The sequence below is a fragment of the Comamonas piscis genome, from assembly GCF_014109725.1.
GTDB classification, from domain to species: domain Bacteria; phylum Pseudomonadota; class Gammaproteobacteria; order Burkholderiales; family Burkholderiaceae_C; genus Comamonas; species Comamonas piscis.
Genome location: NZ_CP058554.1, coordinates 4,206,334 through 5,125,367 on the forward strand (window position 1 = coordinate 4,206,334; position 919,034 = coordinate 5,125,367).

At 62.6% G+C, this 919,034-nt stretch carries 821 protein-coding genes, 15 tRNA genes, 6 rRNA genes, 1 other RNA gene and 1 pseudogene (1 of these 844 running past the window's edge); 302 read left to right on the plus strand and 542 right to left on the minus strand.

Annotated features, from left to right (window positions below; all coding sequences use genetic code 11):
* On the plus strand, positions 1-2,214 hold the 3' portion of the coding sequence (locus tag HS961_RS18955) for an NADP-dependent malic enzyme (RefSeq protein WP_182324660.1). 90 nt of this gene lie to the left of the window's left edge; the window shows 2,214 of its 2,304 coding nt (coding positions 91-2,304); its start codon lies off the left edge, out of view; its stop codon occupies positions 2,212-2,214.
* A 148-nt stretch (positions 2,215-2,362) separates the two neighbouring features.
* Here HS961_RS18955 and HS961_RS18960 read toward each other — a convergent pair whose 3' ends face one another.
* The 5 genes from HS961_RS18960 to HS961_RS18980 form a co-directional block, all read right to left on the minus strand.
* The gene (locus HS961_RS18960) at positions 2,363-3,718 is read right to left on the minus strand and encodes a four-carbon acid sugar kinase family protein (RefSeq protein ID WP_182324661.1); all 1,356 of its coding nucleotides are present in this window, start codon (positions 3,716-3,718) and stop codon (positions 2,363-2,365) included.
* Between the two features lie 5 nt (positions 3,719-3,723).
* The gene (locus HS961_RS18965) at positions 3,724-5,001 is read right to left on the minus strand and encodes a ribulose-bisphosphate carboxylase large subunit family protein (protein WP_182324663.1); all 1,278 of its coding nucleotides are present in this window, start codon (positions 4,999-5,001) and stop codon (positions 3,724-3,726) included.
* Positions 5,002-5,031: 30 nt separating this feature from the next.
* Positions 5,032-5,571 carry a VOC family protein gene (locus HS961_RS18970; RefSeq protein ID WP_182324665.1) on the minus strand — a complete coding sequence of 180 codons (540 nt, stop codon included), beginning with the start codon at positions 5,569-5,571 and terminating at the stop codon, positions 5,032-5,034.
* 130 nt (positions 5,572-5,701) lie between these two features.
* Positions 5,702-7,588, minus strand: a complete 1,887-nt coding sequence (locus HS961_RS18975) for a TRAP transporter large permease subunit (RefSeq protein ID WP_182324667.1) — start codon at positions 7,586-7,588, stop codon at positions 5,702-5,704.
* Between the two features lie 35 nt (positions 7,589-7,623).
* Complete coding sequence (locus tag HS961_RS18980) at positions 7,624-8,643, minus strand: TRAP transporter substrate-binding protein (RefSeq protein ID WP_182324669.1); 1,020 nt, start codon at positions 8,641-8,643, stop codon at positions 7,624-7,626.
* Between the two features lie 116 nt (positions 8,644-8,759).
* On the opposite strand from HS961_RS18980, the gene HS961_RS18985 reads away from it, so the two are divergent.
* Positions 8,760-9,815 carry a LacI family DNA-binding transcriptional regulator gene (locus HS961_RS18985; protein WP_182324671.1) on the plus strand — a complete coding sequence of 352 codons (1,056 nt, stop codon included), beginning with the start codon at positions 8,760-8,762 and terminating at the stop codon, positions 9,813-9,815.
* Between the two features lie 18 nt (positions 9,816-9,833).
* Here the strand turns inward: HS961_RS18985 and HS961_RS18990 are convergent, their stop codons facing one another.
* The 9 genes from HS961_RS18990 to HS961_RS19030 are packed head-to-tail and all read right to left on the minus strand — an operon-like array spanning position 9,834 to position 18,239.
* On the minus strand, positions 9,834-10,364 hold the full coding sequence (locus HS961_RS18990) for a MarR family winged helix-turn-helix transcriptional regulator (RefSeq protein ID WP_133854790.1): 531 nt from the start codon (positions 10,362-10,364) through the stop codon (positions 9,834-9,836).
* A 35-nt stretch (positions 10,365-10,399) separates the two neighbouring features.
* A complete protein-coding gene (locus tag HS961_RS18995; protein WP_182324673.1) occupies positions 10,400-10,828 on the minus strand; it encodes a PaaI family thioesterase in 429 nt (142 codons plus the stop codon).
* A 46-nt stretch (positions 10,829-10,874) separates the two neighbouring features.
* Positions 10,875-11,843, minus strand: coding sequence for a hydroxymethylglutaryl-CoA lyase (locus tag HS961_RS19000; protein WP_238347658.1), 969 nt, complete (start codon positions 11,841-11,843; stop codon positions 10,875-10,877).
* On the minus strand, positions 11,840-13,501 hold the full coding sequence (locus HS961_RS19005) for an AMP-binding protein (RefSeq protein WP_238347659.1): 1,662 nt from the start codon (positions 13,499-13,501) through the stop codon (positions 11,840-11,842). Before HS961_RS19005 ends, HS961_RS19000 begins: the two co-directional genes overlap by 4 nt.
* Positions 13,485-14,267, minus strand: a complete 783-nt coding sequence (locus HS961_RS19010; protein WP_182324675.1) for an enoyl-CoA hydratase/isomerase family protein — start codon at positions 14,265-14,267, stop codon at positions 13,485-13,487. The genes HS961_RS19005 and HS961_RS19010 overlap by 17 nt, the downstream gene beginning before the upstream one ends.
* Before the next feature lie 17 nt (positions 14,268-14,284).
* Complete coding sequence (locus HS961_RS19015; protein WP_182324677.1) at positions 14,285-15,268, minus strand: Bug family tripartite tricarboxylate transporter substrate binding protein; 984 nt, start codon at positions 15,266-15,268, stop codon at positions 14,285-14,287.
* Positions 15,269-15,315: 47 nt separating this feature from the next.
* Complete coding sequence (locus HS961_RS19020) at positions 15,316-16,512, minus strand: CaiB/BaiF CoA transferase family protein (RefSeq protein WP_182324679.1); 1,197 nt, start codon at positions 16,510-16,512, stop codon at positions 15,316-15,318.
* Between the two features lie 2 nt (positions 16,513-16,514).
* Complete coding sequence (locus HS961_RS19025; RefSeq protein WP_182324681.1) at positions 16,515-17,249, minus strand: enoyl-CoA hydratase/isomerase family protein; 735 nt, start codon at positions 17,247-17,249, stop codon at positions 16,515-16,517.
* Between the two features lie 6 nt (positions 17,250-17,255).
* Positions 17,256-18,239: an NAD(P)H-dependent flavin oxidoreductase gene (locus HS961_RS19030; RefSeq protein WP_182324683.1), complete on the minus strand. Its 984-nt coding sequence runs from the start codon at positions 18,237-18,239 to the stop codon at positions 17,256-17,258.
* Positions 18,240-18,750: 511 nt separating this feature from the next.
* Here HS961_RS19030 and HS961_RS19035 point away from each other — a divergent pair.
* Both HS961_RS19035 and HS961_RS19040 read left to right on the plus strand, forming a co-directional pair.
* A complete protein-coding gene (locus tag HS961_RS19035) occupies positions 18,751-19,827 on the plus strand; it encodes a GSU2403 family nucleotidyltransferase fold protein (protein WP_182324685.1) in 1,077 nt (358 codons plus the stop codon).
* A gap of 387 nt (positions 19,828-20,214) precedes the next feature.
* Complete coding sequence (locus HS961_RS19040) at positions 20,215-20,838, plus strand: GSU2403 family nucleotidyltransferase fold protein (RefSeq protein WP_412101609.1); 624 nt, start codon at positions 20,215-20,217, stop codon at positions 20,836-20,838.
* A gap of 73 nt (positions 20,839-20,911) precedes the next feature.
* Here the strand turns inward: HS961_RS19040 and HS961_RS19045 are convergent, their stop codons facing one another.
* Positions 20,912-21,565, minus strand: coding sequence for a flavin reductase family protein (locus HS961_RS19045; RefSeq protein WP_182324689.1), 654 nt, complete (start codon positions 21,563-21,565; stop codon positions 20,912-20,914).
* Between the two features lie 254 nt (positions 21,566-21,819).
* Between HS961_RS19045 and HS961_RS19050 the strand changes: the two genes are divergently transcribed.
* From HS961_RS19050 to HS961_RS19065, 4 genes are all read left to right on the plus strand, one after another.
* Positions 21,820-22,845, plus strand: a complete 1,026-nt coding sequence (locus HS961_RS19050; RefSeq protein ID WP_182324691.1) for an ABC transporter substrate-binding protein — start codon at positions 21,820-21,822, stop codon at positions 22,843-22,845.
* Positions 22,846-22,911: 66 nt separating this feature from the next.
* The gene (locus tag HS961_RS19055) at positions 22,912-23,940 is read left to right on the plus strand and encodes an ABC transporter substrate-binding protein (RefSeq protein WP_182324693.1); all 1,029 of its coding nucleotides are present in this window, start codon (positions 22,912-22,914) and stop codon (positions 23,938-23,940) included.
* 57 nt (positions 23,941-23,997) lie between these two features.
* Positions 23,998-24,828, plus strand: a complete 831-nt coding sequence (locus HS961_RS19060; RefSeq protein ID WP_182324695.1) for an ABC transporter ATP-binding protein — start codon at positions 23,998-24,000, stop codon at positions 24,826-24,828.
* A 20-nt stretch (positions 24,829-24,848) separates the two neighbouring features.
* Entirely contained in the window at positions 24,849-25,625 is a 777-nt protein-coding gene (locus HS961_RS19065) for an ABC transporter permease (protein ID WP_182324697.1), read from the plus strand.
* Positions 25,626-25,738: 113 nt separating this feature from the next.
* Here the strand turns inward: HS961_RS19065 and HS961_RS19070 are convergent, their stop codons facing one another.
* The 3 genes from HS961_RS19070 to HS961_RS19080 all read right to left on the minus strand — a co-directional run bounded on the left by HS961_RS19070 (position 25,739) and on the right by HS961_RS19080 (position 27,705).
* On the minus strand, positions 25,739-26,488 hold the full coding sequence (locus tag HS961_RS19070; protein ID WP_182324699.1) for an anti-sigma factor: 750 nt from the start codon (positions 26,486-26,488) through the stop codon (positions 25,739-25,741).
* Entirely contained in the window at positions 26,485-27,063 is a 579-nt protein-coding gene (locus tag HS961_RS19075; protein WP_182324701.1) for a sigma-70 family RNA polymerase sigma factor, read from the minus strand. Before HS961_RS19075 ends, HS961_RS19070 begins: the two co-directional genes overlap by 4 nt.
* A 69-nt stretch (positions 27,064-27,132) precedes the next feature.
* The gene (locus HS961_RS19080) at positions 27,133-27,705 is read right to left on the minus strand and encodes a DUF3455 domain-containing protein (RefSeq protein WP_182324702.1); all 573 of its coding nucleotides are present in this window, start codon (positions 27,703-27,705) and stop codon (positions 27,133-27,135) included.
* A 265-nt stretch (positions 27,706-27,970) separates the two neighbouring features.
* Between HS961_RS19080 and HS961_RS19085 the strand changes: the two genes are divergently transcribed.
* Both HS961_RS19085 and HS961_RS19090 read left to right on the plus strand, forming a co-directional pair.
* The gene (locus tag HS961_RS19085) at positions 27,971-28,537 is read left to right on the plus strand and encodes a fasciclin domain-containing protein (protein WP_182324703.1); all 567 of its coding nucleotides are present in this window, start codon (positions 27,971-27,973) and stop codon (positions 28,535-28,537) included.
* 329 nt (positions 28,538-28,866) lie between these two features.
* Positions 28,867-29,634: a FadR/GntR family transcriptional regulator gene (locus HS961_RS19090; RefSeq protein WP_182324704.1), complete on the plus strand. Its 768-nt coding sequence runs from the start codon at positions 28,867-28,869 to the stop codon at positions 29,632-29,634.
* Positions 29,635-29,889: 255 nt separating this feature from the next.
* Here the strand turns inward: HS961_RS19090 and HS961_RS19095 are convergent, their stop codons facing one another.
* From HS961_RS19095 to HS961_RS19110, 6 genes are all read right to left on the minus strand, one after another.
* Positions 29,890-30,504: a hypothetical protein gene (locus HS961_RS19095; RefSeq protein WP_182324705.1), complete on the minus strand. Its 615-nt coding sequence runs from the start codon at positions 30,502-30,504 to the stop codon at positions 29,890-29,892.
* Positions 30,505-30,563: 59 nt separating this feature from the next.
* Entirely contained in the window at positions 30,564-31,739 is a 1,176-nt protein-coding gene (locus tag HS961_RS19100) for a hypothetical protein (protein WP_182324706.1), read from the minus strand.
* Positions 31,732-32,730, minus strand: a complete 999-nt coding sequence (locus tag HS961_RS19105; protein WP_182324707.1) for a hypothetical protein — start codon at positions 32,728-32,730, stop codon at positions 31,732-31,734. The genes HS961_RS19100 and HS961_RS19105 overlap by 8 nt, the downstream gene beginning before the upstream one ends.
* Before the next feature lie 124 nt (positions 32,731-32,854).
* A complete protein-coding gene (locus tag HS961_RS23780; protein WP_420481818.1) occupies positions 32,855-33,079 on the minus strand; it encodes a RipA family octameric membrane protein in 225 nt (74 codons plus the stop codon).
* Complete coding sequence (locus HS961_RS23785; RefSeq protein ID WP_420481819.1) at positions 32,997-33,398, minus strand: RipA family octameric membrane protein; 402 nt, start codon at positions 33,396-33,398, stop codon at positions 32,997-32,999. The genes HS961_RS23780 and HS961_RS23785 overlap by 83 nt, the downstream gene beginning before the upstream one ends.
* Positions 33,398-33,787 (minus strand): TIR domain-containing protein, encoded by a 390-nt coding sequence (locus tag HS961_RS19110; protein ID WP_182324708.1) that lies wholly within the window; start codon positions 33,785-33,787, stop codon positions 33,398-33,400. Before HS961_RS19110 ends, HS961_RS23785 begins: the two co-directional genes overlap by 1 nt.
* A gap of 484 nt (positions 33,788-34,271) precedes the next feature.
* Here HS961_RS19110 and HS961_RS19115 point away from each other — a divergent pair, with 484 nt between their 5' ends.
* The 12 genes from HS961_RS19115 (at position 34,272) to HS961_RS19170 (ending at position 50,478) form a co-directional block, all read left to right on the plus strand.
* The gene (locus HS961_RS19115) at positions 34,272-35,306 is read left to right on the plus strand and encodes a ligase-associated DNA damage response exonuclease (RefSeq protein ID WP_182324709.1); all 1,035 of its coding nucleotides are present in this window, start codon (positions 34,272-34,274) and stop codon (positions 35,304-35,306) included.
* Positions 35,303-37,018, plus strand: a complete 1,716-nt coding sequence (locus HS961_RS19120) for an ATP-dependent DNA ligase (protein WP_182324711.1) — start codon at positions 35,303-35,305, stop codon at positions 37,016-37,018. The genes HS961_RS19115 and HS961_RS19120 overlap by 4 nt, the downstream gene beginning before the upstream one ends.
* Positions 37,011-39,635, plus strand: a complete 2,625-nt coding sequence (locus tag HS961_RS19125) for a ligase-associated DNA damage response DEXH box helicase (RefSeq protein ID WP_202883130.1) — start codon at positions 37,011-37,013, stop codon at positions 39,633-39,635. Before HS961_RS19120 ends, HS961_RS19125 begins: the two co-directional genes overlap by 8 nt.
* Positions 39,635-40,339, plus strand: a complete 705-nt coding sequence (gene pdeM / locus HS961_RS19130; protein WP_182324713.1) for a ligase-associated DNA damage response endonuclease PdeM — start codon at positions 39,635-39,637, stop codon at positions 40,337-40,339. The genes HS961_RS19125 and pdeM overlap by 1 nt, the downstream gene beginning before the upstream one ends.
* Before the next feature lie 202 nt (positions 40,340-40,541).
* Entirely contained in the window at positions 40,542-41,582 is a 1,041-nt protein-coding gene (locus HS961_RS19135) for a hypothetical protein (RefSeq protein WP_238347660.1), read from the plus strand.
* Positions 41,583-41,933: 351 nt separating this feature from the next.
* The gene (locus HS961_RS19140; protein WP_182324715.1) at positions 41,934-44,012 is read left to right on the plus strand and encodes a catalase; all 2,079 of its coding nucleotides are present in this window, start codon (positions 41,934-41,936) and stop codon (positions 44,010-44,012) included.
* A 290-nt stretch (positions 44,013-44,302) separates the two neighbouring features.
* A complete protein-coding gene (locus HS961_RS19145) occupies positions 44,303-45,667 on the plus strand; it encodes a GntP family transporter (RefSeq protein WP_182324716.1) in 1,365 nt (454 codons plus the stop codon).
* Between the two features lie 85 nt (positions 45,668-45,752).
* Entirely contained in the window at positions 45,753-46,676 is a 924-nt protein-coding gene (gene ltnD, locus HS961_RS19150; RefSeq protein ID WP_182324717.1) for an L-threonate dehydrogenase, read from the plus strand.
* A complete protein-coding gene (otnK, locus tag HS961_RS19155) occupies positions 46,673-47,950 on the plus strand; it encodes a 3-oxo-tetronate kinase (protein WP_182324718.1) in 1,278 nt (425 codons plus the stop codon). The genes ltnD and otnK overlap by 4 nt, the downstream gene beginning before the upstream one ends.
* Positions 47,951-47,964: 14 nt before the next feature.
* Positions 47,965-48,651 carry an aldolase gene (locus HS961_RS19160; RefSeq protein WP_182324719.1) on the plus strand — a complete coding sequence of 229 codons (687 nt, stop codon included), beginning with the start codon at positions 47,965-47,967 and terminating at the stop codon, positions 48,649-48,651.
* A gap of 66 nt (positions 48,652-48,717) precedes the next feature.
* Entirely contained in the window at positions 48,718-49,536 is an 819-nt protein-coding gene (gene otnI / locus HS961_RS19165) for a 2-oxo-tetronate isomerase (protein WP_182324720.1), read from the plus strand.
* A 96-nt stretch (positions 49,537-49,632) separates the two neighbouring features.
* Complete coding sequence (locus HS961_RS19170; RefSeq protein WP_182324721.1) at positions 49,633-50,478, plus strand: MurR/RpiR family transcriptional regulator; 846 nt, start codon at positions 49,633-49,635, stop codon at positions 50,476-50,478.
* A gap of 242 nt (positions 50,479-50,720) precedes the next feature.
* On the opposite strand, the gene HS961_RS19175 is transcribed toward HS961_RS19170, so the two are convergent.
* Both HS961_RS19175 and HS961_RS19180 read right to left on the minus strand, forming a co-directional pair.
* Positions 50,721-52,382: a hypothetical protein gene (locus HS961_RS19175; protein WP_182324723.1), complete on the minus strand. Its 1,662-nt coding sequence runs from the start codon at positions 52,380-52,382 to the stop codon at positions 50,721-50,723.
* A gap of 224 nt (positions 52,383-52,606) precedes the next feature.
* Positions 52,607-53,677 carry a tartrate dehydrogenase gene (locus tag HS961_RS19180; protein WP_182324725.1) on the minus strand — a complete coding sequence of 357 codons (1,071 nt, stop codon included), beginning with the start codon at positions 53,675-53,677 and terminating at the stop codon, positions 52,607-52,609.
* A 128-nt stretch (positions 53,678-53,805) separates the two neighbouring features.
* On the opposite strand from HS961_RS19180, the gene HS961_RS19185 reads away from it, so the two are divergent.
* From HS961_RS19185 to HS961_RS19205, 5 genes are all read left to right on the plus strand, one after another.
* Positions 53,806-54,714 (plus strand): LysR substrate-binding domain-containing protein, encoded by a 909-nt coding sequence (locus HS961_RS19185; protein WP_182328342.1) that lies wholly within the window; start codon positions 53,806-53,808, stop codon positions 54,712-54,714.
* 589 nt (positions 54,715-55,303) lie between these two features.
* A complete protein-coding gene (locus HS961_RS19190; RefSeq protein WP_182324727.1) occupies positions 55,304-55,615 on the plus strand; it encodes a hypothetical protein in 312 nt (103 codons plus the stop codon).
* A gap of 21 nt (positions 55,616-55,636) precedes the next feature.
* Positions 55,637-56,086: a hypothetical protein gene (locus HS961_RS19195; RefSeq protein ID WP_182324729.1), complete on the plus strand. Its 450-nt coding sequence runs from the start codon at positions 55,637-55,639 to the stop codon at positions 56,084-56,086.
* Between the two features lie 416 nt (positions 56,087-56,502).
* The gene (locus tag HS961_RS19200) at positions 56,503-57,930 is read left to right on the plus strand and encodes an MFS transporter (protein WP_182324731.1); all 1,428 of its coding nucleotides are present in this window, start codon (positions 56,503-56,505) and stop codon (positions 57,928-57,930) included.
* 9 nt (positions 57,931-57,939) lie between these two features.
* On the plus strand, positions 57,940-58,587 hold the full coding sequence (locus HS961_RS19205; RefSeq protein WP_182324733.1) for an aspartate/glutamate racemase family protein: 648 nt from the start codon (positions 57,940-57,942) through the stop codon (positions 58,585-58,587).
* A gap of 31 nt (positions 58,588-58,618) precedes the next feature.
* Here HS961_RS19205 and HS961_RS19210 read toward each other — a convergent pair whose 3' ends face one another.
* The 3 genes from HS961_RS19210 to HS961_RS19220 form a co-directional block, all read right to left on the minus strand.
* Positions 58,619-59,896, minus strand: coding sequence for an NAD(P)/FAD-dependent oxidoreductase (locus HS961_RS19210; protein WP_182324735.1), 1,278 nt, complete (start codon positions 59,894-59,896; stop codon positions 58,619-58,621).
* Entirely contained in the window at positions 59,893-60,744 is an 852-nt protein-coding gene (locus HS961_RS19215) for an NUDIX hydrolase (RefSeq protein ID WP_182324737.1), read from the minus strand. The genes HS961_RS19210 and HS961_RS19215 overlap by 4 nt, the downstream gene beginning before the upstream one ends.
* Positions 60,745-60,845: 101 nt before the next feature.
* Entirely contained in the window at positions 60,846-61,826 is a 981-nt protein-coding gene (locus tag HS961_RS19220; protein WP_182324739.1) for a quinone oxidoreductase family protein, read from the minus strand.
* Between the two features lie 90 nt (positions 61,827-61,916).
* On the opposite strand from HS961_RS19220, the gene HS961_RS19225 reads away from it, so the two are divergent.
* Positions 61,917-62,819 (plus strand): DMT family transporter, encoded by a 903-nt coding sequence (locus HS961_RS19225; RefSeq protein ID WP_182324741.1) that lies wholly within the window; start codon positions 61,917-61,919, stop codon positions 62,817-62,819.
* A gap of 122 nt (positions 62,820-62,941) precedes the next feature.
* On the plus strand, positions 62,942-63,805 hold the full coding sequence (locus HS961_RS19230) for a DUF2076 family protein (RefSeq protein WP_182324743.1): 864 nt from the start codon (positions 62,942-62,944) through the stop codon (positions 63,803-63,805).
* An 81-nt stretch (positions 63,806-63,886) separates the two neighbouring features.
* Here HS961_RS19230 and HS961_RS19235 read toward each other — a convergent pair whose 3' ends face one another.
* From HS961_RS19235 to HS961_RS19305, 15 genes are all read right to left on the minus strand, one after another.
* Positions 63,887-64,714, minus strand: a complete 828-nt coding sequence (locus tag HS961_RS19235) for an SDR family oxidoreductase (protein ID WP_182324745.1) — start codon at positions 64,712-64,714, stop codon at positions 63,887-63,889.
* Positions 64,715-64,786: 72 nt separating this feature from the next.
* Complete coding sequence (locus HS961_RS19240; protein WP_182328415.1) at positions 64,787-65,716, minus strand: DMT family transporter; 930 nt, start codon at positions 65,714-65,716, stop codon at positions 64,787-64,789.
* A 20-nt stretch (positions 65,717-65,736) separates the two neighbouring features.
* Positions 65,737-67,044 carry a DUF3422 family protein gene (locus tag HS961_RS19245; protein ID WP_182324747.1) on the minus strand — a complete coding sequence of 436 codons (1,308 nt, stop codon included), beginning with the start codon at positions 67,042-67,044 and terminating at the stop codon, positions 65,737-65,739.
* A 124-nt stretch (positions 67,045-67,168) separates the two neighbouring features.
* On the minus strand, positions 67,169-67,819 hold the full coding sequence (locus HS961_RS19250) for a hypothetical protein (protein ID WP_182324749.1): 651 nt from the start codon (positions 67,817-67,819) through the stop codon (positions 67,169-67,171).
* Positions 67,820-68,096: 277 nt separating this feature from the next.
* Positions 68,097-70,583, minus strand: coding sequence for a TonB-dependent siderophore receptor (locus tag HS961_RS19255; RefSeq protein ID WP_182324751.1), 2,487 nt, complete (start codon positions 70,581-70,583; stop codon positions 68,097-68,099).
* Between the two features lie 260 nt (positions 70,584-70,843).
* Positions 70,844-71,968, minus strand: coding sequence for a FecR family protein (locus tag HS961_RS19260; RefSeq protein WP_182324753.1), 1,125 nt, complete (start codon positions 71,966-71,968; stop codon positions 70,844-70,846).
* A gap of 60 nt (positions 71,969-72,028) precedes the next feature.
* Positions 72,029-72,544, minus strand: coding sequence for a sigma-70 family RNA polymerase sigma factor (locus HS961_RS19265; RefSeq protein ID WP_182324755.1), 516 nt, complete (start codon positions 72,542-72,544; stop codon positions 72,029-72,031).
* A 154-nt stretch (positions 72,545-72,698) separates the two neighbouring features.
* The gene (locus tag HS961_RS19270; protein WP_182324757.1) at positions 72,699-74,213 is read right to left on the minus strand and encodes a tripartite tricarboxylate transporter permease; all 1,515 of its coding nucleotides are present in this window, start codon (positions 74,211-74,213) and stop codon (positions 72,699-72,701) included.
* A 13-nt stretch (positions 74,214-74,226) separates the two neighbouring features.
* Positions 74,227-74,715 carry a tripartite tricarboxylate transporter TctB family protein gene (locus HS961_RS19275; protein ID WP_182324759.1) on the minus strand — a complete coding sequence of 163 codons (489 nt, stop codon included), beginning with the start codon at positions 74,713-74,715 and terminating at the stop codon, positions 74,227-74,229.
* A 263-nt stretch (positions 74,716-74,978) separates the two neighbouring features.
* A complete protein-coding gene (locus HS961_RS19280; protein ID WP_238347962.1) occupies positions 74,979-76,742 on the minus strand; it encodes a GspE/PulE family protein in 1,764 nt (587 codons plus the stop codon).
* A 344-nt stretch (positions 76,743-77,086) separates the two neighbouring features.
* Positions 77,087-77,869 carry a spermidine synthase gene (locus tag HS961_RS19285; protein WP_182324763.1) on the minus strand — a complete coding sequence of 261 codons (783 nt, stop codon included), beginning with the start codon at positions 77,867-77,869 and terminating at the stop codon, positions 77,087-77,089.
* An 84-nt stretch (positions 77,870-77,953) separates the two neighbouring features.
* Positions 77,954-78,460 (minus strand): DNA-deoxyinosine glycosylase, encoded by a 507-nt coding sequence (locus HS961_RS19290; protein WP_238347661.1) that lies wholly within the window; start codon positions 78,458-78,460, stop codon positions 77,954-77,956.
* Positions 78,453-79,325 (minus strand): TatD family hydrolase, encoded by an 873-nt coding sequence (locus HS961_RS19295; RefSeq protein ID WP_182324767.1) that lies wholly within the window; start codon positions 79,323-79,325, stop codon positions 78,453-78,455. The genes HS961_RS19290 and HS961_RS19295 overlap by 8 nt, the downstream gene beginning before the upstream one ends.
* Positions 79,326-79,342: 17 nt before the next feature.
* Positions 79,343-80,026, minus strand: coding sequence for a lipoprotein-releasing ABC transporter ATP-binding protein LolD (gene lolD / locus HS961_RS19300; protein WP_182324769.1), 684 nt, complete (start codon positions 80,024-80,026; stop codon positions 79,343-79,345).
* Positions 80,019-81,275 (minus strand): lipoprotein-releasing ABC transporter permease subunit, encoded by a 1,257-nt coding sequence (locus HS961_RS19305; protein ID WP_182324771.1) that lies wholly within the window; start codon positions 81,273-81,275, stop codon positions 80,019-80,021. Before HS961_RS19305 ends, lolD begins: the two co-directional genes overlap by 8 nt.
* A gap of 100 nt (positions 81,276-81,375) precedes the next feature.
* Here HS961_RS19305 and HS961_RS19310 point away from each other — a divergent pair, with 100 nt between their 5' ends.
* The 3 genes from HS961_RS19310 (at position 81,376) to HS961_RS19320 (ending at position 85,542) form a co-directional block, all read left to right on the plus strand.
* Positions 81,376-82,296, plus strand: a complete 921-nt coding sequence (locus tag HS961_RS19310; RefSeq protein ID WP_182324773.1) for a phosphoglycerate mutase — start codon at positions 81,376-81,378, stop codon at positions 82,294-82,296.
* Positions 82,293-84,008: a single-stranded-DNA-specific exonuclease RecJ gene (gene recJ / locus HS961_RS19315; RefSeq protein ID WP_182324776.1), complete on the plus strand. Its 1,716-nt coding sequence runs from the start codon at positions 82,293-82,295 to the stop codon at positions 84,006-84,008. The genes HS961_RS19310 and recJ overlap by 4 nt, the downstream gene beginning before the upstream one ends.
* Before the next feature lie 274 nt (positions 84,009-84,282).
* Complete coding sequence (locus HS961_RS19320) at positions 84,283-85,542, plus strand: NAD(P)/FAD-dependent oxidoreductase (protein WP_182324778.1); 1,260 nt, start codon at positions 84,283-84,285, stop codon at positions 85,540-85,542.
* A gap of 42 nt (positions 85,543-85,584) precedes the next feature.
* On the opposite strand, the gene HS961_RS19325 is transcribed toward HS961_RS19320, so the two are convergent.
* The 5 genes from HS961_RS19325 to HS961_RS19345 form a co-directional block, all read right to left on the minus strand.
* The gene (locus tag HS961_RS19325; protein WP_182324780.1) at positions 85,585-86,277 is read right to left on the minus strand and encodes an aspartate/glutamate racemase family protein; all 693 of its coding nucleotides are present in this window, start codon (positions 86,275-86,277) and stop codon (positions 85,585-85,587) included.
* Positions 86,278-86,285: 8 nt separating this feature from the next.
* Positions 86,286-86,756: an Lrp/AsnC family transcriptional regulator gene (locus HS961_RS19330; protein WP_182324782.1), complete on the minus strand. Its 471-nt coding sequence runs from the start codon at positions 86,754-86,756 to the stop codon at positions 86,286-86,288.
* A 15-nt stretch (positions 86,757-86,771) separates the two neighbouring features.
* Positions 86,772-87,545, minus strand: a complete 774-nt coding sequence (locus HS961_RS19335) for an amino acid ABC transporter ATP-binding protein (RefSeq protein WP_182324784.1) — start codon at positions 87,543-87,545, stop codon at positions 86,772-86,774.
* 1 nt (position 87,546) lies between these two features.
* Positions 87,547-88,212: an amino acid ABC transporter permease gene (locus HS961_RS19340; protein WP_182324786.1), complete on the minus strand. Its 666-nt coding sequence runs from the start codon at positions 88,210-88,212 to the stop codon at positions 87,547-87,549.
* Between the two features lie 94 nt (positions 88,213-88,306).
* Positions 88,307-89,146 (minus strand): transporter substrate-binding domain-containing protein, encoded by an 840-nt coding sequence (locus tag HS961_RS19345; protein WP_238347662.1) that lies wholly within the window; start codon positions 89,144-89,146, stop codon positions 88,307-88,309.
* 274 nt (positions 89,147-89,420) lie between these two features.
* Between HS961_RS19345 and HS961_RS19350 the strand changes: the two genes are divergently transcribed.
* The 7 genes from HS961_RS19350 to HS961_RS19380 all read left to right on the plus strand — a co-directional run bounded on the left by HS961_RS19350 (position 89,421) and on the right by HS961_RS19380 (position 98,293).
* Positions 89,421-90,308, plus strand: a complete 888-nt coding sequence (locus HS961_RS19350) for a 3',5'-nucleoside bisphosphate phosphatase (protein ID WP_182324788.1) — start codon at positions 89,421-89,423, stop codon at positions 90,306-90,308.
* Positions 90,309-90,358: 50 nt separating this feature from the next.
* A complete protein-coding gene (locus tag HS961_RS19355) occupies positions 90,359-90,994 on the plus strand; it encodes an L-threonylcarbamoyladenylate synthase (protein ID WP_182324790.1) in 636 nt (211 codons plus the stop codon).
* A 181-nt stretch (positions 90,995-91,175) separates the two neighbouring features.
* A complete protein-coding gene (locus HS961_RS19360) occupies positions 91,176-91,832 on the plus strand; it encodes a site-2 protease family protein (protein WP_182324792.1) in 657 nt (218 codons plus the stop codon).
* A gap of 45 nt (positions 91,833-91,877) precedes the next feature.
* Positions 91,878-93,170, plus strand: coding sequence for a tryptophan--tRNA ligase (locus tag HS961_RS19365; RefSeq protein ID WP_182324794.1), 1,293 nt, complete (start codon positions 91,878-91,880; stop codon positions 93,168-93,170).
* A 155-nt stretch (positions 93,171-93,325) separates the two neighbouring features.
* Positions 93,326-94,033 (plus strand): response regulator transcription factor, encoded by a 708-nt coding sequence (locus tag HS961_RS19370; protein WP_182324796.1) that lies wholly within the window; start codon positions 93,326-93,328, stop codon positions 94,031-94,033.
* 120 nt (positions 94,034-94,153) lie between these two features.
* On the plus strand, positions 94,154-95,881 hold the full coding sequence (locus tag HS961_RS19375; protein ID WP_182324798.1) for a FecR domain-containing protein: 1,728 nt from the start codon (positions 94,154-94,156) through the stop codon (positions 95,879-95,881).
* A gap of 60 nt (positions 95,882-95,941) precedes the next feature.
* The gene (locus HS961_RS19380; RefSeq protein WP_182324800.1) at positions 95,942-98,293 is read left to right on the plus strand and encodes a CHASE2 domain-containing protein; all 2,352 of its coding nucleotides are present in this window, start codon (positions 95,942-95,944) and stop codon (positions 98,291-98,293) included.
* A gap of 8 nt (positions 98,294-98,301) precedes the next feature.
* Here the strand turns inward: HS961_RS19380 and HS961_RS19385 are convergent, their stop codons facing one another.
* The 5 genes from HS961_RS19385 to HS961_RS19405 all read right to left on the minus strand — a co-directional run bounded on the left by HS961_RS19385 (position 98,302) and on the right by HS961_RS19405 (position 103,593).
* Positions 98,302-99,444, minus strand: a complete 1,143-nt coding sequence (locus tag HS961_RS19385) for an MFS transporter (protein ID WP_412101664.1) — start codon at positions 99,442-99,444, stop codon at positions 98,302-98,304.
* Positions 99,445-99,731: 287 nt separating this feature from the next.
* Entirely contained in the window at positions 99,732-100,973 is a 1,242-nt protein-coding gene (hemW, locus tag HS961_RS19390; protein ID WP_182324804.1) for a radical SAM family heme chaperone HemW, read from the minus strand.
* Position 100,974: 1 nt separating this feature from the next.
* A complete protein-coding gene (locus tag HS961_RS19395) occupies positions 100,975-101,610 on the minus strand; it encodes a non-canonical purine NTP pyrophosphatase (RefSeq protein ID WP_182324806.1) in 636 nt (211 codons plus the stop codon).
* Between the two features lie 148 nt (positions 101,611-101,758).
* Positions 101,759-102,604 (minus strand): PP2C family protein-serine/threonine phosphatase, encoded by an 846-nt coding sequence (locus HS961_RS19400; RefSeq protein WP_182324808.1) that lies wholly within the window; start codon positions 102,602-102,604, stop codon positions 101,759-101,761.
* Complete coding sequence (locus HS961_RS19405) at positions 102,601-103,593, minus strand: serine/threonine protein kinase (RefSeq protein WP_182324810.1); 993 nt, start codon at positions 103,591-103,593, stop codon at positions 102,601-102,603. Before HS961_RS19405 ends, HS961_RS19400 begins: the two co-directional genes overlap by 4 nt.
* Positions 103,594-103,665: 72 nt before the next feature.
* On the opposite strand from HS961_RS19405, the gene HS961_RS19410 reads away from it, so the two are divergent.
* From HS961_RS19410 to HS961_RS19425, 4 genes are all read left to right on the plus strand, one after another.
* Positions 103,666-104,577, plus strand: coding sequence for a YicC/YloC family endoribonuclease (locus HS961_RS19410; protein WP_182324812.1), 912 nt, complete (start codon positions 103,666-103,668; stop codon positions 104,575-104,577).
* Positions 104,578-104,590: 13 nt separating this feature from the next.
* A complete protein-coding gene (gmk, locus tag HS961_RS19415) occupies positions 104,591-105,229 on the plus strand; it encodes a guanylate kinase (RefSeq protein WP_182324814.1) in 639 nt (212 codons plus the stop codon).
* The gene (gene rpoZ / locus HS961_RS19420; RefSeq protein ID WP_182324816.1) at positions 105,229-105,432 is read left to right on the plus strand and encodes a DNA-directed RNA polymerase subunit omega; all 204 of its coding nucleotides are present in this window, start codon (positions 105,229-105,231) and stop codon (positions 105,430-105,432) included. The genes gmk and rpoZ overlap by 1 nt, the downstream gene beginning before the upstream one ends.
* 165 nt (positions 105,433-105,597) lie before the next feature.
* Complete coding sequence (locus HS961_RS19425; RefSeq protein ID WP_182328344.1) at positions 105,598-107,775, plus strand: RelA/SpoT family protein; 2,178 nt, start codon at positions 105,598-105,600, stop codon at positions 107,773-107,775.
* 81 nt (positions 107,776-107,856) lie between these two features.
* Here the strand turns inward: HS961_RS19425 and greB are convergent, their stop codons facing one another.
* From greB to HS961_RS19450, 5 genes are all read right to left on the minus strand, one after another.
* Complete coding sequence (gene greB / locus HS961_RS19430; RefSeq protein WP_182324818.1) at positions 107,857-108,417, minus strand: transcription elongation factor GreB; 561 nt, start codon at positions 108,415-108,417, stop codon at positions 107,857-107,859.
* A 95-nt stretch (positions 108,418-108,512) separates the two neighbouring features.
* Positions 108,513-110,024 (minus strand): amidase, encoded by a 1,512-nt coding sequence (locus tag HS961_RS19435; RefSeq protein WP_182324820.1) that lies wholly within the window; start codon positions 110,022-110,024, stop codon positions 108,513-108,515.
* Positions 110,021-110,974 (minus strand): Bug family tripartite tricarboxylate transporter substrate binding protein, encoded by a 954-nt coding sequence (locus tag HS961_RS19440; protein WP_238347663.1) that lies wholly within the window; start codon positions 110,972-110,974, stop codon positions 110,021-110,023. Before HS961_RS19440 ends, HS961_RS19435 begins: the two co-directional genes overlap by 4 nt.
* Positions 110,971-111,570 (minus strand): TetR/AcrR family transcriptional regulator, encoded by a 600-nt coding sequence (locus tag HS961_RS19445; RefSeq protein ID WP_182324822.1) that lies wholly within the window; start codon positions 111,568-111,570, stop codon positions 110,971-110,973. Before HS961_RS19445 ends, HS961_RS19440 begins: the two co-directional genes overlap by 4 nt.
* Positions 111,571-111,711: 141 nt before the next feature.
* Positions 111,712-111,909, minus strand: coding sequence for a hypothetical protein (locus HS961_RS19450; protein WP_182324824.1), 198 nt, complete (start codon positions 111,907-111,909; stop codon positions 111,712-111,714).
* A gap of 251 nt (positions 111,910-112,160) precedes the next feature.
* Here HS961_RS19450 and HS961_RS19455 point away from each other — a divergent pair, with 251 nt between their 5' ends.
* From HS961_RS19455 to HS961_RS19480, 6 genes are all read left to right on the plus strand, one after another.
* Positions 112,161-114,029, plus strand: coding sequence for a choice-of-anchor J domain-containing protein (locus HS961_RS19455; protein WP_182324826.1), 1,869 nt, complete (start codon positions 112,161-112,163; stop codon positions 114,027-114,029).
* A gap of 218 nt (positions 114,030-114,247) precedes the next feature.
* A complete protein-coding gene (locus tag HS961_RS19460) occupies positions 114,248-115,660 on the plus strand; it encodes a fibronectin type III domain-containing protein (RefSeq protein ID WP_182324828.1) in 1,413 nt (470 codons plus the stop codon).
* Positions 115,661-115,823: 163 nt separating this feature from the next.
* Positions 115,824-116,198, plus strand: coding sequence for a hypothetical protein (locus HS961_RS19465; RefSeq protein WP_182324830.1), 375 nt, complete (start codon positions 115,824-115,826; stop codon positions 116,196-116,198).
* A 51-nt stretch (positions 116,199-116,249) separates the two neighbouring features.
* Entirely contained in the window at positions 116,250-116,780 is a 531-nt protein-coding gene (locus HS961_RS19470; RefSeq protein WP_182324832.1) for an RNA polymerase sigma factor, read from the plus strand.
* A 2-nt stretch (positions 116,781-116,782) separates the two neighbouring features.
* The gene (locus HS961_RS19475; protein WP_182324834.1) at positions 116,783-117,652 is read left to right on the plus strand and encodes an anti-sigma factor family protein; all 870 of its coding nucleotides are present in this window, start codon (positions 116,783-116,785) and stop codon (positions 117,650-117,652) included.
* A 52-nt stretch (positions 117,653-117,704) separates the two neighbouring features.
* Positions 117,705-118,505: a substrate-binding domain-containing protein gene (locus HS961_RS19480; protein ID WP_182324836.1), complete on the plus strand. Its 801-nt coding sequence runs from the start codon at positions 117,705-117,707 to the stop codon at positions 118,503-118,505.
* 181 nt (positions 118,506-118,686) lie between these two features.
* On the opposite strand, the gene HS961_RS19485 is transcribed toward HS961_RS19480, so the two are convergent.
* Entirely contained in the window at positions 118,687-118,860 is a 174-nt protein-coding gene (locus HS961_RS19485; RefSeq protein ID WP_166656424.1) for a hypothetical protein, read from the minus strand.
* A gap of 431 nt (positions 118,861-119,291) precedes the next feature.
* Between HS961_RS19485 and HS961_RS19490 the strand changes: the two genes are divergently transcribed.
* Positions 119,292-119,642 (plus strand): FHA domain-containing protein, encoded by a 351-nt coding sequence (locus tag HS961_RS19490; RefSeq protein WP_182324838.1) that lies wholly within the window; start codon positions 119,292-119,294, stop codon positions 119,640-119,642.
* 337 nt (positions 119,643-119,979) lie between these two features.
* On the plus strand, positions 119,980-121,416 hold the full coding sequence (locus tag HS961_RS19495) for an IPTL-CTERM sorting domain-containing protein (RefSeq protein WP_182324840.1): 1,437 nt from the start codon (positions 119,980-119,982) through the stop codon (positions 121,414-121,416).
* 34 nt (positions 121,417-121,450) lie between these two features.
* Here the strand turns inward: HS961_RS19495 and HS961_RS19500 are convergent, their stop codons facing one another.
* Positions 121,451-122,053 (minus strand): LysE family translocator, encoded by a 603-nt coding sequence (locus HS961_RS19500; protein ID WP_182324842.1) that lies wholly within the window; start codon positions 122,051-122,053, stop codon positions 121,451-121,453.
* A 66-nt stretch (positions 122,054-122,119) separates the two neighbouring features.
* On the opposite strand from HS961_RS19500, the gene HS961_RS19505 reads away from it, so the two are divergent.
* The 4 genes from HS961_RS19505 (at position 122,120) to HS961_RS19520 (ending at position 125,577) form a co-directional block, all read left to right on the plus strand.
* Positions 122,120-123,055, plus strand: a complete 936-nt coding sequence (locus tag HS961_RS19505) for a LysR family transcriptional regulator (RefSeq protein WP_182324844.1) — start codon at positions 122,120-122,122, stop codon at positions 123,053-123,055.
* A 172-nt stretch (positions 123,056-123,227) separates the two neighbouring features.
* Positions 123,228-124,004: an SDR family oxidoreductase gene (locus tag HS961_RS19510; protein WP_182324846.1), complete on the plus strand. Its 777-nt coding sequence runs from the start codon at positions 123,228-123,230 to the stop codon at positions 124,002-124,004.
* Positions 124,005-124,077: 73 nt separating this feature from the next.
* A complete protein-coding gene (locus tag HS961_RS19515) occupies positions 124,078-124,347 on the plus strand; it encodes a hypothetical protein (protein WP_182324848.1) in 270 nt (89 codons plus the stop codon).
* Positions 124,348-124,374: 27 nt separating this feature from the next.
* Entirely contained in the window at positions 124,375-125,577 is a 1,203-nt protein-coding gene (locus HS961_RS19520; RefSeq protein WP_182324849.1) for a low temperature requirement protein A, read from the plus strand.
* Positions 125,578-125,609: 32 nt separating this feature from the next.
* On the opposite strand, the gene HS961_RS19525 is transcribed toward HS961_RS19520, so the two are convergent.
* The gene (locus HS961_RS19525; RefSeq protein ID WP_327012005.1) at positions 125,610-127,241 is read right to left on the minus strand and encodes a THxN family PEP-CTERM protein; all 1,632 of its coding nucleotides are present in this window, start codon (positions 127,239-127,241) and stop codon (positions 125,610-125,612) included.
* Positions 127,242-127,246: 5 nt separating this feature from the next.
* The gene (locus tag HS961_RS23740; RefSeq protein ID WP_272956277.1) at positions 127,247-127,378 is read right to left on the minus strand and encodes a hypothetical protein; all 132 of its coding nucleotides are present in this window, start codon (positions 127,376-127,378) and stop codon (positions 127,247-127,249) included.
* Between the two features lie 336 nt (positions 127,379-127,714).
* Here HS961_RS23740 and HS961_RS19530 point away from each other — a divergent pair, with 336 nt between their 5' ends.
* The gene (locus HS961_RS19530; protein ID WP_182324856.1) at positions 127,715-128,551 is read left to right on the plus strand and encodes a response regulator; all 837 of its coding nucleotides are present in this window, start codon (positions 127,715-127,717) and stop codon (positions 128,549-128,551) included.
* A 91-nt stretch (positions 128,552-128,642) separates the two neighbouring features.
* Positions 128,643-130,805, plus strand: coding sequence for a sensor histidine kinase (locus HS961_RS23745; protein WP_182324858.1), 2,163 nt, complete (start codon positions 128,643-128,645; stop codon positions 130,803-130,805).
* A gap of 8 nt (positions 130,806-130,813) precedes the next feature.
* Here HS961_RS23745 and HS961_RS19540 read toward each other — a convergent pair whose 3' ends face one another.
* From HS961_RS19540 to HS961_RS19590, 11 genes are all read right to left on the minus strand, one after another.
* A complete protein-coding gene (locus tag HS961_RS19540) occupies positions 130,814-131,623 on the minus strand; it encodes an ABC transporter permease (protein WP_238347664.1) in 810 nt (269 codons plus the stop codon).
* Complete coding sequence (locus tag HS961_RS19545; RefSeq protein ID WP_238347665.1) at positions 131,620-132,840, minus strand: ABC transporter substrate-binding protein; 1,221 nt, start codon at positions 132,838-132,840, stop codon at positions 131,620-131,622. Before HS961_RS19545 ends, HS961_RS19540 begins: the two co-directional genes overlap by 4 nt.
* A 42-nt stretch (positions 132,841-132,882) precedes the next feature.
* Positions 132,883-133,689, minus strand: a complete 807-nt coding sequence (locus HS961_RS19550) for an ABC transporter ATP-binding protein (RefSeq protein WP_182324862.1) — start codon at positions 133,687-133,689, stop codon at positions 132,883-132,885.
* On the minus strand, positions 133,686-134,774 hold the full coding sequence (locus HS961_RS19555) for an acyl-CoA dehydrogenase family protein (protein ID WP_238347666.1): 1,089 nt from the start codon (positions 134,772-134,774) through the stop codon (positions 133,686-133,688). Before HS961_RS19555 ends, HS961_RS19550 begins: the two co-directional genes overlap by 4 nt.
* Before the next feature lie 271 nt (positions 134,775-135,045).
* Positions 135,046-135,657 carry an alkylhydroperoxidase domain protein gene (locus tag HS961_RS19560; protein ID WP_182324864.1) on the minus strand — a complete coding sequence of 204 codons (612 nt, stop codon included), beginning with the start codon at positions 135,655-135,657 and terminating at the stop codon, positions 135,046-135,048.
* A complete protein-coding gene (locus tag HS961_RS19565) occupies positions 135,654-136,322 on the minus strand; it encodes a CMD domain protein (RefSeq protein WP_182324866.1) in 669 nt (222 codons plus the stop codon). The genes HS961_RS19560 and HS961_RS19565 overlap by 4 nt, the downstream gene beginning before the upstream one ends.
* A gap of 20 nt (positions 136,323-136,342) precedes the next feature.
* Positions 136,343-137,443 carry a putative FMN-dependent luciferase-like monooxygenase gene (locus tag HS961_RS19570; RefSeq protein ID WP_182324868.1) on the minus strand — a complete coding sequence of 367 codons (1,101 nt, stop codon included), beginning with the start codon at positions 137,441-137,443 and terminating at the stop codon, positions 136,343-136,345.
* Entirely contained in the window at positions 137,409-139,052 is a 1,644-nt protein-coding gene (locus tag HS961_RS19575) for a dipeptide ABC transporter ATP-binding protein (RefSeq protein WP_182324870.1), read from the minus strand. Before HS961_RS19575 ends, HS961_RS19570 begins: the two co-directional genes overlap by 35 nt.
* Positions 139,049-140,014 (minus strand): ABC transporter permease, encoded by a 966-nt coding sequence (locus HS961_RS19580; protein WP_238347667.1) that lies wholly within the window; start codon positions 140,012-140,014, stop codon positions 139,049-139,051. Before HS961_RS19580 ends, HS961_RS19575 begins: the two co-directional genes overlap by 4 nt.
* The gene (locus HS961_RS19585) at positions 140,011-140,955 is read right to left on the minus strand and encodes an ABC transporter permease (protein WP_182324874.1); all 945 of its coding nucleotides are present in this window, start codon (positions 140,953-140,955) and stop codon (positions 140,011-140,013) included. Before HS961_RS19585 ends, HS961_RS19580 begins: the two co-directional genes overlap by 4 nt.
* 34 nt (positions 140,956-140,989) lie before the next feature.
* A complete protein-coding gene (locus HS961_RS19590) occupies positions 140,990-142,630 on the minus strand; it encodes a TIGR04028 family ABC transporter substrate-binding protein (protein ID WP_412101665.1) in 1,641 nt (546 codons plus the stop codon).
* A gap of 390 nt (positions 142,631-143,020) precedes the next feature.
* On the opposite strand from HS961_RS19590, the gene HS961_RS19595 reads away from it, so the two are divergent.
* Positions 143,021-143,575, plus strand: coding sequence for an OsmC family protein (locus HS961_RS19595; RefSeq protein ID WP_182324878.1), 555 nt, complete (start codon positions 143,021-143,023; stop codon positions 143,573-143,575).
* A gap of 44 nt (positions 143,576-143,619) precedes the next feature.
* Positions 143,620-144,405 (plus strand): VOC family protein, encoded by a 786-nt coding sequence (locus HS961_RS19600; protein ID WP_182324880.1) that lies wholly within the window; start codon positions 143,620-143,622, stop codon positions 144,403-144,405.
* 21 nt (positions 144,406-144,426) lie between these two features.
* Here the strand turns inward: HS961_RS19600 and HS961_RS19605 are convergent, their stop codons facing one another.
* The 7 genes from HS961_RS19605 to HS961_RS19635 all read right to left on the minus strand — a co-directional run bounded on the left by HS961_RS19605 (position 144,427) and on the right by HS961_RS19635 (position 152,273).
* Positions 144,427-145,812, minus strand: coding sequence for a sulfite reductase subunit alpha (locus tag HS961_RS19605; RefSeq protein WP_182324882.1), 1,386 nt, complete (start codon positions 145,810-145,812; stop codon positions 144,427-144,429).
* Positions 145,809-146,798, minus strand: coding sequence for an FAD:protein FMN transferase (locus tag HS961_RS19610; protein ID WP_182328348.1), 990 nt, complete (start codon positions 146,796-146,798; stop codon positions 145,809-145,811). The genes HS961_RS19605 and HS961_RS19610 overlap by 4 nt, the downstream gene beginning before the upstream one ends.
* A gap of 186 nt (positions 146,799-146,984) precedes the next feature.
* Positions 146,985-147,785, minus strand: coding sequence for a DUF4198 domain-containing protein (locus HS961_RS19615; protein WP_182324884.1), 801 nt, complete (start codon positions 147,783-147,785; stop codon positions 146,985-146,987).
* 33 nt (positions 147,786-147,818) lie between these two features.
* Positions 147,819-148,340, minus strand: coding sequence for a DUF2271 domain-containing protein (locus HS961_RS19620; protein WP_182324886.1), 522 nt, complete (start codon positions 148,338-148,340; stop codon positions 147,819-147,821).
* Between the two features lie 37 nt (positions 148,341-148,377).
* Complete coding sequence (locus tag HS961_RS19625) at positions 148,378-149,025, minus strand: PepSY-associated TM helix domain-containing protein (protein ID WP_182324888.1); 648 nt, start codon at positions 149,023-149,025, stop codon at positions 148,378-148,380.
* A 145-nt stretch (positions 149,026-149,170) separates the two neighbouring features.
* On the minus strand, positions 149,171-149,851 hold the full coding sequence (locus HS961_RS19630) for a Fe2+-dependent dioxygenase (protein ID WP_182324890.1): 681 nt from the start codon (positions 149,849-149,851) through the stop codon (positions 149,171-149,173).
* A 61-nt stretch (positions 149,852-149,912) separates the two neighbouring features.
* Positions 149,913-152,273 (minus strand): catecholate siderophore receptor Fiu, encoded by a 2,361-nt coding sequence (locus tag HS961_RS19635; RefSeq protein ID WP_182324892.1) that lies wholly within the window; start codon positions 152,271-152,273, stop codon positions 149,913-149,915.
* A gap of 305 nt (positions 152,274-152,578) precedes the next feature.
* Here HS961_RS19635 and HS961_RS19640 point away from each other — a divergent pair, with 305 nt between their 5' ends.
* Both HS961_RS19640 and HS961_RS19645 read left to right on the plus strand, forming a co-directional pair.
* Positions 152,579-153,427: a helix-turn-helix transcriptional regulator gene (locus HS961_RS19640; protein WP_182324894.1), complete on the plus strand. Its 849-nt coding sequence runs from the start codon at positions 152,579-152,581 to the stop codon at positions 153,425-153,427.
* Positions 153,428-153,506: 79 nt separating this feature from the next.
* Positions 153,507-154,145: a LysE family translocator gene (locus tag HS961_RS19645; RefSeq protein ID WP_182324896.1), complete on the plus strand. Its 639-nt coding sequence runs from the start codon at positions 153,507-153,509 to the stop codon at positions 154,143-154,145.
* Between the two features lie 164 nt (positions 154,146-154,309).
* On the opposite strand, the gene HS961_RS19650 is transcribed toward HS961_RS19645, so the two are convergent.
* From HS961_RS19650 to HS961_RS19660, 3 genes are all read right to left on the minus strand, one after another.
* The gene (locus HS961_RS19650) at positions 154,310-155,002 is read right to left on the minus strand and encodes a phosphatase PAP2 family protein (RefSeq protein ID WP_182324898.1); all 693 of its coding nucleotides are present in this window, start codon (positions 155,000-155,002) and stop codon (positions 154,310-154,312) included.
* 329 nt (positions 155,003-155,331) lie between these two features.
* A tRNA-Arg gene (locus HS961_RS19655) sits at positions 155,332-155,408 on the minus strand.
* 15 nt (positions 155,409-155,423) lie between these two features.
* Positions 155,424-155,513 (minus strand) — tRNA-Ser (locus HS961_RS19660).
* A gap of 282 nt (positions 155,514-155,795) precedes the next feature.
* On the opposite strand from HS961_RS19660, the gene HS961_RS19665 reads away from it, so the two are divergent.
* From HS961_RS19665 to HS961_RS19675, 3 genes are all read left to right on the plus strand, one after another.
* Positions 155,796-157,799, plus strand: a complete 2,004-nt coding sequence (locus HS961_RS19665) for a DUF3300 domain-containing protein (RefSeq protein ID WP_182324900.1) — start codon at positions 155,796-155,798, stop codon at positions 157,797-157,799.
* Positions 157,800-158,180: 381 nt separating this feature from the next.
* A complete protein-coding gene (locus HS961_RS19670) occupies positions 158,181-159,449 on the plus strand; it encodes a glutamate carboxypeptidase (RefSeq protein WP_238347670.1) in 1,269 nt (422 codons plus the stop codon).
* Positions 159,450-159,701: 252 nt separating this feature from the next.
* The gene (locus tag HS961_RS19675; protein WP_182324902.1) at positions 159,702-160,199 is read left to right on the plus strand and encodes a DUF421 domain-containing protein; all 498 of its coding nucleotides are present in this window, start codon (positions 159,702-159,704) and stop codon (positions 160,197-160,199) included.
* Here HS961_RS19675 and aliA read toward each other — a convergent pair.
* The 4 genes from aliA to HS961_RS19695 all read right to left on the minus strand — a co-directional run bounded on the left by aliA (position 160,173) and on the right by HS961_RS19695 (position 164,659).
* Positions 160,173-161,843: a cyclohexanecarboxylate-CoA ligase gene (gene aliA / locus HS961_RS19680; RefSeq protein WP_182324904.1), complete on the minus strand. Its 1,671-nt coding sequence runs from the start codon at positions 161,841-161,843 to the stop codon at positions 160,173-160,175. The genes HS961_RS19675 and aliA overlap by 27 nt on opposite strands.
* A 63-nt stretch (positions 161,844-161,906) precedes the next feature.
* Positions 161,907-163,058 (minus strand): cyclohexanecarboxyl-CoA dehydrogenase, encoded by a 1,152-nt coding sequence (aliB, locus tag HS961_RS19685; protein ID WP_182324906.1) that lies wholly within the window; start codon positions 163,056-163,058, stop codon positions 161,907-161,909.
* A 24-nt stretch (positions 163,059-163,082) separates the two neighbouring features.
* Positions 163,083-163,865 (minus strand): 2-ketocyclohexanecarboxyl-CoA hydrolase, encoded by a 783-nt coding sequence (gene badI / locus HS961_RS19690; protein ID WP_182324908.1) that lies wholly within the window; start codon positions 163,863-163,865, stop codon positions 163,083-163,085.
* Positions 163,866-163,894: 29 nt separating this feature from the next.
* On the minus strand, positions 163,895-164,659 hold the full coding sequence (locus tag HS961_RS19695; RefSeq protein WP_182324910.1) for an SDR family oxidoreductase: 765 nt from the start codon (positions 164,657-164,659) through the stop codon (positions 163,895-163,897).
* 81 nt (positions 164,660-164,740) lie between these two features.
* Here HS961_RS19695 and HS961_RS19700 point away from each other — a divergent pair, with 81 nt between their 5' ends.
* On the plus strand, positions 164,741-165,259 hold the full coding sequence (locus HS961_RS19700) for a MarR family winged helix-turn-helix transcriptional regulator (protein WP_182324912.1): 519 nt from the start codon (positions 164,741-164,743) through the stop codon (positions 165,257-165,259).
* Positions 165,260-165,429: 170 nt separating this feature from the next.
* A complete protein-coding gene (locus HS961_RS19705; RefSeq protein WP_238347672.1) occupies positions 165,430-165,879 on the plus strand; it encodes a DUF2846 domain-containing protein in 450 nt (149 codons plus the stop codon).
* A gap of 345 nt (positions 165,880-166,224) precedes the next feature.
* Here the strand turns inward: HS961_RS19705 and HS961_RS19710 are convergent, their stop codons facing one another.
* Both HS961_RS19710 and HS961_RS19715 read right to left on the minus strand, forming a co-directional pair.
* Positions 166,225-167,403, minus strand: a complete 1,179-nt coding sequence (locus HS961_RS19710; protein ID WP_182324916.1) for a hypothetical protein — start codon at positions 167,401-167,403, stop codon at positions 166,225-166,227.
* Between the two features lie 130 nt (positions 167,404-167,533).
* Positions 167,534-167,965: a hypothetical protein gene (locus HS961_RS19715; RefSeq protein ID WP_182324918.1), complete on the minus strand. Its 432-nt coding sequence runs from the start codon at positions 167,963-167,965 to the stop codon at positions 167,534-167,536.
* Between the two features lie 237 nt (positions 167,966-168,202).
* Between HS961_RS19715 and HS961_RS19720 the strand changes: the two genes are divergently transcribed.
* Positions 168,203-168,279: transfer RNA gene (locus HS961_RS19720), tRNA-Arg, on the plus strand.
* 145 nt (positions 168,280-168,424) lie between these two features.
* Here the strand turns inward: HS961_RS19720 and HS961_RS19725 are convergent.
* The 12 genes from HS961_RS19725 to HS961_RS19780 all read right to left on the minus strand — a co-directional run bounded on the left by HS961_RS19725 (position 168,425) and on the right by HS961_RS19780 (position 178,772).
* Positions 168,425-169,828 (minus strand): DegQ family serine endoprotease, encoded by a 1,404-nt coding sequence (locus HS961_RS19725; protein WP_412101666.1) that lies wholly within the window; start codon positions 169,826-169,828, stop codon positions 168,425-168,427.
* A gap of 295 nt (positions 169,829-170,123) precedes the next feature.
* Positions 170,124-170,861, minus strand: coding sequence for a sigma-E factor negative regulatory protein (locus HS961_RS19730; RefSeq protein WP_182324922.1), 738 nt, complete (start codon positions 170,859-170,861; stop codon positions 170,124-170,126).
* Positions 170,862-170,942: 81 nt separating this feature from the next.
* Positions 170,943-171,578, minus strand: coding sequence for an RNA polymerase sigma factor RpoE (gene rpoE, locus HS961_RS19735; RefSeq protein ID WP_182324924.1), 636 nt, complete (start codon positions 171,576-171,578; stop codon positions 170,943-170,945).
* Positions 171,579-171,638: 60 nt separating this feature from the next.
* Positions 171,639-172,136, minus strand: a complete 498-nt coding sequence (locus HS961_RS19740; protein ID WP_182324926.1) for a hypothetical protein — start codon at positions 172,134-172,136, stop codon at positions 171,639-171,641.
* A gap of 149 nt (positions 172,137-172,285) precedes the next feature.
* On the minus strand, positions 172,286-173,530 hold the full coding sequence (gene fabF / locus HS961_RS19745; RefSeq protein WP_182324928.1) for a beta-ketoacyl-ACP synthase II: 1,245 nt from the start codon (positions 173,528-173,530) through the stop codon (positions 172,286-172,288).
* A gap of 83 nt (positions 173,531-173,613) precedes the next feature.
* Positions 173,614-173,853 (minus strand): acyl carrier protein, encoded by a 240-nt coding sequence (acpP, locus tag HS961_RS19750; protein ID WP_021027954.1) that lies wholly within the window; start codon positions 173,851-173,853, stop codon positions 173,614-173,616.
* 105 nt (positions 173,854-173,958) lie between these two features.
* On the minus strand, positions 173,959-174,705 hold the full coding sequence (gene fabG / locus HS961_RS19755) for a 3-oxoacyl-ACP reductase FabG (RefSeq protein ID WP_182324930.1): 747 nt from the start codon (positions 174,703-174,705) through the stop codon (positions 173,959-173,961).
* Positions 174,702-175,646 carry an ACP S-malonyltransferase gene (gene fabD / locus HS961_RS19760; RefSeq protein ID WP_182324932.1) on the minus strand — a complete coding sequence of 315 codons (945 nt, stop codon included), beginning with the start codon at positions 175,644-175,646 and terminating at the stop codon, positions 174,702-174,704. The genes fabG and fabD overlap by 4 nt, the downstream gene beginning before the upstream one ends.
* Positions 175,647-175,706: 60 nt before the next feature.
* Entirely contained in the window at positions 175,707-176,687 is a 981-nt protein-coding gene (locus HS961_RS19765; protein ID WP_182324934.1) for a beta-ketoacyl-ACP synthase III, read from the minus strand.
* Between the two features lie 5 nt (positions 176,688-176,692).
* A complete protein-coding gene (plsX, locus tag HS961_RS19770) occupies positions 176,693-177,745 on the minus strand; it encodes a phosphate acyltransferase PlsX (protein WP_182324936.1) in 1,053 nt (350 codons plus the stop codon).
* Between the two features lie 130 nt (positions 177,746-177,875).
* Entirely contained in the window at positions 177,876-178,058 is a 183-nt protein-coding gene (rpmF, locus tag HS961_RS19775; RefSeq protein ID WP_021027949.1) for a 50S ribosomal protein L32, read from the minus strand.
* Positions 178,059-178,214: 156 nt separating this feature from the next.
* Complete coding sequence (locus tag HS961_RS19780; protein ID WP_182324938.1) at positions 178,215-178,772, minus strand: YceD family protein; 558 nt, start codon at positions 178,770-178,772, stop codon at positions 178,215-178,217.
* 26 nt (positions 178,773-178,798) lie between these two features.
* Here HS961_RS19780 and HS961_RS19785 point away from each other — a divergent pair, with 26 nt between their 5' ends.
* Together HS961_RS19785 and HS961_RS19790 are read left to right on the plus strand one after the other, a co-directional pair.
* Positions 178,799-179,395: a Maf family nucleotide pyrophosphatase gene (locus tag HS961_RS19785; RefSeq protein WP_182324940.1), complete on the plus strand. Its 597-nt coding sequence runs from the start codon at positions 178,799-178,801 to the stop codon at positions 179,393-179,395.
* Positions 179,392-180,174 carry an SAM-dependent methyltransferase gene (locus HS961_RS19790; RefSeq protein WP_182324942.1) on the plus strand — a complete coding sequence of 261 codons (783 nt, stop codon included), beginning with the start codon at positions 179,392-179,394 and terminating at the stop codon, positions 180,172-180,174. Before HS961_RS19785 ends, HS961_RS19790 begins: the two co-directional genes overlap by 4 nt.
* Positions 180,175-180,279: 105 nt before the next feature.
* Here the strand turns inward: HS961_RS19790 and HS961_RS19795 are convergent, their stop codons facing one another.
* From HS961_RS19795 to HS961_RS19805, 3 genes are read right to left on the minus strand one after another with little or no spacing between them, the layout of a single operon-like run.
* Positions 180,280-181,311 (minus strand): S49 family peptidase, encoded by a 1,032-nt coding sequence (locus HS961_RS19795; protein ID WP_182324944.1) that lies wholly within the window; start codon positions 181,309-181,311, stop codon positions 180,280-180,282.
* Position 181,312: 1 nt separating this feature from the next.
* Positions 181,313-181,690 (minus strand): Rieske (2Fe-2S) protein, encoded by a 378-nt coding sequence (locus HS961_RS19800; protein WP_182324946.1) that lies wholly within the window; start codon positions 181,688-181,690, stop codon positions 181,313-181,315.
* Between the two features lie 60 nt (positions 181,691-181,750).
* Positions 181,751-182,407, minus strand: coding sequence for an HAD-IA family hydrolase (locus HS961_RS19805; RefSeq protein WP_182324948.1), 657 nt, complete (start codon positions 182,405-182,407; stop codon positions 181,751-181,753).
* Between the two features lie 428 nt (positions 182,408-182,835).
* On the opposite strand from HS961_RS19805, the pseudogene HS961_RS19810 reads away from it, so the two are divergent.
* Positions 182,836-183,672 (plus strand): annotated as a pseudogene (locus tag HS961_RS19810) (ribonuclease E/G); the annotation flags it as partial.
* A gap of 89 nt (positions 183,673-183,761) precedes the next feature.
* Here HS961_RS19810 and HS961_RS19815 read toward each other — a convergent pair.
* Positions 183,762-184,781, minus strand: coding sequence for an RluA family pseudouridine synthase (locus tag HS961_RS19815; RefSeq protein WP_182324952.1), 1,020 nt, complete (start codon positions 184,779-184,781; stop codon positions 183,762-183,764).
* Positions 184,782-185,368: 587 nt separating this feature from the next.
* Here HS961_RS19815 and HS961_RS19820 point away from each other — a divergent pair.
* The 4 genes from HS961_RS19820 (at position 185,369) to queF (ending at position 191,138) form a co-directional block, all read left to right on the plus strand.
* On the plus strand, positions 185,369-188,464 hold the full coding sequence (locus tag HS961_RS19820; protein ID WP_182324954.1) for an Rne/Rng family ribonuclease: 3,096 nt from the start codon (positions 185,369-185,371) through the stop codon (positions 188,462-188,464).
* Between the two features lie 66 nt (positions 188,465-188,530).
* Entirely contained in the window at positions 188,531-189,307 is a 777-nt protein-coding gene (gene yaaA / locus HS961_RS19825; protein WP_182324956.1) for a peroxide stress protein YaaA, read from the plus strand.
* 38 nt (positions 189,308-189,345) lie between these two features.
* Positions 189,346-190,224 (plus strand): 2OG-Fe(II) oxygenase, encoded by an 879-nt coding sequence (locus HS961_RS19830; protein ID WP_238347674.1) that lies wholly within the window; start codon positions 189,346-189,348, stop codon positions 190,222-190,224.
* A 56-nt stretch (positions 190,225-190,280) separates the two neighbouring features.
* Positions 190,281-191,138, plus strand: coding sequence for an NADPH-dependent 7-cyano-7-deazaguanine reductase QueF (queF, locus tag HS961_RS19835; RefSeq protein WP_182324960.1), 858 nt, complete (start codon positions 190,281-190,283; stop codon positions 191,136-191,138).
* Here the strand turns inward: queF and HS961_RS19840 are convergent, their stop codons facing one another.
* From HS961_RS19840 to HS961_RS19855, 4 genes are all read right to left on the minus strand, one after another.
* A complete protein-coding gene (locus HS961_RS19840) occupies positions 191,139-192,368 on the minus strand; it encodes a Y-family DNA polymerase (RefSeq protein ID WP_182328350.1) in 1,230 nt (409 codons plus the stop codon).
* 146 nt (positions 192,369-192,514) lie between these two features.
* Positions 192,515-193,858 (minus strand): MFS family transporter, encoded by a 1,344-nt coding sequence (locus tag HS961_RS19845; protein ID WP_182324962.1) that lies wholly within the window; start codon positions 193,856-193,858, stop codon positions 192,515-192,517.
* 105 nt (positions 193,859-193,963) lie between these two features.
* Positions 193,964-194,875: a DMT family transporter gene (locus HS961_RS19850; protein ID WP_182324964.1), complete on the minus strand. Its 912-nt coding sequence runs from the start codon at positions 194,873-194,875 to the stop codon at positions 193,964-193,966.
* Between the two features lie 142 nt (positions 194,876-195,017).
* Entirely contained in the window at positions 195,018-196,187 is a 1,170-nt protein-coding gene (locus HS961_RS19855; RefSeq protein ID WP_182324966.1) for an alpha-hydroxy acid oxidase, read from the minus strand.
* 276 nt (positions 196,188-196,463) lie between these two features.
* Here HS961_RS19855 and HS961_RS19860 point away from each other — a divergent pair, with 276 nt between their 5' ends.
* Entirely contained in the window at positions 196,464-198,125 is a 1,662-nt protein-coding gene (locus HS961_RS19860; protein WP_182324968.1) for an L-lactate permease, read from the plus strand.
* Between the two features lie 51 nt (positions 198,126-198,176).
* Here HS961_RS19860 and HS961_RS19865 read toward each other — a convergent pair whose 3' ends face one another.
* The 4 genes from HS961_RS19865 to xdhA all read right to left on the minus strand — a co-directional run bounded on the left by HS961_RS19865 (position 198,177) and on the right by xdhA (position 204,359).
* Positions 198,177-198,812: a YbhB/YbcL family Raf kinase inhibitor-like protein gene (locus tag HS961_RS19865; RefSeq protein ID WP_182324970.1), complete on the minus strand. Its 636-nt coding sequence runs from the start codon at positions 198,810-198,812 to the stop codon at positions 198,177-198,179.
* A gap of 121 nt (positions 198,813-198,933) precedes the next feature.
* A complete protein-coding gene (locus tag HS961_RS19870) occupies positions 198,934-200,235 on the minus strand; it encodes an NCS2 family permease (RefSeq protein WP_182324972.1) in 1,302 nt (433 codons plus the stop codon).
* Between the two features lie 97 nt (positions 200,236-200,332).
* Positions 200,333-202,756: a xanthine dehydrogenase molybdopterin binding subunit gene (xdhB, locus tag HS961_RS19875; RefSeq protein ID WP_182324974.1), complete on the minus strand. Its 2,424-nt coding sequence runs from the start codon at positions 202,754-202,756 to the stop codon at positions 200,333-200,335.
* A gap of 1 nt (position 202,757) precedes the next feature.
* The gene (gene xdhA / locus HS961_RS19880; protein WP_182324976.1) at positions 202,758-204,359 is read right to left on the minus strand and encodes a xanthine dehydrogenase small subunit; all 1,602 of its coding nucleotides are present in this window, start codon (positions 204,357-204,359) and stop codon (positions 202,758-202,760) included.
* A gap of 248 nt (positions 204,360-204,607) precedes the next feature.
* Between xdhA and HS961_RS19885 the strand changes: the two genes are divergently transcribed.
* Positions 204,608-205,831, plus strand: coding sequence for a lytic murein transglycosylase (locus HS961_RS19885; RefSeq protein WP_182324978.1), 1,224 nt, complete (start codon positions 204,608-204,610; stop codon positions 205,829-205,831).
* 18 nt (positions 205,832-205,849) lie between these two features.
* A complete protein-coding gene (locus tag HS961_RS19890) occupies positions 205,850-206,170 on the plus strand; it encodes a heavy metal-binding domain-containing protein (protein WP_182324980.1) in 321 nt (106 codons plus the stop codon).
* 51 nt (positions 206,171-206,221) lie between these two features.
* On the opposite strand, the gene pbpC is transcribed toward HS961_RS19890, so the two are convergent.
* The 4 genes from pbpC to argH all read right to left on the minus strand — a co-directional run bounded on the left by pbpC (position 206,222) and on the right by argH (position 217,124).
* Entirely contained in the window at positions 206,222-208,492 is a 2,271-nt protein-coding gene (gene pbpC, locus HS961_RS19895) for a penicillin-binding protein 1C (RefSeq protein WP_182324982.1), read from the minus strand.
* Positions 208,489-214,458 (minus strand): Ig-like domain-containing alpha-2-macroglobulin family protein, encoded by a 5,970-nt coding sequence (locus tag HS961_RS19900; protein ID WP_238347675.1) that lies wholly within the window; start codon positions 214,456-214,458, stop codon positions 208,489-208,491. The genes pbpC and HS961_RS19900 overlap by 4 nt, the downstream gene beginning before the upstream one ends.
* A gap of 177 nt (positions 214,459-214,635) precedes the next feature.
* Complete coding sequence (locus HS961_RS19905) at positions 214,636-215,622, minus strand: Bug family tripartite tricarboxylate transporter substrate binding protein (protein WP_182324983.1); 987 nt, start codon at positions 215,620-215,622, stop codon at positions 214,636-214,638.
* 44 nt (positions 215,623-215,666) lie between these two features.
* Complete coding sequence (argH, locus tag HS961_RS19910) at positions 215,667-217,124, minus strand: argininosuccinate lyase (RefSeq protein ID WP_182324985.1); 1,458 nt, start codon at positions 217,122-217,124, stop codon at positions 215,667-215,669.
* Positions 217,125-217,246: 122 nt separating this feature from the next.
* Here argH and HS961_RS19915 point away from each other — a divergent pair, with 122 nt between their 5' ends.
* Positions 217,247-218,281 (plus strand): sensor histidine kinase, encoded by a 1,035-nt coding sequence (locus tag HS961_RS19915; protein WP_182324987.1) that lies wholly within the window; start codon positions 217,247-217,249, stop codon positions 218,279-218,281.
* A gap of 65 nt (positions 218,282-218,346) precedes the next feature.
* On the plus strand, positions 218,347-219,135 hold the full coding sequence (locus HS961_RS19920) for a LytR/AlgR family response regulator transcription factor (RefSeq protein WP_182324989.1): 789 nt from the start codon (positions 218,347-218,349) through the stop codon (positions 219,133-219,135).
* Between the two features lie 56 nt (positions 219,136-219,191).
* Here HS961_RS19920 and HS961_RS19925 read toward each other — a convergent pair whose 3' ends face one another.
* Together HS961_RS19925 and polA are read right to left on the minus strand one after the other, a co-directional pair.
* Positions 219,192-220,127 carry a ZIP family metal transporter gene (locus tag HS961_RS19925; RefSeq protein ID WP_182324991.1) on the minus strand — a complete coding sequence of 312 codons (936 nt, stop codon included), beginning with the start codon at positions 220,125-220,127 and terminating at the stop codon, positions 219,192-219,194.
* Positions 220,128-220,326: 199 nt separating this feature from the next.
* Positions 220,327-223,134 carry a DNA polymerase I gene (gene polA, locus HS961_RS19930; protein WP_182324993.1) on the minus strand — a complete coding sequence of 936 codons (2,808 nt, stop codon included), beginning with the start codon at positions 223,132-223,134 and terminating at the stop codon, positions 220,327-220,329.
* Positions 223,135-223,186: 52 nt separating this feature from the next.
* On the opposite strand from polA, the gene HS961_RS19935 reads away from it, so the two are divergent.
* From HS961_RS19935 to HS961_RS19945, 3 genes are all read left to right on the plus strand, one after another.
* On the plus strand, positions 223,187-223,549 hold the full coding sequence (locus HS961_RS19935) for a hypothetical protein (protein WP_182324995.1): 363 nt from the start codon (positions 223,187-223,189) through the stop codon (positions 223,547-223,549).
* Positions 223,550-223,676: 127 nt separating this feature from the next.
* Positions 223,677-224,633 (plus strand): homoserine kinase, encoded by a 957-nt coding sequence (locus tag HS961_RS19940; RefSeq protein ID WP_182324997.1) that lies wholly within the window; start codon positions 223,677-223,679, stop codon positions 224,631-224,633.
* 123 nt (positions 224,634-224,756) lie between these two features.
* A complete protein-coding gene (locus tag HS961_RS19945; RefSeq protein WP_182324999.1) occupies positions 224,757-225,554 on the plus strand; it encodes a BPSS1780 family membrane protein in 798 nt (265 codons plus the stop codon).
* Between the two features lie 87 nt (positions 225,555-225,641).
* Here the strand turns inward: HS961_RS19945 and HS961_RS19950 are convergent, their stop codons facing one another.
* The gene (locus HS961_RS19950) at positions 225,642-228,089 is read right to left on the minus strand and encodes a UvrD-helicase domain-containing protein (protein ID WP_182325001.1); all 2,448 of its coding nucleotides are present in this window, start codon (positions 228,087-228,089) and stop codon (positions 225,642-225,644) included.
* Positions 228,090-228,384: 295 nt separating this feature from the next.
* On the opposite strand from HS961_RS19950, the gene HS961_RS19955 reads away from it, so the two are divergent.
* The 7 genes from HS961_RS19955 to HS961_RS19985 all read left to right on the plus strand — a co-directional run bounded on the left by HS961_RS19955 (position 228,385) and on the right by HS961_RS19985 (position 233,593).
* Positions 228,385-229,362, plus strand: coding sequence for a GMP reductase (locus HS961_RS19955; RefSeq protein WP_182325003.1), 978 nt, complete (start codon positions 228,385-228,387; stop codon positions 229,360-229,362).
* Between the two features lie 173 nt (positions 229,363-229,535).
* A tRNA-Lys gene (locus HS961_RS19960) sits at positions 229,536-229,611 on the plus strand.
* 66 nt (positions 229,612-229,677) lie between these two features.
* Positions 229,678-229,753 (plus strand) — tRNA-Lys (locus tag HS961_RS19965).
* Between the two features lie 161 nt (positions 229,754-229,914).
* Positions 229,915-230,397 carry a copper chaperone PCu(A)C gene (locus tag HS961_RS19970; protein ID WP_182325005.1) on the plus strand — a complete coding sequence of 161 codons (483 nt, stop codon included), beginning with the start codon at positions 229,915-229,917 and terminating at the stop codon, positions 230,395-230,397.
* Between the two features lie 321 nt (positions 230,398-230,718).
* Complete coding sequence (locus HS961_RS19975; RefSeq protein ID WP_182325007.1) at positions 230,719-231,618, plus strand: hypothetical protein; 900 nt, start codon at positions 230,719-230,721, stop codon at positions 231,616-231,618.
* An 18-nt stretch (positions 231,619-231,636) separates the two neighbouring features.
* A complete protein-coding gene (locus tag HS961_RS19980; RefSeq protein ID WP_238347676.1) occupies positions 231,637-232,179 on the plus strand; it encodes a GTP-binding protein in 543 nt (180 codons plus the stop codon).
* A 172-nt stretch (positions 232,180-232,351) separates the two neighbouring features.
* A complete protein-coding gene (locus HS961_RS19985; protein WP_182325009.1) occupies positions 232,352-233,593 on the plus strand; it encodes a multidrug effflux MFS transporter in 1,242 nt (413 codons plus the stop codon).
* A 151-nt stretch (positions 233,594-233,744) separates the two neighbouring features.
* Here HS961_RS19985 and HS961_RS19990 read toward each other — a convergent pair whose 3' ends face one another.
* The gene (locus HS961_RS19990) at positions 233,745-235,835 is read right to left on the minus strand and encodes a DEAD/DEAH box helicase (RefSeq protein ID WP_182325011.1); all 2,091 of its coding nucleotides are present in this window, start codon (positions 235,833-235,835) and stop codon (positions 233,745-233,747) included.
* Positions 235,836-236,224: 389 nt separating this feature from the next.
* Between HS961_RS19990 and HS961_RS19995 the strand changes: the two genes are divergently transcribed.
* Entirely contained in the window at positions 236,225-236,980 is a 756-nt protein-coding gene (locus tag HS961_RS19995) for a hypothetical protein (protein WP_182325013.1), read from the plus strand.
* Here the strand turns inward: HS961_RS19995 and orn are convergent.
* Entirely contained in the window at positions 236,973-237,587 is a 615-nt protein-coding gene (gene orn / locus HS961_RS20000; protein WP_182325015.1) for an oligoribonuclease, read from the minus strand. The genes HS961_RS19995 and orn overlap by 8 nt on opposite strands.
* Before the next feature lie 60 nt (positions 237,588-237,647).
* Between orn and HS961_RS20005 the strand changes: the two genes are divergently transcribed.
* Genes HS961_RS20005 through rsgA form a run of 3 tightly spaced genes read left to right on the plus strand, consistent with a single transcriptional unit; the run spans position 237,648 to position 240,263 of the window.
* The gene (locus HS961_RS20005) at positions 237,648-238,937 is read left to right on the plus strand and encodes a M48 family metallopeptidase (protein ID WP_412101610.1); all 1,290 of its coding nucleotides are present in this window, start codon (positions 237,648-237,650) and stop codon (positions 238,935-238,937) included.
* Positions 238,930-239,274 (plus strand): 4a-hydroxytetrahydrobiopterin dehydratase, encoded by a 345-nt coding sequence (locus HS961_RS20010; RefSeq protein WP_182325017.1) that lies wholly within the window; start codon positions 238,930-238,932, stop codon positions 239,272-239,274. Before HS961_RS20005 ends, HS961_RS20010 begins: the two co-directional genes overlap by 8 nt.
* Before the next feature lie 5 nt (positions 239,275-239,279).
* Complete coding sequence (gene rsgA, locus HS961_RS20015) at positions 239,280-240,263, plus strand: ribosome small subunit-dependent GTPase A (protein WP_182325019.1); 984 nt, start codon at positions 239,280-239,282, stop codon at positions 240,261-240,263.
* Positions 240,264-240,284: 21 nt separating this feature from the next.
* On the opposite strand, the gene HS961_RS20020 is transcribed toward rsgA, so the two are convergent.
* Positions 240,285-241,265 carry a LysR family transcriptional regulator gene (locus HS961_RS20020; protein ID WP_238347677.1) on the minus strand — a complete coding sequence of 327 codons (981 nt, stop codon included), beginning with the start codon at positions 241,263-241,265 and terminating at the stop codon, positions 240,285-240,287.
* 154 nt (positions 241,266-241,419) lie between these two features.
* On the opposite strand from HS961_RS20020, the gene HS961_RS20025 reads away from it, so the two are divergent.
* Entirely contained in the window at positions 241,420-242,586 is a 1,167-nt protein-coding gene (locus tag HS961_RS20025; protein WP_182325021.1) for an MFS transporter, read from the plus strand.
* A 119-nt stretch (positions 242,587-242,705) separates the two neighbouring features.
* On the opposite strand, the gene HS961_RS20030 is transcribed toward HS961_RS20025, so the two are convergent.
* The 6 genes from HS961_RS20030 to rpsP form a co-directional block, all read right to left on the minus strand.
* Complete coding sequence (locus HS961_RS20030; protein WP_182325023.1) at positions 242,706-243,683, minus strand: CobD/CbiB family protein; 978 nt, start codon at positions 243,681-243,683, stop codon at positions 242,706-242,708.
* Between the two features lie 47 nt (positions 243,684-243,730).
* Positions 243,731-244,474 carry a CoA pyrophosphatase gene (locus tag HS961_RS20035; RefSeq protein WP_182325024.1) on the minus strand — a complete coding sequence of 248 codons (744 nt, stop codon included), beginning with the start codon at positions 244,472-244,474 and terminating at the stop codon, positions 243,731-243,733.
* An 88-nt stretch (positions 244,475-244,562) separates the two neighbouring features.
* The gene (rplS, locus tag HS961_RS20040) at positions 244,563-244,946 is read right to left on the minus strand and encodes a 50S ribosomal protein L19 (protein ID WP_027011119.1); all 384 of its coding nucleotides are present in this window, start codon (positions 244,944-244,946) and stop codon (positions 244,563-244,565) included.
* Positions 244,947-245,079: 133 nt separating this feature from the next.
* Positions 245,080-245,856 carry a tRNA (guanosine(37)-N1)-methyltransferase TrmD gene (gene trmD, locus HS961_RS20045; RefSeq protein WP_182325026.1) on the minus strand — a complete coding sequence of 259 codons (777 nt, stop codon included), beginning with the start codon at positions 245,854-245,856 and terminating at the stop codon, positions 245,080-245,082.
* Positions 245,857-245,910: 54 nt separating this feature from the next.
* Positions 245,911-246,483 carry a ribosome maturation factor RimM gene (gene rimM / locus HS961_RS20050; protein WP_182325028.1) on the minus strand — a complete coding sequence of 191 codons (573 nt, stop codon included), beginning with the start codon at positions 246,481-246,483 and terminating at the stop codon, positions 245,911-245,913.
* A gap of 103 nt (positions 246,484-246,586) precedes the next feature.
* Entirely contained in the window at positions 246,587-246,838 is a 252-nt protein-coding gene (rpsP, locus tag HS961_RS20055; protein WP_182325030.1) for a 30S ribosomal protein S16, read from the minus strand.
* 107 nt (positions 246,839-246,945) lie between these two features.
* Between rpsP and HS961_RS20060 the strand changes: the two genes are divergently transcribed.
* Positions 246,946-247,500, plus strand: coding sequence for a GNAT family N-acetyltransferase (locus HS961_RS20060; protein WP_182325032.1), 555 nt, complete (start codon positions 246,946-246,948; stop codon positions 247,498-247,500).
* Positions 247,497-247,952, plus strand: a complete 456-nt coding sequence (locus HS961_RS20065; protein WP_182325034.1) for a hypothetical protein — start codon at positions 247,497-247,499, stop codon at positions 247,950-247,952. Before HS961_RS20060 ends, HS961_RS20065 begins: the two co-directional genes overlap by 4 nt.
* 27 nt (positions 247,953-247,979) lie before the next feature.
* Here HS961_RS20065 and HS961_RS20070 read toward each other — a convergent pair whose 3' ends face one another.
* The 15 genes from HS961_RS20070 to HS961_RS20140 all read right to left on the minus strand — a co-directional run bounded on the left by HS961_RS20070 (position 247,980) and on the right by HS961_RS20140 (position 264,827).
* Positions 247,980-248,894 carry an alpha/beta hydrolase gene (locus tag HS961_RS20070; protein WP_182325036.1) on the minus strand — a complete coding sequence of 305 codons (915 nt, stop codon included), beginning with the start codon at positions 248,892-248,894 and terminating at the stop codon, positions 247,980-247,982.
* Between the two features lie 81 nt (positions 248,895-248,975).
* Positions 248,976-249,986 carry an inorganic phosphate transporter gene (locus HS961_RS20075; RefSeq protein WP_182325038.1) on the minus strand — a complete coding sequence of 337 codons (1,011 nt, stop codon included), beginning with the start codon at positions 249,984-249,986 and terminating at the stop codon, positions 248,976-248,978.
* Between the two features lie 31 nt (positions 249,987-250,017).
* Positions 250,018-250,665 (minus strand): DUF47 domain-containing protein, encoded by a 648-nt coding sequence (locus tag HS961_RS20080; protein ID WP_133854979.1) that lies wholly within the window; start codon positions 250,663-250,665, stop codon positions 250,018-250,020.
* Positions 250,666-251,117: 452 nt separating this feature from the next.
* On the minus strand, positions 251,118-251,849 hold the full coding sequence (locus HS961_RS20085) for an ABC transporter ATP-binding protein (protein WP_182325040.1): 732 nt from the start codon (positions 251,847-251,849) through the stop codon (positions 251,118-251,120).
* Positions 251,850-251,851: 2 nt separating this feature from the next.
* On the minus strand, positions 251,852-252,631 hold the full coding sequence (locus tag HS961_RS20090) for an ABC transporter ATP-binding protein (RefSeq protein WP_182325042.1): 780 nt from the start codon (positions 252,629-252,631) through the stop codon (positions 251,852-251,854).
* A 15-nt stretch (positions 252,632-252,646) separates the two neighbouring features.
* Positions 252,647-253,723, minus strand: coding sequence for a branched-chain amino acid ABC transporter permease (locus HS961_RS20095; protein WP_182325044.1), 1,077 nt, complete (start codon positions 253,721-253,723; stop codon positions 252,647-252,649).
* A 10-nt stretch (positions 253,724-253,733) separates the two neighbouring features.
* Entirely contained in the window at positions 253,734-254,663 is a 930-nt protein-coding gene (locus HS961_RS20100) for a branched-chain amino acid ABC transporter permease (protein ID WP_182325046.1), read from the minus strand.
* Positions 254,664-255,099: 436 nt separating this feature from the next.
* Entirely contained in the window at positions 255,100-256,032 is a 933-nt protein-coding gene (locus HS961_RS20105) for an electron transfer flavoprotein subunit alpha/FixB family protein (protein WP_182325048.1), read from the minus strand.
* A 28-nt stretch (positions 256,033-256,060) separates the two neighbouring features.
* Positions 256,061-256,810, minus strand: coding sequence for an electron transfer flavoprotein subunit beta/FixA family protein (locus tag HS961_RS20110; protein ID WP_182325050.1), 750 nt, complete (start codon positions 256,808-256,810; stop codon positions 256,061-256,063).
* Between the two features lie 68 nt (positions 256,811-256,878).
* On the minus strand, positions 256,879-258,105 hold the full coding sequence (locus HS961_RS20115; RefSeq protein WP_182325052.1) for a CaiB/BaiF CoA transferase family protein: 1,227 nt from the start codon (positions 258,103-258,105) through the stop codon (positions 256,879-256,881).
* A gap of 70 nt (positions 258,106-258,175) precedes the next feature.
* The gene (locus tag HS961_RS20120) at positions 258,176-258,985 is read right to left on the minus strand and encodes an oxepin-CoA hydrolase, alternative type (RefSeq protein WP_182325054.1); all 810 of its coding nucleotides are present in this window, start codon (positions 258,983-258,985) and stop codon (positions 258,176-258,178) included.
* Positions 258,985-260,142: an acyl-CoA dehydrogenase family protein gene (locus tag HS961_RS20125; RefSeq protein ID WP_182325056.1), complete on the minus strand. Its 1,158-nt coding sequence runs from the start codon at positions 260,140-260,142 to the stop codon at positions 258,985-258,987. The genes HS961_RS20120 and HS961_RS20125 overlap by 1 nt, the downstream gene beginning before the upstream one ends.
* Before the next feature lie 10 nt (positions 260,143-260,152).
* A complete protein-coding gene (locus HS961_RS20130; protein ID WP_182325058.1) occupies positions 260,153-261,349 on the minus strand; it encodes an acyl-CoA dehydrogenase family protein in 1,197 nt (398 codons plus the stop codon).
* A 9-nt stretch (positions 261,350-261,358) separates the two neighbouring features.
* On the minus strand, positions 261,359-262,555 hold the full coding sequence (locus HS961_RS20135; RefSeq protein ID WP_182325060.1) for an acetyl-CoA C-acyltransferase: 1,197 nt from the start codon (positions 262,553-262,555) through the stop codon (positions 261,359-261,361).
* 151 nt (positions 262,556-262,706) lie between these two features.
* Entirely contained in the window at positions 262,707-264,827 is a 2,121-nt protein-coding gene (locus tag HS961_RS20140; protein WP_182325062.1) for a 3-hydroxyacyl-CoA dehydrogenase NAD-binding domain-containing protein, read from the minus strand.
* A 121-nt stretch (positions 264,828-264,948) separates the two neighbouring features.
* Here HS961_RS20140 and HS961_RS20145 point away from each other — a divergent pair, with 121 nt between their 5' ends.
* From HS961_RS20145 to HS961_RS20165, 5 genes are all read left to right on the plus strand, one after another.
* Positions 264,949-265,860: a LysR family transcriptional regulator gene (locus tag HS961_RS20145; protein WP_182325064.1), complete on the plus strand. Its 912-nt coding sequence runs from the start codon at positions 264,949-264,951 to the stop codon at positions 265,858-265,860.
* Positions 265,861-266,048: 188 nt separating this feature from the next.
* Complete coding sequence (locus tag HS961_RS20150; protein WP_182325066.1) at positions 266,049-266,486, plus strand: tripartite tricarboxylate transporter TctB family protein; 438 nt, start codon at positions 266,049-266,051, stop codon at positions 266,484-266,486.
* A 24-nt stretch (positions 266,487-266,510) separates the two neighbouring features.
* Positions 266,511-268,055, plus strand: a complete 1,545-nt coding sequence (locus HS961_RS20155) for a tripartite tricarboxylate transporter permease (protein ID WP_182325068.1) — start codon at positions 266,511-266,513, stop codon at positions 268,053-268,055.
* 91 nt (positions 268,056-268,146) lie between these two features.
* The gene (locus HS961_RS20160) at positions 268,147-268,848 is read left to right on the plus strand and encodes a response regulator transcription factor (RefSeq protein ID WP_182325070.1); all 702 of its coding nucleotides are present in this window, start codon (positions 268,147-268,149) and stop codon (positions 268,846-268,848) included.
* Positions 268,845-270,275: a sensor histidine kinase gene (locus HS961_RS20165; RefSeq protein WP_182325072.1), complete on the plus strand. Its 1,431-nt coding sequence runs from the start codon at positions 268,845-268,847 to the stop codon at positions 270,273-270,275. Before HS961_RS20160 ends, HS961_RS20165 begins: the two co-directional genes overlap by 4 nt.
* On the opposite strand, the gene HS961_RS20170 is transcribed toward HS961_RS20165, so the two are convergent.
* The 5 genes from HS961_RS20170 to HS961_RS20190 form a co-directional block, all read right to left on the minus strand.
* Positions 270,238-271,149, minus strand: a complete 912-nt coding sequence (locus HS961_RS20170) for a bestrophin family protein (RefSeq protein WP_182325074.1) — start codon at positions 271,147-271,149, stop codon at positions 270,238-270,240. The two genes, HS961_RS20165 and HS961_RS20170, sit on opposite strands and share 38 nt — an antisense overlap.
* Positions 271,150-271,181: 32 nt before the next feature.
* Entirely contained in the window at positions 271,182-272,822 is a 1,641-nt protein-coding gene (locus HS961_RS20175; protein WP_182325076.1) for a GMC family oxidoreductase, read from the minus strand.
* Complete coding sequence (locus HS961_RS20180; RefSeq protein ID WP_182325078.1) at positions 272,819-273,403, minus strand: sugar dehydrogenase complex small subunit; 585 nt, start codon at positions 273,401-273,403, stop codon at positions 272,819-272,821. Before HS961_RS20180 ends, HS961_RS20175 begins: the two co-directional genes overlap by 4 nt.
* A 5-nt stretch (positions 273,404-273,408) precedes the next feature.
* Positions 273,409-274,818: a cytochrome c gene (locus tag HS961_RS20185; protein WP_238347678.1), complete on the minus strand. Its 1,410-nt coding sequence runs from the start codon at positions 274,816-274,818 to the stop codon at positions 273,409-273,411.
* 380 nt (positions 274,819-275,198) lie between these two features.
* The gene (locus HS961_RS20190) at positions 275,199-276,503 is read right to left on the minus strand and encodes a replication-associated recombination protein A (protein ID WP_182325081.1); all 1,305 of its coding nucleotides are present in this window, start codon (positions 276,501-276,503) and stop codon (positions 275,199-275,201) included.
* Between the two features lie 400 nt (positions 276,504-276,903).
* On the opposite strand from HS961_RS20190, the gene brnQ reads away from it, so the two are divergent.
* Both brnQ and mqo read left to right on the plus strand, forming a co-directional pair.
* Entirely contained in the window at positions 276,904-278,223 is a 1,320-nt protein-coding gene (brnQ, locus tag HS961_RS20195; RefSeq protein WP_182325083.1) for a branched-chain amino acid transport system II carrier protein, read from the plus strand.
* A 226-nt stretch (positions 278,224-278,449) separates the two neighbouring features.
* Entirely contained in the window at positions 278,450-280,177 is a 1,728-nt protein-coding gene (gene mqo / locus HS961_RS20200) for a malate dehydrogenase (quinone) (RefSeq protein ID WP_182325085.1), read from the plus strand.
* A 113-nt stretch (positions 280,178-280,290) separates the two neighbouring features.
* Here mqo and lolA read toward each other — a convergent pair whose 3' ends face one another.
* Complete coding sequence (lolA, locus tag HS961_RS20205; RefSeq protein WP_182325087.1) at positions 280,291-280,923, minus strand: outer membrane lipoprotein chaperone LolA; 633 nt, start codon at positions 280,921-280,923, stop codon at positions 280,291-280,293.
* A 145-nt stretch (positions 280,924-281,068) separates the two neighbouring features.
* A complete protein-coding gene (locus HS961_RS20210; protein WP_182325089.1) occupies positions 281,069-283,477 on the minus strand; it encodes a DNA translocase FtsK in 2,409 nt (802 codons plus the stop codon).
* Between the two features lie 515 nt (positions 283,478-283,992).
* Between HS961_RS20210 and trxB the strand changes: the two genes are divergently transcribed.
* The 3 genes from trxB (at position 283,993) to rpmG (ending at position 285,626) form a co-directional block, all read left to right on the plus strand.
* Positions 283,993-284,946: a thioredoxin-disulfide reductase gene (trxB, locus tag HS961_RS20215; protein ID WP_182325091.1), complete on the plus strand. Its 954-nt coding sequence runs from the start codon at positions 283,993-283,995 to the stop codon at positions 284,944-284,946.
* Between the two features lie 264 nt (positions 284,947-285,210).
* Complete coding sequence (gene rpmB / locus HS961_RS20220) at positions 285,211-285,444, plus strand: 50S ribosomal protein L28 (protein ID WP_182325093.1); 234 nt, start codon at positions 285,211-285,213, stop codon at positions 285,442-285,444.
* Between the two features lie 11 nt (positions 285,445-285,455).
* Entirely contained in the window at positions 285,456-285,626 is a 171-nt protein-coding gene (gene rpmG / locus HS961_RS20225) for a 50S ribosomal protein L33 (RefSeq protein WP_133858674.1), read from the plus strand.
* 109 nt (positions 285,627-285,735) lie between these two features.
* Here the strand turns inward: rpmG and HS961_RS20230 are convergent, their stop codons facing one another.
* A complete protein-coding gene (locus tag HS961_RS20230) occupies positions 285,736-287,217 on the minus strand; it encodes a PLP-dependent aminotransferase family protein (RefSeq protein ID WP_238347966.1) in 1,482 nt (493 codons plus the stop codon).
* A 259-nt stretch (positions 287,218-287,476) separates the two neighbouring features.
* Between HS961_RS20230 and HS961_RS20235 the strand changes: the two genes are divergently transcribed.
* Positions 287,477-287,872 (plus strand): hypothetical protein, encoded by a 396-nt coding sequence (locus tag HS961_RS20235; protein ID WP_182325095.1) that lies wholly within the window; start codon positions 287,477-287,479, stop codon positions 287,870-287,872.
* Position 287,873: 1 nt separating this feature from the next.
* Here the strand turns inward: HS961_RS20235 and HS961_RS20240 are convergent, their stop codons facing one another.
* The gene (locus tag HS961_RS20240) at positions 287,874-289,145 is read right to left on the minus strand and encodes an RsmB/NOP family class I SAM-dependent RNA methyltransferase (protein ID WP_182325097.1); all 1,272 of its coding nucleotides are present in this window, start codon (positions 289,143-289,145) and stop codon (positions 287,874-287,876) included.
* A 46-nt stretch (positions 289,146-289,191) separates the two neighbouring features.
* On the minus strand, positions 289,192-291,153 hold the full coding sequence (locus tag HS961_RS20245; RefSeq protein WP_182325099.1) for a hypothetical protein: 1,962 nt from the start codon (positions 291,151-291,153) through the stop codon (positions 289,192-289,194).
* 164 nt (positions 291,154-291,317) lie between these two features.
* On the opposite strand from HS961_RS20245, the gene HS961_RS20250 reads away from it, so the two are divergent.
* Positions 291,318-291,578 (plus strand): DUF1653 domain-containing protein, encoded by a 261-nt coding sequence (locus HS961_RS20250; RefSeq protein WP_238347680.1) that lies wholly within the window; start codon positions 291,318-291,320, stop codon positions 291,576-291,578.
* Between the two features lie 16 nt (positions 291,579-291,594).
* On the opposite strand, the gene purN is transcribed toward HS961_RS20250, so the two are convergent.
* Positions 291,595-292,176, minus strand: a complete 582-nt coding sequence (gene purN, locus HS961_RS20255) for a phosphoribosylglycinamide formyltransferase (protein ID WP_182325101.1) — start codon at positions 292,174-292,176, stop codon at positions 291,595-291,597.
* Positions 292,177-292,296: 120 nt separating this feature from the next.
* Here purN and HS961_RS20260 point away from each other — a divergent pair, with 120 nt between their 5' ends.
* Positions 292,297-293,616, plus strand: coding sequence for a methyltransferase domain-containing protein (locus HS961_RS20260; protein ID WP_182325103.1), 1,320 nt, complete (start codon positions 292,297-292,299; stop codon positions 293,614-293,616).
* A gap of 86 nt (positions 293,617-293,702) precedes the next feature.
* Here HS961_RS20260 and HS961_RS20265 read toward each other — a convergent pair whose 3' ends face one another.
* Complete coding sequence (locus HS961_RS20265) at positions 293,703-294,260, minus strand: HNH endonuclease (RefSeq protein WP_182325105.1); 558 nt, start codon at positions 294,258-294,260, stop codon at positions 293,703-293,705.
* A gap of 202 nt (positions 294,261-294,462) precedes the next feature.
* Here HS961_RS20265 and HS961_RS20270 point away from each other — a divergent pair, with 202 nt between their 5' ends.
* The 6 genes from HS961_RS20270 (at position 294,463) to HS961_RS20295 (ending at position 302,427) form a co-directional block, all read left to right on the plus strand.
* Positions 294,463-295,503, plus strand: coding sequence for a bifunctional riboflavin kinase/FAD synthetase (locus HS961_RS20270; RefSeq protein WP_182325107.1), 1,041 nt, complete (start codon positions 294,463-294,465; stop codon positions 295,501-295,503).
* A gap of 150 nt (positions 295,504-295,653) precedes the next feature.
* Positions 295,654-298,509 carry an isoleucine--tRNA ligase gene (gene ileS / locus HS961_RS20275; protein WP_182325109.1) on the plus strand — a complete coding sequence of 952 codons (2,856 nt, stop codon included), beginning with the start codon at positions 295,654-295,656 and terminating at the stop codon, positions 298,507-298,509.
* Positions 298,509-299,027, plus strand: coding sequence for a signal peptidase II (gene lspA / locus HS961_RS20280; RefSeq protein ID WP_182325112.1), 519 nt, complete (start codon positions 298,509-298,511; stop codon positions 299,025-299,027). Before ileS ends, lspA begins: the two co-directional genes overlap by 1 nt.
* Positions 299,028-299,231: 204 nt before the next feature.
* Positions 299,232-300,890, plus strand: a complete 1,659-nt coding sequence (locus HS961_RS20285; RefSeq protein WP_182325114.1) for a Na/Pi cotransporter family protein — start codon at positions 299,232-299,234, stop codon at positions 300,888-300,890.
* Positions 300,891-300,958: 68 nt separating this feature from the next.
* Positions 300,959-301,046, plus strand: a tRNA-Ser gene (locus HS961_RS20290).
* Between the two features lie 178 nt (positions 301,047-301,224).
* Positions 301,225-302,427 carry a tyrosine-type recombinase/integrase gene (locus HS961_RS20295; protein WP_182325116.1) on the plus strand — a complete coding sequence of 401 codons (1,203 nt, stop codon included), beginning with the start codon at positions 301,225-301,227 and terminating at the stop codon, positions 302,425-302,427.
* Here the strand turns inward: HS961_RS20295 and HS961_RS20300 are convergent.
* The 17 genes from HS961_RS20300 to HS961_RS20380 all read right to left on the minus strand — a co-directional run bounded on the left by HS961_RS20300 (position 302,417) and on the right by HS961_RS20380 (position 310,928).
* On the minus strand, positions 302,417-302,635 hold the full coding sequence (locus tag HS961_RS20300; protein ID WP_182325118.1) for a helix-turn-helix transcriptional regulator: 219 nt from the start codon (positions 302,633-302,635) through the stop codon (positions 302,417-302,419). The genes HS961_RS20295 and HS961_RS20300 overlap by 11 nt on opposite strands.
* Positions 302,636-302,637: 2 nt before the next feature.
* Entirely contained in the window at positions 302,638-303,123 is a 486-nt protein-coding gene (locus HS961_RS20305; RefSeq protein ID WP_182325120.1) for a hypothetical protein, read from the minus strand.
* 16 nt (positions 303,124-303,139) lie between these two features.
* Positions 303,140-303,520 carry a hypothetical protein gene (locus tag HS961_RS20310; protein WP_182325122.1) on the minus strand — a complete coding sequence of 127 codons (381 nt, stop codon included), beginning with the start codon at positions 303,518-303,520 and terminating at the stop codon, positions 303,140-303,142.
* Positions 303,517-303,795 carry an ASCH domain-containing protein gene (locus HS961_RS20315; protein ID WP_182325124.1) on the minus strand — a complete coding sequence of 93 codons (279 nt, stop codon included), beginning with the start codon at positions 303,793-303,795 and terminating at the stop codon, positions 303,517-303,519. The genes HS961_RS20310 and HS961_RS20315 overlap by 4 nt, the downstream gene beginning before the upstream one ends.
* A gap of 243 nt (positions 303,796-304,038) precedes the next feature.
* Entirely contained in the window at positions 304,039-304,278 is a 240-nt protein-coding gene (locus HS961_RS20320; protein WP_182325126.1) for a DUF7446 family protein, read from the minus strand.
* A gap of 149 nt (positions 304,279-304,427) precedes the next feature.
* The gene (locus tag HS961_RS20325) at positions 304,428-304,640 is read right to left on the minus strand and encodes a hypothetical protein (RefSeq protein WP_182325128.1); all 213 of its coding nucleotides are present in this window, start codon (positions 304,638-304,640) and stop codon (positions 304,428-304,430) included.
* 22 nt (positions 304,641-304,662) lie between these two features.
* Positions 304,663-305,898 carry a DNA cytosine methyltransferase gene (locus tag HS961_RS20330; RefSeq protein WP_327012006.1) on the minus strand — a complete coding sequence of 412 codons (1,236 nt, stop codon included), beginning with the start codon at positions 305,896-305,898 and terminating at the stop codon, positions 304,663-304,665.
* A complete protein-coding gene (locus HS961_RS20335) occupies positions 305,813-306,028 on the minus strand; it encodes a hypothetical protein (RefSeq protein WP_182325132.1) in 216 nt (71 codons plus the stop codon). The genes HS961_RS20330 and HS961_RS20335 overlap by 86 nt, the downstream gene beginning before the upstream one ends.
* A gap of 5 nt (positions 306,029-306,033) precedes the next feature.
* Positions 306,034-306,309 carry a hypothetical protein gene (locus tag HS961_RS20340; protein ID WP_182325134.1) on the minus strand — a complete coding sequence of 92 codons (276 nt, stop codon included), beginning with the start codon at positions 306,307-306,309 and terminating at the stop codon, positions 306,034-306,036.
* Positions 306,306-308,366, minus strand: coding sequence for a replication endonuclease (locus HS961_RS20345; RefSeq protein ID WP_182325136.1), 2,061 nt, complete (start codon positions 308,364-308,366; stop codon positions 306,306-306,308). The genes HS961_RS20340 and HS961_RS20345 overlap by 4 nt, the downstream gene beginning before the upstream one ends.
* Before the next feature lie 3 nt (positions 308,367-308,369).
* On the minus strand, positions 308,370-308,843 hold the full coding sequence (locus tag HS961_RS20350; RefSeq protein WP_182322474.1) for a hypothetical protein: 474 nt from the start codon (positions 308,841-308,843) through the stop codon (positions 308,370-308,372).
* Entirely contained in the window at positions 308,840-309,004 is a 165-nt protein-coding gene (locus HS961_RS20355; RefSeq protein ID WP_182325138.1) for a hypothetical protein, read from the minus strand. The genes HS961_RS20350 and HS961_RS20355 overlap by 4 nt, the downstream gene beginning before the upstream one ends.
* On the minus strand, positions 309,001-309,396 hold the full coding sequence (locus HS961_RS20360; RefSeq protein WP_182325140.1) for a DUF7673 family protein: 396 nt from the start codon (positions 309,394-309,396) through the stop codon (positions 309,001-309,003). The genes HS961_RS20355 and HS961_RS20360 overlap by 4 nt, the downstream gene beginning before the upstream one ends.
* Before the next feature lie 108 nt (positions 309,397-309,504).
* The gene (locus HS961_RS20365) at positions 309,505-309,942 is read right to left on the minus strand and encodes an ogr/Delta-like zinc finger family protein (protein ID WP_182325142.1); all 438 of its coding nucleotides are present in this window, start codon (positions 309,940-309,942) and stop codon (positions 309,505-309,507) included.
* Between the two features lie 52 nt (positions 309,943-309,994).
* Entirely contained in the window at positions 309,995-310,465 is a 471-nt protein-coding gene (locus HS961_RS20370; protein WP_182325144.1) for a hypothetical protein, read from the minus strand.
* Complete coding sequence (locus HS961_RS20375) at positions 310,440-310,676, minus strand: hypothetical protein (protein WP_182325146.1); 237 nt, start codon at positions 310,674-310,676, stop codon at positions 310,440-310,442. Before HS961_RS20375 ends, HS961_RS20370 begins: the two co-directional genes overlap by 26 nt.
* A gap of 36 nt (positions 310,677-310,712) precedes the next feature.
* Complete coding sequence (locus HS961_RS20380; RefSeq protein ID WP_182325148.1) at positions 310,713-310,928, minus strand: hypothetical protein; 216 nt, start codon at positions 310,926-310,928, stop codon at positions 310,713-310,715.
* A gap of 105 nt (positions 310,929-311,033) precedes the next feature.
* Here HS961_RS20380 and HS961_RS20385 point away from each other — a divergent pair, with 105 nt between their 5' ends.
* A complete protein-coding gene (locus HS961_RS20385; protein ID WP_182325150.1) occupies positions 311,034-311,792 on the plus strand; it encodes a LexA family transcriptional regulator in 759 nt (252 codons plus the stop codon).
* A 26-nt stretch (positions 311,793-311,818) separates the two neighbouring features.
* Complete coding sequence (locus HS961_RS20390) at positions 311,819-312,358, plus strand: zinc ribbon domain-containing protein (protein ID WP_182325152.1); 540 nt, start codon at positions 311,819-311,821, stop codon at positions 312,356-312,358.
* Between the two features lie 72 nt (positions 312,359-312,430).
* On the opposite strand, the gene HS961_RS20395 is transcribed toward HS961_RS20390, so the two are convergent.
* From HS961_RS20395 to HS961_RS20535, 29 genes are all read right to left on the minus strand, one after another.
* Entirely contained in the window at positions 312,431-313,510 is a 1,080-nt protein-coding gene (locus HS961_RS20395) for a contractile injection system protein, VgrG/Pvc8 family (protein ID WP_182325154.1), read from the minus strand.
* Between the two features lie 6 nt (positions 313,511-313,516).
* Positions 313,517-314,017, minus strand: a complete 501-nt coding sequence (locus tag HS961_RS20400; protein ID WP_182325155.1) for a phage tail protein — start codon at positions 314,015-314,017, stop codon at positions 313,517-313,519.
* Between the two features lie 12 nt (positions 314,018-314,029).
* Positions 314,030-316,561 carry a phage tail tape measure protein gene (locus tag HS961_RS20405; RefSeq protein WP_182325157.1) on the minus strand — a complete coding sequence of 844 codons (2,532 nt, stop codon included), beginning with the start codon at positions 316,559-316,561 and terminating at the stop codon, positions 314,030-314,032.
* Between the two features lie 24 nt (positions 316,562-316,585).
* On the minus strand, positions 316,586-316,828 hold the full coding sequence (locus tag HS961_RS20410; protein WP_182325159.1) for a hypothetical protein: 243 nt from the start codon (positions 316,826-316,828) through the stop codon (positions 316,586-316,588).
* Positions 316,829-316,845: 17 nt separating this feature from the next.
* Entirely contained in the window at positions 316,846-316,977 is a 132-nt protein-coding gene (locus tag HS961_RS20415; RefSeq protein WP_182325161.1) for a GpE family phage tail protein, read from the minus strand.
* Between the two features lie 8 nt (positions 316,978-316,985).
* Positions 316,986-317,333, minus strand: a complete 348-nt coding sequence (locus HS961_RS20420; protein WP_182325163.1) for a phage tail assembly protein — start codon at positions 317,331-317,333, stop codon at positions 316,986-316,988.
* A gap of 125 nt (positions 317,334-317,458) precedes the next feature.
* Complete coding sequence (locus HS961_RS20425) at positions 317,459-317,968, minus strand: phage major tail tube protein (RefSeq protein ID WP_182325165.1); 510 nt, start codon at positions 317,966-317,968, stop codon at positions 317,459-317,461.
* A 39-nt stretch (positions 317,969-318,007) separates the two neighbouring features.
* Complete coding sequence (locus HS961_RS20430) at positions 318,008-319,198, minus strand: phage tail sheath protein (protein ID WP_412101667.1); 1,191 nt, start codon at positions 319,196-319,198, stop codon at positions 318,008-318,010.
* Positions 319,199-319,388: 190 nt separating this feature from the next.
* Positions 319,389-319,805: a hypothetical protein gene (locus HS961_RS20435; RefSeq protein ID WP_182325169.1), complete on the minus strand. Its 417-nt coding sequence runs from the start codon at positions 319,803-319,805 to the stop codon at positions 319,389-319,391.
* A 118-nt stretch (positions 319,806-319,923) separates the two neighbouring features.
* Positions 319,924-320,397 carry a hypothetical protein gene (locus tag HS961_RS20440; protein WP_182325171.1) on the minus strand — a complete coding sequence of 158 codons (474 nt, stop codon included), beginning with the start codon at positions 320,395-320,397 and terminating at the stop codon, positions 319,924-319,926.
* A complete protein-coding gene (locus HS961_RS20445; RefSeq protein ID WP_182325172.1) occupies positions 320,394-320,909 on the minus strand; it encodes a hypothetical protein in 516 nt (171 codons plus the stop codon). The genes HS961_RS20440 and HS961_RS20445 overlap by 4 nt, the downstream gene beginning before the upstream one ends.
* Before the next feature lie 9 nt (positions 320,910-320,918).
* Positions 320,919-321,947, minus strand: coding sequence for a virulence-associated protein (locus tag HS961_RS20450; RefSeq protein ID WP_182325174.1), 1,029 nt, complete (start codon positions 321,945-321,947; stop codon positions 320,919-320,921).
* Entirely contained in the window at positions 321,937-324,114 is a 2,178-nt protein-coding gene (locus HS961_RS20455; protein ID WP_182325176.1) for a DUF4815 domain-containing protein, read from the minus strand. The genes HS961_RS20450 and HS961_RS20455 overlap by 11 nt, the downstream gene beginning before the upstream one ends.
* A 14-nt stretch (positions 324,115-324,128) precedes the next feature.
* Positions 324,129-324,620 (minus strand): hypothetical protein, encoded by a 492-nt coding sequence (locus HS961_RS20460; RefSeq protein WP_182325178.1) that lies wholly within the window; start codon positions 324,618-324,620, stop codon positions 324,129-324,131.
* Positions 324,617-325,570 (minus strand): phage tail protein, encoded by a 954-nt coding sequence (locus HS961_RS20465; RefSeq protein ID WP_182325180.1) that lies wholly within the window; start codon positions 325,568-325,570, stop codon positions 324,617-324,619. The genes HS961_RS20460 and HS961_RS20465 overlap by 4 nt, the downstream gene beginning before the upstream one ends.
* Positions 325,571-325,572: 2 nt before the next feature.
* Positions 325,573-326,424 carry a baseplate J/gp47 family protein gene (locus HS961_RS20470; protein WP_182325181.1) on the minus strand — a complete coding sequence of 284 codons (852 nt, stop codon included), beginning with the start codon at positions 326,422-326,424 and terminating at the stop codon, positions 325,573-325,575.
* A complete protein-coding gene (locus HS961_RS20475) occupies positions 326,421-326,780 on the minus strand; it encodes a GPW/gp25 family protein (protein WP_238347681.1) in 360 nt (119 codons plus the stop codon). The genes HS961_RS20470 and HS961_RS20475 overlap by 4 nt, the downstream gene beginning before the upstream one ends.
* Positions 326,777-327,391 carry a phage baseplate assembly protein V gene (locus tag HS961_RS20480; RefSeq protein ID WP_182322430.1) on the minus strand — a complete coding sequence of 205 codons (615 nt, stop codon included), beginning with the start codon at positions 327,389-327,391 and terminating at the stop codon, positions 326,777-326,779. The genes HS961_RS20475 and HS961_RS20480 overlap by 4 nt, the downstream gene beginning before the upstream one ends.
* 85 nt (positions 327,392-327,476) lie before the next feature.
* On the minus strand, positions 327,477-327,953 hold the full coding sequence (locus tag HS961_RS20485) for a phage virion morphogenesis protein (RefSeq protein WP_182325183.1): 477 nt from the start codon (positions 327,951-327,953) through the stop codon (positions 327,477-327,479).
* A 3-nt stretch (positions 327,954-327,956) separates the two neighbouring features.
* The gene (locus HS961_RS20490) at positions 327,957-328,472 is read right to left on the minus strand and encodes a phage tail protein (RefSeq protein WP_182325186.1); all 516 of its coding nucleotides are present in this window, start codon (positions 328,470-328,472) and stop codon (positions 327,957-327,959) included.
* On the minus strand, positions 328,438-329,034 hold the full coding sequence (locus HS961_RS20495) for a lysis system i-spanin subunit Rz (RefSeq protein WP_182325187.1): 597 nt from the start codon (positions 329,032-329,034) through the stop codon (positions 328,438-328,440). The genes HS961_RS20490 and HS961_RS20495 overlap by 35 nt, the downstream gene beginning before the upstream one ends.
* A complete protein-coding gene (locus HS961_RS20500) occupies positions 329,031-329,582 on the minus strand; it encodes a lysozyme (RefSeq protein WP_238347682.1) in 552 nt (183 codons plus the stop codon). The genes HS961_RS20495 and HS961_RS20500 overlap by 4 nt, the downstream gene beginning before the upstream one ends.
* Positions 329,575-329,952, minus strand: a complete 378-nt coding sequence (locus HS961_RS20505) for a holin (RefSeq protein WP_182325189.1) — start codon at positions 329,950-329,952, stop codon at positions 329,575-329,577. The genes HS961_RS20500 and HS961_RS20505 overlap by 8 nt, the downstream gene beginning before the upstream one ends.
* Positions 329,949-330,617 (minus strand): hypothetical protein, encoded by a 669-nt coding sequence (locus tag HS961_RS20510; RefSeq protein WP_182325191.1) that lies wholly within the window; start codon positions 330,615-330,617, stop codon positions 329,949-329,951. The genes HS961_RS20505 and HS961_RS20510 overlap by 4 nt, the downstream gene beginning before the upstream one ends.
* A gap of 7 nt (positions 330,618-330,624) precedes the next feature.
* Positions 330,625-330,846, minus strand: coding sequence for a tail protein X (locus HS961_RS20515; protein WP_182325193.1), 222 nt, complete (start codon positions 330,844-330,846; stop codon positions 330,625-330,627).
* Positions 330,843-331,331, minus strand: a complete 489-nt coding sequence (locus tag HS961_RS20520) for a head completion/stabilization protein (RefSeq protein WP_182325195.1) — start codon at positions 331,329-331,331, stop codon at positions 330,843-330,845. Before HS961_RS20520 ends, HS961_RS20515 begins: the two co-directional genes overlap by 4 nt.
* 118 nt (positions 331,332-331,449) lie before the next feature.
* Positions 331,450-332,166 carry a phage terminase small subunit gene (gpM, locus tag HS961_RS20525; protein WP_182325197.1) on the minus strand — a complete coding sequence of 239 codons (717 nt, stop codon included), beginning with the start codon at positions 332,164-332,166 and terminating at the stop codon, positions 331,450-331,452.
* Between the two features lie 92 nt (positions 332,167-332,258).
* The gene (locus tag HS961_RS20530) at positions 332,259-333,290 is read right to left on the minus strand and encodes a phage major capsid protein, P2 family (RefSeq protein ID WP_182325199.1); all 1,032 of its coding nucleotides are present in this window, start codon (positions 333,288-333,290) and stop codon (positions 332,259-332,261) included.
* A 67-nt stretch (positions 333,291-333,357) separates the two neighbouring features.
* Positions 333,358-334,182: a GPO family capsid scaffolding protein gene (locus HS961_RS20535; RefSeq protein ID WP_182325201.1), complete on the minus strand. Its 825-nt coding sequence runs from the start codon at positions 334,180-334,182 to the stop codon at positions 333,358-333,360.
* Between the two features lie 141 nt (positions 334,183-334,323).
* Here HS961_RS20535 and HS961_RS20540 point away from each other — a divergent pair, with 141 nt between their 5' ends.
* Positions 334,324-336,315, plus strand: a complete 1,992-nt coding sequence (locus HS961_RS20540; RefSeq protein ID WP_182325203.1) for a terminase large subunit domain-containing protein — start codon at positions 334,324-334,326, stop codon at positions 336,313-336,315.
* On the plus strand, positions 336,315-337,361 hold the full coding sequence (locus tag HS961_RS20545; RefSeq protein WP_182325205.1) for a phage portal protein: 1,047 nt from the start codon (positions 336,315-336,317) through the stop codon (positions 337,359-337,361). Before HS961_RS20540 ends, HS961_RS20545 begins: the two co-directional genes overlap by 1 nt.
* Here HS961_RS20545 and HS961_RS20550 read toward each other — a convergent pair.
* Positions 337,328-337,510, minus strand: coding sequence for a hypothetical protein (locus tag HS961_RS20550; RefSeq protein ID WP_182325207.1), 183 nt, complete (start codon positions 337,508-337,510; stop codon positions 337,328-337,330). The two genes, HS961_RS20545 and HS961_RS20550, sit on opposite strands and share 34 nt — an antisense overlap.
* Before the next feature lie 899 nt (positions 337,511-338,409).
* On the opposite strand from HS961_RS20550, the gene HS961_RS20555 reads away from it, so the two are divergent.
* The 3 genes from HS961_RS20555 to HS961_RS20565 are packed head-to-tail and all read left to right on the plus strand — an operon-like array spanning position 338,410 to position 345,510.
* On the plus strand, positions 338,410-339,516 hold the full coding sequence (locus tag HS961_RS20555) for a hypothetical protein (protein WP_182325209.1): 1,107 nt from the start codon (positions 338,410-338,412) through the stop codon (positions 339,514-339,516).
* Positions 339,513-341,498, plus strand: coding sequence for a hypothetical protein (locus HS961_RS20560; RefSeq protein WP_182325211.1), 1,986 nt, complete (start codon positions 339,513-339,515; stop codon positions 341,496-341,498). The genes HS961_RS20555 and HS961_RS20560 overlap by 4 nt, the downstream gene beginning before the upstream one ends.
* Positions 341,491-345,510, plus strand: a complete 4,020-nt coding sequence (locus tag HS961_RS20565) for a DEAD/DEAH box helicase (RefSeq protein WP_182325213.1) — start codon at positions 341,491-341,493, stop codon at positions 345,508-345,510. Before HS961_RS20560 ends, HS961_RS20565 begins: the two co-directional genes overlap by 8 nt.
* A 428-nt stretch (positions 345,511-345,938) precedes the next feature.
* Here HS961_RS20565 and HS961_RS20570 read toward each other — a convergent pair whose 3' ends face one another.
* Positions 345,939-346,355 (minus strand): hypothetical protein, encoded by a 417-nt coding sequence (locus tag HS961_RS20570; RefSeq protein ID WP_182325215.1) that lies wholly within the window; start codon positions 346,353-346,355, stop codon positions 345,939-345,941.
* A gap of 190 nt (positions 346,356-346,545) precedes the next feature.
* Between HS961_RS20570 and HS961_RS20575 the strand changes: the two genes are divergently transcribed.
* The 8 genes from HS961_RS20575 (at position 346,546) to HS961_RS20610 (ending at position 356,487) form a co-directional block, all read left to right on the plus strand.
* Positions 346,546-348,636: an IPTL-CTERM sorting domain-containing protein gene (locus HS961_RS20575; protein WP_182325217.1), complete on the plus strand. Its 2,091-nt coding sequence runs from the start codon at positions 346,546-346,548 to the stop codon at positions 348,634-348,636.
* Between the two features lie 330 nt (positions 348,637-348,966).
* Positions 348,967-349,272, plus strand: coding sequence for a transcriptional repressor (locus HS961_RS20580; RefSeq protein WP_182325219.1), 306 nt, complete (start codon positions 348,967-348,969; stop codon positions 349,270-349,272).
* 151 nt (positions 349,273-349,423) lie between these two features.
* Complete coding sequence (locus HS961_RS20585) at positions 349,424-349,930, plus strand: sigma-70 family RNA polymerase sigma factor (RefSeq protein WP_238347683.1); 507 nt, start codon at positions 349,424-349,426, stop codon at positions 349,928-349,930.
* Complete coding sequence (locus HS961_RS20590) at positions 349,930-350,895, plus strand: FecR family protein (protein ID WP_182325221.1); 966 nt, start codon at positions 349,930-349,932, stop codon at positions 350,893-350,895. The genes HS961_RS20585 and HS961_RS20590 overlap by 1 nt, the downstream gene beginning before the upstream one ends.
* 87 nt (positions 350,896-350,982) lie before the next feature.
* On the plus strand, positions 350,983-353,418 hold the full coding sequence (locus HS961_RS20595) for a TonB-dependent siderophore receptor (RefSeq protein ID WP_182325223.1): 2,436 nt from the start codon (positions 350,983-350,985) through the stop codon (positions 353,416-353,418).
* The gene (locus HS961_RS20600) at positions 353,418-354,539 is read left to right on the plus strand and encodes a FecCD family ABC transporter permease (protein WP_238347684.1); all 1,122 of its coding nucleotides are present in this window, start codon (positions 353,418-353,420) and stop codon (positions 354,537-354,539) included. Before HS961_RS20595 ends, HS961_RS20600 begins: the two co-directional genes overlap by 1 nt.
* Entirely contained in the window at positions 354,536-355,348 is an 813-nt protein-coding gene (locus HS961_RS20605) for an ABC transporter ATP-binding protein (RefSeq protein WP_182325225.1), read from the plus strand. Before HS961_RS20600 ends, HS961_RS20605 begins: the two co-directional genes overlap by 4 nt.
* Positions 355,345-356,487, plus strand: a complete 1,143-nt coding sequence (locus HS961_RS20610) for an ABC transporter substrate-binding protein (RefSeq protein WP_182325227.1) — start codon at positions 355,345-355,347, stop codon at positions 356,485-356,487. Before HS961_RS20605 ends, HS961_RS20610 begins: the two co-directional genes overlap by 4 nt.
* Position 356,488: 1 nt before the next feature.
* On the opposite strand, the gene HS961_RS20615 is transcribed toward HS961_RS20610, so the two are convergent.
* On the minus strand, positions 356,489-357,412 hold the full coding sequence (locus HS961_RS20615; RefSeq protein WP_182325229.1) for a LysR family transcriptional regulator: 924 nt from the start codon (positions 357,410-357,412) through the stop codon (positions 356,489-356,491).
* 151 nt (positions 357,413-357,563) lie between these two features.
* Here HS961_RS20615 and HS961_RS20620 point away from each other — a divergent pair, with 151 nt between their 5' ends.
* Genes HS961_RS20620 through HS961_RS20630 form a run of 3 tightly spaced genes read left to right on the plus strand, consistent with a single transcriptional unit; the run spans position 357,564 to position 360,789 of the window.
* Complete coding sequence (locus tag HS961_RS20620; protein ID WP_182325231.1) at positions 357,564-358,748, plus strand: CaiB/BaiF CoA transferase family protein; 1,185 nt, start codon at positions 357,564-357,566, stop codon at positions 358,746-358,748.
* Positions 358,749-358,762: 14 nt separating this feature from the next.
* Entirely contained in the window at positions 358,763-359,779 is a 1,017-nt protein-coding gene (locus HS961_RS20625; RefSeq protein WP_182325233.1) for an NADPH:quinone oxidoreductase family protein, read from the plus strand.
* Positions 359,776-360,789 carry a Bug family tripartite tricarboxylate transporter substrate binding protein gene (locus HS961_RS20630; RefSeq protein ID WP_182325235.1) on the plus strand — a complete coding sequence of 338 codons (1,014 nt, stop codon included), beginning with the start codon at positions 359,776-359,778 and terminating at the stop codon, positions 360,787-360,789. The genes HS961_RS20625 and HS961_RS20630 overlap by 4 nt, the downstream gene beginning before the upstream one ends.
* Here HS961_RS20630 and HS961_RS20635 read toward each other — a convergent pair.
* A complete protein-coding gene (locus HS961_RS20635) occupies positions 360,786-362,069 on the minus strand; it encodes an MFS transporter (RefSeq protein WP_182325237.1) in 1,284 nt (427 codons plus the stop codon). The two genes, HS961_RS20630 and HS961_RS20635, sit on opposite strands and share 4 nt — an antisense overlap.
* 88 nt (positions 362,070-362,157) lie before the next feature.
* Between HS961_RS20635 and HS961_RS20640 the strand changes: the two genes are divergently transcribed.
* On the plus strand, positions 362,158-362,745 hold the full coding sequence (locus HS961_RS20640; protein WP_182325239.1) for a TetR/AcrR family transcriptional regulator: 588 nt from the start codon (positions 362,158-362,160) through the stop codon (positions 362,743-362,745).
* A gap of 103 nt (positions 362,746-362,848) precedes the next feature.
* Here HS961_RS20640 and aldA read toward each other — a convergent pair whose 3' ends face one another.
* From aldA to HS961_RS20660, 4 genes are read right to left on the minus strand one after another with little or no spacing between them, the layout of a single operon-like run.
* Positions 362,849-364,282 (minus strand): aldehyde dehydrogenase, encoded by a 1,434-nt coding sequence (gene aldA, locus HS961_RS20645; RefSeq protein WP_182325241.1) that lies wholly within the window; start codon positions 364,280-364,282, stop codon positions 362,849-362,851.
* Between the two features lie 10 nt (positions 364,283-364,292).
* Positions 364,293-365,093, minus strand: a complete 801-nt coding sequence (locus HS961_RS20650; RefSeq protein WP_182325243.1) for an HpcH/HpaI aldolase family protein — start codon at positions 365,091-365,093, stop codon at positions 364,293-364,295.
* Positions 365,094-365,152: 59 nt separating this feature from the next.
* A complete protein-coding gene (gene rhmD / locus HS961_RS20655; RefSeq protein ID WP_182325244.1) occupies positions 365,153-366,340 on the minus strand; it encodes an L-rhamnonate dehydratase in 1,188 nt (395 codons plus the stop codon).
* A gap of 29 nt (positions 366,341-366,369) precedes the next feature.
* A complete protein-coding gene (locus HS961_RS20660; protein ID WP_182325246.1) occupies positions 366,370-367,665 on the minus strand; it encodes an MFS transporter in 1,296 nt (431 codons plus the stop codon).
* A gap of 272 nt (positions 367,666-367,937) precedes the next feature.
* Between HS961_RS20660 and HS961_RS20665 the strand changes: the two genes are divergently transcribed.
* Positions 367,938-368,906, plus strand: coding sequence for a LysR family transcriptional regulator (locus tag HS961_RS20665; RefSeq protein ID WP_238347685.1), 969 nt, complete (start codon positions 367,938-367,940; stop codon positions 368,904-368,906).
* Positions 368,907-368,919: 13 nt separating this feature from the next.
* Here the strand turns inward: HS961_RS20665 and HS961_RS20670 are convergent, their stop codons facing one another.
* On the minus strand, positions 368,920-369,813 hold the full coding sequence (locus tag HS961_RS20670; RefSeq protein ID WP_182325250.1) for a dihydrodipicolinate synthase family protein: 894 nt from the start codon (positions 369,811-369,813) through the stop codon (positions 368,920-368,922).
* Between the two features lie 125 nt (positions 369,814-369,938).
* Between HS961_RS20670 and HS961_RS20675 the strand changes: the two genes are divergently transcribed.
* Positions 369,939-371,429 (plus strand): PLP-dependent aminotransferase family protein, encoded by a 1,491-nt coding sequence (locus HS961_RS20675; protein WP_182325252.1) that lies wholly within the window; start codon positions 369,939-369,941, stop codon positions 371,427-371,429.
* A 10-nt stretch (positions 371,430-371,439) separates the two neighbouring features.
* Here HS961_RS20675 and ygiD read toward each other — a convergent pair whose 3' ends face one another.
* From ygiD to HS961_RS20690, 3 genes are all read right to left on the minus strand, one after another.
* Positions 371,440-372,303 carry a 4,5-DOPA dioxygenase extradiol gene (ygiD, locus tag HS961_RS20680; protein ID WP_238347686.1) on the minus strand — a complete coding sequence of 288 codons (864 nt, stop codon included), beginning with the start codon at positions 372,301-372,303 and terminating at the stop codon, positions 371,440-371,442.
* A 164-nt stretch (positions 372,304-372,467) separates the two neighbouring features.
* On the minus strand, positions 372,468-373,511 hold the full coding sequence (locus HS961_RS20685; RefSeq protein WP_182325256.1) for an NAD(P)-dependent alcohol dehydrogenase: 1,044 nt from the start codon (positions 373,509-373,511) through the stop codon (positions 372,468-372,470).
* A 570-nt stretch (positions 373,512-374,081) separates the two neighbouring features.
* The gene (locus HS961_RS20690; protein WP_182325258.1) at positions 374,082-374,567 is read right to left on the minus strand and encodes a GreA/GreB family elongation factor; all 486 of its coding nucleotides are present in this window, start codon (positions 374,565-374,567) and stop codon (positions 374,082-374,084) included.
* A gap of 563 nt (positions 374,568-375,130) precedes the next feature.
* Between HS961_RS20690 and HS961_RS20695 the strand changes: the two genes are divergently transcribed.
* Positions 375,131-376,528 carry a tyrosine-type recombinase/integrase gene (locus HS961_RS20695; RefSeq protein ID WP_238347687.1) on the plus strand — a complete coding sequence of 466 codons (1,398 nt, stop codon included), beginning with the start codon at positions 375,131-375,133 and terminating at the stop codon, positions 376,526-376,528.
* Between the two features lie 37 nt (positions 376,529-376,565).
* On the opposite strand, the gene HS961_RS20700 is transcribed toward HS961_RS20695, so the two are convergent.
* The gene (locus HS961_RS20700; RefSeq protein WP_182325260.1) at positions 376,566-376,766 is read right to left on the minus strand and encodes a hypothetical protein; all 201 of its coding nucleotides are present in this window, start codon (positions 376,764-376,766) and stop codon (positions 376,566-376,568) included.
* Between HS961_RS20700 and HS961_RS20705 the strand changes: the two genes are divergently transcribed.
* The 5 genes from HS961_RS20705 to HS961_RS20725 all read left to right on the plus strand — a co-directional run bounded on the left by HS961_RS20705 (position 376,765) and on the right by HS961_RS20725 (position 379,790).
* Positions 376,765-377,052, plus strand: coding sequence for a hypothetical protein (locus HS961_RS20705; RefSeq protein WP_182325261.1), 288 nt, complete (start codon positions 376,765-376,767; stop codon positions 377,050-377,052). The two genes, HS961_RS20700 and HS961_RS20705, sit on opposite strands and share 2 nt — an antisense overlap.
* Positions 377,053-377,055: 3 nt before the next feature.
* Positions 377,056-377,298 carry a hypothetical protein gene (locus tag HS961_RS20710; protein WP_182325263.1) on the plus strand — a complete coding sequence of 81 codons (243 nt, stop codon included), beginning with the start codon at positions 377,056-377,058 and terminating at the stop codon, positions 377,296-377,298.
* A gap of 254 nt (positions 377,299-377,552) precedes the next feature.
* The gene (locus HS961_RS20715; RefSeq protein WP_182325265.1) at positions 377,553-378,413 is read left to right on the plus strand and encodes a hypothetical protein; all 861 of its coding nucleotides are present in this window, start codon (positions 377,553-377,555) and stop codon (positions 378,411-378,413) included.
* Positions 378,414-378,515: 102 nt separating this feature from the next.
* Entirely contained in the window at positions 378,516-379,247 is a 732-nt protein-coding gene (locus tag HS961_RS20720) for a hypothetical protein (protein WP_182325266.1), read from the plus strand.
* A 138-nt stretch (positions 379,248-379,385) separates the two neighbouring features.
* Positions 379,386-379,790 carry a helix-turn-helix domain-containing protein gene (locus tag HS961_RS20725; RefSeq protein ID WP_182325268.1) on the plus strand — a complete coding sequence of 135 codons (405 nt, stop codon included), beginning with the start codon at positions 379,386-379,388 and terminating at the stop codon, positions 379,788-379,790.
* Between the two features lie 306 nt (positions 379,791-380,096).
* Here the strand turns inward: HS961_RS20725 and HS961_RS20730 are convergent, their stop codons facing one another.
* The 3 genes from HS961_RS20730 to HS961_RS20740 form a co-directional block, all read right to left on the minus strand.
* Entirely contained in the window at positions 380,097-380,579 is a 483-nt protein-coding gene (locus HS961_RS20730; protein ID WP_182325270.1) for a hypothetical protein, read from the minus strand.
* On the minus strand, positions 380,576-381,511 hold the full coding sequence (locus HS961_RS20735) for a hypothetical protein (protein WP_182325271.1): 936 nt from the start codon (positions 381,509-381,511) through the stop codon (positions 380,576-380,578). Before HS961_RS20735 ends, HS961_RS20730 begins: the two co-directional genes overlap by 4 nt.
* Before the next feature lie 263 nt (positions 381,512-381,774).
* The gene (locus HS961_RS20740; protein WP_182325273.1) at positions 381,775-382,239 is read right to left on the minus strand and encodes a hypothetical protein; all 465 of its coding nucleotides are present in this window, start codon (positions 382,237-382,239) and stop codon (positions 381,775-381,777) included.
* A gap of 88 nt (positions 382,240-382,327) precedes the next feature.
* Between HS961_RS20740 and HS961_RS20745 the strand changes: the two genes are divergently transcribed.
* Both HS961_RS20745 and HS961_RS20750 read left to right on the plus strand, forming a co-directional pair.
* Positions 382,328-382,585 (plus strand): helix-turn-helix domain-containing protein, encoded by a 258-nt coding sequence (locus tag HS961_RS20745; RefSeq protein WP_182325275.1) that lies wholly within the window; start codon positions 382,328-382,330, stop codon positions 382,583-382,585.
* A 132-nt stretch (positions 382,586-382,717) separates the two neighbouring features.
* A complete protein-coding gene (locus tag HS961_RS20750; RefSeq protein ID WP_182325277.1) occupies positions 382,718-383,599 on the plus strand; it encodes a hypothetical protein in 882 nt (293 codons plus the stop codon).
* A gap of 130 nt (positions 383,600-383,729) precedes the next feature.
* Here HS961_RS20750 and HS961_RS20755 read toward each other — a convergent pair whose 3' ends face one another.
* The 3 genes from HS961_RS20755 to hrcA form a co-directional block, all read right to left on the minus strand.
* Positions 383,730-384,353, minus strand: coding sequence for a DUF2026 family protein (locus HS961_RS20755; protein WP_182325279.1), 624 nt, complete (start codon positions 384,351-384,353; stop codon positions 383,730-383,732).
* Positions 384,354-384,468: 115 nt separating this feature from the next.
* A tRNA-Ile gene (locus HS961_RS20760) sits at positions 384,469-384,545 on the minus strand.
* A gap of 52 nt (positions 384,546-384,597) precedes the next feature.
* Complete coding sequence (gene hrcA / locus HS961_RS20765) at positions 384,598-385,599, minus strand: heat-inducible transcriptional repressor HrcA (RefSeq protein ID WP_182325281.1); 1,002 nt, start codon at positions 385,597-385,599, stop codon at positions 384,598-384,600.
* A gap of 237 nt (positions 385,600-385,836) precedes the next feature.
* On the opposite strand from hrcA, the gene HS961_RS20770 reads away from it, so the two are divergent.
* The 8 genes from HS961_RS20770 (at position 385,837) to rapZ (ending at position 395,743) form a co-directional block, all read left to right on the plus strand.
* Positions 385,837-386,373 (plus strand): sigma-70 family RNA polymerase sigma factor, encoded by a 537-nt coding sequence (locus HS961_RS20770; RefSeq protein ID WP_182325283.1) that lies wholly within the window; start codon positions 385,837-385,839, stop codon positions 386,371-386,373.
* A gap of 69 nt (positions 386,374-386,442) precedes the next feature.
* Positions 386,443-387,492 (plus strand): FecR family protein, encoded by a 1,050-nt coding sequence (locus HS961_RS20775; RefSeq protein ID WP_182325285.1) that lies wholly within the window; start codon positions 386,443-386,445, stop codon positions 387,490-387,492.
* A gap of 153 nt (positions 387,493-387,645) precedes the next feature.
* Positions 387,646-390,075, plus strand: a complete 2,430-nt coding sequence (locus tag HS961_RS20780) for a TonB-dependent siderophore receptor (protein ID WP_182325287.1) — start codon at positions 387,646-387,648, stop codon at positions 390,073-390,075.
* Between the two features lie 22 nt (positions 390,076-390,097).
* Complete coding sequence (locus HS961_RS20785) at positions 390,098-391,738, plus strand: PepSY-associated TM helix domain-containing protein (RefSeq protein ID WP_182325289.1); 1,641 nt, start codon at positions 390,098-390,100, stop codon at positions 391,736-391,738.
* Entirely contained in the window at positions 391,735-392,052 is a 318-nt protein-coding gene (locus HS961_RS23670; RefSeq protein WP_182325291.1) for an iron transporter, read from the plus strand. The genes HS961_RS20785 and HS961_RS23670 overlap by 4 nt, the downstream gene beginning before the upstream one ends.
* Before the next feature lie 250 nt (positions 392,053-392,302).
* Positions 392,303-393,205, plus strand: coding sequence for an NAD kinase (locus tag HS961_RS20795; protein ID WP_182325292.1), 903 nt, complete (start codon positions 392,303-392,305; stop codon positions 393,203-393,205).
* On the plus strand, positions 393,202-394,860 hold the full coding sequence (recN, locus tag HS961_RS20800) for a DNA repair protein RecN (RefSeq protein ID WP_182325294.1): 1,659 nt from the start codon (positions 393,202-393,204) through the stop codon (positions 394,858-394,860). Before HS961_RS20795 ends, recN begins: the two co-directional genes overlap by 4 nt.
* Complete coding sequence (gene rapZ / locus HS961_RS20805; protein ID WP_182325296.1) at positions 394,850-395,743, plus strand: RNase adapter RapZ; 894 nt, start codon at positions 394,850-394,852, stop codon at positions 395,741-395,743. Before recN ends, rapZ begins: the two co-directional genes overlap by 11 nt.
* Here rapZ and HS961_RS20810 read toward each other — a convergent pair whose 3' ends face one another.
* The 8 genes from HS961_RS20810 to HS961_RS20845 form a co-directional block, all read right to left on the minus strand.
* Positions 395,744-395,980: a DUF2789 domain-containing protein gene (locus HS961_RS20810; RefSeq protein WP_182325298.1), complete on the minus strand. Its 237-nt coding sequence runs from the start codon at positions 395,978-395,980 to the stop codon at positions 395,744-395,746.
* 35 nt (positions 395,981-396,015) lie between these two features.
* Positions 396,016-396,390: a DUF1622 domain-containing protein gene (locus HS961_RS20815; RefSeq protein ID WP_182325300.1), complete on the minus strand. Its 375-nt coding sequence runs from the start codon at positions 396,388-396,390 to the stop codon at positions 396,016-396,018.
* A gap of 161 nt (positions 396,391-396,551) precedes the next feature.
* Entirely contained in the window at positions 396,552-397,253 is a 702-nt protein-coding gene (locus HS961_RS20820; protein WP_182325302.1) for a hydrolase, read from the minus strand.
* 254 nt (positions 397,254-397,507) lie between these two features.
* Positions 397,508-398,500, minus strand: a complete 993-nt coding sequence (locus tag HS961_RS20825) for an SLAC1 anion channel family protein (protein ID WP_182325305.1) — start codon at positions 398,498-398,500, stop codon at positions 397,508-397,510.
* On the minus strand, positions 398,493-400,115 hold the full coding sequence (locus HS961_RS20830; protein ID WP_182325307.1) for an MFS transporter: 1,623 nt from the start codon (positions 400,113-400,115) through the stop codon (positions 398,493-398,495). Before HS961_RS20830 ends, HS961_RS20825 begins: the two co-directional genes overlap by 8 nt.
* Positions 400,105-400,521, minus strand: coding sequence for a DoxX family protein (locus HS961_RS20835; RefSeq protein WP_182325309.1), 417 nt, complete (start codon positions 400,519-400,521; stop codon positions 400,105-400,107). Before HS961_RS20835 ends, HS961_RS20830 begins: the two co-directional genes overlap by 11 nt.
* Positions 400,521-402,407 (minus strand): amidohydrolase, encoded by a 1,887-nt coding sequence (locus HS961_RS20840; RefSeq protein WP_182325311.1) that lies wholly within the window; start codon positions 402,405-402,407, stop codon positions 400,521-400,523. Before HS961_RS20840 ends, HS961_RS20835 begins: the two co-directional genes overlap by 1 nt.
* Entirely contained in the window at positions 402,400-402,687 is a 288-nt protein-coding gene (locus HS961_RS20845) for a DUF1427 family protein (protein WP_182325313.1), read from the minus strand. The genes HS961_RS20840 and HS961_RS20845 overlap by 8 nt, the downstream gene beginning before the upstream one ends.
* A gap of 357 nt (positions 402,688-403,044) precedes the next feature.
* Between HS961_RS20845 and HS961_RS20850 the strand changes: the two genes are divergently transcribed.
* The 5 genes from HS961_RS20850 (at position 403,045) to HS961_RS20870 (ending at position 412,140) form a co-directional block, all read left to right on the plus strand.
* The gene (locus HS961_RS20850) at positions 403,045-403,752 is read left to right on the plus strand and encodes a response regulator transcription factor (RefSeq protein ID WP_182325315.1); all 708 of its coding nucleotides are present in this window, start codon (positions 403,045-403,047) and stop codon (positions 403,750-403,752) included.
* Between the two features lie 302 nt (positions 403,753-404,054).
* Positions 404,055-404,483, plus strand: a complete 429-nt coding sequence (locus HS961_RS20855) for a response regulator transcription factor (protein ID WP_182325317.1) — start codon at positions 404,055-404,057, stop codon at positions 404,481-404,483.
* Positions 404,480-409,570 carry an AAA family ATPase gene (locus HS961_RS20860; RefSeq protein WP_182325319.1) on the plus strand — a complete coding sequence of 1,697 codons (5,091 nt, stop codon included), beginning with the start codon at positions 404,480-404,482 and terminating at the stop codon, positions 409,568-409,570. Before HS961_RS20855 ends, HS961_RS20860 begins: the two co-directional genes overlap by 4 nt.
* Positions 409,567-411,024, plus strand: coding sequence for an ATP-binding protein (locus tag HS961_RS20865; protein ID WP_182325321.1), 1,458 nt, complete (start codon positions 409,567-409,569; stop codon positions 411,022-411,024). Before HS961_RS20860 ends, HS961_RS20865 begins: the two co-directional genes overlap by 4 nt.
* 120 nt (positions 411,025-411,144) lie before the next feature.
* The gene (locus HS961_RS20870; RefSeq protein ID WP_202883131.1) at positions 411,145-412,140 is read left to right on the plus strand and encodes an alpha/beta fold hydrolase; all 996 of its coding nucleotides are present in this window, start codon (positions 411,145-411,147) and stop codon (positions 412,138-412,140) included.
* Positions 412,141-412,211: 71 nt separating this feature from the next.
* On the opposite strand, the gene HS961_RS20875 is transcribed toward HS961_RS20870, so the two are convergent.
* Complete coding sequence (locus HS961_RS20875) at positions 412,212-412,859, minus strand: response regulator transcription factor (RefSeq protein ID WP_182325325.1); 648 nt, start codon at positions 412,857-412,859, stop codon at positions 412,212-412,214.
* A gap of 3 nt (positions 412,860-412,862) precedes the next feature.
* Entirely contained in the window at positions 412,863-413,054 is a 192-nt protein-coding gene (locus tag HS961_RS20880) for a hypothetical protein (protein WP_182325327.1), read from the minus strand.
* 22 nt (positions 413,055-413,076) lie between these two features.
* Between HS961_RS20880 and HS961_RS20885 the strand changes: the two genes are divergently transcribed.
* Together HS961_RS20885 and HS961_RS20890 are read left to right on the plus strand one after the other, a co-directional pair.
* A complete protein-coding gene (locus tag HS961_RS20885) occupies positions 413,077-414,186 on the plus strand; it encodes a porin (protein ID WP_238347688.1) in 1,110 nt (369 codons plus the stop codon).
* 29 nt (positions 414,187-414,215) lie between these two features.
* Positions 414,216-414,836 carry an isochorismatase family protein gene (locus HS961_RS20890; protein WP_182325329.1) on the plus strand — a complete coding sequence of 207 codons (621 nt, stop codon included), beginning with the start codon at positions 414,216-414,218 and terminating at the stop codon, positions 414,834-414,836.
* A gap of 1 nt (position 414,837) precedes the next feature.
* Here the strand turns inward: HS961_RS20890 and mutY are convergent, their stop codons facing one another.
* Positions 414,838-415,875, minus strand: a complete 1,038-nt coding sequence (mutY, locus tag HS961_RS20895) for an A/G-specific adenine glycosylase (protein WP_238347689.1) — start codon at positions 415,873-415,875, stop codon at positions 414,838-414,840.
* 68 nt (positions 415,876-415,943) lie between these two features.
* The gene (gene mutM, locus HS961_RS20900) at positions 415,944-416,756 is read right to left on the minus strand and encodes a bifunctional DNA-formamidopyrimidine glycosylase/DNA-(apurinic or apyrimidinic site) lyase (RefSeq protein ID WP_182325333.1); all 813 of its coding nucleotides are present in this window, start codon (positions 416,754-416,756) and stop codon (positions 415,944-415,946) included.
* Positions 416,757-416,801: 45 nt separating this feature from the next.
* Between mutM and HS961_RS20905 the strand changes: the two genes are divergently transcribed.
* From HS961_RS20905 to pth, 7 genes are all read left to right on the plus strand, one after another.
* On the plus strand, positions 416,802-418,577 hold the full coding sequence (locus HS961_RS20905; protein ID WP_182325335.1) for a tetratricopeptide repeat protein: 1,776 nt from the start codon (positions 416,802-416,804) through the stop codon (positions 418,575-418,577).
* Positions 418,574-419,077: a lipoprotein insertase outer membrane protein LolB gene (locus HS961_RS20910; RefSeq protein ID WP_182325337.1), complete on the plus strand. Its 504-nt coding sequence runs from the start codon at positions 418,574-418,576 to the stop codon at positions 419,075-419,077. Before HS961_RS20905 ends, HS961_RS20910 begins: the two co-directional genes overlap by 4 nt.
* A 23-nt stretch (positions 419,078-419,100) precedes the next feature.
* Complete coding sequence (ispE, locus tag HS961_RS20915; RefSeq protein WP_182325339.1) at positions 419,101-419,958, plus strand: 4-(cytidine 5'-diphospho)-2-C-methyl-D-erythritol kinase; 858 nt, start codon at positions 419,101-419,103, stop codon at positions 419,956-419,958.
* 40 nt (positions 419,959-419,998) lie between these two features.
* Positions 419,999-420,075: transfer RNA gene (locus HS961_RS20920), tRNA-Gln, on the plus strand.
* Between the two features lie 56 nt (positions 420,076-420,131).
* Positions 420,132-421,097 carry a ribose-phosphate pyrophosphokinase gene (locus HS961_RS20925; protein WP_182325341.1) on the plus strand — a complete coding sequence of 322 codons (966 nt, stop codon included), beginning with the start codon at positions 420,132-420,134 and terminating at the stop codon, positions 421,095-421,097.
* 130 nt (positions 421,098-421,227) lie between these two features.
* Positions 421,228-421,824: a 50S ribosomal protein L25/general stress protein Ctc gene (locus HS961_RS20930; protein WP_182325343.1), complete on the plus strand. Its 597-nt coding sequence runs from the start codon at positions 421,228-421,230 to the stop codon at positions 421,822-421,824.
* Between the two features lie 102 nt (positions 421,825-421,926).
* Complete coding sequence (gene pth / locus HS961_RS20935) at positions 421,927-422,535, plus strand: aminoacyl-tRNA hydrolase (RefSeq protein ID WP_182325345.1); 609 nt, start codon at positions 421,927-421,929, stop codon at positions 422,533-422,535.
* Between the two features lie 64 nt (positions 422,536-422,599).
* Here pth and HS961_RS20940 read toward each other — a convergent pair whose 3' ends face one another.
* Entirely contained in the window at positions 422,600-422,857 is a 258-nt protein-coding gene (locus HS961_RS20940) for a YfhL family 4Fe-4S dicluster ferredoxin (protein ID WP_182325347.1), read from the minus strand.
* Positions 422,858-423,058: 201 nt separating this feature from the next.
* On the opposite strand from HS961_RS20940, the gene HS961_RS20945 reads away from it, so the two are divergent.
* From HS961_RS20945 to HS961_RS20970, 6 genes are all read left to right on the plus strand, one after another.
* A complete protein-coding gene (locus HS961_RS20945) occupies positions 423,059-424,021 on the plus strand; it encodes an ABC transporter permease (RefSeq protein ID WP_182325349.1) in 963 nt (320 codons plus the stop codon).
* A gap of 7 nt (positions 424,022-424,028) precedes the next feature.
* On the plus strand, positions 424,029-424,940 hold the full coding sequence (locus HS961_RS20950) for an ABC transporter permease (RefSeq protein ID WP_182325351.1): 912 nt from the start codon (positions 424,029-424,031) through the stop codon (positions 424,938-424,940).
* 9 nt (positions 424,941-424,949) lie between these two features.
* The gene (locus tag HS961_RS20955; RefSeq protein ID WP_182325353.1) at positions 424,950-425,975 is read left to right on the plus strand and encodes an ABC transporter ATP-binding protein; all 1,026 of its coding nucleotides are present in this window, start codon (positions 424,950-424,952) and stop codon (positions 425,973-425,975) included.
* Complete coding sequence (locus HS961_RS20960) at positions 425,972-426,823, plus strand: ATP-binding cassette domain-containing protein (protein WP_182325355.1); 852 nt, start codon at positions 425,972-425,974, stop codon at positions 426,821-426,823. The genes HS961_RS20955 and HS961_RS20960 overlap by 4 nt, the downstream gene beginning before the upstream one ends.
* A gap of 91 nt (positions 426,824-426,914) precedes the next feature.
* Complete coding sequence (locus tag HS961_RS20965) at positions 426,915-428,405, plus strand: ABC transporter substrate-binding protein (protein ID WP_182325357.1); 1,491 nt, start codon at positions 426,915-426,917, stop codon at positions 428,403-428,405.
* A gap of 106 nt (positions 428,406-428,511) precedes the next feature.
* On the plus strand, positions 428,512-429,915 hold the full coding sequence (locus HS961_RS20970; RefSeq protein WP_182325359.1) for an amidase: 1,404 nt from the start codon (positions 428,512-428,514) through the stop codon (positions 429,913-429,915).
* Between the two features lie 264 nt (positions 429,916-430,179).
* On the opposite strand, the gene HS961_RS20975 is transcribed toward HS961_RS20970, so the two are convergent.
* Positions 430,180-431,037, minus strand: a complete 858-nt coding sequence (locus tag HS961_RS20975; RefSeq protein WP_182325361.1) for a LysR family transcriptional regulator — start codon at positions 431,035-431,037, stop codon at positions 430,180-430,182.
* 104 nt (positions 431,038-431,141) lie between these two features.
* Here HS961_RS20975 and HS961_RS20980 point away from each other — a divergent pair, with 104 nt between their 5' ends.
* A complete protein-coding gene (locus HS961_RS20980) occupies positions 431,142-431,534 on the plus strand; it encodes a tautomerase family protein (protein ID WP_182325363.1) in 393 nt (130 codons plus the stop codon).
* Positions 431,535-431,574: 40 nt separating this feature from the next.
* Here the strand turns inward: HS961_RS20980 and HS961_RS20985 are convergent, their stop codons facing one another.
* The 18 genes from HS961_RS20985 to HS961_RS21070 all read right to left on the minus strand — a co-directional run bounded on the left by HS961_RS20985 (position 431,575) and on the right by HS961_RS21070 (position 450,897).
* Positions 431,575-432,234 (minus strand): LysE family translocator, encoded by a 660-nt coding sequence (locus tag HS961_RS20985; protein ID WP_182325365.1) that lies wholly within the window; start codon positions 432,232-432,234, stop codon positions 431,575-431,577.
* Positions 432,235-432,322: 88 nt separating this feature from the next.
* Positions 432,323-433,189: a DUF429 domain-containing protein gene (locus HS961_RS20990; RefSeq protein WP_182325367.1), complete on the minus strand. Its 867-nt coding sequence runs from the start codon at positions 433,187-433,189 to the stop codon at positions 432,323-432,325.
* Positions 433,190-433,192: 3 nt separating this feature from the next.
* Positions 433,193-434,083, minus strand: a complete 891-nt coding sequence (locus HS961_RS20995) for an EamA family transporter (RefSeq protein ID WP_182325369.1) — start codon at positions 434,081-434,083, stop codon at positions 433,193-433,195.
* A gap of 64 nt (positions 434,084-434,147) precedes the next feature.
* The gene (folE, locus tag HS961_RS21000) at positions 434,148-434,879 is read right to left on the minus strand and encodes a GTP cyclohydrolase I (protein ID WP_182325371.1); all 732 of its coding nucleotides are present in this window, start codon (positions 434,877-434,879) and stop codon (positions 434,148-434,150) included.
* Positions 434,880-435,011: 132 nt separating this feature from the next.
* Positions 435,012-435,767 (minus strand): endonuclease/exonuclease/phosphatase family protein, encoded by a 756-nt coding sequence (locus tag HS961_RS21005; RefSeq protein WP_182325373.1) that lies wholly within the window; start codon positions 435,765-435,767, stop codon positions 435,012-435,014.
* The gene (gene nudB / locus HS961_RS21010; protein WP_182325375.1) at positions 435,764-436,252 is read right to left on the minus strand and encodes a dihydroneopterin triphosphate diphosphatase; all 489 of its coding nucleotides are present in this window, start codon (positions 436,250-436,252) and stop codon (positions 435,764-435,766) included. Before nudB ends, HS961_RS21005 begins: the two co-directional genes overlap by 4 nt.
* The gene (locus tag HS961_RS21015) at positions 436,252-437,085 is read right to left on the minus strand and encodes a CsgG/HfaB family protein (protein ID WP_238347690.1); all 834 of its coding nucleotides are present in this window, start codon (positions 437,083-437,085) and stop codon (positions 436,252-436,254) included. Before HS961_RS21015 ends, nudB begins: the two co-directional genes overlap by 1 nt.
* A gap of 141 nt (positions 437,086-437,226) precedes the next feature.
* The gene (aspS, locus tag HS961_RS21020; RefSeq protein WP_182325377.1) at positions 437,227-439,035 is read right to left on the minus strand and encodes an aspartate--tRNA ligase; all 1,809 of its coding nucleotides are present in this window, start codon (positions 439,033-439,035) and stop codon (positions 437,227-437,229) included.
* Between the two features lie 41 nt (positions 439,036-439,076).
* Entirely contained in the window at positions 439,077-439,715 is a 639-nt protein-coding gene (locus HS961_RS21025; RefSeq protein ID WP_182325379.1) for a DUF502 domain-containing protein, read from the minus strand.
* A 22-nt stretch (positions 439,716-439,737) separates the two neighbouring features.
* A complete protein-coding gene (locus HS961_RS21030) occupies positions 439,738-440,052 on the minus strand; it encodes an FmdB family zinc ribbon protein (protein ID WP_182325381.1) in 315 nt (104 codons plus the stop codon).
* Between the two features lie 104 nt (positions 440,053-440,156).
* Positions 440,157-441,638: a sodium:solute symporter family protein gene (locus tag HS961_RS21035; RefSeq protein ID WP_182325383.1), complete on the minus strand. Its 1,482-nt coding sequence runs from the start codon at positions 441,636-441,638 to the stop codon at positions 440,157-440,159.
* Positions 441,639-441,678: 40 nt separating this feature from the next.
* A complete protein-coding gene (ubiB, locus tag HS961_RS21040; protein WP_182325385.1) occupies positions 441,679-443,250 on the minus strand; it encodes a ubiquinone biosynthesis regulatory protein kinase UbiB in 1,572 nt (523 codons plus the stop codon).
* Positions 443,247-443,885 (minus strand): hypothetical protein, encoded by a 639-nt coding sequence (locus tag HS961_RS21045; RefSeq protein ID WP_238347691.1) that lies wholly within the window; start codon positions 443,883-443,885, stop codon positions 443,247-443,249. The genes ubiB and HS961_RS21045 overlap by 4 nt, the downstream gene beginning before the upstream one ends.
* A 91-nt stretch (positions 443,886-443,976) precedes the next feature.
* On the minus strand, positions 443,977-444,969 hold the full coding sequence (locus HS961_RS21050) for a Tim44 domain-containing protein (RefSeq protein ID WP_182325387.1): 993 nt from the start codon (positions 444,967-444,969) through the stop codon (positions 443,977-443,979).
* A 147-nt stretch (positions 444,970-445,116) separates the two neighbouring features.
* Positions 445,117-445,848 (minus strand): bifunctional demethylmenaquinone methyltransferase/2-methoxy-6-polyprenyl-1,4-benzoquinol methylase UbiE, encoded by a 732-nt coding sequence (gene ubiE / locus HS961_RS21055; RefSeq protein WP_182325389.1) that lies wholly within the window; start codon positions 445,846-445,848, stop codon positions 445,117-445,119.
* 189 nt (positions 445,849-446,037) lie between these two features.
* Positions 446,038-446,454: a gamma-butyrobetaine hydroxylase-like domain-containing protein gene (locus tag HS961_RS21060; RefSeq protein WP_182325391.1), complete on the minus strand. Its 417-nt coding sequence runs from the start codon at positions 446,452-446,454 to the stop codon at positions 446,038-446,040.
* A gap of 73 nt (positions 446,455-446,527) precedes the next feature.
* Entirely contained in the window at positions 446,528-446,989 is a 462-nt protein-coding gene (locus HS961_RS21065; RefSeq protein ID WP_182325393.1) for an HIT family protein, read from the minus strand.
* On the minus strand, positions 446,986-450,897 hold the full coding sequence (locus HS961_RS21070) for a DUF3683 domain-containing protein (protein WP_182325394.1): 3,912 nt from the start codon (positions 450,895-450,897) through the stop codon (positions 446,986-446,988). The genes HS961_RS21065 and HS961_RS21070 overlap by 4 nt, the downstream gene beginning before the upstream one ends.
* 602 nt (positions 450,898-451,499) lie before the next feature.
* Between HS961_RS21070 and ugpB the strand changes: the two genes are divergently transcribed.
* The 5 genes from ugpB to ugpQ all read left to right on the plus strand — a co-directional run bounded on the left by ugpB (position 451,500) and on the right by ugpQ (position 456,612).
* Positions 451,500-452,816 carry a sn-glycerol-3-phosphate ABC transporter substrate-binding protein UgpB gene (gene ugpB / locus HS961_RS21075; RefSeq protein WP_182325395.1) on the plus strand — a complete coding sequence of 439 codons (1,317 nt, stop codon included), beginning with the start codon at positions 451,500-451,502 and terminating at the stop codon, positions 452,814-452,816.
* Positions 452,817-452,924: 108 nt separating this feature from the next.
* On the plus strand, positions 452,925-453,806 hold the full coding sequence (gene ugpA / locus HS961_RS21080) for a sn-glycerol-3-phosphate ABC transporter permease UgpA (protein WP_182325396.1): 882 nt from the start codon (positions 452,925-452,927) through the stop codon (positions 453,804-453,806).
* 2 nt (positions 453,807-453,808) lie between these two features.
* A complete protein-coding gene (gene ugpE, locus HS961_RS21085; RefSeq protein ID WP_182325397.1) occupies positions 453,809-454,657 on the plus strand; it encodes a sn-glycerol-3-phosphate ABC transporter permease UgpE in 849 nt (282 codons plus the stop codon).
* A gap of 54 nt (positions 454,658-454,711) precedes the next feature.
* A complete protein-coding gene (gene ugpC / locus HS961_RS21090) occupies positions 454,712-455,719 on the plus strand; it encodes a sn-glycerol-3-phosphate ABC transporter ATP-binding protein UgpC (RefSeq protein WP_182325398.1) in 1,008 nt (335 codons plus the stop codon).
* A gap of 119 nt (positions 455,720-455,838) precedes the next feature.
* Positions 455,839-456,612, plus strand: a complete 774-nt coding sequence (gene ugpQ, locus HS961_RS21095; RefSeq protein ID WP_182325399.1) for a glycerophosphodiester phosphodiesterase — start codon at positions 455,839-455,841, stop codon at positions 456,610-456,612.
* 75 nt (positions 456,613-456,687) lie between these two features.
* Here the strand turns inward: ugpQ and HS961_RS21100 are convergent, their stop codons facing one another.
* The 3 genes from HS961_RS21100 to HS961_RS21110 form a co-directional block, all read right to left on the minus strand.
* The gene (locus HS961_RS21100) at positions 456,688-457,662 is read right to left on the minus strand and encodes a Bug family tripartite tricarboxylate transporter substrate binding protein (RefSeq protein ID WP_182325400.1); all 975 of its coding nucleotides are present in this window, start codon (positions 457,660-457,662) and stop codon (positions 456,688-456,690) included.
* A gap of 137 nt (positions 457,663-457,799) precedes the next feature.
* A complete protein-coding gene (locus HS961_RS21105) occupies positions 457,800-459,176 on the minus strand; it encodes a hypothetical protein (protein WP_182325401.1) in 1,377 nt (458 codons plus the stop codon).
* A 127-nt stretch (positions 459,177-459,303) separates the two neighbouring features.
* Positions 459,304-459,582: a hypothetical protein gene (locus tag HS961_RS21110; protein ID WP_182325402.1), complete on the minus strand. Its 279-nt coding sequence runs from the start codon at positions 459,580-459,582 to the stop codon at positions 459,304-459,306.
* A gap of 90 nt (positions 459,583-459,672) precedes the next feature.
* Here HS961_RS21110 and hemA point away from each other — a divergent pair, with 90 nt between their 5' ends.
* From hemA to HS961_RS21140, 6 genes are all read left to right on the plus strand, one after another.
* Positions 459,673-460,989 (plus strand): glutamyl-tRNA reductase, encoded by a 1,317-nt coding sequence (gene hemA / locus HS961_RS21115; protein WP_182325403.1) that lies wholly within the window; start codon positions 459,673-459,675, stop codon positions 460,987-460,989.
* Positions 460,990-461,115: 126 nt separating this feature from the next.
* A complete protein-coding gene (gene prfA, locus HS961_RS21120; protein WP_182325404.1) occupies positions 461,116-462,201 on the plus strand; it encodes a peptide chain release factor 1 in 1,086 nt (361 codons plus the stop codon).
* Positions 462,202-462,211: 10 nt separating this feature from the next.
* Complete coding sequence (locus tag HS961_RS21125) at positions 462,212-464,236, plus strand: PEP/pyruvate-binding domain-containing protein (RefSeq protein WP_238347692.1); 2,025 nt, start codon at positions 462,212-462,214, stop codon at positions 464,234-464,236.
* A gap of 29 nt (positions 464,237-464,265) precedes the next feature.
* Positions 464,266-465,141: a peptide chain release factor N(5)-glutamine methyltransferase gene (gene prmC / locus HS961_RS21130; RefSeq protein ID WP_182325405.1), complete on the plus strand. Its 876-nt coding sequence runs from the start codon at positions 464,266-464,268 to the stop codon at positions 465,139-465,141.
* A gap of 109 nt (positions 465,142-465,250) precedes the next feature.
* Positions 465,251-465,571: a Grx4 family monothiol glutaredoxin gene (grxD, locus tag HS961_RS21135; protein WP_182325406.1), complete on the plus strand. Its 321-nt coding sequence runs from the start codon at positions 465,251-465,253 to the stop codon at positions 465,569-465,571.
* Positions 465,572-465,919: 348 nt separating this feature from the next.
* A complete protein-coding gene (locus tag HS961_RS21140; RefSeq protein ID WP_182325407.1) occupies positions 465,920-467,260 on the plus strand; it encodes a hemolysin family protein in 1,341 nt (446 codons plus the stop codon).
* A gap of 107 nt (positions 467,261-467,367) precedes the next feature.
* Here the strand turns inward: HS961_RS21140 and HS961_RS21145 are convergent, their stop codons facing one another.
* The gene (locus tag HS961_RS21145) at positions 467,368-467,979 is read right to left on the minus strand and encodes a lytic transglycosylase domain-containing protein (RefSeq protein ID WP_238347693.1); all 612 of its coding nucleotides are present in this window, start codon (positions 467,977-467,979) and stop codon (positions 467,368-467,370) included.
* Between the two features lie 127 nt (positions 467,980-468,106).
* Positions 468,107-469,846, minus strand: coding sequence for a proline--tRNA ligase (locus HS961_RS21150; RefSeq protein ID WP_182325409.1), 1,740 nt, complete (start codon positions 469,844-469,846; stop codon positions 468,107-468,109).
* A 92-nt stretch (positions 469,847-469,938) separates the two neighbouring features.
* Between HS961_RS21150 and HS961_RS21155 the strand changes: the two genes are divergently transcribed.
* On the plus strand, positions 469,939-470,634 hold the full coding sequence (locus HS961_RS21155) for an RNA pyrophosphohydrolase (RefSeq protein ID WP_182325410.1): 696 nt from the start codon (positions 469,939-469,941) through the stop codon (positions 470,632-470,634).
* A gap of 80 nt (positions 470,635-470,714) precedes the next feature.
* Here HS961_RS21155 and proB read toward each other — a convergent pair whose 3' ends face one another.
* From proB to rplU, 4 genes are all read right to left on the minus strand, one after another.
* Positions 470,715-471,854: a glutamate 5-kinase gene (gene proB / locus HS961_RS21160; RefSeq protein ID WP_182325411.1), complete on the minus strand. Its 1,140-nt coding sequence runs from the start codon at positions 471,852-471,854 to the stop codon at positions 470,715-470,717.
* 87 nt (positions 471,855-471,941) lie between these two features.
* Positions 471,942-473,057, minus strand: coding sequence for an Obg family GTPase CgtA (gene cgtA, locus HS961_RS21165; protein WP_182325412.1), 1,116 nt, complete (start codon positions 473,055-473,057; stop codon positions 471,942-471,944).
* A gap of 188 nt (positions 473,058-473,245) precedes the next feature.
* Positions 473,246-473,506, minus strand: coding sequence for a 50S ribosomal protein L27 (gene rpmA, locus HS961_RS21170; RefSeq protein WP_182325413.1), 261 nt, complete (start codon positions 473,504-473,506; stop codon positions 473,246-473,248).
* Positions 473,507-473,521: 15 nt separating this feature from the next.
* Positions 473,522-473,833, minus strand: coding sequence for a 50S ribosomal protein L21 (gene rplU, locus HS961_RS21175; RefSeq protein ID WP_027011098.1), 312 nt, complete (start codon positions 473,831-473,833; stop codon positions 473,522-473,524).
* A gap of 179 nt (positions 473,834-474,012) precedes the next feature.
* Between rplU and HS961_RS21180 the strand changes: the two genes are divergently transcribed.
* The 7 genes from HS961_RS21180 (at position 474,013) to HS961_RS21210 (ending at position 480,703) form a co-directional block, all read left to right on the plus strand.
* A complete protein-coding gene (locus tag HS961_RS21180) occupies positions 474,013-475,032 on the plus strand; it encodes a polyprenyl synthetase family protein (RefSeq protein WP_182325414.1) in 1,020 nt (339 codons plus the stop codon).
* A 161-nt stretch (positions 475,033-475,193) separates the two neighbouring features.
* Entirely contained in the window at positions 475,194-476,927 is a 1,734-nt protein-coding gene (pilB, locus tag HS961_RS21185) for a type IV-A pilus assembly ATPase PilB (protein WP_182325415.1), read from the plus strand.
* A 20-nt stretch (positions 476,928-476,947) separates the two neighbouring features.
* Positions 476,948-478,168, plus strand: coding sequence for a type II secretion system F family protein (locus HS961_RS21190; protein ID WP_182325416.1), 1,221 nt, complete (start codon positions 476,948-476,950; stop codon positions 478,166-478,168).
* Between the two features lie 2 nt (positions 478,169-478,170).
* Positions 478,171-479,046 carry a prepilin peptidase gene (locus HS961_RS21195; protein ID WP_238347694.1) on the plus strand — a complete coding sequence of 292 codons (876 nt, stop codon included), beginning with the start codon at positions 478,171-478,173 and terminating at the stop codon, positions 479,044-479,046.
* 1 nt (position 479,047) lies between these two features.
* Entirely contained in the window at positions 479,048-479,677 is a 630-nt protein-coding gene (gene coaE, locus HS961_RS21200; RefSeq protein ID WP_182325417.1) for a dephospho-CoA kinase, read from the plus strand.
* Positions 479,678-479,680: 3 nt separating this feature from the next.
* Positions 479,681-480,436, plus strand: a complete 756-nt coding sequence (gene zapD, locus HS961_RS21205; protein WP_182325418.1) for a cell division protein ZapD — start codon at positions 479,681-479,683, stop codon at positions 480,434-480,436.
* Between the two features lie 54 nt (positions 480,437-480,490).
* The gene (locus HS961_RS21210) at positions 480,491-480,703 is read left to right on the plus strand and encodes a DNA gyrase inhibitor YacG (protein WP_182325419.1); all 213 of its coding nucleotides are present in this window, start codon (positions 480,491-480,493) and stop codon (positions 480,701-480,703) included.
* A gap of 53 nt (positions 480,704-480,756) precedes the next feature.
* On the opposite strand, the gene HS961_RS21215 is transcribed toward HS961_RS21210, so the two are convergent.
* The 4 genes from HS961_RS21215 to secA form a co-directional block, all read right to left on the minus strand.
* Positions 480,757-481,230, minus strand: coding sequence for an NUDIX domain-containing protein (locus HS961_RS21215; protein ID WP_182325420.1), 474 nt, complete (start codon positions 481,228-481,230; stop codon positions 480,757-480,759).
* Between the two features lie 37 nt (positions 481,231-481,267).
* Positions 481,268-482,224, minus strand: a complete 957-nt coding sequence (locus tag HS961_RS21220) for an ATP-binding protein (RefSeq protein WP_182325421.1) — start codon at positions 482,222-482,224, stop codon at positions 481,268-481,270.
* A gap of 84 nt (positions 482,225-482,308) precedes the next feature.
* On the minus strand, positions 482,309-483,541 hold the full coding sequence (gene argJ / locus HS961_RS21225; RefSeq protein WP_182325422.1) for a bifunctional glutamate N-acetyltransferase/amino-acid acetyltransferase ArgJ: 1,233 nt from the start codon (positions 483,539-483,541) through the stop codon (positions 482,309-482,311).
* A 77-nt stretch (positions 483,542-483,618) separates the two neighbouring features.
* A complete protein-coding gene (secA, locus tag HS961_RS21230; RefSeq protein ID WP_182325423.1) occupies positions 483,619-486,357 on the minus strand; it encodes a preprotein translocase subunit SecA in 2,739 nt (912 codons plus the stop codon).
* Between the two features lie 227 nt (positions 486,358-486,584).
* On the opposite strand from secA, the gene HS961_RS21235 reads away from it, so the two are divergent.
* Positions 486,585-486,893 (plus strand): hypothetical protein, encoded by a 309-nt coding sequence (locus tag HS961_RS21235; protein ID WP_182325424.1) that lies wholly within the window; start codon positions 486,585-486,587, stop codon positions 486,891-486,893.
* Positions 486,894-486,976: 83 nt separating this feature from the next.
* Here HS961_RS21235 and HS961_RS21240 read toward each other — a convergent pair.
* From HS961_RS21240 to petA, 6 genes are all read right to left on the minus strand, one after another.
* A tRNA-Thr gene (locus HS961_RS21240) sits at positions 486,977-487,052 on the minus strand.
* Between the two features lie 48 nt (positions 487,053-487,100).
* Complete coding sequence (locus HS961_RS21245; protein ID WP_182325425.1) at positions 487,101-487,625, minus strand: ClpXP protease specificity-enhancing factor; 525 nt, start codon at positions 487,623-487,625, stop codon at positions 487,101-487,103.
* 88 nt (positions 487,626-487,713) lie between these two features.
* Positions 487,714-488,325, minus strand: a complete 612-nt coding sequence (locus tag HS961_RS21250; RefSeq protein ID WP_182325426.1) for a glutathione S-transferase N-terminal domain-containing protein — start codon at positions 488,323-488,325, stop codon at positions 487,714-487,716.
* Between the two features lie 123 nt (positions 488,326-488,448).
* Positions 488,449-489,213, minus strand: coding sequence for a cytochrome c1 (locus tag HS961_RS21255; RefSeq protein ID WP_182325427.1), 765 nt, complete (start codon positions 489,211-489,213; stop codon positions 488,449-488,451).
* 18 nt (positions 489,214-489,231) lie between these two features.
* Positions 489,232-490,680: a cytochrome b gene (locus HS961_RS21260; protein WP_182325428.1), complete on the minus strand. Its 1,449-nt coding sequence runs from the start codon at positions 490,678-490,680 to the stop codon at positions 489,232-489,234.
* Positions 490,681-490,689: 9 nt separating this feature from the next.
* Positions 490,690-491,286: a ubiquinol-cytochrome c reductase iron-sulfur subunit gene (gene petA / locus HS961_RS21265; RefSeq protein WP_182325429.1), complete on the minus strand. Its 597-nt coding sequence runs from the start codon at positions 491,284-491,286 to the stop codon at positions 490,690-490,692.
* Between the two features lie 132 nt (positions 491,287-491,418).
* Here petA and mscL point away from each other — a divergent pair, with 132 nt between their 5' ends.
* Entirely contained in the window at positions 491,419-491,844 is a 426-nt protein-coding gene (gene mscL, locus HS961_RS21270; protein WP_182325430.1) for a large conductance mechanosensitive channel protein MscL, read from the plus strand.
* 73 nt (positions 491,845-491,917) lie between these two features.
* Here the strand turns inward: mscL and pdxA are convergent, their stop codons facing one another.
* The 3 genes from pdxA to HS961_RS21285 all read right to left on the minus strand — a co-directional run bounded on the left by pdxA (position 491,918) and on the right by HS961_RS21285 (position 495,169).
* On the minus strand, positions 491,918-492,976 hold the full coding sequence (gene pdxA / locus HS961_RS21275) for a 4-hydroxythreonine-4-phosphate dehydrogenase PdxA (RefSeq protein WP_182325431.1): 1,059 nt from the start codon (positions 492,974-492,976) through the stop codon (positions 491,918-491,920).
* Between the two features lie 18 nt (positions 492,977-492,994).
* Complete coding sequence (locus HS961_RS21280; RefSeq protein ID WP_182325432.1) at positions 492,995-493,747, minus strand: Nif3-like dinuclear metal center hexameric protein; 753 nt, start codon at positions 493,745-493,747, stop codon at positions 492,995-492,997.
* A 105-nt stretch (positions 493,748-493,852) separates the two neighbouring features.
* Positions 493,853-495,169 (minus strand): MFS transporter, encoded by a 1,317-nt coding sequence (locus tag HS961_RS21285; protein ID WP_182325433.1) that lies wholly within the window; start codon positions 495,167-495,169, stop codon positions 493,853-493,855.
* Between the two features lie 577 nt (positions 495,170-495,746).
* Between HS961_RS21285 and HS961_RS21290 the strand changes: the two genes are divergently transcribed.
* The gene (locus HS961_RS21290; protein ID WP_182325434.1) at positions 495,747-496,910 is read left to right on the plus strand and encodes a trypsin-like peptidase domain-containing protein; all 1,164 of its coding nucleotides are present in this window, start codon (positions 495,747-495,749) and stop codon (positions 496,908-496,910) included.
* Between the two features lie 190 nt (positions 496,911-497,100).
* Here the strand turns inward: HS961_RS21290 and tatC are convergent, their stop codons facing one another.
* The 17 genes from tatC to HS961_RS21375 form a co-directional block, all read right to left on the minus strand.
* Entirely contained in the window at positions 497,101-497,898 is a 798-nt protein-coding gene (gene tatC, locus HS961_RS21295) for a twin-arginine translocase subunit TatC (protein WP_182325435.1), read from the minus strand.
* Between the two features lie 137 nt (positions 497,899-498,035).
* The gene (gene tatB / locus HS961_RS21300; protein WP_182325436.1) at positions 498,036-498,560 is read right to left on the minus strand and encodes a Sec-independent protein translocase protein TatB; all 525 of its coding nucleotides are present in this window, start codon (positions 498,558-498,560) and stop codon (positions 498,036-498,038) included.
* Between the two features lie 65 nt (positions 498,561-498,625).
* Complete coding sequence (gene tatA / locus HS961_RS21305) at positions 498,626-498,877, minus strand: Sec-independent protein translocase subunit TatA (RefSeq protein ID WP_182325437.1); 252 nt, start codon at positions 498,875-498,877, stop codon at positions 498,626-498,628.
* Between the two features lie 103 nt (positions 498,878-498,980).
* Complete coding sequence (locus HS961_RS21310; RefSeq protein ID WP_182325438.1) at positions 498,981-499,337, minus strand: histidine triad nucleotide-binding protein; 357 nt, start codon at positions 499,335-499,337, stop codon at positions 498,981-498,983.
* 95 nt (positions 499,338-499,432) lie between these two features.
* Positions 499,433-500,542 carry a patatin-like phospholipase family protein gene (locus tag HS961_RS21315; RefSeq protein WP_182325439.1) on the minus strand — a complete coding sequence of 370 codons (1,110 nt, stop codon included), beginning with the start codon at positions 500,540-500,542 and terminating at the stop codon, positions 499,433-499,435.
* On the minus strand, positions 500,535-500,924 hold the full coding sequence (locus HS961_RS21320; RefSeq protein ID WP_182325440.1) for a DUF4870 family protein: 390 nt from the start codon (positions 500,922-500,924) through the stop codon (positions 500,535-500,537). Before HS961_RS21320 ends, HS961_RS21315 begins: the two co-directional genes overlap by 8 nt.
* Positions 500,921-501,298, minus strand: coding sequence for a phosphoribosyl-ATP diphosphatase (locus tag HS961_RS21325; protein WP_182328366.1), 378 nt, complete (start codon positions 501,296-501,298; stop codon positions 500,921-500,923). The genes HS961_RS21320 and HS961_RS21325 overlap by 4 nt, the downstream gene beginning before the upstream one ends.
* Before the next feature lie 88 nt (positions 501,299-501,386).
* Positions 501,387-501,785: a phosphoribosyl-AMP cyclohydrolase gene (gene hisI, locus HS961_RS21330; protein WP_182328367.1), complete on the minus strand. Its 399-nt coding sequence runs from the start codon at positions 501,783-501,785 to the stop codon at positions 501,387-501,389.
* A gap of 110 nt (positions 501,786-501,895) precedes the next feature.
* A complete protein-coding gene (locus HS961_RS21335; protein ID WP_182325441.1) occupies positions 501,896-519,928 on the minus strand; it encodes a DUF11 domain-containing protein in 18,033 nt (6,010 codons plus the stop codon).
* A 1,012-nt stretch (positions 519,929-520,940) separates the two neighbouring features.
* Complete coding sequence (gene hisF, locus HS961_RS21340) at positions 520,941-521,720, minus strand: imidazole glycerol phosphate synthase subunit HisF (protein WP_182325442.1); 780 nt, start codon at positions 521,718-521,720, stop codon at positions 520,941-520,943.
* Between the two features lie 151 nt (positions 521,721-521,871).
* A complete protein-coding gene (gene galE, locus HS961_RS21345) occupies positions 521,872-522,882 on the minus strand; it encodes a UDP-glucose 4-epimerase GalE (RefSeq protein WP_182325443.1) in 1,011 nt (336 codons plus the stop codon).
* Between the two features lie 337 nt (positions 522,883-523,219).
* Entirely contained in the window at positions 523,220-523,966 is a 747-nt protein-coding gene (hisA, locus tag HS961_RS21350; RefSeq protein ID WP_182325444.1) for a 1-(5-phosphoribosyl)-5-[(5-phosphoribosylamino)methylideneamino]imidazole-4-carboxamide isomerase, read from the minus strand.
* Between the two features lie 32 nt (positions 523,967-523,998).
* The gene (gene hisH, locus HS961_RS21355) at positions 523,999-524,667 is read right to left on the minus strand and encodes an imidazole glycerol phosphate synthase subunit HisH (RefSeq protein ID WP_182325445.1); all 669 of its coding nucleotides are present in this window, start codon (positions 524,665-524,667) and stop codon (positions 523,999-524,001) included.
* Positions 524,668-524,705: 38 nt separating this feature from the next.
* Entirely contained in the window at positions 524,706-525,335 is a 630-nt protein-coding gene (gene hisB, locus HS961_RS21360; protein ID WP_182325446.1) for an imidazoleglycerol-phosphate dehydratase HisB, read from the minus strand.
* Positions 525,332-526,450 carry a histidinol-phosphate transaminase gene (gene hisC / locus HS961_RS21365; RefSeq protein WP_182325447.1) on the minus strand — a complete coding sequence of 373 codons (1,119 nt, stop codon included), beginning with the start codon at positions 526,448-526,450 and terminating at the stop codon, positions 525,332-525,334. The genes hisB and hisC overlap by 4 nt, the downstream gene beginning before the upstream one ends.
* A gap of 27 nt (positions 526,451-526,477) precedes the next feature.
* The gene (locus tag HS961_RS21370) at positions 526,478-526,918 is read right to left on the minus strand and encodes a PIN domain-containing protein (protein ID WP_182325448.1); all 441 of its coding nucleotides are present in this window, start codon (positions 526,916-526,918) and stop codon (positions 526,478-526,480) included.
* On the minus strand, positions 526,915-527,181 hold the full coding sequence (locus HS961_RS21375) for a DUF6364 family protein (protein ID WP_182328416.1): 267 nt from the start codon (positions 527,179-527,181) through the stop codon (positions 526,915-526,917). The genes HS961_RS21370 and HS961_RS21375 overlap by 4 nt, the downstream gene beginning before the upstream one ends.
* Before the next feature lie 112 nt (positions 527,182-527,293).
* Here HS961_RS21375 and HS961_RS21380 point away from each other — a divergent pair, with 112 nt between their 5' ends.
* Both HS961_RS21380 and HS961_RS21385 read left to right on the plus strand, forming a co-directional pair.
* Entirely contained in the window at positions 527,294-528,178 is an 885-nt protein-coding gene (locus HS961_RS21380; RefSeq protein WP_182325449.1) for an NAD-dependent protein deacetylase, read from the plus strand.
* A 136-nt stretch (positions 528,179-528,314) separates the two neighbouring features.
* Positions 528,315-529,853 (plus strand): glycosyltransferase family 39 protein, encoded by a 1,539-nt coding sequence (locus tag HS961_RS21385; protein WP_182325450.1) that lies wholly within the window; start codon positions 528,315-528,317, stop codon positions 529,851-529,853.
* A 49-nt stretch (positions 529,854-529,902) separates the two neighbouring features.
* Here HS961_RS21385 and hisD read toward each other — a convergent pair whose 3' ends face one another.
* The 14 genes from hisD to HS961_RS21455 all read right to left on the minus strand — a co-directional run bounded on the left by hisD (position 529,903) and on the right by HS961_RS21455 (position 540,909).
* On the minus strand, positions 529,903-531,222 hold the full coding sequence (gene hisD, locus HS961_RS21390) for a histidinol dehydrogenase (RefSeq protein ID WP_182325451.1): 1,320 nt from the start codon (positions 531,220-531,222) through the stop codon (positions 529,903-529,905).
* Positions 531,223-531,291: 69 nt separating this feature from the next.
* Positions 531,292-531,936 (minus strand): ATP phosphoribosyltransferase, encoded by a 645-nt coding sequence (hisG, locus tag HS961_RS21395; protein ID WP_182328368.1) that lies wholly within the window; start codon positions 531,934-531,936, stop codon positions 531,292-531,294.
* A 91-nt stretch (positions 531,937-532,027) separates the two neighbouring features.
* Positions 532,028-532,270: a BolA family protein gene (locus HS961_RS21400; protein ID WP_182325452.1), complete on the minus strand. Its 243-nt coding sequence runs from the start codon at positions 532,268-532,270 to the stop codon at positions 532,028-532,030.
* Positions 532,271-532,369: 99 nt separating this feature from the next.
* Positions 532,370-533,125, minus strand: a complete 756-nt coding sequence (locus HS961_RS21405; RefSeq protein WP_182325453.1) for an ABC transporter permease — start codon at positions 533,123-533,125, stop codon at positions 532,370-532,372.
* Positions 533,122-534,072 (minus strand): ABC transporter ATP-binding protein, encoded by a 951-nt coding sequence (locus HS961_RS21410; protein WP_182325454.1) that lies wholly within the window; start codon positions 534,070-534,072, stop codon positions 533,122-533,124. The genes HS961_RS21405 and HS961_RS21410 overlap by 4 nt, the downstream gene beginning before the upstream one ends.
* Before the next feature lie 55 nt (positions 534,073-534,127).
* Positions 534,128-534,409: a lipid asymmetry maintenance protein MlaB gene (locus HS961_RS21415; RefSeq protein WP_412101611.1), complete on the minus strand. Its 282-nt coding sequence runs from the start codon at positions 534,407-534,409 to the stop codon at positions 534,128-534,130.
* A 3-nt stretch (positions 534,410-534,412) separates the two neighbouring features.
* Entirely contained in the window at positions 534,413-535,060 is a 648-nt protein-coding gene (locus HS961_RS21420; protein ID WP_182325455.1) for an MlaC/ttg2D family ABC transporter substrate-binding protein, read from the minus strand.
* Positions 535,061-535,175: 115 nt separating this feature from the next.
* Positions 535,176-535,949, minus strand: coding sequence for a VacJ family lipoprotein (locus HS961_RS21425; RefSeq protein WP_412101668.1), 774 nt, complete (start codon positions 535,947-535,949; stop codon positions 535,176-535,178).
* A gap of 24 nt (positions 535,950-535,973) precedes the next feature.
* Positions 535,974-536,453: an outer membrane lipid asymmetry maintenance protein MlaD gene (mlaD, locus tag HS961_RS21430; protein WP_182325457.1), complete on the minus strand. Its 480-nt coding sequence runs from the start codon at positions 536,451-536,453 to the stop codon at positions 535,974-535,976.
* Between the two features lie 41 nt (positions 536,454-536,494).
* Complete coding sequence (gene mlaE, locus HS961_RS21435) at positions 536,495-537,277, minus strand: lipid asymmetry maintenance ABC transporter permease subunit MlaE (RefSeq protein ID WP_182325458.1); 783 nt, start codon at positions 537,275-537,277, stop codon at positions 536,495-536,497.
* Complete coding sequence (locus tag HS961_RS21440) at positions 537,277-538,119, minus strand: ABC transporter ATP-binding protein (RefSeq protein ID WP_182325459.1); 843 nt, start codon at positions 538,117-538,119, stop codon at positions 537,277-537,279. The genes mlaE and HS961_RS21440 overlap by 1 nt, the downstream gene beginning before the upstream one ends.
* Before the next feature lie 271 nt (positions 538,120-538,390).
* Entirely contained in the window at positions 538,391-539,179 is a 789-nt protein-coding gene (locus HS961_RS21445; protein ID WP_412101612.1) for an amino acid ABC transporter ATP-binding protein, read from the minus strand.
* Between the two features lie 54 nt (positions 539,180-539,233).
* The gene (locus HS961_RS21450; protein WP_182325460.1) at positions 539,234-539,887 is read right to left on the minus strand and encodes an amino acid ABC transporter permease; all 654 of its coding nucleotides are present in this window, start codon (positions 539,885-539,887) and stop codon (positions 539,234-539,236) included.
* Between the two features lie 209 nt (positions 539,888-540,096).
* Positions 540,097-540,909, minus strand: coding sequence for an amino acid ABC transporter substrate-binding protein (locus HS961_RS21455; RefSeq protein ID WP_182325461.1), 813 nt, complete (start codon positions 540,907-540,909; stop codon positions 540,097-540,099).
* A 257-nt stretch (positions 540,910-541,166) separates the two neighbouring features.
* Between HS961_RS21455 and HS961_RS21460 the strand changes: the two genes are divergently transcribed.
* On the plus strand, positions 541,167-541,604 hold the full coding sequence (locus HS961_RS21460) for a DUF3293 domain-containing protein (protein ID WP_182325462.1): 438 nt from the start codon (positions 541,167-541,169) through the stop codon (positions 541,602-541,604).
* Positions 541,605-541,633: 29 nt separating this feature from the next.
* Positions 541,634-541,933: a putative quinol monooxygenase gene (locus HS961_RS21465; protein WP_182325463.1), complete on the plus strand. Its 300-nt coding sequence runs from the start codon at positions 541,634-541,636 to the stop codon at positions 541,931-541,933.
* Between the two features lie 46 nt (positions 541,934-541,979).
* On the opposite strand, the gene fghA is transcribed toward HS961_RS21465, so the two are convergent.
* The 7 genes from fghA to HS961_RS21500 form a co-directional block, all read right to left on the minus strand.
* Positions 541,980-542,846, minus strand: a complete 867-nt coding sequence (gene fghA, locus HS961_RS21470) for an S-formylglutathione hydrolase (protein WP_182325464.1) — start codon at positions 542,844-542,846, stop codon at positions 541,980-541,982.
* Positions 542,839-544,140, minus strand: a complete 1,302-nt coding sequence (locus HS961_RS21475; RefSeq protein ID WP_182325465.1) for a DEAD/DEAH box helicase — start codon at positions 544,138-544,140, stop codon at positions 542,839-542,841. Before HS961_RS21475 ends, fghA begins: the two co-directional genes overlap by 8 nt.
* Before the next feature lie 145 nt (positions 544,141-544,285).
* On the minus strand, positions 544,286-545,401 hold the full coding sequence (locus HS961_RS21480; protein ID WP_182325466.1) for an S-(hydroxymethyl)glutathione dehydrogenase/class III alcohol dehydrogenase: 1,116 nt from the start codon (positions 545,399-545,401) through the stop codon (positions 544,286-544,288).
* 58 nt (positions 545,402-545,459) lie between these two features.
* Positions 545,460-545,726 carry a metal/formaldehyde-sensitive transcriptional repressor gene (locus HS961_RS21485; protein ID WP_021026096.1) on the minus strand — a complete coding sequence of 89 codons (267 nt, stop codon included), beginning with the start codon at positions 545,724-545,726 and terminating at the stop codon, positions 545,460-545,462.
* A 215-nt stretch (positions 545,727-545,941) separates the two neighbouring features.
* Positions 545,942-547,417 carry a glutamate synthase subunit beta gene (locus tag HS961_RS21490; RefSeq protein ID WP_182325467.1) on the minus strand — a complete coding sequence of 492 codons (1,476 nt, stop codon included), beginning with the start codon at positions 547,415-547,417 and terminating at the stop codon, positions 545,942-545,944.
* Positions 547,418-547,521: 104 nt separating this feature from the next.
* A complete protein-coding gene (locus tag HS961_RS21495; RefSeq protein WP_182325468.1) occupies positions 547,522-552,303 on the minus strand; it encodes a glutamate synthase-related protein in 4,782 nt (1,593 codons plus the stop codon).
* A 178-nt stretch (positions 552,304-552,481) separates the two neighbouring features.
* On the minus strand, positions 552,482-553,183 hold the full coding sequence (locus HS961_RS21500; protein WP_182325469.1) for a transposase: 702 nt from the start codon (positions 553,181-553,183) through the stop codon (positions 552,482-552,484).
* A gap of 131 nt (positions 553,184-553,314) precedes the next feature.
* Between HS961_RS21500 and HS961_RS21505 the strand changes: the two genes are divergently transcribed.
* Entirely contained in the window at positions 553,315-554,871 is a 1,557-nt protein-coding gene (locus tag HS961_RS21505) for a hypothetical protein (RefSeq protein ID WP_182325470.1), read from the plus strand.
* 80 nt (positions 554,872-554,951) lie between these two features.
* Here HS961_RS21505 and HS961_RS21510 read toward each other — a convergent pair whose 3' ends face one another.
* Positions 554,952-557,054 carry a TonB-dependent receptor gene (locus HS961_RS21510; protein ID WP_182325471.1) on the minus strand — a complete coding sequence of 701 codons (2,103 nt, stop codon included), beginning with the start codon at positions 557,052-557,054 and terminating at the stop codon, positions 554,952-554,954.
* A 409-nt stretch (positions 557,055-557,463) separates the two neighbouring features.
* Positions 557,464-558,285, minus strand: coding sequence for an IclR family transcriptional regulator domain-containing protein (locus HS961_RS21515; RefSeq protein WP_182325472.1), 822 nt, complete (start codon positions 558,283-558,285; stop codon positions 557,464-557,466).
* Between the two features lie 300 nt (positions 558,286-558,585).
* Between HS961_RS21515 and HS961_RS21520 the strand changes: the two genes are divergently transcribed.
* From HS961_RS21520 to HS961_RS21560, 9 genes are all read left to right on the plus strand, one after another.
* On the plus strand, positions 558,586-559,287 hold the full coding sequence (locus HS961_RS21520; protein WP_182325473.1) for a 3-oxoacid CoA-transferase subunit A: 702 nt from the start codon (positions 558,586-558,588) through the stop codon (positions 559,285-559,287).
* A gap of 16 nt (positions 559,288-559,303) precedes the next feature.
* Entirely contained in the window at positions 559,304-559,942 is a 639-nt protein-coding gene (locus tag HS961_RS21525; RefSeq protein WP_182325474.1) for a 3-oxoacid CoA-transferase subunit B, read from the plus strand.
* Between the two features lie 37 nt (positions 559,943-559,979).
* Positions 559,980-561,182, plus strand: coding sequence for a 3-oxoadipyl-CoA thiolase (gene pcaF / locus HS961_RS21530; protein ID WP_182325475.1), 1,203 nt, complete (start codon positions 559,980-559,982; stop codon positions 561,180-561,182).
* A gap of 159 nt (positions 561,183-561,341) precedes the next feature.
* The gene (gene pcaD / locus HS961_RS21535) at positions 561,342-562,139 is read left to right on the plus strand and encodes a 3-oxoadipate enol-lactonase (protein WP_182325476.1); all 798 of its coding nucleotides are present in this window, start codon (positions 561,342-561,344) and stop codon (positions 562,137-562,139) included.
* 81 nt (positions 562,140-562,220) lie between these two features.
* Positions 562,221-563,279, plus strand: a complete 1,059-nt coding sequence (locus HS961_RS21540) for a cyclase family protein (protein WP_182325477.1) — start codon at positions 562,221-562,223, stop codon at positions 563,277-563,279.
* A gap of 75 nt (positions 563,280-563,354) precedes the next feature.
* Positions 563,355-563,651 (plus strand): YciI family protein, encoded by a 297-nt coding sequence (locus HS961_RS21545; protein ID WP_182325478.1) that lies wholly within the window; start codon positions 563,355-563,357, stop codon positions 563,649-563,651.
* Between the two features lie 20 nt (positions 563,652-563,671).
* Positions 563,672-564,427 (plus strand): SDR family NAD(P)-dependent oxidoreductase, encoded by a 756-nt coding sequence (locus HS961_RS21550; protein WP_182325479.1) that lies wholly within the window; start codon positions 563,672-563,674, stop codon positions 564,425-564,427.
* Positions 564,428-564,504: 77 nt separating this feature from the next.
* Positions 564,505-565,839: a short-chain fatty acid transporter gene (locus tag HS961_RS21555; protein ID WP_182325480.1), complete on the plus strand. Its 1,335-nt coding sequence runs from the start codon at positions 564,505-564,507 to the stop codon at positions 565,837-565,839.
* Between the two features lie 228 nt (positions 565,840-566,067).
* Positions 566,068-567,066 (plus strand): Bug family tripartite tricarboxylate transporter substrate binding protein, encoded by a 999-nt coding sequence (locus tag HS961_RS21560; protein ID WP_182325481.1) that lies wholly within the window; start codon positions 566,068-566,070, stop codon positions 567,064-567,066.
* 82 nt (positions 567,067-567,148) lie between these two features.
* Here the strand turns inward: HS961_RS21560 and HS961_RS21565 are convergent, their stop codons facing one another.
* The 12 genes from HS961_RS21565 to HS961_RS21620 form a co-directional block, all read right to left on the minus strand.
* Positions 567,149-569,182, minus strand: coding sequence for a PhoX family protein (locus HS961_RS21565; protein WP_182325482.1), 2,034 nt, complete (start codon positions 569,180-569,182; stop codon positions 567,149-567,151).
* Positions 569,183-569,338: 156 nt separating this feature from the next.
* On the minus strand, positions 569,339-570,220 hold the full coding sequence (locus tag HS961_RS21570) for a class I SAM-dependent methyltransferase (protein ID WP_182325483.1): 882 nt from the start codon (positions 570,218-570,220) through the stop codon (positions 569,339-569,341).
* A gap of 5 nt (positions 570,221-570,225) precedes the next feature.
* Positions 570,226-570,855 carry a DUF1415 domain-containing protein gene (locus HS961_RS21575; RefSeq protein ID WP_182325484.1) on the minus strand — a complete coding sequence of 210 codons (630 nt, stop codon included), beginning with the start codon at positions 570,853-570,855 and terminating at the stop codon, positions 570,226-570,228.
* A 199-nt stretch (positions 570,856-571,054) separates the two neighbouring features.
* On the minus strand, positions 571,055-572,269 hold the full coding sequence (locus HS961_RS21580) for a deoxyguanosinetriphosphate triphosphohydrolase (protein ID WP_182325485.1): 1,215 nt from the start codon (positions 572,267-572,269) through the stop codon (positions 571,055-571,057).
* A gap of 10 nt (positions 572,270-572,279) precedes the next feature.
* Positions 572,280-573,389 carry a 3-dehydroquinate synthase gene (gene aroB / locus HS961_RS21585; RefSeq protein ID WP_182325486.1) on the minus strand — a complete coding sequence of 370 codons (1,110 nt, stop codon included), beginning with the start codon at positions 573,387-573,389 and terminating at the stop codon, positions 572,280-572,282.
* A 40-nt stretch (positions 573,390-573,429) separates the two neighbouring features.
* Complete coding sequence (locus HS961_RS21590; protein WP_182325487.1) at positions 573,430-573,999, minus strand: shikimate kinase; 570 nt, start codon at positions 573,997-573,999, stop codon at positions 573,430-573,432.
* Between the two features lie 115 nt (positions 574,000-574,114).
* Complete coding sequence (locus tag HS961_RS21595; RefSeq protein ID WP_182325488.1) at positions 574,115-575,677, minus strand: Ig domain-containing protein; 1,563 nt, start codon at positions 575,675-575,677, stop codon at positions 574,115-574,117.
* A 21-nt stretch (positions 575,678-575,698) separates the two neighbouring features.
* Positions 575,699-577,816 carry a type IV pilus secretin PilQ gene (pilQ, locus tag HS961_RS21600; RefSeq protein ID WP_182325489.1) on the minus strand — a complete coding sequence of 706 codons (2,118 nt, stop codon included), beginning with the start codon at positions 577,814-577,816 and terminating at the stop codon, positions 575,699-575,701.
* Positions 577,813-578,358: a pilus assembly protein PilP gene (locus HS961_RS21605; protein ID WP_182325490.1), complete on the minus strand. Its 546-nt coding sequence runs from the start codon at positions 578,356-578,358 to the stop codon at positions 577,813-577,815. Before HS961_RS21605 ends, pilQ begins: the two co-directional genes overlap by 4 nt.
* A gap of 8 nt (positions 578,359-578,366) precedes the next feature.
* Positions 578,367-579,041, minus strand: coding sequence for a type 4a pilus biogenesis protein PilO (locus tag HS961_RS21610; RefSeq protein ID WP_182325491.1), 675 nt, complete (start codon positions 579,039-579,041; stop codon positions 578,367-578,369).
* 8 nt (positions 579,042-579,049) lie between these two features.
* Positions 579,050-579,655 carry a PilN domain-containing protein gene (locus tag HS961_RS21615; RefSeq protein ID WP_182325492.1) on the minus strand — a complete coding sequence of 202 codons (606 nt, stop codon included), beginning with the start codon at positions 579,653-579,655 and terminating at the stop codon, positions 579,050-579,052.
* Entirely contained in the window at positions 579,652-580,731 is a 1,080-nt protein-coding gene (locus HS961_RS21620) for a pilus assembly protein PilM (RefSeq protein WP_238347696.1), read from the minus strand. The genes HS961_RS21615 and HS961_RS21620 overlap by 4 nt, the downstream gene beginning before the upstream one ends.
* A gap of 354 nt (positions 580,732-581,085) precedes the next feature.
* Between HS961_RS21620 and HS961_RS21625 the strand changes: the two genes are divergently transcribed.
* On the plus strand, positions 581,086-583,389 hold the full coding sequence (locus tag HS961_RS21625) for a penicillin-binding protein 1A (RefSeq protein ID WP_182328371.1): 2,304 nt from the start codon (positions 581,086-581,088) through the stop codon (positions 583,387-583,389).
* A 241-nt stretch (positions 583,390-583,630) separates the two neighbouring features.
* Here HS961_RS21625 and cyaY read toward each other — a convergent pair whose 3' ends face one another.
* A complete protein-coding gene (gene cyaY, locus HS961_RS21630) occupies positions 583,631-583,960 on the minus strand; it encodes an iron donor protein CyaY (RefSeq protein ID WP_182325494.1) in 330 nt (109 codons plus the stop codon).
* A gap of 12 nt (positions 583,961-583,972) precedes the next feature.
* Here cyaY and lptM point away from each other — a divergent pair, with 12 nt between their 5' ends.
* Positions 583,973-584,188: an LPS translocon maturation chaperone LptM gene (gene lptM / locus HS961_RS21635; protein ID WP_182325495.1), complete on the plus strand. Its 216-nt coding sequence runs from the start codon at positions 583,973-583,975 to the stop codon at positions 584,186-584,188.
* 115 nt (positions 584,189-584,303) lie between these two features.
* Positions 584,304-585,113 (plus strand): MBL fold metallo-hydrolase, encoded by an 810-nt coding sequence (locus HS961_RS21640; RefSeq protein WP_182325496.1) that lies wholly within the window; start codon positions 584,304-584,306, stop codon positions 585,111-585,113.
* 17 nt (positions 585,114-585,130) lie between these two features.
* On the opposite strand, the gene ccsB is transcribed toward HS961_RS21640, so the two are convergent.
* The 3 genes from ccsB to HS961_RS21655 all read right to left on the minus strand — a co-directional run bounded on the left by ccsB (position 585,131) and on the right by HS961_RS21655 (position 589,467).
* Positions 585,131-586,504: a c-type cytochrome biogenesis protein CcsB gene (gene ccsB, locus HS961_RS21645; RefSeq protein WP_182325497.1), complete on the minus strand. Its 1,374-nt coding sequence runs from the start codon at positions 586,502-586,504 to the stop codon at positions 585,131-585,133.
* Entirely contained in the window at positions 586,501-588,636 is a 2,136-nt protein-coding gene (locus tag HS961_RS21650) for a cytochrome c biogenesis protein ResB (RefSeq protein WP_182325498.1), read from the minus strand. Before HS961_RS21650 ends, ccsB begins: the two co-directional genes overlap by 4 nt.
* Before the next feature lie 198 nt (positions 588,637-588,834).
* Positions 588,835-589,467, minus strand: coding sequence for a c-type cytochrome (locus HS961_RS21655; RefSeq protein WP_182325499.1), 633 nt, complete (start codon positions 589,465-589,467; stop codon positions 588,835-588,837).
* A gap of 83 nt (positions 589,468-589,550) precedes the next feature.
* Here HS961_RS21655 and yihA point away from each other — a divergent pair, with 83 nt between their 5' ends.
* Positions 589,551-590,294 (plus strand): ribosome biogenesis GTP-binding protein YihA/YsxC, encoded by a 744-nt coding sequence (yihA, locus tag HS961_RS21660; RefSeq protein ID WP_182325500.1) that lies wholly within the window; start codon positions 589,551-589,553, stop codon positions 590,292-590,294.
* A 58-nt stretch (positions 590,295-590,352) separates the two neighbouring features.
* Here the strand turns inward: yihA and HS961_RS21665 are convergent, their stop codons facing one another.
* Entirely contained in the window at positions 590,353-591,222 is an 870-nt protein-coding gene (locus HS961_RS21665; RefSeq protein WP_182325501.1) for a lysophospholipid acyltransferase family protein, read from the minus strand.
* Positions 591,215-592,075: a lysophospholipid acyltransferase family protein gene (locus HS961_RS21670; protein WP_182325502.1), complete on the minus strand. Its 861-nt coding sequence runs from the start codon at positions 592,073-592,075 to the stop codon at positions 591,215-591,217. The genes HS961_RS21665 and HS961_RS21670 overlap by 8 nt, the downstream gene beginning before the upstream one ends.
* A 133-nt stretch (positions 592,076-592,208) precedes the next feature.
* Here HS961_RS21670 and metK point away from each other — a divergent pair, with 133 nt between their 5' ends.
* The gene (gene metK, locus HS961_RS21675) at positions 592,209-593,396 is read left to right on the plus strand and encodes a methionine adenosyltransferase (RefSeq protein WP_182325503.1); all 1,188 of its coding nucleotides are present in this window, start codon (positions 592,209-592,211) and stop codon (positions 593,394-593,396) included.
* A 68-nt stretch (positions 593,397-593,464) separates the two neighbouring features.
* Here the strand turns inward: metK and HS961_RS21680 are convergent, their stop codons facing one another.
* Entirely contained in the window at positions 593,465-594,145 is a 681-nt protein-coding gene (locus tag HS961_RS21680; protein WP_182325504.1) for an NUDIX hydrolase, read from the minus strand.
* 160 nt (positions 594,146-594,305) lie between these two features.
* Here HS961_RS21680 and HS961_RS21685 point away from each other — a divergent pair, with 160 nt between their 5' ends.
* The 8 genes from HS961_RS21685 (at position 594,306) to HS961_RS21720 (ending at position 602,515) form a co-directional block, all read left to right on the plus strand.
* Positions 594,306-595,163 (plus strand): cysteine hydrolase, encoded by an 858-nt coding sequence (locus HS961_RS21685; protein ID WP_182325505.1) that lies wholly within the window; start codon positions 594,306-594,308, stop codon positions 595,161-595,163.
* 69 nt (positions 595,164-595,232) lie between these two features.
* A complete protein-coding gene (pncB, locus tag HS961_RS21690; protein ID WP_182325506.1) occupies positions 595,233-596,420 on the plus strand; it encodes a nicotinate phosphoribosyltransferase in 1,188 nt (395 codons plus the stop codon).
* Between the two features lie 9 nt (positions 596,421-596,429).
* Complete coding sequence (locus tag HS961_RS21695) at positions 596,430-598,130, plus strand: NAD+ synthase (protein ID WP_182325507.1); 1,701 nt, start codon at positions 596,430-596,432, stop codon at positions 598,128-598,130.
* A 61-nt stretch (positions 598,131-598,191) separates the two neighbouring features.
* On the plus strand, positions 598,192-599,244 hold the full coding sequence (locus HS961_RS21700) for a bifunctional nicotinamide-nucleotide adenylyltransferase/Nudix hydroxylase (protein WP_182325508.1): 1,053 nt from the start codon (positions 598,192-598,194) through the stop codon (positions 599,242-599,244).
* Positions 599,245-599,249: 5 nt separating this feature from the next.
* The gene (locus tag HS961_RS21705; RefSeq protein WP_182325509.1) at positions 599,250-600,677 is read left to right on the plus strand and encodes a hypothetical protein; all 1,428 of its coding nucleotides are present in this window, start codon (positions 599,250-599,252) and stop codon (positions 600,675-600,677) included.
* Positions 600,678-600,681: 4 nt separating this feature from the next.
* On the plus strand, positions 600,682-601,560 hold the full coding sequence (locus HS961_RS21710; protein ID WP_182325510.1) for a decaprenyl-phosphate phosphoribosyltransferase: 879 nt from the start codon (positions 600,682-600,684) through the stop codon (positions 601,558-601,560).
* A 2-nt stretch (positions 601,561-601,562) separates the two neighbouring features.
* Positions 601,563-602,000 carry a divergent PAP2 family protein gene (locus tag HS961_RS21715; RefSeq protein WP_182325511.1) on the plus strand — a complete coding sequence of 146 codons (438 nt, stop codon included), beginning with the start codon at positions 601,563-601,565 and terminating at the stop codon, positions 601,998-602,000.
* Between the two features lie 35 nt (positions 602,001-602,035).
* Positions 602,036-602,515, plus strand: a complete 480-nt coding sequence (locus HS961_RS21720; RefSeq protein ID WP_182325512.1) for a GNAT family N-acetyltransferase — start codon at positions 602,036-602,038, stop codon at positions 602,513-602,515.
* 347 nt (positions 602,516-602,862) lie between these two features.
* Here HS961_RS21720 and HS961_RS21725 read toward each other — a convergent pair whose 3' ends face one another.
* The 7 genes from HS961_RS21725 to HS961_RS21755 form a co-directional block, all read right to left on the minus strand.
* Complete coding sequence (locus HS961_RS21725; protein WP_182325513.1) at positions 602,863-603,765, minus strand: carbohydrate kinase family protein; 903 nt, start codon at positions 603,763-603,765, stop codon at positions 602,863-602,865.
* A gap of 26 nt (positions 603,766-603,791) precedes the next feature.
* Positions 603,792-605,294 (minus strand): zinc-ribbon and DUF3426 domain-containing protein, encoded by a 1,503-nt coding sequence (locus tag HS961_RS21730; protein WP_182328372.1) that lies wholly within the window; start codon positions 605,292-605,294, stop codon positions 603,792-603,794.
* Positions 605,295-605,319: 25 nt separating this feature from the next.
* A complete protein-coding gene (gene prmA / locus HS961_RS21735) occupies positions 605,320-606,240 on the minus strand; it encodes a 50S ribosomal protein L11 methyltransferase (RefSeq protein WP_182325514.1) in 921 nt (306 codons plus the stop codon).
* A gap of 75 nt (positions 606,241-606,315) precedes the next feature.
* A complete protein-coding gene (gene accC / locus HS961_RS21740; RefSeq protein WP_182325515.1) occupies positions 606,316-607,671 on the minus strand; it encodes an acetyl-CoA carboxylase biotin carboxylase subunit in 1,356 nt (451 codons plus the stop codon).
* A 10-nt stretch (positions 607,672-607,681) separates the two neighbouring features.
* On the minus strand, positions 607,682-608,128 hold the full coding sequence (gene accB / locus HS961_RS21745; RefSeq protein WP_182325516.1) for an acetyl-CoA carboxylase biotin carboxyl carrier protein: 447 nt from the start codon (positions 608,126-608,128) through the stop codon (positions 607,682-607,684).
* Positions 608,129-608,246: 118 nt separating this feature from the next.
* Positions 608,247-608,660 carry a TlpA disulfide reductase family protein gene (locus HS961_RS21750; RefSeq protein WP_327012007.1) on the minus strand — a complete coding sequence of 138 codons (414 nt, stop codon included), beginning with the start codon at positions 608,658-608,660 and terminating at the stop codon, positions 608,247-608,249.
* A gap of 177 nt (positions 608,661-608,837) precedes the next feature.
* A complete protein-coding gene (locus tag HS961_RS21755; protein WP_412101613.1) occupies positions 608,838-609,434 on the minus strand; it encodes a hypothetical protein in 597 nt (198 codons plus the stop codon).
* 103 nt (positions 609,435-609,537) lie between these two features.
* Between HS961_RS21755 and mpl the strand changes: the two genes are divergently transcribed.
* The gene (gene mpl / locus HS961_RS21760; protein WP_182325519.1) at positions 609,538-610,941 is read left to right on the plus strand and encodes a UDP-N-acetylmuramate:L-alanyl-gamma-D-glutamyl-meso-diaminopimelate ligase; all 1,404 of its coding nucleotides are present in this window, start codon (positions 609,538-609,540) and stop codon (positions 610,939-610,941) included.
* Positions 610,942-611,035: 94 nt separating this feature from the next.
* Here the strand turns inward: mpl and HS961_RS21765 are convergent, their stop codons facing one another.
* From HS961_RS21765 to rodA, 4 genes are all read right to left on the minus strand, one after another.
* Complete coding sequence (locus HS961_RS21765) at positions 611,036-611,347, minus strand: hypothetical protein (RefSeq protein ID WP_182325520.1); 312 nt, start codon at positions 611,345-611,347, stop codon at positions 611,036-611,038.
* Between the two features lie 58 nt (positions 611,348-611,405).
* The gene (locus HS961_RS21770) at positions 611,406-612,560 is read right to left on the minus strand and encodes a 3-deoxy-7-phosphoheptulonate synthase (protein WP_182325521.1); all 1,155 of its coding nucleotides are present in this window, start codon (positions 612,558-612,560) and stop codon (positions 611,406-611,408) included.
* Between the two features lie 413 nt (positions 612,561-612,973).
* On the minus strand, positions 612,974-614,464 hold the full coding sequence (tldD, locus tag HS961_RS21775) for a metalloprotease TldD (RefSeq protein WP_182325522.1): 1,491 nt from the start codon (positions 614,462-614,464) through the stop codon (positions 612,974-612,976).
* Positions 614,465-614,600: 136 nt separating this feature from the next.
* A complete protein-coding gene (gene rodA, locus HS961_RS21780) occupies positions 614,601-615,773 on the minus strand; it encodes a rod shape-determining protein RodA (RefSeq protein ID WP_182325523.1) in 1,173 nt (390 codons plus the stop codon).
* 151 nt (positions 615,774-615,924) lie between these two features.
* Here rodA and HS961_RS21785 point away from each other — a divergent pair, with 151 nt between their 5' ends.
* The 6 genes from HS961_RS21785 to ruvC all read left to right on the plus strand — a co-directional run bounded on the left by HS961_RS21785 (position 615,925) and on the right by ruvC (position 621,951).
* On the plus strand, positions 615,925-616,515 hold the full coding sequence (locus tag HS961_RS21785; RefSeq protein WP_182325524.1) for a YqiA/YcfP family alpha/beta fold hydrolase: 591 nt from the start codon (positions 615,925-615,927) through the stop codon (positions 616,513-616,515).
* 105 nt (positions 616,516-616,620) lie between these two features.
* Positions 616,621-618,687, plus strand: coding sequence for a ribonuclease catalytic domain-containing protein (locus tag HS961_RS21790; RefSeq protein ID WP_182325525.1), 2,067 nt, complete (start codon positions 616,621-616,623; stop codon positions 618,685-618,687).
* A 9-nt stretch (positions 618,688-618,696) separates the two neighbouring features.
* On the plus strand, positions 618,697-619,569 hold the full coding sequence (locus HS961_RS21795; RefSeq protein ID WP_182325526.1) for an energy transducer TonB: 873 nt from the start codon (positions 618,697-618,699) through the stop codon (positions 619,567-619,569).
* 120 nt (positions 619,570-619,689) lie between these two features.
* Positions 619,690-620,535: a shikimate dehydrogenase gene (gene aroE, locus HS961_RS21800; protein ID WP_182325527.1), complete on the plus strand. Its 846-nt coding sequence runs from the start codon at positions 619,690-619,692 to the stop codon at positions 620,533-620,535.
* A gap of 45 nt (positions 620,536-620,580) precedes the next feature.
* Positions 620,581-621,369: a transglycosylase domain-containing protein gene (locus HS961_RS21805; protein WP_182325528.1), complete on the plus strand. Its 789-nt coding sequence runs from the start codon at positions 620,581-620,583 to the stop codon at positions 621,367-621,369.
* A 33-nt stretch (positions 621,370-621,402) separates the two neighbouring features.
* Positions 621,403-621,951: a crossover junction endodeoxyribonuclease RuvC gene (gene ruvC / locus HS961_RS21810; protein ID WP_182325529.1), complete on the plus strand. Its 549-nt coding sequence runs from the start codon at positions 621,403-621,405 to the stop codon at positions 621,949-621,951.
* 236 nt (positions 621,952-622,187) lie between these two features.
* On the opposite strand, the gene HS961_RS21815 is transcribed toward ruvC, so the two are convergent.
* The 26 genes from HS961_RS21815 to HS961_RS21940 form a co-directional block, all read right to left on the minus strand.
* On the minus strand, positions 622,188-622,670 hold the full coding sequence (locus tag HS961_RS21815) for an RcnB family protein (RefSeq protein ID WP_182325530.1): 483 nt from the start codon (positions 622,668-622,670) through the stop codon (positions 622,188-622,190).
* A 255-nt stretch (positions 622,671-622,925) separates the two neighbouring features.
* On the minus strand, positions 622,926-623,102 hold the full coding sequence (locus HS961_RS21820) for a hypothetical protein (RefSeq protein WP_021026173.1): 177 nt from the start codon (positions 623,100-623,102) through the stop codon (positions 622,926-622,928).
* Between the two features lie 15 nt (positions 623,103-623,117).
* Positions 623,118-624,041: a UDP-3-O-acyl-N-acetylglucosamine deacetylase gene (gene lpxC / locus HS961_RS21825; RefSeq protein WP_182325531.1), complete on the minus strand. Its 924-nt coding sequence runs from the start codon at positions 624,039-624,041 to the stop codon at positions 623,118-623,120.
* Positions 624,042-624,317: 276 nt separating this feature from the next.
* Positions 624,318-625,565, minus strand: coding sequence for a cell division protein FtsZ (ftsZ, locus tag HS961_RS21830; protein WP_182325532.1), 1,248 nt, complete (start codon positions 625,563-625,565; stop codon positions 624,318-624,320).
* Between the two features lie 165 nt (positions 625,566-625,730).
* Positions 625,731-626,960 (minus strand): cell division protein FtsA, encoded by a 1,230-nt coding sequence (gene ftsA, locus HS961_RS21835; RefSeq protein WP_182325533.1) that lies wholly within the window; start codon positions 626,958-626,960, stop codon positions 625,731-625,733.
* Positions 626,961-627,019: 59 nt separating this feature from the next.
* A complete protein-coding gene (locus tag HS961_RS21840) occupies positions 627,020-627,805 on the minus strand; it encodes a cell division protein FtsQ/DivIB (protein WP_182325534.1) in 786 nt (261 codons plus the stop codon).
* 30 nt (positions 627,806-627,835) lie between these two features.
* Positions 627,836-628,810, minus strand: a complete 975-nt coding sequence (locus HS961_RS21845; protein WP_412101614.1) for a D-alanine--D-alanine ligase — start codon at positions 628,808-628,810, stop codon at positions 627,836-627,838.
* Positions 628,807-630,243 carry a UDP-N-acetylmuramate--L-alanine ligase gene (gene murC, locus HS961_RS21850; protein ID WP_182325536.1) on the minus strand — a complete coding sequence of 479 codons (1,437 nt, stop codon included), beginning with the start codon at positions 630,241-630,243 and terminating at the stop codon, positions 628,807-628,809. Before murC ends, HS961_RS21845 begins: the two co-directional genes overlap by 4 nt.
* Complete coding sequence (murG, locus tag HS961_RS21855; protein ID WP_182325537.1) at positions 630,240-631,304, minus strand: undecaprenyldiphospho-muramoylpentapeptide beta-N-acetylglucosaminyltransferase; 1,065 nt, start codon at positions 631,302-631,304, stop codon at positions 630,240-630,242. Before murG ends, murC begins: the two co-directional genes overlap by 4 nt.
* Positions 631,301-632,569, minus strand: a complete 1,269-nt coding sequence (gene ftsW / locus HS961_RS21860) for a putative lipid II flippase FtsW (protein WP_182325538.1) — start codon at positions 632,567-632,569, stop codon at positions 631,301-631,303. The genes murG and ftsW overlap by 4 nt, the downstream gene beginning before the upstream one ends.
* Entirely contained in the window at positions 632,566-634,506 is a 1,941-nt protein-coding gene (gene murD, locus HS961_RS21865; RefSeq protein WP_182325539.1) for a UDP-N-acetylmuramoyl-L-alanine--D-glutamate ligase, read from the minus strand. The genes ftsW and murD overlap by 4 nt, the downstream gene beginning before the upstream one ends.
* A 5-nt stretch (positions 634,507-634,511) precedes the next feature.
* Positions 634,512-635,690 (minus strand): phospho-N-acetylmuramoyl-pentapeptide-transferase, encoded by a 1,179-nt coding sequence (gene mraY, locus HS961_RS21870; protein ID WP_182325540.1) that lies wholly within the window; start codon positions 635,688-635,690, stop codon positions 634,512-634,514.
* Positions 635,684-637,099, minus strand: coding sequence for a UDP-N-acetylmuramoyl-tripeptide--D-alanyl-D-alanine ligase (locus HS961_RS21875; RefSeq protein WP_182328373.1), 1,416 nt, complete (start codon positions 637,097-637,099; stop codon positions 635,684-635,686). Before HS961_RS21875 ends, mraY begins: the two co-directional genes overlap by 7 nt.
* A 2-nt stretch (positions 637,100-637,101) precedes the next feature.
* Positions 637,102-638,634 carry a UDP-N-acetylmuramoyl-L-alanyl-D-glutamate--2,6-diaminopimelate ligase gene (locus HS961_RS21880; protein WP_182325541.1) on the minus strand — a complete coding sequence of 511 codons (1,533 nt, stop codon included), beginning with the start codon at positions 638,632-638,634 and terminating at the stop codon, positions 637,102-637,104.
* Positions 638,631-640,376 carry a peptidoglycan D,D-transpeptidase FtsI family protein gene (locus tag HS961_RS21885; protein WP_182325542.1) on the minus strand — a complete coding sequence of 582 codons (1,746 nt, stop codon included), beginning with the start codon at positions 640,374-640,376 and terminating at the stop codon, positions 638,631-638,633. The genes HS961_RS21880 and HS961_RS21885 overlap by 4 nt, the downstream gene beginning before the upstream one ends.
* Entirely contained in the window at positions 640,373-640,657 is a 285-nt protein-coding gene (gene ftsL, locus HS961_RS21890) for a cell division protein FtsL (protein WP_182328374.1), read from the minus strand. The genes HS961_RS21885 and ftsL overlap by 4 nt, the downstream gene beginning before the upstream one ends.
* A gap of 43 nt (positions 640,658-640,700) precedes the next feature.
* Positions 640,701-641,630, minus strand: coding sequence for a 16S rRNA (cytosine(1402)-N(4))-methyltransferase RsmH (rsmH, locus tag HS961_RS21895; RefSeq protein WP_238347697.1), 930 nt, complete (start codon positions 641,628-641,630; stop codon positions 640,701-640,703).
* Between the two features lie 7 nt (positions 641,631-641,637).
* Complete coding sequence (gene mraZ / locus HS961_RS21900) at positions 641,638-642,063, minus strand: division/cell wall cluster transcriptional repressor MraZ (protein WP_182325543.1); 426 nt, start codon at positions 642,061-642,063, stop codon at positions 641,638-641,640.
* A 387-nt stretch (positions 642,064-642,450) separates the two neighbouring features.
* Positions 642,451-643,767, minus strand: a complete 1,317-nt coding sequence (hslU, locus tag HS961_RS21905; RefSeq protein ID WP_182325544.1) for an ATP-dependent protease ATPase subunit HslU — start codon at positions 643,765-643,767, stop codon at positions 642,451-642,453.
* A 61-nt stretch (positions 643,768-643,828) separates the two neighbouring features.
* Complete coding sequence (gene hslV / locus HS961_RS21910) at positions 643,829-644,374, minus strand: ATP-dependent protease subunit HslV (RefSeq protein ID WP_182325545.1); 546 nt, start codon at positions 644,372-644,374, stop codon at positions 643,829-643,831.
* A 108-nt stretch (positions 644,375-644,482) separates the two neighbouring features.
* On the minus strand, positions 644,483-646,168 hold the full coding sequence (locus HS961_RS21915; RefSeq protein ID WP_182325546.1) for a hypothetical protein: 1,686 nt from the start codon (positions 646,166-646,168) through the stop codon (positions 644,483-644,485).
* A 42-nt stretch (positions 646,169-646,210) separates the two neighbouring features.
* Positions 646,211-646,693, minus strand: a complete 483-nt coding sequence (gene dksA / locus HS961_RS21920; protein ID WP_182325547.1) for an RNA polymerase-binding protein DksA — start codon at positions 646,691-646,693, stop codon at positions 646,211-646,213.
* 273 nt (positions 646,694-646,966) lie between these two features.
* Positions 646,967-648,076, minus strand: coding sequence for a CobW family GTP-binding protein (locus HS961_RS21925; protein WP_182325548.1), 1,110 nt, complete (start codon positions 648,074-648,076; stop codon positions 646,967-646,969).
* A gap of 321 nt (positions 648,077-648,397) precedes the next feature.
* On the minus strand, positions 648,398-649,153 hold the full coding sequence (locus HS961_RS21930) for an RNA pseudouridine synthase (RefSeq protein ID WP_182325549.1): 756 nt from the start codon (positions 649,151-649,153) through the stop codon (positions 648,398-648,400).
* Between the two features lie 139 nt (positions 649,154-649,292).
* Positions 649,293-650,462 (minus strand): sensor histidine kinase, encoded by a 1,170-nt coding sequence (locus HS961_RS21935; RefSeq protein ID WP_182325550.1) that lies wholly within the window; start codon positions 650,460-650,462, stop codon positions 649,293-649,295.
* Positions 650,447-651,169, minus strand: a complete 723-nt coding sequence (locus HS961_RS21940; protein ID WP_412101615.1) for a response regulator — start codon at positions 651,167-651,169, stop codon at positions 650,447-650,449. The genes HS961_RS21935 and HS961_RS21940 overlap by 16 nt, the downstream gene beginning before the upstream one ends.
* Before the next feature lie 239 nt (positions 651,170-651,408).
* Here HS961_RS21940 and HS961_RS21945 point away from each other — a divergent pair, with 239 nt between their 5' ends.
* The 9 genes from HS961_RS21945 to HS961_RS21985 are packed head-to-tail and all read left to right on the plus strand — an operon-like array spanning position 651,409 to position 659,355.
* Positions 651,409-652,833, plus strand: a complete 1,425-nt coding sequence (locus HS961_RS21945; protein WP_238347970.1) for a TolC family protein — start codon at positions 651,409-651,411, stop codon at positions 652,831-652,833.
* Complete coding sequence (locus tag HS961_RS21950; protein WP_182325552.1) at positions 652,830-653,975, plus strand: ABC transporter permease; 1,146 nt, start codon at positions 652,830-652,832, stop codon at positions 653,973-653,975. Before HS961_RS21945 ends, HS961_RS21950 begins: the two co-directional genes overlap by 4 nt.
* An 11-nt stretch (positions 653,976-653,986) precedes the next feature.
* Positions 653,987-654,715 (plus strand): ABC transporter ATP-binding protein, encoded by a 729-nt coding sequence (locus tag HS961_RS21955; protein WP_182325553.1) that lies wholly within the window; start codon positions 653,987-653,989, stop codon positions 654,713-654,715.
* On the plus strand, positions 654,712-655,641 hold the full coding sequence (locus tag HS961_RS21960) for an HlyD family efflux transporter periplasmic adaptor subunit (protein ID WP_238347698.1): 930 nt from the start codon (positions 654,712-654,714) through the stop codon (positions 655,639-655,641). The genes HS961_RS21955 and HS961_RS21960 overlap by 4 nt, the downstream gene beginning before the upstream one ends.
* Entirely contained in the window at positions 655,634-656,347 is a 714-nt protein-coding gene (locus HS961_RS21965) for an MtnX-like HAD-IB family phosphatase (protein ID WP_182325554.1), read from the plus strand. Before HS961_RS21960 ends, HS961_RS21965 begins: the two co-directional genes overlap by 8 nt.
* Positions 656,344-657,279, plus strand: coding sequence for an alpha/beta hydrolase (locus HS961_RS21970; protein ID WP_182325555.1), 936 nt, complete (start codon positions 656,344-656,346; stop codon positions 657,277-657,279). The genes HS961_RS21965 and HS961_RS21970 overlap by 4 nt, the downstream gene beginning before the upstream one ends.
* Positions 657,269-657,643, plus strand: a complete 375-nt coding sequence (locus HS961_RS21975) for an EamA family transporter (protein WP_182325556.1) — start codon at positions 657,269-657,271, stop codon at positions 657,641-657,643. Before HS961_RS21970 ends, HS961_RS21975 begins: the two co-directional genes overlap by 11 nt.
* Positions 657,644-657,647: 4 nt before the next feature.
* A complete protein-coding gene (locus HS961_RS21980) occupies positions 657,648-658,085 on the plus strand; it encodes an EamA family transporter (RefSeq protein WP_182325557.1) in 438 nt (145 codons plus the stop codon).
* A gap of 28 nt (positions 658,086-658,113) precedes the next feature.
* Positions 658,114-659,355, plus strand: a complete 1,242-nt coding sequence (locus tag HS961_RS21985) for a DegT/DnrJ/EryC1/StrS family aminotransferase (protein WP_238347699.1) — start codon at positions 658,114-658,116, stop codon at positions 659,353-659,355.
* On the opposite strand, the gene HS961_RS21990 is transcribed toward HS961_RS21985, so the two are convergent.
* The 3 genes from HS961_RS21990 to HS961_RS22000 are packed head-to-tail and all read right to left on the minus strand — an operon-like array spanning position 659,285 to position 662,642.
* Positions 659,285-660,199, minus strand: a complete 915-nt coding sequence (locus HS961_RS21990) for a hypothetical protein (RefSeq protein WP_238347700.1) — start codon at positions 660,197-660,199, stop codon at positions 659,285-659,287. The two genes, HS961_RS21985 and HS961_RS21990, sit on opposite strands and share 71 nt — an antisense overlap.
* Positions 660,196-661,263: a GNAT family N-acetyltransferase gene (locus tag HS961_RS21995; protein ID WP_238347701.1), complete on the minus strand. Its 1,068-nt coding sequence runs from the start codon at positions 661,261-661,263 to the stop codon at positions 660,196-660,198. The genes HS961_RS21990 and HS961_RS21995 overlap by 4 nt, the downstream gene beginning before the upstream one ends.
* Before the next feature lie 2 nt (positions 661,264-661,265).
* Positions 661,266-662,642: an aspartate aminotransferase family protein gene (locus HS961_RS22000; protein ID WP_182325559.1), complete on the minus strand. Its 1,377-nt coding sequence runs from the start codon at positions 662,640-662,642 to the stop codon at positions 661,266-661,268.
* A 210-nt stretch (positions 662,643-662,852) separates the two neighbouring features.
* Here HS961_RS22000 and pssA point away from each other — a divergent pair, with 210 nt between their 5' ends.
* Positions 662,853-663,476 carry a CDP-diacylglycerol--serine O-phosphatidyltransferase gene (gene pssA / locus HS961_RS22005; RefSeq protein ID WP_182325560.1) on the plus strand — a complete coding sequence of 208 codons (624 nt, stop codon included), beginning with the start codon at positions 662,853-662,855 and terminating at the stop codon, positions 663,474-663,476.
* A gap of 30 nt (positions 663,477-663,506) precedes the next feature.
* Here the strand turns inward: pssA and HS961_RS22010 are convergent, their stop codons facing one another.
* Entirely contained in the window at positions 663,507-665,204 is a 1,698-nt protein-coding gene (locus tag HS961_RS22010; RefSeq protein WP_182325561.1) for an MBL fold metallo-hydrolase, read from the minus strand.
* Between the two features lie 174 nt (positions 665,205-665,378).
* Between HS961_RS22010 and dapF the strand changes: the two genes are divergently transcribed.
* The 3 genes from dapF to HS961_RS22025 all read left to right on the plus strand — a co-directional run bounded on the left by dapF (position 665,379) and on the right by HS961_RS22025 (position 667,944).
* On the plus strand, positions 665,379-666,251 hold the full coding sequence (gene dapF / locus HS961_RS22015; protein ID WP_182325562.1) for a diaminopimelate epimerase: 873 nt from the start codon (positions 665,379-665,381) through the stop codon (positions 666,249-666,251).
* 69 nt (positions 666,252-666,320) lie between these two features.
* Positions 666,321-667,010: a DUF484 family protein gene (locus HS961_RS22020; RefSeq protein WP_182325563.1), complete on the plus strand. Its 690-nt coding sequence runs from the start codon at positions 666,321-666,323 to the stop codon at positions 667,008-667,010.
* Between the two features lie 4 nt (positions 667,011-667,014).
* A complete protein-coding gene (locus HS961_RS22025; RefSeq protein WP_182325564.1) occupies positions 667,015-667,944 on the plus strand; it encodes a tyrosine recombinase XerC in 930 nt (309 codons plus the stop codon).
* A gap of 68 nt (positions 667,945-668,012) precedes the next feature.
* On the opposite strand, the gene rnpB is transcribed toward HS961_RS22025, so the two are convergent.
* Positions 668,013-668,352, minus strand: an RNA gene (rnpB, locus tag HS961_RS22030) — RNase P RNA component class A.
* A gap of 92 nt (positions 668,353-668,444) precedes the next feature.
* Complete coding sequence (locus HS961_RS22035) at positions 668,445-669,242, minus strand: AraC family transcriptional regulator (RefSeq protein WP_182325565.1); 798 nt, start codon at positions 669,240-669,242, stop codon at positions 668,445-668,447.
* Between the two features lie 128 nt (positions 669,243-669,370).
* Between HS961_RS22035 and HS961_RS22040 the strand changes: the two genes are divergently transcribed.
* Positions 669,371-670,273, plus strand: a complete 903-nt coding sequence (locus HS961_RS22040) for a DMT family transporter (protein ID WP_182325566.1) — start codon at positions 669,371-669,373, stop codon at positions 670,271-670,273.
* On the opposite strand, the gene HS961_RS22045 is transcribed toward HS961_RS22040, so the two are convergent.
* Positions 670,274-670,444: a hypothetical protein gene (locus tag HS961_RS22045; protein WP_238347702.1), complete on the minus strand. Its 171-nt coding sequence runs from the start codon at positions 670,442-670,444 to the stop codon at positions 670,274-670,276.
* A 216-nt stretch (positions 670,445-670,660) separates the two neighbouring features.
* Between HS961_RS22045 and cysK the strand changes: the two genes are divergently transcribed.
* Positions 670,661-671,578, plus strand: a complete 918-nt coding sequence (gene cysK, locus HS961_RS22050) for a cysteine synthase A (protein ID WP_182325567.1) — start codon at positions 670,661-670,663, stop codon at positions 671,576-671,578.
* 107 nt (positions 671,579-671,685) lie between these two features.
* Here the strand turns inward: cysK and HS961_RS22055 are convergent, their stop codons facing one another.
* The 16 genes from HS961_RS22055 to HS961_RS22130 all read right to left on the minus strand — a co-directional run bounded on the left by HS961_RS22055 (position 671,686) and on the right by HS961_RS22130 (position 694,770).
* Positions 671,686-673,239 carry a tripartite tricarboxylate transporter permease gene (locus tag HS961_RS22055; RefSeq protein ID WP_412101616.1) on the minus strand — a complete coding sequence of 518 codons (1,554 nt, stop codon included), beginning with the start codon at positions 673,237-673,239 and terminating at the stop codon, positions 671,686-671,688.
* A gap of 2 nt (positions 673,240-673,241) precedes the next feature.
* Entirely contained in the window at positions 673,242-673,724 is a 483-nt protein-coding gene (locus HS961_RS22060) for a tripartite tricarboxylate transporter TctB family protein (protein ID WP_238347704.1), read from the minus strand.
* 199 nt (positions 673,725-673,923) lie between these two features.
* Entirely contained in the window at positions 673,924-675,462 is a 1,539-nt protein-coding gene (locus HS961_RS22065) for a sensor histidine kinase (protein WP_182325568.1), read from the minus strand.
* Positions 675,463-675,467: 5 nt separating this feature from the next.
* Positions 675,468-676,166 (minus strand): response regulator, encoded by a 699-nt coding sequence (locus HS961_RS22070; RefSeq protein WP_182325569.1) that lies wholly within the window; start codon positions 676,164-676,166, stop codon positions 675,468-675,470.
* Positions 676,167-676,430: 264 nt separating this feature from the next.
* Complete coding sequence (gene uvrA / locus HS961_RS22075) at positions 676,431-682,394, minus strand: excinuclease ABC subunit UvrA (RefSeq protein ID WP_182325570.1); 5,964 nt, start codon at positions 682,392-682,394, stop codon at positions 676,431-676,433.
* Between the two features lie 318 nt (positions 682,395-682,712).
* The gene (locus HS961_RS22080; RefSeq protein ID WP_182325571.1) at positions 682,713-683,690 is read right to left on the minus strand and encodes a porin; all 978 of its coding nucleotides are present in this window, start codon (positions 683,688-683,690) and stop codon (positions 682,713-682,715) included.
* A gap of 295 nt (positions 683,691-683,985) precedes the next feature.
* Positions 683,986-685,644, minus strand: a complete 1,659-nt coding sequence (locus HS961_RS22085) for an MFS transporter (protein WP_182325572.1) — start codon at positions 685,642-685,644, stop codon at positions 683,986-683,988.
* Between the two features lie 264 nt (positions 685,645-685,908).
* Positions 685,909-686,556: a 2-hydroxychromene-2-carboxylate isomerase gene (locus HS961_RS22090; RefSeq protein WP_182325573.1), complete on the minus strand. Its 648-nt coding sequence runs from the start codon at positions 686,554-686,556 to the stop codon at positions 685,909-685,911.
* A gap of 12 nt (positions 686,557-686,568) precedes the next feature.
* Positions 686,569-686,877 carry a DUF1289 domain-containing protein gene (locus HS961_RS22095; RefSeq protein ID WP_182325574.1) on the minus strand — a complete coding sequence of 103 codons (309 nt, stop codon included), beginning with the start codon at positions 686,875-686,877 and terminating at the stop codon, positions 686,569-686,571.
* Positions 686,874-687,374: a YbaK/EbsC family protein gene (locus HS961_RS22100; RefSeq protein WP_182325575.1), complete on the minus strand. Its 501-nt coding sequence runs from the start codon at positions 687,372-687,374 to the stop codon at positions 686,874-686,876. Before HS961_RS22100 ends, HS961_RS22095 begins: the two co-directional genes overlap by 4 nt.
* Before the next feature lie 86 nt (positions 687,375-687,460).
* Complete coding sequence (locus tag HS961_RS22105) at positions 687,461-688,372, minus strand: hydroxymethylglutaryl-CoA lyase (protein WP_182325576.1); 912 nt, start codon at positions 688,370-688,372, stop codon at positions 687,461-687,463.
* 56 nt (positions 688,373-688,428) lie between these two features.
* The gene (locus HS961_RS22110) at positions 688,429-689,352 is read right to left on the minus strand and encodes a 2-hydroxyacid dehydrogenase (RefSeq protein ID WP_182325577.1); all 924 of its coding nucleotides are present in this window, start codon (positions 689,350-689,352) and stop codon (positions 688,429-688,431) included.
* A gap of 60 nt (positions 689,353-689,412) precedes the next feature.
* Positions 689,413-691,422, minus strand: a complete 2,010-nt coding sequence (locus HS961_RS22115; protein WP_182325578.1) for an acetyl-CoA carboxylase biotin carboxylase subunit — start codon at positions 691,420-691,422, stop codon at positions 689,413-689,415.
* Between the two features lie 56 nt (positions 691,423-691,478).
* A complete protein-coding gene (locus tag HS961_RS22120; protein ID WP_182325579.1) occupies positions 691,479-692,258 on the minus strand; it encodes a DUF4126 domain-containing protein in 780 nt (259 codons plus the stop codon).
* A gap of 92 nt (positions 692,259-692,350) precedes the next feature.
* Positions 692,351-693,139 carry an enoyl-CoA hydratase/isomerase family protein gene (locus HS961_RS22125; protein ID WP_182325580.1) on the minus strand — a complete coding sequence of 263 codons (789 nt, stop codon included), beginning with the start codon at positions 693,137-693,139 and terminating at the stop codon, positions 692,351-692,353.
* A gap of 23 nt (positions 693,140-693,162) precedes the next feature.
* Complete coding sequence (locus HS961_RS22130) at positions 693,163-694,770, minus strand: carboxyl transferase domain-containing protein (protein ID WP_182325581.1); 1,608 nt, start codon at positions 694,768-694,770, stop codon at positions 693,163-693,165.
* An 82-nt stretch (positions 694,771-694,852) separates the two neighbouring features.
* Between HS961_RS22130 and HS961_RS22135 the strand changes: the two genes are divergently transcribed.
* On the plus strand, positions 694,853-696,580 hold the full coding sequence (locus HS961_RS22135; RefSeq protein WP_182325582.1) for a Na+/H+ antiporter: 1,728 nt from the start codon (positions 694,853-694,855) through the stop codon (positions 696,578-696,580).
* 39 nt (positions 696,581-696,619) lie between these two features.
* On the opposite strand, the gene HS961_RS22140 is transcribed toward HS961_RS22135, so the two are convergent.
* A complete protein-coding gene (locus tag HS961_RS22140; RefSeq protein ID WP_182325583.1) occupies positions 696,620-698,332 on the minus strand; it encodes an AMP-binding protein in 1,713 nt (570 codons plus the stop codon).
* A gap of 151 nt (positions 698,333-698,483) precedes the next feature.
* On the opposite strand from HS961_RS22140, the gene HS961_RS22145 reads away from it, so the two are divergent.
* The 3 genes from HS961_RS22145 to HS961_RS22155 all read left to right on the plus strand — a co-directional run bounded on the left by HS961_RS22145 (position 698,484) and on the right by HS961_RS22155 (position 701,976).
* Positions 698,484-699,527: an AraC family transcriptional regulator gene (locus HS961_RS22145; RefSeq protein ID WP_238347705.1), complete on the plus strand. Its 1,044-nt coding sequence runs from the start codon at positions 698,484-698,486 to the stop codon at positions 699,525-699,527.
* Between the two features lie 118 nt (positions 699,528-699,645).
* On the plus strand, positions 699,646-700,326 hold the full coding sequence (locus tag HS961_RS22150; protein ID WP_182325584.1) for a glutathione S-transferase family protein: 681 nt from the start codon (positions 699,646-699,648) through the stop codon (positions 700,324-700,326).
* A 21-nt stretch (positions 700,327-700,347) separates the two neighbouring features.
* Positions 700,348-701,976 carry an AMP-binding protein gene (locus tag HS961_RS22155; RefSeq protein ID WP_182325585.1) on the plus strand — a complete coding sequence of 543 codons (1,629 nt, stop codon included), beginning with the start codon at positions 700,348-700,350 and terminating at the stop codon, positions 701,974-701,976.
* Positions 701,977-702,018: 42 nt separating this feature from the next.
* Here the strand turns inward: HS961_RS22155 and HS961_RS22160 are convergent, their stop codons facing one another.
* From HS961_RS22160 to HS961_RS22250, 19 genes are all read right to left on the minus strand, one after another.
* On the minus strand, positions 702,019-703,635 hold the full coding sequence (locus tag HS961_RS22160; RefSeq protein ID WP_182325586.1) for a GMC family oxidoreductase: 1,617 nt from the start codon (positions 703,633-703,635) through the stop codon (positions 702,019-702,021).
* Entirely contained in the window at positions 703,632-704,363 is a 732-nt protein-coding gene (locus HS961_RS22165) for an ABC transporter ATP-binding protein (protein ID WP_182325587.1), read from the minus strand. Before HS961_RS22165 ends, HS961_RS22160 begins: the two co-directional genes overlap by 4 nt.
* Positions 704,356-706,176 carry an ABC transporter permease subunit gene (locus HS961_RS22170; protein WP_182325588.1) on the minus strand — a complete coding sequence of 607 codons (1,821 nt, stop codon included), beginning with the start codon at positions 706,174-706,176 and terminating at the stop codon, positions 704,356-704,358. Before HS961_RS22170 ends, HS961_RS22165 begins: the two co-directional genes overlap by 8 nt.
* Positions 706,176-707,096 carry a branched-chain amino acid ABC transporter permease gene (locus tag HS961_RS22175; RefSeq protein ID WP_182325589.1) on the minus strand — a complete coding sequence of 307 codons (921 nt, stop codon included), beginning with the start codon at positions 707,094-707,096 and terminating at the stop codon, positions 706,176-706,178. Before HS961_RS22175 ends, HS961_RS22170 begins: the two co-directional genes overlap by 1 nt.
* 80 nt (positions 707,097-707,176) lie before the next feature.
* Positions 707,177-708,370: an ABC transporter substrate-binding protein gene (locus HS961_RS22180; RefSeq protein WP_182325590.1), complete on the minus strand. Its 1,194-nt coding sequence runs from the start codon at positions 708,368-708,370 to the stop codon at positions 707,177-707,179.
* 143 nt (positions 708,371-708,513) lie between these two features.
* The gene (locus tag HS961_RS22185) at positions 708,514-710,148 is read right to left on the minus strand and encodes a GMC family oxidoreductase (protein WP_182325591.1); all 1,635 of its coding nucleotides are present in this window, start codon (positions 710,146-710,148) and stop codon (positions 708,514-708,516) included.
* Positions 710,149-710,519: 371 nt separating this feature from the next.
* Entirely contained in the window at positions 710,520-711,215 is a 696-nt protein-coding gene (locus HS961_RS22190) for an HAD family hydrolase (protein WP_182325592.1), read from the minus strand.
* A 30-nt stretch (positions 711,216-711,245) separates the two neighbouring features.
* Positions 711,246-711,653: a YchJ family protein gene (locus HS961_RS22195; RefSeq protein WP_182325593.1), complete on the minus strand. Its 408-nt coding sequence runs from the start codon at positions 711,651-711,653 to the stop codon at positions 711,246-711,248.
* A gap of 3 nt (positions 711,654-711,656) precedes the next feature.
* Positions 711,657-712,373, minus strand: coding sequence for a DUF4197 domain-containing protein (locus tag HS961_RS22200; RefSeq protein WP_182325594.1), 717 nt, complete (start codon positions 712,371-712,373; stop codon positions 711,657-711,659).
* Positions 712,374-712,545: 172 nt separating this feature from the next.
* Positions 712,546-712,658: ribosomal RNA gene (gene rrf / locus HS961_RS22205) — 5S ribosomal RNA — on the minus strand.
* Positions 712,659-712,831: 173 nt separating this feature from the next.
* Positions 712,832-715,709 (minus strand): 23S ribosomal RNA (locus tag HS961_RS22210).
* A 385-nt stretch (positions 715,710-716,094) separates the two neighbouring features.
* Positions 716,095-716,170 (minus strand) — tRNA-Ala (locus HS961_RS22215).
* A gap of 66 nt (positions 716,171-716,236) precedes the next feature.
* Positions 716,237-716,313 (minus strand) — tRNA-Ile (locus HS961_RS22220).
* A gap of 114 nt (positions 716,314-716,427) precedes the next feature.
* Positions 716,428-717,960, minus strand: a 16S ribosomal RNA gene (locus HS961_RS22225).
* 400 nt (positions 717,961-718,360) lie between these two features.
* Positions 718,361-718,473: ribosomal RNA gene (gene rrf / locus HS961_RS22230) — 5S ribosomal RNA — on the minus strand.
* 173 nt (positions 718,474-718,646) lie between these two features.
* Positions 718,647-721,524: ribosomal RNA gene (locus HS961_RS22235) — 23S ribosomal RNA — on the minus strand.
* A 385-nt stretch (positions 721,525-721,909) separates the two neighbouring features.
* Positions 721,910-721,985 (minus strand) — tRNA-Ala (locus tag HS961_RS22240).
* Positions 721,986-722,051: 66 nt separating this feature from the next.
* Positions 722,052-722,128 (minus strand) — tRNA-Ile (locus HS961_RS22245).
* A gap of 114 nt (positions 722,129-722,242) precedes the next feature.
* Positions 722,243-723,775 (minus strand): 16S ribosomal RNA (locus tag HS961_RS22250).
* The 16S, 23S and 5S rRNA genes sit together here with 4 tRNA genes alongside, the layout of an rRNA operon.
* A gap of 532 nt (positions 723,776-724,307) precedes the next feature.
* Between HS961_RS22250 and HS961_RS22255 the strand changes: the two genes are divergently transcribed.
* Positions 724,308-726,224, plus strand: coding sequence for an ATP-binding cassette domain-containing protein (locus tag HS961_RS22255; RefSeq protein ID WP_182325595.1), 1,917 nt, complete (start codon positions 724,308-724,310; stop codon positions 726,222-726,224).
* Positions 726,225-726,255: 31 nt separating this feature from the next.
* On the opposite strand, the gene HS961_RS22260 is transcribed toward HS961_RS22255, so the two are convergent.
* Positions 726,256-727,722, minus strand: a complete 1,467-nt coding sequence (locus HS961_RS22260) for a PLP-dependent aminotransferase family protein (RefSeq protein ID WP_182325596.1) — start codon at positions 727,720-727,722, stop codon at positions 726,256-726,258.
* A 238-nt stretch (positions 727,723-727,960) separates the two neighbouring features.
* Here HS961_RS22260 and HS961_RS22265 point away from each other — a divergent pair, with 238 nt between their 5' ends.
* From HS961_RS22265 to HS961_RS22290, 6 genes are all read left to right on the plus strand, one after another.
* A complete protein-coding gene (locus tag HS961_RS22265) occupies positions 727,961-728,557 on the plus strand; it encodes a LysE family translocator (RefSeq protein ID WP_182328384.1) in 597 nt (198 codons plus the stop codon).
* A gap of 260 nt (positions 728,558-728,817) precedes the next feature.
* The gene (locus HS961_RS22270; RefSeq protein ID WP_182328385.1) at positions 728,818-730,005 is read left to right on the plus strand and encodes a PLP-dependent aminotransferase family protein; all 1,188 of its coding nucleotides are present in this window, start codon (positions 728,818-728,820) and stop codon (positions 730,003-730,005) included.
* A 102-nt stretch (positions 730,006-730,107) separates the two neighbouring features.
* The gene (locus tag HS961_RS22275) at positions 730,108-730,749 is read left to right on the plus strand and encodes a glutathione S-transferase family protein (RefSeq protein ID WP_182325597.1); all 642 of its coding nucleotides are present in this window, start codon (positions 730,108-730,110) and stop codon (positions 730,747-730,749) included.
* A 37-nt stretch (positions 730,750-730,786) separates the two neighbouring features.
* Complete coding sequence (locus tag HS961_RS22280; RefSeq protein ID WP_182325598.1) at positions 730,787-731,725, plus strand: PhzF family phenazine biosynthesis protein; 939 nt, start codon at positions 730,787-730,789, stop codon at positions 731,723-731,725.
* Positions 731,722-732,414 carry a VOC family protein gene (locus tag HS961_RS22285; RefSeq protein ID WP_238347707.1) on the plus strand — a complete coding sequence of 231 codons (693 nt, stop codon included), beginning with the start codon at positions 731,722-731,724 and terminating at the stop codon, positions 732,412-732,414. The genes HS961_RS22280 and HS961_RS22285 overlap by 4 nt, the downstream gene beginning before the upstream one ends.
* A 33-nt stretch (positions 732,415-732,447) precedes the next feature.
* Positions 732,448-733,416 carry a threonine dehydratase gene (locus tag HS961_RS22290; protein WP_182325599.1) on the plus strand — a complete coding sequence of 323 codons (969 nt, stop codon included), beginning with the start codon at positions 732,448-732,450 and terminating at the stop codon, positions 733,414-733,416.
* 18 nt (positions 733,417-733,434) lie between these two features.
* Here the strand turns inward: HS961_RS22290 and HS961_RS22295 are convergent, their stop codons facing one another.
* Positions 733,435-734,280, minus strand: a complete 846-nt coding sequence (locus HS961_RS22295) for a creatininase family protein (protein WP_182325600.1) — start codon at positions 734,278-734,280, stop codon at positions 733,435-733,437.
* Positions 734,281-734,349: 69 nt separating this feature from the next.
* Positions 734,350-736,338 (minus strand): sigma-54-dependent Fis family transcriptional regulator, encoded by a 1,989-nt coding sequence (locus tag HS961_RS22300; RefSeq protein WP_182325601.1) that lies wholly within the window; start codon positions 736,336-736,338, stop codon positions 734,350-734,352.
* Between the two features lie 294 nt (positions 736,339-736,632).
* Between HS961_RS22300 and HS961_RS22305 the strand changes: the two genes are divergently transcribed.
* The 3 genes from HS961_RS22305 to HS961_RS22315 all read left to right on the plus strand — a co-directional run bounded on the left by HS961_RS22305 (position 736,633) and on the right by HS961_RS22315 (position 739,307).
* Positions 736,633-738,153, plus strand: coding sequence for an aldehyde dehydrogenase family protein (locus HS961_RS22305; protein WP_182325602.1), 1,521 nt, complete (start codon positions 736,633-736,635; stop codon positions 738,151-738,153).
* A gap of 136 nt (positions 738,154-738,289) precedes the next feature.
* Positions 738,290-738,691, plus strand: a complete 402-nt coding sequence (locus HS961_RS22310; protein ID WP_182325603.1) for a DUF779 domain-containing protein — start codon at positions 738,290-738,292, stop codon at positions 738,689-738,691.
* A gap of 172 nt (positions 738,692-738,863) precedes the next feature.
* On the plus strand, positions 738,864-739,307 hold the full coding sequence (locus HS961_RS22315; RefSeq protein ID WP_182325604.1) for a polyhydroxyalkanoate granule-associated phasin: 444 nt from the start codon (positions 738,864-738,866) through the stop codon (positions 739,305-739,307).
* 13 nt (positions 739,308-739,320) lie between these two features.
* Here HS961_RS22315 and HS961_RS22320 read toward each other — a convergent pair whose 3' ends face one another.
* Complete coding sequence (locus HS961_RS22320; RefSeq protein ID WP_182325605.1) at positions 739,321-741,147, minus strand: ABCB family ABC transporter ATP-binding protein/permease; 1,827 nt, start codon at positions 741,145-741,147, stop codon at positions 739,321-739,323.
* A gap of 41 nt (positions 741,148-741,188) precedes the next feature.
* Here HS961_RS22320 and HS961_RS22325 point away from each other — a divergent pair, with 41 nt between their 5' ends.
* Positions 741,189-741,602 (plus strand): acyl-CoA thioesterase, encoded by a 414-nt coding sequence (locus HS961_RS22325; protein ID WP_182325606.1) that lies wholly within the window; start codon positions 741,189-741,191, stop codon positions 741,600-741,602.
* Between the two features lie 105 nt (positions 741,603-741,707).
* Here HS961_RS22325 and HS961_RS22330 read toward each other — a convergent pair whose 3' ends face one another.
* Complete coding sequence (locus tag HS961_RS22330; RefSeq protein WP_182325607.1) at positions 741,708-742,337, minus strand: bactofilin family protein; 630 nt, start codon at positions 742,335-742,337, stop codon at positions 741,708-741,710.
* A 171-nt stretch (positions 742,338-742,508) separates the two neighbouring features.
* Positions 742,509-743,024, minus strand: a complete 516-nt coding sequence (locus tag HS961_RS22335) for a thioesterase family protein (RefSeq protein ID WP_182325608.1) — start codon at positions 743,022-743,024, stop codon at positions 742,509-742,511.
* 99 nt (positions 743,025-743,123) lie between these two features.
* Here HS961_RS22335 and HS961_RS22340 point away from each other — a divergent pair, with 99 nt between their 5' ends.
* The 3 genes from HS961_RS22340 to HS961_RS22350 are packed head-to-tail and all read left to right on the plus strand — an operon-like array spanning position 743,124 to position 745,431.
* Positions 743,124-744,191, plus strand: coding sequence for a glycosyltransferase family 2 protein (locus tag HS961_RS22340; protein ID WP_182325609.1), 1,068 nt, complete (start codon positions 743,124-743,126; stop codon positions 744,189-744,191).
* Positions 744,192-744,196: 5 nt separating this feature from the next.
* A complete protein-coding gene (locus HS961_RS22345; protein ID WP_412101669.1) occupies positions 744,197-744,613 on the plus strand; it encodes a GtrA family protein in 417 nt (138 codons plus the stop codon).
* Between the two features lie 5 nt (positions 744,614-744,618).
* Positions 744,619-745,431, plus strand: a complete 813-nt coding sequence (locus HS961_RS22350) for a ChbG/HpnK family deacetylase (RefSeq protein WP_182325610.1) — start codon at positions 744,619-744,621, stop codon at positions 745,429-745,431.
* Between the two features lie 7 nt (positions 745,432-745,438).
* Here the strand turns inward: HS961_RS22350 and HS961_RS22355 are convergent, their stop codons facing one another.
* The 13 genes from HS961_RS22355 to HS961_RS22415 form a co-directional block, all read right to left on the minus strand.
* The gene (locus HS961_RS22355; RefSeq protein ID WP_182325611.1) at positions 745,439-746,221 is read right to left on the minus strand and encodes an enoyl-CoA hydratase; all 783 of its coding nucleotides are present in this window, start codon (positions 746,219-746,221) and stop codon (positions 745,439-745,441) included.
* A 92-nt stretch (positions 746,222-746,313) separates the two neighbouring features.
* The gene (locus HS961_RS22360; protein ID WP_182325612.1) at positions 746,314-747,156 is read right to left on the minus strand and encodes a thioesterase family protein; all 843 of its coding nucleotides are present in this window, start codon (positions 747,154-747,156) and stop codon (positions 746,314-746,316) included.
* Positions 747,157-747,320: 164 nt separating this feature from the next.
* A complete protein-coding gene (locus HS961_RS22365; RefSeq protein ID WP_182325613.1) occupies positions 747,321-748,520 on the minus strand; it encodes an acetyl-CoA C-acyltransferase in 1,200 nt (399 codons plus the stop codon).
* Positions 748,521-748,525: 5 nt separating this feature from the next.
* Positions 748,526-748,978 (minus strand): endonuclease domain-containing protein, encoded by a 453-nt coding sequence (locus HS961_RS22370; RefSeq protein ID WP_182325614.1) that lies wholly within the window; start codon positions 748,976-748,978, stop codon positions 748,526-748,528.
* A gap of 8 nt (positions 748,979-748,986) precedes the next feature.
* Positions 748,987-751,395 carry a 3-hydroxyacyl-CoA dehydrogenase/enoyl-CoA hydratase family protein gene (locus HS961_RS22375; RefSeq protein WP_182325615.1) on the minus strand — a complete coding sequence of 803 codons (2,409 nt, stop codon included), beginning with the start codon at positions 751,393-751,395 and terminating at the stop codon, positions 748,987-748,989.
* A gap of 68 nt (positions 751,396-751,463) precedes the next feature.
* Entirely contained in the window at positions 751,464-751,886 is a 423-nt protein-coding gene (locus tag HS961_RS22380; RefSeq protein WP_182328388.1) for a DUF2147 domain-containing protein, read from the minus strand.
* A 66-nt stretch (positions 751,887-751,952) separates the two neighbouring features.
* On the minus strand, positions 751,953-753,755 hold the full coding sequence (locus HS961_RS22385) for an acyl-CoA dehydrogenase C-terminal domain-containing protein (protein ID WP_182325616.1): 1,803 nt from the start codon (positions 753,753-753,755) through the stop codon (positions 751,953-751,955).
* A gap of 20 nt (positions 753,756-753,775) precedes the next feature.
* Positions 753,776-754,531 carry a TetR/AcrR family transcriptional regulator gene (locus HS961_RS22390; protein ID WP_182325617.1) on the minus strand — a complete coding sequence of 252 codons (756 nt, stop codon included), beginning with the start codon at positions 754,529-754,531 and terminating at the stop codon, positions 753,776-753,778.
* Positions 754,532-754,705: 174 nt separating this feature from the next.
* Complete coding sequence (slmA, locus tag HS961_RS22395) at positions 754,706-755,386, minus strand: nucleoid occlusion factor SlmA (protein WP_182325618.1); 681 nt, start codon at positions 755,384-755,386, stop codon at positions 754,706-754,708.
* Between the two features lie 200 nt (positions 755,387-755,586).
* Entirely contained in the window at positions 755,587-756,480 is an 894-nt protein-coding gene (gene argB / locus HS961_RS22400; RefSeq protein WP_133855766.1) for an acetylglutamate kinase, read from the minus strand.
* A gap of 73 nt (positions 756,481-756,553) precedes the next feature.
* Positions 756,554-757,654: a glycosyltransferase family 4 protein gene (locus tag HS961_RS22405; protein ID WP_182325619.1), complete on the minus strand. Its 1,101-nt coding sequence runs from the start codon at positions 757,652-757,654 to the stop codon at positions 756,554-756,556.
* A complete protein-coding gene (locus tag HS961_RS22410; protein WP_238347709.1) occupies positions 757,654-758,445 on the minus strand; it encodes a glycosyl transferase in 792 nt (263 codons plus the stop codon). The genes HS961_RS22405 and HS961_RS22410 overlap by 1 nt, the downstream gene beginning before the upstream one ends.
* Before the next feature lie 65 nt (positions 758,446-758,510).
* Positions 758,511-759,416: a glycosyltransferase family 2 protein gene (locus tag HS961_RS22415; RefSeq protein WP_182325620.1), complete on the minus strand. Its 906-nt coding sequence runs from the start codon at positions 759,414-759,416 to the stop codon at positions 758,511-758,513.
* Positions 759,417-759,497: 81 nt separating this feature from the next.
* Between HS961_RS22415 and HS961_RS22420 the strand changes: the two genes are divergently transcribed.
* Together HS961_RS22420 and HS961_RS22425 are read left to right on the plus strand one after the other, a co-directional pair.
* Positions 759,498-763,220 (plus strand): methyltransferase domain-containing protein, encoded by a 3,723-nt coding sequence (locus HS961_RS22420; RefSeq protein WP_182325621.1) that lies wholly within the window; start codon positions 759,498-759,500, stop codon positions 763,218-763,220.
* A 63-nt stretch (positions 763,221-763,283) separates the two neighbouring features.
* Positions 763,284-765,314, plus strand: coding sequence for a glycosyltransferase family 2 protein (locus tag HS961_RS22425; RefSeq protein ID WP_182325622.1), 2,031 nt, complete (start codon positions 763,284-763,286; stop codon positions 765,312-765,314).
* Between the two features lie 43 nt (positions 765,315-765,357).
* On the opposite strand, the gene HS961_RS22430 is transcribed toward HS961_RS22425, so the two are convergent.
* The 23 genes from HS961_RS22430 to HS961_RS22540 form a co-directional block, all read right to left on the minus strand.
* Positions 765,358-766,224: a class I SAM-dependent methyltransferase gene (locus HS961_RS22430; RefSeq protein ID WP_182328390.1), complete on the minus strand. Its 867-nt coding sequence runs from the start codon at positions 766,222-766,224 to the stop codon at positions 765,358-765,360.
* 14 nt (positions 766,225-766,238) lie between these two features.
* The gene (locus tag HS961_RS22435) at positions 766,239-767,135 is read right to left on the minus strand and encodes a class I SAM-dependent methyltransferase (RefSeq protein WP_182325623.1); all 897 of its coding nucleotides are present in this window, start codon (positions 767,133-767,135) and stop codon (positions 766,239-766,241) included.
* Positions 767,136-767,221: 86 nt separating this feature from the next.
* Positions 767,222-768,529 (minus strand): ABC transporter ATP-binding protein, encoded by a 1,308-nt coding sequence (locus tag HS961_RS22440; RefSeq protein ID WP_182325624.1) that lies wholly within the window; start codon positions 768,527-768,529, stop codon positions 767,222-767,224.
* A gap of 11 nt (positions 768,530-768,540) precedes the next feature.
* Entirely contained in the window at positions 768,541-769,344 is an 804-nt protein-coding gene (locus HS961_RS22445; RefSeq protein ID WP_182325625.1) for an ABC transporter permease, read from the minus strand.
* Between the two features lie 100 nt (positions 769,345-769,444).
* Positions 769,445-770,338 (minus strand): peptidylprolyl isomerase, encoded by an 894-nt coding sequence (locus tag HS961_RS22450; protein WP_182325626.1) that lies wholly within the window; start codon positions 770,336-770,338, stop codon positions 769,445-769,447.
* Positions 770,339-770,513: 175 nt separating this feature from the next.
* Positions 770,514-772,016 (minus strand): cell surface protein, encoded by a 1,503-nt coding sequence (locus HS961_RS22455; RefSeq protein WP_182325627.1) that lies wholly within the window; start codon positions 772,014-772,016, stop codon positions 770,514-770,516.
* A gap of 178 nt (positions 772,017-772,194) precedes the next feature.
* On the minus strand, positions 772,195-772,611 hold the full coding sequence (locus HS961_RS22460; RefSeq protein WP_182325628.1) for a hypothetical protein: 417 nt from the start codon (positions 772,609-772,611) through the stop codon (positions 772,195-772,197).
* A 27-nt stretch (positions 772,612-772,638) separates the two neighbouring features.
* The gene (gene gspD / locus HS961_RS22465; RefSeq protein WP_182325629.1) at positions 772,639-775,086 is read right to left on the minus strand and encodes a type II secretion system secretin GspD; all 2,448 of its coding nucleotides are present in this window, start codon (positions 775,084-775,086) and stop codon (positions 772,639-772,641) included.
* A gap of 43 nt (positions 775,087-775,129) precedes the next feature.
* Positions 775,130-775,771 carry a hypothetical protein gene (locus HS961_RS22470; protein ID WP_182325630.1) on the minus strand — a complete coding sequence of 214 codons (642 nt, stop codon included), beginning with the start codon at positions 775,769-775,771 and terminating at the stop codon, positions 775,130-775,132.
* Entirely contained in the window at positions 775,768-776,334 is a 567-nt protein-coding gene (gene gspM / locus HS961_RS22475; RefSeq protein ID WP_182325631.1) for a type II secretion system protein GspM, read from the minus strand. Before gspM ends, HS961_RS22470 begins: the two co-directional genes overlap by 4 nt.
* The gene (locus tag HS961_RS22480) at positions 776,331-777,719 is read right to left on the minus strand and encodes a PilN domain-containing protein (protein WP_182325632.1); all 1,389 of its coding nucleotides are present in this window, start codon (positions 777,717-777,719) and stop codon (positions 776,331-776,333) included. Before HS961_RS22480 ends, gspM begins: the two co-directional genes overlap by 4 nt.
* 18 nt (positions 777,720-777,737) lie before the next feature.
* Positions 777,738-778,604: a general secretion pathway protein GspK gene (locus HS961_RS22485; RefSeq protein ID WP_238347710.1), complete on the minus strand. Its 867-nt coding sequence runs from the start codon at positions 778,602-778,604 to the stop codon at positions 777,738-777,740.
* Positions 778,601-779,323 carry a prepilin-type N-terminal cleavage/methylation domain-containing protein gene (locus tag HS961_RS22490; protein WP_182325633.1) on the minus strand — a complete coding sequence of 241 codons (723 nt, stop codon included), beginning with the start codon at positions 779,321-779,323 and terminating at the stop codon, positions 778,601-778,603. Before HS961_RS22490 ends, HS961_RS22485 begins: the two co-directional genes overlap by 4 nt.
* Complete coding sequence (locus HS961_RS22495) at positions 779,320-779,760, minus strand: type IV pilus modification PilV family protein (protein WP_272956279.1); 441 nt, start codon at positions 779,758-779,760, stop codon at positions 779,320-779,322. The genes HS961_RS22490 and HS961_RS22495 overlap by 4 nt, the downstream gene beginning before the upstream one ends.
* Entirely contained in the window at positions 779,757-780,254 is a 498-nt protein-coding gene (locus HS961_RS22500) for a GspH/FimT family pseudopilin (RefSeq protein WP_238347711.1), read from the minus strand. Before HS961_RS22500 ends, HS961_RS22495 begins: the two co-directional genes overlap by 4 nt.
* Before the next feature lie 40 nt (positions 780,255-780,294).
* Complete coding sequence (gspG, locus tag HS961_RS22505; protein ID WP_182325635.1) at positions 780,295-780,726, minus strand: type II secretion system major pseudopilin GspG; 432 nt, start codon at positions 780,724-780,726, stop codon at positions 780,295-780,297.
* 27 nt (positions 780,727-780,753) lie between these two features.
* On the minus strand, positions 780,754-782,025 hold the full coding sequence (locus HS961_RS22510; RefSeq protein ID WP_182325636.1) for a type II secretion system F family protein: 1,272 nt from the start codon (positions 782,023-782,025) through the stop codon (positions 780,754-780,756).
* On the minus strand, positions 782,018-783,754 hold the full coding sequence (gene gspE / locus HS961_RS22515) for a type II secretion system ATPase GspE (protein WP_182325637.1): 1,737 nt from the start codon (positions 783,752-783,754) through the stop codon (positions 782,018-782,020). The genes HS961_RS22510 and gspE overlap by 8 nt, the downstream gene beginning before the upstream one ends.
* Positions 783,755-783,863: 109 nt before the next feature.
* A complete protein-coding gene (gene rfbC, locus HS961_RS22520; protein ID WP_182325638.1) occupies positions 783,864-784,412 on the minus strand; it encodes a dTDP-4-dehydrorhamnose 3,5-epimerase in 549 nt (182 codons plus the stop codon).
* Positions 784,413-784,416: 4 nt separating this feature from the next.
* Positions 784,417-785,307 carry a glucose-1-phosphate thymidylyltransferase RfbA gene (gene rfbA, locus HS961_RS22525; RefSeq protein WP_182325639.1) on the minus strand — a complete coding sequence of 297 codons (891 nt, stop codon included), beginning with the start codon at positions 785,305-785,307 and terminating at the stop codon, positions 784,417-784,419.
* 3 nt (positions 785,308-785,310) lie between these two features.
* A complete protein-coding gene (gene rfbD, locus HS961_RS22530; RefSeq protein ID WP_182325640.1) occupies positions 785,311-786,204 on the minus strand; it encodes a dTDP-4-dehydrorhamnose reductase in 894 nt (297 codons plus the stop codon).
* Between the two features lie 60 nt (positions 786,205-786,264).
* Positions 786,265-787,320 (minus strand): dTDP-glucose 4,6-dehydratase, encoded by a 1,056-nt coding sequence (gene rfbB, locus HS961_RS22535; RefSeq protein WP_182325641.1) that lies wholly within the window; start codon positions 787,318-787,320, stop codon positions 786,265-786,267.
* Between the two features lie 117 nt (positions 787,321-787,437).
* Entirely contained in the window at positions 787,438-788,211 is a 774-nt protein-coding gene (locus HS961_RS22540) for a type III pantothenate kinase (protein ID WP_182325642.1), read from the minus strand.
* Positions 788,212-788,387: 176 nt separating this feature from the next.
* On the opposite strand from HS961_RS22540, the gene lysM reads away from it, so the two are divergent.
* The gene (lysM, locus tag HS961_RS22545) at positions 788,388-788,852 is read left to right on the plus strand and encodes a peptidoglycan-binding protein LysM (protein WP_182325643.1); all 465 of its coding nucleotides are present in this window, start codon (positions 788,388-788,390) and stop codon (positions 788,850-788,852) included.
* A gap of 76 nt (positions 788,853-788,928) precedes the next feature.
* Here the strand turns inward: lysM and HS961_RS22550 are convergent, their stop codons facing one another.
* The 6 genes from HS961_RS22550 to HS961_RS22575 all read right to left on the minus strand — a co-directional run bounded on the left by HS961_RS22550 (position 788,929) and on the right by HS961_RS22575 (position 796,560).
* The gene (locus tag HS961_RS22550; protein WP_182325644.1) at positions 788,929-791,799 is read right to left on the minus strand and encodes a class I SAM-dependent methyltransferase; all 2,871 of its coding nucleotides are present in this window, start codon (positions 791,797-791,799) and stop codon (positions 788,929-788,931) included.
* A gap of 5 nt (positions 791,800-791,804) precedes the next feature.
* Positions 791,805-793,190: an ABC transporter ATP-binding protein gene (locus HS961_RS22555; RefSeq protein ID WP_182325645.1), complete on the minus strand. Its 1,386-nt coding sequence runs from the start codon at positions 793,188-793,190 to the stop codon at positions 791,805-791,807.
* A complete protein-coding gene (locus HS961_RS22560; RefSeq protein ID WP_182325646.1) occupies positions 793,180-793,926 on the minus strand; it encodes an ABC transporter permease in 747 nt (248 codons plus the stop codon). Before HS961_RS22560 ends, HS961_RS22555 begins: the two co-directional genes overlap by 11 nt.
* A 182-nt stretch (positions 793,927-794,108) precedes the next feature.
* Positions 794,109-794,540, minus strand: a complete 432-nt coding sequence (locus tag HS961_RS22565; protein WP_182325647.1) for a rhodanese-like domain-containing protein — start codon at positions 794,538-794,540, stop codon at positions 794,109-794,111.
* A gap of 81 nt (positions 794,541-794,621) precedes the next feature.
* Positions 794,622-795,428: a SprT family zinc-dependent metalloprotease gene (locus tag HS961_RS22570; protein ID WP_327012008.1), complete on the minus strand. Its 807-nt coding sequence runs from the start codon at positions 795,426-795,428 to the stop codon at positions 794,622-794,624.
* Between the two features lie 319 nt (positions 795,429-795,747).
* Positions 795,748-796,560: a lysophospholipid acyltransferase family protein gene (locus tag HS961_RS22575; RefSeq protein WP_182325648.1), complete on the minus strand. Its 813-nt coding sequence runs from the start codon at positions 796,558-796,560 to the stop codon at positions 795,748-795,750.
* A gap of 763 nt (positions 796,561-797,323) precedes the next feature.
* On the opposite strand from HS961_RS22575, the gene priA reads away from it, so the two are divergent.
* Positions 797,324-799,432: a replication restart helicase PriA gene (gene priA / locus HS961_RS22580; RefSeq protein ID WP_182328394.1), complete on the plus strand. Its 2,109-nt coding sequence runs from the start codon at positions 797,324-797,326 to the stop codon at positions 799,430-799,432.
* Between the two features lie 11 nt (positions 799,433-799,443).
* Here priA and HS961_RS22585 read toward each other — a convergent pair whose 3' ends face one another.
* From HS961_RS22585 to HS961_RS22605, 5 genes are all read right to left on the minus strand, one after another.
* On the minus strand, positions 799,444-800,394 hold the full coding sequence (locus HS961_RS22585) for an AEC family transporter (RefSeq protein ID WP_182325649.1): 951 nt from the start codon (positions 800,392-800,394) through the stop codon (positions 799,444-799,446).
* 162 nt (positions 800,395-800,556) lie between these two features.
* Positions 800,557-800,916, minus strand: coding sequence for a hypothetical protein (locus HS961_RS22590; protein ID WP_182325650.1), 360 nt, complete (start codon positions 800,914-800,916; stop codon positions 800,557-800,559).
* 109 nt (positions 800,917-801,025) lie between these two features.
* On the minus strand, positions 801,026-801,424 hold the full coding sequence (locus HS961_RS22595; RefSeq protein WP_021028992.1) for a roadblock/LC7 domain-containing protein: 399 nt from the start codon (positions 801,422-801,424) through the stop codon (positions 801,026-801,028).
* The gene (locus tag HS961_RS22600) at positions 801,421-801,987 is read right to left on the minus strand and encodes a GTP-binding protein (protein WP_182325651.1); all 567 of its coding nucleotides are present in this window, start codon (positions 801,985-801,987) and stop codon (positions 801,421-801,423) included. The genes HS961_RS22595 and HS961_RS22600 overlap by 4 nt, the downstream gene beginning before the upstream one ends.
* Positions 801,984-802,688 (minus strand): hypothetical protein, encoded by a 705-nt coding sequence (locus HS961_RS22605; RefSeq protein ID WP_182325652.1) that lies wholly within the window; start codon positions 802,686-802,688, stop codon positions 801,984-801,986. Before HS961_RS22605 ends, HS961_RS22600 begins: the two co-directional genes overlap by 4 nt.
* Positions 802,689-802,960: 272 nt before the next feature.
* Here HS961_RS22605 and HS961_RS22610 point away from each other — a divergent pair, with 272 nt between their 5' ends.
* From HS961_RS22610 to HS961_RS22620, 3 genes are read left to right on the plus strand one after another with little or no spacing between them, the layout of a single operon-like run.
* Positions 802,961-805,039 (plus strand): ATP-dependent helicase, encoded by a 2,079-nt coding sequence (locus HS961_RS22610; protein ID WP_182325653.1) that lies wholly within the window; start codon positions 802,961-802,963, stop codon positions 805,037-805,039.
* 6 nt (positions 805,040-805,045) lie between these two features.
* Entirely contained in the window at positions 805,046-805,474 is a 429-nt protein-coding gene (locus tag HS961_RS22615; RefSeq protein WP_182325654.1) for a hypothetical protein, read from the plus strand.
* Positions 805,475-805,534: 60 nt separating this feature from the next.
* Positions 805,535-806,728, plus strand: a complete 1,194-nt coding sequence (locus HS961_RS22620; protein WP_182325655.1) for a phospholipase A — start codon at positions 805,535-805,537, stop codon at positions 806,726-806,728.
* A gap of 53 nt (positions 806,729-806,781) precedes the next feature.
* Here the strand turns inward: HS961_RS22620 and HS961_RS22625 are convergent, their stop codons facing one another.
* Genes HS961_RS22625 through HS961_RS22685 form a run of 13 tightly spaced genes read right to left on the minus strand, consistent with a single transcriptional unit; the run spans position 806,782 to position 820,047 of the window.
* Positions 806,782-807,678 carry an alpha/beta hydrolase gene (locus tag HS961_RS22625; protein WP_238347712.1) on the minus strand — a complete coding sequence of 299 codons (897 nt, stop codon included), beginning with the start codon at positions 807,676-807,678 and terminating at the stop codon, positions 806,782-806,784.
* A complete protein-coding gene (locus HS961_RS22630) occupies positions 807,668-808,066 on the minus strand; it encodes a RidA family protein (protein ID WP_182325656.1) in 399 nt (132 codons plus the stop codon). Before HS961_RS22630 ends, HS961_RS22625 begins: the two co-directional genes overlap by 11 nt.
* Positions 808,067-808,090: 24 nt before the next feature.
* Positions 808,091-808,546 (minus strand): acyl-CoA thioesterase, encoded by a 456-nt coding sequence (locus HS961_RS22635; protein WP_182325657.1) that lies wholly within the window; start codon positions 808,544-808,546, stop codon positions 808,091-808,093.
* A 1-nt stretch (position 808,547) separates the two neighbouring features.
* Positions 808,548-809,258, minus strand: a complete 711-nt coding sequence (locus HS961_RS22640) for an ABC transporter ATP-binding protein (RefSeq protein WP_182325658.1) — start codon at positions 809,256-809,258, stop codon at positions 808,548-808,550.
* Positions 809,258-810,034, minus strand: coding sequence for an ABC transporter ATP-binding protein (locus tag HS961_RS22645; RefSeq protein ID WP_238347713.1), 777 nt, complete (start codon positions 810,032-810,034; stop codon positions 809,258-809,260). The genes HS961_RS22640 and HS961_RS22645 overlap by 1 nt, the downstream gene beginning before the upstream one ends.
* Positions 810,031-811,041, minus strand: a complete 1,011-nt coding sequence (locus HS961_RS22650; protein ID WP_202883132.1) for a branched-chain amino acid ABC transporter permease — start codon at positions 811,039-811,041, stop codon at positions 810,031-810,033. The genes HS961_RS22645 and HS961_RS22650 overlap by 4 nt, the downstream gene beginning before the upstream one ends.
* Complete coding sequence (locus HS961_RS22655; RefSeq protein ID WP_182325659.1) at positions 811,034-811,954, minus strand: branched-chain amino acid ABC transporter permease; 921 nt, start codon at positions 811,952-811,954, stop codon at positions 811,034-811,036. Before HS961_RS22655 ends, HS961_RS22650 begins: the two co-directional genes overlap by 8 nt.
* A gap of 3 nt (positions 811,955-811,957) precedes the next feature.
* Entirely contained in the window at positions 811,958-813,142 is a 1,185-nt protein-coding gene (locus tag HS961_RS22660) for an ABC transporter substrate-binding protein (protein ID WP_182325660.1), read from the minus strand.
* Between the two features lie 45 nt (positions 813,143-813,187).
* A complete protein-coding gene (locus tag HS961_RS22665; RefSeq protein WP_182325661.1) occupies positions 813,188-814,819 on the minus strand; it encodes a benzoate-CoA ligase family protein in 1,632 nt (543 codons plus the stop codon).
* Between the two features lie 59 nt (positions 814,820-814,878).
* The gene (locus HS961_RS22670) at positions 814,879-816,054 is read right to left on the minus strand and encodes an acyl-CoA dehydrogenase family protein (protein ID WP_182325662.1); all 1,176 of its coding nucleotides are present in this window, start codon (positions 816,052-816,054) and stop codon (positions 814,879-814,881) included.
* 1 nt (position 816,055) lies between these two features.
* Entirely contained in the window at positions 816,056-816,910 is an 855-nt protein-coding gene (locus HS961_RS22675; RefSeq protein ID WP_182325663.1) for an enoyl-CoA hydratase family protein, read from the minus strand.
* 23 nt (positions 816,911-816,933) lie between these two features.
* Positions 816,934-817,707, minus strand: coding sequence for an SDR family NAD(P)-dependent oxidoreductase (locus HS961_RS22680; RefSeq protein WP_182325664.1), 774 nt, complete (start codon positions 817,705-817,707; stop codon positions 816,934-816,936).
* A 12-nt stretch (positions 817,708-817,719) separates the two neighbouring features.
* A complete protein-coding gene (locus HS961_RS22685) occupies positions 817,720-820,047 on the minus strand; it encodes a bifunctional salicylyl-CoA 5-hydroxylase/oxidoreductase (protein WP_182325665.1) in 2,328 nt (775 codons plus the stop codon).
* A 116-nt stretch (positions 820,048-820,163) separates the two neighbouring features.
* Here HS961_RS22685 and HS961_RS22690 point away from each other — a divergent pair, with 116 nt between their 5' ends.
* Positions 820,164-820,697 carry a MarR family winged helix-turn-helix transcriptional regulator gene (locus tag HS961_RS22690; RefSeq protein ID WP_238347714.1) on the plus strand — a complete coding sequence of 178 codons (534 nt, stop codon included), beginning with the start codon at positions 820,164-820,166 and terminating at the stop codon, positions 820,695-820,697.
* 87 nt (positions 820,698-820,784) lie between these two features.
* On the opposite strand, the gene HS961_RS22695 is transcribed toward HS961_RS22690, so the two are convergent.
* Positions 820,785-821,270 carry a universal stress protein gene (locus HS961_RS22695; RefSeq protein ID WP_182325666.1) on the minus strand — a complete coding sequence of 162 codons (486 nt, stop codon included), beginning with the start codon at positions 821,268-821,270 and terminating at the stop codon, positions 820,785-820,787.
* Between the two features lie 125 nt (positions 821,271-821,395).
* On the opposite strand from HS961_RS22695, the gene tgt reads away from it, so the two are divergent.
* Both tgt and HS961_RS22705 read left to right on the plus strand, forming a co-directional pair.
* Positions 821,396-822,568 (plus strand): tRNA guanosine(34) transglycosylase Tgt, encoded by a 1,173-nt coding sequence (gene tgt, locus HS961_RS22700; protein WP_182325667.1) that lies wholly within the window; start codon positions 821,396-821,398, stop codon positions 822,566-822,568.
* Positions 822,569-822,924: 356 nt separating this feature from the next.
* A complete protein-coding gene (locus HS961_RS22705; protein ID WP_182325668.1) occupies positions 822,925-824,337 on the plus strand; it encodes a GGDEF domain-containing protein in 1,413 nt (470 codons plus the stop codon).
* 4 nt (positions 824,338-824,341) lie between these two features.
* On the opposite strand, the gene HS961_RS22710 is transcribed toward HS961_RS22705, so the two are convergent.
* From HS961_RS22710 to HS961_RS22720, 3 genes are read right to left on the minus strand one after another with little or no spacing between them, the layout of a single operon-like run.
* A complete protein-coding gene (locus HS961_RS22710) occupies positions 824,342-825,127 on the minus strand; it encodes a DUF2145 domain-containing protein (protein WP_182325669.1) in 786 nt (261 codons plus the stop codon).
* Positions 825,128-825,142: 15 nt separating this feature from the next.
* Positions 825,143-825,619, minus strand: a complete 477-nt coding sequence (locus HS961_RS22715) for a hypothetical protein (RefSeq protein ID WP_182325670.1) — start codon at positions 825,617-825,619, stop codon at positions 825,143-825,145.
* Positions 825,620-825,660: 41 nt separating this feature from the next.
* Positions 825,661-826,161 carry a YiaA/YiaB family inner membrane protein gene (locus HS961_RS22720; protein WP_182325671.1) on the minus strand — a complete coding sequence of 167 codons (501 nt, stop codon included), beginning with the start codon at positions 826,159-826,161 and terminating at the stop codon, positions 825,661-825,663.
* Positions 826,162-826,385: 224 nt separating this feature from the next.
* Here HS961_RS22720 and mdeB point away from each other — a divergent pair, with 224 nt between their 5' ends.
* The 3 genes from mdeB to HS961_RS22735 all read left to right on the plus strand — a co-directional run bounded on the left by mdeB (position 826,386) and on the right by HS961_RS22735 (position 831,546).
* On the plus strand, positions 826,386-829,025 hold the full coding sequence (gene mdeB / locus HS961_RS22725) for an alpha-ketoglutarate dehydrogenase (protein ID WP_238347715.1): 2,640 nt from the start codon (positions 826,386-826,388) through the stop codon (positions 829,023-829,025).
* Positions 829,026-829,280: 255 nt separating this feature from the next.
* On the plus strand, positions 829,281-830,486 hold the full coding sequence (locus HS961_RS22730) for an ABC transporter substrate-binding protein (RefSeq protein WP_182325673.1): 1,206 nt from the start codon (positions 829,281-829,283) through the stop codon (positions 830,484-830,486).
* A 151-nt stretch (positions 830,487-830,637) separates the two neighbouring features.
* The gene (locus tag HS961_RS22735; RefSeq protein WP_182325674.1) at positions 830,638-831,546 is read left to right on the plus strand and encodes a dienelactone hydrolase family protein; all 909 of its coding nucleotides are present in this window, start codon (positions 830,638-830,640) and stop codon (positions 831,544-831,546) included.
* A gap of 94 nt (positions 831,547-831,640) precedes the next feature.
* Here the strand turns inward: HS961_RS22735 and HS961_RS22740 are convergent, their stop codons facing one another.
* Positions 831,641-831,934, minus strand: coding sequence for a DUF333 domain-containing protein (locus HS961_RS22740; protein WP_182325675.1), 294 nt, complete (start codon positions 831,932-831,934; stop codon positions 831,641-831,643).
* 28 nt (positions 831,935-831,962) lie between these two features.
* Complete coding sequence (locus HS961_RS22745) at positions 831,963-833,939, minus strand: MFS transporter (RefSeq protein ID WP_182328399.1); 1,977 nt, start codon at positions 833,937-833,939, stop codon at positions 831,963-831,965.
* A gap of 1,000 nt (positions 833,940-834,939) precedes the next feature.
* Here HS961_RS22745 and HS961_RS22750 point away from each other — a divergent pair.
* Positions 834,940-835,692: a helix-turn-helix domain-containing protein gene (locus tag HS961_RS22750; protein WP_182325676.1), complete on the plus strand. Its 753-nt coding sequence runs from the start codon at positions 834,940-834,942 to the stop codon at positions 835,690-835,692.
* Between the two features lie 21 nt (positions 835,693-835,713).
* Here HS961_RS22750 and HS961_RS22755 read toward each other — a convergent pair whose 3' ends face one another.
* Together HS961_RS22755 and HS961_RS22760 are read right to left on the minus strand one after the other, a co-directional pair.
* On the minus strand, positions 835,714-836,961 hold the full coding sequence (locus tag HS961_RS22755) for an FIST signal transduction protein (RefSeq protein WP_182325677.1): 1,248 nt from the start codon (positions 836,959-836,961) through the stop codon (positions 835,714-835,716).
* 78 nt (positions 836,962-837,039) lie between these two features.
* Positions 837,040-837,984 (minus strand): PhaM family polyhydroxyalkanoate granule multifunctional regulatory protein, encoded by a 945-nt coding sequence (locus HS961_RS22760; RefSeq protein WP_182325678.1) that lies wholly within the window; start codon positions 837,982-837,984, stop codon positions 837,040-837,042.
* Between the two features lie 151 nt (positions 837,985-838,135).
* Here HS961_RS22760 and HS961_RS22765 point away from each other — a divergent pair, with 151 nt between their 5' ends.
* A complete protein-coding gene (locus tag HS961_RS22765) occupies positions 838,136-838,549 on the plus strand; it encodes a VOC family protein (protein ID WP_182325679.1) in 414 nt (137 codons plus the stop codon).
* 151 nt (positions 838,550-838,700) lie between these two features.
* On the opposite strand, the gene HS961_RS22770 is transcribed toward HS961_RS22765, so the two are convergent.
* The 20 genes from HS961_RS22770 to HS961_RS22865 all read right to left on the minus strand — a co-directional run bounded on the left by HS961_RS22770 (position 838,701) and on the right by HS961_RS22865 (position 849,838).
* Positions 838,701-838,777 (minus strand) — tRNA-Met (locus HS961_RS22770).
* Between the two features lie 212 nt (positions 838,778-838,989).
* Positions 838,990-839,066, minus strand: a tRNA-Met gene (locus tag HS961_RS22775).
* 178 nt (positions 839,067-839,244) lie between these two features.
* Complete coding sequence (gene rplQ / locus HS961_RS22780) at positions 839,245-839,631, minus strand: 50S ribosomal protein L17 (RefSeq protein WP_182325680.1); 387 nt, start codon at positions 839,629-839,631, stop codon at positions 839,245-839,247.
* A 104-nt stretch (positions 839,632-839,735) separates the two neighbouring features.
* Positions 839,736-840,731, minus strand: coding sequence for a DNA-directed RNA polymerase subunit alpha (locus HS961_RS22785; RefSeq protein ID WP_182325681.1), 996 nt, complete (start codon positions 840,729-840,731; stop codon positions 839,736-839,738).
* Between the two features lie 121 nt (positions 840,732-840,852).
* Positions 840,853-841,476 carry a 30S ribosomal protein S4 gene (rpsD, locus tag HS961_RS22790; protein WP_182325682.1) on the minus strand — a complete coding sequence of 208 codons (624 nt, stop codon included), beginning with the start codon at positions 841,474-841,476 and terminating at the stop codon, positions 840,853-840,855.
* 81 nt (positions 841,477-841,557) lie between these two features.
* Positions 841,558-841,962: a 30S ribosomal protein S11 gene (rpsK, locus tag HS961_RS22795; protein WP_182325683.1), complete on the minus strand. Its 405-nt coding sequence runs from the start codon at positions 841,960-841,962 to the stop codon at positions 841,558-841,560.
* An 18-nt stretch (positions 841,963-841,980) separates the two neighbouring features.
* Positions 841,981-842,346 (minus strand): 30S ribosomal protein S13, encoded by a 366-nt coding sequence (rpsM, locus tag HS961_RS22800; RefSeq protein ID WP_182325684.1) that lies wholly within the window; start codon positions 842,344-842,346, stop codon positions 841,981-841,983.
* A 22-nt stretch (positions 842,347-842,368) separates the two neighbouring features.
* Positions 842,369-842,482, minus strand: a complete 114-nt coding sequence (gene rpmJ / locus HS961_RS22805; protein ID WP_003050535.1) for a 50S ribosomal protein L36 — start codon at positions 842,480-842,482, stop codon at positions 842,369-842,371.
* 93 nt (positions 842,483-842,575) lie between these two features.
* On the minus strand, positions 842,576-843,895 hold the full coding sequence (gene secY / locus HS961_RS22810) for a preprotein translocase subunit SecY (RefSeq protein WP_182325685.1): 1,320 nt from the start codon (positions 843,893-843,895) through the stop codon (positions 842,576-842,578).
* A gap of 21 nt (positions 843,896-843,916) precedes the next feature.
* On the minus strand, positions 843,917-844,348 hold the full coding sequence (rplO, locus tag HS961_RS22815; RefSeq protein WP_182325686.1) for a 50S ribosomal protein L15: 432 nt from the start codon (positions 844,346-844,348) through the stop codon (positions 843,917-843,919).
* A gap of 11 nt (positions 844,349-844,359) precedes the next feature.
* Positions 844,360-844,542, minus strand: a complete 183-nt coding sequence (gene rpmD / locus HS961_RS22820; protein ID WP_182325687.1) for a 50S ribosomal protein L30 — start codon at positions 844,540-844,542, stop codon at positions 844,360-844,362.
* An 11-nt stretch (positions 844,543-844,553) separates the two neighbouring features.
* Entirely contained in the window at positions 844,554-845,072 is a 519-nt protein-coding gene (gene rpsE / locus HS961_RS22825; RefSeq protein WP_182325688.1) for a 30S ribosomal protein S5, read from the minus strand.
* Between the two features lie 15 nt (positions 845,073-845,087).
* A complete protein-coding gene (rplR, locus tag HS961_RS22830) occupies positions 845,088-845,453 on the minus strand; it encodes a 50S ribosomal protein L18 (protein ID WP_182325689.1) in 366 nt (121 codons plus the stop codon).
* An 11-nt stretch (positions 845,454-845,464) separates the two neighbouring features.
* A complete protein-coding gene (rplF, locus tag HS961_RS22835) occupies positions 845,465-845,998 on the minus strand; it encodes a 50S ribosomal protein L6 (protein ID WP_182325690.1) in 534 nt (177 codons plus the stop codon).
* A 26-nt stretch (positions 845,999-846,024) separates the two neighbouring features.
* The gene (rpsH, locus tag HS961_RS22840; protein WP_182325691.1) at positions 846,025-846,420 is read right to left on the minus strand and encodes a 30S ribosomal protein S8; all 396 of its coding nucleotides are present in this window, start codon (positions 846,418-846,420) and stop codon (positions 846,025-846,027) included.
* Positions 846,421-846,438: 18 nt separating this feature from the next.
* Positions 846,439-846,744 carry a 30S ribosomal protein S14 gene (gene rpsN, locus HS961_RS22845; RefSeq protein WP_182325692.1) on the minus strand — a complete coding sequence of 102 codons (306 nt, stop codon included), beginning with the start codon at positions 846,742-846,744 and terminating at the stop codon, positions 846,439-846,441.
* An 8-nt stretch (positions 846,745-846,752) separates the two neighbouring features.
* Complete coding sequence (gene rplE / locus HS961_RS22850) at positions 846,753-847,301, minus strand: 50S ribosomal protein L5 (protein WP_182325693.1); 549 nt, start codon at positions 847,299-847,301, stop codon at positions 846,753-846,755.
* Between the two features lie 10 nt (positions 847,302-847,311).
* A complete protein-coding gene (gene rplX / locus HS961_RS22855) occupies positions 847,312-847,629 on the minus strand; it encodes a 50S ribosomal protein L24 (RefSeq protein WP_182325694.1) in 318 nt (105 codons plus the stop codon).
* Positions 847,630-847,641: 12 nt separating this feature from the next.
* A complete protein-coding gene (rplN, locus tag HS961_RS22860) occupies positions 847,642-848,010 on the minus strand; it encodes a 50S ribosomal protein L14 (RefSeq protein WP_182325695.1) in 369 nt (122 codons plus the stop codon).
* Positions 848,011-848,236: 226 nt separating this feature from the next.
* Positions 848,237-849,838, minus strand: a complete 1,602-nt coding sequence (locus tag HS961_RS22865) for a glycerol-3-phosphate dehydrogenase/oxidase (protein ID WP_182325696.1) — start codon at positions 849,836-849,838, stop codon at positions 848,237-848,239.
* Between the two features lie 358 nt (positions 849,839-850,196).
* Between HS961_RS22865 and HS961_RS22870 the strand changes: the two genes are divergently transcribed.
* Positions 850,197-850,970 carry a DeoR/GlpR family DNA-binding transcription regulator gene (locus HS961_RS22870; protein ID WP_182325697.1) on the plus strand — a complete coding sequence of 258 codons (774 nt, stop codon included), beginning with the start codon at positions 850,197-850,199 and terminating at the stop codon, positions 850,968-850,970.
* A 68-nt stretch (positions 850,971-851,038) separates the two neighbouring features.
* Complete coding sequence (gene glpK, locus HS961_RS22875; protein ID WP_182325698.1) at positions 851,039-852,532, plus strand: glycerol kinase GlpK; 1,494 nt, start codon at positions 851,039-851,041, stop codon at positions 852,530-852,532.
* 69 nt (positions 852,533-852,601) lie between these two features.
* On the opposite strand, the gene aqpZ is transcribed toward glpK, so the two are convergent.
* Positions 852,602-853,303 (minus strand): aquaporin Z, encoded by a 702-nt coding sequence (gene aqpZ / locus HS961_RS22880; protein WP_182325699.1) that lies wholly within the window; start codon positions 853,301-853,303, stop codon positions 852,602-852,604.
* Here aqpZ and HS961_RS22885 point away from each other — a divergent pair.
* From HS961_RS22885 to HS961_RS22900, 4 genes are all read left to right on the plus strand, one after another.
* Positions 853,290-853,556: a hypothetical protein gene (locus HS961_RS22885; RefSeq protein WP_182325700.1), complete on the plus strand. Its 267-nt coding sequence runs from the start codon at positions 853,290-853,292 to the stop codon at positions 853,554-853,556. The two genes, aqpZ and HS961_RS22885, sit on opposite strands and share 14 nt — an antisense overlap.
* Positions 853,516-854,706 (plus strand): esterase-like activity of phytase family protein, encoded by a 1,191-nt coding sequence (locus HS961_RS22890; RefSeq protein ID WP_182325701.1) that lies wholly within the window; start codon positions 853,516-853,518, stop codon positions 854,704-854,706. Before HS961_RS22885 ends, HS961_RS22890 begins: the two co-directional genes overlap by 41 nt.
* Before the next feature lie 138 nt (positions 854,707-854,844).
* The gene (gene proC / locus HS961_RS22895; protein ID WP_182325702.1) at positions 854,845-855,678 is read left to right on the plus strand and encodes a pyrroline-5-carboxylate reductase; all 834 of its coding nucleotides are present in this window, start codon (positions 854,845-854,847) and stop codon (positions 855,676-855,678) included.
* 157 nt (positions 855,679-855,835) lie between these two features.
* Positions 855,836-857,116, plus strand: coding sequence for an aspartate carbamoyltransferase (locus tag HS961_RS22900; protein WP_182325703.1), 1,281 nt, complete (start codon positions 855,836-855,838; stop codon positions 857,114-857,116).
* A gap of 251 nt (positions 857,117-857,367) precedes the next feature.
* On the opposite strand, the gene HS961_RS22905 is transcribed toward HS961_RS22900, so the two are convergent.
* From HS961_RS22905 to HS961_RS22930, 6 genes are all read right to left on the minus strand, one after another.
* Positions 857,368-862,440 carry an ExeM/NucH family extracellular endonuclease gene (locus HS961_RS22905; RefSeq protein WP_182325704.1) on the minus strand — a complete coding sequence of 1,691 codons (5,073 nt, stop codon included), beginning with the start codon at positions 862,438-862,440 and terminating at the stop codon, positions 857,368-857,370.
* 118 nt (positions 862,441-862,558) lie between these two features.
* The gene (gene ubiA, locus HS961_RS22910; RefSeq protein ID WP_182325705.1) at positions 862,559-863,443 is read right to left on the minus strand and encodes a 4-hydroxybenzoate octaprenyltransferase; all 885 of its coding nucleotides are present in this window, start codon (positions 863,441-863,443) and stop codon (positions 862,559-862,561) included.
* Positions 863,444-863,489: 46 nt separating this feature from the next.
* Positions 863,490-864,326, minus strand: coding sequence for a phosphatase PAP2 family protein (locus HS961_RS22915; protein ID WP_182325706.1), 837 nt, complete (start codon positions 864,324-864,326; stop codon positions 863,490-863,492).
* 159 nt (positions 864,327-864,485) lie between these two features.
* Positions 864,486-865,454, minus strand: a complete 969-nt coding sequence (locus HS961_RS22920) for a LysR substrate-binding domain-containing protein (RefSeq protein ID WP_182325707.1) — start codon at positions 865,452-865,454, stop codon at positions 864,486-864,488.
* A gap of 501 nt (positions 865,455-865,955) precedes the next feature.
* Entirely contained in the window at positions 865,956-868,178 is a 2,223-nt protein-coding gene (recG, locus tag HS961_RS22925; RefSeq protein ID WP_182325708.1) for an ATP-dependent DNA helicase RecG, read from the minus strand.
* A gap of 86 nt (positions 868,179-868,264) precedes the next feature.
* Positions 868,265-869,821: a glycine betaine ABC transporter substrate-binding protein gene (locus HS961_RS22930; RefSeq protein ID WP_238347716.1), complete on the minus strand. Its 1,557-nt coding sequence runs from the start codon at positions 869,819-869,821 to the stop codon at positions 868,265-868,267.
* Positions 869,822-869,979: 158 nt separating this feature from the next.
* On the opposite strand from HS961_RS22930, the gene queA reads away from it, so the two are divergent.
* The gene (gene queA / locus HS961_RS22935) at positions 869,980-871,125 is read left to right on the plus strand and encodes a tRNA preQ1(34) S-adenosylmethionine ribosyltransferase-isomerase QueA (RefSeq protein ID WP_182325709.1); all 1,146 of its coding nucleotides are present in this window, start codon (positions 869,980-869,982) and stop codon (positions 871,123-871,125) included.
* Between the two features lie 15 nt (positions 871,126-871,140).
* On the opposite strand, the gene HS961_RS22940 is transcribed toward queA, so the two are convergent.
* The 5 genes from HS961_RS22940 to HS961_RS22960 form a co-directional block, all read right to left on the minus strand.
* Entirely contained in the window at positions 871,141-871,488 is a 348-nt protein-coding gene (locus HS961_RS22940) for an FHA domain-containing protein (protein ID WP_182325710.1), read from the minus strand.
* Between the two features lie 70 nt (positions 871,489-871,558).
* On the minus strand, positions 871,559-872,314 hold the full coding sequence (locus HS961_RS22945; RefSeq protein ID WP_182325711.1) for an ABC transporter ATP-binding protein: 756 nt from the start codon (positions 872,312-872,314) through the stop codon (positions 871,559-871,561).
* A gap of 15 nt (positions 872,315-872,329) precedes the next feature.
* Positions 872,330-873,331: an iron chelate uptake ABC transporter family permease subunit gene (locus tag HS961_RS22950; protein WP_182325712.1), complete on the minus strand. Its 1,002-nt coding sequence runs from the start codon at positions 873,329-873,331 to the stop codon at positions 872,330-872,332.
* 1 nt (position 873,332) lies between these two features.
* Positions 873,333-874,364 carry an ABC transporter permease gene (locus HS961_RS22955; protein ID WP_182325713.1) on the minus strand — a complete coding sequence of 344 codons (1,032 nt, stop codon included), beginning with the start codon at positions 874,362-874,364 and terminating at the stop codon, positions 873,333-873,335.
* 36 nt (positions 874,365-874,400) lie between these two features.
* A complete protein-coding gene (locus HS961_RS22960) occupies positions 874,401-875,351 on the minus strand; it encodes a siderophore ABC transporter substrate-binding protein (protein WP_238347717.1) in 951 nt (316 codons plus the stop codon).
* A gap of 464 nt (positions 875,352-875,815) precedes the next feature.
* Here HS961_RS22960 and HS961_RS22965 point away from each other — a divergent pair, with 464 nt between their 5' ends.
* Positions 875,816-876,763 (plus strand): DMT family transporter, encoded by a 948-nt coding sequence (locus HS961_RS22965; protein ID WP_182325714.1) that lies wholly within the window; start codon positions 875,816-875,818, stop codon positions 876,761-876,763.
* Positions 876,764-876,846: 83 nt separating this feature from the next.
* Here the strand turns inward: HS961_RS22965 and HS961_RS22970 are convergent, their stop codons facing one another.
* Positions 876,847-878,448 (minus strand): gamma-glutamyltransferase family protein, encoded by a 1,602-nt coding sequence (locus HS961_RS22970; protein WP_182325715.1) that lies wholly within the window; start codon positions 878,446-878,448, stop codon positions 876,847-876,849.
* Positions 878,449-878,522: 74 nt separating this feature from the next.
* Complete coding sequence (locus HS961_RS22975; RefSeq protein WP_412101617.1) at positions 878,523-879,542, minus strand: Bug family tripartite tricarboxylate transporter substrate binding protein; 1,020 nt, start codon at positions 879,540-879,542, stop codon at positions 878,523-878,525.
* A 237-nt stretch (positions 879,543-879,779) separates the two neighbouring features.
* Between HS961_RS22975 and HS961_RS22980 the strand changes: the two genes are divergently transcribed.
* Positions 879,780-880,709, plus strand: coding sequence for a LysR family transcriptional regulator (locus tag HS961_RS22980; RefSeq protein ID WP_182325716.1), 930 nt, complete (start codon positions 879,780-879,782; stop codon positions 880,707-880,709).
* 9 nt (positions 880,710-880,718) lie between these two features.
* On the opposite strand, the gene HS961_RS22985 is transcribed toward HS961_RS22980, so the two are convergent.
* On the minus strand, positions 880,719-881,411 hold the full coding sequence (locus tag HS961_RS22985; RefSeq protein ID WP_182325717.1) for a uracil-DNA glycosylase: 693 nt from the start codon (positions 881,409-881,411) through the stop codon (positions 880,719-880,721).
* Between the two features lie 34 nt (positions 881,412-881,445).
* Positions 881,446-883,152 (minus strand): enterochelin esterase domain-containing protein, encoded by a 1,707-nt coding sequence (locus tag HS961_RS22990; RefSeq protein ID WP_238347718.1) that lies wholly within the window; start codon positions 883,150-883,152, stop codon positions 881,446-881,448.
* 257 nt (positions 883,153-883,409) lie between these two features.
* On the opposite strand from HS961_RS22990, the gene HS961_RS22995 reads away from it, so the two are divergent.
* The gene (locus tag HS961_RS22995) at positions 883,410-883,805 is read left to right on the plus strand and encodes a DUF5329 domain-containing protein (protein ID WP_182325718.1); all 396 of its coding nucleotides are present in this window, start codon (positions 883,410-883,412) and stop codon (positions 883,803-883,805) included.
* 40 nt (positions 883,806-883,845) lie between these two features.
* Here the strand turns inward: HS961_RS22995 and trpC are convergent, their stop codons facing one another.
* The 8 genes from trpC to gph form a co-directional block, all read right to left on the minus strand.
* Entirely contained in the window at positions 883,846-884,646 is an 801-nt protein-coding gene (gene trpC / locus HS961_RS23000) for an indole-3-glycerol phosphate synthase TrpC (RefSeq protein WP_182325719.1), read from the minus strand.
* Positions 884,647-884,675: 29 nt separating this feature from the next.
* Positions 884,676-885,707, minus strand: a complete 1,032-nt coding sequence (trpD, locus tag HS961_RS23005; protein ID WP_182325720.1) for an anthranilate phosphoribosyltransferase — start codon at positions 885,705-885,707, stop codon at positions 884,676-884,678.
* 29 nt (positions 885,708-885,736) lie between these two features.
* Entirely contained in the window at positions 885,737-886,396 is a 660-nt protein-coding gene (locus tag HS961_RS23010; protein WP_182325721.1) for a LysE family translocator, read from the minus strand.
* Entirely contained in the window at positions 886,396-886,968 is a 573-nt protein-coding gene (locus HS961_RS23015; protein ID WP_182325722.1) for an anthranilate synthase component II, read from the minus strand. Before HS961_RS23015 ends, HS961_RS23010 begins: the two co-directional genes overlap by 1 nt.
* Before the next feature lie 2 nt (positions 886,969-886,970).
* The gene (locus HS961_RS23020; RefSeq protein ID WP_182325723.1) at positions 886,971-887,300 is read right to left on the minus strand and encodes a chorismate mutase; all 330 of its coding nucleotides are present in this window, start codon (positions 887,298-887,300) and stop codon (positions 886,971-886,973) included.
* A complete protein-coding gene (gene trpE, locus HS961_RS23025) occupies positions 887,297-888,796 on the minus strand; it encodes an anthranilate synthase component I (protein ID WP_182325724.1) in 1,500 nt (499 codons plus the stop codon). The genes HS961_RS23020 and trpE overlap by 4 nt, the downstream gene beginning before the upstream one ends.
* A 273-nt stretch (positions 888,797-889,069) precedes the next feature.
* Complete coding sequence (speD, locus tag HS961_RS23030; protein ID WP_182325725.1) at positions 889,070-889,480, minus strand: adenosylmethionine decarboxylase; 411 nt, start codon at positions 889,478-889,480, stop codon at positions 889,070-889,072.
* Positions 889,481-889,517: 37 nt separating this feature from the next.
* Positions 889,518-890,216: a phosphoglycolate phosphatase gene (gene gph / locus HS961_RS23035; RefSeq protein WP_182328404.1), complete on the minus strand. Its 699-nt coding sequence runs from the start codon at positions 890,214-890,216 to the stop codon at positions 889,518-889,520.
* A gap of 227 nt (positions 890,217-890,443) precedes the next feature.
* Here gph and HS961_RS23040 point away from each other — a divergent pair, with 227 nt between their 5' ends.
* From HS961_RS23040 to HS961_RS23065, 6 genes are read left to right on the plus strand one after another with little or no spacing between them, the layout of a single operon-like run.
* Positions 890,444-890,896, plus strand: coding sequence for a type IV pilin protein (locus HS961_RS23040; protein ID WP_182325726.1), 453 nt, complete (start codon positions 890,444-890,446; stop codon positions 890,894-890,896).
* 29 nt (positions 890,897-890,925) lie between these two features.
* Entirely contained in the window at positions 890,926-891,522 is a 597-nt protein-coding gene (locus HS961_RS23045) for a pilus assembly FimT family protein (protein WP_182328405.1), read from the plus strand.
* 11 nt (positions 891,523-891,533) lie between these two features.
* Positions 891,534-892,013 carry a type IV pilus modification protein PilV gene (pilV, locus tag HS961_RS23050; protein ID WP_182325727.1) on the plus strand — a complete coding sequence of 160 codons (480 nt, stop codon included), beginning with the start codon at positions 891,534-891,536 and terminating at the stop codon, positions 892,011-892,013.
* Positions 892,010-893,122, plus strand: coding sequence for a PilW family protein (locus tag HS961_RS23055; protein ID WP_182325728.1), 1,113 nt, complete (start codon positions 892,010-892,012; stop codon positions 893,120-893,122). The genes pilV and HS961_RS23055 overlap by 4 nt, the downstream gene beginning before the upstream one ends.
* A complete protein-coding gene (locus HS961_RS23060) occupies positions 893,116-893,748 on the plus strand; it encodes a pilus assembly PilX family protein (protein WP_182325729.1) in 633 nt (210 codons plus the stop codon). Before HS961_RS23055 ends, HS961_RS23060 begins: the two co-directional genes overlap by 7 nt.
* 37 nt (positions 893,749-893,785) lie before the next feature.
* Positions 893,786-897,946, plus strand: coding sequence for a pilus assembly protein (locus HS961_RS23065; protein ID WP_182325730.1), 4,161 nt, complete (start codon positions 893,786-893,788; stop codon positions 897,944-897,946).
* 93 nt (positions 897,947-898,039) lie between these two features.
* Here the strand turns inward: HS961_RS23065 and rpe are convergent, their stop codons facing one another.
* Positions 898,040-898,720, minus strand: coding sequence for a ribulose-phosphate 3-epimerase (gene rpe, locus HS961_RS23070; RefSeq protein ID WP_182325731.1), 681 nt, complete (start codon positions 898,718-898,720; stop codon positions 898,040-898,042).
* 50 nt (positions 898,721-898,770) lie between these two features.
* Here rpe and apaG point away from each other — a divergent pair, with 50 nt between their 5' ends.
* The 6 genes from apaG (at position 898,771) to HS961_RS23100 (ending at position 903,754) form a co-directional block, all read left to right on the plus strand.
* A complete protein-coding gene (gene apaG / locus HS961_RS23075) occupies positions 898,771-899,181 on the plus strand; it encodes a Co2+/Mg2+ efflux protein ApaG (protein ID WP_182325732.1) in 411 nt (136 codons plus the stop codon).
* Positions 899,181-901,274, plus strand: a complete 2,094-nt coding sequence (locus HS961_RS23080) for a site-specific recombinase (RefSeq protein ID WP_182325733.1) — start codon at positions 899,181-899,183, stop codon at positions 901,272-901,274. The genes apaG and HS961_RS23080 overlap by 1 nt, the downstream gene beginning before the upstream one ends.
* Positions 901,275-901,281: 7 nt before the next feature.
* Positions 901,282-902,259, plus strand: a complete 978-nt coding sequence (gene thiL / locus HS961_RS23085; RefSeq protein ID WP_182328406.1) for a thiamine-phosphate kinase — start codon at positions 901,282-901,284, stop codon at positions 902,257-902,259.
* 129 nt (positions 902,260-902,388) lie between these two features.
* Positions 902,389-902,862, plus strand: coding sequence for a phosphatidylglycerophosphatase A (locus tag HS961_RS23090; protein WP_238347974.1), 474 nt, complete (start codon positions 902,389-902,391; stop codon positions 902,860-902,862).
* Complete coding sequence (locus HS961_RS23095) at positions 902,859-903,383, plus strand: CinA family protein (RefSeq protein WP_182325735.1); 525 nt, start codon at positions 902,859-902,861, stop codon at positions 903,381-903,383. The genes HS961_RS23090 and HS961_RS23095 overlap by 4 nt, the downstream gene beginning before the upstream one ends.
* Before the next feature lie 134 nt (positions 903,384-903,517).
* The gene (locus HS961_RS23100) at positions 903,518-903,754 is read left to right on the plus strand and encodes a glycine zipper domain-containing protein (protein ID WP_182325736.1); all 237 of its coding nucleotides are present in this window, start codon (positions 903,518-903,520) and stop codon (positions 903,752-903,754) included.
* 44 nt (positions 903,755-903,798) lie between these two features.
* Here HS961_RS23100 and HS961_RS23105 read toward each other — a convergent pair whose 3' ends face one another.
* The 3 genes from HS961_RS23105 to HS961_RS23115 form a co-directional block, all read right to left on the minus strand.
* Entirely contained in the window at positions 903,799-904,884 is a 1,086-nt protein-coding gene (locus HS961_RS23105) for a zinc ribbon domain-containing protein (RefSeq protein ID WP_182328407.1), read from the minus strand.
* A gap of 162 nt (positions 904,885-905,046) precedes the next feature.
* Positions 905,047-906,144 carry an SPFH and helix-turn-helix domain-containing protein gene (locus HS961_RS23110; protein ID WP_182325737.1) on the minus strand — a complete coding sequence of 366 codons (1,098 nt, stop codon included), beginning with the start codon at positions 906,142-906,144 and terminating at the stop codon, positions 905,047-905,049.
* Between the two features lie 139 nt (positions 906,145-906,283).
* Positions 906,284-907,093, minus strand: coding sequence for a UPF0149 family protein (locus HS961_RS23115; protein WP_182325738.1), 810 nt, complete (start codon positions 907,091-907,093; stop codon positions 906,284-906,286).
* Positions 907,094-907,310: 217 nt separating this feature from the next.
* Between HS961_RS23115 and HS961_RS23120 the strand changes: the two genes are divergently transcribed.
* Positions 907,311-909,032 (plus strand): FMN-binding glutamate synthase family protein, encoded by a 1,722-nt coding sequence (locus HS961_RS23120; RefSeq protein ID WP_182325739.1) that lies wholly within the window; start codon positions 907,311-907,313, stop codon positions 909,030-909,032.
* Between the two features lie 70 nt (positions 909,033-909,102).
* Positions 909,103-909,969: a hypothetical protein gene (locus HS961_RS23125; protein ID WP_238347720.1), complete on the plus strand. Its 867-nt coding sequence runs from the start codon at positions 909,103-909,105 to the stop codon at positions 909,967-909,969.
* Positions 909,970-910,034: 65 nt separating this feature from the next.
* On the opposite strand, the gene HS961_RS23130 is transcribed toward HS961_RS23125, so the two are convergent.
* Entirely contained in the window at positions 910,035-911,378 is a 1,344-nt protein-coding gene (locus HS961_RS23130) for a dicarboxylate/amino acid:cation symporter (RefSeq protein ID WP_182325740.1), read from the minus strand.
* Between the two features lie 154 nt (positions 911,379-911,532).
* Between HS961_RS23130 and HS961_RS23135 the strand changes: the two genes are divergently transcribed.
* Positions 911,533-914,256, plus strand: a complete 2,724-nt coding sequence (locus HS961_RS23135; protein ID WP_182325741.1) for a PAS-domain containing protein — start codon at positions 911,533-911,535, stop codon at positions 914,254-914,256.
* A gap of 46 nt (positions 914,257-914,302) precedes the next feature.
* Here HS961_RS23135 and HS961_RS23140 read toward each other — a convergent pair whose 3' ends face one another.
* The 4 genes from HS961_RS23140 to HS961_RS23155 form a co-directional block, all read right to left on the minus strand.
* Complete coding sequence (locus tag HS961_RS23140; protein WP_133855887.1) at positions 914,303-914,965, minus strand: response regulator; 663 nt, start codon at positions 914,963-914,965, stop codon at positions 914,303-914,305.
* Positions 914,966-915,045: 80 nt separating this feature from the next.
* Positions 915,046-916,032 carry a Bug family tripartite tricarboxylate transporter substrate binding protein gene (locus HS961_RS23145; protein ID WP_182325742.1) on the minus strand — a complete coding sequence of 329 codons (987 nt, stop codon included), beginning with the start codon at positions 916,030-916,032 and terminating at the stop codon, positions 915,046-915,048.
* A gap of 67 nt (positions 916,033-916,099) precedes the next feature.
* Positions 916,100-917,242, minus strand: coding sequence for an acyl-CoA dehydrogenase family protein (locus HS961_RS23150; protein WP_182325743.1), 1,143 nt, complete (start codon positions 917,240-917,242; stop codon positions 916,100-916,102).
* A 40-nt stretch (positions 917,243-917,282) separates the two neighbouring features.
* A complete protein-coding gene (locus HS961_RS23155) occupies positions 917,283-918,860 on the minus strand; it encodes an AMP-binding protein (protein ID WP_182325744.1) in 1,578 nt (525 codons plus the stop codon).
* Between the last annotated feature and the right edge of the window lie 174 nt (positions 918,861-919,034).

The following is a 919,034-nucleotide window of genomic DNA, read 5'->3' on the forward strand; positions in this document are numbered from 1 at the left end:
ACTCCCACCAAGCCGCTGTCCAACCAGCGTGACCTGTCGCTGGCCTATTCGCCAGGCGTGGCCTACCCCTGCCTGGACATCGAAGCCGATCCCAGCCTGGCAGCCGACTACACCTCGCGCGGCAACCTGGTCGGCGTGATCACCAACGGCACCGCCGTGCTGGGCCTGGGCGATATCGGCCCGCTGGCCAGCAAGCCGGTGATGGAAGGCAAGGGCTGTTTGTTCAAGAAGTTCGCCGGCGTCGATGTGTTCGACATCGAACTGGCCGAGCGCGATCCGGACAAGCTGATCGACATCATCGCCAGCCTCGAACCCACCCTGGGCGGCATCAACCTTGAAGACATCAAGGCACCCGAGTGCTTCTACATCGAGCAAGAGCTGTCCAAGCGCATGAACATTCCGGTGTTTCATGACGACCAGCACGGCACGGCCATCATCTCCAGCGCTGCGCTGCTCAACGGCCTGGAGCTGGTCGACAAGCAAATCGGCGACGTCAAGATCGCCGTCTCCGGCGCTGGCGCTGCCGCCATTGCCTGTGTCGACGTGATGGTGGGCCTGGGCGTCAAGCGCGAGAACATCTTCATGGTGGACTCCAAGGGCGTGATCTACGAAGGCCGCCCCGGCAACCTGGACGCATCCAAGGCCCGCTACGCGCAAAAGACCGAAGCCCGCACCCTCGGCGATGTGGTCAACGGCGCTGACGTGTTCCTGGGCTGCTCCGCCCCTGGCGTGCTGACCGCCGACATGGTCAAGACCATGGCCGACAAGCCGATCATTCTGGCGCTGGCCAACCCCGAGCCAGAAATCCGCCCCGAACTGGCCAAGGCCGTTCGTCCGGATTGCATCATCGCCACCGGCCGTTCGGACTACCCGAACCAGGTCAACAACGTGCTGTGCTTCCCCTACATCTTCCGTGGCGCGCTCGATTGCGGCGCCAGCAAGATCACCGAAGCCATGAAGCTGGCCTGCGTGCGCGAAATCGCCGCACTCGCCAAGCAAGACGTGAGCGACGAAGTGGCAGCCGCTTACCAGGGCAAGGAGCTGAAGTTCGGCCCCGACTACCTGATCCCCACCCCGTTCGACACCCGCCTGATCCTGCGCATTGCACCCGCCGTGGCCAAGGCCGCGCAAGAGTCCGGCGTGGCAGCACGCCCGATCGAAGACATCGAAGCCTACCGTGAGAACCTCAGCCGCTTCGTCTACCAAACCAGCATGTTCATGCGCCCGGTGTTTGCCGCGGCCAAGGCCAATGTGCAACGTGTGGCCTACGCGGAAGGTGAAGACGACCGCGTGCTGCGCGCCGTGCAAGTCGCCGTGGACGACGGTCTGGCCAAGCCGATCCTGATCGGCCGCCCTGCTGTTATCGAAGCCCGCATTGCCAAGGCCGGCCTGCGCCTGCAACTGGGCAAGGATGTGGACATCGTCAACCCTGAGGATGACCCACGCTTCCGCCAGTACTGGGAGGCTTACCACGCACTGATGGGCCGCAATGGCGTGACCCCTGAGGTGGCGAAGTCTGCCGTGCGCCGCTCCAACACCGTGATCGCCGCACTGATGGTGCACCTGGGCGATGCCGATGCGATGCTGTGTGGCGTGATGGGCCGCTTTGACAAGCACCTGGGCCATATCGAAGACGTGCTGGGCCACAAGACCGATGCCAACCGCCTGGCCACCGTGAACGCGCTGATGCTGGAAGGCCGCACCTTGTTCATCGCCGACACCTACATCAACGAAGACCCGACCGCCGAAGAGCTGGCCCAAATTGCCAAGCTCGCCGCGCAAGAGGTGCAGCGCTTTGGCCTGCCCCCCAAGGTGGCCTTCCTGTCGCACAGCAACTACGGCTCTTCTACCCGCAAGTCGGCGCTCAAGATGCGCGCTGCCCGCGACCTGTTTGCCGCTGCCAACCCCGACATCGAATGCGATGGCGAAATGCATGGCGACACCGCGCTGGACGAGAGCGTGCGCGAGCGCACCCTCATCGAGTCGAGCCTGACCGGTGAAGCCAATGTGCTGATCTGCCCCAACCTGGACGCAGCGAACATTCTGTTCAATGTGCTCAAGACCACCGCATCGCACGGCACCACCATCGGCCCGATCCTGCTGGGCAGCGAGGCACCAGCCCATGTGCTGACCCCCTCGTCCACCGTGCGCCGCGTGGTCAACATGACGGCCCTGGTCGCCGCCCAAGCCCAGGCCCGCAAGGAAGGCAAGTAAGCGCTGGCGCGGCGCCTGCCGCGCCTTTGCTGGCACTGCACAACTGCTGCACAGCCCATAAAGAGATAGCCCCAGGCACAGCGCCTGGGGCTTTTTTACGTCTGTGATCTGGGCCGCATGCGGGCCGTCAACCAGCCCGCTGTGCCTCTCAAGCCGCCCCCGTCACCAACCGGTCAAACAACTGCGCATCGCCCATCTGTCCGCCTTTGAGCATCAGCTCCAGCCCATCGATGCGCGCATCATCGCTGCGCGCCACGCTCAAGGTCACTCCGGGCGCCAAGGTGCTGTGGAAGGCGAGCCCCCACAGCCCCAGCGCCTGCGTCGCCAGGCTGGAGGTATCGCCGCCCGCAATGCCCAGGCGCCGCAAGGGCTGGCCCTGTGCTGCCACCAGGCGCAAGGTTTCTGCCACCAGCTGCGCACTGCGCTGTGCCACCGCTGCGGTCGTGGCCGCATCCACGGTTTGATCGGGCCGGCTGGTGTGCGCCAGCATATGGCGCCCCTCGTGCAGCCCCTGGGCCAGCTGGGCCGCACAGGTGGGCAGGTAGCCCTCCTCAGCCAACAGCCGGCCCACCTCCACCTCCCGCTTGTCAAACTGCTGGCTGGCCGCGATCTGCTGGCTGGAGACCGGCGACAGGCTGCCCACCAACACCAGCACCGGGCCCTGCGCTGGTGCCAGCGCTTCAGCCACTGGCGCATCGCCCAACAAGCCCAGTTGGCGCCAGCCAGCTATCAGGCACTGCTCCACACTGCTGGGCCCTACGGTCAGCAACGGCGACTGCTGCGCGCGTGCCCACAGCAAGGCGCCAATCTGCGTCAGCTGGGCTTCATGCACCAGGTCGATCAACAAGGCATCCGGCACAGGGCCTGCTCCTTCTTGCGCCTGCATCCAGCGCAGCAGTACCTCGGTATCGACCCCCGCCAGCTCCAGCTGCCGCGTGCTCAGCAGCCGAATATCGGCCAGCCCCTGCTTGGCCAGGTGCAGACGCAGATCGGCCTCGTCCATGGGGGTGACGGGGTGCTGCCGCATGGTGGGATGGCGGTCAATACGGTGAACCGCGCCACCCGGCCCCGCCTGCGCAAACAAATTGCCAAAGGCGCAAAAGCGCCCAATGTTGGGCTGGCCGCCCACGATCACCGCTGGCGATTCGGGTGCCACCTGGCGCAAGGCCGCCACGGCTGCACCAATGCTGCCCACATGCGGGGCGCTGTCAAAGGTGGAGCAGCATTTGTAGTGCAGCACGGCCGCGCCGCTGTGCGCCATAAACTGCGCCACCGGCGCCAGCACCTCGGCCATCGCAGCGGGGGCCAGGCTGCGGGCCGCACCGGCAATGCCAATGGCCTGCAAAGGCCCGGCCTTGGCCCGTTGCGCCTCGGTCGGCACATCCAGAAAAAGCAGAGATCGCAGGCCCGCCTGCGCCACCGTGGCCAGGGTATCGGTCGCACCGGTAAAGTCATCGCCATACCAGACGACGGCGGGCTGGCCGCGCAGCAAGGTGTCCAGCATGTCGCCTATCCGCGCTTGCCAAAAAACTGCAGTGCGCGTGCCAGCTCCGGCGCATGCCAAGCATAGTCGTCCAGGCTGCTGCCTTCTCTCACGGCAGCCCAGGCTTGGCGAATGCTCACCACGCCAGCCGCAGGCCCATCCGGGTGCGCCAAAATGCCGCCGCCGGACATGAACAGCAGGTCATCGCTCTGCAGCGCTGCCCAGGTGGCGGGCACCGTACCCGCCCACTGGCCCGATGAGAAAGCAGGCAGCACGCGGTCATCCTGCACGGCCGACAAACGCCGCTGGCAGTCCTGCGCGGATTCCACCACCTCGGCATCGGGCTGGGCAAACTTGCCCTGCAAGCCATGCACATGCACATGGTCCACCCCGGCCAGGCGCCACAAGGTCTGGTAGGCCTGGTAGCCCATGCCCAGCATCGGGTCGCGCGACAGCGCGCCATAGCCATTGCGGTGCGCATGCAGCGCCAAGGGCGTGTGGCGCCGCAAGCTTTGAATGCCCGACAGACCACACCAATTGATGCTGGCCATCACACAGCTGCCGCCCTCCTTTTGCACCAGGTCGGCATGGCGCAGCATGGCGCTGGTCTCATCCGTGATGTTGAAGGCCACCATCACCCATTTGCCGGTGCGCTCCCGGTGCTCGCGGATCACACGCATCACCGCTGGAATACGCTCCTGCAGCGGCGCATGCGCCGGGTTGGCAGATACCTCGTCGTCCTTGATAAAGTCCACGCCCGCGTCGCACAACTGCCGCACCAGGTCGGCCGTCTGCTGGGCAGACAGACCCACATTGGGCTTGACGATGGTGCCCACCATGGCACCATGGGCCGAGCCAATGCTGCGCCGGGTGCCCGCTACGCCCATGGTGGGCAGATCGAACTGGTCGCGGTAGTCTGGCGGCAGGTCCATGCTCTCCAGCCGCAGGCCCGATACCTCTCCCAGGTCATACAGATTTCCGCTGACGGTGGCCGCCAAGGTGGGCAGGTTGGCACCCACATTGGCAATGGGGAAGGCGATGCGCACGCGGGCACGCTGCCAGTTCGCGCCCGCGCCATAGCCTTGGCGCTCCAGCCAGGCATTGGGCAGGCTGGGCCGCTCCACCGTGCCCAGCGCTTGTACCGACAGCACCTGGGCGCGGGCACGGGCCCGCAGGTCATCGGTCTCGCCCGCCACGCGGGTAAAGGTGCCGCAAGATTGCTCACCGGCCATTACCTCGGCAACGGCCTCGGGCGCCAGCGGCGTCTCGATCAGGTAGCTGGCTTCAAAATGGGTAGATGTCATCGCATGTCCAGGCCCGGGCCGGGCCGGCCTTCACAGGGTGTTGAGGTCAGGGAAAGGGCGCACGGGGTTCTGGCCATTCCAGTTCTGGGAGGCCGCGCGAATCAGATCAAACATCTTTCCCTTGGGGCCCATCACCTCGGACAGTTCGATCACCGTGCCCGGGTGGTACTCGGTGTCAAAGTAGATAAAGCGGCCGTTCTTGCCCACCTCGCCACTCATTTGCGGCTTGAAGCCCTGCGCCAGCAAGCGCTGCAGATCGGCGTCGTAGTCGGTGGTCCAGTACGCCACATGCTGCAGGCCCGTGCGGCCAGCGCGCAGAAAGTCGCGGTACATCGACGGCACATCGTTGCGCACCTGAATCAGCTCCACCTGCACAAAGCCCGAGTTGGCCAGCGCCACCGAGTTGTGCGGCTGGTAGCTCTCGCCCGCGTACTGGTAGTTCTCGATCGGCACCTTCGGGTTGTAGAACCAAGGGCCCACGCCCAAGGTCTCGCTCCAGTACTTCATCGCGGCCTCGATATCGTTGACCACATAGCCCAGCTGGCGGATCTCTCCCAAAAAGCGACTCATAGCTTGTCTTTCGTTTGTTGTAGGGTTGGTTGTTTTGTTGATGGCATAGGCGCTGCCTCACGTGAGGTACACGCGATGCAGACCTAAACCTAATAGCGGGCCACAGACAGCAGCACGCTAGAACAGGTTCCTAAAGAAATCCGGTAGAAATCCAGGGGATGGCCGCCACAAACAGCAGCCCGATGAACAGCGCCAGCATGTAGCCGCCGATGGGCCGTATGCCCTCGTTCGGGTTGACCTTGCTGATGGCACAGGCGCCGTAGTAGCCCACGCCAAAGGGCGGCGCAAACAGGCCGATGCCCATCGCAAAGATCACGACCATCGCGTAATGCACTTCATGCACCCCTACCTCTTTGGCGATGGGGAACAGCAGCGGGCCAAACAGCACGATGGCGGGAATGCCTTCGAGCACACTGCCCAGCACGATGAAGCAGACGATGGAGATCGCCAGAAAGCCCCAGCTGCCGCCAGGTATGGTCGTCATCGCCTTGGCCAGATCGGACGAGAAGCCCGACTGCGTCAGCCCCCATGCCATGCCGGTGGCGCAGCCCACAATCAGCATGATCGCGCCCGACAGCGAAGCGGTTTCCACCAGCATCGGCTTCAACCGCCGCCAGTCAAAACAGCGGTAGATGAACAGGCCCACCACCACCGAATAGACCACGCCGATGGTGGACACCTCGGTTGCCGTCGCAATCCCCTCCACCACGGCAGCGCGGATCACAAACGGCAAGGCCAGCGCCGGCAAGGCAATCACCAGCAAACGGCCAATCTGCTTGCCGCTAAAGCGCTCCACGCCGCTCAAATCCTCTTTGCGGTAACGCCACCACACGACGCAGCACAAGGCCGCGCCCAACACCACAGCAGGCAGCATGCCGCCAGTAAACAGCGCGGCAATCGATATGCCGGTGACCGAGCCAATGGTGATCAGCACAATGGATGGCGGAATGGTCTCCGTCTGCGCGCCGGTAGCAGACAGCAGCGCTACCAGATCGCCCTCCTTGGCGCCGCGCTTTTTCATCTCGGGGAAGAGCACTGGCGCAATCGCGGCCATATCCGCCACCTTCGAGCCGGAGATGCCCGATACCAGGTACATCGCGCCAATCAGCACATAAGACAGCCCCCCGCGCACGCGCCCCAGCAGGCTCGCCAGAAACTGGATCATCGCCTTGGCCATGCCCGTCATCTCGATCAGCGAGCCCAGAAAAATAAACATCGGCACCGCCAGCATGATCAGGTGCGACATGCCCTCGTCCAGCCGCCCGACCATCACCACCAGCGGCGTGCGCGTGGTCAAGGCCAGGTAGCCAAAGGTGGCCAGCGCAAACGAGAACGCAATCGGCACGCCCGCAAACACCGTGCCCGCCACCACCAGCACAAAGAAGATCACCAGATTGAACTTGCCCAGGCTCTTGAACAGCGGCTGGCACAGCCAGAACAACAGCACCAGCCCAGCCACCATGGCCACCGCCGCCAGCGCCTTTTGCCAGCTGGTCTGTGTCAGCAAACGCAGCAAGGCCACCACGGCCATCAGGCCCATGCCCACCGGCAGCGCGGCGGCCCGCCAGGCATTGCTCAGCTCCATCGCCGGCGTGGTGATAAAGGCTTCTTCCTCCGCGTACTCATACGCAGGGCCCAGCACCATCAGCAAAAAGGCCAGCGATGCGGCCAGTGCAAAGGCCTCCAGCGCTACGCGCAGGCCTGGCCGCACATTGTTGATAAAGGCCGTCATGCGCATGTGCTCGCCCCGGCGCAGTGCCACCACGGCGCCCAGCATGGACAGCCACAGAAACATCAGCGAGGCCAGCTCATCGGACCAGACCAGCGGCTGGTGGAACACATAGCGCGCAACGACGCCGGCAAACAGCACAACGATTTCGGCCAGCACCAAAGCGGCGGCCGCCGTCTCGACGATGGCGCCCAGGCCTCGGTCAACGCCACGGGCCAGCAAGGCCAAGGCGTTGTCGGGCGGCGCAGGAGAGAGCCCCGCCAGCGCGGGGGTTGCAGGGTGGGACATGGCAATGCTCTTTCAGGGCGTGATTCAAGCAGCGCTTATGCGAGCTTGCCGACGGCGCCTTCGAGCAGGCTCCACACGTCCTTGCCAAAGCGGCCTTGCCAGTCCTTGTAAAAGCCCGAGCTGCGCAGCGCCGCGCGAAAGCTCTCGGCATCCGGCTGGTTGAACTGCAGGCCCTTGCTGGCCAGGTCAGCCTGCACGGAGGCATTGAGCTGGCTGATATCACCCCGCTGCGCCATGCCGGCATCGTTGATGGCGGTGGCGACGATCTTCTTCACATCGGCCGGCAGGCTCTCCCACATGCGGCCGTTGGCGATGAACCAGTAACCATCCCAGATATGGTTGGTCAGCGAGCAGAACTTCTGCACCTCGTACAGCTTGGCCACCTGGATGATGGGCAGCGGGTTCTCTTGCGCATCCACAATGCGCGTCTGCAGCGACGAATACACCTCGGAGAACTGCAGGCTGGCCGGCGCCGCGCCCAGGCCCTTGAACATCGCAATTGGCATGGGGCTCACCGGCACGCGGATCTTGAGGCCATCCATGTCCTTGGCGCTCTGCACCGCGCCCTTGCTGCTGGTGGTCTGGCGGAAACCGTTGTCCCACATCTTCTCGAACGCATAGAGCTTGCGCTTGGCGATCTCGGCCCGCACCATCGCGCCGACCTGGCCGTCCATCGCCTTCCAGACCTGGTCGTAGTTGTTGAACGCAAAGCCCACCGCATTGATGGCCGCTGCTGGCACCAAGGTGGCAATCACCAGCGCCGAAGGGGTGAAGAAATCAATCCCGCCCGAGCGCACCTGCGACAGCATGTCGGTGTCACCGCCCAGCTGGTTGTTGGGGTAGATGGCCAGCTCCACCCGGCCATTGCTTTCCTTGCGGATGCGGTCGGCTGCCTCTTGGGCGCGGATATTGAGCGGGTGGCTGAGCGGCAGGTTGTTGCCGTACTTCAGCGAGAACTCGGCCGCCCGCGCGATCCGGGGAAAGCCCGACACCATGCCTGCGGCAGGCAAGGCGGTCAGTCCCTTGATGAGGGAACGGCGGCTGAGTTCGGTCATGTTTGTCTCCTAATATTTGATTTGAATTGATGTAATGGCACAGATCTCACATTGGAAGATATGCAAACGACTTGCTATAGTCAAACCCACAAAATGATTGAATCTGATGCTTTCTGATGCCTAACCACCCTGCCATGCACCCGGAGCGTCTCACGCTCAAAACCGTGGCCGCCCTGGCGGGCGTCTCCACCGCGACCGCCGACCGGGTGCTGAACCAGCGCCCCGGCGTGCGCCCCATCACCGTGCAGAAAGTGCGCCAAGCCGCGCAAGCGCTGGGATACCTGCCCGATGCGCTAGCCAATGCTGCGCCCCAATCCGCGCCGTGGAAGCTGGCCTTTGTGCTGCCCCAAGGGCAGAACCCCTACCTGCGCATGCTCGGCGACACCATTGGTTTTTCAGAAAGCCACCAGGCGCCCTTCAACGTCAAATGCCAGGTGGAATATGTCGAAAGCTTCAACCCCGAAGCGCTGGCCGCCACCTTGCTGCGCCTGGGCAAACGGGTACAGGGCATCGCCTTTATGGCGATCGAGCACCCGGCGGTGCGCGAAGCGGTGCAACAGCTCGCCGACCGGGGCGTGCCTACGTTGACTGTGATCTCCGACCTGGACAACAGCGCCCGCATTGCCTATGTGGGGCTGGACAACCGCGCCGCCGGCCGCACCGCCGCCTACCTGCTGGCCCGCTTTATCGGCAGCCAGCGCCGCGATGCGCAAATCGCGCTGATAGCAGGATCGCGCAGCTACCTGGCACATGAGGAGCGCGAGGGCGGCTTTCTGCAACTGCATGCCGAGCAGTTCCCCGACATGCAGATCCTGGGCCTGCGCGAGAGCTATGACGATGCATCCCGCAACTACCAGCAGACCAAAGAATTGCTGCAGCGCCACCCGCATATCGCCGGCATCTACAACATCGGTGGTTCATCGGATGGGGTTGGGCGGGCATTGCAGGAAGCCGGCCGCGAGCACCAGGTCGCCCTCATTGGCCACGGCCTCACCCCCGACACCCGCGCCCTGCTGATCAACGGCACCATGGACGCCGTCATCACCCAAAGCCACCTGGGCATCATCATGAGCTGCATCCGCATGTTCAGCAATCTGCGGGATCAGCTCGACACAATGACGGCGGTGGACATCGTGCGGAGTCAGATTATTTTTCGGGAGAATTTGCCTTGAAGGGCCTGGCCAAACCCGTCAATCGGCGGCGATGACCGCGCCCGGTTTGCGTTTGGGCTTGGCCGCCTTTGCGCGCTCGCGGGCCAAGGTCTCATGCGCATGCGCCGTCAGCAGGTCCAGCGCCCGGTCGAAAACCTCGCGCTCCTGGCTGCTGAGCACCGACAGCAGCTCCTCATTGCGCTTGACGGCCTTGGGGAACACCTTGCGGTAGAGCTGCTTGCCCTTGGCCGTGAGGCTCAATTGCACGCCCCGGCCATCGGACTGGTCCGCGCCGCGCTGCAGAAGGCCTCGGTCAATCATCAGCGACACCGCACGGCTGGCCAGACTCTTGTCGATATTCACCTCACGTGCCAGGCCTTGCAGGGACATGGGCGCATTCGCACCCAACATTCCCAGGATCCGCCATTCCCGGGGGTCCAGCTCGAAATCACGTTGGTTCGACTCTGCAGCCAGGCGGCTCCAATGGCTTGCAAGCATGTTCAGGCGAAACGACACCAGCTCCTTGAAATGGCTGGCGGTCTTGGGCTCCTGAGCATCTGCGGAAGGCATGAGGTCTGTTTTAGGCATTCATGAAGTATAGAAAATCACGGAGACCGTTGGCTCCGTTTTCGGCGAATTCTCAACGAGGCGGTGCCTGAAGCCACCAGGCGGTCTGCTGCATCGCGGATTTCCGCCCGGCAAAACACCAAGGTTTGGGCCGCATGCTCCACCCAGGCCTTGACCTGCAAGTCGCCCTCCGCCGGCTGCATGTACTGCACATGCAGGTCGGTGGTGCCACCCAGCTCCTCCACCCCTTCCAAGGTCCGGCTGGCACGGGCCATGGCGCTGTCGAGCATGCTGGCAAGCACGCCGCCATGGATGGCGCCCCGGCGGTTCAGAAGCTCTTTGCGCAGCGCAAGCCGGAGCACGGCACGGCCGCCAGCGGCCGTCTCGGTCACCAGGCCCAGCCATTCGGCAAAAGGGGCCACCTCCGGGTAGGCGGATAGCGCTGGCTCAGGGTCGGCAGCGGTCATATCAGTGGCCGGTGGCGGCATAGCTTCTCCGTAGCGCTTGCAACACTCATCGCGCTGCTCCGCGCAAGGGGTTCAAGCCGCTGCGCACCACGCGGGCATGTAGCTCTCGTCCCAGTACCGCTTCGCACAGCTCTGCGGTCTCCAGCAAGGCCTGCATGTCGATACCGGTCTTGACACCCATGTTCTCGAACAGGTCGATCAGGTCCTCGCTGCTGACATTGCCCGTGTGGCCGCCGCCGTATTTCACCTTGGCGGGATGGCCACCCACGCCGCCCATCGCGCAGTCAAAGTGCCGCACACCGGCATCCAGCGCAGCCACATAGTTCACCAAGCCGGTGCCGCGCGTGTCATGAAAGTGCGCAATCGGCGTCACATCGGGGTAGGCCGATCGCATGCGCCTGAACATCTCTGCCGTCACACGCGGCGTTGCGGTGCCCGTCGTGTCGCCCAGGGTCACATAGCGCACCCCGGCATCCCGAAAGCGTCCCACATCGGCCAGCACGCTCTCGGGGTCGACCCACCCTTCGAAAGGGCAACCAAAGGCCATCGAGATCGTTCCGATCAGCCGGAACTGCTCAGCAGCGGCTGCGGCCATCTGCGCAATGTTCTGCCATTGGTCCGCCCGGCTGCGGGCCAGGTTCTTCAAGGAATGGGTGTCGGTTGCCGACACCAGCAGACTGATCTCGTTGGCGCCATAGCCGGCCTCGCGGTCGGCCAGTGCCCGCTCCACCGCGCGGAGATTGGCACAGGTCGCCTTGTAAAACGCACCCGCTGCACGCGGCAGCGCCTGCAGCAGCTCGCTGGCATCGGCAAACTGGGGAATCACCTTGGGGTTGGAATACGAGGTCGCCTCGATGCGCGCAAACCCTATGTCGGCAAAACGCCGGATCAGGTCCACCTTGGTGGCGGTGGGCAGCATCACCGACTCATGCTGCAGGCCATCGCGTGCAAAGCACTCGCACAGGACCACATCGCGCCCATCGTCTTCGCGGGAGAGAGACGTATTCAGCATCATGCGGCCACCGTATCGGCTTGGATCTTCCACAGCAGAATCGCGTGCGCGCGGAGCTTGTTCTTCTGCACCTTGCTGCTGCCTGTCATGTCGATGTTCTCAAAGCTGTCCACCAGCTCCAGGTAACGAGGCACCTTGAAATTCGCGCAGCGCGCTTTGCACCAGGCGATGAGTTCATGGCGACTCACCTGCTGGCCGGGTTTGAGCAGCACAAAAGCACCGGTCACCTCGCCCAGGCGGGCATCGGGCACACCAATGACCTGCGCTTGCTGCACTGCCGGGTGGGCATGCAGCACCTCTTCCACCTCGGCAGGTGCCACGTTCTCTCCGCCCACGCGGTACATGTCCTTGAGCCGCCCGACCATGCGAAAGCGGCCATCGGCACTCTGCTCCCCTATGTCGCCGGTGCGCAGCCAGCCATCCTCGGTCATGGCCTTGGCGGTGGCCTCGGGCATGTTGTAGTAGCCACGCATCACGTTCCAGCCGCGCACCTGGATCTCACCCTGCCCCTGGCCAGGGGCAACCAGCGCCCCCGTTTGCGCATCGGCAATCCGAACCTCCACCCCCGGGTGGGGCCGCATGAAGCCATCCCGACGCAGCTCAAACGCATCATCGTGGTCACTCAGCAGCACATTGGGCGAAGCCTCCGACTGGCCGTAGGCATTGCAGACATGCGGCACCCCCATCACATCGCGGATCTTCTGCATCACCTCCGGCCCGGCGGCCGCCCAGCCACCTTTCAAATGCAGGCGTGAGGCATCGAAGCTCTCATGGCCCATCAGCATCAGAAAGATCGTGTCGTTGCCTGAAGTCAACGTGCAACGCTCGCGCTCCAGCACCTCCAGTGCCTGCGCCACATCAAACTTGGGCAAGCTGAGCAGGCAGCAACCCGACACCAGCGACACCAGCACCGACAAGGTACTGCCCGCCACATGGAAAAACGGTCGAATGCTGAAGTAGCGGTCATCGGCTGTCACGCCCATGCGCCTGGCCACGCAGGCCGCGTCGCCCAGCATGTTGGCATGGGTCAGCATCACTCCCTTGGGGAACGAGGTGGTTCCCGAGGTGTACTGGATCAACAGAATGTCGTCCGGGCGCACCTGCGCTGCCAGCGCGTCGAGCGCCGCATCGCCCACCCGAGCGCCGTCCGCCAGAAATGCCTCATACGAGGTCACAGCCACAGCAAGGCCCTGGCCACCGATGCATACCACTTGGCGCAGCTGGGGCAGCGCCGCACCGGGCAACTGCGTATCGATGGCGGGCTCCAACTGGCGCAGCATGCCTGTGAAGTCAATGCCCAGAAAACTGTCGGCATGGATCAACAGCCGTACATCGGCCTGCTTCAGGCAGAACAGCAGCTCATCTGCCTTGAAGCGGGTATTGACCGGCACCGTCACCGCTCCCACCGTGGCACAGGCAAAAAAGGCGGCAATCCATTCGCCGGAGTTTCCCAGCATCAGGCCCACATGGTCGCCTTTGACTATGCCGGCAGCATGCAGGCCTGCCGCAATGCGCCGACTCTGTGCGGTGATCTGCGCCCAGCTCCAGCATTCGCCTGGCCCCACATAGGCCTGTGCCTCGCCCCGATCCTGGCACACCGCATTCAACACCTGTGCCAAGGTGACAGGCACGGGCACCAGCGCATCATTGAGCAGCTGCATCGCCATCTCCCTTCTTGCCAAAGCCTGCGATGGCCTTCTTCCAGTCGCTGCGGCGCAGATTCTCCTGGATGGCGAGCAGCTCAACCGCCATAGCCCCTTCCCGGGTGGTGTCCAGGCCGGCATCAATGCTGTGCTTGGTCAGCGCCACCGTGAGTGGATTGGCGGCCGCGATCTGCAGCGCCATCGCCTTGACCTGTTCCTCAAACGCATCGCTGCTGAACACATGGTTCACCATGCCCAACTGCAAGGCCTCCTGGGCATCGACGACGCGGCCGGTGAACAGCAACTCCTTGGCCATGCGCCGCCCCACCATGCGCGGCAGGCGCTGGGTTGCGCCCACCGTGCCCCAGCCCACTTCGGGGTACTTGAAGGCGGCAGAAGTATCCGCCAGCACAAAGTCGCAGGCTGCCGCAATCTCGCAGCCCGAGCCATAGGCTGGGCCCCGGATCGCAGCAATCACGGGTTTGGACAGCGCTTCGATCGCCGCATAGGCGGTGAAGCCATTGACCCGGCGCGCGATGATCTCTGCGGGGCTCATACCCTGCCGTTCTTTGAGGTCCGCCCCGGCGCAGAAGGCGACCCCTTCGCCGCGCACCACGATGACGCGCACCGTATCGGCCTGCTCCAATGCATCGCAGGCCTCGACCAGCTCTTGGCACATCGCCACATTCAAGGCATTGCGGCTTTCAGGCCTGGCCAACCAAAGGGTGGCGACCGCAGCATCCACGTCAATGCGCAGGGTGCTGAACTCAGGAAATGTCTGCATACTCAAAAACCTCTGTCTCAGTTTTGCAATTTCATGCCCGTGGCCTGCACCAGCTCGGCAAGCCGCTTTCCATCCACCTTGATGAACTCGGTCGCCTGCGCTTTCATTTGCGGCATGGGCTCCGCGTTCTGGGCCAGCAGCAGCTTCTTGAACTCTGGTTTGGACTGCACGGTCTGCAAAGCGGCCGCCAGCTTGTCCACCACGGCCGCTGGCGTCTTGGCCGGCGCGGCGAGCGAATACCAGCTGCCCATTTCGCTGTTGGCAACACCCGCCTCTGCAAAGGTGGGCACATCGGGCATGTCCGGAGACCGCTTGCTGCCGCCATAGGCCAAAGCCCGCAAGCGGTTGGATTTGATGAAGGGCAGCACCGCCGAGATATTCAAAAATCCGACCTGAGCCACACCCGCCACCATGTCGTTCACCGCCGGTGCTGCGCCTTTGTAGGGCACATGCAGCAGGTCCACCCCGGCTGCATGTTTGAAGGTCTCCGCACCGATGTGCGGCGATGAGCCCATACCCGCCGAGGCATAGCTCAGCTTGCCCGGCTCAGACTTGGCCAGCGCGATGAACTCTTTGAGCGTCTTGGCTGGCACCGAAGGGTGCACCGTCAGCACATTGGGCACATTGGCCACCATGCCGATGAACTCAAAATCGTCCACGCCGTGATAGGCCACCTTGGTGGCGAGCGGGGTAACCGTATGCGCTGCCGCCGTGCCCAACAGCAAGGTGTAGCCATCCGGCGCCGCCTTGGCTACAAAGGCCGCACCAATCGAAGCGCCTCCTCCCGCCTTGTTCTCCACAATCACCGGCTGGCCCAGCAGATCACCCAGTTCCTTGGCCAAGGCCCGCCCCAGCAAGTCAGCAGAGCCACCTACTGCATAGGGGTTGACCAGGACGATGGCGCGCGACGGGTAGTCGCCCTGAGCCATGGCCCCCGGTGCAGCCAGGCTGGCAGCGGCAAGTACCGCAACACCGATCAGCGCACGACGAAATTTCAACATGCTTGTCTCCTTGATTTTTTGATGTCACATAGTTACCAGGCTGAGACTCAGATCGCGCCGTCTGCACGCAATCGCTGAATCTCGTCCACACTCATCGCCAAGCGCTCGCGCAGCACCTCATCGGTGTGCTCACCAAGCAGCGGAGGGCGCTGAACCTCGGGGTCGTCAAACCCGTCAAAACGGAAGGGAATGCGCAGGCCACGGAAGCTGCCAATCTGCGGATGCGGGTACTCCACGACCATGCCGCGCGCGGCGACATGCGCATTGCTCAGCACCTCATCGACTTGCAAGATGGGGCCGGCGGGCACGCCCACCGCATCGCAGCGGCGGCACAGCTCATCGCGGTCCAGCCGCGCAATGGCGGCCTGCAGGCCCGCCATCACCTCTTCGCGGCGCGCCAGGCGCTCCGCATTCTTGGCAAGTGCAGCATCTGCCGCCCAGGCTTCCAGGCCCAGCAGGTTGCACAGCGGCGCCCAGTGCTGGTCGCTGCCGGTGATCTGTACCCACTTGCCATCGCCGCAGACAAAGGCCGCCGAAGGGATACGCCCGGGGTGCTCCGTGCCCAGCCGCTCGGGCACCTCGCCCAGCGCAAACCAGCGTGCAGCGGCCAGCGACAGCAAGCCCACCTGGCCGTCAAACATCGAAAAATCCACATGGCTGCCCTTGCCAGACTTGGCGCGACCCGTCAGCGCCGTCAGCACCGCAATCGCCACCCACAGCCCAGAGCTCAGGTCGGCCACCGGCAAGCCGGGCTTGACCGGACCGCCACCGCGCTCCCCGGTCAGGCTCATGATGCCGGCCATGGCCTGGAACACCGTGTCATAGCCTTTTCGCTGGGCGTAGGGCCCGGTCATGCCAAAGCCGGTGCAGCTCACGTACACCAACTGGTCGTTGATGGCACTCAGCGAGGGGTAGTCCAGGCCATATTTGCGCAAGTTGCCGACCGGAAAGTTCTCCAGCACCACATCGGCCTGCGCAGCCAGTTGGCGCACCACCGCCTGCCCTTGCTCAGAGCGCAGGTTCACCGTCACCGACCGCTTGCTGCGGTTGAATGCCAGGTAGTAGGCTGAGACATCGCCGCCCTCGCCTTGCATCTTGGGCTCGAACGAGCGCGTCTCGTCTCCGGTGCCAGGCTGCTCGACCTTGATGACCTCCGCCCCCAGCTCCGCAAGAATCATCGACGCGAAGGGACAGGCGAGGACCCGCGACAGATCCAGAATGGTGATGCCTTCAAGTGGACGCATGCTCAGGCCTCCTTCGCTTTGCGAAAACCGCGCATCATCACATTGGCGTCACGCCCCACTTCCAATGCGGGTCCCAAGGCCAGATCGGCAACCCGGTGAAAGCTGCGCTTGGTGGTGGCCATGGCCACCGGGCTCCAGCCTGCAATGGTTTGAGCCATTTGCAAAGCCGTCTCCAGCACCTGCGCATCAGGCACCACGCGGTTGCACAAGCCCATGGCCTTGGCCCCCGGGCCATCCAGCGGCTCGGCCAGCGCCACCAGCTCAAAAGCCTGCTTGCGCCCCACCTGGCGCACCAGGTTGGCCATCACCACCGCAGCAACGATGCCGTGCTTGAGCTCCGGATACCCAAAGCGCACCGTCTCCGACATCACCGCCAGATCGCAGGCAATCGCCAGGCCAGCCCCGCCGCCCAACGCGTTGCCTCGTACGGCCGAGATCACCGGCTTGTTCATCTGCGAGAAAACCAGATGCAAGGCCGTCGTCAGATCAGCCCGGGCGGTCACCGCCTGCGGTTCTTCGGGGGTGAGTGCAGAAAACTCGGTGGTGTCGGCACCGGCGCAAAACGACTTGCCCGCCCCCGTCAGCACCACGGCATGGATAGCAGGATCACGGTCGGCCGCGCGCAGGCTGTCGAGCAATTCTTGGGTCAGCACGGTGTTGAGCGCATTGTGCTTTGCGGGGCGATTCAACGTGAGGATGCGGACGGCACCACGGTCTTCAATCAATAGATGTTGCATAGCGAATCAGAGCGGTTGGTTGTCAAAGTGGTTGTGGGTAGCCAGCTCCATGGCCGCCAGGCGGGCGCTGGCCTGCGCCAATTCCTGCACCAGTTGCGCCATCACTTGCGCTGCGGGTTGGATCTGCGAGACCAAGCCGGCCGACTGCCCCAGCTCGACCTTGCCCCATTCAATATCCCCGTCCAGCGCCGCTTGCTTGAGCGAGCTCTTTTTGAACAAGGCGTCGTAGTCGTCCTGCGCCAGCTGGTCACGTTCGGCATCAAAAATGGCCTGGGCAAAGGCATTGCGCAAGCCCCGTACCGGAAGACTTCTGCGCCCGATCAAGGCCGTGTCGTGCACATCGGCCGCCAGCACCGCAGCCTTGTAGTTGTCATGCACGGCCGCTTCATCCGTCAGCAAGAAGCGTGTACCCAACTGCACGGCATCGGCACCCAGCGCCAGCAAGGCCGCAATGCCCCAGCCATCGGCCACACCGCCACCGGCAATCACCGGAATCGACACCTCTTGCAGCACACGGCGTACCGTCACCAGCGTGCTCACCTCATTGGCAGGCGGGTGGCCGCCGGCTTCACCGCCCACCACCACCAGCGCATCCACACCTGCCGCCTCGGCCTTCTTGGCATGCTCCAAGGTCGATACCACCTGTATCCACACAGCGCCATAGTCCCGGAAACGCGGCAGGTGCGCCTTGGGGCCCCCTTGCGAGGCAATCACCACCGGCACCTTGCGCGCCACCATCGCGTCCAGAATCTCCGCCACCTGGGGTCGGTACAAGGGGATGTTCACGGCATAGGGCTTGTCAGTCGCACCAGCCAGTGCATCGAGGGTGCGGATGAAGTCCTCCAGGCGCAGCGGGCCTGCCGCCAGCACCCCCAGCCCCCCCGCATTGGAGACCGCCGCAGGCAGTGCCGCATTCGATGAAGCCCAGCTCATACCCGCCTGCACGATGGGGTGCCGTATACCCAGCAAGCGGGTGATCCGATTCGCCATGAGAACTCCCTGAAATCCAAAAGTAGTTGAAACTTTAAACTACTTTTATGCCAACGGCAAGACTCCAGACATAAATCATCTTGAAAAAATTACTTCTAATTCTCCAATGAAAACATACAAACAAGTTGACAAATGAAACCAGATGATTGACATCTTCAACTTTTCCTGCACACACAAAAAGGGTGAGTTGGTCTTTGATTGGAGCCAGGAAGGTTCTGCACGTTCGACGCGTAAAGCGATGAGCGCGCGGCCATGACGAGGGAGCCATTAGAGGCACGAGAAATGCGTTCTTTGCAGCCCTAGCAGGGACAACACTCACGTCAAAAGTGGATAGGTCGGAGCAAACAACCTCTATGCCGCTTACTCCAATTTTTCTAAAATTTATAAAACTGGAGTAAATTGGCACACAGCAACGCAGATGACTTCGCCAGAAATCCATTTATTATCTTCATAGGTAATTGATTTATCTATATTTACCCCCATTTTTTAAAATATTAAGGAGCAGGAGCAATTGGAGCTACCCCGAATCACCGACCTGGCCGCCAAGCAAGCCATTGACGCGATACGCCTGTTTCGGGAATTCGTGCGGGTGCAGCGCGAGCTGCAGGCCTATGAAGGCAGCCTGTTCTTCAAGAAAGTGGGGGGCTACGAGTACCTGCTGCACAAGCTGCACGGCAGGGTTCACTACAGGGGGACGAGGTCGGCGGCCACCGAGGCGGAATATGCAGCGTTCAATGAACAGAAGCTACGCCTCAAGACCCGCTTTGATCTGTTGAAACCCAGTGTGGAGACACATCAGCGCATGAACAAGGCCGTCCATGCCGGATCGGTTCCCACAGACATCATCGAGGTACTGACGCAGCTGGAGCGCCATGGCCTCAACGACAACTGCCTTGTCTTGGGCGGTGCTGCCCTCTACGCCTATTGCCAGTCGGCTGGCATCCAGATCGAGGACCTGACGATGCCGGGGCAAAGCGAAGCACTGCTGCCGCGCCAGCCGGGCACTTTGTGTGTTCTTGTGCAAACACCTCAGCCTGGCGCTGCAGATCTGCTTAGGCAGCTGCAGCATTCCCTCCGGACTGTCGCGCAACTGGAGGTAAGCGAGGCACTGCCGTCATCTTGCTGGGTTTGGAGCTTCCGCTTCGATGTTGCGGCGTCCACCGCATCCAGCAAAAAACCAGCCCATGCTGCGACACGAAAACTCACAGCGGATGCGCTGAACGGAGCGAAGATGCGCAATGCCATGCACCGCCAAAGCGGCGGTGCCGTATCGCAGTCCATCGAAACAGAAGCATGGCTGGCGTTGCTGCAACAGGCCCCGGTCTATGAGCAAGTGGTGATTGGCAGAACCGGAAAAATGGCCGTTATGCGAACCCTTGATCCACAGCTGTTTGTGCGCCTGGCGCATGCGCGCCAACTACACGCTGATGTGGATCGTGAGCAATCCGCGCAGCACAGTCAGCTGGTGGAGCGATTGCTTGAATCGTCCATGGTCATCAGCAAGATTGATGGCGTTGCGCAAGCAGCACTGGACCACCAACTCTTAGCGATGGCTGCAGATATGGAAGTAAGCAGAGATCCGATCTAGCGCAGGGCAAGCCAGTGCGCAGGAGCGATCCGCTTATTGGCTGTTGAAACCCCACGGAGGCTCCTTTTGACATTCGCACTGCTTGAAGACGACGCCATCGCGCAACAGACCAGATCAGCCGCCGCCTTTGAGCGCCATGCCACCGCCCAGCTGCAACACACCCGCTTCTCCGCACAGATGCATTGGCTAGAACGTGATGGCATTGTGCAGCTGGTCAAAACCTATGCGGATGGCAAAGAACACACCCTGGGTCCACGAACCGATGAGCGGTTGGCGCTGCACCGCAAACACCTTGCCGACCAGCTTGCTGCCCAGCAGGCTCTGGATGTGGCCCGGCAAGACTTACGAGCATCACAAGGCCGCAACCTGGCCTTCGGTATTGCCCGGGTGCCCACCATCGTCATCCGGATTCTCAACGCGCTGGAGAGCAAAGGGCTGGGTGCCTACTACCGTGTGATCGGCACGCACGCACTCTATGCCTATGAGGTGGCAGCAGGCGTGGTGTTTGATGCGCAGAGCACTGCGACCCGGGATGTGGATCTGCTCTGGGATGTGCAGCAGCGCATCAAGCTGGTCGCCAACCTGGATGCCGCAGGGCTGACGATGCTGGAACTGCTGCAGCGCGTTGACCAGACCTTCGAGCGGATGGAAGAGCAGAAGGAATCCGCAATGAACGCCGAGGGCTTTGCCGTCGACTTTTTGCGGCGCAGGGGGGCGGACGATGAAGGGGCCGATTCACTGTCTGGCAAGGACGGCGATGTACTGCCGGTTCCCGCAGAAAACTCACAGGCATTCTTGAACTCTGCCCCCTATGAGCAAGTCGTTGTGGGCTTGGACGGATCCATGGCACGGATGCGTACGGTGGATCCAGGCATTTTCATGAACTTCAAGCGATGGCTGGCCCAGCTGGATACGCGCGAGCCGCTCAAACGCCACCGAGACCAACGCCAGGCGGATGCCGTAGAACAGCTGCTCCAGAGGGGGCTACTGACGTCCAGCGTCACCTGGTGATCCCAAGAGCCTTCCTTAAACGCCTCGCGTTAGCTTGAATGCGCCATCGGGCAATGGCTGCCCAAGGCAGCCCTCACATCTCATCAATCGCCGTACTACCCACCCCACTCTGCGCCGCTGCCAAGCCTTCCCCCGCCTCGATCGCAAAGCGCTCCCGGCAGTTGATATAGAAGCTCGCGCCAAAGCGCCCGACGGGGAAGAACTCCTGCAGGCGCACCCGCCATTTTTCGGTATCGACCAGGCCGTCGCGGACGGCCAGCCATTGCACCCGGCCGATAAAGACGTAGCGGCTGGCGGTTTCCAGGGTTTCGTGCAGCACGCATTCGAAGGCGACGGGGGCTTGGACGATGCGTGGGGGGCGCACGCTTTGGGAGGGCGTTGCGGTCAAGCCCGTGTGGTCCAGCTCGCTCTCGTGCGGGGCCAGGCGGTCGCCGCAGCGGTGCATGGCAGCGGCCATGGCTTCGTCGGCGATGTGCACCACAAACTCCTTGTCGCGCAGGATGTTGGTGACTGTGTCTTTCTGCGCCGCATCTTGCAGCTTGTTCACGCTCAGCATCACCACGGGTGGGTCCTCGCCCATCATGTTGAACATGCTGAAAGGCGCGGCATTGATGGTGCCGTCTGCGCCCAGGGTCGTCACCAAGGCGATGGGGCGCGGCACGATCAGGCTGGCCATCAGCTTGTAGCGTTCATAGGTGCCCAGCTGGGCAAAGTCGATCTCGGTCATGGGCGCTCTCTTCGGGTCGGAATGCTGCATTCTGCTTGCAATTGCCATGCCGGGCCGTGGCCACCGTAGTAGCCGACCAGCCATGTATACAAGCTGCACCAAGCGGATGCGCTGCCATGCATGCGGGCGTGCACGCCCCAGATTCAGCCCCTTGCATTTGCACCAAGCTGGTGCGATCGCGCCTGCCAATACAGGGGCTTACAAACTGGCACCGATCTTGCAAACGACCTTGTATGCAACATCGGAGGCTCCCCATGCACAAGCGCAGTTTTCTGAAGACCACCGTCGCCGCTCTGGCACTTGCTTGGGGTGCGGCCCATGCGGCAGATACGCCCATCAAGTTCCAGCTCGACTGGCGCTTTGAAGGGCCAGCGGCCTTCTTTCTGCAGCCGGTCGCGCAAGGGCTGTTCAAGGCACAGGGGCTGGATGTGACGGTGGATTCGGGCAATGGCTCCGGGGGCGCCGTGCAGCGCGTGGCATCGGGTGCTTACGACATGGGCTTTGCCGACCTGGCATCCGTCATGGAGTTCCATGCCAACAACCCAGATGCGCCCAACAAGCCGGTCGCGGTCATGGTGGTCTACAACAACACGCCGGCGTCAGTGATGGCGCTCAAAAAGTCGGGCATCAAAACCCCCACGGATCTGAAAGGCAAAAAGCTGGGCGCCCCGGTGTTTGATGCCGGTCGCAAGGCCTTCCCTATTTTTGAAAAGGCCAATGGCGTCAGCAACGTGACCTGGACCGCCATGGACCCTCCCCTGCGCGAAACCATGCTGGTGCGCGGTGATGTCGATGCCATCACCGGCTTTACCTTTACCAGCCTGCTGAACCTGGAGGCGCGCGGCGCCAAAGCCAGCGATGTGGTAGTCATGCAGTACGCCGACTTTGGCGTCAAGCTCTACGGCAATGTGATCATCGCCAGCCCCAAGGTGATCCAGGAGCGGCCCGAGGCGATCAAGAAGTTTCTGACCGCTTTTGCGCAAGGCGCCAAGGGCGTGATGGCCAACCCGGCCCAGGCGATCCAGTCCGTCAAGGCGCGTGACGGCATCGTCAATGTGGCGCTGGAGACGCGCCGCCTGCAGCTCGCCATCGACACCGTCATCAACAGCGCCGATGCCCGCAAGGAAGGCTTTGGCCAGCTCGACAGCAGCCGCCTGAGCCTGATGGCCGCGCAAGTCTCCGACGCCTATGGCACCAAAACCCGCGTCAAGGCCGAAGACGTCTGGAACGGCAGTTTTCTGCCGCCCGCCGCTGTGCTGGATGTGCTCCCCAAAAAGTAAGCCGTCACCAGCCTTCTCCACCGCATCACCCCCTATCACCGCCCCACCACCTGACGAGACCATCCCGTGAAAAAACGCAGCTTCCTCCACGCATCCCTGGCCCTGCTGGCCGCCGCCAGCACCTGCAACGCCCTGGCCCAGCCGCTGACGCCGCTCAAGTTCCAGCTCGACTGGCGCTTTGAAGGCCCGGCCGCGCTGTTTGTACACCCCGAGCAAAAAGGCTACTTCAAGCAAGCCGGCCTGGATGTGACGGTGGAAGCAGCCAGCGGCGCCGGCGCCATCCAGCGCGTGGCCTCGGGCACGCATGACCTGGGCTTTGCCGACCTGGCTGCGCTGATGGAGTTCCATGCCAACAACCCCGATGCGCCGATCAAGCCGGTGGCCATCATGGTGATCTACAACACCACGCCGGCATCGGTGATGGCGCTGAAGAAATCGGGCATCACCAAGGCCAGCGACCTGACTGGCAAAAAGATGGGCGCGCCGATTTTTGACGCGGGCCGCCGCACCTTCCCAATCTTCGCGCAGGCCAATGGCGTAGGCGCCGTGCAGTGGAGCACGATGGACCCACCACTGCGCGAAACCATGCTGGTGCGCGGCGATCTGGATGCCGTCACCGGCTACACCTTCACCAGCCTGCTCAACCTGGAGGCGCGTGGCGTCAAGGCCGAGGACGTGGTGGTGCTGCCCTACGCCACCCATGGCGTGCAGCTCTACGGCAACGTCATCATCGCCAGCCCCAAGCTGATTGCAGAAAAGCCCGAAGCGGTGCGCGCCTTCCTCAAGGCGTTTGCCAAGGGCGCCAAGGAGGCGATTGCCGATCCGCAGGCCGCCATTGCCTCGCTCAAGGCCAAGGATGGTCTGGTCAATGTGCCGCTGGAGGTAAAGCGCCTCAAGCTCACCATCGACACCGCCATCGACGGCAAGGGCGCGCGTGAAGAAGGCTTTGGCCAGCTGCGCACCGAGCGCCTGGGCCAGATGGCCGAGCAGGTCGCCAAGGCCTATGAAACCAAGAACCCCGTGCCCGCCCAAGCAGTCTGGAACGGCAGCTTTCTGCCCAGCGCTGCCGAGCTGGACATCCTCCCCAAGCGCTGATCTTGCCGCCTGCAGGGCGCTGCCTGCGCCCTGCCCTTTTGAAGACGATTGCACCCTATGACGGCCTCCCTCCAAGACCCTGCCTTTGTTGAGTTTCGTGATGTCTGGCTAGCTTACAACGATGAGTTGCAGGCCAAGAACCAGTTCGCTGTCGAAGCCATTGACCTGCAAGTGCGCCGTGGCGAGTTCATCGCCATCGTCGGCCCCTCGGGCTGCGGCAAATCCACCTTCATGAAGCTGGCCACCGGCCTGCGCATGCCCAGCATTGGCAAGATCCGCATCGATGGCCAGCCCGTCACCGGCCCGCTCAAGATATCGGGCATGGCCTTCCAATCGCCATCGCTCTTGCCCTGGCGCACCACGGTCGACAATGTGCTGCTGCCGCTGGAGATTGTGGAGCCGCACCGCAGCCAGTTCAAGGCCCGGCGCAAAGAATACGAAGACCGCGCCCGCCGCCTGCTGCAAAAGGTGGGCCTGGGCGGGTATGAAGATAAATTCCCCTGGGAGCTGTCCGGCGGTATGCAGCAGCGCGCCAGCATCTGCCGCGCTCTGATCCATGAGCCCAAGATGCTGCTGCTCGACGAGCCCTTTGGCGCCCTCGATGCCTTCACCCGCGAGGAGCTGTGGTGCATCCTGCGCGATCTGCATGCCGAGCAGCAGTTCAACGTCATCCTCGTCACGCATGACCTGCGCGAATCCGTCTTCCTGGCCGACTCCATCTATGTGATGAGCAAGAGCCCCGGCCGCTTTGTGGTGCGCCGCGATATCGACATTCCCCGCCCGCGCGATCTGGAGCTGACCTACACCAAGGAGTTCAGCGACATCGTGCATGAGCTGCGCGGCCACATCGGTGCCATGCGCAAGACCGGCACCGTGATCAACCAGTAAGCGCCCAGGCCCAACCATCTATGTACAAGCTCAACAACCCCAAGCTCGAACGCTGGTCGCCCTGGCTGCTGCTGGCCGCCGTGGTCATCCTCTGGCAAATCATCTGCTCGGCCTTCCAGGTGTCGGAATTTATCTTCCCAAGCCCCTTGCTGATCTGGCAGCAGTTTCTGGAGTTCCACACCACCATCGCCGCCCATGCCTGGCGCACCTTCTGGGTCACCATGGTGGGCTTTGGCATTGCCATCGTCGTTGGCGTGCTGCTGGGCTTTGTCATCGGCAGCTCGCGCCTGGCCTATGCCGCCGTCTACCCGCTGATGACCGCCTTCAACGCGCTGCCCAAGGCCGCGTTTGTGCCCATCCTCGTGGTCTGGTTTGGCATCGGCATTGGCCCGGCCATCCTTACCGCGTTCCTGATCAGCTTCTTCCCCATCATGGTCAACATCGCCACCGGCTTGGCCACCTTGGAGCCGGAGCTGGAAGATGTCTTGCGCGTGCTCGGCGCCAAACGCTGGGATGTATTGATGAAGGTCGGCCTGCCCCGCTCGCTGCCCTACTTCTACGCCTCGCTCAAAGTAGCCATTACCTTGGCCTTTGTCGGCACCACCGTGTCCGAGATGACCGCCGCCAACGAAGGCATTGGCTACCTGCTGATCTCCGCCGGCTCCTCTATGCAAATGGGCCTGGCCTTTGCGGGCCTGCTGGTGGTGGGCGCGATGGCGATGGTGATGTACGAGCTGTTCAGCTTGGTAGAAAAGCGGACAACCGCCTGGGCGCACCGAGGTGGCGACAACCGCTGATGCGGTATTGCTGATCTGCCGATTCCAGTCGATATCTGCCAATACCTGGCAGACCAAAGCGAAGGGGCCAAGTGAATGAACTGGCCCCTTTGTGTTTTGGAGGAAGACTCGCGCTAGATTTGCACCGCGCGGCCGATGAACTGGATCGGCCCCGTCGGCTTGCCAATCGGCGATCCGCCCGCTGGCTCCAAGGTCAGCTCAAACAGCTGGTTGGGCTGCAGCGGTGGCAGCTTGTCAACGGGCACCTCAATCGCTTCACCTGGTTTGACAAGGCCCAGCGATACCGGGGCGCTCCAGCTGTCGGCCTTGGTCCAGAACTGCAGGGATTTCTCAGCCGGCACGGCATCCGTGCCCAGGGGCACCAAGCGCAAACGGTCTGCAGCCTGCGCCTGCACCAGCCAGCCCGGGGCCTGGCTTTGCGGCGCGGCCAGCACGACAAAGTAGCGTGCGGGCGCGGGCGCTGCGGCATCGCCCAGCACCAGCACACCGGCCAGCACGGCGGCGGCTGCAAAACCGCTGCCCGCCAGGCCGCGCCATAGCGCCAGGCTGTCCCAATCCCACCAGCGGCGCTGCGCTACGGCGGCGGCGCGCTGCGGTTCGGCTGCCGGCCACAGGCTGGCAGTAATGCGCGGCCACAGGCCCATGCTGGGCTCTTGCGGCGGCGCCAACCGGGTTAAGGGCTGCAGGCGCTGCTCCCAGGCATCCACGGCAACGCGCAATTCTGGGTCGTGCGCCAGGCGGTCTTCGATCGCGCGGCGCTGTGCGGCGTCCTGCGTACCCAGCACGTACTGGCCAGCAAGGGTCTGCAGGTCGTCAGGGGTGTCGCCATCAGGCGGCAAAGTGTTTGGGGTATCGGCGCTCATTGCATGCATTCCCGCAGGGCGCGTAGGCCCCGCTGTATCCAGGCTTTGACGGTTCCCAGCGGGGCCTGCACCCGCGCTGCAATCTCACTGTGGCTGCAACCATCTACATAGGCATGCAGCAGGCATTCGCGGCGCTGTGGCTCCAGGCCATCCAGGCACTGGCCCAGGCGGCCCAGCTGGGCCTGGCGGGTCAAGGCGTCGCCTTCTTCCTGCCAGGCGGCCATCGCGGCACTGGCTTCATGCGCTGCGGCCGTGGGCTCATCCAGCGCGCTTTCGCGGGCGCTGCTGCGCACCCGGTTCAATGCTGCGTGCCTAACAATGCTATAGATCCAGCCTCTAGCCGCACCACGTGCGGCATCAAAACTGTGCGCCTTGCTCCAGATCGACACAAAGGCATCGTGCAGCACATCCTCTGCGGCAGCGCGGCTGCGCACAATGCGCATCGCCACCCCCAGCAGATAACGCGACTCTTGCTCATAGATACGCTGCAGCGCATGTCGGTCGCCACGCGCGCAAGCTTCTAGCGCCAAAGCATGGTCAAAATTGTCGTCGGTCACAGAAGCGGCAGGCGGCATGAAGGCAATCCACGAAGAAGGAAAGGGGAGGAAATCCTTCTTCGAGTGTAGCCGCTATAAAACAGAAACTTACATTGGCTTCCAGAAGATGTAGTCAGCTTGGTACTGCACCACCGTCTTTTGGCCCTTTTGTGCAGGCGTGCAAGGCTTGTCCGCCGGTGCCACACCGCCCTTCAATGCCACGCGCTGGATGTGGCTCACACCCACCAAGGCACCGCTGCCCATTGCTGGGTTAGCCTTCACCAATTGGTACGGCAGGTTGCCGGCACCTGCTGGCGCCACGGCCAGCTGCGTTGCCGTCAGCTTGGAACCGTCATTTGCTTCCCAGGTAGCTGGTGGGCCGTAGTAGCGGCCAACCGACTTGCCTGCGCGATCCTTCAGCACCGCGTCCGGGCCCACAAACACCCATTCGGTCTGGCCGGCTGCATTGGCCTTGTCGCGGCATTCGTAGGTGATGTCACCGCTACCTACCGTCTCCCAAGCCACCTTGTGGCCGGCTGGCACCTGGATGGTTGCTGGCAGCGAAGCCTGCGAGAAAGCCATTTCCTTTTTCTGCATCGAGCCGCAAGCGGTGAGCAGGCCGATAGAGGCAACTGCGGTGGCGATGGCGGCGATACGGGGTGCTGTGCGAGAGGTCAACATACGAGTTCTCCTAAGTTAGGGGGACAGGACGAGAGTGAAAACAGCGCTAAATAATGTGCTGTTAGTGGTACTAGTCGCCAGATGCGCGTATGGATGCAGTGGGTGCAAAAATTTTTTTGCGCTGTCTGCATCGCTACCCTGCTCTCCCTCTTTGCCACCTCTTTACAAGCGTTTCCATCTTTGTTGAATCCATTGCGCTGCCCGCTGCGTATTCCAAACAGCCGCAACGTTTTCCGGCTGAACATCCACACGCAAGGAGCAACTCATGGCCTCGATTCAAAGTACCCGCAAACTGGTCTCTTATGGCATGGCATTCATGGTGGCAAGCACATCCATGGCAGCGATCGCCAAAGACGTGATGGTGGGCGGCGCGCCCATGCTGCCCACCAAGGACATCATCGACAACGCCGTCAACTCCAAGGACCACACCACCTTGGTAGCAGCAGTCAAGGCAGCTGGCCTGGTAGAGACCCTGAAGGGCCCAGGCCCCTTCACCGTGTTTGCCCCCACCAACGAGGCATTTGCGGCCCTGCCCGCCGGCACCGTAGACAGCCTGCTCAAGCCCGAGAACAAGGCCATGCTGACCACCGTGCTGACCTACCACGTCGTCCCCGGCAAGTGGGATGCAGCAGCCATCAGCAAGATGATCAAAGACGGCAAGGGCATGGCCAGCATCAAGACCGTCAGCGGCGGCACCTTGGTGGCCAAGAGCCAGGGCTCCAAGATCATGCTGACGGACGAAAAAGGTGGCATGGCCACCGTCACCATCCCTGATGTCTACCAATCGAATGGCGTGATCCACGTGATCGACAAGGTGCTGCTGCCTAAATAAGGGCGGAGTGGATGCAGCCGCTGCGATGCATGCAGGGCTGCTGACACTGGGCATTTACTAAGAATGGAGCTGCAGGCTGCCGCATGGCGGCTGCAGCTTTTTGCATTGCGGGCCTTGCACCGCGCTGGCCTGCCCGGCCCCGGCTGCAATGCGCCATACGTTTAAAGACTGCCTCCGCAACCAACCAAGCCTCGGTGTAAACACCAAACAGCGCTAAACCATCCACCACCGGTACAGCCAGCACCCCAAGCCTGGAGTACAGTGGGCGCCATCCTGCGGCGCTGGCAACCCTGGCGCCCGCGTCACATAACTTGCCCCGCCCCCCTTGCATGCCGATCTCCTTCACGCCCATTAAGGCCGCCAACTCCCTAGCAGACCAAGTGGCCCAGGCGCTGGAGGCCAGCATTCGGCAAGGGCAAATGCAACCAGGCGACCGCTTGCCGACAGAGCTGCTGCTGGTGGCACAGTTTGGGGTGAGCCGCACAGTAGTGCGAGAGGCCCTATCCCGCCTCAAATCCAGCGGCCTGGTCGCCTCCCGCCAAGGCAGCGGCGTCTTTGTACAAGCTCCCCGGGCCGAACCGCTGGACCTGGAAAAAGGCCATGCTGCCTCGCAAGAGGCCGTCATCCAAATCGTAGAAGTGCGCCGCGCGCTAGAAGCCGAAGTGGCAGAACTAGCGGCCGCCCGCCGCAGCACCGCCGATCTGCGCCGCATCCGCGCGGGCGTCAAGGCATTGGCCAAAGCCGTGGCCGACGGTAAAGACGGCGTAGCCGAAGACGTCGCCCTGCACCGCGTCATCGCCCAGGCCTCCGGCAACCCCTTTCTGCTGAGTACCTTGGATTACCTGTCGCAGGTGCTGGCGGGTGCGACGCGCATCACCCGCGCCAATGAGGCGCGGCGGCAGGACTTTGCTACTGCGGTGACGCAAGAGCATGCGCGGATTGTGGAGGCGATTGAGGCTGGGGACCCGGCGGCTGCGCGTGCGGCAGCTACAGCGCATATGAATAACGCGATTGACCGGATCCGGCAGGCGGATCCGGCGTTTTGGCGGCAGGATGGGGAGCGGTTGGCGAAGGTGTTGTTGGGGGGGAGCCGGTGAGGATTTCTAGCGCTGGACTCAAACCTACTTAGGAAACCTATTTTCAGCGGTCGCCGACAGTGTGACCGACCAAGCGTGCTCAAGCTGAGGTCCAAAATCGACCATTTAGTTCACCGGCCCACTCTAGGTGATAACGGCAATTTTCTGATTTACATCCGTGCGAGGTCCGCGATTTTACATGTTTGTTTTCCAACGTAGATATCCAGACGTTCTGCGATGAAACAAATAATTCATTGATAGTGATAGTAAGCCGTGTCAGATTCCAATCATGGCCTTTCGGATAGCCGGTAGTAATTCTTCCTCGACCTCGCCGCCTTCGATTTTAGCGGTTGCGTTGTTAGCAAGAAGTACCGTTGCAGATGCCGACCCGATAGCGATGCGAAACTGCAGCTTCTCTAATATGTGTGGTCTATTTCCTGTTATTTTCTGACAAGCCTCACGTACATCTTTATCGCCCTTAATTACTACCTTTGCGGTAGCGCTGTCTTCCAACTTCAGGCCACCAACTTGGATAGAAGAAATTGTCAACATGCCCCCAAATGTCTGTTGAATTCCCTCAGCCCATTTCAGAACATCAACACTCAAAGGCGCAAGACTCACTGAAAAGTCGCTCGCCTCTATCAACTCGCTTAGAAGTTGCTGCACCGACCTCGACGGATCAATCAATTCGAGACCAGGCCATGTCGCGGTGGCTCTAAAGGCTGTTTGACGATACTCCAACCGTTCAAACGTGACTTCCTTACCAAATGGGTCTGAGACCGTTTCTTGAAATTCAAAACGTTCAATGTATCGTGCCTCGAGGAAGTCATCTCGTATTCGATCAAGCAGAAATCCACTACGGTTTTCCAACTTAAAGCTGTTTTGACGCATACTCTTCGACAAACTTCTAATAGCGACTGGCCAATCCGCTTCTAGCCACCTATAGCGCGTCATGATGCTGCCGCCATTTTTGTGGGCGACCCGTCCACAGACTCGTCTTGATTATCCGCCTGAATTTTCGCTTCTAATGCTGCACGATTAGAACGCATATCAGATAAAACGTCTTGGGCAGTCTTTTCAATAAGTTTCGTTAGAAGCTCTCGCTCTAAATCTGTAACGGGCCTTGAGGACTTAGTGTGACCACCCTCTTGAAAACGATACACTCCCTTGATAGCCAATCTGAAATCTTTACCATTTTCTCCATCTTGAAACTCTGCATGAAGATGATTTTTGTCGTATGGCGGTGAAATTTGCAGCCCCTTCCAGGTCACCGATGTGATGAAGAAACCACGCTTCTTGAGCGCTTGGTACTCAGGTGCTGCAATAAGATTTTCCCCACTCATACCCATACTACGGACCACGACAAGCATAGTGCGTTCCACTTCAGCACGCTCGTCTTCGTCGAGTTCGGCCGGTTCATCTGTATCACTCTGTGGTTTGCTCGGAGCAATCTTTAGATTGGTCACTCCATTTAGCTTATGCCCGGCCATCTCTGACATAATGCGTGTAAAAAACGTATTACGCTCATCGGCGGTGAATTCGGGATCTAGCGCGATAGCGTTACGTATCAAGGGAGCACGGCGATTACATTCTATTCGTCCAGTTAAATTTTCTACGACTCGCTTTGCCTTATCGCTAGCCGGAAAGCGGATAATTGTTTGACCTGCCTCATGAGCAAAGGAAAAAGTCGCATCTTGACGGGTACGCTGAATCAATCGAGTACGAGAGTAGTCAATTTCGTCATATTCAAGATTCATCACTACTGCACTAGCACCTTTGTTATGAGAGTCGACCTTTTCGGATTTGCCCACTTCAATTTGGTACTCAGATACAACAGCACGTATGTCATTAAGTGGAACCTCTCCCTCGAGCACAATGAACGTTGTCTTCTCATTTCTCCGCGAGGTCTCTCTACGACTAATGAGATCAGTAACCTCGTAGTAAGTATGCGGAAGTGTTGAAATTGACTCAACCAAATCGTCTCGAGTGTCATGTAATGAGTAGAAGACTCCTCTCTCGCTGGCAAGCTCACGAAGTACGGTTTCCGTCAGACGTTGCTTTGCAGAAGCCAGCAAGTCATGGATATCCTTGTCTGTCGCATATAACTGCGCAAGCTGTTCACTCATAGTCCATTCCTATTTCAATCTGAGAAAATCGCGTGCGTACCTGCGCAATACTGGAGAACTGAATCTCTGAAACTCTTTGCGCCAAACTTGTGTCTTCTGCGCCCGCGGCAAGTCCTTCAATGTATGTCTGAACAGTTTTTCGAAACTTCGGCATCGCATAAGCGGAAGCATCAAGCATCTTGATCTCTACGCTCACATCCTTCTCAAACACCTGATAATGTCGAAGGTAGTCAAATAGGTAAGTAAACTCATCACTTGACTCCCCTTTCCCCCGGTAAAAAAGCACCAATCCTCGCTTACCAGGCGACTCAGGATGCACGAATTCCAAAACAATCAGTTTAGACGTAAGCATCTCTAAAGTTGCAGATTTTGCTTTGTCCATCTGCAAGTTTTTTTTGCGCGCGAGCTGAGGATAGTAATATTTACAATGCTGCGGGGCTGGAAGCTTACTTCCACTGCGACGACCCCGCATCTGCACAATTTCGTACCGCACATTGTCCAACCAGTAGATGTCTTCGGGACCAAGAACTACTATCTTCGAGCCACGGGGAATGTCCAACTTAACGGATTGAAGCGCCCTTAAGTTTTCGTTGAAGTCCTTGTCATACTCACCATCATGGTTGTAGATAAAAAGAAGACCTGCAATAGCAGGGGTCTGGCCTTTGTGGACATAAAGGTCTTGCCACTCCTCACTAACCTCTGCACAAGCAACTTGCTTGGCCAAGCTTTCAAGTGCCCCCTTCAGCTTAGGTAGAACGATAGAGCTTCGTGCATAGCTTTTAAGATCACACTGCAAGAATGTACGCTGTTGAGTATATGGTTCGTCATAGTAAAAGACGACGTCTGAAGGATGGGTTTTCACCTCATGTACATCTGGGTTTACGCATGCCCAGTTGTGATTCATTGGGCCAGTGCGCTCCCAAAAAAATTCAGAGAACAACTCAGATGAAAGCATCTCCGCCATTGTGGCGATATTTCCAGTTTCAGCCATCTAAAAGGCCTTTCCTCAAGAGTTTATATTTATATCGTACCGGAGGCAGATGACGGCTACCTGCCTTATAAAATTTAAACGATATTTATCAGAAAATACAAAATGGCAAGACCGAAGCAATAAATCACTTTATTACACAGGTAGCGACAGAGGTAAACCACTCAGCAAAACTACTCCAAGGAAAAGTTCTTACTAATACGATTAGGTGCAATAAGCAAAAAACTCCCGGCACCCAGCTTTCGATATGAGAAATAGGCCGATACAGCCTAGGGTTTTTCCCGCGCTGTAGAGCATCCCATTCCGCATCGTAAGGACTTATAGGCAAGCGCTTTTCGATGTCTTGCACCACTTGCCGCAGTGTTCAGATTTTTGTATGAGTTGATTATGTTGTACCAGAAGAGAGTCAACATACATCCTGCCAAAGCCAATAACCACATATAGTCGACTGGCTCCGTCTTAGAGGTCAGATAACCGACGAATGCGAGAATTGCAGAGTTCACGCTTAAGAAGTATGTATTCGCGGCAGTACGACGCTGACTAATACGATCAGCCATCTCAACATACAATTTGTACTGATCTAATAGGTGACTATGCCACTTGTCATTGACCGGATATATCTGGCCTTCCGATAGCTCATTCCAGAGCTTCGCCTGTGGGACATCAGGCATTAACGACCACCATGAATGAGAGCCTTCAAGTTCTCCCACGTCCAGTCGTACATTTTGTCGCTCGCTGATGCCGTCGTTGGCTTAGTACAAGCCTTGTCTTTATAGCCCTTAAGCAAGAAATACGGCTTCTTCAATTCCTTTGCAATTTTCAACTCTTCAGCCACCCCAGCAGCAGCGTGAGTACTTTGACCGCACAGTATGCATACCACATCCACATTGCTGATCTTCCGGCGGACCTTAGTGATCCAGTCACCATCCATATGCTCCTTAACCGACGAGTCCCAAATATCGAATGGCGTATCTGAATGTTTCGACTGCCCTACCAAGAGCATCTTGAGGTCAGCATCGTTATCGAAGTCAAAGCTCACGAACAGCTTTTTGCGTGCCATGTCAGTTGTCTCATAAGTAGTGAAGTACAGAAGGATACATGATGTTGCTAAATGCATCTTTAAAAACATCTTGAGCGCTCCATCTCACTCCAGCATTGCAAGCTTTGCCTTCTCTGCAAGAGTTCGCCTATCTAGGACTCATGACCCTCGATCTCCGGACAGCCAGCCATGGCATTGCATTGCATTCCGCTGTGGACGAGATCATTTGTTTAAGCAAAAGCTAACGCTACTAATGAGGGCAACGCAGTGAATTTATCGCGGTTGTCTGCAGCAAATGGAAATACATCCAGCATATTTTTCCCTTTAGCAGCTGATGACCTCAGAGACTTCATCAATAAAGCTAGCCATCTAGCAACTCGGGCGCTTATTCAGCGATCACCTCAGCCCAAGAACTTGCACGAATCCCTCGCCTCCCCCCACTCCCGCACCCCAACAAGGCAAACTCTGACGCCCACCCCCTTCCCCGCAGCCGCAGAATTTGCCCATGCTCGCTGCTTCTGCATCTGCCAACGCCCCACCCGCTGACGTCATCACGCTGACCGACAAAGGTCTGTACTGCGCGGCTGGGGATTTTTTTATTGATGCCTGGAAGCCGGTACACCGCACCTTTGTCACCCACGGCCACTCGGACCATGCCCATGTGGGGATGGGCGAGTACTACTGCAGCACAACCAGCGAACCAATTTTGCGATGGCGGCTGGGGGAGCAGAACATCCATGCGCTGCCGTTTGGGCAGTCGATCACGATGGGGGAGGTGCAGGTATCGCTGCACCCGGCGGGGCACATTCTTGGTTCCGCCCAGGTGCGGGTTCAGCACGGGGATGCGGTGTGGGTGTTCACGGGCGACTTCAAGCGCGAGCCGGATCCGACCTGCGAGGCGTTTGAGCTGCTGCGCTGCGACACACTGATTTGCGAGGCGACCTTTGCCTACCCGGTGTACGCCTGGCCCACGATAGCCCATGAGGTCGAACGCATTGAGCGCTGGGTGGCGCATTGCAAGGAGCAGGGCAAGGCGGCAGTGCTGTACGCCTACAGCTTGGGCAAGGCCCAGCGGGTGCTGGCAGGCTTGACTGGCAAGCTGGATGCGCCCGTGTTGCTGCATGGCGCGATGGCGCGTGGCACCGATATTTACCGGCAGGCGGGCATTGCGCTGGCCGCTACCGAGATGGTGGCCGATGTGCCCGTCGATACAGACTTTGCTGGCCGCATGGTGCTGGCACCGCCCTCTGCGCAAGACTCTGCCTGGCTCAAGCGCTTTAAACAGGTGGAGCAAGGCTTTGCCTCGGGCTGGATGCTGCTGAGGGGCAACCGGCGGCGGCGCAATATGCAGCGCGGCTTTGTCATATCGGACCATGCCGATTGGCAGGAACTCGTCGACACGATTACCGAGTGCGGCGCCCAGCGGGTGCTGGCCACCCATGGCAATACCGATGCGCTGATCCCCTACCTGCAGAGCCTGGGCATACAGGCGGAGCGCCTGCGTACCGCCTATGGCGATGAAGAGGAGGCGGCGGAATGAACCGCTTTGTGGCGCTGTACCAGCTGCTGGACGAGGCATCCGGGACCCGCGACCGCGAGCTGGCGCTGCAGCAGTACTTTGCCGGCGCCACTGCCGCCGAGGCGACCTGGGCGGTGTATGTGCTGAGCGGCGGCAAGGTGAACACCGGCAAGAACCGGCTGGCCACCACCACCGAGCTGCGTACCTGGGTGAGCGAGCTGACTGCCCTACCGTTGTGGCTGGTGGAAGAGAGCTACCGCCAGGTGGGCGATTTGGCGGAGACCTTGTCGCTCTTGGTGGCGGCTTGGCAAAAGCAGGGTATTAACCATCCTGAGCTTGCTGGTTCGGCTGGCACAGCCGTTGCCCCCGATGCCGATGCGCCCTGGCATGCATCCCTGCTAGGCGCCACTTTTAAAACCCCCGACAACGACAGCCGCTTGGACGAATGGACCGAACAGTTTTTGCTGCCGCTGGTGGCCGCTGATGCCGAGCAGCGCAAGCGTGCGATCCAACAAGCCTGGCAGCAGCTGGATACCCCTTCGCGCCTAGTCTTTAACAAGCTGCTGACCGGATCGCTGCGCGCTGGCGTTAACAAGCGCAGCCTGCAAAACAGCCTGGCGCCCTTGGTGGGGATATCTGCCGCCGATATGGCGCACCGCATGGTCGGCGAATGGCTGCCCAGCGCCCAAGCCTATGAGACCTTGATGGACCCGGAAACCAGCGCGCAGCTGCTCGATAAGCCCTACCCCTTCTACCTCGCCTCCCCCTTGCCGCAAGAGCCAGAAGCCTTGGGCGACCCCAAGGACTGGCTGGCCGAATGGAAGTGGGATGGCATCCGCGTGCAGCTAGTGCGCCGCCAGGGCCATGCGCCCTATTTGTGGTCGCGTGGTGAGGAAAGGCTGGACGGCCGCTTTCCGGAGCTGGAGGCCGCCGCTGCACTGCTGCCGCGCGACATGGTGCTGGATGGCGAGCTGCTCGCCTGGGATTACGAGCAGAACAAGCCGCTGTGCTTTGTGGCGCTGCAAAGCCGCATTCAAAAACGCAAGCCTTCTGCCAAGCTGATGCAGACCGTGCCGGCGCGTATTTTGTTTTATGACCTGCTGGAGTGTGATGGCGAAGACCTGCGCGCCCAGCCGCTGGAGCAGCGCCGCGTCAAGCTGGAGCGGATCATCCACCACGCTGCACTGCCGGCGCTGGGCATATCGCCCCAACTGCCGTTTGACAGCTGGGATGCCCTGCCTCCGTTGCGCAATTCCGCCGCCGAGCGCAATGCCGAGGGGCTGATGCTCAAGGCGCTGGCCTCCCCCTACAAGGAAGGCCGGCGCCGGGGCGATTGGTGGAAGTGGAAGGTGGACCCGTTCAGCATTGACGCGGTACTTATTTATGCCCAAAGCGGCAGCGGCCGCCGCAGCACCTTGCACACCGACTACACCTTTGCGGTGTGGAGCGGCGATGCGCTGGTGCCCGTCGCCAAGGCCTACTCGGGCCTGACCGATGTGGAGATTTTGCGGCTGGACAAATGGATCCGCAGCCACACGGTGGAGCGCTTTGGGCCGGTGCGCTCTGTCACGCCCAGCCTCGTGTTTGAGATTGCGTTTGAAGGCGTGAACCGCTCCACCCGCCACAAGTCTGGCGTGGCGGTGCGGTTTCCGCGCATCTTGCGCTGGCGCGAGGACAAGACCGCGCAAGACGCCGACCAGCTGAGCGCCTTGCTGGAGTTGGCCGATGGCTGAGTTGAATGACACCACGGCCCCCAGCGACCGCGCAATGCAGCGTGCGGCCAAGCGCTGGCGTGACTGGTTGAAGGAGCAGGACATTGGCGCGGCTGTCTTCCAGCAGCAGGCCTGGCGAGCCTATGCGGATGGGCACAGCGGATTGATATCGGCGCCCACGGGGCGGGGCAAGACTTTGGCGGCGCTAGGGGGCCCGTTGATGCAGGCGATGGCCGAGGCTGAGACGCCTGAAGGCCGTGCAGCACATGGGCCGCGCATGCTCTGGGTAACGCCCCTGCGCGCCCTGGCCAGCGACACCCGCGAGCGCATTACCGGCCCCGTAGCAGCCGTGCTGCCCCACTGGCAAGTGGCGATGCGCACAGGCGATGCCACATCGCGTGACAAGCGCCTGACCGACAACGGCAAGGCGCAGCTGGTGGTGATTACGCCCGAATCCCTGGCGCTGCTGCTGAGCCATGAGCGCAGCCGCGAGCAGTTCAGCCAGCTGCGCTGCATTGTGGTGGATGAGTGGCATGAGCTATTGCCCAGCAAGCGCGGGGTGCTGCTGCAGTTGAACCTGGCTCGCATCCAGGCGCTGGCACCTGGCGCGCAGGTCTGGGGCCTGTCGGCGACGATTGGCAATCTGCAAGAGGCCAGCGATGTGCTGCTGAGCGCCTGGCAGGTGAAGGAGCCGGCACTGGTTCAGGATATGCGGCCCAAGCCCTTCCACCTGCACAGCATTACGCCGCCCCTGGGCACGCGCATGCCCTGGGCGGGGCACTTGGGCCTGGCCAATTTGGGTGAGGTGGCCAAGCTGGTGTTTAGCGCCCCCAGCACCATTGTGTTTACCAATACCCGCGCGCAGGCCGAGCTGTGGCACACGGCGCTGGCGAGCATCTGGCCAGAAGATGCCGACACTTTGGCGATCCACCATGGCTCGCTGGACCAGGGCGTGCGGCAGTCGGTAGAGCAGCGCCTGCGCGCAGGCACTTTGCGCTGCGTGGTGGCGACCAGCAGCCTGGATTTGGGCGTGGACTTCCCGGCAGTAGAACGGGTGATCCAGATTGGTGGCGCACGATCCGTCGCCCGCATGGTGCAGCGCGCCGGCCGCGCCAAGCACCGGCCTGGTGCTGCCGTGCATGTGGAGGCCGTTGCCACCCAGGCGATGGACCTGGCCGAGTTTGCTGCCGTGCGCGAGCTGGCCGAGGCGCAGGTGTATGAGCGGCGCGATCCGCTGCGCCTGTGCTTTGATGTGCTGAGCCAGCACGCGATGAGCGCGGCGCTGGCGGGTGGGTTCCGCCCGCCGGAGTTGCTGGCGGAGGTAAGGCGCACAGCGGCATTTCGTGATTTGAGCGATGCCCAGTGGCAATCGGTGCTGGCGTTCTTGCAGCATGGCAGCGATTCGCTGGTGCAATATCCGCAGTACGAACGCCTGCACTGCGAGGATGGGCTGTGCCAGCCGGCCAATACGGGGGTGGTGCGCATGCACCGCATGTCGATTGGCACCATCACCGCCCACGGGGCCGTCAATGTGCAGTACCTGCGCGGCGCGCGGTTGGGTTCGGTCGAAGAGGCGTTTATCGCCCGTTTGAGCGCTGGCGATGTGTTTAACTTTGCCGGCCGCAGCCTGGTGCTGGTGCGGTTGGAGAACCAAACCGCCTGGGTGCGCCGCAGTGCCGAGGTGGGCCTACTGACCCCTGCATGGGCCGGATCGTTGATGCCCATGTCCTCATCCCTGGGCGAGCGCATGCAACAGCTGCTAAGCACCGCCGCTGCCAGCCCAGCCGCCGATGACGCTCCCCATGCCCGCGAGCTGCAATGGCTGCAGCCGCTGCTGCAGCTGCAAAGCCAGCGCTCGCTGGTGCCAGGTGCGGACCAGCTGCTGATTGAGCAAGTAGGCAACAACCAAGCCGCCAAGGCCGCGCCGCTGTTTGTCTACCCCTTTGCCGGCCGGGTGGCGCATGAGGGGCTGGCGGTGCTGATTGCCACGCGCTTGGCCCACATCCAGCCCAACACCTTTGCCTGGGCCTGCAACGAGATCGGGCTGATGATCCAGCCCACCTTGCCCATCGACGCGAATGCGGTGGACTGGACAGAGATTTTTAAGCTCGATGGTTTGGATACCGACCTGCGCTCGGCCGTGAACTTTAGCGAGCTGGCACGCAAGCGCTTTAAAGAGATTGCGCAGATTGCCGGCCTGGTGCAATCCAAGGTGCCGGGCAAAAAGAGCCGGGCAAGTGATAGGCAATTGCAGGTATCGGCCAGCCTGCTGTTTGATGTGCTGAGCAAGTACGACCCCGAGCATTTGCTGCTGCGCCAGGCCCGGCAAGAGGCGCTGGACCAGGAGCTGCACCTGCCGACCATGCAAAGGCTGCTGGGCAGTATGGCGGTGCGGCAGATTGCATTGCGCTTTCCGGCCAAACACACGCCCTTCTCGTTCGGGCTGTGGGCGGAGAGCTTTCGCGGCCAGCTCAGCAATGAGACCTGGCAAGACAAGGTGCGCCGCATGGCCACCCAGCAAGAGCGCCAGATCCCTGGCGAAACCACCCACCGAAAAGCGGCGCCACACCCGGGCGGACGCAAACCGGGAGCGGCCAGCCGTGCGCGCCGCCCCCGACAACCAGAGGATTCTTCTTGATGGCAGGCACGCACTCCGCTCAGCTCTTCTCTCCGATTCAAGTTTCCCCGTCGCCGCAAGACCATGTCGCCGCCAGCATTGCCGGCATGGAGTTTTTGGTACTGGCCGAGCGGGCGCTGTTCTGGCCCCAGGAGAGCATGCTGATCATTGCGGATTTGCACCTGGGCAAGAGCGATATCTTTAGGCGCCGGGGGGTGGCAGTGCCGCTGGAGGTGCAACGCCAAGACCTGTTGCGCCTGCACCAGATTCTGCAAAAGTGGCAGCCGCAAGAGCTGGTGATTCTGGGCGATTTTGTGCATGGCCGCTTTATTGGCGAAGACACTTTTCAGCTGTGGCAAAACCTGCGCCGCGCCAACCTCAAGACCCGCTTTCTACTGACCCGTGGCAACCATGACCGCTATCTGCAGACGGAGGCCTTGCTGCTGGATGATGTGCAGACCCATCTGCCCCGCCACCAAGTGCTGATGAGCCATGAGCCGATGGGCCCGGGCGTCCACCACTTTGCGCTCAATATCCACGGCCATGTCCACCCGGCCATGCGGGTGCCGCAGCTGCGCAAACGCCTGCCTTGCCTGGCCTACTCGGCCCCTTATCTGAACCTGCCGGCGTTCTCGGAGTTCACCGGATCTGGGCCGATGGCCGTACAGCCGCTGCATGCCTGGCTGTTTGCCGATGAAAGCCAGGCGCCGGTGGCGGTGTACTGAGGCCGCTCTGCCGCGCCCCGTTCCCACACCGGGCGGCTAAATCCTGTCGGCCCCAACCCCTCGCCAACCAAGTCTGGCGCGTGTTTGCGCAGATCCGCCGATGCTGCTACCAGCGAAGCGCGCACGGTCTGCTTCGCGTTTGGACTACAAACTTTTCCTGGGCAAAAAGCAGAATGAAAGCCTTATCTAACAAGGAATAGCAATGGTTACCACCACATACGTAGAGGACGACAGAATCGTCGCTGGCGCCGTACCACGCGCTATCGCAGGCAACAGTGAAAGTGCGGTCTCCTGGGCCGCCATTTTTGCGGGCGCCTTGGCAGCTGCGGTGTTGTCGCTGCTGCTGTTTATGCTCGGCATTGGCCTGGGTCTGTCATCGGTGTCGGTCTGGTCCGGCCGAGGGGCAGATGGCGAAGCGATTGGTTGGGGCGCAGTGGCCTGGCTGGTGTTTACGCAGCTGGCATCTGCGGGTGTCGGTGGCTATATTGCGGGCCGCCTGCGCACCAAGTGGCAAGGCGTACACACCGATGAGGTGTACTTCCGCGACACGGCACACGGCTTTCTGTCCTGGGCACTGGCAACCATGCTGATGGTGGCGGTGGCCGGTTCGCTGGCAGGCGCTGCGATCACCGGCACGGCCAAGGCAGCGGGTGCCGTGGTGAGCGGTGCAGCCCAAGTGGTGGGCGGTGCTGCCAGTGGTGCAACGGGCGTGATTGGTGGTGCAGCTTCCGCCGCGCTGACCGGTGCTGCCGGCGTGACTGCGGGCAAGGCGAATGAATCGGGCTCGGACCTGAACTACTGGATCAACAGCCTGCTGCGCCAAGGTGGCCCTACCGAGCAGCAAAAGCAGGACATGAAGGACGGCGCGCAAAACGTCGCTCAAAAGGCCCGCTCTGCTGCCGATGACGCCAGCGAGATGAGCACCGTATTTGTGCATTCGCTGCAAGCCGGTTCGCTGTCGAACGACGACCGCCAGTACCTGGGCCGTTTGGTGGCACAGCGCACCGACATGAGCCAGGAAGAGTCGGAGAAGAAGGTGCAAGCCACCTACGACCAGGTCAAGCAACAGATCGACAAGGCCAAGCAAACTGCCCAAGAGGCCGAAGTGAAGGCCAAGGAAGCTGCTGAGCAAGCCCGCAAGGCCACTGCCTACTCGCTGATGTGGATGTTTGTGGTGCTGCTGATTGGTGCCTTTGTGGGCAGCCTGTCTGCCACCTTTGGCGGCCGCCAGCGCGACGCTTAAACCCCGCCTCTTACCCACCGATTTAACCCATTTGCCTGCGGGCAAACCTAGAAAGGAAACACCATGCGTTCCATCCTGCTTTGGCTGATTGGCGTGCCGATCCCGATCATCATTTTGATTGCGCTGTTCTTCCATTAAGAAGCACAGACAGGCGCATCACGCCAACCCCTCCCAGGCCGCTCACTGAGCGGCCTTTTTAACGTCTGCCAGCCAGTCGCTGCAGCCGAGCACCTCAGAGTGCGCATACAGCCAAGTCCTCCAAACGCCTACAAGCGCGACGTGGTGCAACTGTCATCCTTAGAGGTTGAAGCCCACCGGCTTACTACAACGCCAACCCCACGGAGATCCACGATGACCACTCGCAAATCGACCTCGTCCACCGCACAAACCCAAGGCGCGGGGGGCGAGCTCCACGAGCAGGCCGGTGACGGCCATCCGGTAATGACCACGCAGCAAGGCATTCCGGTATCGGACAATCAGAACTCGCTGCGGGCCTTTAACCGAGGCCCCACTCTGCTTGAAGACTTTGTGCTGCGCGAGAAGATCACCCACTTTGACCATGAGCGCATTCCAGAGCGCATCGTGCATGCACGCGGCACGGCGGCGCATGGCTACTTTGAGCTGAGCCAGTCGCTGAAGAAATACACAACGGCCAAGGTGCTGACCGAGGTCGGCAAAAAGGTGCCGATTTTTGCGCGTATCTCTACCGTGGCCGGTGGCGCAGGCTCGGTCGATACACCGCGCGATGTGCGCGGCTTTGCGATCAAGCTCTACACCGAAGAAGGCAACTGGGACCTGGTGGGCAACAATATCCCGGTGTTCTTTATCCAGGATGCGATGAAGTTCCCCGACCTGGTGCATGCGGTGAAGATGGAGCCGGACCGGGGCTTTCCGCAAGCGGCCTCGGCGCATGACACGTTTTGGGATTTCATCTCGCTGATGCCCGAGTCGATGCACATGATCATGTGGGCGATGAGCGACCGCGCCATCCCGCGCAGCCTGCGCACCATCGAAGGCTTTGGTGTACACAGCTTCCGCCTCGTCAATGACAAGGGCGAGAGCACCTTTGTGAAGTTCCACTGGCGCCCTCAGCTGGGCATCCAGTCCACCGTCTGGGACGAGGCAGCCAAGCTGCAGGCGGCTGACAACGACTTTCACCGCCGTGACCTCTTCGAGGCGATTGAAGCCGGCCATGCGCCCGCCTGGGACCTGTTTGTGCAGCTGTTCACCCAGGAAGAGGCCGATGCCCTGCCCTATGACCACCTGGACCCCACCAAGATCATTCCCGAAGAAGTGGTGCCACTGACCAAGATTGGCAGCTTTACCCTGGACCGCTGGCCAGACAACTTTTTTGCCGAGACCGAGCAGGTGGCGTTCTGCCCGGCCAATGTGCCGCCCGGCATTGATTTCTCGAACGATCCGCTGCTGCAAGGCCGCTTGTTCTCCTACCTGGACACGCAGCTGTCGCGCCTGGGCGGGCCGAACTTTACGCAGATCCCCGTAAATGCGCCCAAGTGCCCGTTTGCGCATACCCAGCGCGATGGCCATATGCAGACCCAGGTGCCCAAGGGCCGGGTGGCCTATGAGCCATCGAGCCTAGACCCGAACTCGCCCCGCGAATCGCAGGCCCAGGGCTTCCGCTCGTTTGCGCAACCGTCCGAGGCCCATGCCAAGAGCCGCATCCGCCCCGAGAGCTTTGCCGACCACTACAGCCAGGCCCGCCTGTTCTACACCAGCCAAAGCGAGCTGGAGCAGGCGCATATGGCCAGCGCCCTGGTGTTTGAGCTGTCCAAGGTGCAAACGCCGCATGTGCGCGAAGCCATGGTCGCCCACTTGCTGGTGATTGACAGCGACCTGGGCAAGCGCGTGGCCAAGGGCCTGGGACTGGCAGCCCTGCCCAAGCCCGCCAAGCCAGCGGTGCCCGTGCAAGACCTGCCGCCCAGCCCCGCGCTGCGCATCATTGACCGCATGAAGCCCACCTTGGAAGGCCGCTGCGTCGCGATCCTGGTGGACGATGGCTCCAACGCCGAGAATGTCGCCGCGCTGCAAAAGGCCATCCTGGCTGAAAAAGCCATGGTCAAGATCATCGCGCCCAAGATTGGTGGCGCCACCTTGAGCGACGGCAAGCATATCGCCGCCGATGCCCAGCTGGCCGGCGCGCCATCGGCGCAGTTTGATGCCGTGGCTTCTGTCATCCCCATGGCATCGGGCGAGATGCTGAGCAAGGACAGCGCTGCGCAAGACTGGTTCCGCGATGCCTTTGGGCACCTGAAGGCGATTGCCGCTTGCAAGGCCACGCATTTGATCCTGGATGCCGCCGGTGTGAAGCCGGATGAAGGCGTGTTCGACCCCAAGGATGTGCCCGGCTTTATCAAGGGTGCGAAGAGCCGCTTCTGGGAACGGGAGCCGAAGTTGCGTACCTTGGCTTGATGGCTTAATGGTTAGGCAGATCGCCGAGGCTAGGGCCTAACTTCCGCGATCGGCACCCCACACAAGGCGCTGCAGTGCAAACTGCGGCGCCTTTTTTACGCGTATAGCCGACGCGCATCCGCTTGGCAATCGCTCGTATAAAACCCTGCGCCATCGCGGGAAAGTACCGTGCAAACCCGTTTCAGCCCAATGCTATGATCCGGCAAAATTTGTATGATAACCATACCAGTCCCCTCGGGTGCAATGCCCGGGAGGTTCCTCTAATAAGTCAACGAGACAAGTCCTGACACATGACGACCTTTGCCCTTTTGAGCATTGCCGGCGCCAGCATTGCTGCACTGTTGCTGCTGATCATCCGATTTGAAATCCATGCCTTTGTGGCGCTGATGCTGGTAAGCCTGTTGGTGGCACTGGCAACGGGCATTCCGCTCGCAGAGATCATCCCCACCTTGATATCCGGCATGGGTGGCACCTTGGGATCGGTGGCGATCCTGGTGGCGCTCGGGGCGATGCTGGGCCGCATGATTGAGGTATCGGGCGGCGCCAATACCCTGGCGCAGCGATTTAGCCAGCTGCTGGGCCCCAAGCGGGTGCCGGCGGCGCTGACGGCGGCGGCGCTGGTGCTGTCGATCCCCGTGTTCTTTGATGTGGGCTTCATCATCCTGATCCCCATCATTTATGGCTTTTGCAAAGCCGCTGGCGTCAGCCCCATCAAATACGGGCTGCCGGTGGCCGGCATCATGCTGGCCACCCATGTGGTCGTTCCACCGCACCCGGGCATTGTGGGTGGCGCAGCGGTGCTGTCGGCCGATGTGGGCTGGATCACGCTGATTGGGCTGGGCATCTGCATTCCGCTGGCCTTTGTGGCGCAGTGGGTGGGCGGGTACTTGAACCGCCGCCACTATGCGATGCAGCCGGAGGCCGAAGCGCAGTTCCGCAACTTTGGCAGTGGCGATGCCGCCGATGCGCCTGCCGCCAAGCTGCCGGGCGTGGGTGCCGTGCTGACCCTGATCCTGGCCCCGCTCGCCCTCATCATGCTGGGCACGACGGCGGCGACCATGCTGCCCAAGGGCGATGCGCTGCGTGATTTTCTGGCGTTTACCGGCGCACCGGTGTTTGCGCTGATGGTGGCGATTGGCCTGGCCTTTGTGCTGCTGGTCCGCCCCTTGGGTTGGACGCGAAAGCGCACCAATGAGGTGATGGAATCGGCCTTGCCTGCAGCGGCCACAGTGATTTTGGTGACGGGCGCCGGCGGCGTGTTTGCCAAGGTGCTGACCGTCAGCGGCATTGGCACCGCGCTGTCGCAAGCGCTGTCGGGCACGGGCCTGCCTTTGATCTTGCTGGGCTTTGTTATCTCTTTGGCCTTGCGCGCGGCGCAGGGCTCGGCGACGGTGGCCATTCTCACCACCTGCGGCCTGCTGGCTGAAAGCATCCAGAGCGGTGGCTACAGCGCGGTGCAGGTCGCCGTGCTGACGGTGGCCATCGGCTTTGGCGGCCTGGGGCTGTCGCATGTCAATGATTCGGGCTTTTGGATTGTGACCCGCTACCTGGGCCTGAGCGTGGCCGATGGCCTGCGCAGCTGGACGGTGCTGACCACCGTGCTGGGCGTCGTCGGCTTTGCGCTGACCTGCCTGGTCTGGGCGCTGGTGGCCTGATCCGCAGTTTGATTTGTCGCCTGCATTCTTGTGCCCCGGCCCCGCGCCGGGCATTCTCTATCTCTGATTCACGGGAGCATCTCCAATGACTACACAAGCACAGCACGCCAAGGTGGGCGTCATCGGCCTGGGCGCCATGGGCCTGGGCATTGCCCAAACCTTGCGCAACCGGGGCTACCAGGTCCATGTCTGCGATGTGCGCCCCGGCGCAGCGGCAGACTTTGCCAGCGCCGGTGGTGTGGCCTGCGCCAACCCGGCGGAGCTGGCAGCCCAGGTGGATGTGGTGGTGTCCGTCGTGGTTAACGCCGCGCAGACCGAGGCGGTGCTGTTTGGCGAGCACGGCGCCGCTGCAGCTATGCGCGCTGGCAGCACCTTTGTGATGTGCTCCACGGTGGACCCGAACTGGTCCATCGCGCTGGAGGCACGCCTGGCCCAGAGCGGTGTGCTGTATGTCGATGGCCCCATCTCGGGCGGCGCAGCCAAGGCGGCGGCCGGCCAGATGACGATGATGTCTTCGGCCACCCCGGCAGCGTATGCGGCAGCGGGCGATGTGCTCGATGCAATGGCCGGCAAGGTCTACCGCCTGGGCGACAAGGCCGGCGCGGGCAGCAAGGTCAAGATCATCAACCAGCTGCTGGCGGGTGTACACATTGCCGCAGCAGCCGAGGCCATGGCCTTGGGCCTGCGCGAAGGGGTGGATGCCGCTGCCATCTACGAGGTCATCACCCACAGCGCCGGCAACAGCTGGATGTTTGAAAACCGCATGGCCCATGTGCTGGCGGGCGATTACACGCCGCTGTCGGCCGTCGATATTTTTGTAAAGGACCTGGGCCTGGTGCTGGATACGGCACGCGCCAGCAAGTTTCCGCTGCCGCTGGCTGCTACCGCGCACCAGATGTTTATGCAGGCCTCCACCGCAGGCTACGCCAAGGAAGACGACAGCGCGGTGATCAAGATCTTCCCCGGCATCACCCTGCCCCAAGCTGCCAATGACGGAGGCCAGCGATGAGCGGCGCCACCTTGAAGCTGGGCTGCATTGCCGACGACTTTACCGGCGCCACCGACCTGGCCAACAACCTGGTGCGCGCCGGCATGCGCGTGGTGCAGACCATTGGCGTGCCCAGCGGCCCGTTGGGTACCGAGGTGGATGCGGTGGTGGTAGCGCTCAAGTCGCGCACCATCCCCGCTGACCAGGCCGTCGCCCAGTCGCTGGAGGCCCTGCGCTGGCTGCAAAGCCAGGGCGCGCAGCAAATCTATTTCAAATACTGCTCCACCTTTGACAGCACACCCGCCGGCAATATCGGCCCGGTGACGGACGCCTTGATGGATGCGCTGGGCAGCGACTTCAGCATCGCCACCCCCGCCTTTCCGGACAACAAGCGCACCGTCTTCAAAGGCTATCTGTTTGCCGGCGATGTGCTGCTGAACGAGAGCGGCATGCAGAACCACCCGCTCACCCCCATGACCGACCCCAATCTGGTGCGCGTGCTGCAATCGCAAACCCGGCGCAAGGTGGGCTTGATTGACCACAGCGTGGTTGCCCAGGGCGCAGACGCCATCCGCAACCGCATTGCGGCGCTGAAGGCCGATGGCGTCGGCATTGCGATTGTCGATGCGGTATCGAACGACGACCTGCTGCGCATGGGCCCGGCTTTGGCTGACTTGCCGTTGGTGACGGCCGGCTCCGGCGTCGCCATTGCGCTGCCCGCCAACTTTGGCCTGCAGCCCGGCAACCAGGCTGCCGCCTTGCCAGCAGCCAGTGGCCTGCAAGCGGTGGTGTCGGGCAGTTGCTCGGTGGCGACCAATGCCCAGGTGGCACATTTCATCGCCAGCGGCCACCCGGCCTTGGCGCTGCAGCCACTGCGCATGGCCGCTGGTGACGATGTCGTGCGCGAGGCGCTGGACTGGGCCCGGCCGTATCTGGCCAGCAGGCCGGTGCTCGTCTACTCCACCGCCGAGCCGGACGATGTGCGCAGCATCCAGGCCCAGCTGGGCGTGGAGCAGGCCGGTGCGCTGGTCGAGCAAACCCTGGCCGCCATTGCGCGTGGCTTGGTAGATCTGGGCGTGCGGCAGCTGCTGGTGGCCGGTGGCGAAACCTCGGGCGCCTGCGTGCAGGCCCTGGGCATTGCGCAGATGCGCATTGGCGGCCAGATTGATCCAGGGGTGCCTTGGTGCCATGCGGCCAGCCCGGCGGCACCCGAGGGCTTGCACATCGCGCTCAAATCGGGCAACTTTGGCAGCACCGACTTTTTCAGCAAAGCTTTCACCTCCTTGCAAGGCTGAACACCATGGTCTTTATGGACGAAACCAGCGCCCGCGCCGAGATCTGCCGGGTAGGCGCATCGCTGTTCCAGCGCGGCTATGTGCATGCCAGCGCCGGCAATATCAGCGTGCGCCTGGCGGATGGATTTTTGATCACCCCGACCGATGCCAGCCTGGGCCAATTGCAGCCCGATCGCCTGGCCAAGCTCGATCTGCAAGGCCAACAGCTGAGTGGTGACCGCGCCAGCAAGACCATCGTGCTGCACCAGCGCATTTACAAGGCCAGCGCCAACACGCCAACGCCCGCTGGCTGCGTGATCCACACCCACAGCCGCCAGCTGGTGGCCTGCTCGCTGCAAGCCACTGCCGTGCCGGGTGTGGCGCCTGCTGCCGAGCTGCTGCCCGCGCTGACGCCTTACTTTGTGATGAAGGTGGGCCATGTGCCGCATATCCCCTACCACCGCCCCGGCTCGCCCGATGCGGCGCAGGCCGTGGCCGAGGCGATTGCGCAGTACGCAGCCGCCGGCAAGCCGATCCGCGCTGTGATGCTGGCACGCCTGGGCCCCAATGTCTGGCACGAGAGCCCGGCTGCCGCGATGGCCGCGCTGGAAGAGCTGGAAGAAACCGCCCTGCTCTGGAACCAGTGCCGCCAGCAGCCACCCGCGCCGCTGAGCGACGCCCAGATTGACGAGCTACGCCAGAGCTTTGGCGCCCACTGGTAAAACCTCATCTTGCCTGGCACGCACAGACCCTCTGCCTGCCGGCCGCCCCTTTTTGGAATACACCCCATGCCCCGTTTTGCTGCCAACCTGTCCATGCTCTACAACGACCTGGACTTTCTGGACCGCTTTGCCGCCGCTGCGCGCGATGGTTTCACTGCCGTAGAGTACCTCTTCCCCTACGCCTATGCGCCCGAGCAACTGGCCGCCTTGCTACAGCAGCAGGGCTTGCAGCAGGTGCTGTTCAATGCGCCGCCGGGCGATTGGGACCGGGGCGAGCGCGGCATGGCCTGCATCCCTGGGCGCGAGGCTGAGTTCCGCGACGGCATTGCGCAGGCGCTGCGCTACGCCCAGGCGCTGCAGTGCCCGCGTCTGCATGTGATGGCGGGGATGGTGCCTGCGGGCGTGGATGGCGCTGATGCCGCGATCTTGCGCTCCACCTACATCGCCAATATCCGCCATGCGGCCGAGCAAGCGGCGGCGCAGGGTGTGCGCATTCTGCTGGAGCCCATCAATGGCCGCGATATGCCCGGCTTCTTCCTGAGCCGCCAGGACCAGGCCCATGCCTTGGTCGCAGAGATTGGCGCGGCCAATGTGCAGGTGCAGATGGACCTGTACCACTGCCAGATCGTCGAGGGCGACCTGGCGATGAAGATCCGCCAATACCTGCCCACTGGCCAGGTTGGTCATATCCAGATTGCCGGCGTGCCTGAGCGCCATGAGCCCGATGTGGGCGAGGTGAACTATTCCTATCTGTTTGCGCTGCTCGACAGCCTGGGCTATGACGGCTGGATTGGCTGCGAGTACAAGCCCGCACGCGGCGCAGCGCCCCATGCCACCAGCGATGGCCTGGGCTGGCTCAAGCCTTATCTGACCAACGCTCAGTAAGCGGTTCCACGCATAGCTGCGGTGGATGGGTGGATAGGCTGCCCTAGAATCCCCTCATCCCCCTTTAGCCGCAGGCCTCGTGCCCGCCGCCATGCGATGCGACCACAAGCGACCGAATCCTTTTTGCAGCGGGTGCGCCAGCACCTGCAGGCACTGCCGGCCACCGAGCGGCAATTGGCCGACTTTGTGCTGGAGTTCCCCGGCGAGCTGGCCAGCTACGCTGGCAATGAGCTGGCCCAGCTGGCAAAGGTGTCGCCCTCGACGGTGAGCCGCTTTATCCGCCGCCTGGGCTACGAGAACTACGAAGAAGCGCGCCGCCAGGTGCGCGAGGACAAGCAAAGCGGCTCGCCGCTGTTCCAGTCGGCGGCCGAGGCTTTTCAGCGCGGTCAGATGCTGGCAACCCACCGCGAGCGTTCCATTGCCAATCTAACGAACACCCTGGACCAGCTGAGCGAGCCGCAGCTCAGCGAGATCGTGCAGGCCATCATCGCCGCCCGCCAGGTGCTGATCTTTGGCAGCCGCAGCAGCCATGCCTTTGCGCAGTACCTGCGCTGGCAGATCATCCAGGTGGTGCCCCAGGTGATCAGCCTCCCCGGCCCGGGCGAGACCCTGGCCGAATACACCGCCCAGCTCGGCAAAAACGACTGCATCATCCTCTTTGGCATGCGCCGCCAAACCCGCCAGATGGCCGCACTGCTGGCCAGCGCCAGCCAGGCCGGCGCCTCGATACTGCTTATCAGCGACCAGGCCTCTCCCCACTATGCCGCCGCCACCTGGTCCATCCAGTGCGACTGCCATGGGCCAGGCCTGTTGGACAACCATGTGGCCGTGATGGCGGTCTGCGACCTGCTGGCTACGATGGTGCTGGAGGCAGCTGGTGCGCCGGGCCGCAAGCGCCTGGCGGCGATTGAGCAGCAGCATGAGCAGCACCAGGAGTTTTGATGTTGGCTGGGCTGCAGCGGCCGCTGGCCGGCGTGGATGTAGAGACCCTCTGAAAAAATCGTTCCCGTGGTCTGAACGCGGTCTCGGGCGATCCGCGTCCATCCCGCTTGGCGAGGGTTTTGCAGAGCATCCCTAGCAGTGCCCGATCTGCATTCGACATTGAGATGACGGCATTCGGCCACGAGCTGAATTTTCAGCAACGACCATTTAGCTTGTGACCCATCGAGACCAAGAGTGGCAAATTAATCGAGTGACCCAAGCCCCACGGAGTTGCCAAAACGATCACGCACGCGCAGGAATGGCTGGCCACGCCCCATGTCCGGCATGTACATGAACTGGTGCCAGTTCCACATGACGCCATTGGGTTCGCCGCAGCTCATGTTCGGATATTCGGATTGCCTGTTAGGCACGCAGTAGATTTTTCCATCGGCAGTGGCAATGCCGTCTCCTTGGACGTTGTCAAAGCGCGCGATGCTATGGGTGCGGGCAACATACCAATCGCCCCGCATGCGCTCCGCAAAATTTTCAGGCGCATCAATTTGCAAGCGGCGGATCTTGACAGGGGCCTCGCCAGGCAGCTGCAACTGACCTTGCGTCCACCAGAGATGGAGGTTCGTTTCTCTATTTGTGTGTGGAGCGCTGAATTCCAAAACCGCGACTCCCGCATCTCCCTCCAACTGGGCAGACTGTGCAGCGCCACCCAGGCTGCGGCCTCCACGATACTGGCGCAGAGGAATGGTCGCCACGGTCGAGCGGCTGCCCATGCCTTTACTCTGGTAGCTAGCACTCCCCATATGGAAAGTGGGTTGGCCATCCGCTCGGTAGTTGAACAGTTGCAGGATGACGGTATTTCCCTGAATATCAAGCGCAATGCCACGACCAGGTTTACCGGTAAGCTCGTCTTCCACAATCCAGGTGCCATTCATCGGCATCAATGTGTTGGATGTGACTGATGCACTGCATGCGCCAGTAATGCATGCGCCGCCCGAGCCAAAAGATACGGTCGAGTAGTTTTGCTGTTGCTGCGGGTGAAAGGTGGTAATTCCTTCCCGATAAGTGGGTTCAACCAAGATGGCTCCCTCATCAAAACCCATCACGGTCACTGCTTGTGGATTTTCCCCAGTAGTGCGCAGCACTCCATGAATATCGGAGCCCGCAAATTGCAACTCCAGACTCTCCACTGAAGGAGCTTCGGATTGAAGTTTATCCTGAGCGTCACCCGTGTTCGGTGTGCAATGAAGGCGAACCTTGCCAGCAACAACATTGCATAGAAATTGGCGAATGGGGAGGAGCATGCCAGTGGTCGGCATGGGAACATACCAATCGAGATAGGTGGTACCAAGCTCACTTCGCCACAGCTTCGCAGGAGCGGTCCAGCTTGGATCACCTTGTGAATCCAAGGTAAACAAGCGCAATGTGCGGGTACCCACCTGCACGCGCGGATTGGTCACGCTGGGCTCGTTGTCTGCTACCAGAAAGCGTTCTATTGCTAACGCCTGCTCGCCCGGAAACTGGATCGTTCCTGCCACGCCGTTGCTGAACTGCACTGCTACCTGGCCTACGGATTTGTCCTCCACCGCATCTTGCATGGCACCACCGAGGCTGCGACCATTTTTATAGCGCATCAATGGTGCCGTCACACGGTTGCCATCCATCTGGCCCGTGGCGGTATAAAAGGTCGCATCACCATTTTTTTCATAGCCAAACACCTGCATAAAGAAAGTGTTGGCCTGTATATCAATCGCCAAACCCCGGCCCGGTTTGCCATCCAATTCGCTACTGACCACCCAAGTTCCGGCTTGCGGTGTGAAATCGCGTGCAGCCCAACCCACCGTACAGGAAAGAGCCATTACCGAAGCTGTAATGGCCGAGCGCAGAATTTGAATGCAAAGGGTGTTTTTCACTTGATCTCCATATATTTGGGATCAGTATAGAAGATTGCATTCATTAGATGGATATTCGCCCCGGGGTCAACAGCGATGGTCCGTTAACAGCGATTGAAGAACTGCTGCAGTCCCCAGCCTGACTGATAACGACCATCGGTTCTTCGCCTTAAACCTGTTACTGGCTAGACGCTTTCGCCCATTTGCAGATGACCGACATAGGGCGATGGACGATGGTCAGTGGATCAGGCAGATGAGAGCGCTTCGCATACAGCCTCGGTCACTTGTACCGTGGTGGCCGTCCCTCCCAAATCACCGGTCTGCAACAAGGGATCTGCGGTGATTTTTTCCAGCGCGTTCATCACGCGTGTCGTCGCTTCAATCTCGCCCAGATGCTCCAGGAGCATAACCACGGACCAGAAGGTGCCGACCGGATTGGCGAGGCCCTTGCCCATGATGTCGAATGCCGAGCCGTGAATCGGCTCGAACATGCTGGGATAGCGCCGCTCCGGGTCGATATTGCCGGTAGGCGCAATACCCAAACTGCCAGCCAATGCGGCGGCCAGGTCACTCAGAATATCGGCATGCAGGTTGGTCGCGACGATGGTGTCCAAGCTGGCGGGCTCGTTCACCATGCGCGCCGTGGCGGCATCCACCAGTTCCTTGTCCCAGTGGACGTCAGGAAACTCCTTGGAGACTTCCAGCGCAATCTGGTCCCACATCACCATGGCATGGCGTTGTGCATTGCTCTTGGTAACCACGGTCAGCAGTTTGCGAGGGCGGGACTGTGCCAGCTGGAAGGCGAACCGCATGATGCGCTCGACCCCCATACGCGTCATCATGGACACATCGGTTGCCGCTTCGAGCGGGTGACCTTGGTGCACGCGGCCACCCACGCCAGCGTATTCGCCTTCGGAGTTCTCGCGCACGATGACCCAATTCAGATCCTCGGGTTTGCAGCGTTTGAGCGGCGCATCAATGCCAGGCAGGATGCGCGTAGGACGCACGTTGGCGTACTGGTCAAAGCCTTGGCAGATTTTGAGCCGTAGCCCCCACAGCGTGATGTGGTCAGGAATGTCTGGGTCGCCTGCGGATCCGAACAGAATGGCGTCCTTGTCGCGCAACGCGTCCAGACCGTCCTCCGGCATCATCAGGCCATGCTTGCGGTAATAGTCTCCGCCCCACGCGAAATCTTCAAATTCAAAATCGAAGGTCTTGCTTTGCGCTGCAAGCGCTTGCAAGACTTGCTGGCCTGCGGGCACCACTTCCTTGCCAATGCCGTCACCAGGAATAGTCGCGATTTTGTAGGTCTTCATAGGGGTCTCCGATAGATTGCCGATGAGCCACTGTATGCACTTCAACCGCTAAAATTCGGCCTTCAAGTGAATGCATTGTTTACTTGAAGCTAACTATCTTCCATCCTCGATCCTTCATCCTGGAACCTATGACAGCATCGATTCAGCCGGCGGACCTTGGTTTTTTCTCCGTGCTCGCGGGTGCCGGGAGCTTGAGCGCAGCGGCCAGAGAGCTGGGCATTACCACGCCCGCCGTGAGCAAGCATCTGGCGCTGATGGAAAGCCGGCTGAACACGGCACTTGTCATCCGCACCACCAGGCGCATGAGCCTGACCCCCGAAGGCGAGGTCTACCTTGCGCATGCGCGTCGCATCCTGGGCGAGATCGACAACATGGAGCACCTGCTGAGCCACGAAAAGGCGTCGCCTAAAGGGCTTCTGCGGGTCAGCGCGACACTGGGCTTTGGCCGAACGCATATATCGCCACTGATATCCAAGTTTGTTTGCCAACATCCCCAGGTCGACGTGCAGCTACAGCTATCGGTGAACCCGCCTGCGCTGACAGACGACAGTTTTGATGTCTGCTTTCGATTCGGCCCGCCGCCAGACGCAAGAGTGATTGCCAAACGCTTGGCAGCCAATCGCCGCCTGCTGAGTGCATCCCCGGCCTATCTAGCGGCACACGGCACCCCCAAAGTACCCCAGGACCTGAAAGAGCACAGCTGTATTGGCATCCGCCAAGGCGAAGAGGCCTATGGTGTGTGGAAGCTCACCCGGGGGCGCGGCAGCAGTGCAACCCTGAACACCATCAAGACCCAAGGAAACCTCAGCACCAACGACGGAGATACCGCTGTGGCCTGGGCCCTGGACGGTCACGGCATCCTCATGCGTGCGGAATGGGATATTGAGCGCTACCTGCGCAGTGGACGTCTGGTACAGGTACTGCCGCAATGGCACACGCCCGATGCCGATATCTATGTGGTCTATCCCCAGCGCCATCAAATGGCCATGCGCGTTCGGGCGTTCGTGGATTATGTGACTGAGGCATTTCAGCGCTAGCTGGAGTAATGCGCTCTCCGGCCATGGGAATCCATCTCATGCTTTGGCCTGAAGCGTCGGCTTGGACGTCGAGTGCCGGCTGAGAAGTGACAGCTGGCGGATGGGCTGGTAACGGCCATTGGTTGAGGTGGGTCTGACAGCGTCCGATGTGCATTCGACTTTGGAACTACGGCAGCGGGCCAGAAGCTGAAGGTCATCGCGGTTCGGTGTAGATTGGTTGCAGCGATTGATAAGGAACATTTCCCGTGCACATCCGAATTAGGCGTGCAATGGTCAGTGACGCGACCGACGCAACGATGGGGGTGATGCGAAATATGTGACGGCATCCGTGGAGCCCAGTGGGATCGTTTTTGAGGGAAAAATGGAGAGCCGCGAATGGGAGCAAAGGGTCGCGGTGCTGAGCGCTCAACTCTCAACTGCCCAGGGTCGCCCCGTTCGAGACGCAGAGGACTAACCAAGGGTCTTGATTCAAGCTGGGCAACGCCTGCAATGGTCGGTCGGCGACCGTGATGGATTGGCCAGGAATCGCTAACCGGTTTTGTATCACAATCTGATTCAAATCGGACTGCCACTTCAAACCTGAATATCCATGCCCGAGTTCTTGCTCTGCCGTGTCGAAGATACGTTTCTTGTGTCTGGGCGCGGCCTCATCGTTGCCCCCGGCTTTCCCGCCTCCGCCTATCGATTCGATGCCAACCAGCAGGTTCGCGTGGTCCGACCGGACGGCGAGAATCTTGAATGCAGCGCTGTCTTCCAAATTCCATTCCAGGCGCCACCAGCGAAAGTGCTCAGTTTCTTTTGCACGCTACCTGCAGCCACCAAGCAGAGTGTCCCGATTGGCAGTGAAATTTGGCTGTTGGGGAGGAACGAGAGCGATGTGAAACTGGCCGCAGATGCCTGACGGCTGTGGATTCAACTGGTCATGATAGACAACAACAAACAAACTTTCGATGATGCCAAGATCGCCCGCCTCTGCCTCGCTTATATCGAGCGAACCTCCATGAAGCAGGATATTTGGGCCCACACAATACTATCCAGAGTTGACCCTCGTATTCCCCACCAATATCAACTCGAACTCGGCGAGTTGCCGATCGTGTCGTCCTATCTTTCGTTAACGAGCTGGTCCATTTTGACGTCACGCATGGTGGTCGGAAAGTACTTAACGCAGACAATCAAGGTTGCAACAAGGGATATACAGTCTGTCGATTTCGGCCTCTTTAAGGAAGATTCGGTTGGAGTAATGACCCTGAGCACGGTTGACTCAGAGCGGATGAGGCTGGAGTACGAAGCCGGCGCCGCTTCGATGGCGGCCATCCACTATTTTCAATTTTGGCAGCGCAAGGTGCCATACCTACACCTCCTTAAAGGGTAGGAGTGGTTGTGGCGATTTCGCCTTCGACTGTGGAGCGTTTAGAGCCAGCCACAATTGAAATCGCCCCAGCCGCATCAACACGGCCACTTTGTAGATCGACCGCTGCAACACTAGCGGTTGGACCATGTGTGTGTTAGCGCCCTCAGCCCTCGCCTATTGACCTCAGCCTCTCTCGCGACAGCTAGCCAAGCTGCCGCTCCATGCGCTGGTCTTGCTTTCAGAAATCGCCCACCACCACCCTGACCCCCAATGCCACCCTGAATGGCACGCTGCTTGCTTAAGCTTGTCTAGTGCATGAAATTTCAATTTCACATGCACCATATTAGTGAAATACCTATACCAAAAGTCGATGAACTGCCCAACACTTGCGCAGCGATCCGATTCGAGCAAGTACGACTCTTCTCAAGGAGCTTTCAATGGCTGGTGGACCTGCACTTTCCTCTGCACCCGACTCTCCCAAGGTGGCCGAACTCGACCAGGCCCTGGACAAGATTGGGGTGACCCGCTCGCACCACACGATCATCTTTTTGATCCTGATTGGCTGCCTGTTTGACAGCTTTGAGCAGAACGCAGTCGGCATCATCGGGCCGATGCTCAAGGAGCAGTGGGGGCTGTCGGCGTCGGACATCGGCATGCTCAACACGGTGACCTTTGCCTGCGCGGCGATTGGCCGCATCGTCTCGGGCTATATCGCAGACCGCTATGGCCGCCGCGTGATGCTGTCGGTGGATTTGCTGCTGTTCACTATTGGTGCGGGCATCTGCGCGATGGCGCCCAACCTGGCAGTGATGGCGCTCGGACGCGCGGTGGTGGGCTTTGGCTTGGGGGGCGAGATTGCGATTGCAGTCACCATGCTGTCGGAGTTCTGCTCGTCCAAGTTCCGGGGCACGGCGGTCGGCTTGGTGAATGTGGGCGCGGGTGGCCTGGGCAATTTTCTGGCACCGGCCTTTGGTTTGCTGGTGTTCTGGATCTTCCCCGGCGACAACGGCTGGCGCTGGTTGTTTGTCTGCCTGATGGTGCCGGCGCTGCTGGCCGCGTTCTACCGCCGCTATATCCCCGAGACGCCCCGTTTTCTGCTGTCGCAAGGCCGCATTGCCGAGACCAATGCGGTGCTGACGCGCCTGGCATCGGGTAAGCTGGCGGGCGCTACGCAAGCCACCCATCCCTATATCAGCGATGACGGCAGCAGCACCACGGCGACAAAGATCAAGGTGCGGGTGACGGAGATCTTCCGCGGCGCGCTGGGCCGCCGCACCGTGCCGCTGTGCATCACTATCTGGATGACCTATGGCGCGCAGATTTCGGTGCTGACCTTGATGCCGACGATTCTGGTGGGCCTGGGCTACAGCATGTCCAAGAGCCTGCTGTTCACGATGGTGATGCAAAGCGGCAGCCTGCTGGGCGCGATTGCAGCTTCGGCGCTGGGCTTTCACTTTCCGCGCAAACGGGTGCTGACCGCCGGTGCCATCTGCGCCTGCCTGGCGGCGCTGACGATTGGCTTTGCGGCCAAGAGCATTGTGGTGCTGCTGATTGCCGGGGCCACCTTCCAGTTCTTTGTGCTGCTGCTCAACACCACCATCTGGATCTACGCACCCGAGCTGTACCCCACCCGAGTGCGCGCCTTTGGCACCGCCTTCATCCTGGCTACCGGCACGGCTGCCGGCGCGCTGATGCCGCTGATCGCCGGCCGTCTGTTTGATGGCTTTGGCCTGGGCGGCGTGTTTGGTTTGGCCGCTGCGATGTACCTGATCTTCATCATCAGCGTGCAATGCGTGCCCGAGACCTATGGCCAGTCCCCCGATGCCGAGCCGCTGGCTGGCACCCCTGCCACGGCCCAATCCTAGTTTTGCTGCATGCCCAATATCCTGCTGATCAACCCCAATGCCTCCGAGGCCACCACCGCGATGATGGCCGACATTGCCCAGCGCGCTGCACCCGCGCAGTGGCAGATTCTGCCCCGCACCGCCGGCAAGGGGCCCTCGATGATCGTCAATGCGACCGAGCTGGCGCAAGCCGCTCTGGAGGTGGAAGACTGCTGGCGCGCGGCGCCCAGCGATTGTGCCGGCACCATCATCAGCGCCTTTGGCGACCCGGGGCTGGAGCGGCTGCGGGCCCTGAGCCGTGTGCCGGTCGTCGGCATTGCCGAGGCCTCCATGCTGGAAGCGGCCAGCGGCGGGCGGCGCTTTGGCATTGCTACCGTGACGCCGGATTTGGTAGCGCCGATTGCCGGGCGGGTGGCTGCGGTGGGTTTGACGGGCCTCTACACCGGCATTCGCCTGACCGAGGGCGACCCGCGTGCCTTGGCCGGTGATGCGCAGGCCTTGGAAGAAGCACTGGCGCTAGCGGTGCAGCGCTGTGTGGATGAAGATGGTGCGCAGGCCGTGATCATTGGCGGGGGGCCGCTGGGCCAGGCGGCGATTGCGCTGGCCGAGCGCCTGCATATGCCGGTGATTGCGCCGATACCGGCGGCGGTGCGCAGGCTGGCGCAGCTGATGGGCTGAGCGTACAAACGATCAGCCCCACCGCTGCGGTTTAGCCAGCGGTGCGCAACTGCCAGAACGGCAGCGGCTGCGGCCCGCACATCCCGTTCGCGATGCGCTGTGCCGTAGGCAGCGAGCCAGTCAGGCCCAGGTGGCCATGGCCCACGGCCAACCATAGGCCCTGGATCGCATCGATATGGCCCACGATGGGCACGGAGCCCGGCAGGCAGGGGCGGTGGCCCATCCAGTGCTGGGCCTCCAGGCCGGCCAGGGCAGGGAAGGCCTCGCGCGCAATGCGCTCAATGCCAGCGGCGCGGCGCGGGTTGGGGGGCGCCTTCAGGCCGGCGATCTCCACCGTGCCGCCCACACGCAGCCCGCCTTCCATCGGCGCGATAAACACCTTCTTGTCGGCCAGCACCACGGTGCGCTCCACCAGGTGCTGGGCGCCGGCAAACTGCGCGTGGTAGCCGCGCTGCGTCTCGATCGGCAGCAGCATGCCCAGCGGCTTGAGCAGCGAAGACGCCCAGGCGCCAGCGGCCACCACGACATGCGGCCAGCGCTGCGCATCCAGCGTGGCGTCGCCGGTGCGCACAGCCCAGCCCTTGTCATCGGGGCGGATGGCCTTGACCTCCGCCCGCACCAGCTTGCCGCCGCGCTGTACAAAGGCATGCAGCATGCTCTGCACATAGCGCAGCGGGTTCAGGATGGTGCCGTGGTCGGCCAGGTAGCGGCCATGGGCATAGCCTTGGGGCGCATGGGGCTCCAGCGCCTCGATGCCGGCGCGGTCCAGCTCCTCGACCTGGTAGCCGTACTTGGCGCGCAGCTGCCAGCCGGTGGCATCCTGTTGCGCATAGTCGGCATCGGGGTAGAGGTGCAGATGGCCGCGCCGCATAAACAGGTCGGACACACCCAGGCTCTGCGCCAGCGCCGCATGGGCATCGACGGCGCCCTGGTACAAATCATTGAGGCGCTCGGCTGCAGCGGCCACGCGCTTGGGATCGGCCGACTGCGCAAAGGCCACCAGCCAGGATGCTGCCTTGGGCAGGTGCTTCCAGCCAATCGACAGCGGGCCGTCCTGGTCCATCAACATGCCGGGAACCGTCTTCAACACCCCCGGCAAGGCCAGTGGCGCCACCGAGCCGGGGCTGATCGCGCCGGAGTTGCCGTAGCTGCATTCCATGCCAGGCTCGCCCCGGTCAATCAGGGTAACGGACACCCCATAGCTTTGCAGGGCCAAGGCCGTGGCCACACCCACCACACCGGCCCCCACTACCACCACCTGCTTGGGCGCTTGGACCTGCGGGCCCCGCTTGTTCGCTGTCTCTGTCATGTCATCCAATCTGCAAAACCGGCCCAGACCAAGGCGGCCTCGGGCGTGAATCGTGCCTGCGCCAGCTGCTGCTGGACCTCGCCGGCCTGCCACAGCGCAAACTGCGCCACTTCGCCATCTTGGTTGCGCGGCTCGGTGCCTTCGGGCACGGTCGCGGCATACCAGTGGATGTCTTCATACATATAGCCCAGGTCGTCGCCGCCATCGCTGTCAGGCTGGCGAAAGCGCAGCACGCCGCCATGGCGCAGGCCTTGCAGGTCGGCGATCTGCAGACCGGCCTCTTCCCAAGTTTCGCGGGCCAGTGCTTGCTCCAGGCTGTCCTGGGCCGAGACCATGCCGCCCATCAAGGTATCCCAGTGCAGGGGGTAGTTGGCCTTGTTGGCCGCGCGCTGCTGCACCCACAGGCGCCCATCGGGGGCAACGCCCACCAAGTGGACGGCCAAGGTCGCGATGCCCAGCACCCGCACCGCCCCGCGCTCCACCGTGCCGATGCGGCTGCCATCCACCGCCTGCACGGCCAGCTGCTCATTGCGCCAGGGGCCGCTGCGGCCAGCATCGCGCAGCGCATCGGCCAGGCGCCCCATCAGCGCAGTCGCATTTTGTGTGGGCGATTCGAGCAGCCACACCGCTGTGCCCGAGCGCTCGCGCTTGGACAGCAGCGCATCTCCGCCCAGACGCCCTGCGATGCCGGTCTCGATCAAGAAATGCTCCACCAACGAGCCAACCGCTTGGCCATTGACCCAAAGCGGCAGACGCGGCTTGCGCGGCGGCGACTGCATGGCCGTGCGCGCAGCGGCCAGCCAGGAAGGCGGCTGGGGCGCAAACTGCGGGGGAGAAACAGAGGACATGGGGCACTATCAAAATAAAAGCAGATGGATGTTAGTCCATCTGCGCCTGGGGGCAGGCCGCGCCCACCCAAAACCCGATGCCCGCATCGGCTACGCGAATGTCATGGCAGCAGGATGCTGCTGCCCGTGGTCTTGCGGGCCTCCAACGCGCGGTGCGCGGCCTGCACCTCGGACAGCGCAAAGCGCTGCGCGATGTGGACCTTGACCTGGCCCGTGCCGACGACGGCGAACAGGTCGTTGGCCATGGATTGGCAGGCCTCGCGCGAGCGCAGATGGGTGAACAGGCCCTGGCGGGTGACATAGAGGCTCTTGGCCGCCAGGATGGCCGGCGCAAAAGGTGGCACCGGGCCGGAGGCATTGCCAAACGAGACCATCAGGCCAAAGGCGCGCAGGCACTGCAGCGAGCCCTCCCAGGTGTCCTTGCCGACGGAGTCATAGACGACTTTGACGCCCTTGCCGGCGGTGATGTCCTTGACCCGCTCGGCAAAGTTTTCGGTACGGTAGTTGATGGCTACCTCGGCGCCATTGGCGAGGGCCAGCTGGCATTTTTCGTCCGATCCTGCGGTGGCGATCAGGCGCAGGCCCAGGGCCTTGGCCCATTGGCAGGCGATCAAGCCGACGCCGCCAGCAGCGGCATGGAACAGCACAAAGTCGCCTGAATGCAGGCCTTCGACCGGCTTGGCCTGGCGCAGCAGGTACTGGGCGGTCAGGCCCTTGAGCATCATCGCGGCGCCAGTTTCAAAATCAATGCTGTCGGGCAGTTGGCAGACATAGGCGGCGGGCATCACCCGCACTTCGCTGTAGCTGCCGGGCGGGTTGCTGGCATAGGCCACGCGGTCGCCCGCCTTCAGGTGCTGCACGCCGTCGCCCACGGCCTCGACCACGCCTGCAGCCTCCATGCCCAGGTTCAGCGGCATCGGCAGGGTGTAGAGGCCCGTGCGCTGGTAGACATCGATAAAGTTGAGCCCAATCGCATGGTGGCGAATACGCACCTCGCCGGGGCCGGGCGCGCCGACGTCCACGTCGACCAGCTTCATCTCCTCGGGTCCGCCGTTGCGCGCAATCTGTACTGCCAATGACATGGAATTCTCCTGTGGTGATCTGGGTGCTGCCAGTCGCCATGCTGCCACGCTTTCACACAGGCAGCTGTCACGGGGATGTACAGTCGCGCCATGCAACAAAAACTGACACCGTCGACCATGGCGCTGCTGACCGCCGCCCCGCTGATGTGGGCGGGCAATGCCGTCATGGGCCGGCTGGTGCATGAGCTGGTCTCGCCAATGCTGCTGAACTTTGTGCGCTGGCTGCTGGCCTTTGCCATCTTGCTGCCGCTGGCGTACCCCTTGCTGCGCCGAGCCAGCCCGCTGTGGCCGCACTGGAAGCGCTGGGCCGTCATCGGCCTGCTGGGCATTGGCTGCTACAACGCCTTCCAGTACCTGGCACTCAAAACCTCGGGGCCCATCAATGTGACCTTGGTGGCATCCAGCATGCCGCTGTGGATGATGGCCTTTGGCATGCTGTTTTTCCAGACCCGCATCACCCGGCCACAAATGCTGGGCGCGCTGTTCTCGATCAGCGGCGTGCTGGTGGTGCTGAGCCATGGGGATTGGCAGCAGCTGAGCCAGCTGCGCCTGGTGACCGGAGATTTGTTCATGCTGCTGTCCACCGCCTGCTGGTCTCTCTACACCTGGCTGCTGGTGCGCACCACCGAGCCCGCGGGCATCAAAAGCCAGTGGGCGCTGCTGCTGATGGCCCAGCTGGCCTTTGGCCTGCTGTGGTCGGGCCTGTTTGCGGGCGCCGAATGGGCGCTGGGCGCCAGCCAGCTGCAGATGAGCAGCACCCTGCTCTGGGCCATTGCCTATATCGTCATCGGCCCGGCCATCTTGGCCTACCGCTGCTGGGGGCTGGGTGTGCAGCGGGTGGGGCCTACCGTGGCGGGGTTCTTCAGCAACTTGACGCCGCTGTTTGCTGCGGTGCTGTCTGCGGCGTTTTTGGGCGAGCCGCCCCAGCTCTACCATGGCGCGGCCTTTGTGCTGGTGATCGCCGGGATTGTGATCTCGTCGCGCCGGGCTTGATGCGGGCTGGCCGAGCCACTTACAACCTGCTACCGATAGAACGCCAGCTTCACACTGCCGCCCTTGCGCAAGCGCACAGTGCCACCCATATGCCGTGACACCACCACCGCGAGGACGCCGAGATGAATGCGCAAGAACAAGCCCTGATTGAGAACCTCTTCCAGCAACTGCGCCAGCTCGATGGCCAGCCCAAGGAAGGCCAGGCGGAAGCCTGCATCCGCCAGCTGGCGCAGCAAACCCCCGATGCGCTGTACTGGCTGACCCAGCGCAGCCTGCTGCTGGAGCAGGCGCTGCAACAGGCCCAGCAGCAGCAGGCGCAGTTGCAAACGCAATTGGCCGAGGCCCAGGCAGCTGCCGCCAAACCCACCAGCGGCAGCGGTACCAGCTTTTTAGGTGCCGGGCTGGACACGCATTTTGGCCGTACCCCGGATTCCAACCTGGCCAGCCGCAGCCCCGCTGGCTATGCCTCCGGCTATCCGCAGAACAATGCTGCCCCCGCAGGCTATGGCGATACGCCAGCCCCTGCCAGCAGCGGGCGCTGGTTTGGCGCGGCCCCCGCTGCACCGGCAACACAACCCGTGCCTGCACAGCCCACAGCCGGCTCGGCAGCGGGCGGCTTTTTGGGCCAGGCCGCTGCCTCCGTCGCCGGCGTGGCGGGCGGAATGCTGCTGTTCAATGGGCTGAGCCACCTTTGGAACAACCCGGCCCAGGCAGCGGCCAACCCCGCCCATGCAGCCACCCCTGCCGCCGACACCAGCAGCGCCGCCAGCAGCAGCGACAGCGCTACTGCCAGCACCGACAACAGCGGCCTGGACCAGCTCGCCCAGCAGGCCGGCCGCGACCATGTGGATGCGTCTGCCAACCGCTTTCTGCCGGATTCGGACAACAGCAGCAATAACAGCAGTAGCAGCAGCAGCAGCCAGGACGTTGCGGACTATGACAGCGGCGACGATGGTTTTGACTTTTTTGGCGACGACCAGGCCTGATCGCCGCCGCTAAACATCAGACGTAAAAAAGCCGCCCGGGCAATTCCGTTGCTCGGGCGGCTTTGTTTTGGGTGCCGACGTTTAGTAGGTACCGGCGTAGGAGCCGCCGTCCGGCAGGATGTTCTGGCCGGTCATATAGGCCGCCTGCTGGCTGCACAGAAACGCACAGATGGCGCCAAACTCATCGGCGGTGCCATAGCGGCCGGCAGGAATCTGCTTTTGCTGCGATTCGCGGATATCGGCTTCGCTCTTGCCCGTCTTGCTGGCGGTGGCAGAGATGGTGGCGGCAATGCGGTCGGTGTCGAACTTGCCCGGCAGGATGTTGTTGATGGTCACGCCTTTGCCAGCGATGGGGCTGCGTGCGACGCCAGCCACAAAGCCAGTCAGGCCACTGCGTGCGCCGTTGGACAGGCCGAGGATATCGATGGGCGCCTTCACGGAGCTGGAGGTGATATTGACGATGCGGCCAAAACCGCGCTCGGCCATGCCGTCGATCAGGGTCTGGATAAGCGCAATGGGGGTGAGCATGTTGGCGTCGAGCGCCTTGATCCAGGCTTCGCGGTCCCAGTCGCGGAAATCACCGGGTGGCGGGCCACCGGCATTGTTCACCAGAATGTCAAAGCGCAGGCCAGGGCCGCCTTCGGCATTCAGCACGGCAGCACGGCCGGCTTCGGTGGTGATGTCAGCCGCGACAGCGATGACCTGGGGGGCGACGCGGCCGGGGGCTGCAGCGGCCCACATGGCGGCCATCACCTTGAGCTGGCGGGCAGTGTCCTTCAAGGCTTCTTCGCCACGGGCGTTGATGACGACATTAACGCCCTCATTGACCAGCGCTTGCGCGCAACCACGGCCCAGGCCCTTGCTGGCCGCGCAGACCAGTGCCCATTTGTTGGCAATTCCAAAATCCATAATCAAATCTCCTTGTGGGTATCGATGCTAAGTCACAAATGGCCCCGAGGTTGGCGCGCATGCGCATGCCCTTTATGGCCTTTTGACTTGGTGGGTGAATACGTAGATGCCCGTCAGCACCAGCGCGGTGCCGGCGACCATCACCGGGGTCAGCGGCTCGCCCAGCAGCCACACACCCATCAGGATGGTGGACAGCGGGCCGATCATGCCGGTCTGCGCCACGGTCGCAGCGCCCAGGCGCTCAACCGCCAGCATCACCAGCAAGACGGGGACGGCGGTACACAGCGTGGCGTTGAGGACGGACAGCCAGATAACGGCCGAATCCACCTGCGCGGCCTGCAGTGGCCGGGTCAGCAAAAACTGCGCAATGCAGAACAGGCAGGCAAAGCTGGTGGCCAGCCCTACCAGGCGCAAAGCACCCAGGCGCTTCACATACTGGGCGCTGTAGACCAGGTAGATGGCATAGCTCACGGCGCTTAAAAACACCAGGGTGGCGCCCCAGCCCACCTGCTGGCCGGCGCCGTGGGTGTACAGCTCCATGCCAAACACCAGCATCACGCCGGCATAGCTGATGGCCAGGCCCAGCAGCTGGCGGGCGCTGGCCACCTTGCGGTACAGCAGCCAGCCCAGCGCCAGCACCAAGGTGGGGTTGAGGTAGAGAATCAGCCGCTCCAGCCCCGCGCTGATATAGCTCAGCCCGGCAAAGTCGAGGTAGCTGGAGAGGTAGTAGCCGCAAAAGCCCAGGGCCACCACGGCCAGCCAGTCGCGCAGCGTGAGCGCCGGTTTGCCCCGCCCAGCCCACCAGGCCATGATGACAAACAGCGGCAGCGCAAACAGCATGCGGTACATGATCAGGGTGATCGCATCGACGCCATGGCGGTAGGCCAGCTTGACGATGATGGCCTTGCCGCTGAAGGCGATGGCCCCGATCACGGCGCAAATCAGGCCGGTGCGGCGCACGCCGGGCGGCAGCACCGCAACGGGTGCAACAGAAACAGACAAGATAACTCTCCAAGAACCAGTCAGTGCTGGTCCGCCGACCCATGGAACAAACGGTGGTGCATGCGGCGAATCGACCACCAAACGCCCAAGCCTATCACCGGGATGGCCAGCGCCGCCGTCGTTTCTGGCGACAGTGGCCACCCCCATTTCTGCAGGCCCTTGGCCAGGTAACTGATGAGGCCGGTGATGTAGTAGGTGATGGCCGCGACCGACAGGCCCTCGACCGTGGACTGCATCTTGAGCTGCAGGCCCTGGCGCTCGTTCATCGCTTTCAGCACCTCTTGCCGGCCCTGTTTCTGGCTGATGTCGACGCGCGTCTGCAGCAGGTTGCTGAGGCGCGATACACGCTGGGACAGCGCTTCGAGCCGCTGGTGGGCCGACACACAGGTGTTGCGCGCGGGGGTGAGGCGCCGATCCATGAAATCGCCAATGGTCTGGTAGCTGCCCAGCCGCGTTTCCTGGATATCGCCCACCCGCTGCTGCACCAGCGCAAAGTAGGCGGTGCTGGCGGAGAAGCGCGAGTGGTGGGCGGCGTACTGGCTCTCCACCTGCGCGGCCAGGCGGGTGAGTTGGTCGAGCAGTTGCGGCTCGCTGGCGGCACCGGCGCTGCGGATGGCCGATGACAGATCGGCCAGTTCGGACTCGGTGCTGGCGAGCTTTTCCATGGTTTCGCGCGCGGCAGGCAGGCCCAGCAAGGCGGCCATGCGGTAGGTCTCGATCTCCAGCAGGCGCTGCACCAAACGGCCACTGCGCGCGGCCGACAGGCCCTGGTTCAGCACAAACAGGCGCGATGCGCCATCTGAGTGGATGGAGAAATCGGTGTAGATATGCGCCTTCTGGTCGGAGGCCTGGGAGGCCACGAGCTTGTCCTCGTACAGCCAGCGCTGCTCGACCTTTTTCTCCAGCGCGGGCGATGCGGGCAGCACCCAGGCGTTCATTGCCAGCAGGCAGCGGCCGGGCAAACCGGCCAGCCATTGGGCGGGCACCAGGTCGCTGGCGGACGGCAGCTCGGCCTCGTCCAGCGCCTCGGGGCGGATGGGCACCATCCAGGTCCAAGAGACAAACTCGGTGTGCAGCTCCCAGCGCAGGCGGCCATTGCCCAGGTCCAGGCGCAGGTGGTTGGCCTCGGCATCGGGCACGGGCAGCTGCAGATCGCGCAGCAACTGGTGCAGCCACTGGCGGCTGGCCGCGCGCTCGGCGGCATCGGCCCACATTACCGTGCAGAACACGGCGGTGTTGTCGGGCAGGGCTTCAGGGGGGCGGGAATGGACTTCGTTGTGCAGCGCACGGCGCAGATCGTGCTGTTGCAACAGGGGCAGGTTTTTCATGAAAGACAAAAAGCGGCAATAACCAGACGGCAAGCCGTCGAACTGCTGCAATTGTCGTGCCAAGCCAATAGTTGTGCAGGCGCCCGATCAAAGCGGCGCGCCTGCCCTGCGCGCAATGGCCGTTTTACTGCGGCACCTCAAAGCTCAAGGTGGCCGTGTGGCGCACCTCGTCGTACTGCTTGCCATCGATCTTGACGCTGCCGTTGTTGACCCGGGCCGTCACCTCCAGCACATAGAGGCCGGGGAACGACGGCGTAAAGCTCACCGTGCCATTCTTGGCGGGGGCCAGCACACGGCGCCAGCCTTCGCTGGTGTCCACATTCACCTGGCTGGCTGCCACCGGCCGGCCCTTGAACATCAGCTGGTAGGTGTTGCCCTGGGGCGTTGTCGGCACCAGCTCCAGGTCATTGACGGCCTTGGTCTCCTGGCGGCCAAAGCGGGCCTGGTAGTAGGTCAGCACGCCATCGCTGCCAGCACGGGTGGCCGAAAAGCGCTGGTCCGCTGCAGCGCCCTCCTCCTTGCCCAGCACATAGGCATCAGCCGATGCCGGCACGGTCTTGCCCTCGGCCACTACCTGGCGCGGCTCGCTCAGTTCGCTCAGTTGGCCGGGCGCCTTGTGCAGCTCGCCCACTTGGGCGCGGGTCTGGCCGTTCTCGGTCTGCAGCCACAGGTAATCGGCATGGGCGGGCAACGCGGCGCCGATGCTGGCAGACACGGCAAAAGCCGCCGCCAACAGTGGGCGAAACAGGTTGGATGGTTGGGTGTTATTGGACATAAGCTCCTCCTCTTGGGCTGGATGGGGGTGGCTGGCGGGATCCCGGCGGCATGCGCAGCAGCAGGGGCAGCGGCATGGACAGGGAATAGCTGGCTCAGGGGTGGCTATCGCGCAGCGCCGGCCGCAAGCTCTGGGGCCTGCGGGGCCCACCCGGGGCGGGTGGCTTGCGGATCGCAACGCGCAGCCTAACGCAGTTTGAGCAGCGCAAAACCCGGACCCTGCCGTTTTTTGGCAAGGCCGGGTTCTGCAGATGCGGGCTTGGCGGCCCTGATGCCGATTACAGCTTGGGCGTGTACTTCAGGGTCAGCATGGCATTGCGCGGATCGCCATAGATGCCGCCGGTGTAGCCCACATAGCCGGGCTGCAGGTAGTGCTTGTCAAACAGGTTATTGACGTTAAGGGCCACGCTGACTTCGGGCGTGGCCTGGTAGGCCAGGCGCAGGCTGGTGATGGTGCTGCCCGCCACCTTGAAAGAGCGGTCATAGCTCAAGGTATGGCTTTGCGCGACGACGCCAGCACCCACACTCAGGCGGTTCCAATCGCCGGGCAGCTGGTAGGACAGCCAGGCGCGCAGCATGTGCTTGGGTGTCCAGGTGCTGAAGACCTGGCCCTGGTTGGTGGGGTCGTTCAGGAACTTGCTGGTGTTGAAGGTGTAGCCGACCATGGCTTGCAGGTCGCGTGCCACTTCGCCACTCACCTCCGCCTCCACACCCTGGCTGCGCACCTTGCCGGACGAGGTGGAGCAGTACCAGCCATCGCAGGCATAGCCGGAGGCCAGGTCGTTGACGGCGCGGTTCTTGTGGTTGTATCGGAACAGCGCCAGCGAGGTGTTGAGCTTGCCGTTCATCAACTCACCCTTGATGCCCAGCTCGTAGTTGGTGCCGGTGATGGGGTCGAGCACCTTGCCGTCGACCGTGCGCTCGGACTGCGGCTCGAACACGCTGGTGTAGCTGCCGTACAGCGACCACTCGGGGGTAAGTGCATACACCAGACCGGCATAGGGTGTGATCTCGCCGGAGGTGCTGGTGACCTGGCGCTCATCGGTAACGGCATTGGTGTAGAGCGAGTCATACCAGCTGGTGCGAGCGCCCACAATCGCGGTGAGCGGCTCGGTCAACCGGGTGCGCAGGCTGCCGTAGATGCCCTTTTGCCGCACATCGTAGGCGGACTTCCACTGCCGGCCACCGGCGGCCAGCAGGCTGTCCAAGGTCGGCTCGGGCCGGTGGTGGTCGATATTGAAAATATCGGCCCCCGAGGTAAAGGTGCGGGCATAGACATCGTTGGAGCGGTACTTGGAATAGTTGGCGCCCACGGTCACATCGTTGCGGAAGCCCGCCAGGTCAAAGCGGCCGTTGACGAAGGCATCGAACGCGACTTTTTTTAGGTCGAAATCGGTGTACCAGTCGTCATAGGTCACATCGCCACCACCGGCCGCCACCGTGCCGGTCATGCGCTGGTGCAGCGAGGCATTTTGCTCGCTCACATGCAGCGCCGAGACCTTGAACTTCCAGTCGTTGTTGATGCGGTGGTTCAGGTCGGCATAGACCGTCGTTTGCTTGACGTTGGAGCGGTTCCAGTCGGAGCCGGTGTAGGTGGAGCGCGGCAGGTCGGTCATGCTGCCGTCTGCGTACAGCGGCAGGCCCATGATGAAGGGACGGCCCTTACTGTCAAGCTGGCTCACGCCAAAGCCGACCGTGGTGTCGGGGCTGATGTCATAGTCCAGCGCGGCATACAGCGAGCGTGTGCGCTCATTCACATAATCGACAAAGGAGTGGCCGCGTGCCTCGTCCACCACCAGGCGGCCGCGCAGGCTGCCGTCTTCGTTCAGCGGTCCACCCGCATCAAGCTGCAGGCCATAGCGGTCCCAAGAGCCGGCGCGGGCGGTGACGGTCACCGTCTTCTCGCGCTGGCCGCGTTTGCGCACCAGGTTGACGGCGCCACCCGGGCTGCCCGTGCCCTGCAACAGGCCCGAGGCACCACGCAGCACCTCGATCCGGTCATAGAACGCCATGCCCTCGGCGCTCCAGTTGCCCAGCGAGTAGTGGTTGCGCGGAATCGCTACGCCGTCGTACTGCCAAGCATCGATCTGGAAGCCGCGCGAGGACAGCACCATGCCCTGGCCCACGCCCTTAACCCCCATCGTGCCGGTAGCCGCGTTCATGGCATCGCGCAAATCGCTGATGCCCTGCTCATCGAGCTGCTTGCGCGTGATCACGCTGATGGACTGCGGAATGTCCTTGAGCGCCTGGTCGCCCTTGTTGATGCTGACCGCTGATGCCGCCAGCGAGCCCGAGCCTTCGCTGGTGGCATTGCGCTCGCCTTGTGCGGTGACCGTCACGGTAGGCAAGGTGCTGGTGTCGGAGGCTGATGGCGTCGCCTTGATGACCATGGCCTCGCCCTGGCGCACTGCCATCAGGCCGCTGCCGGCCAGCAGACGATCCGCTGCTTGCTGCGGGGTCAGCATGCCGGAGACCGCGGGCGCCGTCTTGCCCTCGACCAGCGCCGGCGCAAAGCCTATCGACACGCCCGTGGCGGCCGACAGCGCCTGCAGTGCCGATCCCAGCGGCTGGGCCGCAATCGACAGGCTGCTGGCCTGGCCGGCCGGTGTGGCTGAAGGAGCGGCCTGCGCATGCACTGCCAGCGGCATGGCCAGCGCCAGTGCAGCGGCCAGGGCCAAAGGTGCAGGGTGGAAACGGGCGATTTTGGCAGCCGATGCGGCAGAGGCGTGGGACGGAGAACGGAAGCGCAGAGTGGTTTTGGACATGGTCAGACAACGAAGTAAATGAATCTCATTACCTTCTATGACGCACCGCAGGCGCAGAACTGCACCCCGCCCGCGCTATTTATTTGAATTATTTTTTCCAGGTAGGCTTTGCAACACCCTCGCCCCATGGGATGAGCGCGGATCGGGATGAGACGCAAGGCGTCTTTTGCAGTCAATAGCCAGCTATTGACAAGAAAGACAACACAGCGGATCGCCCGAGCCCGCGTTCAGACCACGGCAGGGAGTGGTGTAGAGGCTGCCTAATGTTTAGCCACGATCTCAGCCTGGCCGCCGGCGCCTGGCACCAGACGCACCGGCAGCACCAGGGTCAGCATGTTGGCAAACTCTGCCGGCTTGGCCGTCGCGTAGCTGCCGCCAATAAGCAATGCGGCAACAGCTGGGTCATGCACCACCAGGCCGGTGGGGCCATAGCGCTCCATCTCCTGCAAGGCCTGGGCCAGGGGCGTGTTGTCAAAGCGCAGCAAACCTTTGCGCCACAGGCCCACGCTGTCGGGCGCCACGGTGCCCACGGCGGCCAGTTGGCCATCGGCTGCCACCTGGGTGGTTTGGCCAGCCGTCAGCAGCATCGCAGTGGCGGAGCTCTGCGCTGCTGAGACGCGCACCCGTCCCTCTTGCACGTCTACCCGCACCTGGCCGGCATCGATGCCATCCTGGCGGTAGCGCACCGAAAAGCGCGTGCCCACTACGGTGACGCGGGCTGGGCCGGCCTGCACCTCAAAAGGTTTGCTGGAATCCGGGGCAACACTGAACATGGCCTGGCCATGCGCCAGCTGCACCTCGCGCCGATGGCGGTACAGGCGCACCTGCGCATCGGTGTCGGCATCCAGCTCCAGGGTGGAGCCATCGGGCAACTGCAGGCTTTGGCGCTGGCCGCGCTCAACAACATAGTGCGCGCTGTAGACCGGCTGCATCCACTGGTGCCAGCCCAGGCCCAGCCCCATCAGCAGGACGGCGCACAAGGCCAGGCCACGTGGGCCGGGCAGCAGGGCTTGGAGCCAGGGCCGAGGGCGAGTTGGCGTGGGTTGGGCCAATGGTTTATGGGATGTGGCGGCAGCGCTGGGCTGGGCTGCTGCTTGGCGCGCCCGCCACTGCGCCACCTCGTCTGCAGGCAGCCCGCGCAGGCGGGCAACCCCGGTATCGATCCCGGCAAAGGCCTCGGCATGGTCGGCGCTGGCCTGCAGCCACTGCGCCAGTTCCGCCTGCTCGTCTGCGTTCAAGCCCTGCTCCTGCCGGGTATGCCACTGCGCGGCCTGCAACTCCACAGCATCTTGATCCCCCAAGAAGGCCTGCAGCGCGCGCGCCTCCACCGCCTCGTCAAAAGGCGGGGCGGATGGGTGGAAGGGCGAGGTGGAAAAGCGGCTCATCTCAAAGCTATAGACGCATGGGCGCGGAAAAACTGCATGTCTGCCCGGCGCCCAGTAGGATCATTCACCATGGTCCAGCTCCTGTTTGCGGGCAGCGCAGGCGATCTTGCCACGGCTGATGTACTGGTTGACCATGCTGACCGAGACACCCATGCGCTCGGCGATCTGCGGGTTGGACAGCTCGTCGAACAGGTACATGCAAAAGGCCTCGCGGCAGCGGGGCGGCAAGGCCTCGATGGTGGCCAGATAGGCCTGCACGGTTTGCGACGAGGCATAGGCCGCCTCGGGCTGCAGGCGCTGGGGGCTGGCGGGCTGTTGGGCTTCGTCCAGTGCGTCGATGTCTTCGTGCTGACGCAACTGGGCGCGCCGGTCCAGGTCGATCTTGGCGTTCAATGCCACCTGTTTGAGCAAGGCCGCCGGCTGCTCAATCACCTTGCCAGCACGCTGCATGCCGAGCACGCGCGCATAGCTCTCCTGCGCCAGGTCGGCCGCGGTGTCGCGGTCTCTGACCTTGCGCAGGCAGAAGTTCAGCAGTTCTCGGTAGTAGTGCTCCAGCACGAACGGGCAACGCCCCATGGAAAGCCAAGGTCTCCATCGGTGGTCCAGCTTTCGCGCCTCAGATGGGAATAACTCTCATTATCACCGATGGACGGCCGCTTTCTTGGGGTGCAGAAATAGAAAAAGGCATCCGAAGATGCCTTTGTCCATGTTGCAGCTTGGCTGCGGGCGATCAGTCTTCTTCGACGAAGGCTTCTTCGCGCTTCTTGCTCACCGCTGGCAAGCAGACCACCACCAGCAGGATCGCAGCTGCGATCAGCAGACCGGCAGAGATGGGACGGGTAACAAACACCGACCAGTCACCACGCGAGAGCAGCAGCGCACGGCGCAGATTTTCTTCCATCATCGGGCCCAGGATAAAGCCCAGCAGCAAGGGAGCAGGTTCCGTACCCAGCTTGTGGAATACATAGCCCACGAAACCGAAGATACCCACCATCCACACGTCCCAGCTGTTGTTGTTGGTACCGTACACACCGACTGCGCAGAACAGCACGATGGAGGGGAACAACCAGCGGTAAGGCACCGTCAGCAGCTTGATCCAGACGCCGATCAGCGGCAGGTTCAACACGATCAGCATCAGGTTACCGATCCACATCGAGGCGATCAGACCCCAGAACAGTTCTGGGTTGCTGGTCATCACCTGGGGACCAGGCTGGATGTTGTGGATGGTCATTGCACCCACCATCAGTGCCATCACGGCGTTTGGTGGAATACCCAGGGTCAGCAGCGGAATGAACGAGGTCTGCGAGCCGGCGTTGTTGGCCGATTCAGGCGAGCACACGCCACGGATATTGCCTTGGCCGAAAGGAACTTCACCGGGCTTGAGTTTGGTCTTCTTCTCGATCGTGTAGGCAGCAAAAGCCGACAGCATCGCACCGCCACCAGGCAGGATACCCAGGGCCGAACCCAGCGCCGTACCACGCAGCATGGCGGGGAACATCAGCTTGAAGTCTTCCTTGGTGGGCATCAGGCCGGTCACCTTGGCAGCAAACACTTCGCGCTCATCGTCAGGCTTGGACAGGTTGGCAATGATTTCGCCGTAGCCGAACACACCCATGGCGATCACGACAAAGTCGATACCGTCGGTCAGCTCAGGAATGTCGAAGGAGTAGCGGGCTACGCCGGAGTTCACGTCGGTACCCACCAGGCCCAGCAGCAGACCCAGCACAATCATGCCGACTGCCTTGAGCAGCGAGCCCGAAGCCAGCACCACGGCGCCAATCAGGCCCAGGGTCATCAGCGAGAAGTACTCGGCAGGGCCGAACATGAAGGCCACTTCGGTCAGCGGAGGTGCGAAGGCAGCCAAGATGATGGTGCCCACGCAGCCAGCGAAGAACGAGCCAATGCCTGCAGCCGCCAGTGCCGGCCCAGCGCGCCCTTTTCGGGCCATCTGGTAGCCGTCAATCACGGTCACCACCGAGGAGGACTCTCCCGGCAAGTTCACCAAGATCGCGGTGGTGGAGCCGCCGTACTGGGCGCCGTAGTAAATACCGGCCAGCATGATCAGCGCTGCCACGGGTGGCAGTGCGTAGGTGGCAGGCAGCAACATCGCGATGGTGGCCACGGGGCCAATGCCCGGCAACACGCCAATCAGCGTACCCAACAGACAGCCGACAAAGCAGTAAATCAGGTTTTGAAAGGTAAAGGCAACACCGAAACCGATGGCCAGGTTGTCAAATAATTCCATGGTCCTGGCCCTCTTAACCGGTAATAAAGCTAGGCCACACGGGGAACTGAAGGTTCAGTGCCCACACGAATGCGACGTAACTGCCAATGGCCAGGATGGTGGCCAGAATGAAGACCGACTTGGCGCGGAACTCTGAACCTGCCAGGCTGCCGATAAAGACCAGTGCGTAGATCGCGACGATCAGGCCCATGGCGGGAATGCCGATGCTGGGCACGCCGACGAGCAAGATGCCGAAGGCAAAGTTGGCCAGCAAGATGAAGAACACCTGCTTCCATGCCCACTTGCCGATGGGGTCCCCATCCGCAGGGCCCGCGGTGACGCCCTTGAAGGCCACCGCAGCACCGATCAGCGTCAACAGGACGCCGAGAATCAACGGGAAATACCCCGGACCCATGCGAGCACCAGTACCGATCGAGTAGTTCTGGGCGCCAACGGCGAACCCAATACCCACTGCCATGTACATCATGCCCGCCCAAAAGTCTTTCTGGCTTTTGAGCTTCATTACCTTTGTCTCCAAACAATTTTAGGGATGCAGCGCATTGTCAACGCTGACGGGCAGCTGACGCATGTGGATTCCACTTACGATTCCACACAGGAAAACCCCTAGGATCAAACCAAGCTCAGAAGCCCTGAAACCCAAGCTGGGCGCGGCCTGCAGCCAGATGGCAGCCCTTTGTTTGGAGAAGACCGGACAGGGTGATCCCCTAGTCTGGAGGAGCCTCGCCCGCGCCCTGGCGTTGGGGCAGCGGGCTGTTCAGAAGCGTTCTAACGGTCACCCATTTCGATCGGCGGCGTGTTGGCCATCACCTCTTCGATGGTGGTGAGGCCTTCCGACACACGCAGCGCACCGGCCAGGCGCAAGGGGTGCATGCCATCCTTCACCGCTTGGCGGCGCAGCACCGACATCGACGGCGAAGCATGGACCTGGTCCTTGAGCGCTTCGGACACGGTGAGCAGCTCGTAGAGGCCCATGCGCCCGCGAAAGCCGGTGTCGCGGCATTCCTCACAGCCCACGGGCTTGTAGGGCCGGTAGTCACGCTTGATCTTCCAGGGCTGGATGGCGCTGGCCAGCGCCTCGGTCGATGCCTCCTCATCGGGCTGCTTGCACTGCGGGCACAAGGTACGCACCAGGCGCTGGGCCAGCACGCCCAGCAAGGTGGCATTGATCAGGTACGGCGGCACGCCCAGCTCCATCAAGCGGCTGATGGCGCTGGGGGCATCGTTGGTGTGCAGGGTGGAGAACACCAAGTGGCCGGTCAGCGCAGACTGCACCGCCATTTCAGCGGTTTCCAGATCGCGTATTTCGCCGACCATGATGATGTCCGGGTCCTGCCGCATCAGCGCGCGCAAGCCTTCGACAAAGCTGAAATCGAGCGCCGGCTGTACCTGGGTCTGGTTAAAGGCGGGCTCGATCATTTCAATCGGGTCCTCCACGGTCGACACATTCACCTCTTCGGTGGCCAGGCGCTTCAAGGTCGAGTACAAGGTGGTGGTCTTGCCCGAGCCCGTGGGGCCGGTGACCAGGATGATGCCGTGCGGGCGCTCGACCAGCTTCTCCCAGCGTTGCGCGTCATGCGGGGTAAAGCCCAGCGCCGACAGATCCTTGACGGTGTTTTCCGGGTCAAAAATACGCATCACCATCTTCTCGCCAAAGGCGGTGGGCAAGGTGGACAAGCGCATTTCCACTTCGTCACCCAAGGTGTTACGGGTCTTGATGCGGCCATCCTGCGGGCGGCGCTTTTCGACCACGTCGATGCGGCCGAGCAGCTTGACGCGCGAGACGATGGCGTTGTGCACTCCCAGCGGCATCTGGTAGACCTTGTGCAGCACGCCATCAATGCGGAAGCGGATCACCGACTGGTCGCGGCGCGGCTCCAGGTGGATATCGCTGGCGCGCTGCGCAAACGCAAACTGCCACAGCCAGTCCACCAGGCGGATGATGCCCTGGTCATTGGCGTCGAACTGCTGGTTGGTGTTGCTCAGGTCGACCAGCTGCTCGAAGTTGCCCAGCGAGCTGAGCGAGCCGCCGAGCTTGCTGGCCGCCTTGACCGACCGGGCCAGCGCAAAGAACTCGCTGCGGTAGCGGTCGATGTCCTTGGGGTTGGCCAGCACCCGGCGCACCTTGCGCCGCGCCTGGCGCTCGACCTCCGTCACCCACTCATCAATCCAGGGTTCCTTGACCGCAATCACCACTTCCTGGGCCGTGACCTGCACCGGCAGAATGCCGTGGCGCTGCGCATAGGGCGCGCCCATGGTTTCGGCCACCTTGGCGGCATCCACCTTGAGCGGGTCGATCTTGTAATAAGGCAGCCCGCAGTGCTTGGCGACAAACTCCGTGAGCATCTCCACATCGAGCGCCTTGCCGTCTTGCTGGCGCGGCACCACCACGCTGGCCAAGCGCACGATCGGGTGCTGGCTGCTGACCGCATGGCTGCAGCGGCTGATGGTCGCCTGGGCCAGCTCGGGGCTGATCCAGCCATCGGTCTGCAGCCAGTTGATGACCTGGGTCAGTTCCAGCGGGCGTTGCATCAGTGCGGGCAGGCCGCTGCGCGCTGGCGGCACGGTGGTGGGGCCTGATCCGCTGGGCGTTGATGGGACCGAGGCAGGGCCGCTGGGCTTGGACGGCGCAGGACCGTCTTCAACGTTGCCAGGCACAAAGATCGCCGAGCGCCGGATCGGTGCCGAAGCGCCAGACGGAGCCCCGCCACCTGAACTGCTGGAGTGGCGGCTCTGGGTGGCCGTATCGCCGGGCAAGGCATCGCCCCGGCTCTTGTGCTGCTTGCTTGGCTGATCAGGCGCTGCCATGGTGATTCCCTCGGTATTTTTTTAGCTTCTGGCTTTATACCTGAATGACCGCGCCGCGCTGCGTAAAGTCAGTCCAGCAGCGGCTGCACAGGTTTAAAAACCTTTAACCACTTGAGCGCCGGCAAGCCGGTCTGCTGTTGCACCAGGTCCGCCCGCTGGCTGAGCAGCTCGCGGCTGGGGCGGCTGGCAGTGCGCTGGGCCAGCACGACGGTATTGCCTTCTTTGGTCGCCGCAAAGCGCCAGACGGCCTCCGGGCCAAAGGCCTCCTGGATATGGGCGAGGCTGCGGGCATAGCTGTTGGTGCGGCCAAACAGGTTGACGGTCATGCAGCCGTCCTCGGTCAGCAGGTTGCGGCAATGCTGGTAAAAATCAGGGCTGTCGAGCACCGGGGCCGCCGCTTCATGGTCATACAGGTCCACCTGCAGCGCATCTACTGTCTGCAGGTACAGGGGCTTCTGGATCTCCAGCCCCGCATCGCCCAGCACCACCTGGAGCTTGTCGCTGTCGGGGGGCAGCTTGAACCACTGGCGGCAGACCGTTATCACCTGCGGGTTCAGCTCCACCGCCGTGCTGGCCATGCCGAGCTTTTGCGTGCAGAACTTGGTAGCGGCCGCCGAGCCCAGGCCCAGCTGCATGGCCCGGCGCTCGGGCACCGTCGGCCAGTCCACCAGCAGCAGCCAGGCCATCATGCGCTGCACATATTCCAAGTCGATATCGAAAGGCTTCTTGATGCGCATCGAGCCTTGCACCCAGGGCGTTCCCAGGTGCAGGTAGCGGGTGCCGTCGTAGTCGGAGATGGTGACCTCGGGCAGCGGCTCGGCGGCCTGCGGGGATTTTCTTTTCGTCGTCATGGGGTGGGATTATCGGCCGTTGTCAGTGGCGCTGCCGTGCTTGCGCCCGCAAGGCCCGCAGTGGGCAGCTTGCTATCGACGCAATCAGCGCAGCAGGCCCGCCTGCTGCATCACCTCGCGCCAGCCAGCCAGCTTGCGCTCAAAGCTCCAGGAGGCATTGGCCGGGCTGCTCGATGGCAGCCGGTAGCTGGGCAGGCCCAAAACGGCCTGCACCTTGGCGGCATGGCGAAAGCTCTCGCCGCCATTGTGCGCAGCGGCCACCAACTGCGGGCACTGCTGCTGGAGCGCCACAAAATCATTGAGCTGGGCATTGCGGATGCTGGTGTCCAGGCTGCCTTCGCGCTCGCAGGCGGCATAGACATCCCACAGGCCCAGGCCGCGCTCCAGCAGCCAGGCGCAGCGATCGGCATAACCGCTGGGTTGCGGGTGCTCATGCCACAACGCCGCCAGCAGCGGCCACATATGGTTGCGCGGATGGGCGTAGTACTGCTGCAGCTGCAAAGACTGCACACCAGGGAAGCTGCCCAGAATCAAGACCTGGGTGCCGGGCCCCACGACCGGGGCCAGCCCGCAGAGCAGTGCATCAGCCATGGTTCGATCCCCCATCGCTGCCGGGCAGCAGAGGCTGCAGCCGGGGCAGCACCCTGGCGGCATTGGCGCTGGTGGCCCACTGCCAGTCGGCGGTGGTCAAAGCCTCATCGGCATGGGCCTCGGCCCGCAACTCCAGCATCACCTGCGCGATGCGCGGAATCTCGGCCGGCTGGTTGCGGCCCTGGGCCTCGCCAGCGGCGCGCTGCTCGGCGGTGGTGTAGAGCCAGTGCGGAGGAATATCGGGCGCATCGGTTTCAACGACGATGGCCTGCATCGGCAGCTCTTGCACCAGACGGCGCAGATGCAGCGCACGCTCATAGGTCAGCGCGCCACCAAAGCCCAACGCAAAGCCGCGCTCGATAAACTGCTGCGCCTGCTGCAGGCTGCCGTTAAAGGCATGCGCAATGCCGCCTTGCACCGGCCAGCGGCGCAGCGCGCGCAGCAGCTGGTCCGACGAGCGGCGCACATGCAGGATGACGGGCAGATCAAAACGGCGCGCCAGCTGCAACTGCTGCTCGTAAAACCAGGTCTGGCGTTCGGCATCCAGCCCGGGCACAAAAAAATCCAGGCCGATCTCGCCAATCGCCACCAGCCTTGGGTCATCGCGGCAGTCTTCAAGCATGGCGGCCAGGGCCTCGATGTCGGCTTCTACCGCGCGTCCGGTGTACAGCGGGTGGATGCCCAGCGCATAGCTATCGCCCCAGCGATGCGCCAACTCGCGCACGGTGGCCCAGTTGCTGCGCTCGACTGCCGGAATCACGCAGTGGGCGACCCCCGCCGCCTGCGCAGCCGCGCGCAAGGCATCGCGGTCGGCATCGAACTCGGGGGCATCCCAGTGGCAGTGGGTATCAATCCAGAAGGGCATGCGGATCAGAGGTGTTGTCAGGCCTCGAACTGCCCGTTCACCATGCGCACGGCACGGTCGCAGCGCTGGGCCAGCTCGCCATCATGGGTGACCATGACAAAGGCAGTGCCGCGATCGCGCGCCAGCTGCAGCATCAGCGCAAACACGGTGTCTGCGGTGGCGCGGTCCAGGTTGCCGGTGGGCTCATCGGCCAGCACGCAGGCCGGCTGGGTCACCAGCGCACGCGCAATGGCCACGCGCTGGCGCTCGCCGCCAGACAGCTCGGCCGGCCGGTGCAGCACACGGTCCTTCAGCCCTACCGAGGCCAGCACCTCGCGCGCACGCTCAGTGCATTCGGCATACGGCATACGGCGGATGCGCAGCGGCATCGCCACGTTGTCCAGCGCGCTGAACTCGGGCAGCAGGTGGTGGAATTGGTAAATAAAGCCCAGGTGCTGGTTGCGCAGCTCGCCCTGGCGGGTGGCGCTCAAGGTGTCCAGCCGCTGGCCATGCAGGCTGACGGTGCCGCTGCTGGGGGCATCGAGCCCGCCCAGCAAATGCAGCAAGGTGGATTTGCCGGAGCCCGAGGCGCCAACGATGGCCAGGGTTTCGCCTGCGCGCACTTGCAGGTCGATGCCATGCAGCACCTCGACATCGAGCAGGCCTTCGGTAAAGCGCTTGGTCAGGCCCGAGGCTTCCAACACGATCGACGAATCATTCATAGCGCAGTGCCTCCGCCGGGTTCACGCGGCTGGCACGCCAGCTGGGGTACAGGGTGGCCACAAAGGCCAGGATCAGGGAAATGACGGTGATCGGCACGATGTCGCTGCGCTGGGGCTCACTCGGCATCTGGCTGATCAAATAGATGTCCTTGGGCAGGAAGCTGGTGTGCAGTGCGCGCTCGATGGCCGGCACGATCACATCGATATTGCAGGCAATGAGCAGGCCCAGGCCCAAACCGGCCAGGGTGCCGATCACACCCACCAGCGCGCCCTGCACCACAAACACGCCCATGATGCTGCGCGGGCTGGCGCCCAAGGTGCGCAGAATGGCGATATCGGCGCGCTTGTCGGTGACGGTCATCACCAGGGTGGTCACCAGGTTGAAGGCGGCCACGGCGACGATCAGGGTCAGGATGATGAACATCATGCGTTTCTCCACCTGGACGGCGGCAAACCAGGTCTTGTTCTGCTGCGTCCAGTCGCGGATCAGCAAATGGCCGCTCAGGCTGTGGGCCAACTGCTGGGTCACCTCGGGGGCCTGGTGCAGGTCCTTGAGCTTAAGGCGCACGCCCGTCGGGCCTTCCAGGCGGAATAAGCGCTCGGCATCCTCATGGTGCATCAGCACCAGGCTGGAGTCGTACTCGTAGTGGCCGGAGTTGAAGGTGCCCACCACCTGCATCTGCTTGAGGCGGGGCACGGTGCCAGCCGGCGTGACTTGGCCGCTGGGCACGATCAGGGTGACCTGGTCGCCCTGGCCCACGCCCAGAATGCGCGCCAGCTCCGAGCCCAGCACGACATTGAAGCTGCCCGGTGTGAGCGCCTGCAAACTGCTTTGGTCGATGCCGGTGGTCATGTCGGTGACCTCGGGCTCCAGCGCCGGGTCAATGCCGCGCAGCAAGGCGCCGCGCATGTCTTCACCCCGGGCGACCAGCGCCTGGGCCGAAACAAAGGGCGCCGCGCCAATCACATTCGGGTTGGCCTTGGCCTCGGCAATGGTGCGGGCCGGGTCGGGCAAGGCATCGCCGCCGGGCGTGAAGATCTCGATGTGTGAGACCACGCTGAGCATGCGGTCGCGCACCTCTTTTTGAAAACCATTCATCACCGACAGCACGATGATCAAGGCCGCCACCCCCAAGGCAATGCCCAGCATGGACACGCCCGAGATGAACGAAATAAACCCGTTGCGCCGGGTCGCCCGGCCTGCCCGGGTGTAGCGCCAGCCCAGCGCCAATTCATAGGGAATTTGCATAAATCGTTCTAAAAATATATTTGGTGCTTGCTCACCGCCCATACAGCGCTATAAACCACTGCACCGCAAACCGCATTGTGGCATCGCCGACAATAGACCCATGTCGGAAAACCAGCATTTGATCATCTCTTACGCAGCCACGGACGAGCCAGGCTGCCAGCAGGCCTTGCAGACCCTGGCGCTGCCCAACCTGCAACGCCTGCTCAAGCAATGGTCCGTCAGCACCACCGACAACGGCGCGCTGGAAGATTTTGCCCCCCCGCATGAACGGGCCATGGCCCAGGCGCTGGGCCTGCCGCGCCAGGCCACGCCCTGGGCAGCACTGCAGCAGCTGCAAAACGGCCAGGCCCCAGGCGATGCCGGCTGGGCCTTTCTCACGCCCTGCCACTGGCAGATCTCGCCCGACCAAGTGCGCATGAGCGCGCTGGCGGCCGCGCAGATGAGCAACGAGGAATCGCGCAGCCTGCTGGCCATCATGGCGCCCTGGTTCAGCGAAGACGGCATTGAACTCGTCTACGACCGCCCCGACCGCTGGCTGGCGCGTGGCGATGTCTTCGCCCAGCTCGACACCGCTGCGCTCGACCGCATTGCGCTGCGTGATGTGCGGCCCTGGCTGCCCCACAAGGCCCAAGCCGCCGTGCTGCAGCGCCTGCAGACCGAGATGCAGATGCTGCTTTACACCCATGCCTTTAGCGATGCGCGCGAGGCCAGTGGCCGCGCACCGATCAATTCCTTCTGGATACACGGCGCAGGCGCCCTGCCCGCCGCCTACCAGCCCCCAGCCCAGCGCCCGGTGCTGAACACCGCGCTGCGCGACAGCGCCATGGACGCCAACTGGCCCGCCTGGCAGCAGCAGTGGCAGCAGCTGGACCAGACACTCGCCACAACTGGCCTGGCCCAGCTGACCCTGTGCGGCGAAAAAAATGCCATTACCCTGGAGCCGCTGGCTCAGGGCTGGTTACCCAAAATCAAGAAATGGCTGGGCAATCCCCAGCCGGCTGCGCTTCTGAGCTCCCTATGAAAATTCTGGCTAGAGATATTCCCCCGCGCACCGTCTGGGCGCTGGAGCAGGCAGGTGTGCACCCGCTGCTCGCCCGCCTGTTTGCCGCACGCGGCGTACAAGCTGTGGCCGAACTGGATGACGGCTTGTCCCAGCTGCTGCCGCCCACCGGCCTGCTGGGCACGCGTGAAGCGGCCCTGTTGCTGGCCGATGCGATTGGCCGCCAACAGCGCATCTGCGTGGTGGCCGATTACGACTGCGACGGCGCCACCGCCTGCGCGGTCGCCTTGCGCGGGCTGCGCATGCTGGGCGCCCAGCAAGTCAGCTACCTGGTGCCCGACCGCGTGGTCGATGGCTATGGGCTGACCGCAGCCATTGCCGAGCGCGTGCACCAGCAAGGCGCGCAAGTGCTGGTGACCGTGGACAACGGCATCGCCAGCGTGGACGGTGTGGCCCGCGCCAAGGCGCTGGGCATGACGGTGATCGTCACCGACCACCACCTGCCAGCAGCCACCTTGCCGGCGGCCGATGCCATCGTCAACCCCAACCAGCCCGGCTGCGGCTTTGCCAGCAAGGCCATGGCGGGGGTGGGCGTGATGTTTTACGTGCTGATGGCCTTGCGTGCCGAGCTGCGCGACCGGGGCGCCTTTGCCGACATGGCCCAGCCCCGGCTGGACAGCCTGCTGCCGCTGGTGGCGCTGGGCACCGTGGCCGATGTGGTCAAGCTCGATGCCAACAACCGCCGGCTTGTGGCCCAGGGCCTGCGCCGCATCCGCGCCGGCCATATGCCGCCTGGCCTGGGCGCGCTGTTCTCTGCCGCCAGCCGGCGTGCGGCGACAGCCAGCACCTTTGACTTTGGCTTTGCACTGGGCCCGCGCATCAACGCCGCCGGGCGCCTGGCCGATATGACCATCGGCATTGAATGCCTGCTGACCGACGACACCTTGCTGGCCGACACCCTGGCGCGCCAGCTGGACGCCATCAACCGCGAGCGCCGCGATATCGAAACAGGTATGCGCGAACACGCGATGCTGCTGGCCGAGGCCCTGTTTGAAGAGGGCACCGAGCCGCCACCGGCCGTCAGCGTGTTTGACCCGGACTTCCACGAAGGCGTGGTCGGCATCGTCGCCTCGCGCATCAAGGACAAGCTGCACCGCCCCAGCTTTGTGTTTGCCGCCAGCAGCGCGCCCGGCCATGAGCATGAGCTCAAGGGCTCGGGCCGTTCGATCCCTGGCTTCCATCTGCGCGATGCGCTGGACCTGGTGGCCAAGCGCCACCCCGGCGTGCTGATCAAATTTGGCGGCCATGCGATGGCGGCGGGCTGCACGATTGCGCTGGACGATTTCGAGGTGTTTGAGCAGGCGCTTGCCCAGGTCGCGCAGGAATGGCTGGACGAGCGCACCCTCACCCGCCAGTTGGAGACCGATGGCCCACTGCCGGTGCAGTTCCGCCATGCCGAGACGGTGGACACGATCAACAGCCAGGTCTGGGGCCAGGGCTTTGCACCGCCCACGTTCAGCGAGGAGCTGGAGGTCATCAGCCAGCGCCTGGTCGGTGAAAAGCACCTGTCGCTCAAGCTGCGCCACCAGGGCGAGATGGTCGATGGCATCTGGTTTGGCCATACCGAGCCCCTGCCGGCCAAGGTGTTGCTGGCCTTCCGGCTCGACATCAATGAGTGGCAGGGCCAGCGCAAGCTGCAGTTTCTGGTCGAAGGCGCACAGCTGCCGGGTTGATGGCGCTTTTGAGCTGCGCACAGACATTTACCAAATGTTAGGGGAATAGCGGCCAAACTGCGGCCGCTTGTCACCGCAGTTTTCTAAAATATGCGCTGGGTTATTCTCTGCGGCGCACAAGGCTGCAGCGATGCAACCGCCGTGGATGGCCAAGCGGCATGGCAGGCTTCGCAGCCCCGGATGGGCGCAGAGGCCATCGCTTGGTTATTCAGAATTTGAATATTAACTTTCCGGCCATCTGCTTCAAGTTGGCTGCTAGACAAGCTGAGACTCCATGAGCAATATTTCCGTGGCCGTGCTGGGCGCCGGCATGGTGGGCGTTGCCAGCGCATTGGCGCTGCAGAAAAAGGGCTTCCGCGTGACCTTGCTCGACCGGCTCGCCCCTGGCGAAGAGACCTCTTACGGCAACGCGGGGGTGATCGCACGCAGCTCGCTGATGCCCTTCAACAATCCCAGCCTCTGGGGTAACCTGCCGGTGCTGCTGAAGAACCAGAGCGCGGGCTTTCGCTACCAGGCGCAGTTTTTGCTGCAAAACCTGGGCTGGGCGGCGCGCTTTGTGGCCCAGGCGCGCAGAACGGCGTTTGAGGAAACGACCACGGCGCTGGACAGCCTCATCCGCCTGTCGATGACCGAGCATGCCCAGCTGCTGCGCGCCAGTGGCGCCGCGCACCGCATGCGCGACAACGGCTGGATGTTCCTCTACCGCCAATCCGCCGCCTTTGCCGGTGGCGCGCTGGCACGCGAGCGCATGGCGCACTTTGGCGTGGCCACTGAGGTGCTGGAGCGCGACCATATCCGCCAGCTGGAACCGGCGCTGAACCCCATATTTGAGCGCGCGCTCTGGGTCAAGGACACCTGGTCGGTGGACAGCCCCGGCGATGTCGTCAAGGCCTATGCCGAGCTGTTCCGCAAGCAAGGCGGGCAGTATGCGCAGGCCCGCATCAAGACCGTGGAGCCGCTGGCCGGCAGCCGCTGGCGCATCCGCGCCGATGGTGCGCAAGATGGCCTGGAGGCCGACCGGGTGGTGGTCGCGCTGGGGCCCTGGAGCCGCCAGTTCATGGCGACCCTGGGCGTGAAGGTGCCGATGGCTTATGAGCGCGGCTACCACATGCACTTTGCGCCACCCGCATCCTGCAATATCTCGCGCCCGGTGTACGACACCGCCGGCGCCTATGTGCTGAGCCCCATGGAGCAAGGCCTGCGCTTGACCAGTGGTGTGGAACTGACCGATATTGACGCCCCCACCAATCCGGTGCAGCTGGGCCTGGCCGAGGCCGCCGCACGTGAGGCGATTGACATGGGCCAGGCACTAGAGCCTGCACCCTGGATGGGCAGCCGCCCCACCTTGCCCGACAGCCGCCCCATCATTGGCGCGATGCCGGGCCAGCGCAATCTTTGGCTGGCCTTTGGCCACCAGCACATTGGCTTTAGCACCGGGCCGGGGACGGGCGCCATTTTGGCGGCGTTGATGCGCGGGGATGATGCGCCGGTCGATGTGCGGCCATTCCGCGCCGAGCGTTTCCTCAAAGGCTAGTCGTGCCAGCGCCCTGGCCGCAAGGCCGGGCGCGTTAGGGCATCAGGCTGGCAATGCAGCCCAGCGCTGCGCCAGCAGGCTCACCACATCGTGTACCGGCAAGCCCGTAGCGCTTGCTACCGCATCGCGGTAGACCGGCATATTGGTGCACTCCAGCACAATCGTTTGCACCTGCGGATGGGCCTGGCACAGGGCGACTGCGGCAGCGACCACCTCTCGCTCAGCCTGGGTGATGTCCATGTGGAGTGCATTGCCGAGGATGCGCGTGGCAAATTCGCCGTCCGGCGTCACACCTTGAACCGGTGTGCCAACGGGTACGCCAGCGGCGGCCAGAATGCGTGGCGTCAGGCTGGCTGCTGCGATGGTGACCACGCCGGGTTGCGGTAAGTGCGCGCACTGCAGCAGGCTAGAGCTGACGACGGGCACATCCACACTCCCGGCCAGCAGATCCTGGTAGGCAGCCAAAAAGCCGCAGCTGGTGGTGATCATTGCCGCGCCCTGCGCTTGCATCGTGCGGGCGGCATCGACAAAGGGCTGCACAAAGCGGGGATCGGCTTCGCGCACAATCTTGGCGGGCGAGGCGCCTTGCACCTTGTGCATCTGCACGGGGATGCCCAGCGCTGCCCAGGTCTGCAGGTTGCCGATGTCGCCGGGCGGGCGCGGAAACAGCGTGTCCAGCATCAGAATGCCGAGAAACGGCGCCGTGGGCGCGGGTGCGGCGGACAGGGGCAGCATGGCAGGTGTCAGTCGAGCAAGGGCATGGCGGGCAGCGCGCCACGGCGGTCGATCTTGCGGCTCAGCACCACCGAGGTGTAGGTCTGGCGAATGCCCTCGATCAGGCCGATGCGGTCCAGCAGCGCATCGAGCTTTTCGTTGGAATCGCAGCGCAGAAAGATCATGTAGTCATGCTGGCCGGACACGGCCGAGACCTCTTCCACCTCGGGAATGCTCTCCAACACCTGCATGACGGCCTGGGCAGTCTTGGGCATCACGCTGATGCCGCAGTAGGCACGCACGGCCGACTGCTCCAGCTTGGAGCCCAGGCGCACGCCGTAACCGGCGATGACGCCCTCTTTCTCCAGCCGCGCAATGCGGGCCACCACGGTAGTACGTGCCAGGTTCAGCTTGCGCGCCAGCTTGGCGGTGGATTCACGCGCATCGGCCTGCAACAGCGCCAGCAACTTGCGGTCAATATCGTCGAGTCGAAAATCCATAGGTTCCCCTGCTTGTTATACGGCGTGGCCGATGATACGGCCCAAAAAGCTGCGCGTGGCTTCGTGTTGCGGGTTGTCGATCACCTGCGAAGGGGGACCCTCCTCGACCACCACGCCATCGCGCATGAAGACCACCTTGTCGGCCACCTCGCGCGCAAAGGCGATCTCATGGGTCACGAGGATCATGGTCATGCCGTCCTTGGCCAGCGACTGGATCACCTGCAGCACCTCGCCGACCAGCTCGGGGTCTAGCGCAGAAGTGGCTTCGTCAAACAGCATCACGCTGGGCTGCATGGCCAGCGCGCGGGCAATGGCCACGCGTTGCTTCTGGCCGCCGGAGAGCTGGTCGGGCATCATCTGCGCGCGCTCAGCCAGGCCTACCTTTTGCAGCAGCGCCGTGGCACGGGCCTCGGCTTCCGCCTTGCTGATGCGCAAGACCGTAAGCGGGCCTTCCATCACGTTTTGCAGCACCGTCATGTGCGGGAACAGGTTGAAGTGCTGGAACACCATGCCGGTGCGGGCGCGGAAGCCTGCGAGCACCTTGTCCTTGGGCAGCTGGGTTTGCTTGCCGCTGAAAGCCAGCGACTGCGCATCGACCCGCACATCGCCGCCATCGGGGACGGTCAGCAGGTTGATGCAGCGCAGCAGGGTGGATTTGCCCGAGCCCGAGGGCCCGATCAGGGCCACCACCTGGCCCCGGTTGACATCCAGGCAGATGTCCTTGAGCACTTCAAGCTGGCCGAAGGACTTTTTCAGGCCACGAATACAGATGAGCGGTTGGTCTTGCATCTCAGGCCTCCTTGGCAGCGCTGCCGTGCTCCAGGCGCTTGGCCCACAAAGTCACCGGGAAAAGAATCAGGAAATAGGTGATGGCGATGAAGGTGTAGACCTCCAGCGGGCGGTAGGTGTCATGCGCAATCACCTGGCCTTGGTAGAGCAGATCAGGCACGGCCAGCACCATCAGCAAGGAGGTGTTCTTGAGCTGCAGGATCGACTGGTTGACCAGTGGCGGAATCATCTTGCGGAAAGCCTGGGGCAGGATGATGCGGTGCATCACCTGGAAGCGCGTCATGCCAATCGCCTGGCCGGCTTCGGTCTGGCCGATGTCAGTGCTGATGATGCCGCCCCGGATGATTTCGGAATAGAACGCACCGCCGTATAGCGACAGACACAGCGCAGCGGCCACGGGCGCGCTCATCTCGATACCGGTGAGCACCGGCAGCGCGTAGTAGAACCACATCAACTGCACGAGCACTGGCGTACAGCGAAACACCTCGACAAAGGCGCGCAGCGGCGCGGTGATGATCTTGTTGCTGGACAAACGGCCCAGCCCCGCCACCAGGCCAACGGCCAGGCCGCCGAGCACGCAAATCACCGTAAACAGCAAGGTGTAGCCCACACCGCCGACCAGCAGCATGCGGTACTTCCACAGGAAAGCAAAGTCCCACTCGTACATAAATCAACCTACCTTTAACGCATACACCCCGGAGGCAGCATGCGGCTGCAACCGGGGTGTTTCACATGGGCAGAACGCCCATGTGGACCAACCATTAGAACTTGACTTCCTTGGGGAAGGACTCGGCCTTCACGCCAGCGAGCTTTTCCATGTTTTTCAGCACCACGGCCTGGATCTCGCCCTTGGCACGGGATTCATCCAGCCAGGCATTGACGGCGTTTTCAAAGTCCTTGTTCGACTCCTTGCGCAGGCCGACATTGGTGTTGGCCGTCTCGACCGGGGTCGGCACATACACGGCACCCACGTCAGGGCGCTTGGCGATCAGTGGCTGCGACAGCAGGACCACCAGCACCTGGCAATCGGAGCGGCCGGTTTGCACCGACATGGTGGCGGCGCCCGAGCTTTCCAGGCGCGAGATGCTGGCCTTGGGCAGCGCGCGGGTGGCGAACTGGTCCTGGTTGGAGCCGATATCGACCACCACCTTGGCATCCGGCGTGTTCAGCTGTTCCCAGGTCTGCACGGGGGCATGGCCCTTTTTGCAGACGGCCGTGAAGGTGTTGTTCAGCAGCGGCTTGGAGAAGTTGACCACTTCCATGCGCTGGGGCGTGGGCGCCATCGCAAACATCAGGTCAATCTTGTTGGCCTGCAAGTCCAGCACGGCATTGCCCCAGGTGGTCTCGACAAACTTCACGTTCACGCCGAGCTTCTTGGCCAGGCTCTCGCCAAAGTCGGGGCCAAAGCCTTCCCATTTCTGCGACACCAGGTCTTTGTTGAAGTAGGGAATGGCGCCGGCCACCGCACCTACACGCAACTCCTTGGTGCGCTTGACGCGGTCCATCGTCGATTCACCGCTTTGCGCCAGCGCCGCACCGGTCACCGATACACCTGCGACCACCAAGGCGGCCGCACCCATCAACTTTTTGACAGAAAACATCTACGTATCCTCTAGACGCAGCGAAAACGGGCTGCGCGACCGTGAAAAACCGACAGTGTATTCCTGATAAAAACCCTAGTGAAAAACACAAAACGTCGAGATGCATTGTTAATTTCGTCAAATCGGCGAAACAACGACAATTTAAGGGTTAATACTGACATTTCAGAGACAGCTTAGGCGGAAATACCCCGCTGCGCTGCCGATTGCTGGTCCGGGTCTGACATACCTGCTACAGCACGCGGCCTACAATGCTTCGATATCCCTAGCTAATTCCATGCCAGACATGCTCAACGCCGATCTGCACTGCCACTCCACGTTCTCCGACGGCACCCTGAGCCCGGAAGCGCTGGCGCAGCGTGCGCGCGAGCGGGGTGTGCAGCTCTGGGCCTTGACCGACCATGACGAGGTCAGCGGCCTGGACCGCGCCAGCGCGGCCGCTGCGCAGCAGCAGATGGCGTTCTTGAGCGGTGTCGAGGTGTCGGTCAGCTTTGGCGAGACCACCGTGCACATCGTGGGCCTGGGCTTTGACTGGCAGCATGCCGGCCTGCGCGAGGGCCTGGCCCGCACACGCGGTGGCCGCGAGCAGCGGGCCCGGGACATGGCCGCCGGGCTGGAGAAGGTGGGCATCAGCGGTGCCTACGAAGGCGCGCTGCGCTATGTGGGCAACCCCGATCTGATATCACGTACCCACTTTGCGCGCTTTTTGGTAGAGACGCGGGTTTGCCGCGATCCGGCCGAGGTCTTTCGCCATTACCTGGTGGAAGGCAAGCCCGGCTTTGTGCCCCACCGCTGGGCGCGGCTGCAGGATGCGGTGGAATGGATTGTGGCTGCGGGCGGCATGGCGGTCATCGCCCACCCTGCCCGTTACCACCTGAACGGCGGCGAAGAGCATGCGCTGTTCACCTCCTTCAAAGACTACGGTGGCCAAGGTGTGGAAGTGGTCACTGGCAGCCACTTTCCGCACGAATACGCCACCTATGCCGACCTGGCCAAAAGCTTTGGCCTCTACGCCTCGCGCGGCTGCGATTTTCACAGCCCCGGAGAATCCGGTACCGATTTTGGTGCACTGCCTCCGCTGCCCAATGGGGTGCAACCCGTTTGGCAGGCATTGGAAGGCCGCATCCTCCACCCCAGCCAACCGCCGCAGCCCGCCGCCCATTGAGGTAGGCGCGCTGCAGCAGCCCCCACGATAACAAGAGCAAAAGAAATACCATGGCCCAATATTTCGAGGTTCACCCCGACAACCCCCAGCCCCGTCTGCTCAAGCAGGCAGCCGCCATGCTCAAGGATGGCGGGATCCTGGCTGTCCCCACCGATTCGAGCTACGCCTTTGTCTGCGCACTGGACAACAAGCAGGTGGTGGACCGCCTGCGCCGCATCCGCCAGATTGACGACAAGCGCATGCTGACCTTGCTGTGTTGCGACCTCTCCCAGCTGGCCAGCTACGCGAGGGTGGACAACCACCAGTTCCGTATCCTCAAACTGGGCACGCCGGGACCTTTCACATTCATTCTGGACGCCACCAAGGAAGTGCCGCGCCGCATCAGCCACCCCTCACGCAAGACCATCGGTCTGCGCGTGCCTGACAACAAGGGCCTGCTGATGCTGCTGGAGCTGCATGGCGAGCCGCTGCTGTCAACCACCTTGATTCCGCCCGGCGAGACCGAGCCGCTGAACGACCCCGAAGAAATCCGCGATCGCTTTGAATCGCAGATCGAGCTGGTCGTCAATGCGGGCCCCTGCCCGCTGGAGCCCACGACGATTGTGGACCTGACCCCCATGGGCAGCGGTGGCGCACCGGTGGTGGTGCGCGAGGGCCGGGGGCCGCTGGCGCAGCTGGGCTTGTAGCCGACCGGCAGCGCCACAACAGGCAAAGCTAAAGAGGAATGGGGCGCGCTGTCGCAGCCCCTTTGCCCGCCTGCGCGGAGATCGCGAGCGGGTTCATAGGCCCATGGTGAATCTGTTAGGCTTGGCGGCTCGCGTGCGCGCTGTGCGGCCGCGTTTTTAACAGCTTTGCGACCACCGATCCGTGAACCCTGACCTGATCCAAAACATCCTGATTTTTGCGCTGCCCGTGCTGTTTGCCATCACGGTGCATGAGGCTGCCCACGGCTATGTGGCGCGCCACTTCGGCGACAACACCGCCTTCATGCTCGGGCGCATCACGCTCAACCCCTTCAAGCACATCGATCCCATCGGCACCATCGTCATGCCCTTGGTGCTGTACTTTGCCACCAGCGGCGCCTTTGTGTTTGGCTATGCCAAGCCGGTGCCGGTGAACTTTGGCAACCTGCGCAACCCCAAGCGCGACATGATCTGGGTGGCACTGGCCGGCCCGCTGACCAATTTTGCGCAGGCCATCCTCTGGGCGCTGCTGTTGGGCGTCCTGGCCATCTCCGGCATCAACGAGCCGTTCTTCATCAAGATGTGCTACGCCGGCATCTCCGTCAACCTGGTGATGTGGGCGCTTAACCTGTTCCCGCTGCCACCACTCGATGGCGGCCGGGTGCTGGTGGGCCTGCTGCCCTACAAGCCGGCGGTGGCAGTGTCCAAGATGGAGCCCTACGGCTTCTTCATTGTCATGGGCCTGATCATCAGCGGTGTGCTCAGCACCATCTGGATGACCCCCTTGATCAGCGTTGGCCGCAGCCTGATCAACCTGATTCTGCTGCCGTTCTCGGGCTAAGGGCCCGCCAACGTTGGCCACTGTCTTTATTGCGATTTCCCTGTTATGACCAAAACCCGTTTCCTCACCGGCATCACCCCATCCGGCACGCCCCACCTGGGCAACTATGCCGGCATGATGCGCCCAGCCATCGCTGCCAGCCGCACCGGCGATGTGGAAAACTTCTACTTCCTCGCCGACTACCACGCGCTGATCAAGTGCCAGGATCCCGAGCGCGTCAACCGCTCGACGCTGGAGATTGCGGCCAGCTGGTTGGCCGCTGGTTTGAACCCGGAGCACGTCACCTTCTACCGCCAGTCGGACATCCCCGAGATTCCCGAGCTGACCTGGTTTCTGACCTGCGTGACCGGCAAGGGCGTGCTCAACCGCGCCCATGCCTACAAAGCCGCGCAGGACAAGAATGCGGAAGCTGGCAAAGAGGGCGACGATGGCGTAACCGCCGGCCTCTTTATGTACCCGGTGCTGATGGGCGCCGACATCCTGGCCTTCAACGCCAACAAGGTGCCGGTGGGCCGCGACCAGATCCAGCACATCGAGATGGCGCGCGATATGGCGGCAAGCTTCAACCACCTGTATGGCGAGCACTTTGTGCTGCCAGAAGCTGCGGTGGACGACAACGTCGCCACCTTGGCCGGCCTCGATGGCCGCAAGATGAGCAAGAGCTACGACAACACGATCCCGCTGTTCTCGACCCCGGCCCAGCTCAAGAAGCTGATCGGCAGCATCGTGACGGACTCGCGCGCACCGGGCGAGCCCAAGGACGTAGAAGGCTCGGCGCTGTTCCAGATCTACCAGGCCTTTGCCACTGCAGAGGAAACTGCCGCCCTGCGCCAGGCCTATGCCGATGGCATTGGCTGGGGCGATGCGAAGACCCTGTTGTTCGAATGCATTGACCGGGAGCTGGCTCCGTTGCGTGAACGCTACAACTACCTGATGGCACACCCGCAGGAAGTAGAGGCCATTTTGCTGAAAGGCGCTGAAAAAGCGCGTACATATTCAGGCCCTTTACTACACAAGTTACGCGGCGCTGTTGGCCTGCGACCACTGACCCCGGCCAGCACGGCCGTGACCCCAAAGGCCGCTGCCAAACAGGCGGCTGCCGCTTTCAAGCAGTACCGGGAGAAGGACGGCAAGTTCTACTTCAAGCTGGTGCGTGCCGACGGCGCCCTGCTGCTGCAGAGCCAAGGCTTTGATGCACCGAGGGATGCAGGCGCGATGATTGCCCATCTGCAAGCTGCACCGCAGCACCTGCAAGAGGCGATGGACAACCTGCAACTGGGGGACAGCTTTTCGCTGTCTGATGTGCAGTTGGCGCTCAAAGAGATAGCCGAGACTTAAGAGACTGCCTATACTGCATTTGCAACCAATTGTTGAAGCTGTCACTGTAGTGGCAACTTACCCGTTTAACGCAGTGTGGAGCCGGTGATTCAATTTGCTTTTATTATTGAGCTATTAAATAAAAGCAAGCTATTGAGCTTTGGGAGTGAGCCGTTATGAGAATTGTGGCACTGGATGATGATCTGGTGGTCCTGGATATGCTCTCCAAAACCATGGAGGCGGAGGGCCACGCCTGTACAACCCATTCCTCTGGCGCTTCTCTGATAAAGGACATGCGCCGGGAAACCTACGACCTGCTGATTCTGGACTGGCAACTGCCAGACACCACGGGCCCGCAAGTGGTGCGCTGGATACGAGAGAACGTCAACCAGGAGTTGCCGGTGCTCTTCATCACCAGCCGCCATGGTGAGGCCGACATTGTCGAGGGACTGGAGTCGGGTGCGGATGATTTCATGATCAAACCGCTGCGGGTGGCCGAGCTGGTGGCGCGCGTGCGTGCCCTGCTGCGCCGCGCCTACCCAGCCGCCACCAAGGGCACCTTGGAATTTGGTCGCTACAAGTTCCTGTCCGATTCACGGGCGCTGGAGGTGGACGGCAAGCTGGTGGAACTGAAGAACCGCGAGTACGACTTGGCGCTCTTCCTGTTCCAGAACATGGGCCGCCTGCTGTCGCGGGACCATCTGCGCGAAATCATCTGGGGCCAGAACTCCGATGTGATCTCGCGTTCGCTGGACACCCATGTTTCGCGTCTGCGTACCTTGCTGGATCTGCGGCCGGAGAACGGTTTCATCATCACGGCGGTGTACGGCGTAGGCTACCGGTTTGAGGCCGTCAAACCGCTGTCCGAGACGCAGCCTGAATAAATTTCTGCCGTTGAATGCAGCGCGGTTTACGGCCAACACGCAACACGTGTTGGCCGTATTTACTCCGCCGCAGCCAACGGCCCTGCCAGGCAGCATCGCCTGGTTGTAAGGAGAGCCATTTTGTTTTTTTCTCGTCTGCCGTTTTCTGCTGCCGTTTTGCTGGCCATTGGCGTGGCCGCCCCTGGTCTTGCGCTGGCGGCTTCGGCAGACCAGTTGCCTGATATCCGCCACACCGTCCAAAGCGGTGACACGCTCGAAGCCGTGGCCAAGCGCTACCTGAAGGACCCGCAGCAGTGGCGCGCCGTCGGTACGCTCAATGGCGTCAAGGATCCCTTGCGCCTGCCCATTGGCTCGGTCATCGTCATCCCCGCCAACATGGTGGGCTACGAGGAAGTAACGATCAGCCATGTGAAGGGTGTTGCACGGGTGCGCTCGCCGCAGACCGGTGGCGATTGGCAAAGCGCGGCATCGGGCACGGTCTTGACCGAGGGCGATGAACTGCAGGTGCCTGCCGGCAGCTTTGTGACCTTGCGTTTTTCCGATGGCAGCTCGGTGCGCATCAACGAAAACTCCGAACTCAAGCTCAGCGAGCTGCGCAAGAACAAACGCACCGACGAGCAGCAATCGGTGCTGGACTTGAGCCGGGGCGGGCTGGAATCGCATGTCACGCCAGTGATGGACCAGCGCCGCAAGCGCAAGTTCGAGATCAAGACACCGATGGCCACCACCAGCGTGCGCGGTACCGTGTTCTCCGTCAGCGTGACGGACTCAGGCAGGGCGATCACCGCCGTGGACCAGGGCGTTGTGCAAGTGCAAGGCCATGTAGCCACGCAGACGGCACGCGCCGCTGCGCAGCAGGCACTGGTGTCCGCAGGCTCCGGCGTTGCCGTGCAGGCCAGCGGCCAGTTGGGTGCAACCGTTGCGCTGCTGGAGGCGCCCAGCCTGCAAGGCAACCCTGCCGTCTTTGAAGACGCCAACTTTCTGAGCCTGCAGGTCGGTGAGGTGCCCCACGCCCAGCAGTATGCGGTGCTGCTGGCGCTGGATCCCGAACTGTCCCGCGTGATCCTGCGCCAAAGCCATGCCAGCCCGAGCTTCAAGTTCGAGGCCGTGCCTGATGGCAACTACTACCTGAGCGCGCGCGCCATCGATGCGCAGGAAATTCCGGGCAAGCCGGCGGTGCAGGCGATCAAGGTCAAGGCCACCCCAATTCCACCGCTCTATTCCAGCCCTGCGCCAGACGGCCTGATCGGCCTGTCCGATGGCGAGCTGCTCTGCACCGAAGGCGGCTCGGGCATTGCGGGCTACCGCATCCAGGTCTCTGCCAGCCGGGACTTCTCCACACCTTTGCAAGACAGCGGCGTGGTCGGCAACTGCCAGGCCGCCGTCGCCAGCCTGGGCGTGGGCAGCTATTTCTGGCGCGCCGCCAGCGTGCGCAAGCTGCCCGATGGCAGCTTGGACCAGGGTCCGTTTGCACAGCCCCAGGCTTTCAAGACCGGCAGCAACCCCAGCAGCCTGGGTGCCGATGCACTGAGCGCCGGCGAAGCCAGCGCACCCAATCTGCTGCAGCTGTCCTGGCCGGCCGAGCCCGGCCAGCGCTTCAACCTGCAGCTGGCCCGAGACGAATCCTTTGCAGCCCCGCTGGCCACCGCCCAGCTGGAGCAGCCGCAATGGACCTCCGACGCGCTGGTCTCCGGCGACTACTACGTGCGCATCCAGGTGCTGGATCCGTCCGGCCTCAAGAGCCGCTACTCCGATCCGCGCAAGCTGACCGTAGAGCCATCGGTTATCACCGGCGCAGGCAGCGTCCTCAAGACCGGTGAAGGCAAGGCCGTTCTCAGCCCGCGCTAAGGGCATGGCGATGCGAGCCGCGCCTCTGCCGGCGCGCTGCCCCAGCCACTGAATTCGCCCATGGCCGCGCCCTCCTTCTCGCTCAGCCGCACCCAACTGCGTTGGTTGGAGTGGCTGCTGCTGTCCGCGCTGCTGCTGGGCCTAGTGGCCTGGGCCAGCCTGCGTGAGCAGCCCCGCATCATCAACACCTTTGTGCAGGACGTCACCGGCTGGCTCAGCGCACCCGAGCCCAGGGATGACATCGCCATCGTGGCCATTGACGATGCCAGCCTGCAGAGCGTCGGACGCTGGCCCTGGCGCCGCGCCGTCCATGCGCAGCTGATCGATCGCATTGCGGCCCAGCGCCCCAAGGCCTTGGGGGTGGACGTGCTGTTCAGCGAACCTGACCGGCAACACCCCGAGGACGATGCACAACTGGCCCAGGCCATTGCCCAGGCCGGCAACGTGGTGCTGCCGGTGGACTGGCGCATGGCCAGTGTGGACATCGGCGCCGAACTGCCGCTGGCCAGCTTGCGCAATGCCGCGCGCCAGCTGGGCCATGTCAATGTCACGGTCGATGACGACGGCGTGATACGCCGCTACTTTGGCGCCCAAGGGGAGAACACCGGCCCCTGGCCCCACTTCAGCATTGCCATGCTCTGCGCCAGCGGCCAGAGCCACCGCCTCTGCCAGGGCACCCGCCCGCCGGAGCCCGGTGAGCAGTGGGAGCAGCGCTCGCCCGAGATCTTCAACTTTGCGAAGGGCGACCGGCCCTATGCGATGTACTCGGCCGAAGATGTGCTGACGGGGCGCATCCCGGAGGACGCCTTTCGCGGCAAGTACGTTCTGCTGGGCGCCACCGCCTCAGGGCTCGGCGATTATTTTGCCAGCCCGGCCCGGCCCTCCTCCCGCCATATCGCGGGCGTGGAGCTGATTGCCCATGCACTGGATTCGCAGCTGTCGGGCCAGCATGTGCATGCGGCATCGCTGCGGGGCAATATGGCAATCAACCTGGTTGCCATCGTGCTGGCCTTGATGGCGATTGCGATGCTGGGCCCCATGGCGGGGCTGCTGGCCCAGATCATGGTCGCTGTCGGCTTGCTGGCGCTGTGCCTGGCGCTGCGCAGCTGGGTCGGTTTGCAGCTGGCGCCCGGGGCGGCGCTGGTGGGCCTCTTGGTGATCTACCCGATCTGGAGCTGGCGGCGACTGAGCGCGGCCGCGCAGTTTTTGCAGCAGGAGATGCATAACCTGCGCGCTGCGCTGGACACCACCAGCGCCCCGCAGCGCAATGGCATGCTGATGGACGATTTTCTGGAGCGCCGCATCAAGGCCGTGGAGACCGCCACCGACACCCTGCGCCAGATGCACGGCTTTGTGCGCGACACCTTGCGCCAGATCCCCTCGCCGACCTTTGTGGTGGACCCGCTGGGCATGGTCAGCCTGCACAACGCCGCTGCCGACAGCTACCTGCACAACCTGGGCATGCCTAGCCAGGGCTTGATCGCCATCCAGTCGGCGCTGAATGGTATGCGCCTCAAGGCTTCAGGCCAGGTGCTGTCCTTTGCCAGCGCCGAACAATTACGCACCCTCCCCGCTGAATGCGAAGTGCTTGATCGCGAGGACCACGCCTGGCTGCTGCTGGCCGAAGCCTTCCGCGCGCCGGCACCGGCTGGCTGGTTGCTGATGCTGGTGGACCTGACGGAGCTGCACAAGGCCCAGCAGCAGCGCGACCAGGCGCTGCGCTTTATCTCGCACGATTTTCGCTCGCCCCAGGCCTCCATCATTACCTTGCTGGAGATGTACAAGGAGTTCCCTGGCCAGATGAGCGAGGCCGAACTGCACCAGAAAATCAACCGCCTGGCCCAGCAATCGCTGGAGATGGCCGAGAGCTTTGTGCAGTTGGCATCGGCGCAGTCACAGGCCATGCAGCGGCAGCTGCTCAACCTGGATGTGCTGCTGCAGGAGGCGGTGGACGACTGCTGGGCCAAGGCCTCGGAGAAAAAGATCCAGGTGCGCTACCTGCCCGGGGCGCTAGAGGCCGCCGAGACCGATATTGCCTGCGTGGGCGACCGCTCCTTGCTGCAGCGCTGCTTTGTCAACCTGCTCAGCAATGCCATCAAATACAGCCCCAGCGGCACGGTGGTGGAGGCAGGCATTGCCGATGATGGCGACTACTGGCTGGTGGAAGTGCGCGACCAGGGCTTTGGCATGACGCAGGAGCAACTGGACAAACTCTTCCAGCCCTTCCACCGCTTTCACCAAAACAGCCAGCCACAGATCGCCGGCATCGGCCTGGGCCTGAGTTTTGTGCAAACCGTGGTGCTGCGCCACCAGGGCTTTGTCCGCGTGACCAGCGAAGTCAACGAAGGCTCTTGCTTCAGTCTGCATTTGCCCAAGGCGCCAGGCACGCAGCCTGAATTGACACAGCCATAGAACGGCGCTCAGTGCAGTTCTTTGCCCTTGAGTTCAGGAATCAACCACACCGTCGCCAGCGCATCCAGCACATAGATGGCCGCCAACAGGCCAATCGCCATCTGGAACGAGTACTGCGCGGCAATCGCACCAATCACCACCGGGCCGGCACCGCCCACCGCACGGCCAATGTTGAACAGCACGTTCTGCGCCGTGGCGCGGGCTTCGGTCGGATAGGCTTCGCTCATCAACGCGCCAAAGCCGCCCATCATGCCGTTGACGAACATGCCCATCAGCGCACCAGCCCAGAGCATGGTGATCGGGTCGTTGAGCTGGGAATAGAACAGCACCATGATGGCGGCACCCGCCTGGAACAGCAGAAAACTCGGCTTTCGGCCAATGCGGTCGGCCAGCTGGCCAAAGATCCAGATGCCGGCCATCATGCCCAGGATGGTAACGGCGGTCCATAGCGCGGACTTGGTCAGGTTGAAGCCCAGTTTGTTGGCCAAAAATGCCGGCATCCAGATCATGATGCCGTAGTAGCCAAAGTTCTGGACCGAGGTCAGCACCGCAATACCGACGCTGATGCGGGTGGTGGCACGGTCCTTGACCAGCAGCTTGAAGCACTGCAGCACCGACTGCTTTTTCTCCTGGCTGCGCACAAACACCTCGGGCTCATGCAGGCGGTTGCGGATGAACCAGGCCACAAAAGCGGGGATCACGCCCACCAGGAACATGCCGCGCCAGCCGATATAGGGCAGCAACAAGGGCGTGAGCAAGGCTGCGCCCAGCACCCCGACCTGCCAGCCCAGCGCCACATAGGACGAGACACGGGCGCGGTAGCGCGCAGGCCAGGCCTCGGCCGCCAGCGCCATGCCAATACCGAACTCGCCACCCAGGCCAATGCCGGCAATGGTGCGGTAGATCAGCAGATCCCAATAGCCTTGCGCAAACGCACACAGGCCCGTGAACACCGCAAACAGCACAATGGTCCAGGTCAGCACGCGGATGCGGCCATAGCGGTCGCTGAGCATGCCGAACACAATCCCGCCGAAGACAGCGCCGATCAAGGTCCAGGTGACCAGGGAGCCGGCCTGGGCCGCCGTCAGCCCCAGGTCTTCGCGGATGGCGCTGAGCATGAAGCCCAGGATCAACAGGTCAAAGCCATCCATGGCATAGCCGACGGCCGAGCCAGCCAGGGCCTTCCAGCCATAGCGATTGACGACATCGGAAGAGGTGGACGCGGTGCCTGAGGCGGCAGACGCAGCAGCGGGAGAAGACATGGAAAGCGCTTTGTAGTAGGTTTTATGACAGCTGCGCCCACAAAAATGCCGCACAGACGGCGGCATGGTTTGATTGGCAGCGGGCGCTATTGTGCGCGATATCTATACGCTCTGCGTAGAAGCTGCGCAGTCCACCTATTGACCAGTCGGTAAAACTCTGCGCTTTCGCGCTCTGCTCAGGCCAGAAACAGCTCCTGCAGGTCATTCAGAAAATCAAAACCACGCTCTGTGGGGGTCACTTTCTGAAAATCGAGTGTGATCAGGCCCTTGGCTTCGGCCGCATGCAAGGCCTTGGCGATGGAGCTGAGCGGCAGGCCGGTGCGGTCCAGGTAGTCTTGCAGCGCAAAGCCATCACGCAAACGCAGGGCGTTGAGCATGAACTCGAAGGGCAGATCGGCACGCTTGACCTCGTCATCCTGCGCCAGCGCATGGCCCTGCAGCGCCTGGGTCATGTAGCGGGCCGGGTCGCGCAAGCGCACTTGGCGCACCACGCGGTGGGCAAAGCTCAGCTTGCTATGGGCGCCAGCCCCAATGCCCAGGTAGTCACCAAACAGCCAATAGTTGCTGTTGTGCACGCTGGCATGGCCGGGTTTGGCATAGGCCGATACCTCATAGCGCCCCATGCCGGCCTGGGCGGTGCGCGCGGTGATCTGGTCGAGCATCGCATAGGCCACATCGTCCTCGGGCACCGCAGGCGGGTACTTGGCGAAGAAGGTGTTGGGCTCGATGGTCAGGTGGTAGATGGAGATATGCGGCGGCGCAAAGCTCAGCGCTATATCCAGATCCCGCTCCAGGTCCTGAGGCGTCTGGCCCGGCAGGGCATACATCAGGTCAAGGTTGAAGGTCTCGAAGCTGGCAGCCGCTTCTTCAACCGCCGCCATCGCCTGCGCACCGTTGTGCACGCGGCCGATGGCCTCCAGAAAGCGGTCATCAAAACTCTGCACCCCAATCGACAAGCGGGTAATGCCCGCGCCCCGGAAGGCCCGAAACCGGTCTTTCTCAAAGGTGCCGGGGTTCGCCTCCATGGTGATCTCGCAACCGGCTTCCACCCGCAGGCGGGCGCGGATGGCCGAGATCAGCCGGTCAATCGACTCGGGCGCAAACAGGCTGGGCGTGCCGCCGCCCAGAAAAATACTGTGGATGCTGCGGCCCCAGATCAGCGGTAGCGCCTGCTCCAGGTCGGCGATCAGCGCATCGATGTAGCGCTCCTCGGGCACGGCATGGCGGCCATCCCGGGCTTCATGCGAATTGAAATCGCAGTAGGGGCACTTTTTGATGCACCAGGGCAGATGCACATAGAGCGACAAAGGCGGCAGGCTGGGCAGCTGCAAGGTGCCCGGGCGCATGTAGTGCTGGATATCGCGTTGCACCACCGGCTCGGCGCTGGGCGCAGACTGCAGCGGAATATGCACCGCCATCTCAGTCCTTCGGCGCAGCAGCCACCAGCGGCGTACCGGCCAGCCAGCTTTCTTGCAGCAAGGCCATCATCAGCCGCGACGAGCGGCCCCGGTGACTGTGCGCATGCTTGACCTCGGTGGCCATCTGCGCAAAAGTCATGCCCAGCGCGGGAATCAGCAGCACCGGATCAAAGCCAAAGCCGCCATCGCCCAGCGGCTCGGTCGTGATCTCCGCAGCCACGCGGCCAACGGCGACCAGCGGTTCCGGGTCCTTGGGATGGCGCACCGCTACCAGGGTGCTGACCATCGCGGCGCGGCGGTCGCTCAGGCCGGCCATTTGCTCCAGCAAGGCGCGCACATTGTTGTCGTCGCTTTTCTCATAGCCAAACTGCGTGCAGTAGTAGGCGGTATCAACGCCGGGCAGGCCGCCAAACGCCGCCACACACAGACCGGCATCGTCGGCAATGGCTGGCAGCCCGGTGCGCTCCGACGCAAACCGGGCCTTGCTCAGCGCGTTCTCCAAAAAGGTGCCATAGGGCTCGGGCGCCTCGCCCTCCATCAACGTACCCTGGGGCAGCAACTGCACGCCCAGGGGCGCAAACATGGCCTGCAGCTCGGCAAGTTTGCCTTGGTTGTTGGAAGCAAGAACGATTTTCATGGAACGGCACCAGCAGCTGCGCCCGCCATAGCGCGTGCGGCCCGCTGCTTTTTCAAGAAGCTAAAAACAGGCATGGCGGCCTTACAGCCGCCATGCCGAGAACAGCGCCAATTATCGGCTGCTCTGCAAAGCGCAGTGCGCGCCGGGCTTATGCCGCTGGCGTATCAGGCTTGGGCTCGGCACGTAGCTTGCCCTCGGCATCCAGGTCATGCGCCGGCGGCAAGGTGTCGCTCACAGGCTCCTCCGATTCAAAGCGCTCGGCACCGGGCATCTCCCATTCCATCGCCACGGCGGTGACGTTGTCGCTGGTGGCACCGGCCTTGCGCAGTGCGGCATCGATCAGATCGGGGATGGCACGCGAGACCGACTTGTTGGCCAGCTCGCGGGCAATCACGGTCTCGGAGACACTGCTCCACAGGCCATCGGAGCAAAGCATGATGCGGTCGCTGCGGTGCATCTCGGTGGGGCCGGCCACATCAAAGAAGGGGCGCGAGGGGCTGCCCAGGCAAGTGAACAACACATTGCGGTTGAAGCGCTCAGGACTGATGCTGGTGACGCCAGAGCCGCGCAGCTCCATGTACGAGTGGTCCCGCGTGCGGGCCATCACCTTGCCATTGCGCACCAGATACAGGCGCGAGTCGCCGCAATGCACCCACCAGATATTGCCATCCTGCACCACCGAGGCCACCAAGGTCGTGCGGGGCGGGTCATCCATGCTGTTGGCAATGGCGTACTTCAGGATATTGTGGTGCGCCGAGAGCAGCGCGTTCTCGAGGAACTCGGCCGGATCCTCCAGCTTGGGGCGCGCCAGGCGCTGAAAATCCAGCGACACGGTCTGCAGGGCCAGTTGGGCGGCCACCTCTCCCTCGGGGTGCCCTCCCATGCCATCGGCCACGACAAACAGACAGGCTTCCTTGGTATAGCTATACCCCATCCTGTCTTCGTTTTTTTCCCGCCCTCCCTTGCGGCTGAGCTGGAAGACCGAGAACTTCATTTGGTTTGGCCTCCGCCCACGCGCTTTTTGGTATCGCTGACCAGCGAATCTATCGACATACGAACCTTCTCGGAGACTGTCAGTTTGGTATAGCGGCGCTCATCCTCACGCGCCAGTTCTTTTTGCAACAGGAACACCGACTGCGGCCGGGCTTGCGGGTCGAGGGCCATGCACCACTCCACCAGCTCAATCAGATTGTCCGAATAAACGCCGCGCACCTTGGACATCGCCAAGCCGAGACGGTCTTTCTCCTGGCGCTTGGGTGCATCATTGGGCGGAATGCCCTGCATGCAGGCATAGATGCAGGCGCCAATCGCGTAGATATCGGTCCAGGGGCCCAAGGACATGTCACGGCGGTACATCTCGGGGGCGGCAAAGCCGGGCGTGTACATGGGGCGGACAAAGTTGCCCTCCTTGCTCAGTACTTCGCGGGCGGCGCCAAAATCGATCATCACCGCCTTGTTGTCGTCGGTGATGAAGATGTTGGCCGGCTTGATATCGAGGTGCAGCATCTTGTGCTGGTGCACGATGCGCAGACCGCGCAGCACCTCGTCAAACAAGGAGCGGATGGTGGACTCGCGGAAGACCTTGGCCTCCTTCAGATCGCGCGCCGTGACGACAAAATCCTGCAAGGTGGCCCCTTGCAGATAGTTCATCACCATGTAGACGGTGTCGTTTTCTCGAAAGAAGTTGTAAACACTGACAACGGAGGAATGCGAGATCTGGGCCAGCGCGCGGCCTTCTTCGAAGAAGCTCTTTAGACCCAAACGGTACAGCGACAGCTTGTCGGGCTCGATGCTGGGCGACAGCGAACCGGGCGCCCGCGTGGCCAGGCTGGACGGCAGATACTCCTTGATCGCCACTTGCTGGCCATCAGGCGAAAACGCCAGATAGACCACCCCGAACCCCCCCGCCGATATGCGCCGCACGATCCGGTAGCCACCGATGACGGTATTGGCTGGTAGCGGCGCTGGCTTTACTTTTGACATAGTTTGATGAACAACGCAGGTATATGAGAAGCCTGATAATGAGCGCGATTGCAAGCAACCTCATACAGTCCTATGCCAGTTTACAGCATGACAGGCTATGCCTCTGTCCAGCAAAGCATCCCACCTGACGGTGACAACCATGCTCCCTCCCTCTGGCGCGTCGGACTGGAAATTCGCTCGGTTAACAGCCGATTTCTCGATTTATCTTTTAAGCTTCCGGAAGACCTCAGAAGCTGCGAACCACAGTTACGCTCTCTTGTAGATAATAGTCTGAAGCGCGGCAAGGTGGAAGTACGGCTGTTGGTCAACAGCGAACAAGCGTCCAGCGTGCCCGTCGCATCGCCCCGTCTGCTGCAGCAGCTGGGCAGCTTCCAGGACACCGTCAAGGCTTGGTTGCCCGCGGCGCAAGCCTTCTCTGTGGCAGAAGTACTACGCCTGAGCGGCAGTGGCAGCATCGAGCTGCCCGACAACTGGGCCGAGCGCGTGTCTGCCTTGTGCCAAGAAGCCCTCAAGACCCTGCTCGACGCCCGCCAACGCGAAGGCAAGCGCTTGGCCGACATGCTGCAAGACCGCGTCAAGCAGTTGCGCCAACTGGCCGACCAGGCCGAGCCGCTGATCCCCGAACTCGTCAAACAGCAAAAGCAGCGCTTTTTGGAACGCTGGCAGGAAGCGATGGCGCTGAGCGCCGGCAGCGTCTCGCCCGAGGCCGCCCAAGACCGCGCACTGACCGAAGCGACCTCGTTTGCGATCCGCATCGATGTAGCCGAAGAAGTCACCCGCCTGCGTTCGCACCTGGAAGAAATCAGCCGCCTGCTCAGCAAGGGCGGCGACATCGGCAAGCGCCTGGATTTCCTGATCCAGGAGCTGCACCGCGAGGCCAACACCCTGGGCTCCAAATCTGCTGCGCTCGACCTGACCCGCATCAGCGTGGACATGAAGGTCCTGATCGAGCAGATGCGCGAGCAAGTGCAAAACATCGAATAAGAAGAAGACCCCCATGGAATACCCCGGAAATCTCTTCGTCGTCTCGGCCCCCAGTGGCGCGGGCAAGTCCTCCCTCGTCAAGGCACTGCTGGAGCTCGATTCACAGGTCTTTCGCTCCATCTCCCACACCACCCGCTCCCCGCGTGGCCAGGAAAAGCATGGCCGCGAATACTACTTCGCCTCGCGCGACGACTTCGAGCGCATGATTGGCTCCCATTCGTTTGTCGAATGGGCCAATGTGCATGGCAACCTCTACGGCACGTCGAAGAAAGCGATTGAAGAGCGCCTGGCCAAGGGCACCGATATCGTGCTGGAGATCGACTACCAGGGCGCTTTGCAGATCAAGCAAAGTTTTCCCCATGCCGTGCTGATCTTCATCCTGCCGCCCAGCTGGGAAGAGCTGCGCTCGCGCCTGGAAAACCGTGGCGAGGATGCCTCGGACGTCATCGAAAAGCGCCTGAAAAACGCGCGCGACGAGATGGCGCAGGTCCACAAATTCGACTTCGTTATAATTAACGAATTGTTCGAACGCGCTTTGTTCGATTTGAAGGCCGTTGTACATTCACAACGTTTGCGCTATTCGGCCCAAAAACGCGTTCGCAGCGAAATATTTTCGTCACTCGACATCCCCGTCACCCTGGAGAACTCCTAATGGCCCGCATCACCGTTGAAGACTGCCTCGACAAAATCCCTAACCGCTTCCAACTGGTTCTGGCCGCTACCTACCGCGCCCGTATGCTGAGCCAAGGCCACACCCCAAAAATCGACAGCCGCAACAAGCCTGCTGTCACCGCGCTGCGCGAAATCGCTGCCGGCAAGGTGGGTCTGGAAATGCTGAAAAAAGTGCCAGGCTAATTCCCTGTCCGCGCTCCGAATGGCACCGAATATCGGTGCCATTTTTCTTGGTATTCACACAAATTTGTCATCGCAGGCTACAGTTAAGGCGTGAAGTCCGTGTCCATCCCCTCCGCTCCTGCCCAAGTCTCTGGCGTCATCGCTACCGCCGCAGCCAAGCCTGCTATGTCTTATCCGGTGGTGGTGAGTGCCTACGCCGAATTTCTGGAAAAGCTCGACTACCTCGGTGAGGCCGATCTGGCCCTGGTGGAAGAGGCCTTCGATTTCGCTGCCAAGGCCCACACCGGTCAGTTCCGCAGCAGTGGCGACCCCTATATCACCCACCCGATTGCAGTCGCAGAGATCTGCGCCAGCTGGAAGCTCGACGCCCAGGCGTTGATGGCCGCGCTGATGCATGACGCGATGGAAGACTGCGGCGTCACCCGCGATGACATTGCGCTCCAGTTTGGCGATACGGTGGCCGAGCTGGTTGATGGCCTGACCAAGCTGGACAAGCTGCACTTCAACTCACGTGAAGAGAACCAGGCCGAGTCCTTCCGCAAGATGCTGCTGGCCATGGCCCGCGATGTGCGCGTGATCCTTGTCAAGCTGGCCGACCGCACCCACAACATGCGCACCATGTCCGACATGCCGCGCAGCAAGTGGGGCCGCATCTCGACCGAGACCATGGACATCCATGTGCCCATTGCCAACCGCCTGGGCATCAACCGCGTCTACCGCGAGCTGCAGGATCTGGCTTTCAAGCACCTCTATCCCTGGCGCCATGACACGCTCGTCAAGGCGCTGAGCCGTTCGCGCAATCGCCGCAAGGATGTCGTCCAGAAGATCCATGCCGAGGTGGACTCGGCCTTTGCCAAGTCCGGCATCAAGATCCGCCTGGGCAACCAGGAAAAAACGCTCTACGCGCTCTACAAGAAGATGGATGGCAAGCGCCTGTCGTTTGCCCAGGTGACCGACTCCTACGCAGTGCGCGTGATCGTGCCCAACCTGATTGACTGCTATACCGCGCTGGGTGTGCTGCACCAGGTGTTCCGCCCGGTGCCCTCCAAATTCCGCGACTACATCGCCAACCCCAAGTCGAACGGCTACCAGTCGCTGCACACCACCTTGGTCGGCCCTTCGGGTGTGAGCATGGATTTCCAGATCCGCACCGAGGACATGAACCTGGTCGATGAGTACGGCGTGCTCACGCACTGGATGATCCAGGCGCGCTCCATCCCGGGTGGCGAGCAGTTGGGCAACAAATGGGTGCAGTCGCTGCTCGATATCCAGGACGAGACCCATGATGCGCATGAGTTCTGGGACAACGTGCGGGTGGACCTGTTCCCCGACTCGGTCTATGTGTTCACACCCAAGAACCAGATGCTCACCCTGCCCCGTGGCGCCACGGTGCTGGACTTTGCCTACGCGATCCACAGCAATGTGGGCGAGCGCACGCAAGGCGCACGCATCAACAACGAGCAGGTGCCGCTGAGCACGGTGCTCAAAAGCGGCGATGTGGTCGAGATCTCCACCTCGCCCGATGCCGCGCCCCATCCGTCCTGGCTCACGATTGTGCGTACGGGCCGGGCCAAATCCAAGATCCGCTACTACCTCAAGACCCAGGGCCAGAACGAAACCGCCGCATTGGGCGAGCGCCTGCTGCTGCAGGCCATGCGGGCCGAAGGCATCTCGCAGCTGCCCGAGGACAAGACCGTCTGGGAGAGCCTGCTGACCCGCTTGGACGCGCGCAACAAGGTCGAGCTGTTCAACGACATTGGCCAGGGCAAACGCATTGCGGTGTTTGCCGCCAAGCAAGTGGTCGATCTGCTGGCCGAACAAGGCCAACGCCCCGACGCGGTGCTGCTGAGCCAGGAACGCTTCAAGACTGGCAGCAGCACCGCCACCGCTGCGCTGCTGCTCGATGGCTCACCCAACGCCGCCGTCAAATACGCCAAGTGCTGCCGCCCGGTACCTGGCGACCCGATTGCCGCCCACCTCGACCGCAATGCCGGCCTGGTGGTGCACAACGCGCAGTGCGCCGTCTGCAAGCGCCTGCTGGCCAAGGATGCCGAGCATTTTGTCGATGTGGAATGGGCCGATGAACCGGCCAGCGATTTCGATACCGGCGTGGTCGTCACCATCAACAACGGCAAGGGCGTGCTGGGCAAGATTGCTGCAGAGATCGCCGCGATGGGCTCGGACATCACCCACATCACGATGGACGACGAAGTGGCCATGGACACGATGGCGCTGCGCTTTGTGCTGACGGTCAAAGACCGTGCGCAGGTGGATCTGCTGCTGCGCCAGCTGGTCAAGCTGCCCTATGTGCTGCGTGCGCACCGGGTGCTGCCGGTCGCTTGATGTCCGTCCACTAACCAGCGGGACACCGCCCAAACCACAGCGCGCCTCCATGGCGCGCTTTTGTTTTGAGAACGGGCTAGGTCAGGATGTCCCCAACTCCGGGTATTGCACATCCAGCACCTCCAGCACCCGCACCCCGCCCGGCGTCGGCAGCTGCACCTCATCACCAATGCGGGCCTTCAGCAGCGCCCGCGCAATGGGGGCCACCCAGCTCACCTGGCCGCGGCTGGCATCGGCCTCGTCAATGCCCATGATGGTGATCGACTCCTCGCTGCCATGCTGGTCGCAGTACTGCACCGTGGCGCCAAAGTACACCTGGTCGCTGCCATGGTGGACGCCCGGGTCCACCACCTCGGCCGCTTCCATGCGCTTGGTCAGAAAGCGGATGCGCCGGTCAATCTCGCGCAGGCGCTTCTTGCCATACAGGTAGTCGCCGTTTTCCGAGCGGTCGCCATTGCTCGCAGCCCAGTGCACTACCTCCACCACCTTGGGCCGCTCGTCGTCGATCAGCTGCAGCAGTTCCTGCTCCAGCGCGCGGTAGCCACTGGGCGTGATGTAGTTCTTGCCGCCGGCAATCTTGGGCAGTTGCGGCAGATCGTCATCGTCGTCGTTGTCTGTCTCTTTGGTAAAGGCCTTGTTCATCCTGCTATTTAAACAAAGATTGGGAATGCATCCCGCCAGAACGGAAAAGCCTGCCATCGCTGATAGCAGGCTGGGTGCATGGGGCAGAACAAGACTTAGACCGCCTGGCCCACATGGGCCTGCGCGGCGCCACCCAGCTCCGGCGGGTGGGTGACGATGCTGCGCAGTTCGGGCCGGGGCTGGGCCAAGGCTGCCAGATCGGGGCGGGGGCGGGCAAAGTCAGCGTTGTGCAGGCCCAGCTTTTCGACCGCTGCCGCCATCGCCAGCAGGCGGCCGTCCTGGTGCAGCGGGCCAATCATCTGCAGGCCAAAAGGCATGCCTGCCTCATCACGGCCGCAGGGCAGCGACAGCGCAGGGTTGGTCGCCAGGGTCACCACATAGGTCAGGCTCAGCCATTCGTAGTAGTTGCGCTGGGCCTTGCCATCCACCTCTTGCGCATAAAGCTGCGTCCAGGGGAAGGGCGACAGCGGCGTCACCGGCGCCAGCACCAGGTCGTATTGTTCAAAGCTGCGCTGGAACATGCGCTGGATACGGGTCTGCGCCAGGTGCGCCCAGGCCCGGTCGCCCAGGCTGATGCTGGCTGCCATCTCCACATTGGCCAGCACATTGGGGCCCAGGGTCTCGGGGGCCGTGCGGTAGATATCGGCAAAGGCCGCAACAAAGCTTTCGGCGCGGATGATGTCAAAGCAGCGGTGCGCCTCTTCCAGGTTCCAGGGCAAGGCCTCCATACAGGCCACCTCACCGGCCAGCGCCTGCACCCGTTGGCGGAAGGCACGGCGCACTACCGGGTCGACTGCGCAGGTGCCAAAGTCTTCGGTGTAGGCCACGCGCAGGCCGCGCAGGTCCATCTCCGGCACGGGCCAGACGGGGGCATGGCTCACACCCATGCTCAGCGGGTCCATCGGGTGCGGGCCCATGCTCGCCTGCATCATCAGCGCGGTATCGGCCACATCACGGCCCATGGGGCCCAGCACCGAGATGGCCGACCAGCCCAGCGGCCGGTCATCATTGGCAATCAAGCCCGGCGAGGGGCGCAGGCCGACCACGCCGCAGAGCGCCGCCGGAATGCGCAGCGAGCCGCCGGTGTCCGAGCCGGTGCAAAGCGGAAACATATCGGTCGCCAGCGCCGCCGCCGAGCCGCCCGAGGAGCCCCCTGCATTCAGATCCGGATTGAAAGGGTTGCCCGTGGCGCCCCAGACCGGGTTGCGGCTGTTGGCCCCCGCACCCATGTCAGGCGTATTGGTCTTGGCCGTGACGATTGCGCCTTGGCCGCGCAGCCGGGCCACGAAGGCATTGTCTTTGACGGGCACATGGGCGCGCAGCCGCACATTGCCGCTGGTGGTCAGCAGGCCTTCGGTGGCCTGCAGGTCCTTCACACCCAAGGGCAGGCCATGCAGCAGCGGCAGCTGGCTGCGCCGACCCACCTGCGCTTCTGCCAGTTGGGCAGCGCTGCGGGCGCGCTCAAAATCGGTGGCGCAGAGCGCATTCACCGCCGGGTTGATGGCCTGCATGCGGGCAATGCAATCATCCAGCAGTTCGACCGGCGAGATCTGCCGGCTCTGGATCAGGCTGCGCAGCTCGACTGCGCTGTGTTCTACCAAACTCATTGCGTGGCCAATCCCAGTTTGTCGATCAAAGGCTTCCAGACGGCGATGTCGCGCTCGGCAAAACCCAGCACATCGGCAGGCTGGCTGCGCATCAGGGTCACGCCCATCTTGTCCATGCTGTTGGCATAGACCGGGTCGCTGTAGCACTGGTTGGTGGCATCGTTCAACGCCTTGATCACCTCAGGCGGCGTGCCTTTCTTGGCCACCACGGCAATCCAGGAAGGACGCGCCAGCACCGCCGGCCCACCGGCCTCGGCAATGGTCGGCACATCGGGCAGCACCGGCGAGCGCTGGCCGGCAAAAATTGCCAGCGGCACCAGCTTGCCCGCCTTGACCTGGGGCGCTGCGGTGTTCAGCACCAGGGTCATCGCCTGGATCTGCTGGCCCATCAGGGCCGTCAGGCCCGCGCTCTCGCCCACAAAGGGCACATGGGTAGCGGGCCAGTGCATCGCATCGGTCAGCGCCGTGGTCAGCAAATGCGCGGGGCTGCCCTTGCCGGGTGAGCCAAAGTTCAGCCCGCCCGCCTGGGACTTGGCCACTTTCTCCAGATCCGCCAGCTTGTTCACGCCCACGCCCGCCGGCACCACCAGCACCAGCGGGGACGAGCCAATCATCGCCACACCAGCAAAGTCCTTCAGCGGGTCATAGGGCATCTGCGAGTGAACATAGGGCGTGATCGTCATCTGCGACATGCCGATCGTCATCGCAAACGAGCCATCCGCTGGCTGGCCCTTGAGGTAGTTGATGGCCAGGATGCCATTGGCCCCCGCCTTGTTCTGCACCACCACCGGTCGCCCCATCAGCCGCCCGGTACATTCGCCCCAGGCGCGCGTCATCGCATCCGAGCCGCTGCCCGGCGGCTGCTGCGCGATCACTTGCAAGGGGTTCTGGGCGGCGGCGCCGAGTGCCCAGGCCGAAAGGCCGCAGGCAAGGATAGATGCTCTGATCAAGGGGTCACCTCGGGACTAAAGGATTGAAGAAGCAGGGACAGCTGCTGCAGTTGCAGCTCCATCGCAGCAGGGCTGGAAAAAGGCGCCAGCACGCCCATGCCGCGCAGGCAGGACAGCACCAGCTGAAAGCGCGCCACCGCATCGGGCGCATCGGCCCACTCGGGAAAACTGCGGACCATGCGCAGCTGCAATTTGTCGTTGATGAGCGCGCGCTCGGCCTGGATATGCGCCACCATGGCCGCGTCGGCGCGTACCGCCAGGTAGGCCTCCCAGGCCACCGCAAAGCGCGGCTGGCCATAAAGCCGTTGCCAGGCCTCGTGTACAAAGTGGTCGGCGCGCCGCTGCAAGGGCCAGCGCGGTGATGGCCAGAAGCTGTCGTCGGTATCGATCTTCTGCACCAGCCGCTGAATGATCTGCAGCATCAGTGCGGCCTTGGATGGGAAGTGGTGCTGCACCGCACCGGTCGTCATGCCTGCGCTACGCGCCACCTCGTGCATGGACAGGCCTGCGAGCCCCTTGGCTTCCATCAATGCCAGCGCAGCATCCATCAGCCGCTCGCGCGTCTGTTCGCTTTTTATTTGGTGCAGATTGGGCACAACGGGTCTCCTGAAATACATTATGCGTGTAATGCAATTTGCGAGAAATCCGGGTTTGGCCTAGGGCGGCGTTGCCCAACACGCAGCGCGCTTTGCACTGAGAAAGCACTTGGGCGCGCATGCCGGGCCCAGCGCCCTGTTTCAGAAAAGCGCCGTCAGCACCGCCAGCTCTGCCAGAAACGCCTGCATCTGCGGGCTGGCCTCTTCGCCCGGCCCCAGCAAGCCATGCTTGTGCGCCAGCTGCCGAAACACCGACGCCGCCGCCAACTGCGGCAGCGCGGCAGCACCCTCTCCCCCTTCCCCGACATCGCTCAGGTTGTCATGGGCCACTTCAATCATGCGAACTCCTCTCTTCTTGTGGGCAGTCAACGCAGCGCGCCGTGGGCAGCTGCTGGATGAAGACATCCGCTATTTCTTCCGCAAGCCTTAGCCCGTTTATGGACGAAACTGTATAAATATACAGTATTTTCTATGTCGCCATCGGAGGCACTAGGGTGAGCACTATCACCACTTTCAGGGATTGACACCGGCCTGCTCACGCAGCACATTTAAATGTCAACATATGTAAAAAGCTTGTGAAGGTGTACAGCATGGCCATGAACCATTTTTTATGTGCGGGAGCGTTTGCAGCATTGGCCTCTGTAGGAGTGCACCACAGCGCACATGCACAGGCATTTACAGAAGCTTTTAACGACATCAGTACCCTGGCCGGTAGCGGATGGGTAACGAGCAATGCCAGCCAGGGGGTCGGGTCCACCGGCTGGTTTCAAGGCAATCCCGTCTCTGCAAGTGGTCCATTTGACGCACAAAGCGGTGCTACCAATGCGTATATCGCAGCCAACTTCAACAACACTGGCAATGTCGGCACGATCAGCAACTGGCTGATTACACCCAATCGAACTGTGCGCAATGGCGATGTGCTGACCTTTTACACAAGAAAGGCATCACCGGACAATTATGCCGATCGCCTCGAAGTGCGCCTCAGCACGAATGGGGCCAGCACAAATGTCGGCAGTGGCAGTACCGTGGGTGATTTCACGACGCTACTGACCAGCATCAACCCGACCCTGGTCTTGGGTGTATATCCCACCACCTGGACGCAGTACACCGTCACTGTTTCAGGGCTGCCAGCCCCTACCTCCTCGCGCATGGCCTTCCGTTACTTCGTCACCAATGGCGGCTTGTCCGGAACGAACTCAGATTACATCGGCATCGACACTGTGAGCTATACGCCCTATGCCTGCCCTCCTGTCATGCCTACGCCTGCGGGCGCCCTTGCTGGAGGCAGCGTGGGTCAAAGCTACAGCACCACACTCAGCCAGAGTGGCGCGCTGGGCGCGCCAAACTTTGCCGTGACCTCGGGGGCACTGCCACCAGGTTTGACACTGTCGAGCAGCGGCACCATTTCCGGCACCCCGACATCCGTGGCAGCTGCCAATTTCACGGTCACAGTGAACGATGCGAGCGGCTGTTCGGGCTCCCAGCCCTATTCCATCACTGTGGAACAGGGATCGCAATCCATCAGCTTCCCATCGCAAAGCCCTGCCAGCCAGCCGTTCGTACCTGGTGCCTCCTTCGCGATCAACCCGCTGGCCTCGGCTAGCTCGGGTTTGGCCGTGAGCTATGGCAGCAGCACCCCAGCGGTGTGCACAGTGGTGGGCAGCGATGTTTCCATCAACGGTGGCGGAATCTGCTCACTCGTCGCACAGCAAGCCGGCGATGTGAACTACACAGCTGCGCCGTCCCAATCGCAGAGCGTCACGATTGGCAAGGCAGCGCAGACCATCGCCTTCAGCTCCTTCATCCCCGCCAATGCCAAGGTAGGCGGCAGCTATACCGTTTCCGCCGATGGTGGAGCCTCCGGCAATCCGGTTAGCTTCTCAGTCGACAGCGGTAGCCTCTCGGTCTGCAGCATCAGCGGCACTTTGGTCTCCTTCAATGCCGCCGGCAACTGCAGCATCAACGCGAACCAGCTGGGCAATGCCAACTACAGCGATGCCACCCAGGTGCAACAGATGGTCTCCATCGGCCAAGGCGGATCGGGCATCAGCATCAGCTCCAGCCAGAACCCCTCGCAGCCCGGTCAGGCCGTGACATTCACGGTGTCGGTGGCCTTCGATCCCAACAAGAGTGCTGCGCTGCAAGCAAAGGCTGCACCGGTGCCCACGGGAACGGTCGAGATCCTGGACGGCGCCACATCGCTGGGGAGCGCGGCACTCGTGAATGGCGTAGCCACCATCACGGCCACACCGCCTGCCACGGCGGGGACACATAGCCTCGTTGCCAGCTACAGCGGCGATGCCAACTACCCAGCCGCCCAGAGCGAAGCCTTTATCCAATCCGTCGCGGCAGCGGTACCAACGGCGGTGCCTACGCTGTCTGCATGGGCGGCACTCAGCTTGTCCGCCGTGCTGGCACTTGTCGGACTCACTGTAGTCCGCAGACGCCCTGGTGCATAAGCGCAGCAAGCCACCCCAACAGGGTGGCTTTTTTTGGCAGCCATCGCTTTACCACTTCGACCCCCTCTGACCATTTTTATCCGGAACCTCCCATGCACACATCACTTCACATGTTGCGGCGCGCATCGCTTTTGGTCATCGCGCTTTTGTGTACTGCCTTTGCCCATGCAGCCACACTGACGACCACGTATAGCGCGGGCAATAACCATCGAGGCAACATGTTCGATGTCATGGCCAACCAGGCCATCGCCATTACGCAGTTCGATATGTCGCCGATGGGCAATACGAACTATGAAATCTACTACCGCGTCGGCACCTGGGTAGGCCATGCCAATTCGCCTGGTGACTGGACCTTGCTGCAAACAGGACCGGTATCGGCAAATGTGTCAGGTACAGGGGTACCGGTAGCCCTGGACACCCCCTTGAGCCTGCTTGCCAATGAGACATATGCGTTCTACATCACGTCCACATTAACCAATGTCAGCTTGAACTACAGCAATGGCAGCAACGTGGGAGCGCTTTTTGCGTCAGACAGCGTGCTGTCGTTCTTTGAGGGAGGTGGCATGGAATACCCCTTCACAGCCGGCACCGGAGCGGTGTACCAACCTCGGGTCTGGAACGGTGCCATTCACTACCAAATCGTGGGTGCCGCCAGCCGCCTGGCCGTCAAAACACCTGCCACCGCCACCCAAGGCACGGCGCTCGACTTCAGCGTGACCGCCGTCGATGCCCAGGGCTACCATGTACCGAGCTACACGGGTACAGTGCAATTTTCCAGCTCAGATGCGGCTGCAGCGCTGCCCGCCAGTGCGGCATTGTTGAACGGCCAAGGCACCTTCTCGGCAACCTTCTTGGCAACCGGTACACAAACTATCGTGGCTACGGATACCGCCACACCCAGCATCGTCGGCACGTCAAACAATACGCTGGTTGCAGCAGCGCCAGTTCCTGATGCACCATCCATCACCTCGGCCGTTGCAGGCAATGCAGAGGTAGAGCTGAGCTGGTCCGTACCTGCGGACAATGGTTCGGCCATCACGGAATATGTCGTGACGGGTCTGCCTCAGGGAAGCTGCACATCCGTGTCGACGAGCTGCCTGATCACCGGTCTGACCAACGGCACCCCCTACACCTTCACGGTGGTGGCCAAGAATCTGGGCGGCGGCAGCGCCCCATCGGCTGCCAGCATTGCCGTCACCCCCAGCGCTGATTTGCTCTTTGCGGGCGCAGGCCCCACCATTGTTCTGGCCCAGGGTGCTATCGGCCAGAACTACAACACGCCGATCCTGGTGAGTGGCGGCCTGCCACCTTACAGCTTCGCGCTGAGCGGTAACCTGCCGGCAGGCCTCAGCCTCAACGCCAACACCGGCGTGATCAGCGGAACGCCTACAACGGCGCAGACGGAAGCGTTCAGCATCACCGTCATGGACAGCGTAGAGGTGCAGCAGTCCTTTAATAAGGCCGCGGCTGTCCATACCGCAACGCAGAGCTTCAGCATCACCATCACGGCAGCCCCCGTGGCAGCAACGCCAACGCCGGTTCCTAGCTTGGGCACCTGGGGCCTGCTGGCGCTGTCGGCCTTGCTGGCACTGCTGGGCATGACGCGGGGCCGTGGCCGGTTCAAGGCCTAGTCTCGCTGAGCGCTCCCTCCGGTCTGGAGACTGGGCATCGCCCCAGCGCTCCAGGCCAGCGCAACCCGCGCACCCTCAAAATTTTTCAGCATGCTGGGAATAATCCCGGCATGCCATCCGTCTACAGAGGTGTTCCTCCACCCAACTCTGAAAGATGGTCGCCATGAAAAAACCTTACGCCTCCCTCGTCGCCCTGTCCTTGGCCGCCCTGCTGGCCCCATTGGCCCAGGCCGAACCTGCGGCCAAAATGGCCAATGGCATGCTGGTGAATGCCAGCGGCATGACGCTCTACACCTTTGACAAGGATGTGGCCGGCAGCAACAAGAGCATGTGCAATGGCCCCTGCATCGCGCTGTGGCCAGCCGTCGTGGCACCTGCCGATGCCAAGCCCGAAGGCGACTACTCGGTCGTCACCCGTGACGACGGCAGCAAGCAATGGGCCTACAAGGGCAAGCCGCTCTATACCTATACTGCGGACAAGAAGGCCGGCGACGCCATGGGCGACAACTTCAAGGACGTCTGGCACGTCATCAAGTAAGCGCCGGCCTGCTGACACCACCCCCACCCACTGACCCAGGCTGCAGCCCCTATGCGCGCACAGGACGAAGCGGAGATTGTGGCCTGCATCCCCAGCCTGCGGCGCTATGCGCGTGGGCTGGTCTCCGACCCCGACCGGGCCGATGACCTGGTGCAGGACACCCTGGAGCGCGCCTGGTCGCGCTTTTCCCTGTGGCAAAAGCGCAATGAGCTGCGGGCCTGGATGTTCGGCATCATGCACAACCATTTCATCGACCGCATCCGCGCCCAGCGCAGCCGGCCAGAGGACAGCGCGGGCGATGACCTGCCCGAGCTGCCCCAGCGCGCCCAGCAGACCGATGCGCTGGAAGTGCGTGACCTCGACCGCCTGCTGCAGCGTCTGCCGCCCGAGCAGCGCGAGGTGCTGCTGTTGGTCAGCGTCGAAGAGCTGAGCTACCAGGAAGTGGCACAGATCACCGGCGTGCCGCTGGGCACCGTGATGTCGCGGCTCTCGCGGGCACGCGCCCGGCTGCGCGATGAAATGGCTGGCCAGACGCAGGACAAAGTCAGCAGCGCAGCGCAAAGAATCCAACGGGTGAAGTGACCATGGACCAGCCCCCTCTCAAAACCTTGGACGCCAGTCCGACACCGCCGGTGACCGAAGCTGATCTGCATGCCTATGTGGACCGGCAATTGCCTAGCGCACGCCACCTCCAGGTGGAGCAATACCTGCAAGACCACCCGGAAGAGCGCGCCCGTGTGCAGGATTGGCAGCAGCAAAATGCGCGCCTGCGCGAGATGCTGGCACCGGTGATGGATGAGCCCTTGCCAATGGGCCTGCCCCTGCGCCCCACGCACAGCAGCCTGCCCTGGCGCAGCCTGGCTGCCGGCTTGCTGGTTGCCGTGGTCAGCGCGGGTGCCGCCTGGTCGATCCGTGGCGCGGTCGATGCCAAGGCCATCCAGCTCGCGATGGCCGGCCAGCCCGCAGCCCACACCCCTCTATCCGCCCATCCCCAGCTGCTGCCCGCCAGCGGCAGCGCCCTGAGCGGCTTTGCCCAGCGCGCCGCCATTGCCCATGTGGTCTACAGCCCCGATGTGCGGCGCCCGGTCGAAATTGGCGCCGAGCAAGAGCAGGCCCTGGTCACCTGGCTGACCAAGCGCATGGGCACCCCTGTGCGCCCTCCTCCTCTCAATGCCCTCGGCTACCGGCTGATTGGCGGCCGCCTGCTGCCCGGTGACAGCGGGCCGGTGGCGCAGTTCATGTACGAGACCGAAGCTGGTCTGCGCCTGACCTTGTATGTCACCCGCGAGGTGAACACCCAGAACGATGTGCAGTTCAAGTTCGGCCAGGACGGGCCCGTCAACGTGTTTTATTGGGTCGAGAACCATCTGGGTTATGCCATCTCGGCAGGTGCGGACCGGGCGGAGCTGATGCGCGTCTCGCAGGCCGTCTACCAGCATCTGCAGCAAGACTGAATCTGCCGCCGCATCGCGGCCCCCTTGTCATCTATTGGAAGCCCTACACACCATGCCAAAGCCCCAGCCACTCCGCCTCCACCTCGCCTCTCTGCTGACCTGCCTCTGTGTTGCGGCACTGGGCAGCGCCCATGCGGCCGATACCATCAACGTCTACGGCCCGGGCGGCCCGGCACCGGCGATGAAGGAGGCCGCCAAAGCCTTTGGCGAGGCCCAGCATGTCAGCGTCAACGTCACGGCCGGGCCCACCGGCCAGTGGCTGGACAAGGCCAAGGCCGATGCACATGTGGTATTCAGCGGCGCCGAGAACATGATGAGCGACTTTGCCAAGGCCATGCCCGGCGTCTTCGATCTTCAGAAGGCCGAGCCCATGTACCTGCGCCCCGTAGCCATCCTGGTGCGGCCGGGCAACCCCAAAAACATCCAAGGCTTTCGCGATGTACTCGCACCTGGCATCAAGGTGCTGGCGGTAGCCGGTGCGGGCCAGAATGGTTTGTGGGAGGACGTGGCCGGGCGCACCGGCGACATCCAGGTGCTGCGCGCCTTTCGCCGCAACCTCCTGCTGCCCGAAGCCGGCAACAGCGCAGAAGCGCGCCAGCGCTGGATCGCCCAGCCCGATATCGATGTCTGGCTGATCTGGAATATCTGGCAGGTCGCCAACCCCAATCTGGCGCAGTTGGTCGAGATGGATGAGCCCTTCCGCATCTACCGCGACACCGGCATTGTGCTCAGCCACCAGGGTGAGAAAAATGCGCAGGCCCAGGCCTTTGTGCAGTACCTGCAGTCGCCCGCCGGCCAGGCCATCTTTGCCAAATGGGGCTGGCAGACACCGGCTGCTGGCACTGCCAAATAAGGCCTGCTGACTGGGCCGCCTAAGCCCTCTCTACAACGCCTGGCATGATCGCCAGCGAGACTAGCGGCTGGCGATCACACCTGGGCGCTCAGCTGTAATAAAGCCGCTTCCCTTGCGGGCAGCGCATGCAAGAGGTCTGTGGGACTGGGAGTGAGCCGCATGCGCGCGGCATGAAACCGAATCAATCGCCCAGCGGCTTGGCATGCTGCATAGCAGCCAGCCGGCGGTACTTCTCAAAAGTCTTGCTGATATCGGTGGAGACCGAAGGCACATAGCGCTTCGCTTTCTCGCCGCGATGGGCCACCAGCGGACGAGTCGGCATGGTCAGCATCGGAAATGATGGCTGGTTTTGCATACGCAACTCCTTTCACATAAGACTTGTTAATCGATTCAGTCAATGATTTAAGAATGTAAGCCTTGCTTGCGCAAAGTCAAGAAGGGGATACAGCCATGCCTTGTCATGCTTGTAATTAATTGCAAACTGGACCACAGCTCCGCACCGCCGCTGGGACAAGAATTTGCAGCGGCCTCCATCGGCCTTCAGACAGCCACCGTCTGGAAACGCCTGTCAACACGTGTCCAAAACGCCTTCTTTCAGCGCGCGGCATCGCCAAACCACGGGGACATCCAAGCATTGGTTGGCGATCCCTCAGGCGCCGCCTTGAGACCATCCCAGGTTAGGAATTGCTGACAATCAATTTCAATAATTTCATACAGAATCCATCTTTTCAAGAACGAAGCCGGGCTTTTTCCCTGCGGTTTTCCTTGCGTGATTGGAGGTTCTGCATGCCAGCGCTTATTCAGATTCGGTCGCCCCATTCCCCGTCTCCCAGACCGCTGAAACTGGGCAAAGGCCAGACCTTGTTTGGCCGTGGGCTGGGCTGCAGCTTGTGCCTGGATAGCCAAGGGGTCAGCAGAGACCATGGCGCCTTCAGCTACTACATAGGGGTATTGGTGGTCGAGGACCACGACAGCACCAATGGCATCTTTGTCAACGGTACCAAGGTCAAGCGCCAGGTGCTGTACACGGGGGACAGGGTCAAGGTCGGGCCGGTCGAGATCTACATCCAAAAGGGCTCAGCAGCCTCCGGGGCAGACTTCAGGTCAGCTACATCGGCGCCTCAAACGCCAAAGTAAATCAGCAGGTGGCAGTCGTTTTATTTCTGCGACTGCTCGCAAAGAAGCGCCGTTGAAGTTGCTCCGTTTTCTAAATCCTGATAATAATAATTACGATTAGCCACATTTGTGGTTTTTATTAACGATTAGCCACAGCAAGCTGTGCGCAGCTTCAAGGCACGCATCTGCGGCACGAATGGGTTTATCCATGAAGTCGATTTTGGAACAGGCACGGGGTCACTATCGGAAGGGCATCAGCGCCTTGTTATTGGCAAGTGCAGCAGGTCCCAGTCTTGCGCAGCAGTATGTGTTTGCCCCGAGTTCCTCAGAGGGCATCAACGGCTGGGTGGCAGGCTGGATGAGCAATCGCCCGCCGGGCACGCTTACCCAGGATTGGTATCCAGGATCGTCTGAAGGCAGTGTCGGAGCCACTCCCGTTTCTGGCCCCACCCATGACAGCACGTTCCTGTCCAATACTGGTGCACAGCGCTTTGGCACGGATTTAAGCGCCAACCCTGACCCCACCTATCCAGACTTTCAAGTCATATCCGGACTGACAGCGAGCAGCGCCTCTGCGGCCATGATCGCCCAGCAGTACATCGAGTTCCCTTTCAGCACCGGAACCATGCAGTATGCGGATGCAACTGCATCGGCTGCGCTGTTCTATGTCAACGGCATATTTACGGCAAAACGCTGGAACCTGAACGCCAACGCGCACCCCCGAGCCTTTGGCTATGCCGCCTACGTCGTGGATGCTGGCGGCAATCCCGTCGGTGGGCTGCTGCAGCAAATTGACGATGTCAGCACAGTGGCCGGCACAGATTTTCAAATGGTCCGCGCGCCCGACGGCCCAGGCCCTGGTGTCGCCCTGCAACCCGGCACCCCTTACGCCCTGCGCTTCTACCTGTACCGCACGCCGGCCAACTCCGATGGGCGCGCATCCTGGGATGACACCTTGTTCACGATGAGCCGCCAAACCTTGGCGGAAATCATCGTGAGCGCCAGCACCGTGTCTGCCACGCCCAATGGTGCCCAGAACGACTACAGCTACAGCTACAGCTTCAACGTCTACAACAACGGGCCCGATGCCACCCGAGCCGTCGTATCCGATCCCTTGCCCACGGTAGCCAACGGCGCCACCGCCAACTGGTCCTGTACCTTGCAGCCGTCCGGCACACCCTGCACCACAGCCACAGGCAGCGGTCCCATCAGCGCGGTGGTCCAAGCTTTGAATTCTGGCGACACCGCCGTCTACACCGTGCGCTGGACCGGCCCTGGCGTCACGGCTGCCAGCACGCACACGGTCTCCGCATTGCCTGAAGCAGGCAGCCCCCCGGACCCCATCAGCACCAACAACGCTGCGGATCTCTCGCTCGCGCCTGCGACGATCACGGCGGTGGACGATGTGGTGAGCTTGACCACCAATACCTCCAGCGCTGCGACGCCCGTCAGCAGCAATGACAGCAGCAGCGGTGGCGTGGTGGACCCGGACACGGTCACCCTCGTCACGCCACCCGCTGCTGGCAGCGTCAGCTGCGATGCGGGCGTTTGCACCTATGTGCCGCCTGCCGCTGGGCTGACCACGCCGGTGAGCTACCAGTACAACATCTGCCTGGCAGCGCCTAACCAGGCGGTATGCGCGACGGCCACCGTGCGCATATCAGCACCACAGCCCAATGCCGTGGCGACAACGCCCACACCGGTACCGACACTGGGGGCATACAGTCTCTCGTTGCTGGCACTGCTGCTGGGCGGGTTGGGACTGCGCCAGCGCCGCCAGCTCCAAGCACGTTGATGGCAGGGACGCGGGGCGCTCAACGCGAGCCACGCTACAGCGCCAGCAGCACGCCAAAGCCCAGCAGCAAACCGCCAAAGGCGCGGTCAATCCAGTGCCGTGCCGCCAGCAGCCGGCCGCGCACCGCGCCGGCTGAAAAGCACAAGGCCACCAGGCTGAACCAGGCGATATGCGCCAGCGAGATAAAGGCGCCATAGCCGAGCTGCACGGCCAATGGCGTCTGTGGCTGCACCACCTGCAAGAACAGGCTGACCATAAAGACGGTGGTCTTGGGGTTCAGCGCATTGGTCAAAAAACCGGTGCGCAGCGCCGCCCCATCGGACAAGGGCGCTGCTGCAGCCTCGGGCGCATCGCCTGCTGGCTGGGCGCGCAGCATCTTCAGGCCGAGGTAGACCAGGTATGCGGCACCGGCGAGCTTGATCGCATTGAAGAGCCACAGCGACTGCTGGATCAGCAGCCCCAGCCCCAGCAAGGTGTAGGCCACATGCACCAGCACTCCGAGGCCAATGCCCAAGGCGGTCAGCACGCCAGCGCGGCGCGACAGCAGCAGGCTGTTGCGCGTCACCATCGCAAAATCAGGGCCGGGGCTGATGACCGCAAGCAGGGTGATGGTGATAACAGCTAACAATTCGGTCATGGCGTATCCTGTGCAACATCCAAAAACAGCCTACATGGTGCCTGCTATGGAGCGCCTTGAAAAACGATGATTTCTGACAACCATGGTGAGTATGGCTCACCATCTACCGACAACCGCCTGCCTTCGCTGCTGGCACTGCGCTGCTTTGAGGCGGCCGCCCGGCTGGAGAACTTCAGCCGCGCCGCCGATGAGTTGCACCTGACTCATGGGGCCGTCAGCCGCGCGGTGCGCCTGCTGGAAGACGACCTGGGCCTGGCGCTGTTCGAGCGGCGCAGCCGGCGGGTGTTTCTGACCCCCGAGGGCCGCAGCCTGGCGCAGGCCGTCAGGCAAGGCTTGGATCTCATGCGCCAGGGCGTTGCCGATCTGCGCGCCCGCGCGCGCCAGCAGCGGCGCTGGGTGCTGTCCTGCGAGCCCACCTTGCTGATGCGCTGGCTGATCCCGCGCTGGCCGGGCTTCCAAGCCCGCCATCCAGGGCTGGAACTGCACCTGGTCGCCGGCGGCGGGCCCTTCTCCTTTGCCAGCGGCATTGATCTGGCCATTCGGCGCGACGACTTTGCCTGGCCCGCAGGCAGCCATGTGGAGCCGCTGTTCGCAGAACGCATCGGCCCGGTCTGCCGCCCGGACCAACAATCCGCCTGGTTCCGGCACAGCAAGCGCGGCGCGGCACTCCATGCCAAGGCACCAGCACTGCACACCCGCACGAGGCCCGGCGCATGGCAGGACTGGGCCGAGGCCAGCGGCCAACCCTTGCCGCCCGCCAGCGGGCAAAGCTTTGAGCATTTCTACTTCAGCCTGCAAGCCGCTGTTGCCGGCCTGGGCGTCGCCATCGGCCCCTGGCATCTGGTGCAGGACGACATCGCCAACGGCCTGCTGGTGGCACCGCTGGGCTTTGTGGATGATGGCTCGCAATACTGCCTGCTGTCGCCCGGACCGCTGCAAGCGGGCAGCGTGCAGGCTGATCTGCTGGCCTGGCTGCGGGCCATGGCCCTCACTAGCCCATAAACGCCGCCCCTTGCTGTGGCTCTGTCAACGATTCATTCCCATTCAAAAAAACAAGGGCCGCCAGACCCCTTAGCAAAAGCTTTGTCGTTTTTGCAAATTCGCTTGATTGAATAAGGCAATAAAAATCTCCAGGGTGATACCCACCTATCCACATCACTTCTGGAGATAAAGCATGCGCAAAGCACACACCGTCAAAGACAAGGTTGTCCTGATTGCAGGCGGAGGAAAAAACCTCGGCGGCCTGATCGCCCGTGACCTGGCAAGCCATGGCGCCAAAGCCGTCGCCATCCACTACAACAGCGCCGCCAGCCGTGATGAAGCCCTGGCCACGGTGGCCGCGGTAGAGCAGCTGGGCGCCAAGGCCATCGCCTTGCAAGGCAACCTGAGCAGCGCAGGCGCGGTGCAAAAATTGTTTGCCGACACCGTGGCAGCGTTGGGCCGCCCCGACATCGCCATCAACACCGTCGGCAAGGTGCTCAAAAAGCCGATGGCCGATATCTCCGAAGCAGAGTTTGACGAGATGTCCAATGCCAACAGCAAGGCGGCCTTCTTCTTTTTGAAGGAAGCGGGCCTGCAGCTCAACGACAACGGCAAGGTCGTCACCCTGGTCACCTCGCTGCTGGGCGCATTCACCCCGTTCTACTCGTCCTACGCCGGCACCAAGGCCCCGGTGGAGCACTACACGCGCGCAGCAGCCAAGGAGTTCGGCGCACGCGGCATCTCCGTCACCGCCGTGGGCCCCGGCCCGATGGACACCAACTTCTTCTACCCCGCAGAAGGCGCCGATGCCGTGGCCTACCACAAGACCGCCGCCGCGCTGTCCGGCTTCAGCAAGACCGGTTTGACCGATATTGAGGACGTCGTTCCCTTTATCCGCCACCTGGTCACCGATGGCTGGTGGATCACCGGCCAGACGATCCTGATCAACGGCGGCTACACCACCAAGTAAGGCCCTCCATGGGCCAGCTCCTGCAGCATGGCGCTGCGGGAGCGACGTTCTCCCAACACTTGAAAGTTTTGATATGCATGTATTGCTGGTGACCGCTGGCGGCCTGGTGCTGCTCGGGGTGTTTGTGCTGTTTGGCTGGCTGTGGGCGGCCAGCGCTACCGGCATGGTGGTAGCGGCCAAGCTGTTCATGCCGGTATGGCTGCTGATCGCCTGCACCAATATGTGGGTGGGCGTCACCCATGCCGGCTACAGCGTGCGCGATGAAGCACTGATCCTGCTCATCGTGCTGATGGTGCCGGTACTGCTGGCCACCTTCCTCACCCGCATCCTCTCGCAGGCCTGAACTTCTGCCGCCAACCCGAGGACTGCCATGCCTATCATCCCCGCCTTCTCCCACCCCTTGCTGCGCCAGCGCGACGGTCACCACGCCCGTGTGACCTATGAAGAGCTGTTCTTTGACCTGGTCTATGTGTTCGCCGTCACCCAGCTGAGCCATGAGCTGCTGCACCACTTGTCGTTCGGCGGCGTGGCACAGACCTTGGTGCTCTGGTTTGCCGTCTGGCTGGGCTGGCAGTACACCTGCTGGGTCACCAACTGGTTCGACCCCGAAACCACGCGCATCCGAAGCATGCTGTTTTGCAGCATGCTGCTGGCCTTGCTGATGGCCTCCAGCATTCCCGAGGCCTTTGGCGAGCGCGGGCTCGTCTTTGCACTGGCCTATGTCGCCATGCAGGTGGGGCGCACGGCCTTTGTCTGGTGCCAGCTGCCGGCCGGCCATGCGCTGGGCCAGAACTACCTGCGCATGCTCGGCTGGGTCTGCATCTCTGCGGTCTTCTGGATCGCGGGGGCACTGGCCGCGCCAGAGCTGCGCCTGCTGCTGTGGCTGCTGGCAGTGCTCTGCGAGTATGTGGCGCCGATGTTCGGCTTTGCGCTACCCGGCTTGGGCAGCAGCAAGACGCAGGACTGGACCATCGAGGGCGGCCATATGGCCGAGCGCTGTCAGCTGTTTGTCATCGTGGCGCTGGGCGAGACCTTGCTGGCCAGCGGCGCCAGCTTGGCCGACACGCCCGTCTGGGCCTGGGATGTGCTACTGGCCTTGGCTGCCACCTTTATCGGCACCTTGGCCATGTGGTGGCTGTACTTTGGCACCTCCAGCAAGGATGCAACCGCCGCCATCAGCCACGCCGAGGACCCAGGCAAGATCGCCGCCTATTTTCACTATGTGCATGCGATCCTGATCGCCGGCGTCATCGCCTCTGCCGTGGGCAACGACCTGGTTCTCGCCCATCCGCATTCACTGGCCACAGCGCCGCAGATCGCGATTCTGCTGGCCGGCCCTGCCATCTACCTGCTGGGCAGCGCCATCTACAAAAAGGTGGTGTATGGCGCGCTGCCCGCCTCACACTGGATTGGTGCCTTGCTGCTGCTGGCCCTGGTTCCCCTCAGCAGCTTGTGCAGCCTGCTGGTGCTGGGTTGGCTGACGACGGCGCTCATCCTGGGCGTAGCGTTTTGGGATACCTATGCGCCCAAGTCGTCCCGGCTGCCACCTCCGCCGTACCCCATGCAGCACTGACCTGCCCAGGGCGGCATCGCCTACAGGCCTGTTCACACCCGGCGGCGCTCATCCCAAGCCAGCCCACCCAGCAGCGCAGCCAGCAGCAACAAGGCTCCGATACCCAGCGTGGGCACAGGCGCAGGGGCCGTTGCCTGCGTGGTCACCTCCGCGCTCGATGGGTTGTTGCCCAAGGCCCCATCGCTGCCGCCATTGCTGTCGTTGTCCGCCCCCGTGGCGCCCAGCACCGTGACGCTGCCACTGGCCGGCAGGTTGAAGCTGACCGTGCAGCTGAGAACGCCCTGGCTTGGCACAGCGGCCGGGCCCGTGCAAACCGGGCTGGGGCTGCCCGGCAGGCTGACCGCATTGCTGATGCTGCAGAACGCATTCAGCGCGCTACTGCTGCCAACATTGGTACAGGTGGTCGTGCATGCCACCAGGGCTCCCGCCGCTGCGGTGCCTGGCGTGCATACGGTGCTGCTCTGCATGTCGCTAACGGCACGCCAGGCAAAGAGATTGCCGCTGGATCCGCCCGAAGGCACATCGATCGCAATCGCCTGCGCGGCAGTGCTGCCCGCTACGCTGGTGTCCAGACTGCCAGGGTCGGCGGCGCTGCCGGTCAGGCCTTGCTGGGTATAAGCCGCCTGCAATCCTGCTGGGGGCGTTGCGCTGATCGTGCAGCTGGCGCCCACGGGAACCCCCTCAAAACTAAAGCTGCCATCTGCCGCCGTTGCCACCGGGCCGGCGCTGTAGCTGGGCTCGGTGCAGGTCAGGGCGACATCAAGCGCCGAGCCGACATCCACCGCTTGTCCATCATCCTGGGTATTTGCGGGAGCGCTACCCTCTACATAGGCGCGGCCCGCAACCGTCGCCGTCTGCGTCAGGTTCAGCAGGAAGGGAATCGCGTTGGCCTCGCCCTCCACCGTCGTAAAGCCAATGCAGCCGCTTTCTGCATTGGCGGCCGCGCAGTAGGCATCCGGCAAGGGATTGGCAGCCGGTGCCGGGAAGAAACTGAATACAAATTCGTCGCCACCAAAGACGATCGTGCGGTTGACGGACCCGTCCAACACCCAGATATCGCTACAAGGCGTCTCGCTCGGAACCACGCAGGGCGTGGTGTCCACGGTGTTCGGTGTTTCGGAAAAGCGGATGGTGTAGGTAAAGGTTTCGTAGCTATAGGGATCGCCACTGTCCTTGCGCCGGATCCCCAAGGTTGTGGCAATCGTGGCACTCGCCAGCGTGGCATAGGACGAAGCCACCACATTGTTGGCATGCGTGTAGGTATTAGCGGGCTGCGCCGCGCCGTTGGTCACCAAGGTGCCCGTTTTGGGGCTGTCGGAGATACCGATGCCGCTGCGCCCCACCCCCGCAGGCCCACTCGGACAGGCACCCCAGGTGATATCGGTCACGCTGACCAGTTCGCATCCGTTCGAAGTACCAGGACCGGCGCCATTGAAGGTGGTGTTACCAGAGGCAGTGACAAATTGCGCACTGACTACATAGTCCCATTCCACCGGCGCTGCCGCTACGGTCCCAGCCGCCATGGCCCCCAACAATCCGAGGGCAGCGAGACATTGGCGAAAGCTCTGCATAGGTTTCTTCCGGGTGGGCACGCGCTGCATGCCAGGTATGTACGGATGCGCAGGCAGCAGCCTGTCTTGCACCGAAGACGGTGGGTTGTGCATCAGGCTCAGGCGCGGCGGCGCAAACCCAAAAAGGCCAGCAGCCCGGCCGGCAGCAGATTCAGGATTCCGGACGCCTTGCGACCTTGCTGTGCCTTGCGGCCGCTGCCTGCTCCATTCACTACAGAAACATGTGCCATAGGTCAAAACCTCCAGTTGCGATGCATCGACTCGCCACAAGCCCCGGCCCGCAGCGCAGAAATCTCATGGAGGATTTGTACACACGTAACAAAATTTGTTATTTGGTTTTTTAATAAATCTTTTGAAATTCAAGCAGTACCAAAGACATTTTTAAAAAAGCTGATATTCGCTTCCAAAAGCACGCCTTATCGGCCCACAAGGCGCTTGAGGGCTCGGTAAAGTTGGAAGCAAAGTGCCTCCCAGTTAACATTGGTTTAAAACAAACGAACCGCCTGATTGTTCCTACGTGTGACAATTCACAACCGTTAAAGGTGTATCAAGGTCCTGCAAAAACTATGAGCAATGCCGACATTCCATCGCCCCATGTATTGATCGTGGACGATGATCCCGACCAGCTTCGTCTGCTGGTCGCTGCATTGCGCAATACCTCATACCGGGTCAGCGTGGCCCTCAATGGCGACCAGGGCTATGCCAGGGCGGCGGTGCTGCTGCCCGATCTGATCCTGCTGGATATGCGCATGCCCGGGCGCAACGGCATCACGATTGCGCGCCTGCTCAAGACCAATCCCGCCACCCAGCACATCCCGATCATTTTTCTCTCCGCCATGGTCGAGCAGGACGACCGGCTCTCCGGCCTGCGCGCGGGCGGTGTGGACTACATCACCAAGCCCTTTTTTGTCGAAGAGATCCAGGAGCGGGTGCGCATCCACCTGATACTGGCCCAGCAGAACCTGCGGCCAACCCAGGATGGGCCACTGGCACAGCCCGACCGAGCCGTCGCGCCACCGAGCCAGTCACCCGCCAACCTCACGCTCAAGCAGGTGGCCACCGAATACATCCTGGGCCATATCCAGGACCCCGAGCTGAAAAGCTCGGACGTCGCCGCCAGCCTGGGCCTGTCCATGCGGCGCCTGAACATGGTGTTCGAGACCAGCGATGGCTTGTCGGCCTTTGAGTTCATCCGCCAGGAGCGCATGCGCCGCGCGGCATTGATGCTGGCCCAAAGTACCTTGAGCATTGCCGATGTGGCCCTGGAAGTGGGCTACCTGAACTCGGCCAACTTCTCCACCGAGTTCAAGAAGTTCTGGCAAAAATCGCCCACCCAGCTGCGCAGCGAATGCCAGGCGGATCCCGAGGTGCTGCAAAACCTGGTCGCCTCCAAGTTCCGTTGATTGATGACCCTACTCACATCTGCACCCATGCGCCGCATGTGACCTGCCAGAGACCTGCACCAGCCAACCGACTCCGCTCTGCTTCTAGACCATGGACCTACCTGCCCCGTCTTCACCGTTCGCTGATGCGGACCATGGCGCCACCGGCAAGCCCGCCGCCGCGATGAAACGCGGCCGGGAGATGTTGCCCCTGGTGCGCCGAGCCACCTTGGTGCTCGTGCTCTTCTGGCTCTGTTTGGTGGCCGGCCTGGGCTGGTGGCTGTCGCAACGCATCGCCAGCCAGTGGACCCAGAGCCAGGCCTCCAGCGCCGCCTACGAGGCTGAGACCACCGCACGCGTGGTGGACCGGCTGTTCACCCAGATGGTCAGCGTCGCCAATATGGTGGCCAGCCAGAGCCAGGTGATCGAGCTCGCCAAACGTTACCGCGAGGACCCGCCCGGTCTGGACGCGCTGACCCGCCAGCAGCGCGCAGCCCAGTTCACTGCTGATCCGCTGGTGCGCAAGGTGGGTGATTTCATGGACGCGCTGGGTGCCGATCTGCGCTATGCCCGCATCTACCAGAACAACCTGTCGGACGACACCATCACGGCCAGCAACTGGGCCGCACCCGACAGCATCGTCGGCATGATCTACTCAGGCCGCATCTACCTGAACCATGCCTTGCGCGACGGCAGCGGCCATTCCTTCGGCATTGCGCGTATCAACAAGACGCCGTCCTACTTTGTGGCCAGCCGCATCGACGATGCCCAGGATGTCGTGCAGGGCTCCGTCACCGTCAAGTTCGATGCGCCCGATATGGCGCACTACCTGACCGGCCGGCATACAGCGCTGATCGTCAACCAGCAAGGCCGCGTGACGACCAGCTCGTCCGAACCCTTCATGCTGCGCAATGTGGCCGGCATGCTGCCCGCCGGCGTGCTGCACCCTTCGGATGATGAGGATGGTGAGGCGCTGGGCGATGCGATGGACATCCAGCCGCTGGCCGCCTATGGCATTGATGGCCAATGGCTGATCGATGGCAAGCCCTATGTGATGAAGCGCCAGCCGCTGAACAACCGGCAGTACCAGCTGCTGACCCTGGCCTCGCTGGAGCCCCTGGCCGCCATCCGTGAGCAGCACCTGTGGACAGCAATCCTGGTGGCCTCCGTCGGCACCGTGCTGATCCTGCTGTCCTGCCATATCCTGGGCCAGATGGTGGTGCGCCGCCAGGACGAGAAATACGCCGCCATGGTCACCTCGGCACTCAATGCCGACCTGAGCACAGCGCTGAGCGATGCCCAGACCAAGGAACGCCAGAAGGTGGAAGTGCTGGGCTACATCGGCCATGACCTGCGCGCGCCACTGGCCACCATCAAGGGCTATTCCGAGCTGCTGCTGACAGAGGCCCCGGAGAAACAACAGGGCCTGGTCAAGACCATCCAGCGCAGCGTCAAATACCAGCTCGACCTGATCGACGAGCTGCTGGAGTACGCCAAGTCCGAGCTGCAACCGCTGGCCGTGCGCCCCGCCCCCATCGATCTGCAGGCGCTGCTGGCTGACATCTCGGACTACGCCGTCTCGCTGTGCTCGCAGCAAAACAACCATTTCCACTGCCATGTCAGCGGCGCCCTGCCCCGGCGCATCGCCATGGATGGCAAGCGCCTGCAGCAGGTGCTGCTGAACCTGATCTCCAATGCCGCCAAGTTCACCCGCGATGGTGTCGTGACCCTGTCGGTCAATGCCCGCGAGGATGGCGAATTTTGTGTGCTCCATATTGCCGTCAGCGACACCGGCATTGGCATCGACCTGGCCCAGAAGCCCGATATCTTTGATGCCTTCCAGCAAATTCAGACCGAGGGCGGCAGCACCGGCCTGGGCCTGTTCATCTCGCAGCGCATTCTGATGGCGATGGGCGGGAGCCTGGAAGTGAGCAGCGCCGCCGGCCAGGGCACGACCTTCTCGTTTGAACTGTCGGTGCCGATCATCGAACGCAGTGGCGCAGGCAGCCCAGAGGCCAATACATTGCCAGGGCCGCCAAGCCGCATAGCTGCAGCACCGGTGGTTGCCATGGCCACCCCTGGCGATGCGGCACTCGACGAGCTCGCCGAGCTGGCCTTGCAGGGCCGCCTGACCGATATCGAAGGCTGGATCAACCGCCACACCGATCACACGGTCCATGCGCTCTTTACCGCCGAGCTGCTGGACCGGCTGGAGCAGTTTGACTTTGCCGGCATTCACCAGCTGGCACTGCGCAACAAGCGCGGCGCCGGCTAAGCAGACGCTCAGCCCTGCTTGCCGCGCTGTGTCCAGCGGCTGCTGATGGTGCGGGCCAGCCAGTCAAGCGCAAAGCCCAGGCCGCCGATCACCACGATGCCGGCCATCAGCTCGTCGTAGGCCAGGCGGTCGCGCGTGTCCAGCACAAAGTAACCCATGCCGCTGGAGACGCCCAGCATCTCGGCGGGCACCAGCACGATCCAGCCAATGCCCACCGCCAGCCGAAAGCCGGTGAGGATATGGCTGATGCAGCCAGGTAGGACCACACGGGCAATGGTCTCCCAACGCGTGGCCGAGAGGCTCTGCGCCAGCCGCATCCAGGCCGGGTCCAGCGCGGCCACGCCAGCGGCGGTGTTCAGCATGATGGGCCAGACGGTGGCAAAGCTCAGCAGAAAGACCACCGGCGCCTCACCCACGCCCAGCGCCATCACCGCCAACGGCATCCAGGACAGCGGCGAGACCATGCGCAAGAACTGAAACGTCGGCCCGCTGATGCGCGCAAACAGCGGCGACAGGCCCAGGCACAGCCCCAGCGGCACACCGATGGCCATCGCCAGCAGCAGCGCAATCGCAATGCGCTGCAGGCTGGTGCTGATGTGCGGCCACAGCTCGCCACTGCCCAGCAAATGCACGAGGGCCTTCAAGCCCGCCTGCGGCGCAAAGGCCGCGCGGATCACCTCTACATCGGAGATATACCGGGCAGCAAGTGCCCACAGCCCCAGGCTGATCACGATGCCCAGCAGCGGCCAGGCCAGGCGCGCGGCCCAGCGCTGTGCCCTGCCGGCATCCCGGGTGCTGTCATGCGCCCCCAGCATCATGCGGCGATCACTTCCTTGCGGCTGAAGTCATCCGCATGGCCAAAGGCCTTGAGGCCGCCCACTTGGCTCAGCGCCTGTTTCACAAAGCGGTCATCCACCAAATCCTTGGCGGCAAAGGCCGGGTCCAGCTCGCGGATAAAGTCCACATTGCCTTCCATCATCGTGCCCTGCATGGCCTTGACCAGCTCCTGCGTGTAGCTGGGGAAGGGATAGGGCTGGAAGTCGATGCGGCGCTGGTTCCACTCGGGGTGCTGCAGCACGCCCTTGGCGCGGTACTGCTCAAAATCCTTCAGGTCAAACACCTTCTGCAATACCGGCAGCGGGTGCGGCGTGTACTTGTTGGCGCCGTCCTTGGACATCAACTCGGCCGTCTCGCCCATGTGGTCGCGCGTCCACAGCTGCGCCTTGACGAGGGCCGTGGTCACGCGCTGGGCCCACTCAGGGCGCTCAGCAATGTCGCGCTCGGACAGGGTCACCAGGCAGCAGGCATGGTCCTTCCAGATATCGCCCAGGAAGCGCGCCACCTTGCCCACGCCCAGGGTCTCGGCCATCGCATTGAACGGGTCGGCCACGATAAAGCCTGACACCGATTTGGAAGCCAGCGCAGCCACCATCTCGGCCGGCGGCACGATCACCAGGTTCACCTCCTTGGCGCCCAGCGCCGTGCCCTTGGGCTTACTGACCGGCGTGAGCCCGTTCTTGCGCAGCACCTGCTGGATGAGGATGTTGTGGATCGAATACCAGAACGGAATCGCGAACGTGGTACCAGCCAGATCGGCCACGCTGTTGATGTTGGGGGCCACGGTGATGGCCGAGCCGCTCATATGGTTCCAGGCCACGACCTTGGCACCAAACTTGGAGCCATAGCGCACCGACAAGGTCGTCGGCGACAGCAGATGCACCACATTCACCTGGCCGGCAATAAAGGCCTCGATGAGCTGCGCCCAGCTGCGGAACAGGCGTGGCTTCTCGGCCTGCAGGCCTTCAGCCTCAAACAGCTTGCGGCTGTGCGCCACAAAGAAGGGGGTCGCATCGGTGATCGCCAGGTAGCCAATGCGCACGGGCACATCGTCGCCCTTGAACTTTTGCGCCAGCGCGTCGCCCGCGCGCAGCAAGGGCGTGGCCGCCACACCGCTGATGGCGGCAATGCGCAGCCAATCACGGCGGCTGATGCCGCAGTCGCAGTGGCTGGAGGTGCAGATATGTTGGTAAGTCATGGGTTCTCTCTCCTGGTCTGTCATCGTTGGCTGGGGGTGGTGTCAAACGGCTCGGGCGGGGCTGCGCAAGGCCTGGAGCGCATGCAAAATCTCCAGCCGCATCGCGGCAATGCGCTCATCGTCGATGCGCCGGGGGTGGGGAATGTCGATGTGCCAGCTCTGCACAATGCGGCCCGCACCGGCCTGCACATCGGGCGTGCTGCCCATCAGCAGCACCCGGTCCGCCACCAGCAGGGCCTCGTCAATATCGTGGGTAACCAGCAGCGCGGCCGTGTGCCAGCGGTGCACCACCTCGACCAGCAGCGCCTGCATATCGCTGCGGGTCAGCACATCCAACGCCGAGAAAGGCTCATCGGCCAGCAGCAGGCGCGGCTCACGCGCCAGCGCCCGGGCCAGCGCCGCACGCTGCGCCATGCCGCCCGAGAGCTGCGCCGGAAACAGCCGCTCCTTGCCCTTCAAACCCACCGCATCCATGCTGGCCTGCACGCGCTGCGCAATCGCCTGCTGCGTGGCCTGGGGCTGGTGCTTGAAGTCCAGGCCAAAGGCCACGTTGTCCTGCACATTCAACCAGGGCAGCAGGCTGGCCTGCTGGAACACCACGGCCGCACGCGGGTGCGGCGCGCGCAGGGGTGCATCCAGAAACTGCACTGAGCCCGCATCGGGTGGCTGCAAGCCTGCCAGGGTGCGCAGCAAGGTCGATTTGCCACAGCCGCTACCGCCCAACAGCGCCACAATCTCCTGGCTGTCGATATCTATATCGATGCCGGCAAACACCGGCTGCCCAGCGCGGTAGCCATAGCGCAGGCCCCGTCCCTGCAAGGCTTGGCGGGGTGCAAGGCTTGCCGTCATGCCACCACCTGCGGCGCATGCTGGGCCAGCTCGCCTTCAAGCTGGGTCAGGCTGGGGGTGACGATGGGGATAAAGGCCGACTCGCGCCAGCGGCGGCCAAAATCGGGCTGCTGGTCTTGCAGGTAGGCGCGGCCTCCCGTCGCCTGCAGCTCCAGCTGCAAGGCCTCTTGCACAAGGCCTGCCAGGCGCATGCGCAATGCAAACAAGGGGCTGACATCGGCGACCCAGCGGTCACCCAGCACGCCCTCCAACAGCTCGGCCTCCACTTGGCCCAGCGTCTTCTGTGCCTCGGTCACGCGGGTGTGCAAAGGGCCACGTGCGCCGCCATCCTGGGCAGCAGCCTGCAACGCGGCACGGGCCAGGCCGATGGACAACGCACACTGCATGCCCAAAAACCCTGGGCGCGCCGCCTTCAAATACGGTGGCCCGGCCTGTGCCAGCAGCGCCTGGGCGGGCACCGCCACCTGGTTCAGCTGCAGCGCAGCGGTATTGCTGGCACGCATGCCCAGCAGGTCCAGATCGGGCGAGCGCACCAGGCCCGGCAACCCACTCTCCAGCGCCATCACCATCGGCAGGCCGCCGCCTTCGGGCTGCACCGCAGCGGCCACGACAAAACCCTGGCTTCGCACGTTCGACACCCAAGGCAACACGCCATCCAGGCACCAGCCCTGCGCCGCCGGCTTGGCCTGCACCTGCAAAGCCTCGATGCGCGACAGAAACTTGATCACATTGGAGAGGCCCACCGCGCCTGCGATATCGCCGCGCAGCAAGGCATCCCACCAACGCTCACGGGCGGCATCATTGCCGCTGGCCTGCAGGTAGTGGATAAAGGCGCGCTGACTCCAAAAGACAAATGCCGTCGTCAGCGACAGGCCGGCCACCTCGGTGATCGCAGCAATCGCATCGCGCACATCACCGCCATGGCCGCCTTGCGCGACCGGCAGGCCCGTGCGCAGCAGGTCATGGTGGGCCAGCATCGGCAGCACGGTGCTGGCCAGCTCGGCCTGGGTATCGAGCACAAAGGCGCGCTGCGCGATATCGCTGCGGGCGCTCTCGGTCAGCATGGGGGACGGGGTGGTGCGCATGGTGCAAGGCCGGCGGCCCCTTTGACATGAACGCCTTGGCTGCCGCTGCCTGGCCACCGGGGCGCAGGTGTGGAGAGCATCAGTCGCATGGTCAGTTGCCGGACCGGCAAAAAGTCATGGTGGGAGCGCGGGCAGGCCCCGCGCGAGGATGCTGCAGTCTAACGCAACTGCCTTATAGGCTTATTTGACCGAGCGCATGCAGTCTCGCTGCAGCAGGCGCCAGGGCCACGGCGCGATTCTTGCCACCCCCACCATCCCCTCGCACCCTGGCTTAGGCTTGCGCAGCCTCCACCGCAGGCTCACCCAGGCTCAGCATCAGGCGGTTGGCCCAGTTGAAGAAGGCCGCGCCTTGCAGTGCATCGGCAATCGCATAGTCATCCAGCCCGGCCTGGCGCAGGCCGTCGATATGGCTGGCATCCAGCGCCAGAGGGGTCTCGGTCAACGCGACCGAGGCGGCAACAATGGCATTCCAGCGCTGCCCCAAATCAGCCTGCACGCCGTCATCGAGCAGCTTTTGCACATCCTCTTCGCGGCGCGAGAAATGCGAGGCAAAGCGTGCGTGCACCGAGGCGCAGTAAATGCAGCCGTTGAGCCGGGAGGTGGCCGCAGCGGCCAGCTCGCGCTCGGCGCGGGGCAGGCCACCATCGGGGTTGTAGAAGATGTCCTTGTCGGTGCGGGTGCGCGCGCCCAGGGTGTCGGGGTCGCGGGCCAGCAGCCGAAAGTACGGTGACTTGGCACGCGAGGCATCGACCAGGCCTTCAAAGTGCCTCGGAGTCAGCTCCGCCTCCGGCAAGGGGTCAATCCAGGGCAGCCAATCCAGCTGGGCTTGGGTAAAGACCGAGGGTGCCGTGCTGGCTGGGTAGTTCAGGGTGTGGTTGCTCATGCAGCGCTCTCTTCAGCGGTGGGTTGTTGGGCAGCGGTGGATGGAGCGGGATGGGCTTGCAACAAGCGCAGGCCTGCCACCACGCGGATCTGAAAGGCCAGAAAGGACACCAGCTGCGACAGCACCACAATGTCTGTCTCGCTCCAGCCGGCATCCAGCAAGCCTTGTAGATGCGTGGCCTGGGCATCGCGGGGGTGGAAGGCCAGCAGATGCGCATGCGCCAGGCCGGCGGACAGGCGCTCACCCAGCACGGCGCGGCTCTGCGCGCCAACGGCGTAGACGGGGCCGGCCTGGTTTTCGGCGCTCAAAAGGCCTCGCGGGTACTGGCCATACGGCCCGCTGGCCAGGCCTTGCGCCACTTCGGCATCAATCGCTTTGCCCAGCGCCAGGCTGGCCTGGGTGGCCAGTGCATCGCGGTAAAAGCGCTGCACCTGCGGCTGCTGGTGCAGGCCGGCCACAAAGGCGGCAACGGCTAGGCGCTCGTTCAGCGGCCAATGGCTGCTGAGCGGCGCGCGGGGCGCCAACAGCGCCAGAAAGCTTTGCTGGGCCTGCGCGCGTGCCTGCAGGCGGTGGCGGCGCACGGCGTCCAAATGGCTGCCCGGCGCTATGCCGGCGAGCTGGTCAATCACGTCATCGCCAGGCGATGGGTTCCATGCAGAAGTCATAGCGGTATCACTCCAAAAAATCAGGCCAGTGCCGGTACCGGCACGGGGAAAGAGGCGGTTGCGGGTGGCGCCAGCGCGTCCTCGCGGCGCCAGCCCAGCGCTGGCGCCACGTACTGCGCCGTCAGCGCGATCGAGCGCAGGATGTCGGCATGTGGCGGGTCGATCGAATGCACCTGGAAGGAGATATCGGTTGCCCGCGCCAAGGCGGTGTCGGCGCGCAAGGACGCAATCACGTCATCGGGCGTGCCCACATGCACGTCGTAGGCGGCCAGCAGCTGGGCCAGCGGTGCATCTGGACCCCATTGGCTGGCAGGGCCGCTAGGGTTGGCAGCGGCGGCACGCGCCAGGCTGCGGCGCAAGCCGACCTCGGCTAGCTGCAAGGCACGCTGGCGGTCTTCGGCCACAAACAAGGTGCGCGATCCCAGGATGCGCCGCGCGGCCCCAGCCGGCAATGCCGCCAGGTAGGTGTCGATCAAGGGGTTCTGGATATCGGCCAGGCTGGCTGCGGGCGCCTCGGCGCTGCGGGGCTGGGTGCGCGACAGCATCAGCCCATCGCCAGCCAGACCAGCGCGCTCGGCGCCAGCGGCCGAGAACGTGGCCTGCCAGATGCGCGCCAGCAACTGCGGCGCGGCGGGGTAAAGGCGATCGCCCCCTGGCAGCGGCAAACCTGCCCAGGCATTTCGCAGCACGGCCAGGTGCTGTGCATAGATGCGGGCGCGGTCATCGCTGCGCAGGCCAAAGGCGGTAAAGGATTCGGGCGTGCCACCAGTGCCCAGCCCCAACTCCAGGCGGCCACCCGACAGCAGATCCAGCACCGCCGCATCTTCGGCGACACGGATGGGGTTCTCCATCGGCAAGGTGATGATGCCGGTGCCCAGGCGGATGCGCTGGGTGCGCGCCGCCACCTGGCTCAGAAACACCAGCGGTGCGGGCAGTCCTCCTTCGGCTTCATGAAAGTGGTGCTGCGCCACCCAGGCCGTGTCAAAGCCATGGGCCTCGGCATGCTGGATCTGCGCGGTCACCAGTCGGTAGCGCTCCGCCGCGCTGGCCTGGTCGAGCAGGCGGCTAAAAAAGCCCAGGCGTTTTCTAGGCGGCGAGTTGGGTGATGGGCTCGGGTTCATGGTGAAGTCTTTTTCCGGGAATGGCAGCGATCAGCTCGCGCGTATAGGCACTGGTGGGGCGCGAGAAGACCTCGTCCACCGGCCCGGCATCGACCTGGCGGCCGCCTTGCAACACCGAGACGGTGTCGGCAATCTGGCGCACCACGGCCAGGTCGTGCGAGATAAAGAGATAGGTCAGTTGCAGCTCGCGCTGCAGCTGGTCCAGCAGCGCCAGAATCTGCGCTTGCACGGTCACATCGAGGGCGGACACGGCCTCGTCTAGCACCAGCACGCGGGGCTGCAGAATCAGCGCCCGGGCAATGGCCACGCGCTGGCGCTGGCCGCCCGAGAGCGCACGCGGCCGCCGCGCCAGCACTGCGGGCGGCAGGCCTACGCGGGCCAGCATGTCGTGTACGCGGCGCTCGCGCTCGGCAGGCGCCAAGCGCTCAAAATTCAACAAGGGTTCTTCGATGATCGCGTAGATGCTCTGGCGCGGATCGAGCGAGCTGAACGGGTTCTGGTAGACCAACTGCACGGTTTTGCGGAACTGGCGCAAGGCCTCGCCGCGCAAGGCGGTCACATCGATGCCTTCCACCGTGATGCGGCCCGAGGTTGGCTTGCCAAAGCCCACCACATCGCGGATGGTCGTGGTCTTGCCCGAGCCGGACTCACCCACAATCGCATGCGTGCTGCCCCGTGGCACCTCGAACGAGATGCCTGCGACGGCACGGAAGGGCTGCGGGCTGCCGGCCACCGCAAAGTCATGCACCAGGTCGCGCACCACAATCGCTGGCTCTACCGCCAGCGCCCGTGGCGCTCGCGCCGGCGCCGTGCCCAGTGATGGCGCATCGGCCAGCAATTGGCGCGTATAGCGGCTTTGCGGGTTGCGCAGCACATCGGCCGTGGGCCCTTGCTCCTGGATGCGGCCGGCCTGCAGAACGACGAGGCGGTTGGCGCGGTCGGCGGCCACGCCCAGGTCATGCGTTACCAGCAGCACGGCGGTGCCAAACTCGCGGCGCAGGTCGTCGATCAGATCGAGGATGCGGCGCTGCACCGTCACATCGAGCGCGCTGGTGGGCTCATCGGCAATGATCAGCGCAGGCTGCAGCGCAATCGCGATGGCGATCAGCACGCGCTGCTTCATGCCGCCAGATAGCTCATGCGGATACTGGCGCGCCCGCAGCTCGGGCTGCGACAGCCCCACTTTGTGCAGCAGCTCCAGCACGCGCTGGGCAATCGCCTTTTTGTCGCGCCAGCCATGCAGGCGCAGCATCTCACCGACCTGGTCGCCAACGGTGCGTACCGGGTTCAGCGAGGTTGTAGGATCCTGCGGAATCAGGCTGACGACCTTGCCCCGCAGCGCCTGCAATTGGCGCTGCGACCAGCCGGCCACGTCGGTGCCATTGATGCGGATGCTGCCGGCCTGCACCCGGCCGTTGTCGGCCAGCAGGCCGATGATGGACTGGGCGGTGGTCGTCTTGCCCGAGCCGGATTCGCCGACCAGGGCCAGCACCTCACCGGCGGCGATGGAGAACGAGACCTCATGCACGGTGCGCTGCTCGGCCTGGCCATCGTGGTAGGCGATCGACAGGTTCTCGACCTGCAGTACGGGAATGGCAGCTTCGGTCATGCGCGCCTCCGGGTCAGATCGGCGCTGATATGGTTGGCCGCCAGCACCACCGCTGCCACCAGCAGGCCAGGCGCAGCGGTCAGCCACCAGGCGGTGGCCATGTAGTTGCGGCCTTCGGCAATCAGCAGACCCCATTCCGGCGTGGGCGGCGGCGCGCCATAGCCCAGAAAGCCCAGGGTGGAGATCGCCAGAATGGCCGAGCCAAACTGCAGCGCCGCCAGCGCGATCACCGAGGTCAGCGAGTTGGGCAGCACATGGCGCCAGAGCACGGCCGCAAAGCGCCCGCCACTGCCGAATGCCGCCTCCACATAGTCAGAGCGGCGCACCCGCACCACTTCCGAGCGCAGCAGGCGCGCAAAGCTCGCAACCGACACGATGCCGACGGCCAGCGCCGCGTTCACCGTGCCAAAGCCCAGGATGATGATCACCGACAGCGACAGCAGCAGCGAGGGCACGGACAGCAGCACATCGACGATGCGCATCACCGCGTCCTCCACCCAGCCGCCAGAAGCGCCTGCGACCAGGCCCAAAAAGCTGCCGAGCAGCAAGCCGACGCTCACCGCTACAAAGGCGCCGCTGAGCGAATGCACGGCGCCATAGACCAGGCGCGCATAGCTGTCGCGGCCCAGCGCGTCCGTCCCCAGCCAATGCGCGGCGCTAGGCGGCTGCAGCTGCTGGCCGGCCGTGCCCAGCACCGGGTTGTAGCTGCTGAACCAGCCCGGCGCGATGGCCCACAGCGCTACCAGCGCCAGTACGCCCCAGGCCAGCAACAGGCCCAGCGGCGCGGCACGCAGGCGCCGCAAGGCGGCAGAGAAGATGGCAGGCAGGCCTGGCGCGGCAAACCGCTGCGGCGCAGCCTGCACTGCAACGCTGGCCGTGCCACGCGCTGCGCCCAGCAGGGCCGGCTCGGCGGCCAGGGCCCCAAGGCCGACGGTAGATGATGTGCTTGCAGACATGGTCAAACTCCCAAACGGTTGCGCAAACGCGGGTCGAACAGCGGGTAGAGCAGGTCCACCGCAAGATTGATCAGCACAAAGGCGGTGGCCGAGATGACCACGACGGCCTGCAGCACGGCGCTGTCCTGGTTGCCGACGGCCTGCTGGGTCAGGCTGCCCAGGCCATTGAGGCCAAAGACGGCCTCGGTCACCACGGCGCCGCCCAGCAGCTCGCCAAACAGCACGCCGGCCATCGTCAGCATCGGCAGCGCGGCATTGCCGGCCACATGGCGCAGCAGCAGCCAGAGGCGCGGAGCGCCCTTGGCGCGTGCCACGGCCACAAAGGGCTGGGTCAGCACCTCGTCCACATTGCGCAGCAGGATCTGCGCCAGCGGCGCGGCAATCGGTATCGCCAAGGTCAGGGTCGGCAGCACCAGGCCCTGCCATTTGCCGGGGTTGATCACGGGGATCCAGCCCAGGCGGAACGACACCAGCTGGATCAGCACAATGCCCAGCCAGAACACGGGCACCGAGACAAACACGGAGGGCAGCGCATACAGCGCGCCACGCAGCCAGCGCCAGGGCGCCAGCTGGGCCAGCAGTGCCAGCGCGATGGCCAACACCAGCGCCAGCGCAAAGCCCAGGCTGGCCAGGCGCAAGGTAGGCGGCAGGCTGGTGGCCAGCCCCTGGCTGACCGGCACGCCGGCCTGCAGCGAGTAGCCAAAGTTGCCGCTGGCAAAGCCCGTCAGGCTGTGCCAGTACTGCTGCCACACGGGCTGGTCGGCGCCATAGGCGGCGCGGATGTCGGCCACCTCCTGCGGGCCCAGGCCCAACTCGGGGCTCAGGAACTTGATCAGCAGCGCATCGCCGGGTAACAGCTGCAGCAGCAGGAAGGACGCGGTGAACGCCGCCCAAAGCACCAGCAGCGCCTGGGCACTGCGCCGGGCCAGATAGGGATAGAAGGACATCGAATTGCTCCTTGCCGCTCAGCGGGACTGCGCCTTAGCGCTTGGCCAGCCAGGTGCTGTAAAAGCTCGGGCGCCCCACCGCCTCAAAGCCCACATCGCGCACCCAGGGGGCAGCGGCAAAGGCCTGCGGCTCTTCAAAAACGGGGATCACATAGGCCTGGTCGATGAGGTAGTTCTGTACCTCGGCCGTCAGCGCCAGGCGCTTCTGCGCATCGGTCTGCGCGGCAATCGCCTCCAGCAGGCCATTGAGCTGCGGATCGACAAAGCCCTTGACCTTCTGGCTCACACCGCCCTGCTGCAGCAGCACGTTGCGGTTGGTCGGGTAGTAGTTGCTCTTGATCACATCGGGATCGGCGCGGCCCACCATGCCAGGGGCCACCGGGGTCTTTTCCGGATCGAGGTTATCGACGATGCGCACGCCGGCATCGCCGCTGAGCACCTGCAGCTTGACCCCCACCTTGCCCCACTGCTGGGCCACCAGCTGCAAGGTCTCCTTGTTCTGCGGCTGGGGCAGCGAGTCATAGGCGGCCAGCACCAGGGCGCGGCCATCCTTTTGGCGGATGCCATCCGGCCCCGGTGTCCAGCCTGCGCTGTCCAGCAACTGCTGGGCCTTTTGCGGGTCGTAGGCGAGCTTGCTGGCCAGGTTGACATAGCCCTGCGCGCTGGCCGCGATCACCGAGGTGGCCTGCGGGTAGTTGTGCGAGAACAGGGTCTGCACGACCTCCTGGGTATTGGTGGCATGCAGCAACGCCTGGCGCACCTTCAGATCGGCGACCAGCGCGTTGTCGGGGCGGAAAACAATGCTGTTGTTCACGCCCCGCGTGGAGGGCGCGTAGATGACAAACTTCTGCTCTTCCACCCGCTTTTCGTCATAGGCCTGCACCTGGCGGATCACACCGGCCTGGCCCGACAACAGCGCGCCAATGCGCACGCTGTCCTCCGGGGTGACGATAAAGCGCACCTCATCCAGGCGCGCGCGGCCCTGGTGCGCCAGCTGCGCAGGGCCCCAGCTGTAGTCCTTGCGGGCCGACAGCAGCAGCTCCTTGCCCAGGGTCTCGCTGGTCACCACAAAGGGGCCCGAGCCAATGATCTTGGTGGCATCGCCCAGCTCGTCAAACGGGCGCTCCAGGGTCTGCAAGGCCACCAGGCCCGAGCCGATCACCGAGGTGCCTTGCAGGAAGCCCGGCGAGGGCTTGCTGAAGTAGAACTTCACCGTCAGCGGGCCCAGCACTTCGCTGCGCTCGTAGTTGTTGATGACCTCGGACACCGGCAGCTTGAGCGCCTTGTTGCCGCGCCCATAGGTGTCAAAGTTCTTGGCCACCGCTGCCGCATCCAGCGGCGTGCCGTCGGAGAAAGTCACGCCTGGGCGCAGCTCGAAGCTAAACTCGGTCGCGCTGTCGTTGATGGTCCAGCTTTTGGCGATCCAGGGCTGGATCTCCAGCGTCTTGGGGTCCTGATAGGTGAGCTTGTCTGTAATCTGGTTGAGCACGCCGCCGTTCGGGTAGAAGCCACCCGCTGGCGGATAGAGGTTGGTATGCGCCTGCTGCTCCAGGTACACCAGCGCGCCGCCGCTGGCGGGGCCGTTATCGGCCTTGGCCTCGGCCACGCTCTCGGTCTTGGAGCAGGCCGACAGCACCCCACCCAGCACCAGCAATGCCGCACTCCATACCGCCAATTTCTTGAATTTATTCGCTTTCAACACCACGCACCACCCTCGCTCGCCCATGGGCACATTTGCCTGCACCGGCACGCCAACCTCGGCCGCCGGGCAGCGGCACCCTTGCAGAAAGTGCCGCCATCTGGGTTAGTCATGCTAGGCATTTGCCGCGCGCTGAGAAGGTATTTTTCGGAGCATCGATATGCGCAAACCAAGGAAGCAAGCGGCTGCCGAGCCTGCTGCCGCATAGAGGGTTTGCGCATAAGCACATGCGCGGCAGCCGCATATGCACATGCGAACTGCGCAGTTCACGGATGGGCATGCCGCACCAACAATGGGCTGAGAACGTGTTGACGTTCGTAGGCACGCATCACCTCCCGCCGATGCAGCACATTTCCAAGAGACTCCATGAGTGCAAGCCCTGCTACCTTGAATGACTACCTGGCTGAAAAGCGCGGCGCCGTGTTGGCCCGCGATGCCCACATCGATGCCGGCACGGCCCAGGCCACGGACCTGCGCGCCAGCGTGAGCGCCGAAGGGCGCAGCGGCGTGCGCCGCATCCGCATCCGCGAGCACCAGGTCATCAGCGACAGCCCGCCCAGCTTTGCCGGCTACAACCTGGGCCCCAGCTCGCCCGAGCTGCAGCTGGGCGTGCTGGGCAGCTGCGTCACCCATATCTTTCTGATCCAGGCATCGGCGCAGCAAGTGCCATTGACCAGCCTGGAGGTGGAGGTGAGCGGCGTGATCGACCCACGCGCCGGCAAGCCCGGCCACGAGGCCACACCCATTTGGCCCCATGACATTGCCTACACCGTGCATATCGATTCGCCCGCGCCGCGCGCCGACATCGATGCGCTGTTTGCCGCTGTTGAGCGGACCTGCCCGATCCTGAACTTGCTGCGCCAGTCGCAGACCATCCGCGCAAGCGTTGAGCACCGCGATTCTTTGAAGCAAGCGGCCTGATTCGGCCCGCTCTGCTTTTTTTATCCATTGACAGGAAGACACCCATGGCACTGACACTTGACCACATCGTGATCGCCGTCCACGACCTTGACAAAACCATTGACGACTACGCCGCACTCGGCTTTACCGTTGTGCGCGGCGGTGAGCACCCCGGCCGCCCCACCCACAATGCGTTGGTGGTGTTTGAGGATGGCGCCTACTTTGAGTTGATCGCCTGGCGCAGCCCGGCACCGCAAGACCGCTGGTGGCAGCTGCTGGACCAGCATGGCGAGGGCATCATCGACTTTGCGCTGCTGCCGCCCAGCACCGCCGAGGTGATCGCTGCCGCCAAGTCGCGCGGCCTGGACCTGCAAGGCCCGCTCGATGGCGGCCGCCTGCGCCCCGACGGCGAGCAGCTGCAATGGCAAACCGGCCGCCCTACGACCTATGACCTGCCCTTCCTCTGCGGCGACATCACCCCCCGCAAGCTACGTGTCCCCGAGGGCGAAGTGCGCCAGCATGCCAACGGCGCCACTGGTGTGGCACGCCTGACGGTCGCCGTCAGCGACCTGCTGCAAAGCCTGGAGCGCTACCGCGCGCTGCTGGGCGACAAGGCCCATATCCACGCAGCCGATGGCGGCAACAGCGCCACGATTGCATTGGGCAACAGCGTGTTGGAGCTGACGCAAACGGCGCCGCAACTGCAGAGCAAGGGCGAAGGGCCTTTGGCGATTGTGCTCAAGGGTGCTGGCACCTGGGAGCAGGCCTCTGCCAACCTGACGCATGGTGCAGACATTGCGTTTGCGAAGGCGGAGCTGGAGAAGGCCGATAGCAGCCTGGCTACCGCCTAAGCTTTCTGGGCAGGCCGGGCCTTAATACACATCACGTCGGTAGCGCCCGGCCAGCGCCAACGCATCCACCTCGGCGGCCCCCAGCACCTGGCGCAGCACGGTATCCACGCCCTGCGCCATGCCCTGCTGGCTGCCGCAGACATAGATCGCAGCGCCGCGCGCGACCCAGTCGCGCAGCCGCTGCGATTGGCGCTCCAGCAACTGCTGCACATAGCAGGGGTCGGTGGCATCGCGGGACCAAGCGCGGTCCAGGCGCTCCAGCTGGCCAGCGGCCAGCCACTGCTGCAGTTGCGCGTCCAGCAGTGCATCCTCGTGGGGCTTACGCTCACCAAATACCAGCCACTGGTCAGAGCGCCCCCTCGTAATGCGTGCGCGGATATGGCTGCACAGGCCCGCCAAGCCGGTGCCATTGCCGATCAGCAGCAAGGGGCGCTCGGCGTTGTCTCCCAATCTAAAACCGCTGTGCGCACGCAGCCGCATCGGCAGCACATCGCCCACGGCCATGCCTTCGCACAGCCAGCCCGATGCCAGCCCCGGTGTGCCATCGGCGCGCGTGCTTTGGCGCACCAGCAGTTGCAGCTGGCCATCCTCAGGCACCGAGGCGATCGAATAATCTCGGCTGCGCAGCGGATCGGCCGGCACCGCCAGCGATACCAGGTCGCCGGATTCCCAGCGCGGCAAGGCGCCGGACTGCGGCTGCCAGTCGAGCAGGTACACCGGGCCGCCCTGGCTGCTGGGGTTGAGCAACTGGCGGCGGTGCAGCACCCAGGGCTGGGCGGCTTGCGGCTGGCGCCAGCCCTCGCCGGCCTGGCCGGTCAGCGTCTGCAGCAGCTCGGCCGTCTGGCCCTGCCAGGCGACCAGGCTGGCCTCATCGCCGTTGTCCATGCACAGCACATCGGCCTTGGCGCCCTGCTGCTGCAGCCACTGCTGCACGCGCAGGCCAAAGGCGCAGAAGGCCGCGTATTCGCTGTCGCCCAGCGCCAGCACCTGGGCACTGTGCCCGGGCAGCAGTTGCGCCTGCTCCAGCACCTGGCGCACAAAAGGCAGGGCATCGTCGGGCGCATCGCCCTCGCCGGTGGTGGACAGCAGCCAGAGGCTTTGCGGGCAGGCCTGCAAGTCGGCCAGGCGCAGCGCCTGCACCGGCCGCAGTTGGACCGCGCAGCCGCCGGCATGCAGCACACGCGCGGTCTCATGGGCCAGGGCCTCGGCCCGGCCGGTCTGGCTGGCATAGGCCACCAGCACCGGCGCGCCCTGCTGGCTGCCCGCTTGCAGCGCGAGCTGCTCCTGGCGCTCAGCCCGGCGCTGGCGCCACAGCCGCCCTGCAATGCCGGCACACAGCAGTGCATACCCGGCCACCAAGCCTGCTGCGCCTGCCAACCGCGCAGGGCTTGCTATCCAATCGATCATCGCTTCATGCTGCCTGCAAAACGCTGTTCCCAAGCCGGCGTCATACGGCGCTGGCCTTGCGGCTGCCCGGCATCGGGATGGGTGTGGAACACCGCCGCCAGCTGCTGATGCAGCGCAAACTGCCAGCCGTCCTCGGGCCCCAGCACCGTCAGCACAGTGGCCAGCGCATCGGCATGCATGCAGTCGCGGTGGTAGACCGTGACGCTGGTCAGCGCATGGGCCACGGGCCGGCAAGTGCGCGGGTCCAGGCTGTGTGAAAAACGCTGGCCACCCTGCATGAACACATGCCAGTGGTCGCCCGAGCTGGCCAGCGCGCCATCGCCCAGCGGCACCACCAGCGGTTCAGCGCCGGCAACGCCTGCCACGGCCACCCGCCAAGGCTGGCCACCGGGTTTCTGGCCCCAGGCCCGGATCTCTCCGCCAATTTCCAGCAGCGCATGCTGCCAGCCGGCCGCGCGCAAGCGCTCTGCGACCCAGTCCACCGCATAGCCCTTGGCGATGCCGCTCAGATCCAGCTGCAGGCCACCGGGTTGCAGCAGGCGCCGCTGCTGCGGCTGCCACTGCAGGCGCTGGTGGCCGCAGACCTGCGGCGCACGGTCGATATCGGCCTGCGCTGGTGCTTGACCACTGTGCGGCGCTTGCGGGTGCGCACGCGGTCCAAAGCCCCAGAGTGACACCAGCGCGCCCACCGTCGGGTCATAGGCGCCATCGCAGGCGCGGGCCCAGTGCAGGGCCGCATCCAGCACCTGCGCCAGCTCGGGTGGCAGCGTGTGCCAGCTATCCGCATCAGCGGCATTGAAGCGCGAGAGGCAGGAGTCTGCGTCCCAGTTGCTCATCTGCGCGATGACGGCATCGAGCGTTTGCTGCACCAGCGCCTGTACCGGCGCCAGCGGGGCGTAGTCGGGGTTGGCCAGGCGCAGCGACCAGGTGGTGCCCATCGTCGCGCCCTGCAGGCTGTGCAGGCTGCCATCTTGCGCATGCTGCATCGCAGGCGCGCTCCAGGCGGAGGATGCAAAGGAGCGACCGGCCAACGCAGGCAGGCCTTCTCCCCGGGCCTGGGCCTTAGGGATCTGCCAGATGCCGGCGCCATAGTGGATGCGCGGCGCCGTGCTCACAGCGGCTCCGCGATCAGGCCGGCGCTTGTCCGTTTGGCGGTCACAGCCAACGGTGCATCAAGGCAGCACTTCCAGGGTGGCGACATAGGCCAGGCGGCGTTCCTTGGCGATGGGGTTCGAGGTCTTGTCGTCGTTCACGTCCGCATCCAGCCAGTACATGCCAGCGGTGGGGAACTTGACCTTGATGTGGCCCTGGGCATCGGTCTTGAGCTTGATCTCGTTGACGGCATCGCGGTAGCGCTTGCCATCGGGCACGAGCACCACTTCGACATCGGCGGCAGGCTTGCCATCGACATGGAAGGCGAAGGTGGCCTCTTCACCGACAACCAGGTCATTGGGGTGGGTAACAGGCACCAGCTCCAGGCCCTTGCCACTCAAACGCAGCGGGCTGGGCTTGCCCATGGTCACAAAGGTCTCGATACGGCTGATGCTTTCTGCCACGCGCACGTCCTTGGCATCGGCGGGGATCTGCTTGGCGATCTCTTCGGCGCTGCCACGCAGGCGCTTCATCTGGCCGGCTGCATCCTTGTAGGAGCCCATGACGCCGCTGTTGACGATGGCCAGCTGGTAGGTGCCGGCTTGCTCGGGCTTGAGGTCAAAGACGCTGCGCAGCTCACCCTTGTGGGCATTTTTGGGCTCCACCGTGCTGCCATCGGGGGCGGTGATCACCAGCTTGTCCAGGCCCAGCGGGCGGTGGTTGAAGAAGAACATGTCATTGGACACGGCAGCATCGACCGTGACCCAGTCCGCCTTGGACAGCACGGTGCTGGAGGGCTTCATCCAGACGCTATGGGCCTGGGCGCCAATGGCGGCACAGCTCAGCGCCAGTGCGGCGGCAATACGGGTGGCAGAAAACATGGGGACGCTCCTCAAAAATAGGGGTGGATTGGATCAGGGCTTGAGTTCGAGCTTGATCTCGCCCAGCTCCGTCTTGCCTTGGGCAGTCAGGCTGGTGGCCTGCTTGGCGGGCCAGTCAAAAGGAATGCTCACCAGCTCGCGGCCACCGACTTCGCGTGCGGCCTCGATCTGCAGCTTGTACTGGCCGGGCTCCAGCTTGGGCAGCGGGTTGCTGCCTTCGGAGAAGGACAGCGCATGCTTGCCTGCCGGCTTGGTGGGCTGGGTCACGCCATCAATGGGCACGCTCAACTCACGGCCGCTGCGGCGCCACCACTGGCGCATGTCCTTGAGCCATTTCGCGCCTTCGGCATCGCGCTTTTTCACCTCGTACCAAACCGACAGATTGGCGGCCACGCTGCCGTCTGCGCGCTCCAGCCAGACGGCGACATAGGGACGGTGGTATTCGGCCACCTCCAGGCGTGGCAGCTCAACGCCGACATTCAGCCCACCGGCTACGGCCGGCAGACCAGCCACCGCCGTCAAGGCCACGGTGAAACGCGAAACAGTGCTTGTCATGTGCTCTCCTCGGAATAAAAAGATGGTGGCTGCGCGCTCAGTGCACCAGCAGCAGCGCGAGCAGCGCAGGGACCAGCAGGCCCAGGCCCACCATGGGCCAGGTCATCGGGCGGCGGCCGGCATGCATCTGCAGAATGAACAAACCGGTGATGCAGAACACCAGGCAGGCGCCCGCAAAGATGTCGATGAACCAGGTCCAGGCCACCCCCGCATGGCGGCCCTTGTGCAAATCGTTGAAGTAGGAGATCCAGCCCCGGTCGGTGGATTCATGCTCGGCCTGCCCGTCGCTCAGCGCAACGCGCACCCAGGCATCGCCACCTGGCCGTGGCAGGGCCACATAGACCTCGTCGTCATTCCACTCCACCCCACGCTGGCGGGTGTCGGCACCCAGCTCTGTGCGCAGCCAGCCTTGCACATCGGCAGGCAGCGGCTGGGCCGTATCTGCGCCCTCTTTATGGCTTACGGCCGCCTTTTGCAGGCTCTGCAGCAGTGGCGTGGGCAAGGTCCCTTCGCGCAACACCACTGCCGGCTTGGCCTCTATCTGGCCGGCATGGTTGAGCGTGAAGCCCGTCACCGCAAACAGCAGCATGCCCACCAGGCAGATGGCGGAGCTGACCCAGTGCCATTCATGCAAGGTCTTGAGCCAGTAGGCCCGCTGCGAGGAGGAAGACGCGTTGGCTTTCATGCGGAGAGAGGCAGGTTTCAGACTCTGGAACGGGGCAGAACCCCACAGGGCAAAAGCAGGGATTTTAAGGACATTAAATGCTAATGAATCTCATTTTCAAATAATTTACCCAGCGGAGACATGGGCAGGGCTTGGATCTCAGGCCTCAGGTCTCCGCCCACATGCGCAGCAGGTTGTGGTAGTGGCCCGTGAGGGCGACGGTGTCTTCCGTCTCGCCCAGCTGCGTGCGCAGCCGCTGGATGCTCTGGTCCAGCTCAAACAGCATCGCGCGACGGGCATCGTCTCGCACGAGGCTCTGGGTCCAGAAGAAAGAGCTGACCCGCTCGCCCCGGGTCACCGGCTCGACCCGGTGCAGGCTGGACGAGGGGTAGAGGATCAGGTCGCCCGCAGGCAGCTTCACCTCATGCATGCCATAGGTATCGACGACGACCAGCTCGCCGCCGTCATAGTCCTCGGGGTCGGACAGGAACAAGGTGGACGACACATCGGTTCGCAGCCACTGGGCCACGCCGGCCTCGCGCCGCGCAGCACCATCGACATGCAGGCCATAGGTTTCTGATTCGGCATAGCGGTTGAACAGCGGCGCCATCGTGCGGGCAGGCAGGGCCGCCTGAAAGAACAGCGTCTTGGCCGCCAGCGCGCGCTGGATGATGCGGCCCTGCTCCAGCGCCACGGGTGACGTCTCGGGCAGTTGCCGGTTGCGCTTGACCTGCGCGCCCTGGCTGCCGACCGTGGCACGGCCGTCTATCCAGTCGGCCGTGTCGATGGCCGCGCGCATGGCGGCCACCTCGTCGCGCGTCAGTACATTGGGAATGTGCAGCATCATGGCTTGATCTCCTCCATGAAAAAAAGCCCCGGCAGACGCGGGGCTGGCTTCAAACAAGTGATTAGAAGCTAAAGTTCGCCGTTACGCGCGCCGAGCGTGGAATGCCGGGGAAGTAGCGGTAGCCGCTCTTGTTGATGGCCGCCACATAGCGCTTGTTGAACAGGTTGTAGACATTCAGCTGGATATCCACGTTCTTGTTGATGCGGTAGCTGGCCAGTGCATCAAATACCCAGTACGACTCGGTGAAGTTGGGTGTACCCACGGCGCCATCGGTGCCGCGCTTGAGGCCGCTGGCGTAGCGTGCGCCGCCGCCCACCGTCAGGCCCGAAGAGAACTGGTAGCTGCTCCACAGCGACAGCGCATTCTTGGGCGTGTAGGCCAGGCCGCTGGATCCGTCTTGCGCCACATTGGCGCCCGTGTCCACCTTGGTGTTCTGGATGGTGTAGCCCGCAGTCATACCCCAGGCGGGGGTGATCTGGCCGGTGGCACCTAGCTCCAGGCCTTGCACTGTCTTCTTGCCGGTCTGGTTCACGCTGCCGTCCGAGTCGGTCACGATTTCGTTGGTGATCTCGGTACGGAACAGCGCACCGGTCAGCAGCAAGCGCTTGTCCATCAGCTCCCACTTGGTGCCCACTTCGGCCGTCTTGGCCTTTTGCGGTGCCAAATTAGGATTGCCGGCATTGTTGCCCACCGCAGACAGCGCAAAGTTGCTGCCGCCCGGAGGTTGCTGCGACAGCGCGTAGTTCACATACACGCTGCCGTTGGGTGCCGGCTTGTACAGCAGGCCGGCCTTCCAGCTCACCAGGTTGCCCGAGGCCTGCAGGCCATCCGAGGTGGTGGGCACCACCGTGCCGGCCGGGTTGGTGCCGCAAGGCTGGGTGGTAGAGGTCGCCGTGCAGACGGCCATCGCGTTGTACTTGGTCTTGTAGTGGTCCCAACGCAAGCCCATATTGGCCTGCCATTGGTCATTGAACTGCAGGGTGTCAAAGGCATACAGCGCGACGGTGTCGGTGGTGCCCTTGCTGTCCGCACCATTGCGCGAATAAGAGGGCAGCGACACGCTGGAGTCCGGGTTGTAGATGCTGACAACCGGCACCACGCCCGTCGTCGCCAGGCCGTAGTTGGTCTGCTCTTCGCGCGTCAGCTCCAGGCCGGTGCTCAGGCTGTGCTTGACCGAGCCGGTCTCAAAGGCGGTGGTCAGATTGGTCTGGTTGGTCAGGATGCGGTTGACCTGGTCCTTGGTATTGATGTTGCGCGACATCGTCCAGGTGGAGGGGTCGGCAGGATTGGGTGTCAGCAAGGAGCCTGGCGTCCAGGCGCCGGTGGTGGCGTTCTGCGAATAGCCGGTGGCCATGAAGGCCGACAGCAGGTAATCCTGCTTGGTCTGGCCCCACCGCGTGGTGTTGCGCAAGGTGCTGCCGGGCGCAATGTCATGCTCCAGCCGCAAGGTGACCATGTCCGCGGTCACGTCGTCGTGGTCCGAGGCCGTGCCGTAGAAATTGCTCGAATCCACGCGCGATGCGCTGTTCAGGAAGCTGCGGTAGCCGGGGTAGTTGCTGCGGTCGGGCGCACTGTAGCCGGGCAGGCCCATGGTCAGCACACCGCCATCGGGCACATTGCTTTGCTTCACGTGCAGCAGGTTCAGGAACACGCGGGTGTCGGTGTTCAGGCCAAAGGCAAACGATGGCGCCAGGCCCCAGCGGTCGTTCTTGACCTGGTCGCGGCCGGCCACACCGGCATCCTGCACCATGGCATTGAGGCGGAATGCCGTGCCGTTCTCATGGCTCAGGCTGCGGTTCAGATCGATGGTCGTGCGCTTGTAGCTGCCACTGCCAAAGCCGAGCGAGCCGCCAAAGCTGTCGGTCATGTTGGGCTGCTTGGTGACCATATTGATCGCGCCAGTGGGCGCGCTGCGGCCGTAATCGGTGCCGGCGGGGCCCTTGGTCACTTCCACCTGGTCGGTGTTGAACACGTCGCGCGACAACGCGCCCACATCGCGCACACCGTCCACATAGATGCTGCTCGACGTATCAAAGCCGCGCATGTAGATGGCATCGCCCGTGCTGGTGTTGCCGTTCTCGCCCGCGTAGAAAGTGCCCACACCGGGCACATTGCGCAGTGCTTCGGTCAAGGTGGTGGCGCCCTGCTCCTTCATCACCTGCTCCTTGACCACGGAGATCGTCTGCGTGGTGTTGACCAGCGGCTGGGTGAACTTGGGCGAGGACAGCTGGCTGGGCTCATAGCCGGTTTCGCGCGCTGCCTCCACCGTCACTTCTTTCAGCGTGACCGTCGGTGCGGGCGCGTTCTGCGCCAAAGCCGGCATGCCCAGTACCGCGATGGCAGTCGCTGCCACCAGACCGGCCTTGGGGGCAGGAGCGGCAGCACCATGTTTGCGACTTTTGATATAGGTTTGTTGTGTCATAAACGAGGAAAGCAGAGTAAAGAAAACGCTTGCAGATTCATCGACTTGGAGGCCAAAAGCCGTCCAGACCGCAGAACATGAGCAAGCGCTAACTCGCAATGATAACGATTCTCGTTATTAATTTCACTTAGCTTTCACCAAACCCCGTCTTCTGTCGCGAAGTGGCAACAGGCGGCTGACCCGGCATCGCTGCTGACGACGCCAGCCGTTCCATCGCACGGGGTCGGGCGGGTGGGTGATGGGCGGGTCGCTGCCATGCGAGAATCGCCGGCGGGCTCAGCCCCAAGCCCTGTCAAAGCCATCGCATGCCTGCCCCAACGCCCACGACCACGCCCACCAGCCAGCCGGCCCAGGCGTTCTGGTGCGACCCGGCCCTGCCCTTTGTGGAAAGCCGCCGCGCCAGCCAGAGCCGGGCTTGCTACAAGCCGCACCACCACCCGAGCTTTTCCATCGGCGCGGTCGATGGCGGCCACAGCGTCTTCACCAGTGGGGAGGCCGGCCCGGTCCGGCTGTCGCCCGGCGCCCTGGTCTTTGTGCCGGCCGAGCGCGTGCATGCCTGCAACCCGGCACCCGATAGCGCCTGGAGCTACCAGATGCTGCACCTGGATGCCGGCTGGCTGCAGGCGCTGCGTGCGGAATATGCGGACCCGGCTGCGATGGCCAACGAGCCGGTGCGCATCGTCGAGGACCCCGCCCGCTACCAGCGCTTTTGCCAGCTCAATGCCCTGCTGTTCTCCCAAGCCGACGCGGCCGACAAGGAAGCCAGCCTGGTCGAGTTCATCGGCGACCTCGACATCCAGCAAGGCCTGCACATCCAGGCCCCCGAGCTGCCATCGCGGTTGGCGCAGCGCATCCGCCCGGCGCTGGAATGCCTGCGCGCCAACCCCTGCGCCAGCGTGCCCCTGAACCAACTCGCCGACTTGGCGGGCATGAGCCGCTACCAGACCATCCGCGCCTTTCGCAAGCTAACGGGCCTGGCGCCCCATGCCTGGCAGCTGAACCAGCGCATCAACCTGGCCAAACAGCAGCTGCGCGGGCCGGATGGCATAGCCGCAGTGGCGCAGCAGCTGGGCTTTGCCGACCAGGCGCATTTTCAGCGGGTGTTCAAGGCGCATACCGGCGTCACGCCAGGTTGCTTTCGCACGAAGTATTAATTACTGGCTGCAATTTCGTTCAATACAAAGCAAGCGGCAGCCGCCACCATGCAAGGCCATCACCCTCTGGTCTCTTTGCATGCAACCGTTTTTGCTGATCGCCGCCGCCCATTTTCTGGCGCTGCTCTCCCCCGGTCCTGATTTCTTTCTGATCGCCCGCACCTCGCTGGCCAGCGGCTGGCGCGCAGCCAGCGCCGCCTGCCTCGGTATCGCGCTGGCCAATGGCGTGTTTATCGTCACGGCCTTTGCCGGGGTCGCCGTGCTGCAGCCGGGCAGCCAGCTGTTCATCGCGCTGCAGCTGGCCGGCTGCGGCTATCTGCTCTACCTGGGTGTGCTGTTTATTCGCCATGCCGGCAAGAGCGCGCTGACAGTCTCGGCCAGCAATCGCACATCGGAACCTGGCCTTCCCATCACCACCTGGCGCCGCGCTGCGTGCATGGGTTTTCTCTCGGGCATCCTCAACCCGAAGAACGCGCTGTTCTATGCCAGCCTGGCGGCCATGCTGACGGGCCCGCATGCCAGCGTGGGCTGGAAGCTGGTGTACGGCAGCTGGATGTTCAGCATCGTGCTGCTCTGGGACCTGCTGATTGCCGCGCTGATCGGCAACCCGGCGGTGCTGCGGCGCTTTGCGCGGGCACTGCCCTGGCTGGAGCGCATCTCGGGGGCGGTGCTGATCGCGCTGGCCCTGGGGGTGATTGCGGCGCTGTGGCTGCGTTGAGGGCCGCACAGCCATTCCAGCTCCCACATTGTTCCGGCCACCGAACAATGAATTCGCCCCCGCCGCGTTGATCGCGCCGAGCGGCATTTCTAGAATTTCTCCATCGACGGACATCGTTGCCGCAGCGAATCTGCCTTGCTAAGCAAGCCCGCCATGTCGAGGCATCAGGCAGAGGAAGACCGCGACCGCAGCGTATCGCAATAAGCCAGGCATAGAGAGATCCAGCAAGCCGACACGATGCAGGATGCAACGATGTCCGAGAAATAGTGCGCGCCCAGGTACATGCGACTGAGGCCCACCAGTGCCACGATGCCCATCAGTGCAAAGCCCAGGCATAGACGCAAACTCCAAGCTAAAGAGCTCCTCAGGGTCATGCATAGCGCCCATCCCACCACAATCGCTGCAGACAGCGTATGGCCGCTCGGGAAACCGAAGCCGTGGGCTGAAACCAGGGGCTCCAGAGCCGGACGCGTGCGGTGAAAAGCCGTTTTCAGGGTGAAATTCAGCGGCGCAGCGCCAATCAAGAGTGCAGCCGATTCGCCCACCAATCGCCACTGGCGACGGACGACAGGGAAAGCAAGAGCCACCAGCGCCACCAGGACCAGGAGTGGCGTCTGGATCCAGTGCATGGCCAGCATGAGCCCTTGCAGCTGCGCGCTGTCGATGCTTCTCAGCCTCTTGATCAAGACCAGCTCTTGCGCCTCCACACTCGGATTGATAACGAATGCGGCCAGGATCAACAGGCTGGTCGCCAAGATCCAGGACAGGATCAAGAAACGCTTGGATGTGGATAAAGCCCAAGTCCACGGAGTCGTGGGGTGGAGGCTTCTATCGGCAGCAGGAAAGTCGAGCTGCATGGAGGGTCCTTTCAGGCCGGAATGCGCAAGGAGCCGGTTCATGTCGGCTGAATGCCTTGCGCGGCTCGCCCGCTATTCTCTAGACCATCCGAGACGGCCTGATGACTGCCTCGGTCATCTTCGTTGCCAACGACAGCGACAGCTGATCGGCGGTGCCTGATGTGCCTGATGTGCTTGAACTGGGTCGCTGAATGGACCTTAGGGACGACAGTGAAGGCGGCGTGGTGACGCGACGTCGCTCCTGGCTTCGCGTGGCGACATCGATGGAAGCGGGAAAAGCTCGAAAAACGAAAAAGCCTCAGAGCATTTCTACTCTGAGGCTTGACGTTTGGTGCGGCTGGCAGGAATTGAACCCACGACCCCTTGGTTCGTAGCCAAGTACTCTATCCAACTGAGCTACAGCCGCTAATTTTCGATGCTTTGGCGGAGAGGGAGGGATTCGAACCCTCGGTACGTTTGCACGTACGCCTGATTTCGAGTCAGGTACATTCGACCACTCTGCCACCTCTCCGCAGCGCCGAAGCTGCAATTGTAGCAGGCAATTTGATGGTCTCGGGAAGAAACACAGATTTCTTGGAAATTGATGGGCGGCAAGGTGGTCAACACGGGCTGGAGGGGTCAGCCCCTCACCCAAACTGAGGCCAAACTTAAGGCCAGGCTGAAAGCGCGTCTGGCTGACGCCGCGCCGTCAACGGCAGCCGCACCATGGCGTTGTGCAGGTATGCGGTGGGTTTTGGGGCAAGCGATAGGCCCTAGGCAACTACCAACCACCGCCGGCTTTCAGGAGAGCACCATGTCCCCAGCAGTTGACCGCCTTGTACCTATTTCTACCCGCGCATTACCACCGCCTATACTCGCAGGCGGCCTCCGGATCGGGCTGGTTGCACTGGCTGCAGCACTGACCCTGGCCGGGTGCAATGACGATGGCAGTGCCAACAAGGCCGCCAGCGCCCCTGCCGAGAATGCCGCTGTCAACCCAGCGCCTGCCGCGGAGCCCGCCGTCGTGCAGGCCGCCTACACGCCGCCATCTGCCGACATCCTCTACCAGATGGTGGCGCCCATCGCGCTGTATCCGGACAAGCTGGTCGCGCAAATCCTGGCGGGTTCCACCTATCCCGACCAGGTCAGTGCTGCCGAAACCTGGCTTGCGCAGAATCCAGGCCTCAAGGCCAGCGCGCTCAGCAGCGCAGCCAATGCCCAGCCCTGGGATCCCTCCATCAAATCGCTCACGCTGTTTCCCAACGTACTGCGGCAAATGGCATCCAACCTGCCGTGGACGACGGCGCTCGGCAAGGCCTATTACAACGATCCGGCCGACGTGATGAATGCCATCCAGGTGATGCGTGGCCGCGCCTACAAGGCAGGCTCGCTCAAGGACTCCAGCCACCTGAAGGTCAAGCTGGTGACCGACGCCGCGCCCCCCCAAAGCTATGCCCCCAGCGATGCAGCACCTGAAGTGCTGGTGACTGCGCCGGTCGTCGAGCCGCCACAGCAATTCATCGAAATCGCCCCTACTGAGCCCTCCACGGTCTACGTCCCGCAGTACAACCCCAGCGTGGTCTATGGCGCATCGCTTCCTGTCTACAGTGGCTACAGCTATGTCGTCCCTCCGCCACCCCCAGCTCCCGTCGTGGTAGGAGGCTTCGTTGCGCCAGCAGTCAGCGGACTGATTGGCTTTGGCGTCGGCGTTGCAGTGACCGAGGTCATCAGCCACCCCTGGGGCTGGAATGCATGGCACGTCCATTGGGGCGAGCCTGGCCAGCCTGGCAACTGGGTCCGGGGTAACCGCCCACCTCCACCGTTGGCGCGTCCCGCCGTTGTCTACAACAACCAAACTTACATATCCAACTCACACACGGTCGTGGAAAACATCCACAACACCACCAACGTGCATGTGGTCAACAATGCGCCAGTGGCCGAGCCCGCCCGACCTGCGATGACCACCGGCGTGCTCCCTGGCGGCCACGGGGCTGCCGTGGCTGCGGGCGCAGCCACGGCGGCGGCTGCAGCGGGCGCCTATGCATTCAGCCAGCGCCAGGCGGGTGACCCGCCCAAGGTGCCGACCAGCCCGGGCATGCAGCCCCTGGTGCGTCCCGGCGCCGTGGCAGCCATGCAGCAGCCTGCAGACCCCCATGCCCAACCCGCTCAAGCGCCAGCCCATCAACGGCCCGGCGAGTTGACCATGGCACAACCGATGGCCCAGCCACCAGCACACGGCCAACCGAGGGAAGCACAGCAGGCACAGCAAGCGCAAGCGCGCCAACAGCAAATGGCACAGCAGCGCGCACAGCAAGACCAGATGCACCAACAGCAAATGGCGCAGCAACATGTCCAGCAGGAGCAAACACGCCAACAGCAAATGGCCCAGCAGCACGCGCAGCAAGACCAGGCGCACCAACAACAGATGGCGCAGCAGCGTGCCCAACAAGAGCAAACACGCCAGCAGCAGATGGCCCAGCAGCGAACGCAGCAAGACCAGATGCACCAGCAGCAGATGGCGCAGCAACGCTCCGAACAAGAGCAAGCACGCCAGCAGCAGATGGCCCAGCAGCGCGCACAGCAAGACCAGATGCACCAACAGCAGATGGCGCAGCAGCGGACCCAACAGGAGCAAGCGCGACAGCAGCAGATGGCACAGCAACGGGCCCAGCAAGAACAGATGCAGCAACAAATGCGGGCACAACAGCATGCGCATGCAGAGCAAATGCGCCAGCAGCAGATGCACCAGCAGGCGCAGTCAGGCGCCCACCCGCAAGCGAGTGAAGGCCAACGCGGCGAACGCCGCGACCGTGAGTAAGTCCGCTTGACTTTGTCTGGCACGCCAGTGATGCGGGCACTGCGCGGGATGGCAAGGAACGCGCTTCTTGCCTCGACATGGGCATGCTGATTCCGCCCCAGGGGCAGATAGCTGTCCGCAGCCTCAGACGGCTAAGCGATCAAAGTTGGGACCATTGGACCCTCTTGTCTGCCGGTGGCCACATGGAAGCTTAAGCGTGGCCATCGCTGCAGCAGCGTGGGGATAGAGCTACTTCAGCGCGGGGATGGGCTGACGCGATGACAGCGCGGGCAGTGACCACAACACTTGTCCCAGCCGTGACCGCCTCAGCGGGGCTCCGTTCTTATGCTTGCAACCGTCACATGACAATCCTGTGACGCTTTCAAGAGACTCCCCCACCCAATGACTACTATGAAAAAAACCTTGTTGGCCATTGCCGCTGCTGCGGCTCTTTCCTTGACCGTCTCAGGCTGCTCCGACAGCAGCGCATCTTCCCTCCGCTACAACGCCACGCTCGACCAGGCTTCGCAGGCTGAGAAAGCGGCAGTGCTGCAGACGCTGCAGGAACTGGTCAACATCGAAACCGGTACCAATGACGCCATCGGCATTCCACAGATGGGCAATTACCTGGAAGCGCGCCTGCAGGCGCTGGGGGCCAATGTGGTGCGCCACAAAGCAGAGGCGGGTGTCGTGGGCGACAACATTGTCGGTACCTTCCAAGGTAGCGGCACCAAGAGCCTGCTGCTGATGGCGCACATGGACACCGTCTACTCCCGGGGCATTCTGGCGACGGCGCCCTTCAAGGTGGAGGGCGACAAGGCCTATGGCGCGGGCATTGCCGATGCCAAGGGTGGCATCGCCGTGATTCTGCACAGCCTGGGCTTGCTCAAGGCGCAGAACTTCAGCAAGTTCAAGACCATCACGGTGATGTTCAACACCGATGAGGAAAAAGGCTCCTTCGGCTCGCGCGATCTGATCCAGCAGCTGGCTGCGTCACATGACTATGTGCTGTCGTATGAACCTTCCGGCCTGGAAGAAGGCTTTGGCACTGCCACATCGGGCATTGCCTATGTGCAGGCGGTGGTGCATGGCAAGGCATCGCATGCAGGCGTGGCACCCGAAGCAGGCATCAATGCGCTGACCGAGGCATCCGCCCTGGTGCTGCGCACGCAGGATGTGCAGGACAAGTCCAAGGAACGCGGCTTTAACTGGACCACGATGACCGCTGGCGGCAGCGCCACCAACATCATCCCGGACAAGGCCGTGGTCAATGCCGACGTGCGCTATGGTAAGAATGAAGACCTGGAGCTGATGAAGGGCATGCTGGACAAGGCCGCCGCTACACCCCACGTGCACGGCGCCACCATCGACATCAACCTGACCCGGGGCCGCCCCGCCTTCAACGCCACCGACGATGGCGTCAAGCTGATCCAGAAGGCCATCACCATCTATGCCGATGTGGGCGGTAAATCAGAGATGTACACCACGCGCGGTGGCGGTGGATCGGATGCCGCCTATGCCGCGCTGTCGGGCAAGCCGGTCATTGAAGGCCTGGGCTTGCCAGGCGCCAACTACCACTCCAACTTGGCCGAGTATGTGATGACCGAGCCGATCGCAAGACGCCTCTACCTGTCGGCGCAGCTGATTTCCGATCTGGGCCAAGGCATGTAAGCGTTTCACTCCACCTCCCCTCTCCGGGCGCCAGCAAACACTGGCGCCTTTTCGATGGTGGGGATCCATCGCGAGCATCCTCCTTCGGTTGTAGCGCCGGAACTGTAGAAGAAAGACGACGATGCCGGGGCCTGCCAGCGTACGCAGCAACACCGCGCCAGGCAGCCGCTGCGGACTATCATTGCCAAGTCAGTGGGCGGCCTCGGACAGCATGCAGGCGCTGCCCGCCCCCAGCTTCTGAGGAGTCATGCCATGTTCTCGATGAGTGTTCCCTGGTGGGAGTTTGTGGTTCGCGGATTTGTCGTTTACGCGTTCTTGCTGGTGTTTTTGCGGCTGACGGGCCGGCGCCAGATTGGCCAATACGATCCCTTCGATCTGATCTTGCTGCTGATCCTGTCGAATGCCGTGCAGAACTCGATGAACGCGGGCGACAACTCGTTGATCGGTGGCCTGATATCAGCCACGACCTTGATTGCCTGCCACTCCATCGTCGCGCAGCTGAGCTACCGCAGCAGGCGGGTGTCGCGCTGGGTCGATGGCATTCCCAAGCGGTTGATCTCCAACGGCGAGGTCAACCAGAAAGTGATGGATGCCGAGCTCATCACGGGAGACGACCTCAAGGCTGCTCTGCGCGGCGCCGGTTGCCTGCACACCTATGAGGTGGAGCAGGCCACGATAGAGACCAATGGGCAGATAACGATTGTGCTGCGCAACCGCGACAGCTCACCGGGCGCGTCCGACGCGGTCTAGCTTCGGCAAGGCAGACTTCATCTGCTCGCGCAGTTTGAACTTCTGGATCTTGCCCGAGGGCGTGGCCGGCATTTCTGGCAATACCACCAAGCGCTCAGGCAGGTAGTGCGGCGCCAGCTTCTGCACCCGCAAAAAATCGGTCACATCCGCCAGCGCCGGCTCCGCCGCGCCAGGCTTGAGCACGATCACCGCGCAGGCTCGCTCGCCCAGGCGCTCGTCTGCATAGGCCACCACCGCTGCCTGCGCCACGGCCGGGTGCTTGTAGAGCAGGGCCTCCACCTCCACCACCGGAATGTTCTCGCCACCCCGGATGATCACATCCTTGCTGCGGCCGGTGATGCGGATATAACCTTGCGCATCGATGCGCGCCTGGTCGCCGGTGTCGAACCAGCCGTCATCGGTGGTGGCATTGAGCTGCGGGCGCTTTAAATAACCGCCAAAGTTGGAATTGGCACGCACCCACAACTGGCCAATCTCACCGCGTGGGCGCTCCTGGCCCAGGTCGTCCAGCACCTTGACCTCGGCGCCCGGCAAGGGCAAGCCATCGGTCTCTACCGCGCGCTGGGCGTCATCGCCGGGCAAGGTGGTGGTGACGGCGCCGTTTTCCGACATGCCCCATGCCGAGATAATCTGCGCCCCCAAAGCCGCTTGCGCTTGCTCCACCAAGGGCCCGGGGATGGGCGCGCCTGCGCACAGGAACGTACGCAGGCTGGGCACCGCGCCGCTGGTCGCCACTTCGCGCGACAGATCGGACAGAAATGGCGTCGATGCCATCGTGAAGCTACAGCGCCATCGCCGGATCAGCTGCGCGGCTGTGGCGGCGTTCCATACGTCCAGCAGCACCGCCGTGGCACCCAGCATCACCGGCATCATCAGTCCGTACATGAAGCCGGTCTGGTGCGCCATGGGTGAGGCCATCAGCACCACATCGTCGCCACCCAGGGCCAGACGCTCGGCATAGGCATGGATGTTGGCCATCAAGGTATTGGAGGAGTGCATCACGCCCTTGGGCTCACCCGTGGTGCCGCTGGTGTAGATGAGCTGGGTGATGGCATCGGGCAGGATCCGGTGGCGCCCCAGGATCTGCGCGGCATCGGCATCGCGCTCCCAGGCGGGCTGGGTCAGCAACGCCTCAAAGCTGTCTGCGCCGGCAGCACCGATGGCGACCACGTGCTGAAGCTGGGGCAACTGCGGCTGAATGCCTTTGAGCATCGCTTCGTAGTCCAGGTTGCGAAAGTCCTTGAGCACCACGATCAGCTTGGCCTCCCCATGGCCCAGCATGAAGAGCAGCTCGCGCTCCCGAAAAATGGGCATCAAGGGGTTGAACACCGCGCCGATGCGTGCGCATGCCAGGTACAGCACCGTGAACTGCCAGACATTGGGCAACTGGCAGGCCACCACATCGGCAGGCCGCACACCCAGCCGCCACAAACCGATGGCCACGCGGTCGGCCATGCGCGCCAGCTGCGCGTAGTTGAAGGACTGCGCAGCGCCCTCGCCCGTGCGCTGCCCCACCAGCGCGAGCCGGTCGGGCCACTGCTGCGCGGCCTGGTCCAGCGCATCGTTGATGGTGGTGTCACGCCACCAGCCCTGGCTGCGCATCTGCGCACGGCGCGGCGCCAGCAATACGGCATCAAATTGCATGCTTGTCTCCTGTGGTATGAGGGCTCCGCGCTTGTTCGCTGCGCTTTGGAGCGGATGCCAGAACTACGCCGGCACGGCCTGCCTGCCGGCCCGGTCGCGGGCAATGATGGTTTTCATGATCTGGGCCGTGCCATCGCCAATCTGAAAGCCCAGCACATCGCGCAGGCGCTGCTCCATCACGCCCCGGTCGTAGCCGCCATGGCCAAACATCAAGAGGCACTGGTGGATGCAGTCATAGGCCAGCTTGGGGGCCCACCATTTGCACATGGCCGCTTCGGCGCTGTGGGGCAGGCCCTGGTCCTTGAGCCACAGCGCCTGCAGGCACAAAAGGCGCGCCGCGCTGACCTGCGTATCAAAATCTGCCAGCGGGTGCGACACCCCCTGGAAGGCCGACAAGGGCTTGCCAAAGGCCTGGCGCTGGGTGACGTACTGCCAGGCATCGTCGAGCGCCGCACGCGCCACGGCCAGCACCTGCAGGCCGATCAGCGCGCGCGAATAGTCAAAGCCCTGCATCACCTGCACAAAGCCCTGGTTCTCATCGCCCAGGCGGTGCGAGAGCGGCACACGCACGTTGTCAAAGAACAGCGAGCCCCGGCCGATGGCGCGCTGGCCATGGCAGTCAAAGCGGCTACGGGTGATGCCGGGCAAGTCCATCGGTACCAGCACCGCCGTCACGCCATGCGCGCCTGACTCCACCGTGCCGGTGCGGCCAAACACCACGGCGATATCGCACTGGTCTGCGGCGGAGATAGAGGTTTTCTCGCCGTTGAGCACATAGCCTTCCGCATCGCGCTCAATGCGCAGTCGCAGGCTGGCGGCGTCAGAGCCGCCCCGGGGCTCGGTCAGCGCAATGGCGCACAGCGCCTCGCCCGCCACCATTTTCTGCAACCAGGGCCCTGCCACATCCGGCTGGCCATGGGCCGCCAGGATCTGCGCATTGAGCGATGCCAGCAGTGGCACATAGGACATGCTCAGGTCGGCGCGCGCCAGCTCCTCATGCACGACACCAGCGGCCAGGCAACCCAGGCCCTGCCCGCCCAGGTGCTCAGGCAGCTCGGGGGCAATCAGGCCCATCGCGCCCATCTCGCGCATCAGGCTGCGGTCCAGCATCCGGGTCCGGTCGCGCTCCAGAAAGCCCGGCGCCAGGCGCGCCTCAGCAAACCGGCGCACCGATGCGGCCAGGCTCATCAAGTCATCGTTCAGGTATGGATTCATGGGCACCTCTTGCTGCAAATCGCATTACTTGGCGTGTTTGCGGAAATCGGGCTTGCGCTTTTCCTTGAGCGCAGCCACGCCTTCGCGCGACTCGTCGGTGTCGTAATACAGCTTGAGCGCATACATGCCCATGCCGGCAATGCCCGCCTGGTGCGCGGTGTCCATGTTGAAGCTGCGCTTGGCAATCGCAATCGCGGTGGGGCTGCGCTCGCAGATGGTCTCGGCCCATTCCTGCACGGTGGCATTGAGCTGCTCCGGCGCCACGCAGATATTGGCCAGGCCCATGGCGACAGCCTCTTCGCCGGAGTAGCGCTTGTTCAGGTACCAGATCTCGCGCGCCTTTTTCTCACCCACCACGCGCGCCAAGAAAGCCGTGCCATAGCCCGGGTCCACCGAGCCCATCTTTGGGCCCACCTGGCCAAAGATGGCCTTGTCGGAGCAGATCGTCAGATCGCAGATGGTGCACAGCACATTGCCGCCGCCAATCGCATAGCCCTGCACGCGGGCAATCACCGGCTTGGGCACATTGCGGATGGCATCGTGCAGCTCTTCCATCGGCAGGCCGATGGTGCCTCGGCCATCGTAGTTGCCGTCGTGCGCCGACTGGTCACCGCCGGTGCAAAAGGCCTTGTCGCCTGCGCCGGCCAGCACGATGCAGCCCACGCTCCGGTCGTAGCCCGCCTTGTTCAGCGCGCGGATCAGCTCGTCGCAGGTGGTGCCGCGAAAGGCGTTCATCTTCTCGGGCCGGTTGATGGTGATCCAGGCCACGTGGTTGCGCACTTCGTAGAGGATGTCTTCGTATTCCATGTCAGTCTCCTTGTGATTGTTGGGGGTCTTCAGCCTGCCATCGTGAGGCCGCCCGACACGCTGATGACCTGGCCGGTCACGTAGGCGGCATCGGCGGAGGCAAAGAACAAAATGGCGCCCGGCAAGTCCTCGGGCTGACCGATGCGGCCCAGCGGAATCGCGCGGGTGAAGGCGTCGATCAGCTTGTCGGGGTTGGCAGCGCCCTCCTTGTAGCTGGCGAACAAGGCGGTGTCCGTGGGGCCGGGGCAGACCACATTCACGGTGATGTTGTGGCGCGCATGCTCACGCGCCAGGGTTTTGGACAGCGCCACGAGACCACCCTTGCAGGCGGCATACACCGCCTCGCCCGATGAACCTACGCGGGCCGCATCAGAGGCGATGTTGACAATGCGCCCCGCCTTGCGCTCTGCCATGCGCGGCAGTACCGCATGGTGCATGTGCAGGGCACCCACCAGATTGATGGCGATGAGCTGTTGCCATTCGCCCTCGTTGGTTCTGGTGAAGGGCTTGAACACATCCCAGCCGGCGTTGTTGACCAGTACATCGATGGCGCCCCACTGCTCAGCTCGCTGCACGGCGGCATCCACACTGGCTCGATCGGTGATGTCACAGGCCAGCGCCTGTGCCGTGCCACCCGCCGCCACAATGGCATCCACCACCGCCTGCGCTGCGCCCAGTTGCTTGTCGAGCACAGTCACCCGGGCAGCTTCGCCCGCAAAGCGCTTGCAGGTGGCGCCGCCAATGCCACCGCCCCCACCTGTTACTACAACATGTTGTCCATCAAAACGTGCCATGATTCCACCTTTCTTGCGAGATGCATCGCCAAATTAGACAATATATTTACATAAATAGATTGACATGACAATATAGAAATCATGAGCAAAAACAGCAAATCACCTAGAGAAAACCCGAACCCACTGCGTACCGATCTGGCCAACCGCCTGTACTTCAAGCTCTACCAATGCGCCAACATGTTGCATAAAACTGGCACCAAGGCGGTCGAAGCCCAGGGCCTGACCACCCAGCAATGGGCGGTAATGGGTGCGCTGTCGCGGGATGAATCGGCGCAGGGCATGGGCATGGGCGACTTGGCGCGTTACCTGCTGGTGAGCCGCCAGAACCTGACCGGCCTGCTGTCACGCATGGAGGCCGCAGGCTATGTGCACAGCGTGCCCGATCCAGTGGACAAACGCTCCCGCCTGGTGCAGCTCACCCCTGCTGGGCAACAGGTGTGGCAGCATGATGCGGCCGAGTCGATTGGCCGCTATTACGAGCAGGCGCTGGAGGGCTTCTCCAGCAATGACATGGTGCACACCCTGCACTATTTGCTGAAGCTGCTGGACAACATGAAGGCGATTGATGTGCAGCAGAATGCGGGGAAGGAGGAGGGCTAAGAAGTTAGCCTTCCAGGCGCGCATTGGTATGCGTGCTCACTCCCATAAAAAATATGGTGGACGCGTTCTGCAGCCTTTACACCCCGGAAACATGCAGTGACACGATCAAAGTCTGCATATAATTTAATTTTTACAATTAATACATAAAAATGCAGAAGACAGCATCAGCCATGTGCCTGCTCGCAGTTGTTTTGACGGGCTGCGCCTCCGTCAATATGGCCAGCAAAGAAGAATCGGCCAAGGCCAAGTCTTTCCAACCACCCACTACAGGCAATGCCGGCCTCTACGTCTACCGGAACAGTGCGTTTGGCGCGGCGCTCAAGAAGGACATCACGATCGACGGCAAGTGCCTCGGCGAGAGCGCATCCAAGGTCTTCTTCTATACCGAAGTGGAAGGCGGCAAGACCCACAGAATCGAAACCGAATCGGAGTTTTCACCGAATGGTATTGATTTGACGACCGAGCCGGACAAGACCTATTTCGTCCGCCAGTACATCAAGATGGGAGCCTTTGTGGGCGGCGCCAATTTGGAAGTAGTGCCTGCCGAACAAGGCAAGACGGACTTGGCTGAGTTGGAAATGGCGGTCCCGGGCAAATGCGGCGAAAGACGCGCTCAATAGTATCTGGCTAGCGCCATAAATGGTGGAGGCGATAGAGGTCAGACGCATCAATGTCAGACCTTGAAAAAAGCCCTTGCTGCTTATCAGCGCAAGGGCCTTTTGATTGGGCTCGCCTTCAACAGCTCTGCTGGCATTCAGTGACCAGGACGAAGTCCTCGCCGCAACTCAGCGCTAAACAGCAAGATGGGGGCGCAGAGAAGCCATCATTCCGCGCTACCTGATGCCCCCGAATCAGCACCAAGATCCGTTGCACTTGCCCAAAAGTTGCAGTGGAAATGGCGACGCCCTACAGCAAAAAGCGCAGTCGCCAGCGAGCGCAAAACACACTGGCCCGTTTACCCTTCGTCAAGCCCCGCGAATGCGGCGGGTTACAAAGGCAGCCCATGCCAACAGCCCCAGCGACAGCAGTGCCAACATCCCACCCGAAAGCACAGGCACGGCAACGGCTGGCGGCAGAACCGCAGGGGCCGCCAACGCTCCATCATCATTGGTAACCTCAATGGCTGCCACCGATGCACCCGCCTGCAGGCTGTAGTCGTCTGCGTTGGCCGCTGGCGCAATGGCTACCGAGACGCTGACCTGGCCATCGCCTTTAACGGTATTGGGCGTGGCCGTGATCGTGCAACTCGCCGTGCTGGCGCCCACTGCAATCTCCAGCGGACCCGCGCAACCGCTGTAGCGCCCGGCGTCGCCAGTGGTGGTCAATAGGATGCTGAGCGCCACTTCAGCCGGCCGACTCAAGGAAACAGTGCAGAGGGAGACCTGCCCTTCCGAGTCCAGCAGCTGTGCCTGGTCGCACTGGATGGAAGCCATCGGTGGAACCACCTCGAAGTTGGCCGAGACCGAGGCCAGCGGTCCGACGACTTCGATATTGTCGATAGCACCCACAAAACCGCTGGAGCCATTGCCGGCGCCACCTTCCACCGCAAACACCACCAAATCGGCAAAGCGAGGGTCTTCCCGGAACTCTGCAAATGGGCGCCGTTGGTTAGGGTCCAAGCCCCCTTGCGCGGCGCTGCGCCCTTGCCAGACGATGCCATTGCGCATATCGGCTGTGGTCCACTGGTTCAGCCCCACTCCGTGTACCCCGGCAATATCGGGCGTGTACACCAAGGTCTGCGTATGCTGCCCCGCCGCATTGCGCAGGTACAACCGCAGAACAGGCGCCTGGTCCACCACATCGGTGGTGTGCACCAACCATTGGTAGCTGATTTGGGTGAGCTCCGACAGCTTGCCGAAAGTAGCAGTCGGGTAGTAAGCCAACCCCGCCTTGGCCGAGGTTCCTGGCAAATCCAGCCGCATTGAGCCATTGCCGCTGTTGGCGAAATCGGTGGTGACCTGGACCCCTCCTCCTGCGGTCAGCCCGACCTGGCCCCAGCGGTCAGGGCCGCTGCTGCCCCATTGGAATGTTGCCTCCGGCACCACATCTGCGGCAGCTACCACGCCAGCACCGGCAGCTTGCGCCCCTAGCAAGGCGGAAATCAGGACAGAACCGACGGTAAGGGTGCGAAACAAAAATTTCATGGCTCACTCCAAGTTGCCATGGATTATTGTGTCTAAATGTAAACAAGTCCAGCGTTTTATGATCAATGGCTATCAGAACGCTGTTTTTTGGAGAGGCCGTTGATGACAAGTACAGTGCCAACGGCTTAGGTCATTCCGCCGTTTCCCGGTGCCAGCGCAGGCTCAAGACACCCAACACCAATGCAAACACTGTCAGCAGCACCAGCATCAGTCCGCCTAGCTTAGGTGCCGGCCGGGTCAGCGCGCCAGCCGCTTGTTCGGCCACGGCATCCACGCCTTGCCTCAGGCGGTGAAAAACCGTTTCATCGTCTTGGTGAAGACTGGCACCTGCCACATGCTGGTCGTGGTTGGGCAAGGCCACGCCTTGCGCCCATGCACTGGTCAGCCGGCCTGCATAGGCCATCTGGCTATCGGGCAGCGTACGCTGGGACCCAGCCAGGTGGTAGGCCGCTGGCATCTCCATGCCTGATGCCGCAGCGGGCACGGCATGCGTCAGCATGCAGCCCGTTGCCACCAGCCATCCCACCATCAAACGCCGAAAACAGCCCATTGCCACAGCCATATACAGAAATTAACAATGGATCTAACTATCAGACTCCGCCTACAAACGGTCAATCCCCAGAATTAGTGAATATGCACTACTGCGCTAAAGGCCATCCTCGCCTGCAGGCAAGATGCCCGACCCGGATCGGATCGCCACAGCAGCCCTGCGAGTAGCCCGTCAACGCAAGGTACCAAGAGATGCGCGTTTAAAATGATCCGCACAAAAGAAAAATATCGTGCTATAATTGACGGCTTAGCGGCTGTAGCTCAGTTGGATAGAGTACTTGGCTACGAACCAAGGGGTCGTGGGTTCAATTCCTGCCAGCCGCACCAAAACGTCAAGCCTCAGAGTAGCGATACTCTGAGGCTTTTTCGTTGCTGGGTGCAGCGCCTGTTCAGGCCCACATATGCCTATGAAAAAAGCCGGCCCTATCGAGGAACCGGCTTGTGGTCAGCACAGCGGCTAGGCGCTGGTCACTTATTTGCTGGGACGAATCAGCACATACTGCGTCCACTCACCCCGACGGAACAGCACATTGACAGGCTTGGCCTTGTCGGCCTTGGCCACGGCAGCGTCAAACTGCTTCAGGTCATTGATCTCGGTATTGGCAATACCCAGGATCACATCGCCTTGCTTGAGGCCGGCACGCGCGGCAGCTTCATCAGCCGACACAATCTGCACACCACCCTTCAGATGCATGGACTTGCGCTGCGCATCGGTCAGATCCGTCACAACCAGACCCAGCTGCTGAGCAGCAGTCGATGGCTTGGACTTCTCAGGCTCTTTGCTGGCAGCTGCTGCATCGGCCGTGGCGTCCGATGGGATCTCGATGATGGTGATCGGCAGATCCAGGGTCTTGCCTCGGCGGAACACAGACACCGTGCTCTTGGAGCCAGGTTTGGTGTTGCCGACCCAACGCGGCAAGTCAGCCAGCTTCTCCAGCGGTTTGCCATCGAATTTGGTGATGATGTCGCCCGCTTCCACGCCGGCCTTCTCTGCTGGCGAGCCGCTTTCCACACCGGTCACCATCGCGCCCTGGGCCTTGCCCAGGCCAATCGATTCGGCCACATCCTTGCTCACGGTGGAGATTTGCACACCGATCTTGCCGCGCACCACGCGGCCCGTGGCACGCAGCTGGTCGCTCACCCGCACCGCTTCATCGATCGGGATAGAGAAGGAGATACCCATGAAACCACCCGAGCGCGAGTAGATCTGGCTGTTGATACCCACCACCTCGCCACGCATGTTCAGCAGCGGGCCACCCGAGTTGCCGGGATTGATGGCCACATCGGTCTGGATAAAGGGCAGGTAATCACCTGTGTCACGCTGCTTGGCCGAGACAATGCCGGCGGTCACCGAGTTCTCCAGGCCGAAAGGCGAGCCAATCGCCATGACCCACTCACCCACGCGCAGACGGTTCACATCGCCAATCTTTACGGCGGGCAGGCCGGTCGCATCAATCTTGACCACCGCCACATCGGTGCGCTTGTCTGCGCCCACGATCTTGGCCTTGAACTCGCGCTTGTCGGTCAAGGTGACGATGACTTCGTCAGCACCATCGACTACGTGCGCATTGGTCATCACATAGCCGTCAGCCGTCAAGATAAAGCCTGACCCCAGACCGCTGGGCACTTCATCCCCTTCAGCGCCGGGGCGCTGGGGACGCTGCTGCTTGGGAACGCTGGGCACCGGCAGGCCAAAGCGCTTGAAGAACTCGAGCATCTCGGGGTCCAGGCCGCTCTGGCTTTGGCGGCTGGAGACCTTTTCCATTGTGCGGATGTTGACCACCGATGGCCCGACCTGGTCGACCAGATCGGTGAAATCAGGCAGGCCCCGCACCGCCGCTGGCGCGGGCGTCTGCTGGGCTGCGGCCGGCAGCATCACCGCGCTGCTGACGGACAAAATCGCCGCCAGTGCACTGATCTGGAAAGGCTTCCAACGCTTTAGAGACATATCACTCCTCAATTTGACAATGTGGCGGCTCCGCTTTGGCGCAGGATTCAAACCGTATGCGGCGGGGCCGTGCCGCAATTGGAGGGGCAATATGCCTCAAGGTTCCAAGCGTGCATTCCCCTCAGATAGGCAGCAAAACACAGGTTTCAAGCCTCTGCCGAAGAAAGGCATAAAAAAACACCTGCAAGCAGGTGTTTTTGGCAGGTTCAGGCAGCGTCCAGCTTCAGCACAGCCGCGAAGCCTTGTCGGCGCAACCACCAGTCCGCTTCTCGGCATTGAAGGTGGCATTGCGCAAGAAACCGGCAGGCATCTGCAGGTTGGCCGTCACGCCAATCTGACCGCGGGCAGCGAGCACCTCATCCAGGCGCGGATCGCGCAGCATGATGGTGGAGTTCTGTCCCACCGTCACTGGCTGCTCGATCAAACCCTGCGCATTGGCAGCTACCGGCCGGATAGGCGCAGCGGACGCCACCACTTGCGATGATGCGGCGCTTGCCAACTGCTGCTGCGCGCTGCCGGCTGCACCACCCGAGAGCAAGCCCATGCTGTTCCAGCCCACCATGGCCACAGCGGCCACCGTGGCAAAACCAGCCAACATCTTCCAGCGGAAGACGGAGTGGTTGGCGGCCTCTGCACTACCTACTACGGGGGCTGCGGTTGCTGCAGTGGATACCGCAGGCACAGCGACCAAGCCGGGCGCCGGCTGGCCCTGGGCCACCAACGGCGGCTCCAGTGCAATCTTGGCATTCAGCGCATCCAGAAAGGCCAGGCTATCGGAACAAGGGCCGTGCGCTGAGCGCATCGCGTCGCCTATTACCTGGTAAGACTGCAACGAGGCGTAGCATGTCTGGTCTTCCGCCAACGCTGGCAGATCAGCCAGCATGTGGCGGAGCGTCTCCGCATCCAACTCACCATCGAGCCAGGCGGACATTTGCTCGTCGGCCACGACGGTACTTTTCATTGATGCTTGGGTTTCGAGATTCATAGCCATATTCCTAGCGGGCCCCAGGCCCTTGCAGCCAGTCATCACACTCATAAACAGCTACCAACGCTTGCCGGACTGGCGCTCAAGCATGGGCTTTACCTTGGCGGAAATCGCCTCGCGGGCACGAAAAATACGCGACCGCACGGTACCGATGGGGCAATCCATCGCAGCGGCAATGTCTTCATAAGACATGCCTTCAATCTCGCGCAGCACGATAGCCTGGCGCAGGTCTTCGGGCAACGCATCCATCGCGGTGTTCACAGCTTGGGCAATTTCCTTGGCTGCGATGACCGTTTCCGGCGTTTCATCGGTCGTTAGTTCTCGCCCGGGCGCATAAGTTTCATCATCATCGTCTTTTGCGCGCAAAGCGCTTTCCGTCATCACCGGGTTGCGCATCAGCTCCACCATCGCCTTCTTGGCGGTGTTGACAGCGATGCGGTACAGCCAGGTGTAGAACTGGGCATCGCCCCGAAACTGCGGCAGCGCCCGGTAGGCGCGCAGAAATGTCTCTTGCGCCAGATCCGGCACCAAATCCACGTCGCGCACCATGCGCCCAATCAAGCGCTCAATGCGGCGCTGGTACTTCAGCACCAGCAGGCCATAGGCCTTTTGATCTCCTGCCACCGTGCGCTGCACCAGCTGCAGATCGCTGTCATTCGCATTCGGGGTACTGGCCGTTGGCGTTCCCGTCATAAAACATGCCCTCTTGGCGCTACAAGCTTGCAGCTATTGTTGTGGTTGTTCAGCTGTAGGCTACACCGGATGGATGTCTTGCGGTTCAGCGGCAAGCGATGAGTATAAAACCCGACGAATATCCGGCCAGCGCTCTGGATTAGAAGCCCGGGCCACCAGCAACCACTGACTGCGGCCCGCAGATGGCGGCATCCGTGCTTCCAACAATAGCCAGGATTGCCCATCCATCAGCACCGCCAGCTGCGCCAGCTCCCTGCGTTGTTCGATCGCCAATGGGCCTTGCCCAAGGCACCACTGAGAGCCCGTCCAGCACAAAGAAGTTCCGGGCGGCCACAGCGGAATGCACCAAACGATGCCGGTGACCAGCGCCAACAAGCCCACGGCGATGGCGCGTAGCATCGCCGAAGGTGCAGAGGCATGCATCCAGATGAGCAACAGCACCACCACGACGCTGGCCCAGGCAGCCAGCAGCAGGCGAATGCGCGCTGGCGGGGGCAGCGCATAAGACTGCAAGGCCAACAGCGGACGGCGGCGCAGTGCGGAAGACGTGGTCGGCATCCCGCCATTGTTCGCATACGCTGCGCAGACTGGCAGCGGGGCAAACCCCTTGCTGCATTTGCAGCATTCGCCCGCTGAAAAGACAAAGGCCTCTACAAGAGAGGCCTTATCACAGGGACTAAACGGTGGCGTTGATCTAACGCCCGCGCTTACACCCGCTTGAACACCAGGGTGCCGTTGGTGCCGCCAAAACCGAAGTTGTTCTTGACGGCGATTTCCAGCTTGGCATCGCGTGCAGTGTTGGCGCAGTAGTCCAGATCGCATTCCGGATCCTGGTCCACCAAGTTGATGGTCGGCGGAATCTTCTGGTCCTTCAAGGCCATCACGGTAAATACGCTCTCCAGGCCGCCAGCGCCGCCCAGCAAGTGGCCGGTCATCGACTTGGTCGAGCTGATGACCATCTTCTTGGCATGGTCGCCCATGGCCGCCTTGATGGCATTGGTCTCGTTCAAGTCACCCAGCGGCGTGGAGGTGCCGTGGGCATTGAGGTAGTCCACCTGGTCGGCGTTGACACCGGCATTGCGCATCGCAGCCAGCATGGCGCGGCGTGGGCCGTCCATATTGGGGGCCGTCATGTGGCCGGCGTCGGCGCTCATGCCATAACCCAGCAACTCGGCATAGATCTTGGCACCACGGGCCTTGGCGTGTTCGTACTCTTCGAGCACGACAATGCCGGCGCCCTCACCCAGTACAAAACCGTCACGGCCCTTGTCCCAGGGGCGCGATGCGGCCTTGGGATCGTCGTTGCGTGTGGACAATGCGCGCATGGCTGCAAACCCGCCCACACCCAACGGAGAAACAGTAGCTTCGGTACCACCTGCAATCATGACGTCGGCATCGCCGTACTCGATCATGCGACCGGCTTCACCAATGCAGTGCAAGCCCGTTGTGCAAGCAGTCACCACCGACAGGTTCGGGCCCTTGAAGCCAAAACGCATCGATACATGACCTGCGACCATATTGATAATGGACGCTGGAACAAAGAAAGGCGTGATGCGGCGCGCACCACGGCGCTCATATTCACCGTGCGTGTTCTCAATCAGTGGCAAGCCACCGATACCCGAACCGATCACACAGCCAATGCGAGTTGCGAGCTCATCATCCAATGCCTCGCCCGAAGGCAGGCCGGCGTCTTTCACTGCCTCTTGGGCAGCGGCAATGCCGTAATGAATGAAGGAGTCCATCGTGCGTGCTTCCTTGGCACTCATATAGGACTCAAGATCGAAGCCTTTGACCTCACCTGCAATCTTGCAGCTGAAATCGGTGGTATCGAACTTGGTAATGAGGTCAATGCCGGATTGACCGGCCAAAATGTTGGACCAGGCTTCAGCAACCGTGTTACCCACGGGGCTGATGCAACCCAGACCAGTCACGACGACGCGACGGCGACTCATGCGTTACAACTTTCTTGTTGATCTCTCGGAAGATAGCGGCAAGACACTTGCGCCACAAGGGCGCCAAGTGCATGCGCAATCAATTAAGCCTTTTGGTGGCTGTTGGCGTAGTCGATGGCGTTCTGCACCGTCGTGATCTTCTCTGCGTCTTCGTCAGGGATCTCGATTTCGAACTCATCTTCCAAAGCCATCACCAGTTCCACGGTGTCCAGCGAGTCAGCGCCCAGGTCGGCTACAAAAGCCTTTTCGTTCGTTACTTGAGACTCTTCCACGCCGAGTTGTTCGGCGATGATTTTCTTGACACGTGCTTCGATATCGCTCATGGTTTCCCTCTGGGGGTTGTGAATGAACCCGCGATTCTAGCTGCTTCAGCAATACCTGAGTGCAACTTGCCGTCGCGAGGAAACGGCATTCAACTTTCGTCAAATCTACATATACATGCCGCCATTGACATGCAACTCTTGTCCGGTCACATATCCGGCGCCATCTGAGGCCAAATAGACCACAGCGTTGGCAATGTCTTGCGGCTGTCCCAGCTTGCCCAAGGCAATCTGCGACTGCAGGGCTTTCTTCTGTTCTTCGGGCAACTGGGCCGTCATATCGGTCTCGATAAAACCAGGCGCCACGCAGTTTACCGTGATACCACGGCTGCCCAGCTCCTTGGCGAGCGAGCGCGTCATACCAGCCACACCGGCCTTGGCGGCCGCGTAGTTGGCTTGGCCAGCATTGCCGGATGCGCCCACCACGCTGGTGATACTGATGATACGGCCAAAACGCTGCTTCATCATCGGGCGGATGGCAGCGCGGCTGGCGCCGAACACGGCCTTCAGATTGGTGCCCAGCACGGCATCCCAGTCCTCGTCCTTCATGCGCATGGCCAGGGTGTCGCGGGTGATACCGGCGTTGTTAACCAGCACATGCAGGCCGCCCTGGGTCTTGACCAGAGAATCAATCAGTGCATCGACGGCTGCGCCGTTGTTCACATCCAGCGCCACGCCACGCGAGCCGGCAAAGGCCGACAGCGCTTGCGAGATCTTGGCAGCGCCGTCTTCAGTGGTTGCCGTGCCGATCACCTGGTAACCGGCTGCGCCCAGTGCCTGGGCAATGGCTGCGCCAATACCGCGCGATGCGCCGGTAACCAGGGCGACTTTGGCTGTTGAGGTGGTGTCAGTCATGCGAGGGCTTCTTTGGTTTCTTGCAAAGTGGCGGGGTCGTACAGAGCCACACCCACGAGTTCAGGGTCGATGCGCTTGGTCATACCGGTCAGCACCTTGCCGGGGCCGCATTCGACCAAGTGGGTGGCGCCCAGTACACGCAGGCGCTGCACGCACTCAACCCAGCGCACAGGGCCAAAGGCCTGGCGATACAGCGCATCGCGGATGGCATCTGCATCGCTGGGCATCGCCACATCGATATTGTTGAGCACATGAATCTGGGGCGCAGCCAGTTGCAGGCCAGCCAAGGCCAGCTTGAGCTTTTCCGCGGCGGGCTTCATCAGGCTGGAATGGAAAGGCGCCGACACCGGCAGCGGCAAAGCGCGCTTGGCGCCCGCCTCTTTCACGGCCAGGCTGGCGGCGTCGACCGCAGCTTTGGAGCCAGCGATCACGGTCTGGCCAGGGTCGTTGAAGTTCACCGCCTCCACCACCTCAGCGCCGCCCAGCTGGGCAGTCACCTGGGCGCAGACGGCCTTGACCGATGCGGCATCGAGGCCCAGTACCGCTGCCATCGCGCCGGCACCCACGGGCACCGCCTCTTGCATCGCAGCGCCACGCAGGCGCACCAGCGGTGCGGCCTGGCTCAAGGTCAGCACACCGGCTGCGACCAGCGCGGAATACTCGCCCAGCGAATGGCCTGCCACAGCGATGGGCATGGCACCGCCTTCAGCTTGCCAGACGCGCCAGGCAGCCACACCGGCCACCAGCATCACCGGCTGGGTATTGGCGGTCAGGGCCAGCGTCTCTTTCGGGCCGTTGTGGATCAGCGCACCCAGGTCTTCGCCCAGCGCATCCGATGCCTCTTGCAGCGCCTGCACGACAGCGGGGTGCGTACCCCAGGCATCCAACATGCCCACGGCCTGCGAGCCTTGGCCCGGAAAAACAAATGCAAAAGCGCTCATGTCTCGGTCTAAATCAGTATTTTTATCAAACAGGTTCGGGGCAGTCAGCGATGCAGCATGCTACATCGTCAGCAGCACGGCACCCCAGGTAAAGCCACCGCCCACGCCTTCGAGCATCACATTCTGGCCGGGCTTGACCTGGCCGCTGCGCACGGCATGGTCCAGTGCCAGCGGGATCGAGGCTGCTGAAGTATTGCCATGCTGGTCAACCGTGACGACCACCTTCTCGGGCGCGAGCTTGAGCTTGCGCGCCGTGCTCATCATGATGCGCAAGTTGGCCTGGTGCGGGATCAGCCAGTCAATATCGGACTCTTGCATGTTGGCCTTTTCCAGCGCAGCGCGCGCGGCCTTATCCAACACACCAACCGCCAGCTTGAAGACGGCCTGGCCATCCATGCGCAGCAGCGGCGAGCCAATCACCTGGCCGCCCGAGACATTGCCCGGCACGCAGAGGATATCGACATGGCTGCCATCGGCGTGCAGATCGGTGGCCAAGATGCCCGGGCGGTCCGAGGCCTCCAGCACCACAGCGCCAGCGCCATCGCCAAACAGCACGCAGGTGGTGCGGTCGTTGAAATCCAGAATGCGGCTGAACACTTCCGCACCTACCACCAGCACACGCTTGGCCGTGCCGGACTTGATCATTGAATCCGCGACCGTCAGCGCATAGACAAAACCGCTGCACACCGCCTGCATGTCAAATACCGGGCAGCCATTGGCAATGCCCAGCTTGTTTTGCAAGATGGCGGCGGTCGAGGGGAACACCATGTCCGGCGTGGAGGTGGCGACGATGATCAGATCCAGGTCGGAGGCCTGCAGATTGGCGGCCTGGAGTGCATTCTTCGATGCCTCCAGCGCCAGATCGCTGGCGGCCACATGGGCCTCTGCAAAATGGCGCGCCTTGATGCCAGTGCGCTCGACAATCCACTCGTCGGAGGTTTCCAGACCACGCGTGGCCAGCTCGGCAGCCAACTCGTCATTGGTGACACGGCGTGGCGGCAGGTAGCTGCCTGTGCCGGTAATGCGGGAATAAATACTCATCGAATTCAGGTAGGAGACGTCACGGTTTTGGCAGCAGCAGCGCTGTCTGCCGACATCAGCAGGGGCGCAGCCGTCTGAATCTTGGTCTGCACACGCCCCAGCAAATCATTGCGGGCAGCGTCATAGGCGCGCCGCAGGGCATGCTCATACGCCACCGCATCGGCTGAGCCATGGCTTTTAAACACCAGGCCACGCAAACCGAGCAATGCTGCCCCATTGTAGCGGCGGTGGTCCACCCGCTTCATCAAGCGCGCCAGCACCGGGTAAGCGATCACTGCCGCCATTTTGGTGAGCAGGTTGCGCTTGAACTCTTGCTTGAGGCCGTTGCTGATCATGCTGGCCACGCCTTCGCTCGCCTTGAGCGCGACATTGCCGACAAAACCATCACAAGTGACGATATCTACCGTTCCTTTGAAGATATCGTTGCCTTCCACGTTGCCGTAGAAATTGAGGTAACCCGATTGGCCTGCGGCGCGCAGCAGCTCGCCAGCACGCTTAATGACCTCACTGCCCTTGATGGCTTCTTCACCAATATTGAGCAGGCCAACGGTGGGATTTTCCTTGTCGTCCAGCGCGCTGACCAAGGCTGAGCCCATCACCGCGAACTGCAGCAAATGCTCTGCACTGCAGTCCACATTGGCGCCCAGGTCCAGCACCGTGGTGGCGCCGCCTTTGGCGTGGGGAAGTTGGGAGGCGATCGCTGGGCGATCAATGCCGTCCAGCGTCTTGAGCACATAGCGGGCAATGGCCATCAGCGCGCCGGTATTGCCGGCGGACACCGCCGCCAGTGCAGCGCCCGACTTCACCTGGGCAATGGCCACCCGCATCGAAGAGTCTTTCTTCCTGCGCAGGGCCACCTCAACCGGGTCATCCATGGTGACCACTTCACTGGCGTGCACGATGGTCGCGCGCGCGTGCTGAAACGACTGCAACGCCTCGGCCTGCCCGACCATCAACAGATGGGCATCAGGGTGGCTATCCAAAAACTTCTTACATGCAGGCAGCGTGACACGGATACCCGCATCACCGCCCATGCAATCCACGGCCAGTGTGATCATTCGTTCGGTAATTATTTGACGTTGTTCGCACCGAGTCACAGGCAGATGCGCCTTGCACGGCCACCTAACACCACAATAAAAAAGGCCCGCGCTACAACGTAGCTGCGGGCCTTTTTTATACAGCTATGGCTTAGGCTTCCGACTTGTTCTTCAGCACTTGGCGGCCACGGTAGAAACCGTTAGGGCTGATGTGGTGGCGCATGTGGGTTTCACCGGTGGTGGGTTCCACAGCGATTCCAGGCACATTCAGTGCGTTGTGCGAACGGTGCATACCGCGCTTGGAAGGGGATTTCTTGTTTTGTTGAACAGCCATGGTGGCTCCTGAGTCTTGAAAGGGTTGGTGACATGGCCTGCGTAAACACAAACGCATGCCCTAATTTTACGCGACTGGCCCATTAAAGACACGAGGGGATTCGCGCGAAGCCTCAAATTATAGCAAAGATCGCGGGGTGGCTTCAAGCCACCCACATCAGGATTGGTTTTTATCGATGCGCAGTGACGCCAAAGCCGCAAAAGGGTTGGTTTTTTCCACCGGGCTGTCGTCAAAATCCTGGGTGGCGGACTCCAGCTTTACATCCACCGGACACACCTCGTGCATCGGCACCATGGGCAAGGCCATCAGCAGCTCGTCTTCAATCAACTCCAGCGCATCGGTCAAGGGTTCAAGCACCAGCAGGTCTTCGTCGCTCTCGTCATCCATAGCGGCAGCCGTGGCTTCGTCTTTCACAAAGCGGAAGGAGCGGCTGCTCTCGACAGCCACATCTACCGGGCGCATGCAGCGCTGGCACTGCATTTGCATCTGGGTTTCGGCATGCAGATGCAGCCAGGCCTGGCCCGCGCCGCCGGAGGACCCGACCCACTCGCCATCCAAGACCCAGCGCACGGGTTCGGCGGCTGCGGCTTCTCCGCGCAGATCATCGGCCAGCAAACGGGGCAGCTGCCCCAGGGGCAATTCGCCCTCCAGAGCCGCTTCTTGTTGGGCAAACGCCTTGATGTCCAGGCGATTGACTGAAAATTCCTTTGTCATGCGCGTCAGTGTAAGAGAATCTGGGCATGTCTGAATCCCTGATGCCACGCGCCCTTGTACTGGGCTCCACCTCCCGCTACCGGCGAGAGCTTCTGTCGCGCTTTCGCCTGCCCTTCGAAACCGCCTCGCCCGATGTGGACGAAACCCCGCAGCCCGGCGAAAGCCCCGCCGCCCTGGCGCTGCGCCTGGCCTTGGCCAAGGCCCATGCCGTGGCCGCCCTGTTTCCCGAAGCCATCGTCATCGGCTCCGACCAGGTGGCCGACCTGCATGGCCAGCCGTTGGGCAAGCCCATGGTGCACGACAAGGCCGTTGCCCAGCTGCGCGCAATGAGCGGCCAGAGCATGCAGTTCCACACCGCCGTGGCCGTGGTTTGCAAGGCCAGCGGCTTTGCGCAGGCCGATACCGCCGTGGTGCGCACCGTGTTCCGCCCGCTCGATGATGCCGAGATTGAGCGCTACCTGCTGGCCGAGACACCCTACGACTGCGCCGGCAGCGCCAAGAGCGAAGGCCTGGGCATCACCCTGCTCGATGCCATTGAAAGCGATGACCCCACCGCCTTGATCGGCCTGCCCTTGATTCGCACCGCCCGCCTACTGCGCGCTGCCGGGTTGGTGTTGCCATGAACCAACAAGTCAAAAAAGGACGTTTGTTCCTGATCCCCACCCCGCTCGACTTTGGCTGCGCCACTGAGGCGCCGCTGGCCGATGTGCTGCCCTTGCACACGGTGCAGACGGCGTCTCAGATCACCCACTGGATCTGCGAGAACGCTAAAAGCTGCCGCGCCTTTCTCAAACGGGTGGACGCGGTCGCGCCCCTGGCCCTGCCACTGCAACAGCAAAATATTGCCGAGCTGCCGCGCGAAGCCCATAAAAAAGGCGACCACAACCCGCAGACCACCAGCAACAGCGACAGCAGCGCCCTGCTGGCCGCCGCACTGCAAGGCCATGATGTGGGCCTGGTCAGCGAAGCGGGCATGCCCGCGATTGCCGACCCGGGCAGCTCCGTGGTGCGCGCCGCCCATGATGCCGGCATTGACGTGGTTCCACTGGTAGGCCCCACCTCGCTGCTGCTGGCTCTGGCTGCCAGCGGCCTCAATGGCCAGAACTTTGCGTTTGTGGGCTATGTGCCGAGCGACGCCACCGAGCGCAGCGCCCGCCTGCGCGAGCTGGAGCAGCTGGCGCTGCGTCAGGGGCAAACGCAGATCTTCATCGAGACGCCCTACCGCAACCAGGCGCTGCTCGGCGCGCTGTTGCAAACTCTGCAAGCCAATACCCGTTTGTCCATCTCCAGTGGTCTGACCTTGGAGAGCGCCAGCACGCAAAGCCGCCTGGTCAAGCAGTGGAAGCCGCTGAACACCAGCCTGGACAACCGCACGCCGATGGTGTTTGCCATTGGCCGCTGACTGCCGTTAATGGCTGCAGCCCCTGAGGCTGCCTCATGAAAAAAGCGGTGCCGAGGCACCGCTTTGTCATTCAAGCCTTGAACGCCGTTAGCGCTGCCAGTGCGGTCAGCGCACGCTGGGCAACAGCGACATCGAGCGCAAGGTACCCACGGCACCCGCACCGACCGATGCTCCAAAGCGCTTGGCAAAGCGCTCGGCCACATTCTCGCGGCGGGTGTAGTCCACGACTTCCTCGGCACCCACCACATCGCGGGCCACCTGGTCGAGGCTGCCCAGGCCGTCGGCCAAACCGAGCTTCACGGCTTCCTGGCCGGTCCAGAACAGGCCGCTGAAAGTGTCCTCGGTCTCTTTCAGGCGGTCACCCCGGCCCTGGCGCACCACCTGGATGAACTGCTGGTGGATCTGGCCCAGCATCTGCTGTGCAAATGCCTTTTGCTTCTCATTCATGGGGCTGAAGGGATCGAGCATGCCCTTGTTGGCACCGGCGGTCAGCAGGCGGCGCTCCACCCCCAGCTTGTCCATCGTGCCGGTAAAGCCAAAACCATCCATCAGCACGCCAATGCTGCCGACAATGCTGGCCTTGTCGACATAAATACTGTCAGCGGCAGAGGCAATATAGTAGGCCGCAGAGGCGCAGGATTCCTCGACCACCGCGTACATCGGCTTCTTGTACTGGGCCTTGAGGCGCACGATCTCGTCATTGATCATGCCCGCCTGCACGGGGCTGCCGCCGGGCGAGTTGATCAGCAGCACCACGGCCTTGGCGCCATCGTCTTCAAAGGCGGTGCGCAGTGCGGCAATCACATACTCGGCACTGGCGTCTGCGCCCGAGGCGATCTCGCCCTTGAGCTCCACCACGGCGGTGTGCTCAGTCGAGCTCTTGGTGGCAGTGCCGTCCGAGCCAAACAAGTAGCTGCCAAAGGCAATCACCAGGCCCAGCCAGACCAGGCGGAAGAAAATCTTCCAGCGGCGCGCGGAGCGCTGCTCCTTGAGCGTGTCAAAAGCCAGGCGCTCCAGCACCGAGCGCTCCCAGCCAGGCGACTGTGCCGCCACACCAGCAGCGGCAGGTGCCGCCGAGCCCCATAAATCGGGCGCCGGCGACGGGTTTTGCTGTGGGTTGTTGTCCATGGGGTTCATTTTAAAAATCAAGAGGTTGGAGGCGGCTATCCGGGTGCCAGTACACCACACCATCACATTCACTCAGCACAAGCTTGACCAAGCCGCCGCGACAAGGCCCACCTGCACAAGCACCGGTCTCGGGTGCATAGGCTGCACCATGCGTCGCACAGAGCAGCCAACTGCCGGTATCGTCAAAAAAACGCCCCGGCTGGTAATTCATCTCCATCGCTACATGGGTGCAGCGGTTCAGATAGGCATGCACCCCGTCTTGGTAGCGGATGGCAAAGGCCTGGCAGGTCTGGCCGGCATACCGCACATCAAAGGCTACCGCCCGCCCGCCATGGTGCAGCGCATCACTCTGGCAGACGGCAATCGTCGGGGTCACACTATCGGTCATGTGCGCACCGGTTGACCAAGGTTCATCTGACTGTACATACAGACAGTAATTGCACCATAGCTAGGAATGATCCGCCATCCACCGTTGCAATTCAGCAACAGAGTGCGCCACGTACAGCGGCTTGAAAGGCCCAAACCCATCGAAGTGGTGGGCCCCATAGCTCACCCCCACGCTGGCACAGCCTGCATTCATGGCCATTTGCAGGTCATGGGTCGTGTCGCCCACCATCAGCAGGCGCTCGGGCGCCACATCCAGCTCGGCCATCAGCTCTTGCAGCATCAGCGGATGGGGCTTGCCCGCCGTCTCATCGGAGGTGCGCGTGGCATGGAAGCGCCCCTTGAGCAGGGTTGTATCCAGCACCCGGTCCAGCCCATTGCGGTTCTTGCCCGTTGCCACCGCCAACAAATGGCCACTGGCCGTCAGCTGGTCCAGCAGCTCCAGTACGCCGTCAAACAGGTTCACCTGCTCCTGGCGTTTGAGGAAATGCAGCCGGTAGCGGTTGGTCAATGCCACCATCTGGTCCTCAGGCACGTCGGGCGCGGCATGCCGCAGCGCGCTTTGCAGGCTCATGCCGATCACATACTTGGCTTCTACCAGGCTGGGCACCGTGCCGCCCACATCCCGCACCGCATCCTGGATCGACAGCGCAATCGCCGCCGTCGAATCAAACAAGGTGCCATCCCAGTCAAAGGCAATCAAATCAAATTGGCGGGCCATGTGGGGGCGCTTTCTGTAGGCATAACAAAATCAGGTCGCTGGCCAGCGCATTGCGGAGACGGGCCAGGTGCATGCGAGTCTGGTGGGTGCGCCAGCGCTTGCTGGACACCCCAACAGACGCGGCAGGGCTGCGGGCTAACCGCAGGCATTTTAATTCAGCCCCCAGTAACCGCGCTGGCTGCGGTTGATGCCAGCGCCTCGGCCCCACGGCCCCCGGCAGCCCGGCCTGCGGCGCTCTGTTGTATCGACGCAAGCCTGGGCCCAATTTGAAAAGAAGCGTTACGGCCGCTTTCCGTGCGCCACCCCGAGGACGGGCACGGCGTGCCGTTCAGCGCACCAAGACTGCATAAACGCCTGATTATTATGGAAACCAGAGATAGCGGCATGGCAGATTTCGGCTGCCATCACTCCCTACGAAAGGCAGGCACATGAAACGCATTCTGATCAACGCCACGCAGACAGATGAAAGACACCTCGCCCTAGTGGAGGGCCAAACGCTGCTGGATTACGAAATTGAAATCGAAGGCGAGGAACAGCGCAAAGGCAATATTTACAACGCGGTGGTCACCCGTATAGAACCTTCGCAGCAAGCCTGCTTTGTCGACTATGGCGAAGACCGCGAAGGCTTGCTGCCCTTCCCACATATCGCCGCGCGCCATCTAACCCAAGGTCCATCTCCCTCCCAAGCCCCCATTGAGACACTGATCCGCGAAGGCCAGGAGCTGTTGGTTCAGCTGGTCGAGGACGCGCATGACAGCCAGGAAGCCGTGCTGACCACCCACCTGTCGCTGGCCGGTCGCTATTGGGTGTTGAAACCTCATGCTCCGGGTGGTGACGGCGAAGCGCGCCGCTCCAACAGCGATAGCACGGCTGCGATCAAGCAGGTGATGGACCAGCTGAACGACTCCAAAGGCATGGCAATCACTGCGCGCAGCGCGGCCATAGGCCGCAGCGCAGCTGAGCTGCAAAGCGATCTCAACTACTTGCGCAAGCTCTGGGATGCCATCGAGGGTGCCACGGTATACAACCGAGGCGCTTATCTGATCTACCAAGACTCCAGCCTGGTGATCAGAACCATCCGCGACTATTTTCAAGAGGACATCGCCGAGATCCTGATCGACAGCGAGGACATTTATGAGCAAGCCCTGCAGTTCATGAACCACGTGGTGCCCGCGCACGCGGCCAAGGTCAAGTACTACGACAGTGATATACCGCTGTTCGAGCATTTTCAGATCGTGCAGCTGATGGCATCAGCCTATCCGCGCGATGGCAGACCTGCATGATCCCAACCAGACTGAACCGATCCCCAAGCGCCACCATGGACGCCGGGGCCGGAACCTGGCCAAGAAGGGGCTCAGGCGGCAGCCGGCGCCGCCGCCACAAAGTCGGCCAGCTCCGGCGGCAACTCGGCACCCAGCTCCACCCGCTCTGCCGTTTGCGGGTGGTTGAACTGCAGGCGCCAGGCATGCAGAAACATCCGCTTGAGGCCATGCTTGGCCAGGCGCTTGTTCAAATCAAAGTCGCCGTACTTTTCATCGCCGGCAATCGCATGGCCGCTGCTGGCCAGGTGGACGCGGATCTGGTGGGTGCGACCGGTTTTTATCGTCACCTCCAGCAGGCTCATCGCAGGCAGGCCCAGCAGATGCCGCGCGGGGAACACCCGCTGCACCTTGACCAGCGACACCGAGCGCATACCCTCGGGATCGTCAGCCGTGGTGGCGCGTACCCGGCGCTCGCCGTCGGGCAGCAGGTATTTGCGTAAAGGCGTGTCGATCACCTTCTTGTTGGCCGGCCATTCGCCCAGCACCAAGGCCAGGTAGGTCTTGCCGGTCTCCCGCTCGCGGAACTGGTCTTGCAGATGGGTCAGCGCAGAGCGCTTCTTGGCGACCAACAAAATGCCGGATGTCTCGCGGTCCAGGCGGTGTACCAGCTCCAGAAAGCGCGCATCGGGGTGGGCGCGGCGCAATTGCTCGATGACGCCAAAGCTGACACCCGAGCCGCCGTGTACGGCCACGCCAGCGGGCTTGTTGATCGCCAACATGACATCGTCATCCAACAACAAGGGAAACTCCCTAGCTGGCACTGCACGCTCGTCTTCGTCGGGCTTGGAAGACACGCGCACCGGCGGAATTCGGACCACATCGCCGGGCTGAACGCGAGTGTCCGCTGACGTGCGACCCTTGTTGATACGGACCTCCCCCTGCCGAATGATGCGGTAGACGTGGGTCTTGGGTACGCCCTTTAAGTGGCGCATCAGAAAATTGTCCAGACGCTGTCCAGCGTCATCCGGATGGACCTCCACCAGCCTTACAGCGACTGGGGCTGCTTGTGGACTGCGGGGCTCGTCCGGTTTGCCCCCTATAATATGTTTCACCTGCGCGATAGAGTTATTGGTTAACCGGTGAACATTTTAATTCACCCACCAGTACCCGCACAGGCCGGTCGATGTCTGGCTGATCGCCTTGCCGCTCCACCTGCAGTCCAAGAGATTGCGCAGGAGACGCCAAGTGAATCAGGCGGGCAGACACATTGAAACAACGAAAAAACAGATTTTTGGCGGCAGCTGTCGCAAAGGCCTGACACCAGGCCCGCCCAGCTGACCGTCTTCACACCAAACATGTTGATTTTGTGGGCTTGGATGGCAACTCTCTGGCACAGCAGCAGCTGTGCAGCAGAGCGTTTTGCCGTGCCCACCGTGCGCATGTCCTCAGGGCAAATTTCTCAGCCGGAGGCAGCCCAGCGCTGGCTGGCTGGTTATTTACATGCCCTCTCCCGCGTGCCTAGGTCCTTTGTGCTGACATAAGTATTACCAGCAAACATGACACGCTCTGTGAATTCTTTCGTTTCTCTGCGTCTGTCCCGGCATCTGTGGCTCCAGTAAGAGCCTGTTTATTGTTGGGATTGGAGACAGGTGCCTGATTGACAAAGGCAGCCTGTCCCGCATTACGAAGGACGCGCATCATGAAACGGATGCTGATCAACGCCACGCAAGCTGAAGAGCGCCGCCTCGCCATTGTTGATGGCCAAAAGCTGCTGGATTACGAGATTGAAATCGAAGGCCGCGAACAACGCAAAGGCAATATCTACAAAGCCGTTGTTACCCGGGTCGAACCCTCTCTGGAAGCCTGCTTTGTCGACTACGGCGAAGACCGCCACGGCTTCCTGCCGTTCAAGGAAATCTCCAAACAATATTTCGCCGAAGGCGTCTCCCCCAGCCAGGCCCGCATCAACGATGTGATCCGCGAAGGCCAGGAGCTGATTGTCCAGGTCGAAAAAGAAGAACGTGGCAACAAGGGCGCAGCGCTCACCACCTTCATCTCGCTGGCTGGCCGCTATGTCGTGCTGATGCCCAACAACCCCCGTGGTGGTGGTGTCTCGCGCCGTATTGAAGGCGACGAGCGCGCCGAGCTCAAAGAAGCCATGGACCAGCTGGACTACCCCAAGGGCATGTCCATCATTGCGCGCACCGCCGGCATTGGCCGCACCGCACCTGAGCTGCAATGGGATCTGAACTACCTGCTCAAGCTCTGGGGTGCCATCGATGGCGCTGCCAAGTCTGCCAAGGGCGCCTTCCTGATCTACCAGGAATCGAGCCTGGTGATCCGCGCGATCCGCGACTATTTCCACAATGACATCGGCGACATCCTGATCGACACCGATGACATCTATGAACAAGCCCAGCAGTTCATGGCCCATGTGATGCCTGAGCATGCTGCCCGCGTCAAGCGCTACCGCGATGACGCGCCGCTTTTCAGCCGCTTCCAGATCGAGCACCAGATTGAGTCGGCCTACTCGCGCACCGTGACCCTGCCCTCCGGCGGCGCCATCGTGATCGACCACACCGAAGCGCTGGTCTCCATCGACGTGAACTCGGCCCGCGCCATCAAGGGCGGTGATATCGAAGAAACCGCCACCCGCACCAACCTGGAAGCCGCCGACGAAGTAGCCCGCCAGATGCGCCTGCGCGACCTGGGCGGTCTGATCGTCATCGACTTCATCGACATGGAAGAGTCGAAGAACCGCCGCGATGTGGAAAGCCGCCTGCGCGACGCGCTGCGCCAAGACCGCGCCCGTGTGCAGTTCGGCACCATCAGCAAGTTTGGCCTGATGGAAATGAGCCGCCAGCGCCTCAAGCCGGCGCTGAGCGAAGGTGCCCACATCAACTGCCCACGCTGCGGCGGTTCGGGCCACATCCGCGATGCCGAAAGCTCGGCACTGCAGATCCTGCGCATCATCCAGGAAGAGTCGATGAAGGACAACACGGCAGCCGTCAACTGCCAGGTGCCTGTCGAAGTCGCTTCTTTCCTGCTGAACGAAAAGCGTACCGAAATCCAGAAGATCGAGCTCAAGCAGCGCGTGTCCGTCACCATGGTGCCCAACAAGGCGCTGGAGACCCCGCACTACAAGCTCGAGCGCATGAAGCACGACGACCCGCGCCTCGACTCGATGGAAGCGAGCTACAAGCTGGCCGACCCGGAAGAAGAGAGCCTGGGCTTTACCCGCCGCTCGCAAGAGCCGACCAACAAGCAAACCCCGGTCATCAAGGGTGTTCTGCCTGATGCACCGGCCCCCATTGCCGAACCACGCCCGGCACCCGCTGCGCGCGCCGCCAACGGCCAGCCTGCGCCAAACGGCAAGCCGGCAGCTACGCCAGCCGCAGCACCTGCTGCAGCGCCCGTAGCCGCACCGCAAAAGGGCTTCCTGGCCTGGCTCAAGCGCTTCTTCGGCATGGCCCCTGAGCCAGCACCCGCGCCCGTACCAGCAGCGCCTGCAGCCCCCGCCGGCGAAGCCCGCCGCGAAAACCGTGACAGCCGCAATGGCGGCCGTGGTGGCCGTGGTGGTGAGCGCGGCGACCGTGGTGACCGCAAGGATGGCAACCGCCCTGCCCGTGGCGAACGCGCCGAAGGCGAACGCGGTGACCGCAATGGCCGTGGCAACAATGCTGCCGCCGACGGCAGCCGCAGCCCCCGTGGTGGCGACCAGGAAGGCCGCAACCGCCGTGGAGAGCGCGGTGACCGTGGCGACCGCCAGGACCGCAGCCGCCGCGACGAAGCCTCGCTGAACCCGCAAGCCGGTGACAACGCCGCCGCCACTGGCGAGCGCCAAGACCGCGCACCCCGCCCCGAGCGTGCGCCCCGCGAGCCGCGTGAAGGCCGCCGCGACCGTGGTGGTGAACGTGGTGAGCGCCAAGAGCGCCGCAACCCCGCCGATGACAGCGCCCAGCCGCTGAACGCCGTGGCTGCTGCGCCGATCAATGCCGATGCAGTGATCGCCTCGCTTCCTTCGCTGGACCTGGATACCGGCAACCAGCCAGAAGCCGGCATCGATGCGGACAACGCGACGCCAGAGCGCCGCGAACGCCGCTCGCGTGACCGCTATGGCCGCGACCGCCGCAACCGTGGTGACCGCGAACGCACGGGCCGTGACGAGCAGGCAGAAGGCGACACCGCTGCCGCTGATTCGGGCTTTGCGCCGGATGCTGCGCCTGCCGTGCAGCAAGATGCTGATGACGCACCGCGCCGCAGCTACTTCAATGCCGCATCTGCATCTGCGCCAGCGCCTGTCGCCGCACCTGCAGTGGCAGCCGCAGCCGACGTTGCAGCACCTGCGTTTGCAGTTCCGGTCCAGGCCCCTGTCGCGTCTAGCGCCCCGGTCAGCGTTGCCGAGCAGGCACCCCTGGCCGCAGCGGTGGCTGCACCAGTGCCAGCGCCCGTTGCCGCACCTGCCCCCGCCGTTGCCCCTGTGGCCGCACCGGTACCTGCCGCTGCGCCAGTAGTAGCAGCGCCCGAGCCAGCAGGCCTGCCGGCCATCGCCAGCTACGCGCTGCCCATGGACGCCTTGCACCAGATCGCCAGCACGGCGGGTCTGCAATGGGTCAACTCCGATGCCGACAAGATCGCTGCCGTGCAAGCCGCGATTGCCGCTGAACCCGCACCCGTGCATGTGCCGCGTGAGCGCCAGCCGGTCGTGCAGATCGACGAAGGCCCGCTGGTCCTCGTCGAGACCCGCAAGGATCTGAGTGATTTGGTCCTGCCCTTTGAGCGCGAAACCGCTTAAACGCGGCTGACCCACGCAACCCTCAGGCCGGAGCAATCCGGCCTGTTTCATTGATGGAGCCCTCTGATGCTGTTTCTGCTCTCGCCCGCCAAATCGCTGGATTACGAAACCCCGCTGCCCGCTGGTCTGACCAGCACGCAGCCCCAGTTCATCCCCCAGTCCAAGGCCTTGATCGCGGTACTGCGCAGCCAGTCGCCGCAGCAGATCGCCAGCCTGATGCACCTCAGCGACAAACTGGCCGCGCTGAATGTGGCGCGCTATGAGGCCTGGTCGCCCAAGTTCAGCAGCAAGAATGCGCGCCAGGCCATCATGGCCTTCAATGGCGATGTGTATGACGGCCTGCAGGCCCCCACCTTGAGCACCAAGCAGCTGGATTGGGCGCAGGCCCATCTGTGCATGCTCAGCGGCCTCTACGGCGTGCTGCGCCCGCTTGATCTGATGCAGCCCTACCGGCTGGAGATGGGCACGCGCCTGGCCACCGAGCAGGGCAGCAACCTCTACCACTTCTGGGGCAGCCAGATTGCCGACTACCTCAATGCGCAGCAGGCCAGCGAAGACAAGCCGGTCGTCGTCAACCTGGCATCGCAGGAGTATTTCAAATCGGTCGATCGCAAGGTGCTGCGCGCCCGGGTCATCGACTGCAGCTTTGAAGACTACAAAAACGGCCAGTACAAGATCATCAGCTTCTTCGCCAAGAAGGCGCGGGGCATGATGGCGCGCTACGCCATCGAGCACCAAACCAAGACGCCGGCGGCCTTGAAGAAGTTCAGCACGGCCGGCTATGCCTTTACAGCCGAGGCATCGAGCGAAGACCATTTCGTGTTCAGGCGCAAAGTCGATTGATGCGACTTTGATGCACAATGGGCCGCGAAAGGATACCGATGACCGCCACGCAACCTCTCACCCCGGCACTGCGCGCCTGGATCATTGCTCAGGCCAGCGCAGGCATCAGCGCCGACCAGGTTTTCAAAGCCATGTGCGATGCCGGCTGGAACGCCGATGTCGCCGAATCCGCGATGGAATCGGTACTGACCGAACACCTCGCCCAGCTGCAGGCCAGCAAGGATGCCACCGCAACGCCCAGCCAGCCCGCTGCCAGCGCTCGCCCCCTGCCCGAGCCCCAGCTGGGCCAATCGCCCTCCACCATCGATGTGGGTGACCGCGAGGTCAGCGTGCTGCTGGCCATGCAGCACCCGCGCGTCGTCGTGTTCGGCAACCTGCTGTCGGATGAAGAGTGTGACGCCATCATTGCTGCGGCCGAGCCGCGCATGCAGCGCTCGCTGACCGTCGAGACCAAGACTGGCGGCGAAGAAGTCAATGCCGACCGCACCAGCGATGGCATGTTTTTCAAGCGCGAAGAAACCCCCGTGGTCGCAGCGCTGGAGCGCCGCATCGCCAAGCTGGTGAACTGGCCGGAAAACCATGGCGAAGGCCTGCAGGTGCTGCACTACCAGCCCGGTGCCGAGTACAAGCCGCATTACGACTATTTCGACCCAACCCAGCCCGGCACGCCGACGATTTTGAAACGCGGCGGCCAGCGCCTGGCCACCTTGGTGATCTACCTGAACAACCCGCAGGCCGGCGGCGGCACCAGCTTCCCCGATGTGGGGCTGGAAGTGGCTCCCCGCCGAGGCAATGCCGTGTTCTTCAGCTACGCCGCCCCCGACCCCGCAACCAAAAGCCTGCACGGCGGATCGCCTGTGATCGCCGGCGAAAAATGGATCGCCACCAAGTGGTTGCGCGAGGGCGAATTCAAATAAACCGCAGCCGCCGCCTGGCCCCCCGCGCAGGCAGCGGCCGCTTTTAGTTCCAAAGCATGACCGTCTCCCCTTCGCCTGAGCATTCGCCGCTGGGCCAGCGCTCCGCGTACATCGACCAGTACGACCCCACCCTGCTCTTCCCGCTGCCACGCCAGGCCAAGCGCGACGAGCTGGGCCTACAGCCCGACAAGCTGCCCTTTTTTGGCGCCGACCTGTGGACGGCCTATGAAGTCTCATGGCTCAACCTGCGCGGCAAGCCCCAGGTCGCGCTGGTGAGCTTCACCATCCCCTGCGAAACACCGAATATCGTCGAGAGCAAGTCCTTCAAGCTCTACCTAAACAGCTTCAACAACAGCCGCTTTGGCTCGGTCGATGAAGTGCGCGCCAAGCTGCTGGCCGATATCAGCGAAGCGGTGTGGCGCGGCGCGCCCTACCAGGCCTCGGTGGGCGTGCAGATGATCGACCCCGAAGTGTTCGACACCCTGCCACTGCAAGAGCTCGACGGCCTGAACCTGGACCGGCTGGACATCGACTGCGAGCACTACCAGCCCCAACCGCAGCTGCTGCGCGCCGCCTTTGATGAGGCGCCCATCACCGAAACCCTCAGCAGCCGCCTGCTCAAGAGCAACTGCCTGGTCACCGGCCAGCCCGACTGGGGCAGCGTGCGCATCAGCTACACCGGCCCAGCGATCGACCAGGAACGCCTGCTGCAGTACATCGTGAGCTTTCGCAACCACAACGAATTCCACGAGCAGTGCGTCGAGCGCATGTTTGTCGATATCTGGAAGCACTGCAAGCCGATCCGCCTGACGGTCTATGCCCGCTACACACGCCGGGGTGGGCTGGACATCAACCCGCTGCGCACCAGCCAGCCGATGGCCCTGCCGGCCAATATCCGCACCGCACGCCAGTAATCAGTCCAGGTCGTCAAACAGCGGCAAGGTGTAGGGGTCGGCCTTTGGCTCCGCAACGCCCAGGCGGCTTTGGGCCTGGCGCATCGCCTGCCAGTCGCCCACCAGGCCCTGGGCCAAGGCCTGCTCCAAGGGCAGCAGGCCACCCACCCTCACCCCCAAGAGCCGCAGGCGCTGGTCCAACGGCGCGCGCTTGAGGCATTGGCCCGCTGCATGGCGGATGGCAGCGGCATCCTGGGTGTAGAGCGGCAGGCTGTGGTCGCGCGTGGCGATGCGAAAGTCCGGGTAGCGCAGCTTGATGCCAATCGTGCGCCCCACATAGCCCTTGCGCTGCAAGTCAGCGGCCACCATCTGGCACAGCTCGGTAAAGATGGCCCCCAGCTCAGCCTTGTCGCGCACGGCATGCAGGTCGCGGTCAAAGGTGGTCTCTCGGCTCATCGATACCGGCTCGCTCTCGGTCACCACAGGCCGGCTGTCCCGCCCCCAGCTCGATGCATGCAGCCAGGCGCCGTAGCTGCGGCCAAAGTTCTCCACCAACCAAGGCAGCTCCTTGGCAGCCAAATCACCCAGGGTCTGGATGCCCAGCGCCTGCAGCTTGGCATCGGCCTTGGGGCCCACGCCGTTGATCTTGCGGCAGGCCAGCGGCCAGATCATTGTTTGCAGATCGCTCTCCAGCACGATGGACACGCCATTGGGCTTGTTGAACTCGCTGGCCATCTTGGCCAGCTGTTTGTTCGGCGCCACCCCCACCGAGCAGGTCAGGCCCGTCGCCGCATGAATCGCTGCCTGCATCTGCAGCGCCAGGCTGCGGCCATGGTCGTCCTGGCCACCTTCGACATGGGTGAAGTCGATGTAGACCTCGTCCACGCCCCGGTCCTCCATCTGCGGCGCCATCGCGGTGACGATGGCCTTGAACTGGCGTGAAAAATGCCGGTAGCGCGCAAAATCCACCGGCAGCAAGATGGCCTGCGGACAGAGCTTGGCGGCCTTCATCATGCCCATGGCCGAGCCCACGCCAAAGGCCCGCGCCGGGTAGGTGGCCGTGGTGATCACGCCCCGGCCGACATAGTCTTTGAGTTGGGGGAAGGCCTCGGTCGGAATCTCGTGCAGGCGGTCGCCGTAGCGGGCTTTCAGCGCTTCATCCTCTGCCCGGCGGCCGCCGCCAATGATGACCGGCAGGCCCTTGAGCTGCGGGTAGCGCAACAGCTCGGCCGAGGCATAGAAGGCATCCATGTCCAGATGCGCAATGCGGCGGCGCGGGGGCAGAACAGCAGGCGATGGCGAGGGGGTGGGGCACACAAGGCTATTGTCCCCCAGCGCGGCAAGGCCTGCAGCCGGCTGCAGCGCAAAACCGGCTGCAGCGCACGCTATCGCAGGGCTCAGTGGTCGTGGTGCAGGTAGGCCGCCTGCTTGGGCAAGCGCAGGCTGAACAGAAAGGCAATCACCATCATGGCCGACACATACCAGAAGAAGGCGTTTTCATGGCCGGCGTTCTTCAGCGCCAGCGCCACAAACTCGGCCGAGCCACCAAAAATCGCATTGGCCACCGCATAGGCCAGGCCCACGCCCAGCGCACGCACCTCGGGCGGGAACATCTCCGCTTTGACAATGCCCGAGATCGAGGTGTAGAAGCTCACAATCGCCAGCGCCACCAGAATCAGCAGCCCAGCCGTGACCGGCGATGAGGCCTGATGCATGGTCGTCAAAATTGGCACCGTGCCCAGGGCGCCCAGCGCGCCAAACAGCATCATGCTGGTGCGCCGGCCAATGCGGTCGGACAGTGCGCCAAACAGCGGCTGCATGCACATGTACAAAAACAGGCAGACGGTCATCACATAGCTGGCGGTCTTGATCGGCAGCCCCACGCTGTTGACCAGGTACTTCTGCATGTAGGTGGTGAAGGTGTAGAAGATCAGCGAGCCACCTGCGGTGTAGCCCAGCACGGTGACAAAGGCGCGCCAGTGGTGCTTGAACAGATTGCTCAAGGTGCCGGTTTCCTTGTTCTGCATGGCCTCGGTGGACTGGGTCTCATGCAAGGTCCGGCGCAGCAGCATGGCCACGACAGCCGCCGCAGCGCCCACCACAAAGGGAATGCGCCAGCCCCAGGCGCGCAGCTCGGCATCGGTCAGCACGGCCTCCAGGATCACGATCAACAGCACCGCCAGCAGCTGGCCGCCAATCAGGGTCACATACTGGAAGGACGAGTAAAAGCCGCGCTGGCCTTTGAGCGCCACTTCGCTCATATAGGTGGCCGTGGTGCCATATTCACCGCCTACCGACAGGCCCTGGAACAAGCGGCACAGCAGCAGCAAGAACGGTGCCCAGGCACCCACCTGCGCATAGGTAGGCAGGCAGGCGATCACCAAGGAGCCGGCGCACATCATGGTCACCGATATCAGCATGGATTTCTTGCGGCCGTACTTGTCGGCAATGCGGCCAAACAGCCAGCCACCGATGGGGCGCATCAAAAAGCCGGCGGCAAACACGCCGGCAGTGTTCAGCAGCTGTACGGTGGGATCACCCTTGGGGAAGAAGGCAGCGGCAAAGTAAATGGCCGAGAAGGCATAGACATAGAAGTCAAACCATTCGACCAGGTTGCCTGACGAGGCCGCCATGATGGAGAAAATGCGGTGGCGCTTTTCTTCAGGGCTGTAATGGGGAGGAGTGTTGGCCGAAGTCTGGGCGGCAGAGGGCCCAGGTCCTGGCACGGAGGGTGTTGTCATTGGAGTAGTCCCGTGTAGCAATGCAGACCATGATGCGCCGCCCGCGAGACCCGCTGATGTCAGACGGGCGCTGAATTTCCAGCGCGCAGCCCGTTCAGGATGGCCTTAAAGCTGGGTGCAGATCACCACAATGCCGACCAGCATCAGCGCAATGCCCCATTTCTCATTGCGGCGCAGTTGCTCCTTCATCAGCCGGCGCGATACGAGGTAGCTGAACACCACCTCAACCATGCCCAAGGTACGCACCGATGCCGCGCTTTGCAGCGCATAGGCACTGAACCAGGCAAGGGACGCCGCGCTGCCCATGCAGCCCGCGATCAGCGACACCCGCCAGGCCTTGGCAATGCGCAGCAGCACGCTGCGGTCGCGCCACAAAAACCAGGCGCCCATGGCCAGGGTCTGCATGCACTGCGCAATGAACACGCCCCAGGCCCCGGACAGCAGCGCGCTGGGTGCATCAAGCGCCAGCGCCGCACCGCGAAAGCCCACCGTCGCAATCGCAAAGCAGGCTCCGCAGATCAGGCCATACATCGCGGCCTTGCTGCGCCAGTCGAGCTTGGCACCGATCTGGCGCGGTGGCAGGGACAGCAGCGCCACGCCGATGGTGGCGATCGCCATCGCAGCCAGCGCCCAGTGGGTGGGCAGCTCGCCCAAAAAGACCGCGCCAAACAGCGCGACCTGCAGCACTTCGGTTTTGGACAGGGTCACGGCGACCGCAAAATTGCGCTGTTGCATCGCCAGCAGCAAGGCGCCAGTGGCAGCAATCTGGAAGAACGCGCCCATGGCCAGCCAGCCAAAATAGGCGCCGGTCCACTGCGCAATCTCCGGCGCCTGGGCGGGCAGGGTATAGAGCAGCACCAGCACCAGGCCCGCCAGCGGCAGGCCATAGAGAAAGCGCACCAAGGTGGCGGGCCAGGTACCCAGGTCACGGGTCAGCGAGCGCTGCGCCGCATTGCGCGCCGTCTGCGCGATGGCGGCAAACACCACCAGCCCCATCCACCAACCACCCCATTGCATTCCCGCTCCGTCAACCATTACCGCATCCACTTCATCACTAGGGCCCCGATGGTAGGCGATCACTGCCCCTTGTGCGCCTGCATTTGGCGATGCGAGCCTGCGGCATCAAGAGGGGCAGCACGCCACCTGCCCCCTGCCCCACTCAATAAGGCTGGGGATAGGTGCCGGGCACCAGGATCCGCTGGTCCACGTTGTTGATGTTGGTGTGGCCGCAGAAAGCCATCGACACATCCAGCTCCTTGTGGATGATCTGCAGCGCGCGCGTCACGCCCTCCTGGCCATAGGCACCCAGGCCGTAGAGAAAGCTGCGGCCGATCAAGGTGCCCTGGGCGCCCAGCGCGCGGGCTTTGAGGACATCCTGGCCACTGCGGATGCCGCTGTCCAGCCAGACCTCGATGTCCTTGCCAGCGGCCTGCACGATGGAGGGCAGCGCATCGATGGTCGCCGGTGCGCCATCGAGCTGGCGGCCGCCGTGGTTGCTGACAATCAGCGCATCCGCGCCGGTCTCCGCCGCCAGCCGCGCATCGTCGGCCTCCATCACGCCTTTGAGGATCAGCTTGCCGCCCCAGCGCTTCTTGATCCATTCCACATCGCCCCAGTTCAGGCAGGGGTCGAACTGGTCGGCCGTCCAGGACGACAGCGAGCTGACATCGCCCACGCCATCGACATGGCCGACGATATTGCCAAAGCTGCGGCGCTTGGTGCCCAGCATGCCCATGCACCAGCGCGGTTTGGTCGCCAGGTTGATAAGGTTCTTGATCGTCGGCTTGGGCGGTGTGGACAGGCCATTTTTGATGTCCTTGTGGCGCTGGCCCAAAATCTGCAGATCCAGGGTGAGCTGCAAGGCCGAGCAGTTGGCCGCCTTGGCGCGGTCAATCAGGCGCTCCATAAAGCCCCGGTCGCGCATCACATAGAGCTGGAACCAGAACGGGTGGCGGCCGGTGTGCTCGGCCACATCTTCGAGCGAGCAGATGCTCATCGTCGACAAGGTGAACGGAATGCCAAAGGCCTTGGCCGCCCGGGCCGCCAGGATTTCGCCATCGGCATGCTGCATACCCGTGAGGCCCGTGGGCGCAATGGCGACGGGCATGCTCACCTCCTGGCCCACCATCGTGCTGCGCGTGCTGCGGCCTTCCATATTCACCGCCACGCGCTGGCGCAGCTTGATCTTCTGGAACGCCGCCTCGTTGTCCCGGTAGGTGCCCTGGGTGTAGGAGCCGGAGTCCGCATAGTCGTAAAACATGCGCGGCACGCGCTTCTCGGCCACGACGCGCAAATCTTCAATACATGTGATCTTGGATAAATCAGCCACAAATCTTCCTTGTTATCAAGCCACTGCAGCGGCGCTGGCGGCTAGGCCCTCTGTGTAACTCGCTGTGCTCGGCGCCCTTGTCACGCAGGCGGCAAACCCAGCACCATCGTTACAAGGTCTAGGGTTTTACAGGACTGCGGCCGGTCAGTTAGGCCGACATTATGTCGATGTTCTATCCATCCAGGTGTTTTTGTCATAACAGCAGTGCATAACCACCCTGGGCGTGAACGGCCTCCCGGCCGCGCGCTTGCGCTGCACTACAACGAGGAGTCAGGCATGGTTTGGCAACAGATCTACAACCCGGTAGGCAATATGGTGCTCTCCACCTTGCTGGCGGCGCTGCCAGTGGTAGTGATGCTGGTGGGGCTAGGGTTTCTCCACCTCAAGGCGCATATTGCGGCAGGGGCAGGCCTGGTCTGCGCACTGCTCATTGCGATTCTGGTCTATGGCATGCCGGCGGATATGGCAGGCCGTGCGGCGGTCTATGGCGGGCTCACAGGGCTGCTGCCGATTGGCTGGATCGTGCTCAACATCATCTTCTTGCACCAGCTGACGGAGCAGAACGGCAGCTTCAAGATCCTGCAGGACTCGATTGCCGGCATCACCGAGGACCGGCGCATCCAGCTGTTGCTGATCGCCTTTGCCTTTGGCGCCTTTTTTGAAGGTGCAGCAGGCTTTGGCACGCCGGTGGCGGTCACGGCGGCGATTCTGATCGGCCTGGGTTTTTCACCGCTGGCGGCCTCGGGCCTGTCGCTGATTGCCAATACCGCGCCGGTCGCCTTCGGCGCGCTGGGCACACCGGTGATCACCCTGGCCAAGGTCCATGGCTATGACCTGATGGAGGTGACCGCGATGGTGGGCCGCCAGCTGCCCTTTTTCTCGGTGCTGGTGCCCTTCTGGCTGATCTGGGCCTTTGCCGGCCGCAAGGCGATGGTGGAAATCTGGCCTGCCATCCTGGTCACCGGCCTGTCGTTCGCGATCCCGCAGTACCTGGTGTCCAACTTCATTGGTCCGGAGCTGGTGGACATCATTGCCGCCATCGTATCGATGGCCTGCCTGATCGGCTTCCTGCGCGTATGGCAGCCCAAGAACATCTGGCGCAGCACCTCGCTCAAGAGCCGCGATACCAGCGAGGACACGACTGCTAAACCACGCGCCGTGGTGGCGCATGCCCGCGCCGATGTGATCCGAGCCTGGACGCCCTGGGCCATCCTGACCGTGTTTGTGTTCATCTGGGGCCTGCCTCCGGTCAAGGCCGCGCTCAACGGCCTGTTTGCACCGTCCTTCCCGATGACCGGCCTGCACAATATGATCGAGAAGGTGCCGCCCGTCGTGCCCCAGCCCACCAAGGAAGGTGCGGTCTATGTGCTCAACCTGCTATCGGCCACAGGTACCGGCATTCTGCTGTCGGCCATCGTCGGCGGCCTGGTGATGAAGTACAGCCCGCTGGGCCTCATCAAGCAGTTCTTCAAGACGATCTGGCTGGTGCGCTTTTCGCTGTTGACGATTGTGCTGATGCTGGCCCTGGGCACCCTCACCCGCTACTCCGGCACCGACACCACCCTGGGCCTGGCCTTTGCCAACACCGGCGTGTTCTACCCCTTCTTTGGCACGATGATGGGCTGGCTGGGCGTGGCGCTGACGGGTTCGGACACAGCATCAAACGTGCTGTTTGGCGGCATGCAGAAGGTCGCTGCCGAGCAGCTGGGCCTGTCGCCCAACCTGATGGGCGCGGCCAACAGCTCGGGCGGCGTGATGGGCAAGATGATCGATGCCCAGTCCATCGTCGTGGCCTCCACCGCCACCCGCTGGTTCAACCATGAGGGCGACATCCTGCGCTATGTGTTCTTCCATTCGGTCGCGCTGGCCACCTTGGTGGGCATCTTTGTCACCTTGCAGGCCTATGTCTACCCCTTCACCTTGATGGTGGTGAAGTAAGAAAAGCAAAACGGGGCTCCCTGAGGAGCCCCGTTCACCGGATGCCGTCTGTTAAACGGCAGGGACCGCAGGGTTCAGGCTGTACAAGCCGGTGATGCTGGCCTGGCCCAGCACGGAGGCCTGGGCCAAGGCCGCGCGCACCCGGGCGCCGGTCAGTTCGCCCTCGATGGCCAGGGTCGGCGTGGCCAGCGCATACACCGTGAACACATAGTGGTGTACCAGGCTGTCGTTCCACGGTGGGCAAGGGCCGTCATAGCCGTAGTACTGGCCTTGCATTTGCGCATCACCGGCAAACCAGCCGGTGTAGTCGTTGATGCCATGGCGCAGGCCCTGGGGCGCCTCCGGGCCGGGCTTGCCATGGGCGGTGATGCCATCCGAATGCGCGCCGGCGGCGATCTCGGTGGTGGTGGCCGGAATATCCAGCAGCAGCCAGTGGTAGAAATCCACCCGGGGCAGGTCGGCTGGCACCGTGCGGCCTTCCTGGTTCACATCGTCGCCCCGGCTGGGCACATCCGGGTCATGGCAGACGATGACAAAGGACTGCGTGCCGGCCGGCACATCGCGCCAGGCCAGTTGCGGATTGCGGTTGGTCGACAGCAAGACATGGGCTGTCGCATCGGGCACGGCAAAAGCGAACTCGCCAGGAATCGCCTGGCCGTCTTGGAAGCTGTGGCTGCTGAGCTGCATCTGATAAATCCTTTGCGGGTATAAAAAAAGCCAAAGGGCCTCGACCGGAGTCGGCGCACTTTGGCAAATTCTAGATTGCTGCCGCGCAGCTGTCAGTCAGCCAGCATCTGACACGCGAAGCTCAATGTCCGCCGATATAAGCAAACTTGAATACGAACAGCGCTGCAATGATCCAGACCATCCAGTGCACCTCGCGGGCGCGGCCGGTGAACAGCTTGATGGCCGCGTAGGAGATAAAACCAAAGGCCAGGCCGTTGGCGATGGAGTAGGTAAAGGGCATCATCACGGCGGTGATCGCGGCGGGAATCGCCTCGGTGGTATCGGCCCAGTCCACCTCGGTCAGCTCCTTGAGCATCAGGCAGGCCACAAACAGCAGCGCGGGTGCGGTGGCGTAAGCGGGCACCGAGCCGGCCAGCGGCGCGATAAACAAGCAGGCCAGGAACAGCACGGCAACTGTCACGGCGGTCAGGCCCGTGCGGCCACCGGCTTGCACACCCGAGGCGCTCTCGACATAGGCGGTTGCGCTGGACGTACCCAGCAGCGAGCCGGCAAAGATCGCGCCACTGTCGGCCAGCAGCGAACGGTGAAAGCGCTCCATCTTGCCGGGCACCAAGAGGCCGGCGCGCTTGGCCACGCCCATCAAGGTGCCGGTGGCGTCAAACAGCTCCACCAGAAAGAACACCAGCACCACGTTCAGAAAACCGGTGGACAGCGCGGTCTTGATATCGAGCTGCAGGAAGGTCGGCGCAATCGACGGTGGCGCCGAGAACACGCCCTGGAACTGGTTGCCGCCAAAGATGAACGAGGCGACAGTGACGGCCAGAATGCCGATCAAGATAGCGCCAGGTACCCGCAGCCGGTCCAGCACCACGATCAGGAAAAAGCCCAGCGTGAACAGAATCACCGACGGCGAATGCAGATCCCCCAAGGTCACCAAAGTAGCCTTGGATTCCACCACCACACCGGCGCTCTTGAGCGCAATCAGCGCCAGAAAGAGACCGATACCGACGGTGATGGCCACGCGGATGGAAGGCGGTATGCCGTTGATGATCTGGTCGCGGATGCGAAAAATGGTGACCAGCAAAAACAGGCAGCCCGAGACAAACACGGCTCCCAGCGCCGCCTGCCAGGTGTAGCCCATGCCCAGCACCACCACATACGCAAAATAGGCGTTCAGCCCCATGCCGGGCGCCACCGCAATCGGGTAGTTGGCATACAAGCCCATCAGCACCGAGCCCAGCGCCGCTATCAGGCAGGTGGCCACAAACACCGAGCCCTTGGGCATGCCCGCATCCCCCAGGATGGAGGGATTGACGAACATGATGTAGGCCATCGTCAAAAAGGTGGTGATCCCCGCCAGCACCTCGGTCCGCACCGTCGTGCCGTGCTCTCCGAGCTTGAAGTATCTGTCCAGCGCGCTCATGGCTGCTCCTCGTGGTTATGCATCGTTAATGGGAAGCTGATTTCTATCGAAGGCGGCGAGTATCGCAGTTGCGGGCGCAACATGCCCGGCACCACCGTCAAAGTCTTGTCTGCACGGCCGCGATGGCGTCCAGCACCGCCTCGGCCGTAGCGGGTGCCCGCAACGGCGGGCAGCAGCCGGTCGCGCCGGTAGCAGCCACCGCATCGCGGATCGCAAAGAACACCGAGAACGGCAGCAGCAGCGGCGGCTCACCCACCGCCTTGCTGCGGTGGATGCTGTCATGCGGGTTGGCGCCGTCAAACAGCTGCACATTCAGCACCGGCGGGCAGTCGTTGGCGGTCGGGATCTTGTAGGTGCTGGGGGCATGGGTCATCAAGGCCCCCGTCTTGGGGTGCCAGACCAGCTGCTCCATCGTGAGCCAGCCCATGCCCTGGATAAAGGCGCCCTCCACCTGGCCAATGTCCACGGCCGGGTTCAGCGACTGGCCCACATCATGGATCACATCGGCGCGGAGCAGCTTGCTCTCGCCCGTCAAGCTGTCCACCACCACCTCGCTGACGGCCGCGCCGTAGGCAAAGTAAAAGAAGGGCCGACCGCGCATCGCTGCCCCGTCCCAAGACAGGCCAGGCGTCGCATAAAAGCCGTCGGACCAGAGCTGCACCCGCTCCAGATAGGCCTGCTTGACCAGCGCGGCAAAGCCCAAGGTCTGGCCGGCACAGTGCACCTCGTCGTTCACAAAGCGCACCGATGCCGGGTCCGCCCCATGCTGGGCCGCCAGGCAGGCGGCCAGGCGCTCGCGGATCTGGCGCGCTGCATCTTGCGCGGCCTTGCCGTTCAGGTCGGTACCGGTCGATGCGGCGGTGGCGGAGGTGTTGGCCACCTTGGTCGTGTCGGTGGCGGTCACCCGCACCCGCTCAAAGGCCACGCCCAGCTCATGCGCCACCACCTGGGCCACCTTGGTGTTCAGGCCCTGGCCCATCTCCGTGCCGCCGTGGTTGACCAGGATGGAGCCATCGTTGTAGACATGGACCAGCGCGCCGGCCTGGTTGAAATGCTTGACGTTGAAGGAGATGCCGAACTTGACGGGGGTCAGCGCCAGGCCGCGCTTGAGCACCGGGCTGCTCGCATTGAAGGCCTCCACCTGCGCGCGACGGGCGCGGTAGTCGCTGCGCGCCTCCAGCTGCTCCACCAGTTCATGGATGATGTTGTCGTCGACCTCTTGGCCGTAGGGCGTGCACTGCCCGCTGTCCTTGGCATAGAAGTTGGCGCGGCGCACATCGAGCGCATCCTTGCCCAGCTGCCGCGCGATGCCGTCCAGGATGTTCTCCATCACGATCGCGCCCTGCGGCCCGCCAAAGCCGCGAAAGGCGGTATTGCTCTGGGTATTGGTCTTGCCCATAAAGCCGCGCATGCGCACATTGGGCAGCCAGTAGGCATTGTCGAAGTGGCAGAGCGCACGGGTCATCACCGGCGCCGACAGATCGGCCGAATGCCCGGCCCGCGACACCATGGTCACCTCGGCGCCCAGAATGCGGCCGGCCTCGTCATAGCCAATGTCGTACTCGTACCAAAAGCAATGGCGCCGGCCGGTGACCATAAAGTCATCGTCGCGGTCCAGCCGCAGCTTGACGGGCCGGCCCAGCTTGCGCGCCGCCACCGCTGCCACGCAGGCAAACAGCGCTGATTGGGATTCCTTGCCGCCAAAGCCTCCGCCCATGCGCCGGCATTCCACATGCACTGCATGGGCCTGCACCCCCAGCGCATGCGCCACCAAGTGCTGCATCTCGCTGGGGTGCTGGGTGGAGCACAGCACATGCATGGCGCCGCCCTCCTTGGGGATCGCATAGCTGATCTGGCCTTCCAAGTAGAACTGCTCCTGGCCGCCCACCTCCCAGGTCCCCTGCAAGCGGTGCGGGGCCTGGGCAATGGCTTGGGGGGCGCCGCCGGTATCGGTCTCGCGCAGCAGCTGCATCGGCGGCACCACATACTGGCCCAGCGCATGGGCCTGCTGCGGCGTCAGCACCGGCTCGGCCTCTTCCACCTTGGCCAGCTTGCGGGCCAGTGCGGCCACGCGCCGTGCGGTTTGCCGGTCGCGGGCCAGCACTGCAAACATCGGCTGGCCCAGGTAGCGGATCTCGCCATCGCAGAGGATGGGGTCGTCATGGATGATGGAGCCGCAGTCATTGACGCCGGGAATATCGGCCGCCGTCAGCACCGCCACCACACCGGGCTGGGCGCGCAGCGCGTCCAGATCCAGCGACAGCAAACGGCCATGGGCCACGGGCGACAGGCCCAGTGCGCAGTGCAGGCTGCCGGCCAGCTCGGGCATGTCATCGATGTAGGCGGCCTCACCGGCCACATGCCAGGCGGCAGACTCATGGCTGCGGCTGATGCCGACCTGGTGGCCCTGCTGGCGGGCCTTGGCTTCCTGCGCCACATCGATGCGCGCCTTCTGGTTGTCGCGGTAATCGGCAAAGGCTTCGGCGCCAGCCAGTACATGCTTGGGGATGGAGGTGTTCATATCAGGCTCCTGTGGCTGCGGCCTCTGGGGCCTGGGCGCTGCTGACCAGGTGCGGCATGGCGGCCCAGACACTGGTGGCATCGGCAGCCAACGGAGCATCGGCCCGGGTCTCCAGCCACAGGCGCTGCAGCAGGTTCTGCGCCACCTTGAGGCGGTAGGCCGCGCTCGCCCGCATATCGCTCATCGGTTGAAAGTCTTCCGCCAGCGCTGCCTGGGCGCGCTGCACGGCCTGCGCCGTCCAGGCCTGGCCCAGCAGCGCAGCTTCGGCCTTGGCGGCGCGGCGCACCGTGGCCGCCATGCCGCCAAAGGCCAGGCGCACGGTCTCCACCTGGCCCCGGGCATCCAGCTGCAGCGAGAAGCCCGCGCACAGCGCCGAGATGTCGCAGTCAAAGCGCTTGCTGATCTTGTAGGCCCGCACCTGGCGTGCCTGCACCGCCAGCGGCACCCGCAGGCCCTGCACCCACTCGCCGGGCTCCAGCTGGTTCTTCATGTAGTCCACATAAAAATCGGTCAGCGGCATGCGCCGCAGGCGCTCGCCCAGGCGCAGCTCGATCTCGGCATCCAGCGCCATCAGCACCGGCGGGGCATCGCCAATCGGCGAGCCATTGGCCACATTGCCGCCCATGGTGCCGGCATGGCGCACGGGGGGCGATGCAAAGCGCAGCCAGACCTCCGTCAGCGCCGGAAAGCGCTGGGCCAGCGCGGCCCAGGCGGCCTCCAGCGAGGCGCCCGCGCCAATGCAGAGCATGCCATCGCGCTCTTGGATGCGGCGCAGCTCCGCCACCCGGCCAACCGCAATCAAATCGCCCAGCGGCCGGAACTGCTTGTTGATCCACAAGGCCACATCGGTGGTGCCGCCGATCAGGCGGGCATCAGGCAGCGCGGCGCGCAGCTGGGCCAGGCTGTCGATGCTGGCCGGCGCATGGAAGTGCTGGGGCTGGCCGCTGATGGGGCGGTAGGCATAGCTCCAGTCGGCATCGCTGCGCAGCGACTGCAAGGCAGTCACCACCGGCGCTGCATCCAGCTGGCGGGCGGGCAAGTCCAGCATCTGCTGGCCGGCGTCCAGAATGGGCCGGTAGCCGGTGCAGCGGCAGAGGTTGCCGCTCAGTGCATCGGCCAGCTGCTGGCGCGTGGGCGCGGCACCCTGCTGTGCCTGCTGCCGCTCATACACAGACCACAGCGACACCACAAAACCAGGGGTGCAAAAGCCGCATTGCGAGCCATGGCAGTCCACCATGGCCTGCTGCACCGGGTGCAGCGCGCTGCAGGGCTGGCCGGCATCCTTGGGCCGGCAGCTGGTCTTCATGTCCTCGACGGTGAACAGCGCCTTGCCATGCAGGCTGGGCAGCAGCTGGATGCAGGCATTGACGGTCTGCAGCTTGAGGCCTTGCACGGCCTGCGGATCGCCCGGCTCCGCCAGCTCGGCCAGCATCACCGTGCAGGCGCCGCAATCGCCTTCGTTGCAGCCTTCCTTGGTGCCCGTGCAGCGCGCGTCCTCGCGCAGCCAGTCCAGCACACTGCGTGTGGGGGCCAGGCCTTCAACTTCGGTGATACGGCCTTGGTGGTAGAAACGGATGGCTTGTGGGGCGGTCATGGGGCTCATGGTGGGGCTCGGTCGCGCATTGCCGCGCCGGTCTGCAAAACTGTGTACAAGCGTAGTGTGCCGCGCAGCGCCAGCCATAACAAGCCAGCGATAGGCGCTATGGTGCAGCGCATATATTTTTGGGTTTACCCGCATATCCCGGCGCTGCAAAAGCGTAAGCAATGGTCGCGACTTGCGGGTTTACCAGCGCTGTGGCCGGGGCAAGCAGGTATATTGCCTGGATGATGTTCCGCCGCCCCCTCCCCGCGATGCGCCAGCTCGCCACCGCCGCCAGCCTGGGCCTTGCCGCCTTCGCCGTTTTTGCCCAAACCAGCGCACCGCAAGAGCCGCCGAATCTGAGCGAGGCCGAGTTCCAGTCCTGCCTGAGCGAGCTGCGCAGCAGCAAGGCCTTTGCCGCCATCACCCCCGCCACCTTCAGCCAGTACACCGGGCAGCTCCAGCCCGATGCGACCGTGCTGCCCCTGCTCAACCGCCAGCCGGAGTTCACGATGCCCGTCTGGGATTACATCGCCGTGCTGGTCGATGAGCAGCGCGTGGCCGAAGGCCGCGCCGCCTATGCCAAGTGGAAGGACACCCTGGACAAGATCGAACAGAGCACGGGCGTATCCCCGCAGATCGTCATCGGCGTCTGGGGCGTGGAGAGCAACTTCGGCCAGAACCTGGGCGGCCGCTCCCTGGTGCAGTCGCTCGGCACCTTGTCCTGCTTTGGCCGCCGCCAGGCTTACTTCCGGGGTGAGTTCGCCAGCGCGCTGCGTATTCTGCAAGAAGGCCATATTGCCGAATCCAAGCTGGTGGGCTCCTGGGCCGGTGCCTTTGGCCAGACCCAGTTTATGCCCTCCACCTTCTTCCGCAGCGCTGTGGACTTTGACGGCGATGGGCGCCGCGACATCGTCGACAGCGTGCCCGATGCGCTGGCCTCGACCGCCACCTTTTTGAAGAACGCCGGCTACCGCCCGGGCCAGCCCTGGGGCTTTGAGGTGAAGCTGCCCGGCGGGTTCAGCACGGCAGATGCCGGCCGCAAGAACAAAAAGCCGCTCGCCTTCTGGCGCTCGGCCGGTGTCACCCTGGTCAATGGCGATCCGCTGCCGGATTCGCTGCCATCGGCTGGCCTGATGATTCCCGCCGCCGGTGGCCCGGCCTTCCTGGTGGGGCGCAATTTTGATGCGCTCTACAGCTACAACGCCTCGGAAAACTATGGCCTGGCCATTGCCCAGCTGTCCAATCTGGTGGCCGACACCCAGCAAAGCCAGATCAGCTTTGTCACCCCTTGGCCGACCGATGACCTGGGCCTGTCGCGCGCCCAGAACAAGGAGCTGCAGCAGGCGCTGCTGACCCGGGGTTATGCGATTGGCGAGCCCGATGGAATGATCGGGGCCAAGACGCGTGAGGCCATCAAGGCCGAGCAAAACCGCCTGGGCATGAAGGCCGATGGCCGCGCCGGCCAAAAGCTGCTGCGCGCGCTCGCCAACTGATCACGCTGGAGTTACCCCATGATCGTCACGACCACACCCAGCATTGAAGGCAAGCGCATCAGCCGCTACTGCGGCATCGTCAATGGCGAGGCTATCTTGGGCGCCAACTTTTTCAAGGACTGGTTTGCCGGCATCCGCGACATCGTCGGCGGCCGCTCGGGCACCTACGAGAAAGAGCTGCAAAAGGCCAGAGACATTGCACTGACCGAGCTGCAGGAGCGCGCCAAGGCGCTGGGCGCCAATGCCGTCGTCGGCATCGACCTGGACTATGAAGTGCTGGGCAAGGACAACGGCATGCTGATGGTCTCCGCCAGCGGCACCGCCGTCGTGGTTGATTAAGAAGCCGCTGTCAGCGCAGCAGCTGCCTCATTGCAGGCAGCTGCTGCATCCTTAACGCTTGGAGTGCTTCACGCCAGCGCCGCGCACTTCCAGGCGGATGCTGTCCAACACCTCGCCTTGCGCATTGACCAGCTCCACCTGGTGGCGGCCCGGCCAGGGCAGCCAGGCCCAGCGGGCGCCCCTTGCTACATCCTTGCCATCGATGCGCCAGCGCGCAGCGGCTGAATCAGCGACTAACTGCAGGCGCTGGCGGTCGGGTGGAATGTCCGGGTCTACCGCGACAATCGTGCCGTTAGCAGGGGCCAAGATGCGCACAGCGGGCGGTGCGGCAGAGCCATTGGCATCAGCAGATCGCCCAGCCAGGCTGCGGCCGCCCACCATTTCATCGACCCCGGTCGCCTGGCCATCGAGCGCAAAGCGTGGCTGCGCGGTGCCGGCCAAAAACCATTCTTCACGCCGCGCTTCCAGCGGAAAACCGGCCCCGGATTGGCCAGCAGGCGCCGCTCCAAAATCCACCCACTGCGCGCGCAAATCTGCCGGCGGCTTGGGCGCGCGGCTGGGCTGGCCCTGGTGCAAAAAGGCCATGATGCTGGCCCACACGGGCGCTGCACCGCTGGTGCCGCTGACCGAATGCATGGCCTCGCCGCTGGCATTGCCAATCCAGACGCCGACCGTGAAGCGGTCTGACCAGCCAACGGCCCAGTTGTCCCGCATGTCCTTGCTGGTGCCGGTTTTGACGGCTGCCCAGCTGCGTGTGCCCAGCACGCTGTCCATCCCAAAAGTGCGCACGCGGGCATTGCCATCGGCCAGCATATCGCCCACCACATAAGCCGCACCCGCATCCATGGCCTGGCGGAACTGCGGCTTGCCGCCACGCGCATAGGCCACCGGGCTGTAGCGCCCGCCATTGGCCAGCGCGCGGTAGGCATTGGTCAGCTGTACCAGCGGAATATCGGGGCTACCCAGCGCCAGGCTGTAGCCAAAATAGCTACCGCTCTCGCGCATCGGCATGCCCAGGCGCACCAGCTGGTCAAAGAAATCATCCACCCCGACCATCACCAGGGTGCGCACCGCCGGCACATTCAGCGACGCGCCGAGCGCCGTGCGCACCGACACCCAGCCCTTGAAGCTGCGGTCGTAGTTCTGCGGAATATAGAGGCCGCTGGCCGTCGGGATACGCGCTGGCGAATCCTCGATCAGCGACGCCGCCGTCAGCTTGTGCTCGGCAATCGCCTGGCCATAGAGAAAGGGCTTGAGGGTAGAGCCCGGCTGGCGTGGCGCCAGCACCGCATCCACCGCCTGCGCCTGGCTCAGTGCGCCCGATGAGCCCACCCAGGCGAGCACTTCACCGCTAGCGTTGTCCAGCACCAGCACGGCGCCGTCTTGTACATTGCTGCCCTGCAAGGCCTGCAGGTGCTGGCCCAGGCTGTCTACCGCAAAGCGCTGCAAAGGTGCGCTCAAGGTGGTGCGCAGGCTGGCGGCTGCCGTCTGCTTGCTGGCAGCGCCGGAGGTAGCTTGCCGCGCCTCACGCAGCGCAATGCGGCTGAAGTGCGGCGCAATGCCTTCGCTGGCATCAAAGGCGCGTTTTTTCAGTGCAATCTCGGTGAAAAACACCACTGCTTCGCAGTCCACTTTCGGGTCGCGCCGCATCTCCTTGAGCACGCCGCAGGCGCGCTGGCCCACTTGGGCGGGCCGCGCATTGGGCGCACGCACCAGTGCGGCGGCCACCGCTGCCTCGCGGTCATCCAGGCCATGCGGGGCCTTGTCAAACAGGGTGCGCGACAGCGCATCAATGCCCACCAGCTCGCCCCGGAAAGGCACCAGGTTCAGGTAGGCCTCCAGGATCTGGGTTTTCTGCCAGCGTCTATCCAGCACCTGGGCAGCCACTGTCTGGCCCACCTTTTGCACCACCGAGCGGCCGCCATTGCTGCGGCGCCAGTCGCCATCGAGCAGGCCCGCCAGCTGCATGCTGATGGTGCTGGCCCCGCGCGTGCGCTGGTTCCAGAGGTTGCCCCAGGCAGCGGAGGTCACGGCGGCCCAGTCCACCCCGGCGTGCTCATAAAAGCGCTTGTCCTCGCTCAGCAGCATGGCGGTGCGCAGCGCGGCCGATACATCGCCCAAGGCCACCCAGTCGCCCCGGCGCACGGTGCTGTCGGTGCGCACCCGCTGCAGCAGCTCGCCTTCGCGCGACAGCACGCGCGTCTCCGACGAGCTGAAATCCTGCCGCACCTCGCCATAGCTGGGCACAGCCTGGGCCAGTGGTGCATGCACCAGGCAGGCCAGGGCCAGCAGCCGCCAGCGGGCTATAGCGCGTAGCCTCATGGTGCGACGGGCACAACCGTCACCTTGGGATTCGGTGCCATGCCAAACATCTCGGGCGCATACAGCGCCTCGACGCGGGTCGATGGCAGCGCAAACTCTCCCGTGTTGTTGACCCGGTAGCTGTACTGCAGGCTGAGCTTGCCCTGCGGCAGGTAGCCGTAGTAGGCGCGGTAGCTCTCGAACGACCGCTCCTCAAACGCCTTCCAGCCCCAGCCGGTCGATTTCTCGCCCGCGGTGGACAGTGCCGAATCCCGGCCCAGGCCGCTGCCCAGGATGGTGGCGCCACCCGGGATCGGATCGGTGATCGCCACCCAGGTCATATTGGCGCTGGCGTTCACCTCCAGGGTCACGCGTAGCACATCGCCCCGGGTGTACTGGCCAGCGGGCAGGTTCTTGTTGGCCTGCTCCACCGCCACCACCGTTTTGCTGATGGTGTAGCCCGCCGACAGCGGCTGCTTGAGCGGCACCGCAGCCTGCGACTGCACCGTCAACCAAGGCTTGCCGGTGCCCTTTTGCTGCACCTTCAGGCTCTGGTTGCCACTGGCCCAGGGCAGGTCGATGGTGTTGTTCAGCCACTGCGCCACCTGCTCGGTCGGGCCGGGCATGCGCTTGCCGCCTTGGGCCAGCAACTTGATGGCGTCTTGCGCCTTGGTCACGCGGCTCCAGTCCACCGTGCCAGACTTGCCGGCCATGCTGGCCTCGGTCGTGCCGGTCACCGGGATCGACTCATAGGTGCGCGAGAAGCGCTCCAGCGCCAGCGCGCCCCAGAGGTTGGCCGTGGTCGTCGTCCAGGCACCACTCTTTTGGCGGCTGATAAAGCTGCTGGCCAAGCGCGGCATGTCGTCCTTCCAGGCTGGGTCGTCCATCACCACCAGCAGGAAACGCGCCAGGGTGGTATCGCCGTTTTGCATCAGCCACCACCAGTAGTCGTTGTTCTCGTTGGCGAACAGCACCTTGGTGCCCTGGTAGCTCAGGCGCGCGCGCAGGATCTGGTTGGCCTCTTCCATCAGCTTGCTGCGGTTGGGCGCATCCTTCATATGGCCCAGGATCGACAGCCAGTCCACCACGCTCTGGGTAGGCCAGTCGTTGGGCGCAATCTGGATGCTGGTCAGCATGCGCGGCTGGGCCTTGCCATAGAGCGCCAAGGCGTTGATGGCAGCGAGCTTGCGCACTTCCAGATCGGAGCGAGGGCTCCAGAACTTGCGCTCGATGCGGCCATCGATGAAGCGGGCCAGCGCGTCTTGCATGCGGCCCAGCGGCGCTGCGGGGATCGCAAAGGCCGGGTCAATCCGCTTCATCTCGAAAGCGGCCTGCAGCAAATGGGCGGTCAGCGCATCGCTGCCGGTGTTGCTGCTGCCCGCTTGCGGCGGGAAGTAGTTGGCCAGGCCATCGCCATCCAGGTAGGTGGGCAGGCGCTCCATCGTGCTCTTCCACAGCGCTGCATCCTGCATGCCGATGGATTTGCTCGTGGTCTGCTCCAGGCAGGCGTAGGGGTAGGCACGCCACCAGTCACGCACACCCGGCAGGCCTTCGGCCAGGCGCGGCACCAGCGACAGCTTGAGGCCACCCCGGCCGGGCAAGGCATCGGCCGGTGCGCTGACGGGCATATCGAGGCTGCCGTCCAGTTGCACCAGGGTCGCTTGCAGGGTCTCCACCGCCACAGCGGGCACCACGCGCTGGCTCACCTTGAGCGCATCGGCGGCATCACTTTGCTTGTCCTTGGCGCTGATCTCCCACAGCAGCTCGCCCTGGCGGCTTTGCGACATCTCGGCCGGTGCCGTCACGCTCCAGCTCACGGTGCGGGCCTCGTTGGCGGCGATCTCCACCGTCTGCGGCTCCAGCTGCAGCAAGGTCGCCTTGGGGGTGACCAGCACCTGCATGGGCTTGTTGGTGGTGTTGCGCAGGGTGACCTGGGCGTCATAGCGGTCACTATCGCGCACCAGCGGCGGCAGGCCGCTGATGATCTGCAGCTCCTGCGAGGTGCGGATCTGCGTGCTGCCAGTGCCAAACAGCTCCAGCCCGCTCTCGGCCACGGCTACGATCTTGAAGCTGGTGAGCGCGTCGTTGAGCGGCACATCCACCTCGGCGCGGCCGTTCGCATCCAGCACCACATTGGGCTGCCACAGCAGCAGGGTGTCGAGCAGCTCACGGGTCTGGCCATTGCCACCGCCGCCGCCCGCCGCCACCGCCTTGCGGCCATAGTGGCGCCGGCCAATGATCTCCATCTGGGCGGTGGAGGTCTCCACGCCCCAGGACCGCTTTTGGTACATGGCTTCGAGCAGCGCCCAGGTGTCATTGCTCTTGAGCTCCAGCAGCGCCTGGTCCACCGCGGCCACCGACACGGCAGCACCTGCAGCTGGCTTGCCATTAGGCAGCTTGGCTTCGATGGTCACCTTGGCAGTGTTGCGAATGCGGTAGTTTTCCTTGTCGCTCTTGACGGTCACGGCCAGTTGGCGGTCGGCAATGCCGACACGGATCTCGGCCGCACCCAGGCGGTAGGCAGGCTTGGACAGGTCCACCAGGGCCGTCGGGGCCACATATTCCTTGCCCTCGTACCAGAACGAGGTCCACCATTCACGCGGCGATTTGAAGCCCCAGGTGAAGAAGCTGTACCAAGGCACTTCGCGCAGGCGGCCACGCAGGGCCATCACGCTGACATAGACATTCGGGCCCCAGCCCTCTTGCACCTTCAGGCTGACCGTGGGGTCGTCGCCGCGCAGGGTGATGACCTGGCTGGACAGCACGCCTTCACGCTCCACCGTCACCAGCGCCGTCGCTTCGCGGAAGGGCATGCGCACCTGGAAGCGTGCGGTGTCGCCCACCTTGTAGGATTTCTTTTCCGGCAGCAGGTCCATGCGGTCGGTGTCTTCACCGCCAAACCACAGCTCGCCCTGCTTGGTCACCCAGACCGAGGTCGCAGCCTTGGAGCTGCGGTTCTTGTCATCGGTCGCCTCGGCGATCAGCTCGGTCTCGCCGCCTTCGTTCAGCTGGGTGTCGCAGGCCAGCAGGCCCTTGGCATCGCTCTTGCCACTGCAGACAATGCCCAGGTCCTTGTAGCTCTCATGGTTCTCGTAGCTGTAGAAGCCGCCGACCATGCGCTTGCGGGTGGAGGTGACCACACGCGCCACCGCGCGCACCTGCAGCTTGACGCCAGAGACGGGCTTGCCCGAGGGTGTCAGCGACAGTGCCTGGAAGCTCAGCTTTTTATCGGTAGAAGCCCAGTTCTCGGCCTTGATGCCGGCGACCACCGAGGCAGGCCAGATCACGCTGTGGTTGCTGATGGTCTGCACCTCACCATTGGGGTCGGAGAAGCTGGCCTCCAGCAGCAGATCCTGCGGCGCCACGGACGTAGGCACCTCCTCGATCACGGCCTTGCCCACGCCATTGGCGTCCAGGGTCAGCGCCAGCTTGTCGGCAATCACGCGGCGGTCATTGCTGTAGTCCTCGCCGTCGTTGCCCGCACCGGGCAGTTTGCGGCTCAGGTAAGGCCGGCCGAACGAGAACGTGTCGTAGTCCTCAAAGCTCACCGCATGCGACTGGATCGCGGCCGAGACCTTGACGGCCTCCTTGGCCGCTGCGCCACCCGACAGATAAGACAGCTGCACCTGCGCGCCCAGCTTGCCGGGTTGCACAATCGGTGCTGGCACATCGGGTGTCACACTGCCTTTGAACACCGGCAGCCGGTACTCTTCCACCCGGAACGAGGTGGTCTGCATCTCCATCGAGCCCCATTTGCCCTTGCCGCCCTTGAGGCTGATGCTGTAGCTGCCCAGCTTGGCCGATTTGGGAATCTTGAACTCCGACACCGCCGACAGGCCCTGGCCTGGGCGGTCCCAGCTGATGGGCAGCACAAACTCATCGTTGCTGCCCTGGTGGGTAATGACCACCTGGTTGGGCAACTGCTCCTTGCCGGGCAGGCCCAGGCCGCCCATGGTCTGGCTGCGGATCAGGTGCTTCATCGACACCGTCTCGCCAGCGCGCAGCAGGCTGCGGTCCAGCACCGTGTGGGCGATGACATCCTGCACGGGGCTGCTGTCGGTTTCCAGGTTGAAGCGCCAGCTCTCGATACCGCGTTGCCAATCGCTCCAGACAAAGGCCATGTCCTGCTTGCCGTCAACCGTGGCGCGGGCGCTCACAAAATAGGCCGAGTTGGTGTCGCTGTTGGCGCCAGCCTCGCAGCGCACCTGCGCCTGGGTGTCGAGCTTGTCAAAACGGGCCACGCCGTCCTTGTCCGTCGTGCCTTGTACCAAGGTCTTGCCATCGCAGGTGGAGATGCGCACCTGGGCATTGGCCACCGGCTTGCCCTTGTCCAGGCTGGTCACCCAGGCCATGGCGTTTTCGCGGCCGAGCTTGAAATGCACGCCCAAATTCGTCACCAACGCAGAGCTGCGCACATACATCACGCGGCGGGCGCTGTCGTAGTCCGTGTTCAGCAGCGCATCGCCCAGCATCGGCGAGGCGATTTCGACCACATGGAAACCGGTCTCCAGCGGAATGCCCACCACCTCGAAGGGGCGCGGGTCCTTGCTGTCGGTCTTGGGCAGGGCCAGCTTCTTGCCGCTGGCCTGGCCGTCGAGCAGCGAGAGCATGCGCGTCTCGACATTCTGTTTGTCACCATCGGGCAGCACATTGGGCAGCAGGCTCTTGCTATCCAGTGCGGCCTGTTTACGGCTGACCTGCCAGTTGTCCCAGCGCTGCAGCTTGCGGTACCAGCGGATGATGTCGGCATCGCTTTGCAGCTGCAGGGTCGAGACGGTGCCCTTGTCCTCAATCGACAGGCCCTGGATCTGCAGGTCTTGCTCCACATTGCGCAAGGTCACCGGGAACATGGCCGGGCCCTTGTCACCTTCGGCAAAGCGCTCGACCACGCCAAAGGGCGAGGCGGCAAATTTGGCCAGGGGCGGCATCAGGCCGCTTTGTACCTGCAGCGGGAACAGGTTGGCATTCGCCAGCGGCCGGTCGGATTCGTCCTTGAAGCCCTGGGGCAGGACGATGCGCATCGTCTCCTTCTCGCCAAACGGCGGCGCAAACTGCAGGCGGCTGACTTCGCTGTCATCGCCATCATCGGCAAAGCTGGCCTTGACCCGGCCCTTGGAAGTCTCCAGATAGATGCCTTCAGCCAGCTTGCGGTCCACCGAGGCGCTGAAGAACACATTGAGCGGGCGGATCGGTAGGCAGCCGGCTTGCGCATTGGCACGCTCGCAGCTGAACTCGGCCGTGAAGGGCGGGCGCACCTGGTAGTCAAAACGGCGTTCGCGGGTCTGTTTGACGCCGTTGTCCGTGCTCACCCCTGCACCCACCACCAGGCTCATCTGCGCGCCCTCAGGCAGCGCGCGCTGGCATTGCAAGGCCACATAGCGGCGCGGCTTTTGCTGCAGTGCATCGCGGCCAAACTGGCTTTGCATGAAATGGTCGGACTCCGAGGCATGCAAGAGCCGCACCGGAATGCGCTCGCCAATGCCCTTGACCGCGCACCAGCTGCTTTCTTCAACGCTGGAGGTCACCACATCGGCATTGAACTGCAGGCCAAAGAACTGGCGGCTGTCGAGCGCCTGGTAGCTGCCGGGCACAATGCGCGTCACCGATGGGCCACCGGTCGCAAAGCTGTATTTGGCAGCGCCCTTGACCGGCTCGCCAGCGGCATCCTTGAGGTTGGCGACCTTCTCGACCGTGCAGCGCACCCCTGGAGGTAGGTCATCGGCCAGGTCAAACACCCATTCACGGGGGCCCGTCCAGCGTCCTGTTCCCTGGCTCTGGGCCTGTTTGTTGTCGCAGTCCAGCTTGACCGGCGCGGCCGCGCGCAGATCACCCATCGGCACCACGGCCGCATCGAACTTGACGACTATTTGCCGGACCCGGGCTACCTCACCCTGCGGTGACACCGATGTGATAGTTGTGGCATGGGCCGACAGGCCCAGCGCTGCCCAGCCTGCGCCCGCCAGCCAGCGTTGTAATGTTGTATTCACGGAGCTCTCCCCTAGGATGGTGAGAGCGTACCAAAATTAGCCTGCCGGAGTGTGGGCTAGCCGCCCGGCGCTGGCCGGTGTTTCATTTGGCAACAAGATGAACCTATTGATGCGGCTTGCCGCTTGCCAAGGCGCTGCGCCTGGAGGCGCTGGTTCCCCCCTGCGCAGCGTTCAATGTCACTGCGGCTGAAAGCCGCTGTCGCGAATGATACGGGTCCACACCGCCGAATAGGCCCGCTCGCGCGCCAGCAGTTGCTCGGGCGTTATATAGCCCACGCTCAAGCCCATGCCCACCAGCTGCTGCTGCACATCGGGGGCGGCCACGGCCTTGGCAACCGCCTCCGATACCGCCTGCACCATGTCGGGCGGGGTGCCAGCTGCCGCATAGACACCGTAGTACGGCATATCTTCCAAACCTGGCAGACCGAGTTCGCTGAAGGTCGGCACATCGGGCAGGGCCTGCTGGCGCTTGCCGCCCAGCACCGCCAGCACCCGCACCTTGCCGGCCTTGTGGCTTTCGATAAAGTCCTGCACCGAGCCAATGCCGGCAGGGATCTGGTTGCCCATCATGTCGGCCAGCATCGGCGCGCTGCCCCGGTACGGCACAGAGACCAGATCGGTCTTGAAGCGCTGGTTGAGCACGCGCACCAGAAACTCCGGCGTTGATGCGGGCGCAGGGATGCCCACCGCGCTTTTGCCGCCCTGCTTTTTGAGCCACTGCAGATAGGCCTCGAACGTACGCACGCCCAGGCCTTCGGAGACGGCCAGCGCATTGACAAAGCTGGCAAACCCCGCCACTGGCACAAAGTCCGCATGCGGATCAAACCCCGGGCTCTTGACGACCTGGGGCAGGATGGAGATGGTGTGGTCGTGGGTGACAAAGAAGGTCGCCCCATCGGCCGGCGAAGCCTTGAGGATCTGCGCCGCAATCTGGCCGCCCGCGCCAGGTTTGTTCTCCACCACGACCGAGGTGCCCAGGCTGTCCTTCATCTTCTCGGCCAGCAGCCGCGCGATCACGTCGGTGCCGCCGCCGGGCGGGAAACCCACCAGCAGCCGCACTGGCTTGCCCTTGTTATAGCCCGCCGCCCAGCTGGGCACGGCCAGCCCCCCGGCCGCAGCGGCAGCCAGCAGTTGTTGGGAGAAATGGCGGCGGCTCAAGGACATGCTTAGCTTTCAGGTAGAAGGACGACAGGCCATTCAAGCAAGGCTTATGCCAGACGCACGCGGTGCTTGGCCAGCTGGGCACGCACCTGGACAGGCGCCGTGCCGCCCAGGGTATTGCGCGCATTCAGCGAGCCTTCCAGGCTCAGCGCCTCGAACACATCGGCGTCGATATTGGGGTTGAAGGCCTGCAGCTCGGCCAGTGGCAGCTCGGTCAGGTCCACGCCCTTTTGCGTGGCCAGCTTGACGGCATGCGCCACGGTCTCGTGCGCATCGCGGAAAGGCAGGCCCTTCTTGACCAGATAGTCGGCCAGATCGGTAGCGGTGGCATAGCCCTTCAGCGCAGCGGCACGCATATTGTCGGCATTGACGGTGATGCCGCCTTCCTTGGCGCCGGTCGCAGGGTTGACCTGGCCGCCGATCATCTCGGCGAAGATGCGCAAGGTGTCTTTCAAGGTATCCACGGTGTCGAACAGCGGCTCCTTGTCTTCCTGGTTGTCCTTGTTGTAGGCCAGCGGCTGGCCCTTCATCAAGGTGATCAGGCCCATTAGGTGGCCGACCACACGGCCAGTCTTGCCGCGGGCCAGCTCGGGCACATCGGGATTCTTCTTCTGCGGCATGATCGACGAGCCGGTGGTGAAGCGGTCGGCAATGCGCACAAAGCCAAAGTTCTGGCTCATCCAGATGATCAGCTCTTCAGACAGGCGGCTGATGTGGACCATGCACAGCGACGCCGCTGCGGTGAATTCAATGGCAAAGTCGCGGTCGCTGACGCCGTCCAGCGAGTTCTGCGACACGCCTTCCATCCCCAGGGTCTGGGCCACACGCTCGCGGTCCAGCGGGTAGGTGGTGCCAGCCAGCGCGGCAGAGCCCAGCGGCAGCACATTGACACGCTTGCGCACATCGAGCATGCGCTCGGCATCGCGCTTGAACATTTCCACATAGGCCAGCAGGTGGTGGGCAAAGCTCACGGGCTGGGCCACTTGCAGGTGGGTAAAGCCCGGGAGGATCACTTCGACGTTCTTCTCGGCCACTTCGACCAGCGACAGCTGCAGCTCACCCAGCAGGCCTTCGATCAGGTCGATCTCGCCGCGCAGCCACAGGCGCACATCGGTGGCGACCTGGTCGTTGCGGCTGCGGCCGGTGTGCAGGCGCTTGCCGGCATCGCCCACCAGCTGGGTCAGGCGCGCCTCGATGTTCAGGTGCACGTCTTCCAGGTCCAGCTTCCACTCAAAGCTGCCCGCCTCGATCTCCGAGGTGATCTGCGCCATGCCCTGCTCGATGGAGGCCAGGTCTTGCGCGCCGATGATGTTCTGGGCGCTCAGCATCTGCGCATGGGCCAGGCTGCCTTGGATGTCGGCCTGCCACAGGCGCTTGTCAAAAAACACGCTGGAGGTATAGCGCTTGACCAGATCGCTCATGGGTTCGGAGAACAGCGCCGACCAGGCTTCGGACTTGGAATCGAGCTGGTTGTGCGAAGGAGACGAAGCTTGTGGTGTAGACATGAAGGTCGCAATATTCGGGTTAAGCTGCCAGTTGCGCTGCGGAAACACAGCCCCCGGTGCTGTGCCTGTGGCCCGCCGAAGCCCTGGGCGAAAAACCCCGATTTTATCGACCCTGCACGACCATGCCAGCAACATCAACTAATCCTGCCCCGCGCGAAGCCATCGTCGGCACGGCCTATGTGTTTGATGCCTGCACTGCCAGCGTGATCGGCCGCACCGTGGCCCTGGTCGAGACCGTGGTGGCGATTGCCGCCGCCTTTGGCGCCAACGGCTTGGCCGATTGGTTCTTTCAGCTGGCCCTGCTCACCGCCGTGGTGCTGCCCGCCAGCCTGCTGTGGCTGGTGCTGGCCTGCCAGCAAAAAAAGCAGCTGCAGCGCTGCAGCACGCAGTTGCAGTACCTGGCCGGGGCCGCGCTGGGCGTGGCCTGCGGGCTGCTGGCGGCCATGCTGTACCAGTGGGCCACCTTGTCCGCACAAACCGCCTGGCTGGCCAGCGCCACGGCCGGCGGCTTTTTGGCGGCCATGGTGGTGGTGGGCCTGCAGTGGCGTGCCCAGGCCCGCACACCGGCAGCCACCACTGCCCGCCTGGCCGAGCTGCAGGCGCGCATCCGGCCGCATTTTCTCTTCAATGCGCTCAACAGCGCCATCGCATTGGTGCAGGACCATCCGCATAAAGCCGAGGCCATGCTGGAGGACCTGAGCGACCTCTTCCGCCATGCGCTGACCGAAAAGCGCGAGGCGTCGACCTTGGCCGAAGAGGTGATGCTGGCGCGGCGCTACCTGTCGATTGAGCAAATCCGCTTTGACGACCGCATGGCGGTGCGCTGGAACCTGGACTCGCGCGCCGACACCGCCACCGTGCCACCGCTGTTTCTGCAGCCGCTGGTGGAAAACGCCGTCAAGCATGGTATCGAGCCCAGCCACGGCCATGGCCGCATCAGCATTGCCACGCGCCGCCGGGGCAATATGGTGCAGATCCAGATCATCAACACCACACCGCGCCCCTTCAGCAGCCCGCAGCCCGAGCGCCGCGCCGGCACCGGCACGGCCGTGCTGAATGTGAAAAAGCGCCTGCGTCTGCTCTACGACCTGGAGTACGACTTCAAGGCCAGCAGCAAGGATGGCATCTACATGGTGCGCATCAGCATTCCGGCTTGAGCGGGTGCAAATACATGACGGCCGGTGTTGGCAGCCTGGCCCCGCCTCCGCTAGCATAGGCGCCCATGCGAGTATTGATTGTGGATGATGAAACCCTGGCCCGAAGCCGGCTGCGGCGCTTGCTGGTCGAGATGACCCCGGCACCCAGCGCCGTGCATGAGGCCGCCAATGTGCCCGAGGCACTGCGTGCCCTGGCCAGCGCGGCGGAGCTGGGCCAGGCCTTTGATGTGCTGCTGCTCGACATCCACATGCCCGGCCCCAGCGGCATGGACATGGCGCGCCAGTTGCAGGCCTTGCAGCCCGGCCCGGCCGTGGTGTTTGTCACCGCCCACCCCGAGCATGCGCTGAACGCCTTTGAAGTGAATGCCGCGGACTACCTGACCAAGCCGGTACGGCGCGAGCGCCTGGCTGCCGCGCTGCACAAAGTGGCCCTGGTCGCCCAGGCCCAGGCCTTGCGCCAGACACCCGCCCAGCCCGATCCCGAGCCGGATGCCGACAGCTTGCTGATCACCGACCGGGGCCGAAGCGAGCGGGTGCGCCTGGCCGACGTGCTGTACTTCAAATCCGAGTTGAAATATGTGACGGTGCGCACCGCCAGCCATGAATACCTGTGGTCCGGCAGCCTCAATGACCTGGAAACGCGTTTTGCCAAGCGCTACTTGCGCGTGCACCGCAATGCGCTGGTGGCGCCGGGGGCGATACGCTGCCTGGAAAAGGCCTACGAGGTTGACGATAGCGATGGCTGGCAGCTGCGCTTGTTCGGCATTGCCGATGTGCTGCTCGTATCGCGCCGCCAGTTACCGGTGGTGCGGGCCTTGCTGGCCAACAAGAGCCACCTGCGCGCCAGCGATTGACGAGGCCCGGCCCCTGGCCTGGCCTGACCTGGCCGGGCCGGGCGCCTTAGACTCGCTCAGTGCTTGTGGCCGTCGTGGTCACTATGGCCTTCATGCTGCTCTGTGCTTTCATGCGCATGGCCATGCTCATGGTCGCCATGCGCCCAGGTGCTGACCGCGCTGACGACAATCATGCCCACTGCCAGCCAGACCACCTGCTGCACCGTCTGCTTGGCCGACAGCTGGCGCTGCAGCTGAGGAATCAGATCGGCCAGTGCCACATAGATAAAGCTGCTTGACGCAACGGCCAGAAAGTACGGCAGAAATGCAGACAAGGAGCTGACCAGAAAATAGCCCACGATGCCGCCCAGGGCGGTGACTGCGCCGGCCAGCGACAGCTTGAGCAGCGCAATCTTGCTTTGGCTGCGGCCGCCATTGCCCGACAGCACCACCAGGTCACCCATGTGGTGCGGCACCTCATGGGCCAGCACCGAGATGGCCGCCACAATGCCCAGCCACATATCGGCCATGAAGGCCGAAGCAATCAAGATGCCGTCGCCAAAGCAATGCACGCTGTCGCCGGTCAGCAGTGACCAGCGGCCTGCGTTGTTGCTGTGCGTGTGACCGTGGTGGTGGTGGGCATGGCCATGTTGGCCATCGGCATGCGTAGCATCCGCAGGGTCGCCATGGGCATGGCCACGCTCTTCGGGCGGCGCATGGCGGTGCTCATGGCCGTGGTGCCAGAGCTCGGCCTTGTCCAGCAAAAAGAAAAATACAAGCCCCAGCAACAGCACCACAAACAGTGCCTTGGGGTTGATCTGGCTCTCAAAAGCCTCGGGCAGCAAATGCACAAAGGCAGTGGCAAGCAAGGCGCCAGCGGCCAGGCTCAGCAGGTGCTGGGCACCAAAACGGCTGCCCTGGCTGCCAATGCCGGTGCGCATCAGCGCAGCGGCCACCCAGACGCTGCCCAAACCAGCGGCCAAGGTCGCCAGCACAATCGCTATCAAAGTCATGAAACCATCCTTCAGCAGGGGCCGGGCTTAACCGATACGCCTTCTCCACGGGCCTGCAGGCTGCCCATGCAGGCAGCCGCCGGGCACCGCTGCCCCCTCAAACATGCCGCGCATGGTAGCACTTTGTTGCAACGCAGTTGCATTAACTGCCCCAAACCCTGTGCAGCTGACAGGGCTTGGGTCGGCGCTTGACGGCGCTTTAGTGCGCCTTTTCCCAGTTGGGGCCAAAGCCGATTTCGGCCAGCAAGGGCACGGCCAGATCTGCCACGCCGGCCATGATCGCCGGGATCTCGCTGCGCACCCAGTCTTGCTCGGTAGCAGGTAGCTCGAACACCAGTTCGTCATGCACCTGCATGATGACCAGCACATCCGGCTTTTCCGCATCGAGCTTGGCCTGCACGGCGACCATGGCCTTCTTGATCAGATCGGCCGCAGTGCCCTGCATGGGGGCATTGATGGCGGCCCGCTCGGCCGCTTTCTTGCGCGGGCCGTTGCCGCCATTGATCTCGGGCAGCACCAGGCGGCGACCAAACACCGTCTCGACATAGCCTTGCGTGTGGGCCAGCTCCACGGTCTGGTCCATATAGCGCTTGACGCCGGGGTAGCGCTGGAAGTACTTGTCGATATAGGCGGCAGCGGCCTTGGTCTCGATGCCCAAGTTCTTGGCCAGGCCAAAGCTGCTCATGCCGTAGATCAAACCGAAGTTGATGACCTTGGCATAGCGGCGCTGCTCGCTGCTGACCTGGTCCACCGCCACGCCAAACACCTCGGCGGCGGTGGCACGGTGAACATCCAGCCCGTCACGGAAGGCGTTCAGCAGTGCCTCGTCGCCCGAGAGGTGGGCCATGATGCGCAGCTCGATCTGCGAGTAATCGGCACTGGCAATCAGCTTGCCCTCGGGCGCGACAAAGGCCTCGCGGATGCGGCGGCCTTCGGCGGTGCGCACGGGGATGTTCTGCAGGTTGGGGTCGTTGCTGGACAAGCGGCCGGTGACGGCCACCGCCTGCGCATAGTGGGTATGCACGCGCCCATCGCTGGGCAAGGCCATCTGCGCGAGCTTGTCGGTATAGGTGCCTTTGAGCTTGGACAGCGAGCGGTGCTCCAGGATCTTGGCCGGCAGCGGGTAGTCCTCGGCCAGCTTTTCCAGCACTTCTTCGTCGGTGCTGCGCGCGCCAGTGGCAGTTTTCTTCACCACCGGCAGGCCCAGCTTGTCAAAAAAGATCTCGCCGAGCTGCTTGGGGCTGCTCAGGTTGAACTGCTGGCCGGCGATCTCATAGGCCTCTGCCTCCAGCGCCAGAATGCGCCGTCCCAGGTCGTTGCTCTGTCGCGCCAGCTCAGGCGCATCAATGCGCACGCCATTGCGCTCAATGCGGAACAGCGCCTCGCTGGTCTGCATCTCCAACGCATAGATATGCGCCAGGCCGGCGTTGGCCTCGATGCGCGGCCACAGCACGCGGTGCACATCCAGGGTCTGGTCCGAGTCTTCGCAGCTGTAGGCGGCGGCTTTGTCTACCGGCACCTGGGCAAACGGGATCTGGCCCTTGCCCTTGCCGCAGAGGTCTTCGTAGCTGATGCCCTTGCGGCCGGTGTGGCGCAGCGCCAGGCTGCCCAGGTTGTGGGGGCGGTCGGCCTCCAGCACATAGGACTGCAGCATGGTGTCATGCGCATAGCCTTGCACGCGGATGCCGTGGTTGGCCAGCACATGCTGGTCGTATTTGACGTGTTGGCCGAGCTTCTTTTTGCTGGCGTCTTCCAGCCAGGGCTTGAGCTTGGCCAGCACCAGGTCCAAAGGCAGTTGCTCGGGCACATCCAGGCCTTCATGGCGCAGTGGCACATAGGCCGCCTCGCCCACTTGCACGCTGAAGGAGATGCCGACAATGCGGGCCAGCATCTCGTCGAGCGAATCGGTTTCGGTGTCCAGCGCGGTCAGCTCTGCCATTTGCAGCTTGGTCAGCCAGGCATCTAGATCAGCCTCGGTCAAGATCGTGTGGTAGACCACATCGCGCTGCTGGGCCTCGATGGCGACCTCGGTCGCAGCAGCATCATCGCTGTCAAACAGCCCCGCCTGGCCGGCTGGGCTGTCGCCTGCCGCCTTTTTGGCTGCAGGTGCAGCAGCGGCCGAACCCAGCGACCGCGCCAAGCCCTTGAAGCCATATTGCTCATAGAACGGGGCCAGGCCAGTGGCATCGGGCTCGCCCAGGGTGATGCCATCGAAGGCGGGCAGGCCCTGGATGTAGTCGCCCAGCGCGCAGTCGGTCTTCATCGTCACCAACTGGCGGCTCAGCGCCAGCTGGCCGCTGGCGATCGCATCACGCAGGTTCTGACCGGCAACGCCCTTGATCGTGTCGGCTTTGGCAATCAACTGGTCCAGCGAGCCATGCTCCTCCAGCCACTTGGCAGCGGTCTTGGGGCCCACCTTGCTGACGCCGGGCACGTTGTCCACGGTATCGCCCACGAGGGCCTGGTACTCGACCATCTGCGTCGGAGGCACGCCAAACTCGGCGGTGACCCCGGCAACATCGCGGCGCTTGCCATTCATCGTGTCGATGATGGTCACATGCTCGTTGACCAGCTGGCTCAAATCCTTGTCGCCGCTGGAGACGATGACCTGGATACCCTGCTGCGAAGCCATTTGCGCCAGGGTGGCGATGACGTCGTCAGCCTCGACGCCGGGCACGGCCAGGATCTTCCAGCCCAGCAGCTGCACCACCTCGTGGATGGGGGCGATCTGCGAGCGCAGGTCGTCGGGCATCGGCGAGCGGGTGGCCTTGTATTCGGTATAGAGTTCGTCGCGGAAGGTCGGGCCGCTGGCGTCGAAAACACAGACCGCGTACTCAGCCTGTATGTCTTTGCGCAACGCCTGCATCATATTGATCATGCCCCGGATGGCTCCGGTAGCCGGACTGGCAGAGTCGCCGGGAACCGCACGGAGGTCGGGCATGGCATGGTAGGCACGGTACAGATAGCTGGAACCGTCCACCAGCACTAAAGTAGGAGGATTACGCATATTGACATTGTGCCCGGTACGCAAACACCGGGCGACAACTTACAATCGATCCATGCGCGCAATTACCACTTCTTTTATCGCCCAGGCCCTGGCACTGGTGCTGGCAGCCCCTGCGCTGGCCCAGCAAACCGCAGCCCCGGCTGAGCAGCCCGCCGCACAGCCGGCGGCCCCTGCCGACGCGGCGCCCGCCAACGACAAGTACAACCAGAAGGCCGAGTACATTCGCGTGGAAGACGCTGGCAGCCGCATTGACGAGGTGCGTATTGGTGGCCAGACCCAGAGCATCCATGTGCAACCCAAGGTGGGCAATATGCCGGCCTATGAGGTCAAGCCCACCGACGGCGCACGCAGCCGCCCTGATGGTTTTGGCGAGACCCAGAACAAGAAGCGCGTCTGGAACATCGGCAATTTCTGATCCAGATACCACAGCAATTAGCCTGTACTCACGCAGGCTTGCGATAATCGCGTCTTTGCTCCCGCCAGCATGCGGGCCAGGCCAGCCACTGAGGCTGGCCTTGTTTTTGTAGTGACGATATACATCCATGGCTGTTTTCACCGAAGTTTCCGACAAGGCTGCGAAAGCCTTGCTCAAACGCGTCCCGCTGGGCGATTTCGTCTCCTTGCGCGGTATTGAAGGCGGTATTGAAAACACCAACTACTTTCTGACCACCAGCCAGGGCGAGTATGTATTGACCCTGTTCGAGCGCCTGCGCGCCGACCAGCTGCCTTTCTACCTCTACCTGATGAAGCACCTGGCCAAGGCTGGCGTGCCCGTGCCCGAGCCCCAGGCCGATGGCAGGACCGGCGATATCCTGCTGCAGGTCGAAGGCAAGCCCGCCGCCATCGTCGGCAAGCTGCCCGGCAAGAGCCAGCTGGCGCCCCAGGCAGCGCATTGCCAATCGCTGGGCGAGGTGCTCGCCAAGATGCACCAGGCAGGTGTCGACTACCCGCGCCAGCAGCCCAATTTGCGTGGCCTGCCCTGGTGGAACGAGACGGTGCCGGTGGTGCTGCCCTACCTGGATACCGCCACTGCCGAGCTGCTGCGCAGCGAGCTGGCCTACCAAAACCATGTGGCGCAAAGTTCGGCCTATACCGCACTGCCGCGCGGCCCGGTGCATGCCGACCTGTTCCGAGACAACGCCATGTTCGAAGGCGAAACGCTGACGGGCATCTTTGACTTCTACTTTGCCGGTGTCGATACCTGGCTGTTCGATATTGCCGTGGTCATCAATGACTGGTGCATCGACCTGGCCACCGGCGCCATCGACAAGCCCCGCGCCGATGCGCTGCTGGCCGCCTACCAGGCTGTGCGCCCGCTGCAGGCCTGCGAGCGCGAACTGCTCAACGCCATGCTGCGCGCCGGCGCACTGCGCTTCTGGATCTCGCGGCTCTGGGATTTTTACCTGCCGCGCGAGGCCTCGCTGCTCAAGCCCCACGACCCGACCCACTTCGAGCGGGTGCTGCGCGAACGCCTGGCCACGCCTTACCAACTGGTTTGATCCAACCAGCGCGCGCGCGCGCGCAGCAAGCCCACATAGGCGCCTGCCCCTTGGGCGCATGGGTTACAGTGCGCCATCCCCTTTGATTATTTATCGCTGCAGCCCGCGCTGCAGCGCTGGTGCATGAAACTTCGTATCGCCACTGCCCGCCAGGGTGTGACCTGGGTGCAAGACGGCTTCAAAACCTTCAAGACACAGGCCCTGGCCCTGACCTCGCTGTTCTTTCTATCGATGATGGTGATGTCCCTGATCGGGGCCATCCCGATTGCCGGCACCTTTATCGCACTGGCCTTGTTGCCGGTATCCACCTTGTGCATGATGATTGGCGCCGCCTTGGCCGCGCAGGGCACGCGCCCCACTCTGCCAGTGGTGCTGGCCGCGCTGCGGGTAGACAAGGAACGCCGCAATTCCTTCGTCGTGCTGGGCGTCTTCTATGCACTGTCGTTCTTGCTGGTGCTGGGCTTTTCCGCGCTGTTTGACGGCGGCCAGTTCGCCCGCCTCAACCTGATGGGCGGCGAGATCACCCGCGAGATCGTCGAGCAGCCCGCCTTCCAGCAGGCCATGTTCGCGACCATGCTGCTCTACATTCCGCTGTCCTTGCTGTTCTGGCATGCGCCTGGCCTCATCTACTGGCACAAGGTGCCCGCCATCAAGGCAGTGTTCTTCAGCCTGATTGCCTGCAGCCGCAATATCGGCGCCTTCACGATGTTTGGCCTCGCCTGGATGGCCGTCGGCATCGGCTTTGGCATTGCGATGGCGCTGCTGTCTGCCTTGCTGGGCACCCTGCTGGGCGCCTGGGCGGCGGCAGCGATTGCCATTGCCGGCTCGGTGATGCTGGCCGCGATGTTCCTCAGCTCGGTGGTGTTCAGCTTTCGCGATTGCTTTGAGGCACCGGAACAGAGCGACAGCGTCGCGCTCTGAGCCTCTGCACATCTAACAAGCCCGGCCTGTGCCACACAGCCCGGGCTTTTTTATGGCTGCCGCTTTGCGCGTTGCGGGATCAGGCGCTCACACCACCGTCAGCTTGGCCACCGACAGCGCCAGCCACTTGGTGCCATGGCGCGGAAAGTTCACCTGCGCGCGGGCATCGTCGCCCGTGCCTTCCACCGCCAGCACCTTGCCTTCGCCAAACTTGTTGTGGAAGACATTGGCACCCTTTTTGATGCCATGCGCAGGCTCGGCCTTCTGTGCCGGCACGGGGGTTTTGCCCCACATATTGGGGGCTGCATCGCCATAGCCGCCGCCGCTGGATGCGCGGCCAGCACCGCCGCCATAGGCCAAGCTGCCCATGCCGCTGCCAAAGCCCGAATGCTTGGGCGACAGCCATTTGAGCGCCTCTTCGGGCAGCTCATCCAGGAAGCGGCTGCGCACGTTGTAGCGCGTGGTGCCGTGGAGCATGCGGGTCTGCGAGGTGCTCAGGTACAGGCGCTTGCGCGCCCGGGTGATGGCCACATACATCAGGCGGCGCTCTTCCTCCAGCCCGCCGGTGTCGGTCATCGCGTTCTCGTGGGGGAAAAGGCCCTCTTCCAGCCCGCCGATAAACACCGCATCAAATTCCAGGCCCTTGCTGGCATGCACCGTCATCAGCTGCACGGCATCCTGGCCCGCTTGCGCCTGGTTGTCCCCCGCCTCCAGCGCCGCATGGGTCAAAAAGGCGACCAGCGGTGACAAGGTCTCGCCGGTGTCGGGGTTGACCATGGCGGGGTTGGCGGCATCAGGCAGTTGGATATCAAGCGCTGGTGCATCCGGGTCCAGCCCCTGGCTGACGGGGCTTTGCCCGCTGCCGGGCACACCCATGGCCTGTTGCTCATCGAGCGGAATGGCCACCGCATCCTTGCCAAAGCCCTCCTGGGTGACAAAGCTCTCGGCGGCGGTCACCAGTTCGCCCAGGTTGTCGATGCGGTCCGCGCCTTCTTTTTCGCTCTGGTAGTGCTCGATCAGGCCGCTGACCACCAGCATGCGCTCGATGGTCTCGCGCAGGGTCTTGCCCTGGGTTTCCTCGCGCAGCACATCGACCATGGCCACAAAAGCCTGCAGCTTGGTGCCCGCCTTGCCGGCCACTGCAGTGACCGCGTCGTACAGCGAGCAGCCGGCGGCCTGCGCGCCTTCCTGCAACTGCTCGGTGGTGCGGGCGCCAATGCCGCGCGGCGGAAAGTTGACCACCCGCATAAAGCTGGTGTCGTCATGCGGGTTCTCGAGCAGGCGAAGATAGGCCAGCGCATGCTTGATTTCCGCCCGTTCAAAAAAGCGCAAGCCGCCATACACGCGGTAGGCCACGCCGGCATTGAACAGGCTGGTTTCCAGAATCCGGCTCTGCGCATTGCTGCGGTAGAGCACGGCGATTTCGCTGCGCGCAAAGCCATCGCTTTTGACCAGGGACTTGATCTCTTCGACCATCCACTGCGCCTCGGCCATGTCGGTCGCGCTTTCGGACACGCGCACCGGCTCGCCCGGGCCCTGGTCGGTGCGCAGGTTCTTGCCCAGGCGGTTGCTGTTGTGGCTGATCAGCGCATTGGCGCTGTCGAGAATATTGCTGTAGCTGCGGTAGTTCTGCTCCAGCTTGATCTGCTGGCGCACATCGAACTCCCGCACAAAATCCTGCATATTGCCCACGCGCGCACCGCGGAAGGCGTAGATGCTCTGGTCGTCATCGCCCACCGCAATCACGCTGCTGTGCGACTGGAACTGGCCAGCCACCATATCGCCCGCCAGCTGTTTGAGCCAGAGGTACTGCAAGCGGTTGGTGTCCTGGAACTCATCAACCATCATGTGGCGAAAGCGGTGCTGGTAGTGCTGGCGGATCGGCAGGTTGTCGCGCAGCAGCTCGTAGGAGCGCAGCATCAGCTCGCCAAAATCGACCACGCCTTCGCGCAGGCATTGCTCTTCGTAAAGCTGGTAGAGCTCGACCTTCTTGCGCTCGGCCGTGTCGCGCGCCTGCACGTCCGACGGGCGCAGCCCCTCTTCCTTGCAACCGCTGATGAAGTACTGCAGCTGCTTGGGCGGCAACGCTTCCTCATCCACCTGGAACTGCTTGCACAGCCGCTTGACGGCCGAGAGCTGGTCTTGGGTGTCGAGAATCTGGAACGCCTGGGGCAGGTTGGCCGACTTGTAATGCGCGCGCAGCATGCGGTTGCACAGCCCGTGGAAAGTGCCAATCCACATGCCGCGCACATTGATGGGCAGCATGGTGGACAGGCGGCTCAGCATCTCCTTGGCGGCCTTGTTGGTGAAGGTCACCGCCAAAATGCCGCCAGGCGTGGCCCGGCCGGTTTGCAGCAGCCAGGCGATGCGCGTGGTCAGCACCCGCGTCTTGCCCGAGCCGGCACCGGCCAGAATCAGCGCATGGCCGCCCTCCAGGGTGGCAGCGGCCAGCTGCTCGTCGTTGAGGCCATTGAGAAGCGGCAAATGCCCATCGCCAGCGGCATCTGGCGGCGCAAACAAATCATTCGAATCCATCCCCCCATTGTAGGGAGATCGGCAAGCCAGCGAGGCGCTAGCCGGGCGAGCGCCCCCGCCTGCGGCAGGCCGCCATCGCATACTGCAGCGGCTGGCAAGGCTTTTGCAAAGCCGGTGCATGCTGCTAGAATCAGTCACCGGGCCCAAGTTTCTTGTGACCCGGTTTTTTTGTGCCTGCAACAGCACAATTCAGGGCCTTCCGATGCGAAGAACGCTCTGACAAGCCGGTCTCCAAGCCAAGCGCCCCATCGCAGCGAAATAGTTCGCAGCGACCTTTTATGGAGCTTGGAATCAAATGGAAATCTTCGACTACGACAACATTCTTTTGCTGCCCCGCAAGTGCCGCGTGGAAAGCCGCTCTGAATGTGACGCCAGCGTCGTGCTCGGCAACCGCACTTTCCGCCTGCCGGTGGTGCCTGCCAACATGAAGACCGTGCTGGACGAGAAGATCTGCAAGTTTTTGGCGCAACACGGCTACTTCTATGTGATGCACCGCTTTGACATCGACAACCTGGCCTTCACCAAGGCCATGCAGTCGCAAGGCCTGTTCGCATCGATCTCGCTGGGTGTCAAGCAGGCCGACTACGAAGTGGTGGACCGCTTTGTGGCCGACGACATCTGCCCCGAATACATCACCATCGACATCGCCCATGGCCATGCCGACAGCGTGAAGAACATGATCGGCTACCTCAAGGAAAAGCTGCCAGAAGCCTTTGTGATCGCTGGCAATGTGGCCACCCCCGAGGCGGTGATTGACCTGGAAAACTGGGGCGCCGATGCCACCAAGGTGGGCGTGGGCCCGGGCAAGGTCTGCATCACCAAGCTCAAGACCGGCTTTGGCACCGGCGGCTGGCAGCTGTCGGCGCTCAAGTGGTGCGCACGCGTCGCTACCAAGCCCATCATTGCCGACGGCGGCATCCGCAGCCATGGCGACATTGCCAAGAGCATCCGCTTTGGCGCCACGATGGTGATGATCGGCTCGCTGTTTGCAGGCCATGAAGAGTCGCCCGGCAAGACCGTCGAGCTCGACGGCGAGCTGTTCAAGGAATACTACGGCTCGGCCAGCGACTTCAACAAGGGCGAGTACAAGCACGTCGAGGGCAAGCGCATCCTTGAACCCATCAAGGGCAAGCTGCAGGATACGCTGACCGAGATGGAGCAGGATGTGCAATCCTCCATCAGCTACGCAGGCGGCAAGCACCTGATGGATATCCGCAAGGTGAACTATGTGATCCTGGGCGGTGACAACGCCGGCGAACACCTGTTGATGTAAGCCGTTGCTTGCGCAAGACGGAGACGGCCTGGCGATGTCCGGGCCGTTTTTGCCTTCGTTGCGACGGGCTTGCCCGAAAAAACCGCGACGGATATCGGTATTTCTCCGGGCAGGTGTAAAAATAGTGCATAATACAAGGCTTGCTGCAGCGCACTGCTGACAGCAAGAAATGTGGGCTCTTAGCTCAGTTGGTAGAGCAGCGGACTCTTAATCCGTTGGTCGAGTGTTCGAATCACTCAGGGCCCACCACATTTTTCTGGCTTGCGATTTCGCGCAGGCCACCGAAACAAAGCATTCCCAAGGTGCAACAGTTTCGGGCTCTTAGCTCAGTTGGTAGAGCAGCGGACTCTTAATCCGTTGGTCGAGTGTTCGAATCACTCAGGGCCCACCACTCTTAACGGCCTAGGCTTATCGCCTAGGCCGTTTTTTATTGCCTCCCCGCGTATTTTCTGACCCAGCGCGCCGCGCCCACGCAGGAAAGCAGCCATCACGCCGCGCTTGTAGAATGCAGGCATTCGCTTTTTCTCCAGTCCATTCTCTTCCATCCCTACCATGCGCGCCCTGCTCCCCTCTTTGTTCGCCGCCTTCGCGTTTGCAACAGCCTCCAGCGCCTTTGCCCATGTCACGGTCAGCAACCCCTGGGCTCGCGCCACGGTCGCACAACAACAGGCGTCGGGTGTATTTATGGAATTGCGTTCAGCGCATGACAAGGCCCAGTTGGTGGGCGTGAAAACGGATGCCGCCACCACGGCCGAAGTGCATGAGATGCGCATGGAAGAAAACGTCATGAAGATGCGCGCCGTCCCCAGCGTGGATCTCCCCAGCGGACAAACCGTCAGCCTGAAGCCGGGCGGCTATCACATCATGCTGATGGGCCTGAAAAAACCGCTGGTCGCTGGCCAGAACGTCGACCTGGTTCTGGAGGTGGTACACGCCGATGGCGCCAAGGAAAGCATTGCCGTCAGCGCCCCTGTGCGCGCACTGGCTCCGGCCGCAGGCCAACCCGCTTCCGGCGCCCACCAGCACCAGCACTGAGCAACACCAGACAACAGGCCTGCGCAGGCCTGTTGTTTATTTGATTACTATATAAGCCTTGGTATATATCTCTGCGGTTTACCAGCGGCTTCGCCATATAGCTGCCAAGAAAGGCAGTTACACTTTTCAGGCACCCCGTCTAGTCTGGGACAGAGATCAACCCATAGTTGCGTTCCATCAATTGCGGATTATTAATATATCTGAAATATTGACATATTATTACAAGCTTTGAAAATGGAACAACGTCCTTGCCAAGCAACTGCTTTGCAAGAACTGACGCTTCCGCAACGCTTGAAGGTGAATGTGCCAGGGAGAGTTGTTATGTCCGAGTTGATCCTGCATGCCGCCCATTTGAGTGAAGCCCATCAACTGCGCTTTAGCTATTTGTTTGAAGTCGCAGCCAAGCACTGGCGCGACAAACAGCCTTCTCAGACTGCCAAGGCCGCCACTGAGTTGTGGGTGATCGACGCCCACAGCGCGCCCGATGCCATTCAGAACCGATCCAACAGCTCCTTCGTGCTGCTGATTGCCACGGATGACCAGACCCAGGCCGCGCGTGCCCAGTGGCCTGACCAAATCGATGCCCAGCTGCCACCTGACTACAGCGTCGGGCGCCTGACCCAGATGCTGGAGCACATCAGCGTGCAAGCGCATGGCAAGCGCCTGCGCGAAACCCTCAAGACACGCCGCCAGCACAGCATGACGCTGGGGCATGATGTGCAGATCAAGACTGCCGATGCGGCCTTCCTCAGAGCGACTGACCTGAACCTGCCCACCGTGGTGGTGGCCGAGCCCCTGGCTGAGCCGGTGGTCGAAGCCGCGACGGCCACCGCCACGGCGACACCTGCGGCGCTGGGCAACCTGCCGGCAGCCGGCACCCGTTTTCGCATCAAGCGCTGGACCCAGCTGACCGGCAGCATGGCCGGCCAGGCACACCGGCAACTGCTGGCGGCCATGATCTCGGGCGACCGCAGCATCGACGAGCTGAGCGAACGCGCCCAGCTGGAACCCAGCGAGATTCTGCGTGTGCTGCAGGTCCTGCGCGCCAAGGGCGTGCTGGTCGAGACCGCAGCGCCCGCAGCCCCTGAATCGACCACCTTGCTCACCCCTGCGTCCCCCGCTTCCGCTGCTGCCGAGCCGGGCCCGGCAGCGGCCAAGCTGGGCCTTTTCCGACAACTGAGCCGCTGGATCAACCAGAACCGGGCCAGCGACCCGCACTGAATCTGACGGGAGGACCGCATGCACCACCCCATCAAGCGCATTGTGCTGCTAGGCCCCATGGGCATCGGCAAGACAACCGCGATCCGCAGCCTGTGTGGCAGCCTGGCCATCGAGTGCGATGTCCCCAACCTGGACAAGCAAGCCCATGCGAAGGAAACCACGACGGTGGGCCTCGACTTTGGCGAAATCAAGCTGGACGATGAGGACACGCTTCAGGTGTATGGCTGCCCGGGACAGGAGCGCTATGACTTTGTGCGCGAATGGGCCCTGTCGCTGGCCTTTGGCGCCATCGTCATGGTCGATATCCATGACCCGCATTCGATGGAGCAGACCATCGATCTGATACAGCAGTGCCATGCCGCACCCAACATCCAGGCCATCGTCGTGCTGATTTCACGACCTGCATCGGCTGCGCAGCAGGAGATGTTCACGGTCCGCCTCTCGGCCCATGCCGAATGCGCCGTGCCGGTGCTCAGTGCCGATCCGCGTAACCCTTCGCAAATGCTCGATACGCTGGACATCATCGCCGCCATGCTGCCCGATGAAGTGCAGCCGCGCTGAGCGGTTACCGCTGCAGCACACCCATACCGCAGCGACTGCATCTCTGCAGCGCTTGAGGTAAGCTCGGCGCCTGCTGCTTGCACACCGGGCAAGGCCCAGGCTGCAACCGCCGCCCCCTCTCTTCACCCCCTATTGACGACGCCCCTTGCCAACGGCCAGTGGCGCGCTGGCCATGAACCCACCACGCCCTGCTGACCCCGCATCCACCCAGCCCACACCCCAATGGATTCTGGCGGTCATGCTGGCCTTGCTGGGCATGCTCGGGCCTTTCTCGATCGACACCTACCTGCCGGCCTTTGACGGCATTGCAGCATCGCTCAATGCCTCGCCGCTGCAGATGCAGCAGACGCTGTCGGCCTATCTGTTTGGTTTCGCATTCATGAACCTGTTCCATGGCGCACTGTCGGACAGCTTTGGCCGCCGCCCGGTGGTGCTGTGGGGGCTCGCCACCTTTGCGCTCACCTCGGCCGGCTGCGCGCTGGCCCAGACGCCTGAGCAACTGATTCTGTTCCGCGCGCTGCAAGGCTGCACCACGGGCGCCGGCATTGTGGTGTCGCGTGCGGTGGTGCGCGACCTGTTCCCTCCCGCCCAGGCGCAGCGGGTGATGAGCCAGATCACCATCTACTTTGGCATTGCACCGGCGGTGGCACCGATGATTGGCGGCATCTTTATTGCCTACGCCAGCTGGCAATCTATCTTCTGGCTGCTCACCGTGATCGGCGCTCTGCTCTGGGCCTACAACTGGCGCCTGCTGCCAGAGAGCCTACCCCCAGAGAAGCGCCAGGCTTTTGATGTGCGCAACCTCATGCGTGGTTACTGGCAGCTGTGCAGCAGCCCGCGCTTTTTGCTGCTGGCCGCTGCAAGCGGCGTGCCTTTCAACGGCATGTTCATCTACATCTTGTCGGCCCCCACTTTTCTGGGCACGCACATGCACATGCAGCCGACCCAGTTCTTCTGGTTCTTTATCTGCACCATCGGCGGCATCATGCTGGGCGCCTGGGTCAGCGGCAGGCTGGCGGGCAAAATTCCGCCCAAGCGCCAAGTGCGCCATGGGTTCTTGATCATGTTTTTGACCTCCTGCATCTACCTGGTGATGAACCTGGTGCTGCCGCCGCACCCGGCCTGGGCCTTGCTGCCCATGGGCATCTACTCCTTTGGCTGGGCCCTGATGACGCCGGTCGTCACCTTGCTGGTGCTGGATCTGCACCCCGAACGCCGTGGCCTGGCTTCTTCGCTGCAGGCTGTTGTCACCTCGGTCGCCAATGGCCTGGTGGCCGGCGTTCTCGCGCCCTTGGTGATGCACTCCACCGTGGCACTGGCCATCGCATCGATGGGCCTGATGATGACGGGCCTGCTCAGCTGGATCTATTTCCACCACCGCTGGCCAGACATCGGCCGTAACAACGCGGTCTGAAACCAGCCCCCCGCACCACACACCAACGCAACGCAACGCAACGCACCCGTCCTCTCAGCGTTCGGGCACAAAAAAAGAGCTTCCCGTGGGAAGCTCTTTTGCATTGACTGGGTCAGCGGCACATCATATGCCACTGCTTATCCTGCCTGGATTAACGGCTGCGCTCAGTGCGCTTGCCGCCGGCTGGCGCGTAAGGACGGCCACCGCGCTCGCCACCAAAGCGGTTTTCACCGCCAGGACGGCGCTGGGCGAAATCGCCACCACCGCCGGCATGGCGAGGGGCTGCGCCACGTGGGGCGCGGCTGTCAGCACCGCGGTTGTCTGCGGCAAAACGGTCAGGACGGTCACCACGGCGCTCGGGAGCACGGTCAAAGCTGCGCTCAGGGGCACGGTCAAAGCTACGGCCTTCAGGACGTGGAGCACGGTCCTGGAAACGGTCACCGCCACGGTCCGCACCGCGGTCCTGGAAGCGATCGCCACCACGGTCAGCACGTTGTTCAAAGCGTGGAGCGCGGTCATCGCGCTGCTCAAAACGAGGACGGCTGTCGCCACCGCGTGGAGCACCACCAAAACCAGCGTTCTCGCCAAAGCCAGGCTTGCGGCCATAGCCTTCGCCATCACGGCGGGCACCAAAGCCACCACGGTCGGCACCGAAGCCACCACCGCCACGGCGATCACCGCCACGTCCAGCGCCAGCACCTGGGCGACCACGGTCACCACCACGGCCAGCACCAGCGCCACGCGAGCCTTCGCTGCGGGCAGGGAAGCGTTGTTGTGGCTCCAGACCTGGAATCACTTCAGGCTTGAACTGCTGCTTGGTGTAAGCCTCGATATCGAAGACACGGCGGCGGTCGCGGAACTCGGCGAAGGTGATCGCCAGACCCGAGCGGCCAGCACGGCCGGTACGGCCAATGCGGTGGGTGTAGTCTTCGGCCTTCATCGGCAGGCCGTAGTTGAACACGTGGGTGATGGTGGGCACGTCGATACCACGCGCGGCCACATCGGTTGCCACGAGGATCTGCACTTGGCCACTGCGCAGCGCCATCAGACGGCGGTTACGCAGACCTTGGCTCAGCGCGCCGTGCAGTGCAACGGCGGAGAAGCCTTCTTGCTGCAGGTCGTTGGCCAGGCCGTCACATTCCACCTGAGTGGATGCAAACACAATAGCTTGGTTGATCGACGCGTCACGCAGCCAGTGGTCCAGCAGCTTGCGCTTGTGTTGGGAGTTGTCGGCCCAGAACAGCACCTGCTTGATGTTGGCATGCTTTTCTTGCGGCGAATCGATGGTGATCTTCTGCACGCCCGAGCCGTTGTCATGCATCACGCGCATGGCCAGCTGCTGGATGCGCGGCGCGAAGGTCGCGCTGAACATCATCGTTTGCTTGCGCTGTGCGGTCAGCTGGTTCACTTCGGCCAGATCGTCCGAGAAGCCCAGGTCCAGCATGCGGTCGGCTTCATCCACCACCAGGAACTGCACCTTGTCGAGCTTGATCTGCATCGAGCGCTGCAGGTCCAGCAGACGGCCGGGGGTTGCCACCACCAGGTCGGCATTTTGCAGCTTGGCGATTTGCAGCTGGTAAGGCATGCCGCCCACGATGTTGGCCACACGCAGGCCCTTGCAATGGCGCACCAGTTCGATGGCGTCATGCGCCACCTGCTGGGCCAGTTCACGGGTCGGGCACAGAATCAGCGCGCCGGGTTGGGCGGCCTTGAAGTTGCGGGGGCTCAGCGGGTTCTTGCGCTTGGCGCGCTTGGGCGCTTGCTCGCCACGGGCCACGGCTTCAGCAGCCAGGCGCTCGTACTCGGCGCGCTCTTCGGCTTCTGCCTGGCCTTGTTGCTGGATCAGGGTGTGCAGCACGGGCAGCAGGAACGCTGCGGTCTTGCCCGAACCGGTCTGACTCGACACCATCAGGTCGGTGAAGTGCTGGTTGTCGCTGTTTTCGTCGATCATCGCCAAAGGAATGGCGCGCAGCTGCACAGCGGTAGGCTGGGTGTAACCCAGGTCCTTGACGGCTTGCACCAGCTCAGGCGCCAGGCCCAGCTCGACAAAGCCGTTCGGGCCTTCAGGCACGACTTCGGCTTCGGCTTCCACTTCGGCATCAGCCACCAGCGCGGTGCTGTCTTCTTGCGAAGCGTCTACGGCTTCAGCGGACAGGGTGGGGGTATTGACGATCTCTTGGGTAGCGTCAACAGTGTTTTGCGCAGGCGCGGCTTCGCCCTGCAGATGGAGGTCTTGCGTCATTTTTTGAACAATAGCAATAGGCCGGCGACTGCGCGTTTCGCGACGCAGTTCCGTACCGTTCATGGTTTAAAAACATCAACCATCAAACGGTAACGGCCATACAGATTGCCGCGGGCTTGTTCAAATCGGTCGTGCTGCGAATCGCATGACCTGGACGCCCAGAGAATGAAGGGAGATGTACGTATCAACCGCCTGTTTTGGCGGGGAAGCGCGAATTATCGCACGTTTCGGGTTTTCCCGCATCAAGCGAAGGACATCTGTGCCACAACAGCGCTGCTGAACACCAAAGATCAGCTGTATGGAGAAAAGCAACAAACCACGTCATGCAGGTTGACTACCAGAATGCGCTCCCTAGGATGTCCTCAGACCAATCACAACAAGGAGATCGCATGACCGGCTATTCACGGACTTTCATCACGACGACGGGTCTGCTAAGCGCAGTCCTGCTGGCAGCTTGCGGAGGAGGAGGTGACAGCGACAGTTCAGAAGCAGCCAAGAATTCCAGCGACTGTTTCAACGCAGGCTTCTACCGGCAAGACACGCAAATCTACACCAGCAATAACATCCGCTTGAATGACACCCCGGCAATGACCTCTCCCTCACAGCACTGGGTCACCAGCCAGAAGGAGGAGAACGGAGTCAGTCACATCTATGTTTCGCCCGACAGCGGACGAGCACAACTGCACTTCAGCATTGAAGGGGGAGCGCTGCTGTATCACGGCTACAACGCATACACCATCGGCTCGAACAGCCGCCAAAACTTGACGCCGCCCCGCCAGTCTGTGATTGCGATGGAGCTGGGCCAGACCACATCTCAGACCATCGTACAAACGGATATCTACTCGACCTTTGACCAGGAGACAACGACCGTGACCACCCTGGCCTATGCAAGAACCTACGAAGGCAGAGAAACCATCACCACGGCCCTCGGCACGGTGGAGGCATGCCGCTTTGTCAGCAGCGTTGCGGCAAGCCAGGAAGGCAAGCCCGACGAGAACCGTGAGACACAGACAACGACCTGGGTGGCAGCGGCGGGCCCCTATCGCGGGCTCACGCTCAAAGAAAGCGCCACCACCCGCCAGGCCGGAAAAACCGATACCTTGGTGACCGAAACCAGCCAGGTCAGCCGTTTCGACATCAAGTAGCCGCTACAGCGGGCGCCAGCTGCAGAAAATGCTCGCGGTAGTAGCGCATCTCCTCGATCGACTCATGCACATCGGCCAACGCGGTGTGCATTTGCGCCTTTTTGAACCCGGCGATCAGCTCGGGCCGCCAGCGCCGCGCCAGCTCCTTGAGGGTGCTGACATCCACATTGCGGTAGTGGAAATAGGCCTCCAGATCGGGCATGTAGCGCGCCAGAAAACGGCGGTCCTGGCCAATGCTGTTGCCGCACATGGGCACCTTGGCCTTGGGCACATAGCGCTTTAGAAAAGCCAGCACCTCGGCCTGCGCAGCGGCCTCATCGGTGGTCGAGGCCTTGACCCGCTCGGTCAGGCCGCTGCGGCCGTGGGTGCCCCGGTTCCAGGCATCCATCTTGGCCAGCTCTTCATCGCTTTGGTGTACCGCAATCACGGGGCCTTCAACGCGTACGCTCAAATCGGCATTGGTCACCACCAGTGCGATCTCGATCACGCGGTGTTCTTCGGGGTTCAAACCGGTCATCTCGCAGTCCAGCCAGACCAGGTTCAGGTCCGACTTGGCCATTGCCGTTGCAGGCGTCAACGCACTGTCCAGGGTGTTCTTGTTTTGCATGGGGGCGATTGTCGCCCATGCCCTACACTGTCCGGTATTCGCCAACCAACATCCCCACTCGTGACTCTATCGCTGCTGTTCACCCTGATTTTTGCCGTCGCGCTGGCTGCCAGCGTTTTGACCAAACTCTGGCTGGCCAGCCGTCAGATGCGCCATGTGGCGGCGCACCGCGATACGGTGCCTGCACTGTTTGCCGATCGCATCAGCCTGGCCGCCCACCACAAGGCGGCCGACTACACGATTGCCAAGACCCGCTTTGGCCTGCTGGGCCTGGCGATGGGCACCGTCACGCTGCTGGGCTGGACCTTGCTGGGTGGGCTGGACCTGCTCAACGCTAGCTTGCTGGATGCGCTGGGCGGCGGCATGTGGCAGCAGTTGGCGCTGGTAGCCTGCTTTGCACTGATCAGCGGCCTCATCGATCTGCCGGCCAGCTACTACCAAACCTTTGTGCTGGAGCAGCGCTTTGGCTTCAACAAGATGACCCTGGGCCTGTGGCTGGGCGATTTGCTCAAGGGAACGGTCATGGGCGCGCTCGTCGGCCTGCCGATTCTGGCGGTCATTCTGTGGCTGATGGGCTCGGCCGGCCAGTGGTGGTGGCTCTGGGCCTGGGCGTTCTGGGTGGGCTTCAACCTGCTGCTGATGGTCATCTACCCTGCCTTCATCGCACCACTATTCAACAAGTTCCAGCCACTGGACGACGAGACACTCAAAGCCCGTGTGCAGGCGCTGATGCAGCGCTGCGGCTTTGCCGCCAAGGGCTTGTTTGTGATGGATGGCAGCCGCCGCAGCGCGCATGCCAATGCCTATTTCACCGGCTTTGGCGCCAGCAAGCGTGTGGTGTTCTTCGACACCTTGCTGCAAAAGCTGAGCGGCGACGAGGTCGAAGCCGTGCTGGCCCATGAGCTGGGCCATTTCAAGCACAAGCACATCCTCAAGCGGATGCTGGGCCTGTTTGGTCTGACCCTGCTGGGCTTTGCACTGCTGGGCTGGCTGTCGCAGCAGGGCTGGTTCTATACCGGCCTGGGCGTTACGCCCAACCTGAACATCCCCGGCGTGCCCGGCTCCAGCCCCAACGATGCGCTGGCGCTGCTGCTGTTCATGCTGGCCGTGCCGGTGTTCAGCAGCTTTGTCTCGCCGCTGATGGCGCATTCCTCGCGCAAGCATGAGTTCGAGGCCGATGCCTATGCCGTCCAGCAAACGCGCGCGGCCGATCTGCAATCGGCCCTGCTCAAGCTCTATGAGGACAATGCCTCGACCCTGACCCCCGACCCGGTCTATGTGCGCTACTACTATTCGCACCCGCCGGCCGTCGAGCGTATTCGCCACATGCAACAATTGGCCCATGACTGATACCCACCTGCCCAAACAAGACTGGTCCACCCAGAGCCGCCGCGCGCTGTCCGCCTCCGAAGTGGTGACACAGCTGAGCCAACTGACCGGTTGGGTGCTGAGCGGTGATGGCGCCGATGTGGCCATCGAGAAGACCTTCCGCTTTGCCAATTACTACGAGACCATGGCCTTTGTGAACGGCGTGGCCTTGGTGGCCCACACCCAGGACCACCACCCGGACCTCTCGGTGCACTACAACCGCTGCGTGGTGCGCTTCAACACCCATGATGTGCATGGGCTGTCGGTCACCGATTTTGAATGCGCGCGCCGCATCGAAGCCATGCTGCAGCTCGCCTGAACGCCATGGCAAAACCCGCAAGACGCCCTGGCAACAACAACCTCAGCGAGACACAAACCGGCCTGGTTGTCGCCAGCTATGGCCGCCACTGTGTGGTGGAGACACCAGACGGCGTGCGCCGCATCTGCCACCCCCGGGGCAAGAAGAGCCAGGCCGTCGTCGGCGACCATGTGCGCTGGCTGGCCCCGCCACCCGGCCAGGGCGACGAGGGCACGATCGAGAAGGTGCTGGAGCGCCGCAATGTGTTCTACCGCCAGGACGACATCCGCACCAAGACCTTTGCCGCCAACCTGGACCAGCTGCTGATCCTGATCGCCGCCGAGCCAGTTTTCAGCGAGGTGCAGCTGGCACGTGCGCTGATTGCGGCCGAGGCGGCGCACATCACCCCTATCATTGCGCTCAACAAGATGGACCTGGGCGAGCCCTTTTTGCGCGCCTGGGAACGGCTGGAGCCTTACCGCAATATGCGCGACCAGGTGGAAGACCCGCCGCACTACACGGTGCTGCCCTTCACGCTTGCCGATGCGGACGACGAAGACCGCGATGCCATCTTTGGCCTGCTTGAAGGCAAGACCACCTTGGTGCTCGGCCCCTCGGGCGTGGGCAAAAGTACCTTGATCAACCTGCTGATCCCGGGTGCCAATGTGGCTACCAACGAGATCTCGCAGGCGCTGAACACCGGCAAGCACACCACGACCAGCACCACCCTGTACTGGATCGACGAGGCCCGCAAGACGGCGCTGATCGACTCGCCCGGTTTTCAGGAATTCGGCCTCTACCATATCGCCCCGACGCAGTTGGCCGCCTGCATGCCCGACATTGGCGCCCATGCCAAGGAATGCAAGTTCTACAACTGCACGCATTTGCATGAGCCTGGCTGCGGCGTGATCGACGCCGTCAAAAACGGCCATGCGGGGCTGCCCATCAGCGAGAACCGCTACCGCATCTACGGCGAGCTGTTCGACGAGCTGAACCTGAGCGCCTACTGAGCCATCACGTTAGCCCAAGCGTCAGCCCCGGCACCATGCCTTGGGCAGGGTTTCGGCATGCTGCAGCTCGACATGGTCTTTCAGAAAATCCAGCACCGCCCGCGTGCGGGATGGCAGACGCTCGGGCTTGCCCAGGTAGACCGCATGGATGGGCTCCAGCACCCCCGTGTTGAAGGCCTCCAGCACCACCTGCAGGCGGCCGGCAGCAATGTCGTGCCAGGCATGGAACAGTGACAGCCGCGCCAGCCCTACACCAGCCACCGCCAGGTTGCGCATCACATCGCCATCATTGACGCGCAGCAGCTCGCCAATGGCCACATCCACCTCTTGCCCGTCAACGCGAAAAGGCCAGTGCGGTACGGTGCGCTGGTAGTTCCAGCCAATGCGCACATGACCGCCCAGCGCATCGGGGTGCGTCGGCACGCCATGCGCATCCAGGTAAGCGGGAGCGGCCACGATGATCTGGCGGGTATGGCCCAGAAGCCGGGCCACCATGTCCGAGGCGGGCAGCTTGCCCCAGCGGATCGCAATATCCGCCTGCGCCTCCATCAGGTCCACCACCTCGTCGGTAAAACTCAGGTCCAGCACCAGGCCCGGGTACTGCTGCATCAGCTGGGCCATCAGCGGCACCAGGATGGCCTGCCCCGTCGATGAACTGGAGTTGATGCGCACAACGCCCTTGGGCGCGCTGCGCAGCGATGCAGCCGCTTCGGCTTCCTGCAGATCGGCGAGCACCCGCTGGCCGCGCTCATAGAGCTGGCGGCCCTCTGGCGTCAGCTGCACCTTGCGGGTGCTGCGCAGCAAGAGCTGCGCGCCAAGCCGCGCCTCCATGCGCGCCACGATCTTGCTGGTGGCCGATGGCGACACGCCCAGATGGCGGGCCGCAGCCGAGAAGCTGCCATGTTCTGCGACTTGCACAAACACCTCCAGCTCGCCGGAGCGGTTGGTCTCAAAGGTGGTACTGGGGGCAAAGGCAGGGTTGCGCATGGTCAAGGGGTTCATAGCGACAGATGGTGGAGGCAAATTCTGCACCTATTTATTCCATTTGGGAACAAATACCTTTCCACTGTTCCGGCTACACAAGAATCAAGCGGCGCGCCACAATCCATCTCCTCTACGAGGCCACCGGCCATCGCATCACACAAGGAAAACTCTCATGCCTGTCTCATTGCTGGCGCTCGCCGCCGGTGCCTTTGGCATCGGCACCACCGAATTCATCATCATGGGCCTGCTCACCCAGGTCAGCCAGGACCTGGGTATCAGCATCCCCATGGCGGGCACCTTGATATCCGGCTATGCCTTTGGCGTGGCAATTGGCGCGCCTGTGCTCACCCTGGCCACCCGCCACTGGCCGCGCAAATGGCTGCTGCTGGGCCTGATGCTGATCTTTATCGCCGGCAATATCGCGGCCGCGCTGGCCCCCACCTATGGGTGGCTGATGCTGGCGCGCATGCTCACCTCGCTCACCCACGGCACCTTCTTTGGCGTGGGCGCCGTGGTGGCGACCGGCCTGGTGGCCAAGGACAAGCAGGCCTCGGCCATTGCGCTGATGTTCTCGGGCCTCACCCTCGCAACCTTGCTGGGCGTGCCGGCCGGCACCTGGATCGGCCAGCATTTTGGCTGGCGCATGGCCTTTGCCGCCGTGGCCGTGATCGGCGTGGTCGCGCTGGGCATTCTGGCTGCCTTTGTGCCCCGCAAGCTGGAGCAGGCCGCACCTGCAGCGCTGCGTGATGAGCTGTCCATCCTGTCGAGCATGCCCTTGTGGCTGGGCCTGGGCATGACGGTGTTTGGCTTTGGCGGCGTGTTTGCGCTCTATACCTATGTGGAGCCGCTGCTGTCGCAGATCACCCAGATGGGCAACACCGGTGTGGCCGTGAGCCTGCTGCTGTTTGGCGCCGGCTCGGCCGTGGGCAATATTGCGGGTGGCAAGCTGGCCGACCGGGGTGTGGTGCGCGCACTGTGGATCACCTTGGGCGCCTTGGTCGTCGTGCTGCTGGCAGGCCGCTGGGCCTTTGGCATCTCGGGCGCTGTCGCGATGGCCTATGTCACCGTGCTAGGCGTCGTCGCCTTCGCTACCGTGGCCCCCATGCAGATGCGGGTGATGCAAGGGGTGGGCAGCCAGGGTGCCACCTTGGCCTCCAGCCTGAATATTGCCGCTTTTAACTTGGGCAATGCGCTGGGCGCCTGGGTGGGCGGCAGCTTGATTGCTGGCGCTGGCCTGCTGTCGATCATCTGGGGCGCTGCTGCGCTGTCGGCCATCGGCCTGGTGCTGGTGGCGATGGGGCAGCGACGCAGCCCTGCTGCTGCACTGCAGACTGCCTAGTAGCCGTTAACACAGCCCAGCAAACCGCAGGTTTGCGGTTGAGACTAGACGCCAAGCCGCAGGCAGTACAGTAGTACGACAAGGCTTGGCAACGACGTATCAAGGGTTGTGTTAGCGGCTCAGCCCAACAGGCGCGCCAAGGTGAGCAGCGCAAGCAGTAACATCCAGACCACGACGGAGCGCCATACCAGGCCCACCACGCTGCGCAGGTGGGCCACTTCCGGGTCACGGCCCGGGGTGGTGGCGCCATCGCCCTGGATCTGCAGAGGGGCTGCTGCATCGATATCGACACTGCGGGCGCGCAAGGCCACACCGCCCAGGCGCACATCGATAGCACCCGCAGTAGCAGCCAAAATCACGCCATCGTTGTCATTGGGGAAATGCTGGGTCTGAAAGCGCCAGCCATCAATCGCTTCTTCAAAGTTGCCCACCACGGCAAAACTCAGCGCCGTCAGCCGAGACGGCAGCCAATCCACCACCATCCAGGCCTTGGCGGCCACCGTCTCGAAAGCGCCCTGCACCATCGGTGCGGGTGGCCCGGACTGGCGTGCAAAGCGCGAGGCATATTCGGCCATGCGGAAGAACACCGCGCCGGCGGGCCCCAGGCCCAGCGCCGAGCCGATGGAGTAGCAGGCCAGCACGCCAAACACATGGCGGTGCGCGGCCAGTACCGAATACTCGATCACATGGCGCACGATCTCGCGGCGCGGCAAATCATCGGCATCCACCTGCTGCCAATCGGCCAGGTACTGGCGGGCCTGGTCCTCATCACCGGATTCCAGCGCATGGCGAATCCGCGTGAAATGGTGGCTGAACTGGCGAAAACCCAGGGTGACATACAGCACCAGCACATGCCAGGCCATGGCCAAGGGCCAACCCACCAGGGAGACCAGCAGCCAATGCATGCCCATGGCCAAGGCCGTGGGCAGCAGCACGGCCACCGTCCAGGCCAGCCAGCCATGGCGCTGTTCTCCAGCATCCAGGTTGCGGCTGAGCCATTGCACCCAGGCACGCACACCCGCATAAACCGGGTTGTCACGAGACAGGGATTTGGCCTGCTCCAACAGCAAGGCCATCAGCGTGGCGAAAAAACTCATGGACAGTGATCATACCGGCTGTGATGCATCACACAAGCCGTTACAAACTACGATGCGGGTGGAAAGGCCAAAAAACGGTAGAGATTGCGCAACATGCTGGCCGTAGCCCCCCAGATAAAGCGCTGGTGGCCGGATTCCGGGTCGTCATAGGGCATGGACAGCCAGCGCCGGCTGATCTCCGGCGTGTCCAGCTGTTGCCAGCGGTGGTGCGCCGGGTTCATCAAGAAGGACAGCGGCACCTCGAAAACCTCGTCCACCTCGCCCGGGTTGGCCTGCAGGTCGAAGGGCGGCTGCACCAGCCCGACGATGGGCGTCACCTCAAAGCCCGAGCCGGTCGCGTATTCGGGCAGGCGGCCAATGATTTCGACCCGCTCGCGGGCCAGCCCTACCTCTTCCCAGGCTTCGCGCAAGGCAGTGTCGTTGACGTCGCGGTCTTCCGGGTCCTGGCGGCCACCGGGGAAGGCAATCTGCCCCGAATGGTTGGACAGGCCGGCACTGCGCTGGGTCAGCAGCACATGCATCTCCTGGCGCTGCACCAGCGCCACCAGCACGGCCGCCTTGGCGGGCGGACGGTCCGTCCAGCTGCGCTCGCGGAAGATTTCCGGCTCACCGCCATAGGGGTGGGCCACAAAGGCCTGGCGCAGGCCTTCTGCACGCAGCAAGCGGGGTGCGACCGCAGGCAGCGCAGCGTCAATCTGCACCACCGGCGCGCGGCGCGGATCCATGATGGACGAGACCCGAGCGGCTACGGCGGTGGGTGATGGATGCGGGGGAGTGGAGGCGTTAGACATAGACAGCAGCAGGCGGTGACCCATGTAAAAAAAGCCGCCACAGCTTGCACTGTAGCGGCTTTCAGCACTGGGCTCTGTCGCAGCGTTATTACGCAGCTGCCACAGGTGCTGCCTTGCGTGCTGGCAGCTTTTCCTTGATACGAGCCGACTTGCCGCTGCGTTCACGCAGGTAGTACAGCTTGGCACGGCGCACATCGCCGCGGCGCTTGACTTCGATACCGGCGATCATAGGGCTGTAGGTTTGGAACGTACGTTCCACGCCTTCGCCGCTGGAGATCTTGCGCACGGTGAAGCCGCTGTTCAGACCGCGATTGCGCTTGGCAATCACCACGCCTTCGTAGGCCTGCACGCGCTTGCGCGTACCTTCAACAACGTTCACGCTAACGATCACGGTGTCGCCAGGGGCAAATTCAGGAATGGTCTTGTTCAGGCGAGCAATTTCTTCTTGCTCGAGAATCTGGATCAGGTTCATGGTTTCATCCAACGATCGTACGCGCGCCATGAATTTGGCAGCCGCGCCCAGCACGGTGTACGGGGCATGTGCGGCATATTGCTTCTCTCACCATTGAAAAAAGCGGCCGTGTAGAGGATCGTAAAACCGGCAATTATAGCGGTTTTGCCAAATTTACCAAATCGGCACTGGCAAGCACCTGCTCATCCTTGCGGCTGAGCTGCTGGCGGCTGCGGGCCTGGTCCAGCAATTCGGGGCGATGGAGGGCCGTGTTGCGCAGGCTTTGCTCACGGCGCCAGCGTTCGATATTCGCATGGTGGCCGGACAGCAGCGCGGCGGGCACCGGCTCACCCTCCCAGACCTCGGGCCGGGTGTAGTGGGGGCAATCCAACAGACCATCCAGCGCGGGGTTGAAGCTGTCGAACTGGTGGCTGCCCTCATCGTTCAGCACGCCGGGCTGCAATCGGGCCACGGCATCGAGCAGCGCCATTGCGGCAATCTCACCGCCCGAGAGCACAAAGTCGCCCAGGCTCAGTTGCACATCGACATGGCGGTCAATAAAGCGTTGGTCCACGCCTTCATAGCGGCCGCACAGCAGAATAGCGCCCTGCGAATCGGACCAGCCCTGCACCTGGGCATGGTCGATGCGCTCGCCAATCGGCGAGAACAGCACCAGCGGCGCGGGCTCGGCCTCGGCGCGCTGCGCACGGATGGCAGCCAGGCAATCCGCCAGCGGCTGGGCCATCATCACCATGCCGGGGCCGCCGCCAAAGGGGCGGTCATCGACGCGCCGGTAGTTGCCGGGGGCGTAATCGCGGGGGTTCCAGCATTGCACGGCCACCTGGCCGCTGCTATAGGCGCGGCGGGTGACACCCACCTCCACAAAAGGCGTGAACAGCTCGGGGAACAAAGTGATGATGTCAAAACGCATAGAAACCTTTCCCCCAAACAAGCCGCCTACCCCCTCGCCCTCTGCACCATCCGATCAATAGTCCGGCTGCCAGTCCACGGTGATGCGCTTGTTGGGCAACGAGACCTCATCGACAAAGGCGTCGACAAACGGAATCAGCCGCTCCTGCGTCTTGCCGTCTTCTTCGTAGCTCAGCACCAGCACCGTCTGCGGGCCGGAGGCCATCAGGTCATGCACGGTGCCCAGCGCCACGCCTTCGCGGTTGACCACGGCCAGACCCAGCAGGTCCACCCAGTAGTATTCGCCGTCTTCGGTCTTGGGGAAATCAGCGCGCGAGATGAACACCCGGGCGCCTCGGAGTTTTTCGGCTTGGTCGCGGTCATCCACGCCCTGCGCCCAGCCGACGATGCCATCGCCATGGAAGCGCGACTGGCGCATCTCCAATTGGGCAACGCCCTGGAAATGGCGGCCACCTTTTTCAGGCGGCTGGATAAACCAGATTTTGGACTTCAGCAGTGCCTGTGGATCAGGGCTCAGTGCCACCACCTTGAACCAGCCCTTGACGCCCCAGGCATCGGCAATGCGCGCCACTTCAATGGCGTCATCGGGCAAGGTGGCGGGGCTTAACAACAACTCGGTAGCGGGCATGGCAGTTCAACAGGGCAATGAAAAACGGGCCGCAGTGCTTATCGCAACAGCGGCCCGCATGCACCAATGGTACCTAAGCACCATCAGCGATGATAGAGGCAAATTAAGCAGCAGCCTTGGCAGCTTGCTTAGCCAGACGATCCACGGTGGTGGAAGCCTGAGCGCCGACGCTCTTCCAGTAAGCCACGCGGTCCAGTGCAATGCGCAGACCTTCAACACCGTCTTTAGCCAACGGGTTGTAGAAGCCCAGACGCTCGATGAACGAGCCATCGCGGCGCACGCGCTTGTCAGCAACGACGATGTTGTAGAACGGGCGGGCCTTGGAGCCGCCGCGGGACAGGCGAATTACGACCATAATATTCCTTCGGGTGGTTAGTATTCTCACCGCGTTTGAGACACGCAACTAGCCACCCGGCCAGCGACACGCAGTAAAGCCAACCATTATACAAACTTCTTCCACCCATGCCAAGCGTTCGTAATAGCACCCCTGATGACATCCCCGCGCTGACCCGCATTTATGCCCACCATGTGCTGCATGGCACCGGCAGTTTCGAGACCGAAGCCCCCAGCGAAGACGAGATGGCGCGCCGCCGCGAAGAGGTGCTGAGCCGCCAGTTGCCCTATCTGGTGGCAGAGGACGCGGACGGCCAGGTGATCGGCTTTGCCTATGCCAACTGGTTCAAGGCCCGCCCCGCCTACCGCTTTTCGGCAGAAGACTCGATCTATGTTGCAGATGGACAACATGGCCGGGGCCTGGGGCGCTTGCTGATGAACGCGCTGATCAAGCACTGCGAGGCAGCGGGCGTGCGCAAGCTGATTGCCGTCATCGGGGATTCCCGCAATGCCGGCTCGGTGGGCGTACACACTGCGGCAGGCTTCAGCCATATCGGCACGATGCAGTCGGTGGGCTGGAAATTTGGCCGCTGGCTAGACATTGTGATGATGGAAAAAACCCTGGGCGCTGGCAATACGACGGAGCCCATCGCACCGTTCGCGCCCTACGCCCCCGCGCCATGAGCCGCAGCAAAAGCAAGACCCTCGCCACCTGGCTGGCCTTTTTAGGCGGGCCGCTGGGCCTGCACCGCTTCTACTTGTATGGGCTGGGCGACATGCTGGGCTGGATGCTGCCGATTCCCACGGCGCTGGGGCTCTACGGTATTGAGCGCATCGCCAGCTACGGCATTGATGACCAGATCAGCTGGCTGCTGGTGCCGCTGCTGGGCTTCACCATTGCCGCCTGCGCGCTCACGGCCATCATCTACGGCCTGATGGCGCCGGAGAAATGGAATGCCCGCCACAACCCACAGCTGGCACCGGACGCCCTGCCCGGCTGCACCCGCTGGCTGACGATCTTCGGCATTGTGGCCTCCTTGCTGATTGGCACCACCATCCTGATGGCCAGCCTGGCCTACAGCTTTGAGCACTATTTCCAGTACCAGATCGAGGAAGCGCGCAAGATTTCGCAGTAACAATCAGGGTCTGACAGTGGCAGACGCTTAATTCGCTTGCAGCTGCTCGCGTAAAAACGCCAACACCTGGGCCTCATACGCCTGCGGCGCAATCTGGTACAGGTCCTCATGGGCGGCACCGGGCACCAGCCAGAGCTGGTGGGGGGCATCCGTCGCGGCCTCAGCCATTTGCCGGGTTTCGGCCTCGGTGGTGTAGCGGTCTTCCATACCGCCAGCTACCAACACGGGCATCCGCAGGCTGCTCAGGCGGTCGATAGGGCGCAAACGCTGGGGATCAACGCCCAGCCGCAGCGGCATTTGCCACAGCAGCAGCGGTGTAGCAATGCGGGCCAAGGGTGCCAGCGGGCCCAGTGCCGCACGCACCCGGTTGTCCACCGCGGCCCGCATTGTGGGGAACACGCCCTCCAGCACCACGGCATCGGGGGCCTGCTGCAGCTCAGCTATCAGTAGGCTGGCACCGCCCAGCGATACACCCACCACGCCCACCTTCTCCGTGGGCTGCTGCGCTTGCAGCCAAGCCAGCGCCTGGGCGATGCCCAGCCCCTCGCGGGGGCCAAAGGACAGCATGTCACCGTCGCTCTCGCCATGGGCTGGCAAATCAATCAGCAGCACCGCCTGGCCACGCGCCTGCAGCGCCGGCGCCCGGGGCAGCATCGCGCGCCGGTCCGCGCGCACCCCGTGCAGCAACAGAACCGCACCCTCACCCGGCTTACCGGGGGCATACCAGCCGCGCACCACGCCGGGGGCAGATGCGATTTCCACGTCTACCGCGCCCAGCGCCGCCGGTGCCGCACCGATCTGCTGGCGGTAGGGCTTTGCCAGCCAACCTGCCAGCATCCAGGCCAAGGCCAACACCACCAGCAACAGAACCGCCAAGGAGGCCAGCACCCAGCCGAGGGGATGCAGCGGGAAAAAGGAGGGAGTCAACGGGGTATCACGCATGGCGGCTATGTCGGTGTTCCAAAAAAAAGCGGCTGGCAGATCATATCCGCCAGCCGCCTTTTGGCTATCGACTTTCAACCATCAATAGAGCTGCAGACTCACCCAATACGCAAAAGCTGCCACAAAGGCGCTGGCCGGAATGGTCAGCACCCAGGCCCAGACGATATTGCCGGCGACGCCCCAACGCACCGCGCTCATGCGCTGGGTGGAGCCCACACCGACAATCGCGCCGGTGATGGTGTGCGTGGTGGAGACCGGCACGCCCAGCGCAGTGGCGATGAACAAGGTCATCGCGCCACCGGTTTCCGCGCAGAAGCCGCCCACGGGTTTGAGCTTGGTGATCTTCTGGCCCATGGTCTTGACGATGCGCCAGCCACCAAACATGGTACCCAGGCCAATCGCCGCGTAGCACGAGACGATGACCCAGGTGGGTGGGCTGGCATCGGCTGCCGAGACATAGCCGGTGGACAGCAGCAGCAGCCAGATGATGCCGATGGTCTTTTGCGCATCGTTGCCGCCGTGGCCCAGGCTGTAGGCACCGGCAGACACCAGCTGCAAGCGGCGGAACCATTTGTCCACCCGCCCCGGCGTGGTGCGGCGGAACAGCCAGGCCACGATCACCATCATGATTGAGCCCAGCAAGAAGCCGAGCACGGGGGAGACGAAGATAAAGGCCACGGTCTTCCAGATGCCGCTGGCAATCAGCGAGCTCGCACCCGCCTTGGAGATGACAGCGCCCACAATGCCGCCAATCAGCGCATGCGAGGAGCTGGACGGAATGCCGTAGTACCAGGTGATCAGGTTCCAGACGATGGCGCCCACCAGCGCGCCAAAGATCACATGGGTATCGACAATGCCCGGTTGGACAATGCCTTTGCCAATCGTCGCCGCCACGCTCAGGTGGAAGACAAAGATCGCCACAAAGTTGAAAAATGCCGCAAACACCACCGCTTGGGTGGGCTTGAGCACGCCGGTCGAGACAACGGTCGCAATCGAGTTGGCCGCGTCATGAAACCCGTTCATGAAGTCGAACAAGATGGCCAGCGCCACCAGCACGACAATCACCCACAGGGCTGTTTGCATCGGTTCCATGGAAGTTCAGTCTCCTGCTTGCTGAAACGGATCAGGAGTTTTCCAGGATGATGCCTTCGATGTGGTTGGCCACATCTTCGCACTTGTCGGTGATGGTTTCGAGCAGCTCGTAGATGGCCTTGAGCTTGATCACCTCGCGCACATCGGGTTCTTCGCGGAACAGCTTGCTCATCGCCGAGCGCATTACGCGGTCGGCATCGCTCTCCAAGCGGTCGATCTCTTCGCAGGTCTTGATCGCCGCCTCGGTCGTGGCAGGATCGGCAATGCGGTCGAGCATCTTGACGGCATCGCGCACGCGCTCGCAGCACTTGACGCTCAGGTCCGTCAGGCGGGTGATCTCTTCGGTCATGTGGCGCACGTCGTAGAGCGCCATGGTCTCGGCCGAGTCCTGGATCAGGTCGGCCACGTCGTCCATAGTGTTGATCAGCGAGTGGATCTGTTCCCGGTCGATGGGGGTGATGAAGGTCTTGTGCAGGGTGCGGTTGACCTCATGGGTCACGCGGTCGGCAGCGCGCTCGGCATTGTCCACATCCTGGTTGTACTTCTCACGCAGATGGGGATCGTTGTAATTGGCCACCAGCTGGGAGAACGCATGGGCCGCTTCCACGATGCGGTCGGCGTGCTGGTTGAACAGTTCGAAGAAATTGCCTTCGCGCGGCAAGAGTTTGCCAAAGAGCATGGGTGTACCTATTCGGTTGCAATGCAAAAAAAGGGGAAAACCTGCGCACACCCGGCCGGATACGGTCGTATCCCTGCCGGGCCAACAGGCCCCGTCGCCACCCCGCAAGTCCTTGAATTGCCAGCGGTGTCAGCGGTTTGCCGTGCGCAAAATCTGTCATTCACGGCGCATTGCTGCACTGCAAAATTCACCAATTTTAAATGCAATTGTCATTTCTTTGTCGTATTTGAAGTCACCCCGCCTAAAACACCATGTCCGCCGCGGCGCCCACAGCGCTCCGTCCAGAGGCGGCCAGAGCTCACCGTCCACCCTGACAACCGCAGCCTTCATACCCCTTCCGCCATCAACGTGATGGCTGCCAAGCACGATGCAACGGGTGCCCATGTGGCATGCATAAAAAAAAGCACTGACCAGCAGTACTGGGCAGTGCTTGGGGGAAGCGGTGGCCTCGGCTATTCGCCCAGATAGGCGGCGCGCACCTTGGGGTCGGCCAGCAGCTCCTGGCCCGGGCCGGTCATCGTGATGATGCCGGACTCCATCACATAACCGCGGTCGGCAATCGCCAGCGCGCGGCTGGCATTCTGCTCGACCAGCACAATCGTCACACCCATCGCATAGACATCGCGCACCACCTCGAAGATCTTGTCCACCATGATGGGCGACAGGCCCATCGACGGTTCATCGAGCAACAGCACCTTGGGCTGGGCCATCAGCGCGCGCGCCATCGCCAGCATCTGCTGCTCGCCACCGGACATGGTGCCGGCCAGCTGGTCCTTACGCTCACGCAGGCGCGGAAAGATGCTGAACATCTTCTCGATGTCGGCGAGGATGCCCGCCTTGTCCTTGCGCAGGTAGGCGCCCAGCATCAGGTTGTCGGTGATGGTCTGGCGCGTGAACACGCCCCGCCCCTCGGGCACCATCACCAGGCCCTTGGCCACCAGGTCCCAGGCGCCCCGGCCCTTGAGGTTCTCGCCCAAAAACTCGATGTGCCCGTCGTTGATGGGCTGGGTGGCGGTCACCGCCTTCATCGTCGTGGTCTTGCCCGCGCCGTTGGAGCCGATCAAGGACACCAGCTCGCCCTCATGCACCTCAAAATCCACGCCCTTGACCGCTTGGATGCCCCCATAGGCCACTTTCAGCCCGCGTACCTTCAGCAGTACCGGGTTGGATGTCTTGTCAACCATGCTCAGTGTCCTCCGGTGCCCAGATAGGCCTCAATCACTTTTTCGTCTTTCTGCACCTCGGCGGGCGAGCCCTCGGCCAGCCGCTTGCCATAGTCCAGCACCGTCACCCGGTCGCACAGGCCCATCACCAGCTTCACATCGTGTTCGATCAGCAAGATGGTGCGGTTGTCCTTGCGGATGCGGTCGATCAGCTCGCGCAGCTGCACCTTCTCGGTGGCATTCATGCCCGCGGCGGGTTCATCGAGCGCAATCAGCTGCGGGTCGGTGGCCAGCGCGCGGGCAATTTCCAGGCGGCGCTGGTCGCCATAGGACAGGGTGCGTGCCTTGTAATCGGCATAGCGCTCAATGCCCACATACACCAGCAGCTCACGGGCGCGCTCGGTAATGGCACGCTCCTCGGCCTTGAAGCCCGGTGTGCGGAAGATGGCGCCCAGCAGGCCCGAATGGCTGCGCACATGGCGGCCCACCATCACGTTCTCCAGCGCCGTCATGTCAGAGAACAGACGGATGTTCTGGAAGGTACGGGCAATGCCCGCCTTGGCCACCAGATGTACGGCCTTGGGTTCGTAGGGCTTGCCAGCCAGCTCAAAGCTGCCGCTGTCGGGCGTGTACAGCCCGGTGATCACATTGAAGAACGTGGTCTTGCCAGCGCCATTGGGGCCAATCAGGCCATAGACCTGGCCGCGCTCAATCGTCAGTCCCACATCCGAGAGGGCTTGCAAACCGCCAAAGCGTTTGGATATTCCTGCGACTTTCAGTGCAGGAGCTTGTGTGTTCGTCATGCGCGTCTCTCCTGCTCAGTCTTTCTGGATGGCGCTCTTGCCATGCTCGGGTGCCGGCCACAGGCCGCGTGGGCGCAGCAGCATCACCACAATCATCGCCACCGCAATCAGCAGCTGGCGCAGGATGGAGGCATCCAGGCGGCCGTCGGTCAGCTCCTGCAGCGGGCCGGCCACATAGCGCAGCACCTCGGGCAGGGCCGACAGCAATACGGCGCCCAGAATCACACCGGGGATATGGCCCAGGCCGCCCAGCACCACCATGGCGACGATCATGATCGACTCCATCAGGCTGAAGGACTCGGGCGAGACAAAGCCCTGGAAGCCGGCAAACATCGCGCCGGACACACCACCAAACGTGGCGCCCATGCCAAAGGCCATCAGCTTGAGGTTGCGGGTGTTGATGCCCATGGCCTTGGCGGCAATTTCATCTTCGCGGATGGCCATCCAGGCGCGGCCAATGCGCGAATCCTGCAAGCGGTAGCAGATCACCACACTGGCCACCACCAGCACCAGGAACAGGTAGTAGTACAAGGTCACCGACGAGATGGTGTGGCCGGCAATCTCCAGCGGCTTGCCAAAGTCAAAACCAAAGATCTTGATCGAATCGATCTGGCCCAGACCCTTGGGCCCGTTGGTGATGTTGACCGGCTGGTCCAGGTTCAGCATGAAGATGCGGATGATCTCGCCAAAACCCAGGGTCACGATGGCCAGGTAGTCCCCGCGCAATTTGAGCACCGGGAAGCCTAATATCATCCCCGCGACGGCCGCCAGCAAGGCAGCGAGCGGTATCACCAGCCAGATGGAGGTGTGCAGGCCATTGGGGAACATGGCCTTGAAGCCTTCGAAGGTCTCGGCCAGGTGGGGCGAGGCCATCAGGCCCAGCATATAGGCGCCCACAGCATAGAAGGCCACATAGCCTAGGTCGAGCAGGCCGGCAAAGCCCACGACGATGTTCAGACCCAGGGCCAGCAATACATAGAGCAAGGCCAGATCGGCAATCCGCACCCAGGCGTTGCCGAAGGACTGCAGGATCAGCGGCAAGACCAGCAGCGCAATGGCGCCCAGGATGAACTGTATTTTGTTGTTCTTCATGCGGTTCCCCTTAAGCTCTATCGGCCACCCGCTCGCCCAGCAAGCCCGAGGGGCGCAGGGTCAGCACGATGATCAGCACGATGAACGAGAAGATGTCGACGTACTGGCTGCCCAGCACGCCCCCGGTGAGCTGGCCGATGTAGCCCGCGCCAATGGCTTCCACCAGGCCCAGAATCATCGCGCCCACCACCGCACCGGCCAGGTTGCCGATACCGCCAAACACCGCCGCAATAAAGGCCTTGAGGCCGGGCAGGAAGCCCATCGTGTGCTGCGCCGTGCCGTAGTTCGAGGCCCAGAGCACGCCGGCAATCGCCGCCAGCACCGCACCAATCACAAAGGTGGCTGAGATCACCATATCCGGCTTGATGCCCATCAGTGCCGCCACGCGGGGGTTCTCTGCCGTGGCCCGCATCGCGCGGCCCAGGCGGGTGTAGTTCACCAGGTACATCAACACCGCCAGCACCACCGCCGTCACACCCAGCACCAGGATCTGGGTCGGCGTGATCACCGCGCCCGCCACATCAAAGGGCTCCATCGGCAGCAGGGTCGGATAGGGTTTGTAGTTGGGCTTCCAGATGATCATCGCCAAGGTCTGGAGCAAGATCGACATGCCAATCGCAGTGATCAGCGGCGCCAGGCGCGGGCTGTTGCGCAGCGGCCGGTAAGCCAGCTTTTCAATCGTGAAATTGAGTACCGCCGCCACCACGCAGGCAATGAGGGTCGCGATCAGCAGGATGATCCAGCCCGGCGTATTGGGCATCGCCTCCTGCATCGCGCCGATGATGCTCCAACTCGTCAGCACCCCGATCATCAGCACTTCGCCATGCGCGAAGTTAATCAATTGAATAATGCCGTACACCATGGTGTAGCCCAAGGCTATCAAAGCGTACATGCTGCCCAATACCAGACCATTGATGATCTGCTGCAGCAAAATATCCATACAACCAACCCTTCAGCTTGGAACCACAACGGCTGAAACTGCATGAGCCCGGGGGTCTCCCGCCATGCAGCCGCCTCTAACCGCGATAACAGTTTTATGCGGATCGAAGCGATTCTATAGACGCCATCTGGGTTTGATGGCGACTATGCCGCTAGCGCTTTCCCTAGGGGCTCATACGCGAACCGCATCAATTCAGAAGGGCTCACACCCGCCACCTAGGGAATTTACTAGGTATAGATTCGATGGATTGTTTTGTTTTTTTAATGATTAATGCGACAAACACAATAATCACATCGATCCGGACGTCGCCGCTGTCAAACACTGGTGCAAATACCTATATCCGTTTGAAGTTGCGATAACAACCAAAAATCCAGATATCGCGCCAGGCATAAAAAAAACGCGGCCAAGGCCGCGTTTTGGAGAGGGTGCTGGTGGTTTACAGCTTGCTGGCCATCTCAGGCACGGCGTCAAACAGATCCGCCACCAGGCCGTAGTCGGCCACGCTGAAGATGGGGGCTTCTTCGTCCTTGTTGATCGCCACGATCACCTTGGAGTCCTTCATGCCCGCCAAATGCTGGATGGCGCCTGAGATGCCCGCTGCCACATACAGCTGGGGCGCGACGATCTTGCCGGTCTGGCCCACTTGCAGGTCGTTGGGCGCGTAGCCCGCGTCCACCGCTGCGCGGCTGGCGCCAATGGCGGCGCCCAGCTTGTCTGCCAGCGGGGTCATGACTTCGTTGAACTTCTCGGCGCTGCCCAGTGCCCGGCCACCGGAGACGATGATCTTGGCTGCGGTGAGTTCTGGCCGGTCGTTCTTGGTCACTTCGCGGCCCACAAAGCTGCTCTTGCCGCTGTCGGCTACGGCTGCTGCGTTCTCGACGGCGGCTGAGCCACCCGTCGTGGCTGCTGCGTCAAAGCCGGTGCCGCGCACGGTGATGACCTTGGTGGCATCGATCGATTGCACGGTGGCAATGGCGTTGCCCGCGTAGATGGGGCGCTCGAAGGTGTCGGCGCTCACCACCTTGGTGATGTCGCTGATTTGGGCGACGTCGAGCTTGGCTGCGACGCGCGGGGCGACGTTCTTGCCCGATGCCGTTGCGGGCGCCAGGATGTGGCTGTAGTTGCCGGCAATGGCCAGCACTTGCGCGGCCAGGTTCTCGGCCAGGCCATCTTTGAGCGAGGGGCCTTCAGCCAGGATGACTTTGGCAACGCCAGCGATCTGTGCTGCGGCCTGGGCCGCTGCTGCTGCGCCAACGCCGGCTACCAGCACATGCACATCATCGTCGCAAGCCAGGGCGGCGGTGACGGTGTTGAGGGTGGCGGTCTTGATGGTTTGGTTGTCGTGTTCTGCAATAACGAGAGCGGTCATTTTTTAGGTTTCCTTTTGAGCAGCAGCGTTAGATGACTTTGGCTTCGTTCTTGAGCTTGTCGATCAAGGTGGCTACATCGGGCACCTTGACGCCTGCGCCGCGCTTGGCGGGTTCCTGCACCTTCAAGGTCTTCAGGCGCGGGCTCACGTCCACACCCAGGTCTTCTGGCTTCAAGGTATCGAGCTGCTTTTTCTTGGCCTTCATGATGTTGGGCAAGGTGACGTAGCGGGGCTCGTTGAGGCGCAGGTCGGTGGTGATGACGGCGGGCATGGACAGAGACAGGGTCTCCAGGCCGCCGTCCACTTCGCGCGTGACATTGACCTTGTCGCCAGCGACTTCGACCTTGGAGGCGAAGGTGGCTTGGGGCAGGTCGGCGAGCGCGGCCAGCATCTGGCCGGTCTGGTTGGCGTCGTCGTCAATGGCTTGCTTGCCGCAGATCACGAGGCCCGGCTGCTCTTTGTCAACCAGGGCCTTCAGGAGCTTGGCGACGGCCAGGGGCTGCAGCTCTTCAGCGGTTTCGACCAGGATGGCGCGGTCCGCACCAATGGCCATCGCGGTGCGCAGGGTTTCCTGGCACTGGGTCACACCGCAGCTCACGGCGATGATCTCGGTCACAACGCCCTTTTCCTTCAATCGCACGGCCTCTTCCACCGCGATTTCATCAAAGGGGTTCATCGACATCTTCACGTTCGCAATGTCCACACCCGAGCCATCGCTCTTGACGCGCACCTTGACGTTGTAGTCCACCACGCGTTTGACGGGTACCAGTACTTTCATAGTCTCAGCTTTCTAACAATAAACTCTGGGCCCGCTGCGGCCTCGTCTGCCAGCGGCGAGCATCGGTATCAATCGGGCAAGGTCAGCACGCCTTGCGCCTGGAGCGACTGCAATTGCGAATCACTCAAACGCAGCAGATTTTGCAGCACTTCGCGTGTACCTTCACCGAGTGTGGGTGGCGGGCGGCGAATCGGCAGGCGTTCGCCATCCATGCGGATGGGCGGCGCCAGCACGGCGGTGTGGCCTGCGACCGGGTGGGGCATGTTCTGCACCAGGCCGGCTTGCTGCACGCGCTCGGAGGTCAGCGCCTCATGCAGGCCCAGCACCTCACCACAGGGCACGCCGCAGGCGGTCAGGCGCTCGATCAGCAGCGCGCGCGGAAAGCTGCGGATCGTCTCGATCATCAGCGGCAGCAGCAGCTTGCGGTCCTTGGCGCGCTCCACATTGGTGGCGTACTTGGGGTTGTCGGCCAGGTCGGGGCGCTCGATAACATCGCGGCAAAAGCGCTCGAACTGCGAGTTGTTGCCCACCGCAATGATCAGCGGGCCATCGGCCGCCTCGAACATGCCATAGGGCACGATCGACGGGTGGGCATTGCCAAAGCGCTCCGGGTCCTTGCCCATGAACAGCGCGTCCAAGCCGTAGTAGCCGGTGATGCTGACACCGTTGTCGAACAGCGCCATGTCGATCTTGCGGCCCTGGCCCGTGCGCTCGCGGGCAAACAGCGCGGCCAGCACGGCCTGGGCGGCGCTCATGCCGGTCATCAGGTCTACCACCGCCACGCCAAACTTCAGCGGCGGCTGCGAGGCCTCGCCATTCATCGCCATCAAGCCGGCCTCGCCCTGCACCAGGATGTCGTAGCCCGGGCGGGCCGCCTCATCGGTGTCGGTGGCATAGCCCGTCACGCTGCAGTAGATGATGTCCTGCTTCAAGGCCTTCAGCGCCTCGTAGCCCAGGCCCAGCTTGTCGGCGCCGCCATGCTTGAAGTTGTGGATCACCACATCGAACTGCGGCAGCAGCTCCAAGATCAGCGCCAGCCCTTCGGGCTTTTGCAGATCGACGGTGATGGACCGCTTGTTGCGGTTCATGCTGTTGTAGTAGGTGGTCTCGGTCTTGCCAATGCGCAGGCCCCAGTCGCGTGTGTCATCACCGCGCTTGGGGTGCTCCACCTTGATCACCTCGGCCCCCAGATCGCCCAGCACCTGGCCGCACAGCGGGCCAGCGAACACGCGGGACAGATCCAGAACCTTGACACCGGCCAGTGGCAAGGCCCCGGCTTTCTCTTCCTGATGCATATTTGTCTCCTCGGATCACCGGGCCATCCACCCCCACGGGCGGGCCCGGCGTCCCTTGTCTCAAACCCTGTCAGCTGCGCAGCTGCAGGTAGTTGGCCGGGCGCTTCTCCAAAAACGCCGCAATGCCCTCGGCCGATTCTGGCGTGGCCTGGGCCTGCACCATCAGCTCCGCTTCCAGGTCCAGCTGCTGCTCCAGGCTGTTGTCATACGCGGCGCGGCACAGCGACTTGATGCTGGCCATCGCCTGCAACGGCCCATCGGCCAGCTGCGCCGCCAGCGCGATGGCCTGGGCCAGCGCATCGCCCGGCTCGGCCAGGCGGTTGACCAGACCGAGTTGCTGCATGCGCTCGCCATTCACCCGGTCGCCGGTCAGGCACAGCTCGGTCAGCAGCTGGCGCGACAGGTGCTCTGCCAGAAAGGCCGTGGCGCCGCCGTCGGGCGACAGCCCCACCTTCACATAGGCCACCGAAAACGCGGCATTGCGCGCTGCCACCAACATATCGCAGGCCAGCGCCAGCGACAGGCCGGCACCGGCCGCTGCGCCCTCCACCGCCGCCACGACGGGCTTGGGGCAGTCACGCAGCGCACGCACCAGGTCATGCAGGCCTTCGAGCAGTTCGCGGCGCTTTTCCAGCGGTTGGTCGCGGCGCGTCGCAATGCGGCGCAGATCGCCGCCGGAGCAGAAATGCCCGCCGGCACCGGTGAGCACAATCGCGCCCACCGCCGGGTCGGTTGCCGCATCTTTGAGCGCAGCGGTCAGGCCCAGGTAGAACTCGGGCGACAGCGCATTGCGCGCCGCCTCATTGTTGTTGGTGAGCACCAGCACGCCGCCTTCGCGGCGCGCCAGCAGCGCGGGGTTTGCGTTGCTGGCGTTCTCCATCAGGCGGCCTTGGCTGCGGCGCGTTCCTGCGCCTGCAGCGCAATGTAGCGCGCCAGGTGGTGGTCCATGTCGCCCAACTGGTGGTCGATCATGATGATGCGCTTGGCGTAGTGCGCCAGCGGCAGCTCCCAGGTCACGCCAATGCCGCCATGCATCTGGATCGCCTCTTCAGCCATCAGGGTGCCAATCTGGCCCACGCTGTACTTGGCCGCCGACAGCGCTTTTTCGCGCTCCAGGTAGTCGGGGTTGTCGATGGCCGCTGCCGCGTTGATGACGGCCGAGCGCGCCTGCTCGGCTTCGAGCAGCAGATCGGCCATGCGGTGCTGCAGCGCCTGAAAGCTGCCGATCGGCACGCCAAACTGCTTGCGGGTGCGCAGGTACTCCAGGGTGTGGTTCTTGGCCACATCCATCGCGCCCAGCGATTCGGCCGCCAAGGCCAGCAGGCCAAAGCCGCAGATGCGTTCCAGCAGCGCATGGCCTTCGCCCAGCTTGCCCAGCAAGGCATCCGCACCGACCTTGACGTTGGCCAGCACCAGCTCGGCGGCATGGCCACCATCGATGCGGCCATAGCCCCGGCTGCTGATGCCTGCAGCATCGCCCGGCACCAGGAACAGCGAGATACCCGCCTCATCGCCCACCGCGCCTGCCGTGCGGGCGGAGACCAGCAGCAGCTGCGCCTGGTCGCCAAATAGCACGACGGCCTTGCTGCCGTTCAGCACCCAGCCATCGCCTTCGGTCTGGGCGCTGGTGGCCACGCGGTTCAGCTCGTAGTGGTTGGCAGGCTCGTCATGCGCCAGCGCGGCAATCGTCTCGCCGCCGATGATGCCTTCGAGCTGCGCCTTTTGCACATCGCTGCCGGCCTCCGTCAGCGCGCGGCCGACCAGCAATGCGCCCAGCAGTGGCTCTGCGACCAGGTGCGTGCCCAGTGCCTCGAACACCACGCTGATATCGACGCCATCGCCACCAAAGCCGCCATCGGCCTCTTTGAACAGCGCGCCAATCGCACCCAGTTCCGCCAGCTTGGCGTAGGTGTCAGCGCTAAAACCTTGGGCGCCGTAGGCAGCCTTGTTGCGGTAGTCGGTGCTGTACTGCTCGCTCAGGTAGCGGCCCAGCGCATCGGCCAGCATGCGGCGGTCTTCATCCAGTTGAAAGTTCATCGATATCTCCTTACAGGCCGAGGATCATCTTGGAGATGATGTTGCGCTGGATTTCGTTCGAGCCGCCGAAGATCGACAGCTTGCGGTAGTTGAAATAGGCTGCAGCAGCCGTGGCCGCCTCCTTGGGCCCCACGGGCGCGTCGGCGTATTCGGCAAACTGCGCCTCTTCGATAAAGGGCAGCGCATAGGGGCCCATCGCGCGGCGGACCAGCGACAGCAGCTCCTGGCGGATGACAGTGCCCTTGATCTTGAGCATCGAGCTTTCGGCACCGGGCACACCGCCGTCCGCCACCGAGGCGATCACGCGCAGGTTGGTGGTGGCCATGTTCAGCAGCTCGATCTCGACCTTGGCCATGCGGGTGGCGAACTGCGGGTCTTCGATCAGCGGCTTGCCATTGCGCTGCACGCGCTGGGCAATCACCTTGAGCTTTTCCAGCCCGGCCATCGAGAAGCCCACACCAGCAATGCCGGTGCGCTCATAGGTCAGCAGGTACTTGGCATAGGTCCAGCCCTTGTTCTCCTCGCCGACCAGGTTTTCCAGCGGCACCTTCACATCGGTCAGAAAGACTTCGTTGACTTCCTTGTCGCCGTCCAGGGTGCGGATGGGGCGCACTTCGACGCCGGGCTGGTTCATGTCGATCAGCACAAAGCTGATGCCTTGCTGCGACTTCACCTCTTTGTTGGTGCGCACCAGGCAGAACATCATGTTGGCGTGCTGGCCCTGGGTGGTCCAGGTCTTCTGGCCGTTGACGATGTAGTGGTCGCCATGGCGCACGGCCGTGGTCTTGAGCGAGGCCAGGTCGGAGCCGGCGCCCGGCTCGGAATAGCCCTGGCACCACCAGTCATCGCCATTGAGAATGCGGGGCAACCAGTGGCTTTTCTGCGCCTCGTTGCCGTACTTGATCAACACCGGGCCGAGCATCGACAAACCAAACGGCACCAGGCGCGGGCCACCGGCCAGTGCGCATTCGTCGTCAAAAATAAACTTCTGCACCGGCGACCAGCCCGTGCCACCAAACTCCTGCGGCCAGTGGTAGGCCAGCCAGCCCTTTTTGTTCAGAATGGCATGCCAGTTTTCCTGGTCAAAACGCGTCAGGCGCTGGCCAGCCTTGACCTTGGCGGCCAGCTCCGGGGGCAAGTGGTCTTTCAGAAACGCACGTACTTCGGCGCGGAAGGCCTCTTCTTCGGGGCTGAATTGCAAATCCATCGCAGTTCCTTAAAAAATCTCAAAGAGGCCAGCGGCACCCATGCCGCCGCCCACACACATGGTCACCACGCCCCACTTCACTTTCTCGCCCCGGGCCTTGCGACGCTGGCCTTCGAGCAGAATGTGGCCGGTCAAACGCGCGCCGGTCATGCCAAAAGGGTGGCCGATGGAGATGGCGCCGCCGTTGACGTTCAAGCGGTCCAGCGGAATGCCCAGCGTGCGCTGGCAGTACAGGGCCTGCGAGGCAAAGGCCTCGTTCAGCTCCCAGAGGTCAATGTCCTGCACCGTCAGGCCGTGGCGCGCCAGCAGCTTGGGGACGGCAAACACCGGGCCAATGCCCATCTCATCGGGCTCACAACCGGCAATGGCCAGGCCGCGGAAGGCGCCCAGCGGCGTCAGGCCCAGCTTGGCGGCTTCCTTGGCTTCCATCAGCACGCAGGCGGCCGAGCCATCGGAGAGCTGCGAGGCATTGCCTGCGGTGACAAAGTTGCCTGCGCCCTTGACCGGTTCCAGCTTGGCCAGGCCTTCTAGGGTGGTCGAGGGGCGGTTGCAGTTGTCCATGGTCGCGGTGACGTCCTTGTAGCTGACTTCACCGGTTTCCTTGTTCTTCTCGGCCATGCGCGTGGCGCAGGGCACGATCTCGTTGTCAAACGTGCCGTTGGCCTGGGCCGCTGCGGTGCGCTGCTGGCTTTGCAGCGAGAAGGCATCCTGGTCTTCGCGGCTGATGCCGTAGCGCTTGGCCACCACATCGGCCGTGTCGATCATCGCCATGAACAGGTCGGGCTTGTGCTCCAGCAGCCAGGGATCGGCATCCGAGGGGTTGGTGTTGCTGGAGCGGATCAGCGAGATGCTCTCAACACCGCCGGCCACCATCGCCGGGGCGCCGTCCACAATGATGCGACCGGCCGCAAAGGCAATCGCCTGCAGGCCCGAGGCGCAGAAGCGGTTGACCACGGTGCCGCCCACGCTGACGGGCAGGCCGGCACGCACGGCCGCCTGGCGCCCGATATTGCGGCCGGTCGTCCCTTCTGGGTAGCCGCAGCCCAGCACCACGTCTTCAATCAAGGCCGGGTCAATACCGGCGCGCTGCACCGCCGCGCTGATGGAAAAGGCTGCCAGCTGCGCACCGGGCGTGACATTGAATTCCCCACGGTGGGATTTGGCCAGCGGCGTACGCGCTGTCGAAACGATGACGGCTTCACGCATGCATGTCTCCTAGGGTCTGAGCGACCATTGATTGTGATTTTTGGGGGCGGCAGCGCTTGTCACCCAAGCGCTAACCGCCATTTTTGATAGCGCAACCCGGGCTTCGCCTGCATGGAAGCCTGGGGTTGCCTCAAGCCTGGACGGCTTTGCGTCAGGCGGCCTTATTCAGGCTCTCAAAGTTCTCGCCCTTGTCCACCAGCTCTACCAAGAGCGGCGATGGCGTCCAGAACAGCGCGTCTTCCTTGGCGAACTCGCGGATGTCGGCCAGGATCTTGTCCAGGCCCACCATGTCGGCCCACTTCATCGGGCCGCCCCGGAAGCGTGGGAAGCCGTAGCCGTAGAGGAAGGTGACATCCACATCCAGCGGACGCAGCGCAATGCCTTCGCGCACCACATTGGCGCCTTCGTTGACCATGGCGGCCATGTAGCGGCGCATGATCTCGGCATTGCTGAAGCTGCGCGGCGTCACGCCAACGCGCTGGCGCTCGGCATCCACAATCGCCAGCACTTCGGGGTCTTGCTCGCCCACCCGCGCACCTTGCGGGTACAGGTAGTAGCCGCGCTGGGTCTTCTGGCCAAACCAGCCTTTTTCGGCAATGCGGTCGGCAATCTGCACATAACGCGCATTGGGGTTGCGCGTGGCGGCCTTGCGCTTGCGCGTGGCCCAGCCAATGTCGCCACCGGCCAGATCGGCGACCTGGAAGGGGCCCATCGGGTAGCCAAACTCGCGCACCGCCTCATCGATCTGGTAGGGCGAGGCACCGTCTTCCAGCAGGTAATTGGCGGCCTCGCGGTACACGGCCAGAATGCGGTTGCCGATAAAGCCATCGCAGACACCGGCGCGCACGGGCACCTTCTTCATGCGGCGGGCCAGCTCGAAAGCGGTGGCCACCACATCGGCGCTCACCTTGGCGGGCACCACGATCTCCAGCAGCTTCATGATGTTGGCGGGGCTGAAGAAGTGCAGACCAATGACATCCTGCGGGCGCGAGATGCTCGCGGCAATCGCATCGATATCCAGGTAGGAGGTGTTGGTGGCAATCACGGCACCGGGCTTGCAGACCTTGTCCAGCTCGGCAAACACGGCCTTCTTGACGCCCATCTCTTCAAACACCGCCTCGATCACTAGGTCCACGTCGGTGAGTGCGGCGTAGTCGGTGCTGCCGCTGTAGCGCGCCATGATGGCGGCCTTTTTCTCTGCCGTCAGGCGGCCCTTGGCGATCAGGCCATCGTAGACCTTTTCGACATTGGCGCGACCCCGGGCGATGGATTCGTCATCGCGCTCGACCATCACTACCGGCAGGCCGGCATCCAGCGCCGCCACGGTGATGCCGGCGCCCATGGTGCCACCGCCCACCACGCCGATGCGGTTCAGGGCGCGCGGTGCAGCGGCCTTGGCTTCGGGGATCTTGGCGGTTTCACGCTCGGCAAAGAAGGCGTGGATCAGGCCGGCGCGCTGCGGGCTCTCCAGGCACTGCACAAACAGCTTGCGCTCGTTTTGCATGCCTTGCTCAAACGGCAGGTCCAGCGCGCCTTGCACGCATTCGATGATCTTGCCAGGCGAGAACAGGCCCCGGCTTTTCTTGGCCGACTCGGCCTTGGCGGTATCGAGTTCGGCCTGCGACGCAGCCTTGTCGGCCAGGGCCGTGGCTTCGCGGGTGCGGCGCACCGGGGCGTTCTGCGCCAGCAGTGCGTTGGCATAGGCCAGGCCAGCGGTGCGGGCATCGCTGCCTGCGGGCTCGACCTGGTCGACCAGGCCCATGGCCAGCGCTTCTTCGGCACTGGCGTGGCGGCCGGAAAGCATCAGGTCCAGCGCGGCCTTGACGCCAATCAGGCGGGGGGTGCGCTGCGTGCCACCGGCGCCGGGCAGCAGGCCCAGTTGCACTTCGGGCAGGCCCAGCTTGGCGCCCGATACCGCCAGGCGGTAGTGGCAGGACAGCGCCACTTCCAGCCCACCGCCAAGGGCCGGGCCATGGATGGCGGCCACGACGAGCTTGTCGCTGTTCTCCAGCTGCACCAGCACATCGGGCAGGCTGGGCGGCATCGCGGGTTTACCAAATTCACGGATATCGGCACCGGCAATAAAGGCCTTGCCACTGCCCACCAGCAAGATGGCCTGGACCTGCGCATCGCTGCGCGCCTGGGCCACGGCATCGGCCAGGCCTTGGCGCACGGCCTGGCTCAAGGCGTTGACGGGGGGGTTCTGGATCGTGACGACCAATACATGCCCTTCGCGGGCCATGGTCACCACTGCAGCGTTCTCTGCGCTCATGCATGTCTCCTGGTAGATCAACCGACATCGGCTTGCGAACTATTGTCAGTGCAACTAGGCTTATTTGACAATCACATAGAGGATTGACAGACTGTCAAAAGAATTTGGACAATCACCGCTTATGGACCACAACGCCCTCACCATGCTGGTCGAGATCATCGACTCCGGCAACCTCAGCCGCGCCGCCGCCAAGCTCAAGATGAGCCGGGCCAATGTCAGCTACCACCTGGGCCAGCTGGAGAAATCGGTAGGTGTGCAGCTGGTGCGCCGCACCACCCGCCGGGTGGAACCCACCGAGGTGGGCATGCGCCTGTATGAGCATGGCCGCAGCATCCGCAACGAGCTGGCCGCCGCCAGCGAAACCATCCGCAGCCTGGGCAAGGGCCTGCAAGGTCGGGTGGGCCTGGCGGTGCCCAGCGGCTATGGCCAGCTGGTGATGAGCGACTGGCTGATCGCCTTCAAGCGCCTCTACCCCGATATCGTGCTGGATGTAATCTTTGAAAACCGGGTGGATAACCTGGTGCGCGACGAGGTAGACATTGCAGTGCGCGTGCTGCCCACGCCGCCCGACAACCTGGTCGCCCGCCATATGGGCGAGATGAACTATGTCGCCTGCGCCAGCATCGACTACGCCGGCCAGAACATGCTGCCCCAGCAGCCCGAGGACCTGCGCCATGTGCCGCTGATCACCAGCGGCGTGGTCGGCAAGCAGCTGCTGGTGCGCGCCTACCAGGGCGATGTGCGCAAGGAGATCCGGCTGGAGCCCAGCCTGATCTCCGAGCATTTTCCGTTTCTGCGCCAGGGCATCATGGCCGGCCTGGGCGTGGGCATCGTGCCGGACTATGTGATCCGCGCCGAAGTCGAGCGCGGCGAGGTCGTCACCACCTTGCGCGACTGGCGGCTAAGCATTTTCGGCAACCACATGTACCTGCTGTGGATGCCCAACCGCCACCAGACCAAGGCGGTGCGCACGATGATCAGCTTCTTGCTGGAGCAGTCGCAGCTAGCTGGCAGCCTGGCGACGCTGGACTGATCGGTCTCTTCCCTTTTTATCCCCGCGCTCAGCGCCATCGCCAAGTCGCCCGCAGCACGCCTGCGCGCGCGACCGCCGTCGTCACTCAGGTTCCCGTCAGGTAAGTGCCTTTAAGGTGGCGGCGCCTGCGTGCGTGCCCATCCTGGCCCCAATGCGCGCTGGCATGGAACCACACAGGACTGAACCGAATGAAAATGACAAGAGACATCCATGACATCGTCGGCGGCCTGCTGATGTCAGCAGCAGGCCTTTTCTTTGCGCTCTACGGGCGCGAATACAACTTTGGCAGTGCAGACCGCATGGGGCCGGGCTACTTCCCCGTCGTGCTGGGTTGGCTGCTGTTTGGCCTGGGCCTGCTGCTGGCGATACCCGCCTGGTGGCGCCAGGGCAGCCCCATCGTGCTGCAGTGGGGCAACCTGTTCTGGTCCGTGGCCAGCCTGCTCGCCTTTGCGCTGCTGCTCTACCCGCTGGGCGTGGCACTGGCCGCGCTGGCCGCCAGCCTGGTCGCGCTGATCGCCACCAAGATGGCGCTGCGCACGCGCATTCTGGTCAGCTTGGCAGTGGCCGCGCTCACCACCGTCATCTTTCCCATTGGTCTGCGCATGACCTTGCCCATCTGGCCCTGAGCCCGGCACTGACAAAGGATCTCTATGGATTTGCTTGGAAACCTCTGGATGGGCCTCAATGTGGTGGCCGATCCCTCAACGCTCTGGTACTGCTTCCTGGGCGTATTTTTGGGCACCGTCGTCGGCGTGCTGCCAGGCATTGGTGCGCTGGCCGCCATCTCGCTGCTGCTGCCTTTTACCTACCATATGTCGCCAACGGCGGCCATCATCATGCTGGCCGGCGTCTACTACGGCGCGCAGTACGGCGGCTCCACCGCGTCTATCTTGCTGAACCTGCCCGGCTCACCGTCGTCTGCGGTGACCTGTCTGGACGGCTACCCGATGGCGCGCAAAGGCAAGGCCGGGGTGGCGCTGTTCGTCACCACGATTGCCTCGCTGGTCGGCGCCATGTCGGGCCTGATCCTGCTGGTGCTGTTCTCGCCGGCGATCTCCAAGGTCGGTCTGCAGTTTGGCCCCACCGAGTTTTTCTCGATGATGCTGCTGGGTCTCGTCGCCGCCTCGTCGATGAGCGCCGGCTCGGCCACCAAGGGCCTGTGCATGGTGGTGTTCGGCCTGCTGCTGGGCATGATCGGTACCGATGTGAACTCAGGCGTCGCACGCTACTCCTTTGACATCCCCGAGCTGATGGACGGCATCAACCTGGTGGCGTTGGCCATGGGCCTGTTTGGCGTGGCCGAGGTGATGCGCTGCATCAACCTGGCCGATGCCAACCAAAAGCCCGATAAGGTCACCCTGCGCTCGATGGTGCCGGAGCGCGAAGAGTTCCGCGCCACCATCAAGCCGATGCTGCGTGGCTCGGCGCTGGGTTCTTTCCTCGGCGCGCTGCCGGGTGTGGGCCCGTCGATTGCGTCCTTCATGTCGTATGCGATTGAAAAGCGTGTGGCCAAGGACCCGAGCCGCTTTGGCCATGGCGCCATCGAAGGCATCACCGCGCCCGAATCGGCCAACAATGCGGCTGCGCAAACCGCCTTTGTGCCTTCGCTGTCCATCGGCATCCCCGGCGACGCGGTGATGGCCGTGATGCTGGGCGCGCTGATCATCCACGGTATCCAGCCCGGCCCGATGTTGATGACCGAGCAGCCCGAGCTGTTCTGGGGGCTGATCGTCAGCTTTGCGATTGGCAATATCTTTCTGGTGATCCTGAACCTGCCCACCATCGGGCTGTGGGTCGCACTGCTGCGCATTCCGTTCGCCTGGATGTACCCGGCGATCCTGGTGTTTGTCGCGCTTGGCGTCTACAGCGTCAACAACAACCTGTTCGACATTTACATGGTCGCTGTGCTGGGCATCATCGGCTATGTGCTGATGGTCCTGCGCTTTGAGGCGGCACCGCTGCTGCTGGGCTATATCCTCGGGCCAATGCTGGAGGAAAACCTGCGCCGCGCCATGCTGCTGTCGCGGGGCGATGCCTCGGTGTTCTTCAACCGCCCGATCAGCGCCTCCCTGCTGGCACTGACCGGCGCGATCTTGCTCTGGGCCATCTGGTCGGGCGTGCGCAAATCGCGCAAGGAAGCCCGGGCTTTTGCCGTAGCGCAAGAGAACGCGGCACCCGCTACCGCAGCGTCTTAACCCTGTTGCACTCCAGTGCGCCTGTTCTCGCCACCCGGCCTGAACAGGCTTTTTTCTGGCTGCGCCACTTTGCTTTTGCTAGTCTTGGGCCATGCGAATTCTTGTGATTGAAGACGATGCCGTGCTGCGCGATGTGGTGGTCAGCAGCCTGCGCGATGCGGGCCACCATGTGGACCAGGCGGCCGACCTGGGTGCGGCGGAGCACTGGTGGCGGGTACAGCGCTTTGATGCCATCTTGCTCGACCTGAACCTGCCAAGCAGCGCCATACGGGGCAGTGCGATGGGCAGCGGCCTGGCGCTGCTGCAGCAGGCCCGGCGCCGGGGCGACAACACGCCCGTGCTGGTGCTGACCGCCCGCAACCAGACGCCGGACCGCATTGCGGGCCTCGATAGCGGCGCCGACGACTACCTGGGCAAGCCCTTTGAGCTGGCCGAGGTCGAAGCCCGGCTGCGCGCGCTGGTGCGCCGTGCGATTGGCACGCAGGACATATCGACCGTGGGCCAGCTCAGCCTGGAGCGCAACAACCGGCGCTTTCGCGTCGGCGCGCAGCCGCTAGACCTGCCCGCGCGCGAGTTTGAAGTGCTCTGGGAGCTGATGAGCCCGCCCGGCCGCGCAGTGAGCAAGCGCAGCCTGTCGGACAAGCTCTCGGACTTTGACGAAGCGCTGGGCGACAACGCGCTCGAAGCCTTTATCTCGCGGCTGCGCAAAAAGCTGCAGCACAGCGGCGCGGCCATCCGCACCCTGCGCGGCATTGGCTACCTGATCGAGGCCGACAGCGGCGATGCCGCATGACGGCATCCGCACCCGCAACCGGCGCCCTGCCCTCGTTGCGCCAACGTGTGCTGCGCCATGTGCGCGGGCCGCTGGTGTGGACCTGGCTGCTGGGCACCGTGTTCATGATGGGCCTGGCCAACCACTTCACCCAAAGTGCCTTTGACCGCGCGCTGCTCGACGATGCCTACGCGATTGCCTCGCACCTGCGTGCCGATGACGAGGGCCAGGTGGCCTTGCAGCTGACCGACAGCGAGCTCAAGGCGGCCCTGTTTGATCAGGCCGAGTATGTGTACTACGCCGTGTACCGCGCCGATGGCAGCCAGCTGGCCGGCGAGCCGCTGCCGCTGCTGCCCTGGGACGAGAGCGAGCCGGTGAGCTACCGCGAAACCCTGTACAACGGCCAGCTGGTGCGGGCCGTGGCGCTGCGCAGCGCGGTGGGCGAGCAGCAGTTCAGTGTGGTGATGATGCACACCACGCGGGTGCGCGACAGCCTGTTCCAGCACCTGTTTTTGTATGCCGCGATCCCGCAGCTGACTCTGCTGGCCTTGCTACTGTGGTGGCTGCGCCACCGCATTGGCCAGGACATGGCGCCGCTGGCAGCACTGCAGACCTCGCTGTCGCAGCGCGATGCCCAGGACCTGGCGCCCATTCCCCCCAGCGCGCCGGCCACCACACGCGAGATCGAGCAACTGCGCCACACCACCAATGCGCTGCTGGCCCGCATTTCCGACAACGTCGAGGCCCAGCGCGAGTTTGCCGGCAATGTGGCCCATGAGGTGCGCACGCCGCTGGCCGGCATCAAGGCGCTGGCCGACTATGGCCTGGGCCATGCCGACCCTGCCGTGCAGCAGCAGCAACTGCAGCGCATCTCCGACAGCGTGGCGCGCGCCAGCCACCTGGTCGATCAGCTATTGCTGCTGGCGCTGAGCGACGAGGCCAGCGCCGTGCAGCTGCTGCCCGTGGCCCCCGCCGACCTGGTGCAGCAGGCCGTGCTGCGCCACTGGGATGCCGCCAGCCGCGCCAAGATCGACCTGGGTGCCGAGGGCCTGGATACCGCCGAGGCCGAGCAGCTGCGCATTGCGGCCGATGCCAACCTGCTCGCGGCCATGCTCGACAACCTGGTGCTGAATGCGCTGCGCTATGGCGGCCAATCGGTCACCGTGGCCTTGCAGTCCGCAGCAGACGGCAGCCGCATTGAGCTGGCCGTTATCGACGACGGCCCGGGCATGAGCGAGGAGCAATGCCAGGCGGCCATGCTGCGCTGGCAGCAAGGGGCCAGCGGCCAGTCGCTGGGCCAGGGCGCGGGGCTGGGCCTGGCGATTGTCGGCAAGCTGGCGCATCTGCAGCAGGCGGGCTTTTACCTGGCTCCCCGGGCGGGCGGCTCAGGGCTGCGCGCCAGCCTGGTGTTCAACGCAGTACATAATCCCGCACCTCGGGCGCCTTAGCGCGCGGCGCCTCACCCAGCATCTCCAGCACCGAGGCCTCGATGCCATAGACCATCGCGTCGAGCGCCAGGTCATTGGCCTCAATGCCAAAGGGGTGCTCCAGCTCGGCGCCCAACGCCTCCAGCGCGAAGAAGGTGTAGGCGACAAAGCAGACGATCACCGGCGTCATCGTGCCGATGGAATCGAGCAGGCCAAAGGGCAGCAGAAAGCAGTAAATGTAGATGCTGCGGTGCAGGATCACCGAATAGGTGAACGGAATGGGCGTGCTGGCAATGCGCTCGCAGCCGCCCAGCGCACTGCCCAGCCGCGCCAGCGCTTGTTCAAACACGGGCACCACCGCTGGTGCAATCGCGCCTTGCTGGCTCTGCACGCCCAGCCAGCGCTGCAGCTGCAGCAGCGCCATGGCGGCGGGAAAGCGCGCCTCGCTGATTTGCTGCACCTCATCAGCCGGCAGAAACAGCGCCAGATCGGCGCGCATATCGCTGCAGCGCAGCTGGTGCTTGAGCGCATAGGCAAAAGCGCAGAGGCGCAGGCCCAGCGCCTGCGCTGGCAGCGGGTGTTGGCTCAGGGTCAGGGCCTGCCCGGTCAGTTGCCTGCTCTCCACCAGCAACACGCCCCAGAGCGTGCGCGCCTCCCAAAAGCGCGCATACGAGGTGCTGTTTCTAAAGCCCAAGAAAATTGCCAGGGTCAGGCCGATCAGAGAGAACGGCACAAAGTTCAGCGGCACCTTCCAGCTCAGGATGGAGCCATGCAACAGCGTGGCCACCACCGCCAGGATGGTGATGATGACCAGCTGCGGCGTGATCGCCGGCAGGATGGAGCCGCGCCACACAAACAGCATGCGCAGCCAATGCAACGGAGGGCGGACGATCATGGTGCTTGCGCTTTTGCGGCCGGTTGCTGCGCTTAAATTTCCTTGATCAGCTGGTGCGCAATGCGCACGCTCAAAGCCGCACCGGTCAAGGTCGGATTCATGCACGATGCCGATGGCATCACACTGGTACCGGCGATGAACAGGTTCGGGTGGTCATGGGTGCGGCAGTCACGGTCCACCACCGAGTTCTTGGGGTCGTCGCCCATGATGGTGGTGCCCATGATGTGCTGGCGGTCCTGGTGGTTGGTGTCCATTTTCAGGATGTCGGCATTGAGCAGGCCCGCCATGCGCTTGAGATCAGGCACGGCAAAGTCGCGGCCGGCGTTCCAGTAGTCATTGACGCTGTAGTAGATCTCAGGCACAGGGATGCCGATCGCATCCGTCTTGGTCTTGCTGGGGACCACGCGGTTTTGCGGCAGCGCTTCGGTCTCGAAGTCCACCGCCACATTCAGCGAGCGGGCCGACTGGCGGCGGATCTCTTCGTCCAGTTTGCTGCCCAGCACGCCCTTGGCGATCAGGCTGGAGGCAATCTGCGAGGTGGTCACCGTGTTGCGGAACTTGGTCTTGTAGCTCGGGATGTCCTTGCGGAAGGCGCCATCGCGGTAGTTCAGGTAGACCAGCAGCTCGGTGGGGCCCTGGCCCGGCCACACATCCTCGTTCATCATGATGTTCATGCTGATGCCGGTGTGGCCCATCAGGTTGCGGCCCACCTGGTCGGAGGAGTTGGCAATGCCGTTCGGGTATTTTTCCGAGGTCGACATCAAGAGCAGCTTGGGGCTTTCAATGCCATAGGCGGCCAGCACAAAGTGGCGCGCGGTCAGGCGGTGTGATGTGCCATCGGGCTTTTTGTAGTGCACGGCGGTGATCTTGCCGTCGTCACCTGCCTCGATCTTGTAGACCACGGCGTTGTCGAGCAGCTTGGCGCCCGCGCGCTCGGCCTCGTCGATGTGCATGGAGCCATCGTACTTGGCGCCAATCGGGCAGACCGGGTTGCAGTTGTTGTTGCCGGCGCAGACCGGGCGGTTGCCATAGGGGCGGCTCGCGCGGCCATGGGGCTCCAGCACCGGGTTGTAGCCACCGGGCTTGAGCAGCTCATCCATGCGCTGCATGAAGTAAGGCACATTGAAGCCCTTCATCGGGAAAGGCTTGGAGCGCGGCGGATGCGCCTCGCCGCCATGGCCGCTCTCGTCCTGGCCGTCGTAGCCAGTCACGCCCAGCTCGGCCTCGGCCTCGCAGTAGTAGGGTTCGAGCTCGTCATAGCCAATCGGCCAGTCGCGGCCCCGGCCGTAGAGCGACTGCAGCTTGAAGTCATTGGGGATCATGCGCCACAGCGCCGAGCCAAAGTGCCAGGTGGTGCCACCCACCACACGCAGGTACTTGGTGGGGTATTTCACCGGGCCGGTCTGCTGCAGGTAGTCGCCATAGGTCGACGGGATGTGCGGCGGGTTGGGGAACGGCGATCCCGCGCCCTGCAGCTTCATATTGGCCAGCGAGAGCTTGATGGGCGCATTGCGGAAGTTCTCCACAATGTCGGCGCGGCGCACGCGCGGGCCGGCTTCCAGAATGATGACGGACTTGCCGGCCTGGGCCAGCTTGGCACCGATGATGCCGCCCATGACACCCGAGCCGATCACAATCAGGTCGGCGTCGTATTGCGTTTGCTTGCTGCTCATGCTTGTGGGCTCTTCTTGTTGGGGCTGGCAGGTACGGCGGGCTTGGTGCCCCAGGAATCAGGGCCGCTGCCGTAGGTGGGAATATCGAGGATGCCGGCCGTGGGGCGGTACATCAGCGCGTTGGCGTAGCTGATCAGCACGGCATCGGCGTCTTCACCGACGACGCCCAGGTACCAGGCCGAGACGATCTGCGCTGCCGTGGCGCGCAGCGCCGGGTCCAGATCGGGCACAGCCAGCAGGTCATCGACATGGCTGAACTTTTGGCTGGCCACATGCTGGTGCAGTGCCTGCGCGGCGGCGGCAAACGCGGTGTCGCTCTTGGTCAGTGCCGCTAGGTAGCGCGTGGCCAGCCCTTGCGACAGCGGGCTGCCGCCAGTGACAAACTCTGACAGGCGCAGAAAATCATCGGCCGCGACGCTGGCGGCAAAGGCATTGCTGGTGCCCAGCACGGCAAAGCCGCTGGCGGCCAGCGCCACGCCGGTGGCAGCGGCACCAGCCAGGAGGCTGCGGCGGGAGATCAGCGCGGGCGCCAGGGGCTTGGCGCAGAGCACCGCAGACTTGGGGAAGGAAGACGAGTTCATGCGGATCAGACTCCAGACGAGCCAGCGGCCTTGCGGCGCTGACGGATCACGATGAAGGCAATCACCAACACCAGCAGCACCACGGCAGCCGGCAGGATGAGGCGGGGCAACTGGGCGATCAGTGGCGGCTTGCCACCGGCGCGCAGCGCAGCCACATCAGCGACCTGCACCTTGACGGCCGGGTTGCCGTACTGCGTGAGCACATAGTTGCTGACATCGGCGATCTCCTGATCGCTGAGCCGGTCGGTGAAGGACGCGGCATCGCCAAACGCCGGCATGAAATGGGCGCGCCCCTGCACGGTGCGGTCCACGCCGTGCAGGATGGTGGCGACCAGGTTGTCCGCACGGTCGGCACCGGTCACGCTGTTGTGGAACAGCGAGGGGTATTCGCCATTGGCCGTACCGGTGGCATTGGCCTGGTGGCAATGGGCGCAGCTGCCGCTGAACACCTTCCAGCCGGCATCGGCGCCGTCGATCAGGCCGCGCTGCGTGTCTTCCGACTGCAGGCTGGCCTTGCCATAGCTGTAGCGCGGCTGGGTCTCGCCGCCCGCCACCGCCTTGGTTTGCTTGAGGTAGGAGGCAATGGCCTGGATATCGCTGTCGGGCAGATGCTGCAGGCTGTGCTCAATGGCTTCGGCCATCGGGCCGGCGGCCTGGGCCTTGCCGGGCACGCGGCCGGTCTTGAGGTACTGCACCAGCTCGGCCTCCGTCCAGCCGCCGATGCCGTTGATGGCATCCGAGGTGATGTTGGGGGCATACCAGGCGCCGAGCGAGCCACCACCCAGGTAGCGGCTGCTGTCCTCGGCCATCAAGGTATTGCGCGGTGTATGGCAGGTGCTGCAGTGGGCCAGCGCATCGACCAGGTAGGCGCCGTGGTTCCACTCCGGCGGCTTGCTGGCATCGGGCTTGAAGCGCTGGTCCTTCAGGTAGAGCGCATTCCACACCGCCATCGACAGGCGGATGTTGAACGGGAAAGGCAGGGCCGTTTGCGGCGCGGCCTGGTCCACCGGTTTGACTCCATGCATGAAGTAGGCGTAGAGCGCCTCGGTGTCTTCATCGGTAATCTGGGCATAGGCCGTGTAGGGCATGGCCGGGTACAAATGGGCCCCGTCCTTGCGCACGCCCTGGCGCAGCGCGCGGCTGAAATCTTCCAGGCTGTAGCTGCCAATGCCCGCCGAGCTGGACGGGGTGATATTGGTGGCATAAATGCTGCCCAGCGGTGAGGCAATTGGGTAGCCTCCCGCAAAGCTGGCCCCGCCCTTGGGCGCCGTGTGGCAGGCTGCGCAGTCGGCGGCTACCGCCAGCTTGCGGCCTTTTTCCACCAGCAGCGCATCGCTAGATGCGGTGGCCGCTGCAGGGGCCGACGCCGCTGCGGGCTGCACGGGCGCTGCCGTCTGGGCCTGAACGGCGTGCATTCCCGCCCACATAGAAAACACCAAGCCGAAGGCACTCCTGGACCAGGAGACGCCCGACTTTGACTTGCAAAATCGCATCGTGAGAGACCTTTGTTGTCGTATGACTCCCGCGCATGCCTGCCATGCACACCAGAGTCTTTTATCGCATCTGAGACAAATTTTCAACAACTTGTACGACCTCTGCCGACGCCCCCGGGTGTACCCCGGTGTTTTACTCACACTTCATCCAGCGCAATATGCGCTTCGCCAAGATGTGGTACCGGTTTCATGCGCAACTAATAAAACGCATGACGGGCGGGCGCAATGGCTTGGTAGCGGCGCCCTCTTCCGCCGCTACGCCCACTAACAAAGCCTTTGAATCCGCAGCAAAAACTGGGCCTTCAGTCCTGTCCGGCCTCGTCATCCCAGCGCTTGAGCTGCGCCAGCTTCTCGCCAATCTTGACCTCCAGCCCACGGGGCACCGGCTGGTACCAGCCGGGCGCATCTATCCCTTCTGGGAGATAGGTTTCCCCCGCCGCGTAGGCATTGGGTTCGTCATGCGCGTAGCGGTACTCATGCCCATAGCCCAGCTCCTTCATCAGCTTGGTGGGGGCATTGCGCAAATGCACAGGCACTTCGCGGCTCTTGTCCTGCTTCACAAAGGCCTTGGCCTGGTTGTAGGCGTTGTAGCCGGCATTGCTCTTGGCAGCGATGGCCAGGTAAATGACGGCCTGGCCCAGAGCCAACTCGCCCTCGGGGCTGCCCAGGCGCTCATAGGTCAAGGCGGCATCGTTGGCGATCTGCATCGCGCGCGGGTCGGCCAGGCCAATGTCTTCCCAGGCCATGCGCACAATGCGCCGGGACAGGTAGCGCGCATCGGCGCCGCCATCGAGCATGCGGGTGAGCCAGTAGAGCGCGGCATCCGGGTGCGAGCCGCGCACCGACTTGTGCAAGGCGGAAATCTGGTCGTAGAAGTTGTCGCCACCCTTGTCAAAACGGCGGCTGTTCAAGGTCAGCGCGTTTTGCAAAAAGTCTGCCGTGATCGTCGTCAGGCCTGAGGCCTGGGCCGCCGTGCTGGTCTGCTCCAGGAGGTTCAAAAACCGCCGGGCATCACCATCGGCATAGCCAATGATGGTATCGGTGGCCAGGTCGTCAAACTCCAAATGGCCCAGGGCGATGTCCTGGGCGCGCTTCAGGAGCAGCCGCAGTTCCTCATCCGTCAGCGACTTGAGCACATAGACCTGGGCGCGCGACAGCAAGGCCGAATTCACCTCGAACGAGGGGTTCTCCGTCGTTGCGCCAATGAAGGTGACCAGGCCGCTTTCGGCATAGGGCAGCAAGGCATCTTGCTGGGATTTGTTGAAGCGATGGATTTCATCAACAAACAGGATCGTGTGCTTGCCCCTGGCCAGGTTCTGCTGGGCCTGCTCCATCGCGGCGCGGATGTCCTTGACGCCGGAGAACACAGCGGACAGCGCAATGAACTCGCACTTGAAAGCCGTGGCGGTCAGCCGTGCCAAGGTCGTCTTGCCGACACCGGGCGGGCCCCAGAAGATCATCGAATGCGGTTTGCCGGACTGGAAAGCCAGGCGCAAGGGCTTGCCTTCTCCCAGCAGATGGGACTGGCCGACCACCTCGTCCAGCGTCTTGGGGCGCAGGGCCTCGGCCAGCGGCGCGGCGGGCTCCTGGCTGAATAAATCAGCCATGCAGGGCTCCTGCCAGGCGGCGCACGGGAGAGGCAGCGCCAACGGGCCGCGCCTCTGGGCGGGGCAGGTGCTTACTACTTTTATGCAACACACCGCCCGTGATTCCGGGGGTGAATATGCCTTTGATGATCTGGGTCACGATTTTTCGCAGAAAATAAGGGTTTATACGGATTCAACTCGTATCAGATGCCAGCGGCCCTTTTTGCCCAGGGCCAGCCCGCTTGACATGCCCCTGGCATGGCCGCCGTGCATGCAGCGCTTTGCGCCATGCTGGCAGGCTCAGCGCCTGGTAGCAGCGCCCCTTTGTGGGGCCATCCTTGTCTGATGCCGTCTCCGCGACTCCATTCGCTGGCTGCAGCCTCCTTAAGTGGGCGCTAACCAGCAAGAACCAAGAGCCATTATGAAATCACTGAAAACCAGGGACATTATCGCCCTCGGCTTCATGACCTTTGCCCTGTTCCTGGGGGCCGGAAACATCATTTTCCCGCCGCTGGTCGGCCTGTCTGCGGGTGAGAACCTGCTGGGCGCCACGACCGGATTTTTGCTGACGGGTGTAGGCCTGCCGCTGCTGGGCGTGGTCGCGCTGGCCCGCGTGGGCGGTGGTCTGGACCAGTTGACCCACCCGATTGGCCGCATTGCCGGCCTGGTGCTGGCCACCACGATCTATTTGACGATCGGCCCCTTCTTTGCCACGCCTCGCACCGCCACCGTCTCGTTCGAGATGGGCATTGCGCCTTTTGTCGGCAATACCTCGTTTGCGCTGCTGGTGTTCAGCATTGTCTATTTCTCGCTGGTGCTGCTGCTGTCGCTGTTCCCCGGCAAGCTGATGGACCTGCTGGGCAAGATCATCACCCCTTTGCTGATTGCCGCGTTGCTGGCGCTGGGCGGCATGGCTGTATTGGCCCCCGTGGGTGGCTACAGCGCAGCCAGCCCTGACTACAGCACCCAGGTCGCCGCTTTTGCCCAAGGTTTTGTGCAGGGCTACCAGACGATGGACGCCCTCGCCTCGCTGGTGTTTGGCATTGTCATCGTCAATGCGATCAAGGATGCGGGCATCAGCGATGCGCGCCTGCAGACCCGCTATGCCATCTATGCCGGGCTGATTGCCGCCCTGTGCCTGAGCCTGGTCTACATCTCGCTGTGCTACCTGGGCGCCACCAGTGGCGAGCTGGCGCAGAACACCGTCACCGGCGTGCAGATCCTCACCGCCTTTGTACAGCACCGCTTTGGCAGCGCTGGCATCTGGCTGATTGCCGCGGTGATTCTGCTGGCCTGCCTGACCACCGGCGTCGGCCTGGTCAGCGCCTGCAGCAGCTTCTTCAGCCAGCTGACCGGTTTCTCGTACCGCAGCGTGGCGCTGTCGCTCTGCATCTTCAGCGCGGCCGTGGCCAACCAGGGCCTGGCGCAGCTGATCGAGATTGCCGGCCCTGTGCTCGTCGCCCTCTACCCGCCTGCCATTGCGCTGGTCGCCCTCAGCCTGCTGCAGCGCTGGCAGCAACCGCCACGGGTCTACATCCCCGTGATGCTGGTGGCGCTGGTGTTTGGCCTGGTCGATGGCGCCAAGGCGCTGCAATGGACCAGCGCGCTGCCTGGCTGGCTGGACCACCTGCCCGGCGCCACGCTGGGCCTGGGCTGGGTGACCCCGGTGGCCGCCGTGGTGGTATGCGCCGGTATAGCCGATTGGTTGCTGGCCCGCCGCCAGATACCGGTGCGCTCCTGATCAGCGATTAACCACTTCCTGCTTAATGGATATTGAAAGCCACCGTTAATATTGGCCTCGGATATTCATTGGCACCCTTATTTAGAACCGCCTAAGCCAAGCAGCTCAATACCGTCAGAACAGGCAACCCAAGAATCGGAGAGACATTGAGCCTGCTTAAACCATGGTTATTCATGGTCTTTTACGACAACACTGTCAAAATCCAAAAATTTGTGGAGTTTCAGCAATGACGAATCCAACAGAAAATCCCCAAGCGGCTACCGCTGCCAAAGCACCTAAAAAGGGCTTTACCCGCCGCAAGTTCGTGGCATCCGCAGCTGCGGTCGGCGCGGGCGTGGTCGGGTACCAGTATTTCTTCGGCAGCCAGTACCGCGCTGAAAAAGCGGACCGCAATGTCGATGTGCTGCTGATTGGCGGCGGCATCATGAGTGCTACGCTGGGTGTTTATCTGCAAGAGCTGGAACCCGGTTGGACCTATGAATTATTCGAGCGCCTCGACCAGGTCGCCGAAGAAAGCTCCAACGGCTGGAATAATGCTGGCACCGGCCACTCGGCCCTGTGCGAGCTGAATTACACGCCGATGGATAAAAATGGCAATGTGCAGATTTCCTCTGCCATTAACATTAATGAAAACTTCCAGGTGTCGCGCCAATTCTGGTCGCACCAGGTGCGCACGGGCGTATTGGGCAATCCCCGCGAGTTCATCAACTCCACGCCGCACATGAACCTGGTGTTTGGCGAAGAAAACCGCTCCTTCATCCAAAAGCGCCTGAAGGCGCTGGAAGCCTCGCCGCTGTTCACCGGCATGGAGTCGTCGATTGATCCGGCCCAGATCAAGGAATGGATCCCGCTGATGATGGAAGGCCGCGACCCGGCCGAAGTGGTGACCGCAACCCGCTCGCCGTTGGGCACTGACGTGAACCTGGGCGAGATCACCCGCCAGTTCTACAAGAACCTGTCGTCCAAATCGAACTTCAAGCTGGGCACCGGCCAGGAAGTGCGTTCCATCACGCGCAATAGCGATGGATCCTGGCGCGTGTCGGCCTTCGACATGAAGGACAGCAGCAAGATCCAGACGGTGGATGCGCGCTTTATCTTCATCGGCGCCGGCGGTGCGGCCCTGCCGCTGCTGCAGTTGTCGGGCATTCCTGAGTCCAAGGTCTATGGCGGCTTCCCCGTCGGCGGCGAGTTCCTGGTCACCGAGGACCCCAAGATCGCTGAACGCCATCTGGCCAAGGTCTACGGCCTGGCCGATACCGGCTCGCCTCCGATGTCCGTGCCCCACCTGGACACCCGCGTGCTGGACGGCAAGCGCGTGCTGCTGTTCGGACCGTTCGCCACCTGGTCGAGCAAGTTCCTGAAGAACGGCTCCTACTTTGACCTGGCCAAGGCCACCAGCTTTGCGAATGTGATTCCACAGCTGCAAGTGGGCGTCAATGAGTTCTCGCTGGTCAAGTACCTGGCCCAGCAGCTGAGCCTGAGCAAGGAGCAGAAGATGGATGCGTTGCGCCATTACATGCCCGAGGCCAAGGATGCCGACTGGCGCCTGTGGGAAGCGGGCCAGCGCGTGCAGATCATCAAGAACGACCCGGAAAAGGGCGGCATCCTCAAACTCGGCACCGAAGTGGTCGTTGCCCAGGACCGTTCGCTGACCGCGCTGTTGGGTGCATCGCCAGGCGGCTCGACCTCGCCAGCCATCATGCTGACCTTGCTGGAAAAAGCCTTCCCCGAGAAGGTGAAGAGCGCCGAATGGCAAGCCAAGATCCGCAAGATCGTGCCGAGCTACGGCGTCAAGCTCAACGAGAACCCTGCGCTGCTGCAGCAAGAGTGGCAGGCCACAGAGCAAGCGCTGAACCTGGCCATTGCCTCGCCCAGCCTGCAAGGCGTGGAAGCGGGCGTGCAGCCCAATGAAAATATGAAGGACCTGAAGAAGGTGCCGGACATGGCGCTGTAATCAACAGCAGCGGCCGCATCAACAGCGGCCGCAAAGCAAAAAAGGTGTTCACCGCGATGGTGAGCACCTTTTTTTCTGCCCGAGTGGCTTGTGCAGCCGCTGCCAAAGGCCGCTTACTGGCGAATCACTTCCGCGCCCGAGGGAATCGCAAACTCAAAGGCCGAGCCCGGCAGCGACGGCAGGGGTTTGAAGCCGACAAAGCTGAGCACCGAGCGCTGGCCAAAGCCGTCTTCGATCTCCAGGGTCTGCAGTTCATCGGCCTTGAAGCCGACCTTGACCTGCTTGATCTGGCCATCCTTGTTCTTGGGCGTGGCCTGCAGCCATTGCTGGCCGTCGGCGTCTGGCAGGTTGCTCAGGTCAAACTCGGCCTTCAAGGCCTGCAGGCTCGAAGCGGATGCCAGCAAGGCCGCAGGGGTCTGGCCCAGGGCCTTGCTTTGTTGGCGCTGGGTGACCTGGTTCAGGTCGGCGTCATAGACGGTGAGGACCGAGCCATCGGCGACGATGGTCTGGTCAAACGGCTTTTGGTAGATGAACTTGAACTTGCCCGGCCGCTGGAACGCAAAGCTGCCGCTGGAGGTTTTGACCCGCGCGGACTGGCCCTGTTTGGGCGGCGATGTCACCGTCTGCGTGAACTGCGCTTCGCCCGCCTGCGAGTTGGTCATGAACTTTTCGAGGCTTTGCAGGCCATCGGCCTGTGTCCAACCGGCCAGGCTGACCAGTGCGGCTGCAGCAATCCATTGTTTCATCGTGAATCCTTTCGTGCTTTGCGAACAAAGCCAATGCATCGGCCCATGTCAGGGCCACAAGGGGTTTGGAGTGCAGCAGCGGGCCACAAGTGCCCGCCAGGTGCCGCCAGGGCGCTGGCTTTGCGAATGTTTACCGGCAATGGCGCTATTCTTCACCGCCAGGGCGGTGGGCCACCAGCACTTCGCGCTGGCCGCTGCCGGTCAAGGCGCTCACCAGGCCGGCGCGCTCCATCTCTTCGAGCAGGTTGGCCGAGCGGTTGTAGCCGATGCGCAGCTTGCGCTGCACGTAAGAGATGCTGGCCTTGCGGTCCTTGAGGACGATCTCGACCGCCTGGTCGTACATCGGATCTTTCTCGCCGCTGCCGCCACCCTCTTCATCGCCAAAGCCGGAATCGCCCTCGCCCGTGCCACCTTCGAGTATGCCGTCGATGTAGTCGGGCTCGCCCTGCTCCTTGAGGTAGCTGACCACGCGGTGCACTTCCTCGTCGGACACAAAGGCGCCATGCACCCGCACCGGGAAACCGGTGCCGCTGGCCATGTAGAGCATGTCGCCCATGCCCAGCAGCGCCTCGGCTCCCATCTGGTCCAGAATGGTGCGGCTGTCGATCTTGGAACCTACCGAGAACGCGATACGCGACGGAATATTGGCCTTGATCAGGCCGGTGATCACATCGACGCTGGGGCGCTGGGTGGCCAGGATCAGGTGGATGCCGGCGGCACGCGCCTTTTGCGCCAGGCGCGCAATCAGCTCTTCAATCTTTTTGCCGACGACCATCATCAAATCGGCCAGCTCATCGATCACCACCACGATATGCGGCAGGCGCTGCAAGGGCTCGGGGGTCTCGGGGGTCAGGCTGAAGGGGTTGCCAATGCTTTCCTCGCGCGCGTTGGCATCGTCGATCTTGGTGTTGTAGCCCGCCAGGTTGCGCACACCCAGCTTGCTCATCAGCTTGTAGCGGCGCTCCATCTCGGCCACGCACCAGTTCAGCCCATTGGCGGCCTGCTTCATGTCCGTCACCACGGGGCACAGCAGGTGCGGAATGCCTTCGTAGACCGACATTTCCAGCATCTTGGGGTCGATCATCATCAGCCGCACATCCTTGGCCTCTGCCTTGTAGAGCACGGACAGGATCATCGCGTTGATACCCACGGACTTACCGGAGCCGGTGGTACCGGCGACCAGCACATGCGGCATCTTGGCCAGGTCGGCCACCACCGGCTTGCCGATGATGTCCTTGCCCAGGCCCATGGTCAGCAGGCTCTTGGCGTCATGGTACTCATGCGAGCCCAGGATTTCGGTCAGGCGGATGGTCTGGCGCTTGGCATTGGGCAGCTCCAACGCCATGAAGGTCTTGCCGGGAATGGTTTCCACCACGCGGATGGACACCAGCGACAGCGAACGTGCCAGGTCCTTGGCCAGGTTGACGATCTGCGAGCCCTTGACGCCGGTGGCCGGCTCGATTTCGTAGCGGGTGATCACCGGGCCGGGCGCGGCCTCGACCACGCGGACTTCGACGCCAAAGTCCTTGAGCTTTTTCTCGATCAGGCGGCTGGTCATCTCCAGGGTTTCGTAGGAGACGCTCTCCTGCGACTTGGGAGCTGCATCGAGCAAATCGACCTGGGGCAAACGGGTATCGCGCAGCTCGTTGAACAGCGGCTTCTGGCGCTCCTTGACCACGCGGGCGCTGGGTTGCACCTGGGGCTTGAGCGGTTGGGCAATATGCAGGCCGGAATCCACCGGGGCACCGCGCGCTGCGGCTGGCAGCATGCTGTCCATGCCATCGCCGGTGGGATCCATGCGCGACGCCATCGGCGCTGGCGCCGCACTGCTCACTTCGGCCTCACGCGCCTGCGCCGCCTTTTTGCCCACGGCCTTGTCGGCGGCGGCTTCGCGGCGCAGCATCAGCTTTTGCAGAAAACGCTCGATGCCGGAGCCGAGCTTTTCGGCAATCTGGCCCCAGGAGAAACCCAGAATCCAGGACAGGCCCAGCAGCAGCAGCATGACGCCGACAATGCCGGAACCGGTAAAGCCCATCCAGCGCTCAGCCAACGGGCCCAGCAAAAAGCCCAGTACGCCACCAGCAGCGCCGGGCAGGATGGGTTCAAAACGGTAGAGGCGCGACCACTCCAGCGCCGCACTGGCCAGCAGCAACACCACCAGGCCGCCCCAAAACACCATGCGGCGCAGCCACAGCGGGCGCGGATCGTTGGGCGGCGCTTCGCCCGCGCGCAACCAGCGCGCCAGCGACGAGAACCAGGCCAGCACGGCCGCAACCACCAGCCACCAGACGGAAAAGCCGACCATGAAATAGCCGCCGTCCGAGACCATGGCCCCCAGGCGCCCCATCCAATTGCTGACATGGCCGGCGATCTGCGAGCCCGAGGTGGACCAGGCGGGGTCCTTGGGCGAATAGCTCAGCATGGCGGCGACGCAAAACGCCATCAGCACAAAACTGACGATGAGCACCAGCTCGTGCCCAAAACGGCGAACCCCCATGACCAGCGAGGTGCCAGCATGGGGCGGAGCCTTTGATTTCTTTGATGAGTAAGCCATAACCTAGGAGCCAGAGCTTACCCTAAGCGGATTGCAAATTCGATAGCAGACCAGCAGCGCGGGACTGGCTAATGCAGCCCAGCCACCAGGGCGCCGAGGCGAAGTGCAGTCACTCCGCTGGTAGGCAGCTAACAGCCCGCCCACCAGCCGCCCCCTGCATGGCACATGAATATTCAATAAAAACATAGGTCTTATGCCTGAAAATCGTCCGCTATCCCACACTATCCAGCCCTGCAGCACGTCAATACGCAACATTTTGTAATCAACCTATCATCCTACAAGCCGCCCCCTTGCGCGCCAGCGCTGCAACGATTGTTGTCATTGGCGGCTCCGCGTGGCGATGGGGTCCTGCTCGGCCGGCGATGGCTTGTGACAATCAAGGATATTGGCACAAGTCATCCCCAACGGGGCCGGAGTGTTTGATACTCTTTGATGTTTTGCCGAGCGCTGTGCGCCGGCCGCCTTACTGATTTGCGGGTGCCCGGCACCCGCCCCCTGAATGCGATAGGAGTTCTATGTCTGCCGTCAACCAACATGCCAAAGTACTGATTTTGGGCTCAGGCCCTGCGGGCTACACGGCCGCCATCTATGCGGCGCGCGCCAACCTCGATCCCGTGCTGATCACCGGCATGGCCCAGGGCGGCCAACTGACGACCACCACCGAAGTGGACAACTGGCCCGCTGATGTGATGGGCGTGCAAGGCCCGGCGTTGATGCAGCGCTTTTTGGAGCATGCCGAACGCTTCAAGACCCAGATCATCTTTGACCACATCGACAAGGTCGATTTCAGCAAGCGCCCCTTCACCCTGAGCGGCGGCAGCGGCACCTACACCTGCGACAGCCTGATCATCGCCACCGGCGCATCGGCCAAGTACCTGGGTCTGCCCACTGAAGAAGCCTTTATGGGCCGAGGCGTGTCGGCCTGCGCCACCTGTGACGGCTTTTTCTACCGCGAGCAGCCCGTCTGCGTGATCGGCGGCGGCAATACTGCCGTCGAAGAGGCGCTCTACCTGTCCAATATCGCCAGCAAGGTGACCCTGGTGCACCGCCGCGACAAGTTCAAGGCCGAGCCCATCCTGGTGGACAAGCTGATGGAGAAGGTCAAGGAAGGCAAGATCGAGCTCAAGACCCACTTCACCCTCGATGAAGTGCTGGGCGACCAGTCGGGCGTCAACGGCATCCGCATCAAGAGCACGCAAGACGGCCACACCGAAGACATCGCGCTGCAAGGCTGCTTTATCGCCATTGGCCACCACCCCAATACCGACATCTTCCAAGGCCAGCTGGAGATGGAAAACGGCTACCTGGTGACCCAGATGGGCCGTGGCGGCTTTGCCACACAAACCAGCGTTTCTGGCATCTTTGCCGCGGGCGATGTGCAAGACCATGTCTACCGCCAAGCCATTACCAGCGCGGGCACGGGCTGCATGGCCGCGCTGGATGCCCAGCGTTTCCTCGAACAGGAATAAGCCGACAAGCGATGGGGATAGCCCGAATTTTGCTTTCGGGCTATAATCCTTGGCTTTGCTGCTTGCCGCCTTTTGCTATTTCGCAATCCCCGGCGCGTGAACAGGAAACTACGGCAGGTTGGCCAGCGGTCTTGCACCACTGAACAGGTCCTGCTGTGAACATGGGCTACCGCCACCCTTTGATTGGCGAGGTGAGGCTGCAAGCCGCGCTGCTTTTTACGAAGCAGACAGGGCAAGCAGCTGTAAAACTTTCGGAGTGTCCTGATGGCACGCGTTTGCGAAGTAACGGGCAAGAAGCCCATGTCGGGAAACAATGTTTCCCACGCCAACAACAAAACCAAGCGCCGGTTCCTGCCGAACCTGCAATACCGCCGTTTCTGGGTGGAGACTGAAAACCGCTGGGTTCGCCTGCGTGTTTCCAGCGCCGCTCTGCGTCTGATCGACAAGAACGGTATTGATTCTGTGCTCGCAGACCTGCGCGCACGTGGCCAAGCTTAAGGAGTATCACCATGGCATCCAAAGGCGGACGCGAAAAAATCAAGCTGGAATCGACAGCCGGCACCGGTCACTTCTACACGACCACCAAGAACAAAAAGACAATGCCTGAAAAGATGTTGATCTCCAAGTTCGATCCCAAGGCTCGCAAGCATGTGGATTACAAGGAAGTGAAGCTGAAGTAATCAGCCTGTAGCAGCCCTGCAAAGGTCTGCTACACACGCCCACCACAAAGGACACCTCGGTGTCCTTTGTGTTTTTCTGCGTCTGGTTTTTTGCAATGCGCTCCGCGCATCAAGCCCGGGGTGGCAGACCGAGTTGCGCATGCATCATGCGCCCCAGGCTGCGGTAGGCATCGTCCACTGCATCGGTAAACGGCATGCCGCAACTCAGCCGCAAAAAGTGGTCGTAATGGCCGGTGTTGCTGAACATATCGCCGGGCGCCACACGGATGCCCACGGCCAGTGCCTCGTCATAGAGGCGGCTTGACGAAATCTGCTCGGGCAGCTCCAGCCAGATGCTGAGGCCCCCGGCCGGCAAACTCAGCCGCGTGCCGATGGGGAAATACCGCGCCACCGCCTGCGCAGCGGCCTGGCGCTGCACCCGCAGCTGCTGGCGCAGGCGCACCAGATGCCGCATGTACGAAGGCGATCCCACCGTGCGCGCGCCCAGCAACTGCGGCCAGACTGGTAAGTTGCGCGAGCGCGCAAACTTGATCATCTGCACCCGCTCCTGCCAGCGCCCGGCATTCATCCAACCCAGGCGCAGGCCCGGCGCATAGCTTTTGGACAGCGAAGAGCAGTAGATCACCGAGCCATCGGTGTCCCAGGCCTTGCAGGGCTTCAGCACCTCGTCGGATTCGACAAATTCGCGGTAGATATCGTCCTCGATCAAGGCCACCCGGTACTCGCGGCACAAGGCCACCAGGCGCTTCTTGTGGCTGTCGGGCATGGTGGCGCCCTGGGGCATCTGTAAATGGGGCACCACCACCACGGCCTTGAGGTTGGGATGGGTGCGCAAGGCCAGCTCCAGCGCCTCGATCGACATGCCCGTGTGCGGGCTCGATGGAATCTCCAGCGCCTGCAGCTTCTTGGCTTCGATCGCTTGCAGGATGCCGTAAAAGGTCGGCGATTCAATCGCCACCATGTCGCCCGGCTGGGTCAGCGCATCCAATGCCAGGTTGACCGCCTCGGAGTTGCCAAAGGTGGCACCAATGTCCATGGGCGCCAGGCGCACCCCAAAGCCCAGCGCATAGCGCGCCATCGAGGCCTGAAAATCCGGATGCGTGAACGGCGCCGAAGGGCCATGCACCAAAATCTGCGGCTGCTCGCGCAGCAAGGCGACGGCCAACTGGTTCAGCAGCTTGGCATCAAACAGCTCGGGCGCCGGCATCGCACTGCCCAGATCGACTTTCAACGGCCCCTTGAGGCGCGCCTTGTTCAGGTACTCGGCCGCACGCTCGCCAATGCCTTCAAAGCGGTGGTCCTGCATGGGAAATGGCGCCAGCTGCAAGGGCTCGCGCGCGGCGGGCATTTGCAAAGCGGTGTCGCTGACGAAATAGCCCACGCGGGGCCGCGCCTCGATCAAGCCACGCGACTCAAGCACGCGCAGCACCTGCAGCGCCGTGCTGTGGCTGACATGGTGCAGACGCCGGATATCGCGCACCGAGGGCATGCGCGCGCCCACACCCAGGCTCTGCTGGGCAATCGCTTGCTCAAAATGCGCCGCGATGCGCTCGTACAGAAACGCGTCATCGGCAGCGGGGCTGTCCGCCACCTCCGCAACAGTATCTACCGAGGTATCGCACAGACTTTCTTCTAACAGCGGCACAGCAGGCCTCCTGGGTCCAACAATCAGGGCTATGGTCTCAGGTTCAACCCTGACAGAACAGATACAGAAACCGCCATTTTGAACCAGAACAGCTGCTTTGTGCTTGCGCTGTTCTGCCCGCCAACGCCAGCAGCTGTGCCTGTTGCGATACCCGGGCTTTTTTTACGCTAGAGCCCTGTTCTGAAACGCTCAGGAAAGCGCAAAAATGACCTCCAGCACCGCCACCACCGCCCGCTTCGCCCCGACCCTGCCCAGCACTGCAGCGGCAACGGCCCAGGCCAGCGCCGCAACGCCGCCAAACCTCCAAAGAAGCAGCCTGGCCTTTCGCGCAGGCCAGGGCCAATGGTTGTATCTGGAAGCGGGCAGCAGCCTGTACTGCAATGCCGGGCAGCTGCAAATCAGCTCCCCCTGGCACAGTGGGCTGCGCCTAGTGGCCGAGGATGCGCCGCATTGCAATGGCGCGCATGCTGGCTGGTACTGGCTGCAAGCAGAAGGCCTGCAGCCCGCCCAGTTGCTGGTGCAGGTGCAGGCCTATGCGGGCTGGGGTGCCGGTTGGCGCAGTGTGGCCAACTGGCTGGGTCTGCTAGGCTGGAAAGACTGACTTACTTGCGTTGCCAGACGGCGGCAAAGAAACCGTCGGTCTGGTGCAGGTGCGGCCACAGGCGCAGGTACAGGCTGCCGCTTTCGCCGCCGCTGCACAGGCTGGCGGCTTGCTCCACCTTCAGGCCCTCCAGCAGCGCGCCGGCATCCAGCGGTTCAAAGTCCGGGTGGGCGGCGGCAAAGGCCTCGGCAATCGCCTCGTTCTCAGCTGGCAAGATGCTGCAGGTGGCATAGACCAGCCGGCCGCCAGACTTCACCATCCGGGCGCTGCTGGCCAGAATGGCGGCCTGCTTGGCGCTCATCTCTTCAATCCCCTGGGGGTTCTGGCGCCACTTCAAATCAGGATTGCGGCGCAAGGTGCCCAGGCCCGAGCAAGGCGCATCGACCAGCACCCGGTCCATCTTGCCGACCAGGCGCTTGACGCGCTCGTCGCGCTCATGGGCAATCGCGGCGGGGTGCACGTTCGACAGGCCCGAGCGGGCCAGGCGTGGCTTGAGCGCTTCGAGGCGGTGGGCCGACACATCAAAGGCGTACAGACGCCCGGTACTGCGCATGGTCGCGCCAATGGCCAGGGTCTTGCCGCCAGCACCGGCGCAAAAGTCGGTCACCATCTCGCCACGCTTGGCATCCAGCAGCAGGGCCAGCAGCTGCGAGCCCTCGTCCTGCACCTCGACACGGCCTTTGACAAAGGCATCGAGGCGCGACAGCACAGGCTTGTCTGCCACGCGCAGGCCCCAAGGCGAGTACGGGGTGATTTCGGCCTTGATGCCGGCAACCTTCAGCTCTTTTTGCAGCTCGGCACGCTTGGTCAGCAAGGCATTGGCGCGCAGATCCAGCGGCGCCATCTCCAGCATGCTGGCAGCCAGCTGCTCGAACTGGTCGCCAACCTGGGCCTGCAGCGGCTCGACCAGCCAGTCCGGCAGGTTGTGGCGGTGCTGGGGCATGAGGCTGTCGGGCGGAATGGCGTCGCAGTCGTCGAGCCATTTGACTTCCTGGTCCGTCAGCGCGCTTTTGACAAAGCTGCGCGGGCCGGCAAAGCCCAGAATGGCCAGGCGGCGCTCGCGCGCGCCGCTGCCCGAGCGAGCCAGCGATTCAAACAGGGTTTTCTTGCGCAGCACGGTGTAGACCGTCTCAGCCAGGGTGCCCCGCTCGCGCGGGCCCAGGTTGCGGTGGTCACGGAAATAACGCGACACCACGGCATCGGCCGGGTGTTCAAAGGTGAGGGCCTGCGCAACCAACTCGGCGCAGGCATCTAATAGGGCTTTGGGATGCATAGGGCGCTATTGTCCCATTGCGCCAGTATCCGGGCGCCAGGCCCGGCTACCCGCGCAGGGGCGCGGCCGCACTGCGGGCAGCGGCAGGCTGGACGCTGCGGTCGTACAACAGCGCCCAGGGCATGGCCGCCAATTGCCTCAGCGCCGTGGGGCCCAGCTCGTCCACATGGGTCAGCCATAGCGGCATCAGCTTGCACAGCAGCAGCTCGCGCTCCAGATAACCGCGCCATTGCTGCTCCAGCCGCTTGTTCTCCTGGTAGTGCAAGCCTGGCCGGTCCAGCACCAGCACCAAGGCATAGGCGCCGGGCAGTGCTCGCAGCGGCCGCGCCATCAGCCAGGCGCGGCGCAAGCGGGGGCAGTGCTGCAAGTGGATCTGGAGCACGGCCAGCTCCGATGCCCAGAGCGGATGCGGCAGCGCCGTGCAGGCGCGTGCGCCCAGCAGGCTGCCCTGCTCCATCTGTTCCTGGCGCAGCGCCTGCAGCTGCGCCCGGGCCTGCAGCTCGCGCGCATGCCAGTCGTCGCGCAGTTGCCGCACCGATGCCTCCTGCACATCCTCGTCCTCCAGCACATCGAGCACGCCAGAAGCCAGCCGGCACCAGGCAGCGCCCATGGCGGGCAGGCATGCATAGGCCTGCGCCAGGTACGCGAGCTGTGCCTCGCCGTCCATGCCCATGTGCAGGCTGGCGCAGGCCGCCAGCGCGCGGGCGTTGTCAGGCTCCAGCTGCAGCGCGCGTTGGTAAATCGGCAAGGGGGCATCCTGGTGCTGCAAGGCACTGCATTGCAGCTGCCAGCCCAGCTCCACCAGCTGGTCGGCATCCAGATAGGGCTCGCGCGGCATCAGCACCTCCACGCGCCCGGCTGCAGTACTCAAAATCTGGCGGTAGGCCACCCAGTCATGGCCGTGGCGCACACACCAGCGCTGGTCCAGCAGTTCAATCCAGCGCTCCGAGCGCTTGCCCAGCCAGGCCAGGCAATTGCTGCTGGACATGGGGGTGAGGCCCGGGGGAACATCCAACCCACGCAGGCGCTCGCGCAGGCTGGGGGGCGTGTGCTGGTAGCCGGCTGGCGCGTAGTACTCCTGCTTCCAGCCCTGGTAGACCCAGTTGACATCCATGCTGTGGTTCATCACCCCGGCCATCAGGCTGAAGGGCCCCATCGGCGATGCCAGCTCGCGGGCGCGCAGCCAGTGCATGGTCCAGAACTGCTCGCGGAACCAGCGCCCGCGCACGGCCACTTCGGACAGCGCCTCACCCATCAGCGGCTTGCTCACCCAGCGCGCCGCCATGCGGTCAGCCACCACCTCGTCCTGGCGTGCCACCACAAAGCTCGCGGCCCACCAGCGTGGCAGGTACCAGCGCATAAAACGTTCGTTGGCCCAGCCCAGATGCGTCATCTGGCGGGCATCGGCCAGCCGCTCATGCAGGCCCTGCAGGCGGCGGCGGGCGCGGTAGACCGCCGCCTGCAACCAGCCCTGGCGGCGGCGCAGATGGCTGTATTCCTGGGCAATCATCGCGACCAGGCGCGACCGGTCAATCGCCATGGCCAGCGGCAGGCCCAGCAGCAGGTGGTGGCGCGCGGGCAGCAGCCCGCCCAGCCGCATCTGCTGGGCAATGCGCAGACCATAGTCTTCGGTGATCACCAGATGGGTGATGCGGGGCCCGCCCACCTTCTGGCGCACCCGATCCAGCGCTTCGAACAGGCGTGGGCATTCGGCTGCCGGCACCGCAATGCCGTCTGGCACCTGCCAATCAGACCGGGTCAGCCGCAGCACACTGATCAGCAACGCCAGGCCGGCAAAAAAGCCAAAGATCTGCAGCCCGTAAAAGCCCTGGTAGACATAGGACAGCACGGCCCAGGCGAGCAGCCCAATCCCAAGCAGCAGCCCGCCCCAAATCCACAGCCCTGCCAGCAAGGCCATACCAAAAACCCGGCGTTGAAACCTGGCCGGGTCGCTCACAGCGGCCAGCGCATAGGCATCGACCCGCTGCACAAAATCGATCTGTTCCACCCCACCCCCGAAAAAAATTCTTGTCCAGCAGCCCAAGGGACCCTCTGCAAAACTCCCTGCCGTGGTCTGAACGCGGGCTCGGGCGATCCGCGTCCATCCCCATTGGGCGACGGTTTTGCAGACGGTCCCAGGATCATCTGCTAGTCTTATTTATTTTTCAGATTATGGAACAGCACACCATGCCAGCACCAGCTATTTCGCCCGGGCTCTACCGCCACTACAAGGGCCAGCTCTACCAAGTTTGGCAGCTGGCGCAGCACAGCGAAACGCGAGAATGGCTGGTGGTTTACCAAGCGCTGTATGGCGACTTCGGATGGTGGGTGCGGCCAGCGGCCATGTTCAGCGAGGACGTGGAAGTGAACGGCCAGCGCCAGCCCCGGTTTGCGGCTTATAAGCCACAGACCGAAACACCTGACCAGGTTTGACAGCGTTGGCCAGCGCTCAGCGTGCCTGCAGCAGCGCGCGCACGGCCTTGGGGTAGATCTGGTGCTCCTGCACCAGCACGCGCGCGGCCAGCAGCTCGGCCGTATCGCCCGGCAGCACAGGCACCAGGCCCTGCTCCAAGATGGGCCCTGCATCCAGATCGGCAATGACCTGATGCACCGAGCAGCCGGCGAACTTGCAACCGGCATCAATCGCCCTTTGGTGGGTATGCAGGCCCGCAAAGGCAGGCAACAGCGAGGGATGGATATTGATCAGCCGGCCGCTGTAGTGCGTGACAAAGCCTGGCGTGAGAATGCGCATAAAACCGGCCAGCACCACCAAGTCGGGCGCATGGGCGTCAATGCATGCCATCAGCGCGGCATCAAAGCTCTCGCGGCTGTCATAGGCCTTGTGGTCCACTACCGCCGTCGCAATGCCCTGCTGCTGGGCAAACGGCAGGCCGCCCGCGTTGGCCTTGTTGCTGATGACGGCCGCCACCCTCGCTCCCAAGCTCTCCTGCCAGCGCTCTTGCTGCGCGGTACGTACGATGGCCGCCATGTTGGAGCCGCTGCCGGAGATCAGGATGACGATGTTTTTCATGGAGGCGGCATTATCGCAGGGTGCCGAACGTCCCGAAACACGCTGCACCCTCAAATGGCGGATAATCAAAGGCTTTACTGAATTCACAGCCACGTTTACGGGCTCGCCCGCAGTTACTCCATGAGCGCAAAAGCACCTGTCGATCCGATTCGCAAATTCCTCGAAACCGCCCGCCACCAGATTTCCGTGGGCAACCTCACGGGTGCCGCCCAAACCCTGAACGACGCACGGCATCGCGCGCCCCGTGATCCGCGCCTGTTCATGCTTGCAGGGCTGATGGCCGAGAAATCCGGCAACCTCCAAGGCGCATTCGATGCTATGCGGCGCAGCGAGACCCTGGCGCCGGATTGGGCACCAGGCCTGTTGGAGCAAGCACTGCTGTTCGCACGCCACAACCGCGAGCACGAAGCCATGTCTGCCGCAGAGAAAGTGATTGCGCTGGAGCCCAACAACGCCCGCGTGATTGCTGGCGTGATCGACATCGCTCACCGCGTTGGCAATACCGACATGGCCATCCGCCATCTGCGCCGCGTGCTGGAGCTGACCCCGGAAGACCGCGTTCTGCGCCGCTACCTGGCCGTGGATTTGGGCGCCGTGCGCCAGTACGACGAGGCACTGGCCGTATTCGGCCCACTGATCGATGAGCAGCCCGATGACCACCTGGCACGCATCGGTCGGGTGCAGATGCTGCAAGCGCGCGGCACCATGCAAGAAGCCCTTCCCGATACCACGGCCCTGCTGGCCCTGCAGCCTGAAGACAAGATCTACCAGTATTACCACCAGCTGGCCCAAGGCGAGGTGCCCGCGCATGTGCCGGTCGAGTTGACCACCCACATGTTCGATGACATGGCATCGGTCTATGACATGCACATGGTGCGCCACCTGGCCTACCAACTGCCCAAGCAGGTCGCCGACCAGCTGCTGCAGATCTACCCGAACCGCAGCTTCAATCTGCTGGATCTGGGCTGCGGAACCGGTCTGCTGGGTGCGTCGTTGGGTGCCATCGATGGCTACATCATGGGTGTGGACATGTCGAGCAAGATGCTTGAGCAAGCCGCCAAGCACAAGGTCTACTACAAGTTCCACCAGGTCAACCTGCTTGAAGCACTGGCTGCCACCCCCGCTAACACCTTCGAGGCAATCACTGCACTGGATGTGCTGATCTACGTCGGCGACCTACAGCAAACCCTCGCCGATGCCTACCGCGTGCTGGCTCCCGGCGGCGTGCTGATCTTCTCTTGCGAGCATGGTGATGTCACCGGCCCGGACACCCAGCTCCACGCCTTTGGCCGCTATACCCACACCTTGAGCAGCACCGTGCGCCTGGCCAAGGCGGCTGGCTTTGACCGTGTTGACACCCGTGATGTGGAGCTGCGCATGGAAGCCGGACAAGCCGTCGACGGCTTTGTAGTTACCGCCTACAAGCCCCAAGAAGCTTGATAGCACGGGGCTGAAAGTACAGCATTGAAACGAAAAGGCCTTGTCGCATGACAAGGCCTTTTTGCTGAACGCAGCAAAGACAGCGCTCAAGCCGTCAAACGCGAGCTTTTGGGCACATGGGCCATCAAAAACTCCATCTGGTCGGTCAGGATGCGGCGGTTGCGCAGGATAAAGTCTTCCCACAGGCTGGGGTTGTAAGGGGCGTAGAGCAGCGGCATATGCGCCTGCTCAGGCGTGCGACCTGCCTTGTGGTGGTTGCAGGATGCACAGGCCGTCACCACATTCATCCAGGTGTCCGGGCCTTTTTGGGATACGGGAATGACGTGCTCGCGGGTCAGGTGCTCTTCGTCGAAATGCTCGCCGCAGTAGGCGCAGATATGGCGGTCACGGCCAAACAGCTTGCTGTTGGTGAGCGTCATGCGCATCGCAAAGGGATCGATACCAGGCTTGCCGCGCGTGCCGATGATGCTGGCCACATCAATGCGCGACTGCAGGCCGGTGATGGCATTGTGGCCACCCCGGAAACAGGCCACGCTGGTGCCCGCCTCCCAGCGCACATCGCCTGCTGCGTAGTGCGTCACCGCCTCCTGCAAACTGATCCAGGATTGGGGAACGCCGCTTGCCGATAACTTCAACACCTTCACAATGGGCCTCCTGCGCATTGGGAATTGAACCGAAATACCGTCGGCCAGGACGCCCCTGGCCCTGAAAAAGCACCACAGTGGCCGCGTGCGCCGCACGCATGGCTGGGTGCCAAGTCATAATGGCCAATATACACTTTTATTGTGAAATTGCACACCGGCGCTCGGACAGAAAGCGCATGCCGCTACAGAAATCAAAGCAACAATGAAGATCTTCAGAGGACTTGACCACCCCGAGGTCACCCGGCACTGCGCGCTCACCATCGGCAATTTTGATGGCGTGCACCGGGGCCACCAGGCCATGCTGGCCTTGCTGCGCAGCGAGGCGCAACGCCGGGGCCTGGCCAGTTGCGCGCTCACCTTCGAGCCCCATCCACGCGACTATTTCGCCCAGGTCTTGAACAAGCCGGACCTGGCGCCCGCCCGCATCTCCACCCTGCGGGACAAGCTCGACCAGCTGGCCCAGTGCGGCATTGACCAGACGATTGTGCTGCCCTTCAACGCACGCCTGGCGGCGCAAGCCCCGCAGGCGTTTATCGACGATGTGCTGCTCAAAGGCCTGGGCACCGGCTACCTGCTGGTGGGAGATGACTTCCGCTTTGGCCACCAGCGGGCTGGCGACTACGCGATGCTGGTCGAGGCCGGCCGCCAGCTGGGTTTTGATGTGGCGCGGATGAACAGCTACGAATCCGATGGCCTGCGCGTCTCCAGCACCGCAGTGCGCCAGGCGCTGAGCCAGGGCGATATGCCGGCGGCTGCCAAGCTGCTGGGCTACCCCTATGCGATATCCGGCCATGTGGTGCACGGCCGCAAGCTGGGCCGCCAGCTGGCTGAAAGCCGCGCGGGCGCGGGTGATGGCTTTCGTACCCTGAACCTGCGCTTTGACCATTGGAAACCGGCTGCCAGCGGCATCTTTGTGGTGCAGGTGCATGGTCTGTCCGAGCAGCCCCTGCCGGGCGTCGCCAACCTGGGCGTGCGGCCCTCGCTGGACCCGAATGATGTCAACGGCGGCCGCGTGCTGCTGGAAACCCACTGCCTGCAATGGCCCGCTGAACTGGGTGGTGACGGGGCATACGGTAAACTCATCCGGGTGGAACTTCTACACAAACTGCACGACGAGCTCAAATACGACAGTCTGGATGCCCTGACCACAGGGATTGCCAAGGACTGCGCGGATGCCCGTGCCTTCTTCCATACGGCCAGCCACGCCGAAACCCGTCGCCAAACCACGCGCGACCGAATTTGACGCTGACCTGACTGCGCCCTGCTGCGCAGAAGTCAGCGCTCACCTGCACCAGCTTGCACGTCAGACAACGCTTCTGCGCAAACCATTTCTCCACTGACCGGCATGATCACCCCGCCCGGATCAGGACCATGTTTTGCTTTGAAGGTATTTATGTCCGACAAATCGTCCCCCGCAGAAAAGGCCTCTGCGTACCGCGCCACCTTGAACATGCCCGACACCCCGTTTCCGATGCGGGGCGATCTGCCCAAGCGCGAACCGGCCTGGGTGCAGGAGTGGGAAGACAAGGGCATCTACAAGCGTTTGCGTGATGCCCGCAGCGGCGCGCCCAAGTTCATCCTGCATGACGGCCCGCCCTATGCCAACGGCAAGATCCACATCGGCCACGCTGTCAACAAGATCCTGAAGGACATGATCGTCAAGAGCCGCCAACTGGAAGGCTATGACGCGCTGTACGCGCCGGGCTGGGACTGCCACGGCCTGCCGATCGAGAACGCCATCGAAAAACTGCATGGCCGCAACCTGCCCCGCGACGAGATGCAGGCCAAGAGCCGCGCCTTCGCCACCGAGCAGATCGGCCAGCAGATGGCGGACTTCAAGCGCCTGGGCGTGCTGGGCGACTGGGACCACCCCTACAAGACCATGAACTATGCCAATGAGGCGGGCGAGCTGCGCGCACTCAAGAAGGTCATGGAGCGTGGCTTTGTCTACCGGGGTCTCAAGCCCGTCTACTGGTGCTTTGACTGTGCCTCGTCGCTGGCCGAGTTTGAGATCGAATACGCCGACAAGCAAAGCCAGACCCTGGATGTGATGTTCCCGGCCGCCGACCCGGCCAAGTTGGCAGCCGCCTTCGGCCTGGCCAAGCTGGACCAGGAAGCCTTCATCGTCATCTGGACGACCACCGCCTGGACCATCCCCGCCAACCAGGCGCTCAACGTCAACCCCGAGCTGGAATACAGCTTGGTGCAGACCGAGCGCGGCCTGCTGATCCTCGCCAGCGCACTGGTGGACAAGTGCCTGGAGCGCTGGAGCATCGAAGGCCAGGTCATCGCCTCGGCCCCCGGCAAGGTGCTGGACCACATGCCCTTCAAGCACCCGCTGGCCCATGTGGACAAGGGATACGACCGCATCTCGCCCGTCTACCTGGCCGACTACGCCACGGCCGACGACGGTACCGGTATCGTGCACTCGGCGCCTGCTTACGGCCTGGATGACTTCAACTCCTGCGTGAACAACGGCATGGACTACAAGGACATCCTCAACCCGGTGCAGGGCAACGGCGTCTACGACCCAGAGCTGCCGCTGTTTGGCGGCCAGCACATCTGGAAGGCCGTGCCCGTGATCCTGGACGCGTTGAAGGTGGCCGGCCGCCTGATGGACACCAAGACCATCACCCACAGCTACCCGCATTGCTGGCGCCACAAGACGCCGGTGATCTACCGCGCCGCTGCCCAGTGGTTCATCCGCATGGATGAAGGCGAAGGCGTGTTCACCGACCCGGCCCAAAAGCCCGCGCAGACCCTGCGCCAGATCGCGCTGGACGCCATCGAGCACACCAGCTTTTACCCGGAAAACGGCCAGGACCGCCTGCGTGCGATGATCGCCGGCCGCCCGGACTGGTGCATCTCGCGCCAGCGCAGCTGGGGCGTGCCTATCCCCTTCTTCCTGCATGTGGACACGGGCGCGCTGCACCCGCGCACGATGGAGATCCTCGACCAGGCGGTCGGCATCGTCGCCGAGGGCGGCATCGAGGCCTGGAGCCGCGTGACCGGTGAAGAGATCCTGGGCGCTGACGAGGCCAAGCTCTACACCAAGAGCACCGACATCCTGGAAGTTTGGTTCGATTCGGGCTCGACCTTCTGGCATGTGCTGCGCGGCACCCACCCCGAGCACCACCACGACAGCGGGCCCGAGGCCGACCTGTACCTGGAAGGCCATGACCAGCACCGCGGCTGGTTCCACAGCTCCTTGCTGCTGGCCTCGGCCATCTTTGGCCGCGCGCCCTACAAGGGCCTTCTGACCCACGGCTTCACCGTGGACGGCCAGGGCAAGAAGATGTCCAAGTCGGTGGGCAACACCGTCGCGCCGCAGGATGTGAGCAACAAGATGGGCGCCGAGATCATCCGCCTGTGGGTGGCCTCGACCGACTACTCGGGCGACCTGGGCATCGACGACAAGATCCTCGCCCGCGTGGTGGATGCCTACCGCCGCATCCGCAACACCTTGCGCTTCCTGATGGCCAACATCAGCGACTTCGACGCCGCCAAGGATGCGGTGGCCTACGGCGACATGCTGGAGATCGACCGCTGGGCGCTGGCCCGCTCAGCACAGTTCCAGGCCGAACTGCTGGCGCACTACAAGGTGTATGAGTTCCACCCCGTGGTGGCCAAGCTGCAGCTGTTCTGCTCCGAGGACCTGGGCGGCTTCTACCTGGACGTTCTCAAGGACCGTCTTTACACCAGCGCCGAAGGCAGCTTGGCACGCCGCTCAGCCCAGACCGCGCTGCACCAGATCACCCAGGCGATGCTGCGCTGGATGGCACCTTTCCTGTCCTTCACCGCCGAAGAGGCCTGGAAGATCGTCGGCAACAGCGAGACCATCTTCCTGGAGAAGTTCTGCGACCTGCCCGCTGGCGACGAGGCCCTGCTGTCCAAGTGGGCCCGCATCCGCGAGATCCGCGATGTGGTCAACAAGGACATCGAAACCCTGCGTGCCGATGGCAAGGTGGGTGCATCGCTGCAGGCCGAAGTGGCCATCAGCGCCCAGCCCGAAGACCTGGCCTTGCTGCAGACTCTGGCCGACGACCTCAAGTTTGTGCTGATCACCTCGGCCGCCACGGTGGCTGCCGGTGATGCACTGAGCGTGGCCGTCAACCCATCGGACAAGGCCAAGTGCGAGCGCTGCTGGCACTACCGCGACGATGTGGGCCAGAACCCTGCGCACCCAACGTTGTGCGGCCGCTGCGACAGCAACCTGAATGGCGCGGGTGAAACCCGCCAGATGGCCTGATGAACGCCGCCGCCACCCCTTCGCTGGGCAGCGCCGGCAAGCGCCGGTTTGTGCTCTGGATGGTGCTCGCCGCTGTGATTTTCTGGCTGGACCAGTGGAGCAAGGAATGGATCCTGGCCCACTACCAGCTGGGCGAGTACACCACCATCACCGGCTTTTTCAACATCGTCCGGGCGCACAACCCCGGCGCGGCCTTCTCGTTTCTGGCCAGCGCCGGCGGCTGGCAGCGCTGGTTGTTCACCGGCATTGGCGTGGTGGTCACCTGCGTCATCACCTGGCAGCTCTACCGCCACAGCCACAAAACCCTGTTCTGCCTGGCGCTCAGCTGCATCATGGGCGGCGCCATCGGCAATGTGATTGATCGCATGCGCCACGGCTATGTTGTGGACATGCTCGACTTCCACTGGATGGGCAGCCATTTCCCGGCCTTCAACCTGGCCGATTCGGCCATCTGCCTGGGCGCCTTCCTGCTGATCCTTGATGAGCTGCTGCGCATGCGCCGGGGCGACAAAAGCTGATCAGGCTGTTCCGCGCCTCTATAGCCAACAGCTAGACACCGCCCTCGCACTGCGACGGCGGTGTTTTTTTATTGATTGTTCGCGCTCACCCCACACTATCGCTCCCAGAGGCAAACTACGACCTGGCCCGCACAAAATGTGACAGTATGGCTGCCGCCCTACAGCGCGGCCTGCGGTTCAGGGGTATAGTGTCCGGTTCGCCTTATGAAACACTTGCTCAATCTTCTTGCCGCCATTGCGCTGCTGGTTTGGGGCTCTCATATGGTGCGCACAGGGGTGCTACGCGTCTTTGGCGCCAACCTTCGCAACCTGCTGGCGCGCAGTATGAGCAACCGTTTTACCGCGATGCTGTCCGGCATCGGGGTGACGGCCCTCGTCCAGTCCAGCAGTGCCACCTCCCTGATGACCGCGTCCTTCGTCGGTCAGGGCCTGATACCGCTCACGGCCGCCTTGTCGGTCATGCGCGGGGCCGACGTGGGCACCGCGTTGATGGCGGTGCTGTTCTCCACGGACCTGTCCTGGCTGTCACCGCTGCTCATTTTCTCGGGCGTGGTGCTGTTCATCTCTAAGCAGGATTCCACCCCTGGCCGCGTGGGCCGCGTCTTTATCGGCCTGGGGCTGATGCTGCTGGCCTTGCGCCTGATTGTCGAGGCCACCGAGCCGCTGCTGGCATCCGAGGCGATCCGCGCGCTGCTGGTCAGCGTCAAGAGCGACTTCTTCATGGAGCTGCTGCTGGGCGCCATCCTGGCCGTCATTGCCTATTCCAGCCTGGCCATCGTGCTGCTGATTGCTGCCATGGCGGCGTCAGGAGCCATCACCGGCGACATGGCCCTGGGCCTGGTGCTGGGCGCCAACCTGGGCAGCGGCGTGCTGGCCGTGCTGCAAACTGCCAAATCCAGCATTGAGGTGCGCCAGGTGACCATCGGCAACCTGGTCTTCAAGATCATGGGCGTCGCCATCGTCGCACCCTTCATCGGTCTGTGGTCCACCTATGCGATGCCCTACATCAATGATGCAGGCCACTCGGCGGTGTTGTTCCACCTGGCTTTCAACATCCTCAACACCCTGGGCTTTATCTGGTTCACCGGCGTGATCGGCGACTGGATGCGCAAGCTGTTGCCCAAAGAGGAAGCCAACAAGGGCCCCCAGCGTCCGCGCCACTTGGATGCCTCGGCCCTGTCTACCCCCTCGCTGGCCATCTCCTGCGCTGCGCGTGAGGCGCTGCACCAGGCCGATGTGGTCGAATCCATGCTGATCGGCCTGCACAACGTCGTGCAGACCGACAACCTGCAACTGTCGCAAGACCTGCGCAAGCTCGATGACACCGTCGATGAGCTGTACTCCGCAATCAAGTACTACATGACCAAGATCTCGCGCGCCGAACTCGACGAACGCGAGAGCCAGCGCTGGACTGAAGTGATCAACTTCACCATCAACATGGAGCAGATCGGCGACATCATCGAGCGCGTGCTGATGGATGTGGAAAGCAAGAAAATCAAGAAGCGCCGCCAGTTCAGCAAGCAGGGCATGGAAGAAATCAATGAGCTGCATGCCCACCTGCTGGACAACCTGCGTCTGGCGATGAGCGTGTTCCTCTCGGGCAATGTGCGCGATGCACAAAAACTGCTCGAAGAAAAAGCCCGCTTCCGCGACCTGGAGCTGGCCTATTCCGCCTCGCACCTGGAGCGCCTGTCGCACAACACCGTCCCCAGCATAGAGACCAGCTCGCTGCACATCGACCTGATCAGCGACTTGAAGCGCATCAACTCGCTGCTGTGCTCGGTCGCCTACCCCATCCTGGAAGCTGCTGGCGCCCTGGCCCACAGCCGCCTCAAAGACGATCCCGAACCTGCCCGCCACTGAGGCAGCGGGCCGGAATTCGCATACAATCCCTGCTGCTGCGAGGCGACCACTCCGCCCAGCAGCCTCCAGGAAGTTTGGCAGAGTGGTCGATTGCACCGGTCTTGAAAACCGGCAACCCGAAAGGGTTCCAGGGTTCGAATCCCTGAGCTTCCGCCAGAACAACAAAAGCACCCCACCGAGGGTGCTTTTTTGTTGCCTATTCCTGGCCGCTTGATCTATATTTGGCGCCGTGTTACGCTGTGTTTACTGTTGTTATATACAGCATTTGTACAAAGCCACTAAACACCCCAATCTAAAAATTTTCGGCCCATTTGTTGGCCCATAGATCTGCGCCATGCCCAAACGTATCCTTGAAAAAACCGCCCTGGAAGTCTCACGCCTGCGCGAAGAAGGCGCCTATGCCGTGGGTGGGGTGTCCGGCCTGTACCTGCAGATTGTTGCTGGTTCGCGGGTTTGGGTTTATCGGTATATGCACCACGGCATGCGCCGGCGCATGGGCCTGGGCAGCTACCCCGCTGTCACCCTGGCCGCTGCTCGGGAGTCAGCACGCGCCGCAATGGGCTTGCGTGATAGCGGCACCGATCCTTTGCACGCCCGTGCGGCAGAGCGCGAAGCAGCACGCCTTGCTGCTGCCCAGAAAATGCCATTCGCGCAGGCGGCAGAGCTTTTTATCCGAGAGCATGAGAGTACTTGGCGCAATCTTAAGCATGCCCAGCAGTGGCGCAACACGCTGGACACCTATGCCTTCCCCGTGCTTGGCCAAGTGAATGTTGGGGATGTGGAACAGCAGCACGTTTTACGCGCACTGGCCCCAATATGGAAAACCAAAACGGAAACCGCCACCCGCTTGCGTGGCCGTATCGAGCAGATATTGGATTGGTCAACCGCTCACGGCCATCGCACCGGGCCAAACCCAGCGCGCTGGCGTGGTCAGCTCCAGCACATCCTTGCCGATCCCAACAAGGTGGCACCGGTACAGCACCACCCTGCAGTAGCGTATGCCGATTTACCCGGGTTCTACCAGCGGCTATGCAGCATCAAGGGCGAAAGCGCCCGAGCACTACAACTGCTGATATTGACTGCCGCCCGGTCGGGCGAAGTTCGCGGCATGCGCTGGGGGGAATTTGACAAAGCCACCGGTATTTGGCTGGTGCCTGCGGATCGGATGAAAAGTAAGCGACCTCACCGGGTGCCACTTCCGGCGCAAGCTTTAGCACTGCTGGAGCAGCAAGAGGCTGGCGACTCTGACGACTACGTTTTTAAATCAAACCGCGCCGGCATGCTCTCAGATATGGCGCTCACTGCGCTAATGCGGCGCCACTACCCCAGCGCCGTGCCGCATGGATTTAGATCCACCTTCCGCGATTGGGCCGGCGAATGCACGCACCACCCGCGTGATGCCATCGAGCTGTGCCTAGCCCATTCCATCGACACAAAAACAGAAGCCGCGTATAGACGCGGCGATATGCTGGAAAAGCGAACAGTGATTATGCAAGAGTGGGCCGACTATGCGGCTCCGGCGCAGCTCAGCCTGTAGTGGCGCCGGCGTCTGCTGCATCGCCGCCCCAGGCTTTGGGACAGCTTTCCAGCCAAGTCACAATTTCGCTGACAAGCCAGAACAGCTTTTGCGGCCCTGCCTTGCGTGGGTGCGGGAAGCCGTGATTCTCGATCAGGTTGCGCAGCGTCATTTCGGCAACGTCCATTTCGGCCAGCACTTCTTCTTTGTTCAAGCGGTACATCCCCATGGTCAAGCCTCCATGCTTTCAGCTGAAAATTCCAGCGGTTTAATCACATCGGCCCGCACCGTCCCCGCCATCACATCGTGCGACAGCAGCCGCGCGCCAGGCTCAAACCTGCGCGCCAAGTTGGAGTAGCTGCAAAACAGGTCGATGCTGATATCGGCGGCCAGCGACAGCTGGGCGCCCCAGCTGGCATCCCAGCGGTGCCCGTCCACCGCCATGCCCACCACGGTGGCTAGCGCCTGGTGCAGGCCGGGCCGGTTGTTACCGGCCACCGGGATGGCTCGCGCAATCTCTGCGCCCATTCCAAGCAGGTACGCGAGGCGGGCCAGCAGCTCAGGCTGTGCCGTCTGGTGGTCGGTCATCATGCAGTGCAGGCCCAGGTTGACCACATCGGCCTGCATGCTCTGGCGCACCATCAAGGCCTCGATGGGCGATGCCTTGCGGTAGATGCCGTTTTTCGTGGACCGGCTGTGGGTCGGCAGTCGTTGCATGTGCCTGGTTGAAGATTTAGCCATTGGTGGCTCCTTTGTCTGGGCATGGAACTACTGACAGCATGGCGTCCAGCATCCGCTGCGGTAGGCCGTCAACACCGTTGGCTCGGTGCAGCACCTTAACGGCGGCTTCGTGCATTGCTTCTGTCACAACCACCACTGGCGCAGCCTGCCGCGCTGATAGCTGGGCCTCTCTCTGCCGAAGCTCCTCCTCTTTTTGATCAAAGTGCTGCACGTATTCAGAGAGTTTGCCGTGGTACTCCTTGGCTAGGCCATCGATGTACACGAGCTCTTGAATGACTGCTCTCACGGAATCAGCTGCTTTGGGGTTGCCTTCGCGCTCAAGTAGAGCAACAACCTCCCGAGCACTGCGAATTGCTTCTTTCTTGTCGATCATGTTGCCCTCACATCGATGGCGTAAACCTGCACTGGCTCGGTGCCAAAGTGCGGGTGGGTGATGGTTTTGATGGTGTATCCACGCCATGGGCGCACCAGGCGCCGGGCGTGATCGTCGCGGGCGGGGTAGCCCAGCGTCAGGATGATCTGGGCATAGTCGCGGCCCTCCAGGCGCTTGGCCCAGTGGGTTGTGCACAGCCGGAACTCCTCGGGCTTGGTGCCGTCGCGTATGGCCTCGAAGTATTCGCGCTTGAGCGGCAGGTGCAGGGTGGTCATGGTGCTCCTATCGTTGCCGTCCACGGCGCTGTTGTTCATCCTTCCACTGCGCGCGCCGGCGTTCGCTAGACCAAGCGTTCTGCGGTCGGTTCAAATCATGGCCACGGATGTCTCTGTCCTTTATGGATGGCAGTTGCTGTTTGGGCTCGGCTTCGCCTCGTTCCACATGCATGCCCGCTTGGGATAGGGCCAGCACTGCAAGGGCCGAAATGCGGCCGCTTCCGATAATTGCTATTCGTCTGGTCATGGTGCTTCCTTGGGGGCGGGCTCGGCCTGGGCTGCCTCTTGAACAGTGACGATCCAGCGTTTGCCGCCGCCCTCAATGTCGAAAGTTCCGCCATGGAATTCGGCTTTCCCGATCACTGCGCCAAGCACATCGCTGGTTACATCGCGCTTTTCACCGGTAAATGCAACGCCTGCTTTGTCGATCCGGCCTAGGAAAATTCGGCCCGTAAGTGGGCTGCATGCGATTCGTTGGGTCATTTGCTGTCCTTCTGTGGTTGGGCCTGGGCGGGCTGGACCTCCCTCTGCTGGGCGCGCTGGGCAAGGTGGGTCAGCTGCCAGGGCGCGGGAAGGATGGGATCTGGTTTCATGTTTTTCTCAAAAAATTTGAAGGAGGCGATCAGCTTTGGTCAGTCTTTGCGCTCTACGGACAGAACCGCTTTGCCGGTCAGCCATCGAGCCTTTTCTGCGGCGTCATCGCTGCTTGCCGCTTTCAGGTGGATAGGCTCAACCAGCTTTCTGCCTTCTTCGCCCTCCAAGTCCCAGGTGCTGGCCGTGACTGGATAGACAAATGCGCGATAGCTGCGCATGGCCTGGATGTTGGTTGCTTGGGTAATGGTCATAGTTGTGGTCTTTCGGTGGTGGTCAGATCAGGTCTTGCGTGGCTTCGATGAAGGTTTGCGCGGCTTGCGCGTTGATGGCATTTCCGTAGGCGCGCAGGCGTCCCACTCGGGCGGCAGCCCCATGAGCCAGCGGGAATGTGCCGGGTTCAACTGGCCGCCACTTTCCATCCCGGCACAGGAGCCAATCAGCAGCTCGCCAGAGGCCGTTAACCGGGCCGGGCCCTGCGCTTCCTTGCATTGCTGGGCCAGGGAGCTGCCCGTCATTCCCTCGGTGATCCCCGTTCCCGATCTGGTCGAGTCCGAGGCGCTCGGGGTTGTCCACCCCGCCAGCATTGCGAAGTCGTTCAGATTCGAGCCGTGGCGCGTCTCGCCCATCGCTCGCTTGGCTTGGCCGCCCCCCGTGCTGTCGCTGGTCTGCGGTGTCGGCCAGCCCGCCAGATTGGCCGCATGGTTCAACGTGATGTTTTTGGTCGTTGCCTCGATCGAGGGACAACGCAGCCCGTCCGTGCTTGTGGCTGTTGGCCAACCGGACAGCAGCACCTGATGACAAAGCTGCACCTGCCCCGGTCCCAGGCGGTTGCCCAATTTCGAGTCCACGGTGTTGGGGGTACGCCAGCCCGCCAGCAGCACCACCGGCACCCAGACGCCGCCCAGCTCCACGCACTGCAAGCCAGTAGGTTCGGTCGCGGATGTGCGGGGCACCGACGCCCGCAGACGGGAACGCAACCGCCCCGAAGGCATACGCCAGGGCTTCCATGTCAGTGTGTACAAGGTCGAGCCAAGGGTCTGCGTCCTTGCTTGCAACCTGCTCTCCAAGGATTGCTGCAGGGCGGCGCTCGCTGATGAGGTGGTGGAAGGCTGGCCACAAGTGCCGCTCGTCATCAAACGCAGAGCCTTGGCCTGCCTGGCTGAAAGGTTGGCACGGACAGGAACCAGTCCAAACAGATCGGTCATCTGGCCAGCCTGCGGCGCGCAAGGCATAGGACCAAACACCAACGCCTGCGAAGAAGTGGCATTGGGTGTAAGGCCTGAGGTCATCGGGGTGAACATCTTCAATACTCCTTTCGTCTACATCACCTGGGGCGATGTGGCCCGCAGCAATGAGGTTGCGCAGCGTCTGCGCGGCAAACTTGTCGATTTCGTTGTAGTAGGCGGGCTTGATCGGCATGGACTCAGCCCACCAGCCGCAGTTGGTTCGGGTTCTCATCTGGAATTGGCTCCGCTTTGGGCTTGCGGCGGCGCTTGGCCTTGGCGGCATCGGCGGCCAGGCGCTCGCGCTCGGCGGCAAAGACTGCGGCCAGGTGGCTGGCGTCGTGGCCGGTGCCCACATAGGCGCCAGGCTTGCGCTGGTAGGTGTGGGTGCGGGGCTCGGTGCGTTTTGCGTTCATGGCACTTACTCCTTTGGTTGCTGGGTGGTGGTGGAAAAATCGGCGCGCATTAAGCGCGGGTGGGTCAGGCCAGCGATCAGCCCAAGAAGGAAGCGATCGCCCATATCTGCAAATTCCAGGATCTCGCGCTTCATTGCCTGGCGGGCCTCGGGGCCGTCCTGCATGTCGTCGCACACGCGGCGGCCTGCATCCAGTGCCTGCTGCAGCAGCGGGCTGATTTCGCGTACGCGGCGGCCCGGCTGGGGGGCGGTGGCGTTGATCTGGGCGGGGGTTTTGGTCATAGCCATGCGCCTTCCTCAAACTCGACGGCCTCGATTGCGGCCTGTAAGCTGCCCAACTCCTGCAATCTGGTGGTCAGCAACTCGGTGTTTTGGGTCGCATCTAGGCGGGCCGTACAGTTATTGAAACGAGTCCAAGCGGCAGGCAGAGCCTGCCGGGACGCGGTTGCACCTACGCCCTGCGCTTGGCCTTCTTCATGCTCAAAATTCGGGCCGTCCACTGCAGCACCTGCAGCAGATTCGGCGGTTTGAATAAAGGGCTTCCATGCAATGCGGCGGCTCACTAGGTAGCGCCCGCACATGCGCCCGCGCTGTGGCGTCAAGCCAATCAGTCGCCCGCATTTCAGTTCTTCCCCGTATTTGTTGGCGGCGCCCTCTTCCACATGGCGGCGAACGGGGGCCAGGTGCCAGTCGGTGCGCTTGCGTGCATGGCCGCCCATGGCCTCCATAAACTCGCACCAGTTGGCCTTGATCTCGCCATTGCGATGGCAGGCGCGAAACGCCTGCACGGTTTGGCTGTCGCCCTCACGGTCAAACAGCTCCAGCTGGTCATGCGTCACCCGGCGCAGCTCACGCCACACCGTCACCGATGGCATGCCGATGGTTTGGAATTGGCGAATGCCCCAAGTAGCGGCCCAGGCATCCACACGCAAATGGCCGTTGACGATTTCCGGCTTGGCCTTCTTTGCTGGTGTGGCGCCGTCGATAGCCGTGGCTTGCCCTGCCTCGCCCTCAAGCGCGGGGGCCGTCATCCGCATTTCGATCAGCTCACCGTCCACCAAGTCGTAATGCTCAGCCAGGGCATGGTGGCCCACGGACTTGGATATGTACTTGGCCACGTAACCAGCAGCACCACCCGACACCATCCGTTTGATGTTGACGCGGTTCTGCTTGGCGCCGGGTTCATCGCCGCCATCACTGAGCCAGTAGTGCCGAATGGTTTCTTCCAGCTGCTCGGCTTGGGCTTCCGTCTCCACCCAAAACAAGGCGTGCCAGTGTGGGGTGCCGTCGTGGTGGGGTTCGGCCACGCGTAGGCCGTAGGGGCGCACATTCTGGCGGTTCAGGCTGGCCCGGGTTTTGGTCCATTTGTCACGCAACCACAGCTGCGCATCGCGCGGTGTCGCGCCCCTGTAGTTCTTATTGCGCACCGGCTTGCCCCCGCCCACCGTGATGGGATGAAAGCGGCTTGGCGCTGTCAGGGTGACAAACAAGCCCACATGCGCCCGTTGATCTGCATATTCTTCGGCGCCCCGGATACGGGTCATCAGCTCGCCACCACGCACCAGCGGATTGCTGGTGCCCAGGGCTGCCAGTTCGCCCAGGTTGTAGACCTGGCCCGCTTCGTTAGTGAACAAGGTTTGCTGCAGGGTGGCGGCGTTGCGTGCCACCTGCTGGCGGCGGCGTGTCATGCCTGCATTGCTGACGTATTTGCCTTCCCGCAAATGCACCTGGCCCATGCTGATAAAGCCAGCCTCCACCACGCGGGCAACGTGACTGCGCAGGCGGCGGCGCCACCACTTGGGGTCTTTGGCCCGCTTAATGGCTGGCTCACCTTTGATGGGCTGTTCTTCGGTGATACCGATCACGCGCGCGATCTTGCGCACCATGTCCACGCGGGCATGCAGCGGCACACCGGCTACAGCGGCCCAGGCGTCCAGCTCTTCCACATCAAAAACCAGCTTATTGGCCCAGTCGCGGATCTCTTCGTCGCTCAGGTTGAACCGCAGCGCGGCGCCAAACTTGTCTTCGAAGTCGGCCATGGCTTGCATGCGATCCCAGGCGCGGAAGCTCTCGGGTGCTTGCTCCAGTTCCCACTTGTCATAAGCCACCGTGCCGCGCTTGATGTAGCGCGCCGATTTATCGCCCTGGCGCTTGGGGTCGTTCTGCGGGGTCAGCTCCACATAGGCATAGCGCGTGCGCAAGGCCTCCTGCCACTCCACGGGCGCAGATTCCACGATCCGTTCCAAATGGGCGTCAGCCAGTGCGTGGGTTGGGCGGTTTTGCAACCACTCATGCACGCTATTGCGCTTGGGCTCTTGGCGGGGGATGGGGCTGACCATGGTTTAGACCTTGGCGGCCAGGGCCGACAGCGGCAGCACATAGCGTTTGAACAAGCGCACCACACGTTTGATGGCTTCGCGCTCGGTATCCGGCATTTCTTGCCAGGCGCGGCTGGCCAGGCTGTGCAGCTCGGGCTTGCTCTTGGCCCGCACACCAGCTACGCGCAGCAGGCATTCGCGCATTTCAATGGGCAGACTGCGCCATTCGGCATCGGCTGCATCGCGGTACAGCCCGCCGCTGGCCTTTTTTGCAAACTCATCGCGCAGGCCATCGAGCATGGCCTTGGCTTCCTCGACAGTGACCCCTTGATTCTTGAGCGGTGGCACTATGGGTGCAGGGCGCGAAGGCTTTCGCGTAGCAATCTCAAAGTCAGGCGCCAGGCATTGCAGCTGCGGCACATCGCGCACAGGCAGCTTGCGCAGGCCATAGGGCAATGCGGCTGCCACTGCGTTGGCTTCAGCCTTGTCTTGCTTCATGCTCGGGCCAGCCCTTTAACTGCAAAGCCGCCTACCTGCACGCCAACTTGCTCGGCGATATCGCAGGCCGCATCCCAAGCCGATTGCATGCAGCTGGCCAGAATGTGGTGGGTGTGCCCCGTGCCGCTGGCAGCGCGGTAGTGCATCGCGTACATGCTCATGCTGCACCGCCCATCTGCAGCTCCCCGATGCGCTCCACTGGCTGCAGCCACTCCTTTTTGCAGCGGCCCTTCATCTTCCACAGGTGTGCCAGGTGCTCAAATCGGGCACCGAAGTCGTTGCGGCCATACAGCAGATCAAGCAACGCATGCACTTCCATTACCGGGCGGCGATCCATATCCAGCAGCGCCATAGCCATACCGAAGTGACGCTGATCAAGCAGGCGCAGATCGGTCAGGTCAAATGGGAAGCGGGGGCCGTTGTACAGGCCCAGCAAAATGCCTGCAGCCACGCGCGCACCGCTGTGGCAATGGCCGCTGGCCAGGTTGAAGAAATGCACCAATGCGGCATGCTGTTCCTCTTGCGTGTATTCGATTTGCGTTACTTCGGTCATCGTCTTACCTCCGGTTTTTGGGCAAAAAAATCCCCTGCCAGGCCCGCAGGCCTTGCAAAAATTGACTGGTTTGGGTGTTGGGGTGGCCGCTATTGAGCGGCTCGGGCGCTAGCTGCTAGCGCCTGCCGGCTTGTCGCCTGCAAACAGGTCGCCCGTGATGGGCTGAGTGAACTGGGCGGCGTGGGCCGCCTCACCCGCATGGTCGAGTACCACGCGCATCAGGTCGCGGCGCACATGGGTGGACAGCGGCAGATTGACGGTGGGGTCAGGCGTGGCGCTGGGGCTCAGCGTGCGCACAATCTCGGTGGTGGCCACAAAGGTGTGGCCGCATTCCACGTTGGTGCATTGATAGATGGTTTCGCGCATCGTGGCGCTGACCGGCTTGCTGGTGCGAATCTCGCAGGTTGCCTTGCAGTGGGGGCACTCCATGCGGGTGCCTTCCATGCGCAGGCGTCGGCCCGTGTGGTTGCCGCGCGGCTTACGCAACTCGGCCTGTTTCAACACCGCCTTGTGCAGCGCCTTTTGTTTTGCTGTGATGTGCATCATGGTGTGCCTCTGTGCCGTCGATATAGCCACTTTTGAGCCGCTCAAGAGCCGCTCACTGCTTGGCAAAGAACTGCACCTGGCCACGCTGCTGCTTGTACAGCTGCAGGCCCAGCAGGTAGACAAAGCGCAGGAACGGCGCTGCATGCTCCAGGCCCAGGCTGTTGGCCATATCCATGGCCTTCTGCTGCTCGGATGGGAACAGACGCAGGCCCGCCAGCACGTTGGGGTACTTGGCCCCCTCGCCCTCCGGCTTGGCATCCACGCCACTGCCGAAGTAATACTGCAACTGATCCTGTTGGTCTTGCAGCTGCTGCCAGCCCATCAAAAACACGGTGCGCAGGAAGAATCCGCGCCTCCAGCATTTGGCACCAGCCAGGGCGTCGGCCTCCTGCATTTCTTTGTCGAACAGCCGCATGCTGGCCATCTTTTTGTCTGGCTGCTCTGCCTTGGCCACCAGGGCGCCCGGATTGCTGCCGCGCGCCAATTTGGTCAGGCGCTCACGTTGGTTTATTGCTGTTGTCATCTGCGCTCCCGGCTAGTGCCGTTGTGTTGTTGGTTGCCAGCTGCGGCCCGGGCCGCTTGCCTGTCATGGCTGCCACCATGCTGTCTAACTGCCTGCGGTTGAGCTGCTCTATAGCCGCTTCAATGCTTGGCAGCTGCATCGCCTGGCGGTACAGCTCCAGCTTTGCCAGCTGGTCTTTGCTGTAGCCGATCTGCTCGATGGAAAGCTGCATGGGTCATTGCCGCTTGTGTTGTGCGGGTGCCGCCAATTAGCAGGCGGCGCCGGCGCTGTGTTGGTGCGGAACGTCGCCCAGGCCCAATGCCTTCAGCTCGTTATCCACCCGGCGCATCGTCATGTCGTAGACCAGCGTTGCCGGTTCGGTTTTGAGGCGCGAGGCCATCACCTCCAACATGGCCCAGTCCTCTGGGCGGAATCGCACGGTCTTCTTGGCCGTGCGTGCGTGATCCGGGTTCTTGTATGCCATTTGCCAAGCCTCCCCGCCTACGGCGGTGTCGTGTACCATCCCCAGAAGGGACGTAATTTGGTGTTACGGCTGGATATTACTACGGTTTTTCAGAGAAGCCAATAGATGACTACGAAAAGAGATAGTAAAAGTCTCGATTTAGATAGCTTAACTCTCGAAACGGGGAGGCGCCTCAAAGAGGAAAGGCTACGCCTTGGCTTGAAAGCAACGGATTTCGAGAATCATGGGGGCTGGCCCGCAAGCACTGTCTACGGCTGGGAGTCGGGCAAGTCCTCTCCAAAATCAGAGTTCTATGCGACCACTGCCTCGCTCGGCTTCGATATTCCGTACATCATCACCGGTAAGAGGTCGCAAAACCTCTCCGCACCGGTGATGGATGTGCTTGCACCGCGCCGCGCAGGGCTCACAGGGCCTGCCCCGAAGCCAGCCCATTCCGAGGACACGCTCTATATCCCACTGCTTAGTGCAACCGGCAGCATGGGGCCAGGCACCGAAGCACTGGCCGCCGATGTCGTCATGGGTGATGTCCCTATTTCCCTTATCTGGGTGCAGATGAACCTGCCGCGCAGCCGGCCCGAGGCGTTGCGCCTGGTGCATGCGTATGGCGACAGCATGCGCGGCACTCTGGAAAGCGGTGACTTTGCCCTAGTGGATACTGATATTCACTCGGTCGATATTGATGGGGTGTATGTGCTGGAAGCGCACCAGCGCCTGTTCATCAAACGCGTGCGGCAGCGCATGGATGGAAGATATGAGATCAGCAGCGACAACCCAGCAATCAAGCAGACCGACATTCTGAACGGCGGTCACGAGGTGCGGATCTGCGGCATGGTTGTGTACGGGTGGAACGGTCGCCGTTTTTAAAATCAGAAAAGCTTAAAGGGGAATCCATGGCAATCGTCTTTTGCAGGGAGTGCAAAAAGGAAGTATCAGACGCAGCAGCAACTTGCCCACACTGCGGCATCGCTGAACCAGGCAAAGGCGCAAAGCCTAAGCCTACCGCTAAAGACACCATCGTTGGTTTAGTGGTGGTGTGCGCGGTGGTCGGCGGCCTTGTGTTCGCATGCACCGATAGCAAAGAAGAAAAGGCTGCGGCTGCAGCAAAGGTTGAAGCTGATGCGGCTGCGTGCAAGAAGGATTTACAGTGCATCGGAGACAAAGCCAGCATGGTGGCCGCGCGCCCGTGCGCAGCTGCGATTGAGCGCTTGGCCAGAGGTGAGGTTACCTGGACTGATGGGACGCTAGGCACCAAGTTTCCTAACTTCCGGTGGCTGAATGACAGTAAAGCACAGGTCACCCTCATGGGCGACAAGGTGCAATTTGTGAATGGCTTTGGAGCCAAGATCAACATGAAATACTTTTGCCAAGTCGATATGTCTGGCAGCACCCCTATCGTGCTGAATGTGAACGCAGCAGAAGGTCGGTGGTAAAGAGCCGCAAAAACCAAAGCCACTCAAGAGTGGCTTTTTTTGTGTCCTGCAACCTTTGAGGCGCTTCAACCCTCATTCATCATCGTCGTCATCCGCGTCGTCTGTTTTCGTCGGCGCGTCATCCTCCCCGTTCCGCTCCATCTCCAGCTTCGTCGTAAATCCCCCGTCCCCGGTCAGCTCGCTGGTCACCGTTTTGATAAGCCAATCCTGGCCGTCAATCTCAGGTTTGAAGCCGCTGACCTTGACCGGCGTTTGCACTGCCAGCGCCGGCTGGCCGATGGCCAGGCTGATCTGCAGGGTGGCCTTGCCGCGCACAATGCGGCCCATCTCGGCCTGCGCGGCCGCCAGCGCGTCGCCCTCTGTGGCGTATGTGTCCTTGAGCGTTTTCAGATTGGTTTCAGTGCCCGCGACTGAGGCCCGGCGCTGACTCTTGTTGGTGTCACCCCAGTACGCCCGCACGCCGCTGTAACTGTCGCGCTCCGAGCTGTTGTAGCTGTGCTGGTCACCAGCGCGGCGCGTCAGCACGACGGCCGGCATAGCCTTGCCGCTGGCGGTGGCTGCGCCGTTGATTGGCAGGAACAGAAGAACGCCTTTTTTGACCGTAGCCACAGCGTCATGCTGCCGGCCAATGCGGGTCAGAAAATGCACCGGGCTTTCGTTGGTCTGGTCAATGTGCTGCACGCGCTTGCTGGCCAGGCTTGCCCCCACCTTGGCTTCCAGGCCGTTGGCGTTGGCTACGTCTTTCACGATCTGGCCCAGGGTGGTGTCGTGCCAGCTGCTGCTGGTGCGGCTGCGCAGTCCCTTGCCAAGATTGGCACTGCGCGCGCGAATGTTCAACACATCAGGGGTGCCGTTGTGGCTGATTTCGTCAACGGTAAATTCGCCCTTGTCCACTAGGCCGTGACCCACCCAGCCCCAGCGCAAGGCAACGGTGGCGCCCTTTGGTGGGATGGCCAGCTTTCCGTCATGGTCGCTCAGCTCCACATCGAGCTGGTCAGCTTCTTCGCCGCGGCTCTCCGTCAACGCAATACGGATCAAGCGCCCGTTGATTTTCGGCCCTATATCTTTGCCGTTGATGGTCAGCAAGTAGGTGGGCTGGCGATATTCGCTGCCGGCGTCGAGCGCCTCAGGTTGTTGAGTTGTCTCAGCCATTGCCTATCACCATTTATCGTCATCATCATCAGCGCCCAGCCACCAGTCCCAGGGGTCGCCGCCATACCAATCGTCATCCCCTGCGCCGCTGTCTGGCCCTGTGTCCAAGCCGCCAGACGGGTCAACCTGCTGCGCATCCACGCGGGCCAGGGACAGCGTGAACTCGACCTTACGCGCCGCACCTTCGCGGATGAAAACGCTGCGCGTCGTGTTCAGGCTTTCAATCACCCAGGCGCCCAGCGCCTCACCGGTTCCGGTGCAGAGGTTGTAGGCCTTGCCTGCATCTGCCATTTCGGCCAGACGATCAAGGGCCTTGCGGTCGCCCATGAACTCGGGCACCTGCAGGCCGGTCAATGTGATCTTGTCATCCCCTGGCCCCACATACTGGCGCGCTGGCCGGTCGCCCACCCGGCTGCTGCTGGGGTGGCGCCATTCCTGGCTGCGCTGCAGATCGTTGTAGGCCAGGGTCGAGAGGCCAAATACAAATTGGCCCAGGGCTGCCATCATGCTGCGCTACTCCTAGTCAATGTCCGTCAGGCTGCTGCCACGGCGGGCGGCCTTTTGCCGCTCAATGCGTTCAATCTCGGCTCGCACAGCGGCGCCGATCTCGTCGCCCTTGGCGTTGCCTTGCACGGTGATGCTGATGGTGTAGTAGCTGGCACCGCCGCCAGCAGCTGCGCCACCGGCCGGGGCCGATGCCGCCATGCTGGCCATATCTGGCATCGGCAGCATGCCGCCCATCGGCAGCGCCATGGCACCCATTGGCACCAGGGTGGCCGCCGCCATTCCCAGCGCCGCATTGCGCACCAGGCCTGAGCTGCCGGTAATGCCCTGCGCGGCCCCTTCGCCCACGTAGCCGCCCAGCTCAGCAAACACGCGGCTCGGGCTGTGGATGCCCAGCTTTTCTTTGAACCAGCCAATGCTGCTGCTGGCCACTTCGCCCACGGCATCGCGCACGGCCGCAATGCGGCTGGTGATACCACTGACCAAGCCCTGAATAATGTTGGCGCCGGCATTGAAAAACTGGCTGGTCAGGCCCATGACAGCCTGCAGGCCGCTGCCAATGGCAGAGGTCAGGTCTTCCCAAAGCATCTTTGCACCGCCCACCACATCATCCCACCGCTGATAGAGCAAGGTGGCAGCAGTAATCACAAGCCCTATCGGGCCAAGAAGTCTTAAGAATGTGAGGCCAAATCTCAGCACCGTAGGAATATAGGCACTTAAGCTTCCTACCCACTGCCCCAGGCGGGTGAACCATCCCAGCGCTCCGCCGACTGCATTACCTGCTCCAGCCCATAGCCGCCCCAATAGCCCCACAGCGGGCGCTGCCCCCGCCGCTGCCACCCTGGTGGCGACCAGGTTCAGCAAAAAGCGCGACAGCAAGAATCGTGCAATGGTCATGGGCCCAAGTAGCGCAAGGATGCCGATGCCAAGGGCCCCGCCAACGGTCAGCAACGCCGCAGCGCCGCCGACCACCATCATGATTCCTTTTGCCAGTCCAGGGTTTGCGCGCGCCCAGGCACCGATGCCGTTTGCCACATCTCCTAGCCATCCGAGAATGGCTTTAAGTTCAGGGGCTATCGCTTGGCCGAACTCGGCGAGCATATTTGTGAAACTACCCTGCGCGGCCTCAGCAGCATTCGTCAGCGTTTTGAGCTGCTCATTCACACGCATCTGCAGGCTGGCCTGGTCTGCCAACTTCTTGGCCGCCTCTTGGTATCCATCGGCACCCTTGGTGATCAAAGTGTTGACCACCTGCAGAGTTTCAGCATCGTCTCCGAACAGCTCATTGATCACCAAGCCGCGCTGCATGGTGTTGAGCTTGTCCAGCTTCTTGAGCTGCTTAAACATCTTGTCGATGCCGCCAAACTCTCCTTTGCCGTTGCTGAAATCCAGTGAGAAACCCGCCTTTGCACCACTGAGCGCTTTGTTAGCCTTTACCAGCTTCTTCTGGCTCATGCTGGCTTGGAAAACCTTGCGGATGGCGTTACCCGCGCTTCCTCCATCGGTCATACCTGCCTGATTCAGCATCACCATCATGGGGCTGAGCGCGTTCATCACCTCAAGGCCCTTCTTCTTGGTGATGTCCAGAACCGGCGCCATCTTGGTGAAGCCCGCCAGCATAAAGTCGGCATCTGCCCCGGCGTAGTGGCTGCGCTGCACCATGTCCAGAATGCCCATCATTTCGGCCTCTGTGGCACGGGTTGCATCCTGCATCTTTGCAGCCATAGTAGCCGCTTCTTTGGGCACCTTCTTCAGCTGAACCGCAAGGTAGGAAGCTGCCTCAGCTGTCCCCCCCAAAATGGTTTTATCGCTCAATCCCTCTTGGCTGAGCGCCTGCATCAGCTCGATGAAGTCCTTAGTGGTTCCTGGCAGCTTGTCGCCCAGCTTGGTGGCCAGGTCAACCATCTCCTTAAACGACTTCGGCACCTGGCCATCGGCGCGCATAAGTGAGGCGCTCAACTGCGTGCTGGCATCCTCGGCGGGCATGAACGCATCGACGGCGGCCTGGAAAGGTACGCGGGCCTTCTGCCCAGCCATTTGCGCACCAGCTGCAGCACCACCATACATGGCCATTTTCATCATGGCTTTGCTGTGGTTCTCGCGCAGGACATGCAAACGCTGCTCCACCTGCCGCTGCTGCTCCATCTTGTGGCGCTGTTGATCGAGCTTGGCATTCGTGGCCTGAATGCTGGTGGCCAAGCTGCGCTGGTCAACAGTTGCATTCGCCCAGCCGCTGGCGGCCATCTTTGATTGCAGGCCCTTGACAACGGTTAGTTGCTTTTCATAGTCAGCCGTCAGCTGCTTGAGAACCGTCCGTTTGACGCCGATGGCGCGGGCTTGCTCCAGCGCGCCACGCGCTTCGTCTAGGCGGTCGCGCTCTTTTTCAAACTTGGTTAACGCGCGCTGCTGAGCCATCAGCTGTTTAAGGGCCAGCTCGGTTTCGCCGAGCGCCCCGGCTGTCGCCTTGCTGCCCGTTGCCATGGCCTTGAGTGGGCCGGTGACCTTTTCAACAGCGGCGAAAAGAACCTCTAGCCGCAGCTTATCCATGGCACACCTCCGGTGCCACGATTACTACAGCTTGGCGCGCGCCTCGGATTCGCTCAGCATGCGCTGAGATTCGGCCACCAAAGCCGCGCCCTCTGCCGCCGAAATGTGCACGGGTTGCGAGCGGCCGTTGGCGGTGGGCGCACCGGCCATGCGCTGCACGGCTGATACGGCTTGTCCAGCCCAGTACCCAGCCAACAAGGGGAAACCCAGCAACGCGATTACCAGCGCCGCAATGGCCAGTAGCAGGAAGAGGGTTGTGGTGGTCATAGGTACGCATATTAATGCTATTTGTCAGGCTTTTTGTGCATCAGGTTGTAGCGGTCTACCGCCATTGCGCGCCACTGCATTAACTCGCCCAATTCCATATCGCACATGGACTGCAGCGGCCAATGCCAAATGGTGGCAATGTCGGCCATGGCATCCTCTACTGTTGGAGTGACTCCATGACTGAGTCCGGCACTAAAAAACGGGTGATCATTGCGCCGCAAGCCACCAAGTCCGCTGGATGCATGTTTTCCACCTCCTGTTTGACCAGTGTTGGCGTGGTAATGCGCGGAAGCACGAGCATGATTGCATCGGCTTGCATATGCATCAGCTCGGGAAGAACGATGCCCCGCAGTGCGCCGCCGAGAGGCACGCGCAATTGCACCTTTGTGATGGTGGTATCACCGCGCTTGATGGGCTGCTGCAGAGTGACGGTGTTGAGCTCAACGGGATTGACCTGACTTGGATCAGGGGCGGCCCCTGCGGTGATTTGCTCAGCTGTTTGCATGTTCTTCTCCGGGTTATCAAAAAGACAGCGGGCGCACGGTTTGATGCGCGGCCCGCTGTTGAAACTGGGCGGCCCCGTAACGAGACACGCCCAGCAGCTTGGCAAAGCTGCGTAGGGTTGCGGGCTTACGCGGTCAGAGCCGCGCGCACGGCGGCCATGTTGTCCACGCCGTCAATGTTTTCGATCATGTTGACAAAGTCGATTTCGACGAGGGTCTGGCCGTTGAGCACTTCCTTGTAGTAGCTCAGTTCCATCTTGTAGGTGTGCTCGGTTGCCTCGCCCACCTTGGCCTCTCCTTTGTCAATCTCGCTGATGCGGCCGCGCGCCACCACTTCGACAACATCCACCTGGCCAGTGCCCTCACTGTCGAGTGCACCAGCGAAGCGCAGCATGGTGCCGTCATGGATGCCCGAGCCAAAGCCACTGTGGCTGCCATCGGCCCAGCCGCCCATCTTGTACTCCATCGACAGGGCTTCCATGCCGAAGTCCTGCTTGACCGGGCCGCCCATTCCCCCGGCTTGGTAGTCATCCATCTTGCGGGTGAGTACCGGCAGAGTGACTGCGGGCACTTCGCCCAGGTAGCTGACACCGTCTTTGAAAACGGCAAAGTTCTTGAGTTTGCGGGGCAGTCCCATGGTGTTTCGTCCTTATGCGTGGTGGCGTTGTGGATGCGCTTACAGGCCCGTGGCCACGCGCTGGGCAAAGTCGCCCCAGTACTTGTCGCTGATGCGCTGGATAAATCCCAGATCCTCCAGCGGCGGGATAGGCGTGTAGTCGTAGTCGATGGTGAGCTTGCCCACCTTCAAGGTCTCGGTGGTGTTCACCTCGGTATCGAGCCACGCGGAGCCGCCCAGGATGTAGCCGCCATTCTTGAGGCTGCGCAGGCGGCTGCTGATGCCTTCGATGATGTCTTTGGCCAGGCTCGGGTGCATGGGCTTGTCCACCGCCCAGAAATGGCCTTCCGCCATGGTGTCGGCCAGCACATGCGCGGTGCGCACAGCGCTTTCAAAAGTGAACTCGGTTTCGATCGCGCAGGTGCGGCTACCCCACAGGCGGTAGCCATCCTGCGCGATCCAGGTGGTCACCTTGCCTTCGTTGAGCAGATCGGTATCGGTGGCCGTGCTTTGCAGGTCAAAGAAGACGGAATGCTCCAGGCCGGTGATGCCGTTCAGCGGCACATTGGAGATGGTCTTGTGCCAGCCTTGCTCGGTGTCGATCTTGGCGCGGGCACCCATGGCGAACGCCACAGCGGGCACCACCACGTTGGCCTTGGCAGTCGAGTCCCAGCGCATCACGTTGGGCCAGATGGCCATGGTTTCGCGCTTGCCGAAGCCCTCCGCGTAGGCAATGGCCTCGCTCACATCCTCGCAGCCATCGCAATATACATAGGCCATGGCGCGCAGCTTTTCAGCTGCTGCGGTCAGCGCTTCGGCAACGGGTTTAGCGTCCAGGCCAGGGGCGCCCAGGATGCGCGGTTTGACCTTGAGCTGGGATTGGGCATCAAGCAGCGCCTGAATGCCGGTGCGTTTGCCGCCGATGTAGTCGCCCACCACCTTGCTGATCTGGTCGGCCATTTTCTCTTCGTCGGTTTCGCCCACGCCTTCGGCCACGCGCACCACGATGATGATGGGCCGCACTTGGTCGGCGATGATGGCCAGCGCCTGAGGCAGCGTGCCTTCGCTGCCGGCTGCTGCCTGGGCTTTGCTGATGCTGCTGAACAGCACGGGCTTATCCAGGGGGAAAGCTGCCGCGTCTGCATCGGGGCCGGTGGCCACCAGGCCAATGACCGCGGTCGATGGAATGCGCAGCTCAGCGGTGCCGCCCGAGACTTCTACAACGCGCACGCCGTGGTGGTAATTGGCCAGGTTTCCTGTCGCCATATTCGGATACTCCAAAGGGTGAATGGGTGCGCAAGCCGGTGCATGGGCGCGCTTGATTTCTCTGTAGCCGTCAGTGTCTGCCGCGCGCGCGTGAAACTCCAGCAGCGGGCGCTGTGGCTGCGCCAGGCACAAAAATACCCGCCTGGGCGGGTTTGGGGTGAGGCTGGGAGCGGGGCTAGATCTCGGCAGCCACCACGCGCAGGCCGGCAAAGCGCATGTGCTTTTCAGGGGGCAGGCTGCTGTTGATCATTTCCGCAGTGACGTTCCAGATCCGGGGCTCGGTCATGGTGATGGTGAACGTGGCGCGGCCCGCTTCAAATAGCACCCGCTTAGGGTAGACGCGGCCATCCACGCTGGTGATGGGCATATCAAATGCCTCGTTTACCGGGTAGAGCTGGCCTCCCACCTCCATGCGCACCGATATGGTCAGCACGGTGCCCACCACAGTGCGCACCTCGGCGAAGGTGTCAGCGATGACAGTCTGGGCGTTGCTAGCGGCATCGGCGGTAATGTTCTCCACCACGATGCCCGGGCTTTGGTCGGCCTGCATGGCCACCGCAACCCATTTGCTGCCCGTCCATTTTTTTCCCATGGGCGCATCGCCCGAACTGATGGCAATCAGGTTCGGAGAAATAACCTCGCCGGCCAAGTTAGAGATAGCGAAGCAAACCCCGCTCGCGTCGATTTCTGCGTAAGTGTTTTGCATATTCTCAGGGGTTTAATTCTGTAATCTTCCAGCCAAAAAAACGGGTGCCCGAGGAGTTCTGCGCTCGGGTGATCGTCAACGAATTGGCGGTCAGGGTGTGGCCAGATAAGGTGCTGTCAACTACGCCACTACTTAGCACCCCGAACATGCTCACCTCGACCAGGCAGTTTGCGGGAACAACGGTTGAGATCGTCGCAGTACCTGTCAGCCCAACACCCGTGATCGAGATGGTGCCACTCTGAATGCTCTTGACCGGCGCCTTTCCCGATAGGCCATTTACCGCCGTCGTGACATGCGTTTTGACGTTATCGCGCGCCGCGTTGGTCGCCGTGTTGATGTTGTCCCGCGCGCTGGTGATGTCACCCCGGATGGCATTGGCCGTGGTTTGCACCGCCGCAAGATTGGTCAGCACCGTGCCCAAGTTGGTGGCCACCTCGCCCAGCTTTGCCAGTGTTTGAGCCAGTAAAGGAATGCTCATGCTGCCCCCTCGGTTGCGGCGGCGCTCTCCAGCCGCCCGTTGTTATAGGTCAGGGTTTCGGTGCGCTTTCGCCCGTCGTAGGTGGTCACCACGGTTTTGACGTTGCCGCCTTCGTCGTAGCTGATGGTGGTGACTGCTGGCTTGGCATCCAGCGTCTCGGTCACCACTGACACGCGTCCGTTGGGGTCATAGGCGATGCTGGTCGCGCTGGGGCCATTGGCCGGCCCCAGCCTCAAGTCAGCGCGCACCAGGGTGATTTCTTGCCCGGCTTTTCCGTTGACCGTTCGCACCCGCGCAGCGCCCAGGTTGTTGATGGCCTCCTGCAGCGCATCGAGCGCACCGTCTACCGCCTGGGCATCGGCCCGAGAGTCCACCAGCTCGCTCAGCTCGTGCAGCGCAGCGTCTACCGCACGGCCCAATGCGCGCAGTCGCTCCACATCCTCCGACAGCTTGTTTCCTGCATAGGGCAGCGGCAGGTCGTAAAACTCTGTGTTGTCTTCTTGGGTCGCCATGTCCACCCCTTACAGAATCACGGCGCGCAGGTTGCGCACCTTGGGTCGTGCGTTGGTGTTCCCCAACAGCCGCAGCCGCAAGCGCAGCGCCGCACCGGCCAGCCCCGCCCGCTTGTGGGTCAGCTCCACATCGCCAGCCGTCTGCGCGCTGCTGCTGTCAAAGGGCACATCAAGCCAGGTAGCGCCGTCGTCAGTGCTGCAGGAAACCTGCACAGAGGAACCGGCTGGCAAGCTGGCCTCGAAGATCACCGTGATGGCATTCCCACCGGCCAGCTGAACAGCCGGCGTGATGTAACTGCCATCAGCCAGCAAGCTGCCCACCACCAGCACAGTGCCCTGCTCAAGCACGGGAGCCAGGCCGTTGGCTGCACGCCGCAAGGTGGCTTCCACTTGCACGCCACCAGTGTGGGGCGCCGCCAGCTGAATGGGCTGCGCCACATCCACATCGTGGGTGGCCTTGAGCGCGCCCTGATCGTCCAGCAGCTTGAGCTGGTAAGTCACCCGGGCATCTGGAGCGGGTTGGATGGCGCCGGCATTCACCGTCAGGTTTGTGGCGTTGACCACCGCCTGCTGGCCCACCACAAAGGTCTGCGCTGTCTGCTGGTACTGCACGGCCAGCAGCTCAAAGCGCAAGAAGCGGTTGAGATACTTGGTCACCACCCCCGATTCGTTGGTGTGACTGAGCGCGCCAATTTCTGCCGGTGGCTGCGTGACATAGCCGCCCGCCTGGTTGACTTCGCCCACCTGCGCCACATAGGGCGCGGTGTCGGTATCGGCCGCGCTGATGCTGAGTGCATAGGGCAAGCCAGCCTGCAGCAGCACGGGCGTGGGCCAGATGACATTCGTGGCGCCCGCAGTGTTGATCTGCGCCGGCTCCAGCCGCACAGTGGCCATCTCGTTCTTTGGCAAGCCCTTTTCGTCGGCCTGGCCGATGCTGATCAGCACGGCCTCGCCCTTCTTCGCAAAGAACAGGTTTGCGCCCGCATATTGGCCGGTGGCTGGCGGGTTGATTGCTTGAGTCAGGACGTTATACGACATAGTTCACCGTTTGGTTGCCCACGCCGGCCACGATAAAGTCGCCGCGATAGAGGAAAGAGACAGACAGCTTCAAGGTGGCCGATCCGGTGTAGCTGGCTTCTCCATAGCTCCCGTTATCGCCCTCGATCCGCAGGCGCTTGGTGCCGACAGTGATGCCCTTGGGCACCTTGAAACTGCCTTGCACCACGCCCTGCGCATTCGCCGTTGGCGTTTGTCCCTGGGCATCTTTTAGCGCAATGTCCTGGCCGTCAAAGGTGGCAGCCTTCACAGGCTCCAGCGGATCAAACCCGGCAATCGTCACGCCCACATCGATCTCGCGCAGATAGATGTCGCTGGTATCGATCAGGGATTTGTCGAAGTTCTTGTCGAACTCCGCTTGCACGCTGCCGGCAACGGTTTGCCCCGGGAAGTAAATAGGGGCGTAGAGGAACTGCACCCTTTTGGGATACTTGCGCACCCCTGGCACTTCCCATCTGTCGATGGGCGGTGCCAGCGTGATGGATGCAGGCAGCTGGCCCACGGCCACGCTGGGGTTGATGGCCATGCTCCGGCTGTAGGCTGATTGGCGCAGGCCCACCGCAAGGTCGTACCCCATGGCATAGGCGGTTTTGCCATCGTCAAGCAGGTGCGCTCCGAAGTCCTCATAGAGCTGCAGCGCCCCATCGGCGATCTGCGCTGTCTGTTCCATCCCCTGGTCGCGCATGCTGTCGTCGCGCATGGGATCAGCAAAATAGCCCTTCTTCAAACCGCTGTAGCGCCCGTTCACATCGGTGGCCAAACGCAGCTCGGCCAAATCCAACTCGATATCGTCCATGCGGTTGGAATAGTTGGCAATGGTCTGCATGGGCACCATTCGCCAGCTGTCCAGCAGCAGTTGGCGCGTGTCCTGCATCCAGCTTTGATAGATGGTGGCCAGCAGCAGCTGGCCAGCAGGCACATCGGGCTTCACGGGCAGCCAGGTGGCCGGCACGCCCTTGATGACGCTGAACACCCCCTGGTCATCCATCACCAGGCGGTCAAAGCGGCGCATGGCAAATTCGTAGTCCACGTAATGCACGGTGCCGTTGACCGGGTTGGCAATCTGGAAGGTGGTCGGGGTTTGGTTCAGCACCGGCTCGATACTGATGTACTCAAAATCGACGGTGTACTGGTTGCCGGTCGCTGGCTCGGCACCGCCCGGGCTCCAGTCCACTTGCCCTGCAGTCAGCTTGTAATCGGTGTTGGGCACATAGGTGACCCCACCCAGCTTGACGCTGTTGATCTTTACTACGCTGTTCTCGTTCAGTGGGTCAGCTCCGCCCGCCACCGGGCCGCGCGTCACCAGCTGGGTTTTCTTGCGCTGCACCCGGACGGTGGCAGGCTTCAACACCGGGAAGCGATCAAATGCGATGGTCTGCAGCTCCTCACCGCTGGCGGCATGGGGCTCGCTCTGAATCAGCATGGTGTTGGCCACAGCCGGGTAAATCACGGTTCGGTCGATGGGCCGGAACACAGCAATGCCACCCACCCGCGCTTCTCCGGCTTGGACGGTGTAGACCTGGTTGCCCTCTGGATCATCCTCTTTCATGAGAACCGCCAGGCCGTCTACCACGTAGTTGCCGCCGCCAGTGCTGGCAATGTCGTAATCCTTAATGGCCCCGATGATTGGGCTATTGGTGCCCAGCGCCTCGCGCGGCTTGACCACGCCATATTCAATCGTCCACACCGGGAAGAAGTCCCCGGGCACTGTCAGGCTGCCGGCCAGCCCCCAGCGCGCCACCATGCGGGTGCGGTCGGCGCCTGGCTCGTTTTGTCCCTCGCCCTCCACAGCTGGGTTGTACAGGCGCGGATCATCCACTGCGGTCACCTTCGTGGTGTCCAGGTAGATGCCCACATACTGGGTGCCGATAACCGGCACTGCCACCAGGGCAGCGGCAACGTCGTGGATGCGGCCGGCAATGTAGATGCTGCCGGCGTCCATGGTGGCGATGCCCGTGGCTGCACTCATGGCGCAGCGGGCGCCCTCGCGAATGTCGCCATCGCTGAAGATTCCGTCAGCGATCCGGCGCAGCGCATCTTGCTGCATGGCCTGGCTGTCGTTCAACTCCCGCGACTGCAGGATGCGGTCTGCATGGTGATCCACGCTGACAAAGCCATCAGCTCGGTCAAAGGTTTTGTAGATGGTCATTGTTTGGCCTTGAATTACAGAGGCAGCACCGCTTCTTCATAGGCCTTTTGGCCTTCGCGCGTCGATTTGCTGCGGTAGGTCAGGTGGTACATAAAGCCCGCGTCCTGCACCTGCTCGGGTTTCAGGTAGCGCTGGCCCGCTGGCACGCCTGCCTTGGCGACCGTGCCGAAGAACAGGCCGCATTCGCGGATCTCCTCGTTCAGGGCGTCATCGGTGGAAAACTCGGCGCGCAGGTACAGGTAGGGGGTGGGGTCGGCGCTGAACTTGTAGAACTGCTTGCCGTCCATCTCCACATCAAAATCAGCCTCGACAGCGGGCACCACATAGCGCACGGTGGTGGCCAGGCGCCGGCCCACCTCGGCCAGCAGGTTGGTGCGGTTGCTGGGCACGGCGGGCGGGGCTCCCCAAGCGCCATCGCCCCGGCCCCACGCAAAGTGGGCGGTCATGGCGGCCAGGGCCTTGGCCAGTGCGATGCGGCCAGCGTCTTGCAAGACAGCAACTGTCATGGTGTGTTTTCCTCGGTGAATTTGGTTGCGATTTCAGACTCTTGCCAGGCGTGCCCGTCCCAGTACCCCGTCCAAGTGCGGGCGCTGACGGTGCGCGGCACGACGGCGCAATAGGTTTCGGCCCGCGTCTGCTGGGGTTGCGCATTGCGGGCTGCGGCGGTGATGGCATAGGCCGGGCCAAAGCCTGTTTTTGGCAGCAGCCGGACATAGGCCGGCGTGTTTGGGGCTTCCACTTGGGTGGGTATCAGGCGCGGCGCCTTGCGCAAGCGGCTGTCGAGCCGCCAAGAGTCCAGGCGCAGCACGTCCCTGCGGCGGGTTCGCATGCTCCAGCCAATGGTGCACAGCGCGCGCACCTGGCCGTTCTTGGGGCGCTGGGCCACGGCGTTGAAGTACTGACCCTGGCTGCCCAGGACAATTTCGCCGCCCAGGTCAATGGGCACGCCGCTGTCGCTGTCGAGCATGCCGCTGTCCAGCCGTGGGCGGTTGTCCAGCCGGATGCGGCGCAGGTCATAGCGGTGGAACAGGCGGTAAAACTTCACATGCAGCGGGATGCTGGCCCGCACCATGTAGGCGATGTGCTGCATGTCGGCAATGGAGACTTCCCGGCCCGGGCTGATGTGCAGGCGCGCTCCGTCTTCCTCGATCCGCACACCGGTGTAGCCCAGCCAGCCCATGGCCCGCTTGACTGCCGCCGCGCTGCCGCGCTCACGCAGCCAGGGCAGGCCCTTGGCCAGCAGCTCGCGCGGGTCGGAAAAGTAGCGGTCGAACTGGGTGAGCTGCCATTGAGCCGCTACCCAGGGCAGCAGCACATCAGGATCTGCGGCAGGCTCGGCCTGGTCGGCCAGGCTGTCCCAGTCGGCTGGAAAGTTGCCATCAATGGCACGCTCCAGCAGGCTGGCATTGGGCGGCAGCACACTGCGGTGGCGCTGGGAAACTTTGGGGCCGGCCATGGCTATGCCACCCCCATGTCCACCAGCAGCACCTGGCCCAAGGTTGGGAAGTAGCCCACCGGGATGGAAGTCACTTCCGCAGGTGCCGTGCTGTCTGGGTATTGCACCCGGGCCACGCCTTCAACATGCAGCAGCGTGGTGATGTAGCTGCGCGCCACGGTCGCGCGCAGGTCGCCCATGCTGGCAAAGGCATCCTGCAGCCGGGTCTGCAGCAGCTGCTGCAGGTTGGCCGGCGCGTTGCGGGTGCGGTAGATGTTGGCGGTGATGTTGACGGCCTTTGGCTGGGACACGACCACCGTGATGGGCACGCCCAGCATGCGCCCGGCATCGCTGTTCAGCACGGCAGAGACTGCCGCCAGCGTGGCGGCGGCCTGCGCTTGGTCTTGGCACCACAGCTGCAGCAGCACCTTGCCAGCCAGCGGGCTGGTCGCCATGGCCGCGCGCACGTTGAGGCTGGCGGTCATCGCCTGATATTCGTAGTACTCCCGCGTGCCCTGGCTTGCCAGCGCCGCAATGCGCAGCTGCACACGGGTGCGCAGCCGATTGTCTGCCTCGCCGTCCATGCGGGTGACGCCCACCAGGGCCGCGATATGGTCAAGGTCGGCGCCCTTGGCAAATGCCAGCAGGTGGGCACGGGCGGCATCGTTGACGCGCGCACGGTATGCCATTTCGCGCATGGCAAAGGATTCCAGCAGCTTGGTGACCGGTTCGCTCTCCAGGGCCAGCACATCGTCTACGGCTGGTAGGTACGGGCGCAGCAGGTCGGCCAGGTCGGCTTTGCTGGTGGCCAGAATCGTTTCGTAGTTGAGCGCTTCGACTACATCAGGCGCGGGCAGTGTGGCCAGCTCGATCATGCGGATGCCCCCCACGCAATGGGCACCGACAGGCGCAGCGGCTGGCTTGCGCCAAAGTCGCTGTTGTAGGTGCCCAAAATTTGATACTTGGCATAGCCGGGGCGGCTTGGGTCGCGCAGGCTTTTGATCTGCTTGACTTCAATGCGCGGCTCCCAGCGCATCAGCGCCGATTGGATAGCCGAAAAAACGCGGGTTTGCGCAAGCAGGTTGTCGGGCTGATCGACCAGCGCCTGCAGCAGGCTGCCGTAGTCGCGGCGCATCACGCGGCTGCCGATGGGCGTGGTCAGGATGTCCATCACCGATTGGCGCAAGTGGCTGATGGCATCCATGCGGGTGCCGGTCTGGGCGTTCATCATGCTGGCACCGGCCCTTGGGTCAATGCAGGGCCAGGAATGACGCCCTTGTGCAGGTGGCTCACCAGGCTGATGCCCGAGGCGATCACATCGGCTTCGCCCACCACATTGACGTTGGCCGCGATCTGGCCCGAGCCAATGGTGAGCGTGGCGCCACCGGCCTGCAACGTGATGCTGTCTTGCTCCATGGTGATGCTGCAGCCCTCTGCCACTTCAAAGCGCACGCGCTTTTCAAGGTGCAGCAGGTGTTCGCCCTTGGCGGTTTCGCTGTAGTCCTGTTTGCTGAACTGGGTGCGGCAGGTGTCTGCCTGGTTGCTGGGGGCGGTCATGCGGTCGCTGTAAACGCCCAGCAGCACGCAGCCCTGGCCCATGTCGCCGCCCGTGGCCAGCACCATGCATTGCTCACCCTTGACAGGTGGCCACCACTGGCTGCCCTTGTCGCCTGCGGCTCGGCTCGTGAACCATGGCAGCCAATCGGTTTCGTTGTCGCCTGTCTTGACGCGGCAGCGCGCGGCGCCCAAGTCAACAGCCGCAATCGTGCCCATGCGGGCCACGTTGGCCAGTTGGCGCGATAGCTCTAGCGGGTTGGTTTCTGGGCTGGTGTTTGGGGGCATGCGGCCAGTGTCGGCCGCGCGCGCGCGGAAGGCCAGCAGCGGGCGCTGTGGCTGCGCCTTGCACAATTTTTGCAGCGGTTGGCTGCTACCTGCTCAGGTAGTCCAGCAGGTATTCGCGCAGCCAATCGGTGTCGTCTTTGCTGATGCCGATCAGCTCACGCGCTGGGTAGTCGTAGCTCGGGCCGCCTGGGTTCACCAGGTCGGTTTCGCCGTTGTGATGCACGCGGGCGATGCGCTGGGCGCGGCCGACAAACTCCACCACCGCAGCGTTGCCGCCCTCGCTGCGCGCCCTGATGTTGCGCTGCATGCGCAGCTTGGCAAACATGGGCTTGCGCTGCTGAGCCTGTTGGCGCACCTGGGCGCGCTTGTTGCGCAGTGCCCCGCTAGGTGCCTTGCGGGGCTGCCAGGCGTTGCCGTCCGGGTCAGTCTGGGCGCGCATGCGCTGGGTGTTGGCGGTGCGCAGCTTGCGGGCAATATCTACCGCCAGGCGCCGGCGTGCGGTGCCGTCCAGCTTGGCCAGCAAGTGGCCGGCCCAGTCTTCAATGGCGCGAAAGTCTGCCATGGGCTACAGCACAAACCGCGCTTCTTCGGGCGGGGTGGGTATGTCCCATTCGGCCAGCAGCTGGTCTTTGAGCCACAGTTGCCAATGCTCGGGCAACCGGTTGGTGCCCACCACCTGGGGCTCTGCGGGGTGGTCGCAGATCAGGCGCGTGGGGTGGCCAGGGTCAGGCGTGACAATCACCCGCTCGGTGACGGGCACCCGGATACCGATATCGGCGCCGGCGGTGTTGAGCAGCTCCACTTGGAACTGGAGGCCCGTGGCCTGCGTGGTGGGATTCAGCAGCAGCTCGGGCTGGTGGACGCGCAGCCAGGCGATCAGCGGCACAAACAGGGCATCGGTGTGGCCCGTGAAGTCCAGCACCGTGACGTCGATGGTGTAGGCGTACTCAAAGGACAGGCTTTTACCCATCGCCGAGACGGCCCGGCCACCGCTGGCCAGGACTACGAGGTTTTCGGGGTTGGCCTTGAGGTCGGGTACTGCGGCCTCAATGAGGGTTCGCAGACTTTGCAGCTTCCACATGCTGGGCGCCTTTCCATACGGTGGTTTTCCAAGTGTCCAGCGCCTGCTTGGCTGCGTTGTACTGGTCTATGCAGCTGTTCAGTTCGCGGGTGGCGTCTTCGGCGTCGGCGGTGATGGCTGCAAGATTGGCTGCATCCTCTGCCAGTAGTTCGGCTCGCGCTTCTTGAGGCCCAGGGCCGGCATGCTGGGCGGCTCGCTCAGCAGGTATTGCGGGGGCCGCGCAGCTGGTGGCGCGGATTGACAGCCGCTGACGGCCATCACGCAAAGCGCGATCGCGCTCAGCTTCAATAGTTTTTGCATGGTCTTTGCTCTCCTGTAGTTCACGGGCAAGGGTTGCGGCCTGGTCACGCAGCTGGTTGTCAGCGGTGCGGCTGGCCTCGCCCTGCCGGGTGGCCTCGGTGCGCTCGGCTGCTTGGCGCTTGGCATCGTCCTGCTGGGCGATCAGGTCGCGGGCTGTAAAGCCCTTGCGATATGACCAGCCGTGGCTTATGCATAGCGCCGTCATCAGAGCGCTGAAGACTATGACGGTCTGCCAGTCGATTACGCCGGTTTGCTTTTTCATGGCTTGAGGTCTTTCAGGCACATGGTCATTTCTCGATCACGGCGCAGCGCCAGGCCGCGCAGCTTGACACCCTTGGCCGATGCCCAGGCCGGCAGCTGGCGGCAGGCTGCAGCCACATCTCCAGCGCGCAGCAGGCGCAGCATGGTGCTGTGGTTGCCGCTTTTCAGATAGACAAAGCCATCCTTTACGCCCGGCGCGCCTGGGCCGGCGTTGTAGATGAACGAGAGGAACGCGGCCACGCTGGTGGCCGGCATGCTGTCGCGCACCTCAGCGGGCACCCAGCGCTCAAAAATCTGCCAGGCTTCCTGTATCCCCTGCATGGTGAGTGCGTCGCATTCGGTATTAGTGGCCACATCGCCCAGCTTTACGCCGCGCGTCCATCCCTCGCAGATGGTTGGAATGGCCACCGGGTCAAGGTAGGCCGGCAGCACCCGGCCTTCGTCCACCGGCAAGGTGTTCAGCAGGATCGCGGCAACTGCAGCACCCACGGCGGTGGCGCCCCCGGCAATGATGGTGCCCTTGGGCACGTATGGCAGCGGTCTAGTCATCGGGCAGCCCTCCAAAGTCGGTCACGAATTCGCTTTGCTTGCTGCGCGTGGGCGGCGGGCTGACGATCACCGATGCCTCAGGGCTCGGCACGCCGTTCAGCTGCTTGTTGTAGAGCTGAATTTTCAGCTTGTGGAGTTCTTCGGCGCGTCGGTTCGCTTCGGCGGCTTGCTTGCGGTCATCCTCGCGCCGGCGCTTGAGAAAGTAGTACTGCACGGCCAGTCCGCCAATGCCGATTAAGGCGCCGATGATCCCAAATACCCATTCGCTGTTTAGAAAGCCCCATCCCACCAGTGCGCCGCCGCTGGTCAGTGCGGTTTTGCCACCAGCCGATGCCATGGCCGCATCGCGTGCAGCTTCTTCGATATTCATTTTTTGGGCCCCTTCCAGCTCCATGCCGTCCATGTGCAGGTGGCAAAACGGTCGATGGTGTTGGCGTTCAAAACTTCAAACCCGTAGTTCTCGGTCTTAGTGCCGCCCCACAGCCTGCTGGTGCGCACCAGCTGCCAGACGCCACCAGCGCAAGCCACGCGGATGCCCATCACCTGGCGGCCGATATCGGGGTTGCCCCATTCGCCATCCAGCACCGGCAAGCCGGCGCGGTAGGCGATGCTCTCCAGGGGCTGGGCCCACTTCTTGGCCAGCCATCCGCAGCGGTTGCGAATGCCGTTGAAGTTCCAGCGCGGCAGAAAGCTGCGGGGGCTGTACGGCGGCCAGTAGCTCACATGCTGGCCATCGTCGTGCACCACATCTTCGTCGGGCGCCGGCATGCGCACATGCTGCCCATCAATCAGCGCCCAGTCAGAGCGGTCGCCGTTGATGCTGATGTTGTTGTCGTACCAGCGCAGCCAGCGCGGCAGCTGTTCAGCCTTTCGGGGCAGCAGCGCCGCAATGAACAGCCAGACGATGGGGGCCGTCAGTCCCAGCCAAAAGCGGATCAATGCGGGCTTGCGCGCGCTCTGCAGGCTGGCCAGCGCATGCGCGTGCAGCTCTGCGGGCACACCAGCCTCGGTCAAATAGGTTTGCAGCTTGTTCATCGTGTTGTCAGTCCCAAAGGTTGATCCGGTCTTGCACGGGCTGCGCGGCCTTGACCAGGCGCACGGGCATGCCCATGGGAATATCCATGGCCACCTTGGCCAGGCCAGGGTTGGCGGCAAGCGTGGCCTCTACGTGGCCCGCTGTGCTGCCCAGGTGACGATTCACCAGCGCATCAAGTACATCGTTTTGCAGCGCCCGCACGGTGATGGTGTTTTGCGTACCGGTCATAGCAGCTCGGCAATCACGCGGGGCAGGCCCTGCAGGTCGGCGATGGCGTGGCGCGTGCGGGTGTCGAGGCTGTCTTGCCGGATCTCCAGCGCGCTGCGCACCCGGCTTTCCTTGCCAGCGCCATCTGGCAGGGTGTCAATGTCGCGGTATGCGCTGGCAAGTTGGGACTGCACATGTGATTGGATGGCCCGCAGATAGTGCTTGAGCTTCACACTCTGGCCGCCCAGCTGGGTGGCTGGAACATCGGCCAGGCTGGCATAGCCCAGCGCCACCTGCGCGGCCTGCCAGTCGACCAGCTCTCTGTTGACACTGAGCATGGCCTCTTCCACGGCCAGCAGCAGGCGGGGCGGCGTCACGGTGCCATCGAGCCGGGCGTCTTCGCGTAGCTTCTCGCAGTTCACATCGGGCCACCAGCCATCGTTAGCCACCGATGCTTCGGCGCCCTTGATAGGTGGGTTGGCGACTGCGACAAAGGGCGAGCTCACGGTGTCAGGCTTTCAGGGTTATGAGGTGTGGCGGTGGCCCAGGGCGTCAGGCGGTGGCAAATCAATGCTGCCTTTGCCCTGGGGCCGCCACGGTCGCGGGGTGCGAACGGTATGGCGGTTAGGGCGCTACTTTTTTGAGGCGCGCTTCCAATCGCTCAATGTCTTTTTTGACGCCTGCGCGCAATGGATCAAGCTCCATGGCGCGTTGCAGGTACGGGAGGGCCGCGCCGCACACCTGCAGCGTGCGGCCCTTGGCATCCATGGCAATGTCCTGGCTGTTGGTCTTGCCCAGCAGCGCCCAGCCTGCGGCCTTGTTCAGCTTGGCCTTGATCTGGTCGTGCATGTCGGTCTCGGCGGTCAGCTCCAGCACGCGCTGGGTGACTGCGATGGCGTCTTGATCCTTCAAGCGGCCAGCCAGCACGGCTTCGGCGATTTCCTCGGCCACCACGCTGGCCATGTCGCGGTTGTAGTTGTCGGGCGGGTTGATGCCGCTGGCCAGGGCGTATTCGGCTAGAGGCATGGCACGCGCATAGTCGCCCGCGTCAATGGCCCAAATCAGGATGGTGGCCACCACTTCGTCTTGCGTACCGGGCTTGGTGTCAAACACCCCGGACAGGTAGGCGTCGTATTCGGGCAGCATGGCGCGCTTGGCCTCGGCCTTGCGTTCATTGGCCTTGATATCTTTCAACGCAATGCGGTGCTGGTGCAGCTGTACAAGCTGCAGCTCGTAGGCGGTGCCGATGGTCTGGCCGTAGGCGTCGGCGGCACTGCCAGCGCTGGCCGCCAGGGCAGCCATGGCGCGCATGTAGTGCGCTTGGGCTGGTGTTTGTCGCATGTGGATGTTCCCCGCTTGGTGTTGGTTGGCACCGGCCCGCTAAAGAGCGGCCTATTTTTTTAGCCGCCGATGGCTGGCAGGTGCGCTTTGGCTTAGGCCAGTTCGATGTTTTCGACCAGGCAGGCCTTTTCCAAGTTCTCGATCACGAATGCGTCGTTGGACGATTCAAACGTGGCGATGCGGTCTTTTTCCGGCTGGTCTTTGACCATGCGCCGGCGTGCGCTGGCCTGGTAGTAGATGGACAGGTTGTCCAGGCTGGTAATCAGCACGGCCTTGGGCGGGAAATAAGGCACGGTGACAGCCTGTAGGCCGCCCAGGCGCTTTTGGCTCACCACCAGGCTGCCGGCCAGCATCTCGGTGGGGGCGTTCTGGCCGTCCACGATGGGAAACAGCTTGTCGTGCATCAGGTCACGGCCCACGATGGCCACCAGGTCGGCGTTCTCCGAGAACATGGCAGCAATCAGCGCATGGCGGGCGTCATACACCAGGCCGTCCAGGCTTGCATAGTCGGCGTCGGCCAGCTTCTTGCCAGCTGCATCGACTCCCACCTTGACGGTGCCCGCAACCTGGCCGCCAGTCATCACACCAGCAGGGCGGTTCTCGCGCAGGTCTTGCAGCCAGCCCTTGTTAACGTCCTGCAGCAGCGGGTTGGTTGCACGGTTGGTGTTCGCCGCTGCGCTGGTGCCATTGAAGCCGATCATGATGCGATCAAGCGCGCATTGCTGGATGATTGCGCCCGACAGCAGCTTTTGGAAATTCGGGAACCTGGCCCACATGTCCAGCTTGGCGTAGCGGATGGCGGTGTCATAGTTTGTCTGGACAGCCAGATATTTGTGGCTGTTCATGTCCGACACATCGGTGGGCTTGCGCTCGTTGTCGCCGCTGGTGTCGGTACGGCTGGCAATGGGGCCGTTCACACCCAGGCCCAGGCGCTCGCCCATCATTTCATCCACGGGGGCGATGTTGATCTTGCCCAGGAACGAACTGGACTCTTGAATGCGCTGCTCCAAGGTTTGCTGCACGCTGGGCGCGATGGCGAACTTGACGGCGGCGTCTGCCACGCTGGACAGCGCGGCTTGCTGTGCCACGTAGGCGGTAAATTTCAGGCGGGTATCGTTGCGCATGGTTGCGTCCCTATAAAAACTGGTGTCGGTTGTTGGTGAGAGCGGCTATTGAGCGGCTGTATCTTGCTTAGCAGTCCGCCAGCTCCGAGGCGTCCTTGCCCGTCGCAGCTGGGCGCTTGTCGCTGTGGTTCTCTGTGCCTTCGAGCTTGGTTTTCAGCGTGGCGAAGTCCTGCTGCAGAGTGGCAAACGCAGCGCCCTGCTTGGTGAACTTATCCAGCAGGTCAGCGTTTTCCTTGGCTTGCTTCTGCATGGCGTCTTGAGCCACGCCGAGTGCCTCCACGGTCTGGGCGGCAAAGGTGTTGTCACCTGCCGCAGGCTTGGCGGCGACCATGCCCTTGAAACCATCGATCAGGTCGCTGAACTTTTTCAGCACACCGCTGGCAATGCTTTCTTCGTCGGCCTGCAATCCCAGATCGGTCTCGATGGCCTCGCTGTACAGCGTTGCCTTGTCGGTCTTGCGTCCAGCAAATGGGTTGACAGCGGCGCCTTGCGAAAACTTCAGCACCTCGGTGCCCAGGCTGGCAGGGCTGTCCGTAACGCCCAGGCCAAAGAGGTAAGGGCCGCCAGTGCCCGGCAGATTAGGATGAATTTCGATGGAGCTATAGAGCTTCTGACCCTTCTTGTTCATCTCGATCAGTGTCGGCAGGGGCTCGATCTGCGCGAACAGCGCTTTCTTCCCGTCCTCGACATCACGAACTTCCGTTGCCAACACATCGCCCAGGGCGTCGAAGGGGCCGCCAGGAACGGTGCCCCGGTGATGCTCCAGCCAGATACGTGCGCCGTATTTCTGGCGGTTGTAGCTTTTGCCCATTTGCTCGATTTCGGCACGCGTAATTTCGCGGCCATCGGTGGTTTGGCCTTCGGTGGCAACTCGAAAGAATTTGCTTGGCATGGTGCGGCTCGGTTAAGCGGTTGTTGATCTATCGCTATGTTCCGCGCACCCTGTTTTTGTAGCAATGACCACGCGCTGTGGCTGCGTTTCGGACAATTTGTACTTGTCGATTTCCGCGCGCGCGCGGCAGACACTGGCTGAATGAAAGTAGCACCGCAAAAGCCAGAAGCTAGCCCAGCCCCTGCCGACACCGCCAGCAGCGGCGCGCCTGCGCGTGCCGTCAAGCGCCTGGCCAAGTCCAAGACGCGCGGCAAATGCTGGCCGCACATCACCACGGTGACGCCCGAGCAGGCGTTTACCGCTGCTGTCCTCAAAGAGATTTCACCCGAGGGCAAGGGCCTGCCGTTTGAACTTGACGCCCTGCCCGCTGGCAAGTGCAGCGCCATCACCGATGGCGGCGCCGGCCAGCGCCGCCACGCCCGTGACCTGTATTGGCAGGGCTGGAAGCTGACCCACATCGCGGAAAAGCTGGGCGTGCCCCGCGCCACACTCCACGGCTGGCATAAGGCCGAGCGCTGGGCCGATGCCAGCCCCACCCAGCGCGCCGAGGGCGTAACGGAGACGCGCTACGCCCAGCTGGTGGCCAAAGAGGAAAAGACCGGCAGCGATTACAAGGAAATTGATCTACTCGGGCGGCAAATGGAGCGCTTCGCGCGCATCAGCAACTACCGCCAGTCTGGCCGCGAGCGCGATCTGAATCCCAATATCGATGCGCGCAATGCAGCTCCAAAAGCGCAGCCCACCAAAAACTTCCTGTCGCAAGAACAGATCGAGAAGCTACGCGATGCCTTCATTGAATCGTGCTTCAAGTACCAGCTCACCTGGTGGCAAAACATCCACCATCGCACACGCCAGATTCTCAAAAGTCGCCAGATCGGTGCCACTTGGTACTTTGCCCGCGAAGCGCTGATTGATGCGCTGGAGACGGGCCGCAATCAGATTTTCTTGTCTGCCAGCAAGGCCCAGGCGTACATCTTCAAAGGGTACATCCAGTCGTTTGTCTTCGAGGTCTGCCAGGTGGAGCTAAAAGGCGAACCGATCGTTCTGGCGAACGGCGCCCAGCTGCACTTCCTGGGCAGCAATGCGCGCACCGCGCAGGGCTACCACGGCAATTTCTACTTCGATGAGTATTTTTGGACTACCGACTTTGAGCGGCTGAACAAGGTGGCCAGCGGCATGGCCATTCACAAGCATTGGCGCAAAACCTATTTCAGCACCCCATCGAGCATCCAGCACGCAGCCTATGACCTGTGGAGCGCCAAGAAGTTTGCGCGCAAGTTCAAGACCGATATCGACATCACCCACGGCAAGCTGGCGGGCGGCTTCACAGGCGAAGACAAAGTTTGGCGCCAGATCGTCAACATCTTGGACGCCGAAGCCGGAGGCTGCGATAAGTTCGACATTGACGAGCTGCGGCTGGAATACTCCGACCCCGAGTTTGAAAACCTGCTGATGTGCGGCTTTGTGGATGACTCGTTTAGCGTCTTCCCACTGACCAACCTGCAGCCCTGCCTGGTGGACAGCTGGGAGGTGTGGAAGGACTTCAAGGCATTCGCCCAGCGGCCCTTTGGCTGGCAGCCGGTGTGGGTGGGCTATGACCCCAGCCTGAATGGCGACAGCGCGGGCCTAGTGGTGCTGGCACCGCCCGAGACACCGGGCGGGCCACTGCGCGTTCTGCACACCAGGCAGCTGCGTGGACTTGACTTTGAAGCGCAGGCGGCCGAGATCAAGAAGATTTGCGACACCTACAACGTGCAGCAGCTCACCATCGACCAAACCAGCATTGGCAATGCCGTCTACCAGCTGGTGGTCAAGTTCTTCCCGGCTGCCCGGGGCATCAACTACAGCGTGGAAAGCAAGACCATGCTGGTGATGAAAGCCCTGCAGGTCATCAAATCCAAGCGCCTGCAGTGGGACGCCGGTAACAAAGAGCTGGCCGCCTCATTCATGGCCATCAAACGCGAGATGACCGCCAGCGGTCGCAGTGTGACTTACGCAGCGGGCCGCAGCAAAGACACCGGCCACTCTGATTTGGCTTGGGCCTGCATGAATGCGCTCAGCAATGAAGCGCTGGAAGTGGGCACGGGCCTGGCCACACCGCAAACGAAATCCTTTATCGAGGTCTATTCCTAATGAGAAAACGCAAACCCGCGCAGCCCCAGCGCACGCCTGTCACCCAGACGGGCCAGCAGTCTAACGTGCAGGCGTTCAGCTTTGGCGAGCCCGAGCCCGTGATAGGTGGCCGCAGCGCGCTGATGGAGTATGCCGAGTGTGTGCAGAGCGGCGAATGGTACGAGCCACCCGTGAGCCTGGCCGCCCTGGCGCGCCTACTGCGCGTGGGCGCGCACCATGAATCTGCCCTGCGCTGCAAGGTCAACATCTTGGCCAGCACGTTCATCCCCACCCCGTGGCTCAGCGCCGCAGACTTCAAGGCCATGGCCTTTAACTTTTGCGTACTGGGCAACGGCTATCTGGAGTGGCGTGAAAACCAGCTGGGGGACAAGCTGGTACTGCGCCACGCCCTGGCCAAATACATGCGGGTGGGCATCGATCCGGGGCGGTTTTTCTTCGTCACGGATCTGCAATCGCCGCACGAATTCAAAGCCGGGTCTATCCTGCACCTGCGCGAGCCCGATCTGCATCAAGAAATTTATGGTGTCCCCGGCTACCTGGGCGCCATGCAGTCGGCCCAGCTAAACGAAAGCGCAACGCTGTTCCGCCGCCGCTACTACAACAACGGCTCGCACGCCGGCTTCATCCTGTACGCGACTGACCCGGCCCAAAGCCAAGGTGACATTGACGCCCTGCGCAAGCAGCTGACCCAGACGAAGAACGGCGGCAACTTCCGCAACGTGTTCTTCTACGCGCCAGGCGGCAAGAAAGACGGACTGCAGCTGATCCCCATCAGTGAGGTGGCCGCCAAAGATGACTTCTTGAACATCAAGAACAGCAGCCGCGACGATGTGCTGGCCGCGCACCGGGTGCCGCCGCAGCTGATCGGCATGCTGCCAAACAATACGGGCGGCTTCGGCGATGTGGAAAAAGCTGCGATGGTTTTTGCACGCAATGAGATCACCACGCTGCAGAGCGACATCGCCGGGTCGATCAACGCTCAGGCAGGCCGGGAGGTGGTGCGCTTCAAGCCCTACCAGTTGAACGAGAGCCCAGCCGCCGAGTAGCCACCACCCAGCCGCAGCACCTGGGCACCGGCCACACCCCGGCCCGGGGCCTGCGCCCAGCCCACGCGCAGTAGCCCGGCCCGCGCCGCACGCGCTGCCCGCCCCCGCACCCAGCCCCACAGGCCCGCCACAGCGCGGGCCTTTTGCATGGCAACCCCACCCCCTGCCCAGCAGCCCCGCCACGGCCCGCAGGCACAGCCCCAGGCCCACGCACGCACGCCGGGGCCACCCCGCCCCCTGCCCCACGCACGCCCCACCCCCTGCATACCCCCGCTGCGCGCGGTCGAGACCCCGCCGCGCCCGCTCTCTTAATAGGTCGCAATTGTCGGCACTGTCGGCGGTGCCGGTATCCAGCACTGGCGTGGCCTGGCGCGGCAGTTTTACCCCCTGTTTAACTGTCGGGAAACGTCGGCTTCTGTTGCGCACTGCAATGCATAGAATCCGCTTGGCCAAACAGGCCGCCACAGGGCACCAGCACCGCCCCAGGGCGTCTTTTTTTGGTTGGCCTATACCATGGCCTATAGACACCGCTTAAACGCCTTATAGCGCCTAAAAATAAGGCTTCTTTACTCCCTGAGCTTCCGCCAGAACAGTAAAAGCACCCCACCGAGGGTGCTTTTTTATGTCTGGAAGTATTGCGTTAGCGAGAGGAAGGGGCACTTACGCCAGATTGGCAGCGGGTATCGCCGTCGGCATCATGACGCGGTACGAGCGCCCATAGACCATAGTCGCCGTAGCCTCTCCGGGCAATATGCGCTCAGCAATGACTTCTGTAGATGACGAAGAGGCCGTCTAGATAGCCGAACCGCCGCAAACTCAGCCAGCCATTCCTTTCACCAATCAGTCAGCAGACAACGCGCTGCAGGGCGCTCCAGTGATGCAGAATGCACTGATGAGATCTTCCAATGCAGGCAGTGTCATTGAGTTCCCCTTCTTCACAGCTCCTGATCCAGCACTTGTCCGAGCCACGTCGGTCCGTGATCCCCTCGGCATTCTCCCTGTATGGAGTGGCATTGGTCGGGAACTCGTCCCCAACCTCGCATCAAGCGTGAACAATCTGGATGGAATCAAAGCAGTTCTTTTGATCCATTGGCTCATGCAAGAGCCGCTTAAGGATTTAGTCACCAATCGCAACTTCCGCAGTTGCTTCCGATTGCTAGAAGGACTGCTGGAGTATTGGCTGTGGGCTGAACCTGGCAAGCAGCATTGCTACGGCAACCGGGCACTTAACAGTCCAGGGGACTTTCAAGTTGGTTCAGGCGATACTGGAACAGCGGTCAACGGCTTGTACCAGTACTACAGAGGTAGCTGCAGCCGGGCTGGACTGCTGGATGCGCAGTGGACCCTGGAGCCGCAAGTGGCTTCAGCTATGACCCGGGCCTGGTCCTACGACGCTACTCATGTATTGCTTCCTGAGCTCAAGCGCGTCCTGGAAGGCAAGAGCCGGCCGTACCAGCCCAAGCAGCTGCTCAATGGGGCAGTGCCATTGGATGCTGTGTTGCGAAAAGTATTCTCCTCGACAGCGCTGACGTCATTGCTGCAGGCACAGTTGCTGGGCAGCTCGGCACAGGTGGCATTGGCGAAGCATTGCGCCGAGATCGCCCGGCAAAAGGTGAACGGCACCGCGCACACAGTCGCGGAGCTGTTGCGGCGGCTGCGCTCCTCCTCCAATGCTGCGAGCGTTCTGCTCCCTTCGCTCATCCGCATCGAACACTGCGAACAATTCCTCGTCGTCCTGCAGAACAGCTTTGACTTGCTGCGAGCGCTCGACCGTCATACGGTGGTTGACGCCGCCAACCGCCTTGAGCCACATAGGACAGCTCACAAGGCAAAGGCGGAGCGCTTCATTGCGTTGTTCAGCGCCCACTGCAACGAACGAGACGGGCAGCTTGCGAAGCTCGCTGAACACCTATCCCAGGGCAAGCCACAGGCCTTCCTGGAAGAAATGGTGCGACATCACCAACGGCTGGTGAAAGAGCGCGGTGCTGAGCCACTGCTCACCATCGATGAGGGGAAGACTGTTTCCCCGCTTGGAGAAGATCGCCCGCTCTCCGAAGTGCAATTGCGGCTGGAGAGCAACACGCACTGGAACAACGGCTACTACCTCTCCGCCGTTGCCGCCATCCACCATCAACTGTTTGGGGAGGCTGCATGAAGCCGCCAATGGAACATCCCGGACTGATGCGCAATGCACTCGAACGCATGTTGGCTCAGTTTGAAGGCGGCAAGCCCGCGTGGGCGCTATTCACGACCTTCACCTTCTCCTCATCCTTTTTCGAAGGCAATGTGCTTCCCTTGCTCGCCGGCATGCCCCTAGATGACCTCAAGGGTAGTAAGGTGGTACGCGCGGAACTGAACGATGCGCTGCAGTCGGTGCGCGCACTGGTGGTATGTGATCGCTCCTCAAATCCACAGGCCAAAGGCGACATGCGCTATGGACTACTGCCGGTGGGATTGGAAGCCGGACGCTTCCATCCCAAGATCATGCTGCTCGGTGGAACGTCGGCAGATGCACCAAACCGACAGGCGCTGTGGCTCAGTGTGAGTAGCGGCAACCTGTCGCTGTCCGGATGGGCCGTTCAGCGCGAAGTGGTCGGAATTACCGGAGTTACGCGCCAGCACAGCGACACGCTCCAGATCCTGGTGCGCTGGCTGCAACAGCAGGCTCGTGAGCGCATTGCGCTTTCTGGGAATGCTAATGCTGACGCTGAAGGTGGCATCACTCTGCTGCTCGAAGACATACTGGAGGCACTAGCCCAACCAGAAAGCTTAGCACCCGAACGGGTAGGTACGCCTACGTTGCATCTTGCGTGGCCGCCTGTACTTGCCGGCGAAACGACCGACCTCCTCCCAGCTCTAACCCGAGGTGAGAGCTGGGAGCGTGCGGTGGTGGTCTCACCTTATTGGGCAGGGGTCGATATGCTCGTGGACAAGCTGGGAGTGAAGAGCTGCATGCTGATACCAGCGCCTACGCCTGAAGGCGTGCTGCAGCGGCCCACTAGCTGCAAGCCAGATCGGTACGATTACGGTCACTTCCGTGATGACGCGGCCCGCGCCTCGCACGCGAAGGCCATCCTCCTCAGCCGCCCAGGGGCACATGCTCTTTGCGTGGGTTCGGCCAACTTCACCACTGCCGCGTGGTCTCACGGCGATGGAATGCTCTCCAACGTCGAGGCTATGCTTCGCTATCGCATCCAGGGCGAGTCGCCGTGGAAAGAGGCCTTCACCACGGTAGACATGCCCCCAGCAGCACAGCAGGCCAACGACCCGGACGCCGAAGGTGCTCCGCCGCTGCCGCCCTTCGATGCCGAAGCTGTGTGCGACTGGAGGGCGCGCAGGCTAGTCGTCAGAGTCCGCTTGCACGACGGCGTAGCGCTTCAGACCTCTACCGTCTCAATCGGTGCGTCAGAGGCTTTAATCGACGTCAAAAAATCATCGCCGCAGGACTTCAGCTTTCCGATGACGTTACTACGCACCATCAAGTCGTTCAAGCTAAGGTACACCCTCGCGAGTGGCGTGGAGGAATATTTCACTGGACTGGTGCTGCAGCTCAATGCGTCGGAGGACTTATTGGGCTACAAACCACGGCCGCGGCTTTCATCAGTGCTCAAGCTTCTGTGCAGCCTGCAACCGCAACAGAAGCCTGAAGCCGTGCGAAAGCGAGTGCGTGGTGAGGGCGATTCCGATGAGGAAGATGGCATCGAGGATGAATCGACGGCACTTTCGCTGGACCTATTTTCCTTTTTTCAGGCCACTTTCCATATGCGTCGATATTTCGAGAGCCACCGCGAGCTAAATCCTTATGACGCCAGTTCACCGTTCGGTCCAGTGGTTCTCTGTCGCGCGATCGCTTTGCAACAGGCCGATAGCGACGAGGCATTGATCATGCGCTATGTGCAATTTTCAGAGCTCCTGGCGACCATCGAGGCGTTGCCAGCATCAAACGCCGCGATGGCCTGCAAAGCTGAACTAAGCGCCACAGTACGGGAAGAGCTGAAGGATCCGGAAAAGCGCGTGCGGACCCTGCTCGGCGAATCAGAAGCCTTCAAGCGCATGTTCCCTAACAGCCGGGCTAGTCAGCGCAGCGAGATGATGATCTCCTGGTTCCGCGAACAGGTGAGCGTTGCTCATGGGTGAGAACCTCTTGCAGGGCCCGCTGACCGCTGGCCAGATCCGCACATTCATTGATTTCGACGGCGGGAGCGCCACCGGCAGCGCGCAGTCGCGCACGCAAAGCGATGGCGTAGCGGCGCTATGGCATCTGCTGCAAACCAAGAATTTCGCCTATCTCGCAGATGAGGTAGGTATGGGCAAAACACGGCAAGCGATGGCGGTGATAGCCCTGCAGTTGCTAGAGAAGCCAGAGGCGCAAATCGTCATCGTTTGCCCGGGCAAGCCACTGCAGGAACAGTGGAAACGAGAGTGGGATGCTTTCACACGCACCTGCTGGCTAGCCCGTGACGATCGCTTGCGCAGCAAGCGCACTGGCAGGTCTGTAAGCCCAATCGTGCTACACGATCGCCTCTCCGATTTTGCGCTAGCGCTGCAGCGTGGCCACGGGCGCATTCACCTTCTGCGCTATTCCTCATTCAGCCGTCCTTTGTGGTTCGGTCGACCGATACAGGACGGGTACTCATTGGAAACGATGTACGCCGCGTATGCACAGGAACTGGCGCCTTTGGGAGCTGTGCCATCGCCGGAAGATCAGGAGGCGCTCGAGAAGGCCCATGCCTGCGCGGAGGCGACCGCGACTGAGCGCTTTGGCACCTTCCTGCAAGGACGCTATGCGGCACGCATCGGCCAACTCCTGTGCGCTCGTGGCATAGGGTTAGCCGTGTTCGATGAAGCCCAGTACCTGCGCCACGTCGGCAACCAGCAGAACCGACACATCCTAGGGGTCTTTCATCCGCACGCGCAACGCTGGCTATTCCTGAGCGCAACGCCATTGCACAGCGGCCCGCAAAGCTTGGCTTGCCTCGACACCTACCTCGCACCAGCACCGAACTGTGCCTGCACCTGCACCCCAGGCTACAGTTCGCCCCGTATCGCGCAACGGCTACGGCCAGGCACCCCGGAGACGCAGGATGTGGTCGCGATCATGCAAGAGTTCATGGTCCGACGCATCCGTACCTACGAGGATGCAGAGGGCAAGGCCTACCCGAAAACAGAATATCGGCGCTACGAGCGCGTTCGCACCTCCTCTGCGGCGGACCCGTTCATGACATTGACGATGGCGTTGGTGCAGAAGCGCCTTGTGATGGCACTCGACGGCAAGCAGAACCGGTTCCGACAAGGCGAATGCTCGTCGTTCGAATCGCTGGCCACCTCCATGCGGGCGCATTGGCGCCGTAACGCGGAGAATTCACCGGAGTTTGAGCACCGCGATGACGGTGGTCCTGCCCAGTCTGATGAGTCGATGGACCGCGCCAGCATCGACGCGCTCACCGTCAGCTTCCATGCAGCAGCTTCGCATCTCGACCCGCAGCCCTCTGATGGCGCTCCCTCGCCCCGTTCACTGCCACATGCCAAGTTGAGCGAGGTAGTACGCCAGGTGGCAGAGCGCAGTTTGAAGGACGGCAGCACGCACAAGTCTCTGGTATTCGTCCGCCGCCTGGACACGGTGGAGGAGCTCCGCGACGCACTGTTGCATGAGTTCCAGAAGGAAGTGGACGGCCGCCTAACTGAGTGGCGCAAATGGCTGCTCAAGCCGCCCGAAGGAGTCACTCTGCGCGAGCAGCCGTGGCTCGATGGACAGTTCTGGAGCACCCCGCCACACAAGGAAGACGACAACCCGGTTGAGCCCGACGAACGTGACTACCCTGACGAGGAGGATGGCCACGTCGCGGTGCCACCGCTCTCGCTAGACTACTTCAAGGCAATCCAAGAAAAAGGCAAACTGAGCTCCTTCCAGGCGCGGCTACGCAATAAATCCTTTGACCGCAACCCTCTCCGTGGCTTCCTCCAAACACGGCTATCGGAGGCACTGCCGAGCGACGAAGGTGCGTGGGCGACCGCGAACGACTGGTGGGCCCGTTTCCTCAGGCTGTGTATAGGTAAGGAAGAGAGAGGGCCCGAAGGTGCCGATCCCTGGAGGACGGCTACGCTGAAGCGTTGCCTGCTGCAGTCGATGCGCCAAACCGATCTGCTAGTCGACCTTTACGTGCTGAACCGTTACGTCAACCGAATCGACCACCAGCCTCAGGCCTTGCCCGATCTACTTCTGCGTTTTCTCGCTGGCGACGCTGTCTTCCCCCTGGCGCTCACCACCTATGCCGCGAACTGGCGCGAACGCTTTCGGCGATGGATCGTCGAATTCGACACTATCATCGACAAGTGCCTGCGCGGAGACAACGCAACCGAGTGGCACCAACTGCACGAGAAAGCGAATTCTGCCTTCGACCGGATGCAGCCCGTGTTCGGCCGCTCCGGCCGCCTGAAGGACAAGAACGCGGTCACTCAGTTCAAGTTCCCGTCCCATCCCAACGTGCTGGTCTGCACCGACGTGTTGAAGGAAGGCGTTGACCTACACCTCTTCTGTGACGAAGTCGTTCACTACGGCGTGGCTTGGACCTCAGGCGACCTGGAGCAGCGCATCGGCCGGGTGGATCGATTCGGCAGCAAGATCAGCAGGCAAATCGCCGCCTTCCGCCCATCCAGCGATTCGGAGGTGGCCCCGCGCTTGCAGGTGAAATTTCCTTACCTAGATGGAACGCTGGATGCACCGCAGGTAGCACGCGTTATTCTGGCCAAAGTCCGCAGCGACCTGCGCATGGATATGAAGCGCCACCATGACGATATGGGAAAAATCTCACTGGAAGACCTGCTGGACCCCGACCGTAATGCGGAGCCCGAAAACACCATACCGATGCGCGCGGTGTTCTTCCCCGATGATCGCCTGCCGCGCGACGCCGACGACGTGGAACCGCAGCCTCCGGAGAGAATCGCGTCGCTGCTCGGAAATGCGCTGAATGCCGACGGTGTTCACTTTCCCCATCTCGGGGCCCTTCGCCGACGCTGTGAATCGCCCGAGGATCCGCTGTCCGCGCATTCGTTGCTGCGAGCCGTGGCTGCGCCAAATAACCGCAACCGATTCAACTTTCAGGCAGAGTGGCTGGAGGCTGAAGAAGCTGGCGCACCAACGAGCAACCTCGCCGCCCAGCTTCGCAAAGCAGATCCCCTGAGCGTCCAAGCGCTGGAGGGCAATCACGGCTTCTCGTTTGATGCGGAGTGGAATACGCTGGCGTACGTCGCCTCGGTAGACCACCCGCTCGCGGTCACGCGCGCCAGCATGCAGACAGTGCTGCTGGAGCAGTTGACTGGTTTCTGGCTTCTGAGGGTACCCCTATTCGCTGCCGACACAGCGCACGACACCGCCTGGCTGGCCCGGCATAACCTAAAGTTGGAATGGTGCTATCTAGCTTGCGAGCATGGCGTCGTCTGGCTGCTGCAGTTTATTGCACAGGTAGCTGTGGATGGCACATTCCTTAAACAAGTGGCAGGCCGACTGGGTGCGCTCGGCGGCTGCCTGCGCACCTCTTTTGGTATGCATTCTGTGGGTAGCTATCGCAGCCGAACATCGCTGCCATCAATGGCTGGACTGAACTATTTTTCTTTGAACGAACGAAAGGTCGCAATGGCCAATGATCAATGGGAAGAGGCAGGTCAGTTTCTCGAGCACCTGCAATTATGGTTTCGAAATGCTTTCGAAGCGGTGCTGAAGTCGCTAGAGCAGGAAGCCTCGCAGTCCGTTATGCAATTGCGGTCGGACGGCGTGCTCCACCTCGTGACAGAAGGACCAGGGCGCGTGCGTCTGCAGGTCTTCCTGAGCAGTCAATGGGTCGTGTGGGAGCTCATCTCAACCACGGCTATCCTGGGCCGACCGCCTACCTTGAAGGCATCGCTCTGGGAAGAGATGCCTCATATCAGCATGGAGGGTTGGGAAGGCGAGAAGAGCGAAGACTGCATGGCTTATGTCGGCGCTAGCGACCAGTATCGCTATGCTGCGGTCTATCACCGGCCTCATGCCTGGGACCGCCATAACATCACGCTGCTCGCAGCATGGCAGAAAGCGCTGCAGCGCATGCAGAGCAACAACTTTCAGCGGCGGGCGCTAGTGCAGTCTTTTCTCGAAGCGGTACACAGCCGTTGAGCAGGACTCAGCCGTTTGCTACATATAGCTGTCCAACTATCGTTGTGATGTTGGGCGGTACTTGACCAGGGACAATCCAGGGTGATGCACATGCTGTGCAAAAACCCACCCAAGCAGTGAGCAGCTCCAAGTTTTGCACAGCACTTTTTGGCGCCAGCGACATAGACTGGGCTTTGCAGCAGCCTGCCTGTGGTGGGGCCAGTGTGCTGAATGTTGCACGATATATGAAGGACGCCCGCAGCCGGCAGTAGCCCTGGGTGAGGGAGGCAAGCATGGCTGGACAAAAATCTTCAGCCGCTAGAACCCGCTTGCCAGGGATACCGCATCGCTGGTTTATCGAGACTCGTGGGCGCCAGCATCGACGTACTGGCGGTGATCAGAGGTCCCCGCAAAGGCTGATGCCACAGCGCCATTGATCCGCCCCCAGATCACCCGTTGCGTATATAGCTCGCCGTCAAGGTCACACCCGCGGCCGGCAGGCGGCTGTCGTTCTTGCCGCTGCGCATCAGCTGGCTGTAGAGCGGCAGCTGGTAGCAGTTGAACAGCTTCTGCATGCCAATGCTGACCGGTTTCTTGTTGTCGAACTGGTAGCGGCCCAGCACATCGACCTTGTAGTAGCTTTTCACATCGGCACGCGCGAACTGGGTCTCGCCATCGGCCAGGAGGTAGTCGCGTGCGCCAAACCAGTTGAACGAGGTACGAAGGCTCCAGCGGCTGCTGGGCTTGTGCAGATAGCCGCTGATCTTGCGCGGCGGGATGCGGTAGCCCCTCTGATGGTTCTTCTTTGACCAAGACTGAACGCGCTCCCGCGACGACCATACAGCCCTCGGTCTGCCCCTCGCCATGGCCCATCCGGCACCGCCTGGCTTGACGACTGTCAAGCATTACAGAGTATCAACCACATTTCTCGGATTCATAAAAATTGTCAAACATCTCGCAGCATAAAGATGGTTGACATTGCCCTGTTTCCGCCGTCTGCACATCCTACTACCATGCATATCCATATTGAATAAAATTATTTCAAATAGGAATGCAATGAACGGCTTCAGAATATCGATGGCCCATTATCTGGGCCTGGGATGTGCAGTGGCAGCACTTCTCCAACCCCTGGCGGTCCAGGCCCAAACTGCACCTGTTATCTCCTGCAGCACCGACCCGGCCATATTCAACACCGGTATTGACGGCAGCAATGGCTACAGCATCAATAGCCCGAAGCTGGCTTTGGGCAGCAAGGATGCGCATTGGTCGATTGCGTCAGCCTTGGGCGATATCACCACCCCTGCTGCTGCTGCAGCGCTCACCTACGCCCAAGGCCCGGTGGACCGTCCGGGCGCCGGCAATGGTGCCTGGGTGCAATCGCCCTTTGGCAATGCCCAATGGATTGGCGTGCAATATGGCAGAGACTATTACGTCTACCAATACCATTTCACGCTCGACCCGGCGGTGGATCCCGACAGTTTCAACCTGAGTTTGAACCTGTATGTGGATAACCAGGTCAGGCGTATCTTGGTGAATGATGCTGTATTTGATTACACCAACAATGGCGCCAGTTTGGGCGTCGGCGGTTTTGGCAGCGGCGGTAATGTCCCCGTGGTACTCAATAATGGTTTTAGAACCGGCACCAACACGATCTATGTCGTCGTCGGCAACCAGGGCGACCCCTCGGGCCTGCTGGTGCAATCCAGCGGCACGGCATCGTGCTCGCCGCCGCTGTCGGTGGCCAAGCAGGCGGTCAACAACGATGGCAGCGCCTACACCGGCCTGGCCAGCGCTAATGCCGCAGTGCTCTACGACATCACCGTCACCAATGCCAGCACGCGCGACGCCAGCGGCGCCCGCCTGCGCGATACCCTGCCCGATGGCCTGCAGACAGCCGTCAGCAGCTGGAGCTGCAGCCGCCCGGCCGGCAGCGCAGCCGTCTGCCCCGTGCCTGCCACCGGCAGCTTCCCACTCGATACCGTGTTGCCGACCCTGCCAGCCGGCAGTGCGCTGGTGTTCCGCGTCAATTCGCGCTTCAGCAGCCCGCTGCCCGCAGGTGCCACGGTCATCACTAACATCGCCACCATTGAGCCGCCCGCTACCAGCACGCTAAGCTGCGATGCGCGCGATGGCTTTCCCACGCCCTGCAGCGCCTCGGCATCGGTGGCCACCAGCCCCCTGCTCAGCGTGACCAAGACTGTGGACGCGACCGGGCCGCTCTACGCCGGGCAAAACGCTACCTACACCGTCACCGTCAAGAACGAAGGCGCGGCCGAGCTGACCGGCGTTGCGCTGTCTGACACCTTGCCCGCCGGCTTTGCCTCGGCCACCTGGAGCTGCCAGTCGCCCGTCGGCAGCCTCGCAGTCTGCCCCCAAGCCAGCGGCAGCCTGTCCGCAGGCGGCACGCTGAGCCAGACCATCGCCAGCATGCGCGCCAAGGCCAGCCTGGTCTACACCGTGGTCGCCACGGTGGACAACATCACCACTCGCATGGACCAGGTCAGCAACACCGCCAGCGTGACCGCCAGCAATGCCGAATGGCTGTGCTACAACCCAGCCAGCGCGCAGGTCCAGGACAAGCCCTGCAGCGCAGCGGCAGCGGTGGATCTGTGGCCCAACCCCTTGCTGCAACTAAGCAAGACGGCGCAAACGACCAGCGCGGTCTACGCCGGCCAAGCGATGAACTACAGCATCACCGCCCTCAACGCTGGTCAAGTGCCCGTCACCCATGCCCACATCAGCGACCCCCTGCCTGCCGGCCTGGAAAACGCCAGCTGGTCCTGCAGCAATAGCGGCGCTGCGCCCTGCGTGCCCGCCAGCGGCACGGGCGCGGTGGATGTGACCGTTGCCTCGCTGGCCGCCGGAGACAGCGTGACGATCCAGTTGGCCACCACCATCAGCGCGCAGCCCCCAGCCAGCCTGGTCAACACCGCATCGCTGGTCGTGAGTGAGTCCAACGCCCAATGCACCGGCAGCACCGCACACCCCTGCATCGCCACGGCGACTGTTGTCACCACTACCCCACCTGTGCCCAGCAAGGCGACGGCGGTGCCCAGCCTGCAGCAATGGAGCCTGGCACTGCTGACGATACTGACCGCAGGCATCGGAGCATGGCGCATGCGGAAGCGCGTTCAACGCATCCGCTAAGGATGCTCTGCAAAACCCTCGCCAAACGGGATGGACGCGGATCGGGATGAGACGCAAGGCGTCTTTTGCAGTCAATAGCAGTAGCTATTGACAAGGAAGACAACGCAGCGGATCGCCCGAGACCGCGTTCAGACCACGGCAGGGAGTTTTGCAGAGGATCCCTAAGCATCTCGATCAATGCCCAGGGTGCGCAGGCGCAGTGCCCCTGGGTCATCCACCCATCCCGCTGACGGACTGGCGTACAGGGCGGCCCGTCCCCCTTCAGGCACATTGACACAAATTGCCACAAATCGACAAACCGGCTCCAAACTCGGGTGTCAGCATGTGCGGATGAATGATGACCGAGCCCCCAACATGGCAGCGTCGGCCTTCCCCGCCGCCCCCTGGTTCAAACGCAGCCGCCATGTGCGCATACGGCCCACGCCAGCGCGGCTGCGGGTGCTGGAGGCCATCGTCCAGTTGGGCCGCTCCAGGGTCAAATGTGCCGATATCACCTTGCACCTGGCCCAAAGCGGCGCCCCACTGCCAGCGGCCACCATCTACTGCGTGGCCAAGGAAATGGCCCAGGCCGGCCTGCTGATGCGCGACCGCGAAGATGGCGGTTTGACGGTCTACAGCCTGGCGGCTGGCGTCTAAAGCAACGCTGCGGCCGCTACCTGGCTCGCGGGCACAGCGGCCCTTATCGCCACCGCTCAACGGCTTCCAAACCAAGGCGAATGCTGCCCTGCAGCAAGGGCTAATCGCGCCGAGGCTAGAATGATAATAACTATCATTCACATTTCTTTCCGTGGTGGACCCCTCTCGCGACCAAGCCCTGCACACGCTCTACACCTCGCACCATTCCTGGCTGCTGGGCATGCTGCACCGCCGTATCCGCAACCGCAGTGATGCGCAGGACCTCACCTCAGAGACGTTTCTACAGGTGGTGGATTCGAGCCTGGACCCGCGCAGCTTCCAGGAACCACGCGCCTTTCTGACGACGGTTGCCAAGCGCATCCTCTTCCATTTCCAGCGCCGCCAGGCGCTGGAGCGCCAGTACCTGGAGAGCATGGCCGCGCTGCCCATGCCTTGCGTGCCGTCGGTCGAAGACCAGGCGCTGGTGATCGAGGCCATTGCCGAGATCGACCGCATTCTGCATGGCCTGCCGCTGCCCGTACGCACCGCCTTTGTCTACAGCCAGCTCGATGACATGCCGCATGAAGAGATCGCCGCGCGGCTGCAGGTGTCGGTGCGCACCGTCTCGCGCTACCTGACCCAGGCCTTGCAGCACTGCATGCAGGCCCAGCTGCGCTGATGGCCTCGCCACCCCCGTTGGATGCGGCCACCCAGCAGGCGATTGACTGGATGGTCTGCCTCAGCTCCGGCCGCGTGCAGCCCGCGGAGCGCCAGGCCTTTGAACGCTGGCAGGCCGCAGACCCCGCCCATGCCCAGGCCTGGGAACGCCTGCAAGACACCGTGGGCCGGCCCGTGGGCGCACTGCGCGCCATCGATGGCCGCCAACCTGGCCAGGCCCAGCAGGCGCGCCAGCTCTTGCTGCAACCCCGGCGCCGCACCGCCCTCAAAGGCCTGGCCGTGGTGGCCAGCGCCGGCGTGGGCCTGCTGCTGCTGGACCGCTGGCAACCGCTGGGCGCCGTGCTGGCCGATTACAGCACCGGCACCGGCCAGCGCGCCCGCTTTGCGCTGCCCGATGGCAGCACCCTGGTCCTCAATGCGCGCAGCCGCGTCAACCTGGCGTTTGACGAAGGCCTGCGGCGCCTGCGCCTGCTCGAAGGCGATATCGTCGTGCAGGTCGCAGCCGATGCGCAGCGCCCCCTGGTGGTCTCCACCGCGCAGGCCGATATCCGCGCGCTGGGCACGCAGTTCGCCGTTGAGCAATTCGCTGAGCGCACCCAGGTGCGCGTGCTGGAAAGCCGGGTCGAGCTGCGCAGCACGAGCGGCGAAAGCGCGGTGCTGCGCAGTGGCGAGGCGGCCCAGGTCGATGCCGCAGGGCTGCAGCGCCTGGCCGCCGACCAGATGCCCAGCACCGAATGGCAGCGCGGCTGGCTGGTGGTGCAGCAGCGCCCCTTGCACGAGGTCATTGCCCAGCTGCAGCGCTACCGCCATGGCCTGCTGCGCGTCTCACCCGAGGCAGCGCAGATCCAGGTGCAGGGTGTCTTCCCCCTAGACGACATTGAGCGCGCGCTGACCGGTCTGGCCGAGACCTTGCCGATCCGCGTACAGCGTTTTGGCGGCTGGCTCACCCGCATTGATGTGCGCTAAAAAATATTTTTCAAAAACACTGTCCGGTTTCGCGTGCTCGATACACAAGCCTTCCAGATGCACCACAAAAGCACAGGGAAGTTCCATATGTTTCGCAGCACACCTTTCTTTCGCCGCTCGGTTCTAGCCGCCTCGCTGGCGCTGGCCGGCGCCTCGGCCAGCCAGGCACAAACATCGCCCTCCGCCGCCGCGCGCAGCACACCCGCCGCCATGCAGTCGGCACTGGGGATCGACATCGCCAGCGGCCCGCTGGCCCAGACCTTGAACGCCATCGCCACCCAGGCGGGCCTGGTCGCGTCGATGGACCCGGCCCTGCTTGCAGGCCGCCAGGCCCCGGCCATCAGCGCCCGACTGACGGTGGAACAGGCCTTGCAGCAAGCGCTGCGCGGCAGCGGCCTGGCACTGGCCATCACCGCCAGCGGCGCGATCAGCGTGCAGCCGGCCGCCGCATCCTCAGCCACCCCGGCCGATGCCGCAGCCGAGGCAGCCGCTGCCATCTCGCTGCCCACCACGGTGGTGCGCGACAGCTATGCAGGCGCCACCACCGAGCACAGCCAGTCCTACACCACGCGGGCGGTGAGTATTGGCAAGACTGAGCAAGCGCTGCGCGAGATTCCGCAGTCCATCTCGGTGCTGACGCGCCAGCAGATCGAAGACCAGAACGCCACCACCTTGGCCGACTCCATGCGCTATGTCACCGGCATGCGCACCAAGCCCACCGGCACCGGCATCGTCAACATCGAGGCCCGGGGCTTTCTGATGGGCAACTACCTGATCGATGGCTTGCCTGCGAAAGGCGGCCAGGGCATCTGGGGCAACACCTTGATGGATGTGGGCCTGTACGACCGGGTGGAGATATGGCGCGGCCCCACCGGCCTGCTCGAAGGCGCGGGCGAGCCCTCGGGCACCATCAACCTGGTGCGCAAGCGCGCGCATGCGGATTTTCTGGTGCAATCGGCCACCGTGCTGGGCTCCTGGGGCCAGCGCCGCCAAGAGCTGGATGTGACCGGCGCGCTCAATGCCTCGGGCACCTTGCGTGGGCGCCTGGTAGGCATCTATGACGACCGCGACAGCTTTGTCGACGAGGTCTACCTGCGCCGCAACACGGTCTATGGCACCTTGGAGTACGACTTCAGCCCCAGCACCACCTTGTCCATCGGCGCGACCGAGCAGCGCGGCAGCTCGCTGTCCTTTGCCGGCCTGCCGCTGCTGGCCGATGGCCGCAACCCGGACCTGGACCGCTCGACCTTTCTGGGCTCCATCCATGGCAAGAAAGAAGACTATGCGCAACGCTACTTTGCCGAGCTGGAGCACCAGCTGGATGGTGGCGGCAAGTTCAAGCTGAGCGCCAACCAGTTTCTGCGCGGCACCGAGTTTGACCGCTACTGGTCCAACAGCTACCTGAACCCGGTCAGCCGCGAGGTGACCATCCTCGGCACCCACCAAAAATCGCGCGAGCGCGACCGGGGCGTGGATGCCTACCTGTCGCTGCCGATGGATTGGAACGGGCTGGAGCAGACCCTGATCGTCGGCGCCAACTACCAGACCTACCAGGGCGGCCAGGTGCAAGGCAGCCCCACCAGCTTTCAGCAGAATGCCGACCAGCCCGACCATGTCCTGCTGATGCCGCCGCAGCGCATTGGCACCCTGCCCAAGACCCGGGTCACCAACCACGGCGTCTATGCCCATGCCCGCATCAAGCCCGTGCAGCCCCTCACCGTGCTGGTGGGCGGCCGCCTGGCCTGGTGGGAGACGCAAGACCCCGAGCAACCGGCCAATGACCAATCGATCCGTGCCAAGTTCGTGCCCAGCCTGGGCTTGGTTTATGACCTGAACACGCAGCTGTCCGTCTATGCCAGCGCCAACAAGGTGTTTGCGCCGCAGACCGATACGGTGGTGAGCGGCGCCTTTCTGCCGGCCCGAACCGGCAACCAGCTGGAGATGGGCATCAAGGGCGAGTTCATGGACAAGCGCCTCAACGCGCACCTGGCGGTGTTCCGCATCCAGGATGAAAACCGCGCGGTGACCGACCCGCTCAACGAAGGCTTTTCGCTGCCCTCCGGTGTGGTGTGCAGCCAGGGCTTTGAGGCCGAGGTATCGGGCAAGCTGACCCCGCAGTGGGACATGACTGCCGGCTATGCCTACACCGATACGCGCCACGTCAGCGGCAGCGTGGATACCGAGGGCCAGCCGTTCAACAGCTCCTTCCCACGCCATAACTTCTCGCTGTGGACCAAGTACCGCTTTGCGGCCGAGCCACTGCGCCGGCTGTGGATTGGCGGCGGCATGCAGGCTTACAGCAGCAATGCCACGACCTATGGCAATACCACCTGGCGCCAGGGTGGCTATGCCGTCTATGCGCTGCAGGCGGGCTATGAGATCAACCGCCACCTGCAAGCCACGGTGACGGTGAACAACCTGTTTGACCGGACTTATTTCGACCGCCTTGCCGGCGGCCGCTACCGCCAGACCTACTACGGCGATCCACGCAATATCACCGTCGCGCTGCGCGCCGCGTTCTGATGGCGCGCCCCTCCACCCCGGCGCTGCCTGCAGCGCCGCTGGGCGGCGCGTCTGCCGCCATGCCTGCCGAATTCGCTGCCTCTGCGCAGGCCCTGGCGCAAGGCTATGCCCAGCTCATGCGCAAGCGCCTTTGCCTGCTGCTGGCGATGGCCATCGGCCTGCTGCTCAGTGTGGCGGCCGATCTGTCGGTGGGCTCCACCGATCTGGGCTGGGCGACACTGGCCACCGCGGTGTTTCTGCCCAGCCAGGTGCCGCTAGAGACCGCGCTGATCGTGCAGGACCTGCGCCTGCCCTATGCCCTGATGGCGGTGCTGGTTGGGGTGGCGCTGTCGCTGGCCGGCGCCGAGATGCAGACCATCCTGAACAACCCGCTGGCCAGCCCCTTTACCTTGGGGGTCTCGTCTGCCGCTGCGCTGGGCGCCGCGCTGGCCTTGGTGCTGGGCCTGGGCATTCCGGGCCTGCCAGAAGAGGCCATGGTGCCCGTCAACACTTTTGTGTTTGCCTTTGCCTCGGTGCTGCTGCTGCAGGCCACCGCCCGGGCCCGGCCCGGCTCGCGCCAGATTCTGGTGCTGTTCGGCATTGCGCTGGTGTTCAGCTGCAATGCGCTGGTGGCGCTGCTGCAGTATGTGGCCTCGCCCGATGCGCTGCAGCAGCTGGTGTTCTGGAGCATGGGCAGCCTGGCACGCGCCAACTGGACCAAGCTGCAGCTGCTGGCCCTGGTCATTGCCTGCGTGCTGCCTTTTTCGCTGCGCGCAGCCTGGCAGCTCAATGTGCTGCGCCTGGGCGAAGAGCGCACCTTGAGCTTTGGCATCGATCTGAACCGCCTGCGCCTGGCATCGCTGCTGCGCGTGAGCCTGCTGGCCGCCACCGCCGTGGCCTTTACCGGCACCATCGGCTTTGTGGGCTTGGTGGGGCCGCACATCGCGCGCATGTTGGTCGGTGAGGACCACCGCATTTTTCTGCCCGCCAGTGCGCTGATGGGTGGGCTCATCATGTCGCTGGCCTCCATCGCCAGCAAGACCCTGGTGCCCGGCACCTTGCTGCCGGTGGGCATCGTCACCGCGCTGGTCGGGGTGCCGCTGTTTGTGTGGCTGATCTTCCGCAGCGGAGCACGCGCATGAACCCGCCCTCCCCCTTGCTGGTGACGGGCCTGAGCGTGGGCTACCGCCAGCGCCAGGTCATCGACCAATTGCAACTGCCGCTGCTGCAGCCCGGCCAGGTGACCGCCTTGGTGGGCCCCAATGGCGCGGGCAAGACCAGCCTGCTCAAGGCGCTGGCGGGCCTGGTGCCCGCCCGTGGCTGCCTGCAGCTGGGCAGCACCGCCTTGCATGCGCTACGGCCCGCGCAGCGCGCCCAGTATGTTGGCTATATGCCGCAGTTCGCCGCCGAAGGCGTGGCGCTGACCGTGCTGGAGAGCCTGCTGGCCGCCTTGCGTAGCCAAAGCAGCCAGCGCAACCCCAGCGATGCACCGGCCAGCGCCACACCCATCGAACGGGTGCATGCCTTGCTGCAGCAGCTGGGCATTGCCCACCTGGCGCTGCTGCCGCTCGACAGCCTCTCGGGCGGCCAGCGCCAGCTGGTGAGCCTGGCGCAATCGGTGATCCGCGAGCCGGCCATCCTGCTGCTGGACGAGCCCACCAGCGCGCTCGATCTGCGCCACCAGGCGCTCGTGATGGGCACGGCACGCATGCTCGCCCAGCAAGGCCGCATCGTCATCGCCGTGCTGCATGATCTGAACCTGGCCGCGCGCTGGGCCGATGCACTCATCGTGCTGCGACGCGGCAGCCTCTACACCAGCGGCAGCCCGGTGCAGACCTTGACACCGGCGATGCTCGCCGAGGTCTATGGCGTGCAGGCCCGGGTGCAAAGCTGCACACAAGGCTGGCTGCAGATCGTGGTGGATGGCACCACCGCAGGAGACCCGCCATGAAGGGCCTGCAGCGGCTACTGGCCGTCCTGGCGCTTTTGTTGACCACCAGCACGGTCGCGCTGGCAGCCTACCCGCTGCAGGTGAGCGATGTTGCCGGCCGCCTGGTCCGCATCGCCGCGCCGCCCCAGCGCATCTATGTGCAAAACGGCAATACGATGACGGCGCTGGCGCTGCTGGAGCGCGAGGACCCGTTTGCCCGCCTTGCCGGCTGGAACAACTCGCTGGGCGACTCCGACCCCAGCCTGTGGCGGCTGATGCAGCAGCGCTGGCCCCATGCCACGCAGCTGCCGCTGCTGCCATTTGACAGCGCAGGCCATGTCGATCTGGAAGCGCTGCTGCGCCTGCGCCCCGACCTGGTGCTGCTGAGCCTGGAGAGCCGCCCAGCGGTAGAGGGCGGCCGCATTGCCGCGCTGCTGGCGGCACTGAACATTCCGATCCTCTATGTGGACAGCTCGCGCAACCCGGTGGCGCACCTGCCCGCCATGCTGCAGATGCTGGGCCAGGTGCTGGGCCGCGAGGCCGAAGCCCAGGCCTATCTGGACTTCTACCAGGCGCGCCTGAACGCAATCCAGCAGGTGGCAGCCACCGCGCCGCGCCCGCCGCGTGTGTTTGTCGAAATACGGGCCGGGCGCCTGGGGCTGGCGCAGTGCTGCTTCTCGCAGGGCAACACCGCCTGGGGTTACCTGATCGAGGCGGTGGGCGGGCGCAATATCGCCAAGCAGCTGCTGCCCGGCATGACCGGCGATATCGCGCTGGAGACCTTGATTGGCCTGCAGCCCGATCTCTACCTGATGACCGGCACGCAGCGCCAGCGCAAAGGTGCGCGCACCATCCCCTTTGGCTACGACATCTCCGTCAGCGAGGCCGAGCAGGCCATGACCCGGCTGATGCAGCGCAAGGGCCTGGCGCTAGCCACCCAAGGCGCCGGCGGCTGTGTGCAGGCGCTCTACCACCAGTTCTACGACAGCGCCTTCCATATCGCCGCGCTGGAGCACCTGGCCAAGATGCTCTACCCCGATCGTTTGGCAGCGCTGGACCCGGACCAGACCTACCGAGAGGTACTGAAGCGCTTCACCACCCTGCCCGATGCGGACTTTGTATTCCACATCAGCCGCAACCATGCAGGGGAGCCTTGCTAGCTCAAAGCGCCGTGCCCAAACGCCAGCCCGGCGCCATCTTCTGGATCGATGAGACCAGCAACTCGATCAGCGCCAGGGTCGCCGCCGAGGGCTGGCGGTTCGGCGCGCGCACGATGTACAGCGCATCGCCCACGCCTTTGACGCCAAAGCCGCCCAGCACCTGTACCAGGCTGCGCTGGGCGATGGCATCCCGCACGGCATAGTAGGGCAGCAGCACCACGCCCAGGTCGGCCATCGCGGCATTGAACAGAAACTGGTAGTCGCCCGACTGGATCGACGGTGTGCTCTGCACCTGTTCATGCAGGCCATCGCTGTGCCGCCAAAACTCCAGCCGGTGGTGGATGTTGAGGGGGGCCAGCAGCCGGGCGTGCTTGATGTCCTGCGGGGTTTGCAGCGCCAGGCCCAGGGACTGCAGATAGGCCGGGGTGGCAAACAGCCCCCATTCGATGCCGCAGACGCGGGTGGCCACATGGTCTTCCAGCGGTGCCGAGGTGATGTGGATCGCCAGGTCCACCTTGGAGGCCACCAGGTCATGGATCTGGTCGTTGATCACGAGGCGCAGCAGCAGATCAGGGTGCGCCTGGCAAAAGTCCAGGATCAGCGGCTTGAGGTGGAAATGCCCCAGGCCGGTGGGGATGCGCACGCGGATCTCGCCACTGATGGTCTGGTGGATCTGGTCGATCTGCAGCTGGGCGCTTTGCAGCGCATTGAGGGCCTGCAGGCATTGGCCATGCAGGATGCGGCCGGCCTGGGTCAGCTCCATATGCCGGGTGGTACGGCGCAGCAGCTGCGCGCCAAACTGCTTCTCCAGCAGCGCCAGCCGGCGCGACACATTTGAGCGGGTCACGCCCGAGCGCTGGGCCGCATCGCTCAGGTTGCGCGACTCGGCAATCGCCACAAACAAACGCACCAGGTTCAGGTCCATGGCCGGCATCCCCTTTTGATTGTTGATTCTGAATCACCACTGATGGCTGTGCTTTGGTGGTTCCCAAAGCGACCTCCTGTTTCTACCATGGGTGTCACAACAAACGCCCGGCATCCTGTCGCATTGCCCGGGCCATGCAAGGAGACAATACGTGACGCCAGAGTCAACACTGGGGTTTACCCCGCTCGCTGGTTTCAAGGTCCTGGATTTGAGCCAGGGCGTGGCCGGCCCTTACTGCGCCCAGCTGCTCGCCCACCAGGGGGCGGAGGTCATCAAGGTCGAGCCCGCACAGGGCGACTGGGGCCGCCATGTGGGAGTCGCCCGCAATGGCCACAGCACCTTGTCCAGCACCTACAACGCCGGCAAGCAAAGCCTGGCGGTGGATGCCAAGCATCCCGACGGCAAGGCGCTGATTCTGCAGCTGGCGCGCGATGCCGATGTGGTGGTGCAGAACTTTCGCCCGCAGGTGGTGGAACGCCTGGGCCTCGACTTTGCCGCCCTCCAGGCGCTGGGGCTGGAACCCGTTTATGTATCGATCAGCGGCTATGGCCCGGATGGCCCCTTTGCCGACAACCCCGCCACCGACTCGGTGATGCAGGCCGACACCGGCCTGATGAACAGCAACCGCGATGCGCAGGGCGCGCCGCAGCGCATCGGCTTCTTGCTGGCCGACATTGCCACCGGGGTTTATGCCGCGCAGGCCTGCACCGCCGCGCTACTGCAGCGCATGAAGACCGGCAAGGGCCAGCATGTGGAGCTGAGCCTGTTCAATGTCTGCTGCGCGCTGCAATCGACCGCGCTGTCGGAAGAGGTACTGGGCGGGCAGACCGTCAAGGCGGCGGTCAGCGCGCCCAATGGCATTTTTGATGCGGCCGATGGGCGTTTGACGATTCTGGCGCTGAACAACGAGCAGTTTCTGCGCATTGGCAAGGCCCTGGACCTGGCCGGCTGGGACAGCGACCCACGCTTTGCCAGCAATGCGCTGCGGCTGCAGCACAAGACGGTACTGCATGCCGACCTGGCCCGCGCCGTGGCAGATCGATCGCTGGCCGAGCTGCGCGCACTGTTCAACCAGCACAGCGTGCTGCATGCGGTGGTGCATAACGCGGCCGATGTGGTGCAGCACCCGCAGGCCCGGCACCTGGCCACCTTCAAGACCGTGCAGCAGCCCGATTTTGGCGAGGTGCTGATGGCGGCCACCCCCTGGCCGGCCAAGCCCGATGGGCCGCTGCCCGCACCGCGCATTGGTGCCGACAGCCTACAGATTTTGCGCACCCTGGGCCTGCAGCCTGATGAGATCGACGGACTGGCGGCCCGCCAGGTCGTAGGCCTGTGAACGGAGCCACGCCCATGAAAGCCATTGTTTGCCGCAGCTTCGGCCAGCCCCACGATGTGATCGCCGTCCAAACCACCGAGCCCCCCACCACCCTGGCCCCCGACGAGGTGCTGATCGACGTGTCCCATGCCACCGTCAGCCACGCCACCGGCCTGCTGATCGAGGGCAAGTACCAAAAGACCCCGCCCCTGCCTTTTGTGCCCGGCACCGAAGGCGTGGGGCGGGTGCTGCAATGCGGCAGCGCCGTGGACCATCTGCAGGTGGGCGACCAGGTGGTGTTTATCTGTGACTGGGGCGCCTATGCGCAGCAGGCCAAGGTGCATGCCAGCACGGTGTATGCCGTGCCCGCGGGGCTGGACCCGCTGCGGGCGCTGGCGCTGCCCATCTCCTACGGCACGGCCTACACGGCCCTGCACTGGCGCACGGCACTGCAGGCGGGCGACAGCCTGCTGGTGCTGGGTGCCGGCTCGGGCGTGGGTGCAGCTGCTGTGGAGCTGGCGGCCCAGGTGCCCGGCGTGCAGGTGATTGCCTGCGCCAGCAGCGAAGACAAGCGCCAGGCGGCCCTGCGCCGTGGCGCGCAGCATGCGGTCGACCCGCAGCACCTGATTGAGCAGGTCAAGGCGGTGACGGGGGGCAAAGGCGCCAGCCTGGTGTTTGACCCGGTGGGCGGCGACCTGCTGCTGCAGGCGCTGCGCTGCACCGCGCAGAACGGGCGCATCGTCATCATCGGTTTTGCCAGCGGCACGATCCCCAAGGTGCCGATGAATATTGCGCTGGTCAAGAACCTGACGATCCACGGCTTCTTCTATGGCCAGTACATCGGCTGGACGCCCGCCAACGAGCGCCAGCGCCATGCCGCCGCCATGCAGGCCATGATGGCCGCGCTGTTTGAGATGGCCCACCGCGACGCCATCCATCCCGACATCTCGCGGGTGTACGCCATGGATCAGCTCTGCGATGCGCTGGACGCGCTGCACAGCCGCGAGGTGCTGGGCAAGGTCGCCCTACAAATACAAGGAGACAAGACATGACACAAGGCCATTCACCGCAGCGCCGCCAGGCCCTGCAATCGCTGCTGCAGACCGGTTTGGGCCTGGCCCTGCTGGGCGGCGGCCTGCCCGCCGTACATGCGGCATCAACGGCCGATTACCCGGCCTCCACCATCAAGCTGGTGATCCCCTACCCGCCCGGCGGCCCCACCGACTTGGTCGGGCGCCTGGTCGCCATCTCGATGAGCGAGAGCCTGAAGCAGACCATCTTCATCGACAACAAGCCCGGCGCCAGCGGCATGGTGGGCGCGGCCCAGGTCGCCAAGGCCCAGCCCGACGGCTACACCTTGCTGGCCAATGCCTCGCTGCAGGTGATCAACCCCTCGGTCTACGACAAGGTGCCGTATGACTCCTTCAACGACTTTGCGCCAATCACGCAGATTGTCGATGTGCCGTTGGTGCTGGTGGTCAACAGCGAGCTGCCGGTGTCGAACGTGCAAGAGCTGGTGGCCTATCTGAAAGCGAGCAAGAACAGCATCAACTTTGGCTCGGCCGGCAATGCCTCGTCGCAGCACCTGTCGGGCGAGCTGTTCAAGCTCAAGACCGGCATTGCGATGCAGCATGTGCCCTACAAGGGCAGCTCGCCGGCGCTCACCGATCTGATGGGTGGCCAGCTCCAGCTGATGTTTGATTCGATGCCCTCGGCCATGCCCTTTATCACTTCGGGCAAGCTCAAGGCGCTGGCTGTGACCACCGCCAAGCGCTCCAGCTCGCTACCGCAGATTCCGACCATGCAGGAATCGGGCATTGCCGACTACGCCACCAGCACCTGGTATGGCCTCTGGGCCCCCAAGAACACGCCGCCCGAGATCGTCCATAAACTGGCCCAGGCTGCGCAGCAGGCCCTGCGCAAGCCCGAGGTGGCCGCGCAGTACCAGCGCATGGGCGCCGAGCCAGTCGGATCGAGCCCGCAGGAGTTTCTGGCCTATATGCGCAGCGAAGAAAAGAAATGGGCCGAGATCGTAAAACGCTCAGGCGCTCGGGCGGATTAACCCACGGCGCGCATAGCCACGGCTGGCTTGCGCACCCACAAAACCGCCGCTGCCGCCACCAGGCAAGCGGCGCCTGCGACAAACAATGCGGGTGAGTAGGACGACAGCACCGAGCGCGCCAGGCCAGCGCCATAGGCGGCCACTGCGGCACCCAACTGGTGGGCGGCAAACACCCAGCCAAACACCAGGGCTGCGCGCTCGGGCCCAAACTCGCTGGCCACCAGCTTGACGGTGGGCGGCACGGTGGCAATCCAGTCCAGGCCATAGAACACGGCAAACAGCGACAGGCCGGCCACGGTGAACTCGGAGTAAGGCAGCCAGAACAGCGACAGCCCGCGCAGGCCGTAGTACCAGAACAGCAGCTTGCGGCTGTCATAGCGGTCTGACAGATAGCCCGACAAGGTGGTGCCCACCAGGTCAAAAATCCCCATCATCGCCAGCACAGAAGCGGCCGGCACGGGGCCCAGGCCATAGTCGCCGCAGAGCGATATGAAATGGGTCTGGATCAGCCCATTGGTGCTGAGCCCGCAGATAAAGAAGGTGCCCGCCAGGATCCAGAACGCCGGCACGCGCGAGGCAGCGGCCAAGGTGCTAAAGGGCAGGCTCCAGCTGGCGCGGGGCGCAGGCGCGGCAGGCGCTGCAGCAGGGTCAGCGCCATAAGGGGCCAGCTGCATCTGGGCCGGGCTGTCACGCATGAACAGCAGCACCAGCACGAGCACGATGACCGATGCCACCACCACCGGCAGCAAGGCCCAGCGCCAGCCGTACTGCGCAATCAGCCAGGCAGCGACCGGCAAAAACAGCAGCTGGCCGGTGGCACTGCTGCCCGCCAGCAATCCCATTACCAGGCCTTTGTGCTGCACAAACCAGCGGTTGGCCACGGTAGCGCCCAGCACCATGGCAGTCAGCCCCGTGCCCATGCCCAGCACAATGCCCCAGAGCACAAAGGCCTGGCCCAGGTTGCGCATGACCAGCCCCGCCAGCAAGGCGCTGGCAATCACCGCGGCGGCCAAGGCCACCACACGCGACACGCCATAGCGCAGCAAAATGACGGCAGCGAATGGACCGAGCAAACCGTACAGTGCAAAGCGGGTCGCAAACACCGACGACAGATCGCGCACACTCCAGCCAAACTCCACCGCCAGCGGCTGCATCAGCACCCCCGGCAGGCCCAGCGCCGCCGAGGTGACCAGCATGGCCAAAAAGGTGATGGCGGCAATCACCCAGGCGTAATGGATGCCATGGCGCTGGAGCACCACGGCGAGTCGGGAAGCGAGCATATTATTTGGACGTTATCGGACGAAGAGTTACAATGATAGCGATCACAATCAAAAACTGTCAAGCACAGGTTCAAGCAGGGTATTTGCGATGAAAGTCACCAAGGAACAAGCGCAACACAACCGCCAGGCACTGCTGGATGCCGCCGCTGCGCTGTTCAAGGAACGCGGCATTGATGGCACGGGCGTGGCCGATATCTGCCAGCAGGCGGGCCTGACGCAGGGCGCGCTCTACAAGCATTTCAGCGACAAGCAAGACTTGGCAGCCCAAGCGCTGGCGCATGGCTTTGGGCAAGGCTTTGGCAAGGTCAAGCAGGCCAGTGAAAAGAGCGACCACCCGATCGCCACTTATCTGGACACCTACCTGAACCCTCAAGTGCGGGATGACATGACCCGGGGCTGCCCCCTCGTCTCCACCGCCTGCGATGCCGGCCGCCAGAGCGAGGCGGTGAGCCGCACTTTTAGCGATGGCTTTGCCGAGCTGCGCGCCGGCATCGAGGCCGCCTTGCCGCCCAGCGCCGACCCGCAGCAGCGCCAGGCACTGGCCAGCACCTTAGTGGCTGCACTGGTCGGCGCGATGGCCATCTCGCGCGGCGTCGTCAAGTCCGATCCAGCGCTGGCCGACGAGGTGCTGCAGCAGGTACGCACGGTGGTGGAAGGCTTGAGCTCCAAGCCCTGATCGGCGTCAATAACGCTCCCATGCAAAAGGCCGCCAACCTGGGTTAGCGGCCTTTCTTGCGTTGGGGTGGAAGAGGTTCTACAACCTCCGTGCAAGCACCCGATCAGGACTGCAGGTACACCACATGGCTATGGGTGTACTCATACAGCCCATGCTTGCCATCGGCACCACCCACGCCCGACTTGCGCACGCCGGCATGGAAGCCCTGCATCGCCTCGAAGTTCTCGCGGTTGATGTAGGTCTCGCCAAAGTCGATCTCGCGCATGGCCTGCATGGCCTTGGACAGGTCGCGGGTGTAGAGCGAGGACGTGAGGCCGTATTCGCAGTCATTAGCCAGCGCAATCGCCTCGTCCAGGTCCTCCACCACCTGGATCGGCAGAACAGGGCCAAAGATTTCCTTGCGCATGATCTCCATGTCGGCACGGCAGCCGGCCAGCACCGTGGGCTGGTAGTGGAAGCCGGCACCCAGATCGGCGACCTTGCCACCGGTCACCAGCTGCGCCCCATCGGCCAGCGCACGGCGCACCTTGGCATCCACACTGTCCAGGCCCTTTTGGTTGATGAGCGGGCCCATCTCCACATCGGTCTGCGCAATCGGGTCGCCATAGCGGGTGGCGGCCATCGCTTTGGCAATGCGTGCGGTGAATTCATCGGCCACCTGACGCTGCACATACACGCGCTCAGCACAGTTGCAGACCTGGCCGGTGTTGATGATGCGCGAATCGCGGATGGCCTTGACGGCCAGGTCCAGGTCGGCATCGGCCAGCACAATGGCGGGGGCCTTGCCGCCCAGCTCCAGGTTGAGCTTGGTGATGTGCGGCGCAGCGGCTGCGGCAATGCGCTCGCCGGTGCCCACGCTGCCGGTAAAGCTGATCATGTCCACCCCGGCATGGGCCGACAGCGCGCCGCCGGTGCCGCCCTGGCCATAGACCACGTTGAACACGCCAGCGGGCAGCTCGCACTGGGCCAGCAGCTCGGTGAAGGCATGGCAGTTGATGGGGGTCTCTTCGCTGGGCTTGATGACGATGGTGTTGCCGGTGAGCAAGGCCGGCGCCATCTTGCGGGCGATCAGAAAGAAGGGGAAGTTCCAGGGCAGGATGCCGGCCACCACACCCATGGGCTTGCGCAGCAGAAAGATCTGCTCATTGGCCCGGTCGCTGCTGATGACCTCGCCCTCAATGCGGCGCGCCCATTCGGCCATGTAATCCAGGTAGTCGGCCGTGAAGTTCACCTCCACCTCGGCGAGGCCCAGCACCTTGCCCTGCTCCTCGGTGATGGTGCGCGCAATGCGGGCGACGTTCTCGCGCAGGCGGGCGGCAATGCGGCGCAGGTACTGCGCACGCTCAATGGCGGGGCGGCGGCCCCAGGCTTTCTGGGCGCCGCGTGCAGCCGCAATCGCGCGGTCTACATCGGCTTGGGTGGAAAGCGGCGACTGCGCCAGCACTGCGCCGGTGGCAGGGTTGCGGACCTCATGCAGCTCGGCGCTGTCGCTAAAGGCACCGGCAATGTAGTTGCGCAAAACAGGGGTAGATGGCATGGAGTCGTCCTCAGTAGGTGGTAGAGACAATGGCCGGCTGGCTGGGCGCCCGGTAGCGCGCCAGATTGGCCACGGCGGCCTGGCGCATCAGGCTGATATCGATGGCGACTGCGACAAAGCGGCAGCCCCAGTCGGTGTAGCGGCGGGCATCTTCCTCGCGTGGCGCCAGAATGCCGCAGGCCTTGCCATGGGCCAGGGTGGTCTCGATGGTGCGGCGTATGCAGTCCTGCACCTCGGGCTGGCTGGCATCACCCGCATGGCCCATGCCGGTGGACAGGTCTGCCGGGCCGATAAAGACGGCATCAACACCCTCGACGGCGGCAATCTCGGCGGCGTTCTCCACGCCCAGGCGCGACTCGATCTGCACAATCAGGCAGAGCTGCTCATGCGCAGTGCGGATGTAGTCGGGCACCGCATCCCAGCGCGTGGCGCGGGTCAGGCCACCGCCCACACCCCGGATGCCGTATGGCGGGTAGCGCATCGCCTGCACCAGCGCGCGGGCCTGCTCGGCCGTCTCCACCATCGGCACCATCAAGGTCTGCACGCCGGCATCCAGCAGCTGCTTGATCAGCACCGCATCGCCATGCACCGCGCGCACCACCGGGTGCGTGGCATAGGGGGCCACCGCCTGCAGCTGGCCCAGCAAAGTAGGCACCGTATTGGGCGCATGTTCGCCATCCACCAGCATCCAGTCGTAGCCGGTGGTGGCGATGATCTCGGCCGCATAAGGCGTGGCAAAGCCGGCCCAGATACCGTAGAGCGGCTCGCTGCGGCGCAGCGCGGCCTTGAAAGGGTTGATTGGCAAATCCATGGGTGTGTCTCCTGGGTGGGCCTTCAGCGCTGGCCCACCAATGGCTGATCAATGGTTGATCAATGGGTATAGGGGCGGTGCAGTTCGCAAGCGGGGTTCAGCTCCACGCCAAAGCCGGGCTTGTCCAGCGCCGACAGGCGCATGCGGCCTTGCACCGGCACCGGCTCGCCCAGCAGCTGCGGGTGGAACATCGGCACGACTTCGTCGGCCTTGGGCGCCATCATCAAAAACTCCGCAAAGGGGCTGTTGTGGCGTGTGGCCACAAAGTGGTAGCTGTAGACGCTGGAGCCATGCGGAATCACCAGCGCCTGGTGCGCATCGGCCAAGGCCGAGATCTTCAGCAGCTCGGTGATGCCACCGCACCAGCCGACATCGGGCTGGATGATGTCGCAGCAACCCATCTCCAGCAGTTGGCGAAAGCCCCAGCGCGTGGCCTCATGCTCGCCGGTGGTCACCAGCATGCCGGTGGGCACGTTCTTCTTGAGGGCCGCATAGCCCCAGTAGTCATCGGGCGGCAGTGCCTCTTCGATCCACTTCAGCCCATGCGCCTGGGCGCCTTGGGCCAGGCGCGTGGCGTAGTTCAGGTCCAGGCTCATCCAGCAGTCCAGCATCAACCAGAAGTCCGGGCCCACGCGTTCGCGCATGGTGGCCAGCTCCTCCAGGTTGCGGCGCAGGCCTTCTTCGCCTTCGGCCGGGCCATGGTGCAGGGGCATCTTGCCGCCGATAAAGCCCATCTTCTGCGCCAAATCAGGGCGCGCGCCAGTGGCGTAGAACTGCAGCTCATCGCGCACCGCACCGCCCAGCAGCTGGTGCACGGGCTCGCCGCGCACCTTGCCCAGCAAGTCCCAGAGCGCCAGATCCACCCCGGAGATGGTGTTGATCACAATGCCCTTGCGGCCGTAGTACAGCGTGGACAAATACATCTGGTCCCAGATGCGCTCAATATCGGTGACCTTGGCGCCTTCGAGAAAACGCGCCAGGTGCTTTTCGACGATATAGGCGGCCGGCTCGCCGCCGGTGGTAACCGCAAAGCCGACGTTGCCTGCGCTGTCTTCAATCTCCACCACCAAGGTGCCCAGCACATTGATGCCAAAGCTGCGGCGGCTCTGGCGGTACTCGGGGTACTTGGACATCGGCGTCGCGATGTGGTCGTCAATCCAATGGCCATCGGCCTGGTCGTGGTAGTCGGCACCGCCTCCTTTGAGGGTATAGGCGCGCACTTGCTTGATGGTGGGGATCTGGCTCATGGTGGTGTTAGCTCCTTATGCAATGGTCTTCAGACGGCCTGGGGCTGCAGCGCGGTGGGCGCCATGCGGGCACGGATGCCCAGCACCAGCACCGCCGCCAGCACCGTCGTGCCGGCCAGCAGGTACAGGCCTGCGGCGGGTGAGTGGAAATGGCCCTCAGCCCAGTTCTTGACGATGGGGGCGATAAAGCCGCCCACAGCGCCCAGCGAATTGATCATGGCGATGCCGCCTGCCGCTGCAGCGCCGGCCAGGGCGTTGACGGGGAAGGTCCAGAACACCGGCTGCACGGCGATAAAGCCGGCCGCTGCAAAACACAGTGCCGCCACACCCAGCAGCGGGCTGGAAAAGCTCACCGAGGCGGCCATGCCGATGGCGGCGACGAGCAAGGTCACGCTGGCTACCGTGCGGGGCTTTTGGCTGCGTTGGGCAAAGCCGGGCACCCACCAGGCCGCCAGCAGCGCGCAGACCCAGGGGATGGCCGAGACCAGGCCCACTTTCAGGCCCACCTTGGTGCCCAACAGGCCCGCCACCTGGCTGGGCAGGTAGAACACCACGCCGTAGACGCTGGCCTGGATCAGCAGGTACACCAGTGCCAGGTACAGCACGCGCGGCTGGCACAAGGCCGCCAGCAGGCTGTGTTGGTGGCCGCCCTTGGCGCGCTCTTCGTTGTCGATGATGTCCTGCACCTGGCGGCGCTCATCAGCGGTCAGCCACTGCGCATCGGCGGGGCGGTTGGTCAGGTAGAAATAGGCCCAGATACCGACGGCCACGGCCATCAGGCCTTCGACTGCAAACAGCCACTGCCAGCCGTGCCAGCCACCCATGCCATCGAGCTCCAGCAGCAGGCCCGACAAGGGGCTGCCAAAGATAAAGGCCAGCGGCGCGCCGAAGTAGAAAAAGCCCATGGCTTGCGCGCGGTGCGCAGCGGGGAACCAGTAGGTGAGGTACAGGATGACGCCGGGGAAGAAACCCGCCTCGGCCACGCCCAGCAGGAAGCGCAGCACATAGAAGGTGGTCTCGTTATGGGCAAACATCATCGCAGCCGACACGAGGCCCCAGGTGACCATGATGCGGCACATCCAGATGCGCGCGCCGATGCGGTGCATGATCAGATTGCTCGGCACTTCCAGCAGCGCATAACCCACAAAGAACACACCAGCGCCAAACGCAAAGGCGGCATCGCTGATGCCGGTATCGGCCTGGAAGGCCACCTTGGCGAAGCCCACGTTGGCCCGGTCCAGGAAGGCCATGATGTACATCAGCAGCAAGAAGGGCAGCAGGCGCCAGGAGATCTTGGCGAGCAAGGGAGCGGGGAGTTTATTCACGACAAATCCTTAAAGACAATGCGCGGCCAGCACGCCTGCCAGGGGCGGGCGCAGCGGGAGCGAAAAAAGGAGAAGGCGGCGCTGGCAAGCCAGCACCAGTGGGGCGCGGCTTGCGTTAGCGCCGTCGTGAGGGAGGAGGTCTGAAAAAAGTGTGCGCGAAGGCGTTCATGTTTGTCTCCTGAAAGGTCATTCGTTCTTGTATGGATCTGAATGTACGCGCATGATTGATGCCTAACAAATCAAATTTCAGTCATATCCGATACCTTTTATTTATGTCTAAGAAACCCGCTCTATCGGCCGCGCCACCGCTGCAGCGCAGCCTGCTCAACCGCTTGCGCTACAAGCATCTGCACATGCTGGTGGCACTGGGTTCGAGCCTGAATCTGCACCGTGCATCGATCAGCCTGTCGATGTCGCAACCCGCTGCCACGCGCATGCTGCGCGAGATCGAAGACATGTTTGGTTGCCAGCTGTTTGAGCGCCTGCCGCGCGGCATGCGCCCTACCGCGCTGGGCCTTCAGCTGGTGCGTTTTGCCGAGGCCTCGCTCAACAGCCTGGACCGCTGCGCCGAAGACCTGGCCGTGCGCCGCCAGGGCGGCTATGGCTACCTGGCCATTGGCACCATCATGGGTGCGGCGCCCGACCTGGTGATGACGGCCGTGGCGGAGATGAAAGCGCAGAACCCGCAGCTGCGCCTGCGCATCATGGGCGACACCAGCGACCAGGTGCTGCGCCTGCTGGACCAGCGCCGCATTGACCTGGCCATTGCCCGCCGCCGCATTGCCGGCGACAGCGAGGCCTATGACTTTGAAGCGCTGGGCAATGAGCGCCTGCTGGTGGTGGTGCGCAGCGGCCATGTGCTGGCGCGGCGCCGCAAGCTGAGCTGGGAGGAATTGGTGCGCGACTGGCCCTGGATCTTGCAGCCCGCCAGCACGCCCGCGCGCATCGCGCTGGACCAGCTGCTGCAGAGCCTGGAGCTGCCCGTGCCGGCCGACATCACCGAGTGCAGCTCCGTCTACTCGATGCAGCAACTGGTGCAGCTTACCGATGCCGTCATGCTGCTGTCCGACTCGGCCTTGAAGGACTATTTGCGCATGGGTCTGGTGAAGACCTTGCCGGTGCAGATCGATGTGCCGATGGCCCCGTTTGGCATGCTGACGCGCAAGGACCAGGAGGCCTCGCAAGAGCAGCAGAACTTTATGGATCTGCTGCGCGAGCAAGCCAGCCGCATGGCGGCTTGATCCCTTGCAGAGCTCAGGCCAGATCCAGCGTTTTCAGCAGGGCTGCTAGCGCCTCGCGATCTGCCCCCTGCAAGCTTTGCAGCGGCAGCGGCAGGCAGGGCGAGCGGGCCAGGCTCATCAGCTCGGCAGCGGTGGCAACAGAGCGCAGGCTGCCGCCCTTTTGCTGGAACCAGGACCACAGCGGCGCGAGGCGCTCGGACAGTTCCAGCGCCTGCTCTGCATGGCCCGCCAGCGCAGCGCGGGTGATGGCCAAGGTGGTCTGGGGCCAGAGGCCGCCGATGACCGAGTACCAAACATTACAACCCGCCACCAGGCCCTTGGCGCCCAAAGCATCGCCACTGACGCCAATGCTGACATGCGCGGGCACCACAGCGCGCAGGCGCCGCACACGCGCTTGGGCTTCGGCCGCATCGGCTGGCACGCCGGGTATCTTGATCGAGGCGACATGGGGCAGCTGCGCAATGCGGCCATGCAGCGCATCGCTGAACTCAAAGCGGGTGGTGCCGGGGTTGTCGTACACAACAATGGGCACCGACACCGCACGCGACACCGCCTGGTAGAGGCCATAGACCTCGTCGTCGGACAGCTTTTGGTATGAGACCGGAGCCAGCAGCAGGCCGCTGGCACCGGCCTTTTGTGCGTCCTCTGCCAATGCCAGCACATCACGCGTGCGCAGCGAGCCAATACCCACCACCACCGGCACCCCTTGCGCCTGCTCCACCGCCAAGGCCGCCACCTGGGCCCGCTCGGCGCGCGACAGGTACGCATAGCTGCCGGTGGAGCCCAGCGCGCCGATCGAATCAACACCAGCCGCTACCAGGCGCTGCACCAGCTGCGCAAATGCCGGCATATCGATGCCGTGCTCATCCATGGGGGTCAGCGGAAACGCACTCAAACCTTTGAACATCATCATCCCTGTCAAAAACATCGGCCGCCCCCAAACGCGGGCGCGACCAGAGCCGGATTGTGCGGCCAGCACTTCTGGTTAAAAATAGCCAGTTTTCTACAAAATCACTGGTCCAGTTGCCCACCATGCCCGCACCTAGTTCACCCCGCCCCGGCAGCCGCAGCCTGTACCAGGAGCTCCGCGCGCGCATTGCGGATGGCAGTTATGCTGCGGGCGCAGCCCTGCCCTCCACCCGCGCGCTGGCGGCAGAGCGGGGGCTTTCGCGCGGCACCGTCAGCCTGGTGTATGAGCAACTGGCTGCCGATGGGTTTGTCGATACACGTGCTGGTGCCGCCACCCGCGTGGCCGCCGGTGCGGCCAACCGCATCGCCGCCCCCGGCAGCAGTCACGCTGCCGCCCACGCACCCGGCGATGCGCCAGACAACCGCCGCCTGTCGGCCTTTGCGCAGCGGCTGCAGGCCATGCCGGCCCGCATGCCGGCGCCCGATACGGCGGGGGTGATCGACTTTGTTTACGGGCCGTTGGCCGGCAGCGATTTCCCGACCCTGCACTGGACCAAGGCGCTGCGCCGGGCAGAAGGTCAGCGCGGCCAGCGGCTGGAGTACGAAGCGCCCCAGGGCAACCCCGCTTTGCGCCAGGCGCTGCAAAAGCATTTGCACCAAACCCGGGGCATACGCTGCAGTACCGCGCAGATCCTGGTCGTCAACGGCTCGCAGCATGCGCTGGATCTGTGTGCCCGGCTGCTGTTGAACCCGGGCGACTCGGTCGTCGTGGAGAACCCTGGCTACCGCATGGCGCAGCAGGTGTTTGAGGCCTATGGCGCGCAACTGCTCTGCGCCGATGTGGATGACGATGGGCTGCAGACTGCGCAGCTGCCGGCCCTCAGCGCCGAGGCCCGGCCCAAGCTGCTGTATGTGACGCCCAGCCACCAGTTTCCGCTGGGCGGTTACCTGCCGATGGCCCGCCGCCACGCCTTGCTGGACTGGGCGGGCACGCAGGGCTGCTGGGTGATCGAGGACGACTACGACAGCGATTACCGCTACACGGTGCGGCCTGAGCCCAGCCTACAGTCGTTGGACCATGCGGACTGCGTGATCCATGTAGGCACCTTCTCCAAGACTTTGTCGCCCCAGCTGCGCCTGGGCTACATGGTGCTGCCCCCGGCGCTGGCCGGCCTGTTTGCGCAGGCCAAGCAACTGGGCGACCGCCACAGCGCCAGCGGCCCCCAGCGCGCACTGGCCCAGCTGATGGAGGACGGCAGCTATGCCCGCCATGTGCGGCGCATGCGCCGCAAGCAGCATGCGCGCCAGCAGGCCTTGCTGCAGGCCTTGGACAAGCACTTGGGCACCCAGGTGCGCATCCAGGGCGCTGCCAGCGGTCTGCATCTGTCGGTGTGGTTTCCGTCCTTGCCCGCCAGCCAAGAGGCGCAGTTGGTACAGGCGGCGGCGCAGCGCGGCGTGCGTGTCTACCCCATCCGCCCGCTGTACCTGGATGGCGGCCGCACACAGACGCAACCTGCTGTGGCGGGCTTGGTGATGGGCTATGCGCTGCTGGAGCAGCCAGAGATTGAGCGGGGTGTGCAGCGCCTGGCCGAGGCGCTGAAAAGCCTGGCCTAGTTAGAAAGGGTCAAGCATCCCATTGCAGGCAGCGCATGCTGATGGTGCCGGACTGAAAGCCCTCGAACACCTGGCGCGCCGGGCCGCTGCCATGGGCGGCGCCCAGCGCATACAGCAAGGGCCAGTAGTGGTCGGGCGTGGGCACGGCCATCTTGACGGAGGCATGCAGCTGCTGGTACTGCAGCAAGGCGGCATCGTTGCCGGCCAGTAGCGCCTGCTTGGCGACCTCGTCAAACTGCTGCGCCCAATCACGGGCGGCCATCAGCCCATCGGGTGCGCCGCGCACCGTCGCGCGCAGGTTGTGCACGATATTGCCACTGCCGATGATCAGCACGCCTTGCTCGCGCAAGGCGGCCAGTTCCTTACCCACCGCATAGTGGTAGGGCGCGGGCTGGTTGTAGTCGATGGAGACCTGGAACACGGGCACATCGGCCTTGGGGTAGAGGTGGTGCAGAACCGTCCAGGTGCCGTGGTCCAGCCCCCATTGGTCCGTCAGCTGCGCCTGGCCGCTGCGCACCAGCGCAGCCGCCTTGGCCGCGAGCACGGGGTGGCCCGCGGCGGGGTACTGCATCGCATGCAGATCGGCCGGAAAGCCGGAGAAATCATGGATGGTGGCGGGCTTGTCGTTCAGCGTCACCCCCGTGCTGCCCCGTGTGAGCCAATGGGCCGACACCACCAAGATGGCGGTGGGCTTGGGCAAGCTGCTACCCCAGCGTTGCAGATGCTCGGTAAAGGGATTGGCGCTGATGGCATTCATGGGGCTGCCATGGCCGATAAACAGCACCGGCATTTTTTTTGGCTGCTGTTGGCTGCGGGCCAGCGCCTCGCCCATTGGCAGCAGCGCAGCCATCACGGCAGACAGGCTGCCGGACATAACCAGGGAACGACGTGACAACATAGGGGTGAACACCAAAAACAACGGGGCCGCTGTCAGAGGCGGCCCCGGGGCACAAGTTCCGTCGCAGCCACCAAGAAAAATGCAGCGCTTGCCGATCGGCATGCGCTGCATGGGCTTGGGAAGCTCAGGCGGTCAACGCATCAGATGCTGGCGTTGTCGATCACAAAGCGGTAGGCCACATCGCCGCGCAGCATGCGCTCATAGGCCTCGTTGATCCCGTCCGCCTGGATCAGTTCGATGTCCGCCACAATGCCGTGCTCGGCGCAGAAGTCCAGCATCTCCTGCGTCTCAGGGATACCGCCAATCAGCGAACCGGCCAGGCTGCGGCGCTTCATGATCAAACCAAACACGCCGGGGGACGGATGCGGGGTCGAAGGCGCGCCGACCAGGGTCATCGTGCCATCGCGCTTGAGCAGGTTGAAAAACGGGTCCAGGTCATGCGGGGCAGCGACCGTGTTCAGGATGAAGTCCAGGCTCTGCGCATGGGCAGCCATCTCATCGGCATTGCGCGAAACCACCACCTCGGCAGCACCCAGCGCCTTGGCTGCGTCGCGCTTGGATTCGGAGGTGGTGAAGGCCACCACATGGGCGCCCATCGCATGCGCCAGCTTGATGCCCATGTGGCCCAGGCCACCAATACCCACCACACCGACCTTGTGGCCCGGCCCCACACGCCAGTGGCGCAGTGGCGAATACGTGGTGATGCCCGCGCACAGCAGCGGTGCGACAGCAGCCAGTTGCGCCGCGGGGTGGCTGACCCTCAGCACATAGCGCTGGTGCACCACAATGCTTTGCGCATAGCCGCCCAGGGTGTGGCCCGGCGCATCGGCGGTGGGGCCGTTGTAGGTGCCCACCATGTGGTTGCAGTAGTTTTCCAGTCCCATACCGCAGTCCGCACAGTGCTGGCAGCTGTCCACAATGCAACCGACGCCAACCAAGTCACCCGGTTTGAAATCAGTCACCTCGGAGCCTACTGCTGCCACCTCGCCGACAATCTCATGCCCCGGCACACAGGGGTAGAGCGTGCCCGCCCATTCGGAGCGCACCTGGTGGATATCCGAGTGGCAGACGCCGCAATAGGCAATGCGAATCTGCACATCCTTGGCGCCCGGCGTGCGGCGCTCGATGTCAATGGCTTCAAGAGGTTGGTCACCCGCGTGGGCGCCATAGGCTTTGACGGTCATGATGAAGGTCCTATTCCGTTCGTGGAGGTCACCGCATGGCACAGGCTGGGCGGTGCGAGCTGGCAGATGCATGGGGTGTTGCCGACATGCAGAGGCATCGGCAGCGACGCGGGCATGAAGGCGCGTTCATCTTACGCCGCTTGTATGGCAAATTGGCTCAGGGGCGGGCAGCAATCGCAGGAAGGTTTGCGCTGCCCCAAAATACGCCGATTGCCCTTTGACGCTTATGGTTATTTGCGAATAGTTCTCATTTGCGAATATCATAGCCCCCAAGGACCAGCGATTGCCGCCGTTCCTTGTTTCATCGTGGGGCGACCTACTGGGTCTTTACTCCAGTGGTCGTTTTTGCTAGCCAGCGGTTCTCCATGTAGCCAGGCATTTTTTTCACGTTGAAGCTTTACGGCCTCTTGGCGTTCTCAGCCAAAGCCCGTCTGATACGACCTGCACGGTCAAATGCTTGGATATAGGAATGCGCGTCTCTGCGCCCCAAGCGCTCCGCTCTTCGACTTCTCCATCACGCAGCAGATGCCCGCTCACGCATCTCAGAAAATTCCCCTACCGCAGTTCGCCTTAGCTCACCCACAGCACTTCCAACTGCTGCCTGGCCTGCGCCACTTCCAGCATCACCTCATCCCCCTCCGCCTTGCCCAGCAAGGCCTTGCCCAAGGGCGCTTGGCTGCTGATGACCTGTATGGACTCAGCACCGATGACCAGCTTCATATTGCCCCCTTCAGGGCCGAGAAAGATCAGTTGCTGTTTCTCGTCCGCACCCAGCAAGCAGACCAGCGCGCCCAGCTGTATGCCTTTGCTGGCGCTATAGGGCTGTGGGCAGAAAAGCCGCCAATGGACCATCGCCTGGCGAATGGCCTCTGCGCGACGCGCCTGGCCCGTCGCCAGGTAGGCAGCTTCCAGGCCCAAGGTGTCGTACTTGTTTTCAGCAATATTCTCTTCATGCGTCGCGGCCTCATGCGCAGCGCTCAAGGCCTGCTCGACCTGCAACAGGTCCGCCGCAAGCTGTTCCCGCACCTGCCGCTGCAACAAGGATTTATCTACCATGAAAAATTGGCCTCTTGAACAAGTTGGGGGGACTGATTATGAATGGTCCCTGCCAGCTTGCGTTTCAGCGACATGCCGAGCACCAGAGCCTGAGACTGACAATTGATCGGCCACGCACGCATTGATAAACGATACGACCTGAAAGCCCAGGTAACGCTAACCTGTCTCCAGGTGCTGCAAGAGATGCCTCCTGACGCCCCCGCAATGCGAGAGGTCCAGGGCTGAATCTGGGTTCAACTAGGCAATCCGCGCCTGCTTTGCTAGCAAGACGGCGCACAGCAACGCCCAATAGCGCCAATAAAAAAGCCACACAGCATCAAAAATGATAGCTGTGCAGCCAATGAATCTGGTAGGGCGTGAGGGACTTGAACCCGCGACCAAAGGATTATGAGTCCTACCAACATGGCTAAATTCTGGCAAATATAGGATACGTCTGCAATCAAGTGCAAGCCATAACTTATTGCTAAACAATAAAAAACTATCCTAAGCTAATCCTTTGGTCAATTACCCTCATCCGCTTAAATTCTGGCAAAATTCTGGCAAATTCCTAAAGAGACCAGACCATGCCCACCGTTGCCAAGCCCGCTTCCAGCCCGTCAGCAGCCCTCAAAGCGATGACCGAAGGGGAGACCATCACTCTGACCAAGATCGAACCAGCGGGTGCACTACAGGCCCGCAACGGTAAGAAGGGCATCATCTTTTTCTGGCGCTACAGCCAAGGCACCACAAGCCAGCGTCTGCCCATCGGCCCTTATGACCCAACACCAGGGCACGTCAACAAGCACACCCCGACCGCTGCGGGCTACTCGATAGCAGCAGCCATCAAAGCCGCCGAAGCAATGGCAGTTCAACACGTCACAGCCAAGGCCGAAGGCAGTGGCATGGGTGAAATCTTGCAGCAGCAAAAGCAAGCAAAGGCTGAAGCCAAAGCCAAGCAAGAGGCAGCAGCCGCAGCAACAAAGGCCGCTGAAGTCACCTGTGGGGAAGCATGGACCGAATACCTGAAGGAGCGGGAACCTCACTGGGGCAAGCACCACCTAGCCGACCACATCCGCATGGCGAAGGCAGGGGGCGAAACCGCCAAGCGCGGAACCCGTGGCCGTGGCGTAACCATTGCTGGCCCACTGCATGAATTCCTGCCCATGCGACTACGCGACATTACCCCCCAGCGCATAGAGCAATGGGCGAAGAAACACGCGGGAGAGCGCCCCACCATGGCACGCCTAAGCCTGCGCATCGTGCGAGCATTCCTCAACTGGTGCAGCGAACACACAGGCTACGCCCAGGCAGTCACAGGCAATGCAGCGAAAAGCAAGAAAGCACGCGAAGCACTAGGCCCCGCAGGCGTGAAAACCGATGCTCTATTGCGGGAGCAACTGCCCGCATGGTTCGCTGCTGTGCGTGGCCTCAAGAACCAAACCCGAGCCGCATATCTGCAAACCATGCTGCTAACTGGCGCACGCCCCGGTGAAGTGCTGGAAATCAAATGGGACGACATCAACACCCAATGGCGGGGCCTGACCCTGCGCGACAAGGACGAATCGAAGGGTGGCATTGATGGCGTCCGAACAATTCCGCTTACGCCCTACGTTCATCACATCCTCAACAGACTACCCCGGCGCGGCCCCTTTGTCTTCGCAGGCAAAGACCCAGAGAACTACATGAGCGAAGCACACAAAGCTCTAGCAAGTGCTTGTAGCGCGGCGGGGGTGCACGTCACCATTCACGGATTGCGCCGCAGCTTCACCAGCCTGACCGAATGGCTAGAAGTCCCCGTAGGCGTGGTGGCGCAGATTCAAGGCCACAAGCCAAGTGCCACAGCAGAGAAACACTACACCGTGAGACCTCTTGACTTGCTGCGTCTGCATCATGAGCGCATAGAAAAATGGATTCTTGAGCAAGCTGGCGTGCCCCTCCCGCAAGAGTCCGGGCAAGCAATCCAACTAGTGAAAAAGGCATAGTCTCAAGACCCACATTTGACAAACCCGTCAAATTAGTTTATGCGACCTTATTGACATCAGCCAAAGTACCCGCCAGAATCATCCCATTCACCCTGTCCCATTGGGCGAGCAGCAACAGACCCATAGTGCATTGGGCATCCGGCAAGCCGTGATGTGTTGCGTCAAATCTAGCCGTGCTGGCTTTTTGGCGCACCACACCACGGCTTTTTATTTGTCGCGCCGGAAAGTTGCCAATCATGGCTATCGTTATCGTGAAAAAAACCGCAGCACCCACGCAAGCGGTTACGCCATCCCAATCTAAGCGCACAACAGGGCACGCCAAGCCCCTTCCCATTGATACATCGGCTTTGCTGAAGCCAGGTCGCTTGAAACCTGGTCACCTCATGACCCTATTTGGTATCAGCCACAGCACGCTATACGCACGCCGTGCCACTGGATTGATTCCACCGCCTGACCTTAAAGAATATGGGCGTCCCCTATGGTTCACCAGCACCATTGCCCCCTTCTTTGGCGTGAAGGAGTAACCGATGGAACCAATACCTCAAAAACCTCCCCGCCGCTTGCAAGTCAAGATCGCGGCACGTTTATGCAACACCTTACTTGAAGGCTCCGGCCTGTGCGTGAGGGACTGGCAGTTACCCGGAACAAACCCATTGCCAAAGCACAAGAGATTCACTCTCGAAACCACAGATGGCGACGATTGGGAAGCTATATCCGACATTTACGCCCTGCATGCGCAGCTATTGGCAGATGAAGAGAAGAAGGCATAGACAGCTTAGGGATGAAAAAATCCCCCGGCATCACTGCCGAGGGAAACCGTTCCAACAATCGAAGGACAAGCCGCAGAAAGCGAACTACGGCGATCGAATTGTGAATGCTGGCACGCCTCCGAACAATAGCACCGCCTCTCGTTCTCAAAACGGATTCTCCTAAGTACATAAGAGTGATAACCGTGAGAACGGGCATAAAAACAACGCCTTGGATTTAGTCCAAAAAGCACCGTTTCCATACTAAAGAAGCCGCTATGCCTCAACTTCAGTCAGCAGGACTACAGGAACTCTTGAGAACCGACCCTGAGAACGGGGGCACCTATCGGGCACGCTATAACAGTGCTCTTACCCTTGTTGAAACACGCTCTATCACTGAGCTACGGGAGTCAAGCAATCTACTCAAGAGGGAGTATTCATCTTGGAAAAATGCCAAGCACCGAGCGAAAGGACTTCACCCAGCCATATCCGACTTCAAGGAGTTCATTCGAGTGCATGGCCCAATGCCAGATGATGGGGAATGGTCCCTCGACAGAATTAACCCTTTAGGGCCATATTCACCGCCTAATATCCGATGGCTTGACCCTCTTGGACAAACACGGAATCGCACCAACACACTTATTCTGAATTTTTATGACAAACAGATATACCTGAAGGATGCAGCATTAGTGCTCAATATGTCATATGGCTCGGTGTACAAGATGTTTAGCCGCAACCCTAAAGAGCTTTTTTCTTTGCTAGAAAAAGAGTCTTATGCAATGCAATATGACTTCCCTGATGAATTCAAAGAAGAGCTAGAAGCCTCGTATGCAAATAACGTCCACAACCTGATGCGCCTCGATTGGATTCTTGAGTATGCATATATAGAAATGATGCGATTTGCGGGTGAAATTGAAGATACACCCCATGATTACCTTCTAAAGGAGCAGCACCGCAATGCAGTTAGCGTTTATCGGCACGCCTATGCATTCAAGCAATGGGCACATGAGCAACGAAGAAAGAAAATTTCTCACGCGCTAGACGTAAGAACCGCAGGCCCTTTGCCAGACTGGGAGTTAGAAACACTTCAATTTACCCCAACACCACCACCAGAATATTCCTACCCTATCGGAAATTGATTGCAGACTTATCCTACGCTGCATCTACCGTTGAATATGCTTCTTTATTTAACCGACTTCAAATAAAATACATTACTTCAACACCTTGAAGGATGGTCATTTATGAAAATAAAAACTTCGATGCGCCGCCTGGAAAACGCACAAGTTAACTTCATTTCGTTAGTTTCTCGCGGGGCAAACCGAATTCCATTCCGCATTCTCAAATCAGAAGGAGAAAATAAAATGCTCGACCTGACCCAACTGCGCCACGCATTCAAGAGCGAAGCCGCACCGCCCAAGCCCACAGGCAAGGGCTACGCCCATATCCTGAAGGCCAATCCATTCCGCGCCAGCAAGGCCCCTGAGACTGTGGCGAAGGCAGCGACAGCACCGCAGGCAGTGAAGGCGGCATCAGCACCAAGCCAGCCAGCGCAGCAAGCCCAGCAGCGCCAGACTGAGCGGGAACCAATCCAAGAGGAACAGCCGCGCCAGCAGCTCGCACCGCATCAACCCCTACACGCCACACCAGCGCCGCGCCGCGCTGGCAACGTGCCGAAGCAGCCCGCACCCGCACGCGATACGGTCACCCTCAAGGAACTGCGGGGCGCGATCGACAACGCCCTGGCCTTCAGCAAGAAGCAAGTCGCACAGGAACAATTCAACTCACAGCGTAGTGCCTTTAGCCAGATCGCACCGACACAGCCACACCACGTTGGGCGCGGTGGCGCTGGAGATGCGTGGGCGCTTCGCAATCATGGTGCTCAACTGGCCGTGCAGCTTCTGGGAGGCACAGACAAACCCTTGCCAGCTAACACCGCTTTACGACCCTATAGCGCTGCGGGCAGCAAGGCATAACAAGGATGCTCAGGGGTAGGCAGCATCACACCATACGCGCCTATCCCTGCCCCTCTCCAGCCTGACAAACAGCCGCGCTAATCCAAAACAGGGGAACGCTAATCCACAGGTTGAAGTATCCAGAACAAAAGTGTAGCTATGACCGTCGCCTATTCCAATCCCAGCCCGCAAAAACTCTTGTCAAATCGCCAGATAAAAGCCGTGATAGCACTGGCAGAAGGCATGACTCAGGCAGATGCAGCCAAGTTTGCGGGCACCAGTCCCCAGACAGTCACAGCATGGATGCAAGACCCCGCTTTCCATGCCCGCCTGGAGAACGAGATTTACTCTCGTAGCCTGGATGACGCAGCTTTCCACAAGCACCTACGTCGCAAGGCAATGCGAGTGTTCACGGATAGCCTCAACTCTCCGAACCAATCACAACGCCTGCGGGCAGCAAAGGAAGTTCTGGCTCGCATCCCTCCAAATCCCGAGGAGGAAGAAGCCGCCCTGAACAGATATATCATTGAATCCGTAATGGCAACCGAGCACCACGGCTTCTAAATTTCATCTCGCACTTGCAATCAATTGCATGGGGGAGTCAGTAGTCATGATGCGAGGCTTCGCAGCCAGACCCCAAACCTACACGAGAGGTTAGACCGCTAATCAATCGTCAATAGCTCTGGCTCCGGCACTGAGATAAGGGGCCTTGTTTACGAGGTGGAGTTATCCCCGCTGGATGACCTGCGATAGAAGCAGCTTTCCAGCACCGAAGCCCCTTACAAGCCGAGCTTCAAGAACTGGCTATGTCTGCCTTGGCTATCGGATCAATTTTCCGCACTGCCACATTAGGCGTACATGCCTCTATGGCTAGACTTCCATGTGATCAAGCCAATCTTTGAGAATTGTTCTGATCAAAAGTAGCACCAGAAGAAGCATTACACCTGCAAAAGCAGCTAGTCCTACGCATATTAGCAATGCCCACCACTCGGGAATAAGACCTATCGTGACTTGGCTTGCAGAAGCACATAGGCTTGAGGTGATTGCAATAAATAAAACTTTACTAAGATTGCGAACAGGGCCATAGTGCGATAAATTTGGGTTGATTTTTCGCCTTTCGGCCAGCTTGCTTTTGTAAGATTCGCTGTCAAAGACATTCTCCTTGAATTTAACAACAATGAATACCTTTAAGGATAGCAAAAAACTGCCAACCGTCAGCAAACCGGAGAAAAGAATAGAACGAATTTTTTCGTCATAAAAATGAATTGCCTTTACTGAATCGGGAGTAAAAAAAATGACCGCACCCAAAATCGCCAATGCGGCAAAAATGGATGCAAGAATCATTTTATTCATGGCCGAATCGGCACTTCAATAATGTGCTTATTGGTATCGCAAGCTTTTAACAGCTCTTGAGCAACCCAAGAGTCGTGAAAAGATGATAAGTTCAAATCATTTAATTGAGCAGCAACTTCATCAAATTCATATTCACCAAAATTGTCTGGATTGTCGAGAATTGAGAGGTACTGTGGATTTCCGTCTGCGTCAACACCCTCAACCTTGCCCCGTTTAGCCTCGCCCGTTCTTACAAAATTCGCAATGGCGCCTGCAGCAAGCTGTGTGGGCGTACCCGCTAGAAAACCAATCCGAGTTGATCTAGCGCGAATGTAATTTTCTAAAGGTCGGAACTCATTCTCTGTCACATAGGGCGTGGAAAGAAGATATTCAAATGCCTTTACTTTTTCAAACTCTGCAATTAGGGCTTCGAGCGCTTCTTGGCGAACAAGTTGAGTCCACTTGAATCGTCCAGAGTTTTTTCTTTCGATTTTTGCTCTGTTTGCTGCTATTTGCTCTGCTTTGGGGAGTGCGGCAAACGCATCATCTATCTTTTGATCTTTGAATAGGCTGAAGCTTTTTCGAGCCAGTTCACAAAAACTGGGGACACTGCAGGATTGGTGATAATGTTGATAAAGGCCTGCGCCAGTTTTTTTATTAATAACAAAGAAGTTGAAGTCCATGAGGCCAGAGTCTTGACCTAGATCATTCACTCGAACTACAACCCCAGCTCCGTCATTGATCAGTTGGCAAAATCTACGCTGATCTTTTACGGTTACAACCAAGCCAATTCGGTAATTTGCATTAATTGCATCGTTGATTAGAAGGAGTCTTTGTCCCTGAATCACTGCACCAATGTTTGGCGGGTTATTATGAAGGTGAGAAGCCCATTGATCGAGGGTTAGGTTTTTGCTGACCGCCTCGAAGGTAAATCCAAAGAACCGAACTTTCATCCCACTCCTCTTGGTAACTAATATTTGGATGCAGTGTACCGCCAGGGGCGAACTATGGCTAGACATCGTGTTGCCCTAACCAGCGGGCATGGAAGTTCACTAGGGCCGCTCGGGCCTACGAGTGACAGTCACCCCGCCTCCGAAAAAGGGCAAGGCGATTCGGTCTAACTTCGCTTTTTCACGCGATCCCGGCAAAGGGTTCGTGCCGCGCGGCGCTTGGCTGCAGCCATATTCTGCAATCAATTGCACACTACCTTGACACACTACTTGAAGGCTGTCCGAGCCTCTTGCTTGAAACCAATCTCGCAAGATCGAACGCAAGCATTGCCCGTCTTTCGCTCCTCCGCAACCTTGTCGCAGCCCTCCCGCATGACATCAGAGGCCATCACGTCTGAATTTGCCATCTTAGAGAAGTTCGCAACATACACACCTGCTAAAGCCTTGCCTCGATAGAAGCATTGATCCGGAGCGGATGCTTCGGCTTTTGCCTCTGCCTTCTTTCCATTGGACTGTACCGTCACAGCTTTTCGCGCTGCACTCGATGCGGCATCCTTGTCTTTTTTCGGCAAGACGGCGGCCACAACACCGATGGCGAACACGATCAGCAGCCACTTGCCGACGCCGCCCTTGGGCTTTTTCTTCGCGGGTGCCGCTGCCCCACAGTGTGGACAAGTTCTCGCCTCTGTGCTGACCTGGTTAGAGCATTCTTTGCACGTTGTCATTGCCATATTTTTGTTCCTTCCCATTTTGCAGTATATATACGGAATTCTGTAGCGTATCACGGTTGATCCTTGCTTAATATTTTGAGCAAGCAACTTGGAACCAGATCAGGCATTCGGGCAGGCGCTGCGCAGCCTGCGAACAAAGCGGAAGTGGACGCAGACCGACTTGGCGCTGCGGGCTGACGTTGACCGCAACTATGTGTCCTTGATCGAGCTTGGCCGCAACAGTCCGAGCGTGCGCCTAATGTTCCGACTGTGTGACGCCCTCGACATTACCCCCTCTGACATGCTTAAAGATGTAGAACGCCGCATCAGCGTGCTGGCGAAAGCTCGTCAAGCTTTTGAAGATTGACCTCTACTTCGATCAGATTAGTCGTCCTGCAATTGATTGCACAGGATAATTGAGTACCTGCAACGGGTACCACAAAGGACAACATAAGCGCTTCGATTGATCCGCCTATGCAGGCCACGCTAACGAGGGAAGATGCCTGCACTTGTTCCTGAGCTTGTCAACATGGCAAGCGACCCAAACGTATCCACTACTGACTTGCTACGCCGCTCACTCGTTGTCGCTCATCGCCTCGCAGTGCCTGAGCTTGTGGACTGGATAACTTTTGAACTTGATGGATTCAGGGGAAACCCAATCCCCCCGTATCGGGAGATTATCGGGAGACCTCAAGTGCTAAACCCGCTTCAGGGATATCAGCCGTTAATGTTTCCGGATGTGAAGTGGACAACCTTATTTTCGAAAATCAAAATTAAGCAATCGCTTCCCGAGTTGGAACAATTGGCCAAGAGTGAGACCGGTGTCAGAGTGAATTATTCCGCAGAACTCGAACATAAGTTACGAGAGAGCTTAGCCATCCCTCTGACGCCATCCGTGGCCATATCCACGGTACAAATTTACGGGATAGTGGAGCAAGTACGAAGCCGAATCCTGAAGTGGGCGTTAGACCTCGAAGTGCGCGGCATTATCGGTGAAGGCATGTCCTTCACGCCACAGGAGAAACAAGCAGTGCAACAGCAACACTACCACTTTGGCGACGTATCAGGATCACAAATTCAGATCAGTTCCAGCGGGTCAACCCAGACCCAAGCAAACACTCAGTGCACCGACATTGATGCCTTGAAGGGCTTGATGCAGGCTTTGGGGGCAGTACTTGTGAATGCCAAGGGCGATACAGCCGATGAACTGCGGGCGGAACTTGCAACCCTAAAGGCGCAGGCTGAGTCCCCCAAACCTAAGTGGGAAATCATCAAAGCCACGGCACGAAGCATCAAAACCGTTGCTGAGGGGGCAGGAGGCAGCATCCTTGCCGGGCTGGCGCAGCCACACATGGCAAATTTGCTTGCTCTTGCCGGGTAGCGACGGCTCTGTCAGACACCCTTGCAATCAATTGCAAGAACGACCTGGCCTAAAGGGCCAAGCAGGCTGCTATCCAAGAGGATGCGAAACTATTCCGCAGCTTGGGCCTGTAGACCGTCGCGCATAGAGTTCACCATACGCCGGTTATTGAAGGGGCACGCAGAATAAGCGGCTTTGGCTGCCCGTGACTATCACCCATCATCATGTCCTTGAGACGCTTAGGCGGGCGGCGATGCCATGCCTTACATAACTCGATCAAATCAAAGGTGCCAGCCGGTTGAAAGTCTAGGAGTGTTTCCGTCAACACCCGATCATGCTGAAGGTAGAACTCCCCTGCATGCTGAATTTCTCCAATGCTTTCCTTGGCATTTTCCAGGCGCTTTTGCAGCATCTGCCGGGGCACTGCCCGCGTGTAGCCATCCTCACGCATCGCAACACCCATGATCGGAGCCATGAAGTCGATGAGCCAGCCGTCACATTCCACCCACGCATGGAATGCGTCACTGTCACTCTGACCAACGTCATTCAGATTGCCATACACAGCAACATCAGCTGATGCCTCATTGATCATCATTGCAAAACATCCAGCACTGAGGGTGGCGGGCAAATGATAAGTGTCCCGAAGGATCAAAGTCCCCACCGTAGCAAAGAGCAGGCACGCACGATGCGTTACCGCGACCTCGGTTGCATGAAGCACGCTATAGACAACTTCGTAGATACGCTGGTAGTCGGGCAATGGCAGCAATGGACGCATGGTAGGGGTTCCGCTAAAAATCTGGCAAATTTCTGGCAAAAAAATCCATCAACGACAAATAAGAAAAAGCACCTATCGCGTACCCGCAATAAGTGCTTGATTCATTTCTGTATTTTGGTAGGGCGTGAGGGACTTGAACCCGCGACCAAAGGATTATGAGTCCTCTGCTCTAACCAACTGAGCTAACGCCCCGGCACCACCACTTGCCAGGATCTCCGGCGAGTGAAGCTTTGCATTCTAGCGTTTATTTGGGATGGCTCAGCGCGTTGGAGACGAGCTTTGAGGTGATTCCAACGATCTGGATCATCTTCTCGTAGGGCATGCGTTTGGGTCCGATGACGCCCAAGGTGCCGACCACTTTGCCGTTGACCTGGTAGGGGGTGCTGACGACGGACAGCTCCTCGACAGACAGCAGTTGGCTCTCGCCACCGATGTAGATCTGCACGCCTTCGGCGCGGTTGGAATTTTCCAACAGGTGCAGGATCTGCGTCTTTTGCTCAAACAGGTCAAATGCCCGGCGCAGGTTGGTCATGTCGTTGCTGAAATCGCTGACGGCCAGCAGGTTGCGCTCGCCGGCAATCACCAGCTCATGCGGGGCTGCTTCGCCGTCCTCCTCGACATTCACGGCCGCCAGCATCAGCGCGGCAATCTCGTCGCGCAGGCTGTCGACTTCCTTGCGCAGCAGCTGGCGTACCTGCTCCATCGCTAGGCCAGCGTAGTGGGCGTTGAGGTAGTTGGCCGTCTCGATCAGCTGGCTTTGGGAATAGTCGGACTCGGTGAAGATCACCCGGTTTTGCACATCGCCCTCGGGGGAGACCAGGATCAGCAGGATGCGCTTTTCGGACAGCCTCAGAAACTCGATATGGCGGAAGGCCGAGCTTTTGCGCGGCGCCTGCACAACGCCAACAAACTGCGACAGCTCGGACAGCACGCCAGCCGCACTCGTAATCACCTTTTGTGGCTGCTCCGGCGCAATCTCCGCCGACACCACCTGGTCCGGATCAACCGTCAGCATGGTGTCGACAAACAGGCGGTAGCCCTTGGCGGTGGGGATGCGGCCGGCAGAGGTGTAGGGGCTGGCTATCAGACCCAGGCCCTCCAGGTCGGCCATCACATTGCGGATGGTGGCTGGGGAAAAATCGAGCCCCGGCGCCTGCGTGAGCGCACGGGAGCCCACCGGGTGGCCATCCGCTATATAGCGTTCCACCAAGGTTTTGAGCAGCAGCCGGGCACGGTCATCGAGCATTGGCGCATTTTATCCGCGTCCCGCCCGCCGATAGCCGCGCAGGGCAGAGATAGCGGGTAAATGCGAGGCCAAAGCACCCGCTCGCAGTGCCCACCCGCGACAACTTCTTGCAGCGCATCGTCACAAGATCCTACAAATCGTATTGAAAATCATTCCAATCTATACTCGCGCCTTTTCTGGCGGTGCTGCGGCTCGCAAACTGCGCTGCATGGCGCGCGTCGAATCTGTTGATCCCCTGTGGTTGCACACTATTACCGAGAGTTGCTGAGGTTCCTGCAAAGGGCCGTCAAGGATCGCGACATGGCGGCCGACCTGGCCCAGGAGAGCTATGCCCGGGTGCTGGCGGTGCAGCAATCGGGCGAGACCATTGCCGAGCCCCGGGCGTTGCTCTACCGCACGGCCCGCAACCTGGTGATTGACCAGCACCGGCGCGATGAAGTGCGTGGGCCCCATGCCTCGCTCGATGATGATGGCGATGAGGCGCTGGCCGACCAGATGGCCGGCCCTCAGGCCTGCGAGCCGGAAGCGGCCGCCATGTCGTCGCAATCGGTGGCAGCGATGCTGGACACCATTGCTGCGCTACCCTTGCGCTGCCGCGAGGCCTTTATGCTGCATAAATTCGATGGGCTGTCCCAGGCCGAGGTAGCCCAGCAGATGGGCATTTCGCTGACCATGGTGGAGCGGCACATCAAACTGGCGCTGCAAGCCTGCCGGGCCTGCCAAAACCAGCAGCAAACGGGCCAGCCCCGCCGCAAAGCAGAGGATGGCCGATGAACGCTGCCCCGCTGCTCCGCCCCATGACTCATCAACGGGCTCCGCTTTCAGGTAGGCTCTCGCACTGCCATGACTGACCACACCCTCGCCCCACCCCACAGCGACCTGGATGACCAGGCGCTGGACTGGTTTGTGCGCTTCAGCGCTGCGCCGGAGCAGCTGCGCGCGGATGCGGGCTTTCAGGCCTGGTTGGCCGCCCACTCGGACAACAGCGCAGCCTTTGCGCGCTGGCAGGCAGACTGGCGCCAGCTTGATGCCCTGCCCGCTGACGGCATCGCGCAGCTGCGCCAGCAACTGGCCCGCGACAAGGCAGCGGCCAGCCCGCCAGCCACTGCCGCCCCGGCCCGCCGCTGGTGGCAAGGCGGGGCTGCAGCCTGGCCGCAGACCGCGCTGGCCGCCGTTTTGGTCTGCGCCACCGGCGGCGGTGGCTACCTGGCTTGGGATTACTGGCAGCAGCAGCCGGTGTTTGCGCAAAGCTTTACCACCCAGCGCGGCCAGCTGCTGAATGTGCAGCTGCCCGATGGCAGCGAGATGCGGCTGGACACCGCCACCCAGGTGCAGGTCACGCTGTACCGCCAGCGCCGTGAAGTGCGGCTGCCCGAAGGCCAGGCCGTGTTCCATGTGCAAGCCGACAGCGCCCGGCCCTTTGCGGTGCTGGCGGGCAACACCCAGGTCACCGTGGTGGGCACCCGCTTCTCGGTCCGCAACACCCTGGGCCAGCCGGTACAGGTGGCTGTGGAAGAAGGCCGGGTGCAGGTCGCCCCTGCTGCCACCGCGCCCCACCCAGGGCCCACCGTGCTGCTGGCTGCCGGCGAGCAGACCAGCGCCGATGCCGATGGCCAGATCCAGCCCGCCGCGCCGCTGGCCGCCAGCGGCATGGCCCCCTGGCAAGAGGGCCGCGTCAGCTTTGACAACCTGCCGCTGGGCCAGGCGCTGGCCGAGCTGGAGCGCTATGGCCCCACGGGCCTGGTGCTGCGCGATCCGGCTGTGGCCGCCTTGCGTTTGACGGGCAGCTTTATGCCCAACAACTCCGCCTACTTCCGCAAAGCCCTGCCCAAGGTACTGCCTGTGCAGCTGCAAAGCCATGGCGAGCAGACAGAAATAGTGGCCAAGCCCTGAGCGCCGGCCGCCCAGCGCGCGGGGTCCGCATCTAGGTCATCGCCCGAGCGAAGCATTTATTAAAAATATTTTTCTGAGCCAGGTTGGGGTTTTGGCGGGCGAGCCGTCTACCTGAGAAGGATTCTTATTCATTCGTCTCTGGAGATCGCCTGCATGTCCCGCCTTCCCTTCCACCCCTTGCCGCTGGTTGTTTCCTTGATGCTGGCTGGGGCCACCGCCCAGGCCCAAACTCCCGCAGCCGCTGCACCGGCAGTGGTTGATATCCGCATTGCCGCACAGCCGCTGTCGCAGGCGCTGGACACCCTGGCCCGCCAGGCCAAGCTGGAGCTGATGGTGCAGCCGGCGCTGGTGCAGGGCAAATCCGCACCCGCTGTGCAAGGCCGGCTCAGCGCACGCCAGGCGCTCGACCAGTTGCTGGCCGGCAGCGGCCTCTATGCCGAGCTGGAAGGCAATGCCGTCATCGTGCGCCGCCTGGATGCCGGCGCCCAGAACCTGACCTTGGCGCCCGTGGTGGTGACTGCAACGGCCGAGCAAAGCGCCAGCACTGAACAGACGGGCGCCTACACCAGCCGCGCCGTGACGGTGGGCAAGGGCACGCAGTCGCTCAAGGACATTCCACAGTCCATCAGCGTGGTTACCCGCCAGCTGATGGATGACCAGAACATCACCTCGGTGTATGACGCGCTGGCCAGCACCACCGGCATCACCTTGGCGCAAAGCCCGCAAGGCGGCAAGTACATCTACTCGCGCGGCTTTGACTTGACGACCGTGCAGTACGACGGCGTGCCGCTCAACCGCGGCATCTACGGCCGCGCCAGCAACTACTCGGCGAGCATGGTGATGATCGACCGCGCCGAGGTGCTGCGCGGCGCCGCCGGCCTGCTGCAGGGCGAAGGCAGCCCGGGCGGCGCCGTCAACCTGGTACGCAAGCGCCCGCTGGACAGCGACAGCACCTCGGTCGAAGCGCGTGCGGGTTCCTGGGACCGCTATGGCGTTCAGTTCGATGCCAACCGGTTGCTGAATGCCGATGGCTCGCTGCGTGGCCGGCTGGTGGTGGACCATGAGGACCAGCATTCCTTCATCGACTATGTGAACCGCCGCAACACCTCGCTCTACGGCACGCTGGAGTACGACCTCTCGCCCGACACGCAGATCAATATCGGCGCCAGCTCCGAAGAGGTACAAGGCCGCCCGTCGATGAACGGGCTGCCGCGCTACACCACGGGCGCCGATGCGCAGCTGCCCCGCTCCACCTTTCTGGGTGCCACTTGGAACCGCCAGAAATCCACCAACCGCGGCGTGTTCTTTGATGTGGCCCACCAGCTCAATGAGGACTGGAAACTCAAGGTCGCCGGGCTCTACATGAAGGAAGAGCACGACATGAAGTACGCCGGCGTCAACCGCGCCATCAACCCGGCATTAATGCAGAGCGCCAACATCGTCGCGCACTCCACCGCCGAGCTGGAAACCAGCGGGCTCGATGCGCATATCACCGGCGGCTTCTCGGCGCTGGGCCGGCGCCATGAGCTGATCAGCGGGCTGAACTACACCCGCACCACCAACGACACGGTCTACGGTTTCAAAACCAACTACAACATCTTCAACCTCGGCAGCTATGACCCGGACATGCGCGAGCCCGATGATGCCGAGATCTACTCCGGCACCCGCGAGGCGCGCCAAGGCCTGGCCCGCCAGGTCGGCATCTACAACGCGGTGCGGCTGCAGCTGGCCGATCCGCTCAAGCTGGTGCTGGGCGCCCGTGTGAGCTGGTTCCACACCGACTGGGACACGGTGACCACGGGCGCCAGCCCCTCCACCTCCACCACCCAAAGCCGCGAGAACGCCAAGTTCAACCCCTATGCCGGGCTGATCTATGCGATCAATCCGCAGTGGTCGGCCTATGTGAGCTATGCCGACATCTTCAAACCGCAGACCGAGCAAAACGCCGCCGGCGCCCTGCTCAAGCCCATGGTCGGCAGCAATTACGAAGCGGGCCTCAAAGGCGAGCTGATGGACGGCAAGCTCAACACCGCATTTGCCGTGTTCCGCATCGACCAGAAAAACCGCGCCCAGGAGGACTACAGCACCAGCCCGACCTGCCGCAATGACTACTACTGCTACACCGACACCGGCGAGGTGCGCAGCCAGGGTTTTGATGCCGAAGTGAGCGGCGAGCTGCAGCGCGGCTGGAACCTGTTTGCCGGCTACACCTACAACCACACCAAGTACCTGAAGGACGTGAGCAGCGAGGGCCAGGTCTTTAGCAGCTACACGCCCAAGCACCTGCTGCGGGTCTGGAGCAGCTACCAGCTGAGCGGTGCGCTGCAGGGCTTCACGGTGGGTGGCGGCGTCAATGCCCAAAGCGCCAGCTTCCGCCAGATCGGCAGCGTGCGCGCGGTCAACAGCGGCCGTGCCGTCTGGAGCGCCATGCTCAAGTACCAGATCAACCGCCAGTGGCAGGCCACGCTGAACCTGAACAATGTGTTTGACAAGCGCTACTACAGCTCGGTCACGGCCCTCGTCAACGGCAACTACTATGGCGACCCACGCAATGCCATGCTGAGCCTGCGCGGCACCTTCTGACCTGGCTGCCGCCCCCGCGTTTATGAAAAACGGCTTTCGCCAGTCCATGGCCTGGCTGCACACCTGGTGCGGCCTGCTGTGTGGCTGGCTGCTCTGCGCCATCATGCTGACGGGCACGCTCAGCGTGTTCCGCGAGCCCATCACCCGCTGGATGCAGGACCGCCCCAGCGTTGAGGCGGCGCAGGCACCCGCCCAAGATGGGCTGCATGCGTTGGACCACGCGCTGGGCCAGGCCATGCGCCACCTGGCTGAGCAGGCGCCGCAGGCGCGGTTTTGGCGTATCGAGCTGCCAGCCCAGCCCGGCGATGCGATGCGGCTGGTCTGGCGCAGCGGCAGCAGCAACCACCTGGCCTCGCTGCACCCGGCCACCGGCGCACTGCTGCCTGGCGACCAGGGCCGCACCACCGAAGGCGGCCGCCATTTCATGACCTTCCACTACCTGCTGCATGCAGGCATGCCCGGCTATTGGCTGGTGGGCTGGGTGTCGATGTGCATGCTCATCGGTCTGGTCTCGGGCGTGGTGGTGCACCGGCGCATTTTTCAGGATTTCTTCACGTTCAGGCCGGGCAAGGGCCAGCGCTCCTGGCTGGATGCGCACAATGCCACCGCCGTCTACACCCTGCCCTTTTTGCTGATGATCGTCTACACCGGGCTGTTCATCTTCTACACCTCCTACATGCCCTGGCCCATGCGGGCGGCCTATGGCACGCAGGCCTCGGCCTACCAGCGCTTTCAGGCCGAGCTGCTGCACCAGGCCGCCGAGCCGGCCGACCGGCCCCGCACCGGCATAGCCGCCAACCTGGTGCCGCTCGGCCCTTTGCTACAGCAGGCGCAAACCCTGCTCGGCCAACCCGCCCGCATCATGGTGGTGGAGCAGCCTGGCGACCTGCACATGACGGTGCGGGTCATTGGCCGCGTCGATGAGGACAGCCAGGCGGCGCAGGGCATCCACCACCCAGCAGGCAGCGTTGCCTTTGACGGCGTGACGGGCGCGGTGCTGCAAATCCAGCACCCCAGCCAGCATGCGCGGAGCGCCACCGAGCAGGTACATGGCGTGATGGAGTCTTTGCACTACGCCCGCTTTGGGGGCTGGCCGATGCGCTGGCTGTATTTCTTCAGCGGCCTGCTGGGCACCTTGATGGTCGCGACCGGCACCGTGCTGTTCAGCGTCAAGCGGCTCCAGAAAAGCGCGCAAGAGTTTGGCCAGGCGACCCCCGCTGTCTACCGCGCCATCGAGGCCATGAATGTTGCCTCGGTGGCCGGCATTGCCGTCGCCTGCATCGCCTTCTTCTATGCCAACCGCCTGCTACCGGTGGAGCTGCCGGGCCGCGCGCAGTGGGAAATCCGCTGCTTTCTCTGGCTATGGCTGGCCAGCCTGGTCCATGCAGCGCTGCGCCCGCCGCGCCTTGCCTGGGTGGAACAACTGGCCACCGCAGCCGCCCTGTGCCTGCTGCTGCCCCTGCTCAATTTGCTCACTACGGGCCAGTTTGGGCTGCACTATGCGTTGCAAGGCGATGGGCAGCGCAGCAGCGTTGAAGCCGTGGCCATCGGCCTGGGCCTGCTGCTGGCTGCAGCCGCATGGCGCACCCAGCGCAGCAGCCGCGCCAGCGGCTCACCGCTGCGCCCTCGGCCAGCCACTCGCACTGCGAGCCCCGCACCATGAAGCACAAACCCCATCCCGTCACAGGTTGGCGCTACCGCCTGGCCGTGGCCAGCCGCGTGCTCGCAGCACTGCTGGGCGGCTATGCAGTGGCCGCGCTCATCAGCGCTGCGCTGACAGTGTTGTTGCTGCAGACCGGCATGGCGACCCGCCCCCAGGCGGTAGTCTGGACCAGCCTGCTGAGCTTTGCGTTGTATGCCGCCGCAGCCATCTGGGTGTTTGCCACGCGTTCGGCCACACGCGCCTGGACGGTGCTGTGCGCCGTGGCCGCGCCTTGCGCACTGCTGCTGTGGCGGTGGCCGCTGGGTGCTGCGTAGGCCCGCACGGGGCCAACACAGCAGCACTCTGGCCGCAGGGGCGGATGGGCAGCCGGCGCTCTGGATTTTTGCGCGCATGCAACAATCACAGGGTGGCTGCCAGGAGCGTCTGCATGCAGGCGCCAGGGCAGTTGCAGGCCTGGTCCTAGCCAGCGGCGCGGCATGCCTTTGTTAGGCAAGCGGCGACTGCCACCTGGGGCTGCTCAAGATATTCAAAAAGATTGCACCACTTTGATGATGTAATTTGCGTATGCAGTCTCGCTTTCAACACATTGCCCTGATCGGCAAACACCATGCGCCCCCCACTGCCGAGGTGCGCCAGCAATCGTATGCGGCCTTCAGCCAGATTGCCTGCTATATCGAGGCCCAGGGCGGCACGGCTTTCCTGGAAAAAGAGACAGCGGCCTTCACCGGCATGGAGCACTACCCCACGCTCAGCATGCAGGAGATCGGTGAGCGCTGTGACCTGGTGATTGTCTTGGGTGGCGACGGCACCATGCTGGGCGTGGGCCGCGAGCTGGCCCGCTACAACACGCCGCTGGTCGGTATCAACCAGGGGCGCCTGGGGTTTGTGACCGATGTGCCGCTGCAGACCTTCATGGGCCCGCTGTCGGCCATTCTGGCGGGTGAGTACGAGGAAGAAGTGCGCTCGATGATCCATGCCCGCGTGATGCGCGCGGGCGTATGCGTGTTTGAGGCCCTGGCCTTCAACGATGTGGTGGTGAACCGGGGCGGTACCTCGGGCATGGTCGAGCTGCGGGTCGAGGTGGATGGTCAGCTGGTCGCCAACCAGCGCGCGGACGGTTTGATCATTGCGACGCCGACGGGGTCGACCGCGTATGCGCTGTCGGTAGGCGGGCCCATCGTGCACCCCACGGTGCCCTGCTGGGTGATGGCGCCGATTGCGCCGCACATGCTGTCCAACCGGCCAAGCGTGATTCCGGACACGCAAGAGATTTCGATCGAGGTGGTAGGCGGGCGCGATGTGGCCGCCAATTTCGACATGCAATCGCTCGCCTCCATCCAGCGCGGCGACAAGATTTTGGTGCGCAGCGCCCCCGATAAAGCCCGCTTTCTGCACCCCCGGGGCTGGAACTACTACGCCACCCTGCGCAAAAAGCTGGGCTGGAACGAAGGGGGCATCACCCCATGAGCCTCAAACGCATTGGGCTGCGCGATTTTGTGATCGTCGAGCAGCTGGAGGTGGATTTTCAGGCCGGCTTTACCGCGCTGACCGGCGAGACCGGCGCTGGCAAATCGATCCTGATTGATGCCTTGCAGCTGGTGCTGGGCCACCGGGCCGACACTGGCTTTGTGCGCCAGGGCGCCAGCCGCGCCGAGCTGATGGCCGAGTTTGACACCCCGCCCGCGCTGGAAGGCTTTCTGGCCGACAACGACATGCCCGGCGAAGAATCGCTGCTGCTGCGCCGTGTGATCGATGCACAGGGCAAGAGCAAGTTCTGGATCAATGGCGTGCCCGCCACCGCCACCCAGCTGCGCAGCATTGCCGGGGCGCTGGTCGATATCCACGGCCAGCATGCCTGGCAGGGGCTGACCCAGCCCGAATCGGTGCGCCAGCTGCTCGATGCCTATGCCGGCGCCGACAGCACCGCCACCCAGCGCGCCTATGCGCTGTGGCGCAGCGCTGACAAGGCCTTGCAACAGGCCCGCAGCATGGAAGAAACCCACCAGCGCGAGCGTGAACGCCTGCTCTGGCAGATCTCCGAAATCGACAAACTCGCCCCCGGCCCGCAGGAATGGGAAGAGCTGAACACCCAGCATGGCCGCCTGTCCAACGCCCAGGCCTTGATGGACGCCGCCAATGGCGCCATCGCCAGCCTGGAAGGCGAAGACGGTGGCGCGCTGACCCAGGTGAACCGCAGCCTGCATGTGCTGCAGGACCAGGCCCATGTGGAGCCCGGTTTCTCGGCGATGGCCGAGTCGCTGGAATCCTGCCTCGCCCAACTCGACGATGTGCTGCGCTCGCTCAACGGCTACCTGCGCCATGCCGAGCTGGATCCGGAAAAACTGGAGCAACTCGACCAGCGGCTGGGCAGCTGGATATCGCTGGCGCGGCGCTACAAGCGCGCGCCCGAAGACCTGCCTGCGCTGCTGCAAGGCTGGCATGACGAGCTGCAGGCACTCGAAGCCTCGTCCGACATGGTGCAGCTGGCCGAGAATGCCCAGCAAGCGCAGCAGGCCTACCAAAAAGTGGCCAGTGTGCTCAGCAAGGCGCGCCAGCAAGCGGCCAAGCGCCTGTCGACCACCATCACCACGGCGATGCAGGACCTGGGCATGGCCGGCGGCCGCTTTGTGGCCCAGGTCAGCCCCGCGCGCGAGCCGCGCAGCGATGGCATTGACGATGTGGAACTGCTGGTGGCAGGCCACCCAGGCACCGACCCCAAGCCGATTGCCAAGGTGGCCTCGGGCGGCGAGCTGTCGCGCATCTCGCTGGCCATTGCGATATCGACCAGCCAGCTCGGCCATGCGCCGACCTTGATTTTTGACGAGATTGATTCAGGCATTGGCGGCGCCGTGGCCGATGCCGTGGGCCGGGTGATGCGCAGCCTGGGCCGCGACCGCCAGGTGCTGGCTGTGACCCACCTGGCCCAGGTAGCAGCGCGCGGCGACCACCATTTGCTGGTCGCCAAACAGCGCAGCAAAACAGGCACCACCAGCCATATCAGCACGGTGGCCGATGGCACACGCGTCGATGAAATTGCCCGCATGCTCGGCGGCGAGAACCTGTCTGCCACCAGCCGCGCCCACGCCCAAGAGATGATCGCCGGAGGAATGAATGACCGATAAGACTTCTGCCTCACCACCGCTGGAAGTGGTGGTCATCACCGGCATGGCCGGCTCGGGCAAGTCCGTGGCGCTGCATGCGCTGGAAGACGTGGGCTACTACTGTGTGGACAACTTTCCGCCCGAGCTGCTGCAGGCGCTGGTGGCGCTGGAGCATTGGCAGCATGGCAACCGCGTGGCCATTGCGATGGATGCGCGCAGCGCCAAGGGTCTGTACCTGGTGCCCGAGCAGCTCGACCGGCTGCGTGCCGCCGGCGCCCAGGTAAGGCTGATCTACATGGACGCGCAGCGCGATACGCTGATGCGCCGCTTCTCCGAAACCCGCAGGCGCCATCCGCTGACCAACGAAAAGCTGCAGGAAGGCCCACGTGCGCTGGTGCAGATGATCGAGGAAGAGCGTGCGCTGCTGGCCGACCTGCGCGAGCAGGCCCATGTCATCGACACCAGCAATATGCGCGGCTCACAATTGCAGGCCCACATCAAGGACTGGATCCAGGCGCCGCAATCGAGCCTGACCCTGCTGTTCCAGTCCTTTGGCTTCAAGCACGGCATCCCCATCGACAGCGACTACATGTTCGATGTGCGCATGCTGCCCAATCCCTATTACGAGCCCGAGCTGCGGCCCCACACGGGGCTGGAGGCACCGGTTGCCAACTTTCTGGCGCAGCAGCCCAAGGTGCTGCAGATGCAAAACGACATCATCCAGTTTCTGGACCACTGGTTGCCCGAACTGGTCAAGAACCACCGCAGCTATGCCACCGTGTCGGTGGGCTGCACCGGCGGCCAGCACCGCTCGGTCTACCTGGTCAATGCGCTGGCCCAGCACTTTCAAGGCCGCTGGACCACCTTGCAGCGCCACCGCGAGCTGAGCGCCAAAAAGGGCTGATCAGGCGTCGCGCAAAGCCACGCTCAGCTGGTCCACCACCGTGGCCCAGTCGGCATCGGCTGCAATGCTCTCCCGCAAAAAGCGCGCCTGCGCTGGCGACCAAAACGCAGCATCCGCCATCAGCACGGTATCGGGCAGCGGTCGGTGTGATTCGATGAACGCGCGGATCGACGCATCGTCATCGGGCAGGCCCAGTTGTTGGAACAGCGAGGAGAAGGGGTGGACAGTGGGTTCCATGGTTTTCCAAGTGAAGCAATAGAGGACGATTCAGTTTACCCCGCAGTTTTCGCGCTCGGGCTCTGCGGCTTGTCAGTCTCTGCCTCTTTCATCTCCAGGCGCAAAAAGTAATTCAGCGCCGTGCGGATCACCGCAATCGCTGCCAGCTTGCCAATCTGGTCCCAGCTGGGAGACACCGAGGTCGACAACACATCGGCTGCCAGCTGCAGCTCCAGCGCAAAGGTCAGGTAGCGGGCAAAGGTGACACGCGCTTCGCTGTAGCGCTTGTCACTGCCGGGCGAGAGTTTTTGCAGCAGCACGCGCAAGGTGGCAAACAGGCCCAGCAGGATGGCAATGGCACCCAGGCCTTCGACCAGCAGGCGCAGCCATTCCACGCCGATGCGCAGCAAATGTTCCGAATGTTCGAACATGGATCAGGGGGTGCCCGCAGGCACGGAAAAGTCGATGCACCCTAGCGGCCCATCCGATAGCGCGACATCTTTCAGACCATAAAAAAGGCAGGGCTGTGTATTGCACAGCCTGCCCTGCTTGGTGGCCGCGCCAGCATCTACTGGCGCAAAAGCCAATGCGTTTAGCGCTCGATCACCGGTGCATGCACGGGGGCCAGCACTTCGTGGCTGCCGTTGGTGCGCTGGGGGGTCTTGTGCACCATCGTGTAGGCATAGTCCACGCCCATGCCGTAGGCACCCGAGTGCTCCTTGGCAATGGCCATCACCGCGTCATAGGTCTCGCGGTTCTTCCAGTCGCGCTGCCACTCCAGCAGCACCTGCTGCCAGGTCACAGGCACCACACCGGCCTGCACCATGCGCTGCATCGCGTAGTCATGTGCTTCCTTGGTGGTGCCGCCGGATGCATCGGCCACCATATAGATCTCGTAGTCGCCTTCAAGCATGGCGCAGAGTGCAAACGTGGTGTTGCAGACCTCCGTCCAGAGACCGGCTACCACCACCTTCTTGCGCTGGTTGGCGGCCAAGCTGTCGCGCACCTTCTGGTCATCCCAGGAGTTCATCGACGAGCGCTCCAGGATCTTGTGCTCGGGGAACACATCCAGCAGCTCCGGGTACGTGTAACCGGAGAACGAGGCACTTTCGACCGTGGTGATCGTCGTGGGCACCTGGAACACGCGGGCGGCCTTGGCCAGGCCCAGCACATTGTTCTTCATGGTCTGGCGATCCATGGATTGCACACCAAATGCCATCTGTGGCTGGTGATCAATAATGATCAGCTGGCTGTTATGGGGCGTCAGTACTTCCAGTTTGGAGGTGGTGGACATAGTATTCAATCATCAAGTTAAAAATGCGCCAAAGTATTACTCTGGCAAAGCCCGGATTGCGTCAACCCGGATATCCGGTGCGGATGCCGCTAGATTAAATGAGCCATTGTCGGTGCGCCATACCTCTTAGGTGGGAGAGACTTATCCCTCCCCAAAGCAGTTCGCTGATATTCAGCGCAACTGTGCTGCCAATGCCGCGCAAATATTCACAGAAAAAAATATCACAACGGACGATCGAAATAATCCGCAAATAATCAATCCTCGCGGAATGCATCGCCGCTGTAGATATGGCAAGCGGTGCGCACGCCAATACCCAGAACAATGAGGCTGGCAATGCCCAGCGCAACGGCGGCTACCACGGCCGTCGCAGTGCTGGGCCGGGCGCTGTAGTAGGCGAGCGAGGCACCAGCCCAGCCGCAGACCGGGAAGGTCATTGCCCACCAGCTCATGAAAAAGCTGCCATGTGCGGCATGGCGCCACAGGCTGGCCAGCAGAAAGGCGATGAACAGCGCCAGGCAGTAGAAGATGTCGCCCATCGCGCCAGCCTGGCCGCCAGTGAAAGCCATATAGGCCGACAGCCCGATGGAAGGCGGTGCCAGCAGGATGAACAAGGTGGGCATGCTGCGCTGGCCCATGGCCGGCACAAACAGCACGCGGTGCAGCACGATCGTGAAGAACGACAGCCACAGCATCAGCCCCACCGAGAAGAAAAACCAGCTGACCTCGATATAGCCCAGCGGCACGCCACCGACCGGCACCAGAATGTTGCCGACCACCGGAATGAACCAGGCGGGGGTCAGCACGTTCTCATCCTGCGGGTGCGTGATCCAGCGGCGGATCAAGGTCATCGCAAACACAAAATGCATCGCGGCGCCCGCACACCACATCACATGCGCTGCCGGCAGGGAGTAGTGGCGCAGCCCAATGGACAGCACAATGGCCGCCACCGAAATAGCCGGGAAGAAGCTGGAGCGCACCGGGTGCGCAAATTCTTCCTTCACATCCTCAAAGCACAGCAGCAGCTTGGCCAGATGGGCTACAGCCAGCACCACAAACAGCAGCACCGCCAGCACCAGCAAGCCCTGGCTGACGACCAGCGGCAAGCCAAATACCTCATGGGCCTTGGCCCAGGCATTGGCGAGGCCACCGACGCCCATCACCATGCCGAACATCGCGACCGACATATGGGCCAGCTTGGGCTTCTCTGCGGCAGGGACTGCAGCGCCAGACAGCGTGGTATCAGCCATGGGCTTGTGCCTTGCGGGCGACCGGGCCATGGAGGGCCAGGAAATGGTGCACGACGGGAGGCTCAGCGCCTTCATGGAAGGCCAGCGCTTCATCCTGCATATCGGCATCGGCTTTGGACACGCGCTGGTGCTGGCGCAAATGCTCGGCCCAGGACTCGACCATGAACCATTCGATCACGCGCTCGGTCTCGCCGGTATGCTCCGCAACGCCCCAGGCATAGGCGCCATCGCGCCGGCGCTCTCGCTCCACCCGCTGCATCGCCTGCATGAAGGCTGCCAGGTTCTTGCGCGCAATGCGGTATTCGATCTGGATCAGCACGGGGCCCCGGTCATGGGCCACCGGCTCAGCCAACATCGGCTCGGGCCAGTGGTTGGAGGCCTGCAGATCGGCCTCTCCGGTAGGCAGCTTCACCCGGTTGAACAACAGCGAAGCAATCACCAGGCCCACACCGCCCACCAGCAAGGCGGTCGGAATGCCCACCTCTTGCGCGAACAGCCCCCAGCCCAGGCTGCCGCCGGCCATCGCGCCGTTGAAGACCATCAGGTAAATGGCCAGACCTCGGCCGCGCACCCAGTTGGGCAGTACCGCCTGCGCAACCCCATTGAAGGTGGTCAACGCAATGATCCAGCCCGCTCCGAGGAACAGCATCAGCACCACCGCCACCCATTGCGCCGGCGCCAAGGACAATGCGGCCATCACGCCAGCGCTGAGCACCGACGACAGCAGCACCAGTCCATCGGCACTCAGCCGCTGGCGCAGTTTCGGCAGCAGCAACGCGCCAACAATGGCTCCCGCGCCCACGGCACCCAGCATGACACCGTAAAAGCCTGCCGTGCCTCCCAGCATGCGGCGCGTCAGCAGCGGCAGCAAGGCCCAGACCGAGCTGGCAAACAAAAAGAACACCGCTGCGCGCAGCAACACCACATGCAGCTCGGTGCTGGACCGCGCATAGCGCAGGCCCGCGCGGAAAGCGCCCAAAAACTGCTCGGACAAGCCCGAGTCGGTGGCGGGCGGCCGCTTCCAGAACAGCAGCGCCACAATCACGATCAGATAGCTGCTGACGTCAGCGCCATAGGCCATCGCAGCGCCAAAGCTGGCCACCAGCAAACCGCCGGCAGCTGGGCCGATGGCGCGCGAGATATTGATGCCCAGCGAGTTCAGCGCCACGGCATTCTTCAGGTCTTCCCGGGGCACCAGCTCCGGAACGATGGCCTGCCAGGTCGGGCCCATCAGCGCCGCGCCAATGCCGCCGACAAAGGTCAGCGCCACCAGGTACTCCACCGTCAAGGCATTGGTCTTGGACAGGATCAGCAAGGTGCCGCTGACGCAGGCCAGCAGCACCTGCACGGCAATCAGAAAGCGCCGACGGTCCAGAATATCCGACAGCACGCCAGCAGGAATGGCCAGCAGAAACACCGGCAGGCTGGCTGCGGTCTGGATCAGCGCCACTGCCGTGGGGCTGGCCGATAGCTCGGTCACCATCCAGGAGCTGGCCACGTCGCGCATGAAGCTGCCGACGTTGCCCAGGATGGCGGCCACCCAGAGCAGCGCGAACATGGAATGCTTCAGCGGCGCAAAGCTCCCAGCAGAGGAATTGTTTTTCTCAGAGGTCATAGTGTTTTCTTAGATCGACCCAGGCCACGAGCACAAAGGCCCCCACCAGGCCAAGATGCTCGAAAAAGGCGTTTTCCACCGCAAAGCGCTCGGCAGCGCCCACGGTCCAGAACGCATTGGCCAAAAAACTGGCGCACAAGGTAAAGCCCGCCAGGCCCAGCGCTGCCAGCCAGCGCCAGACCCCGCTGATCACCATCAGCGAAGCGACGATCTCCAGCGCGATGGTGGCCAGGGCCAGTGGCGCAGCCGGCGCCAGGCCAAAGTGCTGCATCTCGGCCACGGCAGCGTTGAAATCCAGCGCCTTGTTGATGCCGCCTTGCAGGTAGGCAGAGCACAGCAGCAGCAGGCCCAGGCGGTAGATCCAGGCGAACCAGACCGGCTCGCTGCGGGGCTCGGTCGCGTACATCAGATGGCCCAGCAGGCGCAGCCCAGCGCGCCCCAGAAGCTCTTGAGGTCGGCAATCGGCAGCTTGCTGCTCCAGGCCGTGGCGTGCTGGTGGCCGTGCACATTGCAGTCATTGGCACAGGCACATGCGGCGGCTATGCGCGCGGCATTGTTCAACGGCGCTCCTTCTTGGTTGCCCCAGGCACCGTAGCCACCAAAACGGCGTACTGGCGACCAGTCCGGCATGGCCAGCGGAATGGGCCGGTCGTCAAAGCGGGCAAAGTCGCCCGCGCCCCAGACCACCTTGCCACCCACCACGGTCAACAGCGCGCTGGTGTCGGCAATATCAGACTCGGCACAGGCGAAGAAGTCGCGGTCCGGCACCACCAGGTCGGCCAGCTGGCCTTCAACGATCTGGCCCTTCTTGCCCACTTCGTTGGAGAACCAGGTCACCTTCTCGGTGTACATGCGCAAGGCGGTTTCGCGGTCCAGGCAATTGCGCTGCGGGGTCAGCTGCATGCCGCCCACCGTCTTGCCCGTGACGAGCCAGGACAGGCCCACCCAGGGGTTGTAGGAGGCCACGCGGGTGGCATCGGTGCCGGCGGACACATTGACGCCCATCTCCAGCATCTTGGCCACCGGCGGCGTGGCGGCTGCGGCGCCATGGCCGTAGCGCTCGACAAAGTACTCGCCCTGGTAGGCCATGCGGTGCTGCACCGCAATGCCACCACCCAGTGCGGCAATGCGCTCGATGGAGTTCTCGGAGATGGTTTCGCAATGGTCAAAGAACCAGTTCAGGCCTTCGAGCGGAACGTCCTGGTTCACCTTCTCGAACACATCCAGCGAGCGGCTGATGGTCTCGTCGTAGGTGGCATGCATGCGCCAGGGCCAGCGGTTCTGGGCCAGCAGGCGCACCACCTCTTCCAGCTCCCCTTCCATTTCCGGCGCCATATCGGGACGCGGTTCGCGGAAGTCTTCAAAGTCGGCTGCCGAGAACACCAGCATCTCGCCCGCACCGTTGTGGCGGAAGTAGTCATCGCCCTGCTTGTATTTGACCGACTGCGTCCAACGCAGAAAGTCCTGCTTTTCTTCCTTGGGCTTTTGCGTGAACAGGTTGTAGGCCAGGCGGATCGTCAGCTGGTCCTTATCCGCCAACTCCTGGATGATCTGGTAGTCCTCGGGGTAGTTCTGAAAGCCGCCGCCCGCGTCAATGGCGCCGGTCACGCCCAGGCGGTTGAGCTCGCGCATGAAGTGGCGCGTGGAGTTGAGCTGGTACTCATAGGGCAGCTTGGGCCCTTTGGCCAAGGTCGAATAGAGAATGCCGGCATTGGGCTTTGCCAGCAGCAGCCCGGTGGGGTTGCCAGCGGCATCGCGCAGCATCTGGCCGCCAGCGGGCTCGGGCGTGTCCTTGGTGTAACCCACGGCGCGCAGTGCCGCACCATTGAGCAGGGCCCGGTCGTAGAGGTGCAGCAGGAACACCGGCGTATCGGGCGCCACCGCATTGAGCTCCTCGATGGTCGGCAGGCGCTTTTCGATGAACTGGTGCTCGGTGAAGCCACCCACCACCCGCACCCATTGCGGCGCCGGCGTGATGGCGACCTGGGCCTTGAGCATTTCCATCGCATCGGCCAGCGAGCGCACGCCATCCCAGCGCAGCTCCATGTTGTAGTTCAGGCCACCCCGGATGATGTGCAGGTGGTTGTCGATCAGGCCGGGCAATACGCGCTTGCCACGCAGGTCGATGATCTTGGTGTCGGCGCCAGCGAGCGCCATAACCTCATGGTCCAGCCCCACCTTGAGGAAGCGGCCATTCTGAATCGCCACCGCGCTCGCCGTCGGCTTGCTCTTGTCCAGGGTGGTAAAAAGCCCGCGGTGCAGGATCAATTCGGGGGTGCTGCGTTCAGACATTTTTTTCGGTTTCCTGTTGAGTAGGGGTGGACTTGGCTTGCTCGCACTGCGGCAGTTGGCCAAACATATGGGGCTTGACCTGTTGCTGCACCCAAGACACACGCTGCTCTGCCGGAGCGGCCCAGAGATGGCGCACCAGGGGCGGCAGTTGCTCGCCCAGCAGGATGCCCAGCAGTCCGACCAAGGCAATCACAGGCGGCGCAGGTGAACGCACGTTGATGAGGGCATAGATAATGCCAATGAGCAATCCGGCAGCGGCCGACAACAGATAGGGTTTCATGACCGAGAGGGTGCAGTGGTGTACAGCCTCCAATTTAGGATTTCAAACCGCTTTCTGCGACTCCCGGTTAGGCAGCGCAGCCACCCCTCTAAATGGGTAGAAGGCATGCAAAAACGCGATATGAGCCATCGACATCCAGTAAGTGAGCGGCCAATTGCATACACAAAAACACAAAAACGCTTACTTTTTGCGACCACTCCGCCTGGGCTTGGCGAAAATGGAGCCTGCCCAGCCTGATAGCCGACCCATGCGCCTCTACCCACCCCCCTGCCCCTCGCCCCATGCGCCGATCTGCATGCGCCCACTTGCGGGCCAGGTGGGGCCATGCATGGCGCAGGTTGCACGAAAGGAGCGCCGATGGGATCGCTAGCCTCCGGTCCAGGGCCCTTTTCCCTCACACAGCAACCGCAAGGCCGCCCTGACTGGCAGTTTTTGGCGGGGGCCAAGGTCTTCGTCGTGGATGACGACAAGGCGGTCTGCGGCTCGCTGTCAAGCCTGCTGCGCTCGGTGGCGCTGGACTGCGAAACCTTTGCCAGCGCGAATGAATTTTTGCAGTCGCCTGAACCTGCAAGCCCCGCCTGCCTGGTGCTGGATATGCAGTTGCTAGGCGCTACCGGTTTTGATGTGCAACAGGCCATCGGGCAGCGACGACGCTGCTTGCCCATCATCTTTCTCACCGGCTACGGCACCATTCCCATGACCGTGCGCGCCATGAAAGCCGGCGCCACGGCGTTTCTGACCAAACCCTTTGGCGACCAGGAACTGCTGGAAGCCATTGACAACGCCCTGCACGCCGATGCCGCAGCACTGGCCTGCCTGCAGGGACAAGACGCACTGATCACGCTCTACCATAGCCTGACACCCCGCGAGCGCCAGGTGATGGGCCTGGTCGTTCAGGGTTTGCTCAACAAGCAAGTGGCTGCCGGTATCGGCACCAGCGAAATCACCGTCAAGGTCCACCGGCGCCAGGTCATGTCCAAGATGCGGGCCGCCTCGCTGCCTGACCTGGTGCGCATGTCCGAGCGCCTTGCAACGATCTTGCCTGGCGCGGATTCGCCTCGCTGACGGCCCTGCGCAGAACCCTCTCTCGGTGAGAGACGCGCGGACGCAGAGGGGGACGCTGGCGTTTTTTACAAAGAGCTAAGGATCCTCTGCAAAACCCTCGCCTAGCGGGATGGACGCGGATCGGGATGAGCCGCAAGGCGTCTTTTGCAGTCAATAGCGCGCTATTGACAAGAAAGACAACACAGCGGATCGCCCGAGCCCGCGTTCAGACCCCGGCAGGGAGTTTTGCCGAGGGTCCTTTAGTTCCCCAACCTATACCAAAGTGCAATCTCCGCAGCAGGTGCTTCTTGTATGCTCTATTGATGACAGAAGAATTGGGGACGACAGGCCCAGCCGGCCTGCACCAGCCATTGATCGGTATCGTGGATGACGATGCATCCGTTCGTATGGCGCTGGCCAACTGGCTGCGCTCCATCGGTATCTCCAGCCATACCTTCGCTTCGGGTGAGGAATTGCTGCGCAGCCCAGTGCTGGCGCAGTTGTGCTGTTTGATCCTGGACCAGCGCATGCCGGGCATGACAGGCCTGGAGGTGATGCGTGCGCTTGAGTTGGCAGGCCAGCGCATTCCCACCATCATGGTCTCCGCCCACGACGACCAGGAAACCCAGTTGCGAGCCGACACTGCCGGAGCCTTTGCTTTCGTTCCCAAGCCTTTTGCAGACTTCACCCTGATGGAACGGGTACACGATGCCCTGGATCGCTGTCAGGAACACCATCGCCGCACACCATGATCCGCAGGGCTCTGCCAGCAGCGCAGCAGGATGACGGGGAAGCGCTGCGCGCTGACCAGCTGGATATTCGGCCTGGGGAGCAGCTCGAGCGCCTGAGCCTCAGCGGTGACGGACAACTCTACCGGCTTCATCGCGCGAGCGGCAACCTGCTGCTGACTGTCTCGGATCCCGGCAGTCCGCTGCTGGAAGCCACCCAGCGCCGAGACCATGCCTACGCGATGCGCGCTGCTGTGCCTCAGGCCTGTTGCGCGGTACCGCTGCACCCTCTGCTGCTGCAAGGCCGCCCTGCTCTGCTGCACACCGATCCGGGCGGCCGCCCCCTGCAGTTGACCTCGGGCCTGCCGGTGCCCCTGCGGCAATGCCTGGTGCTCGCCACGGCCATTGCGCAGGCACTGGCGCAGTTGCACGCCTGCCGCGTGGTCCACCAGGATCTGCGCCCCCAGCATCTGTTGGTCGGCGACGGCGGCTCGGTGTTTCTGATCGGATTCATGCGGGCCAGCAAGGAAGCACGCCATGCGGTCGCCGCCACCGAACCCGCCGCCCCTGCAGAGGCATGGCCCTATCTGTCCCCAGAACAAACGGGGCGCATACAACGCAGCATGGATGCGCGCAGTGACCTCTATGCGTTGGGCGTCATCCTCTACCAGATGGCCTGCGGCCATTTGCCTTTTGAGGCCCAGGACGCCAGCGAATGGGCCCATTGCCATCTGGCGCGCAGCCCCGTGCCGCCTTCCATTCGCCACCCCGGCGTGCCCGCCCTGCTGTCCGAACTTATTCTCAAGCTGCTGGCCAAAGCTGCTGAAGACCGCTACCAGACAGCAACCGGCCTTGTGTACGATCTGCAGCGCATGGCATGGGGCTTGGAGCACAGCGGGCAAATGCCTGCGATGGCCTTGGGCACACAGGATCTCTCTGACCGCCTCGTCCTGCCAGAGCAGCTCTTCGGCCGCACAGCAACGCTGAACCTGCTGCGGCAACAGGTCCAGAGCGTCGGCACCCATGGTCGCAGCGCTTGTGTCCTCTTGTCAGGCTATGCAGGGGTTGGCAAGACGGCCTTGGTCGCGGAGCTGCGTGCCAGCCTGCCCCAGCCACTCATGTTTGCCAGTGGCAAGTTCGAGGTGCGCAAAGACGACATCCCCTACGCCACAGTAGCTCAGGCGCTGCGACAACTCGTGACGCAGTTGCTGAGCCTGGATCCCAAGGCGCTGGCCACCTGGCGGCAACGCCTTGCACAGGCACTGGGTGCGCATGGGCAGGTGGTCGTCAACCTGGTGCCCGCGCTGGCGCATATCATCGGACCGCAACCTGCCCTCAAAGAGGTGGCTGCCACCGAAAACGCCTTGCGCTTTCAGATGGCCGTGCAGCAGTTTTTGTCGGTGTTCTGCAGCGAGGGGCACCCGCTGGTGTTTTTCCTAGACGATATCCATTGGATCGATCCTGCCTCTCTCGACCTTTTCTCATCGTTGCTGAACGCCCCGGGGCTGCGCCATGTGCTGTTTGTCGGCGCCTACCGCTCCAACGAAGTGGCAGACAATCCCGCGCTTGTCGCCCAGCTCGCGCAGTGGCGCGATGCCAATGCAGCGATGACCGTTATCGAGCTGCAACCTCTTTCGTTGCAAGATCTGGAAAATCTGCTCAACAGCAGCCTGGCAGGGCGCAACAGCCCCAGCAACCCCTTGACCGAGCTGGCCCAACTGCTATGGGCCAAGACCCAGGGCAACCCCCTGTTCTGCAAGCAACTGCTGACCGAGATGGCCGACCAGCGCCTGCTGGCTTTTGACCACGACCAGCAGCTATGGCGATGGGACCATGCGGCCATCGATGCGCTGGACTACAGCCTCAATGTGGCCGAGCTGGTCGCCCACAAGATGGCTCGCCTGGAGGCCGGCAGTGTCCGGCTTCTCACGGTGCTCGCCAGCCTTGGCGCGCGCGCCACCGTAGCCACCCTGACCGCCGTTGCCGAGATGTCGCCAGCGCAGATCCAGCAAGCCCTCGTCTCTGCACAGGAGATGGGGCTGGTTGCCGCCGATGGGCAGGGCTATCGCTTCATGCATGACAAGATTCAGGAGGCGGCCTATGCCATGCTGCCTGAATCCGAGCGCGCCAGCATGCACCTGGGCATCGCCCGCAGGCTGCTGGCCGGCCATGCGCCGGCGCACAACAGCTGGGAATCCCAGCACTTTGATACCGTCAACCAGTTCCTGCGCGGCGACATGCTGGTGACCGAGGATGCCGAGCGCATGCAGGTGGCCAGCCTCTACCTGCAAGCTGCCCGCAGTGCCATGGCCGACAACGCCTACCTGGCGGCCTTGCAGTACCTGGCGCGTGCGCAGTCACTGCTGCCCGCCAATGCATGGCAGGTTGACGCGCAACTGTGCTTTGAGCTCGCCCGCACGCATGCGGAGTGCGAGTTCTATGCGGGCGATCCCGAGGCTGCCGATCGCAGATTGCGCCACCTGTCCCCCAAGATCACGCACACCTTGGAGCGGGCAAGCCTGGCATCCTTGCAAATCACGGTCTGCCTGGCACTCGACGACAGTGCCAGAGCAATCAGCACCTGCCTGGCCTTCTTGTCTTTGTGTGGCATGTCCTGGCCTGCACATCCCAGCCGCCAAGAAGTGCTGCGGGAATACCAAGCGCTGCGTGCAGCGCTGGACCAGCGAACCGTGGCCTCCCTGGCGGAACTGCCCGCCATGGCCCACCCCCTGCACCGCGCCACCATGGATGTGCTGGCGGCGGTGCTGCCTCCGGCCTTTTTCAGTGATGAGAACCTGGTCTGCCTAGTGCTGTGCCGCATGGCCAATCTCAGCATCGAATCGGGCAATACCAATGCCTCCCCGCTGGCTTACGCCTACCTGGGCATGGTGCTGGGCCCCTGCTTTGACGACTACCCCACGGCCTTGGCGTTTGGTCGACTGGGCTACGCGGTGATAGAGCGCGGCGAACACACGCGCTACCGCGCCAGGGTGTACATGTGCTTCGCCTACCACGTGCTGCCCTGGACGCGCGACATGCAGGAAACCCCTCCTCTGCTGCGCAAGGCCTTTGCCATCACCCGCGAGACCGGCGACATCACCTACTCGGGCTTCAGCTCTTGCACGCTGGTCACCAGCATGCTGTTCTCCGGAGATGCCCTGGACCTGATCGATGCCGAGGGCGGGCAACGCCTGCAGCTGATGGAGACGGCGCGCTTTGGCTTGATTGTGGATATCATGACGGCGCAGCTGCGCCTCGTAGCCATGTTGCAAGGTCGCAGCCACCGGTTTGGTTCCTTGGATGACAGCGGTTTTGACGAAGCCGCGTTCGAGCTACACCTCAGTACCAACCGCAGCCTCGACATCGCTGCCTGCTGGTACTGGATTCGCAAAGGCCAGGCGCGTTTTCTGGCCGGACGCGTGGCCGAAGCGCTGCAGGCCATGGACCATGCCGAGCCACTGCTGTGGACCTCCAAAGGGCACCTCGAGTTTGCCGAGTACCACCTGTGGAGCGGTCTCATCCATGCCGCGGCTTGCCAAGGTGTATCTGGTGCCGCACGCGCGCCCCATCGCAGCAAGCTGGAGCAGCACCGGGCCCAACATGCCATCTGGGCCCAAAGCAGCCCGGCCAATTTTGCCTGCCGGCTGGCCCTGCTGGAGGCAGAAGCAGCCCGACTGGATGGCGACGAGCACAGTGCCATGCAGCACTATGACGACAGTGCCACCTGGGCACGCCAGGCCAGCATGGCCCACATCGAGGCATTGGCGCTGGGTCTGTCAGCACAATTTCATGCGCAACAAGGCCGCCAGACCATGGCCCTGGCACTGCGCGCATCGGCACGTGAGCGTTGGCTGAGCCTGGGTGCGCACGGCATGGCACTGCATCTGCAAAATCAGCATGCCGGGCTGTTGCCAAGCGCGGAGCAGGCCCGCACCGCAGTGTCTGAACGGCCGCTGCGCTCGATGGATGTGGAGACGCTGGTACGCATCTCGCAGGCACTGGCCGCAGAGAAAGGCCTGAGCCAGCTGGTGCAGACGCTGATGACCATGACGCTGGAATACGCCGCTGCAGACCGCGCTGTGTTGGTGCTACCCCATGGCGACCAACTGCGCATACAGGCCCAAGCCAAAGCCGAGCACGGCACGGTCGGATTCAACCAGCAGCAGGTCCCCGCCAGTGGCGAGCTGCTGCCGCTGTCCGTGCTGCATTACTGCTTGCGCACCCACAGCCATGTCCTGATCGAGGACGCGCGGGACCCCGGGCCTTTTGCCTCCGACCTTTATCTTGCCCAGGCGCGCGCACGCTCAGTGCTATGCCTGCCGCTGATGCGACGCGCTGAACCGCTGGGGATTCTGTACCTGGAGAACTCGCTCACCGGCCATGTGTTCAATGCAGACCGCGTGGCCTTGCTCACCTTGATTGCCTCGATGGCCGCCACCAGCATGGAGAATGCCTCACTGGGTGAGAAAGAGTCCTTGCTGCAGGAGGTCCACCACCGCGTCAAGAACAACCTGCAGCTCATCAGCAGCTTGCTCAGCTTGCAGGCACACCGTATACCGGAACCCGCAGTGGCCGAGCTTTTTGCGGAGAGCCGCAACCGGGTGCGCTCCATGGCCTTGGTACACGAGAACCTGTACCGTGCGGGCAACTTCGCCAGAGTACCCATGGACCAGCACCTGGAAAAACTCTGCGCCCAGTTGGGCCATGTCTACGCGCTCGACGCAAGCCGGGTGCGCCTGCATGTACAGGTGGACGACATTGAGCTCAGCCTCAGCCAGGCTGTTTCCTGCGGCCTGATTGTCAATGAGCTGGTTTCCAATGCGCTCAAGCACGCTTTCCCAGACGGCAGCAGCGGAACCATCCACGTGCGCATGCAGCCCCTGCCCAACCAGCATTACCGCCTGACTGTGGCCGACAGCGGCATCGGGCTGCCCAGCAACATCGGGCCCGAGAGTGCGGAGACCTTGGGGCTGCAGTTGGTTGCCGACCTCAGCCACCAGCTGCGAGGCCGCCTGCGGGTGGTACGTGAGGCCGGCACCTTGTTTTGCATTGAATTCCGCATGGATGCAGGGCTTCCCAGCCCGGCACCAGCCACCGAAAGTTGGACATGACTCCCGCGCGCATCCTGATTGTGGAAGACGATTTTGTCGTGGCCAGAGACTTGCGCAACCAACTCTCGCGCCTGGGCTACCAGATAGCAGGCAGCACCGCGCTGGGGGAAGAAGCCGCGGAGCTGGCTCGCAACAACCGCGCCGATCTGGTACTGGCAGACATCCGATTGGAGGGAAAGATGGATGGCACCACGGCGGCCAGAGAAGTTCGCCAGCTGTGCGACATCCCCGTCGTCTTTCTGACCGCCTATGCCGACGATGACACCTTGCAGCGCGCCAGCATGGCGGACCCGCAAGGCTATGTGCTCAAGCCCTTTGACGAATCCCAGCTCCGCACCGCCATCGAGATTGCCTTGTACAAGCACGCTTTTGATCGCCAACTGCGGGCCAGCGAAAACCGCTATGCGGCGACCTTGGCCAGCATCGGGGATGCTGTCATCTCGATTGGCAGTGATGGGCGCATCAGCTATATGAACCCCAAGGCCGAGCAGTTGACAGGCATAAGCGCCGAGCAGGCTATGGGCCAAACGCTGGCCCAGGTGTACCACGTCAGCGAGGATGAAACCGGCTGGTCTCTGGGCACCAACGCCAACCTGGTTTTGACCGATGCCCATGGCAAGGAGACCCCCATCGAGCAATCGGCATCGCCGATCATCGATGCCCGAGGCCAACTCTCCGGCACGGTGCTGGTATTCCGCGACCTGTCGCTGCGCCTGGCCATGGAAAACGCGCTCCGCGAGGCCCATGCCGAGTTGGCGCGCTCCGCAGGCATGCTGACCATGGCCGAATTTGCCGCCTGTGTGGCGCATGAGATCAGCCAGCCGCTGGCTGCGATCGTCACCAATGCCAGCGCGGGGCTGAACTGGATACGCAGACCGCAGCCCGAGCTGCAGGAGGTCGAGCAGGTGCTGGGCAGCATCCATAACGAGGGCACGCGTGCGGCCAGCGTGGTGCGGGGCCTGCATGCCATCGCCCGCAAGTCAGGCCCGGAGTTGGCCCCGATCGAACTGCTGGGCGCCGTCAAGGAAGTCGCCATCTTGATCCAGGAGGAACTCAAGCGCCATCAGGTGCGCATACAGCTGGGGCCTTTTGCGCAGAATGCCCCCGTGATGGCAGACCGCATCCAGCTCAATCAAGTGCTGATGAATCTGCTGCGCAATGGCATGGAAGCCATCGCCGAGTCTGCGCAAACCCAGCGCCTTCTCTCGGTCACCAGCGCTGTGGAGCCATCGGGCATGCTCTGCATCAGCGTCGCCGATTCAGGCCCCGGCGTGGAGCAAGACCATGCCGAGCGTTTATTTGAAGCCTTCTTCACGACCAAGAAAAAGGGCATGGGCATGGGGCTGGCCATCTGCAAATCGATTGTCGAAGCCCACCATGGGCGTATTTGGGCGCATCCCAACCTACCGCAAGGCACGGTGATTTCCTTCACGCTGCCAATGGCCCAGACCTGACCCTTAAGAGGTAGCTGCGCCGCGCCTCTGCGGGGGAGGTGCAGTGCGGAGCGAATCATTAGCATGGACCATGCGTTGGCCTGAACGCCTCAGTTCGGGACAGCGCATTGAAAGTCTTTCATGCAAAACGATACCACTCCAATCCCAGCGCCTGAGGACGCGACACGCCGACGACTGATCGTCACCGGTCTGGGCTTGGCCGCTGCCACGGGCTTCCCGCTCGCGGCATGGGCCACGCCCTCCCGGCACAGCGCTGCCACGCCCAGTACCCCTCTCAACCCGAAAGCTGACACCATGAACTACCTCACCACCCAAGACGGCACCCAGATTTTCTTCAAGGACTGGGGCACCGGTCAGCCGCTCGTGTTCTCGCACGGCTGGCCCCTGAGCTCCGATGACTGGGAAGGCCAGATGCTGTACTTCGTGCAGCGCGGCTTCCGCGTCATCGCGCATGACCGCCGTGGCCATGGCCGCTCCAGCCAGACGTCGGTAGGCCATGACATGGACCACTACGCCGACGACTTGGCCGCCCTCACCGCCCATTTGAACCTGAAGGACGCGATCCATATCGGCCACTCAACCGGCGGTGGTGAAGTGGTGCGCTACATTGCCCGCCATGGCAGCTCGCGCGTGGCCAAGGCCGTGCTGATCGGTGCCGTGCCTCCGATGATGCTCAAGGGTTCCGTGAACCCGCAAGGCGTGCCGCTGGAAGTGCTCGATGGCATCCGCTCGTCAGTGGCCAGCAACCGCGCCCAGTTCTTCAAAGAGTTCTCGATGCCGTTCTATGGCTACAACCGCCCCGGCGCCAAGATCTCCGAAGGCATCCGCGAACACTGGTGGATGCAGGGCATGATGGGCTCTATCCAAGCCCATTACGAAGGCATCAAGGCCTTCTCGGAAACCAACTTTACGGACGACCTGAAGAAGGTCACGGTGCCCACCTTGGTGCTGCACGGTGATGACGACCAGATCGTGCCGCTGGCCGGCTCCAGCGAGCAGACCGCCAAGCTGTTGCCCAACGCCAAACTGAAGGTCTACCCCGGCCTGTCGCACGGCATGTGCGTGACCAATGCGGATGTCATCAATCCGGATCTGCTGGCTTTCTTCAAGAGCTGATGACTTGGCCCGCTACGGCGGGCCTTGTGACGCCTCAGGTTCCATGCGCCACCGGTCTTAGTTCTTCGTTCTTAGTTGGGCAGATCGGTGAGCCCGCGGCGGCGCGCAATGGCTGCCGCCTCGGTGCGGGTGCGGGCGCCGAGCTTGGCCAGAATGGCCTTGACATGGGCCTTGACCGTACCAACCGTGATGCCCAATTCATTGCCAATGGTTTTGTTGACCTTGCCTTCAACAATGCCCTCCAACACATCGTTTTCGCGCGTGGTCAGCACCTGGCGGCCCAGGCTTTCGGCCACCCGCAGTGCAGCCGAGCGGTCCAGATGCAGTTGCCCTCGGGACAAGGCGCGCACGCCCATCACCATCTCTTCGACAGCGCATCCGAGCAGCAGGTAGCCGCGCACCCCCAGATCGAGCGCGGTGCGGATCTCGGTCTCGCGGTCCCGGTGGCTGACCACCATCACCTTGGCTACTCGCGCGCTGGACCCATACGGCGCAGAGGACACAGATGCTGAAGAAAACCATTCCAGCGCCGTGTCGTAGTCCGCCACCACCACATCAGCCTGGACGCGCAGCGCGGGGTCATCGGTCGGCAGAATGCTGACCGCAAAGTCGTTCTCGGACATCAGCGTGGCGCGCAGCCCGGCTTGCACCAAAGGGTCTCTGTGGGCAACCGCCACGGCAATAGGCGTCGTGGCCACCGCTGAATTCCAAGCGCTCATGGCTTACTCCTCATTGAAAGTCGCAAGCGTAACAACAAGAGCTGCGAATGAATATTGTTCCTTGGTATAGCTATGGCCAGGGCCAAACCGATGAAAACCCCAGCCGCTGCTGCGCTGCTGGCTCCCTCCAAAGAGGGACTGGCCCTTGGTCTTTGGCAGGATGCGCTGCAGCGCCAGCCTCTCTACAGTCAGCATTCATCCTGCACCACAACGACCCATGCGCTTTTCTCCTCATGCCGGCAGCACCCGCAGCCGCCTGCCACTGGCCCCGCCGATGGCACTGCTCAGCCTCTGCCTGCCCTTGCTGGCCAGCGCCCAATCCAGCTCCAACATCAGCATCTACGGCATTGCCGACCTGGGTGTGCGCTACAGCACGGGCCTCAGTGCATCACAGGCACCCAGCCATGGACGTATGACCAGCCTGGTCTCAGGCGCCAACAGCACCAGCCGCTTTGGCCTGCGCGGCAGCGAGGACCTGGGCGGCGGCATGCAGGCGATCTTTAATATGGAAGGTGGACGTGCGCTGGACACCGGCTCGCAAATCAGCGCTACCCAGGTTTTCGACCGCGCCTCCTACGTCGGCATCAGCGGCCCACTGGGCAGCCTGACCCTGGGCCGCCAGGTCAACACCGTGGCCGAGGCGATTGCACCGGTCGAGCCGATGGGCATGCGCATGGCCTCGCTCAACCCCAATATTGCCAATACCGCCCTGGGGGCGCACGGCCTGGGCGCAGAGTACGGCGCCTCGGGCTCCACCAATGCCGCCTTCCGGGTGGACAATGCGCTCAAATACAGCATCAGCCGCCAGGGTCTGACCTTGCGCGCGATGTACAGCTTCAGCGAATCGGCCAACGAGGCCAAGCACATGGGCTCGGCCGGTGCCGGGCTGGCTTACTCAGCCAAGGGCTTGGAGCTGAGCGCCGCGTTCCACCAACTGCGCACGGCAGACAACCGCAAGCTCAATGCGGCCACGGTGGGCGCCGCCTACCGATGGAGCGCCTGGCGCATCGCCGGCAACCTGGGCCGCACCGAAGCGGCTCAGGCGGACGCGGCCAAGACCGTCAATTCGATCCAGGGCCTGGGCGCCAGCTGGAACCTCAACCCCTCGGTCAGCCTGACCGCCGCGCTCTACCACCTGCAGCGCAAACGCAGCGGTCTGCAAGACGATGGCTTTGCACGCGCCGTGTTCTTTGCCGAGTACCTGCTGTCCAAACGCAGCCAGCTCTATGCCGAGTTCGACCACACCCGCTGGCGCCACGGCTACCAGGGCGCCGGCAATGACAGCGTGGGCCGGGGCTTCACGCTCGGCCTCAAGCACAGTTTCTGATTTTCCCGACCTCCCAAGAAAGCCCGACCATGACCGCCTCCAAAGCACTGCTGACGCCGGACAACTGCGCACTGGTTCTCATCGACCAACAAGCCGGCCTGGCCTTCGGCGTCCAGTCCATCAGCCAACAAACGATGCTGAACAATGCGGTGGCGCTGGCACGCACTGCCGTCGCCTTCGACCTGCCGGTGGTCATCAGCACCTCGGCCACCAAGGTCTACAGCGGCCCGCTGATGCCTGCGCTGCGCAATGTGCTGCCCCAGCACGAGATCCTGGACCGCCGCAACATGAATGTGTTCGAGGATGCCGCCGTGGACGCCGCCATCCTGGCCACGGGGCGCAAGAAGCTGCTGTTCTCGGGCATGTTCACCGAGGCATGCATCAGCTTTGCCGCACTCAGCGCACAAGAATCGGGCTATGAAAGCCTGGTGGTCACCGATGCCTGCGGTGGCCTGAGCGAGAACGGCCACGAGATGGCGCTGCGCCGCATGCAAGGCCATGGCGTGCAGATGACCAGCTGGCTGCAGGTCTTGCTGGAGCTGCAGCGCGACTGGACCCGCAAGAGCACCTACGATGCCGCCCGCGCCATTGTGGAAAGCAATGGCGACGGTTATGGCATCGGCTTGAACTACGCGCGCGACATGCTGTAACTCAAAACCCGCGCTGCAGCAGGCTGCGAACCGGTGCGGGCAGGCCCACATCGGGCCACTGCGCAGGCAGCACCCACTGTCCCGCTTGCGCCGGTACAAAATCGGCAGGCACCGGCACCCGCACCGGGTGCAGATGCAAATCCTTGTGGGTGAGCACATGCAAAAAGGCGGTGCCATGCTCGGGCGCCGAGGTGGTGCCGTACTGGGCGGACTGCGCCAGCAGCGCATCCTCGCTGTCCAGCACCGGCATGCAGAATAAGCCCGCCCAGATGCCGGGCGCCGGTCGCTTTTCCAGCCAGATGGCGCCATCGGGACGTTGCCAGCACAGCAGCCACCAGCTGGCTGCGCTGCGTTTGAGCTTTTTGGTTTTGACGGGATAGCGCTCGGGCTGGCCCTGGCGGTGGGCGACGCAATCGCTGTGTACCGGGCAGAGCAGGCAGCTGGGCTTTTTGGCGGTGCAGATGGTGGCGCCCATGTCCATCATGCCCTGGGTGTAGCGCGGCATATTGCGCGCCAGGTCGGTGGTAGGCAGCAGGTTCTCTGCCAACAGCCACAGCTTTTTCTCAGCGGCGCTGCTGGCCAGGTCATCGCCAAAGCCCAGCACGCGGGTGAGCACCCGCTTGACATTCGCATCCAGAATGGCAGCGCGCTGCGCAAAGCAGAACGAGGCAATCGCGCCTGCGGTGGAGCGGCCAATGCCGGGCAAGGACGAGAGCTCTTCGACCGTGTGCGGGAACGCACCGCCAAAGCGCTCCATCACTTCCTTGGCGCAGCGGTGCAGGTTGCGGGCGCGGCTGTAGTAGCCCAGGCCGCTCCACAGGGCCATGACGTCCTCATCGCTGGCCGCCGCCAGGTCGGCCACCGTGGGGCAGCGCTGCAAAAACCGCTCGTAGTAGCCCAGCACGGTGCTGACCTGGGTTTGCTGCAGCATGATCTCGGAGAGCCAGACGCGGTAGGCATCCTGGGTGTTCTGCCAGGGCAGATGGTGTCGTCCGTGGACTGTCTGCCAGGCGACGATATGTTCGGAAAATCGGCTCACTGTCGCTGTTCTCGGGGGGGTAGTTATGGGTTGGCTGGGCGGCGCTTGGGCTGCCCGCTTGCCTGCTTTTATTTTTGGCAGCGCTTGCAGTAATAAGTACTGCGCTGGCCTTGCTTCATCACCTGCACCGGCTGGCCGCATTGCTGACAGGGCTCTCCGGCCCGGCCGTAGACGCTGGCCTGCGCCTGGAAAGCACCGGCATAGCCATCGACCTGCACAAAATCACGCAAGGTGCTGCCACCCAGCGCAATGGAGCGGGTCAGCACTTCGACAATCGCCGCATGCAGGCGGCGGGCCTGGGGCCGCGTGGTCTGGTTGGCGGGTTTGGTCGGTGCGATACCGGCCAAAAAAAGCACCTCGCTGGCGTAGATATTGCCCACGCCCACGACCACCTGGCCTCCCAGCAGCAACTGCTTGATGGGCGTGCGCGTTTTTTGCAAGCCGGCCCAGAGGTGCTCAAAACTGAAGCCGCTCTCCAGTGGCTCCACGCCCAGGTTGGCAAACAGCTTGGCCGCCATGCCGGAGTAGGCATCGGGCGACCAGACCACCGCGCCGAAGCGGCGCGGGTCATGCAGGCGCAGCAGATGCTGGTCGGTGAACAGGTCGAAATGGTCATGCGGGCCGGCCGGCGCATCCAGCTGGCTGACCTGCAGACTGCCCGACATGCCCAGGTGGATCAGCACCACACCCTGGTCCAGCACCAGCACAATGTATTTGCCCCGGCGCTGCACCTCGGTGATGCTGCGGCCCGCCAAGGCGGCGGCTTCGATGCCCAGCGGCCAGCGCAAAGGCTTTCCCATGCGTACCGACGCGATGCGCGCGCCTTGCAGCGGCGCAATCAATCCTCGCCGCGTGACTTCCACTTCTGGTAACTCTGGCACTTTCTTCCTTCTGCAAGGCCCTTGGGCATCGTTTATTATGGGCCGATGACGCAAAAACTTCGTTTACTGGCTTATTTTCTGGCCTCCGGCCTGATGGCGCCTGCCTTTGCGGCGCCTGCCCAAGCACCGCAGCAGGGCACTGCCCAGCGGCAGCTGGCATTGGCGGTGGCCGAGCGGGCCGATGATGCCAGGGTCGAGCTGGATGCGGAGCTTTTTTACGAGCTGCTGTTGGGCGAGATGTATGCCTACCGCGGTGATGCGGCGACCAGTGTGGAACTGCTGCTCGATGCCGCCCGCCGATCTGGCGATGAGAAGGTCTACCAGCGCACGGCGCAGCTCGCGCTGCTCTCGCGCTCGGGCACACGCGCCACCCAGGTGGCCGAGGCCTGGAAAAGCGCTTTCCCCCAATCACGCGCAGCCAGCCGCTATTTGCTGCAGGTGATGCTGTCCACCAACCAGGGCGAGGAAACCGGTCCGCTGCTCAAGCAGGAAATCGCGCTGGCCAAGCCCGATGAAAAGCTGGAATGGATTCGCGCTATCCCCAGCATTTACCGCCGGCTCAGCGACCAGGCGCTGGCCGCCCGCATCGTGCGCGAGGCGCTGACCCCCGAGTTGGAAAACCCCGCCACCGGCCCCGACGCCTGGGCGGCCATTGGCCGCATGGAACTGTCGGCAGGCCAACAGGCAGCCGCGCTGGAGGCCGCGCGCAAATCGCTGCACCTCAACGCCGACAATGAAAGCGCTGCCCGTCTGGCCGCCGATCTGGTCAGTGCCGGCGTGCCCGGTGCTGAGTCGCTGGTGGTGGATTTTCTGGACAAATCGAAAAGCGGCGAAGCCCACTTGGCTTATGCCCGCAGCCTGATGAATGCCGAGCGCTTTGCCGAGGCCAAAACCCAGCTGGAGAATGCCACCCGCCTGAGCCCGGATTCTGCCGATGCCTGGATGTTGAAGGCAGCGCTGGAAGCGCAGCTCAAGCAGTACACCGAGGCCGATGTCTCCCTGCTCAAGCTCGACACCTTGATCGACAAATTCCCCTCGGCCGTTCTGCAGCGCGAAGTGCGCATCCAAAGCCTGATGCTGCGCGAGCAAATGGCTGAAGCCCAGCAAAAATGGGCCGAGGCCGACCGCTGGGCCGATGAAATCGCCAAGGCCGGCAACCCCGCGCTGGCGACCCTGCGCAAAGCCTCCGTCCAGATGCAGCAAGGCAACTACGACGCCTCTGCCGCCTTGCTGGAACAGTTGCCCGAAGGCAATGCCGGCGAAGCGCGCGCCAAGCTGGCCGCCCAGGTGCAGTTGCAAAAAACCGCCAAGAACTATGCCAAGGCTCTGGAGCTGCAAACCCGCATGGTCGAGCTGCTGCCCCAGGACCCCGATGCGTTGTATGAGCAAGCCATGCTGGCCGAGCGCCTGAACAACATGGACCTGGCTGAGACACAGCTGCGCAAGCTGATCGCGCTGCAGCCCGATTTCCACCATGCGTACAACGCGCTGGGCTATTCGCTGGCCGATCGTGGCCTCAAGCTTGACGAGGCCAAGACCTTGATCGAGAAAGCGCTCAGCATGGCGCCGGGCGACCCCTTCATCACCGACAGCCTGGGCTGGGTGGAGTTCAAGCTCGGCAACCTGGACCGCGCCGCGCAACTGCTGGAGCAGGCCTACACCAAACAACCGGATGCCGAGATCGGCGCCCACCTGGCCGAGGTTTGGTTGAAGCAGGGCAAGAGCCAGCCCGCCCAAGACTTGCTACGCACCGTGCACAAGGAAGCGCCCAACAACGACATGGTCAACAAGACCATGGAACGCCTGGGAATCAAGCCATGAGTCTGCAGCGCAGGCAGATCTGCCTGGCCATTGCCGGCGCCGGGCTGCTGGTGCTGGCGGGCTGCAGCACGGCGGCACGCCAGCTGGAGGCAGCGCCGGGCCAGTCGTACTGGTCGGGTCGCATGTCGGTGCAGGTGCAGCACAGCACGCCGCAAAACACCAGTGGCAGTTTTGAGCTGTCGGGCAACCGCGATGCCGGTGAACTGGTGTTGCTCAACCCCTTGGGCAATATCGTCGCGCGGGTGCAGTGGTCGCCTGGCCAGGCCAGCGCGCAGCAAGGCACGCAAACCCGCCAAGCCAGCTCCCTCGACGAACTGACCCAAGACCTGCTGGGCACCAGCCTGCCGATTGCCGCGCTGTTTGATTGGTTGCAGGGCAAGCCCACAGTCGCCGCTGGCTGGCAGGCCGATCTGGACGGCCGCAGCGAAGGCCGAATCCTGGCGCGCCGCACTGATCCGCTGCCCGAGGCGAGCCTGCGCATCGTTCTTGATGCGACATGATTTTTTTGTGAGACCCATGACCCATGCGTACGCTGTACGACGTTCCCGCGCCTGCCAAGCTCAACCTGTTTTTGCATATCACCGGCCAGCGCGCCGATGGTTATCACCTGCTGCAGTCGGTGTTCATGCTGATCGACTGGGCCGATACCCTGCACTTTGAGCTGCGCAGCGGCGGCCAGATCAGCCGCGAAGACCTGAGCACCCCGCTGCCCGCAGATGACCTGATCACCCGCGCCGCCAGGGCCTTGCAACAAGCCACTGGTTGCACACAAGGTGTGCATATTGGCGTGCAAAAAAACCTGCCCGCACAAGCAGGCATGGGCGGCGGCTCATCGGATGCGGCCAGTACCTTGTTGGCCCTGAACCAGCTCTGGAACCTGCGTTTGACACGCAGCGAACTGCAGCGCATTGGCCTGGGTTTGGGGGCCGATGTACCGTTTTTTATTTTCGGAAAGTCGGCTTGGGTCGAAGGAATCGGTGACATAATACGCTCACTCGAAAACGAGCAGCAACTAGCAGACACCGCGCTGGTAGTTGTGAAGCCGCAAGAGGGTCTGGATACGAAACTTATTTTTTCAAGTCCGAACCTAAAACGCGATTCAGAAGCTGCTACAATGACGAGCTTCGCTGCAGAGACATTTGACTTCGGTCGAAACGACTTGCAGCCGGTCGCAGAAAGCCTGTGTCCTTCGATAAAAAAAGTTTCTGACTTTTTGAAATTGCAAGGATTACATGCTAGAATGACAGGCTCAGGTAGCGCAGTCTTCGCAGTGAAAAAAACGCAAGCTAGTAGCTGCCACAGCAGTTTTTCACAAGACTGGACAGTGAGAGATTGCACAAGTCTGATGGAACATCCTCTAAGAGGTTGGGCCCAAGACTGAGAGTTTTAAAGGATTGGTGATGCTTAGCACCAGTTCTTGTAGGGGAGTCGCCAAGCTGGTTAAGGCACCGGATTTTGATTCCGGCATGCGAAGGTTCGAATCCTTCTTCCCCTGCCATATTTCTTACCGCGTACAAGCAACGCACACAGCTAACCCATACCCACTGGGACGCTATGCAAGACCATCATCCAGACTTCATGGTTTTCACCGGCAACGCCAACCGCGAACTTGCCTCTGAAATTGCACAAAACCTCCACACCCGCTTGGGCGACGCAGACGTAGGCCGTTTTTCTGACGGCGAAGTCACGGTCGAGATCAAGCAGAACGTTCGCACACGCGACGTGTTTGTGGTTCAGCCGACTTGCGCACCCACCAATGACCATTTGATGGAATTGCTGGTGATGGTCGATGCCCTGAAGCGTGCATCGGCTGAGCATATCTGTGCTGTCATCCCCTACTTCGGCTATGCCCGCCAGGACCGCCGTGTTCGCTCGACCCGCGTGCCTATCACGGCCAAGGTCGTTGCCAACATGCTGCAAGCCGCTGGCGTGAGCCGCGTGCTGACCATGGATCTGCATGCAGACCAGATCCAGGGTTTCTTCGATATTCCGGTCGACAACATCTATGCATCGCCTGTGCTGCTGGGTGACCTGCGCCAGAAGAACTACGAAGACCTGATCGTCGTGTCTCCCGACGTCGGCGGTGTGGTGCGTGCCCGTGCGCTGGCCAAGCAACTCCATTGCGATCTGGCCATCATCGACAAGCGCCGCCCCAAGGCCAATGTCTCCGAAGTCATGCATGTGATCGGTGACATCGAAGGCCGCAACTGCGTGATCATGGACGACATGATCGACACCGCAGGCACCCTGGTCAAGGCCGCTGAAGTGCTGAAGGAACGTGGCGCCAAGAAGGTCTACGCTTACTGCACCCACCCCATTTTCTCCGGCCCGGCGATCGACCGCATCAGCAATGGCGCAGCACTCGACGGCGTCGTGGTGACCGACACCATTCCTCTGTCGGCCAATGCCCGCAACTGCAGCAAGATCCGCCAGTTGTCCGTGGCACCGCTGATTGCAGAGACGATCCACCGCATCGCTACCGGCGAATCGGTGATGAGCCTGTTCCAGGAAGCCGAATGACAAAAGGGCCCGCAAGGCTCTTTTTCAGCTTTCTGCTAAAATAGATAGTTTTCGCTGGCCGCTGCATTTTGTAGCGGCCTTTTTAACCGGATGAACTGGTCGCGGTTTCATCCCACATTGGAGTAATGATATGAACGTTGTCGCTTTTGCGCGCGCTAAGCAAGGTACGGGTGCGAGCCGCCGCCTGCGTAATTCTGGCCGTACGCCTGGCATCATCTATGGTGCGGCTGCTGAGCCTCAGTTGATCGAAGTGGACCACAACACCCTGTGGTACGCACTGAAGAAGGAAGCTTTCCACGCATCCGTGCTGGAACTGGACCTGGACGGCGCCAAGAGCCAAGTGCTGCTGCGCGACGTGCAATACCACCCTTACAAGCAACTGGTCCTGCACATCGACTTCCAACGCGTTGATGCGAACACCGCACTGACCATGAAGGTGCCAGTGCACTTCAGCGGTGCTGAAGAGTCGCCTGCCGTCAAGCTGGAAAAGCTGCTGGTGACCCCAGTGGTGACCGAAATCGAAGTGCGTTGCATGCCCAAGGACCTGCCCGAGTTCATCTCGGTGGACCTGAGCAAGCTGGAAAAGGGCGCTACGATCCGTCTGAAGGACATCGCTCTGCCTAAGGGCGTGAAGCTGGCATCGCAACAAACCAACCCAGCACTGGTGTCGGTGGTTGCTCCTGCTGCTGAAGAGCCTGCTGAAGGTGAAGCGCCTGCTGCTGCTTAATCGCAGAGCAAGCAGCTGACGCCTCCGGCGTTGGCATGCCAAAGGCTGTATTGCTGGTCAATGCAGCCTTTTTTCATTCTCCCCACCCACTGCACCCCACCCATGATCAAGCTGTTTGTTGGCCTCGGCAACCCCGGCCCTGAATACGAAGGCACGCGCCACAACGCCGGTTTTTGGTGGATCGATGCACTGGCCCGGGACTTGCGCCTGCAGCTGGTGCCTGACCGCAATTACTACGGCCTGGTGGCGCGCACGTCCGTCCAGGGTGAATCGGTCTGGCTGCTGGAGCCGCAGACCTTCATGAACCTGTCGGGCAAGTCCGTCGGTGCCTTGGTGCGCTTTTTCAAAATCAAGCCCGAAGAGGTGCTGGTGGTACACGACGAACTCGATCTGCCGCCCGGCCAGGTCAAGCTCAAACGCGGCGGTGGCCATGGCGGCCACAACGGCCTGCGCGATATCCATGCCCAGCTCGGCTCGGCCGACTATTGGCGCCTGCGCATCGGCATCGGCCATCCGGGCGACAAGCAAGAGGTGCCCAACTGGGTGTTGCGCAAACCCGCGCCTGACCAGCGCGCCTTGATCGAAGACAGCATCATCCATGCGTTGCAGGCTTCGCCCGAGCTGCTGGCCGGCGATATGGAAAAAGCCACCTTGAAGATCCACACCACCAAACCCCAGCGGCCCAAGCCGCCACGCCCTCCGGCAGCCTGACTGCCTTAAGGCTGCGCGCCCCTCTCGCGCAAAAGGGTCGCCTGGCTTCAGCCGCGCTGCGGTCTCACAGCCCCTTGTCGGCTTGCAGGCGCACATAGCGCTGCATCAAGGTAGGCTTGTCTTCCTGAAAATCCGGGTGCACCGGAATGCAGGCCACCGGGCATATCTGCACGCACTGGGGCTCGTCGAAATGGCCCACGCATTCGGTGCAGCGCTGCGGATCAATCTCGTAGTAGTCCTCCCCCATCGAGATGGCATCGTTGGGGCACTCGGGCTCGCAGACATCGCAGTTGATGCACTCATCGGTAATCATCAAGGCCATGGATGCGTCTCCAAGATTCCAGCGCGGGGGAAGAAGTGTGACATGAGCGACATTATCCCGCCTGCGCCTTGGCCATACTGCTTGCATTGCGAGTAAGCATGTATGGTGTGTCGGAATTGTTCGCGCTAAGCTTGCTGCTCTCAAAAAATAAAAACCAACTTCGGCAGGTCTGCGCGCCTCTCCTCACCACGACGGCTATCCATGGGCTTATTCATTCTCAAGCGCACACTCACTTTGCTGCTCACCTTGCTGGGCACCTCGATTGTTGTCTTCCTCGTGCTGGAGATCCTGCCGGGCAATGCCGCCCAGATGCTGATGGGCCCCGATGCGGCGCCCGAAGCGGTGGCCGAGCTGGCCCAGCAGCTGGGGCTGAACCAGCCCGCTTGGGAGCGCTATGTTCATTGGATAACAGGCCTCGTGCAACTCGACCTGGGCAACAGCTACAGCTACGGCACACCGGTGATCGAGCTGATCAGCGAGCGCATGGCCCTCACCCTGCCGCTGGCCTTGATGGCCATGGCCATCACCACCGTGGTGGCGTTGGCGGCCGGCATCTATGCCGCCAGCCGCCACAACAAGATCGGCGATGTCGGGGTCATGGGCCTGGCGCAGCTAGGCATTGCGATTCCCAATTTCTGGTTCGCCATTTTGCTGATCCTGCTGTTTTCGGTGCACCTCAAATGGTTCTCTGCAGGCGGTTTTCCGGGTTGGACCGAGGCCTCCGGCGGCTCGCCCGGGGCAGCGCTCCAATCGCTGATGCTTCCAGCGCTGTCGTTGGCGGTGGTGCAGGCGGCCATCCTGGCACGCATCACCCGCTCATCGGTGCTGGAGGTGCTGCGTGAGGATTTTGTGCGCACCGCACGTGCCAAGGGCCTGTCGCAACGCGCCGCGCTGTACGGCCATGTGCTGCGCAATGCCATGGTGCCCGTGGTCACCGTGATGGGCCTGCAGTTTGCCGAGTTGATGGCCGGCACGATTGTGGTCGAGAACGTGTTCTACCTGCCCGGCATGGGCCGCCTGATTTTTCAGGCCATTGCTAACCGGGACCTGATGGTGGTGCGCAACTGCGTGATGCTGTTGGCCGCCATGGTGGTGATCGTCAATTTCGTGGTGGACCTGCTCTATGCCTGGATCGACCCCCGCACCAAAGCCAGCGATATCTGAGCCCGCCATGCAACCGCCTACCTCCGTCGCCCCGACCCTACCCACGCCCACTGCCAGCCCCGCGCCTGGCCACACGGCCCCCCGCAACGCGCTGTGGCGCCGCGCGCTGCGCAACCCGAGCTTCATGATCGGCCTGGTGCTCACGGCGCTGCTGCTGCTCGCGGCTGGCCTGTCCTATGTCTGGACGCCCCACTCGGCTTTCGAGATGAACATGGAGGCCAAGCTGCAAGGCCCATCGCTTTCGCACTGGCTGGGCACCGATGCCTATGGCCGCGATGTCGCCTCGCAGCTGCTGCTGGGCGCACGCGCCTCGATCCTGGTCGGCGTCATTGCCGTGGGCATTGGCGTGGTCGTCGGCACCGCGCTGGGTCTGCTGGCCGCTGCCCGGCGGGGTTGGATCGAAGAGATCATCATGCGCCTGGCCGATTTCTCGCTGGCCTTCCCCGCCATCCTGTCGGCCATCATGCTGACGGCTGTTTTCGGCCCCGGCATCACCAATGCCATCGTGGCCATCGGCATCTACAACATCCCTATGTTCGCCCGCATTGCGCGCGGCTCGGCCAACACCATCTGGGCGCGTGAGTACATCACCGCCGCCCGCGCCTGCGGCAAAGGTGCCTGGGCCATTACCTGGCAGCATGTGCTGCCCAATATCTCTGCCACCTTGATCGTGCAGATCACCATCCGCTTTGCGATTGCGATCCTGGCCGAGGCCGCACTGTCTTACCTGGGCCTGGGCACGCAGCCACCGCAGCCCTCGTGGGGCCGCATGCTGAGCGAGGCGCAGACCTTGATGTTCCAGGCGCCACTCTTGGCCGTCTTCCCGGGCGTGGCGATTGCGCTGTCGGTGCTGGGCCTCAACCTGCTGGGCGATGGTCTGCGTGATTTGCTCGACCCACGCCTCGCCCGAAAGCGCTAAGGAATCGCCATGGCATTGATCGATGTACAGCACCTGGGCATTGCGCTGCAAACCCACCGGGGCCCTGCGCGCGCCGTGCGCGATATCAGTTTTCAGATCGAGCGCGGCCAGGCCCTGGGCCTGATTGGCGAATCGGGCTGCGGCAAGTCCATCACCGCGATGGCCTTGATGGGCCTGCTACCGGAGAGTGCCCAGGTCAGCGGCAGCGCCACCCTGGACGGCCAAAGCCTGGTGCAGCAGCCCGACAGTTGGTGGCGGGGCGTGCGCGGCAACCGCATTGCCATGATCTTCCAGGAGCCGATGACGGCGCTGAACCCGGTACACACCATCGGCCGCCAGATCAGCGAACCGCTGCGCCTGCACAAGGGCTGGAGCGCGCGCCAGGCCCGCGAAGAAGCCATTGCACTGCTCGACCGCGTGGGCATTGCGCAGCCGGCGCAGCGCTTTGATGCCTACCCGCACCAGTTCTCGGGCGGGCAGCGCCAGCGCATCACCATCGCGATGGCACTGGCATGCGGCCCGGATCTGTTGATTGCCGACGAGCCCACCACGGCGCTGGATGTGACCATCCAGCAGCAGATCCTGGACCTCATCAATGGCCTGGTCGAAGAGCGCCAGATGGCCTTGCTGCTGATCTCGCACGACCTGGGCGTGATCTCGCAGAACGTCGACAAGATGGTCGTGATGTACGGCGGCACCGTTGTCGAATCGGGCAGCACCGAGGCCGTGTTTGAGCACATGGCCCACCCCTACACCCGGGGCCTGCTGGCCGCCCGCCCCAGCATGCAGCCGCGCATTCAGGGCCAGCCCCAGCGCCTGCACACCATTGCCGGCTCCGTGCCCGAGCTGGCCGATCTGCCCGCCGGCTGCACCTTTGCCGGCCGCTGCAGCTTTACCCAGCCGCCCTGCTTTGTGCAAAAACCGCCCCAGGTGGCGCTGCCATCGACCCACCCACAGGAGGCGCACCAGGTGCATTGCCTGCGGCCCGAGGCCTATGCCATCGCCACCCCGACCCCTGACGAGACCCCCGCATGACGGCAGCCGCCCCAGACACCCCCTTGCTGCAAGTGCGCGACCTGGTGCGCACCTACACCCTGCCCCGCGAAAAACTCTTCTCCGCGCCGCCCACCGTGCAGGCACTTCGGGGTGTGAGCTTTGAGCTGCATGCCGGCCAGAGCCTGGGCATCGTCGGCGAGTCGGGCTCGGGCAAATCCACCTTGGCGCGCCTGGTGATGGCGCTGGACCAGCCCACCGCCGGCCAGGTGCTGCTGGATGGCCAGGACCTGCACCGCATGCAGGCTGCCGCGCTGCGCCGGGCGCGCAAGGATTTCCAGATGGTCTTCCAGGACCCCTATGGCTCGCTGGACCCGCGCCAGACGGTGGAGCGCATCGTCAGCGAACCGCTGCAGGCACAAAACACCAGCTCGCGGGCCGAACAGCGCGAACGCGCCAGCCAGGTGCTGCAGCAAGTGGGCTTGCGCGCGCAGGATGTGGACAAGTACCCGCATGAGTTCTCCGGCGGCCAGCGCCAGCGCATAGCGATTGCCCGCGCGCTGATCACCAAGCCCCGGCTGATCATTGCCGACGAGCCGGTCAGTGCGCTCGATGTCTCGGTGCAGGCCCAGGTGCTCAACCTGATGCAGGACCTGCAGCAGCAGCATGGCATCACCTACTTGCTGATCAGCCATGACCTGGCCGTCATCAACCACCTCTGCGATGCGGTGGTGGTGCTCTACCAGGGCGAGATCGTCGAGCGCGGTGCGCCAGCGCAGCTGTTCCAGCATGCGCAGCATCCCTATACGCAAAAACTGGTGCAGGCCGTGCCCCAGGTGCGGCCACGCCGACACCGCATGCCAGCAGGGATTGGGACAAGTCCTGTATAAACAGTGCTGAGCTCCTCGGCGGCCTTCCAACGGCCGCCGCCTCACTGCTTTCCCCCATAAATTGAATAAAACCCGATCCAAGGAGTACCGGATGCTGAACCGTAGACACCTGCTTGCTGCAGGCACCCTGGCACCGCTGCCGATGTGGCTGCCTGGCATGGCCCAGGCGCAGACCAAGAAAGACACTGTGGTGCTGGGCATGACCCTGGAGCCGCCAGGACTGGACCCGACCGCCGGTGCGGCCTCGTCGATTGCCGAGATCACCCACTACAACCTGTACGAGACGCTGACCAAGATCAATGCCGACGGCAGCGTCTCGCCGTTGCTGGCCGAGAGCTGGGAGGTCTCGCCCGATCTGAAGACCTACACCTTCAAGCTGCGCAAGGGCGTGAGCTTCCACAATGGCGAGCCCTTCAATGCCCAGAGCGTGAAGTTCTCCCTGGACCGTGCCTCCGGCGAGAAAAGCACCAACAAGGACAAGCGCACCTTTGCCAACCTGACGGCCCAGGTGGTGGACGAGCACACGGTGGTGATCCTGAACAAGGAAATCGACCCGGACCTGCTGTTTGTGCTGGGCCAGGCCACCTCGGTCATCGTCGAGCCCAAGAGCGCCGACACCAATGCCACCAAGCCCATCGGCACCGGTCCCTACAAGCTGGGCAACTGGAGCAAGGGCGCGTCCATCACCCTGGATGCCTGGCCGCAGTACCGCAACCCCGGCAGCATCCGCATCCGCCGCGCCACCTTCCGCTTTATCTCGGATGCCGCCGCCCAGGTCGCTGCCTTGCTTGCCGGTGATGTGGATGTCTTCCCCCGCGTCTCGGCGCGGGGCATTGACCAGTTCAAGACCAACCCGCGCTACCAGGTCGTCATCTCTGGCTCACGCGCCAAGACCATCGTCGCCATCAACGAGCGCCGCAAGCCGCTCGACGATGTGCGGGTGCGCCGCGCGCTGTCTGCCGCCATTGACCGCAAGGCCGTCATTGCCGGCGCGGCTGAAGGCCTGGGCGTGCCCATCGGCAGCCACTATGTGCCCGGCGCCTTCGGCTATGTGGACACCACCGGCATCAATCCCTATGACGTGGAAAAGGCCAAGAAGCTGCTGGCAGAAGCAGGTGTCAAAACCCCGCTGAGCCTGAGCATGACCCTGCCGCCTACGCCGTATGCGCGCCAGGGCGGCGAGATCATTGCCGCGCAGCTGGCCAAGATCGGCGTCGAGGTCAAGCTGCAGAACGTGGAATGGGCGCAGTGGCTCTCGGGCACCTACACCAACAAGAACTACGACCTGTCGATCATCTCGCACGTCGAGCCTTTCGATCTGGAGAACTACAGCCGCCCCGATTACTACTGGGGCTACAAGTCCGAGAAGTTCAACAAGCTGTTCGAACAGATCAAGCTCGAAGCCCGCCCGGCCGACCGCTCACGCTTGCTGGGCGAGGCTCAGCGCCTGCTGGCCGAAGATGCCGCCAACGTCTACCTGTACCAGCCGCAGTGGGTCACCATCGCCGCCAAGAACGTGCGTGGGCTGTGGAAGGACATGCCGATCTTCATCAACGACCTGTCATCCATGTACTGGTCATAGGCCCCTGCTTGCGCTAGGCTTGAAACCTGCACAACGCCCATCTACGGCCTGCCGAGATGGGCGTTTTTCATGGTGCTTCTTAAACTTTTCACGAGCTCTGCCCAATATGACCGCGTTGCACGATTGGCCTGCCACCGCCTTGCTGGCCGCCTACCAAAAGCAAGAACTCTCCCCCGTCGATGTCATGCAATCCGTCATCGCCCATGTCGAGCGCTGGGAGCCCCAGCTCTGCGCCACCTACCTGTACCGGCCTGAAGCGGCGCTGGCGCAGGCACGGGCCAGCGAGGCGCGCTGGCACCAGGGGGCACCCGCCGGCCTGCTCGATGGCCTGCCGGTGACGATCAAGGAAAACATTGCCACGCGGGGCGACCCACTGCCCGCTGGCACAGCGGCCGTCACCCTGGTGCCCGCCGCAGCCGATGCACCACCCGCAGCCCGCCTGCGCGAGGCCCATGCCATCTGCTTCAGCAAAACCACGATGCCCGACTACGGTATGCTGTCCTCGGGCCTGTCGAGCTTTCACCCGCTGGCGCGCAACCCCTGGGACCTGAGCAAGGGCCCGGGCGGCTCCAGCGCCGGTGGCGGCGCGGCGGCAGCCGCCGGCTACGGCCCTCTGCATATCGGCACCGACATCGGCGGCTCCTTGCGCCTGCCGGCCAGCTGGTGCGGCATCTACAGCCTCAAACCCAGCCTGGGCCGCATCCCCATCGACCCGCCTTACCAAGGCCGCGCCGCCGGCCCGATGACCCGCACGGTCGACGACTCGGCGCTGATGATGCAGGTGCTGTCAGCCCCCGATGTGCGCGACAGCATGAGCCTGCCGCCGCAAGATATTGCCTGGCGCACGGTGGCCACCACCGGCGCGGACTTTATCAAGGGCAAGCGCATTGGCCTGCTGCTGGATGCCGGCTGCGGCCTGCCGCTGCAGCCCGAGGTGCGGGCCGCCATAGAGCAAGCGGCCGCGCTGCTGGAATCCGCTGGCGCGCAGATCACGCCGATGCAGCCCTTTATGACCCCCGCGATGCTGGACGGCATGGACCGCTTCTGGCGCATGCGTTCTTTGACGGATCTGCAGGCGCTCAGCAGCGCGCAGCGCGACAAGGTGCTGCCCTACATCCGCACCTGGGCCGAGAGCGCCGAGGGCATGAGCGGCAACGCGGTGTTCCAGGCCAGCCAGCAGTTCCACCAGGTGCGCCTGGCCACCGTCAAAGCCTGCAGCGCTTTTGATTTTGTGATCTCCCCCGTCGCGCCGCACGTCGCCTTTGCGGCCGAATGGCCATCGCCCACCAACGACCCCTTGCGCCCGCTGGAGCACATTGGCTTTACCGTCCCCTTCAACATGTCGGAGCAGCCGGCTGCCTCCATTAACTGCGGCTACACCGCCGCCGGCCTGCCCATTGGCCTGCAAATTGCCGGTGCGCGTTTTGACGACCTGGGCGTGCTGCAGCTGTCACGCGCCTTTGAACAGATCCGAGGCCCGCAAAAGCCCTGGCCGCTGCCGCCGGGCTAAGAACCTGTTCAAAGTCTCCTCGCGCCGCGACAGTGTCTTTGCGGGATGGGATGCAAGGCGCAGTGCGCAGCCAATAGCCAGCTATTGGCAAGCGCTGCAACGACGCAGACCACCCGCAAAGACACTGTCCCGCAGGGTTGGAGTGAAATCGGGCGATTTCTGCGCGCTGGCCCTTGCTTGCACCCCGGTGCAAGCTGTGGACCATCCCTTCGAACTCATCCCGATTGCACTCCAACGCGGCTGCGTAGAGACTTTGAACAGGTTCTAAGACAGCCAATCCGATGGCAGCAATGCCCGCACCTGCTGCACCAGGGCGGACTCAGGCCCCCGGGCTGGCAGCAGGCCAAACTGCACCCGGGTGAGACGCGGCAAGCCCGCTTCTGGCAGGACCGGCTGCATCGTGTCGGTCAACGCGGTGGCATTGATGCATGCCACACCCAGGCCTGCAGCGATCGCCGATTGCAGGCCCGCAACCCCGGAGGCTTGGTGCGCCACGACATAGTCCAGGCCCTGCTGGCGCAAACGGCTTTCAGCGTATTGGCGCAGGGCACAGGTCTCCGGCAAAGCCAGCAGCGGTAAGGGCTGCCCAGGTTCTGGCGTCCACTGCCGCGCACGCGCCCAGACCAAAGGCTCCTCAGGGCCCAGGGTCTGCAGGCGCTGCTTGAAGGGCGGCAGCGCCATCACCACGCCCAGGTCGCACTGCCCTTGGGCATAGGCCGCCTCCACCTCGGCACTGCGCAGCACGCTCACCTCCAGCCGCACGGCAGGATGCCGCGCTGCCAAGGCCTTGAGCATGCGCGCCAGCGCATCGGGTTTGAAGTAGTCGGTGATGGCCAGCTTAAGGGCCCCTTGCAGCGCCAAGCCACGCAGGTCACGCAAGGCATGGTCGGCCAGGCCCACCAGCGCGCGCGCATGGCCCAGCAGTTGGCTGCCAGCCTCCGTCGGCAGCACGCCGGTCTTGCTGCGCAACAGCAGCGGCTGGCCAACGCAGTCCTCCAGCTTTTTGATTTGCTCACTCACCGCCGATTGCGACAGAAACAACTGCGGCGCCGCCGCTGTCAGACTGCCTGCTTCGACAACGGTGATCAGCGTTCTCAGCTGCGCCAGCTCCAGGTGGGCCATGGGTTATCCAACGGTTTAACAGATGGCAATTATCACATCTTCCCGTTTTTCAAATGCATAGAGGACTCGCACAATCGACCCATCGTTCAACGCAGGAGCCCCTTATGCCCCACATCGCCATCCAGCTCTCTGGTCCACGCAACACCGAGCGCCAGCAGAAAATCAGCCAAGCCATTGCCCAGCTCACCCAAGATATTCTGGGCAAGCGCCCCGAGGTGATCGCCATCACCTTCAGCCAGGTCGCTGCGCAGGACTGGTGGATTGCAGGCCAGACACTGGAGGAGCTGGGACAATCGGCCTTTCAGCTGGACATCAGCATCACCGACGAGACCAATACCAAGGCTGAAAAGGCGCGCTACCTGCAAGCGGTCTACGACACGATAGCCGGCCTGATGCCGCATCTGCATCCGGTGTCCTATGTGCATGTGATCGATGCCCGCGCCGCCGCCTATGGCTATGGCGGCAAGACGCAGGAATACCGCTACCACCACAGCTAAAGCGCTCCGCCAGCGCAGCAGCTGGGGACCGTACAGCGCTTCAGCGCTGCGCGGTGGCCAGCTTCACTGCCAGCCCCACAAACACCACGGCGGTGATCTTGTTCAGCCAGAACTGCGCCCGAGGCGAGCGCAGCAGCAGATTGCCAAAAGCGCCCGAGAACAGCGCAATGGCGCCAAACACCAGAAAGGCCGCCAGGATGAACACAGCGCCAAAGACAAAGATCTGCGGGCCAACCGGGCCAATGTTGGGATCGGCAAACTGCGGCAAAAAGGCCAGAAAAAAGATCAGTACCTTGGGGTTGGTGAGGTTCATCACCACGCCCCGGCGCACCATCACCAGCAGGTCCTTGCCGGCGATGTCCGCTCGACCGCTTCCGCCGGCAGCCGCTCCGCCAGCGGAGGCATCTGCAGCCACCGGTGCCCGCCATGCCCCCCAGGCCAGGTAGGCCAAGTAGGCGGCGCCACACCACTTGAGCACCGTGAACGCAATGCTGGACGCGGCAAACACCGCCGCCAGCCCCAGTGCCACCGCCGTGGTGTGTACCACCACACCCAGGCACAGGCCAACCACCACAGCTATGCCCACCCGCCAGCCGCGCTGGATGGATTGCATCAGCACAAACAGGTTGTCTGGCCCGGGCGACAGCGCCAGCAGCACGGCAACACCAAAAAAGGCCAGCAGGGATTGAAAAGTGGGCATAGGAATGTCTCGGGGGAAGAGCCGCAGACCAGCGGCGAAGGACCGGCACATTATGGCCTGCGGCCCAACCGACCCGGTCTGCCAGCGCTTACGGGCGTGACAGCGGCGCAGTGACGATCCAGCCTTCCAGCGGGTCAATGCCGGGCGGCAAGCCATACAGCGCATCGCCCGCCGCATGCTGGGCCAGCGCCCAACCGGCCTGCAGCATGCAGATGGCGGCATCGAGGTGGTCGCCACTGGCATCCGCCGCCATGGTCTGCAGCTGCGGAGCCTCGGCCAGCAAGCGCAGCCCCAACCGGTGCCGGCCTTGTTGCAAGGCTTCCAGCAGCGCTGCCCTGGCCTGGGCACGCTCGGGCGTCTGGCGCTGGCGGTCATCGCTTTTGTAGCTGCGCCGGCCGATCAGCTCGCGCGCCAGCATGCCGGGGTAGGCCTCCAGCGCGACGCGCGTGCTGTCCCTGCGCAGCAGGCCGGGGAAATCGGCACCTAGCGCCAACAACCGGGGCAAACCGGCATGCAGCATCCAGGCCACCGGCGGGTTCACCCATTTCATTGAGGGACTGGCGCCTGCGGGCCCATCGGTGGCGCGGTGGGCAAATTTGCCACCAACCGGCCGGGCATCGCAAAAGGCCTTGAACAGATCGCGGATCTCGCTGCGCTCCAGGCGGGCGTAGTGCTGCATGCAGGCCTGCCAGTCGCTGGGCCAGCCCAGGCTGTTGACCAGCTCGCGTGGCAACGCAAACGGCAGGTCAAAGCCGCCCACCCAGGCCGGTTGCTGCAGCAAAAAGGCCTGCCACTGCACCAAGGTAGAAAAGCGGTGGAAGCCCTCCAAGGTGACGGTCTGGGCATCCGCATCCAGCCGGCCCCAGGCCAGCACTATCGGCTTGCGCGGGCTGGGGCTGCTGCTGAAATCGCAGCCCAGCAGCGGTGGCAGTGGTGGCAGTGCGGCCTTTGGCATTGCTTAGCCCAGTCCCAGCGCGACCACGCCCACGCCAATCAGCAAGGCGCCGGCAATGCGCAGCAGGCGGTCGCCCTCACCCAGCAACTTGCCGCCAATCAGTGCGGCAAACAGCATCGATACCTCCCGCGCCGGCGCCACATGCGAGATGGGCGCCGTTTGCACCGCATACAGCACCAGCACATAGGCCATGGGGCTGAAGATGGCCACGACCAGTGCAAAGCGCCATTGCAGGCGCCACAGGCGCTGGGTTTCGGGCCAGTTCATGACGCCCAGGGGTGCCAGCATCACGACCCGCACCAGGTTGCCCATGTAGTCCAGCAGGATCGGCGACAGCAGCACCACCTTGACGGCATAGCTGTCCACGACGGTATAGGCCGCAATAAAGAGGCCCGTCAGCAAGCCGTAGTACAGGCCCTTGAGCGTGCGCTCCCGCGCCTCTCCAGCGCCGGGCTGGGTGGCAGTGCGCAGCATGGCCGGGCCACCCGCAATCAAGAACACGCCCACCACCACGGCGGCGATGCCGACGGCACCCAGGCTGGACAGCTGCTCACCCAAGAACAGCACCGCCACCATCGACGAGATCAGCGGGCCGCTGCCGCGCGCCAGTGGGTAAACAACGGTCAGATCAGCCACCCGGTAGCCGCGCAGCAAGGTGACAAAGTAAAAGATATGCAGCAGCGCGCTGGCCGAGACAAAAGCCCATTCGGTCGTGCCCCACAGCGGCACCACATCTTTGCCCACCCACCAGCCCACCGGCAGCCAGACGACCGCATTGAGCACCGAGGTGAACAGCGAGAAGCGGGCATCGCCCCCTGCCTTCTTGGCCACAATGTTCCAGAAGGCATGGATGATGCCAGCCACAATGATGAGCGTGAAAGCGTGGATCGTCATGGCAAGCGAAATGGCAAAAAAATAACCCGGGGCGGGCCCGGGCGTTGTGTGCTCAGCGTGGCAATCAATTGCCAGCGCGCTGCGGAATCAGCGACAGAAACTCGCGCCGCAGATTGGGGTCGGTCAGAAACTCGCCGCGCATCACGGAGTTGAGCATCTTGGAATCCATCTCGCGCACGCCCCGCCAGGACATGCAGAAGTGCGAGGCTTCCAGCACCACGGCCAGGCCATCGGGCTGGGTCTTTTTCATGATCAGATCGGCCAGCTGCACGATGGCTTCTTCCTGGATCTGGGGACGGCCCAGCACCCAGTCCACCAGGCGTGCGTATTTGGACAGACCGATCACATTCGTGTTCTTGTTGGGCAGCACGCCAATCCAGACCTTGCCAATCACCGGGCAGAGGTGGTGGCTGCAGGCGCTGCGCACGGTGATCGGGCCGACGATCATCAACTCGTTCAGGTGCTCGGCATTGGGGAAAGCGGTGACCTCAGGCTGGGGCACATAGCGGCCCTTGAACACCTCGGTCAGGTACATCTTGGCCACCCGGCGCGCGGTGTTGCGGGTGTTGTGGTCGTCCGTGGTGTTGATCACCATGCTGTCGAGCACGCCCTGCATCTTGCCCTCGACCTCGTCGAGCAATCGCTCCAACTCGCCCGGCTCGATGAAGTCGGCGATGTTGTCGTTCGCATGGAAGCGCTTCTGGGCTGCCACTATCCGCTCACGGATCTTGACGGACACCGGCGTGCCTTCGTCGCTGGCGGGTGCTTTATTCGGATCGGATAGTTCTGTAAACATAGCGGGGATGGTAGCAGCGATTGCAGACCTGCAAGCATAAGGTGTTTCTCGCCCTACAGGCAGCGCAAGAAAAGGCTAAAAGCTATTGATTCGATAGCATCTTGCCGCAAAACTCCCGGCGCGGGCCGGGCCTCAGTCGCGCAGGCGAAACTCGGCGATCAGCGGCAGGTGGTCAGACATGCGCCACCAGATGCGCCCCCGTGGCACAAACAGGCCGCAAGGCGTCAAACCCCGGGCATAGACATGGTCCAGCTGCACCACCGGCAGGCGCGAGGGATAGGTCATCAACGGCTTCTCGTCATACTCGAACAAGCCAAAACCCGCCAGCATGCGCTTGACCTGGAAGCCCCAGTCGTTGAAGTCCCCGGCAACGATCACCGGCTCATCATCGGGCACATGGGCCTTGATGAACTCATGGATCAGCGCCGTTTGGCGCAAGCGGCTGCCTTGTACCAGCCCCAGATGCACGACGATGGTGTGGATGCGCTGGCCAGCAATCTCCATTGCCACATGCAGCAGGCCGCGCTGCTCAAAGCGGTGGTCAGAGATGTCACGGTGGTTGGATTCCAGAATGGGCCAGCGGGTCAACAGCGCATTGCCATGCTCACCCCAGCGGGTGGTGGCATTGGTGCGGTAGGCGGCGGTGTAGCCCAAAGGCGTCAAGAAATCGGCCTGGTTCTGCTCGGGCCAATTGTTGAAAAAACTCATCTCCTTGCGGTTGTCCTTGCGCACTTCCTGCAGGCAGATGATGTCTGCATCCATTTGCTCGACCGCCAAGCCCAGGTTGTGGATCTCCAACCGGCGCACGGGGCCCAGGCCCTGCACTCCCTTGTGGATGTTGTAAGTGGCAACCCGCAAAATGGGCAAATCGTCGTGGGTATCGGTCATGAAGCTATGAACCTCGGCAGCCAGAGAATGGCTTCGCTGTTCGAGATGGAATAGCAGCGTTCTGCTGCCTCACGCCAATCATGCCACGCATGGGCGGTGTGCTCTCTGGGGCTCAGAACGATCTTGGTGTAGGACGGCACCTGCAGGCTCAGCACATGCTCGGTGTTCATGCACACATCGGAAGCATAGCGGTGGCGCCACTGCGGGTAGATGGGGTAGATGTTCTCCAGCTCCCAATCCCGCAGCAAGCAACCGGGCTGCTTGGCATCGATGCCGGTTTCTTCCCAGACCTCGCGGATCGCTGTTTCTTGCCAGGTTTCCGTGTCGCTGTCCTGGCTGCCGGTCACCGGTTGCCAGTAATCCTGGCCCTCCATCTGGTTGACGCGGCGCAGCAGCAGCACCTGCAGATCAGCGGTATGGATGATCACCAGCACCGAGCGGGGCAGTTTGTAGGGCAGGCTGGCGCCTGTGGTCGCTTGCTTCATCAACGCTTGGCCTCGGGCTTGCGGGTGGCCACGGCCGGTGGCAAGGCCTTGGCCTGCAACAGCCGCACCTGCTGCACCATCAGGTTGTGGGCGTTCAAAAAGGCGGCAGCAATCACCTTGCCCTCATTGGTATTGCTCCAGCCCATGCCAGCGCCGCCACCCAAACGGCCCAGCAGCACGCCACCCACGCCCAGGTCAGTGGCACGGGCCGAGCCGGTGGCAGCGGCCACTTGCTCGGTGGTCTCGTTATCGGTCAAAAACAAGGCGGTCTGCGCCTCCTTGAACTTGACCTGCTCGGCCACGCCCGCGAGGCCAGCAATATCGCGCAGCACCGGCACCATCGCGATGATGCCCGCCAGGCCCCGGCCCGCATCCTGCTCGCTGAAGGTCAGGTTGGGCACCATCGTGTACTGGGCCTCATAGCCCTTGCGCTTTTGCACCGTGCCATTGGGGCGCAGCACGCCGGCATCCTGCAGCTCCCCTTCGCGGATGGTGCCCTGCAGGCCTCCTGCCCGGTCCACCACGCGAAAGCAGCCGCTTTGCTGCATCAGCAAGCGCACCAACGGCACGGGGGTGGGCGGCAGGTTCACGCTGCTGGGCATCACATAGCCGCGCGGGTTCTCCAGCAAGGCCACCGTCGCAATCGGCTCGTCGCAGCGCTCCAGGCTGGCATGCGCGCCCTGCCCGCCCGCCGGGCCGGCCGAGCCCGAGACTTCGGAGCCGCCTTGGCCCAGCTCGGTCTTCTTTTCACCGCAGCCGGCCAAGGCCAGCGCGATGGCAGCCAGGGCCATGCCGTATACCCAGCGCTTGGATCGGTTGGAAGTCGCAGTCATCCCATGCATGGGCACCCTTTGCAATCTGTCAGTCACGCCGAAGCATAGCGCCCCAAAATGACAAAAAAGGCCAAAACCCGGAGGGCTTTGGCCTTGTGGCGGCGCCGTGCATCAGGCATGCCCATGCACCGCGCGGTCTGCTTACTGCGCTGCTGCGGTGTTGCGCAGCTTGATGTGCAGTTCGCGCAGCTGCTTTTCGTCCACCGGCGATGGAGCCTGGGTCAGCAAGTCCTGTGCGCGCTGGGTCTTGGGGAAGGCGATCACGTCGCGGATCGACTCGGAGCCGGTCATCAAGGTGATCAAGCGGTCCAAACCGAAGGCCAGGCCACCGTGGGGAGGCGCGCCGTACTGCAGCGCGTCCAGCAGGTAGCCGAACTTGGCACGGGCATCTTCAGCGCTGATCTTCAGCGCAGTGAACACCTTGGACTGCACATCGGCGCGGTGGATACGCACCGAGCCGCCACCCAGCTCCCAGCCGTTCAGCACCATGTCGTAGGCCTTGGCAATGCACTTGCCGGGGTCCGTGTCCATCAGGTCCTCATGGCCATCCTTGGGCGACGTGAAGGGATGGTGCACAGCGGCCCAGCGGTCGTTTTCTTCGTCGTGTTCGAACATCGGGAAGTCCACCACCCACAGCGGAGCCCAGCGGTCTTCAAACAGACCGGTGCTCTTACCAAAGGCGCTGTGGCCAATCTTGATGCGCAAGGCGCCGATGGCGTCGTTGACGATCTTGTCCTTGTCGGCGCCAAAGAAGATCAAGTCGCCGTCTTGCGCTTCGGTGCGCTTGAGGATCTCGGCAATCGCAGCGTCATGGATGTTCTTGACGATGGGCGACTGCAGGCCGTCACGGCCCTTGGCCAGCTCATTGACCTTGATGTAGGCCAGGCCCTTGGCGCCATAGATCTTGACGAAGTCGGTGTAGGCATCGATGTCGCCGCGCGACAGTCCGCCCTGCTCGCGTGCACCGCCAGGTACGCGCAGGCCCACGACGCGGCCGCCCTTCATGTTGGCAGCGCCCGAGAAGACCTTGAAGTCCACATCCTTCATCACTTCGGTCAGCTCGGTGAACTCCAGCTTCACGCGCAGGTCCGGCTTGTCCGAACCAAAGCGGAAGGCCGCATCCTGGTAGGTCATGATCGGGAACTCGCCCAGGTCCACGTTCAGCTGGGTCTGGAACACTTCCTTGATCATGCGCTGGAAGATGGCACGGATCTCTTCCTCGTTCAGGAACGAGGTTTCGCAGTCGATCTGCGTGAATTCGGGCTGGCGGTCAGCGCGCAGGTCTTCGTCGCGGAAGCACTTGGTGATCTGGTAGTAGCGGTCATAGCCGGCCACCATCAGCATCTGCTTGTACAGCTGGGGCGACTGGGGCAGCGCGAAGAATTCGCCATCATGCACGCGGCTGGGCACCAGGTAATCACGTGCGCCTTCAGGCGTGCTCTTGCCCAACATCGGCGTTTCGATATCGACAAAACCTTCCTTGTCGAGGAAGTTGCGCACCTGGATGGCCGTCTTGTAGCGCAGCATCATGTTGCGCTGCATGACCGGGCGGCGCAGGTCCAGCACGCGGTTGGTCAGGCGCACGGTCTCCGACAGGTTCTCGTCGTCGATCTGGAAAGGAGGCGTCACCGAGGCGTTCAGCACGATCAGCTCATGGCACAGCACTTCGATCTTGCCGCTCTTGATCGATTCGTTGGTGGTGCCATCAGGACGGGCACGCACCAAACCCTTGACCTGCACGCAGAACTCATTGCGCACGCCTTCGGCCACCTTGAACATCTCGGCGCGGTCCGGATCGCAGACCACTTGCACATAGCCTTCGCGGTCGCGCAGGTCGATGAAAATCACACCACCGTGGTCACGGCGGCGATTGACCCAGCCGCACAGGCTCACGGTTTCGCCCATCTGGGCTTCGGTCACTTGACCGCAGTATTGGGAACGCATTGCCATAGCCAATCTTCCTGCACCCGCAAAGGTGCCTTAGTTCTCAGTTATTTAGACCCCGTGGGAGCATCGGGCGCAGCCACGACCCCCATCGAGACGATGTATTTAAGCGCAGCATCCACGCTCATGTTCAATTCAACGCAATCGCTTTTGCGCACCATCACCAGGTAGCCGCCCGTTGGGTTGGGTGTGGTGGGCACATAGACGCTGACAAAAGCGCCCTCGGCGCTGTCCAGACCGCCGTGCAGGTGCTGGGCCAACTCACCGCTGGGCGCGCCGGTCACAAAGCCGATGGTCCACATGCCCGGCTGGGGCCACTGCACCATCACCGCCGTGCGAAACGCATTGCCGCTCTCGGAAAACAAGGTGTCGGAGACCTGCTTGACGCTCGAATAGATCGAGCGCACCACCGGGATGCGGCTGACCAGCGCGTCGCCCCAGGAGACGAGCTTGCGGCCGACAAAATTGCTGGCGATGCCGCCGACGATCAGCAGGATCGCCAAGGTCAGCACCACGCCAAAACCGGGAATATGGTAGCCCAGGACCTCGTCAGGCTGCCAGTGTTGCGGCAGGATCAGCAAGGTCTGGTCGAGCGTGCCGATGATCCAGTTGAGCACCCAGACCGTGATGACCCCCGGCACAATGACCAGCAGCCCGGTCAACAACCATTTGCGCAAGGAAGCCATCACCGCTCTCAGCCCTCAGCTTTTAGGCCGCCGTGCCGCCGCTGGCAGCGGGTGCCGGTGCGGGCGTGGCTGCGGGCGTGGCTGCGGGCGCTGCCGCATCAGCAGCAGGCGCGGCTGCCGGTGCGCCGGCAGCGGTGGTTGCAGCAGGGGCAGATTTACCGCTGAAATCGGTGGCGTACCAGCCGGTGCCCTTGAGCTGGAACCCGGGGGCCGTCAATTGCTTGGAGAAGCTGGCTTGCTTGCACTCGGGGCAGTCCGTCAACGGAGCGTCCGACATTTTCTGCAAAACATCTTTGGCATAGCCGCAGGCACTGCACTTGTAGGCGTAAATAGGCATCGCGCGTGTAAGAAAACGGAGGGAAACTCTTGATTATAGGCGGGTTGCAAAACCGATCCGGGTCACAGGCTAAGCGCCTCGGGCCCTTGCTGGTGTGCTGCGGCTCAGCGGCCGGCTACGGTCGTACCCGTCGCCACAGGCGAGGCATCGGGCACAAAGGCCTGGACATCCGTCTTCTGGTTGCGAATGCGCTGTGGCGCCAGGGAGCCGACCGCCATGCCGCTGAAAGCAGCCAGCACACCGGCCAGCTGCGCCGGGAAGGCTGCACCCCAGGCCATGTTCAGGCCCGCCAGCCACACGCCGATGCCCAGGAACACCGCGAGCAGCGCCCCCTGGGTGGTGGCGCGCTTCCAGTACAGACCCATCACCAGCGGCACAAAGGCGCCCACCAGCGGCACCTGATAGGCGCCGGAGACCAGTTCATAAATGGGGGTGCCCTGCATGCGGATCGAATAGGCCAGCACGCAGGCGCTGAACACCAGCACGCTGATGCGCATGGTCTTGAGGTTTTCGCGGTCACTCACCTTGGGGCGGAACTGGCGCCAGATATTCTCGGTAAAGGTCACGCTAGGCGCCAGCAAGGTGGCCGATGCGCAGGACTTGATGGCAGACAGCAGCGCGCCAAAGAACAGCACCTGCATCACAAACGGCATCTTCTCCATCACCAGGGTGGGCAGCACCTTCTGAGGATCGTCCTTGAGCAGGTTGGCCGTTGCCTCGGGCATGATGATCAGCGCGCTGGCCACCAGGAACATCGGCACAAAGGCAAACAGAATATAGGCCGAGCCACCGATGATGGTGCCACGCACCGCTGATTTTTCGGTGTTGGCCGACATCACGCGCTGGAACACATCCTGCTGCGGGATCGAGCCCAGCATCATCGTGATGGCAGCGGCAAAGAAGAAGACCATGTCATGCCAGCTGGGCTCAGGCCAAAACTGGAACAGGTCGCGGCTGGTGGCCAGGTCGATGACCTTGCCGGCACCGCCGGCCATGTCGGACGCGAAGAAGGCCAGCACCAGGAGGCCCACCACCAGGATGATCATCTGCACAAAATCGGTGACCGCCACCGACCACATGCCGCCAAACAAGGTATAGGCCAGGATGGACACCACGCCGATCACCATGCCCATCGCAATGCTGATCGCACCGCCCGACAGCAGGTTGAACACCAGGCCCAAGGCCGTGACCTGGGCCGACACCCAGCCCAGGTAGCTGAGCATGATGATCAGTGAACAAATGATCTCGACCGCGCTGCCATAGCGCTTGCGGTAGTAGTCGCTGATGGTCAGCAGGTTCATGCGGTAGAGCTTGGCCGCGAAGAACATGCCCACCAGAATCAGACACATACCGGCGCCAAACGGGTCTTCAACCACATTGCGCAAGCCCCCTTCGATGAACTTGGCAGGCACGCCCAGCACGATCTCGGAGCCAAACCAGGTCGCAAACGTGGTGGTGATGATCATGAACAGCGGCAGATTTCGGCCGGCAATGGCGAAATCCGCGGTGTTCTTCACCCGTCGGGCGGCCCAAAGACCCACGCCAATGGTCACGAATAGGTAGGCGATCACCAGGGAGAGCAGCACGTTGTCACTCCTGCAAAGCGTAGGGCTTAGGGGTTAAAGATTAGAAAATGCGGACGCGAATGAAGAGCTGCAGTACCACCAGCCCCAACACAAAACCTATGCCACCGCAAATGATGATCTGCAGCAGCTTGTTGGTCAACTTTTGCTGCACTAGCAGCTCTTTGAGCATCTGGTCGTTGTCAGCACCGTTGCCATTACGCGCCAGGTACTGGTGCACCAGGCGCGGCATGTCGGGCAGCAGCTTGGCATAACGCGGCGCCTGGGATTTGAGCTCGCGCCACAGGCGCTGGGGCCCCATCTGGTCGAGCATCCACTTTTCCAGGAATGGCTTGGCGGTGCTCCACAGGTCCAGGTCCGGGTCCAGCTGGCGGCCCAGGCCTTCGATATTGAGCAAGGTCTTTTGCAGCAGCACCAGCTGGGGCTGGATCTCGACCTGGAAGCGCCGCGAGGTCTGGAACAGGCGCATCAGCACCATGCCCAGCGAAATCTCTTTCAGCGGCCGGTCAAAGTACGGCTCGCAGACGGCACGGATGGCGGCTTCGAGCTCATCGACCCGGGTATCGGGCGGCACCCAGCCGCTTTCAATGTGCAGCTCAGCCACGCGCTTGTAGTCGCGGCGAAAGAACGCGGTGAAGTTCTGCGCCAGGTACTCTTTGTCGAACTCCGTCAGGGTGCCAACAATGCCGAAATCCAGCGAGATATAGCGCCCAAAGCTCTCAGGCTCCAGGCTGACCTGGATGTTGCCCGGGTGCATGTCCGCATGGAAAAAACCATCGCGAAACACCTGGGTGAAGAAAATGGTCACGCCATCGCGGGCCAGCTTGGGGATATCCACACCAGCAGCGCGCAGGGTATCGACCTGGTTGATGGGCACGCCATTCATGCGCTCCATCACCATCACCTCCTGGTGGCAAAAATCCCAGAACACTTCCGGGATCAGTACCAGGTCCAGCCCTTCCATGTTGCGGCGCAGCTGGGCGGCGTTGGATGCCTCGCGCATCAGGTCCAGCTCGTCGTGCAAGTAGGTGTCGAACTCCGCTACCACCTGGCGCGGCTTGAGGCGCTTGCCATCGGCGGAGAACTTCTCGACCAGCTCGGCCATGGTACGCATCAGCGCCAGGTCGCTGTCGATCACCGGCAGCATGCCCGGGCGCAGCACCTTGACGGCGACATCGCGCAGCGTGCCTTCGCGCGTGCGGATGGTGGCAAAGTGGACCTGGGCTATCGAGGCACTGGCGATCGGCTTTTCGTCAAAGCTGACGAAGACCTCGGCAAGGGGCTTGCGGAACGCCCGCTCGATGGTCTGCACCGCGATGCGTGAATCGAATGATGGAACGCGGTCCTGCAGCAGCGACAGTTCTTCGGCAATATCGGGCGGCAGCAAATCGCGCCGGGTGGACAAAACCTGGCCAAATTTGACAAAGATGGGGCCTAGTTGTTCCAACGCCTCGCGCAGGCGCTGGCCGCGTGGCTCCGTCCAATTGCGCCCCAGGCGCAGTACCCGTGTGATGCCTTTGAGCCAGGGGTGGTTGAAGCTCGACAGCACCATGTCGTGCAAACCATAGCGCCAGACCACCCACAAGATGGTGAAGCCCCGAAAAAAGCGCTTCATGTTGCTTTGCGCTCGTTGGCGGTGTCACCGTCTGCGCCATAGCCGGGTGGCGTGGGCGGTGCCGGCGGCTGGGCCTGCTGGCCAAAGCCACTGGCGCCAAAGCGGTCAGCGGTGCGCACGCCCATGCTGACAAACTGGCGCAGCGCAGCCGCTACACGCTGGCCCATTTGCGCCAGCCAATGCGCGGGGGTATCGCCCACCACCCGGGCCAGGTCTTCTTCAACATCCCAGCGCACATGGTCGACCAGCCACTGGATCTCGGCGGCAAACTGCACATCGCCATCGATGCGGATGGCGGGCTTCTCGCCCTGGATGACGCCACGGGCCAGCGCCAGCGGGGAGTCATCGACCACCTGCACGCGCAGATCGGGGGTTTCTTGCATGCCAGCCAGGTCCAACAGACCGGCGGGCGTGATCTTGAGCGCCAGCACGATGCTGCGCCACTGCACCTGCACCACGCGCCCGCTTTGGCGCACCAGGCGCTCCATCGCGACTTCTTCCTGCATCAGCACATGGTTCAAGAACAGCACCACGCGGTGCTGCACCTCAGACACCAGCCATTGCGGTGGTTGGGCCGACTCCAGAATGCGTGCAAAAATGCCGCCCGGAAAAGAAAAAGGGGACTGTGTTGCCATAGTCCCCAATTATTCCCCAAGTCCGCCGCCTGTCGTCAGCATTAACAGGCAAAGCGGTGGAGTTTTACGGTTTGCTTACTGCAAAGCTTGATTACTGCAAAGCTTGCAGGCCTGATACCAACCAGCCGCTGGTGCCGTCCTTGGGCTTGGACATGTTCCAGACCTCGCGGAAGGGGCTTGGGCCAGCATGGGCTTCTTCGCGGATCATGCCGGAGAACTCGACGCTGGCCATGTAGGCATGGCCCAGATCCTCGATACCCAGCAGCTGCGCTTCAAGCATGACCACATCGGTCTGGTTGGGCTGCACGCCTTCGCGGTGCTGCTCACGGTCCTGCAGTTGGCCCTTGACTTCGTTGAGCATGTCGTCGGTCATCATCGAGCGCAGGGTGTTGATATCCGAGCGGTCCCAGGCGGACTGCAGGGTCACAAAGTTGCGCTTGGCCGCTTCCAGGAAACCATTCGCATCAAAGCCTTCTGGCACACCCCAGTTTTGCGCGCCAGCCAGACCAGCACCAATCATGCTGCCACCCGCAGCGGCGGCCACCGGTGCTGCGCCTTGCTCCCAGGGACGGGCCGAGGCGTCGTTGCCGACCTTCTCAGGGTTGTACTGGGGCGCAACAGGGGCCGATACCGGCGCTTGCGGCGCGGCATTGCCTGCACCCTGGAAGGCGAAAGGCGACTGCGCGGGTTGTTGCGCTGCAGCGCTCTTGCGGCGCATCACAAAGCCCACGATAGCCAGCACGGCCATGATGGCCAGGCCAATCAACAGCATGTTGGCAAAGGCCTCACCCAAGCCCAGCGAATGGGCCAGCCAGGCGAGGCCCAGACCGGCAGCCAGGCCGCCCAGCATCGCGCCCCAAGGTTTCTTGGGGGCGGCAGCCGCAGCCGCAGGCGTCGCAGGGCGCTGGGCTTGCGCAGGCGCCGTGGCATTATTGCCCGGTGCTTGCGCAGGCGTTGCCTGGCGTTGGGTCACATTACCGGACTGCTGGCCCATGGACTTGCCACCACCCATGCGCTTTGCATCGGCATCGACATGCGCAAATGCCAGCATTGCCACCAAGACCACTGACCACAGTTTTGTCATATTTGCTCCGTTTTGTTTGGGCCGGTACGCCTTTGCGCCGGCTATTACGTTCACGCCCACTTCTCAGCAATCTCGGTCCGTTGTGTTGTATTGCGCTGGGCGCTGGGCAGGCGCCTGGCTTTGCAACCGGTATTGCATCTCACTTTTTCAACATTTGATCCCGACATGCAAGGCGGTAATCCCTGCCGTCATGTTGTGGTAGTCCACATGGCCAAAGCCTGCTTTTTGCATCATGGCCTTGAGTTCGGCCTGGCCGGGATGCATGCGAATCGATTCGGCCAGGTAGCGGTAGCTGTCGGCATCACCCGCCACCATTTGCCCTATACGTGGGAGCACTTGGAAGGAATACAAGTCGTAGGCCTTCTCCAGCGGCTTGGCCACCTTGGAAAACTCCAGCACCAGCAGCTTGCCGCGCGGCTTGAGCACGCGGCACATTTCCTTGAGCGCCTGGTCTTTATTGGTCATGTTGCGCAGGCCAAAGGCCACGCTCACCAGGTCGAAATGCTGGTCGGGAAAAGGCAGGGCCTCGGCATCGCAAACCGTAGTGGGCAGATTCAGACCCTTGTCGATCAGGCGGTCGCGGCCCACGCGCAGCATGGCCTCGTTGATATCGGTGTGCACCACCTGGCCGCTGGGGCCGACCTTTTTCGCAAAGGCCAGCGACAGATCACCAGTACCACCGGCGATATCCAGCACCCGTTGGCCTTCCTTGAGGTTGGCGACCATGACGGTGTAGTGCTTCCAGACCCGGTGCAGACCACCAGACATCAGGTCGTTCATCACGTCATATTTGCTCGCGACCGAGTCGAACACCCCGCGCACCTTGCGCGCCTTGTCCTGCTCGTCAACTGTCTCAAATCCAAAGTGGGTGGTGCTCATAGTGTGAATGCTAGCAAGCTCTGCAGCGTCCTACCCCCATACCCCGGATTATGCGGGGGTATGTGGTTTAAGTGCTTGGATGCGCAAAGCCCGATTTTACGGTGATATAAAGCTACAAAATTGATAGCTTTAAATACAAACTATTTCCTGCCTCAGGGCGCCCGCAATGGCGGCCAAGGGCGCGACAGCTCAGTGCTGGTGGCCGCAGGCGCTGCCGCCCTTGGGCGCAATCGGCTGGTCGCGGTCCGCGCCAGCGGCCTGCAGGCGGTCCAGGTAATCCTGCCACAGCTCCTTCTGGCGACTGCCCAGCTCGTACAGGTACTGCCAGCTGAACAGGCCGCTCTCATGGCCATCCGAGAAGATGGGTTTGATGGCGTAGTTGCCTACCGGCTCCACTGCCACGATCTCCACCTCGCGCTTGCCGGTCTGCAGCACTTCCTGTCCCGGGCCGTGGCCTTGCACCTCGGCCGAAGGCGAATACACGCGCAGCAACTCGAATGGCAGGCGGAAAGCCGCGCCATCGGCGTATTGCACTTCCAGCACACGGCTTGCGCTGTGCACGGTCAGCGCCGTGGGGGTGGGGGTCTCGCGGGTCAATCCAGCCATGTCAATCCTTTGCAAGCCGGCTTGGCGCTGCAGGCACTGCGCGCCGCCGGTGTGCTATCAAAAACAATAGCAATTATGCCGCAAGCAGGCGTTCCAGCGCTGCCTGCATGCGGGCCTCGGCCGCGGGCAGTTGTGCGTTCAGCAGGGCTTCATGCTGCGCATCGCGTGGCCGCTGGGCAGCGGCCCAGACGGGTGCGGGGAAATGGCTGTCCTCGGCATAGCGGGCAATTACATGCCAGTGCAGATGGGGCACCATATTGCCCAGGGTGGCCAGGTTGATCTTGCCGGGCACGGGCTGCATGCCGCGCAATGCCAGTTCAACGGCCATCACCGCATCCATGCACCACTGGCGCTCAGCCTCCGACAAATCCGACAGCTCGGCCACATGGGCGCCCCAGACCACGCGGTAGAAGGCCGGGAAACCGGCCTCTTCCGCATGGATAACGCGCAGCAGCGCGCCGCCCCGGGCGCCCTGCCAAACCAGGCGTCCGCCCTCTGCTTGGCACAGCGGGCAATCGCTGCGGGCTGCCGTCATACCAGCACCCGCTCGATGCCGCCGTGGTTGGCGCGCTCCACATACTCGGGCATCCAGTTCTCACCCAGGATCTCGCGCGCCATCTCGACGACGATGTAGTCGGCTTCAAGCAGACCGTTTTGCAGGTCATCCTGGTAGCGGTTGAGGCCTTGCAGGCAGCTGGGGCAGCTGGTGAGGATCTTGACGTTCTCCTTGGCATCCACCTGGCCAGCATCGCGCAGCTGGGCTTCACCCTTGCGGATTTCCTCGGTCTTGCGGAAGCGGATCTGCGTCGAGATATCGGGACGGGTGACACCCAAGGTGCCCGATTCGCCGCAGCAGCGCTCGCTCTTCAACACGTTGTCGCCCACCAGGGCCTTCACGGTCTTCATTGCGTCCTGCTGCTTCATCGGCGTGTGGCAGGGGTCGTGGTAGAGGTAGGCGCCCTTGCCTTGCAGGGTGATGCCCTTCTCCAGCAGGTACTCATGGATGTCGATGATGCGGCAGCCGGGGAAGATCTTGTCGAACTGGTAGCCCTGCAGCTGGTCGTAGCAGGTACCGCAGCTCACCACCACGGTCTTGATGTCCAGGTAGTTCAAGGTGGTGGCCACACGGTGGAACAGCACCCGGTTGTCGGTGATCATCTTCTCGGCCTTGTCGAACTGGCCCGAGCCGCGCTGGGGATAGCCGCAGCACAGGTAGCCCGGCGGCAGCACGGTCTGCACACCCGCATGCCAGAGCATGGCTTGCGTGGCCAGGCCCACCTGGCTGAACAGGCGCTCCGAGCCGCAGCCGGGGAAGTAAAACACCGCCTCGGTCTCAGAAGTCGTGGTCTTCGGGTCCCGGATGATGGGCACGTAGTCCTTGTTCTCGATATCGAGCAGCGCGCGCGCCGTCTGCTTGGGCAGGCCACCGGGCAACTTCTTGTTGACGAAGTGGATCACCTGCTCCTTGAGCGGTGCGGTGCCCACGCTGGCCGGCGGGTGCGCGGTCTGGCGCTTGCCAAAGCCCTTGAGCACATCCACAGCCAGGCGCTGGGCCTTGAAGCCCACGCCGACCATGGTCTTGCGCAGCAGCTTGATGGTGTCGGGGTTGGTGGCGTTCAGCATGGCCATGGCCACCTTGTTGCCCGGACGGAAGCTCTTCTTGCCCATCTGGCGCAGCAGGTTGCGCATGTGCATCGTCACATCGCCAAAGTCGATCTTGACCGGGCAAGGCGTGGCGCATTTGTGACAGACCGTGCAGTGGTCGGCCACATCTTCAAACTCCTGCCAGTGGCGGATGGACACGCCCCGGCGGGTTTGCTCTTCGTAGAGGAAGGCCTCGACCAGCAGCGAGGTCGCCAGGATCTTGTTGCGTGGGCTGTAGAGCAGGTTGGCGCGCGGCACATGAGTGGCGCAGACCGGCTTGCACTTGCCGCAACGCAGGCAGTCCTTGACCGAGTCGGCAATCGCGCCGATATGGCTTTGCTGCATGATCAGCGACTCATGCCCCATCAGGCCGAACGAGGGCGTATAGGCATTCGTCAAGTCGGCATACATCAGCGACTTGCGCGATTTGTCGCCCTCGTAGGTTTGCTCCAGCAGCAGGCGGCGCTCTTCGGGGCGCAGCAGCTTGCCCTTGTTGAAGTGGCCATGCGGATCAATACGCGCCTTGTACTCGGCAAAGGGGCGCAGTTCGTCGTCGCTCAGAAACTCCAGCTTGGTGATACCAATGCCGTGCTCGCCCGAGATCACGCCATCGAGGCTGCGCGCCAGCGCCATGATGCGGGCCACGGCCGCATGCGCGGTGGTCAGCATTTCATAGTCATCGCTGTTGACCGGCAGGTTGGTGTGTACATTGCCGTCGCCCGCATGCATGTGCAGCGCTACAAACACGCGGCCCTTGAGCACGCGCTGGTGGATGGCCACCACCTCGTCCATGATCGGCTGGTAGGCGGAGCCGGCAAAGATCGTGGCCAGCGGTGCGCGCAGATCGCTCTTCCAGCTGGCGCGCAGGCTGTGGTCTTGCAGGTCACGGAACTGCGCGTCCACGCCGTCGAGCCAGCCTTGCCAGCGCTTGCGCACGTCAGTCAGCAGCACCAGCGCTTGCGCGACGCGGTCTTCCAGCAACTCGGCCGAGGGGATGTCGTTGGCGTCGTCCTGCTTGCCCAGCGGCAGCTGGCCCTTGGCAAAGAAGGCGTGCAGCGCATCGCAGAGCTTGATCTTGTTGTTCAGCGACAGCTCGATATTGATGCGCTCGATGCCATCGGTGTACTCGGCCATGCGCGGCAGCGGGATGACCACGTCTTCATTGATCTTGAAGGCATTGGTGTGGCGGCTGATGGCCGCCGTGCGCTTGCGGTCAAGCCAGAATTTCTTGCGCGCCTCAGGGCTGATGGCGATAAAGCCTTCGCCGCTGCGCGAGTTGGCGATGCGCACCACTTCGCTGGTCACGCGCGCCACTTCATCGGGGTTGTCGCCAACAATATCGCCAAACAGCACCATCTTGGGCAGGCCGCCATGCTTTTTGCTCTTGGTGGCATAGCCCACCGCCTTCAGGTAGCGGTCATCCAGGTGCTCCAGCCCTGCCAGCAGCACGCCGCAGCGTTTTTGCTCGGCAAACATATAGTCCTTGATCTCGACGATCGAGGGCACCGCATCCTTGGCATTGCCAAAAAACTCCAGGCAGACGGTACGCACATGCGAGGGCATGCGGTGCACGATCCAGCGGGCGCTGGTGATCAGGCCATCACAGCCCTCTTTCTGGATGCCCGGCAGGCCCGAGAGGAATTTGTCGGTCACGTCCTTGCCCAGGCCTTCCTTGCGGAACTTGTAGCCCGGGATATCCAGGCGCTCGGTGCGCACCAGGGTCTTGCCATCGGCCTGCAGGTACTTCAGCTCAAAGCTGGCCATCTCGGCGTCGTGGATCTTGCCCAGGTTGTGGTCCAGGCGGGTGACTTCCAGCCACTGCGCATCGGGCGTGACCATGCGCCAGCTGGCCAGGTTGTCCAGCGCCGTGCCCCAGAGCACTGCCTTTTTGCCACCGGCGTTCATGGCGATATTGCCGCCAATGCAGGAGGCCTCAATCGAGGTGGGGTCCACCGCAAACACAAAGCCGCCGCGCTCGGCCGCATCAGCCACCCTCTGGGTCACCACCCCCGCCTGCGACCAGACGGTGGGCACCGGGTGGTCGATACCGGGCAGAGAGACCATCTCCACCTCGGACATCTTCTCCAGCTTTTCGGTATTGATCACGGCACTGCGCCAGCTCAGCGGAATCGCACCACCGGTGTAGCCGGTGCCGCCGCCACGCGGCACGATGGTCAGGCCCAGGCCGATACAGGCTTTGACCAGCACGGCCATTTCCTCTTCGGTGTCGGGCGTCAGCACCACAAATGGGTACTCCACACGCCAGTCGGTCGCATCCGTCACATGGCTCACGCGCGAGAGGCCGTCGAACTTGACATTGTCCTTGGCGGTCAGCGGCTTGAAGGTGCGCAGCACCTTGCGGCGCAGCTCGGTCGCCTCTTGCAAGGTGGTGTCGAACTCAGACACCGCCACCTGCGCGGCCGCAATCAGCTGGCCCACCAGCGCATCACGCGCCGGGTCTTCAGCCGGTGCGCGGCGCTTTTGCACTTCGCCCAGGCGGTGCTGCAATGCTTCCACCAGCTGCTTGCGCCGGCCGGGGTTGTGCAAGAGGTCGTCTTGCAGGTAGGGATTGCGCTGCACCACCCAGATATCGCCCATCACCTCGTACAGCATGCGTGCCGAGCGGCCCGTCTTGCGCTCCTGGCGCAATTGGTCCAGCAGATCCCAGGCTTGCACACCCAGCAAACGGATGACGATTTCGCGGTCGGAGAACGAGGTGTAGTTGTAGGGGATCTCGCGGAGACGGGCGGGCCCGTCAACCCGTGCTTGCAAGCTGGTCAGCGCAATCGGTGCGTTCATGTGTGGGACCTGTGTGGGAGCGGGCGCTCCCTTTTATGGATCAGGGACCCTCTGCAAAACACTCGGCGCTGGTCTGAACGCGGTCTCGGGCGATCCGCGCGTCCATCCCAGGGGGCGAGGGTTCTCCAGAAGATCCTTGGCTGTGGGGCCACCGATTTTATGACACCGGGCTTGCACGCATGGTTGCGCGTTTTAAAACATGGTACGCCGCAGTCTGGCATTGTCACCACAGCGCCGCGCTGCAGCCATCACAGCAGCAAACGCGGCGCCCCAACATAGCCAAACCTTTTCCAATTTTTTCTTATTTGATCGAATTTGAGCATTTCAAGCCCGCCAGCCACCTTTACCACAACTGTTTGACAGTCTCATGTGACAACCCCAGGAACTCTGCAGCACTAAGCCCCTAAGGTTACATTTTTCTCTCGATTGGGATGGAAGGCTGCACTACAATCGTAACGCCTTGTATTTGTTGATGCGGTGCAGGCAGCCACTGGCAATCCCCAGTTGCTTAAAGCCCGCGGATATGCCACAACGTCACAGAACATTCACAAACGCCACATACGATTCGTTTTTGAGCGTTTTATAAACCCCTAGGAGCATTCATGCACTTCAAGCGTTTGGTCATCGCTGCCGGTATCGCAGCCACTACCAGCCTGTCCGCCCATGCCGTCACCGAGATCCAATGGTGGCACTCCATGACCGCCGTGAACAACGAATGGGTCAATGACCTGGCCAAGGAGTTCAACGACAGCCAGAAGGAATACAAGGTTGTGCCCACCTTCAAGGGTGTGTACGACGAATCGATGACGGCAGCGATTGCAGCCTTCCGCTCGGGCAATGCACCGCACATTCTGCAAGTGTTTGAAGTGGGCACCGCCACGATGATGGCCTCCAAGGGCGCAACCGTGCCGGTCGGCAAGGTAATGTCGGATGCCGGCGTGTCCTTCGACCCCAAGGCCTACATCCCTGCAGTGGCGGGCTACTACACGGCACCTAACGGCCAGATGCTGAGCTTCCCGTTCAACAGCTCGACCACCATCTTCTATTACAACAAGGACGCCTTCAAAAAGGCTGGTCTGGACGCTGAAAAGGCGCCTACCACCTGGCCTGAAGTGTTCGCTGCTGCCAAGAAGCTCAAGGAAAGCGGCCACAGCTGCCCGATGACCCTGGCATGGCAAGGCTGGACCCAGCTGGAGTCCTTCTCCACCTGGCACAACGTTGAGTTCGCGAGCGAGCAAAACGGCCTGTCCGCAAACGGCTACAAGGCCCGCCTGAAGCTCAATTCGCCGCTGCACGTCAAGCACATCGACAACCTGGCCGCTGCGGCCAAGGCTGGTGAGTTTGTCTACAAGGGCCGTGCTTCCACCGCCCAGGCTTCGTTCACCGCCGGTGAATGCGCGATGATCCAGACCTCGTCCGGTTTCTACGGCGATGTGGCCAAGAACGCCAAGTTCGCCTACGGCCTGGCACCTCTGCCTTACTACCCTGATGTGAAGGGCGCACCGCAGAACACCGTGATCGGTGGCGCATCGCTGTGGGTGATGTCGGGCAAGAAGGCCGAAGAATACAAGGGCGTGGCCAAGTTCTTCGAATTCCTGTCGCAAACCAAGGTGCAGGCCGCTTCGCACCAGCGCACCGGCTACCTGCCTGTGACGATGGCTGCTTATGACCTGACCGAGAAGTCCGGCTTCTACCAAAAGAACCCTGGCACCGACACCGCCGTGACGCAGATGATCCGCAAGGTCACCGACAACTCGCGTGGTATCCGCCTGGGCAACTACGTACAGATCCGCACCATCGAGGACGAAGAACTCGAACAGGTCTGGGCTGGCAAGAAGACTGGCAAGGAAGCCCTGGACTCCATCGTGAGCCGCGGCAACGAACTGCTGGCCCGCTTCGAGAAGTCGTACAAGCCTTAATCCCCTCATCACTTGCGCCGCCCTGCACGCGTGGGGTGGCGCGGTTGATGAACCATCGCCCGGTGGCTGCCTGCAGCCCCGGCGGTTTTTTTGTTTTTGAGCCCCATCATGGAAAAACGCGTACTTTTCCGCTCTAAATGGCTGCCCTGGGTGTTGATTGCACCTCAGTTACTGGTCATTGGCATTTTCTTTTTCTGGCCTGCTGGCCAGGCTGTGCTGCAGTCTTTCCAGATGGAAGACGCTTTCGGCATGAGCACCGAATGGGTGGGGCTGGATAACTTCCGCAACCTGTTCGCCGATCCCACTTACCTGAATTCTTTCAAGCGCACCGCCATGTTCTCGGTGCTGGTTGCCGGCGCTGGCATTGCCATCTCGCTGGTGCTGGCCATTTTTGCCGACCGCATCGTGCGCTTTGCGATGGTCTACAAGACCTTGCTGATCGTCCCCTACGCTGTGGCGCCTGTTATTGCCGGCGTGCTGTGGGTGTTCCTGTTCTCGCCGTCCATCGGCGTGGTCACCTACTACCTGGGCAAGCTGGGCTACAACTGGAACCACATGATGAATGACAACCAGGCGATGGCGCTGATTGTCATGGCCTCGGTGTGGAAGCAGATCTCCTATAACTTCCTGTTCTTCCTGGCGGGCCTGCAGTCCATCCCCAAGGCACTGATCGAGGCGGCGTCCATCGATGGTGCCAGCCCATGGCGCCGGTTCTGGAACATCCAGCTGCCGCTGCTGTCGCCCACCACCTTCTTCCTGCTGGTGATCAACATCGTGTACGCGTTTTTCGACACCTTCGGCATCATCGATGCAGCAACGCAAGGCGGCCCTGGCCAATCGACCTCGATCCTCGTCTACAAGGTGTACCAAGACGGCTTCAAGGCGCTGGATCTGGGCGGCTCCGCAGCACAGTCGGTGATTCTGATGCTGATCGTCATTGTGCTGACCGTGGTTCAGTTCCGCTATGTTGAAAAGAAAGTGCAGTACTGATCATGGTTGACCGCAATCCCTGGCTCAATTTCTTCTCGCACGCCGTGCTGGTGCTCGGCGTGGCGATTGTGGCCTTCCCGCTGTACCTGGCCTTTATCGCATCGACCCACACGGCGGACGCCATCGTGCAATCGCCCATGCCTCTGCTGCCGGGCGCCCACCTCTGGGAAAACTACCAGGCCGCGCTGTTTGGCTCCGGCAAGCTGGGCTCCAACACCAACGTCATGCACATGATGTGGGTCAGCTTCTGGGTGGCGATGATCATCACCGTCGGCAAGATCGCGATCTCGCTGCTGTCTGCTTTTGCCATCGTCTACTTCCGCTTTCCCTTCAAGATGTTCTGCTTCTGGGCGATTTTCCTCACCCTGATGCTGCCCGTTGAAGTGCGGATTCTGCCCACCTACAAAGTAGTGGCCGAGTTGGGCCTGCTCAACAGCTACGCTGGTTTGACCTTGCCGCTGATCGCGTCGGCCACCGCCACCTTCCTGTTCCGCCAGTTCTTTCTGACGGTGCCCGATGAGCTGGTGGAAGCGGCACGTATCGACGGTGCCGGTGCGATGCGCTTTTTCAAGGACATCCTCGTGCCGCTGTCGCGCACCTCGATCGCAGCGCTGTTTGTGATCCAGTTCATCTACGGCTGGAACCAGTACCTCTGGCCGCTGCTGATGACCACCTCGGAAGACATGTACCCGGTGGTGATTGGTATCAAGCGCATGCTGGCGGGCGGCGAAGCCGCTGTGGACTGGAATATCGTGATGGCGACCGCCATCCTGGCGATGCTGCCACCCACCCTGGTGGTGATGCTGATGCAAAAGTGGTTTGTCAAAGGTCTGGTGGATACCGAAAAGTAATCCCACACCACCTTGTCCCTCCACCATCTTTGACCGATACAACGAAACCTTCTTATGGCTTCCATCTCTCTCAAGAACATTGTCAAACGCTACGGTACCGGCAAGTCGGCCGTGCCCGTCATCCATGGCGTGAACGCCGAAATCAAGGACGGCGAATTCGTCGTGCTGGTCGGCCCCTCGGGCTGCGGCAAATCCACCCTGCTGCGCATGATTGCCGGTCTGGAAGAAATCACCGGCGGCGACCTGATGATTGGCGACAAGATCGTCAACAACCTAGAGCCCGCCAAGCGCAACATCGCCATGGTGTTCCAGAACTACGCGCTCTACCCGCACATGAGCAACTACGAGAACATGGCCTATGGCCTGAAGCTCGCCAAGGTGCCACCGGACGAGATCAAGCGCCGGGTGGACAAGGCTGCCAAGATTCTGGAACTGTCGCACCTGCTGGACCGCAAGCCGCGCCAGTTGTCCGGCGGCCAGCGCCAGCGCGTGGCCATGGGCCGCGCCATCGTGCGCCAGCCCCAGGTCTTCCTGTTTGACGAGCCGTTGTCCAACCTGGACGCCAAGCTGCGCGGCCAGACCCGTATCGAAATCCAGAAGCTGCACGCCGAGCTGGGCATCACCAGCCTGTTCGTAACCCATGACCAGGTCGAGGCCATGACCCTGGCCCAGCGCATGATCGTGATGAACGGCGGCAATGTCGAGCAGTTCGGCACGCCCGAAGAGGTCTACCACACGCCCGCGTCGACCTTTGTGGCCGGCTTTATCGGCTCTCCGCCGATGAACCTGCTGAAGAACGCTGCGAATGGCAAGGCCGGTCAGATTCTGGGCATCCGCCCCGAGCACATCGACCTGGTGGCCTCGGGCGGCTGGGAGTTCCAGGTGGAAACGGTGGAACTACTGGGTGCCGAGCGCCTGCTGTACGGCAAAGTCGGTGGCGAGCAAGTCACAGTGCGCGTGGAAGAAGGCGCAGCCTTCCCCAAGCCCGGTGAAGTGGCCCGCATCAGCGCCCGCGAAGACCGCCTGCACTGGTTCGATGCGGAAACCGGCAAGCGCCTCTAAGCTGCAGCCAGGCGATGCGCACACCTGCCGCGCCTTGGCTCCTTCTGCCCTGAGCTTTTGATTACCAGCGCCCAAGTGCTCCACTTGCGGCGCTTTTCTTTTTTCGCACCGAGATAGATATGACGCTTTCCACCAACTGGCCCTATCCCCGCTGGGTGGCCCACCGTGGCGCTGGCAAACTGGCGCCCGAGAACACCATGAGCGCCTTCCGCCTGGGCGCTGCACACGGCTACCGCATGTTTGAGTGCGATGCCAAGCTCAGCCGCGATGGCGTGCTGTTTTTGATGCACGATGCGGACCTCAAGCGCACCACCAATGCCGAAGGCACCGGCAGCGATCTGAGCATGGGCGAGCTAGCCCAGCTCGACGCCGGCAGCTGGCATTCCCGCGCCCATGCGGGCGAGAACCTGCCCACCCTGGAAGCCCTGGCCCGCTGGTGCCTGGCCAACCACCTTTTCCTTAATGTCGAGATCAAGCCCACGCCCGGCCAGGAGCTGGAGACCGGCCGTGCCAGCGGCGCGCTAATGAACCGCATCTGGCCGCAAACCGTCGTGCCGCCGCTCTTTACCTCGTTCAAGGCCGATTCACTGCGCGGCGCACGCGAAGTGGCGCCGCATATCCCACGCGGCCTGCTGGTGGACAAGCTGGCCGATGGCAGCGGCGAGGCCGAGCTGCAGCTGGCCTTGGAGCTGGACTGCCAGGCGCTGGTGCTGAACCATGCACTCTGGGATGCCGCCTTGGTGGCCAAGGTCCATGCCGCAGGCCTGCGCTGCAGCAGCTATACGGTCAACGACGAATGGGCCGCCCAGCGCCTGATCGACCTGGGCACCGACGGCATCATCACCGACCGGGTGGACCTGTTCAGCCCGGCCCAGGATGGCCCGCTGCTGTAAAGCCATCGCAGCCATCACTGGCTGACCGCCAGACAAAAGCCCGGCCATGCCGGGCTTTTTTGCGCGCGATGCGCCTCAGTCCATCTTGGTGCCCGAGGCCTTCACCGCCTCGGCCCAGCGCGGCATTTCGCCGGTCAGGAACTGTTGGAAGGCCTCTGCACCAAGGAAGGCCGGGTCGGCGCCCTGCTCCACCATGCGCCCGCGCACATCGGGCATCTGCATCACCTGGCCAAAGGCGGCGCTGAGCTTGTCCACCACCGCTTTGGGCGTACCAGCGGGCGCAAGAAAGCCATAGAAACCCACCACCTCAAAGCCCTGCAGCCCGCTTTCAATGGCCGTGGGCACCTCGGGCAGTGCCGGGTTGCGCTCCTTGCTGGTGACGGCCAGCGCACGCACCTTGCCCTGCTTGTGGTAAGCGGCGGCCTGCGGAATGCTCTCGGCCATGAACTGCACCTGGCCACCCACCAGATCGGTAAAGGCGGGGGCACTTCCCTTGTAAGGGATGTGCACCAGATCCAGACCGGTGGCGCTCTTGAACATCTCGGGCACCAGATGGCTGATGCCGCCATTGCCCGCCGAGCCAAAGTTGACCTTGCCCGGGTTGGCCTTGGCGTAGGAAATGAACTCCTGCAGATTCTTGGCTGGCACCTTGTTGTTGACCAGCAAGGCCAATGGCTGCATGGCCGTGCGCGCCACAGGGGTAAAATCCTTCAGCGTGCTGTAGGGCAGCTTGGGGTAGAGCGCAGGGTTGATCACCATCACACCGGTGTTGGCCAGCATCAGGGTGTAGCCATCGGCCGGCGCCTTCATGACATCTTGCGCGCCCACCGCGCCACCAGCACCGGGCTTGTAGTCAACGATAATGGGCTGGCCGAGCACGCCCTGGAGTTTGTCGGTGAGCAGGCGGGCATGCTGGTCCAGCGGGCCGCCTGCGGGAAAGCCGATCACCACCCGCACCGGCTTGGTAGGAAAAGGCTGCTGTGCCTGGGTGGCGGCGCTGAACGCCAACCCGGCGATGGCTGCCAGGCAGGCGTGTGCGATGTGCTTCATGTTGTGTCTCCTTGGGTTTGTTATCGGTAGAGAGGCAGGCAGTGCAAACGCCGCCTGCAAAACCCATCATGACCGGCACACCGCGCTTCTACAACCAGCGCCTGTCTCGCATTTTTTCCGAATTGACGTCGCTGTCTTCAGGCGGTAGCTGCCGCCTGGGCAGCGGGCGCGGCCTTGCGCCGCCACAACAGCCACAGCCAGCCCAGGCCTTGGACGGCCACCAGCAGCACCAGCATGTCCAGCGCCAGCTGCGCCGCCCACAGGTGCTTGCTCATGTCGCGCACCCCCTCGCCCAGCAGCACAATGATGACCTGCGACACCACCAGCAGCCCCAGCAGCAGGCCGCCGACGGCCAGCGGGCGCAAGCGGCCAGCATGCGGGCTGCGGCTGGCCGCAAACAGCGCCAGCGCAGCCAGCAAAAACAGCGGCGCCAGCGGCGTCACGATGCGGTCGCGCCACTCGCTCATGCGCAAGAGCAGCGCCGTCACCGGCTGGACACCGCCCGCATGGCGCTGCAGATAGTAGTTACCGGGAAAGACATGGAAATACTGCACGGTGAAATGGCTGGGCAGTGCGAAGCGGGCCAGGCGCCACAGCGCTAGCGGGTAGTGCAGATAGGGCCGCAGCACATCGCCCTTGCCGAGTTTGGGTGTGACAGGGTAGCAGTCGCGCTTTGTGTGCTGCACCTGGGTGCCGCCGGGGCCGGAGAGCGCATTGCCCCAGGCATCCACCCCAATGCATTCACGCCGCTCGGCCGGCACCTGCAAGCCATCCATCTGCGCCGGGGTCAGCACCATGTACGAGCCCAGATAGACGCCGTGGTAGGCATTCAGCCCCGCGTTCTTGCCGATCAGCAAAGGCACGAGGCAAAGTATTTGCACGGCCAACAGCAGCTTGAGCAAGCCCTTGTCCGGCAGCACCCGCTGCCAACGGCTGCCCACCCACAGGCAGAGCAAAACCAGCAGCGGCCAATAAAAATACTGCACCTTGGCCAGGCCACACACCACTGCCCCCAGGCCCAGGCACAACATGCGCAGCGCCCCGCGGGTGGTCAGCATGCCCAGCAGCAACAGGGGCAAGGCGATCAAACAGGCATATTCGGCATAAAAGGACTGGGCCATGCCAATGTTGTGTGCCATAAAGAAGGTCACGAGCCAGGCCAGCGTGAACACCGCCCATCCCACTGCGCCGCGCTGCAAGGCTTGGGCGCATAGCCAGCCCAGCACCCCGGCATAGCCCAGCAGCAGCACTTTCGCGGCCAGGGCGGTACGCGACAAATCAAACACATGGCCGGGCAGAAAACGCTGCACCCAGCCGGCGAAGGTGAAGATATGCGAGGCCAGCTCCGGGTTGCCCGGCATGCGAAAGGCCCGCTCAGGCAGCGCCCAGTGCACACCGTCGCCCAAAGGCGTCAGGTAGAGATGGCCAACGACCCGCTGAAAATCATTGGTGTCGGCAAACAGCAAGGCCTGCGAGCCCCAGACCAGCGCCACCCCGACAACGGCCACGACCAAAAGGCAGATACAGAAAAGCCACCGGGAACGGTGGCCAGACAAAGTCAGTGTGGTGGTCATCCCACATTATGAATTAATTGTAAAGAAACGTATAGCAACTGACCCAGAAATAAAGCCAGCCATCGCATCAACGCCGCCAGCCCCCCAGCACCGCCCATTGGCTGCTGGCCAGCGCCAGCACCAAGAGCGCATAGCCCAAGAGGCTGCCGTCGCGGCCCTGCCACAGCATCGCCACAAAAAGTGCGGCGCTGCCTACCAGAAAATGCAGCGCCAGCTGGCCATACCAGGGCAAAAGCGGCGCCGCCTTGCGCGCAAACAACCAGCGCGCCAACACCAGCAGCAACGCCAAAAAGGCGGCCGGGGCGCAGAAGTTCAGCAAATGCCAGAGGCTGGTGCTAGCGGTCATGGGGCGGTCATAGGACGGACAGGTTGATATAAGTCAAGCTGGTACTGATACGACAAGCAATGGATTTACAGAGATTTTATAATCGCCGGCATGGCAGTTTGGGCCCTGGGCATCAACCACACAACGGCACCGGTCGACATTCGCGGCCGGTTTGCATTTGCACTCGACAAGATTGCGCCAACTTTGCATAGTTTGCGCAGCACGATCTCGGGTGTGCATAGCCACGCCGGTGTGGAAACTGCGATCCTGTCCACCTGCAACCGCACGGAGATCTACTGCGCCGCCCAAGAGCCGGCGCTTGACCACACCCTGCGCTGGCTGGCCCAAAGCGGCGACCTGCCCGCCGAAGCCTTAAAGAACTACACCTACACCCTGCAAAACGACTTGGCCGCCCGCCACGCCTTCCGCGTGGCCAGCGGTCTGGATTCCATGGTGCTGGGTGAGGCGCAGATCCTGGGCCAGATGAAAAACGCGGTGCGCGCCGCTGAAGAAGCCGGCTCGCTGGGCACCACGCTCAACCAGCTGTTCCAGCGCAGCTTTGCCGTCGCCAAGGAAGTGCGCAGCGCCACCGAGATTGGCGCGCACAGCATCAGCATGGCTGCGGCCGCCGTGCGCCTGGCCGGGCAGTTGTTTGAAGACCTCAGCGAAATCCGCGTGCTGTTTGTCGGCGCTGGCGAGATGATCGAGCTCTGCGCCACCCATTTCGCGGCCAAGCAGCCTGCCCATATCACCGTCGCCAACCGCACCTTGGAGCGGGGCGAAAAGCTGGCCGCCCACTTTGGCGCCAGCACCATGCGCCTGGCCGACCTGCCTGACCACCTGCATGAGTACGACGCCATCATCAGCTGCACGGCATCGAGCCTGCCGATCATTGGCCTGGGTGCTGTCGAGAGCGCATTAAAGAAACGCAAACGCCGGCCCTTCTTCATGGTGGATCTGGCCGTGCCCCGCGATATCGAGGCCGAGGTCAAGAACCTGGGTGATGTCTACCTCTACACCGTGGACGACCTGGCCCATGTGGTCAAGGCCGGCCAGGAGCAGCGCCAGGCTGCCGTTGTGCAGGCTGAAACCATCATCGATGCCGGCGTGCAGCGCTTTATGCACTGGATGGACCAGCGCGCCCCCGAAGGTGGCTCCGTGCCGCTGATCCAGCAGATCAACGCCCAGGCCGATGTCTGGCGTGCGCTGGAGATCGAGCGCGCCAAAAAGCGCCTGGCCAAGGGCGAAGACATGGACGCGGTGCTCGATGCCCTCACCCGCGGCCTGTCGCAAAAGATTCTGCACGGCACCATGGCCGAGCTGCATGCGGGCGACGCCCAAGCGCGTGCCCAAACGGCGGACATGGTGTCCCGCCTTTTCCTGCGCAACCAGCGCGGCGGTGGCAGCGGCCACCAATCGGGCTTGTAGCGACGCTGCGCGGCGCCGCCGCCCCTAGCTCGCTGTTGTTCCCTACCCTCCTCTCTCTCTCTCGGCACCCGTTGAAGCTCCTGCGCCTGTGGCAGAGCCTGCGGCTGCCTTGCACACCAGATCGCCATGAAAGACTTTCTCCGCCAACAGCTGGAACGCTATGCCGAGCGCCTCAATGAGCTGAATTTTCTGCTCTCGCGCGAGGACATCATGGCCAACATGCCGCAGTTTCTGAAGCTCTCACGCGAACACACCGATGTGGCCGCCATTGCCGAGCGCTATGCGCGCTACCAGCAGATTGAGTCCGATATCGAAGGCGCCAAGGAGATGCTGTCCGACCCGGACATGGGCGACATGGCCAGGGAAGAGATCAGCAGTGGCGAGGCCGAGCTGCAGCAACTCGCCGCCCAGCTGCAGCGCATGCTGCTGCCCAAGGACCCGGACGATGCCCGCCCTGCCTTTGTCGAAGTGCGGGCCGGCACCGGCGGTGACGAATCGGCGCTGTTTGCCGGTGACATCACCCGTATGTACACGCGTTACGCCGAGCGCATGGGCTGGCGGGTCGAAATCATGAGCGCCAATGACGCCGAGCTGGGGGGCTACAAGGAAGTGGTGCTGCGCATTGACGGTGGCGACAACGTTTATGGCACCCTGCGCTTTGAATCGGGCGGCCACCGCGTGCAGCGTGTGCCTGCCACGGAGACGCAGGGCCGCATCCACACCAGTGCCTGCACCGTCGCGGTGATGCCCGAGCCCGATGAGCAGCAGGCCATCACCCTGAACCCGGCTGACCTGCGCATCGACACCTTCCGCGCCAGCGGCGCCGGCGGCCAGCACATCAACAAGACCGATTCTGCGGTGCGCATTGTCCATTTGCCCACCGGTATCGTCGCCGAATGCCAGGACGGCCGCAGCCAGCACAGCAACAAGGCCAAGGCCTTGCAGGTGCTGCAGGCCCGCATCCAGGAAAAGGAGCGCAGCGAGCGCGCCGCCAAGGAAGCCGCCATGCGCAAGGGCCTCATCGGCTCGGGCGACCGCAGCGACCGCATCCGTACCTACAACTTCCCGCAGGGCCGGGTGACCGACCACCGCATCAACCTGACCTTGTACAAGCTCAGCTTCATCATGGACGGCGACCTGAGCGAGTTGATGGAAGCGCTGCAGTCTGAGCGCGAGGCCGAGCTGCTGGCCGAGCTGGAAGTCAACCAGTAAAAGGCAAGCCATGGCCACCAGCTGCCCGAATTTTGCATGGAACGCGGTTTGGCGCAGCGCGGGCTACATGGTACTGGTGCTGGCTACCAGCAGCGCCTCGGCTCAACTGGCGCGCAAGCCCTCGATGTATGAGGATGGCCGCACGCCGCAGGAGCTGATCGCCAGGCCAAGCACCAGCACACCCGCCCAAGCCATGGGCGACCATAGCAGCCAACCCTTTGCGGCTGACCTGCCTAGCCAGGCCGCCTTTGAGCAGCTGGCACGCATCTACAACGCCGGCACGCCCCTCGCCCAGCCCCATGTGATCTTTGTGATCGACCGCCAGGCCCAGCCTGCCGCCCGGCTGTACTTCATCAACACGCCGCGTTTCCAGCTGCATGATCGCTTTCTGCGCGAGCAAGGCTTGTTGCGCGGCGGCAAGGACGCGCTGAACCGCAACTACCGCGATGCAGGGCGCCGTTTTATCCTCGGCACCCTGAGCTGGCAGCCGCAGATCGATGGCTTTGTCTATGAATTTTGGGAAGGCGACCAGCTGACAGCGCCCTTGCTGCGCGAAACCGAAGCCCAGCTGCGCAGCCACTTTTTTGCGCCGGTGCAGTTCAAGGCGAATGCCAGCGCGCACGAGCAGGTGGCCGCTGCGGCAGGCATCACGCCAGTCACGCAAAGCGCATTGATCGGCCAGCAGCACTTTTTGCCGCTGAACCCCGGCCAGGCGGTGGGCCGCTTGCGGCTGGTCGACGATATCGACCAAGTACATGATCTACAGCCCAGCGATATCGTGGTGCTGCGCGAGGTGCCCATCACCCTACCTCCCGTGGCAGGGGTACTGACCGAGCAGCCGTCGACCATGGTGTCGCATGTCAACCTGCTGGCGAAGGGCTGGGGAGTGCCCAATGCCTACCTGCGCGATGCCAGCCAGCAGCTGGCAGCACACAACGGCCAATGGATGCAGCTGGCGGTGAGCGCCAAGGACTACCAGTTGCGTGCGGCCACCGATGCCGAACGCGACCAAGCCCTGGCGCGATCCAACATCAAGCGCAGCATCACCGGCGCCAGCATCCAAAAGGACACCCGCAGCAGCACCCTACAGCCACTGGCCGCACTGCGCGCTGCCCACCGCCGCCAATGCGGCGCCAAGGCCGCCAACCTTGGCGAAGTGCGCAATGCGGGCATTGCCGGGGTCCAGGTGCCCGATGGCTTTTGCCTGCCTTTTGGCGCTTACGCCAGCGCAATGCAGCGTTTTGGACTGGCGGAAAAAATGGCACGCATGCAGCAGCAACCCGGCTTTGACAGCGATGCGGCCGTTCGCCGCCGTGCCTTGGCTGCGCTGCGCGCAGAGATCGAGCAGATGCCGATGAATGCCGCATTTGCCAACAGTTTGCAGACGCGCTGGTCCAACCAGTTGCAGCAGGCAGGGGTGTTTGTGCGCAGCTCCTCCAGCTCCGAGGATTTGCCCGGCTTTAGCGGTGCCGGCCTCTACACCACCGTTCCCAATGTGAAGGGTGAGGCAGCCTTGCAGGATGCCGTGCGCAAGGTCTGGGCCTCCGTCTTCAACTTTGAAGCCTGGGAGGCGCGCCGCGCTGCCGGCATTGCACAGGACGAGGTGGCCATGGCCGTGCTGGTGCAAAAGGCGGTGGACTCTGACGCCTCGGGCGTGATGGTCACGCGCGACCCGCTGGGCCACACCCCGCACAGCGTCTTTATCGCCGCCAAGCGCGGCATCGGCATCCGCGTGGTGGAAGGCCGGCGTGTGGCTGAGCAGGTGCTGTACTCGCGCCGCAGCCAGGCGGTGCAGGTGCTCAGCCGCTCTGCCGAAGACACCGAGCTGCGCCTGGCGCCCGGCGGCGGCGTTCAAGAGGTAGCAGTGGCACAGCGCCAGGTGCTGAGTGATGCGCTGGTCAAACGCCTGGCCGCCACAGGCCCTGCCATCGAAAAGCAGTTTGGTGGCCGTACCCAAGATATTGAATGGGCCGCGATAGGTGACCAGATCCTGATCCTGCAATCGCGGCCCTTTGTGCAGGCCGGCCAACAATAGCCCGCACTTACAGCGAACCGCGCATCGACATGATTGCTCCCACCCCCGACACACCCAATATCTCCATCACAGTCACCCAGGCACTGGCGCAAGCCGCTGCACTGGGCATTGCCCGCATTGATGCGCAGATGCTGCTGCTGCATCTTTTCGGCCAGCCCACCCATGCGCGCGCCTGGCTCATCACCCATGACGGCGACTGCCTGAGCAGCGCGCAAAGCAGCCAGTGGCAGCAATGGCTGCAACGCCGCGCCGATGGTGAGCCGGTGGCTTATCTGACGGGCCACAAAGGCTTTTATGGGCTGGATCTGGCCGTGGATGCCCGCGTGCTGGACCCGCGCCCGGACACCGAAACCCTGGTGGACTGGGCGCTGGAGCTGTTGCTCGATGTAGCCCCGGGCCAGCCGCCCTTGCGCCTGGCCGACCTGGGCACCGGCAGCGGCGCTATAGCGCTGGCCTTGCAGCAAGCGCGCCCCAAGGCCGAAGTGTGGGCCGTGGATACCAGCACCGATGCACTGGCTGTTGCCCAGGCCAATGCAGCGCGGCTGCAGCTGCCGGTACGATTTGCCCACAGCCACTGGTTGTCTGCCCTGCAAGGCCCGTTTGATGCCATCGTCAGCAACCCACCCTACATCCGCGACGATGACCCGCATATGCCCGCGCTGCGCCATGAGCCGCGCCAGGCGCTGACCAGTGGTGCGGATGGCCTGGACGATATCCGCCATATCATCGGCACGGCACCCGCTTACCTGCGCGAAGGCGCTTGGTTGCTGATAGAGCATGGCTGGGACCAGGCCGAAGACCTGCGCGCGCTACTGGCCCAGCGCGGTTTTACCCAGGTCCAAAGCCGCAAGGACCTGGCTGGCATCGACCGCGCCAGCGGCGGGCAATGGGCTTCCGTGAAATAATAGTGAACATGTCTGCGCTTGATATGCGGCTCAATGCCCGCATCTTGGAAGCTGAGCCAAGTGCTGACCCGATTACATTGCAACCCACACGCCCCGACGGAGCCCATCCATGAGCGATACCCAACAACGCATCGACCAGCTGGTCAAAGGCCATGACATTGTGCTGTTCATGAAGGGAACGGCCAGCTTTCCGCAATGCGGATTCTCCGGCCGCGCCATTCAAATTCTCAAAGCCAGTGGCGTCGAGACCCGTGGCCTGACCACCGTCAACGTGCTGGAAGACCCCGAGATCCGCCAAGGCATCAAAGATTACAGCCACTGGCCGACCATTCCTCAGCTGTACGTCAAAGGCGAATTTGTTGGCGGCTCGGACATCATGATGGAAATGTATGAGTCCGGTGAGCTGCAGCAACTGGTGGGCACGCTCTGATGGCCTAGCGCCAAGCCCTGCTTGTCGCTGAACAAGCCGCCTTTTCAGGCGGCTTTTTTGCGCCCGGCGGCCGCTCCAGACTGTTTGCAGAGCTGCGCGATGGCGACATGCAATGGCCTTGCCAGCGGCCATAGCCAAGCGGCTCAGGTAAGCTCAGCACAGCAGCTCAGACCCCGCATCGCCCGCCCGCTGTGGGCTTCCAGCGTCTGCTGCCAAAAGCACTTGCCAGTCTCCAGACGGGCATGCGACCATTGAATACCCATTCATACCGCTGGTGACATGTGCACCAGCAGCGCTTTTGCCGAAAAATGTGAGCAGCCGGTCTGCACTGCTCCCGCACGGATTTCTATGAATCTTACGCAGAGTCTCTTTGTCATTGCCTTGCTGATCAGCTTCAGCGCCTTTTTCTCCATGGCGGAGATATCGCTGGCCGCCTCGCGCCGCCTGCGCTTGCGGCAAATGGTGGATGACGGGGACCCGCGTGCAGAACGGGTGATGAAGATCCAGGAGCAGCCCGGCGAGTATTTCACCGTGGTGCAAGTCGGCCAGAATGCCGTGGCCATCCTCGGCGGTATCGTGGGCGAAGGGGCGCTCAGCCCCGTGGTCGCGGGTCTGGCCAGCCATTGGTGGGAGCCCGCAACCGCGCAGACCATCGGCTTTCTGTTCTCGTTCACGGTAGTCACTTCGCTGTTCATCCTGCTGGCCGATCTGCTGCCCAAGCGCCTGTCGATGGCCGAGCCCGAGGCGCTGGCGTTGCGCGTGTCGCGGCCCATGCAGTGGTGCATGACGATCTTCAAACCGGTGGTCTGGTTCTACAGCAAGGCAGCAGATGCGCTGTTTCGGGTGCTGGGCCTGTCCACCATCCGCGATGAAAAGATCACCTACGAAGACATTTTGGCAATGACCGAGGCCGGCGCAAAAGCTGGCGTGCTGGCCGCGCAGGAGCAGCAGGTGATTGCCAACCTGTTTGAACTCGATACCCGCACGGTTGGCTCGGCAATGACCCAGCGCGACCGCATCGCCTTTTTCTACCAGGACGACAGCGACGACATCATCCGCGCCCGCATTGCCGAAGAGCCCTTTTCGACCTACCCGGTCTGCGCCGGCGATATCGACCATGTAGTCGGCTATGTGGATGCCAAGGATTTGTTCCAGCGCGCGCTGAACAACCTGCCGATGAAGCTGCGCGACGAGGGCCTGGTCAAAAAAGCGCTGGTCGTCCCCGACCGGCTGACCCTGGCCGAGGTGCTGCAGCAGTTCCGCCAGGCGCATGAGGACTTTGCCATCATCGTCAATGAATACAGCCTGGTGGTTGGCGTGGTAACGCTCAACGATGTGATGAGCACCGTCATGGGCGACCTGATGGGCCCCGTGGATGAGGAGCTGATCGTGCGCCGCGACGAGACTTCCTGGCTGATTGACGGCATCACCCCCATCGAGGATGTGGAACGGGCCTTGCTGCTGGACGACCTGCCCCATGCCGACGAGTATGAGACCCTGGGTGGCTTCTTGATGGTGATGCTGCGCCGCATCCCGCGCCGCACCGACAAGGTGGTCTGGGGCAAGTACCAGTTCGAGGTGATGGATGTGGACAGCTACCGCATCGACCAGGTGCTGGTCACCGTGGTCGACCCGAACAAGGTGGCGGATTCACCGCTGCCGCCCGCCACCACCAAGCTGCCGGCCTGAGCGCCACCGGCTAGCGCAAAGCAAAAACAAAAGCAAAAGCCACCGCATGCGGTGGCTATTGGGGAAGGCTGCAATGGTGGCCTTGGCAGGCAGCGAGGCCGGTGTCCTTAGGCTTCGATCTTGTTCTCAAACAGCCATTGGCGCTGGGCGCCATAGACCAGGTTCGGGTAGGTGTCCTTGCCCCGGCTGCCGTTGTAACGGCCCAAGGCCATGAACAAATCGCCTTTTTCGCGGTCCATGTAGTGGCGCAGAATCACGCAGCCAAAGCGCAGATTGGTCTGCATATGGAACAGCTTTGCAGCATCGCCATCGCCAATCACGCGGGTCCAAAACGGCATCACCTGCATGTAGCCGCGCGCGCCCACATTGGACATCGCGAACTTGCGGAAACCGCTTTCGACTTGGATGAGGCCGAGTACCAACGATTCATCGAGGCGTGCACGCCGGGCTTCGTACCAGACGGTTTGCAGAAAATCCCGGCGCACTTCCCAATCGGGCTTGCGCCGGCGTAGGCGGTCGCTCATCGCGCCCAGCCAACGCAGATAGACGATCTTTGCCTCGGTCGATACAAACACCGGCTCGGGCGGCGCGGCGCTGCCAATGGCGGCGGTCAGCGCCGAGCGGATCGAGTCAATCAGGGGCTCTTCGAGCTGACCACCCGCATGCGCGGCCTGCGGCGCAGCCAGCCAGGCGCCTGGCCCAGCCAGCACCGATGCCATGGCCGCGCGGCGTGATACGCCCGCAGGTAAAGCTATGCGTGAGCCTGACATCCTGAATCGATCCCTCTGTGACTATATGTGTGCGGCGCCTGGCGGCATGGGCTGCGTTGGCAGCCCATGGCCCGCATCAGGCCAAACGGCTGGTGATAAAGCTGAACACCTCGGCCACCGCGACCTTGGTGGCAGCAGTGTCGCGGCGCTGCTGGTACTCGACCATGCCTTCTTGCAGGCCCCGGTCGCCCAACACCACGCGGTGTGGCACACCAATCAGCTCCCAATCGGCCAACATGGCACCGGGGCGCTCGCCGCGGTCGTCCAGTATCACATCGACACCGGCAGCCAACAAGTCTGCGTGTAGCTTTTCAGCCGCAGTCTTGACGGCCTCGCTGCGGTCCATGCCGATGGGGCAGATCACCACCGTGAAAGGCGCAATCGCGTCCGGCCAGATGATGCCGCGCTCGTCATGGTTCTGCTCCACCGCTGCAGCAGGCAGGCGGGTGATACCAATGCCGTAGCAGCCCATCTCGAACTCGCTGGGCTTGCCGTTGTCCGCCAGGAAAGTGGCCTTCATCGCCTTGGAGTACTTGGTGCCCAGGTAGAACACATGGCCAATCTCGATGCCGCGCTCGATGGCCAGCTCGCCTTTGCCGTCTGGCGACAGATCGCCGACCACCACATTGCGCAGGTCCGCGACCAAGCTGGGCTCGGGCAGATCACGGCCCCAGTTCACACCGGTCAAGTGGTAGTCGGCCTCATTGGCGCCGCAGACCCAGTCGGCCATCACGGCCACATCGCGGTCCACCACCAGCTTGACGGGCTTTTTCAGGCCGATCGGGCCCAGGTAGCCGGGCTGGCAGCCAAAGTGTTCTTCGATCTCGCTCACCGTCGCAAAACGGAAGTCCGCCAGGCCTTCGACCTTGCCCACCTTGATCTCGTTCATGTCGTGGTCACCGCGCAGCAGCAGCAGCCAGACCTGGGAACCCAGAATATCGCCCTTATCATTGGTCTCATCGGTGGCCAGCACCAAGGATTTGACCGTGTTGGCCAAAGGCAGGTTCAGCAACTCAGCCACATCGGCACAGGTGCTTTTGCCCGGCGTGGCGGTCTTGGCCATGGCCTGCGCTGCAGCCGCGCGCGCTTGCGTAGGCGCCAGGCTTTCTGCCTTTTCGATATTGGCGGCGTAATCGCTGTTGGGGCAGTAGACGATCGCGTCTTCGCCGGTCGCAGCAATCACCTGGAACTCTTCGCTCAGGTCGCCACCAATGGCGCCACTGTCTGCGCGCACAGCGCGGTACTGCAGACCAAAGCGGTCAAAAATGCGCTTGTAGGCGGCGCGCATGGTCTGGTAGCTGATTTGGGCAGCATCGCGGTCCTTGTCGAAGGAATAGGCATCCTTCATGATGAACTCGCGGCCGCGCATCAGGCCAAAGCGGGGACGGCGCTCGTCGCGGAACTTGGTCTGGATCTGGTAGAGGTTCTTGGGCAGCTGCTTGTAGCTCTTGAACTCCTGGCGGGCGATGTCGGTCACCACTTCTTCGCTGGTTGGCTGGATGACAAAATCACGCGCGTGGCGGTCCTGGATGCGCAGAAGCTCGGCACCCATCTTGTCAAAACGGCCGGTCTCTTGCCACAGCTCGGCGGGTTGCACCACCGGCATGGTCACCTCGATGCCGCCAGCGCGGTTCATCTCTTCGCGCACGATGGCCTCGACCTTGCGAATCACGCGCAGTCCCATCGGCATGTAGTTGTAGATGCCAGCGCCGAGCTTCTTGATCATGCCGGCACGGGTCATCAGCTGGTGGCTAGCGATCTCAGCGTCCGCAGGCGCTTCCTTCAGGGTCGAAATGAGAAATTGCGAAGCTTTCATAGTCTATGGCAATGGACCTAGTAGTTGCCCCCTTGAAGATGGCTTCAAGGCACAGGCATAATGGACACAGTTTAAAAAATTGGGGTTAGATTATGCTGGACCGAGATGGCTTTAGGCCAAACGTCGGCATCATCCTGCTCAACCAGCGCAATCAGGTGTTTTGGGGCAAGCGCATCCGCACCCACAGCTGGCAGTTTCCGCAGGGTGGTATTGACCGTGGAGAAACCCCCGAGCAGGCGATGTTTCGAGAGCTGCATGAGGAAGTAGGCTTGCGACCGGAGCATGTACGTATTGTGGCTAGAACGCGGGATTGGCTACGGTACGAGGTGCCCGAACGCTTCATCCGCCGCGATGCCAGAGGCTATTATCGCGGACAAAAGCAGATTTGGTTTTTGCTCCAGTTAACGGGGCACGACTGGGACCTGAATCTGCGCGCCACCAACCATCCGGAGTTTGATGCCTGGCGCTGGAATGACTACTGGGTGCCGCTGGATGTGGTGGTGGAATTCAAGCGGGGCGTTTACGAGATGGCGTTGACTGAGCTGTCGCGCTATGTGCCGCGCAACGATCCGCGCAACCGCTATTTGCGCAGCAATGCGCGCCTGCGCGATGGCGAGCCGCACGAGGCAGAGATGGTGACCACTGAAACCCTGCAGGTGTCGGTAACCACCGTCGTCAGCTACCACTCGCCTCTGCGCATGATGCAGGACATGGAACTGCCGCCTGGTGCCAGCTTTGACCCTGACCCGGGCAATGCCGGGCACAACCCCGGCAGCAGCAACGTTTAGCTCAGCGCAAAAAGCGTCCTAATCAGGACGCTTTTTACATGGGCGCTGCGTTTACAAGCAGCAGCAGCGGTATTGCGGATTCAGTGCCCCGTCAGCACCATATTGTCTCGGTGCAGCATCTCAGGCTCGCCGGTATAACCCAGCAGTTGCTCGAATTCTGCCGATGGCTTGCGGCACAGGCGCCGCGCCTCGGCGCTGCTGTAGTTGGCCAGGCCGCGTGCCAGCTCGCTGCCCTCGGGATCACGCACCCCAATCACCTCGCCACGCGAGAACTCGCCATGCACGCTGACCATGCCAATGGGCAGCAGGCTCTTGCCAGCGCTGCGCAGTTTCTGGGCAGCACCGGCATCCACGCTGACATAGCCGTGCATCTGCAGGTGGTCCATCATCCACTGCTTGCGCGCCTGGTTCTTGTGGGTGGCAGCCAGCAGCAAAGTACCGATGGCCTCGCCCTCGGCAAGGCGCAGCAGCACATTTTGCTCACGCCCCCAGGCAATAACGGTGGATGCACCAGAGCCTGCAGCCCGCTTGGCTGCCAGGATCTTGGTGAGCATCCCGCCCTTGCCAATGCCCGAGCCCGCGCCGCCGGCCATGGCTTCGAGCTTCAGATCACCGGCCTGCGCTTCATGCACAAATTCTGCGTCCGGGTTCTTGCGCGGATCGGCGGTATAGAGACCCTTTTGGTCGGTCAAAATCACCAGCGCATCGGCCTCCACCAGGTTGGCGACCAGCGCACCCAAGGTGTCGTTGTCACCAAACTTGATTTCGTCGTTGACGACCGTGTCGTTCTCGTTGATCACCGGCACCACACCCAGCTGCAGCAAGGTCAGCAAGGTGACGCGTGCATTGAGGTAGCGCTCGCGGTCTGCCAAGTCGGCATGGGTCAGCAGCACCTGGGCGCTGCCCAGGTTTTGCTCGCGCAGCTTGGTCTCGTACATCTGCACCAGGCCCATTTGCCCGACCGCTGCAGCGGCCTGCAACTCATGGATCTCTTTAGGCCGCTGGGACCAGCCCAGGCGCTTCATGCCCTCGGCTACGGCGCCGCTGGAGACCATAATGACCTCGCGCTTCGCGCCCCCCTCACCATGCACCAGAGCGGCCAATTGGCGGCTCCATTCCGTGATGGCGCCTTCATCGAGACCTTTGCCTTCGTTGGTGACGAGGCTGGAGCCGACCTTGACCACGATGCGACGTGCGTCGCGCAGTACGTTCGATGCCATTTTTGCTTTTCTCTGGCGTTTGCGCCCGCCTGGCGAGCGCAAGCAGCTGTCAATGAATGAGTAACCTGGGAGGTGCGTAGGCGCCGATCAATCGCGTGAAGAAAAGCGCGGATCGTCCGACAGATCAGGCTGCGCCGGCTCTGCTTCCGCAGCAAAGCGCGGATCGATGTCTTCCGGCTCGTGCTCGGCCTTTTGCATCTTGTGCACGAACTGGAAGATCTCCTTGATCAGCGGCTCACAGCCCTCACGCGTCAAGGCCGAGATCTCGTAGACGGGGCCCTTCCACTTGTAGCGCTTGACGAAATCCTTGACCTTGGCCACCCGCTCATCACCCGGCACCATGTCCAGCTTGTTGAGCACCAGCCAGCGTGGTTTGTTGAAGAGGTCTTCGTCGTATTTCTTCAGCTCAGTTACAATCGCCTTGGCCTGCGCCACCGGATCCACACCCTCGTCAAACGGCGCTACATCCACGACGTGCAACAGCAAGCGCGTGCGCTGCAAATGGCGCAAAAACTGGTGACCCAGGCCGGCGCCATCCGACGCGCCCTCGATCAAACCCGGGATATCCGCGACGACAAAGCTTTTTTCGGGACCTACGCGCACAACGCCCAAGTTGGGGTGCAAGGTGGTGAAGGGGTAATCGGCAATCTTGGGGCGGGCGTTGGAGACCGCAGCGATAAAGGTTGATTTGCCGGCATTGGGCATGCCCAGCAGGCCCACATCGGCCAGCACCTTCAGCTCCAGCTTCAGGTTGCGGCGCTCGCCCTTCCAGCCGGGCGTCTTCTGGCGAGGCGCACGGTTGATCGCACTTTTGAAGCGCAAATTGCCAAAGCCGCCGTCACCGCCCTTGGCGATGGTGATCACCTCGCCCGGGTTGAGCAACTCAAACAGCACTTCGCCGGTCTCGGCGTCGGTGATGATGGTGCCCACCGGCATGTGCAAGGTGATGTCCTTGCCTGCGCAGCCAAACATGTCCGAGCCCTTGCCGTGCTCGCCGCGCTCGGCGTCGTGGCGGCGCGAGTAGCGGTAGTCGATCAGGGTGTTGAGGTTGACGTCTGCCAGCGCATAGACATGGCCGCCGCGCCCACCATCACCACCGTCCGGGCCACCGAACTCCTTGTACTTTTCATGGCGGAACGACACACAGCCATTGCCACCATCGCCAGCTGCAATGTCAATAAACGCTTCATCTACGAATTTCATGGTCGTTATCCACCCGCCCTGGTACAGGAGTTACGGGAATTGTTCTGCTGCAACCCGAAGCTGCAGCCTTGCCAAAACCGCTATTGTCGCACCGGGGCGCCAAGCGGGTCGGCCCAAAAACACCAAAGCCCCGACTGCGCGGGGCTTTGGACAAGGCCAGCAATGGCCTTAAAGACACTTGTCTTGTCTTAAGCAGCCTTGGTGATGCTCACCGTGTGCTTGGACAAAGCGCCCTTGGTTTCGAACGACACGTGGCCGTCCACCAGAGCAAACAAAGTGTGGTCCTTGCCCAGACCGACATTGGTGCCGGGGTGGAACTTGGTGCCACGTTGACGCACGATGATCGAACCAGCGCTGATCAATTGACCACCGAAAGCCTTCACACCCAGCATTTTTGGCTTGGAATCACGTCCATTGCGCGTAGAGCCGCCGCCTTTTTTTTGTGCCATGAGATATAGCTCCTGTTAAGCTGCAATCGCGCCGATTTGCAGCTCAGTGAACTGCTGGCGATGGCCTTGGCGCTTCTGATAGTGCTTACGACGACGCATTTTGAAAATGCGAACCTTGTCGTGCTTGCCGTGGGCTACTACCGTAACCGTCACAGTTGCTCCGGACACCAAGGGCGTACCAACCTTCAACTCTGCGCCGTCGCCGACTGCCAGAACTTGGTCGATCACGATTTCTTGGCCTACGTCCGCAGCGATCTGTTCTACCTTGATTTTTTCGCCGGAAGCAACACGATACTGTTTGCCACCGGTTTTTATGACCGCGTACATAAGAACCTCTAAAAAGGGGATAGTCTCGCAAAGAAATTTCGCAAGAGCCGAAGATTGTAGCACGGAGCACTGAAAGACGCAAACCCCTCGCGTTTTCGCACCACAAAGCCGGTCAGAAAGCGCATCCCCAAGGCGGACAACGGGCCATGACTGCAAGCGGCGCTGCTCTCGTTTCTATAATGCGCTATCCATCCAATGCCGAGATAGCCGCCTTGTCCGAGTCCAACACTCCCAACCCGTCCAACCCCTTGAGCCTCGTCGCTGGCGATATGCGACAGGTTGATGCCGTGATCGCCAGGCGCCTGAGCTCTTCCGTACCGCTGATTGGCGAGGTCTCACACTACATCATCTCGGCGGGCGGCAAGCGCTTGCGCCCCGCGCTGCTGCTGCTGGTGGCCGGCGCCCTTGAGTACCGGGGCGACCAGCACTTCAACCTGGCAGCCGTGGTGGAGTTCATCCACACCGCCACCTTGCTGCACGACGATGTGGTGGACGAATCCACCATGCGGCGTGGCAAACCCACGGCCAATGAGAGCTTTGGCAATGCAGCCAGCGTGCTGGTCGGGGATTTTCTGCACTCGCGCGCCTTCCAGATGATGGTCGACGCCGATAGCATGCGCGTCATGCAGATCCTGTCGGAAGCCACCAACATCATCGCCGAGGGCGAGGTGCAGCAGCTGATCAACACACACAACGTGGACCTGGATGAAGCGGGCTACCTGGCCGTCATCCGCTCCAAGACCGCCAAGCTGTTCGAGGCCAGCGCCCGTCTGGCTGCGGTACTGACAGAAGCGCCAGCGGAGCTGGAAGAGGCCTGCGCCAACTACGGCCGGTCGCTGGGCACTGCCTTTCAGGTGATCGACGATGCGCTGGACTACGATGGTGACACCACCGTGATGGGCAAGAATATTGGCGATGATTTGCGCGAAGGCAAGGTCACCCTGCCCTTGATCATTGCCATGCAGCGCGCCAACGCGCAAGATCGGCAGATGATTGTCGATGCCATCGAACAAGGCTCAACCCCGCATATGGCGGATATCGTGCAGGTCGTCAAGGACACCGGCTCGCTGGCCGCAACCCGCGCTGCCGCTGCGCTGCAGGCCCAGGAGGCCATTGATTGCCTCGCCTTGCTGCCCCGCAATGCGTATACGCAGGCGCTGAACACCCTGGCATCGCAATTGCTTGATCGTCGGGAGTAGCACGCTTGGCTGCCTGCAGCCACTTACTGATACTGCTGACTGTCGCGGATCCACTGCAGTCACCGCGTCTGCCAGACGTATTCTTTTGTTAAATCTCCGAACAACTGCTAAAGTTTGCCGGATTACGCAGCGAGGCTATAGACGATAGGCGTCCCCTTTACATGCCTGACATCAACACCCCCCCCAAAGCCGTCGCCCTCCCCGGTATCGCCAGAGCCCTGGTTGCCAGCGGAAAACTCCCCATTGCCAAGGCGGAGGCCCTGTACGCCACCAGCCTCAAAAGCAAGAACAGCTTTATTGGCGAACTGGTCGCCAGCGGCGCTGTTTCCAGCAGCGATGTTGCGACCATCATCTCGACGGTTTATGGCGCACCCATGGTCGATCTCGATGCCATCGACCTGAGTCGGCTGGCACCGGGCCTGCTCGACAACAAGCTGGCGCTGACCAACAAGATCATCCCACTGGCCAAGCGCGGCAACCGCCTGGTAGTAGTCACGGCTGACCCCACCGACCATTCGGTGGCCGAACAGATCAAGTTCTCGACCCAGCTGAGCGTGGACTGGGTCATCGCCGAGCATGCCAAGCTGGTCAAAGCGCTGGAGGTGGTGGCCAAAAAGGGTGGCGACAACATCCAGGACATGATCACCGGTGACGTCAATCTCAATGAGTTCGAGATTGATGACGAATCGGTGAACACCGACAGCAGCAGCAGCGACGAAACCGAAGTCGAAGACGCGCCCATCGTCAAGTTTCTGCAAAAGATGCTCATCGACGCCTTCAATGCGCGCGCGTCTGATTTGCACTTTGAGCCCTACGAACACCAGTACCGCATCCGTTTTCGCATTGACGGCGAACTGCGCGAGATTGCCTCGCCCCCTCCCGCGATCAAGGACAAGCTGGCCTCGCGTATCAAGGTGATCTCGCGCCTGGACATCTCGGAAAAGCGCGTTCCCCAGGACGGCCGGATGAAGCTGAAGATCGGCGCCGACCGGGTGATCGATTTCCGGGTCAGCACCCTGCCTACGCTGTTTGGCGAAAAGATCGTTATCCGTATTCTTGACCCCAGCAGCGCCAAGCTGGGCATTGATGCGCTGGGCTACGAGCCCGAAGAGAAGGCACGCCTGCTGAGCGCTATCAAGCGGCCGTACGGCATGATTTTGGTCACCGGCCCCACGGGCTCGGGCAAGACCGTGTCGCTCTATACCTGCCTGAACATTCTCAATACGCCGGCGGTCAATATCGCGACGGCGGAAGACCCCTCCGAAATCAACCTGCCGGGCGTCAACCAGGTCAACGTGAACGAGAAGGCCGGCTTGACCTTTGCGACGGCGCTCAAGTCCTTTCTGCGCCAGGATCCCGACATCATCATGGTCGGTGAAATCCGGGATTTGGAGACCGCCGACATCGCAATCAAGGCCGCGCAGACCGGCCACTTGGTGCTGTCCACCCTGCACACCAACGACGCGCCCACCACTTTGACGCGTATGCGCAATATGGGTATCGCGCCGTTCAATATCGCCTCCAGCGTGATCCTGATCACCGCGCAGCGCCTGGCACGCAAGCTCTGCCCCATCTGCAAGCGGCCCACGGAGATTCCGCATGAGGCCTTGCTGGAAGCGGGCTTCAAGGAAGAAGAGCTGGACGGCACCTGGATGCCTTATGAGGCCGTCGGCTGCGACGCCTGCAACAATGGCTACAAGGGCCGTCTGGGCATCTACCAGGTGATGCCGATCTCCGAAGAAACACAGCGCATCATCTTGCGCGATGGCAGCGCACTGGAAATTGCGGAGCAGGCCGTTCTGGAGAACGTTAGGTCCTTGCGTGCATCCGGCCTGCACAAGGTCAAAAAGGGACTGACCTCACTGGAAGAGGTCTTAGCCGTCACCAACGAATAAAGCAACGAGGGCAGGGATAAATGGCAACCACAGTCAATAAGAAAACATCGAACGAAGCCGTTTATGAGTGGGAAGGCAAGGACCGCAACGGCAAGATCGTGCGCGGCGAGTCCCGCGCGGGCGGCGAAAACCAGGTCATCGCATCTTTGCGGCGCCAAGGCATCTTGCCGTCCAAGATCAAAAAGCGCCGCATGCGCTCAGGCAAGCGCATCAAGCCCAAGGACATCGCCCTGTTCACACGCCAGCTGGCGACGATGATGAAGGCCGGTGTGCCCTTGCTGCAGGCTTTTGACATCGTCGGCCGAGGCAGCACCAACCCCAGCGTGACCAAGCTACTGAATGATGTGCGCAGCGATGTGGAGTCGGGCTCGTCGCTAAGCACCGCTTTCCGCCGCCACCCCATGTACTTCAATGCGCTGTACTGCAACCTGGTGGAAGCCGGTGAAGCGGCCGGTATCTTGGAAGGCCTGCTCGACCGCCTCGCGACTTACATGGAAAAGACCGAGGCCATCAAGAGCAAGATCCGCTCGGCCTTGATGTACCCGACCTCGGTGGTCATCGTGGCCTTTGTCGTGGTGGCCATCATCATGATCTTTGTGATCCCTGCTTTCAAGGATGTGTTCTCTTCATTCGGCGCTGACCTGCCGGGTCCGACCTTGATCGTGATGGCCATCAGCGAGTTCTTTGTGAGCTACTGGTACCTGATCTTTTTTGGCATTGGTGGCAGCATTTACTTCTTCCTGCAGGCCTGGAAGCGCAGCGAAAAAATGCAACGCACGATGGACCGCTGGCTGCTGCGGGTACCTATCTTTGGCCCGCTGATTGAGAAATCCTGCGTGGCGCGCTGGACGCGCACCTTGTCGACGATGTTTGCTGCCGGTGTGCCCTTGGTCGAAGCACTGGACTCGGTGGGTGGTGCCTCCGGCAATGCCGTGTTTGCGGTGGCCACTGAAAAGATCCAGCAGCAGGTATCGACTGGTACCAGCCTCACAGTTGCGATGTCCGACGCCAATGTCTTCCCTTCGATGGTGTTGCAGATGTGCGCGATCGGCGAAGAATCGGGCTCGATCGACCACATGCTGAGCAAGGCAGCCGACTTTTACGAAGCCGAAGTGGACGAGGCGGTTGCCGGCTTGTCCAGCCTGATGGAACCCATCATCATCGTGTTTCTGGGCACGCTCATCGGCGGCATTGTGGTATCGATGTACCTGCCTATTTTCAAGCTCGGTCAGGTGGTTTAAGCGTGTCCGAAGCACTATTGAACACAGCGCTGTTTGCACTGATCGGCCTGCTGGTGGGCAGCTTTTTGAATGTGGTCGTTCACCGCCTGCCACTGATGCTGGAGCGCCAGTGGCGACGTGATGCCCAGGACATGCTGGCAGCGACAGACACGGCGCAGGCCCACGAATCAGAGGCAACGCCGGAGGCCAAAGCGGACCGTTTCAACCTCTGGGCGCCCGCATCGCGCTGCCCGCATTGCAGCCACCAGATCCGCTGGTATGAGAACGTGCCCGTCATCAGCTGGCTGTTTCTGCGTGGCCGATGCAGCCAGTGCAGTGCGCGTATCTCTGCCCGCTATCCTCTGGTTGAAATCGCCAACAGCTTGCTGTGGGCCTACTGCATCCACCGCTGGGGCCTGGGGGCTACAGGGTTGGCCTGGTGCTTCTTTTCGTCGATGCTGCTGACGGCAGCGCTGATTGACTGGGACACCACCCTGCTGCCCGATGACCTGACCCTGCCCTTGCTCTGGGCGGGCCTGCTTTGCAGCGCGATGGGCTGGATTGATGTGTCCCTCAAGGACTCCTTGTTCGGCGCGGCCATCGGTTATCTGGTGTTGTGGCTGATTTACTGGGCCTTCAAGCTGCTCACCGGCAAGGAAGGCATGGGCTATGGCGATTTCAAGCTGCTGGCCGCCTTAGGCGCCTGGTTTGGCTGGCAAGCGCTGATTCCCATCGCATTGTTCTCCTCGGTGGTGGGTGCGGTCATTGGCATTGCGATGAAGATCTTCTCCAACCTGCGCGAGGGCGGCTACATCCCCTTTGGCCCCTTTTTGGCGGGCGCCGGCTTTTTGGTGATGTGGTTCGGCACCGGCATTGTCGACCGCTTGCTGCAGCCCTGATATGCGGCCGCGCATTGGCGTCACCGGGGGCATCGGCAGCGGCAAGAGCACGGTGACCCAGGGCTTTGCCCAGTGGGGCTGCCATGTGATCGATGCCGACCAGATTGCCCGCAGCCTGACCTTGGCCGGTGGCGCGGCCATTGCACCGATTGCGGCGCAGATGGGCGCGCACTTTATCGGTGCGGATGGGGCACTCGACCGCGCACAGATGCGGGATGCCGCTTTCCGCGAACCCGCATTCAAGGCACAGCTTGAAGGGATCCTGCACCCGCTGATCCGCCAGCTTATCGACCAGCAGTACCAGCAGGCCAGCACCGAAACGGATGCCCCGCTGGTGATTTTCGACATTCCCTTGTTGGCCGAATCCAGCCAGTGGAGCCCGCGCCTGGACCAGGTGATTGTGGTGGACTGCCTGGAAAGCACCCAGATCGCGCGCGTGCAGCAGCGCAACCAGCTGTCCAAGTCAGCCATCGAGGCCATCATGGCCCAGCAAGCCAGCCGCCTGCAGCGCCTGCGCAAGGCCGATTGGGTGCTGTGGAATGAAACGCTGTCGTTACAAGCGCTAGGCGACCAAGTATTCGACCTATACAATCAGTTGATAGCCAACTACTGCCCTCCGCAGCCCGATTGATCCGTGATTATTTACGAGTACCCCTTCAACGAACGTGTGCGAGCCTATCTCCGCCTGGAGTACCTGCTGCGCCGGCTTGACGTACTCCTGCAGCGCGACACGGATATTGACCACCACTTTGCGATCACCACCTTGTTCGAGGTCATGGACGTTGCCTCGCGCAGCGATCTGAAAACCGACCTGCTCAAAGACCTGGAGCGCCAGCGCCAGCAGTTCAATGCCTACCGCGACAATCCCATGATTTCCGTCGACATGCTGGACAAGGTCATTGGCCAGATTGACGCGGCCCATGCCCAGTTGCGTGCCCAAAATGGCAAGCCCAGCCAGCTGTTGATCGAGAACGAGTGGCTGATGGCCATCCGCAACCGCACTGGCATCCCTGGCGGCACCTGCACCTTTGACCTGCCCAGCTACCATGCCTGGCTGCATGCGGACAGCAGCAGCCGCAGAGCCGATCTGCAAGGCTGGACGGCCTCGTTTGCACCGCTGGCCAGCGCCCTTATTCTGCTGCTGCGAATGTTCCGTGATGCCGGTGCGCCGCAGCGCATTGCAACTGTGCGTGGACAGTTCCAACAAAACCTGCCTCAGGGCCGCGTCTACCAGCTGCTGCGCCTCAAGATCGATCCCAGCGCTAACCTGGTCCCTGAGATCAGCGGCAACCGCTTGATGATCTCCATCCGCATGCTGCAAAAGACTGAGAGCGGCCAACTGGGCCTGACCACGCAAGACGGTCAGTACGAAATGGTGCTCTGCGCTTGAGTGCTAAAGCGCGCGGGATGGAGGCGGTAAACCATGCCGCCCTACAATAGCCGGATGAGTTCTTCTGCAGATAACGCAATCCCCAGCATCCAGTGCCCCCAGTGCGGCGGCCCTTCCAGCTTTGCACGCAGCAACCGGTTTCGCCCGTTTTGCAGCGAGCGTTGCAAGCTGATTGACCTGGGCGCCTGGGGCAATGAAGATTTCCGGGTGCCTGCGGAATCCCCACCGCTGGACCAGCCCTACGGCGACCCGCGTCTGGAAGACTGAACGCGCCCCAACAGTGGCAGCGTCGCGCTGACCGCAAAGCGTTCAGGCAGCGCTTATTTCAGCGCAACTTCCTCAGCATGGGCATAAGCGGCCGCATCAAAAGGCAGGCCACGCTCCTCGCTCAGCCATTGCAACACGGGGAAGGACCCCTCCAGCACGGGGCGCACCGTCAGCGGCAATTGCTGCCAGGACATCTGCTGGCCTTCGCGCATTTCAAAGTCGCCCGACCACTGCGTCACCTTGCACCAGTGCAGGCGCACCAAGGCATGCGTGTAGTCATGCTCGGTCACCTTCCAGGCGATGCAGTTGTCGATGCGAATGCCGAGTTCTTCAACCAGCTCTCGGCGCAGTGCTGCTTCCACGGTCTCGCCCGCCTCCAGCTTGCCGCCGGGGAATTCCCACCAGCCCGCACGCGGTTTGCCCAGGGGGCGGCTTGTAATCAGCAGTGCATTGTCGCTCTCACGGATCAACACGCCCACAGCGACATCGGTGTAGCTGCGGGCTTCGGTGGTTTCAGTCTGGCTCATAGGTCTTCAAGGGCTACCGTGTAGCAGCCTTTCTTTATCAATCTTGGGCTTCTTCGCCCAGATCCGCCACATCGGCAATCTGCTGTCGGGTCTGTACCTGACGCTCGCTGCGGCCAGCCCAGTCACGGGCAAACTGGTGGGCGACGCGACCACTGCGTGATCCGCGCTCCAGCGCCCAGACCAAAGCCTCGGGCCGAGCGGCTTGAATATCCGCTTCAGGGGCACCCAGCGCAGACAGCCATTGGCCCACCACGCGCAGGTATTCGTCCTGGCTGAATGGGTAGAAGCTGACCCAGAGGCCAAAGCGCTCGGACAGCGAAATCTTCTCCTCCACCACTTCGCCCGGATGGATCTCACCGTTCTCGCCCTTTTGCTGTGCCAGGTTATCGGTCATGTACTCGGGCAGCAGATGGCGGCGGTTGCTGGTCGCATAGACCAGCACATTCGGGGTGGCGGCGGAGACGGAGCCATCCAAAATCGACTTCATCGCCTTGTAGCCGGGCTCACCCTCTTCAAAACTCAGGTCATCGCAGTAGATGATGAATTTCTCAGGCCGGCCGGCCACCACATCGACAATGTCCGGCAGATCCGTGAGATCGGCCTTGTCCACCTCGATCAGGCGCAGGCCCTGGGGCGCATAGGCATGCAGACAGGCGCGGATCAACGAAGACTTGCCGGTACCGCGTGCACCCGTCAGCAACACATTGTTGGCGGTGCTGCCTTGCACAAACTGCTCGGTATTGCGGGCAATCTTTTCCTTCTGGCCGTCAATGTTCTGCAGGTCGGACAGGGACATCGGACCCACATGGCGTACGGGCTCCAGCACACCGCAGCCATTGGCGCGTTTGCGGTAACGCCAGGCAATGGCGTCGTTCCAGTCGGCCGGCGCCTGCAGCGCCTGGGGCAGCACCGACTCGATGCGCTGCATCAGCTGCTCGGCGCGCTGCACCAAGCGCTCAAGCGGAGAAAAAGGGGAAGTGGAGGACTCGGTCATGGTATCCAGACGCACAAGGTTGAAAAGCCAGCGCTGCCTGCGGTCCCCATGGCGGGGCACGCCGGCAGGCTGGCTGCCGCTGTATCAGGAGCGGTAGTCCGCGTTGATGCTCACATAGTCGTGACTCAGATCGCAGGTCCACAGCTGGGTGGATGCGCTGCCCCGGCCCAGCTGCACGCGCACCACAATTTCTTGCTGTTTCATCACGCGCTGGCCATCGGCCTCTTGGTAGGCCGGGTTGCGGCCGCCCTGGGTGGCGACATGCACATCGTCCAGGAACAGCTCAATCTGGGTTTGGTCCAGATCATCGATACCGGCGTAGCCCACAGCTGCCAGAATGCGGCCCAGGTTGGGATCGCTGGCAAAGAACGCCGTTTTGACCAGTGGCGAATGCGCAATCGCATAGGCCACCAGGCGGCATTCTTCTTCGGTACGGCCTTGCTCAACCTCGATCTGGATGAACTTGGTGGCGCCCTCGCCGTCGCGCACAATCGCTTGCGCCAGCTTCTGAGCCACCTCGCGCAGCGCGGTCATCAAAGCCTGGCCGTCCGCGGTGTTCCAGTCGGTGATGGGGGCATTGCCTGCCTGGTTGGTAGCAACCACGACAAAGGAGTCATTGGTTGAGGTGTCGCCGTCAATCGTGATGCGGTTGAAGGACTGGTCCGCCAGGGTCTTGGCCAGCGCTGGCATCAGCTCGGGGCTGATAGCTGCATCGGTGCCCAAAAAGCTCAGCATGGTCGCCATATTGGGGCGAATCATGCCCGCGCCCTTGCTGATACCGGTGACCTGCACCGTCTTACCACCTACCGTGGCCGACGCAGAGAACGCCTTGGGCAGGGTGTCGGTGGTCATGATGCCCTCGGCGGCCTTGGCCCAGTGGGTCGGCTGTGCGTCAGCAATGGCGGCGGGCAGGCCAGCGGTGATGCGGTCCACCGGCAGCGGCTCCATGATCACGCCGGTCGAGAACGGCAGCACTTGCTGGGTATCAATCTTCAACAGACCAGCGAGTGCATCGCAGGTGGCATGCGCGCGGGCCAGGCCATCAGCGCCGGTGCCAGCATTGGCATTGCCGGTGTTGATGACGATGGCGCGGATCGCCTGGCCGTGGCTGGCCAGATGCTCGCGGCAGATCTGCACGGGCGCGGCGCAAAAGCGGTTCTTGGTGAACACGCCAGCCACATGGCTGCCCTCGTCCAGCAAAAACACCGTCACATCCTTGCGGTTGGCCTTGCGCACGCCGGCCTCCGTCACACCAATACGAATACCGGCAACAGGCGCCAAGTCCTGCGCTACGGGGGCTTTCAAATTGACGGGCATATCAGTCTTTTCCTTGAAACCATGAAAAAACGGGCGATGAACCAGTCAACGCCCGTTGTGGTGAAGCAATCCGGTAATTATGCGAGTTTACCGTGACAGAGCTTGTATTTCTTGCCGCTGCCGCATGGGCATGGGTCGTTACGGGACACGCGCGCGCCCTCTGGCAGCGCCAAAGGTTCGCTGGCCTCGGCATCGCCCGATTCGTCAGGGCCGCTGTAGGTCACATGCGCCGTGCGGTCGTTGCTTTGCTCCAGCTGCTCGGTGGCTTCATCGAGCTGCTCGGGCGAGCGGATCTGCACCGACATCATCACGCGGGTCACCTGCGTCTTGACCTGGTCAATCAGCTGGCTGAACAGCTCGAATGCCTCGCGCTTGTATTCCTGCTTGGGCTGCTTTTGTGCATAGCCGCGCAGGTGGATGCCTTGGCGCAGGTAGTCCAGCGCAGCCAGATGGTCGCGCCAGCTGGAATCCAGGGTCTGCAGCAGCACCGCACGCATGAACTGCATGAAGTTCTCCTTGCCCGCCTGCTCCAGCTTATCGTTGAAAAGACGCGCGCCTTCAGCCACCACCTTCTCTTCGATCTCCTCGTCGGTGATCGACTCGGCGCCTTCCAGCAGCTGCACCAGCGGCAGGTTGATCTGCCACTCGTCGCGCAGCACCTTTTCCAGGCCAGCCAGGTCCCACTGCTCTTCCATCGACTGCACGGGCACGTACTGGCGCACGATATCGGCCAGTGCGCTGTCGCGCATGCCATCAATCATGGGAGACAGATCAGCGGCATCCAGGATCTCGTTGCGCTGCTGGTAGATGACCTTGCGCTGGTCATTGGCCACATCGTCGTATTCAAGCAATTGCTTGCGCATGTCGAAATTGCGTGCTTCCACCTTGCGCTGAGCGCTCTCGATGGAGCGGGTCACAATGCCCGCCTCAATGGCTTCGCCATCGGGCATCTTCAGGCGCTCCATGATGGCCTTGACACGGTCGCCCGCGAAGATGCGCATCAGCTGGTCGTCCAGCGACAGATAGAAGCGTGAGGAACCGCGGTCACCCTGGCGGCCGGCACGGCCTCGCAGCTGGTTGTCGATACGGCGCGACTCATGGCGCTCGGTGGCGATGATGCGCAGGCCGCCCAGCTCGGTCACCTTGTCGTGCTCGACCTTCCAGTCGGCGCGCAAGGCATCCACCTTGTTGCGACGCTCGGTCTCCGTCAGCGACTCGTCGTTCTCGATGGCAGAAATCTGCTTCTCGATATTGCCACCCAGCACAATGTCGGTACCCCGACCGGCCATATTGGTCGCAATGGTGATCACGCCTGGGCGTCCCGCCTGGGCAATGATGTCTGCCTCGCGCTCGTGCTGCTTGGCATTGAGTACCTGGTGAGGCAGGTTCTCTTTTTTCAGCATCTCGTCGATGATTTCAGAGTTCTCGATCGAGGTCGTACCCACCAGCACCGGCTGACCGCGCTCATAGCACTCGCGGATGTCATTGATTGCAGCCGTGTACTTTTCGGGCGTGGTCTTGTAGACGCGGTCCAGCTGGTCGTCGCGCTTGCTGGGGCGGTTGGGTGGAATCACCACGGTCTCCAGACCGTAGATTTCCTGGAACTCATAGGCTTCGGTATCTGCCGTGCCCGTCATGCCACCCAGCTTGTTGTACAGGCGGAAGTAGTTCTGGAAGGTGATCGATGCCAGGGTCTGGTTCTCGGCCTGGATTTCCACGCCTTCCTTGGCTTCAACGGCCTGGTGCAGGCCTTCGCTCCAGCGGCGGCCTGACATCAGACGGCCGGTGAATTCATCGACAATCACCACCTCGCCGCCCTGCACCACATAGTGCTGGTCGCGGTGGTAGAGATGCTGGGCGCGCAGCGCCGCATACAGTTGGTGCACCAGGGTGATGTTGGCGGGATCGTAGAGCGATGCGCCTTCGGCCAGCATGCCCTTTTCCGCCAGAATGCGCTCTGCCGCTTCGTAGCCCTGCTCGGTCAAGTGGATCTGGTGGCCTTTTTCATCGACCGTGAAATCGCCTGGCTTGGTCACGCCTTCACCTGTGCGGGGGTCGGCTTCGCCTTCTTGGCGGGTGAGGGTTGGCACCACTTCGCGCATCGCCAGATAGGCAGCGGTATGGTCTTCGGCTTGGCCGGAGATGATCAGCGGCGTACGCGCTTCATCGATCAGGATCGAGTCCACCTCGTCAACGATGGCGAAATTCAAATTGCGCTGCACGCGCTCGCTGGCATCCTGCACCATATTGTCGCGCAGGTAGTCAAAGCCGTACTCGTTGTTGGTACCGTAGGTGATGTCGGAGTTGTAGGCGGCCTGCTTTTCATGCTTGGGCAGCTGCGACAGGTTGATACCGACGCTCAAACCCAGGAAGTTGTAGAGCCGTCCCATCCAGGTGGCATCACGAGTAGCGAGGTAATCATTGACCGTCACCACGTGCACGCCACCGCCGCTCAAGGCGTTCAGGTACACCGGCAGGGTGCCTGTCAGGGTCTTGCCCTCACCCGTGCGCATTTCGGCAATCTTGCCGTAATGCAGGGCCATACCGCCCAGCATCTGCACATCGAAGTGACGCATCTTCATCACCCGCTTGGAGCCTTCGCGCACGACGGCAAAAGCCTCGGGCAAGATATCGTCCAGTGACTCTCCACCGGCGACCCGGTTTTTGAACTCCTGCGTCTTCTCGCGCAATTGCTCGTCGCTGAGCTTTTCGTACTCAGGCTCCATCGCGTTGATGCGCGTGACGACCTTGCGGTATTGCTTGAGCAGGCGATCATTGCGACTGCCAAAAATTTTGGTGAAGAAATTGGTTGCCATGCGAACAGAACCACACAACCAGAGGCAGCACTTGCGTCCACCCCTGCCATGCGACCGGAATTCCTAGTGTTTAGTGTTGTGTCAGATGGAGGCAATGACCCCGGCTTCAATACCGAAAACCATGCCAGCCGAATAAAACATTCTACAACCCTGAATAGAATGCGTTGTGGCAGGTGCATTGCAATGTATGGCTATCGCGCCTGCCACAGCTTTGGATGTCCCCTGCCATGATCAAGCCCCAACGTCGGCATTTCGCCGTCACCGTAGAACAAGCCGCGAGCGAGGCCCCCACCCTGGCGAGCCTGGTGGCCTTGACGCGGGAGTCCTCTACCCGCTTCCAACTGGTGGAATTTCTGATTCCGCCGATGCTGCGCGCCTCCATCAAGCCCGGCCCCATCGATGGCGACCAATGGTGCCTGCTGGTGGCCAACAATGCCTGCGCTGCCAAGATGAAGCAGCTGCTGCCCGCGATGGCTGCCCATCTACGCGTCAAAGGCTACCCGACGGCCGATATCCGCCTCAAAGTACTGCGCTGATAACGCGCAGCCAAGACCCCATCGCAAGCCCAGACGCAAAAAAGCCGTTCCCAGCGCTTGCTGAGAACGGCTTTGTAAAGCTCTGGTGCCGGTTATCGGAATCGAACTGATGACCTACCGCTTACAAGGCGGTTGCTCTACCAACTGAGCTAAACCGGCAACATTCGGCATTCTATACGGGATTGCCCGTGGAAAAGCCGAGACCGGCTATTTGACCAGCTTGAGGGACGGTTTGCCCGCCTTGCCAGGCCGAGCTGGGGTCTTACCATCGCCTGCAGGCGCCTCGTCACTAGAGGCGACAACCTGCATGACCGGCGCAGCGGTGTCCGCCTCCGTAGCTGCTTCGTCACCCTCTTCTCGCTCCGCTTCCAACGCTGACATGGCAATGTCCGCATCGTCGTCGAGCAGATCCTCTGGCGGTGGGAAGCCCATGCCCTGGCCGGTTTCGCGCGCAAAAATGGCGACCACGCGGCTGACGGGCACCATGATGTCGCGCGGCACACCGCCAAAACGGGCAGTGAACTCAATGTAGTCATTGCCCAGCTTGAGCGCGCTGGTGGCGTCATAGCTGATGTTGAGCACAATTTCGCCGTCTTTGACGAACTCGCGCGGGACCAGCACGGTCTTGTCCACGCGAACGCTCAGGTACGGGGTCAGGCCATTGTCATTGCACCACTCCACCCAGGCACGGATCAAATAAGGCTGGGTGGATGTCGTCTGGATTTCACTCATTGGGCACTTTCTGCTCTCAGCAGCGCCAGCGGTCTATCCCACTGGCACCGCCCGCATGCAACCCGCCAAAAAGCGGGTCCAGCGGCTTTTACTTGCGCATGACCTTTTCGGAAGGCGTCAGTGCCTCGATATAGGCAGGGCGCGAGAAGATGCGTTCCGCATACTTCAGCAGCGGGGCTGCATTCTTGGACAGCTCGATACCGTAGTAATCCAGGCGCCACAGCAACGGCGCAATGGCCACATCCAACATCGAGAAGTTCTCGCCCAGGATGAACTTGTTCTTCAGGAACACCGGTGCCATCTGGGTCAGGCGGTCGCGGATCTGCGAGCGGGCCTTTTCCAGGGCCTTCTCGTTGCCCTTGACAGCACGCTCTTCCAAGGTGTGCACGTGGGTGAACAACTCTTTTTCGAAGTTCAGCAGGAACAGACGCACACGGGCACGCTCGACCGGGTCGCCGGGCATCAGTTGTGGGTGCGGAAAGCGCTCGTCGATGTACTCGTTGATGATGTTCGACTCGTACAGGATCAGATCACGCTCGACCAGGATTGGCACCTGGCCGTAGGGGTTCATCACACTGATGTCTTCGGGCTTGTTGAACAGGTCCACATCACGGATTTCAAAATCCATCCCCTTTTCGAACAGCACGAAGCGGCAGCGGTGGGAGAAAGGGCAGGTCGTTCCCGAATAAAGCACCATCATGGTGAGAGGCTCCTCAAAATCAAAAAAGAGTGGACAGCAGTCAATGCCGCCCACTCTACACAAATCGGCTACCCCAATTCAAGCCCTGCTCACAGGGCCCGAAGCGGCTGCACGCAAATACGTTTACTTCACATCTTTCCAGAACGCCGCATTCAGACGCCAGGTGATGAAGATGAGTCCCAGCAGAAAAATCAACACCCCGACGCCGACGCGCATACGGGTGTTCTGGTTGGGATCACCCATCCATTGTAGATAGTTCACCAAATCACCCACACTCTTATCGAATTCGGTCGAGCTCATCTTGCCGGGCGTGACCTGGCTCCAGCCGGCGAACACCTGGGTTTTATGGCCATGTGATTCCGATTCTTGGTACACAGGAACACGCACACCCTGCAGTTCCCAGAGCACATGGGGCATACCAACCGAGGGGAAAGCCAGGTTGTTCCAGCCCGTGGGTTTAGTGTCGTCCTTGTAGAAGGTGCGCAGGAAGGTGTAGAGGTAATCCGCACCCGTGCCCTGGTGGCTGGCACGTGATCGGGCCACCAAGGTCAGGTCCGGCGGATTGGCGCCAAACCACTCCTTGGCCTGCTTGGGATCAATGGCGGCTTTCATGGTCTCGCCCACCTTGTCGGTGGTGAACAGCAGGTTGTCCTTGATCTGCTGCTCGCTCAGGCCGATGTCCTGCAGGCGGTTGTAGCGCATGAAGGCCGCAGAGTGGCAGCTGAGGCAGTAGTTCACGAACAGCTTGGCGCCGTTTTGCAAAGAGGTGGTGTTCGTGGTGTCGGGCTTGAACTTGTCCCAGGCGACACCGCCTTCGGCAGCCTGCACCGCGCCCGCACCGAAAAGAACGCTCAGGCCCAGGCATGCAGAGAGAATGATTTTTTTCATCGTGGGGTGCTTTCTGGTTCAGTGCGCATGGAAGGTGACGCGCTCAGGCACCGGCTTGGGTGTGCCTTTGCGGCTCCACCACGGCATCAGCAGAAAAAAGCCAAAGTAGAACAACGTGCCCACCTGGGAAACTTTTTCACCAATCGGCGATGGCGGCTGCACCCCCAGGTAGGCCAGCACGACAAAGTTCACGACAAAAACGGCATACACATACTTGTGCCAATGCGGGCGGTAGCGGATGGAGCGCACCGGACTGTGGTCCAACCAGGGCAGGAAGAACAGAATGATCACCGCGAGCCCCATCACCACCACGCCCCAGAACTTGGCGTCAATGCCACCCAAGGCCGCAATGCCGGTAAAGGCAAAGGTGCCGAACATTGCCAGCACCACCAGGCCCACCAGCACCAGCAGCGCCTTGAGGATCGCCGCCATGCGGGTCTTGATGCAGACATAGGCAACAGCGGCCACCAGGATCACCGACAAGGCCACCATCATCTCGCCGGTGATGGCGCGCAGCATCGAATAGAACGGCGTGAAGTACCAGACGGGGGCAATGTGGTTGGGCGTCTTCAGCGGGTCGGCCGGGATGAAGTTGTTGTACTCCAGGAAGTAGCCACCCATCTCGGGCGCAAAGAACACAATCGCCGAGAAGATGAACAGGAACACCGCCACACCGAACAGGTCATGTACCGTGTAATAAGGGTGGAAGGGCACGCCATCGAGCGGCCGGCCCTGCGCGTCCTTGGGCGCGTTGGGGCCCTTGATTTCGATGCCATCGGGGTTGTTCGAACCCACATCGTGCAAAGCCAGCAAGTGCGCCGCCACCAGGCCCAGCAGCACCAGCGGCACCGCAATCACGTGGAAAGCGAAGAAGCGGTTCAAGGTGGCATCGCCCACCACATAGTCGCCCCGGATCAGCAGGGCCAGGTCCGGACCGATAAAGGGAATGGCCGAGAACAGGTTGACGATCACCTGCGCGCCCCAGTACGACATCTGGCCCCAAGGCAGCAGGTAGCCCATGAAGGCCTCAGCCATCAGGCACAGGAAGATGGCGCAGCCAAACACCCAGACCAGCTCACGCGGCTTGCGGTAGCTGCCGTACAAAAGGCCACGGAACATGTGCAGGTAGACCACGACAAAGAAGGCCGAAGCACCGGTGGAATGCATGGTGCGGATCAGCCAGCCCCAGGGCACATCACGCATGATGTACTCGACCGACGCAAAGGCTTTCTCGGCATCCGGCTTGTAGTGCATCACCAGGAAGATGCCGGTGACGATCTGGATCACCAGCACCAGCAGCGCCAGAGAGCCAAAGATGTACCAGAAGTTGAAGTTCTTGGGCGCGTAGTACTCCGACATGTGGACCCGGTAGGCGTCAAATGCCGTGGGGAAGCGGTTTTCCAGCCAGTTGCCGGCCTTGGCGCCCAATGTCGCGTTCGGCGATATGTCCTTGAATTCGTGTGCCATGGCGCCTCCTTATGCTTTTTTGTCTTCGCCAATGAGCAGCCGGGTATCGGTTAGATACTGATGCGCTGGCACCTCAAGGTTGTCGGGAGCAGGTTTGTTCTTGAACACACGCCCGGCCAGGTCAAAGGTGGAGCCGTGGCAGGGGCAGAGAAAGCCGCCCTTCCAGTCATCGGGCAAGGACGGTTGGGGACCGGGCTGCAGCTTGTCCGTGGGCGAGCAGCCCAGGTGGGTGCAGATGCCGATGACCACCAGCACATCGGGCTTGATGGAGCGGGTTTCGTTCTTCGCGTAGTCCGGTGTGGGATAGGCCGTGCGCTCGGATTTGGGGTCAGCGAGCTGCCCGTCCAGTTGGGGCAGCTCGGCGATTTGCTCGGGGGTTCGGCGCATGATCCAGATCGGCTTGCCGCGCCATTCGGCGGTGATTTTCTCGCCAGGCTTGAGATCCGAGATATCCACTTCAACGGCGGCGCCAGCGGCCTTGGCCTTTTCTGAGGGACTGAAGGAGCTGACAAAGGGAACCGCAGTGGCGACTCCTCCGACAGCACCTGCGCATCCCGACGCTATCAGCCACGTCCTTTTACTGGAGTCGATGGAAGAATCACTCATGGGGCTCCTTGGTCAACGCTTATATCTCGGTTTTTGGCGGATTGTACGAAGTGTCTTGCCCATCATGCAATGCGCCGAAACCCTTGAAGCTGAGCGATACTAGTCGTCATGTTTATTTGACAGGAGCAGCGCATGAGCTTCATAAAGGAATTCCGCGAGTTTGCGGTCAAGGGCAATGTGATGGATCTGGCCGTTGGTGTGATCATCGGCGCCGCTTTTGGCAAGATCGTCGATTCGGTCGTCAATGACTTGATCATGCCTATCGTCGGCTTGGTCTTTGGCAAGCTGGACTTCTCCAATCTATTCGTGGTGCTGGGCACCATTCCCGACGGTATTCCGCGCACACTCGATGCGCTGAAAAAAGCCGGCATTCCCGTGTTTGCGTATGGCAACTTCATAACGGTGGCGGTGAACTTTGCGATCCTGGCCTTCATCATTTTCCTGATGGTCAAGCAGATCAACCGTCTCAAACGCGAAACGCCGGCCGCCCCTGCCGCAACGCCCGAAGACGTGGTGCTGCTGCGTGAAATCCGCGACAGCCTGCAGCAAAAGCGTTGATTTTTTGCAACAAAGAAGCAGAAATCCTGCTTCCTTTGCAGCGACACCCCAGCAGCCGCACGAGGCTGCTTTTTTATGCCTGCCCCTGCCCTGCGGCCAAGCGGCGTGCCATCTGTACCGCCGCAATCAGGCTGGCTGCATCGGCCAGGCCCTGGCCGGCAATATCAAAGGCGGTGCCATGGTCGGGGCTGGTGCGCACCAGCGGCAGGCCCAAGGTCACGTTCACGCCCTCGTCCAGCCCCAGGTACTTCACGGGGATCAGGCCCTGGTCGTGGTACATGGCCACCACCACATCAAAGGCCCCTGGGCGCTCGGCGCTGTGGCGGGCACGCATGAACACCGTATCGGGCGGCTCTGGCCCGATCACCTGTATGCCCAGCGCCTGCGCAGCCGCCACGGCGGGCGCAATGTGCTCCAGCTCTTCACGGCCCATCAGGCCCGCCTCACCGGCATGCGGGTTAAGCCCTGCCACTGCAATCCTGGGTGGCCGGCCCAGTGCACGCAGCAAGGCCTCGTGGGTGATGCGGATGGTCTCCAGCACCTGCTCCTGGGTCACCGCCGCAATGGCATCGCGCAGCGATACATGGATGCTTACCAGCACCGTGCGCAGCGCGTCATTGGCCAGCATCATGCGCACCGGCATGTGCGCCAGCGGCACGCCGGCATGTTCGGCGGCTTCGGCCTGCAGCAGCTCGGTATGGCCGGGGAACGCCAGCCCCGCCAGATGCAGTGCTTCCTTGTTCAAGGGCGCCGTCACCAAACCGGCAATCTCCCCTTGCAAGGCCTGGCGGGCCGCCCAGCGCACGCATTCTGCGGCGGCGCGCCCCGCTTCGGCCTGCACCTGGCCAAAAGGCAAGGGGCCCGGCAAACCTGGCAGCGGGAACACCGGCATGCAACGCGGCGGCACCTGCCAAGCCTCCTGCGGATCAGCGATCTCGGCCACCGGCAGCGCGCAGCGGCCCGGGCCTTGCAGGATCTGCGCGGCGCGACGCATGGTCTGCACCTCGCCCACCACAAAGCAGCCCTGCATCTGCTCAGGCGCATCGCGAAAGGCCTTGGCCACGATTTCCGGGCCAATGCCGGCAGGGTCGCCCTGGGTGATGGCGAGCAAGGGGGCTAAAGGGGCAGTCATGTCTTTGGAAGCGAAGGCTTAAGCGGGATTGTCGATATCGATGAAGCTGTGCGCCACACCCAACTGCTGGGCCACAACGGCCGCAGCCGCTGGCGCCCCGTAGCGCTCGGTGGCATGGTGGCCGGCTGCAAAAAAGCTCACACCAGTCTCACGTGCCAAATGGGCCTGGGGCTCGGATATTTCGCCGGTCAGAAAGCCATCGGCGCCGGCGGCCATCGCCGCCTCGAAGAAGCCCTGCGCCCCGCCCGTACACCAGGCCATGCGGCGGATGGGCCGCGGCGTCTCGCCCGTCACCAAGGTGACGGAGCGGCCCAGCACCTGTTGTATATGTGCCGCGACTTCAGCGGGGGCCACGACATCCAGGTTGCCAATAAAGCCCAGCTCCTGATCGCCAAAGCGCGCATCGGCCTGCCAGCCCAACTGCGCGCCCAATTGCGCGTTATTGCCCAGCTCGGGGTGGGCATCCAACGGCAGGTGGTAGGCAAACAGGTTGATGTCGTGTTTGATCAGCAGCTCAATGCGCTGCTTCATCCAGCCGGTGATACGGCCGTCGTAGCCGCGCCAGAACAGGCCGTGGTGCACAAAGATGGCATCGGCCTGGGCAGCAATCGCCGCCTCGATCAAGGCGCGGGATGCCGTCACACCGCTGACCAGCTTGCGGATCTCCGCCTTGCCCTCCACCTGCAAGCCATTGGGGCCATAGTCTTTGAAGCGGGCGGGCTGCAGCAGCGCATCAAAGGCCTGCAGCATGTCGTGGCGGGTGGTAGTCATGGCGAAATTGTCTCAGACCTGCGCGCGCCCACGGGCCCGACATAAGAAAACCCGCTGATGCGAGCGCATGCAGCGGGTTGTGCGGGTCGTCAGACCGAAGCGGTATCAGCGCTTGGCAACCCAGCCCTTGACGGCCAGCGGCCAGAAGCCCATGGCCACGCCCAGTACACCCATTGCCGCCACATAGTGGGCGGGGGCCATCACATCGGCCTGTTGCCAGACGGAGACCAGCATGGGGGTCAGGCCACCAAACACCGCATAGGCCATGTTGTAGGAGAAGGACAAGCCCGTGAAACGCACCTCTGGCGGGAAGGCGCGCACGCCCACCACCGGCAGCAACGAGATCGCACCCACAAAGAAGCCGACCAGCGCATAGGTCCAGATCAGCGAGAGCTCCGTGCCCGGCAGATTCAGGTAGAACAGATAGGCAGTCACTGCCATTCCGCCCCAGCCCAGCACCATCGCGGCACGCGTGCCCCATTGGTCCGACAGCCAGCCCCAGAACACGCAGCCGATCGTCAAGGTGACGGTAGCCACCGCATTGGCCTTGAGGGCCACCGCAGGCGCGATGTGGAACACCTTTTGCAGGTAGGACGGCGTAAACAGAATCACAACCACCACGGCGGTGGACAGGATCCAGGTCATCAGCGCCACGACCACGCTGGCTTCGCGGTGGTCGCGCAGGATGGTCTTCAGCGGCAGTTCACGGTCTACCTTTTTACGCGCCTGCATCTCCTGGAAGATGGGGGTCTCGTGCAAGAACTTGCGCAGATACACCGACACCAGGCCAAACACACCACCCAGAATGAAGGGTATGCGCCAGGCCCAGTCGTGGATCTCGGCAGGGCTGTAGACGCTGTTGAGCCAGACGCCAATGATCGAGCCCAGGAAAATGCCGCCGGTGATGCCCGAGGTCAGCGAGCCAATCGCAAAACCATAGCGCTTGGCCGGTGCATGCTCGGCCACAAACACCCAGGCGCCAGGCATCTCGCCGCCGATCGCCGCGCCTTGCAGCACGCGCATGGCCAACAGCAGGAAGGGAGCGGCCAGGCCGATGGTTTCATAGGTTGGCAGCAAGCCAATGACCAGGGTCGGTACCGCCATCAGGAACACCGACAGGGTGAACATCTTCTTGCGGCCCAGAATATCGCCGTAGTGCGCAATCAAAATGCCGCCAATGGGGCGGGCCAGGTAGCCAGCCGCAAAAATGCCCAGGGTCTGCAGTTGGCGCATCCAATCGGGCATGGAGGGTGGGAAGAACAGCGCTCCCAGCACATTGGCGAAAAACACAAACACCACGAAGTCATAAAACTCCAGGGTGCCGCCCAGGGCCGACAGGCCCAGGGTCTTGTAGTCATCCCGGTTAAGGGGGCGGTTGGCAGGTGCGGCAGCCGCACCTTGTTCAGCAGTCAGCGAAGTCATGTGTCCTCTACATATCAGAGCAGGACAGCGCAAGGCGCAGCGCGTTGTGGGCGCATATCAACGGGTTCATCGAGACCCGGGATATCGGGAGTCAAGGCAAGCGAGTGAGGGGATGGGCCCGTTCGCAGGGAACCGCGATGAGCTGAAAAGCGCGGTCAAAAGGTGGCACCTATTCTAGGTACTTACCCTGCGCACCCCCGGCATGTCACGAAAGGTATCCCTTCCTGCTGGGGCTTGATGCCGCGGTCAGGCTGAACGGAACAGCCTAGATTGTTCCAAAAAATGGCAATTCCTTGCATGCTCAACTAAATCTGCATTCATTGGATATATTTGGTGAACAATGTCCTGTCTGTGACATCGTGATGGACGATGGAATGCATCGCGGATGGCACATGGCATGCATGGGTTGTTTTGCTTGCTGGCGCAACGAAGCGGAAGCTCTTCTGCCATCCAAGCCCGTTGCACCGCAGCGATGCAGCCCTTGCAGCAGACGCCAGTGCCATAATCGATAGCAATGCCTTGCGCCGTTGCTGGCTTTGCAACAGATCCGGCCACCTCCCACCCAACCCCAGGTTTTATGAAACGCCTTTGGCTATTTTTCGCACAATCGGTCACCGTTTTGCTGGCCTTATACTTTATCGTCGCCACCCTGCAGCCCAGCTGGCTGCAACGCAATAACGCGATACGCAGCAATGCCGGCATTGCACTGATAGAGGCGCCGCAAAGCGAAGCCAACCGGGCCAGCGTGGCCACCAGCAGCTTCAGCCCGGCCGCCAAAAAAGCGTCGCCGGCGGTGGTCAGCATCAATACCAGCACCTCCGTGCGCCATCCCCGCGCGAATGACCCCTGGTTCCAGTTCTTCTTTGGCGACCAGGGTGTGCAAAACCAGGCGGGCCTGGGCAGCGGTGTGATCGTCAGCCCCGATGGCTATGTGCTCACCAACAACCATGTGGTGGAAGGTGCCGACGACATTGAGGTGACCTTGACCGATGGCCGCAAGGCCAAGGGCAGCATCATTGGTACCGATCCGGAGACGGACCTGGCCATTCTCAAGATCAGCCTGGACAAGCTGCCGGTCATCGTGCTGGGCAATTCGGAATCCGCCGAAGTCGGCGACCAGGTGCTGGCCATTGGCAACCCCTTTGGCGTGGGCCAGACCGTCACCAGCGGCATTATCAGCGCGCTGGGCCGCAGCGAGCTGGGCATCAACACCTTCGAGAACTTTATCCAGACCGACGCCGCCATCAACCCCGGCAATTCCGGCGGCGCGCTGGTCGATGTGAACGGTAACCTGGTCGGCATCAACACCGCTATCTACTCCCGCTCGGGCGGCAGCATGGGCATTGGCTTTGCGATCCCTGTGGCGCTGGCCAAGAATGTGCTCGACAGCATCGTGCGCGACGGCAAGGTCACCCGGGGCTGGATTGGCGTGGAACCTAATGACCTGACCCCAGAGCTGGCGGAGACTTTTGGTGTCAAGGCCGATACCGGCGTCATCATCACCGGCGTGCTGCAAAGCGGCCCCGCCGCCAATGCCGGCATCCGCCCTGGCGATGTGATCACCCAGATCGGCGACATACAGGTACACCATGTGCAAAGCCTGCTGACCGCCGTCGCTGCCTTGGTGCCCGGCACCGCTGCCGATGTGCAGCTGCGCCGGGGTGACCAAAGCCTGACTTTGCCTGTAACGCCTGGCACGCGGCCGGTCAACAACCGCGCGATGCCCCAAGGCAGGCGTTAAAGCCCGACGGGGGCGCCTTGTGAGCGCCCTCGCCTTGACTCAGCATAAAGCGGACATTCAAACCCAAGGCCTCTGCGATTCCACGCAGGCTGCGGTCACCGGCAAACATTCCAAACCTTCCCCCAGATACACCAAAGCCCCGGCAGACCTCAGGTCTGCGCGGGGCTTTAGCGTATCTGTGCAGCGGTAATCAGGCCGCGGCGTCAGGGTCCGCCTCTTCTTCTTCCTTCTTGGGCTGGTTGCGGGAGAACCAGGTGGCGCCCAGAATGCCGATCTCATACAGAATGCACATGGGAACGGCCAGCGAAATTTGCGACAGCACATCGGGCGGGGTTACCACCGCAGCAATCACAAAAGACAGCACGATGAAGTAGCCCCGGAAGGACTTGAGCTTGGCAATGTCCACGATACCCAGGCGCACCAGCAAGATCACCACAATCGGCACTTGGAACGCCAGGCCAAAGGCGAGGTACAGCGACAAGATGGCCTCGACATAGGAGGCAATATCCGGCGTTGCCGCCACACTGGATGGCGTGAAATGCTGGATAAAGCCAAACATGCGGTCCAGCACAAACAGCTGCACAAAGGCAATGCCACCGTAGGCCAGCAGGCTGCCAAAGAAAATCAGCGGCAGCGCAAACTTCTTCTCATGCATGTAGAGGCCCGGGGCCACAAAAGCCCAGAGCTGGTACATGATCCAGGGCAGTGCCAGCAAGACCGCCGCCATGCCCAGCACCTTGAGCGGCACGATAAACGGCGAGAAGACACCCACCGCAATCAGCTTGGCGTCCGGCGGCATGTGCATCTTGATCGGGTGAGCGATGAAGTCCATCAGCCCATCCGGGCCGGGCCAAAAGGCCAGCAAGGCCAGGGCCACCAGAACGCCACCAACGCTGTAGAGCAGCCTATTGCGCAGCTCCATCAGGTGCTGCACAAAGGGCTGCTCGGTGCCGGCCAGTTCGTCTTCTTTGGAAGGGGTTTCGGACATGGGGATATCTGTTGCGGATCAATGCATCAGCAAAGCGCAGCACTGCTTGGCAGGCTGCGCGCTGGCGGCTGACGGAAATGCGAGGAAGAAAACATGCCAACGCCCTGCTCTTGGAGCTTGCTGCGTTGGGGGCGCCATCACAGGCCGGACGATGGCTTTTTGGGCCGGAAACGTGCCACCCGCGCCGCACCCGATTGAACATGGGTGCGTACACCCGCATGGTGCTTGTACCACTGCGGCGTTGCACCCTTTTTGACGCGCCAGTTCTTGCGCGGATGGTGGTAGACCGGTGCCACCGCTGTTACCGAGCTGCCGTCATAGCTCTCGGCATAGGGGTCAGCGGTGTAAAAACTGTCATCGCTGCCAGATGACGCAATAGCGCCATTGGCCTGGTCGTTGAGGTTTTTCTCGAAGTCCGAAGAGTTGGTGCGGATGGTGTTTTCCACATCACGCGCCGCCGACTCAACGTTGTCCTTCATCTTGCGCAGCTCGTCGAGCTCCATCGAACGATTGACCTCGGACTTGACGTCGTTGACATAGCGCTGCGCCTTGCCCAGCAAGGTGCCAACCGTGCGCGCAACGCGCGGCAGTTTTTCAGGTCCAATAACGATCAGTGCGACTGCACCGATCAAGGCCATCTTGGAGATACCGAGATCAAACATTCCAACCCCATCGAATGCACACAAGCGGTTGCTGCAGCTGGTCTGCAGCCCCAGTCAGGCGCACATCAGCCCTTGTTCTTGGCTTCGACGTCGATGGTGGTGTTCTTGTCAGCCACAGGCGACTGACCCACTTGCTGGGCCGTGGTGGTCGTGGTTGCGGCAGGAGAGGCAGCCTCACCACCGTCCTTGATGCCATCCTTGAAGCCCTTGACGGCTCCACCCAGATCGGTACCGATGTTCTTGAGCTTCTTGGTGCCGAAAACCAGCACGACGATGAGCAAAACAATCAGCCAATGCCAAACAGAAAAGGAACCCATGAAATTCTCCTAGCGAATATGTGCATTTTAGACGCCTTGGGCGTCTATTGGTTTCGTAATACTGTCACGCGGCGAGGTCTTCGCCCGCGTGTCGGGGCTGGGATCAGCCCTTTTTCCAGGGGCGGGGGCCACCCAGTAGGTGGATGTGCAGGTGGTGCACTTCCTGGCCACCTTCGTCGCCAGTGTTGATCATCAGCCGAAAACCGCCCTGCGGGTAAGGGTTGCAGCCATTGGCCTCGGCCAGCTCGGGCGCCTTGGCCAGCATGCGGCCCAGCAACGGCGCTTGTTCGGCGCCCACCTGGGCCATCGATGGGATATGCAGCTTGGGCACCATCAGCAAATGCACGGGCGCTGCCGGGTGGATGTCCTTGAACACCAGCATGTCCTCGTCTTCATAGACCTTGCTCGAAGGGATTTGGCCGGCAATGATTTTGCAAAAAAGGCAGTCTGGATCGTGCATAAAGTCTTATCTATCAAAACAGAGACAGCGCCATTAACAGCGCGCCACCGTGGCAGGCAGAAGGCAAGCAGCAAGCGTGCCAACACTGACCACCCTTACACCTTGAAGCCGGATCGTACGCCGACATCCCCTCGGTGCTCGGTGAGCCAGTTCTCTCCGGAGACACGGCCGCGCTCGAACAGCTCGCGCACAAAGGGGGTATCCGAGCGGTTTTTGCTGGATGCGCCATAGCTTTTGAGCACAGCGCCGCCATCCACATGGTGCATCAGCATGTACTTGTAGCGCTCGCGGTCCAGCTTGCCGTCATCGAGCAGTCGGCGCACAAAGCCCATGGCCCGCAGCTCGGCCAGCAAGCTGGCGTTGAAGGTGATCTCGTTGATGCGGTCCATGATTTCCTGGACATTGCTCGGCACCTCGCTGTACTCGATCGGGTTGAGCTGCACCAGCAAGATATCGCTGTTGCCCGTTTGGTAGATCAGCGGGTAGAGCAAGGGGTTGCCGGAGTAGCCGCCATCCCAGTAATGCTGGTCCTTGATCTCGACGGCCTTGTACATCATCGGCAGGCAGGCAGAGGCCATGACCGCATCAGCCGTCAAGCGCTTGCCGCTGAACACTTCGCCCTTGCCGGTGCGCACATTGGTGGCGCAGACAAACACCCGAGGCGCGTTGCGGCCCTGCTCGTGCTGCAGAAATTCAAAATCCACCACTTTCTCAAGCAGGCGGCGCAAGGGGTTGATGTCGAGGGGGTTGGTCTGGTACGGCGATAGCCACTGGCTCATCATGTCCCAAATCGCCTTGCCGGCCATCGGCACACCCGCCATCAGGCTGCCCATGGTTCCCACACCTTCCCAGAACTGGGTGAGGCTCTCACGGGCGGATTCGCAACCTGCCTGATGGGCCTTGAGTCGGTCTGTCTCGGTAGCGGCGGCCTTGCCATAGCCATAGGCCATGACCACAGCGTTCATCGCACCGGCACTGGTGCCGCTGATACCTTCTACCCAAAGGCTGCGCTCTGCCATCAAGGCATCCAGGACGCCCCAGGTAAAGGCGCCATGCGAGCCGCCGCCTTGCAAGGCCAAGCTGATCGGCGGGGTGTTTTCATCAACGCCCTTGGAGCGCGGAACGCGCTTGGGCGTTTCGACCTCGACGGGTACCTGCTCACCAGGCAGCTCTGGCGCATCGGGCTGCGGCACAGCGCTAGCCATGGATCGCCTGGTCTTTGTTCATCGCCAGCATGCCGCGCACGATGCGATAGAGGAACCAGATCGAAATGATGGTCCAGGCAATCCAGCCGGGAACGAGAAAAAGAATCCACAGCGGTGCAGTGATGACATACAGCACCCCCGCCCAGATCACACTGCGAATGCGCCATGAGAAATGGCTTTGCTGCCAGGTGCCCTGCGCATCGCTGCGCTTGACCAGATCAATCACCAGCGCGATCACCAGCAGCACAATGCTGGCCTGGGCGCTGGGCACCACCGCAGCCACGGCCACAATCAAGTGCAGCAGGTAGCTGACCCAGCCCCAGGTCTTGAGGCTTTGCATCGCGGCGGAATCCACGGTCTTCACGTCAACGACATTGTTCATGCGGAACTCCCTTCTTCAGCTTCACGGTCTTGTACTTTGCGCAGCGCTTTTTCTTCTAGGCCACTGAGACCCTCGCGGCGCACCAACTCGTTCACCACATCGGCGGGACTCAAGCCATAGTGGGCCAGGGCCACCATCGTATGAAACCACAGATCGGCCACTTCGTACACCAGTTTGGAAGCCGGTGCGCCATGGTCCACATCCTTGGCTGCCATCACCACCTCGGTCGCCTCCTCCCCCACCTTTTTCAAAAAGGCATCTGGGCCCTTGTGCAACAAGCGGGCCACGTAGCTGGCCTCGGGGTCGCCGCCATTGGCAGGTTTGCGCGATTCCAGCACCTCAGCCAGACGCATGAGTGCATCGGTAGAGGACATGGCGGCGGAAGCAGAGGTATCGGTCATAAAGGGAATATAGCGAAGCAGCCGCTTTGGGCTGCAGAGGAAGACGGATCTCGGACAGGGCTTATTTGTAGATTGATTCCGGGTCTTTCAAGACCGGATCGACCGCTTGCCACTGGCCATCTCGCAACACGCTGTAAAAACAGCTGTGGCGGCCGGTGTGGCAGGCAATGCCCGGCTCATGCCCGGTCTGGGTCACGCTCAACAGCACCACATCGTTGTCGCAGTCGATGCGGATCTCATGCACTGTTTGCACATGGCCCGACTCTTCGCCCTTAAACCAGAGCTTGCCGCGCGAGCGGCTGAAGTACACCGCCCGGCCCAACTCGGCCGTATGGGCCAGCGCCTCGCGGTTCATCCAGGCAAACATCAGCACATCTTTGGTGTGCTGCTCCTGCGCAATCACGGGCACCAGGCCCTGCGCGTCCCATTTCACTTGATCGAGCCAGTTCATGCGGGGAATTGTCTCGCATTCAATGCCGCTGTGCGCAATGCAGGGGGAAAACAGCCGCAAAAGAAACCGGCCCGGTGCAAGGAATGCAACCGGGCCGGTCAGGCTGAGGCGAAGAACAATCAGTCTTGGCGACGACGGCCCTGGCGCTGTGGCATGGCCTTGCCAGCCAACAGCATCAGCAGCAGTGCCATCAAAGCCATCGCCCAAGCGGCGTTCACTGGCACCCGCTTGACATCGGTGGGCGGCGTGTTGGTAAACAGCGCCGAGGACGTGGCCTCGTTATTGGCCGCCACCGGGTCATACACATCGCTGCTGGCGCGGGTGCTGATCGTGATGGCTGCCGTCGAGGTCGGCTTGAACTTGGTCGTACAGGTGATCGATTCGCCCACCGCCAGCGCAGACACCGGCTGAGCAGGCGTGCACGCCGTGACGGCACCGGCTGGCGCGCCGCTCACTTCGCAGCGCGCATTGGTAGCCGTTGCAGGGCCTGCATTGCGGCAGACCGAGGTCAGCGTGAACTCCACACCCACCTTGGCGTCGATGGTCGCAGGCATGCTCACTTGCATATCCGCGGCTTGCGTTGGTGTGCTTACCGAGCATGCTGCGCTGCAGCTGCCAGGTGCGCTGCTGCCCACGGTGTTGACGACGTTAGGGCTTGCCACCGTGTCGTCCACGCGCACCGTGTACTCAAAGGTCACCGTACCAGGTGCTTGTGGGCTACCGCCCGGCACCGTCGCTGGTCGGCTGCAGCTGCTTGCCGCTGCGGCGCAACCGGCACCCCAGCCTTCATCCGTGCCAACATAGCGGGTACCCGCGGGCACCGTCTCCGTCAGCACGGTTGCACCAGGCGTGCCGCCCGTATTGCTGACCTGCACCTGGTAGGTCAGCTTGTCACCAGGCTTGATCACATAGCCGACAGGTACCGGCGCATCATTCACCTTCACCAGCACATTGGTCACCGTCACTGCCGATGGCGTATTGCCATTGACGGCCTTGGCATCGCTGTTGTTCGCGGTGTCGCTATCGTAGCTTTGCGTCTCTGCACTGATGCTTGCGCTGATGGAACCTTCCGCAGCAGTGAACGTCAGCGAGCAGCTCAGGCTCTCGGCCACAGCCAGCGTCTTGCCCGCATCGCAGATCGCAGTGATCACCGAGCCGCCGTTGTTCACGCTCATCTTGCAGCTGGCGTTAACCGCATCCGCCGGGCCATTGTTGGTGCACAGACCGCTGATGGTCAGGCTCTCACCAACCACCACAGCGCCTGCCGGGATCGAGGTGATCTGCGCTTGCATGTCGGCCACTGCGTTAGCAGTTTCCACCGAGCAAGCACCGGAGATGCAAGCAGCGGGGATGCTGCTCTCAACCGTATTGATGATCTTGCCGTTGCTGGTTGCTGGGGCAAGAACTTCCACGGTGAACTCAACAGTCTGCTCACCGGCAGCACCTTGAGCGCTTTGCGCTGGCACGGTCACGCTCTGCTCGCAAGTGCTACCTGCTGCGTCGCAGGCCGGTGCCTGGCTCCAACCCTGGCTTGGGTCGGCTGCAGTACCCACAAATTGGGTACCTTCGGGCACGGTCTCAGTCAGCACCAGGGTGCTGGCCGTGCCACCGGCGTTGGTCACCAACATCGCGTAGGTCAGCTTGTCGCCGATCTTGGCTGCGTAGTTGGCTGGGACTGCTGCGTCGTTGACCAGCGCCAGGCTCTTGACGATGTTCAGCGCTGCTGGCGTGTTGACCTTGACGGTCGTCGTTGCAGTGTTGTTGCCTGGTGCTGCGTCGTACAGGTTATTGCTGGTAGCAACGCTCACTGCATAGTCACCTGCGGTGCTTGGCGTGAGCTTGGTGACGCAGCTGATGCTGTCGCCCGAAGCCAAGGTCGCCGCTGGGCTCGTTGGCGTGCAGACTACAGCCGATGCGCCCGCTGGTGCGCTCACCACGCAAGATGAGTTCAGTGCTGCTTGTGGGCCATTGTTCTTGCAAATGGCCGTGTAGGTCAGCTCAATGCCGGTGGTGCTGGTCGTGCCTGGCGTGACCGTCACGGTTGCCACCATGTCTGCCTGCTGCGTGTTGGTTGTCACCACACAAGTGGTGCAGGTGCCCACCGAGCTGGTAGCAGTGTCCACAATGGTCGCAGTCGTGCCTGGGCTCGCAACGGTCACGGTGTAGGTCACTGTGCTCGTCTGGCCTGCGCCCACTGCTACCGTCTGGTTGCAGGTGCTCGATGCTGCTGCACAACCTGCACTCCAACCCTCACCCGTGCCTGTGTACGTGGTGCCTGCTGGCACGGTCATGCCCACGTCGGTGCTGCCTGCAGTACCGCCGCTGTTCACAACCGTCACGGTGTAGGTCAGCACATCACCTGGCTTGGCCAGGTAGTTAGCTGGCACTGCTGCGCCGTTCACTTCGGTCAACACATTGGTGGTCACCAAGCTAGCGGCGGTGTTGCCAACCGTGGACTTGCTGTCCGTGTTGTTAGCGGTGTTGGACTCGTAGCTTTGAGCTGCTGCATTGATGCTTGCGCTGATCGTGCCTTCGGCTGCCGGGAAGGTCGCCGAGCAGCTGATGCTGTCGTTCACTGCCAGGTTGGCGTTCGCACCGCAGATGGCTGGAATGCTGGTGCCACCGTTGTTCACGGTCATCTCGCAGCTGGCGTTGACCGCATTGGCTGGGCCATTGTTGGTACATACGCCAGTGATGGTCACGCTGTCACCCACCACCACAGCGCCTGCCGGGATCGAGGTGATCTGCGCTTGCATGTCGGCGACAGCATTTGCCGTCTCCACACTGCAGTTGGCGCCTGCGCAAGCAGCTGCCACATCACTCAGCACCGTATTGGTGATCTTGCCATTCGTCGTAGCCGGTGCAACGACCTCGACAGTGAACTGCACGGTCTGTTCGCTGGCCACACCATCGGCGCCTTGGGCTGCCACCGTCACGCTTTGCGTGCAGGTGCTTCCTGCTGCGTCGCAGACTTGCGTTACTTGGCTCCAGCCCTGGCTCTCATTAGGAGCGATGCCGCCCACGAACTGGGTACCTTCTGGCACGGTCTCGGTCAGGACCGTCGTGCCACTGGTGCCGCCTGCGTTCGTCACCAACATTGCGTACGTCAGCTTGTCGCCGATCTTGGCTGCGTAGTTGGCTGGCACAGCAGCGTCGTTGACCAGCGCCAGGCTCTTGACGATGCGCAGGTCAGCGGGCGTGTTGACCTTGACGCTAGTGCTGGCAGTGTTGTTGCCAGTATTTACGTCGTACAGCGTGTTGCCCGTGGTGACGCTCACTGCGTAATCACCAGCGGTGCTTGGCGTGAGCTTGGTGACGCAGCTGATGCTGTCGCCCGAAGCCAAGGTCGCCGCTGGGCTCGTTGGCGTGCAGACTACAGCCGATGCGCCCGCTGGTGCGCTCACCACGCAAGATGCGTTCAGTGCTGCTTGTGGGCCATTGTTCTTGCAAATGGCCGTGTAGGTCAGCTCAATGCCGGTCGTGCTGGTCGTGCCTGGCGTGACCGTCACGCTTGCCACCATGTCTGCCTGCTGCGTGTTGGTCGTCACCACACAAGTGGTGCAGGTGCCCACCGAGCTGGTAGCTGTGTCCACAATGGTCGCAGTCGTGCCTGGGCTCGCAACGGTCACGGTGTAGGTCACTGTGCTGGTTTGGTTCGCCGCCACTGGTACGGTTTGCGCGCACTGTGTGCCCGCTGCCGTGCAGCCTGCGCCCCAGCCTTGGCCGGTGCCTGTGTAGGTGGTGCCTGCTGGCACGGTCATGCCCACGTCGGTGCTGCCTGCAGTACCGCCGCTGTTCACAACCGTCACGGTGTAGGTCAGCACGTCACCTGGCTTGGCCAGGTAGTTAGCTGGCACTGCTGCGCCGTTCACTTCGGTCAACACATTGGTGGTCACCAAGCTAGCGGCGGTGTTGCCAACGGTGGACTTGCTGTCCGTGTTGTTAGCGGTGTTGGACTCGTAGCTTTGAGCTGCTGCATTGATGCTTGCGCTGATCGTGCCTTCGGCTGCCGTGAAGGTCGCCGAGCAGCTGATGCTGTCGTTCACTGCCAGGTTGGCGTTCGCACCGCAGATGGCTGGAATGCTGGTGCCACCGTTGTTCACGGTCATCTCGCAGCTGGCATTGACCGCATTGGCTGGGCCATTGTTGGTACATACGCCAGTGATGGTCACGCTGTCACCCACTACCACAGCGCCTGCTGGGATGGAGGTGATCTGCGCTTGCATGTCGGCAACCGCGTTGTCGGTCTCGACCGAGCAGGCGTTGCCTGCGCAAGCTGCAGCAATGTCGCTGGCCACGGTGTTGGTGATCTTGCCGTTGCTGGTGGCAGGCGCAATCACTTCCACGGTGAACTCAACGGTCTTCTCTCCTGGACCTTCGGCAGTTTGCGCTGGCACGTTCACGCTTTGCTCGCAGCTGGTACCTGCTGCGTCGCACTTCTGAGGTACTTCGCTCCAGCCCTGGGTCAGGTCAGGAGCATTTCCGCCGACAAACTTAGTGCCTTCAGGCACGGTCTCGGTCAGCACGGTAGTGCCCGCAGTACCGCCGGTGTTGGTCACCAACATCGCGTAGGTCAGCTTGTCGCCAATCTTGGTGGCGTAGCTGGCTGGCACAGCCGCGCCATTGACTTGCACCAAGCTCTTGACGATGTTCAGCGCTGCTGGCGTGTTCACCTTGACAGTTGTAGTAGCCGTGTTGTTGGCCGTATCACGGTCATACAGGTTATTGCTCGTAGCCACGCTCACGGCATAGTCACCCGCCGTGCTTGGCGTGAGCTTGGTCGTGCAGGTGATGCTGGAGCCAGAAGCCAAGGTCGCTGCTGGGCTGGTTGGCGTGCAAGTCGTCACGGCATTCGCTGGAGCGGTCACCACGCAAGATGCGTTCAGTGCTGCTTGTGGGCCATTGTTTTTGCAAATGGCCGTGTAGGTCAGCTCAATGCCGGTCGTGCTGGTCGTGCCTGGCGTGACCGTCACAGTAGCCTGCATATCTGCACTTTGCGCGTTGGTCGTCACCACACAAGTGGTGCAGGTGCCCACCGAGCTGGTAGCAGTGTCCACAATGGTCGCAGTCGTGCCTGGGCTCGCAACGGTCACGGTGTAGGTCACCGCGCTGGTTTGGTTCGCCGCCACTGGTACGGTTTGCGCGCACTGTGTGCCCGCTGCCGTGCAGCCTGCGCCCCAGCCTTGGCCGGTGCCTGTGTAGGTGGTGCCTGCTGGCACGGTCATGCCCACGTCGGTGCTGCCTGCAGTACCGCCGCTGTTCACAACCGTCACGGTGTAGGTCAGCACGTCACCTGGCTTGGCCAGGTAGTTAGCTGGCACTGCTGCGCCGTTCACTTCGGTCAACACATTGGTGGTCACCAAGCTAGCGGCGGTGTTGCCAACGGTGGACTTGCTGTCCGTGTTGTTAGCGGTGTTGGACTCGTAGCTTTGAGCTGCTGCATTGATGCTTGCGCTGATCGTGCCTTCGGCTGCCGTGAAGGTCGCCGAGCAGCTGATGCTGTCGTTCACTGCAAGGTTGGCGTTCGCACCGCAGATGGCTGGAATGCTGGTGCCACCGTTGTTCACGGTCATCTCGCAGCTGGCGTTGACCGCAGTGGCTGGGCCATTGTTGGTACATACGCCAGTGATGGTCACGCTCTCACCCACCACCACAGCCGAGGCTGGGATGCCAGTGATTTGCGCTTGCATGTCGGCCACTGCGTTAGCAGTCTCGACCGAGCAAGTACCGGAGGTGCAAGCTGCGCCTACGCTGCTCTCAACCGTATTGGTGATCTTGCCGTTGCTGGTCGCTGGGGCAATCACTTCCACGGTGAACTCAACGGTCTGTTCACCGGCAGCACCTTGAGCGCTTTGCGCTGGCACCGTCACGCTTTGCTCGCAGGTGCTACCTGCTGCGCCGCAGGCCGGTGCTTGGCTCCAGCCCTGGCTCTCATTAGGAGCGGTGCCGCCCACAAACTGGGTACCTTCTGGCACGGTCTCGGTCAGGATCGTCGTGCCAGAGGTGCCGCCGGTGTTGGTTACCACCATCGCGTAGGTCAGCTTGTCGCCAATCTTGGTGGCATAGCCAGCAGTCGCATCTTCGCCGTTGACTTGCACCAAGCTCTTGACGATGTTCAGTGCCGCTGGCGTGTTGACCTTGACGCTGGTGTTAGCCGTGTTGTTGGCTGGCGTTGCGTCGTACAGATCATTGCTGGTGGCAACGCTCAGCGCGTAATCACCAGCGGTGCTTGGCGTGAGCTTGGTGACGCAGCTGATGCTGTCGCCCGAAGCCAAGCTCGCCGCTGGGCTGGTTGGCGTGCAGACTACAGCCGATGCGCCCGCTGGTGCGTTCACCACGCAAGATGCGTTCAGTGCTGCTTGTGGGCCATTGTTTTTGCAAATGGCCGTGTAGGTCAGCTCAATGCCGGTCGTGCTGGTCGTGCCTGGCGTGACCGTCACAGTAGCCTGCATATCTGCACTTTGCGCGTTGGTCGTCACCACACAAGTGGTGCAGGTGCCCACCGAGCTGGTAGCAGTGTCCACAATGGTCGCAGTCGTGCCTGGGCTCGCAACGGTCACGGTGTAGGTCACCGCGCTGGTTTGGTTCGCCGCCACTGGTACGGTTTGCGCGCACTGTGTGCCCGCTGCCGTGCAGCCTGCGCCCCAGCCTTGGCCGGTGCCTGTGTAGGTGGTGCCTGCTGGCACGGTCATGCCCACGTCGGTGCTGCCTGCAGTACCGCCGCTGTTCACAACCGTCACGGTGTAGGTCAGCACGTCACCTGGCTTGGCCAGGTAGTTAGCTGGCACTGCTGCGCCGTTCACTTCGGTCAACACATTGGTGGTCACCAAGCTAGCGGCGGTGTTGCCAACGGTGGACTTGCTGTCCGTGTTGTTAGCGGTGTTGGACTCGTAGCTTTGAGCTGCTGCATTGATGCTTGCGCTGATCGTGCCTTCGGCTGCCGTGAAGGTCGCCGAGCAGCTGATGCTGTCGTTCACTGCAAGGTTGGCGTTCGCACCGCAGATGGCTGGAATGCTGGTGCCACCGTTGTTCACGGTCATCTCGCAGCTGGCGTTGACCGCAGTGGCTGGGCCATTGTTGGTACATACGCCAGTGATGGTCACGCTCTCACCCACCACCACAGCCGAGGCTGGGATGCCAGTGATTTGCGCTTGCATGTCGGCCACTGCGTTAGCAGTCTCGACCGAGCAAGTACCGGAGGTGCAAGCTGCGCCTACGCTGCTCTCAACCGTATTGGTGATCTTGCCGTTGCTGGTCGCTGGAGCAATCACTTCCACGGTGAACTCAACGGTCTGCTGACCAGCAACACCATCGGCGCCTTGGGCTGCCACCGTCACGCTTTGCGTGCAGGTGCTTCCTGCTGCGTCGCAGACTTGCGTTACTTGGCTCCAGCCCTGGCTCTCATTAGGAGCGATGCCGCCCACGAACTGGGTACCTTCTGGCACGGTCTCGGTCAGGACCGTCGTGCCACTGGTGCCGCCTGCGTTCGTCACCAACATTGCGTACGTCAGCTTGTCGCCGATCTTGGCTGCGTAGTTGGCTGGCACAGCAGCGTCGTTGACCAGCGCCAGGCTCTTGACGATGCGCAGGTCAGCGGGCGTGTTGACCTTGACGCTAGTGCTGGCAGTGTTGTTGCCAGTATTTACGTCGTACAGCGTGTTGCCCGTGGTGACGCTCACTGCGTAATCACCAGCGGTGCTTGGCGTGAGCTTGGTGACGCAGCTGATGCTGTCGCCCGAAGCCAAGGTCGCCGCTGGGCTCGTTGGCGTGCAGACTACAGCCGATGCGCCCGCTGGTGCGCTCACCACGCAAGATGCGTTCAGTGCTGCTTGTGGGCCATTGTTCTTGCAAATGGCCGTGTAGGTCAGCTCAATGCCGGTCGTGCTGGTCGTGCCTGGCGTGACCGTCACGCTTGCCACCATGTCTGCCTGCTGCGTGTTGGTCGTCACCACACAAGTGGTGCAGGTGCCCACCGAGCTGGTAGCTGTGTCCACAATGGTCGCAGTCGTGCCTGGGCTCGCAACGGTCACGGTGTAGGTCACTGTGCTGGTTTGGTTCGCCGCCACTGGTACGGTTTGCGCGCACTGTGTGCCCGCTGCCGTGCAGCCTGCGCCCCAGCCTTGGCCGGTGCCTGTGTAGGTGGTGCCTGCTGGCACGGTCATGCCCACGTCGGTGCTGCCTGCAGTACCGCCGCTGTTCACAACCGTCACGGTGTAGGTCAGCACGTCACCTGGCTTGGCCAGGTAGTTAGCTGGCACTGCTGCGCCGTTCACTTCGGTCAACACATTGGTGGTCACCAAGCTAGCGGCGGTGTTGCCAACGGTGGACTTGCTGTCCGTGTTGTTAGCGGTGTTGGACTCGTAGCTTTGAGCTGCTGCATTGATGCTTGCGCTGATCGTGCCTTCGGCTGCCGTGAAGGTCGCCGAGCAGCTGATGCTGTCGTTCACTGCCAGGTTGGCGTTCGCACCGCAGATGGCTGGAATGCTGGTGCCACCGTTGTTCACGGTCATCTCGCAGCTGGCATTGACCGCATTGGCTGGGCCATTGTTGGTACATACGCCAGTGATGGTCACGCTGTCACCCACCACCACAGCCGAGGCTGGGATGCCAGTGATCTGCGCTTGCATGTCGGCGACAGCATTTGCCGTCTCCACACTGCAGTTGGCGCCTGCGCAAGCAGCTGCCACATCACTCAGCACCGTATTGGTGATCTTGCCATTCGTCGTAGCCGGTGCAACGACCTCGACAGTGAACTGCACGGTCTGTTCGCTGGCCACGCCATCGGCGCCTTGGGCTGCCACCGTCACGCTTTGCGTGCAGGTGCTTCCTGCTGCGTCGCAGACTTGCGTTACTTGGCTCCAGCCCTGGCTCTCATTAGGAGCGATGCCGCCCACGAACTGGGTACCTTCTGGCACGGTCTCGGTCAAGACCGTCGTGCCACTGGTGCCGCCGGCGTTGGTCACCAACATCGCGTAGGTCAGCTTGTCGCCGATCTTGGCTGCGTAGTTGGCTGGCACATCGGCGCCGTTGACCAGCACCAGGCTCTTGACGATGCGCAGGTCAGCGGGCGTGTTGACCTTGACGCTAGTGCTGGCAGTGTTGTTGCCAGTATTTACGTCGTACAGCGTGTTGCCCGTGGTAACGCTCACTGCGTAATCACCAGCGGTGCTTGGCGTGAGCTTGGTGACGCAGCTGATGCTGTCGCCCGAAGCCAAGGTCGCCGCTGGGCTCGTTGGCGTGCAGATTGCTGCCGATGCGCCCGCTGGTGCGCTCACCACGCAAGATGCGTTCAGTGCTGCTTGTGGGCCATTGTTTTTGCAAATGGCCGTGTAGGTCAGTTCAATGCCGGTCGTGCTGGTCGTGCCTGGCGTGACCGTCACAGTAGCCTGCATATCTGCACTTTGCGCGTTGGTCGTCACCACACAAGTGGTGCAGGTGCCCACCGAGCTGGTAGCAGTGTCCACAATGGTCGCAGTCGTGCCTGGGCTCGCAACGGTCACGGTGTAGGTCACCGCGCTGGTTTGGTTCGCCGCCACTGGTACGGTTTGCGCGCACTGTGTGCCCGCTGCCGTGCAGCCTGCGCCCCAGCCTTGGCCGGTGCCTGTGTAGGTGGTGCCTGCTGGCACGGTCATGCCCACGTCGGTGCTGCCTGCAGTACCGCCGCTGTTCACAACCGTCACGGTGTAGGTCAGCACGTCACCTGGCTTGGCCAGGTAGTTAGCTGGCACTGCTGCGCCGTTCACTGCGGTCAACACATTGGTGGTCACCAAGCTAGCGGCGGTGTTGCCAACCGTGGACTTGCTGTCCGTGTTGTTAGCGGTGTTGGACTCGTAGCTTTGAGCTGCTGCATTGATGCTTGCGCTGATCGTGCCTTCGGCTGCCGTGAAGGTCGCCGAGCAGCTCAGCGTCTCGCCCACTGCCAAGGTCCGGGCTGCATCGCAAGTCGCAGTGATGGATGCACCACCGTTGCTGACAACCATGGCGCAGCTAGCGCTTGCTGCACTGGCTGGGCCGTTGTTGGTACACAGGCCCGTGATGGTCACGCTGTCACCAACCACCACGGCCGTAGCTGGGATGGAGGTGATTTGCGCTTGCATGTCTGCAACCGCGTTGTCGGTCTCAACCGAGCAGGCGTTGCCTGCGCAAGCTGCAGCAATGTCGCTGGCCACGGTGTTGGTGATCTTGCCGTTGCTGGTGGCAGGCGCAATCACTTCCACGGTGAACTCAACGGTCTTCTCTCCTGGACCTTCGGCAGTTTGCGCTGGCACGTTCACGCTTTGCTCGCAGCTGGTACCTGCTGCGTCGCACTTCTGAGGTACTTCGCTCCAGCCCTGGGTCAGGTCAGGAGCATTTCCGCCGACAAACTTAGTGCCTTCAGGCACGGTCTCGGTCAGCACGGTAGTGCCCGCAGTGCCACCGGTGTTGGTCACCACCATCGCGTAGGTCAGCTTGTCGCCAATCTTGGCCGCGTAGCTCTGCGGTACAGCCAAGCCATTGACTTGCACCAAGCTCTTGACGATGTTCAGCGCTGCTGGCGTGTTCACCTTGACGCTGGTGTTCGCAGTGTTGTTAGCGGGCGCTTTGTCGTACAAGTCATTGCTGGTCACAACGCTCACGGCATAGTCATCCGCCGTGCTTGGCGTGAGTTTGGTGGTGCAGGTGATGCTGGAGCCCGAGGCAAGCGTTGCTGCTGGTGTCGTTGGCGCGCAAGTCGTCACGGCATTCGCTGGAGCGGTCACCACGCAAGCTGCATTGAGCGCGCTTTGTGGGCCGTTGTTCTTACACACGCTGGTGTAGATCAGTTCCACACCGGTGGTGCTGATAGCGCCTGGCGTCACGGTCACGCTGGCCGCCATGTCTGCCTGCTGCGTGTCGGTAGTGACCTGGCACGTTGTGCAGGTGCCCACCGAGCTGGTGGCAGTGTCAACGATGGTCGCAGTTGTACCTGGGTTGGCAACCGTCACCGTGTACTGCACCGTCTTGGTCTCGCCTGCACCCACTGGCACAGTCTGCGCGCACTGCGTACCCGCTGCCGCGCAACCTGCGCTCCAACCCTCACCCGTTCCGGTGTAGGTCGTGCCTGCCGGTACGGTATGGCCCACGTTGGTGGAGCCGGCGGTACCACCACTGTTGGTGACGCTCACGGTGTAGGTCAACACATCACCTGGCTTGGCCAGATAACCAGCTGGCACAGGGCTGCCATTCACAGCCGTCAAGACGTTGGTGGTTGCCAGGCTGGCTGGCGTGTTACCCACCGTGGACTTGGTGTCCGTGTTGTTGGCCGTGTTGCTCTCGTAGCTTTGCGTGCTGGTATTGATGGTGGCGCTGATCGCGCCCTGCCCTGCATTGAAGGTGGCAGTGCAGCTCAAGCTTGAGCCCATTGCCAGGTTGGTGTTCGCACTGCAGGTGCCGGCAATGCTGGTGCCCGCATTGTTTACGGTCATCGCGCAGCTGGCGTTCACCGCATTGGCGGGGCCGTTGTTGGTACAGGTGCCGGTTATGGTGACGCTTTGACCCACGACCACCGCCGTAGCGGGGATGGAGCTGATCTGCGCTTGCATATCAGCCACTGCATTGGCCGTCTCGACCGCGCAAGTACCGGAAGTACAAGCTGCAGCAATGTCGCTGCTCACGGTGTTGGTGATCTTGCCGTTGCTGGTCGCTGGGGCAAGCACTTCCACGGTGAACTGCACTGTCTGCTGACCAGCTACTCCTTGGGCGTTTTGTGCCGGTACGGACACGCTTTGCGTGCAGGTGCTGGCTGCGACTGCGCAGGCCTGTGGTGCCTGGCTCCAGCCTTGGCTTGGGTTGCTGCTGACGCCAACAAACCGGGTGCCATCTGGCACGGTTTCGGTCAGAACCGTGGTACCGGCTGTGCCACCGGTGTTGGTCACCAACATGGCATAGGTCAGCGTGTCGCCGATCTTGGCCACGTAGTTATTTGGCACAGCCGCGCCATTGACTTGCGCCAGGCTCTTGACGATACGCAGGGCTGCTGGCGTGTTGGCCTTCACGGTCGCGGTGGCCGAGTTGTTGCCAGGTACAGCGTCATACAGCGTGTTGCTGGTGGCAACGCTCACGGCGTAGTCACCCACGACACTCGGTGTGAGCTTGGTGGTACAGGTGATGCTGGACCCGGAAGCGAGCGTTGCAGCAGGACTGGTGGGCGTACAGGTCGTCAAGGCGCCAGCGGGAGCGGTCACCGTGCAAGCAGCGTTCAAGGCGGTTTGCGGGCCGATGTTCTTGCAGATGCTGGTGTAGGTCAGCTCCACCCCCGTCGCGCTGGTGGTGCCTGGGCTGACCGAGATGCTGGCATCCATGTCGGCCTGTTGCGTGCCGGTAGTGACCTGGCAAGTCGTGCAGGTGCCCACCGAGCTGGTGGCGGTGTCAACGATAGTGGCAGTGCTGCCTGGGCTGGCAACGGTGACGGTGTAGGTCAGCGTGCTGCTTTGGTTTGCGCCAACTGGCACGGTTTGCGAGCATTGCGTGCCCGCCGTGGTGCAACCTGCACCCCAGCCTTGGCCGCTGCCCGTATAGGTGGTACCGGCTGGCACGGTTTGGCCCACGTCGGTAGAGCCTGCGGTGCCACCGCTATTAACGACGGTCACGGTATAGGTCAGCACATCGCCGGGCTTGGCCAGGTAGTTAGCGGGCACGGCTGCGCCGTTCACTGCCGTCAAGACATTGGTGGTTGCCAGGCTAGCCGGGGTGTTGACCGACAGGCTATGGCTGGTGCAATAGGTGGTGGCGCTGCTGACGCAGCTGGCACTGGGGTCCACGCCGGGGGCGCCCGCGCCGGTCGGGTTGGTGGCCGCGTAGTTGACCAAGGTACCGCCGGTACCAGGCAACGTGACGGTCAGCTGGACATTGGCCGTTGCACCGGCGGCCAGCGGGCCCGCAACGGTACAGGTCAGCAGAGCTGCAGCACTGCTGGGCAGTGCGCCGCAAGTGGCACCGCTCACTGCGGTGGCTACTACGCCTGCGGGCAGTTTGTCCTTGATGACCAGGTTGCTACCGGTAGCCAACTGGCCACTGTTGCTCAGGGTCAGGGTGTAGACGTAGCTGGAGCCGGTCAGCGCAGTGGCCGCACCGGTTTTGCTCAGGCTGACATTCGCGGGGGTGCTGGATGCCGTGGTCGAGCTGGCACAGACAACGGTGGTGCCATTGGTACAAGCCGCACCTGGATTGACCCCGGGGTTGCCACTGCCCGATGGATGGGTGGCCGCATAGTTGACGACATTGCCGCCACCACTTGGCATGGTCACGGTCAGTTGGATGCTGGCAGAGCCGCCATCGGCAGCAATCGGATCGGCAACGGTACAGGTCAGCAGGGCACCAGCTGCGCTGGGCAGGGTGCCGCAGTTGGCGCCAGTGACAGCGGTAGCCACCATGCCGGTGGCCAGTTGGTCGCGCACCACCACGTTGGAGGCGGTAGCGGTCTGGCCGCTGTTGGTCAGCGCCAGCGTGTAGACATAGCTGTTGCCAGCTACGGCAGTGGCAGCGCCGGATTTGACCAGGCTGACATTGGCCGGGGTCTTGACGGTCACCACACCTGTGGTGGGATCGCAGGCTTCAGTTGTCGCTGCAGCGGTACATGTGGGGTCACCACCGCCGCCCAGGTTGGCAGTGTTGCCAGCACCCGTGCTGGTGGCCGACGATGCGACCGACACGGGGATCGTCAGCACATAACTGCCATCGGACAAGCCGCTGGCCAGCTGGCAAGCACCAATGCTGCTGCCGCTGGTGCTGCAACCACTCAAGGTGGCAGCACCGCTGACGGTGGGCACGCCGGACAAGGTCACGCCGGTGGGCAGGCTGTCGGCAATGCTGATGGCTGCGGTGGTCGGGCCATTGGTCACAGCAATGGTGATGCGGTAGCTCTGGCTGCTGGCCCCCACCACAAAGCTGGTGGGCGATGCAGCCTTGGTAACGCTGAGCTTGGGGTAGATCGGCGTGTTGGTGAAGGTACAGCTGATGTCATCACCGGCCTGGGGGGTCACCGAGATGGACGTACCCGTGCCCGAACCCACGCTGGTGCCACCCGCAGTGGCATTGGTGCAGGCATAGGTGGTGGTGTAGCGGGCCAGGTTGGTCGCAGGCGTGCCGGCAGCGGTCTGCGTCAGCAGGTAGGTGGTGCCAGCCGTTGCGGTGGTCGGGCCTGCCGAGGCGGTGTTTTGCACACCGCTGGTGGAGGCGCTAGGGCCGCCATTGTTGATACCCACGGTGAACTGGTCGGTGCCAAGAATGCGGCCCGACACGACGGTGTTGACTGTCAGCTTGGGCGCAATGGCGCTGTTGCTGAAGGTGCAACTGATGTTGTCGCCGGCCTGGGGCGTCAAGGGGAAGCTGGTGCCCGTGCCCGAAGGCATAACCGTGCCGGCAACGCCTGCGTTGGTACAGCTGTAGCTGCTGGTGTAGCGCGCCAGATTGGCGCCAGCGGTCGCAGATTCGCTCAGGGTATAGCTGGTGCCAGCAGCAGCCGTGAAGGCCGTGGTGCTGGCCGTCGTGCCCGTGCCGGTGGTGGATGCGGTGGGGCCGCCGCTGATCGCCACCGAGAACTGGTCGGATGCCGATGCACGCGAGACGATGGTCTTGGCCAGAGTCAGGCGTGGCGCAATCGGGGTATTGGTGAAGGTACAGGTGATGGCATCGCCTGCCTTCGGCGTCACGTTCAGCGTCGTGCCCGTGCCCGGGGCCACCGTGGTGCCGCCAGCGGTGGGATTGGTACAGGCGTAGGTGGTGGTGTAACGCGCCAGCTCGGTCGTGCCAGAAGCGGTTTCGCTCAAGGTGAAGCTGGTGCCCGGGGTCGCGGCAAAGGCTGCGGTGCTTGCGCTGGCGTTGGTGCCCGACGTGGTCGCATTGGGGCCGTTGCTGATCGCGACCGTGAACTGGTCAGTGCCGTTGATCCGGCTTGCCACGCTGGCGACCACCGTCAAGGTGGCTGAAGGCACCACCGGAATCGAGTCAATGGCGCAGCCTGCCGTAGGCGTATTCACAGCGGTACAGGCGGCCACCGTTGTGCTGGTCGGGTAGCTGCTGTTGGTGGGGTCGGTATTGTCCGTACCCACTTGGGCCTTGTTGACCAAGGTGGTGCTGGTGTTGGCCGATACGGTGGCAGTCACGGCGATGGTGGCGCTGGTGCTGGCCGCCAATGCGCCGCCGGTGTTGTTGCAGGTAAGCACATTGCTGTCGCCGCCCGAGCCCATCGCGCAGCTGAAGATGCCCTGTGTAGCGGTGACGGTGAAATTGCTCAGCCCCGTAGGGAACACATCGACCACACGCACAGTATTGGCCAAGGCTTCGACAGTCGCGGAGTTGGCGACTGTCAGCGTAAAGGCAACCGTATCGCCGGGCGCTTTTGACTGGGGGTTGGAGTGGGCCTTGGTCAGCCGCACGGTGGGTGGCGTCTGTGCCGTGTTCAGGTCAACAGCGCAACCGGCAGGAATGCTGTTGTTGGTACAGGTATTGACTTGCGCATTCGTGGGTGCCGTGGCGCCCAGAACAGCATCAGCACCGCCGGTAACCATGGCCTTGTTCATGTACTGATCGCCGCTGGTCATAGCACCGGCATTGGCCAACAGACTGAATTGGCTCACGCCTCCCGCCGCAATCGCCGTGGTCGATGTACAGCTGACTGCCGTGTTGCTCGCCCGGGTGCAGGTCCAGTCTGCGGCATTCGGGCCGGTCTTGGTCAGCGTTGCGGGCCAATTCATCGGCGTGGGCAGCACATCGCGGAAGTTGATGGTACCTACAGAGTCGGCGTCACCGGTGTTGCTGACCTGGAAGGCGTAGGTAGTCGTCCCACCGACATAGATGCCAAAGCGGCCATCGTCCTTGGTCAGACTCAGTTGAACACGCTTGACCGAATCAGTATCTGCAGCACAACCGGTGGCAATTTCAGAGGCGATGGCAGGTGAGCAGGTCTGCGTAGTAGCCACCGTGGGGGCATTGGGCTTGCTCGAATCGCTGCCACCGCCGACACGGGCGAGGTTGACCAGTGCGCTGGGTGCCGTGCTGGCAATCGACACTGGCAACGAGATGACAGCACTGTCTCCGGCTGCAATCGGTGTGGAGCGGGTACAGCTGAAGCTTGTGGTGCCAGAGGTGTAAGTACAGCTGAAGCCACCGCTGGTGAAGGTGGTCGCACCGCCATAGGACATGCCGGTGGGCAGAACGTCCACCACGGTGATCGTGTTTACCGTGGGTGCATTGCCGACGTTGCTGACGGTCAACGCATAAGTGGTTGTACCCCCAGTCAGCACCACATCGGTGTTGTCGCTATTGGTCAAGCTCAGCAGCGGTGAGTTCACTGCATCGACATCCAGCGCACAACCCGCAGGAGTTTGGTTACCTGTACAGGCATCTACGTTGGCTTCTGTGGGCGCAGTGCCATTGAGCGGATCGCCACCACCACCGATTTTTGCTCGGTTGGTGGCGATGGTGCCCGTCGTCGTCTGCAAACCAATATTCACCGTTACACCAAACACACTGCTACCGCCTGCTGCAATGGCAGTAGAGCTGGTACAGGTGATCAAGCGGGAACCTGCGGCGCCAGAACAGCTCCAGTTCGCCGCATTGGCGCCTGTCAGAGGGATGGAAGCCGCGGGAATCGTCACACCCAAAGGCAGCTTATCCACCACGGTGATGGTTCCGCTGCTGGCGGATGCGCCTACATTGCTGGCGGTGAACGTATAGGTGGTGGTTCCGCCCGCATTGACGATATTGGCACCATTGCTCTTGGTCAGACGCAGGTCGACCGCACAGGCAGCGCCTAGCAAGGTGCCGGGCGCATTCGGTGACTGGAACGCGGCAATGCCGCCCTGGTTACCAAAGGCGCCGTAGTTGTCGGTAGTGCCGTTGGTCGTGTAACCGGGGGTACCGCCACTGATCGTGGTGCTGACCGCCATATTCGACGGAGAAAAGGCGATAAAGCCGCCGCCACCGCCGCCGCCAGGGCCATGGCGGTTGGCGGTATTGGTCTGGTTGCCAGCCCAGGCATTTCCGCCGTCACCGCCGCTGGCATCAATCGCCGCAGAGCCGCCGTCGAGCGTATGGATCACTACCGAGCCGCCCGCACCGCCGCCACCGGCTGCATCGTTAAGGACGTTGTAGCCATTCGCGCCGCGCACGTCGATCACACCGGTACCGGTAACATTTTGCGCACGCAAAATGACAATACCGCCGCCAGAGGCGCCGGATGAACAGCGGCCATCGCCATCTGAACAAGCAATGCCGTTGTTGCTATAGGCCGCGTTGTCGGCGGTACCGTTATTGGTGCTGCCTGCGCCACCGCCGCCACCCAGGAAAATGCGGTTGAAGGCAGTTGTGCCTACATAGCCACCGCCGCCGCGACCACCACTGTCTACCAGCGGAAAAGCCCAAGGACGGCCACCAACGCCACCCGCAGCGTAATTGCCACCACCTCCACCACCGGAGTTGTAATTGTTGTTGTTCACGCCTGCGGCTGCGCCATCTGCGCCACCACCGCCGGCATTGCCTGGCGCACCGCGCGCACGCGATCCTCCTGGATAGCCTTCTTCTACATTGTCCAGCTGAGTGATGCCGCCGTTGAGCACTGCATTGGTCAGCTTGGCGCCATAAGCGGTGCCCTTGCTGGCCATGAAACGAGGCGTTCCCGCGATGCCCTCACCTTTGCCACCACCACCGCCAGCAGCCGCGTAGGTACCCATCCAATCATCGCGCGAGCCGAGCGTGGCCGCACTGTTGGCTGCCGCGCCTCGGAAACCCTTGCCCGCCAGGAAAATAGCCCGGTTTGCCTGGTTTTCCACGGTAGCGCCATTCAGTGTCAGCGTATCGCGGGCATCAATGGCAACAACGCCACCGGTGGCGCCATTCCACGCCGGTGCTGTAACCCCGCTTACCGACGCGCTGGTGTACTGGGGCACACGCACAACTTGGTAGGTCTTCTGGCCAGAAGTGGCGTTAGTCGCTGCGTTGCGGTAGTTATTGGTCAGCGCCGGCGTGAACGTGACGGTGGACCCGGAAACCGAAACCACACGGACAAACTCATACAGACCGGAGTTGTTGACATTGGTGGAACCCTGGCCACCGGTGCCACCGGTGCCACCGCTGCCGTAGGCACTGGAGTTAGCGGCATTGATGCTGGCGTCCTGCATCTGGATGACCAGCATGAGGTCATTGGCCGCGAACGCAGTCGTCGCGCCTGCCGTATTTCTTGCACCAATGGTCAAGCTGGTACTGCCAGCATTCAGGGATGCCGTAGTGCCTGGATAGTAGCTATTCACTATGCCGGTTGCTGTGCCCGCACCATCCTTGCCAGGTGCAGCACAAACCTGCGCCCAAACACTGACTGGCAGAAGCAGCAATGCCGCCAGCATGGCGGCACGTGTGCGCAATGAACGAAAAGCAGACAGGCAGGACGAAACCTGCGTAACGCATATCCCAAACACCGACATATCCAACAACTCCCAGCCCTTTGTAAGCGTCGCCAGGCCCAGATCAGCGACGCTTTTTTTTCATAGTTCTTTTGCAATTGCCCACGGGTTTTACACCAGCACCCTGCCGACAACCGAAACAAACTGTGACTAAAAATAGATAGCTCGGGTTTATAGCACCTTGCATTTCTCGAGTGTGTTTTAACTTTGGAAACATTGTCAAAAATTGCAAACTGTCATTTGTGATCGATTAAATCAATCATTTTTATAGGTGTGTTGATCAGTAATGACGACGCGAAAGAGGTCTGCTCAGAACTTGTCTCTCCCGCAACGAATGCACCTGCCAAGCACCTCAACCCTTTCAGCCATTCATCGCATGCAGCAGCTCGGATGGACCAAGCCGGCACAGAGAGAAATAGCCGAAATCAATGAGACAACAAGTACAGGCAGAAATGCGCAGGCCCGGCTCAGGTATGCACGCCCTGAGAAGGAGCCAAGCGGGGAATGTAAAGTTGGGCGTCGCCAGCTGGGGCAGCTCTATGGAGCCTGGAATCAGGGCATGTTGGAGCGATCTGCTCGTAGGGACCTAAACACCTCAGCCGCCCCGACGATGCCTGCCCGACTGAACCGACTCGGCCGGGCAGACCCAGCCAGGCAGTTCTGGCTAAACCTGCACAACGACACAGCCAAGCAAAAGCGGCGCCAAGGGCGCCGCTTCAGGGATAAGAGAAAACAAGAACGCGCTGCTTTACAAACGTACGGGGATACCACGCTCGCGCATGCGCTCTTTGGCCTGCTGCACGGTGAATTCTCCGTAGTGGAAGATGCTGGCCGCCAGCACCGCATCGGCACCGCCTTGCTGCACGCCATCGGCCAGATGGTCCAGGTTGCCCACGCCGCCGGAGGCGATGACCGGCACACCGACGGCATCGGCCACGGCACGGGTCAAGGCCAGGTCAAAGCCCGACTTGGTGCCATCGCGGTCCATGCTGGTGAGGAGGATCTCACCGGCGCCGCGCGCGGCCATGTCGCTGGCCCAGCGCACGGCGTCCATCCCGGTGTTCTTGCGCCCGCCATGGCTGTAGACATCCCAGCCCTCGCCGCGCTCGATGACGTCCTGACCTTGGCGGCGCTTGGCATCGATCGCGACGACGATGCACTGCGAGCCATAGCGGTCGCTGGCCGCATTGATCACAGCCGGGTCGGCAATAGCGGCGGAGTTGAAGCTGGTCTTGTCGGCACCGGCATTGAGCAGGCGCCGCACATCGGCCACCGTGCGCACACCACCACCCACGGTCAGCGGAATGAACACCTGGCTGGCCACGGCCTCGATGATCGGCAGGATCAGATCGCGGCCATCGCTGGTCGCGGTGATGTCCAGAAAGGTCAGTTCGTCCGCTCCCTGGGTGTTATAGCGCGCCGCGATCTCCACCGGGTCGCCGGCATCGCGCAGCTCGACAAAATTAATACCTTTGACGACGCGGCCGCCGGTGACGTCCAGGCAGGGAATGATGCGTTTGGCAAGCATGGGGGATCTCGTTGCAGATAGGGCTATGGCGAAGATATCGCCAGACGGCCAAAACAATACCACGCCTAGCCGAGGTGCGGAGTCTGCAGGCCAGAAAAAAGGCCCGGCAACACGAGGCTGCCAGGCCGTTCATTCGGTTGATGCCCAGGCATCAGTGCACGCTGCGCCCTACGCCGATCTGCCAGCGCCAGACATCTTCCATCATGCGATCCAGGCCCAGCTTGGGCTGCCATCCCAGCTGCGTGCGGGCTTGCGAGATATCGGCCCAGCAGTGGGCGGCATCACCTGGGCGCCGCGCACCAATGCGGAAAGGCACGGCACGGCCATTGGCATGCTCAAACGCACGAACCAGTCCCAGCACCGAGGTGGGCTGGCCCGAGCCAATATTGAAGCGAGACAGGCCGGCATGCCCCCGTAGGTACTGTAGGGTCGCCACATAGGCGCGGGCCAGGTCCATCACATGCAGGTAGTCGCGCACGGGAGTTCCATCAGGCGTGGGGTAGTCGCCACCGTAAATACGCAGGCCATCGCGCTTGCCAGCAGCTACTTGGGCCAGATAGGGAGCGACATGGGAGGACATGCGCGGCGGGTCTTCGGCAATAAGGCCGCTGTCATGGCAGCCCACGGCATTGAAGCTGCGGAGCAAGGCCATGCGCCAGCGCTTGGGCGAGGCCTCATCCAGACTGCTGAGCACCTGCTCCACCATCAGCGCGGTCTGGCCGTAAGGCGTGCAGACAGACAAGGCAGCGTCTTCACGTACCGGCACCGGCGCCGGATCGCCATAGACGATGGAGGAGGACGAAACCACCAGATTGCGCAAACCGGCGGTCTGCATGGCACGCAGCAGGCCCACGGTGCCCGAGACATTGTTGTCGTAGTAGCGCAGCGGCTCGCGCGCGGCATCGGCAGAAGCGGTCAGAAAAGCGCTGTGGATCACGGCATCGAAATGCTGCTCGTCGAACAGCTGCTCCAGCACCGCAACATCGCGCACATCGGCATCGATGCAGGGCGGCGCAAAGCCCAGGATTTTGCCCAGCCTTGTGATGACCGAACGCCTTGCATTGCTGAAGTTATCCAGAATCAGGAACGGCATGCCGGCTTCCGCCAAGGCAATGCAGATATGAGAGCCAACATAGCCGGCTCCACCAGTCACGAGTATCACAAGGGGGCTTTCTAAGAGGTCTTGCAGAATGCGCTATCCAAGACTTCTATAGATTCCGGCATCCTGACCAAGTGTCCATTGTCCGATAAGCCACAGTTATCTGAAACCTTTGTGCGTCATCAGAAGCAGCCTCAGGTAACAACTAGCATTTGTTGACATTTCTTAAATCCGTAGTCACCACATCGACTTAAAAGCGCGGTGTAGGCCAGGTCCCACACCCCAAACAGGGACAAGCCCCGAATCGTGTATACAAACTGTTTCAAATGACACAGGCATAAAAAAGGCCACCGTTAGGTGGCCTGGCGCTGGAGGGTGCCGAAGCGGCTGGCTGTGCAGGTCAGCGGCCTTCGTTCAAAGCGTCTGCGCGTGCCTGCGCTGCTGCAAAGTCCAGGTCACCGCTGTAGATGGCGCGTCCGCAGATAACCCCTTCCACCCCCTCGGATTCAACCTGGCACAGCGCCTCGATATCGGCCATGCCCGACAGGCCGCCCGATGCGATCACCGGGATCTTGATCGCCTGGGCCAGCTTGACGGTGGCCTCGATGTTGATGCCGGTCAGCATGCCATCGCGGCCGATATCGGTGTAGATGATGGATTCGACGCCCCAGTCTTCAAAACGCTTGGCGGTATCGATGACGGAATGCTGGGTGATCTTGCTCCAGCCGTCAGTGGCCACCATGCCGTCCTTGGCATCCAGGCCCACGATGATGTGGCCGGCAAACGCGGTACAGGCGTTCTGCAGAAAGCCCGGGTCCTTGACCGCAGCGGTGCCGATGATGACGTACTGCATGCCGGCATCGATGTATTTCTCGATGGTGTCCAGATCGCGGATACCGCCACCCAGTTGCACCGGCAGCTCGTCGCCAAACTCTTTCAGGATGGCTTTGATGACCGACAGGTTCTTGGGCTGGCCGGCAAAGGCGCCGTTGAGGTCCACCAGATGCAGGCGGCGGGCGCCCGCATCGAACCAGCGGCGCGCGACCGCAACCGGGTCTTCACCAAAGGTGGTGGATTGGTCCATATCGCCTTGTTTGAGGCGCACGCAGTGACCGTCCTTGAGGTCAATCGCAGGAATGAGCAGCATGGTAGTGGGCTGGCTGGTTGTCGATGAAAGAATTAAGGGTTCCAGTGCAAGAAGTTGCGGTAGAGGGCCAGGCCCTGGTCCGCACTTTTTTCTGGATGAAACTGGGTCGCAAAGATGTTGTCACGGCCAATGGCGCAGGCAAAGCGCTCGCCATACTCGGCCCAGCCGTGGCACTGCGCATCGCTGGCAGGCGCCGCATAAAAGCTGTGCACAAAATAGAAATAGGACTGGTCCGGCACCCCTTGCCAAACCGGATGCGGCTGGCCGCCATGGGCCTGCTGCTGCACCTGGTTCCAGCCCATTTGCGGCACCTTGAAACGGCTGCCATCAGCCTGCGTGCGGCCCGCCAGCTGGAACTTGCGCACCTGGCCGGCAATCAGGCCCAGGCCCGGGGTATCGCCCTCTTCGCTGTGGTCCAGCAGCATTTGCATGCCCACGCAGACGCCGAACATCGGCTTGTTGCGCGCGGCCTCCAGAACGCTGTCCTGCAGGCCCGAGGCCTTGAGCTCGGCCATGCAATCGCGCATGGCGCCCTGGCCCGGCAGCACGATGCGGGTGGCCGCCCGCACCACCTCCGGGTCAGCGGTGACCACCACGGTCACCGAGCTACCCGCAGCGGCCGCCTGCACGGCCTGCGATACCGAGCGCAGATTGCCCATGCCGTAATCCACCACGGCGACGGTATTGGATGAAGTTGTCATAGCAAGAAAGGAGTGTAGCGACTGACGCCAACGGCAGCTTACAGCGAGCCCTTGGTGGACGGAATCACACCGGCCATACGCGGATCATGCTCCAGCGCAAAACGCAATGCGCGCGCAAAGGCTTTGAAGATGGTCTCGCACTGGTGGTGGGCATTGAAGCCCTTGAGGTTGTCGATATGCAAGGTCACGCCAGCATGATTCACAAAGCCCTGGAAGAACTCGTACACCAGCTGCGTATCAAGCTGGCCAATGCTGCCGGACGTGAACTTCACATCCATGTGCAGACCGGGGCGACCGGAGAAATCGATCACCACGCGGCTCAGCGCCTCATCAAGCGGCACATAGGCATGGCCGTAACGGCGGATGCCCTTTTTGTCGCCAATGGCGATCGCAAAAGCCTGGCCCAGGGTGATGCCGATGTCCTCGACCGTGTGGTGGCCGTCGATGTGCAGGTCGCCTGCGCATTCGATATCCAGGTCAATCAGGCCATGGCGCGCGATCTGGTCCAGCATATGGTCCAGAAAGCCGATGCCCGAGTTCAGCCGGGCCTTGCCCGTGCCGTCCAGATCGATGCGCACCTGGATGCGGGTTTCGGCGGTATTGCGGGCCACTTCGGCCGTGCGGTGCAGCGGCGTAGCGGTCGATGGGGTGTGCACCAAATTATTCATAAAGACTCCTTGAGCGCGGCCAGCATCTGGGCATTTTCTTCACGGGTGCCCACGGTCAGCCGCAGGCATTGGGCCAGCAGCGGGTGCATGGCCGACACATTCTTGACGAGCACGCCACGCGCCTTCATCGCCGCCTGCGCCTTGCCCGCATCGGCCACGCGCAGCAGCACCATATTGGCTTCCGACGGCCAGACCTTGTGCACGCCGCTGAGCGCCTGCAGCGCATCGATCAGCGGCTGGCGTTCTGCGCGGATGGCGCGGGCCTGCTCGGCATAGAGTGCCTCGTTCTCCAGCGCAAAAATGGCCGTCTCGCAGTTGAGCACGCTGATGTTGTACGGCGGGCGCACCTTGTCGATCTCATTGACGATGACCGCCGGCCCCACCAGGTAACCCAGGCGCGCACCAGCGAGACCGAACTTGGACAAGGTGCGCATCAGCAGCACATGGGCATTGCGCGCAGGGTCGGCGCGCATCGGCTCTATCCAGCTGCGGCTGGCAAAGGGCTGGTAGGCCTCGTCCATCACCACCAAGCCACCGATCTGGGCCACGGCGTCGATAACGGCTTGGACCTTGTCCTCGTCCCACAAGGTGGCGGTGGGGTTGTTGGGGTAGGCGATGTAGGTGATGGCGGGCTTGTGCGCGGCAATCGCGGCCTGCATGGCTGGTACATCCAGGTCAAAATCCGCGGTCAGGTTGACGCCAACAAAGTCCAGGCCCTGCAGCTGGGCGGACATGGGGTACATCACAAAGCCCGGCATGGGCGCCAGCATTTTGGCGCGGCCTTCGATATGGGGCTGGGCGGTGGCCAGCGCCAGCAAGGTGATGATCTCGTCCGAGCCATTGCCAAGCAGCACGGCCGAGCCCGTGGGCGCGCCGACATAGTCGGCCAGCATCTTCTTGAGCGTTTCCAGCCGCTCGCCCGGATAGCGGTTGATCTCCAGCGCGCCCAGCCGCTCACCCAGCTTTTGCTGCAGCTCGGCGGGTAGGCGGTAGGGGTTCTCCATGGTGTCCATCTTCAGCAGACCCTTGGAATCCTGGACATGGTAGGCATGCATGGCGCGCACATCGGCGCGGATGCGTTGCAGGGCTGGGGGGAACGTGTCTTGAGCGGTCATCACATCTGTCTTTCACAGGGCAAATAGTCAGGCCTTGGCGCCGGCCTGTGCCGGCTGCTGCAGCGGGTGCACGATGCGGACGCCACCAAACTCTGCCCCATGGGGCAGGTAGAGACTCAGCATCTGCTGGCAACCGCTGTGCTGGGCGCAAGCCACTGCCAGGCAATCGCCAAAGTCCAGCGCATGGCGCGCCTGGATGGCCCAGGCAGTCTCTAAGGTCGCGGCATCGGTTTTCCAGGGCGTCCAGCTTTGGTAGCGGCGGATGGCGGCACGCGCATCGCCTTGGGGCATGGGGGTGACCGCCGTGGTGACCTGGTCATAAAACTCGCACAACGCCTGGTTGCCAGTGCGGCCGCTGCGGCTGCTCCACAGCACATCAAGCCAGCCCAGGGTGGCCTGGTACAGCGCGGCATCCGATATATTCTCGGCGGCGACCAGCACCGAGGTATCAACGAACACGGTGTTCATGCGCCCTCCTGACCGGTCTTGCGGCGGCTGCCGATTTTGCGTGGCACAGCGGCCACCGAAGGCGCTTCAGGCGTTGCGCTGCCTTGCCAGCTGCGCTCGTCCGTGCGCCAGGCCAGGTAGGCGCGTTCGTAGGCATCCTCGCGCTGCTGGAGCTCGGCCATAAAATCTCCCACCATGCGCGAGACGCTGGTACCTCGGCGAGCAGCCTCGACCCGGGCCCATTCCAGCACGCTGTCTTCCACGGTGATGGTGAGATTTTTCATGGACGCGATATTACACGAATTTCGTGCTACACGAAATTCGTGTCATCTAATCCAGACTGAAGCAGTGGGTTGGCGTTGCTTCTATCATCGAGGCCAGCCAAGCCACCACGCCATGCCACTTCTTACTGACGCACTCGCGCAAGCCCTCCCCATCGGAACCACCCCTGCGCTGGACGCTTTGGTCGCGTTGCTGGGCCATTACCGCCCCTGGACCGTGCTGACCGGCGCGGGTGTGAGCACCGGCAGCGGCATCCCGGACTACCGCGATGCCCAAGGCGCCTGGAAGCGCCCAGCCCCGGTGCGCTTTCAGGACTTTATGGCAGAGCCACTCACCCGCCAGCGCTACTGGGCCCGCAGTCTGGTCGGCTGGCCGGTGTTCTCGCAGGCGCAACCCAATTCCGCGCACCAGGCACTGGCCCGGCTGGAGCAGGCAGGCTATATCCAGAACCTCATCACCCAGAATGTCGATGGCCTGCACCAGCGCGCGGGCAGCCAGCGGGTGGTGGATCTGCACGGCCGGTTGGACCAGGTCGTCTGCATGGGCTGCGGCCATCGCATGGCGCGCGCTGACATTCAGCACCAACTGCTGGCAGCCAACCCTGGCTGGCAACACCTGAGCGCGCAAGCCGCGCCCGATGGGGATGCCGATCTTTCGGGCATAGACTTTTCGGTGTTCCAGGTACCCGCCTGTCCGGTGTGCGGCGGCATCCTCAAGCCCGATGTGGTGTTCTATGGCGAAAACGTGCCGCCCGCCCGCCGCCAAGAGGCCATGGACCATCTGGCCGCCAGTGGCGCGCTGCTGATAGTGGGCAGCTCCTTGATGGTGTACTCCGGCCTGCGCTTTGTGCATGCCGCCAAGCAAGCGGGCTTGCCGGTAGCAGCCATCAACCTGGGCCAAATGCGCGATGGCGCCGTGCTGGACATGCAACTGCAGGAAGCCTGCGCGCCAGCACTGCGCAGCCTCGCCGATCTGCTGGCACCCGCCCGCAGCGACTGACATTTTCAGTAACCAAAACCCCCGCCCGGCGCCCTGCCAACGGTAGATATGGCCGATAGCCTGCCGCTACACTAGCCAGCTTTACACAGCCGCCAAGCCCGTGACGCAGCCTCCAGAGCTGTGCGCGCTCCACTGCATGTCCCCTGCCGTTTCAGCCCCACTCCAACCGCACGACCACCAGAAAACACTGCGCCTCATGCTGGCCTTTGCCTGCCTGTATGCGCTGGCCTGGACCCTTTTCCCGCCGCTGCTGGCCCCTAGCTTTCCGCTGGATGTGGTCGAGAGCCTGGGCTGGGGCCGTGAATGGCAATGGGGTTACTACAAGCATCCGCCGCTGCCACCGATTGCGCTGCATGTGTCCTTTTTGGCCTTGGGGCGTTGGGGCCCGTTTGCACTGAGCCAGCTCTGCGTGGCGCTCACCTTGTGGCTGGTCTGGCTCACCGCCTGCCGCCTCATGGGGCGCGAGCGCGCCTTTATCGGCACGGTGCTGACGATGGGCGTGGCCTTCTACACCCGGCCCGCGCTGGAGTTCAACCACAACATTGCGCAGATGCCCTTCTGGGCGGGCATCTGCTACTTCTACCTGGCCGCCTGGCAGGACGACAAGCGCTGGCAATGGCTGCTGCTGGGGCTGATGGCGGGGCTGGGGCTGCTGAGCAAATACTCCATCGGCCTGCTGCTGCTCTGCCTGGGGCTGTTTACCGTGCTGAGCCCTGCACGCAGCCTGCTGCGTCGCCCCGGCCCCTGGCTGGCGCTGGCCGTGATGGCGCTGGTGTTTGCACCGCACCTGCTTTGGCTGCACAACAACGACTGGCTGCCTTTCTCCTATGCCAAGGACCGCTCCAACAGCTCCGGCGAATCGCCACGCGCCGGCGCGCTGGGCTTTTTGCTGACCCAGCTGCTCAACCACCTGCCGCTGCTGCTGGTGCTGCTGTTTGGCTTTTTGCGGCTGCGCTGGTCCCGGAGGCGGCCGAAAGTGTCTGCCCCCTGGCAGTGGTATAGCGCCAAACCTGCTTATCTTTGTTTGATCGCCCTCGCGCCCGGTTTGTTGCTGGCCGCACTGGGCATGGCCCTGGGCTTGCGTTTGCGCGATATGTGGGGCGTGCCGATGTGGCCCTTTAGCGGTGTACTGGCTGCGGCGCTGATCCCCAGTGCCTGGCTCGCAGCCATGCGCCCTTATCTGCTGCGCGGCATTGTCGTGTGGCTGGTCTTGATCTCGCTGCTCTGCGGCGTTTACCTGTGGAAGATCTCGGACTTCCGCAAAAGCCCGGTGCGCAGCGACTGGCCTGCCGCCGCGCTGGCGCAGCAGGCTGACGCCACCTGGAACGCGCTGTCCAGCTGTCCGCTCGACACCGTGGCCAGCGATGCCTGGACGGGTGGCCTAGTGGCGATTGGCGCCAATAGCCAGCCCTCGGTGCTGATCCCCGGTGACCCGCGCCATTCGCCCTGGGCTACGGCCGAGCGTCTGAAAAGCCATGGTGCGCTGCGGATCTGGCAGGCGGAAGCGGATGCCGACCGGGATGCCCCCACCGGGCCGTATCCGGTGCTCGATGGGCTGCAAGGTATGCGCATGCATGCAGGCGAATGGGTCATTCCCTGGCCCCGGGGCCAAAGCCGGGCGGACCTGGTGGTGCAATGGCAGGCCTATGTGCCGGCGGCCTGTGAGCGCCGTTGATCAGCCTTTGCCCCGGTCGTTGTGATCCGGGAAAACAGCTGAGCGGTGCTTAGCGCTTGATGCGCATCTCGGCCGCCCGCGCGTGGCCTTGCAGGCCTTCGCCGTAAGCCAGCACGGCGGCGGTCTTGCCCAGCACCTGGGCGCCGGCCTCGCTCACCTCGATCAGGCTCGAGCGCTTCTGGAAGTCATACACCCCCAGCGGGGACGAGAAACGGGCCGTGCCGCTAGTGGGTAGCACATGGTTCGGGCCTGCGCAGTAGTCGCCCAGGCTTTCGCTGGTGTAGGCACCCAGGAAGATCGCGCCCGCATGCTTGAGCAAGGGCTCCCATTGCTGCGGATCGCGTGCGGACACTTCCAAGTGCTCGGGCGCAATGCGGTTGCTCAGCGCACAGGCCTCTTCCATGTTGCGCGTCAAAATCAGCGCGCCCCGGTCGGACAGGCTCTTGGCGATGATGGCCTTGCGCGGCATCTCTGGCAGCAGGCGGTCAATCTCGCGCTGCACGGCATCCAGGTAGGCGGCATCGGGGCAGAGCAGAATCGACTGCGCCAGCTCGTCGTGCTCGGCCTGCGAAAACAGGTCCATGGCCACCCAGTCCGGCGGCGTCGTGCCATCGGCCAGCACCAGGATTTCGCTGGGGCCGGCAATCATGTCGATGCCCACCAAACCAAACACGCGCTTTTTGGCGCTGGCCACATAGGCATTGCCCGGGCCGGTGATCTTGTCCACCTTGGGAACGGTGGCCGTGCCGTAGGCCAACGCTGCCACGGCCTGCGCACCGCCAATGGTGAAGGCGCGGTGTACGCCCGCCACATAGGCGGCGGCCAGCACCAGCGGATTCTTCACGCCCTGGGGCGTGGGCACCACCATGATGATGTCTTCCACACCGGCCACATGGGCGGGGATGGCGTTCATCAGCACGCTGCTGGGGTAGGCGGCCTTGCCCCCGGGCACATAGATGCCGACGCGGTCCAGCGGCGTGACCTTCTGGCCCAACAAGGTGCCGTCTTCGTCGCGGTAGCTCCAGCTCTCGCCATTGGCTTTCTTCTGCGCCTCGTGGTAGCTGCGCACCCGGCGCGCCGCCGATTCAAGCGCTTCGCGCTGCTCGGCAGGCAGGCCGTCAAAAGCGGCTTTGAGTTCGTCCTTGCGCAACTCCAGCGCCTGCATGCTGTCCGCTTGCAAGCCATCAAAGCGGGCGGTGTAGTCCAGCACAGCGGCATCGCCGCGCTTTTGCACATCGGCCAGGATGTCGGCCACCCGCTGTTCAATCGCCGCATCCGTGTCTGCCGACCAATGCAGGCGCTGAGCAAAGTCATGCTCAAACTGGGCATCAGCGGTTGACAGACGGGCGGGAGCGGCGACGAATTCCATAGTGGTTACCTTCTGACTCAGACACTTTTCAAACAGGCAAGTGCCAGCCTGGGGGATGGTGGGAATGGCTTAGCTGTTTTTGGCCACACCGGCTGCAAACACATCAATGATGTGGCGCAGGCGCTTTTGCTTGAGCTTGAGCGCCGCCTGGTTCACGACCAGGTGCGAGCTGATGTCGATGATGTGCTCGACTTCCTGCAGGTGGTTGGCGCGCAGGGTGTTGCCGGTGCTCACCAAGTCGACGATGGCATCGGCCAGGCCCGTCAGCGGCGCCAGCTCCATGCTGCCGTAGAGCTTGATCAGGTCCACGTGCACGCCCTTGCGGGCAAAGAACTCGCGGGCAATCAGCGGGTACTTGGTCGCCACACGCAGGCGTGCGCCGCGCTTGACGGCCTGGGCGTAGTCAAAATCATTGCGCACCGCCACGCTCACGCGGCACTTGGCAATCTGCAGGTCCAGCGGCTGGAACAGGCCATCGCCGCCATGTTCCAGCAAGGTGTCCTTGCCGGTCACGCCCAGGTCGGCACCGCCGTACTGCACATAGGTGGGCACATCGGAGGCGCGCACCAGTACCACCTGCACATCGGGCTGGGTGGTGGCAAAAATCAGCTTGCGCGATTTTTCGGGGTCTTCCAGCACCTCGATGCCTGCGGCTGCCAGCAGCGGCAGGGTTTCATCAAAAATGCGGCCTTTGGAGAGGGCCAGGGTGATCATGGTGGAGTTGTCCATGGGGCGCTTTCGCCAGCGGCAGCCTGCGCATCCGTCGCGGATGGGGCGGGGCCAGCCAGGGTTGAAACAAGAAAAATCAGGCCTGCAGCGCAGCCCACTCGGCGGGGGTGTGCGTCTTCATCGACAGCGCATGCACCTCGTCGGTATGCATCTTCTGGCCCAAGGTGGCATAAACCAGCTGGTGGCGCTGGATCAGGCGCTTGCCTTCAAAGGCGGGCGACACGATGGTGGCAAACCAATGGCGGCCATCGCCTTCCAGTGCAATATGCTCGCAGGCCAGGCCGGCCATGATGATGTCTTTGAGGTCCTCAGCAGTCATTGCACGCTCTCACTTATTCGGTTCTAAATGCCTGCCAGCCGCTCCGTGGGGTGGCTGCTGGCCAGGCGACTGCAGCCACGCGGGCTGCAGCAGGGTTCATCAGTTGCGGATCTTGTAGCCAGTGCGCAGCAGCTGCACCGCCAGGGCGCTCACCAGCAGCCAGGCGACGGCCACAATGCCCAGGCTCAGCCAGGGCGACGTGTCGCTCTGGCCGAAGAAGCCGTAGCGGAAGCCGTCGATCATGTAGAAGAAAGGGTTCAGGTGGCTGACCTTTTGCCAGAACGGCGGCAGCGACTGGATCGAATAGAACACGCCCGACAGAAAGGTCATCGGCACAATCACAAAGTTCTGGAACGCTGCCATCTGGTCAAACTTGTCGGCCCACAAGCCGGCAAGCAGCCCCAGGGTGCCCATCAGGCCCGCGCCCAGCACGGCAAACATCAGCACCCAAGGCAGCGACGCAAAATGCGGCGGTGCAAAGAACAAGGTGATCACATAGACACCCAGGCCCACGGCCAGGCCGCGCACGATGGAGGCGCCCACAAACGCAAAGAACCAGCCCCAGTGTGACAGCGGCGTGAGCAGCACAAACACCAGGCTGCCCATGATCTTGCTTTGCACCAGGCTCGATGAGCTGTTGGCAAAGGCGTTTTGCAGCAGGCTCATCATCACCAGGCCCGGCACAAGAAACGCGGTGTAGCTGACGTTGTCAAACACCGCCACCCGGCCTTGCAGCACATGGCCAAAGATCAGCAGGTAGAGCACAGCGGTCAGCACCGGCGCCGCCACGGTCTGGAAACTCACCTTCCAAAACCGCAGCACCTCTTTGTAAAACAGGGTTTGCCAGCCGTTCATCGTGCCACTCCCGCGCCCAGTTGCGTCGTGGCATGGTCCACCACGGCATCACGCGCCATCACTTGCAAAAACACATCTTCCAGATCCGCGCGGCGGATCTCCAGGTCTTCCACGACCACACCAGCAGTGCGCAGCTGGCCCAGAATGCGCTCCACATCGGCAGCGCTGCTGGCCGGCAGCTGCACAATGCGGCCGGTGATGCGGGCCTGGGCGGCCAGATCGGCGGGCAGCATGCCATCGGTCTTGAACTGCAGCACGTTGGAGGAGCTGCCCTGCAGCAGCTCGGCCATCGTCGACAGCGCCACCACATGGCCCGAGCGCAGCATCGCAATGCGGTTACACAGCGCCTCAGCCTCTTCCAGGTAATGGGTGGTGAGCAGCACCGTGTGGCCCTGCTTGTTGAGCTTGCTGACGAACTGCCACAAGGTCTGGCGCAGTTCCACATCGACGCCAGCGGTGGGCTCATCAAGCACGATGATCGGCGGTTTGTGGACCAACGCCTGGGCGACAAGCACGCGGCGCTTCATGCCGCCGCTGAGCTGGCGCATATTGGCCGTGGCCTTGTCGGCCAGGCCCAGGCTTTCGAGCAGCTCATCGATCCAAGCGTCGTTGTTCTTCACACCGAAGTAACCGGACTGGATGCGCAGCGACTCGCGCACATTGAAAAAGGGATCAAACACCAGCTCTTGCGGCACGATGCCGAGCTTGCGGCGTGCGTTGGCGTAGTCCTCGCGCACATCGCTGCCCAGCACCTTGACCGAGCCACTGCTGGCACGGGCCAGGCCGGCCAGAATGCTGATCAAGGAAGTCTTGCCCGCGCCATTGGGCCCGAGCAGGCCAAAGAACTCCCCTTCCTCGATATCGAGGCTGACGTTGTTCAATGCCTGGAAGGGACCCTTGGCGGTCTGGTAGACCTTGGAGACGGATTGGAATGCGATGGCGGACATGAGGCGGCCATTGTAGGCGCAGCGGCCAGATGGCGCTGTCCTGGGGGTTCAGTGCTCAGGCAGCGGTTTGCAGCAGGCCATCCACGCCGTACAGGCGTGCCAGCGAATGCACCGGCGCGGACAAGCCACTCAACTGCAGCTGCCGGCCGGCGGCCAATGCCGCGCGGCGGCTGCCCAGCAGCACGGCCAGGGCCGACGAATCAAACACCGCCAATGCGCTGGCATCGATCTGCACCGCAGCGCCCGCAGGCAACTGCGCAATCCACGCTTGCAGGTGCTGCAAGCAGGCCTGGGCCTGGTCGTGGGTCAGGGTCGAGGGCAGGCTGAGCACGGCCATCGTTTACTTGCCTGCGTTGGCCTTGTTGCGGGCGGCGATGGAGTCGATCAGGGTCTGGGGGCTGCCGCCGGGCTTGTTCAGCTCTTCCTGGAACTGGTTGCGGTAGGTTTCCACCATCCAGATGCCCATTACGTTCAGGTTGTAGATCTTCCAACCCATGCCCTGGCCAGGCGTCTTTTGAAGGCGGTAGTCCAGCTGGATCGGGTCGCCACGGCCCAGAATCTCGGAGCGCACCACGACTTCCTTGTCACCGGCCTGCATACGCACCGGCTTGACGCTGATCGTCTGGTTACTGACCTGGTGCAGCGCGCCAGCGTAGGTGCTGACCATCAGCTTCTTGAACTCATCTTGGAGTTGCTGCTGTTGGGCGGCAGTGGCAGTGCGCCACTTGGGACCGACGGCCGATGCCATCATGCGGCGAAAATCCACATTGGGCATCACGACGCTGTCGACATAGGACGTGATCTTGGACACATCACCGCCACGGATGGATTGGTCGGTCTTCAAGGTGTTCAGCACCTCGTCCGAGAGTTGCTTGATCATGGCGTCCGGCGCCATGTCAGCAGCGCTGGCCATCAAGGGGGTGGATGCCAAGCCGGCCACCACTGCCCATGCAGCGGAGTACTGTACCCATGCGCGACGATTGATCATGTTGTTTCCTTTGTAGTCCGGGCCTGCAACCCAGACCCGAACGTTGTTAGATGTGGAGGCGGGCATGCAGTTGCATGCACCGCTTGATTTCTTGTAAGTCTTTATAACTTCAGGCTTACTTGCCGCTGCCCTGGGGAGCGGGTTCGGCGGCAGACTCGTTCATCCACTGCGTTTCGTCCTCTTCGTCCCCGGCACGCGTAGCGTTTTCACGCAACTGCAGGTAGGCATCACGGGTGAAGCTGTACTTGTCCAGCGCCGCCGACTGGACCAGCGATGTAGTGCCCAGCAGGTTGGCGCGGGTGTTGACGATGCGCAGGCCGGTGAGCGAGTTGCGAACTGGTACATCGTTGACATAACTGACCACATTGCCCTGCCAGTCCACCACCATGCCGGCGGAGTCGCGGATGGTCGAGGGGCCAAGCAAGGGCCAAACGATATAGGCACCAGCCGGCATGCCGTAGCGGGCCATCGTCAAACCAAAGTCCTGCTTGTGGCGCTCGATATCCATCTCGCTGGCCACATCAATCAAACCGCCCAGACCGAATACGGTGTTGGTGGTGAAACGCACCACGCTGTTGTAGGTGCCCTCGCCCTTGAGCTGCAGGGCATTGTTTACCACCGACCACAGATCGCCCAGGTTGGCGAAGAAGTTGGTCACGGCGGTACGCACTACGGTGGGCGTCACATCGCGGTAGCCGGTAGCCACAGGCTCCAGCACGGCGCTGTCAACGGCATCGTTAAAGCGGAACATTGCCCGGTTGTAGGGCTCCAGCGGATCGCGGGGGTTGGCCCCAGGGCCACTGGCGCAGCCGGTCAATGCAGCGGCTAGGCCCAGGGTGGACGCCAGCATCCAGGTGCGTGCGTGTTGTTTATTGGTTGGATAACGCATCATCGTTCTCGTTCTTAGATAGTGTTATTCGGCAGGTTTTGGCGCCGAACTCTCCGAAGCCTTGCCATACAGGAACTGACCAATCAGATTTTCCAGCACGATGGCCGATTGTGTATTGGTGACGGTGTCACCGCTTGCCAAAGGCTTTTCATCGAACCCGGCCTCAACGCCCACGTACTGGTCGCCCAGCAGGCCGCTGGTCAGGATCTTGAAGGAGCTGTCCTTGGGGAAGGCATAGCCATTGGTCAGCTCGATATGGACATCGGCCTGGAAGGTCTGGTCATTGAAGCTGATGCTTTTGACCCGACCGACCTTGACACCCGCGCTGCGCACCGCAGCCTGGGCCTTCAAGCCGCCAATATTGTCAAAGCGGGCTGTCACTTCATAGCCTTTGTTGAAATCCAAAGTCAGCAGGTTGCCCGCGCGCAGTGCCAGGAACACCAGCGCGGCGGCACCCAGCATGACAAACAGGCCAACCCAGATATCGGTTTTGGAGGGCTGCATATGCGAATCCGTTTCTCTTTTCTATCTCTATAGGGTTGGCGTCAGATGCTGAACATCATCGCGGTGAGCATGAAGTCCAGCGCCAGCACCGACAAGGAGGCCATCACCACCGTGCGCGTCGTGGCGCGCGAGACGCCTTCAGGCGTGGGCTTGGCGACAAAACCTTGGAGCAAGGCAACAAAGGTGACGGTGATCCCAAACACGATGCTCTTGATCACGCCGTTGCCCAGGTCCTTGAATACATCGACACCGCTTTGCATCTGGCCCCAGAAAGCGCCGCCGTCGATGCCCAGCATCAGCACGCCCACAATCCAGCCGCCCATGATGCCGACTGCACTGAACACCGCAGCCAGCAGCGGCATCGCAATCAGGCCGGCCCAAAAGCGCGGTGCCAGAATGCGCTCCACCGGGTCGACCGCCATCATCTCCATCGCAGACAACTGCTCGCCGGCTTTCATCAGGCCAATCTCGGCCGTGAGCGCGGTGCCCGCACGGCCTGCAAACAGCAGCGCCGTCACCACCGGGCCTAGCTCGCGCAGCAGGGTCAGCGCCACCATCATGCCCACGGCCTCGGCCGAGCCGTAGCGCTGCAGGATGTAATACCCCTGCAGGCCCAGCACAAAGCCGACAAACAGGCCCGACACGCCAATGATGGCCAGCGAGTAATTGCCCAGAAAGTGGATCTGGTCGCGCAACAAAGCCGGGCGCCGCAGCACATAGCCCAGGCCCACCAGCAGGCGCAACAACAAACGCGTCGCCTGGCCCACAGCCACCGCCTTGCTGCGCAGCGCAAAACCTATATCAGCAGGGTGCCACCAACGCATCAGCGGCCTCCTTTCGAAGCAGTGATTCCGAAGCCGGCCGCGCCAAAATCCTCATCCAGACTCGGCCCTTGCACATGGAAAGGCACGGGTCCCTGGGGCAGCGCATTGACAAACTGGTGCACCAGCGGATCACTGCTACCACGCACCTCATCGGGCGTACCCTGTGCGGCCACCACGCCGGGGCCAAGAATGATCACCTGGTCGGCGAGTTTGAAAGTTTCTTCCAGATCGTGCGAGACGATGATGCTGGTGAGGCCCAGCGCATCGTTGAGCTCGCGGATCAGCTGGGCCGAGGTGCCCAGCGAAATCGGGTCCAGCCCGGCAAAGGGCTCGTCGTACATGATGAACTCAGGATCGAGTGCCATCGCACGGGCCAGCGCCACGCGCCGGGCCATACCGCCGGAGATTTGCGACGGCAGCAGATCGCGCGCACCACGCAGGCCCACCGCCTGCAGCTTCATCAGCACGATGTCGCGCACCAGGCCTTCGGACATATCGGTGTGCTCGCGCAGCGGAAAGGCCACGTTCTCGAACACCGTCATGTCGGTAAACAAAGCGCCAAATTGGAACAGCATGCCCATGCGCCGCCGCGCTGCATAGAGCTGCGCCTGGCTCATGGCGCCCACATCCTGGCCGCCCAGCAGCACCTGGCCCGATTGGGCCTTGGCCTGGCCCCCGATGAGTCGCAGCACGGTGGTTTTGCCCCCGCCAGATGCGCCCATCAAGGCCGTCACCTTGCCACGCGGGATGGTCAGCGACACATCGCGCAGGATCGTGCGGTCACCGTAGCCAAAGGTGACATTGCGCAGTTCGACAAGAGGTGGTTGGGCAGAAGATTGCATAGAAAAGCCGGCAACATCCGGCATCGTCATCATAAGAGAGGGGCCATGCCCCTCTCTGTAGTCAGTTGCCGCAGCATAAGCCGTCAAGCTTACCGCTTGTAACAAACATTCATGAATGTATTTATAGCGGCTGATCGTAACCCGGAGAGACTAAGCCCCGCAGTGCAACAGGCTATTGCCGGGCACCGCGGTTAGGCAACTGCACATCATCGCACGCGCAGCCACTCTGCCTTTGGCAGCCAAGGTCAACAAAGCTGAGAAGCGCCCAGGATTAGAGCATATTGTCCAAAAACGAACGAATGCGGGCGTGGCTGCAGTCTTCAAAAAACGCGCGGGCCGGCTTGGCCTCGATCAAGGAGCCTTGGTCCATGAAGACCACGGTATTGGCCACCTCGCGGGCAAAACCCATTTCATGGGTGACCACCAGCATGGTCATGTGCTCTTCGGCCAGTTGCCGCATGGTGCGCAGCACTTCGCCGGTCAGTTCCGGGTCGAGTGCCGAGGTCGGTTCGTCGAACAGCATGATGTCCGGCTCCATCGCCAGCGCGCGCGCAATGGCCACGCGCTGCTTCTGCCCGCCCGACAGCCGCGCCGGGTAGGCATCGGCCTTTTCCTGCAGGCCCACCTTGCGCAGCAGCTCCTGGGCCTTGGGCATGACCTGGTCACGCGTCAGGCCCTTGACGACCATCGGCGCCTCGGTGATGTTCTCGATCACCGACAGATGCGGGAACAGGTTAAAGCCCTGGAACACCATGCCCATGCGGCGCAGAATGGCGCGCATTTGCGCCTCGGGCGCGTACTGGGCCTGGCCCTGCGCATTGGTGCTGACCAAGGTCTGGCCCTCCACCACCACCGATCCCGCGTCGATCACTTCCAGGTGGTTCAAGCAGCGCAGAAAGGTGCTCTTGCCCGAGCCGGAGGGGCCGATCACGGCCATCACCTCGCCCTTGTGGATATCGAGCGAGACCTTTTTCAGCACCTCATTGCCATTGAAGGCCTTGCTGATATCGCGCGCCTGCACCATCACCGGGGTGCCCGTGTCTTTGCCTGTCATTGCCATTCTCCTGCGCTGTTCGCTGCTACTGCTTCGTACCCATCCATTGCGGTAAGCCAGTTAGGCGTCATATTTGGCATAGCGCTTTTCCAGGCGGTTGAAGCCCCAGGTTAGCACCAGGGTCATCAGCAAGTAGAAGGCGGCCGCCACCACAAAGGGGGTGGTGGTGAAGTCGCGCTGCACAATGCCGCGCGCGGCGCGCAGCAAGTCATTGAGGGCGAGCACATAGATCAGCGAGGTGTCCTTGACCAGGGTGATGGTCTCGTTGCTGACCGGCGGCAAGATGGTGCGCACCATCTGGGGCAGCACAATGCGGCGCATGGTCTGGCTGTAGGACAGGCCCAGCACCTTGGCGCCTTCGTACTGGCCCCGGTCCACGCTCTGGATACCGGCGCGGAAGATCTCCGCAAAATAGGCCGCGTAGTTCAACGCAAAGGCCACGACGGCCGATGGGAAATCAGGCAGGCGCACGCCAATCACCGGCACAAAGGGCAGCGCAAAGTAGATAAACAGCAGCTGCAGCATCAGCGGCGTGCCGCGCATCAGCCAGATATAGGCCTCAACAAAGCGCGACAGCGCCTTGAACCGCGACAGACGCGCCAACGCCAACGCCAGACCCAGTGGCACCGACAGTGCCAGGGTGATGAAGAACAGCTTGAGGGTGACCAGGGCGCCGTTGGACAGCGGCCCCAGCAGGGAAATTACATAATCCATCGATGGCCTTCAGGGTGACTACAGCGCAAGAGGCCGCTCGCCACAGGCACGAGTGCGCTTGGAACCGGTGGACGATCCAAGCCAGGCACTCCTGTCAAAAAAATCCGTTCTGGCCGCCGGGCAGCGCCCAGCGCTGCGGCGGCCAAGGGCTGCGCCCAAAAGCACAAGACCGGCACGCTGTGCCGGCCCGGTGCAGAGTCATGCAACGATCAGTGCTTGATCACGTCGGCGCCAAACCACTTCTTGGCGATTTCTTCGGCCTTGCCGTCCTTCTTCATCTCGGCCAGCACGTCGTTGATCTTGTTGCGGGTGGCTTCGTCGTCCTTGCGGAAGCCCACGCCATAGTCTTCGGTGCCAAAGTCATCGGCCAGCACCACATAGTTGTCAGGCTTCTTGGAGACCAAGTAACGGCCCACCACTTCGTCCACCACCACGACATCCAGGCGGCCGGCTTCCACGTCCATCAGCGCAGCGATGTTGTCGCCAAACAGCTTGGTTTCCTTGAACTGGGCGTGCAGTTCCTTGTCCTTTTCCATCGCGGTCACGGCGCTGGAGCCTTCCTGGGCACCGACGATCTTGCCAGCCATATCAGCCTTGGCCTTGATCGGCGAGCCAGCCTTCACGATGATGATCTGCTTGTTGACCATGTACGGATCGGTGAAGAGGATCTTTTCCTTGCGCTCTTCCAGAATGGTCAGGCCGTTCCACAGCGCATCGACGCGCTTGCCCAGCAGTTCGGCTTCCTTGGCGTTCCAGTCAATTGGCTTGAATTCGACTTCGATACCAGCGCGCTTGGCGGCTTCACGGGCCATGTCGATGTCAAAACCCACGATTTCGTTCTTCTCGTCGCGGAAACCCATGGGCGGGAAGTTGTCGTCCAGACCCACCACCAGCTTGGTGGCAGCTGCTGCCACAGGTGCAGGCGCGGGTGCTTCAGCCGCAGGCTTGGGCGCATCATTCTTGCCGCAAGCGGTGAGCAGGGCAGTCAGCGCCAGGGTGGCAACGAAAGAACGTTTTTTCATGTGTCTCGACCAAAGAGAAAGACAAAGTAAGAGCACTTGACTTGATTTTTACAAGCGTCAGCGTGCAGGCGAATCGCGTATTGTCTCCGATCACACGAAATTCGTGTCGCTTGTGGGGAAAACTCTGCCGGGCTAGTCGGACGTCCGCAAGCCGCTACCATGGCTGCCCGGGTGCCGACCTATGGGTGAGGCATCTTGATTTCACCGCCGTCTATACCGCCAGTACACGATTCACAACGCTGGCGGCCCCAAAATCTATGACCACCCTCTCGCCCGAACTGCGCAAGGCCTTTGAAGAAACGCAGTACCACGTGCTGCACCAGGCCCCTTTCCTTTTGCAGGTGGGCCAGGCCCAAGCAGCACTCAGCGCCCTCTACCAACAGCACCAAACCGATTGCAGCTGCTTTATCACCGCCTTCAACCCGATGGGCGAGCTGCTGGACAAGGAAGAAAACATTGAGCGCCACGCCCAACTGGGCCGCGCGCTGGGCGCCGCCGGCTTGGCGGCGCTGCCGGCAGTCGCCCAGCACCCTGCTAACGGCTGGCCGGCCGAACCCGGCTACCTGGTCATCGGCCTGGGCCGGGACGATGCGCAGCGTTGGGCGGCGCAGTGGGAACAACTGGCGGTGGTATGGACCAGCACCGATACGGTGCCCCAGCTGCTGGAAACCCGGGTGCCCGGCTGGATGCGCTGATCCCCATTCACCTACGGAGAGGAAAACCCATGCTGTTAATTGTTGGCACCGTCCGCCTGCCCGCTGCAAACCTGGAACGCGCGCTGCCCGCCATGCGGGCGATGGTCGAAGCCTCCCGCGCCGAGGCGGGTTGCCTGGAGTATGGCTATGCCCAGGATGTGCTGGTGCCCGGCTTGATCCATGTGAAGGAACTCTGGAGCGACCAGGCCGCGCTGGATGCGCATTTCGCCTCCAGCCATATCCAGGCCTGGCGCGCTGCCTGGCCTGTGCTGGAGATCGGTGACCGCGATCTGCGCGTTTATGAGGTCGGCGCGCCGCGCAGCACCTGAGCCCCTGCACCCGCCAGGTGCGCCATGCGGCAAGCGTTTAGGTTGCTTAGAGTTGGCCCGCGTGAAAGCGCAGGTGCTCATCCACAAAGCTCTGGATAAAGTAGTAGCCATGGTCATAACCACCATGGCGGCGCAAGGTCAGCGGCTGGCCGACCTGGGCGCAAGCGGCTTCAAAGGCTTCGGGCAGCAGCTGCTTTTCCAGCAAGAACTTGTCGGCCAGGCCCTGGTCGACGAGGATGCCGGCCGGGTATGGCGCCTGCTTTTGCGCGGCCATCAAAGCCGTGGCATCGTGCTGCGCCCATTCGGCCTGGTTGTCGCCCAGGTAGCCCGTAAAGGCTTTTTGGCCCCAGGGGCAGTTCATGGGGTTGGCAATGGGCGCAAAGGCCGAGACCGACTTGAACACGCCCGGGTGGCGCAGCGCCAGGGTCAGTGCGCCATGGCCGCCCATGCTGTGGCCAAAGATGCCCAGGCGCTGCAGATCGATCGGCAGCTTGGCACCCAGCAGTGGCAGCAGGTCTTCGAGGATGTAGCTTTCCATGCGCCAGTGCAGGGCCCAGGGCTTGGCGGCAGCATCCAGGTAAAAACCGGCGCCCACGCCAAAATCCCAGCTCTCCGATTCGCCAGACAGGCCCGCGCCGCGCGGGCTGGTGTCGCAGGTAACCAGGGCCACGTTCAGCGACGCCGCCAGGCGCTGGGCGCCGGCCTTGGTCATGAAGGTCTCTTCGGTGCAGGTGAGGCCGGCCAGGTACAGCAGCGCCGGCACTTTCTCGCCCTCCACCGCTTTGGGCGGCAGAAACACCGAGAACTTCATCGCCAGGCCGATCTGGCTGGAGAAATGCTCATAAAAACGCTGGGCGCCGCCAAAGCAGGCGTGGGCCGTCTGCAGCTTGAGGCTGGCTTGGGCATCAGACATCGGAATTTCCTTCGGTGGGGGATTGCGGGGATGCGGCCTGCGCGGCCGCTGCACGCAGCTTGTCTTTCTTGCTCACGCGCTTGCCCTTGATACCGCCATTGCCCGACTCGTCGGGCGCGCCCTGTGCCGGCACCGGCTCGGTCACCGGGTACTGGGCAGGGGTCTGCAGGTCGATATCCAGCGCATTGCGCTTGGCGATCACCTTCCAATGCGCCAGGCTGGCGGGGGTGACCAGACTGATGGCCAGGCCGCTGGTGCCCGCCCGGCCAGTGCGGCCGATGCGGTGGGTGTAATCGGTGGGCGAACGCGGCAGGTCGTAGTTGATAACCAGCGGCAGCGCATCGACATGGATGCCGCGCGCTGCGAGATCGGTGGTGACCAGCACCTGCCACTGGCTGCTGCGGAACTCCTGCAGCACCTGCTGGCGCGCGCCCTGGCTCAGCTCGCCATGGAAGGCGGTGGCGCTGATGCCCTTGTCATAGAGCTTGTTGGCCACATGCTCGGCGCTGTAGCGGCTGGCCACAAAAACCAGCATGCGCTGGCCGGCGTACTGGCCCACCAGCTCGCGCAGCCAGGTCGTGCGCTTGGCGGCATCCAGGTAGAAGGCCTCCTGCAGGATGGTCGCGTCTTGCAGGTGGGTCGAGGCGATCTCGACCTTCTCGTGCGTGGCACGCAGCAAGGTCGGCACCAGTGCCTGCACCGCCGGCGCAAAGGTGGCCGATAGCAGCAGGGTTTGGCGCTGCTCGCGCGGCGGCACCAGGGCCAGCACGCTTTGCAGCTCCTCGGCAAAGCCCAGGTCCATCAGCCGGTCGGCTTCATCCAGCACCAAGGTGCTGATGGTGTCCAAGCGCAGCTTGCTATGCGCCATCACATCGAGCAAGCGCCCGGGCGTGGCAATCACCAGATCCACACCGCCGCGCAAGGCCAGCAGCTGGGGGTTGATCGAGACGCCGCCGGTCAGCACCGCCACCTTGGGGCGGCGGCCCATGGCCTCGCCGACAAAGTAGACCAGCTCGGCCACCTGGGTGGCCAGCTCGCGCGTGGGCACCAGGATCAAGGCCTGCGTCTCATGCCTACCCGCCTGGCCTGCTGCATCGCTCAGCATCCAGCCTTGCAGCAAGGGCAGCACATAGGCTGCCGTCTTGCCCGAGCCGGTGGGTGCGCAGCCCAGCAGGTCACGTCCGTCCAGAATGGCCGGGATGGCCTGGGTCTGGATGGCCGTGGGTGCAATCAGGCCATGGGCCTGGGCAGCGTGGGCCAGCGACGGAGCAAGGCCAAGAGAGGTAAAAGACATGGATTTCAATGGTGCGGGCCAGGCCGCAGGGACAACAAGCCTCGCATTGTCGCCCCTGGCACCGCTGCCAGCGGCGTGCAGGACTATTGCCGCGCGTGCTGGCAGCGGAAGTTGGCCATCACTGGCCAGCGGCCTTGGGCTATGCTTAGCTGGCGAAGTTGACCACCGAGCGGATCGACTTGCCTTCATGCATCAGGTCGAAAGCCTCGTTGATCTTGGCCAAGCCCATGGTGTGGGTGACAAAGGGCTCGAGCTTGATCTTGCCGGCCATCGCGTCTTCCACCATGCCGGGCAGCTCGCTGCGGCCCTTGACGCCGCCGAAGGCGGTGCCCATCCACTTGCGGCCGGTAACCAGCTGGAAAGGACGGGTGGAGATCTCCTGGCCCGCGCCCGCCACACCGATGATCACGCTCTGGCCCCAGCCACGGTGCGCGCATTCCAGTGCCGCACGCATCACCTGGGTGCTGCCGATGCATTCAAAGCTGTGGTCCACACCCCAGCCAGTCATCTCGACGATCACCTGCTGGATTGGCTTGTCAAAATCCTTGGGGTTGATGCAGTCGGTCGCACCAAAAGTCTTGGCCAGATCGAACTTGCCGGGGTTGGTGTCCACCGCAATGATGCGGCCAGCCTTGGCCAGTTGCGCACCCTGGATCACCGCCAGGCCGATGCCGCCCAGACCGAAGACGGCAACGCTATCGCCCTCTTGCACCTTGGCGGTGTTCTTGACGGCGCCCAAGCCGGTGGTCACGCCGCAGCCCAACAGGCAGACCTGCTCGGGGTTGGCATCGGGGTTGACCTTGGCCAGCGACACCGCTGCCACCACGGTGTACTCCGAGAAGGTGGAGCAGCCCATGTAGTGGTAGATCGGCTCGCCGTTGTAGCTAAAGCGCGTGGTGCCATCGGGCATCACGCCCTTGCCCTGGGTGGCGCGCACCGCCACGCAGAGGTTGGTCTTGCCGCTCTTGCAGAACAGGCATTCGCCGCACTCTGCCGTGTACAGCGGGATCACATGGTCGCCCGGCTGGACGCTGGTGACGCCCTCGCCCACTTCCACCACGATACCGGCGCCTTCATGGCCCAGCACTGCCGGGAAGATGCCTTCAGGGTCATCACCGCTCAGGGTGAAGGCATCCGTGTGGCACACACCCGTGTGGGTGATCTTGACCAGCACTTCGCCCTTCTGGGGTGGCGCAACGTCGATCTCGACAATCTGCAAAGGCTCTCCGGCTTTGAAGGCAACAGCGGCGCGGGATTTCATGGGGGACTCCTTGGGTCAAAAACGGGGGGAACGGTCAAACGCTGCCAACGCAGCGCGCCTATTTGAGGTACGAACGCAGCAGCGACAGCATCTCGTCAATATCCGCCTGCGACGGCGCGGGCTGCTTGGCCATGGTCTCGCGCATATGGCCATCGAGCAAGTCGGCCATCAGGCCGTGTACGGCCCCGCGCATCGCTGCCAACTGCTGCAGGATCGGCGCGCAATCGCTGCCCGCCTCCACCGCCCGCTCCAAGGCCTCCGCCTGGCCTTTGATGCGGCGCAGGCGGGTGATGGCGCGGTGTTTGTCTTCGGCGTTATGGGGCATGGCAGGCGGGGCTTGCAGCGGCGCAGAACAGCGCAGAAGTTGGGTACTGGGCCAGAGTATAAATGCAATTTATAAAAATTACATATGAAAAATAGATGAAAACCCCAGGTACCCCCTGGGGGTATGCAGAATATTCGTAAGCCATTCCATCCCGGCAGGCGTAAAAAAACCGCAGCCTCGGCTGCGGTCTTGGGTGGGTTGAGCTGCTACCAGTTTTAGCGCGGCAGATCGCTCCAGCCCATCAGGAACTCATCGATGGAGCGGGCAGCCTGGCGGCCTTCGCGGATGGCCCAGACCACCAGGGACTGGCCACGGCGCATGTCGCCAGCGGCAAACACCTTGTCCACATTGGTGGCATAGCCGCCGGTGAAATCGGTGGTGGCGCGGGCATTGCCACGGGCGTCCTTGTCCACGCCAAAGGCATCCAGCACGGTGGCAACGGGGTTCACAAAGCCCATGGCCAGCAGCACCATGTCGGCAGGCCATTCCTTTTCCGTTCCCTTGACTTCGCTCAGCTTGCCGTCCTTGAACTCGACCTGGACGGTGGTGAGGCTCTTGACCTTGCCCTTGTCGCCGTTGAAGTTCTTGGTGGAGATCGCGAACTCGCGCACTGCGCCTTCTTCGTGGCTGGAGCTGGTGCGCAGCTTGATCGGCCAGTAAGGCCAAACCATGGGCTTGTTTTCCTCTTCGGGCGGCATGGGCATCACCTCGAACTGGGTGACGCTCTTGGCGCCGTGGCGGTTGCTGGTGCCCACGCAGTCGCTGCCGGTGTCGCCACCGCCGATGACGATGACATCCTTGCCATCGGCACGCAGCTGGCCCTTGATCTTGTCGCCGGCATTGATCTTGTTCTGCTGGGGCAGGAACTCCATCGCATAGTGCACGCCGTCCAGGTCGCGGCCAGGCACAGGCAGGTCACGCGATTGCTCGGAGCCACCGGTCAGCAGCACGGCGTCAAAATCGGCCTTGAGCTGCTCGGGCGAGATGGTTTCCTTGGCCCAGTTGGTGACCTTGCTGTCCTTGCCCATGCCCTCTTTGCCGGCTATCAACACGCCGGTGCGGATGGTTACGCCTTCGGCTTGTAGCTGTACGGCACGGCGGTCGATATGGACCTTGTCAAGCTTGAAGTCAGGGATGCCGTAGCGCAGCAGGCCACCGATGCGGTCGTTCTTCTCGAACAAGGTGACCGAATGGCCAGCGCGGGCCAGTTGCTGGGCCGCCGCCATGCCGGCAGGGCCGGAGCCGACCACGGCCACCTTCTTGCCCGTCTGATGCTTGGGGGGGCGCGCCTGCACCCAGCCCTCTTCCCAGGCGCGGTCGATGATGGCGTGCTCGATGGACTTGATGCCCACTGGCTCGTCGTTGATGTTCAGCACGCAGGCTGCTTCGCAAGGTGCGGGGCAGATGCGGCCGGTGAACTCGGGGAAGTTGTTGGTCGAGTCCAGCACATGAAAGGCGGCGGCCCAATCAGCGCGGTACACCAGATCGTTGAAATCCGGAATGATGTTGTTGACCGGGCAGCCGCTGTTGCAAAACGGCGTGCCGCAGTCCATGCAGCGGGCACCTTGCTGCTTGGCCTGCTGCGAGTTCAGGCCAACCACAAATTCCTTGTAGTGCTTGAGGCGGTCTTCCACGGGGGCATAGCCCTCGTCGATACGCGCAAATTCCATAAAGCCTGTGACTTTTCCCATGATCGGATCTCTTGCTTGTCTGCTGCCCGCACCGCGTTGGCGGGGGCAGCAATCGTGGTCATTAATAAGGGGCGGGGTGGCTGGCGGCAGAGCCGCCAGTGGCCTCATTTCGCGGCGGCATCCACGCTTTTCTTGGCCGAGGTCTTGGCCTTGGCCAGTTGGGACTTGGCTTCGGCTCTTGCATAAATCTCACCCAGGGCCCGCTTGTACTCGGTCGGGAACACCTTGACGAACTTGTTGCGCACCTCGTCCCAGTTGTCCAGCAGCTCGCGCGCACGCTTGCTGCCGGTCCAGCGCAGGTGGTCCGCCAGCAGGCGCTTGAGCTGGGCTTCATCGGTCTGGCCGTTGTGCCACACACCCTTGTCGATGCTGGCCTCTTGCTCGGACTGGCTCAGCACCTTGTCCATGGTCACCATGGTGGTGTTGCAGCGGCTGGCGAACTGGCCGTCTTCGTCATAGACGTAAGCCACGCCACCGCTCATGCCAGCGGCAAAGTTGCGGCCGGTCTTGCCCAGCACCAGCACGGTGCCGCCGGTCATGTATTCGCAACCGTGGTCGCCCGTGCCTTCCACCACCGCCGTGGCACCCGAGAGGCGCACCGCAAAGCGCTCACCGGCCACGCCGCTCAAGAAGGCCTCACCGGTGGTCGCACCGTACATCACGGTGTTGCCCACGATGATGTTCTTGTGCGCTTCACCCCGGAAATCCAGGCTCGGGCGCACCACCACACGGCCGCCGGACAGGCCCTTGCCGGTGTAGTCGTTCGCGTCGCCCACCAGATACAAGGTGATGCCATTGCACAGGAAGGCGCCAAACGACTGGCCGCCCGTGCCTTCGACACGGATATGGATGGTGTCGTCCGGCAGGCCTTCGGCATGCACCTTGGTCACCGCGCCCGAAAGCATGGCGCCCACGGTGCGGTTCACATTGCGCACGGTCTCCAGAATCTTGACCCGCTCGCCCTTGTCGATGGCGGGGCGCGACTTCTCGATCAGGATGTTGTCGAAGGCTTTTTCCAGACCATGGTCCTGGTTCTGGGTGTGGAACAGCGGCACATCAGCAGCCACATCGGCACGGGCCAGCAGGCGGCCAAAGTCCAGGCCCTTGGCCTTCCAGTGGGTGATGCCGTCCTTCATGTCCAGCAGATCGGCACGACCCACCAGGTCGTCGAACTTGGAGATACCCAGTTGGGCCATGATCTGGCGGGCTTCTTCAGCGATGAAGAAGAAGAAGTTCACGACATGCTCGGGCTTGCCGCTGAATTTCTTGCGCAGCTCGGGGTCTTGCGTGGCTACGCCCACCGGGCAGGTGTTGAGGTGGCATTTGCGCATCATGATGCAGCCCTCAACCACCAGTGGAGCGGTGGCAAAGCCAAACTCGTCAGCACCCAGCAGCGCGCCAATCACGACGTCGCGGCCGGTCTTCATCTGGCCATCGGCCTGCACGCGGATGCGGTTGCGCAGGCCGTTGAGCACCAGGGTCTGCTGGGTTTCGGCCAGGCCGATTTCCCAGGGCGATCCGGCATGCTTGATCGACGACCAAGGCGATGCACCCGTGCCGCCATCGTGGCCGGCGATCACCACATGGTCGGCCTTGCACTTGGCAACGCCAGCGGCAATCGTGCCCACACCCACTTCGGACACCAGCTTGACGCTGATGGTCGAGTGCGTGGCGACGTTCTTCAGGTCGTGGATCAGCTGGGCCAAGTCCTCGATCGAGTAGATGTCGTGGTGCGGCGGGGGCGAGATCAAACCCACACCCGGCACCGAGTAGCGCTGCTTGCCAATGTACTCGGTGACCTTGCCGCCAGGCAGCTGGCCACCTTCGCCCGGCTTGGCGCCCTGGGCCATCTTGATCTGGATCTGGTCGGCAGAGGCCAGGTACTCGGCCGTCACCCCAAAGCGGCCCGATGCCACTTGCTTGATGCGCGAGCGCAGGCTGTCGCCCTCTTGCAGCACGTAGTCAGATTCGATCTGGTCCTTGCCGATGATCGAGGCCAGCGATTCGCCCTGCTTGATGGGGATGCCCTTGAGCTCGTTGCGGTAACGGGCGGGGTCTTCGCCGCCTTCGCCGGTGTTGCTCTTGCCGCCAATGCGGTTCATCGCCACGGCCAGGGTCACGTGGGCTTCGGTGCTGATGGAGCCCAGCGACATGGCGCCCGTGGCAAAGCGCTTGACAATGTCAGCAGCCGACTCGACCTGCTCGACCGGGATGGCCTTGGCAGGGTCGAGCTTGAACTCGAACAGGCCGCGCAAGGTCATATGGCGCTTGCTCTGGTCGTTGATCAGCTGCGCATATTCCTTGTAGGTGTTGAAGCTGTTGGCGCGGGTCGAATGCTGCAGCTTGGCAATCGCATCGGGGCTCCACATATGCTCTTCACCCCGGGCACGCCAGGCGTATTCTCCGCCGGTGTCCAGCATGGTGGCCAGCACGGGATCGTTGCCAAAGGCAGCCTTGTGGCGGCGGATGGCCTCTTCACCAATCTCGAACACGCCCAGGCCCTGCACGCGGCTGGAGGTGCCGGTGAAGTACTTGTCGATGGTCTCGCTGTTGATGCCCACGGCCTCGAACAGCTGCGCACCGCAGTAGGACATGTAGGTGGACACACCCATCTTCGACATGATCTTGGACAGACCCTTGCCGATGGCCTTGATGTAGTTATAAATCGCCTTGTCTGCCGACAGATCACCGGGCAGGTGCTCGTGGATCGAGGTGATGGTTTCCAGCGCCAGGTAGGGGTGGACGGCTTCTGCGCCATAGCCGGCGAGCACGCCGAAATGGTGTACTTCGCGGGCGGTGCCCGTCTCCACCACCAGACCGCAGGCCGTGCGCAGGCCTTCGCGGATCAGGTGCTGGTGGATGGCGGACAGCGCCAGCAGCGCCTGGATCGCCACGCGGTCCTTGCTGACGCCTTTGTCGCTGATGATCAGGATGTTGTTGCCGGTCTTGATGGCGTCAACCGCTTGTGCGCACAGCGATGCCAGGCGCGCTTCGACGCCTTCACTGCCCCATTCCAGCGGGTAGGTGATGTCAAGCACGGCCGAGCTGAACTTGCCTGCAGTGTGCGAACGGATGTTGCGCAGCTTCACCATGTTGGCGAAATCCAGCACCGGCTGGGTCACTTCCAGGCGCAGCGGTGGGTTGACCTGGTTGATGTCCAGCAGGTTGGGCTTGGGGCCGATGAAGGACACCAGGCTCATCACAATCGCTTCACGGATCGGATCGATCGGCGGGTTGGTCACCTGCGCGAACATCTGGCGGAAGTAGTTGTACAGCGGCTTGTTCTTGTCCGACAGCACGGCCAGCGGGCTGTCATTGCCCATCGAACCAATGCCCTCTTCGCCATTGGCGGCCATCGGGCTCATCAGGAACTTGATGTCTTCCTGGGTGTAGCCAAAGGCCTGTTGCAGGTCCAGCAGCTCAGGCGACTTTTGCTCATCGGCAATGGCGCCAAACTCTTGCGAGGCCTTGGCCTGCTGGTCCACCTGCGATTCGCCGGCCACGGGGGTGACGACATCGTCCAGGCGGATGCGCAGGTCTTCGATCCAGCGCATATAGGGCTTGGCATTGGTCAGCGAGGACTTGACTTCCTCATCGTCAATCAGACGGCCCTGGTCCAGATCGATCAGGAACATCTTGCCGGGCTGCAGGCGCCACTTGCGCACAATCTTGTGCTCAGGCACGGGCAGCACGCCGGATTCGGAACCCATGATGACGAAATCATCGTCGGTCACGCAGTAACGCGCGGGGCGCAGGCCATTGCGGTCCAGGGTGGCGCCAATTTGGCGGCCATCGGTGAACACGATCGACGCCGGGCCATCCCAGGGCTCGATCATCGCGGCATGGTATTCGTAGAAAGCGCGGCGGCGCGAATCCATCGTGGCGTGCTGCTCCCATGGCTCTGGAATCATCATCATCACGGCCTGGGCCAGCGGGTAGCCCGCCATGGTCAGCAGTTCCAGGCAGTTGTCGAAGGTGGCCGTGTCGGACTGGTGCGCAAAGCTGATCGGGTAGAGCTTGGGCAGGTCGTTGCCCAGCACGGGCGAGCTCATCACGCCTTCGCGGGCGCGCATCCAGTTGTAGTTGCCCTTGACCGTGTTGATTTCACCGTTGTGCGCCACATAGCGGTAAGGGTGGGCCAGCGGCCACTCGGGGAAGGTGTTGGTCGAGAAGCGCTGGTGCACCAGGCCCAGTGCCGAGACGCAGCGCTCGTCCTCCAGATCACGGAAATAGGTACCCACCTGGTCAGCCAACAGCAGACCCTTGTAGATGACGGTGCGGCTGCTCATGCTGGGCACGTAGTACTCTTTGCTGTACTTGAGCTGCAGGTTCTGGATGGCTGCGCTTGCCGTCTTGCGGATCACATACAGCTTGCGCTCCAGCGCATCCTGCACGATCACATCGGCGCCACGGCCAATGAACACTTGGCGGATGATCGGCTCTTTCTCGCGCACCGTGGGGGACATCGGCATCTCGCGGTTCACCGGCACATCGCGCCAGCCCAGCAGCACCTGGCCTTCGGCCTTGATGGCGCGCTCCAGCTCTTCCTCGCAGGCCAGACGCGATGCATGTTCCTTGGGGAGGAACACCATCCCCACGCCGTATTCGCCAAATGGCGGCAGCTTGACGCCCTGGGCCGCCATCTCATCGCGGTACAGCGCATCGGGCAGCTGGATCAGGATCCCCGCGCCATCGCCCATCAGCTTGTCCGCCCCCACCGCACCCCGGTGGTCCAGGTTCTCCAGAATCTTCAGCGCCTGGGTGACGATGGCATGGCTCTTCTGGCCTTTGATGTGAGCCACAAAACCGACGCCGCAGGCATCGTGTTCCAGAGTCGGGTCATACAGACCCTGAGCTTGCATCTGCTCGCGTGCGGTAGCCGACATGGCGCAATCCTTCAAATAATCTATCGCGGGAAGGTCAATGTAGAGCAGCTGGCAATACCCGAGCAAGCATTTTATTTAGGGTCAGATACCAATTAATTTCAAATGATTTTTCTCAACAATTAATTAGGGTCATATTTAAAATGGCAAAATTATCGTTGATTTATATGAAATTTTTAAATCATTCGTCGGATGGAAGTGTCAGACGCGGGCGGCCTGCACTCTTTTTGTGCAGCCTACGCACCGTTTTGGACTGCAAGGATTGCACAAAGTCCTCACTGCCCATCGCCCAGCCGCCTTGTACGGCATCAGTCAACGCCAAAGACTCGCGCTGCGAGAGGCCATAAGCCAGCATCTGTGCATAGCTCGCCTCTCGAGCAAAGGGGGTATTGCCCAAGGCCCAGAAAGCCGCCGGATCGCGCAACCACGGCATGGGTTTTGCACCTAAATGGTGCGCGCAGCTGGACCAAGGGTAGTCCTCCGCCTTCGCAACCAGGCCTGCGCGCTGCGGGTTGGAATCGATATAGATGATGCATTGCAGCAACGGCTCGGCCGGCTCGAGCACCGTCGAGCGGTAGCGCCCTTCCCACAAAGTGCCGCTGCGGCCGTGCCGGGCATTGAAATAACGCACATAGGCCCGGCCCAGCGCCTGCATCAGCAACGGCAGGCCCTGCTCGGTCTGCGGTGTTATCAGCAGGTGAAAGTGGTTGGGCATCAGCACAAAGGCATGCACTGCCACCAGATGGGTCTGCGCCAGCTGGCGCAGCAAATTGCTGAACTGCTGGAAATCCTCGTCATCGACAAAAACCGTCTGCCGGTTGTTGCCCCGGTGCAGCACATGGTGCGGCATGTCAGGAAGGCTGAGTCGGGGAAGGCGGGCCATGGGCGTAATGGGCGAGGACAGCGGGTGGAGAGGCGGCACCATTATCAACGCTTCCCTGACAGCTAGCTTGCACGCCTATTCGTTATGATCCAACTGGCTAATAAGACAATAACCTGGGAGATTGAATAACCATGCGCTTATCTTCTTTGATGGTGGCAGGCCTGCTGGCCTTTAGCGCTAGCAGCTGGGCCGCACGCGATTTCACACCCCAAGCGGGCACCTGGATCGTCAGCAGCGAAATCGATGGCAAGCCCGGCCGTGGCCTGGCCATCGATGTGCAAGGCAACACCTTTTTCATGCAGGTGTTTGGCTATGAGAAAAATGGCGATGCCACCTTCTATACCGCCACCGGGCAGTTGGACGGCAACAGCATCACCGCCCCGCTCGTCCGTTACACCGGTGGGCGCAGCTTTGGCAGCGAAGCGCGTGATGGCGTGGAAGACAGCTCGCCCGGTGATGTGACCGTGTCCTTCAGCAATGGTTTGAAGGGAACGGTGCAGTTTCCGGGCGAAGCACCAGTGGCTATGGAGCGCTTTGCGATTAAGGAGCTGACGCCAAGCCTCAGCAACCCGCTGGCACAGGTGGGCCTGCGCGGCTTGCATCTGCTTATCTTGGATGAGAATCAGCAGCTCAAGACATACCGGTGGGCCATGCTCCAGCGCAATGCGCAAGATCTTCCAGAACTGGTGGAGCGGATAGATGAGAAGGGTGTTGATAGTACAGTGCCCTGCACGCTGGATGCCGAGCAGGGTGAATTCCTGTGCCAGTCCACGGACAGCAACAGCGACATTGCAAGCCTGCGTTTTCAAATCGTGGGCGGTCAGATTGCAGGCCATGCCACGATGAAAAATGCGCCAGAGCTGCAGCTGCCGCTGATTGGGCAAAGTGAAACGGCCATGAACCACGTCAATGGCGAGCGGCAGCAGCAAAACTATTGGGAGTATTCGATTCCAGGCGCGTACACCCTAGGCCCACCCCCGACTGCTACCCACCAGTGGATGCCGGTCAATGGCACCTGGATTGTGCAAGATGAGCTGACCGGCAAGCCAGGACGCGGGCTGGCGCTGGATGTACAAAATTCGACGATGGTGCTGCAGGTCTTTAACTATGGCGCCAATGGCCAGCCCACGTTCCATATGGGCAGCGGCAGCTATGGCAGTACCGGGGTGAATACGCTGGCCTCGCGCGCCGAGTTTGCATTGAGCCAGTACGCCGGCGGGCGCAGCCTGGGCGGTGCCGCTCAATCGGCGCAGATGGTGGCCAATGCAGGTTCGGTACGCATTGAGCTAGCGCTGAACCGTGAACAGCAAACACCCCATGTGTCGCAGAAGGGCACAGTGGCATTCCCTGGAGAGGAACCCAGGGCTATTGTGCGCATGCGACTGGATAGCCAGACTTCCCTCGCTGACAAGCTGTTTGGCGAATGGTACTGGCCGATCCAGCGCACCCATCTGGTGTTCAACCAGGAAAGCAACGGCGTAGTGATTTCTTCCGATGGCTCGGTGAGCTGCGAGCAAAAGTATCCGGCCCGCCCCGATTTCGTGTCCTGCACCAAGGCCGGCCCACCTCCCAACGAGTTGTCAACCAACAACTTTGGATTCTCGCTGCCCCTGCTGAACCAGGGCAGCAACTGGATCCAGATCCGCGACCGTTTCGGCAACCTGCAAGGCCTGGGCAATATCGACTAAGCCTCTTACGGCAGCACCCACAACGACAAAAGGCCATCCGCCCCAGGGCAGATGGCCTTTCTCTATCTCAGCCTTGCAGCTTAGAAGCGATAACGCGCCACCAGTTGCACCGAGCGCGGTGCGCCCGGCAGGTTCAGGTTGGGCGAGGAGCCGTGGCCGGCCACGATGTAGCGCTTGTCCAGAAGGTTGTTGAGCTTGAGCTGCAGGTCCACGTTGTTCAGGCGGTAGTAGGCCATGGCATCCAGGGTGACGTAGCCCGGCAGCACAACGGTATTGCCTGGGTTGGCAAAACGCGCGCCAACATAGTTGATGCCGCCACCGGCGCCAAAGCCATGGCCCAGGGCCTTGGTCACCCAGATATTGGCGCTGTGCTTAGGCGTCAAGGTCGCGCGCTTGCCTTCTACGGCCTGGCCGGCATCCACCGCTGGCGACGAGGTCATCTCGCTCAGCAGGTAGGCATAGCCCGACCAGATCTGCCAGCCCTGGGACAGGTCACCGGCAAAGCTCAGCTCCAGGCCTCGGGTGCGCTGCACGCCCAGTGGCACCAGGGTGTTGCTGAGGGGGTCCACGGCCTTGATATTGGTGCGCTCGATCTCGAACAGCGCGGCATTGGCGCTGGCCTTACCGTCCAACACATCCCACTTCACACCCACCTCACGGCTGCTGGTTTTCTCCGGCGCCAGCTGGGCATTGTTGGCCGCCAGCGCAAAGGTCTCGCCCGAGGGCTGGAAGGACTTGCTGAACGACACGTAGTACGACAGCGCATTGCTGGGCTGGTAGACCAGGCCAACGCGCGGGCTCCAGGCCACATCGGTGCGGCCCAGGTTGGTGCTGCCGGGTGTGTAGTTGTCGGTTTCCTGGCGGAAGCGGTCATAGCGCACGCCGGCCAGCAGCTTCCATTCCGGGGCCAGGGTCACCATGTCCTGCACATAGGCGCTGGCCACGCTGAAGACGCTGTCGTTGTTGGCCGAAGGTGCAGCGGTCAGCACTGGCGACACAACAGGCAGCACCGGGTTGAACAACGATACCGTGCCGACATTGTTCTGGTTAATGCTCAGCAGCCCCTTGTTTTGCCGGCCCAGCTCCAGCCCGTACAGCACCTGGTGCTGCATGCCCGCCAGGTCCAGCTTCTGCGTCAGCTCCAGCTGGTTGAAAAAGCCATGCTCGTCACGCTCCAGATGGCCACGATTGAGGGTCGCCGTCTGCGCTTTCTCGTTGACCGAGCCGACCAGGGTGTTGCTGCGGTCCAGCGTGTAGTCGTAGTAGCGCAGCACATTGCGCAGGCTCAGGCTGTCGTTGAAGCGGTGGCTCAAGGTGGCCGAGGCCGAGTACACCTCCGAGGTGCTCACATCGGTATCGCGCGCATTGGCCGCACCGTAGTAGGTACGGGGCGACACATTGACCGGGCGGCCTTGGAAGGCGGGAATGCCGAAGTCGGTCAGGCGGCTGTCTTTCAGGTAGTCGGCCTGCAGCAGCAACTGCGTGTCCGCGCTGAACTTGAACTGCACCGAGCCGGCCAGCGCCTTGCGGTCCAGAAACTGCTGGTCGCGGTAGCTGTCGGCGCGCTCGATGGCGCCGGTCAGGCGGTAGGAGACGATGCTGTCCTGCGGCGCACGTGCCAGGTCAAACTCGCCCCGGCGCTGGTTCCAGCTGCCGAGGGTCAGGCCCACTTCGCTACGGTCAATGCCGGGCTTCTTGGTGATGCGGTTGATCAAACCCCCCGACGAGCCCCGGCCATACAGCACCGATGCCGGGCCCTTGAGCACTTCGACCTGCTCGACATTGGACAGGTCGCGGAAGTACAGCGCGTCATCGCGCACGCCATCGACAAACTGGTCGGCGATCGCCGAGAAGCCCCGGATCGTCACCTGGTCGCGCTGGCCATCGCCATGCGACAGGCCAATGCCGGGCACGGCCTTCAGCACGTCCTGCATCGACTGCACCGCCTGGTCTCGCATCAGCTGCTGGGGCACCACGTTCACGGTTTGAGGAATATCGCGCAAAGGCGCTTCGATCTTAGTGGCGCTTTTGGCCGTGGGCGCTGCATAGCCCACGTCCGCTGCGGTATCGGCCTGCACGCGTACTTCCTGCAAGGTTGTCTCAGCCGGCGCTTGCTGCGCCGCTGCATAGCCCGCGCACAGCAGCGCCACTGCTGCCACCACGGGTTGGGTTTTGAAAGCCATTCCTGTTCCTTTTATCGCTTTGGTATGTATTCGGTTTGGCTGTACCGCAGGGGGGAGTCCGCAGGTGGGTTGGCTACGACCGGGAAAAAGCTCGCACATCTTAAAGAACAAAATAGTTCTCATTTACATATCTTTAAGAAAGCGATACAAGGAGGCGACAAAGCCACAGAAGGCGGTTTCTGAAGGCTTGTTCAGCTTGTCTTAAGAAAAGCCTGAATCGCAGCGCCTGTGCAGGCTGCGCCCCATCGCAGTCCAGCAAGGCATGGCGATAGGCGGTGGAATCCCAGCCACAGGCAAGGGCTACCGGGGCACGGCATGGCATGCCCAGCCCTGCGCACTTGGCGCATGGAAGCCATGAAGAGGAAATAAGGACCGAGCCAGGCGCGCAGCTGCGCCCAGCGCCCGGCGATCAGCGTGGTGTCAGCTTGCTGCCGATCGCCCGCCCCGCCTGGTAGCCCATCAGGCCCGAGACACGCCCAGCCGCCTGCAGCAACTGGGGCAGCAGCTCGCCCTGCATGACGTCCGGCGTGGTGCGGTTGGCCTGGCCGCTGATGTTCATCGCCGCAACGACCTGGCCGCTGGCATTGCGGATGGGGGCTGCTATGGAGGTGAGGCCCTCTTCCAGCTCCTGGTTCAGCATGCACCAGCCCTGGGCGCGTACCTGGGCCAGCTCAGTCAGCAGCTGCGCATCGTCCTGCAGTGTGAAGCGGGTGAACAAAGTGCGGTCGCGGCTATCGAGCAATGCCTGCAACTCCTGCGGGGGAAGCTCGGCCAGCAGTACCCGGCCCAGCGAGGTCCAAAAGCTCGGCAAACGCGAGCCGATGCCCAGGTTGGTGCTCATGATCTTGTGGGTGTGTACCCGCAAAACATAGACAACATCCTGGCCATCCAGTACCGCGATCGAGCAGGACTCGTGCGTCTGCTCCACCAGCGCATCCATCACCGGCTGGGCCAGGTTCCAGACCGGCATCGACGACAAATAGGCAAAGCCCAGATCCAGTATGCGCGGCGTGAGCGCAAACAAGCGGCCCTCCACACGCACATATCCCAAGGTCTGCAAGGTCAGCAAAATGCGCCGCGCGCCCGCTCGCGTCATCCCCGTGGCCTCGGCCACTTCCGTCAAGGTCTGGCGGGGCGCTGCCGCGCCAAAGCTGCGGATGACCTCCAGCCCGCGCGCAAAGGACTGCACATAGCTGTCGCTGGGGCGGAGGGTCGGGTCTTCTTCTTTCATAGGCCGCAATCTTGGTCGTTGGCGTGGAGCGGGTCCCTGGCAATACAAAAGCAAATCGCAGGGACATCGGGTAGCGGATTATCGGGCAGTCTATAATTCTTTTAGCGAACTAATGTTCTATATACGAACATTTTTACTAAGAGCCTCACCAAGGGCCGCTGATTCCTCTGATGTAGCGCCAGCCTGCGAGTCGGCACTGCATTTGTCGCACGCGGTACAGGCACTGCTCCAGCGCAGCGCGACCATGCCGCAGCGGGATCAGCAGCCTGTTGCGACCCGTGTTCAGAACCAGGAGACAAGATGATCAACAAGATTTCGGACTCGATTGCCGAGTCCCTCAGCCGCGTCCAGGATGGCTCGACCGTGCTCATCGGCGGCTTTGGCACCGCCGGCATCCCAGCGGCCCTGATTGACGGCCTGATCGCGCAGGGTGCGCGCGACCTCACGGTGGTCAACAACAATGCCGGCAATGGCGACACGGGCCTGGCAGCCCTGCTCAAGACCGGCGCTGTGCGCAAAATCATTTGCAGCTTTCCGCGCCAGGTCGACAGCTATGTGTTTGACGAGCTCTACCGCAGCGGCAAGATCGAGCTCGAAGTGGTGCCCCAAGGCAACCTGGCCGAGCGCATGCGGGCTGCTGGTGCCGGCATTGGCGCCTTCTTCTGCCCCACCGCTTACGGCACCGAGCTGGCAGCAGGCAAGGAAACCCGCGAGATCAATGGCAAGCACTATGTGCTGGAGTACCCCATCTATGGCGATGTGGCGCTGATCAAGGCCGAGCAAGGCGACCGCTGGGGCAACCTGACCTACCGCAAGGCAGCACGCAACTTTGGCCCGGTGATGGCCACCGCTGCGAAGTACACCATTGCCACCGTGCATGAGATCGTGGAGCTGGGCCAGCTCGACCCCGAGGCCGTGGTCACCCCGGGCATCTATGTCAACCAGGTCATCCAGATCGAGCGCGTTGCCACGCAAGCCGGTGGCTTCAAAAAAGCAGCCTGAAGCAGGAGACAAGACCATGAGCTACCAAAAACGCACCAAAGACGAAGTCGCCGCCCGCGTGGCGCAAGACATCCATGACGGCGCCTACGTGAACCTGGGCATTGGCCAGCCGACGGCTGTGGCCAACCACATCCCCAAGGACCGCGAAGTCATCCTGCAGTCGGAAAACGGCATCCTGGGCATGGGCCCGGCGCCCGCCGCTGGCGAGGAAGACTATGACCTCACCAACGCCGGCAAGCAGCCCGTCAGCTTGCTGGCAGGCGGCAGCTTTTTCCACCATGCCGACAGCTTTGCGATGATGCGCGGTGGTCACCTGGACATCTGCGTGCTCGGCGCTTTCCAGGTGGCAGAGAACGGCGACCTGGCCAACTGGAGCACCGGCGAGGCCGGCGCCATTCCTGCCGTGGGCGGCGCGATGGATCTGGCCATTGGTGCCAAGCAGACCTGGGTGATGATGGACCTGCTGACCAAGCAGGGCGAGAGCAAGATCGTCAATCAATGCAGCTATCCGCTGACCGGCATTGGCTGCGTCAAGCGCATCTACACCGATGTGGCGACCATTGAGGTGACCGACCAGGGCCTCAAGCTGATCGACACCGTGGCAGGTCTGGACAAGGCCGAACTCGAAAAAATGATTGGCCTGGCCCTGCTGTAAGCGCAGCGCCGATCTGTATTCATCCAAGGAGACCAAGATGACCAACGCCTATATCTGCGACGCCGTGCGCACCCCCTTTGGCCGCTACGGCGGCGCGCTTGCTGGTGTGCGCACCGATGACCTGGGCGCCGTGCCCATCAAGGCGCTGATGGAGCGCAACCCCGGTGTGGACTGGACGGCCTTGACCGATGTGATCTACGGCTGCGCCAACCAAGCCGGTGAAGACAATCGCAATGTGGCCCGCATGTCCAGCCTGCTGGCCGGTTTGCCCATCGATGTGCCCGGCGCCACCATCAACCGCCTCTGCGGCTCGGGCCTGGATGCGGTGGGCACCGCCGCCCGCGCCATCAAGTCGGGTGAAGCGCGCCTGATGATTGCCGGTGGTGTGGAATCGATGAGCCGCGCACCCTTTGTGATGCCCAAGGCCGAGTCTGCGTTCAGCCGCAACAATGCCGTCTACGACACCACCATTGGCTGGCGCTTTGTCAACAAGCAGATGAAGGCGCTGTACGGCGTGGACTCCATGCCCGAGACGGCGGAGAACGTGGCCGACGACTTCAAGATCGAGCGCGATGCCCAGGACCGCATGGCCTTGGCCTCGCAGCAAAAGGCCGCAGCGGCCATCGCGGCCGGCCACCTGGCCCGCGAGATCGTGGCGGTGACCATTCCGCAGAAAAAGGGTGATGCGCTGGTGATCAGCCAGGACGAGCACCCCCGCGCGACCACGATTGAAGCGCTGGCCAAGCTCAAGGGCGTGGTGCGCGAAGGCGGCACCGTGACGGCCGGCAATGCTTCGGGCGTGAACGACGGCGCCTGCGCCTTGCTGCTGGCCAATGAAGAAGCCGCCCAGCAATACGGCCTGACCCCACGCGCCCGTGTGGTGGCCATGGCGACTGCCGGCGTGGCGCCGCGCATCATGGGCTTTGGCCCGGCGCCTGCCGTGCGCAAGGTGCTGACGCTGGCCGGCCTGACTTTGGCCGATATGGATGTCATCGAGCTGAACGAAGCCTTTGCCGCCCAAGGCCTGGCCGTGCTGCGCGATCTGGGCATTGCGGACGACGACCAGCGCGTCAACCAATGGGGCGGCGCGATTGCGCTGGGTCACCCGCTGGGCGCATCGGGCGCACGCCTCGCCACCACCGCCGTCAACCAGCTGCATGCACTGGGTGGCCGCTACGCGCTGTGCACCATGTGCATCGGCGTGGGCCAGGGCATTGCCGTGATCCTCGAAAAAGTCTGACACCCACTGCGGCGGCAAGCGCGGGCCTGCAAAGGCCGCGCCTTGCCCCGCATCTCCCGACACCCTCCCCCCCAAAAACACCAGTGCTGCTGCCTCGGCCACCTTGGCGCAGCCACGCCCGCGCAGCGATGCAGGGGCAATTTTGAAGGACAGAACGCCATGGCAACACAACAAATCACGACAGCGACCGGCCGTTTCAACATCGATCTGCAAGGCCCGGAAGGCGCGCCAGTGCTGGTTTTCTCCAACTCGCTGGGCACCACCTTGGACATGTGGGATGCCCAGGCACGCACCTTCAGCAGCCAGTACCGCGTGCTGCGCTATGACACCCGGGGCCACGGCGCCAGCGTGCTGACCCCTGGCCCCTACCAGTTCGCGCAACTGGGCGGCGATGTGCTGGCCATTCTGGACAGTCTGGGCATCGACCAGGCCCATTTCTGCGGTATCTCGATGGGCGGCCTCACGGGCCTGTGGCTGGGCGTGCATGCCGGCGCACGCATGCGCAGCATCACGGTAGCCAACAGCGCCGCCAAGATTGGCGCCGAAGCCGGCTGGCGCGACCGTGCCGCGCTGGTGCGTGCCAATGGCGCTGCGGCCATGCAAGCCCTGGCCGATTCATCGCCCAGCCGCTGGTTCACCGAAGGCTTTATCGCCAGCCAACCGCAGGTGGTGCAGACCGCACAGGCCTGGATTGCCGGCATTGCCCCTGAAGGCTATGCCAGCTGCTGCGAGGCCCTGGCCGTGGAAGACTTGCGTGCCGACATCGCCCGCATCCAGACCCCTACTTTGCTGATTGGCGGCAGTGCCGACCCTGTTACCACGGTGGCCGATGCCGAGGCCATGCATGCCGTCATTGCCGGTTCGGAGCTGGCGACGGTGCCGGCCTCGCACCTGTCCAATCTCGAAGTGCCCCAGGCCTTTGACCTGGCACTGGGCAGCTTTTTGCAAAAACACTGAGGCAACCGCCTCCAACCATGCAGACGGGTACCAAGAACAACAACCGCCCGCTGCAGCCCTTCCTCAACCAAGGAGACAAGCATGTCCGATGCCCATCCACGCTGGAAGCAGCGCCCTGCAGGATCGACCTGGGGCGACTTCGGCCCCGATGACCAACTGGGCCGCCTCAACCTGCTGACGGCCGCCAAGGTGCGCCAAGGCGTTGCCGAGGTACAGGAAGGCCTGCGCTTTTCGCTCAGCCTGCCGCTCGACTACCCCGGCGGCAGCGCCCTCAACCCCAACCGCAAGCCGCCCGTGCTGCGCCCCTTGCAGCGCAAGGGCCTGGTCAACTTCAACTGCCTGCTTGGCGACCTGGAGCCCGGCCGCACCGATGTGCTGTCCGACGACATGGCCGTGCTGTCGCTGCAGTATTCCACCCAGTGGGATGGCCTGGCCCATGCCGGCCAGCTGTTCGATGCCAACGGCGATGGCGTGCCCGAGCCGCTCTACTACAACGGTTTTGCTGCGGGCCGTGATGTGCTGGGGCCGCTGCTGGTCAGCGACACCGGCATGCCCACGGCCGAAAGCAGTGGCAGCACCAGCTGCGCCAAGGCGCTGGGCATCGAGGGCATGGCACAGAACGGCGTGCAAGGCCGGGGCGTGATGATGGACCTGCATGCGCACTACGGCGATGCCCGCAGCCTCATCGGTTACGACGCGTGGATGCGCGTGATCGAGGCCGACCGGCTGGAGATCGAGCCCGGCGACATGCTCTGTCTGCACACCGGCTTTGCCCAGGCCGTGCTGGCGATGCAGAAAAACCCCGACCCGGTGGTGCTGAACAACAGCTGCGCGGTGCTCAATGGCCGCGACGAGAAGCTGCTGCAGTGGATCAGCGACAGCCAGATCGCCGTGATCGCTGCCGACAACTATGCCGTCGAAGCGCACCCCGCCTTGCCCGGTGCCGACTGCTGCGCGGCGCTGCCGCTGCATGAGCACTGCCTGTTCAAGCTGGGCCTGCACCTGGGCGAGCTCTGGCACCTGACGCCACTGGCGCAGTGGCTGCGTGCCCATGGGCGCAGCCGCTTTCTGCTGACCGCCCCGCCGCTGAACCTGCCCGGCGCGATTGCCTCTCCCGTCACCCCGATTGCCACGGTCTGAGACCGGCCTTCAGAGAACCGCTTTACTGCGGCAGCAGCCCCAGGCTTGCCTGCCGCGCCCTACCCCGGAGCCACCATGCCCTACATCATTGAGACTTTCGACAAGCCCGAACATCAGGCCGTGCGCCAGGCCCACCGCCCTGCGCACCTGGACTTTCTGGCCAGCAATTCGGCACTGCTGCTGGCCTGCGGCGCTAAGCTGCAGGACGACGGCAGCGACATGGGCGGTGGCCTTTATGTGGTGGACCTGGACACGCGCGCGGCGGCCCAGGCCTTTATCGAATCCGACCCCTTCTACCAGGCTGCGCTGTTTGCCGAGGTGCGCATCACGCGCTGGCGCAAGGCCTATGTCGCCGGCCAGTGCAGCCTGTGATTTCCTCTTACGAGACCTCTATGTCCAACCCCATCGCATCCACCCCATCGACATCCGCACGCCCCCGCGTGCTCATCACCGGCGGCGGCGCCGGCATTGGTGCAGCCGCCGCGCTGCGCTGCCATGCCGATGGCTATGACCCGGTCATCATCGACCGCCAGATTGACCAGGTGCCGGCGGGCTTTGTCGCCATCCAGGCCGACCTCAGCAGCGCCGAAGACACGGCCCGCGCGCTGAACGAAGCGCTCGCTGGCGGCTCCATTACCCGCCTCGTGAACAACGTCGGCATCGTCGTGCCCAACGATGCTGCGAGCCAGACCCTGGCCGAATTCGACCTCGCCGTATCGCTGAACCTGCGCTGCGCCTTCCAGTGCATGCAGGCCTTGCTGCCCGGCATGCAAGCGGCGGGCTTTGGCCGCATCGTCAACATGTCCTCGCGCGCGGCGCTGGGCAAGGATTTGCGCACCGCTTATGCCGCCACCAAGGCCGGCCTAATAGGGATGACCCGCGTCTGGGCGCTGGAGCTGGGCCAATGGGGCATCACCGCCAATGCGATTGGCCCCGGCCCCATCCGTACCGAGCTGTTTGACAAGGCCAACCCGCCGGGCGCCGAGCGCACGCAAAAGATCATCCAGTCCGTGCCTGTCAAGCGCGTGGGCACGCCTGACGACGTGGCCCATGCCGTCGCCTACATGCTCGACGCGCGCAGCGGTTTTGTCACCGGCCAGACGCTCTATGTCTGCGGCGGCATGACCGTGGGCGTGGCCCCGGTTTAGCGCTTTCCCCCCGGCATGCCCGCCTCCACCACGGGTCTGCCCAGTTTTGATTCATCCACTGATAACAAGAGACATTGATGTCAAAAATCACCGCTTTTTTCACCGAGCTGATGCGCAAGTATCTGCCCGACCCCTTTGTGTTCGCGATCTTGCTCACCTTGCTCACCATGGTGCTGGCCTTTGCCGTGGAGAGCCGGCCCATCAACCTGGTGGTGCAGGACTGGGGCAAGGGCTTTTGGAGCCTGCTGGCCTTTACCACCCAGATGGCGGTGATTCTGGTGATGGGCTATGTGCTGGCCGCCGCGCCGGTGGTGGACCGTTTTCTGAACCGCATCGCGGCCCTGGTGAACACACCGCGCGGCGCCATCATCATGGCCACCGTCGTGGGCTGCGTGGGCAGCTACCTGAACTGGGGTTTTGGTCTGGTGATTGGCGGCATCATGGCCAAGAAGCTGGCTGTGCGCGTCAAGGGCGTGCACTACCCGCTGATCATCGCCTCGGCCTATACGGGCTTTACGATGTACAGCCTGGGGCTGTCGGCCACCATTCCGGTGCTGATCTCCACCAAGGGCCACAGCTTTGAAAAGCAGATGGGCATCATCCCGCTGAGCGAAACCATCTTCTCGCCCCACATCCTGCTGACCGCGCTGGCCGTGCTGATTGTGCTGCCGCTGATCAATGCCGCGATGCACCCCAAAGTCGGCGAGAAAGTCACCGAAATCAGCCCCGAGCTGGCCAGCAACGAAGAGGCCAAGGGCCCATCGGCTGCCAACCTGTTGGGTGATGAAAAGACCTTTGCCGGCCGCCTGAACAACAGCCGCATCCTGAGCGGGCTGATTGGCCTGACCGGCATGGCTTTTGTGGTCATGCACTTCATGCAGAACGGCAGCCTCGATCTGAACATGATCAATTTCTTCATCCTGTTCCTGGGCATCTTGCTGCTGGGCACGCCGATGAAGTACGTGGAAAAGGTCAATGAAGGCGTCAAGACCATTGGCGGCATCATTCTGCAGTTCCCGTTCTACGCCGGCATCATGGCAATCATGCATGCATCGGGCCTGGTCGAATCGATCGCCCATGTGTTCGTCAGCTTCTCTACCGCCCAGACCCTGCCGCTGTGGGGCCTGGTGAGCTCCTTCTTCATCAACTTCTTCGCTCCATCCGGTGGCGGCCACTGGGTGCTGCAGGGCCCCTTCATGATCGAAGCGGCCAAGACCCTGGGCGCATCGCAGGCCCACACTGCCATGTCGGTGATGCTGGGCAATGGCTGGAACGATCTCGTGCAGCCTTTCTGGATCCTGCCAGCGCTGGCGCTGTCCAAGCTCAAACTCAAGGACATCATGGGCTACACCGTGGTCTCGATGTTCGTCGTAGGAGCGATCTATATCGGCTCCTCCCTGTTCTGGCCTTGAACGCCGCCAACACAACCCTTGATACGTCGTTGCCAAGCCTTGTCGTACGTTTGTACTGCCTGCGGCTTGACGCCTAGTCTCAACCGCAAACCTGCGGTTTGCTGGGCCGTGTTAGCGGCTCATAGCCGCAGCGGACCAACCCTTTCATCCCCCTCCGGCTGTCACGCGAGACCTAACAAGCACTGACAAAACAAGTGCCAGCCTTTTCACTTTGCTTTGGAGAAACCCATGAACACCATCCGCCTCAACGCCCGCCGCACCGTGCTGCAAGCCATCGCCGCTGCCAGCCTGGGTGCAGCGCTGATGCCGGCCGCCTATGCGGCTGAGGCCTTCCCCAACAAGCCCATCACCCTGGTCGTGCCCTTTGTCGCCGGTGGCACCACCGACATCCTGGCCCGCATCGTCGGCCAGTCGCTGGGCGAGGAGCTGGGCCAGCCGGTCATCATCGACAACCGCGCCGGTGCCGGCGGCAATATCGGTGGCCAGTTTGCCGCGCGTGCGCCCGCTGATGGCTACACCATCTTCATGGGCACCGTGGGCACCCACGCGATCAATGAATGGCTGTACAAGAAGATGCCTTTCAACCCCACCAAGGACTTTGCACCGCTGACCCGCGTGGCCAATGTTCCCAACCTGCTGGTGGCCAACCCGGCGCAGCCTTTCAAGAACGTCAAGGAGCTGATCAGCTACGCCCAGGCCCACCCCGGCCAGGTGAACTTTGGCTCCTCGGGCAGCGGCAGCTCCATCCACCTGTCGGGTGAGCTGTTCAAGATGATGGCCAAGGTCGACATGGTCCACATCCCCTACAAGGGCAGCGCGCCGGCGGTGACCGACCTGCTGGGCAACCAGATCGCCATCATGTTCGACAACATGCCCTCTGCGATTCAGCATGTGCGTTCTGGCAAGCTGCGCCCGCTGGCGGTGACCACCGCTAAGCGCTCGCCCGAGCTGCCCGATGTGCCGACCATTGCCGAAGCAGGCGTGCCCGGCTACGAGGCCACCTCCTGGTTTGGCCTGTTCGCCCCCACCAAGACGCCCGCCGATGTGCAGGTCAAGTTGCATGCCGCCATCATCAAGGTGTTGCAAAAGCCTGACGTGATCAAAAAAATTGGCGACCAGGGCGGCGAAGTGGTGACCGAATCGCAGGCCGAATTTGGCAAGTTCATCGCTGCTGAAAACGAAAAGTGGAAGCAAGTGGTGAAGACCTCGGGTGCAACCGCAGGCTAATCCACAGCCCAAGCGCAAAGCAAAGCCGCCGATCCTGGAAGCCCAGGACCGGCGGCTTTTTCTATACAGCGTGACTAGCGGATCAGACGCCGATCGGGCCGCCGTCCGCCTTCTGGATCACCACGGTCGAGGAGCGTGGGCGCACCTTGCTATCGGGCGTGCGGGTGGCATCGGCCGTGCCATAGGCGGGCCAGTTCACCGGGTGCTGGATGTTGAGGAAGATGCTGGTGTGGTCAGGGGTATAGGCAAAGCCGGTGATCTCGGCCTCGTTCGGGCCGACAAAGAAGCGGCGCAGCTCGGCCTGGTTGCCGGCATTGATGACCGGGCCGGTGCCCTTGGCATCCTTCAAGGCGCCAGGCACCACGGCCAGCATCTGGTCGTTGGTGGCTTTGGCAACGGCGTTGTTGCGGCCACCATCGATGCCGTTGTCGGTTTGGATCCACAGAATGCCGCGGTCATCGAAAGCAATGCCATCGGGGCTGGCGAGCTGGTTCAGCTCGGTCAGGCCCGAGCGGTTGGTGTCAGCGTTGGAGGCGGCATCCGAGCCAAAGACAAAGATGTCCCAACGGAAGGTGTTGGCACCGGCATCGTCGTGCCAGCGGACGATATGGCCGTTGACGTTGTTCAGGCGCGGGTTGGCTGCATTGGTGCCACGCTCGGCATTGCGGCTGGTGTTGTTGGTCAAGGTCAGGTAGACATCGCCATTGCTGGGGTGCACAGCGGTCCACTCAGGGCGGTCCATCGGCGTGGCACCCACAAAGTCTGCTGCGCCACGGGTGTTGATCAGGATCGCATCGATATTTCCAAAGGCCTCGCCCAGGCTGCGGCCGTCCTTGCCCTTGGTGGCGGGGGTCAGCGCCAGCCATTCGCCCTTGCCTTCGGCATCAAAGCGCGCCACGTACAAGGTGCCCTTGTCCAGGTACTTGTTGCCCACGGCGATGCGGTCGCTGCGCGCGGCATCCTTGGGGTCCCACAGCGCTTCGGACACAAAGCGGTAGATGTACTCAAAGCGGGAATCATCGCCGCTGTAGAAGGCCAGTGGCTTGCCCGCGACCGGGATGCCGTAGGCAGCGCCCTCGTGGGCAAAGCGGCCCATGGCGGTGCGCTTGGTCGCCGTGCTGCTGGGGTCGTAGGGGTCGATCTCGACCAGGTAGCCAAAGCCGTTGACCTCGTTGCGCCAGTCCTGCAGGCCATCGGCGCCAGTGGCGGTGATGTTGAAGCGGGCAAATTCACCTTGCTGCTCGCTCGCATCGCCGGCGGCCGTTTCCCACTGGTAGCGGCCCAGCTTGGCCTGCACGCCCACCCGCTTTTGCGCGGCGGTTTGCTCGCCGGTGTTGACAAAGCAGGCGGCCCAGTTTTCTTCGGCCGTGATGTACGTGCCCCAAGGGGTGGTGCCATTGCCGCAGTTGTTGTTGGTGCCGCGCACCTGGCTGCCCGTGGTGGAAAACGGCGTCTTGACCCAATCGGTTCCTGCGACCGGACCGGACAGGTTCATCGGCGTGGCCGAGGTGAAGCGGCGGTTGTAGCGCGAGTTCTGGATGATCTCCCACTTGCTGCCCTCCTTGCGAACATGCATCACAGCGACGCCATGGGCATTGACCTCTTTGCGCACTTCTTCTGCGGGGCGCTTGCCATCGACCGAGGTGGGGCCGTTCGGGTGCAAAGCCTTTTCGTCGATGTACTCGTGGTTGACGACCAGCAGGCCTTCGCTGGAGCTGCCGGCCAGCGGGAAGTAGTGCATGCCGTCATGGTGCATGCCGGTGGAGTGCAGCAGGTCTTGCGAGGTGTTGCGGCCTTCATTGCTCCAGGGTGCTGCCTGGTCGTTGAGCGGCGTGCCCCAGGCACCGATGACCGAGGCCACATAGCCTGCGGGCACCACGCAGGCATCCGTCATCGAATTGGGCAGCGAGGCAAAGCCCAGCTTGACGGCCTTGTCGTCATCGCCATCACTGCCGCCACCGCAGGCAGAGATGCTGGCACCGGCAAACAGCGCCAGGGCCGAGCCCAGGCTGCCGCGCATCACCAGACGGCGCGACATATTCGCTTCAAGAATGGTGCTGAAAGGGGTGTTGCCATCCGTGTTACGGACGACTTTGTCGGAAATGGATTTGCTCATCGCTTCGACTCTCCAGATTATTGAACCACCGTAGGGAAGGCCCAGTCTAGAAAGCAGCGATGCGATTTTTGTGAATCTCCGATGACGTCACGCCTCTGTCATGGACGCGATAAGTTTGTGCGTTATAAGGCGCGCCACGCCCGCACAAACTGCGAATCAATCCAAGCGGTAGCGGTGTTGCAAAGACTGGTCCAGACCGAATTCGACCAGCAGCTGCTGCAGCCGCTCGGCCGCCGCGCGTTTTTTCTGGCCGGTGTATTTGGCGAGGATCAGCTCGTTCTTCATGCTGTGCTCCCAGCCGACCAGCTCGGTCACAGTGACCTGGTAGCCCTGGCTTTCCAGGTAGAGGCAGCGCAGCACATTGGTGATCTGGCTGCCCATTTCGCGGGTGTGGATGGGGTGGCGCCACAGCTCGGCCAAGGGGGTGCGCGCGAGGTTCATAGCCTTGTTTTGGCGCAGACAGGCCGCCACCTCAGCTTGGCAGCAAGGCACCAGCACCATGGCGCGGGCCCGCTTTTCCAGACCAAAGGCGATGGCATCATCGGTGGCGGTATCGCAGGCATGCAGCGCAGTGACCACATCAAAGCGCTCGGGCACGGCATCGGTTCGGGTGGAATCGGCGACCGACATGTTGAGGAACGACATGCGGTCAAAACCCAGATCGGCCGCCAGCTGCTGCGAGGCCTCGACCAGCGGCGCACGGGTTTCGATACCGTAGATATGACCACGGCCCAGGTTCTTGAAGAACAGGTCGTAGAGGATAAAACCCAGGTAGGACTTGCCGGCGCCATGGTCGGCGAGGCTGACCGGGTGGTCCTGCGCAGCCAGCTCGGTCAGCAAGGGCTCGATGAACTGGTAGAGGTGGTAGACCTGCTTGAGCTTGCGGCGCGAATCCTGGTTGAGCTTGCCATCGCGCGTGAGAATGTGCAGCGCCTTGAGCAGGTCGATCGACTGGCCGGGCTTGAGCTCCAGCTGCTGAGCGACATCGGGGGCGGCGGGCTTGGGGGTGCTACGCCCTGCGGCGCGCGGTGCTTTCATCGTCTTCATTCCTTGGCCTTGTCGCCAGCAGCGGCTTGGTGTGGGAAGGGGCAACGCGGGCCCACGCCCAGGTCCAGCCAGCCTTCGAGGCCCAGCGCATCCAGCGTTTCCATGTTCTTTTCGTAGATCGCATCCGCTTCGGGGAAGGCTTCTACCGCCTTGTCGATGCTTTCTTCGCGCAGCAGGTGCAGGATGGGGTATGGCGCGCGGTTGGTGCAGTTGGTCACATCATCGACGGTGGTGCCCTCGAACTGGAACAGCGGGTGGAACGAGGCCACCTGCAAGATGCCGCCCAGGTCCAGCTCATCGATCATTTCGTCGGCGATTTCGAGGAAATCATTGAAATCCAGAAAGTCATGCAGCGCCTGCGGCAGGATCAGCAAGGTGGTATCGCGCTTGTCCGGGTTGGCTTCCGCCAGCGCTTCCAGCTCGCGGTGCAGATCATGCGCCACCGTTTCGGCATCCTGCGCATCGCTCACCACATAGTGGATCTGGTCCTTGACATGCACGCCCTTGGCAAAGGGGCAGAGGTTCAAGCCGATAACGGCCTTTTCCAGCCAGTTCACGGTGTCGGCAATCACCATCTCGTGCAGGGGCTCATCCGCAGACGCGGGCGCAGCATGGGTATCGGTCATCGTGGGGCTTTCTGGTGGAGTTATCGGTGGCCAGCGTGGGCGGTCTGCGGGCCCTTACCCTGCAAAGGGGTGGGCGCTGGGCGCCATGGCGGCGCGGGGCCACGGGCGGGCAGAGGCTGACGCTGGGCCTGCCATTGTAGCGAGGCTGGCTTGGCCAGTGCCTGCGCTAAGCCATGTAGGCAATGCAGAAGCCCGGTATTCAGGGAACGAGGACGCGTTGGCCCGTCAGGCGCTCATGCTCCCGCAGTGCATAGCGGTCTGTCATGCCGGCGATGAAATCGGCCACCACCCGGGCACAAGCGACGGGCTCCAGACCGGCAGCACGGCTGGCATAGCGCGGCTTCATCTGGGCCGGGTCGGCCAGGTAGATGGCAAACAGCTCGCGCACAACGACCTTGGCCTGGTCCGTGGTCCGCACTACCTGCGGATGGCGGTACAGATTCTTGAACAAAAAACGTTTGAGCTCGGCCGACTCCGCCGCCATCGTGCTGCTGAAACCGACCAAAGCGGGCAGCTGGCGCACGGCATCCACATCGGCTGGCTGCGCAGCCTGCAAGCCGGCGCTGGTGTGGCGGATCACGTCGTAAATCTGCTCGCTGAGCATGCGGCGCGTGGCCTCGTACAGCCATTTGCGCCGCCACTGCGGCTCTTGCAGCTGCGGGTATTCGGCCAGCGCTTGCTGCGCATAGCGGGCAAACAGCGGTATCTCCAGCAACTGTTCCAGGCTGATGAGGCCCGAGCGCACGCCGTCATCGGCATCGTGGGCGTTGTAGGCAATCTCATCGGCCAGATTGGCCAGCTGGGCTTCCAAGCCGGGTTGCCGGCCCAGCAGAAAACGCTGACCTACGCCGCCGGGCTCGCGCTGCTCCAGCAGCCGGGCATGCCGGGCGGAGCAGTGTTTGAGGATTCCTTCGCGGGTCTCAAAGCAGAGATTCAGACCGCTGTAATCGGGGTAGCGTTCTTCCAGCGTATCGACCACACGCAGGCTCTGCATATTGTGCTCAAAGCCGCCAAAGTCCTGCATGCAGTCATTGAGCACATCCTGGCCTGCATGGCCAAAGGGCGTGTGGCCTAGATCGTGCGCGAGGCAGATGGCTTCGGTCAGGTCTTCATTGATGCGCAGCGCCCGGGCCACCGAGCGGCCCAGCTGCGCCACCTCGATGGAATGCGTGAGGCGGGTGCGGAACAGGTCGCCCTCGTGGTTCAAAAAGACCTGGGTTTTGTAAACCAAGCGGCGAAACGCGGTGGAGTGAACAATCCGGTCACGGTCACGCTGGAAGGCGCTGCGCGTGGGCGCCGCCTCTTGTGCATGCAGACGGCCCTGGCTGCGGTGCGAGAAGCAGGCATAGGGCGCGAGGCCCAGCTCGGTCCAGATCTGCTGGGGCTCGGCCGGCTGCATCAAGGGCGCATGCATGTCCATGCCATCAGGCCTGCGCAGGCTCGGCGCAGCAAAGGTCGATGACCTCGCGTACCAGTGCATCCGGCGCCTCGCGCACCACGGCCTTGCCGGGTCCATCGATCAGCACAAAGCGGATCGCACCGGCCTGGGATTTCTTGTCGTGCCGCATCAGTTCCAGGTAGCGACCGGCGTTGTCATCGGCATCCAAAATGGCGCCGCGCACTGGCAGGCCCGCACGGGCAATCAGCTGGCGCAGGCGCTGCACAAAAGCGGCATCCACCAGGCCCAGACGCTGGGACAGCTCGGCGGCCATCACCATGCCGGCCCCCACGCCTTCGCCATGCAACCAGACGCCGTAGCCCATGCCGGCCTCGATCGCATGGCCAAAGGTATGGCCAAAATTCAGAATGGCGCGCAGGTCTGCCTCGCGCTCGTCCTTGGACACCACATCGGCCTTGATCTCACAGCTGCGGCGCACGGCATGGGCCAGCGCCCGCTTGTCGCCGGCGATCAGCGCAGGCATCTCGGCCTCCAGCCAATCCATAAACGCCATATCGGCAATCGGGCCGTACTTGATAACTTCGGCCAGGCCGGCGCTCAACTCGCGCGCGGGCAAGGTGTCAAAGCTGTCCAGGTCACAGACCACCAGCTGCGGCTGGTAGAAGGCGCCGATCATGTTCTTGCCCAGCGGATGGTTGATGCCGGTTTTGCCGCCGACAGAAGAATCCACCTGCGACAGCAAGGTGGTGGGCACCTGCACAAAGGGCACGCCGCGCATAAAGCTGGCAGCGGCAAAGCCGGTCATATCGCCGACAACCCCGCCACCCAGCGCAAACAGCACTGTTTTGCGATCGGCGCCGTTGTGCATCAGCGCATCAAAAATGCCTTGCAAGGTCGTCCAGTTTTTGTGCGCCTCACCATCAGGCAACACCACCAGTTCCACCTTGGGGTAGTGGGGTGCCAGCGCGGCCTGCAGCTGACGGGCGTAGAGCGGCGCCACCGTGTCGTTGCTGACGATCAGCGCCTGCGAGGCCTTGGGGCAATGCGCGAATGTCTCCGCTTGGGCGAGCAAGCCAGATGCAATCAGGATGGGGTAGGAGCGGTCGCCCAGATCAATATGAACAGTGTCGGTCACAGGTGTTTGCGTCGGGAAGTTGTACGGTGTCGCCGGCCTATTATCGGGGACTTGCTGCAGAGCCTGCGCTTGTAGGCGATAGCTCCGGCACCAGGCCAGCCAGCTCGGCCTGCATGCTGACCTTGCGCATGACCTGGCCGGTGCCGCAGCGCAAGGTGTCGATGCGGTAGTGCGCCGTCTCTTCATACAAGGCGGCGCGTACGGCCAGCAGGTCCTTGAGGCGCTTGAGCGTGTCATCGCCTTGCAGCAGGGGGCGGCCGGTATCGTTGCGCAGGCGCCGGGCGATGTCTTCCGGGCTGGATTGCAGGTAAAACACCGTTGTGTGGGCATGCAGCACCGCGCGGTTCTCGGGCCGCAGCACCGCACCGCCACCAGTGGACAGAATGCAGGCCCGCTCACGTGTCGCCAAGGTCGCAATCACCTGGGCCTCCACATCGCGGAAGGCCTGCTCGCCATGGGCCGAGAAATACTCCTTGATCGAGCAGCCCAGCTGCGCCTCGATCACATGGTCGGAGTCAACAAAATCCACACCCCAAAGGCGTGCCAGCTGCCGACCAATGGTGGATTTCCCACTGCCGGGCAGCCCAATCAAACACACGGAAGGTGCCATCGCGCTACATCCTGAAAACGGACTGCACATGATAGCGGCAATGGCGGGCATAAAAAAACCTCCGGCGCGCCGGAGGTTTTTTGGGCTAGACCCTGGTAGGTCTACAGCTGATTGATCACGGCGTCGTTTCGGGCGTCGTTGGTGTAGCTGGTGTGCAAGTGTCCTCAGTGTCCGTGATGCGGAAGGTCACTTCGCGGGTCACCGAGTTGGCCGAGTTCTTCGCAGTCACAAACATGCGGTAGGTCGCTACTTGCGCGCAGGTCAGTGGCGAGCCGGAGGCAACACGGCCGGTCGAGCCTTGGCCCACCAATTGCATCCAAGCAGGTGCACCTTCCAGAACCCAAGTCACATTGTCACCAGTGGCTGAGAAGGAGTAGGTGTAAGAGGTACCTACATCCATCGATGCGATTTCGCAAGGCGATGCCGACGAACCGGTACAACCGTTAATGGTGAAGGCAACAGGATTGTCAGGCAGGTTGCCCACAATGGTCAGCACCAAGGTCTGGCGCGTGGTGGCGCCATTGGCGTCACGCACATTGAGCACCACGGTGTACTGGCCAGGGCCCTTGACATTCGGCGTACCCGAGATGAGGCCATCGGAGCTCAGACGCAAACCGGTGGGCAGAATCGAGGTCGTAGACCACAGGAACGGAGCCACACCACCTTCAGCAATCAAAGCATGAACATAAGGCTCAGCGTTCTGAACGGTCTGCGCCAATTCCGATTCGGGAATGCTCAGCGGGGTGGACGCAATCGCATGCACAACAGGAATCACAGCGTATTGCGTGATGGGATCCTGAATACCGTTGGACACATCGTTGTCAGCGCGGTCCACGGTCAAACGCAGCAACAGGGAGCCAGATGCTGGGCCGCTGGCTACCGAGAACTGACCCACACCGTTGACGGTATTGATCTGCATGGAGCCGCCGTTGGTCTGGCCGTTGGCCAACAGCTTGGCGCCATCGGAGGCGGCGTTGGGCACAATGCTGACCTGCAGGTTAGCATTTCCGGCGCTGCTTACTGGCTGGTCATTGTCGTTTTTGAGGATAGCCTGCACCACCACGCTGTTGGGGATGTTATTCAGGTTGTCACGCGAGCCGACATAGGCGGTCTGCTTGGTCAAGGTGACCGTTGCAGGCGTTGCCGTGCTGCCGCCGCCTACCTTGATGGTCGCACGGTCAGTGTAGACCTTGCTGTCGCGCGGATCAGTCACGCTGCACTGCACGGCTACTTCACCGGCGATGTCGTGCGAGATGATGTGGAAGGAAGCACCACCGGCATTGGATCCCAGGGTGATGCTGCGGTAGGAGCCTGGCACTTTGACCGTCTCGCCATTGATGGTGACATCCTGCGTGTGGGCGTCATCACCATCCAGGTAATACAGACCACCGGAGTCCAGTCCGGAGGTGATGTTGCAGGAGAAGGCACCATCCGCCTGGTTAGGAATGGGGCTGCCGCCCGCATTGGCCTGGATGTAGAGGGTGGACATATAGGGGTAGTAGTCGCCATTCCCATAGCCCGGCAAGCTCGCAGCCACATTCACCGGCACCGTTGTCTTGGCGGCCGTCAGCTTGATGCTGTACTGCAGCTGCGACTCACCGCCGCTGCCACCACCACCACCGCAGGCCGCCAACAACAGCGGCGCAACCAGCACCAAGGGCTTCAACAAATTTCTCATAACTCTCCCTGTCTATCTTAATTAACGCATTTCACCGCGGTCAGAAATCATCTTCGGCGTAATGAACACCAGCATTTCGCGCTTTTCCGATTCTCGAACATTGCTCTTGAACAGGTTGCCCAGCACTGGGACATCGCCCAACAAAGGAATTTTATTGGTGGTCGATGTCTCCGAAAGCTCGAAAATGCCGCCAATCACCACGGTCCCGCCATTCTCCACCAAGACCTGGGTCTTGATGTGCTTCGTATCGATGGCCGGACCTGCTGTCGTATTGGCACCTTGGGAATCCTTGGAGACATCCAGGTCCAAAATGATGCTGCCTTCGGGCGTGATTTGGGGCACCACTTCCAGCTTCAGCACCGCTTTCTTGAATTCGACGGTAGTGGCACCATTCTGGGCCGAGCTAGAGTAAGGAATTTCCGTGCCCTGTTCGATCAGCGCCTTGGTCTGGTCCGCTGTAATCAGGCGCGGACTCGAGACAATCTTCCCCTTGCCGTCCGCTTCCATCGCCGACAACTCCAACGCCAAGAAACGATTGGCGGCTGAGTTGAAAATGGACAGTGCAAAGGAGCCACTGCCGCCACCGGTGGAAAGCACCGCAGGCAAATTGACAAAATTGCCGGTAGAGGTGTTGGTACCACCCATACCCGTGGTGCCCACCGCATTGTCATAACTGGTGCCAAAGCCCACCCGGTTGCCACCGCCGACGCTGTAGCCGCCATCGCCGCCACTGGCAGCGCGCATGTCACCGCCACCCAGACGCACACCCAGTGCACGACCAAAAGTATCTCGGGCCTCGACAATCCGCGCTTCGATCAGCACCTGGCGCACAGGGATGTCCAAGGTCACCAACAAGCGTCGCAGTTCCTCCAGCTTGGCAGGAATATCCGTCACAAACAACTGGTTGGTACGGGGCTCAGCAATGGCCGACCCGCGCGCCGTCAGAAAGCGACTTTGGGTGCCGCCAGTACCACCACCGCTACCAGAAGTGGTCGTAATCTGCTTGAGCAGCTCCGTCGCCTTGGCGTAGTTGAGCTGGAAAGCCTGGGTTTGCAGAGGGACCTTTTCCTCGAGCTTGGCAACCGCATCGAAGTCCTTCTGGATGCGTTCGTCAATTTCGTCTTTGGGCGCAATCCACAGCACGGTGCCGGACTTGCGCATGCCCAAACCCTTCGCGTCCAGAATGATCTGCAAGGCCTGGTCCCAGGGAACATCCTTCAATCGCAAGGTCAGCGCACCATTGACGGTGTCTGAAGTGACGATATTGAAGTTGGTGAAATCTGCAATCACCTGCAAGAGGGAGCGCACCTCGATGTTCTGGAAGCTCAGCGAAAGCTTTTCGCCGGTGAAGCTACCGGAAGATCCCAGCTTGTTCGGGTCGGTCTTGCGCTGGCGCACTTCGACCACAAACTGGTTGTCGCTCTGGTAGGCGCTGTGCTCCCACTCACCGGTATTTTTCAGCTGCACAAAGACGGTGCTGCCGGCTTGGCGCGCCGAGATCATGCCGACGGGCGTGCCGAAGTCGGCCACATCCAGCTTGCGGCGCAGGGCTTCAGGCAGCAAGGTGTGCTGCAGCTCCAAGGTCAGGCCATCGCCCTGTTTGGAGATATTCACGCCCACCTTGTTATTGGGCAAGCTGATGACCAAACGCCCTGCCCCATCGGAGCCCCGGCGGAAATCCAGGTCGGACAGGGGCTGCGAATAGTTGTTGCCATCTTCGGCAAACTGCGTGTTTTGCGCATTGGCGCTAGGCACGGCCTTGGCGGCAGGCTCCAGCGCCACCAGCAGGTCACTGCCGCTGATCTCGGTCTTGTAGCTGGTGCTTTCCTTCAGGTTCAGCACCACACGGGCCTTGGTGTCGGTTTCCACAACATTCAAGGAGCGCAGATTGCCCTGGTTGAGCTCCACCCGATTGCTCGGCATGGCGCTTTTGAATCCTGGCAGGTCCAGCACCACGCGTGCGGGCGATTGGATGCTGAAGGTCTCGGGCAAGACCAGCGGCGCGCCGTCAGTCTCGATCTTGACCAGCTCAACGCCATCACGCACCAGGGTCGACACCTTGTTGATACGCCCTTGCGCCAGCGCCCAGGATGGCAGCAGCATGGCCATCAAAGGGATTAGTACGCTGAATTTCTTCATTTTTTGGCCTCCTGCAGCTCAAGCACTGCATCTCTCTCTATCCATTCACCCACACCATCTTGCACAATCTCCCGCAGGGTGATCGCGCTGTCGCTGATGCTTTTTATCTTTCCGTAGTTCTGGCCCATGTACATGCCTTTGCTGACCTGGTAGATCAGGCTATCGGCTTTGACCAGGGCGACGTCCTGCGCGCCTTTTTTCAAGAAGCCCACCATGGAAATGGTGTCGAGCGGCAAGGACTCCAGCTGCTCTTTGCGCCGTGCCCGCTCAGGCGCCACCAGCGCGTCGGAGATGGTCGCAGGCGCACTCGCACTGCCGCCCAACAACGCGGCCAAGCGCTCCTTGCTGAACGGGTCGAGCGTGGCACTGGCCAGGTAGCCCTGTGGCACAAACTCCTTGGGTGCTGTGATTGGCTTGACCGAAGGGCGGGTGCTCGCCTGCTCCTGCTGCATCCACTGCTGCAGGTCATCGCCTTCGTCGCTGCAGGCTGCGAGCAGCGACACCGCCAGCGCAGCCCCTATCCATTTAGACAAAGTATGCATATCCCACCCTACTTCTTCCCTTTTTGTTTGGACTTCGCAGCTTGCTGCTCTTGGAGTTCTTGCGGATCCAAATAGCGGAAGGTTCTGGCGGTGGCATTCAAAGCCAACGTAGCGCTGTCCTTGTTGGCCGGCGCCAAAGCGATATTGTTCAAAGTCACGATCCGCGAAAGGTTAGCCACGTCCGCCGCAAAAAAGCCGATGTCGTGGTACTTGCCATTGACCTTCAAGGTAATCGGCAACTCGGCGTAGTAGTCCCTCACCACCGTCTGGCCTGGCTTGAACAGGTCAAACTGCAGGCTGCGGCCAATGCCCGCCTGGTTGATATCGGATAGCAGGGCCGCCATTTCCGCCTTGCTGGGAAGCTGCTTCTCCAGCTGGGTCACGTACTGCAAGACCTGTTCACGCTGTTTGCGCAGTGCATCCAGATTGACTGCCTTGCGCATGCGCGTCTTGTAGTCCTCCTTGAGCTTGAGCTCTTGCGCCTGCGAAGCGGTCAGCTCATCTTCAAAGTTGCTCAAATAGGCATACCAGCCCAAGCCAATCACTAAGGCTGCAATAAAAACCAAAAGGACTGCACGCGGTGCAGCCGGCCAAACCGATGGATCCTTGGGGTCCAGGTTCTGAAATTGGCGCTGAAAGCCTTTCAGCGCCTCTCCCGCTTGTATGTTCTTTTTCGTTGCCATGGTCGCCCTTACTTTTTCAGACCTTGCGCGTTGTTGGCCTGCTGCTCCACATCGCTGGAGCGCACCAGTCCAAAACGCAGGTTGAATCCCGCGACCCGTTTTCTCTCCTTGGCATTGATCTGGGTGGTCGTACCGACCACCTCGACCAGCTCGGGCTTGGACAGCCAGGGCGTCTTGGTCGCCAGGCTGTTGAGCAGTTCGGACACGCGCTCGTTCGATTGGGCAATGCCCTGGATCTGCACGGTCTGCTCTTGCTGCTTGAGGCTCTCGATATAGACGCCATCGGGCAGCTGCAGCACCAGCTCATTGAGCAAATGCACCGGCAGGTTGCGGTCGGACTGCAAGTCCTCCACGGCCTTTTGCCGCGCCTTCAGCGCGGCAATCTCTGCGTCGATCTTGGCCACATCGGCGATCTTCACATCCAGCGCCTTGATCTCACGGGTCAGCAGCGCGTTGCGCCCCGCCTGCAGGTCAATCTTGTACTGGTAGAACATGTAGACAGCGCCACAGGCCAACGCACCCACCAGGGCAGCGGCCACCATCGATGCCTGGAAACTCTCTTTGCGCTTTTTGCGCGCCGCTTCGCGGTGCGGAAGCAGATTGATCAAGATCATGCTGCATACCTCCGCAGCGCCAGACCACAGGCCGTAAGATAGGTGGTGAAGTCCTTGCTTTTGCTGCGCGAGCGCACCGCCGCATCCATCACCATGTCTTCAAACGGATTGGCGGCCGACGCGGCAAAGCCGGTGGCATCAATCACGGCATCTGTCAGGCCGCTGAGCACGGCCGAGCCGCCGGCCAGCAGGATGTGGTCAATGCGGTTGTGCGGGGTGCTGGTGAAGAAGAACTGCAAAGCGCGGTTGATCTCCTGCCCGATGCTTTCCACAAAGGGGCGCAGCACCACTTGCTTGTAGTCTGCGGGGAGGTCATTGCCGCGCTTTTTCTGCTCGGCTTCTTCTTGCGAGAAGCCATACTGGCGCATGATCATCTGGGTGAGCTGACCGCCATTGAAGGACTGGTCACGCTCATAGATCACCTGATTGTTGTGGATGATCTGCAGGAAAGACGCACTGCCGCCAATCTCGAAGATGGCGATAAATGCGTCCTTGCCCTTGCTGGGCATATTACCGATCAGGCGCCGTGCTGCCAGTGCCGTGGCATTGGATTCGATCTCCAGCACCACCGGCTTGAGTCCAGCCGCCTCGGCCAGACCTTGGCGGTCTTGCACGGTTTCCTTGCGCGCGGCCGCGATCAGCACATCGACATCGCCTACCGAGTTGGCAGAGGGGCCGATAACGTAGAAGTCCAAGTTCACCTCGTCGAGGGAAAATGGTATGTATTGGTTAGCTTCTGATTCAACTTGAAACTCCATCTCCAGCTCCGAGAGCCCCGATGGCAGCACGATTTTCTTTTGAATCACGGCGGAAAGCGGCAAAGCCAGCGCTGCTTGCTTGGTGCGCGTCCCACTTTTTTTGACCAGGCGGCGCAAGGAATCGGCCACCTCGTCAAAGCGCTCAATGCCTGACTCAGTCACCCAGCCAGGCTCCAGCAGCTCTTGTGCACAGCGCTCAACAATGTATTGACCGCTGCCACTCCTCCCCAGTTCTACCAACTTGATGCTCGACGCGCTCACATCTATCCCCAAGAGGCTAGACGGCTGGCGTCGGAACAAAGATCCCATTGAGACCAAGATGGGCTCCTCCCTAATTTGCTCTATATTGAGCTACAAAACTTAACACCCCCTATGAATGCTATCAGCAAGATAGTCGTGCAGCAAAGAACCGCCTGCACCCAGAGCCAATTCGTTGTCAAAACAATACGATACAAGGGATACATTGGACGCAGCATGACATTTGTCACAAGCTAAATCAAAACCGGCGCGAACCCCATGCAAAGCGGCCGCGTGATAGCATCCGCTGCTTATGCAAGCTCCTCTCGACGGTCTGACCCCATGAATCCAGACGCTCCGATCTCGCGCAGAACGCCTGAGAAATCTCCCGCCAAGTCTCCCAAGCAACCCAAACCATCGCGCTTCACCACCAAGATGCTGAAGTTCTTTGGCTGGTTGCTGGCCTTGCTGGTTGCGGGCGGCATTGCCGGTGCTGCGGTCATCGCCGTGGGCTTGGCCATGGCCTACCCCAATCTGCCCGATGTGTCGGAACTGGCCGACTACCGTCCCAAGCTGCCGATGCGCGTCTACTCCTCCGAAGGCGCTTTGCTGGGTGAATTTGGCGAAGAACGCCGCAATTTGACGCCGATCGGCGAAATTCCCAAGGTGATGGTGGACGCGGTACTGGCCATCGAGGACACGCGCTTTTTTGAACACAGCGGTGTGGACTACAAGGGCATGGCGCGTGCGTTGCTCGCCAACCTGGGACGCGAAAAGGCCCAGGGTGCTTCGACGATCACGATGCAGGTGGCCCGCAATGTCTATCTATCATCTGAAAAAACCTATACCCGCAAGATATATGAGATCCTACTGACCCTCAAGCTGGAGCACGCCCTGAGCAAGAATCAGATTCTGGAAATCTATATGAACCAGATCTATTTAGGTAACCGTGCTTATGGCTTCTCGGCGGCTGCAGAGACCTACTTTGGCAAACCGCTCAAGGATGTCACGGTGGCAGAAGCTGCCATGCTGGCGGGCCTGCCCAAGGCACCTTCGGCCTACAACCCCATCAGCAACCCCAAGCGCGCCCGCATTCGCCAGCTCTACATCATTGACCGGATGGAGGAGAACCACTTCATCACGCCCGCCCAGGCCAGCCAGGCGCGCGAGGAACCGCTGAAGATCCGGTCCAGCTATGCGGACAATCGGGTGCATGCCGAGTACGTGGCCGAAATGGCGCGCCAGCTGATCTTTGCCCAGTACGGCAGCGAAGCCTATACCCGAGGCCTCAACGTCTACACCACCCTGATCGCCAGCGACCAGGAAACCGCCTACGATGCACTGCGCAAAGGCATCATGGACTATGAAAAGCGCCAGCACTACCGCGGCCCTGAGAAATTCATCACCCTGCCGGCCGCCGGCCAGGAGCGTGATGAGGCCATCGACGAAGTGCTCGCCCAGCACTCGGACAACGGCAACATCCTGTCCGCCGTGGTGCTCGAGGCAGCGCCACGCAAGGTGGTGGTCATCCGCGCCGATGGCGATCCGATCGAGATCACCGGCGATGGCCTCAAACCGGTGCAATCGGGCCTGAGCGACAAGGCCCCGCCCAACACCAAACTGCGCCCGGGCGCCGTGGTGCGCATCATGGAAACAGCCAAAAAGACCTGGGAGCTCACCCAGCTGCCCGAGGTGGAAGGCGCCTTTGTCTCACTGGACCCGCGCAGCGGTGCCATCAAGGCGCTGGTCGGTGGCTTTGATTTTGACAAGAACAAGTTCAACCATGTGACCCAGGCCTGGCGCCAGCCGGGCTCCAGCTTCAAGCCGTTTATCTATTCGGCCGCGTTGGAGAAGGGCTTCTCGCCCACTACCGTCATCAATGACGCGCCGCTGAGCTTCCCGGGCTCCGCCGGCCAACAGCCCTGGGAGCCCAAAAACTCCGACGGCCGCTTTGATGGCCCGATGACCATGCGCCAGGCGCTGGCACGCTCCAAGAATCTGGTGACCATCCGCGTGATGCAATCCGTCGGCCCCAAGAAGGCCCAGGAATGGGTGACCAAGTTTGGCTTTGATGCCGACAAGCAGCCGCCTTACCTGCCCATGGCCTTGGGCGCCGGCTCCGTCACGCCCATGCAAATGGCTGCAGCCTATTCGGTGTTCGCCAATGGCGGGCACCGGGTCAATCCTTATCTGATTGCCAAAATCACCGATCACCGGGGCAATGTACTGTCCGAGTTCGCGCCACCTGCCGTCGAAGAGTTGCCCCGCGCCATCGACGCGCGCAATGCCTTTGTGATGGATTCGCTGCTGCAGGATGTCGCCCGCTACGGCACCGCCGCCAAGGCCCAGGCCCAGCTCAAGCGCCCGGACATCTATGGCAAGACCGGCACCACCAATGATTCGGTAGATGCCTGGTTTGCGGGCTTCCAGCCCACCAATGCTGCCGTCGTCTGGATGGGTTATGACAACCCCCGCAGCCTGGGCGCCCGCGAATATGGTGGCGGCCTGAGCCTGCCGATCTGGATCAACTACATGCAGCACGCGCTCAAGGATGTGCCCGTGGCCAAGATGACGCCGCCCAGCGGCCTCGTCAACACTGGTGGCGACTGGCTGTACGAAGAGTACGCACGCAGTGCCCCCAACCTGGGCCTGGACTCTCCTGCGTCGACCGCTGGCACCATGGTGCCGCCACCCAACGCCGAAGAGCGCAACAAGATTCTGGATCTGTTCCGCAACTGACAGAGCGCACTCGCTAAAACCAAAGGCCAGCCCGTATCGCTACGAACTGGCCTTTTTTCTAGGGACCCTCTGCAAAACTCCCTGCCGTGGTCTGAACGCGGTCTCGGGCGATCCGCTGCGTTGTCTTCCTTGTCAATAGCTACGGCTATTGACTGCAAAAGACGCCTTGCGTCTCATCCCGATCCGCGTCCATCCCGCTTGGCGAGGGTTTTGCAGCGCATCCCTAGGGGTCGATGCGGCTTCAGGCTTGGAAAACCAGCGCTAGACCCGACTGCACACCGGCATCCCGGGTCAGGTCGGCAAAGAAATCGTTGCCGGTCTTGGTGTCGCGCCACACGCTGCCGTCAAATTTATAGTGGTAGCCACCGGACTTGGCGGCCAGCCACACCTCGTGCAGTGGTGGTTGCAGGTTGATGATGATCTGGCTGCGGTTGGCAAAGGTCAAGGTCAGCAGGCCGCCCACGCGCTGGGCGTCGATATCGGCATCCGTCTCATCGTTGATGCGGTCACAGGTTTGTTCAACCGCCAGCAAGAGTTGTTCTGCCGCATCCAGGTATTCGAGTTCGTTCATTACAATGCTTCAATGTGGAGTATTTACCAAATTGTATGCAGGACCATTGTCCTTGCCACCGGTGCGGCACTCTTGGCTGCTTGCGGCCAGCGCGGACCGCTGTACCTGCCCACCGATCCGGCAGCAGCCAACAGGGCCACCTTGCCCCAAACGCTGGACCCGAGCGCGCCTGATCGGCCCGAGCCCCAACTTCAGCCGTCGTCAGCCATTCAACCTGCAAAGCCTTAGCCTCTCGCGACAAGCTCGTCTGCAGGCAAACCTGCGGACTTGATCCATCTCAAGGTCCATTCCACTACACCCCGTTACAGTCACGCCCGTTGCAATTGATTAGTGGGCGTAAGCGATGGCGTTGGAACCTGTGGAACTGTACCGTGACGAGCAGCATGCTTGTCTGATGTTCACCGACCTGGTGGAAGAGGATGCGCAGGCCGTGCAGGCCAACCAGTTCCTGATCGTGGACCATGGCACCGGCGCCATCATCGATCCGGGCGGCAACCTCGCCTTCAACGAGCTGTACATGGGCATGGTGCGCTATTTCTCGCCGCACAAGCTGTCCTACCTGATTGCGTCCCATGCCGACCCGGACATCATCGCCTCGCTGGACCGCTGGCTCACCTCCACCCGCGCGTCCTTGGTGATCTCCCGGGTCTGGGAGCGCTTCGTGCCGCATTTCACCAAGGTGGGCAAAACGGAGAACCGCGTCATTCCCGTGCATGACGCCGGTGGCATCCTGCCCTTGGGCCAAAGCCAGCTGCACATCCTGCCGGCGCATTTTCTGCATGCCGAAGGCAACTTCCACTTCTACGACCCGATCAGCCGCATTCTCTTCACCGGGGATCTGGGCGTATCGATGACCGATGGCTATATCGCCCGCACGCCGGTGACGGACTTGGCGCCACATATCGCGCGCATGGAAGGCTTTCACCGACGTTACATGGTGTCCAACAAGGTGCTGCGCCTGTGGGTGGCCATGGCGCGCCAGCTCGATATTTCGCTGATTGCCCCCCAGCACGGCGCGCCCATCATGGGCCCGGCCATTGCCCAGTTCTTTGACTGGCTGGACCACCTGATGTGCGGTATCGATGTAATGGACAACCAGAACTACCAGCTGCCGAAGCAGATGATCTCAGCGGTACCCCAACGGCCGCAGTGACGCGCTGGGCCGGCACCTTACAAAGTGCCGTAGCTGTGCAGGCCGGAGAGGAACATGTTCACGCCCAGGAAGGCGAAGGTGGTTACCACCAGGCCGACGAGGGACCACCAGGCAGAGACAGTGCCGCGCAAGCCTTTGACCAGGCGCATGTGCAGCCAGGCGGCATAGTTCAGCCACACAATCAGCGCCCAGGTTTCCTTGGGGTCCCAGCTCCAGTAACCGCCCCAGGCCTCGGCCGCCCACAGCGCGCCGAGCACGGTGGCGATCGTGAAAAACGCAAAGCCCACCGCGATGGCCTTGTACATCAGGTCATCCATGATCTGCAGGCGCGGCGTGCCCCGGTTGATCCAGCTGCGCAGCACAATCATCAGGCCAAAGAACAGCTCCAGCGGCAAGGCCATGCGCAGGGTCTTGTCGAGCGAGGGGTAGAGGCTTTCATCGCCCCAGATGCGGAAGGCCACCAGCGGCAGCACCAGGACCAGCATGGGCACAAGCACCAAGCCGATCCACAACGCCCGCTGTGTCGCGGCCTTCAGCAGGTAGGCCAGCGCCACCATGGCGGCCAGCGCAAAGGTGCCGTAGCCGACAAAGTTGGCCGGTACATGCAGCTTCATCCACCAGCTTTGCAGGGCAGGTACCAGTGGTTGGATCTCATGGGCCTGGCGCGCGACGGTGTACCACAGCAAAAAGCCCACCGAGGCGCTGACCACCAGCATCACAAAACCGCCCAGCGCCCGGGTCTGGTAGTGCGCTTCAAAGTACAGGTAAAACAGCGCCGTCATCCAGCCAAACAGCACAAACACTTCATACAGGTTGCTGACGGGGATATGGCCAATGTCCGGCCCCATCAGGTAGCTTTCGTACCAGCGCGCCATCGTACCCACCAGGGCCATCACAATCGCCAGCCAGGTCAGGCGGGTGCCCACCACGGACAATGCAGAGCCTTCGCCCTTGGAGAGCAGGCCAATCCAGTAAAACACCGTGCTCATGAAGAACAGCAGGCTCATCCACAGAATGGCCGACTGGCTGGAGAGAAAGTACTTGAGGCCAAACACCGTCTCGGAGCGTGCAATCTGGCCCGCCCCATCCACCCGGTACAGCACTATCGCCAACAGCGACAGCGCAGTCACCACCACCATCAGCAACTGCAGCGGCCGCCAGAACCAGCCCAGCCAGATGAAAAATGGCACCGATGCGATCAGGATGCCTTTTTCGTAGCCATCCATATGGTGGCCATACAGAAACAGCGCAAAGCCGCCGCCGATGGCCAGCGCGAGCGCAAACAGCCAGTCCAGCACCGAGCGGCTGCTGAAGTACCCGGGATTGAGCTCCACCGTCTGGACCACGGTACCCGTTGTGCCAGGTTGCAGATGGGTTGACGCAGTATTCATCGTTGTTCTCCGCTGGGGCTGGTGCCCAGAAGCTTTTGGCTCAGGCCTTCAAAATCTCGGTCCACATCCAGGGTGCGGCGGTTGGTCGACAAGGCCATGCGCGCATCGGCGCTGCCATCGGCGCGCGGCGCCAGCCAGACCCACAGGCGCCGGTCGCGCACATAAAGCATTGCAAACACGCCCAGAATCAAAAACAAACAGCCCAGGTACACGACCAATTTACCTGGTGCCTTGGCCACCTGGAACACGCTGGCCTGCACCTGGTCAAACTGGGTCAGCTCAAACACCAGCGGCTCCGGGTACAGCAGCGCATCGCTGAGGGACAAGACCGACTGGGTCATGAAGCGCTGGGTCTGCTCGCTGGGCTCCAGCGGCGCCAGGCCCTCATCGGCCCGCGCCACCTGCATCAGCTCAAACAGCACGCCGTTCAGGATACGCACCAGCACCTCACCCGCCTTGGCCCGCTCAGCCTCCGGCACATTTTGCTCCATGAAGGCCGAAATCGCCTGCAAGCCGGTGACCTTATCCGCACCAGGCTGTCCATCGCCGGCAAAAATCACCAAGGCTTTAAGGGCCGAGGCATAGAGCTGCTCGCGCAGCGCCGGGCGGCTCGCCTCCACCGCACCTGCCACATACTGCTGCACAGCCCGATCGCGCATCGCAGGCGTCTGCAGCGCGGCTTTCAGGCGCAAAAAGCCCCGGTAGCTGGACTGGTCATCGGCGGGAATGCGCAGGTAGCGAAACTGGTCGGCCAGGGTCTCGCGCACGCCCCAGAGGTAGACCGGCTGGCCATCGCCCATGTCGACAGGCAGCATGTAGTTGTTGAATTCCCGCGCTTGGCCGGAAGCATCGCGGAGTTTGTAGCTCACGCTCGGGCCCACATTGCGCAGGTCGCGGGGCGTCAGCACCTTGTTGCCGGCGCCCAGGTGGTTGTCCAAGCTGGATCTCAGGTCCACCTTGCGCACATCGGTCGCGCCCTGCGCGGCATCACCCGGGTTGCCGCCCATGTTCTCCACATTGATGGTGCGCAGGCCAGTGAACTCCATCTCCAGCGGCGGCTGGCCATCGCCCAGCTTGATCTGGGTAGAGGCACCCACTTCGCCTTGCACTTCAAAGCTCTTGATGCCCACATCCAGCGGTACGGCGCGCAGTTGCAGGCGCGAGCCGCCGTCCTCAAAGCTCGATTGGTAAATCTCGATGCCCTGGTAGCTGGCGGGATGGTTGACCTCGATGCGCTTCTCGACCGATGCACCGGTCTGCTTGTCATGCAGCACCACCTCGCTGGCAAACAGCCGGGGCATGCCGGTCGAGTAGTACTCGACGATGAATTTCTTCAGCTCCACCGTGAACGGCAAATCCTGCAGCAGGATGCCGTCCGACTGGTTGAGGATGGCGGTGCCCGACTGCGCGCCCTCCGCCACGATCAGGTTGCCACGGAAGGTGGGGTTGTTGGCAGGCAAACGGTGCTGCTCGGGCACATCGGCAATCATGCCGCCGCCGGTGTATGTCGTTTTACCGCCCAGCAGCATTTGCGCGCGCACCACCAAATCACCATCCAGCAAACCACCCAGGCAAATCAGCACAATGGCGCTGTGCGCCGCCAGGTAACCAATTTTGTGGGCGGCGCCTGCCTTGGCCGCCACCATCCAGCCGTCGCTGCGCTCCTGCAGCCGCACCTTCCAGCCGCTGCCCGCCAGTTGCGTGCCGACCCGCTGGGCGGCCTGGGCTGGCGTTTCCGCCAAATGGGCACTGGCCTGGTGGTGAAAGGCTTGCAGGCTCTGCACCCGCAGGTTTTCCTTGTACTGGCGCAAATCTGCCAAGTACTTGGGCGCATGCTTGGCAATGCACAGGCTGGTGCTGGTCACCAAAAACGCCAGGATCAGCAAAAACCACCAGGCGCTGTAGACCGCATTGAGCTTGAGAGCCAGAAACAGCTGCGACCAGAAGGGACCGAACTGGTTGACGTAATTAACGGCCGGCTCGTGCTGGCGCAACACCGTGCCGATGACCGATGCGATGCAGATGATGGACAGCAGCGCAATCGCAAAGCGCATCGACGACAGCATCTCATACACGGCGCGGGTGGCCAGTTGGGGCTGTAGCTGCGTTTGCGGGGGGGAAGATTCAGACATGGTACGACGCTATCGGTGAAAGGCAGGGGCGGGGCCGCTGCTGCGCTGCCAGTCCGCACCCCATGGAGTCACCACCTGGGTACAAGTTCGCAGAACGCGTAAGTTTAGTCGGCCTACCTAGGGATAGCCCGTGGGCCACTGAAATGCCCCGCAGCGCAGTCAATGTCTTGGCGCGGGGGCAGGCCCAACGACCTTGGCCTAGCGCAGGCCCGCAATGTAGTCTGATACGGCCTTGATTTCCTTGTCGTTCATCTTGGCTGTCACGCCGGTCATCTGCAGGCTGTTGCCGCGCTTGCCATCGCGGAAATCATGCAAGGTCTTGCTGACGTAATCGGCATTCTGGCCGGACAGGCGCGGGTACTGGGCGGGAATGCCGGCGCCGTTGGGGCTGTGGCAGCCTGCGCAGGCGGCAATCTGGCGATCAGGCAGGCCACCTCGGTAGATGCGCTCGCCCAGGGCCACGGCCTCCTTGTCCTTGGCAAAGCCCAGTTTGCCGGGCTTGCTGGCCAACCAGGCGGAGATGTTCAGCATGTCTGCATCCGACAGCCCGGCCACCATGCCCTGCATCACCGGGTCCTTGCGCTTGCCGGATTTGAACTCCTGCAGCTGCTTGAGCAAATACTCGGGGTGCTGCTGGGACAATTTGGGGTTGATGGCGATCGAGGCATTGCCGTCTGCGTTGTGGCAGGCCACGCACACGGCGGTGTAGCTGGCCTCGCCCTTGACTAGGTCCGGCTTGGCGGATCGGGCGGGCGCATCGGTCGCCGAATACACAGAAACAGAAGAAAAAGCCAGTACAGCCGTTGTCAGCAAAGGGGCGATCAACTTCATATCGTGGGTCTTTGTCTGGTTTATAGGTATAAGGCCAAACCGGCCGGATTCTACAATGATGCCTTAGATAGATTCAAATGCACATGACGACAACACCTAGTACCCCCCAAGCCGTTGCAGACACACCAAGCCCTGGTATCGATGGCAAGGCGGCTATGGGCTGGATGCACACCGCCCGCTTTCTGACCACCGCTGCACAGCTGCACCAACTGCCCGTCGTCGATGTGCCTGAGTTTGCCTTTGTCGGCCGCTCCAATGCGGGCAAGTCCACCTCGATCAATACCCTCACCCAGCAGAACCAGCTCGCCTTTGCCTCCAAAAGGCCTGGCCGCACCCAGCACATCAACCTGTTCTCGCTGGGCAAAAAGGGCGTGACCGATGCCGTTTTGGCCGATTTGCCTGGCTACGGCTATGCGGCCGTGTCGCGCGAGGACAAGAAACGCTGGCAGCAGGTGATGGTGAACTACCTGGTGAGCCGCCAGAGCTTGACCGGTATCGTGCTGCTCTGCGACCCGCGCCTGGGCCTGACCGAGCTGGACGAAGCCCTGCTCGACATCATCCGCCCCCGGGTGGAGCAAGGCCTGAAGTTCCTGATTTTGCTCACCAAGGCCGACAAGCTGACGCGTGTCGAGCAGGCCAAGATCCTGTCCATCACCAAGCTCAATGCCGGTGGCGGTGAGGTGATGCTGTTCAGCGCGCTGAAAAAGCAGAATGTGGACCAGGTGGCCCAGCTGCTGTGGCGTTGGTCGCACCCGGAAGGCCTGGTCAGCCCTGAAGGCGCCGCTGCAGCGCCGGAAGCGCCAGAAGCCGCGTCGGACGAACAATAAACTGCCGAAGCGCCAGCCAAGGCATGCGACAACAGAGGCCCGACAGGGCCTTTGTGCTTTATGAATAGAGCGAGGGCTGACCTCCGGGCCGGGTCTTGAAGCGCTTGTGGACCCAGTAGTACTGCGGCACCATGCGGCGGATCTGGGCTTCCAGCTCGCGGTTCTGGCGTGTGGTGTCGGCCACCACATCGTCGCTGGGGAAATCCTGCCAGGCCGGCGAGATGGTGACCTCATAGCCCTCCGGCGTCAGCCGGGTGTACATGCCAATCACCTTGGCCTTGCCCAGCCGGGCAAAGCGCGACAGCGAGGGGATGGTGGCAGCAACCTGGCCAAAGTACGGCACAAACAGCGAATCATTCGGGCCAAAGTCCATATCGGGCAGCAGGTACAGCAGCCCCTTGTCCTTGCGCAGGCTCGCAATGATGGGTTTGATGCCGTCATCGCGGTTGAGCATGCGCACATCGCCAAAACGCTGGCGGCCCTTGCGGATCCAGGCGTCGATATCGGCGTTTGGCTGGGTCGAGAAGATGGAGGTAAACGGCCGGCTGCAGTAGATGGTCAGCGCCGTGCCACCCGCATCCATGCTGTAGAAATGCGGTGCAAAAATGATGGTCGGGGTATCGCCCTCCAGTTCCTGCAAAGCGCCCGTCATGCGGGTGCGCTTTTCCAAGGTCTTTTGCGGTGCAAACCACAGCCAGCTGCGGTCCAGCCAAGTTTGGCAAAACACCACAAAGCTTTCCTTGGCCCAGGCCAGGCGCTGCGCCTCACTCGCTTCGGGAAAGCACAGCTCCAGATTGCGCAGCGCAATGCGGCGGCGCGATGGCACCAGATAAAACAGCACGCGGCCCATCAACCAGCCCAGGCCGCGCAATACCGACAAGGGCAGGTGCGACATCAGCCACATCCACCCGATAAACAACTTACCCATGCTTTTGACCTTCTGAAGGAGCGGCAGCGAGGCTGCGCGGCTGCTTGTAGCGCGCATAACCCCAGAGGTACTGCTCAGGGCTCTCGCGGATCAGTCGCTCCATTTCCTGGTTGATCTGCAAGACGGCAGCCTCCGCCTCGGCAGCCAGCGGCGCTTGCAGGCCGCGCACATACAGATCAAAACCCCGGCCCAGTGGCCTGCGCACGCAGCGCGCCAATATAACAGCCGCACCCGTCTGCTGGGCCAACTTGGCGGCCAAGGTCATCGAGTAGGCCGGCTTGCCAAAAAACGGCACCCACAGGCCCTGCCCATCGGGCGGTACCTGGTCGGGCAGCAGCCCCACGCTATGGCCTTGGCGCAGGGCCTTGATCATCTGCCGCACCCCCGCCATCGTCGTCGGTGCCGATGCCAGCCCGGGCCGTGCACGCGCCGTTTCCATCAGCTTGGCCAACCAAGCCTGGCGCGCTGGGCGGTAGAGCACGGTGATGGGGCCATGCACGACACCCCAGCGCCGCGCCATGTACTGGGCCGAGAGCTCAAAACAGCCCATATGCGGCGTCAAAAAAACAATGCCCTTGCCGTCGGCCAGCGCCTGCTCGATGACTTCAGCGCCATGGATCTCGCAAGGCAGCGGCGCGCCAAACCACAGGCGCGGCACCTCGGCCACCATGCGGCCGGTGTGGGCCACCGCCTTTTTGACATCGGCAAAGGAATAGCCCGCCTGCCGGGCATTGGCCAAAAAGCGCCTACGGTAAGTTGGCGAGGCGGCGAAGGTGAGCCAGCCCAGGCCAGCGCCCAGGCAATGCAATAGCCACAACGGCAGCGCAGCAAAGAGTCGAAACAAGAAAGGCATTAGAATATGTGGGTCGCTGAATTAAAGAGCAACTTGCAGGGCGACGTTAAAAAACAAACTGCTAAAGCGTTCGCCAGGCTCCTTCAAGGCTCGGGCAACGCCATTGCCCCAGTTAATGAAGGAGTTTTTGTTTATGGCAAACAGCGATTTTCTGTTCACCTCGGAATCAGTCTCCGAAGGCCATCCCGATAAAGTAGCCGACCAGATCTCTGATGCGATTTTGGACGCTATTTTCACCCAAGATCCGCACAGCCGCGTGGCAGCCGAGACACTGACCAACACTGGTTTGGTGGTATTGGCGGGTGAAATCACCACCGGCGCCAACGTGGACTACATCCAGGTGGCCCGCGACACCATCAAGCGCATCGGCTACGACAACACCGACTACGGCATCGATTACAAGGGCTGCGCCGTGCTGGTGGCCTATGACAAGCAAAGCCAGGACATCGCCCAGGGCGTGGACAAGGCCAGCGATGACGAGCTGAACACCGGTGCCGGTGACCAGGGTCTGATGTTTGGCTACGCCTGCGACGAAACCCCCGAGCTGATGCCCGCGCCCATCTATTACGCCCACCGTCTGATGGAGCGCCAGGCCCAGCTGCGCAAGGATGGCCGTCTGCCTTTCCTGCGCCCGGATGCCAAGAGCCAGGTCACTCTGCGCTATGTCGATGGCAAGCCCCACAGCATCGACACCGTGGTGCTGTCTACCCAGCACAGCCCCGACCAGTCGGAGAGCGCTACCAAGATGAAGGCCAGCTTCACCGAAGCCATCATCGAAGAAATCATCAAGCCGGTGCTGCCATCGGAATGGCTGCAGGACACCAAGTACCTGATCAACCCCACTGGCCGCTTTGTCGTCGGCGGCCCGCAGGGTGACTGTGGCCTCACCGGCCGCAAAATCATTGTGGACACCTACGGCGGTGCCTGCCCCCACGGCGGCGGTGCCTTCTCCGGCAAGGATCCAACCAAGGTGGACCGCTCTGCCGCTTACGCCGCCCGCTACGTCGCCAAGAACGTGGTCGCCGCCGGTCTGGCACGCCAGTGCCAGGTGCAGGTAGCCTACGCGATTGGCGTGGCCCGCCCGATGAACATCACCGTCTACACCGAAGGCACCGGCGTGATCCCCGATGCCGAGATCGCCAAGCTGGTGGCCGCGCACTTCGACCTGCGCCCCAAGGGCATCATCCAGATGCTGGACCTGCTGCGCCCGATCTACAGCAAGACGGCAGCTTATGGCCACTTTGGCCGCGAAGAGCCTGAGTTCACGTGGGAGCGAACCGACAAGGCAGCACTGTTACGCGCTGCAGCTGGCTTGAAGTAAATCTTCCTGTCCGTCTGGAATCCGCCTGGAGCAATCCAGGCGGATTTTTTATTGCGCGATCCTCCACATCACAGCCCTCTCGCACTCAGCGCCAGCTGCTGCCTAAATTCCGGCCGAACCCGGTACAGCTGCGCTGGCCGATGCGCGCCACCTGCCTGCATGGCGCCCGGCACGGGCTCCAGCATGCCCAGCTCATCCATCTTGCGGCGAAAGCTCACCTTGTTCACAGGCTCGCCCAGAATGCTTTCATAGACCTGCTGCAGTTGTGGCAAGCTAAAGCTCTCACCCAAAAAATACACCGGCAGCGAGGAGTACTGGCTCTTGCTGCGCACGCGGCCCAGTGCCGCCTGCAGGATCTGCCCATGGTCAAACGGCAGTTGGCCGACGGCGCTGACAGGCACAATCTTCAGGCCCGACCTTGGTGCGGGCAGCAGTTGCTGCGGGATCAGCGCGCAGTAGCTGATGGCGACCGACCAGCCACGCGGATCGCGCGCCGGGCCGCTGAAGGTCGCCAGTTGTTCCAGATAAGCGCCTTCGATCCCCGCCTTGCTGCGCAGCACGCGCGCAGCACTGGCCTGGGCATCAGCGTCCTCTTGCGCATGGATATAGCCACCCGGCAAGGCCCAGACCCCAACATACGGTGCACGCTCCCGCTGTAGCAGCACGACGCTCAGCACGCCCTCCACCAAGGTCAGCACCACCACATCCACGGTGGTCAGCACCTGGGCGTGGGTGGCTTCACTTTGCATCATTTCTGTACCAAGTAACTTTCATGGTGGCAGTATGCCTTTGCTGACCTCATTATTCAAATAGCACTGCCACTTCTAACAAGATTTTCCAGCATTCGCTTAAGTTAGTTGCAAAAATATTTTAACTACGCTAGACTGCAATCCATCGAAGGAGAAAGACATGCGCCAACGCACACAGCTGCTCATCATCGACCCGCAAAACGACTTTTGCGATCTACCACCCAACTGGCGCCCGACTAGCGCCGCAGCCACCACCCCTTATGCACCCAGCCTGCCAGTCGCAGGCGCGCATGCCGACATGCAGCGCCTGGCGCAATGGATAGCGCGCCAAAGCCTGCAGCTGGATGGCATCACCGTCACCCTCGACTCCCACCAGAGCTATGACATTGCCCACCCCGCCTTCTGGGAGCAAGGCGATAGCAGCCCGGTGCAGCCTTTTACCGCCATCACTGCCGCGCAGCTGCGCGACGGAAGCTTCAGGCCGCGCAACCCGGACGAGCAGGACCGAAGCCTTGCCTACCTGGATGCGCTGGAAGCCCAGGGCCGCTACACCTTGATGGTCTGGCCGCTGCACTGCGAGATCGGCAGCATCGGCCATGGCGTGCATGCCGATGTGCTGAACGCCTGCCGCCAATGGCAAAGCCAGCGCCAGCGCGCAGTCAAGCATGTGTTCAAGGGCATGAACCCCTACACCGAACACTACAGCGCCATCTGCGCCGAGGTGCCCGATCCGCAGGATGCGGACACCGGCCTCAATACCGCCCTGCTCCAGCAGCTGGCGCAGGCCGATACCCTGGTGATTGCCGGTGAAGCGGGCAGCCACTGCGTGCGTGCCACCACCGAGCACATCGTGCAGCACATCGCACCGCTCTGGGGTGCAGAGGATTTCTCGCGCATCGTGCTGTTGACCGATTGCATCAGCCCCGTCGCCGGCTTTGAAGCGGCACAAGAAACCTTTTTGCAGCAGATGCGCGCCATCGGAGTACGCTGCTGCACCAGCACTGCTTTCAACTTATAAATATTTTGCCCACCAGCGCTTGATGAATCAGCGCTGGCAGCTCTCATTGTTGATAGAGAAAGACGCCGCATGCAGCCCATCATCACCAGCCTGCTCGACACCGATCTGTACAAATTCACGATGTGGCAGGCCATGCTGCATCGCCATCCCCAGACCCAGTCCACCTACCGCTTTGTCTGCCGCTCGCAGACCGAGTTTCCGCTGGTAGACCTGCTGGCCGAGGTCCGCGCCGAGATCGATGCGCTGTGCGCGCTCAAGTTCAAGAAGGACGAACTCGACTACCTCGCCAGCCTGCGCTTCATGAAAAGCGACTTCATCGACTTTTTGCGCATCTTCCAGTTCCAGCGCGATTTCATCGAGGTGGAACCCGATGGCGATGGTTTGCATATCGTCGCCCATGGCCCCCAGGTGCATGTGATGGGCTTCGAGATTTTTGTGCTCTCCATCGTCAATGAGCTGTACTTCCGCCGCTTTGACCAGGCCAGCGCGCTGACCGAGGGGCGCAAGCGCCTGGGTGCAAAAATCGTGCGGCTGCAAGAGCTGGCGCAAGAGGCCAAGCACCGCCACCCCTTTGAGCTGTTTGACTTTGGCGTGCGCCGGCGCTTCTCTGCGCCCTGGCAGCGCGAAGTGGTGCAGGCCTTTGCGACGCAGACGGCGCAATGGTTCAAGGGCACCTCCAATGTGCTGCTGGCCCGCGATTTGAACCTGGTGCCCATCGGCACCATGGCCCATGAGTACCTGCAAAGCTACCAGGCCCATGGCGTGCGCCTGCGCGATTTCCAGATTGCCGCGCTGGAGGACTGGGTGCAAGAGTACCGGGGCGATCTGGGCATTGCGCTGACCGACACCGTGGGCATGGATGCCTTCCTGGCCGATTTCGACATGTACTTCGCCAAGCTGTTTGATGGCCTGCGCCATGACTCGGGCGACCCTTATGAATGGGGCGAGAAGGCGCTGGCGCATTACGCCAAGCTGCGCATCAATGCACATGCCAAACGCCTGGTGTTCTCCGATGGCCTGACCCTGGACACGGCACTGGCGCTCTACCAGCACTTTGCCGATCGCATCCAGTGCGGCTTTGGCATTGGCACCCAGCTGGCCAATGACATGGGCCTCAAACAGCTCAACATCGTCATGAAGCTCACCCACGCCAATGGCCAACCGGTGGCCAAGCTCAGCGACAGCCCAGGCAAGACCCTGTGCGACGACGAGACCTACCTGGCCTACCTCAAGCAAGTCTTTCACGTCAACCGTTAAGGGGCTGCCATGCTCAACATCACCCTGGCCCAGCTGAACCTGACAGTGGGCGACATGGATGGCAATATCGACCAGATGGTGGCGGCCGCTCGCCAGGCGCAGAACGATGGCGCGCAGCTGGTGGTGTTTGCCGAGCTGTCCCTCACCGCCTACTACCCGGGCGACCTGCTGGATGAGCCCGATTTTCTTGCCCGGGTCGATGCCGGTATTGCACGGTTGCTGCAAGAGAGCCAGCAACTGCCCGAGTTGCACTGGGTGCTGGGCGCGCCCACCCGCAGCGCCGGGCCAGGCAAGCGCCTGCACAACAGCCTGCTGGTGCTGCACAACGGTGCCATCCGCCTGCAGTACGACAAGCAGCTGCTGCCCACCTACAACATCTTTGACGAGCGCCGCCATTTCGAGCCCGGCCGCGATGTGGCCAAGGTGCTGCGCATCGGCCAGATGCAGGTGGGCTTTCTGATCTGCGAGGACGGCTGGAACGACAGCGGCTCGGACTACGCCACCAACCCGTTTGAGCGCATGGCCGATGCCGCGCCCGATGTGGTCGTCAGCATCAATGCCAGCCCCAGCCACCTGGGCAAGCGCGAGGAGCGTCACCAGATCTTCAGCCAGGCTGCCAGCCGCCATGGGCTGCCAATCCTGTATGTCAACCAGGTGGGCGGCCAGGACCAGATCGTGTTCGATGGCGCATCGTTTGCGGTGCAGCCCGAGCGCGGCATCGTCTGGGAGGCCCCGCGCTTTGTGCAAACCATCTACACCCTGGGCTTTGACCAAGGCAATTTTCGCCTGCCCAGCGGCTCCCTGCCAACGGCCCCGGCCGTGCAAGGCCTGCCAACGATGGAGTTCTACCGCCAGCAAATCATGCTCGGCCTGCGCGACTATGCACGCCGCTGCGGCTTTAGCCAAGTGGTGGTCGGCAGCTCCGGCGGCATCGATTCCGCACTGACCCTGGCGCTGGCGGCTGAGGCGCTGGGCCCCAGCAATGTGGTGGGCATCACCATGCCATCGCACTACTCGTCGAGCGGTTCGGTCGATGACTCGGTGGCGCTGTGCCGCAACCTCGGCATCACCTTGCACACCCACCCGATTGCCGATCTGGTGCAAGGCTATGCGCAGCAGTTTGAGGCCAGCTTTGGCAGCCCCTTGCTAGGCCTGCCGCTGGAGAATGTGCAGGCCCGCATTCGCGGCACCATCTTGATGGAGTACAGCAACGCCTTTGGCCACCTGCTGCTGACCACCGGCAACAAATCCGAGATCTCCGTGGGCTACTGCACCCTGTATGGCGACACCAATGGCGGCCTGGGCCTGATTGGCGATCTTTACAAAACGGAGGTGTTTGCGCTCTCGCGCCACATCAATGACTACGCCGGGCGCGAGCGGATCCCTGAAGCCATCATCGACAAGCCGCCGTCGGCCGAACTCGCACCCGACCAAAAGGACGAAGACAGCCTGCCGCCCTATGCGGTGCTCGACGAGGTCCTCAAGATCCTCATCGAAGGCCAGCGCCTGTCCACGCAAGAGTACGATGCCGCCCGCCTGTTTGTCGAACAGCTGACGCAGACCGAGGCTGGCCGGCAATTGGTGGCCAAGGTGCAGCGCATGGTCCACCGCAGTGAGTACAAGCGCCGCCAGGCACCGCCCATCCTGCGCCTGCGCCCACGCGCCTTTGGCACCGGCCGGCAAATGCCGATTGCAGCCTACTACCCTTGAGCGCAGCTCCACAGCGCATAATCCCAAGCCAGCAGACCCGCTGGCACCCAGATACCGAGACATGACCGCAGCTACCGAGCACTATGACCTGGCCGTCCTGATTGGCCGCTTTCAGCCGCCGCACCTGGGCCACCTGGCCTTGCTGCAGCAGGCGCTTGCCCGCGCCAGCAAGGTGGTGGTGGTGCTGGGGTCCGCCCTGCAGGCGCGCAGCCCCAAGAACCCCTTTACCTGGCAAGAACGTGCGCAGATGTTTGCCGCAGCGCTCAGCCCGGCCGATGCGGCGCGCCTGGTGTTTGTGCCCATCCGCGATTACTACGACGAACCGCGCTGGGTCACCGCCGTGCGCGAAGCCGTCACCAGCCACAGCAAGCCGGGCGCTCGCATTGGCCTGGTGGGCCACTTCAAGGATGACAGCAGCAGCTACCTGGCCCACTTCCCCGGCTGGGAGCTGGTGAGCCTGCCACGCCAGAACAGCATCGATGCCACCCCTATTCGCGACGCCTACTTTGGCTTGTCAGGTGATGGTTCTGCCGATGGCCTGGCCGCTCTTGCAGACATGCTGCCGGCCAGTTCATTGCAGTTTCTGCAGCAGTTCCGCACCACCTCGGAATACGCCGCACTGCAAACCGAGTGGCAGATGCTGCGCCGCTACCAGGCCTCCTGGGCGGCAGCGCCCTACCCGCCGGTCTTTGTCACCGTCGATGCACTGCTGCGCTGCGGAAACGAGGTGCTGCTGATCCGCCGAGGCCATGCGCCGGGCCAAGGTCTGCTGGCGCTGCCCGGCGGCTTTGTGGAGCCGCGCGACAACCTCTGGCAATCCTGCCTGCGCGAGCTGCAGGAGGAAACCCATTGCGCGCTGGAAGAACCCCAGCTCCAGGCCGCCCTGCAGTCGGTCACCGTGTTCGACCACCCCGACCGCAGCCAACGCGGCCGCACCATCACCCACGTCCACTATTTCGATCTGCAGCGCAGCCCCAAGCCGGCGGTACGTGCCGACGACGATGCGGCAGAAGCCTTCTGGCTCAGCATCGACGCCATCCGGGCGCGCGAGGCGGAGTTTTTTGAGGACCATTTCCAGATCGTGCAGAAAGTACTGGCGGGCAACGCACAATAGCGCCCATGCAAGCTTTCGTCTCCAACCGCCATGGCGCCCGCTGGCCCTGGCTGCTTATCGCAGTGCTGCTGCTGCTGGGCATCAGCCGTTTTGTAGCGTTCAGCACGCATGCGCCCGTTCTGGGCTACCCCAATAACTTCGATTTTCTGCGTACTTCCGGCTGCGTCGGCATCTGGAACTTTGACGCCCAGTCCGAAGCCTTCCACAGCCCTGCACCCGATCGGGTGGTTGGGCAGCTGCACTACAACGACGAGCGGCTCTGGCAGTTCTGCAATCCCACGGCCGAGACCCTCTACCTGAGCGCGCTCAAACTGGGCCACAGCGTGGGCGACACCTTCCCCATCCAGCACCTGGCCTACGCCAAACTGGCCATCCTGCTGCTGGCCTATGCCGCGCTGATGTGGGCCCTGCGCAGCATGCGCCTGCGCCTGTTTCTCAGTGCCTGCTTTGTCCTGCTGTGGTGGGACATGAGCACCTTGCTGTACTTCCAGTCGCTCTACCCCGTCTTTAGCAGCCTGTTCTTCTCTTTGTTTGTCGTCATCGCACTGCTGGCCTGCCGCATGGATGCTTTCTCGCGCAGCCCCTGGGCCTCGCTGCTATTGGCGGTGTTGACCTTCATGCTCGGCTTCTCCAACCAGCAGTACTTTTACCTAGCCATCGCGCTGACTGCCCTGTTCCTGCTGTTCAATGGCAAGCGCTACCGCCTGCACAGCGCTGCGATGTTGTGCGCCATGGTCGTCGCCAGCCTCTGCCATAGCCATCTGCGCCCGGCACAAAGCCAAGAGTTCTATGCCGGCATCGACCGTGTCAACCGCATCGATACCATCTTCTATGGCGTGCTGATGCAGTCCAGCGATCCGCAAGAGGCAGCAGTCAGTCTGGGGTTGCGCCCCGAATGCGCACAAATGGCCGGCATCAATGCCCATATGTTCAACCATGGCCTCAAAGAGAATATTTGCCCCGAGGTTGCCAGCATCAGCCGCCTGAAGTTGCTGAACCTGGCAGCCAAACAGCCTGCCACCATCGCCAAGACACTGGTCGCTGGCCTGGAAGCTTACAAGCCGGTCTATGGATTTTTCCCGCAGCTCTACCCTTATCATGCCAGCGAGCTGTCTCCAGGCATGTATGCCAGCTCGCCATCGTCCATCATCGTGAGCGTGCCTCGGGGGCTGTACTTAAGCATGGTCGCTGCCATGGCCTTGCTGGCTGCAGCGGCATTTGTCTATGCGCTCCTGCCCCGAGGGCGCCAATGCCTCTGGGCTCATGCCATATGGTTAGGCGGCATGCTGTGTTTCTACAGCATCTTCAGCTCGGTTTTTGGCGATGGTCTGCTGGAGGTCGAGCGCCACGCGGCCGTCTTCCTGCCGGGTTTCATCCTGCTATGGCTAGGCGCCTTCTTTGGCGTGATGGAACGCCTGCGTGCGGCACGGTAGCGCCATGCCAGCGACCACTGCTTCGCCCTCTCAACGCCTGCTTGGCCTTCTGCGCCTGATGCGGCCACGCCAATGGATCAAGAACGGGTTTGTGCTGGCGCCGCTGGTGTTCACCGGCTCGTTCACCAACCCCCATGCCGTGGGCCAAGCGCTGCTGGCGATGCTGCTGTTTTGTGTCGCCTCTTCGGCCACCTATATCGTCAATGATCTGCGCGATATCGAGCAAGACCGCAAGCACCCCCGCAAATCGCTGAGCCGACCGCTCGCCGCAGGCCTCGTCAGCGTGCGCCAGGCACTGCTGCTGCTGGTGGTGCTGTATGCACTGCTGCTGGCGGCATGGCCGTTTGCACCGCAGGTCTTGCAGGTGATTGCCGCCTACCTGGCGCTCAACCTGGCCTACAGCTACTACCTCAAGCACCAGCCCGTTCTGGACATTTTCACGATCGCCATCGGCTTTGTGCTGCGGGTCTGGGGCGGCGCCCAAGCGCTGCAGGTGCCCATCAGCGCGTGGATGTTTGTCACCACCTTGTGCCTGGCGCTCTACCTGGCAGCCCTCAAGCGGCGGCAGGAGCTGCTGCATACGGGTACCGAGGCGCGGGCGGTTTTGCAGAAATACTCGGTGTCGCTGGTGGAGCGTTACGCAGAAATTGCCGCCACTGGCGCGTTGGTTTTCTACAGCATGTTTGTGATGTCCGTCCGCCCGCAGCTGGTGGTGTCCATCCCACTGGTTCTGTTTGGCCTGTTTCGCTACTGGTATGTGGTCGAGAAGCTCGATGGCGGCGAGTCACCCACCGATGCCTTGCTCAGCGATCTGCCGCTGCTGCTGACGGTGCTGGCCTGGGTGCTGGTCTGCCTGTGGGCGCTGGCTGGCCTGAAAGGATAAGCATGGATCTGTCCTATCTGCTGACCCCGCTGCTGGCCTGGCTGGTGGCCGGCTCGCTGAAGTTTTTGATCAACAGCTGCCGCGCGGGCAAGCCGGCCTTTGGCTTGATCGGCTATGGCGGCATGCCCAGCAACCACAGCGCCATCGTCAGCAGCATGGCCGCGCTGGTGGCCCTCAAACACGGCATCGACCACCCGGCTTTCGGCGTCGCACTCACCCTGGCCTTCATCGTGGTGCTCGACGCCAGCAGCCTGCGCCGACAAGTGGGTAAACATGCGCAAGCCATCAACCGCCTGCATGACCGAGCCCCCGATGCAGCACCAAGCGCCACACCGCTGCGCGAACGCATGGGCCACAGCCTCGCCGAGATCTTCGGCGGCATCGTCTGCGGTATTGTGCTGGCCTGCGCGGTGTACGCCTGGATGCCGTTGTACGATTGACCTTTGCTTGCCTACGCCCCCTGCGACTTTTTCGTATGCCATTGACCATCCGCCCCGCCACCATCGACGACACCGACACCATCCTGCGCTTTGTGCGCGATCTGGCGGTCTATGAGAATGCCGAGCACGAAGTGCTCTCCACGCCCGCCCATGTCCACAAGACCATGTTCAGCGAGGGTGCCACCGCGCATGGCTTGATTTGCGAGCAGGACGGCCAGGCGGTGGGCTTTGCGGTGTATTTCTTCAACTATTCCACCTGGCAGGGGCGCAACGGCCTCTACCTGGAAGACCTCTACGTTGACCCCAGCCACCGTGGCAGCGGCGCCGGCAAAGCCTTGCTGCGCCATCTGGCGCGCATTGCCATCGACAAGGATTGCGGGCGCTTTGAGTGGAGTGTGCTGGACTGGAACACCCCGTCCATCCAGTTCTATGACAGCTTGGGCGCCAAGCCGCAGAGCGAATGGATTCGCTACCGGATGACGGGTGAAGCGTTGGAGGCCTTTGCGAAAGCTTGATGCAAAGGCTCAGCCTGTAAGAACCTGTTCAAAGTCTCTACGCAGCCGCGTTGGAGTGCAATCGGGATGAGTTCGAAGCGATGGTCCACAGCTTGCACCGGGGTGCAAGCAAGGGCCAGCGCGAAGAAATCGCCCGATTTCACTCCAACCCTCCGGGACAGTGGCTTTGCGCTGCCCGGGTAGGGGCGCCCGGCTAGGGAGCGGTCTGCGTCGTTGCAAATCCTCGCAATAGCGCGGCTATTGCTGCGGTGTTGCGCGGCTAGGCGCCCCCCTCGCATCCCATCTCGCAAAGACACTGTCGCGGCGCGAGGAGGCTTTGAACAGGTTCTAAGGGCTGAGCCGCCGCCTCAGACTGCTGCAGGGTCAAAGTCCAGCTGGTAGTTTTGCGGGCCGCGCGCCGCAATCTTCAACGCGCCCATGCGGTTACCCAACTCTACGCAGCTATGCAGCGAGCGGCCCTGCTCCAGGCCCCAGAGCAAACCACCGCGCCAGGCATCGCCGCAGCCGGTGGGGTCCACCACCGCAGCGGCTTTGAGGCCCGGGACATGCGTGCGCTCGCCGTTTTCCCACAGCTCGCAGCCCTCGGCGCCCAGGGTCACCATCAGGCCTTGCACCTGGGTAGAGATCTCGGCAAACGACAGACCGGTGCGCTCGGTCAGCATCTTGCCTTCGTAGTCGTTCACGGTCACCCAGGTGGCCAGGCTGATGAAATGGCGCAGGTCATTGCCATCGAACATCGGCAGGCCTTGGCCCGGGTCAAACACAAAGGGGATGCCTGCGGCATGCAGCTGCTCCGCGTGCTGCAGCATGGCATCACGGCCATCGGGCGCCACGATGCCAATAGCAGCACCGCAGTCCTTGGTGATGGTGTTCTCATGAGCCTGCATCATCGCGCCGGGGTGGAAGGCGGTGATCTGGTTGTTGTCCATGTCGGTGGTGATCATGCACTGGGCGGTGTAATGGTCATCGAGCTTCTTGATAAAGCGGGTGTCGATACCCAGCTCCTTGAAGTGCGCGACATAGCCATCGCCATCATGGCCCACCACGGCCATCGGCAGTGCCTGGCCACCCAGCAGATGTAGCGCATAGGCAATATTGCCAGCGCAGCCGCCAAAATCACGGCGCAGGGTGGGCACCAGGAAGGACACGTTCAGGATGTGGATCTGATCGGGCATGATCTGGTCGGCAAAGCGGCCCGAAAAGGTCATGATGTTGTCAAACGCGAGCGAGCCGCAAATCAGCGAAGCCATGAAGCTGTTCTTTCTGTTATCAAATCTCAAGGGTAAAACGCAAGCACCCGGTAACCCACCACATCGCCGGCAGCCTCTGCCACCTGGATGACCATCTCCGCCGACCACTCGCCCTGCGGCTCCAGTGCTGGCGGCGCTTGCAGATCCTGTGGACTGAGCACGCGGCGCAGCACCAGTTTTTCTGCGGCATCGTTCAGGCTCAGCTCCAGCGAGGGAACGGCCACCGCATAGTCGGCGCTATTGCGCAAGACCACACGCAGCCGGAACTGGCGCGGCCCCACGGCATTGAAGCTGGTGCTGTCGATAGATACGGCCTGCAGCAGACGCGGTGGCGCGATCTCACAGCCGGCCAGCCGGCAGACCGCTTGCATCGCCGGCCGCCATTGCGGTTGGGCCTGGGCCAGGCGGTCACGCTGGGTGATCGCCACTTGCAGCAGCAAAGCCGCCAGCAGCAACACCGTCAGCAGCAGCGACAGCACCACCACCCCGGGCTTGCGCCAGAATGCCTTGCGCTTGGCAGCGCGTACAAAACCAGGTTCGGCCGCGGCATCCATGCCCACAACAGCCGCCGCATCGGCAACCGCAGCATCGGCTGCCGCAACCGACTCATCCATCTGCGCCACATAGTTGGTGGCTGCGGACAGCGAGGGCTCCACCTTGCCAGCGCCGAGTGTTCGGCCTGCCATCTCGGGCGCCAACAAAAGATCGTCGTCCTGCCGCGCCACCGGGGCGGAGATGATGGGATCGTGGGCGCTGCTCTGCCTCAAATAGGGTGGAGGTCCAGACCCTTGTTGGGTGTTGTCATTTTCTGCATCGACTGCAACAGGCGCAGTCGCTTCCTGAGCGGGTGGCGGAGGGGCCTCTTCCACTGGTGCTGGCGGTGGAGGCTCTACCGGCACAGGCACAGGCGCCTGCACGACAGGCTTCTGGCGCTCGGCCAGGGCTTCCAGCAAGCGTCCCTCTCGGGCTTGCAACTCCGCCAGGTCATCGGTGGCCGAACAGTCCACCCGGCTGCTGCGCAAGGATTCCGGGCGTTGGTCCGCCAGGGGTTGCCATTCACTCTCCAGACCGCTGCGGTCGGGAACCGAAGGCGCCGAGGCGGGTGGCGGCGCTTCTGGCTCATCCGCATAGGCCTGCATCCACGAGGAATCCACATAACCCGAATCCCCGCTCGCATTGGCACGGCGAGGAAACACCAGCACCGACAGCTCAGGCACCTGGGCGTGCGGGTCGACTTGCAGCGAATTCTCCGTCCGCAACACCGCAGCGCCATGCTGGACAGGCTCGGGGCTGGGCGGGGCTATGGCAGGCGGAGGCACCTGCTGCGGCGCCACGGCCAGGGCTTGCGCGGCGGCTGCTGTCTGCGGGCCAGCAGGCGTGGCCGCCGGCGCACCGGCTACCAGGTGCGTGAGCGCATCAAATACCGCCTTGCACTTGCCACAGCGCACCCAGCCATCGGAGATGCGCAATTGGTCATCCACCACCTTGAAGCGGGTCTGGCACTGGGGGCAACGCGTTATCTGGCTCATCGCAGTGGATTGTAGGGTCAGAAGCTCAGCGGCCTGCCTCGGCGGCGGAATCTGCCGCGCGCCGTGCTGTCATCAGCACCCAACCGTCTTCGCTATCGGCCACTTCCAGCTGCAGATAAGGCGCATAGGCGGCCTTCAGCTCGTCGGTCTGGCGCTCCAAAATGCCTGCCAGCACCAGATGGCCGCCGCTGGCAACATGGGCACACAGCAGCGGTGCCAGCACCTTCAGCGGAGTCGCCAGGATATTGGCCAGCACCGTCTGGTACTCGCCCTGGGCGGCATCGGGCAAACCGGCACGCAGCTGTACCCGGTTGGCCTGGGCGTTGTACTCGGTCGACTCCACTGCTGCGGTGTCGATGTCCACAGCGTCGATATCGACCGCGCCAAACTTGGCCGCACCAATGGCCAGGATGCCGGAGCCGCAACCGTAATCCAGCACACGACCCAGGTCTTGGCCTTCCGCACCGCGCTGCGCAATCCAGCGCAGGCACATGCGGGTGGTGGGGTGGGTACCCGTGCCAAAAGCCAGGCCCGGGTCCAGTCGGATGCTGCGGGTGGCAGCCTCGGGCAGTTCATGCCAGGTCGGCACGATCCAGAAATCCGGGGTGATATCGACGGGCGCAAACTGGGATTGGGTCAGGCGCACCCAGTCCTGCTCGGCCACCTCACGGATACCCAGCAGCTCGCAGCCTTCAAAGAAATCCTGCAACTGCAGCAGGCTCTGCGCTTCTTCCGCCGCAGCGCGCTGCGGGAACAGCGCCACCATGCGGCTGCGCTGCCAGCCACCTTTGGGCGGGGGCATGCCGGGCTCGCCAAACAAGGCCTGCTCGGCATCGGTCTGTGCATCGGCATCTTCGACCGACACGCTCAGCGCATCAAGCGCGTCCAGCGCTTCGCTCACGCTCTCGACCCGGTCTTCCGGGCACATCAGGCACAGTTCGTACATGACAGGGTTTCCTTAATGCAAAAAGCTGGCATTCCCTTGGAAATGCCAGCATCTATCACGATGAAAGGGGGCGCATCAACGCTTGCGCGCAGCCAGCCACTCTTCCAGATAGTGGATATTGGTGCCGCCGGCATTGAACTTGGCATCCACCATCAGCTCCGAATGCAACGGAATATTGGTCGAAATACCTTCGACCGCCGTCTCCATCAGCGCCGTACGCATGCGGGCAATCGCCTGCTCGCGGGTGTCACCATAAACGATCAGCTTGCCGATCATCGAGTCGTAGTTCGGTGGCACAAAGTAGTTGGCATACACGTGCGTATCCACGCGCACACCAGGACCGCCGGGCATATGCCAGGTGGTGACCCGGCCGGGCGACGGGGTGAACTTGTAGGCATCTTCGGCGTTGATACGGCATTCGATCGCATGACCGCGCATTTGCGCATTGATCTGGCGTTGCGTGAACGGCAGTTTTTCGCCTGCAGCCACCATGATCTGGGTGCCAACGATGTCCACACCGGTGATCCACTCGGTCACCGGATGCTCCACCTGCACGCGGGTGTTCATCTCGATGAAGTAGAACTCGCCGTTTTCGTACAGGAACTCAAACGTGCCCGCACCGCGGTAGCCGATCTTCTTGCAGGCGGCCACGCAGCGGTCACCGATCTTCTCGATCAGGCGGCGTGGAATACCAGGCGCCGGCGCCTCTTCAATCACCTTCTGGTGGCGGCGCTGCATGGAGCAATCGCGCTCACCCAGGTAGACGGCGTTCTTGAACTTGTCGGCCATCACCTGAATTTCGATGTGGCGCGGGTTCTGCAGGTACTTTTCCATGTATACCGCAGGATTGCCGAAGGCCGCACCGGCTTCCGCCTTGGTCATCTGCACGGCATTGACCAGCGCTGCCTCGGTGTGCACCACGCGCATGCCACGGCCGCCGCCGCCGCCAGCGGCCTTGATGATCACCGGGTAGCCAATCGCCTTGGCAATGCGGCGGATCAGTGCAGGATCGTCCGGCAGTTCGCCATCGGAGCCGGGCACGCAGGGCACGCCCGCCTTGATCATCGCCTGCTTGGCCGAGACCTTGTCACCCATGATGCGGATGGACTCAGGCGTCGGACCAATGAACTGGAAGCCGCTCTTTTCCACACGCTCGGCAAAGTCGGCGTTCTCGGACAGAAAGCCGTAACCGGGGTGGATCGCCTCGGCGTCCGTCACCTCGGCAGCCGAGATGATGGCAGGCATGTTCAGGTAGCTTTGGCCGGATGGAGCCGGGCCAATGCACACAGCCTCATCGGCCAGCTTCACATACTTGGCGTCGCGGTCCGCTTCGGAATAGACCATGACGGCCTTGATGCCCAGCTCGCGGCAAGCGCGCTGCACGCGCAGCGCGATCTCTCCACGGTTGGCAACCAGAATTTTCTTGAACATGGGCTAGGCCTTATTCAATGATGAACAGAGGCTGACCAAATTCCACGGCCTGGCCGTTCTCGCCCAAGATTTGCTTGATCGTGCCGGACTTGTCGGCTTCGATCTCATTGAGGATCTTCATCGCTTCAATAATGCACACGGTCTCGCCTTCCTTGACCTGGCTGCCGATTTCGACAAAAGCCTTGGCGCCGGGTGCAGACGAGCGGTAGAAGGTCCCGACCATCGGCGACTTGACCGTATGGCCCTGCACAACAGCAGGTGCAGCTTCGGCAGCGGCAGCAGGTGCAGCAGCAACGGGCGCTGCTGCAGGCAGGACGGGGGCAGCCATCATTTGCTGCACCACGGCGCCGCCGCCCTTCACAATGCGAACCTTGCCTTCTGCTTCGGTGATTTCCAACTCCGAGACATTCGACTCGGACACGAGATCGATCAGGGTTTTCAGCTTGCGTAAATCCATGGGAGCTCCAACGGCTAAAAAATCAAACAGGGCGCAAATTTACTCTAATTTCGCCCTATTTGATTCAATATCTTTGATTTTTGATCAACGGCAGCACTGCCGTCCCGGCTTGCACACCTTATAGACTTGCCCAATTTTGCAAGTCAGATGCAAGAAGTTGCCCCATTTTACGATGTTGAACCTCACCTTGCCTACCAAATACCACTGTGAACGGTAGGCCGCCCGCGGAATTGCCTAGATCACGCGTCAGCTGGGTTCCGCTCAGCCCGGCGATGCCGACAGGGAAGGCCAGGGGCATGCGCTGCAGAAAACGCTGCACGGCAGCGTCCTGGTCCACCGCCAGACCCACCACCTGCCAGCCTTTTTCACGCTGCGCTTGGTAGAACTGGTTGAGCATCGGCAGCTCCTCAACACAGGGGGGACACCAGGTCGCCCAGAAATTCAACAACAAGGGCTTGCCCTGGAAGGCCTGCATGCGCAGCTCGGACTGTCCGCCAGGCGCAGCAAAGGCCTGGCTCCACAGCCCTTCCATCGCCGGGCCATTGGGCTCCGCAAGGCGGTGCCGCCACCAGGCCCAGCCGGCTCCCGCAGCCAGCGCGGCAGCAGCTACGCCACCGGTCAACAGCCGCCGGCGGCTAGTGGCGGCAGGCTGCTGTGCTAGGGGTTGCGCTGCATCAACAGGCGCGCGTTCAGGTGTTGGCATGGGGCATCACTCCGTCGTTGGGGTCAGCAGGCGACGCAGCGCCTCCAGCGAGCCGCGTGGTGTGCGGCCCTGGGCATCGGGCTTGAGGGCGCCGCGCAAATCATCCCGGTCATAAATCAGGTAGTGCACACCAATGCTTTCGTTCAGCGGTTTGCAAAAACTGCTGATCGACAAGGCATCCACCAACTCACCGTGGAACCCGTTGATCGACGATACGTCATAGCGTACGCCGTGGTCAATCAGCGCAATCTCTGCGGATTTTGAGTCATCACAGAACAACTGTATGTAAATATCAGAGAGCCGCGTAGCAGTGCCATTCCAGACGGCGCCCGCGAGATAGGGCCGAAAGGCCTCCATGCGCTCCATCCACAGCAGCGCCCATTCGCGCAGCGCGCGCAACTCGGCGGGCTGGGTATCGCCACAGAACAGCTCCAGATACTCTCGCACCGCCGCTTCCAGCGTGTCGTTGTCGGGAAGCGCGGTACGGCCCGGCAGGCCCAGCTGCTTGACGGCCCGCTTCTTGGCGGGCCCCCATTCCAGGCCCTCTTCCACCACCATACGCGCTGCCGTGTTGGCTATTTCCAAGCTTGTATCAGTGTTCATCCGATCCATTGTGTCGGATTTGGGCAGACCTCGCGGCACTTGCTTGCAATTACGGGCGCCAGGAGCACGGCTTCTCCCTGAGCGCGCCGTAGAATCGACGTCCATGCACATTCATATTCTGGGTATTTGTGGCACCTTTATGGGTGGAGTGGCGGCCTTGGCACGCGAGGCGGGTCACAAAGTAACGGGTTGCGACAGCGGCGTCTATCCGCCGATGAGTGACCAGTTGCGCGCGCTCGGTATTGACCTGATCGAGGGCTTTGGCGCCGACCAGCTCGCGCTCCAGCCCGATATGTATGTGGTTGGCAATGTGGTCAGCCGCGCGCGCCTGGACGATGGCTCGCCCAAGTTCCCGCTGATGGAAGCCATTCTTGACAGCGGCGCCCCCTACACCAGCGGGCCACAATGGTTGGCCGAGCATGTGTTGCAGGGCCGCCATGTGCTGGCGGTGGCGGGCACCCATGGCAAAACCACCACCACTTCGATGCTGACCTGGATTCTGGAGGCCGCCGGCCTGCAGCCGGGCTTTCTGGTCGGTGGCGTGCCGCTGGATTTTGGCGTCTCCGCCCGCTTGGGTGCCGCTACCCGGCCCGGTGAGGGTGACCAGCGCCCCGTGTTTGTCATCGAAGCGGATGAGTACGACACCGCCTTCTTCGACAAGCGCAGCAAGTTTGTGCACTACCGCCCCCGCACGGCGGTGCTGAACAACCTGGAGTTCGACCACGCCGACATCTTTGATAACCTGGCAGCCATTGAGCGCCAGTTCCACCACCTGGTACGCACTGTGCCCGCCAGCGGCCGCGTGGTGGCCAATGGTGTTGAAGAGAGCCTGACCCGCGTGCTGCACCAAGGCTGTTGGAGTGAGGTCGTGCGCTTTGGCGCCGCCATTGACGATATGCGCGCCGAAGGCGACCCCTCGAACTTCGAAGTGTTCTACAAAGATGCGCCTGCCGGCAAGGTGCAATGGGGTCTGAGCGGCGTGCACAACCAAATGAATGCACTCGCCGCGATTGCCGCCGCCCAGCATGTGGGCGTGGCGCCCGCGCAGGCGGCCCAGGCGCTGTCACGCTTTCAAAACGTCAAACGCCGTATGGAGCTGCGCGGCACTGCGGCCGGCATCCAGGTCTATGACGATTTCGCCCACCACCCCACCGCCATCCGCACCACCTTGGATGGCTTGCGCCAGCAGGTTGGCGCGCAAACCCGTATTCTTGCGGTGTTCGAACCGCGCAGCAACACCATGAAGCTGGGCACGATGAAATCGCAGTTGCCCTGGTCGCTGGAATCGGCCGATCTGGCCTTTTGCCACACCGCCGGCCTCGACTGGGATGCCGCCCAGGCTTTGGCCCCCATGGGCGCGCGCGCCCAGACCGCCGGCAGCATCGATACCCTGATTGCCCAGGTGCTGGCTGCCGCGCAACCCGGCGATGTCATCGTCGGCATGAGCAATGGCGGCTTTGGCGGGATCCACGACAAACTGCTGAAGGCGCTCGCCGAACAGGGCTGAGGCCCAGCTGAGCGCGAACCGCACGCCCTCTCAAGTAAAAAGCGAACCGAACGGCTCGCTTTTTCTCGGGTAAATCGACCGTACAGACCGGCGTTCAGAACGAGGCCGTCATGGCCTTCGTGTTCACCAGCACCGTGGGGCGCCCCACGGCGCCTACGCTGGCGCGGGCAAACTGCGCCAGCCACTGGGCATCGCCCAGCAACTGTGCGCCTGCCGCCTTGGCGACGACGACCACCTTGTCGACGATCAGTACCTTGCCGCTGGCACGCAGCGGCTCGCAATCCATGCGCAGAAATTCCTGGTCCAGCCAGCGGCGCCCGTCTTCATTGGACATGGCCTCCGCACTGTCAAAGCCATGGACAAACTCTTGTCCATCCTCCAGCAGAACCCGTACTTCATTGCGCATGACAACCCCTTATTGATAGTGCAGGGGCGGACCACTGCCAACCCCAAAAGCCGCCAGCTTACACCGTTGCAGCGGCGGTCTCCTCGGTGTTTGCGCGCACGCGGCGGGCCTGCACCGCCTCGGACAGCTCAGCCAAGGTCGCCAGCGAATCGTCCCAGCCCAGGCAGGCATCGGTGATGCTCTTGCCGTATTCCAGGCTGTCGGGGTCGTTTTTGCCGGGCGTGAACTTTTGCGCACCGGCTTGCAGATGGCTCTCGATCATCACACCAAACACGCTGCGTGATCCGCCTTCGATCTGCTGCGCGATATCGTGCACGACCTCCATTTGCTTCTCATGCTGCTTGCTGCTGTTGGCATGGCTGCAATCCACCATCAGGTTAGCCGGCAGGTGCGCGGCCTCCAGGTCCTTGCAGGCAGCGGCCACATGGGCGGCATCGTAATTGGGCGTCTTGCCGCCGCGCAAAATCACGTGGCAGTTGGTATTGCCCTTGGTGTGCACGATGGCGACCTGGCCGTTCTTGTGCACCGACAGGAAGTGGTGCGGGCGGCTGGCCGACTGGATGGCGTCGGTCGCAATGCGGATATTGCCATCGGTGCCGTTCTTGAAGCCCACCGGCGCCGAGATGCCCGAGGCCAACTCGCGGTGCACCTGGCTCTCCGTCGTGCGCGCACCAATCGCGCCCCAGCTGATCAGGTCACCAATGTACTGGGGCGAGATCATGTCCAGGAACTCGCTGCCCGCTGGCACGCCCTGGCGGTTGATCTCAATCAGCAGCTGGCGGGCAATGCGCAGGCCTTCGTCGATGCGGTAGCTCTCGTCGAGGTAGGGGTCGTTGATGAGGCCCTTCCAGCCCACCGTCGTGCGGGGCTTTTCAAAGTACACCCGCATGACGATCTCCAAGGTTCCCTCGTACTGCTTGCGCACGGCCTTGAGGCGGCGGGCGTACTCCAGCGCGGCTTGCGGATCGTGGATCGAGCAGGGGCCGATGATGACCAGCAGGCGGTCATCCTGGCCGGCCATGATGTTGTGGATGTTTTGGCGGGTGTTGCTGATCAGCGATTCAACGGGCGTGCCGTTGATGGGGAAGAAGCGAATCAGATGCTCGGGAGGCGGCAGCACAGTAATGTCCTTGATACGTTGGTCGTCGGTTTGGCTGGTTTTCTCGACACCGCGATACCAAGCATCGTTTGTGGGTTGGGCTTGCTGAGTCATCTGAGGATCCTGAAGGTGTGGGTGGTTTATGCAACAAAAAACCGCCGGGCTTTTCAGCTTCGGCGGTTGTCTGGGAGGTTTAGGTGCTCGCGCGCTCTTAGACCTCTCGTCCGCCTGGGACTGAGAGCCAAAAGTAAAAGGTAAAAGCGCTACGTGCTTGCATGTTTTTCAATGTACCACATCTACAGACAGCTGTTTTCATGCTGCAGCGCAAAACGCACAAAAATTGCATGAAATAAGATTTTAAATCTCAAAAAACATAATTCCAGCTATAAATCACATCGATATGCAATTTCCTTGCGCAACCACAGAAAAAATCCATCAGTAACCTGCCCTAAAACAAACGCCTGCGCGGCAAATACCGCGCAGGCGTTGGATCGATCTGGCGCTGTGGCCGTATAGCGCAATTGTCGTTAAGCGGTGCCGCCCACGGTCAAACCATCGATACGCATGGTCGGCTGGCCCACACCGACTGGCACGCTCTGGCCTTCCTTGCCGCAGGTGCCCACGCCGCTGTCCAGGCGCATGTCGTTGCCGATCATGCTGACATGCTTCAGGCATTCCGGGCCGCTACCCACAATGGTGGCGCCCTTGACGGGGTACTGGATCTTGCCGTTCTCCACCCAATAGGCTTCGCTGGCAGAGAACACAAACTTGCCGCTGGTGATATCGACTTGGCCACCACCAAAGTTGGACGCATACAGGCCCTTCTTGATGGAGGCAATGATCTCCTGCGGATCCTTGTCGCCATTCAGCATGTAGGTGTTGGTCATACGCGGCATGGGGATGTGGGCATAGCTCTCGCGCCGGCCATTGCCGGTGGGCTTGACCTTCATCAGGCGCGCATTCATCGCATCCTGGATGTAGCCCTTCAAGATGCCATCCTCGATCAGCACATTGCGCTGGGTCGGCTGGCCCTCGTCGTCCACATTCAGCGAGCCGCGGCGGTCGGCAATCGTGCCATCGTCCAGCACGGTCACACCCTTGGCAGCGACGCGCTGGCCAATCATGCCGCTGAAGGCGCTCGATCCCTTGCGGTTGAAGTCGCCTTCCAGGCCATGGCCCACGGCCTCATGCAGCAGCACACCCGGCCAGCCGGGACCCAACACCACGGTCATCACGCCAGCAGGCGCGGGGCGCGACTCCAGGTTCACCAAGGCCGCCTTGACGGCCTCGTCCACATACTGCTGCACCAGTTCATCGTCAAAATAGGCCAGGCCAAAGCGGCCACCGCCGCCGGCCGAACCCACCTCGCGGCGGCTCTTGCTCTCGGCAATCACCGTCACCGACAGGCGTACCAGCGGGCGCACATCGGCCGCCAAGGTCCCATCGGCACGCGCAACCAGCACCACATCGTGCTCGGCCGCCAGGCCTGCCATCACCTGCTTGACGCGCGGATCCTTGGCGCGGGCCAGCTTTTCAACCTTCTCCAGCAAGGCCACCTTGGCGGTGCTGTCGAGGGTGGAGATCGGGTCCACATCGGGGTAGAGCGAGCGGCTGAGCGCAATCTTCTTGCGCGGCACCCGCACCTGGCGCGACTGGCTTTGCGCGCCGATGCTGCGCACCGTATGGGCGGCGTCTAGCAAGGATGCCAGCGAGATGTCGTCCGAATAGGCAAAGGCCGTCTTCTCACCGGCAACCGCACGCACGCCCACACCCTGGTCGATGGAGAAAGAACCCGTCTTGACGATGCCCTCTTCCAAACTCCAGCCTTCGGCCCGGGTGTACTGGAAATAGAGATCTGCATCGTCCACCTTGTGGGCGCGGATATCGGCCAGCGCGCGCGTCAGATGGCTGTCATCCAGACCAAAGGGCGTCAGCAGCAGGCTGCGCGCCATCGCCAGTCGTTGTTCGGTAGAAGCCGCCAGCGGCTTGGCCACAGCAAGGTCAAAAGGTGCATTCATAGGGCGATTTTAGGGCTTGCGCAATGGCCGTGGGTCCATGCGTTGATTTGCGGCCGCCAGCAAGCCAGCCGCGACCTCTCCTGTATCTGCGGCTGGCGGGGCTGTTTTCAATGGCAGAGCCCCTTGCATACGGGGCTCATAGACGGGGCGCCTGCTCCCGCGCCAGCTGGCGCTGCGATCTGGCGACCGACATCAAAATCCCCAGCGCCAGCCCCAAGGTGACCATCGCCGTGCCCCCATAGCTGACAAAGGGCAAGGGCACGCCCACCACCGGCAAGATGCCACTCACCATGCCCATGTTGACAAAGGCATAGGTGAAAAAGATCATCGCCACCGCACCCGCCATCAGCCGGCCAAACAAGGTGGGTGCGCGCATCGCAATCGCCAGGCCGCGCCAGACCAGCAGCAGGAAGAAGAAGATCAGCAGCAGATTGCCGGCCAGACCGAACTCTTCAGAAAACGCGGCAAAGATAAAGTCGGTGGTGCGCTCGGGGATGAACTCCAGATGGGTCTGTGTGCCCGCCATAAAGCCCTTGCCCATGAAACCGCCCGAGCCAATGGCGATCATCCCCTGGATGATGTGAAAGCCCTTGCCCAACGGGTCGCGTGTCGGGTCGAGCAAGGTGCAGACGCGCTGACGCTGGTATTCATGCAGCACCACCAGGTCCATGCCGTCTTCGCAGAGGTGGTGGCCATAGATGGCAATCAGCAGCAGCCCGATGGCGCCAAGCAGCACCGGAGGAATGATCAGCTTCCAGGACAGCCCGGCAAAATAGATGACGGCCAGGCCGGCGGCCATCACCAGCAGGGACGTCCCCAAATCCGGCTGCTTCATGATCAGCCCGACGGGAATGATGAGGATTGCAAAGGCCACGACAAAGTCGACCGGGCGCAAGGCCCCCTCGCGGCGCTGAAACCACCAGGCCAGCATCAGCGGCATCGCAATCTTCAGCAATTCGCTGGGCTGGATGACGATGCCCAGGTTTACCCAGCGCTGCGCACCCTTCTTGGTGATGCCGAACAAGGCCACCGCTATCAACAAGGCAACGCCCAAGCCGTACAGCGGCAGTGCAAAACTGGCCAAGCGGTGCGGAGGAATCTGCGACACCACCAGCAAAATGCCCAAAGCCAGCAGCATGTTGCGGCCATGGTCGGAGAACCGGGTGCCATGGTCAAAACCGGCGGAATACATGGCCGTCAGTCCGATGGCTGCCAGGGTGCCGATGATGAAGATCAGCGGCCAGTCATAGCCGCGCAGCATCGGCAACAGACGCTGGAACAGATTCGGTTTATCAAGAACTTCGGACATGGCCGCCATTATCCCTGCTTGGCACAGAACGCCTGCCAGCGCTAGCGGTAAAGACCGGTTTTACATGTGTCACCCGTCCCAAATCAATTCAACAAAACCACTAAGGTTGTCAACACCTTAGCAGTGGCCGCCTGGGCGCTATCATTTGTGCATGACGACCACCCACTTGCTTTACCTGCACGGCTTTCGCTCTTCTCCCCAATCGGCCAAGGCCCAGCGCCTGCAGCGCCATATTGAAGATAGCCATCCCCATGTCGTGTGGTCCGCGCCACAACTGCCCGCCTCGCCCCGGCAAGCGGCCGATCTGCTGCTGGCGACCACCCGCAACTGGGCCGGCCTGCCGCCCGAGAGCCTGGCCGTCGTCGGCTCCTCGCTGGGTGGTTTCTATGCCAGTTGGGTGGCCCAGCAACTGCGCTGCAAAAGCGTGATGATCAACCCATCCACCACACCCTGGGTGACCTTGGAGCAACACCTGGGCGAGCAAACGGCCTGGCACAACCCGGAAGAATCCTTCTTCTTCCGCCCCGAATACCTGGACGAGCTGCAGGCGCTGAACGTGAACGGCCAGCCGCCCGCCGCCCCGCAGTTGCTGATTGCCGCCATGGGCGATGAGGTGCTGCACTGGCAGGACATGGTCGCGCGCTACCCTGCCGCCCAGCTGCTGCTGGACGAGGGCAGCGACCATGCGCTGTCGAACTTCGAGAGCTATCTGCCGCAGATCGACAAGTTTCTGGGCTGGTAAAACCAGCGCTGGCCGGCCCCACCAGCAGCGGGCCAGCCAGAACCCCCACGCAAAAAACCCTGCGACCGCGCCCCGGCACCGTCCAGCATGGGAAAATGCGCGCCTATGTATGCACTGTTTGACGACGCTGGCAAGTTTCTCGCCGGCCGTATCCTCTCCGAAGCTGAAAGTTCCGCGCAAATTGAATTGGACTCCGGGAAACGGGTCAAGGTCAAAGCAGCGAACCTGCTCCTCAAATTTGACAAGCCGGCGCCCGCTGAGCTGATCGCACAGGCGCAAGCGCTGTCCGTAGAGATAGATCCCCAGCTGGCCTGGGAGTTTGCGCCTGAGCAGGAATTTGGCTTTGCCGACCTGGCGCGCGACTACTTCTCGGAGAACGCCTCGATCACCGAGCAGGTGGCGGCGCTGTTCAAACTGTTTGAAGCACCGCACTACTTCCGCCGTGCGGGCAAGGGTCGCTTCAAGAAGGCGCCTGAAGAGATCGTGCAGCAGGCGCTGGCCGCCATCGAGAAAAAGGCCCAGCTCCAGGCGCAGATCGATGCCTGGGCGGTCGAGCTGGCCAACGGCCAGTGCCCGGCCCCTGTGCAACAGCAGCTCTACAAGATTCTGTTCCGCCCCGACAAGAACGCGCCCGAATACAAGGCCGTCGTCGAAGCCAGCCGCAAGGCGCAGCTGGCGCCGCTGGCACTGCTGCAAAAGGCAGGCGCCATCGACTCGTCCTACCAGTTCCACTGGCAGCGCTTTTTGTTTGACAACTTCCCCAAGGGCACGGGCTTCCCAGCCGTCACCGCGCCACTGCCGCCTAGTGATCTGCCACTGGCCACGGTGGAGGCCTACTCCATCGACGATTCGGCCACGACCGAAATCGACGATGCGCTGTCGGTGCAAGGTCTGGGCACGGGCCAGGTCATCGTCGGTGTACACATTGCCGCCCCCGGCCTGGCCATCGAGCCCGGCTCGGCACTCGACCATCTGGGTCGCAGCCGCTATTCCACCGTCTACATGCCGGGCTACAAGGTCACGATGCTGCCCGACGAAGTCGTGCAGATCTACACCTTGGACGAAGGCCGCGCCAACCCGGCCGTGTCGCTCTACGTCACCTACGACGAAGCCACCCTGGAAGTGCTGAACAAGGAAACCCGCCTGGAACGCGTGCCCGTGGTCAGCAACTTCCGCTACGACAAGCTCGACCATATCGCCACCGAAGCCTGGCTGACTGATCCCAGCCTGCAGGTCGAGGACACGCCCCAACCACTGCTGGACAAGCGCGACGAGCTGACCTTCCTCTACCGCCTCTCGCGCCACCTCAAGGCGGGCCGCGAAGTGGTGCGTGGCAAGCCCGAGAACTTCAACCGCCCGGACTACAACTTCCGCCTGCAAGGCAATGGCGACCAGGTGCCCAATGGCACGGAGACCGTGCAGATCACCGTGCGCAAGAGGGGCGCGCCGCTGGACCTGATCGTGGCTGAAGCGGCCATCGTTGCCAACAGCAGCTGGGGCCAGCTGCTGGCCGACCATGGTGTGCCCGGCATCTACCGCAGCCAGGCCAGCCTGGCGCCCGGCATCAAGGTGCGCATGTCCACCAAGGCGCTGCCGCATGCGGGCATTGGCGTCAAAAGCTATGTCTGGGCCACGTCGCCGCTGCGCCGCTATACCGACCTGGCCAACCAATGGCAGATCATTGCCTGCGCGCGCCATGGCGCCACCGCAGCGCTGGTCGCCCCGTTCAAGCCCAAGGATGCGGAGCTGTTCTCCATCATCAGCGGCTTTGATGCGGCTTACAGCGCCTACAACGGCTACCAGGCTGGCATGGAGCGCTACTGGACCCTGAAGTACCTGATGCAAAACAACATCAGTGACCTCACTGCAACAGTTATGAAGGAAGGCCCGGCAGGCAGCATGTTGGTGCGTGCAGATGCACTACCATTGGTGTTTCCGGTACTGGGCGCGCAGAATCTGCCGCGTGGTGCCCAAGTCCGGGTCAAGCTCGGCGAGATCGATGAGATCACGCTGGATGTGACCGGAACCGTGCTGGAGAGACTGGACGACGCGCAGGCCAACCAGGCCGAGACAGAGTCGCCAGAGGACGAGGAGGAGGCTGTAGCTGGGCCCATCGCCATCGCGGTGGACATGAGCGACGGTGAGGACGCGGCGGCCATAAAAACCGATTAACCCGGAACCGTGAAGTTTTTGCCATTTCTTCGATCCCTGTCCACACTGCAACTGGCGCTGGCCGTGTCCGTGCTGCTGCACGCGGCCGTCCTGAGCATCCGCTTCATTGATCCCCAGGCCTTTGACCGGGTGTTCGAGGACACCCCGCTCGAAGTGATTCTGGTCAACGCCAAATCCAACGATGCCCCGTCGGACAAGGCCCAGGCTGTCGCCCAGGCCAATCTGGCCGGCGGCGGCGAATCGGCCAATAGCCAGGAGCGTGCCACCAGCCCGCTGCCCTACTCGGCCATCACCAATATGGGCGATGACTTTGAAGAGCGCCAGCGCCAGGTGGATGCCATGCAGGCCCAGCAGATGCAGCTGCTGGCCGATCTGCGCAACCAGCTCGCCCAGTACCAGCCGCCCGACACGCGCAAGACCAGCGCGTCCCTGGCCGAGATAGAGCAAGAGGAAAAGCACCAGCAACTGCTCAAGATGCTGGCCGAGATCGAAAAGCGCATCCACGAAGAAAACGCCCGCCCCAAAAAGCGCTACATCAGCCCCGCCACGCGCGAAGAGGTGTTCGCCATCTATTACGACCAGCTGCGCCGCAAGGTCGAGGACCGGGGCACCAGCAACTTCCCTGAGGCCGGTGGCCGCAAGCTCTATGGCGAGCTGGTGATGATCATGACCGTCAACCACGATGGCCGCGTGCTGGGCACCGAGGTCTACAAAAGCTCGGGCAACCAGCAGCTCGATCGCCGGGCCGAGGCCATTGCCGTCAGCAGCGGGCCCTTTGGCCACTTTGGCCCAGCCTTGCGTGCCAAGGCTGACCAGATTGCCGTGGTCTCCAAATTCCGCTTCACCCGCGAGCAAACGCTGGAAACTGCCAATTTGCAGTAAAGTGGCATCCGCCCTTTTGTGATCCTCGTCGGCACCCTTGTGGGCAGGTATGCACACAAGGGTGCCGTTTTTCCGCCCTGCGCCGCTGGCCCCCGTGCCGCCGTACAAGCCGCTACCACCATGTCCCTTCCAGACCGCTATTGCGTCATCGGCAACCCGATTGCCCACAGCCGCTCACCCCGCATCCATACCTTGTTTGCGCAGCTGACCGGCCAGGCCCTGGTCTATGAGGCCGAGCTGGTGGCACTGGACGGTTTTGACGCCGCCGTGCAGCAGCTGGTACAGGCGGGCACCCGGGGCATGAACGTGACGGTGCCCTTCAAGCTGGAAGCGGCAGGCCTGGCCGACAGCTGCAGTGACCGCGTGCAGCGTGCCGGTGCGGCCAACACCCTGGTGGTGGGCGCTGATGGCCGCATCCATGCCGACAACACCGATGGCCTGGGCCTGGTGGCCGATATCGTGCGCAATGCTGGCGTGCCACTGGCAGGCCAGCGCGTGCTGCTGCTGGGCGCGGGTGGCGCCGCCGCCGGTGCGCTGGCACCGCTGATCGCCGAGGCCCCCGCCTTGCTCGTGGTCTGCAACCGCACCCACGCCAAGGCCCAGCACCTGGTCGACCTGCATGCCGACCTGGTCCAGGGCGCCAGCACCCAACTGCAAGCGATGGAGGCAGATGCACTGGCGGGCCCGTTTGATGTGGTAATCAACGCCACCGCCAGCAGCCTGCAAGGCGCCGCCATCCCCGTGCCCGGCGCGCTGCTGCGCCCGGATGCGCTGGCTTACGACACGATGTATGGCCCCGCCGCCGAGCCGTTTTTGCAATGGGCCCGACAGCATGGCGCCACCGGCCGCGATGGCCTGGGCATGCTGGTCGAGCAAGCCGCTGAGGCCTTTGCGCTGTGGCGCGGCGTGCGCCCGCCGTCACAGCCGGTGCTGGCGCAGCTGCGCAGCGAACTGGCGGCACACTGAGTCCCCGATGACAGGCGCCAGCCACCTCCCGCTGAGGCTCCCCGCATGAAGGCCATTGCGCGCTGGATCGGCTGGGTGCTGCTGCTGGCCCTGGGCCTGCAGCTCTTTTTCATCGCGCGCATCGCGGTGATGGCCCGCATCGACCCCGCATCCACCGCGTTTGAACGCAGCGAAGCCTGGCGCCAGGTGCGCCACGACGGGCGCTTGCACTGGCGCCAGCAATGGCGCGACTATCCGCAAATGTCCGACCAGCTCAAGCGCGCGGTCGTTGCCTCGGAAGACGATGATTTCATCAACCACGATGGCGTGCTCTGGGACGCCATTGAAAAAGCCCGCGCACGCAATGCCAAGGCCGTTGAGCGTGCCGAGCAGCGCAAGGAAAAAGCGCTGGAACGCGCCCAGGCCCAGGCTGAAAAGCGCGGCGAGGCCTTTGACCCCAACACCGTGCAAGACGGGCCACCCGTCAAGCTGATGGGCGGCTCGACCATCACCCAGCAACTGGCCAAGAACCTGCTGCTGTCGTCCGAGCGCAGCCTGCTGCGCAAGGGCCAGGAGCTGGTGCTGACCTATACGCTGGAGGCGCTGCTGAGCAAGCAGCGCATTCTGGAGCTGTACCTGAACCATGCCGAATGGGGGGACGGTGTCTTTGGCGCCGAGGCCGCGGCCCAGCGCTACTTTGGCAAATCGGCAGCGCAGCTGAGTGGCTATGAGGCGGCGCGCCTGGCCGTCATGCTGCCCAACCCCAAGGGCGCAGAAAAGAACCCGCAGTCGGCCTATCTGAACCGCCGCACCGCCACTATCGCAGCGCGCATGCGCTATGCTGAGATCCCCTGAATTCCGGCCCTGCCGGCACCCCCACTGAACGGCATGAGAATCATCGGCATCGACCCAGGCTTGCAGACCACCGGCTTCGGCGTCATCGACGTGGACGGCCATCGCCTGTCCTATGTGGCCAGCGGCACCATCCGCACCACCACCCTGGACCTGGGCAACCTGCCGGGTCGGCTGAAGATGATTTTTGACGGCATCTGCGAAGTCAGCCAGCGCTACCAGCCCGATATGGCCTCAGTAGAGATTGTGTTCGTCAACGTCAACCCACAATCCACCTTGCTGCTGGGCCAGGCCCGGGGCTGCGCGCTGACGGCGCTGGTGTCGCAGAACCTGCCCGTCGCCGAGTACACCGCACTGCAGATGAAAAAAGCCGTGGTCGGCCATGGGCGCGCGGCCAAGAACCAGATCCAGGAGATGGTCAAACGCCTGCTGCAACTGCCCGGCCTGCCCGGCACCGATGCAGCCGATGCACTGGGCCTGGCCATCACCCACGCCCACGCGGGCTTGGCAATGGCGCGCATGGCCGAGGTCAGCCCTTTGCAGCGCCGCCAGCATGCGATGTACAAGGCCGGCCGCAGCTACTGACCAGCGCTTCTGCGCAATGGGCCAGACACACCCCAAGTTAGACAAAAAAAAACCTGTGCATCGCTAGGTGCACAGGTCTGGTCGGCTACAGGCTCCTCATGCGTGGATCCGTGCGCTCCGTGAAGCAGCGCTCGGCACAAGGTGCAGCCACCAAAGTAAGCTTTGGAGTGGGCGGGCGCACAAAGGTTCGCTCAGGGCGCCATGCAAACCCTCAATTATGGCCAGTTCGCGGCGTCTCAATAACCATTGATGACAATATTGGCGATCAGGCCGGAGCCCACCGCAATCAACAGGTAGTCACCGCCGTACTGGATCCACTGATAGCCCCGGGGCGGTGCGCTGAGGCGGTGGCCGCGCCAGTCACCCACCACATAGCTGTAACCCCGGTACGGTGCGGGCACATAGCCGCCTCGGTACCAATCATTGCGCGGGCCAATGCCACGGCCACGGTCGGGCACCACCACCACGCGGGGTGGGGGACGGTGGTCGTGGCGGTAGTCGCGGCGCTGCTCGTGGTAGCGGCGGTCGCGTTCACGCTCGCGCTCCCAGCGGCGATGGTCGGCATGGCCACGGCGGTCATCGCGCTGGTAGTGGCGCTCACCATGGCGCCCGTCAGGCTGGGCCTGGGCAGGGGCACTGAAAGCCAGCGCGCCGGCCAATGCCAAGGCCAGACTGCCAAGGCCCGCCAGGCGGCTCAAACGGCTATGGGTGGTGCTCATGACGAAATCCTTTCTGGTGGACCAGCGGCTGCTGGTACGAGCGGCAGATTGCCGCCATGGAGATTTAACGCCTTGCAACGCCCCACCGTTTACCCGGGGCAGCTGGAGAGCGTCGGATATGTCATTTGTAAAGTTCGGGGGAAGCGGAAAAACCGCATGGGCAAAGGGCTGCGCCGCTGAGAACCCTGCATGGCACCGGCCTGGATTTACCGCACTTTACCTACCGCGCGGCATGCAAAAAGCCGGCTGGCGGACTCAGACCATGCGCCCCACAAAGAGCACCGCAAAGAACGCGAGGCCCGCGACCACCGTCCACTTGACCAACAGCAAGGACCACTGGCGGTAGCGGCGCTGGCCGGTGCCCAGGTAAAAGCAAAAGCTGAGGGCTGCCATCAGCACCAGCAGCATGAAGATCCAGCGGAACAGCAGCATCAGAGCAGCCCAGCCTTACCAGGCCAGCGCAGACTGTGCAAAGCCCTGCGGGGCTTCACGCACATGGTCAAAGGTGACGATGTCCCAGGCGTCCTGGCGCTGCATCAGCTCGCGCAGCAGCAGGTTGTTCAGGCCATGGCCCGAGCGGAAGGCACTGTAAGCGGCCAGCAAGGGGTAGCCAACGATGTACAGGTCACCGATCGCGTCCAAAATCTTGTGTTTGACGAACTCATCGTCATAGCGCAAGCCATCGCTGTTGAGCACCTTGTAGTCGTCCATCACGATGGCATTGTCCAGACCGCCGCCCAATGCCAGGCCGTTCGAGCGCAGCATTTCCACATCCTTGGTGAAGCCAAAGGTGCGGGCACGGGCGATATCGCGGCTGTAGTTGCCAATGCCCAGGTCAAACTCGTAGGTCTGGCCGGTGGAATCAACCGCTGGGTGCGAAAAGTCGATTTCAAAGCGCAGCTTGTAGCCGTGGTAGGGGTCCAGGCGCGCCCATTTCTCGGCTGCGCCCTCGCCCTGGCGGATCTCCACTGGCTTGGTCAGCCGCAAAAAGCGTTTGGGGGCGTTTTGCAGCTCAATGCCGGCGCTCTGCAGCAAAAACACGAACGACGCCGAGGAGCCATCCAAAATCGGGATTTCTTCGGCGGTCACATCGATATAGAGGTTGTCGATGCCCAGGCCCGCGCAGGCGGACATCACATGCTCCACCGTATGGATGCGCACATCGCCTTTGCCCAGCGTAGAGGCCATGCGGGTGTCCACGACGGCCTCGGCATTGACGGGGATATCCACCGGCTCGGGCAAGTCCACCCGGCGAAACACAATGCCGGTATTGGGCTGTGCAGGGCGCAGGGTGAGCTCGACCCGCTGGCCGCTGTGCAGGCCCACGCCAACGGCACGGGTTAAAGACTTGATGGTTCGTTGCTGGAGCATAACTTGTTGATTTTACGCCGTACGCACGCCCAGGAGGCGCAAAAATGCCAATCACCCAGATAGTGCAAGCCTTGTAGGACAAACACTTGCCATGCCGGCCAATCTGTGCACAAAGCCGCCTGTGCAGCGACTGCGCTGGCAGGCGGGGCGGACAGCGGACAACAGCGCAGCCCACCAATAACAACGCGCTGAACCCCCGAAAGGTTTCAGCGCGCTGTGTTCAAAGCTCCGTCCGTCCCGGAGGACCGACGGGCTTACAGAGGGCCTGCAAGGCGATCAGTCCGCCTGCTTGCGCAGGAAGGCCGGGATCTCCAGGTCTTCCATGCCGCTGGACGACATCGCATCGACGCGGGCAGAGGCTGCATTGCGGCCCGTGCGCCAGACCGATGGGGTCTTCTTGTCGGCAAAGTCGTTGGCAAAGGCATTGCCCATCGGCACAGCGTTTTGCACACCCAGACCCGAGACGGGGCTGTTCACCGATTGCGGCGTGTAGGCGATGTCGTCGGTGCCGGTACGCAGACCCGCGCTGCCCTGGATGACCGAGATCGGCTGGCGCTTGGCCACAGGACGCGACAGGCCGGTGGCCAGCACGGTCACGCGGATTTCTTCGCCCAGGGTTTCGTCATAGGCCGCGCCGAAGATGACGTGCGACTCTGGCGAAGCGTAGGCATTGATAGTGCTCATGGCCTGGCGCGATTCGGCCAGCTTCAGGCTGCCCTTGGTCGCAGTCACCAGCACCAGGATGCCCTTGGCGCCCGACAGATCGATGCCTTCCAGCAGCGGGCAAGCAACCGCTTGTTCCGCAGCGATGCGTGCACGGTCCGGGCCGCTGGCCGTGGCCGTACCCATCATCGCCTTGCCGGGCTCGCTCATCACGGTCTTCACGTCGGCAAAGTCGACGTTGATGTAGCCGTGGTCGTTGATGATCTCGGAGATGCCGCCGACCGCGTTCTTCAGCACATCGTTGGCATGTGCAAACGCCTGGTCCTGGGTGATGTCATCGCCCAGCACATCGAGCAGCTTCTCGTTGAGCACCACAATCAGCGAATCCACATTGGCTTCAAGCTCGCTCAGGCCGCCGTCAGCGTTGGACATGCGGCGCTTGCCTTCCCATTCGAAAGGCTTGGTTACCACGCCCACCGTCAGGATGCCCATTTCCTTGGCGACGCGAGCGATCACCGGTGCAGCGCCGGTGCCGGTACCACCACCCATGCCGGCGGTGATGAACAGCATGTGCGAGCCCACGATCGCAGCGCGGATGTCTTCGATCGCGGATTCGGCAGCCTCGCGGCCGTTCTCAGGCTTGCTGCCCGCGCCCAGGCCGGTTTCACCCAGCTGGATCACGCGGTGGGCATGGCAACGCTCCAGCGCTTGCGCATCGGTGTTGGCCGAAATGAATTCGACACCCTGCACGCTGTTGGCGATCATGTGTTCGACCGCATTGCCGCCACCGCCACCGACGCCGATCACCTTGATCTGGGTGCCTTGGTTGAATGTGTTGCCTTCATACATTTCGATGGTCATTGCCTGCTCCTCTCGCTCTCGCGTCAATTTGGAAAAAATGGTCTACGGATAATTCACTCTTTAATGAACATTGGTTGCCTGGTGGCCCTTTGGGTCTCCAAGGGTCAAACCCTTTGAGCCTTGAAGGGCCGCTTTGCGCCAGCCAACAAGTGGTGTCATGCATGGTTAAAAGTTCCCCACAATAAAGTCTTTCAAACGCCCAAATGCCGATTTCACCGAACCGGACTTCTGGGCCACCTTGTAGCCACGCATGCGTGCCATGCGTGCCTCTTCCAGCAGGCCCATGACGGTGGCAGCACGGGGCTGCGCCACCATCTCGGCCAGGGTGCCGGAATACTTGGGAATGCCGCGGCGTACAGGCTTGAGGAAGATGTCTTCCCCCAGCTCCACCATGCCCGGCATCACCGCGCTGCCGCCGGTGAGCACAATGCCCGACGACAGCACCTCCTCATAACCAGACTCGCGGATGACTTGCTGCACCAGCGAGAAAATCTCTTCGACGCGCGGCTCGATCACACCCGCCAGCGCCTGCTTGCTCAACAGACGCGGGCCCCGGTCACCCAGACCGGGCACATCCACCTGCGAATCCGGATCGGCCAGCAGTTGCTTGGCGCAGCCGCTCTCCACCTTGATGTCCTCGGCGTCCTTGGTGGGCGTGCGCAAGGCCATCGCGATGTCGCTGGTAATCAGGTCACCGGCAATCGGAATCACCGCCGTATGGCGGATCGCGCCACCGGTGAAGATCGACACATCGGTGGTGCCGGCGCCGATATCGACCACGCAGACACCCAGCTCGCGCTCGTCATCGGTCAGCACCGCCTGGCTGGAGGCCAGCGGGTTGAGCAGCAGCTGCTCTACCTCCAGACCACAGCGGCGCACGCATTTGATGATGTTTTCGGCGGCGCTTTGCGCACCGGTCACGATGTGGATCTTGGACTCCAGGCGCAGGCCGCTCATGCCGATGGGCTCGCGCACATCCTGACCGTCGATGGCAAACTCCTGCGGCTCCACCAGCAGCAAACGCTGGTCGGAGGGGATGTTAATCGCCTTGGCGGTGTCCAGCACCCGCGCCACATCGGCAGCCGAGACTTCCTTGTCCTTCACCGCCACCATGCCGCTGGAATTGATGCCCCGGATATGGCTGCCGGTGATGCCGGTGTAGACCCGCTGAATGTTCAAATCAGCCATCAGCTCGGCCTCTTTGAGCGCCTGCTGAATGCTCTGCACCGTCGCATCGATGTTCACCACCACACCGCGCTTGAGCCCATTGCTGGGTGCCACACCCAGGCCCGCCAGCTTCAGCTCGCCATTGCCCAGCACCTCGGCCACGACCACCATGATCTTGGCGGTGCCGATGTCCAGACCGACCACAACGTCTTTGCTATCTCGCGCCATAGTCAGTTGCCCTCGCTGATCAAGTGATTGGTATGGTTCATGTTTCGCATCTCTGTGTTTTATTTCTTGACTGGTGCCCGGCCCGATGCCGAGGTGCCCGTGGTCACCCCTTGCATACGCACCGCGTAGCCACCGGCATGGCGCAGATCCGCCGACATCAGCGATGCCACGCTGCGTCTGTAGGTACCGGTGACTTCAGGCAAAGATTCAACAAATTTACGCACCCGCTCGCTCAGCGCGTCCTCACGCCCTTGCCCCATCTCGATGACTGCGCCGGACTGCAAGGTCGCCTTCCAGCTGCCGCTGTTTGATTCGGCCAAGGTCACCAGTGCGTTGTCGAGCTTGGCGTAAATGGGGGACAGCGCGCGGAACATGGCCAGCACCTCCTGCGAGCGCCCGGCCGGGCCGGAGAGGTGCGGCAGATGCAGCAGATCCGGGTCGGTGGAATCGCCCTCGAACATCTGGCCGTCGCTGTTGAGCAAACGCGATTCACCCTCGGCACCCCAAATGGCGGCCGCATCCTGCTCGGTGATCGTCACCGCCAGGGTATGGGGAAACTCGCGCTTGATGCTGGCCTGGCGCACCCAGGGCGCCTGTTCAAAAATGCGGCGGGTTTCGTCCAGGTCCATCGTGAAGAAGTTGCCCTTCAACGACGGCATCACATTGGCCTGCAACGACACCGCACTGTTGTGCTCCATCTCGCCCTGCACCACGATGCGCGCAATGCTCAGCGCCGGGTGGTGAATGGCCCAGCGCGCCGCTGCCAGTACCAGCAACGCGCCGCAGCCGAGGAACAATGCCGTGGCCAGCATGTTCATCAGCTTGACGTCGAAGGGGACTGGCATGGTCTGCTCCATGGATCGCATCTCCTTGTCTTACAGCTCCGCGCCTTGGGCCGCATCGGTCGATGCGTTGACCACCAGGTGCAAGCACAGGTCTTCGTAGCTCATGCCGGTGGCACGCGCTGCCATGGGCACCAGCGAATGGCTGGTCATGCCCGGCGAGGTATTGATCTCCAGCAGGAACAGTTGCTGGTCTGAGGCGCGCACCATCACATCGGCACGTGACCAGCCCCGGCAGCCCAGGGTACGGAAAGCCTTTTCCGCCAGATCGCGAATCGCCGCTTCCATTTCGGCCGGCAGCTCGCTGGGGCAGAAATACTGGGTGGTGTCGGTGAAGTACTTGTTCTGGTAGTCGTAGTTACCTTCTGGCGCGACGATCTTGATCACCGGCAGCGCCTGGGCGCCGCGGCCCTGGCCCAGCACGGCGCAAGTCGTTTCCACGCCCTCGATGAACTGTTCGCAGAGCACCTCAGGGTCGTAGCGGGAGGCCAGTACATAGGCCTGGGCGCATTCCTCGGGGCTGCTGATCTTGGACAGGCCGATGGTCGAGCCCTCGCGTGCGGGCTTGACGATCATCGGCGCGCCCAGCGCGGCCAGCGCATCGCGCGTGTCCTGCTCGCTGGCGGCCATGCGCCACTCGGGGGTGGACAGGCCTTCAAAGCGCCAGATGCGCTTGGTCATGATCTTGTCCATCGCAATGCTCGATGCCATCACGCCGGGGCCGGTGTAGGGAATGCCCAGCAGCTCCAGCGCGCCCTGCACCGTGCCATCTTCGCCATGGCGGCCATGCAAGGCGATAAAGCAGCGCGCAAAGCCCTGCTTGCGCAGCTCACCCATGTCCTGCTCGGAGGGGTCAAACGCGTGCGCGTCCACCCCCTTGGACAGCAGCGCAGCGAGCACGCCCTTGCCGGACATCAGCGACACCTCGCGCTCTGCCGAGCTACCGCCCATCAGCACCGCGACCTTGCCCAAGGCCTTCACATCAATATTTTTCATGGTTTCAGTCATACCGCGCTCCCCTGGGGCGCCACTCGCTCTTGCTGGCCCAATGCCAATGCCATCACCTGTGCAGCCACTGCACCAATCGATCCCGCGCCCATGCACAGCAGCACATCGCCGTCTTGTGCCTGGTCCACAATCTGCTGGGGCAGGCTGGCAATCTGCTCGACAAACACCGGCTCCACCTTGCCGGCTACGCGCACCGCGCGGGCCAGCGCCCGGCTATCAGCGGCCACAATTGGCGCCTCGCCAGCGGCGTACACCTCGGCCAGCAGCACCGCGTCGGCACTGCCCAGCACGGGCACAAAGTCTTCAAAACAATCCCGCGTGCGGGAGTAGCGGTGGGGCTGGAAGGCCAGCACCAGCCGGCGGCCCGGAAAGGCACCGCGCGCGGCCGCAATGGTGGCAGCCATTTCGACAGGGTGATGGCCGTAATCGTCAATAACCGTGAACTCGCCGCCATTGGGCAGCTGCGCCTGGCCATAACGCTGAAAACGACGACCCACGCCCTTGAAACCTTGCAGCGCGTTTTGCAGTGCCGCATCGTCAATGCCGATAGCAGCCGCCACACCCACCACCGCCAGCGCATTGAGCACGTTGTGCTCGCCGGGCAGGTTCAGCACCAGATCCAGATCGGGCAAGGCCTGGGCCAGGCGGCGCTGCACGGTAAAGCGCATCTGGCCGTTGTCGGCCTGCAGGTTCACCGCGCGGATCTGGGCGCTTTCGCTCAGGCCATACGTCGTCACCTGGCAGGCGACGCGCTCCACAATCTCGGCAACGGCCGGGCTGTCGATGCAGACCACCGCATTGCCATAGAAGGGCATGCGGTTGAGAAAATCGACAAAAGCCGTCTTGAGCCGGCCAAAATCATGGCCATAGGTCTCCATGTGGTCGGCATCGATATTGGTCACCACCGCCATCACCGGCAGCAGGTTCAGGAACGAGGCATCGGACTCGTCCGCCTCGACCACGATGTAATCGCCACTGCCCAGGCGCGCATTGGCGCCGGCGCTGTTGAGCTTGCCGCCAATCACAAAGGTGGGGTCCAGCCCCGCCTCGGCCAGCACGCTGGTCACCAGGCTGGTGGTCGTCGTCTTGCCGTGGGTGCCGGCAATCGCAATGCCTTTGCGCAGGCGCATCAGCTCGGCCAGCATCAAGGCGCGCGGCACCACGGGAATGCCCATGGCCCGGGCGGCCAGCACCTCGGGGTTGTCGGCCTGCACCGCTGTCGACGTCACCAGCGCCTGGGCGTTGGCGATATGCGCCGCCTCATGGCCCACAAAGGTGGTGATGCCCACATCGCGCAGATGCGCCATGGTGCTGCTGTCCGACAGGTCCGAGCCCGAGACCACATAGCCCAGGTTGTGCAGCACTTCGGCAATGCCGCTCATGCCGGCACCGCCAATACCTACAAAGTGAATGCGTTGGATGGCGTGTTTCATCGTGCCAGCTCCTCGCAAGCATCCGCCACCACTTGGGCAGCTTCCAATTTCTGCATCTTCTTTGCCTTTTGCGCCGCGTCCAGCAAGCTGGAGCGCTGTAGTTTCTCTAGCCTTTGCGCCAGGCTCTCCGGGGTCAAAGCGCTTTGTTGCACCAACCAGCCGGCGCCGGCATCTACCAAAAATCGGGCATTGGCCGTCTGGTGGTCGTCCACCGCCGCCGGAAAAGGCACAAACACCGCCGCCGCGCCCACCGCTGCCAGCTCGGTCACCGTGCTGGCACCGGCGCGACAAACGATGACATCCGCCTGCGCATAGGCTTGGGCGGCATCGTCGATAAAGGGCGTCAGGCTGGCTTGCACGCCAGCGGCTGCATAGTTGGCCTGCAGCGCATCGATCTGCTTGGCGCCGCTTTGGTGGGTGACCACGGGGCGGGTCTCGGGCGCCATCAGCGCCAGCGCCTTGGGCACCACCTCGTTCAAGGCCTTGGCACCCAGGCTACCGCCCACCACCAGCAGCTGCAGCGGGCCGCTGCGGCCGGCAAAGCGCTGTGCCGGTTCGGGCTGCTGCAGGAACTCGGCGCGCAGCGGATTGCCCACCCACTGGCCACCGGCAATCGCATTCGGGAAAGCGCTGAACACACGCTGGGCCATGCGGGCCAGCAGTTTGTTGGCCATACCCGGCACCGAGTTCTGCTCATGCAGCACGATGGGCACACCCGCCAGCTTGGCTGCCAAGCCACCCGGCACGGTGATATAGCCACCCATGCCGACAACCACATCGGGGCGGATCTTGCGCAGCACGGCGCGCGCCTGCTGCAAGGCCTTGAGCAGACGCAGCGGCATGCCTACCAAGGAGCGCAGGCCCTTGCCACGCACGCCCGAGAACGCCACCCGTTCTAGCACAAAGCCTTGGGGCGGTACCAGGCGCTCTTCCATGCTGTCGGGCGCGCCCAGCCAGTGGACGGTCCAGCCACGGCTGCGCAGCTCCTGCGCCACCGCCAGGCCGGGGAAGATATGGCCGCCGGTGCCGCCGGCCATGATCAGTGCCGTCTTGCCGCTCATGACCGCGCCCCCCCGGCACCCATGGCCTTGTTTTCACAATCGATGCGCAGCACGATGGCAATGGCCACCAGGTTCATCAAGATGGCCGAGCCCCCGAAACTCATCAGCGGCAAGGTCAGCCCCTTGGTAGGCAAGGCGCCCAGGTTCACACCGGCATTGATAAAGGTCTGGAAGCCCAGCCAGATCGCAATGCCCTGCGCAACCAAGCCGGAGAAGATGCGGTCCATGCGGATGGCCTGGCGGCCAATCTCGACAATGCGGCGGATCATGAAGAAGAACAGACCCAAGAGCGCAATGATGCCGACGAGGCCCAGCTCCTCGCCAATCACGGCCAGCAAAAAGTCGGTATGCGCCTCGGGCAGCCAATGCAGCTTCTCGACGCTGCCGCCCAGCCCCACGCCAAATATCTCCCCCCGGCCAATGGCAATCAGCGAATGCGAGAGCTGGTAGCCCTTGCCCAGCGCATGCTTTTCGCTCCAGGGGTCGAGGTAGGCAAAAATCCGCTCGCGGCGCCATTCGGAGGTCATCACGATCAGCGCAAAGGCTGCCACCAGCACTAAGGCGATCAGGAAGAACATGCGCGCATTGACGCCGCCCAGGAACAAGATGCCCATGGCGATCACGGCGATCACCATGAAGGCGCCCATATCAGGCTCGGCCAGCAGCAGCGCGCCGACGATACCCACGGCCAGGCCCATCGGCAGCACGGCGCGGAAGAAGCGTTCCTTGACGTCCATCTTGCGCACCATGTAGTCGGCGGCATACATGATCACCGCGACCTTGGCCAGCTCGGAGGGCTGGAAGTTCATGATGCCCAAGGACAGCCAGCGGCGCGCGCCATTGACGACCGTGCCCACATGTGGAATCAGCACCGCAATCAGCAGCAGGATGGAGACGATGAACAGCCAGGGCGCCCAGTGCTCCCAGACCCGCATGGGAATCTGGAAGGTCAGCACCGCGGCCACAAAGCCCAGGCCGACGCTCAGCAGGTGGCGCTGGAAGAAGTAGTAATGGGCGATCTTGCCAAAACGCGGGTTGTCCGGCATCGCGATGGAGGCCGAGAACACCATGACGATGCCCCAGGACAGAATGGCGACGACCAGCCAGATGAGCACCTGGTCGGCACCAAAGATATTGGTAGCGCTCGATGGGGTTTGGCGGTATTCATTGCCGCCCACACGCACCGGCAGAATATCGACAGGCTTTTCCCCGGCCGGTTTGAACCAGCCCGAGAACCTGTTGCGCAGTCCGGTGTCGGCGCTCATGGCTGCACCTCCAGGCTGCTGCCGCGCTCTTCGGCCAACTCGGCCACCGCTTGGCAGAACACTTCGGCGCGGTGGCCGTAGTTCTTGAACATGTCAAAGCTGGCGCAGGCGGGCGACATCAGCACCGCATCGCCGGCCAGCGCCTTCTGGCTGGCCAATTGCACCGCCTCGGGCATGCTGGGCGCATGCAGCAGCGGCACACCGGTATCGGCCAGTGCGGCCTCGATCAGTGGCGCATCGCGGCCAATCAGCACCACGGCGCGCGCATAGCGCAGCACGGGCGCAGCCAGCGGCGCAAAATCCTGGCCCTTGCCTTCGCCGCCCAGAATCAGCACGATGCGGCGCTCGGCGCCCAGGCCCATCAGCGCGGCCACGGTGGCGCCCACATTGGTGCCCTTGCTGTCGTCAAAATATTCCACATCGCTGACGATGCCGATAGGCTCGACCCGGTGGCGCTCGCCCCTGTACTCACGCAAGCCAAACAGCATCGGCGCAAAACCGGCGCCTGCCGCATGGCCCAGCGCCAGCGCGGCCAGCGCATTCATCGCGTTGTGGCGGCCCCGGATGCGCAGCGCATCGGCGGGCATCAGGCGCTGCATGAACATATCGTCCGTCGCGCTGTGGTTGCGCTTGTTGGTGGCACTGTTGCCATCGTCTTGCGCACGCACCAGCCAGGCCATGCCATTGATGACCTCCAGGCCGTAATCACCCACCTGGCTCGGCGCATCCATGCCGAAGCTGATGTGTGGGCGCAGTTGCGGCCGCTGCAGCTTGACCCGGACGGGCGGCGGCAACATGGCCATCACCGCTGGGTCATCGCGGTTGAGCACCATCAGCGCATCGCTGCCAAAAATCTTGGCCTTGGCCGCTGCATAGGCTTGCATGCTGCCATGCCAGTCGAGGTGGTCCTGGCTGATATTGAGCACGGTCGCTGCGGTCGGGTTGAAGGCATGCGCATCTTCCAGCTGGAAGCTGGACAGCTCCAGCACCCAGGCCTGGGGCAGGCTTTCGCCATCAATATGCTGCGACAAGGTATCGAGCAGGCTCGGGCCGATATTGCCCGCCACGGCGGTGGACATGCCGGCATGCGCCAGCAGCTGCCCCGTCAACGACGTCACCGTCGTCTTGCCATTGGTGCCCGTGATCGCCAGCACCTTGGGCGCATAGCCATGGCCCTCGGCCAGCGCTTGCAACGCCAGGCTGAACAGGTCGAGTTCACCGCTGACCGGCAGGCCAATCGCACGCGCGGCGTCCACCACGGGCGCCACGGTCTCGGGGCTCAAGCCGGGCGAGCGGTATACGGCGCGCACCGGCTGGCCGTCGATCAGCGCGGCCGTCAACGGGCCCGCCACAAAACGCACCTCGGGCAGCTCGCTGCGCAGTTGCGCCAGTTGGGGCGGTTCCTCGCGCGTGTCCGCCACCGTCACCTCGGCGCCGCCGCGTGCACACCAGCGCGCCATCGCCAGGCCGGACGTACCCAGACCCAGCACCAGCACCTGCTGGCCTTGCAAATGGCTGGCCTGGCTGGCCTCGCCTTGGGGCCAGTTCGCGGGCACAGGCGCAAAAACAATGGCTTCAGCCTGCGGCTGCACATCCACCGCAGTCACCTCGTTGCTCGCCGCATCGGAGACACTGGGGTCGGCAAAGATCTGTGCGACAAAGGCAGCCGCATCTTTGGCCGCCGTCAGGGTCGACACATCAGGAACCGGGGCCATGTCGGCAGGCGCATCGGCAGGCGCGGCGTCCACCGCAGCATCATCGGCAGCAGGCAAGCCAGCCTCGGCGGCGGGCACGGCATCCGCCAATGGGGCGGTATCCACGCTGGGATCGGTGGCCTCAACCGGCAGCTCTGCAGCTAGCGGCGATGCTGCCATGTCCAGCGGCGCAGGCACGGCGTCCGTCGGCAGGTTGTCGGGGTGGAGGTGCTCGGTCGTCATGGTGCTTAGCGCAGCTTCAAGGTAGACAGACCGACCAGGCACAACAGCATGGTGATGATCCAGAATCGCACGACCACCTGGGTCTCGCGCCAGCCGCTTTTCTCAAAGTGGTGGTGCAAGGGGGCCATCTTCAGCAAGCGCCGGCCTTCGCCGTAGCGCTTCTTGGTGTACTTGAACCAGACCACCTGCATCATCACGGACACGGCCTCGGCCACAAAGATGCCGCCCATGATGGCCAGCACAATCTCTTGGCGCACGATGACGGCAATGGTGCCCAGCGCGCCGCCCAGGGCCAGCGCGCCCACATCACCCATGAAGACCTGGGCCGGGTGGGTGTTGAACCACAGAAAAGCCAGGCCTGCGCCGGTCATCGCGCAGCAGAAAATCAGCAGCTCGCCAGTGCCGCCAATGTGCGGGAACAGCAGGTAGCGCGAGAAATTGACGCTGCCGGTGACATAGGCAAACACACCCAGCGCGGAGCCGACCATCACCACCGGCATGATGGCCAGGCCATCCAAACCATCGGTCAGGTTGACGGCATTGCTGGCGCCAACGATGACCAGGTAGGTCATGATCACAAAGCCCAGCACGCCCAGCGGGTAGTTCACCTGCTTGAAGAAGGGCACCATCAGGCCGGCATTGGGCGGCAGATCCAGCGAGAAGCCCGACTGCACCCAGTTGACGAACAGGCTCCAGACCTCGGCATTGGTGTTTTCCGAGATGCAGAACACCAGGGCCAGCGCAGCGGCCAGGCCCAGCACCGACTGCCAGAAATACTTTTCGCGCGAGCGCATGCCTTCGGGGTCTTTGTTGACCACCTTGCGCCAGTCGTCAACCCAGCCAATGGCACCAAAGCCCCAGGTCACAATCAGCACCACCCAGACAAAGCGGTTGGACAGGTCAAACCACAGCACGGTCGAGATGGTGATGGCCAACAGAATCAGCACGCCGCCCATGGTCGGGGTGCCGCTCTTGCTCAGATGGCTTTGCATCGCATAGCCGCGGATGGGCTGGCCAATCTTCAAGGCCGACAAGGTACGGATCACCTTGGGGCCCGCCACCAGGCCGATGACCAGCGCAGTCATCGCGGCCATCACGGCGCGGAAGGTCAGGTACTGGAAGATGCGCAGAAAGCCGAATTCGGGCGAGAGGCTTTGCAACCAGCTGGCGAGCACAATCAGCATGCGGCCTCCTCACGGGCGCTGGGCCCCTTGTCTGCGCACAACTGCATTGCCTGCACCACTTGCTCCATCTTCATGAACCGCGAACCTTTGACCAACACACTGCCCAGTTGAGGCATCAATTTGCACACCGCATCCTGCAACGCAGGCATGCTCTCGAAATGCTGAGCACCTTCGCCGAAGGCCTCAGCGGCCGACTGGCTTTGGGCACCCAGAGTAAACAGCTGGCCGATGCCCTGCTGCTTGGCCAGCGCGCCAGCCTCGGCATGGAACTGGGGCCCCTGGTCTCCTACCTCGCCCATATCGCCCAGCACCAACAGCTGGGCTGCGGGCAGCTCGGCCAGCACCGCGATGGCGGCCTGCACCGAATCCGGGTTGGCGTTGTAGCTGTCATCGACCACCGTCAGGCTGCCGCCGGCGATGGGCATCGACAAGGCACGCGAACGGCCCTTGACCGGCTCGAAATCCGACAGGCCCTGCGCAATCGCGGCCAGCGGCACACCAGCGGCATAGGCCGATGCAGCGGCGGCCAAGGCATTGCGCACGTTGTGGCGGCCGGCAATCTGCAGTACCACGGGCGCAGCGCCACCCGGCAGCTGCAGCTGCAGATGCCAGGCACCATCGCGCCACAGCACATCACTGGCAAAAGCCTGGGCGCCGTCGGCTTGCTCCCCAAACAGGCAGGTCGCCCGGCCGGCGGCCAGGCTCTGCCACAAGGGAGTGTAGATATCGCCAGCGGGGAATACCGCCACGCCATCGGCTGGCAGGGCGGACAGCACGCTGCCGTTTTCCAGCGCCACGGCCTCGACCGTGTGCATGAACTCCTGGTGCTCCCGCTGGGCGTTGTTGACCAGGGCTACCTGTGGCTGCGCCATAGCGGCCAGCACGGCGATTTCGCCAGGGTGGTTCATGCCCAGCTCGACCACGGCGGCGCGGTGTGCAGCCGTCAGGCCCAGCAGGGTCAGCGGCACGCCGATTTCGTTGTTCAAGTTGCCACGGGTGGCCCAGGCGGCATCGCCGGCATGGGCGCGCAAGATGGACGCCAGCATCTGGGTCACTGTGGTCTTGCCGTTGCTTCCCGTCACCGCGATCAGCGGCAGCGGGAACTGCGCGCGCCAGCCGGTGGCCAGCGCGCCGAGCGCCACCAAGGTATCGGGCACCACAATGCCGGACAGGCCAGCGTCGGCAGGGTCGGCATGGCACAGCGCTGCCGCCGCACCTGCGGCCTGGGCCTGCGCCAAAAACTGGTTGGCATCAAAGCGCTCGCCCTTGAGCGCCACAAACAAATCACCCGCCTGCAGGCTGCGCGAATCCGAGTGGACGCGCAGCAGCGGCACTGCCCCATCCCCCACCAGTCGTGCCTGGGGGACAAGGGGCTGAATGAAGCCCAGCGCTTGCTGCAGGGTCATCATGCTCATAGTCGTTCTTTCCGCTTGGCCAGCGCAGCATGGGCCTGCGTGGCATCGAGAAAGGGCAGCTTCACGCCGGCCACTTCCTGGTAATCCTCATGGCCCTTGCCGGCCAGCAACACCACATCCTGGCTAGCGGCGCGCAGCACCACCTCTTCGATGGCGGCTGCACGGTCGGCTTGCACCTGCGAATGCGCATCCAGGGTCATGCCACGCAGAATGTCGTCGATGATGGCCTGGGGCTGCTCGCCGCGCGGGTTGTCGCTGGTCACCACCACTTCGTCGGCACCCGCCTGGGCGATGCGGCCCATCAACGGGCGCTTGCCGGCATCGCGGTTGCCGCCGCAACCAAACACGCACCAGAGCTTGCCACCGCGCTGCGCAGCCAGCGGGCGCAGCGCCTGCAAGGCCTTGTCCAGTGCATCGGGGGTGTGGGCGTAATCAATGGCCACCAGCGGCGCACCGGCTTGGGTGACTTGCTCCATGCGGCCCGGCACTGCCGCCAGCACGGCGCAGGCCTCTGCGGCCTGCTGCAAGCTGGCACCCAGCACCCGCAGGCTGGCCATCACCTGCAACAGGTTGAGCACGTTGTACTGGCCAATTACCTGGCTGTGCAGGGTGACGGCAGCGGCTTCGGCGCCGGCCTCTACGACCTCAAACACCAGGCCACGTTCGCCAGCGCGAATGTTGTGGGCAGACAAGCGGGCGTTCGTGGCACTGTCCACGGACACGGTCCACAGATCCAGCGCGCCACCGGCCAGCGATGCGGCCAGTGCTGCGCCCCGGGCGTCGTCCAGATTGACCACGGCGGCCTGCAGGCCAGGCCATTGGAACAGCGCCTCCTTGGCGACCCAGTAGGCATCCATGCTGCCGTGGTAGTCCAGGTGGTCCTGGGTGAAATTCGTAAAGATAGCCAGGCGGATGCGCGTGCCCGCCAAGCGGTGTTCGGCAATGCCGATGGACGAGGCCTCGATCGCGCAAGCGCCGTAGCCGGCATCGGCAAAGCCGCGGAATGCGCGTTGCAGCAGCACCGGATCGGGGGTGGTCATGCCGGTCACATCCAGCTGGTGCGGCGGAATGCCGACGCCCAGGGTGCCAACCATGGCACAGCCCCGGTGTTGCAGCACGCCAGCTTCACAGAGGTGGCTCACCGCCTGGGCCAGCCACCAGCTGATGCTGGTCTTGCCATTGGTGCCCGTGACAGCCAGCACATCTAGCTGCTCGCTGGGTTGGCCAAACCAGGCACTGGCGATCGGGCCGGTAGCGGCCTTCAAACCCGGCATGGCCGCGACTGGCATGCCTTGCAGATCAAATTGCTCCAAACCGGCTTGCTCTACCAGGCAGGCAGCTGCACCGCGCTGCACCGCCTGGGCCACATAGGCACGGCCGTCGTTGACGCCGCCGGGCCAGGCAATAAAGGCATCGCCGGCTTGCACCTGGCGGCTGTCGGTCTGCAGGGTTCCACTGGCCACGCGCTCGCGCAGCCATTCAACAGCGGAAGCGGTGCTGTGGACGGTGGTCACGGTGGTGGCGCTCATAGCGGCTCCTCCACATCGTTGGCCACGATCTGTGGCTTGACCGACATATCAGGCTGCACGCCCATCAGGCGCAGGGTTTGTTGCACCACTTCGCTGAACACCGGGCCGGCGACGGTGCCGCCGTAAAAGCTGCCCTGGCTGGGCTCGTCGACCATCACGGCGACGATGATGCGCGGGTTCTCAATCGGCGCAATGCCGGTGAACCAGGCGCGGTACTTGCCAGCGGCATAGCCCCGGCCTTGTTGCTTGCGGGCCGTGCCCGACTTGCCACCGATGGAGTAACCGACGGTCTGCGCCTTTTGGCCGGTACCACCGGGGCCGGCCGCCAGCCACAACATGTGGCGCACCAGCTCGGCCGTCTTTTTGGAGAACACCGGCGTGCCGGCGGGGCGGCCCGTGCGCTTGAGCATGGTCGCCGGGATCACATTGCCGTCGTTCGAGAACACGGTGTACGAACGCGCCATCTGGAACAGCGAGGCCGACAGGCCATAGCCGTAGGAGATGGTGGCCTGCTCGACGGGTTTCCAAGTTTTCCACGGACGCAGACGGCCGCTGGCCGCACCGGGGAAAGCGATCTGCGGCTTTTGGCCGTAGCCCAGCGCCGAGTGCACATTCCACATCTCTTGCGCCGACATCTTTTGCGCCACCTTGAGCGCGCCGACGTTGCTGGACTTCTGGATCACGCCATCCACCGTCAACGCGCCATAGTTGTGGGTGTCGCTGATGGTGAAACCGCCAATCGCATAGCGACCGGGTGTGGTGTCGATGATGGTGGTGTTCTTGACCCGGCCCAGCTCCAACGCCGTGCCCACGGTGATGGGCTTCATCGTCGAGCCGGGCTCGAAGGTGTCGGTGATGGCGCGGTTGCGCAACTGCTCGCCCGTCAGGCGCGAACGGTTGTTCGGGTCGTAGCTGGGGTAGTTGGCCAGCGCCAGCACTTCGCCGGTGTGGGCATCCATCACCACCACGCTGCCGGCCTTGGCCTTGAAGGCGGCAACCTGGTCGCGCAGCTTCTGGTAGGCAAAAAACTGCACCTTGCTGTCGATGGACAACTGGATATCCTGGCCCTCTTGCGGCGGCGTCTCGACGCCGACACCCTCGACAATGCGGCCCAGGCGGTCCTTGATCACACGGCGCGAGCCGGCCTTGCCGCCCAGCTCGGTGTTGAAGGCCAGCTCCATGCCTTCCTGGCCCTGGTCTTCCACATTGGTAAAGCCCACAACGTGGGCTGCTGATTCACCTTCGGGGTACTGGCGCTTGTATTCCTTGCGCAGGTAGATGCCCTTGACATCCAGCGCCTTGATCTTTTGCCCAATGTCCCAATCGAGCTGGCGCTTGATCCAGACAAAGGACTTGTCCTCGTCGGCCAGCTTGGCATCAAACTGCGCCTTCGGCATACCAATCAGTTTGGCGATCTCGGCCAGCTTGCCCTTGATGGCCGGGTCGTCCTGGTCCACATCTTCGGGAATCGCCCAGATGCTGGATGCCGGCACGCTGGAGGCCAGGATCAAACCATTGCGGTCCAGAATGCGACCCCGGTTGGCGGGCAGCTCGATCGTGCGGGCAAAGCGCACTTCGCCCTGGCGCAAAAAGAAATCATTGCCGATGACCTGCACATAGGCGGCGCGGCCAATCAGGCCGGTAAAGGCCAGGGCCAGGCCAATCATGATGAAGCGGCTGCGCCACATCGGCGTGCGCTCGGCCAGCAGCGGGCTGGTGGAGTAGCGCATGTCCTTGCTCATGGTGCGACCGCTCCGGTGCCTGGCTCAGGCACATAGACGGTGACAGCCGGGGTTGCCGTCTGCATGCCCCAGTTCTCGCGGGCCAGCTGCTCCAGGCGCAGCGGTGTGGCCTGGGCACGCTTCTCCACCTGCAGGCGCTGGTGGTCGGTCTCCAGCTGGCGCGATTCGGCCAGTGCGCGATCCAACTCCGTGAACAGCTTGCGCGACTCATACTGCGACTGCACCAGCGCCATCGCGCTGACCATGGTCACGAGCAGCAGCAGAATGTTCAGGCGCAGCAGCACAACCACCCCCTCTGGGTTCGCGCGAACAGGCAGCAGACCATCACGCGGCCACCTCCGTGCGCTCGGCCACCCGCATCACCGCGCTGCGCGAGCGAGGATTGGCAGAGACTTCAGCTTCGCTCGGCTTGGTGCGCTCCAGCGCCTTGAGCAGCATGGGCTTGGGCGCGGCGAAAGGTGCACGGCGGTCGTACACCTCTTTGGAATGCTTGGCGATGAACTGCTTGACGATGCGGTCTTCCAACGAGTGGAAGCTGATCACCACCAGACGGCCACCAGGTGCCAGCACCCGCAGGCTCGCCTCTAGCGCCTGCTCGAGCTCTTCAAGCTCGGCGTTAATGAAAATCCGAAGAGCCTGGAATGTCCGCGTGGCAGGGTTTTGCCCAGCCTCGCGGGTCTTGACTGTGCCAGCCACGAGCTCGGCCAGATCGGCAGTGGTGGCGACTGGCGAGCCAGCCTCCCGCCGCGCAACAATCGCCTTTGCAATGGGCCCAGCAAACCGTTCTTCACCGAAGTCACGTATCACCTCCGCTATTTGCTGTGTTTCCGCCTCTTGCAACCACTCGGCCACGCTTTGGCCTCGGGTGGTGTCCATGCGCATGTCGAGCGGGCCGACGAAGCGGAAACTGAAACCGCGCTCGGGACTGTCGATCTGCGGGGAGCTGACCCCCAGATCCAGCAGCACGCCCGCCACCGAAGCGGCAGGCAGCTGCGCCATGTGGCTGAAGCCCTCATGGCGAATGGAAAAACGGGGATCGGCGATCTTGCCGGCTTCGGCAATCGCCTCCACATCCTTGTCAAAAGCAATGAGCCGGCCCTCGGCCGGCATCCTGGACAGCAGCAGACGGGAATGCCCACCTCTGCCAAAGGTCCCATCGACAAAGACCGGGCCCCTCTCGACCCCGGTCTCCAACAAGGCGTCTACTGCTTCGTTCAGCAGGACGGTGGTGTGCAGGTAGTTATTGGTATCCACATGCACCTCAGAATGCAAAGTTATCCAGGGCGTCAGGCGGCAGATGCTGCAGGGCTTCCGCCTCCTGCTTCTCGTACGTCGCCTTGTCCCACAATTCAAAATGGCTGCCCATCCCCATCAGGATCGCGTCCTTGGTGATGTTGGCAGCAGCGCGCAACTCAGGCGACACCAGCACACGGCCGGTGCCATCCATTTCCACATCCATTGCACTGCCCAGAAAAATCCGCTTGAGCACCTGCTCGCCCATCTTGACCTGCGCCATGCGCGCACTGAAAAGCGCCCAGGCGTCCTGCGGGAAGATCATCAGGCAACCATGGGGATGGCGGGTAATGGTGAGGGTCGGTCCGGGCTTCGTCAGCGCGTCACGATGCCGGGTCGGTATCGCTAACCGACCTTTCGCATCAAGACTGAGTGAAGAAGCTCCTTGAAACACGGTGTGGACTCTGGTTGGGGTTTCGGAGGACAGGCAAGTGCACTTTTTCCCACAAAACTGCACTTTTCCCCACTGTATCAGGAATTCCAGATCGCGCCACACTGCACCACAATGATTTGCAATGAAAATACAAGTAAATCAATAACTTATAACGCACTTCAAGCAAAATACGCTATGAAATTCTCTTTATTTGATAGGCACTTACAATCACCTCTATATGCAGACTCTTAGCAAAATGGACAGCATCTGGGATTAGCATCTACCGGCCTTTTGTTACAAAACTAGAAGTTGTCCTACAGGTCTGCATGTGGTGCCCAGCCCAAAAGCAAGTGCCCGCCAACCAGGGCGGGCACTTGCAACAAACTGCGCCACAAAGCGCAATCAGCGTTAGAGAATGTAACGAGACAAATCCTCGTTTTGGCTCAGTGAACCCAGGCGCTGGTCCACGTAGGCAGCGTCGATCACCAGCGTCTGGCCTTCCAGTTTCGTAGCGCCAAAACTGATCTCTTCGAGCAAACGCTCCATCACCGTGGCCAAGCGGCGCGCGCCAATGTTCTCGGTCCGCTCATTGACATCAAAGGCAATGCGGGCAAGGCGGGTGATGCCGTCGGCTTCAAACTGCAGTTTCACCCCTTCGGTGGCCAGCAGCGCTTCATACTGCTTGATCAAGGAGGCATGGGTCTGCGTCAGGATGGCTTCAAAATCCTGCACCGACAGCGAACCCAGCTCCACCCGGATCGGAAAGCGGCCCTGCAGCTCAGGAATCAGGTCGCTGGGCTTGGCCAGGTGGAACGCGCCCGAGGCAATGAACAGGATGTGGTCGGTCTTGACAATGCCGTACTTGGTGGAAACGGAGGTGCCCTCCACCAAGGGCAGCAGATCGCGCTGCACGCCTTGGCGGGATACATCGCTGCCGCTGGTTTCCTGGCGGGTGGCGACCTTGTCGATCTCGTCGATGAAGACGATGCCGTTCTGCTCCAGGTTTTCGATGGCACGGGATTTGACGTCGTCCTCGTTTACCAGCTTGGCAGCCTCTTCATCAGTGATCAGCTGCAGCGCCTCGCTGATCTTGAGCTTGCGGACCTTGCGCTTTTCCTGGCCCATCTGGCTGAACATGCCGCGCAGCTGCTCGGCCATCTCTTCCATGCCTTGCGGGCCCATGATCTCCAGCTGGGGCTTGGCCTCGGCCACCTCGATCTCGATGTCCTTGTCATTGAGCTCGCCTTGGCGCAGCTTCTTGCGGAAGACTTGGCGGGTGCTGGTGTCCGGCGTCGCTTCGGCCGTGCGGGCCGGTGGCAGCAGCACATCCAGAATGCGCTCCTCTGCCGCATCCTCAGCCCGGGCGCGCAGCTTTTTCACATCCGATGCGCGGGTCTGCTTGACGGCCACCTCGGCCAGATCACGGATGATGGCATCCACATCCTTGCCGACATAGCCCACCTCGGTGAACTTGGTCGCCTCGACCTTGATGAATGGCGCGTCGGCCAGCTTGGCCAAGCGGCGCGCAATCTCGGTCTTGCCGACGCCGGTGGGGCCAATCATCAGAATGTTCTTGGGCGTGATTTCCTGGCGCAGGCCATCGGCGACCTGCTGGCGGCGCCAGCGGTTGCGCAGCGCGATAGCGACGGCGCGCTTGGCGTTGGCCTGGCCAACGATATGGTTGTCGAGTTCGGAAACGATTTCCTGGGGCGTCATCGAGGACATAGAGCAAAAATCCGGTTGGCGATCAATCGAGGAAGGGATGCAGGCTGCCTGCCCGCTGCGCTTACAGGGTCTCGATGGTGTGGTGCATATTGGTGTAGATGCACAACTCGCCAGCAATCGCCAGCGACTTGCGCACCACGTCTTCGGCCGACAACTCGGTGTTGTTCAGCAGCGCCTTGGCCGCTGAGTGCGCATAAGCACCGCCGGATCCAATCGACACAATGCCCTGCTCGGGCTCCAGCACATCGCCATTGCCGGTGATGATCAGCGAGGCCGAATGGTCCGCCACAGCCAGCATGGCTTCCAGGCGGCGCAGCACCCGGTCGGTGCGCCAGTCCTTGGTCAGCTCGATGGCGGCACGGGTCAAATGGCCCTGGTGCTTGTCCAGCTTGGCCTCGAAGCGTTCAAACAAGGTGAAAGCATCGGCAGTTGCACCGGCAAAGCCGGCCAGTACCTTGCCTCCGTAGAGCTTGCGCACCTTGCGTGCGGTGCCTTTGACCACAATGTTGCCAAGCGTGACCTGGCCGTCGCCGCCGATAGCGACCTGGATGCCTTGCGGGGTTTCGCGCCGCACGCTGAGGATGGTTGTGCCGTGATACTGTTCCATAGTTCTGCCTATATAGAGCCGTGCGCCTGTTTTCCAAGTCGTTGGGCGGGCCACCGACATAAAAAAACGCATCCGAAGATGCGTTTTCAGCCAGCAAGCACACGGAAATCAGTTTTCCCGCTGGTTGACGATGGAGTGCTCGTTGATGCCAATCAAGTTGAAGAACACGGCATTCAAGCGGTGCAGATTGCCAAAGCGCACCAGCGCATTCTTCTGCTGGCACTCGGCCACCCAGTTCAGCACCGAGCCAGCAGCAACAAAGTCGATGCGCATCAGGCGGTCACAGCGCACTGTGAACGGCATGCCAGGCTCCACCATCGGGGTGAAGGTATCCAGCCGCTGGGAGACATCGCCTTCGACGATGCCTTCGAGCACGGCCTGCGGGTTGTCGGCCACCAGCGGTTTTCTCTCGGGCAGATCCAGCACCATGGACATATCGGGGGCCGCAGGCGCTCCCGAGCGTGCGCTGTCGCTGTTCATCTCCAGCCGAGGCTGCACCCAGGATGGCGGCGATACCTCGTAGGTGATGCAATAGTCGAGCGCAGCAGCTTCAAAATCCTGCTCCAGCTTCAACAAGCGCAAAAAGGCCATACGCAACCACCAGCGATCCTGGGCCACGGCGTTGTCGCCCACCGGCGTTTGCGCCTCCAGCACCGACAGCAGAGGGTCGGCGCCAACAAAGACCAGCCGCACCTCAGGCCTGTCTGCCCAGATGCGGAACTGCGCCAACAGCGGCTCGACCACCTCATCGCGCACCTCGGTCACCCGCGACCAGTTCAAGGTCCAGGGTGGGGCAAAGCGCTTGAGGTTGCCTTGAAGTCCGTTGAGTGCCGCCACGCTGAGCACCGGTGGCGCCTGCCAGTTGAGCAACCGCACTTCTTCCGCAGGCCCATCACCCACCTGCAGCGCCTTGGCGCCCAGCTCTTGCGGCATCGAGAACCACACGGGCGCGGAACGGCCATATTTGCTGGCGAACTCGATGGCGTGAAAATCAAACTTGGTCTGGTCACCGGTGGCACGGTAGAGATCAAACAGGGTCAGCCAGATCGTCAGCTGCCCCATCAGATCACCACGGCGTTGCTGCACCAGCGCCAGCAGCGAGGCCTCGGCCCCCGCCGCATCGCCATTGGCGAACAGCACGGCCGCTTCTTCCAGATCGGTGTCGTGGATGAATCGGCCCGACTCGACCTGCGCATCAAAGGCAGCAGCGGGCAAGGCGGCAGCTGCTGCTGGCGGCGGTGCAGCCGATACGGCCGGTGCTGCAGCAGGCGCTGCCGCCTCAGCCACCAACGGCGCCGCCGCAGAAGCCACGGGCGCCGGGGCACTGGCGGGCGCGCTGTCGGCAGCGCCAGCAGCCGCAGACTCGGCAGCCGCAGCACTGGCGGCATCGCCCGACCACCACTGCTTGGACATCTGGCGCTCGATCTGGTTGATTTTCTCGATGGTGTGCGACGGGTGCGCGTGCTTGCCTGCACCAGCGGCTGCGGCATCTGGCGCCACGCCAGCTTCGAGCATGGCTGCAGAACTGGCGGCACCCAGGCCGTCGGCGCCTGCGCTGCTGGATTTGTTAGCCTCGCGCCGAATCTTGCGCAACTGGTCGAACTCCAGCTTGCGCACAAAGTCATTGCGGCGTTTGCGCTCCATGATTTCCTTGAGCGCTTGCTTGGAAAACTGCGCTTCCGGATTTTCGGGCTCCGGCGTCTTGTCCAGCTCCGACCACTGTGTGGTGGGTTTGGTTACAAAGCGCACCACCTTGGACAACAAACCCTTGTTTGGCTTATGGGCCTCACTCATGGTCACTCCCTCCCCTTGTGTGTCCGGTGCGCTGCCTCAGCCTCAATCACCAAACATTTTTTGCTTCAATTCACGACGCTGCTGCGCTTCCAGCGACAACGTGGCGGTAGGACGTGCCAGCAGGCGGCCCACACCAATGGGTTCGCCGGTCTCGTCGCAGTAGCCGTAGTCGCCCGCATCAATGCGGCTGATCGACTGGTCGATCTTCTTCAGGAGCTTACGCTCCCGGTCACGCGTGCGCAAGACGAGCGCATGCTCTTCCTCAATGGTAGCGCGGTCTGCCGGATCGGGCACCACCACGGTGTCTTCACGCAGGTTTTCCGTCGTGGCATCGGCATTCATATGGATACCGGTCTTCAACTCCACCAGCTTCTTGCGAAAGAACGCCAGTTGGACGTCGTTCATGTATTCGCTATCGGGCATCGACAGCACCTCAGCGTCAGTGAGGGTGTCTACCGTCTTGGACTTCCAAGCATTGGCCAGCTTGGCGTCGCGTTTAGGGATAGTTGGCGTTGTGGTAGGCATAGTTCTCTCGACTGGCTAGCGCCGTTCTTACAAGCGACGGATGTCCGTCTCGTTACAAAAGAGGTGCCAAGCCCGACAGGCTCAGCCCCCTCATCCACTGGCCCCAACCCCTTGCGGGACCCGGGCACATCGGCGAAGTTGGGCGCGTGCCCGCTTTGCTGCATTTTGGGCCGCGATTGTATATGCCATCGCCATGGGCCAACAAGTAACTGCAGCCCGAATGCAACGCGGGGTTTCCCGGGGCTCTACCTCTGGAAAGCGCCCTGCAGCCTATCAGGCTTCCACGACGCACTGGTCCAGACCCTGGCGCAGGATGTCCTGCGGCAGGTCAATACCAATGAACACCATCTTGCTCTGGCGGCGCTCATCGGCCGCCCACTCGGGGCCCAGGTCGCTGCCCATCAGCTGGTGCACGCCCTGGAAAATCACCTTGCGGTCGGTGCCCTTCATCGCCAGCACGCCCTTGTAACGCAGCATGCGCGGGCCATAAATGTTCACAATGGCGCCCAGGAAGTCTTCCAGCTTGGCAGGGTCAAAGGCCTTGTCTGCGCGGTAGACGAAGCTCTTCACATCGTCATCATGGTGGTGGTGGTGCGGGTGGTTGCAGTGCTCGCCATGTTCGTGGTCATGGCCATGCTCGTGCCCGCAGTTCTCGTCGTGCACATGGCCGTGGTCATGGTCGTGACCGCAGTTCTCATCGTGGACATGGCCGTGGTCATGCTCGTCTTCCTTGAGGAAGTCGGGGTCGATGTTCAAGGTGGCGTTCAGGTTGAAGCCGCGCAGATCCAGCACGTCCTTCAGCGGCACATCGCCAAAATGCACGGCACGGATCGGCGCGCGCGGGTTCATATGCTTGAGGCGGTGGATCAGCGCATCCTTCTCAGCATCGCTGACCAAATCGGTCTTGGACAGGAAGATCTGGTCGGCAAAGCCCACCTGGCGACGCGCTTCCTGGCGGGTGTCCAGCTGCTGGCCGGCATGCTTGGCATCCACCAGGGTGATGATCGAATCGATCAAATAGGTTTCGGCGATCTCTTCATCCATGAAGAAGGTTTGCGCCACCGGGCCGGGATCGGCCAGGCCCGTGGTCTCGATGACGATGCGCTCGAAATCCACCAGGCCCTTGCGGCGCTTGGCGGCCAGCAGTTGCAGCGCTTCGCGCAGGTCTTCGCGGATGGTGCAGCAGATGCAGCCATTGCTCATCTGCAGAATCTGTTCCTTGGATTCCGTCTTGAGGATGTCGGTGTCGATATTCTCTTCGCCGAACTCGTTCTCGATCACGGCAATCTTCATGCCGTGCGACTCATGCAGCACGCGCTTGAGCAGCGTGGTTTTGCCCGAGCCCAAGAAGCCCGTGAGGATGGTGACTGGAATGAGTGACATAGAACCCCTGATAGTTACACAAAAGGCAGCCATCGCAAGCCGCGCCACGCGCCAGACTTGCCCGCCCACTGGCCCATCGCGCAAGCGCAGGCCTTTGTATCAAACACCGTTATATGGGGCTACGCCAAGCGATATCAAGGCAGCCGCAGGTAAATTATGTGGGTCTGCCGACAGCGGGCTATTGTGGCATGGTTTGCCGCTATGGCGATCTCTGCCCTTGCCCTGCATCAAACCCAACGCACGTCAATACGAAATGCTATTCAATAGATAGCAAAACCCAGACAGTTTGCGCGTTGACCGCCCACCTGGGGGCTGGGGAACTCAGAAGCGCTCATAGCCTTGCAGGTAGCGCCACTGGCCCAGAGGCAGCTTGCCCAGCGAAATACGGCCTATGCGCAAACGCTTGAGCCCGACCAGCTCCAATCCCAGCTCCGCACAGATGGCAGCCAACCAATCGGGCGAAACGCGTTTGAGCGCAAAACGCAAATGGGTTTCATTCTGCCAACTGGCTTTGAGTGGCGGCAGACGATCACCATCGATGTACAAGCCGTTGGCCAGCAGCGCCAGGCCATCGTCGATCATCTGGCCACGCACCTCTGCGAGGAACTCCTGCTCGATGAGACCCGCATCTTCCGTCAGATGCCGAATGGTGCGCGCATCCTGGCTGAAGACCACCAGACCGCTGGCCGCACGCGCCATGGGCAGCACAAACTGCTGGTGGCGAAAATGGCGGGACACGGGCACCATCGGCTGGGGCGTATCCACGTCGGCCAGATGCGCGGGCACCAGCAGATCTAACGCACTATCGCCCTTTTGCCCCGGCGCTACCGGACGCAAGCTGTAACCAGCGGGCTTGTGCAGCAACAGCGTGACCTGCTGGATCGGCCGCAAATGGGCGCCGGGTTGCAAGGCTACGGTCTGGTCTGGCAGCACCCGCGCACCCGGCGTATCCTGCACCTGGCCATCCACGGTGACAAAGCCGGCATCGATGTAGTGCTCCGCTTCCGCGCGCGAGCAACCGATATCGCTCGCCAGGCGTTTGGACAGGCGAATGGCTTGGGAATCTTGAGAAGGCATGGGGGTAGCAGGTGCGCGGCGGTGTGCAGCAAAGGCAGCAACCGCTTCATCATGGATAGCAAAAGCTCTGCAAGGGCAGAGCACAAACGCCATTTTAAACGCCTGCCACTCTCTTGGTTCTTTTCACGCTTGCTGCGGCTCAGGCGGGCGCAAACCGCAGCCGAAACAGCGCCCCGCCTCTGGCCGATATGTCGGCCTGAGCCACCCCGCCCTGCAACTCGGTCAGCGCCTGCACGATGGACAGACCGAGGCCCGAGCCCTCCCGCTTGCGCCGGCCCGGTGCCATCGCAAAGCGCCTGAAGGGATGGGCGCGCAGCTCCGGCGGCAGGCCCGGGCCGGCATCGCTGACCAGCAGCTCGATCCAGATATGCCCTTGCCCATCGCGCATGGAGCGCACTTCCACCTCGAGCCAGTGCCCGCTGGCCGCGTGGCGCACGGCGTTGCCGACCAGGTTGGTGATGATCTGGCGCATGCGCAGAGGGTCGGCACGGATGGTGCTGACGGCATCATCACTGGGCAGCACCTGGGACAAAGCCATTTCGGCCAGCTGCAGCTGGGGTTCCAGCTCCAGCAGGCTCTCGCGCACCAGCGCGCCCAGGCTCAAGCGCTCCTTGCGCAGCGACATCTCGCCCGCCTCGGCCATCGCCAAGGTATGCAGGTCATCGATCAGGCGGCCCAGTTGCTCTGTCTGCGCCAACAGCAGCCTAAACTCCAGCTCGCTGGGCGCGATAACGCCATCACACAAGGCATGCAGATGGGTCTTGAGCACCGACAAGGGCGTGCGCAGCTCATGCGAGATGGACGCGGCCGAGGCCTGGCGCTCGGCATTGAGCTTTTGCAGCGCATCAATCATCGCATTGAAGGTGTGCACCACCTCCTTCAGCTCGCCATGCGCGCCCTCCTCGACCACGCGTGTCGAGCTGAAATCCCCATGCGCCACCCGCTGCGCCACCTCGACCATCGAGGCCAGCGGCCGGGTGATGTAGCGCGAGACGAAAAAGCCCATCGCCAGGCCAAACGGCAGGCAGACCAGCAGGCCGATGAAGAGCGACACCTGTTCGCCAAAGAACACCTCGCCCCGCCAGTACTCACCATAGATCTGCATGGCTCGCGGGCTGTTGTCCAGGTCGCGCTCAATCAGGTCGTCCAGTTCCACCCGGACCGATGTAGGCAGGCTTTGGTAGAACTGGTTGTACTGCACGGTATTGAAGGCCCAGGCGCAGGCGCTGAGCAGCGCGATGGTGCTGAGCAGGGTCGCGGCTATCCAAAAGCCAAAGCGGACCCAGATACGGTTCAGTCCCCGGCCCATAAGCGGTATCCAATGCTGCGCACGGTTTCAATCAGCTCGTCCTGGCCGGCCAGCTGCAATTTGCGGCGCAGCTTGGACAGGTGCGAGTCGATCACCCGCTCCAGCGCATCGCTCTCGGGAAGGCAATGCTCGATCAGCTGCGCACGTGAAAAACAGCGCCGGGGCTGCGAGGCCAGCAAGGCCAGCAGCCGGAATTCGGTCAGAGTCAGCGGCAGCGGTGTGGCCTGGCCTTGCGGGTCGTACAACTTTGCACTGTGCTCGGCGGGATTGATCTCCAGCGCGCCCACCCGGATGGGGGCCATCGGCGCAGCCGTGGCCTTGGGCTGGCTGCGGCGCAGCACAGCCCGCACGCGCGCCACCACCTCGGCCGGGTTGAAGGGTTTGACCACATAGTCATCCGCCCCCAGGCGCAGGGCGACCAGCTTGTCCACATCATCGGCCAGCGCCGTCACCATGATCACCGGCGTCTGGCCCTGATCCCGGATAAAGCGCAGCACATCCACCCCGTCCATGCCGGGCAGGTGGATGTCCAGCAGCACCAGGTCGGGCTGGTGTTGGCGAAAAAGCTGCACCGCCTGCTCACCATCGCGCGCAAAAAGGCTGCGCAAACCATCGCGCTCCAGATAGGCGACCAGGATGGTGGCGATTCCGGGCTCATCCTCCACGACGAGCACCAGCGGAGCAGCCACAGATGGGGGTAGTTTCATGGCGGACGACATCCCAAGAAGATTCCAGCGGCAGCGCACCCAACGCGCCAACCCGCTGTTCAAACAGGCCATTATGACCGTGGCGCTCGCCGGCTGCACGCCTTGGCGGCCTCCATGTTTTCTCCATCAATTGTGCAAGCTTGCGCAAGCTTGGCGGGGTTGAATCGATCGCCTATTGGTCCTGCCTCTGCGGTCAGGCCACCACGGTCAACCCCGGCCACGAACCGACTCCCTTGCACGTGAAACCCCAGTTCTGCAAAACACTGCTGATGCTGGCGCCTGTCGGCCTGCTGGCCGGTTGCATGACGCCACCGCAACCCCAGCTCCAGCCCAGCACGCCCGCCCAGTGGCAGCAGGCCGGCAGCAGCACGCCCGCTGCGCGTGCCGTCCAGGCCTCCGATCTGGCGGCCTGGTGGAAGCTCCTGGGCGACCCGGCTCTGGACAAGCTGGTGGAGCAGGCGCTGGCCCAGAACCTGAGCCTGGCCCAAGCACAGGGCCGGCTGCAGGCCCAGCGCATTCTGCTGGGCATTGCCACGGCCAGCTACAAGCCGGAAGTCACCGCCGGCGTGCGCACCTTGCAGGATGTGGCCGCGCTCGATTCCTACTTCCACGCCAGCCTGGACATGAGCTGGAACCTTGGCCTATTTGGCGCCTACGAATCCAGCGAACTCGACGGCCAGGGCCAGTTGCTCGATGCCCAAGCCCAGCTGCAAGCGGCCCAGATCCAGCTGGTCGCCAATGTGGTGCAACGCTATCTGGAGATCTGCGTGGCGCAGCAGCAACGCTTTGGGCTGGACCAGCAAATGCAGCTGGATGCGCGCCGTCTGCAGTTGCAGCAGGTGCGCGTGCAGCAGCGCATCGGCAGCGCCGAGCTGGTGCAGCAGGCGAGTCTGGATCTCAACCGCAGCAGCGGCCAGGAGGCCGAGCTGTTGCAGCACCAGGCACGCGCAGCGCATGCCCTGGCTGCATTGCTGGGCCAGACCGAGCCCGATGCCGCTTGGCTGGCCGCCTCCGGCACAGCCCACATCCCCAGCGCCACGGCGCTGAACCTGCAGGTGCTGCCGGCCGAGCTGTTGCGCAGCCGCCCCGCCATCCTGGCCGCTGAAGCCGCTGTGCAGCGCGCCGCCGCTGCCGCCGGCCTGTCCACCGCTGCCCTTTACCCCCGCTTTGCACTAGGTGGCTCGCTGCTCTACGCCTACAACCTGACGCAAAACCGGCGCTCCAGCTCCAACCTGGTGCCCATGCTGGGGCCGGTCATCGACATTCCGCTGTTTGACTGGGGCCGTCGGCGCGCACAGGCTGATGCCGACGATCTGCAGATGAACAACGCCGTCAAGGCCTACCGGCAAAGCGTGCTCGACGGCGTGGCCGATGTGGAAACGGCGCTTGCCGGCCTGCGCGCCCAGCAGCAGCGCCAGCAGTCGCTGGATGCCCAAACCCGCCTGCTGCGCAGCCGCGCCCAGCAGCTGCAGCGCCGCCAAGCCCTCGGCCTGGCCAGCGAGCTCGATACGGTTGAGCCCCGGCGCCAGCTGCTGCTGCACGAAAGCCAGCAGCGCGTGGCCCAGGCTGCGCAAACCCTGGCCTTTGTGGCCTTGTTCCAGGCGCTGGGCGGCGCCCCGTTGCCAGCGCAACCCCTGCCCGGCACTGAGGGAGCCGCACCATGATTGCCCTGGCGCGCAAAACCTTGGTCTATGAATGGCGCCGCTTTGTGCCCTCGGTCTTTGCAGTGGGCTTTGCCGGTGTGCTGCTGGTCATGCAGGCTGCGCTGGTGCTGGGCATTTTCAGCTCGGCGGCGATCTACATCACCGCCAGCTCGGCCGATCTCTGGGTGGGCTACCCCGGCACCCAAAGCGTGAACTTTGGCCGCACCATCGGCCCCGATGTCGAAATGCGCATGCGCATGGACCCGGACATCCGCGCCGTCGAAGCCTTTGTCTGGGTCGATGGCGACTGGCGCTCCAGCCAGGGCGCGGCCCATGAACCGGGTGCGGTCTCGGTCTACCTCTCGGGCATCTCCACCGCCGGCACTGCGATGATGTTCGACCGGGTCATTGCGCCCTGGCAGCGCAAGCTGCTGCGCGAGCCCGGCGCCGTCATCGTCGACCGCGCCGATCTGGACAGCCTGGCCACCCATGAAGGCGGCACGGCCTGGATCAACAACCACCGCGTGCGCGTCGTCGCCGCCGTGGATGGCCTGCGCGGCCTGGGCGGCGTCAATGTGCTGGCCTCGCTGGAGAGCGCGCACCAGATCGCCGGCAGCGCACCCAGCCAGGGCAGCACCTACCTGCTGGCCCGCGTGCGCAAAGGCGTGGACAACCACGCCGTGCAACAGCGCCTGAGCAGCGAGGCGCGCAGCTTTGGCCCGCACGAGGTCTGGACTGCTGACAGCTTTGCCCACCGCTCCCAGCGCTACTGGATGCTCGATACCGGCGCCGGCGCCGGTGTGCTGTTCATGGCCATCGTTGTCTGCCTGGTGGGCGCAGTCGTCACCAGCCAGTCGCTCAAAAGCGTGGTCGCCGGTTCGGTGCGTGAATACGCCGTGCTCAATGCGCTGGGCGTCAGCCGCGCGGCGCTAGGCCGGGTGGTGGTGGAACAGGCCTGCTGGATCGGCGCCGCTGGCCTGCTGCTGACCACCATCGCCAGCGTGGCCCTGGTCTCGGTGGCCCAGGTCTACCGGGTGCCCGTCGCGCTGAACCTGCAAGCCGTGCTGGCCTGCGCGGCACTGGTGGCCACCTTGGCGCTGCTGTCCGGCCTGGGCGCCATGCGCGTGCTGCTGCGCACCGATCCGGCCACCCTGCTGCGCTGAAGGATCTCGCCATGCCCAACAACACGCCCCCCACACCCAGCCTACAGGCCGTCGGATTGCGCAAGACCTATGTATCGGGCTCCATCCGCATCCATGTGCTGCAGGATCTGTCGGTCGATTTGTACGCTGGCGAACTAACCCTGATTTCCGGCCCCTCGGGCTGCGGCAAAAGCACCTTGTTGTCGCTGATGTCGGGCCTGCTCACCCCTGATGACGGCCAGACCTTTGCGCTGGGCCAGAACCTGACGACCATGCCCAGCCGCGAGATGGAGCGCTTTCGGCTGCTGCACACCGGCTTTGTGTTCCAGGGCTTCAACCTGTTCCCGGCGCTGACGGCGCTGGAGCAGGTGCAACTGCCGCTGGGCTACCTGGGCATACGGCGCGCCGAGACCTTGAGGCGCGCGCAGGATGCGCTCGACGAAGTCGGCCTGTCGCACCGCGCGCACATGCGCCCGGCCGAGTTGTCGGGCGGCGAAAAGCAGCGCGTGGCCATTGCCCGCGCGCTGGCCAAGGCGCCCCAGCTCCTGTTTGCCGACGAGCCCACTAGTGCGCTGGATGCAGAAAGCGGACAACGGGTGATCGACATCCTCCACCGCGTCGCGCGCAGCCACGGCACCACGGTGCTCTGCGTCAGCCACGATCCGCGCCTGGTGGGCCATGCTGACCGCGTACTGGAGATGGAAGACGGCGCCGTGTACAACGACCGCCGCCAATCCACCCTGATGGAGAACCCAAATTGACCAAGACCCAATCAACCCCTTCGCACTTGCCCCATGCCTGGCGCTTGCTGGGCCTGCTGTGCATGGCGCTGGGCGGGCTGGCAGGCTGCACACCAGCGGCAGACAGCCCCGTGGCTCCAGGTGCCATCCAGCCACCGCCCAGCACAGTGGCCGTGGCCCGGGGCAAGATCGAAGTGGATGGCGGCCTGCTGGATCTGGCCACCGCGATCGATGGCACCGTGCAGCAGATCGCCGTGCGCGAAGGCCAGCAGGTGCAGGCCGGCCAGTTGCTGCTCAAGGTGCATGACGAAGACCTGCGCGCCGAGCTGGCCGTGGCCCAGTCCTCCTACCAACTTGCCCAGGCCAAGCACAAGGCCCTGACCACCAAGCTGCCGCTGCTGCAGGCCCAGCTCAAGCGCCTGCAGGCCGCCGCCCGTGATGGTGCGGCCGATCTGCAGGAAGTGGACAACGCCCAGGCCGCGCTGCGCAATGCACAATCCGAGGCCGAGGTGGCCCAGGCCGAAGTGAAACTGGCCCAGAGCAAGACCCAGCAGCTGCGCGAGCGCCAGCGCCTGTATGCGCTGTATGCGCCAGAGGCCGCCACCGTGGTGCACCTGCAGGCCAAGGTTGGCAGCCAGGTGCACACCAGCCAGGCGGCGATGCGCCTGCTGCCGCTGCGCCCGCTGCGCATCCGCGCCGAGCTCAACGAGAGCTTTGCCGGCGCGGTGCAAAAGGGCATGCGCGCCAGCGTGGTGCTGGACAACGACAGCAGCAGCCCGCTGCCCGAGGCCCGGGTGCTGCGCATCAACCCCATGTATGGGCCTTCGACCTTGCAGGACGATGCCCAGCGCGGCCCGCTGCGCGTGGTCGAGTGCGTGCTCGAGTTCGAGACTGCGCCCAGCAACCTGCGTGTAGGCCAGAACGTGAGAGTGAGCTTCCATGAATAAACCCCTCCTTGGGCAGGCAACTGCTAGCCACAACAACGCCGCCGGCTGGATGATCCAATCCGATTTTGACGGCACGATCAGCCTGGTCGATGTCACCGACAGCCTGTTGCAGCGCTTTGGCCTGCCCGGCTGGACCGCCCTGGAAGACGCCTGGGAGCGCGGCGATATCGGCTCGCGCGCCTGCATGCAAGGCCAGGTCGCGCTGCTGGACATGGACCAGCAGGCGCTGGACGCCCACCTCGACGGCATTGCCATCGACCCCGGCTTTCCCGGTTTTGTGCAGACGGCGCAGGCACTGGGCCTGCGGCTGCAGGTGGTGAGCGACGGCATCGACTACGCGATCCAGCGCGTGCTGGCGCAGCACGGCCTCGGCCACCTGGAGGTGATTGCCAACCGCCTGGTACAGCAGGACACGCGCCGCTGGGCGCTGGAATCCCCCTGGGCCAGCCCGCACTGCAAGCGCGCCAGTGGCAACTGCAAGTGCGAACGCCTGGCGACGCAGCAGGCAATGGCCGGACGCGTCCTCTATGTGGGTGACAGCACTTCCGATTTCTGCGTCTCGCACGAGGCCGACTATGTGCTCGCCAAGTACCGGCTGATCGAACACTGCGAACGCCATGGCATTGCCCATGCGCCCTTTGTCAGCTTCAGCGACGCGACGCCGTGGTTGCAGCATTTCATGCAACAGCAGGAGGCCCTGGCATGAATACCCATGACGCACTCGCCCAGCACCTGGCAGGCCAGCCACAGGAAAGGGCCGCAGAAGCGGCCTTGCAGACCTTGTGCCTGACGCCCCATGAATTCGTCATGCCCGGCTCCGGCGCCGCCGCGCGCACCGGCGTGCTGCTGGTGCATGGCCTGACCGGTACCCCGGCAGAGATGCGCTTGCTGGCCAAAGGCCTCAACCGCGAAGGCTTCACCGTCTACGCCGTGCAACTGGCAGGCCACTGCGGCAGCATGCAGGACCTGGTCCAGACCCGCTGGACCGACTGGCTCGCCAGCGTGCAATCGGCGCTGTTGCGCTTTGTACCCCATGTCGATCGCGTGGTGGTAGGCGGCCTGTCGATGGGCGCCTTGCTGTCGCTGGCAGTGGCCGCGTCGCACCCGCGCCAGGTAGCCGGGGTGGCTGCCCTGTCCACCACCTTCCGCTATGACGGCTGGAGCATTCCCCGCTACACCAAGCTGGCCTTTTTGCTGCCGCTGTTTCGCCTGCTGGGCATCGGCCGGCAAAGGGTGTTCATGGAGGCACCGCCCTACGGCATCAAGGACGAGGCCTTGCGCGCCCGGGTGGTCGCACAGATGAATAGCGGTGACAGCGCCGCCGCAGGCCTGCCCGGCAACCCCTGGTGGTCCATCATCGAGCTGCGCCGGCTCTCTGCCCATGTCCGCAGCCACTTGCGGGATTTGCGCGCGCCCTGCCTGGCCATCCATGCCAAGGAAGATGACATCTCCCACCGCTCCAATGCCGAAGACATCGCCACCGGCGCCGTCCATGCAAAGGTCGAGGTCGTGCTGCTCGACAACTGCTACCACATGATCACCATCGACCGCGAGCGCCGTACCGTGATCGCCAAGGTGCATGGCTTTGTGGCCCGCATTGGCGGTACGCAAGCAACGGTGGCCGCACATGGGCGCTGACATCAGCCCGCTGGTGATCAGCCTGTGGCTGATCAATGTGCTGGTCGACAGCGGCGGTCAGTTGGCCTTCAAGGCCGCTGCCACACAGACCCCGAGCACGGCCACCGGCATGGACCACTGGCGCTTCATGCTGGCGCGCCCCTGGATCTGGATCGGCGGCGCCTGCTATGTGATCGAGTTTGTCGCCTGGCTGGCTTTTTTGTCGCTGGTGCCGCTGTCCGATGGCGTGCTGCTGGGCAGCATCAACATCGTGGCCATCATGGTGGCCGGGCGCATTCTGTTCAAGGAAAAGCTCGCCCCGATGCGGGTCATGGGCATCGTGCTCGTCTCCATCGGCGTGGCCGTCGTAGGTCTCAAGGGCTGATCGCATGAAACGCTTTTACCTGGTTGGCTTTCTGGTGCTCATGGCCTTCGACACCCTGGCCCAGCTGAGCTTCAAGAAAGCCGGCGATGCCGCCCTGCCGCTGGAGTTCAGCCCCTCCTGGCTCTGGCGGGTGTTTGCCCAACCCTGGATCTATGGTGCCTTGATCGGCTACATCGGCGCCTTTTTCACCTGGATGCATCTGCTGCGGCGCGCGCCGGTTGGCCCCGCTTTTGCCGCCTCGCACCTGGAGATCATCTCGGTGCTGGTGCTGTCGCATTACCTGTTCCAGGAAAACATCGGCATGCCTCAGATGCTGGGCTGCGTGTTCATCGTTGCCGGTATTGCCTGTCTGGCCTTGAGCGAAGCCCAGGACCATGGCGCTACAGAGGCGGTAGACACCCCTGCAGACGGTACGGCAGGCGCCAACGCAGCCGCACGCTGATGGCGTGCAACTGCCAGAGCCACCGACGATGATGACAGCATCCCGCATCTCCGTCCCCCCCACCGCCGGCTTGCCACTGCGCTGGTCCGATCTGCGCCCCTGGGGCGATGCGCATCTGGACCGGGCGCTGGCTGGCTGGCTAGGCGTGGACGAGCTGCTGCTGGAATGCTCGGGAACCTCGGCGCTGATGCTGGCACTGCGTACCCTGCAGCAGCTGGCCCCCGAGCGCTGCGAGGTGGTGGTGCCCGCCTACACCTGCCCGCTGGTGGCAATGGCCGTCGCGCAGTGTGGCCTGCAACCGCGGCTCTGTGATCTGTCGCCCGACCGCCTGGACATGGATGGCCAAGCGCTGGATGCCGTGCTCAGCCACCGCACCCTGGCCGTGGTGCCCACCCACCTGGGAGGCAGGGTGGCCGATGTCGCCAGCCTGCTGCCCCGCGCCCAGGCCTGCGGTGCCTATGTGATCGAAGACGCCGCACAGGCCCTGGGCGCCCGGGTGCAGGGACGCAGCGTGGGCCTGCAGGGCGACATCGCGCTGTTCAGCCTAGCGGTGGGCAAGGGCCTGACTACCTATGAAGGCGGTGTGCTGCTGGCACGCGACCCGGCGCTGATGGCGGCGCTGCGCGCGCAGCACAAGGCATCGATACGCCCCCAGCTGGCCTGGGAGCTGCGCCGCAGCCTGGAGCTGCTCGGCTATGCCGCAGCCTTTCGCCCTGCACTGCTGGACGGGGTCTACGGCGCACCGTTGCGGCGCAGCCTGGCGCGGGGCGATTGGGTGAAAGCGGCGGGCGATGATTTTGACAGCCGTATCCCGCAGCACAGCCTGGGCGCCTGGCGCCGGCGCGTCGGTCTGCGCGCACTGGCGCGGCTGCGCACGCACTGGGAGCAGGCCCAGCAGCAGGCGCAGCGGCGCGTAGCCCAGTTGCGCGCGCTGCCGGGTGTAGAGGTGCTGGACGATGCCGCGCCCCAGGCGCAGGGCATCTGGCCGGTGATTCTGCTGCGCTTGCCCAGTGCCGCCCAACGCGACGCGCTGCTACATGCGCACTGGGCCAGCGGCTGGGGCTTGTCACTGCCCTTCAGCCAGGTGCTGCCCGACTATGCGCGCTATGCGCCCGTACTGGGCGAGGCCTTGTACGACCCGGTACCGCAGGCCCGCGACTGGTCGCAGCGCCTACTGGCCGTCAGCAACAGTGCCTGGCTCAGCGATGCACTGTTTGCCCAGCTGCTGGATGCGTTGCGGCAGACAAGGCCGCCATCAGCCGCTGGTTGAGCGCATGCTGGCCCGCCTGGGCTGCGGCCAGTGCCTGTGCATCAATGGCGGTGTCCTGGCCGTCACCGGCACTGAGCCAGCGCTTCCACCAGGTGCTGTATTGCCAGGACGAGACATCGCCGGTGATGTCGCTGCCCACCAGTTGGCCATCCAAGGCCGCGATGATGCCCGTAGCCTGCGCCTCGCGCATCTGGCCCTGGTCCCAGTTGGTGCGGACCACGTCGGTGGCAAACACATCCTTGTCGATGCTGAGGTAGCTGCTTTGGCGCTCGCGTGCCAGGGTAGCGGTCAAGGCATCGGTCAAGGCATCAAGGCTGGGGAAAGCACGAAAGGCGCCCGACAGGCCCAGGCGCCGCGCCCAGCCAGTATCCACGCCGCAGCTCCAGTAGCTGAGCTTGCCGGCACGCAGCGGGCCCAGGTAGTTCTCCCAGGCATGGCCGGCGCCAATATCGGGCGAGGTGATGCCCGCCACATGCACATGCGATACCGCTGGGTGCATGGCAATGCGCCGCACCCAGGAGCCGCAATGCACTCCCCAGGGAAAGCGCATATTGTCCGGGTGGTTGTCCAGCACAACCACGCGCAGCGGGCGCGCAGCGGTGTAGCCCTGGCGCGTAATGCAGTGCTCGATCAGCAGCCAGGACAGGTGGTGAAAATCGCCACTGCCCATCCAGGCCGTGCCATGCTGCGCGGGCAGCTGGGACTGCACATGGCGCCGGAACTGCTGGTAGCGGCCCAGCGATGCGCCAAAGCGGATCGCCTCCTGCCAATCGCCCAGCGGCAGGCGCAGCTCGCCGGCCAAGGGGCCGACCGAGCCATCGACATCCAGCACCAAGGGGGTCATCGCTGCTCCTGCCATGCGCGGTCACTTTCAAAATGCCGGGAAAACCGCCGCCCCAAGGCCCGCAGCAGCGGGTTGCGGATGTAGACCGCATGCTGGGTGAAGGTGAAGCTGGCACCCAGTTGCGCCTTGACCTCGGGATCGGTCCAGCCGGCCACGTAGTGGGACAGGCCGCATTCCAGCGCATATTCCAGGTTCACCATCCAGCTGACGAAGTACAGATTGACCTGGCGCGCACGCGGGTAGGACAGGCCAATGTATTTGTCGACCAGTCGCCCATCATGCGCAAAGCACAGGTTCCAGCCCAGCAAGGCGCCATCCTCCGCATGGCGGTATTCAAACACCAAGCCCTGGTTGCTGGCATCGCGCAGCACCTCCGCAAAAAAGCTGCGGCTGAGCTTGTCAAAATGCAGCGCGCTTTGCGCATACACGGCCTCGAACAGCGCATAGTAGGCATCGACCAGGGCCTCGTCGGCAAAGGCTGGGCCGGTGGGAATGCGGCGGATCTGCAGCTGGCTGCGGCTCTTGAGCTTGCGGCGCAGATCGGAGCGCCGGTTTTTGGACAGCCGCGCCAGGTAGCCATCAATGCTCTCGAAATCGATAGCCACATAGGCCAGCGCCTGGCCTTCGACCAGGATGAAACCCTCATGCTGCAGCGCCTGGGCCAAGCGTTGGGCATCGGCATTGTCGGCCGGCGGCAGCAGGGGCGATGCCTGGGGCAGGTCCTTGACGATGGTCAGCATGCAGCGGCCCGCGTGGCTGCGCAGCTGGACGGCCAGCTTGTCCATCTCGGCATCCGGCGGCAGTACCAGGTACTCGCTCAAAGTCGATCCGACAAAATCAGTGCGCAGCCGCAAGCGCTGTGCAAGCCAGGCCCCGCCGGGCAATTGCAGCACCCGGCGCTTGACGGCCTCGTCGGCCGTGGTCAGCAGGTCAAAGGGCGCGCGAAAGGCCGGAAAAGGCCGGTCCGAGAACACCGCAAAGCCCTCGGGCGGATGCGCGGCAAACTGCCGGATCAGCGCAGAGGGCTCCAACTGGTTGCGCCAAGGGCGCAAAGGCTCGCTCAAGTTCAGGACCGCTTGGCCAGGGTGATCAACTGGTCGAGCAGCACCAGCGCTTCATCAATCTCGCTGCGGCTGATCATCAGCGACGGCGCGAAGGTGATCACGTTCTTGTAGTAGCCACCGACGTCCAGCACCAGGCCGCGTTTTTGGCCCTGGTACTCGAGCTTGGCTTCCAGGCCCAGGTCGACCATCTTGTCGAGCAGCGCCTTGTTGGGAGTGAAGCCATCGGCGGTGCAGATCTCGGCGCGCAGCGCCAGGCCCATGCCGTCGACATCGCCGATTTCCGGATGGCGCTTTTGCAGCTGTTGCAGGCCATCAAGGAAATAGGCACCCGACTCGCGCACCTGGCGGCCAAAGTCCATTTCGTGCGTCATGCGCATCACTTCCAGGCCCAGGGCCGTGCCCAGCGGGTTGGACGCAAAGGTTGAATGCGTAGATCCTGGTGGGAAGATGGTCGGGTTGATCAGCTCTTCGCGGGCCCAGAGGCCGGACAGTGCGTTGAGCCCATTCGTCAGCGCCTTGGCAAACACCAGCACATCGGGCTTGACGCCAAAGTTCTCGACCGACCACAGGGTTCCGGTACGCCAGAAGCCCATCTGGATTTCATCGACCACCATCAGCACGCCGTGGTCGTCCAGCACCTTCTTGAGGCCTTTGAAGAAATTGGGCGGTGGCACCACATAGCCGCCGGTGCCCTGGATCGGCTCGATGTAGAAAGCCGCGTACTCGCACTGCTGGGTCTTGGGGTCCCAGACGGCGTGGTATTCGTTCTCGAACTTGCGTGCAAACTCCTGCACGATGGCATCCGCATACTCTTCGGACGTCATGCCCTTGGGGCGGCGGAAGGGGTAAGGGAAGGGAATGAACTGCGCCCGGTCGCTGAAATGGCCAAAGCGGCGGCGGTAGCGGTAGCTGGAGGTAATGCTCGATGCGCCCAGGGTACGGCCGTGGTAGCCGCCTTCAAACGCGAACATCAGGCTTTTGCCGTTGGTGGCATTGCGCACCACCTTGAGGGAGTCCTCGATCGCCTGCGCGCCGCCGACGTTGAAGTGCACGCGGCCTGGCAGGCCCCATTTTTTCTCGGCATCCTGCGCGATGAACTTGGCCAGCTCGATCTTCGTGGGGTGCAGGTACTGGCTGGCGACCTGAGGCAGCTCGCGCAGCTGCTCGATCATCTTGTCTTCGAGGCGCTTGTTCTTGTAGCCAAAGTTGACGGCCGAGTACCACATCTGCAGATCCAGGTACGGCGTGCCGGCGTCATCGTACATGTAGCTGCCCTCGCAGCCGCTGAAGATCTTGGGGGGATTGACGTAGTGAACGGTATCGCCAAAAGAGCAGTATTGGGCTTCGTCAGCCAGCAGTTGTTCGGTATTGAGGGTCACGGCGCAAGGCTCCAGATTTGAGTGCCGCAAGTCTGGCCCTGCAATGTTGTGGCTCGGCCTACATTGTTTGTAGGATTGATGGAGATCTTGCCCGCTTCGTGGATGCACAGCCCCACCTGGTTTGGCGCTGGCGAATACAGCGTGTACCATGGTCAGCCACAGCGGCGCACCACAGACGGCCCTTGCATTCGGGCTGCAGACACCACATCCATGAATAGTCCACACAAACGTTTTTCGATGATTCGCGAGTTCCATCTCGCCGACTGGTTCACCTTGGGCAATGCCGTCTGCGGCGTGGGCGCGCTGTTCTCGGCGATGACCTTTTTGGAAACCGCCGACCGCCGGCATATCTACTTTGCCGCCGCCCTGGTCTTGGCCGCCCTCATCTTCGATATCTTTGATGGCCGCATTGCGCGCTGGCGCCAAAAATCATCGGCCATGGGCCGCGAGCTCGATTCGCTGGCCGACGTGATCTCTTTCGGGGTAGCGCCCGCCATCATTGCCTATGCCTGCGGCATGCAGGGTCTGTGGGACCGCATTGTGCTGGGCTACTTTGTGGCCTGCGGCGTCTCGCGCCTCGCCCGCTACAACGTCACCGCAGAGTCGCTGTCCGACGGCCCCTCGGGCAAGGTGAAGTACTTTGAGGGAACCCCCATCCCCACCTCCATCGTGCTGGTCGCTTTGATGGCACTTGCTGCGGCCATGAATGCGGTGCGGGCCGATCTGTGGTTTGGCAAGCTGCTGATTGGCGGCTTCACCCTGCACCCGCTGGTACTGCTGTTTGCGGTGTCGGGTTCGCTGATGATCAGCCGCATCCGAATTCCCAAGCTTTAAACAAACTTGGGCGCAAGGCCCAGATCCCCATTACATCCCGCGAATATGCTCCACGTGCGCCAGCAGTGAGCGCTTGGCCACCGGCCACAGTCGCTCTGGCGTATCGGCATAGGCAATCGCCACCCAATCCTCCGGCGTGCCATCCGGCGCTTGCGCCATGGCCTGGCGCACCTTGTCTTCGCGCGCCATGCGGTGCGCATGCAATTTGGCAATCACCTGCAGCGGCTGGGCCAGCGCATAGCCGTGGGCCGGTAGGATGAATGCGATCTGCCCCTGTTCGCAGGCCTGGGCCAGCTTGGCGAGCGAGGCCAAGTAGAGGCGCATATTACCGTCTGGTGGGTCCACCACGGTGGTGTTGCCGTTCAGGATATGGTCGCCGCTGAACAGCAGGCCGTCCTCCTCCAGCACCAGGCAGACATGGTTGGCGGCATGGCCCGGGGTGTGCAGCACGCGCAGGCTGTGGCTGCGTGCGGGATCGCTGGGATGCGTTAGTTGCAGCAGCTGTCCATCCTGCAGCTCCTGGTTCGGCGTGAACTGGCTGCCCGCGCGGGCGGTGCAGGCAGACGGCAACCCCCAGATCACCGGCTTGCTACGGCCGGCCTGGGCCACCAGCGCCTGCAGCGGCGCGGCGCCTGGCGAATGGTCGGCATGGGAATGGGTGCAGACAATGGCGCGGATATCGCCACCGGTGGCGGCCAGGATACGCAGCAGATGCGGGTCATCCTGCGGCTGCGGCTTGGGGCCGGGGTCCAGCACGATATAACCGGTCTCGGTATCACCGACCAGGTAGGTGTTGGTGCCCGGGCCGGTCATCGTGCCACCGTTGTCAGCCGTCAACCGCTGCACATTCTTCAGCAGGGGCACCGGCTGCGCGCTCTGCCAACCCACCGTATGGTGCAGCTGGCCATCGGGGCAGACCAGGGCCAGCTCGCCGTAGGCGGTCTCATGTTCCATAAAGCGCCGGACTTCGCCGTCCACCATGGCGCCTCGTGGCATCGACTGCCAGAGCCACTGGCCGGGCTGCACCTGTTGCAGCGACTGCAGCACATCCAGCAGGTCTTGCACGGTGGCGTAGGCCGCCAGGCGCTCCAGGGTGACGCGGGTGGGGAACATCACCGTCATCTGGCCATCGGCCGCGCGCTGCAGCGCCTGCGCGGGGTGTACCCACAGCGCTTCAAACTGTTCGGTGTCGTCGGTCACCGGCTGCTGCCCATCGGGCATACGTGCCACCAAAAACGGCACATCAAAGCGGATAGGGATCTCCTGCGCGGCCGTCCAGCGCGCCAGCGGCCAAAGCATATCGGCTGCCAGGGTCAACCCCAGCGCCCCGCACTGGGGCAGCAGCGGTTGGCTGCGGTCGATGCCCGCCACTTCGGCCTGGGTGGCCCAGCTGCCGTCCGCATGGCGGGCCAGCAGCACGCCCATTTCCTCCATGCTCTCGCGGATGGCGGCCTGAGCATAGGTCAGTTCCTCGGCCGTCTGTGCCGTGCGGCGCGCCAGCAGGTCATGGTGCAGGGCATCGCTGGCATCTACCGCGCCGCCGGGGAACACATAGTGCCCGGCCGCAAAGCGCGCCTTGTCGGAGCGGCGCGACATCAGCACCTCTACCCGGGTGGCCCCTGGGGCACCCTGTGGATCTGGGGCATCGCGCAGAAACAAGGCCGTGGCGGCTGCACGGGCCGGTACGGGCTCGCGTTGTGCGTGGAGAAGCTGGCTGGTACGGGTCATCAGTCCATTATCAACACTTGCATGGCTGGGCCGTGTCACCCGCAGGGCGGGCGAGGATGAACCTGGCCACAAGCTGTCCGCATCTGCAACCTCGCGATACGATGCTGTTAACAGGTTCTTACGCCTGCCACCTCAGTCCGCATGCAGGCGGGCCCAAAAAGCGATAATGGGCAGATGGACATCCGTTTTACCAAGATGCAAGGCGCCGGCAATGATTTTGTCGTGCTCGATGAGACCGCTGGCCCGCTGGGGCTGCGCGCCGACCAGTACCGCTTTCTGGCCGACCGCCATTTTGGCGTCGGTGCCGACCAGATCCTGACGGTGCGGCCCTCGCCCGCCGCGGGAATCGATTTTGAATACCTCATCCACAATGCCGATGGCGGCGAGGTGGAGCAGTGCGGCAATGGCGCGCGCTGTTTTGCACGTTATGTGTATGACAAGGGCCTGACCGACAAGCAGGCGATCCGCGTCCAGACCCAAAAAGGCGTGATCGCCCCCGAGCTGATGGCTGATGGCCGCGTCACAGTCAACATGGGCCAGCCGCGTTTGGTGCCCGACGACGTTCCCTTCAACACCAGCGGCCTCACGGCGGTGGTGCAACACCATGCCCAGAAATGGCCGCTTGCGCTGCAGGTGCCGACCGATCCGAGCACCGTCTTCATCGTGCCCGTCTCCATGGGCAATCCGCATGCCGTCATGCTGGTCGATGATGTGGATACCGCGCCGGTCGAATCCCAGGGCCCTGTGCTGGAGTCGCACCCCCGCTTCCCTGAGCGCGTGAATGTTGGCTTTTTGCAGGTGCAAAGTGAGCAGCAGGTGCGGCTGCGGGTGTTTGAACGCGGCACTGGCGAGACCCTGGCCTGCGGCACCGGTGCCTGCGCCGCCGTGGTAGCCGGGATTGCGCTGGGCCTGCTGCAAAGCCCCGTGGATGTGCAGACCCGGGGCGGCCTGCTGACGATTGCCTGGAGCGGCGAGGCGGCAGACCCGGTGATGATGACTGGCCCGGCCACCACGGTGTTTGAGGGGCAGATCCGCATTCCCGATTAATCCGAGCCCCTGCCCTGCCGCATGCGGAGTCCCAATGAGGAGACGGCTAACAGCCGATGAGAGAGACTGATGAACGCCAACAACCAGGTTCCCCCCATTACTGAAGAAGACATCGCCGAGTTCCTGGTACAGACACCGGATTTCTTTGAGCGCCAGGCCCAGGTGCTGACCGGCGTGCACATGGTCAGCCCCTACGGCAACCGCACCGTCAGCCTGCAGGAGCGCCAGGCGGAGATGCTGCGCGACAAGATCAAGGGCCTGGAGCACCGCATCATGGACATGATGCGCAACGGCAGCCAGAACCACCACACGATTGACCGCATCCACCACTGGACCTGCGACGTCGTCAAGACCCGCAACCCGCTGCAGCTGCCCGAGGTGCTTGCCGAGAGCCTGGCCCAGCATTTTGAGGTGCCCCATGTCGCGCTGCGGTTGTGGGATGTGGCCGAAACCTATTTGAACGAGCCCTTTGCGCAAGGCATCAGCGCCGATGCGCGCAGCTTCGCCAGCTCGTTGTCTACCCCTTACTGCGGCCCCAACGTTGGCGTCGAGCCGGCCGGCTGGCTGCCCGACAGCGCCCAGGTGCAATCGGTGGTGCTGCTGCCGCTGCGCGATGGCGCCATCTTGGGTGACACCCCCGCCTGGGGGCTGTTGGTGTTGGGCTCGCCCGACCCGGCGCGCTTCCAGGCCGACATGGACACCGACCTGCTCGAACGCATTGGCGAGATCGCCGCCAGCGTGCTCTGCCGCCTGCGCTAGGCCCATGGATACCGCCGCGCTCAGCGCCCCCATGCTCCAGTACCTGGAGCATGTGCGCGTGCAAAAGCGGCTGGCACCACGCACCCACACGCTCTACACCTTGGATTTGCAGCGCCTGTCGGCCATGGCCGCCGAGGCCCATACCGAGGTGCTGCAGCTGGGCCCCCAGCACATCCGCCGCTTTGTGGCGCAGATGCATGCAGCGGGCCGCAGCGGGCGCGGCATTGCGCTGATTTTAAGTGGCTGGCGCGGTTTCTACACCTGGGCCGGCCGCGAAGGCCTGGTGGAGCGCAACCCGGTGCAGGATGTGCGCGCCCCCAAATCCCCCAAGCCACTGCCCAAGGCCTTGTCGGTCGACGATGCCGTGCGCTTTGCCGAAACCAGCCATGCCCAGGGGGACCCCTGGGTGCAGGCGCGCGACAGCGCCATGGTCGAGCTGCTCTATGGCAGCGGCCTGCGGGTGGGCGAGCTGGTGGGGCTAGATACCGCCGCCAGCGTGCAAGCGCTGGGCTGGATCGATATGGAGGCGGCCGAGGCCCATGTGCTGGGCAAGGGCAGCAAGCGCCGCGTGGTGCCGGTGGGCAAGGCGGCCCTGGCGGCGCTGCAGGCCTGGCTGGCCGTGCGCGACCAGGTGGCGCCCTGCGATGCAGCCCTGTTCATCGGGGTGCGCGGCGCCCGGCTGTCGGCTGCCAGCGTCTGGCAGCGCCTGCGCGAGCGCAGCCTGGTTGCAGGCATGACCACGCCGGTGCATCCGCACATGCTGCGCCATTCCTTTGCCAGCCATGTGCTGCAGTCCAGCCAGGATTTGCGCGCCGTGCAGGAGCTGCTGGGCCATGCCAGCATCACCACCACCCAGGTCTACACCCGGCTTGATTTTCAGCACCTGGCCCAGGTCTACGACAAGGCCCATCCGCGTGCGCGCAAAAAGGACTGAGTCCGCCGCGTTCAAAAAGACAAAACGGCCACCGATGTAGATCGGTGGCCGTTTTATTCTTGATGTAAGTGTGAAGTCTGCCGATAAGCCGGATTCTGTGCACCTGGGTTGCCCCAGGCGTGACCGCCATTACTCTGGGCCGGGTGTCACCACCACGGCTCGACGCTACCTACCCGCCAACTCTGCGGAACCACATCAACGCTGGCCTACTTGGTATTGCTGCGCGTAGAGATTGCCCGTTTCACCCCGGGTGGTTTACCTTGCGGTACGCCCCCCAGACTCGTCTCTGTTGCTCTGATCCTCACCTCACGGTGGGCAGCGGTTAGCTGCTACGCTGTCCTGTGCAGTCCGGACGTTCCTCCAGTGCTGCCTTTCGGCAATTGCACCAGCGGCGGTCTGGCAGGCTTCACAGGCGTGATTATTCCACCGATTGGCCAACGCCAGCGCCAGCTGGCCCTAAAACTGCAGGCAGATGCCGGGATAAACCGCGCATCGCCGCCCTACTCTGCCACCGCACTGCCAAACTCGCGCCGAAACTGCTCGGGCGGCATGCCCGCTGCACGCTGGAACATCGCGATAAAGGCCGATGCGGTGCTGTAGCCCAGATCAAAGGCAATCTCCTGCACCGTCTGGCCCTGGCCCAGCGCGTCCACCGCGCAGAGGTGGCGCAGCCGCTGCCGCCATTCGGCCAGGCCCATGCCCAGCTCCTGGTGGCAGTGGCGCGCCAGGGTGCGCTCGGTCAGGTGTACCGAGGCCGCCCAATCGGCCATCGTGCGGCGGCTTCCGGGCTCGGCCTTCAGGGCATCGAGCACCGTCAGCAGTGCCTTGGACTGTGCAGCGGGCAGAAAACTGTGCTCGGGTGGCGCCAGCCGCAGTTGGTCCACCATCACCTCGGCCAGGCGCAGGTCCTCGGCCGTTGCAGGCCGGCGTATATCGCGCTGCGCCAGGTCGGCCAGGATGCTGCGCACGATGGCGCTGATGCGGATGATGCAGGCCTGCCGGGGCAAGCCGCCGCACAGGGCAGGCTGCACATAAAACGAACGGTACACGGCAGCCTGCGGCACATAGCAGTTGTGCTCCACCGCCGGCGGAATCCAGATGCCGTACTGCGGCGGCGCCACCAGGCTTCGACCTTGTGTGACGATGGTCATCGTGCCATGCGATGTGTAGTTCAGGTGACCGGGGCGGTGGCTGTGCGCATCGGCAAAACTGCCGGCGGCAAATTCGTCGTAGCGCACCAGATAGGGCGCCGTCTCTGCATCCACGTCGTGGATTTTCAGTGCTTGGCCTGTCGCCATGGGGGCTCCTTGTCGCGATCACCGAGCGCAACATGTCCGGCTTGGTGTCTGAATTGTCTGATTGCAGCTATAGGCTTTAAACCTGCCACGGCGATGATAGCAGCCAGACGTTTTTAAATGCTTGAGATATGCAATACCTGTATCCGCTGCTCGCGGTCTTGATCTGGTCGGGCAACACCGTTGTCAGCAAACAGGCCTCTGGCGCCATCGGCCCGATTGAAATCGGCTTTCTGCGCTGGGTGCTGGCGGTGTTACTGGTCACCCCCGTGTTGCTGCCCGCCGTATGGCGCAACCGGCAGGCCATCCGGGGCCATGCGGGGCAAATCCTGGTGCTGGGCGTGCTGGGCATGGTGGTCTACCAAAGCTGCGCCTACTTTGCGGCCGCCTACACCACCGCCACGCATATGGGCATCATCCTGACCTTGTCGCCGCTGGTGGTGCTGGGCATCTGCGTGGGCCTGCTGGGCCAGGTGCTGACCGCTGGCGGTGCCATCGGGTCGCTGCTGGCCTTTGCAGGCGTGGTGTTGGTCATCAGCGAAGGGCATCCTGCCTCCTTGCTGGACCAGGGCATCAACCGGGGCGATATGCTGATGCTGCTGGCCTGCCTGGCCTATGCGGCCTACAACATTCTGCTCAAGCGCTGGGCGATGCCCAAGGTGCCCAGCTGGCAGCTGCTGTACCTGCAGATGGTGGTCGCCATGTTCGCCCAGCTGCCGTTCTACCTGGCCTCGCCCAAAATCGGCCTGAATGCGGACAACTGGTACTTGGTGGCCTATGCCGGCACCATGGCCTCGATCGTCGCCACCTGGATGTGGATGACCGCCGTGGCACGGCTGGGGCCCAGCCGCTCGATCATGTTCTTCAACCTGACCCCGCTGCTGACCGCGCTGATCGCCTCGGCCTGGGCCAAGGAGCAGCTGCACAGCTACTTGTGGATCGGCGGGGCGATGACCATTTTTGGCGTGCTGTTGGCCGAGCTCTGGAAAACGCCGCTGCGCCGCGCCAGAGATACTGCCAGCAGGGTCGTCTGATCAGCCCCTCGCCAGCAAGTCGTAGATGGTCCTGGCCATCAGCCCCAGCAGCCCGCAGACCGATGCCAGCATCAACCAGGGCGCCCAGACTTTGTCGCGCCAGGAAAAGCCCAAAAGCAGGCTGACGCAGCAAACGGCCAGCAGAACCAGGGTGGTGTTGAAACTCAGCAAACGGCCTCCTTGCACAGCGGTGTAGTTCAGTGCCCATCTTCTGCCTAGGGGTCGCTGGCTGTATTGATGGCCATCAAGGAATGCAGACTGGCAGGTGCTTGTAGGCCATCCGCGCTAAGAACATTCCGGGCATATTGATATTCCAGATGGAAAGATCAACTGCGTCACAATGGTTCGACGATTTCCACCCCTATCCCTTGATCCGCTGGAGGCTCCATGAAAGTTGAGAATATTCTGCACACCATTGGCAATACGCCGGTGGTCCGTATCAACCGTTTGTTTGGCGCGGGCGCCCAGGTCTGGATCAAGTCCGAGCGCAGCAATCCCGGCGGCTCCATCAAGGACCGCATCGCGCTGGCGATGATCGAAGACGCCGAAAAGACCGGCGCGCTCAAGCCGGGCGGCACCATCATCGAACCCACCAGCGGCAACACCGGCGTGGGCCTGGCGTTGGTCGCCGCGGTTAAGGGCTACAAGCTCATCCTGGTGATGCCCGAGAGCATGTCCATTGAGCGCCGCCGCCTGATGCTGGCCTATGGCGCCAGCTTTGACCTGACGCCCAAGGAAAAAGGCATGAAGGGCGCGATCGCCCGTGCCGAAGAGCTGGCCGCGCAAACCCCCGGCTCCTGGATTCCGCAGCAGTTTGAAAACCCTGCCAATACGGCGGTGCATGAGCGCACTACCGCCCAGGAAGTGCTGGCCGATTTCCCCGATGGACTGGATGTGCTGATCACCGGGGTGGGCACTGGCGGCCACCTGTCTGGCGTGGCCCATGTGCTCAAGGCCAAGTTTCCGCAGCTCAAGGTCTATGCGGTCGAGCCCACGGCCTCGCCTGTCATCTCGGGCGGCCAGCCCGCGCCGCACCCGATCCAGGGCATTGGTGCCGGCTTTATTCCGCGCAACTTGGACACCAGCGTGCTCGATGGCGTGATCCAGGTCGATGCCGAACCCGCCCGTGAATACGCACGCCGCGCGGCCCGTGAAGAAGGCCTGCTGGTGGGCATCTCCTCCGGAGCAACCTTGGCGGCCATTGCGCAAAAGCTGCCCGATCTGCCACCCAACGCCAAGGTGCTGGGCTTTGCCTACGACACCGGCGAGCGCTACCTGTCGGTGGAAGGTTTCCTGCCGGCTTGATAGCCAACCCTGTACAGCGCCCCCGCTGAGAGGGCGCCTGCCTCAACGCAAGAAGCCGCTCATCTGAGCGGCTTCTTGCATGGGCGGTACAACCGCCGCAAACAGGCTTACTTGGCCGCGATAACGCCAGCGCCCGAAGTCTCCTGCGCAATGGCTTGCGCCACCTTGCTCACGCTGGAGCGCTTGCGCCAAGCCGACCAGGTCACGGCAGCGAGCAAGAACACGCTGATGCAGACAAAGGTGGCGCTGATGGGGCGCTGCATGAAGACCATCATGTCACCCCGGGACAGCAGCAGCGCACGGCGGAAGTTCTCTTCCATCATGGGCCCCAGCACAAAGCCCAGCATGATGGGCGCGACCGAGAAATCCAGCACCATCAAGATGGCACCGATGATGCCGAAGGCCAGCACCTCCCAGATGTGGAACAGGCTGTTTTGCGTGGTGAACACACCGACCGCAATGAAGAACATCGCCGATGGGAACAGGTACTTGTAAGGCACTGCCAGCATCTTCACCCAGACGCCGATCAGCGGCACATTCAGGATCATCAGGATCACATTGCCAATCCAGAAGCTGGCAATCAGGCCCCAGAAAATGTCCGGATGCTCGCTGATCAGCTGCGGGCCAGGCTGGATACCCTGGATCAGCAGCGCGCCCAATAGCAGCGCCATCACTGCGTCGCCCGGAATGCCCAGGCTCATCGTCGGGATGAAGTCCACCTGCGTCTTCGAGTGCGCCGAGGCCTCGGGGGCGGCGACGCCAGCGATCATGCCGGTGCCAAAACGGCTCGGGTCCTTGGCCACCTTTTGCTCCAGCGCATAGGCGATGAAGGTGGTGATCGTCGGGCCGGTGCCGGGCATCGCGCCAAACAGGGTGCCCACGGCCGTGCCGCGCACCATCGGCCAGAAGGCCTCTTTCAGCTCCGCCATCGAGGGGCGCATGTCACGGATGCGCATCTTGGTGTTGCTGGTGATCGCCTTCATCTTGTTGACGTTGAGCAGGAAGTCGGCAATACCGAACAAGCCCATGGCTACAGCCACCATTTCCAGGCCATCGCTCAGGTCCGGGATGTCAAAGGCAAAGCGGAAGGTGCCGCTGTTCACATCGGTGCCGACAATGCCGCAAAGCAAGCCGAACAAGGTCATCGCCACGCCTTTGAGCGGGGAGCCACGCGACATGGTCGAGCCCGCCAGCAGGCCCAGCAGCATGATGGAGAACAGCTCGGCCGGGCCAAACTTGAAGGCGATGGTAGTCAGCAGTGGCGACGCGAAAATCATCACGATGATGCCGACCGAGGCGGCAAAGAACGAGCAGATCATCGTGATGCCCAGCGCCGTTCCGCCCTTGCCCTTCTTGGTCATCGGGTAGCCGTCCAGGCAGGTCACCGCATGGGGTGGGTGCGATGGCAGGTTCAGCAAGATGGCGCCGATGGCACCACCGTACTGCGAGCCGTAGAAGATACCGGCCAGCATCAGGATGGCGGGCACCGGTTGCATCGTGTAGGTTAGCGGCAGCAGGATGGAGATCGCGGACAGCGCGCCCATGCCCGGCAGCACGCCAATCAGGTTACCCACCAGCACGCCGAAGAAGGACCACATCAAATTGTGGCCCTGGAAGGCGATGCCAAAGCCGAACCAGAGGTCTTGTAATGCTTGTCCCATGATTACATCCCCCACCTGACCAGCGGCATCTGCACTTGCAGCGCCCACCAGAAAATCACCACGGCCACGATCATCATCGACATGGCCAGCACAAAGCAGGCCATCACGCTGTTGCTGCGGTCGCCCAAGGCACAGATAAACACGATGGCAAAAGTGGCGGGCAGCAGGCCCAGGTATTCGCCACAGAAGTAGAAGGCCACGGTGCCCAAAATGATGCAGGCGGCACCCCGGAAATCCGGAATGTCATGCTTGTGCCCTACCAGCGCCGCGTCCCCGCCTGCGCCCTTTTTATTCGCCGTCAATGCAATCAGCACGCCGGTGAGCGCCAGCAGAATGCCAATCGCAAAGGGGAAGTAGCCCGGCCCCATATGCGCCAGCGAGCCAATGTTGTAGCTCTGCGCCGCATAGGCAGCACTGCCACCGATCAGGACCATCAGCGCACCGCCGTAATAGTCCTTGTTGTAGGTTTTGCCTGGGGCGCTCATGGTCGCCCCCTGGCAGGCGCCGCGCGCCTAGGGGCACCCGGCAGGGTGGTCCAGCATGTACACATCTTCGTCTCCTTCTTTTACAACTTTGCACAGAAAGTCTAGAAAACGAAGCTGCCAAACAGCTGCCAATCGGGCGGCATGGTTCAAAAATACGTAAATCTACTTAGCGAAAACCGTCCCGCAAAAGACAGTGGAATCAGGCGCTTGCGGAGGCCAGCGGCAGACGGATACGGATCAGCAGGCCCGGCCGGCCCTCGTCTTCCCCTGCGCCATGGGCCAGCACCAGTTCGCCCTGAAAGCGTTGCACATAGGCGCGGGCAATCGCCAGACCCAGGCCCGAGCCACCGGGCGCCTGCGCCGCATCGGCCTGCAGGCGGCTGAAGCGGGCCAGCGCGCGCTCGCGGTCCTGCGCTGCAATGCCGGGGCCGTTGTCCTGCACGCGGATCTCCACCCAGCCCGGCTCGCGCAGCACCGCCACATTGATATGCCCCTGCGCAGGGGTGTAGACGATGGCGTTGTGGACCAGGTTGGCGACCAGCTCATACACGGCGGTGGCGGGCGCCTTCACAGGTGCGGCCATCGGCAGCTGTGCGCTATCGTCGCCGCTCGCAGCATCGTCTTCGTCAAAATCCTGACCGCGCACATCGGTCCAACCCAGGTCCTGCTGCTTGTCCAAGGCCAGCGGCAAATAGGCCAGCACCACCTCGCGAGCCACCGCATTGGCGTCGCAAAGCGCTGCCTCGCTGGCCATGGGCGACGCAGGCTGGCTGGCATGGGCCAGCGCCAGCAGCTGCTCGGACACGCGGCGGCCCCGCTGCAGTTGCTGCAGCATGCTGCGCAAGGTCGACTGCACGGCCTCGGGATCGGTCTCGCGCAGGGCATAACCGGCCTGGGTGGTCAGAATGGCCAGGGGCGTGCGCAGCTGGTGCGAGGCATCGGCCAGGAACTGGCGCTGCTGGGCCAGCGCATCGCGTTGCTGCGCCAGGTGCAGATTCATTGCATCGACCAGGGGGCGCACTTCGCCGGGCACATCGGTGGTCGCCAGCGGCTCCAGATCGTCGCTGCGGCGCTGCTGCACGGCGCGGCGCAAGGCCTGCAACGGGCGCAGGCCCCAGGCCACGCCCAGCCACACCACCAGCACCAAGACCAGCAGGGTACGGCCATCGCGCAGCAGGCTGTCCCACATGAGGCTGCGCACCGTGCGCTCAATACCTGCGCTGGTCTGCGCCGACTGGATCAGCACCCGCCATTCCTGGCCCGCCTGGTCATGCAGCACGCGCAGCATGGCCAACACCCGCACCGGCTGGTGGTCCACCTCGGCGGCATAGAACACCCGCGTGCCATCGGCTGCCGCACGAAAGGGCCGGCTGGCATCGGCAGGGTCCTGCGCCGGCTCCGGAAACTGGTCCGCCCCCAGCAACAGCCGGAGCTGCGCGCCATCGGGTGTCTGCAGCTGCACCCGCAAAAACTTGCGCCGGCTGCTCACGGCCTCGAACATCGAGATGACATGCAGGGGCCCGTCCAGGCTCAGCTGCCCTTCGCTGTCCCAGCCCAGGCCGTCCGACAAGGCCTGCGCCGGCTCCAGCAGGCTCTGGTCATAGGCATGGGCCAGCTCCCGCGCCAGGCTCACGCTGTCGCGCCAGCTGTCGAGCACCAAGAGCCCCGTCAACACGGGCACCAGCACCCACAAAAGCCGCAGACGCAGGCCGTGAGAGACGCGGGAATGCCAGCGCATGGCAGCTAGGCCGATGGGGCCGCGCCAGGATGCTGGGGCGCGGTGGATTCGAGCATATAGCCCAGACCGCGCACGGTGACCACTTGCACATCGCCGCCGGCCAGCTTGCGCCGCAGCCGGTGCAGCACCTGCTCAATCGCATCGGGGCTGACGCTGCTGTCCTGCGGAAACACCTTGGCCGTCAGCTTGGATTTGCCGACGGGCGCACCCGGGCGCGCCATCAAGGCTTCCAGCGCAGCATGCTCGCGCGGGGTCAGCGCCAGCATCTGCTCGGCCAGCCAAAAGGTGTGGTGGCTGCTGTCATAGCGCAGCGATCCGCAGTGCTGCACGGCCTGCACCCTGCCCTGGCTGCGCCGGTACAACGCAGCGAGCCGGGCCTCCAACTCGGCCACTTCAAAAGGTTTGGTCAGGTAGTCGTCGGCGCCCCGGTGCAGGCCTTCGACCCGGTCCTGCACCGCGCCTTGCGCCGTCAGCACCAGCACCGGCTCACGCCGGCCCTGCGCGCGCATGGCGGATAGCCAGTCAAAGCCATGCTGGTCGGGCAGTTGCAGGTCTAGCACCACCACGTCAAAGGGGCCGTCCTGCAGCAGGCGGCTGGCCATGGCGGCATGCGAGGCATGGACGGCTTCGATGGTCGATTGCTTGAGCGCACGCACCAGCCAGGCCGCCATTTCCAGCTCGTCTTCAATCAGCAATATGCGCATGCTCAACCACCCGCTCGTGGAGCCACAAAGAGCGCGATCATACGCCCGAAGGCGCGCCGCGCGTGGCTACTCCTGGATCGGCGAGGGAATGCCCGGTGTCGGCACCGGTGGCGGCTGGTTGGGCGCGGGGTCTTTGACGGGCGGCGCTTCCGGGTGGCGGGGGTCGATATGCATCAAAGGCTCCTTGAGAATCATCTCAGCGCATTGTGCCCAGCGCTGGCAGGGCGCGCTGTCAGCAAACGCCCTGCCATCACCGCTGACCGATCAGCGCGCCAGCACCGGCGCCAGCGCCTTGCCGGTATGGGTGCCTGCCTGTACCAGATCCTCCGGTGTGCCCGTGGCCACAATGCGGCCACCGGCGTTGCCGCCTTCCGGCCCCAGGTCGATCACCCAATCGGCTTCGGCAATCACATCCAGGTCATGCTCGATCACGACCACGCTGTGGCCGGCATCCACCAGGCGGTGCAGCACATGGATCAGCTTGTCCACATCGGCCATGTGCAGGCCAACGGTAGGCTCATCGAGCACATACAAGGTGTGGGGAGCCTTGTTGCCACGGCGCGTGATGTCGTCGCGCACCTTGGTCAGCTCGGTCACCAGCTTGATGCGCTGCGCCTCACCACCAGACAAGGTGGGCGACGGCTGGCCCAGGGTCAGATAGCCCAGGCCCACATCCTGCAGCAGCTGCAGCGGATGGGCGATGCTCGGCATGCTGGCGAAGAAGGCCACGGCCTCGTCCACCTCCATCTGCAGCACCTCGCCAATGCTCTTGCCGCGCCAGGTCACCGCCAGGGTTTCGGGGCTGAAGCGGGCGCCGTGGCAAACCTCGCAAGGCACCTTCACATCGGGCAGAAAGCTCATCTCGATGGTGCGCATGCCCTGGCCTTCACAAGCGGGGCAGCGGCCCTCACCGGTGTTGAAGGAGAAGCGCCCGGCCGCATAGCCGCGCGCCTTGGCCTCCAAGGTTTCGGCAAACAGCTTGCGGATCGTGTCCCAGAAACCGATATAGGTCGCCGGGCAGGAGCGCGGGGTTTTGCCAATCGGCGTCTGGTCCACTTCCAGCACCCGGTCAATGCCTTCAAAGCCTTGCAGGCCCTTGCAGCCGATGAGGGCCGGCGCCTTGCCGGCATCCATGTCATCGCGCCCGGCCTTGGTCGAGCGCTGGCCCACCCAAGCCGCCACATTGGTCAGCAGCACATCGCGCGCCAGGGTGGATTTGCCCGAGCCCGACACGCCCGTCACCGCCACCAGGCGCTTGAGCGGCAGTCGCGCATCCACCTTCTGCAAGTTATGCAGGCTCGCGCCCAGCACCGTCAGCCAGTGCAGCGGCGCCATCGCATCGGCACGGGCCGGTGCGGCCAGGACCGCATTGGCCTGGGCGCTGTCGGCGGCCAGTGCGGCAGCCACATCCGCAGCGATCTGCTTCTTGGTGCGCTTCTTGGCGACTGGCGCAGCATCGTCTGCAGGGGCCGCCAGCACCGCATCTGCCACGCCATGCACCAGGCGGCGGGGCTGGAAGGGGTGGCGCATGGCATGCAGCAGGTAGCGGCCGGTTTGCGACTCAGCCGCGTCCATCACATCCTGCGTTGTGCCCTGGGCCACCAGGCGGCCACCGCGCTTGCCGGCGCTGGGGCCAATGTCGATCACATGGTCGGCGCGGCGAATGGTGTCCTCGTCATGCTCCACCACCACCAGGGTATTGCCCTTGGCGCCCAGCTTTTGCAGCGCATTGAGCAGGATGTGGTTGTCCCGCGCATGCAGGCCGATGGTGGGCTCGTCGAGCACATAGCAGACGCCCTGCAGGTTGCTGCCCAGCTGCGCGGCCAGGCGAATGCGCTGGGCCTCGCCACCCGACAAGGTGGGCGCACCCCGGTCCAGGGTCAGGTAACCCAGGCCCACTTCTTCCAGAAAGGCCAGGCGGCTGTGGATCTCGGGCACCAGGTCGCGGGCGATATCGCTTTCGCGGCCCGACAGTTGCAGGCTCTCGACCCAAAGCCGCACATCGGTGACCGACAGCTGGGCAATGGCCGCAATCGACTGGCCATGGAACAGCACCGCACGGGCGGTGGCGTTCAGGCGCGTGCCCTGGCAGGTGGGGCAGGTGGTCTCGCCCACATCCTCGGCCTCGGGCTCTTCAAAGCTTTGCTCGCGGCCCCGGTTGTCCTGTGCCATGACGGAGTCGTCATAGACCTTGCGCTGGTCCTTGGTCAGCTTGACGCCGGTGCCCACGCAATCGGGGCACCAACCGTGCTTGCTGTTGTACGAGAACAGGCGCGGGTCCAGCTCGGCATAGCTGGTGGCACAGACCGGGCAGGCGCGCTTGGTGGAGAACACCTGGAGCTTGCCGATGGCCGCGGTATCGCTGCCGGCCTGCATGGCCGCTTCCAAGGTGCCGATAGCCGACAGCACATGCAGCACGCCCTTGCCCAGCTCCAGCGCGGTGGCCAGCTTTTCGCGCAGCAAGGCCTCGTTCTCGGGCTTGATCTCGATGCTGGCAACCGGCAGCTCGACCGTGTGTTCCTTGAAGCGGTCCAGGCGCGGAAAGCCGGTGGTCGGCAGGAACTGGCCATCGACCCGCAGATGCGTGTAGCCACGCGGCCGCGCCCAGTCCGCCAGCTCCGTGTACACGCCCTTGCGGGCGACGACCAGCGGCGCCATCAGGCCAATCAGCTGGCCGCGGTATTGGGTCATCAGCTGCGCGGAAATGCTCTCGGGGGTTTGCGGCTGCACAGCGGCACCATCCTTGGTGCAGTGCTGTATGCCCAGCTTCACGTACAGCAGGCGCAGAAAATGCCATACCTCGGTGGTGGTACCCACCGTGGATTTGCGACCGCCGCGCGAGAGGCGCTGCTCGATCGCCACCGTCGGCGGAATGCCGTAGACCGCATCCACCTCGGGCCGACCTGCCGGCTGCACGATGGAGCGCGCATAGGCGTTCAGCGATTCGAGGTAGCGGCGCTGGCCTTCGTTGAACAGAATGTCAAAGGCCAGGGTCGATTTGCCCGAGCCCGATACGCCGGTCACCACATTGAACTTGCCGCGCGGAATATCCACGCTCAGGTTCTTCAGATTGTGTTCCTTGGCATTGATGATCTGGATGCTGTTGCCAGGCCCTGGCACCGCAGCGCTTTGCGCCGGCGCTGCCAGCGCATAGGCGGCGCGCTGCTCGCGCACCTCATGGGGCTGGCCGTCGCCGCGCTCGCCCAGCATCGCCAGTTCGTAATCACGCAGCGCCTGCGCGGTGTAGGAGCGGCCAGACTTGCGCACCTCTTCGGGTGTGCCCTCTTCCACCACCTTGCCGCCGTCCTCGCCGGCATCCGGCCCCAGGTCGATCAGCCAGTCGCTGGCGCGGATCACATCCAGGTTGTGCTCGATGACGATCAGCGAATTGCCGGCCTCCAGCAGCTTGCGCAGTGCGCGCATCAGCTTGGCGATGTCTTCAAAGTGCAGGCCGGTAGTGGGCTCGTCAAACAGGAACAGGGTGCCTTTGCGCGCCAGGCTCTGTTTGGATTTGGAGGCCGTCTTGGCCGCATCGGCCAAAAAGCCGGCCAGCTTCAGCCGCTGGGCTTCGCCGCCCGACAAGGTCGGCACCGGCTGGCCCAGCTTCACATATTCCAGGCCCACATCCATGATCGGCTGCAGCGCACGGATCACATCGCGGTCCTTCGCAAACAAAGTGGCGGCCTCGCTGACGGTCAGCTCCAGCACATCGGCCACGTTCATAAAGCGGCCATCGCGCTCAATGCGCACTTCAAGAATCTCGGCGCGGTAGCGCTTGCCATCGCAGTCGGGGCAGCGCAGGTAGACATCCGACAGAAACTGCATCTCCACATGCTCAAAGCCCGAGCCGCCGCAGGTGGGGCAGCGGCCATCACCGCTGTTAAAGCTGAACTTGCCAGCGGTGTAGCCACGCTGCAGCGACTGCGGCGCGGTCGCAAACAATTCGCGGATGGCATCCCAGGCGCCCACATAGCTCACCGGGTTGGAGCGCGCGGTCTTGCCAATCGGCGACTGGTCGACAAACACCACATCGGACAGATGGTCTGCCCCCAGCAGGCGCTGGTGCGCACCGGCCAACTCGGTCGGCTTGCCAAAATGGCGCATCAAGGCGGGAGCCAGCACATCCTGGATCAAGGTGGATTTGCCCGAACCGGATACGCCGGTGACCACCACCATGCGCTGGAGCGGGAAATCCACCGACACGTTTTGCAGGTTGTGTTCGGTCGCGCCTTCCAGAATCAGCCTTGGCGTGCTCTCGGTCACCATGCGCTTGGCGCCCATGCCTACTTGCTTGCGGCCGCCCAAGTAGGCGCCGGTCAAGGTATCGGCATGGCGCAGCTCGGCGGTGGTGCCATCAAACACAATCTGGCCGCCCTTCTCGCCCGGGCCGGGGCCCATGTCGATCATGCGGTCGGCGGCAAACATCACCGCCGGGTCGTGCTCGACCACTACCAGGGTGTTGCCGGCATCGCGCAGCCGCTTCATCGCGACGGTGATGCGCTCCATATCGCGGGGGTGCAGGCCAATGGACGGCTCATCAAGCACAAACAAGGTGTTGACCAGCGAGGTTCCCAGCGCCGTGGTCAGGTTGATGCGCTGCACCTCACCACCGCTCAAGGTACGGCTTTGGCGGTCCAGGGTCAGGTAGCCGATGCCGACATCGCAAAGATAGAGCAGGCGGTTGCTGATTTCCTCATGCAGCAACCGCAGCGCCTGGGCATCGCCATCATTGCTGCGGCGTATGTCCATGCTGGCAAAAAACACCCGCAAACGGGAGATCGGCAGCAGCATCAGATCATGCAGGCTCAGGCCTGGCAGCGCTTCCAGCTGCGCCCGGGTCCAGGCCACGCCCTGGGGCATAAAGCGCTTGTCAGCGGGCAAGGCGGCGTCCGCATCCTTTTTGCTGCCAATGCGCCACAGGAGGCTCTCGGTCTTGAGCCGCGCACCGCCACAGACCGGGCAAGGCGTGTAGCTGCGGTACTTGGACAGCAAGACGCGGATATGCATCTTGTAGGACTTGGTTTCCAGGTACTCAAAATAGCGGCGGATGCCATACCACTGGCGGCTCCAGTTGCCGTCCTTGTAGCCTTCTTCGCCGTTGATGACCCAGTCCTTCTGCGCCTCCGTCAGCTTGGCCCAGGCGGTATCGCGGGGAATGCCTTGCGCCTCGGCATGGCGCATCAAATCGTCCTGGATCTCTTTCCAGGCAGGTGTCTGGATCGGCTTGATCACGCCGGTGCGCAAGGTCAGCTTGTCGTTCGGAATCACTAGGTTCCAATCCACACCGATCACCCGGCCAAAGCCCCGGCAGGCCTCGCAGGCACCGACCGCCGAGTTGAACGAGAACATCGACGGCGTGGGCTCGCGGTAGCGCAGGCCACTCTCGGGGCAGTGCAGGCCGGCAGAAAACTTCCACAGCGCAGGCTCGGCGGTGTTGCCGTCGGCATCCGCCTCTGCGGTGGCATACACGGTCATCTCGCCGCTGCCGCGCTTCAAAGCCACTTCGATCGCCTCGATGACGCGCGCCTTCTCGGCCTTGCTGAGGCGAAAACGGTCGGCCACTACATCGAGCAGCTTGACCCGTGGCGGCGCCTCGACTGCCGCTGGCTTGCCCGCCTTGGGTTTCTTCTTACTGCTGTCCACGGCAGCCGCATGGCGCACCGCATCCACCTCGCGCTCGGCTTGCACCTTGGTAAAGCCGCTGGCCGACAGCCATTGCTCGACCTGCTCGGCGCTGGTATTGGCCGGCAGTTCGACCGGAAAGGTGATCACGATACGCGGGTCATCTGCCTGCGTGCGCTGCAGCAGCTGCTCGTAGATGCTTTCGGGCGTGTCGTGCTGCACCGGAAGAGCAGTCTGCTGGTCAAACAGATGGCCAGCGCGGGCTACCAGCAGTTTCAGGTGGTCGTTCAGCTCGGTCATCGTGCCGACGGTGGAGCGCGAACTGCGCACCGGGTTGGTCTGGTCAATCGCAATCGCTGGCGGCACGCCTTCGACCTTGTCGACCGCCGGTTTGTCCATGCGGTCCAGGAACTGGCGCGCATAGGCGCTGAAGGTCTCGACATAGCGGCGCTGGCCTTCGGCATACAGGGTGTCGAACACCAAGCTGGATTTGCCCGAGCCGCTGGGGCCGGTTACCACGGTCAACTCCCCTGTGCGGATATCCAGATCCAGATTCTTGAGGTTGTGCTGACGTGCACCACGGATGCGAATGTTTTCCTGAGACATACCGATGAGCTATCCAGTAATTCGTTGGCGCAGTAGTGCAGCCGTATAAGCAAGACCCAAGCGGCGTGCCTGGGGTGCCCCAATACGGAGGTCTGACAAGACTGCGGGGGAGCAAAATGATCGTGACCAACCATTCTAGGGAGTTCGCCCGCCACGCAACGCAGCTTGCGGCAAAGCCCTGCAAACCACTGTACAAATTTACAGATATTAGCAACTCAGCGATCGGCAGGGATCGCATGCCGGATGCGCATAAAAAAACCCGCATCCTCTCGAATGCGGGTTGTGAAGCGGAAGGCGCGCTGGGCGCCCAAGGCTTGCTTAGAAGTTGTGGCGGATACCAGCAGCGAAGGTGCTGAAGTCGGCGCCGGAAACGCCGGTGGCGTAGCTGGCGTTGGCCTTGTTGTCGACCTTGGTGTAGCCGGCGTACAGCTTGGAGCGCTTGCTCAGGTTGTAGTTGTAGCCGAGGATCAGCTGGCGAGCGCCGCTGTTGCTGACGTCATCCCACTTGCCTGCCCAGCCGAAGCCAGCGACGAATTCGGAAGCACCCATCGTGTACATACCGGTCACGCGGGCAGCATTGCGCTTGCCGCGCAGTTCTTCGTCAGAGCGCTGGTAGTAAGCGCCAACTTGGAAGGCGTTGATGGTGTAGTGAGCGCGCAGGCCCAGTTGCTTGTCGCCACCGACCTTGGTGAAGCCAGCACCCAGGGCCAGCGGGCCGCTTTCCCAGTTGGCAGCCAGGTCGTAGCCGTTCTTGTCGTTGGTGCCCACAGCCTTTTCGTGGAACGAGGTCGCGCCTTCGATGGTCAGGCCACCCAGGATCACGGGGGTGCGGTAGGCGATCTTGTTGGAGTCGCGCATCACGTAGGTGTACAGCGCATCCGACAGCGAACCGGTGTCGTGGTTAGGCTGGTCCAGCACGCCGTAGTCGGCCACTGCGTAATAGGACTCGGCGGTGAAGGTACCCAGACGCAGCATACCGAAGCCACCTTCCAGATTCACTTCGCTTTGGCGACGGAAAGTCAGACCACCAGCAGAGCCGGTGCCCGAGCCGTCGTCAGAGTTGAAACCCGATTCCAGCACGAAGCCAGCCTTCAGGCCGCCACCCAGATCTTCCGTGCCACGGAAGCCGATACGCGATGCGTTGTTGAACAGGCCGGTGGTGGACACATCGCCCACCTTTTGGCGTTCCACCGAGGTGTTCACACGGCCATAAACCTGCACGCTGCTTTGAGCCAGTGCAGCGGTAGAGCCAGCAACGGCCAGGGTGGCAATCATCAAACGATTCAGTGAACGCATAGTGTCCTCGGGGATGGAGTAATTAAAAATGGTTTGGACGTTGGCGGAACTTGCATAAAGCAGTTACTGCCGGTCACATGGGTTGAATTTTAGGCGGCAGACCCCGTTGGCAGCGCTGAATATCTTGCAGATTTCGAGAGAGTGACGCATCGCTACCACACTTGCATGACAGACCCTGGTATTAACCATGAGGCCTGGAAAAGGCGCAAAAAAACAGCACCCGCAGGTGCTGTTGGAGTGGAAGGCCGGCGGTGCTACGCCGTACGCGTAGCCTGGCCCTCTCGCAGGGGTGCGCTCAGTCGTTGGCGTAGATATCCACGTCCTTGGTTTCACGCACAAACAAGGTACCGATGACAAAGGTAATGCCGGCAATGATGATCGGGTACCACAAGCCGTTGTACATATTGCCGGTCTGGGCCACGATTGCGAAGGCTGTCGTGGGCAGCAGACCGCCAAACCAGCCATTGCCGATGTGATAGGGCAGCGACATGGAGGTATAGCGAATCCGGGTCGGGAACATTTCCACCAGCATTGCAGCAATCGGCCCGTAGACCATGGTCACCAGCAGCACCAGGTAGGTCAACAGCACGACCGTCATGACCTTGTTGGTCTTGGCTGGATCTGCCTTTGCCGGGTAGCCATCCTTGGCCAGGGTTTCCGCCACCGACTTCTTGAACGCCGCATCCTTGGCCTTCAGATCGTCACCGCTCAAGCCCGCAGCAGCATAGCTGGGGATCGTGTCGTTGCCGATCTTGATGACGGCCGTCGTGCCAGCAGGCGCTGCCTCGGTCTCATAGCTCACCGAATTGGCGGCCAGCAGTTGCTTGGCCACGTCGCAGGAGCTGGTGAACTTGGAGGTACCCGTCGGGTTGAACTGGAAGGAGCACTCAGCCGGGTTGGCGATCACCACCACCTTGTTCTTGGCTTGCGCCGCTGCCAGATCGGGGTTGGCCGCTTCGGTCAGCATCTTGAACACGGGGAAGTAGGTCAGCACGGCCAGCAGGCAGCCCGCCATGATGATGGGCTTGCGGCCAATCTTGTCAGACAAGGTACCAAAGATCACGAAGAACGGCGTCGCGATCAGCAGGGCCACCGCAATCATCAGATTGGCGCTCACGGCATCCACCTTGAGCTGTTGCGTCAGGAAGAACAGCGCGTAGAACTGGCCCGTGTACCACACCACGGCCTGGCCGGCGGTCAGACCGACCAGTGCCAGGATCACGATCTTCAGGTTTTTCCACTCACCAAACGACTCGCGCAGCGGTGCCTTGGAGGTCTTGCCTTCGGCTTTCATGCGCTGGAATGCAGGCGATTCAGACAAGGTCATGCGGATCCACACCGACACGCCCAGCAGCAGGATCGACACCAGGAACGGAATGCGCCAGCCCCAGTCATTGAAGGCAGGCTCGCCCATGACGGTACGCGTGCCCAAAATCACCAGCAAGGACAGGAACAAGCCCAAGGTTGCCGTGGTCTGGATCCAGGAGGTGTAGGCACCGCGCTTGCCGTGCGGCGCGTGCTCGGCCACATAGGTGGCTGCGCCGCCGTACTCACCGCCCAAGGCCAGACCTTGCAGCATGCGCAGCACGATCAAGATAATGGGCGCTGCCACGCCAATGCTGGCGTAGTTGGGCAAGATACCGACGATGAAGGTCGATGCGCCCATCAGCAAGATGGTGACCAGGAAGGTGTACTTGCGCCCGATCATGTCCCCCAGGCGGCCAAACACCAGCGCGCCGAAGGGGCGCACGATGAAGCCCGCTGCGAATGCCAGCAACGCGAAGATGAAGGCGGATGTTGGGTCCAGTCCGGAGAAGAACTGTTTGGCGATGATGGCCGCCAGCGAGCCGTAGAGATAGAAGTCGTACCACTCAAAAACCGTACCGAGTGACGAAGCGAAGATGACTTTGCGCTCTTCCTTCGACATCGGCCGTGCAGCTGCACTGGTTGCCATGTTGTTGTCTCCTTGTAGTGATGCCGCTCTTTTGTTTGGCGGACACTGCATTCTTCAAGGAAGCGCTGACCCAAGTCTGACGGTTTTCCAACACAAGCTTGCAGGTCGCTGACAATTCGCTGACAAACTCCAGTGCAACCCGCAGAAATCGTTTTGCTATGCGGAAAATCGCTGCACTGCAGCATTAACCAAGGGAAAGTCCTAGGCCTGCCAAAACGGCCCAAAGAGACATTTTGCAGCGCCGTGTAACTGCAATAGCGGCATTCAGCGCTTGGGCAGACCCGAGGGACGGTCTGCCGACGCATCCCATTGCCCGGCGGCAAACCAGGCATCGCCGTTCAGGCAGGCGCTCAGCATCGGCAGCCCATCCAGGCCCCAGAACAGCTGCCCATCCACCACCACGCTGGGTACGCCAAACACCCCGGCGGCGATGGCGGCATCGGTGTTACTGCGCAGCCATTGCTTGGCTTCTTGCTCGGCTGCATCGCCACTGCGCAACTGCTCGGCCAAGGTCAGCTGCAAGGCCTGCAGCCGCTGCGGATCCAGTGCATCGGCGCCACCCAGCCAGACATGGCGAAAAATCGCATCGGCCGTGAAACGGTTGATGCAGCCGCCCTGCCCCGTGCGCAAGGCCAGGCGCAGCAAAGGCAATGGGTTGAAGGGGTGCTGCGCAGGCATCTGCAGGCCGCAGCCCTGGCGCTCTCCCAGCCAGCTGACATGGCGGTAGGTCCATTCGCGCTTGCCGGCAATGCCGGCGGGGCCGGGGTTGGCATGCTGCTGCAGCAAGGCCCCCAGCAGCACGGGCCGGTAGCGCACATGCACGCTATGGCCTTGCAAGGCCTGGGGCAGCGCATCAAAGGCCAGCCAGGCATAGGGCGAAACAAAGTCCAGGTAGAAATCGATGGTCTTCATACCTGGCTCCTTTTACGCCGTCGGCACCAGCGGCCGGCCATTGCTGCCCAGGCCTGCGCGGCCGAGCGCCTGCAACCAGATCTGCTGGCGCTCTGCCGTTTCGGCCTTGGACCAGGCACGGATTTCGTCAATCGAGCGGTAGCAGCCAATGCAGTGGCTGCGGTCCGCATTCATCTTGCACAGCGACACGCAGGGCGAGGGCACCACATCAGCGTAATCGGCAGCAAAAGCGCCGGTGACGCGTACCTGCTTGGTGCGGGCCGCCAGCGGCGCGGGCGATGCCACAGGCAATTCCACAGGTTTATCCACTTGCTCGCTCATGCCACCTCCTTGACCACATCGGCCACCGGCGCACCGGTCAGCGCTTCCAGATCGGCGGGCGCCAGCGCAAACACGCCATTCGGGTGGCCTGCTGCGGCCCAAATCTGTTCAAAGCGGAACAGCTCGCGGTCGATCAAGGTAACAGGCTTGGTCACATGGCCGACGGGTGACACACCGCCAATCGCAAAGCCGGTGCGGGCTTTGACAAAATCGGCGTCTGCGCGGCCCACCGGGCCGACCAGCGCAGCCACCTTGGCCTCGTCCACGCGGCAGTCGCCCGAGGTGATGACCAGCACGCAGGCGTCGTCAAGCTTGCGGCGAAAAATAATGCTCTTGGCAATCTGGCCCAGCGCAATGCCGAGCGCGTCAGCAGCCTCTTGGGCCGTGCGCGCTGATACCTCCAGCATCTGCGGCCCATGCGGATGGCCCCTGTCCTGCAGCACCCTGGCTACCCGCTGCACCCCTTCGGGCAGGCTCAGCAACTCCGCTCCACACATGGTTTGACTCCTGGTTAAGCCGTGATTGTGCCGACTTGCGCCTGCGGCTGCAGCACACCGGGCATTCGCAACCCCGCCTCGGCCCCTCAGCCCGCGCGCTTGTTCATCAGCGCCACGGCCACCCGCGAGTTGGGCTTGCGCTGCAAAAAGTCGCTGATGTAGAGGCCCGCATCGACGAGCTTGTCCAGGTCAATGCCGGTCTCGATGCCCATGCCCTGCAGCATGTAGACCAGGTCTTCGGTGGCGACATTGCCAGTCGCGCCCTTGGCATAGGGGCAACCGCCCAGGCCGGCGATGGAGGACTGGAAGTTCCAGATGCCCATCTCCAGCGACGCAAGCGTATTAGGCAGCGCCTGGCCATAGGTGTCGTGGAAATGGCCGCTCACCTGGTCCACACCAAAGTACTGCAAGGTGGCTTCCAGCGCCTTTTGCACCTTGATCGGCGTGCCCACGCCAATGGTGTCGGCCACATCGACGCGCTCCACGCCAATGCCCTTCATCAACTCGGCCAGGTAGGCCACGCGCGATGGTGCAATCTCGCCTTCGTAGGGGCAGCCCACGGTGCAGCTCATCGCACCGCGCACGGCAATACCAGCGGCCTTGGCCGCAGCCACCACCGGTGCAAAGCGCTCGATGCTCTCGGCAATCGAGCAGTTGATATTGCGCTGGCTGAAGGCCTCGCTGGCCGCGCCAAACACCACGATCTCATCGGGCTGGGAGGCCACGGCCGCTTCATAGCCCTTCATGTTTGGCGTCAGCACCGAATAGCGCACACCGGCCTTGCGTGCCAGCCCCGCCATCACCTCGGCGTTGTCGCCCATCTGAGGCACCCACTTGGGGCTGACAAAGCTGGTCACCTCGATCTCGGTCAGGCCCGCATCCTGCAGGCGATGCGTCAGCTCGATCTTCACAGCGGCTGGCACCGGCGATTTCTCGTTCTGCAGGCCGTCACGCGGGCCGACATCAATCAATTGAACGCGTTGGGGGTAGCGGGCCATGGGGGGTCTCCTGGGGGTTTTTCTGGGGTTTTTTGGGGTTAAACGGGGGGGCGGATTCAGTATCCGCGATCGGCATAGACCATGCCGCCGGGCGTCTCACCTGCGGCAAAGGCCTGGAGCTTGTGCAGGATCTGCAGCAAGGTCTCTTCGGGCAAGGTGCGGGCAGAGCTGTGCGGCGTGATGCGAATGTTGGGGTGCTGCCAAAACGGGTGCTCGGCAGGCAATGGCTCAGTGCGGAACACATCCAAGGTGGCACCTGCGACCTGGCCACTGTCCAGCGCCGCCAGCAGCGCCTCGTCCACCAGGTGCGCGCCGCGCGCCACATTGATCACATAGGCGCCCGGCTGCAGTTGCGCCAACAGGCCGGCGTCGATGATGTTCTCAGTCTGTGGCGTCAGGGGCAGCAGGTTGACGAGGATGCGCGTGGCGCGCAAAAACTGCGGCAGCTGCGCCATGCCCTCATAGCACTGCACGCCGTCGATCTGCTTGGGCGAGCGGCTCCAGCCGCGCACCGGAAAATCAAACTGCGCCACCGCCTGGGCCACGCGCTCGCCCAGCACACCCAAGCCCATCACGCCGACCGGAAAGTCGCTGCGCAAACGCAGGGGCTGCTGAGCCCAAACGCCCTGGCTTTGCTGGCCACGGTAAGTTGCCAGATCCCGAAAATGGTCGATGACCGCATGGCAGACATACTCGGCCATCTGCACGGCCATGCCGGCGTCTTCCAAGCGCAGCACCGGCACACCGGGTGGCAGCTGGCGCGCAAACAGCGCATCCACCCCGGCGCCCATGTTGAAGATAGCCTTGAGGCCAGCGCCCTGCTCGTCCAACAGCTGCTGCGGTGGCTTCCAGACCAGCGCGTAATCGGCCTGCGCCATGCCGGGCGTCCAGCCATGGGCCTCGGCCTGGGGGAGGTGCAGGTGGATGGCATCCAGCCACTGCTGCAGCTCATCGCTTTCGGTATAGACGAGAATTTTCATGGCCGGGATTTCAGCACAGAAAAGGGCGCTGCGCGGTCACAGACAGCGCAGCGCCCGGCTTCATGCAGCAGCAACCTGCAGCTTGAGCAGCTCCGAGCCTTCGGTCACCTGGTCACCAGGCGCAAACAGCAGCTCCAGCACCTCGCCATCGGCCGGGGCGGCAATCGTGTGCTCCATCTTCATGGCTTCCATCACCGCCAGCGGCTGGCCCTTGCTGACCTTGTCGCCGGCCTTCACTGCAAACGACACCACCTTGCCCGGCATCGGCGCGGTCAAACGCCCGCCTTCGCTGCCCGCCTCACCGGCATGGGCCAGCGCATCAAAGGCGGTGATCTCGGCGGCGCCGCGCGGCGCAAACACATGCACCACCTCGCCCTGCTGCCAGGTCTGCACCTGGTCGCGCTGGCCGTTGAACTGCAGCTCCACCAGCTCGCCGTTGGGGCTGAACTGCAGCGGGCCAGTGGCGTCGCCCACCGTCAGCACCAGGCCACCCGCCTCATAGCGCAGCGCGGCCTGCAGCTTGTCGCCGCCAAACTCAAAGTCAAAGCGGCGCTCGGTCACGCCATGCGATTGCCAGCCATCGCGGCGGCTGAAGGGGTCGTTGGTCTGGGTAGCGCGCTCCTGCAGCAGCTCAGCCACCACGGCGGCGGCAGCAGCAGTATCGGCGCCCAGGCCACGCTGTTTGAAGAGCAGTGCCTCCTCACGCTGAATCAGCGCCGTATCGAGCTTGGCCTGGCCAAACGACGGCGTGGCCAGGATATGGCGCAGAAACTGCACATTGGTCTGCAGGCCAACGATGCGCACCGCAGCCAGTGCCGCATCCAGCCGCGCCAGCGCCTGGGCGCGGTCGGCGCCATGGACGATGAGCTTGGCGATCATGCTGTCGTAGAAAGGGCTGATGGCATCGCCTTCGCGCACGCCATCGTCAATGCGCACATCGCTGATGGCAAAACTGCTGCAATCAGGCTTACGGTAAACATGCAAGGTGCCGGTGGCAGGCAGGAAGTTGTTGTCCGGGTTCTCGGCGCAAATACGCGCTTCGATCGCGTGGCCGTTGATCTTCAGCTCGGCCTGCTGCTTGGGCAGCGGCTGGCCATTGGCCACCTGCAGTTGCCACTGCACCAGGTCCTCGCCGGTGATGGCCTCGGTCACCGGATGCTCGACCTGCAGGCGCGTGTTCATTTCCATGAAGTAGAACTTCATCGCCTCGGGCTGGTCGTAGCCGCCGGGCTGCTCGACGATGAATTCCACCGTGCCCGCACCCACATAGCCCACGGCCTTGGCGGCGGCTACGGCGGCCTCGCCCATCTGCTGGCGCAGCGCGGGCGTCATGCCGGGGGCTGGTGCCTCTTCCAGCACCTTTTGGTGGCGGCGCTGCACCGAGCAATCGCGCTCAAACAGGTAGACGCAGTTGCCTTGCGTGTCGCCAAACACCTGGATCTCGATATGGCGGGGGCGCAGCACGTATTTTTCGATCAGCACCGCATCGTTGCTGAAGCTGTTGATGGCCTCGCGCTTACAGGATTCCAGCGCGGCCGCAAAGTCCTCACTCTTTTCCACCAGGCGCATGCCCTTGCCACCACCGCCGGCGCTGGCCTTGATCAGCACCGGGTAGCCGATACGGTCGGCCTCCGCGTGCAGCATGGCCGGGTCCTGGCCGGCGCCGTGGTAACCGGGCACCAGCGGCACGCCGGCTTTCTCCATCAGCTGCTTGGATTCGGCCTTCAGGCCCATGGCACGGATAGCCTGGGCAGGCGGGCCAATGAACACCAGGCCGGCGGCTGCGCAAGCCACGGCAAAGTCTTCGTTCTCGCTCAGAAAGCCATAACCCGGGTGGATGGCCTGGGCACACGTGGCCTTGGCGGCCTCGATGATGCGTTCCCAGCGCAGGTAGCTGTCCTTGGGCGCGCTGCCGCCAATATGCACGGACTCGTCGCAGGCGCCCACATGCTTGGCATGGGCGTCGGCGTCGGAGTAGACGGCGACGGTCTTGACGCCCATGCGGCGGGCGGTAGCGGCAACACGGCAGGCAATTTCACCCCGGTTGGCGATCAAAATTTTCGAGAACATAGAACAATCTCCTCAGTCTTTATCCCTGACCCCGGCCCGCCTTCGCAAGCCCTCGGTCAATATCGTTGGTGGTCCGCGCCCGTGGCGGCCAAGGCCACCGGCTCTTCATGGCCCAGCCACCGGCGAATCCGGCGCACTACGGCCCGCAAAAATTTCCACAACACCCAGGTCATCACCCACATCAGCACCAGCACCACAGCCAGCGCTATCGCAAACACCAGCGGGTGGTTGATCGCCAGCCACACCGCACCGATCGAGACCCCATCCTCCAGCAGGCTCGCACCCCAGTTGGAGAACGGCTCCGGGCTGGTGTTGATCGCCGCCCGCGTGGTCGTCTTGGCCACTTGGCTGCTCAGCGCCAGGGTGCCGCCCATCAGCGCAGCGGCGGTGGCCATCGTCGCGTTGTCAGTGCCAAACACGCTGGCCGCCAAGGCCGCGCCTGCCGGCACCCGCACCACGCTTTGCACCACATCCCAGGCCGAGTCCACGCCAGGAATCTTGTCGGCAAAGAACTCGACAAACAGCAGCGCACCGCTGATGAACAGGATCACCGGCTGCTGCAACACTGACAGCCCACCGGGCAAGTGCAACACGTCCGTGGCGCCCAGCATGCCCGTCACAAACACCACCGCGTAGAGCCGAAAGCCACTGGCCCAGCCCAGCGCAGCCGCCAGCGCCATCAGCTGGCCCCAGTCCCACTGCGCCATGGCCTGGCCCATCTGGCCTGCTGCCTGGCCGACCTGGTCGGCCGCCTGCCCCACCGTTTGGGCGGTGTCCTTGTCCAGATGCAGGCCGATGCCGTGCAACCAGATGACGATGGTGTTCCAGATATCCATGGGGGTGCTCCTCAGTGCCAGTCAGCAAACGCGCTGTTTATAGCGCCATTGCCTGCTTGCTGTCTGCCATCCAAGGCCGCGTTCTAGGTACATCAGCCTCCCAGCCAGCTGGGTTTGCGTTTGTTCAAGAATGCCTGCACGCCTTCCTTGCCTTCGGCGCTGGAGCGGATGTCGGCAATGCCGGCCACCGTCTCGGCGATCAAGGCCTCGTCCACCTCGCGGCCGGCCACATCGATCACCAGCTTCTTGCAGGCCTGCACTGCGGCCGGGCTGGCGCTCAGCAGGTGCTTGAGCAGGCCGTCCACGGCGCTGTCCAGCGCCTCGGCCTCCACCACCTGGTGGACAAAGCCGGTGCGCAGCGCTTCGGCGGCGTCAAAGCGCTCGCCGGTCAAAAAGTAGCGGTGCGCGGCACGTGCGCCCATCGCGCGGATCACATAGGGGCTGATGGTGGCGGGGATCAGGCCGATCTTCACCTCGCTGAGGCAAAAACCGGCCTGGCTGGCCGCCACCGCCATGTCGCAGCAGGCCACCAGGCCCATGCCACCGGCGTAGACATCGCCCTGCACCCGCGCGATGGTGGGCTTGGGGCAGGTGTAGATCACGCGCAGCATCTCGGCGAGCTTGCCGGCATCGACCAGGTTTTCCTCGCGGCTGTAGTCGGCCATTGCGCGCATCCAGTTCAGGTTGGCGCCAGCGCAAAAGGCCGGGCCTTCGGCAGCCAGCACCACGGCGCGGACCTGGTCCTGCGCACCCACCCAGGTAAAGGCGCGGGTGATGTCGGCAATCACCTCGTCGCTGAAGGCATTGCGCACGTCTGGCTGGGTCAGCGTGATGGTGGCCACCGGGCCGGTGGCTTCAACGGTCAGAAATGTGCTTTTCATGGTGTCCTCTCTGTCTCAGGGCCTTACATGCGGAAGACGCCAAACTTGGTGTCCTCGATCGGTGCATTGCGCGTGGCTGCCAGGCCCAGCGCCAGCACGCGGCGGGTGTCGGCCGGGTCGATGACGCCGTCATCCCACAGCCGCGCCGAGGCGTAGTAAGGGTGGCCCTGGTCTTCGTACTGCTGGCGGATGGGCGCCTTGAAGGCCTCTTCCTCCTCCGCCGTCCAGGCGCCGCCCCGGCCTTCGATGCCATCGCGCTTGACCGTCGCCAGCACGCTGGCCGCCTGCTCGCCGCCCATCACGCTGATGCGCGCGTTCGGCCACATCCACAGGAAGCGGGGGCTGTAGGCCCGGCCGCACATGCCGTAGTTGCCAGCGCCAAAGCTGCCGCCGATGATGATGGTGAACTTGGGCACGCTGGCCGTCGCCACTGCCGTTACCAGCTTGGCGCCGTGGCGGGCAATGCCCTCGTTCTCGTACTTGCGGCCGACCATGAAGCCGGTGATGTTCTGCAGGAACACCAGCGGAATCTTGCGCTGGCAGCACAGCTCGATAAAGTGCGCGCCCTTGACGGCCGACTCGCTGAACAAAATGCCGTTGTTGGCGATGATGCCCACCTCCATGCCCTCGACCCGCGCAAAACCGCAGACCAGCGTAGCGCCAAAGCGGGCCTTGAACTCGTCGAAATCACTGCCATCAACAATGCGGGCGATGATTTCGCGCACATCAAAGGGCTTGCGGGTATCGACCGGGATCACGCCATACAGCTCTTCCGTGGGGTAACCGGGCGCCTGCGGTGCCTTGTCCGCCGCATTGGGCTGCTTGGCCTTGTTCAGGTGGCTCACGGCCTTGCGGGCCAGCGCCAGCGCATGGGTGTCGTTGTCGGCCAGGTGGTCGGCCACGCCGGACAGGCGGGTGTGCACATCGCCGCCGCCCAGGTCTTCGGCGCTCACTACTTCGCCGGTCGCGGCCTTCACCAGCGGTGGGCCACCCAAAAAGATCGTTCCCTGGTTCTTGACGATGATGGACTCGTCGCTCATCGCGGGCACATAGGCGCCGCCGGCGGTGCAGGAGCCCATGACCACGGCGATCTGCGCAATGCCCTGAGCCGACATATTGGCCTGGTTGTAGAAGATGCGGCCAAAGTGCTCGCGGTCGGGGAAGACCTCGTCCTGGTTGGGCAGGTTGGCGCCGCCCGAGTCGACCAGGTAGATGCAGGGCAGGCGGTTTTGCGCGGCCACTTCCTGGGCGCGCAAATGTTTCTTTACCGTCATCGGGTAGTAGGTGCCGCCTTTGACCGTGGCATCATTGCAGACGATCATGCAGTCCACCCCACTGACGCGGCCCACGCCGACGATCAGGCCCGCGCCAGGCGCATCGTTGTTGTACATGTTCAGCGCAGCCAGCGGCGCCAGCTCCAGAAACGGCGTGCCCGGGTCCAGCAGCATCTGCACGCGGTCACGCGGCAGCAGCTTGCCACGGCCCAGGTGCTTGGCGCGTGCGGCTTCACCCCCGCCCTGCGCCACCTTGGCGGACTGGGCCCGCAAGTCCTCCACAATGCTGCGCATGGCTTGCGCATTGGTCTGAAAGTCTGCCGAACGGGCATTCAGCTGGGTTGCGAGTTTGCTCATGCTTGTCCTCTTCAATGTTCTAGCGTTCCGTTCAGAAACGCGTTTTCTTTAAAAATAGTCTGCTGCTACACGAATCCGCACCATGCACACCGTTGAAACCGTTCTGCTCGTCCTGATGATCGGTGCCGTCACCGGCATCATTGCGCGCTATATCCGGGCCATACCGCTGCCGCTCATCCAGATCATGCTGGGCGCTGCGCTGTCCTGGCCGCAAAAAGGCCTGCATATCGATTTCGACCCTGGCCTGTTCATGCTGCTGTTCATTCCGCCGCTGCTGTTTGCCGACGGTTGGCGCATTCCCAAGCGCGAGTTCTTTGCGCTGTACCGCCCCATTTTGCGGCTGGCCTTTGGCCTGGTGCTGTTCACCGTGATCGGCATGGGCTACCTGATCCACTGGATGATTCCGGAGATCCCGCTGACCGTGGCCTTTGCGCTGGCCGCCGTGATATCGCCCACCGATGCGGTGGCCGTCTCGGCCATCACCCGCAACCTGGGCATGCCGGCCCACACCATGCATGTGCTCGAAGGAGAATCGCTGCTCAATGATGCATCGGGCCTGGTGGCGCTGAAATTTGCCATCGCCGCCACCTTGACCGGCCTGTTCTCCTGGACCCAGGTCACGCAGGAATTTTTGTGGATTGCGCTGGGCGGCCTGGCCGTCGGCGCTGCAGTGGGCTGGGGCTTTAGCTACCTGCGCGATACCGTCACCCGCCGCCTGGGCGATGTGGCCGCCACGCAGATGGTGCTGCTGTTGGTGCTGCTGCCCTTTGCAGCCTACCTGCTGGGGGAAAAATTTGGTGTCTCCGGCATTCTGGCCGCCGTGGCGGCGGGCGTGGCCACCAATTTTGGCGACCTGAACCGGGCCGACTACATCTCCGAGCGCATGCAGACCGCCGGCACCTGGGCCATGGTCGAATCGGCCTTCAATGGCGCGATCTTCCTGCTGCTGGGCCTGCAGCTGCCCTCGATCATCGGCGTGACCTTGCGCGATGCCGGCCACGACTGGTGGATTCTGGTGGGCTATGTGGCCATCATCTCGATTGCACTGCTGTCGCTGCGCTGGATCTGGCTGATGCTGGGCGTCAGCCGCAGCCTGCACAAGGCCCACCAGGCCGGCAAGCTGGTCAAAAAACCCGATCTCTGGTTGAACCTGGCGACCACCTTGGCGGGCATCCGCGGTGCGGTCACCCTGGCCGGCGCGCTGTCCGTGCCGCTGCTGCTGAACAACGGCCAGCCGTTTCCGGCACGGGACATGCTGATCTTTCTGGCCACCGGCACCATCTTGTTCACCCTGGTGATCGGCAGCATCGGCCTGCCGCTGGTGCTGCGCCGCGTGCAGGCGGTGAGCGAGCCCGAATCGGTGCGCGAAGAGCGCCAAGCGCGCATTGCAGCCTGCCGCGCTGCGATCAACAGCCTGGCAATGAGCGACGACGATGCCGCCCAGCAACCCACCGAATGGCAGGCCCAGCAGCATGAAATCGAAGGCCGGATTGCACGCGAGTACCGCAACCGTATCGATCTGCTGGACGAAGAACGAACGCCCGAAACCGCCGAGGTGCAGGACCTGGCCACACCGGACGCCGTGCAGGAGCGCCGCCTGCGCTATGTGGCCGAGCTGGAGATGCGGCTCAACTGCATCAAGGTCGAGCGCCACACCATCTACGCCGAGCGGCACAACAACCGCATCAACGACGAATCGCTGCGCAGCCTGGTCCAGGAACTGGACCTGAGCGAGATCACCTTGCGCAAGCGCCTCGAAGTGGCCCGCCGCGCCGCGGCCAAGCAAGCTGCCAAGCTGGAAGGGCATTGATCGTTCAGGCGGGTGCTGCATGGCGGCGCTCTTCGGTGCTCAGGCGGTCTGGCTCACATCCAGCTTCAGCGATTCGATCATCGCCTCGCGGATCTTGAATTTCTGGATCTTGCCGGTCACCGTCATCGGGAAGGCTTTGACAAACTCGATATAGCGCGGCACCTTGTAATGGGCCACCCGGCCCTTGCAATAGCTGCGCAGTGCCTCGGCATCCAGGCTTTGGCCGGCCTTGACGATGACCCAGGCACAGAGCTCCTCACCAAAACGGTTGTCGGGCACGCCCACCACTTGCACATCCTGCACCTGCGGGTGGGTGTAGAGGAACTCCTCGATCTCGCGCGGGTAGATGTTCTCGCCGCCCCGGATCACCATGTCCTTGATGCGGCCGACGATGTTCACATAGCCTTCGGCATCCATCGTGGCCAGGTCGCCGGTGTGCATCCAGCCATCGGCATCGATGGCCTCGCGCGTCTTGGCCTCGTCGCCCCAGTAGCCATGCATGACCGAGTAGCCGCGCGTGCAGAGCTCGCCCGATTGGCCGGGGGCTACGGTCTCGCCGGTCTCGGCGCTGACGATCTTGACCTCCAGATGCGGATGCACCTTGCCCACAGTGGACACGCGCTTGTCCAGCGGCGTATCGGTCGAGCTTTGGCAGCTGACCGGGCTGGTCTCCGTCATGCCGTAAGCGATGGTGATCTGGGACAGATGCATCTGGCTGACCACGCGCTTCATCACCTCGATCGGGCAAGGCGAGCCGGCCATGATGCCGGTGCGCAGGCTCGACAGGTCGAACTCGGCAAAACGCGGGTGGTCCAGCTCGGCGATGAACATCGTGGGCACGCCATGCAAGCCGGTGCAGCGCTCGGCCTGCACGGTCTCCAGCACCGTCAGCGCATCAAAGCCGTCATTGGGGTAGACCATGGCCGCGCCATGCGTCATGCAGGCCATATTGCCCAGCACCATGCCAAAGCAGTGGTAGAGCGGCACGGGGATGCAGAGCCGGTCTTCCTCGGTCAGGCGCATCGCCTCGCCAATGAAATAGCCGTTGTTGACGATATTGCGGTGGGTCAGGGTGGCCCCCTTGGGGAAGCCGGTGGTGCCACTGGTGAATTGGATATTGATCGGGTCGTAGGGTGTCAAGGTGGCGCCGATCTGCGCCACCTGCGGGTCGGCCGCATCACCGCTGGCGATAAAGCGCGAGAAGCGCTGCATGCCTGGCTGCTCCTGGCCCTGGCCGGCCACATCGATCCAGACCACCAGGCGCAGATCGGGCAGCGCCTCGATCTGCAAGGCATCGCTGCCTTGCGTTTCCAGCTCAGGCGCCAGCGCGCGCACCATGCCCAGGTAGTCGCTGGTCTTGAAGCGCTCCATCACAAACAGTGCCTTGCACTGCACCTTGTTCAGCGCATAAGCCAGCTCGGAGGTGCGGTAGGCCGGGTTGATGTTGACGAGGATGATGCCCACATGGGCGGTGGCCAGTTGCAGCAGCACCCATTCCACATTGTTGTGCGACCAGATGCCCACCCGGTCGCCCTTGGCGATGCCGGCGCGCAGCAAGGCGCTGGCCAGTTGCTGCGATTGCTCCAGCAGTTGCTGGTAGCTGAGGCGCAGGCCCTGGTGGCGGCTGATGAGTGCATCGCGCGCGCCAAAGCGGGCCGCCGTCTCGCTCAGTTGCTGGCCGATGGTCTTGTTCAGCAGGCGCGGCTCGCTGGCGCCCCTTGCGTAGCTGCTGGTCAATCTGGTCTCGCTCATGGTGTCTCCTGTCCGCCGCGCCAGCAATCTGGTCGGCGGCGCATTTCTTGATATTCAGGATACGCGAGCGTGCCGCGCAAATGATGGCAGGATGGTTGCAAATGTCGCCAGTACAATGGCCCTGCTTGGCGCTTTTTAAACCCCACCCTCCATGCCCAAACCCCTGCCCTCCTCTGCCGTCGTGCACCACCCCGCAGTCACGCCCATGGCCTTTGTCCGGGCGATTGCCCGCGCGTACCAGCACCGGGGTCTGAGTGCGGACCGTGCGCTGCAATTGGCGCAAATCGATCCCTTGGCGGTCGAGAAAGACGGCATCGGCATCACCGCGCTGCAGTTCGAGACCCTCTCGGACGCCGCCATGCAGGAGCTGGACGACGAGGCCCTGGGCTGGTTCAGCCGCCGCCTGCCCTGGGGCAGCTATGGCATGCTGGCGCGCGCCTCGCTCACCAGCCCCAACCTGGGGGTGGCGCTCAAGCGCTGGTGCCGCCACCATGGCCTGCTCACCGATGACCTGGCGCTCAGCCTGCAAGTGCAGGGCGAGACGGCCACAGTCGAGATCATCGAGCACACCGGCCTGGGTGAGCTGCGCGAGTTCTGCCTCGTATCCATGCTGCGCAATATGCATGGGCTGTCGAGCTGGTTTGTCGATTCATCGCTGCCGCTGTTCAAGGTGAGTTTTCCGTTCGAGGCACCTGCCCATGCCGATGTGTATGCGCTGCTCTTTCCCGGCGATGTGCAGTTTGGCGCGCCTGTTACCCGCATGCAGTTTGATGCGCGCTACCTGGCCTTGCCGATTGCCCGCGATGAGGCCGCCTTGCAGCGCATGCTGCAGCGCGCGCTGCCGCTGACCGTGCGCCCCTACCGGCGCGACCGGCTGATGGTGCAACGCGTGCGCCAGCTGCTGGCGGCCGATCCCTCGGCCATGCACAGCGCCGACAGTCTCTCGGCCAAGCTGCACCTGTCGCTGCGCACCCTGCACCGCCAGCTCAAGGACGAGGGCGCATCGCTGCAGGCCCTGAAGGACGAGGTGCGGCGCGAACGCTCGCTGACCCTGCTCCACCGCAGCAACCGACCCATCAAGCAGATCGCGCAGCTGGCCGGCTTCAGCAACGACAAGAGCTTTATCCGCGCCTTTCGCACCTGGATGGGCATGTCCCCAGCCGAATACCGCAAGAGCACCCGCCCGCCGACCTGAGGCGCAGCGGATATTGGCCTGACACCGGCCCGATTTGCAACCTGGCTGACACCTGCAGGGCAGCCGCGTGCGTCCATTCATGCCAAGATGGCGGCACAACATCGGATGGAGACCTGCTGTGATCGAGCTGTACCACTGTGTGAGCGCGCGCTCGTTCCGCGCGCTATGGATGCTGGAAGAGCTGGGCCTGCCCTACCGGCTGCAGATGCTGCCCTTTCCGCCCCGCGCACTGGCCAAGCACTATCTGGCACTCAATCCCCTGGGCACCGTGCCCTTGCTGATCGATGGCGACACGCGCATGACCGAGTCAGCAGCCATCTGCCAGTACCTGGCCAGCCGCGACCCCGCCCAGCGCCTGGAGGTGCATCCCAGCGACCCCGCCTATGGCAGCTACCTGAACTGGCTGCACATGTCCGATGCGACCCTGACCTTTCCGCAGACCCTGGTGCTGCGCTACCAGTTCTTTGAGCCGGCCGTGCGGCGCCAGCCCCAGGTGGCCGAAGACTACGAGCGCTGGTTTTTGGGCCGGCTGCGCGCGCTGGAGACCGCCGCCCAGGCGATGCCGACCGACCAGCCCTACCTCTGCGCAGGCCGCTTCACGGCCGCCGATGTGGCCGTGGGCTATGCGTTGATGCTGTCGGACTACCTGGGCATGTCCTCGCAATGGGGGCCGGCCACCCAGCACTACTGGATGCACCTGCAGCAGCGTGCCGCCTTCCTGCGCAGCCTGGAGGCCGAAAAGCAGGCCGCGCTGGACCAGCAGATCGACCCCATTCCGTCGCCGTTGATCCGGCCCTGACCTTGCCTGGAAGCCCCCGACATGATCGCCATCACCGACCAGACCACCATTGGCCAGGCACTGCAGGCCGCCATTGCGCGCTACCCCGACAACAGCCTGCTGGCGGTGCCGGCCAACCCCAAACGCAGCTACCTGCCCGAGGGCTGCGAGTTCAGCTACGCGCAGGCCGGTGCCCATATCGCAACGCTGCAGGCCCGCTACCAAGCGGCCGGCTATGGCGTGGGCCACCGCGTGGGGCTGTTTTTGGAAAGCCGGCCCGAGCACCTCTGGCACAAGCTGGCGATGAACAGCCTGGGCATCTGCTGCGTACCCATCAACCCCGACTACAAGCGCCGCGAGCTGAACTACCTGATCGACCATGCGCAGCTGGACCTGGTCGTCTGCCTGCCCGAGCGGCTGGAGGCGCTGCAGCAGTCGCTGCAGGACACGCGCAACCAGCCGGCCTTGGTCTGTACCGATCCGCAAGATGGCAGTGCGATTGCGCTGCCAGCGGCACGCTCGCAGCCCTCAGGCACCCTGAGCGCCGACACGCCGGCGAGCATCCTCTACACCTCGGGCACCACCGGCCAGCCCAAGGGCTGTGTGCTGTCCCATGCCTATGAGCTGGCCGCTGGCAAATGGTATGCGTCCCACCCCGGCCATGTCTCGATCCAGGAAGGCCGCGAGCGGCTGTTTAACCCACTGCCGCTGTTCCATGTCAACGCGTCGATCCTGTCGTTCTACTGCATGCTGCTGAGCGGCGGTTGCCAGATCCAGACGGATCGTTTTCAGCCCAGCCGCTGGTGGGAAGAGGTGGTCTGCAGCCGTGCCACCATCGTTCACTACCTGGGTGTGATCATTCCGCTGCTGCTCAAGCAGCCGCCGTCTGATTGGGAAAAACAGCACTGCCTGCGCTTTGGCTATGGCGCCGGGGTGGAGCCGCAGCTGCATGCCGCTTTCGAGCAGCGTTTTGGCTTTCCGCTGATCGAGCTCTGGGGCATGACCGAGGTGGTGCGCACCATCTCCGACCATGGCGATGACCGCCAGGTGGGCACGCGCTCCTTTGGCCGGGGTGCCCCCGGGCTGGAGGTGCTGGTGGCCGATGAGAGCGGCCAGCCGGTGCCGCCCGGCACACCCGGCGAGATGCTGGTGCGCTACTCGGCCGAGAGCCCGCGCAAGCATTTTTTCAGCGAGTACCTCGACAACCCCGAGGCCACCGCCAAGGCCTGGGAAGGCGGCTGGTTCCACACCGGCGATGTGGTGCTGCAGGATGCGGATGGCCTGCTGCACTTCATGGACCGGCGCAAGAACATCATCCGCCGCTCTGGCGAGAACATTGCGGCCGCCGAGGTGGAGGCCGTGCTGCTGTCCCACCCCAAGGTGCACCAGGTGGCCGTGCTGGCCGCGCCCGATGACATCCGCGAAGAAGAGGTGCTGGCCAGCATTGTGCTGGCGGACGGCGTCGCGCCCGGCACCGCCATTTGCCAGGAGCTGTTTGCGTTCTGCCAGCAGGAGATGGCCTATTACAAGGTGCCAGGCTGGTGGTGGTTCACCAACGAGATCCCCACCACGGGCACCCAGAAGATCCAGAAGCACCGGATCTTGGCAGCAGGCCAGGATGTGCGCAGCCTGCCCCAGGTACTGGACATGCGGGCGCACAAAAAGCGCTGACGGCGCTGGGCCCGCTGCTGCACTGCAAGCCGGGCCAGCGGCCTAACCCGCGCGGCGCAGCAAGTCTGCGCCCTTCTCGCCAATCATCATCGTGGCCGCGCAGGTGTTGGCCGAGGTGATCTCGGGCATTACCGAGGCATCGATCACCCGCAGCCCCTGCAGGCCATGCACGCGCAGCTGGGCATCGACAACGGCACCTGCCTCGGGCCGGGGACCCATGCGCGCCGTGCCGTTGAGGTGGTAGGAGGAGACACCGTAGCGGTAGATAAAGTCCAGGATCTCGTCATCGGACTGCACTTGCGGCCCGGGCATGACCTCGTCCACCCGGTAGGGCGCCAGCGCCTGGCTCTGCAGCAAGGCCCGTGCCTGGCGCACGCCACGGATGAGGGTCTGGCGGTCGCCCTCTTCCGCCAGATAGCGCGGCTGCACGACCGGATCGGCCAGCGGATCGGCTGACGCCAGCTGCACCGTGCCCATGCTCTGCGGCCGGTGCTGCCAGACACCGCAGGTCATGCCCGGAAACACATCGAGCTGGCCCACATAGCCTTCGCGGTAGCTGGCCGGGGAGAACACGCCTTGCAGATCGGGCCGCTCCAGCCCCGGCTGCGAGGCCGCAAACCAGTGCACGACGGACGGGCTGAGCTGCAAAATATTGGGCTTGCCGCGCAGCCATTGCCAGGCCTGGCCCCAGAGGCGTGGCACCCGCGCCAGCTCGTTGATGGTGGTGGCGTTCTTTACCGATGCGACCAGCCGCACCGAGAAATGGTCTTTGAGGTGCTGGCCCACGCCGGGCAGGTGCACCTGGGTGGCAATGCCCAAAGCGCGCAGCCGCTCGCCATCGCCAATGCCCGACAGTTGCAGCAGCTTCGGTGTATTGATGGCGCCGGCGCTGACAACCACCTCGCGCCGCGCCATGACCTGGCGCCGCACGCCATCCTGCAGGTACTCCACACCACAGGCGCGGCCGCCCTCGACCAGAATGCGCAGCGCCTGCGCGTGGGTCCGCACATCCAGGTTGCCGCGCCGCACAGCCGGGCGCAGAAAGCAGCTGACCGTGCTCATGCGCCAGCCGTTGTGGATGCTGCGCTGGAAATAGCCCACGCCTTTTTGGTAGGCGCCGTTGTAGTCGGGGTTGCGCGCCATGCCCTGCTCGGCGGCGCCTTCCAAAAATGCCTCGCAAATCGGGTGCGGCCAGTGCGGCAGGCTGACCTTGAGCGGCCCGTTGTGGCCGCGCAGTGCCGGATCGCCGCCATCGACAAAATGCTCGCTGCGCTGGAAATACGGCAGCACCTCGTCATAGGACCAACCGGCATTGCCCTGCGCAGCCCAGCCGTCAAAATCCTCGCGCTGACCCCGGTTGTAAACCAGGCCGTTGATGGAGGTCGAGCCGCCCAGGGTCTTGCCCTGGGGCAGCGGAATGCGCCGACCGCCGGTGCGCTCGGTCGGCTCGGAGCTGAACTGCCAGGCCACCGCCGGATTGAAGATCACCTTGATGAAACCGGCCGGCAGCTTGAGGTAGGGCCGGTGGTCGGGCGGGCCGGCTTCCAGCACGCAGATGCGCAATGCAGCGTCCTCCCCCAAGCGGGCAGCGACGATGGCGCCTGCCGCACCGCTGCCCACCACCACATAGTCAAAGCTGTCGGCCGCCTGCCCGCTCATGCCTGGGCTCCCAGATACGCGGCACGCACCTTGGGGTCGCGCCGCAGGTCGGCAGCGGCGCCCTGCAGGGTGAAGTGGCCAGTCTCCAGCACATAGGCCCGGTCGGCCACCGCCAGCGCCTGGTTGGCCATTTGCTCGACCAGCAAGATGGTGACGCCCTGCGCCTTGAGCTGGCGCACGATCGCAAAGATCTCCTTGACGATCAGCGGCGCCAGGCCGAGCGAGGGCTCATCAAGCAGCAGCAGCTTGGGCCGCGACATCAGCGCGCGCGCAATGGCCAGCATTTGCTGCTCGCCGCCGGACATGGTGCCGGCCATCTGCGCGCGGCGCTCCCGCAGCCGGGGGAAGGTGTTGAACTGCTGCTCCACATCGGCGGCAATGGCGGCCGACCCGTCCTTGCGGTGGTAGGCGCCCAGCAGCAGGTTGTCATGCACGCTTTGGTCGGCAAATACCTGGCGGCCTTCGGGCGACTGGGCAATGCCAAAGGGCACACGCAGGTGGCCGGGCATGCGGGTGATGTCCTGGCCCAGGAACTCGATGCGGCCCGCCGCCGTGGGCTCCAGGCCGGAGATGGCCTTCATCAAGGTGCTCTTGCCCGCACCATTGCCACCGATGATGGTGACCACCTCACCGGCATGCACCTGCAGCGACACGCCCTTGAGCGCCTGCACGGCACCGTAGTGCAGCTCCAGCGCCTCGACACGCAGCAATGGGGTTTGCTCAGGCATGCTTTCCTCCGTTCATCGCTTCGTCTTCGGATTCATCGTCGCTGCCCAGGTAGGCCGCTATCACGCGCGGATTGCTTTGCACCTGCTGGGGCGTGCCCTCGGCAATTTTCTGGCCGTAGTCGAGCACGATCACATGGTCGGACACGGCCATCACCAGGTCCATATGGTGCTCGATCAGCAGCACGGTAATGCCCAGATCACGGATGCGCGCAATCACCTGGATCAGCTCCTGCGTCTCCTGCGGGTTGAGGCCGGCGGCCGGCTCGTCGAGCAGCAGCAAACGCGGGTGGGTGGCCAGCGCGCGCGCCAGCTCCAGCCGGCGCTGCAGGCCGTAGGGCAGGCTGCCGGCGGTATGCAGTGCCTTGTCGCGCAGATGCAGGCGGTCGAGGATCTGCAAGGCCTCATCCCGCGCAGCCAGCTCGGCGCGCCGGGCCTTGCCCACCCCTATCAGGCTGGCAAAGAAGCCCGCCTGGATATGTGCATGCAAGCCGACCTTCACGTTGTCGAGCACCGTCATGTCGCTGAACAGCCGCAGGTTCTGAAAGGTGCGGCCCAGGCCCATGCGGGCGATCCGGTTGGGCGACACGCCCACAATGCTCTGGCCCGCAAACTGGATGGAGCCGCGCTCGGGCACCACAATGCCCGACAGGATATTGAGCAAGGTGGTCTTGCCCGCGCCATTGGGCCCGATCAGCGAATGCACATGGCCGGGTTTGATGCAGATATCCACCTCATTGGTAGGTACCACGCCACCATAGGCCTTGTAGATGCCGCGACCGTCCAGCAAACCCTCGGCGCCGGTACTGGCCAGCGGCGCGGCAGACTTGAGCTGCCAGGCCGGCAGATCCTGCGGCAGCTGCGGCGTGGCCAGCAGGCCCGGTGCGTATTTGCGCGCCAGGCTGCGCAGGGTGCCAGCCAGGCCATTGGGCATGGCGTACAGCGCAAACAGCAGCAGCGCCCCATAGGTGAAATGCTGCACACCCGGCCAGCGCGACAGCAGCGAATCGAGCAAGGTCAGCACCACCGCGCCTAGCAGCGGCCCGTAGACGGAATTGCCACCAAACAGCACCACCAGCAGGAAGAACACCGACAGGTTGAAGGTGATGAAGTCCGAGTTGATGTACTGGTTCTGCTGCGTGATCAGCGCGCCGGCAATGCCGCAGGTAAAAGCGCTGATGACAAAGGCCAGCACCTTGAACTTGTAGACGCTGACACCCACGCTCTCGGCCGCCACCTCGGCGGTGTTGACGGCCATGAAGGCGCGGCCAAAGCGGCCCGCCAGTAGATGGCGGAACATGACATGCAGCACCACGCACAGAGCCAGCACAAACCAGACCCAGTGCGAGGAGGCAAACATCTGGTCGCCGAGCTTCAAAGGCACCACGCCGTAGATGCCCTGCTGGCCGGCAAATACGTCCTGCCATTCCGAAACCACCTTTTCGACCACAATGCCAAAGCCGATGGTCACCATGGCCAGCGCTGGGCCCTTGACCCGCAGCGCCGGCAGCGCAATCACCACGCCAAACAGCCCCGCCAGCACACCGGCCATCGCAAAGGCGGCCCAGGGGTTCCAGCCCCAGCGGGTGGTGAGCAGGGCCACCGCATAGGCGCCCACGGCAAACAGGCCGGCATGGCCCAGCGATTTCTGGCCGGTGTAGTTCACCAGCACATTCAGGCCCGAGGCGGCGATGTAGTTCACCCCGATCAGAAAGACGATGCGCAGGTAGAAGTCATTGCTGGTCATCAGCGGGATGGTGGCCACCAGCGCCGCCACCAGGGCCAGCCAGCCGTAGTGCTTGATCTCGCTGTTCATCAGACTTTCTCCACGATCTTTTGGCCCAGCAGGCCTTGAGGCCGCACCACCAGCACCACGATGATCAGCAAGAAGATGCTGATCTCGCGCATCTCCGCCTGCCACAGGCCCACCAGTGCCTCAATCAGGCCCAGCACAAAGCCGCCCAGCATGCAGCCGCGCGGGCTGGTCAGCCCACCCAGAATGGCCGACGAGAACGCCTTGAGCGCCAGGCTCATGCCCATGAAGACCGATGCCGTGGTGATGGGCGCAATCAGCAAACCAGCCAGGCCCGCCAGGCTAGAGCTGATGACAAAGGCCAGCACGACGATGGCCGTCACATTGATGCCCATCAGGGTAGCGGCGCTGCCGCTTTGCGCGACGGCACGTACCGCCTTGCCGATGCGGGTGTGGCGCATCACATAGTCAAGCGCCAACAACACAGCCACGCTGCAGACCAGCACCAGCACCTCTTGTGGCAGCACACCGGCATTGCCAATGCGCAGCACCTCGCTGCCCAGCGGCGAGGGCATGACCAGCGGCGCAGGGCCCCAGATGGCCAGCGCGGTGTTCTGGATGATGATGCCAAAGCCAATGGTGCTCATCACCCAGGCCATGCCGCCGCGCCCCACAAAAGGCCGCACAGCGGCGTAATACAGCAGCAAGCCGAGGACGGCCAGCACCGCCATCGTGCCCACCAGGCTGAGCAGATAGCGCCACAGGCTCACATCGGCGGGCACCAGGCTGTCGGTGACGTTCTTGCCGGCGAGCAGCAGCAGCACCGACACAGCAACAAACGCGCCCGCGACCAGGAACTCGCCCTGGCCAAAATTCAAGGTCTTGGTGGTGTTGAAGGTGATGTTGAACCCCACCGCCACCAAGGCATAAATACTTCCCAAGGCCAGCCCGCTAAAGACCGCCTGCAGTATCGAATCCAGCATACGCACCCCAGACACATTGCCGCTAAAAAAACCAGGCCTGCGCGCCGCATGGGCTGGCGCAGGCCTGACGAGTCGATGCCTTACTTCTTCAGATCCGCGGGCGTCAGCGACTTGTAGACGCTGTCTTCAAAGCGCACCACGTCGCTGCCCTTCCAGCGGGCGAGGTAGAAGTCGCTCACGCTCAGGCCTTCGTGGTTGGTCTTGCTGAAGGGCTTGTCATAGGTTTTGATCACGCCTTCGGTGCTGTTCAGGTTCTCCAGCGCAGCGGCGACCTTCTCGCCATCGGTGCTGTTGGCCTGCTTCATCGCTGCGGCCAGCAGCATCACCGAGTCATAGGCCTGGGCGGCGCAGGGGAAGGTAGTCAGGGTCGGGAAGTTGACGCGCACGCGCTGGCCCAGGGCCTTGGTCTTGGCGGAGGTGTCTTCAGTCGTCGAGGCCGCCATGATCAGGTGCTCGGCCAGCTTGGTGCCGGCCATCTTGGGCAACAGCGAGCTCAGGTTGCCCCAGGTGCCCAGGGTCGTGGGCATGTAGTTGATCTTCTCCATGCTGCGCAGCACCTGGGCAGCGCCATCGGCAATGCCGTAGATGATCACGGTGTCCGCACCCGCCGCCTTGATCTTGTTGAGCTGCGAAGTCATGTCCGTGTCTTTGGGCCCGTACTTCTCTACCGCCACGGGCTTGACGCCATGCAGCGCCAGAATCTCGGTCGCATCCTTGATACCACCCTGGCCGTAGCCGGTGGAGTCCGCCAGGATGGCGATCTTCTTGTCCTTCGAGGCCTTGACCGCATAGGCGCCCAGCAAGGCGACCTGCTCGCGGTCGACCATCGAGATGCGGTAGAGGTAGTTCTGCGGTTCCTTGGCGTAGCGCGTGGTGATCTCGGTGGCCGTGCCAATCGGCACGATCACCGGCACCTTCTTTTGCTGCGGAATATGCAGCCAGGCCAGCGCATTGCCGGAGTTGGCCGGGCCGACGATGCCGCTGACCTTTTCGCTGTCGATCAGCTCCTGCACGGTCTGGATGGCCTTGGGTGGGGTGCCCTGGTCATCGCGCACCACGCCGACCAGCTTGCGGCCCATGATGCCGCCGGCTTTATTGATGTCTTCAATAGCAGCTTCAAAACCCCAGCGCCCCGAGATCCCCAGCTCGGCCACGCCGCTGGCCGATTGGTCGGCGGTGTAGCCGATCTTGATGTCCTGGGCCTGTGCCGACACCGCGAAAACGCTGGCCACCAGTGCTGCGGCCTTCGTCAAACGATAGACGAGCTTGTTCATGTTTGTCTCCTTGCTTTGTTGTCAAAATCTTCTTGGTCAGCCTCCACCGCACGCGCGAGGCCCTTGTCTGCTTCAATATAGCGGCGGATGCCGCAAACGCTCTTCTGGCTTACTCCTAAGTAAGAGTTCGTAACTACAACCCCTTAGTTCTGGTGATCGGCCAGCAGCAGATCGGCCGCTTTTTCAGCAATCATCATCGTTGGCGCACCGGTGTTGCCAGACGGCATGGCCGGCATCACCGAGGCATCGGCCACGCGCAAACCCGTGATACCCCGCACGCGCAGCTGGGGGTCGACCACGGCCGTGGCATCGTCCACCGCACCCATGCGGCAGCTGCCCATGAAGTGCCAGGCGGTACTGCCCCGCTCACGGGCAAACTGCAGCAGTTCCTCGTCCGATTGCAGCTGGGTGGACGGTGCCTCATCGCTGGCCACATAAGGCGTCAACGCCGCGCTGTGCAATAAGCGGCGGGCTTGGCGCAGGCCTTCGACCACCAGGCGCTGGTCAGATTCATGCTGCAGGTAGTGGGGCTGGATCACCGGGCTGTCCCAGGCATGGGCGGAGGCCAGGCGCACATGGCCCTTGCTCTGCGGGCGCAGCTGGTAGAAGCCCAAGGTCATGCCTGGAAAAGCATCGAGCTGGCCGGCAATGCCGGCGGCATAGCTGCCAGGCGAGAAATGGAACTGGAAATCGGCCCGCGCGCCAGGCGCTTGTGCGGATGAGAAGGCATAGGCGACTGAGGGGCTGATCGCCAGAATGCTGGGCTTTTTGGCCAGCCAGCGCGCCACCTGGCCCCAGAGGCGCCAACCGCGCGCGGTGGTGTTCAGGGTCGGCGCGTTTTGCACCCGCACGATGGAGCGCAGCATCATATGGTCCTGCAAGCCCTGGCCCACGCCGGGCAGGTGCTGATGCACGGCGATGCCCAGGTCCTGCAGCTGCTGCGCATCGCCCAGGCCGGACAGATTCAGCAGCTTGGGGGAGTTGATGGCACCGGCGGCCACGATCACCTCGCGGCTCGCCTGCAATCGCCGCACTGGCCCGCCAGGCTCCGCTGCGTAGGCCACCCCGACGACGCGTGTCCCTTCCAGCAAAATCTGGTTGACCTGGGCACGCGGTATCACCCGCAGATTGCGCCGCCCCTTGGCTGGCCGCAGAAAGGCGGTGGCGGCACTCACCCGCCAACCCTGGTGAATCCAGCGCTGGTAATAGCCAGCACCCTCTTGCTGGCCCGCGTTGTAATCCTTGCCAGAGGGGATGCCCAGGCTGGCCGCGCCGGCGATAAAGGCATCGCAGAGCGGATGGCGCCAGTCGCAATCGGTGATGGGCAGCTCCCCTTCCAGCCCCCGATAGTTCACATCACACAGGGCCAGGCGCCGCTCCGAGCGCTTGAAGTAGGGGAGCACCTCGGCATAGGACCAGCCCACTGCGCCCCGGGCGGCCCAGTCGTCATAATCCTGCGCCTGGCCGCGCACATAGTTAAAGCCGTTGACGGCGCTGGAGCCACCCAAGGTTCGGCCCAGTTGAGCGACCACCGGGCGACCCATGGTCGCAGCATCGGGTTCGGTCTTGAAGGGCCAGGTGTAGCGTGGGTCGTAGCCCACCTTGATGAAGCCCGCCGGGATATGGATGTAGGGGTTGTGGTCGGGCGGGCCGGCCTCCAGCAAACAGACTTGGAAGCGGCCTGATGCACTCAGGCGGTTGGCCAGGATGCAGCCGGCCATGCCGGCACCGACAATGACGAAATCAAACGCTGCATCCCAGGCATGCTCAGGCCCCATAACAACTCCAGGTGGCAACCAGACAAAAAGTCTAGGTGCAGCCCGGCGTCAGGCCTGTCGCTTCGGTGTCCACGCGGGTGCCGCGTGGCGGGCGGCAGGGCCTTAGAACCTGTTCAAAGTCTCTACGCAGCCGCGTTGGAGTGCAATCGGGATGAGTTCGAAGGGCTGGTCTGCAGCTTGCACCGGGGTGCAAGCAAGGGCCAGCGCGCAGAAATCGCCCGATTTCACTCCAACCCTTCGGGACAGTGGCTTTGCGAGCGGTCTGCGTCGTTGCAAATCCTCGCAATAGCGCGGCTATTGCTGCGGTATTGCGCCTCGCATCCCATCTCGCAAAGACACTGTCGCGGCGCGAGGAGACTTTGAATAGGTTCTTAGTCCGCGAGCACGGTAGCGCTGGCAACGCGCAGGGGCAGATCGGCCATGTGTTCAAAAAACTGGCTGGCACCCGCGGCCGCCAGCTCTGCCTGCGGGCAGACGGCATGGCCAGGCGGATGGTAAGCCCACACGGTGGCACCGGCAGCCACACCGGCCTGCGTGCCGGTGACGCTGTCTTCAATCACCAGGCAACGCTTTGGATCAGCCCCCAGCGCCGCAGCCGCTGCCAGATATACATCCGGGTAAGGCTTGGTGCGCGGCATCTCATGGCCGCTGAAGATACGCCCTTCAAAATACGGCAGCAGCCCGGCAATGCGCAGCTGCATGACGATCTTTTTGCGGTCAGCGCCCGATGCGCAAGCGATCTGCCCTTTGAACTGTGCATGCAAGGTATGGATGGCATCCACCACACCCTCGATGGCCTTGACATCCTGCTCTAGCGCAACATTGCGGCGCTCATAAAAGTCTTCCATCCAGGCATCGGTCAACGGCTTGCCGGTATTCGCTTCAATCAGCGCCTTCTGGCTGCGCACCATCTTGCCGATGAACAGCTGCAGGCAATCCTCGGACGACAGCACCCAGCCGGATTCGTTGAGCATCGTGCACAGCACCCGGTTGGTGATCAGCTCGCTATCGACCAGCACACCATCGCAATCAAACAGCATGGCGTCAAAGCCTGCATTGGGGTTCATTTTTTGGATCCTCGGAAAAATGCGCAGTGATCAGAATTGGTCACCATCCAGATAAAACCAGCGGCCCTGCTCTTTGACAAAGCGGCTGCGCTCATGCAGGCGCACCGCCCGGCCCTGCAGTTTGTAGCGGGCCACAAACTCCACCTCGGCATGGGTCTCGTCTACGCAGCTGAAGGCCTTCACCTGCAAACCCAGCCAGCGGCATCCGGATTCAAAATCCAGCTGCGATGGGCGGGTGGAGACATGCCAGGTAGCAAGCAGGTAGTCGCGCTGCTCCAGCACAAAGGCGCTGTAACGCGAGCGCATCAGGTGCTCGGCATCGGGCGCCGGCGTCCCGGCAAAATCAGCGACAAAGCGGCTGCAGCAAGCGCTGTAGACAGCACCGGATTCACACGGGCACAGCGCTGCTTGGCTGGTAACGGGAGTTTTCTTGGCCATGCTTTAGCGCAAGGTTCCAAAGACCTGGCGCACCACAGCGCTGGCGCTGCCCAGCGGGTTCTGGCGAATGGCGCGCTCCTGCTCGGCGATGACGGCGTACAGCCCATCGAGGGTTTTGCCCGTCACATACTGGTTCAGGTCCAGCGCAGCACTGGAGACCCCAAAGCTCGATGCCTTGCCCACCAGCTGGTTGTACTGCTGCACCACACCCACCTGACCCGTCGCCTGGGTCACCACGGGCAGAAAACGCTGCGTCAAAGGCTGGCGTGTCTTGTCCATAAAGAAGCTGGTCACGGAGTGGTCGCCACCGCTGAGGATGCGCTTGGCATCGTCGACCGTCATGCGCTGAACGGCATCGAGCAGCACATCCTTGCCCATCGGGACGGCCAGCTCGGCCGCGCGGTTGATGCCCTGCTCCACCTCATCCACATAGCGGCCCTGGCCAAAGCGGCGCATCATCTTGGCCGCTTCGCCCATATAGCCGGGCAGCGGAATGCGCAGCTGCGGGTTGTTGAGAAAGCCGCCGTTTTGCCCCAGCTGTGACACTGCCACTTGGGCGCCCTGGGTCAGCGCCGCCTTGATACCCTGGCTCGCATCCGCATTCGTCAAATCCGACAGCGACAGCGCAAAAGCCTGCGATGCCAAGCCCGCACTGCCTACTACGGACAACAGTTGCAGCAAATAGCGGCGTTGCGCCTGCAAATGGTGTTGCTCGGTCATCGCATTCCTTGAAAACACAAACAGCTATTGTGCCAAATGCGGGTGACAGGTCATGTGCTGCCTGGTTTGCCCGCACAGTCTGCAAGCGCAAAAAATAGTCAACACGAATAGGCAACACACAAAAGAAAAACCCCTCTACTCGGTTAGAGCAGAGGGGTTGATCAGTATAAAAGCCTGACGATGACCTACTTTCACACGGGAATCCGCACTATCATCGGCGCGAAGTCGTTTCACTGTCCTGTTCGGGATGGGAAGGAGTGGTACCAACTTGCTATGGTCATCAGGCATAACTTTTTGCTTCTTGGCGGCTTTGCGCTGATCGGTCGATCAGGGCATTGCTGCTTTCGAAGCGAATTCATAGAGTCTTATCAGCTAAATTTGATTGCGCTTTGGGCATAACTGCAGTTGCAGTGTTTCTTTGCATGGGCCCCATCTAAGGCGGGGCCAATCAAAGTTATAGGGTCAAGCCGCACGAGCAATTAGTATTGGTTAGCTTAACGCATTGCTGCGCTTCCACACCCAACCTATCAACGTCCTGGTCTAGAACGACTCTTCAGGGGGGTCAAGCCCCCGGCAGATCTCATCTTGGAACGAGTTTCCCGCTTAGATGCTTTCAGCGGTTATCTCTTCCACACATAGCTACTCGGCAATGCCACTGGCGTGACAACCGATACACCAGAGGTGTGTCCACTCCGGTCCTCTCGTACTAGGAGCAGGCTTCCTCAAATCTGCAGCGCCCACGGAAGATAGGGACCAAACTGTCTCACGACGTTTTAAACCCAGCTCACGTACCTCTTTAAATGGCGAACAGCCATACCCTTGGGACCGACTACAGCCCCAGGATGAGATGAGCCGACATCGAGGTGCCAAACACCGCCGTCGATATGAACTCTTGGGCGGTATCAGCCTGTTATCCCCAGAGTACCTTTTATCCGTTGAGCGATGGCCCTTCCATACAGAACCACCGGATCACTATGTCCTGCTTTCGCATCTGCTCGACTTGTCAGTCTCGCAGTTAAGCACGCTTATGCCATTGCACTATCGTCACGATGTCCGACCGTAACTAGCGTACCTTCGAACTCCTCCGTTACGCTTTGGGAGGAGACCGCCCCAGTCAAACTGCCTACCATGCACTGTCCCCGATCCAGATAATGGACCAAGGTTAGAACCTCAAACACACCAGGGTGGTATTTCAACGTTGGCTCCATGAGAACTAGCATCCTCACTTCAAAGCCTCCCACCTATCCTACACAGATCTGTTCAAAGTCCAATACAAAGCTACAGTAAAGGTTCATGGGGTCTTTCCGTCTTTCCGCGGGGAGATTGCATCATCACAAACATTTCAACTTCGCTGAGTCTCAGGAGGAGACAGTGTGGCCATCGTTACGCCATTCGTGCAGGTCGGAACTTACCCGACAAGGAATTTCGCTACCTTAGGACCGTTATAGTTACGGCCGCCGTTTACTGGGACTTCAATCAAGAGCTTGCACCCCATCATTTAATCTTCCAGCACCGGGCAGGCGTCACACCCTATACGTCCACTTTCGTGTTTGCAGAGTGCTGTGTTTTTATTAAACAGTCGCAGCCACCTATTCTTTGCAACCCCGTTTAGCTCCATTTGTTCAACTTCACTTACTGAGGGCACACCTTCTCCCGAAGTTACGGTGTCAATTTGCCGAGTTCCTTCTCCTGAGTTCTCTCAAGCGCCTTAGAATACTCATCTCGCGCACCAGTGTCGGTTTGCGGTACGGTCGTGTGTAGCTGAAGCTTAGTGGCTTTTCCTGGAAGCTGGGTATCACTCACTTCGTCTGCAAGCAGACCCGTTATCACCCCTCATCTTAGCCCGGCGGATTTGCCTACCAGGCATGACTACAGGCTTGAACCAACATATCCAACAGTTGGCTGAGCTAACCTTCTTCGTCCCCACATCGCACTACACATCGGTACGGGAATATTGACCCGTTTCCCATCAGTTACGCATCTCTGCCTCACCTTAGGGGCCGACTTACTCTACGCCGATGAACGTTGCGTAGAAAACCTTGCGCTTACGGCGAGGGGGCTTTTCACCCCCTTTAACGCTACTCATGTCAGCATTCGCACTTCTGATACCTCCAGCATCCGTCTCCAGACACCTTCACAGGCTTACAGAACGCTCTCCTACCACGCACAGTAAACTGTGCATCCGCAGCTTCGGTAACTGGCTTAGCCCCGTTACATCTTCCGCGCAGGACGACTCGATCAGTGAGCTATTACGCTTTCTTTAAATGATGGCTGCTTCTAAGCCAACATCCTGACTGTTTTAGCCTTCCCACTTCGTTTCCCACTTAGCCCGTTTTAGGGACCTTAGCTGGCGGTCTGGGTTGTTTCCCTCTTGAGTCCGGACGTTAGCACCCGGTGCTCTGTCTCCCAAGCTGTACTCTGCGGTATTCGGAGTTTGCATAGGTTTGGTAAGTCGCCATGACCCCCTAGCCTAAACAGTGCTCTACCCCCGCAGGTAATACTTGAGGCACTACCTAAATAGTTTTCGGAGAGAACCAGCTATTTCCAAGTTTGTTTAGCCTTTCACCCCTATCCACAGCTCATCCCCTAGTTTTGCAACACTAGTGGGTTCGGACCTCCAGTACCTGTTACGGCACCTTCATCCTGGCCATGGATAGATCACTTGGTTTCGGGTCTACACCCAGCGACTTGTCGCCCTATTCGGACTCGATTTCTCTACGCCTTCCCTATTCGGTTAAGCTTGCCACTGAATGTAAGTCGCTGACCCATTATACAAAAGGTACGCAGTCACCCCTGGGGGCTCCTACTTTTTGTAAGCATGCGGTTTCAGGATCTATTTCACTCCCCTCCCGGGGTTCTTTTCGCCTTTCCCTCACGGTACTTGTTCACTATCGGTCGATGATGAGTATTTAGCCTTGGAGGATGGTCCCCCCATATTCAGACAGGGTTTCTCGTGCCCCGCCCTACTTGTCTCTAGCTTAGTACCACCACTGCGTTTTCACATACGGGGCTATCACCCACTATGGCCGGACTTTCCATTCCGTTTTGTTAACACAATGACTATCTCTAGACGGCTCTTCCGAATTCGCTCGCCACTACTATCGGAATCTCAGTTGATGTCTTTTCCTCTGGGTACTTAGATGTTTCAGTTCTCCAGGTTCGCTTCGACAACCTATGTATTCAGTTGCCGATACCTATTGCTAGGTGGGTTCCCCCATTCAGAAATCTCCGGATCAAAGTTTATTTGCCAACTCCCCGAAGCTTATCGCAGGCTATCACGTCTTTCGTCGCCTATCATCGCCAAGGCATCCACCACATGCTCTTAGTCACTTGACCCTATAACTTTGACATCTATCTCTAGATCTCAAGCAAAGAACCCAAGCAACTGCTTTGCGAGGTCTCTCACCTCGCGCGTTATGCCGTAAATTGAATATCTATCTTGCCAACCTATTGCTAAGTCAGCAGGCTTGTAGAATATTCGTCATTACTGAATAAAAATTGCTCACGCAAAGTTTCATTCGTTTTGACGCAATCAAATTGTTGCTGGTGGCACGGTCTGCACTAAACCTTTACGAATGTGCAGTTTCCACCAGCAACGCTGATTTTCGACTCTATGAATTTTTAAAGAACAGCCGTTTGATCCGGGAATCCGGAATCAACAACAAAACAGTCTCTTGCGAAACCGCTTTGGTGTTGAATGATAAGTTATCAGTAAAAGTATTGGTGGAGGATGACGGGATCGAACCGACGACCCCCTGCTTGCAAAGCAGGTGCTCTCCCAGCTGAGCTAATCCCCCTTTGATCATCTATAACCTGCGCATTGCGCGGCTTTAGTCAATCAATATGCCACCTGTTGGAAGTAATGGTGGGTCTAGTTGGGCTCGAACCAACGACCCCTGCGTTATCAACACAGTGCTCTAACCAGCTGAGCTACAGACCCATTCCAACGCCTTGCAGCTACTGCGTCTTGTGCGACTCAGTCTCTACACAGCCTTGGCTTGTGTTCCAACAACCGATAAGTGTGGGCGTTCAATCTTGATTGCTTAGTTTCCAGAAAGGAGGTGATCCAGCCGCACCTTCCGATACGGCTACCTTGTTACGACTTCACCCCAGTCACGAACCCCGCCGTGGTAAGCGCCCTCCTTGCGGTTAGGCTACCTACTTCTGGCGAGACCCGCTCCCATGGTGTGACGGGCGGTGTGTACAAGACCCGGGAACGTATTCACCGTGACATTCTGATCCACGATTACTAGCGATTCCGACTTCACGCAGTCGAGTTGCAGACTGCGATCCGGACTACGACTGGCTTTATGGGATTAGCTCCCCCTCGCGGGTTGGCAACCCTTTGTACCAGCCATTGTATGACGTGTGTAGCCCCACCTATAAGGGCCATGAGGACTTGACGTCATCCCCACCTTCCTCCGGTTTGTCACCGGCAGTCCCATTAGAGTGCCCAACTAAATGTAGCAACTAATGGCAAGGGTTGCGCTCGTTGCGGGACTTAACCCAACATCTCACGACACGAGCTGACGACAGCCATGCAGCACCTGTGTTACGGTTCTCTTTCGAGCACATGTCCATCTCTGGTCACTTCCGTACATGTCAAAGGTGGGTAAGGTTTTTCGCGTTGCATCGAATTAAACCACATCATCCACCGCTTGTGCGGGTCCCCGTCAATTCCTTTGAGTTTCAACCTTGCGGCCGTACTCCCCAGGCGGTCAACTTCACGCGTTAGCTTCGTTACTGAGAAAGTTAATTCCCAACAACCAGTTGACATCGTTTAGGGCGTGGACTACCAGGGTATCTAATCCTGTTTGCTCCCCACGCTTTCGTGCATGAGCGTCAGTACAGGTCCAGGGGATTGCCTTCGCCATCGGTGTTCCTCCGCATATCTACGCATTTCACTGCTACACGCGGAATTCCATCCCCCTCTACCGTACTCTAGCTATGCAGTCACAAAGGCAGTTCCCAGGTTGAGCCCGGGGATTTCACCTCTGTCTTACATAACCGCCTGCGCACGCTTTACGCCCAGTAATTCCGATTAACGCTTGCACCCTACGTATTACCGCGGCTGCTGGCACGTAGTTAGCCGGTGCTTATTCTTACGGTACCGTCATGGACCCTCTTTATTAGAAAGAGTCTTTTCGTTCCGTACAAAAGTAGTTTACAACCCGAGGGCCTTCATCCTACACGCGGCATTGCTGGATCAGGCTTTCGCCCATTGTCCAAAATTCCCCACTGCTGCCTCCCGTAGGAGTCTGGACCGTGTCTCAGTTCCAGTGTGGCTGGTCGTCCTCTCAGACCAGCTACAGATCGTCGGCTTGGTAAGCTTTTATCCCACCAACTACCTAATCTGCCATCAGCCGCTCTAGTAGCACAAGGTCTTGCGATCCCCTGCTTTCATCCTTAGATCTCATGCGGTATTAGCTACTCTTTCGAGTAGTTATCCCCCACTACTAGGCACGTTCCGATGTATTACTCACCCGTTCGCCACTCGTCAGCATCCGAAGACCTGTTACCGTTCGACTTGCATGTGTAAAGCATGCCGCCAGCGTTCAATCTGAGCCAGGATCAAACTCTATAGTTCGATCTTGAATTTAAAGTCTCTCGACTACTCACTCACTTGACGGAATAAAAAAGATCCTAAGATCTTACTCATTACTGTTTTTGTGAGCGCTTGTTTTGCTCCGAAGAACATATGGCAATCGCCACCAAACGCCCACGCTTATCGGCTGTTAATTTTTAAAGACCTAACCTGCAAGCCTTAGCTTCCAGATCCACCCCGCTGCAATCAGCGAAGCCTTGTATTGTAGCACAGCTTTTGCTGCACTTAAAACGTTTTCACGCTTTCTTCTCAACTCTTGCTAGCACCAGATCTACATCCAGTTGTTGCCTAGCAGCTCGCCGATCCTTGGACCTAGCGCGCTACTCTTTTAAGAGCAGAGAAGAAAACGTCCAGCTAGTTGCTGGACGTTTTCAGTATAAAAGCCTGACGATGACCTACTTTCACACGGGAATCCGCACTATCATCGGCGCGAAGTCGTTTCACTGTCCTGTTCGGGATGGGAAGGAGTGGTACCAACTTGCTATGGTCATCAGGCATAACTTTTTGCTTCTTGGCGGCTTTGCGCTGATCGGTCGATCAGGGCATTGCTGCTTTCGAAGCGAATTCATAGAGTCTTATCAGCTAAATTTGATTGCGCTTTGGGCATAACTGCAGTTGCAGTGTTTCTTTGCATGGGCCCCATCTAAGGCGGGGCCAATCAAAGTTATAGGGTCAAGCCGCACGAGCAATTAGTATTGGTTAGCTTAACGCATTGCTGCGCTTCCACACCCAACCTATCAACGTCCTGGTCTAGAACGACTCTTCAGGGGGGTCAAGCCCCCGGCAGATCTCATCTTGGAACGAGTTTCCCGCTTAGATGCTTTCAGCGGTTATCTCTTCCACACATAGCTACTCGGCAATGCCACTGGCGTGACAACCGATACACCAGAGGTGTGTCCACTCCGGTCCTCTCGTACTAGGAGCAGGCTTCCTCAAATCTGCAGCGCCCACGGAAGATAGGGACCAAACTGTCTCACGACGTTTTAAACCCAGCTCACGTACCTCTTTAAATGGCGAACAGCCATACCCTTGGGACCGACTACAGCCCCAGGATGAGATGAGCCGACATCGAGGTGCCAAACACCGCCGTCGATATGAACTCTTGGGCGGTATCAGCCTGTTATCCCCAGAGTACCTTTTATCCGTTGAGCGATGGCCCTTCCATACAGAACCACCGGATCACTATGTCCTGCTTTCGCATCTGCTCGACTTGTCAGTCTCGCAGTTAAGCACGCTTATGCCATTGCACTATCGTCACGATGTCCGACCGTAACTAGCGTACCTTCGAACTCCTCCGTTACGCTTTGGGAGGAGACCGCCCCAGTCAAACTGCCTACCATGCACTGTCCCCGATCCAGATAATGGACCAAGGTTAGAACCTCAAACACACCAGGGTGGTATTTCAACGTTGGCTCCATGAGAACTAGCATCCTCACTTCAAAGCCTCCCACCTATCCTACACAGATCTGTTCAAAGTCCAATACAAAGCTACAGTAAAGGTTCATGGGGTCTTTCCGTCTTTCCGCGGGGAGATTGCATCATCACAAACATTTCAACTTCGCTGAGTCTCAGGAGGAGACAGTGTGGCCATCGTTACGCCATTCGTGCAGGTCGGAACTTACCCGACAAGGAATTTCGCTACCTTAGGACCGTTATAGTTACGGCCGCCGTTTACTGGGACTTCAATCAAGAGCTTGCACCCCATCATTTAATCTTCCAGCACCGGGCAGGCGTCACACCCTATACGTCCACTTTCGTGTTTGCAGAGTGCTGTGTTTTTATTAAACAGTCGCAGCCACCTATTCTTTGCAACCCCGTTTAGCTCCATTTGTTCAACTTCACTTACTGAGGGCACACCTTCTCCCGAAGTTACGGTGTCAATTTGCCGAGTTCCTTCTCCTGAGTTCTCTCAAGCGCCTTAGAATACTCATCTCGCGCACCAGTGTCGGTTTGCGGTACGGTCGTGTGTAGCTGAAGCTTAGTGGCTTTTCCTGGAAGCTGGGTATCACTCACTTCGTCTGCAAGCAGACCCGTTATCACCCCTCATCTTAGCCCGGCGGATTTGCCTACCAGGCATGACTACAGGCTTGAACCAACATATCCAACAGTTGGCTGAGCTAACCTTCTTCGTCCCCACATCGCACTACACATCGGTACGGGAATATTGACCCGTTTCCCATCAGTTACGCATCTCTGCCTCACCTTAGGGGCCGACTTACTCTACGCCGATGAACGTTGCGTAGAAAACCTTGCGCTTACGGCGAGGGGGCTTTTCACCCCCTTTAACGCTACTCATGTCAGCATTCGCACTTCTGATACCTCCAGCATCCGTCTCCAGACACCTTCACAGGCTTACAGAACGCTCTCCTACCACGCACAGTAAACTGTGCATCCGCAGCTTCGGTAACTGGCTTAGCCCCGTTACATCTTCCGCGCAGGACGACTCGATCAGTGAGCTATTACGCTTTCTTTAAATGATGGCTGCTTCTAAGCCAACATCCTGACTGTTTTAGCCTTCCCACTTCGTTTCCCACTTAGCCCGTTTTAGGGACCTTAGCTGGCGGTCTGGGTTGTTTCCCTCTTGAGTCCGGACGTTAGCACCCGGTGCTCTGTCTCCCAAGCTGTACTCTGCGGTATTCGGAGTTTGCATAGGTTTGGTAAGTCGCCATGACCCCCTAGCCTAAACAGTGCTCTACCCCCGCAGGTAATACTTGAGGCACTACCTAAATAGTTTTCGGAGAGAACCAGCTATTTCCAAGTTTGTTTAGCCTTTCACCCCTATCCACAGCTCATCCCCTAGTTTTGCAACACTAGTGGGTTCGGACCTCCAGTACCTGTTACGGCACCTTCATCCTGGCCATGGATAGATCACTTGGTTTCGGGTCTACACCCAGCGACTTGTCGCCCTATTCGGACTCGATTTCTCTACGCCTTCCCTATTCGGTTAAGCTTGCCACTGAATGTAAGTCGCTGACCCATTATACAAAAGGTACGCAGTCACCCCTGGGGGCTCCTACTTTTTGTAAGCATGCGGTTTCAGGATCTATTTCACTCCCCTCCCGGGGTTCTTTTCGCCTTTCCCTCACGGTACTTGTTCACTATCGGTCGATGATGAGTATTTAGCCTTGGAGGATGGTCCCCCCATATTCAGACAGGGTTTCTCGTGCCCCGCCCTACTTGTCTCTAGCTTAGTACCACCACTGCGTTTTCACATACGGGGCTATCACCCACTATGGCCGGACTTTCCATTCCGTTTTGTTAACACAATGACTATCTCTAGACGGCTCTTCCGAATTCGCTCGCCACTACTATCGGAATCTCAGTTGATGTCTTTTCCTCTGGGTACTTAGATGTTTCAGTTCTCCAGGTTCGCTTCGACAACCTATGTATTCAGTTGCCGATACCTATTGCTAGGTGGGTTCCCCCATTCAGAAATCTCCGGATCAAAGTTTATTTGCCAACTCCCCGAAGCTTATCGCAGGCTATCACGTCTTTCGTCGCCTATCATCGCCAAGGCATCCACCACATGCTCTTAGTCACTTGACCCTATAACTTTGACATCTATCTCTAGATCTCAAGCAAAGAACCCAAGCAACTGCTTTGCGAGGTCTCTCACCTCGCGCGTTATGCCGTAAATTGAATATCTATCTTGCCAACCTATTGCTAAGTCAGCAGGCTTGTAGAATATTCGTCATTACTGAATAAAAATTGCTCACGCAAAGTTTCATTCGTTTTGACGCAATCAAATTGTTGCTGGTGGCACGGTCTGCACTAAACCTTTACGAATGTGCAGTTTCCACCAGCAACGCTGATTTTCGACTCTATGAATTTTTAAAGAACAGCCGTTTGATCCGGGAATCCGGAATCAACAACAAAACAGTCTCTTGCGAAACCGCTTTGGTGTTGAATGATAAGTTATCAGTAAAAGTATTGGTGGAGGATGACGGGATCGAACCGACGACCCCCTGCTTGCAAAGCAGGTGCTCTCCCAGCTGAGCTAATCCCCCTTTGATCATCTATAACCTGCGCATTGCGCGGCTTTAGTCAATCAATATGCCACCTGTTGGAAGTAATGGTGGGTCTAGTTGGGCTCGAACCAACGACCCCTGCGTTATCAACACAGTGCTCTAACCAGCTGAGCTACAGACCCATTCCAACGCCTTGCAGCTACTGCGTCTTGTGCGACTCAGTCTCTACACAGCCTTGGCTTGTGTTCCAACAACCGATAAGTGTGGGCGTTCAATCTTGATTGCTTAGTTTCCAGAAAGGAGGTGATCCAGCCGCACCTTCCGATACGGCTACCTTGTTACGACTTCACCCCAGTCACGAACCCCGCCGTGGTAAGCGCCCTCCTTGCGGTTAGGCTACCTACTTCTGGCGAGACCCGCTCCCATGGTGTGACGGGCGGTGTGTACAAGACCCGGGAACGTATTCACCGTGACATTCTGATCCACGATTACTAGCGATTCCGACTTCACGCAGTCGAGTTGCAGACTGCGATCCGGACTACGACTGGCTTTATGGGATTAGCTCCCCCTCGCGGGTTGGCAACCCTTTGTACCAGCCATTGTATGACGTGTGTAGCCCCACCTATAAGGGCCATGAGGACTTGACGTCATCCCCACCTTCCTCCGGTTTGTCACCGGCAGTCCCATTAGAGTGCCCAACTAAATGTAGCAACTAATGGCAAGGGTTGCGCTCGTTGCGGGACTTAACCCAACATCTCACGACACGAGCTGACGACAGCCATGCAGCACCTGTGTTACGGTTCTCTTTCGAGCACATGTCCATCTCTGGTCACTTCCGTACATGTCAAAGGTGGGTAAGGTTTTTCGCGTTGCATCGAATTAAACCACATCATCCACCGCTTGTGCGGGTCCCCGTCAATTCCTTTGAGTTTCAACCTTGCGGCCGTACTCCCCAGGCGGTCAACTTCACGCGTTAGCTTCGTTACTGAGAAAGTTAATTCCCAACAACCAGTTGACATCGTTTAGGGCGTGGACTACCAGGGTATCTAATCCTGTTTGCTCCCCACGCTTTCGTGCATGAGCGTCAGTACAGGTCCAGGGGATTGCCTTCGCCATCGGTGTTCCTCCGCATATCTACGCATTTCACTGCTACACGCGGAATTCCATCCCCCTCTACCGTACTCTAGCTATGCAGTCACAAAGGCAGTTCCCAGGTTGAGCCCGGGGATTTCACCTCTGTCTTACATAACCGCCTGCGCACGCTTTACGCCCAGTAATTCCGATTAACGCTTGCACCCTACGTATTACCGCGGCTGCTGGCACGTAGTTAGCCGGTGCTTATTCTTACGGTACCGTCATGGACCCTCTTTATTAGAAAGAGTCTTTTCGTTCCGTACAAAAGTAGTTTACAACCCGAGGGCCTTCATCCTACACGCGGCATTGCTGGATCAGGCTTTCGCCCATTGTCCAAAATTCCCCACTGCTGCCTCCCGTAGGAGTCTGGACCGTGTCTCAGTTCCAGTGTGGCTGGTCGTCCTCTCAGACCAGCTACAGATCGTCGGCTTGGTAAGCTTTTATCCCACCAACTACCTAATCTGCCATCAGCCGCTCTAGTAGCACAAGGTCTTGCGATCCCCTGCTTTCATCCTTAGATCTCATGCGGTATTAGCTACTCTTTCGAGTAGTTATCCCCCACTACTAGGCACGTTCCGATGTATTACTCACCCGTTCGCCACTCGTCAGCATCCGAAGACCTGTTACCGTTCGACTTGCATGTGTAAAGCATGCCGCCAGCGTTCAATCTGAGCCAGGATCAAACTCTATAGTTCGATCTTGAATTTAAAGTCTCTCGACTACTCACTCACTTGACGGAATAAAAAAGATCCTAAGATCTTACTCATTACTGTTTTTGTGAGCGCTTGTTTTGCTCCGAAGAACATATGGCAATCGCCACCAAACGCCCACGCTTATCGGCTGTTAATTTTTAAAGACCTAACCTGCAAGCCTTAGCTTCCAGATCCACCCCGCTGCAATCAGCGAAGCCTTGTATTGTAGCACAGCTTTTTGAACTGTTTGACAAAGTTTTCAGCGTTTCCGCTTCACCCCTTGCCAGCACCCCAAAAAAACAAACCTTGCGAACCGCCCTCTTTCGAGTCTGGCAGCTTTGCAAGGCATCGTGCTGTCGATAGACGCTATTGTATAGGCGTTTTCCCGAGGCGTCACGCAGTTGGCGAAAATTTCTGATTGAACAGCATCTCCATGACCTACATGTGACGATGCGAAGCTGGGGCAAGGAGGTGAAGGGATCCGATCCCCCTGCAACCGGGCTCCCCTTGGCGCGCACAGGATAATGGCGCCAACATGGCATTGATTACCTTATTGAACGCGCAGCTGGCCTTTGGCCACGTTGCCTTACTGGACCACGCAGACTTCGCCCTGGAGTCCCAGGAGCGGGTTGGCCTGATTGGCCGCAATGGCGCAGGCAAGTCCTCGCTGTTGAAGATTCTGGCAGGCATGGAGAAGGCCGATGACGGCAACCTCCAACTGCAGAACGGCATACGCATCGCCTATGTTGCCCAGGAACCCAACCTGAACCTGGAGCACACGGTGTTTGAAGCCGCCTCCCATGGGATGGCTGCGGTCTCCGCTGTGCGTGATCGCTATTTTGCGGCCGAGGATGGCGAAGACCTGGATGCGCTGCAATCCCAGATTGAGGCCTTTGATGCCTGGAACTGGGAGCAGCGCGTAGAAGAAACCTTGCAGCGCCTGCATTTGGATCCGCAGGCACTTGTCGGCAATCTGTCCGGCGGTGTGAAGAAGCGTGTGGCCCTGGCCCAGGCGCTGGTGCTGCGTCCCGATGTGCTGTTTCTTGATGAGCCCACCAACCACCTGGACCTGGACTCTATTGCCTGGCTGGAAGAGCTGCTCAAGGAATTCAAGGGCAGCATCATCACGATTACCCATGATCGCTCCTTTCTGGACGCGGTGGCAACCCGCATTGTGGAGCTGGACCGTGGCCAGCTGCGCAGCTACCCTGGCAACTTTGCCCAGTACGTGGTGCAAAAGCAGGAGCAGCTGGCACAAGAGTCGGTGATCAATGCCAAGGCGGATAAATTGTTGGCCCAGGAAGAGATTTGGATCCGTAAAGGTGTGGAAGCACGCCGCACCCGCAGCCAAAGCCGGATCGAACGGCTCAAGGTGATGCGGGGTGAGCATGCCGCACGGCGCACGGCCCAGGGCAGTGTCAAGATGGATATCGCATCCGGTACCGGCAATGGCTACCAGGGCAAGATCGTTGCCGAGCTGACTGACGTCAGCAAGAGTTTTGGCGATCGGACCATTGTGCGCAACTTCAGCACCACGGTGCTGCGCGGCGACAAGATCGGCCTGCTGGGCCCCAATGGCGCCGGCAAGACCACCTTGCTGAAGATGATTCTGGGCGAGCTGGCGGCCGATAGCGGCGATATCCGCCAAGGCGCCAATCTGCAGGTGGCCTATTTTGACCAGATGCGCGATGCGATCAATCTGGATGCGACCCTGGAAGACTTCATCAGCCCGGGCAGCGAATGGATCGAGATTGGCAACCAGCGCAAGCATGTCAAAAGCTACCTGAGCGATTTCCTGTTCTCACCGGCGCGTGCGCATTCCCCTGTGCGCTCCTTGTCGGGGGGCGAGCGCAACCGCTTGCTGCTGGCCCGTCTGTTCGCCCGCCCCGCCAATGTGCTGGTGCTGGACGAGCCGACCAATGACCTGGACATCGACACCTTGGACTTGCTGGAAGACTTGCTGCAGCAGTATGACGGCACCGTGTTCCTCGTCAGCCATGACCGGACCTTCATGGACAACGTGGTCACCAGCATCATCGCCGCCGAAGGCGATGGCCATTGGCGCGAATACGAAGGCTCGGTGCAGGACTGGCTGATCCAGTCGCGCCGTTCGCGCGAGATCGCCGAGCAGCGCGATGCCGCCCAGGCCAACAAACTCGCCAAAGACACCAAGGCCGCCGCAGCTGCACCCGCGCCAGCGCCAGCAGTGGCCGCAGCGCCTGCTGCCCAAGCCAAGCGCAAGCTCAGCTACAAAGACCAGCGCGATCTGGATTTGCTGCCCGCACGCATTGCGGAGTTGGAGACGGAGCAAAAGAGCATCCAGGCCAAGCTGGCCGACGGCAACCTCTTCACCAAGGACTATGGCCAGGCGATGCAGTTGCAGCAGCGCGATACGGTGATTGAAGGCGAACTGCTGGAAGCGCTGATGCGTTGGGAAGAACTGTCCAGCTGATGCTGCACCACCGCGTTGCGCCCGCCCGGGTTCAGCGCGGCATAGGTTCGGCTTGTGGAAACTCCGCGCGCACCCGCTGGTAGACGCGCCAGAAGCTGGCATCTTGCGTGCAGGCGTAGTTAATGCGCATGAGGGTAGAGGGCTTGCGGCTGGCATGGAACAGGCTACCGGGAGCGATCAGGTAGTTCTCATCCAGCATGCGCTGGGCCAGCACCTCGGTGTCCATGCCGGTCTCCACCCAGCCGAACATGCCGGCGGGCTCGGTGACAAACTGGCAGCCCGCCTCCAGTGCCAGCGGCACGCTGTGCTTGCGCGCCTGCACCAGGTGGCTGCGCATGCGCTCAATATGGCGCCGCAGCTGGCCGTTTTCCATGCACAGCGCCATCGCGCGCTCCATCATCGCCGGACTGGTCAAGGTGGACAGCAGCTTGGTGTCCAGCATGCGGTCCACTAAGTCGGGCGGCGCCACCATATAGCCCACGCGCCAGTTGGGCGCCAGAATCTTGGCAAAACCACTCACATAGATGCTGCGCTTGAGGCCATCGAGCACGCTGAGCCGGGTCGCATGCTCGGGCGCGATATGGCTGTAGGTGTCGTCCTCGACGATATAAAAGTTATAGGCCTGCGCCAGCTGCAACACCTGGTGGGCCGCTGCCGGGTGCAGGCTGTAGCTGGTGGGGTTGTGCAATACGCTGACGCTGACATAGAGCTTGGGCGCATGGGTTTCGCAGTAATGGCGCATGACGGCCAGATCGGGTCCATCGGGCCCGCGCGGCACCGGCAGCACCTGCATGCCCAGCGCCGCCAGCCGGGCAAACTCTACCGACCAACCAGGTTCTTCCACCATCACCGCATCGCCAGCCTTCAGCAGGGTGCGGCTGACAATATCCAAGGCCTGGGTCGCCCCCATGGTGGTCATCACCTGCTCGTAACCCACCGGCAAGCCCAGGCCCTTGAGCCGCTCGGCCAGCAGTTGGCGCAGCAGCTCATCGCCCATGGGCACGCCGTAGCTCCAATGCATGGCATGCAGCGCATCCGATCCCACTACCTTGCGCAAGGCAGATTGCAAAAACTGGTTCTGCAGCCATTCAGGTGGAAACATGCCCGCCCCCGGCTGCGGATGCGTGGCCTTGTGCATCATGCCGCGGATCAGCGAGGTGGCATTGATGCGGGCCGATGCAGCCGGCAAGGACAGCGATACCGCATCCTTCAAGGTTTTGCCTTGGGCTTCAGGCGCTGCCGGCGTGATGGGCACCGCCGCCTTGGCCACATAGTCGCGCACATAAAAACCGCGCTGCCGGCGGGCCTCCACCAAACCCTGGGCCTGCAGCAAATCATAGGCCGCCACCACCGTGTAGGGGCTCACGCTTTGCTGGGCGGCGCAGGCGCGCACTGAAGGCAGGCGTGCGCCCGCTGGCAAGAGGCGCGACCGGATGCGCTCGGCAAAGCGGGCGGCCAATTGCTCGGTGAGGGAATGGGTGGTGTCGCGGGTCAGCATGGCAGAAAGAAGGGGAGATGTACCGGCTTTGGCACCAATACAGTTCCTGGTATTGATTTTCTGTCTGTACTGTAACTGTATTGCTATGACCGCTACATTATTTTGAGCCAGCCTGCCGCAAAAGCCCAGACTGTCCCCGCTGCAACCGGACCGCCACTTCGGCCCGCCAGAATGCAGCGTCGGCAGTGCATGATCAGGCTCCCCAAGGGCAGTAGATACGAACACCATGACAACGACAATGACCGCCGTAGAGTTCAGTGCATTTCTGGTTCTGGCCACCGCCATGAGCTTCACCCCCGGGCCCAACACCACCATGGCCGCAGCCATGGGTGCCAACTGGGGGCTCAAACCCGCCATGCGTTTTGTATGGGGCGTACCGATTGGCTGGGGCGCCCTGCTGCTGCTCTGCGCCAGCGGCGTCGGTGCGCTGGTGATGGCCGTGCCCGCGCTCAAAGGCGCCATCAAGGCCGTCGGCATTGTTTACCTGGTCTGGCTGGCCTACAAGCTCAGCCGCAGCGGCCAACTGGCCGAGACCAAGAACGGCCATCTGCTCGGTTTTTGGCAGGCTGTGGGCTTGCAGTTTGTCAACGTCAAGGCCTGGTTGTTGGCGCTGGCCATTGTCGCGGGCTGGATTGTCGGCTTTCAGGATGCCTTAGCGCGCCTGGCCATCGTGCTGCCGGTGATGCTGTTCTTCGCTTTTGCCAGCAACTTTCTCTATGCCTCGGTCGGCGCGCTGCTGCGCAGCTGGCTGGCCCAGGGCCAGCGCTTGCTCTGGTTCAACCGGGCCATGGCGCTGATTCTGGTGCTGACGGCAATATGGATGATCAAGGCCTGAGCCAGCAGGTAACAAAGTCTGTGCCGCTGCCCACAAGCCCTCTACCCATCAGACAATCAAAGCCCCACCGGCAGGCCCAAGAACCCGCCTGCCCCTGCCAAGAAACATACAGGCCAAAAGCCTGCCGGCAGTAGCCGCCCGCCCTGTGCCATCCCAGGCGCCCGGCCACTGCCACCCTGACAACCCACGGTGGCCCTGCACGGCATCCACCCCGGCCCCGGCACTGTTGCCCCGGCTGCCATCAAAGAGATGAGGAAATGATGACGAACTGGACCTTGGCCAAACGCGCCGCCAGCATGAACCCCTCGGTGATCCGCGAGATCCTGAAAGTGACCGAGAAGCCCGGCATCATCAGCCTGGCTGGCGGCCTGCCGTCGCCCAAGACTTTTCCGATCAGCGCCTTCAAGGAAGCGGCGGACAAAGTACTGCTGCAAGACGGTGCTGCCGCCCTGCAATACGCCGCCAGCGAAGGCTATGCACCGCTGCGCGAATTCGTCGCCCAGCAACTGCCCTGGGATGTGAGCCCTGACCAGGTGTTGATCACCACCGGCTCCCAGCAAGGCCTGGACCTGATGGGCAAGATTTTGCTCGATGAAGGCAGCCGCTTGCTGGTGGAGACCCCCACCTACCTGGGCGCGTTGCAGGCCTTCTCGCCCCAGCAGCCCGACGTGGTGGGGGTGGACAGCGATGACCAGGGCGTGGTCCCAGACGACCTGGCGCGCAAGGCCGGCGAAGGCGCGCGCAAGGCACGCATGGTGTACCTGCTGCCCAACTTCCAAAACCCCACCGGGCGCAGCATGGACGAAGCCCGCCGCCAGGCCGTGGTGGACCAGCTCGCCACGCTCGGCATTCCGTTTCTGGAAGACAACCCCTATGGCGACCTGTGGTTTGACGAGGCACCGCCCGCTCCGCTGACGGCCCGCAATCCGGAGGGCGGCGTCTACCTGGGCTCGTTTTCTAAGGTGCTGGCACCCGGCCTGCGCCTGGGCTATGTGGTCGCACCCAAGGCCATCTACGCCAAACTGCTGCAGGCCAAGCAGGCGGCCGATCTGCACACCCCCACCTTCAACCAGCGCATGGTGGCCGAGGTGGTGCAAAACGGTTTTCTCGACCAGCATGTGCCCACCATCCGCGCGCTCTACAAAAAGCAGCGTGATGCGATGCTCGCTGCACTGACCGAGCATTTTGCAGGCCTGGATGTGCAGTGGACCACGCCCACCGGCGGCATGTTCCTGTGGCTGCGCATGCCCGAAGGCGTGGACACCGTTGCCATGCTGCCAGCCGCCGTCGAGCGCAATGTGGCCTATGTGCCAGGCAGCGCGTTCTATGCCAGCCAGCCGGACCACCGCACGATGCGCCTCTCGTTCGTGACTGCATCTGAAGCGCAGATCCACATCGGCATCAAGGCGCTGGCCGATACCGTGCGCTCCACCTTGGCCGCCCGGTAACCCTAGAAGCCAAAAAGCCAGGCGGCGCTATAAGTCGCCTGGCCACCGACCACCCTGGCCCCCGCCTTGCGCGGGGCCGCAAGCCAACACCAAGGATGAGACATGCTGAAAATCTGGGGCCGTATCAGCTCGATCAATGTGCGCAAGGCCGTCTGGGCGGCGCAAGAAGTGGGCGTGCCGTTTGAGCGCATCGATGCCGGCGGCACGTATGGCGGCACCCGCAGCGCCGAGTATCTGGCGCTGAACCCCAACGCGCTGGTGCCGGCGATGGCCGATGGCGAAGGCGCCATGGCGCTGCAGCTGTTTGAATCGAACGTGATTGTGCGCTACCTCTGCGCCCGCTACGCCCCCGGCGTGCTCTACCCCGCCGGCCTGGCCCAGCGCTTTGATGCCGAGCGCTGGATGGACTGGCAGCAAACGGCGATGAACCCTGCCGGGCGCGATGCCTTTATCCAGCAGATCCGCACCCCCGCAGAGCAGCGCGACCCGGCCAAGATTGCGGCATCCGTGGCCGCCATGCAGCCTTTGCTGCAGATGCTGGACCAGCAGCTTGCGCAGGGCCCTTACCTGCAAGGTGCGCAGTTCGGCATGGCCGACATTCCGCTGGGCTGCGAGCTGCACCGCTGGTGGGGCCTGCCCGACCAAGATGGCTCCCGCAGCCGCTACCCGCATGTGGCGCGCTGGTTTGCAGCGCTGCAGGCACGGCCCGCCGCCCAAGGCGTGCTGGACCTGGCCCTGAGCTGAACCCGCCCTCTTTTTCTGATTGATCCCAGGAGTTCCTATGCGCACACGGCGCTTCATGCAAGTCGACGTATTTTCTGAAGAGACCTATTGCGGCAATCCGCTGGCCGTGGTGCTGGATGGGGAAGGTCTAGACGATGCCGCGATGCAGCGCTTCGCCCGCTGGACCAACCTGTCCGAAACCACCTTTTTGCTGCCGCCTACACCCGAGGGCCATGCCCAGGGCGCGGACTACCGGGTGCGCATCTTCACCCCCGGCGGCGAACTGCCCTTTGCCGGCCACCCCACCCTGGGCAGTTGCCATGCCTGGTTGGCTGCAGGCGGCCAGCCCCAGCAGGCCGGCCGCATCGTGCAAGAGTGCGCCAAGGGCCTGGTGCCCTTGCAGCAAGAGGCGCAGACTGGCCGCCTCGCCTTTGCCGCACCGGCGCTGATCCGCAGCGATATTGCCGATGCAGAGCTGGCCCCTGTGCTCCAGGCCGCTGGCCTGCAGCCCAGCCAGGTGCTGGCTCGGCAAAAGCTCAACAACGGCCCCGTGTTTTGGGCCTTGTTGCTGGATGACCCTGACACCGTTCTGGCGCTGCAGCCCGACCTCAGCGCCCTGCATGGCCTGGGCATGGAGCTGGCGATTGCCGCCTTGCACCCGCAGGCCGGTAAGACCTTGATTGGCCGCGCCAGCCGCGAGGCCCGCGCCTTTGACGGCGCAGCAGCGCCAGCTGCACGCCCGCCCGAAGCGGATATCGAAGTGCGTGTCTGGTTCAGCACCGGTGCCAGCCTCAGCGAAGACCCCATCACCGGCAGCCTCAATGCCAGCCTGGCGCAGTGGCTGCTGGCCGATGGCCATCTGCAGGCGCCCTATGTTGCCAGCCAGGGCATCAACCTGGATCGCAGCGGCATCGTCAACATCGCGCAAGATGCCACCGGCCAGGTCTGGGTGGGTGGCCATGTCTCCGCCGGCATCCAGGGCGAGGTGCTGCTGTGAGCGGCGCCGGACTGGACCACCTGGTCGTCATGGCCGCCAGCCTGGAAGAAGGTGTGGCCTGGTGCGAAGCGACTTTGGGCCTGACGCCTGATACGGGCGGCCAGCATGCTTTTATGGGCACCCACAACCGCCTGCTGCGCACCAGCAGCCCGGCCTTTGCCAGCAGCTATCTGGAGATCATCGCCATCGACCCGCAAGGCCAGGCGCCCAGCAACCATCGCCGCTGGTTTGACATGGATGACCCGGCTCTGCAGGCCCAGGTGCGCAGCCAGGGCCCGCAGCTGACCCACTGGGTTGCACGCGCCAACGGCATCGCCCAGGCCACTGATGCGTTGCGGACGCTAGGCCATGCCGCTGGCACGCCCCAGGCCGCCAGCCGGCAAACACCCCGCGGGCTGCTGGCCTGGCAGATTGGGCTGCGCCCCGATGGCCAGCGCCTGCTCCAAGGCCTGCTGCCGACCTTGATCGAATGGGGGGACCAGCACCCAGCAGCCAACCTAGCCGACAAAGGCGTCACCCTGCAGCAGCTGCAGTTGCTGCACCCCGATGCCGATGCTCTGCAAACGGCGCTGCAAGCGCTGGGCCTGGATGGCAACCCGGCCTTGCAAGTAGCGCAGGCCAGCGCGCCTGCGCTGGTGGCGCATTTGCACACGCCCAGGGGGCCGGTGCAGCTGCGCAGCGCCCTTTGATCGACTCTTCAACGCTCCTCCTCTTTCTCAGCTATGCAAACCCCCTCCCTCCCCAGCCTCGCCGAGATCGAGGACGCCTCCCGCATCGTCTACCGTGATTTCCAGGCCACGCCGCAGTACCGCTGGCAGCTGCTGGGCGAGCGCCTGGGGGCGGAATGCTGGCTCAAGCACGAGAACCACACGCCGGTGGGGGCCTTCAAGATCCGTGGCGGTCTGTCTTACTTCGCGCAGATGGCAGCGCGCGGCACCCTGCCCGCCCAGGTGATCAGCGCCACGCGAGGAAACCACGGCCAGAGCATTGCCTGGGCCGCGCGCAGCCATGGCGTGCGCTGCACCATCGTCGTGCCCCATGGCAACTCGGTCGAAAAGAACATGGCGATGCGCTCGCTGGGCGCCGAGCTGATAGAGCACGGCGACGACTTCCAGGCCGCCCGCGAGCATGCGATCGCGCTGGCTGAGCAGACTGGTGCCCATATGGTGCCCAGCTACCACCCGGATCTGGTCAGCGGCGTCAGCACCTATTGGTGGGAATTTTTGCGCGCAGTGCCGCATTTGCAGACCGTCTATGTGCCGATTGGCCTGGGCTCGGGCGCCTGCTCGGCCATCGCAGCCAAGCTGGCCTTGCAGCACCCGGTGCGCATTGTGGGAGTGATCAGCACCGGCGCCACCACCTACCGCGACTCCATCGCCGCCGGTGAAGTGGTCGAAGCCGCCGTCAGCACCGATATTGCCGATGGCATGGCCGTGCGCCGCGCCGACCCACTGGCCCTCCCCGTGCTGCGCCAGCACTTGGACCGCCTGGTAGCGATCAGCGATGACGAGGTACGCACAGCGATGCGCTGTTTGTTCACCGACACCCACAATGTCGCCGAAGGTGCAGGTGCGGCTGCATTGGCAGCTGCGTTGCAAGAGCGCGAACTGATCGCCGGCCAGACCATTGGCCTGGCGTTGACGGGTGGCAATGTGGATGCGGCTGTGTTCAGCCAGGTGCTGGCCGGCTGATTCTCTGCCTGCAAGGCATCAGCGGGGTGTCACCGTCCACGCCAGCTGGTGAATCTCCTGCAGCAGCAAGGCCAGTTGCTGGGCCGCCGCTTCAACCACCGCCCGGCCTTTGTCTGCCGTGGCGCCAGCGGCATTGCCAACGGCGCCGCAAGGGTTGTAATCCTCCATCGCCCAGCCCATCTTGGCGCTCTTGCCATTGCCGACAATCGCAAAGCGCTGCGCCCGGTCCTGCGATGTGGAATGGAAACAGCCCGCCTGCGCCATGTCCACCTGCGCGGGCGCGAGATGCAGCATCATGGAGGTTTCCACCTCGCCGCCATGGATGCCAAAGCGGTGCTCCTCGGCGCTGAACAGGCCCGTCACCTCGGCCGGCAACGGCAGTCCCCCCCAGCTGCTGCTGTAGACCAGCATGCCATGGGCCATGCGCAGCTCGCGCGCAACGATATCCATCACCGCCACCTGCCCGCCATGGGTGTTGAACATCAGCAGCTTTCGGATGCCCGCACGCGCCACCGCCTGGCCCAGCGCCGTCCAGAGATCGATGATGAGCTTGGGCGGTAGGCTCAGGGTGCCGGGAAAGTTCAGGTGCTCGGTGCTGAGGCCAATGTTCTGCGCCGGCAGCACCAGCACCGGTACCTCAGCCGGCAACAGCGGCATGGCCGCCGCCACAATGCCTTCCAACAGAGTGGCATCCACCGATACCGGCAAATGCGGGCCATGCTGCTCCACCGCCCCCACCGGCAGCACTGCGACCGTGCTGGCCGCCAGGCCGCTGGTCTGCGCCTGGGCAAATTCGCGGGTGCTGATCTCTGCCCAGAATCGGGAAGACCAGGGGGCGACAGCAGGGTTTTCAGAGGCGGGCATGGGTATTCCAACAAACAGGCGGCACACCATGTGCCGGCGCAGCAGCTATCTTAGGTCATGCAGGCCAGCCTAAGAAACCTTGAGCCGGCGGTACAAGGTCTGCCGGCTGATGCCCAGCAGCTTGGCCGCCTGCGACACATTGCCTCGGCACTGCTGCAGCATCTGCGCGATGGCGGTGTGGGAGAGGGTTTTCAAATCGGTCGCCGGCAGGCTGGGTGGCTGCGCTTGCGCTGCCAAAGCGGCGACCGCCATCGGTGCGCCTTCGCGGTAGCGCAGCAGCTCCTGCGCCAGGTCGTCGGAGAGCTGGGACCAGCCAATGGTGTCTTCACCAGGCAGCAGCAGCGCCGATGCGGTCTGCAGCGCATTCGCATATTCGCGCAGATTGCCGGGCCAGGGGTAGTGCGCCATCGCAAAGGCCAGATCGGGGTGCAACCGCACCGATTGCCCGGGATTGAACTGGTCCAGCAAGCGGCGGGTGATCACCTCGCGGTCGCTGCGATCGCGTAGCGCAGGCAACTGCAAGGCCAGGCCATTGATGCGGTAGAACAGATCGGCCCGAAAGCGGCCCTGCGCCACGGCCTCGCGCAGCTGGTGGTGGGTGGCACAGACCAGCGCAAAGTCTAGCTGCTGGGCCTTGCCGCCCCCCAGCGGGGTGATGCTGCGCTCTTGCAGCACGCGCAGCAAGCGGGTTTGCAGCGCCAGCGGCATATCGCCGATCTCGTCGAGGAACAAGGTGCCGCCCTGGGCCTCGCGCAAGCGGCCTAGCTGGCCATCGCGCCGGGCGCCGGTAAAGGCTCCTGATTCATAGCCAAACAGCTCGGCCTCGATCAAATGCTCTGGAATCGCCGCGCAGTTGATGGCGACAAAAGGCCCGGCATGGCGTGCGCTGCTGTCGTGCAGCGCGCGCGCAAACAACTCCTTGCCGACGCCCGATTCGCCCTGCACCAGCAAGGCAATGCCCTTGCCCAGGGTGCGTCGGCCGCGCTCTGCGGCTGCGCGCCAGGCCAGGTCGCCGGTATCCAGCTGGGCCAGCGCATCGGGCGCCAGTTGTGGGGGCACGGCGGGCAGTTGCGCACGTCCCGCGCGATCGCTGGGCAACGCCGCTTGCGTAGCAGTTGCCGATGTGGCTTGCGCCCCCGAAGGCAGCACCAGGCGTGCAAACACGCTGCGGCCGGTGTGCAAGGCCGCCAGATGCAGGCGCTCGGTCTGGGTGTGGCCCCGGGCCAGCCAGTCGCGCAGCGGCATGGCGCTGATGTCGTCCCAGTGCAGATGGCCCCAGTCAGCGGCGGCGATCTTGAGGCTTTGCATGGCCGCGCGGTTGCCGCCCAGCAGCAAGCCATCCGGCGCCAGCGCCAAAATGCCTTCGGCAGCGGTGCCCACCCCTTCGGCCTGGGTGTGGAAATGCATGCGCCAGTCGCGCTGGTGGCGTGCCAGCAGCCAGCGGTTTTCGATCATGCGGGCAGCGGTGGTGGCCAGGCCCAAGGTATGGGCCTGGGCCAGGCGCTGGTCGCCCGAGATATCGAGCACACCCAGCAACTGGCCCTGGGCGCTGAAGATGGGCGAGGCCGCGCAGTTCAAAAAGCTGTTGGCCTCCAGAAAATGCTCGGCGCCTTCGACGCGCAGCGGTGTGGCCTCTACCAGCGCCGTACCGATCGCATTGGTGCCGCGCGCCTCTTCGGTCCAGATCGCGCCACTGCGCAGCGCCACCCGCTCGGCCTTGTTCAGAAACGGTGCATCGCCCAAGGTGTGCAGCAAGGTGCTTTGGGCATTGGCCAGGATCACCATGCTATGGCTGTCCTGGATCTGCTCGAACACATAGTCCATCACCGGCCGGGCAATGGCCAGCAGGTCTTCGCTGCGGGTGAGCACCTGGCGCATTTCGGTGCCCGTCAGCGGATCGCCGCCAGAGACACGGCCCACCGGCTGCACCCCTGCGCGCAGGCTGCGCTGCCAGGAGCTGGCAATGCGCGCCTGCACCGCCCCCGGCGGGCATTCACCATGTGCCAGCAAATGCACCCGTGCCTGGCGCAGCACCTGAGAGGTGATCTGGGGATCCATGTTGTCTCCTTGCAAGCCTGTCTGCGCAGGCCCATGGGAACAGTATAGGAAGGCGGCCGCGCGGGGTGGCCGCGAATAGCCATGACGCTGTCCGACTGTTCCAGATTGGAACACTTGCACTGTCCAGCGCTGTTCCAACGTGCCCGGCAGTACACTACCGATCCCAATCAAATCAAACACTTGGCGCACTACACAGCATGGCACGCATCTTGATATATCTGGTGTGACTCGTGCCCTACCGGCTTGCCAGCGGCGCGAATCAGTTTGAGCCATCCCTATTCAAGGAGACAAACCATGCAATACGTATTTCCCGGCCAATCGGGCGCCAAGATCAGCTACAAAAAGCAGTACAACAACTTCATCGGCGGCCAGTGGAAGGCGCCGGTCAAGGGCCAGTACTTTGATGTGATCTCGCCGATCAACGGCCAGGTCTACACCCAGGCCGCCCGCTCGACCGCAGAGGACGTGGAGCTGGCACTGGATGCCGCCCATGCAGCGGCCGATGTCTGGGGCAAGGCCTCCGCCACCGAACGCTCCAACGTGCTGCTGAAAATCGCCGACCGCATCGATGCCAATACCGAGCTGCTGGCCTACGCCGAGACCGTGGACAACGGCAAGGCCATCCGCGAAACGCTCAATGCCGACATTCCGCTGTCGGCCGACCACTTCCGCTACTTTGCCGGCGCGCTGCGGGCGCAAGAAGGCGGCCTCAGCGAGATCGACAACACGACGGTGGCCTACCACTACCATGAGCCGCTGGGTGTGGTCGGCCAGATCATTCCCTGGAACTTCCCCATCCTGATGGCCGCCTGGAAGCTGGCACCGGCCATTGCCGCCGGCAACTGCGTGGTGCTCAAGCCTGCAGAATCCACCCCCATCAGCCTGCTGATCCTCATCGAGCTGATCGAGGACCTGCTGCCCCCGGGCGTGCTCAACGTGGTCAATGGCTTTGGCCGCGAGGCCGGCATGCCGCTGGCCAACAGCAAGCGCATCGCCAAGATTGCGTTTACCGGCTCGACCAGCACGGGCCGCGTCATTGCCCAGGCTGCCGCCAACAACCTGATTCCCGCCACCCTGGAGCTGGGTGGTAAGTCGCCCAATGTGTTCTTCGCCGATGTGATGGACCACGACGACGCCTTCCTCGACAAGGCGATCGAAGGCCTGGTGCTGTTCGCCTTCAACCAGGGCGAGGTCTGCACCTGCCCGAGCCGGGCACTGATCCATGAATCCATCTACGACCGCTTCATGGAAAAGGTGCTCAAGCGCATTGCCGCCATCAAGCACGGCAACCCGCTGGACACCGACAGCATGATGGGCGCACAGGCCAGCAAGGAACAGCTGATCAAGATCAGCAGCTACCTGGACCTGGGTCGCCAGGAGGGCGCCGAGGTGCTGATTGGCGGCGCCGAAGCCAAGCTCGGTGGTGATCTGGCAGGCGGCTACTATGTGCAGCCCACGGTGTTCAAGGGCCACAACAAGATGCGCATCTTCCAGGAAGAGATATTTGGCCCGGTGCTTGCTGTCACCACCTTCAAGACCGAGGAAGAAGCACTGGAGCTGGCCAACGACACCTTGTACGGCCTGGGCGCCGGGGTGTGGACGCGCAACGGCAACCTGGCCTACCGCATGGGCCGCGCCATCAAGGCCGGCCGCGTGTGGACCAACTGCTACCACCACTACCCCGCCCATGCCGCCTTTGGTGGCTACAAAGAATCGGGCATTGGCCGTGAGAACCACAAGATGATGCTGAACCACTACCAGCAAACCAAGAACCTGCTGGTGTCCTACTCCGAAAACAAGCTGGGCTTCTTCTAATAGAACGGTGTGCAAGGCGGTGTGCCCGGCCCCCACTGCAGCCGCAGGAGGGGCTGGGGCCACGCACGCCGCCTGTGCAACTCCCTATCCCGGCAGGAGCCGCCAAGGCCCGCCTGCCATCACCGGAGACAGCATGATGGTTGTGGAAAAAGTGGTGGCCACGCCGGCCGCGCAAGCGCTGATTGCCTTGCTCAAAGACAAACATGGCCCCGGTCTGATGTTTCACCAATCTGGCGGCTGCTGCGACAACAGCGCCGCCAACTGCTACCTGATAGGTGAGCTGACCATTGGCCAGGGCGATGTCTACCTGGGCGACATTGGCGGCTGCGCGTTTTACATGAGCACCTCCCAGTACACCTACTGGAAGCACACCCAGCTCATCATCGATGTGATCGACACCCACGGTGGCGGCACTTTCTCGCTCGAAGGCCCCGAGGGCAAGGCCTTTCATACCCGCTCCCGCGTGTTCAGCGACGAGGAACTGGCGGCGCTGCAGCAACAGGATGCAGCGGCCAATGCAAACAATGCGCAGTCCTAGGCCAGCGCAAGCGCCGCACCTACTGCACAACATTGGTGCATTTATAGATATTTATCTTAATATTCAATCACTTAACCAATAACCATGGGAGCAGCTTGGTGAAATTGCTGCAATGCAGCATTCGTCAAAGCTTTCTACAATTTCCTCAGTTTCAACCCACCGGGGAATGCCCATGACTGCAAGACACACGACCCAAGCCAAGGTCCAGAATCTGGCCACCAAAAGCTTGGAGCTCAGCTTGGCTGCTCCCCAAGTGGTTGCACAACGGGTAGGCCGCATGATGCTGGCGGGCAGCCAACCATCGGCCCGCGACCAGCAGGAGTTCTACCGCATGGGCAACGAAAAGGTGACGGCCTTCTACGAGTCCTGGATCGGCATGTGGACCCAGGCCTGCACGTCCTACTGGCAAACCGCTGCCAGCCTGTGCACAACCCCCAACCTGTTGGCCCCCACCACCAGCAACCCGCTTGCGGCATTCGGCGTCGGCAAGGCCACCTCGCGCATGGTCAGCCAGCAGGTACAAGCAGTCACCGATGTACTCAATGCCGGCATCTCGCCCGTGCATGCCAAGGCGGTGCGCAATGCCAAGCGGCTGTCGCGCATCAGCAAGCGCTAAACAAGCACGGGCGTCAATCCTGCGCCTGATTGCGCTGTAGTGCCCACATGTTGGCATAGCGAGCGCCCAGCGCCAGCAACTGCGCATGCGTGCCGCGCTCCACAATGCGGCCGGCATCCATCACCAAAATCTCATGCGCGTCCACCACGGTAGACAGGCGGTGGGCGATCACTAACGTGGTTTTGCCCTGGGCCGCCTTTTGCAGCTCCAGCTGGATGGCGCGTTCGTTGGCGGAATCCAGCGCGGAGGTGGCCTCATCAAAGATCAGGATTGGCGGATTCTTCAGCAGGGTGCGGGCAATGGCCACGCGCTGCTTTTCACCGCCTGACAGTTTGAGGCCGCGCTCGCCCACGCGGGTGGCATAGCCTTCGGGAGAGGCAGCAATCATTGTGTGGATGCGCGCGGCCTGTGCGGCCTGTTCCACCTCCTCTTGCGTGGCACCGGGCCGGCCATAGGCGATGTTGTAGGCGACGGTGTCGTTGAACAGCACGGTGTCCTGGGGCACGATGCCGATAGCGCGGCGCAGGCTGTCCTGCGTCAGATCGCGGATGTCCTGGCCCGCAATGCGGATGGCGCCAGCCTGCACATCGTAAAAACGGAAGATCAGCCGTGCCAAGGTAGATTTGCCTGCGCCAGAGGGGCCCACGACGGCAACCTTCTTGCCAGCGGGCACAACAAAGCTCAGACCCTGCAGAATGGGGCGGCCGGGGTGGTAGGCAAAGTGCACATCGTCAAAACGCAGCTCAGGCTCGGCCTGCAGCGCCAGTGGCTGGGCGCCGGGTGCATCGGCCACCTCGCGCTGCTGGTCCATCAGTACAAACATGCGGTCCAGGTCGGTCAGGCTTTGCTTGATCTCGCGGTACAAGGTGCCCAGAAAATTGAGCGGAATGTAGAGCTGGATCATGAAGGCATTGATCATCACCAGATCGCCCAGGCTCAGTCGCCCGTCAACAACCCCCTGGGTGGCGCGCCAGAGCATGGCGACCAAGGCCACTGCAATGATCAGCTGTTGCCCGCTGTTGAGCAGGCTCAGGCTGCTTTGGCTTTTGAGGCGCGACAGGCGCAGTTTTTCCAGATCCCCGTCATAGCGCTGGGCCTCAAAGCCTTCGTTGTTAAAGTATTTGACGGTCTCGTAGTTCAAGAGCGAATCAATCGCCTTGCTGTGCGCCGCGGAGTCGATCAGGTTGGCCTCACGCCGGAAATGCGTGCGCCACTGGGTGACCACCACGGTGAAGCTCATATAAACCGTGAGCGCCACGATGGTGATGATGGCAAACCAGATGTCGAACTGCACGGCCAGAATGCCCAGCACCAGCGCCAGCTCGATCAAGGTGGGCACGACGCTGTAGAGCGAGTACGAGATGAGGGACTCCACGCCTTTGACGCCGCGCTCGATATCGCGGGTCATGCCGCCCGTCTGGCGCTCCAGGTGGGAGCGCAGGCTCATCGCATGCAGATGCTCAAAGGTCTGCAGCGCAATCGCGCGCGCGGCGCCCTGCGTGGCCTTGGAGAACACCAGCTCACGCAGCTCCCCAAACACCGAGGTCAAGAGGCGCAGGCCGCCATAGGCCAGCAGCAGGCCCATCGGTACCACCAGCAAGGCCTGCGGGTTGCCGGGGCGGATGTCGAGCGCATCGACCACATGTTTGAGCAGCACCGGCACCCCGACATTGGCCACCTTGGCGCCCACCATCAGCAGCAGTGCGGCCAGCACCCGCCATTTGTAGGTCCAGAGGTAGGGCAGCAGCCGCTTCAAGGTACGGCCGTCGCCAGCGGTCAGGGGTTTTCCATCGTTGGAGCTAGGGCTTGTGGCGGCAGGCGCCTCGGCAAAACGTCGCATGGGAGACAATTGTGGGTTTGTTATAGACCCCGATTGTGCCCATGAATACCCCCCGTACCGCATCCGACGAACTGCCCCAGGACAAAGAGCTGGTTTTGCGTGTTGTGCCCATGCCTGCCGACTGCAATGCCAATGGCGATATTTTTGGCGGCTGGGTCATGTCGCAGGTGGATTTGGGCGGCTCGGTGCTGCCGCTACGCCATTCGCGGGGCCGCACCGTCACTGTGGCGGTCAATGAATTCATTTTCAAGCAGCCGGTGCGCGTGGGCGATATCTTGTCGTTCTACGCCAAGCTGGTCAAGGTGGGCACCACCTCGATGACGGTCGAGGTCGAGGTATATGCCGAACGCCTGTCCAAGCAGGGCCAGTTCTTCAAGGTAACGCAGGCCACCTTGACCTATGTCGCCATCGACGAGGAAGGCCATCCCCGCACGGTACCGCCGCTGCCGGTCTGATCGGCCAACGGTAAGCGCTGAAGCCCAGAAACACCAAAGCCGCTGCAACGCAAGATCTGCGCTGCAGCGGCTTTTTCACAAGCGGGAGGCCGGGGCCTCAGCGGCTCAAGCCAGGCTCTCGGCGGGCTTTTCCGTCTTGCTAGCAGCCGGGGTGCTGGTACTCGCAGCCACGGGCTTGCGGGTGCTGTTGGAGCATTCGATCTCACCGGTCAGCTGGCCGCCTTCTTCGATGATGACCTTGCCGTAGCGGATCTTGCCGTGGACGCGGCCGGTGCCAAAAATTACCAGCTTGTCGCGCACCGTCAGGTTGCCTTCGAACTCGCCATGAATCTCGGCGATGTCGATTTCTGCGGAACCCCGAAAGGCGCCATCAGCAGTGATCTGGATCACACGGGAGTCCATCGTGGCCTCGACCGTGCCTTCCACCACCAGGGTGTCGCAATCGGTGATCTCGACGCCCTTGAGCTTGATATTCGGGCCAACCGTCAGTTTGCTGCCGGTGCCGGCGGTGGTATCAGGGGTCACGGTGCTGGTATAGGAAGAGGTAGGGGAAGGGTTGCTGGGCTCATCGGCCTTGTGGCCGCTCAGGTTGCCGCCGAGCACGGAGCTGGCGGAACCTGCAGCGGTGCTGGGCAGGGTGCTGCCCGATGTACTGGAGGCATTGCCTCCCATGAACTTGGAGGCGGAAGCGTCATTGTCACGGCGCCCGCCGAAAAAAGGGTTTTGTACAGCCATCGGTTCTCCTTGTGAAAAGCTTCTACATGCTATTCAATTTATAGCTAGGGTGTTCACAAAATTTGACACTAGTCGTAACAGCAGGCAACTATGGCGGCCTTTCCTATCAATACTTTCATAGGTCGGACAAATCTCACATTTCCCAACATCCGATCTGGCCCCCAGCCCGCATCAGGACACGATGTAGGCGGCTGTGGCGGTGGCCAGCACCTGGCCGCTGCTGTCGCAAAAATCCGAGCGCGTGGTGGCCACCCGCGAGCCTAGCCGCAGCACTCGGGCCTGCAATCCAAAAGGTCCTTGGGTGCCGGGACGCAGATAGTCCACCCGCAAATCAATGGTGCCCAGCTTGGCAAAACGCATCAGGCGCTGCATCACCGGCTCCCCCGCATGCTTGGCGCCGGAGGCCGCCATCACCGCGATACCGCCCAGCGCGTCCAGGCTGGCACTGATGACGCCGCCATGCACCCGCTGCAATCCAAAATGGCCGATCAGCTCGTCGCGCATCTCCAAGCTCGCCCAGACCGCATCGTCCTGCACCGCCTGGAGCTTGAGACCCAGCAGTTTGTTGAAGACGATGCGTTCTTCAAAGATATCGCGCAGGCCTTCGACATAGGCGTTATCCAGACCTTGCATAGAGACATAGGCTGGTGCTTCAAGCTGCGGCGTGGGCAAGGTGGCGGTGCTCATCCACAAGAGTATGCAGTCAAGCGCCCTGCACGGCAATCGCAGATTCTGCTGGGATGCCGCCACGCCATGCGCTAGACTGCGCGCAAATGCAGCCCATCTATGCCTGAAAACCTGCCCCCCGCTCCGCCCACCGCCCGCACCGCGCCTCGGCCGCCCTTGCGCCTGAGCTGTGTGGTGCCCGCCTATAACGAAGCCAGCAACCTGGAAGCCTTTTTGCCCGCGCTGTATGAGACGGTGCGCGCGCTCTCAGTGGACTGCGAGATTGTGCTGGTCAACGACGGCAGCAAGGACGCGACCGACGAAGTAGCCGAGCGCTTGGGCCAGCAGCTGCCGCTGCACTACATCCAGCTGGCGCGTAATTTTGGCAAGGAAGCGGCGATGACGGCAGGGCTGGACTATGCACGCGGCAATGCCGTGCTGTTGATCGATGCCGACTTCCAGCATCCGCTGCCTTTGATTGCCGAGATGGTGCAGCTGTGGCAGAGCGGCTATGACATGGTCTACGGCGTGATCGCCGACCGCGCTGGCGAGGCCAAGGCCAAGCGCTGGGGCACCTGGCTGTTCTATTACTTGATGAACCGCGACAACGCCGTGCATATCCCGGAGAATGCCGGCGATTTCCGGCTGATGGACCGCAAGGTGGTGGATGCGCTGCGCCAGCTGCCCGAGCGCAACCGCTTTATGAAGGGCCTGTACGCCTGGGTCGGCTTCAAGAGCGTGGCCCTGCCCTTTGTGCCCGACAGCCGGCGCAGCGGCCAGTCCAGCTTCAACTTCACCCGGCTGTTTGGCCTGGCGTTCCAGGGGCTGACCTCGTTCACCACCTTGCCGCTGCGCATCTGGAGCCTGGTGGGCTTTTGCATTTCGGTGATGGCCATCATCTACGGCATCTACATCACCATCGAGACCATCGTGCTGGACAACCCCATCGACGGATGGCCGACCTTGGCGGCCGGCCTGATGCTGTTTTCCGGCGTGCAGCTGATGTCCATCGGCATGCTGGGCGAGTACATCGGCCGCATTTACGACGAGGTCAAGCGCCGGCCTTTGTATATCGTCGCGCAGAACGACGACCACAGCACGGTGAGCAGCGAGCTGGCGACACCCGCACTGGTCCCCGCATCTGCCACCGCGCCCGCCCCTGTGGCCCCCATGCCGCCGGAGTCCTGAACTTGCTGATCCCTGCTGTGGCCGAGCGCCTGCGCAGACTGCCGCAAGGTCTGCAGTTCATCGCCGTGGGCGGCTCAGCCGCTGCCACGCATTTGATGGTGGTGCTGCTGCTGGTGGGCGGCGCAGGCATGGCGCCGTTGCTGGCCAATGTGCTGGCTTTTCTGGTCGCCTTTGTCGTCAGCTACAGCGGCCACGCCTGGCTGACCTTTGCCGATAAAAAGGCGCCGCATGCCCAGGCGTTGCCGCGCTTCTTTCTGGTCGCCTGCAGCTCCTTCGCCCTCAATGAACTGCTGTACTACCTGGCCCTGCACCAGCTGCACTGGCACTATGCCTGGAGCCTGGTCGCGGTGCTGGTGGTCGTGGCGGTATTCACCTTTGTCGCAGCCAAGTGCTGGGCCTTTGCCCATGCTGCGCCGCACTGAGCACCATGAAGAACATCACCCTCTGCGCCGATGATTTCGCGCTGCACCCGGCGGTTGATGCCGCCGTGCTGGAGCTGGCAGCACTGGGCCGCCTGTCTGCTACCAGCTGCATGACCACGGCCCCGGGCTGGCGCAATGCGGCGCGGGCCTTGCCCGCAGTGCGTGGCCAGCTGGACCTGGGCCTGCATTTCAACCTGACCGAAGGCCATGGCGTGGCGCCCGATACCGCCATCACGCGCATTCTCAGCCAGGCCTATTCCGCCCGGCTGTCTGCCGCTGCGCTGCGCGACGCCTGGCGCCGCCAGCTCGATGCCTTTGAGGATGCGCTGGGCATGCCGCCCGTCTATGTGGATGGCCACCAGCATGTGCACCAGCTGCCCGGCGTGCGCAAAGCGATGCTGGCCGAGCTCAGCGCCCGCTATGGCGCGGCCGCCCGGCAGATCTGGATCCGCTCCACCGCCCCCGCAGGCGCTTTGCGCTGGCAGGCCAAATCGGCCACGATTGCGCTCCTGGGTGGCTACCGCTTGAGCCACCAGCTGCAGCGCCAGCAATGGGCAACGAACCAGGGCTTTGCGGGAGTCTATGGTTTTGATGCGCCGACGGAGGCCGCCTATGGCGACCTGATGGCGCAATGGCTGGCTGAATGCCAAGACGGCAGCCTCTTGATGTGCCACCCGGCACAAACGCCAATGCCGGAGGACGCGATTGGTCAGCAACGCCCGGTGGAATGGGCCTATCTGCGCTCGCCAGCGTTTGGCGAGCTGCTGGCAGCGCAGGGCTGCCGCATTGGCAAGCTGGCGCCTGCCAAGGGCGCCTGAACAGCGCTTACAGACCGCTGAAGTTGGGCTTGCGCTTTTCCATAAAGGCCTGCATTGCCTCCTTGGCAGCGGGCTGCTGCAGCAGATCGGCAAATACACGGCCTTCTTCGGCGATGCGCGACTGCACGGCGGCCATCTGGCCGCTCTTGAGCAGGCGCTTGCTGGCCATCAAGGATGCCAGCGGCTTGGCCGCCAGTTTGGCGGCTTGCGCCTGGGCAATGGTGTTGCATTCGGTCGGTGGCACCACGCGGTTGACCAGCCCCACTTCCAATGCCGCCTCGGCCATAAAGGGGTCGCCGAGCAGCAAGGCCTCGGAGGCACGCTGGTGGCCCATCAGCTGGGGCAGCAGCAGGCTGGATGCGCCTTCAGGGCAAAAGCCCAGGTTCACGAAAGGCAAGGAGAACATCGCGTTGTCACCGGCGTAGACCAGATCGCAGTGCAGCAGCATCGTCGTGCCAATGCCCACGGCCGGGCCGCAGACGGCCGCAACGATGGGCTTGGGGAAGGTCGCCAGCGCCTGCAGAAACTGGAACGGCGGCGCATTCTCATCGGGCTTGGGGCCGTGGAGAAAATCGCCCAGGTCGTTGCCAGCGGTGAACACCGAGGCATCGCCCTGGAACAGCACCACGCGCACCTCGGTGCTGCCGGCAGCCTGCTCCAGAATGCCTGCCAAGGCCAGGTACATCGCGCCGGTCAGCGAGTTCTTCTTAGCCACCCGGTTGAAGGTGATGGTGCAGATGCCCGCTTCGGCCAGCACCCGGATATCGTCGCAGGAGGATTGGATCGTCATAACAGTCTCTCAAAAAAGGGGTCGGTGCGGGCCCAGGCCTTTGCTAGGGCGCGCAGCGAAGACGCTGGCATGCTAACCGGATTTGGCGCGCTTTATTCCTTGTAGTAGACCAGCTGGTGGCTGGTGGCCAGCAAAACGCCTTGGGGTGACCAGATCTGCGCGGTCTGGTCAAAAAAACCATCTCTGAAGCCCTGGCCTTGCGCCTGCGCCAACACGGGCTGGGTACCGACCGCGGTCAATTGCTCGGCACTGGCATGCACATAGACCGTTAGGGACACGGTGCCCACCGGCACGCGCTTGGCGCGCCGCAACCAGATGCGGGGAAAGAACACATCGCACAGGGAGGTCAGCGCCGGCACATCCAGCGGGCGCGGCGGCTCATCGCTGACCCACATGCGGGTGAGGCTGGGGCTGGTCGCGCCATCCCACTCCGTCGGGTAGCCCCCCAGCAGCGGGCGGATGCTGTAGCGGTTCAGCCATTCCACGCGGAAGTCAGTGGTATAGCGCTCCACCGCATTGGCGGGTGGCACTTCGGGCATGGCGTATTCATCGTCCGACCACGTATCACGCGCCAGTGCCGTCATCGCCGTCGCCGTGGTCGTCGTGGACCACTGGCCTTGCGCATCCTGCTCGCGCAGGGTGATGATCCAGTGCTGGGTGCTGCGGTTGGTGCGGGCCGGGATGGCTTCGATCACATAAGGTCGCTCGCCCACGGCACCCGCGTAGTTCACGGTAATCGCCACCAGCTCCCCCAGGCGCTGCGGATGCTGCAGCACGGCCTGGGCCACTTGGGCAGCTGTGATACCGCCATACGGCCCGACCATGTTCCAGTAGTCCTTACTGGCCTGCGCGGCGTACTGGTTTTGACCTGCGGGCTCCAGCGCCATGGCACGGTCAAAGGCGTGGGGTTCGCTGTGGGTGGAGAGTTCACTCATTCGGACATCTTTCGCAGAAATTTTTGAATCCACTGAAAATGCCATATTCCCGTACCAAGCCTTTCAAGACCGGTATTGCAGTTGCATTTTCTGCCACCCAACAGTAACAGGCCACGGTATCTGCTGCAGCCTTGTGGGCGACAGATGCCGTGGCCTGCGACGGTTTATACGCGCTCCAAAATACCGGCCACGCCCTGCCCCATGCCCACGCACATGGTCACCATGCCGTACTTGAGCTTGTTGCGCTGCAGCGCATGCACGACGGTAGCGGCGCGGATGGCGCCGGTGGCGCCCAGCGGGTGGCCCAATGCAATCGCGCCGCCCATGGGGTTGACCTTGGCGGGGTCCATGCCCAGCTGCTGCATGACGGCCAGCGACTGCGCGGCAAAGGCCTCGTTCAGCTCAATCCAGTCCATGTCCTGCAAGGACAGTCCGGCATGGCGCAGGGCGACCGGGATCGCCTCAATCGGGCCGATACCCATGATTTCGGGCGGCACGCCCTTGCTGGCATAGCCGACAAAGCGCGCCAGCGGCGTCAGGTTAAAGCGCTTGAGCGCCGCCTCGCTCACCACAAGCAGCGCACCGGCGCCATCACTGGTCTGCGAGCTGTTGCCGGCAGTGACCGAGCCGCGCGCTGCAAACACGGTGCGCAGCTTGGCCAGGCCTTCGATCGACGTGTCAGGGCGTGGGCCTTCATCAAGGCTGATGGTGCGCGAGCTGCTCACCGCCTCGCCCCGGCCGATATCTACGCTCCGGTCGGTCACGGTGATGGGCGTGATCTCGTCGGAAAAATAGCCCGCCTGCTGCGCCGCCAGCGCACGCTGGTGTGATTGCAGTGCAAAGGCATCCTGGGCATCGCGGCTGACCTTCCAGCGCTGGGCGACTTTCTCTGCCGTCAGGCCCATGCCGTAGGCAATGCCGACATCGCCTTCGCGCTCAAAGATGGACGGAGACAGCGACGGCGAGTTGCCCATCATCGGCACCATGCTCATGCTCTCGACACCGGCGGCGATCATCACATCGGCCTCCCCCACGCGGATGCGGTCGGCGGCCATCTGCAGCGCAGTCAGGCCTGATGCGCAGAAGCGGTTGACTGTGACCCCGCCCACCCCCACCGGCAGTCCTGCCAGCACCGCACTGATACGCGCCACGTTCAAGCCCTGCTGGGCTTCGGGGATCGCGCAGCCGCAGACCACATCCTCAATCGCCTGCGGATCCAGCCCCGGCGCCTGCGCCAGCACGGCCTTCATCGTGGTGGCCAGCAGATCATCGGGCCGCATATTGCGCAGATAGCCTTTGTGCGACTTGCCAATCGGCGTGCGCGTCGCCGCAACGATGTAGGCGTCTTGAACTTGTTTACTCATGATGACTAATCCTCGGTGTTCACCTCCCTCTCCCGCAAGCGGGAGAGGGCCGGGGTGAGGGCCTGCAGCACATGCGCAAGCACCTCATTCGTTTGTTGTACAACCTCGTGGTTCCAAAACCGCAGCACCCGCAAGCCTTGCTGCTGCAACCAGGCACTGCGCTGTTCGTCATAGGCTTGCGCCTGCGGATCGGCATGCTGGCCGCCATCGATCTCAACCACCAAGTTGTGCTCCAGGCAGACAAAATCCAGGATGTACGGGCCTAGCGGATGCTGTCTGCGGAACTTGGCGCCTGCCAGTTGGCGGTTGCGAAGGTGGCGCCATAGGAGTTGTTCTGCAGTGGTGGGGGATTGGCGCAGGGCGCGTGCGTTTTGTACGGGCGCGCTGACAGCCGCCCTCACCCCTGCCCTCTCCCGCTTGCGGGAGAGGGGGTTGGAGAGGAGGGCGTTGTCTTGCATGCTGGGCCTCAGTTGCGGACGGGCTTTCCGGTGTTCAGCATGCCCAAAATGCGCTCCTGGGTTTTTTCCTTCACGATCAGGTCGGTGAAGGCCTTGCGCTCCAGCGCCATCAGGTACTCCTCATTCACCAAGGTGCCGGCATCCACATCGCCGCCGCAGACCACATCGGCCATGTGGCTGGCGATCAGCATGTCGTGCTCAGTGATGAAGCCGCCTTCGCGCATGTTGACCAAGGTGCTGCGCAAGGTGGCCGCGCCACTGCGGCCAGCAACGGGGAAGGGCTTGCGCTGGGGCGGGCGCCAGCCCGACTGCGCCATGGCCTTGGCCTGCGTCAGCGCCACAAACAGCAGCTCGTCGCGGTGCGACACGATGATGTCATCGGCTTGCAAGTAGCCAATGGCCTGCGACTCCAGCGCGCTGGTGCCCACGGTGGCCTTGGCCGCTGCGGTAAAGCCGTTGGCCAGGAAGGGCAGCAGATCCGTGCCGGTGGAGTACTGCGCATGGCGCGCGGCCCGGTAGGCCACATTGGTGAGGCCGCCGGCGCCGGGCACCAGGCCCACGCCCATTTCGACCAAGCCGATATAGCTCTCCATATGGGCGACGCGGCGTGCGCAGTGCAGCAGCAGTTCGCAACCACCGCCCAGCGCCATGCCATGTACAGCACCCACCACGGGGATCTGCGCATAGCGCAGCGACAAAAACAGCTGCTGCATCACCTGCTCGATCTGGTCGATGGCCATCGGGCCTTGCAGAGCAAAGGCAGGCATCATCGCTTGCAGATCGGCGCCCACGCTGAATGGCGCATCGCCCGACCAGACCACCAGCGCGTCGAAGTCCTTTTCTGCCAGCGCCAACGCGGTCTGCAGGTCTTCCATCACATCGGGGCTGATGGCATGCATCTTCGTCTTGATGCTGAAGACCAGCACCTGGTCATCCAGGGTCCAGCTGCGCGAGGCCTTGCTCTCGGCCAGGGTGCGGCCTGCCGTGCGCCAGTCCTGCGCGGGCTCGCTGGCCTCGCCCAGCACGCGTTCGGGGAAGAGCTGGCGCGCATAGACCGGCAGATCGCGGCGCGGCACAAAGCGTTTGTCTGCAGCGCTCCAGGAGCCCTGCGCGGTGTGTACACCGCCAGCCTCTGCGACGGGGCCTTCAAACACCCATTTCGGCAGCGGCTCGGTGCTGAGCGCCTTGCCCGCATCAATGTCTTCCTGCACCATCTTGGCCACCTGCAGCCATCCCGCTTCTTGCCACAGCTCAAACGGACCTTGCTGCATGCCAAAGCCCCAACGCATGGCCAGGTCCACATCGCGGGCATTGTCTGCAATGTCTTTCAAATGCACGGCGGCGTAATGGAAGCTGTTGCGCAAAATGGCCCAGAGGAACTGGCCTTGCGCGCCCTCGCTGTTGCGCAGCAGCTGCAGGCGCTCGCCAGCCGGCTTTTTCAGCATGCGGCTGTAGACGTCATTGCCCTTTTCACCCGAGGGCACATAGGCCTGGTGCTCGGGGTCAAAGCGCTCAATGCCCATCTTGGTCTTGCGGTAGAAGCCGGCCTTGGCCTTCTGGCCCAGCGCCCCATTGGCGATCAGCTGGGTCAGCACCGCGGGGGTCGTGTAGCTGGCGTAGAACGAATCCGTCTCTGCGCTCAGCTGGCTTTGCATCGTGGCGATCACATGGGCCAGGGTGTCCAGGCCCACCACATCGGCGGTGCGGAAGGTACCCGAGCTGGCGCGGCCCAGCTTTTTGCCGGTCAGGTCGTCGACCACGTCGTAGCTCAGGCCAAAGCGATCGGCCTCGGCGATGGTGGACAGCATGCCGGCGACGCCCACGCGGTTGGCCACGAAGTTGGGCGTGTCCTTGGCGCGGATGATGCCCTTGCCCAGCTGGCTGGTGGCAAAGCTTTCAAGCTGGTCCAGCACCTGGGGCTCGGTCGCCGCAGTCGGGATCAGCTCCACCAACTGCATATAGCGCGGTGGGTTGAAGAAGTGGATGCCGCAGAAGCGGTGGCGCAACTGCTCGGGCAGTGCCTCAGACAAGGCCGTGATCGACAAGCCCGAGGTGTTGGAAGCCAGAATCGCATGGGGCGCAACAAAGGGCGCGATCTGGTGGTAGAGGTCGCGCTTCCAGTCCATTCGCTCGGCAATCGCCTCGATCACCAGGTCGCAGTCTTTGAGCAACTCCAGGTGCTCCTCGTAATTGGCAGGCGTGATCAGGTCCGCTTCTGCCGCCACACCGAGCGGCGAGGGCTTGAGCTTTTTCAGGTTGGCAATGGCCTTCTGGGCAATCGCGCTTTTGGGGCCTTCTTTTGCCGGCAGGTCAAACAGCACCACCGGCACGCGCACATTGACGAGGTGGGCCGCAATCTGCGCCCCCATCACCCCGGCGCCGAGCACCGCCACTTTTTTCACCACAAATCGGGACATGGTTACTCCACTTTTGATAGCTGCCAGCGCTTTCCAACAGCGTGCTGGCAGCCAGATTTATTCAAAACCTATTCGACGCGCGACCAGGTCTGCGTGCGACCAAAGGGGCCGATCGATCCGCGCACATCGAGCTTGTTGCCGTTGTCCGCAGGCGTGAGCTTCAAGCTGTAGCTGCTGCCGTTTTCGGGGTCCAGGATCTTGCCGTCCTCCCACACCGCCTTGCCTTGCGCCTGCTTGGCCCCCCGGATGATCTCCAGCCCCACCAGCGGCTGGCCCTTGCGGTCATCGCTGCAGCGGTCGCAGACGGCCTGCGGATCAGCACCCTTGCGCAGCAGTTTTTCTACCTTGCCACTGAGCACCCCGCCGCTGTCGCTGATGCGCACCTCGGACTTGGGCTCACCACTTTTCTCATCAAAGGTGCGCCACAGGCCCACCGGCGACATCTCGGCGGCCAGCGCAGGCAGCGCCACCATCAAGCTGCCAGCCACCATTAGCAAAGGTTTCAGCAAGGTTTGCATCACGGTCTCCTTAGGTCTTATTCGGCAGCACTGCAGGCGTCAAGCCAACGCAGCGTCGGTGTTCATCAGCAGCTTGCTGCCGGTGCGCATGGTGCGCACACGCAGGCCCGCCTCGGGGAACAGGCGCGCAAAGTAAAAGCGCGCCGTCTGAAGCTTGCCTTCGTAGAAGGTCTTGTCGGCCACATCGCCCTCGGCCAGTGCGCGCAGCGCGGTTTGCGCCATGCGTGCCCACCAGTAGCCCATCACCAGGTGGCCCATCACGCAGAGGTAGTCGGTAGCGGCAGCGCCTACTTCATCGGGGTTCTGCAGCGCCTTCAGGCCCAGCTCGGTGGTGATGCCGGTCATCTGGCCGGCCAGCTGCGCCAGCGGGTTGATGAAGTCGGCCATGCGCTCGTTGACGCCCTCTTCCTCCACGAGGCCCTGCACCAGTTTGCCCAGCGCCTTCAGCGCCGCGCCCTGGTCGCCCAGCACCTTGCGGCCCAGCAGATCCAGCGCCTGGATGCCATTGGTGCCTTCGTAGATCATGTTGATGCGCGCATCGCGCACATACTGCTCCATGCCGGTCTCATGGATGTAGCCATGGCCGCCAAACACCTGCTGGCACAGGACGGTCACATCAAACCCCTTGTCCGTCAAAAACGCCTTGAGGATGGGGGTGAGCAAGGCCACCTGCGCAGCATTGGCCTTGCGCACGGCTTCATCGGGGTGGTTCAGCTCTTCATCGACCAGGGCCGAGGTGGCGACCATCATCGCGCGGCCGCCTTCGCTGTAGGCCTTGGCGGTCAGCAGCATGCGGCGCACATCGGGGTGCACGATGATCGGGTCGGCCGGCAAATCCTTGGCCTTGGTGCCCGACAGGCTGCGCATCTGCAGCCGGTCCTTGGCATAGGCCAGCGCGTTTTCATAAGCCACGGCCATCAAGCCCAGCGACTGGTTGGCAACGCCCAGGCGGGCCGCATTCATCATCACAAACATCGCCTGCAGGCCCTTGTTGGCCTGGCCGACCAGGGTGCCCACGGCGCCATCGATGGCGATCTGTGCGGTGGCATTGCCGTGGATGCCCATCTTGTGCTCCAGGCCCGAGCAGCTGATGGGGTTGCGCGCGCCCAGCGAGCCATCGGCATTGACGAGGAACTTGGGCACCAGGAACAGGCTGATGCCCTTGCTGCCCTTGGGCGCATCCGGCAGACGGGCCAGCACAAGGTGCAGGATGTTGTCGGTCATGTCGTGCTCGCCGGCGCTGATGAAGATCTTGTTGCCAGTGATCTTGTAGCTGCCGTCGGCCTGCGGTTCGGCCTTGGTGCGCAGCAGGCCCAGGTCGGTACCGCAATGGGGCTCGGTCAGGCACATGGTGCCCGTCCACTCGCCGCTGGTCAGCTTGGGCAGGTACTGCTTTTTCTGCTCGGCCGAGCCATAGACATGCAGTGCCTCATAGGCGCCGTGCGACAGGCCGGGGTACATGGCCCAGGCCTGGTTGGCGCTGTTGAGCATCTCGTACAGGCACTGGTTCAGCACAAAGGGCAGGCCTTGGCCGCCATAGGCGCTGTCGCAAGACAACGCTGCCCAGCCGCCTTCCACATACTTGGCATAGGCCTCTTTGAAGCCCTTGGGCGTCGTCACGCTCGAATCAGCCGGGTTGCGCGTACAGCCTTCGGCGTCGCCCGACAGGTTGAGCGGCTGCACCACCTCGACCGCGAACTTGCCGGCCTCTTCCAAAATCGCGTCCATGGTGCCGGTGTCCACCTCGGCATAGGCGGGCAATTGGGCAAAGCGGGCCGGCAGGTCCAGCACTTCTTGCATGAGGAACTGCATGTCGCGCAACGGTGGGGTGTACTGAGGCATGGAAAGTCCTTTGGAAAAAACTAGGAGGTGGAGACAGAAGTGGAAACGGGCGTGGCGGCAGCCGCATCGGGCTGGGCCGCCAGGCAAGGGGCGAGCGCGGCATCGATCAGTGCTGCCTCGCGCTCGGGATGGACCGCATAGCGCAGCAATATGCTGCGCAGCGCGGTGGCGGCATGCTGCAGCGCCTGCGGGCCATGGAGGAAACGGGTTTCGTAGTGCAGCGACAAGATGATGCCGTGCAGCTCAAACAGCACCTGGTCGGGCGCCACATCGGCACGCAGCTGTCCTTCGGCTTGCGACTGGGCAATCGCCCGGCGCATCGCATCCATCCAGATGCGCACCGATTCGGCCAGCGCATCGCGCACATCGCCGGGGCGGTCGTCAAACTCCACCGCGCCGCTGATGTAGAGACTGCCGTAGAGCCGGCTGGCATCATTGGGCTGGGCCGTGCTGCCCATCCAGCCGGTGGCCATGTGCAGCAAACGCGCCAGCCCGCGCGGCACCTGCAGCGCGGGTACAAAGATTTCGCGCTCAAAGCGCTCGTGGTATTCGCGCACTACCGAGCATTGCAGTTCCTCGCGTGAGCCAAAATGGGCAAATACGCCGGACTTGCTCATACCCATGGCCAAGGCCACCATGCCCAGCGACAAGCCATCGAGCCCTTCTTGCGCAGCCAGTGACAAGGCGGCGTCCACAATCGCAGCACGCGTTTGGGCACCTTTGGCCAGCTTGGCAATCTCGGCAGTGCCTGGGGTGGAAGCAAGGGGTTTGGTCATAAATCAAAAATAGCACGGTCGTTCTTTTTTTGATTCTTGCACAAACCCAGTGTGCTGCCAACGGCTGGTTTGCAAAGCAAGGGTAAACCACGGCACGGCTTGCCAGCCAGCGGCAACAAAAAAGCTGCTGACCCTGAGGGGTTCAGCAGCTTGTGCAGCAAGGCTGGAGAAGCCTCAGTGCGCCATCAGGGACAGGCAGCTGTCGAGCTGCTCGGTCGGCAGGCGACGGAAATCGGAGCGGGCAAAACGCTGCAGCCGGCCAATCAGGAACGACATCAGCACGCTGGAACGCACATTGGCATCCACCGTCGGCGTGGCCGATGCATCGCCACCGGGCACCACGCGCAGGCATTGGCGCAAGGTAGTTTCGATACGCTCAAAGAACTGCTGCATGCGTTGCTGCAGGCGGGGGTTCTCGGACTGCAGGGCGTCGCCCAGCATCACGCGCACCATGCCGGGGTTGCGCTCACCAAACTGCAGCACCATGGCCACCACGCGGTGGGCCTGGGCAATGCCCTGCTCCACGGTCTTGGCGGGGTCGGGCACATCGCGGCCGGTGATCTGCACAGCCAAGGTGTAGACGGACTGCTCGATGAACTCGATCAGGCCCTCGTACATCTGGGCCTTGCTGGCAAAGTGGCGGTACAGAGCCGCTTCGCTGATCGACATTTGCGCCGCCAGTGCGGCCGTGGTGATGCGGTCCGCGCCTGGCTGCTCCAGCATGGCAGCCAGCGTCTGCAGAATCTGGATTCGACGCTCTCCGGGTTTTGGACGTTTACGGGTAGGGGCCGGGTTAGCGGCTTCTAGCGGCGCATCGACCAGGTCGGCGGCGAAAGAAGATTCTTGATCAGACATGCGTTGAATATGAGGCTGCACCCGACGCAGTCTCCCAACACCGCCAGGTATTTTTTATTGATAAAAGTAAGGCACTCGCCTCACAGGTTGCCAGCGCAACCTTGGGCCCTCTGTAACATCTTACTGCAAAAGAACCGCAGAAAAATGATAAAAATCATGTGCATTACTAGATGCACAAATCAATTACGCAATCAAATGTATCAATAACTACGAATCATTGTTCCGTAGGCCGTGTCGGTCAGAATTTCGAGCAGCATCGCATGGGGTACGCGGCCATCGACAATATGCACGGCATTGACACCGCTCTTGGCGGCATCAATCGCGCCCGCCAATTTAGGCAGCATACCACCCGAGATGGTTCCGTCCTCAATCAGGTCATCGATCTGGCGCGAAGTCAATTCGGTCAGCAGCTGGCCTTGCTTGTCCAGCACACCGGGAATGTTGGTCAGCAGCATCAGCTTTTCCGCCTGCAGCACGGTGGCGAGCTTGCTGGCCACCACATCGGCGTTGATGTTGTAGCTCTCGTTGTTCTCACCAAAGCCAATCGGGCTCACCACAGGGATGAAGGCGTCATCCTGCAGCGCCTTGACCACGCTGGGGTCGATGGACAGGATGTCACCGACCTGGCCCACATCATGCTCGACCGATGGGTCCTTGTTGTCCTTGAGCTTGAGCTTTTGCGCGCGGATCAGGCCGCCATCGCGACCAGTCAGGCCCACGGCCTTGCCACCGGCCTGGTTGATCAGGCCCACGATATCTTGTTGCACTTCACCGGCCAGCACCCATTCCACCACTTCCATGGTCTCAGAGTCGGTCACGCGCATGCCCTGCACAAACTTGCCTTCCTTGCCCAGGCGCTTCAAAGCGTTTTCGATCTGCGGGCCACCGCCGTGTACCACCACAGGGTTGATGCCCACGAGCTTGAGCAGCACCACATCTTCGGCAAAGTCAGCCTGCAGTTCAGGGTCGGTCATCGCGTTGCCGCCGTACTTGATGACCATGGTCTTGCCATGGAACTTGCGGATGTAGGGCAGTGCCTGCGCCAGAATTTCAGCCTTGTCGCGCGGGGCAATGGAGAGAGAAGGAGTCGTCATGGTTGCAGGCCTTTACAGCAGCGGAGAAGATGCAAAACGCGCATTGTGCCCCAAAGTACCGCCTGCCTGCAGATCAGCGAATCCAGCCTGGCAGCTTGAAGCGCACGATCACCAGATAGGCAGCGACATAGGAGACACAGAACAGCGCGCAGAAACCGATCAGGATATAGGTGTTGCGCCAGAACAGGACGGCGGGCACCACGGTGAGCAAAGTGAACGCCCACAAATACGGAGCCGTCCGGTTATTGCGGCGCAGCATGCGGCGGGCAGCGTTTTCATCGAGCACGCTGCGCACGATACGGCGGTAGATCAGCTGGTGCAGGTGCAGCGCATCGGCCATGCCGGGGGAGTCGCCCCGCGCCAGCTTGCGGTAGATGGAAAACATCGTTTCCCACACGGGATAGATGAGCAGCAGCATCGGGAACCAGGGCGAGACGATGGGGTGGCGCTGCACCAGGGTGATGCTGCAAAAGGCGATGACGATGCCCCAGACATAGGCGCCGCCGTCGCCGGCAAACAGCTGGCCCATCGGGTAGTTCCAGAACATGAACCCCAAGGTGGCCGCCGCGGTGATCACCAGGATCGCCGCCAGCTCGCGGTCGCCCAGCTGCAGCGCCACATGGGTGAGCGCCGCGCAGATGATGACCGCCACCATGCCCGCCAGGCCGTTATAGCCGTCGATGATGTTGAAGGCATGGGGCAGGCCCGCGATGGCCAGCACGGCCAGCGCCATGCCCAGCCAGGGCGCGGCACTCAAGGCGGCATCCAGCCAGACGAGGCCCATGCGCGGCACCGTCATACCCAGCAGATAGACCGCCAGCAGGCCCGTCAGCAGGGTCAGCACCAGGCGGTAGCGCACGGTCATACGCTGGGTCATGTCCTCGGCAATGCCGCCCGCCACCGCCGGTAGCATGGCAATAAAAAAGAACAGTACCCACTGGTTCCAGTGCAGCGCATTGCCGTAGTAGCCCCACCAGTTCTGCAACCCGGCCACGCCGACCGTCAGCACCAGGCTGACAAACATGGCCAAACCACCCAGCCGGGGGATATTGCCCATATGGAAGCGCTGGGGCAAATCCTTGCCATAGCGTTTGGCATGGCCGCGCATACGGCGCACGATAAAACCCGCGCCGATCAGCGAACAGAGAAAAGCGACCACTGCCAGGAAAATCATTATTCAGTCATCGTGAGTGCTGCCGTGGGGGTGCGCCGGAGCAAGGCCCGGGCGCGCCAAAAAACTGCCGAGGTCCATAGCCGCAGCAAGCTGCGAATATGCCACAAAGCATGGCCGGCTCGGCGGTGGCTGGCCCGCTGGCCCGCATGCCCCACCACCGCATCGGCGCGTGCCAGGGTCCAGCCTGCCAGGCGCAAGCGCAGGCACAGCTCCACATCCTCGCAGTACATAAAGTAAGCGGTATTGAGCCCACCAATGCCCTGCCAAACGGGGCTGGGCAGCAGCCACATGGCACCATTGACCCATTCAGCCCGCGTCTCACGGCGCTTGACCGCATAGCGGCGCAGCAAGGACCAGGGGGTGGGCAGCTCCCGCTCGCTGTCCTGCAACTGGCCGTTTTCATCCACCTGCATCGGATAGGCCAAGCCAACGCCCTTGCGCTGCACCGCGCGCACCATGGCCGGGAAGGGGTTGCCGCCGCGCAGGTCCACATCCGGGTTGATGACGCAGACCAACGGCTCACTGGCATCGGCCAGCGCCGCATTGTGGTTGGCGGAAAAGCCTTGCGGCACGGTGTTGTGGCGCAGCTCCAGCACAAATGGCCAGCCGCCGGCAGGGGCCACAGGCGCGGGTTCGGGCAGGTTCAAGGTCAGCACTACGCGGCTGACACCGGCGCCGCCAGCGCCATGCGCAGCCAAGGCATTGAGCAGATGCTGCACCATCACTCCATGGCCGTGGCTAACGACGGACAGGGCAATGGGCGGGAGCGGGGAGGTGGGGCTGGCGGACATCAGCGGGCATTATCCATCAGCGGCCAGCACTGAAATCAGCCCGCCCAGCCCGTTGTAACAGCGCCTCAGTACAGGCGCAGCGCCAGCAGCACGCGCAGGATCAAGGTATCGACTTGGCTCATGCGCCAGTAATAGTGCTGTGCCGAGGCGCGCAGCGCCGTGATCCAGCTGCTGCGCGAGCGGATCAGCATGCGCAGCTGGCGGCGCTGGGCATCGGGCAGGCTGGGGCCATGCAGCCGGTCAAATTCGCTCAGTTGGTCGATCCAGCCCGGCCCAGCCTGGCGCAGCCGGCGCCAAAAGCGCTGCACGCGCGCCCATTGGCCCGCCAGCCCTTGCTTTTGCATGCCAATGGTGTTGCTGCCGTGCTGGCGGTAAAGGATATGGCTTTCGCTGTCAAACACCATCGTGCCAAAGGCCGATACCACCAGATAGGCCCACCAGTCATGCGCCAGGCAAAAGCCGGGGCGCTGGGACAGCAGGCGCTCGCGCGCCGCACTGTTGAGGGCAATCGTGCAACCGGTCGCTATGTTCTGCACCAGCGCATTGCCCCAACCGATGCAGCTGCGGTCGTAGTCAGGCGAGGGCCCGATGGGCTGCAGATCGCGGTCAACATACTGGGTGCGCGAGCAATACAGTGCGGCGCTCTGCTGACCGTCCAGCAGCGCCAGCGCCCGGCTTACCTTGCTGGGCAGCCAGACATCATCTTGGTCGCAGAAGAAATAGAAACCATAGCCAGTGCCCGCGCTTTGCAATAATTCGTAAAAACTAGCCACAAAACCAAGATTGCTGCCCGCTTGCACGCGAATCTGGGGATGGGCATCTGCATAGCGCTGGACAATGGCAAGGCTTTGGTCGCTGGAGCCGTCATCGCGCACCCAAATATCGCAAGCTGCATGGCTTTGCGCCAATAGGGAATCGAGCTGCGCAGGCAGAAACCGTTCGCCATTGAATGTAGACAATAGAATTGCCACACGATTTTGCTTGTCAGTCATTCATTGTTCACCTGCCTGTGCAGGCCTATCTCGGCAGAATTCCTACCCATTCCCATATCCATGACCCGCGAACACCACGTCTACACCCGCCATATCGACCTCCAGCAGCGCAGCTCCCTGTCGGTACTGGCGAACAAGATACAGCCGGGCGCCCGTGTGCTCGACCTGGGCTGCGGCCCCGGTGTGCTGGGCCAGTACCTGCAAGAGCACAAGGCCTGCACCCTGGATGGTGTGACGTTCAGCGCCGAAGAGGCCGCGCTCGCCAGGCCGTATTATCGCGATCTCGCCGTGGCCGATCTGGAACAGATCAACCTGGCTGAGGCTTTTACGCGGCGCCAGTATGACTATATCGTTTGCGCAGATGTCCTTGAGCACCTGCGCCATCCCGAGCAGTTGCTGGCCGACTGCCGCGATCTGCTGGCAGAAAACGGCGAAATCCTGGTCTCCATCCCCAACGCCGGTTACTGCGGCCTGGTGATGGAGCTGATGCAAGGCGAGCTGCGCTACCGCGAAGAAGGCCTGCTCGACAGCACCCATCTGCGCTTTTTCACCCGCCAGTCGCTGCTGCGGCTGATGACGGAGGGCGTGTGGAGCGTGCAGTCGCTGGAAACCATCGACCGCCCGCTCGATGAATCCGAGTTTGCCCGCACCACGGCCGACAGCCTGCCGCCTGCCGTGATGCGCTACCTGCTGGCCCAGCCCGATGCGCTGGCCTACCAGTTCATCTGCAGCATCCGCCCCAGCAGCGACGCCGCTGCCGCCCAGGCGCATGCGCTGTTGGCCATGCAGAGCGAGGCCAACACGGCGCATGCCAGCTTCACCACCAACCTGTACTGGGCCGATGCCGGCCAGTTCAGTGAATCGCACAAGCTGATTGCCAAGGGCCAGATTGGCGCCTTGCAGCAGAGCATTCGGTTTGCCCTGCCCCGCTTTGATGCCGCCCAGCCCGCCCTGCGCTGGGACCCGGCCGACCGCCCTGGCTTTTTGCACCTGCATGCCATGCGCCTGTATGACGCCAGCGGCGCCCTGCGCTGGCGCTGGGAGGCGGACAAGCCCGAAGCCCTGGCCCAGGTGCCCCACAGCCAGATCAGCTGGCAGCCCGCGCCAGCCACGGCACCGGGCAGCACCCTGCTCTTGCTGACCGGTGATGACCCCCACCTGCATCTGCCCATCGATCCCGCGTTGCTGAAAGAATGCCTCCAGGCAGACGGCGCCGTACTGGAAGTCAGCCTGGGCTGGCCCATGTCGGCCGACTATGCCGCGCTCGCTGACAGCGCCCAGGAACTGCAGGCACGCATCACCCATGCCGATACCGAGGTACTGCGCGCCCAGCAGGCCCAGGCCGATGCCCACACCCAGCTGCGCCTGCTGCAGGCCCATATGCAGGACCAGCAAAAGAACCTGGAAGCGGCCATTGCCCAGCAGCAAGAGCACATCCAAGGCCAGCAGACCCATATCGGCAATCTGCAGACCCATCTGGGCAATATCGAGGCATCGGAAGCCTACCGCGTCGGCCAGAAGCTGGCCAGTGCCAAGGCCCGGCTGCGCGGCCGACCTGCACCCGCCCCGGCGGTGGTGCATGTGCCCGAGCACCAGCCTGCGGCCATGGAGCCAGCCCAAGATGCGCCAGAAGCGTTGGATACGCTGAATACGCTAGATGCGCTGGCCGAGGTGCCAGACAGTGCAGTCGTTGCGGTGGAGGTTGAGGACGCGTCAGCGCCCGAATCCATTGCCGAGCCCGTGCAGCCCATCGTTGCCGCACAGCCGGCCGCCATGGTCGACATCATCGTCCCGGTGTACCGAGGCCTGGTCGATACGCAGCGCTGCCTGCAATCGGTGCTGCAAGCAGCGACCCAAACCAACAGCCAGCTGGTGGTGATCAACGACGCCAGCCCCGAACCAGAGCTGACCGCCTGGCTGCGCGAGCTGGCCCAGCAGGACAGCCGCGTGCATCTGTTGGAGAACGACAGCAATCTGGGCTTTGTGGCAACCGTCAACCGCGGCATGGCGCTGCACCCCAGCAACGATGTGCTGCTGCTCAACAGCGACACGGAGGTGTCCCACGAATGGCTGGACCGCCTGCACCGGGCGGCCTACAGCGCGCCGGACGTGGGCAGCGTCACGCCGCTGTCCAACAACGCCACCATCTGCAGCTACCCGCGCTTTTGCGAAAAGAATGCGCTGCCGGCCGACGCCGATCTGCTGCGCCTGAACCACCTGGCGGCCAGCGCCAATGCCGGGCAGACGGTCGAAGTACCCACCGGCGTGGGCTTTTGCATGTACATCCGCCGCGACTGCCTGGCGCAGACCGGCCTGTTTGATGTGGAGCACTTTGGCAAGGGCTATGGCGAAGAGAACGACTTCTGCGTGCGCGCCCATGACCTGGGCTGGCACCACCTGCTGGCTTTGGACACGGTAGTGCTGCACACGGGGGGCGTGAGCTTTGGCGACAGCAAGACGCCGCGCGAGCAGGCCGCCTACCAGACCCTGCTGCAGCTGCACCCGCGCTATGACAGCCAGGTACAAGCCCACCTGAAAGCCAACCCGGCCCAGGCCGCGCGCAATGCCATCGACAAGGCACGCCTGCGCCAGCACCCGCTGCCCCGCATCCTGATGGTGTTGCACAACGCCGGCGGCGGCACGCTGCGCCATGTCAAGGAGCTGGCCCACAGCCTGCGCGACCGGGCCGTATCGCTGGCCCTGACCCCGCTGGAGGACAACTACATCCGCCTGCAGTGGCTGGATGCAGCCGAGGGCTATGACGAGGAGTTCCACTGGCCTACGCAGTCCGAAGCGCTGGTGGCGCTGTTGCGCGAGCTGGGCGTAAGCCATATCCACTTCCACCACCTGATGGGCTTGAACCTGGAAGTGATGCGCCTGCCCGAGCTGCTGGGTGTGCGCTATGACTTCACCGCGCACGACTACTACGCCATCTGCCCGCAGATCAACCTGATGGAGCCCACCCACAATGCGCACTATGCGGCGCTGGGCGTAGCGCAGTGCCCGCAGTGTTCGGGTGCGGAGCCGGCACCCACCGGTGAATACATCGATGCCTGGCGCATGCGCCACCGTTTGTTCCTGAACCAGGCGCGCTATGTGCTGGCCCCAAGCAAGGATGCCGCCCTGCGCATGCACCAGTACTTCCCCGATGCAGCCGTGCGCTATGTCACCCACCACGACATCCCCGATGCCGCCTTGCTGCCTGTACCCAAGGGCCAGCCGCTGGCGCCCCATGCACACTTACGCGTCTTCATCCTCGGCGGCGTCAGTCTGGCCAAGGGAGGCGATGTGATGGAAGCCGTGGCGCTGGCCGCCGCACAAAGCGAAGCCCCCGTTGAGCTGCACCTGCTGGGCTACCCGCACCGCCGCATGCGCACCCAGCCCCATGCCAGCCTGACCGTGCACGGCCCCTACGACGATGCTGACCTGCCCGCGCTGATGGCGCGCCTGCAGCCCGATGTGGTCTGGTTCCCGGCGCTGTGGCCCGAGACCTATAGCTACACCTTGAGCGCCTGCCTGCAGGCCGGCGTGCCGGTGATCGCCCCCGATATCGGCGCATTCCCTGAGCGCCTGGCGGGCCGCCCCTGGACCTGGCTGCGCCCCTGGAGCACCTCGGCCGACGAGTGGCTGGCGCTGATGCAGCACATTCGCCAGCGCCACTACATCGACGGCCAGCCTCCGCTGCCTGCACCGACTGCGGAGATCGAGCTGAAAACCCAGTACCTGCAGCCCTGGAGCTATGGGCATGATTACCTGAGGGCTCTGCGCCCGGCCCTTAATTAAATAAAATAGGCCAATAGTGTTTGCAAATCAAACACAAAACGCTACAAAATAAAGAGCAACGACTTGTCTTCCACTCTCTCTACTTTGCGCAAGCTGCCCCACAAGCTGCGCCAGCTCAGCCGCAGCCTGTACCTGCTGGCCGCCGATCCCCGCCAGCTGGGCAGCAACAGCCGCCGACTTTGGCGCGCCTGGCGCACCGGCGGCAGCCAGATGCTCAAGCACCAGCTGCTGTCGCTGGGCCACCCTGATGCGCCGACCGTGCCGGTCGCCCCCACCGATGCCTGGCAGGACTACCAGCAGCGCTTGGCCAACGAGGTGCTGCCGGTGCTGCGCGCCGAGATTGCAGCATTGACGCAGCCGGTCAGCATCTCCATCCTGGTACCCACCTACAACACCGACCCGGCCATGCTGACGGCGATGGTTGATTCGGTGCGCGCCCAGATCTACCCGCACTGGGAGCTGTGCATCGCCGACGACGCATCCACCCAGCCCCATGTGCGCAGCATGCTGCAAGAACTGGCTGCGCAGGAGCCGCGCATCAAGCTGCACCTGGGCGAGAGCAACCATGGCGTATCGCACGCCAGCAACCGGGCGCTGGCCTTGGCCACCTCCCCGTTTGTGGTGCTGCTGGACCATGACGACCTGCTCCAGCCCCAGGCCATCTACCGCGTCGCCCAAAGCGTCATGGCCGATGACCCGGACATGCTCTACTCAGACGAAGTGCTGGTCAGCCCTGATGGCAAGCAGGTACTGCAGTACTTCCACCGCCCGGCTTTCTCGCCCGAATACCTGCGCAGCCACCCCTATATCGTGCACATGGTCGGCTTTCGCACGGCGCTGCTGCGCAGCCTGGGTGGCTTTGACGAGGCCCTGGGCATTTCGCAGGATTACGACCTGATCTTGCGCGTCAGCGAAGCGGCCAGCCGCATCGTGCACCTGCCCGAGCTCCTCTACCAGTGGCGCACCCACACCGGCTCGGCCGGCCACGACAAGATGGCCCAGGTGATGGCCACCTCGACCGCCGTGCTGCAACGCCATCTGGACCGCAGCGGCGTTGCGGCACGTTCGGCGTCCGGCGTGTCCTTCAACTTCTTTGAGACCCAGCACCAGATCGCCGATGGCCAGCGCGTGGCCATCATCATCCCGACCAAGAACTACGGCAGCCTTGTGCGCCAGTGTGTGGACAGCATCCGCGCCACTGTGCAACATGCCGCCTACGACCTGATCGTGATCGACCATGACTCGACCGAGCAGGCCAGCCTGGACTATTTTGCCCAGCTGCAGCAAGAAGGCACCGCCACCGTGCTGCGCTACCAGGGGCCCTTCAATTTCTCGGCCATCAACAACTGGGCCGTCCGCCAGCTGACCCGCCCCTACAGCCACTACCTGTTCTGCAACAACGACATCGAGGCGCTGGAGAGCGGCTGGCTGGAGCACATGCTGTCGCAGTGCCAGGACCCGAGCGTTGGCATGGTGGGCGCGCAGTTGCTCTACCCCGACCGCACTTCGATCCAGCACGCCGGCGTCTGCGTGGGCGCCTTTGGCATTGCCGAGCACTATGGCAAGTTCTTGAAGCTGCCACCCGACCGCGTCGATATCGCCTTCATGGGCCGGCTGGTGAGCACGCATGAGGTATCGGCCGTGACTGCCGCCTGCCTGCTGATGCGCAAGGAAACCTTTGATGCCATCGACGGCTATGACGAGAAACTGGCCGTGGGCTTTGGCGATGTGGACCTGTGCCTGCGCACCCTGCAGCTGGGCTGGCGGGTGCTGTACTGCCCGCAGGCGACCTTGGTGCACCATGAATCCATCACCCGGGGCAAGGCTGAAGGCTATGACCCGCATCCTGAAGATTCGGCACTATTCGCCTGCCGCTGGCGCGATTTTCTGGACCAGGGCGACCCCTACTTCCACCCCGCTTTTGAAGTGCGCCACACCTGCTGGCTGGTGCGTACCCCGCTGCACTGTGAGCCCTCGATCAACCGCCGCCTCTTCAGCCGAAGTGGCCTGGGCCAGCGCATGCAGCGTTTGAGCTATAGCGCCAGCGTCTCGATGCCAGTGCAGCTGGAAGAAGCTACCGTCACAACCGCTTAATGCCCACTCCTACCCGCAGCCCTTGTGGGCTGCCGGCTGGAGATCAAGCAGGACGCTGCAGCAGCAAAAAGATCTCGTTATTGGTCAGCACCTCGCGCGGGTACTGCGCCAACAAGGCTTCCGGCACGGGCGCCGGCTCATAGTGGCGGCGCTCTTCGCGTGCCACCGCAAAGCCCGCTTCCTTGGCCAGCGCTACCAGCTCATCGGCGGTCAGGCGGTTGAGTTCTTGGTATTCCTTGAACACAAAGCGCTTGTAGCCCTCCGGCCCAAAATCGGCAAAGCCAAAGTCCACCTCATCGGGGCTGAGTTCGCCGTCATAGCCTTCAATCACCTTCCAGAGCGCATCCTCTTCGACCAGCAGGTGGTGCCAGGCGACATCGTCATAACGGCGCAGGTGCGAGCCAAAGGCCGAGTAGAACAGCGGCTCGATCTGCAGGAAGAAATGCCCGCCCGGCTTCAGGCAGGCCAGCAGGTCTTTCAGAATGGGCAGCAACTGGTCGCGCTGCACATGCTCAAAGGTCGACCAGCTCATGATGCCGTCATAGAGCGGCGCCTGGCCCGCCAAGGGCGCGCTGGGCGCAATCGTCTGAAAACTCAGCGCGGCCGGAATGCGCTGCATGCCTAACTGCTCTTGTGCAATGCGGGGCAGCTTGGCGTACTCCTGCCGCACATCAATGCCGTGGATGGCAGCGGCGCCATGGCGCAGCACCAGCGCCAAGTCGGTAATCCCATCGCCACAGCCAAACTGCAGCAAACGGGCGGTACTCACATCCATCACCGGGCTGAGCCACTGCGCTACGACATCGGATGCGTAGTGGAAGTGGGAGCGGAACCATTCGTCGCTGATCCGCGTGTCATCGTAATGAGGCAGGCCGAGCAGCTTTTCACGCAACTGCGCCAAGTGGCGCATACGGCTTCCGCGGTTCATGATGGCTTTCGCAGGACGTACACGTCCTGGTGGTTCCAGAACTGTACAGGGGAGAAATATTCGAGCTTGTCGGCACCGACAGTCTCGGCAATGCGGGCACGCACAAAGGCTTCGGTCGTGAAGGCCGTGCCGTACTCGTTCGGATCAATCGCGTTCGATTCGCTCGACGGCGCAAAGAAAAAGCCCTCGTCGTCGAGCGGCACGCTGTCAAACCGGGCCGCCTTGATACCATGCGTGCTGAACACTAGGATGCCGCCCGGTGATACCAGGTTGTACAGCACTTGCAGCCAGCGGCCCCAGGTGCTGCGCGGCAGATGGCTGAACAGCGACAGCACAAACACCGTGTCGTACTGGCGCGGTGCCACCAGCTGCTCAGGCACGCTGGCAGAGACAAAGCCCTGCACGCCAAAGGTGCGCTGCGCAAAGTCCACCGCATCGGGCACCACATCCGACACCGTCACTTTGCCCGGACCCAACAGATGTGCCAGGTGCCGGGTAAAGCGGCCATGGCCGCTGGCAAACTCCAGAAAATGCTGGCTCTGCACCAGCGGCTGGCCGACTCGCTCCATCACCGTCATCAGCTCGGCCAGGGTGCGCCAGCCATCGGCCAGGTAATCACGCAACGGGTTATTGCTGCTGGGGTGGCCGGCAAAGAAGCCAAAAATATCATCGGCCGAGGAAATCGTGCAATCGAGGCCCATGATGTTCCGGAACGAGCCGGTCAGCCCGTGCTGCTCGATCAGCGCATGCGCTGCCAGCATCACGTCTTTTTCGGCACGGGCGCGCAGCAGCAGGCCCGAGGCCGCTTCAAAATTTCCATTTGCCAGCATCAGCTGTGCATCGGCCAGCAGCTGCTGGCCCTGGCTTGTCGCAGAGGGAGAATTCGTGGTCATAAATCTGGGGGCGATGAGCGCGCCAGCGCAGATGCTGGCGCTCTCGTTGGCTGGGGTACAAGCCGCACGCACTCTTGCGTGCAGCCTCAGCCCCAGTGGTGGGGCAATCGTACCAGTCCAGGCAGCGGCTTGGGGTAGATAAAGCGGAAGACGGTGTACTGGAACCATTCGTCATAGACCGCCAGACCCGAGCCATCAAACAAAAAGGCGCTGACCACATAGTCGCCGCTGTGCAAAGGCAGGTCCGGAAAGCTCAGCACCGACTGCCAGCTGCCATCGGGCAATTGCTGGGGCACGGCGCCCTCTTCGTGCGTGGCCAGGCAGGCAATGCCCACGCCCCGGTTCTGCTCGATCATGAAGCCGATATTGGGCCGCTCAGCGCCATTGCCCCGCGCCTTGATGGTGACGACCAGATCCTGGCCCTGCAGCACCGGCGGATCGCCTGGACCCAGGTTCGCAATATCCACTGACAGGATGCAGGCATTGCCCGCCTCTTCGGATTTGGGCTGGTTTGGCGGCTGCACCGCATAGGGCGTGTCCAGCGGATCGACGGGCTCTGTAGCGATGGCCGCTGCGGCCACATCGGCCAGCGCTTCCGGCACCGCTGCTGCAGCATCGTCGCCCCACTGCAATTGCTCCTTCTCATCCCGCTTTTGGCGGGTGCGCACATCGTAGGCCGCCAATACCGCCTCGGTCTCGCCAAACATCTGCACCTGGCCTTGCTCCAGCCACAGCGCCGCATCGCAGAGATGGCGAATATGGTAGGGGCTGTGCGAGCAAAAGAGGATGGTGCAGCCCTTCTGGCGAAAGTCCAGAATGCGCTCGATGCACTTCTTCTGAAAACTCTGGTCGCCCACGGCCAGCGCCTCATCGACGATCAGTACATCGGGCTGCACGGCAGTGACCAGCGCAAAGGCCAGGCGCACATTCATACCCGATGAATAGGTTTTGACCGGCCGGTCGATCGCGTCCTGCAGCTCGGAGAAGGCAATGATCTCCGGCTCCAGCTTTCGCATTTCCTCATGGCTGATGCCGATCAGGCTGCCGGCAAAATACAGGTTGTCGCGGCCGCTGAAATCAGGGTGAAAGCCTGCTCCCAGCTCCAGAATGGCCGTGATGCGGCCAGTGCGCTCAATCGAACCTGCGGAGGGCTGCATGGTGCCCGCCAGCAGCTTGAGCAGCGAGCTCTTGCCAGCCCCGTTGTCGCCCACCACCCCGATGCACTGACCGCGTCCCAAACTGAAGCTGACATCGCGCAGCGCCCAGTGACTGCGGTGCATGGCACGGCCACTCAGCAGCGCCTTCACCCGCTGGCGTGGCGAATCATAGAGCTTGTACTCCTTGCCCAGATTCTTCACCACCAGCACGGCCGCGGCCTCTTGCGTTTTCGCCATGTTCACGCCCGTCATAGCCAGTCCACCAGCTGGTCGCGGCTGCGCCGCACCAGCACATTCACCACCACGGCAAGCACTGCAATCCATACAGCGCTCACCACCCAGACTTGCAGCTCAGGCCACTGGCCTTGCAGCAGCGCGGACTGGTAGCCCATCACATACGAGGCCATCGGGTTCAACCACAGCAGCCAGCGCCAGCCCTGCGGAAACATCGTGATCGGAAACAGGATAGGCGTCAGGTAGATGCCCACCGACAGCATAAAGCCCACCAGTTGCACGGTATCGCGCAGGGCTGCTGCAAAGATCGCCAGCGCATAGGACAGCAGCAAGGTCATCAGCAGTTGCATGGCCATCAGTGGCAGCAAGGCCAATACGCCCCATTGCATATGGTGCACGGGGATGTAGCACAGTGCCAGCAGCAGCATCAAAGGGCCAAAAATCCAGGAGCTGGCCAGCACCGATCGCACCGGAAACAGCACCGGCGGCAGCGGGTTCTTCTGCAAGATCGATCCTGCCTCCAGCAGACTGCCCATACCGCGCGAGACCGCATCGCAAAAGGCCATCCAGGGAAGCGCACCGACGATCAGAAAGGTGCCCACCGCATGGCTGGACGCGCCTTCACCGAGCCGCATCGCAAACACGATGTCGAACACCAGGTAGTAGGCGGCGACAGACAGCAGAGGCTGCAGGTAGGGCCAGATGACGCCCAAGGCTGTGCCGGCGTGGCGTGCCGCCACCTCGCGGCGCGTCATCACGCCGACCAGGGCGCGACTGGCGACCAACTCGCGGGTATTTTTTATCAGGGAATCCAGCATAAATGGGGCTAATCAGTGAGCGTGCCAAGCCTATCAGCATGGCATAAACAAGTCGAGGAGGCTGGGCCTCCTCTTCTGTTGGCTGTCCTAGGACAGGCGCTTATTTCTGTGCGGCAAACTTGGCAGACAAGGCTTCCAGGTTGGCCGGCTCGGTCTTGGTCTTCTCATGGATATTTTCCACCTCGGCCCTGCGTGCCTTCTGGGACGCCTCCTGAAGGAACTGCTTCTCCAGTTGCGGCTTCACCTCTTCGAGCGACATAGTGCGCGCGGGTTTCTTCTCGATCAGCTTGATGATGTGGTAGCCGAACTGCGTCTTGATTACCGGGCTCAGCTCACCTGGCTTGTTCAACGCAAACGCAGCGGCTTCGAATTCAGGGGCGGTTTGACCACGAGGGATAGGCCCCAGGTCACCGCCTTTGAGTGCGGAGTTGGAATCTGAAGAATTGTCCTTGGCCAGCTTGGCAAAGTCTGCACCCGAAGCCGCCTCTTGGCGCAGCTTCTCGATCTGCTCCTTGGCCTTGGCCTCGTCCTTGTTTGCAATCAGGATATGCGCCACATGCGCCTGCTCGGGCGCCTGGTACTTGTCCTTGTTGACCTGATACGCGGCCTTAACCTGCGCATCCACCAGCTTCATATCGGGAGCGCGATCCTTGTCAATTTTTGCCCAATAAGCATCGGACAGTACCTTGTCGCTGGCAATCCTTTCCGCTGCTGCGGTCTCCGGCTGCTTGTCCAGCTGGGCTTCCTTGGCACGCTGCGCCAGGACGCGGCGAATATAGATGGCATCAGCCATCTGGGCCACGCTGTCTTTGCGGGCTAAGAAGGATGCGCGCATTTCAGGAGGCAGCCGCGTGGCATCGCTCAGGATATCGCTCTCACGCACGGCCACGCCGTGGCCTTCGATCAGCACTGGGTCTGTTGCTTGCGCCATCACGGCCACACTGCTGGTGGCCAAAACCGTCACTACGCCCAGGGAAGTCAACCAACTACGCATCTAGCATTCCTCAGCTCAAAAGATGCAGCATAGCAAAAGCTGCCCAAATCACAGACCCAGTGAACCCCAGCGGAAAGCACGGGCATCTCTGCACATGCAGAAAATAAAAAAAGGACAGAGATTGCTCTCTGTCCTTTTTATGGACTCACTAGAACTCTAGCTTATCGACCTTGAATTAAGGAGCGACAGCAGGAGCAGCGTAGCGGTGTGGCCAGGTGATACCGTAGGTACCGCTGAAGCCGTTAGCCAGGCCGCCGCTGTTGGACAGCTTGATGAAGGACGAGCCAACCACTGGCAGCGAGTTGGTGTAGCTGATAGCGCCCCAACCGTTTTGGTAGTCAACGTTCACGTTGGTACGAGCAACGGAAGCACCCAGCACCGAGGTGCCAGCTGCGTCGTTGAACGACAGCACGTTCACTTCGCCGCAGAAGTCCAGACCCTTCAGGGTGCTAGGCGAGATCACAGCACCATTCTTCTTGGATTGCTCTTCGCGATCCCAGAAGGTGTAGGAGTTGGTGGTCGCGCAGATCAGACCGTTGTTAGCGTTCACGTAGGTGTTGGCTTCGGTGAAGAAACCACCCACGCCGTCGTTGAACACGCGGTAGCCAGCATCCGTAGGCTTCTTGGTGTAGTCAGCGCCAACGCTGTAACGACGGGTAGGCATGGACAGCACCCAGTCAGTCTTAGCATTGATACCGGTATCCAGAGCATACTGGTTCGACACACCGCTGTTGGACAGCGAGGTGGTCAGATCGGTAGCTTGGTCTTCTGGGGTACCAGTAGTAGCCAGGTAAGGCGTCGACAGGTCTGGGAAGTCGAAGTTCACAGCCTTGACCATGCCTTGTTGCAGCAGCGGGTCAGCGGTCAGATCAGCCACGTTCGCAGCAGTAGCAGCGGAGTTCGTTGCGTCTTGTGGGAACAGCACGAAGTTACCGCGGCCATTGCCACCGGTTGCAGCGATAGCGGTAGCAGCACCCGAGAACGTGGTGGTTTGGTTCACGTTCAGGATGTACCAGTCAGCAGTCAGCTTGCCCGATGGGGTTTCGAAGCCCATGGTCTTAGCTGCGGTAACGCTGTCAACATCGGTTGGGTTGATGTTCAGCGTTGCGTCCAGAACGGTGCTGGTGCAAGGTGCAACGCCAGCAACGTGCTTGGTGGCCTTGTACATGTCGGTAGCAGTACCGGTGATGTCAGCCATGTTCAGGATTTCGATGTAACCTTCCTTGGTCTGGGCAGCGGTAGCACCAGATGGCAGGCGGTCGGTCACGAATTGAACTTGCTGGCCACGGATATCGGGCAGCGTGCAGCTCTTGTCGTTGGTCAGGAAGTACGAACCATTTTCGTTACCTTGCACCGAACCGGTCCATACGTCGCCAGGCGACAGGAACACGGTAAAGTCCAAGATATCGTCAGAGTTAGCAGCGCCACGGAAACGCACCTTCAGGGCCTTGCCGTTGACGGTGTCGGTGTTCACCACGTGGAACACGGACATGTTGTCGTTTTGCGAGGTGAAGTAAGGCACCACCAGAATGTGGCCTGCACCGCCTTCAGCACGGACCAACGTGGTCGCGTCTGGCTGAACCATCGTCGAGTTAGGGAACGTTTGGGCCGAGGCAGCGCCTGCGAAACCACCAATCATGGCGGCCGCAATGCTCAGTGCCAGAACATTTTTCTTCATAAACACACTCCAGTTAAAAAAAGTTAGTCAGCGCAACTACCACGATTGTTTACGCTAAGAAATAATAGCATAGCGCTCACGGGGTTTGCAAAGCAAGCAGACTGTTTTTTTTAGCGGCCTGTTGAGTATTTACAACAGACAACTGTGTACAGATAGTCTTGCCAGCAATCCTAGAGCATCAAGGTGCCTGGTAGAGATTCCACCGACCGTCTTCGAGCAACCAAGTTTGCTGCGAATACATGTCAATGGTACCCATTTTTCGGCCTGGAATGGGAGGGTTGACACTCAAATTCACACCGACCTCGCACTTTTCGGCTTCGCAAGTCACCTTCTTCACCTTGGCCGCAACAGCGAAGGTCGCCATATAGTTCTTGGCGAAGCCCTTCTCATCGACGGCCATGCGGAAGGCCTCATTCATATAGCTGCGGGTTTTGCCCACATCGCCTTTGAGGCGTGCATCCCAATAGCCTTGGGCACGCTTGGCGACAGCCTGCTCAGGAGGATCCGGCTGGAAAGCGGCGCAGGCCACCAGAGAGGCTGCAGCGCCAATTGCAAACAAAGCTTTCGCAGATTGAATCAGAATATTAGAAGTCATTTTTCAATATCTTTACAACATAATTTATTACTGTGCCTGTACTGGCTGTACAGGGGCTACGCGCGATGCAGGAGCGGGCGCGTTGTTGGCACGGGTCAGCAGGTCATCATCGTTCAAACCACGCAGTCGGTCTCGCAGCTCTTCGCTGACTTCGCGCACATCGACATCGGTACGCACCACACGAGGCGTCATCACGAGCAAAAGTTCCGTCCGCGCACTATTTCGGGTAGTGCTGCTGAAGGCCTTGCCGATGATCGGGATGTCCTTCAGCAAAGGAATGCCCGAGTCGGAAACTTCATTCCTGTCTCTGATCAAGCCGCCCATCACAATCGACTCACCAGAACGCACGGCCAGCTTGCTGGTCAGTTGGCGGTTGGAAAACTTGGTCTGCTGGGATGCAGCGTCAATACCTGCACTGTCGATGACCGACTGGTCGATCTGCAGACTCACCATATTGCCGGAATTGACCGAAGGCGTGACATTCAGAATCACACCGGTGTCCTTGAGCTGGTAGTTATCCGACAAAAAGCTGGTTGAGGTGATGGTGCTGCTGACCTTCACTGGAATTTGCTCGCCCACCGAAATGGAGGCGGGGTGGTTGTCCATCACCATGACGGAAGGGCTCGACAACATCTTGACCTGCCCCTGTCCCGCGACGGCGCTCAAGCGCGCGGCGATATCACCTCCGCTATTGAACAACGAATAGGTGAAGTTGCCCGCTGCGGCAGCAACCGTGCCAGGAGTCGTGTTGTTCAAAGTGCCAAGGCTGCCGGTGCCAGAGTAATCGCGGCCTCCAATGCCGCTGTTGCGGAACAACCATTCCACACCGTACGCCAGATTGTCATTGAGTGTCACCTCAATGATGCTTGCCTCGATCAGCACCTGGATAGGCGCCACATCCAGGCGTTTGAGCGAGGACTCGATCTTGCGGAACTGCGAGCCAGTGGACCAGACCAGGATGGTGTTGTTGAATTCATCGGCCACCACGCGGATATCGCCAATGGCGGTAGCAGTGACGGTAGGGGTACCTCCCTGCTGCTGGGAATTTCCGCTGTTGCCAAACCGGTTGCCGTTGTTGTTGCCGAAGCCCGAGGAGAAGCCCGAGCTGCCGCCGAAGCTGTTGAAACCGCCGCCAAAGCGGTTGTTGTTATTGTTATTGTTGTTGACGCCGTTCAGACCCGGAGCGACACCCGAAGTCATGTTGCCGCCGGCGCCCTGCTGGCCACCAAAAATGCCATTGAGCACCTGGGCCAGGTATTTGGCGTTGCCGTTTTGCACACGGTAGACGTACAGCTCGGGCTCGCTGCCGCCATAACCTGGCACATCAAGGCGACGAATCCAGCGCTCGGCCTCGTCCAGGTAGGAAGCGCGTGGTGTGATCACCATCAGTGCGTTGAGGCGCGGGATCGGCAGCACACGCAGCGCTCCAAACAGCGGGTTGGAATCGCCCAGCGAGGTCAGCAGCGCAGCCGCAGCGGCGGCGTTACCGCTAAGCTGGCTGTTGGCAGTACCGCCAGCGGCGGTACCCGCCGCTTGGCCTGGCCGACGCGCGGCAGCGGCGCTGGCAGATCCGCCGGCGATGCCAGCCGACCCAGCGCCGCCTTGGCCCTGCGCCGCTTGGCCGCCGCCACCATTGACCATCTGCAGCGCAGCGCTGACTTCTTCAATCGATGCATGCTTGAGCGGGTAGATGCCCACGGACATGCCCTTGAGCAGGTCCACGTCAAAGGTCTTGACCATCTCCATCCAGCCCTCGGACTGGGTACGCGTGCCTTGCATGATCAGCACATTGCGTACGGTGTCCACCTTGATCAGCGCTTCACCAGGGATGATGGGCTTGAGGATGTTGGACATCTCGGTAGCGCCGATGTATTGCAGCGGGACCACGATCACGCCATAGCCGGGTGCCATGCTGCCAGGGGCACCGGCCATGCGCACATTGCCGACCAAGCTACGCAGCACCTCGGGCTTGCCGACCTGGTAGGTACCACGGGCATCGCGCACCATCGCCAGGCCATTGGCCTGCAAGGCCGCTTCCAGCAAGAACACGGCCTTGTCCGGATCAATCGGCTTGGGCGTTGTCAAGGTCACCGTGCCTTGCAGCGGCGGGTGCATCACGTAATCGATCTTGAGGATATCGCCCAGCACCGTGCGCACCACCTCGGCCACCGGCGCCTCTTCAAAACGGAAGCTGACCGGCGCACCACCAGTGATCGGGGTGGACTTGTCGATGTTGAGCAGCTTGTCCGTGCCGCGTAGCACGCGGGGTTCGGTCGATTCCTCTCCTTCATCGCCGCCGATTTTGGGGCCGATCATGATATTGGGCGCTTGAATGACGGGCAGAGAGCCGTTGGCTTGCACTGCAGGCTGGGCAGACGGCTGGGCTGCCGCTGTTTGCGCATGGAGCGGCAGCAGCATGCCCATCTGGCCCAATGCAACTACCAGCGCCGTCTTGAAAAATACGGGAGACTTCATGGTTCTAACCCTAGGATCTATCTATTTATAGAGATTGCCACGCTCAAGGGCGCTGGACAGCGGTAGAGCCGCCGATGCTTGCGCGACGACGGGGTGGTGGAGTGTCGGTACCGGCTGGTGGCTGTGAGGCCCGTTGGGGCACAGCTCGCTGCGGCACACTGGGTTCTGGCGCAGGGGTGTAGCCTTGCTGCAGCTTGCCCTTTTGCAAAGCGATTTCTTTGGTCACGCTACCGCGGGTGAAATACACCCGGTTATCAGCGACCGAGCTCAAGGTCCAGCCGTCGAGCTTGCCACGCAAAGGCAAGGATTTGTCCTTGCCCTGGAATTTGATGATGACACCGCCACTCTTGCCATCCTCACTGACATAAACGCCGCTCAGCACGGCATCGGCCAGGTAATCCGGTGGGGGTGGAGGCGCCTCGGCCGCCGCTACAGGAGGCGGTGGGGGTGGGCGGCGAGTTGGCGAGAACAGCGGGCGATCCAGCATCGCCAAAAACTGGCTGTGGTCCATCGCCTGCGCCTTGCCCAAGCGGGGCACGATGTCGTCCAGATTGGCCTTTTGCCCTCTGGGCATTTCCCAGTGCACATCTTTCAGTCCACCATTGGGCGTCAACCACATCCAGGCCAGCAACAAGGCGAGCGCAACATTGGCCGCAATCAGAATGCCACTTGTATAGCGCTTCATGGACGCTCCCTCAACACGCTCAAGGTCAGCTGAAGGGTCAGCCGAGGCGTGGTCTTCTCATTCATCACCTGCAAGGTTCCCTGGTTTCTGACTTCCACATCGGCCAGCAGCATCACCGGCAGTTGCTCGTTCAGCACGGCCAGCGCACTGTCCACGGCCAGTAGGTCACCTTCGGCCCGGACCGACAGCGGAATGCGGTCAAAACCCTTTTCTTCTTTAGCCGGCAGCACTTGGCTGCTGACCACGGTCAGCCCAGCGGTGGTCAAGAGACTGCGCACTTTCTGCTGCACGGCATTGCCGGTCTGTGCCACATCCTGGCTGCTGGGGTAAATATAGTCGGCGCGGATCTGCAAGGCACGTTCCAGCGACTGGTCAATCTCTTCACGCTGCAGATCGAGACCACGCAGACGTGCATAGCGGGGTTCAACCGTTGCCAAGGTCGACTGCGCCCAGAGGTGCTTGCTGACGACAAAGCTGCCCAGCGCTGCCAAAGGCAGCAGGACCAGCAGCGCGGTGGCCACCAGAATCAGCATTTCTTTGCGATTGGGACGGGTAACAATCATGGCTTTTTCCCTCCTGCATCTGGGGGAGGGGTAACGGATCCACCCAATGTGGCCCGGGGCGCACTGCCCCCGAGAGTGGCCTTGGATGGCGGACGTGGGGCTTGGCCGGGTGCAGTGGCAGCCGCAGCCGTATTTGCGGGGGGTGGGCTAGCTGGCGCAACAGCGTTCGCCGATGATGGCGCAGGAGGCTGTGGTGGCGCAGCAGCAGGCGCTGTACCTTGCGTCGCCGGCAACAACGTGCCCGCGGCGGCGTCAATGGAAGCATTGGACTGCTCTGCAACTTGCGTTTTGACAGCCGCCTCTACCTCTTGCACGGTCTTGGGGCCAAATACCTTGGCATCCAGTCCCAGCTCGATGGTGAAACTCTCTTTGTTGCCAGCGCCTATGCGCGTGGCAGCACTCGGCGCCCGCACATCCTTGACGCCATCCTGGTTGCTCAGTTTTTGCATCAAGGCCGAGGCATTCTCGGTCAAACCGGAAATCGTCACCTTGCTGCTCTGGATGCGGACCGATTGCAAGGCCGTATCGTCAGGCAGTACATGGGTCAGCATGCTGAGCACCTGTACCCCATCGATGCGTTCGCCCAGCAACTCCGCCAAGCCGCCGACCTTGTCAGCGCTCTGCATCAAGGTCTCGCGCTTGGCCACCACATCCTTGGTCTTGGCCGCCATGCCCTCATAGGCATGCACCGCCTCAATCGCGCGCATGCGCAGCTGCGCCGTGGGCGTGGCGGCAATGGCGGCCAGCAGCAATACCGCCAGTGCGACACCGCTGACGTTCCACCACAGCCGCTTGCGGCCCCAGGCAAAGCGCGCCTGCTCGCCAAAGCCCTGGAACACCACCGGGTGGCGATCAGGGGCAAACACCCACACTTCGGGCTGCTCCAAAGACTCGGCCTTGGACTGCGCCTTCAGCGTTTGCAAATGCAGCTGCTGGGCCACCTGCGCTTGCAGATAGGGCTCGGTCTGGGTTCTGGAGGCCAAGACCACCAGCAATTTCACACCCTTGCTGCTGCGACTCAGCTCGGTGAAGCCCCAGAGCAGGTCATCTGCCGCAAAGGGGCTGATCGCCTGCACTTCCAGCTCGGCAGCACTGGCGCAATCTTGCGGATCCAGTGCGGGCAGTGCCACGGTCTTGCGCAAGACCATGTGCTCAGGCAGTTCCACCGCCCAAAACACAGGCTCCCGCCCCGGCTTGGCTACCAGTTCGCCGCTCTCCCACACCACGGTGGGCGCGCCTTCGGCGGGCACCAAACGCAGCATCTGCTCGGGCCGCAGCCACGACAGCGGCGGCCACTGCGGCGCTCGGCGCCAGGTTTTTAAAATATCGGCCTTGAGCTGGTTCAGATCCAGCCCAAAAAAGCGCGATTCAGTTGAAATTGCCATAAGGGTTCTTTGCTTCGATCAGGATGCTGGCTGCAGCATCTGGCGCGCCTCAAACGTGTACCAAGGCAGGCCATCTCGCGTTCTGGCCCCAAAGTACACACTGCGATCTACGAGAAAAATACGTCCGTCTGCCATCGGAACCTGTGCTGTGATCCGGTAACGGCGCTGCGCACCGCCTGGGCGGGCCAGGTTGGCATCCAGGCCGGTGGTATCCAATCCTGGCTGACCACGCGACGCAGCAATGCGGGCCGCGATTCCCTCGTCGCCATTGGCCAGCACCCGCAACACCAGCGGCGGCGCCGCCAGCGGATTGACCGTTGCGCCCCCCGAGCCTGAGGTGGCTGCCGTGACCAAGGGCGCGAGTCTAGCATAGAGGTCGTAATCGATACCGGGCACCTGCATCAGGTCTTCTATCGCTTCAAAACGCTCGGGCCGGCGGCCATCCAGCGAGGCGCGTTCACGCCGGTCCAGGATGGCAATGGCCAGCTCTTGCGCCGCGCCATCAGGCATGCCTCCACCCACGCTCAACAAGGCATTTAGCAGCGGCAGCGATGCCCCATTGATATTGATCAGGCCATTGAGGGGCATCACGCTGACCGCCACCTGCGTGCCCTGGTAACTGACCGAGGTCTCGGTGGTTTCTTGCAAGATCGTGCGGTCGGCTGCCAGTTGCTGCAACACCATGACGACGGCTGCATCGCCCACCGCCTGCGCGGTGACCTTGTCCTTGGCCACGCCAATCATCTTGGCTTCCTGGCGCACCACACCACTGACCCCGGTGACCATCAGGCTGAGTGCTGCCACCAGCCACAGCACGGCAATCAAGGCCATACCTTGTTGCGGTGGCGCCAGCGTGGCGCGTTGTTGCACGGCTGCGCGCATCATCCGGTCGAGCCTCCCAGGCTCGCGCCGCCACCGCTGCCGCGCGGGTCGCCCGCAGGCATCACGCGCAGCTGCACCACCACCGGCGCCAACACCGAGGTTTCAGTGGTCATTACCACCTGCACTGCCTGCGGCAGCTGGTCGACCACGCCCCAGTCACTGCCCCATTGCGGTGGATCGATGCCTCCGTTGAGGTACTGGAAAGACAGACCGGTCGCATGCTGCAGCAGTGGGTAGGTTTGTGCCGCACCCCATTCGGGCAAGGTCTGCTGGTCGATCCAGGGCAGGTAGCTCAAGATGACGGCGGGTGCACCGTCATAGCTGCCCATGGCCAGCCGGAAATGGTAGCGGCCACCCACGCCATAGCGTGCCGGCATCACCCCCACCCAGGTCATCGATTGACCAGCGCCTTCAAAGAAAAATGCCGAAGGCGCAGCGCTGAGCATGCCCTGCTGCTGCAAGCCCTGCACCCGTTTGGCGGAAATACGGCCTAATACGGCACGCAAAAAATCGGTACTGGCGCGCGATTCGTCCATGCGCTCAAGCCGGTTGTCGATACTGGTTTCGGTGCGGCCCATGGTGCCCATGGCACCAGCCAGACCTAAAACGATCAGCGACAGCAAGGACATGGCCACCAGCATCTCTACCAGCGTGAAGCCTGAGGCAAGACGCTGCGGGCCTGGGCAGCTAGCCTTGGTAAAAAGTGTGCGAATGCGGCTCATGCGGGCGGCACCACATTCTCGGCTGGATCGGGCGGCCGGCGCTGCGCACGCAAGGTGTTGAGCTCGAACACGCGCGGGCGGTCGCCCTCGGCCCAGTTCACGCTGATATGCACTTCATGCAGCACAGGAATGTTCGCGCCTTCGTCCACACCGGTCTTGAAGGGCGCGCTTTGCACACTCCACTGGTAGCCATTGCTCTGGCCCGATTCGTTCCAGCCGCTTTCGTACACGGAGTCACGCGAATCCATGATGGACTGCGCCAGCTGCACCGCATATTGGTAGCGATCCAGATCACCTACGCTGCGCGCATTGCTGCCGGTGGCGCGGTAGATCATGCCCAGCGAGATCGCCATGATGGACAGCGCCACCAGAATTTCCAGCAAGGTCATGCCTTGCTGCTGGCGAGGCCGTTGGGACAGAGATGACAGCGCCCTCATTGGAACAAGGGCTCCTGGCTGACCCGGCCCGAAAGCCAGTCCACCCGCAGCCGTGTGCCGGCGCCATTTTTGCGCAAGATCTCTACACTGCCGCCGGTGGAGCCTCCCGAGGCCAGGAACACGATCGAGGCGGCGCTGTTGGGCACAAACTCGCGGTCTGCCACGGTGGCACGTAAATCCACTGCCTCTGGAATTTCTTTGACCGAGTCTCCATAGCCATAGTGCCGGGTTTGCAGATCCACGGTAAAGCGCACCGACTCGCCCTGCGAGACGGCGATATAACGGGCCGAGCGCAGTTGGCTGATCATCGTGCGCACGGTATCGCGGTACTGCACCCCATCCTTCAGCCGGTCATAGGCGACCGGTGCCATGGCCACCACCAAAGCCATGATGGCGAACACCACCATCAGCTCGATCAAGGTAAAGCCTTGATGGGCTGCTGGGCGCGTGGTGGCACGCGGGTGTCGGCTCAGCCATGGCAAGGCGGTGGGCACGGGGTTTCCTGGTCAGGCGGAGAAAGCAGCGGCCGCCGGCTTACTGTGCGTTGCGCACATCGGCGGCTTCACCTTCGCCACCGGGCTGGCCATCGGAGCCCAGCGACAGGATGTCGACCCGGCCGCCGTTGTAGCTATAGCGGTACGGGTTGTTCCAAGGATCGTTGGGTACGCCGCCCGACAGGTAGGGACCGTTCCAACCGCGCACATTGCCCGGCTGCTTGGCCAGCGCATCCAGACCTTCTTCGGTGGTCGGGTAGCGGCCAGTGTCGAGCTTGAAGATATCCAGCGCCTTTTGCAGGTCAGCAATCTGCACGCCTGCCGTTTTGGACTTGGCGCCGCCCAATTGGCTCAGCACCTTGGGGCCGACCAGGCCGGCCAGCAGGGTCAGGATGGCCAGCACCACCAGCAGTTCGATCAAGGTAAAACCACGGCTCTTGCGTGGCGTCTTTTGGGTGAATAAGGCCTTCATGGCGGGCTCTCCTTGCAGTATTAAAAATTAAGCGGCCAGATCGTTGACGGACAAGATGCCCATCAAGATAGAAACAATGATGGAGGCAATCATGATGCCCAGTACCAGAATCAGCACCGGCTCGATCATGGTCAGGGCGCGTTTGATGCCGATCTCCACCTCGCGGTTCAATATATTCGACAGCTCCAGCATCATCGATCCCAGGCGCCCGGTTTCTTCGCCAACGCGCACCAGGTTCACGGCCAGCGGCTCGAACACGGTGGTGGTGTTCATCGCCTGCACCATCTTGCCGCCCTCTTTGACGATCGGCGGAATCTTGGCCAGCTCTTGCTGGATCAAGCGGTTGCTTACGGTATCGGTCGCAATATGCAACGCCGTGAGCAAAGGCACGCCATTGCCCAGCAAGGTACCCAGCGAGCGAGAATACAAGGTCAGCTGGTACTTCAGCGCCAGTCGCCCCAGGATAGGCATGCGCAGCAACACACTTTGCCACCACAGCCGCCCGGTGGGCGAACTGAGCCAGCTGCGCATCAGATAGACCACGGCCGCACCGCCCAGCAAAATCACCCAGCCGTTCTTGCGAAACACCTGGCCAATGGTCATCACAATCTTGGTCGGCGTGGGCAAGGCATCACCCATATCGGTAAACAGCTTTTCAAACTGCGGCACCACAAAGCCCAGCATCGCGATCAGCGACAGAATGGCCACTGCCACGAGGATCATCGGGTAGATGGTGGCCGAGACCACGCTTTCCTTGAGCGCGCGTTGGCGCTCCAGGTGTTCCACCAAACGCTGCAGCACGGCCGACATCTGGCCGCTGGCCTCGCCCGAGCGCACCATGTTGATATAGAAATCGCCAAACAGCTCCTGGTGCACCATCAGCGCTTTGGACAGCGGCACCCCGCCCTTGACCGCTTCGAGCACACCGGTCAGCAGCTCGCGCATGCTGTCCTTGAAGGCCATGTCGATCAGCACGCGCAGCGCGTTGTCCAAGGCCAAACCGGCCTTGAGCATGATTGACAGCTCCGAGGTCATCGCCAGCACATCGGATGACTTGGCCGGGCCCTTTTGGGATTTCCGGGCCTTGGTTTTGACCAGTGCACCCACAGCCGCAGGCTTGGCGCCGGCCTTGGTTGCAGCCGGCATCAGCGCGGCGGCATCAACCGCATCCACAATGCGCACCGGCGTGAGCTTTTGCGCGCGCAGGTGCTTTTGCACGGCTGCGGCGTTGGGCGCTTGGAAAGTGCCGCGAACCTGCTCGCCCGCAGCATTGATCGCGTGCCAGGCAAAATCAGCCATCAATCTGGTCCTGGGTGACGCGGGCGACTTCGTCCAAGGTGGTCATGCCGGCCGCCACCTTGCGCAAGCCGTCTTCATGCAGGCTCAGCATGCCCGATTTGGCCGCCAGGTTGAACAGCTCGTTGGAGTCCTTGCCTGCATTGATGGCATTGCGCATCGGCTCATCGAGCACAAATAGCTCATGGATGCCGGTACGGCCTTTGTAGCCGGTCTGGCGGCAGGCATTGCAACCCACCGCACGGTAAATGACTTGGCCCACCTCGCTGAAGCGCGCCAGGCCGGAGCGCTTGCGCACCTCCTCGCCAGGCTCGAACGCCTCTTTGCAATTGCCGCACAAAGTACGCACCAGACGCTGGGCCAGCACGCCGTTGACCGAGGAGGTGATCAGATAGCTCTCCACCCCCATGTCCTGCATACGGGTGATGGCACCGGCGGCGGTGTTGGTGTGCAGGGTGGACAGCACCAAGTGGCCCGTCAGCGCCGACTGCACCGCGATCTGCGCGGTCTCGCCGTCGCGCATTTCACCGATCATGATGATGTCCGGGTCCTGGCGCAGGATGGAGCGCAGCGCGTTGGCAAAGGTCAGGTTGATCTGGGCGTGCACCTGGATCTGGTTGATCCCTTCGAGCTGGTACTCGACCGGGTCTTCTACGGTGATGATCTTGTTTTCCAGCGCGTCAATCTTGGACAGCGCGGCATACAAGGTGGTGGTCTTGCCCGAGCCAGTGGGCCCGGTGACCAGCAAAATGCCGTGCGGACGGCCGAGCAGGTCGTTGAATTTGGACAGGGTGTCCTTGGCAAAACCCATGGTTTCGAGCTGCAGCCGCACGCTGGCGCGGTCCAGCACCCGCATCACGATGCTCTCGCCATGGACAGTGGGCACGGTGGAGACCCGCAGGTCCAGCTCGCGGCCCTTGACGCGTGTTTTGATACGGCCATCTTGCGGCAGGCGGCGCTCGGCAATGTCCAAATGCGCCATCAGCTTGACGCGCGATCCCACGGCGGCCGACAGGCGCGGCGGCACCAGTTCACCGGGGTGGATCACACCATCGACCCGGTAGCGCACATGCAGGCCGTCGTCAAACGGCTCCAGGTGGATATCGGAAGCGCGCAGATCGGTCACCTTGCCGATGATGCTGTTGACCAGGCGAATCACCGGCGCTTCGCTGGCGAGGTCCTTCAGATGTTCGACAAAGTCGCCGACATCGGAGCCATCGCCAAACATGTCATCGCCGTCGTCCTCTTCGGCTTCGGGCTCAGGCTCTTGCAGCGCTTTTTCAATATCGGCCTGCAGCGCCAGATGGGGGCGAATCTGCAAACCCGTTGACATCTGCAGCGCCTTGATCACATACGGATCCTGGGGCGAGGCCATGGCGACATCCAGCACGCCATCTTGCAACCGCAAGGGGAAGACATGCTGCGAATGCTGGAACTCGGGCATCAGGCCCGGCACGCTGACCGCTTCCACCGGGAAGTCCGCGCCCAAGATATATGGGATCTGCAACTGGGTCGCCAGGGCCTGCATCAGGTCCGGCTCGGAAACCAGGCCCAGCTGCACCAGCACCTGGCCGATGAGACTGCCCATCTCCTGCTGCGCCTGCAGCGCACGCTCCAGATCGCGTGGCGACAGCTTGCCCGCCTGCACCAGCATCTCGCCCAGCAAAGGGCGACGCCCTGACTCCAGGGTCAGGGCTGCATCGCTGAAATCGTCAATGGTGCTGGTGCTCATGCGTCTATGGTCTCAAAAGCCTATGACAGGCGTGGTATCCATCCCCTTAGCCTATAGGGCACCCAGTGTAGGTGCCAGGCATGGGAGACATTTGGTAGGAAAAGCAAACTCAGGCAAAAACATCGGCCTCGGCAAAGGCCTTGCCTTGCTGGTCCTTGCCCGACAGCTGCGGCTCCAGGCCATTCAACTGCCAATCAATCGACAACTGTGCATCATTCCAGATAATGCAGCGCTCGTGGGCGGGCGCATAGTAATCTGTTGTTTTATAAAGAAACTCAGCCGTTTCACTGAACACCACAAAGCCATGGGCAAAACCGGGCGGAACCCACAACTGGCGTTGGTTTTCATCACTCAGCTCCACCGCCACCCATTGGCCAAATGTGGCCGAGCTTTTGCGGATATCGACGGCGACATCCAGCACCCGCCCCTGCACCACCCGCACCAGCTTGCCTTGGGCCTGCTCTACCTGGTAATGCAGGCCGCGCAGCACACCCCGGCTGCTCTTGCTGTGGTTGTCCTGCACAAAGTCATAGTGCCGGCCCACCGCCGCATCAAAAGCCTGCTGGTTGAAGCTCTCGTAGAAAAAGCCGCGCGTGTCGCCAAACACCTTGGGCTCGATGATCTTGACCTCGGGCAGCGCCGTATCGATGACTTGCATGGCTTTACTCCTTGGGCTCCTGCAGCAGGCGCTGCAGGTACTGGCCGTAGCCGTTCTTGGCCAAGGGCTTGGCCAGCGCGGCCAGTTGCTCGTCGCCGATGTAGCCGCTGCGCCATGCAATTTCTTCCGGGCAGGCAATCTTCAGGCCTTGGCGGCTTTCCAGGGTGGCAATGAACTGGCCCGCATCCAGCAGGCTGTCATGCGTACCGGTATCCAGCCAGGCATAGCCCCGGCCCATGATCTCCACGCTCAGCTGCTCGCGCTCCAAGTACAGGCGGTTCAGGTCCGTGATTTCCAGCTCGCCGCGCGGCGAAGGCTTGAGGCCGCGCGCCAGCTCCACCACCTGGCTGTCGTAGAAATACAGGCCGGTCACTGCATAGTTGCTCTTGGGCTTGGCCGGCTTTTCTTCCAGCGACAGGACCTTGCCTTGTTTGTCAAACTCCGCCACGCCATAGCGCTCGGGGTCGGTCACATGGTAGGCAAACACACTGGCGCCGGTATCGCGCTGCATGGCGCTGCCCAGCAGCTTGTGGAAATCATGGCCATAGAAGATGTTGTCGCCCAGCACCAAGGCGCTGGGTGCGCCGTCCAAAAAGCGCTCGCCAATCAAAAAGGCCTGCGCCAAGCCATCCGGGCTGGGCTGCACCGCGTATTGCAGCTGGATGCCCCACTGGCTGCCATCGCCCAGCAGTTGCTCGAAGCGCGGCGTGTCCTGCGGCGTGCTGATGACCAGGATCTCCTTGATCCCTGCCAGCATCAGCGTGGTCAGCGGGTAGTAGATCATCGGCTTGTCGTACACCGGCAGCAGCTGCTTGCTGACCGCCAGGGTAGCGGGGTGCAGGCGGGTGCCGGAGCCGCCCGCCAAAATAATGCCTTTGCGTGCTTGCGTGGTCATGGTCTACAGAATCTCCTGCAGCATGCGCTGCACGCCGGTCTGCCAGTCAGGCAAATCCAGCGCAAAGCGCTGCTGCAATTTGTGGGTGTTCAATCGGGAATTGTGGGGACGGCGCGCGGGCGTCGGGAAGGCCGAGGTGTCGACCGCCTGCACTTCCTGCGCCGTCAAATTCAGAGCCGGGTTGATCTTGCGCGCCGTTTCCAGCACAAAGCGGGCATAGCGGTTCCAGGTGGTTTCACCACCTGCCACCAGGTGGTAGATACCGCTCAGGTCGTCACCCGATGCCATGGCCGTGCGCAACGCATGCGCCGTCACATCGGCAATCAGGTCAGCACCGGTGGGCGCGCCCCACTGGTCGTCGATGACAGCCAGCTTGTCGCGCTCCTGCGCCAAGCGCAGCATGGTCTTGGCAAAGTTGCCGCCGCGCGCGGCATAGACCCAGCTGGTGCGAAAAATCAGGTGCTTCACGCCGCTGGCGGCGATCTGCTGCTCACCTTCGAGCTTGGTCTGGCCGTAAACCGACAGTGGGCCGGTGGCTTGGTCCTCTTGCCAAGGCTGTTCGCCGCCACCATCGAAAACATAGTCGGTGCTGTAGTGCACGAGCCAAGCGCCCAGCGCTTTGGCCTCGCGCGCCAGCACCGCCACCGCCTCGGCGTTGATGGTGCGGGCAGCATCGGGTTCGCTCTCAGCCTTGTCGACGGCGGTGTAAGCGGCGGCATTGACGATCACATCAGGCGCCAAAGCACGCACCGTCTCGGCCAAAGCCTCGGGGCGCAGCAGGTCGCCACACAGCGGCGCACTGGCGCGGTCCAGCGCCACCACCTCGCCCAGCGGCAGCAGGCTGCGTTGCAGCTCCCACCCGACCTGGCCGTTCTTGCCCAACAACAGTATTTTCATGGCATCTTTCCGGAAGGCGGCCCCAGACATGCAGATGCCCGGCCCGCAAAAATACCGCCCTCAGGCGTATTGCTTGTTGACCCAGTCCTTGTAGTCACCCGACTGCACCTGCGCCACCCAGTCCTGGTGCTCCAGGTACCACTGCACGGTCTTGCGGATGCCGCTGTCAAAGGTTTCCGCCGGCTTCCAGCCCAGCTCCTTCTCCAGCTTGCGCGCATCGATGGCGTAGCGGCGGTCATGGCCAGGGCGGTCCTTCACGTAGCTGATCTGCTCGGCATAGGACTGGCCATCGGCACGTGGACGCTGCGCATCGAGCAGGCTGCAGACATGCTTGACGATTTCGATATTGGGCATCTCGTTCCAGCCGCCCACGTTGTAGGTCTCGCCCAGGCGGCCAGCCTCCAGCACGCGGCGGATAGCGCTGCAGTGGTCCTTGACATAGAGCCAGTCGCGGATCTGCATGCCGTCGCCATACACCGGCAGGTTCTTGCCCGCCAGCGCATTGACGATCATCAGCGGGATCAGCTTCTCGGGGAAATGGTAGGGCCCGTAGTTGTTCGAGCAATTGGTCGTCACCACCGGCAGGCCATAGGTATGGAACCAGGCGCGCACCAGGTGGTCGCTGGCCGCCTTGCTGGCGCTATAGGGGCTGTTGGGCTCGAAGTTATGGGTCTCGGTAAAGGCCGGGTCCTCCTTTTCCAGGCTGCCGTACACCTCATCGGTCGATACGTGCAGAAAGCGGAAGCCGTCCTTGCGCTCGCCGGTCAATCCGCCCCAATAGGCGCGTGCTGCCTCCAGCAGGCGCAGGGTACCGACCACATTGGTTTGGATAAAGTCCTCGGGGCCGTGGATCGAGCGGTCCACATGGCTTTCGGCCGCAAAGTGCACGATGGCGCGCGGCTGGTGCTCGGCCAGCAGCTGGTCCAGCAACGCGCGGTCGCCAATGTCGCCCTGCACAAAATGGTGGCGGCTGTCGCCTTGCAGGCTTGCGAGGTTGTGCAGATTGCCCGCGTAGGTCAGTTTGTCGAGATTGACCACCGGTTCATCCGAACCCGCCAGCCAGTCCAACACAAAATTCGAGCCGATAAAGCCGGCGCCTCCGGTGACGAGAATCATGGTCAGTACAGGTAGTTCAACAAATAACCGTCCATTATCGCATTGCCCTTCAGGCGCATCGGCGGCCCGCTGGCAATAGAGGGCTATGTCTGTAAGCGCATGTGGCGCCGGTCTGCGTCAGCCCTTGGTGCCAAAGCGGCTGTGGGCGATATGCAGCAGGCCGTCAAAAATCAGGTTTTCGACCAACTCAAAAGGCCGGGTCATGCTCGGCATCATCTTCCAGCCGGCACCGCCCGTCATCACGCAGGCAGGCTCCTGCCCGCAGTGGGCCATCACATGCTGCACCATGCGCTCGACCGCGCCAGCAATTGCATAGGTGCCACCGCTGGTCAGCGCATCGCTGGTATTGGTGGGGAAAGGCCGCACCTCGCCCGTCGGCACATGCAAGCCGGCGGTGCCCGACTCAAGGGCCTTGAGCATGATGCCGTGGCCCGGCAGGATCAAGCCGCCCAGAAACTTGCCATCGGCGTCGATGGCTTCGACGGTAACCGCCGTGCCTACCATCACCACCACCACCGGGCGCTGCCGCCCCTGTGCCAGCACATGGTGCCAAGCGCCCACCATCGCCACCCAGCGGTCCGTGCCCAGGCGGCTGGGGTGGTCATAACCATTGCTCAGGCCTGCCTCGGCGGTAGACGAGACCACCCAGTTGGGTGCCAGATCCCAGATATCCATTTGCGTCTGCACCCGGCGGCGCACCACATCGCCGGCCACGACACAGCCCAGCATGTGCTGCGGCTCAGGCAGCTCAGCCCAGCTGCCCTCGGCCAGGCGCTCAATGTTGTCCAAAAACTCCACGCCATGCGCCAGCACAGCGGCGCCAGGTTGTGCTGCGTCATACATCGCCCACTTGAGGCGTGTGTTCCCTACGTCGATGGCCAGAAAATGCATGGGCGGCATTATCGACCCTTTTGCCGCTGCAGCTTGTTGCACGTGCAACATCGACCTGCGCCACGGACGTCCAAACCGCAGTGTGAATTATTTTCAAGCGACTCCGTCTGACTTCATCGCGTTCACAAAAGCCTATATATTGGACAGTTCCTGTAACCAACCCTCTAGGAGTCACCATGGGACTGTTCAGTTTTATCAAGGAAGCCGGCGAAAAATTGTTTGGCGGCAAAGACGCTGCTGCCGCCACGGCACCACAAGACCTGAACGCGGCTGCAGGCGCGGCCATTGAAAAGTACATTGGTACCCAGAACCTGGGCGTGTCCGACGTGAAGGTGGCCTTTGACGCTGGCAAAGTGACCGTGACCGGCGTGGCCCCCACCCAGGCTGCGAAGGAAAAAGTCACGCTGTGCTGCGGCAATGTCTCCAGCGTCAGCGATGTGACCAATGACATGACCGTGACCAACCCCGAGCCAGAAGCCAAGTACTACGACGTGGTCTCGGGCGACACGCTGTCGGGCATTTCCAAGAAGATGTACGGCGATGCCAACAAGTACATGACCATCTTCGAAGCCAATAAGCCCATGCTGAGCGACCCCAACAAGATTTACCCAGGCCAGAAGCTGCGCATCCCCGCGCTGTAATCCAGCCCAACGCCCCAAAGTAAAAATCCCGCATCCGGCTTGGCCGGTGCGGGATTTTTTTAATTAAGCCTGCTGGTCAGTGGGCCTGCGCCTGTTTGAAACGATCCACCAGCAGCCGTAAATCCTGCTCCGCCTTGTAGATCACGGCCAGGTACTCGTGGTTGTTGATGCCCCAGAGCGAGGAATCCATGTCGGTGGTGTGCGCCACCAGGAACGGCAAGGTGGTGACGACCCGCATCTGGGCGCGGCCCTGCAGGTAGCTATCGATGGTGTTGGTGTGCGGGTCGCGGATCGAAGAATCCCATTGCGACAGCGCCTCCAGCGCCGGCTGGGCGTAGATGTTGTGCACCATGCTGGTCATGCGGTCCAGCACCACAAAGGTCTCGCCATCCTGCTCCAGCACTTCCAGCACTTGGGTGCCTGGGTGGATCTTGGCGATCAGGCCGGCAAAGATGTCCCACTCGCCATCATGCGCGGCCAGCCAGCCGTCCACGCGGGCGCGGCGCTGGGCATAGTCGGGCGGCATCTCGACATCGTCTTCCATGATCTCCAGCTGCGTCGCACCGGTTTGCAAGGCCTTGCGTGCCAGGTACTGGTAGCTCATCGCACAGCCCAGCCAGCCAGGGCTGTAGCGCACACCATCAAACACGCTCACCTCCGTCTGCAGGCCCGGCAGGGTCTGTTCGACGAAATGCGCGCGGCGGCGCACCGTCTCGGGCATGCTCAGCACCATGCAGCTGCCTGGCAGCGGTTGCGACACTGTCAGTGCCTCCCACTGCGCCGTATCGATGCGGCCCAGCGCATACAGCGCGCGCAGCACCATGAACTCAAACTGCTGGCCACTGCGGACGATCTCGTCCGCTAGCCCTTGCTGCACCTGCTCAGGCTTCTGCGCTTGCTGCTGCAGCATCTGTTGTACCGCCTGCACCATGGCTTGGGCATCGCCCACCGGCGTCACGCGCAGCGCGGGATTGCTCAGCAAGGCGGCATGCTGGTGGATGTCGGCACTGCTCTCGGTCACCACCGGTGTACCCAAGCTCAGGCATTCATACACCCGCGTGGTCTCCAGCAAGGCGCCTTCGTAATAATGGATATTGACGACCACACGCGCCTGGCGCACGGCTTGGCGCAGTGCGTCGCCAAACAGATTGCCCTCGATGCGCACCGAGAACTGGCGCTGCAAGGCCTGCAGCATCTCCTGGCGGCGCGGCGCGTTGACATCGCCGTAAAAAAGCACATCGCAGCTCGGCTCTACCACCGGCAAAGCGGGCTCGCCGCAACCCTGCAACAGCTGCGAATAGTCAGCCACCCCACCAATCGGCACCAGGAAGGTATGCGGATAGCGGATGCCCTTGGTCTCCAAAAAGGCCAGGTTGGCCGGCGCATAGTCCCAGGCGGACAGCGAGTTTTCCAGAATCGCCAGGTAGTCGTCGGTAAACCAGCGCGGGCTGACGCTTTGCTCCATCTGGAAGACGATGCGCTTCTCGCCGGGCGGCAGCTGCTTGAACATCTGAGGGCATACCACGATGTACATGTCCAGCCCATAGCCTTCGGCAGGCATGTCCTGGAACAGGCTCACCTCAAAACCGGCCTTGCGCAGCACCCGGGCCAGCGCATGGGCGACAAACTGCGTGTGCGCCGTCGCCAAAATGCCGTAGTGGCGGTTGCTGCCGGGCAGCACTGCCACCGCTGGCAGCGGCGCCCCCCGGGCCTGGCGCATCTTGCGGCGCAGCGCATGGCGTGCGCGGCGCAGGCCAGCGGGTTCATACGGTGCCAGTTTTTGCTTGATCCGGAATACGGCGCTCTTGCATTTACGCAGCAAATCGGTGATGCGCCACAGCGGCGAAAGCTGGCGTGCCAGCGCCTGCATCTGCTGGGCCTGCTGCTCGATCTGCCACTGCTTTTGCGCTGCCTCTTGCTGCAGGGCGGCCAGCTTGATGTCCAATTGCGCAATTTGTTGCTGTTGCTGCTGTTGGCGGCTTTCCCACTGCGCCGTCAACCATAGCGTCTGTGCCTGGGCCTGCTCCAACGCATTCTGGCTTTGCTGGGCCTGGGTCTGAGCGCCTTCCAAATGGCCGCGCAGTTGCTGGCGCTCCAGCTCCAGGCTGCGGATATCGCCATCGAGCTTGTCGATCCAGCTATGGCGTTGCTGGCCAGCGGCCTCCAGTGCCTGCATCTGCTGCTGCTTGTCGCCCAGCGCATGCTGCAGCGCCATCAGCTCGGCCTTGGCCTCCAGCCGCGCGCCCAAGGTGGCAAAGCCCCGGCAGGCCTCGCGCTGAAACGCGGCATCACTGCGGTCACAGAGGCGGCGCAACAACGCAGGCTGCTGCGCGCCCACCAGCAGCACGCCCAGACCATTGCTGTGCGGAAAGTGAATGCTGGGGTAGTGCCCCTCCAGTTCCGCCCAGAGCTGGTGCACGCCAAAGTCATCGCGGTGCACATTGCTGTCGTGGAACAGCACCACGCCGCGCTCACTCAACTTGGGCAGCCAGGTCTCAAAATCATGGCGCACGGCTTCATAGGTGTGCAGGCCGTCAATGTGCAGCACATCCACACTGCCATCGGCAAAGCTGGGCAGCGCCTCGTCAAAGCGCATGCGCAGCAAGGTAGAGAACTGGGTGTAGTGCGGGTCATGGGCCTGGCGCAGGCTGGTCAAAATGCCCTCGCCATAGGCACCGGCATGGGCATCGCCCTCCCAGGTATCGATGGCGTAGGTGCGCGTCATCAGCCCCTGCTCGGCAATCGCCTGGCAAAAAGCCAGGTAGGAGATGCCGGAATAAGCGCCAAGCTCCACCAGGCTGCGCGGCTGTGCCACCGCCATCAGCCAAGAGGCGAAAGGTATATGCCCCGCCCAGGGTGCGGGGTGGGTCAGATGGTAGGGCTCCATCAAGGCGGCGGGGAGCAGCCAGCCATCTTCTGCCCGCGCTTGCGCTGGGAGGTCGGTCATACGGTTCATGGGGGAGAGGTTTCCTGTTGCGCCTGGCCGGCTTGCAGCACGATGGACCGCATCGGAATGCCAAGCAGTCCGGTGGCCATGTTGGTGGACTCGGACTTGAAGTGCAGCGCATCCTGTATCCAGTGCTGCTGCACATGGTCGTGCTGCGAGCCATCGGCCAGGGCGACGTCGATCGCGTAATTGCCCACCGGCATGCGGGGCATGTCAAAGCTGAACTCGGCCTGCAGGACCTGGCCGCTGGCACAGACCACCGGCTGGCCCAGGTAGCTCAAATAGCTGTTGTCGCCAAATACGGCCTGGCCAGTGCGGTCCTTGACCACAAAGCCCACGATGGGTGACTGCAACGCCTGGTGGCACTGCGCCTGGATGCGCAAGACCACCGGTTCGCCCCCCACCACCCAGTGCAAGGGGCGTTGTTGCGTGTCCATCAGCCAGGCGCCGGTGATGCGGGCACCGCCCAGGCCAAACGATGGTGCTTCTGGGTTGAAGCGAAATACTTCGATATCGTTGCGCATCGGTTCGGCGCGGAAGAAATCACGCCGCTGGTCATGCCAGGGCAGGCTGGCATCGAACACTGGGGCCGGCGGGGCCGTTTCAGCGACCGGGCCACTGCCCTGCTCGGCCTCATAGCAGGCCTGCATATAGCGGTCGCAGACCTCCTTGGTCGGCCCAATCTGCATCACCTGGCCCTTGTCGATCCAGACCACGCGGTCGCAGAGGCTCTTGATGGCAGCGGTATCGTGGCTGACAAACAGCAAGGTGCCGCGCTCCATGAAGCTGCGCAGAAAACGCATGCACTTCTGGGTGAACACCGCATCACCCACCGCCAACGCCTCGTCTACCACCAGGATATCGGCATCCACATGGGCAATCACCGCAAAGGCCAGCCGCACATACATGCCGCTGGAATAGGTCTTGACCGGCTGGTCGATGAACTCGCCAATATCGGCAAAGGCGGCAATCGAGTCAAAACGCTCGGCGATCTGCGCATCGCTCAAGCCGAGCAGTGCCGCATTCATCGCCACATTGTCGCGGCCAGAAAACTCGGGGTTGAAGCCCGCCCCCAGTTCCAGCAGCGCCGCAATGCGACCATGCGTCTTTACCTCGCCGCAGCTGGGTGCCAAAGTGCCGCAAACCATCTGCAAGAAGGTCGATTTGCCTGAGCCATTGCGGCCGATGATGCCAATCGTCTCGCCCTTGGCCACCTGCAGATCCAGACTGCGCAGCGCCCAGAACTCACGGTGGTAGGGCTTGGGCTCGCGGCCCAGCAGGCGCGAGAGGCGGGGCATCACAAACTGCCGCAAACGGTCGCCGGGGGCATCGTAGATATGAAAGCACTTGCCCAGGCCCTGAACTTCGAGTGCCACAGATTCAGAGGACATCGGCAAATCCCTTGCGCGTCTTCTGGAACCAGGCAAAGCCCAGCCAGGCAACCAGACTGCAGGCCAGTATGCTGATGGCCCAGCCGCTCCAATCAGGCATGCGGCCCCAGATCAGCACGGCGCGCGTCTGTTCAATAAAAAAAGTCAGTGGATTGAGCCACATGACGGTCTGAAAACTGGCGGGCAGCGCATGGACCGGAAAAAAGATGGGAGAGATGAACATCAGCATCGTCGTCATCACGCCGGTGATTTGCTTGAGATCACGCGCAAACACGCCGAGCGACGCAAACAACCAGCCCACGCCCACACTGAGCAGCACCAAGGGCGCCCAGACCAGCGGCAAGAGCAAGGCTGTCAGTGGAATCTTGCCGTTGAGCACCAAGAGTGCCACCAGCAGCACCACCAAGCTGGCCAGCGCCTGGAACAGTGCTGAGCAAACGGCGACGATGACCAGAATCTCCAGCGGAAACACCACGCGCTTGACGTAGTTCACATTGGCCAGCACCAGGTGCGGCGCGCGGTTGAGCACATCGGCAAACAGACCGTAAACGATCAGCCCGGCAAACAGCACCATCGCGAACTGGGTCTTGGACTCCGGCCCCTCGCCCCAGCGCGCCTTGAACACCACCGAGAACACAAAGGTATAAATAACCAACATGCACAGTGGAATAAGCACAGCCCACAGCCAACCGCCGAGCGATCCCTTGAAGCGCTCGCTCACTTCTCGGCGTGTCATCTTGACCACCAAAGGCCAGTGCGCACGCACGCTGGCCACCAAAGCGCATGCAGAGGCAGCGCTGCCCGTTCCGACCGTCAATATGTAACTCCATCCATCATGAGGCGGCCAAGTTTACAGGGACATCGCTATCCCGACTGCCTCGGATGCAGCTCGGTTACAAGCCGCGACGATTACAGATGTCACTGGGACCAGGGCAAACCCTGAAGCCGCCAGCCACCCAACTGGCCGCGCTGGCCTTGGGCATTGGCGTCGCCCTCAAAGCCCTGCAGGATGTTGTAGGCATCCAGCCCCAGCTGGCTGGCGCGCTGGGCGGCGGCTACCGATCGCACACCGCTGCGGCACAGCAGCACGATCTTTTTACCCGGTGTTTTTTGGGCCAATGCCTGCAGCTGGGTATCAAAATCCGGGTTCAGGGCCATGTCCGGCCATTGCTTCCAGGCAATCGCTACCGCGCCCGGTACCTGGCCCACCCATGCGCGTTCGGCATCGGTGCGCACATCCACCAGCACCGCCTGCTGGGTCTGCACCCAGTGCCAGGCCAGCGGCGCACCAATATCACCGGCATAGCCATTGGCGGGCGCAATGGTTTGCTGTTCTGCAGTCAAGCTCATAAGTAGGTCTCCAAAGATTGCGCTTACATAGAGGGTCGGCCCCACAGCGCGCAGCTGACAGGCCTGCGCTTGAACCGCGCGCTATGCCGCCCGGTCCCAGGGCGGGGCCGGTATGTCCTTCAACTGCTGGCGCAGTGCGCGGTGGTCGGGCACCACCTCCGCCACGGTATCCCAAAAACGGGGGCTGTGGTCCATCACCCGCAAATGCGCCAGCTCATGCGCCACCACATAGTCGATCACCGCCGGCGCATAGTGCATCAGCCGCCAGTTCAGGCGGATCGAGCCATCGGACTTGGCGCTGCCCCAGCGCGTCTCGGCACTCGACAGGCGCAGGCTCGTATAGTGCACCTCCAGCAGTGGCGCGAAATGCGCCAGTCGCGCCAGAAAATGCTGGCGCGCACTCTGGACAAACCAGGCCTGCACCAGATCGCGGATCTGCGATGGCCCCGCATGGGGCGGCAACGCCAGGTACAGCCGCGACCTAGCGGTATCCCCCGCTTCCTCGACACGCCATACCGCGCCCGAACGGGCTACGCGCTGCTCGCTGTCCAGCACCAACTGCAGCGGCTGCCCCAGAAAAGGCAGGCTGGCGCCGTCTTCCCAGCGGATGCTGGCGCTCAGGCTGTTGGCGCGGCGGCGCTGCATCTCGGCAATCTTGCGCACAATCCAATCCGCCTTCTCCTGCAGTGCTTCATCAATGCCGGACTGGGTCACCCAGCGGGGTGCGCGCACCACCAGGCCTTCTTCGCCGACCACAAAACCAATGCTGCTGCGCTTGGCCCGCTGCAGCAAATAGGCCACCTTCTGCCCTTGCAGCAGGACGCTGCGATTGGCAGCAGGGTGCGATTGCAGCGAGATGGGACTCGATGTTGGCAGCGCCACAGGCACGGAGGGCTTGGCGACAGGGACAGGGACAGGGACAGGGACAGGGACAGGGACAGGGACAGGGACAGGAACAGGAACAGGCGGCTGTACCGCGACCGGCACCGCCACGGGCGCGGGTGCCGCTGGAGGCAGCTTGATGGGAGCAGTTGCCTGCCTCGGCGCAGCTACTGGGGGCTGCGCAGAGGCAGCGGCCGGCGGCTCGCTGCGTTCCCACAGGTCCAGGGCCATCTGCACCAGGCGACGCACATCAACCATGGCTCAGCCTCGTTCCCACTCGGTACTGCGCTGCAGGCTCAAAGGCAAGCACATCGGCCTCTCCCTATCAAGGCTTGGCAGCGCCACCTGGAGCAGTCGCCACCTGGGCCGGTGCCTGCAGCGCAGGTTTGCCCACATAGGCCTCGGGGTCGAGGCGGCGCATTTCGGACTCGATCCAGTACTCCACCTCAGCCATCAGCTCGTCATGCTTGCGGCCCTGGCTGTCAATGGGCTTGCCCACCGACACATCGACAATGCCGGGCGTCTTCACAAAGGCCTTGCGCGGCCAGCATTTGGCCGAGGTCACCGCAATCGGCACCACCCGGGCACCGGTCATGATCGCCAGGCGCGTGGCACCCGTTTTGTATTCACCACTTTCACCACGCGGAATGCGCGTGCCTTCGGGAAACATGATCACCCAGATGCCCTGGCCCAGCAGGCGCTTGCCCTGCTCCACCACTTTGTGGAAGGCACGGCTGCCATCCTTGCGGTCAATATGGATCATGTCCAGGCTGCCGATCGACCAGCCAAAGAAAGGAATCTTCAGCAGTTCCTTCTTGAACACATAGGCCAGAGGCCGGGGCATGATCGCCGGCATCAAGAAGGTCTCAAAGGTCGACTGGTGCTTGCAGAGCAGCACAACACCCTTGTCGCTGCCAGCTTGGCCGGCAACCGGCAAATTCTCCATGCCTTGCATGCGCACCTGGATGCCGCAAAACCAGCCGGCACTGTCTGCCGACAGCTTGAGCCAGCGGCGCGCCACCGTATAACGGGCCCGGCTGCTGGCACCGCAGACCCGCAGCAACAAGATGGTCAACGTATAGGGAATGACCGTCAGGCTCATGAAGAGCGTATGCAGTATCGATCGGAGCAGTGACATGGATCAAGTAGAAAAGGCAGGAGGACACAGAAGGTCTGGCAACGTGCGGCAGAGGCCAGCAGGGCAGGCTGAACGCCGCGAGCCAGCAAAGGCAGAGAGCAAGACCATCGACCAGTAGCGCGAAACCGGGCGAGGATGCAGCCTGCCCGCAGAAGGCTCTAAATCATATCGGAAGCCAAGCCCCCCGTCCGCAGCCGTCGCAGGGACAGGCCAATCAAGGCCTTTCAAGCAAGGTGTAAAACAGCTATTTTCCCAACGACATCAAAGGATTGCGGTGGATAACTAAGCTGTTTGACGAGAAATTGTGGATAAGCGGCAGTGCTGCAGCGCACCGCACCGCGCATTACGCCGCACCGGAGCAAGCACTTATACACACAATGTGGAAAGCAGACTCCTTAGCACAATATGCAGTAGCTATCGGCAACATGGCCAGCACAAAAAACATAACTCAATGAAAGATATAAATAAAAAAAATTTGTCAGGCAACCACCGAAGCCAACTGACAATGTGTGGTAATTCTGAGCCAGGCCAGGGCGCCGATATTTCAACAAAGTTATCCACAGAAATGTAAATCGCGTATTGATTTCTCTTGTGATTTGCCTTGTGTATAAGTTCTTTGGTTTGTCACAAGGTTGAAGCATCTCTTGGTGCAATCCGGACAAACACCGTACTGCCTAGCCTGGTTACCCCTGCCGGTCAGGTCGTGACGACAGTGCGGCTATCGCTACACTCGGCTCATCTGCATCCCACCCATCACCCCTTGATTCTGCTGTCCATCGCCGTTCACACCCCTGCCTACAGTGCCATCAGCGCGGCCAGTGAACTGCTCACCTACCAAGCCCCGCAAGCCTTGCCCGCCGGCAGTCTGGTGCGCGTGCCGCTGGGCAATCGGGAGGTGCTGGGGGTGGTCTGGGGCCCGGACACCGCATTCTCTGGTGATCTGGCCAAGATCAAACCCATCTCGGCGGTATTGGAGGCCATAGCACCATTGCCCGCAAGTTGGCTGCGTTTAGTGCATTTTGCGGCCCGTTATTACCAACGCAGTTTAGGAGAGATGGCCATCAGCGCATTGCCTCCGGCATTGCGAGACTTGACCGTGGAGCAGCTGGCCCGGCGCCTTAAGCGCAAAAAGCCGGCCGATGCGCATGCGGTGACAGCCGACCAGGCGCTGGCTTTGAGCCCTGAACAGGCAGAAGTTTGCGAGCAGATAGATAAAAATTCCGGACCTTTCCTGCTTTTTGGCAGCACCGGCAGTGGCAAGACCGAGGTCTACCTGCACCAGGCAGAGGCGCTGTTTCAGCGCGATCCTGATGCGCAGGTGCTGGTCATGGTGCCAGAGATCAACCTCACCCCCCAGCTCGAAGCTCGGTTCCAGGCCCGTTTTTCGGCCCGCCTGGGCGAAGGCGCGGTCGTCAGCATGCACAGCGGCATGACGGCGCCCCAGCGCCTCAAAAGCTGGTTGGCCGCCCACACCGGCCAGGCGCGGATTGTGCTGGGTACCCGCATGGCCGTGTTTGCCTCCCTGCCCCACCTGCGTCTGCTGATCGTTGATGAGGAGCATGACGCCAGCTACAAGCAGCAAGAAGCTGCGCGCTACTCCGCACGCGACCTGGCGATCTGGCGCGGCCATGATTTGCAAGCCAAAGTGATACTCGGCTCGGCCACCCCCTCGCTGGAGAGCTGGTGGGCCAGCCGCCCTGCCAGCAGCCAGGATGCCGGTGGTCGCTACTTGCGGCTGGCCATGCCCAGCCGCATCGGTGCCGGCCAGATGCCCCGGCTGCGCCTGGTTGACATGCGCCAGCAGCCGCGCCAGGCGGTGTTTGCGCCAGCCCTGCTGCAGGCCATCACCGAGCGGGTGGAAAGAGGCGAACAGGCCCTTGTGCTGCTCAACCGGCGCGGCTTTGCGCCGGTGCTGTTTTGCGGGGACTGCGGCTGGAAAAGCGACTGCCCGCATTGCAGCGCGCACCAGGTCTTCCACAAGACAGACCGCACGCTGCGCTGCCACCACTGCGGCTTCAGCCAGCGGGTGCCGCTGGCTTGCCCCAGCTGCGGCAACCCGGACATCCTGCCGCTGGGCAAGGGCACCGAGCAGCTGGAAGAAGCCCTGGAGCGCCTGCTGCGCAATGTGCAGCGCCCCGATGGCCAGCCTGCGCGCATCGCCCGCATCGATGCCGACACCACCAAGGCCAAGGGCGCGCTGGAAGAGAAAATCGCCGATGTGCACGCCGGAGATGTCGATGTGCTGGTCGGCACGCAGATGGTCGCCAAAGGCCATGATTTTCGGCGTGTGACTCTGGTCGCCGCCGTGCAGCCCGATGACGCGCTGATGTCCAGCGACTTCCGCGCGCCGGAGCGGCTCTTTTCACTGCTGCTGCAGGCCGCTGGCCGCGCCGGGCGCGATGCCGCCTATGTGGCCGCCCAGGGCAGCGCGGTCGAGATGTGGCTGCAGACCCAGCAGCCCGAGCATGCCGTCTACCAGGCCTTGCGCCGTTGGGACTACAGCGGTTTTGCCGCCCAGCAGCTCCAGGAGCGGCGCGATGCCGCCATGCCGCCCTTTGCCCACCAGGCCATCATCCGTGCCGATGCCCGCTCCCAGCAGGAGGCCCAGGCCTTCTTGCGCGCCGCCTCCGAATTGGCCCAGAGCCAGCAGTTGCTGCAAGGCAGCGAGGTATTTGTCTATCCACCGATTCCGTTGTCCATACAGCGGGTGGCCAATGTGGAGCGCGCCCAGATGCTCATCGAAAGCCCCTCACGCAAGGCTTTGCAGCAATTCCTGCGTGCCTGGCAGCCTTGTCTGCACTGGCTGCGCGCGCATCCCGAGCACAAGGGCCTGGTGCGCTGGCTGGTCGATGTGGACCCGCAGGCGATCTAAGACGAAAAGCCTTAAACCAGCCAGGTCACCGCCGCAGAAAAGCTCACAAAGGCCAGCGCCGTGCTAACGAGGATGATGTGCGCAATGCGGCCGTTGTGCGCACCATAGCGGCCGGCCAGCAAGGTCACATTGCTGGCGCTCGGCAGCGCAGCGACCAAGGCCACCACCAAGAGCGCGAACCGGTCGATCGGCAGGCCGGCGGCGATGGCGGCATGGCCCAAACCCAGCACCAGGAGCGGATGCACAAAAAGTTTGACCAGTGCCAGCGGCACATAGCTGGCGGGGGCGGCGTACTCCTCCTCCACCATCTTGGATCGGGCCAGCACGGCACCCACGGCAAACAGCGCCACCGGGGTGGCGGCACTGGCCAGCAGGCCAGCCGTCTGGTCCAGCGCCTGGGGCAAGCTCCACTCCATGTACGAGGCCAGCGCGCCCAGCAAGATAGCCCAGGGCATGGGATTGGTGACCACCCCCTTGAGCGCCTTGCGCAACGCCGCCCCGGCATTGCCTGCGGCCCCATCCATGCGCGACAGCGCCAGGCACAGCGAGGTGGTGAACACCATGTCCACCAGCATGGTGACGATGGCGGGGCCCGCCGCTGCATGGCCCAGCAGCGCCACCAACAGCGGCAAGCCCATGAACCCGGTGTTGGGGAAGGCCGTGACCAGCGCGCCGAAGGCGCTGTTGTTCCAGTCCCTGCCGCGCAGGTGCGAGGCCGCCACGCAGCCAGCCACCAGCAGCAACTGGCACAGCACATACAGCAGCAAGATCGGCAGGTTCATCAGCTGCGCAAAGGGCAGCGACGAGCCGGCTTTGAACAGCATGCAGGGGAGCGCGAAATACAGCACAAAGGCATTCACGCCCGCAATCGCCGGCAGCGGGAAAATGCCGCGCCGTGTGGCCACAAAGCCGCACAGAACCAGCGCAAAAAACGGAAAGGTGACTTGAAAGACGGACAGCACGGCTCGATTGTGCCCAGAATGCGCCAGCGCGGATGTAGCGCGAGGGACCGGCAGCAAGCCGCCCGGTCCACCCAAAGAAAAGACCAGCCATGCGCATGGCCAGTCTTGCTAAGCCCGGGTCCAGCATAGCGCCGGATCGGAGCCTAAAACAACCTAAATCGCTTAGATCGTCACCAATTTTTCGACTTCGGCGCATTTGCGCCGGGCCAGCGCCAGGTTGCTGCGCTGCTTGTCCAGAACCAGGTACAGGAACAGGCCTTCCTTCAAGGCCACCGGGCGGATGATGTGGTACTGCGAGCCCAGGGTGATCAGGATGTCGTCGATGGAGTCTTGCAGACCCAGTGACTTCATCGTCTTGAGCTTGGCACGCACCACCTCGGTATTGCCCGCAGCGGCCAGTTCCAGGTCCAGGCCGGATCCGGCACTGCCCAGCAGCATGCCGCTGCCACTGTCCACCAAGGCGGCGCACATTGCGCCATCAACCGTCAATAGTTGCGTCAACGTTTCTTGAACCGATGCCATCACACTCCCCCTTCGCACACTGGCGGTTTATCGTGACCGCCGCATGCAGCCAGTGCAGCGCATGCGCGGCTCTCTCACAGCAGGATGCCGGCCACCGCCGGCAGTGCCATCAGACTTTATTCATTTCGGCGCCCACTTCGGCCGCCGCCCACAGCACGCGGCCGAGGATCGCATTGGTATCGAGCACCATGCACAAAATGCAAGGAAACTCGGACGTCACCGACTGGAACACCACGACGCCGCTCTCGGTCTCGAAGGTCAGGCGCTTGCAGCCGGTGTGGTTGATCTCCCGACCCACCGCACGTGCCATGGCCATCAAGGAGCCCGCCATCGCCGACAGGCGGTTGAGCTGCAACTCGCTGTTCGTGCGCAAGGACGCAATTTCAAATCCATCGGGGGTGCTGAGCAAGGCAACGCGCACACCATCGACAGGACCAATAAGCTTATCAAGTGCCTGCTGGCCTGCCTTGACGACCTGGGCAGGGATCAGAGGTTGTGATGCAGTCATGAATTCTCGCTTTGCAGAGACAGCATGGAAACTAGTACGCTCATCGCATCCAGCAGCTGCCCACGGTCGCGCGGGTCCGCTTCCAGAATGGGAATCACCCCATGGCCAGCAGAATACACGCCTTGGGCGAATGTTTCAATTTGTTCTGTTGTTGCAGCGCGTGCGCTCAGCACCAGCGTGACAGGCGGCTGGGGCAGTTGCCGGATTTCATCGAGGATATGGTTGGTCTCAGCCAGACTGCCTGGCGTGTTCACATCGGTCATGATGAAAACGCCCATCGACACCGACAGCACCCACTGCCGCACAAAGCTGAAGCGCTCCTGGCCCGGGCAGCCGCAGATCTGCACGACATCACCGCCGCCCAGATCGATCTCGCCGAACTCGGTACCCACCGTGGTGAGCTCCTTGCTGTGGGCCGCCAGATCCAGGTTACGGACATCGGAGCTGGACATCAGCGAGCCGCAGAGCGAACGCACGGCCGTCGTCTTGCCAATACCCATTGGCCCACACAGCGCTATGCGTGGCATCTTGTGCGGCCCTGCTCCGCCTGATTCTTGGTTCATCCCGGCTTACCTCCCCCTCGTATCCATCGGCCTAAACGGCTAAGCAAACCTTTGGAGTGTAGCGGCTCGCGAGGATGGGAAGGGGAAGAAGCGGCAGGAATTGCTGGCTGGGCGACGCCGCGCAGCACGCCACGGCGGCCCAGCTCTACCAGGAGGCCACGCGCCATCATGTTGTCCAACCCGCTGTGCAGGCAGAGCTGGGCGATGGACACCGGCTCACGCGAGAGCAGCGCCAGCGCACGGATGCAGGCGCCGGTATTGAAGGGTGCACCCACCGACACCCAGGACTTGAGCTGGTAGCGGAACTCCTGGCGGGCCGAGGGCGCAGGCTCGGCAGCGGCCTGCTCCGAGGCATGGCGGATGACCTTATTGCGCGCATCCCAGTCGAGCAGAAAGACCGCTGCGCGGTCGAACATGTCGATCAAGTCGCTCAGGGTGTAGTCCACCTCCAGGCGGCCCACCCAGGTCGCGCTATCGAGCATCGCGGTTCTCACCTGCCCGATGCAGACGACACAGGGCGCCTTGCCCAGCGAGGAGATGGCGTCGGCCATGCCCTGGTCCAGCACAATCAGCTGGGCACGGTCGCGCGGCACTTCCTTCCAGGGAAGCACCGATTTGCGTGACGCCACGCCATACAGCTGCACAAAGCGGTGGCGGCTGCTGGGGGTCAGCAATTCTGCGGAAATACCGGCGGTCTGCATGGCGCTTGTTTCAGACTTTTATTGGCTTAATTAATAGGGTTTGCCACTTGGCCGCAGCAATGCTATCGGCATTCTAAAAGCTTGCTCACCAGACGCAAGCATTTCCCCGGTGGTTTTACCATCTGCTCTACATTCATTGACAATTCCAAGTTATCTGTGGTTTTTTGTGTAAGCAAACATGTAAAAACCAATGTCCTGAATCTGCAGCCGCGCGCCATTGCGGCTATTCTTCAGCGCTTTCCTCGTTGATCTGCAAAGGTTCTCTCGCCACCATGGCCGCTGGTCTCAATCTCGCCCAACTACAAGCCGTGCATTACACCCAAGGCCCTTGCCTGGTGCTGGCCGGCGCCGGATCAGGCAAGACCCGGGTGATCACCCACAAGATCGCGCGCCTGATCGAGACCGGCATGGCGCCGCGCAAGATTGCCGCCATCACCTTCACCAACAAGGCGGCGGCGGAGATGCGCGAGCGTGCCAAGAGCCTGATTGGCCGCCAGGCCAAGGATGTACTGGTCTGCACCTTCCACGCGCTGGGCGTCAAGATGGTGCGCGAGGACGGCCATGTGCTGGGCCTCAAGCCGCAGTTCAGCATTCTCGACAGCGATGATGTGGTGGGCATCATCAAGGATGCAGCCGGCGGCACTGCCGATGTGGCCACCGCCCGCCAGTGGCAGTGGACCATCAGCAAGTGGAAGAACATGGGCCTCGATTACAAAGAGGCGCTGGCCCTGGCTGCGGATGACAACGAACGCGCCATTGCCGTCATCATGCAGCGCTATGAAGAGCGGCTGACCGCTTACCAGAGCGTGGACTTTGACGACCTGATCGGCATGCCGCTGCGCCTGCTGCGCGACCACGCCGAGGTGCGCGCCAAATGGCAGGCCCACCTCGGCCATGTGCTGGTCGACGAATACCAGGACACCAATGCCACCCAGTACGAGCTGCTCAAGCTGCTGGTGGGCGAGCGCGGCCACCTCACCGCCGTGGGCGATGACGACCAGAGCATCTACGGCTGGCGCGGTGCCACCCTGGACAACCTCAAGAAGCTGCCGGTCGACTACCCCCAGCTCAAGGTCATCAAGCTGGAGCAGAACTACCGCTCGACCAGCGCCATCCTGCGCGCGGCCAACAATGTGATCCAGCCCAACCCCAAGCTGTTTCCCAAGACCTTGTTCTCCGAGCTGGGCGAAGGCGAGCCGGTGCGCATTGTCGATTGCGACTCCGAAGAGCATGAGGCCGAACGCGCCGTCGCACGCATCCTGGGCCTGCGCGCTGGCGCCAACCCGCCGCCGGACTGGAAGAACTTCGCCATCCTCTACCGTGCCAACCACCAGGCCAAGCCTTTTGAGAAGGCCTTGCGCAAGGCCAATGTGCCTTACAAGGTCTCGGGGGGTACCAGCTTTTTTGACCGCGCCGAAATCCGCGATCTCTGCGCCTGGTTCCGGCTGTGGATCAACAACGACGACGACCCGGCATTTCTGCGCGCCATCACCAACCCTAAGCGCGGCATCGGCCACACCACCTTGGGCCGCCTGGGGGAGTTCTCCAAATCCCACCGCTGCAGCATGTTTGGCGCCTTGTTCAATTCCATGCTGGAAGACGCCATGCCGGCCAAGGGACGCGAGAGCTTGCTGGAGTTTGGCCGCTATATCAACGACCTGGAATACCGCGCCCGGCAGACCCGGGGCGCCGAAGAATCGCTGGCCTTCTTGCTCGACTGGCTCAAGGAAATCGGCTACGAGCAGCACCTGCACGATGCCGAAGACAGCGAAAAAGTGGCCGCCGCCCGCTGGACCAATGTGCTGGAGTTCTGCGACTGGATGGCCCAGCGTGCCGGCGGCAAGACCACGACCAGCGCCGACACCACGACGGTGAGCGAGGCCAAGAGCCTGCTTGAAGTCTCACAGACCATCGCCCTGCTCTCCACCATCAGCGAGCGCGAGAAAGAGCAGGACATGGTCATCCTGTCCACCTTGCATGCCAGCAAGGGCCTGGAATGGCCGCATGTGACGCTGATCGGCGTCAACGAAGGCTTGCTGCCCTTCAAGCTGGACGACGACGATGGCCGCCAGCAAAAAGTCAGCGACGACACCGCCCAGCGGCTGCAGGAAGAGCGCCGTCTGATGTATGTCGGTATCACACGCGCCCAGCGCTCCTTGGCCGTGAGCTGGACCAAGCGCCGCAAAAAAGGCCGCGAACTGGTAGCGGCTATGCCCAGCCGCTTTATCGCCGAGATGGGGCTGGACAACAGCACCGCCCGCGAAGACCCGCGCGAGAAGCTGCGCCAACTGCGCGAAGAGTTTGCGCGCAAGGCCCAGAGCAGCGCCGCCGCCAGCCCCGATGCCCCTTGAATACCCATGACCAAGACCCTGATCCTGACCGCCTTTTGCGCTGCAATGACCAGCGCCTGCACCACAACCCCTGCCCCACGCCCCGCCTGCCCCACGGCGCTGCAAATGGAGCAGCCCGAGCTGCTCGGCCGCTGGCAAGCGGATCTGCCGGGTCTGCCCGGCCCTGTCAGCCTGCAGCTGGGCCCGCACCCTGAATGGAATGGCACCGTCAAAGGCCAGATCCAGCGGCCCGGCGGCAGCGCCATCGTGGTCGGTGATGTGGACAAGGGCAAGCTGACGATGGAAGAGTCGGCCGACGGCAAAAAAGTCTCGGGCACCTGGCTGGGTGAGGTGGTCGACGGCAGCTGCGGCCGCGAGATCCGGGGCGAATGGTTGGATGCGAACGACAACAGCCACGCCTTCGTCATGCGCAAGCCACCGAAAACCGCAGAATAAACGCAATAATATGTTTCCGCGCCGCCATCCCAGCCACGCGTCCTACCTCCCTCCTCGACCATGACAACAACGAAATTCCTGCGCTCGCCAGCCCCTCTGGCGGCGAGCCTGCTGATGGCCGGCCTGCCGCTCGGCGGCTTTGCGCAAACGCCGGCAGTGGCCAGCGGCTCGGTAGCACCTTCCAACGTGTGGCAGCAATGCACGGCGCTGAGCGATGGCCCCGCCCGCCTGGCCTGCTTTGACCAATGGGCGCAGCGGCAGTCGCAGCAGCCCCTGGTCAGCCAGCAGGCGCAGCCTGCCACCACACCGCCCGCCTCGGCCAATGTCATGCAGGGCCTGACGCCACCGGCCGGCGCGCTGGCCGCAGCCGACCTGCCTGCCCCCATTGGCGGCTGCCGCGATGATGGCTACACCGAAATGTCTCGTTTCTGGGAGCTGGAAGCCGGCACCGACTGCGGCACCTTCAGCTTCCGTGGCTACCGGCCACTGTCGGTATCGGTCGCCGTGGGCGACAAGGTCAACCGCCAGCCCAGCTCGCTCAACCCCGTCAACTCGGCCACCACCGAGACCGATTACCAAAAGCAGGAAATGCGCATCCAGCTGTCGGTGCGTACCAAGCTGGCGCAAAACCTGTTGACCGATCCGAATGGCAAACTGCGGGATTCGCTGTGGATCGGCTACACCGGCCTGTCCTACTGGCAGGTGTTCAACTCGGACCTGTCGCGCCCTTTCCGCACGACTGACCACCAGCCTGAGATCTTCTACATCTACCCCACTACCGCCCAGCTGCCCTTTGGCTGGCGTTGGCGCTACAGCGGCATTGGCCTGGAGCACCAGTCCAATGGCCAGAGCGATCCGCTGTCGCGCAGCTGGAACCGAACCTACCTGATGACCGGTTTCGAGCTGGACAACCGCTGGCAGCTGCAGGCCAAGATCTGGCACCGCATCAAGGAAAGCGCGGAAGACGACAACAACCCCAACATCCAGAACTACATCGGCCGCAGCGAGCTGAAACTGGGCTGGAACGTCAACCAACGCAACTGGATGGGTGTGACCGCGCGCGGCTCACTCAACGGCCATGGCAAGGGCTCTGGCCGTGTCGAATGGATGCACACCCTGGGCGAAGGCTGGATGGGCGGCAAGAGCAATCTGCGCCTGCATGCCCAGGTCTTCCACGGCTATGGCGACAGCCTGATCGACTACAACTACAAGCGCACCGTGTTCTCGCTGGGCTTTAGCCTGCTGGACTTCTAAGAGTCTGCTGAAAGCAAAGAACGTCTGCCAGGCAGACGTTCTTGACGAAGGTTTTAGGCAGACAGCCGCTGCAATCGCTGGCACAGATCCGACTGCGGATCTTCCAGCCCATGCAGCACCGAGAAATGGTCACAGCCGGGCAGCGCCGCCTGCTCCGCCTCATTGCCTGCTGCCTTCCAAGCGCCGTGCATCAGCAGCGACTGGCGCTCAAACTCCGTTTGTTCGCGCGCTCCCCAGACCAGGTGCATAGGGGTGGCGCAGCGCCTGGCCGCAAACGCTGGCGAGTTGCGGGAAATCAGCCCCTCATCGAGCTGGATCATCGGCTGCAAATAGCTGTAGCGCAGCGGCGCCAGATCGTAGATTCCGCTGACCAGCAATGCGCCGCGCAGGGGATCATCGGGCAGACCATAGTCGCGGGCCCAGGGTGTTTCCAGGCACATCGCACCCAGCTGACCGCCGGCAGAATGCCCGCCCACCACCACCCGCGCCGGGTCGCCGCCGTAGGCGCCGATATGGCGCAGCACCCAAGCCAGGCTGGCACGGCACTGGCGCACGATCTCGTCGATGCTGACCTGCGGACACAGCGCATAGTTCACCACCACGGTGCAAAAGCCCAGCGCCTGCGGGCCCAGTGCCACGCAGCTGAATTCCTTGGAGGTGTTCGCCCGCCAGTAGCCGCCATGCAGAAACACAAACACTGGCGCGGGCGCAGCGCCCGCAGCAGGGAAGATATCCAAGGTCTCTGCCAAGGTCGGGCCAAACGGCACATCGAGCACGCAACGCAGCTGCGCACGTGCCTGGGCGCTGCGGTCGGCAAAATGCTGGCGGGCGGCAGCTGGGTCGGCCACCGGCCGCAAGGTGTCGTACTGCGCATCGATCTGCGCCTGCGATGCAAAATCGCGGTACAGCCTGGGTGGCGTGCTGGCAGCCATGCTTGGATCAGCCGGCATCGGGCACCACGGCGGTGACCTCGATCTCCACCTTGGCCCGGTCCTCGATCAAAGCCACCACCTGCACGGCCGTCATCGCGGCGTTGAAGCTGCCGATCAGCTCGCGGTAGGCCTTGCCGATCTCTGCCTGCTGGGCCATGTAGGCCTGCTTGTCGGTGATGTACCAGGTCATGCGCACGATGTGCTCGGGCTTGGCACCGCCTTCTGCCAGCACCTCCACAATGTTCTGCAGCGCCTGGCGCACCTGACCGGCCAGGTCATCGGTGTGGAACACCCCATGCGCATCCCAGCCGATCATGCCGGCGACAAAAATCTGCCGGCCGCTGACCATCACGCCATTGGCATAGCCCTTGGGCCGGGGCCAACCTGGGGGTAGTAGTACTTGCATCTCGCCTCCTTTAGCAAACAAATCTCAGACCGCGCCATCCGCCGCCATCCACTGCGCAATGCAGGCCTGGATGGCCGGTGGAATGCGGATGGCCTCATGGCTGTCCAGGCTGGTGAACACCAGCACCTGGTGGGCCAGCACGCGTACCGCGCCATCGTCCCCCACACAGCGCAGCGCCAGGCTCAACGAACGGCTGCCCAGCCGCTGCACAACCAGCTCCAGCTGCACCGCATCGCCCATGCGCGCAATGGCCCGGAAATCACAGGCCAGGTGCACGATGGGCAGGCCCGTGCGCTCGGGACCCAGCATCTGGGCATAGGGGTAGTGCAGCGCCTCGTTGAACCAGTCCTCCACCAGCGACTGGAACAGCACCAAATACTGCGGGTAAAAAACGATGCCGGCCGGGTCGCACTGCGCAAAGCGGATGCGGGTGGCCACGCGGAAAACGGCGCCGTTCTCGGGCCAGGTCAAGGCTGCCATGTCAGACCCCGATATAGCGCTGCCATAGCGCGGGCTGCGCTTCCAGCTGCGCCGAGCTACCCTGCCACACGACCTGGCCGCGCTCGATCAAGGTGTGCTGGTCGGCCAGTGCCATCAGCCGCTTGACGTATTTGTCGATCACCAAGATCGCCTGGCCCTGCGCGCGCAACGCTGCCAGGCACTGCCAGATCTCCTCGCGGATCAGCGGTGCCAGGCCTTCGGTGGCCTCATCCAGGATCAGCAGATGCGGGTTGGTCATCAGCGCCCGGCCAATGGCCAGCATCTGCTGCTCGCCGCCCGACAAGCGATTGCCGGGATTGCGGGAGCGCTCGGCCAGGCGCGGAAACAGCTGGTAGACGCGGTCAAGCGACCAGGGGTTCTCCGAAGCATTGCGGTTGGCGGCAAAGGCCTGCAGGTTTTCCTGCACCGTCAGGTTGGCAAAAATCTGCCGGCCCTCGGGCACCACCGCCATGCCCATGCGGGCAATGCGATCGGCGGCCAAGTGCTCGATGCGTTCGCCCCTAAACCGCACACGGCCGGCCGATGCAGGCGTCATGCCCAACAAGCTGCGCACGGTGGTGGTCTTGCCCATGCCATTGCGGCCCAGCAAGGTCGCTACCTCGCCGGCTGCCATGCGCAGATGTATGCCAAACAGCACCTGGCTGCTGCCATAGCAGGTCTCCAACCCTTCTACTTCCAACAAGATCGTCATCAGGCAGCCTCCTCGGCTTCATCACCCAGGTAGGCGCGCCGCACATCGGGGTTGCGCCGTATTTCTTCAGGCGTGCCGGTGGCAATCACCTTGCCAAACACCAGGGTCGAGATGCGGTCCGCCAGGCGGAAGACCGCATCCATGTCGTGCTCCACCAGCAGGATGGTCGTGTCGTTCCGCAGCTGCAGCAGCAGTTGCAGCATGCGCTCGGATTCATCCGGCCCCATGCCTGCCATCGGCTCATCGAGCAGCAGCATGCGTGGCCGCGTGGCCAGCGCCAGCGCTACCTCCAGCTGGCGCTGCTCGCCATGGGCCAGCAGGCCGGCGGTCTGCTGCAGCTGGGCGGCCAGGCCGACGCGCTCTGCCACCTCGGCCGCCTGCGCATAGCGTGCGCGCTCATTGCGCGCCGGCTGCCAGAAGCGCCAGCTTGATCCATCGCGCGCCTGCACGCCCAGCGCAATGTTCTCCAGCACTGTCAAACGCTTGAAGATGCTGGTGATCTGGTAGGAACGCACCAGGCCGGCCTGCACCCGCGCAGGCATGGGCTTGCGCTCCACCGCCTCGCCGGCAAACAGGATCTGGCCCGCATCGGGCACCAGCGCGCCCGACAGCTGGTGGATCAGAGTCGTCTTGCCGGCGCCGTTGGGCCCGATCAAGGCATGGATATGGCCGCTCTGCACGGCAAAGCTGGCATGGTCGGTAGCAGTCAGGCCACCAAAGCGTTTGACCAGGCTCTGCACCTGCAACAAAGGGGGTGGCATATTCGCCGTGCTCATCGCTTGCTCCACATGCCGCGCCGCAGGCTCAGCAAACCATTGGGTGCCACCAGCACCACCATCAGCAGCACGGCACCCAGGCCCAGCTGCCAGTGCACCGTGTAGGCGGCCAGCACTTCTTCCAGCAGCAAAAACACCGCCGCACCCAGCAGGCCGCCATACAGATGGCCGACACCGCCCAGGATGACCATGATCAGCAGGATGCCGGACTGCGTCCACTGCAGCATGCCCGGTCCGACAAAGCTGCCCTGGTTGGCCAACAGCGCGCCCGCCAGCCCGGCAAAGGCGCCAGCCAGGCTGAAGGCCACGAGCTTGTAGCGGTAGACCGGAAAGCCAATGGCCTGCATGCGGGTCTCGTTCTCCTTGATGGCCTGCAGCACATGGCCAAAACGGGCATTCAGCACCCGCGCCATCAGCAGCAGGCTGGTGCTGACCAGCGCCAGCACCACATAGTAGAAAGTCGCATCCTGCGCCAGATCCAGGCCCAGGCTGATGTCCGAGCGGCTGGGCAGCGACAGGCCGTCATCCCCGCCCAGTGCCTTGAACGACATGATCAGGTAGTACAGCATCTGCGCAAACGCCAAGGTGATCATGATGAAGTACACGCCCTGGGTGCGCAGACTGATGGCGCCCACCAGCAGCGAAAAAACCGCGCCCATCAGCATGGCCAGCGGCCAGGCCAGCCAGGCGGAGCTGATGCCCTGCTGCATCAGCAGGCCCACGGTGTAGGCACCCAGGCCCACAAAGGCCGCATGGCCAAAGCTCACCATGCCACCAAAACCGAGGATGAAGTTGAGGCTGGCAGCGGCAAGGCCAAACACCAGCACGCGGCTGGCCACACCGATGTAGAAGTCCTCGCCGGTTGCCTGGGCAATCAGCGGAAAGGCGATCAGCAGCGCCAACAACGGCAACATGAAGCGCGGCTGCAAGCGGTGGTCGAAGACGCTGCGCTGCATGGCTGGCGTGGCCTGGGCCGCAGCGGGCTGGGGGGCGGTGGTGTCAGTCATGGGCGGGGAACAGACCTTGGGGTTTGTAGAACAGCACGGCAGCCATCAGCACATAGATCAGGATCGAGGCCACGGCCGGGCCGGCGTTGGCCGCCACCTCGGGGCCCATGGCCTTGTCAAACAACAGGGGCACGAGGGTGCGGCCGGCGGTATCGACCAGGCCCACCAGCAAGGCGCCCAGCAGCGCGCCCCGGATCGAGCCAATGCCGCCAATCACGATCACCACAAAGGCGAGAATCAGAATGCTCTCGCCCATGCCCACCTGCACCGCCAGCAGCGGCCCCAGCATGCCGCCGGCCACGGCACACAGCGCAGCACCCAGCGCAAACACCAGGGTGAACAGGCGGCGCACATTGGCGCCCATGGCAGTCGCCATCTCGCGGTTGGCCGCGCCGGCGCGCACCTGCATGCCAAAGCGCGTGCGCGTCACCAGGAGCCACAGCAGCAAGGCCACGGCCAGGCCCACGCCAATGATCAACAGCCGGTAGGCCGGGTAGGAAAAACCATCCATCAACATCACCGGCCCGGCCAGCGCGGCGGGCGGGTTCAGCATCAGCGGCTGGGCCCCCCAGATGATGCGCACGATCTCATTGCTCATCAGCAAGATGGCAAAGGTGCCCATCACCTGCGACAGGTGGTCGCGGTGGTAGAGGCGGCGCAAGATGGTGTACTCCAGCAGCACGCCCACCAGCACAGTGGCCAGCACCCCCAGGCCCAGACCCAGCCAGAACGAGCCGCTCGCTTGGCTGAAAGTCGCCACCAGGTAGGCGCCGATCATGTAGAGCGAACCATGGGCCAGGTTGATCATGTCCATGATGCCGAACACCAAGGTCAAACCGGCGGCCAGCAGAAACAGCATCAGGCCGAACTGCAGGCCGTTGAGCGACTGCTCAAGAATCAGGATGGTGTTCATCGATCAGGAAGGCATCTTGCAGTCTTTGACGTAGGCATCCTGGTGGTTCTTGAACACCGTGCCCACCGTGCGGTTGGTCAGCTTGCCCTGCGCATCCTTGCTCACCACGCGCAGGTAGTAGTCCTGCACCGGGAAATGGTTGCTGTTGAACTTGAAGCTGCCACGCACCGATTCAAACTTGGCCGCCTCGATGGCTTTGCGCAGCGCAGCCTTGTCATCGAGCTTGCCCTTGACATCGCGCACCGCCGCATCCATCAGGCGTGCGGCGTCATAGCCCTGCGATGCATAGAGCGATGGGTTGCGACCAAACTCTTTCTGGAAGTCGGCGACGAACTTCTTGTTCGCCGCATTGTCCAGGTCATGCGCCCATTGCGAGGTGTTGAAGGTGCCCAGCATCGAATCGCCCACCGCACGGATCACGTCCTCATCTGCCGAGAAGCCCGGGGCATACAAGGTGACGTCCTTGGACAGACCGGCACCGACAAACTGCTTGATGAAGTTCACGCCCAGGCCACCGGGCAGGAAGATATAGACGCCATCGACCTGGGCCGCGCGCATCTTGGAGATCTCCGCGCCATAGTCCAGCTGGCTCAGCGAGGTATAGGTCTCCATGCCGACCTCGCCCTTGTAGAAGCGCTTGAAGCCGGCGATCGAATCCTTGCCTGCGGGGTAGTTGGGCGCAATCAGCGCCACGCGCTTGAAGCCCTTATCCTGCATGGTCTGGCCCGCTGCCTCATGCAACGCATCGTTTTGCTGCGAGACATTGAAGAAATACGGGTTGCACTGGGCGCCTGCGTACTGCGAGGGGCCGGCATTGGGGCTGATGAAGAAGGTCTTGTTCTGGAACGCCGCCGGGCCCACGGCCAGCATCACGTTGGAGAACACGGTGCCGGTCATGAAATCCACCTTGTCGCGCTTGAGCAGGCGCTCCGCCGTCTGCTTGGCCACCTCGGGGTTTTGCTGGTCATCGACCACCACCACCTCGGCAGGCAGGTTGCCGATCTTGCCGTTCATGTGCTTGACGGCCAGCTGGAAGCCGTCGCGGATATCGGTGCCCAGGCCCGCGCCGGGGCCGGACAAGGTGCTGAGCAGCCCCACCTTGACCTGGTCGGCCGCACTGGCACTGCTGGCGCAGAGCAGCGCAATGGACAGACTGACGAGACTGCGGTGCAAAAGATGACGCTTCATGCTGGTTCCCTGATTGGTATGCCGAAAAATTTCAACGAGCCGCTACTATGCCGGGCTGTGCAGCCGAAACCGTTGTAGTTTTCCCGTAGCTGTGCGCGGCAGTTGCCCGACAAAATCCACGGCCCGTGGGTATTTGTAGGGCGCCACCGTACTTTTGACGAAATCCTGCAAGGTCTTGACCATGTCCGCATCCGCCGCAAAGCCCGGGCGCAGCACCACAAAGGCCTTGACGATCTGGCCGCGCTCGCTGTCGGGCAGGCCGATCACCGCGCATTCGGCCACCGCCGCATGCGCCAGCAAGGCGTCCTCGACCTCGGGCGCGGCGATGTTGTAGCCCGAGGAGATGATCATGTCATCGGTGCGTGCCTGGTAGATGAAATAGCCATCCGCATCCATCACATAGGCGTCACCGGTCAGGTTCCAGCCCGCATGCACATACTGGGTCTGGCGGCTGTCGTTCAAATAACGGCAGCCGGTGGGGCCCTGCACCGCCAGCTTGCCCACCGTGCCGGCCGGCACTTCCTGGCCCTGCGCATCAACCACCTTGGCGCGGTAGCCGGGCACGGCGCGGCCGGTGGCGCCAGGCCGTGCCTCGTCCTCGCGGTGCGAGATAAAGATATGCAGCATCTCGGTCGAGCCAATGCCGTCAATGATCTCGATGCCGGTGGCGTCTTTCCACAGCGCGCGGGTCGATGCATTCAAGGCCTCGCCGGCCGATACGCATTTGCGCAGCCGCGTCTGGCGCAGCCGCTCACCTTGCTGGGCCATCACGCGGTACGAGGTGGGCGCGGTGAACACCACGGTGGCGCCAAACTGCTCGATGCCATCGACCAGTTGCACCGGTCCCGCCTTCTCCAGCAGCGCCATCGAGGCACCAATTGCCATCGGGAACAGCACCTGCCCACCCAGGCCAAAGGTAAAGGCCAGCGGCGGGCTGCCGATAAAGACATCATCGGGCTCGGCCCGCAGCACATGGCGGGGCCAGCAGGCGCAGACCGCCATGACATCGCGGTGAAAGTGCATCGTGGCCTTGGGCACGCCCGTGGTGCCCGAGGTAAAGCCCAGCAGGCAGGTGTCGGTCGCGGCGGTCTGCACCGTGTCGAAATGCGGCGATGCCTGGGCCATCAGCGGCTCCAGCGCCTGCTCTGCCGGCAGGCCGCTGCCATTGAAGTAGCGCACCGCCTGCAAGCGCGGGTTCGCCGCCTGCGCTGCCTGCACCTCCGCCAGCAAGGCTGCATCGCAGAGCGCATGGCTAACCTGTGCGATCTCGATGATGGTGCCCAGCTCCTTGGCGCGCAGCAGCGGCATGGCAGCGACCGCAATGCCGCCGGCCTTGACGACGGCAAACCAGCTCGCCACCATCATCGGGTTGTTGGGGGCGCAGAGCAGCACGCGGTTGCCGGGCACCAGGCCCATCTGCGTGGTCAAGACGTTGGCAATGCGGTTGGCCTGGGCCTGCAGCTCGGCATAGGTCCAGCGCACTCCCTGCGCCTGCAGGCAGAGGCGCTCGCCCCGGCCTTTGGCCACATGGCGGTCCAGCAGCTCGGCGGCGCAGTTGAGGCGCTCGGGGAACTGCAACTCGGGCAGGTCAAAGTGGTACTCCGGCTGCAGCTCGGGCGGCGGCAGATGCGTGGCGGCAAAGCGGTCGATATGCGCGGTATAGGGCGTGGCAGACATCTCGCAAACTCCAGGCTGAAGGCGGAAACCGGGATCGGCGTCCAGGTACTCGGCAGTGGTCAAGGCGCGGTGGGCGCCACTTGTTTGAGCAGCTCGCGGGCGATGATGAGTTGCTGCACTTCGGTGGCCCCTTCGTAGATGCGCAGCGCGCGGATCTCGCGGTACAGACGCTCCACCGGCTGATCGCTGACAACACCCAGACCGCCCCACATCTGCAGCGCCGCATCAATCACCTGCTGCGCGTTCTCGGTCGCAGTCATCTTGGCCATCGCCGCTTCGCTGGTCACGCTCTGGCCCTGGTCGCGCTGCCAGGCGGCGCGGTAGGTCAGCAGCGCGGCGCTGTCGATCTGTGTGGCCATCTGGGCCAGCTTGGCCTGGGTGAGCTGAAAATCAGCCAGCACGCCCTGGAACATGCGGCGGCTGGTGGCACGCTGCAAGGCCTCGTCCAGCGCGCGGCGGGCAAAGCCCAGCGCAGCGGCCGCCACCGAGGTGCGGAAAACATCCAAGGTGCGCATCGCCAGCTTGAAGCCCTCCGCCGCCGCGCCAATGCGCTGGCTGACCGGCACGCGGCAGCCGCTAAAGCGCAGCCGCGCCAGCGGGTGCGGCGCAATCACATCGATGCGCTCGGCAATCTCCAGGCCGGGCGTGTCGGCATCGACGATCAGCGCCGAAATACCGCGCGCGCCCGGCGCCTCGCCGGTACGCACAAACACCACATAGAAGTCGGCAATGCCGCCGTTGGAGATCCAGGTTTTTTCGCCGTCGATGACATAGTGGTCGCCCTCCAAGCGGGCTGCGCAGGCCATGGCGGCCACGTCCGATCCGGCATCGGGCTCGGACAGCGCAAAGGCCGCAATGGCCTCACCCCGCGCGACCCTGCCCAGGTAGCGCGCCTTCTGCGCCTCCGTACCCGCCAGGCTGATCGCCCCCGAGCCCAGACCTTGCATCGCAAACGCAAAGTCGGCCAGGCCGTTGTGGCGTGCCAAGGTCTCGCGGATCAGGCAGATGGCACGGGTGTCGATCTGCGCAGCCGCGCCGCCATGCGCCTCGCCCGCCACTGCATGGCGCAGCCAACCGCTCTGGCCCAGCGCCTGCACCAAGGCGCGGCAATCGGCATCGGTGTCGCCGCTGTGTACATGGGCCACATGCTGGGCAGCCCAGGCATCCAAGGTCTGCGCCAGTTCGGCATGCTGCGGCTCAAAAAACGGCCACTGCAGATAACGGGTATCGGCCATGTCAGTTCCCCTGGAATTGCGGCTTTTGCTTGGCCACAAAGGCCTCGTAGGCGCGCTTGAAGTCTTCGGTCAGCATGCAGATGGCCTGCGCCTGCGCCTCGGCCTCGATGGCCTGGTCAATGGTCATCGCCCATTCCTGGTGCAGCATGGTCTTGGTGATGCCATTGGCAAAACTGGGGCCGGCAGCCAGGTCGGCGGCCATCTTCTGCGCCTGCTCCAGCAGCGCTTCGGGCTCGGCCAGGCGGTTGAAAAAGCCCCAGCGCTCGCCCTCTTCGCCGCCCAGGCTGCGGCCGGTGTAGAGCAGCTCGCTGGCGCGGCCCTGGCCAATGATGCGCGGCAAAAAGGCGCAGGCGCCCATGTCGCAGCCAGCCAGGCCCACGCGGTTGAACAGAAACGCCGTCTTGCTGCGGGCGGTGCCCAGGCGCATGTCCGAGGCCATCGCCATGATGGCGCCCGCACCGGCACAGATGCCATCGACTGCCGCAATGATGGGCTGCGGACAGGCGCGCATGGCCTTGATCAGTTCGCCGGTCATGCGGGTGAACATCAGCAGCTCAGGCGCCTTCAAAGCCACCAGTGGGCCGATGATTTCATGCACATCGCCGCCCGAGCAGAAGTTGCCGCCGGCGCCCACCAACACCACGGCCTTCACATCCTGCGCCCATTTCAGGCGGTGGAACAGGTCGCGCAGCTCGGCATAGGATTCAAAGGTCAGCGGGTTCTTGCGCTCGGGGCGGTTCAAGGTAATCGTCGCCACCCCGGCGCTGACCTGCCACAGAAAATGCTGGGCCTGGTAGCCGGCCAGTTGCTGGTGGTTGCCCGCCACCAGGGCGGGGTCGATTCGGTATTCGCTCATGCCTGTCTCCAGAGATTCGGGGTTCACATCACTTCGCCGCCAGCCACCGCAATGGACTGGCCGGTCATCGCGCCAGCGCCCTTGCCGCAGAGCCAGACGACGGCATCGGCCACCTCTTGGGGCTGCACCAGACGGCCCTGGGGGTTGTCGCGCACAAATTCGGCCATGGCCTGCTCGGGGCTGCGGCCGGTCTTGGCCACCACCCGGTCGATGCTGGTCTTGACCAGGTCGGTTTCGGTATAGCCCGGGCAGACGGCGTTGACCGTGATGCCCCGGCTCGCCACCTCCAGCGCCAGCGCCCGGGTCAAGCCCACCACGCCATGCTTGGCCGCCACATAGGCCGACACATAGGCGTAGCCAACCAGGCCTGCAGTGCTGGCCACGTTGACGATGCGGCCATAGCCCGCCGCCTGCATCGCCGGCAGCACCTGCTGCATGCACAGCATCGTGCCGGTCAGGTTCACCGCCAGCATTTGCGACCAGAGCTGGACATCGGTCTTCATAAAGGGTGCGCTCTGCGCCTGGCCGGCGTTGTTTACCAGGATCTGGATATCGCCAAAGGCGGCCACGGCCTGCGCAAATGCAGCCGCCACCTCGGCCTCCTGCGCCACATCGGCAAGCACCTGCTGGCATTGGCCGGGGTAGGCATCCACCAGTTTTTGCAGTGGCTCGGGCCGGCGGCCCAGCACCGTTACCCGCGCGCCCTGCGCCAGCAGTTGGCGGGCTATCGCCTCGCCAATGCCCTGGCCGGCGCCGGTTACCAGCGCATGCTGGCCTTCAAAGGGTTGGCTTGGCATCTGTAGCGCTCCTCAATGGCCAGCGGCCGCTTGCTGAGCCTTTTCGCGCTCGAACAGGCTCTCCATCTGGCGCTTGCCGGCAAAGTAGGGTTGGGGCCAGGCGATGGCGGTGTAGCCAATCTTGGCCGCCTCGGTCAAGGTCCAGGCCGGGTTGGCCAGGTGCGGGCGGGCGACCGCGCACAAGTCGGCACGGCCCGCGGCAATGATGGAGTTGGCATGGTCGGCCTCGCTGATCGCACCAACAGCCATCGTTGCAATGCCGGCCTCCTGGCGGATGCGGTCGGCAAAGGGGGTCTGGAACATGCGGCCGTAGACCGGCTTTTCCTGCTTGCTGACCTGGCCGGACGAGCAGTCGATCAGGTCCGCGCCAGCAGCCTTGAATGCCTTGGCAATCTCCACCGCGTCATCGGGCGTGATGCCGCCGGGTACCCAGTCATGGGCGGAGATGCGCACCGACATCGGCCGGTCTTGCGGCCAGACGGCGCGCACGGCCCGGAACACTTCCAGCGGGTAGCGCAGGCGGTTCTCTAGGCTGCCGCCATAGGCGTCGTCGCGCTGGTTGGTCAAGGGCGAGATAAAGCTGGACAGCAGATAGCCATGGGCGCAGTGCAGCTCCAGCCAGTCGGCGCCCACGTCGGCGGCCATCTCGGCAGCGTGTACAAACTGCTGCTTGACCTCGTCCATCTGGGCCAGGCTCATCGCCTGCGAGATCTGGCTCACGCCCGCCAGGTACTGCTGGGGCGAGGCCGACATGATCGGCCAGTTTCCCTCGGTCAGCGGCAGGTCCGTGCCCTCCCAGGCTAGGCGGGTGGATGCCTTGGCGCCGGCATGGCCGATCTGCATCGCAAATTTGGCATCGGTGTTGGTGTGGATCCAGTCGCTGATGCGCTGCCAGGCCTGCTTTTGCGCCTCGGTGTATGTGCCCGGGCAACCGGGCGTGATGCGGCCTTCGGGGCTGACGCAGGCCATCTCGGCGAACACCAGACCGGCACCGCCCATCGCCCGCGCACCCAGGTGCACCAGGTGGTAGTCGCCCGGCACGCCATCAACGGCCGAGTACTGCGCCATCGGCGAGACGACGATGCGGTTTTTCAAAGTGAGGCCGCGCAGGGTATAGGGTAGGAACATTGGCGGCGGCGCCTTGGCCTCTACCTGCACGCCGTTTTGCGCGGCCAGCCAGGCCTCATAACCACCCAGCCAGGCGGCATCGCGCAGGCGCAGGTTCTCGTGGCTGATGCGCTGGCTGCGCGTCAGCATCGAGTACATGAACTGCTCGGGCTCCAGCTGGTCGCAGTAACGCTTGCCGCAGACCTCGAACCACTCCATCGCATTCCAGGCGGCGTTCTGGATGCGCAAGGTCTCCACCCGGCGCAGCGCCTGGTAGGCCTCCAGCACGGCAGGGATCTGCGCCTGGCCATCGCCCAGCTGCTGGAACTGCCGCGCCAGCTCGATCGCATCTTCGATGGCCAGCTTGGTGCCCGAGCCAATCGCAAAATGTGCTGTGTGTACCGCGTCGCCCATCAGCACCACATGGCTGCCCTTGGCGTTCTGCAGCCACCACTGGTCGCAGACCACGCGCTGAAAATTGATCCAGGCGGAGCCGCGCAGATGGCGGGCATTGGTCATCAGCCGCGCGCCTTGCAGGTTGTCGGCAAACAGCTGCTCGCAGAAGGCAATTGATTGCTCCTGGTCAGCGGTATCGAGCCCGCAGGCCTTCCAGGTCTCCTCGGTGGTCTCGACGATGAAGGTCGAGGTCTTGTCGTCAAACTGGTAGATATGGGCCTGGAACCAGCCGTGCTCGCTGCGCACAAAGTCAAAGGTAAAGGCCTCGTAGACCTTGTTGGCGCCCAGCCAGATAAAGCGGTTGGGGCGGGTGACGATATCGGGCTTGAACACCTCGGCGTATTTGCTGCGGATACGCGAGTTCACGCCATCGCAGGCAATGACCAAGTCGGCATCGGCATAGTCCTCGTCGGACTGCACATCGGTCTCAAACACGAGCTTGACGCCGAGCTGCTCGCAGCGCGCCTGCAGGATGTTGAGCAGATGCTTGCGGCCAATGCCGACAAAGCCATGGCCGCCCGAGCGGATCTTGCGGCCTTTGAACAGCAGCTCGATATCGTCCCAGTGGTTGAAAGCCTCTTCGATCTGCGCGGCCGTCGCCGGGTCCCAGTCGCGCATGTTGTCCATCGTCGCATCGGAGAACACCACGCCCCAGCCAAAGGTGTCATAGGGCTTGTTGCGTTCCACCACGGTCACGTCATGCGCAGGGTCCATCTGCTTCATCAGCAGCGCGAAATACAAGCCGGCGGGGCCGCCGCCGATGCAGACAATTTTCATGGCCAGGGTCGTCCTGAAAAATACTTTATAACTAAATTATTGATGCATAAATAATTCACTAAAATACGCACATACCCTATCACCGGAGCCTGCCGTGCTGCTGCACCATGGCCCCCATGGCTGACATGCAAAACCTCTGCAACCCCCTCCCTGATACCGGTGCCGGCATCGCTGGCCGCGAGGCTGGTCTGGCGCATGACGAGCACCAAGCCGTGCGCCTGTGGCTGCGGCTGATGACCTGCAGCACCCAGATTGAGCAGGTGATTCGCAGCAAGCTGCGCACCCAGTTCGCCACCACCTTGCCGCGCTTTGACTACCTGGCCCAGCTCAGCCGCTTTCCCAAAGGCCTGCGCATGAAGACGCTCTCCGAGTACCTGATGGTCACCAGCGGCAATATCACCGGGCTGACGGACCAGCTGGTGGCAGAAGGTTGGGTGGAGCGGGTGGCCGATGACGAGGACCGCCGATCGATGACGGTGCGCCTGACGCGCAGCGGGAAAAAGCAGTTCAGCGCCATGGCCAAGGCGCATGAGCAATGGCTGGAACAACTGCTGGCGCCCCTGGGCGCGGATGCCGCGCGTGAGCTGTATGAGCAGCTGGGCGTGCTGCGGCAGATTGTGGGCCAGCGGGTGGAGCCGGCTGCGGGCTGAGCTTCACTGGGCAACAAAAAAGAGCCTGCCGACCGCGTTGGTCCAACAGGCTCTTAGGCCATCAGGCCATCAGGCGATTGGCGAGCCTTACATCGTGGTATCGGCCTGGCTGAGGTCGCCATCGACCTCATCGACGTCCAGCACCTCGGGCATCTTGACGATGGTGGTCGGCACCTTGCTGTGGCGAGCCACCTCGCGCGAAACCGAGCCAATCAAGATGCTGCCCAGCATGCTCTCGCCGGTGGCGCCCAGAACAATCAGGCCGCAAGCCTTCTCGTCGGCGATATCCAGCAAAGTCGCGTAGATATCGCCCAGGCGGATCTCCACCTCATGCGAGATCCCAGCCGCTTGCAGCAATGACAGCGCCGGAGCCACTAGGTCCATGCCCGCCTCGACGCTGGCATTGGCAATCAGCTCCGAATCCTGCGTGGCCAGCTCCAGAAAGCTGGCCTCCTTTTGCACATGGGCCACCACCACATGGGCGCGCAAGCCCTGCTGCACCAGTTGCACGACATGCTGCACGGCTTGCAGCGAATTGGGCGAACCGTCAACGGCAATCATGATGTTGAACATGGGCTTCTCCTTGGCAATGAACGATCAGCCCAGTGTAGCGATCTGCCAGCGCCCCCTGTGTCAGAGACGAGCCTGCGAAACCCGCCGCGCCGTCAACTACCGCACATCTGCGAAAATGCCCGGTTATGCTGCAGTTCGACCTTCTCAAAACCGACCCATCCAGCCACGCACGCCGTGGCACGCTCACGCTCAACCATGGCGTGGTGCAGACCCCCATCTTCATGCCGGTGGGCACCTATGGCACTGTCAAGGGCGTAATGCCCCGCAGCCTGGAAGAAATGGGCGCCCAGATCATTCTGGGCAACACCTTCCACCTGTGGATGCGCCCAGGGCAGGAGGTGATGAAGAGCTTTGGCGGCCTGCATGGTTTCGAGAAATGGGACAAGCCCATCCTGACCGACTCGGGCGGCTTCCAGGTCTGGTCGCTGGGCGCCATGCGCAAGATCACCGAAGAAGGTGTGCATTTCCAAAGCCCGGTCAATGGCGACAAGCTGTTCATGTCGCCCGAGGTCAGCATGCAGATCCAGACGGTGCTGAACTCGGACATCGTCATGCAGCTCGACGAGTGCACGCCGTACGAGACCAACGGCAAGAAGACCACCGAAGCCGAAGCGCGCAAGTCGATGGAGATGAGCCGCCGCTGGGCCAAGCGCTCCCAGGAAGAGTTTGCGCGCCTGGAGAACCCCAATGCCTTGTTCGGCATTGTGCAGGGCGGCATGTTCAAGCACCTGCGCGAGGAATCGCTGCAGGGCCTGCTGGAGCTGGATTTCCCCGGCTACGCGGTGGGCGGCGTCTCGGTTGGTGAGCCCAAGGACGAGATGCTGGACATCATGCAGCACACGCCCCACCTGCTGCCAGCGAACAAGCCACGCTACCTGATGGGCGTGGGCACGCCAGAGGACCTGGTGCAAGGCGTGGCCGATGGCGTGGACATGTTCGACTGCGTGATGCCTACGCGCAATGCGCGCAACGGCACGATCTTTACTCGCTATGGTGATCTGAAGATCCGCAACGCCCGCCACAAGACCGACCACCAACCCTTCGACACCACCTGCACCTGCCATGCCTGCGCCGGCAAGAGCGGCGTGAGCTGGGACGACGGCGGCCGCGACGGCTTCAGCCGCGCCTACCAGCACCACCTGGACCGCTGCGGTGAGATGCTCGGCCCGATGCTGACCACCATCCACAACCTGCACTACTACCTGAACCTGATGCAGGAAGTGCGCCAGTCGCTGGAAGCCGGCACTTTCAGCCAGTTCCGGGCACAGTTCAAATCGGACCGGGCTCGAGGGGTCTAAGCGCCGCAAAGCGTGGGGGCCAAGAGACAGCGCAGCGCAGCGCTTGACAGCGCTGGCCTAAAGTACGAGACAGCGTCCTCTTGGGCGCTGCGCCCATCCCCATCGCGCCGCCCGCGCTAGCCATGGCGCTGGTGGTTGACTGTGCTTCATAGATGCATACTCCGTCTGGCCTAGCTTTTTTGCTCCTAATTTAGAAGCAAAAGCCACTGACTGAGTTTATTGATTCCGCAAACATGCAACCGGTGCCGCGGTGCTGGCGGCGGTCCGCCCAGCCGCCAATGTGTGACTGCGCCATAAGGTCGGGCCCGCCCTCGCGCAGGTGAGCGGGTATATTTCGCCCATCCTCTCTCATTCCCATGCAGACCGCGTCGCCCTTCCACCCCTTGGAGCAGCCCCATAGCGGTCGCTTGCTGCTCTGCGCCAGTTTGGCGGTGTTTGCGGCAGCGATGGTGGGCATCTTGCTGCGCCCGCTGGGCTACCTTTCGGTGTTCTGGCCCGCCAACCAGATCGTGCTGGTGCTGCTGCTGCGCTACCCCCGCCTGATGCGGCCGCTGGGCTTGGCAGCACTCTTCGCCAGCTTTGTGCTGGCCGACCTGATCACCGGCACCTCCTTGTGGCTGTCCCTGGGCTTTACCACCGCCAACCTCTGCGGCGCAGCCTGCGGATGGCTGTTTCTGCGCAAGCAATCGCAGCGCGATCTGCAGATGGAAGGCCAGTACTCGGCGTTGCTGGTGTTCTTTGCCAGCGGCATGGCATCGCTGGCATCGGCTGCCATTGGCGGGCCGGTCAGCGTCTGGGCCTTTGGGCTGTCACTGACCCAGGGGCTGTTGATGTGGTGGACCGGCGAATGGATGAACGCCATGATGCTGCTGCCATTTTTGCTGGCCCTGCCTTCGGCGCGCACCGCCGTGACCGCGAAAGAGCGCCGCTCCTGGGCCTTGAAGTTTCTGCCTGCACTGGCGGTGGTGGGCCTGGAGATCACCAGCTACATGGTGGGCAACAAGGTCGGCTCGCTGGTGTTCTCGCTGCCTGCGCTGCTGTGGTGCGCACTGTCCTACCGCATTCTGACCACCGCCATCATCACCATGGTTGTGTTTGTGACCAAGGTGATTGTGGTCTCCAACATCGTGGGCTTTATCCCGGCGAATGTGCTGGATGTGGCGAGTCTGCGCCTGGGCATCACGATGCTGCTTTTGGGCCCCTTGTCCGTGGCGGGCGCCCATGCCGCGCGCACCGAACTCTTGCACCGCATGCGCTACCAGGCCCACCACGACAGCCTGACCGATGTGCTGAGCCGCAATGGCTTTGTGCAGGCCAGCCACACCCTGCTCAAGCGCCTGACGCATGAAGGCAACTCGGCGGCGGTGCTGATGCTGGATCTGGACCATTTCAAGCGCGTCAACGACAACCATGGCCATGCCAGCGGCGACCGCCTGCTGCGCGATGTCAGCCAGTTGCTGACCGCCTCGCTGCGGCCCCAGGATGTGTTGGGCCGCATCGGCGGCGAAGAGTTTGCCGTGGTGCTGCCCACCATCAGCTTTGAGGACGCCACCGCGATTGCCGAGCGCCTGTGCCAGACGGTACGCAGCGGCCAGTTCCAGACAGCGCAGGATGCGCCGTTGCAGGCCACGCTCAGCATCGGCCTGGCGTACCGCCAGGCGCTGCGACCCGGCGACAGCCTGGAGGCCCTGCTGCGCGAAGCGGACCTGGCCCTGTACCAGGCCAAGGCCCAGGGCCGCGACTGCGCGGTTTGGACCGTCCCCAGCTAAGCCATCACTGCAACGGCACGGGTGCAGCGCCCAACCCGCTGCGCTGCATGAACTGCAACGCCGAGTCCACCGTCGCCGTTTCGATATGGCCAGCAAAGCGCTTTTCCGGCGGGTGGTCGTCAAAGGCAATATTGGCACGGGTCATGCGGCCGCCCAAACGGGTCATGGCACCAATGCGCAAATCGCTGGGCTGGTAGCGCTGAAGCTGCAACCAGGCCTGCGCCTGGCCCCGGTCATGCACGGTTTGCGGCGCCATCGCCTGGGCCAGCGTCTCCAAGGCCCACTGGTTGCTTTGCTGGTAGCGCTGGCTCCAGGGATAGGCCAGCATGCTGTAGCGCGGCTCATGCAGCTGCAAGGGTTGCACATTGGCCGACAGCGCCAGCAGCAACTGTTGCTGCACCGCCTTGGTGGGCACCAGCATCACCGCCTGGTAGCGCCACATATCGTCCAGAAAGAACTCTCCCAGCCCCTGGCGGTAGACATGCGATGCCGCCGTGCCGCAGTCATTGAGCTTGTGCACCACACGCCAGGCGCCAGTGGCCGATTTGTAGGCCCAGCCCATGTGCGAGTACTCCAGCTGGTACTTGCGCAAATCCTGCCCCTGGCGGCCCAGCAGCACCACCTGCGCACCGCTGGCATCCAGCGCCTGGGCCACGTTCTGCGCCAGGTTCAGGCTTTGGCGCACGCTGTCGAGCGTGGGCTTTTGCGGCTCGCAGCTGCGTCCGGCTTGGGCGCCTGCAGCTGCCAGCAGTGCGGCGGCCATCAGGCTCCCGCGTAAAAACTTCAACATGCGTATCTCCCGTTTTCACAAGCGCTCGTTGTAGAGCAGCGCTTTGCCGATTTCATTGGGGATATAGGCGATCACCTCACCGGCGGCCGATAGCAGCACGCCCGTGCCCACCACGCTGACCAGAATAGCCGTGCCCACGCTGGCCGCGCTGGCGCCCACGGCGCCGGCCGACAGCTCAATGCTGGCCGCTGCGCCATCCGATGCGCTTTCCAGCAGCCACACCGTGCCCTTGGCTGATGCCTGCACGCTTTTGACGATGAGCCGGGCGCCATCCACCGACAGTGCCACCGGCAGCGCGACCACGCTGGCAGATGCCCCCACCGAAGCCGCCGTGCCAACGACCACCGACGCGATCGGCAGCGCAGACAACATCAAAGATGCATCGCTTTGTGCGCGGGCCGCCGGCGCGGTCGCCAGAGCCATCACCAGCGCCGTGCTGGCCAAGGCTGCTGCCGCGCGGCGCTGCCACTTGCTAGAGGTAAGACTGAACATGGAGTACTCCCGTGTTGCTTGCTGCATCATCAGACCGGCGCTCACACGCGCTCCTGGGGCTGGCTCACATCCTGGTTGCGGGGCTCGCTGCGCTGGCTGCGGGCGCGGTAGAGGGCAGCGGCCAGGTCCGATTCATGCTTGTCGCGCAACATCTTGGCCAGGGTGAAGGCGGTCGTGATCATGTACAACCAGCTCACCCCCAAAAATGCCTTGTAGGTCGGGTTGATGCCCATGTTCAGCAGGCCCCAGCCGGTCAGGCCCATGGCGATGCCAAAGCCGCCCCAAACCACAAAGCGCCACAGGGGGGTATCGCCGGCCGCTTGCTCGCTGTCCGCTTGCTTGTCCCGCACAAACTTGGCCAGCACAAAGGCGGCAGACAGGCAGAACATATAGCCCATGACCATGAACGCCTGCTCCAGGTGTTGCCCAGGCAGCCAGGCCAGGCCGACGGCGCACATCGAGACTGCAATACCGAATGAAATCCACACCTGGTATTGCCATGCACGGGTGTCACGCTGAACAGGGTTGAAGGCTTGAGACATGGTGGTCGGAGCACCGGGGCCCCGCGTTGGTTGAACACGGCGCCATCTTGCAGGCAAGCCGGACCGTCAGCATCCCTGTTTAATGCCAGTAGCAGCTTTCCACAAAACTAGTATCTCCAAGCAATACTTTTTAAGCGCTACGGCCGTCGTTGCAGCATCGTCTCTGGCCACGCTTCCGTGGCATGATCCAGGCACTCAAACCAAGAACCAGACAGGAGACCGCCGTGCGCCAGCCGCCCACCCATTTACCCAAAGCTCCCCAAGCCGACCCCGCCGAACTGGCCGAGTGGTGCGATGCCTTTGATGGCCTGCTGACCGCCTACGGGGCGGCCCAAGGCAAGGAGCAAGCCGGTGCCTTGCTGGATGCGCTGCTGGCGCATGCCCGCAAGCGCCATGTGCCCTGGAAGCCCTCGGGCAACACGCCCTACAGCAATACCATCTCGGTCGATGAGCAGCCACCCTACCCGGGCGATATCGAACTGGAGAAAAAGCTCTCGGCCATCCTGCGCTGGAACGCGCTGGCCATGGTCGTGCGCGCCAATGCCGCGCACGGCGAGCTGGGCGGCCACATTGCCAGCTATGCCTCGGCGGCCGATTTGTTCGAGACCGGCTTCAACCATTTCTTCCGTGCCGACGATGGCCACCACGGTGGCGATCTGGTGTACTTCCAGCCTCATTCGTCGCCCGGCGTTTACGCACGCGCTTTTCTGGAAGGGCGGCTGGGCGAAGACAACCTGAGCCACTACCGCCAGGAGCTGGTCGCCGCCAGCCAAGGCATCCAGGGCCTCAGCTCTTATCCGCACCCCTATCTGATGCCGGAGTTCTGGCAGTTCCCCACCGGCTCCATGGGCATCGGCCCGATCAATGCCATCTACCAGGCGCGCTTTATGCGCTACCTGGCGCACAGGAGCCTGGCCGACACCGAAGGCCGCAAGGTCTGGGGCTTTTTTGGCGATGGCGAGATGGACGAGCCCGAATCCATTGCCGCGCTGACCCTGGCCGCGCGCGAGGGGCTGGACAACTGCATCTTCGTCATCAACTGCAACCTGCAGCGGCTCGATGGCCCGGTGCGCGGCAATGGCCGTATCGTCGATGAGCTGGAGGCACTGTTCAGCGGCGCGGGCTGGAACGTCGTCAAATGCCTCTGGGGATCGGAGTGGGATGCGCTGCTGGCGCGCGACCACAGCCATGTGCTGGCCCGCACCTTTGCGCACACGGTGGATGGCGAGTTCCAGACCCTGTCGGCCAACGATGGCGCCTTCAACCGCGAGCATTTTTTCAACCAAAGCCCGGAGCTGGCCGCGCTGGTCGCCCACCTGTCGGACAGCGACATCGACCGCCTGCGCCGGGGTGGGCATGACCCCGTCAAGATCCATGCCGCGTTTGCCAGTGCCGCCGCGCACAGCGGCCAACCGACCGTGGTGCTGGCCAAAACGATGAAGGGCTATGGCATGGGCAGCATCGGCCAGGGCCGCATGACCTCGCACCAGCAAAAAAAGCTGGGCGCCGAAGACCTGCTGGCCTTCCGCGACCGCTTCAACCTGCCGCTGAGCGATGCGCAGGCCACCTCGGCCGCCTTCCTCAAACCGGCCGATGGCAGCGCCGAGATGCGCTACCTGCTGGCACGCCGCCAGGCGCTGGGCGGCTTTTTGCCAGCGCGCAAAGGCCAGGCCGCCCCCATCGCCGTGCCCGATCTGCGGGCCACCGCAGGCTTTGCGCTGCAGGCCGATGGCAAGCCGATGAGCACCACGATGGCCTTTGTGCGCCAGCTCGGCAACCTGCTCAAAGATGCAGAACTGGGCCCGCGCATCGTGCCCATCGTGGCCGATGAGGCGCGTACCTTTGGCATGGCCGGGCTGTTCCGCCAGGTGGGCATCTACGCGCCCTTTGGCCAGCTTTACCAGCCGGAGGACAATGCCTCGGTGCTGCTGTACCGCGAGCACAGCAGCGGCCAGATTCTGGAGGAAGGCATCAGCGAAGCCGGTGCGCTGTCGTCCTGGACGGCGGCCGCCACCAGCTACAGCACGCATGGCACGGCCATGCTGCCGTTTTTCATCTTTTACAGCATGTTTGGCTTTCAGCGCGTCGGCGATTTGATCTGGGCCGCTGCCGATCAGCGGGCACGCGGCTTTTTGATTGGTGCCACCTCCGGCCGCACCACCTTGGGCGGCGAAGGCCTGCAGCACCAAGACGGCAGCAGCCTGCTGAGCGCCTCCACCGTGCCCAACTGCAAAAGCTACGACCCCTCCTTTGCCGGCGAGCTGGCGGTCATCATCGACCATGGCATGCAGCGCATGCTGCAAGAGCAGCGGGACGAGTTCTTCTACATCACCGTCACCAACGAAAGCGTGGCCAACCCCAGCCTGCCGCCGGAGGCCCATGAAGGCGTCATCCGTGGCATGTATTTGCTACAGGCCGGCAGCGCGAACAGCGCGCGCCGGGTGCAATTGCTGGGCAGCGGCGCCATCATGGGCGAGGTGCTCAAGGCGGCCGCTATTCTGGAGCGCGACCACGGCGTGGCGGCCGATATCTGGAGCGTTACCAGCTATGCCGAGCTGGCCCGCGATGGTGAAGCCCAGCTGGAGCGCTGGCGCGGTGGCGCGCCCGCACAGCCCAGCTGGTTTGCACAGCAATTGGGCGCCTCACAAGGCCCCATCATTGCCGCCAGCGACTATGTGCGCGCGCTGCCTGAGCTGGTACGCGCCTACCTGCCCACCGATGCCAACGGCCTGCCGCGCCAGCATTTCTACACCCTGGGGACGGACGGCTTTGGCCGCAGCGATTCGCGTGCAGCGCTGCGCCAGCATTTTGCGGTCGATGCCGCCGCCATCGTGCAGACCTATCTGCGCAGCCAACAGGCCTGAGTCCCTGCCCAACCGGGGGTGCGCAAAAAAGCCAAGCCAGTGTGCGCAGCCGCCCAGGCCAGCGCATAACTCCTGAATTGATAGCTACCCGTGCTTTACCCACAAGCACCGGTAGCTATTTTTATGCACTCTCTGCCGTCTGGCGCCTCACAGGCAGCGCAGTGGTTGCCCCAATACCGTCCGGCGCTGTGCATGCCAGTATCAGGGTCATGCGGCTGCCGCATTGAGACAACACCATAAACATCAGGAGACACTATGCAACGCACTCGCCTGGCGCAAGCCTTGGCCACCTTGGGTCTGCTCGGCTTGACGGCCGCCATGGGTACCGCCCATGCGCAAGACAAAGTCAAGATCGGCTACATCTCCGACATGTCCAGCCTCTATGCCGACGTCGAAGGCAAGGGCGGCGCCACCGCGATTCAGATGGCCATCGATGATTTTGGCGGCAAGGTGCTGGGCAAGCCGATCGAAATGCTGGTCGTCGACCACCAGAACAAGGCCGACATCGCTGCCAGCAAGGCCCGCGAGTGGATCGACACGCAGAACCTGACGATGATCTTCAGCGGCACCAACTCAGGCACCGCACTGGCGCTGGCCAAGGTGGCCGATGAGAAAAAGCGCGTGATGATCAACAACGGCGCCGGCACCTCGGCGCTGACCAATGAGGCCTGCACGCCTTACACCATCCATTACGCCTATGACACCGTGGCGCTGTCCAAGGGTGCGGCCGGCGCCATCGTCGAGGGCGGTGGCAAGAACTGGTTCTTTCTGACGGCCGACTATGCCTTTGGCCATGCGATGGAAGCCGATGCCACCAAGGTCATCAAGGCCAAAGGCGGTGCGGTTGCCGCGGCCGTGCGCCATCCACTCAATGCCTCCGACTTCTCGTCCTTCCTGCTGCAGGCGCAAAGCTCCAAGGCCCAGGTGCTGGCACTGGCCAATGCCGGCGGCGACACCATCAACGCCATCAAGGCCGCCAAGGAATTCGGCATCGACAAGACGATGAAGATCGCCCCGCTGCTGGTCTTCTACAGCGACATCCACAGCCTGGGCCTGAAGAACACCGCTGGCATGCAGTTCGTCACCAGCTGGTACTGGGACATGAATGACGCATCGCGCAAGTTTGCCGATGCCTACATGAAGAAAACCCAGCGCCGCCCCACCGAAATCCAGGCCGCGGACTACTCGGCCACGATGAACTACCTCAAGGCCGTGCAGGCCGCCGGCACCACCGATGCCGACAAGGTGATGGAGACCTGGCGCGGTATGAAGATGGACGACTTCTTTGGCTCGGGCACCCTGCGCGCCGACGGCAGCTACATCCATGACATGTACCTGGTCCAGGTCAAGACCCCGCAGGAATCCAAGGGCACCTGGGACTACTACAAGATCGTCAAGAAGCTGCCGGGCGAGGAGGTGTTCACCACCAAGGAAGAAACCAAGTGCGCGCTGTGGAAGTGATCTGACGCGACCTGCCCAACCCACGATGCCTGGCGATGCCAGGCATTTTTCTTGCATGAACGCTGCGGCCCCAAGGAGCTACAAGCCTTGTCACAGGCTGTTTTTTATCGTCCCCCATAATGGGCCTGCCATCCGCAGAAAAGGAAATCCTATGTCCCAGACTCCCAGCAATGCCGATTTCGACTCCCTTCTCCCGGGCCGCGCCACCTTGGCCGGCAGCACCCGCCGCAGCGCCCTGCAAATGGCGCTGGGCGTAGGCTACGCCGCAGCAGCCGTACCGGTGATGGCGCAGACGGCCATCAAGACGCCGGATGCCGGCCTGACCGCCGGCACCATCCAGTACACGGTCGATGGCTTCCAGGTCAGCGCTTACCGCGCAGCGCCTGCTGGCAAATCCAACCTGCCGGTGGTTCTGGTGATCCAGGAAATCTTTGGCGTACATGACTACATCGCTGACACCTGCCGCCGCCTGGCCCAGATGGGCTACCTGGCGATAGCGCCCGAGCTGTTTGCCCGCCAGGGCGATCCGCGCAAGTACACCGAAATCAGCCAGCTGCAAAGCGAGCTGGTCAGCAAGGTGCCCGATGCCCAGGTCATCAAGGACCTGGACGCCACCCTGGCATGGGCCAAGGACAACGGCGGTGACACCAGCCGCGCCGGTATCACCGGTTTCTGCTGGGGCGGTCGCATCACCTGGCTGTATGCCGCCACCGGCAAGGTCAAGGCTGGTGTCGCCTGGTATGGCCGCCTGCAAGGCGCTGCCAGCGAGCTGCAGCCCAAGCACCCGATTGACCTCAGCAGCGCGCTCAAGGCGCCCGTGCTGGGCCTCTACGGTGGCAAGGACCAGGGCATTCCGCTGGAGTCGGTCGAAGCGATGAAGCAAAGCCTGCAAAAGGCCGGTGCCGCTGGCAATGCCGCTGCTGCGGCGTCGAGCTTCCATGTCTACCCGGAAGCCGGCCACGCCTTCCATGCCGACTACCGCCCCAGCTACCGCAAGGATGCGGCCGATGACGGCTGGAAGCGCATGCAGGATTGGCTCAAGGCGCATGGCGTCATCTAAAGCCTGATCCGCGGCTCAGCAAGACAAAACCCCTGCCAGTGCTACATGCACTGGCAGGGGTTTTTTACGTTCCGCTGCGGCCCGTCGGAAGGCTTTAGTTCGAGGGGTTGTCGCGCCAGAACAGGTCCCAGGGGTCCATTTCCTTGCCGTCGGGGAAGCGGCACAAGGTGTTCTTGCCCTTGGGCGTGTTGAGGATGGCGCCACCCATCTGCACGCAGTAGGCCGATGCGGGGCTGCGCGGCCCGGCATAGACGGTGGCGCGTGTGAAAGCCTCCTTCTCTTCAGGGTCATGCAGCGGCTTGAGGCCCGAAGTACTGGTGCAGGCGGCCAGGGCGGACACGGCCACCAGGGCTGCCACGCTTTTGTACAGAATCGTTAGAGAGGTCATCACAAAGCCATTCGTTGTCCAGCCTGCATTATCCCAAAGCGGGCGAGCGGCTGCCAGGGTGGCCCTCTTGGTCCAGCAGTTCGCCCACCCGCTGGCGCAGTTGCTCGGCCGAGCAGTCGGCGGCGGGGCTGGCGGCACCGATGCGCAAAGTCACCCGGTTGAAGAAGCCTCGGCGGAAGGGCCGGGTCATTGCGCCCTTGGGCTCGATGCGGCTGAAGAACGATCCCCAGAGGTTGGTCAAGGCCATCGGCACGACGGGCACGTCCAGCCCATCGGCGCGCGCCTGCTCCAGGATCTTCATCACGCCACCTTTGAAGGCTTGCAGCTCGCCATCGCGGGTGATGCCGCCCTCGGGAAAGATGGCGAGCAGATCGCCATCACGCAGCACCTGCGCAGCGCGTGCAAAAGCGGCCTCGTAGACGGCAGGGTCTTCGCTGCGGGGCGCCACCGGAATCGCCTTGCACAGGCGGAACAACCAACCCAGCAAAGGCGTGCGGAAGATGCGGTAGTCCATCACAAAATAAATCGGGCGCGGGCTCGCGGCCATCATCAGGATGGGGTCGACAAAGCTCACATGGTTGCAGGTCAGCAGCGCCGCCCCGCTCGTGGGAATGTGATGCGCGCCCTGGACCCGAAAGCGGTAGACCACATTGGTAACCAACCAGGCAATGCAGCGCAGCAGGTATTCGGGCACCAGCAAGAAAATGTAGGTAGCGACGATGGCGTTGGCAATGCCGGTGAACAGGAAGATCTGCGGCACGGTAAAGCCCGCCCCCAGCAAGGCGCCAGCGATCACCGAGCTGGCGATCATGAACAGCGCATTGAGAATATTGTTGGCCGCAATGATGCGGGCGCGGTGCGTGGGCTGGCTGCGCAGCTGGATCAGCGCATACATCGGCACGCTGTACAGGCCGGCAAACAGCGACAGCAAGGCCAAATCGGCCATCACCCGCCAGTGCGCCGGCTGGCTGATAAAGCCCAGCGCCGTCCAGGCCTGCGCGGGCTGCGGCAGGCCGCGTGAGGCAAAGTACAGGTCAATCGCAAACACGCTCATGCCGATGGTGCCAATCGGCACCAGGCCAATCTCCACCTGGCGGCGCGACAGCACCTCGCAGAGCAGCGAGCCCAGACCAATGCCGATGGAGAACACCACCAGCAAGAGCGAGGCCACATGCTCATTGCCATGCAGCACCTCCTTGGCAAAGCTGGGGAACTGGCTCAAAAACACGGCGCCAAAGAACCACATCCAGCTGATGCCCAACAGCGAACGGAACACGACCACATTGCCGTGGGCCAGCTTCAGATTGCGCCAGGTCTCGCTCACCGGGTTCCAGTTGATGCGCAGGCCCGGGTCGGTGGCAGGCACCACCGGCACGCCCTGGGCGGTCAACCGCCCCACCACCGCCAGGCTCAAGCAGGCCACCGCTACCGAGGCATGGCCGATATCGGGCAAGGTCACCAGCAGGCCACCCACCACATTGCCCAGCAAGATGGCGACAAAGGTGCCCATCTCGACCATGCCGTTGCCGCCGGTCAGCTCATCGTCGCGCAGTACCTGCGGCAGGTAGGCAAACTTGACCGGCCCGAACAAGGTGGAGTGCAGGCCCATCAAAAACACGCAGCCCAGCAGCACGGCCGGGCTGTCGATCCAGAAGCCCACACCGGCGATCAGCATCACGCCAATCTCCAGGTCTTTGACAAAGCGGATCATGCGGTGCTTTTCGAACTTGTCGGTCAGCTGGCCCGAAGTGGCCGAGAACAGCAGAAACGGCAGGATGAACAAGGCCCCAATCACCAGGCCCGCCATCGCAGGCGGCATCCAGGCCACCTGCAGCTGGTAGGTCACCATGACGGTGAAGGCGAACTTGAACAGGTTGTCGTTGGCGGCCCCGGCAAACTGCGTCCAGAAGAAGGGGGCAAAACGGCGCTGGCCCAGCAGGGCGAACTGGTTGGGATGCTCTGGCGCCTCGGAGGCGGGCACAGACGGGGCATGTGGACGGTTCATGGAACAAGGCTCTCCTGGCGGATCAAAGGCGGTGGGGGTGGTCGGTACCGGACATTCAGCGCAAACGCCCTGCTCCCAACGCGCCGCCCCGATTGTGCCTGTGGATGCGCTGTTTGCGTGTGCCAGATGGCGTGCTTGACGCAGGCTACGCAGCAGCGGCAGTACGGCCAGCGCAGCGGCCAGGTGCTTGAGCGCATGGCCCGCCACCAGATGGCCGCTGCCCGCCCAGATGGCGGTGTCGCCCAGCTCAAAGAGTTTGGCCAGCGCATACCAGGCCACAACAGCTGCCAGAGGCCACCGGATCAGGTGCGCGGCCGGCGGGCTGCGCTGCTGCCACACAGCCAGTACCACCAGCAGCACCATGCCCGCGCCTTGCAGCACCGCCCAGGCCAGCAACTGCCCCGTCTGCAACCAGATCCACAAGGCCAGCGGCCCGCCCAGCAGCACGCACAGTGCCGTCAGCCAGGCAGCGCGGGCGTTGAGCAGCGACTGCAGCGCCAGGCCCAGCACACCGGCAAACACCGGCACCATGCCCATGCGGTCCCAAAACACCCGCAGATCGTCTGGCAACAGGTGGTAGTAAGAGGAGCCAGCGGAAGTGAGCACCAGGCCACCAAACACCAGCAGCAGCCAGGGCGTCGCACCTTGGGATCGCAGGGTGTCAGCCGGCGTTTTGAATGTCGCCAGCAAGCCCCAAACTCCCACCAGTAAAAACGGCAGATTGCTCAGCACATCGGCCGCATTGACCAGGCCCAGCAGCGGGCGCTGGTCGGCAAAGTCATGGTAGTGGGCAGCCTGCGGCACATAGGGCCCCCAGCAAGCAAGGGCCAGCATAGCGGCGTAGAAAAGGTAGAGCGCGCATTCAGCGATGCGGCTGCGGCGGGTGGATGGGGTAGAGGTATCAGTCATGGGCGCGACTGTGCCGGGGGCGGACCTGCGCGTCCCGGAATCCTGGCGTGATCCCCTATGATGGCACCCAAAGTATGACTGGACGATACCCATGAGCACCACCGCCGATCTGGTACTGGCATTGAAAAAAGAGCTGAAAGCCGCGCAGATGACCTATGCCGACTTGGCCGAGGCACTGGGCATGGCGGAATCCAGCGTCAAGCGCATGCTCGCCAAGGGCGATATGCCGCTGTCGCGCATCGATGCCATCTGCCACGTGCTGCGCCTCGATTTTGCCGACCTGGCGCGCCGCGTGGCGGACAACCAGCCGCTGATCAAGGAGCTGACGCAGCAGCAGGAACAGGCGGTGGTGGCGGACAAAAAACTGCTGCTGATGGCGATCTGTGTGCTGAGCCAATGGACCTTGGAGCAGGTACTGGCCACCTACCGCTTGAACGAGGCCGAGGGCATCAAATACCTGGCGCAACTCGACCGCATCGGCATCATCGAGCTCCGGCCGATGAACCGCTACCGGCTCAAGCTGGCCAAAACCTTCCGCTGGCGCCCCCATGGCCCGGTGATGGAGTATTTCCGCGACAACGCGGTGCACGACTACTTCTCAGGCACTTTTGACAAATCGGGCGAGGGTTTGATGCTGGTGCATGGCGCCATCAGCCGCACCCTGGCACCCGCCTTTTTAGAGCGCCTACAGCGCGTGGCCCAGGATTTTGCCCAGCAGCACCTGACCGACCAGCGCCTGCCAGAGAAAGAACGTGAAGGCTACACCCTGCTGCTGGCCATGCGCAGTTGGGAGCTGTCGGTGTTTACCGAGATGCGGCGCCCACAGAGCAGCGGCAACCGCTGACGCGGGCTGCCCTCATCCCCGTCAGGCCGGCTGGGTGAACAGCATCAGCGCACCGGCATAGCGGTGCAGCTGCTGCCCGGCAATCTCGCCCTGGCTGAAAAATCCCAGCAAGGGAATGTCGCCGAGCACATGGTGGATCAGCTCCAGCTCGGCACCGGGCGCACCAAAATAAGAGGCGCCCCGGGCCGCACAGCTGATATAGACCGCCCCGGCAATACCCCGGCTGGCGGCAACATCTGCGGTAAGCGCATGGCCGCTCACCGGCTCGCCGGTATCGGCTTCAACTGGCGAGAGCGATTCACGCAGCTCCGCACACATGCGCAACAGATCGGCACGTGCCGCGCTGAGATTGCGTTGGCAAAAGCAGAGGTAGTGCTGCGGCTGCGCGGCCTCTGACAGCACAATGCCACGGCTTGCCATGTCCACGCCCACCAGCGGCACCACGCGCGCATCCGCGCCCAATTGCCCGGCATGCATCGGAGACTCGGGCGCATGGGGCTCCAGCGCGGCGTGGATATGGCGCATCGCCCGGGTGGCGCGCTCCGGGTCTGCATCGAGCCGCACCAGCATCAGCTCCTCGAGCACATCCAATGCTGGCCGGCCATCAAGCTCCAGCACAACATGGCCTTGCATGGCCGTGATGCGCATACGCGCGCCCATGACCTGGCAGCCCTGCGTCAGCGCCTGCACCACGCCGGCTTCGGGCGAAAAGGCGAGGCCTGAAAGCCCTCCGCGCAGCACCCCGCTATGGCTGGGGCCCAGGGCCTTGCTCCAGGCCAGCTGCAGCGGTGCGATCGCCTCGGAACTGAGCCCACCGAGCACGCTGCTGGCGCGGGTGCGCTCGGCCAGCTCTTCCAGCAGCTCGCCGAGATCCGGCAGCCCCGCATCCGCATGCACCAAGGCTCGCTCCCAAGGCGAATCATGCCCCATGGGCAACGGCGCAATGCCCGAAAACAAGCGGTACGACTGGGGCGGCAGCTCCAGCAGCATGACGGACAGCGCGGGTTCGTTGAGGTACTCGGCATGCGAGGCCATCACGCCCACAGCGACCGACCCGCTCCAGTCGCTGATCTGGGGAAACTCGTCTTGCAAGGCCTCCAGCAGCTGCGGCGCATGGCGCGCAAACGCATCGCTGAAATACACCAGGCCCAAACCGGGTGCGGTGGCATAGCCTGCCTGGGCCATGCGCCCCCGCAGTTGCGCAACCACCAGTGCCACTGCCATCCGCCAGTCGGGATGCGTCACATGGCCAAAGGGAAAAAGCTTCATGCCTGTCGTTCCAGATGCCTGCTGCGGCGGAGTCCGGCTAGCGCAGGACTCGCCAGGCAGGCAGGTAAAAATCAGCGGTCAGCGCTGGCCCGGTTTGCGCGCAGCGGTCTTGCTGGGCACGGCCTTGTTGCTGGCAGCCTTGCGCGGCGCCGCTGCTGCGGGGTTTGCGGTACGGGACGCGCTGCTGCGCGAAGCCGATGATGCAGCCGTTTTAGGCGCTGGGCTGCTACGCGTCGCCGCGCTTGCGGCTGAGCGTGACGCAGCGGTGCTGGCTGTGCGCTGGCCCATGCCAGCAGCAGCAGCTTGCGCCGCTGCCTTGCCCGCCTCCGCCATCTCCTCGGCCGTGCTGCGCACCGCCTGCGCAGCCGTAGCCGCCGCCTGCTGGGTGCTGGCCGCATGCGCCATCGCCTGCTCGGTGACATCCTGCACCGCTTGCTGTGCAATGTGCTGGAACTGCTGCGTCAGTGCGCCCCACCACTGCATGGGGTCGGTCGCCGCAGATGCGGCGGCGCTGGTCTGCTCGACTTTTTCAGCTGACTCTTCGGGAGCAGCCGCCGGTGCAGAGGTGGGTGTGGATGCGGTAGCAGGCGCGGGCGCGGGGCTGGGTGTCGCCTGCGCTGCAGCCGGCGCGCGGCCTGCAGAGGTTGGCGCTGCGGTAGTCGCAGCCCCCTCTTGGGTCTGCGCTGCGGTGTTCTGGGCAAACTGCTGCCAGCTTTGCACCATGGTGCTGGCCCAGTTCTCAACCGGCACATTCATGGTTTGCAGGGCCGACAAGGTCATCTTCTGCACCTCCATCGCCTGGATGGTGGCCGACAACGCGCGCTGGTTCTGCTCCAGCCAGAACATCACCGTCTTGAGCTCATTGATGCGCTTTTCCAGATCCTGCACATTCATCGTTGGCGCCACCCAGTCCTGCCACTGCCCGAAGGCATGGGATGGGCTGGAGGTACCGCCCGCAGCGAGCTTCTGCATAAAGTCGAAGCCGGGGGCAAAGGGGTTGAAAGACGAGGAGGAATCCTGCATGGTGTTGTCTCCAGTGGTGAGGCCATTGGCCCTGTGCGCAATGCCAAGGTGTATCCTGCACAGCTTAGCGGATTGTGCAGCCTGTGCCTATGCGGTACATCGGATGGCCATGCACTTCCAACCCAGCAACACGCCTCCCTGAGCCCCCACTATGCAAAGCCTTTTCCACCTTGCCTTCCATGTGCACGACCTCGATGCGGCACGCCATTTTTACCGCGACACCCTCGGTTGCTCCGAAGGCCGCAGCACCGAAAGCTGGGTGGATTTTGATTTCTTTGGCCACCAGATATCCTGCCACCTGGGCAAGCCTTTTGAGACCAGCAACACCGGCCTCGTGGGTGCCCACAAGGTGCCGATGCCGCACTTTGGCCTGGTGCTGAAACTGGAAGACTGGAAACTGTTGGCCGAACGCCTGCGTGCCGCCGACACCCGTTTTGTGCTGGAGCCGCAGGTGCGCTTTGAGGGCGAGCCAGGGGAGCAGTGGACCATGTTCTTCTATGACCCCAGCGGCAATCCCATCGAGGTCAAAGGCTTCCGCTCGCTGGAGCAGCTGTACGCGCACTGATAGCGCGCTGCGCGCCCCCGCAGTGCAAGCGGGGCAAGCGCTGCTGCCTCACTGGCTGGCAGAAAGCGCATGCATACATGCCCCGAATGTCCACCCTCTGCATCCGGTGCGGACACAAAAAAGCCAGCTCGAAAGCTGGCTTTTGGTGTTCTGGTTGCGCGAGGAGGATTTGAACCTCCGACCTTTGGGTTATGAGCCCAACGAGCTACCAGACTGCTCCATCGCGCACCGCAATTATAGCGCGACTTTGTTGGTGCATTTTTGGCTCGACGCGCTTTTCGCACATATTTTTCGTGCTGCGACTTTTATAGCGGCTTATGCCAGCCTGGACATAGCGCGGAGTTGACCCGCTTGGCGGCACTTGTCAGTGCCTGTGGCGCATCCGCCTGCAACCGACACGGAAACAAAAAAGCCAGCTCGAAAGCTGGCTTTTGGTGTTCTGGTTGCGCGAGGAGGATTTGAACCTCCGACCTTTGGGTTATGAGCCCAACGAGCTACCAGACTGCTCCATCGCGCACTAGCATTATAGCGCGGGTTTTCCTTAATATGAAGCGCTTTGTCATCATTTGGAAAACTATTTGTGCAATCGGTCTCTCGGGTGGGTTGCCGAGCGCAAGGACGGTGCCATGCTCAAGGCGCCGCCCCCATAGAAAAAGCCCACCGAAGTGGGCCTTTCTGGTGTGAACCTGCAGGTTTTATTCTGCTGCGGCATCACCGGCTTCTTCAGCACGGTCCACCAGTTCAACAAAAGCCATAGGCGCGTTGTCGCCCACGCGGAAACCCATCTTCAGGATACGCGTGTAGCCGCCAGGACGGCTGGCCGAACGAGGACCCAGCACGTTGAAGAGCTTGGTCACGCTGTCGCGGCTGCGCAGACGGTCAAATGCCAGACGGCGGTTAGCAACGGTGTCCACCTTTGCCAGGGTGATCATGGGCTCGATCACCTTGCGCAGTTCCTTGGCTTTAGGAACGGTGGTCTTGATGGCTTCGTGCTCGATGAGCGAATTCATCATGTTTTGCAGCATCGCCTTACGGTGAGACGAGGTGCGGTTCAGTTTGCGGAGGCCGTGTCCGTGACGCATGGTGCTTTTCCTTTTAGATTGGTTCAATCAAACAGCCGTATCAGGTACTGCTCGACGCACTACGATTGAGCTCCCCCACCATTGGGAGAGCTCTCCATTATAACTTAACGCTTTTCCAAACCGGCTGGTGGCCAGTTTTCAAGCTTCATACCCAGGGTCAGACCACGGGAAGCCAGAACTTCCTTGATCTCGTTGAGCGACTTACGACCCAGATTCGGGGTCTTGAGCAACTCATTTTCGGTGCGCTGGATCAGGTCACCGATGTAGTAGATGTTTTCGGCCTTCAAGCAGTTGGCAGAACGCACGGTCAGTTCCAGCTCGTCCACAGGACGCAGCAGGATCGGATCGAACGTGGCGTTGTTACGCGCCTGGCCACCTGGCTGGTCGAACACATCCAATGCGCCGCCTTCGAGCTGCGCAAACACGGCAAGTTGTTCCACCAGGATCTTGGCCGACGAGCGCACTGCATCTTCTGCAGCGATGGCGCCGTTGGTTTCGATCTCGAGGACCAGCTTGTCCAGATCGGTACGCTGCTCCACACGGGCGGATTCGACCGTGTAGCTCACGCGCTTGATCGGCGAGAACGATGCGTCCAGCACAATGCGGCCGATCGACTTGGTCGACTCGTCACCGTAGCGGCGCACGTTACCGGGCACATAGCCACGGCCTTTTTCCACCTTGATCTGCATGTCCAGCTTGCCGCCTTGCGACAGGTTGGCGATGACATGATCAGGGTTGATGATTTCTACATCGTGAGGCGTCTGAATGTCAGCAGCAGTCACTACGCCTTCGCCATCCTTGCGCAGGCTCAGCGTCACTTCATCACGGTTGTGGAGCTTGAACACCACGCCCTTGAGGTTCAGCAAGATGTTAACGACATCTTCCTGCACGCCATCAATCGATGAGTACTCGTGCAGCACACCTGCAATGGTCACTTCCGTCGCTGAATAACCCACCATCGAGGACAGCAGAACACGACGCAGCGCATTGCCCAGCGTGTGCCCGTAGCCGCGTTCAAACGGCTCCAGCTCTACCTTGGCGCGATTGTGGCCCAGCTGTTCTACGTTAATTGTCTTGGGTTTCAGCAAATTGGTCTGCATGCAAACTTCCTCTCAATACCCCCGGCTCGTTACACCGGTAAGGCTGGTGAAGCACCAGAACCGCGATGCCTCGCGGTTCTGGGACGGATACACTTTCGCAGTCGAAAAAACGACTGTGAAATTAACGAGAATACAATTCGACGATCAGCGATTCGTTGATGTCTGCACCGAATTCATCGCGGTCAGGAGCCTTCTTGAAGACGCCTTCAGCCTTGTCGGCCGTCACGTCCACCCAAGCGGGGAAGCCCACTTGACCGGCCAGTTGCAGCGACTCAATGATACGGGCTTGCTTCTTGGACTTTTCGCGCACAGCAACCACGTCGCCTTCCTTCACAGAGTAGGAAGGAATGTTGACGGATTGACCGTTCACGGTGATGGCCTTGTGGGACACCAGCTGACGCGATTCGGAGCGCGTCGAGCCAAAGCCCATGCGGTACACCACGTTGTCCAGACGGCTTTCCAGCAGGCTCAGCAGGTTGGCGCCGGTGTTGCCACGGCGACGGTCTGCTTCAGCGAAGTAACGGCGGAATTGCTTCTCCAGCACACCGTAGGTGCGCTTGACTTTTTGCTTTTCACGCAGTTGCAGACCGTAGTCCGAGGTACGCGTGCCGGAGGTACGGCCGTGTTGACCTGGCTTGGTGTCCAGCTTGACCTTGTCCGCGATAGAGCGACGTGCGCTCTTCAGGAACAGGTCTACGCCTTCGCGGCGGGAAAGTTTGCCCTTAGGGCCAATAAAACGTGCCACTTGATTTCCTTTTTTCAGCTACCGCATAAATGCGGGAGCCGCCAGAGCACCATGCGCTGGCGGCGGTGGGCTTATGGTGAGTTAGATACGACGACGCTTTTGAGGGCGGCAGCCGTTGTGCGGGACTGGCGTCACGTCGGAGATCGACGTGATGCGGATGCCCAGTGCACCCAAGGCACGCACCGAAGACTCGCGACCTGGGCCGGGGCCCTTGATCTCGACGTCCAGGTTCTTGATGCCTTGTTCCATGGCAGCACGGCCGGCCACTTCGGAAGCAACCTGGGCTGCAAAAGGCGTCGACTTACGCGAACCCTTGAAACCCTGGCCACCCGACGAAGCCCAAGACAGGGAATTGCCTTGGCGGTCGGTGATCGTGATGATGGTGTTGTTGAACGAAGCGTGAACGTGTGCAATACCGTCAGAAATGTTCTTGCGAACCTTCTTACGTACACGAGCAGCTGCGTTATTTGCAGGAGACTTAGCCATTGTGTACCTTCAATCTCTTTATTTCTTCAAAGCCGCTGCGCCCTTGCGCGGACCCTTACGGGTACGGGCATTGGTGCGGGTGCGCTGACCACGCATGGGCAGACCACGACGATGACGGAAACCGCGGTAGCAGCCGATGTCCATCAAACGCTTGATGTTCATCGTGGTTTCACGGCGCAGGTCACCTTCCAGAGTCAGGTGAGCGATTGCGTCGCGGATCTTTTCCAGATCAGCGTCCGTGAAGTCCTTGACTTTCTTGGAGTAGTCGATACCGGAAGCTTCGCAGATCTTGCGAGCGGTGGTGCGACCAATGCCATAGATAGCGGTCAGGCCGATCTCCGCATGCTTGTGCGGAGGGATGTTAATACCAGCAATACGTGCCATTTGTGTCCTCTAATACTTTAGATTAACCTTGGCGCTGCTTATGGCGCTGGTCGGTGCAGATCACGCGTACGACACCCTTGCGACGGATGATCTTGCAGTTACGGCAAATCTTCTTTACCGAAGCTGAAACTCTCATTTCATTCTCCTAAAACTTCCATCCGCTCCAGTCCGTGACGGCATTTCAAATATTTAGCCCGAACAGACTGGAGGGCACACTTTCCTGTCGATCTCAGTTTTTGGCTGAGGCCTTGAAGTTCGCCTTCTTCAGGAGCGACTCGTACTGTTGAGACATCATGTAGTTTTGGACCTGGGACATGAAGTCCATGGTCACCACCACGATGATCAACAAGGAAGTGCCACCGAAATAGAACGGAACGTTGTACTTCAGGATCAAGAACTCTGGCAGCAGACACACGAAGGTGATGTAAACAGCACCTGCGAGGGTCAAACGCACCAAAATCTTATCAATATAACGTGCTGTCTGATCCCCTGGGCGAATCCCGGGAATAAAGGCACCACTCTTCTTCAGGTTATCGGCCGTTTCGCGGCTGTTGAAAACCAAGGCCGTATAGAAGAAGCAGAAAAAGATGATCGCTGCGGCATAGAACATCACATAGATCGGTTGACCAGGAGTCAACGTGCTAGCAATGTCCCTGAGCCAACGCATCGATTCGCCAGCGCTGAACCAGTTCACAACAGTGGCAGGCAGCAAGATGATCGAGGAAGCGAAGATGGGAGGAATCACACCTGCCATGTTCAGCTTCAGTGGCAAGTGCGAAGACTGGCCACCATACACCTTGTTTCCAACCTGACGGCGCGCGTAGTTCACCAGGATCTTTCGCTGTCCACGCTCGACAAACACGACGAAGTACGTCACGGCTGCCACTACGAGAACGATGAAGATCGCGGCAATGATGCTCATCGCACCAGTACGCACCAATTCGAGCAATCCACCGATGGAGCTGGGGAGACCCGCAGCGATACCAGCAAAAATCAGAATCGAGATTCCGTTGCCCAAACCACGCTCGGTGATCTGTTCACCCAACCACATCAGGAACATCGTACCGGCGGTCAAGCTGACCACGGCGGTAAGACGGAACCCGAAACCGGGGCTGAGAACCAAGCCAGCAGTACCTTCCAACGCTACGGCAATGCCCAGCGATTGGAAGAGCGCAAGCGCCAGTGCACCGTAACGGGTGTACTGCGTGATCTTGCGACGACCGGCTTCGCCCTCTTTCTTCATCTGTTCGAATGTCGGGACGACGTAAGTCATCAATTGCATGATGATCGATGCCGAGATGTACGGCATGATCCCCAAGGCAAACACGGTGAAGCGCGAGAGCGCTCCGCCCGAGAACATGTTGAACAGGTTAAGAATGCCACCCTGTTGGCCATTGAACAGCTGCTGCAACTGGTTGGGATCGATACCAGGCACCGGAATATGAGCTCCGATGCGGTAGACGATCAGCGCCAGCAACAGAAAAACCAAACGACGACGCAGATCGCCGTATTTACCGGTCTTTGCAATAGTTGCGGTGTTCGTAGCCACTGATGAATCTTTCAGAAAAGGTTAGGCGAGACTACCGCCAGCAGCTTCGATCGCAGCCTTGGCACCAGCAGTGGCGCCAATGCCGTTCAGCTTGACAGCCTTGGACAGTTCACCCGTGTTGATTACCTTGACTACCTTGGCGCGTTGGCCAACCAGACCGGCTTGCTTGAGCACAACCAGGTTCACCTCCGCAGCGCCCAGCTGCTCGAGAGCAGTCAGGGACACTTCGGCGTTGAATTTCAACGTGGTGGACTTGAAGCCGCGCTTAGGCAGACGACGCTGCAAAGGCATCTGACCGCCTTCGAAGCCTACCTTGTGGTAGCCGCCCGAACGCGATTTCTGACCCTTGTGGCCACGGCCGGCGGTCTTACCCAGACCCGAACCGATGCCGCGACCCACGCGACGCTTAGCGTGCTTGGCACCTGCTGCAGGCTTGATGCTATTGAGTTCCATCATCAATCCTTTCAGATAACCTTCACCAGGTAGGCGATCTTGTTAATCATACCGCGCACTTCAGGGGTGTCCTTCAGTTCGCTGATGCTGTTCAGCTTGCGCAGACCCAGACCACGCACGGTGGCGCGGTGGTCTTCCTTGGTACCAATCGGGCTACGCACCAGTTGGACCTTCACAGTTTGTTGCGTTGTCATAGTGACTCCGATCAGACGAACAGGTCTTCAACCGACTTGCCACGCTTTGCTGCCACTTCCGAAGGGGTCGTGGAGTTGTTCAAAGCGTCGAAAGTGGCGCGAACCATGTTGTAGGGATTCGACGAACCATGGCTCTTGGCCACGATGTCGGTGATACCCAGAACTTCGAAGACGGCGCGCATTGGGCCGCCGGCGATGATACCGGTACCCTTGGGAGCAGGAGCCAACATTACGTTGGCAGCGCCATGGTGACCCATCACTTTGTGATGCAGGGTGCCGTTCTTGAGCGACACCTTGATCATGTTGCGACGGGCTTCTTCCATAGCCTTCTGCACGGCAGCAGGCACTTCCTTGGACTTGCCCTTGCCCATGCCAACGCGGCCGTCACCATCGCCAACCACGGTCAGTGCAGCGAAGCCGAGAATACGACCACCCTTCACAACCTTGGTGACGCGGTTGACCGCGATCATTTTTTCGCGCAAACCGTCGTCATTCGCCTGGTCTTGCACTTTGGGGGAAAATTTAGCCATTTCTATCCACTCCGCTTAGAACTGCAGGCCGGCTTCGCGGGCTGCATCAGCCAGAGCCTTGACGCGGCCGTGGTAGGCAAAACCTGCACGGTCGAATGCAACCTTTTCAACGCCAGCGGCCTTCGCTTTTTCAGCGATGCGCTTGCCGATGAAAGTAGCTGCGGCGGTGTTGCCACCCTTGCCGGCAGCGCCCAGGTTGCCGCGCACTTCGGCTTCTGCCGTAGATGCGGTAGCAATTACCTTGGTGCCGTCGCCAGAAATGATCGTGGCATAGATATGGAGGTTCGTACGGTTCACCGTCAAACGCGCAACGCCTTGGTTGGCAATGCGGATACGGGTTTGCAGGGAACGACGAAGACGCTGCTGTTTCTTGTTCAACATGATGCAGCTCCTTATTTCTTCTTAGTCTCTTTGATCGTGACCTTCTCATCCGAATAACGGATGCCCTTACCCTTGTAGGGCTCAGGAGGGCGAACGGCACGAATCTCAGCTGCCAGCTGACCAACGCGTTGGCGGTCAGCACCCTTGATCACCACTTCCGTAGGGGTAGGGGTGGCCACGGTGATGCCAGCAGGCATTTCAAAGTTGACTGGGTGGGAATAACCAACGCTCAGGTTCAGCTTGCTGCCAGAAGCAGCGGCTTTGTAACCCACGCCGACGAGGGACAGCTTCTTTTCGAAGCCTTTGCTCACGCCAACCACCATGTTGTTCACCAGCTGACGCATGGTGCCGCTCATGGCATTGGCTTCACGGGAGTCGTTCACCGGCTCGAAAGCCAGCTTACCGTCGTTGTTGGAAACCTTCACCAGCACGTTAGGGGTCAGCAGCAGCGTGCCGCCTGCGCCCTTGACGCTGATTTGGTCTTCCTTGATGGAGACATCCACACCTTGTGGGATGCTCACGGGCATTTTTGCTACACGGGACATGTCAGTATTTCTCCTTCAATGCCACGTTAAGCCACATAGCAAAGCACTTCACCGCCGACACCGGCAGCGCGCGCTTTACGATCGGTCATCACACCCTTAGGCGTGGTCACGATGGCAACGCCCAGGCCGTTTTGGACCTGTGGAATTGCTGTGTAGCCCTTGTAAACACGCAGGCCAGGACGGCTTACGCGCTCGATACGTTCGATCACTGGGCGACCGGCGTAGTACTTCAAGGTAATTGCGAGTTCAGACTTGCCATCTTCGGTCTTCACTTCGAAGCCATCGATGTAACCCTCGTCCTTCAAAACCTGTGCAATGGCAACCTTCACTTTGGAAGAAGGAACCAGAACAACGGCTTTCGACACCATTTGTGCGTTACGGATACGGGTCAGCAAGTCAGCGATTGGATCACTCATGCTCATGTTTAATCTCCTGACTGCTTACCAGCTGGCCTTGGTCACGCCTGGAATGGCGCCGACGAATGCCAGTTCACGAATCTTGGCGCGGCCCAGACCGAATTGACGGAAAGTGCCACGGGGACGACCCGTGATTTCGCAACGCGCACGTTGGCGCGTAGGGTTTGCATTACGAGGCAGCTTTTGCAGGCCTTGACGGGCTGCATCGCGCTCTTCGTCGGAACGCTTAGCGTCGCCGGCGATGGCCTTCAGTTCTGCATACTTGACTGCATACTTGGCAGCCAGCTTTTCACGCTTCAGTTCGCGTTGGATCAGTGCTTGTTTAGCCATGCATCACCTCAGTTCTTGAACGGGAAGCGGAAAGCCTGCAACAGTGCCTTGCACTCGTCGTCATTCTTCGCAGTCGTCGTAATGCTGATATTGAGACCACGCAGTGCGTCGACTTTGTCGTACTCAATTTCAGGGAAGATGATTTGTTCTTTGACGCCGATGTTGTAGTTGCCACGGCCATCAAAGGCGCGGCCAGAAATACCACGGAAGTCACGCACGCGGGGCAGAGCCACGGTGACGAAACGGTCCAGGAATTCATACATCTGAACGCCACGCAGGGTCACCATGCAGCCGATAGCTTGGCCTTCGCGGATCTTGAAACCAGCGATAGCCTTCTTGGCCTTGGTCACCACAGGCTTCTGACCAGCAATCTTGGTCAGGTCAGCCACGGCGTTGTCCATCACCTTCTTGTCGGAGACGGCTTCGCTCACACCCATGTTCAGGGTGATCTTCGTCAGGCGAGGCACTTCCATAGCGGAGGTGTAGCCGAACTTCTTCATCAGTTCGGGAGCAATTTGCTCACGGAATTGTTTTTGCAGTCGTGCAACGTTTGCCATGTCTTACTCCTTAGGCTGCGATTTCAGCGCCATTGGACTTGAACACGCGAACACGTGCGCCGTCGGCGTTCACCTTGATGCCCACGCGATCAGCCTTGCCGGTTGCCGCATTGAAGATAGCCACGTTGGATTGGTGGATAGGCATAGCCTTGTCCACGATACCGCCGTTGGTGCCCTTCATGGGGTTTGGCTTGACGTGCTTCTTCACCATGTTGATGCCTTCGATCAACAGGTGGGAGTCGTCAGCGCGCAACGTCACAACGCCGCGCTTGCCCTTGTCTCGGCCGGTCAGCACGATAACTTCGTCGCCCTTGCGAATCTTGTTCATGGTGCTATTCCTTTAGAGAACTTCAGGTGCCAGCGACACGATCTTCATGAACTTTTCGGTACGCAGTTCACGGGTCACGGGGCCGAAGATGCGGGTGCCGATAGGCTCCAGCTTGGCGTTGAGCAACACAGCGGCATTGCCATCAAATTTGACGAGCGAACCGTCAGGACGGCGAATACCCTTTGCGGTACGCACCACTACTGCACTGTAGATCTCGCCTTTTTTGACGCGACCACGTGGAGCAGCTTCTTTTACGCTCACCTTGATAATGTCACCAACGCTCGCATAGCGACGGTGCGAACCACCCAGCACTTTGATGCACTGGACAGACTTCGCGCCGGTATTGTCGGCAACCTCGAGTCGAGATTCTGTCTGGATCATTTCAATATTCCCAACTTGCACCAGCAGACCTGACAGCCCAATAAGAATTAATCCTCATGGACAGCCAAGCAGCCAGTCAGTCTTGGGCCCGTCGTCCACACCGCAACCATTTACGATGCTTCTCCTGGGCAGAAACCTCGCGCAATAAACGCGAAGCCCTCTATTCTGACAGGGCTAACACACTCCGTCAAGAGTGCGCACCCAAACCAGCGATAAATTTGTATTTTTACGCCACTTTTTCGCCGGCGTACTGTTGCGCCAGCACCAGGAAGGCGGTCAGCGCCGTATCCGACCCCAATTCTTCCTGCAAGATTTCGGCCACCCGCGGCGCCAGCTTGGCCGCCAGGCGCGCATCCAGGAACAGCAGGCGGCTGCGGCGCGCCAACACGTCTTCCACGGTGCGCGCGTATTCGCAGCGTGCTGCAAAACGCACCATCGCTTCACTCAGGCCATTGGCCAGCCATACCTCGGCACCCGGCAAGCTCGCAATAAAGTCTGCCTCGCTGCCGTAGGAATGCATGCCCTGCGCCATGTGCATGCTGTGCTGGGCACGGCCCGATGCCGGCGTACCGACCAGCGGCAAATGCACGGTCACCCCACCGGGCTTGCGGGGCAGGCGCTGGGCGTCAAAACAGGCATCCAGCACATCTTCGGCCATCGCACGGTAGGTGGTCCACTTGCCGCCCGTTACCGTCACCATGCCGGATTTGCTGGTCAGCACCGTGTGCTCACGGCTGATGCCCTTGGTGTTTTCGCCATCGTCGTCCTGCGGCTTGACCAGCGGACGCAGGCCAGCCCACATGCTGCGCACATCGGCCATCGTCGGTGCGCGGCTGAGGTACTTGCCCGCCTCGCTCAGGATGAAATTCAGCTCTTCCTCAAACGGACGGGGTTCGCGCGCCAGGTCATGGCGCGGGGTGTCGGTCGTGCCCAAAATCACCTTGCCCAACCAGGGCACGGCAAACAGCACGCGGCCGTCGGCCGTCTTGGGCACCAGCAAGGCATGGTCTGACGGCAGGAAATCTCGGTCCACGACCAGATGCACGCCCTGACTGGGCGCCACCATCGGCTTGACGGGCTTGCCCATCAGCTCGGCATCCTGCTGGCGCAGGTGGTCGACCCAGGGGCCCGTGGCGTTGACCACGCAGCGCGCACGCACGGTGTAGCGCTGGCCGGATTCCGCATCCTTGCAAACCACGCCCGCCACCCGGCCCTCTTCCTGGATCAGCTCGGTCACCGGACAGTAGTTGACGAGCAAGGCGCCCTTGGCAGCCGCGGTGCGGGCCAGCGCGATCGCTAGGCGGGCATCGTCGAATTGCCCATCCCAGTACTTGACCCCGCCCTTGAGCCCCTTGTTTTGCACGGTGGGCAGCAGGCGGCGCGTAGCGCCTGCGGAGAGGAACTGCGTCGAGCCCAGGCCAGCCTTGCCCGCCAGCGCGTCATACATCTTGAGCCCGATGCCATAGAACGGCGTGTCCAGCATCTTGTAAGAAGGCATCACAAAGGCCAGCGGCTGGGCAATATGTGGCGCGTTGTTAAGCAAGGTGGTGCGCTCGTGCAAGGCCTCACGCACCAGGGAGATATTGCCCTGGGCCAGGTAGCGCACCCCCCCATGCACCAGCTTGGTGGCGCGGGAGGAGGTGCCCTTGGCAAAGTCCATCGCCTCGAGCAGCGCGACCTTGAAGCCGCGTGCCGCTGCATCCAGCGCAACGCCCAGGCCGGTCGCCCCCCCACCGACCACCACCAGGTCAAACACCGGCGTAGCCCCGAGCCGGGCCAGCAAATCGGTACGGTGAACAGACAGCGGTGTGGCAGCAGCAGTGGACATGCGAGGTAGGAAGTAAGGTCAGATAGCTGCAGCGCTGGGCGAATGGAGCCCGGCACACTGCAAAAAATAATACGCCCAAGCCCTGAAACAGGTTTCGCTTTTGCGCTTTTCTTTCTAAATTTTATTCGTTTTTGATCTTTTTTGTTCGCTTTCGATAAATTTATCACGCGCTTATCGAGGCTAAAACGCCATAGCATGCCAGCGCAGCATGCCAATCTGATGACAAGCCAACGCTTGTGCCATGGCCAGTGGCACCTAGTCCGCAGCGGCTCGCAGCAGGCAGAGAGCGCGCGGAGCTGTTGCGTTTTGGACTATATTGGCGGGAGTTTTTCGTTTTTATTCGTTTCAGATCCACGCCATGACGGAGCTCTACAACAGCAATCCTCGCCAACTGCTGCTCTTGCAAGAGGTGCAGCGCCGCAGCTCGGCCACCGTCGAGGAGCTGGCTGCCTTCCTGGGCGTCACCCTGCAAACCGTGCGCCGCGATGTGCAAAGGCTGTCCGAAGCGGGCGTGCTCACCCGCTTTCACGGCGGCGTGCGCGTACCCAACTCGACCACCGAAAATCTCGCCCACCAGCAGCGCGAAGCCCTCAATGCCGATGGCAAGACCCGCATCGCCCAGGCGGTGGCCGCCCAGGTGCCGCACAACTGCTCGCTGATCCTGAATATCGGCACGACCACCGAGGCCATTGCCCGCGCGCTGATGCAGCACCGGGGCCTGCGCATCATCACCAACAACCTGAACGTGGCCGCAACCCTGAGCAGCAACCCGGACTGCGAGGTGATCGTCGCCGGCGGCGTGGTGCGCGGCCGGGACCGGGGCATCATCGGCGAGGCGGCGGTCGATTTCATCCGCCAGTTCCGCGTGGACATTGCGCTCATCGGTATCTCCGGCATTGAATCGGATGGCAGCCTGCGCGACTATGACTTCCGCGAGGTGAAAGTGGCCCAGACCATCATGGACCAGGCGCGTGAAGTCTGGATGGCCGCTGACCACAGCAAGTTTGGCCGGCCCGCGATGGTGGAGGTGGGCCCGCTCTCGCGCATCGACCGCCTGTTCACCGACGCGCCGCCGCCTGACCCCTTCCCCCGCTTGCTGCAGGAAGCGCATGTGCGCTGCACCGTCGCCTGACCGCCAGACACTTTCACCGGCAGTTTTGTTGAATTGATTGATTTACCGGCACAGACCGGCCTTGAGACATGACCTATTTGCTCGCCCTGGACCAGGGCACCTCCAGCTCCCGCACTATTGTGTTTGACCGCCAGGGCGCCATCGTGGCCCAGGCCCAGCGCGAGCTGCCGCAAATCTACCCCCGCCCCGGCCATGTCGAGCATGACCCGATGCAGATCTGGGGCACCCAACTGGCCACGGCGCAAGAGGCTTTGAAAGCCGCCGGCATCAGCGCCAGCCAGATCACCAGTTTGGGCATCACCAACCAGCGCGAGACCACCATCGTCTGGAACCGCAAGACCGGTCAACCGATCCACAACGCGCTGGTCTGGCAGGACCGCCGGGCCGAGCCCGTCTGTGCCCAGTTGCGCGCCGATGGCCATGCCGACCGTATCCAGCAAAAGACCGGCCTGCTGGTCGATGCCTATTTCTCGGGCACCAAGCTGCAGTGGCTGCTGGACCATGTGCCCGGCGCGCGCGCCGCCGCCGAGCGTGGCGAGCTGGCCTTTGGCACGGTCGATACCTGGCTGGTCTGGCAACTGACCCAGGGCCAGCGCCATGTCACCGATGTGAGCAACGCCAGCCGCACCATGCTCTTCAATGTGCACAGCAACAGCTGGGACCAGGACCTGCTGGACCTGTTGAACATTCCGCGCTCGCTGATGCCCGAGGTGCAGCCCTCGGCCAGCCATTTTGGCGATACCGCCGCCCCGGTGCTGGGCGCTGCCATCCACATCGGCGGCATGGCCGGCGACCAGCAAAGTGCGCTGTTTGGCCAGGCCTGCTTTGCGCCAGGCATGGCCAAGAACACCTATGGCACCGGCTGCTTCATGCTGATGCACACGGGCACGCAGTTCCACGCATCGCGCAATGGCCTGTTGACCACCAGCGCAGCGCAGACCGACAGCAGGCCGCAATTTGCCCTGGAAGGCAGCGTCTTCGTCGGGGGAGCCGTCGTGCAATGGCTGCGCGATGGCCTGCGCGCCATTGAGCACAGCGGTCAGGTGCAGCAGCTGGCCGAGAGCGTGCCCGACAGCGGCGGCGTGATGATGGTGCCCGCCTTTACCGGCCTGGGCGCACCCTACTGGGATGCGGACGCCCGGGGCACCATCACTGGCCTGACCCGGGGCACCACGGTGGCCCATATCGCCCGGGCCGCGCTTGAATCCATCGCCTACCAAAGCGCCGCACTGCTCCAGGCCATGAGCCTGGATGCCGTCGCCAATGGCGGTCAGCCGGTGAGCGAGCTGCGGGTGGATGGCGGCGCCAGTGTCAACAACCTGCTGATGCAGTTCCAGGCTGATTTGCTGGGCATTCCCGTCGTGCGCCCCGCCTGCGTGGAGACCACCGCGTTGGGCGCCGCCTACCTCGCGGGCCTGACCACCGGCATCTACCAAAACAGCGAAGAGCTGTCCGCCCTGTGGAAGGCCGAGCGCCGCTTCACGCCCACCCAGGACAAGGCGCGTGCCGATGCACTGATGGCGCGTTGGGAGCAGGCCGTGCGCCAAACCACGGCGCGATAAGCCGCCGCCTCACAACAAAAACAGGGGCCGCGGCCCCTGTTTCTGTCTATGCCTTCACGCTGTGTCGCCTTATTCCTCGTCGCCACGCAACAAGGCGCGGTGGATCAGTGCACCGATCACGGCGCCCACGATCGGGGCCAGCCAGAACAACCACAGCTGCTCCAGCGCGATAGCCGGGCCAAACAGCGCCGGGCCGGTGCTGCGTGCGGGGTTGACCGAGGTATTGGTCACGGGGATCGAGATCAGGTGGATCAAGGTCAGGCACAGGCCAATACTCATGCCGGCAAAGCCCACAGCCGCCTTCTTGGTGGTCGAGCCCAGAATCACCAGCAGGAACACCGCCGTCAGCACCACCTCGGTCAGCAGTGCTGCCAGCATCGAGAACTTGCCTGGCGAGTGCTCACCAAAGCCATTGGTCGCCAGGTCCGTGACCTGGGCGCCTGCCTTGCCGCTGGCAATCAGGTACAGCAGACCGGCAGCCACGATGGCGCCCAGCACCTGGGCAATGATGTAGCCCGGCAGCTCAGACGCCTTGAAGCGACCCGCTACCGTCAGACCCACCGAGACCGCCGGGTTGAAGTGGCCTCCCGAGATCGGGCCAAAGGCATAGGCGCCGGTCAGCACCGTCAGGCCAAAAGCCAGCGACACGCCCAACAAGCCAATGCCCACCTCCGGAAAGGCAGCAGCCAGTACCGCGCTGCCGCAACCGCCAAACGTCAGCCAGAACGTTCCCAGGCATTCCGCCGACCATTTCTGTATGTTTGATGTCATTTTCTCCACCCCCGTCATGGCCCTGGCCCATGGCATGCAGCGCATGCACCTACAGGCCTTGGCAGCCGAGATGATAAGTAGCGATTCGCGTTTAAAAATGTCAACAATTGCCGGGCTGATAAGGAGGCTACACTTGGTAAAAAGCTATGAAAATCAATATCCAAATACATTATTCGGCGAAACCGATCCGGTCCCTACCGTTGTGCCTGGTGATGCTGGCGCTGGCCGGCTGCAGGACCTCGCCAGAGCCTGAGCATCCGCCTGCCTCCCCACCTACCGCTACCGCCGTCGCCTGCCACCAACCCGGCAGCCCCGCTCTGCAACTGCTGGGCGAACAGCGCTGGCCACTGGATACCGCCTGGGCTGGCACGCCCATTGGCGGGCTCTCCTCGATCGACTACCACCCTGGCGACGACAGCTATTACCTGGTGAGCGATGACCGCTCGGCCAAGGACAACGCCCGCTGGTACCGGGCCCGCATCCGCTATGACGCCAGCGGCCTGCAGCAAGTCAGCATCATTGGCCAGCAGTACCTGCAAACACCCGCCGGCGCACCCTACCCCAGCAGCCGCAGCGCAGCGGCCGATACTGCGGTGCCAGACCCTGAAGCACTGCGGCTGCTGCCCGGTGGGCGCAGCGTTATCTGGAGCAGCGAAGGCGACTTTGCGCGGGGCTTTGGCCCCTCTTTGCAGCAGGCCGGGCTGGATGGCAGCTGGCAAAAAACCTGGCCGCTACCCGATCTGTTGCAAGGCCCGCTGCAACCCGAAACCGGCCGGGGGCCACGCAACAACATGACCTTGGAGGGCATCGCGATAAGTGATGACCAGCGCAGCCTGTGGCTGTCGATGGAAGGCGCCCTGCGCCAGGACGGCGCGCTGCCGCGCCGGGGCCAGATCGGCGGGCCGCTGCGCATCACGCAGTACAACCTGGCCAGCCAGCAGCCTGTGCGGCAGATCGCCTACATCCCCGACGCACTGCCCAAGGACAACCTGCTGCTGCCACTGATCGCCATCAATGGCGTCAGCGAGATCCTGGCCGACGGCCCCGACCACCTGCTGGTGCTGGAGCGTGCCTATGTGCTGGGAGCCGGTTTTTCCGCCCGCCTCTACCGCATCAACACCGAGGCGGCCAGCGACACCTTGGCGATCGACAGCTTGCAGGACGCTGCATACACACCGGCCCACAAAGAGCTGCTGCTGGATTTTGCGCAGTTGGGCCTGCGAACGGTGGACAACCTGGAAGGCATGACCTGGGGCCCTCGCCTGGCCAGTGGCGAGCGCGTGATGCTGCTGGTCAGCGACAACAATTTCAACCCGGCGCAGGTGACACAGTTCCTGGCCTTGGTTGAAACGCCGGCCTGCGCGGGCGCTGCCAGCAACCCTGGCCAATCGCATCGCAATTGAAATTGATAGCAAAACCTGTGCGCCCCGCATGGCCTGCCGCGCGAGGCGTTTGAGCTTTGCGCAGGCCGCCGCTATAGTGGCAGCCACACCAGCCCGCGCTGCTTGGGCCTCTTTTTCTCTTTGCTTGCACCTGCCGCCATGTCCACTACCGATCTGTCCCAATTCCCCGCCATTGCCTTTATCGGCGGCGGCAACATGGCCAGCGCCATCATCGGCGGCCTGATCCGCCAAGGCCTGCCCCAAGACCGCATCCAGGTCGTCGAGCCCTACGCGCCCCAGCGCCAAGCCCTGCAACAGCAATTTGGCATCAGCGCGCTGCCAGCAGCGGACAGCAGCCTGGCGCAGGCCCAGGTGTTTGTCTGGGCCGTCAAGCCACAAACCTTTGCCGAGGCCGCTGCCGCCGTCGCCGACTACAGCCGCCATGCCCTGCACCTGAGCGTGGCCGCTGGCATCCGCAGCGACAGCATTGCCCAGTGGCTGGGCAATGACCAGATCGTGCGCGCCATGCCCAATACCCCGGCGCTGGTGGGCCAGGGTATGACGGGGCTATTCGCGCGCCCGCAGGTCAGCGCCGCCCAGCAGCAACTGGCCGAGCAGATCATCCGCACCACCGGCCAGTTGCTCTGGGTGCAGCAGGAGTCGCAACTCGATGCAGTCACGGCCCTGTCGGGTTCAGGCCCCGCTTACGTCTTTTATTTCCTGGAAGCCATGCAGCAAGCCGGTGTGGAGATGGGCCTGCCCGCCGACCAGGCACTGCAACTGGCGATTGGCACTTTCAGTGGCGCATCGGCCCTGGCCGCACAATCGCCGGAATCCCCTTCGGTGCTGCGCGAGCGGGTCACCAGCAAGGGCGGCACCACCTTTGCTGCGTTGGAACATATGCGGGGCGCGGACATCGCTGCCCACTTTGTCGGCGCCATGCATGCCGCCGAGCGCCGCGCCAAGGCGCTGGGCGACGAATTCGGCGGCTAAGCCCTGCGCCAGCGCCCGCCTTCCGCCGAGGCGGGCGCAGCTGGATGCGCTGACGACGGCAGCACAAAAGCTCAACGCATTGCGTATATTTCACACAAAAGTCAAACGCAAAGCGTATAATTCAGCCGCATTCATACCTCTGCATCGGAGCCCGGCCATGGACAGCCAACAGGATTTTCTTCGCGACGCAATGCGCCGTTTGAACTTGACGCGCGACGCCTTTGCCGAGCGCCTGGGCGTGCGCCGCCGCACCCTGGACACCTGGCTGCTGCCCGAGGCCTCGGGCGAAGCCCGCGCGATGCCCGACATGGCGCAGAAGTTTGTCTCCGAAATCCTGTTCCGCGAAGCCGAAGGCCACGATGCCCAGAAGCACCACCGCCCGCTGGCCGAGCGCATGTCCGCCGATGGCCGGCCGCAGCTGCTGTCGGTGGCGCAGTTTGAGCGCGAGAGCCTCGAAGAGCTGTTCCGCATCACCGATGTGATGCAGCCCATTGCCCGCCGCCACAAGGTCTGCCGCGTCCTCGAAGGCGCCGTCATGGGCAGCCTGTTCTTTGAAGCCAGCACCCGCACCCGGGTAAGCTTTGGCGCCGCCTTCAGCCGCCTGGGCGGCTCGGTTTGCGACACCACCGGCTTCACCTTCTCGTCGATGGCCAAGGGCGAATCGATCTATGACACCAGCCGCGTGATGGCTGGCTATGTCGATGCGCTGGTCATCCGCCACCCCGAGCAAGGCTCGGTGGCCGAGTTTGCGCGCGCCACCAACATCCCCGTCATCAATGCCGGCGACGGCCCGGGCGAGCACCCCAGCCAGGCGATTTTGGATATGTACACCATCCAGCGCGAGTTCTCGCGCCTGGGCAAGCTGATGGATGGCGCGCATATCGCCATGGTCGGCGATCTGAAGTACGGCCGCACGGTGCATTCGCTGATCCGCCTGCTGTCGCTCTACAAGGGCATGAAGTTCACCTTGATCTCGCCCAGCTCGCTGGAGATGCCCGCCTACCTGATCGAGCTGGCCTCGACCAATGGCCATGTGGTGGAAGTCTCGACCTCGCTGCAAGACCTCAAAGGCGCCGATGTGGTCTATGCGACGCGTATCCAGAAAGAGCGCTTCGCCGGTGAGAACATCGAGGGCTACACGCCGGAGTTCCAGGTGCAGAAATCGCTGGTCGATGCCGTCTGCAAACCCGACACCATCATCATGCACCCGCTGCCGCGCGATGCCCGCGCCGGTGCCAATGACCTGTCCACCGACCTGAACCTGGATCCGCGCCTGGCCATCTTCCGCCAGACCGACAATGGCATCCCTGTGCGCATGGCCTTGTTTGCGGTTTTGATGGGCGTGGAGAGCCAGATTGCCCGTAATTTGCGCGATGTCACCTGGCGCTCTCCGGCTTTTGTAGGCCCGGATGATGCAGTGTTTGATACTTTGGATTAAACTCTGTCTTACACAACACCATGATTTGAGACATTTTTTCGAAGCACCCACGCAATGCGTCGAAAAAATTAGCGTTTTTTCCTGCGACTCCAGTGTTAGCGGCCATCTCTTGATGGCCGCTTTTTTGTCTGCGTTTTTGGCGTCTGCCGGTTGTACACCGCTGGCTGCCGGGCATGAAAAAAGACTTGCAAGCAAGTCCTTCGGCACCGTGTGGAGGCCCCTGCGGCCCAGGGCCGCAGGGTATCGCCCACTTAGCGGCTCAGACCGAGACGGCGGCGACCCGCAGCCAGCAGGCCCAGCAAGCCGCTCAGGCTCAACAGGCTCCACAGGCCCAAGGTCGGCACCGGTACGGCACTACCTGCGCCTGGGGTACCTGGATCAACCGGCACATCGGCCAACCAGCCAGCACCACCTGGATCCGCGATCTGGCCGTTGGCGACCATGTCGTCATCCCCATCACCACCGTCCACGATCTGCACCGTCAGCATATTGCCGCTCACAGTCGATGGCAGGTTGTACCAATGCGGTGTGGTATTGGCCTTGGTGGGGCCAAACTTCCAATACTTGGCATTGGCCGGCAAGGCCGCTGGGTAGCTGATGCTCATGGTGCCATTGCCACCAATGGCGCAGCCGGTGGCCGTCCACTGCAGGGCGCCGTAAGGCACGCTCAGGCCGTTGGGCAAGGCGCCCAGCGAGGCAGCCGAGACAGCAACGGGCGCTTCTGCCAGGCGGCAGGCATCTGCACTACTCCACTGCACTGCAACGCTGCCACCAGCGCCACCGGCTGGCAGTTCCACCGTAAAGTTCTGCTCCGGCTCGGGATCAACGGGCGCCCCTTCCAGGTTCAGGCCCAGCACAATCGGGTTGTGGTCGCTGGAGCGATAAGCATCAGACGCATAGAACGAGGTGACTTGGCCAGCGCTCTTGAAGTTGGTGTTGTAGTCCAGCACCGGTGGTTCTTCCGCATTGATCTGCCACTTGACCACCTTGCCCACCTGGCTGCTCAGTGCGCTGCTGACCAACACATGGTCCAGCGAGCCCCACAGGGTCTGGAAGCTGTACGAGTACTGGCCCACGCCCAGCTTCTGGTAGCCATGGCCTTCCAGGAAGGAAATCGGATCCTCCTTGGCGTAGGCATTGAAGTCGCCCATCAGCACATTCTTGCCGTTGCCCGCTTGCGTCGGGTTGCCGGCCAGCCAGGTCTGCAGTTGCTGCACAGCACGTGAGCGCGACTGGTTGTTGGCGCCCTGGCCATCACCGATATCCGGGTCGTTGACACTGCCCTTGGACTTGAGGTGGTTCACCACCACGGTGAACTGGTCCTTGCCGCCGCCCGCCAGCGTCTTCTCAAAGGTCTGGGCCAGCGGCACACGGTTGCCATAGCTGGCGTTGAAGGCATCGTACTGCGCCTCATCGGGCACTGCCGGCACGCCGACCGGGGTCACCCGGTCCTTGCGGTACAGCACAGCCACGCTGATCGCGTCGCGCCCTGCAGCCACCGCTGTTTTGTTGCCGCCAGCGTTGAAGGGTCCCTTCACATAGTCATAGACATCGCTGCCATGCTTGGCATTCATAGCCTGGGTCAAGGCCGCCAAAGCGCTCGTGCCATCAAAGCCGTTGTTCTGGATTTCCATCAGGCCGTAGACATCGGCATCCAGTCCCAGCAGGTTGCTGACGATCTTGTCGGTCTGGCGAGTCAGTTCCACCTGGTTGTCTGCGCCACGGCCTTCCAGCGAATCACCATAGGGGTTGCTGAACTTGGTCGCACCGAAGGTCGTGAAGAAGTTCAGCACGTTGGCCGATGCCACCTTGACCGTCGGGCTGCCGATGGCCTGCTGCAGGTCGGCCACTGTTGGTCGCGCGGCACCGGTGAAGACCGGCTTTTGCAGCGGCTGCACGCGGTAGCTGGTTTGGTGCGCACCCGCCGTCGTATCGATGAAGTGGTCCAGAATGCCTTCAATCGACGAGGTGCTGTCGCCCGCACGCAAAGTGTTGCTGGCGCTCAGGTCCTCGCCATTGCGACCCAGCGCCGTGGCCGGATTTTGCTTGCTGCTGCCGTCGTCCAGCACGATATGGCTGCGCTTGACGGTCTCCAGATAGGCGGTATTGCCTGCCACGCTGGGTGCATTCAGCTCGGTGTACTGCACCAGCTTTTCGCTGTCACTCAAGCTGACCGTGCCGTAGCGGCCCAGGTAGTAGTTGTCGGTCACCACCAGCGGGCCGGTGCTGCCGCTGATGCGCACGCGCATGCCTTCGTAGCGCTCCCAGTTGGCATAGTTGGCCATCGGCAGTTTCAGCTCCACCATCGCAGGCAGAGCCTGCTTGGCGCCGCCGTTGAGCACGCTGAAGTTCAGAATGCTGCCAGCCAATTGGGTCAGGCCTCGGAACTCGGCGACAGTGGCCGTCAGTTGCACCGCCTGGCCCACGCTGTCAGCGCTGACGCCGGCGATCGGGGTGTTGCCGTAGTAGACAAACACGGCTTCGGAAGTCTCGACATTGTTGTCGTCGTCTTCCGGCAGCGACTGGATGTAGAAGCCGCTGAGCTCCGGCAGGTAGGCAGTCACGATGCCGCGCACCGTCACAGACTGGCCCACCAGTGGCGACTCATCGCCCGAGCCTTGCACGGCAGAGATGGGGGTCGTGACCACCGGTGCCAGGTTCTGCGCGTAGCCGGGCGAGCCGATATTGGCAGGCTTGGCTGGCTGGGCAAAGCCGTCAAGCGCACCGACTGCAGCAGCGGTATAGCGCGGCTCGGTAGTAGACTTGCCATCCCAGACGGCCGACACCCCATTGCCTACCGTGGTACCCGCATTGCGCACCGCAGCGCCAGCGTGGCTGTCTGCCAACGCCGTCGTGCCGTTAGAGTTCTTGGCAGGCGCAACGGTCGAGCCGTCTGTCGCCGCCAAATTGGCGATGCCATAGTTCATCGCCGCAGCCACGTAGCCATTGTTGTCGTACACCAGTACCGCATCGGCCTTGCCCAGTCCCTGACCGGCGACCAGGATGACGGCTGTGCCGGCATCCAGACCCCAGGCAGTGCGGAAGGCTTCGGGCGTGGTCTCGTTCAACACCACCAGCCGCGCACCGGCGGCCAGGCTGGTGCCGGCAGGGAAGCTGCTAGGCACTGCGCCGCTGCTGTCGGTCCAGCCCCAGTTGGTCAGGTCCACGGGCGTAGTGCCGTAGTTGTACAGCTCAAAGAAATCGCCGCCGTCGGCATTGGAGTTGACCTCGGAGATCAGCACCTTGGCCGTCGCTGCCACGGCACTGCTGACGGTAAAGGTCAGCTTCTGCTCGGCGGCCAAGGCGTTGCCGGCCATGTCCTGCACCGCACCGGCGGGCAGCACCAGGCTGTAGGTCTTGCCGGGCTGGTAGCCCGCGCTGTACTTGAAGCTCAGCGCGCTGCCATCGATGGTCACTTGCGCATCGGTCATCGGCACCGTGGCGACCACCGTGCTACCGTCCATCAGCGAGATATTGCCGCTGCCGCGCTGCACGGTTTCGCTGAACTGCAGACGCACGACGGCGGTCTTGCCGACCTCCACCGCGTTTTGCAGCGGGCTGCTGCTTTGCAGCACGGGAGCAATGGTGTCCGCAGCCACCGGGCCACCGAGCTTGATGGTGTTGCCCTGGAACTGCTGCTCTGCAAAAGGCAGGTCCTTGGAGACCGAGCCCTTGCCGGGCCAGATGGTGTCGCCGTTGTCCTGCAGCAGCTGCACCGTTGTGCCCTTGTCGGTACTGGCGGGGCTGACCAGGGTCTCAAAGCTGCCGCCCGTTGTGCGGCGCAGGTTGTCCAGCACATTGTCGAGTTGCTGCACATCGGTCGTGCCGGGACCGTTCCAGACAAACAGCGCAAAGTTGGTATTGACGGCATCATCGGCCTTGCCCGGAGGGCCCGCGAGGATCAGAAACTTGCCGTCGCCGGTGCGTTGCATGTCACGGATGCCGCGACCACCCAGGTTCAGCTCGATCGGTGCACCAAACACCGGAGCAGTCTTGGCGCCAACCATCTCAGTCGGGTTGGTGATCGGGATGATCAGCGCGCGGTTGCGCAGCTGGGCACTGGCCAACGGCGCGCGGAAGCCCAGTAGCAGTTGACCATCAGCGGTCGCCGCCATGCCTTCGATGGAGAAGCCTGCAGGAGACTCTGGTGGCACCTTGTCGGCCGACGAGGCCACAAAACCGTAGTTGTTGGCGCCCTTGCCATGCGCATTGCTGCTGTCCCAGGTGTTCAGGTTCGTTTCGAGCTGGCTGTAGTAGCCCACGAAGCTGAACGCTGTATTGGCGCCGGTACCTGTCACATTGACCGCAAACAGATGCTCGCGGTTGTTGGCCTCGGCACCAGCGGATTTGTTGCTGTGCGAGCCGGTGAAATACAGGGTATCGCCGATGCGGGTGCCTGCCTCCAGATCCAGCTCCTCAGATCCGATACCAAGATAGGAGCCAAATTCCCATTCCTTGACGGCTGTACCACCGCCACGGGGGTAGACGCGCAGCACATTGCCTTCGTCGTCGCCCACCACCATGTAGCTGGCGTCGAGCGCAATGCCGGCAGAGGCATCCGAGCCGCCAGCCGTGGAGCTGGGCAGCTGGGTGAACATGGCCGTATCGCCCGCATCCGGGTCGATCACGGTCATCTTCGTGACTTCAGTGCCGGCGCCCGTCCAGTTAGCGGCCGTGCTGATGGCAGATAGCAGGTCTGATGCGGTGCCCTCGGTCGCGCCCTTGCTGCTGTCATAGGCGAAGTCATTTTGTTTCTTCAGCGCGACTGCGGTGCTGCCATTCGTCAGACCGGGTGGCAAGGCCGAGGTATTGGAGTCAGCAGCGTTGCTGTCCCAGGCGCCCGACGTCACATTGTTCACTGCATACAAGAACAGCGGGGCAGCTTCCGAGCCCTGATACACCAGCACGCTGTCACCACCGCCACCGGCTAGGTTAAAGCTGCCGGTGGAAGTAACCGTGCCGTAATTGGCTACCGGGCTCTTGATGGCACTGCTGATCTTGACGACGGTGCCGGCAGGGAGGGCATCCTTGGCCGTCCATACCAGGGTGCCCTCGCCCGGGCGCAACGCGCCAGCACTTGTCCAGCCTCTGTCCGTGACGCTGATGACGGTGCCAGCCTCGATATCGCGCAACAACACCAGGCTGACGGAATCGGGATCGGTCGACGTAAAACCGACGACGGCGACTTCACCAGCGGCAAGGGTGGTTTGGGCCGAAGCAGGCAGCACGCTGGCAGCCAGCAGCAATGCGGCGGCTAGCGAAAGGCCTTGGGATGCACGCACGCTGGCGCGGCATGCAGAGGAGATGGAGCGAAGGGCAAACATGGCAGCAGTAGAGGGAGTGGCAAACAACCTCCGTTTGTCGCTGCTGGCGATGAAAGCCTCGTGTCAGGATCTGTAAGCGTTCCCTAAAACCGACATGGCTGCCGCTGTCATTACCAGGTCACAGCGCAAAGGCAAGCGCCACGCCCGCAAACAGGCTGACGCCGATCCAATGGCTTTTGCTGAAGGCGGTAAAGCAGCCCTCGCGGGTGCGCCGGCGGATAAGGCTGTAGTGCCAGGCCATTTGCAAGCCTGCAACGGCCACGCCCAACCACCAAGGCCAGCCCAGTTGCAAGGGCACCAAGGCCCACACGGTCAGGCCCAGGCAGACCACAAAGAAGGCCATGATCGCGGCCACATCAAAACGGCCCAAGGTAATGGCCGAGGTTTTCATGCCTATTTTCAGATCGTCATCGCGGTCCACCATCGCATACTCGGTGTCATAGGCCAGCACCATGCACATATTGGCCAGCCACAGCAGCCAGGCCATCAGCGGCACCTGGCCCTGCACGGCCGCAAACGCAATCAGCACCCCAAAGTTAAAGGCGATGCCCAGAAACGCCTGAGGCATTGCAAAAAAGCGCTTGGTAAAGGGGTAGAGGATGGTGAACAGCACCGCAGGCACCGACCAGGCCACGGCCTCCCAGCGCGTGGTCAACACCAGGCCCAGCGACAGCAAGGTCAATACCAGACCGACCATCGCCGCCTCAAACACCGAGATCTTGCCCGTGGTAATCGGCCGCTGCGCGGTGCGTTTGACATGGCGGTCAAACTTGCGGTCGGCAATGTCGTTGATGCAGCAGCCCGCGCTGCGCATCAAAAACGTGCCCAGCACAAACACCAGCACCAGATGCCAACCGGGAAAGCCCCCTGACGCCGCCCACAGCGCCACCAAGGTAGGCCACACCAGGACCAACCAGCCAGCGGGCCGGTTGAAGCGAATCAGGTCCAGGTACAGCGCAAAGCGCTCAGACAGCGAAACGGGAGGATGGGTAGCAGCAGACATGGAGGGCAAGCATAGCGCCACAGCGGTACCCAAGGCCCCGTCCTTGTCAATTTTGGCGGTCAGCCCGCCCCAGCACCATGGCCGCCAGTGCGCACCAGGCCAGGCCCAGCAACGCGCCAGCCAGCACATCGCTGGCAAAGTGCGCTTGCAGCAGGATGCGGCTGAGCGCAATCGTGACCACCAGCGCGCCACAGACCCAAGCCAGCACACGGCTAGCGCCGGGCGACAGCCGATCGCGCAGCACCAGCCACAACAGGCCGTAGACGACCACGGCGCCGGAGGTGTGGCCACTCGGAAAACTGGCACCCGATGTCAGCATCTCATGCAGCACCTCGGGGCGGGCCCTATCAAGCAGATTTTTGAGCAGGCGCACCACCAGGCCATTGAGGCCGATAAAGAACACCCAGGCCCACAAGGCCGGCCACTGCGCGCCCAGCGCCAGCCAACCCGCCACCAATAGCACCATGACCACCAGCCAGCGCACATCGCCGGCAGCGGTCAACACATGCAGCAGCTCGCGCATGGGCGCCGAAACATGGTCCTGCGCCCATTGCTGGGCCCCTGTATCTGCGGCCATCAGGCGCGCGTGGCCGGCATGTTCGGGGTAGACGACCACCCAGGCCAGCATCGCAAACACTAGCAAGCAGCCGGCTGCCACGCTCAGCGGCACGCCAACAGACCGCTGGGATCCATACAGCACGAAGGTCTGCCTGCGTGGCAACCAACGCCATGCCAGCACGCCCATCACCAACCAGGTGACGAGCAGCACCGGCATCCAGGCATCCAGCATGGCCAAGACCTGAAAGACCAGGCTGGAGCCACCAGCCAGGTCGCGGCTCTGGGCCCATGCCTGCTCGGCACCAAAAAGCCAGAGCGCAGCCAACCCCCAACCCTGGCGATACCAGCCTCGGCCAGCCGCCACCGCCGATAACCCCCGAAACCGCAACAACAAAGACAGCACGTTCAATCACACCCCAGAAAATACAAAACCCCATGCAGGCATGCCATGCATGGGGTCCACAAAGAAACCGTGCAGCGCGCTTTAGGCTTGCAGCATGGTCACGCCTGGCAGGTTGCAGGCAAAGATGGCGTTACGCAGCGCAGCAATCGCTTCGTAGCGGGTAAAGCTGCGGCGCCACACCAGCACCACACGGCGCTTGGGGGCTTCGTCGTTGACTTCGTCGGTCAACGGGATGTAGCGGATATGGGTCTCGTCCGACTTGCGGCGGCGAACACCCTTTTCCAGCGCATCCTTGGGCACCGACAGGCGGGGCACCAGGGTCACACCCATGCCGGCAGCCACCATGTGCTTGATGGTCTCGAGCGACGAGCCTTCAAAGGTGCGGCGAATGCCTTCGGTGTTGCTGGAGTAGCGAGCGAACTCAGGGCAGACTTCCAACACATGGTCACGGAAGCAGTGGCCGGCGCCCAACAGCAGCATGGTTTCATTCTTCAGCTCGCTGGCCGAGATGCTGTCACGCGTGGCCAGCGGGTGCACGCTGGGCACGGCGGCGAAGAAGGGCTCGTCATACAGCGGGGCCATGGCCAGACCGGTATCGGGGAAAGGCTCGGCCACGATAGCGCAGTCAATCTCACCGGTGCGCAGCATTTCCAGCAGCTTGGCGGTCATGTTCTCGTTGATCATCAATGGCATCTGCGGGGTGCGCTCGATCGACTGGCGCACCAGCTCGGGCAGCAGATAAGGGCCGATGGTATAGATCACACCGAGGGTCAGCACACCAGCCAGCGGGTCCTTGCCGCGCTTGGCAATTTCCTTGATCGCGGCAGCCTGGTCCAGCACGATTTGCGCTTGGCGCACGATCTGATCACCCAGACTGGTCACCGACACTTCCGAGGCACTGCGTTCAAACAGCTTGACCTCGAGTTCTTCCTCCAGCTTCTTGATGGCGACAGACAAGGTAGGTTGCGACACGTAGCAGGCATCAGCGGCGCGGCCGAAGTGCCTTTCACGGGCGACAGCAACAATATATTTGAGCTCTGTAAGTGTCATGTCAGTTTTAAGTGCGAATCGCGTATTGTGCATGGCCTGCATGCCGCCTGGCTATAACGCCAAGGGGCAAAGTGCCACACTGTGTTTCATCAGAACCGCAAGCTATGAGTTGTACTCTATTCCAGAGCACCTCGGGTGCCAATGATGGACTACAAAAATAGGATTAATCTATTATGCGCCAAATGCAAGCACTTGCTTACCGGCCACGTCGGTAAATATGGAAGCTGGCATTTACACAATGCTACACAGTCATGCCACAGTTTGCGTCGCTACCCCCGTGTTTAATAAGACATATTTGCGATTTTTTAGCCCGCAACAAGGCATAAATCCAGTTACCGGATGCGTTTTATATCGGCTATTCAAGCAACTGCATCATCATTTTGCGCAGCAGCCATAGCACGAATCAATCAATATTTACCTGAATTTCGTCGTGTTTTTGCAACTTTTAAATCTTGTTTGCAATGCTGCCACGCAACACCACTGGTAGCTATGTACTAGTTTTCAAGCTTTGAGGTACTCAGCCTTGCCGCCCAGCCAGCGCAAAACATGGCTGGCAGCCAGGTCTGGCCAGCGATCGAGCATATGCGGCGCCAGCTCTCGCGCCCATTCCAGCAAATGCTTGTCGGCCTCCAAGTCGGCAAAACGCAACAGCGGCGCACCCGACTGGCGCGCACCTAGAAACTCCCCCGGTCCACGAATTTCCAGATCGCGCCGGGCTATCTCGAAACCATCCGAGGTTTCCGCCATCGCCCGCAGGCGCTCCTTGGCGGTTTCGCCAAGCTTGCCGTTGTCGCCTACCGCATACAGCAGCACACAGGCCGATGCGGCAGCGCCGCGCCCCACCCGGCCGCGCAACTGGTGCAGTTGGCTCAGGCCGAAGCGTTCGGCATGCTCGATCACCATCAAGCTGGCATTGGGCACATCCACACCCACTTCGATCACCGTGGTGGACACCAGCACGCCCATCAGGCCCTCGGTGAACAAGGCCATCACCGCTTTTTTCTCGGCTGTCGGCATGCGCGAATGCAAGAGGCCGACCATGACGCCTGGCAGCGCCTCGCTCAGGTCGGTATGGGTCTGGGTGGCATTGGACAGGTCCAGCGCCTCGCTCTCCTCAATCAGCGGGCAGACCCAGTAGACCTGGCGCCCCTGGGCGATCTGGTCGGCAATGCGCGATACCACCTCATCGCGCCGGCTATCGCTGATCAGCTTGGTGACGACAGGCGTGCGTCCCGGCGGCAGCTCGTCGATGGTCGAGACATCGAGGTCGGCGTAATAGCTCATCGCCAAGGTGCGCGGGATGGGCGTAGCGCTCATCATCAGCATATGCGGCTCCATGCCGGTGGACAGCAGCTTTTGCCGCAAGGCCAGGCGCTGGGCCACGCCAAAGCGGTGCTGCTCGTCGATGACCGCCAGCCCCAGTTTTTTGAACTGCACCTGGTCCTGGATGACAGCATGGGTGCCGACCACCAGCGCGGCCTCGCCGCTCTCAACCAAGGCCAGCATCTCCGTGCGCTGCTTCTTCTTTTGCGCACCGGCCAGCCAGGCCACTTTCAGGCCACGCGGCGCCAGCAGCGGCTCCAGCCAGCCCACGAGCTTGGCAAAGTGCTGCTCGGCGAGGATTTCGGTGGGCGCCATCAATGCGCATTGCCAGCCGGCATCAATCGCAATCACCGCCGACAGCGCCGCCACAATCGTCTTGCCCGAGCCCACATCGCCTTGCAGCAGGCGGTGCATGGGCACATGGCGCGCCAGGTCTCGCGCAATCTCCTCGCAAACCCGGCGCTGCGCCCCGGTCAGCGCAAAAGGCAGGGCCGCCAAAAACTGCTCATGCAGGTTCAAGCCGCCATCGGCCATGCGCTGCGTCGCCAAGGCGGGCGCCCGCAGGCTGTCACGCGCCCGCTTGGCCGTCAGCTGCGACAGCTGCTGGGCCAACAGCTCTTCGGCCTTGAGGCGCTGCCAAGCCGGGTGGCTCTGGTCCTCCAAGGTCGCCATCGCCACATCGGGCGTGGGATGGTGCAAAAACTGCAGCGCCTCGCGCAAGGTATAGGCCCGGCCCAGGCCGCCCTCGCCCTGGTAGCGGGCATAGGGCAGGTCCACACCGGGTGGCAAGGTCTCGCCCAGGTCGGCGCGCTGCACGCCACTGATCACCGCGCGGCGCAGATAAGGCTGGGGCAGGCCGGCGGTGGTGGGGTAGACGGGTGTCAGCGACTGCGGCAGCTCGCCACCGGCCAGTCGAAACGCCGGGTGCAGCATTTGCCGGCCCCAGAAGCCGCCTTTGACCTCGCCGCGGATGCGCAAGGTATTGCCCACCGACAAGGTCTTTTGGTGGGAAGGGTAGAAGCTGAAAAACCGCAGCTCGCAGGCGTCGCCATTCGCATCCTCAACCCGCACCACCAGTTGCCGGCGCGGACGCAGCTGCACATCGGATGCCACCACCGTCGCCTCGATCTGTGCGATCTCGCCATCGCGGGCATTGCGCAGTGCAATGATGCGGGTCTCGTCCTCATAGCGCAGTGGGAGGTGCAGGGCCAGGTCGATGTCGCGGGTCAGTCCCAGCTTGGCCAGCGCCTGCTGGGCTGGGTTCTTCGCGGGCGTCTTGGCGGGGCTGGCGGCTGCTGCGGTGGCAGCTACTGCGCCGGCTACTTTGCGCGGCCGGCCAGGCTTGCGCCCCTTGGCGGGCGCGGCATCATCAGCGGAGTTGGCAGGCGTGGCAGCAGGCATGGAGGCGGTTTTAGCAATGCTGCATTCTGGCATGCTTTGCCGGGCGACTGGTTAAAAAGACAGTGCCTGCACGGCGGCAAACACCATCAGCGCCGCACGCGCCTGCGCCGCAGATAGCGCTCCCATAGCTCAAACACCAGTTCCGACAACAAGGCCAGCGCAGCCGCAGGCAAGGCACCAGCCATCATCAGTGCGCTGTCGTTCAGCGCCAGGCCGGTCACAATGCGCTCGCCCAAACCGCCAGCGCCAATAAAGGCTGCAATCGTGGCCGTGCCAATGCCGATGGCGCAGGCCGTGCGGATGCCGGCGATCACCGTCGGCATCGCAATCGGCAGCTCCACCCAGCGCATGCGCTGCGGCCGGGTCATGCCCAGCGCCGATCCCGCACTGCGCAGGCCGGGCGACACCTCGGCCAGCCCCGCACAGGTATTGCTCAAGATCGGCAAGATGGAATAAGCCGTCAGCGCCACCAGCGCCGGCAAGCGCCCGATCACGCCAAACCAGGCAATCAGCACCGCCAGCAAGGCCAGCGACGGAATCGTCTGCAGCACCCCGGCTGCACCGAGCGCCAAGGCCCTTGAGCGCGCATGCGGAAACAGCAGAATGCCGGCGGGCACGGCTATCAGCGCCGCCACGCCCACGGAGATCAGCACCAGCGCCAAATGCTGCGCCGTCAGCCGCCACAGATCAGGCGCCACCAACCGTGACCACAGCCGCGCGCCAAAGGAGGGCTGGCCACCAGCTTTTGCATCGCCCGACGTATCGGCAACTGCCTGCGGCGCCCCACCGGCCAGAAACTGCTTGGCAATCTCGGCAAAGCTCTGGCCGTTCAGCTCGGCCTGGGCGTTCATGCCGATCATCGCCTCTTCGCTGATCCGGCCCTGCAGCTTTTGCAAGGCGGCCCAGGCCACGGGCTTTTGCGTGGGCAGCTCCTGGCGGTAGAGCAGCAGGGCGTCATAGCGTGGAAAGTAGGCCTGGTCATCCTCCAGCACCAAGAGGCCAAGATGGTCGATCTTGGCATCGGTGGTGTAGATGTCCATCACATCGATGTGCTTTTGCGTGACGGCCTCATAGGCGAGGCCATGGTCCAGCCCCTGGGGCTTGGCCTGCAGGCTATAGCGCTTGGCCAAACCGGGCCAGCCATCGCCCCGGCCAATGAATTCGTTGGACAGGCCAAAGCGCAAGCTGGGGTGACGCGCCAGGTCGCTCAATGTGCGAATGCCCAACTCCTCGGCCTGCGCGCGGCGCATGGCCAGCGCATAGCCATCGTTAAAGCCCAGTGGCACACCTACCGCCAGCCCTTCGTGCGCCAGCGCCTGGTTCAGTGCGGCGACGTCGCTGCCCTGGGCATGTTTGGCAATCTCCAGCGCAATGGTGCCGCTGTACTCGGCATAAACATCGATCTGGCCGGAGCGCAATGCCTCATACACGATGGCGGTGTTGCCCAGGCCTTGGCGCACCTGCGTCTTCACGCCAGCGGCCTGGGCCTGCTGGGCCATGATCTCGGCCAGCACATAGGATTCAGTAAAGCGCTTGGAGCCCACGCGCAGGGTTTCCTCCTGCGCGGCACCGGCAGCGGGCGCCGCAAGGATGCCCAGAACCCAGACCAGCGCGAAAGTCATCAAGTGGCGAAGACGTTGCATCGGGCCACTATAGCAAGCCGGCTGCCAAAACAAGTAGGAGGCCGCCACCAAGGGCCCCAAGCCCGCGCGGCCTGCTGCGCCTCTGCCACAGTGGCACAATCGCCCCCTTGTTTTGATCCCTGTGAGCTGCAGGTGTGTTCCGCCTGCATGAGCCAACGATGACTGCCTTCTCCGGTGCCCGCCGCACTTTCCAACTGAGCGATTTCGATTTCGAGCTGCCCGAAGCGCTGATTGCCCAACACCCGGCTGCCGAGCGCAGTGGCTCCCGCTTGCTGGATGCGCGTGACGCCACCCTGGTGGACCGCCGCTTCCACGAGCTGCCTGATCTGCTGCAGCCCGGCGACCTGCTGGTGTTCAACGACACCCAGGTGATCAAGGCGCGCATCTTTGGCGAGAAGTCGAGCGGCGGCAAGATCGAGCTGCTGATCGAGCGCGTGCTGCAGGACAACGAAGTCGTGGCGCACATGAAGGTCAGCAAGAAGCCCGCCGTGGGCGGTGTGCTGCACATGATGGGCGGCAAAAAGGCCGGTGGCTTTGACGCCACCCTGCTGGGCCGCTGGCCCAATGAGATGGGCGCGCTGTTCCGCCTGCGCCTGACGGGCCCGCAGGGCGAGACACCCTGGGAGCTGATGCAGCAGCACGGCCACATTCCCCTGCCCCCTTATATTGAGCGCGCGCAGCAATCGGGCGAAGACCCCAACCAGGCCGAAGACGAGCGCCGCTACCAAACCGTGTTTGCCAAAAACCCGGGCGCCGTGGCCGCGCCGACGGCGGCTTTGCACTTTGACGACAAGGTGCTGGCTGCTTTGGAGGCCAAGGGCGTGGAGCGCGCCAGCGTCACCCTGCATGTGGGCGCGGGCACCTTCCAGCCGGTGAAGACCGAGAACCTCAAAGACCACCAGATGCACAGCGAGTGGTACAACATCCCGCTGCCCACCCTGGCGGCGCTGGAGCGTTGCCGCCTGCGCGGTGGCCGGGTCATTGCGGTGGGTACCACGACGGTGCGCACCCTTGAATCCTGGGCCCGCACCGGCCAGCTCTCGGACGACACCAATATCTTCATCACGCCCGGCTTTCCCTACCGCGTGGTCGACATGCTGGTCACCAATTTCCACCTGCCCAAGAGCAGCCTGATGATGCTGGTCAGCGCCTTTGCCGGTTACGAGCACATCATGGGCCTGTACCAGCATGCCATCGCGCAGGAGTACCGCTTCTTCAGCTATGGTGACTCGATGCTGCTGCAACGCAAGACGGAGCCCCTGGCTGCCGCCGACACCGAGCAACCGCCGACGGCCACGTCTTAAGAGATAGCCACAGCCTCAGGCCCGGCCAGTGCCAGCGTCGGGCCCGGGCCGCCCCTGTGCGGCTGATCCCTGCAGGATGTAGAGCTGGAAATCGCCGATCTGCACGACATCGCCGGTGTAGAGAATCTTGCGCTTGATCGGCACGCCATTGACCAGCGTGCCGTTGGTGCTGCCGTGGTCCTCCAGGGTCAGCACGCCCGAGCGCTCACGCAGAAAAAAAGCGCCATGGCTGCGGCTCACGCTGGGGTCGTCCAGCACAAAGCGGCTGGCGGGGTCTCGGCCAAAAGTCGAGAAGCCCTCTTCCAGGCTCCAGGTGTGCAGGCTCAGTTGCTTCTTGTCTTTGACCAGAATCTCTTTCGCCATGGCGGTGGCTCCTAGGGTTGCCTGTGCGGTGGGCCTGCGCCCGCCGCCAATCTACCAAACAAAGGCCGAATTAGAAATAGTCGCAGAAGCGCCGACCGCCTATCTCATGCACCTGCACGGGGATCTCATACAGGTCGCTGAGCACCTCGTCGCGCACCACGACCTCGGGTGGCCCTTCGCAATACAACGCACCCGCCTTCATCGCGATGATGTGGTCGGCATAGCTGGCGGCAAAGTTGATGTCGTGCAAAACCACCACCACCGTCTTGCCGGCATCCTGCACCGCCTGGCGCAGCAGCTTCATCATGCCCACGGCATGGGCCATGTCCAGGTTGTTGAGCGGTTCGTCAAACAAGATGTAGCGCGTGTTCTGGCACAGCACCATCGCGATGTAGGCGCGCTGGCGCTGGCCGCCAGACAACTCATCGAGAAAGCGCTCGCTGAGCGGCTGAAGGTGGAGGTAGTTCAGCGCCGCATCCACCTGCAACCGGTCCTCTTCGGTCAGCCGGCCTTTTGAATGCGGAAAGCGACCAAAGGCCACCAGGTCGCGCACCGTCAGGCGCAGCGCGCTTTGGTTGTCCTGGCGCAAGATGGCCATCACGCGGGCCAGCGCATCGCTGGCCGTGGTGGTAATGTCCTGGCCCTCGATGCGCACCTGGCCCGAGGTCATCGGCATCAGCCGGCTGATCAGCGACAGCGCCGTGGATTTACCCGCGCCGTTGGGCCCAATGATGGCCGTCAGCCGGCCCTGGGGAATGCGCAAACTCACGTCATGCAGCACCGTCGTGGTGCCATGGGTTTTGCGCAGCTTGTCGGTTTCAATCATGGCTGGTCACCGCGCTCAGCCCTTGGCCTTGCGCACTAAGAGATAGATAAAGGTCAGTCCGCCCAGGAACTCCACCACGATGGACAGCGAGGTGTTGAAGCCAAACAGGCGCTCCAGCACCATCTGCCCGCCCACCAGCAACAGGCCACCCAGCAGCACCGAGCCGGCCAGGGTGTAGCGGTGCTGGTGGCTGTGCATCAGCTGGTAGGCCATATTGCTCACCAGCAGACCAAAAAAGGTCACCGGACCGACCAGCGCGGTCGAGATGGACACCAGAATCGCCACCACCACCAGGACGCCCATCACTGCGCGCTGGTAGTTCACGCCCAAGTTGACGGCCACATCGCGCCCCAGCGCCAGCACATCGAGCATATGGCGCTGGCGCCAGACCCAGATGCCCACCAGCGCAATTGCGGGCAGTGACAGCAGCAGCAAGGGCAGCGAGACGGTATTGAAGTTGGCAAACAAGCGGTCTTGCAGCACGGTGAACTCATTGGGGTCCATCACGCGCCAGACAAAGTTGTTGAGGCTGCGAAAAAAGATGCCCGCCACAATGCCCACCAGCAGCAACAAATGCAGGTTGCTGGCCTGGCCCCGGAACAGCCAGACAAAAAGGCTGGTCGACAGCAGCACCATCAGTCCCACATTCATGCCAAAGCGAGACAGTTCGGGGATCTGCATCGCAGCGACACCCAGCGTAAAAGCCAGCACCGATTGAATCAACTGGAACAGCGCATCAAAGCCCATCACCGCTGGCGTCAGGATGCGGTTGTTGGTGACCGTCTGGAACAGCACGGTGGACACGCCAATCGCAAAGGCCACCGTCCACATGGTTGCCAGCTTCTTGCCGCGCAAGGGCAGCACAAAGCTCCATTCGGCCTGCACCTGGCTGGTCATAAAGTAAAGGCTGGCGAGCAGCGCCAGGGCCAGCAGCAGCCAAAGCCGCCGCGCCGGCGTGCCCAGCCAGGAGACGGGAGCGGGTGCCGCTGCGGAGGGCGAGGTAGACAACGTCTTCATCTCAGCCCCCCATGCGCTTGCGGCGCGACAACAGCAGTGCCAGGAACATCGCACTGCCCAGCACCCCCATCACCGTGCCAATGGGTACCTCGTAGGGCGCAATCACCACGCGCCCGATCAGGTCGCAGCACAAGGCCATCAAGGCCCCCGCCCAGGCCACCCAGAGCACGGACTTGCGCACGTTGTCGCCCACCACCAGGCGCACGAGGTTGGGCACGATCAGACCCACAAAGGGAATGATGCCGACGGTAACGATCACCGAGGCGGTGACGACGGCCACCACCACCACGCCCTGTGCCACCAGGCGCTTGTAGTTGAGGCCCAGGTTGGTGGCAAATTCCTGACCCATGCCGGCCACCGTGAAGCGGTCAGCCGCAAGCATTGCCAGCACCGTGATGCCCAGCGACAGCCAGAGCATCTCGTAGCGGCCCTGCACAATGGCCGAGAAATCAGCCGTCATCCAGGAGCGCGCGGCCTGCATCAGGTCAAAACGGTAGGCGATAAAGGTGGTGGCCGATTCGATCACGCCCGACAGCACCAGACCGACCAAGGGCACGATCAGCGCCGAGCGCAGCCGTATGCGGCTGAGCACCGCCAAAAACAAGGCCGTGCCCGCCAGCGCAAACACTGCCGCCAGGCCCATCTTGCCGAAGACCGGCATATCGGGCCACCACAGGATGCCGATCAGCATGCCCATGCCCGCCGATTCGGCCGTGCCGATGGTCGTGGGCTCGACATAGTGGTTGCGCGCCAGCATCTGCATCAGCAGGCCGGCCACCGCCATCGCGCTGCCGGCCAGCAGCAGCGCCAAGGTGCGCGGCACCCGGCTGGCCACCAGCACCTGGGTGGCCATGTCATCGTCGTTGTGGGAGAAGAGCCGCAGCAAGGTGCTGACCGACACATCGCTCACCCCCACCAGCAAGCTGATAAAAGCCAGCAGCGCCAGCAAGGCGATGGCCGGCAGCGCAAAAGCCAGCGGGCGCAGCGCAAGGCCACGCCCGCCGCGTGGCGCTTTCTCAATCGTTGTCGTCATGCTGTGGCTCGCAACAGGGGCTGGCTCAGCAAGCGATTAAGCCTTGGAGAAGGCGTTGATCAGCTGCGTCACATCGTCATGCAGCGAGCCGGGGCTGGCATTGCCCAGCAGGTACCAGTTGGCGGAGTTCAGGTAGACGATCTGTTTTTTCTTGGCCGCCTTGGTGGCGTTGACCAGCGGGTTGTCCAGCAGCTTGGCGGCTGATGCGCCTTCGCGGCCAATGGCGGCATCGCGGTCCAGCACAAACAGCCAGTCCGGGTTGGTCTTGAGGATGAACTCGAACGAGATGGCCTGGCCGTGGCCGGCCACCTTGATGTCCTTGTTCGCGGCCGGGATGCCATACACATCGTGCAGCATGCCAAAGCGCGAGCCGGCGCCATAGGCGCTCAATTTGCCGCCATTGGTCATCACCATCAGGCCCGTGCCCTTGTTGCCGGTCAGGGCCTTGAGCTTGTCGATATCGGCCTGCATGGACGCGATCAGGGTTTGGGCCTGGGCTTCGTTGCCGACCATCTCGCCCAGAATCTTCAGGTGCTTGAAGGCACTGGCCACCGGCTGGGTGTTGTCCACCGTCAGGTCCAGGGTCGGCGCAATCTTGGCCAGTTCGGCCACCTTGGCGGCCGAGCGGCCACCGGCGATGATCACATCGGGCTTGAGGCCCTTGACCACCTCGTAGTTGGGCTCAAACAGGCTGCCAATGCGGGTGTAGTCCTTGCTGGCGTACTGCTCCAGCACGGGAGGGAACTTCACCACCTCCGGCACGCCCTTGACCTCGGCGCCCAGCGCGCGCAGGCAGTCGAGCGCGGCCAGGTCAAACACCAAGATGGTCTTGGGCTTGACCGGGATCTGCACCGCGCCGCCCGCTTGCTGCACCGTCAGGGTCTGCTGCGCCAGTGCGGAGCCTGCCGCCCAGGGCAGGGTCACCAAGGCACCCAGCTGCAGCAGCGACTGGCGGCGGTTGACGGTGGAGATAGCGGAGCGCGACATGGAACATCCTTGGGTCGAAATGCCAGCAGCCCCTGCATGTGCCTGGCCCAAGAACGTATGACTACTTTTTCTTGCGCCCACAGCAGAGGCCTAGCGGTTGAGGGAATGGAAACATCGCTGGATGGATGCCAGGCTGCAGCACCCGGAGGCTTTACAGATCTGACACATTTACGAATCGTTCTCATTTGAATGGTAACACGCTGTTTTGTTCCCCTCGGTTTATGGCGGGTACAAACCCTGAGCAGCCACCCACCATCGCCGCAGTGTCGCTGAACGGACAATGCAGCGCCAGAACTGCAGCTACTGCGCCACGCAAGACACCCCAGCCCTGGGCAGCTTTCTACAATAGGACGACACCCCGCCAGCCCATCGACTCCGCAGGAGACCGGCCGCCGCATGGTGCCCTTGCCCGCGTGACTTCCCCGACAGCTCCCTCCCATGCCTCCGCGCTGCCTGCCAGAGGCATGACCACCCCTCCTGCCTTGGCGGCGGACAGCGCTGCCAGCGTGCCCGAGACCACCCGCACACCGCTACCCCGCCGTCCCGGCCAAGGCTCGGCCCTCACTGGCATTGTGCTGACCGTCATTGCCTGCGCCTGCTTTTGCCTGCTCGATACCGGCTCCAAATACGCGGGGGCGCTGCTGCCGCTGTTGATGGCGCTGTGGCTGCGCTATGTGCTGCAATCGGTGTTCACCGTCGGCTGGGGCGTCTACCAGTACGGTAGTGCCGCGTTTTACACCACGCACCCGCGCTTTCAGGTGGTGCGCGCCGCGCTGTTTTGCAGCAGCAATGCCTGCGCAATGATGAGCCTGCGCTACCTGCCGCTGGCCGAGTTCACGGCGGTGGTGGCGATGACACCGCTGGCGATGACCCTGGTGGCCGCCCTCTGGCTCAATCAACCCGTCAGCCCACTGCGCTGGGTGCTGGTGGCCATGGGTTTTCTGGGCACCCTGGTCATCATCCGCCCGGGCGGTGCCAATTTCAGCGGCGGCGCGCTGGTCTGGCCGGCGCTGCAGTTGGCGGCCAACACCGCCTACCAGATCGTCAGCAGCCAGATGGCGGGCAGAGAGCGGCCCGTTACCACCCAGATCTACACCAGCCTGCTGGCCTTGGTGCTGACCAGCGCCAGCCTGCCCTGGTTTTGGCAGCTGCCCACCAGCGCCGCGCTGTGGCTGGCGGCGCTGGCCATGGGCGTGGGCAGCACCATTGGCCACCTGATGCTGCTTAAGGCCTATGAAAATGCCAAGCCGGCCACCATATCGCCGTTCCTGTACAGCCAGATCCCCTTTGCCGTGTTTGCAGGTTGGATGCTGTACGGCCATATCCCCGACCATTGGGCGGTGCTGGGCATGGTGGCCATTGCGCTGGGCGGCGCGCTCAGCGCTTGGCTGTCGGTGCGCGAATCGCGCTGACCCCTGCGGGCGCAGACAGACGCAAAAAAGCGCCACCGACACAAGTCCGGTGGCGCCCTGGCTGTGTTGGATCTAGCTGCGCGTCAGTAGGCGACGGCCTGGCCATCCTTGCGCGGATCGGAGCCGGCGACATAGTGCCCGCCCTCGCGCAGAATCAGCTGCGCACCGCCAAAGGCGAACACGCCATGGCCTTCTTCGATGGTCACCTCATGGCCCAGCGCGCGCAGCGCGGCAATCACCTGCGGATCAAAACCCAGCTCGACGGAGACCTGGTTGCCACCGGTCACCCGCCAGCGCGGTGCGTCTGCAGCGGCTTGCGGGTTCTGGCCATAGCGCAGCACGCGCACGGCCATTTGCACATGGCCTTGGCTTTGCATCGGGCCGCCCATCACGCCAAAGGCCATCTGTGGCGAGCCATCGGCATGCATCGCAAAGGCGGGGATGATGGTGTGCGAAGGACGCTTGCCCGGCGCCACCTGGTTGGCGTGGCCCGCCTCGGTGGTAAAGCCGGCGCCTCGGTTTTGCAGGCTGATGCCAGTGCCCGGCACCACCACGCCCGAGCCAAAACCCATGTAGTTGGACTGGATGAAGGACACCATCATGCCGCTCTCGTCGCAGGCCGTCAGGTAGACGGTGCCGCCCGGCTTGGGCGCGCCATAGCTGGCAACCTTGGCCTTGCTGCGGTCGATCAGCTTCGCGCGCTCGGTCAGATAGGCGGGGTTCAGCAGGTCTTGCTGAGGCTGGACGCGCATATGGTCGATATCGGCGTTGTACTCGGCCAGGTCGGCCAGCGCCAGCTTCATCGCCTCGATCTGCAGGTGCACGGTTTCGGCGCTGTCCAGCGGCTGGTCGCCAATGCCGATGGCATCGAGCAGGCCCAGCGCGATCAGCGCAGCAATGCCCTGGCCATTGGGCGGAATCTCATGCACTACCGAGTCGCCAAAGGGCTGGGCCACCGTGCCCACCCAGTCGCAGCGGTGGGCGGCCAGGTCCTCGGTCGTCATCACGCCGCCGTTGGCCTGGCTGTGGGCCGCCATCTTTTGCGCCAGCGCGCCCCGGTAATAGGATTCACCCAGGGTCTCGGCAATCTCCTCCAAGGTGCGGGCATGGGCCTCGCTTTGGAACCAGCTGCCCGCCTGCGGTGCCTGGCCCTCCGGCGCAAAGCATTCCTTGAAGCCCGGCTGGTCACCCAGCTTGGCGAAGCCCAGAGCCCAGAGCTTGGCAATCGTCGGCGATACCGCAAAGCCATGGCGCGCATAGTCGATCGCCGGTTGCGCCACTTGCGCAAAAGGCAGCTTGCCAAAGCGCTTGGACAGCTCTACCCAGCCAGAGACTACGCCCGGCACGGTGACCGCATTCCAGCCCTTTTCAGGGATGCCGCCGAGCTTGTCGAAGTATTCCGGCGTCCAGCCCGCAGGCGCGCGGCCCGAGGCGTTCAGGCCATGCAGCTCTTGGCCGTCCCAGACAATCGCAAAGGCATCGCTGCCAATGCCGCAGCCCGTGGGCTCCACCACCGTCAAGGTCATCGCGGCGGCCAGCGCCGCATCTACCGCATTGCCGCCTGCTTGCAGCATGCGCAGGCCCGCTTGCGCGGCCAGCGGTTGCGAGGTGCTCACCACATTGCGGCCCAGTACGGGCGAGCGCTGCGAGGCATAGGGCTGGGCCCAGTCTTTCACGGTTGTCATGTCTTGTCTTTCTGAATGCAATCGAGATGGCAGCCGGGGCGGCAACGACCGCCAGAGGCTTGTGGTGGCAACGCTTAGTCGAGCGTGATGTGGTTGTCCTGGATGACCTTGGCCCAGCGGGCGCTGTCGGCCTTCACCAGATCGGCAAACTGCGCTGGCGTGCCAGGTTTGGCCACTTCGGCACCGAGCTTGGCCAGGCTGGCGATAACTTCGGGGTTTTGCATGGCCTTGTTGAAGGCGGCATTGATCTTGGCGGTCAGCTCGGGCTTCAGGCCCGCAGGCGCATAGACGCCAAACCAGGTCACCGACGCGTAGCCGGGCAGGCCAGATTCGGCCACCGTAGGCAACTGAGGGGCCAACTGGGTGCGCTCGGCGCTGGTGACGGCCAGCGCACGCAGGCGGCCGCTGGCAACATGGGGCATGCCGGTGGGGATGGAGTCAAACAGCATATGCACCTGGCCGGTGGCCAAGTCGCTGATCGACTGGGCCGTTCCCTTGTAAGGAACATGGGTCAAGGTAATGCCCGCCTGGGCCGCAAAGGCAGCGGTGTTCAGGTGGACGATGGTGCCATTGCCGCTGGTGGCGTAGTTCAGCTTGCCGGGGTTGGCCTTGGCATAGCTGATCAGCTCCTGCACGGTCTTGACCGGCAGCGCGTTGGTGACCAGCAGCACGCTGGCGGCATCGGCCACATGGGCGATCGGGGTGAAGTCCTTGTCGGCGCGGTAGGCCAGCTTGGGCATCAGGTGCGGCGAGATCGCATGGGTGCTGCTGGTGGTGAACAGCAGGGTGTAGCCATCGGCGCTGGCCTTGGCGGCCTCGGCCGTGCCAATGGTGCCGCCCGCGCCCGGGCGGTTGTCGATCACCAGCGACTGGCCCAGCTCCTGCGACACCTTTTGCGCCACGACGCGGGCCACCAGGTCGGTCGCGCCGCTGGGCGGAAAGGGCACGATGACGCGGATCGCGCGCTCAGGCCATTGGCCGCCTTGCGCAGCGGCGAAAGGAGACAGCACAGCCAGCGCCGTGCCAGCCACCAGGCCGGCGAGCAGTGGCCGGCGGCCAGGCATGTGAGAAGAAAGCAAAGGGGTAGTTGGCATGGTGGTTAGCGAGTTGCAAAACATCTGCGAAGCACTCTGCGCTTGTGGCGCGGGCCAGAACAACCGGTTCTTATGCGCCCACAGCGGGTGTGCCATGCGCGCGAGGGCAAAGGCGCCTGCGTGAAGCTTTGCATATTAAAAGCCTGTGACAGCAGGCACCACCACCGATTTGGCAAGGTAGCTTTGCCGATACGGCAATGGGTTTATGCTTAACCCATCTATTTGAGCAATACCACCATGCCCCACCGCCAGCCCGCGCATCTGCAGGACACCGCCCTGCGCTACTTCCACGAGGTGGTGCAGTGCGGCTCGGTCAGCGCCGCATCCCTGCGCCTGCATGTGGCCAGCTCGGCCGTCAGCCGCCAGATCAGCGGGCTGGAGGCCCAGCTGGGCACGGCGCTGTTCGAGCGCCATGCGCGGGGCATGCAGCCCACGGCGGCCGGGGAGATCCTCGCCGAGCTGGCGCGCCGCATCAGCCTGGATGCCGAACAGGCCATCGATGCCATCCATGCACTCGACAGCCTGCGCGCCGGCCTGGTGCGCATCGCCACCTCCGATGCCTTTGCCAATGAGCTGCTGCCCCAGGCCTGCGTGGCCTTTGCACGCCTGCACCCGGGCCTGCGGTTTGAAGTGAGCATGGTGCCGACCTTGCAGGTCTCCGCCAAGCTGCTGGCCGGTGAGGCCGATATTGGCTTGCGCTTCAGCATCTCGCCGCTCAAGAACATTGCCGTGGTGCACCGCCAAAGCGCGCCAGTGCTGGCCGTGTTGCCACCCGGGCATGTGCTGGCCCGCCAGGCATCGCTCACCCTGGCCGAGCTGGCCCAGCACCCGCTGGCCTTGCCACCGGCTGAGACCGCGATCCGCCAGATGATCGACCTGGCCTGCAGCCGCCAGGGCCTGCAGCTGGACCCGGTGCTGACCACCAACCATGCCAAGACCTTGCTGAATTTTGCGCTGCATGGCGGCGGTGTCACCGTGTCCAGCGAAGTGGGAGTACGCCATATGCTGGCAGCGGGCAGCCTGGTCGCCCGCCCCTTGACCGATGCCGGCCTGGACCTGCGCGATATCGAGGTGCAAACCCTGGCGGGCCGCCAGCTGCCCGCCGCCGCCCAGGCCTTTTTGGGGCTGCTGGTGCAAGAGCTGCAGGCGCTCCCAGGACGGCGCTAAGCCCCGGTTTTACAGCCCCAGCTGCTTGCGAAACGCCTGCGCCTGGCTGAAATGCCCATTGCCGATAAACGGCACCGGCGGGCGCAAGGCGGACAGTGGCGACGGGTGGTTGCTGGTCAGCACCAAATGGCCCCGGTCCTGCGGAATCAGCGCGCGCTTGCTCTGCGCATGGTTGCCCCAGAGCATAAAAACCACCGGCTTGTCGCTCTCGGCCACCTGGCGGATGAGCGCATCGGTCAGCAGCTCCCAGCCCTTGCCGCTGTGGCTGGCGGCCTGGCCCTCTTCCACCGTCAGACAGGTGTTGAGCAGCAGCACGCCATGGGTGGCCCATTTGACCAGGCTGCCACCCGGATCGGGAAACGGCGGAAACGGCACGCCCAGGTCGCGCTGCATTTCCTTGAAGATGTTTTGCAGCGATGGCGGCAGGCGCACACCGGAGGCCACGGAAAAAGCCAGGCCCTCGGCCTGGCCGCGCCCATGGTAGGGGTCCTGCCCCAGGATGACCACGCGCACGCTCTCGGGCGGGGTCAGACGCAGGGCGCGCAGCGGCTCGGGCGGGAAAATCACCGCGCCAGCGTCCAGGCGCTGCTGCAGGTACAGCGACAGCTGCTGGCCCTTGGGGCTGTTGAAGAATTGGTCCACCGTGGCTTGCCAGCCGGCAGCCACCTGGTGGTCATGGAGCGCTTCAGAGGTCAGTTGCATGCCCGCATTGTGCACGCTGCGCGGCGCCCGTCGGCTATCGCCCTTTGCACTCAGCTTGCAACGAAGACAGTGCGGCTGGATTGAGCAGCGCCACCAAACCGCAGGCGATCGACCCCTGCCAGTGCACATAGTCGTGGCCGGTACTGTGCTCAAGCTGGGTCACCCGGTAGCCTTGGGCCCGCAGCACATCGCCGAGCTCACGGCTGGTTTCCAGGATGCCGGCCTGGCCGCCGCGTGCGCTTTCGTAAAGGCCCGCATCCAGGTAAAAGCGGATGTCCTTGCGGGGCGCTGCCGCCCACCAGCGCGCCATCGCATTGGGCGCATCGGCCTCCGGCGCCCACCAGTACGACCCTGACAGGCTCAGCACATTGCCAAAGCGCTCCGGATGGCGCAGCGCCATATAGCTCGATGCCAAGCCGCCATAGCTGGAGCCGGCAATCACCGTGCGCACTGCGGGCACATCAACTCCCTGCCCGGCCAGCCAGGGCATCAGCTGCAGGCCCATGAAATCGGCAAAGACGGGGTTCGGCGGCAGCTCGGTATTGCGCAGCTCGCTGCTGGCATTGGCTACCAGCACTACGGCCGTGGCGGGGATCAAGCCTTGTGCCTGTAAACGCTCAACGATCTGCGGCGTGGGTACCTGGCGCAGATAGGCATGGGCATCGAACAGCACCAGCAACGCGCGCTGGTCCGGGGCGGCCTGGGCCCAGCCCGCAGGGCGGTAGATCCAGACATCGCGGCCATTGCCCAAAGCCGCCGAATGCAGCCAGTGGCGCTGCAGATCGCCCGGCAACGGCCCGCTGGCCGGCTGCGACCAGGGCTGCGCCGGCGCGTCGGGCAGCTGCAGTACCGAGCGGCCCTGGTATTGGTCCACCGCTGCAGCGCCATCGTCCGACGCGGCCCAGCTGCGCGGGTTCAAGGGGTCGCGCTGCAAAGTCGCCAGAATGCTGCGGCGCTGCTCAATCGCCGTGCCCTCGATATTGGGCACATCGGGCGCCATGCCATAGCTCAGGCGCGCATCGCTGGGCATCACAAAGCTGCTCCACCAGACATCCGAGCTGCCCAGGCGCTGTAGTGATTCATGGTTACCCGAGGGGCTGCCAAACAGGCGAACGCTGTGCTGCGCCCCCCGCCACAGAAAGCTCACAAGCCGCTCCTTGTCGCTCCAGGGCTCCACCAAGGGTGTGCCGCGCTCGGCCATCTCTTGCCAAAACGCATCGGTGCTGCCGCCACGTTCCAGATCGCGCGCCAAGGCCTGCAGGCGCGGGCTTTGCAGCGGCTTGTTGGGCAGGGCCACTGACTGGTCGGCGCGCGGGGCCCAGGCGCGTTGGATCTTTATGCGGTAATGGCCAACAGTCGCCTGCGCTGGCAGTTGGCCGGCCGCTGCGCTGCTGCTGGTATAAGCCACCGCCGGCTGTGCATTCCCATGCAGCACCAGCTGCTCGCCCGCCTGGGCCTGCCAGGTAAAGCCCTCCCCCACCCCATCGTTGCGCAGCAGGCGCCGCAAATGGCCGCCTGCCGCATCTTGCACATCCAGCTGCACGCCGCTGCCATCGACCTCGCCGCGCACCACACTGCCAGCGGGCACCTGCTGGGCATCCAGCTGCCAGCGCAGCTGTGTACCAGGGGCGAGCTGGCCTTGCACCGTTTGCTCCACACCAAGCACCTGGGCGGGCGCAAGCCGATCCGGGGCGCTGGCGCAGCCGCCCAGCAGCATCATGCCCAGCACTGCACTGGCCATGCGACAGCGCAAAAGCAAACGCGATGCTGACTGGGGAGCGAAGAGGACGGGCGCAGCGGAAGGAAGGGGATCATGGATGGGCATGGAAGACAAGAGCACACCAGGCGACCGCCCCTGCTTGGCAGCGGACGAGTCGCCTCGGAAAAATGGGGGGAGAATAGAAAACGCCCAGCCCTGATTTATAGGAATGGGAATTATTCGCAATTGATACTAGCACAGCGCCATCGCTGACTAGCCCACCACACCGCCGATTCGCTATGAGCCACCGTCAAAACCCATGGACCCAGGCCCTCGCCACTGCCTGTTTGTTGTTCAGCCTGACAGCAGGCGCGCAAACAACCAGCGGCGCCAGCAAGGAGACCACCGAGCGGGAAATTCAATCGCTGTTCAAGGCCTTGCAGCAGTCAGGCTGCGATTTTGCCCGCAATGGCCAGTGGTACAGCGCCAGCGAGGCCAGCGCGCATTTGGAGCGCAAGTACAGCTACCTGCAAAAGAAGGCATTGGCGCCCACGGCCGAAGACTTTATTGCCCGTGCTGCCAGCCAAAGCAGCATGACCAGCAAGCCCTATCTGGTGCGCTGCCCGGGCCAGCCGGAGCTGCGCAGCCAGCAGTGGTTTGAGGCCCAGCTGGCCAAAACACGCACAGCGCAGTAGCGGCATTGCACCGCTACTGGTTTTTCTCAGCTGCTTTGCTTTAAGCGAACAGCTTGGCCAGCGCGTCGCCCGGTTCATCGGCGCGCATAAAGGCCTCGCCCACCAGGAAGGCGTGGATGCCTGCATCGCGCAAGGTCTTCACATCTTCCGGGCTGGCGATGCCCGATTCGGTCACCAGCAGGCGGTCCGCAGGCACTTGTTTTTGCAGATCCAGGGTGGTCTGGATGCTGACTTCAAACGTGCGCAGATCGCGGTTGTTGATGCCGATCAGCGGCGTCTTGAGCTTCAGTGCACGTTCCAGCTCGGCGCCATCATGCACCTCGACCAGCACCGCCATGTCCAGGCTGCGTGCGATCTGCTCCATGTCGGCCATCTGGGCGTCGTCCAGGCAGGCGGCGATCAGCAGCACGCAGTCGGCGCCCATCGCGCGCGATTCATAGATCTGGTAGGGATCGATCATGAAATCCTTGCGCAGCACCGGCAGCAAGGTGCTGGCCCGGGCTTGCTTCAGAAAATCAGGCTCGCCCTGGAAGAATTGGCGGTCGGTCAGTACCGACAGGCAGGCCGCGCTGACCTTGCCATTGCCCACCATGTAACTCTGGGCAATGTCGGCTGGGTCAAAGTCGGCACGGATCACGCCCTTGCTGGGGCTGGCCTTCTTGACCTCGGCAATCACGGCGGCATGGCCTTGGTCGATCTTGCTGCGCAGCGCGCCGACAAAGTCACGGGTCAGCACACGGCTTTCGGCATCGCGGCGCATGGCCTCGAAGGGGTAGCGCTTTTTGGCGTCGGCCACTTCAATGGCTTTGGCTTCGCAAATGGTTTTGAGAATATCGGACATATTTTTTTCCTTGTTGGGGGGCCGCCCGCTCAGGCGGCCAGCTGGCGCGTCAGGGCCACCAGGTCCTGCAGCTTTTGCAGGGCCGCACCGCTGTCAATCGCAGCGCGGGCGCGCTGCAGGCCGTCTTCGATCGAGCTGGCCACATTGGCCGCATACAGCGCCGCACCGGCGTTGAGGCAGACGATATCGCGCGCAGGGCCCTGCTCACCTTGCAGGATGCCCATCAGCATCGCCTTGGACTGCTCGGCATTGTCCACGCGGAAGGCGCGGGTGCCGACCATCTGGATGCCAAAGTCCTCCGGATGGATCTGGTATTCGCGCACCACGCCGTCCTTGAGCTCGCCCACCAGGGTGCTGGCACCCAGGCTGATTTCGTCAAGACCGTCGCGGCCATAGACCACCAGCGCATGCTCAGCGCCCAGGCGCTGCAAGGCCCGCACCTGGATACCGACCAGGTCTTCGTGGAACACGCCCATCAGGATATTGGGGGCACCTGCCGGGTTGGTGAGCGGCCCCAGGATATTGAAGATGGTGCGCACGCCCAGCTCCTTGCGCACGGGCGCCACGTTCTTCATCGCCGGATGGTGGTTGGGCGCAAACATAAAGCCGATGCCTACCTCGGCAATGCTCCGGGCAATCTGCTCGGGGTTCAGCTGGATATTGACGCCCAACGCTTCCATCGCATCGGCACTGCCCGATTTGCTGGAGACACTGCGCCCGCCATGCTTGCTGACCTTGCCACCGGCAGCGGCAATCACAAACACCGAGCAGGTGGAGATATTGAAGGTGTTGGCACCATCGCCGCCGGTGCCCACGATGTCGACCAGGTGGTTGCGATCGGCCACATGGACCTTGTTGGAAAACTCGCGCATCACCTGGGCGGCAGCGCTGATCTCGCCAATGGTTTCCTTCTTGACGCGCAGGCCCGTCAGGATGGCGGCGGTCATCACCGGGGAGAGCTCCCCCTGCATGATCATGCGCATCAGGTGCAGCATCTCGTCATGGAAGATTTCGCGGTGCTCGATGGTGCGCTGCAGCGCTTCTTGGGGAGTAATCGACATGGAGGTTCTCGCTGTATCGGGGGAGAGAATCAAGCGCCGGGCTTGTCGGTCAGCGCCAGCTTGAGGCCAAAGCCAATGAACATGGCGCCGGCCGTGCGGTCCAGCCAGTGCAGCCGCTTGCACAACCAGCCCGCGCGCCGCGCCATGCCGGCACCCATCCAGACCCAGAGCATATTGACGGGAATGGCGTTCAGGTTGAACAGCAGACCCAGCGCGGCAAAGGCCAGGCTTTTGTGGGCGTAGTCGGCGGCGATGAACTGCGGAATAAAGGCCAGAAAGAAGATGGCGACCTTGGGGTTGAGTACGTTGGTCCAGAAGCCACCCCAGAAGATGCGTGCCAAGCTGCTGCCCGTCTCGGTCAACCCCGGAGCGTTATCGGCAGGCGCCATCAGCTTGCTATTGTTTTTGCTGCGCAGCATCTGCACACCCATCCACAGCAGATAGGCCGCGCCCAGCCACTTGAGCACGCTAAAGGCGGTGGCCGATGCAGCCAGCAGCGCGCCCACACCCAGCGCAGCGGCCGTCACATGCACCATGCAGCCGGCGGTGATACCGGCGCTGGCCACCAGGCCGGCACGCCAGCCCTGGCGCGCTGCATGGCTGAGCATGTAGAAGACATCCGGGCCCGGGGTGAGGTTGAGCAGCCAGCCAGCTGCCATGAACATCAGCAACTGGTGCAGCTCGATCATCAGCGCTGCTCCAGAAAGTTCTTCAGCATCGCGTGGCCATGCTCGGTAAGGATGCTCTCGGGGTGGAACTGCACACCCTGGATCGGCAGGCTCTTGTGGCGCACGCCCTGGATTTCGCCATCTTCACTGGTGGCGGTTACTTCCAGGCAATCGGGGCAGCTGCTGCGCTCGATCACCAGCGAGTGGTAGCGGTTGACGGTGAATTGCGCAGGCAGATCGGCAAACACACCGGCTTGCGTGGTAGTGATCACGCTGGTCTTGCCATGCATTTGCTGCACGGCCCGCACCACCTGGCCACCAAAGGCTGCACCAATCGCCTGGTGTCCCAGGCATACGCCCAAAATCGGCAGCTTGCCGGCAAAGTGCTGGATCGCCGCGATGGAGATACCGGCTTCGGCCGGCGAGCAGGGACCGGGCGAGATGACCAGCCAATCGGGCTGGTGGGCAGCGATGGCCTCGAGCGAGGTTTCGTCATTGCGCACCACCACCACCTCCACCCCCAGCTCGCCAAAGTACTGCACGATGTTGTAGGTGAAGCTGTCGTAGTTATCGACCATCAACAGTTTTTTCATCGTCACTCCCGGGGTGTGCCGCCCGCCTGCAAGCGGGCCAGTTCGCGGTGTTCGTAGGCGATGTAGGCCTCCATCATCGCGCGGTAGATGGCCTCGATCACATCGGGCTGGCCACCTTCGAGCGCAGCGCGTTCGCGCACGCGGCTGACGATGGTCTCGATGCGGTCTTCATCGCGCACCAGCTCGGGGTTGTTCTTGACCTTGGCGGCCTGGGTCATGTAGCCGCCGCGCTCCACCAGCAGCGGCACCAGGATGTCGTCGAGTGCATTCACATTACGGCGCACATCGGCCATGGTGTTGCAGTCTTCTACTTTGTCGATAGCGCGGGTCATTCCAGTCCTTCTTCAACGAGTTCAGCAGCGCGTAGCAGTGCGCGGGCCTTGTGTTCGGTCTCTTTCCATTCCAGCTCGGGCACCGAGTCGGCGACCACGCCGGCTGCCGCCTGCACATAGAGCATGCCGTCCTTGATGACACCGGTGCGGATCGCAATGGCCAGGTCCATATCACCGGCAAAGCTCAGGTAACCGCAGGCGCCGCCATAGATGCCGCGCTTGACCGGTTCGAGCTGGTCGATCACTTCCATCGCATGCACCTTGGGGGCGCCAGAGAGAGTGCCGGCCGGGAATGTGGCCTTGAGCACATCCATGCTGGTCATGCCGTCCTGGAGGATGCCTTCGACATTGCTGACGATGTGCATCACATGGCTGTAGCGCTCCACCGCAAAGGCCTCGGTGACCTTGACGGAACCGGTCTTGGCAATGCGGCCAATGTCGTTGCGCGCCAGGTCGATCAGCATCACATGCTCGGCCCGTTCCTTGGGGTCGTTGATCAGCTCCAGCTCGGTGGCCTTGTCTTTTTCCGGCGTCGCGGCGCGCGGCCGGGTGCCGGCCAGCGGGCGGATCGTGATCTTCTGCCCTTCTTCGACCTTCTCCTGGCGCACCAGAATCTCGGGGCTGGCGCCCACCACCTGGAAGTCTCCAAAGTGGTAGTAGTACATATAGGGGCTGGGGTTGAGCGAGCGCAGCGCGCGGTACAGCGACAGCGGGTTTTCGGTATAGCGCTTCTGGATGCGCTGGCCCACCTGTACCTGCATGAAGTCGCCGGCGGCAATCATCTCCTTGGCTTCCAGCACCGCCTGGAGGTAATCGGCCTTGGCAAAGCTGCGCTCGGAGGGGTAGCTCTCGCCCGCCTTGATCTGCGGCACGCTGACCGAGTAGCGCAGCTGCTCCTTGAGCTGGCGCACCCGCTTTTTGGCCTTGGAATAGGCCTCAGCCTCGCCCGGGTTGGCGTAGACAATCAGGTAGAGCTTGCCCGACAGGTTGTCGATAACGGCGACCTCTTCGCACTGCAGCAGCAGGATATCGGGCGTGCCCAGGCTGTCAGGCGGGCAGCTGTTTTCGAGCTTTTTCTCGATATAGCGCACAGCGTCATAGCCAAAATAGCCCGCCAAGCCGCCACAAAAGCGCGGCAGACCGGGCGACAGCGCAACCTTGAAGCGTTTTTGGTAATCGGCAATGAAATCCAGCGGATTGCCCGCATGGGTCTCGACCACCTGGCCATCGGTCACCACCTCGGTACGGGCATCGGCGCCAAAGCCGCTGGCGCGCAGCAGGCTGCGGGCGGGCAGCCCAATAAAGCTGTAACGGCCAAAACGCTCGCCCCCGACGACGGATTCGAGCAAAAAGCTGTGCTTGCCATCATCATGCGTATGGCAGAGCTTGAGGTACAGGGAGAGAGGGGTTTCCAGATCCGCAAATGCTTCTGCAACGAGAGGAATGCGGTTGTAGCCTTGGTTGGCCAGACTTTTGAATTCGAGTTCGGTGATCACGAAGAACCATCCCCAGCTTGAGCAGCGCACGCTGGATGTGTGCGTATCGTGCGCTGCAGTTCATCTTTGGTGGGCTGGTCTTGCAACCAGCCCTCGGGCGCACGCTGGGGCGTGTTACCCAGCGGCAGTCAAACAGGCATAGATACAGGCTTACGCCAGGGCCAAGCTCCCCGGTCGGAACGACCTGTAATGACTGCGTGATGGATGAACATGGCGCCTAGTGTAGCAAACGAATCCCCAGAGCACGCTGGAAATAACAGAAAACCGGGGAATTCAGCCAGCCAAGCCCGCAGTCGGCTCATCACCGGCCTGCAAGCTGCCCCGCTGCAGCCGCTGGCGCAGGCAGCGCGCCGGCTGCAAACCGCCCACCAAGGCATCCAGCACCTGCTGCGCCTTGCCCGAGTTATCGCCCGAGAAATTGCAGACATAGACGTCGAGCGTGACATGGCCCAGCTCCGGCCAGGTGTGGATCGCCACATGCGACTCGGCCAGCAAGACCACGCCGGTCACGCCGCCGGGCTGGCCGTTGTGGCTGGGAAACGGCACCCAGCTGTCATGCATGCGCGTCAGCCCCGCATCGGCCACCGCCTGGTTGCACAGCGCTGCCAGCGCCTGCGCATCGACCAGCCAGGCCGCTGGACACTGGCAGTCATAGAGGTCAGCAGTCAGGTGCAGTCCGTCCACGTCTAGGTCTCAAAAATTGCTGCAGGTGACGACGGCATCAGGCCTGCAGCTCGCTGAGCGCGTCGACATAGCCGGTAGCGGCCACCTCGCGGATCGGCTGGCCATGGTTGTAGCCATAGCTCACCAGCACCACCGGGCAGCCTGCGTTGTGCGCCGCCTCGGCATCGTTGCTGCTGTCGCCCACCATCAAGGTCAGGGCGGGCTTGCTGCCCAGCGCCTCGCAGGTCTTGAGCAGCGGCAGGGGGTCTGGCTTCTTGCGCTCGAAGGAGTCACCACCAAACACATGGTCAAAATAATCGCGCAGCCCCTTGGCGCGCAGCAGCGGCTCGGCGAAGGACAGCGGCTTGTTGGTCAGGCAGGCCATCTTCAGCCCCTTGGAGCGCCATTGCGCCAAGCCCTTCTCCACCCCGGCATACACCCGCGAGAATCGGCCATTGATGGCCAGGTAGTGGTGCTGGTAACGCTCCCAGGCCTGGGCATAGCGGTTATCGATCTCAGTCGCCGTTGCCGGCTTGCCGATCTGCCCCAGCACATGGGTCAGCACCGCGCGCAGCAAATGCTCCGAGCCCTTGCCCACCATCGGCTCGATGGTCGGCACATCAATCGCCGGCAGTTGCAGATCCGCCAGCATGCGGTTGAGCGCCTCGGCAAAGTCCCCCATGGTGTCGACCATGGTTCCGTCGAGATCGACGATGACGGCTTCGCAGTCGGGGAACATTTTCTTCAGTTCAAACATGGCATTCAGCCCAAACATGGGCTCGGTAGACAGTGCCGCGCCATTCTGCCCCAGTTTGCGCGGAAGCATGATCTACATGCCTTCCACACCCAGTTACACCGTTCGTCACCTCGAAACCGCCACTGGCTCCGGCCGATCCCCTATCGCCACCCGATTGCTTTAATGTCACCAAACTCGCAAGTTATAACAACATAGCTATTCCCAATAAACAAAGTCATGGTGATTGCATGATCCGCAAGCTCTCCCCCACCCGACCCTGGCAACAGGGCTTTACGCTGATTGAAGTCATGATCGTGGTGGCCATCATCGGCATTCTGTCTGCCATTGCACTGCCCTCTTACCGCGATTACGTGACGCGAGGACGTATCCCCGAGGCCACCGCAACACTGTCCACCTACCAGGTGCGGATGGAGCAGTGGTTCCAGGACAACCGCAAGTACCGCAATGCAGACAGCGCCTGCGGCGCACTGCCAGCGGACAACAACACCGGCAAGTATTTCAATATCAGCTGCTCGGCCAGTTCGGATACCGTCTACACACTGACCGCGACCGGCAAAGGGCCCATGAGCGGCTTTACCTATACCGTCAATCAGGCTGCAGGTAAAGCCACGACGGCCGTGCCCAGCGGCTGGACAACGTCCAACAGCTGCTGGATCACTGGCAAGGGCGGTACATGCTAGGCCTTGTGCGCCCGCTTGCCGGGCCGCGCATGCGCGGCATGACCCTGATTGAGTTGATGATCGGCCTGACCATCGTCGCCGTCGTGCTGATGCTGGGTATGCCCTCCATGGCCGTATGGATGAAGAATTCACGCATCCGCACAGCGGCCGACAGCCTGCATAACAGCATGCAAGCTGCCCGTGCCGAAGCCGTTCGCCGCAACCAGGTGGTGCGCGTGCAAGTGGTAGACAGCTTGAACGGCGACTGCAGCCTCAGCTCCAGCGGCCACTATTGGGTCATGAGCCTGGGATCCGCCTCCAACCCGGCATCCAGCTGTGCCAGCGCTATCGACGACAGCACCGCGCCCAAGATCTTGCAAAAGGGCGCAGTCACCAATACCGCCAACATCACGATAAATGCCTCGCAAACTGTTTTCGCATTCAACGGTTTAGGCCAGCAGGCCAGTACGACCGAGCCCACCACGACGGCGCCCCAGGCCATGACCGTGCAAATCACCGCCGCTGACAGCAGCTGCGTCCAAGCGGGTGGCGAAATCCGCTGTCTCAACATCAGCGTCAGCCCCGCTGGTCAAGTGCGCATGTGCGACCCGGCCATCTCGACGGCGGGCGATGCGCTCAAGTGCTGAAGGAGCCTGCCATGAAGTCTGCTACCCGTTTTCAGCGCCAGCAACACCACGGCCAGCCGCCATCGCAGCAGCGTGGCATGTTGTTGCTTGAAGCGCTGATCGCCATCCTTATCTTCTCGCTGGGCATTCTGGGGGTGGTTGGCTTGCAAGCCGCATCGATCAAACAGGCCACCGCTGCGGAAGACCGCGCCAAGGCAGCCTCGCTGGCCAATGACCTGATCAGCCGTATGTGGGCGAGCAACCATGCCACGCTGAGCACCAACTTCAGCGCCACCGGTGACGGATTCACCCATTGGCTCGAAACCGTGGAGGGCTCCAAGCTGCCCGGCGTGAAAGGCAGCGACAGCCTCAAGCCAACGATCAGTTTCACGGACGGCCCTGCCAGTGCTACTGGCATTGCCGTCAGCACGCAAGCGGAGATCGTCATCAAGTGGCAGGCCCACAACGAGAGTTCTGCTCACCAATACACCGCCATTGCCGTCATCAAATGACTACTTCCTTCTCTCGCTCGCGCCAAGCGGGCTTCAGCCTGATCGAGATCATGGTGGCCGTGGTCATCGGCATGATCGCGGTCATCATCATGACCCAGGTCTTGATGCAATCCGACGGTGCTCGGCGCAATACCACCAGTGGAGACGATGCGCAGATCAATGCATCCATCGCACTGTCCGGACTGGAGCGCGACATCCGCATGTCCGGCTATGGCCTCAACTCGCTGAATCTGCTGGGTTGCACCTGGACCTTCACGCCTTCCAATGAAAGCAGTGTGCTGACCACAGGCCTCCGCATTGGCCCTGTGGTTATCAACCCTGCCACCAACCTGGTACCGGCAGGCGACGCGAACACCGATACGCTGTTGGTGATGTACGGCAGCAGCAATAGTCCGGCCGAGGGAGATGCCGTGATTGCGGCCAGCTCCAGCACCTCGTACAAGATGACCACGGCACCCACCTTTGCGGAAAACGACAGAGCCATCGCCTTACCCCTTCCCCGCACCGCCACCTGCGCCGTCAAAACCGACCGCGTCACCAATGTTCCTGGCGATGGATCCATCGCCGTGGCAGCAGGTTTGAGTGGTATCAAGGCCGGCGACGTGATCTACAACCTGGGTGCACAGCCCATTGTCCGGGCCTACGCCGTGCGCAACGGCAACCTCACGGTATGCGACTACACCGCCTACAACTGCAGCAAGACCTCCTATACCAGCACGCTCAACAGCGATGTCTGGGTTCCTGTGGGCAACAACGTGCTGAGCTTCCTGGCGCAATACGGGCACGACAAGACTGCTGGCACGATGACAGGTGTAGTCACGGATTTTGACCGCACCACCCCCAGCTCCAGCGTTTTTCCAGCCTGTGAATGGGCACGCTTGCTGACCGTCCGGTTGGCGGTGGTAGCACGCGGCAGCCAGTACGACAAGGATGTCGTCACCGACGCGGTGCCTACCTGGACCGGTAGCGAGAGCATCGCCTTCAACCTGGGCGACGGCACCGACTGGAAGCACTACCGCTACAAGACCGTCGAAACTGCCGTGCCTTTGCGTAACATGCTGTGGCAGGGCGGCCAGCCCAGCTACCAAGGAGGAGAAAGCGGATGCTGAATCGCTCCCACCCCATTGCACGCCATCAAGAGCGCGGCGTTGTCATGATCATTGCGCTGATCGTGCTGGTGGCACTGATCCTGGGCTCCCTTGCGCTCACCAAGTCGGTGTTCACCTCCAACCTGATTGCCGGTAATCTGTCTTTTCAAAAGGCAGCCACCAACTCGGCCGACCTGGGCGTAGAAAATGCCATCGCCTGGCTCGAACAGCAAAACGGCAAGGCTGGCACCTGCGATCCAGGCACCAAGGTGCTGGCTTGTGACCACAAAGCCAATGGCTACCTGGCCGTGATGCAAAACCCCGTCGCGGGCCAGTCCTGGTCCGACTTCTGGGACAAAACGCTGGTCGCCACCAATGCTGTCAAGACGCTGTCTGCCGATGGCGCCGACAACACCTCGGCGTATGTGATCCAGCGCATGTGCAGCGCTGCTGGCGACAGCGGAAGCACCGGCGTGTTCTGCTCCACCTCCCCAAACTCCTCGGGCGGTACCTGCGCCAGCGGCAGCAGCTGTGACACACAGGGCATCAACCTGTACTCCGTCAGCCAGGTGTATTACCGCGTAACCGTCCGCGTACAGGGCCCTAACCACACCGTGAGCTTCGTCCAAGCCATGGTGGCCATGTAAGACAATTTTTTAGCAACTATCTTTTGGATACGCTGCCATGACCTATTTATCTAAACCGACAGCACTCGGCAGGCCTTTGTTTAAAGCCATCAGCGTGAGCATGCTGCTGATCGCCGTGCACGCCATGGCCAGTACCGATCTGGCCACCGCCCCCCTGCAAACCTCCACCGCCACCCAGGTCAAGCCCAATATCTTCTTTGTGCTGGATGACTCGGGGAGTATGAAGTGGGACTTTATGCCCGACTGGGTCAACCAGGGCGAGGGCAATGACACGCTGAACCCGCCGGCATTGATCCGCAACAGCGGCTATAACGGTATCTACTACGATCCGGCCATTACCTATACGCCGCCCAAAAAATACGATGGCACCAGCTACGCCAGCTACACATCGGGCTGGAAAAGTGTTCCCTACGACGGCTTTGGCGTGCAGACTGCCACTGCCCAGCTGACCTCAGCCATTCAACGCAATCTCTTTACAGCCTCAACGGCGGGCACCACCCAAGATCTGACGGGCAGCACCTACGGGGCGCAGTTCTACACCTTTGTCGCTGGCGAATACTGCAAGTCGGCCAACCTGAAAGAGTGCAACACCCAAACGGCGGCATCGACGGAATACCCAATTGCAGCCAAGTTGCGCTGGTGCAGTGATAGCACCATGACGGATTGCCAAGCCTCTCGCATCGAATCAGATCCCGGGGACGGCAAGACCTATGAAGTCCCACGCTACCCGGGCAAGGAAATATCGCCTATATCCGCCACTGCGCAAGTGACAGTTTCCCAAGCTAGCAACAGCCGCAGCATCAGCAGCATCAAAGTCAATGGTTCGGAAATATTGTCGGCCTCTGCCAGCGGCAGCAGCAATAACAACCTTGCCGCTTCCATTGTCACCATGATCAACCGGTGCACGGCGAGTATTCCTCTGTTTAGCAGTTGCACGGTCGCCGGATATTCGGCGACGAGAAGTGGCGCAGTGGTGACAATCACCGCACCCACGACCCTGGGCAACCTGACAGCCACCCCGGCGGTGACGAAGACTAGCAGTTTGACTGTCGATGCCACGGCGTTCTCGGGTGGCAGAGCTACCTCGAACGTACCCGGCAGCAATATCCTGACCAGCATCGCTAGCGGCAGCAACTACCCCTATCCCGGCACGACTACCAAAGCATCCTCCCGCAGTGATTGCGCTGGTACGGTCTGCACCTATAACGAGGAAATGACCAATTACGCCAACTGGTGGGCGTATTACCGCACGCGCATGCAGATGACAAAGACAGCCACATCCAATGCGTTCGCCACGCTGGATGACAGCTTCCGCCTGGGCTACATGACCATCAACAACAACAATGGCAACAACAGCAATACCGGCAGCAAGAATAATACGGATGACGCCAAGAGCGACTTCCTCAATATCAATACCTTCAACGCTGAAGCAGGTCAGCAAAAGTCCAAGTGGTATTCCAAGCTCACTGCAGCCACGCCCAACAACGGCACATCGCTGCGCGTCTCGCTGTCGATTGCAGGCCAGCTCTATGCAGGCAAGCTCAATGGCGTACAGCAACTGTGGACGTCCGCATCTAGCGGCAAGAAATCCGGCGTCACCGTTACGGACCCGATGCAATACGCCTGCCAGCGCAACTACACCATGCTGTCTACCGATGGCTACTGGAACGGCAGTGGCGGCACGCAGGTCGATGGCAGCACCAGCATTGGCGATGAGGATGGCAGTGCCGCTCGTCCCTACAAAGATGGTAATAACCGCTCCAACACTTTGGCGGACGTAGCGGCTTACTACTACAACACCGACCTGCGCACCGCGGCGCTGAGCAACGCGACGGGCAACGGCGGTGCCGACGTGGCATCGAACAACGTGCCCGATGGCCAGCAGCGCATGTTCACGTCCACCGTAGGTCTGGGTGCATCCGGCTATATGCGCTACCAGAGCAACTACGCCAGCGCCACCAGTGGCGACTATTACGACATTCTTAAAGGAACCCAGACTTCCGCAGAAACCCGATCCAAGGGTGTTTGCAGCTGGCAGAACTCAGGCCAATGCAACTGGCCCACCCCAGTCGCTGACAGCCAGACCACTATCGATGACCTTTGGCACGCCGCCGTCAATGGCCGTGGCACCTATTACAGTGCCGGCAACCCTGCGGCCCTCAAGACAGGCCTGAGCAACTTCCTGCAAAGCGTCTCGGCAGCGACCGGTAATGCAGCGGCTGCCACCACCAGCAACCCCAACACCGTGCAGGGTGACAACTTCCTGTTCCAGTCCACCTTCCGCTCAGTCGACTGGTATGGCGAACTGGCGCGGTATCGCCTGGACCTGAACACCGGTGCGCAGATCCCCGATGCTGATTGGTCCCAGTCCGGCACCGTTTACTCGAACGCATCCGACCGAACCCTGGCATCCCCAACGCTGGATAACCGGGACTACACCCGTCGCAGCATCTATACCTATGACGGCAGCGCACGCGCCTCCTTTGACTGGGGATCGATGGATGCAACCATGCGCAGTCTGTTCAACCTCAGCGCCATCAGCTCGCTGTCCCAAATGTGCGAGGCCGGTGATACCTGCTTGGATACGGGATCCAAGGCCAACAGCACCACCGCCGGTACGACCACAGGTGCTGCAGGCATCAACCTCGTGAACTTCCTGCGTGGCGACCGCAGCAACGAAGGACCGGACAAGAGCACGTACTACCGCCAGCGCACCCATGTACTGGGCGATATCGTCGATTCGCAGGCCGTCTACGTCAAGCGACCCATGTTCAACTATGCCGACGCGGGTTACACCACGTTCAAGTCAGACAACGTGAGCCGCCAAGGCATGGTGTATGTGGGCGCCAATGACGGCATGCTGCATGCCTTCAATGCCGACAACGGCTCCGAATCCTGGGCCTATATTCCTTCGATGCTGCTGTCGCGCCTGTACAAGCTCGCCGACAAGAACTACAGCAACAACCACCAGTACTACGTCAACGCCACGCCCCAGCAAGGCGATGTCTACTACGACGATGCATGGCACACCATCCTGGTGGGTGGACTGGGACGCGGAGGCCGGGGCTTCTATGCGCTGAACGTCACTGATCCCACCTCACCCACCGTTTTGTGGGAGTTCACTGCCGACACCGCAGCGGGCAATGGCTATACACGCGATGCCGATCTCGGCTACTCCTTTGGCACGCCCGTCATCACCAAGCTGTCGGATGGCACCTGGGTGGTATTGCTCACTTCTGGCTACAACAACAATGAGGTGACGGGTGCCACCGGCGGCGGCTTTGTCTGGGTGCTGAACGCCAAGACAGGCGCCGTCATCAAGAAAATCGCTACCGGCGAAGGCTCACGCGCCAACCCCTCGGGTCTGGCTCGCATCCTGGCGTACTCTGAAACGGCGATGACCAACAACAAGGCCAGCACCGTGTATGGCGGCGACTTGCTGGGCAATGTCTGGCGCATGGATATCAGCGCACTAACCGCCGCTGGCGGCACGGCACCGGTGACCAAACTCGCTACCTTGCAGTACAGCAGTACCGCACAACCCATCACCGCCCGGCCGCAGGTCAGCAAGGTGGGTGATGCGCGTGTGGTGTTTATCGGTACCGGCCGCTACCTGGGTGTTTCAGACATCGCCAACACCGATGTGCAGTCCATCTACGCGATCAAGGACAGCAACAGCGCCTATGGCAACCCGCGCGACAGCACCTGCTCGGGCACCAGCAAGGTCAACTGCTTTGTCAAACAGACCTATGCCGACAGCAACAACAAGCGTACCGCCAGCTCTACCGTCAGCTTTGATGTGGACTTTGACACCATGCGTGGCTGGTACGCCGATCTGCCTGCCTCGGGCGAGCGCGCCAACACCGATCCTGCCTTGCAACTGGGCACACTGGTGTTCACCACCAATGTGCCTAGCGATGACAGCGCCTGCAGCCCTGGCGGCACCAGCAATATCATCTACGTCAACTACCGCACCGGCCTGGCGGTTCCCGGCAGCAGTGATATCGGCGGCCTGCTGTCCAGCAACGGCATCTCAGCGCTGGCCAGTGCCGCGACGCTGGTGCGCCTGCCCAATGGCAAGGTGGTGGCCATCGTCAACCTGTCCAACGGCACGACGGTGACCATTGAGATCCCCGTAGCCTCTAGCAACCAGAAGACCCGGCGTGTTTCCTGGCGTGAGTTGATCACTGGCCAATAAAAGCCATACCCTCAGCAAAAAACCGCAGCCAGGCTGCGGTTTTGCTTTTTCGACGCTGCGTACAGCCGGCGGCCAATGCCGTTTAGCAGCGCATCACCCCAGCGCCACCCGCATCTGGTCAATCACCGCCTTGTAATCGGTCTTGCCAAAAATCGCACTGCCCGCCACAAAGGTGTCGGCACCGGCATCCGCCACGCGGCGGATATTGCTTTCCTTGATGCCGCCGTCGACTTCCAGGCGGATGTCCTTGCCGCTGGCTTCGATGCGTTTGCGCGTCGCTTCGATCTTGCGCAGGGTCGAGTCGATGAAGCTCTGGCCGCCAAAACCGGGGTTGACGCTCATCAGCAAGATCAGGTCGATGTCCTCGATCACCCAGTCCAGCACGTCCAGCGGCATCGCCGGGTTGAACACAAGGCCGGCCTTGCAGCCCTGTGACTTGATGGCCTGGATGCTGCGGTGCGCATGGGCCGATGCGTCGGGGTGGAAGCTGATATAGTCGGCGCCTGCCTGCGCAAAGGCCGCTGCCAGCTCGTCCACCGGCTGCACCATCAGGTGCACATCGATAGGGGCTGGTGTGCCGTCAGGCTTGATGGCATGGGGCTTCAAAGCCGCGCAAACCATGGGCCCGAAGGTCAGATTGGGCACGTAGTGGTTGTCCATTACGTCAAAATGTATCCAGTCGGCGCCAGCGGCCAGTACGTTACGTACTTCCTCGCCCAGGCGGGCAAAGTCTGCAGACAGGATCGAGGGGGCAATTCGGTAGGTGGAGCTCATCCCTCTATTGTCGCAGTTAGTATTTCTACCTGACTTCAATCCAGTTTCACATGCCAAAGTTCCAGTTCGAGGTGTCGGTGACACCGCAGTACCTGCCTGAGCAGTCCATGCCCGAGGCCGGCGTGTTCCACTTTGTCTATAACATCATCATTCACAACAGCGGTCAGATGCCTGCACAGCTGATTGCACGCCACTGGATCATCAAGGACGCCAACGGTCTGGTCCAGGAGGTCAAGGGCCTGGGCGTGGTCGGCCACCAGCCCTTGCTCTCGCCCGGCGAATCGTTTGAATACCAAAGCCAGTGCCGCCTGGCCACTGCCCAGGGCAGCATGGAAGGCAGCTACCTGTGCATCAGCGAAGAGGCGGAAACCTTTGACTGCCCGATCCCGCGCTTCACGCTCGATGCCACCCAGTACCCACCGCAGGACGACGACCTGGCCCAAGGACGAGTGCTGCACTGATGTTCCGCAAGAAAAAACCAGATCCGCTGCCGCAACTGCTCGCAGCGCTGGATCCCGATGCCCCGCTGGCTGAGCGCAATCTCTGGATCATCGAGATCTTTGCCTGGATTCGTGGCCAGCAAAACTCGGTGGATGGCGCCGTCGCACGCGTCAGCCAGCTGCTGGACGCCATCGATGGCGATACCGCCCTGCGGGAAAAAGTGCAGCGCTGGTGGTCGGTACAGCTGCAAACCGTGGACCTGACCGCGCTGCTGGCCGATTTTGGTTTTGCGCCGCGCACCGCTTTCTTCAACGAGATGGCCGAGCGCCTGCGCTGGAAGCTGCTGCCCTCCACACCCGAGACGATTGACGCCACCGTGCTGTTCTCGATGGCGCTGCACACGCCCTTCGATGCCCAGTGGCTCAAGGCCATGGACAAGCCCCTGCTGGAGCGCATCGCCCAGCTGCTGTCGCCCGGCTTTGTGTCGCTGGAGGTGATGGTCGTCCCCACCCAGATCGCGCAGAGCGATGTGGATGCCGGCAGCATCGTCGGCCTGGAGCACTACGGCAACCGCCTCTCCCCCTGGCAGCATTTGGTGCTCAATGCCATCACCTACTGCGCCGGCCAGATTCTGGCGGCTGGCTTTGCGCCCGAGCTGCGCTTGCGCATGAGCGGCAGCGCCAAGAACACCCAGCCCTTCTACAGCCTCATCAGCGGCGTGGAAGAGCTGCGCCGCGCGATGCTGCACCACAGCCCCAAGGCCGCCGATGTGGCCGAGGCCGAGGAGAGCGTGCGCCGCAGCCTGGACGACTGCCGCACCGCCGTCGCCTCCATCTACGAGCATTTTGAAGACAACGGCGTGTCGGTCGGCGTTGTGTTCCGCCTGCGCCAGCTGCGCATGCGCATTCTGCGGGTGCGGGAGCTGCTCGATTGCCTGCTGTCGGCCAACCCCAAGGTCATCACCGCCAAGCTGCTGGCCCACCTGGTCGCCGTGGGCCTGGAACGCCAAAGCATCCGTGCGCTGATTTCGTCCAACTCGTCCCTGCTGGCCTCCAAGGTGGCCGAGCGCAGTGCCGAAACCGGCGAGCACTACATTACCCGCGACAAGCGCGAATACGCACAGATGGCGCGCAAGGCGGCCGGTGGCGGCCTGGTGATGGCCTTCACCACCTTGATCAAGTTCGCGCTGCATGCGGTCGCCATCTCCGCCTTCTGGGGCGGCTTTATTGCCGGCATCAACTATGCGCTCAGCTTTGTGCTGATCCAGCTGCTGCACTTCACCGTCGCCACCAAGCAGCCGGCGATGACCGCCCCGGCCATGGCCGCCAAGCTCAAGGAATCGGGCGATACCGAGTCCGGCATTGCCTCCTTTGTCGACGAGGTCAGCTACCTGGTGCGCTCCCAGGTGGCCGCCGTGCTGGGCAATGTGTTCACCGTCTTCCCGATGGTGCTGCTGCTCACCTGGGGCTGGGCCCGTGCCACCGGCACACCGTTTATCGACCAGCATGAGGCCGAGCAGACCTTGCAATCGTTGACCTTGCTGGGCCCCTCGGTGTTCTATGCCGCGTTTACCGGCGTGCTGCTGTTCTCCTCCAGCATCATTGCCGGCTGGACGGAGAACTGGTTCGTGCTGCACCACATGGACTCTGCCATCCGCTACAACCCCGGCATCACCCGCTTTCTGGGCAAGGCGCGCGCAGCGCGTTGGGCCGGCTTTATGCGCCGCAACATATCGGGCTTTGCGTCCAATATCTCGCTGGGTTTCATGCTCGGCCTGATTCCGGTGCTGGCGCAGTTCTTTGGCCTGCCCATCGACATCCGCCATGTGACCCTGGCCGCCGGCCAGATCGCCGCGGCCGCCACCAGCATGGGGTTGGAGGTGCTGCACTACCACGGCTTCTGGCTTTGCGTGGTGGCGCTGCCTTTCCTTGGTGGTCTCAATATCCTCGTCAGCTTCTACCTGGCGTTCCGCCTGGCACTGCGCGCGCAAAACGTCAGCAATGTCGAGCGCTCGCATATCTACAAGGCGCTCATCAAGCGGGTGCTGACCCGGCCGCTGAGCTTTTTGCTGCCGCTGCGCCTGAACCGCGACGGCACGCCAGGAGGACGCTGACATGGCCCTGGGCGAGTTCGCACTGATTGCGCAGTATTTCAAACGCCCGGTGCAGCGGGCCGTGTTGGGTGTTGGTGATGACTGCGCCCTGCTCGCCCCCCGGCCCGGCATGCAGCTGGCCATCTCTACCGACATGCTGGTGCAGGGCCGCCACTTTTTTGCCGATGTGGACCCGCGCACCCTCGGCCACAAGGCGCTGGCCGTCAACCTCAGCGACCTGGCCGCTACCGGCGCGCAGCCACTGGCCTTCAGCTTGGCGCTGGCGCTGCCTTCCGTCGATGCACCCTGGCTGCAAGGCTTTTCTGAAGGCATGTTTGCCTTGGCCGATGCCCATGGCTGCGAGCTGGTGGGCGGCGACACCACCCAGGGCCCCTTGAACATCTGCATCACCGTGTTTGGCGAGGTGCCAGCCGGCCAGGCGCTGCTGCGCAGCGGCGCCCAGCCGGGCGACGATATCTACGTCAGCGGCCACCTGGGCGATGCCCGCCTGGCGCTGGAGGCACTGCTCGGCCACATCTACCTACCGCCAGCCGCGCTGGCCGCTGCCCGCCAGCGGCTGGAAAGCCCCAGCCCCCGCGTAGCGCTGGGCACCGCGCTGCGCGGCATTGCCAGCAGCGCGCTGGACCTGAGCGATGGTCTGGTCGGCGACCTGGGCCATATCCTGCAAGCCAGCGCGGTCGGCGCCGAGCTGCAGGCCGATGAGGTGATCGCACGCATGGCAGCTACCGCGGGCGGCCCCGGCGTCGCCCTCAGCCTGCCCCGCGATCTGCAACTGCAATGCTGCCTGGCAGGTGGCGATGACTACGAGCTCTGCTTTACCGCCGCTGCGCACCAGCGCGATGCCGTGCAACAGGCCAGCCGCGCGGCGCAAACGCCGGTGCATTGCGTAGGCCGCATCACGGCTGAACCCGGTCTGCGCGTGGTCGATGCGCAAGGCCAGGCCATGGCGCAGCGCTGGGCCTCGTTTGACCACTTCAGCGCCTGAGTCCGCCACGCCCGCCGGCCCTGCACAGCAGCGGCCTGCAGGCTTATGATGGCGGGCATGAGCGACACGCCGTTTTCGACCTCCGCGCCCAGCGCCGCAGCAGCCCCCCGCCGCGCCAACTGGGCCTTTATGCTGCGCAACCCCCTGCACTGGATGGCGCTGGGCTTTGGCTCCGGCTTGAGCCCCATCGCGCCCGGCACGGTCGGCACGCTCTGGGCCTGGGTGGCCTACCTGGTGCTGCAGCTGTGGCTAACGCCAGCGGCGATTGGCTGGGTGATTGCCGGCTCCATCGTGGTGGGCTGGTGGGCCTGCACCGCCACCGCGCGCAACCTGGGGGTGGCCGATCCCGGCGCCATCGTCTGGGATGAGGTGGTCGCTTTCTGGCTCATTCTCTGGCTGGTCATGCCCACCGGCTTCTGGGGCCAGCTGGGGGCCTTTGTGCTGTTCCGCTTTTTCGATGCCGTCAAACCCCAGCCGGTGCGCTGGGCGGACCGCTGCTTCAAAGGCTTTGGCTGGGGCGGCGGATGGGGCATCATCTGGGACGATCTGGTCGCCGCTTTCTGCACCTTGCTTGTCATCGCCATCGGGAGACATCTGCTATGAACGCCACCGCCGCCTTGCTGACCAAAGATGGGCTGCCCATCCCAGAAACCGTGGCCGAGCTGGCCCAGCACCTGGGCCAAAAAGGCTGGCTGATGGCCACCGCCGAAAGCTGCACCGGCGGCCTGATTGCAGGCGCCTGCACCGAGCGGCCCGGCTCCAGCCAGTGGCTGGACTGCGGCTTTGTCACCTATTCCAACCGCGCCAAATCCGCGATGCTGGATGTACCGGCGGCATTGATCGCCACCCATGGCGCCGTTAGCGAGCCGGTGGCCCGCGCGATGGCCCAGGGTGCCATTGCCCAGTCGCAGGCCCAGGTCAGCGTGGCCGTGACCGGTGTGGCCGGCCCCGATGGCGGCAGCGCCAGCAAGCCGGTGGGCACCGTCTGGTTTGCCTGGCAGGTGGCCGGCCAGCTGCACAGCGAAATGCAGCGTTTTGACGGCGACCGCCACGCCGTGCGCCAAGCCACCGTGCAGCATGCGCTGCGCCGCCTGCTGGCGCTGGTGCAGGGCGCAGCCGGGTAAGCGCTGTCCGACACCCACACTTTGTCTTCGCCGATGGAGGCCCGGCCACAGATGGCCGACACTGCAGTCATGGCAATCGGTTTGCCACGCCAATTTTGACTGACAGCCGATAAGGCCCAACGAGGAGAATTGAGATGAAAAGACTTGCAATCACCGCTGCATCCGTCGTGCTGGCCCTGAGCGGCCTCACCGCCTGCTCCAGCAATCCCACTAATGCCCAGATCGGCACCGGCGTCGGCGCCGTAGCCGGTGGTGTGTTGGGTGATGCCGTATTCGGCTCAACCTTGGGCACCATTGGCGGTGCTGCCGCAGGTGCCTATTTTGGTAACCAGGTCGGCGATAACATGGATGGCAACCGCCGCCGCCGTTAAGCACTCAATGTTGGGGGCCCAAGCGGCCTCCGCGTTTAGGCCGCTTACTGGCTCGCTGCCATCAGCAGCACCAGCACCAACAACACCGCCAACGCGGTAAACAGTATTTTTACCCAGCTATAGGGTTGCTCACCGGCTATCTGGCCGGTGTAGCCATTGGCAAGCACCTGGTAGCTTTTGCTGCCGTACGTATAGCCCACCAGCCAGACAGGTACCAGCACATGCTTGAAGCTGCGCCCCTGGTACTGGCGTTGCACCTGCAGGTTGCGGTAGGTGTCGCCAGGCACTTGGCGGGCGCACAGCGCTTCCACCTGCTGGTCCATATCCCCTTCGTTAATTTTGGCGGCTTTACCCAGATCGACCTGGTAGCGCTCCACGGTCCAGCCGCGCACAAACTCCGGTGAATAGGGTTTCAAATCGCTGCGCGTCGGGAAGGGCTCCACCTTGCGCAGCAGGCTGGCATGCACGCCTACCGTGCCCGGCACCAGCTCATCATCAAAGAAATGTTGCAGGCTGCCCGATGCGGGCTCCCAGCGCACCTGCCGTACCTGGCGCGTGCTGATGTTGCCATTCGCATCGCGGTACTGCTCGGTGGTGTAGTAATAAAAGCCGGCGTCTGCCCGCCACTGCGCCTGCACATGGGCATCAAAGGTCCAGTACGGTAGGTAGATGCCTTTCAGGGTATCGGTCAGCGCGGCATTCTTCAACTTGTTGGGCGCAAACCAGCGGCTGCCATACCATTTGCGGATCAGGTCGCGCACTTGGCCGTCGCTCACCTTGAAGGGCAGCAGGCTTTGGGGCGTGATCGCGTCGTTGCGCTCCTCATGCGCCTGGATGGCGGGCGAGCCGCAAAAATCGCAGCGCGATGCGACCCGGCCATCGACAAACACCGAAATCGCCCGGCAGTTCTGGCACTGGTACTCGCGCCGGGCATCGCCCCAGCCGCGCCCGCTGTGGGGGTTGGCCAGCGCGGCCGCCAGGTCCTGCTCGACGACATCGCCGCCCAACTGCTGTTGCTGCTCCTCGGTCCAGGGCACCTCCGTGCCGCAGTACGGGCATTTGAGCGACTGCGCCTTCGCATTCCACTCCAGATTGCCGCCGCATTCGGGGCATACATGCTTGGCCACCATCGAGGTCGGTGGCGGCGCAAAGGGATCAGCGGTGGGGGTGGGGGATGTCACAGTCAAACTCAGTGCCGGCGCAGAGCCGGTCTGCACCATGGGCGATCGATACAGGGGCCGAAACAGCGATGCATTCACCCGCCAACACGGGTGAATGCGCGGTCACCGCGCTTAGCCGCGCAGGAACTCGTTCAACGACTCCTGCGAGATGCGCCAGGCGCTGCCAATCTTGCGGCCCTTGAGGGCACCCGATTCCAGCTCAGTGACGACATCCTGCACCGTCACGCCCAGCGCCTGTGCGGCCTGCTCCGGCGTCAGCACCTGCACGCCGCCTGCAGCGGGGGCCACAGGCGCGGATTGCGCCGCCTGTGCCGCAGCGGGTGAGAAGGGGTCGCTGGCAGCGCCACCGGACGGCTGCTGCATGCCCTTCATCATCTCCTGCGCCATGCCAAAGCCCATCGCCATCGTCGCGGGGATGGTGGCCGCTGCCGCACCCTCGCCGCCATTGGCCATGGCCTGGCCCATCTGGTACTTCACATAGTCGTTGAGGTTGCCGATCGCGCTCATCGACGAGCGTTTGTCGATGGCCTGCTCCACCTCGGGCGGCACCGACACGTTTTCCAGCAGGAAGCTAGTGATCTCCAGGCCGTACTTGTCGGTGACGGCGGGGTTGATCAGCTGCAGCAGCGCATCGCCCATCTCGGTGTAGCGCTGGGCCACATCGAGCACGGGCACCTGGGCCTTGGCCAGCGCTTCGCTGAAGATGCTGACAATGCGCGAACGCATGGTGTCGGCAAACTCGTCGAGGCGGAAATTCTGGTCCGTGCCCGCCACTTCCTTGAGGAACTTGGCCGGCTCGACGATGCGGAAGTCATAGGTGCCGAAAGCGCGCAGGCGCACGACGCCAAAGTCCTTGTCGCGCATCATCACCGGGTTGGAGGTGCCCCATTTGTTGCCGGTGAAGAGGCGCGTGTTGACGTAGTAAACATCGCATTTGAACGGCGAGTTGAAGCCGTACTTCCAGCCGCGCAGGGTCGACAGAATCGGGATGTTCTGCGTCGTCAGCTGGTGGCGGCCGGGGCCGAACAGGTCGGCGAACTGGCCTTCGGAGACAAACTGCACCTGCTGCGATTCGCGCACGATCAGCTGGGCGCCGTTCTTGATTTCCTTGTCTTCATCCGGCCAGCGGTACGACAAGGTGTCGCGCGAGTCATCGGTCCACTCGATGATCTCGATCAGTTGCTTGGTGATGATATTCATGAGGTTCATCGGAGATCCTTGGCCAAAAGAGGATGAAAACCAGGCCATTCTAGAGCCACTGCCCGCTTGCGGCCATGTCAATCGGGGCCCGCACGGCAAAACAGCCGCAAAAGCGGCTGTTGTCAGAGGGAAGGCTCAAGACGCGCGATCAGGCACCGCAGCACTTCTTGAACTTCTTGCCGCTGCCGCAAGAGCAGGGGTCATTGCGGCCGGGCACCTCGCCCTTGACGATGGTGGCCTGGCGCGGACCCATGCTCTTCCAGATCTGGCGCAGGTCATACACCGCCCAGATGGCTTCGCCAAAGGTCTCCACACGCTCCTGGCTGGTGCTCGCGGGGCCGTTCTCGTCGTACATGCAGACGGTGGGGGTACCGGTGTCGTCCTCGGTCAGGGCCACCACCGATTCCAGCGCGTCATTCAGCCAGCGGGCGGCTTCCTTGTCGCGCGGTGCGGCCCATTCGTCTTCCCAGTTTTCCACCGCAAACATAAAGCCCAGCGCCCAGACCTGGCCGAACGACGGAATCTCTTGGCCGTCCAGCTCCTGGCGCTCTTCCTCGGGGAGGCTGGCAATGGCGCCGCGCATGTCCATGGCATCGGGCTGGAAGGTGTCGTCCTCTTCCAGGCTCTTCACATCGGCGTCGAGCTGGCCGGTTACCTCATTCCAGCGGATCTGCCAGAGTTCCAGAAAACGGTCTTGCTGCGCGCGGTCCTTGAAGGCCGGCAGCAGTGGCAGCTTGCCGTCGGCATCGCGCTCCAGCAGCTCGCCATCGCCCACCAGCATCGGCAGGTACTCTTCCACCGGCACCGCGCGGCGGGTGCAGACCAGCGCCGTCAGCACACCGTCGGCAAACTCCCACTGGGGAATCTCTTCGGCGCGGCTGCGCATGTCTTCCAGGATCTGGTCGATCTCGGTCAACTGGTCGTCATTCAATCCTTCGGGAATTTGGGGCTGGGTCATGGGAGCTCTCTCAATAGGGGGCCGCACAGCTCAAACCCCTGCGTGCTTGCAATGTCACCCGCGGCCCCTATGATGGGTCTGGTTTTGTAACAACAATGCAATAGGCAGACGGCCGCTGCGCCAGGCAGGGCCTGCAGTGTAGCGCCAGCTGGGCGCCTATGCTGCGGCCTGGGATTTGTGCGCCGCTCCGGCCGGCTTGACCTGCACAGTGCCCCCCATGAACCACCTCCACAAGCTTTTCCCCGTACGCTACACCGTCATGGTGCTGTGCATGCTCCTGCTGCTGGTCGGCATCGTCGCGCTGGTTATGCAAGGCAGCGCCTGGTGGTGGCTGGCCGTGCTGGCCGGCGCCACACTCAGCCTGCTGGGCCTGCGCGACCGCCGCCAGACGCGCCATGCCATCTTGCGCAACTACCCGGTGATCGGCCATATGCGCTTTTTTCTGGAGTTCATCCGCCCGGAAATGCGCCAGTACTTTATCGAAAGCGACACCGAGGCCCTGCCCTTCTCGCGCGCCCAGCGCTCGCTGGTCTACCAACGCGCCAAGGGCGATCCGGACAACCGCCCCTTTGGCACCCTGATCGATGTGGGCGCACGCGGCTACGAATGGATCAACCACTCGATGGCGCCCACCCGGCTGGACGGCCATGATTTCCGCGTCTGGATCGGTGGCTCGCCCGATGCGCCATCGCTGTCGGCCTCGCCCTGCACCCAGCCCTACCATGCCAGCGTCTTCAACATCTCGGCGATGAGCTTTGGCGCGCTGTCGGCCAATGCCATCCTGGCGCTGAACAAGGGCGCGCAGATCGGCGGCTTTGCCCATGACACCGGCGAAGGCTCGATCAGCCAGCACCACCGCGTGCATGGCGGCGACCTGATCTGGGAGGTGGCCTCGGGCTATTTTGGCTGCCGCAATGATGACGGCAGCTTCAGCGAAGAGCGCTACATCGCCAACGCCACCCAGCCCCAGGTCAAGATGATCGAGCTCAAGCTCAGCCAGGGCGCCAAGCCCGGCCATGGCGGCGTGCTGCCCGGCGCCAAGGTCACCCCCGAGATAGCGGCCGCGCGCGGTATTCCGGTGGGCATCGACTGCATCTCGCCGGCCCGGCACAGCGCCTTCTCCACGCCCGAGGAGATGATGCATTTCATCGCCCGGCTGCGCACACTCTCCGGTGGTAAGCCCACCGGCTTCAAGTTCTGCCTGGGCCACCCCTGGGAATGGTTTGCCATCGTCAAGGCCATGCTCAAGACCGGCATCACGCCGGATTTCATCGTGGTCGATGGTGCCGAAGGCGGCACTGGCGCAGCGCCGGTCGAGTTCACCGACCACGTCGGTGTGCCGCTGCAAGAAGGCCTGCTCTTGGTACACAACACCTTGATCGGTGTGAACCTGCGGGACCGCATCAAGCTGGGCGCCGCCGGCAAGGTCATCACCGCGTTTGACATCACCCGCATGATGGCGCTGGGCGCCGACTGGTGCAATGCCGGCCGGGGCTTCATGATGGCGCTGGGCTGCATCCAGGCCCAGACCTGCCACACCGGCAACTGCCCCACCGGGGTCACCACGCAAGATGGTGTGCGCCAGCAGGCGCTGGTCGTGCCCGACAAGGCGACGCGCGTGGCCCAGTTCCATAAAAGCACCCTGCATGCGCTGCAGGAGCTGGTGCAGGCCGCAGGCCTCAAGCACCCCTGCGAGCTCAATGCCCACCACATCGTGCGCCGCATCAGCGACACCGAGGTGCGCCTGCTGTCCAACCTGCTGCTGCAGGTGCGTCCCGGCGCCTTGCTCAACGATCTGGAACACCAGCACGATGTCTTCCGCACCTACTGGCCGCTGGCCAGCGCCGAGAGCTTCCAGCCGCTGGCGCAGCCCCATGTCAAACCCTCGGCCCCGGCCGACCACCAGGACATGGTGCCCCAGGCGGCGGGCGGGCGTTGAGCGGACGATAGATAATGCAAGGTTTTGACTTTTGCTGGAGTGGCCGCTACGGCGTGCGCCCCGCTTGCGCATGACCGATTCCGCTTCTTTTTCTCTGCCCCCTGCCCCCTCCGATGCGCTGCCGGGCGCCTTGCCGGACGAGCGCCCGGACTATGCCGCGTTTTTGCAGCAGCACCTGGCCAGCCAGGCCTTTAACGTCGTGCGCTATGAGCTGCCGGGTGAATCGGTCTGGCTGAAAAAAGCCGGCCCGGCGATTGCCGCCTGGCGCTACCGGGCCTTGGGCCTGCTCTCGCGCCTGCTGGATGTACCCGTGCTGCAGCCCGTCGTCAACCCCGGCGGGCAAGCCGCCATTGCGACGGAAGTGCGCCGCCTGCGCGATCTGCATGCAAGAGGCCTGCGCGTGCCGCTGGTGCTGGCCGATGCGCCCGAGGGCTTTCTGATGCGCCACCTGGGCCTGCCCGGCGGCAACACGCCATCGCTCAGCGACGAGATCGAAGCCGCCGCGCTGCAGGCCCCCGCCAACACCTTGCTGCTGTGGCAGCAGGGCTTTGCCGCGCTGCAACGCGTGCACGCCAGCGGTACCTGCCTGAGCCAGGCCTTTGCCCGCAACATGGTGCGCTGCCCCGATGGCGTCATCGGCTATATCGATTTTGAAGACGACCCGCTGGCGACTCTGCCGCCTGCGCTGTGCATCGTCAAAGATGCGCTGTGCTACGCCCATTCCACCGCGCTGTTCCTGCAAAATGCCGGCACCTTGGAGGCCGCACGCACCGATTGGCATGCCTGGCTGGCGCAGACCGATCCTGCCGTGCGCGCCGCGCTGGAGCGCACCGTGCAGCAGATGCGCTGGGTCGGCAAGCTGCCCAACCAACGCAAGCTGGGGCGTGATACCTTGCGCCTGCGGGCGATGGTCGGCCTGCTGCGTCCGCTGGACTGAAGCCTCTCGACCACGCAAAAAAATGGCCTGCATCAGCAGGCCATTGTGTTTGGAGCGAGGCCTTATCAGCCCTTGGCGGTATCCACCACCGGAACCTGCACGGGCACGTTCTCCAGCACCGGCTCATTGTTCAGCACCGCATTGAGCTTGGTGTAGTCCAGCGCGTTTTCCCAGCGCGACACCACCACGGTGGCCACAGCATTGCCGATGAAGTTGGTCAGCGAGCGGCATTCGGACATGAAACGGTCCACGCCCAGGATCAGCGCCATGCCGGCCACCGGCACTTCCGGCACCACGGCCAAGGTAGCAGCCAAGGTGATAAAGCCCGCGCCGGTCACGCCTGCAGCGCCCTTGGAGCTCAACATCGCCACCACCAGCAGCGCAATCTGGTGTCCCAGGGTCAGGTGGGTGTCGGTCGCCTGGGCGATGAACAGCGCAGCCAGGGTCATGTAGATATTGGTGCCATCCAGGTTGAAGGAGTAGCCGGTAGGAACCACCAGGCCCACCACGGACTTGCTGCAACCGGCTTTTTCCATCTTGCTCATCAGCGATGGCAGGGCCGATTCGGACGACGAGGTGCCCAGCACCAGCAGCAGCTCATCCTTGAGGTAGCGGATCAGCTTGAGCACCGAGAAACCACAGGCACGGGCCACGGCACCCAGAATCACCAGCACAAACAGCAGCGAGGTGATGTAGAAGGTGGCGACCAGCTCGGCCAGGTTCAGCAGCGAGCCCAGACCGAACTTGCCGATCGTGAAGGCCATCGCGCCAAAGGCGCCGATGGGAGCGAGCTTCATCACAATGTTGACCAACTTGAAGACGGGCTTGGTCAGCGATTCGAGCAGGTTGAGCACCGGCTTGCCGCTCTCACCCACCATGGCCAGCGAAACGCCAAACAGCACGGCCACCAGCAGCACTTGCAGAATGTTGTCGCCGACAAAGGGGCTGATCAGGGTCTTGGGGATGATGTCCATCACAAAACCGGTCAGGGTCATGTCATGCGACTTGGCCACATAGGAGCTGACTTCTTTCTGGTCCAGATCGGCCACATTGATGTGCATGCCGGCGCCCGGCTGCATCACATTGGCGACGATCAGGCCCACGATCAGCGCCAGGGTCGAGAAGGTCAGAAAGTACACCATGGCCTTGCCGAACACACGGCCCACGGTGCTCAGGTGCGTCATGTTCGCAATGCCGGTCACAATGGTCAGGAAAATCACCGGCGCGATGATCATCTTGATCAGCTTGATGAACGCATCGCCAAAGGGCTTCATCGCCGCACCATATTGGGGCTCGAAATGCCCCAACAAGACACCGATGGTGATGCCGATAATCACCTGGAAGTACAAAGTCCGGTAAAAAGGCGGTGCCTTGACGGGCACCTGGCTGGCGGTGGTATCGATCTGCATGGTGGGGCTCCAATATCTCGGCACCAACTCGGTGCGCTGAGGCGCGTTTGTATCCCAGCCCTTACAGATTGCCCATTAGACATTAGTATTAGGCCCCGCCTTCTCAGAGCTACGGAAAACCCAAACCCAGGGAAACTACCTAGGCATCCGTTACATGTTTCCGATCATTCCCCGCCGTTCCCTGCAATCTCTGTGGACCTTCTGCGCCGTGCTGCTCAGCACCGTGGCTGCCGCTGCGGGCGCCTGGCAGTGGATGCTGCAGCACAGCCTGGCCGAGGAAAACCTGCAGGCCCACCGCCAGCTGGGCCTGTATGCCCAGGCCATGGGCCAGCGGCTGGACCGCTACCGGGTGCTGCCCGATGTGCTGGCCCTCGATGCCGAGCTGCGCGAGGCGCTGAGCAGCCCGCAAAGCCCGGAGCAGGTGCGGCGCCTGAACCAGAAGCTCGAACAGGCCAATGGCGCCAGCCTGGCCTCCACCCTCACCTTGATCGATGCCCAGGGCGTGGCGCTGGCCGCCAGCAACTGGCGCACGCCGTCCAGCAATGTGGGCGAGGACTATAGCTTTCGGCCCTATGTGAAGCTGGCACTGGCCCAGGACAAGGGCAGCTTCTACGGCATCGGCATGACCACCGGCGAGGCCGGCTATTTCCTCTCGCGCGCCATCACCAGCGATGCCGGCGGCCAGCACCGGGTGCTGGGCCTGATTGCGATCAAGATCGTGCTGCTGGAGCTGGAGCGCGAATGGATCCAGAACCCCGACATCGTGCTGGCCAGCGATGCCAATGGCGTTGTGTTTCTGGCGAGCAACGAGGACTGGCGCTACCGCAAGCTCAAGACCATCGATGCCAGTGCGCAGCAGGAGATGGACCGCACCCAGCAGTACCGCAGCCAGCCGCTCAGAACCATGCGCTATACGCAGCTGCAACCGCTGGACGAAGGCGGCGCGCTGGTGCAGTGGCAGGACCCCGCCGTGGGCCGCAAGCTCTGGCAAAGCCTGGCCTTGCCCGACACCGGCTGGCAGCTGCACATCCTGCACGATGTGGACAACAGCGTCGCATCTGCCTGGTGGGCCGCTGCGGCGGCGGGGGGCAGTTGGCTCGCCTTGTCACTGCTGCTGCTGTATGCGCGCCAGCGCCAGCGCCTGTCTGCATTGCGCCAGCGCAGCCGCGAGGAGCTGGAAGCGCTTTTGAAGCAGCATGCGCAAGAGCTGCGCACCGCGCAGGACGGCGTCGTGGTCGCCGCCCACCAGGCCGGTGCCGGCCACAGCCCTAGCCTGGAACACCTGCCCCAGGGCGTGGTGGTGATCGATGCCGCGCTGAACCTGGTCGCCTGGAACTCGCGCTACCGGGAGCTGTTCCGGCTGCCGGCGGGCCTGTTGAAAGTGGGCATGTCCGTTGAGGAGCTGTACCGCTACAACGCACGCCGGGGCCTGCTGGGCTCGGGCGATATCGACGAGGCCATCGAGCGGCGCATGCAGTTTTTGCGCAGCGGCAAGCCCCATGCGCGCGAGAGCGAAAAGGCCGATGGCACCGTGCTGGAGATCCGTGGCAACCCCTTGCCCGATGGCGGCTTTGTGACTAGCTATGCCGACATCACCAGCTACAAGAATGCGGCACGGGAGCTGCGCTCCCTGGCCGACGCGCTGGAAAAACGCATTGCCGACCGCACCGAAGACCTGGCCCAGGCCAAGCGCGAGGCCGAGCAGGCCAACCGATACAAATCCAAGTTTGTGGCCGCCGCCGTACATGACCTGCTGCAGCCGCTGAATGCCGCGCGGGTGTTTGCGTCGCTGCTGCGCCAGCATGTACAGGGCGACAAAGCCTTGCAGCTGGCCAGCGATGTGGAAGGCGCGCTGGCCTCGCAGGACGACATCTTGAACAGCCTGCTCGATATCGCGCGCATGGAATCGGGCCAATTGGAGGTGAACCGCCGCGACTTTGCGCTGCAGCCCATGCTGGCCCAGCTGGGCAGCAGCCTGGGCGTGCTGGCCCAGGGCCATGGTTTGCAGCTGCAGCTCATCCCCTGCCGCGCGATGGTGCACAGCGACGAGGCGCTGCTGCGCCGCATCGTGCAGAACTTTCTGTCCAACGCCATCCGCTATACCCGCCAGGGCCGCATCGTGCTGGGCTGCCGCCGCGTGGGCAGCCATCTGCGCATTGAGGTGCATGACCAGGGCCCGGGCATTCCCGAGAGCCTGCACCGCGAGATTTTTGAAGAGTTCCGGCGGTTGGAGACTGGCCGCCAGCATGAGCGCGGCGCCGGCCTGGGGCTCGCCATTGTCGACCGCCTGGGGCGCCTGCTGCAGCACCCGATTGGGCTGCGCTCAAGCCTGGGCCGGGGCTCGGTGTTCTGGGTGGAGGTGCCGTTGAGCCAGGCCGCCCTGGCCCAGGAGTCAGCACGCCAGCCTGCCGAGGCAGCGCCTGCGGGTGGCAACCCTGCACCGCTGCAAGGCGCCAGCGCCTGGTGCATTGGTCAGGCCGCCATCACCACCGCAGCCCCACTGCTGCAGCGCTGGGGCTGCCAGGTGGCACCGCATGCCGATGCCGAAGCGGCCTTGGCGCAAGCGCAAAGCGGCCAGAGCCCTTGGCCGGCCTTTGTGGTGGTGGATGGGGTACATGCGACACCGGCGGCGATCCGTGCCTTGCTGGCCTGCGGGCCCAAGACGCCGGGCGTCGTCTGGCTCAGCAGGGATGCCGACCACCAGGATGCCGCCAGCCAGCAGGCCAGTGCCTGGGGTTGGGGGGTGCTGACGCAGCCTGCGCGGCCAGCCGCGCTGCGCGCGCTGGTCGGCCAGCTGCTGCTAAGAGCCGGTAACACGACCCAGCAAACCGAAGGTTTGCGGTTGAGACTAGGCGTCAAGCCGCAGGCAGTACAGTAGTACGACAAGGCTTGGCAACGACGTATCAAGGGTTGTGTTAGCGGCTCTAAGGCAGCGCTGAGTCGTCGGTGGGCATACCGCCATCCGCCTCCAGGTTGCGCACCAGCACGGCAACCTGGGTGCGGCTGTGGCAGCCGAGCTTTTTCAAGATGGCAGTCACATGCACCTTCACCGTGTGTTCGGTCACGCCCATCTCCTGCGCAATCTGCTTGTTGAGCAGGCCATCGGCCAGGTAGAGCAGGGTCTTGAACTGGTGGGGCGTCAGCTGTGCCAGGCGTGCGGCCAGCTCGGCATCTTCTTGCGACAGCTCAGCGGCCATCGACGGGAACACGGTATCGCCCTCCAGCACCGCCTCGATCGCTGCGGTGATCGCATCGGCCGCTGCAGCCTTGGAGATAAAGCCCGAGGCGCCAAACTGCTGGGCGCGGCGGATGATGCGCGGGTGGTCGTTGGACGAGATGACCACCACCGGCAGCTGCGGGTAGGCGCCGCGCACATGCAGCAGCGCCGAAAAACCATGCGTGCCCGGCATCGTCAGATCAAGCAGCACCAGCTCGATGCCGGGGTGGGCCGCCAGCGCTGCACTGAGCGAGCTGGCACTGGAGGCCTCCAGCACCTCAAAGGCGCCAAAGCGCCCCCGGATCACCTGCACCACGGCAGCGCGAAACAAGGGGTGGTCATCGGCAACAAGCAAGGCGGGAGGGGACATAGGCGATAGTCTGCCATGGCTGGGCTGTTTCCATGGAGCGCAGATCCCCCTAATCCCTCTAGCGCGCCGCTGTTTGTGCCTCAATCCATCGAGATTTTCGCCGCATCGACAATCGATTTCCAGTGCGCCGCATCGCGGGCCAGCAGCGGTTTAAACTCCGCAGGCGTTGAGCCCACGGGGATCAGGCCCATGTCCAGCAGGCGCTTGCTGATCTCGGGCATCTTGACGATGGCGGCCAGCTCATTGCCCAGCTTGTCCACAATCGGCTGCGGGGTGCTGGCGGGTACAAAGTAGCCAAACCAGCCATTGGCCTCAAAGCCGCTGTAGCCGGCCTCGGCCATGGTCGGCACATCGGGCAGTGCCGGGTGGCGCTGCGCGCCGGTCACCGCCAGGATGCTGACCTTGTCCGATTTGATATGCGGGTAGGCAGCAGCCGCATCGATAAAGGCCGACTCCAGCTGACCGCCCAGCATGGCCGCCATCTCGGGGCCCGAGCCCTGGTAGGGCACGTGGACCATGTCGATGCCGGCCTTGAGCTTGAGCTGCTCGCCATGCAGGTGCGACGAGGTGGCATTGCCGTAGGAGCCGTAGTTGAGCTTGCCCGGCTGGGCCTTGGCCTTGGCGACGAACTGCTGCAGGCTGGTGATGCCCGAACTGCGCGGCACAAACACCAGATCGGCCGACTTGACCGCCTGCGACACCGGCGCCAGATCGCTTAGCTGGTAAGGCACCTTTTTGTACAGCGCGGGGATCTGCACCAGCGCGGTGATGCCCAGCAGCACCGTGTAGCCATCGCCGGGCGCCTTGGCGACCAGGTCGTTGCCCATCATGCCGCTGGCGCCGGGCTTGTTGTCCACGATCACCGGCTGGCCCCAGCGCTGCGACAGCTGGGTGCCCATCAAGCGGGCAATGATGTCGGTGCCACCCCCTGCCGGGTAGGGCACCACCAGCCGGATGGGCTTGCTGGGGTAGTTGTCGGCGGCCAGGGCACTGCCGGTGGCAAGCACCAGGGCAGCGCAGGCGGCAGTGGTGAGTACACGGCCCAGGGCCGAGCGTCGGTTTTGCATGGTTTGTCTCCTATTGCTGGTTATGCCGCTGGCGCGCTCTGTGGCGTGCTCCGGGCGGTTGTCATGGTCAAAGCGTTCGGGCAATGATTTCCTTCATGATCTCGTCGCTGCCGCCGTAGATGCGGCCAATGCGGGCATCGGTCCAGGCCCGGCCGACCTGGTACTCGGTCATGTAGCCGTAGCCGCCGTGCAGCTGCAAAAATTCGTCGAGCAGCTTGTTCTGCAGCGCCGTGGCATTGAGCTTGACCATGGCCGCGCGGTCCGGTGTCAGGTCGCGCGTCAGGTGCAGGCGCATGCAGTCATCGACAAACACGCGCAGCATCGTCGCCTGGGCCTTGGCCTCGGCCAGCTTGAAGCGGGTGTTCTGGAAATCGAACACCGTCTGGCCAAAGGCCTTGCGCTCGCGGGTGTAGTCCACGGTCTTCTGCAAAAAGGCCTCGATCGACATGGCAGCCCGCACCGCCACCACCAGGCGCTCCTGCGCCAGCTCGTGCATGAGGTACTTGAAGCCCATGTTCTCTTCGCCCAGCAGGTTGTCTACCGGCACGCGCACGTTGTCAAAGAACAGCTCCGAGGTGTCCTGCGCCATCAGGCCGATCTTCTCCAGCTTGCGGCCTTTGGCAAAGCCGGGGGTGCCGTCTTCGACGACGATCAGCGACACGCCCTTGGCTCCCAGGTCGGGCGCCGTCTTGCAGACCACCACGACGATCTCGGCATTGATGCCATTGGTGATAAAGGTCTTGGCGCCATTGATCACATAGTGGTCGCCGTCGCGCTTGGCCGTCGTGCGCACCGATTTGAGATCGCTGCCCGCGCCGGGCTCGGTCATCGCAATCGCGCCAATCATCTCGCCCGCCGCCATCTTGGGGAGCCAGCGGTCCTTTTGCGCGGTATTGCCATAGGCATGGATATAGGGCGCAACGATGTCCGAGTGCAGCGGAAAGCCCAGGCCGCTGGCACCCGTGCGGGCAATCTCCTCGATCAGCACGGCGGCATGGCCAAAATCGCCGCCGCTGCCATAGGGCTCGGGCAGCATGGTGTTGAGCAGGCCCTCGCGGCCGGCCTTGCGCCAGACCTCCTTGGGGACGATGCCATCGCGCTCCCACTGCGCATGGAAGGGCACGATTTCCTTGTCAAAGAAATGGCGGACGGCGTCACGGAACTGCACATGGTCTTCGCGGAACACGCTGCGTTGGGTCAGGTCTTGCATGGTTGTCAGGGGTGAAATAAAGATAAATAAGTAAGGGGCATCAGCCCTGGGCGCCGCTGGTACTGCGCAGGCCAAAGCCCGCCTGCGGCGCCTCCTTGAATCGGTCCTTGAGCACACGGCGCAGCAGCTTGCCGGTCTCCAGCCGGGGCAGGCTGGGCTCGAACACCAGGCGCTGCGGCCGCTTGACCTTGGACAGACTGCCGGCTGCCTGGTCGACGATCGCGCGTGCCATCGCCTCGTCGGGCGCAAAGCCGGGCTTGAGCACCACGACGGCCAGGGTCTGCTCGCCAAAGTCCTCATCGGGCACGCCGACGACGGCGACTTCTTCCACCGCCGCATGCTGGGCCAGCGCGTTCTCGATTTCTTGCGGGTAGAGATTGACCCCGCCCGACAGAATCAGGTCGGCGCGCCGGTCGCTCAAAAACAAAAAGCCCTCGGCATCAACATGGCCGATATCGCCATAGGTGGCCCAGCCGCGCGCATCGATGGCCTCGCGCGTCTTACGCTCATCATTGAGGTACTGGAAAGCACCGCCGCCCGAGAAATAGACCCGGCCCACCTCCCCCACGCCCAGCTCCTCGCCCTCGTCGCCCACGATGTGCAGCTGACCGCTGATGGCCCGGCCGACCGAGCCCGGCCGCGCACGCCACTGGGCCGAGTCGATCAAGGTGGTGCCGCAGCCTTCGGAGCCAGCGTAGTACTCCAGCAAGATATCGCCCCACCAGTCCAGCATGCCCTGCTTGACGGCCACCGGGCAGGGCGCTGCTGCATGGATCGCCACGCGGTGGCTGTCCAGCCGGTAGCGGCGTTTGGTCTCGTCCGGCAGCCTGAGCAGGCGCCCCAGCATCGTCGGCACCCACTGGCTGTGGGTCACCTGGTAACGCTCGATCAGCGCCAGCGCCTGCTCGGGGTCAAAGCGGCTCATGATGATGGCCGAGCCGCCGACATCCAGGGTGCGCAGGCTGTAGCGCAACGGCGCTGCATGGTAAAGCGGCGCGGGCGAGAGGTAGACAGCATCGTTGTCAAACCGCATGCTGCGCATCCATGCTGCTACCTCGGGGTCGCGTTGCTGGCGGTAGGCCGGCGCCAGCAGCGGCTTCTTGATGCCCTTGGGCCGGCCGGTGGTGCCGCTGGAGTACAGCAGATCGCGACCCAGTGGGCGCGTGCTCAGGTCGATCTCTGCACCCAGGGGCACAGCGGCCAGCGCATCGGCCAAAGGCGCCACACCAGGCGTGTCGCCATCGACCGAATAGCAGGCCAGCGCCAGGCCCTGCACCGCCTCTTGCGCAGTCGGCCAGGTCTTGCTGGACACCAGCAGCATTTTGGCGCCGCTGTCCTGGGCGATATAGGCCACCTCGGCGGCGGTCAGGTGCGTGCTGATAACGGCGGCATACAGGCCGGCCAGCCGCGCGGCCAGCACCAGCTGCATGATTTCATAGCGGTTCTCCAGCAGCACCGCGATGGTCTCCTCGGCCTGCAGCCCCTGCTGGGCCAGCCACTGCGCCATCTGCTCTGCGCCCTGCGCTATCTCGCCTGCGGTGTAGCGCCGGCCGGTATCGGCCTGCGTCAAAACCACCCGCTCGGGCTGGGCCTGGGCCCAGCTGAAGAAGTTGTGCATCTCCTCGGTCTCCGTGGTGCACAGCCAATCGCAGCACGCAATCACCTGTGTTACAGCTTTACTCTAATTTTGAATCTTCCGTCTCGAATTTCGAGAGTTCAGGGACAGTATCTGGTGTTTGCTCTGAAATTTGCTGCGGGTAAATACCAGTAGGTATTCGGTTTTTTGAAACCT

Excerpts from the sequence above, each read along its gene's own strand:
- HS961_RS18960 (WP_182324661.1), bottom strand. The coding sequence starts at position 3,718 with ATGCTGGACACCTTGCTGCGCGGCCAGCCCGCCGTCGTCTGGTATGGC.
- HS961_RS18965 (WP_182324663.1), bottom strand. The coding sequence starts at position 5,001 with ATGACATCTACCCATTTTGAAGCCAGCTACCTGATCGAGACGCCGCTG.
- HS961_RS18970 (WP_182324665.1), bottom strand. The coding sequence starts at position 5,571 with ATGAGTCGCTTTTTGGGAGAGATCCGCCAGCTGGGCTATGTGGTCAAC.
- HS961_RS18975 (WP_182324667.1), bottom strand. The coding sequence starts at position 7,588 with ATGTCCCACCCTGCAACCCCCGCGCTGGCGGGGCTCTCTCCTGCGCCG.
- HS961_RS18980 (WP_182324669.1), bottom strand. The coding sequence starts at position 8,643 with ATGACCGAACTCAGCCGCCGTTCCCTCATCAAGGGACTGACCGCCTTG.
- HS961_RS18985 (WP_182324671.1), top strand. The coding sequence starts at position 8,760 with ATGCCTAACCACCCTGCCATGCACCCGGAGCGTCTCACGCTCAAAACC.
- HS961_RS18990 (WP_133854790.1), bottom strand. The coding sequence starts at position 10,364 with ATGCCTTCCGCAGATGCTCAGGAGCCCAAGACCGCCAGCCATTTCAAG.
- HS961_RS18995 (WP_182324673.1), bottom strand. The coding sequence starts at position 10,828 with ATGACCGCTGCCGACCCTGAGCCAGCGCTATCCGCCTACCCGGAGGTG.
- HS961_RS19000 (WP_238347658.1), bottom strand. The coding sequence starts at position 11,843 with ATGATGCTGAATACGTCTCTCTCCCGCGAAGACGATGGGCGCGATGTG.
- HS961_RS19005 (WP_238347659.1), bottom strand. The coding sequence starts at position 13,501 with ATGCAGCTGCTCAATGATGCGCTGGTGCCCGTGCCTGTCACCTTGGCA.
- HS961_RS19010 (WP_182324675.1), bottom strand. The coding sequence starts at position 14,267 with ATGCAGACATTTCCTGAGTTCAGCACCCTGCGCATTGACGTGGATGCT.
- HS961_RS19015 (WP_182324677.1), bottom strand. The coding sequence starts at position 15,268 with ATGTTGAAATTTCGTCGTGCGCTGATCGGTGTTGCGGTACTTGCCGCT.
- HS961_RS19020 (WP_182324679.1), bottom strand. The coding sequence starts at position 16,512 with ATGCGTCCACTTGAAGGCATCACCATTCTGGATCTGTCGCGGGTCCTC.
- HS961_RS19025 (WP_182324681.1), bottom strand. The coding sequence starts at position 17,249 with ATGCAACATCTATTGATTGAAGACCGTGGTGCCGTCCGCATCCTCACG.
- HS961_RS19030 (WP_182324683.1), bottom strand. The coding sequence starts at position 18,239 with ATGGCGAATCGGATCACCCGCTTGCTGGGTATACGGCACCCCATCGTG.
- HS961_RS19045 (WP_182324689.1), bottom strand. The coding sequence starts at position 21,565 with ATGACCGAGATCGACTTTGCCCAGCTGGGCACCTATGAACGCTACAAG.
- HS961_RS19050 (WP_182324691.1), top strand. The coding sequence starts at position 21,820 with ATGCACAAGCGCAGTTTTCTGAAGACCACCGTCGCCGCTCTGGCACTT.
- HS961_RS19060 (WP_182324695.1), top strand. The coding sequence starts at position 23,998 with ATGACGGCCTCCCTCCAAGACCCTGCCTTTGTTGAGTTTCGTGATGTC.
- HS961_RS19065 (WP_182324697.1), top strand. The coding sequence starts at position 24,849 with ATGTACAAGCTCAACAACCCCAAGCTCGAACGCTGGTCGCCCTGGCTG.
- HS961_RS19070 (WP_182324699.1), bottom strand. The coding sequence starts at position 26,488 with ATGAGCGCCGATACCCCAAACACTTTGCCGCCTGATGGCGACACCCCT.
- HS961_RS19075 (WP_182324701.1), bottom strand. The coding sequence starts at position 27,063 with ATGCCGCCTGCCGCTTCTGTGACCGACGACAATTTTGACCATGCTTTG.
- HS961_RS19080 (WP_182324702.1), bottom strand. The coding sequence starts at position 27,705 with ATGTTGACCTCTCGCACAGCACCCCGTATCGCCGCCATCGCCACCGCA.
- HS961_RS19085 (WP_182324703.1), top strand. The coding sequence starts at position 27,971 with ATGGCCTCGATTCAAAGTACCCGCAAACTGGTCTCTTATGGCATGGCA.
- HS961_RS19090 (WP_182324704.1), top strand. The coding sequence starts at position 28,867 with ATGCCGATCTCCTTCACGCCCATTAAGGCCGCCAACTCCCTAGCAGAC.
- HS961_RS19095 (WP_182324705.1), bottom strand. The coding sequence starts at position 30,504 with ATGCGTCAAAACAGCTTTAAGTTGGAAAACCGTAGTGGATTTCTGCTT.
- HS961_RS19100 (WP_182324706.1), bottom strand. The coding sequence starts at position 31,739 with ATGAGTGAACAGCTTGCGCAGTTATATGCGACAGACAAGGATATCCAT.
- HS961_RS19105 (WP_182324707.1), bottom strand. The coding sequence starts at position 32,730 with ATGGCTGAAACTGGAAATATCGCCACAATGGCGGAGATGCTTTCATCT.
- HS961_RS23785 (WP_420481819.1), bottom strand. The coding sequence starts at position 33,398 with ATGCCTGATGTCCCACAGGCGAAGCTCTGGAATGAGCTATCGGAAGGC.
- HS961_RS19110 (WP_182324708.1), bottom strand. The coding sequence starts at position 33,787 with ATGGCACGCAAAAAGCTGTTCGTGAGCTTTGACTTCGATAACGATGCT.
- HS961_RS19115 (WP_182324709.1), top strand. The coding sequence starts at position 34,272 with ATGCTCGCTGCTTCTGCATCTGCCAACGCCCCACCCGCTGACGTCATC.
- HS961_RS19120 (WP_182324711.1), top strand. The coding sequence starts at position 35,303 with ATGAACCGCTTTGTGGCGCTGTACCAGCTGCTGGACGAGGCATCCGGG.
- HS961_RS19125 (WP_202883130.1), top strand. The coding sequence starts at position 37,011 with ATGGCTGAGTTGAATGACACCACGGCCCCCAGCGACCGCGCAATGCAG.
- pdeM (WP_182324713.1), top strand. The coding sequence starts at position 39,635 with ATGGCAGGCACGCACTCCGCTCAGCTCTTCTCTCCGATTCAAGTTTCC.
- HS961_RS19135 (WP_238347660.1), top strand. The coding sequence starts at position 40,542 with ATGGTTACCACCACATACGTAGAGGACGACAGAATCGTCGCTGGCGCC.
- HS961_RS19140 (WP_182324715.1), top strand. The coding sequence starts at position 41,934 with ATGACCACTCGCAAATCGACCTCGTCCACCGCACAAACCCAAGGCGCG.
- HS961_RS19145 (WP_182324716.1), top strand. The coding sequence starts at position 44,303 with ATGACGACCTTTGCCCTTTTGAGCATTGCCGGCGCCAGCATTGCTGCA.
- ltnD (WP_182324717.1), top strand. The coding sequence starts at position 45,753 with ATGACTACACAAGCACAGCACGCCAAGGTGGGCGTCATCGGCCTGGGC.
- otnK (WP_182324718.1), top strand. The coding sequence starts at position 46,673 with ATGAGCGGCGCCACCTTGAAGCTGGGCTGCATTGCCGACGACTTTACC.
- HS961_RS19160 (WP_182324719.1), top strand. The coding sequence starts at position 47,965 with ATGGACGAAACCAGCGCCCGCGCCGAGATCTGCCGGGTAGGCGCATCG.
- otnI (WP_182324720.1), top strand. The coding sequence starts at position 48,718 with ATGCCCCGTTTTGCTGCCAACCTGTCCATGCTCTACAACGACCTGGAC.
- HS961_RS19170 (WP_182324721.1), top strand. The coding sequence starts at position 49,633 with ATGCGACCACAAGCGACCGAATCCTTTTTGCAGCGGGTGCGCCAGCAC.
- HS961_RS19180 (WP_182324725.1), bottom strand. The coding sequence starts at position 53,677 with ATGAAGACCTACAAAATCGCGACTATTCCTGGTGACGGCATTGGCAAG.
- HS961_RS19185 (WP_182328342.1), top strand. The coding sequence starts at position 53,806 with ATGACAGCATCGATTCAGCCGGCGGACCTTGGTTTTTTCTCCGTGCTC.
- HS961_RS19190 (WP_182324727.1), top strand. The coding sequence starts at position 55,304 with ATGCCCGAGTTCTTGCTCTGCCGTGTCGAAGATACGTTTCTTGTGTCT.
- HS961_RS19195 (WP_182324729.1), top strand. The coding sequence starts at position 55,637 with ATGATAGACAACAACAAACAAACTTTCGATGATGCCAAGATCGCCCGC.
- HS961_RS19200 (WP_182324731.1), top strand. The coding sequence starts at position 56,503 with ATGGCTGGTGGACCTGCACTTTCCTCTGCACCCGACTCTCCCAAGGTG.
- HS961_RS19205 (WP_182324733.1), top strand. The coding sequence starts at position 57,940 with ATGCCCAATATCCTGCTGATCAACCCCAATGCCTCCGAGGCCACCACC.
- HS961_RS19210 (WP_182324735.1), bottom strand. The coding sequence starts at position 59,896 with ATGACAGAGACAGCGAACAAGCGGGGCCCGCAGGTCCAAGCGCCCAAG.
- HS961_RS19215 (WP_182324737.1), bottom strand. The coding sequence starts at position 60,744 with ATGTCCTCTGTTTCTCCCCCGCAGTTTGCGCCCCAGCCGCCTTCCTGG.
- HS961_RS19220 (WP_182324739.1), bottom strand. The coding sequence starts at position 61,826 with ATGTCATTGGCAGTACAGATTGCGCGCAACGGCGGACCCGAGGAGATG.
- HS961_RS19225 (WP_182324741.1), top strand. The coding sequence starts at position 61,917 with ATGCAACAAAAACTGACACCGTCGACCATGGCGCTGCTGACCGCCGCC.
- HS961_RS19230 (WP_182324743.1), top strand. The coding sequence starts at position 62,942 with ATGAATGCGCAAGAACAAGCCCTGATTGAGAACCTCTTCCAGCAACTG.
- HS961_RS19235 (WP_182324745.1), bottom strand. The coding sequence starts at position 64,714 with ATGGATTTTGGAATTGCCAACAAATGGGCACTGGTCTGCGCGGCCAGC.
- HS961_RS19245 (WP_182324747.1), bottom strand. The coding sequence starts at position 67,044 with ATGAAAAACCTGCCCCTGTTGCAACAGCACGATCTGCGCCGTGCGCTG.
- HS961_RS19250 (WP_182324749.1), bottom strand. The coding sequence starts at position 67,819 with ATGTCCAATAACACCCAACCATCCAACCTGTTTCGCCCACTGTTGGCG.
- HS961_RS19255 (WP_182324751.1), bottom strand. The coding sequence starts at position 70,583 with ATGTCCAAAACCACTCTGCGCTTCCGTTCTCCGTCCCACGCCTCTGCC.
- HS961_RS19260 (WP_182324753.1), bottom strand. The coding sequence starts at position 71,968 with ATGAGCCGCTTTTCCACCTCGCCCTTCCACCCATCCGCCCCGCCTTTT.
- HS961_RS19265 (WP_182324755.1), bottom strand. The coding sequence starts at position 72,544 with ATGGGGCGTTGCCCGTTCGTGCTGGAGCACTACTACCGAGAACTGCTG.
- HS961_RS19270 (WP_182324757.1), bottom strand. The coding sequence starts at position 74,213 with ATGGAATTATTTGACAACCTGGCCATCGGTTTCGGTGTTGCCTTTACC.
- HS961_RS19275 (WP_182324759.1), bottom strand. The coding sequence starts at position 74,715 with ATGAAGCTCAAAAGCCAGAAAGACTTTTGGGCGGGCATGATGTACATG.
- HS961_RS19280 (WP_238347962.1), bottom strand. The coding sequence starts at position 76,742 with ATGCAACGCCCGCTGGAACTGACCCAGGTCATCAACTGGCTGCAGACC.
- HS961_RS19285 (WP_182324763.1), bottom strand. The coding sequence starts at position 77,869 with ATGACGACGAAAAGAAAATCCCCGCAGGCCGCCGAGCCGCTGCCCGAG.
- HS961_RS19290 (WP_238347661.1), bottom strand. The coding sequence starts at position 78,460 with ATGGCTGATGCACTGCTCTGCGGGCTGGCCCCGGTCGTGGGGCCCGGC.
- HS961_RS19295 (WP_182324767.1), bottom strand. The coding sequence starts at position 79,325 with ATGCCCTTCTGGATTGATACCCACTGCCACTGGGATGCCCCCGAGTTC.
- lolD (WP_182324769.1), bottom strand. The coding sequence starts at position 80,026 with ATGAATGATTCGTCGATCGTGTTGGAAGCCTCGGGCCTGACCAAGCGC.
- HS961_RS19305 (WP_182324771.1), bottom strand. The coding sequence starts at position 81,275 with ATGCAAATTCCCTATGAATTGGCGCTGGGCTGGCGCTACACCCGGGCA.
- HS961_RS19310 (WP_182324773.1), top strand. The coding sequence starts at position 81,376 with ATGTCGGAAAACCAGCATTTGATCATCTCTTACGCAGCCACGGACGAG.
- recJ (WP_182324776.1), top strand. The coding sequence starts at position 82,293 with ATGAAAATTCTGGCTAGAGATATTCCCCCGCGCACCGTCTGGGCGCTG.
- HS961_RS19320 (WP_182324778.1), top strand. The coding sequence starts at position 84,283 with ATGAGCAATATTTCCGTGGCCGTGCTGGGCGCCGGCATGGTGGGCGTT.
- HS961_RS19325 (WP_182324780.1), bottom strand. The coding sequence starts at position 86,277 with ATGCTGCCCCTGTCCGCCGCACCCGCGCCCACGGCGCCGTTTCTCGGC.
- HS961_RS19330 (WP_182324782.1), bottom strand. The coding sequence starts at position 86,756 with ATGGATTTTCGACTCGACGATATTGACCGCAAGTTGCTGGCGCTGTTG.
- HS961_RS19335 (WP_182324784.1), bottom strand. The coding sequence starts at position 87,545 with ATGCAAGACCAACCGCTCATCTGTATTCGTGGCCTGAAAAAGTCCTTC.
- HS961_RS19340 (WP_182324786.1), bottom strand. The coding sequence starts at position 88,212 with ATGTACGAGTGGGACTTTGCTTTCCTGTGGAAGTACCGCATGCTGCTG.
- HS961_RS19345 (WP_238347662.1), bottom strand. The coding sequence starts at position 89,146 with ATGTTTTCTGTCAAAAAGTTGATGGGTGCGGCCGCCTTGGTGGTCGCA.
- HS961_RS19350 (WP_182324788.1), top strand. The coding sequence starts at position 89,421 with ATGCCAGACATGCTCAACGCCGATCTGCACTGCCACTCCACGTTCTCC.
- HS961_RS19355 (WP_182324790.1), top strand. The coding sequence starts at position 90,359 with ATGGCCCAATATTTCGAGGTTCACCCCGACAACCCCCAGCCCCGTCTG.
- HS961_RS19365 (WP_182324794.1), top strand. The coding sequence starts at position 91,878 with ATGACCAAAACCCGTTTCCTCACCGGCATCACCCCATCCGGCACGCCC.
- HS961_RS19370 (WP_182324796.1), top strand. The coding sequence starts at position 93,326 with ATGAGAATTGTGGCACTGGATGATGATCTGGTGGTCCTGGATATGCTC.
- HS961_RS19380 (WP_182324800.1), top strand. The coding sequence starts at position 95,942 with ATGGCCGCGCCCTCCTTCTCGCTCAGCCGCACCCAACTGCGTTGGTTG.
- HS961_RS19385 (WP_412101664.1), bottom strand. The coding sequence starts at position 99,444 with ATGGATGGCTTTGACCTGTTGATCCTGGGCTTCATGCTCAGCGCCATC.
- hemW (WP_182324804.1), bottom strand. The coding sequence starts at position 100,973 with ATGGCGGTGCATATTCCGCTGCAGTCTGCGCCCAGCGCCGAGCCGGTG.
- HS961_RS19395 (WP_182324806.1), bottom strand. The coding sequence starts at position 101,610 with ATGAAAATCGTTCTTGCTTCCAACAACCAAGGCAAACTTGCCGAGCTG.
- HS961_RS19400 (WP_182324808.1), bottom strand. The coding sequence starts at position 102,604 with ATGAAGTTCTCGGTCTTCCAGCTCAGCCGCAAGGGAGGGCGGGAAAAA.
- HS961_RS19405 (WP_182324810.1), bottom strand. The coding sequence starts at position 103,593 with ATGTCAAAAGTAAAGCCAGCGCCGCTACCAGCCAATACCGTCATCGGT.
- HS961_RS19410 (WP_182324812.1), top strand. The coding sequence starts at position 103,666 with ATGCCAGTTTACAGCATGACAGGCTATGCCTCTGTCCAGCAAAGCATC.
- gmk (WP_182324814.1), top strand. The coding sequence starts at position 104,591 with ATGGAATACCCCGGAAATCTCTTCGTCGTCTCGGCCCCCAGTGGCGCG.
- rpoZ (WP_182324816.1), top strand. The coding sequence starts at position 105,229 with ATGGCCCGCATCACCGTTGAAGACTGCCTCGACAAAATCCCTAACCGC.
- HS961_RS19425 (WP_182328344.1), top strand. The coding sequence starts at position 105,598 with ATGTCTTATCCGGTGGTGGTGAGTGCCTACGCCGAATTTCTGGAAAAG.
- greB (WP_182324818.1), bottom strand. The coding sequence starts at position 108,417 with ATGAACAAGGCCTTTACCAAAGAGACAGACAACGACGACGATGACGAT.
- HS961_RS19435 (WP_182324820.1), bottom strand. The coding sequence starts at position 110,024 with ATGAGTTTGGTAGAACACAGCGCAGTCGAGCTGCGCAGCCTGATCCAG.
- HS961_RS19450 (WP_182324824.1), bottom strand. The coding sequence starts at position 111,909 with ATGATTGAAGTGGCCCATGACAACCTGAGCGATGTCGGGGAAGGGGGA.
- HS961_RS19455 (WP_182324826.1), top strand. The coding sequence starts at position 112,161 with ATGGCCATGAACCATTTTTTATGTGCGGGAGCGTTTGCAGCATTGGCC.
- HS961_RS19460 (WP_182324828.1), top strand. The coding sequence starts at position 114,248 with ATGTTCGATGTCATGGCCAACCAGGCCATCGCCATTACGCAGTTCGAT.
- HS961_RS19465 (WP_182324830.1), top strand. The coding sequence starts at position 115,824 with ATGAAAAAACCTTACGCCTCCCTCGTCGCCCTGTCCTTGGCCGCCCTG.
- HS961_RS19470 (WP_182324832.1), top strand. The coding sequence starts at position 116,250 with ATGCGCGCACAGGACGAAGCGGAGATTGTGGCCTGCATCCCCAGCCTG.
- HS961_RS19475 (WP_182324834.1), top strand. The coding sequence starts at position 116,783 with ATGGACCAGCCCCCTCTCAAAACCTTGGACGCCAGTCCGACACCGCCG.
- HS961_RS19480 (WP_182324836.1), top strand. The coding sequence starts at position 117,705 with ATGCCAAAGCCCCAGCCACTCCGCCTCCACCTCGCCTCTCTGCTGACC.
- HS961_RS19485 (WP_166656424.1), bottom strand. The coding sequence starts at position 118,860 with ATGCAAAACCAGCCATCATTTCCGATGCTGACCATGCCGACTCGTCCG.
- HS961_RS19490 (WP_182324838.1), top strand. The coding sequence starts at position 119,292 with ATGCCAGCGCTTATTCAGATTCGGTCGCCCCATTCCCCGTCTCCCAGA.
- HS961_RS19495 (WP_182324840.1), top strand. The coding sequence starts at position 119,980 with ATGAGCAATCGCCCGCCGGGCACGCTTACCCAGGATTGGTATCCAGGA.
- HS961_RS19500 (WP_182324842.1), bottom strand. The coding sequence starts at position 122,053 with ATGACCGAATTGTTAGCTGTTATCACCATCACCCTGCTTGCGGTCATC.
- HS961_RS19505 (WP_182324844.1), top strand. The coding sequence starts at position 122,120 with ATGATTTCTGACAACCATGGTGAGTATGGCTCACCATCTACCGACAAC.
- HS961_RS19510 (WP_182324846.1), top strand. The coding sequence starts at position 123,228 with ATGCGCAAAGCACACACCGTCAAAGACAAGGTTGTCCTGATTGCAGGC.
- HS961_RS19515 (WP_182324848.1), top strand. The coding sequence starts at position 124,078 with ATGCATGTATTGCTGGTGACCGCTGGCGGCCTGGTGCTGCTCGGGGTG.
- HS961_RS19520 (WP_182324849.1), top strand. The coding sequence starts at position 124,375 with ATGCCTATCATCCCCGCCTTCTCCCACCCCTTGCTGCGCCAGCGCGAC.
- HS961_RS19525 (WP_327012005.1), bottom strand. The coding sequence starts at position 127,241 with ATGCACAACCCACCGTCTTCGGTGCAAGACAGGCTGCTGCCTGCGCAT.
- HS961_RS23740 (WP_272956277.1), bottom strand. The coding sequence starts at position 127,378 with ATGGCACATGTTTCTGTAGTGAATGGAGCAGGCAGCGGCCGCAAGGCA.
- HS961_RS19530 (WP_182324856.1), top strand. The coding sequence starts at position 127,715 with ATGAGCAATGCCGACATTCCATCGCCCCATGTATTGATCGTGGACGAT.
- HS961_RS23745 (WP_182324858.1), top strand. The coding sequence starts at position 128,643 with ATGGACCTACCTGCCCCGTCTTCACCGTTCGCTGATGCGGACCATGGC.
- HS961_RS19540 (WP_238347664.1), bottom strand. The coding sequence starts at position 131,623 with ATGATGCTGGGGGCGCATGACAGCACCCGGGATGCCGGCAGGGCACAG.
- HS961_RS19545 (WP_238347665.1), bottom strand. The coding sequence starts at position 132,840 with ATGACTTACCAACATATCTGCACCTCCAGCCACTGCGACTGCGGCATC.
- HS961_RS19550 (WP_182324862.1), bottom strand. The coding sequence starts at position 133,689 with ATGACGGCAAGCCTTGCACCCCGCCAAGCCTTGCAGGGACGGGGCCTG.
- HS961_RS19555 (WP_238347666.1), bottom strand. The coding sequence starts at position 134,774 with ATGCGCACCACCCCGTCCCCCATGCTGACCGAGAGCGCCCGCAGCGAT.
- HS961_RS19560 (WP_182324864.1), bottom strand. The coding sequence starts at position 135,657 with ATGAGCAACCACACCCTGAACTACCCAGCCAGCACGGCACCCTCGGTC.
- HS961_RS19565 (WP_182324866.1), bottom strand. The coding sequence starts at position 136,322 with ATGACTTCTGCATGGAACCCATCGCCTGGCGATGACGTGATTGACCAG.
- HS961_RS19570 (WP_182324868.1), bottom strand. The coding sequence starts at position 137,443 with ATGAACCCGAGCCCATCACCCAACTCGCCGCCTAGAAAACGCCTGGGC.
- HS961_RS19575 (WP_182324870.1), bottom strand. The coding sequence starts at position 139,052 with ATGACCGAAGCTGCCATTCCCGTACTGCAGGTCGAGAACCTGTCGATC.
- HS961_RS19585 (WP_182324874.1), bottom strand. The coding sequence starts at position 140,955 with ATGTCCTTCTATCCCTATCTGGCCCGGCGCAGTGCCCAGGCGCTGCTG.
- HS961_RS19595 (WP_182324878.1), top strand. The coding sequence starts at position 143,021 with ATGAGTGCAAGCCCTGCTACCTTGAATGACTACCTGGCTGAAAAGCGC.
- HS961_RS19600 (WP_182324880.1), top strand. The coding sequence starts at position 143,620 with ATGGCACTGACACTTGACCACATCGTGATCGCCGTCCACGACCTTGAC.
- HS961_RS19605 (WP_182324882.1), bottom strand. The coding sequence starts at position 145,812 with ATGATCGATTGGATAGCAAGCCCTGCGCGGTTGGCAGGCGCAGCAGGC.
- HS961_RS19610 (WP_182328348.1), bottom strand. The coding sequence starts at position 146,798 with ATGCAGCATGCGCAAGATGGCAGCCTGCACAGCCTGCAGGGCGCGACG.
- HS961_RS19615 (WP_182324884.1), bottom strand. The coding sequence starts at position 147,785 with ATGTTTTCTGCCACCCGTATTGCCGCCGCACTGGCGCTGAGCTGTGCC.
- HS961_RS19620 (WP_182324886.1), bottom strand. The coding sequence starts at position 148,340 with ATGACAAGCACTGTTTCGCGTTTCACCGTGGCCTTGACGGCGGTGGCT.
- HS961_RS19625 (WP_182324888.1), bottom strand. The coding sequence starts at position 149,025 with ATGAAAGCCAACGCGTCTTCCTCCTCGCAGCGGGCCTACTGGCTCAAG.
- HS961_RS19630 (WP_182324890.1), bottom strand. The coding sequence starts at position 149,851 with ATGATGCTGCACATTCCCAATGTACTGACGCGCGACGAGGTGGCCGCC.
- HS961_RS19635 (WP_182324892.1), bottom strand. The coding sequence starts at position 152,273 with ATGACACAACAAACCTATATCAAAAGTCGCAAACATGGTGCTGCCGCT.
- HS961_RS19640 (WP_182324894.1), top strand. The coding sequence starts at position 152,579 with ATGCCTGCCCCAACGCCCACGACCACGCCCACCAGCCAGCCGGCCCAG.
- HS961_RS19645 (WP_182324896.1), top strand. The coding sequence starts at position 153,507 with ATGCAACCGTTTTTGCTGATCGCCGCCGCCCATTTTCTGGCGCTGCTC.
- HS961_RS19650 (WP_182324898.1), bottom strand. The coding sequence starts at position 155,002 with ATGCAGCTCGACTTTCCTGCTGCCGATAGAAGCCTCCACCCCACGACT.
- HS961_RS19665 (WP_182324900.1), top strand. The coding sequence starts at position 155,796 with ATGTCCCCAGCAGTTGACCGCCTTGTACCTATTTCTACCCGCGCATTA.
- HS961_RS19670 (WP_238347670.1), top strand. The coding sequence starts at position 158,181 with ATGACTACTATGAAAAAAACCTTGTTGGCCATTGCCGCTGCTGCGGCT.
- HS961_RS19675 (WP_182324902.1), top strand. The coding sequence starts at position 159,702 with ATGTTCTCGATGAGTGTTCCCTGGTGGGAGTTTGTGGTTCGCGGATTT.
- aliA (WP_182324904.1), bottom strand. The coding sequence starts at position 161,843 with ATGCAATTTGATGCCGTATTGCTGGCGCCGCGCCGTGCGCAGATGCGC.
- aliB (WP_182324906.1), bottom strand. The coding sequence starts at position 163,058 with ATGAATCCATACCTGAACGATGACTTGATGAGCCTGGCCGCATCGGTG.
- badI (WP_182324908.1), bottom strand. The coding sequence starts at position 163,865 with ATGGAATACGAAGACATCCTCTACGAAGTGCGCAACCACGTGGCCTGG.
- HS961_RS19695 (WP_182324910.1), bottom strand. The coding sequence starts at position 164,659 with ATGGCACGTTTTGATGGACAACATGTTGTAGTAACAGGTGGGGGCGGT.
- HS961_RS19700 (WP_182324912.1), top strand. The coding sequence starts at position 164,741 with ATGAGCAAAAACAGCAAATCACCTAGAGAAAACCCGAACCCACTGCGT.
- HS961_RS19705 (WP_238347672.1), top strand. The coding sequence starts at position 165,430 with ATGTGCCTGCTCGCAGTTGTTTTGACGGGCTGCGCCTCCGTCAATATG.
- HS961_RS19710 (WP_182324916.1), bottom strand. The coding sequence starts at position 167,403 with ATGAAATTTTTGTTTCGCACCCTTACCGTCGGTTCTGTCCTGATTTCC.
- HS961_RS19715 (WP_182324918.1), bottom strand. The coding sequence starts at position 167,965 with ATGGCTGTGGCAATGGGCTGTTTTCGGCGTTTGATGGTGGGATGGCTG.
- HS961_RS19725 (WP_412101666.1), bottom strand. The coding sequence starts at position 169,828 with ATGCTGCCGGCCGCAGCCCAGCAGACGCCCGCGCCAGCGGCGGTGCGG.
- HS961_RS19730 (WP_182324922.1), bottom strand. The coding sequence starts at position 170,861 with ATGAAAAGTACCGTCGTGGCCGACGAGCAAATGTCCGCCTGGCTCGAT.
- rpoE (WP_182324924.1), bottom strand. The coding sequence starts at position 171,578 with ATGACGGGAACGCCAACGGCCAGTACCCCGAATGCGAATGACAGCGAT.
- HS961_RS19740 (WP_182324926.1), bottom strand. The coding sequence starts at position 172,136 with ATGCCGACCACGTCTTCCGCACTGCGCCGCCGTCCGCTGTTGGCCTTG.
- fabF (WP_182324928.1), bottom strand. The coding sequence starts at position 173,530 with ATGAGTCGCCGTCGCGTCGTCGTGACTGGTCTGGGTTGCATCAGCCCC.
- acpP (WP_021027954.1), bottom strand. The coding sequence starts at position 173,853 with ATGAGCGATATCGAAGCACGTGTCAAGAAAATCATCGCCGAACAACTC.
- fabG (WP_182324930.1), bottom strand. The coding sequence starts at position 174,705 with ATGACTGACACCACCTCAACAGCCAAAGTCGCCCTGGTTACCGGCGCA.
- fabD (WP_182324932.1), bottom strand. The coding sequence starts at position 175,646 with ATGAGCGCTTTTGCATTTGTTTTTCCGGGCCAAGGCTCGCAGGCCGTG.
- HS961_RS19765 (WP_182324934.1), bottom strand. The coding sequence starts at position 176,687 with ATGAGTATTTATTCCCGCATTACCGGCACAGGCAGCTACCTGCCGCCA.
- plsX (WP_182324936.1), bottom strand. The coding sequence starts at position 177,745 with ATGATCACACTGGCCGTGGATTGCATGGGCGGTGATGCGGGTATCCGT.
- rpmF (WP_021027949.1), bottom strand. The coding sequence starts at position 178,058 with ATGGCTGTTCAACAAAACAAGAAATCCCCTTCCAAGCGCGGTATGCAC.
- HS961_RS19780 (WP_182324938.1), bottom strand. The coding sequence starts at position 178,772 with ATGACAAAGGAATTTTCAGTCAATCGCCTGGACATCAAGGCGTTTGCC.
- HS961_RS19785 (WP_182324940.1), top strand. The coding sequence starts at position 178,799 with ATGTCTGAATCCCTGATGCCACGCGCCCTTGTACTGGGCTCCACCTCC.
- HS961_RS19790 (WP_182324942.1), top strand. The coding sequence starts at position 179,392 with ATGAACCAACAAGTCAAAAAAGGACGTTTGTTCCTGATCCCCACCCCG.
- HS961_RS19795 (WP_182324944.1), bottom strand. The coding sequence starts at position 181,311 with ATGAACCCCATGGACAACAACCCACAGCAAAACCCGTCGCCGGCGCCC.
- HS961_RS19800 (WP_182324946.1), bottom strand. The coding sequence starts at position 181,690 with ATGACCGATAGTGTGACCCCGACGATTGCCGTCTGCCAGAGTGATGCG.
- HS961_RS19805 (WP_182324948.1), bottom strand. The coding sequence starts at position 182,407 with ATGGCCCGCCAATTTGATTTGATTGCCTTTGACTGGGATGGCACCTTG.
- HS961_RS19820 (WP_182324954.1), top strand. The coding sequence starts at position 185,369 with ATGAAACGGATGCTGATCAACGCCACGCAAGCTGAAGAGCGCCGCCTC.
- yaaA (WP_182324956.1), top strand. The coding sequence starts at position 188,531 with ATGCTGTTTCTGCTCTCGCCCGCCAAATCGCTGGATTACGAAACCCCG.
- HS961_RS19830 (WP_238347674.1), top strand. The coding sequence starts at position 189,346 with ATGACCGCCACGCAACCTCTCACCCCGGCACTGCGCGCCTGGATCATT.
- queF (WP_182324960.1), top strand. The coding sequence starts at position 190,281 with ATGACCGTCTCCCCTTCGCCTGAGCATTCGCCGCTGGGCCAGCGCTCC.
- HS961_RS19840 (WP_182328350.1), bottom strand. The coding sequence starts at position 192,368 with ATGGATGCCTTCTATGCCTCGGCCGAGCTGTTGCGCTACCCGCAGCTC.
- HS961_RS19845 (WP_182324962.1), bottom strand. The coding sequence starts at position 193,858 with ATGACAACACCCTCCGTGCCAGGACCTGGGCCCTCTGCCGCCCAGACT.
- HS961_RS19850 (WP_182324964.1), bottom strand. The coding sequence starts at position 194,875 with ATGCAATGGGGTGGTTGGTGGATGGGGCTGGTGGTGTTTGCCGCCATC.
- HS961_RS19860 (WP_182324968.1), top strand. The coding sequence starts at position 196,464 with ATGGTTTGGCAACAGATCTACAACCCGGTAGGCAATATGGTGCTCTCC.
- HS961_RS19865 (WP_182324970.1), bottom strand. The coding sequence starts at position 198,812 with ATGCAGCTCAGCAGCCACAGCTTCCAAGACGGCCAGGCGATTCCTGGC.
- HS961_RS19870 (WP_182324972.1), bottom strand. The coding sequence starts at position 200,235 with ATGAGCGCGCTGGACAGATACTTCAAGCTCGGAGAGCACGGCACGACG.
- xdhB (WP_182324974.1), bottom strand. The coding sequence starts at position 202,756 with ATGAACACCTCCATCCCCAAGCATGTACTGGCTGGCGCCGAAGCCTTT.
- xdhA (WP_182324976.1), bottom strand. The coding sequence starts at position 204,359 with ATGAGCCCCATGACCGCCCCACAAGCCATCCGTTTCTACCACCAAGGC.
- HS961_RS19885 (WP_182324978.1), top strand. The coding sequence starts at position 204,608 with ATGCGCCAGCTCGCCACCGCCGCCAGCCTGGGCCTTGCCGCCTTCGCC.
- HS961_RS19890 (WP_182324980.1), top strand. The coding sequence starts at position 205,850 with ATGATCGTCACGACCACACCCAGCATTGAAGGCAAGCGCATCAGCCGC.
- pbpC (WP_182324982.1), bottom strand. The coding sequence starts at position 208,492 with ATGAGGCTACGCGCTATAGCCCGCTGGCGGCTGCTGGCCCTGGCCTGC.
- HS961_RS19905 (WP_182324983.1), bottom strand. The coding sequence starts at position 215,622 with ATGTCCTTGAGCCGCCGCCATTTCTCCCAACAACTGCTGGCTGCCGCT.
- argH (WP_182324985.1), bottom strand. The coding sequence starts at position 217,124 with ATGTCTACACCACAAGCTTCGTCTCCTTCGCACAACCAGCTCGATTCC.
- HS961_RS19915 (WP_182324987.1), top strand. The coding sequence starts at position 217,247 with ATGCCAGCAACATCAACTAATCCTGCCCCGCGCGAAGCCATCGTCGGC.
- HS961_RS19920 (WP_182324989.1), top strand. The coding sequence starts at position 218,347 with ATGCGAGTATTGATTGTGGATGATGAAACCCTGGCCCGAAGCCGGCTG.
- HS961_RS19925 (WP_182324991.1), bottom strand. The coding sequence starts at position 220,127 with ATGACTTTGATAGCGATTGTGCTGGCGACCTTGGCCGCTGGTTTGGGC.
- polA (WP_182324993.1), bottom strand. The coding sequence starts at position 223,134 with ATGCGTAATCCTCCTACTTTAGTGCTGGTGGACGGTTCCAGCTATCTG.
- HS961_RS19935 (WP_182324995.1), top strand. The coding sequence starts at position 223,187 with ATGCGCGCAATTACCACTTCTTTTATCGCCCAGGCCCTGGCACTGGTG.
- HS961_RS19940 (WP_182324997.1), top strand. The coding sequence starts at position 223,677 with ATGGCTGTTTTCACCGAAGTTTCCGACAAGGCTGCGAAAGCCTTGCTC.
- HS961_RS19945 (WP_182324999.1), top strand. The coding sequence starts at position 224,757 with ATGAAACTTCGTATCGCCACTGCCCGCCAGGGTGTGACCTGGGTGCAA.
- HS961_RS19950 (WP_182325001.1), bottom strand. The coding sequence starts at position 228,089 with ATGGATTCGAATGATTTGTTTGCGCCGCCAGATGCCGCTGGCGATGGG.
- HS961_RS19955 (WP_182325003.1), top strand. The coding sequence starts at position 228,385 with ATGGAAATCTTCGACTACGACAACATTCTTTTGCTGCCCCGCAAGTGC.
- HS961_RS19970 (WP_182325005.1), top strand. The coding sequence starts at position 229,915 with ATGCGCGCCCTGCTCCCCTCTTTGTTCGCCGCCTTCGCGTTTGCAACA.
- HS961_RS19975 (WP_182325007.1), top strand. The coding sequence starts at position 230,719 with ATGTCCGAGTTGATCCTGCATGCCGCCCATTTGAGTGAAGCCCATCAA.
- HS961_RS19980 (WP_238347676.1), top strand. The coding sequence starts at position 231,637 with ATGCACCACCCCATCAAGCGCATTGTGCTGCTAGGCCCCATGGGCATC.
- HS961_RS19985 (WP_182325009.1), top strand. The coding sequence starts at position 232,352 with ATGAACCCACCACGCCCTGCTGACCCCGCATCCACCCAGCCCACACCC.
- HS961_RS19990 (WP_182325011.1), bottom strand. The coding sequence starts at position 235,835 with ATGACGCAAGACCTCCATCTGCAGGGCGAAGCCGCGCCTGCGCAAAAC.
- HS961_RS19995 (WP_182325013.1), top strand. The coding sequence starts at position 236,225 with ATGACCGGCTATTCACGGACTTTCATCACGACGACGGGTCTGCTAAGC.
- orn (WP_182325015.1), bottom strand. The coding sequence starts at position 237,587 with ATGCAAAACAAGAACACCCTGGACAGTGCGTTGACGCCTGCAACGGCA.
- HS961_RS20010 (WP_182325017.1), top strand. The coding sequence starts at position 238,930 with ATGACTGATACCCACCTGCCCAAACAAGACTGGTCCACCCAGAGCCGC.
- rsgA (WP_182325019.1), top strand. The coding sequence starts at position 239,280 with ATGGCAAAACCCGCAAGACGCCCTGGCAACAACAACCTCAGCGAGACA.
- HS961_RS20020 (WP_238347677.1), bottom strand. The coding sequence starts at position 241,265 with ATGAACCCCTTGACCATGCGCAACCCTGCCTTTGCCCCCAGTACCACC.
- HS961_RS20025 (WP_182325021.1), top strand. The coding sequence starts at position 241,420 with ATGCCTGTCTCATTGCTGGCGCTCGCCGCCGGTGCCTTTGGCATCGGC.
- HS961_RS20030 (WP_182325023.1), bottom strand. The coding sequence starts at position 243,683 with ATGAGTTTTTTCGCCACGCTGATGGCCTTGCTGTTGGAGCAGGCCAAA.
- HS961_RS20035 (WP_182325024.1), bottom strand. The coding sequence starts at position 244,474 with ATGTCTAACGCCTCCACTCCCCCGCATCCATCACCCACCGCCGTAGCC.
- rplS (WP_027011119.1), bottom strand. The coding sequence starts at position 244,946 with ATGAACCTGATCCAGATTCTCGAGCAAGAAGAAATTGCTCGCCTGAAC.
- trmD (WP_182325026.1), bottom strand. The coding sequence starts at position 245,856 with ATGCGTTTTGACATCATCACTTTGTTCCCCGAGCTGTTCACGCCTTTT.
- rimM (WP_182325028.1), bottom strand. The coding sequence starts at position 246,483 with ATGCCCGCTACCGAGTTGTTGTTAAGCCCCGCCACCTTGCCCGATGAC.
- rpsP (WP_182325030.1), bottom strand. The coding sequence starts at position 246,838 with ATGGTCGTAATTCGCCTGTCCCGCGGCGGCTCCAAGGCCCGCCCGTTC.
- HS961_RS20060 (WP_182325032.1), top strand. The coding sequence starts at position 246,946 with ATGCCAAGCGTTCGTAATAGCACCCCTGATGACATCCCCGCGCTGACC.
- HS961_RS20065 (WP_182325034.1), top strand. The coding sequence starts at position 247,497 with ATGAGCCGCAGCAAAAGCAAGACCCTCGCCACCTGGCTGGCCTTTTTA.
- HS961_RS20070 (WP_182325036.1), bottom strand. The coding sequence starts at position 248,894 with ATGCGTGATACCCCGTTGACTCCCTCCTTTTTCCCGCTGCATCCCCTC.
- HS961_RS20075 (WP_182325038.1), bottom strand. The coding sequence starts at position 249,986 with ATGGAACCGATGCAAACAGCCCTGTGGGTGATTGTCGTGCTGGTGGCG.
- HS961_RS20080 (WP_133854979.1), bottom strand. The coding sequence starts at position 250,665 with ATGCTCTTTGGCAAACTCTTGCCGCGCGAAGGCAATTTCTTCGAACTG.
- HS961_RS20085 (WP_182325040.1), bottom strand. The coding sequence starts at position 251,849 with ATGGTTGACAAGACATCCAACCCGGTACTGCTGAAGGTACGCGGGCTG.
- HS961_RS20090 (WP_182325042.1), bottom strand. The coding sequence starts at position 252,631 with ATGACGAACACACAAGCTCCTGCACTGAAAGTCGCAGGAATATCCAAA.
- HS961_RS20095 (WP_182325044.1), bottom strand. The coding sequence starts at position 253,723 with ATGAAGAACAACAAAATACAGTTCATCCTGGGCGCCATTGCGCTGCTG.
- HS961_RS20100 (WP_182325046.1), bottom strand. The coding sequence starts at position 254,663 with ATGGATATTTTGCTGCAGCAGATCATCAATGGTCTGGTATTGGGCAGC.
- HS961_RS20105 (WP_182325048.1), bottom strand. The coding sequence starts at position 256,032 with ATGACCGCTCTCGTTATTGCAGAACACGACAACCAAACCATCAAGACC.
- HS961_RS20110 (WP_182325050.1), bottom strand. The coding sequence starts at position 256,810 with ATGAAAGTACTGGTACCCGTCAAACGCGTGGTGGACTACAACGTCAAG.
- HS961_RS20115 (WP_182325052.1), bottom strand. The coding sequence starts at position 258,105 with ATGCATCAGGAAGAGAAAGCCGGGGCCTTGCCACTGGCCGGTGTCAAG.
- HS961_RS20120 (WP_182325054.1), bottom strand. The coding sequence starts at position 258,985 with ATGGAGAACGCCAGCAACGCAAACCCCGCGCTGCTGGCGCGCCGCGAA.
- HS961_RS20125 (WP_182325056.1), bottom strand. The coding sequence starts at position 260,142 with ATGAACTTTCAACTGGATGAAGACCGCCGCATGCTGGCCGATGCGCTG.
- HS961_RS20130 (WP_182325058.1), bottom strand. The coding sequence starts at position 261,349 with ATGGATTTGCAATTCAGCCCCGAAGAAGAGGCCTTCCGCGCCGAAGTA.
- HS961_RS20135 (WP_182325060.1), bottom strand. The coding sequence starts at position 262,555 with ATGCGTGAAGCCGTCATCGTTTCGACAGCGCGTACGCCGCTGGCCAAA.
- HS961_RS20140 (WP_182325062.1), bottom strand. The coding sequence starts at position 264,827 with ATGAGCGCAGAGAACGCTGCAGTGGTGACCATGGCCCGCGAAGGGCAT.
- HS961_RS20145 (WP_182325064.1), top strand. The coding sequence starts at position 264,949 with ATGGACCACAACGCCCTCACCATGCTGGTCGAGATCATCGACTCCGGC.
- HS961_RS20150 (WP_182325066.1), top strand. The coding sequence starts at position 266,049 with ATGAAAATGACAAGAGACATCCATGACATCGTCGGCGGCCTGCTGATG.
- HS961_RS20155 (WP_182325068.1), top strand. The coding sequence starts at position 266,511 with ATGGATTTGCTTGGAAACCTCTGGATGGGCCTCAATGTGGTGGCCGAT.
- HS961_RS20160 (WP_182325070.1), top strand. The coding sequence starts at position 268,147 with ATGCGAATTCTTGTGATTGAAGACGATGCCGTGCTGCGCGATGTGGTG.
- HS961_RS20165 (WP_182325072.1), top strand. The coding sequence starts at position 268,845 with ATGACGGCATCCGCACCCGCAACCGGCGCCCTGCCCTCGTTGCGCCAA.
- HS961_RS20170 (WP_182325074.1), bottom strand. The coding sequence starts at position 271,149 with ATGATCGTCCGCCCTCCGTTGCATTGGCTGCGCATGCTGTTTGTGTGG.
- HS961_RS20175 (WP_182325076.1), bottom strand. The coding sequence starts at position 272,822 with ATGAGCAGCAAGCAAACGCAATACGACGCCGACCTGATTGTGATCGGC.
- HS961_RS20180 (WP_182325078.1), bottom strand. The coding sequence starts at position 273,403 with ATGAACTCGTCTTCCTTCCCCAAGTCTGCGGTGCTCTGCGCCAAGCCC.
- HS961_RS20185 (WP_238347678.1), bottom strand. The coding sequence starts at position 274,818 with ATGCACGCCGTTCAGGCCCAGACGGCAGCGCCCGTGCAGCCCGCAGCG.
- HS961_RS20190 (WP_182325081.1), bottom strand. The coding sequence starts at position 276,503 with ATGGCTGATTTATTCAGCCAGGAGCCCGCCGCGCCGCTGGCCGAGGCC.
- brnQ (WP_182325083.1), top strand. The coding sequence starts at position 276,904 with ATGAAATCACTGAAAACCAGGGACATTATCGCCCTCGGCTTCATGACC.
- mqo (WP_182325085.1), top strand. The coding sequence starts at position 278,450 with ATGACGAATCCAACAGAAAATCCCCAAGCGGCTACCGCTGCCAAAGCA.
- lolA (WP_182325087.1), bottom strand. The coding sequence starts at position 280,923 with ATGAAACAATGGATTGCTGCAGCCGCACTGGTCAGCCTGGCCGGTTGG.
- HS961_RS20210 (WP_182325089.1), bottom strand. The coding sequence starts at position 283,477 with ATGGCTTACTCATCAAAGAAATCAAAGGCTCCGCCCCATGCTGGCACC.
- trxB (WP_182325091.1), top strand. The coding sequence starts at position 283,993 with ATGTCTGCCGTCAACCAACATGCCAAAGTACTGATTTTGGGCTCAGGC.
- rpmB (WP_182325093.1), top strand. The coding sequence starts at position 285,211 with ATGGCACGCGTTTGCGAAGTAACGGGCAAGAAGCCCATGTCGGGAAAC.
- rpmG (WP_133858674.1), top strand. The coding sequence starts at position 285,456 with ATGGCATCCAAAGGCGGACGCGAAAAAATCAAGCTGGAATCGACAGCC.
- HS961_RS20235 (WP_182325095.1), top strand. The coding sequence starts at position 287,477 with ATGACCTCCAGCACCGCCACCACCGCCCGCTTCGCCCCGACCCTGCCC.
- HS961_RS20240 (WP_182325097.1), bottom strand. The coding sequence starts at position 289,145 with ATGCATCCCAAAGCCCTATTAGATGCCTGCGCCGAGTTGGTTGCGCAG.
- HS961_RS20250 (WP_238347680.1), top strand. The coding sequence starts at position 291,318 with ATGGAACAGCACACCATGCCAGCACCAGCTATTTCGCCCGGGCTCTAC.
- purN (WP_182325101.1), bottom strand. The coding sequence starts at position 292,176 with ATGAAAAACATCGTCATCCTGATCTCCGGCAGCGGCTCCAACATGGCG.
- HS961_RS20260 (WP_182325103.1), top strand. The coding sequence starts at position 292,297 with ATGAGCGCAAAAGCACCTGTCGATCCGATTCGCAAATTCCTCGAAACC.
- HS961_RS20270 (WP_182325107.1), top strand. The coding sequence starts at position 294,463 with ATGAAGATCTTCAGAGGACTTGACCACCCCGAGGTCACCCGGCACTGC.
- ileS (WP_182325109.1), top strand. The coding sequence starts at position 295,654 with ATGTCCGACAAATCGTCCCCCGCAGAAAAGGCCTCTGCGTACCGCGCC.
- lspA (WP_182325112.1), top strand. The coding sequence starts at position 298,509 with ATGAACGCCGCCGCCACCCCTTCGCTGGGCAGCGCCGGCAAGCGCCGG.
- HS961_RS20285 (WP_182325114.1), top strand. The coding sequence starts at position 299,232 with ATGAAACACTTGCTCAATCTTCTTGCCGCCATTGCGCTGCTGGTTTGG.
- HS961_RS20295 (WP_182325116.1), top strand. The coding sequence starts at position 301,225 with ATGCCCAAACGTATCCTTGAAAAAACCGCCCTGGAAGTCTCACGCCTG.
- HS961_RS20300 (WP_182325118.1), bottom strand. The coding sequence starts at position 302,635 with ATGGGGATGTACCGCTTGAACAAAGAAGAAGTGCTGGCCGAAATGGAC.
- HS961_RS20305 (WP_182325120.1), bottom strand. The coding sequence starts at position 303,123 with ATGCAACGACTGCCGACCCACAGCCGGTCCACGAAAAACGGCATCTAC.
- HS961_RS20310 (WP_182325122.1), bottom strand. The coding sequence starts at position 303,520 with ATGATCGACAAGAAAGAAGCAATTCGCAGTGCTCGGGAGGTTGTTGCT.
- HS961_RS20315 (WP_182325124.1), bottom strand. The coding sequence starts at position 303,795 with ATGACCACCCTGCACCTGCCGCTCAAGCGCGAATACTTCGAGGCCATA.
- HS961_RS20320 (WP_182325126.1), bottom strand. The coding sequence starts at position 304,278 with ATGACCCAACGAATCGCATGCAGCCCACTTACGGGCCGAATTTTCCTA.
- HS961_RS20325 (WP_182325128.1), bottom strand. The coding sequence starts at position 304,640 with ATGACCATTACCCAAGCAACCAACATCCAGGCCATGCGCAGCTATCGC.
- HS961_RS20330 (WP_327012006.1), bottom strand. The coding sequence starts at position 305,898 with ATGCCGCCAAGGCCAAGCGCCGCCGCAAGCCCAAAGCGGAGCCAATTC.
- HS961_RS20335 (WP_182325132.1), bottom strand. The coding sequence starts at position 306,028 with ATGAACGCAAAACGCACCGAGCCCCGCACCCACACCTACCAGCGCAAG.
- HS961_RS20340 (WP_182325134.1), bottom strand. The coding sequence starts at position 306,309 with ATGACCAAAACCCCCGCCCAGATCAACGCCACCGCCCCCCAGCCGGGC.
- HS961_RS20345 (WP_182325136.1), bottom strand. The coding sequence starts at position 308,366 with ATGGTCAGCCCCATCCCCCGCCAAGAGCCCAAGCGCAATAGCGTGCAT.
- HS961_RS20350 (WP_182322474.1), bottom strand. The coding sequence starts at position 308,843 with ATGAAGCAAGACAAGGCTGAAGCCAACGCAGTGGCAGCCGCATTGCCC.
- HS961_RS20355 (WP_182325138.1), bottom strand. The coding sequence starts at position 309,004 with ATGAGCATGTACGCGATGCACTACCGCGCTGCCAGCGGCACGGGGCAC.
- HS961_RS20360 (WP_182325140.1), bottom strand. The coding sequence starts at position 309,396 with ATGACCGAAGTAACGCAAATCGAATACACGCAAGAGGAACAGCATGCC.
- HS961_RS20365 (WP_182325142.1), bottom strand. The coding sequence starts at position 309,942 with ATGATGCACATCACAGCAAAACAAAAGGCGCTGCACAAGGCGGTGTTG.
- HS961_RS20370 (WP_182325144.1), bottom strand. The coding sequence starts at position 310,465 with ATGACAACAGCAATAAACCAACGTGAGCGCCTGACCAAATTGGCGCGC.
- HS961_RS20375 (WP_182325146.1), bottom strand. The coding sequence starts at position 310,676 with ATGCAGCTTTCCATCGAGCAGATCGGCTACAGCAAAGACCAGCTGGCA.
- HS961_RS20380 (WP_182325148.1), bottom strand. The coding sequence starts at position 310,928 with ATGGCATACAAGAACCCGGATCACGCACGCACGGCCAAGAAGACCGTG.
- HS961_RS20385 (WP_182325150.1), top strand. The coding sequence starts at position 311,034 with ATGACTACGAAAAGAGATAGTAAAAGTCTCGATTTAGATAGCTTAACT.
- HS961_RS20390 (WP_182325152.1), top strand. The coding sequence starts at position 311,819 with ATGGCAATCGTCTTTTGCAGGGAGTGCAAAAAGGAAGTATCAGACGCA.
- HS961_RS20395 (WP_182325154.1), bottom strand. The coding sequence starts at position 313,510 with ATGGCTGAGACAACTCAACAACCTGAGGCGCTCGACGCCGGCAGCGAA.
- HS961_RS20400 (WP_182325155.1), bottom strand. The coding sequence starts at position 314,017 with ATGATGGCAGCCCTGGGCCAATTTGTATTTGGCCTCTCGACCCTGGCC.
- HS961_RS20405 (WP_182325157.1), bottom strand. The coding sequence starts at position 316,561 with ATGGATAAGCTGCGGCTAGAGGTTCTTTTCGCCGCTGTTGAAAAGGTC.
- HS961_RS20410 (WP_182325159.1), bottom strand. The coding sequence starts at position 316,828 with ATGACCACCACAACCCTCTTCCTGCTACTGGCCATTGCGGCGCTGGTA.
- HS961_RS20415 (WP_182325161.1), bottom strand. The coding sequence starts at position 316,977 with ATGGCCGACATTGCCACCATTTGGCATTGGCCGCTGCAGTCCATGTGC.
- HS961_RS20420 (WP_182325163.1), bottom strand. The coding sequence starts at position 317,333 with ATGCAAACAGCTGAGCAAATCACCGCAGGGGCCGCCCCTGATCCAAGT.
- HS961_RS20425 (WP_182325165.1), bottom strand. The coding sequence starts at position 317,968 with ATGGGACTGCCCCGCAAACTCAAGAACTTTGCCGTTTTCAAAGACGGT.
- HS961_RS20435 (WP_182325169.1), bottom strand. The coding sequence starts at position 319,805 with ATGGGAAAAAAATGGACGGGCAGCAAATGGGTTGCGGTGGCCATGCAG.
- HS961_RS20440 (WP_182325171.1), bottom strand. The coding sequence starts at position 320,397 with ATGAGCATTCCTTTACTGGCTCAAACACTGGCAAAGCTGGGCGAGGTG.
- HS961_RS20445 (WP_182325172.1), bottom strand. The coding sequence starts at position 320,909 with ATGGCGACCCAAGAAGACAACACAGAGTTTTACGACCTGCCGCTGCCC.
- HS961_RS20450 (WP_182325174.1), bottom strand. The coding sequence starts at position 321,947 with ATGTCGTATAACGTCCTGACTCAAGCAATCAACCCGCCAGCCACCGGC.
- HS961_RS20455 (WP_182325176.1), bottom strand. The coding sequence starts at position 324,114 with ATGACCATCTACAAAACCTTTGACCGAGCTGATGGCTTTGTCAGCGTG.
- HS961_RS20460 (WP_182325178.1), bottom strand. The coding sequence starts at position 324,620 with ATGACAGTTGCTGTCTTGCAAGACGCTGGCCGCATCGCACTGGCCAAG.
- HS961_RS20465 (WP_182325180.1), bottom strand. The coding sequence starts at position 325,570 with ATGGCCGGCCCCAAAGTTTCCCAGCGCCACCGCAGTGTGCTGCCGCCC.
- HS961_RS20470 (WP_182325181.1), bottom strand. The coding sequence starts at position 326,424 with ATGATCGAGCTGGCCACACTGCCCGCGCCTGATGTAGTCGAAGCGCTC.
- HS961_RS20475 (WP_238347681.1), bottom strand. The coding sequence starts at position 326,780 with ATGATGAACGCCCAGACCGGCACCCGCATGGATGCCATCAGCCACTTG.
- HS961_RS20480 (WP_182322430.1), bottom strand. The coding sequence starts at position 327,391 with ATGCCCCCAAACACCAGCCCAGAAACCAACCCGCTAGAGCTATCGCGC.
- HS961_RS20485 (WP_182325183.1), bottom strand. The coding sequence starts at position 327,953 with ATGGCAGACTTTCGCGCCATTGAAGACTGGGCCGGCCACTTGCTGGCC.
- HS961_RS20490 (WP_182325186.1), bottom strand. The coding sequence starts at position 328,472 with ATGTGGAAGCTGCAAAGTCTGCGAACCCTCATTGAGGCCGCAGTACCC.
- HS961_RS20495 (WP_182325187.1), bottom strand. The coding sequence starts at position 329,034 with ATGAAAAAGCAAACCGGCGTAATCGACTGGCAGACCGTCATAGTCTTC.
- HS961_RS20500 (WP_238347682.1), bottom strand. The coding sequence starts at position 329,582 with ATGACTAGACCGCTGCCATACGTGCCCAAGGGCACCATCATTGCCGGG.
- HS961_RS20505 (WP_182325189.1), bottom strand. The coding sequence starts at position 329,952 with ATGAATATCGAAGAAGCTGCACGCGATGCGGCCATGGCATCGGCTGGT.
- HS961_RS20510 (WP_182325191.1), bottom strand. The coding sequence starts at position 330,617 with ATGAACAAGCTGCAAACCTATTTGACCGAGGCTGGTGTGCCCGCAGAG.
- HS961_RS20515 (WP_182325193.1), bottom strand. The coding sequence starts at position 330,846 with ATGACCGGTACGCAAAACACCATCACCGTGCGGGCGCTGCAAAACGAT.
- gpM (WP_182325197.1), bottom strand. The coding sequence starts at position 332,166 with ATGCGACAAACACCAGCCCAAGCGCACTACATGCGCGCCATGGCTGCC.
- HS961_RS20530 (WP_182325199.1), bottom strand. The coding sequence starts at position 333,290 with ATGCGCAACGATACCCGCCTGAAATTTACCGCCTACGTGGCACAGCAA.
- HS961_RS20535 (WP_182325201.1), bottom strand. The coding sequence starts at position 334,182 with ATGCCAAGCAAATTCTTTCGAGTTGCCACCGAAGGCCAAACCACCGAT.
- HS961_RS20540 (WP_182325203.1), top strand. The coding sequence starts at position 334,324 with ATGAAAGTAGCACCGCAAAAGCCAGAAGCTAGCCCAGCCCCTGCCGAC.
- HS961_RS20545 (WP_182325205.1), top strand. The coding sequence starts at position 336,315 with ATGAGAAAACGCAAACCCGCGCAGCCCCAGCGCACGCCTGTCACCCAG.
- HS961_RS20550 (WP_182325207.1), bottom strand. The coding sequence starts at position 337,510 with ATGCAAAAGGCCCGCGCTGTGGCGGGCCTGTGGGGCTGGGTGCGGGGG.
- HS961_RS20560 (WP_182325211.1), top strand. The coding sequence starts at position 339,513 with ATGAAGCCGCCAATGGAACATCCCGGACTGATGCGCAATGCACTCGAA.
- HS961_RS20565 (WP_182325213.1), top strand. The coding sequence starts at position 341,491 with ATGGGTGAGAACCTCTTGCAGGGCCCGCTGACCGCTGGCCAGATCCGC.
- HS961_RS20570 (WP_182325215.1), bottom strand. The coding sequence starts at position 346,355 with ATGGCGAGGGGCAGACCGAGGGCTGTATGGTCGTCGCGGGAGCGCGTT.
- HS961_RS20575 (WP_182325217.1), top strand. The coding sequence starts at position 346,546 with ATGAACGGCTTCAGAATATCGATGGCCCATTATCTGGGCCTGGGATGT.
- HS961_RS20580 (WP_182325219.1), top strand. The coding sequence starts at position 348,967 with ATGAATGATGACCGAGCCCCCAACATGGCAGCGTCGGCCTTCCCCGCC.
- HS961_RS20590 (WP_182325221.1), top strand. The coding sequence starts at position 349,930 with ATGGCCTCGCCACCCCCGTTGGATGCGGCCACCCAGCAGGCGATTGAC.
- HS961_RS20595 (WP_182325223.1), top strand. The coding sequence starts at position 350,983 with ATGTTTCGCAGCACACCTTTCTTTCGCCGCTCGGTTCTAGCCGCCTCG.
- HS961_RS20600 (WP_238347684.1), top strand. The coding sequence starts at position 353,418 with ATGGCGCGCCCCTCCACCCCGGCGCTGCCTGCAGCGCCGCTGGGCGGC.
- HS961_RS20605 (WP_182325225.1), top strand. The coding sequence starts at position 354,536 with ATGAACCCGCCCTCCCCCTTGCTGGTGACGGGCCTGAGCGTGGGCTAC.
- HS961_RS20610 (WP_182325227.1), top strand. The coding sequence starts at position 355,345 with ATGAAGGGCCTGCAGCGGCTACTGGCCGTCCTGGCGCTTTTGTTGACC.
- HS961_RS20615 (WP_182325229.1), bottom strand. The coding sequence starts at position 357,412 with ATGGACCTGAACCTGGTGCGTTTGTTTGTGGCGATTGCCGAGTCGCGC.
- HS961_RS20625 (WP_182325233.1), top strand. The coding sequence starts at position 358,763 with ATGAAAGCCATTGTTTGCCGCAGCTTCGGCCAGCCCCACGATGTGATC.
- HS961_RS20630 (WP_182325235.1), top strand. The coding sequence starts at position 359,776 with ATGACACAAGGCCATTCACCGCAGCGCCGCCAGGCCCTGCAATCGCTG.
- HS961_RS20635 (WP_182325237.1), bottom strand. The coding sequence starts at position 362,069 with ATGCTCGCTTCCCGACTCGCCGTGGTGCTCCAGCGCCATGGCATCCAT.
- HS961_RS20640 (WP_182325239.1), top strand. The coding sequence starts at position 362,158 with ATGAAAGTCACCAAGGAACAAGCGCAACACAACCGCCAGGCACTGCTG.
- aldA (WP_182325241.1), bottom strand. The coding sequence starts at position 364,282 with ATGCCATCTACCCCTGTTTTGCGCAACTACATTGCCGGTGCCTTTAGC.
- HS961_RS20650 (WP_182325243.1), bottom strand. The coding sequence starts at position 365,093 with ATGGATTTGCCAATCAACCCTTTCAAGGCCGCGCTGCGCCGCAGCGAG.
- rhmD (WP_182325244.1), bottom strand. The coding sequence starts at position 366,340 with ATGAGCCAGATCCCCACCATCAAGCAAGTGCGCGCCTATACCCTCAAA.
- HS961_RS20665 (WP_238347685.1), top strand. The coding sequence starts at position 367,938 with ATGTCTAAGAAACCCGCTCTATCGGCCGCGCCACCGCTGCAGCGCAGC.
- HS961_RS20670 (WP_182325250.1), bottom strand. The coding sequence starts at position 369,813 with ATGTTCAAAGGTTTGAGTGCGTTTCCGCTGACCCCCATGGATGAGCAC.
- HS961_RS20675 (WP_182325252.1), top strand. The coding sequence starts at position 369,939 with ATGCCCGCACCTAGTTCACCCCGCCCCGGCAGCCGCAGCCTGTACCAG.
- ygiD (WP_238347686.1), bottom strand. The coding sequence starts at position 372,303 with ATGTCCGGCAGCCTGTCTGCCGTGATGGCTGCGCTGCTGCCAATGGGC.
- HS961_RS20685 (WP_182325256.1), bottom strand. The coding sequence starts at position 373,511 with ATGACCGTCAAAGCCTATGGCGCCCACGCGGGTGACCAACCTCTTGAA.
- HS961_RS20690 (WP_182325258.1), bottom strand. The coding sequence starts at position 374,567 with ATGGTAGATAAATCCTTGTTGCAGCGGCAGGTGCGGGAACAGCTTGCG.
- HS961_RS20695 (WP_238347687.1), top strand. The coding sequence starts at position 375,131 with ATGCCCACCGTTGCCAAGCCCGCTTCCAGCCCGTCAGCAGCCCTCAAA.
- HS961_RS20705 (WP_182325261.1), top strand. The coding sequence starts at position 376,765 with ATGGCTATCGTTATCGTGAAAAAAACCGCAGCACCCACGCAAGCGGTT.
- HS961_RS20700 (WP_182325260.1), bottom strand. The coding sequence starts at position 376,766 with ATGATTGGCAACTTTCCGGCGCGACAAATAAAAAGCCGTGGTGTGGTG.
- HS961_RS20710 (WP_182325263.1), top strand. The coding sequence starts at position 377,056 with ATGGAACCAATACCTCAAAAACCTCCCCGCCGCTTGCAAGTCAAGATC.
- HS961_RS20715 (WP_182325265.1), top strand. The coding sequence starts at position 377,553 with ATGCCTCAACTTCAGTCAGCAGGACTACAGGAACTCTTGAGAACCGAC.
- HS961_RS20720 (WP_182325266.1), top strand. The coding sequence starts at position 378,516 with ATGAAAATAAAAACTTCGATGCGCCGCCTGGAAAACGCACAAGTTAAC.
- HS961_RS20725 (WP_182325268.1), top strand. The coding sequence starts at position 379,386 with ATGACCGTCGCCTATTCCAATCCCAGCCCGCAAAAACTCTTGTCAAAT.
- HS961_RS20730 (WP_182325270.1), bottom strand. The coding sequence starts at position 380,579 with ATGAATAAAATGATTCTTGCATCCATTTTTGCCGCATTGGCGATTTTG.
- HS961_RS20735 (WP_182325271.1), bottom strand. The coding sequence starts at position 381,511 with ATGAAAGTTCGGTTCTTTGGATTTACCTTCGAGGCGGTCAGCAAAAAC.
- HS961_RS20740 (WP_182325273.1), bottom strand. The coding sequence starts at position 382,239 with ATGGCAATGACAACGTGCAAAGAATGCTCTAACCAGGTCAGCACAGAG.
- HS961_RS20750 (WP_182325277.1), top strand. The coding sequence starts at position 382,718 with ATGCCTGCACTTGTTCCTGAGCTTGTCAACATGGCAAGCGACCCAAAC.
- HS961_RS20755 (WP_182325279.1), bottom strand. The coding sequence starts at position 384,353 with ATGCGTCCATTGCTGCCATTGCCCGACTACCAGCGTATCTACGAAGTT.
- hrcA (WP_182325281.1), bottom strand. The coding sequence starts at position 385,599 with ATGCTCGATGACCGTGCCCGGCTGCTGCTCAAAACCTTGGTGGAACGC.
- HS961_RS20775 (WP_182325285.1), top strand. The coding sequence starts at position 386,443 with ATGACTGACCACACCCTCGCCCCACCCCACAGCGACCTGGATGACCAG.
- HS961_RS20780 (WP_182325287.1), top strand. The coding sequence starts at position 387,646 with ATGTCCCGCCTTCCCTTCCACCCCTTGCCGCTGGTTGTTTCCTTGATG.
- HS961_RS20785 (WP_182325289.1), top strand. The coding sequence starts at position 390,098 with ATGAAAAACGGCTTTCGCCAGTCCATGGCCTGGCTGCACACCTGGTGC.
- HS961_RS23670 (WP_182325291.1), top strand. The coding sequence starts at position 391,735 with ATGAAGCACAAACCCCATCCCGTCACAGGTTGGCGCTACCGCCTGGCC.
- HS961_RS20795 (WP_182325292.1), top strand. The coding sequence starts at position 392,303 with ATGCAGTCTCGCTTTCAACACATTGCCCTGATCGGCAAACACCATGCG.
- recN (WP_182325294.1), top strand. The coding sequence starts at position 393,202 with ATGAGCCTCAAACGCATTGGGCTGCGCGATTTTGTGATCGTCGAGCAG.
- rapZ (WP_182325296.1), top strand. The coding sequence starts at position 394,850 with ATGACCGATAAGACTTCTGCCTCACCACCGCTGGAAGTGGTGGTCATC.
- HS961_RS20810 (WP_182325298.1), bottom strand. The coding sequence starts at position 395,980 with ATGGAACCCACTGTCCACCCCTTCTCCTCGCTGTTCCAACAACTGGGC.
- HS961_RS20815 (WP_182325300.1), bottom strand. The coding sequence starts at position 396,390 with ATGTTCGAACATTCGGAACATTTGCTGCGCATCGGCGTGGAATGGCTG.
- HS961_RS20820 (WP_182325302.1), bottom strand. The coding sequence starts at position 397,253 with ATGTCCACCACCTCCAAACTGGAAGTACTGACGCCCCATAACAGCCAG.
- HS961_RS20825 (WP_182325305.1), bottom strand. The coding sequence starts at position 398,500 with ATGGCTGATACCACGCTGTCTGGCGCTGCAGTCCCTGCCGCAGAGAAG.
- HS961_RS20830 (WP_182325307.1), bottom strand. The coding sequence starts at position 400,115 with ATGACCTCTGAGAAAAACAATTCCTCTGCTGGGAGCTTTGCGCCGCTG.
- HS961_RS20835 (WP_182325309.1), bottom strand. The coding sequence starts at position 400,521 with ATGTACGCGACCGAGCCCCGCAGCGAGCCGGTCTGGTTCGCCTGGATC.
- HS961_RS20840 (WP_182325311.1), bottom strand. The coding sequence starts at position 402,407 with ATGTCTGAACGCAGCACCCCCGAATTGATCCTGCACCGCGGGCTTTTT.
- HS961_RS20845 (WP_182325313.1), bottom strand. The coding sequence starts at position 402,687 with ATGAAACCCTATCTGTTGTCGGCCGCTGCCGGATTGCTCATTGGCATT.
- HS961_RS20850 (WP_182325315.1), top strand. The coding sequence starts at position 403,045 with ATGGGATCGCTAGCCTCCGGTCCAGGGCCCTTTTCCCTCACACAGCAA.
- HS961_RS20855 (WP_182325317.1), top strand. The coding sequence starts at position 404,055 with ATGACAGAAGAATTGGGGACGACAGGCCCAGCCGGCCTGCACCAGCCA.
- HS961_RS20860 (WP_182325319.1), top strand. The coding sequence starts at position 404,480 with ATGATCCGCAGGGCTCTGCCAGCAGCGCAGCAGGATGACGGGGAAGCG.
- HS961_RS20865 (WP_182325321.1), top strand. The coding sequence starts at position 409,567 with ATGACTCCCGCGCGCATCCTGATTGTGGAAGACGATTTTGTCGTGGCC.
- HS961_RS20870 (WP_202883131.1), top strand. The coding sequence starts at position 411,145 with ATGCAAAACGATACCACTCCAATCCCAGCGCCTGAGGACGCGACACGC.
- HS961_RS20875 (WP_182325325.1), bottom strand. The coding sequence starts at position 412,859 with ATGAGCGCTTGGAATTCAGCGGTGGCCACGACGCCTATTGCCGTGGCG.
- HS961_RS20880 (WP_182325327.1), bottom strand. The coding sequence starts at position 413,054 with ATGCTGACTGTAGAGAGGCTGGCGCTGCAGCGCATCCTGCCAAAGACC.
- HS961_RS20885 (WP_238347688.1), top strand. The coding sequence starts at position 413,077 with ATGCGCTTTTCTCCTCATGCCGGCAGCACCCGCAGCCGCCTGCCACTG.
- HS961_RS20890 (WP_182325329.1), top strand. The coding sequence starts at position 414,216 with ATGACCGCCTCCAAAGCACTGCTGACGCCGGACAACTGCGCACTGGTT.
- HS961_RS20905 (WP_182325335.1), top strand. The coding sequence starts at position 416,802 with ATGACGCAAAAACTTCGTTTACTGGCTTATTTTCTGGCCTCCGGCCTG.
- HS961_RS20910 (WP_182325337.1), top strand. The coding sequence starts at position 418,574 with ATGAGTCTGCAGCGCAGGCAGATCTGCCTGGCCATTGCCGGCGCCGGG.
- ispE (WP_182325339.1), top strand. The coding sequence starts at position 419,101 with ATGCGTACGCTGTACGACGTTCCCGCGCCTGCCAAGCTCAACCTGTTT.
- HS961_RS20925 (WP_182325341.1), top strand. The coding sequence starts at position 420,132 with ATGCAAGACCATCATCCAGACTTCATGGTTTTCACCGGCAACGCCAAC.
- HS961_RS20930 (WP_182325343.1), top strand. The coding sequence starts at position 421,228 with ATGAACGTTGTCGCTTTTGCGCGCGCTAAGCAAGGTACGGGTGCGAGC.
- pth (WP_182325345.1), top strand. The coding sequence starts at position 421,927 with ATGATCAAGCTGTTTGTTGGCCTCGGCAACCCCGGCCCTGAATACGAA.
- HS961_RS20940 (WP_182325347.1), bottom strand. The coding sequence starts at position 422,857 with ATGGCCTTGATGATTACCGATGAGTGCATCAACTGCGATGTCTGCGAG.
- HS961_RS20945 (WP_182325349.1), top strand. The coding sequence starts at position 423,059 with ATGGGCTTATTCATTCTCAAGCGCACACTCACTTTGCTGCTCACCTTG.
- HS961_RS20950 (WP_182325351.1), top strand. The coding sequence starts at position 424,029 with ATGCAACCGCCTACCTCCGTCGCCCCGACCCTACCCACGCCCACTGCC.
- HS961_RS20955 (WP_182325353.1), top strand. The coding sequence starts at position 424,950 with ATGGCATTGATCGATGTACAGCACCTGGGCATTGCGCTGCAAACCCAC.
- HS961_RS20960 (WP_182325355.1), top strand. The coding sequence starts at position 425,972 with ATGACGGCAGCCGCCCCAGACACCCCCTTGCTGCAAGTGCGCGACCTG.
- HS961_RS20965 (WP_182325357.1), top strand. The coding sequence starts at position 426,915 with ATGCTGAACCGTAGACACCTGCTTGCTGCAGGCACCCTGGCACCGCTG.
- HS961_RS20970 (WP_182325359.1), top strand. The coding sequence starts at position 428,512 with ATGACCGCGTTGCACGATTGGCCTGCCACCGCCTTGCTGGCCGCCTAC.
- HS961_RS20975 (WP_182325361.1), bottom strand. The coding sequence starts at position 431,037 with ATGGCCCACCTGGAGCTGGCGCAGCTGAGAACGCTGATCACCGTTGTC.
- HS961_RS20980 (WP_182325363.1), top strand. The coding sequence starts at position 431,142 with ATGCCCCACATCGCCATCCAGCTCTCTGGTCCACGCAACACCGAGCGC.
- HS961_RS20985 (WP_182325365.1), bottom strand. The coding sequence starts at position 432,234 with ATGCCCACTTTTCAATCCCTGCTGGCCTTTTTTGGTGTTGCCGTGCTG.
- HS961_RS20990 (WP_182325367.1), bottom strand. The coding sequence starts at position 433,189 with ATGCCAAAGGCCGCACTGCCACCACTGCCACCGCTGCTGGGCTGCGAT.
- HS961_RS20995 (WP_182325369.1), bottom strand. The coding sequence starts at position 434,083 with ATGACGATCCACGCTTTCACGCTCATCATTGTGGCTGGCATCATCCAT.
- folE (WP_182325371.1), bottom strand. The coding sequence starts at position 434,879 with ATGTTTACAGAACTATCCGATCCGAATAAAGCACCCGCCAGCGACGAA.
- HS961_RS21005 (WP_182325373.1), bottom strand. The coding sequence starts at position 435,767 with ATGACCGATACCCACGACGATTTGCCCATTTTGCGGGTTGCCACTTAC.
- nudB (WP_182325375.1), bottom strand. The coding sequence starts at position 436,252 with ATGAAGCAAGCGACCACAGGCGCCAGCCTGCCCTACAAACTGCCCCGC.
- HS961_RS21015 (WP_238347690.1), bottom strand. The coding sequence starts at position 437,085 with ATGACTGCGACTTCCAACCGATCCAAGCGCTGGGTATACGGCATGGCC.
- aspS (WP_182325377.1), bottom strand. The coding sequence starts at position 439,035 with ATGGCAATGCGTTCCCAATACTGCGGTCAAGTGACCGAAGCCCAGATG.
- HS961_RS21025 (WP_182325379.1), bottom strand. The coding sequence starts at position 439,715 with ATGGCTTCCTTGCGCAAATGGTTGTTGACCGGGCTGCTGGTCATTGTG.
- HS961_RS21030 (WP_182325381.1), bottom strand. The coding sequence starts at position 440,052 with ATGCCTATTTACGCCTACAAGTGCAGTGCCTGCGGCTATGCCAAAGAT.
- ubiB (WP_182325385.1), bottom strand. The coding sequence starts at position 443,250 with ATGAAGCGCTTTTTTCGGGGCTTCACCATCTTGTGGGTGGTCTGGCGC.
- HS961_RS21045 (WP_238347691.1), bottom strand. The coding sequence starts at position 443,885 with ATGGCAACACAGTCCCCTTTTTCTTTTCCGGGCGGCATTTTTGCACGC.
- HS961_RS21050 (WP_182325387.1), bottom strand. The coding sequence starts at position 444,969 with ATGACAAAACTGTGGTCAGTGGTCTTGGTGGCAATGCTGGCATTTGCG.
- ubiE (WP_182325389.1), bottom strand. The coding sequence starts at position 445,848 with ATGAGCACCACCCACTTTGGATTTGAGACAGTTGACGAGCAGGACAAG.
- HS961_RS21060 (WP_182325391.1), bottom strand. The coding sequence starts at position 446,454 with ATGGCTGGATTGACCCGCGAGACCCCCACCCCCACGGCGCTGACCGTG.
- HS961_RS21065 (WP_182325393.1), bottom strand. The coding sequence starts at position 446,989 with ATGACGGCAGCCCGCAGCGATTGCCCGCTGTGCCAAGCAGAGGGCGGA.
- HS961_RS21070 (WP_182325394.1), bottom strand. The coding sequence starts at position 450,897 with ATGAACGCACCGATTGCGCTGACCAGCTTGCAAGCACGGGTTGACGGG.
- ugpB (WP_182325395.1), top strand. The coding sequence starts at position 451,500 with ATGCACTTCAAGCGTTTGGTCATCGCTGCCGGTATCGCAGCCACTACC.
- ugpA (WP_182325396.1), top strand. The coding sequence starts at position 452,925 with ATGGAAAAACGCGTACTTTTCCGCTCTAAATGGCTGCCCTGGGTGTTG.
- ugpE (WP_182325397.1), top strand. The coding sequence starts at position 453,809 with ATGGTTGACCGCAATCCCTGGCTCAATTTCTTCTCGCACGCCGTGCTG.
- ugpC (WP_182325398.1), top strand. The coding sequence starts at position 454,712 with ATGGCTTCCATCTCTCTCAAGAACATTGTCAAACGCTACGGTACCGGC.
- ugpQ (WP_182325399.1), top strand. The coding sequence starts at position 455,839 with ATGACGCTTTCCACCAACTGGCCCTATCCCCGCTGGGTGGCCCACCGT.
- HS961_RS21100 (WP_182325400.1), bottom strand. The coding sequence starts at position 457,662 with ATGAAGCACATCGCACACGCCTGCCTGGCAGCCATCGCCGGGTTGGCG.
- HS961_RS21110 (WP_182325402.1), bottom strand. The coding sequence starts at position 459,582 with ATGACCGCTAGCACCAGCCTCTGGCATTTGCTGAACTTCTGCGCCCCG.
- hemA (WP_182325403.1), top strand. The coding sequence starts at position 459,673 with ATGGCAGTTTGGGCCCTGGGCATCAACCACACAACGGCACCGGTCGAC.
- prfA (WP_182325404.1), top strand. The coding sequence starts at position 461,116 with ATGAAAGACTTTCTCCGCCAACAGCTGGAACGCTATGCCGAGCGCCTC.
- HS961_RS21125 (WP_238347692.1), top strand. The coding sequence starts at position 462,212 with ATGGCCACCAGCTGCCCGAATTTTGCATGGAACGCGGTTTGGCGCAGC.
- prmC (WP_182325405.1), top strand. The coding sequence starts at position 464,266 with ATGATTGCTCCCACCCCCGACACACCCAATATCTCCATCACAGTCACC.
- grxD (WP_182325406.1), top strand. The coding sequence starts at position 465,251 with ATGAGCGATACCCAACAACGCATCGACCAGCTGGTCAAAGGCCATGAC.
- HS961_RS21140 (WP_182325407.1), top strand. The coding sequence starts at position 465,920 with ATGAATCTTACGCAGAGTCTCTTTGTCATTGCCTTGCTGATCAGCTTC.
- HS961_RS21145 (WP_238347693.1), bottom strand. The coding sequence starts at position 467,979 with ATGGCATCGGTGCTGGCTGGGCCAGGCGCCTGGCTGGCTGCGCCGCAG.
- HS961_RS21150 (WP_182325409.1), bottom strand. The coding sequence starts at position 469,846 with ATGAAAGCTTCGCAATTTCTCATTTCGACCCTGAAGGAAGCGCCTGCG.
- HS961_RS21155 (WP_182325410.1), top strand. The coding sequence starts at position 469,939 with ATGCTGGACCGAGATGGCTTTAGGCCAAACGTCGGCATCATCCTGCTC.
- proB (WP_182325411.1), bottom strand. The coding sequence starts at position 471,854 with ATGGCATCGAACGTACTGCGCGACGCACGTCGCATCGTGGTCAAGGTC.
- cgtA (WP_182325412.1), bottom strand. The coding sequence starts at position 473,057 with ATGAAATTCGTAGATGAAGCGTTTATTGACATTGCAGCTGGCGATGGT.
- rpmA (WP_182325413.1), bottom strand. The coding sequence starts at position 473,506 with ATGGCACAAAAAAAAGGCGGCGGCTCTACGCGCAATGGACGTGATTCC.
- rplU (WP_027011098.1), bottom strand. The coding sequence starts at position 473,833 with ATGTACGCGGTCATAAAAACCGGTGGCAAACAGTATCGTGTTGCTTCC.
- HS961_RS21180 (WP_182325414.1), top strand. The coding sequence starts at position 474,013 with ATGCGCTATCCATCCAATGCCGAGATAGCCGCCTTGTCCGAGTCCAAC.
- pilB (WP_182325415.1), top strand. The coding sequence starts at position 475,194 with ATGCCTGACATCAACACCCCCCCCAAAGCCGTCGCCCTCCCCGGTATC.
- HS961_RS21190 (WP_182325416.1), top strand. The coding sequence starts at position 476,948 with ATGGCAACCACAGTCAATAAGAAAACATCGAACGAAGCCGTTTATGAG.
- coaE (WP_182325417.1), top strand. The coding sequence starts at position 479,048 with ATGCGGCCGCGCATTGGCGTCACCGGGGGCATCGGCAGCGGCAAGAGC.
- HS961_RS21210 (WP_182325419.1), top strand. The coding sequence starts at position 480,491 with ATGAGTTCTTCTGCAGATAACGCAATCCCCAGCATCCAGTGCCCCCAG.
- HS961_RS21215 (WP_182325420.1), bottom strand. The coding sequence starts at position 481,230 with ATGAGCCAGACTGAAACCACCGAAGCCCGCAGCTACACCGATGTCGCT.
- HS961_RS21220 (WP_182325421.1), bottom strand. The coding sequence starts at position 482,224 with ATGACCGAGTCCTCCACTTCCCCTTTTTCTCCGCTTGAGCGCTTGGTG.
- argJ (WP_182325422.1), bottom strand. The coding sequence starts at position 483,541 with ATGCCCGTCAATTTGAAAGCCCCCGTAGCGCAGGACTTGGCGCCTGTT.
- secA (WP_182325423.1), bottom strand. The coding sequence starts at position 486,357 with ATGGCAACCAATTTCTTCACCAAAATTTTTGGCAGTCGCAATGATCGC.
- HS961_RS21235 (WP_182325424.1), top strand. The coding sequence starts at position 486,585 with ATGATCAAGCCCCAACGTCGGCATTTCGCCGTCACCGTAGAACAAGCC.
- HS961_RS21245 (WP_182325425.1), bottom strand. The coding sequence starts at position 487,625 with ATGAGTGAAATCCAGACGACATCCACCCAGCCTTATTTGATCCGTGCC.
- HS961_RS21250 (WP_182325426.1), bottom strand. The coding sequence starts at position 488,325 with ATGATGGTGCTTTATTCGGGAACGACCTGCCCTTTCTCCCACCGCTGC.
- HS961_RS21255 (WP_182325427.1), bottom strand. The coding sequence starts at position 489,213 with ATGAAAAAAATCATTCTCTCTGCATGCCTGGGCCTGAGCGTTCTTTTC.
- HS961_RS21260 (WP_182325428.1), bottom strand. The coding sequence starts at position 490,680 with ATGGCACACGAATTCAAGGACATATCGCCGAACGCGACATTGGGCGCC.
- petA (WP_182325429.1), bottom strand. The coding sequence starts at position 491,286 with ATGAGTGATTCTTCCATCGACTCCAGTAAAAGGACGTGGCTGATAGCG.
- mscL (WP_182325430.1), top strand. The coding sequence starts at position 491,419 with ATGAGCTTCATAAAGGAATTCCGCGAGTTTGCGGTCAAGGGCAATGTG.
- pdxA (WP_182325431.1), bottom strand. The coding sequence starts at position 492,976 with ATGACTGCCCCTTTAGCCCCCTTGCTCGCCATCACCCAGGGCGACCCT.
- HS961_RS21280 (WP_182325432.1), bottom strand. The coding sequence starts at position 493,747 with ATGACTACCACCCGCCACGACATGCTGCAGGCCTTTGATGCGCTGCTG.
- HS961_RS21285 (WP_182325433.1), bottom strand. The coding sequence starts at position 495,169 with ATGACTTCGCTGACTGCTGAACAAGGTGCGGCTGCCGCACCTGCCAAC.
- HS961_RS21290 (WP_182325434.1), top strand. The coding sequence starts at position 495,747 with ATGAAACGCCTTTGGCTATTTTTCGCACAATCGGTCACCGTTTTGCTG.
- tatC (WP_182325435.1), bottom strand. The coding sequence starts at position 497,898 with ATGTCCGAAACCCCTTCCAAAGAAGACGAACTGGCCGGCACCGAGCAG.
- tatB (WP_182325436.1), bottom strand. The coding sequence starts at position 498,560 with ATGTTTGATCTCGGTATCTCCAAGATGGCCTTGATCGGTGCAGTCGCA.
- tatA (WP_182325437.1), bottom strand. The coding sequence starts at position 498,877 with ATGGGTTCCTTTTCTGTTTGGCATTGGCTGATTGTTTTGCTCATCGTC.
- HS961_RS21310 (WP_182325438.1), bottom strand. The coding sequence starts at position 499,337 with ATGCACGATCCAGACTGCCTTTTTTGCAAAATCATTGCCGGCCAAATC.
- HS961_RS21315 (WP_182325439.1), bottom strand. The coding sequence starts at position 500,542 with ATGGCTAGCGCTGTGCCGCAGCCCGATGCGCCAGAGCTGCCTGGTGAG.
- HS961_RS21320 (WP_182325440.1), bottom strand. The coding sequence starts at position 500,924 with ATGAACAATGTCGTTGACGTGAAGACCGTGGATTCCGCCGCGATGCAA.
- HS961_RS21325 (WP_182328366.1), bottom strand. The coding sequence starts at position 501,298 with ATGTCCTCTACCGATGCACTCATGCGTCTGGCTGAGGTGCTGGAATCG.
- HS961_RS21335 (WP_182325441.1), bottom strand. The coding sequence starts at position 519,928 with ATGCTGGTCATCCAGATGCAGGACGCCAGCATCAATGCCGCTAACTCC.
- hisF (WP_182325442.1), bottom strand. The coding sequence starts at position 521,720 with ATGCTTGCCAAACGCATCATTCCCTGCCTGGACGTCACCGGCGGCCGC.
- hisA (WP_182325444.1), bottom strand. The coding sequence starts at position 523,966 with ATGCTGCTCATTCCTGCGATTGACCTCAAGGACGGTCACTGCGTGCGC.
- hisH (WP_182325445.1), bottom strand. The coding sequence starts at position 524,667 with ATGACAACTTCATCCAATACCGTCGCCGTGGTGGATTACGGCATGGGC.
- hisB (WP_182325446.1), bottom strand. The coding sequence starts at position 525,335 with ATGAATAATTTGGTGCACACCCCATCGACCGCTACGCCGCTGCACCGC.
- hisC (WP_182325447.1), bottom strand. The coding sequence starts at position 526,450 with ATGACCGCTCAAGACACGTTCCCCCCAGCCCTGCAACGCATCCGCGCC.
- HS961_RS21370 (WP_182325448.1), bottom strand. The coding sequence starts at position 526,918 with ATGAACACCGTGTTCGTTGATACCTCGGTGCTGGTCGCCGCCGAGAAT.
- HS961_RS21375 (WP_182328416.1), bottom strand. The coding sequence starts at position 527,181 with ATGAAAAATCTCACCATCACCGTGGAAGACAGCGTGCTGGAATGGGCC.
- HS961_RS21380 (WP_182325449.1), top strand. The coding sequence starts at position 527,294 with ATGCCACTTCTTACTGACGCACTCGCGCAAGCCCTCCCCATCGGAACC.
- HS961_RS21385 (WP_182325450.1), top strand. The coding sequence starts at position 528,315 with ATGTCCCCTGCCGTTTCAGCCCCACTCCAACCGCACGACCACCAGAAA.
- hisD (WP_182325451.1), bottom strand. The coding sequence starts at position 531,222 with ATGGAATTCGTCGCCGCTCCCGCCCGTCTGTCAACCGCTGATGCCCAG.
- hisG (WP_182328368.1), bottom strand. The coding sequence starts at position 531,936 with ATGATCACCCTGGCCCTCTCCAAAGGCCGCATTTTTGATGAAACCCTG.
- HS961_RS21400 (WP_182325452.1), bottom strand. The coding sequence starts at position 532,270 with ATGACTGCTGAGGACCTCAAAGACATCATCATGGCCGGCCTGGCCTGC.
- HS961_RS21405 (WP_182325453.1), bottom strand. The coding sequence starts at position 533,125 with ATGAACGGCTGGCAAACCCTGTTTTACAAAGAGGTGCTGCGGTTTTGG.
- HS961_RS21410 (WP_182325454.1), bottom strand. The coding sequence starts at position 534,072 with ATGTCCGCCATCGCATTCCAATCCGTCTCCAAGGTCTACCAGACCGCC.
- HS961_RS21415 (WP_412101611.1), bottom strand. The coding sequence starts at position 534,409 with ATGGCCGTGCTCAGCCTGCCCTCGACCCTGACCCACGACCAGGCCCAG.
- HS961_RS21420 (WP_182325455.1), bottom strand. The coding sequence starts at position 535,060 with ATGATCAATCGTCGCGCATGGGTACAGTACTCCGCTGCATGGGCAGTG.
- HS961_RS21425 (WP_412101668.1), bottom strand. The coding sequence starts at position 535,949 with ATGCGTTATCCAACCAATAAACAACACGCACGCACCTGGATGCTGGCG.
- mlaD (WP_182325457.1), bottom strand. The coding sequence starts at position 536,453 with ATGCAGCCCTCCAAAACCGATATCTGGGTTGGCCTGTTTGTCATGCTG.
- mlaE (WP_182325458.1), bottom strand. The coding sequence starts at position 537,277 with ATGCGTTGGTGGCACCCTGCTGATATAGGTTTTGCGCTGCGCAGCAAG.
- HS961_RS21440 (WP_182325459.1), bottom strand. The coding sequence starts at position 538,119 with ATGCAATCTTCTGCCCAACCACCTCTTGTCGAACTGCGCAATGTCACC.
- HS961_RS21445 (WP_412101612.1), bottom strand. The coding sequence starts at position 539,179 with ATGGCAATGACAGGCAAAGACACGGGCACCCCGGTGATGGTGCAGGCG.
- HS961_RS21450 (WP_182325460.1), bottom strand. The coding sequence starts at position 539,887 with ATGGATTATGTAATTTCCCTGCTGGGGCCGCTGTCCAACGGCGCCCTG.
- HS961_RS21455 (WP_182325461.1), bottom strand. The coding sequence starts at position 540,909 with ATGAAAAAACGTTCTTTCGTTGCCACCCTGGCGCTGACTGCCCTGCTC.
- HS961_RS21460 (WP_182325462.1), top strand. The coding sequence starts at position 541,167 with ATGACCACCCTCTCGCCCGAACTGCGCAAGGCCTTTGAAGAAACGCAG.
- HS961_RS21465 (WP_182325463.1), top strand. The coding sequence starts at position 541,634 with ATGCTGTTAATTGTTGGCACCGTCCGCCTGCCCGCTGCAAACCTGGAA.
- fghA (WP_182325464.1), bottom strand. The coding sequence starts at position 542,846 with ATGTCTGATGCCCAAGCCAGCCTCAAGCTGCAGACGGCCCACGCCTGC.
- HS961_RS21475 (WP_182325465.1), bottom strand. The coding sequence starts at position 544,140 with ATGTCTTTTACCTCTCTTGGCCTTGCTCCGTCGCTGGCCCACGCTGCC.
- HS961_RS21480 (WP_182325466.1), bottom strand. The coding sequence starts at position 545,401 with ATGAAATCCCGCGCCGCTGTTGCCTTCAAAGCCGGAGAGCCTTTGCAG.
- HS961_RS21485 (WP_021026096.1), bottom strand. The coding sequence starts at position 545,726 with ATGCCCCATAACGCCGAAGACAAACACCGCGCCATCACCCGCCTGCGC.
- HS961_RS21490 (WP_182325467.1), bottom strand. The coding sequence starts at position 547,417 with ATGGGAAAAGTCACAGGCTTTATGGAATTTGCGCGTATCGACGAGGGC.
- HS961_RS21495 (WP_182325468.1), bottom strand. The coding sequence starts at position 552,303 with ATGTCGGCTACCGCACGCGAGCAGATGCAAGCTCAGGGTCTGTATGAC.
- HS961_RS21500 (WP_182325469.1), bottom strand. The coding sequence starts at position 553,183 with ATGGCCCGCCTTCCCCGACTCAGCCTTCCTGACATGCCGCACCATGTG.
- HS961_RS21505 (WP_182325470.1), top strand. The coding sequence starts at position 553,315 with ATGCGCTTATCTTCTTTGATGGTGGCAGGCCTGCTGGCCTTTAGCGCT.
- HS961_RS21510 (WP_182325471.1), bottom strand. The coding sequence starts at position 557,054 with ATGGCTTTCAAAACCCAACCCGTGGTGGCAGCAGTGGCGCTGCTGTGC.
- HS961_RS21515 (WP_182325472.1), bottom strand. The coding sequence starts at position 558,285 with ATGAAAGAAGAAGACCCGACCCTCCGCCCCAGCGACAGCTATGTGCAG.
- HS961_RS21520 (WP_182325473.1), top strand. The coding sequence starts at position 558,586 with ATGATCAACAAGATTTCGGACTCGATTGCCGAGTCCCTCAGCCGCGTC.
- HS961_RS21525 (WP_182325474.1), top strand. The coding sequence starts at position 559,304 with ATGAGCTACCAAAAACGCACCAAAGACGAAGTCGCCGCCCGCGTGGCG.
- pcaF (WP_182325475.1), top strand. The coding sequence starts at position 559,980 with ATGACCAACGCCTATATCTGCGACGCCGTGCGCACCCCCTTTGGCCGC.
- pcaD (WP_182325476.1), top strand. The coding sequence starts at position 561,342 with ATGGCAACACAACAAATCACGACAGCGACCGGCCGTTTCAACATCGAT.
- HS961_RS21540 (WP_182325477.1), top strand. The coding sequence starts at position 562,221 with ATGTCCGATGCCCATCCACGCTGGAAGCAGCGCCCTGCAGGATCGACC.
- HS961_RS21545 (WP_182325478.1), top strand. The coding sequence starts at position 563,355 with ATGCCCTACATCATTGAGACTTTCGACAAGCCCGAACATCAGGCCGTG.
- HS961_RS21550 (WP_182325479.1), top strand. The coding sequence starts at position 563,672 with ATGTCCAACCCCATCGCATCCACCCCATCGACATCCGCACGCCCCCGC.
- HS961_RS21555 (WP_182325480.1), top strand. The coding sequence starts at position 564,505 with ATGTCAAAAATCACCGCTTTTTTCACCGAGCTGATGCGCAAGTATCTG.
- HS961_RS21560 (WP_182325481.1), top strand. The coding sequence starts at position 566,068 with ATGAACACCATCCGCCTCAACGCCCGCCGCACCGTGCTGCAAGCCATC.
- HS961_RS21565 (WP_182325482.1), bottom strand. The coding sequence starts at position 569,182 with ATGAGCAAATCCATTTCCGACAAAGTCGTCCGTAACACGGATGGCAAC.
- HS961_RS21570 (WP_182325483.1), bottom strand. The coding sequence starts at position 570,220 with ATGAAAGCACCGCGCGCCGCAGGGCGTAGCACCCCCAAGCCCGCCGCC.
- HS961_RS21575 (WP_182325484.1), bottom strand. The coding sequence starts at position 570,855 with ATGACCGATACCCATGCTGCGCCCGCGTCTGCGGATGAGCCCCTGCAC.
- HS961_RS21580 (WP_182325485.1), bottom strand. The coding sequence starts at position 572,269 with ATGCATGCGCCCTTGATGCAGCCGGCCGAGCCCCAGCAGATCTGGACC.
- HS961_RS21590 (WP_182325487.1), bottom strand. The coding sequence starts at position 573,999 with ATGGCACCTTCCGTGTGTTTGATTGGGCTGCCCGGCAGTGGGAAATCC.
- HS961_RS21595 (WP_182325488.1), bottom strand. The coding sequence starts at position 575,677 with ATGAGAAATTTGTTGAAGCCCTTGGTGCTGGTTGCGCCGCTGTTGTTG.
- pilQ (WP_182325489.1), bottom strand. The coding sequence starts at position 577,816 with ATGAAGAAATTCAGCGTACTAATCCCTTTGATGGCCATGCTGCTGCCA.
- HS961_RS21605 (WP_182325490.1), bottom strand. The coding sequence starts at position 578,358 with ATGCATACTTTGTCTAAATGGATAGGGGCTGCGCTGGCGGTGTCGCTG.
- HS961_RS21610 (WP_182325491.1), bottom strand. The coding sequence starts at position 579,041 with ATGGCAACGAAAAAGAACATACAAGCGGGAGAGGCGCTGAAAGGCTTT.
- HS961_RS21615 (WP_182325492.1), bottom strand. The coding sequence starts at position 579,655 with ATGATCTTGATCAATCTGCTTCCGCACCGCGAAGCGGCGCGCAAAAAG.
- HS961_RS21625 (WP_182328371.1), top strand. The coding sequence starts at position 581,086 with ATGCTGAAGTTCTTTGGCTGGTTGCTGGCCTTGCTGGTTGCGGGCGGC.
- cyaY (WP_182325494.1), bottom strand. The coding sequence starts at position 583,960 with ATGAACGAACTCGAATACCTGGATGCGGCAGAACAACTCTTGCTGGCG.
- lptM (WP_182325495.1), top strand. The coding sequence starts at position 583,973 with ATGTGGAGTATTTACCAAATTGTATGCAGGACCATTGTCCTTGCCACC.
- HS961_RS21640 (WP_182325496.1), top strand. The coding sequence starts at position 584,304 with ATGGCGTTGGAACCTGTGGAACTGTACCGTGACGAGCAGCATGCTTGT.
- ccsB (WP_182325497.1), bottom strand. The coding sequence starts at position 586,504 with ATGAATACTGCGTCAACCCATCTGCAACCTGGCACAACGGGTACCGTG.
- HS961_RS21650 (WP_182325498.1), bottom strand. The coding sequence starts at position 588,636 with ATGTCTGAATCTTCCCCCCCGCAAACGCAGCTACAGCCCCAACTGGCC.
- HS961_RS21655 (WP_182325499.1), bottom strand. The coding sequence starts at position 589,467 with ATGAAGTTGATCGCCCCTTTGCTGACAACGGCTGTACTGGCTTTTTCT.
- yihA (WP_182325500.1), top strand. The coding sequence starts at position 589,551 with ATGACGACAACACCTAGTACCCCCCAAGCCGTTGCAGACACACCAAGC.
- HS961_RS21665 (WP_182325501.1), bottom strand. The coding sequence starts at position 591,222 with ATGGGTAAGTTGTTTATCGGGTGGATGTGGCTGATGTCGCACCTGCCC.
- HS961_RS21670 (WP_182325502.1), bottom strand. The coding sequence starts at position 592,075 with ATGCCTTTCTTGTTTCGACTCTTTGCTGCGCTGCCGTTGTGGCTATTG.
- metK (WP_182325503.1), top strand. The coding sequence starts at position 592,209 with ATGGCAAACAGCGATTTTCTGTTCACCTCGGAATCAGTCTCCGAAGGC.
- HS961_RS21680 (WP_182325504.1), bottom strand. The coding sequence starts at position 594,145 with ATGCAAAGTGAAGCCACCCACGCCCAGGTGCTGACCACCGTGGATGTG.
- HS961_RS21685 (WP_182325505.1), top strand. The coding sequence starts at position 594,306 with ATGCGCCAACGCACACAGCTGCTCATCATCGACCCGCAAAACGACTTT.
- pncB (WP_182325506.1), top strand. The coding sequence starts at position 595,233 with ATGCAGCCCATCATCACCAGCCTGCTCGACACCGATCTGTACAAATTC.
- HS961_RS21695 (WP_182325507.1), top strand. The coding sequence starts at position 596,430 with ATGCTCAACATCACCCTGGCCCAGCTGAACCTGACAGTGGGCGACATG.
- HS961_RS21700 (WP_182325508.1), top strand. The coding sequence starts at position 598,192 with ATGACCGCAGCTACCGAGCACTATGACCTGGCCGTCCTGATTGGCCGC.
- HS961_RS21705 (WP_182325509.1), top strand. The coding sequence starts at position 599,250 with ATGCAAGCTTTCGTCTCCAACCGCCATGGCGCCCGCTGGCCCTGGCTG.
- HS961_RS21710 (WP_182325510.1), top strand. The coding sequence starts at position 600,682 with ATGCCAGCGACCACTGCTTCGCCCTCTCAACGCCTGCTTGGCCTTCTG.
- HS961_RS21715 (WP_182325511.1), top strand. The coding sequence starts at position 601,563 with ATGGATCTGTCCTATCTGCTGACCCCGCTGCTGGCCTGGCTGGTGGCC.
- HS961_RS21720 (WP_182325512.1), top strand. The coding sequence starts at position 602,036 with ATGCCATTGACCATCCGCCCCGCCACCATCGACGACACCGACACCATC.
- HS961_RS21725 (WP_182325513.1), bottom strand. The coding sequence starts at position 603,765 with ATGGCTTCGCTGATTTGCGGCTCGCTCGCGTTTGACAACATCATGACC.
- HS961_RS21730 (WP_182328372.1), bottom strand. The coding sequence starts at position 605,294 with ATGAGCCAGATAACGCGTTGCCCCCAGTGCCAGACCCGCTTCAAGGTG.
- prmA (WP_182325514.1), bottom strand. The coding sequence starts at position 606,240 with ATGTACGAACTGTGCCTGATGTGCCCGGAAGACCGGGTCGAGAGCGTG.
- accC (WP_182325515.1), bottom strand. The coding sequence starts at position 607,671 with ATGTTCAAGAAAATTCTGGTTGCCAACCGTGGAGAGATCGCGCTGCGC.
- accB (WP_182325516.1), bottom strand. The coding sequence starts at position 608,128 with ATGGATTTACGCAAGCTGAAAACCCTGATCGATCTCGTGTCCGAGTCG.
- HS961_RS21750 (WP_327012007.1), bottom strand. The coding sequence starts at position 608,660 with ATGGAAGGGCTGTGGAGCCAGGCCTTTGCTGCGCCTGGCGGACAGTCC.
- HS961_RS21755 (WP_412101613.1), bottom strand. The coding sequence starts at position 609,434 with ATGAACACTGATACAAGCTTGGAAATAGCCAACACGGCAGCGCGTATG.
- mpl (WP_182325519.1), top strand. The coding sequence starts at position 609,538 with ATGCACATTCATATTCTGGGTATTTGTGGCACCTTTATGGGTGGAGTG.
- HS961_RS21765 (WP_182325520.1), bottom strand. The coding sequence starts at position 611,347 with ATGCGCAATGAAGTACGGGTTCTGCTGGAGGATGGACAAGAGTTTGTC.
- HS961_RS21770 (WP_182325521.1), bottom strand. The coding sequence starts at position 612,560 with ATGACTCAGCAAGCCCAACCCACAAACGATGCTTGGTATCGCGGTGTC.
- tldD (WP_182325522.1), bottom strand. The coding sequence starts at position 614,464 with ATGAATGCACCTTTTGACCTTGCTGTGGCCAAGCCGCTGGCGGCTTCT.
- rodA (WP_182325523.1), bottom strand. The coding sequence starts at position 615,773 with ATGTCCGAAGTTCTTGATAAACCGAATCTGTTCCAGCGTCTGTTGCCG.
- HS961_RS21785 (WP_182325524.1), top strand. The coding sequence starts at position 615,925 with ATGACGACCACCCACTTGCTTTACCTGCACGGCTTTCGCTCTTCTCCC.
- HS961_RS21790 (WP_182325525.1), top strand. The coding sequence starts at position 616,621 with ATGTATGCACTGTTTGACGACGCTGGCAAGTTTCTCGCCGGCCGTATC.
- aroE (WP_182325527.1), top strand. The coding sequence starts at position 619,690 with ATGTCCCTTCCAGACCGCTATTGCGTCATCGGCAACCCGATTGCCCAC.
- HS961_RS21805 (WP_182325528.1), top strand. The coding sequence starts at position 620,581 with ATGAAGGCCATTGCGCGCTGGATCGGCTGGGTGCTGCTGCTGGCCCTG.
- ruvC (WP_182325529.1), top strand. The coding sequence starts at position 621,403 with ATGAGAATCATCGGCATCGACCCAGGCTTGCAGACCACCGGCTTCGGC.
- HS961_RS21815 (WP_182325530.1), bottom strand. The coding sequence starts at position 622,670 with ATGAGCACCACCCATAGCCGTTTGAGCCGCCTGGCGGGCCTTGGCAGT.
- HS961_RS21820 (WP_021026173.1), bottom strand. The coding sequence starts at position 623,102 with ATGCTGCTGTTCCGCTGGATCTTCATGCTGCTGGTGCTGATGGCAGCC.
- lpxC (WP_182325531.1), bottom strand. The coding sequence starts at position 624,041 with ATGCTCCAGCAACGAACCATCAAGTCTTTAACCCGTGCCGTTGGCGTG.
- ftsZ (WP_182325532.1), bottom strand. The coding sequence starts at position 625,565 with ATGACCATCGAAATGTATGAAGGCAACACATTCAACCAAGGCACCCAG.
- ftsA (WP_182325533.1), bottom strand. The coding sequence starts at position 626,960 with ATGGCGCGAGATAGCAAAGACGTTGTGGTCGGTCTGGACATCGGCACC.
- HS961_RS21840 (WP_182325534.1), bottom strand. The coding sequence starts at position 627,805 with ATGCCAGTCCCCTTCGACGTCAAGCTGATGAACATGCTGGCCACGGCA.
- HS961_RS21845 (WP_412101614.1), bottom strand. The coding sequence starts at position 628,810 with ATGACTGAAACCATGAAAAATATTGATGTGAAGGCCTTGGGCAAGGTC.
- murC (WP_182325536.1), bottom strand. The coding sequence starts at position 630,243 with ATGAAACACGCCATCCAACGCATTCACTTTGTAGGTATTGGCGGTGCC.
- murG (WP_182325537.1), bottom strand. The coding sequence starts at position 631,304 with ATGAGCGGCAAGACGGCACTGATCATGGCCGGCGGCACCGGCGGCCAT.
- ftsW (WP_182325538.1), bottom strand. The coding sequence starts at position 632,569 with ATGAGCGCCGACACCGGACTGCGCAACAGGTTCTCGGGCTGGTTCAAA.
- murD (WP_182325539.1), bottom strand. The coding sequence starts at position 634,506 with ATGACGACCGAGCACCTCCACCCCGACAACCTGCCGACGGACGCCGTG.
- mraY (WP_182325540.1), bottom strand. The coding sequence starts at position 635,690 with ATGCTGATTGTGCTCGCCAGCTGGTTGCAAAGCCTCTCGCCCGAATTC.
- HS961_RS21875 (WP_182328373.1), bottom strand. The coding sequence starts at position 637,099 with ATGATGACCCTGCAGCAAGCGCTGGGCTTCATTCAGCCCCTTGTCCCC.
- HS961_RS21880 (WP_182325541.1), bottom strand. The coding sequence starts at position 638,634 with ATGAGCGCCACCACCGTGACCACCGTCCACAGCACCGCTTCCGCTGTT.
- HS961_RS21885 (WP_182325542.1), bottom strand. The coding sequence starts at position 640,376 with ATGAGCAAGGACATGCGCTACTCCACCAGCCCGCTGCTGGCCGAGCGC.
- hslU (WP_182325544.1), bottom strand. The coding sequence starts at position 643,767 with ATGTCCTCGATGACGCCCCAGGAAATCGTTTCCGAACTCGACAACCAT.
- hslV (WP_182325545.1), bottom strand. The coding sequence starts at position 644,374 with ATGGAACAGTATCACGGCACAACCATCCTCAGCGTGCGGCGCGAAACC.
- HS961_RS21915 (WP_182325546.1), bottom strand. The coding sequence starts at position 646,168 with ATGAGTGAGGCCCATAAGCCAAACAAGGGTTTGTTGTCCAAGGTGGTG.
- dksA (WP_182325547.1), bottom strand. The coding sequence starts at position 646,693 with ATGCCTACCACAACGCCAACTATCCCTAAACGCGACGCCAAGCTGGCC.
- HS961_RS21925 (WP_182325548.1), bottom strand. The coding sequence starts at position 648,076 with ATGTCACTCATTCCAGTCACCATCCTCACGGGCTTCTTGGGCTCGGGC.
- HS961_RS21930 (WP_182325549.1), bottom strand. The coding sequence starts at position 649,153 with ATGCCTTCTCAAGATTCCCAAGCCATTCGCCTGTCCAAACGCCTGGCG.
- HS961_RS21935 (WP_182325550.1), bottom strand. The coding sequence starts at position 650,462 with ATGGGCCGGGGACTGAACCGTATCTGGGTCCGCTTTGGCTTTTGGATA.
- HS961_RS21940 (WP_412101615.1), bottom strand. The coding sequence starts at position 651,169 with ATGAAACTACCCCCATCTGTGGCTGCTCCGCTGGTGCTCGTCGTGGAG.
- HS961_RS21950 (WP_182325552.1), top strand. The coding sequence starts at position 652,830 with ATGATTGCCCTGGCGCGCAAAACCTTGGTCTATGAATGGCGCCGCTTT.
- HS961_RS21955 (WP_182325553.1), top strand. The coding sequence starts at position 653,987 with ATGCCCAACAACACGCCCCCCACACCCAGCCTACAGGCCGTCGGATTG.
- HS961_RS21965 (WP_182325554.1), top strand. The coding sequence starts at position 655,634 with ATGAATAAACCCCTCCTTGGGCAGGCAACTGCTAGCCACAACAACGCC.
- HS961_RS21970 (WP_182325555.1), top strand. The coding sequence starts at position 656,344 with ATGAATACCCATGACGCACTCGCCCAGCACCTGGCAGGCCAGCCACAG.
- HS961_RS21975 (WP_182325556.1), top strand. The coding sequence starts at position 657,269 with ATGGGCGCTGACATCAGCCCGCTGGTGATCAGCCTGTGGCTGATCAAT.
- HS961_RS21980 (WP_182325557.1), top strand. The coding sequence starts at position 657,648 with ATGAAACGCTTTTACCTGGTTGGCTTTCTGGTGCTCATGGCCTTCGAC.
- HS961_RS21985 (WP_238347699.1), top strand. The coding sequence starts at position 658,114 with ATGATGACAGCATCCCGCATCTCCGTCCCCCCCACCGCCGGCTTGCCA.
- HS961_RS21990 (WP_238347700.1), bottom strand. The coding sequence starts at position 660,199 with ATGACCCCCTTGGTGCTGGATGTCGATGGCTCGGTCGGCCCCTTGGCC.
- pssA (WP_182325560.1), top strand. The coding sequence starts at position 662,853 with ATGAATAGTCCACACAAACGTTTTTCGATGATTCGCGAGTTCCATCTC.
- HS961_RS22010 (WP_182325561.1), bottom strand. The coding sequence starts at position 665,204 with ATGACCCGTACCAGCCAGCTTCTCCACGCACAACGCGAGCCCGTACCG.
- dapF (WP_182325562.1), top strand. The coding sequence starts at position 665,379 with ATGGACATCCGTTTTACCAAGATGCAAGGCGCCGGCAATGATTTTGTC.
- HS961_RS22020 (WP_182325563.1), top strand. The coding sequence starts at position 666,321 with ATGAACGCCAACAACCAGGTTCCCCCCATTACTGAAGAAGACATCGCC.
- HS961_RS22025 (WP_182325564.1), top strand. The coding sequence starts at position 667,015 with ATGGATACCGCCGCGCTCAGCGCCCCCATGCTCCAGTACCTGGAGCAT.
- HS961_RS22035 (WP_182325565.1), bottom strand. The coding sequence starts at position 669,242 with ATGGCGACAGGCCAAGCACTGAAAATCCACGACGTGGATGCAGAGACG.
- HS961_RS22040 (WP_182325566.1), top strand. The coding sequence starts at position 669,371 with ATGCAATACCTGTATCCGCTGCTCGCGGTCTTGATCTGGTCGGGCAAC.
- cysK (WP_182325567.1), top strand. The coding sequence starts at position 670,661 with ATGAAAGTTGAGAATATTCTGCACACCATTGGCAATACGCCGGTGGTC.
- HS961_RS22055 (WP_412101616.1), bottom strand. The coding sequence starts at position 673,239 with ATGGGACAAGCATTACAAGACCTCTGGTTCGGCTTTGGCATCGCCTTC.
- HS961_RS22060 (WP_238347704.1), bottom strand. The coding sequence starts at position 673,724 with ATGAGCGCCCCAGGCAAAACCTACAACAAGGACTATTACGGCGGTGCG.
- HS961_RS22065 (WP_182325568.1), bottom strand. The coding sequence starts at position 675,462 with ATGCGCTGGCATTCCCGCGTCTCTCACGGCCTGCGTCTGCGGCTTTTG.
- HS961_RS22070 (WP_182325569.1), bottom strand. The coding sequence starts at position 676,166 with ATGCGCATATTGCTGATTGAAGACGAGCTGGAAATGGCGGCCTGGCTG.
- uvrA (WP_182325570.1), bottom strand. The coding sequence starts at position 682,394 with ATGTCTCAGGAAAACATTCGCATCCGTGGTGCACGTCAGCACAACCTC.
- HS961_RS22080 (WP_182325571.1), bottom strand. The coding sequence starts at position 683,690 with ATGCGTTCACTGAATCGTTTGATGATTGCCACCCTGGCCGTTGCTGGC.
- HS961_RS22085 (WP_182325572.1), bottom strand. The coding sequence starts at position 685,644 with ATGGCAACCAGTGCAGCTGCACGGCCGATGTCGAAGGAAGAGCGCAAA.
- HS961_RS22090 (WP_182325573.1), bottom strand. The coding sequence starts at position 686,556 with ATGAAGACCATCGATTTCTACCTGGACTTTGTTTCGCCCTATGCCTGG.
- HS961_RS22095 (WP_182325574.1), bottom strand. The coding sequence starts at position 686,877 with ATGAGCGAGCAAGTGGATAAACCTGTGGAATTGCCTGTGGCATCGCCC.
- HS961_RS22100 (WP_182325575.1), bottom strand. The coding sequence starts at position 687,374 with ATGTGTGGAGCGGAGTTGCTGAGCCTGCCCGAAGGGGTGCAGCGGGTA.
- HS961_RS22105 (WP_182325576.1), bottom strand. The coding sequence starts at position 688,372 with ATGGCCCGCTACCCCCAACGCGTTCAATTGATTGATGTCGGCCCGCGT.
- HS961_RS22110 (WP_182325577.1), bottom strand. The coding sequence starts at position 689,352 with ATGAAAATTCTCGTCTATACCGAAAGCGATGAGCTGCAGCAGTGGCTG.
- HS961_RS22115 (WP_182325578.1), bottom strand. The coding sequence starts at position 691,422 with ATGTTCTCGAAAATTTTGATCGCCAACCGGGGTGAAATTGCCTGCCGT.
- HS961_RS22120 (WP_182325579.1), bottom strand. The coding sequence starts at position 692,258 with ATGGATATCTGGAACACCATCGTCATCTGGTTGCACGGCATCGGCCTG.
- HS961_RS22125 (WP_182325580.1), bottom strand. The coding sequence starts at position 693,139 with ATGAAAAGCACATTTCTGACCGTTGAAGCCACCGGCCCGGTGGCCACC.
- HS961_RS22130 (WP_182325581.1), bottom strand. The coding sequence starts at position 694,770 with ATGAGCAAACTCGCAACCCAGCTGAATGCCCGTTCGGCAGACTTTCAG.
- HS961_RS22135 (WP_182325582.1), top strand. The coding sequence starts at position 694,853 with ATGCACACCGTTGAAACCGTTCTGCTCGTCCTGATGATCGGTGCCGTC.
- HS961_RS22140 (WP_182325583.1), bottom strand. The coding sequence starts at position 698,332 with ATGAGCGAGACCAGATTGACCAGCAGCTACGCAAGGGGCGCCAGCGAG.
- HS961_RS22145 (WP_238347705.1), top strand. The coding sequence starts at position 698,484 with ATGCCCAAACCCCTGCCCTCCTCTGCCGTCGTGCACCACCCCGCAGTC.
- HS961_RS22155 (WP_182325585.1), top strand. The coding sequence starts at position 700,348 with ATGATCGCCATCACCGACCAGACCACCATTGGCCAGGCACTGCAGGCC.
- HS961_RS22160 (WP_182325586.1), bottom strand. The coding sequence starts at position 703,635 with ATGAGCGGGCAGGCGGCCGACAGCTTTGACTATGTGGTGGTGGGCAGC.
- HS961_RS22165 (WP_182325587.1), bottom strand. The coding sequence starts at position 704,363 with ATGCCTGAGCAAACCCCATTGCTGCGTGTCGAGGCGCTGGAGCTGCAC.
- HS961_RS22170 (WP_182325588.1), bottom strand. The coding sequence starts at position 706,176 with ATGAACAGCGAGATCAAGCACTACGGCTGGCTGGCCCTGGTGGCGGCG.
- HS961_RS22175 (WP_182325589.1), bottom strand. The coding sequence starts at position 707,096 with ATGCTGGATTCGATACTGCAGGCGGTCTTTAGCGGGCTGGCCTTGGGA.
- HS961_RS22180 (WP_182325590.1), bottom strand. The coding sequence starts at position 708,370 with ATGAACAAGCTCGTCTATCGTTTGACGAAGGCCGCAGCACTGGTGGCC.
- HS961_RS22185 (WP_182325591.1), bottom strand. The coding sequence starts at position 710,148 with ATGGGGCCTGAGCATGCCTGGGATGCAGCGTTTGATTTCGTCATTGTC.
- HS961_RS22190 (WP_182325592.1), bottom strand. The coding sequence starts at position 711,215 with ATGAACCCCAATGCAGGCTTTGACGCCATGCTGTTTGATTGCGATGGT.
- HS961_RS22195 (WP_182325593.1), bottom strand. The coding sequence starts at position 711,653 with ATGGCCAAGAAAACTCCCGTTACCAGCCAAGCAGCGCTGTGCCCGTGT.
- HS961_RS22200 (WP_182325594.1), bottom strand. The coding sequence starts at position 712,373 with ATGACCGAGCAACACCATTTGCAGGCGCAACGCCGCTATTTGCTGCAA.
- HS961_RS22255 (WP_182325595.1), top strand. The coding sequence starts at position 724,308 with ATGGCATTGATTACCTTATTGAACGCGCAGCTGGCCTTTGGCCACGTT.
- HS961_RS22260 (WP_182325596.1), bottom strand. The coding sequence starts at position 727,722 with ATGCTGACCCGCGACACCACCCATTCCCTCACCGAGCAATTGGCCGCC.
- HS961_RS22265 (WP_182328384.1), top strand. The coding sequence starts at position 727,961 with ATGACCGCCGTAGAGTTCAGTGCATTTCTGGTTCTGGCCACCGCCATG.
- HS961_RS22270 (WP_182328385.1), top strand. The coding sequence starts at position 728,818 with ATGACGAACTGGACCTTGGCCAAACGCGCCGCCAGCATGAACCCCTCG.
- HS961_RS22275 (WP_182325597.1), top strand. The coding sequence starts at position 730,108 with ATGCTGAAAATCTGGGGCCGTATCAGCTCGATCAATGTGCGCAAGGCC.
- HS961_RS22280 (WP_182325598.1), top strand. The coding sequence starts at position 730,787 with ATGCGCACACGGCGCTTCATGCAAGTCGACGTATTTTCTGAAGAGACC.
- HS961_RS22290 (WP_182325599.1), top strand. The coding sequence starts at position 732,448 with ATGCAAACCCCCTCCCTCCCCAGCCTCGCCGAGATCGAGGACGCCTCC.
- HS961_RS22295 (WP_182325600.1), bottom strand. The coding sequence starts at position 734,280 with ATGCCCGCCTCTGAAAACCCTGCTGTCGCCCCCTGGTCTTCCCGATTC.
- HS961_RS22300 (WP_182325601.1), bottom strand. The coding sequence starts at position 736,338 with ATGGATCCCCAGATCACCTCTCAGGTGCTGCGCCAGGCACGGGTGCAT.
- HS961_RS22305 (WP_182325602.1), top strand. The coding sequence starts at position 736,633 with ATGCAATACGTATTTCCCGGCCAATCGGGCGCCAAGATCAGCTACAAA.
- HS961_RS22310 (WP_182325603.1), top strand. The coding sequence starts at position 738,290 with ATGGTTGTGGAAAAAGTGGTGGCCACGCCGGCCGCGCAAGCGCTGATT.
- HS961_RS22315 (WP_182325604.1), top strand. The coding sequence starts at position 738,864 with ATGACTGCAAGACACACGACCCAAGCCAAGGTCCAGAATCTGGCCACC.
- HS961_RS22320 (WP_182325605.1), bottom strand. The coding sequence starts at position 741,147 with ATGCGACGTTTTGCCGAGGCGCCTGCCGCCACAAGCCCTAGCTCCAAC.
- HS961_RS22325 (WP_182325606.1), top strand. The coding sequence starts at position 741,189 with ATGAATACCCCCCGTACCGCATCCGACGAACTGCCCCAGGACAAAGAG.
- HS961_RS22330 (WP_182325607.1), bottom strand. The coding sequence starts at position 742,337 with ATGGCTGTACAAAACCCTTTTTTCGGCGGGCGCCGTGACAATGACGCT.
- HS961_RS22335 (WP_182325608.1), bottom strand. The coding sequence starts at position 743,024 with ATGAGCACCGCCACCTTGCCCACGCCGCAGCTTGAAGCACCAGCCTAT.
- HS961_RS22340 (WP_182325609.1), top strand. The coding sequence starts at position 743,124 with ATGCCTGAAAACCTGCCCCCCGCTCCGCCCACCGCCCGCACCGCGCCT.
- HS961_RS22350 (WP_182325610.1), top strand. The coding sequence starts at position 744,619 with ATGAAGAACATCACCCTCTGCGCCGATGATTTCGCGCTGCACCCGGCG.
- HS961_RS22355 (WP_182325611.1), bottom strand. The coding sequence starts at position 746,221 with ATGACGATCCAATCCTCCTGCGACGATATCCGGGTGCTGGCCGAAGCG.
- HS961_RS22360 (WP_182325612.1), bottom strand. The coding sequence starts at position 747,156 with ATGAGTGAACTCTCCACCCACAGCGAACCCCACGCCTTTGACCGTGCC.
- HS961_RS22365 (WP_182325613.1), bottom strand. The coding sequence starts at position 748,520 with ATGAGTAAACAAGTTCAAGACGCCTACATCGTTGCGGCGACGCGCACG.
- HS961_RS22370 (WP_182325614.1), bottom strand. The coding sequence starts at position 748,978 with ATGCAAGACAACGCCCTCCTCTCCAACCCCCTCTCCCGCAAGCGGGAG.
- HS961_RS22375 (WP_182325615.1), bottom strand. The coding sequence starts at position 751,395 with ATGTCCCGATTTGTGGTGAAAAAAGTGGCGGTGCTCGGCGCCGGGGTG.
- HS961_RS22380 (WP_182328388.1), bottom strand. The coding sequence starts at position 751,886 with ATGGTGGCTGGCAGCTTGATGGTGGCGCTGCCTGCGCTGGCCGCCGAG.
- HS961_RS22385 (WP_182325616.1), bottom strand. The coding sequence starts at position 753,755 with ATGCCTCAGTACACCCCACCGTTGCGCGACATGCAGTTCCTCATGCAA.
- HS961_RS22390 (WP_182325617.1), bottom strand. The coding sequence starts at position 754,531 with ATGACCAAACCCCTTGCTTCCACCCCAGGCACTGCCGAGATTGCCAAG.
- slmA (WP_182325618.1), bottom strand. The coding sequence starts at position 755,386 with ATGTCTGATCAAGAATCTTCTTTCGCCGCCGACCTGGTCGATGCGCCG.
- argB (WP_133855766.1), bottom strand. The coding sequence starts at position 756,480 with ATGACGACTCCTTCTCTCTCCATTGCCCCGCGCGACAAGGCTGAAATT.
- HS961_RS22405 (WP_182325619.1), bottom strand. The coding sequence starts at position 757,654 with ATGATTTTCCTGGCAGTGGTCGCTTTTCTCTGTTCGCTGATCGGCGCG.
- HS961_RS22410 (WP_238347709.1), bottom strand. The coding sequence starts at position 758,445 with ATGTCCGCCAGCCCCACCTCCCCGCTCCCGCCCATTGCCCTGTCCGTC.
- HS961_RS22420 (WP_182325621.1), top strand. The coding sequence starts at position 759,498 with ATGACCCGCGAACACCACGTCTACACCCGCCATATCGACCTCCAGCAG.
- HS961_RS22430 (WP_182328390.1), bottom strand. The coding sequence starts at position 766,224 with ATGCGCCACTTGGCGCAGTTGCGTGAAAAGCTGCTCGGCCTGCCTCAT.
- HS961_RS22435 (WP_182325623.1), bottom strand. The coding sequence starts at position 767,135 with ATGACCACGAATTCTCCCTCTGCGACAAGCCAGGGCCAGCAGCTGCTG.
- HS961_RS22440 (WP_182325624.1), bottom strand. The coding sequence starts at position 768,529 with ATGGCGAAAACGCAAGAGGCCGCGGCCGTGCTGGTGGTGAAGAATCTG.
- HS961_RS22445 (WP_182325625.1), bottom strand. The coding sequence starts at position 769,344 with ATGCTGGATTCCCTGATAAAAAATACCCGCGAGTTGGTCGCCAGTCGC.
- HS961_RS22450 (WP_182325626.1), bottom strand. The coding sequence starts at position 770,338 with ATGCGTAGTTGGTTGACTTCCCTGGGCGTAGTGACGGTTTTGGCCACC.
- HS961_RS22455 (WP_182325627.1), bottom strand. The coding sequence starts at position 772,016 with ATGAAGAAAAATGTTCTGGCACTGAGCATTGCGGCCGCCATGATTGGT.
- HS961_RS22460 (WP_182325628.1), bottom strand. The coding sequence starts at position 772,611 with ATGACTTCTAATATTCTGATTCAATCTGCGAAAGCTTTGTTTGCAATT.
- gspD (WP_182325629.1), bottom strand. The coding sequence starts at position 775,086 with ATGAAGTCTCCCGTATTTTTCAAGACGGCGCTGGTAGTTGCATTGGGC.
- HS961_RS22470 (WP_182325630.1), bottom strand. The coding sequence starts at position 775,771 with ATGAAGCGCTATACAAGTGGCATTCTGATTGCGGCCAATGTTGCGCTC.
- gspM (WP_182325631.1), bottom strand. The coding sequence starts at position 776,334 with ATGATTGTTACCCGTCCCAATCGCAAAGAAATGCTGATTCTGGTGGCC.
- HS961_RS22480 (WP_182325632.1), bottom strand. The coding sequence starts at position 777,719 with ATGGCAATTTCAACTGAATCGCGCTTTTTTGGGCTGGATCTGAACCAG.
- HS961_RS22485 (WP_238347710.1), bottom strand. The coding sequence starts at position 778,604 with ATGATGCGCGCAGCCGTGCAACAACGCGCCACGCTGGCGCCACCGCAA.
- HS961_RS22490 (WP_182325633.1), bottom strand. The coding sequence starts at position 779,323 with ATGAGCCGCATTCGCACACTTTTTACCAAGGCTAGCTGCCCAGGCCCG.
- HS961_RS22495 (WP_272956279.1), bottom strand. The coding sequence starts at position 779,760 with ATGAGGGCGCTGTCATCTCTGTCCCAACGGCCTCGCCAGCAGCAAGGC.
- gspG (WP_182325635.1), bottom strand. The coding sequence starts at position 780,726 with ATGAAGGCCTTATTCACCCAAAAGACGCCACGCAAGAGCCGTGGTTTT.
- HS961_RS22510 (WP_182325636.1), bottom strand. The coding sequence starts at position 782,025 with ATGGCTGATTTTGCCTGGCACGCGATCAATGCTGCGGGCGAGCAGGTT.
- gspE (WP_182325637.1), bottom strand. The coding sequence starts at position 783,754 with ATGAGCACCAGCACCATTGACGATTTCAGCGATGCAGCCCTGACCCTG.
- rfbC (WP_182325638.1), bottom strand. The coding sequence starts at position 784,412 with ATGCAAGTCATCGATACGGCGCTGCCCGAGGTCAAGATCATCGAGCCC.
- rfbA (WP_182325639.1), bottom strand. The coding sequence starts at position 785,307 with ATGACCACGCAAGCACGCAAAGGCATTATTTTGGCGGGCGGCTCCGGC.
- rfbD (WP_182325640.1), bottom strand. The coding sequence starts at position 786,204 with ATGAAAATACTGTTGTTGGGCAAGAACGGCCAGGTCGGGTGGGAGCTG.
- rfbB (WP_182325641.1), bottom strand. The coding sequence starts at position 787,320 with ATGATTCTCGTCACCGGAGGCGCCGGCTTTATCGGCTCGAATTTTGTG.
- HS961_RS22540 (WP_182325642.1), bottom strand. The coding sequence starts at position 788,211 with ATGCATTTTCTGGCCATCGACGTAGGGAACACACGCCTCAAGTGGGCG.
- lysM (WP_182325643.1), top strand. The coding sequence starts at position 788,388 with ATGGGACTGTTCAGTTTTATCAAGGAAGCCGGCGAAAAATTGTTTGGC.
- HS961_RS22550 (WP_182325644.1), bottom strand. The coding sequence starts at position 791,799 with ATGACCGACCTCCCAGCGCAAGCGCGGGCAGAAGATGGCTGGCTGCTC.
- HS961_RS22555 (WP_182325645.1), bottom strand. The coding sequence starts at position 793,190 with ATGTCCTCTGAATCTGTGGCACTCGAAGTTCAGGGCCTGGGCAAGTGC.
- HS961_RS22560 (WP_182325646.1), bottom strand. The coding sequence starts at position 793,926 with ATGACACGCCGAGAAGTGAGCGAGCGCTTCAAGGGATCGCTCGGCGGT.
- HS961_RS22565 (WP_182325647.1), bottom strand. The coding sequence starts at position 794,540 with ATGAGCTTGACTGCAGAACAGCAAACCATTGCGCCCGCCAATGGCTAT.
- HS961_RS22575 (WP_182325648.1), bottom strand. The coding sequence starts at position 796,560 with ATGTCACTGCTCCGATCGATACTGCATACGCTCTTCATGAGCCTGACG.
- HS961_RS22590 (WP_182325650.1), bottom strand. The coding sequence starts at position 800,916 with ATGGCATCGGTTCAAGAAACGTTGACGCAACTATTGACGGTTGATGGC.
- HS961_RS22595 (WP_021028992.1), bottom strand. The coding sequence starts at position 801,424 with ATGACTGCATCACAACCTCTGATCCCTGCCCAGGTCGTCAAGGCAGGC.
- HS961_RS22600 (WP_182325651.1), bottom strand. The coding sequence starts at position 801,987 with ATGAACCAAGAATCAGGCGGAGCAGGGCCGCACAAGATGCCACGCATA.
- HS961_RS22605 (WP_182325652.1), bottom strand. The coding sequence starts at position 802,688 with ATGCAGACCGCCGGTATTTCCGCAGAATTGCTGACCCCCAGCAGCCGC.
- HS961_RS22610 (WP_182325653.1), top strand. The coding sequence starts at position 802,961 with ATGGCCGCTGGTCTCAATCTCGCCCAACTACAAGCCGTGCATTACACC.
- HS961_RS22615 (WP_182325654.1), top strand. The coding sequence starts at position 805,046 with ATGACCAAGACCCTGATCCTGACCGCCTTTTGCGCTGCAATGACCAGC.
- HS961_RS22620 (WP_182325655.1), top strand. The coding sequence starts at position 805,535 with ATGACAACAACGAAATTCCTGCGCTCGCCAGCCCCTCTGGCGGCGAGC.
- HS961_RS22625 (WP_238347712.1), bottom strand. The coding sequence starts at position 807,678 with ATGCCGGCTGATCCAAGCATGGCTGCCAGCACGCCACCCAGGCTGTAC.
- HS961_RS22630 (WP_182325656.1), bottom strand. The coding sequence starts at position 808,066 with ATGCAAGTACTACTACCCCCAGGTTGGCCCCGGCCCAAGGGCTATGCC.
- HS961_RS22635 (WP_182325657.1), bottom strand. The coding sequence starts at position 808,546 with ATGGCAGCCTTGACCTGGCCCGAGAACGGCGCCGTTTTCCGCGTGGCC.
- HS961_RS22640 (WP_182325658.1), bottom strand. The coding sequence starts at position 809,258 with ATGACGATCTTGTTGGAAGTAGAAGGGTTGGAGACCTGCTATGGCAGC.
- HS961_RS22645 (WP_238347713.1), bottom strand. The coding sequence starts at position 810,034 with ATGAGCACGGCGAATATGCCACCCCCTTTGTTGCAGGTGCAGAGCCTG.
- HS961_RS22650 (WP_202883132.1), bottom strand. The coding sequence starts at position 811,041 with ATGACTGACACCACCGCCCCCCAGCCCGCTGCGGCCCAGGCCACGCCA.
- HS961_RS22655 (WP_182325659.1), bottom strand. The coding sequence starts at position 811,954 with ATGAACACCATCCTGATTCTTGAGCAGTCGCTCAACGGCCTGCAGTTC.
- HS961_RS22660 (WP_182325660.1), bottom strand. The coding sequence starts at position 813,142 with ATGAAGCGTCATCTTTTGCACCGCAGTCTCGTCAGTCTGTCCATTGCG.
- HS961_RS22665 (WP_182325661.1), bottom strand. The coding sequence starts at position 814,819 with ATGTCTGCCACGCCCTATACCGCGCATATCGACCGCTTTGCCGCCACG.
- HS961_RS22670 (WP_182325662.1), bottom strand. The coding sequence starts at position 816,054 with ATGGCCGATACCCGTTATCTGCAGTGGCCGTTTTTTGAGCCGCAGCAT.
- HS961_RS22675 (WP_182325663.1), bottom strand. The coding sequence starts at position 816,910 with ATGAGCGAATACCGAATCGACCCCGCCCTGGTGGCGGGCAACCACCAG.
- HS961_RS22680 (WP_182325664.1), bottom strand. The coding sequence starts at position 817,707 with ATGCCAAGCCAACCCTTTGAAGGCCAGCATGCGCTGGTAACCGGCGCC.
- HS961_RS22685 (WP_182325665.1), bottom strand. The coding sequence starts at position 820,047 with ATGAAAATTGTCTGCATCGGCGGCGGCCCCGCCGGCTTGTATTTCGCG.
- HS961_RS22690 (WP_238347714.1), top strand. The coding sequence starts at position 820,164 with ATGGCTGACATGCAAAACCTCTGCAACCCCCTCCCTGATACCGGTGCC.
- HS961_RS22695 (WP_182325666.1), bottom strand. The coding sequence starts at position 821,270 with ATGTTCAACATCATGATTGCCGTTGACGGTTCGCCCAATTCGCTGCAA.
- tgt (WP_182325667.1), top strand. The coding sequence starts at position 821,396 with ATGCTGCAGTTCGACCTTCTCAAAACCGACCCATCCAGCCACGCACGC.
- HS961_RS22705 (WP_182325668.1), top strand. The coding sequence starts at position 822,925 with ATGCAGACCGCGTCGCCCTTCCACCCCTTGGAGCAGCCCCATAGCGGT.
- HS961_RS22710 (WP_182325669.1), bottom strand. The coding sequence starts at position 825,127 with ATGTTGAAGTTTTTACGCGGGAGCCTGATGGCCGCCGCACTGCTGGCA.
- HS961_RS22715 (WP_182325670.1), bottom strand. The coding sequence starts at position 825,619 with ATGTTCAGTCTTACCTCTAGCAAGTGGCAGCGCCGCGCGGCAGCAGCC.
- HS961_RS22720 (WP_182325671.1), bottom strand. The coding sequence starts at position 826,161 with ATGTCTCAAGCCTTCAACCCTGTTCAGCGTGACACCCGTGCATGGCAA.
- HS961_RS22730 (WP_182325673.1), top strand. The coding sequence starts at position 829,281 with ATGCAACGCACTCGCCTGGCGCAAGCCTTGGCCACCTTGGGTCTGCTC.
- HS961_RS22735 (WP_182325674.1), top strand. The coding sequence starts at position 830,638 with ATGTCCCAGACTCCCAGCAATGCCGATTTCGACTCCCTTCTCCCGGGC.
- HS961_RS22740 (WP_182325675.1), bottom strand. The coding sequence starts at position 831,934 with ATGACCTCTCTAACGATTCTGTACAAAAGCGTGGCAGCCCTGGTGGCC.
- HS961_RS22745 (WP_182328399.1), bottom strand. The coding sequence starts at position 833,939 with ATGAACCGTCCACATGCCCCGTCTGTGCCCGCCTCCGAGGCGCCAGAG.
- HS961_RS22750 (WP_182325676.1), top strand. The coding sequence starts at position 834,940 with ATGAGCACCACCGCCGATCTGGTACTGGCATTGAAAAAAGAGCTGAAA.
- HS961_RS22755 (WP_182325677.1), bottom strand. The coding sequence starts at position 836,961 with ATGAAGCTTTTTCCCTTTGGCCATGTGACGCATCCCGACTGGCGGATG.
- HS961_RS22760 (WP_182325678.1), bottom strand. The coding sequence starts at position 837,984 with ATGCAGGATTCCTCCTCGTCTTTCAACCCCTTTGCCCCCGGCTTCGAC.
- HS961_RS22765 (WP_182325679.1), top strand. The coding sequence starts at position 838,136 with ATGCAAAGCCTTTTCCACCTTGCCTTCCATGTGCACGACCTCGATGCG.
- rplQ (WP_182325680.1), bottom strand. The coding sequence starts at position 839,631 with ATGCGTCACGGACACGGCCTCCGCAAACTGAACCGCACCTCGTCTCAC.
- HS961_RS22785 (WP_182325681.1), bottom strand. The coding sequence starts at position 840,731 with ATGCAGACCAATTTGCTGAAACCCAAGACAATTAACGTAGAACAGCTG.
- rpsK (WP_182325683.1), bottom strand. The coding sequence starts at position 841,962 with ATGGCTAAGTCTCCTGCAAATAACGCAGCTGCTCGTGTACGTAAGAAG.
- rpsM (WP_182325684.1), bottom strand. The coding sequence starts at position 842,346 with ATGGCACGTATTGCTGGTATTAACATCCCTCCGCACAAGCATGCGGAG.
- rpmJ (WP_003050535.1), bottom strand. The coding sequence starts at position 842,482 with ATGAGAGTTTCAGCTTCGGTAAAGAAGATTTGCCGTAACTGCAAGATC.
- rplO (WP_182325686.1), bottom strand. The coding sequence starts at position 844,348 with ATGGAACTCAATAGCATCAAGCCTGCAGCAGGTGCCAAGCACGCTAAG.
- rpmD (WP_182325687.1), bottom strand. The coding sequence starts at position 844,542 with ATGACAACGCAACAAACTGTGAAGGTCCAACTGGTGCGTAGCCCGATT.
- rpsE (WP_182325688.1), bottom strand. The coding sequence starts at position 845,072 with ATGGCTAAATTTTCCCCCAAAGTGCAAGACCAGGCGAATGACGACGGT.
- rplR (WP_182325689.1), bottom strand. The coding sequence starts at position 845,453 with ATGTTGAACAAGAAACAGCAGCGTCTTCGTCGTTCCCTGCAAACCCGT.
- rplF (WP_182325690.1), bottom strand. The coding sequence starts at position 845,998 with ATGTCCCGTGTAGCAAAAATGCCCGTGAGCATCCCACAAGGTGTGGAT.
- rpsH (WP_182325691.1), bottom strand. The coding sequence starts at position 846,420 with ATGAGCATGAGTGATCCAATCGCTGACTTGCTGACCCGTATCCGTAAC.
- rpsN (WP_182325692.1), bottom strand. The coding sequence starts at position 846,744 with ATGGCTAAACAAGCACTGATCCAACGCGAACTGAAGCGTGAAAAGCTG.
- rplE (WP_182325693.1), bottom strand. The coding sequence starts at position 847,301 with ATGGCAAACGTTGCACGACTGCAAAAACAATTCCGTGAGCAAATTGCT.
- rplX (WP_182325694.1), bottom strand. The coding sequence starts at position 847,629 with ATGAACAAGATTCGCAAGGGCGACGAAGTTATCGTGCTGACCGGCCGA.
- rplN (WP_182325695.1), bottom strand. The coding sequence starts at position 848,010 with ATGATCCAGACAGAATCTCGACTCGAGGTTGCCGACAATACCGGCGCG.
- HS961_RS22865 (WP_182325696.1), bottom strand. The coding sequence starts at position 849,838 with ATGTCCACTGCTGCTGCCACACCGCTGTCTGTTCACCGTACCGATTTG.
- HS961_RS22870 (WP_182325697.1), top strand. The coding sequence starts at position 850,197 with ATGACGGAGCTCTACAACAGCAATCCTCGCCAACTGCTGCTCTTGCAA.
- glpK (WP_182325698.1), top strand. The coding sequence starts at position 851,039 with ATGACCTATTTGCTCGCCCTGGACCAGGGCACCTCCAGCTCCCGCACT.
- HS961_RS22885 (WP_182325700.1), top strand. The coding sequence starts at position 853,290 with ATGTTTGATGTCATTTTCTCCACCCCCGTCATGGCCCTGGCCCATGGC.
- aqpZ (WP_182325699.1), bottom strand. The coding sequence starts at position 853,303 with ATGACATCAAACATACAGAAATGGTCGGCGGAATGCCTGGGAACGTTC.
- HS961_RS22890 (WP_182325701.1), top strand. The coding sequence starts at position 853,516 with ATGCTGGCGCTGGCCGGCTGCAGGACCTCGCCAGAGCCTGAGCATCCG.
- proC (WP_182325702.1), top strand. The coding sequence starts at position 854,845 with ATGTCCACTACCGATCTGTCCCAATTCCCCGCCATTGCCTTTATCGGC.
- HS961_RS22900 (WP_182325703.1), top strand. The coding sequence starts at position 855,836 with ATGGACAGCCAACAGGATTTTCTTCGCGACGCAATGCGCCGTTTGAAC.
- HS961_RS22905 (WP_182325704.1), bottom strand. The coding sequence starts at position 862,440 with ATGTTTGCCCTTCGCTCCATCTCCTCTGCATGCCGCGCCAGCGTGCGT.
- ubiA (WP_182325705.1), bottom strand. The coding sequence starts at position 863,443 with ATGTCTGCTGCTACCCATCCTCCCGTTTCGCTGTCTGAGCGCTTTGCG.
- HS961_RS22920 (WP_182325707.1), bottom strand. The coding sequence starts at position 865,454 with ATGACACTTACAGAGCTCAAATATATTGTTGCTGTCGCCCGTGAAAGG.
- recG (WP_182325708.1), bottom strand. The coding sequence starts at position 868,178 with ATGCCTGCTGCCACGCCTGCCAACTCCGCTGATGATGCCGCGCCCGCC.
- HS961_RS22930 (WP_238347716.1), bottom strand. The coding sequence starts at position 869,821 with ATGCAACGTCTTCGCCACTTGATGACTTTCGCGCTGGTCTGGGTTCTG.
- queA (WP_182325709.1), top strand. The coding sequence starts at position 869,980 with ATGACTGCCTTCTCCGGTGCCCGCCGCACTTTCCAACTGAGCGATTTC.
- HS961_RS22940 (WP_182325710.1), bottom strand. The coding sequence starts at position 871,488 with ATGGCGAAAGAGATTCTGGTCAAAGACAAGAAGCAACTGAGCCTGCAC.
- HS961_RS22945 (WP_182325711.1), bottom strand. The coding sequence starts at position 872,314 with ATGATTGAAACCGACAAGCTGCGCAAAACCCATGGCACCACGACGGTG.
- HS961_RS22950 (WP_182325712.1), bottom strand. The coding sequence starts at position 873,331 with ATGAAGACGTTGTCTACCTCGCCCTCCGCAGCGGCACCCGCTCCCGTC.
- HS961_RS22955 (WP_182325713.1), bottom strand. The coding sequence starts at position 874,364 with ATGACGACAACGATTGAGAAAGCGCCACGCGGCGGGCGTGGCCTTGCG.
- HS961_RS22960 (WP_238347717.1), bottom strand. The coding sequence starts at position 875,351 with ATGTCGCGCTCCGCTATCTCCACCGTCAACCGCCGCCAGTCGCTGCTG.
- HS961_RS22965 (WP_182325714.1), top strand. The coding sequence starts at position 875,816 with ATGACCACCCCTCCTGCCTTGGCGGCGGACAGCGCTGCCAGCGTGCCC.
- HS961_RS22970 (WP_182325715.1), bottom strand. The coding sequence starts at position 878,448 with ATGACAACCGTGAAAGACTGGGCCCAGCCCTATGCCTCGCAGCGCTCG.
- HS961_RS22975 (WP_412101617.1), bottom strand. The coding sequence starts at position 879,542 with ATGCCAACTACCCCTTTGCTTTCTTCTCACATGCCTGGCCGCCGGCCA.
- HS961_RS22980 (WP_182325716.1), top strand. The coding sequence starts at position 879,780 with ATGCCCCACCGCCAGCCCGCGCATCTGCAGGACACCGCCCTGCGCTAC.
- HS961_RS22985 (WP_182325717.1), bottom strand. The coding sequence starts at position 881,411 with ATGCAACTGACCTCTGAAGCGCTCCATGACCACCAGGTGGCTGCCGGC.
- HS961_RS22990 (WP_238347718.1), bottom strand. The coding sequence starts at position 883,152 with ATGGCCAGTGCAGTGCTGGGCATGATGCTGCTGGGCGGCTGCGCCAGC.
- HS961_RS22995 (WP_182325718.1), top strand. The coding sequence starts at position 883,410 with ATGAGCCACCGTCAAAACCCATGGACCCAGGCCCTCGCCACTGCCTGT.
- trpC (WP_182325719.1), bottom strand. The coding sequence starts at position 884,646 with ATGTCCGATATTCTCAAAACCATTTGCGAAGCCAAAGCCATTGAAGTG.
- trpD (WP_182325720.1), bottom strand. The coding sequence starts at position 885,707 with ATGTCGATTACTCCCCAAGAAGCGCTGCAGCGCACCATCGAGCACCGC.
- HS961_RS23010 (WP_182325721.1), bottom strand. The coding sequence starts at position 886,396 with ATGATCGAGCTGCACCAGTTGCTGATGTTCATGGCAGCTGGCTGGCTG.
- HS961_RS23015 (WP_182325722.1), bottom strand. The coding sequence starts at position 886,968 with ATGAAAAAACTGTTGATGGTCGATAACTACGACAGCTTCACCTACAAC.
- HS961_RS23020 (WP_182325723.1), bottom strand. The coding sequence starts at position 887,300 with ATGACCCGCGCTATCGACAAAGTAGAAGACTGCAACACCATGGCCGAT.
- gph (WP_182328404.1), bottom strand. The coding sequence starts at position 890,216 with ATGTTTGAACTGAAGAAAATGTTCCCCGACTGCGAAGCCGTCATCGTC.
- HS961_RS23040 (WP_182325726.1), top strand. The coding sequence starts at position 890,444 with ATGATCCGCAAGCTCTCCCCCACCCGACCCTGGCAACAGGGCTTTACG.
- HS961_RS23045 (WP_182328405.1), top strand. The coding sequence starts at position 890,926 with ATGCGCGGCATGACCCTGATTGAGTTGATGATCGGCCTGACCATCGTC.
- pilV (WP_182325727.1), top strand. The coding sequence starts at position 891,534 with ATGAAGTCTGCTACCCGTTTTCAGCGCCAGCAACACCACGGCCAGCCG.
- HS961_RS23055 (WP_182325728.1), top strand. The coding sequence starts at position 892,010 with ATGACTACTTCCTTCTCTCGCTCGCGCCAAGCGGGCTTCAGCCTGATC.
- HS961_RS23060 (WP_182325729.1), top strand. The coding sequence starts at position 893,116 with ATGCTGAATCGCTCCCACCCCATTGCACGCCATCAAGAGCGCGGCGTT.
- HS961_RS23065 (WP_182325730.1), top strand. The coding sequence starts at position 893,786 with ATGACCTATTTATCTAAACCGACAGCACTCGGCAGGCCTTTGTTTAAA.
- rpe (WP_182325731.1), bottom strand. The coding sequence starts at position 898,720 with ATGAGCTCCACCTACCGAATTGCCCCCTCGATCCTGTCTGCAGACTTT.
- apaG (WP_182325732.1), top strand. The coding sequence starts at position 898,771 with ATGCCAAAGTTCCAGTTCGAGGTGTCGGTGACACCGCAGTACCTGCCT.
- HS961_RS23080 (WP_182325733.1), top strand. The coding sequence starts at position 899,181 with ATGTTCCGCAAGAAAAAACCAGATCCGCTGCCGCAACTGCTCGCAGCG.
- HS961_RS23090 (WP_238347974.1), top strand. The coding sequence starts at position 902,389 with ATGCTGCGCAACCCCCTGCACTGGATGGCGCTGGGCTTTGGCTCCGGC.
- HS961_RS23095 (WP_182325735.1), top strand. The coding sequence starts at position 902,859 with ATGAACGCCACCGCCGCCTTGCTGACCAAAGATGGGCTGCCCATCCCA.
- HS961_RS23100 (WP_182325736.1), top strand. The coding sequence starts at position 903,518 with ATGAAAAGACTTGCAATCACCGCTGCATCCGTCGTGCTGGCCCTGAGC.
- HS961_RS23105 (WP_182328407.1), bottom strand. The coding sequence starts at position 904,884 with ATGGTGGCCAAGCATGTATGCCCCGAATGCGGCGGCAATCTGGAGTGG.
- HS961_RS23110 (WP_182325737.1), bottom strand. The coding sequence starts at position 906,144 with ATGAACCTCATGAATATCATCACCAAGCAACTGATCGAGATCATCGAG.
- HS961_RS23115 (WP_182325738.1), bottom strand. The coding sequence starts at position 907,093 with ATGACCCAGCCCCAAATTCCCGAAGGATTGAATGACGACCAGTTGACC.
- HS961_RS23120 (WP_182325739.1), top strand. The coding sequence starts at position 907,311 with ATGAACCACCTCCACAAGCTTTTCCCCGTACGCTACACCGTCATGGTG.
- HS961_RS23125 (WP_238347720.1), top strand. The coding sequence starts at position 909,103 with ATGACCGATTCCGCTTCTTTTTCTCTGCCCCCTGCCCCCTCCGATGCG.
- HS961_RS23130 (WP_182325740.1), bottom strand. The coding sequence starts at position 911,378 with ATGCAGATCGATACCACCGCCAGCCAGGTGCCCGTCAAGGCACCGCCT.
- HS961_RS23135 (WP_182325741.1), top strand. The coding sequence starts at position 911,533 with ATGTTTCCGATCATTCCCCGCCGTTCCCTGCAATCTCTGTGGACCTTC.
- HS961_RS23140 (WP_133855887.1), bottom strand. The coding sequence starts at position 914,965 with ATGTCCCCTCCCGCCTTGCTTGTTGCCGATGACCACCCCTTGTTTCGC.
- HS961_RS23145 (WP_182325742.1), bottom strand. The coding sequence starts at position 916,032 with ATGCAAAACCGACGCTCGGCCCTGGGCCGTGTACTCACCACTGCCGCC.
- HS961_RS23150 (WP_182325743.1), bottom strand. The coding sequence starts at position 917,242 with ATGCAAGACCTGACCCAACGCAGCGTGTTCCGCGAAGACCATGTGCAG.
- HS961_RS23155 (WP_182325744.1), bottom strand. The coding sequence starts at position 918,860 with ATGCACAACTTCTTCAGCTGGGCCCAGGCCCAGCCCGAGCGGGTGGTT.